We start from the raw sequence: 829214 nt of genomic DNA, 5'->3' as shown, positions 1-829214 counted from the left end.
TTGATCGAAGAAGCTGTGTTACCAGCCTTCCCTTTATCCCCTTCCCTCTGAAGCGGGCTGCAAAGGTAAGAACCTTTTTTCAACTTGCAAGCACTAGAGCAAAATATTTTTCAGCGTTTTGTTTCTTCTTTTCCCGGCACCTGCCTTTCAAGTAACAACTACCTGAAAGCCTAAACCGAACCTTTAAGAAACCCTCTGCTGCTTGCTGGTCGAAAGAGCGCCTGAACGCTTTTTTCCTGACCCCCTTTCCTGCTGAACGGGATGCAAAAGTACGAACCTTTTTCCCCTTTCCAAGCAGTAGGTAAAGAAAAATCATGAACATCGCCTAAGTGGCTGAAAATGAAAGGGAATAATTTCAGGGAATGACATGGCTAGCTTTAGGAAGACCATGAGGGGGAATGTAACCTGGCTAGCTGGCCTGTTTAGAAGCAGCCATAGGCCTACGACGGCATACGCTCTTTTCATATAATAGGGAATGCCAAAATAAGGAATGTCCTTTCGACCTGCGAGTAAAAGCTGAAAGGGAGAAACAAGGCGGATTTCTCTCTTTGTTCGAAAGGACATAACAGACCTCGTAAAGCTCCTTTATACTATACTATAAGGAACCTTTAATCCAGCGGCTTTATACTTACCAGCTAAACCTTCGTTTCTTTCTCTTTATTAATAATAGCACTGTCGGCGTACTCCTGCAGATAGCTATACTTTTCTGTCAGCTTTCCGGCATGGGCTATGGTGGCGCGGGCCAGCATGCCGCCTTCGTCTTCGTTAAAGAACTGCGGAAACACATAGTCAATGATATTGCGGCCGAAATCGCGGGAAGCATTACGCGGGAGCTCGCAGGGCAGGTTGTCTACGGCCATTACCGTGATGTTCTCTTTGCGGCTGTAGGCCTGCTCCATCTCCCCAGTAGTAGGATTGAAATCGAAAGCGGGTTCTATTATAGTAGTGGCCTTTTTTGTGGTCGGGATGGAGCCGTTCACATCACAGGTAATATCGGCAATAGTATCGATCTTGAAGTCGGGCTGGCGCATGTCTTCTTCGGTAAATAGTTTGGGCGCGCTCGGGTGCCAGTAGGCGCAAGCCAGCAGCAGATCGGTTACACGGGTAAACTTGCGGAACGTGGACTGGTAGAGGTGCGGGTTGGCATAAAAATCCGGCGAGTCCCATACTTCCACATCAGGGCGGTTGTTGTAATCACCGGAGTGCAGCTGGGCATACACCGGCTCACTGAACTGCTTATAAAGGTAATCAAACACACTCACTTTCCGGATGCCCATCTTATTGAGCACTTCCATGGCACCACCCGCTACACGGCCGCCGCCCGTTATAGCAATCTTGATAGGGGGCAGCTGCACCTTAAAGTATTCCTCCTGCATATCCTCCATCTCGTGGCAGAGGTAGGCAGGCTTCAGATCGAACAGGCCCCACTTTTTGCCATAGGTCAGGATGCCGTTGTAGGCGCCTACAATACCGGCATACCGTCCGAACGCCACCACCCGCTGCCCTTCGGAGTTGGTGAGCAGCTCGTAATCTATAAGAGTGATGTGTTTGTCAAGTATGGCTCGGAGCAGCTTGGCGTTATGCGGTTGCTTCTTTATAGTATGCGAGAAGAAGAAGTAGGTCTTGCTCGGGATCAGCTGGTCGATGGGCACTTCCTTTACGCCCATCAGCACGTCGCAATCATTCAGGTCCTGCTGCAACGGGATGTTCAGCTCCGCATACTCCTGATCAGTGAAGCAACGCACCGCGCTGGGCTGCACCACTACCTGCGCGTCCGGGAAAACCTGCATAGCCTCCACACACTTTTTAGGCGTCAGCGGCACCCGTTTGTCCACCGGTACTTTGCCTTCTTTTATGATCCCGATCTTAACTTTCTTCATCTGTGCGTGTTTCTGAATTGTTCTTTCTTAATTTATGTTTGCCAGTAGGAGCACAGGATTTGTCCCTCTCACCGTTACCTTAGTACATAGGCTGGCGGCTACTCCTTTTATAGTATACCTGCTGTATGCGTTTGTCTGGAGGCACCCGCCACACGCAGAACTATTTAGCTTTCATGCTTCAATATAATAAACAATTACTATTACTTTTGTAGAAATTACTGAAAGCGAGCCCCGGGCTTGTCTTCCCAGGATCGATTAAACCCAAATTCCCAATCAATACTTCATCTATATGATACTTAAAACCAAACCTGCGGATGTTTTTAAGGAGCGTCACAACGGCCCCGACAAAGAGCAGATGCAGGACATGCTTAAAACCATTGGGGTAAACTCACTGGACCAACTGATTGAGGAGACCGTACCGGCCGCCATTAGACTGAAGAAGCCCCTGAACCTGCCCAAGGCACTTTCGGAAAGAGACTTCCTGAAGAAATTCGCGCAGATCGCCAAAAAGAATAAAGTATACAAGTCCTACATCGGCCTTGGCTACAACGATACCATCATGCCCCCGGTTATACTTCGTAACATTATGGAGAACCCGGGCTGGTATACCGCCTACACACCTTACCAGGCCGAGATCGCCCAGGGCCGACTGGAAGCCCTGATCAATTACCAAACTATGGTGATGGATCTGACCGGTATGGAAATTGCCAACGCATCGCTGCTGGACGAAGGTACGGCCGCGGCCGAGGCCATGAACATGTTCCATGCGCAGCGCAAAGGCTCCCGCAAAAATGCCAACCGCTTTTTCGTATCGGAGCAGGTGCTGCCGCAGACCATCGACGTGCTGCTTTCGCGTGCCACCCCGCTTGGCATTGAGCTGGTGATCGGCGACCACCGCGAGGCAAACCTGCAGGACGAGACCCTGTTTGGCGCGCTGGTGCAATACCCGGCTGCCGATGGTGCCGTTTACGACTATACTGATTTTATCGCAAAGGCCCACGAGCAGGACATGCTGGTAGCCGTTGCCGCTGACATACTTTCCCTGACCTTGCTGACACCTCCGGGTGAAATGGGTGCCGACGCAGCCATCGGTACCACGCAGCGTTTTGGGGTGCCCATGGGCTTTGGTGGCCCGCACGCGGGTTACTTTGCTACAAAGGATGCTTTCAAGCGCATTTTGCCAGGCCGTATCATTGGCCTTTCGGTGGATGCCGAAGGTAACAAAGCCTACCGCATGGCCCTGCAGACACGCGAGCAGCACATCCGCCGCGAAAAAGCAACGTCCAACATCTGTACAGCGCAGGTACTGCTGGCTGTTATCGCCGGTATGTATGCCGTGTACCACGGTCCGCGTCGCCTCAAGTATATTGGCCTGAATACGCACGCACTGGCGCAGCAACTGGAAAAAGGCCTGAAAGCACTGGGCTTCGAGCAGCTCAACGCGCAATACTTCGATACGCTGAAAGTGGCCGTGGAGAGCGCTGAGCTGAAAACTGCTATCCGCACAGAGGCTGAAGCAGCCGGCATCAACTTCCTGTACGCAGCTGATAACACCATCAACATCTCTCTGAATGAGAACACCGACCTGGAAGATGTGAAAGCCATACTTGCCGTGTTTGCGAAAGTAGCCGGCAGATCTGCTGATGTACTGACAATAGACGAGCTTCCGGAAGATACGGAGATCACCTGGTCTGACAGCCTGATCCGTAAGAGCGATTACCTCACGCACGAGGTATTCAACAAGCACCACTCCGAGCACGAGATCCTGCGCTACATGAAGCACCTGGAGAACAAGGATATTTCCCTGACGCACTCCATGATTCCACTGGGCTCCTGCACCATGAAGCTGAACGCGACGGCCGAGATGATCCCGGTAACATGGCCGGAAATTGGCCAGCTGCACCCCTTTGCCCCTGCCGACCAGACAGAAGGCTACAAGCAGATCTTTACGGACCTGGAGGCCTGGCTGTGCGAGATTACCCGTTTCGATGCGGTGTCATTGCAGCCCAACTCCGGTGCCCAGGGCGAGTATGCCGGCCTGATGGTGATCCGCGCTTACCACGAATCGCGCGGCGACCAGCACCGTAACATTGCCCTGATCCCTTCTTCTGCCCACGGCACCAACCCGGCTTCGGCGGTAATGGCTGGCATGAAAGTGGTGATTGTGAAGTGCGATGAGAAAGGCAACATTGATGTGGCGGACCTGCGTGCCAAAGCAGAGCAATATAAAAATGAGCTGTCCTGCCTGATGGTAACGTATCCTTCCACGCACGGCGTGTACGAGGAGTCGATCATCGAGATCTGCCAGGCCATCCACGACAACGGTGGCCGGGTGTACATGGACGGCGCCAACATGAACGCGCAGGTAGGCCTGACCTCACCGGCCCACATCGGTGCTGACGTGTGTCACCTTAATTTACACAAGACCTTCTGCATACCGCACGGTGGCGGTGGCCCTGGCATGGGCCCGATCGGCGTAGTGAAAGACCTGGCGCCGTTCCTGCCTGGTCACGCGGTGGTAGATTTGGGCCGCAAGGAAGCGATCCATGCTGTATCAGCTGCGCCCTGGGGTTCTGCCTCTATCCTGCCGATTTCATATGCGTACATTGCCATGATGGGCGGCGAAGGCCTGACAGAAGCGACGAAAGTAGCGATCCTGAATGCCAACTACATCAAAGCACGCCTGGAGCAGCATTACCCGGTACTGTACGTGGGTACTAACGGCCGCTGTGCGCACGAGATGATCCTGGATTGCCGTGAGTTCAAGAAGTATGGCGTGGAGGTAGAAGATATCGCCAAGCGCCTGATGGACTACGGTTTCCATGCGCCAACCGTATCGTTTCCGGTAGCGGGCACGCTGATGGTGGAGCCAACCGAATCCGAAGCACAGGAAGAACTGGACCGCTTCTGCGACGTGATGATCTCGATCCGCGAGGAGATCCGCGAGATCGAATCCGGCAAAGCAGACCAGAAAAACAATGTGCTCAAGAACGCGCCGCACACCCAGAAAGTGGTGCTGGTAGAAAACTGGGAACGCCCTTACTCCCGTGAGAAGGCTGTATTCCCGATGGCCTACCTGCGCGACAACAAAGTATGGCCAACGGTTAGCCGCATCGACAGCGCCTACGGCGACCGTAACCTGGTGTGCTCCTGCGCTCCGATCGAAGCTTACAACGAGCAAAACCAGGAAATGACCGCCATCGGCTAAGTCATACTTCCTATACTTATAAAACGCCTGGTTCAGCAATGAGCCAGGCGTTTTTGTTTTTGCTGCCTCCCCGTTTAGTTGCCGGCAGTTTATACTTTAGCGTTACACTATAAAATCGCAGGGCAAATCCGTTACAAGTACTATCAGGCGCACGCCTACAGTGTATGGGTAAACCAAAACGCCGCCGCTACTAAATACCACACACCCGAAAGCAAGCTCAGTACAGCTACCTACATCATACTCAGGCACTAACCGCATGCGCAGGCTACCAGTGCAAAGAAACGAACGTTGCATTCTGGTAATTTGTACTTGCCCGGGCACTCGGGCATACTCCAATTTACTCTTTCTAAAAAATAATTTAAAAATTTTGAAACTTTTTTCACATAGCCTTTATCCTATACTTTACTTTTTAAATTCATTTAAAACAAGAGAAGTATAGATTATGTCCTATTATGCTTGAGCAACGTAGCGTAAACACAAGAATTATTTTAAATATACCAACTTGTATATATAAAATAACCTATATCTTTGCGTCCACCAAACAAAAGGATTGGTCTAATCTCATAAGGAATATGAAAAAATTATTAGTGTTTGCTGTAACGGTAACCGGATTTGCTTTTTCAACTACCACTGCAACTGCACAGGTTGCTTCCTTCAACAGCATCGCGCTACATTTATCAAACCAGGATGTTGCTACTGCAGCATATGCCGAACAACTGGCCTTAGGTGAAACCAACAATGCTAAAGCTACCCTGGCCCAGCCAGTTTATGCGAGCAGCGCAAAAAAGGCCGTAACGATCTTAAACGAGGTGGCTTACACCAAAAGCATGTCAGAAGAACTTAGCGCCTGGGTGAACAAGGAGCTGGTGAACGAGGCAAATAAAAGCCGCCGCAAAAAATAAGCTCCCGCGCTGCCTTTACCCTTTGCCGGGTATTATACCGTATAGGAGGCTAAACGGTATAACCACAACAGCGCACTATGGCCTCCTTTCCTTTCCGCATACCCGCTTTCCTTACGTTACTGTTGCCGCTGCTGCTTTTTGGCAGTTGCACCCGTCTGCCTGATGTGCAGAGCAACTACGACCGTTCCATCCAGTTTCAGCATTACCAGACCTTTGCCTGGTACCAGGCCGAAGTGCCGTCACCGCTTGGTGGCCGCGGCCCAGGCTTCAGTCCGCTAGTAAACGAGCGCGTGAAAGAAGCCATCGCCAGCGAGCTGGTAAAAGAAGGCATTACGCCTGCCCTGGAAAACCCCGGCCTTTTAGTTGCCTATGATATTGCTGTGGATCCTAAACTAGCGCCAGCTGCTATCGGCGATGAGGTGGGTCCCGGTTTTGGCTATGGCTATAGCTATTGGTACGGCTACCGCTACCGCTACAACTTTTCTGCTTTTACAAACGCCAGCCCTATCAGCAAGTATAGCCCGGGCACCCTGGTAATCGACCTGATCGATGCGAACACCAACGAACTGGTGTGGCGCGGCTGGGCATCGGTCAACTTAAATCCCACTCAGCTAGAAGAAACCAAAATAAACCAGGTAGTAGCCAACATCATGGCACAGTTCCCGCCTGTTTCGGACCTGAGCCGTTAGCTCTAATTATACTTAGAGTTTATACTTCAACGAGAGGCCGCCATACCAGGTGCGGTCGGGTGCGGGTTGATAAAAACGGCCGCCGAAGGCATTCAGGTCGTTGCCCAGGCTATACTGCTGGTCTGTCAGGTTATCGCCGCCCACAAACATTTCCAGTGCCAGCTGCTTGGCAAGTTGCTTTCGCCAGCCGGCGCGGGCACCTACCACCACATAGCTGGCGGCAAAGACGGTGTTCTCATCGTTCAGCGGAATCTCATCTACATAATTGCCGGTTACGTTCAGGTATAGCCCGTTCTTGGCAGCAGCATCCAGCGCCAGGGTAGCCGTGTTCGGCGCCACGCCCGTCAGCTGGTTTCCGGATAGATCGGTGGCGTCTTTCTGATAATCCTGGAAACGGAAGTGGCTGTAGGTATAGCTGCCCCATACTTTGAGCAGGCTGAGCGGCAGTGCCGGATCGTTTACCAAAGCATAACTGATGCTGGTCTCCAGGCCGGCTTGCCGGGTAGAGCCCACGTTCCGGAAAATGGCCACGCCGGACAGGTCCTGCCGGCTCACAATGGTTTCCTTCAACCGGAAATAAAAACCCACCACATCAAAGTTCAGTTTGCCATGGCCGGCAAAGCCCCGGATGCCGGCTTCATAGTTTGTTCCTTTCTCGGCCTCCAGACCCGTGTTAAAACTGCCGTCGGACGGGAGAATTTCTTCTTCGGTCGGCGGTGAGAACCCGGAACTGATGCTGGCATGCACCGAAACCTGGTTGGTAAGTGGCTTGAGCAGGGCCAGGCGCGGCGAGAGCACCGCGTTAAAATTACGGGTATACTGGTAACCGTTGCCGGTAAGTGCCTGTCGCAGGCGCGTGATCTGATACTGGGCATCGTTCAGGCTGAGGGCCGCGGTGGCAATGATGCCGGCCGGGAGCTCAACCTCGGCTTGTGCAAATAAAAAGCCCGCTTTGGAGACCACCTCATCGTCGGTGCGAAGGCTGTCGGGCGTGCCGCCTTTGTTGTCGTAAGTCCGGGCCGTCTGGAAACCTCGCTGAAACTCACCTCCGAAAGTATAGGTAACAGGCAGGCTGCCCACACGGCTGTTGTGTACAAAGCTGGTGCGCCCGCCCATTTCCTGATCGGTATTGCGCTCATAATCGGTGTTGAAGGGATTGTCTTTAAAGCGGTGCAAGCCATAGATGGCCGTAGTGTTGCGCCAGTTGCTGTTAAACGTATAGGTCTGCTTCAGCCCGATGTTAAGGCCATCCTGGGTGATAGACGCGTTCTGCGCCACGCTGCCAAACATACCGCTCCGGGCCTGGCGTGGGTTCTGCGCATACTGCTCCCGGGTCAGCCCGCCGGGCAATTCGTAGTACAGGTCGGAGTAAATGATATTGGCGGCAATGGTGCGCTTAGCAGAAGTATAAAACTCCGATGAGAGCAGCAGCACCTTACGGTCCACGGCCGACTGCTCGCGGTAGCCGTCGTACTGCTGCCGCGTGTACTGCACCAGCAGGTTGCCTTTTTCGGAACCGGCACTATAAGATGCCCCGTAATGGCGGTAGCCGTACGAGCCGGTCGTGGCATTTACCTCTAACTGCTGGCCCTGGTTCAGCCGCATCGGTTCCAGTAGAATAGTGCCGCCGGTGCCGGCCCCATAAATACTGGCGGTGGGCCCTTTCAGTATCTCGATGTGGCCGATGTTGGCGGGGTCCAGCAGGTTGAGCGCCGTGGTGCCGTTTGCCTCTGTAAGCGGGATGCCATTAAAATATAGCTTGATATTGCGGATGCCGTAAGGCGAGCGGAGCGTGCTGCCCCTAATGGAAAGGCGGTAGCTGGCCGGCGCGCGCTCGTCCATGCGTACGCCCGGCACAGTGTTCACGGCCCGTACCAGAGAACTTTCATCAAAGCGGTTGAGCACCTCGCTATCGATCACGCTGATGGCGCCGGCTGTTTGCAGCAGGGGCCGGTTGGTTTCGTAGCCCTGCACCTGCACTTCCTGCAGCACCGCTACGGTGGGTTGCAGCAACGTTTGCCGCACGCCGGGTTGCTGCAGGTCGGTGAGCGTATCGGGGGCAAAGCCCAGGTAGGTGATCAGCAGGAAAGCGGTTGTGTCGGGCACCGTGAGGTGGTAGCTTCCGTCGGCGGCGGTGAGTGCCTGCGGGCCTGTGTTGGCGGTTACGGCAGCACCTTCCAGTGGACGCAGGCTGCGGGCATCCCGCACCCGACCCTGCACCGTGATCTGCGCCAGCAACAACTGCGGTATTCCCAGCAATATAAAAAGTAAAGTATAAGATGCGTTTGTTCTCATAAGTAGCAGGCGACGATTTCTGAACGTGCCACCAGCCTCAAGGTTTAGCTATATTTTTCCTTCCGCATAGCCCAGGCAGCCTGGTAAAGATACAGTTGTTCTTCTTTCTTCTACTTATATTTTGCTGTCGCCGGACCTGCTTACCACAAGCTAATCTCAAAACATTAAAAAGTTATAAAGCTGAAGATGGGAAAGCATTATTGCCCCATCTTCAGCTTTCAGTAAAACCAGATTTCTCCCCACTTCTTTCTGTTTACTTTTTACTTAGATCCTTTACCCGGATGTTCCGGAACCATACCGTGGAGCCATGTCCCAGGAATCCAAGGTATCCTTCATCACGCTTCAGCCCCGGGTGATCCTTTCCGTCCAAGGTGCCGTTCTTACGAGCATCGGAAATGTCGCCGTCCAGAATGGTGGTGCCGTTCAGTATCACCTTTATCTTCGGGCCTTTCACAATCACTTCCTCGTAGTTCCACTCCCCAACAGGCTTCAGATAGCCGCGCTTAGCCGGCATAACGCCGTACACAGAGCCATGATACTGGTACTCGTGCAGGGTCTTGTAAATATCAGCGTCATTATCTAAAATCTGCACTTCCATCCCCTCGTAGGCAGCATCGCCTTCTAAAGGAGTGCGTATGCCCAAGCCGTTGTTGGCGCCAGGTGTTAGTTTGAACTCGAAGCGGAATACAAAGTCTCCGTACTCCTCTTTGGTATACAGATTGCCGCCGTTGCCAAATTTTGGCTCATGCACTACCAGTTCACCATCTTCAATCACATAATCGGTGGTGTTACCCTGCCATTGGTGCATGTTGGTGCCATCAAACAACACCCTAAAGCCTTCTTTCTTTTCGGCGGCGCTTAACTCAAACGGCTCCGGACGGGGAAGTTCGCGGATGTAGATGTCACGGTAACCTACGCGGGAGCCATGCGCCTGCAGTTCTATCTGCTCCTCCGGAAATATGGGCATGCCCTTGTCCCAGTAATTTTCCAGGATGACATTGTCCGTTACGAGCTCCCCGTTAAGGTACACTGTCACGCGATCCCCTTTCATGATAATATGGAAGTTGTTCCACTCACCCAGCGGGTTATCAGCTACTTTGAGCGGTTTACTTGGATTAACCTGGTTGTTGTACAGCCCGCCGGAGCCTACTTGTGCCCCATCCTTTACCCGGGAAGTATCCCACATCTGAACCTGGGGCGTGCCCCGCAGGTAAATGCCGGCATCGCCGTTTTTGTTGCCGTCGTCATATATTTTCCAATCCACGAACATCTCAACGTCGCCATATTTCTTTGCTGTCGTGAGGTTATCGAACCCGTGCCCTACAAATGTAATCTCGCTATTTTCTACTTTCCAGTCTTTGCGCATTTGCTCATCCGCAGCTTTCTGCTTCTGAGCCAGGGTTCCCTTATCCATTTTGGCCCGCTCAATCGGGTCAGCCACCAAGCCTTTCCAGCCGGTCAGGTCTTTGCCGTTAAACAGCGCCACGAAACCTTCGCCCTGTGGCATTTCTGCCAAAAACTTCTGTATCGCTTTGATCTGGTACTCGCTGTCAGGCCCCTCAAGCACCTGAGCGGTTTTATTGAGCAAATCCCGTACGATATTACCTGTATAGTTTTCGTCAGACAGCGCGATGTTCATCACGGCATGGGCAGCCTCCTGTTGCAGTTTAGGATCATCGAGGTACCTGCCGGCGAATACCAGGGCAGGGAAAGTATGTAATCCCGCTACTTCTTTCAGGATCAGTTGCTGCTGTTCAGGTGTTTTGGCTAATGCCATGGCATCCCGCAGTTTCAGCAGCTTTTGTTCGGCAGGAGACTTAGAAAGACTGATTATGCGGATATATCCTTTCAGCGCTGCATCCAGGTAGGCTTCATTGGAAGTTGCCTGGCTGATGCGGTACAGCTCGCCGGCCGCACTCACATCAGACCACACAGCCAAGGCAGCAACTGCGGCCTGCTTTGTGGCGGCATCGCCGGCATTAAAGGCTGCTGCAACAGCATCCAGGGCTTTTTCACCGCCAATATTGGCTAGTATGTTAAAGTATAGGGGCTTCTTCTCAGCCGGAGCCTGCGCCATTTGCTCCAGTATCAGGTTTGCCTGCTGTGCCTTGTCATCATAACCGCGAACGGCTGCAACAATGGCCTCCTGCACTGCGCTTACTTCTTCAGGCCGCGCTGTTTCCTGCAGCAAAGAAAAGAGCCGCGGCAGGTTCTCTTTTGTTGCCATTTGCTCCAGCGCAGTTAAAGCGGCCATACGCACAGCAGCATTTTCGTCTTTTACATAGGAGAACACCTCATTTATTTTTTCGCTGGCAGCGCGGTTGCCTAAAACCGCGAGTGCGGCTGCCTGGGCCTCGGCAGGCATTTTAGGCAAAGCATCGGCTACTGCATCAGTCAGATTTTTTGCTTCCATGATAAACAGGGCCTCTTTCACAGCGTCAATTTCTTCCTTATTGCCTTTCTTCATGGCCTTGAGTAGTTTTGGCAGCGCCTCCTCATTGCCCATGCTGCCTGTAGCGCCTATGGCGGCCAGTTTCACCTGATCGTGCCTACTTCTGAGTGCCTTCAGCACGGCAGGCATGGCAGCTTTAGCATCGTTTCTGCCCAACATAGTGATGATTTCAGCTTCTACTTTGGGATCCGCTCTCTTTGCTTTCTTCACCCACATAGCGGTGGTGGCAGGCGTGATGTAGTCGGCGGCGAATTTGAGCGCGGCAGCACGGTATTCCGGGTTTTTGTCCGCTGCTGCATTTACCAACAACGCTACGCTCTTTTCGCCTTGTATATCTGTCATCAGTTCCAGTGCGGCTGTGCGGGTGTGCACCTGCAGCTCCTGTCTGGTGCTATTCAGCAGTGATTGCGCTATTTTTGCTGCCTGCTGCTGTCTTCCGCTTTCGGCCAGGCGCTGTGCATAAAGCAAATAAGCGGAGGTGGCGTTGTCATTACCAAAAGTATAATTACCCTGTTGCGCTGCCTGCGCCAGCACAGCTTCAGAGGCAGGATCGGCAATGTTGGCCAGGGCATAGAGTGCCAGCTTTCTGAGCTTGCTATCCGGGTTGGTCGCTAAAGGCGTAAGAACAGCCACAGCTTTCGCATATTGCGCATCACCTACTGCCTCGACAAGCGACAGGCGACACTCACCCTGCGCATTTTGTAAAGCTTGCAGCAGCGCCTCGCTGGCACCGGAAGTATGAATATTAATTAAAGCTTTGGCAGCCGGGGCACACAGGCGCTCATCGCCTAAGTAACCTTTCAAACAAGGAACCGCATCATCTTTGCCTATCATCTGGAGCTGCCTGATAAAAAAGGCTTTGTTCTCCTCCTGATCAGCTTTTTGCAGCGCCTGACAGTATGCATCTACGCTCATCTGCCTCCATTCTTCTCTGCCGGGCTGTGACACATAATAAGAGAAGCCGCCCATCGCATATTCTAACCTGGTATTATCTCCCTTGCCGGGAGGAGCCAGCATTGAGGCCATTTCTATAAGTCCTTCTTTTCCGGTACCGGCAATTTCGCTCATGTTTGCGGTAAGCTGCAGGCTATCTTTTGCCGGCATTTGCGCCAGCAGGTCGGCAATTTTAGTCGTGAGGGTGCGCTGATCGTTTTCCCGCTGCGCCATCGTTACAGAATTCACCGAGGCGACAGCAAGCAGCATTAGTATTATTCTTTTCATATACATCGGGTTAGGGCAGTTAACCAGTTTAAGAATATTTTTGAAGATGCCTGGTAGTTGCAGGCTATAGTACCATTGTCCAGTCAGAGCGCATGGGCTCGTTGATGAGGCGGTTGGCGCCTTCATCCTGTACAAATTCCTGCTTCACGGGGTCAAACTTCAGCGAGCGGCCTAAATGCAGCGCAGCCTTCCCCATGTTGACAAGTGTGCAGGATCTGTGTCCGTTTTCTTCGTTAAGAGCAAACTTTTTGCGTTCCTTTACTGCCTCAATGAAGTCTGTCACTTGTGGCTTCGGATCAGGGAAGGCCGCCAGCTTCTTCTGCAAATCCGGAATATCGGAGCGAAAGCCGGGGTACAGTTTTCCTTTTGGCCCTTCTATATAAGGTATGTTTTCTTCTTTGCCCTCGCCATCCAGCACTATCTGGCATCCGTCGGCATACGTATAGGTTATGCGGCGCCATGTTCCTACGGCATCCGGGTGCTGCTGCGGCGCATCTATCTCCACAGAAACAGGGCTCGTATTGTCTTTCCCCAGGAAGTACTGAATAGGATCTAGGTAATGCTGTCCCATATCGCCGAGGCCGCCGCCATCGTAATCCCAATAGCCACGGAATGTCTGATGTACGCGGTGCAGGTTATAAGGCCGGTAAGGCGCAGGGCCCAGCCACATGTTATAATCCAGTTCCTGCGGTACGGGCATAGGGTCGAGGTTGGTCTTGCCTACCCAGTAAAACTTCCAGTCGAAGCCGGTACCACGGCCCACCGTTACTTTCAGCGGCCAGCCCAGCAGGCCGCTGTCTACCAGCTTTTTGATAGGCTTAACAGGTGTGCCCATCCCATAAAAAATATCCTCGAAGCGAAACCAGGTGTTCAGGCGGAAAATGCGCCCGTGTTGCTGCACAGCCTCCACTACACGTTTGCCCTCGCCGATGGTGCGGGTCATAGGCTTTTCGCACCAGATGTCTTTACCGGCCCTGGCTGCATCTGCCGCTATAATGCCGTGCCAGTGCGGCGGCGTGGCAATGTGCACAATGTCTACTTCCGGCAGCTGTATTACTTCCCGGTAATCGGTAAAAGTTTTCACGCCATTTCCTACTATGTCCGCAGCCCGCTTTAGGTGGTTGCGGTCCACGTCACAGACGGCGACCACGCGGGTATCGCCATAAGGAATATGGTTGCGCCCCATAGACCCTACCCCGATGATAGCCTTGGTGAGCTGATCGCTTGGCGCAACGAAGCCCCTGCCGCCCAGCACAAAGCGCGGAACAATAATGAAGGAAGCAACTGTAGCCGCAGATTTCTTTAAAAAGTCTCGTCTTGAATTAGTGGTAGCATCTGAACTCATATAGTATAAAGGTTATCTATGTTAAGTAATGATATACTAAAAGCTATTGTATTCGCTTAACCAATCCTCACAGGAAAGAACGCCTCCTGAGTATTGAGATCAACTCATCATGGGCAGCCATAAACCTTGGTACTTTGTAAAGGCTTGCCAGGCACTATATCACTAATATACTTATAATCAATAAACTATATTCATAGATACCGGTATTTTTAAGACACAAAGGTTTTTTGGCGTCTAAATCAGGCTTTTTAGCTGCTGAGATGTATGCAGCTATTCTATATGGCAGGTGTGGACTTTAAGATGCGCTTATTAAATTTTGCTGACATGCATAAAAAAGGCTACACAGAAACTGCGTAGCCTTTCCAAACTATGAAAGCTAATGAAAATCTTTTATCAATTTTTCTTGATCTTGAATTCGGTGCGGCGGTTCAGCTGGTGTTCCGCCTCGGAGCATTCCACGCCATCGGCACAACGGTTTACCAACCGGGTTTTGCCGTAGCCTCTGGCTGTGAGCCTGCTCTTGGCAATGCCTTTGGATACGATGTAATCCACGGCGGCCTGCGCGCGGCGCTCTGAAAGTACCTGGTTGTACTGCTTGCTTTCGCGGCTGTCGGTATGGGCACTCATCTCAATGGCTATTCTAGGGTTGTTTTTCAGTAGCGACACCACTTTATCCAGCTCTCTGGCCGCATCCGGGCGGATATCCCACTTGTCGAGGTCGTAGTAAATGTTTTCCAGCACCACGGCGCGCTCAATCTCATTTTTATCGAAGAGCAGGGCCACCTGCACGGTGTCGCCGGCTGTTTCAGGCACCTGCGCCAGCACTTCCTGGTTCAGGAACCCGTCTTTAGAGCCCAGGAAAGTATAAGTATCGCCTTTGCGGCCATCCATAAAGTAGGTACCCTCCTCATCCGACATAACCACGGCCGAGTCGGTTAAGTTCTGCTGTGTTACTTTTATTCTAACCAGCGGCAGCGGCACCTGTATGTTCTTTTTCTTCTCGTCCTGCTTGCGCTCCAGCGTGGTGATAGCCAGCACGACCGGTTTCTTCAGGATCGTGAACTTGAAAATGTCATCGGTACCATTCTGTGAGTCGCGGTTAGACGACAGCAGGCCAGTTTCGCCGGGTTTGGTAAACATGATGCCGTAGTCGTTTGCGGCCGTATTAACCGGGTAGCCTAGGTTGCGCACGCCTCTCCAGGCGCCCTGCGTCCCTTCGGCAGAGAAGATGTCGAGGCCGCCCATTCCGGCATGTCCGTCGGAGGCAAAGTATAATTTGTTGTCGGCATCTACATACGGGAAGCTCTCGCGGCCCGCCGTGTTGATGGCAGGGCCTGCGTTTACGGGAGTGCCCCAGCTGCCATCAGCCTGGCGCGTGGAGAAATAAATGTCAGTATCGCCCAGACCGCCCGGCATATCCGAAACAAAGTATAGCGTGTTGCCATCCGGTGTTATGGCCGGGTGGCCTACCGAATAATTCGTCACGTTGTTGTAGCTGAAGGGCTGGATGTTACCCCAGTTGCCGCTCTGTTTTTCGGCCGAGAATATCTCCAACCGGTTCACATACTCGTTCACTTCCGGTTTGTTCACCCAACTCGTAGGGTCGGCATTTACGTTTCCGCGCTTCAGCACCAGGTGCGTGCGGGTAAAGTATAGTTTGTTGCCTTCCTCGGCGGCAGACGCCGTGGCGTTATGGTAATCGGCGTTCACCACGTCCTGCATAGCTGTCGGGCTGCTCCAGTTGCCTTCCGCATCCTGCTGGGCTGAAAAGAGCTGCAGGTAGGGGCGGCCGGTCCAGCCATATACTTTTGCTTTTTTGTCGGCCTTGGCTACGCCCCGGTCAGAGGTAAAGATCACCCCATTGCTACCGTAAGGAGCAGGGCTGAACTCCGAATAACCGGCCATGTTGATAGGCTGGAAAGGCGTTACTTCCGCTACGGGCGGCATGTTCATCCAGGTCTGGGCTACATCGCAGGCTTTTGCCAGCGCCTGGGCCTCGTCGGCTTTTTCGGGCAGTTCCTCGCCCCATTTTATAAACTGTGCCTTGGCCTCTTCATACTTGCCGTTACTGCGCAGGGCATCGGCATAAAAGTATACATCGGCGGGCGTATGGGCCGGCATGGCCACTACCTGGGCATACCAGTTCTCGGCTTCCTGCATCTGGCGGGTCAGGCGGTAGGCTTCGGCAATGCGCTCGGCAGTCTGCAGATCAGGCTGGCGTTTTTTTACGGCTTTGGTATAGTTCTGCAGCGCCAGGGCAAACTCCAGGTTCTCGAACCGTTTATTGGCTTTGCGCAGGTCCGACTGGGCCTTTGCCAGCGGGGAAAAGCCCAGCACGGCGGCTATCGCCAGGTATAAGGGTGCGTGTGTATATCTCATGGTTATCAGGGATGTCGGTTAAAAGTATTGGGGAGTTAGCATCTTGGTTTCTTTCTTCTTGAAGAAGTAGTAACCAACCGAGATCTCGTGGGTATTAAAGCCGCCCAGGTCGTTGAGCATCTTATCATAAGAATAGCCCAGGCGCAGCGATTTGGTCAGCTGCAGCTCCGCGATCAGGGCTACGGCTGTGCGCTTGGTCATTGCTTCGGCACTTTCCGGATCATACTTGAACACACGGGCGCTGGTGCGGTACGAGCTGCCAAGCCAGAGCCGGTCGCCCAGCAGCACAAAGGCATTCACATCGATGTTGGTAGGCGAGCTGAAGGTCTCTTTTACCAGCACGCTTGGCTTGAACTTTACAAAAGTACCCAGGTCAAACACATACCCGGAAGTGAAGTAATAATGACGCTCCGGCTCCATGTATTGGGTTTCCTTGAACTGCAGCAGATCGGAGGCCGACAGGCCGGCATAAAAACGATCGGTGTGGTAGTACGCGCCGATTTTAATTTCGGGCTTGATGTTGGTGTCTTTTCCGGACGGGATGGCAGGGTCATCGGAGATTCCCAGCTCGGTACCATCAAAGGTGGTTTGCACCAGCCCTGGCGCCACGCCCAGGCTCAGCACGCCGGCCGCGCTTACCTGCAGCTTTACGGCTACGTTGGCATAGGCAGACAGGGTGCTCTGGGGGCCGATCTCATCGCGGGTAAGCCCCAGGCCCAGGCCCAGGCGGTCGCCTGCTGCCAGGCCGTCCAGGCTGGCAGCCTGCGTGGAGGGAGCTCCATCCAGCCCCGTCCACTGCGAGCGGTGAAAGAGGTTCAGGTTGAGCATGTTCTTGCTACCGGTGTATGCCGGGTTCAGGTTCATGCTGTTAAAAATGTACTGCGAGTACTGGGGGTTTTGCTGGGCACTAGCCGTGAACGCAAGCAGTAGGGCCAGCAGCGTATAAACTATTCTCATGGTGTTTTTGGGTTTCTATATTTTCAGGATGCCTTATCGGAAGATGGCCACATACCCGGTAAACTCTTTATCGACGCCGTTGCAAAGCTTCACACGCACTTTGTAGAAGTAGGTGCCGGCTTCCAGCTTGTTACCGTTCCAGTCGTTCTGGTAGCTCTTCTTTCTGTATACTTCAGAGCCCCAGCGGTTAAAGATCAGCACTTCGTTATCCGGGAACTTGAGCAGGTTGCTGATCTCCCAGGTATCGTTGCGACCATCATTGTTCGGGCTGAAGGCTTTCGGGAAGTTTAGCTGGCCATCGGCAAGCGCGGCATCCATGGTAGCAGTAGCTACTGCGCTGCCGCAGGTGCCGTTGTTGGCGACCACCGTTACCTCGCCGGAGGCAGTTGGCTGGCTGGCTTTTACTTTGATGCTGGTCGTGCCCTGTCCTTCGATGATGGTAAAGCCTGTTGACACGGTCCAGGTGTACGAAGTAGCGCCAGACACGGCATCGATCGTATACACCAGGCCATCACAAACGTTGCTCTTATCCCGGATAGGACCAGGCGCTGCCGGAGGCGTGGTGATTGTTACCTCTGTAGTGGCAGTGCCGCTGGTGCCGCAGGTGTTGGTGCCCGATACGCTGATGGTACCACCGGCTGTTCCGGCATTCACTGTGATGGTACCGGTACCCTGGCCGCTTACGATCGTCCAGCCGGCCGGCACTGCCCAGGTATACACCGCGCCGTTCTCGGCGTTTGCAAAGGTATAGGTCAGGGCTTCGGAGCTAGCGCAAACGGCTGCGGTGCCGGTAATGGCAGCCGGTGTTGCCGGTGCCGTCAGGCCTTTCACAGCCAGACTGCCTGCTTCGCTATCGCCGCATTTGTTTGCCACTACCACTTTCACATCACCGGCGGTGCTGCCTACTTCCACCTCTATGGTGGTGGTGTTCTGGCCCTTTTTAATCGTCCAGCCGGTTGGTACAGACCAGGTATAGCCGGTTGCGTCGGCCACATCGGCCACGCTATAGGTAAGGGTAGTGCCTGCGCAGCTGGCTGCGTCACCGGTAATTACAGGTTTCGTTGGTTTGGCGGAAGCAGTAAGGGCCATGGTTGTGGCGGCGCTGCTGCCGCAGTTGTTGTCGGCGGTTACGGTTATGTTGCCGGCGGCATCGCTTGCCTTTACTACCAGCGTGCCGGTACCCTGACCGCTCACGATCGTCCAGCCAGCCGGCACCGTCCAGGTATACCCGGTAGCGCCTGTTACATCGGCTACTGTAAACGTGGCGTTAGTGCCTGCGCAAACATCTGCATTGCCGGTTATGGCGGCCGGCGCAGCGGGTTTGGCGGTAGTGGTGATTGTTTTAAGGGCTGTTGCTGTAAAGCAGTTGTTGCTGGCTACCAGCTTCAGGCTGCCTCCTGCGGCACCTACATTTACAACCACCGTATCAGCGGTCGTGCTGCCCACGATAGTCACATCGCCGGTCGCGGTCCAGGCATAGGCATCAGCGCCTGCGCTACCCGCTCTGTAAACAAGCTGCTGGGTGTCCTGGCAGGTTGCAGCGGCGCCGTCTATGGTTGTTGTGCCTAAGGCGGGTAGCAGTTGTACCTGTTTTTCTATGGTAGCAGTTTCGCCGCACACGTTCTTAACAGTGGCTTTAATAGTGCCTGATACAGGCGCATTCACGGTGATGGTGTTATCTGTCTGCGATACTTTTGTCCAGCCTACAGGCAGATCAAAGGTATACGACACGGCATCGGGCACTTTGGTTACCGTGTAGGTTGTGTTAAGCAGGGGCGTGCAGAAGCTGCTTTCGCCTGTCAGTTCCAGAGTTGGCTTGGCACAAGGTACCGCCACCGGTGCTTCTCCTTCGTTGTCGGTCGGGTCCGGATCCGGGTCCTTGGCAATAATTGTTACCCGGTTGTTGATGGTACCGGCTGCCAGTATTTTAAAGGTCACGGTTAAGGAAGCTTCTTCGCCGTTTTTCAGGTCGCCCACATACCATCTATACTTGCCATCGGTATCGAGTCTTACTTCGCCTTTCTCTGCCACCACGCTTATGAACTCCAGGCCATCTAGCGGGAAGTCTTCTGTTACCACCACGTTTGACGCATCGTTTGGACCGCTGTTCTTGGTCTTGATCACATAGGTAACGGTAGAGCCAACGGTATAATCGCCTGCCACCGCTTTCTTCTCGATGCTCAGGTCATTGGTTACCACAGTAGGCAGAAAGATGTTGTTGGTATTCAGGGTTACGCTGCCTTTCAGAGAAATAGCCCGGCCGATTAGGCCCACGCCCATCCCCAGGTCGATGTTGCCGTTTGATATGATTGTGCCCTGCAATAGCGTGGAACCGCCTAGGGTCACATCGCCTTCTACTACCCAGTACACGTTCTTTGCCTGTGCGCCGTTTTGCAGCAGCAAGCCTGTGCTGGGTGTAGGCGGCAGCGGCTGGCCAGAAGTAAATTTACCGGAGATCACAAAGATAAAGATGCCATCGATGTTGCCGGCACCATCCAGCCGCAGGATGCCGTTAAGCGCGGCATCGCCATCAATTCTGTAAACGCCGGGCGTTACCATAAAGCCACCCATGTTGTTGGGTAGCGTGCCGGTTACCGGCCGGCCCTTTAGAAAATCATAGGCCTTTTGAGCATCTGCCTGCGCCTGTATGGCCAAGTCGGTGCCCAAGTGCATCGGGGTGTGCGAAACCAGTAGGGTGCCGGCATCATTCACTGTGGTTCCGGGGGCAATTCCAAGCCTGCCCGATACCCCGGTTGTGCCGGTATTGTTTACAGTTGTCGCTGCCAGAACAGCAAACTCGCTGGCTTGCCCTAGTGTTGGATCTGACTGCGCAAAGCTAAGGGTGCTGGCTGTCAGAAAGAGACAAATTAACAGTAGAACTCGATTCATAGAGGTATTTTAGAATAAAATATTTGCTTAGAGGAATATAGATAGATAGGATCGCCTATATATATTGAACAATTGCATTTACTCTAAAATCCTAGAAAAGTTGTTGTTAATTCAAAAAATAATATGATTATATATAATAAATGTGAAATATATTTAATAAGCCATATCCCTGGATTGAGGCAAAACAGGCCTTTTTGCCCTACAAAGCTACTTTTCAGCGCTCAAGTGTAGTATAAATTCGTAAAACTTTATTAAAATTATTTTTATATATTTTGTTCCTATACTTATACAACCCACTGTTGTTAGCCTGAAAAAACAAAGGGCAAAGGGCCAACTTTCAGCCATGCTCTTTTAGCCTTTGGGCAGCAAAAAAAGCCCTGCCACCGGTAATGGTGCAGGGCTGGTAATTCTTTAAGCCTCACTCGCTTATACGTGCACGTGGCGTTCGGCATGGTAAGAAGAACGAACCAGGGGCCCGGACTCCACATACTTGATTCCGCGTTTCAAGCCTTCTTCTCCGTAATGCGCGAACAGATCGGGATGAATGAACTCGGCCACTTCGATGTGTAGTTTTGTTGGCTGCAGGTACTGACCTAAGGTTAAAATATCGCAACCGTTAGCAGCCAGGTCGTCCATGGCCTGGTATACCTGGTCGCGGGTTTCACCAAGGCCCAGCATAATGCCTGTTTTGGTGCGCTTACCATATTCTTTGGTGCGGCGCGTCTGCTCCAGGCTACGCTCATACTTGGCCTGCGGGCGTACCCGGCGGTAGAGCTCTTTTACGGTTTCCATGTTGTGCGATACTACCTCCTGGCCCGGCGAGATCATCGTGATCAGGGCATCCCAGTTGGCTTTCACATCAGGAATAAGGGTTTCGATGGTTGTGGAAGGCGACAGCAATTTTACCTGCTTCACGGTTTCGTGCCAGATGGCAGCGCCCCGGTCTTTCAGTTCATCGCGGTTCACGGATGTGATAACGGCATGCTTTACGCCCATCAGCTGTATTGCCTCGGCCACACGGCGCGGCTCATCCTCGTCGTATTCGTTGGGGCGGCCGGTAGCCACTGCACAGAACGAGCAGCTCCGGGTGCACACGTTACCTAAAATCATGAACGTAGCAGTGCCTGCACCCCAGCACTCGCCCATGTTGGGGCAGTTGCCGCTTTCGCAGATGGTGTGCAGTTTATATTCGTCTACAATGCTCCGAACTTTGGCATATTCCTTCCCAACCGGCAGTTTTACCCGCAGCCAGTTCGGCTTGCGTGGCTGTCCCAGCGCGTTTAGCCCCTCGGGCATAGCGTTGGGTTGTATCACCGGAAGTGTTATTAATTCGTCCATGGTTGCAAAGATACGGAGTTATGACGTAAGACATTACCCTTTAACTAAGTTTTACATGCAAAGCTGCGGGGCATCATGCTAACAACGTCCGTCCCTGATTTGTTCGGACCAGGAGCTTACTTGCGGCGGCCGTAGTACAGGTTCAGATACACCGAGGGGAAGATGCTGCTGTTGTCGGCCTGCGGGATTATGATGAGGTCTTTGGTATAGGCTTCCAGAGCAAAGCCCACTTCGATGCCGGTAATGCTTTCTTTGTAACGGCCATACTCAAAGCTGAGGCCTGCTTTTACATGCGCCCCAATGTTTACCTTGGATTCGCCCAGGCCCTGCAGGAAATTCACGTTACCTTGTATCTGGTCGATGTTGGTGTGTCGGGTCGGGTCGTACTGCTCGGTGCGGACATCTTCCATGCCCGGCCCGCCATAGTTGTAGCGGATATAGTAGGGCACCAGCAACCCAATGGAAGGGCCAATAGCGCCCACGGCATTTACCTGCACCCCGGATTCGGCTGCTTTCCGGAACAGCACCAGCTCACGGCCATAATGCGGGCGCACCACAAACAGGTAGTTCTGCTTGCCGGCTATAAAAAAGTCACCTGTTTCGGGGCTATAGAGGCGGTTCTCTTTGGGGTGCTTTACCTCTACCACTTCCAGGCCACCGAACTGGTACATGTGCTCGTTCATAAAAAAGGCCGAGCGGATAAACGCGCCGCCCACCAAACCGCCGTTGGAGTTGAAGTTGACGCCGTAGCTCAACTCATTCTCAAACGACTCATCTTCATCTGATTGGGCAGCTGCAGGCAGCGCCAGGCCAAAGGCTAGAGCAAGGACAAGTGCGAGGTATCTGACCACCCTTTTATTTGATTTAGAGATTGATTAAAAGTAACTAAATTTACGGGTAATACAAACTATAGTTAAGGCACATGGCAACCATTAAAAGTATATACAAAGGCCAGCTGCGCACCGCGGCGCAGCACCTGGCTTCGGGCAACACCATTATTACCGATGCCCCGGTAGATAACAACGGAAAAGGCGAGGCTTTCTCGCCCACCGACCTGGTAAGTGCGGCGCTGGGCAGCTGCATGATGACCATCATGGGCATCCTGGCCAACCGTTCCAACATCGACATCGAAGGCATGGAGATCGAGGTGACCAAGATCATGGCGGCAGAGCCCCGGCGCATTGCCGAAGTAGTGCTGGACTTTACCATGCCGGCCGGCAAAACCTATACCGATAAAGAAAGAGCCATGCTGGAGAATGCAGCGCGCACCTGCCCGGTGGCCCTGAGCCTGCACCCCGACGTGAAGCAAACCATTTCGTTCCGGTACTAAGTTTTCCCTACCTCAGCCCTCTCTTAAAAACAGGAGAGGGCGCAGGTGAGGGCTACGGCAAGTATAAACTGCTGCTAGGCTGTTATTTTCTTTTTAAGGGCATCCACCCCGATGCCCATATGCGACACATCGTAAGTGCACACGCCATCCTGCACCAGCAACAGCTGCGGCGACTCGTGGTGCACGTGCAGCATTTCGGCTACCTCGTTAGACACAGGCCGGTAGCGGAGCAAATCCAGGTAATAGGGTTTCACGTGGTCGAGGCTGGCGCCATCCCACTGGCGCTCCAGGCGGCTTTTGGCCGTGGCGCTGATAGAACAGGAGGTGCTGTGCTTAAAGATCACCACGGGGGTGTTTTTCGATTCCTCTAATATCTCGTCTAACTGTTCGGTGCTTGTAAGCGGGTGCCAGTTCATAGTCTTTCTTCTTTGCGGTTAATCGATTCGTTTCTTTTTCGGCTGCCTGCGCTTTTTCTCAAACAGCTTCTTCTTTTTGATGGGTTTCCCGTTCTCATCGAACAGGTACGCAGCGCGGTTGTTTTTTGCGTTGATGCGCCCGGCCTCGCCTTTTTTAAAGGTATACGTATCCGTGTTGAGGTGCGTGTCCTTGTAAACGGATTCGGTTTTGGCCGCTTCTTTTAAAAACCGCTTCTGCTCTTTTCGTTGCTGCTCCTTGCTTTCAGGGCTTATCTGGGCAAAAGCCGGCAGGGCCGAAAATGCCAGTAACGCCAGCAGGCACAGCAGGAACCCGCTTCTCTTCCAAAGCCTTGCATCGGTCTTCAACATCAGTTACAGCAGCGCATTAGTGGTTATACTTAAAAGAGGCCGAGTAGTTTGCGGTGCTTTTTCACGCGCCCGTTCTTATCGGTGGGCACGCTGATGGCCTCCAGGCTGCCCGCTCCTTTGCTTTTTACCATAACATTTTTGCCATTTTGCTTGGGGCAAGGTATGATGCCTTTGCGCTGGCAACCAGTGCCCGCTAGCAGGAAAATACTAAGTATAAAAAAGCTGGATAAGCGAAGGAGGCGCATGGCGTTACCGGGTTAGCGTTTATACCTGAACGAAGAAGACGGGAAAGTGTGTACACATACGGTTAAAGTATAATGGTGTATACCTGCTTTTTAAAGCAACCGCTGCATGGGCAACACTTTCCCTGTCTCTTATAAATCTCTAGTAATTCAGCATAGCTTCCACCTTTTCGCGCAGGCGCTGCTTTGGCAGGAATTCCTGCTCCAGGGGCGGCGCAAACGGCACGGCCGTATCCAGGCTGGCTACGCGGGCCACAGGAGCATCCAGCAGTTCAAAACAATGCTCGCTGATCCAGGCGGCAATCTCGCCGCCTATGCCGCCTGTCAGGGTGTCTTCATGCACGATCAGCACACGGCCCGTTTTAGCTACGGCAGCGCGCACGGCCTCTTTGTCCCAGGGCAGCAGCGACCGCAGGTCCAGTATTTCTAAGCTGGCATCCGTTAGCTCCTGCTGCAGTTGTTTGGCCCAGTGCACACCCATGCCGTAAGTGATAATGGTCAGGTCGGTGCCTTCGGTCACGGTATGGGCTTTGCCTATTTCGATGGTATAATAATCGTCCGGAATATCCTGCGCAATGGAGCGGTAGAGCAGCTTATGTTCAAAATACATCACCGGGTTAGGGTCTTCGATAGCGGCGTTCAGCAAACCTTTGGCATCGTAAGGCGAGGAAGGATACACCACCTTCAGACCCGGCGTATGGAAAAACCAGGCTTCGTTGCTCTGCGAGTGAAACGGCCCGGCTGCAGTGCCTGCGCCGGTGGGCATGCGTACCACCACATCGGCATTCTGGCCCCAGCGGTAATGGCTTTTGGCCAGGTTATTCACGATCTGGTTAAAGCCGCTGGTCACAAAGTCGGCAAACTGCATCTCTACAATGCTCTTCATTCCACGCACCGACATGCCCAGGCCCACGCCAAGTATAGCCGACTCGCATAAAGGCGTGTTGCGGATGCGGTCTTTGCCAAATTTGGCTACAAAGCCTTCTGTAATCTTAAACACGCCGCCATACTCGGCCACATCCTGGCCCATTAGCACCAGATCCGGGTAGCGTTCCATACTTTGGCGGAGGGCATCAGAGATGGCATCGACAAAGCGCCGCTCCGTTTTGGCACCGGAGGCAGGCTGGATCACTTCCTGGTCAAAAGGCTGGTACATATCATTCAATTCCTGCTCCTGGCTGGCCTGCGGCATAGGCTGAGCAAAGGCTTCCTGCAGGCCGGCTTCGATCTCGGCTTTCAGCTCCTCTTTTATACTTTCCATGCCTTTCTGCGTCAGCACCAGCTCGTCGAGCAGGTAACGCTCAAAGTTCTCTACCGGATCTTTTTTGGCCCATTTCTCGAACAGCTCCTGCGGCACATACTTGGTGCCGCTGGCCTCCTCGTGGCCCCGCATCCGGAACGTGATCGCCTCGATGAGCATCGGGCGGGGGTTCTTGCGGATACTGGCTGCCGCCTGCCGCACCGTGTCGTATACTTCCAGCACGTTGTTGCCGTCTATCTGCAGCGCATCCATGCCGTAAGCAGGTCCTTTGTCGATAAAATGCCTGAATTTGAATTGCTCGCTGCTGGGCGTAGAAAGGCCATAGCCGTTGTTCTCGATCATGAAAATAACCGGCAGCCCCCATACGGCTGCCACGTTCAGGGCTTCATGGAAATCCCCTTCCGAGGCGCCGCCATCGCCGCTGAACACCAGCGTTACTTTCTCTTTGTTTTCCAGCAGGTCGGCCAGCGCAATGCCATCGGCCACGGCCAGCTGCGGGCCCAGGTGCGAGATCATACCCACAATGTGGTGCTCGTTAGTACCGAAGTGGAAGGAGCGGTCGCGGCCTTTGGTAAAGCCGCTGGGCTTGCCTTGGAACTGCGCAAATAAGCGTCCCAGCGGAATATCGCGGCTGGTAAACACGCCCAGGTTGCGGTGCAGCGGCAAAATGTATTCGTCTTTATCCAGGGCCATAGCCGAGCCCACCGAAATAGCCTCCTGCCCGATGCCGGAAAACCACTTGGTTACCTTGCCCTGGCGCAGCAGCACCAGCATGCGCTCCTCGATCAGGCGAGGCTTCAGAATGGCCTTGTATAAGGTTAAAAGTTCGTCGTCGGTATAGTCTTTGCGATTGTAGTTCATCTCTGAAAAGGAAAACTTCGTTATAGTTGGGCAAGTTAATGGTTTAGCCGAAGCCCTGAAATATATCCTTGCTAATTTATACATTTGTTTAAACCTAGACACTAGATGTTAGACTTTAGACACAAGACTTAAGTTTATAACCCGGGAGTGTCCCTTAAGAGCAAATCGCGCTTTACCATTGAAAGTAGTTGTATGCTTGCACTTTACTCTTTTTCGTCTAAAGTCTAGTGTCTAAAACCTAACGTCTTACAGAAACCATGATACAATTCAAAGAATTTACCCTTGATAACGGCCTGCAGGTAATTGTGCACGAAGACCACACCAGCCCGATGGCGGTGCTTAATGTGCTGTATAATGTGGGCTCGCGCGATGAAGAAGAAAGCCACACGGGCTTTGCCCATTTGTTTGAGCACCTGATGTTCAGCGGTTCCAAGCACATACCTGTTTACGACGAGCCCCTGCAGCGCGTGGGGGGCGAGAATAACGCCTTTACCAGCCCCGATATCACCAATTATTACCTCTCGCTGCCAGCCCAGAACATCGAAACCGGTTTCTGGCTGGAGTCGGACCGCATGCTGGACCTGGCTTTCAGCGAAAACGGCCTGGAAGTGCAGCGCAAAGTGGTGGTAGAAGAGTTTAAGCAAACCTACCTCAACCAACCTTATGGCGATGTATGGCTGAAGCTGCGCCCGCTGGCTTACAAAGAGCACCCCTACAAATGGGCCACTATCGGCAAGGAGATCGCTCATATCGAAGAGGCGACCATGGACATTGTGAAGGCTTTTCACCGCAAGCACTACTCGCCCAGCAACGCCGTGCTGGTGGTAGCCGGCAACGTAACGTTTGAGCGGGCAAAGGAACTGACGGAAAAATGGTTCGGGCCCATTCCGGCCGGCCACAAGTATAACCGCAACATTGCCAAAGAGCCGCGCCAAACTGAGCCGCGCACCCTGGAGGTAAGCGCCGACGTGCCCCTGAGCGCCATCTACAAAGCCTACCACATGCCCGCCCGCACCGAAGCTGATTATTATGCCGTAGATCTGATCTCAGATATACTGGGCCGGGGCAAGTCGAGCCGCTTGTATGATCAGCTGGTAAAAGAGCAGAAGCTGTTCAACTCCATCTCGGCTTCCGTATCGGGTTCTATCGAAGCAGGCCTGCTCATCATCCAGGGAAAGCTAAACGAAGGCGTTACGCTGGAGCAGGCTAATGCCGCTATCGAGGCTATTAACCAGGAGCTGATGGACCAGCTAGTAGACGAGGAAGAGCTGAATAAGGTAAAAAACCAGGCCGAGGCCAGCATCGTTTTCTCGGAGATCGAACTACTGAACCGCGCCATGAACCTGGCATACGGCAAGCTGCTCGGCGATGCCAACTTCGTAAATACCGAAGGCGAAAAGCTGCAGGCCGTTACCCCGGCCGATATCCGGCGCTGCGCCCAGGAAGTGCTGAACCCCAACAACTGCTCTACCCTGCTGTATAAAGCCGAGAAGAAGGCGGTAGCAGCAGAAGCGGAAGTATAACTACGGGCACAGGCTTGTTTTTTGCTAAGTATAAAGCACGGACAAAGTCCTTCTGTCATTTCGAACAAAGTGAGAAATCCGAATAAATTCATTCTTAGGATCACACCCAGCTTTCTCACTTTGTTCGAAAGGGCACCTTCCACTGTATGAAGTATAAACCGGCCCCCTACCGGGAGGGCATTCTCCGTCGCTTACGCTACTTATCCAGTTCCTTCTTACAAGTATGAGGCAACCAAATCCACTTAATACTTGTATATACAAATAACAATTCGTAATTATGTGCCCGGTTTAAGTATGCGGATAGAAGACGAAATAAAGCAGAAGGAGTTTAAGGACGATTACCGTCGCTTGCTTGTGAACCTGTTGTTTACTAACAACTGGGTGAACCAGCAGGTGATGCCTTTCTTTCGCCGCCATGGCCTTACGCTGCAGCAGCACAATGTACTGGGCATCCTGCGCGGGCAACACCCCGAGCCGGTTTGCTTCGGCGACATCCAGTGCCGCATGGTAGACCGCAGTTCAAATGTGACGCGCCTGATCGATAAGCTAATTGAAAAAGGCTACGCCACCCGCGACATCTGCCAGGCCAACCGCCGCATGATCGAAGTGCGCCTCACTGAAAAAGGTATCCGGAAAATGCAGGAAGTGGACGAGGCTTCGGCCCAGCTCTACAAGCAGTTCCACAACCTGAACCAGGAAGAGGCCGTGCTGGTCAGCCGTATGCTGGACAAGCTGCGCGGCTGATATTTTTTTACTCCTATACTTGTATATACAAGTAATGTATAAACCTAAAAAGAAACGATGAAAAACATCAAAATAAAAGAAGCCACTATACCTGCCCTCGGGTTCGGCACATTTCAACTAGCCGATGCCACAGCTTATACCGTGGTAAAAGCTGCGCTGAGCGAGGGGTACCGCCACATCGACACAGCGCAGATGTATAAAAACGAGGAAAGTGTGGGCCGCGCCATCCGGGAGGCCGATGTTCCACGTGACCAGGTGTTCCTGACCACGAAAGTGCTGCCTGCCAATTTAGGTGCTAAGACGTTCATGCCTTCGGTAACAGAGAGCCTGCAAAAGCTGCAGACCGACGCAGTGGACCTGCTGCTGATCCATTGGCCAAATGCCGAGGTGCCGGTGGAGGAGTACATGGAGGAGCTGATGAAGGCGCAGCAAAAAGGTTATACCCGGTATATCGGCGTGAGCAACCACCCCACGGCCCTGCTCGACAAAGTGCTGGCCACAGGCGCGGGCATCATCACCAACCAGGTAGAGTATCATCCCTTCCTGAACCAGGACAAGCTTTATACTTACTTGCAGGACCACAACCTTACGCTAACTGCCTACAGCCCCGTGGCACAGGGCAAGGTGCTGGGCAACCCCGTGCTGAAAAGCATTGCCGACAAGTATAACAAGAACGAAATACAGGTAACGCTGCGCTGGCTAATGCAGCAGGACAACGTGCTAGCCATCCCCCGAAGCGCCAATGAGGCGCACATACGCTCCAACTTCAGCATCTTCGATTTTGAACTGACACCGGAAGAGATGCAGCAGATAAACCAGCTGAAGCAGGCAAACACACGCCTCATCAACCCATCGTTCGCCCCCGCCTGGGACTAAAATAATTTTGAATAATTGAATTTTGAATGAGTGAATACCAGAGGAAAAAGGTGTGCAGAAGCTTATACTTTACACCTCCCTACCTTTTTAACTTTTTAATTTTATAACTCTTTAACTCAAAAATGACACAAGCACTTTTAAAACCTATAAAATTACACGATCTGGAGCTGAAGAACCGGGTAGTGATGGCCCCTATGACGCGCAGCCGGGCAGATAACGAAGGTAACGTGCCCAACGACATCATGGTGACGTACTACACACAGCGTGCCGGTGCCGGCCTGATCATTACAGAAGGCTCCCAGATCTCGAAGCAGGCCGTTGGCTACATCAACACGCCCGGCATCTATAGCCCTGAGCAGGTAGCAGGCTGGAAGAAAATAACCAAAGCCGTGCACGACGAAGGCGGTAAGATCTTTATTCAGTTGTGGCACGTGGGCCGCATGTCGCACCCCGATTTCCATGACGGTGCGCTGCCGGTGGCGCCCTCGGCCATTAACCCGAACGACAAAGCGTATACGCCACAAGGCTTTAAAGACACGGTAACGCCGCGCGAGCTGACCGTGCCGGAGATAAAGCAGATCGTACAGGACTTTAAGCAGGCAGCTGAAAATGCTATGGCGGCTGATTTCGATGGGGTAGAAGTACATTCTTCGAACGGTTACCTGCTCCATCAGTTCTTCGTGACTTCCTCCAACAGCCGCACCGACGAGTATGGCGGCTCGCGGGAGAACCGCGCCCGCATCCTGTTCGAGGTGCTGGATGCGATTAAAGAAGTGATGCCGGTAGAGAAAGTAGGAGTGCGCCTGAACCCAAGCCTGCATGGCGGTTTTGGCATTACCCTGAACGAGGAGACTATCCCGACATACGACTATATCATTGAAAAGCTCAACGACTACAATCTGGCTTACCTGCACCTGTCAGAGCCATTCAGCGATGTAAGCGAGGTGCCATTTGCCGAACCGAATATTGCAAAGCGCTACCGCCCTATCTACAAAGGCAACCTGATCATTAATGCCGGCTTTACGCAGGAAAAAGGAAATAAAGTAATTGCTGATGGCGAGGCAGATATGGTGGCTTTCGGCGTACCGTTCATCTCCAACCCGGACCTGCCGGAGCGCTTTGCGCAGAACGCCGCACTGCAGCAACCCGACAAAAACACCTTTTATGCCCCTGGCACCAAAGGCTACATCGATTACCCTTCGCTTGCGGAGTTAGAAGTATAGGCAACGCTGCTTTTACACATCACTCAAAAAAACAGCCGGTCGCCGCAAGGGGACCGGCTGTTTTTTTTTATAAGCAAGCTCCCCAATTGCACCCATCCCGGAACGAAGAACATCAAAAAAAGAAACCGCATCTTCCAGTTCAGCGCATTTTCGTTACTTTTACCTTTTATACTTGTGGCGCCGGCGCTACAGGTATTGAAATTACGAACCAGGTAATTATGAAACTGAAAATACGAACCGGCTTTGGCTACGATGTGCACCAGTTGCAGGAAGGACTGGACTTCTGGCTGGGCGGCATCAAAATTCCGCACACGCACGGCGCCCTGGGCCATTCCGATGCTGATGTGCTCATCCACGTGATCTGCGATGCCCTGCTGGGTGCAGCCAACCTGCGCGACATCGGTTTCCATTTTTCCGACAATGACCCCAAGTATAAAGGCATCGACAGCAAGATCCTGCTGAGAGAAGTGGTACACCTGCTTTCGAGAGAAGGCTACGAGATCGGCAACATCGACTCGACCATCTGCTTGCAGGAGCCCAAGGTAAACCCGCACATTCCGGCCATGAAAAGCTGTCTGGCCGAGGTAATGGGCATTCCGGAGCACGACATCTCCATAAAAGCCACCACCACAGAACACCTGGGCTTTGTAGGTAAAAAAGAAGGCGTAGCAGCCTTTGCCACCGTCCTGATCCAAAAGCTGTAGGCGAGATAACCCGGTGTTAGCTGTGCTATTACACATTAACCCACCCCTAGCCCCTCCGAAGAGGGGAATTTGACTGAGGGAGAAGTGAGCGTTTAATATGCTACTGCAGGTACGTACTCGTGTCCGGTTTGGGCTGGCAGAAAAAGGAAAGACCGCCATTCCCAACGGCCTATACTGGCTTACTTGGGGGTTCTATTTGGCCTTGCAGGCCAGTGAAGTCAGAGACTTCACCTTATCCAAAGACACGAATCCGGAGATTCGCGCCAGGGATGAAAGCAGGAGTAAAGATTTATACTTAGAGGCTACGAAGCGAACACTTCAGCCAAGTGCGCCTTTGACGATTCGATGTTTGAGCGTTCAGCGAGTTTCGAATTGTCTTGATTCTTTTGCCTACTTTTCTCATCAAGGAGAAAAGTAGGGCCCGCCGGCGAGGCGAAAAGCGGGCAAAGCATCTAAGGCATGGAAGCACCTAATACAACGAAACAAATAGCATTACCTTAAAACCTAACCTATACTAACCTTACCTTAAAACAATGAAGTACAACTACATGTATGCCTATGTGCTGCTGGCCGCGATGACAGCCGGCTGTGCCACAGCATCCAAAACACCCAAAGGCCCTGTAACCGATGCGGCCAAATTAGAGGAAGTGTCTGCTAAGTATGCCCAGACCATTACGGCCGCAGATCTGTCCAAGCACCTGCACATTATTGCTTCCGACGAGTACATGGGCCGCGATACCGGCTCTAAAGGACAGAAGATGGCTGCCGAGTACATTGCCACGCAGTTCCGCAAAGATGGCTTGGCAGGTCCGGTAAAGACTGGCAGCAACCCCTATTACCAGTCCTTCGACCTGGAGAAAACCAGATGGGGCAATGGCTACATGCTGGTAGGCAAAGCCAAATTCCTGATGCTGCAGGATTTCTTTGTACTGGGCAGCACCCCGTACCAGGACGAGCAGGCAGCTGATATCGTGTTTGCCGGCTATGGCATCGACGACCCGAAGTTTAACGACTACGCAGGCAAAGATGTAACCGGCAAAATGGTGGTGGTGCTCGCCGGTGAGCCAAAAGACGCCAGCGGAAACTATATTCTGAGCGGCACTGACAAAGCCTCTGACTGGGGCAACGATTACCGCAGCAAGCGCAAAGCGGCCACCGACCACGGCGCCAAATCTGTGCTCATTATTACCGGCACCAGCGCAGATGAATTTAATACCCTCACGCAGCGCTACAAGTCGTACGCCTCCCGCCCTTCCATCGGCATGAAGAACACCGGCACGCAGACAAACGCTGCCACCATGTTCATTTCGCCGGTAGCGGGCGCCGCCCTGCTGGGTACTACCCCCGAAAAGCTGCTGGCCTACCCGGCCTCTGTAGCTAAAACAGGTAAGCCGGCTGCGGGCACCTTTGCTGTGGCCAAAGACGTGAAGGTAAGAACCGAGCGCATTGCAGAGCCGCTTTCAACGGAGAACGTGCTGGGCTTTATTGAAGGCACCGACAAGAAAGATGAGATCGTGGTGGTGACTGCTCATTACGATCACGTAGGCGTGGACTCGACCCTGACAGGCGACCAGATCTTTAACGGCGCGAACGACGACGGCTCTGGTACAGTGGCCGTGCTGGAGGTTTCGGAAGCGTTTGCCCAGGCCAAAAAAGACGGCTACGGCCCGCGCCGCAGCATGCTGTTTATGACCGTAACCGGTGAGGAAAAAGGATTGCTGGGCTCTGAGTATTACTCCGAGAACCCCGTGTTCCCACTGGCCAACACCGTAGCTGACGTGAACATCGACATGATCGGCCGCATGGACTTTGACCACGAGAAAACCAACGACAGCAATTACATCTATGTGATCGGAGCGGATAAGCTCTCTTCGGAGCTCGACCAGATCAACACGCAGATGAACGAGAAGTATACGCACCTGAAACTCGACTATAAATTTAACGACGAGAACGATCCGAACCGCTTCTACTACCGCTCCGACCATTACAACTTTGCCAAAAAAGGTATTCCGATCGTTTTCTATTTCAACGGCGTGCATGCCGATTACCACAAGCCGAGCGACGAGGTAGAGAAGATCAACTTCGAGAGCGCCCAGAAAGTTGCCCGCCTGGCGTTCCACGTGGCATGGGAACTGGCCAACCGCGACAACCGCATTGTGGTAGATAGCAATAAGAAATAGTTATGAGTTCTGAATTCTGAGTCACGAGTTGGCAATAAGAAAGCAGGCAATGGAGTTATGAAGTATAGGTGAGAGCTTAAGGCTGAAAATTCGTAATTCGTAATTCGTAATACATTAAGAAGAACACCCTACCTTTGAGGGTGTTTTTCTTTTATCCAGCACTTCCTGGCACACCAACCAGCAAGGAAGATCGTAAGGGAGACAGTATGAGCAAATTAAAACAGTTTCTGCAGGACGCCGAAACAAAGGCATTTGACCAGAGCCACCGCGCTACCATCAAGTATAACATCGGCAAGTATAACGCCGCTGTGCAGCGGGGCCTTACCCAGTATACCGACCATGAACTGGCCCGGGAACGGGGCTCTTTTATCAAAACCAACACCATCAACAACCTGGATAAGTACCTGATGGAGTTTGAGGCCAACTTTACGGCCCGTGGCGGCAAGGTGATCTGGGCGCGCGATGCCCAGGAGGCCCTGAAAGAGGTTGGCGAGATCATGAAGCGCAAACGCGCCCGCTCGGTAGTCAAATCCAAGTCGATGAGCACCGAGGAGATCCACCTGAACACCTACCTGGAAAAGAACGGCCTGGATGTGGTGGAAACCGACTTGGGAGAATACATTGTGCAGCTGGCCGAGCAAAGGCCCTACCACATTGTAACGCCGGCCATGCACATGTCTAAAAAGGATATTGCCGATCTGTTTGTGCGCAAGCTGGGCATACAACCTACCGACGATGCGCAGCAACTGGTGCTCACAGCGCGCAAGCTGCTGCGCAGCAAGTATACCTCCGCAGAAGTAGGCGTAACGGGCGGCAACTTTCTGCTGGCCGATATCGGTGGCATTGCCATTACCGAAAACGAAGGCAACGCCCGCCTGAGCACCACTTTCCCCAAAACGCATATCGCTATTGTGGGCATCGAAAAGATGCTTCCTTCGGTGATGGACCTGGACTTGTTCTGGCCCCTGCTCAGCACCAGCGGTACCGGCCAGCAGGTTACAGTATACAACACCATCCTGAGCGGCCCGCGCCAGCCCAACGAGAAGGACGGCCCTGAGGAAATGTATGTGATCCTGCTCGACAACGGCCGCACCGATCTGCTGGCGCTGCCCGAAAAACGCGAGGCGCTGAACTGCATCCGCTGCGGAGCCTGCCTCAACGTGTGCCCGGTTTATAAAAACATCGGCGGCCATACCTACGAGAGCACCTACAGCGGCCCGATCGGCTCGGTGATCACGCCGCATTACGAGGGTATGGCCGAAAACAAGCACCTGAGCTTTGCCAGTTCCCTGTGCGGCGCCTGCACGTCGGTGTGCCCCGTTAAGATCAACCTCCACAACCTGCTGCTGCTAAACCGCAAGCAGAGCGTGGACGAAGGCCTGGCCGACAACCAGGAAAAAACAGCGTTCAAGTTCTGGCTAAAAGCCATGAAGAGCCGCTCCCTGCTGAACATGGCGCCGGCCAGCCTAAAGAACTTTGTGCTGAAATGGGTGCTGAAAGATACCTGGAGCAAACGCCGCGAACCGCTGCATGTGCCTAAAAAGTCGTTTAACCAGCTCTGGAAGGAGCGGGAAAAATAGACGTATGATTTTTAGCCAAAGCCTGCAGCACAGCAGGCTTTGGCTTTTATACCTGTTGTCATTTCATATCTCTTATCCTTTCGAACGGTAGTGCGGAATCTGCTATCCTTTCTTTGTCTGCAGCACCAATGCTCTTTCGGATTTGTAATCCGGAAGTATAACTGTTAAGCCGCTGCATTCCCATACTATCCATTTCATAACGGCACCCGGAAATGGGATTGCAGATCCCGAAGAGCGAACGCTTGATAGCAAACGCCAATGTGCGCAAGCCAGGTTTATACCTGGTTGTAGCAGATCTCCCCTAACGTCGAGATGACAAAACAGCATCAGCCTGATTCCCCTCCCCGGAGGGGTTAGGGGTAGGTTCCATAACATGGCTGGATTTATCAGAAGCCGTAAAACAAAAACGGCCTGCTATACTTTAGCAGGCCGTTTTATATTACATCCGGGGCGGGATTACCGCTATTGTCGTCATCCATACCTTATCCTTTAAAACAGGGAGGCTGCATAGGGCTTGCGCGAAAACACCGTTACTTCGTCCACGTCTTTCAGGCGGCAGATAAAGCGCGTCATGCGCTCCACTCCAAAGCCAGCGCCGGCTGTGCGGGGCAGGCCTTCTTCCCGGGCCACTTCCAGGTAGTGCTTAAAGATCTCCTGGCTGGTGCCTACCTGGGCCATGCGCTTGCGTATCTGGTGGTACTCGTGCTCCCGCTCCGCTCCCGACAAGCCTTCGCCAAATCCATCCGGCCAGATCAGGTCATAGTTCAGGTAGGTGCCCGGTTTGGCAGGGTCTTCCTTGTCGTAAAACTCGCGGGTGTGGTTCAGCAGCCAGAACGGTGTGGTCGCTTCCTCTGATTTGATCCGCTCATAATCCGGGCCCAGGGCAGCTTCCAGTTTCTCGGTGCGGTACACGGGCCATTGCTCATACTGCGGCAGCAACTCGCCACGGAGCTCAAGCAGCACCTCCGGAATTTCAGCGTTCAGGCGGGCAAACACGGCATTTACCAGCTCCTCCATAAACTCCATCACATAAAAGCGGTCTTTGTCTTTAAACTCAAAATCGATCTGCGTGAACTCGAACAGATGGCGGCCCGTACCAGCACGGTCGGAAAACTCCAGGCGCACGTTCGGCGACACGATGTAGAGGCTTTGAAGCGCCGGGTTGAGCAGGGCCAGTTGCTTATGAAAGATCATCGACTTGGTCAGGCTCCAGTGCCGGTCGGCATACCCGATCGTGGCATCTACCACCCCGTGGTTCAGCGGGTCAGTAATAGGCGAGAGCATCAGCGGCATGAGCTGCGTCAGTCCTTTTTTAAACATAAAATCGTGGACAGCGCGCACAATGCCTTGCTGCACCTGCAGCACTTTGGGCAGCAAGGGGCGGCGCAGGTGGCCCAACGTTGTTTCCAGCGTTGTAGTTTCTTCGAGAGTTGATAGCTCCATGTTTTTTGTAAATTTGGTAAAATATTTAGCTTTAATACTTATCAAAGTTAAAACATGTTCTTTATTTTTGAAAATTTATCAATAAATATTTTACTTGTTTGATAATTTTTCAACTGAAAGCAATTAACTTTGTAACTTTGTTAAAAACTGAAAGTATAGGGACGTATGAGTTACGAAATTGATAATCTTGACCGGCAGATTTTGCATTTACTTATGCAGGATGTGACCCGTGCTTACACCGATATCGCCAAAGAGCTCAATGTGTCGGGCGGTACCATTCATGTTCGGATGAAAAAGCTGAATGAAATGGGTGTTGTAAAAGGGGCGCAGCTGCTGATAAACCCTTCGGCGGTGGGCTACGATGTGTGTGCCTTTATCGGCGTGTTTCTGGAAAAAGGCTCCGAGTACAAGGATGCCGTGGCACAGATGCAGCAGATACCGGAAATTGTAGAGCTGCACTATACCACGGGCTCTTACAGCATGTTTGCCAAGATCATTTGCCGCGATACCAAACACCTGCGCGAAGTGCTTAACGAGAAACTGCAGGCCATCGACGGCGTGCAGCGCACCGAAACCCTGATCTCGCTGGAAGAAAGTATAAGCCGCCAGATCACGATCTGAAACAAAAACGCCACGGCAAAGCTGCCGTGGCGTTTTACATAAAATCTGTCTTTCCTTTTACAACAAGGTATCCGGTATACTTAGGATAGCTGCTGCAACGCATTGCGCAACCTTCCCAGCGAGTCCTGGATATCTTCCAGCGTGGCTCCTCCTACCGACAAGCGGAACCAGTTCAGACTGCGGTCCGAGCCGAAGGCAGAGAACGGCACCACCGCCAGCTTGGCTTCCTGCAGCACATAAAACGTAACGTCCTGGCTTGTTTGCAGCACGTTACCTTGCGGTGTTTTTTTGCCGGCCAGGTCTATTTTAACCGAGAGGTAGATAGCGCCCATCGGCACAATGGCATCCACGTTAAAGCCATCGGCCTTCAGCTGCTGAAATCCCTGGTAGAGCACATCCAGGCTGCGCTGCACCTTGGGCTTATACGTATCCATAAAGTTATTTACCTCCTGCGGCTGATTCAGGAAAGCGGCTGTGGCCATTTGCTCGGCTTTGGGTGCCCAGGCACCAATGTGGCCAAGTATGGCTTTCATGCGGTCCATTACGCTGGCAGGGCCAAACGCATATCCTACCCGCACGCCGGTGGCAGCAAAGCACTTGGACGTGCCATCGATATACACCACATACTCGCGCAGGGCAGGCCGCAGGCTTACCGGGTCATAATGCTCGGCGGTGCCAAAGGTCAGCATCCAGTAGATCTGATCGTAGAGCAGGTACAGGGGCTTCTCGCCTTCCGAGCGGCGGCTGTTTTCTTCCAGCACCAGGTCGCAGATCTCCTCCAGGTCTTTTTTAGAGAACATGGTACCTGTGGGGTTCAGCGGCGAGCACAAAGCCAGCAGCGTAGCCCCTTTCAGGTGTGGCGCCACATCGGCGGCAGTCGGCATAAAGTTGTTTTCCGGACGGGTTTCCACCATCACCGGCACAGCACCCGACAAGTGGCAGTAGTGGTTGTTATTCCACGAAGGCGTCGGGAATACCACTTTATCGCCTGGATCAACCAGTGTTAAGTACGTGGAGTAGATGAGCGGACGGGAGCCGCCGGCCACCAGAATGTCATTTTCAGGGTACGACAAGCCCAGCCTTTCCTTTGTAAAAGCAGCTACCGCTTTTCTTAACACCGCCACGCCGTTTGCAGGCGGGTAGTTGGTATGCCCCTGGTCGTAGGCCAGCTTGATCTGGTTTTCCAGCTCTTTGGGAATCGGGAAGATGGCGGGATTAAAATCGCCGATGGTGAGATTGCATATAGGCTCGCCACGGGCTATCATAGCGTTTACCTCGCCGGCTACCTTTATAATTTCGGAGCCGATCAGGTTCTGGGCCATTTTAGAAACGATCATGGAGATTCAGTTTTAGATTATGCCACAAGGTACGATTTCCGGCAAAGTATCGCCTAGCAATTGGCCAAAAAGTATACGCATCGCCCGGAAACATAAAACCACCGGCCGGGTTTGCAGGCCCGGCCGGTGGTGAAGTATACGTTATAAGATCGGGCCTAAAACCGCATTACCATTTGTAGTAGCCGTTTTCTTCGTTGTCGTTCAGGATATCGGCGGCCGTACTGGGGCTGCGGTGCACATCCACCAGCTTGCGCTCTTTCCAGACAGAAGCCGACTCGCGCACCACCTCCAGGTGGGCATCCGATTTCAGGCGCTCTTCCTCGCGCTTGGCTTCGGTTTCATACTCTTTGCGGGCTGCAAACTTGGCATCGGCCACGGCCTGGCGGGTATCGTACTGCTGCTGGCGCTCGGCCACCCGCTGCATTTCCTGCGTGGTCCGCTCGTGCTCCACGCCTTTCAGAATATCGTCGTATGGCCCTTTGCTGGAGATAAGCTTGGTAAAGATGGGTGCCGTTTCCAGGCAGATAAACAACAGCGTGATAAAGAACACGGGCAGCCAGGGCAGCTTGTCCAGGGCATTTACACGCGCCATCAGGCCATCGTAGTGCAGAAAGCTCTCCTGCCCCCTGGCCACCGTGGCATCGTACTGCTTCATCAGATCTGCAATGCGTTGCTCCCGCAACTTTACCTGGTCCAGGGCACCTGCCTGCAGCAGTTTCAGCTCTTCGTCTACTTTGTCGTACTGTCGTTTCTTTTCTTCAAAAATGGGGCCTTTGCCCACTTTGCCGGTGCCACCGGTACCGTCGGCTTCGGCGGCCAAGGCATCGTATAGTTTGTTGCGCTCCTGCTGCTTGGCGGCTACCCCGGCTTGTATGCCGGCAATCTCGGTTTTCAGCGAATCCACTTCCGTAAACTGTTTGCTCACCAGCGCCTTGTGCTGAATGGCCAACTCGGCCTGTTTTTCCTGCAGAATAGCCTGTATCTCCTTGTCAAATATTTTCAGCTCCAGCGGCTTGGAGATCACCACGGCCAGCACCAGAGCCAGCAATATACGCGGTGTTACCAGCAACAGCTCTTTCCAGAACCGGCCTTCCTTGCGCAGCGTGGAAACAATAAAACGGTCGAGGTTAAAGATAACGGCTCCCCAGAACAAGCCGAACACCAGCGCCAGCAAAGCCGAGTCGAAGACCGTGTAGAGGGCATAGCCACCCGAAATGCTGGCCAGCAGCCCCGTAAACAGCACGGTCGCCCCAATGCCGGCATACTTGATATGCTCTGATTTAGAGCATTTTCCCAGAATAGTGTCGTCGGCTCCGGCGCACCACCAAAAGAATTTTTTCATGAAACGATGTTCAGCTAAGTAGATGTGGCGCTCCTGCGGAAGCCATGGACAAAATAACGCACAAAGTTCTGAATGTCATACGCTTTGGCAGGTATAAATTCTGTGCAGGCAGGGAGCGGCTCCTGAAAAAAGCAACAGCCGCACCTGTAAGTTTAGTTCAACGTTTCTTTCCGCTGGGTTGCGCCGCTTCTTGTAGCGCAGCAAGGAGGCCGGGTGCCGGCTAACACCTGTTGTGTATTATACTTGCTAGCGGTTGCTGGATGTTCTGGCTATACTTGGTAGTGGCTGTCGAATGTTGTGGTTATACTTGCTAGCTGCAGATCTGCAAGTATAATATTCCAGCTATACTTGTTAGTGAGCTGTATTCCGCATTTTATACTTGCCTTGTTTCACCTTATACTTTGGAGCGCTCCAAGCCCGCGGGGGCTCGTCCTTGGGCATCGCGCTGCTTTCGTTTCCTGCCCTCGTACCTCGGGCTGCCTCACTTTCGTTCGTCACCGGAAACTCTCGAGGCGCTCAACCCAAGAACTGGGATCAGTTCGATAGCTACTGTTTATACTTGGGCTTAAGTATTTATACTTGGGCTTAAGTATAGGAAGGGAAAGAATTAAAGCTTTTGCTTTGCAACTTAAACCAAGTCCCCCTTTGAAGGGGGTAGGGGGATGACTTGCTTGACCTGAGATGCTGCTTATACTTTGGCTCAAGTATAAAACCCTCTCCACCCCTCTTTCCCTTTTGTCATCCTGAGAGGATCTTGGGAGCAAGCTAATCAAACCAGAATTACAGCGCTTATACTTCAGCCCAAGTATACTTGTGTTCTCTCAGGCAATAACCTAAACTAAGCTGTCATTTCGACGCTAGGAGAAATCTGAAACATAACATATTACCCAGATCTCTCCTAGTGTCGAGATGACAGCAGGGAAGAAGTAACTTATTTCTCTCCTGCATAGAATCTACACCGCTTATACTTCTCCAGCAGTAACTACAAGCTCCCCTCCTTGGATAAGGAGGGGCCAGGGGTGGTTGGACCAGGTACTGCACCGCCTATACTTCAGAAAGAACCACTACCTAAAACGCCAGCGTGGCCGTTAGCTTCAGCTTGATGTTGTTTTTCGGGGCTTGGGCAGCGTACGGGCCATAGCGGTAAAAGGCACCAATACCAATGCCGGAGAATGTCGTTTGCAGGATGTTATTAAGCAGCAACCCCGACTCGTAATAGCCTTTGCGCATGGTCTTGTAAGGTAGCTCAGGCAGCGGTTGTTTCAGGTCGCCCCAGCCGATGTTGGTAACCGCAACCAGGTCAGGGTGGAACAGTTTTGTACGGAACAGGCGCTTGCCGAAATCCTGCTGCAGAAACAGGGCGGCGTAGCGGTCGGAGAAAAAAGTGAAGGGCAGCATAGTCTCAAAGCCATCGCCCGCATATACTGTATGTTCCGGATCGTAGCTGCCGTAGCCGTTAAAGAGCGTTACCAGCGGCGCAGTGCCGGCCACGTAGCCACCCGCAAAGGTGAGGCGGCTCTGCCCGAACGTGCGATGGCGGAAAGCGGCCTCCACCCGCGCCTCATACTTGTTATAGCCATAGTCGCCCTGCAGCAGCCCGTCAAAGCCGCGGGTATACTGCAGCCACAGCACCGGGTACTCGGTGGGCAGGGCCATGCGCTGATGAAACTGCTCCATGTACTGCTCCCCATACGCATAGCGGATACTGACCACGCCTTCTGCCAGGGTATAGGTGCCTGCAGCGGCTGCCAGCGTAGGGCGGCGCTCTTCGCGGCGCAGGGTAGTTTGCACCTGCAGGTAGCGTTGCACGCGGCCTGAAAGGGAAGCGCTGTAATGGGTCGTATAATCCAGGTAAGGAAGTAGCGCCCAACGCAGGTCCTGGAGCAGCAAGCCGGGCTGTTTAAAAGGCAGGCGGCGGCCACCCGGCTCCAGCAGGTCCTCAAAGTATGTGGTTTTCAGGGTCAGTTCCGAAGGTTTATGCAGAATAAGCGAAGCATCGGCGCCATACTTGGCTGCATTGTCTTTAAAGCCATAGCCCCAGTAGCCGCCCAAACTGAAACGCTCCGAAAGCCGGCTGTTGGTGTGCAGGCCAGCACCCAGCCGCAGCCCCTCAAAGTTGCCCACGCGCAGCAGGCGGTTCAGGTCCAGGCTCAACGGGCCTAGCGGCAGCTGTTTGCTCGTCAGGAATTCCATAGTGCGGATGGTGCGGTCCAGTTTGTCGGCTTTGCCTACGCTGTCCAGGCGCTGGTAGGTGCGCAGCTCCAGGCGGTTAAGGGAGTCCGGCCGCTGCTGGTTCCAGAATGCCTCCGGCTGGTGGGCGGCCGTTGGCGTTTGCTGCAGCGCCACTACACTAAAATCGGATTTCTGCAGGCCGGGATTTAGGTTGATGTTGGTGATGTAGGTGCGGATGTGGCCATAAGGCTGGTGGCCCCGCAGCTCCAGCTGCGGAACGGTGATCTCCACGTCCAGCTCGGTGGGGAACCACTGGTGCTTCATCCCTACCTGGGCAAACTGCTGCTGCAGCTTCAGGCCCCGCTGGTCGTTGTCGGTGGCTGAGCGGGCTAGTACATTCTGCACCGCCCAGCCATTACTGCTGATGTAGAGGACGCCTTTCAGCCCGTCAAAATTCTTCCCTTTCTGGGGCTCAAACGAGATGATAAACGTGGTATCCTGGCCTGTAACGGGGGCTTCCTGCAACACAAAGTTATACTTGCGGGTGCTGCCCGGACTTAGGGGGCTGAGGTAGCGCTTGCCAAAGAAGACGGGCATGTCGTCGTACACCGAAAAGTCACGGGCCTCGGCGGCCACTATGCCAAAGCTGGGCTGCTGCAAACCCGATACGCGTGTAGCCAGGATCGTTTCTTTGCGCAGGTCCGGCTGCCGGAAGGCAAAGTCGGTGATGCTTTCGGCCATGAAAAGGTGCTGCCGCGCCAGCAGTTTCTGCATTTTCAGGTAAGACGAATCTTTGGGCGAGAGCTGCAGGGTATCACTCAGGTGCAGCTCACGGGCAGGGGTGGCAGTAAGTATAAACTTGTTGTAGGTGCGATAGGTGAACTGGGGCAAGTTGCGGCTGTCGTTGCGCCGTCGGTTTTGCGTGGCTAGCCTAATAATGCGGTGGGCCGGATTCTGACCGGTGCCCCGCACCACCACTTCCCGCAGTTGCGCCACCGCCGGCTGCAGGGACACATCCAGTACGCCCGTAGAATCCGGCACAAGCGTTTGCGGCTGGTAACCCACATAGCTGAAGCGCAGGTTAGTGATGGGCCGGTTGTGCCGCAGCTGGTAAAATCCTTCCAGGTTAGTGGTCGTGCCTGTTTCGCCCTCATTGGCCACAATGCTGACAAACGCCAGCTTTTCGTTGGTCCGGGCATCGCGCACGGTGCCTTGCAGGGCGTGCACCTGTGCCGTGGCAGCCAGCGTAACCAGGCAGAAGTATAAGCAGAGCAGGATCCGGAAGTATGGCATCTGGTAAAGATAAAAAAAAGGCGCTAACCCGCCCGGGAAAACGCCTTTCGTTTGAGTTGTCTGTTCTGTTAAAACTGCACCATAATGGCCATGCCCGGTTGCCCGGTGGGCAGCACCACCGGTATGGCGGTAGTGTTGTAGCCTTTGTTCTTCGCCAGCTTATCATTGAGCCAGTAAACTGTGTTCACCGAAAGAATGCCCACGCCGGCACCGGCCAGCACATCGGCCATCCAGTGCTCGTTGTTGAGCACCCGCATCACGCCCGTGGCGCTGGCTACGGCATAGCTGCCCACGCTGATCCAGGGGCTTTTGTGCCGGAACTCTTTGTCTACGAGCGTGGCGATGGTGAAGGCGTAAGCCGTGTGCCCCGACGGAAATGCGGTTGGGTCGCCGTTGGGCCGGTCGATGTTTGTGATGTTTTTTACAGGCCATACAATAGCCGAGGTCAGCAGGCCCGAGGCAAGCAGCAGCCCGGTCTGGCGGCGGATGTCGTGGCGGTTTTGCGACGAGAAAAGGTCAAATGCATACAGCCCCACAATAGGCGTAAAGAACAGGTAATCGTCTATTTTGGTGCTGAAATTGGGAGTTTGCCTGTTGCGGGCGTCGCGGGCATCGAAGCTGCTATAAAAGCCGTTGCCCTGGATCGTATAAACGCCCGCGCCCATCAAGGCCGCTGCCGGAAGCACTGCCCGCAGAAGGTAGCGTTTGTTGCTGCCCTCCAGGCGCTGGCTTTCCGTAAATGGGTGTTTCTGGCCGGGCAGCACGGTGTCGGCAGGCAGCACATGCGCGGTATCGGTGGCGGGGTGCTTAGGCACGACCTGTGCCTGTGCAGGGACAAACAGCACGGTGCACCACAGGAACTGTGCAATTATGATGTTGGTTATTTTCAAAGTATAAGGCTCTTTAAGTGCGTCAGATCAATTATTTCAGTTTAAAATAACGCAGCAAAGTAGCTTAGGTTTTAGATGCGTCTTACAAAGTGTTCAAAGCCGCGTACTTGTTCCGGCCTCCTATACTTTGCCTGCCACCCGGCCTTACCGGTCTACTTCGCCCAGCACAATATCCACTGAGCCTACAATCGCGATCAGGTCGGCCACCATGCAACCGCGGCTGATCTCGGGCAGCACCGACAAATTCACAAAGCTCGGCGCACGGCCTTTTGCCCGGAACGGCACGTCCGAGCGGTCGGTAGTCCGGAAGAAATAGCCCAGCTCGCCGCGCGGGGTTTCGCCCCGAAAGTATAGCTCCTGCGTGCCCGTCATGCGCAGCTTCTTGGGGCAGGCTGCTTGTGGGTCAAAATCGGGGGTGCGTTTGTAATCAGCGGTGAGGCGGTCGAGGCATTGGTTGATGATCTTAACCGATTCGCGGCACTCGAGGGCGCGCACATAGTTGCGGTCCCAGCAGTCGCCGGTGGTGCCGGCCAGCCCCTGTCCCATCGGCACGTCAAAGTCCAGCTCGGGGTACACGCTGTAGCCATCTATGCGGCGCAGGTCATACTTCAGGCCGGAGCCGCGCAGCATGGGGCCCGAGCAGCCGTAGTTGATGGCCACATCCAGCGGCAGCACGCCTACATTGGCCGTTCGGTCGATAAAGATCTTGTTCTCTAAAAGGATGGTATCGAGCTCATCCAGCTTCGGGCCGAGGTAATTGATAAACTCGCGGCAGCGCTCCTCGAAGCCGATCGGTAAGTCATAGTATAAACCGCCCACCCAGATATAGTTGTAGAGCATGCGCGCGCCACACACCCACTCCAGCAGGCGCTGGATGTGCTCGCGGTCGCGGAGCAGCCACAGAAACGGCGTAAACGCCCCGATGTCGATGGCGTAGGTGCCGATAGCTACAAAGTGCGAGGCAATGCGGTTGAGCTCCGTTACCAGCACCCGGATGTACTCCACGCGCTTGGGAATCTGGTCGGTGATGCCCAGCAGCTTTTCCAGGCCCATGCACCAGACATGCTCCGAATTCATGGCCGCCAGGTAGTCCATGCGGTCCACGTAGGGCAGGGTCTGGTTGTAAGCCATACTTTCGGCGTGCTTCTCGAAGCAGCGGTGCAGGTACCCGATATGCGGCGCTACCTCCTGAATGATCTCGCCGTCGGTGACCACTTCCAGGCGCAGTACGCCGTGCGTGCTCGGGTGCTGCGGCCCCATGTTCACGATCATCTCGCCCGCCCGCAAGGTATCCAGGCTGAACTTGTTGGGCTCCGACTGCAGCAGGTAGTTTTTGTAGAGGGTAGATGACACGGGGTGAGTTAAAAAGTTAAAAAGTTGCCTGTTCGGCAAAGGTCGGAAAAAGGAGGGAATTATGGAGTTTTGTTAGTTGAGTTTTCAAAACAGAGATCTAGGTACGATTAAAATAATTTAAATTTTTACTATATTTTAATTATACTATCTTAGTTAAAGTATTTATAAATAGATGATTATTCTTTAGTTCAATGATCTAATAAAATAAGCCTACAAAGCAAAAACTATTAAAATGTTAGAAGGCCATATGACACAAGAGAGATTACTCCATACCTCGCTAGTGCGAGCTTGTAGCTCGTACTTCTGTCCCTTTGCAAATTAGTAGTACCGGGACCCAAACTACAAGCTCGCGCCAGAAGGAGGAGTTGTAGTACTGTTTGCTGTTACAATACATCCAACATATACAGGCTAATGAGCTTCGGACTAGACTTACAAACAGAAACAGACTTAAATATTTTTCCATTGATAATGGGCGATGTTTCAGTGTTGGGGTTTTATGACCGGACTACAACACGAGGTGGGAGTGATGCCTTAGAGCACCTAATGAGAACGCCCACTGATAATGTAGACCAGCTAGAATACAGGGTCTCAGCCATAAAGTTTATACTTGATAACAGCTTTTGTTTTGAGCTGGATAGAAAAAAGCTCTATGCTATAGAGCTTTATCTGAACCTGAACATACCTGTTTTGCGGGACAATTTTATTGATTCCTGTGCGCATTGGCTAAATAACCAACTACAGGTAAGCAACGAATATAACCTTATAGCCAGGGGCGTTGAGTTTTTAAGGGATCATCTGCTGAATCTTTCCAATATTGTCGACTCCTTAGCAAAGTATGATCTGCCTCCCTTTTTTATTCAACTTAAAGAGGAGGTTGAAGCGGTACAAAATGCTCCCGAATTCAACAGCTTTCTTAAGCCTAACCTTAAGCAGGTTACTTTCCGACATGTAAGCCGTTTAGACGGGCTTATCAGAAAGCAGGAGAAGGAAAGAATAAGTAATTTGCTGAAACTAACCGACCTGCTGGATGCCTTTGCTTCTGTGGCTGAAATAGCGCGAAACAAAGGTCTCTCCTTTGCTAAAATTAGCGCGTCTCCAAAGCCCCTGCTAAGAATTGAAAACCTTTTCCATCCGCTTTTGGAGGAGCCGGTCCTGAACAGCATTGCATTAAATGAGAACAGCAACTTGTGCTTTGTTTCAGGGGCTAACATGGCTGGGAAGTCTACTTTTTTAAAAACAGTGGGGCTATGTATATTCCTTGCACACATTGGTTTTCCTGTACCGGCAAGCGCTATGGAGACGTCCGTTTTTAGCGGACTATACTCCACCATAAACATCTCTGACAGCATTTATAAAGGCTACAGCCACTACTACAGCGAAGTAAGAAGGGTGAAGGAGATTGCGCTGAAGATAAAAGAGAAGAAGAAGGTCTTTGTGATCTTCGATGAGCTTTTCAGAGGAACCAATGTCAAGGATGCCTTTGATGCCACGCTATTGATCACATCGAAGTTTGCAGAAATAAGATCATCCCTCTTCTTCATTTCTACTCATATTGTAGAAGTTTGTCAGGAGTTGGTAAAGTTGCAGAATATCACCTTTAAGCAGCTGGAATCAATACTCGAAGGTGATACGCCGGTCTACAGTTATAAACTAAAGGACGGGATATCTTCAGAAAGAGTCGGGCTCACAATAGTAAAGAATGAGAAGATACTCGAGATCATTGAAGAAATTGTGCAGGGTGAAAGCCAGCTCGCGCCAGTACAAACTTGAAGCTCATACTTCAAGCCATTTTAAAAGACAGTACCCACACACAAGCTACAAACTCGTGCCAGCAAGAGGCCAACAAACGTGCTATCTCATATAAGAAGATAATGGCAAGGCAGGAGCTTCAAGCTCGCGCTTGCAATTTTACTTTCTGCTCCTAGCCTATGCGCTGGCAACAAGTATAAAGTATAAGCCCTTACACGCATGAAAGCAGCAGTACATACCCGGTACGGACCTCCCGAAGTGGTCAGTATACAGGAAGTTGCCAAGCCAAAGCCCAAAGACAATGAAGTGCTGGTGCGGGTCTACGCCTCGACGGTTAACCGCACCGACAGCGGGTTCCGGAGTGCCGAATATTTCATTTCGAGGTTCTGGAGCGGCCTGCTCCGGCCCAATTACCAAACGCTGGGTTGTGAGTTTGCCGGCCAGGTAGAAGCAGTGGGCAAGGCCGTGCAATCTGTAAAAGTCGGGGAAAATGTGTTCGGCTATAACGACAAGAAGTGCGGCGGACATGGCCAGTACATGACATTAGTGGAAAACGACGCCTTTACGACCATGCCCGAAGGCCTGACCTACGAAGAAGCGGCCCCGATCACCGAAGGTGCCCACTATGCGCTAGGCCACATCCGGGCAGCAAACGTAACTGCCGGGCAAGCGGTGCTGGTGTATGGGGCAACGGGCGCTATCGGCTCGGCGGCAGTGCAGCTGCTCAAACATTTCGGGGCGCACGTAACGGCTGTTTGCCATACTCAACGTGTTCCGCTTGTCAAGTCCCTGGGGGCTGATGTGGTGATCGATTACACGCAGGAAGATTATGCCCGGGCAGGCCGCAAGTATGACCTGGTGCTGGATGCCGTTGGCAAAACCTCCTTTGGGCACTGCAAACCGGTGCTGACCGAGAACGGGATTTATATCTCTACCGAGCTTGGCAAAAACTGGGAGAATGTTTACCTGGCACTGCTCACGCCACTGCGGAAGGGCAAAAAGGTGATGTTCCCGATTCCAACCATCAGCAAAGCCGATGTAGAGTTCCTCGGGCAACTGGTAGCGCAAAAGGAGTTTAAGCCGGTGCTGGACCGGAGTTATACCTTAGAGCAGATCGTGGAAGCTTACAGGTATGTGGAGACAGGGCAGAAAATTGGCAATGTGGTCCTAACGCTGGCTTAAAGCTGGTGGAAACACTCCTGCGGTCCTCTCAAGAGTACAATTCTTCTAAAGCAAGGCTCCGTTCAAATAATACTTGCAGCGCATACTTCCGCCTGCTCTACCTCTCCGGCCTGGCTGAAACCCGCACTGGCAAAAGCTCCGCAAAGGATCATACTTAAATAGCAAAAGCAGCCACGCCTGCCAATCCGGCCATACTTGTTTCTTCTCAGCTCTTCTCAGCAATTGGGTTTAAGACAAGTTAGAATAGAAAATTTTCTATATATTGCCTTTACAAACGGCTAAAAACCATCGCCATGAAACCCCTTTACCTGCTGCTGCTTGGCCTGCTGCTCCTGGCAGATGTGTTTGCCTATACTGAAGTGGCCACGCTTATCCGCCAGCCTTCCGATGCCTCGGTTATACTTGGCTTCGTACTGCTGACTCTCCTTATACTTATCAATTTCTTTGTCATTCGTTTTTCCCTTACCAAACTGAACACCTGATGAACCGAACCTTAACCTGGACCGTTGCCGTCCTCCTGCTCCTTGCCTTTTCCGCTACCGCCATCACCTCCTGTACCCGCATCGACGCCGGCCACGAAGGCATCCTGGTAAAACTCTACGGCTCCGACAAAGGCGTGCAGGACGTAAGTCTGGTAACAGGGCGCGTGTGGTACAACCCCCTTACCGAAGAAGTGTTCCAGTTCCCCACTTTCGTGCAGACCGTAGACTATGCGCCTTTTACCGTAAATGCCAAAGACGGCTCGGTTTTCACTGTAGACCCGACGCTCTCGTTTAGGGTAATTGCCGGGCAAAGTCCGCAGATCTTCAGCAAATACCGCAAAGAGATAAACCAGATCACCGAAACCACGCTCTACAACTATACCCGCGACGCATTCCGCATCCAGTTTAACCAGTACAGCACTGACAGCATCATCTCTAACCGCCAGAGTTTTGAGGACAAAGTGCAGCAGGCGCTTGGCGATGCACTGCGCAAAGAAGGCTTCGCCCTGGAGCAGATGACCAGCGGCCTGCAATACCCCGATGTAATTGTGCAGGCCGTGAACCTCAAAAACAAAGCCGTGCAGCAGGCCATGCAGGTAGAAAACGAGCTGAAAGTAGCCGAAGCCCAGGCCCGTAAAAAGATAGTAGAAGCAGAGGCCGAAGCCCGCGCCAACGAGCTGCGCCAGCGCACCCTCACGTCGCTGCTCATTCAGCAGCAGTTCATTGAGAAATGGGACGGCCGCACCCCGCTCTACGGCAACTCGCCCACGTTTTTTAAGAATGTGGAGTAATCTATAGCCAGGTATAAACCAAAGGCCGCCGGAAGTATAACTGGCGGCCTTTTTGTTTACCAGGTGATGTGGCCTACCCCTTATATAGAGTGCCCTGCTACTGAATATGGGAAGGAGTTCGGCTGTTGGTTCTTAATGAAGTATAAGCGGTGCAATGCCGGGTCCAACCACCCCTGGCCCCTCAGAGCTACGCTCGCTAGCTTCGAACTCGCGTTCTCGCTAGTTTAAGGAGGGGAGTCTGTAATTACTGTTGGTGAAGTATGAGTGTTGTTGTTTTGGCTTCATTAGCTTGCTCACAAGATCCTTTCAGGGTGACAAAAGGGAAAGAGGGCTGTTTTACCAGAGACAAGTATAACCAGCATAGTTCAGGTGATAACATCCCCCTACCCCCTTCAAAGGGGGACTTTCTGCTACTGCTATACTTCCGGCTATCCTTTCATAGCGGCTGCCGTATTGCGGACAGGTCGCGACCTGTCCCTACAGGGGTTTCCATTAGCAAAGGCAGTAGCTATCGAATTGATCCCAGTTCTCGGGTAGAGCGCCTTGGTGTGTTGCGGTGCCGCGCATGCGGCAGCCCGCAGCATCTGCGAGGAGCAGCTTCACGCCACAGCGCTCAACGCAAGGACGAGCCCCCGCGGGCTTGGAGCGCTCCAAAGCAAAAGATGAAACAAGGCAAGTATAAAACTGCGGAATAAAAGTAGCTAGCAAGTATAGCTTATATCGAATGAAAGAATGAATGCAGCTGATAAAGAGTAAGTATGTGTATAAGGGAATCCGCAGCAGTTTACAAGAGCTCGGAGTCAATGCCCTTCGCTTCGCAAACAATATTAACTTTATTCACTTAGATGCTGGGCTACAGGAAATCAGCAGAAACTTCAATAAGTCAGGCTCCCCTCCTTAGCCAAGGAGGGGCAGAGGTGGTTGGACCCGGTACTACTCTGGCTCTGGTTTCTCGCGCTTATCCGAAAAAGGCGTCGGCTCCGAGGTCAGCCACTGCGGCTCACCTTTAAAGCCGTTGAATGCATTGTGCCGGTCGAAAGGCACTTTGATGCCGTGGTAGTAATCCTGCAGCTGGTAATCTTTGCGCAGCGGGTGGCCCTGCCAGTCGGCGGCGCAAAGGATGCGGCGCATATCCGGGTGGTCTTTAAAGTAGATGCCGAACATGTCGAACACCTCCCGCTCGTGCCAGTCGGCGGTGCGCCAGATGTGGCTGACAGTCGGAACTTCGGGCATGGGCAGCTCGGGCGTGGTGTTGCGGGGCACCTGCACCTTCAGCGTGAGGCGATGGTTATAGGGGATGGAGTATAAGGTATACGCCACCTCCATCGTGCCGGCCTCAGGCCCGTTGTCGATGCCAGTGAGGCAGGAAAGAAAATCGAAGTAGGTCAATTCGTTGTCGTGCAGGGCCAGGCATACCTCGGCCAGGCGACCTGGCTGGAGCACCAGGTACGGTTGCAGGGCATCCGCCTTCTCGGCAAGTATCACCTCAGGGCCAAACTGCGCCACTATAAACTGCTTAAGCTCTTCGAACTGCACGCCTTTAATTTTGAATGAGTGATTGAGTGACTATGTGAATGAATCAGGAAACCTGCTTATCGGCATCGGCTACCGGCTGGCCTTGCTGCGCGCGTTTGGCCATGAGCTGCTGCACGGCTCTGGGCGCGCGAACCGTTTCCTTGCGGATGATTTCCTGCAGCTGCAGAAAGCCCCCGATTAGCGCCTCCGGTCTGGGTGGGCAGCCCGGTACGTATACATCCACCGGTATGATCCGGTCCACGCCTTTCACCACGTGGTAGCCGTGCTCCCAGTACGGGCCGCCACAGTTAGAGCAGCTTCCCATCGAGATCACGTAGCGCGGCTCGGGCATCTGTTCGTAGAGGCGGCGCACGCGGTCGGCCATCTTAAAGGTAACCGTGCCGGCCACAATCATCACATCCGACTGCCTGGGCGAAGCGCGCGGAATAATGCCGAAGCGGTCCAGGTCATAACCCGAGGCATACGCGCCCATCATCTCGATGGCGCAGCAAGCCAAACCAAAGCCCATCGGGAACAGCGAGGTGAGCCGCGCCCAGTTGAGCAGATCGTCCAGTTTGGTGACCACTACACCGCCTTCTCCTGTCTTATCCAATTTAATTACGAATTATGAATTCCGAATCACGAATGAGGAGGTATGAAGCATTATACTTCCTCGTTCTTCTTTTGTCTTTCTTCCATCCCTGCTATACTTCCTGTTTTGCCTCCTGCCGGGCATTCAGTTGCTCGTATACCTCCATCGGGATTCTGGAGCGGCTCTGCGGCAGCACCGGCTTAGGTTTTATCCAGTCTAAGTGCCCTTTGGCCCAGGCGTACGCCAGCCCAAGTACCAGAATGCCGATAAAAACCACCATCTCGATGAGTGCAAACCAGCCCCACGCCCCGTCTGTGGCTTCGATCAGATCTCTTCGCCCAAACACGGTTGCCCACGGAAACAGGAAGGCAAGCTCCACATCAAAAATGATGAAGATAAGCGCCACCACGTAAAAGCGCGGGTTAAACTGCACCCAGGCATTACCGATCGGCTCCTCCCCACTTTCATAAGTGGTGAGCTTCTCCTCGTTCGGCCGGCTGGGGCGGATCAGTCTGGCCGTAAACAAGCCAAGCAACACAAAGATAGTCCCGCCTACCAGAAAGAGCAGGATGGTTCCGAAGTCCGAAGTATAGGTTTCTGCCATTGTCTTGCAGCTGTTTAGGCAAATTTACGATATTTTACGAGATATACCGTGGCTCCGCCGCTTACTGGCGCCTCTGAAATACTTCGGGACAGGTACACGCACTGCAAGACCTTACGCCAAAGTATGGCGCAAGCATCCGACGGGGTCATGCTTTTACCTTTAGCAGCAGAAAGCAAGTATGGGCGAGAAGTGGGAGATGTATCGGTTTATACTCATGCTGCCGCCTGCCTGGTCAGCAACTGCTTTACCCGCAGGGCCTGCTGCACGTGCCGCTCCTGGTGCGCCACTACAAACTCCAGCGCCTCGCCTATCCGCAGCTTCAGCAGCTTCAGAAACTCCACCGGCACGGCTTTTTTATGGAGGTTGGCTTTTTTGGCCTCCTCCAGCAGGCGCAGCAGCTCTGTCTGGTGCTGCAGAAACTCCTCTAGCGTGGCGCGGTTCAGCGGGCTGTTGTTGGGGTTCATGTGCTTTACGGTTTTGTGCTTTTTCAGGAGCTGCGGCTGCACCATCTCCAGTGATTTTTTGCCGAGCCAGCTGTAGCTGATATGGGGCACCGTGGGGCTACCGGAATTTTGGGCAATGGCGTTGGCCAGGGCCGGGTTGTAGTAGCGGCTGTAGCGGTTCAGGTGTTCGAGGCACTCCAGGATGCTCCAGCTCTCAGGGCCGGGCTTGAAGTTGAGGCTGCTCAGGTCGAGCGGAGCGAATTCGGCGGCTACGGTATCGTAAAGGCCTTTGGTGGTTTGGGAAAGCTGTGCCAGTGTGTTCATAAATTCCATAGTTTTAGAGGATATACGCCAAATATACAGCTGTTTACGCTTCCCAATCCTTGACGCGGATCAAGATTTATACTTCAGCCGGCTCAGCGTTTCAGGCGACATGCGCAGGTACGAGGCAATGTACTTTTTAGGGATGTGCTGGAACAGGTGCGGGCTGCGCTGCCACACGCGCTGCAGGCGCTGCTCCGGCTCGGGTAGCAGCAGGTCTACCTCACGCTCGATCTTACCCACCAGCGCCTTCTCCAGCTCCTGGTACCAGAAGCGCCGGATGTTGGGCCTGCGCTCCATCAGCTGCACAAAATCCTGCTTGCTGATGCCCAGCAGCTCACTCTTTTTCAGCGCCTGGATATAATAGGCCGAGGGCGAGGCATCCACAAACGACGGAAAAGAAACCAGCAGGGTGTTAGGATAGCCAAAGCCCACGCAGATCTCCTCGTCGGGCAACGGGTAGTAAATGCGCAAGGCCCCGCTGGTCACCAGGTATAACCCCTGCTCCACCTGCCCCTGCCGGATCAGGAAATCATACCGGCGCAGCTGCACCCGCTTTTGCCACAACAGCTCAAAAGCGTCGATATCGTCGGGCGTGAAGTAGGGGACTTGCTGGAGGAGGGTGCGGAGCATAGGATTTATCGCGTTCTCAAAGTTTAAAGAGCATTACGGATCTAAAGGCAGACCACCGATACTGCTATCGCCTCCCGCCCCGAAAAAGAAAGCACAAGTGCATGCTTGTACCAGGAGCTATGCAACAGCTTCTTAGGCACTACTGCTTTAGAGCTAAAGATAAAGGTTTTAGACTTTATGTTTCCGCTCCTGCTCCTTAAATCTTTCCCTTTATATTCCCTTTTATGGCACAAGCACCCGCTTGTGCCTCGGGTGCATTTTGCGCTACCGGCTGCAACTTCCCACAACAAAACGCCTCTTAAACCGGTACCTCTTAAAGCACCCCACCAAACACGAAACGAACCGATACCATGCTCACCGGACGCGTAAACGCCCCAGAACTATCCACCAATTATGGCTGGCTCAACACCGACCGCTCCTGGTCCATCAAAGATCTCCGGGGCAAAATTGTGCTGCTGGATTTCTGGACTTTTGGCTGCATCAACTGCCAGCACATTGTGCCCGACCTGAAACGGTTGGAAGAGGAGTATGCCGATGTCCTGGTGGTAATCGGCATCCATTCGGCTAAGTTTGATGCCGAGAAGCAGAACGACACCGTCAGGCAGGCAATCCGAAAGTTCGGGATCGAACACCCGGTGGTGAACGATGCCGACTTTAAGCTGTGGAACCAGTATGGCGTGCGGGCATGGCCTACGCTGGTGCTGATAGACCCGAATGGCAAAGTAGTAGGCCAGCATGCCGGCGAAGGCGTTTACCAGACGGTGCAGCCCTACATCCAAAAAATGACAGAGGATTTTGCCGAGACCCTGCACCGGGAGCCATTGCGGTTTCACGTGGCGCAACCGGCAACTTCTGCCTTATACTTCCCTTCCAAGCTCATCAGCGACCCTGAAGGCAACATTTACCTCTCCGACAGCGGCCACAACCGCATCCTGAAGTTAAACCAACAGGGGCAGGTACTGGAGGTGATCGGCAGTGGCCGGCAGGGCTTTACGAACGGCAGCTACACAGAAGCATCCTTTTACGAGCCGCACGGCCTGGCCCTGCACGGTACTACACTATATGTGGCCGATGCCAAGAACAATGCGATCCGAAAAGTAGACCTGGCGCAGCAGCAGGTGAGCACGGCAGCCGGCACCGGCGAGATGGGGTACTATTTTATGGACGATAAACGCGAGGAGCCTGTAAACCCCAACAGCCCCTGGGACCTGCTTATACTTGGCAACAGCATGTACATTGCCAGTGCCGGCAACCACCAGCTGCTGCGCATGGATCTAACGACCGAGCAGGTATACCGCTTTGCCGGCAGTGGCCGCGAAGCCCTGACCGATGGCCCCTTGCTGGAAGCGGCTTTTAACCAGCCCAGCGGCCTGGCGCACAGAGGGCAGGTGCTGTATGTAGCCGATGCCGAAGCCAGCGCTATCCGGACGGTTAACCTCGAAACAGGGATGGTACTCACGCCATTGGGCCATGGGTTATTCGAATTCGGTGATGTGGACGGCCACGTGGACGATGCACTGTTGCAGCATTGCGTGGGGCTGGAGATCATCGACAGCGACGTGTTTATTGCCGACACTTATAACGGAAAGATCAAAATACTGGATATTAGCCGCCACCGCGTGCGCACGCTGGCCGACGGCCTGAGCGAACCCAACGACATTATCTTTCTGCAGGGGCAGCTATGGGTAACCAGCACCAACAGCCACCAGCTTTTTAAAATTGATATCAGCACTGGCGAGAAAACCGAGGTGCCCGTTATACTTCCGAAAGAAAGCTGACCCCAGCCTTATACTTATAGTTACAGCTTTTCTTCTGTGAGCGAAACGCGGAGCCTGCCAAAGAATTTGAGCATGACCTGGAAAATGGGGCTCTGAATGAAGGAGTAAAAGAAAGTGGCAATAAAAACCGGCCCGCCAAGCAGCAGGCCCACGCAGATCACCACCGACTCGACCAGGATGCGCGCCTTGCTAACGGAAAGTTTGGTGCGGTCGGATAAGGAAAGCATAAACCCGTCGCGCGGGCCAGCGCCAATACCGCCCGCCACATACAAGCCGCCGGCAACGCCTACCACCACGATGGCACAGGCCAGCTGCACATAATCTAAGCTGGTATGCGATGCCTCGGGCAGCACCCCCAGCCACAGGAAAAAGTCCATGATAGGGCCGATGAGCAGCGCGTTAAGAAAGGTGCCGATGTTGACATACTTCCGGTTCACAAACCACGAAACCGAGATCAGCAGCAAGCCGGTTAGTGTGCTCCAGGTACCAATGCTGTAGCCGAATTTCTGAAAAAGCGCCACGTTCAGCACCTCCCAGGGGTGCAGGCCCAGGTATTTTACTTTCACGGCAATGGCGTTGCCCAGGCCAAACAAGAGCAGGCCGGAAAAAAAGAATGCATACTGGATCGCCTTTTCGCGCATGGTCCGGGGAGTTGCTAAGGAAAACACAAGAACGTAAAATTAATGCAAACACCCGCCATAACAGAAAGCATTGCCTTAACCAGCTGGCCTAAGAATATTGCTTCATCCAAAGGCAACCTCCTGCGTGCTACTTAATGGAATTCAATCCGCAGGAGCCCGCTCCCCCCGAACACATAGCCCAGGCATTTATACTTTCAGAAGAAGGCATCAGGACTTAAAAAAGCAGGTTTAAACAAGCCTTGCAGAAACCGGCAGCCTGCGCCTGGCTGCGGGCCAGCAGACCTGACAGCGTAAGTATTTTAGCAACTGCAAGATGAACCGGCAAGCCGCTTGAAAATTTATTTAAAGTAAGTCCTCACTTATTAGAAGCAGTTACGTATTGCTTTTTTAATATAGATAAACTACTTTTAACAAAGTATAAACTATCTAAGCGGGGAGTTACGCATAGAGATTACCTCCCTTGATCAAAATCATATTTTCAGGATACCGATATAAGAATACAAAGTATACGATATCTCCTTTCAGAATTTCTACACGCCTGATACAAGTCCTCTTTTAAAGCGGCCCTGTTATCAAAAGGTATTTCCAGAGCAACTGCTCCTTTTACTTTAGTATGATCTGCCCTTCAGCGGCGATTGACAAGTTATCGGGTTGCACCGGAACAGGGTTTTCCTTGCTCCGGTGGGATAATACTGTGCCTTAGAGGCAACAGCGGAAATTGACGGATTTACAACGCTTCTTATTCATTTTTTAACCTTTAAATATGTGATCTATGCAACACTATTTACCTAAAGAACTGAGATACTTCCTGGTATTTCCTCTTTTCTTTGCCTCTGTTGTAATGGCGCTTGCCCAGGGAAACATCTCGGTGCAGGGAAAAGTGACTGATGAAAGCGGCATGGCTCTGCCAGGCGTAACAGTGCTGCTGAAAGGAACGCCAACGGCTGCCCCGACAGGAGCCGACGGCGCATATATTATCAACGTGCCGGATGGCAGCGGCACTCTCATCTTCTCATTTATAGGCTACCAGTCGCAGGAAGTGCCTATTAACAACCGCTCCACCATTAACGTGCAACTGAACACCGATGCCAAAGCGCTGGATGAAGTAGTGGTGGTAGGGTATGGCACGCAGAAAAAAGCGACCCTGACCGGATCGGTAACAGCGGTAAAAGGCGACGAAATAACGCAAACACCTGCCCTGAACGTGACCAACAGCCTGGCGGGTCGCTTGCCGGGCTTAACGGCCGTAGGCTCCAGCGGTGAGCCAGGCTATGATGGGGCCAGGCTCCGCATCCGGGGCATCAACTCGTTTGGCAGCTCAGACCCCCTGATCGTGGTAGACGGCGTTCCGGGCCGTTCGTTGGAAAGGCTGGACCCCAATACCATCGAAAGCGTATCAGTGCTGAAAGATGCCTCTGCGGCTATTTATGGCGCGCAGGCTGCAAACGGCGTGATACTGGTTACCACCAAACGCGGCAAAGTGGGCAAGCCTACTATCACTGCTTCGTTTAACCAGGGCTATGGCCGCCCTACCCGGCTCCCCGATATGGCCAACGCAGCGGAATACGCCACCATACTAAATGAAATCGACCTGTATGCGGGCAACCCAGCCCGCTTCACCCCCGAAGATATCCAGCAGTTTCGGGATGGTTCCGATCCCTGGGGCCACCCGGATACGGAATGGTTTAAGGAAGTGATCAAGCCGTGGTCTGGTCAGAACCAAGGCAACGTCTCTATTTCCGGTGGCAGCGAGAACATGCGCTACTATGTAGCCCTTACCTCCAGAACACAGGACGGGTATTACTTCAACAGTGGCACCAAGTATAACCAGTATGATTTCCGCTCTAACCTGGATGGCAACATCTCCAAGAACATCAGCCTGGCGGTAGATTTGTCAGGCCGCATGGAAGACCGCAACTTTCCCACCCGCGGAGCTGGTGGCATCTTCCGGATGGTGATGCGGGGCAAACCCAACCTGCCTGCCTACTGGCCCGACGGCACGCCCGGTCCCGATATTGAGTATGGCGATAACCCGGTGGTGGTAAGCACCAAGGCAACCGGCTACGACAGAACCAAAAACTATGTAGTTAACTCCAACTTCAAGCTGAATGTGATCATCCCGTGGGTGCAGGGCCTCTCGGTTACCAGCAATGCCGCTATAGACAAGGGCTTCCGTTTCCGCAAGCTCTGGCAAACGCCCTGGTACTTATACTCCTGGGATGGCACCCGCGACGCCAGCGGCCAGCCGGTGCTGATCAAGGGCAAAAAAGGCTTCGACAGCCCCGCCCTGACAGAAGAGATGGAGGACAACCAGCGCATCCTGCTCAACGGGCTCTTAAACTATGACCGCACGTTTGGAGACGCGCATTCCGTAAACTTTTTGGCCGGTGTGGAAAGAATAACCGGCGGCCTGGACAAGTTCAGCGCTCACCGCCGCAATTTCACCTCCTCTGTCCTCGATCAGATGTTTGCCGGCGCTACCGATCAGTACTTAACAAATAACGGTACTGGTGCTCCAAATGCCCGCCTCAATTATTTCGGCAGGGTAAACTATGGCTATAAGGAAAAGTACCTGGCAGAGTTTGTATGGCGCTACCAGGGCTCTTACATCTTCGAAAAAGGCAATAAATTCGGCTTCTTCCCGGGCGTATCCTTAGGCTATGTGGTGTCAGAGGAAAACTTCTGGAAAGACAATTTAAGTGCCGTGAATTTCTTCAAGTTAAGAGGCTCGTGGGGCCAGACGGGTTGGGATCAAGTGTACTTTGAAGGGGCTTTAGTAGAATATGCTTACCTGGCTACGCTTGATCTGGCAGATCCCGGATCATCATTTGTTACGGATGGAGGAACAAAGTTTAATCCAGCCTTATTTGAGACCCGAGTGCCCAACGAAAACACCACCTGGGAGTCAGCCATACAGCGCAACGTTGGCTTTGATGCCGAGCTGCTCAACAACCACCTTTCGGTTACCTTCGATTACTTCGATAACCTGCGCTCTAATATTCTGTGGCGCAGAAATGCTTCTATTCCGGCTTCTACCGGTATGACGCTGCCTCCGGAAAACATTGGTAAATCCGGCAACAGAGGATTCGATTTCAGCGTGATCTATGACAACGCGATAGGCAATGACTTCACTTATGAAGTAGGCTTTAACGGCGGCTATGCCAAGAACAGGATCATCTTCTGGGACGAAACCCCGGGCCGCCCTGACTACCAGCTTACCACCGGGCGCCCAATCCCGACAGACCCTTACAACCCGGATAACGACTTGTACTACCAGGCTATCGGCATTTTTGCAGACCAGGCCGCCGTGGACGCCTACCCGCACATGTCCGGCGCACGCCCCGGCGACATTATCTTTGAAGATGTGAACAACGATGGGTTGATCGATGCCAACGATAAGGTTCGGAACGACAAGAGCAACACGCCGACCCTAACCGGCGGTATCACGGCTCGCCTGGGCTACAAAGGCTTCGACTTTTCCATGCTCATCCAGGGAGCAGCCGGTGCCGTGAACTACATCAGCACAGAGTCCGGCGAGATCGGAAACTTCCTGCAGAGCTTCTATGATAACCGCTGGACAGAGCAGAACCCGAACGCCTCGGGCCCGCGCGCCTTTAACCGCAGCAACGAATACTGGGTGAGCCAGCGCAATACCTACTGGCTGCACAAAACAGATTACATCCGCCTGAAGAATGTGGAGCTCGGCTACAGCCTGCCGGAGTTTACTCAGAAGTGGGGCATCCAGAAGCTGCGCGTGTATGTGAACGCCTACAACTTCCTGACCTACAGCCCGGATTACAAAGACTTTGATCCGGAACTAGGCTCCGGCTCCGGCCAAGGGTATCCGCTGCAGAAAATTGTGAATGGTGGTCTATCAGTTACCTTTTAAGTAAGAATCATGAAAAAGAGAATATATCCCATCCTTATCGCTTTGGCACTGGCAGGCACTACTTCCTGCGATCCGGACATCCTGGAGCAAACGCCCTTAGAAAGCTACTCTGATGCCGCGGTCTGGCAGGACCCTGCCCTGGTAGAGACCTTTGTAAACAACATTTACCTGGGCATACCAAGCCCATTCCATACCATTATGCTGGCCAACCTGGTAGACGAGGCGCAGTTTAACGCTGGCTGGGAAACCGAGAACGTAACCAAGAGCCAGATCACACCCAGCTACCTGGCCGTTTTCGGACCCGGCTTCTGGGTGTCGCATGAGCGGTATATGACCTGGAACAGCACCTATAAAAATATCCGGGCCTGTAACCTGTTCATGGAGAAAATAGAGGACGTTCCTTTTGAGGTGCAGTCGCAGAAAGACCAGTTGATCGGCGAGGTAACCTTCCTGAGAGCGTACTTCTATCATCGCCTGGCTGCCCTGTACGGCGGTGTGCCCCTGATCACCAAAACCTACACCCTCAACGACGACTTTACGGCTCCGCGCAATTCGTATGAAGAAATTATTTCCTTCGTCGCGTCAGAGTGCGATAAAGCGGCGGCCTTGTTGTCTCCTTCCGGCGATAAAGCGCGTGCAACCCAGGGAGCGGCCCTGGCACTGAAATCGCGGGTACTGTTATATGCCGCCAGCGACCTGCATAACACCAATGCGTCGTGGGCAGCTGGCTATAGCAACCCGGAACTGGTAGGCTATACCGGCGGCGACCGCAACGCCCGCTGGCAGGCCGCCAAGGATGCTGCCAAAGCGGTGATGGACCTGGGCATGTATAGCCTGTATGGCGCAGCCAGCCCCTCCACCCCGGAAGAAGCAACGGCCAATTATGCCAACATCTTCCTGAACAATGGCAACTCCGAAGACATCTTCCTGCAGTTTAACGACAACCTGCGCAACGGAAACTGGGATGCGCCGAACCCCGGCTTGTTTACAGGCCCGAATGGCTGGCATAACTGGGGCGAGAGCTCTCCGATAGGGCAGCTGGTGGACAGGTATGAAATGAGCGACGGTACTAAATTCAGCTGGGATAACCCGGCCCATAAAGCCAGCCCGTATGAGAACCGCGACCCCCGCTTTTACGCCAGCATCCTGTATGAAGGTGCCCAATGGCGCCCGCGTCCGGCAGATGTGCAGGCCGCAGACCCGCTGGGCATTGTGCAGGTGGGCTCTTATAAAAAGCCGGATGGCACGGTGGTGCCGGGCCTGGATACCCGCAAAGGACCGATCGAAGATTGGAACGGCTCCTATACCGGGTATTACCTGCGCAAGTTTATTGATCCCAAGGTAGACCATCAGTATAACAAGCAGACGCTGCCTTTCCGCAGATTCCGCTATGCCGAGATATTGCTGAACTATGCCGAAGCTTGCCTAGGCCTGGGCCAGGAGGAAGAAGCCCGCACCTACATCAACCAGGTAAGAGCCAGGGCCGGCATGCCACCTGTAACAGAAAGCGGCCAGGCCTTGCTGGAGCGTTACAGAAACGAACGTAGCGTAGAGCTAGCCTATGAAGAACAGCGTTTCTTTGATGTTCGCCGCTGGATGATCGGGGAGAAGGCTTATGAAAATGCCACCGGTGTAAGCGTTACCGGAAACATGGCTGCCAATGGTGCCATCTCCAACCGCACTTATTCTAAGATCAAGATACAGGACAGGGAATGGAATCCGCGGTTTTACTTCCTGCCAATCGAGCTGGATGAAATGAACAGAAACACGAAGCTGATCCAAAACCCGCTGTATTAAGCTCAACCTGAGAAAAGACAAGAGAGCCGCTCCTGCTACCGGCTCCCTTGTCTTTATCCTTTTATTTAGATGATATAATTGACCTAAAAGAGACAAGCGTTTGTACTGTCCTGGTCCTCTTTTCAGGTAGACTTACTTCTCTTAGAATGCTGTATTACAGGCAGGTAAAACATTTTATAGTATAGCGGACGCTTAAAAGAGCATGCTTTCCCTACAGGAGCAGAAAATAACGGGCCAGCAATGCAGCCTGTAGCAAAATAAGACATCGAATTACTGAACCATAACACTTACTTCCATGAAAAGGAATATACTTTCAGTGGCTGTCCTGCTGAGTGTGCTGGCCTTACCAGCTTGCAACAACTCGCAGCAAACAGCTACAAAAGAACAATCTGAAGCTGAGCGGGATGCCGCATACGACAAGCTGACCGAAGCGCAGAAAAGGCTGCCGGAGAACGCAGAACTGGGTCTGAAAGCGGCCGAAGGCCTGCAGGTAAAACTCTTTGCCTCTGAGCCCATGATGGGCAACCCTACCAACATGGACGTGGACGCCAAAGGCCGCGTGTGGGTGTGCGAGGCATACAATTACCGCCCGGAGATTAACCCTACCAATCCGAAACGGGCAGAAGGCGACCGCATCCTTATATTGGAAGACCTAAACAATGATGGCCGCGCCGATACCGCTAAGGTGTTTTACCAGGGCACCGACATCAATGCCGCCCTAGGTGTGGCCGTACTGGGCAACAAAGTGATCGTATCCAGCAGCCCGAACGTGTTTATGTTTACCGATACCAACGGCGATGATGTGGCCGATAAAAAGGAAGTGCTTTACTCGGGCTTAGGCGGCGTGCAGCACGACCACGCCATCCACTCGTTCACCTTTGGGCCGGACGGCAAGTTATACTTCAACTTCGGCAACGAAGGCAAGCAAATCATGGACCGCAACGGAAAGCCGGTGGTGGACAAGGATGGCAAAACGGTAAACAACAGCGGCAAGCCTTACCGCCAGGGTATGGTTTTCAGGGTGAACCCGGACGGCACCGAGTTTGAAGTGCTGGCGCACAACTTCCGCAACAACTACGAGGCCGCTGTGGACTCTTACGGCACGCTGTGGCAGTCCGACAACGACGACGATGGCAACCAGGGTGTGCGCATCAACTATGTGATGGAGTTCGGCAACTATGGGTATACGGATGAAATGACCGGCGCCGGCTGGCGGTCGCGTCGCACCAACATGGAAACCGAGATCCCTAAACAGCACTGGCACCTGAACGACCCCGGAAGTATACCCAACCTGCTGCAAACGGGCGCCGGTTCGCCTACTGGCATGGTGATCTACGAAGGCAACCTGCTCCCCGAAGTATACCGCAACCAGATGATCCATACCGATGCCGGCCCCAATGTGGTGAGAGCGTACCCGGTAACAAAGGACGGCGCCGGGTATAAAGCCCGCATCGTGCCGCTGGTAGAAGGCGTACGCGACCAGTGGTTCCGCCCCTCCGACCTGAGCGTAGCCCCGGACGGTTCTATTTTCGTGGCTGATTGGTATGATCCGGGTGTGGGTGGCCACCAAATGGCCGACATGAATCGCGGACGAATTTACCGGATCGCTCCGCCGGCAACACCTTACAAAACGCCCAAGCTGGACCTGACCTCGCCGGAAGGAGCCGTGAAAGCATTGCAGAGCCCAAACCTGGCTACGCGCTACCTGGCCTGGGACAAACTACACACCTGGGGCGCTAAAGCGGAACCAGCCCTTCAGCAACTCTGGAAATCGGATAACGAGCGCATGCGGGCAAGAGCCCTGTGGCTGCTGGCCAAGATCGACGGTAAAAGCGACACCTACATCCAACAGGCCCTGAAAGATAAGAAACCGGACATGCGTATTACCGGCCTGCGGATCGCCCGCCAGGAAGCTAAAGATATCATCCCGTATGTAAAGCAACTGGTAAACGACAAGAGCCCGCAGGTACGCCGCGAAGCAGCCATTGCCTTGCGCCATAACAAGTCGGCGGAGGCGCCGGCCATTTGGGTGCAGTTGGCGCAGCAGTATGATGGCAAAGACCGCTGGTACCTGGAAGCCTTAGGCATCGGCGCCGACGAGCAGTGGGACACGTTCTTTAAAGCTTATCAGCAGAAAGCCGGTAACGCGTTGGCAGACAAAGCCAGCCAGGATATTATCTGGCGTTCCAGAACCGGACTCGCGCTGCCATACCTTGCCAAAAACATCACCAACGGCGGCACCTCGTCCGCAGACCGGGCAAAGTATTTCAGGGCGTTCGATTTTATAGATGACCCGGCTAAAGAGCAAACACTGCTAACCCTGCTCGACGACCAGGGACCGCACAAAGCTGAAGTATCGAAGATTGCCCTGAACCACCTTACCCCCGAGAGCCTGCAAAAATCACCCAAAGCAAAAGCTGCCTTGGACCGTACCCTGGCTGAGCTGAAAGGAACGCAGGAGTTTGTGGACCTTGTGAGCCGCTATAAGCTCCGCAACCAGAACGAAGAACTGCTGCAGCTGGCACTAGCCCACCCCGACAGCAGCCTGGGCGTGGAGGCAACCCGGTTGCTGCTGAACGCAGGCGGAACGCCCCTGCTGAAAAAATCAATCAGCAGTAAGAAAGAAGGCGAAGCAACCGCGGTGCTCCGATCATTGAGCCGCGTAGGCAGCAACGAATCTTTGGACCTGATCCAGTCGGTTATGATGGATAAGTCAGGCGACATGGCCATTCGGAAAGTAGCCGTAAAGGCGCTGGGCACAGGCTGGAGCGGCGAAGAACGGCTGATGAACGTGGTGCGGGACGGCAAACTACCCGAAGAGCTGAAGCCAACGGCATCGGTAGCGCTGGCCGGTGCCATGCGCACGGGCATCCGCGACGAAGCCCTGCGGTATCTGAAGCCGGCCAATGCCACAGATGGCAAGCCATTGCCGCCGATCAGTGAACTGGCCATGCGCCCGGGCTCTGAGGTAAAAGGCAAGCAGGTATTCCTGCAAACCTGCAGCGTGTGCCACCAGGCCGGCAAAGAAGGTACTGCCTTTGGCCCGGCCCTGACCCAGATCGGCAGCAAGCTCACCAAAGACGCCCTGTATGTGTCCATCCTGCACCCGGATGCCGGCATCAGCTTTGGTTATGAAGGGTACCTGCTGAAGCTGAAAGATGGCAGCGAAGTAGCCGGCATTATCGCCAGCGAGACAGAAGACGCTATTGAGCTGGTTAGCCCGGGTGGCATAAAGAACCGCTACGAGAAAGCCAAAATAGCTTCTAAAACGCAGATGGAGCACTCTATTATGCCTGCCAACCTGCAGCAAGGTATGTCGGAGCAGCAGCTGGTAGATTTGGTGGAGTACCTGTATTCGCTTAAAAAGCCGGCCACTAAAGCGGTTGCCAGCAAATAAGCGGACATCTGAAAAAAACTTGTAGCTTACACTTTAAAAGGAAAATTAAAATGGAAAATCGCTATACGCGGCGCACCGCACTCCGGAACATGGCAGGAGGGGCCGCTGTGCTCGCCACGGCTATGTTGTTGCCCGAACAACTAAGAGCTGCTGAAATGAAGGAAGTAAAACTCAAAGGCCGGATCAACCACTCGGTTTGCAAGTGGTGCTACAACGATATTCCGCTCGAGGACCTCTGCAAAGCAGCCAAGGGAATGGGCCTTTCGTCCATAGAGCTGCTGGGGCCCGACGACTGGCCTACGCTGAAGAAGTATGACCTGACCTGCGCCATGGCCTGGGGAGCGGAAAAGAGCCTGACCGAAGGATTTAACGACCCCAAGTTCCACGACGAACTGGTGGCCCGCTATGAGGCGATGATCCCGAAGGTGGCCAAGGCCGGCCTCAACAACCTGATCTGCTTTTCGGGCAACCGCAACGGCATGAGCGATGAGCAGGGCATGGCCAACTGCGCCAAAGGCCTGAAGCGCCTGATGAAGACGGCCGAAAAGCACAAGGTAACGCTGTCGATGGAGCTGCTCAACAGCAAAGTGAACCACAAGGATTACATGTGCGATCATACCAAGTGGGGCGTGGAGCTGGCGAAAATGGTGGGATCGGACCGCTTTAAGCTGCTTTATGACATTTACCACATGCAGATCATGGAAGGCGACGTGATCCGGACAATCCAGGAAAACCACCCCTATATCTCGCATTACCATACCGGTGGCGTGCCCGGCCGAAACGAGATCGACAACACCCAGGAGCTATACTATCCGGCTATTATGCAGGCCATTGTGGACACAGGCTACAAAGGCTATGTGGCCCAGGAATTTATTCCGAAGTCCAAAACGCCGCTTGTATCGCTGCAGGAAAGCGTGATGATCTGTGATGTATAAACAGCACCAGCACTTAAATGAAGTATAATCAAAAGCTGCAGCAGTAACAGGTATACCTGGTATTGCTGCAGCTTTTTAGCCTGGGAACAAGATGCGTAGAAGCGAATTTTTGAAGAGCAGCCTTTTGGCCGGCGTAGCCTTGGCAAGCGGTGCTGCGGCGATTGCAGCCAACACACCTGCCGCTAAGAAAGCAGGGAAGCCATTCAACCTCAATTATGCCCCGCACGAGGGGATGTTTGCCAACCATGCCGGCAAGGATTTCCTGGACCAGATCCGGTTTATGCACGAACAGGGCTTCCGCTCTCTGGAGGATAATGGCATGCTGAACAGGCCTGCCGCAGAGCAGCAGCGCATAGGCGAGCTGCTCGGGAAACTGGGCATGCAGATGGGCGTGTTTGTGATCGATGGCGGCGATAACTGGAAAACATCGCTGGCTACGGGCAAGCAGGAGTTCAAAGACAAATTTCTGAGCACCTGCCGCAAAGCCGTGGACGTAGCCAAACGCTGCAATGCCAAATGGATGACGGTGGTGCCCGGCTTTTATGAGCGCAACCTGCCCATGGGCATCCAGACAGCTAATATTACAGATGCCTTGCGTCAGGCAGCTGCCATTTTTGAGCCGCATGGGTTGGTGATGGTGCTCGAGCCGCTGAGCGACACACCCGACCTTTTTCTCCGCAACTCAGACCAGACTTATAACCTGTGCAAGGCCGTCAACAGCCCCTCCTGCAAGATCCTTTACGACATTTACCACATGCAGCGCAACGAAGGCAACCTGATCGCCAACCTGGACCGCTGCTGGGATGAGATTGCCTACATCCAGATTGGCGACAATCCGGGCCGCAACGAACCCTCCACAGGCGAGATCAACTTCAGAAACGTGTTCAAACACGTCCACGAGAAAGGGTACAAAGGCATTATGGGTATGGAACACGGGAAAGCCAAAGAAGGCAAGGCCGGAGAGCTCGCGCTCATCAAAGCTTACCGCGAGGCAGACAGCTTCAGCCAGGCATAAAGGTATCGTAGCGCCGGGAAGAGCAGGAAACGAAGTATAGGATGCAATAACCTTATCAAAGTATAAGGCCTTGGATGAATTTGAATGGTTGTCCTTCGCAGTTCTTCTTTGATGAGGATGTTATACCTGAAGTGGTTTGACGTTTGCACCTTATACTTGCCCGGGAAAGCAACTGCTGCAGCGTTGAAAGCTGTTAATGATCTTTGCGTTTTTGCAATTGATGCAATACCTGCTTCAGCTGCTGCGGATCATTTCTATACTTCTCCAGGTTAAAGAGCTCTACTTTCCGGAACTCCACCGGGTGGCTTTCGCTTTGCAGCGCGATATAGCCTTCTGTTAAGGGCTGCCCATCCTTTTTGATGGCCGGGTCATAGTTGCTCACATTGCCTCCCCCAATCTGCGGCTTGGTATAGACCAGCACCGTATCGCCTTCCACAATATGCTTGATGATGGAATCCCCAAGCACGAGCGCTTCCACGCGTACCCAGCGGTCGCCGGCGTAGGTTTTAGAGCTGGAATCGATGCAATGGGGGGTAAAGAGGGTATCCTGCAGCATCACGTTGGTGCCGGGCGTACACAGGTTGGCCGTGCTTCGGGGGTCTTTGCCGTTGCCTCCCAGCAGCTGCGCCTCCAGCGAGATCGGGAAGTCCTGGGCAAGGCCCATCGTGGCGGCCGGCTGGCAGTGCAGCATCGCGCCGCTGTTCCGGTAGGCCCATTCGGGGCCGCCGGTGGCCTGCTCGCCCGTAAAGCGGTACTCCATCACCAGCAGGTAATCCGAAAACTTCTTTTTATAGAACAAGTGGCCGAACTGCTCATCAAAGTTTTTATACCCGTCGTAGCGGACCGCTAAATTCCCGTTTTCCACCCGAAACGTGTTCCCGAAGTTCTCGTTCAGCGCATGGTCCTTGATCTTTACCTCCCAATCATTCAGGTCCTTGCCGTTAAAAAGCTTCACCCAACCATCGTCGTCTTGTGCGTTTTGTTGCTGTTGGGTGGAGCAGGACAGGCACGCCAATGCCAGGCAGGTACTGAGGAACATTCTTAGCTTCATTTCTTCTCCGGTAAGGTTTGATTTATACGGGTCTGGTATTTATACTTTCAGGGCAGCGTGGTAATATAAGGTATAGGACGCCTTTTTCTGGAAAGCGCCCTATACCTTGTTTCTATCGTTTAAATTCTATCCAGTCCAGGTTAAATAAATGCTGGTTGGGCTCCTGCTCTTTTTTGATCACAAAGTACAGGTCATTTTTGCCGTCAGGGGCGGTAACCGGTGCCGATACCACGTTATAGGTATCCCAGTTGCCGGTAGCCTTGTAGTGCAGCGTGCTTATTACAGGTCCTTTGGCGGAGCCGGTGTGCACCTCCAGGGTAGCATCCTTGTCTTTGGACGAGTACCGGTACGCCAGCGTACGGATGCCCCGCAAGTCGATGTTCTTCAGCACAAAGTATGATCTATTGTGAATGGCGCCCAGCTGGTTTTCATGGCGCTCTATGTTCCGTAAAACATCGGCTTGTGCGGCCAGCACTCGTGCCGGCCGCAGTACCAGCGCATCGGTGCCGGTGAGCGGCACAATGGCACCGCCGTTATCGGTATACGAAGCCTGCAATACATAGCGACCCTGGCCGCCTTTGGCCATATGCTCCTTCAGGGCCACACTTCCCTGCTGCGGCAGGCGCTGGTTGGCAGGCTGCTCCGAGAGCGAGAGCACATACTTTACTATTTCGGTTGCCTCCTCGCGCGATAACTGCGGGTGGGCATTCATGGCATGTTCTCCCCAAACGCCGCCACCGCCGGTAATCACCTTGTTAGCCAGGCGGGCTACTTCGTTTGGCTGGCCTTTATACTTCTGGGATACCAGCATAAAGGCGGGCCCAACCGATTTCTTATCGATCTGGTGGCAGGCTTTGCAGTCACTGCTTTCCATCAGCGCTTTGCCCAGGTTTACGGGGGCAGCTTTCAAGTCCTGGTGCCCGGCCGAGGCCTGCTGATCTTTCACTTTCGGAATATAGGTCAGGGTTACCAGCATCCTGTCGGCGGCAATAGCCGGGTCTTCCTTGTCCTGAATCGCCACGTTGTAGCGCAGGTTGGCATTGTCGAAAAAGAAGGTGCTGTTATCGGGCGTACTGATCGCCACTTTCGGCAGCGTGTTGCCTACTTTTATTTCGAAGGTGTCGCGGTCTGTTTTGCCGGACGGGTCGGTTACTTTCAGGATGGCTTTATACACGCCGTTCTTTTGGAAAGTATAGCTTGGGTTGGCCTCCGTCGATCCTACTTTGTTTCCTTCAAAGCGCCACTCATACGTAAGCTTATCATCTTCGTCAAAGTCGAAGCTCTTGTTGCTGAAAGCCACTTTAAGCGGTGCCTGCCCGATAGAATCTTCCACACTGATCTGTGCCACCGGGGCACGGTTCTCAGCATTGAATTCGATGCGCACCAGGCGTGCATCGGGGTTATCCACGCCGTAAACGGAGCCATATTCCAGCATATACATGGCGCCATCCGGCCCGATCTCCATATCTACGGGGCGCTTAAAATCACCGGTTACCGGCATAAAGGGCTCCATGCGTTTATACTGCTGGTTTTCGTCCAGGCGCAGCGCATACACCCAGTTGCGCATCCAGTCGTAGGCAAACAGGGCCTTGTCGTAGTATGCCGGCAGCTTTACTTTCGAGTTCAGGGCTTCCTGGTAATGATACACCGGGCCACCCATGGCACAACGGCCACCTTCGCCTAGGTCGGGGAATTCTTCCGAGGCATTATACGGATACCAGACCATGGCATTTTGTACGGGTGGCAGCTGCTTCAGGCCCGTGTTGTTGGGCGAGGTATTGACAGGCGCCTTCGGGTTGGCCAGTTCGCCTACGGTTTTGCTGGCAAAATCATAGTCGTGGTAGGGTTTGCTGTTGCCTACAAAGTATGGCCAGCCATAGTTGCCGGCTTTTTTGGCCTGGTTAAACTCATCATACCCGCGCGGGCCCTGCTTGCCATCTTCACCGGCGTCAGGTCCGATCTCGCCCCAGTATACAATAGAGGTCTTCTGGTCAACAGAGATGCGGTACGGGTTGCGGCAGCCCATCACGTAAATCTCCGGGCGGGTTTGTGCCGTGCCTTTCGCAAATAAATTACCTTCCGGAATCGTATAAGTGCCGTCCGGCTCGGGGTGGATGCGCAGGATCTTGCCCCTTAGATCATTGGTGTTACCGGAAGAGCGCTGGGCATCGAAGGTTTTGCGGCCCGGCGTTTCATCAATTGGCGCATAACCGCTCGACTCGAACGGAACGGTGTTATCGCCGGTAGAAATGTAAAGGTTCTTGTCTTTGTCCCAGGCCAGCGAGCCGCCGGTGTGGGCGCTTACCTCCAAATCGATGGGCACTTTAAGCACCACTTTTTCTGATTTGAGGTCCAGTGCACCATCTTTGGAGATCGTGAACCGTGAAACATACTGCGACAGCTGTTCGATTGGTTGGCCGTCAGGCGTGTAATAGAGGTAGAGGTAGTTGTTGGTTTTAAAATCGGGGTCTACAGTGATACCCAGCAGGCCATTGCCATGCACCCGGTCAGGCTCGGGCAATACGGCAAACCGGTGCGCTACTTTGGTTTGTTTTGTAGCCGGATCGTACTGATACAGGTTGCCGCTTCGCTCGATAAAGAACACACGGCCATCAGGTGCCACAGCCAGCTCCATCGGTTCATTTAAATCGTTTGAGAGGATGACCTTGGTAAAGCGGTTCTCTTCGGGCACTTTTACCGCATAAGCTTTTGAGTAATCCAGCACGGCCGTGCTGTCGCCCATGGCATAGCGGATACCGCCCGCCAGATGCTTCAGGAACAGGGGTTCGCTAAAGCTTTCGTCCGTATGGCCGCCTCCGGTATAAAAGGCACGCCCGCCATCAAAGTCGTGGTACCAGGCTGTGGGATGATTTTCCCCGTTCTCGCCACCGTCGTAGGTGTCTTCGTCCAGCACGGCCACCACCTTCAGGTCCGGATAGATATTTTTATAGTTATACCATTCGTCGGTGCGCTCCCAGCGCTGGGGCAAACCGGCTGTTGCCGCAAAGGCCGTGTCGGTTACTTCCACCGTCGCTTTAAGCACATTGGGGTTTTGGGGGTGGCTCAGGAAATAAGCGCCGACCAGCTTGTTATACCACGGCCAGTCGTATTCGGTATCGGCCGCAGCATGGATGCCTACAAAGCCACCGCCCGCCTGCACGTAACGTTCGAGGGCTACCTGCTGGTCGCCGTTCAGCACGTTGCCGGTGGTACTCAGAAACACAACCGAACGGTATTTCTTCAGATTCTCATCGCGGAAAATGCTGGCATCGGTGGTGGTGTCCACGCGGTAGCCTTCCTGCTCTCCTATCTTCTGAATGGCCGCAATGCCTTTTGGAATGGAGGCGTGATGATACCCTTTGGTTTTGCTAAACACCAGGATCTTCGGTGTTTTGTCGTCCTGGCAGCTGCTGAAGAGCAAGGCAAAAAGGAAGAGAAAAAGAACAGATAAGCCGCTTTGTTTCATGCTTTTGTGCGAGATCATACGCTAATGGTTTCTGAATATATACTAAATATAGTATAAAAAATTATTTTCCAATAGCATGCGGGTTGTAATGAACGATTTAGCGGCCGGTTATACTTACTTCAGCGCCGGTTAAGGAATATGAGCCTATCCAAGGTAGGGCTGCACTTCTGAGTTTCGGGAGAAGCCTGGGACCGACTCCCCTGGTGCGAGCGTCCGCTTGTGCCTTAAACTTTCCGCATTTTATACTTTACCCAGCCCATTCAGATAGTATAAAAAGCCTGGAGAAGACAACAAAGAAAGTATAAGAGCCTGCTGTGCGGGCCAGGCAGCAGGCACAAGCGGACACTTGCGTCAGAGACAAACAAGTTATGGCTACTTCGCTACCGCCGCTGCTCAAACGAGGTATAGCCTGCCAGGTCCGGTTTTTCTTCTACCTCTACTTTCTTTACAGTGGCGTGTTCAGGGCCCACATGTGCCCAGGCTTCGAGCATTTCCAGGGCCAGCGGGTCTCCTTCGGCTTCCATGTACACGGTGCCGTTAGGCTCATTCTGCACAAAACCGGTCAGGCCCAGTTCCCGGGCTTTTTCCTGGGTGCTGGCTCTAAAGAACACGCCGTGTACGTTGCCATGCACCCGCAGGGCAATGCGTTTGTTGTTGGTTTTCATAAGCGATAAGGTATAAACTGATCTGTTTCTGAGGAAACGGACCCGGCTGCAATTGGTTAATCCCATTAATTTATACTTGTCCGGGATAGAACAATTCCGATGACAAGTTTCGTTATCTTAAAAGCAGCACTGGCTGAATTCTTAAAATTGATTTATCTTTAATGCCCCCTGGCGCTTCGCGTGCCGGATGGGTTATAAACTAAGACTATGTCCTTATTATTCAATGACTTTAAAAGTTGGGAAGCCTACTGCGCCGAAACAGGCGAGCCGCTCTACCAGCCCGTTTTAACATACGAAATAGAACAGAAAGGCCGCACCGAGGAGTTTATCTGGGAAAATATTGCCCGGGCTTACGAGGTGATGAAAGACGCCGTGCACACGGGCCTGACCGAAGACATGCGGTCCCGCTCGGGCATGGTGAACAACAGCGCCAAAAAAGTAGCCAAATCGCCGGTTACAGTGCTCGCTCCGGCGTTTCAGTTGCTGGTAGCGCGGGCGCTGGGCGCCAAGGAGGTAAACTCTTGCATGGGCCGCGTGGTGGCTGCGCCTACGGCGGGAGCTTCGGGCATTCTGCCGGGCACGCTCACCACGCTGCAGGAACTGCACGGCCTCGAAGACCGCAGCATTCACGAAGGTTTGCTGGTAGCAGCCGGTATTGCGCTGATTATTGAGCAGAATGCGTCGCTGGCCGGCGCTGTGGGCGGCTGCCAGGCCGAAACCGGCAGTGCCGCCGCCATGGCAGCCGGTGCCATCGTTTATTGCCTGGGCGGCAACACCGACCAAGTCTTCACGGCCGTAGCCATTACCATCCAGTGTATGCTGGGCCTGGTGTGCGATCCGGTAGCCGGCCTGGTGGAAGTGCCCTGCATCGTACGCAATGCCAGTGCGGCAGCCATTGCTTTCTCCTCAGCGCAAATGGCTATTGCCGGTGTAAACGCGGTCATTCCGGTGGACCAGTGCGTGGCGGCCCTTGGCGAGGTAGGCGAAAGCATGGAGCGCAAGTATAAAGAGACCGCCGAAGGCGGGCTGGCCAACACGCCTAAAGCCCGCGAAATAGAGAACTTCGTGCTGGTGCAGGACGTGGAGATCCTGCCGGATGAAGACGCAGAATAGCGGATGATCTTGTAACGTATAAAGGCAGAAGGCTGAAAAGCTTTCTGCCTTTTTGTTTGGTTTCAGTCCGGGTCCAACCACCCCTGCCCCTCAGAGCTACGAACGCTGGCTTCGAACTCGCGTTCTCACTAGTCTAAGGAGGGGAGTTTGTAGTTACAACTGGGGAAGTATAAGCGGTTAGGGTTCTATGCAGGTTAGAAAAGAGAAACTCACTTCCCTTCTGTCATCTCGACGCAAGGAGAGATCTGAATGGATATGTTATGTTTCAGATTTCTCCTATCGTCGAAATGACAGTTTGTTTAAAGTTATTGGTGGTAAGAGTACAAGTATACTTTAGTTATAGTATAGGCAGGCTGGTTTAGGTGATAACATCCCCCTACCCCCTTCAAAGGGGGACTAGGTTTAAGTTGCAAACCAAAGGCATTCAACCCTTGTACTTCCTATACTTTAACTAAAATATAAACAACAGCTATCGAACAGATCCCAGTCCTTGGGTTGAGCGCCTTGGTGTGTTGCGGTGCCTGAAAGGCAGCCCGCAGCGCCAGCGAGGAGCAGCTTCACGCCACAGCGCGAAACGCAAGGACGAGCCCTCGCGGGCTTGGAGCGCACCAATGCTTAAATGAAACAAGGCAAGTATAAGACTGAGGAATACAGCTAGCTACAAAGTATAGCCAAAGGTTAAAACAGCGCAACAAACTGCCACTCATAACTATAAACGGAAGTATCCTACCAAAACATCAGAAAAGCAGCTAACAAGTATTATAATAACCCGCCGCAGAGTATACTGCAGCCGCCACCCTGCCGGACGCAACAACACCAACGCCTTCCATTCCTTGCCTTCTAACAACTTCACACCACATAAGCAGTATATTTAGGAAATTAAAACCGGCAACATGAAACTCCTGTCCGCAGCCCAGACCCGCGAAGCCGATGCTTTTACTATCCGGGAGGAAGGCATTTCCTCTTTAGACCTGATGGAGCGTGCCGCCAAAGCATTTGCCTGCTGGTTTGAGAACAAGTTTCAGCCTACGCAAGAGGTGCTGTTGTGCTGCGGCCCTGGCAATAATGGTGGCGATGGCCTGGCCGTGGCTCGCCTGCTGCACCAGCGGGGCTATCCGGTGCAGGTATACCTGGTAGGCGATACGACCAGCGCTTCAGCTGACTTTAAAGCGAACCGGGCACGGCTGCCGGAGCAAATAAAGCAACAGCCGCTAACCGAAGAAAAACAGCTGCCCAATATTCCCCCGCATGCCTGTGTGATCGATGCACTGTTCGGCACCGGCCTGAACCGCCCTGTTACGGGCCTTTATGCTGCCCTGATCCGCCACCTGAACGAAAGCAACGCTACCATCACGGCTATCGACCTGCCCTCTGGCCTTTACACCGACAGCCAGACACCCCAGGAAGGCGCTGTTATCCAGGCAACCTATACTATTAGTTTCCAGTTGCCCAAGCTGGCGTTTCTGCTGCCCCAGCACGAGGCGTTTGTCGGGGAGTGGCATGTGGTGCCGATCGGGCTGAGCGAGAAGTTTATAGCGGAGGCGGATACCCGTTACTACCTGACGATGCAGGAAGATGTGCAGCAACTTCTGAAGCCGCGCAAGCGCTTCTCGCACAAGGGCACGTACGGCCATGCGCTGCTGCTGGCCGGTAGTTTCGGCAAGATGGGCGCCTGCGTGTTGGCTTCCCGCTCCTGCCTCCGGGCCGGCGTGGGCCTGCTCACCGTCCACACGCCGGCTGCCGGATATGATATTCTGCAAACAGCCGTGCCCGAAGCCATGACGCTGGTCGATCAAAACCGCAGGCACCTCTCCCATCTGCCCCAGGACCTGGACAAGTATAACGTGGTAGGCTCGGGACCAGGCCTTGGCACTGAGCGGGCAACCAAAACGGCCATCGGGCAACTGCTGGCTACCTCGGGGCAATACCTGGTGATCGATGCCGACGCCATCAACATTATCGGCAGCAGCGAGAAACTCAAGGCCCAACTCCCGCGCAACAAAGTGATCTTTACGCCGCATCCCAAAGAATTTGAGCGCCTGGTGGGCAAAAGCAACAATGATTATGATCGCCTGCAAGACATGCTGGAGTTTTGCCGGGAATATGCCTGCTACGTGGTGCTGAAAGGAAGCAATACGGCCATTGGCACGCCCGATGGGAATTTATACTTTAACTCTACTGGCAATGCGGGCATGGCTACCGGGGGAACGGGCGATGTGCTGACCGGCATCATCACCGCGCTGGTGGCCCAGCACTACACCCTGGAAGAGGCCTGCCGCCTGGGCGTGTATGTGCATGGTTTGGCCGGCGACCTGGCGCTAAAAACAGTAGGAGATGTTGGCATGATCGCCTCTGACGTGATAGACCACCTGCCCGCGGCTTTTCTGCAGTTGCAAGCCCTCAGCGCAGGGTAAGATAGATCAGGCCGGCGTGCAGCAGCATGGCCCCATCGGCCAGCAGGGCGTAGTATACGCGGGGCTTGTTTTCGGAGGAGAACACCACCACCACAGCCGCGCCCAGGGCACTGGCAATAAGCGCCAGCTGCACCGGCCCTGTTTCGGAGCTCACCGAAACAACCACGTACAGCAGCAGCAGCAAAAGCGAGAGCAGCTTGGTTCTTTTCACGCCCAGCACGCCCGGAATGGTAAGCGTATTGGTGCGTTGGTCGTAGGCAAAATCGCGGATATCGAAGAGCAGCGCCAGGGCCAGGATAAACAAGAAGCGACGCACAAACAGCAGCAGCGCCTGCGGTTCCCATACCTGCAGCCCGGCATCCAGCAGCGGGAAAAGCGCCGTAACCACGCCCCATACATACGCGATCAGAAAAACCTTGAGCAGGGGCACGCTCCTCAGCGGCCTTCGCTGGCGGGATTTATACAGAATGGGCACCGTGTAGCCGATCGAGATGACGGCCAGGTGCAGCATGATCCAACGATTGATGTTCAGGTCGAAAGCCAGGTATAGCCCGGCGGCCGCGCTTATACTTGCCAGCCCCAGCAACGCCATTTCCGGTTTGTGCCGCTGTGCCCAGGAGGGGTTTTGCCTATTGCGTGGCTGCAGCGGATGGCGCACCATACTTTGCACGCTGCTCAGGTTATAGGTAAACAGGGTGGCCAGAAACACAAATACCGCCATGGGCAGCGATACCGGGAGCTTGGCCAGCTTATACGTCTCCACCGTCAGGCTGAAGGCGCAACAGGAAATAAAGACATTGCTATACAGCAGTGCACCCAGCACCCGGCGCACCAGCGTGTAGAGGTGCGGTGCGGTGTGTGGCTTGTGCCCGCTGATGCCGATGCTTCTGTTCTGCCCCATCTTCTATGCAAGTACGCAACAAATCTGCCGCCATTCAACTGTTCTCTAACTATCTGCTTAAAATCAAAAAAGCCTGGCGCAGGTTTTCCCCACGCCAGGCTTTTAGGCAAAAGCACTTATACTTATAACGACTTTACCTGGCGGGGCTCCCCGAAGGTGGTGTTATACAGTTCGATGCTGTCCTGAATGATTTTATAGGCGTGCTCGCGGCCCAGGAACTGCTCTACAATAACTTCTTTCTGCTCCAGCTTTTTGTAATCTTCAAAAAAGCGGCGCATCTCCAGCAGCGTGTGCGGCGGCAGCTCCGAAATATCGTTGATATGGCGCACCGACATGTCGTTATAGGCTACCGCGATGATCTTATCGTCTTCTTCGTTGTTGTCGATCATCTGCATTACGCCAATTACTTTCGCATTGATCAGGCACATGGGCTGCACGTCGATCGAGCAGATCACCAGGATATCAAGCGGGTCTTTGTCGTCGCAGTAGGTTTGCGGGATAAAGCCATAGTTGGCCGGGTAATGGATAGATGAAAAAAGTACCCGGTCCAGTTTCAACATGCCGCTGTCTTTGTCCAGTTCATACTTTGCTTTCGATCCTTTCGGGATCTCAATGATAGCCGTAACCACCTCAGGAGCCTCTTCACCGAAACTCACACTATGCCATGGATTGTTGTTCTCCATATTCTCCAAATTCATCATTTTTTCTTTTTTAAAGCGCCGTCAATGTTTCTGCTTCAGGCGCGCTTATTATTTCATGTATTGTTGCAAAGGTTTACCCACGCTGCCGTTCGGCTCCTGTATGTAGAGCCACGAGGCAATGGTCGGCGCAATATCGGTTATTCCTGTTTCTTCAGAGCTTTCGCCCGGTTTTACACGCCAGCCATACCATACCAGCGGAACGTGGGTGTCATAGTTGGCGTAAGAGCCATGGGTAGTACCGGTGGGTTTGCCGCTGCCATAGCCTTCGAACCAGCCGGGTTGCAGTACCACGATTACGTCGCCTGAGCGCTGGGCATTATAACCATTTTCTATCCGGCCCTTCATGCCCTGGCTCCAGTTATTTTGCTGCAGGGCCGTTGCCGTAACTGTGCTGGCCACCGCCGGGAAGCGCATCACATAGCTGGCTACGCGCTGTTGCACTTCTGCCAGGTCCAGCTTTTTGCTATCTGCCAACTTTCTGTTCAGGTATACCTGCTGGTTGATGTAGCGTTCCACCCATTCTCCCTTGCCATAGGTTTTATCCAGGTAAGCCTCCACCGAGTCGCGGATGGTAGCCGAACTGGATACGCCTGCCGGTATGTTGTGCTCCTGCAGAAAGGCCGGCACATGCGCCGCGCCGTGGTCTGCGGTCAGGAAGAAAAGCACGTTGCCTTTGCCGGCCTGCGCTTCAGCCGCCGCGATCAGCTCGCTAATTTCTTTGTCCAGGCGCAGGAACACATCTTCCGCCTCTACGGAATTCGGTCCGTAGCGGTGGCCGACATAATCGGTTGACGAAAAGCTAACGGCCAGGAAGTCAGGATGTGTGCCTTTGCCCAGGTTCTCGCCTTTCAGGGCTGCCAGTGCAAAGTCTTTGGTGATGGTGTTACCAGCGGGCAGCGAGCGGATCAGTTCGTAATCCTTGCCGCGCAGGGCGGGTACATCGTGAGGGAACACCGGGCTTTTCTCGCCGGCGATCAGTCCTTCCCAAGGGGCATCGTCTCTAGTGCTTTCGGTATACTGCGCAATGGGCAGCAGCGTGTTCCAGGGCTGGCTCAGGTAGGTATCGGCCAGTTTGCGGGCATTAAATTCCTTTACCCAAGCAGGCAGGTCATTTTCATAATAGGTGCTGGTGATCCAGTTGCCCGAAGGCGAATCGAACCAATAAGCGCCATTAGCCAGGTGGCCGGCCGGCAGGATGGAGCCCCTGTCTTTCAGCGCGACGCCAATGACTTTGGCCCCCATGTTTGTTGCCAGCCGCAGCTCGTCGGTAATGGTGGTAGTGAGCAGATTGGCCGGCGACATTTGCCCGGCCGTAGAGGTGCTGCCAACTGTTTTTACGGTATTGTCTTCGGTGCAGTAAATGGTCTTGCCGGTTGCGCGGTTATACCAGTCGTTGCCTACAATGCCATTCAGCGCGGGCACGCTGCCCGTATAAACAGACGCATGGCCAGGGCCGGTATACGTTGGCACATACGTATAATGGTTGTTCTTGAAGTTATACCCTTCCGTTACCAGTTTCTTAAAACCATCGTTGCCATACTTGCTCCAGTAGCGGAACAAGTAATCGTAGCGCATCTGGTCTACCACAATGCCTACAATGAGTTTTGGCCGCTGCATGACGGTTGTTGCCATGGTAGCCGGTTCCTTTTCTACAGTAGTGGTATGGGTGATCCCCACGCAGGCGCTCAGGGCTGCAAAGCAGGCAAAAGCCGCTTTTGCAAAGATGCCACGCCCCAGGACAGAAGGTTTGCTCATTGGTTTATAGGTCAGTTGCAGCAAATATAACAAGAACCCTACTTTTATAGTAACAACAGGTGCTGAAAGCTGCACATTTTGCAATTTGGTAACACACTGCCAGTTACCCCTTGGTATAAAAACAGAAGCAGCGCCCACCTGTTGACGGGCGCTGCTTCACTGTATTTTGCACTGCTTACTTAGCAGCCAGCGCTTCGGCACCACCCACGATCTCGAGGATCTCCTTGGTAATGGCTGCCTGACGCGTTCTGTTGTACGTCAGCTTCAGCTGTTTGAGCAGCTCGCCAGCATTTTCAGTTGCTTTATCCATGGCTGTCATACGGGCACCTTCTTCAGATGCTTTCGACTCAAGCACGGCTTTGTATACCTGTATCTTCAGCGATTTGGGGATCAGCTCGCGGATGATCTCCTCCTTAGAAGGCTCGAAGGTATAGTCGGCAGCCAGTGCGGCAGAGCCGTTGCGTTCGATCTGCTTTTCTTCGATCGGCAGAAACTGCTCGGTACGGATGATCTGCGTAGCAACGTTCTTGAACTCGTTGTACACAATATCCACCCGGTCAAACTCCCTGTTCACGAAACCGTCCATGGCCCGTTCCGCTGCCAGGCGCACCGTATCAAACGACAGGTTGGCAAACGTAGTCGTATAATCGCCGATGATGTTGTAGCCTTCGCGCTTGCGCAGCGTATCAAAGCCTTTTTTGCCAATGGTCAGGAACGTTACGTTGCCTGCTGCAAACTGGCGACTATACTTATCGTTGATCAGGGCGGTAACCGTTTTCACGATGTTTGAGTTAAAGGCACCCGCCAGACCACGGTCAGAGGTTACGACCAGCAGCAACACTTTATTTGGCTCCCGCTCCTGTGAGAACTGATTTTCAACAGCTCCTTCCGTAAGCGTCGACAAATTGGCCAGGATACCTCCCAGGCGCTGCGCATAAGGGCGCATGCGCAGAATGCTATCCTGTGCCCGTCGCAGCTTAGCAGCCGACACCATTTTCATGGCTTTCGTGATCTGCTGTGTAGACGATACGGATGTAATGCGGCTTCTAACCTCTTTTAAACTTGCCATATATTTTCTGCTATGAGCATTTGGTTAAAGGGTAAAAGCCAACCGGCCCTTACCCCCTAACTCATAACTTAAAATTACTTCTTGTATTTAGCTGATAGCTCCCGGGCTGTTCTCTTGAGAACACCTGTGGTCTCGTCGTCGAGTTTGCCGGCCAGCAGCGCATTTAAGGTATCCTGGTGCTGTGCACGCATGGAACGCAGGAAATCGCTTTCAAACGTTCTTACCTCGTTTACAGGCACATCATCCATCAAACCGTTTGTAGCGCAGTAGATGATGGCAACCTGCTCCTCTACCGGTACCGGCGAGAACTGCGGCTGCTTCAGGATCTCCAGGTTGCGGCGGCCACGCTCAATAGTGAGCTTGGTAGCAGCATCCAGGTCAGAGCCAAACTTGGCAAACGCTTCGAGTTCGCGGAACTGTGCCTGGTCCAGTTTCAGGGTACCAGCCACTTTCTTCATCGACTTGATCTGGGCGTTACCACCTACACGCGATACCGAGATACCCACGTTAATGGCAGGACGGATACCGGCGTTGAACAGGTTTGTTTCCAGGAATATCTGTCCATCAGTGATCGAGATCACGTTTGTTGGGATATAGGCAGAAACGTCACCGGCCTGTGTTTCGATGATCGGAAGTGCTGTCAGCGATCCGCCACCTTTTACCAGGTGCTTGATAGAAGCCGGCAAGTCGTTCATGTTACGGGCGATCTCGTCGGAAGCGTTTACTTTGGCCGCACGCTCTAACAAGCGTGAGTGCAGGTAAAACACGTCTCCAGGATAGGCTTCGCGGCCTGGCGGACGGCGCAGCAGCAGCGACACCTCGCGGTAAGCTACGGCCTGCTTCGACAAATCGTCATAAACTACCAGAGCCGGACGACCGGTATCACGGAAGAACTCGCCAATGGCAGCACCCGTGAACGGCGCGTAGAACTGAAGCGGAGCCGGATCAGAAGCAGAAGCAGCTACCACGACAGTATAATCCATCGCGCCACCTTCTGTCAGGGCTTTTACCACCTGCGCTACCGTAGAGGCTTTCTGGCCTACAGCTACATATATACAGAATACAGGCTTTCCTTTTTCAAAGAACTCGCGCTGGTTCAGGATCGTGTCAATGGCCACGGCAGACTTACCTGTCTGGCGGTCACCAATGATAAGCTCCCGCTGGCCACGGCCAATCGGAATCATCGAGTCGATCGCCTTGATACCCGTTTGCATCGGCTCGTTTACCGGCTGGCGGAAGATCACACCAGGGGCTTTACGCTCCAGGGGCATCTCGTACAAATCACCGGCAATAGGGCCACGGCCATCTATGGGCTGGCCCAGGGTGTTTACCACACGGCCAATAATGCCATCACCTACTTTTACAGAAGCGATGCGGTTGGTTCTTCTTACAGTGGCGCCTTCTTTGATTTCGCTGTAGTCGCCCAGCATTACGGCACCCACATTGTCCTCTTCCAGGTTCAGCACAAGCGCCTGCAGGCCGTTCTCGAATTCGAGGAGCTCGCCAGACTGCGCTTTAGAAAGGCCATAGATACGTGCGACACCGTCACCCACTTGCAGCACAGTGCCCACTTCTTCCAGTTCTGCCTCAGAACGGAAATTGGACAGCTGTTCTCTTAGTATGGCTGATACTTCGTCAGGTCTTACTTCTGCCATGATTATATTTTAGTGATATAGGGGTTGTCTTTAAAATTATTTTTCAGCTTGAGAAGGCTATACTTCACCGAGCTGTCTATTTGCTTATCGCCTACCCGCAGCACAAAGCCGCCGATGAGCGAAGGGTCTACCAGTTCTTCCAGCTCTACGGTTTTGCCGGTTTGCGCTACCAGGCGCTGGCCCAGTTCTTCGCGCAGGCCGGGCGTTAGCGGCACAGCCGAGGTTACTTTCGCTTTCTGGATGCCTTTGTAGTCGTTGTACTGTGCTTCGAACTCTGTGGCAATAAACTCCAGCAGCGATTCGCGACTTTTGCGCGCCACAATGTTAAAGAAAGCCAGTGTCAGCTCGTTTACTTTGCCTTGGAACACAGCATTGATCACGGCCAGTTTTTTGTCTGACTTTACAATCGGGTTGTGTAGCAGCAGGTGAAAGTCTCTGTTCTGGGTGGCGGTTTTAGAGAATAATTTCATATCCTCATTTACCTGCTCCAGTACGCCTCTCTCTTGCGCCAGTTCAATCAGCGACTTCGCGTATCTGGAAGCAACTCTAATTTCTGACATAGGGCTTTTTATCGTTGAGGGGCTAACTGCTATGGCAGCGCCCGCCTGTATACTTAGTTAAGCGTTACTTCTTTGATGTAATCCTGCGCCAGCGCCTGCTGGGCCTGCGGGTTGCTCAGCTCCTTGCGCAGAATGCGCTCAGCGATCTCTACCGACAGCGAAGCAGCCATGTTTTTCACCTCGGTGATAGCGGCACGCTTTTCGTTTTCGATTGACTCACGTGCATTGGCTACCATGCGGTCGCCTTCTTCGTTAGCACGCTGCTTAGCTGTTTCGATCAGGTGGTTACCTGCTTCTGTGGCTTCTTTCAGGATCTTATCGCGCTCCAGACGTGCTTCGGCCAGCAACTTCTCGTTCTCTGCCTTCAGGCCCTGAATTTCAAGCTTTGCTTTTTCAGCGGCGCTCAACGCGTTCTCAATAGAGGTTTCGCGGTCGTTCAGCGCTTTCATGATCGGCTTCCATGCAAACTTGCTGAGCAGGAATAAAACGATCAGGAAGGTGATCGTCTGCCAGAATAACAAACCTATACCCGGGGTTACTAATTCCATTGTTTATGAATTTGAAAATTAGGTTCTTATTTACCTACACTATACTTGATAACTACGGTTTTGACCTCATCGTCCGGACCATTCGTCCGGACGTGAGATCAACAAAAGCATGATTAGCCTTTGAAAGAGATAAGCAAGCAAACTACCACACCGAACAGGGCAACACCCTCGATCAGGGCTGAAGCAATGATCATGGCTGTCTGGATTTTGCCACCAGCTTCTGGCTGACGCGCGATAGATTCCATGGCAGAGCCACCGATTCTACCAATACCCAAACCAGCGCCCAGGGCAACCAGACCAGCACCGATACCGGCACCCATGATAGCTAAACCATAATCGGTTGAGGCTACTGCTTGAAGCAAAATTGCTAATAACATAATTGTAGTTATATATAGTTAAAAAAATAAAAATTCAGATTAATGATGGCCTCCGTCGCCAAAGCCCATGTCCTCTACATGGTCGTGCTCCTCTACCGCGCCGCCAAAGTACATAGCCGACAGCAGCGTGAAGATATAGGCCTGCAACAGCGCCACAAACAGCTCCAGGAAGTTCATGAACACGGCAAAGGCCACGCTCAAAGGTCCCACGGCCAGGCTTTCAAAAATAAAGATCAGACTGAACAGGGACAGAATGATAATGTGGCCTGCCGTGATGTTGGCAAACAATCGGATCATCAGGGAGAAAGGCTTGGTAAAGATACCAATCAACTCTACCGGTACCATGATCGGCGACAGCCAGGTAGGCACGCCCGGTGTAGCGAAGATGTGGCTCCAGTAGCTCTTATTACCGCTAAACACTGTGATCAGCAAGGTTAACAGCGCCAGCACAAAGGTCACGGCAATGTTGCCTGTCAGGTTAGCGCCACCCGGCATCAGGCCCAGCATGTTGTTAAACCAGATAAAGAAGAAGATCGTCAGCAGGTAAGGCATATAGCGCTCATACTTGGGGCCAATGTTGGCTTTGGCGATCTCGTCGCGCACAAACACAATAATGGGCTCGAAGAACGACTGCAGGCCTCTTGGTGCTTTGCCGGCATTTTTCTTATAGCTTGCCGCGATAGAAAAGAACACCAGGAAAAGCAGAGCTACACTCACAAACATGGAGGCCACATTTTTGGTGATGGAGAAGTCGTATAGGCCGCTATATTCTTCCAGGGGCTCGCCCGCTGCATTGGCCTTGTATACATGGCCGTGCTCCAGCACATACCCGTTGTAAGGCACTTCCTCACCGTGCTCGTTAAAGAAGTTTTTAGACGAAAATGCCTGCACCTGCCCGTTATCCAGCAGAATGACCGGCAAGTATAAGTTAGCACCATGTGCAAACTCCCATTTGTGCGCGTCGGCAATGTGATGCGTGATCATATCGCCCGGCTTAAACTCACCACCTTCTTCCGCTGGCGCTTCGGCATAGGCCGAAATCGTCAGAAGGGAAAACAGTAAAACGAATAACTTCTTCATTAAGAGATATTTAGAAACAGGTTTTATAAAGCAAGGCCTTATACGTGATGCTGCTTTTTCAAATTGGGCCGCAAGTTAGCCAATAAGCTGTAAATTTCAAACCCGGTAAACAGAAAATATAACACAAAGAAGTTCAGCACGAACTGCAGCTCGTTTTCAGAGAACAGGTACACGTAGATAAACACCACCCCGATGCTCAGCAGCATCCGGAAGCCCATGGAGCCAAAATAATAGAGCTGGAAATTATCACTATCATAGCTGATGCCCAGGCGTGTAATGTAAAAGGTAGCCGCGGTAATGAGTACAAAAAAAGCCAGCACATACCACACATATGGATGCACCAGCGCATGGCCGGTAAAGTAAGTTAGGGCACCAATGGCAAGCCCTGTTACTCCTGAAAAGATCAACAGGTTTTTAAAAAAAGTCACAAGCGTTATTTTTTATTAAGTGATAAGATAACCAGCACCATGGAGGCCACCACTGCCAGCAGCAGGAGCACAATGGTAAACCAGGGGTTCTGCGTCTGGAAATAGTCATCCAGTTTCATTCCGGCAAAGGCCGCCAGTACCATGGCCCCGATCATCTGAAAGGCCAGCCCGGAGTAACGGAGGTAAGGCTTGATATTATCCTGGCGCGAAGGCTTTGGCTTCTGTTCCGGCATGTTCTCCATGTTTATCAGCTATTTGCAAAACTACTTCTTTTTTACGATCTTATTTGCCTGGCGGCACAACATTTGCGGTAGCCTTGCCGCTTTAACTGCGCCTGAAACCAAATTGCGGTTTATATAGTTCATTAGCTGCCGGCTACGCAAATACTTGCCTATTGGCATATTATCGTATTTTTGTAGGAATGACGGCCCATATTGGCCAGCATAGCTGCTGCAAGGCCATACTTTTTATACTTACCCTGGCGTTTATACCTTATACAATAGTGCTGAAACACCCTGCACCCATCCTGACTTTGAACAAGCAACCGCTGCACCTTTTTCTGCTGCTGCTAGCGCTGCTGCTGGGCTCCTGTTCGGCAGAGCGGCACAACCCGCTAAGCAAAGCTTACCATAATACCACCGCCCGCTACAACGGCTACTTTCTGGCCAACGAAAAAATGCGCGCCCTGGAGGCAGGTCTGCAGCAGCAAATGCAGTACGACTACAGCCAGGTGCTGCCTATATACCCCACCATCGACTCCACCACGGCCAAAGCCATGGCCGCCGACCTGGAGGATGTGGTAAAGAAAGCCTCCTTCCCGATCCAATGGCACAAAAACAGCAAGTGGATCGACGACAGCTACCTACTGGTAGGGCAGGCGCAGTTTTACCAGCTTAATTTTGCCGAGGCCGCCAAAACGTTTAAGTACGTAAATGCCACCAGCAAGGACAAAAACGCCCGCCACGCGGCCATGGTCTGGCTGATGCGCTCCTTTCTGAAAATGGGCGAAATGGACAATGCCCAGGCCGTATCGGAGTTTTTGCGCAAAGAGCGCCTGAACCGCGAGAATGCCCGCGAGCTATACCTGGCCCGTGCCCAATACAATACCATCACCGGCGATACGGCGGCTGTGGTAGAGAACCTGGCGCTGGCCTTGCCCAACTTTGAGGAGAAAGATGCCTTGTCGCGGACGCGCTTTACGTTGGCGCAACTTTACCAGTTGACCGGGCAGAACAAAGAAGCCTATCAGCAATACAGCAAGGTGCTGCGCAAAAACCCGCCCTACGACCTGGGCTTTTTCAGCCGCCTGAACCTGGGGCAGGTATCGGAACTGAGCGATGCCCAGGACCTGGAGCGCATTGCCGGCTATTACCGCAAAATGCTTAAGGACGACAAAAACAAGGAATACCGCGACAAGATCTACTATGAAATGGCGCAGTTTGAGCTTCGCCAGCAGCACTACGACAAAGCGCTGGAGTACCTGCAGCTTTCGCTTAAAACGCCGGGCGCCCTGCCCAACCAGAAAGCCTACAGCTATGTGTCAGCCGGCGAGATCTACTTTGATAACCTGAGCAAGTATAACCTGGCAGAAGCCTATTACGATAGCGCCGTGCAGGTATACCCGCAAAATGCCCTGACCTATGCTGCCGTGGCCGAGCGCCGCGATGTGCTGGCCGATTTTGCCAAACAGTACACCACCATCCAGACGCAGGACAGCCTGCAGCGCCTGGCCAAACTACCCGAAGCTGAGCGGATGGATTTTCTGCGCCAGCTGGTGCAGCGCCAGGAGGAAGCCCGCCAGCAGGAGCAACTGAAACAGCAACAGCAGCAAACAGCCCGGCAGCGCGAGCGCGAAGCGCCCCGTGGCAATAACAACCGCAACAACAAGAATGGGAGCGCCTTTGCCGATGAGGGCAGCGCGGCAGGGGGCGTATGGTACTTCGATAATCCGGCAGCTATGGCTTCGGCCCGCTCCGAATTTATCCGCCGCTGGGGCGACAGGCCCCTCCAGGATTTCTGGCGCACCCGCAGCCGTGGGGAAAGCGGCCAGCAACCACAACTAGCCGAAGTCCCGGTAGCTGACGAGCCGGAAGAAAGCCAAGCCTCGCCCGAAGAACGCGCTGACGCGCAGCTGAACGCTTACCTGCAGAACATTCCGCTGACCACGGCGGACCTGCAACGCTCCGAAAAAGAAGTGGAAGAGGCGCTGTTTAACCTGGCCAACATCTATGCCCAGAAGCTGAAAGATCCGGCACAGGCCATTAAAACCTACGAGCAGTTGCTGCAGCATTTCCCGCGCTCGGAGCATACCGCCGAAACCTTTTACAGCCTGTATTTACTTTATGGCAAGTCGGGTGATACCCAGCAGCAACAGGTATACTACAACCGCATCCGCAAGGAGTTTCCGAATACCACCTACGCCCGCCTGGTAGATGATGCCGACTTTATGAGCAAGAATGCGGTCGACAACCTGAAGGCCCATGCCCTGTATGATTCGGCCTATACTATGTATGAAGCCGAGGAGTATAAAAAAGCGGCCAAACTGCTGGATAACGTTGTCAGCCGGTATCCGCTGAACGATATCCCGGATAAGATTGCTTTCCTGGAAGCCCTGGTAACGGCCCGCACCAGCCCGCCGAAGGCCCTGCGCGACCAGCTGCTGCGCTTTAAAGCTGCGTACCCCGGTAGCGCGCTGCAGCCACAGGCCGATGCGCTGCTTACCTCTTATACCCAGCTGGAGCAGGAAAACAAACTGCGCAAGGAAGCCCCGGCTCCAAAATCTGCCCGTAAGCCAACTGCAAAGACAAGCCAGACACGGGAGGAGAAAATAAATGCGCTGATGGCGGTAGCTGCTAAGCCCGCAACGCCGGCACAAGAAACACCTGCTACCCCGAAAGCCGAAAATGCAACCCAAAAGCCTGCCGCCACGGCAGATAAGGCGCCGGACAAGCCTGTGGCCGTGAAAGAACAAAATGCGCCGCGACCGGCAAGCCCGGTGCAGGCATCTCCACCTGCCGCTTCGGCGCAGCCCGATACGGCCGCTGCGGCAGGCAACCCTGCTGTTGTAGCGGAGAAAGATCCGCTGGCTTATGAGGCCGCACCCGACTCAGCATACTATTTTGTGCTGGTTTACCCGGCCGCTGCGCCGGCCTTTAAAGACATTACGGCCAAGTATGCCAAGTATAACAACACCTACAACCGCAATCTAAACCTTCAGACGGATTCGGTGGCGCTGGCCGGCGGCAAAACCATGCTGGTGCTGCGCGCTTTCGCCGATCCGAAAGTTGCTTTGTCTTATAACATCAAACAAAAAGGGCCGCAGGCACCGGTTGGTAGAATCCGAGGCGTAGAATTCACTACCTTTGTGATCTCTTCTGCCAACTACCGGAAATTTATGCAGAAGCAGGACTTAGAAGCATACCTGACGTTCTTCCGAAACAATTATTAATCACAATGTCTACTCGTCAAGAGAAAATTTATCCGAAGGTTATCTCCACCCTGTGGCTGTTATTTGTAGGCGGCTTTATTGTCTTCATCCTTTACATCTACGCAGTCAGTATCAACTTCCTTAACCTATTCGGGGAGCTGCCCAACCTGCGCACCCTCGAAAATCCTAAAAGCGAGCTGGCCTCGGAGCTATACTCCTCCGACAACCAACTGCTGGGCAAATACTTCCGCGAGAACCGCTCGCCGGTAGACTACGAAGAGTTGCCGGAAAACCTGATAAACGCCTTGCGCGCCACAGAAGACATCCGCTTTGATGAACACTCCGGCATCGATCCGCAGGCCATGGGCCGTGTAGCCGCTTCCATCCTGCTGGGCCAGTCTAAAGGCGGGGGCAGTACCCTGACGCAGCAGGTAGCCAAAAACCTTTTCAGAACACGTGGCGAAGAGCTTAACGGAGGGCTTTTGAACGACATTCCTGGTATGCGCATGCTCATCCATAAAACCAAAGAATGGATCATGGCTGTGAAGCTGGAGCGTTCCTATACCAAGAAGGAGATCATGGTGATGTACCTGAATATCGTTGAACTCGGGAGCAACGCTTTCGGTATAAAAGCTGCCGCCAAGACCTTCTTCAATAAAACGCCTCAAAACCTCTCTGTTGAAGAATCTGCCGTACTTGTGGGCCTGTTCAGAAACCCAACTTATTACAGCCCGAAATTCCATCCTGAAAATTCGAAGCGCCGCCGCAATGTGGTCCTCTCGCAAATGGTAAAGTATGGCTTCCTGCCGGAGGAGGAATATAAAAAGCTGAAAGACAAAGACATCAAGCTCGATTACCGGGTCGAAAACCAAAACATCGGCATGGCGCCTTACTTCCGCACCGAGGCCAGCAAGGTGCTGCAGAAGTGGTGCCGCGAAAACGGCTACGACCTGTATTCCGACGGACTGAAGATCTATACGACCATCGACTCGAGGATGCAGAAGTATGCCGAGCAGGCGGTGCACGAGCACATGGCCGATCGCCAGAAAGCCTTTTTCGAACACTGGAAAGGCCGCAACCCCTGGGTAGACCGCAACATGAAAGAGATCAAGGACTTTCCGGAGCAGGCAATTAAGCGCACGCCGCGCTACCGCCGCCTGATGGAGCGTTTTGATGGCGACATGGACTCGGTTAATTATTACCTCAACAAAAAAGTGCCGATGACCATTTTCACCTGGAACGGCGAGAAAGAGGTAAAGATGAGCCCCATGGATTCGCTTAAATATTACAAGCACTTTCTGCAGGCAGGCTTTATGGCCATGGAGCCACAGACAGGCCACATCAAGGCTTGGGTAGGCGGCATTAATTACGAGCACTTCAAGTATGACCACGTAAAGCAGGGGGCCCGCCAGCCAGGTTCTACGTTTAAGCCATTCCTGTATACCGCCGCTATCGAAAACGGCTACTACCCGTGCTACGAGGTGATCGATACCAAAGTATGTGTGCCGCTGCCGGATGGCACCATGTGGTGCCCCAACAATGCCACCAACAAGTATACGGGCGAGAAGTATACCTTACGCAAGGCACTTGCTGAGTCGGTAAACTCCGTTTCCGCTTTCCTGGTAAACAAGCTGGGGGCCGAAACGCTGGTCGCTACAGCCAAGCGCATGGGCATCACCACGCCGCTGGACCCTACACCCTCGCTGGCGCTGGGCACAAGCGATGTTACCCTGTTTGACATGGTGGGCGCTTACGGCACCTTTGTGAACAGCGGCACCTGGACCGAACCCAACTTCATTACCCGCATCGAAGACAAGCACGGCAATGTGGTAGCGGAGTTTGAGCCCCGCAAAGTAGAGGCCCTGAGCGAGGAGACGGCGTACCTGATGGAATATATGCTGCAGGCAGCTGCCCAACCCGGCGGTACTGCCTATTATGGCCTGCGCTACCGCAATGGCCTTAAGAATGAGATCGGCGCTAAAACAGGTACCACCCAGAACTACTCAGATGCCTGGTTTATGGGCATTACACCAACGCTGGTATGCGGCACCTGGGTAGGGGGCGAAGACCGTTCCATTCACTTCCGTACGCTGGCCCTGGGCCAGGGTGGCAAGCTGGCTATGCCGATCTATGGAGCCTTTATGCAAAAGGTATATGCCGATAAATCGCTTGACGTGTCCAAAGCGCCTTTCCCTAAACCTTCTACCCCGATTTCGGTACAATTAGACTGCGCTTTGTATAACCAGGGCGCTGTGCCAGTCGATTCTTCGCAGCAGGATGAGTTCCTGAACCTGCCGACCGAGATCGACCTGGACGCGGACATCTAAGCTGACGAAAACCCCATGCCTGCAAACGAGAAGTTGAAAGAGAAGATCGCGCACCTGCCGCACAAACCCGGCATCTACAAGTTCTTTGACGAGAAAGGCATCATTTACGTGGGCAAAGCCATTGATATACGTAAGCGCGTGAGCTCGTATTTCAACCGCTCGGCCCAGCACAATAAAAAAACGCTTAAGCTTGTCTCGCAGATCCAGGATATTGAGTTCACGATCGTAGATACTGAGGCAGATGCATTTCTGCTGGAGAATAACCTCATCAAGCAGTACCAGCCCAAGTATAACATCCTGCTGAAGGATGGCAAGACGTACCCGTACATCTGCATCGTGAACGAGCGTTTTCCGCGCGTGATCACCACCCGCAACAAGCTCAACGATGGCTCGCGTTACTTTGGCCCTTACCCCAGCGGAACGGCCATGTATGTGGTGCTGGACCTGATCCGCACGCTATACCCGCTGCGTACCTGCACTTATAACCTGTCGCCGGAGAATATTGCCGCCGGTAAGTTCAAGGTATGCCTCGAGTATCACATCGGCAACTGCAAAGGGCCCTGCGAAGCACTGATAGATGAAACCGAGTATAACGGCCATATCTCGCAGATCAAAAACATCCTTTCGGGGAACCTGACAGTAGCCAAAAACTACTTTAAAGAGCACATGGCCGCAGCTGCCGCCGATTACCAGTTTGAACTGGCCCACCAGTATAAGCAAAAGCTGGACATGCTCGAAGATTTCCAGACCAAATCGACTGTCGTGAGCAACACGCTCACCAACATTGATGTCTTTACCATTACCAGCAACGAGCAATGCGCCTTTATCAACTACCTCAAGGTAATGAACGGGTCCATTATACTTACCCAATCGCTGGAGATACAGAAAAAGTTGGACGAGGAAGATGCCGACATCCTTGCTTCCGTGATCGTGCAGCTGCGCCAGGAATTTGAAAGCACCTCCCGCGAGGTGATCACCAACATTGAGCTGACATTGCCGCTGGATAACATCAGCCTATCGCAGCCGCAGATCGGCGACAAGCGCAAGCTGATCAACCTGTCGCTGAAGAACGCGCTCTACCTGCGCAAGGAGCGGGAGGGCCGCCAGGAGAAGAACAAGGACCTGAACGAACAACGGGAGCTGCGCGTGCTCGAAACACTGAAGAAAGATCTGCGCCTGCTGGAGCTGCCCCGCCAGATCGAGTGTTTTGATAACTCCAACTTCCAGGGCGACAACCCGGTGGCATCCATGGTCTGCTTTAAGAATGGCAAGCCCAGCAAGAAAGATTACCGTCACTTCAACATCAAAACAGTGGTCGGCGCCAACGACTTTGAGTCGATGTATGAGATCGTAACGCGCCGCTACCAGCGCCTGCTGAACGAAACCCAGCCTCTGCCGCAACTCATCATCATAGATGGGGGCAAAGGCCAGCTAAGTATGGCTGTGAAAGCGCTAAAAGACTTGGATATTTATGGCAAAGTTGCGGTGGTGGGCATTGCCAAGCGCCTGGAGGAGATCTTTTACCCCGGTGACAAACTGCCGCTCTACATCGATAAAAAGTCTGAATCGCTGAAGCTGATCCAACGGCTACGCAACGAGGCACACCGCTTTGCCATTACCTTCCACCGCAGCAAGCGCGATGCGGGCACATTAAAAACAGAGCTCACCGAAGTAAAAGGCATCGGGCCCAATACCGCTGAAGCGCTGCTGGCCAAGTATAAATCCGTTAAAAAGCTCAAAGACCTGACCCAACAGGAACTGGCCTCCGAAGTTGGCGCCGCCAAAGCAGCCATCCTTTATACTTACTTCCACAACGGACAGGTATAAACTTGTCTCACTTCCATATCTTTTCTGGAAGTCAATAGAAAGCCACTGAAACAAGAATGTCCCCCTTTTAAGAGGGCAGAGGGATGTTTACACCTGCTGATTATTTAGAAAACCCAATGCTCAGCTATCTGCTTACCTGTTTATACTTGTGGATTACAAATCCTGAAGAGCATAGGAGGGCACAGACCTCTGGTTTTTAATTGATATTACCTGGTTCTTACCAAGTATAAAACAAAAAAGGAGACACCGTTCTGGCATCTCCTTTTTGTTTTATACTTGGTTGGTGCTTAGTAGCTCCACAAGCTATACTCATACTCGATAAGGGCTTCGGCGGCATCCTGTGCGGCCAGCAATCCTTTCTTACCGCCACCATAAATATCGGCCAGGGCTCTGTCGCCGGGGTTGGATATCTTGGTGATGTAAGAGCTGAACAGCCACAGGTCAAATGCATCAGCCAGGTTCTTGTGCTGCGCGTCGTTTTGGGCGTTGTACCATATGGCCATATCCGGGTTGCTACGGAAAACCTTCACCAGGTCGCTCATTTTAAATGAGCCTACGTTCTGCTCAAAACCCAGCGGGTTCAGCGTTGCAGGCACTTTAATGCTGATCGTCTGGATATCATGGTACATGCGCGAACGCTTTTTGTCGAACACCGCATTCTCCTTCATCTCCAGCAAGTATAGCTGTTTCGGAAAATACTCGTTGCTTACAGGAGCTGCGTTAGCTGCAGGCTTTTCATCTAGGGCAGCACCCCAGGCATCGTCTTCAGCTGCTTTATCCTGCTTGCCAAAACCAGCTGCAATCTCCTCTTCGCTCAGCGCTCCGGTCGACTCTTTTGGCGTCATGTTGGCCATAAACTCCTCGCGTGTCAGAGGCGTATTCACCGAGTCTGTTTTGTAGGCTGTCAACTCACCGCTTTTTACGGCGTTGATGATTACCTTGGTGATCTCTCTGTTTTCAGAAAACATAGGCTTGTTCTGCTTTTCACGCAGATCGATTTTACGCCAAACTGTTTTCTTAAACAGGATATCGGACTCGGGAATAGGTCGTGCGGACGGATTACTGGCGGTTGTATTCGAAACCTGTTGTGCCATGGCACCCACAGATAACATCAAACCTGCTGCTACACCTATTGCTTTAACTAATTTCATACTCCTTGTAAGCTTCTAATTTAGTTTAACGGGATGATCCAGTTATTGTCACCACCTACTTTGGCATCCACGGCCTGTCCTTTATAGTTCAGGCGCTTCACGTCAAGTACCTCAATCACCACCCGGTCGCCTTTGCTTGCCTTCGCAGCAAAGCTGGACAAGTTAGCCGATGGGCTGCTATACTCGCCCTGGTCTATTGGCTGGTTGTTGCGTACCAGGTAAGCTTTCCAGCGTGTTACTCTATAACGTGCTTCGTTAGGTAATAATTGTTTAAACCCTTCATCAGCAACCGCCTGAATTTCAACTGCTCGGACCGATTGCGCCGGAACGCCGCGTTTCACATCGATCGGACGGCCGTTAACAAGCGGCACCAGCACTGGCTTTGGCACCGGACGTACTTTAAACGTCTCTTTGCCAATAGCGTTTCCACCGCTGCTTACGTTGATAGTTACTTCTGTTGATGTCGGCACGATCGTTACCTCGCCTTTCTTGGCGCCTTTCACGGCAGAACCGCCTGATGCGCTAAAGCTAGGGTCATATACGGCTCCCAGGGCCGGCACCTGAATGTTCAGTTCGTTGGCACACTGGAAGTATAAAGCCTGCACAGCAGCAGACTGCACCTGGATCACGGGCTTGGCTACGATATACTCTTCCTCCACCGGGAATACTTTTTCTTCGCCGTTCTGGTTGATGATGATCTGACCTTTCCAGGTTTGTTTCGAGTTACCATCCGCATCATAGTTAGAGGCAGCAGCAGTAAATTCTACTATACCCTTGCCATCCACTACTTTGATCGGCTTGCCCTGAAATCTCATCACCGGTGTGATGGCATCAGAAGAAGCAGCAATAAACATATCGGCTTTATACTTGGTACCGGCAGCTACGGTTTTGGACTCTGCGCGGGCCATGGCAAAAATCTTCTCGAACTTGATGATGTCGGCACCCACCTGCTGGGCAAGGCGCTGCAGTGCATCGGCCTCATACTTGAGCACTTCGTTCTCTTTCTGCGACAGGGTAGCCAAAGCGGCTACCAGCGGGGTGTTCTCAAAGTTGAGCTCGGCAAAGTCTTTGTTTTTCTGGGCTTTGTCTTTCTTGGCTACCGGGTCTTCCTTGCCTGCAAGGGCTAAGCTGGCCGGCATGTCAGGGTTATACTGGCGCATAAACTTGGCATAGTTGTTCAGCTTATCACGCAGTTCGTATGCTTTCCCGTTGTTCTTGTTAGCGGCGCCGATCATGTTGATGGCCACTACATCTTCCGAAGAGGGGTTCACATACTGTCCTTCCTCGTTCACACCACCGGTCTTTTGAACCAGCATGTCGCGCAGGCTATGGATGTAGGTAACCATCTCAGAGGTCTGCTTGCGGATTTCCTGGGCATTGTTCAGTACCCGCTGGTCATTGGGTCTGTTTCCGGCTTTGCTAACGGCAGTTTTAATATTGGTTATTATCCCGGCATTGTTTCCTACTGTCTTGTTGTTTACTTCCATCAAACTTTCGTCCAGGAACTTAAACTTCAACAGGATTGCCGAGCTCACTTGCAAGGCAAGAAGTGCGGTCAGTACGAGGTACATCATACCGATCATCTTCTGCCGTGGTGTCTCTTTTCCTCCAGCCATTTTATACTATTTAACTGTTGTCTTGTTGATTTAGAACTTATTTCGGTTGGAGAATTAGCCTTTCATGGCTGTCAGCATGTTGCCGTACACGGTGTTAAGCGAGTGCAGGTTCTGCGTTAAGCGGGCAACTTCGTCCTTGAACTGTTCTGTATCCTTGCTGGCGTCTGTCAGGTTTTCCATGGCCATACTCAGGTTGCCGTAGAATCTGTTCATGGCTTTCAGGTGGTTGTTGGCATCCTGCAGCTCCATTTCATAAACAGCGTTCAGCGCGCCCAAGTTTCTGGTCATGCTCTGTATCTGGCTGTGGTACTCTTTGGCATCTACTGTGGAGCCGGCCATATGAGAAAGTGCTTCTGCTGTGGTAGCGTACGCACGGTTCATGTTATCGAGCTGGTCAGCAGCGGTTCTGATCTTCACGGTATAGTCCTGGGTAGCTGTAGTGGCCTGGCTCAGGTCTGCCATCTGGGCAGCCGTCTCGCTCAAGCGGTTCAGGCCAAAGCCAAGTGAATTGATGGTGTCTGGTGTTATATCCGCATTGCGCAGCATGTCATCCAGCTTACCGGTAATTGATGGTCCTTGTGAAACGGCAGTTGCCGGTACCAGTCCCTCGCCGGCAAAATCGTCGGCCAGTTGCGGGTATACTCTTGCCCAATCCGGCTCAGCGTGCTGTGGCTGGAAAGCACTCAGGAAGAAGATTACAGCTTCTGTGCCCAGACCAACGATCAACATAAAGTCGGCTCCAGACCAGTGCTGGATCTTAAACAACGCTCCGATGATAACAACAGCAGCTCCGATGCCATATACTTTTGGCATCAACACGTCATATATGAAACTGCGACCTTTAGCTTTGCTCATTTTGTTTTCTGATTAATTGTGAACGTTAGTGAATTAGGTTTTTTTAGAGTTTTTTATTTGTTGCACTAGTTAAGGCTATCTGAATTCTTTTCCGGATGATCTTCCCAGATAAATCATGGCATTACGGAAGCCGATGTATGAACGGGCAGAGTCCTGGAATTCGAAGTTGCGGGTACCGGTCTCCAGGAAGTAGGCAATGTCTTTCCACGAACCGCCTCTTACTACTTTTCTTGGCTCATTGTCGTCGCGGTATACCGGGTTCAGGTCCCATACAATCGGAACAGTAGCATCCGAATAGGCATCATCGCACCATTCGGCCACGTTACCGGCCATATCATAAAGGCCAAAATCGTTCGGGAAGAACTGCGCTACAGGCGCTGTATAAGTAAAGCCATCGCTGTAGTAATCGCCGCGGCCCGGCTTAAAGTTAGCCAGCAAACAACCTTTGCCATTGCGCAGGTAGGGCCCACCCCACGGATAAACTGCCATGTCGCGACCACCACGGGCGGCATATTCCCACTCCGCTTCTGTCGGAAGCCTGAAGCTTGGCATGGGGGCTTTTCCGTCTTCGGCATTGGCCTGGTTCTTCAGTTTGCTGCGCCACTGGCTGAAATATTTAGCTGCAAACCAGTCTACGCCCACCACCGGATAATCGTCAAACGCCGGGTGCGAGAAATAGTACTCCATCAGCGGGTCGCCCATGTGGTAAGTATAATCCTTTACCCAAACCGTTGTATCAGGATAGAGCTGCGTCATTACAAATTCTTCGCCCAATACGTCGAGCGAGTCCTCTTTCATCACGTTGACAAACTGGCGGTATTCGTTATTGGTAATCTCGGTTTCGTCCATATAGAAGCTACCAATTGTTACCTGCTTGTTCAGGTTAGCCATGGTAGCAGCAATATCCTGGTCCGCCTGCCCCATGTGGAAGGTTCCACCCGGACAGGATACCATGCCGTAAGGTACTTCCTGGGGATTGTACTCCGGGCGATCCTCAGCACCCACCAGGTCTCCCTGGGGTCCTTTTCTCAATCCACAGCCTGCAAGCAGCACCACCGCCAGCGCGAAGGAGGACAGCTTAAGTAATTTATTCATGATGCCTTTTAAAAGATGAATTTTACAGTAAATGTATTTTAGCACACTATTACGGGTGAAGCAAATATATAGGATTTAAAAATAAATAAAAACATTTCGTTGTGGCACGGAGCTTATTATTTCTGAACGGTATAAGGCACTGAATATTATAATCATAAATCATATTTTTATGCACTTTCTAAAGAGCATATTTCTTTCAGTATCCCTTTTTCTGATGTTGGAATCCCCGTTATTTCGGAAAATAATAACGCGGGGTTCGGATGGCAGGCCGGAACCGTACAACCGGCTCTGGTAATCGGTAACTTACCATCACCTCATGCGAGGTGGGTGCTTTAGCTACTTTGTTAAACGTGGTAAAATCGAAAGCGTATCCTACCCGCAGCGCATTGTCCTGAAAAAGAGAAATACCTACAAGGGCACTAACAGCTTCCTGATGTCTATAATTCACTCCTAACCAGTATTTTTCATTGTAGGTTGCCCGGGCTCCCGCTTCAAACGAAAATGTTTCAGTATCATGTTTTAACAGCGCCGTGGGTGTTACAATCAGGTCTGTGCTTACGGGTAAGTGGACCCCTGCGGTTACATATAAATGGTTTTCGCTTAAAAATTTTCCTGATCCGGTATTGGCCGAATCCTGAAACATATACTCAGAGTGCAAAAGGTTCGTTATACTTCCTCCCGCATAAAATTGTTCTGACTCATACCACAGGCCTGCGCCCAAGTCATACTTGGTATCCGAGCTGTTGTAGGGCACACTCGGGTCGTTCTGGTCGATGGCCCGGTAAGCGCCTTTTTTAATGTTGTTCACATTGCCCTGCACACCTATCCCTAGCTTGCCGGCTTCCCCCACCTTAATATGATAGGAGTAGGAGAGGGCGGCGATCATAAACGTGGTATTTCCGATCCGGTCGCGGAGCAGGTTCAGGCCCACCCCGCCGTGCAGCAGCCTAACGGGCGCATTAGCTGTTAGTAGCAGCGTTTGCGGCGAACCGCCATCATCAAAAGTAGCATCGTAGCCCAGCCACTGGTAGCGGTAAATAGAGAGCAGTTCGGGGCGGTTAGTTATACCTGCATACGCCGGGCTTAACTGCATCCCGTTAAAGCCATAATGGGTAAATTGTGGCTGCTGCTGTGCCCAAGCCAGCGGCCGGCATAGCAGAAACAGCAAAATAACTGGTAGAAGCTTTCTCATAGGCTGCAAGAAGGCAGGGATGGCTGAAGGGACAAAATATACCTTCTTCCAAATATAGCCAATAAACACTAAAACGCAAATGCAGGCACCTGCTGAATTGGCCCTGGCATTTGCGTTTTAGTTACTATGGAAAAGCGCAACAAAAGTTGCGTTCCCGGCTTATTTTTTTGCCTTGAGTTTCTGATTCTGGATATAAACCTCGATCGCCCCGGTCATGGAAGGTGCGTTCGGCATAGGCGCCTCAATATCCAGTTCCAGGCCGGCGTCGCGCACCGCCTTTGCCGTGGTTGGGCCAAAGGCCGCAATACGGGTGTTATTTTGCTTGAAATCAGGGAAGTTGGCAAACAGTGACGTAATACCTGATGGGCTGAAGAAGGCCAGACAATCGTAGGTCACATCGTCCAGATCCGACAGGTCGGCCGCTACGGTTTTGTAAATGATGGCTTCCGTATGCTTGATCTTATGTGCTGTGAGAAACTCCGGAATGTCTTCTTTGCGGATGTTGGAGCACGGGAACAGGAAATTCTCGTTCTTATGCTTTTTTATTACTTCCAGCAGATCCTTGGCTGTTTTCTCGCCAACAAACAACTTGCGCTTGCGCAGCACAATATACTTCTGGAGGTAGTAGGCCGTCTGGTCCGAAATACAGAAATACTTCATATCGGCCGGCATCTCTATTTTGCTTTCCTGGCAGATACGGAAGAAATGGTCTACCGCATTCCGGCTCGTAAAGATCACAGCCGTATGCGCCAGGATATCCACTTTATCCTTGCGAAACTCCTTGTAAGGCACGGGCTCAACCTCTATAAAAGCTCTGAAGTCTACTTTGATACCATACTTTTCGGCAATAGATAAGTAGGGAGAGTTATCCGTTGTAGGCTGTGGTTGCGTAACCAGAATGCTTTTGATAGGAAGTTTGTCTCTGTCAGGGTTTGCTGTGCCCTTTGCTTTGCTCTCAGCCATATTAAATGATGCGGTTATTAAATTATCCTCTTCCATGGTCCGCTGTTACCGCTAAATTGTGTTTTTAAAAGTTGAAAACTATCAGCTTAAGCATAATCGCCAGCGGAATTACTTCTGTGGCGCAAAGGTATGAAAATAAATGCAAATTTAGTACAGGCAACTTCTTATTTACTGAAGTAAACACCCGAAGGGTGGTGACTATCAGCAGCAACGAAACCGCCGTGTTCGACACCAGCAGAATGGCCTCGGGCATGGCTTCGTTCAGGGCCAGGTAGAGCATCATGACCAAAGGTAGAAACATACCCAGAAAAAGTATAGCCCTGATAAACTCCCGGTATTGCACCTGTACCACCTGCTCCAGCCCGAAAATAAAGCTGATCACCTTTAAAAAAAGGTACTTTATCAGGACAAACAAAAAGACCAGGAACGTATAGAAAAGAATTTTAGTGGTAATATCAGCCTCTGACACCGGAAATAGCCTGTTTACAAGCCGCACGTGCTGCACATTGGTATGAATGGCTGCAATGAGCAGCGCCATGGTAAGCGAAAAAGCCAGCACAAACAGCACACTGGACCACGAAGCAACCGGCTTTGATAAAAAAGCCGACTCTTTGGCGCCGCTCCGCCCAAAAGTATCGGTGCTGAAGATACTTTTAAAATCGGCCGGATAGCTAGTTTTAAGCCAGCCATAGATCAGCCCGATCAGCAGCATAAAAATAATAAAGGCATTCTGATTCACATACTCCCGCATCCGGATATTGAGCGGCGGCTGATGCAAACGGGCGGTGCTGTCCTGCTGCCGTACCTGGTTGCGGAAAGAGCCTACGGCAGGCTGGTGTTCCGGATGCCAGACGGTAAGCAGGTATTTCCCGTTCACGGGCTTTAACCGACTAGTATAATCAGTCAAGTTGAGGGTGTAGCGGGAGGTGGAGTCGGCCTTGAAGATAAGCTGATTGTTAAGGAAAAGGCACAGGTCCTTTGGCGCCCTGAAGCCGATCACAAATGGCTGGGCTGGGCTAACATACAGCCACTGGTGCAGGGCATGGTAGCCCGCGTGCACGCCTGCTGCATACGGCACCAGTTGCGACGATCCCGGCTCATGCACCAGCCAGTCGGCCGTAATGGTATTCTTCTGCTCCAGGGGCAGCACCTGTGCCCGTAAAGGCCAGGCAAAACCAAGTATACACCATAGCAACCCGATGTAGCGTACTGCCTTATGCTTCTGAAACCTGCTCCGCACTTCGTAATTTATAAAAACCAAGAAAAATACTTAACCCTACCGAAAACAGAAACAGCCCCAGCAACAGCCCCTGGTTGCCTAAGGGCGTAAAGCTGACAACAAACAGGATCACCGCCACATTCAGCACAGCCAGCGTAATTACTGTGGCAATCTGGTTCAGGCCCATGCCCAGCAGGCGGTGGTGTATGTGGTTGCGGTCCGGGATAAAAGGCGAGCGGCCTTTCATGATGCGGATAAAGAAAACGCGGGTGGTATCGAAGAGGGGCACAAACAGAATGCCCAGCGCCACCGATGGGGAAGCCGGCACCGTGCGCATTTCGATGAACTGGATAGCTAGTATAGAAAGTATAAACCCGCACAGCAGCGAGCCGGTATCGCCCATAAACACGGTGGCCTTGTGAAAATTATACCGCAGAAAGCCCAGCATCCCTCCGATCAGGCAGAACGCTACTGCCGAATAATTACTATAACTAGGCCCGCCATAGAGATAAAAATAAACCCCGAAGGTGCCGGCAATGATCAGCACAATGGTGCCGGCCAGTCCATCCAGCCCATCGATCAGGTTAATGGCATTCGTAATGCCGATGATCACCAGAAACGTAAAGCCAAAGCTCATACCCACGGTCAGCTCTCCGATGCCGAAAATACCCTGAAAGCTGGTAATGCGGATATCGCCCATAAACATGACAATGCCAGTGGCTAGCAGCTGTACGGCAAACTTCTTCAGTGCCGAGATATTGATCAGATCGTCTTTCAGGCCGATAAAGAACAGGATAATACAACCCGCCAGCAGTTGCTGCACACCATTGTTTAGCTCGGCAAAGATGGTGAGCGCCGACATAAAGCCGGCAAACATAGCTACGCCCCCTAGGCGCGGGGTAAGCGACTCGTGCACCGTACGGCTGTTAGGCTGGTCCAGGATATTTTTAAGATGCGCCACCCGAATAATGGATGGAACAGCAAAAATAGCTACCAGGAATGCCCAACTAAAGGAAAAGACAAGGGAAAAGATACTCTGATCCATAAGTGCAATAATACAGGAGCAAATGACGGTATTTTTTCTTTACTCCTAAAGTATAAATCTGTGTTGGCGCTACTTTATATTTTGCTATTTGCCAAACCGGTTAGCTGTTAAGAATGCAACACACCCTGCATCTGCAGCATACTGATATCGATCAGATGCTCTTCTGTAATGGAGTCGGGCACAAAGATATACTTCTTGTCATAGACCTGGTTATCCACGTAGTAGCTCACCCAATACTCGTTGTTGATATGGAAAATGCCCGGATCGATGGGCTCTATCTGCACAAAGCTGCGCGCCTCTACCTGCTCAAACATGTGCCGCAGCACCGAGGTCTTCACTTCTTCTCCGTCCACAGTGCCATATCCTTTGGAGGTGATCAGCACGTTGGTGAGCGGAAAAGGATTGTTGTTGATCAGGTATACATTCCAGGAGGGTGCCCCAAGGATCTCCGGCGAAGTGGCGATGGCGACTGAAACGCCTTCTACCGTGTTAAAATTAATGTCTTTCTTCATGCAAAGCCGGGATAATAGTGGCACCAAATAAAGCTGCCAGGTGGTGTTTGAGTTTTTCTTCTACTTCGGCCAGCGGCACCTCATGCCCCAGCTCTTTTGCCAGCGAGGTTACCTGTTTGTCGGTAATGCCGCAGGGCACGATGTTATTAAAATAATCCAGGTCAGTATTAATATTGAAGGCAAAGCCGTGCATAGTAACCCAGCGGCTGCACTTCACGCCCATGGCGCATATCTTACGCGGGTTGCGCTGCTCCTCGTGGTCAAGCCATACACCCGTAAGACCTGGGATGCGGCCCGCTACAATATCATACTCAGCCAGCGTCCGTATCACGGCCTCTTCCAGGTAGCGCAGGTACTGGTGGATATCGGTAAAGAAGTTCTCCAGGTCCAGAATAGGGTAGCCCACGATCTGACCCGGCCCGTGGTAGGTAATATCGCCGCCCCGGTTTATTTTATAATAGGTCGCTCCTTTTTGTTTCAGCCCTTCTTCGTTTAAGAGCAGGTTTTTCTCGTGCCCGCTCTTGCCCAGCGTATACACATGCGGGTGCGAGCAGAACAGCAGGTAATTGGGTGTGGCCTGCTGGTCTTCGGGCGACGCCTGGCGGTTTTGCACCTTCAGCGCCAGAATGCTGTTAAACACTTTTTCCTGGTAGTCCCAGGCCTGCTGGTAATCCATGAGCCCCAGGTGCTCAAAGCGTATAGTGGTATTTTTAGACACGTTCAAAGCTTAATCCCTCGAGAGTTTCTCTTTCAGGTGATGAATAGTTGGTATGGTCGTCGGATCCACCTGGTTCAGCTTGGCCAGATATACCGATACCCAGTCAAACAGATGGATGAGGTAAAAAGTTTGCTCCAGCATAGTGGCCCCAACTGCTTCCAGGGTCATCACCTCGCCTGCTTTCTCTTTTAAAAGGGGCTTGCTCAGGTGCATGCTCCGGCGCACGCGCGGATGATCGTAGGCCGTAAAAACCTGGAGCATGGCCAGCTGGCTGAACAACTGATCAGGAAATTGCCTGGCCTCCAGTTCATTGTGGTTTATTTCCGGCACAATACCAATGTGGGCTAGCTGCTTGGCATTGGTATTTAGCTGCTGCTGAAAGCGCCTGGCCACCGGCGCAACCGTATGGCTCACATAAAGCACCGGCAGCTTGCTATGAAAAGCACTGGCCAGCACACTTGCCTGCACTTTTATACTTCCCTGCTGCTCTTCAAGCAACGTCACGCTCTGCGCCAATTCTGTTTTAAAGGTATCGTCCAGCAGGCCGGCATAGTGCAGCAGGTAGAGGATAGCCACCAGGGTATAGCCTAGGCTGGCGCGCGCCACCTCCGGCTTGCCCGGAAGGAAGAGGTGCGGAAGTTCGTTTTCCTGTGCCATGCGCCGCATTTCGCCCCCGGAGGTAACGCAGGCAAGCGCCGCCTCCTTTTTTAAGGCTGCCCGCATAGCGGTGAGTGTTTCTTCGGTGTTACCGGAAAAAGAAATGGCGATAAAAAGGGTATCCGGACCGATAAAGGCAGGCGCATCGTAGCTTTTATGCACCAGCACCGGCACCGTTAGCTTGTCGGCTACGTAAGAGCGGATGAGGTCTGCGGCCAGGCCCGAGCTGCCCATCCCGGCCAGCACCACGTTGTTATACCGTTGCAGACCGGAGAATGCAACAGGCGTGTGCGCGGCAAGCTGCGTAGCATCCTGCAGTTGCTGTATAAAGCCTTCAACAAGTTGTTTCATAGCACTGGTATCTGCCGGCAAAAGCATGGCCCTTGCCTGATGCAATTTACACGTTTTAGATGGCTTCGCAAACAAACACCCATATCCGAACCGGCCAGCAGGGCGAACGAATGGCGGCCGCACACCTGCAGCAGGCCGGCTATACGATCCTGCACCGCAATTACCGCTACAAACGGGCAGAGGTGGATATTATCGCCCAAAAAGAGGCGGTGCTGGTATTTGTGGAGGTGAAAACGCGGGCTACGGATACCTTCGGCTACCCTGAGGAAGCTGTTGGCTCCCGGAAAGAGGCGCTCCTGTTAGCCGCAGCCGCCGCCTACATCGAGGCGGAAAACTGGCCATATGAGGTTCGCTTCGATATTATTTCTGTCACTTTAAGCGCGCCGCCTGTTATTTACCACATCCAAGACGCGTTTCATTAGCGCTGCGCCTGCGAACGTTTGTCAAACTTATCTTTCTCGTAGATCAGCGTACCGTGGCGATCGTACTCTTTTATGAGCACGGGCTCGGCCGGCGCATCGTAGGCGGTTTTGGGGTACTGGTATTCGTAGTGGCGGCGGTTTCGGAAATCGTAAAACTTGATCCAGGGGCCAATTTTGCGGCCTTTGTCGTACTGCCCCGACCACTCTACCTGCCCGTTCTCATAAAAGCGGTAGTAAGTGCCCTGCACCTCGCCATACTCATAGGGGATCACTTCTTTCAGTTTTTTGTCGGCCCCTTCGTAGTAGGTAACCATGGCATCGCGCGGAAAGCCTTTGTCGTAGTGTTCCTTATCTACCAGGATCTTGTCTTCGCCTTTGCGGTATTTTTCCCAGCGCAGGTGCTTGGTGCCGGCATAAAAGTAGCCTTCTTCCACTACCTGGCCGCCAATCTTTTTAATATAAGGGCCGTGCAGCAGGTAATAGCGTCCGTCGTCGGCCACTTCGTTGCGGGTGCGGTAAAGCTTGCGCTTTTTACTGTCATACACATACTTATCCGGGGCGTAGGGATTGGGCGCCAGGTACTCGGGCAGGTAACTGAAGGTTTCGAGCACTTCGCGGTCGCCGCCGCGGCTACCGGATTTCACAAACCCGCGCTTTACCTTCTGGCCCATAAAGTAGCGTTTGTTGCGCTTCTTCTTGCGCTTTTCGGTCTTTTCTTCCTCCTCTTTCGGCAACTCGATGGTGGGCTTAGCAGAATCAGCCGCAGCCAGGGCCTGAGGGTTCTTGCCGCCGGCCTTTAAACGGGCCTGGTTTAGGTTATAGTCGCTGTTCCACTGGGGCTTCCCGCAGCCTCCCAACGCCGCCAGCCCTATACCCGCCACCATTACTGCAAACCGAAAAGTATACCTCATCTTAATTTTGAATAACTGAATTTTGAATGACTAAATAAGTCTATTGTTAAATAGTTAGATTGTTAAATGGCTAGTATAGATGAAAGTATAAGATAGCAACAATTAACCATTAAACCATTTAGCCATTGAACAATGTAGCCCTTATCAGAACGTAAAGATGCAAAGAAATCATATATGCCTGCTATGGCCCTGTTTGTTTGGCCTATAACTATACTTGCCGGTGCTAAGTTTCATAGCGGGCGGCAAAAACAAAAGGCAGCACCAGGGGGCGCTGCCTTTTACTGTAGGTATACTTGTCAGGGATTATTCTTGTGTCATCAGCTCGAAGCTACGCTTCACGAAAGCTGTTAAAGCCGCGCCCGAGAGCATGTTCTGTGACAGCAGCGCCAGATCAAAGGCCTGGCGGGCAATGCGCGTCTTGTCGTCGGCAGCGGCGTGGAGCACGCGCTGGTTCAGCGGGTGGTTAGCATTGATGGTCACGTTATACGTGTCGGGCATGTCACCCATAAACATCATACCGCCACCGCCGCTCTTGCTCATGTCCTTCATGCGGCGCATAAACTCGGGCAGCGTGATTACCACCGGCGCATCATCCGGCGAGAGCGGTGCTACTTCCACATGCATGTGCTGGTTGCTAATGGCCTGCTCGTACGTCGTCTTGAGTGTTTCTTTTTCCGTGTCGTTGAGCACGCTTTCTTTCGTCACGTCCTGCTCAATGAGCTTATCGGTGGTTTCGGAGTCTACGCGCTTGAGCGTGGTTTTTTCCAGTTTCTGCTCCAGCATGGCAATAAAGTGGCTGTCGATGAGCGTGTCGAGTTTCAGCACATCGTAGCCCCGGCTTTGGGCCGCCTCCACAAAAGCGTGCTGCTTGTCGGTGTCGGTGGCATAGAGCAGCACCAGTTGGTCGTTCTTGTCCTTCTGGGTGGGCTCTACCAGCGTTTTATACTCTTCTAAAGTATAATATTTGCCTTCGGTGTTCTGCAGCAGCACAAAGTCTTTCGCTTTTTCATAGAACTTCTCGTCTGAGAGCATGCCATACTTCACAAACACGTTGATGTCGTTCCAGCTAGCTTCAAAGGCAGCGCGGTCTTTCTTAAAGAGCTCGTTGAGCTTGTCGGCTACCTTTTTGGTGATGTAGGTGTTGATCTTCTTCACGCTGGAGTCGGCCTGCAGGAACGAGCGGCTCACGTTGAGCGGAATGTCCGGCGAGTCGATCACGCCATGCAGCAGCATCAGGAACTCGGGCACTACGTCTTTTACCTCGTCGGTAATAAACACCTGGCGCGAGTAAAGCTGGATCTTATTACGCTGCAGCTCAAAGTCGTTCTTGATCTTAGGGAAGTATAAAATACCCGTCAGGTTAAACGGATAGTCCACGTTGAGGTGGATCCAGAACAGCGGCGCTTCCGAGAACGGGTACAGCTCTTTGTAGAAGTTCTTGTAATCCTCGTCGGTCAGCTCACTTGGCTGCTTGGTCCAGATTGGGTTGGGGTTGTTGATCACCTCACCCTCGAACTCTACCGGCACCGGCAGGAACTTGCAATATTTATCCAGGATGTTTTTGATACGCGCCGGCTCCAGGAACTCGTCTGAGTCCTGAGCTACGTTGAGTACCACGTTAGTACCGCGGTCTTCTTTGTGGGCATCGATAATGGCAAATTCGGTGCTGCCATCGCAGGTCCAGTGGGCTGCCTGCGTATCTTCCTTATACGATTTGGTGATGATCTCCACGCGCTCGGCCACCATAAAGGCCGAGTAGAAACCCAGACCGAACTGGCCAATGATCTGGCTCTTATCGCCGGAATCTTTGTAGCGCTCCACAAACTCGGACGCACCCGAAAAAGCGATCTGGTTGATGTACTTCTTGATCTCTTCGGCCGTCATACCAATACCGTGGTCGGCAATAGTGATGGTGCGGGCCTCTTTGTCCACAGCTACTTTCACCGTCAGGTCTCCCAGCTCGCCTTTAAACTCGCCGATGGCGGCCAGGCGCTTGATCTTCTGCGTGGCATCCACGGCATTACTCACCAGCTCACGAAGAAAAATCTCGTGGTCAGAGTATAAAAATTTCTTGATGATCGGAAAAATATTCTCGGTGTGAATGGAGATACTACCTCTTTCTTCCATGTTTATACTTTATATTTTTTAGAAATGATGTTTTTACCGTATGAAGTCTTTGAGCCGGCCACGGCCGGCCTTTATACTTTATTTTCAGGTTTGCTGCTTTCAAATCCTGTTCCAGAGCAAGTTCAGCACAAAATTTGTGACAGCTTGTCAGAGCGCGGGCGTACGGACGGCCATCCTGGTATGCCGCTCCGCCGCGTTAGCAGGCCCAGGCAGCAAGGATATGACACAAACCGACAGGGAAACACAACATTGTAGAATATATACTATCTTTATGCCTGACTGACAACCTGTACGTGCAGCGCTTTTTAAACTATATCGCCCTCTTCCTGCTCCTGCTCTTTGTCAGAGTGATGGTGCCTGATGCGCTTTTACTCGAGCTGCACCCGCACACGCATACCATCGATACCGCCAACACGGATCATCACAAAGCCCAGATCGCCAGCAAACACTCGCACTGCCCTGTCGAAGATCTTTTTGGCGCCTCCTTCCAGGGAAGTATAACGGCCTGGGCAGCACTGCCTGTACTGGCGCCTGCTGTGGTTTATACTTTCCCTTATACTTGCAGCCCGCACAAAACCACGCCTGCTACCCCTGCGCTCCGTGGCCCGCCATTAGCGTAAGCAACCTTTCGCGCTATACCTTCTCTGTTAGAGCAAGGAAAGCGCATTAGATCAAGAAATGGTTTTATGACAATAGCCTTACGGCCTACCGTAGCTGCTATCCTTACCGGGGCGCACACGCGTTTGCCTGTGGCCCCTTATATTCTTTACTGATGTTTAAACTTTCACTAAAGCCGCTGGCGCTCTTCCCTATACTTGTGCTGGGCTGGGGCGCACAGCCGTTGCTGGCGCAGGCATTACCAGACGGAGCTTCGGGCGTGGCGGCAGACCAGAACTGCGGCCTCACGCTCTCCGGAAAAGTAATGGACCACGACACCCGCGCTCCGCTGGTGGGCGCCACTGTTTACATTCCGCAACTAAACCTGGCTACAGGGGCAGACGAGTATGGTAATTATCATTTTCATAATTTGTGCCAGGGCACCTACACGCTGCAGGTAACGTATGTGGGCTACGAAAAGGAGGAGAATACCTATAAAGTAACCTCCTCTGCAACCCGCGACCTGCAACTGCACTCCGACCAGCACCTGCTGCGGGCTGTAGAGGTTACCGGCGCACGCCTCAAAGAGCAGGCCCAGTCTGCCGAGACCCTTTCGGGGCGGCAACTGGCAGAAACACGCGGCCTGTCGCTGGCTGCCTCGCTGCAGGGGTTGGCCGGCGTGTCGAGCCTGCAAACAGGGCCTACCATTGCCAAGCCCGTGATTCATGGCATGCACAGCAACCGCGTGCTGCTGCTCAATAATGGCGTGCGCCAGGAAGGCCAGCAATGGGGATCCGAGCACGCTCCCGAAATCGACCCGTTTGTAGCCACGGAAATGAAGGTGATCAAAGGTGCTGCCGGCGTGCGCTATGGCGCCGATGCGCTGGGCGGCGTGGTGATCGTGGAGCCCCGCGCGCTGCCTGATTCTGCTGCCGCGCTTGCCGGCGAGCTGAACCTGCTTGGCACCACCAACAACCGCCAGGGCGCCGTATCCGGCACGGTGGAGGGCAGCACGCCCGGACTGCCGCTTCTGCGCTGGCGCCTGCAGGGCACGCTCAAGAAAGCTGGCAATGCCAGCGCTCCGGATTATTACCTGCAGAACACCGGCTTTAACGAACGCAACTTTTCGGCGGCACTGGGCTATCAGCAGAAAAACTACGGGGCCGAGCTTTTTTACAGCCAGTTTAACACCCGGCTGGGCATTTTGTCAGCCTCGCACATTGGCAACATCACCGATATCAACAACGCCATTGAACGCGGCAGGCCCTTTGGCGCCGACACCGTGCAGTTTACCTACGCCATTAACCGCCCGTATCAGGACATCCGCCACGACCTGCTGAAAGCGAAAGCCTACCTCAACACGGGCACTGCCGGGAAGCTGTCCTTTACCTATGGCTGGCAAAATGACCTGCGCGACGAGTATGACGTGCATAACGCCGAATCGGGCCACCCTGCCATGCACCTGGCTATCAGCACCCACACCACTGAGGCGCTCTGGGAGCACAAACCGATTGCCAACCTAACCGGCTCCGTGGGAGTGAACACCATTTACCAGGATAACACCTGGAAGTATAGCGACTTTATCCCGTTCTTCACCAGCTTTAACCCCGGGGTGTTTGTACTGGAGAAATGGCGCAAAGACCGGCTGCAACTGGAAGGCGGCCTGCGCTACGACTACAAGCATGTGCAGGTAAAGGAGCTGGTGGAAAACCAGGATGTGGTGACGCATACCTATGATTACAATAACGTATCTGGCAGCGTGGGCGCCATGTACGATATCGGCTACCACCTGACACTGGGCCTGAGCGCGGCTTCGGCCTGGCGCGCCCCCGGCGTAAATGAGCTCTTCAGCGATGGGGTGCACCATGCCTCCGGCACCTATGAGATCGGTGACCCGAACCTGGTAACCGAAAAAGCCTACAATTTTGAAGCGTCGGCCGAATATTTTGCCAGCCCGCGCCTGAGCGGCCAGCTAAGCGTGTACAACAATTACATCGACAATTACATTTACCAGGCACCCACGCAAACCATTACATTGTCGGTGAACGGGGCTTTCCCTACATTTAAGTATAAGCAGGTGGGGGCTACCTTCCGGGGCTTTGACCTGAGCCTGCAATACAAACTGCTGGAGCAGCTGACGCTGGATTCTAAAACAGCCATTGTGCGGGCGCGCAACACCAGCACCGGCGAGTGGCTGGTGGGCATTCCGGCAGACCGCTACGACAACAGCCTGCGCTATACCTTTGGCCATAACAGCAAGCGCACCAGCAACTCCTACCTTGCAATAGGAGGGCAGTATGTGGCCGAGCAAACCCGCTACCCCACCAAAGCCGACCAGGATTATGCCCTGCCGCCGGACGCATACTTCCTGCTGCACGCCGAGGCGGGCACTACGCTGCACCTGGGCAAGCAGCCGCTCGAAATAGGCATTACGGGCAACAACCTGCTCAACACCTCGTACCGGGATTACTTGAACCGCTTCCGCTACTATGCCGATGACTTGGGCCGGATGCTGTTGTTCCGCGTAAGAGTACCGCTTGCATTTTCAAAAAGTTGAGGCGCGCATGGCGCATCCGATTATCTTTAGTAGTTTAACATCACCATTTATACTTATCCAACCATGAAAAAACTGTTCAGACCATCCTTTGCTTTCCTTTTGATGGGTAGTTTAACCTTTGCTGCTTCGTCTTGCGGCGGCAGCGACGATCCGAAGCCCATTGTAGAAGAGCAGGAACTGATCACAACCGTGCAGCTGAACCTGGTTCCAAACGGAAAGGGACAGAACGTTACCGCCACCTTCCGTGATCCGGACGGCGTTGGCGGCGCGGCGCCTACTGTAGATGCGCTGAACCTGGCCCCGAATACCACCTATACCGGCGCCATTGTGTTGCTGGATGAGAGCAAAACGCCTGCTGTGGACCAGACAGCCGAGGTGAGCAACGAAAGCGACGAGCATGAGTTCTTCTATGAGCCCAGCAGCGGCCTGAAGCTAACGGTGCAGAAAACCGACCTGGATAAAAACAACCGCCCGATCGGCCTGCAGACCACGTTTACTACCACGACCACCAGCTCCGGTACCCTGCGGGTTACGCTCAAGCACCAACCCAACCTCAAAGGCGCAACCAGCGACATTACCAAAGGCGAAACCGACGTGCAGGTAGACTTTCCGGTAGTAATTCAGTAACCAGCATTTTTAATATAAACAAAAAGGGAGGGGCTATAGGTATAGCGCCTCCCTTTTTGTTTATACTTTGTTTTCTATATAGTATATTCGGTAACCCTGTTACGCTTAACCGCCTGATTTGGGAGGATAGCAGGAGTACAGCTCCTGCTATCCAGTGGTTAGCGGTAATTAATAAAATATGGCAAATATTGAAAGGTTTTCCTCATCTCCTCGAAAATTAGCAACAGCTCTAACGAATCTGTTTTTTGAGAACACAAATCTCGACTATAATGCTATCGAATTAGAGATTTCAATTGATTCAGAGAACTTAAATGTCAGAGAATTTAGCAGTTACTTAGATATAATCTACAGGATTGATGGCATGACAAGCGAATTAGGTTATAGTCGCTACGCTCAAATACCTGAAGCTCAAATCCAGATTTCTGAAATTAGATTCGGTTCAGTTCTTATTTTCATTGAAAGGCTTTTAAATGAGTTTGATGTAAATAACATTGCTATTATTTGGATTTCCCTCAAATTGCTACCTAAAGTTATCAATACTGCAACTCAGTCTGGTGTACAAATATTTGAAATGCTAAATAAGCGTGAAGAATATCTTGAGAAAAGAGACAGAAGAAAACTTAGGAAAAAAATTCGTGAATCAATAAATGAGGACGACGAGCTACAAATAATTGATAAAAACCTAAAAGAAAAATTAGTGGACTTGCTTGATGAAATTTATTTTAAAAATTCGCGAAGATTAGGCCCTGCATCAAGGTTTGCAAATAAATCTGTTAAGTCAGTTAACTTAAATCCAAAAAGAAAAAATAACAACCGCTAACACTGTATAATAATCATGCATCGGCCGTCGGCCTCAAACGTTTTTTATACTAAACGTTAGCAAAACTTAAACACTATTCTTAAGCAGGTTTCTACTTCGTTCAGGATACATGCAGCACCTACGCCGGATGAAAACATACCTAATCGCTAGTATCTTGCTGGTTTCCGTGCTTCAAAGCAGCGCACAAACCAGGCCGGTAAAAAACCTTGTCTTTGAAGGAGCTGGTATCCGGGGCATTGCTTATGCAGGCGTAATCGAAGAGCTGGAGCGGCAGCAGTTACTGCAGGATGTGGAGAACGTGGGAGGCACGTCGGCAGGCGCCATCACGGCCATGATGCTCTCTCTTGGCTATAGTTCCACTGAAATTGCCGACATCATTTCGTCTACTAAGTTCAACAAGTTTAATGATGGCCGGTTCCTGTTTGTGGGAGGGCTGGTACGCATGAATAAAGCGTACGGGTGGTACAGGGGCGAAAAATTCAGGGCATGGCTCTCAGAGCTTATCGCGCAGAAAACGGGAGATGCTGACATTACGCTTGCGCAGCTGAGTGCCAAAGGGTATAAGGATCTGTACATCACGGCCACATGCTTAAACAAGCAGCAGTTAGTTGTCCTCTCAAAAGAAACATATCCCCAAATGAAAGTAAAGGATGCTGTGCGCATCTCAATGTCTATTCCACTGTATTTTAGAGCTGTTTTTGTAGATGCTGCCGGTAAGACGTATACCAGACCTGAAGTCGGGCAGGAGTTGGATATCATGGTGGACGGCGGTATAATTGGGAATTTCCCGATTACCATGTTTGACAGTGTTGTCACAGATCCATCCGGTAAGCAGATCAGGCTGGCAAACATGCAGACATTGGGCATCCGGATTGATTCACAGGAGCAGATACAGAATGATGCTTCCTCTCAGAAGCTTGTCCCGCTGAAGGTGGAGAATCTGAATGGCTTTTTTTCAGCGCTTTACATCATGATCATCGAGAACCTGAACAGGCAGGAACTCACGCAGGATGACTGGGCGAGAACGATTTCTGTTTCTTCAGTGGGGATTAGTCCCAAGATCAAGCGCCTGTCCAAAGAGCAGAAGAACGCGCTGGTTGCCAGCGGAAGAAGCTATACTGCAAAATATCTTCAGCATAATTACCCAACAGATCGCAAACCGTAATAAACAAAAGCTACTAACCCGGCACAGGCTCTACCCCCGGCTACGGATTTGTGCACAACCTGTACTAACCGCTAGCGGGCATTACAGGACACTACCAATAGATGAGAATATATAATCTGGATTAAAGGCTCCACATGAGGAAATTGGTTTTAAAGATATCTGTTACCGCTGACGGGTTTGTCTGCGGACCGAACGGAGAAACAGACTGGCTGCTGCGCGCAAAGGACAAAGCAGCACAAGCCTGGCTTGAAAAAACGCTTTGGGAAGCAGGAGTTCACATGATGGGTAGCCGGACATTTCACGCCATGGCAGCCTATTGGCCAACCTCATCAGACCTGCTTGCAGCCCCCATGAACGAGATACCAAAGATTGTTTTTTCTAAGAAAGGTTTGGCAGAGCACACCAAAGATAGTATGGCCAGGCAAGCGCTAAATGACAGTTCGCGTTTGGATGCGGAAAGAGGACCATTCCGAACTGCACTTTCTAAAGGCACAGGAACATGGTTAGATCCCTGGGTTGCAAGCGACCTTGTGGCCGACATTACAGAACTTAAGCAACAAGACGGTAAATTTATTTTGGCCCACGGCGGTGCGAATTTTGCGCAAGCCCTTGTTCAGCACGGCCTCATCGACGAATACCGCCTGGTCATTCACCCCGTTGCTATTGGCAAAGGCATTTCGTTGTTTGCATCTACCCCAACGCAGATCGATCTAAAACTTGAAAGTTCAACGCAGTTTGCTTCAGGCGTTATTGCCACGATCTATTCAACAATCAGAAAATAACAACACGAAGACAACAAACCGCCAGCAGGAGGATTGCAACAACAGGGATTCCGTACTTCGTTGATACTATAATGCTAAAAGACCCGATGGCTCCTAGCCCATGCAACCTTTTGGTATCAAACCGAATCATAGAAATAAACTTATACTTCCGGATATGAAACAGCTACTCTTGGGCGCGCTTTTGCTTTGCATACTGTTTTCCTGCAAAAAGGAGGACGGCTTTGATTTTGCGCAGTACCCGCAAAAGTGGCAGCTGGTAAAAATGGCAGGGCAAATTCCGAACTCTGAGACCACAGGCGCGAACATGGCCTGGCAGGAATTTTACCTGTTAAGGGCAGATGGCACCTTCAAAAAATCCAGAGAGAGAAATGGCCAGGTAACCGAGGCATCCGGCACCTATACCATCGTAACCTTGGCCGATAGCAAGTACCTGAAGTTAACTTATGAGTCAGACAATAGTCTGATCGGGAGTTGCACGCAGGAACCAACCGAAGAACTGGCTTTCAGACCTGACAACAAGCTGATCAGCAGCTGGCAGGCATGCGATGGGCCTGGTTTAGAGTATAGCCGGATCACGGCAAAAATTTCAGAATAAAACGGATTTGATATAAGTATAAAGAGCCCGGAGCCAGCAATGCTCCGGGCTCTTTATACTTATACGATAGGTGCGCAAAGGCAGGCATCGCTCCGAAAGCGGCCTGTTATTATTTGTATGTTTATACTTCTTTTGCAGCCCGGGCTTTTAGCTCTTCCACTGTTTTGGCTATGCGTTTGGCTCTTGTTTCGGGGCGCTTGGCATCCAGCACCGCCACCACGTACTCTTTGCGGTGCGTAAAAGCCAGTTGCCAGAAAACGGCGGCTACGCCGGCAGCTTCCAGCGCCTGCTGCATATCGGCGGGCGGCACTACGGTTTTGGTAGCCCGGTCGATGCCGGGCGGGTCCACGCCAAACTGCGAGGGTTCTTTGCGCTCCGACTCGTGCTTAAACCTAAGCGACGACCAGGTATCATCCAGCGCTACTTGCCGCACGGCGCCATAGCCCAGCTCATCCAGAATTTTCCAGCCTTCATCGCGCGTCAGGTCTGAGATGATGCCTGATGTTTTTTTAGGATACGCGATCCACAGCAAGGCCCCGGGCTTTAGCAAGGCAATGGCCTGCGGCGCGAGTGCTTCCAGTTCCTGCCGGCTACGGGCAAAGAGCTGCACGGCATCATACGTCCCTACCGAGGGCACTTCAATGGCATCGGTTACAGTATAGCCGCTGCCGGCAAGCGCCTGGCCTGCTCCCGTCGGCGCATTCAGCAGCAAAATGCTGCTGTTTTGTTTCAGTTGCAGTTTCCTTCCTAAGTCTTCCATAGTTGCGCATTTGGTAAAATTCTGCTGTCAAACTAGTATAAAAAAACCGATTCTGCCAGCAGGTAAAAAACAGAGTTGAGATATCGCCATGCTTCTAGTATATTTAGTATACTAATCATACTATATATGGCTGAACTCACATCTAGCTCCCGGGCAACTTCTCTTTTTAATACGGCCGTGATCGTGGCGGCGCTGGGCTACTTTGTCGATATTTATGACCTGGTGTTGTTCAGCATTGTGCGCATTCCCAGTTTAAAAGCGCTGGGCATTACGGACCAGGCGGCACTGCTCGAAAAAGGGGTACTGCTGCTGAACATGCAGATGCTTGGCATGCTGCTGGGTGGTATAGCCTGGGGCATTCTCGGCGACAAGCGCGGTCGGCTGTCGGTGCTGTTCGGCTCTATCTTCCTATACTCGGTGGCCAATATCATGAATGGCTTTGTAACCGATCTGCCCATGTATGCTTTTCTGCGGTTTGTGGCTGGGGTAGGCCTTGCCGGCGAGCTGGGTGCGGGCATAACACTGGTAAGCGAGGTGCTGCCCAAAGAAAAGCGCGGCTATGGTACCATGATGGTGGCAACCATCGGTATCTCCGGGGCTATACTGGCAGGCTTTGTAGGCGAATATTTCGGCTGGCGCACCGCCTACTTTATCGGTGGCGGGTTGGGCGGCCTATTGCTTTTCCTGCGCATTGGCGTGTACGAGTCCGGCATGTTCAAGACCCTAAAGAGCACGCAACATGTTACACGTGGAAACTTCCTCAGTCTGTTCACCAACCTGAGCCGGTTCTGGAAATACCTCAAGTGCATACTCATCGGGGTGCCGATCTGGTATGTGATCGGCATTTTGATCACATTCTCGCCCGAGTTCGGCGTGGCCTTGGGTATGACTGAGCCGGTATCGGCAGCCAAAGCCATCGCTTTCAGTTACCTGGGCCTGGTGTTCGGCGATTTTGCAAGCGGTTACCTGAGCCAGCGTTTCCGGAGCCGCCGTTCTATTGTGCTGGTATCGCTGGCGCTGCTTACCGTATTTATTGCTGTTTACCTGCTGGGCAACGGCTTTTCACTGGACCTGTTTTATACATTATGCGTGGGCCTGGGCTTTGCCAGCGGCTATTGGGCGGTGTTTGTAACTATTGCTGCCGAGCAGTTCGGCACCAACATCAGGGCCACCGTTACTACCACTGTTCCTAACTTTGTCCGGGGTGCCGTGGTGCCGCTCACCCTGGCGTTTCAGGGGCTGAAAGACAGCTTCGGCCTGGTGCCTACGGCTGCCCTGCTGGGGGCGTTAAGCCTTGTTGTTGCGGCTGTCTCCATCCTGACACTGGAGGAAACGTATGCCAAAGACCTGGATTATACCGAACCCTTGTAGCCACCGGTACTTACCCGCAGCACCGGCAGCAGGACCAACGTATACTTGCTTTCCTATCAAAATGGCACCTATACTATAAGGTAACACATGCTAGTTGCTGCCTGCTTTTGCGCCCGGAAAAATAAATTAATGCCCGACTGGTGCCTGGCTGCAGGTTAATTTCGTATTTTCGGGTATGATCTTATACAACGAAACGGTAAATATTGACAACACCGTAGCTGAAGAGTGGCTGCAGTGGATGAAAGACGTGCACATACCAAACGTAATGCAAACCGGTTTTTTTCTGCGCAACCAGATATGCCGCCTGATAGATGAAGTAGACAACGGGGGCACCACCTATGCCGTGCAGTATACGTGCCGCAGCCTGCAGGACCTGGAAGAGTACCAGCGGGAGCACGCCCCGGACATCCAGGAACGACACATGCAGCGCTACGAAGGCAAGTATGTAGTGTTCAGCTCGCTGCTGGAAGTAGTGGGCGTGGATGTAGAGCGAAAGACTGAATAAAGTTACTTTCTTAAAACAGGAAATCCGCTGACAAACTTCCCAAAGGAAGCTTTGCCAGCGGATTTCCTGTTTACAGGGCTAAACTTAAGCGCTATACTGCTGCACCTGTTCTTCGGTCATGGTGCAGGTGATCCACTGGCTGTCCAGCTCGGCGCCTACTTTGTTGTAGAAGGTAATGGCCGGCTCGTTCCAGTCCAGCACCTGCCAGCGGAAGCGTTTTGCACCGGTTTCTTTTGCCTCCTGCGCTACCGCATTAAAAAGCTTGCGGCCGATGCCCGAACGGCGCAGGCGCTCTGTTACCACCAGGTCTTCGAGCCAAAGCGTTTTCCCTTTCCAGGTAGAGTAAGCGGTAAAGTATAAGGCAATGCCCACAATGCCTTCTTCTGCCTCAGCCACAAAAAATTGAAAGATTGGATTTTCACCAAAGCCATCGCGCTGCATGTCTTCCAGTGTATTGGTTACCTCCTGCGGTGCCCGTTCAAACTCTGCCAGTTCTTTTATCAGCGCATGCACCTGCGGCAGGTCCTCGTATGTTCCTTTTCTGATCTGCATCCTTAAAAATTGTTAATTGCTTATTGCTGCTTGTTAAATAGTGAATGGATAGCGCACCTGACTCATCTTTTTAAAGAGGGCTCCTGATCCTCATAAAGAAGAGTTACATTAGACTTTTGCTGGCGCTAGCCTATACTTAAGCCAGAACCGACTTCTAACTTTCTAACTCTTTAACTTTCTAACTTTCTAACTTCTTCCACTCTGTTCTGGCCTGGACCAGTTCTTTTCCTGTTTCCTGGCTGATGAGCTTGTGCAGGTATACGCCGGGCGCTTCGCCGGCGCCTGCCACAGCGGTAACGGTATCGCCCAGCAGGCTTTCGGCCCGGAAGATAATATCCACCTGGCTTAACTGCTGCTCCAGCACCGCTACGGGCAGCGTGTCGAGGGCCCACTGCAGGTAACGGGTGTTGGTAACGTGGCGGTTCAGGTCGATGTCGTGCCAGCGCACGGGCGTTTGCTGCTCATACTGTGTTTCCTGCAGTTGCGGCAGTTTGCCTTTGGCAAAAGGCAGCGGCTCCTGGCCGGGGGCTATTTCCTGCGCCATGATAAAGTCCGGAACAGCTACCAGCTGGCGCTTTACCACGTCCATCACCAGCCACACGCTGGTGGCCTGCCCCAGCAGCTCTCCCTCCGAAGTATAAATACGGAAATCGCGGTGCAAAAATACCTTTTCGCGGCCCGAGGCCCAGGTCTCTACTATTATAGGTTCAGCGTGCCGGGGGTAGCGGAACATCTCCACGCGCATGCGCTGCAGCACCCACGTCAGGCCCCGCTCCAGCAGCTCATACATCGAAATGCCCAGGGTGGCGGTGTTTTCCCAGGCGGCCTCCTGCATGTAGCTGACCAGTGCCGGCATGGTGGCTTGCCCACGGTAATCTATCTCGTTGGAGCGGACTACAAACCGGCTTTCACCTCCTGTTGCTTTTGCCATAGCGCGTGTGTTTGTGAACTGCTAAGATAGGAAAGATTGCGGGCACCTGCCACTTGTGTCTGAATCAGGATTTACGGGATGAAAGGATGGACAGGATGAGAAGTATAAATAATTCTGCCTTATGCTTCCCTTTATCCGGGATAGAGGCTTTATACTTAGCTGAACATGGCTGCTGCGCCAATGCCGATGAGCGAAAACACCATGGCCAGGGCGTATAGAACAAGGAAAATAGCGGTCAGAACGCCCATGAACTTAAAGAGTGATTTCAGGTTCCGGAATGAGGCTGTTACCTGGTGCTGGTTGCGGGAGCGCAGGCCCTCCTGCATCTTCACGGAAAATTGATACAGATAAAGCACCGGGATAAAGTATAGCCCCGCAAAAACCAGGTAAAACACCGTGAAAACGCCTCCTCCAAAAAAGCCCGCCATTCCGTTGTTTCCCTTACTAGACAAAGCATTGCCCATCAGCGAGCCGGCAAAAAGCCCAAATAGCACCAGCAGGCCCACCCCGATAAAACCCATGATTCCCAAAAACCGCCCCCATTTGGCCGTGTGCCGCAAGAAATCTTCTGACGCAAGATCGATCGTCAGGCTTTGCGGCATGTTGTTGTTGTAAAGGTCTGCTTCCATAAAATTATTTCTTCGTTAAGTTGTGGCTAATGCGTAGTTAAATATAGTGAAATAATTATACTTAGAAGTGGTCATATACTTCACACATCAGAACATCACAAAAAAGCCGCACCACCTGGGGTAGGCGGTGCGGCTTAAGTAGAAGCAGCGATCTAAGATCTGCTTACTGGTTCTCGTACGGATTCAAGCCCATGTTCTGGTACACGAATGCCCAGGTATCGGCGGCTTCCTGAATGAGCAGCGAGGTGGGCTTGCCGGCGCCATGGCCCGCCCGCACATCAATGCGGATGAGGTACGGATTGCCCGGTGCGCCTTTTTCCTGCAGCGTGGAGATAAACTTAAAAGAGTGCGCCGGCACTACGCGGTCGTCGTGGTCGGCTGTTTTTACCAATGTGGCCGGATATTTTACGCCTTCCTTGATGTTGTGCAGCGGCGAGAAGGCATACAGGTTCTTGAACTGCGCCTCGCTGGCTTCCGAAGAGCCATACTCGGGTACCCACGCCCAGCCAATGGTAAACTTATGGAAGCGCAGCATGTCCATGACACCCACAGCAGGCAAGGCTACTTTGGCCAACTCGGGGCGCTGTGTCATAAAGGCGCCCACCAGCAAACCGCCATTGGAGCCGCCGCTCACGGCCAGTTTCTCCGACGACGTATACTTCTGGTCGATCAGGTACTCGGCAGCGGCAATAAAATCGTCGAACACGTTTTGCTTGTTGGGCGTTACGCCGGCTTTGTGCCATTCTTCACCATACTCGCCACCGCCGCGCAGGTTAGGCAGCGCATAAACGCCGCCGTTCTCCAGCCACAGCATGTTCGACACGCTGAAGCTCGGCGTCATCGAGATGTTAAAGCCACCGTAAGCATAGAGCATGGTCGGGTTGTTGCCGTTCAGCACCAGGCCTTTTTTGTGCACGATAAACATGGGCACTTTGGTGCCATCCTTAGAAGTATAAAACACCTGTTTTGTTTCGAACGCATCGGTGTTGATGTCTACCTCCGATTTGCGGAACAGCGTGACCTTGTTTTTGGGTACGTCGTAGCGGTAAATGGTAGGCGGATAAGTGAAAGAGGTAAAGGTAAAGAAGGTTTCCTGGTCTTCTTTTTTGCCGCTAAAGCCCCCTACCGTTCCAATGCCGGGCAGTTCCACTTTGTTTAGTTGCTTGCCTTTAGTATCGAACACCGTTACCAGGCTGGACGCATCTTTCATGTAGGTAGCGATGATGCGGCCACCCACCAGCGATACGCCCGTCATCACGTCAGCCGACTCGGGGATGAGCACCTGCCAGTTCTTTTCCTGCGGCTTTTTCGGGTCGATGAGCACCAGGCGGTAGCGTGGCGCATTCTTGTTGGTGCGCACCAGCAGCTTGTCGCCCATGTTGTCTACCACGTTATACTCCGACTCAAAATCCTCCACAATGGGCTTTATACTTGCCTTGGAGTTTGTCAGGTCTTTGTAGTATAAGGCGTTGGCACCGCTGGCTCCTTCCGACACGTTCAGCACCAGGAAGCGCTCGTCTTCGGTGGTCTGCCCGTAAAAGTTGCGCAGGGCATGTGCCTTGTCTTCATACACCAGGTTGTCCTGCGTCTGCGGCGTGCCTACTTTGTGGTAGTATACTTTGTGGTACTCGTTCTTATTGGCCAGCTTGTTGCCTTCGGTAGGCGCATCGTAGCGGCTGTAAAAGAAACCGTCCTTGTACCAGCTCGGGCCAGAGAATTTTACCCATTCCACTTCATCAGCCAGCTTTTTACCGGTTGTCGCATCCAGCACATAATAAGTGTTCCAGTCGGAGCCGCCGCTGGACGTACCGTAAGCCACATACTTGCCATCCTTCGAAAACTCCAGCGACGACAAGGCTACCGTGCCATCATTAGAAAACTTGTTGGGGTCCAGGAATACCTTGGGCTCGGCTTCCAGGCTTGGCTGCACATACAGCACGCTCTGGTTCTGCAGGCCGTCGTTCTTAAAGAAGTAGTACTTGCCGCCCTCTTTAAATGGTGCGCCATACTTCGGGTAATTCCAGATCTGGGTAAGGCGGCTTTTGATGTTATCGCGGAACGGGATGCTGGCAAAGTAGCTTTGCGTTACCTGGTTTTCCTGCGCAATCCAGGCATCCAGCGCTTCGTCATGGGTTTCCTGCCAGCGGTATGGGTCAGCTACGTTGGTGCCGAAGTAATCATCCGTCTGGTCCGATTTCTTTGTTTTGGGGTAATCTAAAGCTACGGCAGCCGGCGTAGCAGCCGCGGCCGTAGTGGTTTGGTCTGTCATGGTGGTGGCAGTTGTGTCTGTTTTGGTTGATTTGCAAGCCGACACAGCCGTAAAGCCGCCGGCCAGCAACAACATAGTAGTCTTTTTTATCATGGCAACGCCTGTTTTTAGAGTTTGATGTATCCCTGAGTCATCTAAATTACATCTTTTTTTGATGTGACGCCATAGCCCGGACTTTGCCTATCCTTTATTCGCTGGCTTTCAAGCAGAAGCAGTGCCGGGCTGGGCTCAAAATTATCTGTCCGCCTAAAAGTACAAGCAACACGTATAGTGCTTACATTTGACAGCTATTGGCCGGCAGCACATCAACCGGAAGGCAAGTATTCAATTGCTAAGGTATTGCATAAGATGGAAGAGGAACCGGACGAAAAAATAGTGCTGAAGTTTGAGCAGATTGCTGACAGGCTTTCGGACAAAGGCTACGCCATTGTCGATAATTTTCTCACGCCCAGCGAAGTGCGCGAGCTGCTGCACGTGCTGACGCACCACCGGGAGCAGGGTACCTTTAAAAAAGCGGGCATCGGCACCGCCGACCAGTTTACAGTAGACAAGCAGGTGCGCGGGGATTACATCCGCTGGATCGAGCCACAGGAAGCCCTGCCGCCCACCAAAGTTTTTCTGGAACGCATGAACGAGGTGATGCGCTATATTAACCGCACCTGCTTTTTGGGCCTGAAAGATTATGAATTCCACTTTACGATGTACCCCGTGGGCACCGTTTACCAGCGCCACCTGGATCAGTTCCAGACCAACGACCATCGCCAGCTGTCGTTTATCTGCTACCTGAACGAAGACTGGCTGCCCGAACACGGCGGCAACCTGCGTTTATACTTGCCCCAGCCGGATGGCGCGGAAGAAACAGTGGACGTGCTGCCCGTTGCCGGTCGCCTGGCCTGCTTCCGCAGCAACCTGATCCCACACGAAGTGCTGGCTGCCACCCGCCCCCGCTACAGCCTGACGGGCTGGATGCTAGACCAACTGAACGAACTGACCTTTTTGTAAGGAAGATGCTAGAAACTGGATATTAGACGCTAGACTCTTGCGATGAGCCAGGTATAAAGCAAGTTTAATATCCAGCGTCTAATATCTAACGTCTCTCTTACTGTCCGAAATTGATCTCGGTGCTGTCGCCGATGTTGAGGCTGTGGCTGAACCCTTTGAAAGAGGCGTCGCTGCCGATGATGGAATCCTGCATGACGGCGTAGCGCAGCTCGGAGAAGGAACCGATGATGGAGTTGCTGAGAATGGTGTTGGTGATGGTGGTATTGTCGCCGATGGCTACATTGGGGCCAATAATAGAATGGGTAATGGTGCACCCCTCGCCTATACTTACTGGCGGAATGATAATACAGCCCGGGCACAGCGTAGAATAGTCGCGGTTGCGGAAGTTCTGCCGGGCCAGCAGCGTGGCATTGGCCTCCAGCAGCGTTTCTTTGCGGCCGCAGTCAAACCAGTGGTCCACGCTCCAGGTCGCCATTTTCTCGCCGGTCTTGATCATGTGCATCAGCGCGTCGGTCAAATGGTATTCGTTCTGGGTGCGGATGTCCTCGGTGATGATGTACTCCAGCGATTCGATCAGTTTGCGAGGGTTGCCGATCTTGTACAAGCCTACTAGCGCAAAATTCGACTTCGGGATCTTGGGCTTCTCTACCAACTTAACGATAAACTCATCGTTGCCTACTTCCGTTACCCCGAACAGCGAGGGCTTGGCCACTTTTTTAACGCCCAGCACCGAGTGCGGCGCCTGCATAATGGCTTTCAGGTCCACGTCCACAATGGCATCGCCCAGCATGATGAGCACGCTTTCTTCGTTCTCGTAGGTATGGCGGGCCACCCACAGCGCGTGCCCCAGGCCTTCGCGGGGCTCCTGCACCACAAACTCGGCGTGCAGCTGCGGGTACTTGTGCCGCACATACTGCTCTATCTTCTCACCCAGGTAGCCAATGATGAAAACAAAATCCACAATACCCGCCTCCAGCAGCTTATCGATGATATGGCCCAGGATGGTATTGTCAGCCACGGGCACCAGCGACTTAGGCTGTGTGTGCGTGTGCGGACGAAGCCTGGAACCAATGCCTGCGACAGGTATAATTGCTTTCATACACGTTTCTTTTGGAGCAATATATCATTTTTTAGCTACAACCTAAAGTATGGCAATTATCCCGGTAAAAAACCAACGCCCTGTATAGACTTTAGGCTTAAGCGGTTACCGACTGCCAGCTGCCGGCGCCGTGCATCAGATGATAATTTTATCATATTTAATGCCCGCGGATAACGATGCTTTCTTAAATTCGTACTGATAGGGCCCTGTGGGCCAACAAGAACGTATACTTACTATACCTGTTAAAACTTATGAAAAGATTATTTTTTTACCTGATCGGCTTTGTCATACTTGTGTCGCAGTCTTCGTGTGGCTACAACACCATGGTGCAGAAAGATGAAACCGTAGAGGCGGCCTGGGCCAACGTGCAGAATGCCTACCAGCGCCGCGCCGACCTGGTTCCTAACCTGGTAAATACCGTAAAGGGAGCCGCTAACTTCGAGAAAAGCACCCTGACCGATGTGATCAATGCCCGAGCCAAAGCGACCAGCGTCAACATTAATGCCAACGACCTGACCCCGGAAAACGTGCAGAAATTCCAGGCCGCCCAAGGCGAACTGAGCGGTGCGCTGAGCCGGTTGCTGGTATCCGTAGAACGCTACCCGGATCTGAAGTCCAACCAGAATTTCCTGGAGCTACAGGCGCAGCTGGAAGGCACCGAGAACCGCATTGCCGTGGAACGGCGCAAGTTCAACGAAACCGTGCAGGACTATAACTCTTATATCCGCTCTTTCCCGCGCAACTTTATTGCCGGCTGGACAGGCTTTGAGAAGAAGGGCTACTTTGAGGCCGACGCTGCTTCGCAGAAAGCCCCGTCGGTACAGTTCTAGCAAATTGCTAAATTGTTTGATGGTTAAATTGTTATTCAATATATGCGAATCAACAATTTAACCATTCAGCCATTTAACCATCCAACGCCATGCCCAAAGACATCATCACACCCGAAGACGAGCAAAAGATTACCGACGCGATCCGGGAAGCGGAATCCAATACCTCCGGCGAGATACGGGTGCACATCGAAAGCAACTGCACGCAAGATGTGCTGGACCGTGCCACCGAGATTTTTGGCGAGCTAAACATGCACCATACCCAGTTGCGCAACGGCGTTTTGTTTTACCTGGCGCTGGACGACCACCAGTTTGCCGTATTGGGCGATGCTGGCATCAACGCTATTGTACCGGATAATTTCTGGGAAGATATCACGGCTGCAGCTGTGCGTCACTTCAAGCAAAATAATTATGGTGAGGGGCTGGCCCAAGGCATCCGGATGGCCGGCCAGCAGCTCAAGCATCATTTCCCTTACAATGCCCAAGGCGACTCCAATGAACTGAGCGACGATATCTCGTTCGGAGACTAAAACTTATGAAGCACTCCCTATTTTTACTATACTTCTGCCTGCTGAGCCTGCTTGGCTTTGGGCAAAACAGCGACTTCCCGCCGCGGCCTAACCCGCCGCGCCTGGTAAACGACCTGGCCAAAATGCTTAGCCCGGACGAAGAACAGGCCCTGGAGCAGAAGCTGGTCAATTACAACGATACCACTTCCACCCAGATCGCCGTTGTTACCATCACTTCCATCGGGGGTTATGACGTAGCGGATTACGCCGACCGCTTAGGCGAACAATGGGGCGTTGGGGGTAAGAAAAATGACAACGGCGTGCTTATACTTGTGGCGAAAGACGAGCGCAAGGTTACGCTTCGCACCGGTTACGGCATGGAGCACATTATTCCGGATGCCATCGCCAAACAAATCACCGAATACACCATCAGCCCGGCCTTTAAGCAGGGGCAATACTACCGGGGCTTGGACGCAGCCACCACCGAGATCATCCAGCGGGCCAGCGGCGAATACCAGGCCGATCCACAGGCCGCAAACGGCCAGGAAGATGGTGGTCCTTCCGTCTTCTTTATCATACTTATCGTTTTCCTGATCTTATTTATTCTTTCGAGGCGAGGTGGCGGCCGTGGTGGTGGCCGGCGCGGTTACTCCCGTACCTTTGGTGGCGGGCCGCTGTTTATTCCCGGCATGCTGGGCGGTGGCCGCGGCTTTGGTGGCGGCGGTGGTTTTGGTGGAGGAGGCGGCGGTTTCGGTGGCTTTGGCGGCGGCTCCTTTGGCGGGGGCGGCGCCAGCAGCAGCTGGTAAAACCGGTATTAATCCTCTAAGCGGGTCAGCAGGCAAAGATACTTCTTGCCTGCTGACCCGTTCCATTTTACAAGCATAAACCTCCTTTACAGTAAGTATAGGCGGGGAGTTAGCCGGATTTATACTTCCCGGAAGGACAATCTTTACCCGCCCGCCAGGCTCAGGGCAAGGGCCAGGTATACTGCGCTCAGCACCGCTGCCCCTGCGCTAAACCCTGCGGCGGCATGCCCGATCTTACGCTTGCGGGCCTGCTTCCGGTATGCTTCGCGGTAAATAGGGTCTTTCAGCAGGGCGTTATCCGGGTTACCGGCAGCAGCTACCACCGGCGGCACCACCGACACCACAGCTCCTGTTACCAGGCCGGCTACGGGGTTAAACACGGTCGCTCCCAGGGTGGTCCAGAACACCCCGCGAGGCTTGTAATAAGCCAGTGCATCCTGCCTGGCCTGCAGGCGCATCTGCCCAGCCTCGGCCAGGTTGCTGCGCTCGTTGGTATACATTACGTCGGTTAACAGCAGCGGGGGGGCATGGCCCGTAAACTGCACCTGGGCTACTTCCTGCCGCGCTACAGCCAGGTCGGGCCCGCTCTCATCGCTGATATAGTGGTAGTAGATCGAGTCGGGTTGCACGCGGGTGATTTTGGCCACAAGCTGCGCACCATCCTTTTTCACAATTATATCCTGCCCATACGCTGCCAGGCACGCCATACACAGCGGTAGTAAGAGCATCCATTTCAGCGCCTTAGCCATAGTTTGGAGAGAAGCCACTACCTAAAAACCGAGTAGTCAGCATGTTATTTCCTCCTTTAACGAGACTTCTAAGTATAGGGATATATTAATTTAAGCTTGAAATGTTACGACATTCTTCCGCCAGTTTTTCTTTATTTTTTATACCTGCGCGGGCAAAATAGAATCATTTACACTTCGCCGGCGTTATAGTACGTTAAATTAGCATTCGCCAAAACAGGGCCGATCTGCATGGGCATTATTAAGGATAGTACAAAAGCAAAAGTAATATTTGGATTCAGCACCGGCTTTGCCATTGTGCTGCTGGCCATTTACCTGACCTACAGCAGTTTTACGCGGCTGGTAAATTCGGTAGAGGTGCTGGCGCAACCAAACGTAAAACTTGTGAAGCTGCAGCATACGCTGGCCAGCCTGGCCTCGGCCGAAAGCTCTATCCGCGCCTATACGCTTACGACGCACGAAAAGCACTTTACCGCTTACCTGAGCAACCTCGATACGATTCGCAGCCAGATCGATTCGCTGCGCATCATGATGTCGGCCAGCCCCACCGAACTGGCCCAGGTAGATTCGATGGCCAGCCTGCTGCAGACAAAGAAAAATAGTCTGAAGCAGTATGTGGCCCTGAAGAAAGAACAGAAACGTAACGACTATTCGGACAAGGCCCTGCGGCAGATCGCGTTTGCCGCCACGCCACGGCCGGCCTCTACTACTATCCGCCAGAATACCACCACCACCACGGTGATCACGGATGTGCCACCAGCGCCCGATGAAGCCAAGGAGGTCACTCGCGAGCAACCTAAAAAAGGAATACTCGGAAAGCTGTTCTCCAAAAAAGAAGAGAAGCCGGAAGCGCCTCCGGCTCCGGCTCCCAAGGTGCTGGTGCCCCAGCTCAATGTAACCCGCGAGATCGAGATTGACACGAACAGGGCGGCTGGTGGCAAAGTGGCTGACCTTACCCGCATCCGGCGTATTCTGAACAGGATTCAACAGGAAGCCGACCAGGATGAGAAAGAGCTAACCAACAAGGCACTGACCCTGCTGCAGGAAGACAAAATGATGATGGACCAGATCCGCAGCATGATGTATAACCTGGAGCATTACGAGATGATGCGGGCCCGGGAGCGCTCGCAACTGGCGCGCAGCGAGGCCAAACAGACTTCTCTCATCCTTTTTTGTATCGGCATTGCGGGCCTTATCAGTGGCGTGGCCTTTATTCTGATTATTCTCCGTGATATTACCCGTAACAACCACTACAGATCGCGGCTCATCAGCTCACGGAAAGATGCCGTGCAGCTTGCCCGTGCCAAAGAGGCCTTTGTAGCCAACATGAGCCACGAGATGCGCACGCCCCTGAACGTTATTCTGGGCTTTACGCAGGTGCTGCGCCATACTAACCTGCAACCCGAGCAGTCAGAACACCTGCAGGCGGTACACGGCGCGGGCCAGCACCTGCTGCATATTGTAAACGATGTACTGGACCTTTCTAAAATTGAAGCCGGCAAGCTCAGCATCAACCACGCCCCGTTTCGTTTATCGCAGCTGATGGCCGAGGTAGAGCAGGCCTTTACACTGAAAGCCTCCAGCAAAGGCCTCCGGTTTGTGTGCCTCAAAGATGAGAAATTCCCCAACGAGCTGATCGGTGACGAGCTGCGACTGAAGCAGATCTTGTTCAACCTCATCGACAATGCCATCAAGTTCACGCACGAAGGCCGCATTGAAGTATACTTCCACCTGAAAGCACAGCGCCGTACGCGCGTAGTAGCCGCTATCAGCGTGACCGATACCGGCATTGGCATATCACCGGAGCGGCTGGGGCATGTGTTCGGAGAGTTTAACCAGGCCGACGATTCCATTATGCGCAAGTATGGCGGCACAGGCCTGGGCTTGTCTATCAGTAAAAAACTGGTGGAAATGCAGGGCGGTACCTTGTCGGTGCACAGCACCCGCGGCGAGGGCACCAACTTTACCATGGTGCTGCCGCTTCAGAAAGCTGCGTTTGTGCCTGCAAAAGAGGTGGCCACAACGGTGCCGGTACCACATGAAAAGGCCTTCAGTGGCATGCGCGCCCTGGTAATAGACGACGATGCCTATAGCCGCACCTTATGCGAGCTGATCCTGAGCCGCTGGGGCATGAAGGTAGCACTGGCAAACGATGGTCAGGAAGCGCTGCAGCAGGCTAGCCGCTTTAAATTTGATGTGGTGCTGACTGACATGCAACTGCCCGGTATGAGCGGCAAAAAAGTGGCCCGGGCCATTCGGAAAATGGATCCCAATGTGCCCATCATGGCGCTTACGGCGAACATCATGGGCAACGACAATAACTTTTTCAAGAACACGCCCATTGTGGCCTTCCTGTTAAAACCGTATACCGAGCAGGAACTATACAGCACCTTAACCAGGCTGCTGCCCACGGGTAAGGCTCTGCCCCAACCGGTTCTTCCGTTACCGGCCGCGCCCAAAGCGCAGCCTTCCGAAACAACCGGGCAGCCTCTTTACAACCTTGCGGAGATAAAGCAGTTTACCGGCGCCGATACCGAAACCCTGGTTTCAGTGCTGGAAGTAATGTTGGAAGACCAGGAACTGAACTTGAAGCAAATGGCCGAAGCGCAGCAAAAAGAAGACTGGGAGGCGGTGGCCAGTATAGCCCACAAAATGCTGACAGCTTTTAAGCACCTGAAAGCCCACACCGTAACGCCGGACCTGGAACTGCTGGAGCAGGGCCTGCGCCAGAAGGGACCGGCAACGCACCAGTTAAAAGCACTGACAGCATCGGTAAACCACCAGGCCACCCAGGTGCTGCAGGCGTTAACCGCAGCTACAGAAGAACTTCGCGAAGCGAGTACGCGCGCTGTTATTGCGTAGCTTTTATACTTCGATGTTATACTGCCGTAGCTTGTTATAGAGCGTTTTACGGTCGATGTTGAGCAGGCGTGCTGCTTTCGATTTGTTATACCGTACTTTCTCCAGCATCCGCAGGATCAGCTCTTTCTCGTTCTGCTCCGTCATACTTCGTAAGTCGGTGAGCGGGGCTACAGCGGGCGATGGCGGCGCCTGTATGCCAAAGGAAGGCGATGGCGCTGCCGCTGCTGTAATATCGGCAAACGCAATTTCAGGAGGCAGGTCCTGCAAGGTGATTTCGGAAGCTTTGGCTACCAGCACGGCCCGGCGCACCACGTTCTTGAGCTCGCGCAGGTTTCCGGGCCAGTTATACTCCTGCAGGGCCTGGGCGGTGGCATCATCAAAACCGATGGTCTGGCGCTCCAGCTCTTTGTTGGCCTGCCGCAGAAAATGATTGGCAAACAACAGCACATCATGGCCGCGCTCCCGCAGCGAGGGCACTCCTATTTTAAATTCGTTCAGGCGATGGTACAGGTCTTCCCGGAAATCTCCCCGCGACACAGCCTGCACCAAGTCTTCGTTGGTGGCCGCCAGCACCCGCACATCCACATCCAGGTCGATGGTGCTGCCCAGCTTTTTTACCTTCCGCTCCTGTAGGGCACGCAGCAGCTTTACCTGTATCTCGTAAGGCAGGTTGCCCACTTCATCCAGGAACAGCGTGCCGCCATCGGCCGCCTCAAACTGGCCGCGTTTGTCTTGCATAGCGCCGGTAAAGGCGCCTTTCACGTAGCCAAACAGCTCACTTCCGGCCAGTTCTTTCGACAGCGCACCACAGTCAATAGCTACAAAGGGCTTGTGCTGCCGCTTGCTGCGCTCGTGAATCATACGGGCCACGTACTCTTTGCCCGTTCCGCTTTCGCCTTCAATGATCACCGACATACTGGTAGGAGCCACCAGCGAGATCACTTCCTCAATCTGTTGCGCCTGCGGGCTCTGGCCCTGCACAAACTGCAGATCCGCTTCGGCAGGCTCAAAAGGCTCTTCCTGTGCTGCAACGGCAGGTTTGCGGCGCAGGGCGTTCTGAATAACCAGCAGTGTTTCGTCGGGGTTTATCGGTTTGGTAATGTACTCGAAAGCCCCCATTTTAATGGCTTTCACCGCCGTGCGGATGTCCCCGTAGTGGGTCATCAGAATAACAGGGATATCAGATAAAACCCGCACCTGCGACAGCAGTTCCAGCCCGTCTTTGTCGGGTAGGCGGAAGTCGGTGAGGATAAGGTCAAATTTAGTGGCTTTTAGCTGACGTAATCCGTCGTTAGCGGAATAGGCAGTTTCTACCTCGTATTGCTGCCTCCTCAGAAAGGATTTTAGCATCAGGCAGAAAGCAGGGTCATCATCAATCAGCAGGATTTTTAGCATAATTTACAATCTTGGCGCTTTACCGGCTTTTCCATTAAGCACCCTTGTAACGGTACAGGCCTGTTTTTTGTTTAACCTGGCAGTACCATACGGCTTCTGTTATGCTTCTAACGCAAAAATATGCCTGGCAAGTATGGCGTAAAAGCAAAAAGCTCCCGGACAGCGGGAGCTTCTTGCTTTTTAAGTATAAATTCAGCCGGCCATCACTGCGGAGGCTTTTGTACGTTCTCCCCTGAATCTGCCGTTCCGAGGTGCGTGGCGGTTGTTTTTATACCAAAGATCTTGTAACAGGCTATTACTTAATTACTTTGCCTTCCTCATCAAAACGGGCGATAGCCTGCTTCTGTTCTGCATTGGTAAAGTATACCTCATAGGTTGCTTTTGCCTGGCCAGCTGCGGCGTCGGGGGCTACTTTGTAGACCTCACTTACCTGCCAGTCTTTCAGGGCATCGCTTGTCAGGGATTTCTTTACGGCTTCTGGCAGTTCCTCCTGCTTAATTAATTGTTTCTGCTGTTCCTGCTGCGCGGCCGCGGCTTGCGGCTGCTGCGTAGAGGGTGCTGTATTCGATTGGGCATTCGCCTGGGTGTTGCTAAGGGAAAAGGTTGCCAGGGTAAAGGCAAACACAAGTGCTTTTTTCATGTTTCTAGTTAAGTGAATGGTGCTTCTTATTCAGTTTCAGGAGTCCTTAATGAGATAACTGTGCCGGAAATCGCGCCGGCAACCTAAATCCTTTGTAAACAGAATATTACAAATATCACGCACTGCGAGGATGGCTGCTACGGGTATAACAAGCTGTGGAAAGGTTCTACAGTATGAGGCAGGGCAGCGCAGCCGTTCCGCACACCCCCTCATCAAAAGCCCGGATAACAAGCCACAGGTATACCCACTATTTTGGCAGGCACCGCACTGTCCACGGATGCCCAAAATTGATTATCTTTAGCCCATGAGCGAACCACGTAAGAAACTGTTTCTGCTAGATGCGCTAGCACTGATATACCGCGCCCACTTTGCGTTCAGCAAAAATCCGCGCATCAACTCCAAAGGGATGAACACCGGCGCGGCCCTGGGTTTTACCAACACGCTGGTAGAAGTGCTGCAAAAAGAGCAGCCGACCCACATTGGCGTCGCCTTCGACTCGGCAGCCAAAACGTTCCGCCACGATAACTTTGCCGAGTATAAAGCCAACCGCCAGGCGCAGCCCGAAGATATCTCGATTGCCATTCCATACTGTAAAAAGATTGTGGAAGCCTTTAACATCCCGGTGCTGATCCTGGATGGGTACGAGGCCGACGACATTATCGGCACCATGGCCTGCCAGGCAGAAAAAGCAGGCTTTGATGTATACATGATGACGCCCGACAAGGACTATTGCCAGCTGGTAACCGAGCACGTCTTTGTGTATAAACCGGCTTTTATGGGCAATGCCATCGATATTCTGGATGTGCAGAAAGTGCTGGAGAAATGGGAGATCGAGCGCGTAGAGCAGGTAATTGATATACTAGGCCTGCAGGGCGATGCCGTGGACAACATTCCGGGCATTCCGGGCATTGGTGAGAAAACAGCCAAATCGCTCATTCAGCGCTTTGGCTCGGTAGAGAACCTGATCGCCAACGCCGACCAGCTGAAGGGCAAGCAAAAGGAGAACATCATCAACTTTGCCGAGCAGGGCATGCTGTCCAAAGAGCTGGCTACCATCCATTGCACCGTGCCCATTGCCTTTAATGAAGAACACCTGCACTACGATGGTCCCAACATCGAGCAACTGACCGAGCTGTTTGCCGAACTGGAATTCCGGCAGCTGGCGCAGCGCGTACTGGGCCAAACCCCGGGAGCCGCTGCCAGCGCCAAAGTAACGCCGGCCCGCAAAGGCAAAGCCGCAGACCATCAACAAACCTCTCTGTTTAGCTTTGCTGCTGCCCCTACTGCCGAAGTTGCCGACGTGGAGGAAGCACCTGCAACCATGCAGACCATCCACTCCACTATTCACAGCTATTACCTCATTAATACGCCCGAGTTGCGCCAGCGCCTGGTCAAATACCTGCTCCGGCAGGATGAGGTCTCCTTCGATACGGAGACGACAAGTATAGATGCCATCACGGCGCACCTGGTGGGCATGTCGTTCTGCTACCGGCCCGGTGAGGCCTACTACGTGCCCGTGCCGCCAAACGACCGCGAAGAAGCCATGCGCATTGTAGCGGAGTTTAAGCCGGTGCTCGAAAGCCAGACCATTGCCAAAATAGGGCAGAACATTAAGTATGATATGCTGGTGATGAAGAACTATGAGGTGGAGGTGCAGGGCCCGATCTTTGACACCATGCTGGCCCATTACCTGCTGGAGCCCGAAATGCGCCACAACATGGATGTGCTGGCCGAAACCTACCTCAACTACAGCCCTGTGCCGATCACCGCATTGATCGGACCAAAAGGCAAAGGCCAGAAGACCATGGCCGACCTGACACCAGAGGAAATAAAAGACTATGCCTGTGAGGATGCCGATATTACCTTGCAGCTGAAGCAGTATTTTGAGCCGCTCTTGCAGGAGCAGCACCAGACCAGGCTTTTCGGGGAGGTGGAAACACCGCTGGTGCCGGTGCTGGCTGCAATCGAGAAAGAAGGCATCAGCATCGACTCCAATGCCCTGGCCGATATTTCCATGCAGCTGGAGAGCGAGGTCATCAAGCTGGAGCGACGCATTTTTGAGCTGGCCGGCGAGCAGTTCAACATCGGCTCGCCCAAGCAACTCGGCGAGGTATTGTTCGACAAGCTGGAGCTGCATGGCAAAGCCAAGATCAAAAAGACTAAAACCGGCCAGTATGCCACCGGCGAAGAAATCCTCTCGAAGCTATCGGGGGAGCACGAGATCGTGCGCCTCATACTGGAGCACCGCGAACTGACAAAGCTCAAATCCACTTATGTGGATGCGCTGCCGCAGCTGGTATGCTCGCTCGACAACCGGGTACATACGTCCTTTAACCAGGCCGTAACCGCCACGGGCCGCCTCAGCTCCACCAACCCCAACCTTCAGAACATACCTGTGCGCACGGAGCGGGGCCGCGAGATCCGCAAAGCGTTTGTGCCGCGCAATAGCAAGCACCTGATCATCTCAGCCGACTACTCGCAGATAGAGCTGCGCATTATGGCCGATTTCAGTGGTGACCCTACTATGAAGGAGGCCTTTAAGAATGGGCTGGATATCCACGCCTCCACGGCCAGCAAAGTGTTTCACGTGCCGCTCGACAAGGTGGATGCCGAAATGCGCCGCAAGGCCAAGACCATCAACTTCGGCATCATCTATGGCATTTCGGCCTTTGGCCTGGCCGAGCGCCTGCACATTCCGCGCCGCGAAGCCGCCGATATTATTGAAGCTTACTTTGCCGAGTTCCCTGCTGTAAAGGAGTATATGGATTCGGCTATCGACAAAGCCCGCGAGCAGGAGTATGTGGAAACGCTGCTGGGCCGCCGCCGCTTTCTGCGCGACATCAACTCCCGCAATCAGACCATCCGGGGCTTTGCCGAACGCAACGCCATCAACGCGCCTATACAAGGCACTGCCGCCGACATTATCAAGATCGCGATGATCAACATCCACGATTACCTGCAACAAGAAAAGCTGCAGACGCGCATGATCCTGCAGGTGCATGACGAACTTCTGTTTGATGCCCCCAGGGAGGAAGTGGAGATTGTGACGCCGAAAATTGTAGAGCTCATGACTAATGCGCTGCCCCTGAGCGTGCCGATGGAAGTGGGCCTGGGCGTTGGCGAGAACTGGCTGGAAGCGCACTAAGACCTCGCAGCGTGCGCAGCTCCTGCGAGTGTCTGGCTGGCTACGCTGTAAGGGCTTTCGGCAATAGACACTCGCGGGTCCGAGGACGCCGCGAGGTCTTCTGAACCCCTTACTGTCGCAAGTTTAGCGCGAGCGTAACTTACGGCAGCGAAGATGGGGCTACGCTGCGGATTTAAATATTTCATTCATAAAAAAAGCACCCCAAACTGAGGTGCTTTTTTTATACTTTAAACTTTGGTAGTACTTACGGAAAAAGTACGGCGCGGTATTGCGTTTCGTCAGCAGTAGGCACGTGGGCGCCATACTTGTTGTTGATGTTGCGGATAATTTCGTTGGCTACAATAGCATAGCCCCGGGGCGTCAGGTGCACGCCATCCAGCGAGAACAGGTTGCCGGAAATGAACGCCGGAGAATAGCTGATCGCATTTAGGTTCAGGGTGGCTTTGCCCTCCTTCATCTGGATAGAGTTGAAGAAGGCATTCATATCCACATAAACAAGGCTCTTGGCCTGTGCGGCAGTAGAAAGCATGTTGTTGAAATTGGTGGTAGCCGCCTTTACAGCCGTTACCTCCACTTCGTCCAGCACTTCACTATTCGCCAGCGGGTTGTAAGGGCTAAAACCATGCGGAATGGTAGCTGTGCCCACAGTCTCCGGCGTACCTACCGTAGAGGTAAGTAGCACAAAGTCGGCGGCAGTAGCCGGGCGCACCGTGCCGTCGGCAGTAGTGATGAAAAGCGCCGTTTTAGCAGCCGTAGCCTTGGCCATGATAGCCGCTGTGGCTTTAGTGGTAAAGAAAGGAATGCCCGTCACGTCCGGAATGTTGATGATCGCTCCTTTGGCGCCATTTGCTGTAAGGGCAGCTACCATCGCATCCAGGCTGGTCTGGAACTTGGCAGCATCAGAAATAGCCGCCACGCCACCAGAGGTAGCAAAGCCCAGCACATCGTTGTTGCCCAACCACATGGTAAAGAAGGTAGGATTAGTTGCGGCCACTTTGCTTACGTAAGGCATAAACCCGCTGGTTGGCAGCGGATCGTTGCCGATCAGGCGCTCATAATAAGGGTTAAAGCCAAGCGGGTTGTTCAGGCCGTAACCAGCCGTAGTAACATCCACCATCTTGATGCCAGGCACGCCCAGGTTGTTCACCTCGTCGAGGTACTCGGTATACAAAGGCGTTTTAGTATCGGCACCCAGCCCACGAATGGCCAGCTTATCTTTTACCGGCTCCAGAATAGGCGATCCTGCCTGATCAAATCCGGTAAACTTCAGGTAGCCCGAGCCGTTGCTTTGCTCTTCGGTAAACAGGGGCTGCGTAAACTCGCCGCCACCGGCCAGCTTAAACTGCCCGGCAAGTATGGCCGGGTATGAGTTCAGCTGTCCTTCGCGGTACAGGCCGCCATCGGCATAACCTGCCGTCAGGGAGTTGCCCACGGCTACATACTTGGTAAAATCGGCCTGCCCGGCCGAAGCGCTCGGGGCGTCAATCTCCGGGTCGCAGCTTGTAAGCAGCACACCGGCAAAAAGGGCCAGCATACCGGTTTTATAAATATACTTTTTCATATACGTTGGGAGAAATTAAAATGTATAGTTCAAACCAATGCCCGGAATGTAGGCGATAGACTTGTAAGTACCGCCAATGCCGCCAGACTTGTCAGAGGCGTCTGTTCTTTCCTTTTTGTTGATGTAAAGGAAGGAGGCATCCACGCTGAGGTTTTCGGATACCTGGTAGCCTACCCCGGCAGAAAGTCCGCGGGAGTCGGCATCCGGCGTTTCGGGGGTCAGGTAACCATTCTGCACTGGTGAGTTATCATAGTAAGCACCACCGCGCAGGGCCAGGGCTTCGCCTACTTTATACTCGGCACCGATACGGTAAATGTATGTATCCTCGTAGTTGCGGGCGTTAACGGAAGTCGGTGAGCCGTTCACGTTCTGAGAATAGTCGAAGCGCAGGTTTTCGTACGCGCTCCAGCCCACACGGCTGATGTCTAAAGCCAGCGTCAGCGCCTCTGTTGGCATAAAGCCAACGCCCAGGCTCAGGGTAGCAGGCAAAGGCAGCCTGGCATCAAATTCTGTTCCTTCGGGGAAGCGGCTGCTCAGCGAGCCGGGGATATTGGTGAAGGTCACATCGCCCTCTTTCACTTCCATGTCTACTTTAGAGCGGTAGTTCAGGCCCACCGATAGTTTGTCGGTCGGTTTATAGAATACGCCCACGTTCATGCCCATGCCACTGGCGCCACCGTCCAGCTCGGCCTTGCCATATTCACCGGCCTGGTTCTGCACCGGAATGCTGCGCTGCAGGTTTACACCGCCTATGGCATAAATAAACCCGATGCCTATCCCTAATTTGTCTGTAACCTTGTAGCTTACTGTGGGCTGAATGTAGATCGCCTGCAGTTCCAGTTGGTTCAGGCCAAAGCGGCCACTCCACTCATCTCCCCACTTCACGGTGCTGCCATAAGGCGTGTATATTCCCAGGCCAACTGTTAACAGCTCGTCTACTTTATAAGCGCCGTATACCTGAAAGGGCGTGCCCAGCGGGTTATCAGCCTCAGCAGTACTGGTACCCGGCTCCGGGGCGCGGTAAGCTATTTTAGATATAATGCCACTGGCTCCTACCGTTACCCCATTCTGGCGGATGTAGCTCATCGCGCCCGGGTTAAAGAAAATACTGGCGGTGCCTGTTTCCAGACCGGTGCCCGTGTGGCCCATACCTATTTGCCGTTGGCTCGCCAGGTTAACCTGATATCCCCCGGCCATGGCCATGCCGGAAATCAATGTACCACCTAATAAGGCTAGAATTTTGCTTTTCATAAACGCAACTGAATTTAATGTAGGGTGATGATATATGTAAACAAATATATCAAATATAAATACCAGATTTAGCGGCAGCGAATCCTTTTTTCAAATATTTTTTAGAATGGGTCGAAAAATGCAGAAAGCACCTCCTGCAAGTATAAAAAGGCCTGGCTGGTGCTCTCTGGCCAGCCTCTAAGTATACCCAGCGAGCGGTCAAAGCCCTCGAACGGTTTGCCCGCGCCAGCAATACGAGCCAGGTGATATTGCACTGATTTTCAATCTATTTTAAAAACTACTTTATATATCCGCTCCTCTTCTGTGCAACTTTATGGGGTAGCTGCCTATCAAAAATATGGCCCTTACGTTATCATAAGTCGCAATAAAAGACCAAGGTATGTACGATGTGATAATTATAGGAGGCGGGCCGGCCGGTTTGAACGCGGCAATGCTCCTGGGCCGATCGAGAAGAAAGGTAGTGGTGTTTGACGGGGGAAAGCCGCGCAACCGATGGGCCGAAAGTATGAATGGATTCCTGTCCCGCGATGGTATAAATCCGCGCGAGTTCATCCAGCTGGCGCGCGAGGAGCTGATCCGGTATGCCGTGGAAATAAAACCAATTGAGGTAGCGTCGGCCACCTACAGCAAAGGCCAGTTTGTGGTAAACGATGCCGAAGGCACCGTTTACCATTCGCGCAAGCTGCTGCTGGCTACCGGCCTGAAAGATAACCTGCCGCAGCTGGATGGCCTGGAGCCTTTGTATGGAAAGAGCGTGCACCACTGCCCTTACTGCGATGGCTGGGAGAGCCGCGACAAAGCCATTGCCGTGTATGGCATCAACAGAGATGGCATAGGCCAGGCGCTGGCCATGAGGACCTGGAGCGACGATGTGACCCTTTTTACCGATGGCACCAAGAAACTGCAGCGCCTGGACCTGGAACTGCTCGCCCGGAACGAAGTAAAAGTATGCACCGACCGTATTCTGCGGCTGGAAGGGGATAAAGGGATGCTGCAGCATATTGTGCTGAGCAACGGCGAAAAGCGCGCGCAGCAGGCCATGTTCTTTTCGATGGGCGCCAAACAGCAGTCCGACCTGGGGAGCCAGCTGGGCTGCGAGTTTACCAACAAGGGCGTAATAAAGACCAAGCGCCTGCAGCAGGCTAATATTCCAGGGCTTTTTGTGGCCGGCGATGCTGCCCGCGATATGCAAATGGTGATTGTGGCAGCCTCGGAAGGAGCCAAGGCTGGCGTCGCCATCAATATGGAACTGCAGCGCGAGGACAGGAAATAGGAAGTCTTGCCTTCAATAAAAAAACCGTCCGTTATACTTAGCATGAAGTATAACGGACGGTTTTTAATTTATACCCGTTGCCGGCCACAGCGTTATTTAATGTTCCACCTGCTGCCCATGGGGCACCGCCTGAAACAAGTGCTCTTTCAGGCAATAGCGATATCCTTTTACTAACAGGTGCATCATCAGGCCTTCTACAGCTATAGGCTCGTTCTCATCCACTTCGCGCGTGTTGGAATACGCAATTTTGCTGGCATCGATGATGGTTACCACACCCGGGCCAAACACTTCCACCTGGTCTCCTTCGCTGATCATAATGCCTGTTTCCTCGCTCAGCCCAATGCCCACATACTCTGTATCGTGGGCCACCGCGTGGGCCAGCCGGCCAAAACGGCCGCGTTCGGCAAAGTGCGTATCGATGTATACATTTTTAACGAAGCCAAACCCGTTGGTGGTTTTCATCTCGCCCTTAAGTAAAGAGTAATGACCATAACCGTTATAGATCATGCGGTCGGACATGACGGCCGCCCCGGCACTGGTGCCGGAAATAATGATCTCTTCTTCCTCAAAGCGCCGGCGCATTATCTCCAGCAACTGCGTGCCTCCCAGGAACTTGGCCAACCGCAACTGATCCCCTCCGGTAAAAAAGATAACATCTACCTTGCTGATCCGCTCTAAATTTTCTTCCGTATCGGCGGCATGGTCCTCGTCAACGTGCAAAAAATGTACGTTACAGAAACCAAACTCCTCAAATGCTTCTTTATACGCCACGCCCGACTCTTCGGGCTCTTTTGTAGCCGTGGTAATCACTTCGATCCGCATATGCAGGTGGCATATCTCTGACCGAATAAGTTTGATCAAGCCGTCATCATCTCCACCTCCCAACGCAATCAACTTTCCCTTTACTTTCTTCATGTATCCGTTTACGCTTAAATATGCTCTTTATACTTAACATCAGGAATGTGGGTTAAGTTTAAGTTTCGGCTCTTACCTGCCTGCTTAAAAGATGAGGGACAGAAGTATGTTTTTCTGCCAGTATGCAGGGCATTTAGCCTGCCGGGCAGTTGCCTGATACGTCTGGAAAAGGCAAACCAGATTGGTAAAACACACCCTGATAAGTGCAATTGGGGCCGCCTCTAGCCGTGCGCCTGCATCGGCCGCACGTTCATACTTTCATCAGGCACCTTACCCAGGAACAGGCTGCGCCGGTGCAGCTATCCCTTTGCTTTGGCCTTAAGCAAGGCTGGCCGGCAGGGTGCCCTTGCTATGCCCGGGCATTGCGAAACAGGTAGCCCCCATAACAGGCTACTTTAAACGGAGGAGCCGCCTTATTAAATTAAACACATCAATGTTTAAACAGGATTTATGACAGAAAATTTTTTCCTGAAAAAGTGTTCGCTGTCGAACAATAAAGTGTTCGACAGCGGACACTTTTAACAACCGGCAGAAGCCCGAAACAACACACAATCACCTGATTTACAGTTAGTTATCAAGTGTGGCACGCTAAATGTAATAAGCCAATCAGGAATAAAAAAAATTATAGCAGGGCAAAGCAACCTTTAGAGAAGCGGCGCCATCTATAAGATACAACAGAAAAAAACCAAAACACTTAAAGCCATACAACTATGAAACTCATTATCCTTCTTATCGTCATCATCCTCGGCTTCGGAGCCACTGTAAAAAGATCCGCCAGCGACTTGAAAGAGATCAGCATGAAGCATGAACTCAGCAAGTATAGCAACTACCCTAATTTACTTCCGGAAGTAAAAATTGTAGCGCCGCATTTCTAACCTGATAACCAGAATACAAAACCTACCTCTTAAACAGTACCACTATGAAACTTATCATTCTGCTTTTCGCAATGCTTTTTGGCTTTAGCGCCTCTGTAAAAAAATCAGCTGATGACATGAAAGCGATCAGCGCCAGAATAGAGCTAAACCATTACCAGAATTACCCTAACATGTTGCCAGAAGTACAGGTGGTAGCCTACCGTAAATAAGGGCTACACCTGACCAGCATCACTATCCGCCATTAGTCTGAATAAAACCATGAAAATCATTGCCTTATTAATTGCCATACTTATTGGCTTCTGCTTTGCGTGTAAAGACATTTTTGACGCACACAAAAAATCAACGCCACAGGCTATGCTCCAGTTAGCAAGCCCCCTAAATGCCCCTGCACAGCAGACCCAGGCTATAGCTGCCCTATAGTCTGGGCCACTGCCCGCTAAATCTCCACATTAAAATTTCGGCCACCAACCCTTGTTGTAATTTAGGCAATGTTACAAACAGGGGGTATTTTGCCAAAACTAAAGTGGCCGAAACAAGCAAAAGAGCGCCATTCCTCTGTTTAAACATTCGTTTAGCAGCTATTCTGCGATGTTACAATCCGCCCTCTGATTTCCTTTTATTCGGGTTTCAGGCCCGCTATATTTAGCTTTTACTTGGAGCTGCCCGGCAGCAGCTGGCTTTTAAAAGAAGGGTTCTGGTATAAATACCGGCATAGCGATGTGGTTGCCGGCGCTTTATAACAGAGCATAACCGCCCGCTGCCCATGTTACAAAATGGCCTGCAGCAGCACCAACTTCTGCGCATGCTGAGGCAGCAAGCGCAGGGCCATATAAAAGAAGGAAATCTCTATAATTAAACAGAAAAGCGAATCACTAAACCTTAGTTACCAACTAACTTTGCGCTGGCGTTAGTACTGGTATGTGGTGGGCTCATGCCTGCAGCAGTCCCCCGCTGCAGCAGGAGGCAGGCCTTCCCTTTCAGATGAAAACATACTTAATCACAGCCTCCAGCGCGGCTCGCTTTTCAATAGAAGCCCGGCCCCAACCGGGCTTCTTTCTTTTTGCTGCTCCGCCAAGCACCTGCCCTTAGTCATTGTCCTGCTTCAGGCGGTCAAAGATGCTTCCTTTTTTACGATCGCGCTTGTTATCCTCGTCCTGTTGCTTGCCGAAAGGCCAGAGGCTTTTCTTCTTCTTTTTCTCTTTCACGATAACGTAGCGCACTGAGATGCCCGTGGAGAAATCCGTCCAATCTTCGTGATGGAAATGCACGGCTGGCTTCACATCGGCCGAGAGCAGGAAGGGGAGCCCGTTTACCTTATACTCTACCCCGATGATGCCGTCTACCCCTGTAAACATACCATTATCTTTCAGGTTGCCCACATGGCCGCCCGCACCCAGGTAGTAATTAAAGCGCTTGCCCAGTATGGGCCGGTGCCACTCGTAAAGGGCCGTGGCACTGTATTCGCGGGCACTCAGCGCCAGGATCGCTTCGAGCGTGCCCTGCTCATGCAGTTTTTGCTGTAGCGTAAGGCCAAAAACATCACTGTCGAGGCGCACTCCCGCAGCCGTGCGGTATACCTGGGCCCGGCTTACTATACTTACCCCGCAAAGCAGGATACTCAAAAACAAAATTCGCTTTAACATAGTGTAAAGGTGCTAAAAAACGTCAAGGGCAAAAATCGTACATGCGACTGATAAACACTGCTTGCTGCTGCTAGGCATGGGTAAACAGATGCAGTCGCTAAGGCAAAGATAGCCGCCGCGGCCAGCCAACCTCCAAAAAGGTACAATTTCTTCTTCTCACAACGGCTAACCCGGCGCTAACGGTATCTTACTTTAAAAAGAATAGCGTGGTTGCTGCAAGTGGTAGTATACGGCTGTGGGAGGGTGGTTTGGAAACGAGCAGGAGAGGACGTCAGAATTAATGGAATGGCTTTATCAGCTTTATGCTGGGCAGGGGTTACTTAAGCATGAACGGTAATTATAGCTGAGTGAAGTTCTTATGTATGCATTGCTATTTCTCTAAACCCCACTCTTAGATTTTCATATTTACCGTTTTGGCTTTTAAAGTAATTTAGCCAAGGGTATTCACGCTTGTTTGGGTCTTCTTTAAGTGGAGCACGTCTGAAGTTGTTCTTCGTGCAATGCACTATCAAAGCGAAGGCAAGTTGTTTTTCCTTGTCTTTGTAGGCTTCAAATAGCTTTCTTGAAGCCTTAAAAAGTATGTTGTTGATATGGCTTTTAGAAAGCTTCTTAGTTTGTGAATACTTGCACTGGATAAAGGTAACCGTGTTTCCCTTCTCAGCTATCAAATCTATGCCTCCGTCTGTATATCCGTTAAACCCGTTGTAAGTAATTTTGAAGCCTTCACTTTCTAGAGTTTGACCTACAAACTTTTCATAGATATAACCCCATTCATTGGGTTTGATTTTATCGAAGGGATAAATAAGCTGACCTTCTGCTATTTCAAGCTGTTTCAGAGTAGGGTTTATTTTCAAGTCACCTGCTTTAAGACATTCAATTATCAACATGGCTATTTGAATTTAAAGTGATTCCTACTGCACAGAGGTTCAGCAGTTGGCCTACATGAAACATCAACACTTTAATATACAATTAAACCTACATTTTTGCTAGTTTTATTTTATATGCTATAAAGTCGATTTGCAGGAAAAAGTATATCATATTTAACCCGCTTTTCAATTTGCCTCCGAGCGGACATATCACATGGCTATGAGCCAAATTTTAGAGTTGAATTTGAGCAAATGCGGCAACGTAAGCTCTAACCTTTAATTATAAATTAAATTGGCCAAACTATTATCAATACAGCCCATAGACACATAAAGTCCCCTTCATGTAGACCTACACGGCTGACCTAAATTCGACGTTTGTGAAGTTATAAATGTGAGCAGGAGCAAGATATTTTTCAGCAAATACGAGTAGACAGGAAAGCTGAAAAGCAAAAAAGGCTTGCAAGTTTTCACTTACAAGCCTTTTTGTTCATCTGAGGTAGCGGGAACAGGACTCGAACCTGTGACCTTTGGGTTATGAGCCCAACGAGCTACCAACTGCTCCATCCCGCACTGTTATTGTGTTACAAAAGTAGGACATTGGTTTTTACTATGCAAGTAATTTCTACAAAAATCAGCTAAAAATTTACCGTTCTCAGAATTTGCTGGTGATTCCGAAGTGTATTTTCGAGTATTTGAACGAAAGGGGCTGCTGCTCCGATTTGCCCAGCGAGTAGACCAGCTGAAAAATGCCGGCTCCGGTACTAAAGCTGATGCCGCCGCCCACGCCCAGCGGAAAGCTATCGGTTCGTGATTTTTCCAGATCACTGCGGTAATAGCCCTGATCATAGAACAACAGCACATACGAATCCTGGGCGGTAAACAGGCGGTATTCCAGCGTGCCTACGGCATAGGAGGAGGCAAAGAAGAAGTAGTCGTCGAAGCCCCGGAGCGAGGAAAGGCCGCCCAAACGGTACATATCGTTGAGGAAGATCTGGTCGTTGAGCAACGCTTCGCCCTGTAGCCGCGCCAGCAGCACACTGCTACGCCCTAACCGGAAGAAGTTCTCCAGCCGGGCGCTTATACTTAGCTGGCTGGTTTTCATATCCAGGGTATCGTAAAAGCTTTTCTCCAGGCCAGGGTTGCGCAGCAGTGTTTTGGCACCGGCCGCTACCTGCAGCTCCGCCAGCCGGCCACGCCGCGGAAAGTAAAAGTCATCGAGGTTGTTCCAGCTATAGTTCAGGCCATAGGTGGTGGTACGGGCATCCGCCAGATCCAGGTTCTGGAGCTGCCGGGGGCTTGCCGCCGACAATACCCGCGCATTGCGCCACTCGCTGAACACGCTAAACTTGCCATACTTTAAAGTATAATACCCCAGTTGCAGGCGCGGCTGCACCGTAATATAGGAAGAATCCTGCTTGAGCAAATTAAATTTGGCACCCAGCTCAAAAGGCGTCCCGAAGAGGTTGGGGTGCATATACTCGCCGTTCAACACCACAGAGCCCTTGTTTACGCGCCGCCACTGCAGCCCCAGGCTTTTACCGGTACCCGAAATATTCCGGATGCTAAGGTTGGCCTCGCCGGTGATCAGCAATTTATTCCCCTGCCGGGTAGGGTCGGGCAGAAAGCCCACAATGCCGTCGAGCTGGTTGGCCTGCCGGTCTTCAAGGAAGTAATAGACACGGGCTTTGTTGCGGGCAAAGCGCACCTGCGGCGGCCGCGTTACCTTGATGTAGGGTAGGGCGGTGAGCATGCGCTGCGAGGCTTCTATCTGCTGCTGGTTATAGGGCTGCCCCGGGTACAACTGCAGGTAGCGGATCAGGAACTTTGGTTTGGTTTTGCTGCCGCCCATCACCTGCAGCGAATCGTAGGTTACCACAAAGGCTTTTTCTACCATTAGCGCTGCTTCGATCCTGTTATCTTTTATAGTGATGGAATCTAGCCAGACGGAGGCAAACGGGTAGCCGCTGCGCTCGGCATAGGCCAGGATGCGCTGCTGCAGCTTCACATACTCGGCCGGTTTGAAGGGTGTGTCGTGGTAAAACTTTTCCCGGAAACCGGATTCCACTAAAATGCCTTCGCTCAGGTTACCGTTGCGTAGCTGCGCCCACTTAAAGGGGTGCCCCACAAAAAGCTGCACATGCAGGGTGTCGCCGCGCAGGTAGGTGCTGTCGGCCGAGGCCAGCAGGTAGGCGTCCTGCTGCAACCTGTAGACCAGCGCCTGCACTTCCTGCTGCGCCGCCACAGAGTCGGGCAGTAGCGTGGCATACGCATACTGCCGGAGCACCTGCTTGCCGGCATCCGGGGTATGCACCTGCAGCGTGACGGGCTGCTGCACCGCCGGCGCGCCAACAGGCTGCGCGTGCTCCTGCGCCCGCGCAAACGGCGCCCACAAAAGCAAACACAACACGAAGGCAGCAATTTTATACATTTGTAGGATTGATTGTTGAATTGTTTGGTAGCTAAATTGTTTAACTGTTAAATGGTTGAACAAAATTGCATCCTGCACACCTGCAAAGGTAATGGGTACATCCAGATTATCAGGTATGCTGCTGCTTCATATCTATCAACCTGACAACAATTTAACTATCTAACAATTTAGCAATTTATACTTTGGCCGGCATATACCTTCATATCCCTTTCTGTAAGCAAGCGTGCCATTACTGCGATTTCCACTTCAGCACCTCCATGGGGCTAAAGGAGCAGACGGTGCAGGCTATTGCCCGGGAGCTGGCTTTGCGTCAGGAGTACCTGCAGGGGCAAACGGTGCATACAATCTATTTTGGCGGCGGTACGCCCTCGTTGCTTAGCCAGCAGGAGCTGCAGCTCCTGCTGCAAACCATCCGGCAGCTGTTTGAAGTTTCGGAGGAGGTGGAAATCACGCTGGAGGCTAATCCCGATGATCTGTCGCCGGCCAAGCTGCAGGAACTGCGTGCTGCGGGCATCAACCGCCTGAGTATTGGCTTACAATCGTTTCATGAGCCGCACCTGCGCCTGATGAACCGCGCCCATACTGCCGCCGAAAGCCTGCAAAGCGTAAAACATGCCCAGGCAGCTGGTTTCAGCAACATCACCGTCGATCTGATCTATGGCATCCCGGCCCCCGATCATACTATCTGGCAGCAGGACCTAGCAACCCTTTTTGGGCTTGGCGTGCAGCATGTTTCCTGTTATGCCCTCACCATAGAGCCCGACACAGCGCTGGGCCGCTGGAGCAAAAAGGGTAAATTCATGCCGAGTGAGGATGACTTTACAGCGCAGCAGTTTGAGATTTTGCTGGCGCAGATGCGGCAGCAGGGCTTTGCCCAATACGAGATCTCTAATTTCTGCCAGCCTGGCTACGAGTCGCGGCACAACAGCAATTACTGGCGCGGCGTGCATTACCTGGGCGTAGGCCCCAGCGCGCACTCTTTCAATGGTTCCTCCCGGCAGTATACCGTTGCCCATAACAAGAAGTATGTAGACGCCCTGGCGCAGGGCGTGGTGCCCTTTGAGCTGGAAGAACTGACACTGGCCGACCAGGCCAACGATTACCTGCTTACCACCCTGCGCACCACCTGGGGGTGTGATCTGGTCAAGCTGCGCGACAAGTATAAGTATGACCTGGCCGCTACGCATGCGGCCTACCTGCTTAGCCTTCAGCAAAAGGGCCTGGCACAGATAAAAGACGAGGTGCTATACCTGACCGACCAGGGCAAGCTGCTGGCCGACCAGGTAACGCTGGACCTGTTTGTAGAGGCCTGAATCCCTCCGGCTGGTTTGTAAACAAAGAAGGACCGGTGCCTGGCGCCGGTCCTTCTTTGTTTACAAAGTATAAGGTATAGCTGTTAAAACAATGCCTCGGCCACTTTGCGCACCGACTCCGATTTGCCCATGGAGTAATAATGCAGGCAAGGCACCCCGAATTCAACCAACTCTTTGGACTGCTGAATAGCCCATTCTACCCCTACTTGCGCCGCCGCTTTGTTATCCGGGCAGGCGTCCAGGGCATCTGCCAGGTCGCACGGAATCTCTATATGAAAGAGGCTGGGCAGCAGCGTGAGCTGTGATTTGGACGTTATTGGCTTCAGTCCCGGAATGATGGGCACATTGATGCCTTCCTGGCGGCATTGCTTCACAAAGTTGAAGTACTTCTGGTTATCGAAAAACATCTGTGTCACAATGTATTCGGCCCCCAACTCTACTTTCTTTTTAAGCCAGCGCAGATCCGTTTTCAGGTTCGGCGATTCCGAATGCTTTTCGGGATAGCCCGCCACGCCAATGCAGAAGTTTGTGCCATTGTGGTTTACCTGCTCATCGTCCAGATAAATGCCATTGTTCATGCCCACCACCTGCTCGATCAGCTCCGACGCATACGTATGCCCGGATGGGTCCGGAATAAAGCGCTGTTCGCTTTTCACGCAATCGCCGCGTAGCACCAGCACATTGTCAATACCCAGGAAGTGCAGGTCGATGAGCGCGTTCTCTGTTTCCTCTTTGCTAAAGCCTCCGCAGATAAGATGCGGCACCGTATCTACTTTATAGTGGTTCTGGATGGCCGCACAAATACCTACGGTGCCCGGTCGCTTGCGCGTGGTGCGTTTCTCGAGCAGGCCGTTCTCGCGCTGCTTGTAAATATACTCCTCGCGGTGATAAGTTACGTCGATAAAGGGAGGCTTAAACTCCATCAGCGGGTCAATATGGCTGAAGAGGCTTTTGAGGTTTTCCCCTTTCAGCGGAGGCAGCACTTCCAGGGTAAAAAGTGCCTTATCCGCATTCTTGAAGTGGTCCGTAATTTTCATATAGGTGCTAAGGGTGATACTTTTTAGATATTAGACACAAGACGTTAGACTTTCTGTTTGTTGATCAGCTACAACATTAGACGTATACCTGTATCCGGATAGCGCATTCCGTACAAAGTATAAGTCTAATCTCTAAAATCTAACGTCTTTTTTATACTGCCTGCTGCTGCGCTACCGGCTGCGGATCGTAGTTCAGGTTCGGCGACAGCCAGCGTTCGAGCTCTTCCTGCGGCATGCCTTTGCGGCTGGCCAGATCGGCTACCTGGTCTTCTCCGATCTTGCCTAAACCAAAATACTTCGATTCGGGATGCGAGAAGTATAAACCGCTTACCGACGAGGCCGGGTACATGGCCAGGTTCTCCGTCAAAATAATACCGGTCTTGTTCTGGGCATCCAGCAGGTCAAAGAGCGTAATTTTCTCGGTATGGTCGGGGCAACCCGGGTAGCCGGGGGCCGGACGAATGCCCTGGTACTTCTCTTTGATCAGGTCTTCGTTTCCTAAGGCCTCATCCGGCGCATAGCCCCAAAGCTCCCGGCGTACTTTGGCGTGCATCAGCTCGGTGAAAGCTTCTGCCAGGCGGTCAGCCAGCGCTTTCAGCATAATGGAGCGGTAATCATCGTGCTCGGCGGCATACTTGTCCAGCAACTTCTCAATGCCAAAGCCCGCCGACACCACAAAGCCCCCGATATAATCGGCTACGCGGGTTTCTTTCGGAGCGAGAAAATCAGCGAAAGAAATGTTAGGTACCTTATCTCCTTTTTTGCCCTGCTGCCGCAAGGTATGGAACTCGGTGAGCACCTGCTCGCGGGTTTCGTCGGTGTATACTTCAATGGTATCATCGGCTACTACGTTGGCCGGGTAAAAGCCTACTACCGCGCGTGCTTCCAGTAATTGCTTATCCACGATCTCCTGCAGCATTTCCTGCGCGTCCTGGAACAACTTCGTGGCTTCTGTGCCTAATTCCGGATCTGTCAGTATTTTCGGGTACTGGCGCTTGAGCTCCCAGGCATGGAAGAAAGGTGTCCAGTCGATGTAGGGCACAATCTCTGCCAAAGGAAAATGCTCGAATACCCGGGTTCCGGTAAAGCTGGGCTTCACCGGCTGCGCAGCGGCCCAATCCACGTTATACTTGTTGGCGCGGGCTTCGGCTATACTTGCAAAAGCGCGGTCTTTGGTGCGGCTCAGGTGGTCTTCGCGCAGTTTCTGGTACTCTGCTTTTATCTCGGCAATGTAAGCGTCGCGGTTCTCGCTCAGCAGGCTGCTCACCACGGTTACGCTCCGCGAGGCATCGTGCACGTGCACTACCGGCCCGCTATACTGCGGTGCGATCTTCACGGCCGTATGTACCCTGGAGGTAGTCGCCCCGCCGATCAACAGCGGAATGGTCATGCCGCGGCGCTCCATTTCCTGCGCCACATACACCATCTCATCCAGCGACGGCGTGATCAGCCCGCTCAACCCAATAATATCTACTTTTTGCGCCTGTGCCTCCGACAGGATCTTATCAAGCGCGACCATCACGCCCAGATCGATCACTTCGTAGTTGTTACAGGCCAGCACCACACCCACAATGTTCTTGCCGATATCGTGCACGTCGCCTTTCACGGTGGCCATCAGGATGGTGCCTGCGGTGGATTTGGACGTATCGGAAGCGAGCTTCTCTTTTTCCATAAACGGCAGCAGGTACGCCACCGACTTCTTCATTACGCGGGCGCTTTTAACTACCTGCGGTAAAAACATCTTGCCGGCGCCAAACAAGTCACCCACTACGGTCATGCCGGCCATCAGCGGCCCTTCGATCACATCGAGCGTTTTAACGGCCTGCTGGCGGGCTTCTTCGGTATCTTCGTCAATATAATCCACAATGCCTTTTACCAGCGCATGTTTCAGGCGTTCGGTTACCGGTGCTTCGCGCCAGCTGTTGTCAGCCTGCACCGCTTCCTTGCCTTTGCCTTTGATGGTTTCGGCATACGTTACCAGCTTTTCGGTGGCATCGGGGTGGCGGTTAAAGATGACGTCTTCGATCAGATCGCGCAGCTCGGTGGGTATTTCGCTGTACACGCCCAGCATGCCGGCGTTCACAATGCCCATGTCCATACCTGCCTGCACGGCATAGTATAAAAACACGGTGTGCATGGCCTCGCGCACCACATCGTTGCCACGGAAAGAGAACGACAAATTACTTACACCCCCACTTACCAGCGCATGCGGCAGGTTGGCTTTGATCCATTTCACGGCCTCCAGGTACTCTACGGCATAGTTGTTATGTTCTTCGATGCCGGTGGCAATGGCCAGAATGTTCGGATCAAAAATGATGTCCTGTGGCGGGAAGCCGATCTCTTCGGTGAGTATCTTGTAAGCGCGCCCGCAGATCTCTATTCTACGTTCAAGCGTATCGGCCTGGCCCTGCTCATCAAACGCCATTACCACAGCGGCAGCACCGTACTGGCGCACCTTGCGGGCAATGTGTTTAAAGTTCTCTTCGCCCTCTTTTAAGCTGATGGAGTTCACGATCGATTTGCCCTGCACGCATTTCAACCCGGCCTCGATCACACTCCATTTCGAGGAGTCGATCATGATGGGCAGTTTGGCAATGTCGGGCTCGGAGGCGATCAGGTTAAGAAAGTTCGGCATGGCCTGCTCTGAGTCGAGCATGCCTTCGTCCATGTTCACGTCGATGATCTGGGCGCCGCCTTCCACCTGCTGGCGCGCTACCGACAAGGCTTCCTCAAACTGGCCGTTTACGATCAGGCGGGCGAATTTTTTGGAACCGGTTACATTGGTGCGTTCGCCTACATTTACAAAAAGACTTTCGGGCGTGATGGTGAGGGGCTCTAACCCACTGAAGCGCGAGTAGGGCGGAATAGCTGGGGGGGTATGCGGTTTATACTTCTGCACTAAGTCGGCAATTACTTTGGTGTGAACGGGCGTAGTGCCACAACAACCACCCAGGATATTTACCAGGCCTTCCTGAAGATATTCCTCCACAATGCGGCCCATCTCCTCTGCCGATTCATCGTAGCCGCCAAAAGCGTTTGGCAAGCCGGCATTCGGGTAGGCACTGATGTAAGTACCCGTGATACGGGAGAGCTCCTGAATATGCGTTTTGAGCTGCCGCGCGCCCAGGGCGCAGTTAAAGCCAATGCTAAGGATAGGCGCATGCGAAACCGAGTTCCAGAACGCTTCTACTGTCTGGCCCGACAAAGTGCGGCCACTGGCATCCGTAATGGTGCCGGATATCATGACCGGCAACTCCTTGCCGCCGTCCTGCACATATTGCGCAATGGCAAGCAGGGCCGCTTTACAGTTAAGGGTATCAAAAACGGTTTCGACCAACAGCAGGTCCGAGCCACCATCCACCAGGCCGCGCACCTGCTCATAGTATGCTGTTACTAGCTGGTCGAAGGTAACGGCGCGGTAGCCCGGGTTGTTCACGTCTGGCGACAGGGAAGCCGTACGGTTAGTAGGCCCGATGGCGCCGGCTACAAAGCGGGGCTTGCCCGGCACCTGTTTCTCCACCTCATCTGCTGCCTGCCGTGCTATCCGGGCTGATTCATAGTTGAGCTCATACACCAGGTGTTCCAGGTGATAATCGGCCATGGCAATGCTGGTGCCGCTAAACGTATTGGTTTCGATGATATCGGCGCCCGCCTGCAGGTACTCGGTGTGAATACCTTTGATGATATCAGGCCGTGTGATGGAGAGCAGGTCGTTGTTGCCTTTCAGGTCGGAGGGATGCTCTTTGAAGCGCTCGCCCCTGAAATCAGCTTCCGTAAGCTGGTGCCGCTGAATCATGGTGCCCATTGCGCCGTCAAGCACTAACACGCGCTCGCGAAGCAATGTATGGATGGGATGGTTTTTCATGGTGAATGTCTTTCTTCTCGTAAGTCTGCTGCTACTATACTTATCAAGAAGGACACCCCAAGGGAGGATGGACTTTCTTATCTTCTCCAAAGCTATCGCTCCGGAAGGGAATTAGCACCAAGCTGGTACAAGGTTGCTAAGACATCATCGGGCCCTGTCCCTCAGTCTTTCTTGATAAGAAGTTGCAAGTTAAAGGTATATCCGCAGAATTTAAAATTTTGTTGCGGCCAAATTCCCGCGGCGGGCAGCAAAGGGCCTTAAAACAGAAAGAGACACTTGTGGTGTCTCTTTCCATCAGAATTTTTTCACTTTAGAAGTAAATAAAATTCCTGCTTATATGTACGTGGCAGCCAGGCCTTTGTTGTGCGGGGCCGGCGTTTAGCATAAAAAAAGGGAAGCCCTGCGGCTTCCCTTTCCTACAGCGCCCGAAGGCGGCTTCAATGCTTAGGCTTCTGCCTCAACGCGTGGCTTTACAGATACGTAAGAACGGTTCTTCTTACCTTTTCTGAATTCTACTACGCCATCAACCAATGCAAACAGGGTGTGGTCTTTGCCAATCCCTACGTTTGTGCTTGGGTGGTGGGCAGTGCCTCTTTGTCTTACGATGATGTTGCCGGCGATAATGTCCTGGCCACCGTAAATCTTAACACCAAGTCGTTTAGAATGCGACTCGCGGCCGTTATTAGAACTACCAGCTCCTTTTTTGTGTGCCATGTTGTTTTACTATTTAGTTCAGGGTTGCGGGGCGACTCCTGAAAAGATTTTACAAATGAATTTCTTCTTACTGCTTATCCAATGCTCTCGATCAGGACCTTGGTGAATTGCTGGCGGTGGCCATTCTTCTTACGGTATCCTTTTCTTCTCTTCTTTTTGAAAACGATCACTTTATCGCCTTTCACGTCGCCAAGGATTTTACCAACCACTTTAACACCGCTAACGAAAGGAGCACCTAATGTGATGGTACCGTTATCATCAGTAAGAAGAACATTGGCGAACTCAACGGCGTCACCCTCATTGCCGGAAAGCTTGTTAGCGTAGATGAACATGCCGTTCTCTACTTTGGTCTGTCGACCTGCGATTTCTACAATTGCGTACATCAGCTTCAATGTAATGATTAAAAATTTAGTCTGCAAAAGTACGGCACTTAATTTACATATGCAACGCCCTGCTGCAGAAATTGTTCTGCCTGCCTGCAGCACCTTTCCACAAACCTGTGGATAACGATGTTGAAATCCTGCGGGCAAAATAAACGACCTGTTAAAAACCCGTCTAAATTACTTGCCCACAGCCGTTTGCACTCATTTTCAGAAATCTGTCTTTTCCACATTTCTTGCACTTCTTTTTACAAGTATACTTTAGGCAGCTTCCTTTTCCCGGCCTTCGGCCTTTGCGCCCTTGTGCCCGGCAGCTGTTTGAAGCAGAATAAAACCCGAAAACGGCTTTTTGTGCATTTAACAGCTACTTTATAGACCATTACCTATATTTTGCAGTATCTATATACGTTATTAACAATGTGGAAAAACCTGTGTATTACCCCTTAAAAACCACCTGCAGAGGCCGTTATGAAGGTGTGTATAAATTGAACAACTTTCGGGGCTTTTTTCTAGTTCAATTCTCTATATTTGAACTCATAATATTTTCGGGCTGGCTACCCGTCAGTTCAAACAACGAATGCATCAGCCGGTTGTGAGAACAAAAACTCACGCCAAACCTTTAAAATATAAATGCTACGCGTTATGGAACCCATATTACAAGAGAACCCCAACCGCTTTGTCCTGTTCCCCATCCAACACGACGAGGTGTGGCAGATGTATAAGAAGGCTGAAGCCAGTTTCTGGACTGCCGAAGAGATCGACCTCTCGCAGGACCTGAAAGACTGGGAAAACCTGAATGATGGCGAACGCCATTTTATCAGCCACGTGCTGGCGTTTTTTGCCGCCTCCGACGGTATTGTGAACGAGAACCTGGCCGTGAACTTTATGCAGGAAGTGCAGCTGCCCGAGGCCCGCTGCTTCTATGGCTTCCAGATCATGATGGAGAACATCCACGCCGAAACGTATTCGTTGCTGATCGACACCTATATTAAAAAGCAATCAGAAAAAGACTACCTTTTTAATGCGCTTGAAACCGTGCCTGCCGTGAAGAAAAAAGGCGACTGGGCACTGAAGTGGATCAACAGCGAAAACTTTGTTGAAAGATTGGTTGCTTTTGCTGCGGTGGAGGGTATTTTCTTCTCGGGTTCGTTCTGCTCAATCTTCTGGATGAAGAAGCGTGGTTTAATGCCGGGCTTAACCTTCTCTAACGAGCTAATCTCGCGAGACGAAGGCCTGCACTGTGATTTTGCCTGCCTGCTCTACTCCATGCTGCAGAACAAACTTTCGGAAGAGCGTATTCATGAGATCATAAAAGATGCCGTAACCATAGAGCAGGAATTTGTAACGGATGCCTTGCCGGTGGACCTGATCGGGATGAATGCCAAGTTGATGAGCCAGTATATTGAGTTCGTAGCCGACCGCCTGTTGATCGCACTGGGCTACAGCAAAATTTACAACGCCGCCAACCCATTCGACTTTATGGAAATGATCTCGCTGCAGGGCAAGACCAATTTCTTCGAAAAGCGCGTGGGCGAATACCAGAAAGCCGGCGTGCTGGGTGGCTCCGACAAAAATGTTTTCTCGATGGACGAAGACTTTTAACAATCCATAACATTTACTATGTTTAGGTGCCAAAGGGAAGCACTCTTCTTTTCCCGCACCTATACTACTTACTTATACTTACAGTTTTGCAGGCAGCAGCAGGTGCCATTGCGCACCCTGCCGGCCAGCCTGGTACCCTTGGAGGCAGCACCGCCGCCAGCGGGGCATTTGTAGCCCCAACCTAGCAGAAGCTAAGTAGCTTAACTTATATATAATTGCATTTCAACGGCTTATACTTCTACATCCGTATGGCCGATGGTATACCTTACCTAACACGTACAACCGCCTCCTGCACTAGCAGAGGTTTTATTTATAAACGTTTTATCTGATAACCCGAGGCCTTTAACCTCGCTAAATGTATACGCCTATGTTAGTAGTGAAACGAGACGGCCGACGCGAATCCGTCAAATTTGATAAGATCACAGCACGCATCGAAAAGCTGTGCTATGGCCTGCACATGGATTATGTGTCGCCGATAGAGGTAGCCAAAAAAGTGATTGATGGCATTTACGATGGCGTGACCACCGTGGAGCTGGACAACCTGGCTGCCGAAACAGCTGCCTCGCTCACCACCAAGCACCCGGATTATGCCGTACTGGCTGCCCGTATTGCCATTTCTAACCTGCACAAGGTTACCAGCAAGTCGTTCTCCAACACCATGAAGCGTCTTTATACTTATGAAGACCCGAAAACCGGTGAGAATGCCTCGTTGCTGGCCAAGGATGTGTACGAGATCATCCGCAAGCATGCCGCCCAGCTCGACTCCACGATTATTTACGACCGCGACTATAACTATGATTACTTCGGCTATAAAACACTGGAGCGCTCATACCTGCTGCGCCTGAACGGCAAGGTAGTGGAGCGCCCGCAACACATGCTGATGCGGGTGGCTGTAGGCATCCACAAAGAGGATATTGAGTCGGCCATCGAAACCTATAACCTGATGTCGGAGAAGTGGTTTACCCATGCCACGCCAACACTTTTTAACGCCGGTACGCCGAAGCCACAACTGTCTTCGTGCTTCCTGCTGGCCATGAAGGACGATAGCATTCCGGGCATTTACGACACGCTGAAGCAATGTGCGCAGATCTCGCAGAGCGCCGGTGGTATTGGCCTTTCTATCCACAACGTGCGCGCCACAGGTTCTTACATCAAAGGCACCAACGGTACCTCCAACGGTATCATCCCAATGCTGAAGGTGTTTAACGATACAGCCCGCTATGTGGACCAAGGTGGTGGCAAGCGCAAAGGTGCCTTCGCTATTTACCTGGAGCCGTGGCATGCCGACATCTTCGAGTTCCTGGACCTGAAAAAGAACCACGGCAAAGAAGAGAACCGCGCCCGCGACCTGTTCTACGCCCTCTGGACACCGGATTTGTTTATGAAGCGCGTAGAGGAGAACGGCACCTGGAGCCTTTTCTGCCCGAACGAAGCGCCGGGCCTGGGCGAATGCTGGGGCAAGGACTTTGAGCGCCTTTATGAGAAGTATGAGCGCGAAGGCCGCGCCCGCAAAACTGTGAAAGCGCAGGACCTGTGGTTTGCCGTACTTGAGTCGCAAATTGAGACCGGTACGCCTTACATGCTCTACAAAGACCACGCGAACAGCAAGAGCAACCAGCAGAACCTGGGTACCATCAAAAGCTCCAACCTGTGCACCGAGATCATGGAGTACACCGACGAGAACGAGATAGCGGTTTGTAACCTGGCGTCGCTGGCTTTGCCGCGCTACGTAAAGGAGGAGAATGGCCATAAGGTGTTCGACCACCAGAAGCTGTTTGATGTAACCTACCACGTAACCAAAAACCTGAACAAGGTTATCGATATCAACTATTATCCAGTGCCGGAAGCACGCAACTCCAACATGCGTCACCGCCCGATCGGGTTGGGCGTGCAGGGACTGGCTGATACGTTCATTCACCTGCGCATGCCGTTTGAAAGCGACGAAGCCCGTGGCCTGAACAAGGACATTTTCGAAACCATCTACTTTGCGGCCATGACGGCTTCCAAAGACCTGGCCAAGAAGAACGGTGCTTACGAAACATTCAAAGGCTCGCCCCTGTCGGAAGGCAAGTTCCAGTTCGACCTGTGGGGGGTAACCCCGGAAAGCGGCCGCTGGGATTGGGATGCACTGCGCAAAGAAGTAGTGAAGTATGGCGTGCGCAACTCGCTGCTGGTGGCGCCGATGCCAACAGCCTCTACGGCGCAGATCCTGGGCAACAACGAGTCGTTTGAGCCTTATACTTCTAACATTTACCTGCGCCGCGTGCTGAGCGGTGAGTTTATGGTGGTGAACAAGCACCTGCTGAAGGACCTGATCGCACTGGGCATCTGGAACGACCAGATGAAGCAGGACATCATTGCCGCCAACGGCTCGGTGCAGAAGATCCCGAACATTCCGCAGAACATCAAAGACCTGTACAAAACGGTTTGGGAGATCAGCCAGCGCGTGGTGATCGATATGAGTGCCGAGCGCGGTGCCTACATCTGCCAGAGCCAGTCGCTGAACCTGCACGTGCAAAACGTAAACTTCGGCAAGCTGACCTCCATGCACTTCCACGCCTGGAAGCAGGGCCTGAAAACCGGCATGTACTACCTGCGCACCAAAGCCGCAGTAGATGCCATCAAGTTTACGGTAGAGAAACAGGCCGCCGAAACGCTCTCGCCTGTGTACCAGGACCAGGAGCAGAACCGCAGCGACATGAGCTGCAGCTTAGATAACCCGGACGCCTGCGAAGCTTGCGGATCGTAGTATAAAGTAGAGGGAGAGCTGATTAGTTCTCCCTTTATTTTATGAGAACCAAGTGCATCTATTGTTACGGAAATTAAAATGAAATGCTTTTAATTTCAGGTTGAAAATACGCTTAAGGATGGAGCAAAAAAAGCCCACTAAGCTGTCACTTAGTGGGTTCTAGTTGAGAAGGTCTCTGCTAGTAATGTCTCACCTTATTCATTTTAAACATGAAAAAGGGATCATTAAAAGACCATCCTGATTATGTTGAAGTGTTTACACGTTTCATTACCATCAAAGGTAAGAAGGTCTACAAGAAGGACGGTGGCGTGTTTCATTTCTACGCAAAGCGTAGATAACTTCAACATCTTTAGAAAGGGGCTACTCTATTTGAGTAGCCTTTTCTTTTGTTTAAAGAACGTAAAGGTATATCAAAGATGATACACCTGTATAACATTTATTTATCCACAACATATAGATGAATGTTATTCAACACCTTATGCAAGGAGCATTGGGGAAAGCTTTTGTCAAAACACTTAAGAAATCTCCAAGACCTCGCAGTGTCTTCCAGACCTGCGAGTGTCTAGGCAGGTAGCAACAGCCTATCCACCAGACGCTCGCAGGAGCTGCGCACACTGCGAGGTCTTTTGAGCTATTGTTCGTCTTGTTCTATGAGCGGCGTGATCGCGGTGAAGTCGGCGGCATTTTCTTCGTGGAACTGCCTATACTCGTCGCTGCCGCCAAACCATGCCAGTACCTCCTCCCGTTGCAGGGTTGTTTTACTTTTGGAAAGTATGCTATGGTAAGAGGAATAAGGCCAGTCGCTGAAATCAGCTAACAGGCCATGATGCTGCGGGTTGAAATGGATGTAGTAGATGAGGCGGGTAAAATAAGCGTCGGAGGTTACTTCTTTTCTCCCAAACCGGTGCTGGAACAAGCGCCCGAGACGGTTATACCGCTTGTTTATAGTTTTAGCGTAAGCATTAAGCAGGTGGGCCAGCTGCCGCTCTATACTTACCAACTTCGTTGTATCCTCAGTTAGCCACTGAGGCTTCATAGCCTCCTCTTCTTTTAGCTGCACCAGAAAATGAACGTGATTGGGCAACAAACAGTATGCAAAGGTGTCGACGTAAGGCACTATATACTTCCGGTATAGCTGTAGGAAGTAAGCATAATTATCTGGGTGGCGGAACAGCGTTTCTTTGTTATTGCCCCGGGTATAGAGATGATAATATTTACCCGGCTCCAGCGAGATCATCTTTTGCATCTGCGTTTATACGAGCACCAAACACATTTGCTCAAAAAGACCTCGCAGTGTGCGCAGCTCCTGCGAGCGTCTGGTGGATAGGCTGTTGCTACTTGCGGGCCGGAATAAAAGCGTAAGATAGAGAATGGCCTTGCAGCAAGTATAAGTTACCCTTGCGCCTGAAAAGGGATCGGTTGTTTTACCCAGTCCAGGGCTTCGTCCAGGTCATCAAACTCTTTTAACACCAGATCGCCCAGGTTATCGGCTCGCTTTAAAAACTGCTCCACCGCCATCTTGTTAAAGATATCTTCTGACACAACGGTAGCATTGCGGCGAATGGAGCCGGTCTGCAATTTGGGCAAGATATAGGCCGCGAACCATTCCTGATCGGCCTGGCGAATGGCCCGCATCTTGCGGTTATCGGCCAGCCAACGCAGGGGCTTATACTCATCCATCATCTGCGCAGCTACAATGGTCGCTTCCCGAAACTCCTCACTACTCAGAAAACCGACTGTTGTAACTAACCCTAACGCATGTTCCGAATCATAACGAAGTGTGAATGCCGGGCTCTGGAAGTAAATTGTTACCATAAAGAAAGGACTACGGGTACTGTAGTAAAAAACAACGTGAGCGCTTGCCTGTATGCAACAATACGCATTGGTGAATAGCTGGTTAAAGATGCAGAAAATAAGAATGCCCTGCCTGGTTTTCTGTTCTGTCAGGGTAAGCTGATGCTTTCTTGTGATACTGGCACTTATGCGAACTGGTTATCGAATGGACGGCGCTTCAAAGGGGCCCATCAGCCAGGCCATCGCCTCTTCTTCGCTGCCGAAGTCGCGGTGCACCAGGTCTACGATATAGTCGTCTCCTTTGTCGATCATGATGTTTACGGCTTCCACATTGTCCTTAAACTGGGAGGGGAGGCGGGCAAAACGAAGCAGCGAGCTAGTAGCCATGCGTGGCACGTATACTTGCAGGCTCCATTCCAGGTCGGCAGGTTCTATTGTCTGCATGAGGCGGTCGTCGGCCAGCCAGCGTTTCAGCTCAAAGCGATGGACGACTTCCAGGCATAACAGAAACGCTTCTCTTAGTTCGGGCCCCTGCAGGTGCCCACGCCATACGGCCTTTCCTAATTTCGCGCCCTTGTCGTAATAAATACTGACAAAGCTATTCACAAAGTATACCTGCATCCTGACCTCCTTCTATTTAAAGCCGCAAAAGTACTTAAAGTATAGCAAAGAATAAATATACTTTCAGAAATGCCTGCCTCGAAGTCGAAGGGAACGTATGCTACTGGTCTGTTGCCAACGTGTCCTCCGGCTCAGGAAGAGCCCCTTCTTTGAGCGGCTGCTTTAGCCATTCCATTGCTTCAGGCAGGTTATCAAAGTCACGCATTTCGATAGCGGTTAAGCTCCCGGCACGGCCTATAATCTGGTCCATGGCCATTTTATTGAAGATGTCTTCCGATACCACATTGGCCACGCGGCGGAGCGGGCTGGAGATCACCTTCGGCAGAAATTCCTCCATCGTCCATTGCTGGTCGTGCTGCCGGATAGCTTTCATTTTGCGCCGGTCTGCCAGCCAGCGCGTAACCTGGTACTCGTTTACAAAGTCCAGCGACCGCAACGCTGCGCTGCGCAGGTCATCGCTGCTGGCAAAGCCCTTCCACTCAGCCACGCCCAGCTGCCAGGCTTCCTCATAGCTTACTTTAATAAACGCTGTCTCAAAGTATAATTTAAGCATAGCCAGGGGGCTTTGTACTGATAAAGATGCGATTTTGCAAAGGGCAGTTTCTGCGCTGGTCTATGCGCAGGTGTTGTACAAAGCTAGTATAAATATACAGAAAATATGCTTTATTCTATTCTATATAAAGCGCGTTATATTTTTCGTCATACATGCTTTGCCAAAACGCTGGAGCAGCGCTTATAATGCGCTTTTGAAACCGCATGGCAGGCTACTTTGTTTGAACTATAAAAAAGGGATGCCGCTGTGCAGCGGCATCCCTTTTTTGGTAACAAGTATACAAGCAGCCGGTAAGCAGCGCCTGTCTGATATATTATTTAGTGTTAGTAGCTACTACTATGGCTACGCGGCGGTTCATCTGGCGTCCGGCAGCTGTTTCGTTGCTGGCAGCTGGGGCTTCTTCTCCCATCGATTGCACAGAAAGGCGCGAGGCGTCGATGCCGCCGTTATTCTGCAGCCAGTCCTGCACTGCTTTGGCACGCTCCTGGCCAAGTTCCTTGTTATAGTCTTTGCTGGCGCGCGCATCGGTAAAGCCGTAGATGCGGATAGCACCATTTCCGGGTATGTTCTTGATCTCCTTGGCAATTTCCTGCAGTTTTGGTTCGGCATCCTGGCGGATGGCGGCCTTATCGGTATCAAACATCACCTTCTCTTCCATGGTGTAGATCGTATAATCATTGGTCGCGCGTTTCTCTACGTTCACGGTCTTAAGGGCAGGCGCATCCACCACGGGCGCTTCGAAGTTCACGTCGTTCCAGAAGCTGTCGTCTACCTTTTTCACTTCCATGCCATCGGCATCCACCCGTCCTTTCTCATCCTCATACATTACGGCGGTATCTACGGTAGCCTCTTGCGGCGTATCTTCTTTTACGCCGGTATCGGGGTTATTACATGCGCTCATCAGGGCAGTTGCTACCACCATAGCGGCAAATGTTATTCTTTTCATAGCTTTAAGTTTTGGTTCATGTGTTGTATGTACGGGCCAGCACCTGCTTCGTTATACTTTGCCCCTGCTACTGCCCGCAAGCAGCCCTCCCGCAGGAAGAAGGCCAAAGCCGCGCACCTATAAAAAAGCAGCCGGCACCAACCGCTAATTGCATTATAGAACGACAGCAGCTGACATTCTGACTATACCCGCAGGCAGCTTTATACCTGATCAGGCCATAATGACATAGCTCCACTTTTGAATTAGCAGCCCAAGCAAGCCGCGCGTTCTGGCACCGCATTTGCATTATTCTTCTCAGCTAAAGAAAGAGGAGAAAGAAATGAAACTGATAAAAGATAAAGAACTGCTACGAAACCTTGCCCAGCAGATCGACCTGCTGAATACCGTGGGTGGAGGCATAAGCGAGACCTCCGTGGCGATAAAGAAATATAAGAAAGGCGCTGTGATACAAGTATGGGCGGCCGGTGTAAACCCCGAATCATTCCGCGTAATACTTAATAATAACCAGCTCATCGTGCTCTCGGCTTTGCAAAACCCGGAAAACCCGAGCCTGGCTGTGCCGCTCTTTAACAAGACGTTTATGCTGCCGCCGCAGGTAGACCTGGGCCGCATCGAGGCTGTGTACCAGGAGGGCCAGTTGCAGGTAAGATTGCCTTACCACGAGGCAGCAGGCCAGCCCCGCGAAATTGAGATCAAACAACTTTAACATAAACAACCATTAAACAAAAGAGGCACTCCGTCGGGGTGCCTCTTTTGTTTTTAACCTGCCCTTAAGCTGCTTACAAAAACTTGGCTTTCACAATAGAGCTCAGGAAATCGTAGATCTCCACGGTTTCCTTGTCGTAGACAAAGGTTTTATACTTATCGGCATTGCTTTGCATCACGCGGCAGCCGTTTTGCACCATCATAAAGATCAGCTCGCGCAGGCGGTAGGGGTGGCCGGCTATGTTCAGCATACATATAGCATCGCTGCTCTCCACGTGCAGAAACATGTGCTGCACCTGGTTTACATCCGACATGGTTTCTTGTTCTGACATACTTGTTACTTCTTTGGCTATTCTATAGACCAAAACAAGCTACAAAAAAGTGCCGGCAGCCGCTCACTTTATACCATAAAATATCAAAAAGATTGCTACAATACAACTTATACTTAGCACCACGCAAAAACTACGTAGCAGCCGGGCGCATCCTTGGTACAGCTGCAGTATAGCGAAACGGTACTCTTTAAAACAAAAATACCCGGCGTTCAAGGCCGGGTATTCATTAACCGGAACGCTTCTGCCCGGGTAATCTTCTTCTCTAATATCAAAGGCGGGTCGTCTTTGGCCACTACCAGGATAAACTTATTCTTTTTATCCTGGTAGTAGACAAGTGTGGTAAGGTCTTCGTATCCTACACTGAAGATCTTCCGCATCGCCTCGTTATTATAGAAATTATATTTATCCAACTTAATATTCTTTAATACCTTCATACCCTCCGTTCTTCTTGTATTCTAACGGTATTGCCGGGCAGTATTGTTTCAAAATTTAACACTTTTAAACCGATTCTTTCCAGAGTACTATGCTTAAACCTTCTAAATTATACTTTTAACTGGTATAATGGCGTCAGAAGCCTATCTTTGTTTAACCCAATGTTGCACTGATATCGCTTATAAACACAGCCATACGTTTAGTAATTTATACCTTATGAGGAACGAGCAGCTACCGGCCAGTGCAGGCTTTAAGCTAGCAGAAATAAAGGGGCTGGAGCACATGCTGGCACAGCACCACCTGGTGCAACAGCTAAACCCTGCTATGTCCCTGCAGCGCTACGAGGAGCTGCTCAGGCAGATGCTGCCCAACGGCTACCGCATGGTGGGTGCATTTGATCTGTCCGGCACCTGTGTGGGTCTGTCGGGCTTCTGGATCAGCACCAAACTCTATAGCGGCAAGTACCTGGAGGTAGATAACTTTGTGGTAGGCGCTGCGTACCGCTCGCAAGGGCTGGGCAAACAACTCTCGGACTGGCTGCAGCAGGAGGCCGCACGCCACCACTGCGACACTATTATGCTGGATGCCTACGTAACTAATAGCGCGGCTCACCGGTTCTACTTCCGGGAGGGATTCCACATTAAAAGTTACCATTTTTATAAAAGCCTGTAACCGATGCGTAATGGTAAGTATAGCTGGCTGGGCTGGCTTTTTTACTTTATCCTGTTTGAGCTGGTGATGTACTTTGGCCTGCGCTACCTGCTCTCCGACATGGGCATGCCGGACCAGGTGCAAGCCGAAAACACCATCGTGCCTAACTGGGTAAAAGCCGTCACCTTTATACTATTATACATTTTAGGTTTGCTGATCGTTGTAATGCTGGTTAGCAACCTGATGCCCAGTAAATACCGGGGCCAGCTGATGCGCTGGGTATACCTGGCCCTGGCGGGCATGCTCATCATGCTATTCCTGTTGTTTTAACCCGGCAGCACGTGCGCCGGTAGCTACATAAGCCCTGATACCTATATGAGAAAAAAAGCGCTTTTCCTGTTCTTCCTCTGCCTGGTGGCAGCCACGGCAGCACACGCCCAGACCGAATACTCGCGCCCGGGCCGGTTTTTTATCCAGCTCCAGAACGGGCAGGTCATTTATGCCAACAAGCTGCAGTACAAGTCGCCCATCTTTAAGCAGAACTTTTTCCTGCTCGACGACTCGCTCAAGTATAACCCCAGTATGGTGGCTACCTTCCAGGACGAGGATGGCTATTATGCCCGGGTAGAAACCGGCAACAACATGGACGCCTTTGCCAAGCGCCTGCTGGACGGGCCCCGCATTGACAAGTTTTATACTTCGCGCACCACCTACGATTACAACCCCTATGGCTATGGGTATGGCCCTTATGGCTACGGCGGGCCAAATACCAGCCGCCGCCGCATTTACTTTTTCTCCAAAGACGACGGCCCGCTATACCTGTTTGAGTTTAATAACCTGGAGGAGGCTTTAAGCGACAATGCGGCCAGTATGGCCCTGCTGCGCAAATACCGTAAAGACAAAGTGATCAACACGGGCGTGACGGTGGTAGGCGCCGGCATGCTGCTCCTGGGCGGGGTGCTGTCGGCTAATAATGGCCAAAGTGCCAATGGCGCAGTGCACATTTCGCCGGTTATGTATGCCGGGGCGGGGGTGCTGGGCGCCCAGTTTGTGATCAACCTCTTCCAGAAAGACAAGCTCACGCAGGCCGTGCAAGTATACAACTACCAGGTGCAGCAATAAACCTGCCCAAGCCTATTGGCGGCGAGGGCCAGTTTTATACTTCCTGCCGCCGCTAGAGGGCTTCATCTATCCTGTTACAACGCCGGCGCTTTATGCAAAACCTGCTGTTACTGCACGGAGCCCTGGGCTCTGCTGCTATGTTTGATGACCTGAAAGAGGCGCTGCAAGCACATTTCCAGGTCTATACCCTTGACTTTACCGGCCACGGCGGCCGGGAGCTGCCGCAGACGTCCTTTGGTATGGCGCTGTTTGCAGCCGATATTTTAGACCTGCTGGACAAAGAAGGGCTCGCCTCGGTGAGTATCTTTGGCTATAGTATGGGCGGCTATGCGGCCTTATACTTTGCCTTGCTGCACCCCGAGCGGGTAAAGCATGTTTTCACGCTGGCCACCAAGTTTGCCTGGTCGCCGGAAGCGGCTGCCAAAGAAGCCCGGCTGCTGAACCCCGAAAAGATGGCAGTTAAAGTACCGGCCTTTGCCGCTGCATTGGCCCACCGACATGCCCCGCAGGACTGGAAGCTGCTGGTAACGAAAACCGCCGACATGATGCGCGACCTGGGCGAGCAGTCACTGCTCAGCGCCGAAAAGCTGGCTCAGGTACAAATTCCCGTACAAGTGGCGGTCGGCGACCGGGACGCCATGGTTAGTTTGGAAGAAACCGCCTGGGCTTACGGGCAGTTGCCGGAAGCGCGCCTGCTAGTGCTGCCGCAAACCCGCCATCCCCTGGAAACTGTGCCAATACAGCGCCTGTCTTATGAGTTACTACAATTCCTGCAGGTTTAGTACGTTAACCCTATATATACTTTTACTATCTATGCCCTTTCGCCTACGCTACTCCATTTCCCGCTTGTCTTTTCCGGCTTCCATCAGCCAGCTTTTATTGGCCTTCGGCCTTTGCCTTGGCCTGGCCTCCTGCGCTGGCAGACCACCGGCACTCGGGGAGCGCGGCTATACCGAAGAGGGCAAAGCCTCTTACTACAGCCGCAAACTACAGGGCCACAAAATGGCAAACGGGGCTCCTTACCGCCACGGCAAAATGACAGCCGCTCATAAAACGCTTCCCCTGGGCACCAAGATCCGGGTAACTAACCTGCAGACCCACCAAAGCGTGAAAGTGAAGGTAACCGACAGAGGACCCTTTGTGAAAGGCCGCATTGTAGACCTATCGGGCAAGGCGGCCCGGCGGCTGAATGCAGAACAGGCAGGCATCATTCCCGTGCGCATCAAGGTATTGCGCCCCGCCGCAGCCAGGCGTTAACTGCCGGGAGGCAGGCGTGCCGGTATATACTTGCTCGTCAGCAAGATACCTTTACCCTGGTTCTAAATAAATTCTCTAAATTATCCTACCCGGTGCTTGTATGCTTAAATATTTAGATTTACTTTTGAGCATGAATATTCTGTGGCAACCGGTCCGTGTACTTACTGCGTTGGCAGTAGTGGTACTCCTGTGCTTTGCACCGGCTGCAGTTGCCATAGCCAGCACCAACGGTACAGCTGCCCCGCAAGCTGCTGCCCAAACAGGGCCAGCGCCGACAACAGCTCCTGTTGTAACAAACGGCACTCCAACAGCGGCAAAGCCAAAACCCAAGGCTGTAACCAAACCGCGCGAAAGATCGGTGCTAGATGCCGAAGTGCTCGACAGCCCAATTGCTTACCTGCGCGACGCCTTCTCGTCGGAGGAAGAAGAGGAAGCGGATGTTCCGGTGCGCTCCGGCGCTGTGATGATGACGGTGAAAGCCATGGTGGCGGCACTGCTCTCCACTATTATTTAAGCTATACCTTCCGGGCATCTATACTTTGCACGCAGGCTTTTGTGCCCTGTGGCTGTCCTTCTGCCTGTTCTCCAACTTCCAATACCAGGTTACAAAAACAGCCTCCGAACGCTGTGCCATACCTGTACTGCCTGGCTACTCTGCCGCAACAGGGCGACTACAGCCGCATTCGCAGACGGGGATAGTATAATATTCAGGAACTTTGATATCTTTAAACCAGCATCCGGTGCAACGGGTGTATAGCTACAACCCCGTCTATGAAACACTTCTTCCTTTATACTTGCCTGTTGCTGCTCTCTTCCAAGGCCATGGCGCAACAAGCCTATAACATTACCCTGGACCTGAAGCACGTGCAGAACGACCAGGTAAAGGTGGTCATCCAGACGCCGGAAGTAAAAGAGGATCAGATCACCTACATCATTCCCAGCGTTATTCCGGGGTCTTACTCCCGCAAGGATTACGGCCGCTTTGTGAGCAGATTCAAAGCCTACGACGCCAAAGGCCGCAAACTGAAGGTCACGCCACAGGGCAGGAATCTTTTTGAGATTGGGGACGCCCGGAAACTGGCCCGCCTCGAATATTTGGTAGACGACACCTGGGATGTGGAAAAGAACGACAACTACATCTTTCAGCCGGGCGGCACCAACATCAATGCCGGCAATAACTTTATCATCAACCACTTCGGTTTCTACGGCTACCTGGAAGGGTATAAAATGCTGCCCTATACTATCACCATCCACAAACCGGCCAACCTATACGGCGCCACCGCCCTGCCGCTCACGCGCCGCTCGCCGGAGCAGGACCAGCTAACAGCCCCCGATTACGTGCGCCTGGCAGATGCACCGCTCATGTACAGCCTCCCCGACACAGCCAGCTTTCGCTCCGGCAACACCAGGGTAGCGGTAGCCGTGCACTCCGAAACAGGCAAGGTAAAGGCTGCTGACGTGCGCGAAATGATCAAACCGCTTGCTACAGCCCTGACCAGCTTTTTCGGCGGCATGCCGGTAGACCACTACCAGTTTATCATGTACTTCCCGCGGATGGGCAATACCGAGGTGAGCCGTTACGGTGGCTTCGGCGCCATGGAGCACTCCTATAGTTCGCTCTACTTTTTGCCTGAGCAAAGTGGCGAGGAGCTGCAAAAGATGGTGCTGGATGTAGCCTCGCATGAGTTCCTGCACATCCTCACACCCCTGAACGTGCACAGCGAAGAGATCGAGTACTTTGATTTTAAAGATCCCAAGCTTTCGCAGCATTTGTGGCTTTACGAGGGCGTAACCGAATACTTTGCCCAGCTGGTGCAGGTGCAGGAGGGGCTCAAGACCTACGAGAGCTTCCGGGAGGAGATAATGACGAAGATGCGCGAGGCCAGCAAGTACCCCGACGTATCGTTTACCGAAATGAGCCGCCGCATTATCGAGCCGCAATTTCAAGACATGTATGTGAACGTGTATCAGAAAGGCGCCCTGATCGGTTTCCTGCTCGATATCCGCTTGCAGGAACTAAGCCACGGCCAGCTGGGCCTGCGCGAGCTGCTGCTCAAACTCTCGAAACAGTATGGCCCCAACAAGCCTTTTAAAGACGACGAGCTGATCAACGTGCTGGTGGCAAGCACCTACCCTGAGATACGCCAGTTCTTTGATGCGTACGTGACCGGCAACCAGCCTTTGCCTTACCAGGAGTATTATCAGAAAATAGGCTGGCAGTATGCCGGCAAACAGCAGGGGACAAAGTATACGTTCGGGGAATTCCGGCTGGGCTTTGAGAAAGACAAAAAGTTTTACTGGGTGGCCGAGCCGCTCAACAACCGCTTTGGCCTGCAGAAGTATGATATCCTGTATGCCGTAAATGGCGAAAGGCTGACAGAGGAAAACGTGTACCAGCTCCTTAGCCCGCTACTGGAGGTGAAAACCAACGACACCATTGAGCTTGCCTATGTGCGCGAAAACCAGCTCTACAAGAAAGCGTTTGCTCCGGCTGAAGAAGCCGTAGAGCTGACCTTTGTGGTAACGGATGAGGCGGCCCCAACGCCGGCACAACTACAGCTACGCCAGCAGCTCCTTCAGAAAAGAGCGGCATCCCAAAAGCTTTAAACAACGCGTTGGCTATAACTTATACTTAGAGCAGGTTGCTGCCCAGTGCCAGCAGCAGGCCCAGCAGGGTAGCCACCAGTTTGTTGCGGTTCACGTGGTGCTCGGGGCTGGTTTCAAAAAGAATGGTGGTGGAAATATGTAGGAAGTTACCCGCTACCAGGCCCGTCAGGGCGGTGTACACCGCGCCGTTGGGAGCTTCGTTCAGCAGCAGGTTGCTAACCAGAATACCCAGCGGAGAGCCCAGCGCAAATAGCAGCAGCCATAAAAACGCTTTCCGGAAGTTCTCCAGTCGCGAAAGCAACACCGACATCAGCGCAAAACCGGCCGGGATGTGGTGCAGCGCCACTCCCAGCAGTACCAAGTAAAAGCTGCTTTGCTGCTGGTGTGCATGTCCCAGGTGCTGGCTTGCCGGCTGCACCAGAATGCTTCCTTCCAGAAACGAATGCACCAGCAGTGAGCCCAGCAGCAGAAAAGGCATGGAGCCGATGCGGCCGTGTTCGTGGGTATGGGTATGAATGTGGCCATGCTCTACGCCCTGCGAGAATAGCTCGAGTACCAGCTGCAGAAAAAAGCCTGCCAATACCCAATAGCCTACTGCCTGCGGGTTGGGGCTGTTCTGCAGCACATCGGGCAGCAGGTGAATGATGGTGATGGTGAACAGGTAGGCGCCGCTAAAAGCCAGTGCCAGCTTCAGCCACAGCGACTTGGCCGGCGGAAAGACCTTGACCAGCAACCCCGACACAACCACCGCAAAAAACAAGACAAGTATGGCTAATACCATCAATTTATTTCTTTAGCACAAAGATCATCCGCTCGCTTTTATCGCGATCGTAGGCATTTAGGTTGTAATCGCCGAACACCTCTACCAGCCGCAGCTGCGTCATCTGGAAGTATTCCAGGAAATCTTCTTCGCGCAGGGCCCGCACCCGCTCTTGAAAACAATAATCGCGGCCCTGGTCGGTAAAGCGGATGGTCTTCACGATAAAGCCATGCTCTACGCCCCTGTGGATCTTAAAGGTGATGCCCTCCACTACCTTTTCCTCCTCCGTTATCAGCCCGGCTATGGTCTGATCGGTATTCATGAAGTCGATGACCAGCTTGCCCCCGTGTTTGAGGCTTTGCGTCGCGGCCACCAGGGCCACTACGTTTTCGGTTTCGTTATCAAAGTACCCGAAACTGGTAAACAGGTTTAGTATAAAATCGAAGGTCTCGGGCTGGTATACTTCCCGCATGTCGTGTACGGCAAAGTGCAGGTGCTCGCGCTCAAACTGTTTGGCATAGGCTATACTTTGTTCCGAGAGGTCGATGCCCGTAACATCGTAGCCTTTCTGGCTGAGGTAAACCGAATGGCGGCCTTTGCCACAGGCCAGGTCCAGTATCTTCTCGTGTGGTTTGGGATGCAGGTAGGCCAGCAGCTTATCTATAAACTGGCGCGCCTCAGAAGCATCGCGGTTATGATAGAGGATGTGGTAATAAGGAGAGTCGAACCAGGTACTAAACCATTCGTCCTGTTGGTCCATGGGCATGTTAAAAGCAATTGTGCTGCAAAGATAGCTTTAAATTCCAGAACATCCCCACCTGCGGCTACCCGGCACAGGTTTAATGGCCGGGCACAAAAAAGCCTGCCACAACGCCCTAAACGCAATGGCAGGCTTTTGAAAACACAATGGCTAACGATTAATGTTTGTCGGCACCTTCGGCTGTGTTGGTCTCTGTGCGCTGCGAGGTGGTGTCGTCGCCTGCCTGGATACTGTTTCCGCCCATGTCGCCGACCGGCATCACTTTCTCTTTTTTATTCTCGCCGTAAATCGAGTTTACTTCTCCTACATTGTAGGTATCGCGGGTGCCCGGCTCCACCACATCCACAGATACTTTCTCGTCTGGTCTCAGGTCAGAAGGCGTATCGCAGGAAACCATAAACAAGCCGCATGCGGCGGCTAAAACTACTACGTTCTTATTCATCGTTGCTGTATTTATACTTTTAATTATCAATCCCTTATCAAATAAAGGATTTATACGATCTATTTTACGAATCCGTGAGTTAGGCCAGAAAGTTCTTGCGGCGCAGCATGCTTTCCATCAGCTTCACATCGTTAGGCCCGGTAAAGATGCGGAACGGCAGGTAGATAAAAATAGGCACCTGAAACGTTTTGGCCAGCCAGCCTTTCCAGCCTTTGGGCAACTGCTCGCCGGTAGCGGGCTTGAGCCACAGCATGTAGGCATCGTTCTCTTTACGAGCTTTCTGAATCATATCCCAGTTCAGGGCCATTCCCTCGCGCTCATTGCGCTTCATCAGGATCTGGCGCTGGTCTATCTCGTAGTTCAGTTTTTCGAATAGCACATCGCCCTGCTCTACCTGCGTTACGCCCATTACCTGTGCCGAGCGCAGCAGAATAAACAGAATCGTAACGACTACGGCTGCTGCTACCCACCACCACGAAAAGCTAAACAGGGCCGGCAGAAGCAGGATCACAAGCGGAATAAGGGCATACCACCAGTCTTTGCGCCATACTTGCTTTAGCGCCATGTTGGTGTATACTTTCTTATCGAGCTGATATTTTTTGGTACGAATGGCCAGCGGAGATGCTCCCTGCTGTGCCCGAAAACCGCGTTGGTTTGGTTGCTGCATAAACTAAAAAACTATGGTAATGCTATTCTCTGCAAATTATCACCCCACCGGCCCCTGAAGCAGAGAAAAATCAGGAATGTCCCGTTTGCCGCGAAAGCGTGGGGCAAAGGTACTTTATTTTAGAATGCCTTTAAACTCAGGTCCATACTTTTAATGGAGTGCGTGAGGGCACCAACGGAAATATAATCTACGCCGCACTCGGCCACCTGCTGTATGGTTTGCTCCGTAATGCCGCCTGAGGCTTCCGTCTCGTAGCGGCCTCCGATCAGGGCTACCGCTTCGCGCATCATGGCCGGGGCCATGTTATCGAGCATAATGCGGTCGATGCCGCCTGTTTCGAGTGCCTCCTGCACCTCGGCCAGCGTGCGGGTCTCTACTTCGATCTTCAGGTCTTTGCCTTTCTGCTGCAGGTAACGCTTGGTAGCGGTAATGGCCTCGCGGATGCCACCGGCATAATCCACGTGGTTGTCTTTCAGGATGATCATATCGAACAGCCCGTAGCGGTGGTTTACGCCGCCGCCGATCAGCACAGCCCATTTTTCCATCATCCGGAAGTTGGGCGTGGTCTTGCGCGTGTCCAGCAGCCGGGCGCCGGTGCCTTCGATGAGTTGCACCATGTGGCGGGTATACGTAGCAATGCCGCTCATGCGCTGCATGCAATTAAGTACCAGGCGCTCGGCAGTCAGGATGGCTTGCGCGTTTCCTTTTACCGTCAGGGCCACATCGCCATACTTTACCTCCGCCCCGTCGGGCAGCAGGACTTCTACCGCCAGGGCAGGGTCTACGGCTTTAAAGATATAGCCGGCCAGTTCTACACCTGCCAGTATGCCATCGCCTTTTACCAGCAGGCGGGCCTGGTTCTGCGCATCTGCCGGAATAGAAGCCAGCGACGAGTGATCGCCGTCGCCCACATCTTCGGTTAGCGCGCGCGCAATAAACTCATTTATACTTTGTTCGGTCAGATAAGAAGCTTTCACAGTGCAAAAATAAAAAAAGGCCCGGTATTAACGCCGGGCCTTTCAAAAATATCCTGAATATAATCTTAGTCTTTGATAAAGTTCATGGAATGGATCTGGTATTTACCGCCTGCCGCCTTCATGCGGATCAGCACCGTGTACGAACCGTTCTTAGCCGTATAGGTACCAATGGCGTACAACTGCCCTTTTTCGGAAGTACCGTCGTGGTTTACCGAGAAATCAACGGGCGTGTTTTTGCTGAAAAAGTTCTTCATCACAAACTCCGCCTGCGTATTGCTGTAACTTGTAGCATCGGCGCCATCCAGTGTAATTTCCACCACGTTGCTGAAGTTGCGGGCCAGGTCTTTGGCCGAGCCGATCTTCATGGCAGCCTTTACGTTGCCCATCACATCGCCCTGGGCTGCAGCCGGGCCGGCTGTAAAAAAGGTGGCTACTAATAACAATGTGCACGCTACTACAATATGTCTAACTGTTCTCATAAATGATGTTTGTGATCTTGCACTCTTAGAAGCTAAAACTATGCCAAGTAACAAGGTATGAAATAGAAGTTGAAATAAATACTGTTTGGGAGCTATATATGTATTGTGCCGGCAGTCTGAAAATTAAACCTGCTTGGGCAGAACCTTGCTGCCGCTGCAGCAGTAGCCGTTATAGAGCGTTTCTTATAAACGGCGCACCCTGTAGCCAACAGCCCGACAGCCGGATAGAATCATTCGCCCTTTGAAAGATTATAGTTATATTTGCCCCATGGATAAGAAGGTAATTTTAGTGATTTTAGACGGGTGGGGCATCGCGACGCATCCGGAGGTGTCGGCCATTGCAAAAGCCCACACGCCCTTTATGGACTCTATACTTCAAAAATATCCTACCACCCGGCTGCAGGCTTCCGGCGAGGCGGTAGGTTTGCCCGAAGGCCAGATGGGCAACTCCGAGGTAGGCCACATGAACCTGGGCGCCGGCCGCGTAGTATACCAGGACCTGGTGCGCATTAACAAAGCCATTGCCGAACGCAAGCTAAACAGCATACCTGTGCTGGCCAATGCGTTTGCTTATGCCAAAGAAAACAAAAAGCCGGTGCACCTGATCGGCCTTTTATCAGATGGCGGCGTGCACTCGCACATCAACCACCTGAAAGCCCTTTGCTCAGCTGCCTACGACCAGGAGCTCCGCGATGTGTATATCCATGCTTTTACCGATGGCCGCGACACCGACCCTAAGGGGGGCGTAAAGTATATCAACGAACTGGAGCAGCACCTGGAGAATAGCTCCGGCACCATCGCCTCTATTGTGGGCCGCTACTACGCCATGGACCGCGACAACCGTTGGGAGCGCGTGAAACTGGCTTACGACCTGCTGGTGAAAGGACAGGGTGAGCCTTCGCAGAACCTCATCAAATCGATGCTGGACTCTTACAACGCCGGCGTGACAGATGAATTCATCAAGCCGATCGTGAAAGTGACCGATGCCGGCGAACCGATTGCCACCATCAAAGACGGCGATGTGGTGATCTGCTTTAACTTCCGCACCGACCGGGGCCGCGAAATTACACAGGCACTTACCCAGCGCGATTTCCCGGAGCAGGACATGCACAAGCTAGACCTGCATTATATTACCATGACCACCTACGATGAAACATTTGTAGGGGTAGAAGCCATTTTTGAAAAAGATAACCTGAACAATACGCTGGGCGAGGTGCTGGCCAAAGCCGGCAAAACGCAGATCCGGATTGCCGAAACGGAAAAGTACCCGCACGTGACCTTCTTCTTCTCGGGCGGCCGCGAGACCGAGTTCCAGGGCGAAAGACGCCTGATGTGCCCTTCGCCAAAAGTGGCTACTTATGACCTGAAGCCGGAGATGAGCGCGGCCGACCTCCGCGATGCCATCGTGCCGGAGCTGGAAAAGCGATCAGCCGACTTTATCTGCCTTAACTTTGCCAACCCCGACATGGTGGGCCATACGGGTGTGTTCGAGGCTGTGGTGAAAGCCTGCGAGGTAACAGACCAGTGTGCCGAGAAAGTGGTGACCACCGCCCTGAACAATGGGTATGACAGCATTATTATTGCAGACCACGGCAATGCCGATTTCATGGTAAATCCGGATGGCACGCCAAACACCGCGCACACAACCAACCTGGTACCTTGCATCCTGGTGAGCAACGACTTTAAAGGTACGCTGCACGAAGGCAAGCTGGGCGACATTGCCCCGACCATCCTCGAGCTGATGGGCCTGCCGCAACCCCAGGAAATGACCGGAACCTCTTTAATTGATAAATAACAGCCCTATGGCCAGGTATTTCTCCTTAAGCCTGCTGTGCCTGTTGCTGGGAAGCATTACGGCTTGTGAGCGCCCTGTACCGCCTGCTACCGGCAGCGAAGACAAGGGCGCTTACAACCTGAGCGCCTACCTGCAAGAGCAGATCCAGCGCCTGCAGCGGGAGCAGCCCATGGTGCTGAAATCGGTAAAAACAAGGGACAAAGCCGCTGAGACCACAGAAACGACGCAGCTGAATTGGGAGAAAGAACTGGCCATGTTCCAGGAGCTGAACCTGAACAAGCCCACCTTACAGGAGTATTATACCCGCTCCGACAGTACCCTGTCCGATGGCAGCACGGCTATCCGTTATACCCGGCTGCCCGATGCCGAGGCGCTGGTGCAACACCTGTACCTGCGCATCAGCCCGGACCGACACCTGGAGCAACTGCAGGCCCTGGTGCAGGACCGGAATGTCCTGTTCTTTACCCGCCGCCAGCTGCAACTCACCGCAGACCCGGCAACGGGCAACCTCAGCGGCTACCGGGTAGAGGGCACCCAGAAACTTATCTTCGGCGATACGCTCACGTACCGCGTAGATGCTACCTTGTAACCTATTATACCTCACGGGCTTACCCGGGATAAACGCATAAATTTCGTATCTTGCATGGCTGAGCTTTAGCAGCTGCCCTTGTTTCCTAACAAAGCCTATTGATGCGCACCAGTATACTTTCCCTTCTTTTTGCTTTTGCCTGGGCCTGCACAGCATATGCACAAGGCACCGGTAAGCTACCGGGCAAGGGACGTAACTGCGCCATCGACACCTACCTGCTTTACCTGCAGCACCAGCGGCCTGGAGTAACCCAGATGCAGCAACAGGCAGCGCAGGCCGTGCAGCAGGTGTTGGAGGCAAAGCCCCGGGGGCAGAACCTGCGCAAGGCCGGCGCCATCACGGTTCCGGTGGTGTTTCATGTGGTCTATAACACCGCGCAGCAGAATATCCCGGATGCGCAGCTTTACTCCCAGCTGGCCGTGCTGAATGCCGATTTCCGGCGACTGAATGCCGATGCCGCCAAAACGCCGGCTTACTTCTTGCCCTACGCGGCCGATACGGAAATAGAATTCTGCCTGGCCACCATCAACCCGGAAGGAAACCCAACCACCGGCATTACGCGCACCCGTACTAGCCGCGCCGAATTTAGTTTGAACGATGACGTGAAGTATACCGCCCAGGGCGGCGCCAATACCTGGGACCGGGACCAGTACCTGAATATCTGGGTCTGCGAACTGGCCAATGAGGTGCTGGGCTATGCCACTACGCCGGGGTCGCCGGCCGATGTGGATGGGGTGGTGCTGCATTTCGCCACTATTGGCGCGTCGCCGGCAAACACCGCTACCTGGGCTTACAACGGTGGCCGCACCGGCACACACGAGGTGGGCCACTGGCTTGGCCTGAAGCATATCTGGGGCAACGGCTCCTCGTGCTCCGACTCTGATGGCATAGCAGATACCCCCAACCAACTGGAAGAAAACAGCGGCTGCCCCGGCGAAAAACATATTACCTGTGATGATAGCCCCAACGGCGACATGTTCCAGAACTACATGGATTATACTGACGATGCGTGTATGAACCTTTTTACCCAGGGGCAGGCCGCCTACATGCAGGGCGTGCTCAGCAGCGTGCGCAGCACCATTCCAAGGTCGCTGGGCTGCTCCAATACCCTCCGCTCCGATTTCAAAGTAGCTGCCCCCAGCGACACCTTAAGTATAGCCGGGCACGAGGTTACCTTCCAGGATGCCTCGCAGGGTATAAAAGCTGTTTCGCGGGTCTGGACGTTCGAGGGCGGCATTCCGGGTACTTCCACCGCACTTAACCCAACAGTGACGTATCCGGTGCCGGGCAAGTATAACGTCTCGCTTACTATTACCAACGGCACGCACAGCAGCACCGAAACCAAGGAAAGTTACATCCATGTGACCGTTAACGACCTGGTGGTTTATCCGAGCCCGGCATCCGACCACATCACCATCGAGCAACCCGCCCGCGTGCTGGTACGCCAGGTAGAAATGCGCAATCAGCTCGGCCAGCTGGTGCTGACAGCGGAAGTCCGTGACCGGGTGCTGCAGCTGGATGTACGCCACTTGCCGCCCGGCGTATACTTGCTGCACCTTACCAGCACTAACGGCACGGTCGTGAAAAAAGTAACCGTGGTGAGGTGAGATATAAATTACGAGTTCCGAATTCCGAATGAGGGGGATGAACTTACTGTGTTAACGCCTCTGGTATGTACACTTTTAGCGCCATACTTCTTTCCTTTAATGGTATGAGCGATAAGTTTGCGCTGGCAAGTCTATACTTGTGACCGGCTATCCTTGGAGCCGCTGCCCCAGCCGGATTACAAATCCGACAGGATATGGAAGACACGGGTTACAAACCCGCGCCAGCGAAGGTATAACGTAAATATTATCATTTGCGAAAAGCCCCCTTTGAAGGGGCAGGGGATGAGAGGGCACAGGAAAGAGCCAACAACCCTGGCTCTTTTGTAAACAGCTTCAGATAACATCCCTTGAGAGGTCAACAGGTATAAGTCATTTTCCTTTAAAGGAGAACTTCCTTGAAATGCCTGACTTCAATTCGTAATTAAACCTAAGCTCCCTGCAGAGTTACCACCACCATGCGCTTGGAGGCATGGTTGCGGTGCTCACAGAGGTAGATGCCCTGCCAGGTGCCCAGGTTCAGTTGCCCTTTGGTGATGGGCACCGTAACGGAGGTGCCAAGTATAGCTGCTTTCAAGTGGGCCGGCATGTCGTCCGGGCCTTCCAGGGTATGGCGGTAGTAGGGCTGGTTCTCCGGCACCATGTGGTTGAAGTGGCGCTCAAAATCCTCCCGCACCGTCGGGTCGGCATCCTCGTTTATCGTTAAGCTTGCGGAGGTATGCTTGATAAAAACATGTGCCAAGCCCGTATTTATACTTTCCAGCTCGGGCAGCTGCGCTACCAGCAGGTCCGTGATCAGATGAAAACCCCGTTTTACGGCCGGCAGCCGGATCTCTTTCTGAAACCACATAAGTATACTTTTGAATTACTGAATTTTGAATGTGTGAATAGTATCAGTGAGTTAATGTACGGAACTCCGGGTACATGCACCGGGTATGGCTTTAAAGTCCTTTAAATTCAGTTATTCAAAATTTAGTTATTCAAAAGTAAAGCTCAATCTATACTTCGTTCGTACGCGCCGATATCGGGGTTGGAAGCATCACGCTTTTTGCCCAATAAGTCGGAGGTGATGCCGGGCAGTACCCTGGCGGCGCCACTGGCTGGTGACAAGGTATCGAGGCTGAAATCGGCTTTGGCAGGCTTTTTAAACTTCGGGTCCACGTTCAGGAGGTTCCCATTACCACTGAGCTGCTCTTTATACTCTTCTGTGCGCAGCAGGTTATGGGCTACCTCCAGCACAGCGTCCTTGCCCGGCTCCAGCAATACCTCGTCCTTAAACCCAAAGCCTTCGGAGTAAACGATCGTGTTCAGCAGCCGCAGCGACGTAGGCTGGTCCTTTATATCCGTTCCGGGAATATAATCGGCCAGCACCAGTGCCGGTGTCTGACGGGGCAAGGTGTTTTCGTAATTTACCAGCGTAGAGTTGAGCACCTCGTAATGGCCGCCGCCCAAACCGCCGAAACTATACTGCCCGCAATTATAGATGAGCGTATTCACCACCTTCACATCAGACGTATAGCCCACAATGCCATCCAGAAAGGCATGCGCTACCTTGCATCCCTCTACCAGCGTACCTCCCTTACCGGGGTTGCCGATGCGAAGGCCATACAACGTGTTGTAAATATCCGTATACCGGATACTGTTGTCGGCGCTTTTGGCCAGTATCCGAATTCCTTCCCATTGGCCGGGTGCCGTGCGGTAATCAGCCTCACGGCGGTAGCCGCTAAAGGTTACCCGCTCTTCGGCCGTGCCCGCTACCAGTAGCTGCCCGCTTACGAGCAGCACCGCTTTAGTGGCGGCATACACATGCGTGCCTTTGGGGATGGTGAGCGTTGCGCCAGGCGGCACCAGCAGCGTGTCGAGCAGCACATGGGGCTTGTCGTTGGGCCAGGTGGTGGTGCCGGTTACTTCTTTGCGATGGAAATAGGCATTTTGCCCATAAGCCACCAGTTTTACCGTCTGCCGCTGCCCGTTTGTATCAAAAAGGATAGAATCCGCAACTAAAAAGGGCAGGCTCGCATCGTTGGGGTTAATGTTTACTTTAACAAGTATGTACAGGCTGTCTTTGCCACGCAGCTCCATGTCATGTACCTGGGCGCTTTGCCTGCCGTTTATCAGCAGCTGGTATGGCGAGGAAGCGGCGCCGGCCAGCGTAATGCCGCTGATGCGCACGGCTTTTTTGTTGGGATTGAAGACCTTCAGGCGCTTGGTTACGCTGCCCTGGCTTACAAATACCGTATCGAACAACACCGTATCGCCGGAGAAGGAGAGCAAAGCCTCGGGGCTGGAGGTGATGAGCTCGTCCTCCGGCTCGCAACTAATCAGCGAGAGCAGCAGAAGCAACGGAAGTATGGCCAGCAGGTATTTCAAATTTCGTTACGCGTTGATGATTTGTCGTTCTTCGGAAGTATAGTATGTTGAATTATTAGCACCGTTATACTTACCAGGCATGCAACAGTTCAGCAATTTAACCTTTTAGCCAGCAAACCATTTAACAATCAACAATAAAAAAGGATGCAGTGGCAGCTATTCGTGCCATTCTGCATCCTTTTAGCAACAGTTACCTGTTTTCAGTTATTTACTGCGCTGTAACGCCTTCTTTTAATCTTTCTGCGTTTTCAGCAATGCGCAGCTCTTCTACAAAGTCGTCGATGCCACCGTCCATTACGTTGGGTAGGTTATACACGGTATAGCCAATGCGGTGGTCGGTTACGCGGCCCTGCGGGTAGTTGTAGGTACGGATCTTATCAGAACGGTCGCCGCCGCCTACCATGCTCTTGCGCTGGGCACCTTCTTCTTCCTGCTTCTTGGCCAGCTCCTGCTCATAGATACGCGAACGTAACACCGCCAGGGCTTTATCAAAGTTCTTGAGCTGCGATTTCTGGTCCTGGCACTGGGCCACCAAACCGGTTGGCAGGTGCGTTAAGCGCACAGCCGAGTAAGTCGTGTTTACCGACTGGCCGCCTGGTCCGGAAGAGCAGAACAGGTCTTTGCGGATATCGTTCATGTCAAGCTCGATGTCGAACTCCTCTACCTCCGGCAACACCACTACCGAGGCAACCGAAGTATGGATACGGCCCTGCGTTTCGGTGGCCGGCACGCGCTGCACGCGGTGCACACCCGACTCAAATTTCAGCTTGCCATACACGTCCTCGCCCGACATGCCCACAATAATTTCCTTGTAGCCACCCGACGTACCTTCTTGGGCATCGATCAGTTCGGTGCGCCAGCCCATTTTCTCGGCAAAGCGGGTATACATGCGGTACAGGTCGCCGGCAAAAATAGACGCCTCGTCGCCACCGGCCCCGGCCCGGATCTCCATGATAATATCTTTGCTATCGTTGGGATCTTTGGGTATGAGCATCTCCTTGAGCGTATCTTCCATTGCCTCGCGCTGAGGCAGCAGCTCATCGAGCTCCTCCTTGGCCATCTCGCGGAAGTCCTCGTCTTTTTCGGTGGCAATTACCTGCTTGGCATTGTCGATATTGCTCAGGATGTTAAGGTACTTTTTATATTCGGTCACGATCTTATCCAGATCCTTGTATTCTTTGTTCAGCGCCTTGAATTTCTTCATGTCGCTGGCCACGTCAGGCTGAATTAGCAGGTCGCTTACCTCTAAAAATCGCTGATTGATGGCTTCTAATTTATCTAACATGGTGTTCGTCTGGTTTTAGGCTGCAAAGATACGAAATTCGGCCTGTTTTTCATTTATACAATTTTACCGAAAAAGTTGTTCCTTCGCGGCCAGGTGTGCTACCTTATAACTCAGCAGCACGGTGGTATAGTTTCTTTTGCTGCGGCCGGCTCAAAATTTAACTTTGTGTAAACAAAACAGACCCCGTTCTTGTTATTCAAAGAATAGGCAAAGCTGCATATTTGAGCTGAAACCTTTACTTTTGATGCAAGTATGCTTAAAGCATCCCTGTGTAGTAACTATAACCAACAAGAATATAGATTATGGCTGTAATACAAGCAACTGATACTGATTTTAATGATGTGTTAACCGGCAACCAGAAAGTGGTTGTAAAATATTATGCCGACTGGTGCGGCAGCTGCCGTTTGTTTGCCCCTAAGTTTAAGCGCATGTCCGACGACGAGGCGTTTACCGATGTCGCCTTTGTAGATGTGAATGCCGAAAATAACCCTGAAGCACGCAAGCTGGCCGGCGTTACCAATTTACCTTTCTTCGCTATTTTCCAGCATGGCAAACTGGTCGACACCGTAGCTGCCAGCAAAGAAGATGCGGTTCGCACGCTTATTCATAAACTTGAGGCTTAATTACGTATGAAAGTACCTGTTATAAAAACCCTGGTAGAGACCCAGAACCTGGAGGCGCTGGTTGCCGCCGAAGAAGCGATCCTGGAAGAGCAAACCCCCGAAATTACCGTGGAGGGCGCCGATGAAGGCGAACAGCTCACGCACGTGATGGCGGCCATCTGGATCCTGAACCATATGCAGGACCACAATACCGACTTTAAAACCGCTTTGCGCGAGTACACCAAAAAGGTGCGTGTTTCCATCAGCTAACACCCGTATACTTATTAACTAAAACGGGGCCGCAAGTTTGATACCTGCGGCCCCGTTTTGTTTTTATACCTTGTTTTATACTTTATAAGTTGTGTCTGGAGAAAAACTCTTCAGCCAGCTTGCCTCCCTGGTCGGTGCAGATGCCCCGCAAATAGTAAAGGAAGATGCTCCGGAAAACTTCGCCCAGGTTATAGCGCTCGGGCGGGAAAATAGCCGGGTTCAGCAACATGGTTACCTGCTCCAATATGATTTTGGTGACCAGCTGCAGATTCACATCCTTACGGAACAGGTTTTGCATGATGCCCTTGTTCAACACATTCAGGACCTCGTGATAGGAGTAAGTGTTGAAATGCTCCAGTGCCAGCTGCCATACTTCGGGGTAGTGCTGCTGCATATCTATAACATACAGCGGGTTGGTTTTCTGTATATTTTCGATGCCATCCTTTAGCAGGAGCATGATCTCCTCCACGGGGCTTTTGGCCGTAGCCAGGAAACGGGCGTGTTCCTGCTTCTGCTGTTCCATATCGTACTGAGCTACGCGCTTTACCATGGCCGCTTTGCTCGGGAAAAGCTCGTGGTAGGTAGAAGGCCTGATATCCAGTTTCCTGATAATGTCTTCCTCTGAGTTCGCCTCTATCCCCTCTGCTTTAAAAGTGCGCAGAATCTCCTCTAAAATGGTCTCTAAAAAAGTCATGTGCTTGCCAGCTCCGTTTTGTACCGGACGATATGCGTGAAGGTACGTATTTTCAGTGCAAAGATAGTGAAAGCGCTACTTCTTATCCCCAAAAAATCCTGTAAACGGGAAGATTCTTTGCCAGCCAAAGCGGTTGCTACAGCATCATGTACAGGCTTATAAAGAAGAGCAATTGCACCAGAAAAACATAGGGTGCCAGCCGGTTGGCTTTAAAGATGGCGGCTTTCTGGAAGTATAGCTGCAGCAGGAAGGCCAGCACAAACCACCCTGCATAGTTAGAGAAAGGTACATGCCCATGGTGCCAGCTCCAGAAATCATACTGCATGGCTACAGGTTCCATAAAAAAGTCGAGCAGCACCATCAGCAAGGCACCCAGCAACGCTTTTGCCACCCAAGGCAGCCGTGCAAAATTGCTCAGATGCCCCGTAACATAGACCAGCAGCAGCCAGTTGAGCCCGATCAGCAGCGGCACCTCCCATACTTTAGTCCCTAAGGCGCTGCCATAGCGGTAATTGCCAAAGAGCAGCCCGGTGTGCACGCCCACTGCTTCGGCCAGAAAACCGGCCAGGAAGACCACGGCAGCAAAAAGTATAAACGGTTGGTTCCAGCGGCGGTGAAAGGCAAAGAGCAAGCCGTTAGTGAGCAGCAAGTTCATGGGCGTGAGCTGCTGAAAGTATACAGGGTTCCCGCTAAAGACCAATCCCCAAAAGCCCACCGCATGGAAAATGACCAGCACCGCCACGGCCAGTGGCAAAGCGTATTTTTGTATGACGGCAGGCACCCCATATGAGGCAGGCGTTGTTTTAGATAGCATTATTCGTTCTCTTTTCACAAAGTCTCCGGCACCAGGTCCCCTACAATTTTAGCCGACAGCAGGCACAACGGAATGCCGCCGCCGGGATGCACGCTGCCCCCGCAAAAGTATAATCCTTTCAGTTTTGAGGTGAAATTCGGGTGGCGCAAAAAAGCGGCCACCCGGTTGTTGGAGCTGCTGCCATACAACGCCCCGGCAAAAGACGAGGTGCGGCTTTCGATCAGCAGCGGGTCCAGCACCTGTTCGTGTTCTATCATAGGGGCCAGGTCTGTTCCAAGCATGCGGCTGAGCTTCTCCAGCACCGTTTCACGTGTAACAGCCACCAGTTGCGCCCAGTCCTGCCCCTGATTGTGCGGTACGTTGACCATCACAAACCAGTTTTCACCGTCCGGTGGTGCATCCTGCGGCTCCATTTTAGAAGTGATGTTCACATACACGGTAGGATCGGGGCTGATGGACTTGTGCCGGAAGATGTGCTCAAATTCGGTTTTATAGTTGCCGCTGAAAAAGATGTTGTGCAGGTGCAGCTCCGGAAACTGCCGTTTGATGCCCCAGTAATAGATCAGGGCAGAGCTGGAGCGCGGCTGCCCGAGCGTGCTTTCCGGTGCCGGATGTCCGGCCAGGAGCCTGCGGTAGGTTGGCACCACATCCATGTTGCTGACTACCACGGCAGCAGCATAGGTGCCGCTAGCGGTTCTGACGCCTGTTACCCGGCTACCTTCCGTTAAAATCTGCGCCACCGGCTTATTATACCGGAACGTGACGCCCAGCTCTTCGGCCAATTTTACCAAACTGCTTGCAATGGCATACATGCCGCCCGTGGGGTAAAAAGCGCCGATGTTATGCTCCAGGTGCGGAATGATGTTGAGCGTGCCCGGTGCCTGGTACGGATCGGACCCGTTGTAGGTGGCAAAGCGGTCGAGGAGCTGCACAAAGCGGGGGTCCTGAAAGTGGCGGGCGTTTGCCCCGTGCATGGTCGTGGTCAGGCCCAGCTCCGGCAAGCAGGTCAGCGCCTTGAGCACATCAAAGCTGAGGTAGGTGCCCACCTTGTGCAGCGATTTTTGCAGGAACGTATCGGCTGTGCCCTGGTAAAGGCGCCTGCTGCGGATCAGCGCCTGCAGGACCTGCTCCCGGGGCACACCCAATTGCTGCTCGGCTTCGGTGGCAAAGGCCTCAGGGGCGGCATACGCTTTTAAACGGCTGCCATCAGGCCAGAAATAATGCGTGATCGGGTCGAGGCGGGTGTAGGTAAAATAATCCGCCGGGTTGCGGCCGGCCAGCGTAAAGAGCTCATCTACCAGGTGGGGCAACGTAAACAGCGAGGGGCCGGCATCAAAGCGGTAATCGCCCAGCCGGAATTCGTGCAGCTTGCCGCCGAAGCTTTCATTTGCTTCAAATACCATTACAGCGTAGCCTTTCAGGGCCAGCCGGATGGCCGCCGCAATACCGCCGATACCTGCGCCCACAATGGCAGCCTTTTTCATCTCTACAAGGTATAGGTTTATACTTCCTGAGCTTAACTGGCAGGGTACCGGAAAGGTTTGAAGTCCGCCTTATACTTTGCCGAACACTTTCCGGTAAATGGGTTTGCGCATACTAAACTGCGCCAGCATGAGCGGGTATAGCAGCAGGTCGAGGGCTTTGTGGCCGGTACTGTAGGTAATCACATCATGGATCAAAGCGCCTGTGCCGGCAGCAGACACCACGTGCTTGTGGCGCCAGAACCGCAGGGGCGGAGGCAACTCCTGTCCCTCGTCTACAAAAAAGGCGCCAGCTGCCGTTATACTTCGCTCCGTGATCAGGCTCGTCCAGCGGAAGGACTTTATACCTGTCTGCAGCTCCACTTCCACCACATCGCCGGGTTCGCTGCCATCAAAGCGCAGCAGTTTCAGGCGCGGGTAGGGCGGCGACAACCGGCGGAACAGCTGCTCGTCAAAAGCATGAAACACGGTCAGAAAGTCTTGCCGGACGTACGTTTTCAGGTGCAGCTGCATTTTGGTTGTTAGGTGTTGATGGTTGTTTGTTAAATGGCTGGATGGATAAATTGTTTGATGTAATTGTTTATTGTTGGTTGTTGATTGTTGGTTGCTTCTGCAAAAGTATGGCACAAGCGGACGCTTGCGCCAGTACCGGCATTGACTTATCAATGCCCTATTGAATCCTGCCCATCCTAAAATCCTGTAAATCCTGATTCATACTTGTTACGGGCATCTACCATTTAACCAACCAGTTATTTAACAATCAATAATTTAACAATTAACACTTAACTCAGCAGGTTGTCGATATCCTCTTTGGTCAGGCTCTTGATAATGGTTTCGTCGGTGCTGATCAGGTCGTTTACGAGCTGGATCTTGCGGCTTTGCAGGGCCAGTATCTTTTCCTCTACCGTGTCTTTGGTGATGAACTTGTAGGTAAACACCGTGTTCTGTTGGCCGATGCGGTGCGCCCGGTCCACAGCCTGCGCCTCAACGGCCGGGTTCCACCAAGGGTCAAGTATAAATACATAGTCGGCCGCTGTCAGGTTCAGGCCCACGCCGCCTGCTTTGAGCGAGATCAGGAATACCTGGATGCTTTTATCATTTTGGAAAAGCTCTACCTGCGCCTGCCGGTTCTTGGTGTTGCCATCCAGGTAAGCATATGTGATCTCTTTCTCGTCCAGGGCCTGGCGCACAATCTCGAGGTGCTTTACAAACTGGCTGAATATAAGAACTTTGTGGCCTTTGCCCACTACATTGCGCGTCATACGCACCACTTCTTTCAGCTTTCCGGACTCGCCTTCGTAGCCGGGGTCCGTCATCAGCGGGTGATTGGCAATCTGGCGCAGCTTGGTCAGGCCCTGCAAGAGCATAAACTGCGTGTTGCCCGGCCCGTGCTCTTCCAGGTTGGTCAGGATCTTGTTGCGGTAGTAGGATTTGGTTTCCTCGTAGGCATGCTCCTGCTCTTCGGTCATTTTGCAGAAGGTGGTGTTCTCGATCTTTTCGGGCAGCTCTTTGGCCACCTGCGATTTGTGCCTCCGAAGTATAAATGGCTTAATAAGGGCGTGTAGCTTGCGTGTTTTCGCCTCGTCTTTCTCTTTCTCGATGGGCCGGAGGAACTCGTTGCGGAAAAAGTGCTGGTTGCCCAGCAAACCCGGGTTAATGAACGACATCTGCGACCACAAATCCATGGTGCTGTTCTCTACCGGCGTGCCGGTAAGGATAAGCCGGTGCCGCGACTTAAGCGAACGCACCGCACGCGACGTGCTGGAGTTGGGGTTCTTGATGGCCTGCGACTCGTCGAGGATGATGTAGTCGAAGTAGTAGGATTCGAGCAGCTCGGTGTCCAGGCGCACAATGCCGTAGGAAGTCAGCACCACGTCATACTCTTCGAACAGCGCCACGTTCTTGTCGCGGTACGTGCCTGTATAGTTGAGGATGCGCAGGTGGGGCGTAAACTTCTGGGCCTCGTTCATCCAGTTATACACCAGCGAGGTAGGCATCACCAGCAGCGAGGCAGCATTGGCTTCGTTTTCTTTGCGGTGTTGCAGCATGGCCAGCGTCTGGATGGTTTTGCCCAAGCCCATATCGTCGGCCAGGCATCCACCAAACTTGTAGCTTTGCACAAAATGCAGCCAGTTGTAGCCCGCTTTCTGGTAGGGCCGCAGCTCGCCGATAAAACCAGCCGGCATAGGCTGGTCTTCAATGGTTTCGAAAGTGCGCAGCTTTTCCAGTTTCCGCGTCAGGGTTACCGTGGCCAATTGGCCCTCCTGCAGGTCGTTTACCAGCGCCATGTGATGCTTTTTAAGGGTCAGCTGGTCGTCGCCTTCCGAAAAAGCAAACAGCTCAATGTATTGGGTAAACCACTCTTCGGGTATAATGGCGATCTGGCCGTTGGGCAACGTAAACTCGTTGTTTTTGGTCAGGATATGGTTTTTGAGCTTGATGAACGGAATGGCAAACTCGCCAAAGTGCACGGTACCGTAAATATCAAACCAGTCGTTTGTTTCGGTGATGCCCACATTAACCGACACCTCGCCGATAAAATAATCCTTACCGCTGTGCGCTCCCTGCTGCACGCTGAAGCCAAGCTGCTCGAGTTCCTGCAGGTTGCTGTTGAGCCAGGCAAAGGCATGGCTCTTGTCCAGGAGGGCTTTGCCGCTTTTCACCTCCAGGGCGCGCTTGCCCAGTTCCTTCACAAACTCCTTTTCGCGGTTCACATCCCGGACCAGCTTATGGAAGATATAGGAGTCGGCTGTTTTCTCCATACTTACGCTGATGCGCTTGGCTTCCTCGGACGGCACCATGTAATCGCCATACCGGAAGGAGAGGTCGAAGAGAATCTTATCGTTGTTCACGGCGCCTCTTTCCGGTTTCTGAAGAGCTGCGCCATCCGAGCCTTTCATCTCTGTAAAGGTCAGAAAAGGACTTGGCTCATACTTCTCAGTCTGGATGGCAAAGCCTTTGGGATGCACATCGAACGACTCGACCAGCGGGGCCACAAATTTGCTGTAGTAGTTCTCTTCTACCGAGCGGGGCACCACAATAAACTTTTTATTCAGGAAGGGCTGCAGCTTTTTGCCGTCTACCGCTTTTTCAAAACTATAAATTGTATCATTGAGCAGCAGCCAGGCCGGTTCGTAGCAGATCAGCGCCGCATTGCGGTACTGGAACTCGAGCTTCTGGCCGGCATATTTCAGGGTCGGGAAGTAGTGGGTGTTGTCGGCGTTGCGCATAAAATGGAACAGCACCGAGGCGCGCTCCGGGGCCAGCTGCACGCGCTTCCAGGTCGGCTCGCCATCCTTGCCCATAATAAAGGTCATCTTATTGCGCAGCAGCTCCAGAATCTTGCCCATGCGCCCCTGTATGTAGTGGCTGATGTTTTCCTGCAGCGCCTTGTCGCCTTTCTCCGGATCGTACACTTTCAGGAAGAAATCGACGGGCGATACTTTTTTAGAAGAAAAGCGTTTCAGCACGGCATCCTGCTGCACCTGGTCGATGAGCGGGATGAGTTTAAAATCGTTGGCATCGAGGCGGGAGGCGAACTCTTCGGCATTTTTGGCCGAGATGTTCTGGTGCTGGAGCGTTAGTTGCCCCCGGGTGTTTATCTGCACCACAAATGACTCAAACAGGTAACCCAGGTACTCGTGCTCAAACAACGAGTATACTACCTGAAAAGGCTGGGTGGTGTATACTTTCATGCCAAAGACAATTTTAGGACTTCAAATATAATCCCAAACATGTTCATTTCCTACCTGGCAGAAGCCTTTTCCCGGGTCTGGGAGCGCCGTTTGCCAAATCTTTGAAGCAACAGCCGGCGGGGTTGGTTGTTCAGCATCAGCGTGAATTTGCCGCAAGTATAAGCGAAGAAAAAAAGTTATACTTGCCTGCCCGGTTATACCTGCCCGCCGGCACAGGGCGCGGCCTGTCCGCGCAACGGCCAATCGATGCAGCAGCGAAGGTAAGACGCCACATATGGCTTCGCTACAAGTATAAAGTCCTGTAAATCCTGATGCAGGCGGATTGGTTGTGAAGCGATTGAACGGGTCGCGATCTGTCTCTACAAAAAAGGGAATTGGCAAGTATGGCCGCTGCTACAGGTTTTCGGTAACCGACATGGCGGCCGCTTTGCGCGCCGGCCGCACCGAAACGAGCAGCGTGATGAGGATAATGGCCAGCCCGGTGAGTACAAAATCCTGCACCTGCATTTTTACCGGGTAAGCTTCTACCACCGAGGTGGCCATGCCCATACTTACCAGCCCGAAAGCCTGCTGCAGGTTGCACACCAGCATGCCGGCCGTTAGGCCATAAGCGGCCCCGATACAGGCCACTAGTGCGCCCTCCAGCAAAAAGATATTGCGGATGGTTTTGGCCGTAGCTCCCATGGAAGCAAGTATGGCAATGTCTTTCTTCTTGTCGATCACGAGCATGGAAAGAGAGAAGAAGATGTTAAGCGAGGCGATAAAGAGGATAAAGGCAAAGGTGACGAACACAAACAGCTTCTCCACCTTCACGGCCCGCAGCAGGCTAGTGTGCTGCTCATCGGAGTTCTGCACTTTAAATTTGCTGCCGAGTATTTCCTGCAGCGAGCGCTTTACCTGCTCCGTGCTATAGGCCTCATCCACCTTAATTTCCAGCGATGTGCGGCGGCGGCCATACTCCAGCAATTCTTCGGCAAAGTTAAGGGGCACAAACACATAGGCATCGTCATACTGCCGCTCGATGGCAAAAATGCCGCCGGGGGCAATGTTCATGCTGTTAAAAGCGCCTTCGGGGTTGAGCGGGTTAAACTTGGCGTTGCGCGGGTAGAGGAACTGCAGCGGCACAAACTTGTTGGTCGGCCGGATGGAGAGCTGGTACTGCACCCCGCGCCCCACCAAGGCATAATACGTGTCGTTGAGGGTCAGCTGGCTGTGGCCTTCCACCACCGCCGAGTCGATCTTGTTCTGCTGAAAGAAATTGTCGCTTACGCCTTTTACCTTCACCACCATCTGGCGGTCGTTGTAGCGCAGCAGGGCGTTGTCTTCGATCACTTCCGACACCACCAGCACACCGGGCGTATGGCGGATGCGGTTCATAAACTCGGTATCGGTCTCAAACGATTTACCTTCTGCAGCCGAGATCTTCAGGTCCGGATCAAAGCTGGAGTAGATCTCGCGGATCAGGTCTTCCAGGCCGTTAAACACCGAGAGCACCACGATCAGGGCCATGGTGCCCACCGCCACGCCGATCATGGCAATGTTGGAAATAATGCTGATGATGTTCCTCTTCTTCCTGGAGAAGAAATATCGCTTCGCTATCAGAAAAGGGACGTTCATTTTTGATTGCTGATGGTTAAATGGTCAGATTGTTAAATAGCTAAATTTTAGTACTATCTGCGTGAGCTTTACACATGTTGAGGCAACAATTTAACAACCAACAATCCAACTATTAAACTACTTCCAGGCTTTCACGATCAGGCCGGTGCCGGACGGGTGTTTGCCATTTACATCCAGCCAGTTTAGTAGCAAGCTGAATGGAAACGTGACCAGGTAATAGAACGGCAGAACCACAAAGAATAGTTTGGACGTGTTGAGCAGCAGCATCGGGTATTTCATTGACAGGCGCCAGGAGATCTGCCCCGGTTTGCCATACGAATAGCGCGCTTCCACTTTCCGGAAGCCGGCCAGCCGGAGTTTATCTTCTATCTCGCGGATGTTGTAGCCATCGCGAACGTGCTCCTCTATAAACGATGTTTCGTCATCGCCATGCACATCCGAGCCGCCCTGGTCTGAAGGCGTGGAGATGAGCAGCATACCGCCCGGGCGCAACGATGCCTGAAAGTTACGGAACACCTCCACGTCTTCCAGAATATGCTCCATCACATCCACCGACAGGATCAGGTCGTAATGGTCGGGCTCGCGGTATTGCACCAGATCGCCGATACGGAACAACACATTGTGGCGGCCAATGGCCCTGATAAAGATGTTGCTGTCCGATATCTGTTCTTCCTTTACATCCACGGCCAGCACATTCCACTTGCTGCTCATGCCGGAAAGGTAATACGTATACTGCCCGAAGCCGGAGCCGGCATCTAAAATATGCTGCTCTTTGTCGCGCCGGCCGGCTGCCCAGGTGCGCAGCTCTTTGTGCACATGCCAGGTGCGCAGCAGCAGCAGGTCGAGGAGGTTATAAAAAACACGGCGCAGAAACGGGGTCTTGTTAAATACATCGCCAAGAACCCGCTTGATAGGATCGTACTGCATAAGGGTGAGGGGTAGCGCGCTTGCTAGTTAGGGTATGTTTCATCGTCCACGCCTTCGTTCTCATCAGCTGGCGGGATATCGAGTTTATTAAAGATCTGATCCATGTGGGCGGCATACTCAGCGCTGTCGTCCAGGTAAAAATTAAGGGCCGGAATGATGCGCACCTGGCTTTTGATGCGCTGGGCCAGCAGGTGGCGGATGGTTTTGGTATTTACCCGCACCTCCAGCAGCACAGCTTCGGCACTGGGGGCCATCATCACGCTCAGGTATACCCGGGCAAGGCCCAGGTCAGGCGATACCCGCACCACACTCACGGATATATAAGCACCATTAAACAGGTGCGGCACTTCCTTCTGAAATATGTCGGCCAATTCCCTCTGGATCAGGCGCGAAAACTTCTGTTGTCTTTTACTTTCCATACGAAGCTGCAAATATCATATTAATTTCGCATTTTTACCCCAAAAGGGCCTTACTCATTTCAAGCAAGGCAAATGTCTCGTCCAATTTCTTCTAACACCGTCTTTCCTTGATTAGTTACTTCCGCAGCATACTCCCTTCCCGGCTTACTTCGCTGGTTCTGCTATTTCTGGGGTTACAGGTGCCGTTGCTCTTAACGGGCATTGCGGCTACCCTGCCGGAGTTGCTGCACATGCTGGTAGGCGAACGGTTGGCCGATGGCTTTGCTATGTACCGCCAGATCTATGATAACACGGCGCCGCTATCGGCACTGGTATACTGGCTGGTCGACCTGCTGGCGGGGCGCTCTTTTCTGACTTACCGTGCGGTAGCCCTGGTGCTGCTGCTGCTGCAGGCGGTGGTGTTTAATGTTACCCTGAACCGCCTGAGCGTGTATGCCAGCAAAAATTACCTGCCGGCGTTGCTTTACCTGGTGCTGGGCAGCCTCTCGCTGGAGTTCAGCATGCTCTCGCCGCTGCTCATCGGCAATACGTTCATTATACTCTCACTGCCCTACATTGTGACGGTCTCGCGCGAAGGTTTTGAGAACAACCGCTTGTTTGTGGGCGGTTTTATGATCGGCCTGGCCGCGCTCAGTTACCTGCCGCTAGCGCTGTTTCTGGTAGTAGGGGCTTTTGCCGTTATCTTTTTTGCCTCCAGCACGTTCCGCAGCTTTTTACTCATGCTGTGCGGCTTTGCGTTTCCGTATGCCTTGCTGGTAACATATTATCTTTATACCGGTGCGCTGGAGGAGTTCGTCACGCTGCACCTGTTCCAGCCATGGCAGCTGAAGGTGAACTTTATCGTGCCGCCTGCGCATATTGCCAAATTCATGTGCCTGCCGGCGCTGCTGTTAGTACTCTCCTTTATGAGCATGCTTTCGCTGCCGCAGCGGCTCGTGTTTCAGGTTAAATTTCAGCAGGTTATGTGGGTGTGGCTGTTTACAAGCCTGCTCCTGGTTTTTACAAGACCCGAGATCTCGACAGGTACGTTTGTGGTGGTGCTGCCTCCGATCGCTTATTTCAGCGAGTACTTTTTCGTATCGGGCCGCAAAGCCTGGCTGCTGAACCTAGTCTTTGTGCTGGTGCTGGCCGGGGTGCTGGTGCTGCGCTACCGGGAACTGCTGCACCTCAACCGCTTTATCAAAATAGACGAATCGGCTCTGCTGCTGCCCCAGGCGCCTGCTACGGCCATACAAAATACCACGGTGCTGGTGCTGGGTAACGACATCGGCTATTATATCCATAACAAACCCGTTACGCCATACCTGAACTGGCAAATTGCGCAAGGCCACTTTGGCAACCTGTCGGAGTACCAGGCTGTGTTTGATATTCTGAAGAATTTCCGGAGCGAAACCCCGGCTTATATTGTGGATAAAGCGGGCCTGATGCCGGAGCTGCAGTATAAACTACCGGCTGTTTTCGGCAAGTATAAACCCACCACTGATCACGAAGGCATTTACCGCTTAACGCGCTAAAAGGCCTGCGATAAACTTCCTGCAGGCAGTCGCAGCTTAACCCGCTATACTTGCCTGAAACACCTCCTGCACAAGTATAAAAAAGTGCGCAGCCCCGGGCAAGGTATAACCATTGCTACCGGAACTGCGCACTTCTGGTTTTTATAGTATAGGTGGGCGCCACACATGTTTTACCGCGCCGGCACCCTGTTTCTTGTTAGCAGTTGGCGATCTTATCCACGCGGGTCTGATGGCGGCCGCCTTCAAAAGCGGTGCTCAGAAAGATGCGGACCATGTCGGCTGCTTCCTGCTCAGATACAAAACGGGCCGGAATGCAGAGCACGTTGGCATCGTTATGCTCGCGGGCCAATTTGGCCAGCTCTGTTTTCCAGCACAGGGCTGCACGTATTTGCGCATACTTGTTTGCCGTAATAGCCACGCCATTGCCGCTGCCACAGATCAGGATGCCGAAATCGACTTCTTTGTTAACAACGGCTTTAGCCAGCGGGTGCACATGGTCCGGGTAATCCACTGAAGCATCGGAATTCGGTCCGAAATCCTGTACCTGGTGCCCCAGCTGGGCCAGCACCTCTTTCAGCATCCCTTTGTATGTATAACCGGCGTGGTCTCCTCCGATTGCGATTTTATAGGCCATTATTGGTTGTATTTTCTTTGTTTAAGCGTTTGATATCACTCTTGCGGATGTGGCTCGATACGCCGATACTTACCTCGTAGAGCAGCAACAGCGGCAAGCCCACCATCATTTGGCTGATCACGTCCGGCGGTGTGATAATGGCGGCAATAACCAGGATCACGATGATGGCATGGCGGCGGTATAGTTTCATGAACTCCGGCGTAACCAGGCCAGCCTTTGTCAGGAAAAACACGACAACCGGCATCTCGAACATAAAGGCGCAGGCAAGGCAAAGAGTCGTGAGCGTGGATACGTAGGACGAAAGGTCGAACTGGTTGGTAATAGACGGATCGACCTGGTAACCTGCCAGGAAGTTAATGGAAATCGGCGCCACCAGAAAGTAGCCAAAGCACAGGCCCATGGCAAACAGGATGGACACGAAGAACACGGCGCCCTCCGAGCTTTTACGTTCCTGAGAGTAAAGGCCAGGCCGGATAAAGCGCCAGATCTCCCAGAATGCATACGGAAAGGCACAGGCCAGGCCGATGATGAGCGAGGCCATGATGTGCATGGTCAGCTGGCCGCTCATTTCGCGGCTCTGGATCGTAAAGCCCAGCTTATCGATGCACAGGGCCGAAGAGCCGATCTGCTGGCCTAACCGGCACAGCAGCCGGTAGCTCAGGAAATCAGGCCGCGAAGGGCCTAGGATGATATCATGGAACACAAACCCCTTGGCCAGAAAAGCGGCCGTTGCAAACACCACAATAGATCCTACTGCCCTGATGATATGCCAGCGCAACTCTTCGAGATGGTCTACAAAAGACATCTCTTTGTGCACTTCTTCCTCTTTTTCTCCGATATACCGTTGATCCACCTGATCCATCATAAGGGCTCTAAAGCTGTTTAATTACTCTGCAAATAAAGGATACTGCTGCATCCAGTTGTTTACTTCCTGGCGCACGGCACTGATCTTCTCCTCGTTGTCGTGGTTCATCAGCACTGTATCAATCAACTCCACTATGCGCACCATGTCGCTTTCTTTCAGGCCACGCGTGGTAATGGCAGCTGTGCCTACGCGCATACCCGAGGTCACAAACGGCGATTTATCGTCGAAAGGCACCATGTTCTTGTTGATGGTGATGTCGGCTTTTACCAGCGTGTTCTCGGCCAACTTGCCTGTAAGGCCCTTGGAGCGCAGGTCGATGAGCATCATGTGGTTGTCTGTACCGCCAGAAATAATATCGTAGCCGCGGTCTAAAAATGCTTTGGCCATGGCCTGCGCATTTTGCTGCACCTGCTTTACATAGGCCAGGTACTCGTCAGAAAGAGCTTCGAAGAAAGAGACAGCTTTAGCAGCGATCACGTGCTCCAGCGGCCCGCCCTGTGTACCCGGGAAAACGGCGCCATCCAGTACAGACGACATCATGCGGGTTTCGCCTTTGGGCGTTTTCAAACCGAAAGGATTTTCAAAGTCCTTGCCCATCATAATCATGCCGCCACGTGGGCCGCGCAGGGTTTTATGCGTGGTGGTGGTAACAATATGGCAATACTCAAAAGGATTGTTGAGCAACCCGCGGGCGATAAGGCCGGAAGGGTGCGAAATGTCGGCCAGCAGCAGGGCGCCTACTTCGTCGGCAGCCTCGCGCAGTTTTTTATAGTTCCAGTCGCGGCTGTAAGCCGAGGCACCGCAAATGATGAGCTTCGGCTGCTCGCGGCGGGCTGCTTCGGCAACTTTATCCCAGTCGATGAGGCCGGTCTCTTTTTCTACGCCATAAAACGAAGGGCTGTACAGTTTACCAGAAAAGTTAACCGGCGAGCCGTGTGTCAGGTGGCCGCCATGCGACAGGTCAAAACCCAGAATCTTATCGCCTGGCTGCAGCACAGCCAGCATCACGGCGGCATTGGCCTGCGCACCGGAGTGCGGCTGCACGTTCACCCATTCTACCCCGAAGAGTTCTTTGGCACGGTCGATGGCCAGCTGCTCGGCCTGATCCACGATCTCACAACCGCCATAATACCGCTTGCCCGGCAGGCCTTCGGCATACTTGTTTGTCATTTCGCTGCCCATGGCGCGCATAACCTGTTCCGAAACAAAGTTTTCAGAGGCAATCAGCTCAATACCATGCGTCTGGCGAGCTTTTTCCTGGGCGATCAGGTCAAATATAGCAGTGTCTTTTTGCATCAGTTCTAAGGTTTAGATAAAGCCCTCAAAATTAACGTATGTGGCTAAATAAACCAACGTTTGGGGAGTTTATATACGGGCCGCCACGTGGTGCCGGATTTATGTAGCCGCCACAGGCAGCAGAAAGTATAAAAACAGCAAAGCCAGGGGCTACTTCAGGCTATACCTTGAGTGAGCAGTCCCTGGCTTTGTTTGAGGCTGAAAGGATGAATTCTGCGGCTATGGAAATTAACTTTTGCGAGCGACAGCGTAAGGTCGGTCCACATTGGGCTGCACGTAGAGCGCCTGCGTGTCCAGGTCCAGGGCTACCAGGTTGCCGTAGGCGGCATTGCGGTAGTATACGCAGCCAGCGTCGAGGTTCAGGCGGCCATCTTTGTGGCTGATGCCTTTTTTTATACTATGCAGAGCGGTAGGCGTGTGGCCGTGCAGGAGTTTCTTGTTACTGATCTTGCTCCAGTCCACCTCATAGCCCCGTATGTTGAGCATGGCATCTTTATCCCGGAAGATATCGTCCTGCTTAAAGTCAAAACCGGCATGCACCAGGTAGTAATCCGGCAGCTCGAAGTAGTAGGGGAGCTCTTTTAAGAACCGGACATACTTTTTGGGCAGGTGCTCAAAATCTGCAATAGCAAAGCTCTGCAACACCAGTTCTTTTTCTGTTTGGGTAAGCCGCAGGTCTTTGGGGCCATTTTTGGCGGCTTTCAGCAACATCTGGTCGTGGTTGCCGCGCAGGCACAATACCTGGTAGCGCTGCGCCTGGAGATGCAGGATGAAGTCGATGACGCCTTTGCTATCGGGGCCTTTGTTCACAAGGTCTCCCAGAATATAAAGCTCATCCGTTTTCTGGAGCTTTAGCTGCTCCTCCACCATTGCTTTCAGGGTACGGGCGCAGCCGTGAATATCGGTTAAGGCGTAACGAGCCATACGTTCGGTTATACTTTCATTGGGTTGCCGCAGCGGGCGATTGCCAAAGGTAGTATAAAAATAGCACCTGCAAGGGCAGGTGCTATTTTCTATAAATCTGTTTTGATTTCCTGGTAACTAGTTATACTTGTTGTCATCCAGCCCGGGCTTGTCGAGGTTACGGTTCGGGTTGTTGGTCTTTACATTTGCTGCCGGTGTATCCGGCCCTTCGGTATACTTGTCCTTCAGCTTCTCGTTTTCCTTGCGGCTCTGGCCGGCATCAACAGGCTTGCCGCCTGCGGCCTTGTCCTGCCCTGTCTGCGAGGGGCTTCCGTGGTTTTCACCGCTAGGTTTGGTGTGCTTATATGATGGCATGATATCCTCCTTCTTTAAATGAAAAAATTGCCGAAGCAGCCTTTAACGGGAGTTTCGGCCTTGCTTTATACTTTAGCTCAGGTGCCGCGGCCTTCTGTATCGGTGCGCATGTTGTCCGGCGGGGGCGTGCCGTCGTCGGCGTAGTCGTTTACGCCGGTGGCAGATGGTCCTTCGGAGGCGGTGTCGCTGCCGAAGCCCTCTTTGCCGTCGCGGTTACCAAAGCCGCCGCGCTGGTGTTCGTTCTTCGGCGGATCGGCGCCGGGTATAATATGGCCCATGCGCATTTCCTCCTCGCTGGTGTCGTCTTCTATCACGCGTACGGGCCGCTCCTGCGGCGACTGCCCCTTTAAAGAGGCTTTGTTTTCCTGGTTTTTATCTTCAGCCATAACGTTATCGTTTTATTTAAGTGCACCCTCAAACGGATGCTTGTAGTATGGTTTTACTTCTTTTTTGCCTTTTGGGTTCAGCCCTGCCCTTAAGATCCGATCTGCGAGCCGCCGTTTATATGGATCACCTGGCCCGTAATATAGGAGGCATCTTCTGAGGCCAGGAACACATAAGCGGGCGCTACTTCGGAGGGTTGTCCCGGGCGCTTCATGGGCGTATCCTGACCGAATTCCTTCACCTTTTTGGCATCAAAAGAGGCCGGAATGAGGGGTGTCCAGATCGGGCCCGGTGCCACCGCGTTGACGCGGATCTTCTTTTCGGCCAGGTTACCTGAAAGCGAGCGCGTAAAGGCCGTAATGGCTCCTTTGGTAGAGGCATAATCCATCAGGTGTTCACTGCCGCGATACGAGGTAATGGAGGTGGTATTGATAATGCAGCTGCCTTCGGGCAGGTGTTCCAGGGCCGCTTTTGTCACGTAAAACATCCCGAAAATATTCGTCTGGAACGTGCGCTGCAGCTGTTCTTTGGTGATATCTTTCAGGTCCTGCTGCTCATGCTGCTCGGCGGCATTATTCACCAGGATGTCCAGCTTGCCCAATTCGCTGACGGCCTGTTGCACCGCCTGCTGGCAAAACGCCTCGTCGCCCACATCGCCGGCGATAATCAGGCATTTGCGGCCTTCTTTTTCCACCAGCTTTTTCGTGTCCTGGGCATCTTTGTTTTCGTTGAGGTACACAATAGCCACATCGGCGCCTTCGCGGGCAAAATGCACGGCCACCGAGCGTCCTATGCCGCTATCGCCCCCCGTAATCAGGGCTACTTTGTTCTGTAACTTCTCGCTTCCTTTATAGGATTTGCGGATCACTTCCGGCTCCGGCTTCATCTTGTACTGATCGCCCGGCTGTTTTTCCTGCTCCTGTGCAGGCAAAGATTCTGGTTTGTTTTCCATGGGTTTTGTAGCTTTATAGTTCGTGGCTGCCCGTAAAAGCAGTCTTATTCATACGCCGGCCCGGGCACCTGGTTTTATAGTTTCATTGGCCGGCACGTATAAATCACCCAAAACAAACGGCACTATGTGGCAGGAAAAAGAGAACAAGTTAACACGCAGCCTCACCTTCAAGGATTTCAGGCAGGCCATGGCGTTTATGAACCAGGTGGCCGACGAGGCCGAAACCCTCAACCATCACCCGTGGTGGAGCAACGTGTACAACAAGGTCGAAATAGAACTTACCACCCATGATGCCGGCAACACGGTAACAGCAAAAGACCGCCAACTGGCCCAGCGCATCGATGCGATCTACGACAACATGAAGAGTTCCGAATCATAAGTTCTGGCTTCCGGGTTACTTCTCCTCTTTAACTCCGAACGCGCGACTCAGAACTCATTTTATAGTATCTTTGTCTTATGCAGGAACAGGAAAAGACAAACTTATACTTGGTGCCCACGCCCATCGGCAACCTGGAGGATATCACGTTGCGCGCCATCCGCGTGCTCAAAGAAGTGGATGTGATACTGGCCGAGGACACGCGCACCAGCGGCAAGCTGCTGCACCACCTGGGCATTGAAAAGCGCATGCACAGCCACCACCTCCACAACGAGCACAAAGCTACCGCCCATTTGGTGGACAGGCTGAAGGCAGGCGAGGTGATGGCCCTGATCTCGGATGCGGGCACGCCCGGCATTTCAGACCCGGGTTTTTACCTGGTGCGCGAGTGCCTCAAGCACGACCTCAAAATTGAGTGCCTGCCGGGAGCAACGGCCTTTGTGCCGGCGCTGGTAAAATCCGGCTTCAGCACCGACCGTTTTACCTTCGAGGGGTTTCTGCCTGTTAAAAAAGGCCGCCAGACGCGCCTGCAAAGCCTGGCCGCAGAGGAGCGCACCATGATCTTTTATGAGTCGCCGCACCGCCTGCTCAAAACACTGACCCAGTTTAAAGAGTATTTCGGCGGGGAGCGCTACGCCTCTGTTTCACGTGAAATCTCTAAAATGTTTGAAGAAACCCTAAACGGTACCCTAGATGAACTTATCCATCTCTTCACAACCAAAGCAATCAAGGGCGAATTCGTCGTGGTGGTTCAGGGTTGTAAATAGCCGCTTTATACTTCCGCTGCTGGCCCTGGCTACCGGGGTGATCCTCTGGCTGGGCTGGCCGGTAAAGCCGCTGGCTTTTTTCCTGTTCTTCGGGCTGGTGCCGCTGCTGTACATGGAGCACCTGATCGTGGCGCAGCAGAAGCACAAATCGCCTGGCTTTACTTTTTTTAAGTATAGCTACCTGGCGCTGCTGTTCTGGAACCTGTTTACCACCTGGTGGGTAATGCACTCCACTTTGCCCGGCGGCATTGCGGCCGTGGTGTTTAACGCCCTTTTCCAGAGCGCCCCTGTGATGGCTTTTTATTTTACCAAGAAGTACCTGGGGCGCACCATCGGCTATCTTTCGTTTATCGTTTACTGGGTGGCTTTTGAGCAGTTTCACCTCAGCTGGGACCTTTCGTGGCCCTGGCTCACGCTGGGCAATGGCTTTGCCACGCTAAACCAATGGGTACAGTGGTATGAGTATACCGGTTTTCTGGGCGGCTCGGTGTGGGTGCTGGCAGTAAACGTGCTCTTTTTTCAGGCTGTGCGGCAATATCCGCAACAGCCTGTGGCCTGGAAAAAAATGGTGCTGCCGCTCTTGCTTATACTTGTCCCGATTGCGATCTCTTACGCCATACTTGCTAACTACAAGGAGCAGGGGCAGGAGGTGGAAGTAGTGGTGGTGCAGCCCAACATCGACCCGTATCACGAAAAATACACCAGCCTCGATAACTTTATTCCCTACCCCGAGCAGATGGCGCGCCTTATCAGCCTGTCAGAAAAGCAGCTTACGCCCAACACCAAATTCGTGGTATGGCCCGAAACTTCGCTGCGCATCGACGAGGGTTTCTGGGAGGAACGCATGGACTCGTACCCGGCCATTCAGCAATTAAAGCAATTCCTGCAGCGCCACCCGGGCCTGGAGCTGGTAGCCGGCATCGACACCTATACTTTTTACGGCGATAACAAAGATGCCAGCCCCACGGTGCGCCACCTGGAAGGCTTTGGCTACTACGACTCCTTTAATGCAGGCATCCACATCAACACGGCCGGCCGGATAGACCTGTATCATAAGTCTAAGCTAGTGCCCGGCGTGGAGAAGCTGCCTTATCCGCAGTTCTTCAAGTTCCTGGGGCCGCTGGCCATCGACCTGGGCGGCACGGTAGGGTCGGTCGGCAGCCAGGACACGCGCGACGTGTTTACCTACAAACCGCAGCCAAGTATAAGCGCGGCGCCCGTTATCTGCTACGAGTCCATCTATGGCGACTATGTGTCGGAGTATGTGCGCAACGGCGCCAGTATGATCTTTGTGTTTACCAATGATGGCTGGTGGAGCGACTCGCCGGGTTATAAGCAGCATCTGCAGTATGCCACTTTGCGAGCCATCGAAACGCGCCGTAGCGTAGCCCGCTCGGCCAATACCGGCATCTCGGCCTTTATCAACCAGAAAGGCGAGATCGTAAAGCGCTCCGGCTGGTGGGTGCAGGCATCCCTGCGCGATACGATTCGCTCGAACCAGCAGATGACGTTTTACAGCCGCACAGGCGAGTACATTGGGCACAGCGCCTTATGGGCCACCCTGCTGCTCTTTGGCTCTGCCGTAATCATGGCGTTTGCGCGCAGAGGCGTGCCGGCTAAAAACAGCGATTAAACCCGGCGCCGTGTCGCGCGTTTGCGTAGGTACAAGCGCACAACAAACAGCAGGGCAAATAACGCCAGACAAAAGACAGGGTGACGAAGGACAAAGGATTTTAAAACAGAGAAGAGTAAATTGAACCTGGCCTGCGTTATACTTTAAAGCCATTGGCTTCGGCCGGCTTGGATTTATACTTCAAAAAGTCCTTTGTCTTTTGTCCAGCATTCTTTTATCCTGCATCCATTGTCTTCGATAAAAAACAAGTATAAACCTTCCCTATGAACCTCAGCCAGCTTTCGCAGAACCTGAACATACTTGCCCGCAGCACAGGCTCCTTTATTTTGAATGAAGCCCGTAATTTTGACCGCTCCAAAGTGGAGAAGAAGGGCTTTAACGATCTGGTATCGTACGTGGACAAGCAGGCAGAAGAGAAGTTGGTGGAAGGACTCCGGAAGCTGCTGCCCGAAGCAGGCTTTGTTACCGAAGAAGAAACCGCTTCTACCCTGGGCGAGCGCTATAACTGGATCATCGACCCGCTGGACGGCACGACCAACTTCACCCACGGCCTGCCTGTTTACTGCGTAAGCGTGGGCCTGACAGATGGTGCCGAGGTGGTGCTGGGCGTAGTATACGACCCGAATCGCGACGAATGCTTTTCGGCTTTTAAAGGTGGCGGCGCGTTCTTAAACGACAACCCGATCCATGTATCGGCGGCCACGGCGCTGAAAGATGCCCTGATTGCCACCGGCTTTCCGTATTACGACTTTAACCTGATGCAGCAATACCTGCAGATAATGGCCGGCTTTATGAACAACTCGCATGGCGTGCGCCGGCTGGGCTCCGCTGCCCTGGACCTGGTGTATGTGGCCTGCGGCCGCGTAGAGGGCTTTTTTGAGTATAACCTGAATTCCTGGGATGTGGCTGCGGGCGTGCTGATCGTGCAGGAGGCGGGAGGCCATGTGTCCAAATTTACCGAAGGGGGCGATTATGTTTTCGGCCGCGAAGTGGTAGCCAGCAATGGCGCCATCCATGCCGAAATGCTCGCCACCATTGCCGAACACTGGAACAAAGACGCTTAAGTAAACTTTTTATACTTCGCTATAGTTGTAAAATATATGGCACAGCACATTTTCATTCTCCTTCTCTTTCTCGCCGCATTGGTTTATATGGGGCGCCTGGTGTACCGCAGCTTTTCCCTGAAAGGCAACTGCGTGAGCGGCTGCAGTGGCTGTGCCACCATCGATTTCAACAAAATACAAAAGGACCTGGAGAAGAAAGCGCAGCTCCGCTAACTGCAGCAAGCGCGCCTGAACGCCTGCCCCGGAGATGCGCAAAGGCGCTATTAATTTCTTACTTTGTATATCTTAAGCCTGGTTTTGCGTATAGTTCTATACCTGAAGTTAGAACCCTAAACTAATATGCTATGCAAGATAAAGTAGAAGAAAGATCTCTGGTAAACGTGCAGAACCGCCTGTTCAAAGATGGCTTTAAGACCGACTTCCAAGTGTCGGATGAAGGAAAGCTTTGCAACATGACCGATAAGGAAACTTTTTCGCCGGATCAGGTGCGCATTGTGGACCACTACCGGTTTGAAGGCGAAAGCAATCCGGACGATATGTCGATACTATATGCCATCGAAACCAACACAGGTCGGAAAGGCACTATCTCCAACTCCTATGGCCCCTATGCCGACGCGAAGGTAGACGCCTACTTAAAGCAGGTAGAAGACCTGGGCAAAAACCTGGATAAGAAAGACAAATAAGCACAAAGACCTTTGAAAGCAGCCAGGCCGGAGCTATAGGATAGCCCCGGCCTGGCTGTTTTTATATGCTTAGTGGTTGTTTTCGCCTGTTTGCTGTCCTTTCTTTCCGTTTACCGATGCAGCCTGTAGCTGATCGCTTAGTTTATCGCCGCCCTTTATGGCAAAGTCCAGCGTACGGATCGGGAAGGGGATAAGTATATCGCGGGCATCGAAGGCTTTCTTGATGCGGATGATGGCATCGCTTTTAGCAAGCACATAATCTGCCTGCCGGTGGTAACTTACCCAGAAGCGGGCTTTAAAATTGATGGCGCTGTCGCCAAAGGCATCAAACATCACTTCCACGTCTTTCGTCTTCACGCGGTTCTTCACGTCCTCCAGCGCCTCTATCACCACCTGCTGCACCTGTTCCAGGTCTTCAGCATACGAGACGCCCACTTCCAGATCGATCCTACGGGTGCCACTAGCCGAGAAATTGGTCAGCGGGTTCTCGAACACCATTTTGTTGGGCAGCAGCACCAGCTCGCCCGTTGTCTGCCGGATGTCGATAGTGCGCAGGGTAATGCGCTCGATCACCCCGAAATAATCGTTTGTCTCGATCATGTCGCCTACTTTAAAAGGCTTTTGCACGGCAATGATCACACCGGAGATAAAGTTAGCGGCAATATCCTGAAAGGCAAAGCCCAGGGCCAGCCCGATAATACCAACTCCGGCAAGCAGCGAGAGCACCACTTTGTCGAGCTGCAGCACGCTGAGCACAAAAAAGAAGCCTACGATCAAAACGGCAATATAGACCAGGGTGGTGAACAGATTGATAAGCGCCGCGCTGTGTGAAAAACGCCGGAAAACCCGGTCCATGGTATTGCGCACGAGCCGGGCTACAACAAACGTGGCGATCAGCACCAGCAGAGCCACAAAGATGTTGGGCAGCATTAAAAAAATGTGCTGCCCCCAGTTCTGGAGCTTGTCCAGCAGCAGCCCCAGGGACTTATTTATATCTGTCATACCGTATACTTCATTTTACTTACTTAGGCCCATACTTTGGTACCTTCAGTGCAATTTCTGCACATTTCAATCTCAGCGCGCCCGCGCAGCAAACTTTGGCGGAACTGCCTGTAAGCAGGGCCGCGCCATACCTGCGCAAAGGTTTGCTGCTTCAGGTCGCCCTGCCGGTATTCGGCATCCTTGTCAAAGCAGCAGGGCACTACCAGGCCGTCCCAGGTAACCACGCAGGAGTGCCACATTTTCCAGCAGTGGTTGAGCAGCTTATTCTTAACCGAGTAGCGGCCATTGCCCTCGTTGCGGTACCGCGAATAATAGTCGATGGTGGGGATAAGCGGAGAACCTTGGGCATAATCATAGATCTGTGCCGTTTTAAATACTACCTCATCCACACCCAACTCCTGTGCCAGTTGCTGTACGTCATCCAACTGGTGCTCGTTAGGCCGCACTACCAAAAACTGAAACATGATGTGCGGTGTTTTCGATTTCAGCATTTTTTTCCATTTCACCACATTGCGGGTACCCTCCAGCACTTTCGCCAGCTTGCCGCCCACCCGGTAAGCCGCGTACGTTTCCTGCGTGGTGCCGTCGATGGAGATGATCAGGCGATCCAGGCCGGAGACCACCGTGCGGCGGGCTGTGTCATCATCCAGGTAATGGGCATTGGTGGAAGTGGCTGTATAAAGGCCTTTTGCCGAGGCATAGGCAACCAGCTCCAGAAAATGCCGGTGCAGGTAAGGCTCGCCCTGGAAGTAAAATATGAGGTATAGCAGACGGCGGTGCAACTGATCGATTGTCTGGCGGAAAAGCGCTGCCTCCAGCATGCCCGTGGGGCGGGTAAAGGATCGAAGGCCACTAGGGCACTCGGGGCAGCGCAGGTTGCAGGAGGTGGTGGGTTCCAGCGAGATACTAATGGGATGCCCCCAGTGCCTGGCCCTACCCGTTGTCTTGGAGAGCACATAACTGCCCACCACCTGCAGCGCATTGAGCACCCGCAGGGGCGTGAGTTTCGAAATAAAGTTAAGCCCGTCAGTGAGGTGCGGCATGAAGTATAGGGAACAAACGCGGCTAAAGAGCTCTCTAACCGGAAAGCAAAGAGGCAGCCACACAGGCTGCCTCCACTAATGTACATGTTTAAGTATAAAAGGGCAAAACCCTACCGGTTTAGTACCTGAAAAGCGCCTTTACGTTGGTGCCGTTGTCGCTTACTTCGCCCATGCCGTTGTAGTTGCTGACAAACACCTTCCCTCCCTGCGAAAGCGTTTTCACGGCTGCCAGGTTTACCAGATCATCATCGCCGCGCTGGTACTCGTCATGAATCTCGGCCACGGCAGCGACGCTGTTGTAGGTACCCCACACCGGCTGGCCCGGCGCAATGAACAAGGTATCGACCCGGCCATGCACAGCCTCGGCAGCCACGGTAGCAATATCTTCGGAAGTCACCCCGGTGCCGGCCACGTTCTGGTAGCGATCCAACGAGTCGATATGGTTCTGCTGCATCAGCGGCTTTACCAGGGCCAGGGCCTTTTCATGTAGGGCCTGCGTGTTATTCAGGTCGGCATTCTCATCTACGGGCACGTTCTGCGGCACAATGTTCTTATACTTGCTAAACTTGCGGTAAAGAGCGCAGTAGTGGTCTACCCCGGCCAGCACCAGCGGCTCGTGCGCATCATGCAGAATAGTTTGCAAGCCATTGTCCAGCTCGTTCACAAACTCCCGCACGCGCTCGTGCTCTTCGTCTCCTTTAGTAGAGCCCGGCCCATGCACAATATTCGTACCGTTTACAGTGGTGGTGCTGGTGGTAAAGTCCTGATCGTTGCCGCGCACATCGAATCTAAGCGCCTTGCTCAGGCTCTCCGGTGCAAAGCCACTGATATCGATGGGGCGCATTTTCTCCAGCGTAGCCTCATAAAAGCCGACCTTGTCGCGGTTGAGGCATAGGACAAAAAAGCGGCCGTTCTGGCTCAGCAGCGGCAGCAGCGGCGTAAAATAAAACTGGTTCAGCACATACACGACGTCGGGCATCGTGAACGGCAGAGTATAATGGGCAGCAAATCCTTTGGTGATAAACACGGCCAGTCCTTCGGCCTGGTGGCGCCAGAAGTTGGTATCGTTGAGCAGCTCTTCGGCAGGCTTCAGGTATTGCTCTATTTCGGTTTCCGGCACATCGTGCCGTTCCAGCAGGGCTTTTGCCTCCCGTACCTTGTTCTTAAACAGAATGTGGTCCTGGCCGTTCAGGGTTTCTTTGCCGGCGCGGTGAGTAGGGATGAAAATAGAGATACACAAGGCATTCTGTGTACTGTTCTGTACATGAAGAAGCTTCTCAATGTCTTTTTTGTGAATCAATGCCATAAGTTTGCTGGTTAAAGAAGGTATGTAACACTTAAAAAAATCCTGCTTTCCCGCTCCGCAGAAATACGGAGGGGGGAGATTTTAAATACGCAGCAAAACAGGCCACGGTTATTAAGCAGGAAACATTACGCCCAAGGCAGGCATAAAAAAAGACACCCGCCTGCAGGTGTCTTTTTTTATACTTACTGGTTTATAAACCTTAGTACAAAGGCGGTACAGAGCGCTTTGCCCGGCCCCCGGGGGCTTACCCGAACAGGCTGGTAAATACCTCCTCTAACCGGCCAAACGCGTGTATGTTGATGGAGAACTTGCTCAGGTCCATCCCTTTCTTGTTATACTTGGAAATATAGATATCAGTGAAGCCCAGCTTTTCGGCTTCGGTGATGCGGTTCTCTACACGGTTTACGGCGCGCACCTCACCTCCCAGGCCTACTTCGGCTGCAAAACAGGCCGTAGACGGGATCGGCATTTCCTCGAACGAGGAAAGGATAGAGGCGCATACGGCCAGGTCCAGGGCGGGGTCCTCCACTTTCAGGCCGCCGGCAATGTTCAGAAACACGTCCTGCGTGCCCAGGCGGTAGCCGCCCCGTTTTTCGAGCACAGCCAGCAGCATGTTCAGGCGCTTGGCATCAAAACCGGTGCTGGTGCGCTGCGGGGTGCCGTAGGTGGCCGGGCTTACGAGGCTCTGCACCTCGATCAGGAGCGGCCGGTTGCCCTCCAGCGTGCCGCCAATGGCTATGCCGCTAAACGCATCTTCTCGTTGCGAGATCAGGATCTCCGAAGGGTTGCTCACCTCGCGCAGGCCGGAGCCCAGCATTTCGTAAATACCCAGCTCCGAGGTGGAGCCAAAGCGGTTTTTAGTGGTGCGCAGGATGCGGTAGGTCATGTGGCGGTCGCCTTCGAAGGTGAGTACCGTATCGACCATGTGCTCCAAGATCTTGGGGCCCGCCAGGTTGCCCTCTTTGGTGATGTGGCCGATCAGGAATACCGGCGTGCCGCTCTCTTTGGCAAACTTGAGCAGCTCGGCGGTACACTCGCGCACCTGGCTCACACTGCCCGCGCCAGCCTCTATAAAAGAGGAGTGCAGCGTCTGGATCGAGTCGATAACCAGCACCTGCGGGCGCAGCTGCTCTATCTGCTTGAAAATGTTCTGGGTACCGGTCTCCGTCAGGATAAAGCAGTCGGAGGTTTGGGCCACCAGGCGCTCGGCCCGCATTTTAATCTGCTGCTCGCTTTCCTCGCCGCTCACATAGAGCACGCGCAGGCTGGTCAGGCTCAGGGCAATCTGCAGCATCAGCGTACTTTTGCCAATGCCGGGCTCACCGCCGATTAGCACCATGGAGCCTGGCACAATGCCGCCGCCCAGCACGCGGTTAAGTTCCTGGTCCTGGGTCTGGATGCGCTGCTCTTCGCGGTAAGTAATATCGGCAATAGGCTTGGGTTTGCTGGACACCTGCGCCGAGCTACTGCCTACTTTCCAGGCCGTTGTCGGGGTTACCTCCTCGCGCTGCACTACTTCTTCCACATAGGTGTTCCACTCGCCGCAGGCAGGGCATTTGCCGATCCATTTGGCGGATTGCGCGCCGCAGTTCTGGCAGAAATAGGATGTTTTTATCTTGGCCATTCGTTGTCGTTGGTCGTTTTTTGTTAGGCGTTGTTTGGGTAAAATAAAGGAAAAACTGCGCCTTTCAGAATAGGGTAAGTGCAGCTAATCAGAACAAAAAACGGGCGTGAAAAGGTCAGTTTTTATACGGATGCTTGATAATTTGGCGGGACCAGAGAGCATGCTCGTCAGGCTTTAAAACCCGCCGGGCTTATACCCGGGAGTTTATACCTGCACCGGTTCGGGCTGCTGTTTAAAGTATGTTTTAAACGTGGTGCCTTTGCCCAGTTCGCTTTCCACCTCAATGCGGCCGCCGTTGTTCTCGATGATGCGCTTTACAATGTAGAGACCGATGCCGGTACCTTCTACGTGGGTGTGCAGGCGCTTAAACATGCTGAAGAGCTTGTGCTGCTGCTGCTTTTTAATGCCCAGGCCGTTGTCGGCCACTTCCAGCACCACGTAGTTATCCTGCTGGTAAGTGCGCAGGTATACTTCGGGCGTGCGCTCCGGCGATTTATACTTGATGGCGTTGGAGACCAGGTTATAAAGGATGCTGCGCAAGTTCTTGCGCGTATACAGGATGGTATCTACCTGGAAATCGGTGATAATACGGGCGCCGGACTCCTGCACCATCCGCTCCACATCGGTTTTTACGTCTGTGAGCACCATTCCAAACGAGAGCGGCTCCACTTCCGACTGCAGATCTTTCTGCACTTTGGTAATTTCGGTCAGGTCGGCAATGGTCTGCTTCAGCTTATCGATCGAGCTGCCGACCATCCGCAGGATCTGCCCGTCTTCGGCACCCAGCTTATCTTCCAGTATGTCGCGCAGCAGCGTTATCAGCCCTTCCATGTTGGCTATTGGCGACTTCAGATCGTGCGAGGCGGTGTAGACGAAGTTATCCAGGTCGTTGTTGATGCGCTGCAGTTCCGTGTTTTTCTCGCTCAGCTCATCGTTAGCGCGCAGCAGCTTTCGGCGGGCGGCTACCAGCTCGGTTACCTCCACGGCAAACACCAGCACGGCCTCCACTTTCTGGCTGGCATCCAGCAAAGGCTGGTATACCAAGTTAAAATATGCTTCGGTATGCTCGCCGGTGCTCAAACGATCGATGGTGGTATGCACTTCCTGGCCGCTAAAAGGCACCCCGGTTTTAAATACCTCATTGAGCTTTTCAAAAAAGCCTGCGCCTTCAATCTCCGTATGGGCCTCGTAAATGGTTTTGCCCACCAGCGGGCGGTTGCCATAAAGCTGCCGGTAAACCGGGTTGGCCAGCACATACTTGTAATCCGATGCCCGCACCAGGCCCACCAGCGCCGGCACTTCCAGGAATAGCTTCTGCAACAGCTCTGCATTCTGCTTCACTTTCTGCTCTGCCTGTTTGATCTCTGTAATATCCAGCACAGAGCCGATATAGCCTAAGAATTCGCCGTCGCCGCCAAAGCGCGGCATGGCCGAATTCATCACCCAGCGCCACTCGCCATCATGGCGGCGCATGAGCATTTCTATTTTAAAGGGTGCTTTATGCGCAATCGCGTTCTTAAAGGCATCGGAATAGCTTTGCATTTCCTCTACCGATACCACAGCCCGCCAGCCCAGGCTTAAGCTTTCTTCAAACGTACAGCCGGAGAATTCTGTCCATTGCCTGTTCACATACAGGCATTCGCCCCAGGTATCGCCCACCCAGATCATAACAGGAGCATTATCGGCCATGGTCCGGAAGCGGGCCTCGCTTTCGATAATGGCCAGCTGGGCTCGTTTCTCGTCCGTAATGTCGCGCGCCTCAATAATGGTAGCTGTCGGCACGCCATTCTCCATAATCGGTCGGGCGGCTACGGTTACGTTAAAGAAAGTACCATCTTTGCGGATAAACACATCTTCGTGCGCGCGCATGCTGTTGTTGGTAGGCAAGGCTCTGTCAATCGGGCATTCCTCCGTAGGGTAAGGCCTCCCATCCGGGTGGTGGTGGTGGATCATCTCGTGCAGCGGCTTTGCCCGGATCTCCTCAAACAGATAGCCCGTCATTTCCTCGGCTGCCGGGTTCATAAAGGTACAGTAGCCGTCCGCATCCATCATAAACAGGGCGGCCGTGGCATTGTCTGTAATGGTTTGCTTCAGGCGGTTGGAGCGCCGCGAGTTGGACAGCGACCAGACAATAAAGAACATCAGCAAGCTGATAATGCTGCCGCCCCAAAGTATAAAATAAGGCAGGTCGGCATCAGCCGAGCTGATGAAGGCCTGCTTGCTCGATACAAACACGCGCCAGTTATTATTGCCGATCGAGATGGTGCTGAGTTCGTAATATTGCCGCTTGCGGGCCTGCAGGGCATAAAGCGTGGAGCTGGTACTAAATAGCAGGTTTTCTTTCCCTAAGTTGTTGCCGTCGTATAGCTCTATATCCAGGTCGTTGTAATCATCCCCCAGAATGGATTCAAACAGGTCTTTGGCCCGGAACGGGCTGTATACAAAGCCTTTTATAAGCTGCTGCCGCTGCTGTATGGACTCCGGTTCACTTTTATGCTTATACACCGGCAGGTAGATCAGAAACCCGGCCTGCTCGTTTTTGCCATTTTCCTGCACCAGGCGCACTTTGTTAGACATCGTCGGCTGCCGGGTGTCGCGGGCCATGCGCATGGCCGACTGGCGTACGGGCTCGCTGAACATGTCGTACCCGATGGCTTTCTGGTTGCGGCTGTCCTGCGGCTCCAGGTAAATAATGGCGGAGTAAATGCTGCGTGGGTCGGCAGGATAAATACTGAAATTGGCCAGGCCATCGGCCCGCATCCGCTGCTCAAACGACTTCAGTTCCTTGGGCTGCACAAAGTAAGTATAGCCAATGCCTTGTATGCCGGGGTAGTTCTGCTCCAGGTTCAGCCCTTTATAGTAGGCCTGCCAATCCCGGCGTTCTACGGTGTCGGATGAAATAAAGAGCGCACGGGCTCCCACCAGTATCTGCACATAATCCTGCACCCGGGCATTAATGGATTCGGTTACCTGGGCGGCCCGCACATGGAACAGCTTGGCGCTCCGCTCCTCGGCCTTCTTTTTAGTTTCAGAGTAAATGAAAAGCGTTAAAAGAAAGATGAGCAGGAAAGAGAAGATAGCAATGAAGTAGTCCCTGATAAAGGAAGACAGCCTTGTAAAATTCATATGCTACTGGTTAGGACGAAGGTATTCTTTCACAGCAAAAGACAACGTTACACCTGTTGCTGATAATTCAAATATACTAGAAAAGCCCGCATTCTCAAAGTATGCTCCTGCCCTGATTTTTGTACTCCCGCAGTATCTTGGATTTGTGATCGGAACAGGGTAAATTAATACTATCATTGCCCCGGCACCCGCTTCAGGGACAGACAAAACACGGCGTAACGTTATGAAAAACATGCAGCAATGGTTCGATGAGTATGGCCAGAGCCACCAGAACCACACCAACAAGCTGATCCACTGGGTCTGCGTCCCGCTCATCTTCTTTAGCATTGTGGGGCTGCTGGCCAGCATCCCGAGCAATGCCCTGAAAGCGCCTTTCCCGCCGGCGGTGCAGCCCTACGTGCATTTTGGCACCCTGCTGCTGTTGCTGGGCCTGCTGTTTTACCTGCGCCTGTCGGTGGCCATGTTTCTGGGCATGGCCTTGGTATGCGGGTTGATGCTGGGGGCGGTGCATGCCCTGGATGCGGCCACCACGACCCCGCTGTGGCTGCTGTGCCTGGTTATTTTTGCGCTGGCCTGGATTGGGCAGTTCTACGGGCACAAGGTAGAGGGCAAAAAACCTTCCTTTTTCAAAGACCTGCAGTTCCTACTGATCGGCCCGGCCTGGTTACTTGGTTTTATTTACCGGAAATTAGGGATACCGTATTAACTTTGCGGTGTTAACCCTTGCCTTATGCTGGAAATAATCAGAAGTCTTTTAATAGGTCTTTGCGCTATAGCGGTGCTGCTGCCGGTGGTTCGTTTTGCGCTGCGCAGATTATCGCCTGCCGGGCAGGAGGCGGCCCTGAGCCCCAGCGAGCTGAAGTATATCCAAAGGCAGGAGTGGCGGCTGATGATCGCCTACCTTGTTTTTGCCTGCGTGCTTTCGGTGGTGGCAGCGGGCATGCTGGCCATTATTTCCAGCATTATCAACGCCTCCAACGTGCACATGTATGTGCTTACGCCTAACTTCCGGGCACTTTTTGCACCCGGACTGCTCCTGGGCCTTACCCTGGCGATGCTGCCATTGCGCCTGGTACAGCGGGCTCTGCTGGGCCACGACTATGAACTGTACAAGACCTATATGCAGCACCAGGAAGGCCATAATTCCCTGAAAGTATATCGCCTGATCTTTGGCTTGATGCTGGCGCTCTCGGTAGCGCTGGGCTGGACTTCTATGCGGTGGCATGTCGCTATTAATCAGGATAAGATCCGTATCACCAACTTCCTGCTCAATGATCGTACGTATGCGATGGAAGATATCAGCAGCATACAGTCGCTGGGCGAGGAGGGGGAATACCTCATCCGCTTTAACGATGCCTATATCCTGAATACCGCTTACCTGAAGCCTGTGCAGCCTGAAACCATTGCGCTGCTCTCGCAGAAATCGGGCAAGCACGTGATACACTAAGTATAGGTATAAACGGCAGCTAAAAACACGGCCTGGTGCCTGCCGTTAGAGGATAGCGGGCACACGTAATTTTTTGTAGTTTTGCCACAATCAGATAATCCTTTAACTAACCATAAATCGATATGCAAGTTCGCGTAGAGAAAGATACCATGGGCCCTGTAGAGGTGCCTGCAGACAAATACTGGGGTGCGCAAACGCAGCGCTCCAAAGAAAACTTTACCATCGGCGGCCAGACTATGCCCCGCGAAATTATAGCGGCCTTTGCCATACTGAAGAAAGCGGCGGCGCAGGCCAATGCCCAGCTGGGTGTACTGCCCCAGGACAAAGCCGATATTATCTCGGAAGTATGCGATGAGATTCTGGATGGCCAACTGGCCGATCAGTTTCCGCTGGTAGTATGGCAGACGGGCTCGGGCACGCAATCGAACATGAACGTGAACGAAGTAGTAGCCAACCGCGCGCACGTACTACTGGGCGGCAGCCTGATGGACGAGAAAAAGAAGATCCACCCGAACGATGACGTGAACAAGTCGCAGTCGTCGAACGACACCTTCCCGACAGCCATGCACATTGCCGCTTATAAGAAAGTGGTAGAGCATACCTTGCCGATGGTGCAAAAGCTGCGCGACACGCTGCAGGCCAAGTCGGAGGAGTTTATGAATGTGGTAAAAATTGGCCGCACCCACCTGATGGACGCCACACCGCTGACCCTGGGCCAGGAGCTTTCGGGTTATGTGGCTCAGCTGGAGTATGGCATGCAGGCGTTGCGCAACACGCTGGCGCACCTGAGCACCCTGGCGCTGGGCGGCTCTGCCGTGGGCACCGGCCTGAACACGCCGGCAGGATACGACGTGCTGGTTGCTGAGAAAATATCAGAGTACGCCGGCCATTCGTTCATCACAGCTCCTAACAAATTCGAGTCTCTGGCTGCGCACGACGCCATCGTGGAAACTTCCGGCGCGCTGAAGCAGCTGGCCGTAAGCCTGATGAAGATCGCCAACGATATTCGTTTGCTAGCTTCCGGTCCACGTTCCGGTATCGCTGAGATCCTGATCCCGGAAAATGAGCCGGGTTCTTCGATTATGCCGGGCAAAGTGAACCCTACGCAGGCCGAGGCCATGACGATGGTATGCGCGCAGGTGATTGGTAACGATGTGGCGATTTCGGTAGGTGGCATGAACGGCCATTTCGAGCTGAACGTGTTTAAGCCCGTGATGATCTACAACCTGCTGATGAGCGCCCAGCTGATCGGCGACGCCTGTGACTCGTTCGACAAGCACTGCGCGGTAGGTATCGAGCCTAATTACCCGAAGATCAAAGAGAACCTGGAGAACTCGCTGATGCTGGTAACGGCCCTGAACCCGCACATCGGCTACGACAACGCCGCCAAAATTGCGAAGAAAGCGCACAAAGAAGGTACTACGCTGCGCCAGGCCGCCATTGCCCTTGACCTGCTCACCAGCGAGCAGTACGACGAGTGGGTGCGTCCGGAAGATATGATCGGCAGCTTGAAGAAGTAGTTAGACGTTAGATTTTAGACGTTAGACATAAGATATATACTTGTGTAGATAAAGGAAAAGCAGCTCCGTTTGGGGCTGCTTTTTTGTTAGACACAACTTTATGTAGCTTTTGCTATATTTATAGTTCTACAGTATAACACTAATCCTATTGCTATGAACAGACCGCAGACAATTCAGATTTTCTTACCAGATGGATCTCCACGTAGTGTGAAAATCGCAGAAATAACTAATAGGGTTGTGAAGACAGTTCTTGTTCCTAGAAATAAGTTAGAGTACATCACTGGCAGAGATGAGTTGAAGAATGTTGGCGTATACTTTCTGTTTGGTGAAAGTGCTGATAAAGCGAAGCCAATGGTATACATAGGCGAAGCTGAGGATTGCCTGGAACGTATTAAGCAACATAACCGATCGAAGGAGTTTTGGAACTACGCAGTTGTGATGGTATCTAAAATCAATGCTTTTACTAAATCCCATGCTAAATACTTAGAGCATATTGCAGTTGCCGAAGCCAAGGACGCGAACAGGTTTGATACTGAAAATTCAGTTGTGCCGAATAAACCATTTGTAACAGAGTCTATGGAAGCTGATTTATTGGATAGCTTTGATACCGTTAAGATTCTGCTTTCCACTTTAGGTTTTCCTGTGTTTGATAAGATCAGCAAAGAGTCCATTACTAAAAAAGAACTTCTAACGCTCAAAGGTGACAATCTTTATGCGGAAGGGGATTTGATTGACGATGGTTTTGTCGTTTTTAAAGGATCAGGGCTAAAGCCAAATACCACTGCTTCTTGCCATGACTACTTAATAAACTTAAGAAAAAAGTTAGTAGAAGAACAGATAGTGATGAACGTTGATGGTAAGTATAAATTCATGGAAGATTATGTCTTCAATTCTCCAAGTACAGCGGGCGGTGTTGTACTAGGCAGAGCAACAAACGGCTGGACAAGTTGGAAAAACAAGAATGGAGTTACACTTGATGAGTTAAAACGAAAATAGCACTTACCATCCCGCAAATCTAACGCCCCGCTAGTGCGAGCTTGTAGCTCGTACTTCCCTTTCCATCATAAAAGAAACGGCACGAGCTACAAGCTCGCGCCAGCAAGAGACACTGTAACGGCCACAGCAAGTACAATAGTCAGGATGAAAATTGTAACCCATACTATAAACGACACAAAAATTGCCGAAGTGATTTCGTCTGATAATGTTATAAATAGCATTGAAGACGGATCCGACTTAGTAGGCAGTTTATACTATCAGGATTTTGATAAAATAATCATTCACGAGACCAACATTACACCTGATTTCTTTGATCTGAAAAATGGAATGGCTGGCGAGATCCTTCAAAAATTTTCCAATTACCGGGTTCGTCTGGCTATCGTTGGCGATTTTTCAAAGTATGAAAGCAAGAGTGTGCATGCCTTCATTTCCGAAAGCAATAAAGGCAAGCAAATCAACTTTGTTACTTCTCAGTCAGAAGCAATAAAAGCACTGTCTGCTAAATGAACACGGTAAAATAGAACCTCAGCTTTCCGCGAGTATAGCGGCTGCGCAAATGTGGTTATACGTTGCAGCCAGTTTATAAAGGCTTTTTTCATGTCCATCCTATCGCAGGCATCAAACGTGCGGCCATACTTCCGCGCCTTTACCGCTACACTCAACTTACGGCCTAAACTATAGCCAAACCATACTTTCGTTCATCCGCAACCAAATTTACCTTCTGTAGAAAAATAGCAAGCGCTTTCCGGCAAAGAAAAGTCAGGGGATAGGAGCGGTATGTTGAAGAAGTAAGATTTATAGGGTAACAGTTAAAGGAAGGCAACTGCTGTATGGGCTGCTTTTCGTGTTTTCCGTCTTAGTTTAAGGCCAATCGTTAAAAGGCAGCATGTGCTTAGAACCCGATCTGGTTAAATTTGTAAACAAAACGGGTCCTGCTTACAACAAATGCCTTACAGGAACTGTAACTTACTTAACTTGACTAAACACTGATGGAAGTAAATGCCACATTCTGGATAGGATTTAATGTATTTGTACTACTCATGCTCGCCCTCGACTTAGGCGTTTTTAACCGGAAGGCGCATGTTGTATCTGTGAAAGAAGCACTGACCTGGACGGGTGTCTGGATCAGCCTTTCCTTAGTCTTTAATGCCCTTATTTATTACTGGTTTGGGGAGGCTAAAGCCGTCGAGTTTCTGACCGGTTACCTGATCGAGAAATCATTGAGTATAGACAATATATTCGTGTTTGTACTTGTTTTCGGTTATTTCCAGATCCCTGCCATTTACCAGCACAAGATCCTGTTCTGGGGTATTTTGGGGGCACTCGTCATGCGGGTGATCTTTATTTTTGCCGGCGTCGCTCTGATCGAGAAATTTCACTGGAGCATTTACATTTTCGGCTTCTTCCTGATCTATACCGGCTACAAAATGTTTACGGAGAAAGGCACACAGATCGATCCGGAAAACAACCCCGTTATCAAGTTTGCCAGAAAAATAATGCCGGTTACAAACCAGTTGCATGGCGATAAGTTCTTTGTAAAGCAAAACGGCAAAAAATATGTAACTCCGCTGTTTCTTGTGCTTATCCTGATCGAAAGTACCGACCTGATCTTTGCGGTAGATAGCATTCCGGCCATACTTGCCATCACGCAGGATCAGTTTATCGTCTATACTTCAAACGTTTTCGCAATTCTGGGCCTGCGCTCCATGTATTTTGCCCTGGCCCATGTCGTGGACCGCTTCGTTTATCTCTCCTACGGCCTGGCCATCATACTTGTATTTGTAGGTATGAAAATGGTCATGGTCGATATCTTCAAGATTCCTACGTTCATCTCCCTGCTAGTCATTGCCTTGATCCTGACAGCTAGTATTGTGCTGTCCTTTATCAAAACCAGAAGGGACAATAAAATAAACGGGCAGGGGATGTGATAATGATTACGCCCTGCTTTAAGCAAAAGAAAGCAGCTCCGGAAGGGGCTGCTTTCTTGTTTTGTAGTGGTACACGGCCATCGCGAATTTCATCTTATAACAGCGTATCACTTCATCATACTATCCCCGCTAGTTCGAGCTTGTAGCTCGTACTTCCCTTTCCATCATAAAAGAGACGGCACGAGTTACAAGCTCGCGCCAGCAAGAGCTGCTTTACTTGTATAACTGCGTATTACTCCATCCACCAGGCGCAAAGCCGTCGGCTTTACCGGAAAATTTCCGCCATCGTATAACCAAATAGTTTCTTTCCCGCCACGTTTACCCGCACCCCATCACCCGCCAGTTTTTGCTCTGACGCTGCCATTCCAACGTGCAGCAGGAGCCGCTTATACTTACCGAGTTCTACACTAAATCATTAAGCTACTATGAAAGCATTCGATCAAAAAGCTATTATTATCACGGGCGCTGCCATGGGCCTGGGGCTGGCGGCCGCAAAAGAGCTGGCAAGCCAGGGAGCAAATCTTACTTTGATGGATTACAACGAAGCCCAGCTCTCTGATGCCGCCAACGACCTGACCAAAGAGTTTCAAGGTATAAAGATCACCACGGTGGTGGGCGATGCATCCAACGAGGAAGACGTTAAAAAGTATGTTTCCGAAACCCTGAAAGCATTCGGCCGCATCGACGGCCTCTACAACAACGCAGGGATCGAAGGCCGCCAGGCACCGATGACCGAGTATGACATTAAGGTGTTTAAAAAGGTGATCGACATTAACCTGATGGGCGTTTATTACGGCATGCGCTATGTTATTCCGGTTATGCAAAAGCAGAAGTATGGCCGCATCGTTAATGTGGCCTCGGTAGGAGGCATACGGGGCGTACTGAACCAGGTAGCGTATGTGGCAAGCAAGCACGCTGTTTCGGGCATGACCAAGAACGCGGCCCTGGAATATGGCAAAGATGGTATCATAACGAATGCCATTGCGCCGGGCGCCATACTTACGCCCATGGTGGCCGAGGCCTTTAGAGAAGTAAACCCCGATAACCCCAAAGCTGCTGAAAGCGAATATGCCCAACGAAACCCCACCAGGCGCCTGGGCCTGCCCGAAGAAGTAGCCAAAGTAGTAGCCTTTCTGTTGAGCGACGCGGCTTCCTATGTAAATGGCCAGACCATTGCCATCGACGGCGGCGAGTCTAACTATTATGGCAATGCCTAAGCGTGCAGCAATTTTGAGGGCAGCGGTAAACGGGGTTATACGTTCAAGCCGGTTTGTAACAGGCGTTTATTGCAGCTATACTTTAAGCAGGTATAAAACGGGCGGCTATACTACCGGGCATTTACCGCTGTGCCTACCTTTTTGGGATAAAAGGATAGGCCCGGGTACCTGAAAAAGTAGGGGCCAGATTTCATTGCTTAGACTTAAGAGGTTATACTTGCAGAAAAGCAGCTCCTGTGGGCTGCTTTTCTGTTGATCTGCCTGTTTTAGGACCTGCAGCATGTTATACTTTACGATGGCGGACTAACCAGCCGCTACTAGCATACCGAAACATATGAGTTTTTTAAAGGTAGAAGGCATCGGGTTGCAGGAAGAAGAAAGCCTGATCCTGCAGGACATCAGCTTTACCCAGCAGGAGTTTCAGAAGATTGCCATTGCCGGCGAAACGGGCTCGGGCAAAAGTACCCTGCTCAAGATCCTGGCCGGTCTGGTGCAGCCCACGGCAGGGCAGGTGCTCTTTGAACAGGAGAGGGTGCTGGGGCCGCAGGAAAAGCTGGTGGCCGGGCATCCGCACATCGCTTACCTCTCGCAGCATTTTGAGCTGCAGAAGTTTTTGCGGGTAGAGCAGATTTTGACCTATGCCAACACCCTGCCCAGGGACGAAGCAGAAGCGATCTACGCCGTTTGCCGCATCAGCCACTTGCTCAAGCGCCGCACAGACCACCTTTCCGGGGGCGAGAAGCAGCGCATTGCCCTGGCCCGCCTGCTGGTTACGGCACCCAGCCTGCTGCTGCTCGATGAGCCGTTTTCTAACCTGGACATGAGCCACAAAAGAACCCTGAAAGAAGTGATCCGGGAAATGGGCGAGCAGCTGGACATTACCTGCATCCTTACCTCGCACGACCCGCTGGACACCCTTGCCTGGGCCGATGAGATCCTGGTGCTGCACAGTGGCAGGATCATTCAGAAAGGCACGCCCGCGCAGGTGTACCGGCATCCGGTAAATGAGTATACCGCCGCCCTGTTCGGCAACTATAACCTGCTGCCAGCTGCCTTTGCAACGGCTTTTCCGGGAGTAAGAAGTGCCGGCGCAAAAGGCAGGCACCTGCTCGTGCGCCCCGAGGCGTTTACCCTGGAAACTGAAGCGGGCAGCCATACAATTAAAGGCAGCGTGAAAGCGGTGCATTACCTGGGCAGCTACTACGACGTGGAAGTGCTCTCTGAGGCCCTGCCGGGCGAGGTGATCTCGGTAAAAACAACCAACGGCCGCCACCTGCCCGGCGACGCGGTGCACCTGGCCTTATCGTCCCAGGACGTATGGTATATCTGATGCTGCCTTTTGGCACAGGCGCACCAGCTATACTTTGTAACGGGAGATGCCCGGCCGGCATTTTGGCGCCCGTACCGCAGCGGAAAACTAAAATTCTGGTACCTTTGGGGATCAATAAACAAAACCCATGGAAGTAAAAGACAGCAACGGCAACATCCTCAGCGATGGCGACAGCGTGCACGTGATCAAAGATCTGAAAGTTAAAGGCATGCCTACCACGCTTAAGCGCGGCAACGTGATCAAAAATATCCGCCTGACAGGCAGCCCGGAAGAAGTGGAGTGCCGCATCGGCAAAAGCACGGTGGTACTGAAAGCCAGCTTCCTTAAAAAGGCCTAGCAGAGAACTGCCCACCATTGCAAATCTTTTTGGCCTTTTGTCTGTTACTGGCAGAACACGTATAAAAAGACAAAACCTAACCTATGAAAGTAGCAAAAGACCCATCGGAATATAACGTGCTGACGCCGGAGGAGGCCCGCATCATTGTAAACAAAGGCACCGAGTACCCCGGCACCGGCGCGTATGAGCACAACAAGGCAGAGGGCGTATACCTGTGCAAGCGCTGCAACAACCCGCTTTATACTTCCGAGTATAAATTTGAATCACACTGCGGCTGGCCCAGCTTCGACGACGAGATAACGGGTGCCGTAAAGCGGGTGCCGGACGCCGACGGTCGCCGCACCGAGATTGTATGCGCCAACTGCGGCGCGCACCTGGGCCACGTGTTCGAAGGCGAGTACCTGACTCCCAAGAACGTGCGCCATTGCGTCAATTCCCTCTCGATGACGTTTGTGCCGGTAGACGAGCTGGCGTGATCATCCTATAAAAGTATAGCAGGCAGCGCTGGAAACAGGGCTGCCTGCTTTTTTATTGTTCCTGCCGCAGGCCTACAACTTTATACTTGCCGGCCCGGTAAAAGCACTTCATACGCCCTCTCATACCTGTTTTTGCTATGCCCCAGCCTTCTTACTTTCTCTCCCGCTACAACAGTGTTAAGTATGCCCTGAAAGGAATAACCGCCGTGTTCCGGTCGGAGCCCAACATGCGCCTGCATGTGCTGGCCAGCGTAGTGGTGGGGGTGATGGGCTTCCGGTTCGGCGTGACCCGCACGGAGTGGTGCTTCTTGCTGCTGAGTATCGGCCTGGTATGGATGGCCGAGATCGTGAACACCGCCATCGAGACCCTGACCAACCTGGTGTCGCCGGAGTTTCATGCGCTGGCAGGCAAAACAAAAGACCTGGCGGCGGGTGCCGTGCTGATGGCTGCCATTACGGCGGCAGGCGTAGGGCTGGTGGTGTTTGTGCCTTACTGGCTGGCTTACCTGAACAGTTAAACCCGCGGGCTTCTTTTAAACCCGTGGGATTAGTACATTTGCGCTCCTATTCGATAGATCCGCCACCATGGCTACAAGAAAAAATCTCGTTTGGGCAGTATGCCTGTTGCTGATCTGCCTGCTGGGCGCCTGCAAACCGGGCCTCTCGCCCCAAATACCGGCGGGCGCCACCGCCAACGCACTGGCTGCCCCGTGGCTAAGCCAGCTCATCCAGCAGTTGCAGGAAGAAGCCCCTGCTAACCCACCTGCCAAAATCTACCGCTATACCTACCACAACCAGGAAGTATACTACCTCACCAGCCGCTGCTGCGATATCCCCAGCAAAGTATACGACCGGAAAGGCAACATCCTCTGCGAGCCCGACGGCGGCATAACCGGCAAGGGCGACGGCCGCTGCGCCAACTTTGCGGCGGAACGAAAAAATGAAATTTTAATTTGGGAAGATAAACGAGAACGCTAATTAACATGACTGGAAACGACGTACTGAAGAACCTTTCGGAGTATAATATCTGGGCCAACCAAACCATGCTGGATGTATTCGGCACGCTGCCCGAAGTGCCGGCTAACTCCCTGCGCCTGCAAAGCCACGCGCTTAACGCACAGGCCATCTGGATCGCCCGCATCACCGGCACCGAGAGCCCGGTGAAGGTATGGCAGGAGCACTCGCTCGAAGAGCTTTTCGCGCTCCATAAAACGGCTTCGTACCGCATTGCCGAGCTGGTGGCCAACGCCGACGAGGCGGAGTTTAACCGCCTGATCGATTATACCAACAGCCAGGGCCACAAGTATAGCACCCGCGTACTCGACATCCTGACACATGCGTTTAACCACGCCACCTACCATCGTGCACAGGTAGCCACAGACCTGCGCAAGTGCGGCCACACGCCACCCAACACCGACTACGTAACCTACGTGCGCGAACTGATGGGCCAGGTATACTAGGCACTTGTTCTTAGGCTAACACAAAAGCGCCCGGGCTTCTGGTAACCAGAAACCCGGGCGCTATTGATCTCCTTTATAGCCCCTGTTTCCTTTCTTTTCGGATTGGCGCTTTTTGCTCTCCAGTCGCCGCCGCACGCCGGCTTTGGTCGGTTTGGTGGCCGTTCGCTTTTTCTGTTTTGTAAAAGCCTGCCGCAGCAGTGCGTAAAAACGGGCCACGCACAGTTCCTTGTTGCGCAACTGGCTTCGCTCGTCCTGGCATACCAGCTGCAGGTAGCCGTCGGAGGTAATGCGGCTGGCCAGTTTCTGCTTTAGCACCTCTTTTTCCTCCTGTGTGAGCAGTACCGAGTTATCCACCTGAAACCGGAGCTCCACCTTGGTTTCCACTTTATTGACGTTCTGCCCGCCGGCGCCACCGCTCCGCGAGGTCTGGAAAACCAGCTCCTTCAAAAAATCTCTGTTCTGTATGTCCATGTAAGTATAACGCTGGCCTGTTTCTTTTTAATCGTGCGCCTGAGCTGCCACACGAGGCAAACGACCTGCCAGGCTGCGTGCTTCCCGCAAAGCTATAAAACTGCCACCCGACTGCCAAGTATACGGCATCCCCGCATTCTTATTTCTATTATAGCCCCAGCCAAAGAACCTCAACCTGCAAGCAGCTCATTATCAAACCATAAGCCTGTTTATGCGTTAATTCAGAAGGTATACGCATGTGCAGCAACTCCTGCCAGGTTCGCCAGGTGCTCTACGTTGCCGGCCCGCCTGCTCTCCCTGATGATAACATAGCATGGTTTACTTACAACAGGATACTTCTTATGAAATGTGCGCTTAAATTAGGCCGCATTGCCGGCATCAGAATACGAATGCACTGGACGTTTGTGTTGTTGCTGGCGTGGGTGGCCTTTACCGAATCGCAACGCGGCAGCGACACCACGGCCATTGCGCTGGCGGTAGGCTTTGTGCTGGCCGTTTTCTTTTGCGTGGTGTTGCACGAGCTGGGCCACGCGCTCACTGCAAAACACTTTGGCGTGAAGACCAAAGCCATCACCCTGCTGCCCATCGGCGGCGTGGCCAGCCTGGAGCGCATGCCTGAAAACCCGCGCGAAGAGCTGCTCATTGCTGTGGCGGGCCCTGCCGTAAACGTGGTCATCGCGCTGCTGCTCTGGCTGGTGTTGCCTCCGCTGCGGGACATACCTCCCGGGGAGTTCTTTCTGCGCATTACGCCGGCCAACTTTTTTTACCTGCTAACCTACGTAAACATGGTGCTGGTGGTCTTTAACGCTATTCCTGCTTTCCCGATGGATGGCGGACGGGTGCTGCGGGCGCTGCTGGCCTTTAAGCTGGGGCGGGTGCGGGCCACGCAGATCGCCGCCAACCTAGGGCAGCTGCTGGCTGTTCTGTTCGTGTTCATCGGCTTTTTCTATAATCCTTTCCTTATCCTGATCGGGGCGTTTGTTTTCTTCAGCGCTTTCTCCGAGAACATGATGGTGCAGCACATTAACTTTTTGCGCGGCCACAGCGTGCGCGAGGGCATGATGACGATCTACGTAACACTGGCGCCGGAAAACACCGTGCGCGACGCGCTGGACAAGCTGTTGATGGGCTCCGAACACGAGTTTATTGTAGCCACGGAAGGGCAAGTGGTCGGTGTGCTGACCCGCTCGCAATTGATACAAGCCATCAAGAACGAGCAGCTGCACACGGCCGTCTCCGAGGTCATGTCGCCGGAGTTTACCACCTTTAACGTGCAGGACAAACTTGCCGACGCCTACAGCGAGCTTCAGAAAAACCGCGCTCCGCTCTACCCCGTGCTCGAGAACGGCCGCCTGGCCGGCGTCATCAACTCCGATAACATCAACGAGTTTATACTTGTGCAGTCGGCACTGGTGCATTAAGCCGGCATTTCCACCCGCTTCCAACGTGCCTTTGCTCACTCTCCGGGGCATTTTACGCAACATTATAGCTAAGTACGAAATAAATCGTAAATAAAATTTCCTTTTACGAAATCATTCGTATATACTTGTAATGCAACTAACCGCGCACTTAATCATCTCTTCACTATGGATTTAGAAAAAAACGCCAAACCCACCGAGTCGGAACTCGAGATCCTGCAGGTCCTCTGGCAGCACGGCCCCAGCACCGTGCGCTTTGTACACGAGGAGCTCAGCAAAACAAAAGAAGTGGGCTACACCACTACCTTAAAGCTGATGCAGATCATGGCAGAAAAAGAAATGCTGGATGCCGACAAATCAAACCGCTCCCATGTATACCGCCCGCTGCTGGAAGAGGAGGCCACCCAGCGCCGCCTGCTGGATCGCTTTCTGGATGCAGCTTTCCGGGGCTCAGCTTCCAAGCTGGTCCTGCAGGCGCTGGGCAACAGCAAAACCTCGCCCGAGGAACTGAACGAGATCCGAAACTTACTAAATAAAATGGAAGGAGGTAACCGATGAACCTGATCCCGAACATATTGCCTGAAGCCCTGGTGCGTGCCCTGGGCTGGACACTGCTGCACTCGTTGTGGCAAACGGCCTTTGTGGCGCTATTCCTGGGGCTGTTGCTGGTGTTGCTGCGCCATCATACCTCCAAGCTGCGCTATGCGGTGGCCGGCGGGGCCATGCTGGCACAACTGCTGCTCTCGGCCGGTACTTTTGCTTACTATTATGGCCGCATGGCTACTTCCGTTACCCTGGAAGCCGGCAGCAGCCCGGCAAGTATAAGCCTTAGCGGTGCAGCATCGGATGCAGCGGCTGTTTCTTTCTGGCAGGACCCGCTGGGCGTGGCCCAGGTATACTTTGACCGGCACCTGCCGCTGCTGGTAACCTGCTGGCTGCTGGGTTTGCTGCTGATGGCTGTGCGCTTTATAGGCGGCATGGCTTATACCCAGCGACTGCGCCATTATAAAGTAAGGCCGCTCTCTGCAGACTGGCAAAACAGACTGCAGGCGCTTAGCCAGCGTATCGGGCTGGCCCGGCAGGTTCGTCTGGTAGAGTCGGCGCTGGTTCGGGTGCCTGTTGCCATCGGGTTGGCAAAGCCGGTTATTCTGCTGCCGATCGGAGCGGTAACGGGGCTGTCGGCGGGGCAGGTAGAAGCCATACTTGCCCACGAGCTGGCTCACATTATGCGCCGGGATTACCTCTTCAACCTGCTGCAATCGGTAGTGGATCTGCTCTTCTTTTACCACCCGGCCATGTGGTGGATCTCGGATGTGGTGCGCGCCGAGCGCGAGAACTGCTGCGATGATGTGGCGGTAGCCGTGTGCGGCGACACCATGACGTACGCCCGCGCCCTGGCTGAGCTGGAGGCCATGCGCCTGCCGGCAGCGCCGGCCCTGGCCCTGGCGTTCTCCGGCAAAAGAGGCTCCCTGCTGAGCCGCATCAAACGCCTGGTGGGGCAGCCCTCGCTCAGGCCTACTTTCTCCGAAGGCTTTCTGGCCGCGATTGTGCTCGTTATCGGTTTGCTGGGGCTCTCTTTCGGGGCTGTGGCCGGGCTGAACCCCACCACAAAAGTACCCCAGGCAGCGGTAAAAGAATTGCTGCTGGTGCAACCCGTAAAGGTGATCACGTCCCTTGATGCTACGCCTGCTCCAGCTGCCGAAGAAGCAACAATAGCCGTTAAGGACAGCGCAGCCGAAGAAGTAACCAACGCCTACGTGTACAAAGTGCAGGGCCCAACCGGCAGGCAGCAGGATGTGATCATCATCAAAAACAAGAAAGGAAAGGTAACAGACCTCTACGTAAACGGGAAGCGTATTCCTAAAAAGGACATCCCTAAGTTTGATGATCTCATAAACCAGCGCCTGCAGGCGGTGGACCATGCGCCCAAAGCCCGGAAAGAAGAAGTGGAAAGAAGTATAGAGATTGCCCGTTCTGCCACAGCAAACGTCCGCCGTCGTGGCAATGAGAATTTCAACTACAACTATAACTTCCGCTTTGATGGCGATGCCATGGCTCCGCTACCCCCTGTACCGCCTGTGCCGCCCATGCCTGAGATAGCGCCGCCGCCTCCCCCAATGCCACCTATGCCGCCGATGCCACCCATGCCGCCAGCATTAGGGCAGGACGCGGGGAAGGAGCTCTCTAAGAAAGAGCAGAAAGAACACGATGCTGCCATGAAGGCGTATGAAAAGGAACTGAAAGCCTATGAGGCGGAAGTGCGCAACCTGTACAAAGATGTGGATGTGCAGCGCATTACGCGCCAGGCAGAACAACAGGCGGCCAATTCCCAGCGGCGGGTAGAAATTGCCCAGCAGCATGTAGCCCTGTCAAGGCAGCGTGCGGAAATGGCGCGGCAACATGCTGAGGTTGCGCGCGAGCGCGCCGACCGCATGCAAACCGTAAAAGAGGAGCTGGTAAAAGACGGCCTGATCAAGGACGATACCGGCAACCTGAGCATCCAGCTGAATGAAGACGGCTTTTATGTGAATGGCAAAAAACAACCTGCCAAGGTGTACGACAAGTATAAAAAGCTGCTGCAGCCTGACCAGGATGCCAAAGGCAAGTTTAACCTGCAATACAACGAGAATTAATCCCCAATTCGTCGCTCAAAACCCCGTCGGCCTCACCAGGGCTGGCGGGGTTTTGTTTTTATAATACCTTTGTAAAACTATATATCCGCTTACTGGGTTTTTAACGTAAGTAAGGGGGCGCTGGCAACAAGCATTCCGATAGCAGCGTTATTCACAGAGAATCGATAAATCTGCACCAGTTTCTATGACTATTTTATACGCTTACCTGCCCGGCTCAGCACGTACCAGGACCCGGATGCTGCTGGCTTTTTTGCTGTTATTCCTCTCCTCGCTGGCTTTTGCAAACGAGGGCTCCCAACTGGTGCCCCTCTCGCTGGATGAACGCGCGCAACAATCCGACATCATCGTAGAAGGCGAAGTTGTCTCCCGGCAGTCCTTCTGGGATGCCGGCCAGAAGAACATCTATACTTCGAACGTCATCAACATCTACAAAGTGTTTAAAGGAAAGGTGCAGGCCCGGCAACTGGAGATCATCACGCAGGGAGGCGCCATCGGCCTGAAGGTGCACGTGGCTTCGTCGGCACTGAAACTAAGCAAAGGAGAGCAGGGCATCTTTTTTCTTAAAAAAGAACAGGCCCTGCGCAGCACGCCGGCTGCCACCCTGGGCCTGACGGCACACACCTATGGCAACCAGCAGGGCTTTGTAAAGTATAACGTCGCCCAGAATACGGCGGCAGATGTTTTCTCGGCTTACCCCTCGGTGCAGGCGCTGTATAAAGCCATTACCACCCGCACCGGCACTGCTTACCGCACAATAACAGAGAACGAACAGCTGCGCAAAACACAGCAAAGCAACGCCCAACAGGGCCAGAACGGGCAGCTGGCACCGCAGGCCCCTGTCATCTCCGATTTTTCGCCCACCGTGGCCACGGCCGGCACCAACACGGTGCTCACCATCAGGGGCAGCGGCTTTGGCAGCAGCCGGGGCAAAGGCACCGTGGAGTTCCGCAACGCCGATGATGGCGGCAAAACCTTTGTAACGCCCCTGGCCGGCGACTACATTTCGTGGACAAACACGGAGATAAAGCTGCGCATTCCTTCGGCAGGCGCCGATGGCGGCACGGCGGGCTCCGGCGAGATTCGGGTAACCACCGCCGGCGACGTGACCACCTCGTCCGGTAGTGTAAAGCTGACGTTGGACTTTGCCTACTCCAACATCAACGTGAACGGCCGAGCCTTTAAGCCGGCCCTGGCCGACAAAGACGGCGAAGGCGGCTATACGATCCGGTTTGCCCCGAGCATGCAAAACTCCAATGCTGCCCAGGAAGGCTTCCGCAGGGCAATGAACACCTGGGTATGCACTTCAAAGATCAACTGGAAAATAGGAGCGCCCACCTCGGTGGAAAAAACTGATGAAGACGACATGAGCATTATTCGGTTTGTTTCCAACGATGTAGTGGGCGAGGGGGTGCTGGCCAGCACGCTGAGCCGCTACGAAGGCTGCCTGGTCGGCAACGACACGATCTGGTGGGTAGCCGAGTTCGACATGGAAATTAACAACAGCATTTCGTGGCAGTATGGCCCCGGCGGACCGGAAAACGGGCAGTTCGACTTTCAGACAGTTATGCTGCACGAATTGGGCCACGCTCACCAGCTGGGCCACGTTATTTTGCCACGCGCTGTGATGCACTGGGCCATTGCCGAAACAGCGCAGGTACGCGACCTGAGCGCCGCCGACATAGCCGGCGCCAACCTAGTCATGTCTAAAACGCTAGCCGCCAACCCCTGCGGCATGCAGCCCATGGTGCCCAGCAGCGGCGCCGAATGTAACATAGCCCCCGAAATCTATACCTTTGATGTCTTTTTCCAGGAGGGAGAAGTGACGGCAGACTGGGCTACCCGGAATGAAAAGTCGGTTACTTCTTTTATACTTCAGCGTAGTGGCGACGGCAGCACCTGGGAGGATGTGTCGGGGCAGATCGCGGCAAAAGGGCCCAGCGCCGGCGACCTTAATTATACCGCTACCGACGCCGAGCCGCTCCCGCGCATTAGCTATTACCGCATCCGGGTAATTTACAGCGACGGCTCCGAGAGCTTCTCGGAACGGTTCCGGATCATCAACCCGGCCGATATTCGCCAGCTCAGCGTGTACCCCAATCCTGTGGGCCCGGAAAGCAACGAGGTTATGCTGGAGTACATTGTGCAGTCCAGCACCAAGGTAAGTATACAGCTCTATACTTCGTCGGGCAAGGTGGTCCGCGACTTTGATGTGCGGTTTACGGATATCAACTTGCCTGTAAAACTTGACCTGAAAAACCTGGCCGCCGGCCTCTACATCATCAAATGGAAAGATGCCGGAGGCAGAACGGGCGAACGGAAACTGATCAAACTCTAACTCCTTACAGCTTCAACTTATACTAAAGGCAGGTGGTCCCGTGGGTTCACCTGCCTTTGTTTTTCTGCTCAAAGCTCCCTGCCTGCTGCCTTGGGTAACGCGTCCAAACACATCGTTTTTAAAAAGCAGGCGCATATAATACCCCTTTTGTGCTGCCGCGTCATCTTAGCTTGCTATTTTTAGCATTGTTATAGCTAGAAAGCTATATTTGGGCTAGCGAACGTACTGTTTGCAAGACTGGCGCTATGGAAAAAAAACGACGCAAGTATACCCAATGCCCGAACTGCGGGTACACCTTTGAGGAGGTAAACAACTACTGCCCCAACTGCGGCCAAGAAAACCACGACCTGAACGTGCCGGTAAAGCACCTGTTGTGGGAGTTTCTGGAAGGCACGATTCATTTCGACACCAAGGTGTTCCGCACGCTCCAATACCTGATCACCCGCCCAGGTTATCTAACCGAGAAGTTCAACATTGGCAAGCGTGTATCCTATGTGCCGCCGTTCCGGCTGTACGTGTTCATCAGCTTTGTTTTCTTCTTTGTATTGGCCCTGGATCATGACGTCATCAATATCGGGAACAACAAAGACAAGAAAGACGTGAGCGCTGCGCTGGCGGCACCGGGCGTTGCCACCACTCCGCAGGACTCGCTGGCTATAGCCACCGCCATAAAAGATCCGCGGGCCACTTTTATCAAAGAGAAAGTAGAGGATTTTGTAAACAACGGCGAAAAAGTGCGGGAGAAGATGCTCAAGAACATTTCGCTGATGATGTTCCTGCTGATGCCCTTTGTGGCATACCTGCTATACCTGTTCTACAACAAGAAGCGCCACAACTACGTGGAGCACCTCATGTTCTCCATCCACCTGCATACGTTTTACTTCCTGCTGCTCACGATCGTGCTGCTGGCCGATATGGCTTTCCCGACCCTGGACCTGGCCGGCTGGGTATTTTTGATCATGATCGGGTATGCCTTCCTCGCTTTGCGGCGGGTATACAAGCAGTCTAACAAACGCACCCTGTTTAAGCTGATTCCGCTAAGTTTTATATATTGTATCACCTTAGCTGTGTTTTTGATAGGCGCCGTGATCATTAGCGCCATTATGGCCAGCCACTAAACAGCCGCTGCAGCGCCCTCATACTTACCACTTATGCCACAAACCACCACCACTACCACCTGGGACAAACTGATCTCTAAAAAGCGCTTCGAAACCACCGATCCTAAGTATAGCACCGACGAATCAGTACGGGGCGAGTTTCAGCGCGACTACGACCGGATTATCTTTTCGCCGGCTTTCCGGCGGCTGCAGAACAAGACACAGGTCATGCCAATGCCGGAGAGCGACTTTGTGCACAACCGGCTTACGCATAGTTTGGAGGCGTCGGTGGTAGGCCGCTCGCTGGGTCGTATTGTGGGTAAAAGCATCCTGGAGCGCCATCCCGAACTGGCACAGGAAAAAACGATTCAGGAAGCTGATTTCGGAGATATCGTAGCCGCCGCCTGCCTGGCCCACGACATTGGCAACCCGCCATTCGGCCACTCCGGCGAAGATGCCATTTCGGCTTATTTCCAAAGCGAAGAGGCACAACCATACTTAACCGCTTTAACCGCTGCCGAGTTAAACGACCTGGTGCGGTTTGAAGGCAACGCGGCAGGCTTCCGGGTGCTCACCTATACTTACCCGGCGCATTGCAGCATGACCGGCGGCCTGAGCCTGACTTATACCACGCTGGCCACTTTTACCAAATACCCCAAAGAGTCGTTGCCGGAAATAGCCGGTACTAAAAATACCAGCGAGAAGAAGTACGGCTTCCTGCAGACAGAGAAAGCCTGGTTCAACACCATTGCGCAGGAACTGGGCCTACTGAAAAAGGGAGCGGAAGGGGAGGTATTTTATCACCGCCACCCACTGGCTTTCCTGGTAGAGGCCGCCGACGATATTTGCTACCGTATTATCGATTTTGAAGATGGCCTGAAACTGGGCCTGGTTCCGCAGGAGCAAGGCATGGACCTCTTCCGCCGGATCCTCAACGATGCACCGGGCCGCAAATCCAGCCTCACGTTCTTCGACTGGCGTGAAGAAATTGGCTACCTGCGCGCCCGCATCATTAACAAACTGATCGAAGAAACCACCGCCCTCTTTCTGCAGCACGAATCCGGCATTTTGGCCGGCACCTACGACAAACCGCTGATCAATGAACTGGCCTGCAAGCCGGTGCTGGATGAAATAAAAGACCTGTCGATTCGGCTTATTTACCAGAACCGCCCGGTGCTGGAGATAGAGGCTGCGGGTTTTGAAGTGCTGGGCGGCTTGCTGGATGCCTGCATCAAAGCGGTTTTTAAACCCGAATCGAAGCACCACCGCAAGCTGGCCGCGCTTGTTCCGCCGCAGTTCATCAAACTGCCCGACGGAGCAACGGATTACGAGCGCATCATCCACATCACCGATTTTGTAGCCGGGCTCACCGACCAGGCCGCCATTAACCTGTACCGCAAAATAAAAGGCATAGAGCTGCCGCGCATGTATTAGCAGGGCGCTTAAGGCAAGTATAAAATAGCACTAGTATAAACCAGCAGCTGCCACAAGTATAAGGCAGCTGTTTCCTTTCCAGGAACAGCTATCCCTGCATGGGTGTTTCTTACACGGGCTGTTCATCTACAAAAAAGGCGGTTTAGTCAGCATGCGCCCCTTGTTAGCAGAATAACCGCTTGCTGGCCTGCCCGGAATTGGCAAAACTGCCCTTTTTGAATTAATTTTATACAAGGTATAACGACACATCTGTTAAGATGCAGCCCGACACCACCCATTCTCTTCTTAACCACTCAAACCCATGAAACGCAAGTTTTTAACAGGCCTTCTGGTATGTGCGGCCAGCTTTACGGCCCTGGCGCAAACCAAAAGCAGCAAAATAGAATTTACCGAGTATGACCTCCCCAACGGGCTCCACGTGATCCTGAGCCAGGACAACACCACGCCCAATGTGGCAGTATCGGTTCTGTACCATGTAGGCTCTAAAAACGAGGAGAAAGGCCGCACCGGCTTTGCCCACTTTTTTGAGCACCTGATGTTTGAGGGCAGCGAGAACATTGCCCGCGGCCAGTACATGGCTATGGTGGAGAACGCCGGCGGCGCTCTGAATGCTAATACTTCCTTTGACCGCACGTATTATTATGAACTGCTGCCCTCTAACCAGGTAGCCCTGGGGTTGTGGATGGAAGCTGAGCGCATGAAGCACGCCAAAGTAGACGAAACAGGCGTGGAGACACAGCGCAAAGTAGTGCAGGAGGAGAAGCGCCAGCGCATCGATAACCAGCCTTACGGTACCATCGGCGAGAATGTGTTTGCACTGGCTTTCGACAAGCACCCGTACCACAACATGCCTATCGGTACGTTCGAGGACCTGAACAATGCCAAAATAGCTGAGTTCCGCGACTTCTACCATACCTTCTACGTGCCCAATAACGCCACCCTGTCCATTGCCGGCGACATCAACATCGACTCTACCAAACAAATGATAGAGAAGTACTTTGCCGGCATCCCGAAGGGCACCAAAGCGATCCCTCGCCCAACCGTGGTGGAACCGAAGCAAACCCAGGAGCGCCGCAAAACGGTGTATGACAACATCCAGCTGCCGGCTGTTATCCAGGCCTACCATATTCCGGCGCAGGGCACCGAAGATTATTATGCCTTGTCGATGCTGACCACACTGCTTTCGGGTGGCGAGAGCGCGCGCCTGCCCAAAGCCCTGGTAGATAAGCAGCAGAAAGCCGTGGCCGCCTCTTCCATCCCGTTCCCAACCGAGGACCCGGGCCTGTTTCTGACCTTTGCGATTGCTAACATGGGCGTGAACGTGGACACCCTGGAGCAGGCGATGGACAAGGAGATCAACCGCGTGAAAACAGAGCCCATCAGCGACCGGGAGTTCCAGAAACTGCGCAACCAGATAGAAAGCAACTTTGTGCAGCAGAACAGCACCGTAGCGGGCCGCGCCGAAAGCCTGGCCGATTACCACGTATACTATGGCGATGCCAACCTGATCAACACCGAGCTACAGCGCTACATGAAAGTAACCAAAGACGACATCAAGCGGGTGGCCAACCAGTACCTGACCAAAGACAACCGCGTGGTGCTGCATTACCTGCCCAAATCAGCCCAACCGAAATAGAGATTTTAGACATAAGACGTTAGACACAAGATTTCAGATGCAGCTATCAAGCATTGAACACAGCAGACGCACTTAGTAAGTAAAAGTCTTGCATCCAGTGCTTTGATACTTGTGTCCTTTTAAAGAAAACGATCATGATGAAGAAACTATATAGCACCTTATTTCTGGCTGTAGCGCTGGTATACGTGGCGCCGGCGCAATCGCTGAACACGCCACCACCGGCCGGCCCGGCCCCTAAAATTGAACTGGGCAAATATGAAAGCTTTACGCTGAAGAACGGCCTGAAAGTATACGTGGTGGAAAACCACAAACTACCGGTGGTTTCGATGCAGCTGGTGCTGGACCGCGACCCGATCCTGGAGGGCGACAAAGCCGGGTACGTGCAGGCCGCCGGCCAGATGATGCGCACCGGTACCAAAACCCGCAGCAAAGATGCCTTTGATGAGCAGGTAGACTTTATCGGCGCCGACCTGAGCTTTACGTCCACCGGTTTCAGCGCCTCCGCTCTTAAAAAGCACCTGCCCACGCTGGTGAACCTGACGGCCGATGCCCTGCTGCACCCGGACTTTAAGCAGGAAGAGCTGGATAAGGTAAAAAAGCAGCTGCAGTCCGGTTTGGCGCAGTCCAAAGACAATCCCGATGCCATTGCCAGCCGCACCAGCAACCTGCTGCTTTTCGGCAAGAACCATCCCTACGGCGAGCTGATGACCGAGCAAACCGTGGACAACATCAAGCTGGAAGACATCCAGAACTATTATAACAGCTACTACAAGCCCAACATCGGCTACCTGGCCGTGGTGGGCGACGCCACGCCGAAGGAAGTGAAGAAGCTTCTGAAAAAAGCGTTTAAGAACTGGAAGAAAGGCGATGTGAAAGAGATAAAGTATGACCTGCCCCAGCAGCCCAAGCAAACGCAGGTGGTGATGGTGGACAGGCCCAGTGCGGTGCAAACGGTGCTGACCTTCACCAATTCGGCTGACCTGAAGCCCGGCGCCAAAGATGCCGTGGCCTCGCAGTTGATGAACAACATACTGGGTGGCAGCAGCGACGCACGCCTGTTCAAGAACCTGCGCGAAACGCACGGTTATACCTATGGCGCATACTCTTCTATTTCTTCGGATAAGATCCTGGGCAGCTTTGATGCCTCTGCAAACGTGCGCAACGCCGTAACCGACAGCGCGGCCATGGAGTTTATGAACGAGCTCACCAAGATCCGCAACGAGCAGGTGAGCGATAAAGAGCTGAAGAATGCCAAAGCCTACCTGACGGGCAGTTTCGCGCGCGGCCTGGAGAACCCGGCAACCGTAGCCGTTTACGCTATCAACACGGCCCGCTACCACCTGCCCGAAGACTACTATGCCAACTACCTCAAAAAAGTGGATGCCGTAACCACAACGGACGTGCAGCAGGTAGCTAAAAAGTACATCACGCCGGATGCCATGTATGTGGTGGCTGTGGGCAATGCCGGCGAGGTAGCCGGCAAGCTGCTTCCCTTCGACAAGGACGATCACGCTATTGCCTACTACAGCCCCACCGGCGACAAAATAGACCGCGCAGCCATGGGTGTTCCGGCTGGTGTTACTGCAGACCAGGTGCTCGACAACTATGTGAAAGCCCTGGGCGGCAAAGCCAACATCGAGAAGCTGAAAGACATTTCTGTTACCAGCAACGCCACCATACAGGGTATGGCGCTGGTGTTTACCAAGCAGCAAAAGGGCAACGATAAGTTTGCCGTGCAGGTGCTGATGAACAACAGCCCGGTGCAGCGCGTGATCATTAACGGCGACAAAGGCAAAATAGAATCGCCGATGCAAGGCATCAACAAAGAGATCACCAAAGACGACCTGGCCGCGCAGAAACTGGACGCCAACATGTTCGCGGTGCTGCAATACGGCAAGCTGGGCATTACGTCCAAACTAACCGGCATGGACAATGTGGAGGGCAAAGAAGTATACGTGGTGGAAGTAGCCATGCCTAACGGCCAGAAAACCCTGCAGTATTTTGCCAAAGACTCCGGCCTGCTGCTCAGAGAAGTGAACAGCCTTGAATCGCCACAGGGGGTGATCACCCAGACAAAAAACTTCGGCAACTACAAAGAGGTGAACGGCGTGAAATTCCCCTACCTGGTCGAAATCTCGATGGGCCCGCAGCAGATCAAAACCGAAGTGCAGACCATTGAAGTAAACAAAGGCCTCAGCGACGACACGTTCAAGCTGTAGTTCTTAGATGTTAGACGTTAGATATTAGACTTCTTATACTTTGTTTGATAAGAGAGGAGGCTGGCCAGCAATGGACAGCCTCTTTTTTGTACTTATACTTTGTATTTGCGGTAACGCGCGTTTTTACTGGCGCAAGTTTTCAAACTTGTGCTTTAAAATTATGTGAAGTCTCCGCCTTCACTGAAGCCAAAGGCTTCAAATTACACCTGCTTATACTTTAGCCGTCATACTTGCCGGTGAAATCTACACAAACCTGTTTTACTCAGAATAAAAACACTGGCATGCAACCCACCTGTTAGAAAAGGTATCTTCAAAGTATCGTGCCCAGGCATCACGCCCCGGCATGGTTCCGAAAGCCCTGACCTGATAACATGCCGCCTTATGCTCAAAGCCCTTATAGCCCTACCTGCGCTTATACTTTCCCTGCTGGGACCCATCTCCTTTGTATACGCCCAAGCCACCATCGTGCAGGGAACGGTAACCAGCGAAACAGCAAAAGAAGCAATCCCTTTTGTAAACATCGGTATCAAAAAGAAAGGGGTGGGCACAGCAGCCGATGCTGACGGAAAGTTTATGCTGAAGCTTGGAGAGGAGTTTTTGCAGGACACCATCACCTTCTCTGCCATCGGCTACCAGGAGCTTTCGGTGCCCGTTAGCGCTGTCGTAGCCAGTACATCAAACTCATTCATACTTAAAGAAAAAGCTACTGCCCTGCAAGAAGTCGTGGTACTCAGCAAAGCGCCTAAAATCCGGAAACTTGGGGTAACCTATAAAATGCCCTTTGTGTTTGGCAATGCAGAAACCAAAAGCTCTGATGATATATCCGAATTAGCGTTGTTAATAGACGTTAAGGATAAAAGCGCAGAGTTATTATCCACAACGCTTTACCTCAAAAGCACAAAAGCAGACTCTGCCTCCTTCCGGATCAATTTTTATAAAAATGCCGGTGGCCAACCCGGCTCCCGCATCGTCGAGAAAAGCATTGTGCAACGGCTACCTTTAACAAAAGGATGGGTAACAATAGACCTGCAACCCTACGGCATTTTTGTGGATGACGACTTCTTTATAGGCTTTGAGTACCTGCCCGATAAACAGCAAACAGAGAAGTTCCTGTTCTTTTACGGTGCTGTACTGGGCGGCAGCATATATGCCCGTAATGTTAGCTTGGGCGCGTGGCGGCAAACAGCAGGTGGCAGGCTCTCGGCTTATGTTACTGTGAGGCAGTAATCTTGCCTTTATTTCAAGCTAATAGATTACCTCCGTTTTGCAGGCCTGCGAAATTCTGAAAGAGCATGAAAGCATTTGCAATGGTCCGATTAAAGGCACCACTCTTTTTAGTAACAGCAACCGGATGATGACGCACATACTTGGTTTGGTTCTTAAGCGAAGAAGCAGGAAGATGCTGTTGTGCTGTTATTGCGCGACAGCACTACTCCTTTACAGCCCGGCAGGCGCCCGAGCATTTCAAACGCTACCTGCTGCAGATTCTTTGGCAGCAGTGCCTAAAGCGGTAACGGTTAGCGGAGTTGTTCTGGACAAGGCCACGCGCCTGCCGGTTCCTTATGCTGCCGTAACGGCAAGCAGCAACAGAACCAGCACGCAAACCAACAGCAAAGGGGCGTTTACTTTGCCGCTAAACCCACAGCACCTGCAGGGCAGTATTCGGATTACATCGCTTGGTTACATGCCGCAGGACGTAAGTATAGCCGGATTGTTGCAAGAGAAAATGGGTGCTACAAACCTAACGCTTTTGCTGGTACCAAAGCACGAAAGGCTCAGCGAGGTAGAAGTAAAGGCAAAAGCCCGCAAATGGAAGACAAAGAAAACAGGCTACCACATAGACGAAGGCTCGCCTTTTCATTACGAATTCAGCCCGTCAGACACCTTAAAGGCCGTAACGCCGGGGCAGGAGATCGGGAACAAGATCTATTTAAAGAACGGACCAGCGTTTGTGCAGCGCGTCAGCTTTGGGCTGGCCGGTTCGGGCAGTGAAAAAGCCGCCTTCGGCATACACCTCTATTCGCTTAAAGACAATCTGCCGCACCGCGACCTGCTCCCGAAACCCGTGCTCATAACCGTGCCGCCACATCATACGGGTTGGATATCAGTGGACCTGGCGCCATACAACATCACGCTAAAGGAGGACTTTGCCGTGGTAATTGAATGGCTAACAGAAACAAACCGGTTAAACAGCAGCACCCTCATCGCTTTTGCAACGGAACCCGAAGGGCAGATCACCTTTTACAGGGAATCAGATAAAACCCCCTGGAAAATCGTGCGCTCAGGACTGCTCAACGTGAAGAGCATCGGGTTGTATGCCACGCTGCTGTATGAAAAGTAATGTGTGCTCGGGCTTTCCAGGTACTAAGCCACGCCGCATAGCAGGACGCTACTTGCTGCCGGCCATACTTTGCCTGGTTATACTTACCCCGCTGGCGCGAGTCTTCTGACGCGTGTCCTATAAATGATGTGAAGCCTCAGACTTCACTGGAGCCAAAGGCGTCAAGTTACACCTGCTTATACAGGGGGAGTGAGACGAGAGATGGCTGGTGTATGTGACTATATATCCGAGTAAAACAAAGCACCGCAACACAGCAGCAGAAAGCCTTCTTTTCTATACCTGTATTTCATAGCTTTAAAGGTGTAATCCGGTTTAATAGCTCCTTAATAGACAGCCCCATGACAGCTCCCACCGACAGACAGACCTACGAAGGAGAAATTGCTACCTACTGGTTCGATGAAGGCGTGCTGGTTTCCCTTTCCAAAAGCATCCGGCGGACAGTAGAAAACATTTCAGGCAATGTGGCCCTGGTCAAACAGATCACGGGTAACAAACCGGTGCCGCTACTCATCTACCTCAAAAACTCTCCTGTTCCGGACAAGGAAACCCGCCGATTCTCGACAGAACAGCTGCCTCACATTTACACGGCTATGGCGATGGTTGCCAAACCGGGGCTTTCGCAACTCATCATGAATGTCCTTTTCAAATTAAAATCGCCGCCTATTCCGATGAAAAGCTTTACCGACGACAAAGCGGCGAAGGAATGGTTAAAGCAATACCTTTAAAGCACAGAAGTAGGCTCCGAAAACACCTTCCACAAGTATAGCCGTGTCGCTTCTGCTTTAGGAGCGATGAAGAAAGATTTCGCGTTCTGCCCCTTTAAAACAACTCTCCCTGCACCGGGTGCACCAGCTTTCGGGGAGGCTTCAGGTCAAAGCCGCAGGCCTTATTGAGCTGGTCGATCAGATAAGTGGCCAGCTCAGGCGAGGCCGTATTATCGGGCTCATGCACAAAGAAGTATAACTGCTGCAAGCCGTTTTCAAACCATGCTTTTAGGCGCGCTACCCAGGCATCAATGCGGCTGTAATCAGTAGGGTGGAGGCCGTTGCCGACAAAGCGGATCATGGCCGAGGGCGTGGTCAGGCGCATGTGCAGCACATCGCGTCGTCCGGCCACATCGGTCAGCACCGTGCCGGCCTTATACTTCTCCAGTACATCGAACAGCGCCAGGCTGGCTACATTGTCTACATACCAGTCCGGGTGGCGCAACTCTACGGTAAGGGGTATACTTTCGGGTACAAACTGCAGGAACGCTTCCAGGTCGGGCAGCTGGCCCGGCACAAAGTAGGGCGGCAACTGCAGAAGTGCATCACCCAGCTTGTCTTCTAACCCGGCGATAGCCTCGCAGAAGGCCGCCGTTATCCCCTGCGTGCTGCGCAGGGCAGCCTCGTGGCTGATGAGCTGCGGAAACTTAGGGCAAAAGGTAAAGCCCTGCGGCACCGCCTGGCGCCAGCGGTCGATAGTGGTTGGGCTGGGAATATGATAATGCGTACTGTTGAGCTCGATGGTATTAAACTGCCGGCCATACCACAACAGCGATTCTTTTTCGGGCATCCGGGCCGGGTAATAGCTGCCTACCCAGGCTTTGTTCACCCACACAGGCAGCCCCACATACACGCGGGGCTTCAGGTAACTGCCCGAGCGCTGCAGCAGCGGCAGCGTATCGGGGTGATCGGGGGGCAGCGTAAAATCTACACGGCTGATGTCTGGCAGCTTTCCGAAATCCATAGTTTATACTTAGCTACTGCGTATACGTGCCAGGCGCCGCGAAGGCAGCAGCAGGCCACGGCAGGCTACCGCATACAACGTGACCGGCACCTGAAATCACGAAAATAGGAGAGGGCCGGCGATCTTTTGCAAATTTTTTTACATTATTTTTTAAAGTTTTATCGTTCTGTTACCAATATATGAAAACATGGCCATACGTGCCATACGCAGACGTTTTTCAAAATAATGCCTTATAGCATGGGTAGTACTTTTGCCTGTACCCCTCCACATCCTTCGGGCAGTTAGAGCGTAAAAGGTCTTATTTTTGAATATTTGCGTATCTTTGTCGCTTCACCAACTATTAACCATATGATAATTAATAGAAAGTGCTTCATTTTAACAGTAACGCTTATCTTATTCATCGGTTTTAACCAGCCGGTTTTTGCACAGAGCAACGACATCCAAAAAGGTCAAGCTTCGTGGTACGGAAGCCAATACCACGGCAAAAAAACCAGCAGCGGCGAGCGCTATAACAAAAACGACATGACCGCCGCTCACAACACGCTCCCCTTCGGAACTAAAGTTAAAGTAACCAACCTGGCCAACAACGAATCAGTTGTAGTGCGCATCAACGACAGGGGCCCCTATGTAGGCGAGCGCATCATTGATGTGTCGGAAGCGGCCGCCCGCAAGCTCCACATGCGCAGCCAGGGAATTGGCGACGTGAAAGTAGAAGTACTCGAACTGCCCGGCGACTATGACCCGGCCAACGCAGGGTTCTACACCATCCAGACCGGCACCTACCGCAATGCTAAAAATGCCCAGCAACTGAGCCAGCGCTTAAAAGCCTTTGACAAAGACCTGCCGGTAGAACTTGACGAAGAGCAGGTAAACGGCCGCAAAGTGCTCCGCATCCGCGCCGGCCGCTTCGAGAGCCGCCAGCAAGCCGAAGCCTTCAACGAGTTACTGGAAGAAGAAGGATTATCAGGTTTGGTAAAAGAGGCTTAAGACATCCCTTTACCCCATCACGAAAAGCGCAGGCCTGCCACAGGTGCTGCGCTTTTTGCATTTATACCCCTGTAGGTTAGTAGAAACTCTGCCGCTGTTCATCTATAAAATACTGCTGCCCGGCAGATTGCGGCTCCTTAAACTTTGATAAGCAAAATAGTATTGCTATACTTAGCTACCTAAAACTAAACTTATCAAACTATAAAACTTCTACACCTTGAAACGACGGAACTTCCTTGAGTTATCGGCGCTGGGCTTTGGCGGCTTAATGCTGCCCTCCATCCCCGTGTTCGGTAATATGATAGCACCGGAGCGGGCGCTGGAAACAATAGACCCGGCACTGAAAAAGCGCCTGGCTGATGTGGCCCTGAATACCGCTAAATCGAAAGGCGCCAACTACGCCGATGTGCGCATTGGCCGCTACCTGCAGCAGTACATCTTTACCCGCGAAAAGCAGGTGCAGAACATTGTGAATGCCGAATCGTTTGGCGTAGGTGTACGCGTGCTGGCCAACGGCACCTGGGGTTTTGCCGCCACTTCCGATGTATCGGATAAGGGCGTGGCCAAAGCCGCAGAGCAGGCCGTAGCCATTGCCAAGGCCAATGCCAAGCTGCAGAAAGAGCCAGTACAACTGGCGCCTGTAAAAGGGTATGGCGAGGTAAGCTGGCGCACACCGCTGGAAAAGAACGCCTTCGAAGTGCCCGTGGGCCAGAAAGCCGAGCTGCTGCTGGCTGCCAACGCCAAAGCCATGGACAACGGCGCCAGCTTTGTGAACTCGGCCCTGTTTCAGGTAAACGAACAGAAATATTTCGCTTCAACCGACGGCTCCTATATAGACCAGGACATTCACCGTATCTGGCCAAACTTTACGGTAACAGTGGTGGATAAAGCATCCGGCAAGTTTAAGACCCGCGAGGCGCTGAGCGCGCCGATGGGTATGGGCTACGAGTACATGGAGCCCAAAGCTGCCGAGAAAATAGCCGGCCCGAAAGGTACCGGCCTGGTTGGCTACCGCTATGCCTACGACATGCTGGAAGATGCCGCCCTGGCAGCCAAACAAGCCAAAGAAAAGCTCACAGCCAAGTCGGTAGTGGCCGGCAAGTATGATCTGGTGCTCGACCCCAACCACCTGGGCCTCACCATCCACGAATCGGTGGGCCACCCGCTGGAACTGGACCGTGTGCTGGGCTACGAAGCCAACTACGCCGGTACTTCCTTCGCCACGCTGGACAAGTGGAAAACAAAGAGCTTTAAGTATGGCTCTGATAAAGTGAACATCATTGCCGACAAGACGCAGAAAGGCTCGCTGGGCCTGGTAGGCTGGGACGATGAAGGCGTGAAGACCAAGCAGTGGGACCTGATCAAGAACGGCGTGCTGGTAAACTACGAAGCCATCCGCGACCAGGCGCACATCATCGGCGAGAAAGAGTCGCATGGCTGCTGCTACGCCGACAGCTGGAGCTCGGTGCAGTTCCAGCGCATGCCGAACGTTTCGCTGGCGCCGGGCAAAGAAAAAATGAACGTCGATCAGCTTATCGCCGGCGTGGATAAAGGCATTTATATTGCCGGCCGTGGCTCGTATTCCATCGACCAGCAGCGTTATAACTTCCAGTTCGGCGGCACCACCTTCCACGAGATCAAAGGCGGGAAAATTGTTGGTCCGCTGGAGGATGTGGCTTACCAGAGCAACACCCAGGAATTCTGGAACTCCTGCGCCGGCTCCTGCGACGAAAGCGATTACCGCCTGTTCGGTTCGTTCTTCGACGGCAAAGGCCAGCCCAGCCAGATCAGTGCTGTATCGCACGGCTCGGCCCACACCCGCTTTAACGGCGTGAACGTGATCAATACGGCCAGAAAAATCTGACGATTTTTCAGTCACGAGTTCTGAATGCTAGAAAGTATACGGTTTACAAAGTCCCCCTTTGAAGGGGGCAGGGGGATGAAAGCCCGTGAAACGCCAGGAAGTTCTGACGCTGCCTAAAATGGTTTGTGACAAAATTTCATAAATGATTGTTCGCAGGTGTAATCATCCCCCTACCCCCTTCAAAGGGGGACTTGCCCGTGTTACTTGCCCGATGATTTCCTCCTGTAACTCAGAACTCAAGACTCAGAACTGCATAAGTAATACAGTTTCAAATTTAGCAAAGACATCAAAATGGCAATATTAAGTAAAGAAGAAGCGCAGGCGATCCTGAAGAAGGCCCTGGCTTATTCCAAAGCCGATGAGTGCGAGATAACGCTCAGCGGCAATGCGGGCGGCAACATCCGTTATGCCCGAAACGAAGTGTCTACCAGCGGCGCCGAAGAGAACGTGTCCATGTCGGTAGAGTCGCGCTTTGGCAAACGCTCCGGGGTGGCCACCATCAACGAGTTCGACGATAAGTCGCTGGAAAAGGTGATCCGCCGCTCCGAAGAAGTGGCGCGCCTGGCCCCCGAAAGCCCCGAGTACATCGAGCTGCTGGGCCCGCAGAAATACAGCACCACCAAAGAGCATTTCGATACGACGGCAGCCATAGATCCCGCTTACCGCGCCGATGCAGCCGCGAAAAGTATCGCTGCCGCCTCAGCCAAAGGGCTCACAGCGGCCGGCTTTCTGGAGCACTACGCCAACTTTGTAGCCAAGCTCAACTCCAAAGGCCTGTTTGCCTATCACCCTTCTACCACGGTTGATTTCTCGGTAACCATGCGCACCGCCGACGGCACCGGCTCGGGTTATGTAACGCAGGATTTCTCGGATGTGAGCAAGCTCGACACCGGCAAAGCCTCGCAGATTGCTGCCGAAAAGGCGGCCAATTCCAAGAATGCCCGGGCGCTGGAGCCAGGCAAGTATACGGTTATCCTGGAGCCCGCCGCTTCCATCGACCTGCTGCAGAACATGTTCGGCAACATGGACCAGCGCAGTGCCGAAGAAGGCCGCAGCTTCCTGAGCAAGGCAGGAGGCAAAACCAAATTAGGCGAGCAGCTGGTAGATGAGCGTATCACCATTTACTCCGACCCAAGCAATGCCGAAGTGCCTTCTGCGCCTTTTTCCGGCGATGGCCGCCCGCAGCAGAAAGTTACCTGGATCGACAAAGGCGTGGTAAAGAACATGTACAACACCCGTTTCTGGGCTTCCAGCAAAGGCAGCGTATCTACGCCTCCTCCGGGCAACATGATCATGGAAGGCGGCAACCAGTCGCTGGAAGATCTGATCAAAGGCACCAAGCGGGGCATCCTGGTAACGCGCCTGTGGTACATCCGCGCCGTAGACCCGCAGACGCTGCTTTACACCGGCCTCACCCGCGACGGGACGTTCTACATCGAGAATGGTAAGATCATGTATCCGGTGAAGAACTTCCGCTTCAACGAAAGCCCCGTGATCATGCTCAACAACCTCGACGCGCTGGGCAAACCGCAGCGCATCAGCGGCAGCCTGGTACCCCCGATGCGCATCCGTGACTTTACCTTCACGAGCTTATCTGACGCGGTGTAGTTCTTTAAAGTATACTTTGAATGCCGCGTACAGCTCCTGTATGCGGCATTCATTTTAAAAATAACTCGAGACTCATAACTCAGAACTCCCAAAGTGCCTCCTTTTACCTTCGTACGCCTGCAATACCGTTCCGGCAACTGGGATACCGATCCGCGGATGCCCAGTAACCTGCTGCACTCGCTTATCAAGTATACCACCGTGCCGGTAAACGAGGAGGAGAAGGTTGTGTCGCTGGAAAGTGCGGAGCTCTTTAACTACCCTTTCAGTTACCTGAGCGGACACAAGCTGGTGCAGTTCAATAAAAAAGAACGGCAGAACTTTGAGACCTATGTGCGCAACGGCGGCTTTGTGCTGGTAGACGATTGCAACCACGACATCGACGGCCTGTTTGCCCGTTCTTTTGAGGAGCAGATGCGGCAGATCTTCGGGCAGAATGCGCTCAAGAAGCTCCCCAACAGCCACAAGCTCTATAAAAGCTTTTTTACGTTTGCCGATGGCCCGCCGCCCACCTCGTTCGAGCTCAACGGCTGGGGCGACGACCTGGTGCACGATTACCTGAAAGCCATTGAGATAAACGGGCGCATTGCCGTGCTGTACAGCAACAAAGACTACGGCTGCGAGTGGGACTACGACTTCCGCAACAAACGCTTCCTGGCCGAAGACAACACCAAATTCGGCGTCAACATCATCATGTATGCGCTGACGAGTTAAAATAAGTGCAGCAGCTGAAGTATAGCTTGTTGGAGAGAACATCAACAATTGCGGCGAGGCAGGATGGTTACATGAGCGATTTTCATCCCCCTACCCCCTTCAAAGGGGGACTCCTAAGCTGCCGAAGCGATGACAAGAATAAAGCGGCTCAGCTACAAAGCAAAACAGCTTGCCAGGTGCACCTTTGACGATTTTTTGTTTGAGCGTTCAGCGAGTTCAAAATTGTCTTGATTCTTTTGCCTACTTTTCTCATCAAGGAGAAAAGTAGGGCCCCGCCGGCGAGGCGAGCTATGAAACAATGTAAGTTGCACAAGAACAAGCTTCAACAACAACGCAGCTACAGTCATTAACAAGTATAAAAATGACCGAACAAGACATAAACCACCTGCTGGCCAAGCTCCCGCGGCTAAAACAGGAAATACAGAAAGTAATAGTAGGGCAGGAGGAGGTGCTGGACGAAGTGCTGATCACGTTGCTGGCCGGTGGCCACGGCTTGCTGGAAGGCGTGCCAGGGCTGGCCAAAACGCTGCTCGTGCGCACCCTCTCCGATGCCATGGACCTGGGCTTCCGGCGCATCCAGTTCACACCCGACCTGATGCCGACCGATATACTGGGCACCGAGGTCCTGGAAGAAGACCACGCCACCGGCAAGCGCTTTTTTAAGTTTAACGAAGGGCCCATCTTCTCCAACATCGTGCTGGCCGACGAGATAAACCGCACGCCGCCTAAAACACAGGCGGCGTTATTGGAGGCTATGCAGGAACACGAGGTAACTTATGCCGGCAAAACCTATAAGCTGCCGCGCCCTTTTTTCCTGCTGGCTACCCAGAACCCCATCGAGCAGTCGGGCACGTACCCTTTGCCCGAGGCGCAGCTCGACCGTTTTCTGCTGTTCATCAAGATCAAATACCCGACAGAGCAGGAGGAGCTCAACATCCTGAACGCCACCACGGGCACCCGGCAGGCGCAGGTGCAGCCAAGTATAAGCGGAGAGGAGATTTTGCAGCTGCGGCAACTGGTACGCGAGGTAAGTATAAATGACGAACTGCTGACCTACGTAAACCAGCTGGTGCGCACCACCCGCCCCGACAGCACCACTGTGGATTTTATTAAAACCTACTGCCGCTGGGGAGCCGGTCCGCGGGCCGGGCAGGCGCTCATACTTACTGCTAAAGCGCGGGCGCTGCTGCACGGCCGCTTTGCAGTTACGGCAGCCGATATCCGCACAATGGCGTACCCCGTGCTGCGCCACCGCGTGCTGGTAAACTTCACCGCCGAAGCCGAGCGCATCACACCCGACAGAGTAGTAGAGGAGCTGCTGCAAAGTATACAGCTGCCGAAGTCCATGCTGGTTTAGGGAAGATTGTTACATAACCGGGTTGAACCACCCCTAACCCCTTAACTTAGGAGGGGAGCACGTAATTGCTGCTGGGGAAGTATAAGCGGTGTAGGATCTATGCAGTTGCGAAAAGAGACACACTGCCCTGCTGTCATCTTGACGTTAGGAGAGATCTGTTTAAGATACTTTCATGATCTCTGCTGTTTCGGATTTGCTATCCGGAATGTTGGTTGCCACGGATTTGCGATTCGCTTGTGTGCTTTGAGCTATGGCTTTTTCTAGGCGGATTGCAGATCCAAAAGAGCCTGTGCCGTTTGCCAAGTATAAACATCCCCCTACACCTCCCGAAACATGTTCGGGATCTTCGACTTCAAAGGGGGACTTTAGGCTGATGGAGGAGCAGAAGAGCGCCTGCTTAGTAAAGGCTTAACCTCCCTTCCTCCAAGATCCTTTCAGGAAGACAAAAATGGAAGAGGCAAGGAGAGAAGGTTTATACTTATACTTCAGCCTTAGTATAAACAGTTGCTATCGAATTGATCCTAGTCTTTGGGTTGAGCGCCACGAGAGTTTCCGGTGACGAACGATAGTGAGGTAGCCCGAGGCACGAGGGCAGGAAACGAAAGCAGCGCGATGCCCTTATCGAGGGCCCCTGCACCCCCAGGACGAGCCCCCGCGGGCTTGGAGCGCTCCAAAGTAAAAAAGAAACAAGGCAAGTATAAAACTGAGCATCAAACGACAGCTAGTAAGTATAGCCAAAGTATAAGACAGCGGAAGACATCTGCTACAAAACATAGCTAGAAAACTATACATCAAGATCCGCCGCTACCAAGTATAGCAGAAACAGAATTGAGATAGAACGATAGCGACCAAGTATAGCTCAAAGCATAAACCATACTATGGCAAACTACGCCACCAAATTCATCGACCCGCAGGTCCTGGCTACCATCAAAGACCTGCCGCTACTGGCCAAAACAGTAGTGGAAGGCTTCCTGGCGGGCCAGAACCAAAGCCTGCGGCGCGGGGCCGGGTTGGAGTTCAGCCAGTACCGGAGCTACCAGCCCGGCGACGACCTGCGGCAACTCGACTGGAAAATGTTTGCCCGCTCTGACCGCTATTATATCCGCGAAGCGGAGGTAGACACCAACATCACGGTGCGCTTTATTATAGATGCCAGCGGCTCGATGGCGCACCAGGACGTAAACGGCATCAGCAAAATGGCTTATACCCGGTTTCTGGTCGCCTCGCTGGCCTACCTGGCTACCCTGCAGGGCGATGCTGTGGGACTGTATGTGCTGCACGAGGAGCAGCTGATCAACCTGACGCCCCGGGCCGACAACATGCACCTGCAGCGCTTCTGGCACCAGCTAGCCGAGGTAAAGCCAGAAGGCAAATTTCCGGATGCCCATACGGCAGCTAACCTGTTCTCCAGCAAAAAACAAAAGGAACTGACCGTATTCGTGACGGACCTGTATGAGCAGGAGCATGAAATATCAGACCTGCTCTACAAACTCGGCGCGCAACGGCACGAGTTGCTGCTCTGCCACCTGGTAGCGCGCAACGAGCTGGAATTTACCTATAACGGCACCCTGACGTTTGAAGATCTGGAAACCGGGCAAACGATGCAGGTCAGCACCCCGGAGCAACGGAATCTTTACCTGGAGCGGCTTCAGGCGTGGCTGCAGCAAACAGAACGCGACATGCGCAGCCGCCAGATCGCCTACGAGCGGTTTATTACCGACGAACCGCTGGATAAAGCGCTGCGCACATTCCTGAAAAACAGACTGGCTTATGGTTAATTGCTAAATTGCGGCACATGGCAATGGCCAGCTGCTGTTTTCACACGCTTACTATTGATGCAAACTTTCTAACTTTATAAATTTCTAACTATCTAACTGTTTTGACCTTCCTCGCGCCATACTGGCTTTTTGCGGCATCGGCAATCCTGCTGCCGATTGCCCTGCACCTGTGGAATAAACGGCCGGGCAAAACAGTAAAAGTGGGCAGTTTGCGCTGGCTGGAAGCTTCGGCGAGCAAGCGCTGGAGCAGCATCCGGCTACATGATGTAGGCCTGCTGTTGCTGCGCTGCGCCATACTCGTGCTGCTGGCCGTAGCACTGGCACAACCCGTATGGGTACGCCCAGCCCGAAAGAGTGCCGGCAAAAAGGCCGTCTTGGTAGCGCCCGAGTTACTGTACACCGCTGCCCGGCAAGCCCTGCAGCCCTCCATCGACGCGCTGCTGCAGCGGGGTTATACCTTGCACGAGTATAGCACCGGGTTCCGGCAGCTGACCGCTGAACAATGGCAAAAGATTCGCCGCACCACCACTGATACAACGTTAACCAACACGACCAGCTACTGGCGCCTGTTGCCTGCCCTGGCCCAAAAGTATAACCAGCCGCAGGACAGCGTCTGGCTGTTTACTTCCGACCAGCGCCGCTACTTTACAGGTACACGGCCGGATGCCCTGCCGGAAAATATACACTGGCTGCCTGTAGCAATCGAAATAGCCGCCACCTGGCTGCAGGCCGCCGTACAACCAATACCGGACAGCCTGCTCCTGCTCATCGGCCACAGCACCCGCGAAAGTATTAGCTACAGCCAGTATCGCACTGCCACAAACACGCCGCAGCTTGTTTTAAAGGATGGGCGGCAACTCCACCTGCAGCTTGTACAGGATTCGCTGAGAGCAATCATTGGCCACGACACTAGTTTTGTTCAATTGCAGCAAAAGCCCCTGCAGGTAGCCATCCTGACAAATAGCGCTCAAAAGAACGAGAAACGTTACCTACAGGCTGCCCTTGAAGCCATCAGCAGCTATACCGGGTTTCCTATTCGTATTACAGCTGATACAACAGGGGCGAACTGGGTTTTCTGGCTGGGCAACGAGCCCTTGCCCCAGGCACTAAAACAACGCGTGCCAAAAGGAGCGCAGGTGTGGGTGCAGCCTGGCACAAAGCCGCAGGCTGTTACTACTACACTGCCCGGTGCGGCCGGCACTGCAATAAAAGTGTACCAACTCAGCCGGCCGGCGCAAACCCTGGCTGCCGCAGCTACAGCTGTCTGGACGGCGGCCGATGCGACGCCCTTACTCACCGTGCAGCCGCAGGGCCAGGGCAACCTCTATACTTTCCGGACGGGCTTTGATCCTTCCTGGAGCGAACTGGGCCGCAGCGGCCAGGTACCGGAACGGCTGCTTCCGCTGCTCTTCCCCAGCCAGCAGGGTCCAACCTACGATGCACGGGCGCTGGACGAAGCGCAGTTGATCCCACTTAAACGCGTAGCGGTTACCCCGGCTGCCGTGCCCGCACCCAGGAGCCAGCCGCTGCTGCGCTGGGTGGTACTGGCCGCATTTTTATTATTCATTGCTGAACGGTTCATAGCCGGCCGGCGCGCAAGGGACACGTATGGCAGTTGAGCAAAGCATTTCTATTCTCCGGCGCATCCGGAGCCGCTATGTGCAGGCCAAACTGGGCCTTTATGGCTTGCAGGCGCTGGCAATAGCCGCTATCGGAGCGGCCATCCTGTACAAATGGCGCTTTGATGTGCCAGCGCTTACTTTTGCGGCCGGGGCTATACTGGTGTCGGCAGCCTTATACCTTGCCCTACGATGGCGCCAGCTCCGCCAGACCGATCTATTCCAGGTGGCCCGGCACCTTAACCGCAGGTATCCGCAGCTGGAAGACAGTACCGAACTACTGCTGCAGGAACCGCAGCACCTGCTCGGGCAACTGCAGCAACAGAAGACAGCGGCCGTTTTACTGGCGCTTCATCCCGAAAAAGAGAAGAGCTATACCTTGCGCAGCACGGCTACCTACGCTGCGCTTGGGTTGGCACTGGTGGTCTCAGCGGGCATTTTATACTTGCCGGCTGCACTGTTGCCTTCCGTAGTTGCGCACGAAAAAATGCAGGTCCAATTCCCCGATGCGCCACCCGCCACGGCCGATACCACCGTTACGATCAACCAGACCGATATTACCATTACGCCGCCTGCTTATACCGGCAAGCCGGCCTACAAAGCTCAAGGCCTGAACCTGCGTATAGAGGAAGGCGCTACCGTGAGCTGGCGCATCCAAACCAGCAAACCTGCGCGCCGGCTGCAATGGGAACTGAATGGCCAGCCGCCAGTAGCCTTCCGCAAGGTAGGCGAGGGCTATGCCTTCTCCCGCGCTTTCAGTACGCCCGGCCTTTATACCATCACGCTCAACGGCCGCAGATCTGCTTTTTATACGTTGGAGATCATCCCCGACGAAGCGCCTGTCATCCGGATCACCAAGCCCGCCCAGTATACCGATATCCGGTTTGGCGACCCGCAGCGGTTTACGTTGCAGGCGCAGCTCTCCGATGATTATGGTCTGCGGGAAGCCAACATAGTGGCGACAGTGGCCAAAGGTAGCGGCGAGGCGGTCACGTTTAAAGAGCAAAAGCTATCCCTTGGTTTTAGCGGCTCAGGTCGCAGCTTTACGGCAAATAAAACCGTGGATCTGAAGGCGCTGGGAATGACGTATGGCGATGAGCTCTACTTTTACGTGCAGGCCTGGGACAAGCACCGCGGCTATACCCGCTCCGAAACTTACCTGGTGCAGCTGGAAGACACGGCGCTGGCAGTAGCTGACTTCGACATGGCCATGAGCGTAAACCCGGTGCCGGCTTATTTCCGCAGCCAGCGTCAGATCATCATCGATACAGAAAAGCTGCTGGCGGAGCAGAAAAGCATTTCAGCTGCCGCCTTTGAGGAGCGCTCCAATACCATTGGCGTGGACCAGAAGCTGCTCCGGCTACGCTACGGCAAGTTTCTGGGCGAAGAAGCTGCTTCCGGCATTGGCCCGGGCGGCGGCATTCCGGTGGCCGAAGAGGCGGCACACACAGCAGACGACGGCCACGACCATGCACCAGCCGGCAACCCGAACAGTGCCGACGCCCTGCTCGACCCCTACATCCACAAACACGACCAGGAGGACGAAGCCACCATATTTGAACCTGCTGTAAAAGCCAAACTGAAAGGAGCCCTGGCCCAGATGTGGGAAGCGGAGTTGCGGCTGCGCACGTATAAACCGCGCGAGGCGCTCCCTTACGAGTATAAAGCCCTGCGGATGCTCAAAGACGTGCAGCAAAGCACGCGGGCCTATGTAGCGAAAACAGGTTTTGAAGTGCCTCCCTTTAAAGAGCCGGAGCTGCGCCTGACCGGGGAGCTCGATAAGATCACACCGCTCGCTGATAACCAGGCGATCAAAACCACCGAGCAGCTGCCGCACACGCGTGCTGCCCTGGCCTGGCTGGCGCACTACAAACAAACTGGCAAGTATAAAGCCACGGATGCGCAGGTACTGGAAAAAGCAGGGCAGGAGCTGGCCAGCCAGGCCTTGCAGCAGGCGGGCAGCAACCTGCGGACCTTGCAGGAAGTACGCACCATCATCTCCGACATGCAAAACAACAGGAAGCTGTGTGCCTCGTGCCTGATGGCGGTAGAGCGGGCGTGGGTGGCACTGTTACCACCGGCAGCGCCCACCCCGCAGCAACACACCACCACCCGAAGCCCGCTGGCAAAAGAATATCAAAAGCGGTTACATGAAAAATAGCGGCCTGATGTACCTGCCAGCTACCGAAGTATAAGATGAATAAGGAAACAACCTTCTATAGTATGATGCTTTACCTGCCCTGGCTTTTAGCAATTCCGGTGGTATTGCTGCTTTTGTGGCAGGCCTGGCGCCGGCCTGCCCGGCAACGGCTGCCTTGGCGGCTACTGGCCAGTGCCCTAGCCGGCCTGAGCCTGGTATTGCTGGTGTTCCCGCCTACCTACCGGCAAACCCTTGATCCGGGAACGGCAATCCTGTTGACCGAAGGCTATGCGCCCGATACCTTGCAAGCACTGCTGCAGGCAAACAAAAAAGCAACGGTTTATACTTATCAGGCCACCGCAGCTGATGCCACGCCTGTTGCTGACCTGTATACCTTGCGGCAGCAGCACCCCGCTTTAAGCACGCTGCACGTGCTCGGGCAAGGGCTGGATGCGACGGAACTGGCGGCGCTCCAAAACATCCGTCTCATTCCCCATCTTTCTGCCTTGCCCGCTGGCATTACGGCAGTGCAATGGCCCGAACAAACCACGTTAGGCGAGGACGTAACTGTCAGCGGCAAGTATAAAACTGCCGCCGGCACTGCCTCAACCCTTTACCTGCAGGCAGCCGGCCAGCGGCAGGATTCTGTCAAGCTCTCCCCAGGCGACAGCACCTATACCTTCCGGCTGCGCTACACGCCCAAATTATCCGGCCGCTTTACCTATACTTTGCTGGCCAAATCGAATACCCAAACCGATACGCTGGGGCTGGTGCCTGTGCAGGTTACCCCGGATAAGGAACTGGGCATCCTTCTGCTGGCAGCGGCACCTTCCTTTGAGTTTAAGTTTCTGAAAAACCACTTGGGGCAGCTGCAGCACCGCGTTGCTCTGCGGGCGACTATCAGCAAAGGGATGAACCAAAGCGAGTGGCTGAACATGCCCCAACAGAACTTGAGCGCCATCACCCCAAAACTATTGCAGGGCTTTGATGTGGTGATTACCGAGCAAGAGGCCCTGCAAAGTATGAGCGCTGCCGAAAGAGGCGCCCTGCAGCGCGCCGTTACCGACGGTGGCCTGGGCGTGCTGACGGTTGCCACTGCGCCTGCCGGCAGCCGCGCCACCGCTTTCTTCACTGGCTTCGAAACCCGCCGCCTTCCGCAGCAGCCCGCGCACAGCACCCGCGCTTTGTGGGCATCCGGCGTCGGCACAACGGCAGCTGCGGCACCTTATACTTTGCTTTCATCAACAACGGTAACTGGTTTGGTACGAGCAGAAGGCAGTCATTTACTGGCGGGTGCCCGGCAGGCAGGCTGGGGGAAAGTGGCCCTGAGCTTTTTGCCCCAGACGTTTAACTGGCAGCTGGAAGGGAAAGAAGAATTATACGCCAGCTACTGGGCCGGTTTGCTGTCCGCCATCGCCCGCGAAGAAGTAACGGATAAATTCTGGCAGCGCACCGCTCCCCAGGTGCCACTCCCTAACAAGCCGGTTATACTTACTTATACTAATTACTGTCTTACCGGCGGCACAGTGCCCCCGGCTCCTACGGTAAGCAGCCTGGCTGATTCAGTGCACAGCAGCCTGCCCCTGGCGCAAGACCCCATGCAACCCACACAGTTCAGCGGCACGTTCTGGCCCCGCCACAGCGGCTGGCATCAGGTGCACACGGCCGGTGCGCCGCCTTACTTCTTTTATGTGCAGGATGCCGCCAGCTGGCCATTCGAAGGTATTTACCAGCGCCGCCAGGCAACGCAGGCCTTTGTGGCGCAGCAAGGTATAAAACCGGCAGCACCGGCCCTCGCTCACCAGCAAGCACCGATATCTCCCCTCTGGTTCTTTGTGCTGTTTGTGCTCAGCAGTGGCTTTTTATGGCTCGAAGAGAAGTTTTAGCGCTCGCAATCACCGTATTTCTATACTTGTGAAAAAACAAAAAGGCCCATCACACTTGCTGTGACGGGCCTTTTTATCTCTGACGCGGTTATACTTAGCGCAGGATCTTGAATTCGGTTCGGCGGTTTTCCTGGTGCTCTGCTTCCGAGCAGTTCACGCCATCCGTGCAGCGGTTCAGTAGCTGCGTTTCGCCGTAGCCTTTTGCAATTAAGCGGTCGCGGGCAATGCCTTTGGAGATAATGTATTCCACGGCTGCCTGCGCGCGCAGCTGGGAGAGCAGCTCGTTGTAGCGGTTGCCCTGGCGACTGTCGGTGTGGGAGCTCAGCTCGATGCGGATGGCCGGGTTGTCGCGCAGCGTTTGCACCAGCTTATCGAGTTCTTTGGCTGCTGCGGGCTTAATTTCGGATTTATCCAGGTCATAGTAAATGTTCTCCAGCACAATCGGTTTGTCCGGCGTATCGCGGTTAAACACCATCTCCACCTTCACCGAATCAGTATTGAAACGGCAGTCCGGCATCATGTCCAGCGTCTGGGTCAGGTATTTTGGTTTGCTGCCTTTGATGGTATAGTTGGTGGAAGCTTTCACCGGAAATGTAAAGCTGCCATTCTTGTCAGAATATACTTCCACGGGGGTGGTGGAGCCTTCCTCAAAGAGCTGCAGCAGCACATGTTCCACGGGTAACTCTTTTCGCTTTGTGCCATTGCCCTGTGCCAGGCGCTCTACCGTACGGCCCGTCAACGTGCAGGGGATCTTCACTTCTTTAAACGCGAAAATATCGTCGAAGCCGTTGTGGCCCAGACGCCCCGAAGAGAGCAGCCCGCTTTTGCCATCTGGGTTTAGCAGCGCCCCGAAATCGTCGTGCGAGGTGTTTACCGGGTACTTCAGGTTCTCCACGCGGGTCCAGGCATTGTGGCTGCCGAAGGTCTTAAAGATATCCAGCCCGCCCAGGCCCAGGTGGCCGTCCGAGGAGAAGTATAAAACGCCGTCCTGGCCAATGCTCGGGAAGCTCTCGCGGCCGCTGGTGTTGATCACGTTGCCGGCATTCACGGGTTTGCCCCAGCTGCCGTCTTTTTGCTTTTCGCAAAAGTAAATATCCGTTTCGCCCAAGCCGCCGGGCATATCCGATACAAAGTATAGCACGTTGCCATCCGGTGTTACAGCCGGGTGGCCCATAGAATAGGCGGTGGTGTTGTTATACTTAAAGGGCTTCACGTTCTCCCATTTATCGCCTTTGCGCTCGGCCGTGTAAATGCCCAGGCGATTGGTGTGGGTACCGGCTTCGCTGCCTTTAAACCAGCTGGTGGGATCAGGATTGGCTTTGGAGTTGCTGCGCTTCACCACGTGCGTGCGGGTAAAGTATAGCAGCTGGTCTTTTTCCAGGAAAGCGCCCGGGCCGTTGTGGTAGGTGGTGTTCACAGAAGGGGGCAGGGGCACGGGCGCCTCCCAGGTGCTGTCGGTTTTGGTTTTGGTAAAGTATAACTGAATGTAGCCATTGCCCGTCCAGCCGTAGCGTTCTGTTTGCTGTTTCGGATCGGTGCGCATGCGGTCGGAGGCAAACAGCAGCCCGTCTTTTAGTTTGATGGGGCTGAAGTCGGCGCCCTCCGAATTTAATGTACTGATCTTAGTGATGGCAAAAGGCCGGGCCTCTTGGATCCAGGTCATGGCCGTGTCGCAGGAGGCGGCCATTTTGCGGGCCAGCGCTGCCTGGGCAGGCACTTTGCGGCCATACTGCTCAAACAACTGCTTTGCCTTTTCATAGCTGCCGTTCCGCTTGGCCGACTCGGCATACAGGTATAAATTGGCCGGATCGGCGTTTGGGAACGTGGTGGCCTGGGCATACCAAAATTCAGCTTCCTGGCTGTTGTTCATGATGCGGTAACTGTCGGCAATGCGCTGCACCACCAACAGGTTGGGTTCGCCGTTTTCCAGGATCGCTTTGTAGGCGGCCAGAGCCTTCGTAAAGTCAAAGTTGTTGAAGTATTTGTCGGCCTGCTTCATGTCCTGCGCATGGGTGGCGGCAGGCGTTCCCAGAAGACCCAGCAGCACGATAAAAGCAAGTGTTAACCGTAATTTCATGGCGAGAATAAAGAATGTACAAGCACCCGAAGCAAGCCGGGCAAAGCATGAAAGATAGACAATATACCAGAAGTAATAAACAGCGCCCTTGTATATTCCTGCAATTATACTTCCTTTCGGCCTGCCTCCCTGTTACAGGTTGCGCGGCGTCATGATGCGGCCGTGGCTTTTCTTATAAAAAGAGTAGCCCAGCGATATCTCGTGGCTGGCATAGTTATTCAGCTTCGAAAGGCTAATATCGTAGGAATAGCCTACGCGCAGCCGCGGCGTGGCATAGAGCTGTGCCATGACCGCCACCGCGTTCCGCTTGCCCAGTTGCTTCATCTCCAGGTTGGTAAAAAGCGGCATTGCCGTACGGTAAGAGGCGCCCACCCAAAACCGGTTATTGAGCAGCAGGAACGTGTTCAGGTCGATGTTGGTCGGGCTTTTGAAATCCTCCTTCAGCAGGATGCTGGGCTTCAGGCGCAGGCTGGGGCCCAGGTCCAGCAGGTAGCCGGTGGAGATAAAGTAATGGCGCCGCGGGGTAGCGACCAGCAGCTTATCGCTTTTGTAGGGCACCAAGCTGGCCGCGGTTAAGCCGGCATAAAAACGCTGCGTATTAAAAAAGACGCCGATCTTGGCATCGGGCAGGATCTTTACTTCTTTCCCTTCCGGCACTGCCGCATCGGGCTGGCCGCTACCTGTCTGCAGCATGGTGCCATCCAGCACATACTGGGCAGCGCCCGCCGAAATGCCCAAAGCCAGTTTGGAATAATGGTCGGTGGCAAGGCGCACGGCCACATCCGCATACACGCCCGTTTGCCGTTGCGCGCCCAGGGCATCGTTCACGATGTGCGCTCCCCAACCCAGGTTCGGGTTAGCCGTCAGTCCGTCCACGCTGATGGTTTGGGTAACAGGGGCACCCTCCAGCCCCGTCCACTGGCTGCGGTAGGTGGCATTGATGTTCAGTATCTCCTTGCTGCCGGCATAGGCAGGGTTAATGGCCAGCTCATTGAAGATGTACTGCGAATACTGGGGTGCCTGTTGTGCCGCTGCGGTTTGTGCCAGCAGCACTGCAGGCAGCAGCAGAAACCAGCGGATGAGGGTTGCTTTCTTCTTCATTACCTTACTATCGTCACGTAGCCTTTGAACAACTTTGAAGTGCCGTCACACATTTTTGCCCGCACAACATAGTAATAAGTGCCTTCGCTCAGGTTACTCCCGTTCCAGTTGTTTTTGTAAGCGTTGCTTCTGTATACTTCGTTGCCCCAGCGGTTTATCACAGTCAAGTCATTATCCGGGTAGTTTTCCAGGTTCCGGATCACCCAGGTATCGTTGTTGCCATCGCCGTTCGGCGAAAACACGTTCGGCACAATGATCTCGCTGTTGCGCAGGTTGGTGTTGGGCGTAAGCAGGGAAGGTTCGCTCTGGCAGATGCCATTGTCTACTACCACGCCGATGTTGCCGGTCGTGGTGCCCGGATTAACCGTAACTTTATTTGTGCCCTGCCCGGAGGTGATCTCCCATCCATCCGGCACGCTCCAGGTATACTTGCTGGCGCCGGCCACAGGGGCTACTTCGTAGCTCAGCCCGGCACATGGCGTGCTCAGGTCCACGATCTCGCCCAGCTCGGCCAGCGGTTGTGCGTTTAGCGCCATGGTGGCGCTTAAGCTGTTGCCGCAGCCATTCACGGCTTCTACTGTTAGCGTGCCACCCTGGCTGCCGGCTTTTGCCGTGATGGTGGTGGAGCCCTGGCCTTCCACAATCGTCCAGCCTTCGGGTAGGGTCCAGGCGTAAGAAGAGGCTCTTAAGGCAGCATCCACGGTATACGTAACGGTACGCCCGGTACATACGCTGGCTTCGCCCCGGATCATGCCCGGTGCTGTTGGCTTGCCGGTAACAGGCGTAACCACCAGCATTGTGGCCGATCCGGTACCACAGGCGGTAACGGCGCTTACTTTCAGGGTGCCGGCTGTGGCAGTAGGCAGTACGGTAATAGAAGCAGTGCCGGCACCGGAAAGAATCGTCCAGCCCTGTGGCAGCTCCCAGGTATAACTATCTACATTGGCCAGCGGCTCCACGCTATAGCTGGTGCTGCTTCCGTTGCAGGGCTCTGCGGGGCCGGCTGTAAGTTTGGGCGCGGCCGGTAGCTGCTGCGGTGCCAGGGCAAGCGATTGGCTGTTTCCCTGACCACAGGTGTTGGTGGCGTATACTTTCAAATCACCGGCTGCTGTGCCTGCTGTTACGGTAATGCTGGTGGTGCCCTGTCCGGCCGTGATCTGCCAGCCTTGTGGCACGCTCCAGGTATAAGCTGTAGCGCCTGCAATGGGATCGATGTTAAAGACAATGCCCGGGGTGCCGCCGCAGAACGAAGCAACCGACTGCCGGATGCTGGTAGGCGCGGCAGGTGGTCCGGCCAGCGGCGCAACCGCTAACACGGATTTCGTTCCGCCGGCACCGCAGGCGTTCACGCCGGCTACTGCTACCTGGCCTGCGGTAGCTGTTGTTTTTACAGTAATGGAGGTGGTGCCGTCGCCTGAAATGATCGTCCAGCCTTGCGGCAGCGTCCAGGCATAGCTGGCGGCGCCGGCTACCGGCTGAATGGTATAAGTCTCGGTAGCACCGGCACACATCGTCGTTTTTCCGCTGATAGGGCCTAACTGAACTGGCGCTGCCGTTGAAACAGCCACTGGCAGGCTCTTGGTGGCTGCATCGCAATCGTTGGTGGCGGTGATACTTACGGTGCCATCGGCAGTGCCCACTTTTACTGTAACGGACGTGCCATTAGCAGCTCCCTGAATCGCCCAGCCTTTGTCTACAGACACTGACCAGCTATACCCGGAAGCGCTGACGCCCGGCTCCAGGCTATAGGTAACCACAGAACCGGCACATACATTGGCTGGCCCGTTTATCTTTAAACCGGCCGGTGCGCCCGAAACAGGTTTTACAGGCAAGGTGGTTGTAGCGCCTGCACCGCAGCCGTTGGCAGCTGTTACACTGATATCGCCGTTCTGGCTGCCGGCTACTACTTTCAACGTGGTTCCTTCCTGCGACACAACCGTCCAACCCTGCGGCACGCCCCAGGTATAAGTAGCCGTGTTTGCTACCGCAGCAATAGTATACGTATAGGTCTTGCCCACGCAAGGCAGCGCGTTACCAGTAATTGGGCCTGGCTTTTGGGGAGCAGCCTGCGCCACCACGGTGGCTTTCTGCACCGCGCTTGTTACACCGCAGGCATTAATGGCCACCACAGAAATGGTGGTGCCGGTCGTGCCGGCATCGAGCGTTACCGTAGTGGTGCTTCCGCCGGAAACGATCTTCCAGCCCGGCGCTTCCCAACGGTAGGAGGTGGCGCCTGGCACCGGGGCAATCGTATAGGTGATGTTAGTCTGATTGGCGCATACCACCGAGAGGCCGAGGATCTCTTTCGGTGTGGGAGGAGGGGATGGCACCATCTTGACAGCAAAGCTGGCTGTGGCACTCAGGTTACAGTCGTTGCTAACCGTTACGCTGACATTCCCTTCTAAGCTGCCTGCGTTCACGGTGATGTTGTTGGTCCCTTGTCCGGCTGTGATCTGCCATCCCTGCGGCACGGCCCAACTATACGTAGCGCCTGGCACAGCCGGGATGCTGTAGCTATGGCCGCCGGAACCCTGGCAAACGCTACTTTCGCCGGTTATAGTCGGTACTGCCGGCGCTGCGCTCTGCGGGAAAACATCCAGCGATTTTATGTCGCCTTCGCCGCAGTTATTAACGGCCTTTACGGTAACCTGTCCATTTGCGGAGCCCACTTTTACCGAGATGCTGCTCCCATTGGAAGCACCCTGAATAGCCCATCCTTCGGGTACTGTCCAGGAGTAGCCGCTTGCGCCGCTTACAGGGGTTATGTCGTAGGTGATGAGGGTGTTAACGCAAGGGTATTGCTTGCCTTGCACCGGCGAAGTGATAATGGGCTTGCCGGTAGTTGCTGTTACATCCAGCACTCTTGCCGGACCCACGCCGCAGGTATTTCCTACCGCCACCGAAACCTTACCGGAACTACCTGCTTTACGGACAGTAGCAATTTCCTGGTTATCCGGATCGACAACTACATCCCAGTCGGCCGGAAACGTCCAGGTATAAAAAGAAGCGCCCGGTACGGCGGCTATTTGATACGTATAAGCCTGCCCTGTGCAGACCGCAGTGGGGCCCTGGATCTCCCCGGCCGCAGCGGGCACGACGCAGAAGAACAGGTTGGCAAAGTTATTCGGTTGATTTTTATCTACGCCGGCACCGGCCACGGAAACAGAGGCACCCGCATTGCTGGCTACCCGCAGGGTGGTAACCACCTTAAGCGTGGCGCTGCTGCCACTTACCATACTGCTGATCGTCCAGTAGCCGCTGCTGATGCTGTTATCAGGCGTTGCCGCAAGCATGGCCACGCCATTGCTTGGCGTGGTGCTCTTGATCTGTCCCGGTAAAACCAAATTCACCTTTATGCCGGTCTCATTACCGGGCCCCAGGTTGTCTACTGTTATTGTATAGGTGATCTCCTCGCCCAGTTTATAGTCATCCACCGCAATACTTCCCGGGCTTTTCTGTAACGTAATTCTCAGGTCAGCAGAGGCATCGGCCGCTACAAAAGCAAAAGGGAGGCTCACAGATTTCTTTGGTAGGCCTGGCGCATTGACAGAAGTAGCAGGTTTTGCGGCACGCGCTGTTGCCCACTGGGCGGAAGCCAGAAGGGATACCGTGTAAAAGCATACTATCAGAAGTATAACTTTTCCTAATAAGCTTCTCATTAAAAGTTGTATAAAATTTTACTTTATAATTTCCTCCTTTGTAGAACCGTTGGAATAGTCCGCTATGGCTACATTGTACAAAATCAACTACTTCCGCTCTTCACTTCTCTTGTTGATTTCTTTTTCGGCACAATATTATGGCTTTATAATCATATATAAAAATAACGCATAGCCATATTTTACATGATGCCGCTTTCCACTACCTAAATTTCAATTAATTATAGTGCAATCCTAATTTTACTAAAAAATTTAAATTTTATCATTTACAAAGCGCATACCTATATAGTAAGCACTGAATGCATATAATGAAAACTATAAGAAAGTATACATTTTGTACACCACGGCAGGTTAAGCGAAAGTAAGACATTGCTTATAATATATGTAATGCTATATAGTAAAATGTGCCTCAGGCATCGTATAGGCACAAAAAGCCCCGCTGCTTAGGGGCAGCGGGGCTCTCAGTATATTCCTGTTCAGGTGTTAGCTTACCAGATCCATTCAGGGCAGATAATGCGGTGATTGTTGAGCAGCTTAAAGCCCACCACGATCTCGTGGGTACCGGCGCTCACTTTATTCAGGTTCGAGATGGTAGCATCATACGAGTAGGAGACATCCAGCAAAGGGCTGATGTATACGCCCACCATACCAACCACTGCATCCTCGTGGCGGTAGGCGGCACCCACCCAGAAGCGGTTATCGTAAATGGCCCGCACGCTGGCATCAATCGAGACGGGACTCGGATCGGCCAGCTTTACCATAACGGACGGTATAATGTCTATCGTTTCTGTTGGCTGCAGGCGGTATGCACCGGTTACAAAATAGTGCCGCTGCAGGCCAAAAGCGGCTCTGCTCTCTTCCGGCGAACGGAAACTGCCGGTGCCCTCCAGCAGCTGCGCGCCCGACACACCCAACGAGAAGTTTTTGGAATAGAGCCACAACCCCAGGTTCAGGTCCAGCTGGTTGTTGTTCAGGTTACCGCCGCCTACCAGCGGGTCGTTGGGATTTGTAAACGCCAGTTCACCTGCATTCAATGAGTTCCGGATAAGGCCTACTGCAGCGCCGGCGGCTACGTTAATGGTCCGTGTAAGGGGCAGGTGGTAGGCGTAAGAGCCGGTCAGGCCGGTACGGCGCAATGGCCCTGTCTTGTCGGTATGGAAGGCAATGCCAACGCCGTGGTGCGCCAGCTCTTTGTGGAACTTGTTGCTGGCAGCCCCTTTGTTAAGGGGCGTATGGGCCGTCAGGTAATAGGTAACCGGGGCGCCATCCAGCCCAACCCATTGCCGGCGGTTACTTACCCGGATATCGGCATAATCCTCGATACCGGTGATGGCAGGGTTAAGCAGATAATTGTTAAGCATATACTGGCTGTACTGCGGGCGCTGTTGTGCCACCCCCTGCATTGCAACCCCCATAAAGGCAACCAATAATATAAACAGCTTTTTCATATGCATCATCGGATAATAGTCACGTTGCCTGAGATGGGCTTCTCGGTGCTGTTGAGGTATATGATGTAGTAGTAGGTGGCTACCGGCAGTTCCTGGCCATTGTAGGTGCCATCCCAGGGCGTGCCATACCCGTTCGAAGTATAAAGTAGGTTGCCCCAGCGGTTAAAGATCTCCACACGTGCTTCCGGGAAATTATGAATGTTCTCGATCTCCCATACTTCATTCACGCCGTCGTGGTTAGGCGAGAAGGCGTTGGGTATGGTAATGGCCGGAATAACAGTCACGGTCACTTCATCGGTTGCCTGGCAGCCTTCGGCCGTTGTCACGGTTACCGTATAGGTGGTAGTGACGTCGGGGCGGGCTACCGGGTTAGCAACATCCGGACTGCTGAGGCCGGTGGCTGGCTCCCAATGATAGGTGGCGCCGCCCGATGCCCGAAGCTCCGTGGTGCGGCGCTGGATGATGGTCACATCCGGCCCGGCATTCGCCTCAGCCCGGATCACGTTTACGGCTACCGGTGTGCGGGTAGCACTGCTGCAACCGCTCGTATTTACCGCCTGCACATAAAAAGTGGTCGGCTGCGATAGGGCGGGCGTCTGGAAAACAGGTCCGATAAACACCGGCCTGCCGCCTGCAGGCGCAGTATACCATTCGTACGTTGTGCTGCTGCCCGGGTCCTGCACGGTTAAGGTCGCGGAGCTATCCTGGCAGGCCACGGCATCGCGCACGGTCAGGCTTGGCGCCTTGGGCACCGGTGTAACCGTGATGGCAATAGCGGCAGAAGTATCGGCGCAACCGGCCGAGGTAACCAGGCGCCGGAACCAGGTATTCTGCGTCAGCGCCTGCGGCGAATAGGTAGTACCCGTGTTGGCGCCTGCGGCATCCACAAACCCGGCATCAGGGCTGATGGTACTACTCTGCCACAGGTAAGTATAGGTGCCGGTGCCCCCGGTAGGCGCAGAGCCTGTCAGGGTGGCGGGTGTTTGCCCGGCACAAACCGTCTGGCTGGCGGTGATGCTGTTGTTGGTCACGCCTTCGCTTACGGTGATCTGCACAGCAGCGCTGGTGTCGGCTTTGCAGGAGCCGGTTGTTATGATGCGCCGGAACCAGGTAGTGCGGCTAAGGCCCCCGGGGTTATAACTCTGCCCATTGTTGGTGCCTGCCGCAGCCGTAAAGCCGCCGGTGGCACTGCTGGTGCTGCTCTCCCAGAGGTACGTATACTTGCCATTACCACCTGTCGGGGCCGAACCCAGCAGCGACTGCGGTGCCGTGCCCCGGCAAACGTTCTGGTCCTGGGCGATGGTGTTGTTTGCCAAAGCGGGCAGTACGCTGATCTTAACGGGCTCGGAGGCCATCTGGCAACCGCCGGATGCTACCACACGCCGGAACCAGGAATCCTGCGTCAGCACACCGGGTGTATAATTTGCCCCTGTGTTGTTACCGGGTGCAGGCACAAAGCCGGTGGTTGGGCCGTCGGTGCTCACCTCCCAGCTAATGGCAAAGGTTACGCCGTCGCCTCCGGTAGGGGGCGTGCCGGTCAGGGGGGCGGGCTGCTCCTGGGCGCAGATCTCCTGCGAAGCATTGATGGTATTGTTCTCGATCACAGGCACCACGGTTACCTGCACGGCATCGCTGGTGTCGGCGGTACAGGTGCCAGAGCTCACCACGCGGCGGAACCAGGTGGTCTGGCTGAGGGCGGCAGGGGTGTACTCGGCGGCATTGTTGGTGCCGTTGGCCAGGGCAAATCCTGCATCAGGGCCGGTGGTGCTGGCCTGCCAGGTGTAAGTATAGCCGGTGCCCGGCCCGCCTGTTGGCGCAGTGCCGGTAAGCTGGGAGGCCGTGCCGCCTTTGCAGATGCTCTGCGCTACCGGGCTGATCACGTTATTATCAATGGCGGGCGTTACGGTCACGATCACAGGCACGCGCTCGCTGCTGCATCCTAAATCGCTTTTGGCCTGCACATAAAAGGTAGTGGTCTGGTTCAGCAGGGGCGTGGTGAAAGAGGCACCGGAAGCCAGCAATGTACCGCCCGTAGGCTGGTCATACCATTCGTAAGTGCCGGCTGCCTGCGGCCGGAGCGTAACCGAATCGCCGGCGCAGGTGGTCTGGCCTTGCACAATAGGCTTGGAAGGCACGGGGTTGATGGTGATTTCCTGCGGCTGCGGCGGCCCGATGTCGTCGCTGGTGCCACAGTCGTTGGTGACGCGCAGCGAAACCTTGTACACGCCGGGTCGGTTAAAGGTCAGCTCCGGAAACTGCTCGCCCGAGACCAACGCGCCATCTACAAACCATTCATACTTGGTGATCTTCCCCAGGTTGGCATCAATAAAGGTATTCTGAGCGTTATACTTGATAGTGGTGTCGCCACAGGCAATAACGGGCGCCGGCAACTGGGCCTGCGGGTAACCTACCACAATGCTTTGCTCGGTGGTATCGCTGCCGCAGCCGTTGCTCACCACCAGCTGTAACTGGAAAACACCGGGCAGGGTAAATTCGATCTGGAGCGTATCCTGGTCCAGCCCCCCGAAAACAATGGAGTAGCCGCCGATGTTGTTCTGGTCTTTTATCTCCCAGAGGTAGGTCAGGTTACCACCCGTCGAGCTGTCGCCCAACGACACGATGATAGGCGTACAGTTGCCCGGCGTTGTCGAGGACTTTTTATCGAGGGTAAAGTTGGCTTTGGGCTTTTTGCTGTAGCTGTATACCTGCTCGAACAAGGCGCTGCACTGGTTCGTATTCTCGCCGCGAACCTTGATCGTATAATCCCCCAGGTCAGGAAAAGCGTTGGGAGCCTTTAAAGGGAAGGTTGTGGATTTAGCCGGATAAGGGACTTCTTTGCCATCGCCCCAGTCTATATAATAGGTGTTAATGTCGTTCTTAAAATTGTCGGCCGTAACGTTGGTGAGCTCGGCAAAGACGGCGGTGTCCTGCGGCTCCACGCTGTCGGGCAGGCACACCTGGAAATCGTTCTTCTCGGTGAAGGCTATCTCTGGCACCTTTTTAACAGAAACCGACTGGGTGAGGGTATCGGAGGAGCAGCCCTGCGGACTCACCCCGAACACCGACACATCGAAGGAAGCTACGCCGGTGCCTTTGGCCTCATACGTATGGGTAACGGGGTTTTGATTGGAGATGCTGCCATCGCCAAAATCCCAGGTATAAACAACACCGGGCTGCGGGTTGATCACGGTAAACTCCAGCGCGGTGCCGGCGCAGGTATTGTTGTTGCTGATGCTGAAAATCGGTTTGGCAGGCGTTGGGACTACGGTCACCGAAAAGTCGCCGGATGGCACCTTGGCGCATGCTCCTCCGGAAGCTTCTACCCGGTAAACGCCCCCCACGTTGGTAGTATAGGTAGCGGAAGTGGCGCCGGCCAGCGGCTGGTTGTCCCGGTACCACTGCCAGGCAGTGGGCGTGAAGCCCGCACCCGGCCGGCTGGTCAGTTCTATTGATTCTCCTTCACACAGCGTGGTGCCCCGGTTCGATTCTATCGACACTGTGCAGGTCTGGCTTAGTGCCACCAGGGGCCTCCCCACAATAAAGCACAGCAACAGCAGAAACAAGGTGTAGTGCTTAGGTAAAAACAGGCGCATCAGGTATAGGTTAAGGGTGGACTATAGGCTTAACGGCTACTATATACTAATCTCCAAATTTACAGAATTTCACCAGTTCCTGCAGCTCGGAGGCAGACCGGCTTCGGAGCAACGCTGCGAAATACAAAAATATCGTTTTTAGCCGACCAGTGCCAGGGAGGGAAAGATAATAACCCACTACCTCTATTGCTAATTCCTTTAAAAGGTTACACGGTAGCTAACAATTTTCACAAGGGGTAATTAGTAAACGATTTAACAGTGAGCAAATTGCATGGCTTAAGTTGCCCGAAAGGATTTAAAAAAACAGGCCCTGCAACCATGGCTGGATGCAGGGCCTGTTGAGCCATAGCTATACTTTCTTTTAGTGGGAGAGCTGCAGCTTTTGCACTACCCGCAGGCTATCTGCCTGAATGTAAAGCAAGTATAATCCGTCGGCCAGACCTGTTAAGTTAAGCTCCTGCCAGGCTTGCAGCTGTTGCTGCTCAAAGCGGCGCACCTCTTTGCCGGCCATACTTTGTACGGAGATGACCACATGCCGAAAGGGCCGCTGCGTGTGTAGCAGTACCTTGCCTGCCGACGGATTTGGCGCCACCACAATACCGGCTTCCCCGGCTGGTTCGGCAATGCCGGTGGGCAAAAGGACAACCGGCCATGCTTCGGAATAGCCGGAGTAGCAGCCGGACGCGCTCTGCGCCCTCACCTGGTAGGTACCCGAAGCCGGGACTGTAATGGTGGCTGTGCTTGCATTGGGCAGCAGCACCCCGTCCAGGAGCCACTCATACCGGCTTGCTACTACGCCGGCCGTTAGTTCTGTTGCCTGCTGGGTGATGGCGGGTTGCGCCGGAAGTGGGGCCACGGTTATTTTTACCGGGTCGCTGATGTTGGCGGCGCAGGTGCCGGCAGTTGCTAACCGCCGGAACCAGGCCGTGGTGGTAAGCGCTTCGGGATGATATGCTTGGGCGGCATTGGCGCCCGGCGCCGAAGTATAAGTCAGGCTGTCGGTGCTTACCTCCCAGCGATAGGTTATTTCTGCGCCGCCGCCCGTCGGCACGGCTCCTGCCAGTGCTTGCGGGATCTCGCCGGTGCAAATCGTTTGCGGCTGGCCTATCTGGTTGCCCGAAATTGGTTGGACGACCGTTATCCAGGTATGAGCACGGTCACTTGTGCAGCCCCCGGCGCCAACAGCCCGCACACTGTAGAGAGAATCGGTTGCCAGTACAGTTGTCGTAACAGTAGCACCCTCGGCAATAGGCAGTGCCCCCAGATTACGGTACCATTGGTAGGTAAGGCCGGCAACCGGCTGCAGGATGCGCAGGGTGATCACGGTTCCGGCACAGGCCGTCCCGGCTTTCTCTACCACCGGCGTAGCGGGCGTGCCGACTCTTATACTTATGGTATTGCTTATACTTTCGGCGCACATGCCTGAAAGTACTTTTCTTCTGTACCAGGCTGTGGCCGTTTGGGTAGCTGGTGTAAAATCCTTCGTGCTGGCTCCCTGCACGAGGCTGAAATTTGTGCCATCGGTGCTAGATTCCCACTGATAAGTATAAGTGCCGTCTCCGCCAGCAGGAGCAGCTCCCGCTAACGTTGCCGGAGCAGTACCGCTGCAAACCGTCTGGTCGGCGCTGACAGTGTTATTGGTGATGCTTGCACTTACCGTGATCTTAACCCTGTTGCTAATTGACTTTTGGCACGCGGAAGAGCCGTAGACAATCCGCTCGAACCACATGGTCTGTGATAACACTCCAGGGGTATAGTGCTGCGCATCATTGATGCCGGCTGCCGGAACATTAAAATTGATCCCATCGGTACTGCTAACCCAAAGATAGGTATACACATCGCCACCGCTGGTTGGCAATGAACCGCTTATACGTTGCGGCACCTGCCCCGGGCATACCTGCTGGTCGCCGGCAACGCTGTTGTTGGCCACCGGAGATATCACCGTTACTTTTACAGCCTTCCGCTCACTGGGGCCACAGCCATTTTCGGCCTGCACGTAAAAGGTAACCGTCTGCGTGAGCTCTGGTGTCGTATAAGTCGCGCCGCTTGCCAAAGGTATACCACCCGTTGCTGTAGTATACCAGCTATAGGTAAGACTGGCATCAGGCTGCTTTACCAGGAGTGTGGTCCAGTAACCGGCACATGTTTCTACGTTGTCGGCAGCAGGTATGGCCGGCCCGGCACAGTCCTGGGCGAAGAGTGTGTGGCCGGGCAGCAGCGCAAAGAGGAGGCAAAACAGGAAGGGGAGTATAAGTTGTTTCATGCAGCGAGGATAATATAGTATAACGAATATACAGTATTAATCGAAACTGCATCCTCTTATTGTACACCCTGCAACAGGTTATGCGGGAAATACCCCGCCAAAGTATAAAGGCCGGCTGTTCTTCTGAACAGCCGGCCTTTACGTTAACTTATACGTTGATGCGGTTTAGTTGCCTGTTTTGGCCGTGTCGGGTTTGGCAGCTGGTTTGGAGAGGCCTTTCAGGAAACCACCTACTTTGTCGGCTGCTTTCTGCTTGAGCTGCTTTTCGGCTTCGGTGCGTTTTTTCTCCAGTTCCAAGCGGGCTTTCTCCTCGGCTTCCGCTTTTCTTTTGGTCAGCTCTGCCTGCAGCGTGTCGCGGGCCTGTTGCTTCACGTTGTCCAGTTTGTTCTGCACAGCTTCCTTCACCAGGTCCTTTGCCTGCGTTTTAACAGAGCCGCCGGCCAGACCTACCTTTGGGGCTGCAAGCGTGCCGCCAATGTTGAGCTTTACGTTCACGCGGTCGGCGTTCTGCACCTGCTCTTTGCCCAGCAAACTGGTCAAACGGGTGTTCAGCTCGCGGCCCACTTTACCGGCCGGCAGGTTCAGCACCGTCGTATAATCGATCTGGCCGTTTACGTTGTTGGCGCCGCCCACTGTCATTTCCACATTGCCTACTTTCAGGTCGAAGGGCTTTACCACCAGGCTGCCGTTCACGATCTGAGCATCGATTTTTTTGTTCTCCACCACAAAGTTGCGCAGCTCCTCAAAGTTGGTCAGGCTGCTGATCTTATCCACGATCTTCACGTCGCGCAGAGCCGCCCGGATCACATCAATCACCCCACTGCCATCCAGTGTGCTGAACACCGGTACCATGTCTTGGCCCAGCTCGCCGGCAAAGTTAAAGCTGGTATTAAACTTGCCTTCCAGCAAGCCGGCAATAGGGGCTAGGGCCTTTATCGTATTAAAATTATTGAAGGCCTGTTTAAAATCGAGGTCTTTGATGGCCAGCTTCATATCAAAGAGCGGGTGCAACAGGTTTTGCGTGTTATAGCTGCCACTGGTCGCAAAAGAGGCCCCCAGCATGTTAAAGGTTACCTGCTCCAGCTTCGCTACCTTATCTTTTACCAGCACGCGGCCATCCACATTGTTTAGCTTAAAGTCTGAATACAGCACCTGTTTGGCATTCATATTCAGGGCTACGTCCAGGTTGGCCGGCACTTCCACCACGCCTGCTTCCTGTTTGTCGGTAGGCTCCCCCTGCTCGTCTACCATCCACTCGTTCACGTCGAAGCGGTTAGAATTGATCGTAAAGTTGCCGCGCAGGTTCTGGTTATCTTCCAAGGCATAGCCCAGGTAATTAGAAAGCGTGCCGCTGGCCTGTATGTCGCTTTTGCCCAGGTAGCCGCTCATGTTCTGCAGGTTGATGCGCTCGTTGTTGAATACGGCATCCGCCTTGGTGATCTTTATACCCTGCGGCAGATCGGTGCTGACAAAATGCAGGTTGCTGATGGCCATTGTACCGTTAGCTGTAACGTTGTTATACTTCTCAGCTTCAATGTCGCTGAGCTTTCCTTTGGCGGCAACGTCGGCATTGATGCGCCCGGACACCGTCATACCTTCCTGCGGGAAGATCTTGGTCAGCTTCGTCAGGTCAAGTATACCTTTGATGCGGGCATCAAAAGCCGGCTTGTCGATGCCCTGCACCAGCACGCGGCCTTCCAGCGGCTCGCCGTCCAGGCTCATGTTAAACCGCTCCACATTGATGCGGGTATCGTCCGTGTTGCCCGTGGTATTGCGGACGTTGGTCACCATGTTCAGGCCCTGGATCGGGGCCGGGAAATCCTTAGACTTCACATAGCCGTTGGTCAGGTTCAGGTCGGCGTCGATCACCGGCATGCTCTTTTCGCTGTACACGCCTTTGGCATCGGCATCCACTTTCAGCAGGCCGCGCAGCGTCATGCCTTCCACCGGGTATACTTTGGTCAGCTCGGCCAGGTCTACATTGGCCTTCACGTTGCCGTTTACCTTCATGGGTTTCAGGCCTTCTACCAGCACCTTGGCATCTACCGGGTTCTTGCCCAGGTCCAGGTGCAGCTGGCGCACGTCGATCACGGTGTTGTCTACGTTGCCGTCCTTGTTATCGATGCGCATATTTACGTTAATGTTGCGCGCCGCCTCAGGCAGGTCGGGGTACTTGAACATGCCATCTGCGATTACCAGCGAGGTGCCAAAGCCCGGCATCGAGGTTTCGTTGTAGCGCCCTTTGATGTAGCCGTCGAAGCTGAGCTTGCCCGAAGTCTTGATGTCGTTGAACTTGTCGGTATACATGCCCGGCACCACCGATAGCACGTTTTTAAAGTCTGCCTCGGTAGCTTTAAAGGCCAGGTCCAGGTCAATGTCGTCGTGCGGCATCAGGATGGAACCGTTAAAGGTAAAGGGCAGCTCGTTGAGGCGGATGTTGTTGTCTTTAAAGGTATAAAGCGACTTGTCCAGGTCCATGGCCATGGTCACGTCCGCGTTCAGCCGGGCATTTTCCACATAGTTGACGCCGGCATAGGTGATGGTCACCTGATCGGCGGTGGTCTTCGACACCATATCAAACACGTTCTTTTCAAAATCGCCGCTGCCGCTGTGGTTCACGTGGTGGCCCACCATACCGAAGGGAATGCTCAGATCATCATAAAAGAGCGTACCGTTGTTTATTTCCCACTTCTTAATAGCCATTTTAAAGTCGGAGGCAGCCGTATCGGCAGGGGTAGTGGCCGCAGTATCGGAGATAAAGATATCCCAGTTGGCTTTGCCGCTCTTGAGCACTACCAGCCGTATCACGGGCTCGTCGAGGGTAATGGAATTCACCTTCAACTCATCGCCGCTGATCACACTTGCCAGATCCAGGCCCATGTTAAAGGCCGGTACCTGGGCCAAAGTGTCCGTCTGGAACGAGTCTTTGCCGATCACCGCCAGGTTTTCCACGTTCAGCGACAGGTTCGGGAAATGGCGAAACAGCGAAACGCTCACATCATCGGTCTGATAGAGCACCTGCGCATTTATATTCTTTGCGATCTCTTTGTCGAGGGCTTGTTTAATTTTATCTTTGAACAGAAGGGGCACCAGGGCCGCCGCTGCAAAGAGCAGCGCCAGAAAGATAAAAAAGCCAATTACTACTTTCTTCATAGAACAGGTTTGGAGTTTCCTTTGAATATATAAGTATGCGTATTCTTGCCAGGGCTACTTCCTGATAAGCAAGTATACTTCATTTTTTCAGATAATTTTGTCCGGCTGCTGGCATTCCGCTGCCTGCCGGAACAGGTTACGCTTTACAGCCTCATCCTTTAAAAGCGGCCGTATAGCGGGTAGGGCAAAAACCATGCGTAAACTAAACTAACTATAACCCAGAAGCCTGTGCTAAAAAAACCGTGCCAACGTTTTATCAGCGCAGCAGTACAAGGTTGCCTATACTGGCTTTTCTGTAGGGCTGCATAAGCCGCTCTTTTACTGCTCCGCAAAACTAACACCCGTATTCGTATGCACCTCAAGGCCCTGGTTTTATGCTGTATCTGTTGCCTTGCAAGCCTGTCGGGCTTTGCACAGGAGGCAACGTTTACGCAACAGTACGCCAACCGCTTATACGATAACCCTGCCTTTGCCGGGCTAAACCACAGCTGGAGCATAACGGCAGCACACCGCAACCAGTGGCCGGCGTTGAACGGCGCTTTTATTACCAATCAGCTTGCCGGCGACTACCGGCTGCCCGACCAGAAAAGTGCCTTTTCAGCCCTGCTGCAGCAGGACAAAGCCGGTATTGGCGGTTTGCAGAAACTACAGGCGGCCCTTGCCTATGCCTACCACACCCGCCTGACAGATAACTGGGACATGGCCGCCGGCCTGCAAGCGAGCATTACCTCGCTGCGGGTGAACTATGACAACCTGGTGTTTGGCGACCAGCTGGCTGATAACGGCATGGTGGCGGTTACCTCGGCCGAAGCGAACAACTTCAGCCCCGCACATTACGTAAGTTTTGCCCTCGGCGGTTTGGCTTTTACCGATCAGTTCTGGGTGGGCGTAACAGCGGCCAACCTGAACAAACCTGCTTACGGCTTTGGACAAAACACAAAATTGCCTGTCCGGTTAACGGCTAATGTGGGGTATAAATTTTATGCCCGCAGCTATGAAACCCAGGGCCGGCAGTTTGAGTTAAGCTTTTCTCCAACTGTTTCTTACTTAAAGCAACAAAATTTTAGTCGTGCTGCCATTGGGTTATACACTATCTTCACGCCGCTTTCGTTAGGATTAGTATACAAAGGTGTGCCGCTGGCCGGTAAGGCCAACCAAGATCAGGTACTTGGCGTAATAGCAGGACTGCAGCTGGAACAGTTTAAGATTGGCTTCAGCCATGACGTTGGCTTACAGGGCTTTAGCAAACAGGCGGGAGGTGCCAATGAAATTTCACTTACTTTTGAACGACTCAACCTTAACAATTTGTTTAGAAGCCGCTTAGGAAGCAAATATAACAGGAACATTGTTTGTCCGGCATTCTAATTTTAATTATAATTGCACATTAAATTACGTTACAAGAACCTTATCTAAATTGGGTGCTATTTTATGAAATTTATTAAGTATCTGACGGCTGCGGTTTTGGGTGGACTTTGCCTGACTGCCTGTAATAAAGGAGGGCAACCTACCAGCACAAACCCGGGCAATGTGAGCTCGGCCACTGGTATTGCTTATAATGAAGATGAGAAATCATTTCAGGTAGCCGATTATGCCCAGTTTCCGCAAGGCCCGGGATTGGTGTTCATTGAAGGCGGCCGCACCACACTTGGCTCCATGGAAGAAGATGTGGCCATGACCCGCGACAACATTGAGCGTACGGTTACAGTTGCCTCTTTCTATATGGATGAAACTGAAGTGGCTAACATCCACTGGCTGGAGTACCTGCACTACCTGAAGGCCGACTCGTTGCCGGAAGTATACCAGGCCGCTTTGCCGGATACCACGGTGTGGTCTACCCAACTCTCCTTTAACGACCCTTACGTAACCTATTACCTGCGTTACCCTGGCTTCCGCTTTTTCCCGGTTGTGGGCGTAAGCTGGCTGCAGGCTAACGATTATTGCATCTGGCGTACAGCCAAAGTAAACGAAAACCTGGCCCAGGAAGCTGGCGGAGGCGGCGGTAAGCGCGGCCTGTTCGGCAGAAAGAAAGGTGGCAGCAGCGAAGGCGGCGAGGCAAACAAACCTTCTATCGAGTCTGGTTATGTGTTGCCGAACTATCGTCTCCCAACAGAGGCCGAGTGGGAGTATGCCGCACAAGCCCTGATCGGTACGCAGTATACGGACGACGAAAACCAGAACAACAGAAGACTTTACCCTTGGGATGGCCACCAGGTACGTAACCCATATGGCAAGCAGATGGGTAAGTTTATGGCTAACTTTAAGCGTGGCCGTGGTGACTACGCTGGTATTGCCGGTGCCTTGAACGATGGTGCCATGATCACGGATTATATCTACAGCTACCCGCCAAACGACTATGGCCTCTACAACATGGCCGGTAACGTAAACGAGTGGGTGCAGGACCTGTACCGCCCGCTTTCTTACCAGGACGTAGAAGACCTGAACCCGTTCCGCCGCGATGGTATGCTGGATGAGAAAGAGAACTATGACTCCAGCGAAGGATTCCACTCGCTTGTAAACGACGAGGTGCGTGTATATAAAGGAGGCTCCTGGAAAGATGTGGCCTACTGGTTATCGCCAGGCACACGCCGCTTCATGGCTCAGGACTCTGCCACCGCCACCATCGGTTTCCGCTGCGCCATGATCAACGCTGGCTCCAACAAATAAGTATTTAGCTTTTAGCTATAGCAAAGGCCCGGAAGAGATTCCGGGCCTTTTTGTTTTTATACTTTATACTTAGGCTACAGCGCTGCCATACTATACTTCCAGCATCATACTTGTGCTATTTTCTACCCCCTGTCTTTCTGATTTACCTCCTAATGCTTGGGTTGCTGTTTTTACAAGGCTTTCCTGAGCGCAAATGCGTTTTGCTTCGGGCACTTCTGGATGACCTGAAGGCGTACAAAGCGGTGTTATGCTTCGGGCAGTTTATTGATTTGGATGGGAGTAGTGGTGTGTTGTATAAGCCATGCCTGTGTACAGCGGCATTTAATGAATAGTGCCTGCCATATTAAACGTTAAAGCAAGATTATTTTTCCCGACTTGTAACAAACCATTCCGATTTGCGACAAATAGTATAAAAGGTAAGAGCATTGTACAAGCAGGAAGCAGAAAAGCAGTTTGAAAAGCAGATTAGCGAACATAAGCTACTGCTGCACAAAGTATGCCGCATCTATGCTTATACTGATGCTGACCGCCAGGACTTGTTTCAAGATATTGTCATACAGCTTTGGAAAGCTTACCCAAAGTTTAAAGGTGATGCTAAATTCAGTACATGGCTCTATAGAGTAGCTATCAATACAGCTATTAGCGGACTCCGGAAGAAAAAGGATTTTATTACTTCGTATAAGCCCTCCGATTTACCGCTCCACCTTACTGAGGATGCATCTAGTCAAATAGAAGAAGAAAAGTCGCAACAACTCTATAAAGCCATTGAGCAATTGAGCCAAGTGGAAAAAGCCATTGTCATGTTATACTTAGAAGATCGCTCCTATGAGGAAATGGAAGCCATACTTGGTATCAGCCAGGGAACTTTGCGGGTGAAGATGAATCGCATCAAAGATAAATTACGCCAGTTGACTAAAACGATTGATTATGGAACTTGATGATCTGAAACACATATGGCAACAGACTCCTGCAAGAAACACTATAAACAAAGATATTATGGAAATCATACAGCATAAAAGCTACGGACCTGTAGCTGCATTGAAAAGGGCATTCAGGAAACGAATCGTACTAATGGCTTTTCTTCCATTTCTGCTTCTAATGGCCAACTTGCAGGATGTGCATAAGGTATTTACCAGTGTCCTGTTCTGGAGTTATGTGGCCTTCTGTATAGGCATGATAATTTTTGCCTACTATAATTATCGTATTGCAAGTAAGATGGAAGTGATGGATGGCATGGTAAGAACCAATTTGGAGCATCAGATTAACTTACTTGAAAAAAGGGCGAAGCTGGAAATAGTGGCTCTAAGATGTACGTTGCTCTTTTTCATTGCATTAATCGAAGTACTGCCTTATTTTCAGCATTATCGCATGCTTGACAAATGGCATTCCCTTCCGCTTATGGTTAGGATCAGCGCCTATGCCGGAATTCTACTCTTACAATACATTCTTAATAGAAAAATTAAACAAAGGAAGGTGGGCCGGCACCTTGACTATTTGAAGGAGTTGGTGAACGAAATGCAGTAAGCAGCAAGCAGGAAGGTGAAATAACGGTCGACAACAGCACCTTTATGCAAAAGTAGTTTTAGAATACATACCCCTTGGTTTAGCTTCGATCAGCTTTGTTGCACCTGTAAACTGCATAACAGGAATATCCCTATTGCATAAAGCTTCTAATCGCTACCTACACACCTCCTTATGCCGCCGCAATCGCGACGACGCTAACCTCCGTAGCGCCGGCTTTGAGCAGCTCTACGGCACAGGCTTCCAGCGTTGCGCCGGTGGTCATCACATCGTCCACCACTAGTATGCGCTTGCCCTGTACCTGCTCGGGCTGGGCTACCCCAAACACCTGTTCCACGTTCTCCCAGCGGTCCAGGCGATTCTTCTTTGTTTGTGTAGCCGTATCAACTAAACGCACTAACACTTTGCTGCTCCACGCCAGCTGCATAGCACTGGCTAAGCCCTTGGCAAAGGCATCGGATTGATTGTAGCCGCGGCGGCGCAGTTTATACTTGTGCAGCGGCACCGGCACGATCAAATCAAACTGCTGTTGGTAGTGGTAGTCGGAGAGGAGGGTGCCGTAACGCTGCCCCAGGTGCTCGCCCAGGTCCTGCGCGCCTTTATACTTTAGCTTGTGCAAAAGCCGCTGCACGCGCCCCTTAGGTATAAAATAGAAGTATGCGAATGCAAACCGCACGGGCACCTTGCCCCAGAACCGGCGCTGCAGCGGGTTGAGCTCCGTGGCGCCGTGCACATGAAAATTGGTATAAGGCAGCTTTACATTGCAGGAGGTGCAGATATACCGCTCGCCGCGGGCCATGGCCCCATTGCAGGCATAACAGCTTTCCGGAAACAGCAGTGTAAGCAGGTCTTCGAACATTGGGCAGCGAAGCAGGTTTAAGGTATATTGGTTAATTTCGCGTAACTTTATACGTATATTTTTTAAAGCGTAACAAGCACACATCCCATAACAATGAGCTTAGTAGAAGAATTTAATGACTACCGCACGCGCATGAACGAGCGCATCATGTCATATGATAATAAAGTGATCAAGCGTTTCTTTAACCTGGATACCAACACTTACATGGAAGGTGCCCTGGATGTGAAAACAAAGGAAATGCTGGGGCTGGTGGCCTCTATGGTGCTGCGCTGCGACGACTGCATCAAATACCACGTGGGCAAATGCTACGAAGAGGGTTTAACCGACGAGCAGATCATGGAAGTATTTTCCATTGCTAACCTGGTGGGTGGTTCTATTGTGATCCCGCACTTCCGCCGTGCCGTGGAATACTGGGAAGAGCTAAAGGCCCGCGGAAGCGCCGAGTAAATTGATTGTTGGTTGTTAATTGTTGATTTGAGGAAGGCCATATGTAACCTACATGCCGTGAAAAGCAATTAACAACCAACGATCAACAATTAACATTCACCAACCAACTATCAAATGGATTTAGATTCCGATAACCTGGATCATAACTGGACCCAGCTGCGGGCTGCCCTCATGAAGCAGTTTGGCAAAAAGCCGGACCTGAACGCCATCCTTTTTCTGATCGGCATACAGGAACTCGGCAGGGGCATCCGGGAGTTTACCAAAGAAGAAAAGCAGGACCTGATGCACATTGCCACCTGCAAAGTATTCAGCCTGTCGGGCTATTATACTTACAACGGGCTGGATGAAGAAGGCTGGCCACACTATACGGCGGTTAAAACCATACCGTTTGCCAACCTCCGCGAGCAGGAAAACATGCTCAAGTGGCACATCATCGAATATTTTAAACAGGCTGACCAAGTATAAATCGCAGCGCGTATTTCGCAGCACGACTTTAAACAAAATATAACCTGAAAGTATAAGCTTATGAAAAAGTACACGGTTCTCGGGTTCATACTTGTGTCATCACTCTTATTTCTTACCCAGGATTCGGATAAGAAGAAAAATCGTGCTACCTGATACGTTTGCCGCAAAATTTACCCATGAAAATTATTACCTACAACGTGAACGGCATCCGTGCCGCTGTTACCAAAGGCTTTACCGACTGGCTGAAAGCCGCTAACCCGGATGTGCTCTGCCTGCAGGAGATCAAAGCTGAAGAAGCAAAATTTGATAAAGTGCTGTTCGAGGACATGGGCTATCACGTATACCTGCATCCGGCGGTTAAAAAAGGCTACAGCGGCGTGGCCATCCTGAGCAAAGAAAAACCCAGGCACGTAGAAACCGGTTGCGGTATGGAATGCTACGATGTGGAAGGCCGCGTGCTACGCGCCGACTACGCCGATTTTTCGGTGATGAGCGTCTACATGCCTTCGGGCTCCAGCGGCGATCTGCGCCAGCGCTTTAAAATGCAGTGGCTCGATGATTTCCATGGGTATGTGCAGGACCTCAGGCACACGTTGCCGGGGCTGGTGATCAGCGGGGATTACAATATCTGCCATCATCCTATCGACATCCATAACCCGAAGTCAAACGCCAAAAGCTCTGGTTTTTTGCCGGAAGAGCGCAACTGGATGTGTCAGTTTGTGGGCAGTGGCTTTATCGATTCGTTCCGGCACTTCAATGCCGAGCCGCACAACTATACCTGGTGGAGTTACCGGGCCGGCGCACGCACTAAAAACCTGGGCTGGCGTATTGATTATAACATGGCCACCGAAAACCTGAAAGACAGGCTCAAACGCTCGGCTATACTTACGGAAGCCAAACACTCCGACCACTGTCCCGTACTGCTGGAGCTGGTATAGGAGGGGAGCGGCATACGAAAGAGCAGACCACCTGAGTTTATATTAGAAGGCTGAACACTTGAAGTATAACCCGGCAAAGCTGCGCTTATTTTACACGTAAAAGTCCCGGACAGGCACCATGCGCTAAACAGGAAGGAGCAAAGACATGAAACATCCCGATGCACTCGATCAGTTGCTGCATCAGTTGCAGGAGTTCAAGCAAAAGTTTTACCGCAACATGCTCTTGCGGGGGAGCATCTTTGCAGTCGGGCTCCTGCTTTCTGTTTACATCATGTATAGTTTGCTGGAGTACATGTTCTACTTTCCGGAGTATGTGCGGGCGTTTCTGCTCTTCTCTTTTGTTGCAGTGGTGGTGTACGTGTTGGTCCGCTGGATCGTGCTGCCTCTCTCGGCCCTGGCTAACCTGAAAAAAGTATTGACAGACGAGCAGGCCGCGCAGCGGATAGGTTCCCATTACCCCGATATCCGCGATAAGCTGCTCAATGCAATTCAGCTAAAGAACCTGGACCGCACTAACGAGCTGATCGCCGCCAGTATCGCCCAGCGCACCAACCAGCTGGTCACCTTCCGGTTTACGGATGCCGTGACGTACCGTGAAAACACACCCCTGCTCAAGTATGTAGCGCTGCCGGTAGTTATTGCCGTGCTCATTGCGCTTATTTATCCCACCATTTTGCTGCAGGGCACCGAGCGCATCATCCACTATAAAACCCATTATACCCCGCAGGCGCCTTTTCAGTTTGTGGTGCAGAGCAAGCCGCTGCAGGCCTTCCGCGGCGAAGACTTTGAGCTGAAAGTTGCTGTCACTGGCAATGCTGTACCAAACGAAGTATACCTCAACTATAACGGCCGGCGCCAGCAGCTCACTGCTGCCAGCAAGGGCACTTATACTTATACTTTTAAGCAGTTGCAGAAGCCTGTGGAATTTCAGCTGGAGGGCTCCGGCTTTTTCTCTGACCACTACCAGCTGCAACTGCTTTCGCGCCCTAACCTGCGGCAGTTCCGGATGCAGGTGGCCTACCCGCCATACTTAAACCGAAAGCCTGAGGAGATCCAGAATACCGGCAACGCGGTAGTGCCCGAAGGCAGCACCCTTACCTGGCATTTTGCAGCCACCGAAACCGATAGTGTAAAACTAGCCTTTGAGGCGCCGGCCCAGGTGCTGACAGCCGTAAAGGACGCAAACACCTTTACCGCTTCCAAGCAGTTTAACCAGAGCCGCAACTATAGCATCAGGCTCCGCAACGCCTACAGCACCAACAAGGAGCCGATCAGCTACCAGATCACCACCATCCCGGACCGGCACCCGCAGATCAGTATGGAGCAGTTCCAGGATACGGCACTTTATACTTACCTGGTACTGGGCGGCGATGTGTCGGACGATTACGGGCTGACCCGCCTGGCGCTGCACTACCGCATCAGCAACGACAAAACCCCGCAGGCTACTTACAAAAGCCGGCCGCTTCCACTAAACCTGCAGCAACTCAGCCAGACCTATTATTATCAGTGGAACACCGCCGCCCTGAACATGCAGCCCGGCGACAAGCTGGAGTACTTTGTGCAGGTATGGGACAACGATGGCCTACACGGCCCTAAAGCGGCGCGCACGCGCACCTTCGAACTAAAAGTACCTGACAAGCGCGAGCTGCAGAAAGAGCTTGACAGCAATGCCCAGTCGGTATCCAGCCAACTGAGCCAGACGCTGAACCAGGCCAACGAGCTGCAGAAAGAACTGGCCAAATCAGAAGACAAGATGAAGACCAAGCGCGACCTGAACTGGCAGGACAAAAAGCAGCTGGAAGATTTGATGGCCAAGAAAAAGCAATTGGAGCAGGATCTGTCTTCGATGAAGGATATGTTTGACCAGCTCAGCAAAAAGCAGAACATGCTCAGCGAGCCTAACAAGCAGCTGGCTGAAAAAGCGCAGCAACTTCAGAAAATGATGAACGATCTGCTGGACCCTGAAACCAAAAAGCTTTACGAAGAATTGGAGAAATTACTCCAGCAGCAGCAGCCCAACGACACCGAGATGCAGAAACTGCTCAGCAAGCTCGATAACCGAGAAAAGAACCTGGAGCGTGAGATAGAGCGTGTCCTGGAGCTATTTAAGCAACTGCAGTTCGAGCAAAAACTGGGCAACGTGTCGGAGAAGCTCACCGAAATGGCCAAAGACGAAAAGCAGCTGGCCGACAAAACCGAGCAGAAACAGCAACAAAACCAGCAGTTGCAGCAGGAGCAGAAAGAACTGCAACAGGATTTTGAGGACGTGAAAAAACAGCTCGACGAGCTCAAAGATTTGAACCAACAGTTGGAGAACCCCAACAGCCTAGACGAGCAGCAACAGCAGCAGGAGCAGCAAAGCATCGAGCAGCAGATGGAGCAGAGTCAGGAGCAGCTAGAGAAGAACCAAAACAAAAAAGCCAGCGAGTCGCAGCAGAAGGCAGGGGAGAAGATGCAGCAGATGGCCCAGAAAATGCAGGAGATGAAAAGTAGCATGGGCATGGCCGGCATGGAGCAGAACCTGGACAACCTGCGCGATATCCTGGAGAACCTCATTACGCTCTCCTTTGACCAGGAAGATGTGATGAAGCAGTTCCGAAGTGTAAGCCAGAGCGACCCGCGCTTCATCACGCTATCGCAAAAGCAGCTGGCCCTGAAAGACAATGCGCGGGTAATTGAAGACAGCCTCTTTGCCCTATCCAAAAAAGTATTCCAGATCCAGTCTTTCGTAACGCGCGAGGTAGCGGCTATGAACCAAAGTATGGACAACAGCCTCAAGCAGCTCAGCGACCGCAATGTGCCCAAGGCCAATGTGCAGCAGCAACTGGCTATGACAAGTATGAACAACCTGGCGCTGATGCTCAACGATGCGCTGAAGCAAATGCAGCAGGCCATGCAGCAAATGCAGGGAAGTATGGCCGGCAAACAGAAGGGCGCCAAGCCCAAACCCGGTGGTTTAGGAGAATTGCAGCAACAATTGAACAAAAAAATCGAAGATTTGAAAAAAGGTGGGCAATCGGGTAAGGCACTTTCTGAAGAATTAGCTAAATTGGCTGCGGAGCAGGAGGCTTTACGAAATGCCATGCAGGAGTTGGAGAAGCAGGGGCAAAAACCAGGCGAAAACGGCAAAAGCGGCCAGTTGGGAAATATCAGTAAGATGATGGAACAAAGCGAGACTGATCTCGTTAATAAACGTTTGACCGAACAGACCATCCTGCGGCAGCGTGAAATCCTGACCCGATTACTGGAAGCGGAGAAGGCTGTGAAGGAACGGGAATTGGACAATAAACGCGAGGCTACTTCGGCCAAAGAGATTGCCCGCAAAGTTCCGCCCTCGTTTGAGAAGTATTTAAAAGCAAAAGAAAAGCAGACAGAACTGCTTAAAACCATACCGCCTGCCTTGTCGCCGTATTACAAGCAGAAGGTTAACGAGTATTTTCAGAACATCAGCAATAAGTAAGCACCTAATTTTACACTTAACGATTGATATGAATCAGGTTAAAATTCAGATTCCTTCCCTTATCGAGAATATCCGCGTAATAGAGAGCTTTATCGACAATTCTAAGGAAGAATTCGAGTTTGAAGACGACATTTATGGCAACATCATGGTTGCTGTCACGGAATCTGTAAATAATGCTATCCGCCACGGAAACAAGTTCGACAAAGACAAGAACGTATACCTGACGCTTCAGATCGAGGACAACAAGTTGCTTTTTGAAATTGAAGACGAAGGCCCTGGCTTTAATTACGAGCAGCTGCCAGATCCCACCGCTCCTGAAAACCTGGAGAGCCCCGGCGGACGTGGCATTTTCCTGATGCGCAACCTTTGCGATGAGGTTAACTTTGCCGATAACGGAAAAAAGGTTCAGCTCATCTTTAACATTGCTAATTTACAGAATGGATCATCCAATTGAGTTTATCAGCGAGGACGTCGATTTTACGCTGGATAACCCGGAGCAAGTATCTGATTGGATCGCCACAGTAATTGAGAAACACGGCCAGGAGCTAGGCCCGCTTACTTACATTTTCTGCTCCGACGAGTACCTGCACGAGATCAACGTCGAGTACCTCGATCACGACACGCTCACCGACATCATCACCTTCAATAATGCTGACGAAGAAGGCACTATTGAAGGTGATGTTTTTATAAGCATAGACCGCGTACGCGACAACTCCGCGGAGTTGGGCACTTCCTTTACCGACGAGCTACACCGCGTCGTCATCCACGGCATCCTCCACCTGCTCGGTTTCAAAGATAAGTCTGACGAGGAAGAGACACTGATGCGCAAAGAAGAGGATTCTTCCTTATCTTTGCGAAAGTTTTAGTCTCAAAAGGAATTCCCAACCTCTTGCAGATGTTTCACGTGAAACATCTCTTAAATCAGATTACATGTTTCCAGAATACGATATTATAGTTGTAGGCGCCGGACATGCCGGCTGTGAAGCTGCCGCCGCTGCCGCTAAAATGGGATCGAAGGTGCTCCTTGCTACCATGAACATGAACACCATTGCCCAGATGTCATGCAACCCCGCCATGGGGGGCGTAGCAAAAGGACAGATCGTTCGGGAGGTAGATGCCCTCGGCGGGATGAGCGGTATCATTACCGACCAGACCATGATCCAGTTCCGCATGCTCAACAAGTCCAAAGGTCCGGCTATGTGGAGCCCGCGCGCGCAAAGCGACCGCATGCGGTTTGCCGAAGCCTGGCGCCTGAGCCTGGAGCAAACAGAGAACGTTGACTTCTGGCAGGAGATGGTAACGGGCATTGCCGTAGAAGGAGGGAAGGCTGTCGGAGTGCGCACTAGCCTGGGGATAACTATCCGTGGAAAGGCCGTTGTTTTAACCAATGGCACCTTTTTGAATGGTATTATCCACATCGGCGAAAAGCAACTGGGAGGCGGAAGAGCCGCTGAAAAATCAGCTAAAGGGCTAACCGAACAACTGGTGGAATTTGGCTTTGAAGCCGGCCGCATGAAGACCGGAACCCCGCCGCGCGTAGACGGCCGCAGCCTGGACTATAGCCGGATGGAAGAGCAGTTCGGCGACGAGAACCCCACCAAATTTTCTTACACTGATACTGAGCCGTTGCAAAAACAGCGCAGCTGCTATATCACTTATACCAACTCGGAGGTACACGAGATCCTGAAGACCGGCTTTGAAAAATCGCCGATGTTCCAGGGACGCATCCAGGGCCTGGGCCCGCGTTACTGCCCAAGTATAGAAGATAAGATCAACCGCTTTGCTGACCGCGACCGCCACCAGATTTTTGTGGAGCCGGAAGGATGGAGCACGGTGGAAGTATACGTGAATGGTTTTTCCAGCTCATTGCCGGAAGACGTGCAGCTCAAAGCCCTCCGCAAAATAGTGGGCTTCGAGAATGCCAAAATGTTCCGCCCAGGCTACGCCATCGAGTATGATTTCTTTCCGCCTACCCAACTGAACCTGACCTTGGAAACAAAGCTGGTAGAGAACTTATACTTTGCCGGCCAGATAAACGGCACCACCGGTTACGAGGAAGCTGCCTGCCAGGGATTGATGGCGGGCATTAACGCACATAACAAGATAAACGACAAAGCACCGTTTATGCTTAAACGATCCGAAGCGTACATTGGCGTGCTGATTGATGACCTGGTAAACAAAGGCACTAACGAGCCATACCGCATGTTTACTTCCCGGGCAGAGCACCGCATTCTGCTGCGCCAGGACAATGCCGATATCCGCCTGACAAAGCTTGGCTACGAACTTGGTTTGGCCGATGAACAGCGTATGAAAGCTGTGGATAAGAAGATCACGGAAACAGCTGAAATCATCGCCTATTTAAATAACAAGCCTGTTGAGCCCGGAGATATCAACAGCATGCTGGAAGAGATGGGCTCTGCCCCGATCGTAGAAAAGCAGCGTGCCGGCCAGCTCATCAAGCGACCGAACATCGAGATAGAACACCTGGCAGCGGCTATACCGGCTATAGGCGATTACCTTAGCAAGTTTGCAAAGGACAGCGTAGAGCAGGCCGGTATTTCGGTGAAGTATGAAAGCTACATCGAGAAAGAATATGTGATGGCCAACAAGATGAGCGAACTGGAAAACTATACGATCAAAGAGAAGATCGACTATAGAAACATTCCGGCGCTATCGGCAGAAGCCAAAGAAAAATTATTGAAGATAAATCCTGAAACGATAGGGCAGGCCTCCAGAATAAGTGGCGTGACACCGGCCGATATTTCGGTGTTAATGGTATACCTCGGAAAATAAATGAGCTACGAAAGATTAGAACACTGCCCGGTTTGCGGCAAAAACGAGTTCAAAAACTTTTTAGTAGTAACGGACAACTCTGTATCAAAAGAGAGCTTTGTGCTAGTGGAATGTGAGAACTGCAGCTTTAAGTTTACCAACCCGCGACCGGATGCAGCGAGCATCGGAGCATACTATGAATCGGAGGATTACATCTCGCACAGCAATACCAAAAGCGGCATTATCAACAGGGCCTACCATGTGGTGCGCTCCATTACAACCAAGCAGAAAGTAGAGCTTATCAACAGGCATGCGGCGGGCAAAGGCAGCGTGCTGGACTATGGCTGCGGGACGGGCGTGTTTCTGGCAGCTTGTAAAAAAGATGGCTGGGAGGTAAGAGGCATCGAGCCCAATGAGCGCGCCAGGCAGGTAGCCACAGCCGAAACCGGCGAAAACATTGCCGCATCACTGGAAGATCTTTCAGGCGAAAAGTTTGATGTGATCACGCTCTGGCATGTGCTGGAGCATGTGCACACGCTCAACGAAACGGTAGATGCCCTGATCGCGAGCCTGCAGGATAATGGCACCCTGATTATTGCCGTGCCCAACGCCGACTCGCACGACGCCAAAGAGTACAGAGAGAATTGGGCTGCTTATGACGTGCCCCGCCACTTGTATCATTTCACGCAGCCTACCATGAAGCGCTTTTTGAAGAAGCATCGGATGGTGCTGGAAGAAGTGCTGCCCATGAAGTTTGATGCCTACTATGTTAGTATGCTAAGCGAAAAGCATAAGGATGGCAAAACAAAAATGCTGGCAAGCGTGCTGAACGGATACAAATCGAACAGCCATGCCGAAAAGAACGGGAACGATTATTCCAGCCTCATCTTTGTGGCTAAAAAGAAATAAACTATTGATAAGTTGAAAACAGAGAAGGCAAGCGTAAGTTTGCCTCTTTGTTTTTAAAGAACCTACACACATGAAGATACACGCCATACTTGTAGCAGCAGCACTTATAACGGGTATGAGCTCGTGCGCGAGCATCAGTAGCCCGGAGGGTGGCCCCAAAGATACCACGCCGCCAACGCTGAAGAGCAGCACTCCGAAAAACCAGCAGTTAAACGTGAAAGGCAAAACTGTTAGCCTGACATTTGACGAAGAGATCCAAGCTAAGAATCTTACCCGCGAACTGCTCATCACGCCTAATACCAACAACACCTATAAGGTGAAAACGGATAAGGAAACGATTACGCTGGAGTTTGAAAAACCGCTGCTGAAGAATACCACCTATACTTTCAACTTCCGCGAAGGGCTGATGGATATTACCGAAAGTAACAAACCCCTGAACTTAAAACTGGCTTTCAGCACCGGCACCTTTATCGACTCAAGCAAGGTAGCTGGTACGGTAGTAGATCTGATGACGCAGCTACCGGAGAAAGATGCCGTGGTAGCACTTTACCCGGCAAACGATACGCTGAATATCAGAGAAGATCTACCCTATTATCAGACGCAGACAGATGCCGCGGGCAAGTATACGTTCGAGAATATCAAAGAGGGAGATTACCGGATCTACGCGTTGATAGATAAAAACAAAAATGCCATTTACGATAACGAGGCGGAGAAAGTGGCCTATTTCTCCACACCTATTCATATTACGTCTACCACAGCACCGGTACTTTTGCAGACCGTAAAAATCGATACCAAGAAGCCTATTCTCACCCAACGTGACCGATATAGTGACCGGTTTGTAGGCACTTATAACGAAGGCATCCTGCGGTTCAGCGCAAGGAGCCAGCAGCAGCCAAACGACACATTATACTTCAGAAAGGGTACCGGAGGCAAAGCATTCCAGCTGTTCAAAACGCCTACTTTCAATGGTGGAAAAGCAATCTTCTCTGCAGTGGATTCCTCGGGCAATATAGCGGTAGATACTGTTCAAATTGCTTTTGAAGGGAAGCGTGCCCAGCTGCTGAAAGGCGCGCAACTACAGGTTACAAACAATGCAAAGCCCGCTTACAGATCCGGGCAAACGGTTACCATCGAACTCGAGACGCCTGTCAAGATTACCGGGAACGAGCCAGTTCGCATTATGGCAGATTCGGTAGTACTGCAGGCCCTGAAATATCCAGGGCAGCTTACCCTGGATCCATCAGGTACCGAATTGCGCTTTCAGCTCCCAGCGCTGCAAGGCCGCAATAAACAATTCAGCCTGGTGTTGGATAGCACCGCCATCGTCCCGTTACAGGGCAATCCGTTAGTATTCCCTGCTATTCCATTGCCGATAGCAGATAATAATGGGTTGGGCAGCGTGAAAGGAATTATCCAAACCAAGTCTCCTTCCTATATTATCCAGCTGCTCGATACAAAGTATAATCCGGTAAAAGAGATCCGGAATATGAAAACGTTTATTTTCACCAACCTCGAGCCGGGGCAATATTATATACGGGTGCTGGTAGATGAAAACAACAATGGCCGCTGGGATAAACCGGATCCGAAGCTGGAAAAAGCCTTTGAGAAAGTATATCTCTATCCGAATCCCATCGATATTCGTGCGAACTGGGAACTGGAAGCGATCAAGCTCGAATTTTAATTTAGAAGAAAACACAAAAAAAGGGAGGCCTAGTCGGTCTCCCTTTTTTTGTGCCTGCTAAACCAGGACATCCTATCCCCAACAGCGCAGCTCTCTTCCTTTACAATTCTCTTCTGCTTACCAGGTTTATACATCGGCAAACGGAAAGCTTTCAAAGGCCGAAGCTGTTCCGGCACGCCTGTCTCAGCCTGTGTACTGCCTACTCCCTTTCCTTGAATCCCGTTCCCGCTTCACGTTGGCAGCTACACGTTACACATGTCACCTTCCGCTCGCTCCTTTATACAGGCCGGTAAATTCCGGCGCGTGTAAAATTCTGTTTCGTTTTCACGGTTTGTGAAAGTGAAAAGCTTTTTGCTTCTCACCCGTAAGATAAAATCAGAGGCACTAATTCGTGTATTTAAGAGCGCGTTTAAAGCACATCAGAAACAAATAAAAGAAATCCACAAAGCTGTGGGTATAACGGTGGATAAACGTGGGTAAACCGTAGAACAATTTACACACCCCTTGTCCGGAGCTACCCAAAACGGCTGTGGAACACCCGAAAAGTGGAAACAGGTGCACAACTTCTCTCAAATTTTAGGGTTGTCCACGTCTGTGTGAATAGTGTAAAAAGAAATACACATAAAAGGGCAAAAAGTGGAAAACAGCTTTAAACCCTTGAGAAAGATATTTCTAAAAATTTTGAGAATGTGGAGAGCGGGTGAAAAACCTGGAGTATGTAAACAAGTTGTTACGCTTACACAAATATGGGTAGAGTTATGCACTTATGAACACACTCAATAATGAGAGAAAGATTCTTTTAAAAATTTAATTAAATAAAATTATTAGAGATGGAGATGTGTGGAAAGCTCATAGAAAAGCGAAAATTTGAGTAAGGAAAGCAGGACAGTTACACAAAGGCATAAGAAAAAAAAGCCTTAACTTTAGTCGGAAGCCGTTGAAATGAAACTATGAAATTACTGATGGAACTACATATACCACTCGAAGAGCCGGTGCAGATCTTTACGCTGGTATTGCTGATTATACTTGGTGCTCCGATACTAATGCGAAGGCTGCGGGTGCCAAGTATCGTGGTGCTGATACTTGCCGGCGTGATTATAGGACCCCATGGTCTGCATATCTTGGAAAGAGATGCCAGTATCGTTTTATTCGGTACGGTGGGGTTGCTCTATATCATGTTCCAGGCAGGGCTCGAAATTGATATCATCGATTTCAAGAGGTATAAAGTTCGAAGCATTGTATTCGGCGCTCTCACCTTTCTGATCCCAATTGTAGTGGGAACACTGGTGTTTAATAACTTGATCGGGTACAACATAAAACCAGCCATACTACTGGCCAGCATGTTTGCCCCGCATACCTTATTGGCCTATCCTATTGTAAGCAGGCTGGGATTAAGCCGGAACGAAGCAGTTACGATCACCATTGGCGGTACGCTGATAACGGATACAGCCGTGCTGTTAACGCTGGCCATTATCACCGGTTCGACAGAAGGAGAAATGAGTGTCGGTTTCTGGCTGAAGATGCTGATCCAGATGAGCATGTTTGTTGTGATTGTGATAGGCGTATTTCCGAAGCTGGCCAAGTGGATGTTCAAGCAGCTGGAGAGCGAGAAAGGGGCGCAGTTCATCTTTGTGCTGGCCATTGTCTTCGCGTCAGGTTTTATAGCTGAGCTGGCCGGGATGGATGCTATTATTGGAGCGTTCCTGGCGGGGCTGGCCCTCAATCCGCTTATACCGCATACTTCGCCGCTGATGAACAGGATAGAATTTGTAGGGAATAATATTTTTATTCCTTTCTTCCTGCTAAACGTGGGCATGATGGTGAACCTCATAAAGCTCTTCACCGATACAAATGCCCTGATCATTGCGGCTACCATTGTTATTCTGGCGCCACTCTGTAAGTATGCCGCAGCATACATTACACAACGCATATTTGGGTATAGCAAACTGCAGCGCCACCTGATCTTTGGCTTGAGCAGCGCGCATGCGGCCGCCACGTTGGCGGTAGTGCTGGCAGGGTATGAGGTAGGCCTGCTCGGCGAAAGCGCGCTGAACGGCGCGGTAGCCCTGATCCTAGCCTCTAGTTTGGTAAGTTCGTTTACGACAGAGAAAACAGCCAAACTGCTGGCCATTATAGAGCGCCGTAAAAAGCCCGATGTAAGTGATAAGCCAGACCGGATCCTGGTGCCGGTCGGCAATCCAAAATCTATGGAAAGTTTGATCGACCTGGCCATCATGCTCAAGAACCCGGCACAACACGAGCCGATCTATCCGCTGGCTGTGGTGATCGACAACGAGCATGCCGAGGAGGAAATTTATAAAAAGAACAAAATGCTGCAGGAAGCTATTAAACAGGCATCGGCAACGGATAACGATGTGCAGCTGGTTTCCAAAATAGATATCAACATTGCAAGCGGCATTTTGCGTGCCATAAAAGAGCTTATGATCACGGAAGTGGTTTTGGGGTGGAATGCGAAAATTACGACCCAGGCCCGGATCTTTGGAACCGTGCTGGACAACCTGCTGGAAAATACAGAGCAGATGTTCCTGGTTTGCCGCATCATTCAACCGCTGAATACCACCAGCCGGCTGATCGTGATCGTGCCCACCAATGCGGAACTGGAACGGGGGTTTATGCGCTGGGTGCGGTCGGTAAATTTGTTAGCGCAGCAGTTGGGTGCTAAGGTGGTTTTCAGAGCGCAACGCAGAACTCTGAGCAAGCTCAAAAGCATTGCCACCGGTGCCAAGCCGGCTATTGAAGCCGAGTTTATACCTTACGAAAGCATCCGCGACTTTTCGGCCATGCGATCAGAGATCAAAAAAGACGACATGATGATCGTGATCTCAGCCCGGAAAAGCACCGTATCGTACAACAATAACCTGGACTACGTGCCGCGTATGTTGTCGCGAAACTATAGCAATAACAGTTTTATTGTAATATACCCGGAGCAATACGCCACCTCGCAGAGCACCTTGATTAAATCGGAAAGTATAGAAACAGTAAATGAAGAAGGAGCAGGGCAAAACGTTTAACTATGACCTGGATTTTGGGAAGACGGATTTCCGGCAGCATCCGGAGCTGTACCGCGTAGGCAAAGGCGAGCAGGGTGTGTTGCTGGTAGAGCCTTACAAATCGGAGATCCTGCCGCATTGGCGCTTCAGAACGCCGGAGATAGCCACTGAGTCTTCTGAAACGATCTATGCCAAGTTCCGGGACTACCTGCAGCAGAATGACTTTGTAGGGGCGGATATGGCCCGCAAATTTTTGCAGATGGGCTATACCCGTGCGCGCCGTTACGCTAACCATAAGTCTGGCCGCAAGTATGAGCAGAACCCGCAGCAGGAGCCTACCTGGGAGCAGGAAAAAGCAGCCCGGAAAAAGTACCTGTTGCCCAACGAGCCGGATGCAGAAAAGGCGCAGTCAGCGCAAATATTCAAGGAAAAGTGGGAGTTGGCAAAAGCCGATGAAACGTACCAGCGCATGCTGCTGAATTTTAAGCAAATGAATGGTGCCGGAAAGTAAGTTAGGGGAACAAAAAGTATATACCAGCTTGTATAATTCACGTATCTTTGCAAAAATCATAACCTACGTATTAACATGATCAATAAGGACATCAGGTTAGGCAAGGGACTTGGTAAGATCAAGTTTGGCCTGACAATGGAAGAAGTAGAGAAGTTGATAGGAGAGCCTGAGGAAATTGAGGAGTCGGAAGAGGACGACGACTTTGAGCACCAGGCCTGGAACTATTGGGAAGAAGGCTATTCACTCTATTTCGACAAAGAAGATGAATACCGTTTAAGCTGCATCGAAACGGCCAACCGCGAAGTACAGCTTTGGGGAGAACGGATCTTTGAAATGAGCCCCAACCAGATCCTGCAGCTCTTCGCCGACAATGGGGTGAACAACCCGGAAGAAGAGGAGATGGAAGGCGGCGAAACCCGCATTTCGTTCGAGAAGGAAATGATCGACCTCTACTTCGATGATGAGCAGCTGATCGCGATCAACTTTGGCGTCTTTATCAATGATGACCTGGAAGTCGTGTGGCCTGAGAAATAAACAGCATTAAAATAACGTATAAGATCCCCGGTAAGCCTTGCGCCTGCCGGGGATTTTTGTTTAAAACGAATGCCGCAAGTAAAAGCAGAACCGGGTATAAGCCTGCAGTTGTGCTGTAGATAAGAGTATGAAAACAGGTGCCTGGCTTGTGTAAGGGCCATTCAGGTAGTTTACAGCACGGCTAAGAAGGACATAAAAAAGCCCGGTGTATGGCCGGGCTTTTTTTGTGAGAAAGGTATAAGCAGCTTATTTGAACAGGAAGTCCATCACTTCTTTCTGCATGACCGGGTTAATGGCTATGGCAAGTATAACGGAGATCACCAGACCAATAGTGACAGAAAGAATGTCTTTGCCAATGAGGCGGAAGGTTTTGATATACTTCACGCTCTTGTCATGCGACTGGATGTGCATGCCCAGCTCGCGGCCGGCCAGCAAGCCCACAAACACCCAGGTCGTACTCATCGGGATGTTGTTCAGCTCTTTGAAGTAGTAGAGTATGATGCCGTACACCAGGTCGATGATAGCGGCGCTGCGCACATCGCGCACTTCCGATTTCTCGTTCACCACGTGCTGTATCTTTTCGCCGCGCTTGTAGAACAGGAAGCCCAGCAACATGAAAATAAAGCCGGCAAAGGCGGCAAATTGCCAGACACTTAAATTACGCGGCAGGTAAACAGCCACGTTGGCCAAATCCTGCGCCAGCCAGATGTACCATAAGAAACCGCTGATGAGCCACTGGGCAACAACCCAGAACATGTTGGCTTTGCCTTTGATAAAACGCTTGATAACTTTAGTCAGCAACAGGTAAATAACCAAAGCTACCACAAAAGAAACGGCATACCCCATTAAGCTCTTGCTCACCATACCCACCACGGTACCCGACGAAGCCGAGAAAACGTTGAGCAACATGAACGTAGTAGATACCGGAATTTTGAAGCGCGTTAAAAGCAAAAGCACGATAGGCGAAGCCAGCTGCAGGTATACGAAGCTGGTGGGCGCCACATTAAGCCCGGGCGTGGCCAGGCGCTGGTACGTAACGTCGCCGTTGAAGGTATACCAGCTGAAAGCTACCGTTCCCAGGAAGATGAGTCCCATAAACAGCCACTGCCAGTACCAGGGCTTCTCTTCGTTGGCAACGATAAACGTACCGATCGTCTGGATACTGTCGTTGGCAATGGCAGAGTAAGCGGCAAAGGCAAATCCTACCCACATGGCAATGCCCGGGTAAGGATACACAATACCCGCCAGGAGAAAGGAAAAGGCAATAAAGTATAAAAATCTTTTTTCTTTGCGAACTACAACGTCTACCAGACTGAAGCGTTTGGTAAACTTGTGGGGTTGTACCGGAACAACGTGTTTCGCGCGTTTAGCTTTTGCCATTTTAAAAGTATAGGTGAGAAAAAACGGTGCAAGTTAGGGCAAAAACGAAAAAGGGTTTTCATGCCTGTGTTAAGAAATTGTTAACACAGGCAATAAAGTAGCACAGCGCACCGCTAAGGGCTATAAATTTGTCTGTAAGCAGCAAAGCGAAACGCATCAGAAAACAGTGAAGCTGGGATTTTTATTATAAAAAACGAAAAGGCTATCTTTACGGCATGGCGACACAAGAAAAAACAACGGCAGAAAATACCGATTTGAAAGATATCATCTCGCATGCCAAGGAATACGGCTTCGTATTCCCGTCGAGCGAGATCTATGACGGCCTGCAGGCTGTATACGACTACGGCCAGATGGGCGTGGAACTCAAGAACAACATCAAGCAACTCTGGTGGAAGTGCATGACGCAGCTCAACCAGAACGTGGTGGGCCTGGATGCGGCCATCTTTATGCACCCGCTTACCTGGAAAGCCTCTGGCCACATCGACAGTTTTAACGATCCGATGATCGACAACAAGGACTCGAAGAAGCGCTACCGCGCCGATGTGCTGCTCGAAGAAAAAGCCGCGCAGTACGAGAACGCCGGCGATGCTGCAAGGGGCAAAGCCTTAACAGCCGAAATGGGCCGCATGCTGGAAGCCGAAGACCTGGACGGCGTGCGGGAGCTGATCATCCGCGAAAATATTACCTGCCCCCTTTCGGGCACGGCCAATTGGACCGAAGTGCGCCAGTTTAACCTCATGTTCTCTACGCAGGTGGGTTCGGTAGCGGAGGAATCCAGCACCATTTACCTGCGGCCCGAAACGGCACAAGGTATTTTTGTGAACTTCCTGAACGTGCAGAAAACCGGTCGCATGAAGATACCATTTGGTATTGCCCAGATCGGTAAAGCATTCCGGAACGAGATCGTGGCGCGCCAGTTCATCTTCCGTATGCGGGAGTTCGAGCAGATGGAAATGCAGTTCTTCGTGCGCCCTGGCACTGAGATGGAATGGTACGAGCAATGGAAAGAAACGCGTAAAAAGTGGCACGAAGCCATTGGCATTCCGGCCGAAAGCCTGCGCTACCACGACCACGACAAACTGGCCCATTACGCCAATGCCGCTGTGGACATCGAGTATAAATTCCCGTTTGGTTTTAAGGAGATCGAAGGCATCCACTCCCGCACCGACTTTGACCTGACCCAGCACCAGGAGTTGAGCAAGAAGAAAATGCAGTACTTCGATAACGACCTGAACGAGGAAGGCAAGCCTTACGGCAACTATGTGCCTTATGTGATCGAGACATCGGCCGGCGCCGACCGCCTGTTCCTGATGACGCTGTGCAACGCTTACCAGGAAGAAGAGATCACCGAAGGCGATGCAGTTAAAACGCGTACCTTCCTGAAGCTGCATCCGGCCCTGGCTCCGGTAAAAGCGGCCATTCTTCCGCTCACCAAAAAAGACGGTCTGCCCGAGAAAGCTACCCAGATCTTCGATACGCTCAAGTATGATTTCAACGTGATCTACGAAGAGCGCGACAGCATTGGCAAGCGCTATACCCGCCAGGATCTGATCGGCACCCCTTTCTGTATTGCGGTGGACCACCAGACGCTGGAGGATGATACCGTAACTGTACGTGACCGCGACAGCCGCGAGCAGATCCGCATCCCCAGCAGTGAGTTGCGCAGCTACATCGATAAAGCCGTTAACTTCAAAAGCATTTTAGAGAAGCTAGGCTAAGTATAAATTCAGCAGAATTGAAGGCGGCATTGCTTCGGCAGTGCCGCCTTTTTGTTTCAGCGCCGCTAAGAAGTAAGCTGAAATAGAAGAAGCAGCAAGTATAACTCCGCTGTTCCGGCCATACTTGTCCGAAATGAAAACTGCTGTAGATTTCTTAGTCTGTGTAAATCATACTATGGGAACAAATGATGTTCCCGGCAGCAAGCTTTGGATCAGGAAGCCTGATGGAGCAGAGAACATAAGTAGGATGAGAATTGTTAATCTGTCTCTAAGTGTAAAAATTATGTTAAACAAAAATGTGTAAAACATCGGCTATCATTTGTGAAGAAATTTACCTCGTTGGCATGTTAACAAACAGGTAAATACCTGAGAGCAAAGTATAAGTTATACTTGTCTGCAGGTGTAATCCACAAAAGAAAAAACAGCTACGTAAAAGACCTCGCAGTGTGCGCAGGTCCTGTGAGTGTCAGAATCAAGATTTGCAGGATGAAAGGATGAACAGGACACTAATACTTTAAATTTAAGGGATAGCGTGAGCACGAGTGTTTTTGAAATCTATACATCCTGCCAATCCTTTCATCCTGTAAATCTTGATTTAGATAATTACGCTGTGGAAATAGATTATAAAAAAGCGCTTTAAGGCTTTGCAATGGCACAATATGTCCGGATTATACACAGGCAAGCAGATCAGGCAGGCACATTTTGAACCGGAGAAAACCAACGCATACCTGCAAACCAGGCAAGGCAGTAGAACAGTGCTTTCTGTAGCGGCAAAAGCCGGAGAATGAGCAAAATTGCCTATCTTTGCTAAATTTCGGTAAAGCAGACAAACACAGCTTAGCGGCGCATGTTTAGAAGGTTTAAAGCTTCAGCGCTGAATGCTTTACAGGAGCAAGTAGCACAAGAATTAGAGAAACCAGGAAATGGTAAAGTATAACGAGTATAAAAATCTGAACTACGCCCAGGTGGGCCAGGACATACTGGCTTTCTGGAAGGAGCATCACATTTTCGAAAAATCGGTCGCTACCCGGGAGGGCAACGAGAATTTCGTGTTTTACGAAGGGCCGCCTTCGGCTAACGGTACGCCGGGCATTCACCACGTAATGGCCCGCGCCGTGAAAGATATTTTCTGCCGTTACAAAACCCTCAAAGGCTTCCAGGTAAACCGCAAAGGCGGCTGGGACACCCACGGCCTGCCTGTAGAGCTGCAGGTAGAAAAGGAGTTGGGCATCACCAAAGAAGATATCGGCAAGAAGATATCGGTGGAGGAGTATAACCAGCGCTGCCGCGAAACGGTGATGCGTTTCAAAAACCAGTGGGACACCCTTACCGAGGAAATGGGCTACTGGGTAGACCTGGATAACCCCTACATCACGTTCGAGAACTATTACATCGAATCGTGCTGGGCCTTGCTCAAGCGCCTTTACGACAAAGGGTACCTTTACAAAGGCTATACTATCCAGCCTTACTCGCCGGGAGCCGGCACCGGGCTTAGCTCGCATGAGCTGAACCAGCCGGGCTGCTACAAAATGGTGAAGGATACGACCATTGTGGCCCAGTTTGCTGTGAAGAAGGTGACTCGCGATATGTTCCTCTTCGACAGCGAAGACGAGAACGTATACTTCCTGGCCTGGACCACCACGCCCTGGACGCTGCCAGCCAACACGGCCCTGGCAGTGGGCAAAGGTATCAAGTATGTAAAGGTAAAAACCTTTAACCCCTATACTTACGAGCCTACCTCGGTGATACTGGCCAAGGACCTGGTAAGCCGCTATTTCAGCGACAAAGCCAAAGATCTGGCGCTGGAAGATTACAAGCCCGGCGATAAGCTGATCCCGTTTAAAGTTGGCGAAACGTTTACCGGCAAAGACCTGGAAGGCGTGGAGTATCACCAGCTGATGCCGTATGTGCAACCCGACAAGCCAGCCTTTAGAGTGGTGGTGGGTGATTTCGTGACCACTGAGGATGGTACCGGCATCGTGCACATCTCGCCCACCTTTGGTGCTGACGACTTTAGGGTAGCTGCCCAAAACGACATACCGGCCCTGTTGGTAATGGACGAGAATGGTAAACCCATGCCGCTGGTAGACAAGCAGGGGCGCTTTGTGCAGGAAGTAACCGACTTTGCCGGCATGTACGTCAAAAACTACGACGGCCAGGACGAATCGGCGGCAGACTACAAGCCCACCGACGTGCTCATCGCCATCAAACTGAAAGAAGAAGGCAAAGCCTTTAAAGTAGAGAAATACGAGCATACCTACCCGCACTGCTGGCGCACCGATAAGCCGGTTTTATACTATCCGCTGGATAGCTGGTTTATCCGCACCACCGCCGTGAAGGACAGGATGATCGAACTGAATAAGACCATCAACTGGAAACCGGAGTCGACCGGCACCGGCCGTTTTGGTAACTGGCTCGAGAACCTGGTGGACTGGAACCTGTCGCGCTCGCGCTACTGGGGCACGCCGCTGCCGATCTGGCGCACCGAAGATGGGGAAGAAGAGATCTGCATTGGCTCTATCCCGCAGCTGAACGAGGAAATAAACAAGGCGGTGAAAGCCGGTCTGATGAACACCGCCGTGGAACTCACCGACCTGCACCGCCCGTATGTGGACAACATTGTGTTTTTAAGCCCATCGGGCAAGCCAATGTACAGAGAGACAGACCTGATCGACGTATGGTTTGACTCGGGCGCCATGCCTTATGCACAGTGGCATTACCCGCTGGAGAACAAGGAAAAGTTTGAGCAGAACTTCCCGGCCGACTACATTGCCGAAGGGGTGGACCAGACACGCGGCTGGTTCTTTACGCTGCACGCCCTGGCCGTGATGCTGGAAGATAGCGTGGCCTACAAGAACGTGATCGCCAACGGCCTGGTGCTCGATAAGAACGGCAACAAGATGAGCAAGCGTTTAGGCAATGCCATCGATCCGTTCGAGATCATTGGCACCTATGGCCCGGATGCGACCCGCTGGTACATGATCGCTAATGCCCCGCCGTGGGATAACTTGAAATTTAACCCCGAGGGTGTGGCCGAAACGCAGCGCCGTTTCTTTGGCACGCTGCAGAACACGTATTCATTCTTTGCCCTGTATGCCAACCTCGATAACTTTACCTATGCTGAGGCTGATGTGCCGCTGGCGCAGCGTACGGAATCAGACCGCTGGATTATCTCCAAACTTAACACGCTGGTGCAGGACGTGGACGCCAACCTGGCCGACTACGACCCGACCCGGGCTGCCCGCGCCATACAGGATTTTGTGGTGGACGACCTGAGCAACTGGTATGTGCGCCTGAACCGCAAACGCTTCTGGAAAGGGGAGTATAACCTGGATAAAGTAGCCGCTTACCAGACACTTTATACTTGCCTGGAGACGGTAGCCAAGCTGGCCTCACCGATAGCGCCGTTCTATACCGAGCAACTGTACCGCGACCTGAACAGCGTGAGTGGCAAGAATACAGAGGAGTCGGTGCACCTGACGCTTTACCCGGAAGTGGCTGCCAACGCCATCGACAAAGACCTGGAAGAGCGCATGCAACTGGCCCAGACCGTTTCATCGTTGGTGCACTCGCTGCGCAAAAAGCACATGATCAAAGTGCGCCAGCCACTGCAGCGCATCCTCATACCGGTACTGAGCGCGCATACGCGGCACCAGATAGAGGCCGTGGCCGACCTGATCATGAGCGAGGTGAACGTGAAGCACATCGAGTACATCGATGATACCTCCGGCATTTTGGTGAAGAAGATCAAGCCGAACTTTAAAAAGCTGGGCCAGGTATTCGGGCCGAAGATGAAGTTGGTGGCCGCTGCCGTGCAGAACATGAACCAGCAGGACATTGCGCACCTGGAGCGCGAAGGCGGCATTGAACTGCAGCTGAACGACGAGGAATCGGCTATACTTACACCCGACGACGTGGAGATCTCTTCTGAGGATATTCCGGGTTGGCTGGTAGCTAGCGAAGGCAAGCTGACCGTGGCCCTGGATGTGACCCTGACCGAAGAGCTGAAGCAGGAAGGCATTGCCCGCGACCTGGTGAACCGTATCCAGAACTTGCGCAAAGACAGCAACCTGGACGTGCAGGACAAGATCCATATTGTGATGCAGCTGGCGGCGGCAGAGGTGAATGATGCCGTGCTGAACTACAAAACCTATATTTGTGCCGAAACACAGGCCCTGACACTGGACATAACGGATGAAGCCCTGACCAGCGCCACGTTGCTGGACATTGACGACTACCAGGTCCTGCTGCAGATACAGATACAGGAAAGTACCGTAATTTAAGAACCGGGCAGCAGAGGCAGCAGTGCCTTTGCTGCTTCTGTTTTACAGCAGTGTGCGTTAAAATATAGTATATGTGTAGCCGCTAAAGCACACGCAAGTATAAGGCCTCATGATTGAACGTCTTAGGACTTGTGTCCTTTTTGCGGCCTAACAACCAAATATGAAATACTGGAAATATTACCTGGTGGCGATCGGTGTCATCCTGCTCGACCAGGCCGTGAAGCTCATCGTGCATTATAACATGGAGATGGGGATGCCCGGCGAGATCAAGCTCATCGACGACTGGCTGAAGCTGCACTATACCCTGAACCCGGGCATGGCCTTTGGGGTAGAGCTGGGCTCCAGCTACGGCAAGCTTATCCTGACCCTGTTCCGCCTGGTGGCCATGTTCGGTATTAGCTACTACCTATACTACCTGATAAAGCACCAGGCACCCAAAGGGCTGCTCTGGTGTATCGGGCTGATCCTGGGCGGGGCTATCGGCAACCTGGTAGACAGCACCTTTTACGGCGTGTGGTTCGATAACGCCCCGTATGGCTCTTCTACACCTTGGTTCCATGGGCAGGTGATCGATATGTTTTATGTTGATCTCTGGGAAGGCATCATTCCGCAATGGGTGCCTATACTTGGCGGACAACCCATGTCGCTGTGGCCTATCTTTAACGTAGCCGACTCTGCCATTTTTATTGGCGTGGTGCTGATCCTGCTAAACCAGAAGCGCTTTTTCGGAACGCATCCCGAGCCTGAAAGCCATCGGTCTGTAGAACAACAGCAGGGTTTCTAAGCAAGTATAAAGTATTAAGCAAAAAAGGGGCTGTTCCATGTGGAGCAGCCCCTTTTTGTTTGTCAGTTTCTGGTGTTGAGGAAATTTGTGCCGTCCACTTATTCTTTGAAAGACACTTCATATAATCCGGAGACTTCTGTCTATATTTCATGCTTTTGTCTGTAGCTATACTTTGCAACCTTCCTTCATAACATGAAATTGTCTCAACTTTTAGCCACCATGGCTTTGTCTGTAAGCCTGTACTCTTGCGGCTGCGAAGACCTGAACCTTGGCAAATTGGCGTTTACAAACGATTTGATAGCCTTTTTACCTGCTGAGCCGGCACAGGGGCAAAGCTATTTCGCACTATTTAATGGCACCAAGCACCGTATGAATTACCTGGCTCCGAATGGTATAAGTACCGTTGTTATACCTGTAAGGAAAAAGAACTATAGTGGAAAATTTGATCCCAATTCCTGCAAGGAGTATTACACTGCCGAGGAAAAAGTTTATACAAGCCAGGTGGAGGGGGGCAGTCCGGTAAGCATCAGCATAACTTATAGAAAAGATGCAAGTCAGGAGCGGTTCAATAATTACATTGATAAAGATAATGTTGCTGATATAATCGTTTTCGGGCTTGGGTATAACAATAGATTCCCTGCGCCGATACCAAGCGGATCAGCTAGTATTGAAAACTATATAACCCAACGGTACTTTATTTTCAAAGATGCTTCTACTTCACAGGTGGATAATGTAACCTATTTGCAGGAGTTTTTGCCAGCTGTAACCCTGAATGGCATAACCTATCAAAATGTGTATCACCTGCATATGAAAGAGCAACCTGTTTATCGCCCGGAAGAACAATACTACCTGGAACATTATCCGCAACTCGATTATGTGCAGGGCATTTATATAAAAGAAGGAGTAGGGGTAATGCATGCCTATACTTACAAGGGTAAACAGATGGCTATAACAGTTGAATAACTGATTACCTAAAACGCTTTTACAAGAAGATTAATTAGTATTCCCCTTGATGAAGCCAACGCCAGCCGAATAACAGTAAAGTTTCTAAACTGAAGTATAAAAAATCAAAAAGAGGCTACTCTATATGGAGCAGCCTCTTTTTGATTTTCTTAAATTCGCAATTATTTGTAAAGCCATCCTCCTTAACATCAGAAGGCCTTTAAAGCAGAAATCAGCTTAAAATGCCTCTTTCCTGCAGAGCAGCGCGTAGTTGCTCGGGCGAGGAGAAGTGGATAGAAGGAATGCCCAATTGCTCGGCAGCAGTTACATTCCGGAGGTTGTCGTCTATAAACAGCGATTCTTCCGACTTCACATCATAGCGGTCCAGGAGCACCTGGTAAAACGAGGCAAACGGCTTGCGGTTCTTTTCCTCTCCCGACACCACTACGCCATCAAACCAGTGCAGGAAATCGAAGCGCTCCAGGGCGATGGGCCACGTTTCGGCCGACCAGTTGGTCAGCGCATACAGGTTATACTTGCCTTCTGCGCGCAGGTTCCGGAAGATCTCGACCGTTCCTTCAATAGCGCCGCCCAGCATTTCTTCCCAGCGGCCATAGTATGCCCGGATATTTTCTTCGTGCTCGGGGTGGCGGGCTACCAGGTACTCGGTAGCTTCCTGCAGCGACCGGCCGCCGTCCTGCTCTTCGTTCCAGTCGGGGGTGCAGATGTGCGCCAGAAAGTGCAGCATTTCGGCTTCATCATCAAAAATCTTACGGTACAGGTAATGTGGGTTCCAGTCTACCAGCACGGCGCCAAGGTCAAATATGATCGTTTTTGTCATAGCGTATGCAATTGCTTTTGCTTTCAAATTTAAAACTATACGTGCGTGCAGCAAATTAATTTCATTCGGCCGCAACCGCTGAAGAGCAAAAAGGCGGGCTGGCAATTAACTGAACGGAAATCAACCAAAACCTTTATTTTTACCAAAGCACCAACGCCCTTGCCTTGATCACACCCACGCCCATACTTCAGGTCAGCCATTTAGAGACGGTTTTCGCCTCCCGCCACGGCACGACCACAGCCGTGGACAAGATCTCGTTTGAAGTTTACCCCGGCGAAACGGTGGCGATCGTGGGCGAGTCGGGCTCCGGCAAATCGGTTACAGCCTTGTCGCTGATGCGGCTGCTGAGCACGCCGCCGGGCCGCATAACGGGTGGGCAGGCGATCTTTCAGTCCCGCAGGTATGGCCCGGTAGATCTGCTGCAGCTCCCCGAAAAGCAACTGCAGCAACTACGCGGCAACGAGCTAAGTATGATCTTCCAGGAGCCGCAGTCGTCGCTGAATCCGGTGTATAGCTGTGGAAAACAGGTAGCCGAAGTATTGCGCTTACACACCACGCTTTCTAAAAAAGAAGCCCTTATACGCACCATTCACCTTTTTGAGCAAGCCCGGCTGCCACGCCCTGACAAAATTTACGACGCTTATCCACACGAGCTTTCGGGCGGGCAGCAGCAGCGCGTCATGATCGCCATGGCGATGGCTTGCCAGCCCAGCCTCCTGATTGCCGATGAGCCCACCACCGCGCTGGATGTAACGGTGCAGGCCCGCATGCTGCAATTGATAGATGAGCTGCGGATAAAGGAAAATACGACGGTGCTCTTCATCACCCACGACCTGGGCGTGGTGGCCGAGATGGCCGACCGCATTCTGGTGATGTATAAAGGCCGGCTGGTGGAGCAGGGCAGGACGCTGGATATTTTTACCCGTCCGCAGCACCCCTATACCAAAGGCCTGCTAGCCTGCCGCCCCAGCCTTACTACTAAGTCACAAGCCATACTTCCCACTGTAGCTAATTTCATGACGGAAGATGCCTTTGGCAACATCCTTGAAAACCAGCGCCAGGAGCCCTTGCAGGCGGAAAATAGTTCGGGGAGCACCGTTACGTGTTTCAGACAGCAACAGGAAGCAGCCCGCCAATTGCCTTTGCTGCAGGTGCAGGACCTGAAAGTATACTTCCCTATTCGGAAAGGGCTTTTCGGGCGCATCACCGATCAGGTAAAAGCAGTGGATGGCGTCAGCTTTGCCCTATATCCCGGCGAAACGGTAGGCCTGGTAGGCGAGTCGGGCTGCGGCAAAACAACGTTGGGACGCGCATTGCTGCGCCTGGTGGAGCCTACAGCAGGGCAGGTTCTTTTCGATGGGCAGGACTTGGCCCAACTAGAATTAGAAGCATTGCGCCACAGCCGCCGCGATTTCCAGATGATCTTCCAGGACCCGTACGCGTCGTTGAACCCGATGTACACCGTTGGCGAAGCAATCATGGCGCCCATGCGTGTGCATAAGCGCTATACTTCGGACAAAGAACGCCGTGCAAAAGTGCTGGAACTGCTTGATACGGTGGGTCTTCTGCCGGAGCACTTTCAGCGTTATCCACATGAATTCTCGGGCGGACAGCGGCAGCGCATTTGCATTGCCCGGGCGCTGGCGCTGCAACCAAAGTGCATTATCTGCGATGAGTCGGTCTCGGCGCTGGATGTATCGGTGCAGGCGCAGGTGCTTAACCTGTTGAATCACTTAAAGCGGGAGTTCGGTATCACGTACCTCTTCATTACCCACGACCTCTCGGTTGCCAGGCATATGTCAGATCGCATCCTGGTGATGCACAAAGGGCAGATCATTGAGAGCGGCACACCCGGGCAACTCTTTCAGAACCCGCAGCAGGAGTATACCCGCGCTCTCATCAAGGCTATTCCGAAAGGCGAGCCGGAAGATATCGTTAGAGCCCAGCAGCAGCGCGAAGCCCTGAAGGCAGGCATCCTGTAAGTCTTTTTCAACCACTATTAGAGTGGTATCATCCCTGTATTTATAGTACAGAATATTAGGTATGTAGAGTATTTAGAACTTTTTATTTATGCCTGAAGTATGCAGTTCGAAAATATACAACAACCTAATGAGCAAAACGGCTAAGCTTTTGATCCTTCTCATTTTTGCTACCGTTACGGTTACTTACGGGCAACAGGCAAAGCTGAAAGAAGGAGATTACATTGTAACAATTCAAAACGACACCTTAAATGGAGAAGTACGGTTTAAGAATGATACGCTCCTGCTTTTTAAAAACGCTGCTGCAGCAAACATAAAATACACGCCTGATAAACTGAAGGCTGCTCAGGCGGATGGCAATAGCTTTACTGTAAAACAGGTTTTAGGCCGCAGTAAATTTCTGCAGGAAGTTGTCACCGGTTATCTTTCTCTCTACCGGTTTCAAAGCGTTAAGGCTGGAGAGCGATTCTTTTTGGGCAGAAACGATACCATCTTTGTCGTTACGCCTAAGAACATACATGGTATTATCGGCTTCTATTTAAAAGATTGCCCGCAGGAAAAGGACATATCTGTTGAGGTGATCAAGAAGCTGTACAAGTATAATCTAAAGGATCTGATTTCGTTTGTGAGCTACTATAATTTGTGCAAAGGCTACCAGGATGAACAGGTGATAAAATATTCTCCGGAGAAAACCCATTTCAAAACTGCTTTAAGTATAGGTTTAGAATCCTACCGCCTCAAACTAGGCGATAAGAACGAAGATTATCCCGGACTAGATTTCGGAAATAAGGCAAGCTTTGTTGCAGCCATGGCTGTATCACTGGGCAAGGAAACAGGATTTTCTGTTCGCTCTGGGCTGCAGTTTACGCATAAAGAAGGGGCTGCTAAAAGCCTGCCCTACCCGCTAAACAATTCTACTTCTGTGGATGTGGATTTTTCGGCAAGCTTTTTAGAGGCTCCCTTGCTGTTTCGCTATACTTTCGCTGGCAAAGGCATCCGGCCATATGTATCCTTTGGCCCACATGCAGGCGTGGCGTTGCAAAGTAACATCCAACGAACGCCACATGGTTTTACCTACACTGATTCCTATGAGCAAAAGGCCAGTAAATTAGGTCTTAGTTACGGGGTAGTAGGGAATGCCGGCGTATACTTTCCTCAGGTTTTTAAGGGAATGGAAGTAGAAATAAGAGCAGATAAAAGTAACTACGAACACGGGTATGATCTTTCAGACCTCCAAAGTGCTTCTTTACAGCTTTTAGTAGGTTTTTACCTCAATAAGTAACTTTAAAAGGAGCTTACCCAATCATACTTGAAATAGTTAACACCTGCCCGCCCTCCGCAAGAACGGGAATAGGGTAACAGCATTTCTGCTTCGTAAAGGCAGCGGCTTTGCTCGTAGCCTTTTTTGCCCAGTGGCCAGTGAAGTCAGAGACTTCACGCCATCAAAAGGCACAAGTTTGAAAACTTGCGCCAGAACAGCACTTATACTTGAGACAAAGTATAATTAGCTTAGATGAGGATAAAGAAGAACATCCCCCTACCCCCTTCAAAGGGGGACTTTGGCTGATGGTGGAGCAGCAGAACCCTTGCTTAGTAAAGGCTAACCCTCCTTCTACCAAGATCCTTTCAGGATGACAAAAAGGAAGAGGCACGGAGAGCAGGTTTATACTTCAGCTATATTTCCATAGCAGTTACCATCGCGCGGACAGGTCGCGACCAGCCCCTACAGAGAGTTTCAGTCGTAAAAGCCTCAGCTATCGAAACAGATCCTAGTCCTTGGGTTGAGCGCCTCGAGAGTTTCCGGTGCCGAGCTTTAGCGAGGCAGCCCGAGGCACGAGGGCAGGAAATGAAAGCAGCGCGATGCCAAAGGACGAGCCCTCGCGGGCTTGGAGCGCTCCAAAGCAGGAAATGAAACAAGGCAAGTATAAGACTGAGGAAGAAAGGCTGCTAGTAAGTATAGCCACAATATCATATTTGAAAATCAGCCACTACCAGATATAGCAGCAAGTATAAAACTGAGGAATACAGTTAGCTACCAAGTATAGCTATTAAAACAGAATAGAAGAAGATAGGTCGCTACCAAGTATAACCCGTTTGCTGCAACCGATTTCTCCTGACCTCAAAATAACATCATGCATGAGTGTGCGCTACTTCTCCCGCTTTAATATAAAACCCTCCTTTTAGCTTATATAGATATTTCTATATAAATTCACCTCAATTTCCTTTGCACTTCAGCCAAAGCGCCTTGTCTGGCGTATAGAATTCAAACCAATTAAGCGAAAGTTTGTAAATGGATGAGGCAGCCGATGTGGCTGCCCCGGAAAGTAATAAGATACATGAGAAGTAAAAAAAATAAAAGTGGCGACGAAAGCCGCGACAATCGCAACAGCCCCAGAGGACGGGGCGAATCTTCACAAAGAGGAAAATCAACAGGAAAAGGCAAGACAGGTGGTAGAGGAGAGGGTTCTTCGGGACGCAGAGGCGGCTCTTCCGACCGGAAAGGAACACCAAAATCAGCAAAGGCGCTGGTGCTGGAAGTTTTCTCCGGCAACCCCGATGCCGTATTCACTGAACGCTCGTTGTGCCGCCGCTTAGGGGTGGTCGATAAAAAAGGGCGCGACCAGATAACCAGCATTGTAAAAGCCCTGAAAGAAGAGAACAAGCTGCTGCAGGTAGACGACGACAAGTATATGATGAACCTCAAAGTAGACATCATTACGGGCCGTGTGGACCTGGCAAACAGCAAGTATGCCTATATTGTATCGGAAGGGCGCGAAGAGGACGTGCGCGTGTTCCGCGAGCACCTGAAGTATGCCATGGACGGTGACATCGTAAAAGTAGAAGTATCGCCTACCGTACGCGGTGGCCGCCAGGAAGGCGTGGTGATCGAAGTGCTGGAGCGCAGCCGGACCGAGCTGGTTGGCATTATGCAGCTCTCCAAGAACTTTGGCTTTGTAGTGCCCGATTTCAAGAAACTATACTTTGATGTATTTGTTGGCGAGCGCGGCCTGAATGGCGCTAACGCAGGCGACAAAGTGCTGGTAAAGATCGTGGAGTGGCCCGACAAGCCCGACAAGAACCCCACCGGCGAAGTGGTGCGCGTGTTTGGACCGGCAGGCGAGAATGAAGCCGAGATCCACTCGATCATGGCGGAGTTCGGTTTGCCGTTCGAATTTCCGGAAACAGTGGAGGAGGAGGCCGAAACGATCTCCGAGAAAATTACGGCTGGCGAGATTGCCAAACGCCGTGACTTCCGCGATGTAACTACCTTTACTATCGACCCGGCCGACGCCAAAGACTTTGACGATGCTCTCTCGATTCAGAAGCTGGAGAATGGCCATTACGAAATAGGCGTGCATATTGCCGACGTAACCCATTATGTAACCCCGCGCACGCTGCTGGAGAAAGAAGCCTACCACCGCGCCACTTCGGTATACCTGGTAGACCGCACCATCCCTATGTTGCCCGAGCGCCTTTCCAACGGCCTCTGCTCGCTCAGGCCAAACGAGGAAAAACTCACCTTCTCGGTTGTATTCGAGCTCGATGAATCCGGTAAGCTGTACGACACCTGGTATGGCCGCACCATCATTTACTCCGATCGCCGCTTTTCTTATGAAGAGGCCCAGGAGCGCATCGAAACCGGCGAGGGCGACTTTGCCGAAGAGGTAAATACGCTGAACGGTATCGCCAAAAAGCTACAGGCCAAACGCTTTAAGAACGGCGCCATCAGCTTCGAAACCACTGAAGTAAAGTTTAAGCTCGATGAGAACGGCAAGCCACTGTCGGTATATGTCAAAGAACGCAAAGATGCCCACAAGCTCATTGAGGAGTTTATGCTGCTGGCCAACCGCAAGGTAGCCGAGTATGTCTATAACCTGGGCAAGGGTAAAAAGCACCCGACCATGGTCTACCGCGTGCACGGCTCGCCGGACCCCGAAAAGCTGAGCACTTTCTCGCTCTTTGCCCGCAAGTTTGGCTATAAAGTAGATCCGGATGGCGACATCTCGCAGGAGCTGAACACGCTCACCGCCGAGATTGATGGCAAGCCCGAGCAGAGCGTGCTGCAGAACCTAGCGATCCGTACCATGGCCAAGGCCAAGTATAGCACCGAGGAAGAAGGCCACTTTGGTCTGGCTTTTAAGCACTACTCACACTTTACCTCGCCCATCCGCCGTTATCCTGATATGATGGCGCACCGCTTGCTGCAGCATTACCTGGATGGCGGCAAATCGGTGGAGGAGGCCGAGTACGAGGAGCGTTGCCAGCACTCATCCGAAATGGAGAAACGCGCCGCCGACGCCGAACGGGCCTCTATCAAGTATAAGCAGGTCGAGTTTATGAAAGATACCATCGGTAACCAGTATAAGGGTATAGTGTCCGGTGTGACAGAATGGGGTATCTTTGTGGAGATCGAGGAAAACAAGTGCGAGGGCATGGTGCGTCTGTCAGATCTGAACGACGACTATTACGAGCTCGACTCAGCCAACTACCGCATCATCGGCCGCCAGACCAAACGCATTATTTCGTTTGGCGACGAGGTGCTGGTAGAGGTAAAAAGCGCCAACCTCAACGACCGTACCATCGATCTGGAACTGATAGAAACCCTGAAAAGACATTAAGAAGACCTGTGGATAGCACACATCTCTCTCAAAAGATCAACCATACTTTATCCACGCTGCGCTATGGCGAAAACCCGGTAGAACTCTATGAGCCTATCCGCTACATTATGGCTTTGGGTGGGAAGCGCATCCGGCCGTTATTAGTGCTGCTGGCGGCAAACATGTACGATGAGGATGTGGAAAAGGCCCTTTTGCCCGCAGCGGCAGTAGAGGTTTTCCACAACTTCACGCTCATGCACGACGACATTATGGACCGGGCGCCCCTGCGCCGGGGCGAGCAGACGGTGCACGAAAAGTGGAATGCCAACATAGCCATACTGAGTGGCGATGTGATGCTGGTGCGGGCCTACCAGCTGTTGCTGGGCGTAGCGCCCGACCTGCTGCCGCAAGTGCTGGAACGCTTCAGCGAAACCGCTGCCCAGGTATGCGAAGGCCAGCAGCTGGACATGAACTTTGAGCGCCGCGAGCAGGTCAGCATTCCCGAATACATCCGGATGATCACGCTGAAAACGGCGGTGCTGCTGGGCTTTAGCCTGGAGCTGGGCGCTATTCTGCAGCATGCCCCGCTTACGGATGCGGAGCACCTGAAAGCTTTCGGCGATAACATTGGCATTGCCTTTCAGCTGCGCGATGACCTGCTGGATGTGTATGGTGACAAAGCCAAGTTTGGCAAACAGGTAGGCGGCGACATTCTCTCCGACAAAAAGACCTTCCTGATGCTGACGGCGCTGGAGCAGGCCTCGGAACAACAGCTGCAGACCATCGTTAGCTGGCGCAACAAAACCGAAGCAGGTATAGCCCATGAGAAAGTAAGCGCCATTACGGCCGTATACGATGCCCTGCATATCCGCCACCAGACCGAACAGCAGATAGAGCTATACTTCCGCAAAGCCCTCCACCACCTGGATGCCGTGCAACTACCGGAGAAGCGCAAAGCCACTATTCGGGGGCTGGCACTGCAGCTCATGGAGCGGGACAGTTAAATTGCTGCATTTATTAACCTGTAAAGGGTGTGCTGAACCCAGGAAAAACACCTGGAAATTTATTCACCCATTCACGCAATCACTCATTAAAATTAACCCAAAAGCATGGAGTTAAACGTCACCCTCATACTTATTGCCATTACCGTTGTTGTTTCGTGGGCCGCCTGGCAGAAACCGGAATTGCTGCACAACTGGATCTTTCAGCCGTATGCCGTGCAGCGCGACAACTCCTGGTACCGCTTTCTGACGTCGGGCTTTCTGCATGCCGATTTTAGCCACCTGTTCTTTAACATGTTCACGCTATACTTCTTCGGAAGCAATGTGGAGTATACGCTGGTCGGGGTTTTCGGCACCATCGCCGGCGAGCTGGTATACCTGCTGGTTTACCTGGGCGGTATCATCATGTCGGACCTGCCTACTTTCTTTAAGCATCGTAACGACCCTGCCTACCGCGCCTTAGGCGCTTCGGGTGGCGTGGCTTCGGTCCTGTTTGCCAGTATCCTGTTTTACCCCACTAACAGCGTATGCCTGTTTGTTGCGCTTTGCGTGCCCGGCTTTATCTTCGGGGTGCTGTATATGATGTATTCTTACTTTTCGGGCAAGCGCATGGGCGACAACATCAACCACGATGCCCACTTTTACGGCGCCTTGTTCGGTATTGTAGTTGCCCTGGCAGCTGTGCCGCAGGCGGGGCCCTATTTTATTGAACAGATCAGCAACTGGCGGTTATTTTAAGTAATAGCCGCAAAATTGTACTGTTACTTTTGAAGGACTGAAGAGGCAATTCCAGCTAATAAAAAATAAGGTGCGTATAAATGGCTAGAAATCAGCGTTTATACCTATGGCCTTACCAAGCAAGAAGCATAGCCTTATCATCCTCTTTGTTGCATTGTTGCTGGCACCCAGCCTGTGCCTGCAGGCTGGCATACGGCCTGTAGCACCACCATTGCAAAAGAGTGTTAGCCTGATGGAGTATGTGATGCAGCAGCGCCCAACGCTGGCACAACTCATTACCAAAGCCGGTCTTACCCCTACTTTGTCTGGTGGCGGGCCCTATACCTTGTTTGCCCCTCCGGAAGATGCGCTTCAAGGCTGGAAAAGTAAATCGACTGAGGAACTGCACCGGCTGTTACTGGCTTACCTGGTAAAAGGCAGTTACCAGGAATCGGATCTCAAAGATGGTGCTACCCTCGACACAATGGCGGGTAGTAAGGTAACTATCTGTCGTAAAAAAGGGCAGACGCTTATTGATGGAGTGGCCATCCTGCAGGCCGACAACCGCTTCAGCAACGGTACCCTGCATGGGCTGGCCGGTCCTATTGCGTTGTAAACTGCAGTGTAATGACGGAGACGAATCTGTGTTATATTATCCAAAAAGTACTATATATACTTATTTCAGATCAACAACAAAAGCTAGCAGATACGTAGGTATAAGTTACGTTTTTGTTTAAAAAATAGTATTTTAAGCATACTATAACAGGGAAAAGTATAAAGCAGCTGCAGCAATGTTACGTATTTATTACCTGTACTATGCTGACAGTAGATTTAAATACCGCCCCCGGAAGAGCCATCAGAACAATAGCCTCGAACGATTGTTACGAGCTTTTGTATAATGAGGTCGAGAACCGCATTTACCTTACAGTAAATGGTTTTTGGAAAAGCCCGGCTGCTGTTCCGGAATACCTGCACGACTGGGAAAAGGCTTTGTTGCTGAGCAAGGTTAATTTTACGCTATTGGCTGATTTCAGGGGCATGATCACGCATCCGCAGGAACTCAATAGCTTGCACATAGCGGTACTTAAGCTGGTAAAAGCACATGGCCTGCTCCAGTTTGCCTGTGTTGCCCCTGACGATAAAATCGCTTCGCTGCAGGTGGCCGCTATCTGCGAAGAAAGCGGCATTGAACCCCACATTTTTTCCTCTCCCGAAGACGCCCACGAATTTTTAAATACCAGCGCTGCCAGTTACCAGCAAGTATAAGCTCCCGCTTCGTTCTCTTTGTTACACCTTTTACAGGCTGCAACCTTAGTCAACGGAATAATATTATGCCTGACCACAATCCTAACCGATAGCCCCGGAAATTACTTGCCTCCCGCATTATCTAAAAGTAGTTACCCAACTGCTTTAGCTATTAGTTCGATCATACTGCCGTATTTCTTTACCGTCATAAAGCAGAAGTATGTTCCACGTGGAGAGGAACGGTGATGTTGTAGCAGCTGAGCTTCAAGTATATTATTGCGGCTATACTTGCTAGGAGCTGTTTAATGCTCAGTTTTATACGCTATACTTGATTGCTAACTGTATTCCTCAAATACTTCGGCTATACATCGTAATTTCTGCTGTTGGTCAGTTCTGTTTTCTGCTATACTTGCTAGCTACTTGTATCCCTCAGTCTTTAACTTGTCTTGTTTCATCTTATACTTTAGTGCGCTCCAAGCCCGCGAGGGCTCGTCCTTGCGTTTCGCGCTGTGGCGTGAAGCTGCTCCTCGCTGACGCTGCGGGCTGCCCTTCGGGCACCGCAACACACCAAGGCGCTCAACCCAAGGACTGGGATCTGTTCGATAGCTTGGATTTATACTTTCGCTCAGGTATAGATTCTCTGTATTCTGATTTCCTTTATTCTACTCTTCTTTGTCATCCTGAAAGGATCTTGGTGAAAAGGAGATGAAGCCTTTACTAAGCAAGTATGCTGCTCCTCCATCAGCCCAAAGTCCCCCTTTGAAGGGGGTTGGGGGATGTTCCTCTTTCTCCTAAACTGTTTATACTTCAGCTCCAGTATACTTGTGATCTCACAGGCAAAAACCATATACAAACTGTCCTTTCGAACAATGTGAGAAATCTGTTACCGAATCCTAAAGGAATTTTAAACAGATCTCTCCTAGCGTCGAGATGACAGCAGGGCAGGCGTGACGCTTTTTGCAACAGCATAAACTACAAAGCTTATACTTACCAGTAGTAACTACAAGGTCCCCTCCTTAGACTAGCGAGAACGCAAGTTTGAAGCTAGCAAGCGTAGCTTTGAGGGGCAAGGGGTGGTTGGATCCGGCACTGCACCACTTATACTTATCGGAATACAGGCCATCGACTAAAGGCAAGAGCAGGTAAATTCCCGCACCAGGGAGTAACCAAGAGTTTAGCCAACCAACAATTACAAATACCCCTGCGCCTGTAAACGGAACAGCTCGGCATATTTGCCATCTCGCGCCAGCAACTCCTCATGCGAGCCCAGTTCTTTGAGCTGCCCCTGCTCCAGGAACAGGATCCGGTCGGCCATGCGCACCGTGGAGAAGCGGTGGGAGATGAGCACGGCTGTTTTACCGGCAATCAGCTCCGAAAAGCGCAGGAACACTTCGTGCTCGGCGCGGGCATCCAGGGCCGAGGTCGGTTCGTCCAGGATCAGCAGCTGGGCCTCGCGCATGTAAGCCCGTGCCAGCGCCACCTTCTGCCACTCGCCGCCCGACAGCTCCACCCCCTTGTTAAACCGTTTGCCCAGCACTTGCTCATACTTATCGGGGAGGCGCTGGATCACCTGGTCGGCCAGGCTTTTGTGGGCTGAGGTCTGGATGCGGGCCTTATCGCCAATGTTGCTGATCTGGCCAATGGCAATGTTATCGGAGGCGCTCATCTGAAACCGCACGTAATCCTGGAATATGATGCCCACTTGGTGGCGCAGGTCGCTCAGGTCGTAATCGCGCAGGTCCACACCGTCTAAAAGTATGCGACCTTCCACCGGTTCGTAGAGCCGGGCCAGCAGTTTTACGAGCGTGGTTTTGCCAGCGCCGTTCTCGCCTACCAGCGCCAGTTTCTCGCCGGCTCTTAAATGAAATGATAAGTGGCGCACGGCCCAGCGCTCACTGTTCTGATACTTAAAGCCCACGTTCTCGAAGGTAAAGCCCTGCCGGATGGGGCGCGGAACCGGAAGCGGGTTAACGGGCGGCGTGATCTGGGGTTTGAGCTCCAGGAAATCAAACAGGTCCTGCAGGTACAGGGCACTCTCGGCAATCTGCGAAAAGCGTGTCATGATGCCCTGCAGCAGCCCGCGCATGCTGTTGAACGAGCCGGCCAAGAAGGTGAGCGTACCCACCGTGATCAGGCCGGCTATCGTCTGGAAAAGAATGAACACGTAAGCGCCGTAGTAAGCCAGCGTACCCAGCGCCGACAGCACGCTTCCCCACACGGCCCGCCGCACGATCAGGCTTTTGTTAAGCAGGTAATAACGGTCGGAGAGGAGCTTAAAGCGATCGGCCAGGAACCCCGAGAGGTTAAAGGTCTTGATCTCTTTGGCTGTTTCGTCGGAGGCACCAATGTAACGCAGGTAGTCCAGCTCGCGGCGCTCGGGCGTCCAGGAGCGGGAAAGGGAATAGGTGCGCTCGTTAAAATGCGTCTCGCCCAAAAACGATGGTATGACCGCGATCAGAAGAATAAGAATGAGCCAGGGGTTAAAGGCAATCAGACCAACCGCCAGAAAGCCAATGGAGACAACATCCTGCAGCTGCGCCAGCACCTGCGACATGAGCACCACCCGCGTAACCGTTTGGCGCCGCGCCCGCTCCAGTTTGTCGTAAAACGTGGCATCTTCGAACTGGGCCAGGTCTAGGGTGGCGGCGTGCTCTATCAAGGCGATGGAGGTTTTATTCGAGAACAGATCGCCCAGCAGGCTGTCGAGCAGGGTTACGGCGCGGTTGATCAGGTCCGAGATTACGGCCAGGCCTAGTTCGGCGGCCACCAGGAGCCATAGGTAGGAGAGGTCGCGCGCGCCGGCCACATCAATAAGCCGGATCACTTCATCAATGATCAGCTTGCCTACATACAGCACCAGCAGCGGAATAGCCGCTTTGACCAGGCGCAGCAGCAGGTTGCCGATGGTCATACTTTTGCTCGTATCCCAGATGAGGCGGAAGAACTTGGGCAGGTTTTTCAGGGCGCCCACCTGGTCCTTAAAACTTTTTTTGTCGCTATCTGTCGGGCCTGTTGTGCGGGCTCCTTTGGTATTCTGTTTACTCATACTTCTATTGTGAACGTGGCTGTTTAGCCGGCTATACCGCTGCGCGCTGCAGCGGATCTGGTGTAAATTAAATATGTGTTAAGGACTGCTTGCACAACAAAGTATACAGCAACAAGTTTGGATGGATACGTTGCCATTGCCCTGAGTGCTCACCCGCAGGCGCTAAGCACGTTAGGGGCCAAATAAGATTATGCGTTGAAACAGAAGTTTAGCGTATCTTGTTTCTTCAACTACAATAAAACGAATCTATGAAAAAACACCTACTAACCCTGCTGCTTATACTTGGGCTTAGCTATACTTGCCTGGCGCAAACCAAAAAAGTACAGCCCGCCGATGTCGCCTCTCCTGAAGCCATTACGGCTGCTGCACTGCGCCTCATTTCCGGTCCGCAAGGGCAGGAGCGCGACATGGAAGCCTTTAAGGCTTTGTTTCTGCCCAATGCGCAGCTCGGCGGCGTATTCTTTAAAGCCGATAGCAGCTTTGTGCGCATCACCACGGCAGAAAAATTTGCCGAGCGTAACGGGCCGGCCTACAAAGAGCTGGGCTTTTACGAAAACCAGCTGGCACTGCGCGTAGAGCGTTTCGGCCTTCTGGCCACGGCTTTCCAGACGTATGAGACCCGCACCGGTACCAAAAACGGCAAAGTAGAAGACCGCGGTGTAAATACCTACCAACTCGTGTACGACCAGGGGCGCTGGTGGATCGCCAGCTTGCTCTTTACGCCCGAAACCACAAAATATCCACTACCTGGCAAGTATCTGAAATAGCCAAAATACAGTATGATAGGGCTATGACCCGATACCTGCTGTACTTCCTGACCGGCGTAGCCATTGCCACCGTGATCCTTTTTTTCAGAGGCTATGTGTTGGTGCCCCATACGATCTATTCTGATATAGCCCTGCCGGCTGGTATGGCGCTGTTTGGGCTGGCCTCCTGGGTAACCCTTTTCCGGATAAAGCTCGGCTCAGTGCTGGCCTTGCTGTGCGTGCTGGCGGTGGTGCCCTGGCTGGTGCGCATCGGTCTGCGCGTATGGTCGCCGGATACCGAGATTGCAATAAAGCAGGTGGTGCAGATCATTCACCTGGTGCTTTCGGTGCTGTTGCTGTTTTCAGGTATTGTAAGTGCCCGCTACCTCATCAGGCCAGGCTCCTGGCAGGCCGGCACTCCTACGCCGGGTTTTGTGCTCAAACTCATACTTGCGGCCATCCCGCTGGCAGTGGTGGCCGGCTGGCTGCTGGTGATGCCCCAGGTATAACCCGTAAAAACGAGAAAAGCCCGGCTAAAATAACCAGGCCTTGTCTCACCTTAAACAAACATATCTTTTGGCCCAACGGCCTTTTATACTTGTAAATAGCATTCCCATTTATTTGTCATCCTGTAAGGATCTTGTTGGCAAACGTCTTGTCAGCATGATAAGCGCCATAACTGCTCGCTAACAAGGTCTTCCCAAAATGATAAAAGCAGTATAGGGTATGGCAACAGCTATCTTTCTTTGTCAATTCCTCTCCTTAGAGGAGCTAAAAGTAGGTTTACAGCAGAAAAGCCGAATCACAGCTTACTTTGCCACACCTTCCACCACCGACACGGCCGAAGCGCCGAAGAAGCCGATGCCACCATTGCTGATGTTTCCGGGCGCATTGGCCGGCGTGGTCTCGAAGGGGCCGCCACTCTCGTTCTGCTGGTTTAGCAGCGCCAGCCAGAAGCTGTAGGCGGGCTTATCGAGCGAGTACATTTCAATGCGCAGCTTATCGTTCGCTTTCAGGGCAAATTCCATGTCGGCGTGGCCGTAGTTGCCGTCATAGATGTCATCTTTCAGCACGGCCAGCTCATCAGGCTCCACTACACCATTAATGATGACATTCCAGCGGTAATAGTTGCCTCGCCCTGCCGGATCTGCAAAATGAATGATGGGATGTATGCCCTCGTCGCTGGTTTCGCCTTTTTTCTTGTAAATAAAAGTGAGCGAATCGATCGGGGAAACAGGGGGCATGTAGCTCTGGGCCGTATACTCTTTTCCGTTTATCACTGCCTTAAAGTAGTACGTGTTGCCCGGCTTGCCCTGCAGTTTGGTGGTCTGGTAAATCCCTTCTGCCACCTGTTTTAGCGTATCGCTGGTGCCATGGTTATCCGACACGATCACCAGTGCGCCGTTCACACCGGGCGTGCGGCCCTGATCCAGGTAGCCTTTGGTGTTGGAGAGGCGCACGGTGTAGGGGCCGGGTTGGTTGGTAATAAGGCCTTCTACCACCAGTTTGGTATCGGCGGTGCGGAGCTCGTAGTCGATCACTTCTTCGCAGCTGCTGCAGGCAAAAGCCAGCAGGCTCAGGCTGAGGAATAGATACTTTTTCATAGTTGGAAGGGCTATCGCTTAAAAATTAAAGTTGTAGGTAAGAGAGGGGATGATGCCGAACAGGTACGTTTTCACGGCCTCGGTTTTCGTGGCGTCGTCCTCACTTTCGCGGAAGTATACCGAGAAGGCATTTTTACGCGCATAGGCGTTGTAGATGCTTAGCGTCCAGGAGCTGCTATACTTCTTAAACTCGTTCTTCGGCTTTTCATAGGTAGCCGACAAATCCAGGCGGTGGTAGTCGGGCAGACGGTAGCCGTTGCGCTCGGAGTACACCGGGTAAGTTTTACCATTATACTCGTAGCGGCCCACGGGCATGGTTACCGCACCACCGGTAGCATAGGTCCAGTTGGCGCCAAAGTTTATGTTAGGGCTGAACTGGTAGGTGAGCACCACGTTGCCGGCGTGGCGGCGGTCGTAGCGCAGCGGGTAAGGGTTGCCCTGGTTAATGCCCGGCACCGTGCGCTCCGTCTTCGACAACGTATAGCTGACCCAGCCGGTGAGCAGGCCTTTCTGCTTGCGCAGGTAGAATTCTGCCCCGTACGCCTCGCCACTGCCGCGCAGCAGCTCTGTTTCCAGACGATCGTTCAGGAAGATCTCGGCGTAATCCTTGTAGTCAATCTGGTTATCCAGCCACTTGTAGTATACTTCCACCGAGCCCTCGAACATGTTATCGAAGAAGTTGCGGAAGTAGCCGGCTGCCACCTGATCGGCCAGCTGTGGCTGCACGTAGGTGCTGCTCGGGATCCAGATATCAAAAGGCATGGCCGAAGTGGAGTTCGACACCAGGTGCAAATACTGGCGCATGCGGTTGTAAGAGGCTTTAACAGAACTTACCTCGCTCAGCGCATACTTGGCCGAGAGGCGCGGCTCGAGCCCACTGTAGGATTTGATCTTCTCGAAGCGGCCATAGGCCACGGTGTCCACCGGCATGTCGAAATCCGGGCCATACTGGTATACTTTGCCGGGACCCATGTTGGTGAAGCTGGAGAAACGCAGGCCATAGTCCAGGGTCAGGCGGTTAGTGAGTTGCTGCTCGTTGCTCAGGTATAGCGCACCTTCAAATGCACTGGTGGCGTTCAGTTTGATGTTGCTCACGTACGATTCCGGGCCTGGCACCACCTCGGCAGGAATAAAGTGGTGGTAGGTGCCCTGCAAGCCGAAGCGCAGCTGGTTTTTGGGGTTCAGGAAGTACGTATAATCGTTTTTGAGGCTGTAATCTTTGATGCGTGACTTCCAGGTAAATTCCGACTCCTTCACCCGGGAGCCCAGCGCATAATCAAAGTCCGAGAAGATGAGGGTAGTGTTGGAGAACAGGCGGTCGTTGAAGAGGTGGTTCCAGCGCAGGGTGGCCGTGGCGTTGCCCCAATCCATCATAAACTGCTTGTTGCCCGCCACATCGCGCCCAAAATAACCCGATACAAACAGCCGGTTCTTTTCATTCAAAGTATAGTTCAGCTTGGTGTTGAGGTCGTAGAAGTATAAGCGGTTGTTCTTTACCTCGGGGTCGGAGCTGGCCTTGAAGAACACATCGGCATAGGTGCGGCGGCCGGAGACGATGAACGAGCTCTTGTCCGGCACGATCGGCGCCTCCACGGTCAGGCGGCTGGAAACGGTACCAATACCCCCTGACACAGCCAGTTTTTTGTTGTTGCCCTCTTTCATGCGGATGTCGAGCAGCGATGACAAACGGCCGCCGTGCTGCGCCGGAATGCCGCCTTTGTAGAGCTGCACGTCTTTGATGGCATCGGCATTGAACACCGAAAAAAAGCCCATCAGGTGCGAGGCATTGTATACAGGCGCTTCGTCGAGCAGGATCATGTTCTGGTCTACGCCACCGCCACGCACGTAAAAGCCGGAGGTGCCTTCGCCTGCCGTCTGCACGCCCGGCATCAGCTGCACCGCCTTCACCACATCCACCTCGCCCAGCAGGGCTGGCATGTTCCTGATCTCCGACACCTGCATTTTCACCGTGCTCATTTCCATAGAGCGCACGTTGTTATCTTCCTTGCGCGTGGTGATCTCCACTTCTTTCAGGGCTGTGGTGTTCTGGCTTAGTTCCACGTCCAGTTTCTGGCTGGCGTTCAGCTGCAGGGGCCTGGTCGTGGTTACATAGCCCAGGTAGTTGTAAAATAAAGTATAGGAGCCTTTTGGCAGCGTGAGCGAGTAGAAGCCATACTCGTTGGTGCCCACGCCCACGCCGGGCAGTTCCTGCACGCCCACGGAAGCGCCGATCAGCCCTTCGCCGGAGGCCTTGTCTTTGACGTAACCGCTGATGGTTACCTTCTCCTGCGCCAGCGCAGGCCCGGCCAGCAGGCACAGCAGCAGAAGCGTCAGCAGGGTATAAAATTGTTTTTTCATGGTTTTGTTTTGCTCAGTAGTATGGAAATGCAACAGGGTATTCAGGCAACTGAATGTTTCGGTAAGGTGCAGCAATAGTAGCCGCCTGCGAAGGCCGCTTTATGCTACTTTCCGGTAAAAGAATTATATAATGGAGGCCATACTTCCTTTGCTGCCAGACCAGGCCTAAATTCGGGGCAGGCCGTTTGGTGCGCCAGGTGGCACGAGGGGCAACAGGAAGTAAAAGACAGCGTTAGCGGTGCAGGTCGTGCATCACGCCAGAGAAGCGAAAGAAGCGCTGAAAAGGCCGTTGCCGGGCTGCAGCGTAAAAGCAGATGGATAGAACATAGTTTTATAGGTTGTGGTTATTTGGCGCATGATGCCCGGAAGTGTAGCAGCTTTATACTTATACCCAGTAGTTTAAGGCGTTTGGCTTTTCCTGCTTCCGGTTATCGGCTGCAAAAGTAGAAGTAATTTGGCGCAAGGGAAACCCCTCTTTGCAATAATTTGCTTCTTTTTAGATGAAACCAGAATTTTCAGGCATGATGCGGGATAAACACAGGATGAAATGTCCGGCGGCGAGAGGGGCAGTTCCTGCCGGGTCTGGCAGCGTGTAACCTTTTATACTACCCTTTGCTTCTGAACTGCTTTTTGTGCTTTGCCGGGTTTAGGAGGAAATGTGATGCCTGTATAACCGGCCACCATGTATGACAGGTATAGGTTCGCATTCAGGCTTGCTCTAAAATGAGAAAAGCCCTACCAAAATGGTCGGGCTTTCTCTCACCTTAAACAAACTAAACTAATCTAAACTTTAACTAACCTTATCTTTTGTATGCATAATTTCTGCGTTTTTGAATGCCTGGGTTACATGTAGCTACCTGGCGGCGTTTCGGGAACAGCACCTGTCGCAATATTTTTTCAAATATTTTACCGATACATTTGGAGTTAACAGAACAGCTTCCTATATTAGCTTTTCGTATTAAATACTTCCCTCATTGCGGGTGCAAAAGTAGAAGTTTGTTTTGGAATTAGAAAACAAAACGGGCAAAATATTTTTGTACTTATTCTATTTCCCCTCTTTCTAAAGGTAACCTCCTGAACCTCAGCTAGATTAATTTTAAGTTAAAGGCGCCTTTTTTTGCAGCAAATCCGCAGGGTAAGGCCGTTGCTGTACGCCGTTTACATCATTCTCTGCTTGACCTGCAAAATTGCCCGCTACTTTCGTTTCGGTTTTGCGCTTCCCCCGGACCTGGTTACATTTACTTTGGATACGTGGTAAAATGGAAAATAACTTTGCGGCTGTTATAGCCGGGCACAAGACAGAAGACCTGCTGCAGGTATTGCAGGAGCAGGAGGAGTATGCGCCGGAAGTGGTGCTGGCCATACTGGATGAACTGGAAAAGCGGGGTGTGGCGCTGCCCGAAGAAGCTGCTATTCGCGCAAAGGCGCAACAAGCTTACGTAGGGCCAACCGAGCAACAACCCCAAAGCGCAGCCGAGAAACTGCGCGACTTTGGAATGACCTTCGTGCCGCAGCAGGCATATTTTGTAACCCCTGTCTTGCTGAACCTGAATTTGCTGGCATTCCTGCTAATGGTGCTGCTGGGCATCAGTCCCATCAACCCCGATGCCGCCTCGCTGATAGCCATGGGGGCCAACTTCGGACCTTATACATTGTCGGGTGAGTGGTGGCGCCTGCTAACCAGTACCTTTCTGCATGGTGGCCTGCTGCACCTGGCGTTCAACATGCTGGCGCTGGTTAGCGTGGGCAGAGCGCTGGAACCTCTGATCGGCCGCTGGCCGTACCTGATCGCGTATCTCTTATGCGGCCTGGCGGGGAGCATCACCAGCCTCTGGTGGGATCCGGTACGTGCCGGCGTAGGCGCATCCGGGGCTATTTTTGGTATGTTCGGGCTGCTGTTGATCCTGATGTTGTTGGAACGCAAATTGCCTTGGCAGCACAAAAAAGGCATGCTCCTGAACCTGGGCTTTGTGCTGGTGCTGAACCTGGGCTTCGGCATGAAAAGCGGTATCGACAATGCAGCCCACTCCGGCGGGCTGGTGTGCGGCCTGCTTTTCGGCGCCGTGCTTTTGTTGCGCTCCGACCGGCAGCTCTCCCAGCACTACAGTGCCAAAGGCAATGCCGTGATGGCAGGGGTGGGCCTGCTGCTGTTAGGAATGTTTTTTAAAAGTATACCCCTGGCCGGTGAGGCGCGCTTTGTATATGCCATGGAGGAGGTGAGCAAAAAGGAAGCGCAGGCCATGCGCGTGTTCGTAGCCCTGTACCAGGCTGGAGATAAGGCGCAGGCCGCTGATTTTGTGCCGTTGCTGGACGAGGGAATCCGGCGCTGGGACGAAAGCATTGCGCTGCTGGCACCGATAGATGATGTGGTAGGAGAGGAGCAGGACAAAGTAACTGTGATGCTCAAATACCTGCGACTTCGCAAAAAATCGTACCAGGTGCTGCGCAGCGATCTGGCCGCCAAACGCACGTGGCAAAGCCCGCAACAGCAGCAGCTCCTTCAGGCCATCGATCATTATGTCCGCGGGCTGCGTAACGGCAAAGCCAGCGAAATTGCCCGGGAAGATGATCCCCTGAAAAGCCAGCTCAGTATGCCCGCAATAGCAGCAGAAAGAGATTCTGCTGCTAAGCCGCTCTATGTGGTGGACGGGAAAAAGGTGCAGCAGCCAGCCACAGTAGCGCACCTGCGCCCCGATGATATTGAAAGTATACAAGTGCTGAAAGGAACAGACGCGACAACTGCTTATGGCCCCGAAGGCGCCGCAGGTGTAGTGCAGATCACCACCAAAAAAGCCACCAGGTAAGCCTGCGTGCTACGGCTATGTTAAAAACAGTACTGCATGGTTCTGAAGCAGATAAAAAAATTATCTATAGGGCAGGTGCAAAAAATGTAAGAATATCCGCTATATTTAAACAATAAATGCCCTGATCCGCAACATTACGAAGAGACAAGCCCTACCGTCGTAACCAACTCTTTAATATTAAGTATAGCTATTTTTAAATAGTCATATTTTCTCTAAACGATGACCAAACGCTACAAATTATTTTTGCCGGCGGTAAGTGTACTACTGTTGGTGCTGCTGATGCAGTTTATGAGAACAGGCTCACTGCAGCTCAGCCAAGTGCTGGTGCCGGTATTGTTCTACCTGGCAGGTGGCTTGCTGGCAATCCTGTTTCCGGCCAAGCAAGTGCAGGAGCTGTAATCGGCTTTCCCTCCTTTATCGCTTCTCTGCAGGCCCAAAGCCTGTTGCAGGCATCGCTTTGAGCCCGCATCCTGTCAGGCTCTTCTCTTTCTCTCCGCTGTCTTCCTTAAATCAACAACTACTCAGATCAAGATTACCGTATGGCTTTGCGCAACCTGCATGCCGGGCAAGGCGCTGTTAAATTTTTCAGGCTTCAGGCAACTATTGGTTATTTTCTGCATCTATTGGTTTAAAGTATAGCGCAAGTGCGTGTTATCGCCTGAAAAAGTAAAACCATAAAACCCATACCTATGAAGAGCATTAAATTTTACGCTGCTACTGTTACTGTATTTGCGCTGGCCCTGCTGCTGGCAAACGCTCCTGTTGTGGCGCAGCAACTGCGGGGCAATGGAAACCTGAAAACGGTGAGCAGAGATGTTTCCGGGTTTAAAGGCATCGACGTGAGCGGTGGATTTAACGTGGAAATAACCCAGGGATTGAAGGAGGGCGTGCGCCTGGAAGCAGAGGAAAACCTGCTGGACAATATCAAAACCGAAGTGAAGAATGGGGTGCTGCACATCTATAACGACAAAAGCCTGAATAGCACCAAAAGCATGAAGGCGTACATTACCGTAAAAGAGCTAAATAAAATAGCCATCAGCGGCGGCGTAAAGGTAACTGGCAACGGCACTTTTAAAAGCGATAGATTCGATCTGAACATGAGTGGCGGCTCAGCGGTAACGCTGGCTGTAGATGCCAACCAACTGGTAGCCGATATGAGCGGCGCCAGCAAGGTAGAGCTCACCGGCCGGGCCGATGTGCTGAACATGGACATGTCAGGGGCCTCTAAAGTGGAAGCAGCCGATCTGGTGGCAAAGCGCGTGAAGATAGAAGCAAGCGGCGCCAGCAAAGTGAAAGTATATGCCAAAGAGGCGCTGGATATCAATGCTTCCGGTGCCTCGGTGGTTTATTATAAAGGTAGCCCCAGCATCAGTTCGGATGTATCGGCAGCCGCCAAAATATCAAAGATGTAACAAAAGCCTACTACCTGCCTACTCAAGAAGAGCATCCTGCCCGGGTGCTCTTTTTTTGTGACCAACGGGCACTTATCCTTTGAAAGCGGCAGCGCGTATAGGTAAAATACTGTAACCAAACCTATAAGCTATGAGCGAAGCGAAGAAAACAACCAATCACAAAGAGATACAGCAGTGGGCGGAAGCGCATGGCGGCGTGCCTGCCATCATCAAAGGCACCGAAGACGACGGAAAGGGCGAAGGCGTGCTGCGCATCCACTTCCCTAAAAGAAGCAAAGACAACGACAGCTTTGAAGAGATCAGCTGGGAGGAGTTCTTTCAAACATTTGATGAAAATAAACTAGCCCTGCTCCTCGAGCCGGATGGCGTCTTTAACAAGCTTATCAAACGGGATTAACACCAGGCAAAGGCCTTTTTCAAGCGCTTTATACTTTATAAAGTGCAGGAGGTCAACAGCGGGAAAGTATAAAAAGGGCCTGTGCTGTAATAGCACAGGCCCTTTTTTACGGGTTAAAATGGATTCTTATACCTCGAAAAGCTAGGGCTGCTGTTGTTGCAGCAGGTCTATGGTATGGGTCAGGGCTTCTTTTCCGCCCCAGGGGCCGTGGCCAGGCACTACTTTTTTAGCCTGCTTATACTTGGCCTGCACCCTGGCTACGGCATGAGCCCAGTTGCTCATCGTAGCATCGGCCGTATTGCCCAGGCTTTTGGCAGCAGCATCTTTTACCAGGCATCCCCCGAAAAGCACTTTCTGGCGGGGCAGGTAGACCACTACGTTATCGGGCGCGTGGCCTGCCCCCGGGAAGTATACCTGTACCTGCTGGCCACCAATGCGGATAGTCGTATCGGCAGGCAGCGCAGGCGTAGGGTTGCCCAACTGCTGCTGCGCTGCCCGTTGTGCCGTCAGGGGGGAGCTTAGCACCGGCACCCGGTGCTGTTGCAGCACGGCGATGCCTCCCATCCGGTCGTCGTGCGCGTGCGTTACCAGGCACTGCCGGATAGGCAGCTTCAGGCTGTCATCCACCCACTGTACCAGTTGCTTTGTCTGTTCTTCGCCCCAGGCCGTGTCTACCAGTACCACGCCATCAGCAGTAGCGATGATGAGGCCATTGGACGGGAATTTTACCTCGCCCAGTATCTTGTAAGAAGTATGCACCCAAACATGCGGGGCGATCTTTTTTACGTGTAACTGCATCTCCTGAGCATAAGTATACGGAACGGCACAGAGCAGCAGCAGGCAAAACAGCAGGCGCTTTTTCATGAGCAGCTATCGGTTATCGCACTGGTACGGGCAGCACCGGCAGGCTGGAGTGGCCTTCGCTGTCTACAGAAGTTACCCCAAAAAAGTAGTTGTCTTTGGAGTAGGGCAGTGAGGCTTTGGTATCAGTTACGAGTACTTTCTTCTCCCAAGTAGGGCTGCTAGTGGCACGGATCAGCACGTAATAACCGGCTGGCTTGGGGCCTTTAGCGGGCGCTTCCCATTTCAGGTCTGTTTTGTTCGTAAGGTCGGCCGTAAGCACGCCTACTTTAACCGGAGCGGCAGGAGCCAGGCCCAGGCTGGCCATAGTCGCCAGGTTTACGCCCGCATTTTTGCGCAGGTACTCAAAGTCCATAAACTCAACCAGGTCGCCGTACTGGGTGCCATTCTCGGTGCGCAGGTCCTGGTGCTGGTGGTCAAAATCTTCGTTCATTTCGCTCATGCGCACGGCTGTAAAGCCCTGTTTGTTAAAAGGCGTGTGGTCGCCACCACGCAGGAAGCGGTCGGCGCGGTACTCCAGCACCACATCCATCTGAGGAACATATTTTTCGCCGGCCATTTCCATGTAGCGGGCCAGGTTGCGGCTGGGGCTGTCGTTGTCAGAGCCCAGTGTGCGGCGCAGGCGCGCCTGCTCTTCCGTTTCGTTGGCGGGTGTGCCCTCGCTGAACACACGCACGCGGGTATTGTCGTGCAGGCCGGTTTCGTTTGAGAACGAGTTGCCCACAATGTCGTTGTTAAGCATGGCCACCAGGTTCCAGTTCTCCTTTTTGGCACGCTCGGCCAGGTGCGTAGAGCCGTACAGGCCCTGTTCTTCGCCCTGCACTGCCACAAAGATCAGCGTGGCCGGAAACTGACGCGAGGCCATGATTCGGGCCATCTCCATCACAATTGCTACACCGGAAGCATCATCGTTGGCGCCCGGCGCCTTGCTTTTGGCATCCATCACATCCGATACGCGCGAGTCGAGGTGTCCGCTTACGATGAACACACGGTCGTCAGTCGGGTCGGTGCCTTTGAGGGTCGCCATGACGTTGGCCATCTCTACATCTTTGGGCACGCGGCGACCATCGGCTTTTACAATAAAGCGGTCCAGTTCTACTTTCATACGGCCGCCGGAAGCCTGGGCATACTTCTCAAATTCTGATTTCACCCATTCGCGCGCCGCGCCGATGCCTTCTTTCTTGCTGGTAGTAGTACTTAAAGTATGGCGGGTGCCAAAGCTCACCATCTTACGGACATCTTCTTCCAGCTTTTTAGCAGAGATCTCGTCCACCATCTTTTTGATTTCATCGTCCTGGCGCACGGGTTCCTGTGCAAAGGTTTGGGTCGTAGCGCCCAAGTATAAGCCAGCCAGCAGGGGAAGCGCCAGCAGCCTGGAAAGATTTTTCTTGTAGTTCATGTTTGTTTAAAGTGTAAGTATGATTTCTAAAGATAAGCAGCAGAATCCAGAAATCATTACAGCGGAGAGATTGGAGTGGATGGTTTTATAGCGTGTGGCTGTTCTTGTTTTGGTGATGCTTTATAGCTGCCGGTTGAGTCTCGGGTTTATACTTGCTGGTATACTTGGTAAGGGCTGTTTGATGCTTCTTTATACTTCCGGTTATACTTGGTAAAAGGCTTTTCTTCAAGTATAATACTTTGGCTATACTTGGTAGCTTGATTTTGATGTGGTGGTTTATACTTCTGGCTATACTTGTTAGCTAGCTGTATTCCTGAGCCTTATACTTGCCTAGTTTCATCTTATACTTTGGAGCGCTCCAAGCCCGCGGGGGCTCGTCCTCGGGCATCGCGCTGCTTTCATTTCCTGCCCTCGTGCCTCGGGCTGCCTCACTATCGTTCGTCACCGGAAATTCTCGAGGCGCTCAACCCAAGGACTGGGATCATTTCGATAGCGCCTGTTTATACTATGGCTTAAGTATAAATCTCCTCTCCTTACTTCTTTCTTTTTTGTCATCCTGAAAGGATCTTGGTGGAAGGGAGGTTAAGCCTTTACTACACTTGCATTCTGTTCCTCCATCAGCCTAAAGTCCCCCTTTGAAGTCGAAGATCCCGAACATGTTTCGGGAGGGGTAGGGGGATGTTTAAACTTCTTATACTTCAGCTCAAGTATACTTGCGTACTCACCAGCAAAACCTAAGTAAACTGTCATTTCGACGCAAGGAGAAATCTGTTACAAACACATAAAAGGAATTTCACCCAGATCTCTCCTTGCGTCGAGGTGACAACATAAAAGGGAATTACACCTTTCGCAACAGCCCGAAGCCACAACGCTTATACTTTACCAGTAGTAACAACAAGCTCCCCTCCTTAGACTAGCGAGAACGCGAGTTCGAAGCTAGCGAGCGTAGCTCTGAGGGGCAGGGGTGGTTGGACCCGGTACTGTACCGCTTATACTTTAGCAATAATAGCAGCCAAACTCCACTGGCGGAGAGATCAAAAAATAGCTCCTGATTCCTAAAAAGCCACTTTGCAACGTTCCTGCTGTAGGAAGTGGAGTGCTTCGTCCACCTGCAGGATGGTTTTGGAGTTTGCCAGTTCTTTCTGGTAATGGTGCGAGAGCTCCCGGCGCCGGAGTGCTTCCAGAAAGCGGCGGGCATCCTCACGGGTTTCCAGCGTTAGGCCGGGTACCTGGGTCGGTTTATCATCATCGCCTTTGGCTACCATGGTAAAGTAGGAGGTGTTGGTATGCTTCTTTACGCCCGTTTTCACGTTCTCGGCTATCACCCGGATGCCCACCATCAGCGAGGTGTTGCCCACATAATTGACCGAGGCCTTCAGCGAGACCAGCTCGCCTACTTCCACGGGTTGCAGAAAGTTAACGCCTTCCACGGTTACCGTCACGCAGTAGTTGCCGGCATGTTTTGCTGAGCAGGCATAAGCCACTTTGTCCATCAAAGAAAGCAGGATGCCCCCGTGAATTTTGCCGCCAAAGTTGGCGTAGCTCGGGATCATGAGCTCAGTGAGCGTGGTGCGGGAGTAAGAAACAGGACGAAACGCAGGTATTGTCATCAGCAGGAGTCTTTAGGGTGCCGTAAGTATGGCTATACTTGGTTGGCACCCCAGCAGTTGCAGCTACAGGAATACCACGTCCTTTACCACATCAGCGCCGGCCTCGCGGTTGAGCAGCTCCACTACCTTGCTCTTCGACATATTCAGCTCGTGCTTGAGCGGTGCCGAGGTGAGGCGCACAAACAGTTTATGGTCGCGGAAGTAGAGCTCCTGCGTTTTCAGGGCGATGGGCTTGCCCATGATGCGTTCCCAGCTTTGCACAATGTTCACCTCGCTCAGCTTGCCGTCGAGGCGGTAGGCCTTCATCAGCGCCTTCAGGCTGTCGCCGATGGGTTGAATATCGGCTTTGCGCCTGTCAATCTCCTCTTTCTTCTTAAAGTAGCGCACGGGAAGTATAATTTTGAATAACTGAATTTTGAATGAGTAATTGGTCCGGAAACAATTATGTTATAGGTAAAGATAGGGAGAAAATCTGGTTTGGCTTATTTATAACGGAGGCTATACTTTTGCAACAGCCGTACGTGTTATAAAAGGCCACAGGCGGATGGCCTGAACCGCAAAGATACATGGCAGAAAATAACACGACGATCTGGACTTTCGGACACTCCACCCGAAGCCCCGAGGAATTTATAGCAGCATTACAATCATTCCGGATAGAAGTGCTGGTGGATGTGCGACGTTATCCGGGCTCTAAAAAATACCCGCATTTTAACGTAGCAGCGCTGGAAGAATACTTATCCGAAGCCGGCATTGGCTACATGCCCGAAGTAGCGCTGGGCGGCCGCAGGAAACCAAATCCTGATTCAAAAAACACGGTATGGAAAAGCGAGTCCTTCAGAGGCTATGCTGATTACGCCGAAACAGAAGCATTTAAGGAGGCTGTAACCAGGCTAACGCAGGTAGCGCAGTTAAAACGAACCGCCTACATGTGCTCGGAAGCCGTGTGGTGGCGGTGTCACCGTGCCATTATTTCGGATTACCTCAAAGCTGCAGGCTGGACCGTGCTGCACATTATGAGTGAAGGCGTTGCAAAGGAACATCCCTATACCTCAGCCTTCCTGGAAACGCATCCGTCGTAAGTATAGCTGCTGCAAATGGCCCCGGAGCTGTAGAGGTAAGTATAAAGTTTAAGCGTGGAAGTATAAAACAACTATCCAGCAAATCCGAAAAAACGGGAGGGCGCACTTATTTAATCTTAAATGTGTGGGTGAGTGAATTTATGGATAGGCCTAAAACTTTACAAAGTTTGAAATGCTAGATGTTATTTAAGTTCAATCAACTGATTAGATAGATAACGGATAATAAATATTTTGTCAAACTCACTTTTTAGTTCAGAGTTTCCAAAAGTTTCGATGCTATCATACCATGAGTTAGGAATCAGGCCTTCTGCTATAACTAATATGGTTTTATCAACTTTATTGCTGTATTGATTTAATTTTTTCTCTTTTCTACTGATAATATTTAGCACTTCTCGCTTTGTTAGATTAGGGACTAACCTACTTTTTATAGCAAACCAGCTTGTACCTGTTACATTAGGAAAGTAATAACCACTAACGCGAATAAGTTCTTGGGGGAGTTCTTCTCTGTATGTAAAAGAGAAATGCTTGTCCAGTTCTCTTTTTTGTGCTTCAGCCTCTACAAATTGACAAATCCAATTCGATAAAGATCTTTTTTGGTTCTCATTTAGAAGAACATTACTAGCAAAGCTAAAGCTCACATGTAGAGGTATTTTACTTCGGAGATAAAATAGTCTTTTTGCTTCCTCTACAATAGAATCTTCAGTGGCATACTTTTGAGCTGGAGGAAACTTTTCATTAGCTTCCTTCTCATTATATATTTGAGTTATCTCAATAGCTACTGTTTCTGTACCTGTATCAATTACAAAATCAGGAGGCTCTGGTTTACTCACTTTACCTTTAGGTAATTTAGGATAGAGCTCATTCAGTTTTTGAAAAAAATACTCTTCAATCTCATGTTTGTTCTCCATTTTTACCACAACGGTTGAATGACTTTTAAGTACAGACTGGCTACAGTTCCCCGATCACCTTCACCTGCCCTTCCTTCACTTCAAATCTACGGATACTCTCCGAGAGGCCTTCCAGAATTTTGTCGGTGCGCTCCAGGTGCGTGTCGGTTAAAAAGATCTGGCCGAACGTATGGGCGGCTACCATTTGCATGAGCTGGGTGATACGCTTTTCGTCCAGGCGGTCGAAGATATCGTCGAGCAGCAGCAGGGGCTTGTGGTGGTGGCGGGCAGCCATTACTTCAAAGTGCGCCAGCTTCAGGGCAATGACGTAGCTTTTCTGCTGCCCCTGCGAACCGAAGTTTTTGACCGGGTTGCCGTCCATCAGGAATACGAAATCGTCTTTGTGCGGGCCCACGGTGGTGCGCTGCAGGGCCAGATCCCTGCGCTCGGCCTGGTGCAGCAGCTGGGCAAAGTCGGCGCCGGGTAACTGGCTTTTATAGGTCAGAGTTACGGCTTCGCTGCTGCCCGAAATGTGGTGGTAGTGCTTCTGAAAGATCGGCACAAACTCCTGCAGAAACTTTTCGCGCTCCCGGGCCAGGTCTTCTCCAAAGGGCACCAGCTGCTCGTTGAGGATGTGCAGGTAATCGCGGTCGTAGTAATGGCGCTCGGCAAATTGTTTCAGCAGCGAGTTGCGCTGTTTGAGCACATAGCTGTACTGGATAAGCTGCTCGAGGTATACATGGTTGAGCTGCGAGATAAGGCTGTCGAAATATTTGCGGCGCTCTTCGCTGCCTTCCCGGATCAGGTCGGTGTCGTAGGGCGAGATGAGCACCACCGGGAAGCGGCCGATGTGCTCGCTCATTTTCTCGTAAAGGGCTTTGTTGTGCGTTACCATTTTTTTCTGGCCCTGTTTCAGGCTCACCTGTACGGTATGTTTCTCGCTGCCTACTAAAAAGCGGCCCTTCACCATAAAAAAATCCTCGCCCTGTTTTATACTTTGCGCCTCAGTACCCGGAAACGCGCTTTTGGTCATGGAGAGGTAATAAATGGCATCCAGCAGGTTGGTTTTTCCGCTGCCGTTGTTGCCGATAAAGCAGTTGATATGCTCCGAAAAAGCCAGCGAGGCCTCTTCATAATTCTTGAAAAACAGCAAACTGAGATTTTCGAGGAGCATTCGTTTCTACTTTGATATCTTTTTCCTTAATTTCGCATGCTAAACCGTTACGGCTTTCAAGGCCACTGTTTCAGGCAGCTATACTTGCCGGAATTGCTGACGGATAACTTTAACAGATATGACCATGGCAGATACGAAAGATAAGGCAAAAGCGAAGCCGGCGAAAGCAAAGGTACAGGCTGAACCAACGTTTTCAAAGGAAACCTATATGTGGTGGTATGAGAACATGAAACTCATGCGCCGTTTCGAGGAAAAAGCAGGCCAGTTATATGGCCAGCAAAAGATCAAAGGGTTCTGCCACCTCTACATTGGCCAGGAGGCTTGTGCTGCCGGTGCCATAACCGCCCTTACCAAAGACGACAAGTGGATCACCGCGTACCGCGACCACGCACACCCGCTGGGACTGGGCACCGACCCTGGCGCGGTAATGGCCGAGCTGTTTGCCAAGAAAACAGGCTGCTCCAAAGGCAAAGGCGGCTCGATGCACATCTTCGATAAGGAAGTGAACTTTATGGGCGGCCACGGCATTGTGGGTGCGCAGGTGCCGCTTGGCGCAGGTATTGCCTTTGCCGAGAAGTATAACAAGACCGGCAACGTGTGCATTTGCTACATGGGCGATGGCGCCGTGCGCCAGGGTGCCTTCCACGAGGCGCTGAACATGGCCATGACTTGGAAGCTGCCGGTAATTTTTGTGATCGAGAACAATGGCTACGCCATGGGTACTTCGGTGAAGCGTACCTCAAACGTAACCGAGCTCTATACGCTGGGTGAGGCCTACGATATCCCTTCGGAGCCGGTTGATGGCATGCGCGTAGAAGCGGTGCACGAGGCCGTAGCCCGGGCAGCGGAGCGTGCACGTAGCGGCCAGGGGCCAACCCTGCTGGAGTTCAGAACTTACCGCTACAAAGGCCATTCCATGTCGGACCCTGCCAAGTATAGAACCAAAGAAGAGCTGGAAGACTACAAAGGCAAAGACCCGATCGAATCAGTAAAAGCCACTATCCTGCAGAACGGATGGGCCACCGAAGAGGAGCTGGAGCAGATCGAGGAAAAAGTGAAGCAGCAGGTAGCCGATTCGGTGAAATTTGCCGAAGAGTCGCCTTACCCGGATCCATCGGAGCTTTATACCGATATTTACGTGGAGAGCGACTATCCTTACATCATGGACTAGTGCCTATTTAAATTGATTATTAGGAATTAAAAATTATAAATTTGGTGTTGAGGATTTATAAGTATTGTTTCTAATCACTTTTAATTTCTAATTTTGAGTTTCTAATTTATTCATACTGATGGCTAAAGAAAAAGTAAAGAAGCACAGCGAGTTTGAGGAGCTGGTAGAAAATCCGGATGCGCTGGCAGATCGCCTGGTAAGCTCCGAGGATTTTGTGAAAAGAAACAAATCGATGCTCATCGGTGTGTTTGCTCTTATTGCTGCTGTTATTGTGGGTGGTTTCCTCTACTTTAACTATCGCCGTACGCAAAACGCCGAAGCCCAGAAAGCCATGTTCCAGGCCGTTTATTACTTCGAGGCGGACTCGCTGAACAAGGCCCTGAACGGCGATGGCCAGTATGACGGCCTGCTGAAGATATCGGACGAGTATAGCGGCACGGATGCCGGAAACCTGGCTAACTTTTATGCCGGCGTAGCCCTGCTGAAAGATGGCAAGTATGCCGAAGCGGTTAGCCACCTGGAGGATTTTAAGTCGGATGATTACCTGATGCAGGCCCGCGCCTACAGCCTGACCGGCGATGCGCTGCTGGAGCAGGGTAAAACCAAAGAAGCCGCTGATCTGTATCTGAAAGCAGCCAACGAGAACGCAAACCCTTATTTTTCGCCACAGTACCTGATGAAAGCCGGTATTGCCTACGAAGCCGGAAACGACTTTAAAGCAGCTGCCGAAACGTACGGTAACATCATCGAGAAATACGAATCTTCTGCCGAAGTAAACGACGCCAAAAAGTATAAAGCCCGTGCCGAAATGCTGGCAGGCGGCGAACAGAAGTAACATAAAGCGGCTTTTGCCGAAGTATAAAGTATAAGGAAAGCGCTTTTGTCTTTTGTAAAGGCAGAAGCGCTTCTTCTTTTGCAGCAAACGTATTTTATACTTGCCAGTGGTTTTGCAGGCACAAGACAAGCGCTGCTGAAAGTCTCCCTTTGAAGGGGTAAGGCAGTTTTGTTCTCCTTTTTTGTCATCCTGAAAGGATCTTGGTGGCTGATAGTATAGGCTTAAGCTCCAGGGGTAAGGGCTTTAGTTTCTACCAGGTTTCTTAACAGAATGACAGGTTAGTGAAAGGCCAGAATTGCAGAAAGTCCCCCTTTGAAGGGGGTAGGGGGATGATTACACCTTCGGATAGTATATCAAAAGGAAGGCATCAAAAGCAACTTTAGATATACCTGAGAAGATTGCGTATTTCACTGGCCTCTCATCCCCCTACCCCCTTCGAAGGGGGACAACGCGGATTTATACTTGTTATACTTGCTAAACAGCACATCCATATACCAGCTCATCTTTACATTCACAAACCAGCATATTTTCTATGGCCACATCCCTGAAAAACCTGAACGAATATAAAAAGCATACCTTCGGCGATATCTCCGAAAAGACATTCGGCATTGTGGTAGCCGACTGGCACCACGAGATTACCGACGTGCTGTGTGCCGGTGCTATTGACACGCTGCTGCAGCATGGCGCCCGCAAAGAGAACATCTACCGCAACACCGTGCCGGGCAGCTTTGAACTCACGCTGGGCGCGCAGTTCCTGGCGCAGCAGGAAGAAGTGGACGCCGTGATCTGCCTCGGCGTAGTGATCAAAGGCGATACCAAGCACGACGATTACATCAACCACGCGGTGGCCAACGGCTTAACCAACGTCTCGCTTAAGTATAATAAGCCCGTTTCCTTTGGTTTGGTAACCACCAACAACCTGGAGCAGGCCCTGGACCGGGCCGGCGGCAAGCACGGCAACAAAGGCGTGGAGGCCGCTGCGGCCGCCATCCACATGCTGAGCTTTTAAAGTATAAACCGGCTTAAAACAGAAAGAGGCTACACCGCAAGGTGCCGCCTCTTTTTGATTGTAGCTAAGTAGCGCTGCAAGTATAAAACAGCATATGGTAATGAACGGGCACTAACGTGTTTATACTTAAAAGCTATAGCCCACCGTTAAGCCCGGCCGCAGGCGGAAACCACTGCCCAGCAGGTTCAGGAAACCGGTGTCAAAATCTTCTTCCGTGCCGGAGTTTACCTTCAGGCTGCCGCCGTTAATGCCCGCGCCAAGAAAAATATCTACCGAGATGCCGTTGTTGAAGATAAACTGGTTGCCTGCAGCTATACCAGCCCCGATGGGAGCGTAAGTTGCTTTATACTCTTTGCCCTGGTCCTTGTCCTGCACAGTGAGCTTATAGTTGAGAATGCGGCCGTAGCCGGCCAGGTATAAACCAGCCGGTGCAGCTTTATAGTCCGATACATAGTAACGCACTTCCGGCGTAAAGCCATAGCCGTCGAAGCGGACACCCGATACGGAAACGCCCGTGATAAAGGCGCCAACCTGGCCGCTGATGTGCGGGCCGAAAGCGTGTTCGATAAACCCGGAGCCGGTAGCGGCAAAAGGGCTCAGCACGTTTACTTTAATGACCGTAGAGCGCGTAGGCGCCTGGCCTTGTGCAATGCTGCTGGATAAAGGAGCTGCCGTGAGCAAAAGCGCGGCAGCGCAGAATAGGATAATTCTTTTCATATGCTTTTAGCTGATAGGGAGCAAGCCCGGTTTGGTATGGCGTTGCTGTAGGCTACGTAGCAACATCTGTTCCAGATTTACAATTACTTACTCCCTTTTAGGTTACGCACGCCTGGGCAAAATTGTGTTGAAGAAAAAATCGTTAAATTAGAGCAAGGCATAGCAAAGTATAGATTTAACTGTTATTTTTGCACGAAATTTAGCCAAAATGCTACTATCAAAGTAAAGCCTTGGCAAGGATGAAGTTAAACTAAACTAAAATGCGTTTGCTGCTGTTATGCGGCAAAAGAACGAAGCGCAAAACAGGTCTTTAGTTTAACCAGTGCGTTAATACAGTTCTTACATACTATCGAATGAATACGAACGAAGAAAAACAGCGTTATTCCAGAGAGGAGCTCAGCGAGTTTGAAAACATCATCCTCGAAAAGCTGACGAATGCCAAAAAGGAAGTAGCTTTCATTAAAGAAACCCTGAGCCGCCGCAACGATTCCGGTACGGATAACACCGCATCGCCTACCAAGGTGCTGGAAGATGGCGCCGATACAGCCGAGAAAGAAAGCCTGAACCAGCTGGCTTCCCGTCAGATGAAGTTTATCCAGCAGTTGGAGAATGCGCTGATCCGGATCAAGAATGGTACTTATGGCGTTTGCATCGTTACAGGCAAGCTGATCCCGAAAGAAAGACTGCGTGCCGTGCCGCACACACAGCACACCATTGAGGCGAAACTGCAGCGCAACGACTAGTACTTTTTTATCTTGAATATTCTGCAAAACCATATTCAGGCACTTGTTTTCTGTGCCCAGTCACCAATCAGCATCGAGGACATTCAGCGCTGCCTGCAAGAGGCGCTGGGGTTTGAAGAAGTGCTGGTAAGCGATGTGCTGGAGGCGGTGGAAGGTATAAACGAGCAGTTGCTGGAGGCGGGCTTCGCTTTCCAGATCTATGCTATCGGGGGCGGCTACCAGTTCCTGACCAAGCCCGAGTACCAGCAAACGGTCAGCACCTTCCTCAAGCAGAAATCGAAACGTAAACTATCGGCGTCTTCGCTGGAGACGCTGGCCATCATTGCCTACAAGCAGCCGATCACCCGGTCGGCTGTAGAGCAAATTCGCGGCGTAGGCTGCGACTATGCCATCCATAAATTGCTGGAGAAAGAACTGATCGAGATCAAGGGAAAGGCCGAAACGATCGGGCGCCCTGTGCTGTATGGCACTTCGCAAAAGTTTATGGACTACTTCGGCATCAACCACATCAAAGACCTTCCACAGCTAAAAGACTTCGCCACCGAAGAAAATATGATCGGCGAAGTGGCCGATTAGCCAATCCGGGCGCTGACGCGCCAAGTATAACCGAACAATCACAGTAGATAATGCTGCACACAAAGGTACAGTAGCGATACTGCATCGATAATTAAAATAAAATGGCAAAAGATAACGAAAGACCCGCACGCGGCAACGCAGGTGAGGGCAGAAGAGGTGCTGGCAGCAACGCTACCGGCAGACCAAACAGCGACCGCGACGGTAAAAAGATTTTTAACAGAAGAGATAAACCCGAACGCCGCTCTTTTGGAAGCGACCGGCCGGGCCGCGACCAGGGCGACAGAAAACCTTTTGGTGGTGGCAATAGAGAAGGAGGCGAACGCCGCTCATATGGCAATAGAAAAGAAGGCGGTGAATACCCTTCTTTCACCACCGGCCGCCGCGAAGGGGGCGATGACCGCCGCACTTACAACGACAGAAGAGAGAAGCCTGAAGGAGGTGAACGCCGCTCGTATAGCGAAAACCGCGATGGTGGCGAACGCAAATCATTTGGTGCCAATAAAAGAGAAGGCGGGGAGCGTCGCTCATACGGCAATGACCGAAGAGAAGGTGGCGGCGAGCGCCGTAGTTATGACCGTGCGGACCGTGGCGAGCGCAAGCCGTATAACGCCGACCGCAGAGACGACCGACGTGATGCGCGCTCGGAAGGCAAGCCGGCTTATGGCGAGAAACGCGGTTTTGGTGCTGATAAAGGCTCGTTTAAAACAGACCGCCCCGGCAAGTATAGCAAGCCGGATGCGAACAGCCGCGGCAGCAGAGACCGGGCAAACGACCGTGAAAGCACGCCTGAGGCACCAGACTATAACCTGAGTCGCTATAACAATAACCCGCGCATTAAGAAAACAAATATAAAGGAAGAGGACGATGGCACCATCCGCCTGAACCGCTTTATTGCCAATGCCGGCATCTGCTCGCGCCGCGAAGCCGATCTGTTGATCGAGGCTGGTGAGATCAAAGTAAACGGTGAGGTGGTAAAGGAGATGGGCTTTAAAGTGAAGCCGACCGACAGCATCCAGTATGGCAAGAAAATACTGAACCGCGAAAAGCTGGTGTATGTGCTGCTCAACAAGCCAAAAGACTTCCTAACCACTACCGACGACCCGGAAGGCCGCAAAACAGTAATGAGCCTGGTAGCCAATGCTTCGACGGAGCGCATCTTCCCGGTAGGCCGCCTGGATCGCAATACCACCGGTCTGCTGCTGTTCACCAACGATGGTGAGCTGGCGCAAAAGCTAACGCACCCGTCTAACGGCGTGAAAAAGATCTACCAGGTAGAGCTGGATAAGCCTATCACCAAAGCCGACTTTGTGAAAGTGGCCGAAGGCGTGGAGCTGGAAGACGGCAAAGCCGAGGTGGATGATGTGGCCCTGCTGGGCGATGCGAGTACGTTCCTGGGGCTGGAGATCCATATTGGCCGTAACCGCATTGTGCGCCGCATTTTTGAGCACCTGGGTTACGATGTGGTAAGCCTGGACCGCGTACAGTATGCCGGCCTGACTAAAAAAGACCTGCCACGCGGCAACTGGCGCTACCTTACCGAGAAAGAAGTCATCCGCCTGAAGTACTTTATGTAAGCAATATGCGGAGCGTCGCGATCGACATCGGGAACACGGGCACCAAGTATGGCCTTTTTGAAGAGGACGTCTTTGTAGAACAAGGCTATTTTCAGGAAAAAGACCAGCTGCCGGCGGCTTTGCAACAGCAAACCTTCGACCATGCCATTGTTGCCTCGGTCGCGCAAGACCCGCATGCTATCCTAACAAGGCTGTCTGTTACCGGCAAGCTCCTGGAGCTGACGGGGCAGACAGCCTTGCCTTTTAATAACCTGTACAAAACGCCTCAAACCCTGGGGGCCGACAGAAAAGCCGTTGCCGCAGGGGCCAGTTACTTTTTTCCGGGGCGCAACTGCCTGGTGTTTGACGCCGGCACCTGCATCACACACGATTTTGTGGACAGCACCGGCACCTACCATGGCGGGGGCATTGCACCCGGCCTGAACATGAAATTCAAAGCCCTGCATACTTTTACCGAACGCCTGCCGTTAGTACAGCGAACAGAAAACGCCTATCCGCTGACCGGGCAAACCACGCAGGAGTCGATCCTGAGCGGGGTGCTGGCCGGTACGGTGGCCGAACTCAACGGCCTGATAGCGGCTTATGCGCAAAAAGCGCCTGCTTTAGTGGTTATACTTTGCGGAGGAGACGCAGGATTTTTTGAAAGTACGTTAAAAGGGCGCATCTTTGTAATTCCTGAACTGGTCTTGATCGGGCTTCACAGAATTTTAGTATATAATGTATAAAAAACTCCGAGTACTGATAGGGTTTGCCCTGCTGTGCATGGCACCCGCCGCACAGGCGCAATACATTGGCAACACCCCGTACTCCCGCTATGGGTTAGGGGAGATAAACAGCAACCTGGGCAATATCCGCAATGCGGGCATGGCCGGGGCCGGCATTAGTGCAGCCAACAGCTTTCAGGCAAACATCGCTAACCCTGCCTTGCTTTATTATAACAGCATTACGGTGTTTGATATGAGCATTCGCGGGCAGGTGAAAACCCTGAGCGACGGCAACGCCTCGCAGCGCGATGGCAATGCCAGCCTGTCCAACTTGTCGCTGGTCGTGCCGGTGTCCAAGCGCTGGTCGTCAGCGGTGTCGCTGCGGCCTTTCAGCGATGTCACCTATGAAATGAGTTCTTCCATGCCCCTGGAAAGCAACCCGCGGGCATCCATCCTGCGCGGATACGAGGGCGATGGCGGCTTATCGGAGCTGAGTTTCTCCAACGGCGTTAAAATTGTAAAAGGGCTGACTGTTGGCGCTACGGCTTCCTACATCTTCGGCAACGTAACCAAAGAAGCTTCCTCGCTGGTGCAGGACGACTCACTTTCCACTTTATCGATGGAGCAGGTGGTGTATAGCGAGCGTACCCGTTACCAGGACTTCCTTTTTAGAGCAGGCGTAAACTACAGACAGGAACTGAAAGAGTCACTTTTTCTGAGCATAGGCGGTACCTACAGCTTTGAAAGCGACCTGAATGCCAACCGTAAGAATTCGTACGAGCGGCGCACCATCTACGAAGGCATCCTGGACCAGAACATTATGCCCGACAGTACCAAAGGCAGTGTGCTGTTGCCCCAGAGCTGGCAGGCAGGCATCTCGCTGGACAATGGCTCCAACATGACGCTGGTAGCCGATTTCTCGGCGCAGCAATGGTCTAAGTTCCGCAATTTTGATGGTGACAAGGAACTGGCCGACAGCTACCGGGCAGCACTTGGCGGCGAGTATACGCCGGATGCCAAGTCGATCGGTAACTACTTTAAGCGGATTACTTACCGTGGCGGCTTATACTATGGAAAAACCCCTTACGAGATCAACGGCACCCAGATAGGCGACAAAGGTGTAACCGTAGGCTTTACCTTGCCTATTGGCCGGTCTACCGTTTACGATATGTACCAGCTCAACACAGCTTTCGGCTACGGGCAGCGCGGCACCACCTCCAACGGACTGATCGCCGAGAAGTATTTCCAGTTCAGCGCCGGCATTACCATCAACAGCCGCTGGTTCATCAAGCGCCGCATTGAGTAACGCTATCGATATACAAGTATAACCAGCACACCTGTGCAAGGGAAAAAGGCCGTTCTTGGAGCGGCCTTTTTTGTGGCACAAAGATGGCTGTAGATAAAAATAAAATTTGCTAATTTCACCTAAACGGATCAACGGCAACCTTATGCGTAACGCATGGATTTTTAGCAGCATTGTAGCGCTGAGCTGCCTGGCGTTTGGCTGCAGCGATGACCTGCAGGACCCGGATAAAGTAGAAACCTACAAGGGGCCGCTCATCGAGAACCACGATGTGGTAACGCTCTACAGCGACTCGGCGCGGCTGCAGATAAAACTGATGGCCCCCGTGCAGCAGGAGTTTGAAAACGGTGACGGAGTGTTTCCAAAAGGCCTAAACGTGGAGTTTTATGGCAAACCAGGCCAGATCACCTCTACGCTCAAGGCCAACTATGCCAAACAGGACCGCCACAAGAACCTGTATCTTGCCCAGGGCAAAGTAGAAGTGGAGAACCGCGTAAAAAAGGAAAAGCTGGAAACAGAAGAGCTCTTCTGGGACAAGAACAAAGCCCTGATCTACACCGATAAGTTCGTGAAGATTACTACGGGCGAGGAGATCCTGATGGGCAACGGGTTACGGGCCAACCAGGATTTCTCAAAATACAGAATTTTAAAGCCGACGGGCATCATCAGCCTGCAAGAAGAATGAACCAAAAGCTAATTAATACCCTTTTATTAGCGCTGGCCTTTGTGGCAGCCGTTATCGGGGCGCACCGCACCATACAGGGCGAGGATGTGCTTGGTAACTACTGGATCTTTATGATCTCGGCGGTGCTGTTTATACTTTGGTGGTATCGCCGCAAAAGGTACGGCGCCTAAGTTTTTTTAGGACATGGTAGACCCCAATCAGATCGTATTATTGCTCGTGGCACTGGTGTTCTCGGCCTTCTTTTCGGGCATCGAGCTGGCCTTTGTGGCTGCCAACAAAATTCAGATCGAGCTGAGCGAGAAGAATGGGGTACTGGCTGGCCGCCTGCTGGGGCATCTGCTGCAGCGCCCCGCTCGCCTGATGGGCACTACCCTGATCGGCAACACCCTGGCACTGGTGCTTTATGGCTTTGCCATTGCCAGCGTGCTCAACAAGCTGCTTTTCCTCTACCTGCCTGCGCCGCTGCAGCTATCGCTGCTGGTGCTGGTGCTTCAGATTATCATCGCCTCGATGGTCGTGCTGCTTACGGCCGAATTCCTGCCCCGCAGCCTGTTTGCCATCAACCCCAACCGCATGCTGCAGGTGCTGGCTATCCCGATCTTTATCTGTTATTACCTGCTTTACCCGGTCGTATACCTGATCGTGAATCTGAGCAAGTGGGTGGCCGAGAAGATCTTTCAGATAGAGTTTTCAGAGGAGCGCCCCGTTTTCGGTTTCACAGACCTCAACGCCTTTATCAAAAACCGCCTCTACCACCCCGAGCATGAGAATGTGCTGGAGGTAGACCCGCTTATTTTCCATAATGCGTTGGAATTTAAAACCGTGCGGGTGCGCGAGTGTATGGTGCCGCGCACCGAGATTGAGGCCGTGGAGGTGAACGATAGCGTGGAAAAACTGCGGCAGGCGTTTGTGGAAACAGGCCATTCCAAGATCCTGGTGTATAAAGACAGCATCGATAACATAATCGGCTACTGCCACCAGCTGGACATGTTCCGGCAACCCGGCACAATAGAGGAGATCCTCTCGCCGGTGAGCCTGGTACCCGAAAGTATGATGGCCAGTGAGCTGTTCGTGAAGGTGGTATCGGAGCACCGCAGCGTGGCTGTGGTGGTGGATGAATTTGGCGGGACGTCGGGTATCGTAACAGTGGAGGATGTGATAGAGGAAATTTTCGGGGAGATAGAGGACGAGTATGATGTGAAGGACGAGTCGCTGCTGGAGCAGGTATGGCCTGAGAAAGGCATTTACCTGTTCTCGGCCCGCCACGAAGTAGACTACCTCAACGACAAGTATGACCTGGAATTGCCGGAAGGCGATTACGAAACGCTGGGTGGCCTGATCCTGGAAGTGTACGGCGAGATACCGCTGGCTGGCGACCAGATAGCCGTGCCGCCCTATACCATCACCATCCTTTCGATGGACGAGAATCGCATTAATGCCGTGAAGCTGGTAAAAAACACAGAGCCTCAGACAGATGCAAACAGTTAAACCACCTAGGAAAAATTTTGAATTTTAGCGCGATTAACCTTATTTTGCAAATCCTTTTTATTTGTATAACAAATGGCATTAATTAACAAGATTAGAGAGAAGTCTGGTTGGGCTGTTGGCCTTATCGCCGCAGGACTGGGTTTATTTATAGTTGGTGGCGACTTAGTTGGAGGTAACTCCAAGTTGTTTGGCAACGATGCCAACGTGATCGGTGAGATTGCCGGTAAGAAAGTGGAATACAAGGAATTTGACGATGTATTTCAGCAAGCCAAATCAAACTACGAGAACCAGGTAGGCCGCAGCGCTAACGAAGGCGAGCTGGCCATGCTCCGGGAGCAAGCCTGGAACCAGCTGATCTTTAAGATAGCCTTACAGAAAGAATATGACCGCCTGGGCATAGCGGTAACAGACGACGAACTGGCCGACATGGTACAGGGCAACAACATCCACCCGGCCGTGAAGCAGGCGTTTACCAACCCGCAGACAGGCGAATTTGACCGCAACCAGGTGGTGCAGTACCTCAAGAACCTGGATCAGATGGGCCCGACTGCCCGCCCGATGTGGACGTCTTTTGAGCAGGGCATTTTATCAGACCGCCTGCAGTCCAAGTATTCTAACCTGCTGAGCAAAACAGTATACGTTACTGCGGCCGAAGCAAAGAACTACTATAACGCTCAGAACACCACTGCCAGCATCAAGGCTTTGTTTGTTCCGTTCTTTACGGTTTCCGACTCCAGCGTAAAAGTAACGGATGCGCAGCTGCAGGATTATTACAATAGCCACAAAGAGCTGTACAAGGTGGACGAAGGCCGCTCGGTAGAGTTCGTAACCATCCCGGTAAGTGCTTCGAAGGAAGACAGCACCTACTATCAGCAGGAAATTTCGCAGCTAACGCAGCAGTTTGCTTCTGCTCCCAACGACTCTGCTTTTGTGAACGCCAACTCCGACCAGCCTTACCAGGGCAACTACATGAACCCGGGTGAGTTGCCGGAGCAACTGCGCAAGCAACTGCCCCTGCAGGAAGGCAAAGTATACGGCCCGTATACCAGCAATGGCACCATGGCGCTCTACAAAGTGATCGATGCCAAAGAAGGTACAGCCAATGCCGTAAAAGCAAGCCACATCCTCATCAAACCTGAAAATGATACTCCGGAAGCTAAAGCTGCGGCCAAAGCCAAAGCAGAAGATGTGCTGAAGCAGATAAAAGCGGGCGCTGACTTCGGCCAGATGGCTGCCAAGTATGGCACAGATGGTACGGCCTCCGTAGGTGGCGACCTGGGCTGGTTTACAGAAGGCCGCATGGTGCCGGCGTTTGAGAAGCCTGTGTTTGCATTCTCCGGAACAGGCCTGCTGCCAAACCTGGTAGAGTCTGAGTATGGCTACCACATTGTGAAAGTAACTGCTCCAAAATCGAAGGAGACTTATAAAATTGCTGCCCTGCAGCGCAGCGTAGAGCCTAGCGAAGCAACCCGTGACGCAGCATATGCCATTGCCGACAAACTTTCCGGTACCAGCGGAAGCACCGAGGAGTTCAGAGAGAATGTTGCCGCCAACAAAGGGCTGGTAAAAGAAGAAGCGCAGAACATCGGTAAAAACAACATTCTGGTAAATAACCTGAACAACGCCCGCGAGCTGGTGCGCTGGGCCTACAGCAAAGACACCGAAGTAGGTGACGTATCGCCGGTATTTGAGATCAACGACCAGTTTGTGGTGGCTTCCCTGACCGGCAAGCGCGACAAAGGTTATGCCGATGTAAGTGACGTGAAAGAGGAGCTGACCGCTGCGGTGCGTAACCAGGTGAAAGCCGAGCAGATCATTGCCAAGTTGAAAGACAGCAAAGGCTCCCTGGACCAGATCGCGGCCAGCTACGGCCCTGATGCCATGGTAAAAACAGCCGACAACGTAACGTTTGCCTCCGGCACGATCCCGGGCATCGGTATTGAGCCGGTAGCAGTTGGAAAAGCGTTTGGCCTGAAGCCAGGTGCCCACTCGGCTCCTTTCGAGGGACAGGGCGGCGTGATGATAGTAGAGCTGACAAGCCTGAACAAAGCTCCTGAGCCACAAGACCTGGCCAGCGTGAAAGCAGAACTGGTAAACACCCGCGCCACGCGTGCTGCCAACGATGCTTTCGAGGCGATCAAAGAGAAGTCTGAGATTAAAGACAACCGCGTGAAGTTCTTCTAATCACCCAAAAGAAGTATAAAGGATTAACAAAAGCGCCACTCCAGCCGGGGTGGCGCTTTTGTTTTGGGTGAGTTTACGTATCTTTATTTATAACCGGGCAGGCACATCATCTTTGGCTTTGCCAACGTTTTAGGAGAACGAAGTATAAGAAGGGCAGGTAGACTATGGTTGGTTTGATGAACGCCGCCTGCTAAGCTCCAATCTGCCTGAAAAGTCTGGTCCCTTTATCCTGATCCGTGTGCCTATTTATACTATGCTGGTGAAATCATACTATACTTATACTATCCTGCTAACCCTTTTGCTGCTATGTGCCGCACCGGTGGCCCGGGCGCAGACGCAGGACCTGGCACTTGCCCGCGAGTACTTCAGCAAAGGCGACTACAGCAAGGCAGAAGCCATTTACGGCAAGCTGATAGCGGATTCGCGCCTGTTCAGCGAAGTATACCCCGATTACCTGCGCACGCTGCTGGCCCAGCGCAACTACAAAGAAGCCGAGAAGCTGGTAAAGAAAACCATGAAGCGCTACCCCGATATACCCGCCTATGCCGTGGACCTGGGGCGGGTATACCTGGCAGCCGGCGATAAAGACGGCGCCGACAAATACTATAACAAGCTTATCGGGCAGCTCAAACCCGAAGCAGTTATCTCTGTGGCCAGCGCCTTTATGGAGAACGAGCTCTTTGATTATGCCGAGAAAACCTATCTGCAGGGCCGCCAGCTAAGTAAAGATCCGCAGGAGAACACGCACTCGCTTATTGCCCTATACATGTTTCAGCACAAAAGCGAGCGCCTGATCCCAGAGGTGCTCAATCTGCTGGCCCAGGACGAGCAGGAGCTGGGCTATGTGCAGAACATGCTGCAAAATGCTCTTACCGAGGACAAGGACTTTGATGCGCTGGAAAAGGAACTGCTGCTGCGTGTGCAGCAAAACCCGGATCAGCTGGCTATGAGCGAACTGTTGGTGTGGCTCTACATCCAGCGGCGCGATTTTTACAGTGCCATGCTGCAGGCGCGGGCCATTGATAAGCGCACGCACAGCGGCGGCGTACGGGTAATGGAGCTGGGAGCTATCAGTGCCCGCAACAACGACTACCAGGGCGCTATCGAAGCCTTCGAATACATTGTGAAGGAATACCCGGACGGCCCCTACTACCTGATAGCCCGCCAGCGCCTGATAAATGCACGCGAGGAGCAGGTGCAGCATGCCTTTCCGGTGGACCTGCAGAAGGTGCGCAGCCTGGTGGCAGATTATGAAAAGCTGCTGGCCGATGTAGGCCGCAACGACCAGACGGTGGAGGCCCTCCAGCACATGGCCGGCCTGTACGCCTTTTACCTCGATGACAAAGACAAAGCCATTGCGCTGCTGCAGGAAGCCATTAACATGCCGCGGGCAAACCCGGCCGTAGTAGCAGACAGCAAGCTGACCCTGGGCGATATATACCTGCTGAAAGGAGAGCCCTGGGAAAGCACCCTGTTATATGCGCAGGTAGAGAAAGCAAACAAAGACACCCCGATCGGCTACGAAGCCAAACTGCGCAATGCCCGCCTGAGTTATTACAAAGGCGATTTCGAGCTGGCGCAGGCACACCTGGATATCCTGAAATTAGCCACCAGCCGCGAAATTGCCAACGATGCCATGGACCTGAGCCTGCTTATTACCGATAACACCGGCCTGGACACATCCACAGCTGCCATGCAGGACTATGCGGCCATCGACCTGCTCATCTTCCAGAACAAGTTGCCGGAGGCGCTCACGGCCCTGGATAAGATGCTGCAGCAATATCCCGGCCACAGCCTTACCGATGAAATATACTTTCAGAAAGCGAAGATCTATGAGCGGGAGGGTAATTTTGAACAGGCCATTGCCAACCTGCAGAAGATCGTGAGCTTGCCGCAAAGCGATATCCTGAGCGATGATGCGCTCTATAAGATGGCTTATATCTACGAAAACAACCTGAAGGACCCGGAAAAAGCAAAGGAGCTGTACAACCAGTTTCTGATCAAATACCAGGGCAGTGTATACGCCGCCGAAGCCCGCAAGCGCTTCCGGAAGCTACGCGGCGATGTAGTGAATTAAGGTTAATTGATACTTTTACTTAAGTATCAATTAACCTCTGAATTTACCTGGATCATACTTCTATAGCTTTAAGTATGATCAGGTACTTCAAGGTACCCAAGCCTTGTAAAGTCCTGCAAGTATAAGTTCAGGCGGTTGTCATCCCCCTACCCCCTTCAAAGGGGGACATTTTACTTGAATTTTATTTCCTATCCTTTGTTGGGTAATAAGCTTTTAATGCAAGAAATGTCATTCTAAACTGCTCGTGCCGAATGTCCCCCTTTGAAGGGGGTAGGGGGATGATTACTCCTGCTGTTTGCTTCCTGCAAGTATAAGAATTGAGAAGGCACTTAAAGATCGCTCTTCCGGATTTGTAATCCGAAGTATAAATTCCTGCTGTTTGCTTTCTACAAGTATAAGAATTGAAAAGACAGCTAAAGCCGGCGTGTTCATCCTCGTCATACCTGTTTTCAGGTGCCGGAAAAGCCAGCTAAAAAGGCGCGGTTTATAAACCTACACCAACGCTCCGGTACCTGTTTTAGCTGAAGAAGATGAAAAGCAGGAGAACAAAAAGAAGGAAGAACCCATACATGATGAGGTCGAGGGAATAATTTTTATACTTTCTGAAAAGGTCTCTGAATCGTTTCACGGCCAAACCTGTTGTAGAGATACAAAAGTATGAAAAACGGGCTATACTAGAAAGCCGCCCGGCCGGCATTACCCCGGAACCCTGTTTTTAACTACCTTTGCAACCAACATTACGAGTATAGCAGCACAGCATATGGACAAGAGGTGGGAATTAAGCCCGGAAGCACCGGCAGAGGCAGTGGAGCAGTTAGCGCAAAGCCTGAAAATAAGTCCCACGCTTGCCGGTATCATGTGCCAGCGCAACATCTGCACCTTCGAAGAAGCCAAGCACTTTTTCCGCCCCACCCTCGACGATTTGCATGATCCCTTCCTGATGAAGGACATGGACCGCGCCGTAAACCGCCTCAACGAGGCCCTGCATCGCAATGAGAAGATACTTGTGTATGGCGATTATGATGTGGACGGCACCACCTCTGTGGCGCTCATGTATAGCTTCCTGCGGGAGTATACCACCCAGGTAGATTTCTATATCCCGGACAGGTATAAAGAAGGCTACGGCGTATCCTCACAGGGCGTGGACTGGGCAGCGGAAAACGGCTTCTCCCTGATCGTTAGCCTCGACTGCGGTATCAAATCGGCCGATAAGGTGGCTTATGCCAGCGCAAAAGGTATCGACTTTATTATCTGTGACCACCACTTACCCGACGACGATGTGCCGCAGGCCGTGGCCGTGCTGGACCCCAAGCGGGTGGATTGCCCGTATCCTTACAAGGAGCTCTCGGGGTGTGGCGTTGGTTTTAAGCTGATCCAGGCGTTCTGCCAGCAGAACGACATTGCCCCCGACCAAGCTTACAGCTTGCTGGACCTGCTGGTGGTAAGTATAGCGGCCGATATTGTGCCCATCACCGGCGAAAACCGCATCCTGGCTTATTATGGTCTGCAGCTGCTAAACGGTCCCCGACCCATGCGTCCCGGCCTGGACGCCTTAAAAGAACTGGCTGCTATTACCGGCGAAATGGATATCACCAGCATTGTGTTTGGCTTTGCTCCCCGCATCAACGCGGCAGGCCGCATGGGCGACGCCAAGAACTCGGTACACATGCTGCTGGCTAAAACCAAAGAGGAGGCTATTAAAACGGCCGATATCATCAACGAATCCAACAAAGCCCGCCGCGACAAAGACACCAACATTACCAAAGAGGCACTGCAGATGATCGAGGAAGATGATTTTCTGCGCTCGGCCAACTCAACAGTGCTTTACAAGGAGAGCTGGCACAAAGGCGTGATCGGCATTGTGGCTTCCCGCTGCATCGAAAAATACTACCGCCCCACCATTATCCTGACGCACTCCAATGGCAAAGCGTCCGGCTCGGCCCGTTCGGTGCATGGCTTTAACGTGCATAACGCCATCGAGAGCTGCTCTGATCTGCTCGAGCAATTTGGCGGGCACATGTATGCCGCCGGCCTCACCCTGCCCATCGAGAATGTGCCTGCCTTCCGGGAGCGCTTTGAGCAGGTAGTGAGCGCCACCATTACCGACGACCAGAAGATTCCGCAGATCGAAATAGACGCGCCGATTCAGCTCAGCCAGATTACCCGCAACTTTTATAACATCATCCGGCAGATGGAGCCCTTTGGACCGGGTAACATGCGGCCTGTGTTTGTGTCGGAGTGCGTATATGATACCGGCAGCCTGCGTGTGGTGGGCGACTCACACCTGAAGCTGCGCCTCACGCAGGACGGCTTCTACAGCATCGATGCCATCGGTTTTGGCCTCAGCGATTATTACCATCGTATTTCCAAAGGCATTCCGTTTGATGTATGCTTTACGGTAGAGGAAAATATCTACCGCGGCGTGATTTCGCTGCAGCTGCGCATCAAGGACATCCGGATAAAGTAGCAGGGGGAAGATTTAACGGGCGTTTGCGAAGGCTGAAAGTTCATGGAACATCCGGCCAAGCAAGATGCCGTGAACAGCTGAAGGATATCAGTAAACCGCCGCTGGTGCTAAATACCTTTATTATGGTTCGGGTGTAGGTATAAGCTGTTTTCCTGATCGTTTACTTCCCTAGCCACGCTTGTAAAAGAGCTAACTGGCCGGCATCTGCTTTGTCTGTTCTGTTGATGGTAAATTTTCTTTTTCCGGTTTGCAAATTTGTATCTTCTTCCAGCTTCAGGCCCGCAGGAGAGAGGAATGTATTGTAGTCGATTTCTTTTGCGGTATAAACATACTCAAAGACCGGTGTTAAGGATGTCCCTGCTATCGTTTCGCATGCCTGCTGAAATTCAGCATCAGTAAACCCGCGCTGTAGTTCTTTATAATAGCGCCAGTACAATAGCCTGAAGACATCATCCAGGGACTTCTTGTTTTCTGTCGCGTTCCGAATCGCAAAGTCCAGCAGCATTCCGATAACAGGTCCCTTATCATAATAAGATATGGATTTGTTGGCATCTGCTCCCTGTTTCCCGAAGGGGCCATCGCCCCAGGTCTCGAAGCTGGCTTGCGTGAGGGATTGATGAAGGCGACCGGGGTTGTTTTCTATCGTGTTGATATTATTCTCGAAGTTTGTAAGCAGCGTTTGTTCATCTATTAACCCGGCTCTTTTTACAATTAAATACTCATAGTAAACAGATAATCCTTCGCTCACCCAGAGTAGGTTGGTCTTGTTTTCTTTGTCATAGTTAAAAGGCCCCAGTTCAAAGGGCCTGATGCGCTTTACATTGTAATGATGAAAATATTCATGCGCCAGAAAATTCATCATCCGGTTCATGCCGCTTTCGGTGTTTAGTTCTTTGCCATCAAAGCTTACAGTGGTGTTATTCAAATGCTCAATACCGCCCCGACCCGGGCCAATGCCGATAAAGGTATACTGTTTGTAAGGCACGTCGCCAATAACTGCTACTGCAGCTTCTACCACTTTCTTCAGGTTGTTGATGAACCGGGTACGGTCAAAATCCCCCATTTTGTAGCCGATAAAACGGTGCTCGATCCCATTTACAGTAAAGGAGGGCAGCTCTTCCAGGTTTCCGATCAGTATGGGGCTGTCGTAGAGGATATCAAAGTCGGGCGCCATAAATTCATTTGTTTTGCCTGCTACCGGCGCAAGGCCTGTCGCTATTTTAGGCCATTGTTTTCCGTGGTTTATTTTTACCATAACCGGGGTATTTATATGGCCATTTACATAGAAGAACAACCCCGTAGGCACGATGTAGGCATGAGTGCTGTCTAGGTAACTGGTTGCTACAAATTCCCTGTCCGCTTTTACCTTGTAACGTAGCTTAAAGGGCTTGTTCTTTTTAACAACAACCTGCCACGTGTTGTCATTCAGGTTCTTTGCAACCAAGCGCTTCCCTTTATTATCCACTGCTGAAAAGCCCTCCACGGCTTTGGCATAATCCATTATCTGGTAGTAACCTGGCATCCATTTCGGCATCTTAAAATCAATGGTATCTTCATCCCAGCCGCTGCAATGTAGTTCCACATGAAAATAATGGGAAGCAGGATCGGGCATCGAAACAGTATATTGAAGCGTTTGCTTCGTTTTTTTAGCGTAAGCCGAATTGTTTGCAGCACAAATAAGGCTTAGGAGCAAAAAGGAAATGAAACGCAATAAACCTTGATCGAACTTAAGTGGAAGACCTTTCATGTGCAGGGTGCTTATTTTCCCGAAAAGATAATGATGTATTTTAAACAAATGCTAAGTAAAAGAAGCGAATGCATATTGCTGCCCTGGCGGAAGGCTGTGTTCTGCCAGGGCAGAAATACGATGCCAGCAGTTTAGGCTTTTCGTGGTAGCGTAAGGGCCCCTATGTCACCGCCTTTGCTTTATTCCCTTAAGCGCTAACGGTACCAGTCTTCACTTCTCCGGCGCGCTTGTAATTGGCAATAATGACGCCGGTTGATGTAATTAAACTTTCTGTTAAGGTAAACGCCGCCGGCATGATGCCCTCTCCAAACAGCTTTTTCCCGTTACCAAGCGTTACCGGGAAAATTTTAAGACAAAGCTCGTCCACAAGGTCATGTTCGAGAAGTGTGTGCACAAACTCGCCGCTGCCCCATACCTGCAGGTCTGAGCCTTCTGAGCTTTTGAGTTTTTCGATGTCAGCCACACTTTCAAGGAAAACGGAATTTTCCCAATCTGCCTTTTTCATGGTTCCGGACATGACGTATTTGGTAACATCATTGATGCCCGGCCATTCAGTTGCACGGGTTGGCCAGTAGCTGGCAAAAATCTCAAATGTTTTTCTGCCCAGAAGAAGATCGGCAGGTTTCATTTGTTTTTCCAGCGCTTTCCCGAAATCTTCGTCGCCATAAGGTGCCGTCCAGCCGCCATACTTAAAACCGCCTGATGTGTCTTCCTCAGGTCCGCCAGGGGCTTGCATTACCCCATCCAGGGTAATAAATTCCAACACAATTATTTTTCTCATAGTTTTTTCTTGATGTATAGTTCATTAATAATACTCGTTCCAGTGCTGTGTTGCCATAGCATGCACGAGCCGTTTACAAGCCTGGCGAAAGTATGGCATTGGAAAATTACCTGGTTGGCCTTTCCAAAAAGCCAAATCGAATTACGAATGTTGAGTTTATACTTGCCCGCTGGGTTAAACCAATGGCTTCGGTAGTGATTCGTTCACCAGGTTAATCTTCGGCCACATAACGGGCTAATTTTTCGAGTGATTGTTCTGTTCCGGTTTCATTGTCTTTCGGGTCTATACCTACCGGAATGTTTCTAAAAACGATCGTTACTTTTGTTGCGTTGTTTGCAGCTCCTTCTAATAAGACTTCCATTGTCATTTCGTCTGCAAACCCAGGGTTGTCTGACCTGAAATGAATGGTCTGGACAATCTTTTCATAGGGTTTAAGTTCGACAAACGTTGCATAAAAACGATCTTCGTTCTCTGACGTCTTACCGGCCGTTTCGCTGTCAAGGTAGAAAAGCGACATACTGTAACCTCCACCCACTTTTAAGTCGAAGTTGTGAATTTTTCCAACCATATTGGTTGGAGCAAGCCAACCTTCTAAAGCGTTCCTGTCTGTAAAAGCGGTATAAATCTTATGCTTGGTTGCCCGAATGATTTTTGAATTTGTAGTGGTGGCCATAAGCATGCTTCCTTGTTTTCCGGGATGTGAAACTGAAACGATTGCCTTTCCGTGCTGTTTGCCGGAAGGCAGCCTAGGCCCCTTTCCACCGCCAGTTGTTCATAGCTGCCTTGCTTTAAAGTATGCCATCAGCTTATAAAATTAGGTAAGGAACAATTGCCCTTAGCTTTACATAATTGTGTGGGTGTGTTATGATCTAACGTACTGGGCTATGGGATGGCGTAGCTAACCTATAGGTGTGGTGCTTGTTGCACAACCTATTGAAGATAGGCGTAAAAGCAGATAGTACCAAATCTTTGATGGAATGCAGGGCAGGAAAACTTTCGAGGACGAGCGGGAGCTGCGCTTCTCGCTCTCGGCACATGTGCCGGAGCATAACTTTTACCGGCAGCTCAAGCACAGGCTGGACCTGGAGTTCCTCTACAAACTGACCCAGCCCTACTACGGCCGCTGCGGCCAACACTCAATTGATCCCGTAGTCTTCTTCAAGCTCTGCCTAGTGGGTCACCTGGAGAACATTGTATCAGACAGAAAAATCATCGAGCACTGCAGCCTGAGGCTGGATCTGTTTGAGGAGGTCTTCACGCGCGTGCTTGCCCTGTGCGTGGAGGCGGGCATGGTCTCGGGCCACACCCAAGTCATTGATTCTGCTTTGATCAAAGCCAACGCCTCCATGGACTCGCTGGAGTTGAAGGTGCCCCGCCAGGAGTTGGTCGACCACCTGGAGCGGGTCAGGGCCATGAGCCCGGCTGACCGCAAGGCCATGCGCGACAAGGCAAGCCAGCAGCAACGCACCCTCACCGCCAGCCGCGACGAGCTGCAGGAGATCCGGGCCCGCAACATAAAGTGGGGCCAGGATCAGCACCCCGGGGCCAGCAACAAGAACAGCCGCTTCACCTCTAATAAGACCCACTACTCGCCCGTAGACCCGAGCGCCAGAATAGCCGTCAAGCCCGGCAAGGCCCGCAAGCTCTGCTACCTGATGCAACTCTCAGTAGATGCTTCCCGCCACGTGATTACCCATGTGCAAGCGGACCATGCTGACCGTAAAGACAGCCTGTGCCTGCCAGCTCTGCTCGGTGGGCTTACTCAGAGGCTACAGCTCCTAAACCTGCGCTGCAGCACCCTGCTGGCCGACACCGGCTACTCCTCTGGGGAGAACTACGCTTTCCTGGAACAGACGGGCATTACGGCCTTCATCCCGCCCCACGGCACTTACAAAGGCGGCCCCGAAGGCTTTGCCTACCAACAGGAGGGTGACTACTGGCTATGCCCGGAGGGCAAAAAGGTGACTTTCCGCAACGTGCTGGTAGAGAAGAAAAACAACAACAGGAAGAGGACCTACTACACCACCCGCAAGGATTGCAGGGACTGTCCCTTGAAAGAGAGGTGCATCGGTCACCTGCACGTCAAAAAGATAGAAGTCACCTAATACCGTGACGAGTACGAAAGGGTCATCACCCGCCTGAATAGCCGCTGGGGCCGGCGCATGAAACGCCTGCGGCAGGCTACGGTGGAGCCGGTGCTGGGCACGCTCCTCAACTTCCTGGGCATGCGCAAAATCAACACCAGGGGTTTGAAGCTGGCCCAAAAAGGGATGCTGCTGGCAGCGGCAGCCTACAACCTGCAGAAATTGCTGCGCTTTATCCCAAAAAGAAGCCAAATAGCCCTCATGGCCCTGCCTAGGCCGGAGCAGAGGCTGCTTTTACTGTTATTTTTGTAGAAGAAAAGGGGGCGGTCCTAAAAAATAATAGGGAGCAGGAGTTACTGGAGAGTTGTGCAACAGCTACTGTGGTTAGCGCTTGTTTTATTTTCAGCAACCACACTCTCCGTATAACTCTTTTACCAACTCTTTCGCACCCTTTGCCTTGACTCTCATTGTGCCTTTTTGCTGCCAAGTCTCTTCTTCCTGCCCAACCTGCTTATAATCAAGTATAACTTCATAACCTTCAGAAGTCCAAGTTGTGATGTAATGCTCATCTGACACTTTTTGAGAATTACTCAAGATAAACTTTTTCAAATCTCCATTGATAGAGATAAAGGCATTCCCTTGGTAGTCGTCAACATAAATATACTTCCTACTCTCAAAATCATTCTTACTGTTAGAGAAGGAACACAAGCAACCTTCTATTTCTGGTGGGAATTCCGAGAATGTATCAATATTTATTCCTGCATTCGTTGACGCGTTATCTTCTTTTAAAGATGGTTTGCTACCTGTACAGGAAGACAAGCATACAGAAAGTATAAAAAGAAAGATAGAATATGCTTTTAACGAAGAACTCATACTTTCTATTTGCTATAACTATAGTATATCCGCCACTATGATGCTTATCTGCCTTATGTGTGTAAGTAGGCTATCCGAATTTCAAGCTTTTTACAGGCACTTGATATTGCTTCTTCCTTCTATATAGCTAATTAAATATAAGAACTTTCCTGGTATTTACAGCTTCCTTTACCAAGGGTTAAGTATGGCCTCGCCTTAAAAGAAAGAAAATACCCAGCCTATACTTACCGGAAAGCCCCCGCTGCAACAGGCACAGCGGGGGCTTTCCGGTAAGTATAGAACCTTATAATTAGAAGTAGTCGAACAGCGCTTCAGTGCAGGTATAGGCCAGGCCTTATGGCTGTGGCTGGATGTATTTCATCTGCTTCAACGGGCTTTCCTGGGCCACTACAAACTCGGGCATGCACAGCTGCGATAAAGTTTCCCAGTCGCCGGCAAAGAAGTTGATATCCACGGCAGAGTTAATGCCCGAAATGGAGCCGCTGTCGGTGTATTGCCAAAACTTCCAGGAGTCGGTGGCGTGAATTTCGGGCTGCGCATCGCTGTAGCGGGCAATCCAGAAATGGTATTCCGGGAAGTGGCCCTGCAGCCAGCGGCGGTAATAGTTCTGGCTGGTATAAATGATGGGCCTTACGCCGTAATACTGCGTAATGGACTCCAGCCAGATGCGGATGTTCTGGCGCAGCTGCTCCCCGCTCATGTGCGGTTCGGATACTTCCACATCCAGTACCGGCGGCAGGTCGCCGGGCTCCAGCGTTACGGTGTTTTTAAAGAGGGCGATCTGCCCCTCTACCGGTGCTTCGGGTTTAAAGAAATGGTACGCACCGCGCTTAATGCCCAGGCGCTTGGTTTCTTCCCAGTTACGGGCAAAATAGGGGTCCAGCCGGAAATCTCCCTGTGTGGCCTTTACAAAAGCAAACGACACATCCGAATTCTTTACCTGTACCCAGTCGATCTCTTTCTGCCACCGCGATACATCCACGCCTTTTATAACGACCTCGTTGCGCTTCTCGGTTGTGTTTTTAACAGGATCGTCGGCCTTCACCTCCTCCGGCAGGCCAAGCATGCCGGCATACAGGAGCAAGCCCATCGAAAGTACTTTTTGAGAAGCAGAAAAGAGTATTGTTACTAGCATAGACAAGGGTATAAGAAATCGAAATACAAACTATTGATTTAAAATTTTTAAAGCAATAGCATAACGTTACATTCATAAAGATTATGAGATGGGTTAAAATATAAATTGCATTATATTTAAGTGCCTGTGGGTCAGGTAGTGGTGCCAAAAGGGGCAGGCATTGCACGAGGCAGCTTTAATGTGTAATTTAGCAGCGATGATACTACGAGCAGAGCACTTATTTAAAAAATATAAATCACGCGCCGTTGTAAACGATGTCAGCGTGGAGGTGAACCAGGGCGAGATTGTGGGCTTACTAGGCCCCAACGGTGCCGGTAAAACCACATCTTTCTATATGATCGTGGGCCTGGTAAAGCCTAACAGCGGCAGGATCTTTCTGGATACCGAGGATATTACCAACCTGCCTATGTACCAGCGCGCCAAGCGCGGCGTGGGCTACCTGGCGCAGGAGGCATCGGTTTTCCGGCAGCTTACTGTAGAGGAGAACATCCTGTCGGTGCTGGAGATGACCAAAATGACCAAGAAAGAGCAGATCCAGAAAGTGGAAGACCTGCTGGAAGAGTTCTCGCTGACGCATGTGCGTAAAAACAAGGGCATTGTGCTGAGTGGTGGGGAGCGCCGCCGCACCGAAATTGCCCGCGCCCTGGCCGTGGACCCCAAGTTTGTGCTGCTCGATGAGCCTTTTGCCGGTGTAGACCCCATTGCCGTGGAAGAGATCCAGAGCATTGTAGCCAAGCTCAAGAGCAAGAATATTGGTATCCTCATTACCGACCACAACGTAAACGAAACGCTTTCTATCACCGACCGCGCCTACCTGCTGTTCGAGGGCAAGATTCTGAAAGCGGGCAGCGCTGAAGAACTGGCTGCCGATGAGCAGGTAAGACGTGTATACCTGGGCAAGCACTTTGAGCTGAAGCGGAAAATCTGATTGCTCGTTGTGAATTGTTGATTGATTTCTCGTACTGGATGTTTATGGAAGAACGAAAGCATCTGCGACTGAATGATATTGATGTTTATAAAGCAGCGTTCAACCTGAGTAACTATATATGGTTCCGGGCGGAGCGCTGGGATTATTTTGCAAAAAATACAATTGGTATTCAGTATGTTAAGGCTATCGATAGTATATCCGCCAACATTGCAGAAGGCTTTGGTCGTTATGGGAAAAAGGAGAAGGTACAGTTTTTTAGATATGCCCGACGCTCCGTATAGGAGTGCCTCGACTGGAATGAGAAGTGTAAAGTCAGAATGCTGCTGAATCAGGAAGAGCATGCCTATGTCTTATCTGTACTGCAGAAGTTACCCAAGATGGTCAACGCGCTGATAAAAGTGACGAATGACAATCTTACCGTATAGCTTACAAACAATCAACAACCAGCAACCAGCAATAACCACCTTGGAGATATTCAATTCAATAGTAACGTGGGTCATGAAGAAGCGGATCCATCAGATCGATCTGTTTCGCAAGTACCCGCATGAGGTGCAGGAAGAGCTTTTTCAGAACCTGATCAGCACGGCCAAAGGCACTGAATGGGGCAGCAAGTATGATTATGCCAGCATCAGCACGGTGCGCGAGTTTCAGGAGCGTGTGCCTGTAAATACCTACGAAGACCTTTACCCTTACATTGAGCGCGTAATAAAAGGAGAGCAGAACCTGCTGTGGCCCAGCAAGGTCGAGTGGTTTGCCAAATCGTCGGGCACCACCAATGCCCGCAGCAAGTATATCCCGGTCACGCCCGAGTCGCTGGAAGACTGCCATTACAAGGGCGGCAAAGACATGCTCTCGATCTATGTGAACCTCTATCCCGAAACAAAGCTTTTCGCGGGCAAAGGGCTCTCCATTGGCGGCAGCCACCGGCCCAGCGAGCTGAATGCGAAGATGTCGTGTGGCGACGTGTCGGCGGTGATCATGCAAAACCTGCCCATCTGGGCCGAAGCCATGCGCACCCCGCCGCTAAAAGTGGCCCTGATGGATAACTGGGAAGAGAAGATAGAGAAGATGGTGGAGCTGACGGTGCCTGAAAATGTGACCAGCATGAGCGGCGTGCCTACCTGGACCTACCTGCTGTTGAAACGCATCCTGGAGGTAACCGGCAAAAACAACATCCTGGAAGTATGGCCCAACATGGAGCTTTTTACCCACGGTGCCGTGGCTTTTGGCCCTTACCGGGAATTGTTCCGCGAGCTGATCCCCTCTGATAAAATGAACTACCTGGAAGTATACAATGCTTCGGAGGGCTTCTTTGGCATTCAGGACCAGATCGGAACGGAAGATGAAATGCTGCTGATGCTGGACTATGGCGTATACTATGAGTTTATACCCATGGATCAGTTTGAGGAGGAGCAGCCCCGAACGCTGACGCTGGACCAGGTGGAACTGGGCAAAAGCTATGCCCTGGTGATCTCGACCAACGCCGGGTTGTGGCGCTATAAGATTGGCGACACGGTACGTTTTACGAGCCTTAATCCTTACCGCATTAAAATATCGGGCCGCACCAAGCACTTCATCAATGCCTTTGGCGAGGAAGTGATTGTAGAGAATGCCGAAGCAGCCGTGACCAAGGCCAGCAAAGCCACCGGCGCTGTGATCACGAACTTCACAGCAGCGCCCGTTTACATGGAAAGCGGCAAGCGCGGCAGCCATGAGTGGCTGATCGAATTTGAACAGGCTCCCGACAGCCTGGAGCGCTTTACGCAGGTACTCGACGAGTCGTTGCGCGACATTAACTCCGACTACGATGCCAAGCGCCAAAACGATATTGCCCTGCAGCAGCCCAAAGTACATGCGGCTCCGAAAGGCACTTTTGTGAGCTGGCTGCGCCACAAAGGCAAGCTGGGCGGCCAGAACAAAATACCGCGCCTGAGCAACTCCCGCGAATACCTGGAGGAAATCATGGAGGTCAATGGACTTTAGGGCATTTTGAGCCTCGGGGTCTGCGTTCCGAGTTGATAGGAATGCCTATTAAAGCAGAAGCCCCGGCAACGTATACTTGCCGGGGCTTCTGCTTTATAGTTCATCCTTGCAGGTATAACCTGCCGGGGAAAGTCGATAGAAGTATAAAATTCGTAATTGGGAACGCAGCGACTAACCGCCCTACTCCAGGAAGCTGCTCATAAAGCCGCCTTCCTTGTTGGCGTTGGCGCCGGCTGGCATCAGGGCTTCGATCAGCTTCTTTACCGGCATCGACTGCAGCCACACGCGGCCCGTGCCCCGCAAAGTAGCCAGAAAGATCCCTTCGCCGCCAAATATCATCGATTTAAGGCCGCCGGCGCGTTGCACACTAAAATCAATGCCTTCTTCAAACGCTACCACGCAGCCTGTGTCTACGCGCAGGGTCTGGTTGTTGAGCTGCTTTTCTACTACGGTGCCACCAGCGTGCACAAAGGCCAGCCCGTCGCCCTGCATTTTCTGAAGTATAAAGCCTTCTCCCCCGAAAACACCGGAGCCCAGCCGCTGGTTGAAATGGATAGAGAGCTTGGTGCCCAGCGCTGCCGCCAGAAAAGCATCTTTTTGCGTGATCAGGCTGTTGTTGCGCGTCGTACCCAAGTCAATAGGCAGAATGGTGCCGGGGTAAGGGGCCGAAAAAGCTACCCGGCTTTTGCCGTAGCCCTGGTGTGTGAAGTGCGTCATAAACAGCGATTCGCCCGTGATCATGCGCGAGCCTGCCGAAACAAGCTTACCCAGGAACCCTTGGTTTGGGTTAGAGCCGTCGCCCATCTTGGTCTGGAAGTCGATGCCTTCCTCCATGTACACCATAGCGCCAGCCTCGGCAATTACGGTTTCGTTGGGGTCCAGCTCAATTTCCAACACCTGTATGTCGTTGCCAAAAATTTTGTAATCGATGTCGTGAGAGTTTCTCATAGTATAAGATCTGGTTGCTGACAGAAATATAAAGCAAAAGATTTATACTTCATACTTGCTCAGGGACGCTCCGGCCTTCTACTGGCTTATTCTGGCGCAAGCGTCCGCTTGTGCCTTATACTTACTGCGTATTATACTTTATCTAAGCTATCCCACTGGTAAGTATAAAAACCATTGCCCTCTCTGAATAGTACGGAGGCGTTAAAGGAAGTATAAGCCTGCTGTGCCCGGCAGCTACAAGGCACAAGCGCACGCTTGCTCCAGGACAGGGGAGTTGGAGAGCCGTCCGAAAGGTTACTCTTCTTCCTCCTCGTCCGGGGTTGCTTTTCCGCCTTTCTTGCGCCGGGCCTTGGGCAGGGTACTGTCGTTCTCCTCATCCGATACCGCCGTGGTATTGCGCACAAAATCTTCGTCTGTCTCTTCCGTTTCTTCGCCTTCCTCAATGTGGTATTCCTCTTCCTCGCGCTTGGCTTTCTCAGCGGCATCGCGCTTCAGCAGCTTTTTGTCGTCCACGTTGTCGTTCAGGAAATCATTGATGCGGTCGATGCTATAGTTGGAGATGATCTCGCCGTGCTCGTTCACTTTTATCTCGAAGCCTTCCAGGTCCTTGTGCACCCGCGATTTCTTCTTGCCGCTTTTGTTCTCGTTCTTATTCTTAGCCATAGTTTCCTCTGTTATACTTCTGTTATATAAGCAAAGCAGGGCCCTTTTGTTACAATGCCGCTGGAAAGGGGCCATAAAAAAGGGCTAACCGGTATGGCTAGCCCTTTTGGCAGATTGATTTTATACCTGTTTATACCTGGCTTAGGCAGTGGCGTACTGGCTCAGGTTGCTGATAGCAGCTCCAATGCGCTGGGCAGTTTCCTCGCGGCCAATCACCTCGATGATGTGCATCAGGTCGGGACCGGCCTCAGCGCCTGTTACAGCCAGACGCAGCGCCTGCATTACCTGGCCCAGCTTCATGCCGTGGCGCTCCAGTATACTTGTCAGGAGTTCTTTTACCGTATCGGCATTAAAGACCGCCAAGGATGGCAGCTCGTTTTTGAAATCCTCGAATACCGCTACCGACGGGGCGTTCCATTTTTTGGACGCTACTTTCTCACTATACTCAGTGGGGGCTACAAAGAAGTACTTAGCTTCCTGCCAGAAATCCTGCGGAAACGATACGCGCTCTTTCATCAGGCCAGCGATCTTTTCAGCTTTCTCGTGCGAGCAGGTGATGTTGTGCTCGGCCAGCGCCTGCAGCAGGTAGTCGGCCAGCTCGCTGTCGGGCTTGGCGCGCAGGTACTGCTCGTTAAACCAACGGGCTTTCTGGATATCGAAGCGCGTGCCGGATTTGCCAATGCGCTCTACCGAAAACTCCTGAATAAGCTCCTCCATGGAGAAGATCTCCTGCTGCGTGCCCGGGTTCCAGCCCAGAAAAGCCAGGAAGTTCACAAAGGCATCCGGCAGATAACCCGCCTCGCGGTAGCCACTGGATACTTCGCTTGTAAACGGATCGACCCAGCGCAGCGGAAATACCGGGAAACCCAGCTTATCACCGTCGCGCTTGCTCAGCTTGCCGTTGCCATCAGGCTTAAGCAGCAGGGGCAGGTGCGCAAACTCAGGCATAGTGTCTTCCCAGCCCAGGTAACGATACAGTAACACGTGCAGTGGCGCCGAGGGCAGCCACTCTTCGCCCCGGATCACGTGGGTGATCTCCATCAAGTGGTCGTCCACGATGTTGGCCAAGTGGTAAGTGGGCATACCATCCGATTTCATGAGCACTTTATCATCTATGGCCGAAGAGTGCACCATCACCCATCCCCGGATCAGGTCTTTTAAACGAATCTCTTCTTTGCGCGGCACCTTCAGGCGTATCACATACGGAGCACCGGAATCTAAAAGCTTTTTAACTTCATCTTCGGGCATGGTAAGTGAGTTGCGCATGGTGGCGCGCGTAATGGCGTTATACTGCGGCGTAGCCACTTTAGCGGCTTTCAGGCGCTCACGCATCTCCTCCAGCTCCTCGGCGGTGTCGAAGGCATAGTAGGCGTGGCCACTTTCAATCAGCTGCAGGGCATACTGCATATACATGGGCTTGCGCTCCGACTGGCGATAAGGCGCGTACGGGCCGCCGTTCCAGGGGCTCTCGTCCAGCTCAATGCCGCACCAGGCCAGCGACTCGCGGATATAATCTTCGGCGCCGGGCACAAAGCGGTTCTGGTCGGTATCCTCGATGCGCAGGATCATTTTACCGCCTGTTTTGCGGGCCAGCAGGTAGTTATAAAGGGCAGTGCGCACACCACCGATATGGAGAGGCCCGGTCGGGCTGGGGGCAAAGCGTACTCTTACTTCTCTTTCCATGTATCGTTATCTGAACAAGATCTGTGTAAAACAGCCACAAAGGTACAAAATAAAGTATGGTTTTGTAACGGAAACTGTGCCAATGTGTGCCCACCGGGTAGCGGCATTTGCAAAGCAGGCCGAAACATAATCGTGTATTTGCGTATCGGTTAAGAAAGAGAGCAGTGAGATGGTGCATCGGCATTTGAAGTTGTCCTGGTGCCTTTTAAAGGAAACCTGGCTGGAGTTTTTAGATAACAACTCGTTCCAGAAAGGGGCGGCGCTGGCCTATTATACTATTTTTTCGCTGCCGCCTATGCTCATCATCATTATTGGCGCAGCCGGCTACTTCTTTGGCCGGCAGGCAGTGTCGGGCGAGATCTATTACCGCATCAAAGAGCTGATCGGGCCCCAGGGCGCTTACGAGGTGCAGAATATGGTGGAGAGCGCCAACCGTTTCTCGGGTCTGAGCTTTGCCACGCTGGTGGGCGTTCTGACGCTCTTTATCGCTTCCACGGGCGTGTTCATCTCCTTGCAGGACTCCCTGAACGAGATCTGGTACGTAAAGCCCGTTCCCAAACATGGCTACATCAAACTGGTGATAGACCGCTTCCTGTGCTTTGGCCTGATCCTCATCATCGCGGTGATCCTGCTGGTGTCGCTGCTGGCCAATACCGTGCTGGTGGCCGTTAGCAGCTTTCTGACGGCGCGTTTTTCGGGCTGGATCATCTACGTGCTGCACGCGGCCAACCTGGTGTCGGGGCTGGTAATTTTGTCGGTGATGTTTGCCGGCCTCTACAAGTTTCTGCCCGATGCCAAGATCCGGTGGCGTGATGTATGGGTGGGCGCTTTTGTAACAGCCATCCTGTTTTCCATCGGCCGCCTCCTTATCGGGTTATACCTGGGCACTACCAATGTGGGATCGGTTTATGGCGCGGCGGGCTCCGTGATCGTGATCCTGTCGTGGGTCTTTTTTACCTCGCAGATCCTGTTCTTTGGTGCGGTGTTCACGTTCGTGTACTCGCGCAAGTATGGCTTTAACATCTACCCGGCCGACTATGCCGTGCGGGTGATCCGGAAGGAAGTGGAAGTGGGCAACTCGGCAGTGAACGCCGAGCCGGGCAAACATGACAAAGAAGTCTACGGGGAACTGGAGGTAGAAATGCCTACACCCGAAACACCCGAGGAAGGTGCGGCCGCCTCGCAAGGAGCCAATATCTGATGCTGCTTACTAGATAAATATGTAAACGAAGTATAACCGCTAAACACAAAGGACAAAGAAGCTATTGCTCCTCTGTCCTTTGCCCTGAATTCTTATTTCTGAAGCGTTACTTCGTGGCAATGCAGGAGATCTCTACGTTCACATCCTTTGGCAGGCGGCTTACTTCCACGGTTTCGCGGGCAGGCGGATTGGAGAGAAAGTAGCTGCCGTACGTTTCGTTGATACGGCCAAAATTGTTCATGTCTTTTACAAAAATGCTGCACTTCATCACATGGCTGAAGTCCATGCCGGCTTCCGTAAGGATCGCCTGCAGGTTCCGCATTACCTGGTGCGTTTCCGCCTCAATGCTATCAGTAACCAGGTTTCCGGTCTTCGGGTCCAGCGGAATTTGCCCGGAAACATACAGGGTGCCGTTCGCCAGGGTAGCCTGGCTATAGGGGCCGATCGGGGCTGGTGCATTTTGGGAGTTGATGATAGTATGTGCCATAAACAGGTTCGTTTAATTATGTATCTTTACCTTCAAAAGTACAGAAATATGCGCATACTTGTTTTATCAGGCCCGGAAATGGCCGCCGAGTTCAAGCAGAAGTTTCCGGAAGGCCAGGAAGGTATAACGTATACTTTTCTGGAGCGCCACCAGATGGCAGATCAGCAGCTGGATGCCGTGGACGTGGTATTTGACTTTTTACTGCACGAGCAGCCCGAACGCCTGAATGAGTATGGGCCCGACAAAGTGGTATTTTGCCATGCCGCTACCGTGCAGCTGGCAGCGCTGGTAAAACAAGCCGGTCTAGAGCAGCCCTGCACGCTGTTCGGATTCAATGGGCTGCCCTCGCTCTTTAACCGCGAAGTGCTGGAGGTGAGCCTTTACAACCCTGCCGACGATTCAAAACTGAAAGAAGTATGCGATGCCCTGGGGACAGACTATCTTGTGGTAGATGACCGCGTAGGGATGGTGACGCCCCGCATGCTGTGCATGCTCATAAACGAAGCATTTTATACGCTGCAGGAGAACACAGCAAGTATAGAAGACATTGACCTGGGGATGAAGCTGGGCACCAATTATCCGAAAGGGCCTTTTGAATGGGCCAAACAGATCGGCATTGCCCATGTATACCAGGTGCTTGCTGCCGTTTACGATGATACCAAAGAAGAACGTTATAAAATTTGCCCGCTGCTGAAAACCACCTACCTGCGGGGCGGGCAATTTGAAGTATAATGCACCTTTAAGTATAAACCCGCACGCATAACTTTTAACGTCGATTAAGCTGTTGCGAAAGCAAGGCACAAATGGATGCGTGCGCGATCAGGATACGTTATACTTCACCTTATACTTTTGCACTTTGTCCTCGCTCGCGTCCGGCGAGTGTGCGCTATCCCACGGCCTCCGGCCGCTTTTATACTTTGTACTTCCGCTTGTACTTTTTATACTTGTTGCATCATGTGGCGGGACGCCACAGGTATAAACACACTCGCCAGAGGCGAGCGAGGGCGCCAGAAGCCGGTGTATTTGCCAGATCTGGCAGGGAAGGTATAGAAGGTAATCAGCAGCAAGTATAAACACCTGTTGCCGGCACCTGGCAGGCGCCTTTATTTCAGGCTTTCCTGGTCTGCTAAAAAGAAGCGTTGCAAAAACCTTTAAATAAAAAACGGAAGCCTCAGCGAGGCTTCCGTTTTTTATTTTTGTTATACGTTTATGACGTGCTTATTCTACCGTCACCGATTTTGCCAGGTTACGCGGCTGGTCTACGTTGCAACCACGCATAACGGCAATATGGTAGGAGAGCAGCTGCAGCGGAATGACAGACAACAAGGGCACCAGTTGCTCGCTTGTCTCCGGAATTTCGATCACATAGTCTGCCATGGCCGGTATCACAGTGTCGCCTTCCGTTACGATGGCGATTACTTTGCCCTTGCGGGCGCGCACTTCCTGCACATTCGATACGATCTTCTCGTATGAGCTGTCCTTGGTAGCGATCACCACCACCGGCATCTGCGCATCGATGAGCGCGATCGGGCCGTGCTTCATTTCTGCCGCCGGGTAGCCTTCGGCATGGATGTATGAGATCTCTTTCAGCTTCAGGGCGCCTTCCAGGGCAACCGGGAAGTTATAGCCGCGGCCCAGGTAGAGGAAGTTGGTGGCATCCTTAAACGTTTCGGAGATCTCCACGATCTGGTCGTTCAGTTTCAGGGCCTGCTCTACTTTGTTAGGGATGTTTTCCAGCTCCACCATCAGCTCGTGCAGTTTGGTGGTTTCCAGGGTGCCGCGCTTGCTGCCGATGATCATGGCAATGAGCGTTAACACCGTTACCTGCGCGGTAAAGGCTTTGGTGCTGGCTACGCCAATTTCCGGGCCGGCATGGGTATAAGCGCCGGCATCGGTGGCGCGGGCAATAGAAGAGCCCACCACGTTGCATATACCGAAAATAGTAGCTCCTTTCGCCTTGGCCAGCTCCAGTGCTGCCAGTGTATCGGCCGTCTCACCAGACTGGGAAATGGCGATCACAATGTCACGCTCGTTCACGATCGGGTTGCGATAGCGGAATTCTGAGGCATACTCAACTTCTACCGGAATGCGAGCCAGGTCTTCGATCAGGTACTCGGCTACCAGGCCGGCGTGCCACGAAGTACCGCAGGCCACAATGATGATGCGGTTGGCGTTCACAAATTTGTTTTCAAACTCGCGGATGCCGCCCATCATCAGGTGGTCGCTTTCAGCGATCATACGGCCGCGCATGCTGTCCAGGATAGAACGCGGCTGCTCGTAGATCTCTTTCAGCATGAAGTGCTCGTAGCCGCCTTTTTCAATCGACTCGAGAGCCATTTCCAAGCGGTGCACATACGGCGTCTGCTTCACGTCTTCCTTGGTGCGGATCTCCAGCTCGCCGTCTTTGATCAGGGCCAGCTCGTAATCATTGAGGTATACAACTTCTTTGGTGTATTCTACAATAGGCGTGGCATCGGAGGCCAGGAAGAATTCTCCCTCGCCAATACCAACCACCAGCGGGCTGCCTTTGCGGGCGGCTACCAGTTGGTTCGGGCTGTCTTTAGAAAGCACTACAATGGCGTAAGCGCCTACTACCTCGTGCAGGGCCAGGCGTACGGCTTCTTCCAGCGAGCAGTGGCTGTTGGTCCGGATGTCCTCGATCAGGTTAATAAACACCTCGGAGTCTGTTTCAGATTGAAACGTATGGCCCTTTTCAATCAATAGCTTTTTAAGGGCAGCATAATTTTCAATAATCCCATTATGGATAATGGCAATATTTTTAGAAGAAGAGTAATGCGGGTGTGCATTCACGTCGTTTGGCTCGCCATGGGTAGCCCAGCGGGTATGGCCCATTCCGATATGACCATGCACATCTTTATCGGCAATGTAAGCTTCCAGTTCGGCTACTTTCCCTTTCTTTTTATACACGTTCAATTCGCCGTTCATTAACGCAATGCCGGCACTGTCATACCCTCTGTATTCCAGGCGCTTCAGGCCTTTGATGATGATAGGGCAGGCGTCGCGATGCCCCACATATGCTACAATTCCACACATATAATATTTCTGCTATAAAGTATAATAGGTACCCTTCATAGGTACCTATTTTAGTAAATCAAAGTTACTTACTGAACTTCGTTATTTTAGTTTCGAAAAATAGAGTAACAATTTTACCTGGTCTTCGCCGGTGTTGCTGATTATAGCCCGATAAGGAGCTGTTTCCGTAGATGTGCCCGATGCACCGGTTTGTGAATTAGTGCTGATGCGGACAGGTGCTAACAGCAAGCCCAGGTTTTCTTTTTTACCCAGCAGCAAAGCCTGTACATAAGGCGTAATGTTCAGTGCGTACTGCCCTCTTTTGGCGTCATATGCCAGCGCAGCCGGGTTGTCAGTTCGGTCCACGCTGCCCAGGGCATCTTTCTGAACCGTTATAGGCGCTCCTGCCGATGTTTTCAGAATACGGTTTGAGCTGTTGGTCGGGAACAGGGCCAGCACCGGTGGCGCAGCCACTGCAGCCGTCGATCCTTTCTTAACCGGAATCACGAGCTCTGCCCTGTTCAGGACAATGTCGCCTTCCAGCTCCTTTAACTTAAGCAGGTACGGGATCTCGATTTTGGTGAGCAGCTGCGAATTGGTCTGGATATAGCTTTCGCCGCCGGTTGCCGTGGCAGGAATATATTCTCCTTTCTGATCGAGACTGGCCAGGGCGGTACCGGTGCGGTCGGTTTGCACGTTGGTAAAAAACCGCTGGCCCTCGGAAATGCCGAACACATGCGTTTTCTGTTCTGCGCCGGCCTTGTAGTACAAGGTAATTCTGGTTTTGGCAGAGTTTGGCTTAAAGCCTACAATATTACCTAGCTGGCCGGTGGGCACCAGGGCAATGCCTTTCAGAAAGTTGTTGAAGTTGTCCTGGTTGGTAAAGGTGCTCTGGCCCGACTGGGCTACGAGTTCACTGGCAAAGGCCGGGCTCAATTTTACCCGCGCAATGGTGGCAGAGTCTACCTCCGTATTGCCGCTCTTCACCTTGGTAAGGCGGGGCTGAAACGTTACTGTGCCCAGGGGCTCGCTCTCATACGCAAGGGTAGAGGTGGTAAAGTAAGATGCCTTTTCCTGGAATCCCTCTGTCAGGCGGTGCACCTCCAGGGTAAGCGGCGCGCTTTGGTTACCGTAGATCGCACCGTAGTCCAGCGTGAGCACCGCGGAGTCTGCTACCGGGTTATCGCCAAATTTTACGCTGGAGCCGCCCAGCGCCAGTTCAGTATAGGTGGTTGCTTTAACGGTGCCCAGCACCGGGTCAGCATACTGGCCAGCCTGTACCGGCACCACCCTGAACGACAGAATAGAGTCGTTTAAAAGCACTGTTCCGGTGGTGATCGTCAGCGTATCGGTATAGTTGGTTCCGATCTGGTTCTTATCCTGCAGGTCGATACCGATTTCAGAGGCGTCTTCGCAGGAAGCAAGCAGGGTGGTGGCAAAGAAGAAAAAGAGGAATCTTCTAACGGCTAAGTTCATTATACAGAGTATAGTAAGAGTCTAACAGGGTGTCGTCGGCACTAACGGTGCTGATATTTTTGGTTTGCATAAAGTCATTAAACAACTCGTTGATGTTATCGCTAAAATCCTCGTTTGTCTTGATAACCGAATCAGCATATTCCATACCGATCTTGATAAAGCTGTCCAGATCGGCTGTCTTCAGGCTTGTCTGCATGTCCTCATCAATGTCGAGCATTTTTACCTTATCCAACAGATCGCCCTCAAACTGATGGGTATAGTTGTGGTTATACACCGTGAACATGGATTTGGCATCCTTAAAGATCGGGTCTTTTTTATAGGTCGATTTCAAGTACATTGGGATCAGACCGGTCATCCAGTCGTTGCAATGCACAATATCCGGCGCCCAGCCCAGTTTCTTTACCGTTTCGAGCACGCCTTTGCAGAAAAAGATCGCCCGCTCATCGTTATCAGCATGAAATTTATTGTTCTTGTCCACAAAAACGGACTTTCGGTGGAAATAGTCTTCGTTGTCGATAAAATATACCTGCAACTTGGCATTCGGGATAGAAGCCACCTTGATAACCAGTGGTTTCTCGTCGTCGCCCACCGCGATATTGATGCCCGAAAGGCGTACCACCTCATGCAAACGATTCTTGCGTTCGTTAATCAGGCCGAACCTCGGAACAAAAATACGAATCTCCATCCCGCGTTCCTGCATCCCTTGTGGCAGTGTTTCCAGAAACTCTGCTACTTTTGTGGTTTGCAAAAAGGGATTGATCTCGGTGGCGGCGTATAAGATGCGCAATTTAGACATGGTATGATATTAAAAAGTGATAAGCAACAGTAATGGGACGTGCAAAATTAGCATTTTTTGTTCTAATTTTCAACTTAATAAGCTACAACTTACATTTGCCGGCCTATACGGATCAATTCAACTGAAACCCCACACATGGAAGTTATAAAGCAGGCAAGTGCTATCCGCGAAATTGTACAGGAACTACGGTGCAGCGGCAAGCGAATTGGCTTTGTGCCAACAATGGGCGCCCTGCACGAGGGCCATCTATCCTTGCTGCGCGCCTCCGCGCAGGATAATGACATCACGATCTGCAGTATTTTTGTAAACCCGACGCAGTTCAACAATGCGGAAGATTATAGTTTGTACCCGCGCACGCTGGCGCAGGATGTAGAGCTGCTGAAAACAGTTGGCTGTGACTACGTTTTTGCCCCCGTAGCCCAGGACATATACCCACAACAGTCGCTGCTGCAGTTTAGTTTCGGGCCGCTGGAGGCCGTTATGGAAGGCGAGCACCGCCCGGGGCACTTCAATGGCGTGGCCACTGTGGTGGGCAAGCTGTTTCATCTGGTGCAGCCCCATCGGGCCTATTTCGGCCAGAAAGACCTGCAGCAGGTAGCCATTGTAAAGCAGCTGGTGCTGGGCCTGAGCTTTGACGTGGAGCTGGTGCGCTACCCGACCCTGCGTGAGCCTGACGGGCTGGCCCTCTCGAGCCGTAACAAGCGCCTAAGCCCCGAGCAGCGCCAGCTGGCCGTTAGCCTCTATAAAGCGCTGCAACTGGCAAAAGGGCTTTTGCCGCTAAAGCCGGTAACAAGTATAAAGGAAGCGGTAGCCGCTTACCTGCAAGGCATAGACCAGGTGCAGCTAGAGTACTTCGAAATTGCACACCCTGATACGCTGCAGCCGCTGGCACAGGCGCAGGGCGAGCCGGAGGTAGCCCTTTGCATTGCCGCCTTTGTAGGCGAGGTGCGCCTGATCGATAACATCCTGGTGAATTTAAACGAGGCTCAGATTGTTGCTTAAACAAAGGAAAAGCCGCTGCCGGCACGCCGATAGTTAATCTGCGGCTTATTCTCTAAATTGCGCTTTTATTACAGCACACGCTATGTATATCGAGGTTTTAAAATCTAAAATTCACCGTTGCAAAGTAACACAGGCCGAACTGCACTATGTGGGCAGCATTACCATAGATGAGGACCTGCTGGATGCCGCCAACATTCTGGAAAATGAAAAAGTACAGATTGTCAATATCAACAACGGGGAGCGCTTCGAAACCTATGCGATAAAGGGGGAGCGCGGTACCGGCACGGTTTGCCTGAACGGCCCGGCTGCCCGCAAAGTGCAGGTAGGCGATGTGGTCATTATCATCTCTTACTGCAGCATTCAATTTGAAGACGCTAAAACCCACAAACCAACGCTTGTTTTCCCTGATCAGCACAACCGCCTGGTATAAGCGCAACGCCGCATGAAAAAGCTGCTCTCCTTCCTTAAGTATGGCCTGCTTTTGGGCGTTTCCGCTTTCCTGATGTGGTATGCGCTGAAGGAGCTTGACTTTGAACGGATGTGGGCAGAGCTGAAGAACGCCAACTACTATTGGGTGCTGGTGTCTTTGGTAATGGGCGTGGCGGCTTATGTGAGCCGCGCCATCCGCTGGAAAATGCAGATCAAGCCGACGGGGTATAATCCTTCGCTGGCTAACACCTATAATGCCATGATGGTGGGCTACCTGGCCAACCTGGTGCTGCCACGCATGGGCGAAGTGGCCCGTTGCAGCATTCTGAAGCGCACCGACGATCTGCCGGTAAATACCGGGTTTGGCACCGTGCTGGCCGAGCGCTTTATCGACATGATCATGCTGCTGCTGGTTATCGGCCTTACGTTCCTGTTGCAGTTCGGGCGTATCCGCGCCTTTTTCCTCGACCTTCTAACAGACAAGTATAGCAGCCTGGAGCACAGCCTCCATGCCTTTTACTGGGTATTCTGGGTGCTGCTTGGTTCCGCCGTGATTATACTTGCCCTGCTGCTGCGCTACCTGGGGCGGCTCCGCGAGAATATCTTTTTCCAGAAGGCAATAAGCTTTGTGAAAGGCATGTTGCAGGGCATTTTCAGCATCACCAAAATTGATAACCAGGTTGCTTTTTGGGGGCATACTGTTTTTGTATGGGCTATGTACTATGGCATGAGCCTGGTGGTGCTCTACGCCCTGCCCGCCACCGCTGATCTGGGCTGGGGAGCCGGCCTGTCGGTACTGCTGGTCGGCACGCTGGGTATGGCGGCGCCTGTGCAGGGCGGGGTAGGCGTGTATCACCTGCTGGTGCAGGCCACACTGCTGCTCTATGGGGTGCCGAAAGAGGCTGGTATGGCTTATGCGCTGCTGGCGCATACTTCACAAACACTTTTGGTCGTTATAATGGGAGCATTCAGTTTTGTAGCCAGCATGCTACAGCGCCGCAAACCTGTGCCACAGTCTGCTGAAAGCAACATCACACACACTGCATGAAATCAACTGATAAAATCTTTAGCCTTCCGCAACTACAGGAGCAGCTTCGCCAGTGGCGTGTCCAGGATCAGAAAATTGTGTTCACCAACGGCTGCTTCGATCTGCTGCACCTGGGCCATGTAGATTACCTGGAAAAAGCCAGACAACTTGGCGATAAACTCGTGCTCGGGCTCAATACCGACGCCTCTATCAGCCGGATCAAAGGGCCCAGCCGGCCGTTACAGGACGAAATGTCACGCGCGCGCATTATGGCATCCCTTTTGTTTATTGATGCTGTAGTGCTTTTCGACAACGATACGCCGCTGGAGCTGATAAAAGCCGTGCAACCGGATATTCTGGTGAAAGGTGATGATTATGCTGTAGTCCAGATCGTGGGGCACGACGTGGTGGAAGCCAGGGGCGGGGAGGTGAAAACAGTACCTCTCGTAAAAGGCTACTCCACAACAAACATTGTAAAGAAAATTGAACAACAGATTAATTCAAACCAAGCATAAACCATGGGTATATATATAATTGTGATCGCCTTTATGCTGCTGAGCGCAGGTGTTAGCTGGCGTTTAAAGAGCAAGTTTAAAGAATACTCGCAGATACCACTCAGCTCCGGGCTGAGCGGACGCGAGGTGGCAGAAAAAATGCTGCGCGACAATGGCATCACCGATGTGAAAGTAATGTCGGTGGCCGGCCGGTTAACAGACCATTACAACCCTGCCGATAAAACCGTAAACCTGAGCGAGTATGTATACGAGGCCCGCAGCGCCGCTGCTGCTGCAGTAGCAGCACACGAGTGTGGCCACGCTGTACAGCACGCCAAAGCATACGCTTTCCTTAAGTTCCGTTCGGCCATGGTGCCGGCGCTTAGCATTGCCTCGCGGTATATGCAGTGGATTATCCTGATAGGCATTTTTATGCTGCAAACCACGCCTGTGCCGCTGGCTATAGGAGTGGCGTTGTTTGGCCTCACCACGCTCTTCAGCTTTGTAACGCTGCCGGTAGAGTTTGACGCCAGCAAGCGGGCGCTTGCCTGGATCAGCCAGAACGGGGTGGTAACGCGCCAGGAGTATGGCATGGCCAAAGATGCGCTGAAATGGGCGGCGCTGACCTACGTCGTAGCGGCCTTAGGCTCTCTGGCTACTTTATTGTACTATGCTTCGCTGCTAATGGGCCGACGTGATTAAGTATTAAATCTTGCATTTTGCACAATAAAAACAATAGTGCCACCTGTTATAGTTAAAAGGTGGCACTATTGTTTTTGTACTTTTTGCCGTAAATACTGTATGATTGGCTAAATAAATGGAAAAATTATATTAACTCTCAGAACATTTATTGTTATATCCTGTTGAGTTAATACGAGTGAATTCCATAGCTTTGCACCGTAAAATTTTCATTTCAACTCATTCTAGCTGATATAAATAGGCATGGATTTTCAATTTACAGAAGAACATCTGGCAGTACAGGCTGCTGCCCGCGAATTTGCGCAAACCGAACTGTTGCCCGGCGTAATCGAACGCGACGAGCACCAGAAATTTCCGGCGGAGCAGATAAAGAAGATGGGAGAACTTGGCTTTTTAGGGATGATGGTGGATCCTGCCTATGGCGGGGGTGGTATGGACGCAGTGTCATATGTGCTGGCCATGGAGGAGATCTCTAAAGTGGATGCTTCTGCTTCTGTGGTGATGTCGGTGAACAACTCACTTGTTTGCTGGGGGCTGGAGCAATATGGCACCGAAGAGCAAAAACAAAAATACCTGACAAAGCTGGCTACCGGCGAGATCATTGGCGCATTTTGTTTGTCGGAGCCGGAAGCAGGCTCTGATGCCACCTCGCAGCACACTACGGCCGAAGACAAAGGGGACTATTACCTGCTGAACGGCACCAAGAACTGGATCACCAACGGCAGCACAGCTTCTGTATACCTGGTAATTGCCCAGACGCACCCTGAAAAAAAACATCGCGGCATTAACGCCCTCATTGTAGAGCGTGGCATGGAAGGCTTTGTAGTAGGGAAAAAAGAAAACAAACTGGGCATCCGCGGCTCTGATACACACTCGCTCATGTTTACGGACGTGAAGGTGCCGAAAGAGAACCGTATCGGGGAAGACGGCTTTGGGTTTAAGTTTGCCATGGCTACACTGGCCGGCGGCCGCATTGGCATTGCCTCGCAGGCTTTAGGCATTGCCTCCGGTGCTTACGAGCTGGCTGTGAAGTATGCCAAAGAGCGCAAAGCATTCGGGGTAGAAATTGCCAAGCACCAGGCTATCCAGTTTAAGCTGGCCGATATGGCCACCAACATTGAGGCGGCCCGTCTGCTGTGCCTGCAGGCAGCCTATGACAAGGATACACATCAGGATTATGGCAAATCAGGTGCAATGGCCAAGCTGTTTGCATCGAAAGTAGCCATGGATACAACCGTAGAGGCCGTACAGGTACATGGCGGGTATGGTTTCGTGAAAGAGTACCATGTAGAGCGATTGATGCGTGATGCTAAAATAACACAAATCTACGAGGGGACATCTGAGATACAAAAAATAGTAATTTCGAGAGAACTGCTAAAGTAAAAATAGCCTCAAAAGGCTGTTTTTGTGCTGATTGGGCTATGCATAGGCTTTTGCTAATTAAAATTAATTTTTTAAAATGATTTGAATTTTATAAAGATTAACATTAGCTTTAGGCCAAAATTGAGGGTTAATAGTATAAAAGTTAGTTGGTAACATACATGGAAGATTACAATAAGATTATTGAATCGCTTGGGGTGCGGTTCATTAAAGCTAAAAATCTGGTGTTGCAGCAGCCTTTTACGGTACGCAACGCCTACGACGTCGGGAACAACCTGATCCTACTGCACAAAGGAAGCATCTTCTTTGGGGAAGAAGAGCAAATGGTGGAAGAAGGAGAGCTGTTGTTTATCCCGGGTGGTCGCAGCACAAGGGTAACCTATGGTCCGGCCGGCGAAGGCAGGACGATCACGAATGATGACCTGATCACCAATCGTGAGAAATTCTTCAAAAGCAACAACGACCTGGACCTGATTGGTGATGCCGAGGAAAGCCACAGCTATGTGAGCTTTGAAGCAAAAGTTTTTGACTCGGTTAACTTCTTTGCGTCACTGGATCTGCCTGCGTTCCTGATCTCAAACAACAACAAGCTGGCCAACCTGGTCATCAAAGTAGTGGAAGAGAGTATGCAGGATCTGCCGGGTAAAGAGCGCCTGATCAACATCTACACCGAAAACATCGTGGTAGAGATCGTGCGCCACATCCTGCGCAACAGAATGTTTGTGGAGCAGCTGGCAACCAACAGCACCTACTTCAAGGATCCGCGCCTGATCGATCTGTTCAACTACATCAAGGAAAATTTGGGCGGCGATCTGTCGAACAAAGTATTATCCAACGTAGCGAATGTGTCGGAAGATTACGTGGGCCAGTACTTCAAAATGCTGACGGGCATCAACCCGCAGGATTATATTGAGTACCAGCGCATGGAGCGTGCCGTATTCCTGCTGCGCACTACCAAGAAAAGCATCCGCGAGATCGGTAAAGAAGTGGGTTACAAAGACACTGCATACTTCTGCCGTCGCTTTAAGATGATGTTTGGTATACCTGCCGGTAAGATGCGTCGCCGCGAATCAGCGATGAACACCTAATTCAAGGTTATACGAAGAGATAAGTGAAGAAACCCTGGTCATAAAGCCGGGGTTTTTTTCTATGTGGTTCCCAATAACCAGCACGTCGGCACCGGCATCCAGGGCATCTTTGGCTTTCTGGAGTGTGTCGATGCCGCCCCCCACAATAACAGGCACTTCTACGGCAGCGCGCACCGCCGCGATCATGTTTGCCGGTACGGGCTTTTCGGCGCCGCTGCCCCCATCCAGGTACATGTACTTTAGGCCCAGTAGCTCGCCGGCCATGGCGGTGCAGGCAGCAATAGCAGGCTTGTCGTAAGGCAGCGCCGGCGTGCCGCTCATGTAAGAGGCAGTGGTCTGGCGGCCCGTATCTACCAGCATATAGCCGGTGGGGTATACCTGAAGATTGCTGGCCTTGAGCACAGGCGCCGAAAGCACGTGCTGGCCGATCAGGAAGTCAGGGTTGCGCCCCGAAATAAGGGAAAGAAACAGAATGCCGTCGGCTTGTTTGTCGATGTGCAGGCCGCTGCTGGGGAAAAGTATAACCGGGATGGTGCTGTGAGCTTTGATGAGCCGGATAAGGTGTGCCTGGTTAGAAGTGGTGATCAGGCTGCCGCCCACAAAAAAGTAATCGATGTGGCAGTTCTGGCTGTCAGCCAGCAAAGCCAGGCAGGAGGCCTCTGTCAGGTTATCGGGGTCGAGTAGCACGGCAAAGTGCTTCCTGCCTGGTTGTTGTTGTTTTGTTTGTTGCTGAAAGTCGTTAAAAGGCATCCTCTTCCGGAACGATATACTCAGTGGTCTCTATCTCAGTCACCACCACGGGTGCTGCTGCAATATCGTTATTTTCAGAGACACTACTTACGTATTCTTCCACCTTTTTGGTCATATAGACCAGCATCAGCGCAATGAGCTGCTGGGTGATGACCTGCCCCAGGTGCGATTCCATGATGCCCTTTTTCTCGGAGCGGAGTGCCGGGTTGTGGGGCATCTGCTCCGAAGACAAGGTATAGGCATCTTCCTGCTCGTGCACCAATGAGTCATATGCGTGGGTGGATGCGGTAATAGGCGGAGTAGCTTTGTGGGAGCGCTTGCCTGCTTTTACTTTCTTAGCTTTTTTTTTACCGCCTTTTGTAAAGAGGCGCTTTATTAGATAGCCAGCCAGCAGCACACCGCCTGCCAAGGCTACTTTCTTGCCGATCTCCTCGCCTTGCGCTTTGATCTGATCCACATCCCCCATCAGGGCATTTTTATACTCGTCCTTCTGGCGTTCCAGAAACTCCCGCTGGTTTTCAAATAGTGGGTTGTTTAATTCGCTCATACGTTTGGTTCTCTTTTATCTGTTTTATAGATGGTATTATCGAAGGCTTTATCAGCTACCCCCTGAAATACTTTCTTATCCACTCCAATGACTAGTATGACCAACAGCGCCACATAGATCAGGGCAATAATGCCAAACCCCCAGAAAGAGCTGTCGAGCAGATGGTTGAGGAGCAGCCCAAGAAAGATGCTTACAAAGATGATGCTCATAAAGGCGGCAAAGCCCAGCAGGAGCACGTGGAGCAGGCTTACAAATGAGGTCTTAAGCTTCTCCTGTATCTCGAGCCGGATAATATCAATGCGGGTATCAATATACCCCATCAGGTTCTCGATCAGATTAGGGTTTTTTTCGCGTGTGCCGTTGTCTTGTGTAGCCATAATTTCTTTCAGCTTTTTTAATGCTTTTTCTGTATACGAGCGTAGTCCTAAATATTTACGCAAAGTAGGTGCAGTTAAAAGTGTAGTACGGAAATTGCGGTATATTGTACGAAATTAAGTAAGCTTAACACGAACCTTTTTCACGTTTCAGTCTGCTTGGAGCCTAACTATTACACCATTCTGGGTATAAATACCACTGCCTCCATGCAGGAGGTGAAGGTGGCCTATAAGCGGCTCGCCCTCCGGTATCATCCGGACAGGAACCCGGGAAACGCGCATGCAGAAGAACGGTTTAAACAAGTGAACACGGCTTACCAGACGCTGTCTAACCCCGGCAAGCGTGCCCGCTACGACCTGCGCCTGCAGTACCAGCGCGAACACCAGCGGGTGCTCCGCCAGCAGGCACAACCGCAGGACCCGCGGTATTATCAGACGCGGCCGCCGGCTTCGGTGTCGGAGCGCCATTACCGCACCATCCGGCACGAGGAAAAGCGCTTCTCCCGAAAGGACTGGTATATAACGTTAGCATTTGTGGGTGGCCTGCTGCTGATGAGCCTGTTGCTGAAAGTAACCATGGATTACATAACGGGCGAAGATAAGTATAAAACAGCCTTAACCTATATGCAAGATGGCAAATATAGCAGCGCCCACCGGCTCCTTTCTGACGCCATTACCTTCCAGCCCCGCAATGTGGCGGCTTACCGGGCACGCGCAAGGATAGAGCTGGATGTGTTTGAGGATTACCCGGCTGCCCTGAACGATCTGAACCAGGTGATCGCCTTGCAGAAACAGCCTTCGGCCCAGGTTTATTTTATGCGGGCACGCAGCCACCAGCAGTTAGCCAATTATCCGCACGCCGAGGCCGACCTGACCCGGGCACTGCAGCTGAACCCGAAACTATGGTCTGCTTACCTGAAGCGGGGAGAGGTGCGGCTTTTTTACCTGCATGCCTACGAAGCGGCGATTGAAGACCTGACTACTTTCCTGCAGCACAGCCCGGGCAAAGCAAAGCAGGAGGAGGCCCTTACCTACCGGGGGTTTAGCTACTATAAAACTGATAGCCTGCCGGCAGCGGAGCAGGATTACCGGCAGGCACTGGCGCTAAACCGCCAGAACGGGCGCGTATACTATTTGCTGGGCCGCCTGGAACTGGAGCAGCAGCAGCCCGATTCAGCCTGCATGCATTGGGGAGCCGCCTACCAGTTGGGCTACTCGGCGGCCCTGCAGGAGCTGCGGCAGCATTGCCGCTAGTATAAGCCAGCATCAAGCTAACGTATAAACTCGCTGGGCTGAAACGGCATGCCCCAAAAACAAAAAACCCTTGCCGTTTCTGACAAGGGTTTCTGTGGTGATGATTGGAATCGAACCAACGACACAAGGATTTTCAGTCCTTTGCTCTACCAACTGAGCTACATCACCAGCTCTGTTGTTTTCCCTTTCCGTAAGGGTATGCAAAAGTAGCAAAAACTTTTAAGGTGCAAACATTCTCCCGAAAAATATTTTTAAAAACTACCGCTGTTTACCTTTATTCTCATTATTCTACTATCTTTAACTATAAATTGGTATGTATAACGAACATTCTGCTGTGATAGGAATACAGAACATTATCTTTTTGCTGGTTGCTGCGGCGGGCATCGGTCTGTTTGTGTGGCAGGTACGCAAGATCCGCAAGAACGTGCTGCTGGGCCGCGACCTGGAACTGGCCGATAACCCCTCGGAACGCCTGAATAAAATGTTGCTGGTAGCGTTTGGCCAGCAGAAAATGTTTAAGCGCCCGCTACCTGCCGTGCTGCACCTGTTTGTGTACGTGGGCTTCCTGGTGATCAACATCGAGGTGCTGGAGATCCTGATCGACGGCATCTTTGGCACGCACCGCGTGCTGGGCTTTGCCGGCCCGCTGTATAATGCCCTGATGGCTTTTAATGAAATACTGGCTGCGCTGGTGATTGTAGCCTGTGCCATTTTTCTGTGGAGGAGAAATGTATCTAAAGTGCCGCGCCTGGCAAATGGCGTAGAAATGCGTGCCTGGCCTAAAATGGACGCCAACGTGATCCTGATTACGGAGATCGTGCTGATGCTGGCGTTGTTTGCATTCAACATCTCTGATCTGAAACTGGCCCAGCTCACAGGCCGCGAAATGGCCGGCAGCTTCCCGGTAAGTGGAGCGTTTGTAAATTTGTTCGGAAGTGATCCTGCAACGCTGCACACCATCGAGCGCGTGGGCTGGTGGATCCACATCCTGGGCATACTTGCCTTTATGAACTACCTGCCCAGCTCCAAGCACTTCCACATTATCATGGCCTTCCCGAACGTATACTTCTCTAAGCTGCTGCCCAAAGGGAAATTTACGACTAACCCGGCCATCACACACGAAATAAAGGCCATGTTGGACCCCAGCTACCAGCCACCCGCCCCGGAAACAGATGCCGACGGCAACCCCATTGTGCAGCGCTTTGGCGCCAAAGATGTGGAAGACCTGACCTGGAAGCAGCTCATGGACTCCTATACTTGTACCGAGTGCGGCCGCTGTACGTCCGTTTGCCCGGCCAATATCACTGGCAAGCTGCTTTCGCCCCGCAAGATCGTGATGGACACCCGCGACAGGATGGAGGAGAAGGGCGAGCACCCGGCTATTTTCCGCCCCAACCATTACAAAGAGATGGGAGTGGAGCGTGTAACCGTAACCGAGGAGAAAACGCTGCTGCGCGGATATGTAACCCCCGAAGAGCTTTGGGCCTGCACCACCTGCAATGCCTGCGTGGAAGCCTGCCCGGTAAATATCGACCAGCTATCAACCATTATGGACCTGCGGCGCTTCCTGGTGCTGGAGGAGTCGGCGGCTCCGGCCTCGCTCAATGCCATGTTCACCAACATCGAAAACAACGGCGCCCCCTGGGCGTTCCCGGCCTCCGACCGCTTTAACTGGGCCGACGAGCTGTATGTACCTTCAAAAAATTAGACACAAGATTTCAGACACAAGACACAAGATTAAAATAATCTATACACAGCCTGAAAGAAAAGTCCTGTGTCCTAAATCTTGATACTTGTGTCCTTTTAATACTAAGATGGAAGAAAATAAAAGATTAGTGAAAGTGCCGACCATGGCCCAGATGGCAGCCAATGGCGAGGAGCCCGAGATCTTATTCTGGGTGGGTTGTGCCGGCGCTTTCGATGACCGCTATAAGAGAGTAACCCGCGCGTTTGTGCAGATACTGGAGCATGTGGGCGTAAAGTATGCCGTGCTGGGCACCGAAGAGAGCTGCACCGGCGATCCGGCCAAGCGCGCCGGCAACGAGTTTTTGTTCCAGATGCAGGCGCTCACCAATATCGAGGTGCTCAATGCCTACAACGTAAAAAAGATCGTGACGGCCTGTCCCCATTGCTTTAATACTATCAAAAACGAATACCCTGACCTGGGCGGAAACTATGAGGTGATTCACCATTCCACCTTTCTGCAGCAGCTTATAAACGAAGGCAAGGTGCATGTGCAGGGTGGCGAGGCCTTTAAAGGCAAACGCATCACCTACCACGATTCCTGTTACCTGGGCCGTGCCAATGGTATTTATGAGGCGCCGCGCGATGTGCTGGCTGCCCTGGATGCGGACCTGGTGGAGATGAAGCGCAGCCGCGCCAACGGCCTTTGCTGCGGCGCCGGGGGTGCCCAGATGTTTAAAGAGCCCGAGCCCGGCAAAAAAGACATCAACATTGAGCGCACCGAGGAAGCCCTGGCTGCCCTGGGTACCGGCAATGGGGTAATTGCCACAGCATGCCCTTTCTGCATGGTGATGATGAACGATGGGGTAAAGAACAAGGAGCAGGAAGAAAACGTAAAAGTCTTCGATATTGCCGAGTTAATCGCACAGGCAGAAGGGCTTACCAAGTAATATCTACTTGTTGGTTGTTAATTGTTGATGCTTTATGAATTAATTAAGGTATACCTGTTTACCAACTAAAATGTGTAAACAAGTATAGCTTTTCGATATTGCCTTCATCAATAAGATACTTTAAGAAAACAACCAGCAAATAACAACCAACAATCAACATGTATATTCCGTTTGACGAATTGCCACCGCATGCGCGCCTCTGGATTTACCAGGCCGACAGGCCCCTGACAGAAACAGAGCAGGCTACTTTAAAACCTTTGCTGCTGCAGTTTGCAGAAGCTTGGAGCAGCCATGGCAAAGACTTGCAGGCCTCGGCCAGGTTGCTGCATAACCAGTTCCTGGTACTTGCCAACAACGAAAGCGAAACCTCTGCCAGCGGGTGCTCCATCGACAAATCGGTGCATTTTGTGCGGGAACTGGAGCAGCAGTTCCACGTGTCGTTCTTCGACCGCGCCAACCTGGCTTTTTTAAAGGATGGGCAGGTAGAAGTGGTACCCATGCAGGCGCTGAAAGAAAAAGTAGCCGCCGGCGAGATAGACAAGCAAACATTATACTTCGATACCTTAGTGCACCATTACGGAGAGTTGCAGCAAGCCTGGCCCCGGCCGGCCGGCAGCACCTGGCTCTCGCGGTATTTCTGATCCGGCAAAACCTAACCATACTTGTTCATGCACCACATGCCTCTAAAGCCTTTCGCTCCAAAACTTAAAACTGCCGGCTTATTGCTGCTGCTTGTCCTGGTGCTTGCTGCCTGCGGCACGGGCAAATACCTGAGCAAGGGCGATAAGCGGTTTGCGCAGGAGCAGTACGAGCGGGCCATTACCTACTACAAGCAGGCGCTGGCAAAAGACAGCACCTCCGCGGAGATCAACTACCGCATCGCGGAAGCTTACCGCCGCTCTAACCGCATTGCCCAGGCGGCCCCATACTATAAAGCGGCGCTGGATGGCGGCAGCAAGCGGGAGGATACCTACTTTTATTATGGACTGGCCCTGAAGGCAAACGGCGAGTATGAGGAGGCGCTCAACCAATTCCAGGATTATGCCCGCATTGGCAGCAATCCCCAGCTCAAAGCCAACGCTGCCAAAGAAGTGGAGACCTTCGGCAACCTGAACGACATTTTACGCGGCAAGCAGGCTTACGACGTACAGAACCTGCTGGCGCTGAACACCGATGCCTCAGAGTTTGCACCTTATGTGCTTAACAACGAGCTGGTGTTTTCTTCTACCCGCGGCGCCGGCAAAGTATACCTGGGCAATGGCGAAGGCTTTCTCGATATTTTCGCGGCGACGCTCTCCGATTCTACCAAATTAACGGATTCTACGGCTGCCCTGGGCGGCGCGGTGCATAAGTTTGATGGCATAAATGTAGAAGGGCTGCACGACGCGTTGGCCACCTTTGCCAACGACGGCAGCACCATGGTGTTTGCCCGCGGCAACGAAGGCACCAAAAAAGGGCGTCAGAACGTGGATCTCTATATTTCCTTCCACCGCGCCGGCGGCTGGACAGAACCCAAACTCCTGAACATAAACGATCCGCAAGCCTGGGACTCTTCGCCTGCTTTTTCGCCGGATGGTAAAACGCTATACTTCGCCTCCAGTCGCAAAGGCGGGCTGGGCGGCAACGATATCTACAAAGCTACGCTGGATGATAACGGGCGCTTCTCGGCTCCCGAAAACCTGGGTCCAGGTATAAACACGCCGGGCAACGAGAGCTTTGTGTCCGTTGGTCCAGATGGTACGCTATACATTGCCTCCGACGGCTTGCCCGGACTGGGCAACCTGGATTTGTTCCGCGTGGAAAATGGCAAGCCCGTAAACATGGGGCAGCCGGTCAACTCGCCGGGCGACGACTTTGGCATTTTTTTCCAGGACAAGTATAAAGGCTACTTCGCGTCGAACCGTGCAGGCGGCCGCGGGAACGATGACTTGTACCTGCTGCAGAAGTCGGCGCGCAAGCAAGTAAACTTTTTTGTGGATGGTACCCTGTTTCAGCTGCCTGAAGGTGCCCGCCAGCGTGATGCCGTGCCAAGCCACCCCGTGGTGCTGCAGGATGAGCAGGGCAAGCGCCTGCGCGACGTGACCACCGACGCCAGCGGTAAGTTTACGTTTGCCCTCGATACGGCATCTACCTACTTCCTGGTGGCCGAGAAACCCGGCTTCTTTACCGCCCGCCAGCGCATCACCACGGTTGGCAAAATGCCGCCGCAGGACCAGTTGCCAAACGAGGTGAACGAAGTACGCCTGACCGCCACGCTGGTGCTTAATGAGATCGTGAAAGAGAAAGCCATTGTGCTGGAGAACATCTTCTACGATTACGACAAGGCTAATATCCGGCCGGATGCAGCCGTGGAGCTGGACAAACTGGTGCAGGTGCTGCAGGATAATCCGAAGATCACCATTGAACTGAGCTCGCATACCGATGCCCGCGGCTCCGACGCCTACAACCAGGACCTCTCGCAGCGCCGTGCCGAGTCTGCCGTGGAATACATTATTTCCAAAGGCATCGACCGGGCACGTATTACGGCCAAAGGCTACGGCGAGAGCCGTCCGGTCGTGAAAAATGCCAAAACCGAAGAAGAACACCAGCGCAACCGCCGCACCGAATTCAAGGTGGTACGTATACAGGAATAATATCAGTGTAGCGCAAAAGAAGAAGCGGCATCAGGATTACCTGTGCCGCTTCTTTTGTTTAGGCGTAAAGTAAACCCGCTTGCCTTCGGGAGGTGACAGGAAGCAGGGGCTGAGTTGCAACCAAAGCAAGGATTATATGGACAGCAACCATACTTTAAAAGCGCAGAAAACGAACAGCACGGCTATCCTGCTGCTCCTGCTGAGTATTGCTTTTCTTGCCCCTGGTAAGCTTTGCGCGCAAAAAGGGGCCTACACGCCACCAGCCCTGATCATGCCGCTGCACGCGCAAAAAGAAACCCTGCATGCCTCCCTGGGTATAGGCCGCGGGTACGACCTTCATCTTTCGTATGCAGTTAGTAACCACCTGGCCGTATTCGCAACCGGCACGCTCAACAGCGGAAGATCAGGAAGAATAAGCTTATTCGGCGACAAGATCTACTATGATAAAGAAGACTACGGATATACAGGCGGCCTTGGGTATTTCTGGAAGCCAGCTGCCGGTTCTTCTCAGTTGCTTGAAACGTATATCGGGGCAGGGCGATTTCATGTAGACAGCCATCGCTACTATGCAAACCTCACTTCTTTACTCTCCCGCGTCCGCACGGATTACTGGCACCTGTTCTGGCAGTTTAATGCCGGCTGGAGAAGGCAAAACAATGAAATGGCCCTGGCAGCCCGGCTTTCTTATTTAAAGTATAATGACGTATACTATGAGGATGATCTGGCTATGTATAAGCCTAATGTGGTGGAGGGGCTATGGGGCATGAACCTGGACCCTGCCATGAGTTACAGCTATCTGTGGCGTAATTTCAAGTTTAACGGGCAGCTAGGCGTTTCCTTGCCTCTCTTTAAAGTAGCAGTTAAAGAAACCCGCATAACATACTTTTTAGGTGATGAAGTAGCGGCAACGGAAGCGAAGCGACAGCACCTGGGCGTGGTAGGGCTGGGCAGGTTTAGCGTGCAGTATACCTTCGGCCTTAACCGTACAGCAAATTAGCACCTGCACCTGATCAGAAAACAGGTGCAGGTGCCAGCCTCCTTAACAGCTTAGCGCAGCAGATACTTTATGCCCAGGCCAAAGTTGCTGGTGTTCCCGAGGCTGATGGTGGGTGGCGTGTCGGTATTGTCCAGGCGCAGAAACGTGGCGCGGTAGTCGAGGGAGAGGGCGATAGGCGCATTTTTGAAGCTATACTCGATGCCGAAGGTGGCAACGCCCACTGGGTTGATCTTTACCCGTTCTTCGGCCGGATAGTACGTGCGGCTCTTCATCACGCCAACGCCCAGCCCGGCATAAGGCTGCAAGCGCGAAGAAGTTAAAAGCTGCGGCTGCCAGATGTAGCTGAGCGACGTGAGAAAGTAGCGGGAACCATGAAAGATATTGGACTGGGCCTCCAGCGCGGACTCTCTCCCGATAAAATACTTTGCCGAAATACTCACGTCCGCCCCAAGCGGCCCGCCGGCGTAGTAGCGTGCTCCAATAGCCAGTTTATAGGGCGCCGTAGCCGCTGGTTTTACGCTGAGCGAGTCCTGAGCATGCAGGTTAAAGCCGCCAAAGCAGAGCAGCAAAAGCAATAGAATCTTTTTCATCGTTTGTTAAAGGTTAGAGGGTTAATATATAGGGAGAGTTTAATTTTTGAGAAAGCGTTGCATGTTATCAAGAAAAAACCTGGCAGGCAGTTGCGGCTGTTGCGTATAAAGCTATCCGGCAGGCGTATTTTATCCCTTTGTCTGCCACTTATACCAAGCCCTTTCTTAAATTTGTAAGGAAACCACCTGAGTTATGGAAAACAGATACCTGCAACGTGGCGTCTCGGCTTCAAAAGAAGACGTGCACAATGCCATCAAGAACATCGACAAAGGCTTATTCCCAAAAGCATTCTGCAAGATCATCCCGGATGTCCTGACCGGCGACCCGGAATACTGTGCGCTGATGCACGCCGACGGCGCCGGCACCAAGTCGGCACTGGCCTATATGTACTGGAAAGAAACCGGCGACCTGAACGTATGGAAAGGTATTGCACAGGATGCCGTGGTGATGAACACCGACGATTTACTGTGCGTGGGCGCCACCGATAATATCCTGCTCTCTTCTACCATCGGACGCAACAAGCACCTGATTCCCGGCGAGGTGATCGGGGCCATCATCAACGGCACTGAAGAAGTGCTGCAGATGATGCGCGACAACGGCGTGGGCATTTACAGCACCGGTGGCGAAACAGCCGACGTGGGCGATCTGGTGCGCACCATTATTGTAGACAGCACCGTAACTGCCCGCATGCGCCGCAGCGAAGTGATCTCGAACCATACCATACAGCCCGGCGATGTAATTGTGGGGTTTGCCTCTTACGGGCAGGCCACCTACGAGGACGAGTATAACGGCGGCATGGGCAGCAATGGCCTTACCTCGGCCCGCCACGATGTGTTTCATAAATACCTCTCGGCTTCGTACCCGGAGAGCTACGACCCCGAGTTGCCTGTGGACCTGGTATACTCCGGCAACTATAAACTGACGGATGTGGAGCCGGAAACCGGCCTGGAAATGGGCAAGCTGGTGCTTTCGCCTACCCGCACCTATGCGCCCATTGTGATGGAGATACTGAAAGCACACCGCCCGCACATCCACGGCATGGTGCATTGCAGCGGCGGGGCGCAAACCAAAGTGCTCCACTTCACCGACAAGGTACATATCATCAAAGACAACCTGTTCCCGGTGCCGCCACTGTTCCGCATTATTCAGGCGCAAAGCCACACTGACTGGAAAGAGATGTACAAGGTCTTTAACATGGGCCACCGCCTGGAAATTTACCTGCCCGAGGAGTATGCGCAGGACCTGATCGATATTTCTAAATCGTTTGGTGTGGACGCGCAGGTAATAGGTCGCGTAAAGAAGAGCAAAACGAATGAGCTAACCATCCGCAGCCCTTACGGCGAGTTTTACTACGAAGGGTAAGCTTTTATACTACTTGAAAAGGCCACAGGTGCAACAGCGCCTGTGGCCTTTTTATTTTATGCAGCCAATGTTATAAACACCCTGCTACATGACAAAAGCCGGAGCTGTTTTTCTCGCGGGGATGGGGGTTATGCCTGAAAGCCATGCTTTTATACCTGGTTTATGATGTTACAGCAGGAGTATAAAAGGCCTTTTATATACGGGTTTTCTATACAATTTGGGCTAATTAAACCAAAACCGTTTTGAAGGCATGTTAAAGCGGTTTATACATCCTCATGCCTAAGCTGCCTATTATGAAAGCGAACTTTCTTGTTTTAAGTCTTCTATTGATATCTGTATATGGCATGGCCCAGCAGCGTACCGCCCCAGACTCTACTAATAAAAAATTTTATGTAGGCGTGGGAGCAAGTTCCATCGGTTTTAACTTAGAGTATCAGGATGAACCAAAAAGCGGCGATTTTAGGCCCGTAATATCATTACATGGCGGTTATAAACTGAACAAGAGGGTAAGCTTGCAAATCGGGTTCTCCTACGGGAATAATACTGACAAGTATGATTACGTGTATGTAGAAGCGCAAGACAAGCTGATTTATTACAGTGAGATCTCCCAAACGCGGGCCATTGCAATCCCTGTTACCTTAAAGTATGGCTTTCTATATCCTTTCAGGCATTTGCAATTTTACGGAACAACAATTCTTACGCCTATTATCAGCAGCACCAGCCTCAAAAAGACGGAACAGCGCGAGGATGTAACGACGGTTACTTATAACACCAAAGCATCGGGTTTTAACGCTTATCTTACTGCAGGCTTTGGGTTGAATTATACTATAAGTAAGCGGCTCGACATGTATGGCGAGCTGCATTTGCTTCACAGAAGTTTTAACCGGGATTGGCCAAGAAAGACGAGCATCCTTACCCTAGCTCTTTAGCTATCGGCCTCAACTACAATCTTTAATTGATAATCAGTAAACAAAAAGTATAATACTCCTAACCTGTTCCATACTTTATGAAACCCTTTATTCTTTCTGTGCTGTTCGCTTGTTTCTCTTTTTCTGTTTTTGCCCAACATGTACCTGAGCTGGACTCTGCAGAAAGTAAATTTTTTGTTGGGATAGTAGTAAGCAACACCAGCTATCCAATAATGGGAGAGCACAAGTACGAGTTTTTTGGAAGTATTACTCCTTTTGTAAATATAAACTACGGTTACAAGCTTACTAAGAGAGCAACAATCCAACTTGGCATCGGATATGGCGGTAATGAAATGAAAGGAGGTACTATGAGCAGGTACATTTCACCTGATAGTGTATATGACAAAGAAAGTTATCAGCAAATTCGGGCTATAGTTCTTCCTGTTACATTTAAATTCACGCCCTTCAATCCCTACAAGCGTCTGCAGCTTTATGCGAATGCTTCAGTTGCTCCCGTATTTGGCCATATTAAAGCAAGGGCAACAGAAAACTACAAAGGGGAGGTTTCAACGGTTCTGTATGATGAACAGTCCATGACATTTGATTTAGTAGCTACTGCTGGTCTAACACTCAACTATAAAATCAGCAAGAGCTTAACGGGGTATGTAGATGCCATCTTACTCTACAAGAATTTCGACTTCCAAAGGCCTCCCGCACCTGGAAGGTATTTAGAGAATAAATCAGCAGTCATCGGTCTAAACTATAATCTTCATTAATTAAATAAATCATAAAGACCAGCTTGGCAGAAGTATAAGTATAAACAAGCCCTACCATGAAAAAGCTTATACTTCCGCTGCTGCTATTCCTGTTATCCGGATCAGTATTAGCGCAGAAAACGGATGCCGCTAGGGCAGCAAAGCATAAGTTCTATGCAGGTATCGGCCTCACCAGTGTACCGTATCATATCTATTATAAAAATCCCAAGACTTCCGGTTATCTGCCCTCCGACTACTTCGTTCCGTTTGCAGCTAACCTGGGATACCGCTTAACGGAAAAGGCAACATTGCAGGGAGGTGTAGCCTACGGCGGAGATAAAGACCAGGGTAGCTGGCTCCCTGACGGGCAGGATACGCTGGCATATGAGATGGCTTCGCGTACGCGTGTTGTAGCTGTTCCGGTAACCGCACGCATCAACATCCTTAAGCTATACAAGCGCTTTCCGGTGTATGTAACGGGCACGCTGATGCCGGCTTATGGCGTCACTACATTAAAGACCACCCAAACAAGCCATGCAGCCACAACAACCCACCGGGTAAAAGATGCCGGCATGGATGTGTTCTCCACAGCGGGGTTTGGGATTACTTACAGGATAAGCAATTGCATGCAAGGGTATGCCGAAGTGCTGCCTTTTAAGTATAACCTCACCGGGGAAAACTCCCGTGACCTTGACTGGGAACGGTATGCCTCCCAAGCCCGCCAGCTTTATAAGTCGCTGGGTTTTTGGGTGAATTATACTTTGTAAGAAGAAGGCAGCGCAGGGCGCGTTAACTCTGGCACAATAATTGGCTTAGTGGAAGTATAAGGAAAAACCTATACTACGATGAGAAAGCTTCTACTTCCGCTCTTGCTTGTGCTGCTGGCCCTGCCGGTGTTTGCACAAGCGTCTGTCCTGGTTTTAACTGCCGAACGGGGCGAGGCCTTTGTGGCTAAAATTGATGGCAGAACCATGAACCGCACCGCCTCCAACCTGGTGCGCCTCGATAACCTGCGGCCCGGAAAGCATTACGTGCAGCTAAAAGTAAGAAGCCGGCAGGGCGTCTATGAGCTGGGGCAGCAGGTGTTTGTGGCCGCCGGCGTAGAAGCCACCTATGGCATCCGCACCCTGGGCCGAAGCGGAAAAGCCTACCTGCGCCTGCTCAGCGAGCGTGCTTTGCTGCCACCGCCGGTCGTAAGCAGGCCCGTGCCGCGACCTCATTACCCCGATTACCGCGACAGGTACGATGACCGCGATAACGACCGCTACGAACCCGCTCCACCGCGCTACGATAACGACTACTGCCGCAATCTGATGACCGCCCAGGAAGTGGACCGCCTACGCCAGACCATCCGCAGCCGCGACTTCGAGAGCTCCAAACTAAGTATAGCCCGCGACGCCGTGAGCAGGGGCAGCCTACTGGCCGAAGACCTGAAGCGCCTCCTGCAGGAATTCGACCACGAGAGCACCCGCGTGGAGTTTGCCAAATTCGCCTACGAGTACGTCTGCGACAAAGACCACTTCTATTACATCTACGATCTCTTCCGCTTCGATAGCAGCGTGCAGGAACTGGAAAGGTATAGCGGCAACAGAAGGTAACTTCCGGAGTAGAATAAACAGAAACGGCACAGGTTTATACTTGTGCCGTTTCTGTTTTTCCAGTGAGCAGGAGCTGTTTCCTTAGAAATGCTATAGCCTCGGGTCCACCCACCCCTAACCCCTCCTTGACTAAGCAGGGGAGCCGGTAATTGCTGTTGGTGAAGTATAACCATTGTTGTTTTGGCTTCATTAGCTTGCTCACAAGAGATCCTTTCAGGATGACAAAAGGGAAAGAGGGGCTGTTTTACTAAAGACAAGTATAAGCAGCATAGTTTAGGTAAAAACATCCCCCTACCCCCTTCAAAGGGGGACTTCAGCTATTGCTATACTTAGGCTAAGGTTTCATGGCAGCTGCCTTCGCGCGGACAGGTCGCGACCTGTCCCTACAGAGGTTTGCAAAGTATAAACATCAGCTATCGAAACTGATTCCAGTCCTTGGGTTGAGCGCCTTGGTGTGTTGCGGTGCCCGAAGGGCAGCCCGTAGCGCGAGCGAGGAGCAGCTTCACACCACAGCGCGATGCCCGAGGACGAGCCCCCGCGGGCTTGGAGCGCTCCAAAGTATAAGATGAAGCAGGACAAGTATAAGACTGAGGAATTCAGCTGCTACCACGTATAGCTCAAAGTATAAAGGAGAGGAATTCAGCTGCTAGAAATTATAGCCAAAGTATAGCTTAAGGAATAGCGGCATCTACCAAGTATAGCCGGAAGTATAAAGATGAACATCAAACAACCCCTACCAAATACAACCCGCAAGAAACCATCCACTTACTTTACAAAGTAAAAAGCCGCAAATGAAAACAGGCTTCTCCTGTAGCAGAAGAAGCCTGTTTTCGCATTAATAAATAATGCTAGCGTAATCTATCTACCGACCGGACCAGATCCTCATCGCGCTTGATGAAGCGGTTGGCCAGCGCATTGAGCAGCAGGGCCAGCATGGGTAGGTAAAAACCGGCTTCGTACGCGCCGTTGTTGCCTGCCTTAACCATTTCGGCGCCCACATAGGCGGCATAATAGAATGAAGTGCCCAGCAGTGCGGCGATCACCAGGGTGTTAAGCAATCCCAGCTTCATCTGGTTCAGGCGGTTTTTATACTGGAAGATCTCGTAGAGGGCTACCACAGCGGCGGCAATGGCCAGCATCCCGATAATAAAAGCACTTTTTGCAGGCAGGTTACCAGCCGAAACTATGTCGCCCTGTTTGTTGAGGATGTGCGACTTCAGCGTCCAGGCGGTCAGCACCACGGTTTCGTTGGTTGTAGCGTCTGTTTTGGACCAAAGCGGCAGAAACAACATGGCCACCATGGCCAAAGCCAGCAGCAATAGAAATACGGATTGAATTCTTTGTATCATAAAGGGGTTACTTTAACTTGCAAGGAAGTGCAAAATTAGACAAAGACCTGTAAACTAAAAATAGATGAACACAGCTTATGTCGTAGACATACTCCGCACGCCGGTAGGCAAGTTTGGCGGCACCCTCAGCACGGTGCGACCCGATGATATGGCGGCCCTGGTGCTGAAGGAAATCGTAGCCCGTCATCCCAATCTGGACCCGGCGCTGATAGAAGATGTGGTGCTGGGCGCGGCAAACCAGGCCGGCGAAGACAACCGCAACGTGGCCCGTATGGCGCTGCTGCTGGCCGGGCTTCCGCAGGAGATCGGCGGCGTAACCGTAAATCGCTTGTGCGCCTCGGGGCTGCAGGCCATCATCGATGCCTCGCGGGCTATCAGCTGCGGCGATGGCGAAGTATACCTGGCCGGCGGCGTGGAAAGTATGACGCGGGCGCCTTTTGTGATGGCAAAAGCAGAAACCGCTTTTTCACGAACTCCTGAAATTTACGATACCACCATCGGTTGGCGCTTTACCAACGAAAAGCTCTCAAAGCTGCATTACCCTTTTGCCATGGGCGAAACAGCCGAGAACGTAGCAGACCGTTACGGTATTTCACGTGAAACGCAGGATGAGTTTGCCCATAGTTCGCAGCTAAAGTATAAAGCAGCCGCTGAAGCCGGTAAGTTTAAAGAGGAGATTGTGCCTGTGCCTATTCCGCAGCGCAAAGGCGAGGATTTGGTATTCGACACCGACGAGCATCCGCGGTTATCTTCCGTAGAGAAGCTGGCTGCGCTGAACCCTGCCTTTAAAAAAGGCGGCTCGGTAACGGCAGGCAATTCCTCGGGCATCAACGATGGGGCCGCAGCTTCTATTATTGTGAGCGAAGCGGTGCTGAAACGCTTTAACCTGACCCCGATGGCCCGTGTGGTAGCGGCTGCCGTAGCGGGCGTAGACCCGGCCCATATGGGCATGGGACCAGTGCCCGCTACACAGAAAGCGCTGCAACGCGCCGGACTAAGTATAAACGACATCGATCTGTTTGAAGTAAACGAAGCCTTTGCCTCGCAGGCTGTGGCCTGTATGCAGCAGCTAAACCTCGACCCTGCGAAAGTAAACGTGAACGGCGGCTCCATTGCCATCGGGCACCCGCTCGGGGCCAGCGGCACCCGCATCTCGGCCACGCTGCTGCACGAAATGAAGCGCCGCGACAATGTACGATATGGCCTGGCCACTATGTGCGTAGGCGTAGGTCAGGGCGTAGCTGTGATTTATGAAAAGATGTAAGTACTGCTCGTTGCTCCTGAGAGAGGTGAAATTTTGAATGATAAAACGCGGCTGTACAATACTATGTGCAGCCGCGTTTGTTTGCAGATCCAAGTCCAAGTACCCCTAACCCTTCCTTGACTAAGGAGGGGAACATGTTATTACTATTGAGAAAGTATAAGCGGTGTGGGTCAGACCTAATGAGCTTTCTACCAAGATCCTTTTAGGATGACAAAAGGGAAAGAGGTATGGAGAGTAAGTTTATACTTGCGCTGAAATTTTAGCAGCTTAGGTTAGGAGGAAGAAGAACATCCCCCTACCCCCTTCAAAGGGGGACTTGGGTTTAAGCTGCATAGTAAAAAGACAGTAGCTATCGAAAATGATCCCAGTCCTTGCGTTTCGCGCCTTGGTGTGTTGCGGTGCCCGTCAGGGCAGCCCGCTAGGGCAGCTTCACGCCACAGCGCGAAACGCAAGGACGAGGCCCCGCGGGCTTGGAGCGCTCTAAAGCAAGAAATGAAACAAGGCAAGTATAAATCTGAGGAATACAGCTAGCCAACAAGTATAGCTTGGTTGGATTTGCGGCAAGCCACTGTTAAGTATAGCAAGATGAATTCCAGAAAAATAAGGAAAATCATAAAGCAGTGATCAGCCTCACCAAGGCTACAAAGATTTTGCTCAAAGTCTTATACTTCAAATCTACAGTAAACCCTACCTTTGCCCCATGCGGTATTTTTTAGAGATAGCCTACGATGGCACCCGGTTTCATGGGTGGCAGCTGCAGCCCAATGCGCTGGCGGTGCAGCAGGTGTTGGACGATTGCCTGAGCAAGATCCTGCGCCAGCCCGTCAGCTCGACTGGCAGCGGCCGCACCGATACCGGCGTGCATGCCAGCCAGCAGTTCGTGCATTTTGATGTTGCGCAGCCGCTGGAGGAGGAGCAGGTGGTTTTTCGCCTCAACCGCATCCTGCCCAATGATATCGCAGCCTTAAATCTATACCTGGTGCCGGACCAGGCGCACGCCCGTTTCGATGCTGTTTCGCGCACCTATCACTACCACATCAGCCTGGTGAAGAATCCTTTTAAGCGCTATTATGCCTGGTATCATAGCCGGGAACTGGATGTAGCGAAGATGAACGAGGCGGCAGCTATCCTTTTAAAGTATGAGGATTTTACCACGTTCAGCAAAGTAAAAGGCGATACCAAACACTACCGCTGCACGATGTTGGAAGCCGGGTGGCAGCAGCAAGGGGAGGAGCTGGTCTTTACCATTCGGGCGAACCGGTTTTTGCGCGGCATGGTGCGCCTGGTGGTGGGCACGCTGGTAGATGTTGGAAAAGGAAAGCTGACCGTGCCCCAGTTCGAGCAGATCGTTGCCAGCCAGGACCGCAGCCAGGCCAGCGGCGCAGCGCCTTCCGAAGGCTTATACTTGGCTCGGGTAGAGTATCCGGAGCAGCTATTGCCACAAGTTTAGCCCCGGGTCCAACCACCCCTAACCCCTCCTTGTTTAAGGAGGGGAGCCTGTTGTTACTATTGAGGAAGTATAAGCGGTGTTGTTTTGGCTTTATTAGCTTGCTCACAAGATCCTTTCAGGATGACAAAAGGGAAAGAGGCAGGTAGAGTGAGTTTATACTTGAGTAAAGTATATGCAATGTAGATTAAGATAAAAAGGAACATCCCCCTTCAAAGGGGGACTTTGGGCTGCTATACTTATGCTATACTTTCATAGCTAGCGCCATCGCGGACAGGTCGCGACCTGTCCCTACAAGAGGTTCCTCAAGCAAAAGCCTTAGCTATTGAAACAGATCCCAGTCCTTGGGTTGAGCGCCTTGGTGTGTTGCGGTGCCGCGCATGCGGCAGCCCGCAGCGAAGCGAGGAGCAGCTTCACGCCACAGCGCGATGCCAAAGGACGAGCCCCGCGGGCTTGGAGCGCTCCAAAGTATGAAATGAAACAAGGCAAATATAAGAACTAAGCATCAAACTCAAGCCAGCAAGGATAGCAGAAAACAGCATTGAGCATCAAACGGCAGCCAAGTATAGCCTGGTTGAAGTTGCTGCAAGCGGCAGCCAAGTATAGCCAACACATAAAACCGCCTCCCGGCAAATCCTAAAATCCTTTCATCCTGAAAATCCTGCTTCAAAACCATTAACTTTACAATCGGTTAAGAACAGGCGCACGTACTTAAGACTTGTGCGCTTATACTTGTGCCATTTTAAAGCAGAACGACCTCCTTGGAAGATAAACCTAAAAATACAGGTAAAGTATTCGATTCGGATGTGCTCAAACGGCTTTTCACGTTTGTGAAGCCCTATGTCCGGACGTTTTACTTTATCATTGTGCTGACCTTTGCCTCGGCCATACTGGCTGCCGTGCGCCCTTTCCTCATCCAGTATACCGTAGATCACGAGATCCTCAACAACGACTGGGAAGGCCTGAACCGCATGTTCGTTATCCTGAGCGTGTTGTTGGTGGTGCATGCCATTGTGCAATACCTGCACACGTATTTTGCCGGCTGGCTGGGCCAGAATGTGGTGCGCGATATCCGTATCAAGCTCTACCGCCATATCCTGGACCTGCGCCTCAAATTCTTCGACCGCACGCCTATTGGCACGCTCGTGACCCGCAACGTGTCGGATGTGGAAACGCTCTCGGACGTGTTCAGCGAAGGCCTGGCTGCCATGATCGGCGACATCCTGCAGCTGGTCTTTATCCTGGGCTTTATGTTTTACATCGACTGGCAGCTCACGCTGGTAAGCCTTTCCACGTTTCCGCTCATGCTCATCAGTACCTATATTTTCAAGGAGAAGATAAAGGCTACTTTCCAGGAGGTGCGCACGGCCGTGGCGCGGCTTAACTCGTTTGTGCAGGAGCACATCACCGGCATGAGCATCGTGCAGATCTTCAACAACGAAGACCGCGAGATGGACAAGTTCAAGGAAATAAACAAGGAGCATACCCGCGCTAACGTGCGGTCGGTGCTTTACTACTCTATTTATTTCCCGGTGGCCGAGATCATTGGCGCGGCGGGCCTGGGCCTGCTGGTATGGTATGGCGCTTACGGCGTTATCAACGACAAAACCTCGCTGGGCACGCTGATGGCCTTTATACTTTACATCCAGATGTTCTTCCGGCCTATCCGCATGATCGCCGACCGTTTTAACACGCTGCAGCTGGGCGTGGTGAGCACCGAGCGCCTGATGCGCCTGCTCGACAGCCGCGAGATGATTGCCGACAACGGCACCTTTGCACCCAAAAAGCTACAGGGCAATATCAGTTTCCAGAATGTATGGTTTGCCTATAACGACGAGGAATGGGTGCTGCGCGATGTCTCGTTTGAGGTGAAAGCCGGCGAGACGATTGCCTTTGTGGGTGCTACCGGCGCCGGCAAAACCTCCGTCATCAACCTGCTCAACCGTTTCTACGAGATCAACAAAGGGCAGATCCTGGTAGATGGCCACGACCTGAAGGAGTATGACCTGAGCGTGCTGCGCCACCACATTGGCGTGGTGCTGCAGGATGTGTTCCTCTTTTCCGGAAGTATAGCCGACAACATCAGCCTGGGCAACAAAGCTATTACCGAAGAGCAGATGTGGCGGGCCGCCGACCTGGTGGGCGCCCGTCGGTTTATTGAGCGCCTGCCCGGCGGCCTGCATTACCAGGTAATGGAGCGCGGCGCCACGCTGTCGGTAGGGCAGCGGCAGCTCATCTCGTTTGTGCGGGCCATGGTCTACAACCCCGAGATCATCATCTTAGACGAGGCCACCTCCAGCGTAGACTCCGAAACCGAAGAGCTCATCCAGTACGCCATCGACCAGCTGATGCACGGCCGTACCTCCGTGGTGATCGCCCACCGCCTCTCCACCATCCAGAAAGCCGATAAGATTATTGTGATGGACCGGGGCGAGATAAAAGAAGTAGGCAACCACGACCAGTTGCTGCAGCACAACGGCTACTATGCGCAGCTCTATCACATGCAGTACAAGAACATGATCGACTTATGAAAAAACTTTTATACGGAATTGCGGCCCTGGCCATTATTTTACTTGTCGTTTATACCTTTATCGGGGGTTTTGCAGCGCCCGAAGTGCGCCTGGCCACCTCCCAAACCAGGTATGTGGCGGGGCAGCCGTTTGAGGGTTCTATCAAAGACGAGGCGCTGGGCAAAGCCTTCCGGCGGGCCGGCGAACTGGTGGAAAGCAAGAAATTGGCCGGCACGCCGGGCAGCATTTACTACAACGACCCCGAGCATAGCGGCGACAGCCTGAAAGCCTTTATCGGCGTGCTGGTAACAGATACAAGTATAACGCTGCCACAGGGCTACACGCTGCGCACAGTGCCGGGCGGCCGCAAAGTAGTGCGCGCCGAGGCAACCGCCAACGTGGCCATACTTCCTAAAAAGCTATATGGTGCAGTTTTCGACTATGCCAAGGAGCATAAGCTGAAGCTGGAAGAATTCTACGTGGAGTGGTTCCCTGCCCAGGACAGGGGCGTGGTAGAGGTGCCGGTAAAAGAGTAATCTATCCGTGGACTGGCGTTGTTTTAAAGTATAGATTTATTTTTATATTTGGGAGAAAGGCAGCTCCTGTTCTTTCCTATTCCAGATCAGCAGCAACGTGGGCACAAAAGCAGAGGCGAAAAAAGAACGCATTTTAGAGGCCGCCAAAACGGTATTCGGCAAACTAGGCTACAGCAAAGCCACCCTCGACGATATTGCTGCTGCCATAGGCCTGAAAAAGCCTACGCTCTACTACTATTATAAAAACAAGGAACTGCTCTTTATCGAGGCCTTCTCGCAGGAGTGGAAAGAAAGCCTCTCGCGCATCAAGCGCATTGCCGAGCAGGAGCCTAACCCGCACCGGCGCCTGCAGCGCTACATCCAGTCCTCGCTGCGCTATTATCAGGAGATCGTTACCCAGCACACCATATCCATCCGCGTCCTGATCGAGACGCGGGTTACGTTTCAGGAGCTGTTCCGGGAATCGCGGGCCAAGGAGGCGAATTTTTATACTTCGGTGATAAAAGAAGGGATTACCAGCGGCGTGTTTGTGCCCTGCGAGGCCGAACGGGTCGGTTACTCGATGATGGTGGTAAAAGACCTGATCCAGTTCGAGGAGTTCCAGCGGGCCGATTTCCACAAGTTGGCGACCATCGACTTTGAAAAGATCGAGCGGGACGTGCTCTTTACCATCAACCTTATTCTGAACGGCATCAGCAACAAGGGTGATGGGGTTGTTAATTGTTAGATGGTTGGATTGTTAAATTGTTGGTTGCTACTTGTTGCCTGGCTTGCTTTTGAGGGACAGCCTTTTATAGTAAGGATGAGGTATAAACCGGAAGCCGTTAGCGTTCTTCCGAATTAGTCCTTTCTGGCGCAAGCGTCCGCTTGTGCCCATACCTTTCAAGTCTTTCTTCCTGAATTTAGCCTAAAGTTGCGAATGCATCCAGCACGGTAGGCACAAGCGGACGCTTGCGCCAGGGTAACAGAATAGAGGGAAGCTCAAAACGCAAAACGCAGAACAGCCTCAAAGTATAAAAAGCAGGCGGGGTAGTTTCTATATAAGAAGCTACCCCGCCTGCTTTTGGTTTCTTTTCCAGTACAGGAGAAGTTATGCTACCACAGCTAAACCATCCTGCAATCAGTAACCCACAACCAACCTACTATTCGGCTGCTTTGATCTGCTCCAGTTTGGCTTTTAGCGCCTCCAGGTCGGGCTCATGGCCCTGGGCCACTTCGGCGGCATCGAGCTCCTGCAGCATGCTCTGCATTTGCTTCAGGTAAGCGGATTTGTCTTTTTTAAGGCAGCCTTTCTGGTGGTCGGGGCAGGAGCCATTTTCGCTCATGGGCTTAAACATGCTGCCTTCGCCGTAAATGAGCCACTGCGGGTTCAGGTCGTGGAAGTGCTGCAGGATCGCTACCAGGTCGTCGAGCAGGTAATTCTGGCCCGAGATGATGCAGTTCAGGACCTTGCCGTCGCTCCCGGTCAGGGATTTCAGCTGCTCTGTATCCAGTTCTTTCAGGTTGGTATAAAACCTGAACCTTTTACCAATTTGCTGTAAGTCAATGGCCATACGCAGTGAAATTTAGGGGTTAAAAAATTAGCTATACGTAGATATAACATATTCTGCCCTAAAAAATTCCTGCTCTCCCTGATTACGTGTCAGCCGCGCTGCCAAACGGGTCGCCATACCTGTTCTGCAGGGTAAAGATCATTCCGAATCCTCGGCCTGCAGCTGGCGCTCATAGAGCACTTTGTACAGCCCATCCTCGTTGATCAGCTCCTCGTGGGTGCCATGCTGTACAATCTCGCCATCGTCCAGGACCAGGATCCTGTCGGCCAGTTTTACCGACGACACACGGTGCGAGATAATAATGGAAGTGCGGTTGGCCATGATGCGGCGCAGGCTGTTGAGGATGGCATTCTCCGTTTTGGTATCCACCGCCGAAAGCGAATCATCCAGGATAAGTATACTTGGTTCGCGCACCAGCGCCCGCGCAATGGAGACGCGCTGTTTCTGGCCACCCGATAAGGTAATGCCACGCTCGCCCAGCTTGGTGTCGAACTGCTCGGGAAAGCGCATGATGTTTTCGAAAACGTCGGCATCTTTAGCCGACTGCACCATTTGCTCCTCGGTTATACTAGGCAGCCCGAAGCCGATGTTGTTGCGGATAGAGTCAGAGAACAAAAACACGTCCTGCGGCACATACCCGATCTGGCTGCGCAGGTTGCGGATGTTATAGTCGCGCACATCCACGCTATCGATCAGGATGCGGCCGCCGGTGGCATCATACATGCGCGGCAGCAGGGCGGCAATGGTGCTCTTGCCCGAGCCGGTATTGCCGATCACGGCCAGCGTTTCGCCGTGCCGGATGCTGAACGACACCTGCTTGAGGGCATGGATATGGGTATCAGGATACACAAAGTCCACGTTTTCGAATACAATATCGCCTTCAATGGGCTTGCTGATGTTCTGGCGCGAGATGATGTCGTTTTCGGTGTGCAGAAACTCGTTGATACGCTCCTGCGAGGCCGCTGCCCGCTGCACCAGACTGGCCGTCCAGCCCAGCGAGGTAACCGGCCAGGTAAGCATGTTCACATAGATAATGAACTCAGCAATATTACCCGTGGTAATGCTGCCGTTAATTACCTCCTGTCCGCCAATGTAAATGGTGATGATGGTGCTCAGGCCCACCATGAACAGCACCAGCGGGAAGAACAGCGAGTTGACAAAGTTGAGCTCCAGCGACTTGTCTTTATACGTGTTGCTGGCCACGGTAAAGTTGTGGTGCGAGTCGTCTTCGCGCACAAACGATTTGAGCACGCGAATGCCTGAAAAGGCTTCCTGCACAAAGGTTGTAATCCCCGAAAGGCTGCGCTGGATCTCGTCGGATTTGCGCTGGATGATGTTATTGACGTAATAAATACTGATGGCCAGTATAGGAAGCGGCAGCAGGGTATACAACGTGAGCTTCACGTTTACGGCCAGCATGTAGGGGATCACCATCACAAAAAGCACCACCAGGTTGATGCCATACATAATGGCCGGTCCCAGGTACATGCGCACGCGGCTCACGTCCTCGGAGATGCGCGCCATCAGGTCGCCGGTGTTGTTTTTGCGGTAAAAGCTAAGCGGCAGGCTCTGGTAATGGGCGTAAATATCGTTCTTCAGGTCGTTCTCGATCAGGCGGCTCATCACGATCAGGGTCTGGCGCACCAGAAACAGGAACACGCCGCGCAGCAGCGCCATCAGCAGGATCACCACCCCGTATACCAGGATGCTTTTTCCGAAAATATCATACACCAGTTCCTGCTGGTGCATGCCCTCATATAAACTGTGCAGGCCGATCCCTTCTTTTATCAGGTTAAAAGAATGGCGCACGATCTGGGCGGGCAGAATCTGAAAAATGTTGGAAATAATGGTAAACACAATGCCCCACAGGAGCCTGTACTTATACCGGAGCAGATATTTGTTGAGGTGGCGTAGCGATTTCACAGTAAATACTTACAGCTTCACAAGCTTTTATGTTGAGTTGGAGCGCACAAATTGAATTAATGAAAAAAAGAATTAATTTTGCAGCGCGAAACGGGAGGGGTGTGTTAGTCCTCACTCATTTTAAAAATAGCATAACACTTACATCACAAAGATAGAATAACACTTAACCAATTTCATAGATGGTCGAAATTAAAGAAGTAGAAGTGAAGAAAGACAAGTCGGTCTTTGATCAGATATCAGAACACAATCACGAGAAAGTTGTTTTCTGCCACGACAAAGAAACCGGTCTGAAAGCCATCATCGGCATTCACAACACCGTTCTTGGCCCAGCCCTGGGGGGTACCCGCATGTGGTCGTATGCCTCAGAAGCTGAAGCACTGGACGATGTATTGCGTCTTTCCAGAGGGATGACCTACAAAGCTGCTATCTCCGGCCTTAACCTGGGCGGTGGAAAGGCAGTAATTATCGGCGACGCCAAAAAAGATAAGAACGAAGCCCTGCTGCGCAAGTATGGCCGCTTTATCAAGAACCTGAACGGCGCTTATATTACAGCTGAGGACGTAGGCACCACGACCAAAGACATGGAATTCATCCACATGGAAACCGAGCACGTAGCCGGTTTGCCGGAGTCCATGGGTGGCAGCGGCGACCCTTCGCCGGTGACAGCCTACGGTACTTACATGGGCATGAAAGCCGCCGCTAAAAAAGCGTTCGGAACTGACTCGCTGGCAGGCAAGAAAATATCGGTACAGGGCGTGGGCCACGTGGGCGGCTACCTGGTAGAGCTGCTGGCTAAAGAGAATGCTCAGATCTTTATCACCGACATTTATGAGGACCGCCTGAAAGAAGTGTCGGCCAAGTATAATGCAAAGGTGGTGGGCATGGAAGAGATCTACGACCTGGATGTAGACATTTATTCGCCTTGCGCCCTGGGCGGCACTATCAACAACGATACGCTGGGCCGCCTGAAGTGCCAGGTAATTGCCGGTAGCGCCAACAACCAGTTGCGCGACGAAACCGTGCACGGGCCGGCGCTTATTCAGCGTGGCATCTACTATGCGCCTGACTTTTTGATAAACGCTGGTGGTTTGATTAACGTGTACTCGGAGCTGGTGGGCTACAACCGCGAAAGCGCCTATGCCCAGACCGAGCGTATCTACGGCTATACGCTGGATATATTTGAGCTGGCCGAGAAAGAAGGCATTTATACGCAGCTGGCTGCTACTAAAATGGCCGAAAAACGAATTGAAAGTATCGGAAAAGTACGTGCAACGTATTAATTAACCGTTACCTTTGCTGATAATTAGTAAAAGTGCTGCATTAACCTGTGGCACTTTTGCTTTATCCCGGGCCCGCCCGCGGAACTATCAGCGGCCTTTCAGGCATTCTGAAGTATAAGAACCTTAGTGCCGGCGCCGCTGGTGCCTACAGAGTAACATTACAAAACCACAATACGCTCTTTAAAATAAGAATATGCTCAACCGCAGAACACTACGAATCAAGGCCATGCAAGCCATTTATGCCTACATGCAAGCCGAAAGTTCAGATTATCTGCTGGCGTTAGACCAGATCAGCGACGATTTTGCTCCCGACCTCAATTCCATGGAGGTGCAGGATAAAAAAATGCTGGAAGGCCGCAAGCAGATCGCTTCCATCCTGTTCAAGGAATGGTACGAAACGCGCCAGTTTGAAACCGAAGAAACCGATAAGGCGATAATCAATGCGGTAAACAGAGCGGTTGTATTCTATCAGAACCTCCTCAAAAAAGACTACCAGCTATACTTTAACCAGATGATGACCGCCGTAGAGCGCATCTACGACCATTACCTGGGCACACTGCAGATACTGGAGGTGCTCACAAGCCTGATAGCCGAAGAAGAAGAGAAAAAGGAGAAACGTTTTACCGTGGCCAAAGGCCCTGACGTAAAACGCTTTCTGAACAATACCGTTGTGCAGCGCTTGTTACAGAATAAATCCTACCAGCAGCACATCATCCGCCGCAACATCAGCTGGGGTTCCGATATCAGCGAGATCCGGGCTGTTTACAAGAACGTGCTCAAGCAGGATGAGGCCTTCCTGGCCTACCTGGCACTGCCTGCACCTACCCCCGAAGAGGACTTTGAGATAGTGAAACATATTTTTAAAAACATTATCTTTAAAGAAAAAAACTTACAATCTTTGTTTGAAGAGCAGGATCTGAACTGGGTAGAGAACAAGGCAATTGTAAAGAGCCTGGTAAACAAGACCATTAAGATCTTTGGGGAGGAAGTGGAGGAAAACCAAACCCTGCTGGATTTGTCGGCTAACTGGGAGGATGACAAGGCTTTCTTTGAAGAGCTTTACCACCAGACCATCAAAGAAGATGAAAAATACGAAGCCTTAGTGGCTGCCAGTGTCACCAACTGGGACGTAGAGCGCGTGGCCCTGCTCGACAAGATCATACTTAAGATGGCCCTTTGCGAAATGCACATCTTCCGCAGCATACCTGTAAAAGTTACCATCAACGAGTATATCGAAATTTCCAAGCTTTACAGCACGCCTAAAAGCAAGCAGTTCATTAATGGCGTACTGGATAAGATGGCGCAGGAGCTTGCCACCACTGGCGACATCCGCAAATCGGGCCGTGGACTGATCGATAACAAGTAAGGCGCCGCCGGAAGCGGCCGGCAGGGGAAAAACCCCGTAAAAGGGAAAAAATTGTACCCGACATATTTGTATAAAAACTATGAGTAAGAAGACGACCAATGCCCTGTTGCTGGTAACGGGCGCGGCCATAGGGGCTGCCGCCGGTATCCTGTTTGCACCTGAAAAAGGAAGAGAAACCCGTAACTGGCTGAGCTACCGCCTGGAGAAGTACCGGGATACGCTTTCGGACCTTATCGAACAACTGATGGCGGATCGCGATGGCACTTTGTCATCGGCCAGAACCGAAGGCCAGCGGGTGATCCAGGATGCAAAAGACAAAGCAGAGAAACTCTTGGGCGATGTAGATTCGCTGATTAACGAGATAAACAGCCGGAAAGAAATTTAACACATGAAACAAGTTACCCTTATTCCCGGCGACGGGATAGGTCCTGAAATTACAGAAGCCGTGAAAGCGGTGTTTGCCGCTGCCAAAGTACCCGTAAGCTGGGAAGTAGAGAATGCTGGCCAAACGACGTTTGATGCCATGGGCGAGCTGATCCCGGCCACGCTGATCGCCTCGCTTGAAAAGAACAAAGTGGCGCTGAAAGGCCCCATCACCACGCCGGTAGGCAAAGGCTTTAAAAGTATAAATGTGCAGCTGCGCCAGATGTTTGACCTTTACTCAAACGTGCGGCCGGTTAAATCAACAAAAGGCGTGAGCACGCGCTTCGATAACGTAAACCTGGTGCTTTTCCGCGAAAACACCGAAGGCCTGTACGCCGGCCTGGAAATGTGGGACGAGCGTCTGCAGATCTCCGATTCGGTTGCCCGCATTACGCGCACCGGTTGCGAAAACATTATCCGCGCTGCTTTTGAGTATGCCAGCAAGCACGGGTGCAATAAAGTGACGGCCGCGCACAAAGCCAATATCCTCAAAAGCGCCGGTGCCCTGTTCCTGAGCATCTTTAACGAGATCGCCAAAGAGTACCCGCACATCCAGACCGATGAAAAGATCATTGATAACATGTGCATGCAGCTGGTGGTAAAGCCCGAGCAGTTTGATGTGATCGTAACCACCAACCTGTTTGGCGATATCCTCTCGGACCTGTGCGCAGGGCTGGTAGGTGGCCTGGGTGTAGTGGCCGGCGCTAACATTGGGGCCGACATGGCGATCTTTGAGGCAGTGCACGGCTCAGCCCCGGATATTGCCGGCAAAGGCATCGCTAACCCAACGGCCCTGTTGCGCTCGGCCATCATGATGCTCCACCACCTGGAGCTTAAGGACGAGGCAAACCGCATCGACGCAGCTCTGGAAGCAACCCTGGCAAATAAGCAGGAGTGCACCGGCGACCTGGGTGGCCCAGCCGGCACCATGGCCTTTGCGCAGAACATCATCTCAAAATTGTAAACCTTATAACCAAGCGTGTCAGATATGAAAAAACACCTGATTTTGGTTGCAGGCTTTGCCGCAACAATGTTTATGGCCAGCTGCGACAGCAACAAGGCCGGCAACGATACGGTAGCCGCCGAAGCCAATACCTCTACAACGCAGGCGCAGCCGGTTGATAACCCGAATGTGGTCTCTTCGGAGGCAACAGCCGCTACAACGCCGGCATCTTCCGAAAACGCGCCTATCATTACGTTCGAGGAAAACGAGTTTGATTTCGGCACCATCAAGCAGGGGCAGGTAGTAGAGCACGTGTTCTCGTTTACCAACACCGGCAAAACGCCCCTCATTATCGAGAACGCGTCTGCTTCGTGTGGTTGTACCGTGCCCGAGCCGCCAACCGAGCCGATTGCTCCCGGCCAGAAGAGCTCCATCAGCGTGAAGTTTAACAGCGCCGGCAAAATGGGCCAGCAAATGCCTACCGTTACCATCCGGGCCAACACAGAGCCTAACCTGACCAAGATCTCCATGAAAGGAACCGTGGAATCAGGTGGTGTGCCCACAGCCGGACCCGAAGGACCCGTAAGACAAAATTAAGCAATACGCTATCAGCGGATACAAAACACACACATGCAAACTATATTTCTCCAAGCCGCAGCCGGCGGTGGCGTTCTGCCACAGGTATTAATGTTCGGTGCCATCATTCTGGTATTTTACTTTTTCATGATCAGGCCACAGCAGAAAAAAGTGCGTGACCAGAAAAAATTCAGGGAAGAGCTAGTGAAAGGAATGAATGTGGTAACGATCGGGGGCCTGCACGGCAAGCTGCTGGCGATCGAAGACGAAACAGTCGCAATAGAAGTAGACAAAGGCGTACGCCTGGTGTTCGACAAAGCTTCTATCTCGATGGAGGCTACCGCCAGAGTAAATAAATAACAGACACCTTGCGGTTTGAGAGAGCACGAAATATAGTTTTATGGTTTGTGAGGCCATTCCGGCCACAAACAAAGCAGTACTGGCGCGTCGTACTGCTTTGCTTTGTGGCGGCCTCTACCTTTTGGCTGCTCAACGCGCTCAATAAAAGCTATTCCACCCAAACCACTTACCCCGTCCGGTTTATCTATAACAGCCGGCAACTGGTACCCTTAAAGCCGCTGCCCGAGGAGGTAAGTATAAACGTTACTGGCAAAGGCTGGAAACTGCTGCGCAAAGCGTTGCGGTTTGAGGTAAAGCCTGCCGATATCTACATTCCCAGCCTGCCCCGCACCAACTACCTGCTGGGCTCCGCCCTGCGCCCCTCGCTGGTAAATGCCCTGGATGGCCTGCAGCTCAATTTCGTAGTCACCGATACGCTGCGCTTTGACTTTGATGAGAAGATAAAACGCACGGTGGCCCTTCAGCTGGATCCCAAACAGAAAATGGTGGCCGAACGGCGCGCTGTGGTAGGACCGATTACTATTAAGCCGGATTCTGTCACGTTTGTAGGGCCTTCTTCTTTAGTAGACAGCCTGCCGGCTCCCTTCCTGTTGCGCTTGCCTACGCAGAACCTGGCAGAGTCGTCGCAGGTAACGGTGCCGGTCAGCTTTGGCGACAATCCGCTGATAACGGCCAGTGTGGAGGAAGCTACCGTTAGCCTGACCGTAAAGAAACTGCTGCAGGAAGAGCGCCAGCTGCTGCCGGAGGTAATTAATGTGCCTGCCGGTGAAAAAATGGTGCTTCAGCCGCCGTTCCTGCTGGTGCGCTACCAACTGCTCGAAGATTCTGCTGCGCTCCTGGACCGCGATGCCTTTAAAGCGGTGCTGGACTACAACCTCGTAAACAAGCAGGATTCTACGCTCGCGCCCGAACTGGTACAGAAGCCGCAGGGCGTGCGGTACATAAAGCTGCTCCCCGAAAAAATAAAAGCCATCGTTCAATAGGCCTGCCATGCTAAAGATAGGAATTACCGGAGGGATAGGCGTGGGCAAAACCGTGGTTTGCCGCATGTTTGCGCTGCTCGGCGTGCCGGTATACGATGCTGATACGCGTGCCAAATGGGTGATGCAGCATGACCAAGCCCTGCGGCAGGAGCTGAAAGCTGCTTACGGCCCACAAACCTTTACCGCTACCGGCGAACTGGACCGGGCGTATTTGGCCAAGCTTGCCTTTAACAACCCGGCGCGGCTGGCACAGCTAAACGCATTGGTGCACCCACATGTAGGCAACGATTTTGCAAAATGGGTTTCGTCGCATGCCGGCCAGCCCTACGTGCTGAAAGAAGCCGCGCTCATGTATGAGTCGGACTCCTGGAAGCAGATGGATCAGATCATAGCCGTGTATGCCCCGTTGGAGGTACGCATCAAACGCCTGCTGCAACGCGATGCACACCGCACAGAGGCCGATATCAAAGCCATTATGGCCCGGCAGCTGGAAGAAGAAGAAAAGATTGCCCGTTCCCGGCACGTTATCTACAACGATGATACGCGCCTCATCATCCCCCAGGTGCTCAAGCTGCACGCGCAGTTCCTTTCCGAAAGCGCCCGATAGGGCCTTCAATAAGTATACCTTACAAAGTATAAGCTACAAGTATAACGCGCCCCAAGCAGTTTGCTGTTATCCCACTCGCCGGCCAGGCTAGCTGCTGGCTCATGCTAGCGTGCCCACTTCACCGGGCGTACACATGAAGTGAGTGGAAAGATAATGCGCCACGCCAATTCAAAATCAATCTTCCTTTCAGATCAACAGGTATGCAGCAAAAGGTAGCTGTTTACAAGGCTATGCCTAAAGCAGGAATGGGATGCATTAACATGCCGGTAGGGGAGATAGATAGCGGGAGAACACGCCGCGCGCAAGTATAAAGTATACTAACCCTCAGGCAGGTGCGTTTGCAAAGTATAAAACCGCTGATGGGAGAAGCCTGGAGCAGGGATGGAAGCGAAACAGAAAAGCAGGGACATAAAAAAAGGACAACTTTGCAGTTGTCCTTTTGTGGGGCGTACTGGATTCGAACCAGTGACCCCCTGCTTGTAAGGCAGGTGCTCTGAACCAGCTGAGCTAACACCCCGTTTTTTTGTTTTAGTGACCTTTTGTCCCCGTTTGATGATGCAAATATGGGGCATATTTTTTTAACTGCAAAACATTTCAAAAAAAATTCTTAAAAAAAATTTCTGCTCTCTTTGCCGCTTGTGTACGTGTTATTACGGCTGTACCTTTAGGTTTTGTAAGATGCTTAAAATCTGAACTTTCGATTGGTGAGGACACGTGTTGTTAAAAAAATGCTATTTTATGCTATTGCCATTCCGGCAGTTGTCATGGGCATTGCGTTGGCGTTGGTTTATACTTACCAGGATAAAATTATCGGTCTTTTTGTAACGGAGGCCAACAAGCACATCAAAACGAAAGTGGAGGTAGGGCAGCTCTCGCTCTCTTTGTTCGAGAAATTTCCGAATGTGGCCGTAACGCTGGCCCAGGTGAACGTGCACGAGGGAGTGCCGGGCAGCAAGGCTTCGCTGGCACAGGCGGGCAAGTTATACTTTACCTTTAGCCTGCTGGACCTGCTGCGGGGCAAGTATACCGTGAAGCAGCTGTTTATGGAGCAGGGCGCCATCTTTGTAAAGGTATTGCCTGACGGCAGCGTGAACTACCACATCCTGGCCGAGGACACCACCTCTAACGAACCGTCAGATTTTGCCTTTGCTCTGGAAGAAGTTCACCTGCAGCAGGTGGCCCTGCACTACACCGATCAGCAGTTGAACCAGACCTTCGAAGTAGATGCGCATACCTTGCAGGCGGGGCTGGGCATCACGCCCGAAAGTATAGCCCTGGAAGCAAAAGGTAATACCACCATCCACACAATAAAAATAGGTACCAACGAGTACTTCAAGGGTAAGAAAGTGACCCTTGCGTCTTCATTGACCATAAACCGGCCAGCCAGAACGGTGCAACTGCGCCCCTCGGTGGTGCAGGTAGAGGGCGCTGCTTACGAAGTGTCGGGCACGGTGGGCTACAGCGGCCCGACGATACTGGACCTCAAGCTTGCCGGCAAGAATACGAACGTGCAATCGCTGCTCTCGCTGCTGCCCCAAAGTATGACCAAAGAGCTGCACCAGTACCGGAGCGAAGGCGCGATCTATTTTAACGGGACGGTAAAAGGCGAGTTATCGGCTAAAAAGATGCCACAGGTGGCGTTTAACTTTGGGGCGCGCAATGCCTCATTTTATCATCCCGATGCCAAGCAACATATTGATAAGATAAACCTGACGGGCAGCTTTACCAACGGCCGCAGCCACAGTGCCGCCACCTCGGTAGTGGAGCTCAAGAACCTGAGCGGCGTGCTGAACGGGCGCAAATTTTCCGGCAACTTCAGGTATAGCAACTTCAACAACCCTACTATTGCTTTTGATGTGCAGGGCATGCTGGATGTAGGCTATGTGCTGGGGTTGGCCAAACTGCAGGAAGTGCGCAGCGGCAGCGGGCTGGCCGACGTACGGATTGCTTTTTCGGGTAACCTGAAAGAATTTAAGGCGCAGCCCGGCAACAGCACCCTGAACACCACCGGCGACATTACGCTGCATAACGTGTCGCTGGCGCTGGAGGAGCTGCCCCTGCCGATCGCTAACCTGAACGGTAACCTGATGTTTAAGCGCAACGACGTGGCCGTATCGGATTTTAAAGGCAAGCTGGGCCAGTCTGATTTTGTGATCAACGGCATGTTCCGCAACATGATGGCCTGGCTGCTGCTGGACCGGCAGCGCCTGCTGGTGGAGGCCGATTTTAAAAGCAATTACCTCAACTTCGACCAACTGCTGAGCGAGGAGCTCAACACGCCCGAAGGCGCGCGTAAAGGTAGTGGCAGTGGCTCAGATTACCGCTTCACGGTGTCGCCCAATATCGCCTTCGACCTGAGCGCTGACATCAACCGCATGCGCTTCCGGCGCTTTCTGGGCAAAAACATCCAGGGCGAGGTGAAGCTGCGCAACCAGGTGGTCACTTCGCCCAATATTTCGTTAAGTGCTGCCGGCGGCAACTTTGCCGTGCGCGGCTCGCTGGATGCCCGCACCCGCAACCACATCAAGGTAAGCACCTCCTCCAGGCTCCAGAACATGAGCGTGGACAGCTTATTTTATGTGTTCGAGAATTTCCACCAGAACTTTATCGAAGACCGCCACCTGCGCGGGCAGCTCACGGCCGACATTGTATCGGAAGTATACTTAGACAGCCAGCTGAACCCGAAGACCGACCTGCTGCAGGCCGAAATAGTAGCCACCGTCCGAAACGGGCAGCTGCTGAACTTTGCGCCCATGCAGAAAATGTCGACGTTTGTGAAGCGCAACGAGCTGGCCAACATGCGTTTTGCCGAGCTGCACAATAGTTTCTGGATACAGGAGCGTACGCTTTACATCCCGGAGATGGACATCCGCACCAGCCTGGCAGCCGTGCCATCGGTCTCTATTTCGGGCACCCATACTTTTGACCAGGACATGAACTACAAGATCAAGCTGCCCTTGTTCAGCAAACAGCGCCCCGATAAGGATGCCGTATATGGCTTGGTGGCCGAAGATACTGATGCCGGCAACAGCTTTCTGTTCCTGACGCTCAAGGGCAAGGAAAACAACTTTAAGATAGCTTACGACAAGGAACGGGTGCGCCAGAAAATAAAGACGGACCTGAAGCAGGAAGGGCAGGAGCTGAGAGAGCTGCTCCGCGGAAAAAAGCCCAAGCCAAAGGAAAAAGAAGTGGAGCTGGAAGAAGGCCAGTATTTTGACTTTGATTAACCCCCAAGTATAAAACAGCGCGCGCAGGCACTCCGTATCTGGTCATGTTCTGCCATACTTTTTAGCCGGAGGCCGCGCCTGGCAGGCAGCATACTTGTCTTAGCAACGCCCTTCTCATACTTTGGGCAGCATCGCTACTAGTGGCGGCACGCCGGCCATACATAAGCGCGGTGTTATAAACGGCCCTCATTCACCTTAACGCTGCCATCAAAAGAGTGCTATCAACTGTTGGCTTCTTATTTTAGTCTGTTCACTAACAAATATAACCTTGCATCGGAAAAATTATACATTGCTAATAACCATTATATGCTGGGGGCGTTAAACAAATCAAAACTACAAAAAGCCCGCAGAAGGAAATGAGCGGAGAGGAGGCTTGGCGTAAAACTGATTTCTTGCTGCGGTGATATTACCGCGCAGGCGTTTACCAAAAGCTGCTTAAAGTGATTGAGTAATTCTAAAAAAAATAAGGGTGAAAAAAAGCCGGAGCTTCTCCGGCTTTTTTATTTTCCTTATTGCAGATCGGTGGCCGGAAAGCCGGCGGCCATGGGTTGCTCGGCCTCTGCCGGTTCAGGCGCTGGCTTCCGCTCCAGGTATACTGTCTGGCTCGGGAAGGCAAATTGAGCCCCGTTCCGCTCCACAATCTCCACGATCTTATAGTTGATCTCCTCCTTCACGTTGATGTACTCGTTCCAGTCCATGGTATCTACAAAGTATAACACCATCACGTCCTTGGAAGAAGGCGACAAAGCTGAAAAACGGATCCGGCCGTCCTGGTTCGTGCTCGGGTGCTGATCGATATACTCCTGCAACTCCCGCACGATGGCGCGCATTTGCGCCGAGGTGGTATTGTAGGTAAGGTTGATCATAAAATTTGCCCGGCGGAACGTGCGCAGCGACAGGTTGTCCAGCGCCTTGTCGATCATGAACTTGTTGGGCAACGTTACAAAGCTTTTCTCCAGCGTGCGGATGCGTGTGCTCCGGAAACCGATCTTCTCTACCGTGCCCGTAATATCAGCTACCTGCACCAGGTCGCCTACCACAAAGGGCTGATCCAGGAAAATGGTAAAGGACGCCAGCAGGTTCTCTATACTTTCTTTGGCCGCAAAGGCAATGGCCAGACCGCCCACGCCCAGTCCGGCAATAAGGCCCGCCACGTTTACGCCAAATACCGTTCCCAGCATTACCAGAAACGAAAGGATGGCAATAAACACCTTGGTGAAGTCCTTAAAAAAAGGCACCAGCTGATCGTCCAGCTTAGAGGAAGTGCGCTCGGCACGGTGGCTGAGCATGTGCGCGATAAAATCAACAAAGCGCAGCACCGCCCATGTAACGGCTACGATCACAAACACCTGGTAGGTGCGCAGCATGAACGTTTTCAGGAAAGGCTCATTTTTACGGATGGCCTGCGTCGGGTCCAGCGGGTAATCGAGCGACTTAAAAGCGAAGTATAAGAATACCAGAAAGAGCAACATCTCCAGAGGCTGCAACAGCAATCGCCGGAACACAGGCAGGTTGTCTTCCTGCGAGAAGCGCTTCACTACCCGGAACATAAGCCCGGACAGCAGCTTGGAGAGCATGGTCTTAAAAAGAAAGCCAAACAGCAGGATGCCTGCAAACCACAGGTAGTTGGTTACCGTGTTGCCCAGAAACTCATAGTTCAGAAAATCTCTCCAGAGCATAAGCAATGCAGGTTAAAGCAGCTGGCTAAGCGCTATTTCAAAAGATGTTTTAGCGATCTCGGTTTTCAGCGTGTTCTGCCTGTAGGTTTTCTCCAGGGCACGTTTAATGGTGTCTGAGATGTCGGAGAAGATCGCCTCGTCGGTAATTTCCACTTCGTTTTCCATCAGGTACGCAAATACGCGCGCCATGCCGCAGTTAGCAATAAAGTCAGGTATGACCGATACATTGTGGTCGGCAAACTCGCCGGTGGGGCCAAAGAAGATCTCGGGATCCTGGAAAGGCACGTTGGCGCCGCTCGAGATCACTTCCAGGCCACTGCCGATCATTTGTTCGAGCTGCGGGCGGGTAACCAGGCGGGAGGCGGCCGCCGGTATAAAGATCTCGGCCCCGAGAGACCAGATGCGGCTGTTTACTTCCTCAAAAGGTAGCAGCCCCTGCGGATTTAGCGCATTGCCCTGGCGGTTGAGAAACAGGTTCGTAATTTCATCGAAGGTGAAGCCCTTTTCGTTTATCAAACCGCCCTGCCGGTCGATGATGCCGGTGATCACAGCGCCTTTGGCTGCCAGGTAATAAGCGGCAGCAGCGCCAACGTTTCCCCAGCCTTGTATGATGGCGCGCTTGCCCTCGAACGTGCCGCCCCAGATGTTGTAGTAGTGGCGCACGGCTTCGGCCACGCCAAAGCCCGTGATCAGGTCGGCGATGGTATACTTGCGGGCAGTGGAAGGGGTGAAGTGCGGGTCTTCGATGACTTTGATGACACCCTGGCGCAGCTGGCCGATCTTGTTTATTTTCTGCGGTTCGGTAGCGTTAAAGTGCCCGTTCACGATGCCCTCCTGTGGATGCCACAAGCCATAGTCTTCGGTAATGGCAATCACTTCGTGTATCTCATCCACGTTCAGGTCGCCGCCGGTGCCATAGTAGTTTTTAAGCAGCGGAATTACGGCTTTGTACCAGCGTTCCAGCACGCCCCGCTTGCGCGGGTCTGCGGGGTCGAAGTTGATGCCTGATTTGGCGCCGCCAATGGTAGGGCCGGATACGGTGAATTTCACCTCCATGGTTTTAGCCAGCGATTCCACCTCGCGTTTGTCCAGGCCTTTGCGCATGCGGGTGCCGCCGCCGGCCGCACCGCCGCGCAGCGAGTTGATCACCACCCATCCTTCGGCTTCCGTTTCAGCGTCTTTCCATTCAAAAACGATTTCAGGGCGTTTATTCTCAAATTTTTGGAGTAAGTCTTTCATACTGTAAATGCTGTTCTGTAACTGGGTGCAAAGGTACGAAAATACACCGCCAAGTATACTTAAGGCAGGTAAATAGCGCCTCCGCAATTGTCGTGGGCTGCCCCGGTTACTGAGCGCAGGCAGTTGTGCTCGCCACGCCAGCGCAGCACCCCCAGAAACGCAAAAATAAGCGCCTCTTTAAAGCTTACCACTTCGGGCTCCGGCACCTCCACACGGTAGGCGCTGCCCAGGTACTGCCCGATCAGCTCTGTTAAGTATAAGTTAAAAGCGCCGCCACCTGTCAGCAACACGCGCTGCTGCCCCTGATGCAATACGGGCAGCGCCTGCTTTACCTGTTGGGCAATATGGTGGCAAACGGTGTGCAGCTTGTCTGCCACCGTGCCCGGGTGCGCTGCCAGTTGCTGCAGGCTGTTGGCCAGCACCCATTCTTTGCCCAGCGATTTTGGCGGTGCCTGCTGAAAGTATAGCGGCGCATTTAACGCGTGCAGCAGGTCGGGCAGCAGCGCGCCGGACCGGGCCGTCTGGCCATCTTCGTCATAAGGCATGCCCAGGCTGTTGGCCAGGGTGTTTAATAACATATTGCAGGCGCTTATATCAAAAGCCAGGCGTTGGCCGTTCTGAGCGTAGGACACGTTGGCAATGCCGCCCAGGTTGATGCAGAAATCGTAGGCGCTAAACAGCAGCTCGTCGCCGATGGGTACGAGCGGGGCACCCTGGCCACCCAAGGCAATGTCCAGTGTGCGGAAGTCGCAGACAACCGGCAGTTGAGCATTGGCTGCCAGGTAGGCGCCGTTTCCGAGCTGAAAAGAGACGTGCTGTTCGGGCTGGTGAAAAATAGTATGGCCATGAGAGGCAACAAAATCAGGGCGAATCGCGTGTTGTTGCAAAAACGCCTGCACCTGTTGGCCTAAGTATGCGCCATAGGTATGGTCAAGGGCAATGAGTTCCCGGGCGCTGGCGGTTTCGGCTCCGCGCAGGGAATCAATCCAGGCATCGGAATATATTAGTGTAGTAGTATGTAGTATATTATATATCCAATTTTCGTTTTTATACGTAAATCTACATAGTGCTATGTCTACTCCGTCCAGAGAGGTGCCAGACATAAGGCCGATAACGTGATAGGTCTCCATGCAGCGAAGATAATTATTTGTGTTGAACTATGTTCAGCCAAATAACGTGAGCTCCGTATATACCTTATTATGAATGGGATTGTTAATGTATGTAAAAACTGTTAGGTATAATTTTTATTATGAAAAGTTTATTATCGAGGATTGAATCGAAGAAAATAGATAAGGCAGCGGCTATGCTCAAAGTACTGGCCCACCCGAAACGACTCGCTATTGTGGATTTGCTGGGCAAGGAGGACAAAATGACTGTAACTGAGATATATAAGTATCTTGACTTGCCTCAAGCCATCGCTTCGCAGCACCTGATCACCCTCAAAGACAAAGGCGTACTGTCTTCTTTTAAGGTTGGTACCAAGATTTATTACTCGCTCGCTATCCCGAAGCTGATCGACGTGATCGACTGCCTGGAGGAATGCTGTATCGACATTTAAGCCTTCTATCATGTCAGGTGACAGGAGCAAACTACTGCTATTGAACAGCCTGAGATTTCCGTTTCTGTGCTACTAAGTGCTTTCGGGAATCTCGGGCTTTTTATTTTCACTAAAAAAATATGGCCGTTCACATGCTTTTTAGACTTGTGCTGAAACGGCTGTAAGCGGCCGGTGTAAGTGCGTAAAAGCGCTATAAAGGCAAAATAAAAAGCTGACCTATTAAAACAGATCAGCTTTCAGAACAAATCATTTATAGAATAAAGGAATTTTACTCTGCGGCATTTACCGACTGGCTTTCCAGATCAAACAGGTCGTTGAGCAGATCGATCAGCGTCTCGGCTTCGCCGCGTTTGCAGGCTGCTTTTAATTGCAGCACCGGGAGCTTGATCACTTTCTGCATCATCGATTTGGTAATGCTGTCGATGAGCTTTGCTTCTTTGGGACCAAGCTTCTTAACATAGCGCGCCATCTCTTCCTGGCGGATAGCCTCCAGCGCGTTTTTCAGTTTATGGATCGTTGGCGATACCATCATTTCCTTCGACCAGTCGTTGAACTGCTCGATGGATTCGGTGATGATCTCCTTTACTTTCGGAATAGAGTTGATGCGGCGCTGCAGCGCTTCGGAAGCTTTGTTCTGAATGGTATCGATGTTATACACCAGCACGCCGGGTATACTTTCTACCTCTGCCTCCACACTGCGCGGCACCGATAAGTCGATAAAGAATTTAAACGAGAGCACGTTAAGGCGCCGGATCATCTCCTGGGTGAAGAAAGGCGTTTCGCGAGCTACCGACGAGATGATCACGTCGGCCTCTTTCAATCCCTGCACGATATTCTCGAACGGCAGCACTTCCAGGCCACATTCCTCGGCCAGGGCCAGCGCTTTTGCCTGTGTGCGGTTGGTGATCTTTACATTTTGATACCCGCTGTCCTTCAGGGTGCGGCATACGTCGGCACCGATCTCGCCCAAGCCAACTACCAGTACCGTGGGTTCAGGCACATCAGCCGTCAGTTCTTCTATCAGTTCTACTGCCGCATACGAAGTGGAGGCTGCGCCATCGCGGAAAGACGTTTCCTGCACCACGCGTTTGTTGGTGAAGAAAATCGTGTGCATCAGGCGGTGCAGAAACGGACCGGCGGTTTCGTTGTCGGCGGCCCACTGGTAAGCCTGCTTTATCTGGTTGGCAATCTGCATGTCGCCCACCACCTGCGACTCCAACCCCATCGATACATCAAACAGGTGCTGTACGGCATCGTCGTGCTCGTTCAGGATGGTGAAGTAATCCAGGTATTGGGAAATGTTTGCAATGCCCTTGTTAATACCAAGCAGCTTTACAATGTCGGCGCTAAAGTCGGTGTCGGCGTTGTAGTATACTTCGGTGCGGTTGCAGGTAGAAAGAACCAGAATATCGGAGGCCTGAATAAAGCCTTTGAGCGTCTGTAGAAAAAGCCTGCAGGAATTTTCATCTAAGGCAATCAGTTCCCTGATATCCAGTGGCGCTTTCTTATACGACAGGCTGATTGCTTTAAAGTTCTGAAGCATGATAACGTTCGTTATTCAAAGTGCAAATTTACTTCTGAATTTTATTAAATGAAACTTACTTGACCGGAATGTTTAATTTATACTAATTTCAAATAAATTTCGTGTACACTGCATGATTCCGATCTATTCTCAAAAGAACAGAATAAAGCTCCTTGTTGTCATCATCGCCCTCATTATTGGCGCCGCCACTATCACCTATACGAACATTTTGGTCAGTAAGCTGTCTGAGCGTGAGCAGGAACTTGTGCAGCTCTACGCCAAGGGTCTGCGCTACATGATCAATGCGCCCAGCGACGATAACATTGTCTTTATCGAAGAAGAGATCCTGTCGTCGAACCACACCGTACCTGTTATTCTGACGGACGAGCATGAGAATATCCTCGATTCCAAGAACATCAATTTGCCCGAAAACATCTCAAAAGAGCGCATAAATGAGCTGCTGCAACACGAGATAGCCAAGATGAAAGCGCAGCACGCGCCCATTGAGGTGCCTTGGGCAGAAGGCTCGGTAAATTATGTGTTTTATAAAGATTCGGCGCTGCTCTCGCAGCTTCGGTTTTACCCTTATGTGCAGCTCATCGTGATTGCTTGCTTTTCGCTGATGGCTTATTTTGCTTTTAGCTACTCGCGCCGGGCCGAGCAGAACCGGGTTTGGGTGGGCCTGGCCAAAGAAACAGCGCACCAGCTGGGCACGCCGCTTTCCTCGCTCATGGCCTGGTTCGAGTACATGAAATCGAGCCCCAAGTTTGAGAACGAGCCCATCATCGGGGAGTTCGGCAAAGACATCCGCCGCCTGGAGATCATCACCGAGCGTTTTTCCAACATTGGGTCGGTGCCGGCCCTGCGCGACGAGAACATTTTGCAGGTAACGGAAAATGCCATCAATTATCTGCAGAACCGCATCTCGAGCAAAGTGATTTTTAAAGTGCAATCGGCCTTCTCACCTGATATTACGGCCAAGGTAAACGTGCCCTTGTTTGACTGGGTAATCGAGAACATCTGCAAAAATGCCGTGGATGCCATGGAAGGGCGCGGAAGTATAACGCTGCAATTGCAGCTGCTGGGCAAGAGCAATATTGCGCTGGATATTACCGACACAGGCAAAGGCATCCCGAAAAGTAAAATGGATACGGTCTTTCTGCCGGGCTATACTACCAAAAAGCGGGGCTGGGGCCTGGGCCTGGCGCTGGCTAAACGCATTATCGACAACTACCACAACGGCAAGCTGTATGTGAAATGGTCGGAGCCCGGCAAAGGCACCACCTTCCGGATCGTGCTCAATAGATAGGTGGATGAGTTCTGAGTTATAAGTTCCGAGTTCTGAGTCTTGGGTGGAGTGACCAGGCTGATATGTTTTTTGTCCTTTGTCAAATAATCTTTTGTCAAAAATCCCGTGGTCTAAACGTTCCTTTTCTGAAGTATGATCGAAGTTATCCGGTATAGCGCGAAGTATAAAACCGATTGGGATGCCTTTGTGCGCAATTCCAGGAACGGCACTTTTCTGTTCTACCGCGATTACATGGATTATCATGCCCATCGGTTTACAGACCACTCGCTACTATTTTACCAGGGGGGCAAACTGGTAGCGCTGCTGCCGGCAAATGAAACGGGTACGGAGATCACCTCGCATGGCGGCCTGACTTACGGCGGCATGCTCAGCGACTGGCGCATGAAAACAGAAGGAATGCTGGCCATGTTCGTTGCGCTGCGCTTATACTTTAAAGCGCGTGGCTTTCAGGTGCTCAGGTATAAGGCTATTCCGCACATCTACCACCAGGCGCCGGCAGAAGAAGACCTGTATGCCCTGTTTAGAAATGGCGCGCAGCTTTACAGGCGGGATGTAAGCGCCGTGATTGAGCTGGCCAACAGCCTGGGAAGCAGCAGCCTGCGCAAGCGGAAGCTAAAGCAGGCGCCCTTGCTGCATCTGGCGCATGCGCAGGAAGCGCAAAGTTACCGGCAGTTTATGCAACTCATGCAGGAGCTGCTTGCCACCAAGTATAACGTGGCGCCGGTGCACTCTCCGGAAGAAATGATCCGGTTGGCCCGGCAGTTTCCGGCTAACATCAAACTCTATACGGCCACCGTAGGAGCGGAAATGCTGGCCGGCATCCTGCTCTACGAGACCGCTACCGTGGCGCATTGCCAGTACATTGGTACTACCGCCCGCGGGCGGGAGGTGGCCGCGTTGGATGTGCTGGTAAACTGGCTGCTGACAGAAGTATACGCGCAGCATCGGTACTTCGACTTTGGCATTTCTACCGAACAGCAGGGCCAATACCTCAACAGCGGCCTCATTCGAAACAAGGAAAGCTACGGCGCCCGCGCAGTGGTGTACGATTTTTATGAAATGCTTTTCTGAGCCCGTTCTCAGGGCAGTAGCTACTTTGCCTTATTCACCACAAAAACACCTGCCAGGATAACCACCATGCCGATGTAATGCCAGAGCTGGATGGTTTCGCCGTCGAGCACGCCCCACATCAGCGCCACGATTGGGATGAGGTAAGTAGCCGAGCTGGCGAAAATGGTAGTGGAAATATGGATGAGCTTGTTGAACAGGATCAGGGCGATGGCAGTGCTGAAGGTAGCAAGTATGGCAATGTATAACAGCGCTTCCCAGGCGCCGGGCACATGCTGCAGTTTGTAGAGGAAGTTAGTGGAGAAAAGATAAACAAGCGCAATGGGGCCTACCGTGAGCATGGCCAGGCTGGAAATCAGGATTGGTTTCATGCCCTGCAGGCGATGCTTGATGATGTTGACGCTGGCGCCGTAGCAGATGGTGGCCAGCACAATATACAGGCCATAGTACTTGTTGTCGAGGTCGCCGCTGCCATTGCCCGAAAAGATAAGCAGCACCGTGCCGGCAATGCCGATCAGAATGCCCACCATGCGCATCCAGGTAATGGCCTGCCTGAAAAACAGCGCGCCTACCAGCAGCGTAAAGAGCGCCGTCAGGGAGTTTAGCACGCCGGCCAGTCCGCTGGCTAGGCGTGTTTCGGCATAGGCAAACAAAAAAGCCGGGATAAAATTGCCCAGCATGCCGCTACCCAGCAGGTACTTCCAATTGCCCGGCTCCACCGTTTTTAATCCGCGGATAGCAAAAGGCAGCAGGGCCGCGCAGGCGATCACCATCCGCAGGGCACCCAGCTCGTCGGACGAGTACACCACCAGGCCTTTCTTCATCAAAATAAAAGAGGTTCCCCAGATCAGCGTGAGCACAATGATCAGGAGCCAAGGAAGTATGGCCGCGTGGGGCTTTTCCGGTGCAGAAGTAAGAGCGGTTTTGATAAAGAGGAAAAGTTAAGAAGTTAGAAAGTGGGGAAAGTTAGAAAGTTAAAAAGTTAGAGGGTTAGAAAGTTGTAATTGGGGAAGGATTAAAGCCTGTTAAGACGAACTCGCAGATCCTGCGAGCGTCTGTTTGGTTGTGCTACGAACCAACTACCGCTGTTCTCTCCGTTGGTGCACGCTTGCAACTCGTTTTACAGATGGAATGGTACGAGCTGCAAGCTCGCACCAGCAGAAGTAGTTATCCTGTAAATCCTGATTCAGGCAACCGCGGCCGTTCCGGTCAGATGCTCGCAGGAGCTGCGCACGCTGCGAGGTCTTTCGCAATAACACTTTCTAACTTTCTAACTCACTAACTTCTCAACTTATACATAGCTCATGGTCTGGGCGATCTCGTCCAGCGTGTCGTAGATCTCATTGATGTCTTCTGACTGCACCAGGCGCATGCGCAGTGGCTTGAAGTGCGACAGACCACGGAAGTAATTGGTATAGTGGCGGCGCATTTCAAAAATGCCCAGCTTGTCGCCTTTCCACTCCAGCGAGTGCGTAAAATGCTGGCGGCATACTTCCACGCGCTCCTCCAGGGTTGGCGGTGCCAGCTCCTGGCCGGTTTTCATATAATGCTTGATCTCGTTAAAGATCCACGGATGGCCTATACTTGCCCTGCCGATCATGATGCCATCCACGCCATACTTGTTTTTATATTCCAGCGCCTTCTGCGGCGAGTCAATGTCGCCGTTGCCAAAGATCGGTATCTTCATGCGCGGGTTGTTTTTCACATCCGCAATCAGGGTCCAGTCGGCCTCGCCTTTATACATCTGCACGCGGGTGCGGCCATGTATGCTGAGCGCTTGTATGCCAATATCCTGCAGGCGTTCGGCGGTTTCCACAATATACTTGGTGTCTTCGTCCCAGCCCAGGCGAGTTTTTACCGTTACCGGCAGGTGGGTGGCTTTCACGATCTCCTCGGTCATTTTTACCATCTTCGGGATGTCGCGCAGCAGAGCCGCACCGGCGCCTTTGCAGGCCACGTTCTTTACCGGGCAGCCATAATTGATGTCGATCAGGTCCGGGCCTGCCTGCGAGGAAACGATAGCCGCCTCGCGCATGGAGTCAATATCAGAGCCGAAAATCTGAATACCGATGGGACGCTCGTAATCAAAGATGTCCAATTTTTGTATGCTTTTCGCTGCATCACGTATCAAACCCTCAGAGGATATAAACTCCGTATACATCAGGTCAGCGCCATTGGCTTTGCACACTTTCCGGAATGGCGGATCACTTACATCCTCCATTGGAGCCAGCAGCAACGGAAACTCACCCAGTTCTATGTTCGCTATCTTTACCAAAGCAAAATCTATTTTTTCGCGTAAATTTACGTCAATTAAACCTATATCACGCTATGAAAGGTTTCATCTCGAAGGACGCACACCCAATGCTGGTGCTATTATTACTGATTGCATTTATGATAGGAGGCATTTTTGTCGCCTACTTTCTTTATAGTGTGCTCGGAGAGCCTTTGTATGGTGTAAGTATTTTTCAGCTGGCTGATACGCTGGCAAACCCTACGGCTAACCCCAATGCCGCAGCAGCGCTGATGTTTTACCAGGGTATCACCTCTTTTTTTATGTTTATCGTGGCACCGCTTTTTCTGTTGCTGGCCATGGGCTACCATTTGGGGCCCTACCTGAGCTGGAAAGAGCGCCCCGCGTTTTTGCTGGTGCTGCTCAGCGGCCTGCTCATTATACTCATCATGCCCTTCAACTCGCTGGTGATCAACTGGAACGCTGGTATCCACTTTCCCGAGTTTTTAAAAGGCTTTGAGGAGTGGGCACGCACCGAAGAGCGCCAGGCTGAGCAAATGACCAAACTGCTGGCCGACTTCAGCACATTGCCACTCCTGCTGGTGGGCCTTGTGGTGATTGCCGTGATACCGGCCATTGGCGAGGAGCTGATCTTCAGGGGTGTATTGCAGCGCCAGCTGCACCGCTGGACGGGCAACATGCATGTGGCCGTTTGGGTGGCTGCACTGGTGTTTGCCGCCATACATGTGCAATTCTTCGGGTTTGTTCCCCGTGCTATACTTGGTGCCCTGTTCGGATATTTATACTTTTGGTCGGGCCGCCTTATTGTGCCCATGATCGCTCACTTTGTGAACAACGGCTTTACCGTGTTTCTGCTCTACCTGCAGCAAACCAAGCAAATGACCGGCTTTGATGTGGAGAGTACCGAGGCCATGCCCTGGTATACGGTCCTGCTCTCGGTGGTGCTGAGCGCAGCCGTGTTATACTACCTTTACCAGCGCTTTATGGACCTGCCGGTGCGCCCCGAGGGCATGGCCGAAGTAGAAGTAGCCCGCGAAGAAGAGAATATATAAACCTTAAAACACCTGGCCATTAGCATTGCCCTGCCGACACGCACCCTTTCATGAACAAAAAAATAGCCACCCTTAGCAACTTTCAGCAACGAACGATTATTGGCGTACTGGGCGCCGCCGTTTTCATAGGCGGCATTCTGCTTAACGAGTGGACCTACTTTGTGCTGTTTCTGGGCCTCACGCTGCTGGGCATCGCCGAGTTTTACAGGTTGGTAGCCGTGCAGGGCGTTAAGCCCAACCGCGGCCTGGGCTTAAGCCTGGGAGCGTTGCTTTTTGTGTCAGTATTCCTCATCGAAAAGGAAGCCATGCCTCCGGAGCTGCTCTTTCTTTCGCTACCGGTGCTTTTCCTGGCTTTTATTCTGGAGCTCTACCGCAAGCAGGAGGAGCCGTTTACCAACATTGCCTATACTATATTGGGCGTGGCGTACGTAGCCGGTCCGTTTTCGCTGCTGCACCTGCTGGGCTACCTGCAACGCGATTATTACCGCTGGCAACCCATCCTGGGCTTGTTGCTGCTGATCTGGGCAGCTGATACAGGCGCTTATATTTGTGGCAAAAGCTTTGGCAAGCACAAGCTGTTTGCACGCATTTCGCCGGGCAAAACCTGGGAAGGATGGGCCGGCGGCACGCTGCTCTCAGTGGTTGTGAGTTATGTGCTATCGCTGTTCTTTACCGAGCTAGAGCTCTACCAATGGATTGGCATTGCCCTGATCGTGGGTATTTTCGGTGTTTTAGGCGATCTGACCGAGTCGCTGCTCAAGCGCAGCCTGGGCGTAAAGGACTCGGGCACACTGCTTCCGGGCCATGGCGGTATCCTCGACCGCTTCGACAGCCTGCTGATGGCTATCCCGTTCATCGTGGCTTTCCTTAAAATATTCTAAAAATTTGCGGGCGCACGGTAGGAGGTTGTAAGTATAATTCTCAACTTTGCCGCGTAAATGGTTACTCACTCACTTCTAAATATTATAATAAACAATGTTATATAAAGAGCCTGCGCCGATAAAAGATAGGGAAAATCCTTTCGAATCGATGATGTCGCGTTTCAACATTGCTGCTGAAGTGCTGGGGTTAGATGAAGAGACATACAACGTCCTTAAATCCCCTACACGTCAGGTTATCGTAAATATTCCGGTTACCATGGATGATGGTAAAGTACGCGTGTTCGAAGGATACCGTGTGATTCACTCCACCATTCTGGGACCGTCTAAAGGCGGTATCCGCTACGCGCCGGATGTGTTTCTGGACGAAGTAAAGGCACTTGCTGCCTGGATGACCTGGAAGTGTGCCGTGGTGGATATTCCTTATGGCGGAGCGAAGGGGGGCATTATCTGCGACCCGTACTCGATGTCTGCCGGCGAAATAGAGCGTCTGACAAGAGCGTATACCCAATCATTGATTGATATTTTTGGTCCGGATCAGGATATTCCGGCGCCTGACATGGGCACCGGCCCCCGCGAGATGGCCTGGCTGATGGACGAATACTCCAAGACAAAAGGCTCTACCGTGCACGCGGTGGTAACGGGCAAGCCGCTGGTATTGGGTGGCTCGCTGGGCCGCGTAGAAGCAACCGGCCGTGGCGTGATGGTGTCGGCGATGGCTGCTATGGAAAAGCTGGGCATGGATCCTGCAAAATCTACGGCTGCCGTGCAGGGGTTTGGAAATGTGGGCTCGTGGGCTGCTAAACTGATGGCTGACCGTGGCGTGAAGATACTGGGCGTAAGTGATGTGAGCGGCGCCTACTGGAATGAAAAGGGCATCAACATTGATGACGCTATCGAGTACAAGAACGGCAACAATGGCCGCCTGGAAGGCTTTAAAGGTGCCGAGCAAATGGACCCGGATGAGCTACTGACTTCTAAAGTAGATGTGCTGGTGCCAGCTGCAGTGGAAGATGTGATCACCATCCATAACGTAGAGAAGATACAGGCCAAGCTGATTGTGGAAGGCGCTAACGGGCCAACGTCTTACAAAGCCGATAAGATCATCAACGAAAAAGGCATTATGGTGGTGCCTGATATCCTGGCCAACTCCGGTGGGGTAACGGTGTCTTACTTTGAGTGGGTGCAGAACCGTATGGGCTTTAAATGGACGATAGACCGCGTAAATGAGCGTGCCGAGCGTATCATGAAAGAGTCTTTTGAGCGGGTGTATGCTGCCTCGCAGAAGTATAATGTACCTATGCGTATTGCCGCCTATATTGTCGCTATTGATAAAGTTGCCATGACCTACAAATACCGTGGCGGCTTCTAAGCGATAATTTTTGCTGGAATAAACGAAAGTTTATATAATTTTGAAGCAGGATAATAGCCCATCTACGTAACAGGATGGGCTATTATATCTTATACTAGTACCTGCGGCAAATAAACTAACTGATGAAGATTCACAAAGAAGGAAGAAGAATTCTATTTATTACGCTACTGATCTTGATAGTGCTCAACCTGCTGCTCTACAATTTCAATGCAGAAAACAACACCTTTAATAAGATTTTCTCAGCTGTATCTGCCGTCCTCTTTCTGCTGATCCTGCAGTTTTTCCGTAGCCCTTACCGCAACCTGCTGCTGCACGAGGATCTGCTCGTAGCCCCTGCCGACGGCAAGGTGGTGGTGATCGAGGAAGTGGAGGAAACGGAATACTTTAAAGATAAGCGCAAGCAGATCTCTATTTTCATGTCGCCGATCAACGTGCACGTAACACGTAACCCGGTGTCCGGCATTGTAAAATATTTCAAGTATCACCCGGGCAATTACTTTGTGGCCTGGCACCCCAAATCGAGCACCCAGAACGAGCGCACCACAGTAGTGGTAGAGTCTACGGCTGGCCCCGAAGTGCTTTTCCGGCAGATTGCCGGCGCTATGGCCCGCCGCATCGTCTGGTATGTGAACGAAGGCGATGAAGTAAGCCAGGGTGAGGAGTTCGGCTTCATCAAATTCGGCTCCCGCGTAGACGTGTTCGTGCCCCTGGACACCGACATAAAAGTGCAGTTGGGCCAGAAAACAAAAGGCGGCGAAACCGTTATTGCTCAGCTAAAGACAGAAGTACCAACTTTGTTTGGGTAAGCTATCCGTATCACGACACACGTATCAAGTAACACGATAAAAACACCAATGCCGCTGTAAGTATAAACTACAGCGGCATTGGTGTTTTTATACTTATGAAGAAATTCGTGCTACGCGATACGTGTGTCGTGATACGCAAAAACTAATACCAGCTTTCGATCAGCTTGATGACCTGCTCGAGGTACTTTTGGTCTACTTCGTCAAAGTCGCTTAGTTTGTCGCTGTCTACGTCCAGTACCAGCTGCACTTCGCCATGCTTAATGGCTGGCAGCACGATCTCAGACTTAGACTCGCTGGCGCAGGCAATGTGCCCCGGAAAAGCCTCTACATCCGGCACCAGGATCGTTTCGCGGCGGGTATAGCTGGCACCGCATACGCCTTTGTGGTACGGAATACGCGTGCAGGCAATCGGCCCCTGAAACGGACCCAGCACCAGCTGACCCTCTTTGTTGAAGTAAACGCCTATCCAAAAGAAACCCATACTTTGCTTCAGTGCCGCTATGGTGTTCGACAGATTGGCGATCAGGTCTGTTTCGCCGGTTACCAGCGCTTCCAGCTGCGGAAGCAAGGCTTTATACTTCTCCTCTTTGCTGAGGCTTTGGTCTATAAATAATGATTCTGCCATGTATTTAAGTTTGAATAACTGAATTTTGAATAACGGAATATTTGTAATGTGCTGCTAGTTGATGATGCAAAGCAGTGTATGAACAGGCCCAATGCTGCTGCTCCAAAGCTATCAACAACTCACAACCAGCTATCTGCAATAATGGTGCAGCCAGTCGGCTTCCAGGTCATCGATGTTTTGCAGCTGCCCGTGCAGCATAGCGGGCGCTTTAATGCCGCTGCCCAGCATTTTAACCTTGCTCCTGAAGATGATGGCCTCATCCCATAAACCCGCCAGTAGTAAGCTTTCCAGCAAAACAGGGCCGCCCTCTACCAGCACAGACAGCACGTTGCGCTGGTGCAGGTCCTGCATGATCTGTTCTAAAAGTGGTTCCTGCTCGTTTAGTTTTACAAAGTATATATTCTCCTGTTCTTCCTGTTTTGAGTAGTTGTACACTACCGTTGGCTGGCTTTGGTCGAAGAGGTGCAGGTGCGCTGGTAACTGAAGCTGCTTGTCTATAACAAGGCGAAGTGGGTTTTTGCCCAGCCAGTAGCGCGTGTTCAGGCGGGGATTGTCGTGCAAGGCGGTGCGGGTGCCTACCAAAATGGCCTGCTCCTCGGTGCGCCACTTGTGGGCCAGTCGCTGCGCCAGCCTGCCACTGATCTGCAACGGCGCATAGTTGGGGCCTGCTACAAACCCATCGGCCGTTTCAGCCCATTTCAGTAGTATAAACGGCCGCTTTTGACTGTGGAAGGTGAAAAAACGTTTGTTCAATCCCAGCCCCTCGTCCTCCAGCACGCCTACCTTTACCTGGGCGCCAGCATCCAGCAGCTTTTTGATGCCGCGGCCCACCACCAGCGGGTTCGGATCGGTGTTGCAGATCACGACATCCTTCACACCGGAATTGATGAGCAGGTCGGCGCAGGGAGGCGTTTTGCCGTAGTGCGAGCAAGGCTCCAGCGTGACATACACGCGGCTTTCGGGCAGCAGGCTTTTGTCTTCTACTGCGGCAATAGCGTTTACCTCGGCATGCGGGCCGCCGTACTGTTTGTGCCATCCCTCGCCAATGATGCGCCCCTGGTGCACCACCACACAACCTACCATCGGGTTGGGGCTGGTATAGCTGCTGCCAAGCCTGGCCAGCTCCAGCGCGCGTCGCATATAAAGTTCGTCGGTCAAGGTAGAGCGTTAAAAGTTAGAACGTTAAAAAGTTAGAGAGTTGATGTGATGCTAAACTAAGAGCAAATTCATCTTCACATCTCCAATTTTCCACATCTTCAAATCATAAACATTACTTTTGCAAAGGTACCTAAAATCTAACCCAAAGTATAGCCGTGGCCATCGTTCAGCAAATGCAGCAGTATGTCAGACAAAGTATAGCCGCGGCCTACCCGGAGCCGGAAGCCGGCGCCATTGCGCAGGTGCTGCTAGCTCATGTGCTGCAAAAGTCGCGGGTACAGCTGAGCTTAAGCCAGCAGGAGCCTGTTACGCCGGGGCAGGAGGAGCAGCTGAAGCAGGCCGTGTTGCGGCTACAGCAGCAGGAACCGGTGCAGTATGTGCTGGGGCTGGCGCACTTTTACGGACTGGAGTTACAGGTAGACGAGCGTGTGCTCATACCCCGACCCGAAACAGAAGAGCTGGTGGACCTGGTGCTGAAGGAGCATAAAGGGCGCACCGGACTGCGGGTGCTGGATATCTGTACCGGTAGCGGCTGCATTCCGCTGGCGCTATCAGCAAACATGGCAAGTGCGCAGGTATACGGTTTGGAGATTTCGGAAGGAGCCCTGGCGGTGGCCAGAAGCAATGCGGCAAAGTATAAGCTGCCGGTCACCTGGCTGCAGCAGGATATTTTTGAGCCGGTGCAGAGTATAGCTGTCGCATCGCTAGACATTATCACCAGCAACCCGCCGTATGTGCTGGAGGAAGAAAAGCAGCAGATGCGCCCCAATGTGCTGGCCTACGAGCCCCATCTGGCCCTTTTTGTACCCGATACGGACGCCCTGAAATATTACAGAAGAATTGCAGCGGTAGCGCTGGGGCTTTTAAAAGAAGGCGGAACGTTATACTTCGAAATAAACGAGCGCTATGGCGCACAGGTGCAGGAATTGTTGCTGCAGGCCGGTTTTACGGAAGCTGCAGTAATAAAAGACCTGATAGGGAAGGACCGGATGGTACGCGCTGTGCGGTAAAGCTGACAAAGCTGCTTGAGCAAAAGCACGTTGTGTAGCATTCTCAAACTCTTACCTTTGTAGCCACGTACAGCAGCGGCACGGCAGCATTTATCAGAAGTATAAAGTATTTACGTTACATGAGCAGGCTGTTATTGCCCTGATAAAATATAAAAATAAATTGAACTAAGAACTAAACTGATACGACATTGGCAAGTAAAAAAATACTGGTAACCGGCGGTGCAGGTTATATTGGCTCTCACACGGTAGTAGAATTAACTGAAGCGGGGTATACACCCGTAATCGTTGATAATTTTTCAAATTCAGAGGAAAGTGCTTTGCAGGGCATTGCTGCCATACTTGGCCGCGAGGTGCCTTGCCACCGGGTTGACTGCACAGATGCAGCGGCGTTGCGCAAGGTGTTTGAGCAGGAAAAGGATATTGCCGGCGTCATTCACTTTGCCGCCTACAAAGCTGTAGGCGAATCGGTGGCCGAGCCGCTCAAGTATTATCACAACAATGTGGGATCACTGGTAACACTGCTGCAGGTAATGCAGGAGTTCAGCATTTTCAACCTGGTGTTCTCCTCGTCCTGCACTGTGTATGGTATCCCCGAAAAACTTCCGGTAACCGAAGAAACGCCGGTGCAGAAAGCCAACTCGCCATACGGTAACACCAAAAAAGTGTGCGAAGAGATCCTGACCGACCTGGCTCACAGCGGCAGCACCATGAAGAGCATCGCCCTGCGCTATTTTAACCCTATCGGGGCGCATCCTTCGGCTAAGATCGGAGAGCTGCCGCTGGGCGTACCGAGTAACCTGGTGCCCTTTATCACACAGACCGCAGCTGGCATTCGCAAAGAACTGACCATTTTTGGCAACGATTACGATACAGCTGATGGTACCTGCGTACGTGATTACGTGCATGTGGTGGATCTGGCCAAAGCACACGTAGTGGCTGTGGAAAGACTGCTGCAGGACAAGGTACAGGATCTGGAATTCTTTAATGTGGGTACAGGCCATGGCAACACTGTGCTGGAAGCAGTGCAGGCCTTTGAGCGGGCAACCGGCCAGAAGCTGAACTATAAAATCGGTCCGCGCCGCCCCGGCGATGTACCCAAGATCTATGCTGACGTAACCAAGGCTACAGAAGAATTAGGCTTTAAAACCACCAGCACGCTGGAAGAGGCAATGAAGAGTGCCTGGGATTGGCAGCTGTCTCTTCAAAAGAGATAGGAAAAATTATAAAAATTGCACAAAGTAAAAGTTAAAGTTATACTTTTGCCATCAATAGTTTAAAGCGTGTAATTTATACTTTAGAATGAAATTACTAATTACGGGTGGTGCTGGCTTTATCGGCTCGCATGTGGTGCGGCTGTTTGTAAACAAGTACCCCAACTACCAGATCTTTAACCTCGATAAACTGACATATGCCGGTAACCTGGCAAACCTGTCGGATATAGAGGATCGGGAGAATTATACCTTCCTGAAAGGGGACATTGTGGATGCAGCCTACTTGAAGGAGATTTTCAGCCAGTATAACTTTGATGCCGTGATTCACCTGGCAGCCGAAAGCCATGTGGACCGCTCGATTACGGACCCGCTTGCTTTTGTGCAGACCAACGTGATCGGGACGGTGAACCTGCTCAACACCGCCCGCCAGCACTGGGCCGCAAACCTGCCCGGCCACCTGTTCTACCATATCTCTACCGACGAAGTATATGGCTCGCTGGGAGAGGACGGCCTGTTTACAGAAGAGACGGCCTACGACCCACGCTCACCCTACTCGGCTTCCAAAGCCAGCTCCGACCATTTTGTACGTGCCTGGTATCATACGTACGGGCTGCCCGTCAAGCTGTCTAACTGTTCCAACAACTATGGCCCTAATCATTTTCCGGAGAAACTGATCCCGCTGGCCATCCACAATATCAAAAATAACAAGCCGGTGCCTGTTTACGGCAAAGGCGAGAACGTGCGCGACTGGCTGTATGTGCTGGACCATGCCCGCGCTATCGACGTGATCTTTCATGAAGGCCAACTAGGAGAGACCTACAACATCGGGGGCGTAAATGAGTGGAAGAACCTGGATTTGATCGAATTGCTTTGCGACCAGATGGACCAAAAACTGGGCCGAGAGCAGGGCACCTCGCGCAAGCTCATCACGTTTGTAAAAGACCGTGCCGGCCACGACCTGCGCTACGCCATCGACTCTTCCAAGCTAATGAACGAACTGGGCTGGAAACCCTCGGTTACATTTGAAGAAGGCCTGAGCAAAACCATTGACTGGTACCTGCAGAACAGCGAGTGGCTGGAAAACGTGACCTCGGGCAATTATCAGGCTTATTACCAGCAACAGTACGCAGCAAGATAAATGGAATTAATTACGACACCTTTAAAAGATTGCTTTGTTATAAAACCGGCAGTTTTTGATGATCCGCGAGGATACTTTTTTGAAAGCTTTAATGAGCTGCGATTTAACGAACTAACAGGCACCAATACCCACTTTGTGCAGGATAACCAGTCTTTTTCCTCATACGGTGTTCTGCGGGGGCTGCATTTTCAGAAAGGAGCTCATGCGCAGGCTAAACTGGTACGGGTACTACAAGGCGAGGTGTTGGATGTTGCCGTTGACCTTCGGAAAGAATCGCCAACCTTCGGGCAACATTTTACTGTTGTGCTAAGTGCGCAGAATAAACTGCAGTTATTTATTCCAAGAGGCTTTGCCCATGGGTTTGTGGTTTTAAGCCAGGAGGCGGAATTCTTTTACAAGTGCGATAACTACTATCATAAGGAAGCGGAAGGCGGTATTTTATACAATGATGCGGATTTAGGCATTGACTGGCAACTGCCTGCCCAGGATATTCAGGTTTCGGAAAAAGATAAACTGAATTTATCTCTCAACCAGGTGTTAGAAGCTGTTTATGAGTAAGGCTGTCGTTTTTGGAGCATCCGGCCAGCTTGGCCAATGCCTTCAGGCTCTTGCAGCTAATAGGGTAAGTATAACGGACATAGTCTTTCTGCCAGAGGAAGCTGCCGACATACTGGATGAAGAAAAGCTGCAAAAAGTTTTTGAGGAGCATACGCCCGCCTTCTGTATCAATTGTGCCGCTTATACGGCCGTAGATAAGGCAGAAAAAGAAACAGCGCTGGCAAGCAGGATCAACAAAGATGGAGTCGAGAATCTGAGCAGGCTATGCCATACTTATGGCACAACGTTGATTCACATCTCCACCGACTTTGTTTTTTCCGGGGAAACCAACGTGCCGCTGGTAGAAACGGATGAAACAGCACCCCTGAATGTATACGGCCAGACCAAGCTGGCAGGCGAGAAGGTCATCTCAACTTATATTCCATATTATTTTATTCTAAGAACCAGCTGGTTGTACTCCGAGTTCGGGAACAACTTTGTGAAAACAATGCTGCGGTTAGGGAAAGAAAGAGAAGAGTTAAAGGTGATCTGGGACCAGGCCGGTACGCCTACTTATGCCATGGATCTGGCGGCTTGCATTCTAACGCTGATAGAAACAAACAGCACGGCATATGGGACTTATCATTATAGCAATGAAGGCTTAACGTCGTGGTATGATTTTGCCCATGCCATTTTTGAGTTGAGCGGAACAGCTGTAAAAGTGATACCTGTACGCACATCAGAGTATGTGACCGATGCCGTACGCCCTGCTTATTCTGTAATGGATAAATCTAAAATAAAGAAAGCGCTGAACCTGGAAATTCCTTATTGGAGGGAAAGCCTGGCACGATGCGTAAGCCAATTAACAAAATGAAAGGAATTATACTAGCCGGAGGCTCCGGTACCCGCCTGCACCCCCTAACGTTGGCCATGAGCAAGCAGATGATGCCGGTCTACGACAAGCCCATGATCTACTACCCGCTCTCGACGCTGATGCTGGCGGGCATCCGTGAGATACTGATCATCTCCACGCCGCAGGACCTGCCGCTGTTCGAGCGCCTGCTGGGCGATGGCAGCCAGATTGGCTGTAAGTTTAGCTATGCCGTGCAGGAGGTGCCCAACGGGCTGGCACAGGCTTTTGTAATCGGAGCGGATTTTATAGGCTCCGACAAAGTGGCGCTTATCCTGGGTGATAACATCTTCTACGGCTCGGGTATGAGCAAGCTGCTGCAGGCCAATAACAACCCGGATGGCGGGGTGGTATACGCCTACCATGTGCACGACCCTGAACGCTACGGTGTGGTAGAATTTGACGAGCAGAACAAAGCCATCTCGATCGAGGAGAAACCCGAAAAGCCGAAATCGAACTATGCCGTGCCCGGTTTATACTTCTACGACAATGATGTGGTGGAAATTGCCCGCAACCTGCAGCCCAGCCCGCGCGGCGAGTATGAGATCACGGATGTGAACAAGGCGTACCTGGCGCAGGGCAGACTGAAAGTAAGCATCATGAACCGCGGTACCGCCTGGCTCGACACCGGTACCATCCAGTCGCTGATGCAGGCGGCTACCTTTGTGCAGGTGATCGAAGAGCGGCAGGGCCTCAAGATCGGCGCCATCGAAGAGGTAGCTTTCCGGATGGGCTTTATTGATGAACAACAATTGCAGCACATTGCGGCCCCTTTGCGCAAGAGTGGCTACGGCGAATACCTGCTCAACATCCTGAAATAAGGGGATAAAGTATAAGGGAGAGGCTGTTCTGTTTAGAGCAGCCTTTTTTATTTCCATACTTGCTCATTGCCCGCCGGCAGCCATACTATCTCAGCAGGAAATAAGGAAAGGCATCCTACCCCTATCGGGCAGATCTGTTGGATTATATATAATTTAACTAAATAACCCAGGGATGCTGTTTTGGAGGTGTTTTCTCTCATCTGCTAACCCTAATGCCCGCATGCTGCACCCATACGTTATACTTATAATCAACCATCAACCACATGGACCGCTATAAAGTAACAGCGCAAGCCTGGGATAAACTGGCGGTAGCCTACCAGGATAAATTCATGGACCTGGACCTGTATAACGATACCTATGATCGTTTTTGCCGGTTGGTCAGGAAGGCTGATCCCCGTATTTTTGAAATAGGGTGCGGACCTGGCAACATCACGCGGTATATGCAGGCCAGGAGACCTGATTTTGTGATCGAAGCCATTGATGTGGCGCCTAACATGCTCCGCATAGCCAAAGAGAACAACCCTGCCGTTACGTTTAAGGTGATGGATGCCCGAGAGGTCGGTACCCTGGCTGGCACGTATGATGGTATTATGTGCGGCTTTTGCATGCCCTATTTATCGAAAGAGGATGGCTTGAAACTGATAAAAGCATGTGCCGGCTTGCTAAACAGCGGCGGCATTTTATACTTGAGCACCATAGAAGGTGACTATCAGAAATCCGGTTACGAGACAAGCAGCAACGGGCTAAACACCATGTTTGTTTATTATCACCAGGAGGATTATTTACAGCAGGGGCTGGCAGATAATCATTTTGAGGTAGTAGACCTGGCCCGCAAAACGTACCCCAAAACACACGGGACTGCCGAAACGCATCTGATCCTGATTGCCAAAAAGAAGTAAATGAAGTATGGCCAGGTATTTACCTCAACGTTGGCAGGAGCGCCTGATGCTATTTTTGAATGTAGATGCCTGCTTACAAGCTACCAGGTATCGTGGGCAGGCCATCCGGCAAACGGCTTCTCTACAACACAAAGCCAAGCAGCAGGCCGGTAAGTATAAGCACCGGGGCGGGTACGCGCGTAAAGAGCAGTAGCAGAAAGGTGGTGGCCACAATGCCGAAGTTAAGCGGTGTGTTGGGAATAGGATGATAGAGCTGGATGGCGGCGGCTACCACCATGCCGGAGCTTACCGCGCTGATACCTTCCAGGGAGGCTCGCACGACGCGGTATTTCTTCAGCTCGTCCCAGAACCGGATGACAAAGAAGATCAGGAACGTGCCGGGCAGAAAGATGCCCAGGGTGGCAACAAAGGAGCCAAGCCACTGCCCGGGTATGCCGAACTGGCGCATGGCCAGGCTGCCCACAAACGAACAGAACGAAAACGTGGGACCAGGCAGCGCCTGCGAAATAGCGTAGCCCGAAAGAAATTCTTCGCCGGTAAGGTAATGCTTGAAGTCCACGAACTCGGTATACATGAGTGGTACCAGCACCTGCCCGCCGCCGAATATCAGGCTGCCGTTTCGGTAAAAGTTTTCGAAGAGGCGCACGGGCAACGACGAAGTATAACCGCCCACCAACGCCGCTGTAACCAGCACGGCCACATACAGGATAAAATTGGCCCACTGCACCTGCAGCTTCTTGTCTTTTTCCTCGGGGTGCTGCCTGAAGCGCAGGGCCGTAATGGCGCCCCCTGCCAGCAGCAACACCGGGTATACCCAGGGCGAGTGAAAGAAGTATGCAAGTATAGCCGAGATAATGAGCAGTATGATGGCCGTTTTAGTATTAACTACCTTCGCGCTGATCATGTAAGCGGCATAGGCCACAAAACCAACCGCCATAGGTTGTATAAACCGCAGGAACAGCAGCGAAATACCATTTTCTTCGAGGTATGAAATGGCCAGCGCAGCCAGGCCCATAAACGTGGTCGCAGGCAAAATCCAGACCAGCAACGTAAGATAAGCCAGGTTGGGCCCACCGATCTTAAAGCCGATGGCCGTGATGGTTTGCGTGGAAGTGGGGCCGGGCAGGATCTGGCAAAGGGCGTTGAGCTCGATCAGCTCTTGCTCGGTTAGGTAGCGGCGTTTTTCTACCAGCAGCTTAAACATTAGGGCAATATGCGCCTGAGGCCCTCCAAATGCGGTGAGGGCCAACAGCAGTACGTCTTTTAAGAAGATATAGTAGCGCAGGCTCATAGTGGCATAAAAATAAAAAAAGAGAGACAGCTTTCAGGTTATCTCTCTTTTTTATGTGCTGGTTTTATCCTTTACGCTTTCTTCAGGCCAAGCTCTATCAGGCGCTCATCCAGGTATTCGCCTGCGGTGGCGTCGGGGTATGCTTTGGGGTTTTGCGCATCAATGCAGCTTTCCAGGCAAGTCAGGTCCATTTCGGAGCGGGGGTGCATGAAAAACGGAATAGAATAGCGGGATGTATTCATCAGCTCGCGCGGCGGATTTACCACCCGGTGGATGGTAGACTTGAGCTTGTTGTTGGTGAGACGCGCCAGCATATCGCCTACGTTTACCACCACCTGCTCGGGCAGGGCAGTGATCGGGATCCACTTGCCATCGCGGCGCAGCACCTGCAGGCCATCGGCACTGGCGCCCATCAGCAGCGTGATCAGGTTAATGTCGCCGTGCTCGGCGGCACGCACCGCATCGGCCGGCACGCTGTCCGGGTTCTCGATCGGGAAGTAATGGATGGGGCGCAGAATGCTGTTGCCGTGGTGCACTTTAGCATCAAAGTAGTTCTCTTCCAGGCCCAGGTGCAGGGCAATGGCACGCAGCACCTGCTTGCCGGCAGCTTCCAGTTTCTGGTACGCTTCCAGGGTTACACCCTCAAATTCAGGTACTTCAACCGGGAAAATATTGTCCGGGTACTCTGCTTTGATCGGGTCGTTGTCGGTTACGTTCTGGCCCACATGGTAAAACTCTTTCAGGTCGCCGGTGTTGCGGCCTTTTGCATGCTCTTTGCCTTTGCCTACATAACCCCGCTGACCAGCCAGCCCGGGTACCTCGTACTTCATCTTTACCTCGTCGGGCAAAGCAAAGAATTTTTTAGTGGCCGCATACAGCCTTGCCGTCAGGTCGTCGCTCAGGCCATGGTTGCGCAGGGCAATAAAGCCAATATTCTGGTAAGCGTCGCCCAGCTTTTTCACAAATTGTTCCCTTCTTTCCGCATCTCCTGATGTGAAATCAGCCAAGTCCAGTGAAGGAACCTCCTCAAACAAAATCTCGCTCATATAGTAATTGCCGTATACTTTTTTGTAATCTACACGTAGTCCGCAATATACAAAAAAATAAAATCGCTACCTTAGCTGTATTGCTAACCTAATTCCAATTCGATGAAAAAAACGTATTTAGTTCTCGCCTCAGCACTTATGCTGGGCTTTACTGCCTGCGATACGGCCCGCCAGACGCAGGAAGCCGGCACACAGGCAACGGTTGCGGAAACGGCCCCTACAAACGAAGGCCCAATGCCGGCAGGACCTGTGATGGAGAAGAACGGCTTACGGGTATTTGGCTTCGATGACTCTCCGAAATTTCCCGAGTCGCAGTTGCGCCTGAACGCGCCGGCGGCAGGTAGTACGGTAGCGCCTGGCCCGGTGGCCTTTAACTATACCTTGTCTAACTACGAGCTTACCAAAATGACCCACATGGAAGGGGGCCACATGGCGAACTCGCAGAAAGGGCAGCACATCCATAACATTGTAGATAACGAGCCCTATACCGCGCATTACGAAACGTCCTTTACCAAGGAGATTCCCGAAGGCGAGCATGTTGTTCTTTCGTTTCTGTCGCGCTCTTACCACGAGAGCTTAAAGCACCCGGGCGCTTACGACCTGCGCAAGATTACGGTAGGCAGCCCCACCACCCGCCTTGATTTTGACCTGCAGGCTCCGCACATGTTCTACAGCCGGCCCAAAGGCGAATATGTAGGCCCGGAAACAGAGCAGGTGATGCTGGACTTTTACCTGGTAAACACTACCCTGTCGCCGGATGGCAACAAGGTACGCGCCACCATTAACGGTACCGAGTTTATGCTGGATCGCTGGCTGCCCTACATCATGGAAGGCCTGCCGATGGGCGAAAACACGATCAAGCTCGAGTTGCTGGACAAAGATGGCAACGTAGTGCCCGGCCCATACAACAGCGTAACCCGTACCTTTACGCTGAAGCCTGCGGCCTAAGTATAAAGTATGTTCTAAAGTATAAACGCCTGCTCTGGTCATCCGGGGCAGGCGTTTATACTTATAGTATAGCAGGAGCTTTAAAGTATGGTCATCAAGCAAAGCTTACCATAGTGCAGCAAGGGAGTGAAGCTGTTTAATCCGGTTAAAGGCTGAAGCTATAATACCAGTCGCAGCTACTACTGCATAATATTAGCAAGGTATTGTGTTGCTAACCCAAGTGAAGTATAAAGTGCCTTACTTCAAGGATGCTACTTGCTTCAAGTCTTTGATTGTAGTTTTATAGATGAAAGAACCTCTTTCTACTTTACCATTAAGCATTCTTATGGTGGATTCAGTGGGGTAGCCGTACCTGTTGTAGGAATAGGAGCAAGTATAGGAGAGGTCCTTTCTAATATCACCCTGTGATCCCTTTACGATATAGCTGATAAGGTTATGTGCTCTATAGGGAAGTTCCAACGGCAGGAACCTGGCTTCTAAGGGAATGTTGCTCAGGTAACCCGGCATATCATCGTACCTTAGTTCTATCTGCAGGTATGGCTTACCGGAGCCGGGAGCATAGTAGGCTACATTTGCCAGCTTGCCTTCGGTATATCCATACTTAACACGTTTGGAAATGTATCGCTCGTCGTTTAACTGCCTTTCGCTCCAGAAAGAGGTGTCATAAATGTAGTGTGTCGCTTCCGTAAGCTGGCCCTCGGCATTATACTTGTTCCTAATTTCATCCTGTGAGTTTCTGTTTGCAAAGAATTCAGCATGAAACTCCCTCTCTATAAGGCCGGCGTCAGAGCGCGTTAGCATAATCATTTTAAGCTTTACTGAATCACTTTCGTCCCAGCCGATGGGGCCATTATCAGGTGCGTAACGCACTTCGAATATCTTGTCCTTAAATATGTGATCCGGCTCATCAAAGTACTCATCATAGTAACGGTATGCTATAACTTCGTAAAAGTTGGGAGCAGTAGTTGTCTCACTATAGATCCTGCCGCTATTGTAGAGAAATTGATAAGTTGTATTCCCTATCATTACTTTGGAGGGGTAAAGGGCCTTTTGCTCATAGCCTTTAGAACAAGCCACCAGGAGCGCAAAACTTACAAACAGAAAAAGCTTGCCAATTCTCATCATCACTTTTTTGCTGTGATATTGAATAATTTATCGAACGTACTGATTCTTTTCAGAAAGCAGGTTCAGCTAAACTAGAATTATAAATACTTTCCTGTTTGTATAAGGGAAATATAAAACCGGGCTAAACCAGAACCCTGTTGCCTGATCCTACGCCCGCCGCCATTTGCGGCTCAGGTACCTTCTCACAGGGATATCATACACCACCATTACCACATACGCTATGCTGACCAATAGCAGGGTTCCTATCGCTACGATAAGAGTTAGCTCGTTTGTTCCGGGCTTGCTGTTGGTGAAATAGTTGCCAAACATCCAGATGACGGCGTAGTGAGTCATGTAGAGGGGGTAAGAGATACTTCCGGAGAACACACAGAGTTTTTTCAGCCCCGGCGATAAACTGGCGCCGGCTCCCAAGGCGACAAGCAATGGGAAATAAAGCAAAACAACCAAGGCCTCTGCTATCCAGTTCCACTTAAAATGGGGCATCAGGAAGGCCAGCGACAGCAGGATGGCCAGGCCGATAAACCCGAGTTTGTTTTTGATTATCCAGTTAGAACGGTAGATCAGCAGCCCGGCGGAGAAGGAGTAGGCGATACGGGCACCGCCATCCCAGAAGTTCTCGCCAGCCCAGCCTCCCAGCAGGTTTCCTGCACGATAACTAACAAGGCAAAGCACCACTGCTGCCAGCGTGGTCAGTACAACCAGGTAGCGGCGGGAGAGCCTGTAGAGCACAAGAGCATACACAATATTGGCAACGTATTCCCAGAACAAGGACCACGAAGGCGCATTGAGGCCGAACAGGTTAAAGGCACGCTCTTCCATCACCGGATAGGGAATAAGAAGGGCCGAGCAAACAAAGAGCAGGATCAGTTTGCCTGTGCCATACGCGCCTGTATAAGCGGCAAAGGGATCGAAGAAAAAAGCCAGCAGGCCCAATACCGATCCCAGTATAACCAGGGGGTGCAGCCGTATGAGCCTTGTTTTAAAGAACTCCATCATCCCCATTTTCCCCAGGCGGTCGTCGTACGCGTACCCGATCACAAACCCCGACAAGCAGAAAAAGAAGTCCACGGCCAGGAAGCCATGTCCGATGAAATTCAAGCCCGAGTCTGGCGGGTAAATCCACTCCATGAAATGGAAGATCACCACGGCCAAAGCTGCTACTCCCCTTAAGCCATCGAGGATGACAAAATGCTGTTTCGTCTTTAGCGTGTCCGGGCTGACTGTTACGTTCTGGAGCTTATTCATTGATTTTCGGTAAGAGTGAGATGCAGCCAGCAGCGAACCGCAAGGGTTCTTTGCCAGTGCATAAGATGGATAAAAACACAATATATTAAGTTTATCGCATTTAAACGCAGCCGTTAAGCCGGAAAATGTTGTAGCCGCGTAGCATAAAAGAGCGGCCATACCTTGTTTTAAGGTATGGCCGCTCCTGTTTTACAAATATAAGCTTTACTCTTTCGGCTTGTTGGGGCCGCCCTGGTTGGGGCTGGCAATGGCATTGCGCATGTCGGTGTCGGACTGGATGTTCTGCATGCGGTAGTAGTCCATAATGCCCAGGTTACCGCCCCGGAAAGCGGCTGCAATGGCTTGCGGAATTTCTACTTCGGCGGCAATTACTGAGGCACGGGCTTCCTGTGCTTTTGCTTTCATCTCCTGCTCCACGGCCACGGCCATGGCACGGCGCTCTTCGGCTTTGGCTTCGGCCACCCGCAGGTCGGCCCCTGCCTGGTCTATCTGCAGCTTGGCGCCAATGTTTTCGCCCACATCAATATCGGCAATATCGATGGAGAGGATCTCGTAGGCGGTGCCGGCATCCAGGCCTTTCTGCAATACCAGCTTCGAGATCATATCAGGGTTTTCCAGCACACTTTTGTGCGAGATAGAAGAGCCAATGGAGGTCACAATGCCTTCGCCTACGCGGGCAAGGATGGTTTCTTCGCCGGCGCCACCTACCAGTTGCATAATGTTGGCGCGCACGGTTACCCGGGCTTTGGCGATCAGCTGAATGCCATCCTGGGCCACGGCAGCCACGTTGGGTGTGTTGATCACTTTGGGGTTTACAGAAGTGGTTACCGCCTCAAATACGTCGCGGCCTGCCAGGTCAATAGCGGTGGCCTGCTTAAACGAAAGCGGAATGTTGGCCTTGTCTGCCGAAATAAGCGCTTTGATCACAGTAGGTACATTGCCGCCGGCCAAGTAGTGCGTTTCCAGTTCGGTGGTAGTCAGGTCTATGCCGGCTTTGGTGGCGTTGATCATAGAGTTGACAATAAGGCTGGGTGGCACCTTGCGGATGCGCATGAACACCAGCTCGGCCAGTCCTACTCGTACGCCCGAAAAGCGGGCGGTGATCCAGAGGCTGAGCGGCACAAAGTATAAAAAGACCATGAGCAGGATAATGACGCCTGCTATAATAAAGAGCACTGAAAAATTTTCCATGGAGGTGGGTTTAGCTGATGGCTTCTACGATGATCTTATTTTGATTAAGCTTGATGATGCGGATGGCGGTGTTCGAAGCGAGGTATTCGCCCTGTGTCTGTACTTCATGATGCTCGTCGCCGAAAAGGGCCGTGCCCTGCGGGCGTAGCGCCGAAACTGCTTTGCCTACTTCGCCTACGGCCAGAGTATGGGCATACTCCTCGTTTACGCGGCTGCGGTTCTGCTCCTTCAACGCAAAGCGCGACCAGCTGTCGGACCGGAAACTGTAATAGAAGGCAAGCCCGCCGGCCAGCACCGAAACAGCAAGTACCACATGCCCGGTGTTCGTGCCCAGGGTGCTATAGCCGATCCAGACGCCGATAGCTGCCAGCACAAAGCCCAGCACACCCACAATGGTAGTGCCCGGCACAAATACCAGCTCCACCACCAGGAGCAGCAGCCCGATGCCAACTAATACAACAACCGTGATCCAGTCTAACAACATAGTATACCTCGCTTCTAGGTAAATATAGCCAATTATAGATAGAATTACGAATTACGAATTACGAATTAACAGCTTTGCGCATCTGTTGCCATTTTGCTGTTTAGTAAAGTATACGGCATCAAAGTATACGGCATCGCTGACAGGATACAACCACCCCCGGCCCCTCCTTGTTTAAGGCGGGGAGCTTATAATTACTTTAACCAAAGTATAAGCTTCATAGCGGCCTGTCCCTACAAACTTTGTACTTGAAAATGAGAAAAGGCAGCAGCTATCTGCAGATGAGATATTCACCAGCTCCCAATGCCATGTATTTAATTATGTTTGCGTGCCGTGTAAAAGACCAACACAAAGCGTTGCCATACTGGTCTGGGAAGCGATAAAAGGAAAGCGCCGCTTCCCAGGCAGGAAAGCGGCGCTTTGTCAAAAGTTACTCTTGCTGATTCAGCAATCAGCAATTAAGAATTAACAATTAATACGCCTTGGCAAAGTATACGCGCTGCTTGCTGGGTTTACCCGTCAGCATGTCCACGCCGTCTTCTTCGGGCGTGTCGATGGCAATACAACGGATAGTTGCTTTGGTCTCTTCTTTGATTCGCTCTTCGGTTTCGGCAGTGCCATCCCAATGCGCCAGCACAAAGCCACCTTTGCTTTCCAGCACCTCCTTAAACTCCTCGTAAGAGTCTACTTTGGTGGTATGTTCTGTCCGGTAGGCCAGGGCTCTGTTATAAATATTCTCCTGTATCTCGTCGAGCAGGGCTGGGATGTAGGTGGCAAGCTCCGCAAACTGCTGGGTGCTTTTCTCTTTTGTATCGCGGCGGGCCAGTTCGGCCGTGCCGTTCTCCAGGTCGCGGCCACCGATGGCGATGCGCACCGGCACGCCTTTCAGCTCCCACTCGGCAAACTTAAAGCCGGGGCGTTCGGTATCGCGGTCATCATACTTCACGCTGATGCCTTTTGCTTCGAGCTCCTTTTTGAGTTGCAACACATTTTCCGAGATCTGCGCCAGCTGTTCTTCGCCTTTATAAATGGGCACGATCACCACCTGAATAGGCGCCAGCTTAGGCGGCAGCACCAGGCCTTCGTCGTCGGAGTGGGCCATTACCAGCGCGCCCATCAAACGGGTGCTTACGCCCCACGAGGTGCCCCATACATACTCCAGGCCACCCTCTTTGGTCGCAAACTTCACGTCAAAAGCTTTGGCAAAGTTCTGGCCCAGGAAGTGCGAGGTGCCAGCCTGCAAGGCCTTCCCGTCCTGCATCAAGCCTTCGATGCAGTAGGTGTCCAGGGCACCGGCAAAACGCTCGCTCGGCGTTTTTACGCCCCTGATCACCGGCAGCGCAATAAACTCTTCGGCAAAGGTGGCGTATACTTCCATCATCTGCTTTGTTTCGGCAATGGCTTCGTCGGCAGAGGCGTGGGCTGTGTGGCCTTCCTGCCACAAAAATTCGGCCGTGCGCAGAAACAGGCGCGTGCGCATTTCCCAGCGCACCACGTTGGCCCACTGGTTTATGAGCAGGGGCAGGTCGCGGTAGCTCTGGATCCAGTTTTTATAAGTGCTCCAGATAATGGCTTCGGAGGTAGGGCGCACAATAAGCTCTTCTTCCAGTTTGGCGGCCGGGTCCACGCGCAGTTTGCCGGGTTGGTCAGGGTCGGTTTGCAGGCGGTAGTGGGTTACCACAGCACATTCCTTGGCAAAGCCTTCGGCATTCTGTTCTTCGGCTTCGAAAAGACCTTTGGGTACAAACAGCGGAAAGTAGGCGTTGGAGTGGCCGGTAGCCTTAAACATATCGTCCAGCTGGCGCTGCATTTTCTCCCAGATGGCATACCCGTAGGGCTTGATCACCATACAGCCACGCACGGCAGAATTCTCGGCCAGGCCTGCTTTTTTTACCAGTTCATTATACCACAACGAGTAATCTTCGCTTCTTTTTGGTAACCCTTTGCTCATCTTTTGTACAATAATTTATATATATGGTTAATTATTGATTTTTTTGGAATAGAATTTGCTATTTATCAGAATAGGTAAGCACATCAATTCTGCTCAAAATTACGTTAATATATTATACAAACGATAAGGAATTGCGCTATTGTGTGTTTATCTTTATTGAAGTAGTTTTATAGAAGCCATACTACCCCAAGGTCATGAAAAAATATACCATATTAACGATCGCCCCCGTGCTTGCACTGCTGGCGGTGGGCTGCAGCAGTCCGACGGCGATGCAGTCAACGGAGTATGATGATATGTACTACAGTTCCTCAGACAGAACCGAGTATATACAGCCCGAGGCAACGGCCACCGCGCAGGACACAGAGGCCTACAACGGCAATGATACCAATAACAACAACGATGCCCTGAGCGAGGGCGAAGTGCTGAACCCGGAATATTCGGGGAATGCCTCGGGGTTGAATACCTATTCGGATGACGAATACTACGATGGCCGCAGCTACGATACGCGCGACAACTGGTACCGCCCCAACTACTCGTATATAGATCCTTACTGGGGCAGCGCCTATGTGCCGCGCTACAACCGGTATAGCCCATATGCCTATGATCCGTATTATGCTTCGGCTTACGCCTACGATCCTTTTTACAGTGATCCGTTCTGGGGAGGCCCTTTCTATGGCAATGGGCTCAGCATCAGCATCGGGTACAGCATGGGCTGGGGCAATGGCTGGGGGCACCGCTATCCGTATAGCTCCTGGTATCCTTACAACAACTTCTATAACGGGTATTACAACGGCTTTTATAATGGCTACTATGCCCGCAACCCTTACAACAGCTACTATTACGACAGCCCGATCATTGGCGCGAGAGCCCGTAAGCTGCAGTATGGCCCGCGTCAGAGCCGCGGTGCTGTAGTAACAGAAGGGCAGCAGCGTACAAACGGCGGACGCCCCGAACGTGGTGGCATGAGCCAGCAACAGGAGCAGCGTGTTGTAGGAGGCCGTAGTACAAACCGCCAGAGCCGCAACAGCCAGGCAACCGATGCAACCCGTCCAACAGAAACACAATCCAAAGACGCATTGCCATCGCGCCCAAGCCGTAACACCTATTATGATGCACGTGGCGAGCAGGGCAGACCTACAACCAACGAGAGACGCCAGCAGCGACAGCAACAGCAGCGCCAGCCAGAAGCGCAGCCTCGCCAGCAGCAGCAGCAACAAATGGAACGGCCCCGTCAGCAGCAACAGCAGCAAATAGAGCGTCCGCGTCAGCAGCAAATGAGCGTGCCCCGCAGCAACGATAATGCGCCTGCACGCCAGAGCAGCCCGCAGCCGGTGCAACGCGAAACACGCACGTACGAAAGCCGCCCGGCCCGCACCTATGAGAGCCCAAGCCCAAGCAGCAGCCCAAGCCGTTCGTATGAGCAGCCAAGCCGCAGCAATTCCTCTTCTGCTCCATCATCAGGCAGTAGCAGTGGTGGCAGCAGCGGCGGTGGTGGTCGCCCACCAAGAGGTCATTAATTCAACTACAAAAAAAGCATGAAGTTACATAAGACGTTTTTGGCCAGCCTGGCCCTTGTGCTGGGCTGGAGCGGAACAGCTTTTGCCCAAAACGAGGTAGACGCTCTGCGCTACTCCCGCTACGGTGTCTCGGGCTCTGCCCGCATCCAGGGTATTGGCGGGGCGCAAACAGCGCTCGGGGCCGATATCTCTACCATGTCGGTGAACCCAGCCGGCCTGGGCATGTTCCGCCGCTCCGAATTTGGCATCAGCCCGGGGCTGCAGTTCAACAACACGCAAACCAGCATCAATGGCTTTAACAGCACCCAGGACCGCAACACGCTATCTATACCGCAGGCGGGCCTTGTGCTCAGCAACCATAAAAGCGATGAAGAAGACAGCGACTGGCGTGGGGCCAGCCTGGGCATCAGTTTGACCAGGCTCAACAACTTTAACCAGCAGCTCAACTACAGCAATACTACCGGCGAAACAACGCCTACGATTGTAGAATACTTTGCCGACCAGGCAAATGCCAACGGCCGTACGCTGGCCGAGCTGAACAGTGAGTTCAATAATGGCTTTACCTCCCTGGAAGGCCTGGCCTTTGGCACGTACCTGATCGATGTGCAGACGGATGATAACGGGCAGGAGTTTGTGACTCCTTTAACCCGCATCGGCAGCATGAACCAGGCCGAGCAGATCAAGCGAAGCGGTTCGCAAAACCAGTTCGATATTGGTGTAGGCACCAGCTACCGTGATAAGTTATACCTGGGCGCTTCGCTGGGCATCATAACGACAAACTTTACCCAGGAAAGCATTTATACCGAAGCAGAGAACAGCGCTGAAACCGCCTTTACCGGGCTCGAGCTGCGCGACCAGTTTACCACCCAGGGCGCCGGCGTAAACCTGCGCGTAGGAGCTATCTTCAGGCCAATAGATGCTGTACGGATCGGTGCCAGCGTGCAGACCCCAACGGCGTATACCCTGAACGACCAGTACCAGCGCTCACTTTATGCTTCCTATGACGATGGCCCGACCGAAAGCGCGTCCGAAATTCCGGGTGAGTTTACGTACCAACTGACCACGCCTTTCCGGGCAAACGGCGGTGTGGCGGTGTTCCTCAACAAGTATGGCTTTATTACAGCCGATGTAGAATATGTAGATTACGGCAGCACCCGCTTTCATGAGCAGCAGGACGAGTATGGCAATGCCGGCAACTATTTCACGGATGTGAACAACACGATTGCCAGTACTTATAAGTCGGCTATCAACTATAAGATCGGGGCAGAGGGGCGCTACGAAGTGTTTCGCTTCCGGGCCGGATATGGCGTAAGCGGCGACCCGTACCGCAATGCCTCCTTCGATGGCAAAGTGAACAGCTATAGTTTAGGCGCCGGCGTCCGGCTGCAGAAATACTACCTGGATGCGGCTTTTGTGAGCAGCAAAGGCAATACCCGCTACTCGCCTTATGTATTCAGCAACGGCGGCGAGCCCGTGGTAGACATCGACCAGAAGCAGAATACCCTGCTGTTTACGCTAGGATATAATTTCTAAAACCATCAACGTACAACAAGTATAAACAGCAACGGCAGCTCTCACAGGGCTGCCGTTGCTGTTTATACTGCTGCTAAAGTACCGCCTGGCCTTGACCCACTCCAAGGGGGTTTTTGGCGGCAGGCTATGGCAAAGCCGTAATAATCCTCTAAATTAGGGGAGCTAAACTAAATCAACTTATCACATGCATAGTAACCCCATCAAAAACCTTTTGGCTGCTGTACTCTTGTGCTTCGCGTTTGTGGCGCAGGCACAGCAGAAAAAGGATATTACCCTGGAAGACATTTACAAGAAAGGTGCTTTCCGGGCAGCGTCGGTGTATGGCGTAAACTGGATGAAAAACGGCCAGTATTACAGCTCGCAGGTAGCTGACGAGCAAAACCGCGTCAACGATATTGTGAAGTATGATGTGACCACCGGCAAGCCCGTGAGCACCATCATTGAGGGCGAAAGCCTGGTGCCGGAAGGCGGCAGCCAGCCCATCCAGTACGACGATTATACCTTTAGCTCGGACGAGAAAAAGGTACTGTTCGCCACCGGAACCGAGCGGATCTACCGCCGTTCGTCCAAGGCAGATTACTATGTATACGACCTGGCCACCAAGAAGCTGACCAAGCTGAGCAACGGCGGCAAGCAGCTGTATGCCACCTTCTCGCCTGATGCCAAGCGCGTTGCCTTTGCTCGCGACAACAACATGTTCTTTGTAGACCTGAGCAACATGAAAGAAACGCAGATCACCACCGATGGCAAGCTTAATTCCATCATCAACGGGTATTCGGATTGGGTATACGAAGAGGAATTCAGCTTTGCACAGGCGTTCCATTGGGCCCCTGATGGCTCCAAGATTGCCTTTTATACCTTTGATGAAACCAAGGTGCCGGAGTATAACATGCAGCTGTGGGGCGAACTGTATCCGCAGGACTACAAGTATAAATACCCCAAAGCCGGCGAGCCGAATTCTGTGATCAGCATTTCGGTGTATGACCTAAGCAAAGGCAAAACTGTGAAGATGGATACCGGTTCCGAAATCGACATCTACATTCCACGCATTAAATGGACGCAGAATCCTAACCTGCTGTCGATCCAGAAAATGAATCGCCTGCAAAACACGCTCGAGATCCTGCACGCCAACGCTACCACCGGCAAAACCGACCTGGTGCTGCGCGAAACAGACAAAGCCTACATCGACGTGACCGATGATCTGACGTACCTGGAAGGAGGCAAAAACTTTATTCACTCCTCGGAGAAAGACGGCTACAACCACCTGTACCTCTATAAAATGGATGGCAAGCTGGTGCGCCAGATCACAAAAGGCAACTGGGAAGTGAGCAACTTTATCGGCTACGACGAGAAGAACGACCGCCTGTACTATATGTCTACGGAAGTATCGCCGCTGCAGCGCCACCTGTACAGCATCAGCAGCAAGGGCAAAAACAAGAAGCACCTGACCCAGAAAGCCGGCACGCACAACATCAACATGAGCTCCGACTATAAGTACTACCTCGATTACTACACGTCGGCCGCTACGCCAACTGTGGTAAGCCTGCACACGGCAAAAGACGGTAAGCTGATCAAGGTGCTGGAAGACAACGAAAAGCTACGCCAGAAACTGGCCCAGTACGACATCGCAAAGAAGGATTTCTTTACCATGAACACCACCGACGGCACCAAGCTGAACGGCTGGATGATCAAACCAACAGACTTTGACCCGAACAAAAAGTACCCGGTGCTGATGTTTGTGTACGGCGGTCCGGGCTCGCAGACCGTGACCGATAGCTGGGGCGGAAATGACTTTTTGTGGTACCAGGTGCTGGCCGATAAAGGCCTTATTGTGGTAAGTATAGACAACCGCGGCACCGGCGCCCGGGGCGCAGATTTCAAGAAAGTAACCTACGCCGACTTGGGCAAGTATGAAGTGGCCGACCAGGTGGAAGGCGCCAAGTGGCTGGGCAAACAGCCTTATGTGGATGCACAGCGCATCGGTATCTGGGGGCACAGCTTTGGCGGCTACATGACGCTGCTGGGCCTGACCAAAGGCGACGGCGTGTTCCGTGCCGGCATTTCGGTAGCCCCGGTTACCAACTGGCGTTTCTACGACAGCATTTATACCGAGCGCTACCTGAAAACGCCGCAGCAGAATGCCGCCGGCTACGACGAGAACTCGCCCCTGATGTTTGCCGATAAACTGAAAGGCGACCTGCTGCTCATCCACGGCACTGGCGATGACAACGTGCATTTCCAGAACGCGGTAGAGATGGTAGATGCCTTGGTAGCCGCCAACAAGCAGTTCGACAGCTTTTATTACCCCAACCGCAACCACGGCATCTCGGGTGGTAACACGCAGCTGCACCGCTTCACCATGATGACCAACTTCCTGGAAGAGCACCTCATCCACCCGGAAAAAGCAGCCTTGAACCAGTAAAAAACAAGTATAAATGAAAACAGAAAGGCCCGGCAATGCTTGTCGGGCCTTTCTGTTTTTGCCCAGACAGGTCGCAGAGCTATAAAACGAGAATTATACCTGACGTAATATCTTATCAAGATACCGCTGGTTTAGCTGCCAGTTGCGCTATACTTGCGGCGTGAAGGAGCAGATCATATTGATTATGAAGGAAGTATGGTTTAAAATACTATATTTATACTCCTGCTCAGCTAAAGTCATCCTTTAAAATATAAAGCTATGAAGACCGCCACCTTTCTTTTGCTGGCCCTCTGCCTGTGCGCATTTCAGGCTACGGATGCCACCCGCGACAAGGCACTCGAAAGCCTTGCCAACGCTGAACGCAACTTTGCCGCCGCATCCGGAAAAAAAGGGTTGCATCAGGCGTTTGTCGAGTACCTGGCTGAGGATGGGATTGTGTTTGCGCCCGCACCCACTAATGGGAAGAAATTACATGCCGCTGCTCCAGAAAGCAAAGCGATACTTACCTGGTACCCTGCCTTCGCCGATATCTCCGCTTCCCTGGACTGGGGCTATACCACTGGTCCCTATACATTTAAAGCCAATCCCGGAGATGAAGAGCCTGCCGGTGCCGGCTTCTATTTATCGGTCTGGAAAAAGCAGCCGGACGGGCAGTGGAAAGTAGCCATAGATATGGGGAATTCGTTTTCGACGGAGCTGATAAAAGAGGAAGTATACCAGCCGGCAGCAGCTACCCAAAGCAATCTGAGCAGAGGTACCAAAGCCGCTCTGCTAACCAGCGACGAGCAAAAAGTACAGCCTTACGATTCCGATACTTTCATTTACCGCTATGGCCGGTACCCGGCAAAGTATAAAGACCTTGTTATAGCGCCGGCTGCCAATGTAATCTACACTAACCTAGGGCACGATATATCATCTGCGGGTGATATGGGATATACTTATGGCAGTTATACCCAGCCCACCAGCCGGGGCGAAGAAAGCGGCTATTACCTGAAAGTATGGAAGCTGCTGGACGGGCAGTGGAAGCTGGCGGCCCACAACCTGGTGCCGGAAACGAAGTAAATTACAGGAAAGAACGGCGATTACGGGTGGTTTGCTTGCAGCGCCTTGGCCAGAAGCTCGTAAAGCCGCCGCTTTTCTGCCTCCTCCAGCGCCAACATGCTGATATGCGCCTGAAAACGGGCCAGCTCCTTTTCCTGGTGCTGCTGCTGATGCCTTTCATCGAGCGCCTGCTTTTCTATCGTATAGGTCAGCTCGCGAATGTAAGAGGCCATGTTATCGGCGCCGGTAGTCAGGTTGTTCAGGATCAGCAGCAGGCTGTTGAGTAGCTCGTTTCCGGAATAATTGGGATAACGGATGGCGTGGTCAATTTCGCTCCAGCCTTCCTCGAAAAGGGTCTTCAGTTGGATCTCCACAAAGTAGGGCTGCTTGTTGGGCTTCGTGCTGATCACAAAATGCACGGCACTATACCCCGATGCCTGCGCCACCACCTGGCAGCCAAATTCTACAAAGCCTTGTAAGTACTGCCCGCCATCTTTGTCGTGGATGTAGGCCATGGGCGCCTTTTTCAGCTCCCAAACCTGCTGGATGTACCGGCCCAGCGGCACCCAGGCTTCGCGGTACAGGTGCAGCACCCGCACGCCCACCAGGTCGTTGATCCACTGGATGTAGTTGTCCTGGTCGATGATCCGGTCGGGGTATTCCTTTTTCTTCCGGATGATCTTCCGGAGTAAGTGCAGCGGGTCTTTGATCCGGTAGCGCACGGCATGGGCATCTGCAGCCTTCATCAGCGTGGCCGCAACAAGTTCGGCTATACTTGTCAGCTCGGGCAGGCGCTTTCTATAATCATTGTAAATGGCCACGAGTGCCTGCGGGGCTACCTGTTGCTCCTGCAGCGCCTGCTCTGTGGTGCCAAGCAGGGCAAGTATAAACGGGAGCGTGGCGGTTTCGGTATCGTGGTGCTGGGGCATACTCAAGCGTAGCTGTATAGCCTTGTTTTAGCTTTTTACGCTTAAAGGGCACAAACGCATACTGCAAAAGCCGCGAATGTGCCGGCACCCCGGCTACGGCTATTCCCTGATGCCCAGTTGGGCGTTGATGAGCGGGGTTTTAGGGGCCAGGAAAAAGCCTGTAAGGCTGGCGAACATGATCGGGATAAACTGGTGGAACCCAGTCATGGTAGCCAGCAGAATAGCAGTGCTGATAGGCGTGCGGGTAACGCAGGCATTAATAGCGGCCATACAGCTGACCATGATCAGGGGCAGGTTTTGCTCCGGAAACAGATTGTGGATAACCAGGCCTACCGCCGCACCCAGGAAAAACAGCGGGATGATAAAACCGCCGCGCCAGCCCGAGGTAACGGTAAAAGCAGTGGCCAGTATTTTAGCTACTACCAGCACCAGCAGGAACTGAAGCGAGAAAGGCTCTTCGAGTAAAACGTTGAGCTGCTCATGGCCAAAGTAGCGCGACAGGGGTACATAGTAGGCGATAATGCCGATCGCCAGGCCGCCTATAGCCATTTTAATGTAGATAGGTACTTTGGCGTGTTCAAAAATGCCCCGGAGCTTGCGCACCGTAAAAATAAAGACCCAGCCGATTGCTGTACCGGCCAGCGCATACAGCATGGCATAGAAAAAGTCGTTGAGCTCCGGTGCGGCATACAGCGGGAAGTCCCAGGTAGGGCCGATGCCGATGTGCGTGATCAGGATAAAGATAACGTAGCCGGCGCAGCTGGCTACCAGCGCCGGCATCAGGGCCTGGTAATACTCGGTGATGTGCTTGTGATGCAGAATCTCCAGCGCAAACAAACTTCCGCCCAGCGGCGCACCAAACAGGGCTGTAAAGGCAGAGGCCATGCCGGCTATACTTAAGGAGCGCAGGTCTTCTCCTTTTAAACGCAGCTTTTTGGCAATAAAAGTACCTGTAGAGCCAACTACCTGCACCAGGGGCGCTTCCGGCCCGGCACTACCGCCACTGGCAATGCACAGCAGCGAGGAGAAGACCATCGATGGGTTATTCTTTGGCTCCAGGCGCCCGCCCTTAAAGCGGATGTTATTCACGATGAGGTCCATCTCGCCCGGGTCACCGAGAAAATGGATCACCAGGCCTGCCAACAGGCCGCCCAAGGCCATCAGCGGGATCACGTACAATCCCTGGAACTGCGACAGCACGTGTAACAGCCCTTCCAGCACAGTCCAGTACAGGCCGGCAATAATGCCACCCACAATACCTACTGCCACCCACAGCAGGAACATCTTGCTGAATACAAAAGGATTGAATTGCAGCGGATAGTTAAGTTGATTCCGGAGCGTTACCGCCAGTCGTCTTCTTTTAAAGTCCATAACCGCAAAGGTAGACAGAAAAGCAAGCGGGGTAAAGTAAAAAGAAGAAGTGATTTTAAACGACTTATACTTTGATGCGCTTCCAACAGGTTTGCAACATCGCTGCACGCTGTAAGTTCTTTAGGTGCCCGGCCAGTTTATACTTGCTTACAGCTTCACACAAACATTCTGCGGTTCGGTAAAGAAGTTGAGCGCCTCAAAGCCGCCTTCGCGCCCTACGCCGGAGTTTTTCATGCCGCCAAAAGGCGTACGCAGGTCGCGGAGCAGCCAGGTATTTATCCAGATAATGCCCGCGTGTAGCTGGTGCGCCACGCGGTGTGCGCGGGGCAGGTTTTGCGTCCAGATGGTGGACGAAAGGCCGTAGTCGGTGCAGTTGGCGTAGCGTAGCACTTCTTCTTCGGTGTCGAAAGGCGTGAGCGTGACCACCGGGCCAAAGATCTCTTCGGTATTGGTGCGGCAGTTGTAGGGCAAACCCTCGATAACGGTGGGCGCCAGGAACCAGCCGTGTTCGCAGCGGCCTGCTACCTGCACCTGCTGCCCGCCACAAAGGATAGAGCCTCCTTCCTGTTTGGCCAGGTCGATGTAAGAAAGTACTTTCTGCAGGTGCTGCTCCGATACCAGGGCGCCCTGTTTCGTGCCGTCCTCCAGCGGGTCGCCTACGGTCAGGGCCTTTGCCTTCTCTACAAAAGCATCCCGGAACTGCTCGTACAGCGGCCGCTCGATAAAGATACGCGAGCCGCAGAGGCAGATCTGTCCCTGGTTAGCAAACGAGGACTGAATGGACGTATGCAGGGCATTGGTAAAATCGCAGTCGGCAAAAATGATGTTCGGGTTCTTGCCGCCCAGCTCCAGCGACAGCTTTTTGAACATGGGAGCCGCCGTAGCGGCAATGCTGCGCCCGGTGGCCGTGCCGCCGGTAAAGGAGATGACCGGCACCCTGGGGTGTGCCGTGATGGCAGCGCCCACTTTATGCCCGTAGCCATGCACAATGTTGAGCACACCTGCCGGCAGGCCCGCTTCCATACATAACTCTGAGAGCAGGTAGGCCGTCATGGGGGTTACTTCGGATGGTTTGGCCACCACGCAGTTTCCGGCGGCCAGGGCAGGGGCAATTTTCCAGGTAAACAAGTATAACGGCAGGTTCCAGGGCGAAATGCAGCCGGCCACGCCATGTGGATGCCGCACGGTATAGTTGATGGCCTCGGTGCCTTCCATGTAATGCGCTTCGGAAGCAAAATGCTGGATGGCTGTACCATAAAAGCGCATGTTGCTGCTGGCCCGCGGAATATCCACTGCTTTTGCCAGCTTCAGCGGCTTGCCATTATCGACGGATTCGGCTTTAGCCAGGCGGTCCAGGTTTTGGTCGATCAGGTCGGCAATGCGCATCAGCAAACGGCCCCGTGTTTCGGCCGGCGTGCTGGACCAGGCCGGGAAAGCCGCCAGCGCTGCCTGCACTGCCAACTCTACGTCCTGCGCATCCGAGTCAGGTATAAGCGCATAAACCTGCCCCGTAGCCGGGTTATAGTTATCGATATACTGCCCGGCTGCCGGAGCAATTAACTGGCCGTTGATGTAATTCTGAAGCTGCTGCACAAGTAAAGGAATTAGAAATTATGAATTATGAATTAGAGCCGCTCTTGTCGCAGGTTGAAAACTCGTGACAGAGAAAAGTCTAAAACTTATGTCTAACGTCTTGTGTCTACATTTACAGACATCCCGTTCTGCCGCCATCTACCGGCACGTTGATGCCGTTGATATAGGCTGCGGCAGGGGTAGCCAGGAAAGCGGCAGCGGCGGCCACCTCTTCAGGCTCGGCAAAACGGCGGGCAGGTATGCCGGCCTCCATCTGCTGCTGTACTTCTTCCGGGGAGCGACCGGTTTTGCCGGCGCTGCTTTCGATAATAGCATAAATGCGTGCTGTTTTGGTTGAGCCCGGCAGCACGTTGTTTACCGTAATGCCATATTGCCCCAGCTCGTTGGCCATCGTTTTGGCCCAGCTGGCCACCGCCCCGCGAATGGTATTGGATACGCCCAGGCCATGCAGCGGCTGCTTTACAGAGGTGCTGATCACGTTGATGATGCGCCCGTAGCCTGCTTTTTTCATGCCCGGCAGCAGCGCCTGCACCAGTTGATGATTGTTGATCAGGTGCATGTTAAAGGCATTCAGAAACTCTTCCGGCTTCGCATCCGTGATCGGGCCACCCGCCGGGCCGCCGGTGTTGTTGATCAGGATATGTACTTCGGGGCGCTGCGCCACATAGGCCTGTATCTTTTGCGCCAGCTCGCCGGCATTTGCAAAATCAGCTACCAGGTAATCATGGCGCTGGCCCTGGCCGGTGGGCAGTTGCTGTGCTACTTCCTGCAGCTTTTCTTCGTTGCGGGCTACCAGCGTCACATTGGCGCCCAGTTGCGCCAGTTCCACGGCAATGGCTTTGCCTATACCTTGCGTGCTTCCGCAAACAAGGGCCTGTTTATTTCTGAGATCAAGGTTCATACTTTAAATCTACGGAAATCCGGCGAAAGAAGTATGCCTGACGGAACGGCCGCAATCCAGTCCATACTTTTGAGCCAAGGCGGGGGCGAAACTACCATTCCTCCCTTAAATTTCGTACTTTCATACGAGTAACCAAACCCAGTAAACCTATGGCCATACAACGCCCCTTCAACTTTAAGAAATGGATTGACGAAAACCGCCACCTGTTAAAACCGCCAGTAGGCAACCAGCAGGTATACAAAGGCAACGACGACTTTATTGTGATGGTGGTGGGTGGCCCTAATGCGCGCAAAGATTACCACTACGACGAAGGCGAGGAGTTCTTTTACCAGTTGGAAGGCGACATTGTGCTCAAGATCATAGAAGATGGCAAACCGGTGGACATCCCGATCCGGGAAGGGGAGATCTTCCTGCTTCCGGCCCGTGTGCCACATTCGCCGCAACGCCCGGCTAATACGGTAGGGCTGGTAATGGAGCGCTACCGCAAAGCAGGGGAGCAGGACGGCTTTCTGTGGTTCTGCGAAAACTGCGGCACCAAGTTATACGAAGAGTATGCCGAAGTAACAGACATCGTGCAGCAGCTGCCTGTGATCATGAATAACTTTTGGGAGAACACCGAACACCGCACCTGCAGCAACTGCGGCGAAGTAATGGAGCCCCCGGTAAAACCCGCCGAGGCCGCGAAGTAGCGGAAACACAAGTATAAGCGCGGACAGGAGGATGGTGCAAAAAAGTATACTTTCTTCCACCAGACTCCCCCGCAAGAAGTGCGGGATCTGCGACTTGTCTGAAAGAGTATAAGGGAACAGCATTTCGATGAGAAAAGTATAAATAAGGAAGAGCCGGAAAGTCCCTTTCTAGAGGATAGGGGGATGTTATTACCTAACATAATTTGCTTATACTTTGGCTTCAGTATACTTGTGTGCTTACAGGTAAAGACAATAAACAGTCTGTCATTTCGACGTTAGGAGAAATCTGTACAAGCACATAAAGGTATTTGAGACAGATATCTCCCTGCGTCGAGATGATATAAGAGCTAGAATGACTCTTGTCCCAACTGCTCAGTACCTACACCGCTTATACGTCCCCAGCAGTAATAACAAGCTCCGCTCCTTAGACTAGCGAGAACGCGAGTTCGAAGCTAGCGAGCGCAGCTCTGAGGGGTAGGGGTGGTTGGATAAAGCTAACTATGAAACTCATACTTGCCAAGTATAGCAACAGCCAAAATTCCCGGAGGGGGACATCCTTTATACTTCGATTCGACTCATGTTCCTCCCGCTGGCCCAGGCGACAGAAAAATTACAGGGCACAAGCACTCAAGCCTGTGCCATGGCCTCTTGCAGGTATAAACGACAAGTATAATCCTAGTTGCTGCGAAGCATCCCTGCGGCGCAATCCGGAGTATAAAACCCTGTTGCAGAAAGACAAGGTGCCTCTGTGCCTGGCTTTTGCCGTGATGCACGTACAAAGTATAAAATGCGTATATTGTTGGATTGCCTGATATGGCCGTAGAAAGTATAAGCGCTTTTTAGCGCCTTTCCCTGCATGCAGAACCAGAACCTGACACCTCCCATCCTCACCGGAAACGATCTGTTTAAGATCGATATACACACGCACATTCTGCCGGCTACCTGGCCGAACCTGCGCGAGCGCTACGGTTATGGCGGCTTTGTGCGGCTGGAGCACCACAAGCCCTGCTGCGCCCGTATGATGATGGACGATAAATTCTTCCGCGAGATACAGGATAACTGCTGGGACCCCAGGGTGCGCATGCACGAGTGCAGCCAGCACAAAGTAGGTGTGCAGGTGCTAAGTACGGTACCCGTTATGTTCAATTACTGGGCAAAGCCGGAAGACACCTACGATCTTTCCCGCATGCTCAACGACCACATCGCCGGCGTGGTAGCCGATTACCCGGACCGTTTTGTGGGCCTGGGTACCATCCCGATGCAGGATACCGGCCTGGCCATAAAAGAGCTGGAGCGCTGCATAAAGGAGCTGGGCATGGCAGGCGTGCAGATCGGCACGAACGTGAACGGCTGCAACCTCGACGAGGCCAAGTTTTTTTCCATTTTTGAAGCTGCACAGGACCTGGGCGCCGCTCTGTTCGTTCACCCTTGGGACATGCTGGGCAAAGACCGCATGAGCAAGTTCTGGATGCCCTGGCTGGTGGGCATGCCGGCCGAAACCACCGTGGCCATCTGCTCCATGATCTTTGGCGGCGTGCTGGAACGCTTGCCAAAATTGCGTGTCGCGTTTGCACACGGCGGCGGCTCCTTCCCGGCTACCATCGGGCGCATTGCGCACGGCTTTGAGGTGCGCCCAGACCTTTGTGCCGTGGATAACAACGTAAACCCACGCGAGTACCTGGGCAAATTCTATTTCGACTCGCTGGTGCACGACCCGCAGGCGCTCGATTACCTGGTGAACCTGGTAGGGGCTAACGCCATTGCCCTCGGCACCGATTACCCCTTCCCGCTCGGCGAACTGGAGCCCGGCAAGCTTATCACCTCCATGCCCTATGACCTGGCAACCATAGAGCGCATGCTCAGTGGTACCGCGCTGGAGTGGTTGAGCCTGAAAAAAGAGCAGTTTGTGAAAGCGGTTGCGCCGGCCCGGGAAAAGAAAGAAGAAGTAGGCCCGGTCTAGGATTGCCAAATGTTAAAGCCTGTTTTGCCAAGGGCAAAGTATGCGTTACCTTATGTAAGTATAAACCCATCCCTTCGCCCCAGGAGGAAGTTCCTTTATTCCTCATTATTACTTCTCTCTTCTCTTATGCTCTTTCAGGCATCTTTGTCCAGAAGCTACCTGCCGGGGATTTCTTGATTTCCATTGTTGTCATCCTGAAAGGATCTTAGTGGAAAGGAGGTTAGGCTTTTGCTTTTACCTCACCCTAGCCCTCTCCTAAAAACAGGAGAGGGGATTCAACGTTTTCTAAGCTCCATGCGTGAACTTCATAGCTGCCTTATTCAACCACCCCTGCCCCTCAGAGCTGCGCTCGCTACCTTCGAACTCGCGTTCTCGCTAGTCTAAGGAGCGGAGCTTGTTATTACTTCAATTTAAGTACAAGTTCTGTAGCATCAGATTTCTCTCCCTTCCACCAAGATCCTTTCAGGATGACAAAAAGGGAAGAGGGATGGAGAGAAGGTTTATAATTATACTTAAGCCAAAGTATAAACCGAGGCTATCGAAAGCTTCCCAGTCCTTGGGTTGAGCGCCTCGAGAATTTCCGGTGACGAACGATAGTGAGGCAGCCCGAGGTATGAGGGCAGGAAATGAAAGCAGCGCGATGCCCGAGGACGAGCCCCCGGGGGCTTGGAGCGCTCCAAAGTATAAGATAAAACAAGGCAAGGATAAGACTGAGCAATACAAGTAGCTAACAAGTATAGCTAGGAATTATACTTGAAGAACAGCAGCTACCAAGTATAGCCAGAAGTATAAGACTGAAGAAGAAAAGCTGCTACCAAGTATATCCGCAATATCATACTTGAAGAAAAGCCGCTAAAGAGTATAGCCTCAAGTATAAACCAGCAACTAACAGCCATAAGTATAACCGGTCCGGCAAAACAATAAACTCATCAACAACTTCCTTCTTCGGTTTTAGAGTGAGGTAAAACGCGCTGCGGCAAAATTTCCAACCAAATCCTTACCTTAGCAAAATAGAGAAACCAACAATTGCCCTGGCAATTTTAGTATAAAAACCACATGAACTACCTCAATACCCTTGCCTTTGCGCAGGAACAGGACCGGAACGACCCGCTAAAGCATTTCAAAGAACGGTTTTACGCGCCGCAGATCAACCGCCAGGACGCCATTTACTTCTGCGGTAACTCGCTGGGGCTGCAACCCAAATCGGCACAGATGTACATCGACAACGAGATGTATAAATGGGCCAACCTGGCAGTAGAAGGCCACTTTAAAGGCGAGGAACCGTGGTTCAACTACCACCGTTTGCTCACGGCCGGCTCGGCCCGCGTGGTGGGTGCCCTCGAAAGCGAAGTGGTGATCATGAACCAGCTGACCGTAAACCTGCACCTGATGCTGGTTTCCTTCTACAGGCCCGAAGGCAAGCGGTTTAAGGTGATCATGGAAGGCGGCGCTTTCCCCTCCGACCAGTATGCCCTTGAAACGCAGGTGAAGTTTCATGGCTATAACCCGGATGAGGCCATTGTGGAATTGTTCCCGCGTGAAGGCGAACACACGCTGCGCACCGAGGACATCCTGCAATGTATAAAGGACTGCGGCGAGGAACTGGCGCTGGTGCTCATGGGCGGCATCAACTACTATACCGGGCAGGTATACGACATGCAGGCTATCACCAAAGCGGGCCACGAGGCAGGCGCAGTAGTGGGCTTCGACCTGGCCCACGCAGCCGGTAATATCCCCGTAAAACTGCACGACTGGGAGGTGGACTTTGCGGTGTGGTGTACCTATAAATACCTGAACTCGGGGCCGGGCGGCACGGCGGGGGCTTTTGTGCACGAGCGCCACGGCAACAACCCACAATTGCCGCGCTTTGCCGGCTGGTGGGGCCACGATGCCAGTGTGCGTTTTCAGATGCAGAAAGGCTTTATCCCGATGCCCGGTGCCGAAGGCTGGCAGGTGAGCAATGCTCAGATCCTGCCGATGGCCGTGCACCGCGCCTCACTGGAACTCTTCGATGAGGCCGGTATGGAGAACCTGCGCGATAAAAGTCAAAAGCTCACCGGTTACCTTCAGTTCCTCATCGATGATGTGCACGTAGGCAAAGATGTGCTGGAAGTGATCACGCCGCGAGATGCGGAGGCCCGCGGCTGCCAGATCTCAATGCTGGTAAAACAAAACGCCCGGGAGCTGTTCAACAAGCTCATGGAAGCAGGTATCATTGTCGATTTCCGGGAGCCGAGCGTTATCCGGGTGGCACCTACGCCGTTCTACAACAGCTTTGAGGAAGTATACCGCTTCTCGGAGGTATTGCACGTGTGTCTGCAAAATCACTAACAAAAAGAGGTTGCAGCATACCCTGGCCCGAATTTTAGATAAATGAGCGCGGGCAGAGATACCTGATTGAGCTTATACTTTAACGAATATTATCCGGTAAAGCGGAGAAGTGGCGACGAGGCTGCTTCTCCGCTTTGCCGTTTAAACAGGATGGGCCTAAAAAAAGCAGCAGGCTTGGGTGCTGCAAACAACTTCAGGGTTCTATGGTTTTCAGAGAAATAGCTGGGCCTCTCGCAATAAAAAAATAGGCGCAGTACGTATTTTAACGTATGCAAGCTACAGCTAAAGCGATAGAGGCGGCAAAAGTACGTAGCCTGCTCTTCCTTCTGAAGCCCTCAAGAAAAGGAAATATGTCCGAGTACATCGTCGTACTAACGCTGGTAGGCCTGGCCGCTATGTCTATGGCCTGGGTGCCGGCCCTGCTCAAGCGCACGTTTATATCCTATCCCATACTATACTTATTGGTGGGGGTGGGCATCTACATGCTGCCTTTCGATCTGCCGCGCCCCGACCCGGTGTGGCAGGAAGGCTACGTAGTGCGCTTTACAGAGCTGAGCGTGATCATTTCGCTGATGAGCACGGGCCTGAAGATACGCCGCAAAGTAAGCCTGCGGAACTGGCGGGTGCCCCTGCGGCTGGTCAGTATTACGATGCTGCTGTGCATTGGGGCCCTGGCCCTGCTGGGATGGGGCGTGTTGGGGATGGCGCCGGCAGCCGCCATACTGCTGGGAGCCGTGCTGGCGCCTACGGACCCGGTGCTGGCCGAGCAGGTGCAGGTGGGCCCGCCAAACGAAGAAGAGGAAGACGACGTGCGCTTTGCGCTGACAGCCGAAGCCGGGCTAAACGATGGAATGGCATTCCCTTTCACCTGGCTGGCCATCGTGATTGCCATTGCTGCCGGCACCACCGACGGCTCCTGGATCAGCGACTGGCTGGTGCGCGACCTGATGTACCGCATTGTAGCCGGGGTGGGCGTGGGTTATCTGATCGGGCGGGGGCTGGCTTATCTTATCTTTACACTGCCTAAATACACCCGTTTCCCTAAAGCGCAGGAAGGCTTTCTGGCCTTGTCGGCTACGCTGGTGGCCTATGGCGCAACAGAGCTGGTGCACGGGTATGGCTTTGTGGCCGTGTTTATAACCGCCATTACCATGAGCAGTTATGAGCCCGAACACGAATATCATACCGAGATGCACGACTTTGTAAACCAGGTAGAGCACATCCTGATGGTAACGCTGCTGCTGGTTTTTGGCGGCAGTATTGTGTTTGGGCTGTTGAATTACCTCACGTGGCAGGGCGTGGCGGTGGGGCTGTTGTTCCTGTTCGTGATTCGGCCATTGGCAGGCCTGGTGGGCTTGTGGGGCACCGGCATCACGCTGCGCGAAAAACTGGCGATCAGCTTTTTTGGTATCCGCGGCATTGGCTCTTTCTTTTACCTTTCCTTTGCCCTGGCCAGTGTCGATTTTGTGGATGCTGATCAGTTATGGTCGGTCGTGGGCTTTATCGTGTTAGTATCCATTGTGCTGCATGGCGTAACTGCGGCCCGCGTTATGGGCTACCTCGATGATCGCCGCGAAAAAGCAAACAGGAGAAAGCAGCTCCGGAAAGAAAAAAGCGTGCGCGAAGTATAACCTGCGCAACGGCTGTTGCTATCTGCTGCAACTGCCACAGGCATTTATAAGTTATGGAAACGATGAAGCCCGTACACCTGCCCTCCTTACAGCTCCCCGATGCGGCCGTATACTTTGCGCCCCACTTTTTTTCGCAGCAGCAAAGCGATGCATACCTGGCGCGTTTGCTGCAGGAGGTAAACTGGCAGCAGGAAAGTATAAAACTGTTTGGCCGGCAGCTGCCCATGCCCCGCCTCACGGCCTGGTATGGCGACAAAGGCTATACCTATTCGGGCCTGTATAACCGGCCGCAATCCTGGCTGCCGGTGTTGCTGGAGCTGAAAGAGCAGGTCGAAAAAGTTAGCGGCCATACGTATAACAGCGTGTTGTTAAACCTCTACCGCCATGGCCAGGACAGCATGGGCTGGCACGCCGACAACGAGGCTGCCCTGGGGCCGGAGCCAGCTATTGCTAGCCTGAGTTTTGGCGCCGAGCGCCGCTTCGGGCTAAAACACCGCTTCCGAAAAGACCTGAAGCCGGTGCACCTGGCGCTCCCCCATGGCAGCCTGCTGCTCATGCAGGGCCCTACGCAGCAGCACTGGCTGCACCACATCCCAAAAACCTCCCGCAGCGTACAACCACGCATTAACCTTACCTTCCGGCACGTGCAAAAGTAGCATACTTGCCTTTGCGCTGCGGAAACCGTTACTTTACGCAAGCAAAAGCCCTGGGTATCCCTGACTGAACTATGACCGAGAGAAAGAACATCGCCATTATGGGAGCCGGACTGGTTGGTTCGCTGCTGAGTTTGTACCTGGCCAAGCGCGGCCATAAAGTAGACCTCTACGAGCGCCGCCCCGACATGCGCAAAACTACCCTGGATGGCGGCCGTTCGATCAACCTGGCCCTGAGCGACCGGGGCTGGCGCGCCTTGAAAGGCATTGGCATAGAAGACGAGGTCCGCAAAGTAGCCATACCCATGCACGGCCGCATGATGCACGACGAGCAGGGCAAGCTCACCTTCCTGCCTTATGGCAAAGAGGGGCAGTCGATCTACTCGGTATCTCGTGGCGGGCTGAATGTGGCCTTGATGAATATTTCGGAGCCTAACCCGGCGATCACCTATCACTTTAACCGGCAGGCGCTGGACGTGAACCTGCGCACCAACGAGGTGCTGCTGAGCAACACGGAAACAGGCGGTACCGAAACCATAAAGCCGGAACTGCTTTTCGGGGCAGATGGGGCCTTCTCGGTGGTGCGCGGCGCTATGCAGAAAACAGAACGCTTCAATTACGAGCAACATTACCTGGAGTATGGCTACAAAGAACTGACCATACCTGCTACGGCCGGCGGTGGCTGGGCGCTGGAGAAAAATGCGCTTCACATCTGGCCACGGGGCAACTACATGATGATCGCGCTGCCCAACCTGGACGGCAGTTTTACCTGTACCTTGTTCTTTCCTTATGAGGGCGAGCGTTCTTTTGCCGCTATCAAGGAGGAAGCCGATCTGCTGCGTTTCTTCCGGGAGGCGTTTCCGGATGCGCTGCCGCTGATGCCCGAATTGGCGCAGGATTACTTCAGCAACCCTGTCGGCTCACTGGTCACTATTAAGTGCTTTCCGTGGAGCTACGCGGGCAAATCGCTGCTGATCGGGGATGCCAGCCACGCGGTGGTGCCGTTTTACGGGCAGGGGATGAATGCCGGTTTCGAGGATATCACGGTGCTGGACCAGTTGCTGGAGAACTTCAGCGGAGAAGACTGGGAAAGCCTTTTTGACAACTTCGAGCGCCGCCGCAAGCCCAACGCCGATGCCATTGCCGACCTGGCCGTGATGAATTTTATCGAGATGCGCGACAAAGTAGCGGACCCACGCTTTCTGCTGCGCAAAAAGATCGAGTCAAGGATCTCGGAGCGCTACCCCGACCGCTGGCTGCCGCTTTATTCGATGGTCACTTTCTCCGACCTGCCGTATGCTTATGCCCTGGAAACCGGCCTGCTGCAGGACAAGCTGATGAAAAAAGTGATGCGCCATATCCAGACGGAGGATGATTTTAACAAGCCTGAGGTACAGCAGCTACTCGAAAAGCAACTGGTAAAAAAAGAAAAGCTCAAGCGCTACGTGCCGGAGCAAGTATAAACCGGGTGCCCGGCGCTACGACCGGTTACAGTATAACATATGGTTTACGGGGAGGCCGCGCCCATGTACAACTTACGTTTTGCGGGAGCTGTAAGAGCCTTCTGAACACGCGGTTGCAACTATTTGGCCCGGAGGTGGTATATAACAGGACAAGCACCTGCTACATTAACCATTCCTAAACGTAATCCGGAGACCTTATGAAACTACTACATAACCTGAAAGTGGCCGCGCTGGCTGCTTGTATACTTGGCTTTACGGCTGCCGGCGCCAATGCCCAGCAGACCACCACACCGCAGAAACCCGCTCAGCAGCAACCGACAAAAGCGTATTCGGATGCCGATATGAAGCAGTTTGCCGACGCCAACAACCGCCTGATGGCCCTGCAACAGGTAAGCGAGCAAAAGATGATGAAAATACTGGAGGAGGAGCACCTGAGCGTAGAAAAATTTAACCAGATGGCGCAGGCACACCAGCAGCAGAAGCTAACAGAGGTGCAGGCAACGCCCGAAGAAATGGCTGCCTTCAACAAATCGGCCCAGCGGATTATGGAACTGCAGCCCACGCTGCAAACCGAAGCCGAAGCAGCCATTAAAAAAGATGGGATGGCGCTGGACAAATACCAGGAAATGATGACAGCATATCAGCAGGACCCGGCCTTTCAGGAAAAAGTAAATAAACTGATGGTGAAGGAGTAACCTGCATCAGTAGGAACAAAAAGGCCCTGCCGGTAACTAACCGGCAGGGCCTTTTTTATAGTATAAACCACCTTACTGCTGCTTTTGCTGCGGTTGTTGCGGCTCCTGGTTCTGCGAGAACTCTACAATGCGGAAAGTCCGGGATTTGCGGTCGTAGTAGCCATAGTGCAGCTTGTCGCCGTAGCGGTAAACCGTCTGGAATTCGGGTTCCGGTTTCAGCTCTTCTTCATATTGCTCTATCTTGTCCTGCAGCACCACCGGCTCCTTGTCGCCTGTTACTTTGGCCAGGCTGTTGCTATCTAGTATGGCCCTGAAATACGTGCTGATGCCCGGCCCGGCAGGCAGGTTGCTGCCCTGGCCCATGGGGTCGTAGAAGTAGCGGCTGTAGTAAGGCGAGTTCAGGTAATAGCTCGGGATGTTGAAGGCCGGTGTCCAGCGGCCCGGGATCATCACCAGTCCGCGGGAGGTTTGGTAATAGCGATCGGGGGTGCGCACCATGCGGCTGGCATCCTGGCTGCCGTCGCGGCGCTCTGCCGGCTGATAGGAGCCGATCGTAAGCTGGATGCTGTTATCGCTGAACTTATCCACGGTAATAGCGGGCACGCCACTGGCCAGGTTCTTCATCACTTTCGAGGTTTTCTCGATCACGGTGTTATCCGATGAGAAAAGGCCTTTGCTGCCGCGCTGGCGTACGGGTGTGGATTTGATCGAGATCTCTTCATCATTTTTGTAGCTATACTCCTTTACCGGCTGCAGTGTGTTAAAGTCATAGGCCGTCAGGTTCAGGTGGTCACGCTCCAGTTGCACCCGGAAGAGGGTATTATCAAACAGAAACGAGTTAAAGCTAGGGCCTTTCTTCTGCTCTATCTCGGGCAGGGTGCGGTAAGCGGTTTTGCCTGTATTCCAGTCCAGCGCCAGGATCTCGGTCGTGGCCTTATTGCCTTTGCCTTTCAGGTCGTAGCCGTCAAAGATCATGTATACCTGGTCGCCTTGGGTATAAATTTTGCTGCGGTGATAACCCGTATACACGGTGCGCTCCAAGTCGGGGTGCACATAGATCAGGTCGGAGAGGCGGCCATAGCGGTCACGGGTTTTGGGCATCTCAGGCTTAAAGACCTGCAAATCCAGATGCGCCATGTCATCCTCGGCATCGCGGTACAGGTACAGGTTGTCCTTTTTATCGGTGTAGAGCATGTAAAAGTGATTGTCGTTGCCAAAGCCCCCTACAAAGCTTACGCCCCGCTTGATGTCGAGCTGCTGGTCCTGCAGGCTGCGGAAGGCGCCTGTTTCACGGTTAATGGCAAACGGCCGCACATACTCGCGCCGCCCGTTGGTATAGCGGCTGTAAAAAACAAATTCGTCATCGGTTACGCGTGTACCCAGCACCTGTGGCTCCCTGGAGAAGCGGTAGGGGATCTCGTGCTGCGCAATCTGCTGGCCATCAGGGGAAAGCAGGCTGAAGTTCAGCTTACCGTTCTGGAAGAAGTAGATGCACACGTGGCCGCTTGCATCTGCTACCGTCACCAGGTCTTCAGGATGGCGCAGCGGCAGGTCCACGTTTGCAAACTCTTTCTGGGCGCTTGCCATGGTGGCAAACAGGCCTAAAAAGAATAAGGTTAAAAGTGATTTACGCATAGGTTAAGGCTTGAAATGTGTCTGCTTATAACATGCAAATATTTAGCCAAAGTAGAAGAAAAAGGAGGCAAAGTTGATGATCGTATTAGTTAAACGAACAGCTTCATCCTTATCATATTACGACAGCCATTTTCTGTCTGGAAAGATCGTGCTTTAAGGTGCTTTTTATACTTTGTACGCACCAGCCGCTACTTGTTAAAAAGGCAGTAATTAAGAGAAAGCTGAAGGGTTTGATTTTTACTGCGGCTGTATTTGTTGAAGATCCTGGCCAGGCCGACCTGGTGCCGGAGGCTGATGGTGGCTTTGCTTTCATTCCCGAAGGAGAGGCCGTAGGTCAGCCCATAGTCAGCTCCTTCCATGTTCGTATAGCCGCCATACTGGTAGCGTTGCGCCAGCAGGAGCCCGCAGTATCCGCCGCCCAGTATACTGGCGTTAGGAGAAAGGAACAGTTTGGAAACAACGGGTATGTTAAGGTAGTGCAACAGCAGATGTCCCCGCTCCAGCTCCGCCCCCTGCAAAGAGTATTGCGCCTCTAGCTGAATGCCCACCTTGTCGCTTTCCATGGTCAGGTAGTAAATGCCAGCATGGGCCCCTACTTGTGTGTTGGTAGCATCATTCCCGGTGATGGTGGTGAGACTCGGGCCAAACCTGACGCCGGTGAAGTGTGATTTAACAGAAGGAGCCGGCGCGTCCTGGGCAGCAGCAGTAAAACTGCATGACAAGAGCAGACCCGCTAACAGGTTAAGTTTGTTCATCAGCAACAGGTTTAAAACCAATCATAGTAAAAATACAATATACTAACGGAAGGGCAAAAGAAAACGCCCGACCATACTTTGGTCGGGCGTTTTGTTTATGTAAGTATAAAGGGCGCTTTTGTTAAAACTCTGCGTTCTGCGGCGTTCTTGGGAAAGGGATCACATCGCGGATGTTGCCCATACCGGTTACAAACTGCACCATGCGCTCAAAGCCCAGGCCAAAGCCGGCATGCGGACAGCCCCCGAATCGGCGCGTATCCAGGTACCACCACAGGTCTTCTTCGTGTATGCCCACGCCTTTCATGCGCTCCACCAGAATCTCCAGGCGCTCCTCGCGCTGCGAGCCGCCCACAATTTCGCCAATGCCCGGCGCCAGGATGTCCATGGCCGCTACGGTTTTGCCGTCGTCGTTCAGGCGCATGTAAAAGGCCTTGATATCTTTCGGATAATCCGTTACAATCACCGGCTTTTTGAAATGCTTTTCTACCAGGTAGCGCTCGTGCTCGCTCTGCAGGTCCACGCCCCAGCTTACCTCGTACTGGAACTTCTTCTTTTTATAATGATTGGAGTTCACCAGTATCTCGATCGCCTCGGTGTAGGTTACACGCTCAAAGTCGTTGTTCACTACAAACTCGAGTTTCTCGAGCAAGCTCATTTCCTGGCGGTCCTGCTGCGGCTTGCTCTTGTCTTCCTCTTCCAGTCGCTGGCCCAGGAACGCGATGTCGTCGCGGTTGTTTTCCAGCGCATAGCGAATGATATACTTGATAAACTCCTCGGCCAGGTCAGCGTTCATCTGCAGGTCGTAGAAGGCCATTTCCGGCTCGATCATCCAGAACTCGGCCAGGTGACGGGTGGTGTTGGAGTTCTCGGCCCGGAACGTGGGACCGAATGTATAAATATCGCTGAAAGCCATGGCCGCCAACTCGCCTTCCAGCTGCCCCGATACGGTAAGGTTGGTGGCTTTACCAAAGAAGTCCTCGGCATAGTTCACGCTGCCGTCCTCGTTGCGGGGCGGGTTGATGGGGTCCAGGGTGGTTACGCGGAACATCTCGCCGGCGCCTTCGGCATCCGATGCCGTTACGATAGGCGTGTGCATGTATACGAAGCCTTTCTCGTTGAAAAACTTATGCACGGCAAAGGCCAGCGTGTTGCGCACCCGGAACACGGCACCAAAGGTGTTGGTGCGGAAGCGCAGGTGGGCGATCTCGCGCAGGAACTCGAGCGAGTGGGCTTTTTTCTGCAGCGGGTATGTTTCCGGATCGGCTTTGCCCAGCACCTCGATGCGGGTGGCCTGTACTTCAAACGCCTGTCCTTTGCCCTGCGAGGCAACCAGTTCGCCCGTAATAGCCACGGCAGCGCCGGTGGTCACGTCTTTCAGGGCTTCTTCGCTGAACTTGTCGGCCTCGGCCACCACCTGCAGGTTGTGTATCGTGGAGCCGTCGTTTACGGCGATAAAGGTTACATACTTGTTGCCGCGCTTGGTGCGCACCCAGCCTTTCAGCAATACCTCTTTGCCTTCCTCGGCCCCTGCTAATAACTCTTTTACTTTTGTGCGTTGCATGTGTATGGTTGTTAGTACCCCCCGGTCAGGAATAAAAAAGCAAGTATAAACAGCAGGTATAAACAAGGCTATCAGGCCTTTGTCCATCCTTGCCCTGGTTCGCTTCCTTTATACTTGCGGTTATCCGTTTGCCTGCAAACGTTGAAGGTACAGATTATTATTAAAGGTATACATTAATACGATGCGGCGTGCTTCTGCCGTAAACCCGGTGCCTGGCTGCCGGCTATACTTTAAAAGGCCGCCGGGCGTTTTAACAGACAACAGGTGCCTTGTTGTTGCTCCCGGATTTATAAAGTTACGAAACCGGCAGGTTATACATAAACTGCTGGCGGCCTTTTCTTAAAATCCCCCAAAGTAACGATATTTTAACCTTTTTTGTAAATGCAAGTAAAATTATCCTAAATTTGAAGGTGCACCAAAAAGCACGTAATTCAGTTTAAACCCTATGCAGCGACTCGATTTAAGGCAACTCTTATCCCAGAAGTTATCGCCGCAGCAGATACAATTTATCAAGCTGCTCCAGATACCTACGGCCGAGTTGGAGATGCGCATAAAAGAGGAAATGGAGATCAATCCGGCCCTAGAAGAAGGCCGCGAAGAATCGGCCGAAGAGTATAGCGACAGCGACGATTACGAGGGCGAAGAGGAGTATGGCAAGAACGAGGACCTCGACATAAACGATTACCTGAACGACGACGAGATCAGCGGCTATAAAATGCAGGGCGACCGGGGTGGCGACGAAGAAGAGCGCGACATGCCCATTGCCATGACTACGTCGCTCACCGATTCGCTGCTGGACCAGCTGGGCTTCCTGGACCTGGACGACCGGCAGTATAATATCGGCATGCAGCTGATCGGCAGCATCGACAACGACGGCTACATCCGGCGCGACATGCGGGCCATTGCCAACGACCTGGCTTTTTCGCAAAACATCGAAACCTCGGAGGAGGAGATTGAGCAGGTGCTGCACATGATCCAGACCTTCGACCCGGCCGGCATCGCGGCCCGTGACCTGCCCGAGTGCCTGTTGCTGCAGCTTCACCGCCGCGAGCAGGACCAGACCACGATCCTGGCCGAGCGCATCCTGGAAGAAGCCTTTGACGAGTTCACTAAAAAACATTATCAAAAGATCCAGTCCCGCTTCAACATTTCGGAAGAGGAGCTGAAGAAGGCAGTGGATGTGATTATCCGGCTGAACCCCAAACCGGGTGGTGCCGGTGCCGGGCTAACGCGCGTGCAATATATCATCCCTGATTTTATACTTACTAATACCAACGGCGAGCTGCAGCTTTCGCTCAACTCGCGCAATGCGCCGGACCTGCGTATCAGCCGCTCCTACGCCGACATGTTCGATGCCTACGACAAGTCCGACAAGAAGGACAAAAAGCTGAAGGAGACGGTTACGTTTGTAAAGCAGAAGTTGGATGCGGCCAAGTGGTTTATCGATGCCATCCGCCAGCGCCAGAATACGCTGCTGCGCACCATGGAGGCCATTATCAAGTATCAGCACAATTTCTTTCTGGAAGGCGATGAAAGCGAGCTGCGCCCGATGATCCTGAAAGATATTGCCGAAGAAATCGGCATGGACATTAGCACGGTGAGTCGTGTAGCCAATAGCAAGGCCGTGCAGACTGAGTTTGGTATTTACCCGCTTAAATACTTTTTCTCCGAAGGCATTGCCACCGACTCGGGCGAGGACGCCAGCAGCCGCGAAGTAAAGCACATCCTTAAAGAGATCATCGAGGGAGAAAGCAAGCGCAAGCCTTTATCGGACGAAAAGATCGAGCAGATCCTCAACGAGAAAGGTTACAACATAGCCCGCCGCACGGTGGCCAAATACCGCGAGCAGCTCAACATTCCAGTAGCCCGCCTCCGCAAGGAGCTTTAATTTGATTGTTAAATTGTTGATTGTTGTATTGCTGATCGTGTAGTATAAGAGCTGGACTGGTCGCGTTTATACCTATTATATTAATTTTTTAACTTCCCGACTTTTTAACTTTCTAACTCTCTAACTTTTAACTCCCACGTGAGCCGTTCTCTTGCGCAGGTGCTGTCGGTTGTGTTGCACCCGCTGCTGCTGCCGACCTACCTTTTTGCCGTGGTCCTTTTCTACATGCCCGAGTCGCTGCTCTCGCTCAACGTCAGAGGCCGCTGGCTTATACTGGGCATGCTTTTCTTTACCACCTTTGTTATTCCGGGTGTGGGGGCTTACGTAATGGTGCGCACCGGCCAGCTGGACTCCATGGAGATGGACCGCCGCGAACAGCGCCGGCTGCCGCTGTTGTTTACCGGCGTGTGCTACGCCCTGACGACCTACCTGCTGCGCCGTGAAACCACGTTTGATTCCGTCTTTTATATCATCATGCTGGTGGTAACAGCCTCGGTTTTCCTGACCTGGTTTATCTCCCTTTTCTGGAAAGTGAGCGCCCATAGCGTGGGTGTGGGCGGTTGCCTGGGTTTGCTGCTGCTGCTCAACAGGCTCGCGCCGGAGGCCATGCTCGTTTTCCCGATTGCTATAGCGGTGTTTCTGGCAGGAGCGGTGCTGTCGGCGCGCCTGGCGCTGCACAAGCACACGCCGGCCCAGGTATACACCGGCTTTGCCAGCGGGCTGCTGCTGGCGCTGGCCGCTGCTTTCACTATGGCTTTGTAGCGGGCTGCTTGCCAAACGCAGGCGTTTTCGTAACTTTGATTGTTACCAAAACCCGGACGCAATGACCTACGAGTGTTTACTATATACTGTGCAGGATGGCGTGGCCACCATTACCCTGAACAGGCCCGATGTTTTCAATGCCTTTAACGACCAGCAAAGCTACGACCTGCAGGATGCCCTCAAGCAGGTAAGCCGCGATAATACGGTGCGCGTAGTGGTGCTCACAGGAGCTGGCAAAGCGTTTTGCTCGGGCCAGGATCTGAAAGCTATTGCCGGCGCCAGCAAACGCGACCTTTCGGAGTCGCTGGAGAAGCGCTACAACCCCATCATTCGTGCCATGCGCAACCTGCCTAAGCCTATTATCTGCAAGCTTAACGGCGTGGCGGCCGGCGCGGGCTGCTCGCTGGCCCTGGCCTGCGACCTGGTGGTGGCCTCATCGGCTGCAAGTATGATCGAGGTGTTTGTGAATGTAGGGCTGGTACTGGACTCAGGTTCATCCTTCTTTCTGCCACGCGCTGTGGGCTCCCTCAAAGCGTTTGAATTGAGTACGCTGGGCAGCAAAGTATCGGCAGAGGAGGCGCTGCAGCTGGGTATGGTGAACAAAGTGGTGGCCCCCGAAGAACTGGATGCGGCTGTGGCCGAACTGGCTGCCCGTTATGCAACAAGCCCTACCAAAGCCATCGGGCTAATGAAGAAGATGCTCAACAAATCGTTTCATTCTACTTTGGATGAGATGCTGGACTACGAAGCACAATGCCAGAAAATAGCCGGCAATTCCGACGATTACAAAGAAGGCGTGACTGCTTTTAACGAGAAGCGCAAACCGCAATTTAAAGGCCAATAAGCCTGACGCTACCTGAAACCCGAACCTCAGCAATGACACTTGCCGCTATGGATCAACTCCCGGAGTATGCTATTATTGTGGCCGGCGGCAGCGGCAGCCGCATGCAGCACACCCTGCCCAAGCAGTTTATCGAAGTAGCCGGCAAACCCGTGCTGATGCACACCATCGCGCAATTTTATAAGTATAACCCCGACCTGCGGCTGATCGTGGTGTTGCCGGAGCAGCAACTAAGCACCTGGCGCGACCTATGCCGCAAACACCGTTTCGAGTTGTTCCATATGGTGGTGCTGGGCGGCGCCACCCGCTTTGGCTCTGTTAAAAATGGATTGGATGCTGTACAAGGCGAGGCGTTAGTGGCCGTGCACGACGGCGTGCGCCCCTTTGTGGAGGTGGCTACGATAAAAACAGCCTACGAAGCGGCAGCCACGTTTGGCAGCGCCGTGGTCGCTGTGTCGCCGAAAGACTCTATCCGGGAGCTGACACCCCAGGGAAGCCGGGCTGTGAAGCGCGACCAATACAAGCTGGTGCAAACCCCGCAGTGCTTCCGGGCAAGTATCCTTCGGCGGGCGTATGAGCAGCCGGAACAGGCACACTTTACCGACGATGCCTCGGTGGTGGAAAGTATAGGGGAGGAGATTACGCTGGTGGAAGGAAGCTACCGCAACATCAAGATCACCACCCCCGAGGATCTTATACTTGCCGAAGCCTTTGCCAGAGAGATTTAGGCTGCAGAAGGATAGAGCAGGCTTTCGCTAGCTTCCGGAACAGCCGGTCTATTAGCTAAGTAGATTTGTAGTATACACTGTCCAACCACCTCTCAGCGCTGTGCCTGCTTGCTTAAGACTCACTTTCTCGCTAGTTTAAGGAGGGATTTGTTTTAGCTACTGGTGAAATATAGGCTGCGAAGTACCGGGTCCAACCACCCCTACCCCTCCTTATCCAAGGAGGGGAGCCAGTTCTGGCTGCTTGGGAAGTATAAGCTTTGTTGTTGCTATGCAGTTGCGAAAAGCGTCATACTCTTCCGTGTTGTCATCTCGACGTAAGGAGAGATCTGTTCAAAATACTTTCATGATCTCTGCTGTTTCGGATTTGCAATCCACTGGTGTGCTTCGAGTTAAGGCTCTTTCCAGGCGGATTACAAATCCGCGGTTACTCTTCTTTCGGATTACAAATTCAAAATAGCCGTTGCTGTTTGCCAAGTATAAACATCGCCCTACCCCCTTCAAAGGGGGACTTTCTAGGCTGCTGGAGGATGAACAGAATGCTTGCGTAGCGAATGCTTCATCTCCCATCCACCAAGATCCTTTCAGGATGACAAAAAAGAATAGGCCAGGAGAGAAGGTTTATACTTCAGCTATACTTTCATAGCAGCTGCCATTGCGCGGACAGGTCGCGACCTGTCCCTACAAGATTCAAGTTGCATAGTGAAAGACAGCCGCTATCGAGCTGATCCCAGTCCTTGGGTTGAGCGCCTCGAGAGTTTCCGGTACCACGCGAGTGGCAGCCGTTAGGCAGGAAACGAAAGCAGCGCGATGCCCGAGGACGAGCCCTCGCGGGCTTGGAGCACTCCAAAGTATAAGATGAAATAATGCAAGTATAAGACTGAGGAAGAAAAGCGGCTACAAAGTATAGCCAAAGGATTAAATGGAGGAAGAAAAGCTACTACCAAGTATAGCGGAATATTTAACTAAATACCAACTGCTACCAAGTATAACAGCAAGTATAAGCCAGCATATTAAACTCAGGCCACTGAATATAGTAGCAAGTATAAAACGGAAGATCAGAAGCAGCTATAAAGAAAGGCTTCATTCAAATAAAAGAAGGCGGATAGCAAAGTATACACAGCAGCAAGTATAAAATCTAAGCACAAACCGCTACACCAGCTGCCGCCCTGCTTCCAGGTAAGCCTGGTTTTGCTGTACCGCCTCCGGGGAGATGGGTTCAAGGATGGGACTTGGTTTGGAGAGGTTGAGCAGGTAACCCTGCAGGTGCATCAGGTTTTGCAGGTCGTGGGTGATGCAGAGGATGGTTTTATGCTGTTGCAGCACCCAGTTTTGCAGTAGCCGGAATACCTGGTTTTTATAGTATACGTCCAACTGCTGGGTGGGCTCGTCCAACAGACTAATATCGGCATCCTGCAGCATCAGTTGCGCCAGCCACACCAGTTGCTGCTCGCCGCCCGAAAGCGTGGTGAAGTCCTGGTCCTGCAGGTGCGAGAGCTGCAGCTGGGCCAGGGTTTGCGTAGCTAAGGTATAATCTGCCACATCGTAATTCTCGAAAAAGCGCTTTTTCCGGAACAAGCCCATCACCACCAGGTCCAGCACCTTTATCGGAAAGTTAACCGTGTTTTTCTGGGGAAGGTAGCTCAAAATGCCTTTGGCGGCCGGGTTGGAAAGATGCCTGAGGTCCTGGCCCTGCACCAGCAGTTGCCCCTGGTAAGGTACCTTTTGCTGAAACGCTTTGAAGAGCGTGGTTTTGCCGGCGCCATTGTGCCCGATCACCGCTACAAAGGCCGGGGCGGGTATTAAAAAAGAAAGGTTGCGAATCAGGACACGCTGTCCATAACCCGCAACCAGATTATTTGCTTCTACGATCAAAGTCAGAGCAATTAAAAATTAGAGATTCAAAATTAGAAAAGGGAGTATCCTCCGGGAGCAATTTCTAACTTCTAATTCATAATTTCTAATTATCCTTAGTACTCGTCTTCGTTGAACATAAAATCTTCTTTGGTCGGATAGTCAGGCCAGATCTCTTCGATGCTCTCGTAAGGTTGTCCGTCGTCTTCCAGGGCTTGCAGGTTTTCTACAACTTCCATAGGGGCGCCAGAGCGGATAGAGTAATCAATCAGCTCATCTTTCGTGGCTGGCCAGGGTGCGTCCTCCAGGTATGAAGCTAATTCCAGTGTCCAGTACATAGTATGTTTCTCCTTTAAATATTTGGCAATTAAAATGGGTTTGCAAAAGTAGGAATAAATATAAAAACTAAAATTTTTATCGAATAAAAATTGCTTTTTTTGTCTGTTTTTACCAACACAACGCAAACAAACTGTAAATGTTCAGAAAGGTAAGAATTATTTTCAGGGCTGTAACATGAGTTACATGAAGCGTGCCAGATACTAAAAAAGCGCCTGTCACAATCGTAACAGGCGCTTTTTGGCGTACAAACCGCTTCTTGTATTTCGTTAAGGGTTGCTGCCTTTTATGGCTGGCGCACCCTTCTTGCTGCAAACCACACTAACGGAGGTGTCTTTTATATTTTACTTGTTGCTAGTGCTTAGCTGCCCTTTAAAGGTTTCGATCAGCTCCTGTTTGGTGTTGATCTTGCGGTTAAAGTTGCGGATCTTGCCCTGCAGCATGCTGCGGAAAGTTTCGTTGCCTGGCGCGTCGCTTAACTTGCCTAGGTTCGATTCCAGCACTTCCAGCTCGGTTTTATCAGACTTTATAAAGTCTTTCAACGCGTTGATGCGTGCCTGCAAACCATCTGATTCGCTCAGTTCCTCGCCGTTTGCCTGCTGGCGCTTGCGGATATAGTGTTCGAGGCTGCTTGTTTCAAAAACCTTATCGCAGGCTTTGATAAAGCGCTCCCAGATCATATCGGAAACAGTCTGGCTTACCGGCCCTACTTTTTTCCACTCGGCCTGCAGCTCCTTGGCCCGCTTCACGGCATCGCCCAGGTTATGGTGCTGCAGCAGCTGCTCGGCTTCGTGCACCAGTTCCTTTTTGCGCTCGTAATTTGTTTCGTAGTATTTGTCCCTGGATTCGGTTTTCTCGTTGTCGATCTTCTTCTTCAGGCGCTCAAAAAAGTGGTTGTGCGCCTTCCGGAACTCGGTCCAGAGGCGGCTGGTGGTCTTGCGGGGCAGGTTGCCGCCCACTTCTTTCCACTGGTTCTGCAGCTGCTTTAGCTTGGCGGTGGTTGCCTCCCATTCATCCGAGTTCTGCAGGGCCACCGACTGGGCGATCAGATCGCGGTATTTATCGAAGGTGCGGTTCAGCATCTGCTTCTTATCCTCGAAGAAATTCTTCTTGCGCTCAAAGAAAAGTTCTACAGCAGCTCTGAAACGCTCTTCTGTTTCCTCAGTAAGCTCTTTGTCTACCGGGCCGGTTTTAATCCAGTTGGCACGCAGCTCTTTCAGCTTTTCTGTGGTCTCTTTCCAGTCTATGCTATCCTGCAGCGCTTCGGCTTCCTGAATCAGGGCAACCTTAATGCTCAGGTTCTTCTCACGGTTTTGTTTGATGGTCTCGTTGATGTCTTCTTCGGCCTGGCGCAACGTATGAAAAACCTGCTCAAAATGGCCGAGCGCGTCAAAATTGCCCACCTGTTCTTTCATGTGCAGCACCTTCATCAGAAAAGAGCCTTTGTTGTCGGAGGTTGCGATACGCTCCAGCAGGTTGTTCACCTTGGCCTGGAACATGTCGAAACGCTTGGCAAAGTAAACCAGCGAATCCTCCTCAGACTCCTTTACGTCGCCTACCTGCCGGGCGGGGTAGCTCATGAAGGGTTTCAGCCACACCTGCTGGTCCTGAATAAAGCCATATTTTCTGGCTTCTTCCAATAGATCGTTGTTTTCCATTTATTGGATGGGTTATGGGTCGTAAATTAGAGTAAGGTAGCAAATAAAACTAACTTTAGCATACGCACGCTTTGCCTGCTGCGTTAAACGCGGCCATCGCGCCAACTCGTAGCGCAACGGTAGTAGCGGCTGCCGGGTGTCAAAATCAGTTCGGGCCAACTATCCCCAATACAGTTTTTTTACAAGTTTAATGATTTAAGCGCAATTTTGTGACGCGTTAATGCATGAATTTTTACGATATTTGTATTTGATTACAAAATAATTAGCCCGCTGCTACTTTATAGCCCTGTGGCTGAAGGTGGCACGTAAGCCAACTTGATTTTGTTACAAAAGATTAACAGAACACGATAAACAAGCATATGAGTAGCGAAACTATTATTTTTTCGATGGCTGGGGTAAGCAAGATCTACCCTCCAAAGAAACAAGTACTGAAAAATATCTACCTGTCGTTTTTTTACGGCGCCAAAATTGGCGTACTGGGCCTCAACGGCTCGGGTAAATCCAGCTTACTGAAGATCATTGCCGGTGTGGACAAGGAGTTCCTGGGCGAGGTAGTATGGTCGCCGGGCTACACGGTGGGCTACCTGGAGCAGGAGCCTCAGCTGGACCCGACCAAAACTGTGCGCCAGGTGGTGGAAGAGGGCGTAAGCGAAGTGGTGGCTTTGTTGAAGGAATTCGACGAGATCAACATGAAGTTTGCCGAGGAGATGACCGACGACGCCATGAACAAGCTCATCGAACGGCAAGGCGAGGTGCAGGAAAAACTGGACCAGCTTAACGCCTGGGAGCTGGATAACCGCCTGGAGCGTGCCATGGATGCGCTGCGCACGCCACCCGAAGATGCGCTGATTGCTAACCTGTCGGGTGGCGAGAAGCGCCGCGTGGCCCTGTGCCGCCTGCTCTTGCAGGAGCCGGACGTGTTGCTACTGGACGAGCCGACCAACCACCTCGACGCCGAGTCGGTGGACTGGCTGGAGCAGCACCTGCAGCAATACAAGGGCACCGTGATCGCTGTTACCCACGACCGTTACTTCCTCGACAATGTGGCCGGCTGGATACTGGAACTGGACCGTGGCGAAGGCATTCCGTGGAAAGGCAACTATAGCAGTTGGTTGGAGCAGAAGTCTACCCGACTGGCAGCAGAAGAGAAAACCGAAAGCAAGCGCCAGAAAACCCTGCAGCGTGAGCTGGAATGGGTGAAGATGGCTCCCAAAGCCCGTCATGCCAAATCCAAGGCGCGTATCAGCCAGTATGATAAACTGGCCAGCGAAGAATCGGCCAAGAAGGAAGAGAAACTGGAGCTGTTCATTCCGGACGGCCCGCGTTTGGGCGCCCAGGTAATCGAGGTGAATAACGTGAGCAAGGCTTACGGCGATAAGCTGTTGTTCGAAGATCTGAGTTTTGCCCTGCCGCAGGGAGGCATTGTGGGCATCATCGGCCCGAACGGTGCCGGTAAAACCACGCTCTTCAAGCTCATCACCGGACAGGAGAAACCTGACAATGGTGACTTTACGGTGGGCTCTACCGTGCAGATCTCGTACGTAGACCAGGAGCATGCCCGCCTGGACCCGAGCAAATCTGTTTTCGAGGTGATCTCGGGCGGAACGGAGCACATGATGATGGCCGGCCGCCAGGTGGTGTCACGCGCTTATGTGAGCAAGTTTAACTTTTCAGGCGGCGACCAGGAGAAGAAAGTAGAGAAGCTGTCGGGTGGGGAGCGCAACCGCGTGCACCTGGCCATGACGCTGAAAGAAGGCGGTAACCTGCTGCTGCTCGATGAGCCTACCAACGATCTGGACGTAAATGCGATCCGCGCCTTGGAAGATGCCCTGGAGAACTTTGCCGGTTGCGCCGTGATCATTTCGCACGACCGCTGGTTCCTGGACCGTATCTGCACGCACATTCTCGCGTTTGAAGGCGACTCGCAGGTATACTGGTTTGAAGGCAACTACAGCGAATACGAAGAGAACAAGAAGAAGCGCCTGGGCGACATGGAGCCTAAGCGTATCCGGTACAAGAAACTGGTGTAAGTTTTAATTACGAATTACAGCTTTTAAATATCAAAAGGCCCGCTTCCGTTTGGCAGCGGGCTTTTTGTTTGCTGCCCGAGCTGTATCCGGATAGATGCTGGGGCAGGTTAACTCCGATGCCGGCCAGGGCCAGTGGGTAAACCCCGTGAAACCGGCCAGTGGCCACCTCTCCATGAGCAAACCGAAAATAGCCTGCTTGCGCAGAAGTAGGGGCGACTCTCTTTGATAGGAAGTACAGTTTAAAAGTGTGAATACGGATATAAAAAATTGTACAATATAATGTATTTTGCTGCGAGCTTTAAATTGGAGCTTTACAGGATGCTGGCAGCTGCTATTGCAATAGCATTATAGCACTGAAATGGAGCGGAAATATTTTGGTTGTACTATAACCCACTTCGTTCTTGCCCTCGTATAACAACATAAGCACTTGATGGCTAATAAGTTATTTTGTCACTTAATGTAACTATACGATGAAAAAAATTTACTCTCACAGCGAGGAAGCCGCATATTGGATCATTGCAGCTTATTTCGCAACAGTAAGTACCATTACTTACTTAATAGCCTAACTAAATAGGATGACCACCGGGAAAAGGCCGTACCAGGTACGGCCTTTTGTATGCAGGTAGGTTTTTACAGCAATAGCAGCAGCAAGTGTTTCTTTTGAGAAGAGGAGACAGTTACTGCTGCTTTATTTTTTCAAACTTCAGCTCTTCAAAGTTAAAGTCAGGGTTGTCCGAATCTAGCCGCATGGCTTCAATCTTGCCATCTTCACCGGTCAGGAAGCGCACGTTGGTCGGGTGCAGTAGGGCATAATCCGTTTTCCAGTCCAGGTTAAAGATATCGTGTTGCCAGTAGCTGAGCGTGCCTCCCAGGGTTGGCGCCGGTGCCAGTTGCAGTTCCAGCTTTTTGCCGTTCAAAGTAATGGTGGCATCGCCGTAAAGCGGGCTGTGGTAGGTGCCGGCATACTCCGATAAGTCGCGGGTGAGTTTGCTCTTGCGGGCCTTTTTCTCTTTCGGCGCATTGCGTAGCTCCGCTTCCTTTTCTTTTTTGGCAGCTTCCTGTGCGTCCAGGGCAAAGCGGCTCCAATCGCGCCCGTTTTTGATGCCCAGGAATTGGTCTACCGTATAGTTGGCCAGGGGCGACATGATGCTGCTCATACTATTGGTCAGGATCACAATGCCCAGGTTTTCTTCAGGCACCAGCACCGTGCGGCTGTTCATACCTTCGTGGCCACCGCCATGCGCTACCAGCTTGCGGCCTTCGTAGTCGGAGAGCATCCAGCCCAGGCCGGCAGCAGAGAAATGCGTGGAAGGCGTTACCTCTTCTGATTTTTTAGATACCGGGAAAGGATTGTGGGCGTTCCACATGTTGCGGCTCACGTCCTCGCTGAAGATCTTCTTGCCTTTGTAGGTACCGCGGCCCAGTTGCAGGCGCAGCCACTGGGCATCCTGGTTTACGCTGGTGAAAATGCCTGCGGCCGGGTTCCAGTTGTCCCAGGCGGTAAACTTGGTAGGGTAAGGTTTGCCGTCTGCATCAAAGCCGTGCGGCGTGGCCACGTTGTCTACGCCTTTCAGGGCATTCACCGAAGTATAGGTCCGGGTCATGCCCAGGGGCTGCAGAAAGCGAGTGGCGATAAAGTTCTCCCAGGTGGTGCCCGAAACGGCCGCGATCACTTCGCCGGCGGTAATAAACATGAGGTTAGAGTAGCCGTAGCCATTGCGGAAGCCATACGCCGGCTCCAGGTAGCGCATGCGCCGGATGATCTCGGGGCGGCTGTAGGTGGTGTTGTACCAGAGCAGGTCGCCGGCATACGTTTGGAAACCTACGCGGTGGCACAGCAGGTCTTCGATGGTCAGGTTTTCGGTTACGTAAGGGTTGTAGAGCTGCAGGTAAGGCAGGTATTTCTGTACCGGGTCGTTCCATTTCAGCTTGCCCTCGTCTACCAGAATGCCCAGCGCTGCGGCAGTATAGGCTTTGGTGTTGGAGGCAATCCCAAACAGGGTGTTGGCATCTACGGCGCCGCCGGTTTTGAGGTCTTTTACGCCGTAGCCTTTCGCAAACACGATCGAATCGTCTTTTACGATGGCAATGGCCATACCCGGCACATTCCAGTCTTTCAGGGCTTTCTGGTAATAAGCATCCAGGCGGGCAAAATCAACCGTGGTTTTGGTTTGCGCTCCTGCCTGGTATTGCATGCAGACAGCAAGCAAAAGGAGGAGGGAGCGGAGAGAAAAGAGAGAAAAAGATTTTGTCATCAGAGGTCAGAAGTTTGTGGTACGGCAAGTTACTTATTTTTGAAGTGCCGGAAAACCCAGGCGCCGTATGGATCTTAGTATACTTGCCTGCTTCCGTTTATACTTGTAAGAGGTAAAGCGTACAGCAAAATGGCCTGCAAGTGTGCGGTGTGTTTGCGATCTTTTGGTAGGTTTCCTGTTGCTTTTAAGTACATGAGAAAGTCGGTTTACCGGCAGGCAGCGCATCACGACCGGCTCTTTATACCAGGCAGGTATACCTGAAAGTAATTTCTTATACTTGCCTTTCCAATACAATATTAGCTCATACCATGAAACTCCTACAGAAACTCAGCCTGATTCTTTTCCTTTCTTTTACCGGCATGCAGGCAGGTGCCGCACAGCAGATAGAAAATATCGTGGTGCTCACCACCGACGGCCTGCGGTGGCAGGAAGTATACCAGGGTATGGACCCGGTGCTGGCGGCCGACAAAGAGTATAATCAGGGTGATAGCGCCGGCATTGCTGCCAAATACTGGGCCCCTGATCCGATGCAGCGGCGGGCTAAACTGTTGCCTTTTATGTGGCAATATGTGGCGCAGCATGGGCAACTGTACGGCAACAGGGCTTTGGGCAACAAGGTAAACGTCGCCAATCCGCACCGGATCTCGTCACCGGGCTACAGCGAGATATTTACCGGCTTTGTGTCGCCTGATCTTACGTCTAATGCGCTTGTAAATAACCCGGCTACCAATGTGCTGGAGTTCATCAACCAACAGGCCGGGTTTAAAGGCAAAGTAGCGGCATTTGGTGCCTGGGAAGCATTTTCGTACATCCTCAACGAGCCAAGAAGCGGTGTGCCCGTGGTAGCTGCTTTTGAGCCAACCGGTGGCCCGCAACCAACCCCCCGGGAGCAGCTCCTCAACCAGATGCTGTGCCAGTCTTTTAAGCCCTGGGGGCAGCACGAGTGCCTGGATGTGTTTACGCACCATGCGGCCATGGAACATCTTAAAGAGCGAAAGCCGCGTGTTTTATACATTGCTTATGGCGAAACCGACGAATTTGCCCACGCCGGCGAGTACAAACATTACCTGAATGCGGCCCATCAGTTTGACGAGTATGTGAAAGCTATCTGGACCTATATCCAAAGCAACGACAGGTATAAAAATAAAACGCTGCTGTTCATCACCACCGACCATGGCCGGGGCGACAAAGTAAAAAGCGAGTGGACCAGCCACGGCAGCCAGGTAGCCGGAGCAGAAGAAATATGGTTTGCGGTGCTCGGCCCCACCATCAGGCCCACCGGCGAGGTAAAGGAAGCAGCCACATTATACCAGAAACAGTTTGCGCAGACGCTTGCCGGGTTGCTGGGCCTGCAGTTTAAAGCCGCGCACAATGTAGCGGAAAGCATAAAAATACCAGTAAACAAGAAATAGCATTGTGGCCGCGGCAGGAAGTATAGCAAGTATAAAGTTGCAAGTATAAACCTGCCGGGCTTCCTCTTCCTTACTCATCGCCTTCTGGCCGGACTTTGTGCGAACCGGTTTCGTACACCTTTTTCTCCAGCTCCAGGCGCCGGAGCTCTTCTGCCGACAAAGGGCGGGTGATTTTGCGCAGGTCGGGCTGGCCGGCATCCACCCAGGCCGTGTACCAGTAGCTGGCCACCGTACGGATGGCCAGGCGCATCTGCCGCTCTACTTGCCCGTTCAAGCGCTTTTGATAGGCATCAGAAAAGGCCCGCGCGTATACTTTTGTGGTGAGATTGTTGCGTACTTCAAAGCTATACTTCTTGTCTTCAGCAAAGGCCCTGCTTAAGTCCCGCTCAAATGCAAGCACCGAGTCCAGGGCCAGGTGGGCGCTGGCTACCAGGTCCCAGGCTTTTAGCTGCGGCCGCTCCAGGTATGTGGCCTGGCCCACAAAAAAGTCGTAACTGCCGGCGTATAGTTCCGGCAACCGCGACTCCCAGAAGCCATGTATGCCGCGTTGCCCGGTCAGCTGCCCGTTATAGTTCTGTGTGGTGTGCAGCGGCACGCAGGCATCGGCCACATAATGCCCCAGCTCGGTGGACAGGCGCAGGATCCGGTCCAGGTTATGGTCTTTAAAAGCCTGCGTAAGCTGGTACTTCATCAGGTTAATATGCCAGGGCACAATGCCATAGGCCTGCAGCGTATCCTCGCCATACTTCTTCACGGCCTGTGGCCAGTAGCGGGGCATTTTATACAGGGCGCTGTCGCCGTATACATCCAGGTCGATGTAGTGCCGGGGTGCCTCGCCGGCTACGGCATAGCGACGCTTGTCGGGGTTCACCGCATTTTCGGTGATGTAGCGGATGTGGTTTTTGTAGAACCCGATCATCTCGGGCGGCAGGGCAAACACCGCTAGGTGGTTGATGCGCTGGTGCGCAAAAAAGCCCCAGGCAAAGCTGCGGAACGGGAGCAGCAGGAGTATCAGCAAGATCGCTTTGCATTTTGGGGCCATACAGCCTCATACGTAGCCACGCTGATTTGGTAAAACGCAGGAATAAGTGCTAGTAAAGGCTGCTGGAATATGGCTTTACTCAACTGCTTTTGTAGCAATTGCTGGTTTTGCCGTAGGTATAACCAGGCAGGGGGCGGGTGGCGGCATATAAACTTGAATGATACAGTATGAAAGGAAGGTTAAGAAAATGGATACGGCAGTTTTACAACAACCTGGTAAACAGCATTGCTTTTTACCCCGCCATTATTGCCATCTGCTTCCTGGTCTTATCGTATGTGCTGCTTTACATTGATTTTTCGCCTTTGGGCAAGAGCATCAAGAGCCGCTGGGATTTTATAAGCCTGAGAGATGCCAGCACGGCCAGGACCATTGCCGCCACCATTGCCGCCGGCGTGCTTTCGCTTACTGTTTTCAGCTTTTCGATGGTGATGATCCTGCTCAACCAGGCGGCCTCCAACCTGAGCAACCGCGTGCTTGATAGTATGATCGGGAACCGGTTTCAGCAGTGGGTGCTTGGCTTTTACATTGGCACCATTGTGTATGCCTTGTTCCTGCTGAGCACCATCCGTGATATCGATTCCGGCATCATGGTGCCGGCGCTCAGCGTGTACCTGCTCATTCTTTTCACTATCGGCGATATTTTCCTGTTCATTTACTTTCTGCACTATATCACCCAAAGTGTCAAGTATGAGACTATCATCAGGCGCATCTATCAGGCCACAATGGCTGAACTGGAAAGGCAGTGCCAGGAAAAAGAAAGAACGCGGGCACTACCCGGAAACCCGGTCAGCTCATCGGTGATGCTGTTTGCGCCCGTGTCGGGCTATTTCCAGGGCTTTAACAAACACGGGCTGCTGGAGGTGTGCAGGGCGCAGAACTGGCTGCTGCACTTTTGCTATCCTGCAGGCACTTATTTGTTGCGGGGAACAGCTTTTGTAGCAGTAGAAGCGGCAGAAGAACTGACGCAGGAGCAGCGGGAGCAACTGCATACGTACATTAACTTTTATGATGGTGAGCCGATTGAAAAGAGTGCCTTCTACGGCTTTAAGCAATTGGTGGAGGTGGCTGTAAAAGCCCTGAGTCCCGGCATAAACGATCCGGGCACGGCTGTGCTCAGCCTGCATGCCCTGGCCGATCTGCTTGCTTTCCGGCTCACGCACTTTCCCGAAGCTGCCTTATCCGACGATGAGGGCGTGCTGCGCATTATCACCAGCGAATACACCTTTCCGGAAATGTTTGAGCGCTGCATCCTGCCCATCTGGGACTATGGCAAAGAAGATCGCCTGTTAAGGCTGCAGCTGCAACAGGTGTTGCAACAGTTGCAGGCCCTTAGCTCCTCCGAACTAAACGCCAGCGTGATCAGGGAAATGCAGCAGCAAGTAAACGCAGCCATCGCCCGGCACATAGCCTGAGAAGTGCTATCCACAAGGTATGCTGATTCGGGTAAGTATAAAGTATAAGCACTGCGGGCGTTTGCCTGCGGGAACTAATTTTTCACCGATATATTTTTCAAATGGATAAACTGTTATTTAGTAGCATAGAAAGTCTGGAGCGCACGCTCATCATTGGCCTTATGGCTTACCTCGTGTTGGTGATCCAGCTGCGGATCTCGGGTAAGCGGACGCTCTCCAAAATGAACTCCTTTGATTTTATCGTTACCATTGCGCTGGGCTCTACACTGGCCACGGTACTGCTTTCGAAAGATGTGCCGCTGTTGGATGGGATAGCCGCATTTGCGCTGCTGATCTTTTTGCAGTATGTCATTACCTGGGGATCGGTTCGGTCTAAAAAGCTAAGCAGCCTGGTGAAAGCAACACCGACACTCCTTTTATACCAGGGCACGTTTCTGTGGGATGCAATGAAAACGGAACGGATTACCCGTGAAGAGATACTGGCTGCCATACGTAGTAAAGGCATCGGCACGGTAGAAGAAGTAGGCGCCGTTATCCTGGAAACAGAAGGCAGCATCAGCGTGATTCGCGAACTGGCCGATGGGAAAGAAAGTTCGGTGCTGCAGGATGTAGAGAAGCCTGCAAGGTAGTGCAGGGGACAGCTGCCTCGTTGCTGCGTACCGCTTGCTACTGACCTAAAGCCTGCTCTGTACGCGGAATAATGGAAATGCTGCCGTCGTTTTCGAGAATCGCATACTTTACCTGTTGCATCGACTCCAGTCCCCGAAGCTTGCGGGCCGATTCCATGATGTCGCCTTCATCTACCCGTACCTTCTCCATCCTGTCTTTTAAAAGCTTCCCGTTATCGACAAGTATGGTCGGGGTGCCATCCAGCACCTTATCCGTGGTTTTAAACTTTTGCTTGACCAGCGACAGAACGATATCTGTAAAAACCAGCGTCGTGATCAGGATAAAGCCGTTCACAAGGGAGAAGTCGTCGGCAAGCAAGGCCTGCTGGGTAGTTTCGCTGATGATAAGCAGCAGCACAAAGTCAAAGGTGGTGGTATCGTGCAGCGACCGTTTTCCGCTCACCTTAAAAATGAGCAGCAGAAAGAAATAGATCGCCAGGCCGCGAATAACTGAATCCATAGCGGGAAGGGTTAAGGATAGATGAATTGATTGATCGTGAGCGTGGTGGCGTTGTCGGACACAACGGTTTGCAGGCTGCCGGCGCCGGCGGGCTCAAAGTAAAAGGTCACCACGGCGCCTTTGCCTTTCACATCGAAGGTGTAGATAATGCCTTCGCTGGTTATTTCTGATTTGGAAGGTTCCGGCACGATCTGCTCGATGCGCGCCTTTTTCAGAAACGTTTTGTTCAGGCTAAGTTGCTGTTCGGGCTGTGGCCGATAGAAGGTAACTTCCATTTTAGAAGGCGCATCCTGCCGCAGAAAGCGGTCGTAGGCTACTTCGAGACCTTCTCCTTGGCTACCGGCTTTTTCCTGGTCTGCGCCAATGCCGCCTCTGCCCAAAAGCCCCAGTACAGCTGCCAGCAAAAACAGAAACATACATACCCAGCCAATGCGCTCAAATGTCCAGAAGCGGCGCTGCAGCGTCATATCCTCGTCTATATCCAGTTCTTTTCTTGGGTGCGCCATACCTGTTTTGTTATATGAAGCTCTTCTATATAGTTAGATGGGTATAAAACGGGAATGGCATTTTAGGGTTGTGCTGGAAGGGAGCTATCAGGTATTGGGCCGGAAGGAGAAGGGGGATTGTTATTGGGGATTAAGTCCTTAAGCCTGGAACCGAAGAATGATGCAACTCTCCGTAGGTTCTTGTATATTGTTTTGTATATATAGAATATCGGATAGTTCGGCTTCGTTTATACTCCTGATTTGGGAGGATAGTAGGAATAGCTTCTGTTGATACTATAGTTAGCGAAAACTTTGGGAATGAGGAAATTATGAAAAGAAGTAGCAAATTATTACTAGGACTAACCTTGCTTCTTTTAGCAATTAGCCAGTCATCATCCGGACAGAGCTTGAAAAATTTAAAACTTGACAATACACTGTCCATTCTAAATGATAGAGCATTCTTTAAATTTCCAACTGCCGCAAAAAATGAAGCTCGGGGAACAGATATAATGTCAGCCGAGCACAACATCAATAAAGAAACTAGAATAGTGCTTGATATTGATGATATGCGACTTGTCTTTTTCGCACAAGAACTTTACAAGATGGGTGACAAAAACCTATTTGCAGAAGTTTCTAAAGAGAAAGGCTTATTAAATTTTAATCGCAAGATACTTACAGATCAAGGTGAAGTTCTTTCTATACTTTCTACCCCTACAGCATTTGATTCGACTAGAAAAGCAATCCTTGTAAATAGTTTGCTGGTCAAAACGCAAGACAATTCAATCTTTCAAATCAATGCTTACATCAACCCAGATGCTTATAGGCTAAAAGATGAGTTCGTTAAATTAACAGAGCAGGTTTTTCGAACCATAACGAAAGGTACCAGAGAAAGTAACCTTGCTCAAAGAGAAGAAACCTTGAATATTTTCGGAACTAAGAAAGGATTCAGATTCACGATACCAGAAAAATATACTATAACAATTGATCAAGCATATGATTTTCAGGTTTTTAAATTTAACAAGTTCACGAATTTTAGTGATACAGATTGGACTAGGTTAACAATATATACTGGGAATCATCCAACATACTTTTATAAAAACTATGAACTTGAGGAAAAGTCCTCAAAAAAAGTAACTGGGAAGTTCCTTGATTCTAAAGTTGAATGGCTGACGTTCTACGATTCAGATAATCAGATCTTTCTCAAAGAACAAATTATCCTAAGTGACAAAATTGACAAAGGATTGCTTGTTCATATTGCTATGGTTAGTAATAAAAATATATCTATAGAAGAGCTAACTAAAATAGTAGAGTCAATCCAAATTAAATAAAAGAAAAACATGTGCAACGAATAGTATAAGCATCATGCTACAATCGATGGCCTTGCATGTTGTTTATACTATTCGTTAGCAATAACATCAATTAGATGAAAAACACAATCTTCTTCTTTCTGTCGTTACTCATTGGTTTCAAAACAGCAGTTGCCCAAAACAGCTTATCTGAAACAGAGAAACTTGCGGCAACAGCCAAAGTATGGGGCTTTTTGAAGTATTACCACCCCAATGTTGCTGATGGGAAATATAACTGGGATGAAGAACTATTCAAGGTTTTGCCAAAGGTCAGGGCTGCATCTACGAAAGAAGAATTGTCTCAGGTATATATAGGTTGGTTGGACAACATAGGAAGAGTTAAAGAGTGTAAAAGTTGCAAGCAAAATAACAGCATTGAATATTTTGACAAGAACTTCGATACAAGCTGGATAAGTGATAACCTGGTTTTTACAGCAGAGCTTTCCAAAAGGCTTAGATTTATTGAGCAGAACAGGCATCAGGGGAAAAAGTATTATGTGTCTGCCAGCAAAAAAATTGGCAACATTGAGGTCACCAATGAAATTGACTATAAGGGCATTGACTGGCACGATGAAGACGTAAGGTTACTCTCCTTGTTTCGGTATTGGAATATTATCGAATACTTTTTCCCATACAAGTACCAGACTGACACAAACTGGGATAAAGTTTTGGATAACATGATTCCTAAGTTTCTATACCCTAAAACCGAACTCGAGTATCAGTTGGCAATGCTTGAATTAGTAGTAAGTATCGACGATAGCCACGCAGGATATTTTAATGACATAATAAGTCCCTACTTCGGCCAGTATTGGATTCCTGCACAATTCAAGCTAATGGAACAAAGAGCTATAATCACAGGGCTCTACAATGATTCTTTAGCTAGAATAGACGATATCCGAATTGGCGACGTCATCACCAAAATCAATGGGCAGGAGGTTGAGGGCATTTTTAATGAAAAAGAGAAGTATATAAGCGGCTCTAACATTTCAAGAAAAAGGCTCAATGCATTTCATACTATTTTCAATGCCTCTTCTGACTCAGTCATGATTGAGTTTGTCCGAAATAATCAAACAGCTACTAAAACCATCAGAAGGTATTTAAGAGATGAACTAAACATCAAAGGGAAAGAAGGTGAGAAATTCAAGATCCTTGACGGGAATATCGGCTATGTCAATATGGGTGTGATAGCTCCCAAAGACGTTCCGGAGATAATGGAAGTGCTCAAAAGCACCAAAGCCATCATCTTCGACATCAGAAATTATCCCAAAGGAACTTTATATGCTGTAGCCAATTATATCAGCTCTAAGAGAAATGACTTTTATAAAGTCACTTACCCCGACCTAAGTTATCCTGGGAAATTTATTTGGAGAAAAGGCAGCCAATGCGGGCAAAGTGGTGATTTGAAATATAAAGGCAGAGTTATCTTATTGACAAACGAAAGGGCGCAAAGCCACGCTGAATTTACGATCATGTGTCTGCAAACAGGCGATAACGTAACCACAATTGGAAGCCAGACTTCAGGAGCTGACGGGAATGTTAGTGTTTTTGAAATGGTAGGAGGGTATAAAACAGCTATTACAGGTATTGGCATTTTTTACCCGGACAACACGGAAACACAAAGAAAAGGTGTGAAAATTGATATTGAAGTCAGCCCTACACTTCAAGGCATCAAAGATGGAAGAGATGAAGTACTTGAGAAGGCTGTTGAATTTGTAAATAGTGAAGTATAAATACTGTTGCCAACCACGTCAGCCTATATACTTCGCGCCGGCTCGCCCACTGGCTGTACCAGTACTGTTGATTGTAATAAAAAAACCAAAATGAAGAAAGTTCTACTCTCCGTCTTAGCAGTCGTTGTTGTTTGCACAAGAGAAAAACCAAGTTGAAGAAACATACGCTTATGCACTCCAGCTTTATAAGCAGCAGCAAACTGAAGCCGCTGTCACTGAGTTTGAGAAGGTAATAGCACTAAATCCGAGACACAAAGACGGCATGTACATTTTGGCGGTAATCAACTTTGACCTTGGCAACAAAGAGAAAGCAGTTGACCTTCTGCAAGCTTGCGTTAGACTGCGTGACAGAGACGCAGCTAATCTGTTAAAGGAGCAGTTACAACAGAAGATTGCCTTAGCTGATACAATGCACTTTGAAGATGTGGATTTAGAGCCCAAAGTAGTGGCAAACGCTGTTTCTGAAGATATATTAGACGGCAAAGGTTTGAATAAGAAAATTGAAAAGGCCATACTCCGTGAGCTTAAGAAGTCAAAGGTGCTACGAAAGCAGTTTGAGGCGGGGACCATGCTCCCCCTGTCCTTATACTTCGGCAAGGACGGAAAGCTTAATGCAGAAATATTAGGGCCTAAAAGAAGTGCAGCCTCTCAACAAGAGATAACAGAAGTGTTCAATAGGGCTGTCCAGATTATTCCTGGCAGACATGAAGGGAAAGAAGTTGTTGTTTGGGGCTTGACGCTACCTGTTACCATGTAAAATAACTTCATTCAACACGGCACAGGCTCCATACTTCGGCTGCGCCTCACTCACCTCATGTACCAGCACGTTGTGCGTCATTTTTAAAGCTCTTATAATGAAATTTTTATCTCTTGAGCCATTTGTTCCATCAGGAAGCAATTATGAAAGCTCTAAACAACTTTTCCAGGAATTAGGATTTAAAATAAATTGGGATGCTGGAGATTACACAGGTTTTGAAAGAGACGGCTGCAAATTCATATTGCAGAACTACAACAACAGAGAGTTTGCAGAAAATTTTATGGTAAGTATAAGAATAGATGATGCAGAGGAATTTTATAAGGAAGTAAAAGAAAAACGATTGGAAGAAAAGTTTGCGGTTCGGGTTGCAAAACCTACTGTACAACCCTATGGTAAAGAAGTAAATATCATTGATATTGCCGGAGTATGCTGGCATTTTGTTGAATAAAACGTCGCATACATCCGCTTTAAAAAATAAGGGCTGAAGAGTATCTGCTGAACAAATCAACTTTATTGAACAGCAGGAAGGAAGTAAAGCTTAAATTTGTTAAATACCCTTAGTCCTTAAAGCTGTAAATCGTTACTCATACTTAACACAAAGCAGCTCGCAAGCCCCTGCAAGTATAAAACCCAAACCGCCTGCCACAAAATCTGTAGCAGGCGGTTTGGGTATAAGTATAAATCAGAAGTATACGCCTAGCGCTTTTTGGCTAGCGACGGGAACTTCATCTTGTAGTCGGCATCTACTTCGCCTTTGGTGATTTTAGCCAGCTTGTTTTTGATCAGGCGCTTCTTCAGGCCGTTCAGGTGGTCGGTAAACAGGATGCCTTCCACGTGGTCGTACTCGTGCTGGATCACGCGGGCGTTCATGCCATCGTAGGTGTCTTCGTGTTCGTTCCATTCCTCGTCAAAGTAGCGGATCACGATGCGCTCGGGGCGGTACACCACCTCCCGCACGCCGGGGATGCTCAGGCAGCCTTCCTCAAAGCCCCATTCCTCGCCATCCTCTTCAATGATCTCGGGGTTGATAAATGCCTTTTTCACGCCTTTGCCCTGGTCTTTGTCATCCATCATCGGCTCAGAGTCGATCACGAACAGGCGGATGCTCTTGCTGATCTGCGGGGCAGCCAGCCCTACGCCGTGGGCGTGGTACATGGTGGTATACATGTCTTCTACCAGTTCCTTCAGGTTCGGGAAATCCCGGGCGATATCTGCTGCTGGTTCCTTTAAAACAGGATCGCCGTAAGCGGTAATCGGATAAATCATATAGCTCTGCTTTCTAAATACGATTGTAAAATAAGGGCGGCACTCACCCTGTCTACGGTGCTTTTGTCCTGGCGGGCCTTCTTTTTCAAGCCGCCTGCCAGCATAGCCTGTTGCGCCATTTTAGAGGTAAACCGCTCGTCCACGGTATGCACCGGCATTCCCGGAAATTCCTTCTGCAGCTTGCGCACAAAGCCAATTACGTGCGGCGTAGAATCGGTTGCCTCGTTGGCCAGGTTGCGGGGCATGCCCACTACAAAAGCATCTACGGGCTCGCGCTGCACATACGCCTTTAAAAAGGTTAACACATCTTTGGCATGAACGGTTTCTAGCGGGTTGGCAATTAACTGCAGGGTGTCGGTAGCAGCCAGGCCCACGCGTTTGTTTCCATAATCTATTGCCAGTATTCTGCCCATGTTGCCCGAAGCGTTTAAACTGCAAAGATAGGTATTTAATTGCGGATTGCTTGTTTATGGGTTAGGGGATGTTGTGAAAAGCGCTGAAGACGTATTTTGCTTTAACCTACTTCCGGTAACGGCAGCAACGCAGCGGCACCTGTACTTACTTCCTGGTAGCCTATACACCCACGCTGGCAGCAGAACTGCCAGGATCCTGTTTACAAAGCTGCGCTGTGCCTTATAGCTTAAACTGCAAGGTAACATAGTAATTGCGGGCATCCGAGGGTATGATGCCGGGGCCAGGGTAGCCAGTGGCGCGGCGCGTGAAGTAGCGGTTGTCAGTCAGGTTGCTGATACCTGTCTCCAAAGTAAAGCGCTTGTAGGTGTAGCTGCCCGAGAGGTCCATCACCCAGTAAGCGGGTATCTCACCTACCACTGCCGAAGGGTCGAAGGTGGCGGCATTGTCTTCACTGTTCTGGGCATCGGTGTACTGCCGGGCCGTGTACGAATACTGGTAGGCCAGCTTCAGGTTGTGGCGTTTAAAAGAGAGGCCCAGCTTGGCAATTACCGGCGGTGCCAGCTCTACCTGGTTGCCGTCGATGGCTTTGTCGGGGCTGCTATACTTTGTATTTACGAGTGTGATGTTGGAGAAAGCCGAGAGGCTGGTCGGGTGCTCCTGGCCATAGTATAGCTTCAGCAGGTCGGCCTCCACAAAGGTTTCCAGCCCAATATTGCGCGAGTCGCCTACGTTGGTGCGGATCCGGTTGGTGGTGCCCGGTATGTTTTTAAAGTTGATGCGGTCCTGGTAGGCCAGGTAAAAAAGGCTGGCGTCATACGTCACCGTGCCGCTGAAATTCCCACGGAAGCCCAGGTCGGCGCTGTAGCCGCTTTCATCCTGCAGGTTCTGGTCCACAAACTGGTTCGGGTTGATGATGCGCATGTCGTTGAAGTTGATGGCGCGGTAGTTTTGCGAAAAGTTGCCGTACACCTCCATCTGCTCGCTGGGTTTGTAGCTAAGGCCCAGGCCCAGCAGCAGCACATTGCGGGAGTTGCTGCGGTTTTCAGGCACGGCTTCATCCCGGATTACGTTGCCAGCCTGGTCGGTTACCTGGTCCTGATAGCTACCATCTGCATTGGTGTTGATCCACTCGTAGCGCAGGCCCGGGGTTATACTTAGCTGGGGCGTAAGGTTAAAGATGTTCTCGGCAAAAAGCGCCACGTTGCGGCTCAGGTAATCATAGTCGGAGGTGCTGGGACCGCCGGATTCGGAGTAAAATTTAAAGTCTGCATTGGACGCGATAGAGCCATCGCCCTGCTTCTGATCTGTAAAACCGTGATAGTAGCGGGCGCCGACCAGCAGGGTAGAGAAGGTGTTAAGGAAGTCGTAGCGATAGATGAGGCGCGTTTCGTTTCCGAAGTTATGGAACTGGTCCTTTAGCAGCGTGCGCGGGGCAGTTACATCATCAGGCCGGTTGATCTTGCCCATGTAACCCAGTGCATCGCGCTCGGCCAGCAAGCCAAAGTTGCGCACATTCAGTTTGGTGCGTTCGCTCAGGCGGTAGTCCAGCTGCAGGGCCAGCAGGTTCCAGTTCACGTTAAACCAATTGCGATCGCGCACCGACTGCCGGGCATCTGCCTCAAAACTGTTGCGGTCCAGTCCACCCGGCTGCTGCGCCTGGTAGTTCATAAAGGTATAATCAAAGCTGATCTTGAGGTTTTCAGAAGGGCTGTACTTAAGCGCCCCAAACGCGGTGTGCGCATCAAAGCCGGAATTCTCGCGCCAGCCATCGCCGCGCTTGTACTGGTAAAAGCCGTAGTAGTTGAGTTTACCGGCTGTGCCACCAATGCTATTAAATGAGTTAAGAAGTCCCCAGGAACCGGCTGTCTGGCGGGTGGTGAGCTCGAACGGCTTGTCTTCCGGCCCCTCTTTCATCACAAAGTTGATCATGCCGCCAAACTGCGTGCCGTACTGCAGCGAAGCCGCGCCCCGCACTACCTCAATCCGGTCGAGGGCTTCCGTGGGCGGCGTATAGTAACTTTCCGGGTAGCCGAGGGCATCGGCGCTGATGTCGTAGCCGTTCTGGCGGGTGTTAAAGTTAGAGGTGCGGTTGGGGCTGAGGCCGCGGCCACCGATGCCGAGCTGCAGGCCCGCGCCATCGCTTTCCCAGATGTTGAGGCCGGCAACCTTGGCAAATACCTGGCGGCTGTTGTTTGTGGCTTTGTTGGCCGTGATCTCGCTCAGCACCACGACTTCGCTTTTCTTGGCTTCGTAAATGGCGGTACCTTCCACCGCGTTCAGGTGGCCGATGCCGAGCGTTTTTGCCCGTTCTCCTTTCACGTTTACCTCGCGCAGCGTGCCTTCCAGTGGCTTTAGGGCAAAATCGAGCACCACATCGCTGTTGCCGATAACTACCTGCTGCGTCTGGCTGCCCAGGCCGGGGCTGTAAGCAGTAAGGGTATAGATGCCTTCGGCGAGGTTGGTGAATTGGTAAATGCCCTGGCTGTTTGGTTTAGCGATGGTGCCCGTGTTGGTGAGCAGTACCTCGGCCTGTGGCAGTGCTTGCCCGTAGGCAGCGGTGGTCACTTTGCCGGAAATCGAAAAAGACTGTGCCAGGGCTGTCAGGTAGCTGCAAAGCACAAGGAAGGTGGTAAGCGTTAGACGCATGTTCGGTATTAATTAGAGCCGGCCACCTGCTGTGGCGGCGTAATTTCATCAAAAGGTAGTATCCAGGTTTTGGGCAGAAAGCTCTCGTGCTCGGAGGCTAAGTTAACAGTTGGGTCAAGCAGCAGCCGGCTGCCCCGGCCGTTCATGCTCACGTATACTTCGGCCCGTACCTGCGCCCCGGGCATGCCGCAGCGGGCAAAGGCCTCCTGCAGCATATGGGCAAACTGCAGCAGCATGTCAGGCTGGGTGGCCATCTGCTTTTCCTGGTTCAGGGTTAAATATTCTTTGTTGTTGATCTCGATTTCGTGGCCGGTACGCGGGTCCCGCACATAAAAGAAAGCGGTCCCGGTTTTTTCCATCAGCATCACGCGCCACGAGAAGCGGTAGCCCTGCTCGGTCCAGAAAAGTTTGTCGGGGTAGAGCAAAAAGCGCCAGGGCACCAGCACCTGCACTACCAGGTAGAGCGCCAGCAAGTATAACAGCATGGGTTGGCCCGCTACTGTTGCCACCCTTTGTAATACCGGCTGCTGCACCTGAGCGATGTTTCGGCTCCAGCGCAACAGCGTTTCATGAAACTTTGGAGAGAAGAACACCAGCGTGCTGACGATCATGATGTAGGGGAACATGCCGATGGGGAACAGCACCGCCGTGAGCACATGAAACACAATAACAGTGAGGTAAGCCAGCCACCGGCTCTTGCGCCAGCTCAGGAAAAACGGAATAGTGAGGTCGTAGAGCGCGCCGAACCAGCAGAACAGGTAAGCCACCCATACTTTGTCGAGCAGCGGCCCGATGAGGGGCAGGTACGTGTGCGCCGGCAGCCAGTAGCGCAGCGGCATGGCCTCCAGCAGCCAGTCGGGGTTCAGTTTCGCGACGCCGGCATAGAAGTACACCAGCCCCAGCTGAAACTGAAAAACAAGTACGCTCCAGCGGGGCACATGGCTGGCCCACAGGTGCGGCTTGCGCAGCACATCCACTGAAAAATGGCGGTTAGCCGGCACCAGCACCAGCAGGAAAGCCACCACGCTCACAAAGTAGTAGTGGTTGAGGTAGTTGGTTTTGTCGAGCAGCTCCACATACGTAAAGCTCAGGAAAAACAGCAGCGCCGACAGCCGGTAAAACACGCCCAACATCAGGCCCAGCGCCGCCACCGCCATCAGGCTAAACACGGCATACATGCCCGCCTCGCTCAAGGGTTTTACCCACTCAAAGCCGTAGTAGGGGAAGTATACTTTGGGCAGCACATACAGCTCTGTCACCCAGCCTTTGGCCATAAAGCGCAGCACGCTGGCCAGCATCATCCCGCCAAAAATAACGCGGAATACCGCCAGCGGCGCGGCAGATACAGGAGCAGTGAGGTAGGACTTCAGCTTTGAGCGCATGGTGAACTCGTTTTTATACTTGCTGCGGCAAATCCGTTTAATCGCCGTCGTTGTCGGTGTAGGTGATGGTTACGCCCAGGGCGGCCGGCATATCGGTTTTAGTGAGCACAATGAGCTTTTGCAGTTCGTCGTATACTTTGGTAACGGCCTGCGGCTGCGTGGTAACGGCTTCCGACAGCGGCCCCTGCACGGCATCGGCCGCGGCTAATGCAGCGTCGAACTGTGCCTCGATCGCATCTGATAGCAGGTTGTTGTTATACTTGGCGCTGACGTGGTCCAGGTAATCATCCAGGCCGGGGCCATTGGTGCCGCTGGCGCTGACGCCCATAAACACGGCCTTCTCGGCACTGATAGCCCGCTTCAAAAGCTCCAACGAATTGCGGCTGTAGTAGGCTTCCACTTTTTCGGGATAGGCGCTGCCAGCAGTAAATCGGCCACTCGGAATACCCACTTTGGCGCGTTTGGTCAGGTCGATGTCGGAGTTGAGCTGGTTGACCAGGTTGCCCACAGCGCTGCCCACGGCTGTGCCGGCTGCTTTCTGAAAGGTATCGGCATAGTTGTCGCTTGTCCAGCCGGTGTATACCGTCTCGGCTCTTTGCTTGATCAGTCCGGCCACGTCCCGCAGGTATTTTTTGCGGTTCGCCGCTTGGGCATCAACAGTATAAAGCGTGATCACTTCGGCCTCGGTCGGCTTGCTGTAAAGCAGGTAGTCCAGGGCCGGAAAACCTTTGGCATCCAGGTTCGCGGACGTTTGCAGGTCGTAGGTGCCTGCGGCGATGTTAGCCTCTATCTCCGAAGCAGAAGTTGGGTAGATGTTGAGGTTGCTGCGCAGCAGCTGCTCGTCGGCAGGGCCAAAGGCATACGTACTCACATCCTGCCAGGCCTTATTCGCTTCCAGATACGCCTGGCGGGCTGTTGCCAGGGTTGTAGCCGAGGGGCTCGCACCAAAAGCCGCGACTGCTGTTGTCAGCTCATCCGCCTTTGTTTTTAGCGCCTGGTAGCCCGGCACGATCAGGTTTTGCGAATAGTTTGCCAGCATAGCCTGCCGGTCGTACTCTGTTTTCGGACTGCCGTTGTCCTCTTTGCCGGAGCTGCAGCCCGTTAATGTGGCCAGGCACGTCAGCACCGCAAGGGTATAGGTTTTATATGCTTTCATAATTTGGTTTTAATGCGAAAGGCAGCTGCCAGGGCTAAGGCCACAGCAGCTGCGCTTCAGGTATTATGTTTTACTGCGCGTGGCTACAGCTGTGCTTTAATGTTGTCCAGCTGGTAAGCAGTACTCAAAATATCAATGGCGGCGGCAATGTCGTCAGCGGTGGTGGTGTAAAAGTTGTCACCGATCTTAGTTAGCACTTCGTTATACTTGGCATCTGATATGACGTGATCGCCTTTGTAAGCAAGGCTCAGCACAAACCCTTTGCCTTCGGAGAGGTAGTGGCTTTTCTTGGCCTGGTCCGCTACATTTTCGCGCGCTTCTTTCAGTTCCATGATGGCAGAGGCAACGGCCAGGCGCTCCCACTCTTTGCGCAGGGTTGCTGCAGCGGCTTCTTTGGTTTTCGCGTCGTTGGCGTTGATGGCGGCGCGGCCCTGGATAAAGGCATTCATAATGGCTTTGTTGCTGCCCAGCACGGCGTCTACTTCTGTGCTGTAACCCGCCCAGTACAAGGCACTGGTGGTGTTAGCCGGGAAATCGGTGGGTGCGCCAAAGTAACCGAACGCTTCGTCCCAGTGGTGCTGCATGGCGGTGCCTTCGCCCAGGGTTACAGTCTTGTTGTCAACGGCAGCGCCAATTTCTTCTTCTGTCAGGTAGTGGTCTACGGCCTGGTAGTATAAGATCGCGCCCATTAGTCCTTTTTTGATCAGCTGCGCCAGCTCTACCCCCTTGGCATCTACCAAATATTTTCTGGAGCCATCGGCTGTCGTTAACAGGCCGGGGGTGCCATTGCTGGCCGGAGCGCCGGCAGACTGGCTGGCCAGGGCCACCGCATCAAAATAACCTTCGTACTGCGCCTGCGCCGTGGCAATTGTTTTATTCTTAAGCTGCTTGTCAGAGCTGTTCAGTGCGGCATTTGCAAAAGGAGCAGCCGTGTTGGCATACATGTTCTTGATCTTCTGTGCGTCCAGTACCCCGCCATTGTTGCCACCTTTGATATAGTCGTTCAGCTCGTTCAGCATATTCAGGCGGGTAGTCTGACCAGCGTAATTCACGTTCTCAAAAGTATAGGTCGTAGGTACCTCATAGGTTGGTGTAACGTCTTCTTTGTCGTCTGAGCAGGAGGTGAAGCCCGCGCAGCAGGCCATAATGGCAACAGCCAGTATACTATGTCTTAAAGCTGGAAGCATGGTGTCAACTAATTTTTATTTAGACTTATTTTAAATAGTACGGCAAAGCTATTTAACAAAAGTCCTCAAGGCAAGCCTTATTTAAAATTATTTTAAATTAGAAGGTGTTATAAGAATGTGCACTTGGAAAGGGATGCAACCCTGGTAATTTTGTACTTGTATAGTATAGGAGTAGCCCTGCCGTGTATTATCTTTAACGTTAAGTGCCGTTTATCGCAATAGCGGCACCGAGCTGATTTCTTAAACTATGGATAAGATGGAGAAAGGAGAAGAACGGGGAAGCATCCGGAATTCGCCGTTTCAAATAAAGCTACCGCTTTTTATAGCGCTGGCGCTGGTTGTGGGCGTGCTGATCGGGGCCACCACGTTTTCGCCTTCCTCTAACAACCCGCAGGGCACGGCGCGCAGCTACCTCAAGTTCCGCGACATCCTCAGCTACATAGACCGCGATTACGTGGACACGGTAAATGTGGAGGAGCTCTCGGATTACGCCATTTCCAAAATGCTCGAGAAGCTGGACCCGCATACGGCTTATATTCCGGCCAATGAACTGGCCATGGCGCGCTCGCAGCTGGAAGGCGATTTTGAAGGCGTCGGCATTGAGTTCAACATCTTCCAGGATACCATATTTGTGATCACGCCCCTGAGCGGCGGCCCCTCCGAAGCGGCTGGCCTGCAGGCGGGCGATAAGATCGTGAAAGTGGACGGAGAGAACGTGGCTGGTATCGGCATTAACAACGAAGGCGTGTTCAAGCGCCTGCGCGGTCCCAAAGGCACCCAGGTCGGGCTTACCATTCTGCGCAAAGGCAACAAAACCCCGTTCAATTTTACCATCCAGCGCAGCAAAATACCCACCACGTCGGTAGATGTGAGCTACATGGTGGATAACAAGACAGGCTATATTAAGGTGAGCCGCTTCTCGGCCAATACCTACGAAGAATTTAAGCAGGCCTTGACCGGGCTCAAGAAGAAAGGCATGCAGCAGCTGATCCTGGATCTGCGCGGCAACCCGGGCGGCTACATGGACCACGCCATCCGCATGGCCGATGAGTTTATTTCGGGCGATAAGATGATCGTGTACACCGACGGCAAAGGCGACAAGTATGATTCGGAGTCGCATGCCCGCGTGAAAGGCGATTTTGAAAATGGCCCGCTGATCGTGTTGCTCGACGAGGGCAGTGCCTCGGCCTCCGAGATTCTGGCCGGCGCGCTGCAGGACAACGACCGCGCCCTGATCGTAGGTCGCCGTTCGTTTGGCAAAGGCCTGGTACAAATGCCCATTCCGCTGGACGATGGCTCGGAGCTGCGCCTGACTATTTCACGGTACTATACGCCAAGCGGCCGCTCTATCCAGAAGCCTTACCACGGCAACCCCGAAGAGTATGAGATGGACATCATGCACCGCTTCGAGAACGGCGAGTATTTCCACCCTGACAGCAGCCTGTTTGCCGACTCGCTGAAGTATAAGACCCTGCGTGGGCGGGCCGTTTATGGCGGCGGCGGCATTATGCCCGATGTGTTTGTGTCGCGCGATACCTCGGAGTTGTCGCCTTACCTGAGCCAGCTGTATAATAAGAACGTGCTGCGCGAGTACACCCTGAACTATTACCGCGACCACCGGAAGGAACTGGAGAAAATGCCGTTCAGCAAGTATAAGCAGAACTTTAAGGTGACAGATAAAATGCTGCAGCAAGTACTGCAACTGGCTGCCAAGGAAGGCGTGGTATTTAACGAGGCCGAGTTTAACCGCTCCAAAAACCTGATTCAGAATAATCTGAAAGCCTTTATTGCCCGAAGCGTGTATGGCAACGCCGGCTTTTTCCCGGTGCTGCACGACTCCGATGAGGAGTTTCAGAAAGCGCTGAAGCAGTTTAACCGGGCACAGCGCCTGGCAAAAGGCGGTGTTTAAAGCAGCGCGGTATAGTATACTTTAGTGTCAGTGTAAAAGGCGCCTGTATAAACCTGGGCAGGCAGAAGCCAAAAGCAACTTGTCGGTCAGCTGTAGCGCTGTTTCAACGTATAATCCTTCCTGTTCACAGCTGCTTTAGCTCTTTGCGCCAGTCGGGTTACAAACCCGACATCATACTAAGACACAGGTTTAAAAACCTGCGCCAGTAAAAACGAGAATGACAAGGGCGGGATAAAGGGCCTTTTGTTTTCCGTTCTTTTGTCAGGACAACAACATCATTTTAAAGAAAGCATCCATGGCCTACTATTATAAACTGGGAAACATCCCCCACAAACGACACACGCAGTTCCGGCAGCCGGACGGCAGCCTGTATGCCGAGCAGCTGGTGGGCACGCTGGGTTTCAGTGGCGTCTCGTCGTTGCTTTACCACATCAACCCGCCCACGCAGATCAGCCGCATTGGCGAGCCGGTGCCGTATGCGCCTAAAAAAGCAACTGGCGTAAAGCTGGCGCCTCACCACCTGCGTACGCTGCAGCAAACCGAAACCGGTACCGACTACCTGCAGGCGCGCAAAACCATGCTCTTCAACAGCGACGTAGCCATCAGCATCTGCAACCCCTCCGAAAAGGAGATGGACTACTACTATAAAAATGCGCAGGCCGATGAGGTGATCTTTGTGCATGATGGCTCCGGCGACCTGCTCACGCAGATGGGCCGCATCCCGTTCGGCCCCGGCGATTACCTGGTGATTCCGCGCACCATCATCCATAAGTTCCGCTTCGATGCCGGCCCCACGCGCCTGCTGGTGATCGAGTCGTTCAGCCCCGTGGAAACGCCCCGCCGCTACCGCAACCACTTCGGGCAGCTGCTGGAGCACGCGCCGTTCTGTGAGCGCGACATGCGCCCGCCGGTAGAACTGCTCACCGAAGAAGCCAAAGGCGAATACCGGGTGCAGATAAAGAAAGAAGGCGAGCTGCACCAGTATTATTATATTTTCAGCCCCTTTGATGCTGTGGGCTGGGATGGCTACTTTTATCCCTATGCCTTTTCCATCTATGATTTTGAGCCCATTACCGGCCGTATTCACCAGCCGCCGCCCGTGCACCAGACCTTTGAGGCCCACAACTTTGTGATCTGCTCGTTTGTGCCGCGCCTGTTCGATTACCATCCGGAGTCTATACCCGCGCCCTACAACCACTCCAACGTAGACTCTGATGAGGTGCTATACTATGTGGAAGGCAATTTTATGAGCCGCAAGGGCGTGGACCGCGCCTCGTTCACCATTCATCCGGGCGGCATTCCGCATGGGCCGCACCCCGGCACTGTGGAGGCAAGCATCGGCAAAAAGGAAACAAACGAGTATGCCGTGATGATCGATACCTTTAAGCCATTGCACCTGACCGAGGAAGCTGTGGCACTGATGGACGAACATTACCCCATGAGCTGGAACGAACACGGCACCGACAATGTGCGTAAAGGCGATATGTTTGACTAAACCGATCTTATCTTTGTAAATTGCAGCCCGGCGCGCAGGCTAAGCACCTGTGCGCCGGCCCTTTATACTTACACCCTTATACTTTAAAATGAAAAAATTACTTTTACCCCTATTGTTGCTGCTTGTGGTAGCCGGAACAAGCTGTGATAAAATCGAAGACCTGCTGACTTTTTATATCAACCACGACGAGTCCATTAAAATTGAGTCGAGCTTTCCGGTTGGTGCCCTGGTGCCGCTTACGCCGGTAACAGTTACCACCAACTCCAACGAGGAGTTTAAAAACAACAAAACGCGGGCTGAACTGGTTAAGAACGTAACGCTGAGCAAGCTGGCCCTGACGGTAACCGACCCGCAGGGAGAGAACTTTAATTTTTTGAAAAGCATTGAGATCTACATTTCCAGTGATGCGAAAGGCGAAACAAAAATAGCCTACCTGAACGAGGTGCCCCAGAATGCAACATCCCTGGAGCTCACCTCGACCAACGCCAAGCTGGATGAGTATCTTAAAAGCGATACCTATACGATCCGGACCAAAGCCGCACTGGCAAAACCTGTTTCAAGCGACATAACCATCAAAGCCGCTATGCGCTTTAAAGTTACCGCCGACCCATTATAAGGATGCATACACTACCCATGAGGATATCTGAGAAAAATAAGCTGGAGAAAATTATCATCGTGGGCGACCGCGTGCTGATCAAACCAAAATCGGCGCGGGAGCAGACAAAGAGTGGTTTATACCTGCCGCCCGGCGTTCAGGAAAAAGAAAAGGTGCAGGAAGGCTACATTATGCGGGTGGGCCCTGGCTATCCGATCCCGGCAGACTATGGCTTTGACGAGGAGTCGTGGGAGCGGGGCGATGAGGAGGAAGACGTACGTTACATTCCTTTGCAGTCCAAAGAAGGCGACCTGGCAATATACCTGCAGCGCGATGCCATCGAGATCAATTACCTGGGCGAAAAGTACTTTATCGTGCCGCAGTCGGCTGTGCTGATGCTGGTGCGCGAAGAGGACCTGTAATTCATACTTCACCCGGCTTCAAAGCGCCATACCTTACTAAAGGTATGGCGCTTTTTTTATAGCGGCCTAGCCGGCAAAACAGCACAATGCCGGTAATGGCGTAAAATATTTTCGATACGGCAAGCAACCTCCAGCCGATTTTCACTATCTATGTTGTAGCGTTTTCTTTAGAAAACTGCTTCTGTACGTCCGCCACTTCTTTAAAACTATGAAAGTACCTTTACCTGCTGTCCTGCCAAAGCTATGTCTTCTACTCGTGCTAGGATGCGCCTTTTTTACAGCGCCCGCGCAGGATGCTAAAAAGAAGCCGGTCGTTTACCCGCAGAAAAGCCTGCAGGCGCTGCGCGTATCGGAAGCCCCAAAGATTGATGGCGTGCTGGATGAGGCCGTCTGGCAGCAGGCCCAGATCGCCTCTAACTTTATCCAGAACCGGCCTACCCCGGGCCCGCCTGAAGTGCACCCCACGGAAGTACGCATTCTCTACGACGACGAAGCAATTTATGTAGGCGCGCTGATGCACGACGTGGCACAGGATTCTATTTTCCGGCAGCTGGGCACCCGCGACGACCTGGGGAATACAGACTTTTTTGGCATTTTTCTGGACACTTACCACGACAAGATCAATGCGTTCGGCTTCTTTACCACGCCGGCCGGCGTGCAGCTCGATGCCCGTTATTCATCCAACGGGGAAGACTGGAGCTGGAATGCCGTATGGGAAAGCGAAGCCAGGCTGCAGGGCACCGACTGGGTAGCCGAATTCAGAATCCCTTATTCCGCCATCCGGTTTGGCAGCAAGCCCGACCAGGTATGGGGCCTGAATTTTATGCGCAACCGCCAGTCTACGCGGCAGGGCTATTTCTGGAACCATGTGGACCCGGCGGTGGATGGTTTTGTGAACCAGTATGGCACCCTTACCGGGCTTAAAAGCATCCAGGCGCCTCTGCGCCTTTCCTTAACGCCCTACGTTTCGGCTGTGGCCCAACACTACCCTTACCGGAAAGAAGGCGGCAGCAAGACCGGCTATAAAAGCGACCTCAACATTGGCGGGGGCATGGATGTGAAGTATGGCATTAGCGACGCCTTTACGCTGGATATGACGCTGATCCCGGATTTCAGCCAGGTGCAGTCCGATAACCAGGTCCTGAACCTGAGTCCTTTTGAAACCCAGTTCAACGAGAACAGGCCGTTCTTTATGGAAGGCACGGAGCTGTTTAACAAAGGTGATTTCTTTTACTCGCGCCGCATTGGCGGCGTGCCCGTCAATTATTTAAATGCAAGCCAGGAAGAAGAAAACGGTTATAAAGTAATTGATAACCCGTTGGAAACAAAGATGCTGAACGGCACAAAGATCTCCGGGCGCACGCAGTCGGGGCTGGGCATCGGCGTGTTCAATGCCGTGGTGGGCCGGCAGTACGCCACCCTGGAAGATGCCGAAGGCAACCGCTTCCGGAAAGAAACCCAACCCCTCACCAACTATAACATCACGGTGCTGGACCAGTCGCTCAAGAACAACTCGTACGTGACGCTGGTTAACACCAACGTGATGCGCCAGGGCAGCACCTACGATGCCAACCTGACGGGCGTGCTGTTCAGGGTAGCCAACAAAGAGAACAAGTATGCCATAGACGGGAAGGGCGCGATGAGCCAGCGCTACTTCTCCGATAGTACGGACCTGGGCCATACCTATGAGGTGCGTGTGGGTAAGGTGAGCGGCAACTTTCAGTATAACTTCACCCATTCGGTTATCTCGGACACCTATAACCCCAACGACCTGGGCATTCTGTTTACCAACAACACGCAGGAAGAAGAACTTAACCTGAGCTATAATGTCTACCAGCCTTTCTGGAAGCTGCTGAACCTGTATACCAACGTGGGGGCGGAGTATGCCCGCCGCTACGAGCCGGATGCTTTTCAGAACCTGGTGTTTTATGGCAATGTGAACGGCACGTTTAAGAACTTCTTTAGCGCAGGCCTTCAGCTGAACATGCAGCCGGTAAGAACTTATGATTTTTTTGAGCCCCGCGTAGCTGGCTGGTATTACTTATTTCCGACCAATTATGATATCGGGGGCTTTGTTTCTTCGGACTACCGCAAAAAGCTGGCCATGGACATAAGCGGCAATTACCGGCCGTATAGTGAAAACAACCGGCATAACATCAGCTTTTCCATCTCGCCGCGCTACCGCGTAAACGACCGCTTGATGTTTATGTACGACTACAGCATGCAAAACAGGGTGGATGATATGGGGTATGCCGACAGCTTCAAGGATCAGCTCAACGGTCAGCCGCAGCAACGGGTGATCTTCGGGCTTCGGGATGTTAATTCGGTGGCTAATACCTTGTCGGGCAGCTATATTTTCAGCAACCGTATGTCGCTTACCATGCGGGCGCGCCATTACTGGTCCAAGGCTACGTATAAACGCTTTTATCAGCTGACAATCCAGGGAGAACTGCTGCCTGATGCTACCTACAGTGAGAACCGGGATGTGAATTTTAACGCCTTTAACGTGGACATGGTGTACGCGTGGTGGTTTGCACCGGGCAGCGAGGTGAGCGTAGTATGGAAGAACGCCATCCTGCAGCAGGAAGATGATGTTAGGCCCCATTACTTCGATAACGTCAGCCACACCCTTTCCTCGCCCCAGAACAACTCCTTCTCTATTAAAGTGCTCTACTACCTCGATTACCTGACGCTGCAAAAACGGCTCAGATCCAAAAGATAAACCAAAAAGAGCGGCCCAGTATAGGCCGCTCTTTTTGGTTATATAGGAAAGGAGATGCCTCCTAATGCTGCACCACTAACTTTCTGCTTTCTGTTTTGCCGCCGTGCTGCACCCGGAGCACATATACGCCGGAGGCTCTTTTGCTCAGATCCACAAAGCCTTCGAATTGGCCGTTGCGCTGCGTGATCTTGCCGGTATAAATGCGATTGCCCAGCATGTCTGCTACTTCAAAGGTCACATCTTCGGGTCTGGTGGTTTCCAGTTCTATTCTGAAGCGGCCGGTGCCCGGATTAGGCGATACAACCAGTTCGGTTCCAAGCTCTCTTACATCGGGCTTGTAAATAAAGGAATACGCTTTGGATACATCCGAAATGCAGCCTTCCTTCTGCACCAGCACGGTGTAGTAACCGCTTTCGGTGGGCGTAAACTGCTGGCCTGTTGCACCAGCTATCGGCCGGCCCTCCAGGAACCACTGATTGCCATCCGGAGCGCTTGATCGGAGCATGGCACCCTCCCGTGTCACCACCGGCATATCTAACGGTTTGCCTACCTGAAGCGGTACGGCTACCCGTTCGCTTTTACAGCCTACGGCGCTCACCTTCAGGTCATAAAAGTAATAGTAATAGCTTTGGGAGGTAGTAGTGGCGGTATTACCCGTAATGGAGACAATGTTGGCAACGCCAAAGGGGTAACCGTTTTTGGCAGGGTAGTTCCGGAAGATCGTGGCGCTATCCTCGTAGGCGATGGCAATGTTGTAATCACCTGCTTCGGGCAGCACCAGCCCCAGGTAGTAAATTTCGCCTTTGTCATTAGGGTCGTTTGGCTGCACCCCCGCGCCTGGTGTGGTGCGGGTAGGCGTTACGGCCAGCGTTCTGGAAGAGACCGGTACGCCATCGGCATTGATGGCTGTGAACGTGATCTTGCCGCCGTGCCCGATATAGAGCCGGGCACTTTCCAGTTGCATCGGTGCTTTGGTCGAGATCAGCACATCAGGTGAGAACTGGTTATACCCCCCATCTCCCAAAACACTTTTTGTTGCCGGGCCGATCTGGGCGCTAAAGTCATTCAGGCTGGCAAATAAAGTATTGCTGGCAGCAGTGCCCGTAAGCTTTACCTGGTTGCCTGCTGCAATAGGCGTGGTGGCCGTGGCACTGTTATACCAGAAGATGCCGCCATCGCCTGAGCCGGTCAGGGTATAATTGGATTCTGTGCCGCAGCGGTAAGCCGTTGCCTGCGGCGGGGTAGCTGCCTGTGCGATCGTGAAGGAGCGGAGCGAGCGGTTGTTGTTTTCTACGGCATCGCCCTGCAAGCCCGATAAGGCCACCAGCTCATAGGTAGCACCCGGTTCGGTGATAAAGCTACCATCCAGGATAAATTCTGCCCGGGTGTTTGGGGCCAGGCTGCCGGTATAGGTGCCGCTCATTTGTTTTAGCTCAGTGCCGTTGCTGCGCACACTGATCGTAACTGGAATGTTCTTCTGAATGCCGGTGCCATAGTTCTTTAGCGTAACAGCCACGGTTTGGGCGGCCGAGGCGCACAGCGAGGCCCCTGTTGGCGTCACGCTGATCACGCCGATATCTTTCTGCGGGTGCTCGAAGTGCAGCAGGTAATCCTGCGTTTCGCCCCGGGCATAGCTGCCGCAGGCATTTACGGCCGATGCATCGGTTGTTTCCTGGGCTACCAGGCGCATGCGTACTTTATCGCCTTCCGGCAGGTTGGCCGGTGCCGTCAGGGAAGCAGTAAAGGTAGCATTACCGGTCAGAACACCGGAAGCAGCAGCTTGTTCGCCGGAATCGTCAAAATCACCATCGCCATTCCAGTCAATAAACACTTTCACTACTTTGGAAGCATCGGTGCTGGTGGTGCCCAGCTCTACAGCTATCGTTTTCGACTGGCCGGGCTCAAAGCCGAACGCATGGCTGGTCAGGTCCTGGTACGTGGTGGAACCGGCTGCCATGGTTACCGTTTCGCCTCCCACAGTCACTTTGTTTATCCTGGTACCATCGCCGGATGTGGCTGCGCTGGCGCAGGCAGCTGTACCGCCAATACCACTTATCAGCAGCGCGTAGGCCTGTGGCCCTTTGCTTAAAGTGCCTTTGTGTGTTACGGTTATAGTATAAGTTTCGCCGGGCACGGCATTGCCCAGGTATACCTGTTCCACGTTGTCCAGCTTGTTGTCGCCGGGAGTGGCTGCCGCATCGGGGTTGGTGGGATTCAGCGTCCAGGGCCGGTACGTGGTTGTGCCTTTGCTTACCCGCACGTCCAGGTCGTTTACCAGGCGCACAGCGCGGTTATTCAGCGCAGTAGATCCTTCCTGCACGTTCACGGCTTCCGGGTCGGTCCAAGAGATGGTGACCACCAGCGGGCCGGCGCCGGAGGCGATTACTTTTAAGGTATACGTCTGGCCCTGCTCCAGCGACTTTTCTGCTATCAGGTTGGTGCCTTTGCTGTTGGAGATCATGCGGGCTGCCCGCGCGGCATTCAGCAATCCCCAACCATACTTGTAATCCGGGCCGGCTGTTGCTCCGGCCTCCTCAGCCGTGTGGATCACCAGGCCTTTCAGGGTAGCGGCGCGCATTACCTCACCGTTGTGCAGGTTGGCATAGTGCTCCTGCAGCAGCAGCAGGGTGCCCGATACATTGGGAGCAGCCATCGAGGTGCCGCTCAGGCTTTCATACAGGCGGTCGCCGTCGCCGGACGAGGAAAGCACGTTCACGCCATCACCCACCACGTCGGGCTTAATGCGGCCATCGTCGGTTGGTCCGTAGCTGCTGAACCCTGAAAGTACTGCATCCGAAGGCTTGGTATAGCCTTCGGAGATCGGGTTGATGGCGCCCACGGCCAGGGTATTCTTTGCCGTGCCATAGGTGGAGATGCCGTCGTAGCTGTCGTTGTTGCTGATGGTGGTGGGGCGGGATTTTACCAGCGAGAACTTGCCGCTGCCGGTGCGCTGGAAGTATGGCTCGCCTACGGCCGGCCCGGTTTCGCCCCGGTTGTTTCCGACCGATTTCACGATCAGGTAATAAGGTGCATTGTAGGCGATCTTGTCCCACTGCGCCGCGTCCGCATTGTAATAGCCGAAATTGTAATCTTCGGTGCTGCTGATATCGGCATCTCCCCACCACTCCCAGTAAGGGTCTTCGGCAGTGCCTTTGCGATCGGGGTTATAATGCCAGCCGGCAATGGTGCCGTAGGAGTGATTGGAAATGAGCAGGGTTTTGGCGGCCTCTGCCATCTCGGCTATGTCGCCGTTAAAGTCATACGCCTGCAGGTTCTTATACTCGTAGGCCATGCCTTTGGCAACGGCGTTCACGCCGCTGGCAATCATGGTGCCGGCTACGTGCGTGGCATGGTCGTTAACGGTGGTTGCCTTGTCTTTCTGCTCCACGCGGCCCCGCAACTCCTGGTGTGTTTCCCGTACGCGGCCGCCGTCCCAGATGGCCATTTTGTTGGCCACTGCGGCACCGGTGCCACTCAGGTTCAGGTCAAGTGCGCCGCCTTTCCAGAGCTGGTCTGTGCGGGTGGTCGTAGCCGACGTGGTATTGTTATAGGTAATGTAATAGACCGGCAGGCCCTTGGCATTTACCCGCTGCAAGGCCACATGGGTGCCGTTGGCATAGGTGCGCTCTATTACCCACCCGTTCTTTTTGGCCAATTCCAGGGCGCGGGCATGGCTGGCCTTGTAATCTGTTGCTGCTTTGCCTGCTATTTGCTCCAGTGCGCGTGCATTGGCACGGATAGGAGAGGTGCTTTGCTGCGCAAACGCCGTAGTAGCCACTGCCATAGACAAAGCAGCTAACCAAAGGCCCGATCTTCTCATAAAATACAGGGTAAAAAATATTCTATCTCAATTTAATGTAAAAGGATGATAATGACAAAGTTGTTTCCTCAGACGGGGCTTATTTTTTCTGTGTACGCCGAAAAGAGTTGGTTTTGCAGCGGCAGGCATAAAAAAAGCGCGTCAGGGTTGCTGGCGCGCTTTTAAAGTATAGCAAAGCGGATTAGCGCTTGAGGAGTTGTGCGTATTCTTTGGCAAAGTAGGTCAGGATGATGTCGGCACCGGCACGTTTTATACTTGTCAGCACTTCTACCATGGCCTTGTCGCCATCTATCCAGCCGTTCTGGGCGGCCGCTTTTACCATGGCATACTCGCCGCTGATGTTGTAGGCAGCAATAGGCAGGCTCGAGTTATCGCGCAGCAGCTTGATCACGTCAAGGTAGGCCAGGGCAGGCTTCACCATCAGGTAATCGGCACCCTCCAGCGTATCCAGTTCGGCTTCGATCAGGGCTTCGCGGCTGTTGGCATAGTTCATTTGGTACGTTTTCTTGTCGCCTGCTTTTGGTGCGGAGCCCAGCGCATCGCGGAACGGGCCGTAAAAAGCGCTGGCATACTTGGCGGTGTAGGCCATGATGGCTACTTTCTGGAAGCCGTTGGCATCCAGCACCTGGCGTACGTGCCCGATGCGGCCGTCCATCATATCCGAAGGCGCCACAATGTCGGCGCCGGCCTGTGCCTGTGTCAAAGCCATTTTGGCCAGTACTTCCAGCGTTTCGTCGTTCAGGATCTCGCCGTTCTCCACAATGCCGTCGTGGCCGTCGGAGTTGTAGGGGTCCATGGCCACGTCCGTGATCAGGGCTACTTCCGGGAAGTTGCGTTTGATCTCGCGGATCGCACTCGGGAACAGGCCCTCGGGGTTGTGGCTTTCGGTGGCATACTTGTCTTTCTGCGCTTCGGGGATACTTGGGAAGGGAGCAAATGCCTTCACGCCCAGGTCCACACAGGCTGCTACTTCGTCCAGCACCGTATCGATCGAAAAGCGGTTAATGCCTGGCATCGATTTCACTTCGACGCGTTGGTTCTGGCCGTCAATTAAAAAAAGCGGGTAAATAAGGTCGTGGGTGGTCAGGGTTGTTTCCTGCACCATATTGCGAATCACCTCGGTCTGGCGGTTGCGTCTTGGTCTTCTGATCATAATAAAATCGTTTTCAGAAACAGTTCAAAATCAAACTGCTGCAAAGGTACGGCGAAAGCAGGGGAATTGGAATGATAAGTGTTAGTTTTTAGGAAGGGAATAGGGCTGGCGGAAGCCATTAGGATGCTGTTTATACTTCTTAGAGTTGCTTGATGATCTGGGTTATACTTTTGGTTATATTTGTGTGAGGCTGTTTGAGGATTGGTTTTATACTTCAGGCTGGCAGTTCTTCAAGTATAATATCCCAGCTATACTTGTTAGCTTGAGTTCTTCCTCAGTCTCATACTTGCCTAGTTTCATCTTTTACTTTGGAGCGCTCCAAGCCCGCGGGGCCTCGTCCTTGCGTTTCGCGCTGTGGCGTGAAGCTGCCCTCGCGGGCTGCCTTTCAGGCACCGCAACACACCAAGGCGCTCAACCCAAGGACTGGGATCTGTTTCAATAGCTATGGCTTTTATAACTCGACACTCCTGTAGGGACAGGTCGCGACCTGTCCGCGCGATCGCATTTGCTTTGAGAGTATAGCCTAAGTATAAACCTTCTCTCCTGGCCTATTCTTTTTTGTCATCCTGAAAGGATCTTGTTGGAAGGGAGGTTAAGCAATTACTACGCAAGCGCTCAGCTGCTGCTCCTGCATCAGCCCAAAGTCCCCCTTTGAAGGGGGTAGGGGGATGTTATCACCTAAACTGAGTTAGCTTATACTTTGGCTCAAGTATTCTTGTACTCCTACAGCCAAAAACATCATGCAAGCTGTCATTTCGACGATAGGAGAAATCTGAAGTAGACACATGAAAGGATTTTAATCAGATCTCTCCTATCGTCGAGATGACAGATGGAGCGAGTTCCACCTTTTCGCAACTGCCCGATCTATAACTTATACCTTGAAAATAGCAATAACAGGCTCCCCGCCTTAAACAAGGAGGGGCAGGGGTGGTTGGACCCGTAACTACATCGCTTATATTTCAGAAAGAACCGACAGTCGAACGCCCGCTCCTCTTGTGAGGAATGAACCTGCTATAAAGGAGCTACAGGATTAAGAAAAGCTGTTTATTCCTCGCCGGGAAGGTTGTTGTAAAAATCTTCGATAAGCTGCTGCGCCTGGTCGCGGTGCATCCCTGAAACGATCACTTTAACAGGGTGAAGGCCACCGGCTGCTACCTGCCAGGGCGCGATGCTGCCCATGTACTGGTTTTGCACGAATGCCGGAATGCCGTGGTGCTCCAGCATGTTGCGGATCAGCGATGCCCGGTGGAATTCTCCGGCAAATACTTCGGTTGGTTTGCTCTCTTCTGACTGCGCCATGTGCTTGTTTGCTCTTCGGGTTATACTTGCCGGCCTCTGCCTTATCAGCATGCCATAGAGTAACGGAAAGGTATCATTTAAAGACGAAGGGCGAAGCGGCTGCCTCGCCCTTCGCTCTGCTTAAAAGTTTAGGATCACTTCTTCAATGATGTCGCAGCACTCGTGCAGCTGCTCTTCCGTGATCACCAGCGGAGGCGCAAAGCGGATGATGTCGCCGTGAGTGGGCTTCGCCAAAAGGCCTTTCTCCATCAGCGCCACGCATACATCCCAGGCCGTTCGGCCATCAGGGGTCGGGTTAATGACCACGGCATTGAGTAAACCACGGCCGCGCACCAGGGTTACCAGCTCGGGGCGTTTGGTTTTCAGGATACCCATGCGCTCGCGGAAAATCTCTCCCAGTTTCATGGCATTTTCTGTCAGGTGCTCGTCTTTGATCACCTCCAGCGCTGCAATGGCTACGGCTGCTGCCAGCGGGTTGCCCCCGAAGGTAGAGCCGTGCTCGCCCGGTTTGATGCACAGCATGATCTCGTCGCTGGCCAGTACGCAGGACACCGGCAGTGCCCCGCCTGAAAGCGCCTTGCCAAGTATAAGGATGTCGGCCTTTACGTCGTCGTAGTAGCTGGCCAGCAGCTTGCCGGTCCGGCCAATACCTGTCTGAATCTCATCGGCCAGCAGCAGCACGTCATACTCCTTGCAGAGCGCGTGCGCCTTTGCCAGGTACCCGTCGTCTGGCACCATTACGCCGGCCTCACCCTGGATCGGTTCTACCAGGAAGCCGCAAACGTTCGGGTTCTCTTTCAGGGCGTCTTCCAGGGCATTTACATCGTTATAAGGGATCACTTTGTAGCCCGGCATGTAAGGGCCAAACCCTTTGGTGGAGTCCGGATCGGTAGAGAAGGAGATAATGCCGGTGGTACGGCCATGAAAGTTGTGTTCCACCACGATGATCTCGGCTTTGTTAGGAGCGATACCTTTTTTGAGGTACCCCCATTTGCGGGCCAGCTTGATGGCTGTTTCTACCGCCTCGGCACCGGAGTTCATGTAGAGCGACTTGTCGTAGCCAAAGTACTCGCAAATGTATTTCTCGGCCGCGCCTAGCTTGTCGTTGTAAAAAGCGCGCGAGGTAAGCGTGAGCTGCTGGGCCTGCGCTACCAGGGCGTCGATGATGCGCGGGTGGCAGTGGCCCTGGTTCACGGCGCTGTAAGCCGAAAGGAAATCATAATAATGTTTGCCTTCTACGTCCCACAGGTGCACGCCCTCGCCCCGGGTAAGCACAACCGGAAGCGGGTGGTAATTGTGGGCGCCATACTGGTGTTCCAGTTCAATTTCTTGCTGGCTCGAGGTAATCGATAGCGTGTTCATAGTTTATAGTTAAAGTTCGTCAAAACAGGTGAGCTGCAGGCAAAGCAGGGCCGCAGCCTACTTTTTTACATCAAATACTATTTATTGTTGTAAAAATAGTCAAATAACCTCTGTTTTAAAACCTATACCTAAGGGGCTGCTCAGGCACGGCGCGGGCTGGGCTGGCGGCAGCGCGCAAACAGCGCAGTAAACGCCTCGGGGTCGTAATCGGCGTAGGCGTCCGTCATCAGGCCCATGCGGTTATCGTCGGTGCGCAGGCCGTATACTTCGCGCTCGCCGGTTACAACATTGGGGGCGGCCACGTGGTAGCGCTCCAGCAGCATCAGGTGCTCGGGGGCCACAAACGTATCCAGGTCCGGGCAAAAGATGCCGCCCTGCTGTATGGTGAAAGTATAAACAAAGCCGCGCTCGCGCATGTCGCTCACGGCTTCCTGTAGCGTCTGATAGGCAGGCATAGCATTTCAGGTTTAAGTATAAAGCAGGCACTGACAGGCACTTGCCTGTGCCTTACTATAACGTGCCTGCGCCTGCTGTGGTGTAAGGGGTAGCAGTATTTAAGCGGAAGTTGTATCTTTGTGCTGCAAAACAAGAACGAAGCAGCGTTGAGCAAGGCGTTAAAAGAAGGCGAAGACTATTACCTGAATGCGCAGGGGCTGCTGGTATTTACGGCCGGTTACCTGCTCAAGCGGGGGTATTGCTGCCAGAACGGCTGCCGCCATTGCCCTTATGGTTTTAGGAAGGAAGTGCCGCCGGAAAAGGAAAAATCCTGAATTTGTTACCTGAAAAGCGCCCGCCTGCCGGGTTTTTACACAGATAGCGGAAAAATATTTGCTATACCTTTGAACTTCTGCATCTTTTTGTAGATATTTGCACCCCTGTTGAAATAAGTTAGATATAAATACAAGTTAGATATAAATACAAGATGGCACGAGTTTGCGACTTAACCGGAAAAAGACCACAAGTAGGAAATAACGTATCTCACGCGAACAATAAAACGAAGCGTAAGTTCTATCCAAACCTGCAGAAGAAGCGTTTCTACATCCCTGAAGAGGATGCGTGGATCACACTTAAAGTTTCTACTTCAGCCCTGAGAACAATCAACAAGAATGGCATCTCGGCTGTTTTGAAAAAAGCAGTAGAGCAAGGCTTTATCATGTACTAGTGGCCCTGCGGGGTACTTGTGCGCTACCTGCTGTTCGGCGGGAGCGGCACTGGCATCCGGCAACCATTTAATAGTTGGAGCAACCCTCCACGGCAGCGCAGTGAGCGGAAAGCTTTCGGGGTTTTCCGCTCACTGCGCTGCCGTTTTGCTGCCCTGTCCGGCTTCGGCAGCCGGTGTCTGCACGTTTGTAAGAAGTGTGTAGTTTTTGTGGGTAGATTTACAATAAAGTTTATACTTTGTTTGTAATTAGCGATTTGAGCTTGTATATTTGCAGTCCTAAATAAAAAATTACTATAGAGAGATGGCTAAAAAAGCAAAAGGTAATAGAATCCAGGTTATTATGGAGTGCACAGAGCACAAAGCTTCTGGCCTGCCTGGAACTTCAAGGTACATCACTACCAAAAACAGAAAGAACACGCCCGAGCGTTTGGAGCTGAAGAAGTTCAACCCGATCATGAGAAAAGTAACTGTACATAAAGAAATTAAATAACCATGGCTAAGAAGGTAGTTGCAACCCTAAAAACCGCCACAGGTAAAGACTGGGCAAAAGTGATTAAAGCAGTAAAGTCGCCAAAGACTGGTGCTTATAGCTTTAAAGAAGAAATGGTGCCTGTTGATAAAATTCAGGAGGTTCTTTCCAAGTAAGCAAGCCTACTCTACTCTACATAGATAGATTACATGAAGAAGTCCCATTAGTGGGACTTTTTTAGTATATTACCGTATCAACCCGAGATAGTGTTCACCCTTCATAAACACCGGTATGGGAATTTTTGACTTTTTCAGCAAAGAGAAAAAAAAAGAATCGCTGGATAAAGGCCTCGAGAAAAGCAAGTCCAGCTTTTTTGGGCAGCTGAGTAAAGCCGTAGTCGGTAAATCCACGGTAGACGTGGATGTACTGGATGAACTGGAGGAAATTCTGGTGCATGCCGATGTGGGGGTAGGAACAACGGTAAAGATCATCGACCGCATTGAAAAACGCGTGGCCCGCGATAAATATGTGGGCACCGATGAACTGGATACGATTCTGCGCGAGGAAATTGCAGCTTTGCTGGAAGAAAACAACTCCGGCGATGGTGCCAACTTCGATCTTCCCAAAGATATCAAGCCGTATGTGATCATGGTAGTAGGCGTAAATGGCGTGGGCAAAACCACCACCATTGGCAAGCTAGCTGCCCAGTTCCACAAAGCCGGTAAATCAGTGGTGCTTGGGGCTGCCGATACGTTCCGGGCCGCGGCCGTAGATCAGCTCATTATCTGGGGCGAGCGTGTGGGCGTGCCTGTTATCTCGCATGGCATGAACACCGACCCGGCTTCTGTAGCCTACGATGCCGTGAAAAAAGGCGTGGACATGAACGCCGATGTGGTGATCATCGACACGGCCGGCCGCCTGCACAACAAGGTGGGCCTGATGAACGAGCTCTCCAAAATAAAGCGCGTGATGCAGAAGATAACCCCTGACACGCCCCACGAAGTGCTGCTGGTGCTGGACGGAAGCACCGGCCAGAATGCCCTACTGCAAGCCCGCGAATTTACCAAAGCCACCGATGTAACAGCCCTTGCGATTACCAAGCTGGATGGTACAGCCAAAGGCGGTGTGGTGATCGGTATCTCCGACGAATTTAAAATTCCGGTTAAGTATATCGGAGTTGGCGAGAAAATTGAGGACCTGCAACTGTTCGACAAGCACGAATTTGTAGATTCTTTCTTTTCACGAAAATAAGTTTAGCCATGGAGAAGCTCCTGTTGTTGCCCCTGGCGTTGCTGCTCTCCAATTGCAGTGGCCCGAAGGCTACCGGGCAGCAAACCACTCACAAGGAAACAGATTCATTAACCACGCAGGCGCCGGTAAATGCAGGCGCTGCGCAGGCTGCTTCCCAGAAGCAGGCTCCTATTGAGCAAGGTATAAAAGGGCAGGTGCTGTGGGTAGCAGGCAACCAGATGCCCTCGCCCGATGCGCCGCAAAGCAGCGGCCGCCGTGGCATTCAGCGCACCGTATACATCTACGAGCTCACCAACGCCAGCCAGACCACAACCACAGCAGGCGTTTTCCATACCAACATCCAAACCAGATTAGTAACGCAGGTAGCGACAGATGCGAACGGCAATTTTGCGGTTAGCCTGAAGCCCGGCAAGTATAGCCTCTTCACCAAAGAAGAGGAAAAGGGATTATTTGCAAACCAGTTCGACGGAGAAATGAACATCTTTCCGGTGGAGGTGCAGCGCGGTCAGGTGACCAGCGTGGAGTTCCTGATCAACTACAACGCCAGTTATTAAAGCCATCATCCGCTAGTTTTTACTTTCTTTGCAAACAAAGGCCATGCCCTGCTGTTGCGCTGTACGAGCCCTATACTTGCGGCCTGTTTTTGAAGGAGGAGAAAGCGGTGACGAGCCAGCTATTCGTTACGGCTGCGCCTGAACTTGCGGTACTTGCGTTGGCGCTACCGCAGAGAGGGAAAAGGCATTGGATATACTATTCGCGCATACCAGTTTATACTATAGCAGTCATGAAAGTAAGCAAGTATGGCTTAATGGAGTTAGCCTACGACGAGCCCCGCAATATTTTAAGCGCAAAATGGTCGGATGCGCTAAGTGTGGAATCATCCGGTTTTTTACAAACCATCCACTCCTTGTTTACCTTTATTCAGGAAAATGAAGTTACCAATCTGATCATAGATTCCGGCATTCCGGCCGGTGGCGTACTGACCGAAGAGCTCATTGAATTCTTTACCCGGCAGGTACCCAACACCTCTCTGAAGTATATCGCCCTGCTCGAATCGCCGGATTACCTCTGGGACAATAATTTATACCAGGTATTGTCGCTGCTGATCACTACGTATCGGTTGCCCATTGCCGTGAAGCTGTTAAAAAGCCGTACCGCCGCGCAGGAGTGGCTGGCCAGCCACTCCTGCGCACAATCTGCAAAATCAGAAGGGGCGTAAGAGGCAGGCAGGACGCCGCTTATTTATTTACCAAACATATCGTACCTTTGCGCCTGGTTTTCAGAACGAACCAATCGGAGCCCGTGCGGGTTCTCTCTTATTATAGCGTACTATCTAAATTACCCATACCTAAGTGAAAGTAAGAACTCTCAAAAAAGATAAAGTTAACGTCATTACGCTGGGTTGCTCCAAAAACCTGGTCGATTCGGAAGTGCTGATGGGGCAGTTGCGGGCCAACGAAATAGAAGTAGCCCACGAGTCTGACAAAGACGATTCTAATATCATTATTGTAAATACCTGCGGCTTTATCGACAATGCCAAGCAGGAATCCATCGATACCATTCTGCGCTACGCTGATGCCAAAGAGGCCGGCCAGATAGACAAGTTGTACGTGACCGGCTGCCTGTCGCAACGCTACAAAGACTCCCTGGAGGCCGAGATTCCGCAGGTAGACGCCTATTTCGGTACTCTGGAGCTGCCGCAGCTCATGAAAAAGCTGGAAGCCGACTACAAGCACGAGCTGATCGGCGAGCGCCTGATCACCACGCCCTCGCACTACGCATACTTTAAAATTGCCGAAGGCTGTAACCGCCCCTGCTCGTTCTGCGCCATCCCGCTGATGCGCGGCAAGCATGTGGACCGCTCGATTGATGATTTGGTGAAGGAAGCAAAGCGCCTGGCAAGTATGGGTACCAAAGAACTGGTACTGATTGCCCAGGATCTGACCTATTACGGCCTGCAGCAGTATGGCGAGCGCAAGCTGGCCGATCTTTTAAGAAACCTCTCGGATGTAAACGGCATTGAGTGGATCCGGATGCAGTATGCCTACCCCTCGCAGTTCCCCATGGAAGTGTTTGATGTGATGAACGAGCGCGACAACATCTGCAAGTATATGGACATGCCGCTGCAGCACATTTCAGATAACATGCTCAAGACCATGCGCCGCGGTATCAGCAAGCGCCGCACTATCGAGCTGGTCGATTCTATTCGTCAGCGTGTGCCGGACATTGCCCTGAGAACCACGTTAATTGCCGGCCACCCCGGAGAAACCGATAAGGATTTTCAGGAGCTGTACGACTGGGTGGAAGCCACCCGCTTCGACCGTTTGGGTATCTTCACCTACTCGCACGAGGAAAATACGCATTCCCATACGTTGGTAGATGATGTGCCCGAAGAAGTGAAGCAGGAGCGTGCCGATGCGATCATGGAACTGCAGCAGGGCATTTCGGTGGAGCTGAACGAGGCCAAAGTAGGCAAGACCTATAAAGTGCTCTTCGACCGCAAAGAAAGCGGCTATTTTGTAGGCCGTACGCAATACGACTCGCCCGAAGTAGACAACGAAGTGCTGGTGCCGGCCGACAATACCTATGTGCGCTTAGGCGACTTTGCCAACGTTAAAATCACGGACTCCTCCGACTTTGATCTGTATGGCGAAGTGGTAGTATAAGGATAAAGATAGCAATAACAGAAAAGAATTCCCTGGCAGCGCAGGCTGCCAGGGAATTCTTTTCTGTTTAAACCATTGCATAACTTTTCGATCTAAGGCACTAAGGCGCGTATTTTTCGTATCAAAGTTCTGATCTGTTTACACCCAAAGCGCCTGCCTGAGTCTCACCCATGAAGCATATTAAACTTCTTACAACCGATTTTCTTGCCTTGGAATATAATGCCGTTGATGATTACCTTATTGCCAACTGGCAGGGGGAATTAACAAACGAAGCCATCATGCAAGGTTATGAGAACATCCTGTTTTACATCAAAAAAGAGCATTGCCATAAGCTACTCGATAACCACTACAATGTGCAGGGCTTATGGGCTGAACTGGCTGAGTGGTGTGCCTACGACTGGAACCCGCGTGCCGTAGCAGCAGGCCTTCAGTACCATGCCGTTGTTTATGCTAACAGCCACTTTAGCAGGCTCTCGACAGATAAGGCCATGCGTCTGGTTAAGAGTGGCATTATAGAAGGTTTTGATACCGTACAGGATGCTGAAGGCTGGCTGACGTTTATGAGGTAACACCTACTTCAATACATACTTGCTCAGTACCCGGTATGCTTCGTTTATATTATCGCCCTTTTTAAAATCCTGCCGGATGGTGGGCTCTGATTCGCCGGTGAGCCAGATCTTGAGCTCGGCATCCAGGTCCGTAATGCCGGCGCTCTCTCTGGAGAACATCTTAATGCTGCCATAGGGAATGCTCTGGTAATCTGTTTTGGAAGCCGTCAGGCCTTGTTTGTTCACCAGGATAAGGCGTTTGTTGGTGAACACCAGCATGTCGCGGATCAGTTTATAGGCCCGCTCAATCTGCTCGTCGGCGATCAGGATCGGCTGAAATTCATTTGTGATCTTTTCGATAGACACTTCCGTAGCGTGTCCCATCATGCCACTTAATAATCCCATAGTTGTCGGTTTATAGTTTGATGTACAAAATATACTAGTATATACTTTATACTTCGCAATTAGGCTGCATCCGGCTTAGCAGGATTAACAAAGGAAGTAAAAAGACTGCGCCAGCGGCTAACTCCGTCTTGCCATTCTGTATGAAGAACCAGCGTGTCTGGCAGCATAAAGCTGCTTTAGGTCCTGTAAATCTCAAAATCCTGTAAATCCTGCTCCGGACAAAAAAATAAACCCGTTACTTTGTGGCGTGGCAGCAACATCGGAACCGACTGCAACACATTTCCGGCATAACTGTTAAAGAGGCTATACAAAAAGCCATGCAAATGGAAGTAACCACTATGAAGAGCACCAAAGTAGAGTACGCCGCCACCGGCGCTTTCTCTCAGACCATAAGCGACTACCTTTGTTGTAGCCCGCAGCTACAACCGTTTTATAATCATTTCCCGACCCTGCAGGCGTTCGAAGCCCAGCTGAAGGAGAAAACCTTTAGCGATGCGCAGCGGCAAACGCTGCACCAGGCACTGCAGCAACAGTACACGTCCCTGGCCGGGGTAAACCCTGCCGTGCAGCAAAACATCGACTTGTTGCTGCAGCCCAATACCTTTACCGTTACCACCGGCCACCAGCTCAACATCTTTACCGGCCCGCTATACTTTGTCTATAAGATCATCACGGCCATTAACACCTGCAGGCAGCTGCAACAGCAATACCCTGGTTACAACTTTGTGCCGGTATACTGGATGGCCACCGAAGACCACGACTTTGCCGAGATCAACCACTTCAGCTTGTTTGGCAAAACCTATACCTGGCACACCGACCAGAAAGGCGCCGTAGGCCGGTTTAAGTTAAACGATATGGAACCGCTGCTGGCCGAACTGCCCGAGGCGTACCCTGTTTTTGAGGAAGCCTACCGCAATAGCCAGAACCTGGCCGATGCCACGCGCGCCATTACGCATGCGCTATTCGGCGAATATGGGCTGGTAAGTATAGACGGCGACCACCCGGAACTGAAAAAAGCCCTCACGCCGGTAGTGGAGAAAGAACTGACCGAACAGCTATCGCATAAGCTGGTAGGCGAGGCAAGCGCGGCGCTGGAGGAGCGCGGGTACAAGCCCCAGGTATACTCCCGCGAGATTAACCTGTTTTACCTTGCTGACAGCCTGCGCGAGCGCATTGTGCTGGAAGACGGCAAGTATAAAGTACTGAACACCGACCTGATTTATACCTTAGAGGAGATACGGCAGGAGGCGCAGCAGCATCCGGAACGCTTTAGCCCCAATGTGATCCTTCGGCCGCTCTACGAAGAGCTTGTGCTTCCCAACCTGGCCTATATTGGTGGCGGAGCCGAGGTAGCCTACTGGTTCCAGCTGAAGCAGCTTTTTGCTGCCTGGCAGGTGGCTTTTCCGCTGCTGATGCTGCGCAACTCGGCGCTGTATATTACGCGCGGCAATGCCAGCCGCATGCACAAGCTGGGGCTGCAGCCGCAGGAGCTGTTCCAGGATTACCAGGAACTCAAAAAGCACTTGTCTCAGCAGCTGCATGAGGAGGAAATAAGCCTGGAAACGGAGCGCCAAAGTATAGCGGCCGCCTTTAAAGAAGTAGAGAAGCTGGCCCATAGCATAGACCCCACGCTGGTAAAAGCCGTGGCGGCCGAAGAGCAGAAAGCGCACAATGCCCTGCAGCTGCTGGAGAAAAAACTGTCCAAAGCCCGCGACAGCAAGCACGAGCAGACCTTTAAACAACTGGAGAACCTCAAGGACAAGCTCTTCCCGAACGGCAGCCTGCAGGAGCGCCAAGATAACCTGCTCACCTACCAGACAAATAACCCGGATTTTATACCTGCTTTAGTCGCCGCTTTCGATCCGCTGGAATTTAAGTTTACCATACTGGAGGAAGAATAATGCGGAAAGCGGAGTTACGCAGCCTGATGTTGCAGCAGCGGCGCGCGCTTCCGGTAGCGGAGGTGCAGGAGCGCAGCCGGCGCATTGCCGATCAGTTTTTTGCGTACTTTCCACTGCAACCCGGCCAGACGGTGCATGTGTTTCTGCCCATCCTCAAAAACAACGAGGTAAATACCTGGCCCATTATTGAGCGGCTGCGCCTGGAGCACCCCGAAGTGCGCGTAGCGGTGCCCGTAACGGATGTGGCCCAGAACATCCTTACCCACCACCACCTCACCGACGAAGCCGTGCTGGTAGAGAACAACTGGGGCATACCCGAGCCGCAGAATGCCCACATCATTCATGCCCATGAGGTGGATGTGGTGCTGCTACCGCTGCTGGCCTTTGACGAAAGCGGCCAGCGCGTAGGCTATGGCAAAGGCTTCTACGACCGATTCCTGGCCGACTGCCGCTCCGATGTGCAAAAGATCGGCCTCTCACTAGCCCCGCCTGTGGCAAGTATAGACGACCCCAATCCCTTTGATGTGCCGCTGGATGCCGTGGTGATGCCCGATGGCGTCTGGGAGCAGAGGTAAGTTGTAGTACCACAAGCTTCTCCATGTTCAAGCCCCTGCATACTTTCCTGGCGCAAGCGTCCGCTTGTGCCTGCTATACTTATATTTACCTTATACTATATTCTTTCTGCCTGATAAGCCAGCAGTGGCAGGCGCACGGGCCAGATTAATTTTATACTTCGCCGGACGTTCTTTATCTTCCCATACTTAAAACACCCGACGCTTTATGAAAAAACAACTCCTTCTGGCTTTTTTGGTTCTGGTGCCTGTGCTGCTGTTTGCGCAAACGGGCAAGGTCCTAGATAACCTGTCGCTGAAAAGCAAGATCCTGAAAGCAAACCGCAAGTATGCCATTTATCTGCCCCCGGATTATGAGACCTCCCAGCGCAGCTACCCGGTGTTATACCTGTTACACGGCGCCGGCGACGACCAGACCGGCTGGGTGCAGTTCGGGGAGGTGCTGCATATTGCCGACAAAGCCATTAAGAACGGCACGGCCACGCCCATGATCATTGTAATGCCGGATGCCAATACCGGCCAGCGGGGCTACTTTAATAGCGAAACCGGCGACTGGCGCTACGAGGATTTCTTTTTTGAAGAGTTTATGCCTTTCATCGAGAAGACCTACCGGATCAAAGCCGATAAAAGGAACCGCGCCATTGCCGGCCTTTCTATGGGTGGTGGCGGCTCGTTTATGTATGCACTGCGCCACCCCGACCTGTTCTCCTCGGCTTGTCCGCTGAGCGCCGCCACCGGGCCGCTTACCCCGGAAGAAGCAAAGCCTTTTATTGAGCGAATCGGCAACAAAACGGTAACCGCATCCGCCGCTCAACTGGAGGCCTATTACAAAAATAACAGCGTACTGCAGCTGCTCAACACCGTGCCGGCAGAACAGGTTAAATCTGTGAAGTGGTATATCGACTGCGGTGATGATGATTTCCTGTATGAAGGCAATTCGCTGGTGCACATTGCCATGCGCAAAAAGGAAATTCCGCATGAGTTCCGGGTGCGGGACGGCGGCCATACCTGGACCTATTGGCGGCAGTCGCTGCCCAAAGTGCTTTCGTTCGTGTCCGATACCTTCCATCAGCACTAAGCCGGGTATTAGCGAAACAAGTATAAACAGAAAAGCTCCTGCTGCAGGCACCAGGCCGATAGCAGGAGCTTTTTGCTGCCAGCGTGTGCCGGCGTAGTTTAACCTTTGTAGTGGATCTTGAATTTCTTCAGGTCGTTTACAGGACCAAACTCGGTTTTCTCGATGGTTTTGCCGCGGCGCTTCAGGTGCACTTCCACGGGCGCCATAGTTTTGGTCATATCCGAGTTAATGACCTTAACATAAAATTTGCGGGCTTCTTCCTGCGCACCTTTTTCAAACTTGTGCTTGGAGTGATTTCCGTTCACCGGCATGCCGGGAATAACATGGTAATTTGTACAAACCACTTCGTAGGTTGGCAGGAAGGGTTTTATAACTTTTTTAAGGATGTTTTTCATCTGTTCGGGCTAAAAGTTCGATGATTTTTATGCCCGGAAAGCTACTACTTTATTCCGAAAAAGAAAGAATGGTAAGGCAAAAAAGTACAATTTTAGTTTAGCCCGATAACGACGTTGCATGGCAACAGCCGGGCCGCTAAACCTCCGGTTGGGAACGGGCTTTACCACGGCACTAATCCGCACGCACCAGCACCGGCCGGCAGCCTACAGGTATAAGCCCGCAACAGGTTTTACACCGCGCGTCATTTCGCGTTTGCCGGGAGGGCCGGGCAGGGCCTCCACGGTAAAGCCGGCTGCTTTGAGGCTGCGCTTAAAGGAGCCTTTGGCACAATAAGTTACCAGCACGCCGCCCGGGCGTATGGCCTTGTAGAGCTTGGCAAACATGGCGTCAGCCCATAATTCCGGCTGTTTTTCGGGAGCAAAGGCATCAAAGTATACAATGTCGTAGTATGAGGCAGGCGCTATAAACTCCTCCAACGTTTCGTGTATCTTCTGCAGCGTGAAGTAAGGGATCAGGCTGGTCGGCTCGTTCCAGGGCGCGTGGTGCATCTGCAGAAAAGCCTCGTACAGCTCCGGGTTCAGGATGGCCTGGTTGTAGCCCAGCTCTGCTACCACATCATTTTGCAGCGGAAACTTTTCGATCGAGTCGTACTGGATAAAGGCTTTCTGCGCCAAAGCAAACGGGTAGGTAAGGATGGCGTTCAGGCCGGTGCCGAAGCCCACCTCCAGCACCTTAATATCCTTTTTAGTAGCAAGCACGTGCTCTAGCCCATGCTTGATAAAGACATGTTGCGACTCCTGTAACGCCCCATGCACCGAATGGTAATGCTCGTTTAATTCGGGCACATACAAGGTATTAGAGCCGTCTTTTGTCTGTCGTATTTCGAGGTGCATTGTTTTTCTGTTACTTTACAAATGTAAGCATACTTGCCGGCTGTCTGCAACAGGTTAATTGTTAAATTGCTGGTAGTTGGATGGTGATTGTTGGTTGACAATTGTTAGATTGTTAAATTGTTAAATGGTTGGAAGGTGAATTGGCGGTATGGTTCATTTGCAGGAAGCACGTGCTTCCATTCCGGCCTTTCCGGTGTCACACCGGCAAAAACAGCAAAACCACTTTACAACAATAAAACAATCTAATAATAAATAACTAACAATAAACAGCTTTCAACCAGCAATCAGCAACCAACAATCAACCCGCAGAACCATGCCCCGCATCCACATCACCCTGCCTGCCCACACGCATTTCGAAGCTACGATTCCCGTACGCATCACCGACCTCAACTATGGCGGGCACCTGGGCAACGATGCCTTGCTGTCTATCCTGCATGAAGCGCGCCTGCAGCTGTTGCACCACTACGGCTACAGCGAGCTGGACCTGGGTGGGGTCGGCATCATTATGGCCGATGTGGCTATCGCGTACAAAGGCGAAGGCTTTTACGGCGACATCCTGACAATAAAGATGGCGTTTGACGAAATAAGCAAGTATGGCTTCGATATCACCTACCACGTGGTAAACCAGCATGGCAAAGACGTAGCCCATGCCAAGACCGGTATTCTGTGCTTTAATTACGCTACGCGCAAGCTCATGGGGCTGCCCGACGAAGTAAAGGCAAAGATTGAAACTAAAGCCGGATGATTTTTGTAATTTTGTGGTATGAATCTGATCGCAGACATTCCTGTTTTAAATAAGAAAGATATCCGGAAGCTAACGCTGGACGACCTGAAAGCCTGGCTCGTGGAGCAGGGCGAGAAACCGTTCCGTGCCAAGCAGGTATACGAGTGGCTCTGGAAGCATGCGGCCCAGTCGTTTGCCGAGATGAACAACGTCAGCCTGACCTTGCGCGAAAAGCTGGAGCAGCACTTTTCCATTAACGCAGTGCAGGTGGCTACCGAGCAGCTGAGCAAAGACGGGACCATCAAATCGGCTTTTAAGCTTTACGACAGCAACATTGTGGAGGGCGTGCTGATACCGCACAACGAGCGCAAAACCGCCTGCGTGAGCAGCCAGGTAGGATGCTCGCTTACCTGTAAGTTCTGTGCAACCGGCTATATGGACCGCGTCCGCAACCTCGATGCCGCCGAGATCTACGACCAGGTGGTGCGCATCAACGAGCAAAGTATGAAGCAGTATGGCGAGCCGCTTTCCAACATCGTGTACATGGGCATGGGCGAGCCGATGCTCAACTATGCTAACGTGATGAAAAGCATCGAGCGTATTACGTCGCACGACGGCCTGGGCATGGCCGCCCGCCGCATTACGGTGAGCACCGCCGGCATTGCCAAGATGATCAAAAAGATGGCCGATGATGGCGTAAAAGCTAACCTGGCGCTGTCGCTGCACGCCGCCAACGACGAGAAGCGCAACCAGATCATGCCCATCAACGAAACCAACTCGCTTGAGGCGCTGATCGATGCCCTGAAACACTACCACCAGGTAACGGGCCGCAAGGTAACCTACGAGTACATTGTGTTTGATAACTTCAACGATACGCTGGAGGATGCCGAGGAGCTGCTGCGCTTTTCAAAGGTTATCCCGTGCAAGATCAACCTCATCGAGTATAACCCGATCGAGAACGCCGATTTCCAGAACACCAACGAAGATCGCTGGCAAAACTTTATCTATTACCTGGCCGACCGTGGCCTGCAGGTAAATGTGCGCCGCAGCCGGGGCAAAGATATCGATGCGGCCTGCGGGCAGCTGGCAGTAAAGCAGAAAGAAACTGCCTAACAAGCATATAACGGCCGTTTTGCTGAAGCGGAAACGTATAAATTAAAAAGCCTGCTCCGTGGGGGAGCAGGCTTTTTAATTTATGATTTGTTAAACCGTCCCTCGGGTTTGGGGCGGCCGCTGGCTACATCGTCGCGGTCTTCGTGCACTTCGCGCTCCTCCACAAACACGGCGTGGGGCTTGGGCCGTAACCGTTGCCCGAACCGGTTGGCATACTGCTGCGTGAACTCGGCGCCAAAAAGCACGATCATGGTCGAGTAATAAATCCAGACAAGTATAAGTATAACCGAACCTGCTGCGCCATAGGCAGAGCCGGGGTCGCTGGTGCCGATGTACCAGCTGATGAGAAACTTTCCAATGGTGAAGAGCAGCGCCGTAACCGCAGCCCCGATGAGCGTATCCTTCCAGCGGATGTAGGCGTCGGGCATGTATTTGAAGATGAGCGCAAACAAGAGCGTAATAAGGCCCACCGACACAACAAAATCCACCAGCCAGATCAACCACACGGCTGCGTCAGCAATAAAGCGGGTCAGGTAATCGCTCAGGATCGAAATGGCCGCGCTGATCACGAAGGACACGAGCAGCAGCAGGGCAATGCTCAGAATGATACCGAAAGAGAACACCCGCTCTTTTACCATGTACAAAATATTGTTGGTGGGTTTTACTTTCAGGTTCCAGAGGCTGTTGAGCGATTGCTGCAGCGTGGCAAAGAAAGTGGTGGCGGCAAACAGCAGCGTGCCCAGGCCAATCCAGAAACTAATGCCGCCGGAGTCGCTCATTTTGGCATTCTCAATGATGGTTTGGATGCCCTCGGCTGCCCCTTCGCCCACGGCCCCCGATATCTGTTCGGCCAGCCTGCCTGATACTGCCTCATCTCCCAGGAAAAAACCGGCTGCCCGGATCACAATGATCAGGAGCGGCGGGATGGAAAAAATGGCATTAAAGGCAAGCGCAGCAGCCAGGCTCAGGGCATTATCAGCCGTAAAGCCGCTGATGGATGTTTTAAATAATGGGAAAATCTCTTTTAGAGAAGGTCTGGGCATAGTTTGTTTTTTGTGCAGGTTATACGGTTCGTGCTGTTTTGATACGGCAGTTTTAAGCTGGGGTTAAAGCGGCCCGGCCCGGTTTATACTTTAAAAGGCGCAGCGCACACGTGTGGCCCAAGCCGGAAAGCCTAGCTGTGAGGGCAACAGGCGCATGAAAACAGCCCGCCTGCCAGGAGTTAAAACCAGCAGAAAAACCATTCCGAACCCGTCTAGAAAAAACTACTGCGGCCGCAAAATAAAAGGAGCACCCGGTACCGGATGCTCCTTTCGGGCGCTGTGTAGCAGCAAAACTTATAGTTTGTCTATGGTAGCGGTAAGGTTGCCGGTGGCATTTACCACCACCTTTATCCCTTCGGGCGTGAGGTAGATTGCATCGGGGGCTATATCCTGAATTTTACCCTGCAGCAGCAACGATTCGTTTATGCGGCCCTGTTTATCCAGCGCCACCTGCAGCAGCTGGCGGGCGTCGTTCAACTGGCTTTGCACCGGAAAATTCACCTGCTGCTGAATCATGTCTTTGAACTTGTTCTTGGCCAGCCAGCTGGCCGTGTTCAGCAGTTTGTCTTTGGTATCCAGGTCATAGTCCACGTCCCGCACCCTGATCGTCGCCGTGGCCGCATCATAATACGGGGTACCACGCAGGTATACTTTCCCCACGATCTTTTTGGTGAACAGGCCGGCTTTGGTCTTGCCGTTCACATCCAGCATCAGCACCAGTTGCTCACCGCCGGGCAGCAGTGAGGCGTTGTTTACTTTGAGCTGGCTTTTGCCACCATCAAAAGTATAGGTTTGCCCGGCCACCTGCTGCTGTAACAATTTGCTGGCATGCTCATAGGGTATACCAGCCGTTAAGCCGATCTGAATGGCATCGCTGAGGCGGTTGTCCACGATGAGCTTTGGCAGGTTTTTATTCAGCTGCACGGCAGGCTTGCCGTTGGTGGTTACCGCCATATACGAGGTAATGCCCAGGCGCGTGCGCAGCATACCGTCGGTGGCCTGCAGCGGGGCAATGCGTACTTCTTTGGGAACGATGGTGAGCCAGGCGTTCATGTTGTTGTCCAGCTTTACGGGCTCCTGCATCAGCAACCAGGCTTGCGACACATACTTGCGCATGTCCAGGTGGCGCTGCAGCTCCTTGTCCAGCTGTTTGGTAAGCGTGGCCATCTGTTGGCGCATGGCAGGCTCCACAAAACGGGCCAGGCCAATGGAGAGCGGGCCCAGCTGCAGGGTTGGCTTGGTTTCGCCCCATTCAAAGTCGCCGCTTGTTACGGTATTTAGCTTGTAATCCTCCGTCAGGCTGACCTTGCTGGTTGTTTTAATGACCATGTCGAAGCTGGTGTCTTCAGTTTTATCAATGGCGGGGCAGAGCTTGCAAGGATCCCACTTCCAGCGGCCTTTGGCATAAATGTGCAGCGGCACGCTAAAGTATATTTTGTCTTTCTCGGCACGCACGCGCAGCAGCCCCTGCTTGGTCACGGTTACGGCCACATTATCGCCTTCCAGCTTGTCGTCTTTGTATAAAACACCATTTACTTCCTGGTTCAGGCGCTGCTCAATGGCTGTGATGGAGATGGAGACAGGCACCGTAACAGCCGATAGCCGGGGCTGGTACACCGGCGCGACAGTAGCCGTTGCGGGCGCCGAGGCCGTTAGCATTTCGGTGCTCGAGCAGCCGGGCAGCGCCAGCGAGCCGGCAAATGCAACAGATAAAAGCAGGGACAGGGATAATTTTTTCACGATTCAGGCCTCCTTAAAAAGCGGCGCAAGTTACGACGTCTTTTTCAGTTCAGCTATAACAGGCAAGGGTCGTACCAAACTAATTGGGGCCCGAGCCTAAAGCAGCTTTTGCAGCATGTTCTGGAGGGCATCTTCGGTAGAGACGATACCGCAATCGAGCAGGGTGCCGTTTTTGTAGGTGGCAAAGAATGGGGTGCCCGTCATTTTAACTTCCTGGCTGGAAACCGGGTTTTCTTTGGCGTGCATGCGCACAAACGTAATATTTTGGTAAGCAGGCTTAGCGGCCATGTTGGTAAAGCCGGGAGCAAGCCTTTTACATACCGGGCAATGCTCGTCTATAAATTTCACAATAACTTTATCCCGTTCAAAGATCAGTCGCCGCAGTTCTTCGTCATTCGATTCAATTATATTCATCTCCCGCTCGCTCGTTTTTGTTGATTAAGTATGGGCTTTAAAAAGCTTCTGGTAGCAGTGTATACTTGGGTCAGGGCCTCCCGGGTTACTGCCCGGGGCTGCGGATACCATGATTTAACAGCTTTTATACCTGGGCAAAACGCCATTTGCGGTACTTTACGACTGCTGCGCGTAGGGCGGCGGCCAGCTGGTCATCGTCTTTAAACTGCAGCTGGTTCAGTACCCGGTATTCTACCTGCACCTCCAGCTGGCGCGAACTAAAAGGCCAGGGCTGCACGTGCAGAGCCCCATCGCCTGATTGCCTTATAAAGTAGGTCTGGTTATCCGGACCGGCGGTAATTTCAAGAGCACGTTCGTCGGCGGGCAGCTCCTGCCGGCAAAGTATAAGGGAGAGGCGGTCGCACCATTGCAGGATGGCATACGCTTTTTTAGCTTCCCGGCTGCTGATGTGCAGGTGCCTGCGGCAGGCCTGCTGCAGGGCCTGTTGGTTGTTGAGGAAGATATCAGCCGCTTGGCCGGTGCTCCGCAGCTTTTCATAGAGGAAACTCATGTGCATCGAGGTGAGCAGCGTAACCCATTGGCCCTGAAACGGCACAGCGTGCATCAGGGCTTCGGCCTGTTCCAGGGTTGGCGGCTGCAGCGCGAAATCGGCCGGCGCACCGGCGGGGGTGAGGCCGTCCTTTCCCTGCCATGTTTTCTGGCGGTTGTCGTGGTTGGCAATGGCAATGAGGGTGGCTACCCAGTGCGGGCACTGCAGGTTGGGCTTCAGGTAGTAAGCCAGCTCTGCTGCCAGCACCCCATGTGCCTGCTGGTAAATCACTTCCCAGCCTTCCGGAATGGCGTTTACGATCATAGGTCAGGTTATACGTTGCGCAAGTATAAACTGCCTTTACCGGAGAAAGTTAGTGGGAGAGGGCTGGGATGAGCGTTGCAGGTCCAGGGCCAACCACCCCTGACCCCTCCTTGACTAAGGAGGGGAGCCGGTTATTGTAGTATAAGCGTTGTAGTTTTAGCTTCATTAGCTTGCTCACAAGATCCTTTCAGGATGACAAAAAAGAAGAGGTATGGAGAGTGAGTTTATACTTGAGTAAAGTCTAAGCAGCATAGTTTAGGTGATAACATCCCCCTACCCCCTTCAAAGGGGGACTTCGGCTATTGCTATACTTAGGCTAAGGTTTCATAGCGGCAGCCATCGCGCAGACAGGTCACGACCTGTCCCTACAAGAGGTTAGCATAGTAATAGACAGTAGCTATCGAAAGCTTCCCAGTCCTTGGGTTGAGCGCCTTGGTGTGTTGCGGTGCCCGTCAGGGCAGCCCGCTAGGGCAGCTTCACGCCACAGTGCGAAACGCAAGGACGAGCCCCCGCGGGCTTGGAGCGCTCCAAAGCCAAAGATGAAACAAGAACAAGTATAAGGCTGAGCAAGAACAGTAGCTAACAAGTATAGCAGCAAGTGTAGACCTGAGAACAGCAGCAAGGAATTATAGCCGAAATATTATACTTGAAGAACAGCCACTACCAAGTATAAGCCAAAGTATAAACTATAGCATCCACCGCCAGCAAGTATAACCATAGAACACCAGGGTAAGAATCACCTCATCCTCCCCAAAATAAAAAGGGTGATAACAACACTGCTATCACCCTTTTAAAAAGCTATACTTAACCGGCTACGCCAGCGTTTGCTCCTGCTTCATTTTCTTCAGGTTTACCAGCATGTCTTCTGTCATGGCAGCCAGGTTGTAGGCGGGGTTCCAGTTCCAGTCCTGCCGGGCGGCACAGTCGTCGATGCTTTGCGGCCAGGAGTCTGCGATCTGCTGGCGCGAATCGGGCTTGTAGGTGATCGCGAAATCAGGAATATGTTTCCGGATGGAAGCAGCTATTTCTTTCGGCGAGAAGCTCATGGCGCCCAGGTTATACGAACTGCGCACTTTTACCTGTTCGGCCGGGGCGTGCATCAGGTCCAGGGTGGCTTTCAGGGCGTCCGGCATATACATCATCGGCAGGTAGGTGTCCTCGCTCAGGAAGCACTCATACGTTTCGCCATTCAAGGCTTTGTGGTAAATATCCACGGCATAATCGGTGGTGCCGCCGCCGGGCAGGGCTTTGTAGCCGATCAGGCCCGGATAGCGCAGGCTGCGCACATCCAAACCATACTTTTCGAAGTAGTATTCGCACCAGCGCTCACCTGCCTGCTTGCTGATGCCATAGACCGTGTTGGGGTCCATAACAGTGTGCTGCGGCGTGTGCTGGCGCGGCGTGCCAGGGCCAAAAACGGCAATAGAGCTGGGCCAGTATACTTTGCTTACCTTATGCTCCAGGGCAAGGTCCAGCACGTTAAAAAGGCCGTCCATGTTCAGTTTCCAGGCAAATTTCGGGTTCTTTTCGCCGGTAGCCGAGAGCACGGCCGCCAGGTGGTAGATCTGCTTGAATTTATACTTTGAGGCCAGGTCGGCCAGTACCTTTGGGTCCAGCACATCAACTTTCTCAAAAGGACCGGAATCGCGTAAATCGGCTTGCTTGGGTGCTGAAATATCCGCTGCCACTACATTCGCCCCGCCATACATGTTTCGCAGCTCGAGGGTAAGCTCAGAGCCAAGTTGCCCGCAGGCGCCAATTACCAGTACCGTATCACTCGTGTTTGCCATTGTTGCCATAAATTGTTGCGCAAAGTAACCCATTTCGGGGCAATACTAAAACATAACGACAAAGAAAGGTTTATAGGGCGGCAACTAATAAAAAACGTGTAAAACAGAAAACGCCTGCTATAAAGCAAGCGCTCTCAAGAACTAATCTAACCTTAACTAATCTAATCGTAATCACCTTGCGGACAAAGGTAGGGCAGCAGGTTAAGCTGGAGAAGTGCCCAAAGCAGATTTAACTATTTGTTAATAGGGGCCGCTGAAATCAGAAAGCGCGCCTTCCGCTGTTTCAGGTAATTGAAATTCCTATCTTTGTAAAGAGGACGTCGGGATTTAACGTATGATAGGCCAAACAGACGACCAGGCCGCAGATTTGCCGCTATAGCACTACCTGAGCATGACATTTGAAGAGTACCTGGTAAAGAAACGAATAAATAAAGCAGCTTTTGAAGCGGCAGAACCGGCGCGCTTTGCCGCGTGGCAGGAAATGTATGCCCAGATGCATGCCAATAGCTTTTATGTTTCGACCAAGATGGTCCTCAACAATGTGCGCCTGCGCTACCACCTGGCAGAGGACGAGGTGCCCAAACCGGCTGTTGCTGCCCCTGCAGCGGCTGCGCGTCCTGCCGTAGCGGGCCGGCGGGCTGCGCCACGACCAGCGGCTGATGCTCCACCAGCGCCAGCCGAAGCGCCGTCTTTGCCGGCTGTTCCACAGGAAACACCTGCACAAACACCCGCACCCGCTAAACCGCGCCCTGTCATCCGCCGGCCGGCTGCCATGCAACCACCCACGGCAGCAAGCGAAGAAGCCGCAACAGCAGCAGACCAGGTGCAGCCTGCCGCTTCAGAAACGTCGCCGACAGCGCCACCGGCAGCGCCACGGCCGCGCCCGGTGATAAAAAGGCCCGCCGCTTTGCAAAAGCCAGAGGCGCCTGAGCACGATGCGTCAGCCGAAACGCCGCCGCCAGCAGAAAACGCTGCCGCTACAGCTCCGCGCCCAAGACCTGTGATAAAGCGTCCCGCGGCGCTGCAGAAGCCAGCAGAAGCGCTGCCTCCGGCCCCTCCTGTTGGAGAGGAAAGTCCGGGGCCAACGGCCGGGGAAGGACCCAAGCCGCCGCGGCCGCGACCCGTAATCAAGCGACCGACAGCCCTGCAGCAAACACCTGAAGAGGAAGTAAAAGAAACTACCGGCCAGCAGGAAGCACCTATACCGCAGGCACCGGACGCAGCCGCAACAGAGCAACCACCAAAGCCGCCGCGCCCCCGGCCGGTGATGAAGCGCCCGGCACCAGCCGCAGAGAACAAGGCGGCGCCCAAAGAGGAATTGCCAAAGGAAACGCCTGCAGAAGAAGGGAAGCCTCCGCGGCCAAGGCCCATTATGCGCCGTCCGCCGCCAAAGCCCGATGAAGGAGGCGCTTAACAGGAAAATTCTTCAAACCGAATAACGCGAAACGACTAACGAACAACGATAAAATGTACGGAACCTTAAAAGCAGATTTAGAACAGCAACTGGCCGAAATTCAGGAAGCAGGCTTGTATAAAAAAGAACGCATCATTACCACGCCGCAGGGCGCTGACATTAATACCACGCAGCAGGCCCACGTGCTTAACTTCTGCGCCAACAACTACCTGGGCCTTTCAGCGCACCCGCGCGTAATTGAAGCGGCCAAAGAAGCTATCGACACCCATGGGTATGGGATGAGCTCGGTGCGCTTTATCTGCGGCACGCAGGATATCCACAAAGAGCTGGAACGCAAGTTGTCGGAGTTCCTGGGCACAGAGGATACCATCCTGTATGCGGCGGCCTTCGATGCGAACGGCGGGGTGTTTGAGCCTTTGTTCGATGCCGAATCGGCTATTATCTCGGATGCCCTGAACCATGCGTCCATTATCGACGGTATCCGGTTGTGCAAAGCGCAGCGTTACCGCTATGAGCATAACAACCTGGCCGACCTGGAGGCAAAACTGCAGGAGTCGCAGGGAGCCAAGCACCGTGTGATCGTTACGGACGGCGCTTTCTCGATGGATGGCACCGTGGCGCAGCTGGACAAGATCGTAGCCCTGGCCGAGCAGTATAATGCCGTGTTGCTGGTGGACGACTCGCATGCCACCGGCTTTATGGGCAAGACCGGCCGCGGCACGCACGAGTACCACAACGTGATGGGCAAAGTAGACATCATTACAGGCACGCTGGGCAAAGCCTTAGGCGGCGCGATGGGCGGTTTCACGTCTGGCCGCAAAGAGATCATCGACATGCTGCGTCAGCGCTCACGCCCATACCTGTTCTCCAACTCGCTGGCACCTTCTATTGTGGGCGCCTCTATTGCCGTGCTGGACCTGCTGAGCGCGACCACCGAGCTGCGCGACAAGCTGGAATGGAATACAAAGTACTTCCGCGAGAAGATCACCGAAGCCGGTTTTGACATCAAGCCCGGTGACCACCCGATCGTGCCGGTGATGCTGTACGATGCCCCACTGGCGCAGGAGTTTGCTGCTCGCATGCTCGACAAAGGCATTTACGTGATCGGTTTCTACTACCCGGTAGTAGGCAAAGGGCAGGCGCGCATCCGGGTGCAAATGTCGGCCGTGCACGACAAAGAGCACCTCGACAAAGCCATTGCCGCCTTTACCGAAGTGGGCAGAGAGCTGGGTGTGCTGAAATAAAAAGCATTCGGCTGCCTGGCGTTATCACGCGCAGCTTATACTTGCTTAAAGTATAGAAAAGCCACTCCTGTAGCGGGAGTGGCTTATTTTTTATAACTTGTCCGGATGGCAAAATAATCCCGTACACAAGAGGGGCGAGGCGCAGCATTTTGCTGCAGGAGGGTGAGGTATAAGTGCAATTATCCGGGTTATTGTCTGAAGAAAAAGAAACGGCACATGAATCTGTTAAATCACAATCCTGTTGTATTCTGGCTCATTATTTTAAACTACGTGTTTGTGGTTTACAGCCTTCATCACCTTGTCTTTAAATCGCATTATAACCTGAACCAGCGCCTGACCTGGATGGCCGTGCTATGGATTGTGCCGATCGTAGGGCCTGCTATTTACTGGTTTGCCTGGAACAGGCGCAGCATCTAAAGTATACGGCAGGGAAGTATAAGAAAAGCCATTCCGAGCGGCTATACTTTGCTGCTTGGTTTTCCATCATCCTACCTGCTTATACTTTCCGGTTGGTATACTTGCCAGGCGCTTATTCCAAGTATAGAGCAGGGGAGCAGCCATGGCGGGCCTCTTTTCTGAAAAAAGATTTCTCTTCCTGATCCAGCGTTTCAATTCTGTTACAGCAGCGCTTGTAATTATGCGGCGGTACTGGATTTTTCGGTGGCAGCGGCCGCCGGGCGCTGATCGGTGTCGAAGAGGAACTGGTTGAGCTTAATGCGCAAGTCTGCCGAAGAGAGGTTGCGGAACACTTCACCATTCCGGACCAACGCGATCTGCCCGGTCTCTTCCGATACCACCAGCACAATGCTATCGGTCACTTCAGTGAGGCCGATGGCGGCGCGGTGGCGCAGGCCCATGGAAGCCGGCACATCGTTGTTCTCGGTTACCGGCAGAATGCAGCGGGCCGCTTTGATGCGGTTGTTTGCAATGATCACGGCGCCGTCGTGCAGGGGGCTGTTCTTGTTAAAAATGGACATGAGCAGGCGCTTGGAAATAATGGCATCGATCAGATCGCCGGACTCAGCATAGTATTTCAGTTCCGAGCTTTTGGCAAACACGATCAGGGCGCCTGTGTTTTTGCCGGCCAGCGATTTGGCGGCTTCGATAAAGGGCGTGAGGCTTATTTTGTCGCTCTGCTCGCGGCGCCACGGGAAGCTCCGGAAAAAGCGGTCGTTGTTAAAGGCAGTGGTTTTGCCAATCATCAGCAGGAAGCGCCGTATCTCGGGCTGGAAAAGTATGATGGCCGCCAGCACGCCCACGCCCATAAACTGACCCAGTATAATGGTGAGCAGCTCCATGCCCGCCGCGCGCACCACCAGGTACAGCAGGTAAATAGACAACAGCCCCAGAAAGATCTTCAGCGCCACGCTGCCCGTCAGGAGCTTGTAGAGCTGGTAGAGCAGCACCGTTACGAGCAGGATGTCGATAATATCGAGAAAATTGATCTCTAAAAAACCTATGCTGAATAAGAATATCAAAGTGTTGTTTTCTTGTAAAGTTCGATGGTCTGTTTAGTTTCTTTTACGTCGTGCACCCGTAAAATGGCGGCTCCTTTCATCAACGCCATGGTATTAAGCGCTATTGTGCCGGGCAGTGCGTCGGCCTGGTCGATACCCAGAAATTTATAAGCCATGGACTTGCGCGAAACGCCCACCAGCACGGGCAAGCCAAGTATACGGAACGCCTCCAGGTGCTGCAGCAGTTCAAAATTCTGGCTCACGGTTTTGGCAAAACCAAAACCTGGGTCCACGATAATATCCTTTACGCCAAGCTGCCGCAGCCGGGCTGCCTGCACCTGCAGTTCGTCCAGCACCTCGGTTACGAGATCTTCATATGCGGTCATACTTGCCATGGTTTGGGGCGTGCCGCGCATGTGCATCAGAATGTAAGGCACCTGCAGCCGTGCAACGGTTTCATACATGGCCTCGTCGAGCTGGCCGGCCGAAATATCGTTGATGATGGCGGCGCCGGCGTCAATAGCGGCTTCGGCCACCCCGGCCCGAAAGGTATCCACCGACAGGATCGCCTCCGGAAACGCTTTTACAATGGCTGCAATAGCCGGCACAATGCGCGCCTGCTCTTCCTGCGCCGGCACATCGGCGGCACCCGGGCGGCTGGAGTAGCCCCCGATATCGAGGATATCGGCGCCAGCGGCCAGCATGGCTTCCGCTTTTCGTACGGCCTCATCAGTAGAGTGCAGGCGGCTGCCGGCAAAAAAAGAGTCGGGGGTCAGGTTCAGGATCCCCATGACCTTCGGCGTGTCCAGCTGCAGGATTTTTCCGCGACAGTTGAGTGTGGTTTTTTTGCTAAAAAGCGTATCTTTCGCTTCCAATGGTGCCCTTTGCGTCAAGTGTCTTTAAAATTAAACCTAAAAAATTGATAAGTCAAACACTCCAGGAATATAATCGGGTAATACAGCGCTGCAAGGATACGTTTGTGAAAAAAACGAAGGACTATGGTACCGCCTGGCGTGTGCTGCGGCTGCCTTCCATCACCGACCAGATCTTTATCAAAGCGCAGCGCATCCGGTCCATCCAGGAAAAAGGCAAGCAGCTGGTAGAAGACGACATTAACGGGGAGTTTGCAGGCATTATCAACTACTGCGTGATTGCCCTGATGCAGCTGAGCCTGCCTGCCGATGCCCCCATGAGCCTGTCGGCCGAAGAGGTGGAGCGCCAGTATACGCACCATATCGAGGAGAACATCAAGCTGCTCACGGCCAAGAACCACGACTACGGCGAGGCCTGGCGCGACATGCGTGTTAGCTCCATCACTGATATTATTCTGATGAAGCTCTACCGCACCAAGGAGATCGAGGATAACGAGGGGCAGACGCTTATTTCGGAAGGCGTGGAAGCCAACTACCGCGACATGATCAACTACGCCGTATTCGCCCTGATTTTGTCGGGGTATGCGGAGGAGGTGCAGTAAGGTATAGTTTATACTTGGGTTTATAGTTTGATGCTATACTTGCCATTTGATTTTTGTCATTTCGAGTGTAACGAGAAATCTGCGTTTTAAGCAGGTGTTGCCCCGGATCTCTCCCGTTGTTCGGGATAACAGGAGAGGGTTATAGTATAACGCTCTACCCTTTAAACGTTCTAACTTTTTAACGCATAAGAATGAAGTATATAAGCAGATTCTGCTGGTTTTTTGTGGGCGTGCTGTTCATCTTTTCGGGCCTGATCAAGATAAACGACCCGGTGGGCACGGCCATTAAGCTGGACGAATATTTTGAAGTGTTCGCCACTGACTTCGCCGCCTTTTTCCTGGCCTTTCGGCCGGCAGCCCTGTTCCTGTCCATTTTCCTGAGTGCCTCGGAAATTGTGCTCGGAGTGGCCCTGCTGCTGCGCTGGCGGCTCAAGAGGGTGCTGGTGGCGTTGCTGGCCATGATCGTGTTCTTTACCTTTCTTACCTTTTACTCGGCCTACTTTAACAAAGTAACGGATTGCGGCTGCTTTGGCGATGCTATTAAGCTGACGCCCTGGGAGTCGTTTACCAAAGACCTGGTGCTGCTGGTGATGATCGTGGTGCTGCTGTTCACGCAAAAATACCTGCCGCCGCTTACCCGCCCCAAAACAGGCGCTGTGGTTACGGCGCTGTCTGCTATACTTGCTGTGGGCATAGGCTGGTACGCTTACCAGCACCTGCCGTTCATCGACTTCCGCCCTTACAAGACCGGCAACGACATTCAGGCGCTGATGAAGCCCTCAGCTCCGCTGCGCTACAAGTATGTGATGCTAAAGAACGGGCAGGAGCAGGAGTTTGAAGAATACCCGACCGACGAAACCTACAAGTTTAAGGAGATGGTGGCCATTAACCCCGAAGACGGTCCCCGCATTACAGACTTTAATGTATGGACCGACGAAGGCGACTTTACGCAGGAGGTTTTCACGGGGAACAAGCTGCTGGTCATTGTGCAGAGCACGGCCACAGCAGACCAGAAAGATTTTGATAAGATTAACAAACTGGTGAAAGCTGCCGAGCAGGCCGGCATCCAGCCGATGGTGGTAACGAGCAGCAGCGGACAGGAGTTTGAGATGTTCCGCCACGAGGTAAACCTGGCAGCGCCTTACTACTTCGGTGACGGCACAGTGCTCAAAACCATTATCCGGGCCAACCCCGGGCTGGTGCTGCTGCAGAACGGCGTCGTAAAAGGCAAGTGGCACCACAACGATACCCCGGACATAGCCGAGGTGAAAGGCCTGCTCACCAAATAAGCCCTCTGCGCGTAACGGGTATCCGGCCATACTTGTTCTAAGAACGTATGGTTGGCACCGCTGCGCTCGTGCGCCTGTGCCAACCGGCTCCAGCTAGTCATTTCAATGTATAACCCACCCTCACTATAATGCGGATTTTCTTACTTGGCATGATGGGCAGCGGCAAAACCACGCTGGGGCGGCAACTGGCCGGGCGGCTGGACTACACGTTTGTGGACCTGGATGCGCTGATCGAAGCCCGGCAGGGCCAAAGTATTGCTACGCTGTTTGAGCAGCAGGGCCAGGAGCGGTTCCGCGAGTTGGAACGGGAAGCGCTGGCCGCTGTGGTGCAGGAGCATACGCAGGTAGTGGTTTCTACGGGAGGCGGTGCGCCCTGCTTTTTCGATAACATGGCCTTTATTAACCGGTGCGGGAAAAGCATTTTCCTGGATGTGCCGGTAGCGGAACTGGTGCGGCGGCTGCAACAATCGAACCTGCAGGCTCGGCCCTTGCTGGCAGGTAAAACCCCCGAGGAACTCTCCACTTTTTTAAGCGAAACATTAGCTAAACGGCGGCGGTTTTATGAGCAGGCCACGTATAGGATAGCGAAAGGACCTTATACTGTTGCTATTTTAGAAACACTACTCAACCATCCCTGATGACTCGCGTTATACGGTTATACTTGCTCCGGCTAAGCGTGGCAGAAAATAGTTTTTTGAGTAGTTTTGCGGCAGAAACAAGTATAGAGTAAAACATATGAAACCGAATCACAAAGGCAGCGCGCAGCTTTTCCAGAACCCTATTCTGGAGAAAATGACCCGAACGCATATTGCCATGCCGATCTCCATTTTTATCCTAATTGCCATCGGCTTAATTTATTACGGACTAGCTTACAGCCTGATCAACGTACTGGAAGCCGTTGGCTTCTTTTTCCTGGGTTGGTTTATTTTTACGCTGATCGAGTACCTGGCCCACCGCTATTTGTTCCACATGGATACCAGCACCCCAGGCCGGGCGCGGATGCAATACATCGTGCACGGCAACCACCACGACTATCCTAAAGATAAAAAACGCCTGGCCATGCCGCCGGTGGTGAGCATTTTATATGCCTCAGCCTTTTTCTTTTTCTTCAAGCTTTTCTTCGGGCAGTTTGTGTTTGGCCTGGTGGCCGGCATGTTGTTCGGCTATGCCATGTACCTGTCGGTGCACTATGCCGTGCATGCGTATGCGCCGCCTAAAAATTTCCTGAAAACCCTTTGGATCCATCACAGCATCCACCACTACAAAGACCCGCATGCGGCCTATGGCGTATCGTCGCCACTATGGGATTACCTGCTGGGCACTATGCCCAAACGCAATAGGTAAGGTATGCCGCTACCGTGGCAAAACATCGGAACAACAGTTTTCTGTAACTAAAAAGAGCAGCCCTTGGGCTGCTCTTTTTAGTTTTTATTGTCTGCTTGCTGTTAGCGTCTGAGCTTGCGGAAAAGCCATACGATCAGCAGCACCACAATAACTATCACAATAAGGGCGGTCCACATGCCGGCCTTAAAAATGTCGCCTATCACATCGCAACTGGTCAGCGTACAGGTTAGCAGCACGAGTACGGCCATTAAATAGGGTTGTATATTTTTCATGATCTTAGTGTTAAGGTTTCAGCTGGCTGGTACCACCTGGCAAAGTATAGCCAGCCATTTATATGATAATATTGCCATGTTAGTTATAGTTACTGGCAGAAGGCTAAAAAGGTTAGGCAAAGGATGCTGCGGGCGTTTTCGGAAAGGCTTCAGCCAAAGGCCATTGCTACCCGATGCTTCCTTAACAGTAACCGCCTGGAAGCTCCTTTTCAGGGTATGAGCAGGTGTGGGGCCCTTGAGGTAATGGGCGCGCCTGCAGTATAAACCGGCTATTAGATAAGTATGAGAAGCGCTACCGGCTGTATTTAAAAAAGAAATACCGCCGGTTACCAGGAACCGGCGGTATTTCTTTTACTATAGTATGAAGTAATTTGAAATGAGTTTTAGAAAAGAATCCGGACAGGATTCTTGCTGCCAGGCATCAGACGGTGCTGGCGCCCTCTTTCTGGGCAAGCTGGAGCTTGCTGTGCTTGCGTCCGTAAGCGAAATAGATGACGATGCCGATGGCCATCCAGATGATGAGGCGCATCCAGGTATCAAAACCCAGGTTCACCATCATGTAACCGCAGATCAGAATGCCCAGGATAGGCACAAGCGGAACCAGAGGCGTTTTAAAAGGACGGTTCAGATCCGGGCTGGTACGGCGCAGCACAATAATGCCGGCACAAACGATCACGAAAGCCAGCAGGGTACCAATACTTACCAACTCACCCAGCAAGCCGATCGGGAAGATACCTGCTACGATGCCTGCTACAATGCCAGTCACGATTGTGGTAACGTGCGGGGTGCCAAAGCGGGGATGCACACGGCCGAATACGGCTGGCAACAGCCCGTCGCGTGACATGGCAAAGAAGATACGCGGCTGCCCCATGAGCATAACCAGTACAACAGAAGCCAGGCCGGCCACTGCTCCGACGCCCGTAAAAAAGTATAACCACTTCAGAGCCGGTCCGGCTGCTGCAAGCGCTACCAGCACCGGATCAGGCACGTTCAGGTTCTTGTAAGAGGTTAAGCCGGTCAGTACCAAAGACATCAGTACATACAGCAGCGTGCAAACGCCAAGGGAGGTTAGCATGCCAATGGGCATATCTTTCTGGGGATTTTTTGCTTCCTGTGCAGCCGTACTAACCGCGTCGAATCCGATGTAAGAAAAGAAAACGACAGCAGCACCCTGCACAATACCCTGCCAGCCATAGCGGGCACCTCCTTCACTCAGCACCTCGCGAGCCGGGATAAAAGGCTCCCAGTTGGCGGAATCCACATACTGAAAACCAAAAGCAATCACCAGCAACACGATGGCCACTTTCACGATCACGATCATGTTGTTGAACCGGGCAGATTCCTGGATGCCGATAACCAGCAGTGTCGTCATAACGGCGATCAGCGCAACGGCAGGCAGGTTGATGAGCGAACCGGTTGTAGAAAAAGAGCCGGCTTCATAAGCGAGCGGCGCACTGGCCACTGCCGCAGGAATGGTAATACCGAGTGATTTAAGCAAACTCACAAAGTTACCGCTCCAGCCCACAGCTACTGTAGCCGCGCCAAAGAGGTATTCCAGGATAAGGTCCCAGCCAATGATCCAGGCAATAAATTCACCCAGTGTGGCATAGCCGTAAGTATAAGCGCTACCGGCAATCGGGATCATAGAGGCAAACTCGGCATAGCAGAGGCCCGCAAACAAACAGCCCAGGCCTGCGATAATAAAAGAGAAAACAATGGCCGGGCCGGCGGCATTGGCGGCAGCCGTTCCGGTAAGCACAAAAATGCCCGCTCCGATAATAGCCCCTATACCCAGCATGGTCAGGTTGGTGGCCGTTAGCGTCCGCTTGAGCCCGTGCTCACCGCTATCGGATTCTTGCATCAGTTTTTCAACCGATTTGGTGGCAAAAATATTTTTTTCCATAAATAGTTAGTTAGTGTATTTAAGCGTGTTAGTAAGTGGCGATGGTAGAAGATTGAAAGATAGAAGACATTGGTTAATTTCGACTAATTTATTTTAATCAAGTTCGGAATATACTTGCCGGCGCATCCCTTATGTGCGGTACAGAAACAGGTATGCACCAGGGAAGTACAGATTTAGCGCAACAAGTATACTTATAAATCTGCCAAAAACCTGATGCCGTTCCCCGAAATACTATTATCGGCGCCTGTTAAACTACCACAGCATACTTCCTGCCTGCCTGGGACAAAGAGACGGCAGCCCAGTATGCCATAGCAGGATGTCGCAAATCCAGTCAGCTGGGTAAGTATAAACCGGTAAAGACAGCTCCTGGTGTAGCAGAGAGGCGGGCAGGGAGTTGATATGCTGTGCTTTGGGGCATAAACCCGGGCAGCTGCATGGCCCTGGCAAAGCTGCAGTTATGTAGCTGGTGCAGAAGGAGGCAAAGTGCAGCCACATAAAAAAGCCACTTAGCAGTTTTACCTGTAAGTGGCTGATGAGAAAAATTTGCCCTCCCGGAATCAAAATAAAGCCCCTGTTGCCTACAGGCGAGAAACGGGCTTATTTGTCGGCTTCAATGTAGTACTGCAGGTTTTCTTTGGTAATGATGTCGAGGGGGAGGTACTTGATGGGGTTATTCAACTTCTGGAACACGAGGTGATCCGCCAGACCCTGAATGCCCCAGTAACCCTGTCCTTTAGGGTTCTGGTTGATTAAGAACTGGATAACTCCCTGGTTGAGAAAGTGCAGGTTCTTTTCCATGAGATCGTAGCCCACCAGGTGTACCTGGTGCCGTTGCCTGCGTTGCAGGTGTTCTGCCACTATACTTGCCTTCGAATTCGTCACAAACAAGCCCCGGATGTTGGCTACGTCAGCAAACAGCTGGTCAAGTTGCCGGGCAATGGCGGTTTCGGAAGTGCTTTGTAAGTCGATTTGTATCACCTGGTAAGCGCCTGTGGTGGCCTGGCTTGCAAAATAGTCTCTGAACCCCTGCTCTTTGTGCAGCAGGTGCGACGAATTGAGGATGTCCTCTTCGATGTGCGCTACCACAAAGGTAGCCGGATCCGGGCAGCCATAGTGCAGCAGCTTGCCTGCCAGAAAGCCGCTTTGGTAAGAGTCCTGCCCAATATACATCAACGGCTGGTAGTCTGGTATCTGCGTGTTAAAGAGCACAACCGGAATGGCAAGCGCTTGCCATTGGGTAAAGAAAGGCAGCGACTGCCGGTGAAAAATCGGTGCCAACAGAATGCCATCGGGCGCGGCCGCTGTAACCTTCTCCGCTTCCTGCAGAAAGGAGTTTACCTGGAAAGGATCAAAAATATACTCTGTTACCCGAATGCCATATTGTTTTAGCTCCTCAACTGCTTTCCCGATGCCCGCTTTTGGGGCCTGCCAGTAGCTATCGGCGGCAGGGTCGGGGATGAGAGCCGCAATATCATAGATCTTTTTACTCACAAGCGCCCGGGCCAGCACGTTGGGCTTATAGTTGAGTTCTTCCGCAATTTTTAGGATCCGTTCCCGCACCTCCTCCGACACCCGCCCTCGGTTGTGCAGCACCCGGTCTACCGTGCCGGTCGATACGTTGGCCTTGGCGGCAATGTCCTTGATCCTGATAGTATGATTCTCCACGTTTGATGCAGTTAAAGTGAGGCCAACGGCTCCCGCTGTCCTTGTTTGCAAACATACCAAATTATACGGATGCTCCCACCCAGCTATTGAAAGTATGGCAGGCCAGGCCCAGCGACTCCCGCTCCTTCGTCCGGCCTTTTACGGGTACAGGAAATAGATACGGCGCTGAGAAAGCCCGGGCACCAGCTCCGGAGGTAAAGCTGCGTTTGCCTGCACGCAGCCTGCGTGTTCGTAAACGTTTGTTTATTTTGCTTGCTAAGTTAAGTTCAAAAGTCTATTTTAGCACACCTGCTTTCAAGGTTAAAGTAGCTGGACCACGGTTGTTTTGGCCCGCCGCCAACGCAGCAGATACAGCAACCCTGCCTTATGAAAGGCAGTCCACAGGAGGGCCACGCGCCTGTCTCATTTATTTGTTGAAAGGAAAGTAAATAGATGCAAAACGAACCCACTTTATTAGTGCTGGCAGCCGGTATGGCGACACGCTACGGCAGCCTGAAGCAGATGGCAGGCTTTGGTCCTCATGGCGAAACTCTGCTGGATTATTCTGTCTATGATGCGCTGAAAGCCGGATTTGGCAAGGTCGTGTTCGTGATCCCCAGGTCGGCAGAGGAGGCGTTTAAAGCGGGTGTAAGGCAGCGTTTACCGGCTGGTCTAGCGGTGGCGTATGTGGTACAGGAGCTGGACATGTTGCCCCAGGGCTTTGTGGTACCGGAGGGGCGTATCAAGCCCTGGGGAACCGCGCATGCCGTTTGGGTAGCAGCTCCCGAGCTGCAGGGCCCGTTTGCGGTGATCAATGGCGACGATTTCTATGGCTATACCTCCTTTAAGCTCGTGGCAGATTTCCTGCAGCAAAGCACCGATGACAAAGCATACAGTTTGGTGGGTTTTAAGGTAGAGAACACGCTCTCAGAGCATGGTGCCGTGTCGCGGGGCATTTGCAGCCTGGATCCGGAAGACTACCTGCTTTCGCTGACGGAACAGACGCACATTGTGCGCACGGACACCGGCATTGCGGTGCAGGAGCCTGGCGGCCAATCGCACCTGCTGGGAGCAGGAGAAGTGGTGTCGATGAACCTGATGGCCTTTAAGCCTTTGGTGTTGCCTTACTTTGAGGCGGGGCTGCGAAAGTTTCTGCAGGAAAACAGCGACAAGCCCACGGCAGAGTTCTACCTGCCGGATGTGGTGAACACGCTGGTGCAATCGGGCGAAGCCAGGGTAAAAGTGCTGCACACGCCGGAGAAATGGTTTGGCGTGACCTACCCCGGAGACAAGGCCACAGTGACGCAGCGCCTCCATGACTTAATAAAGGCGGGGGTATACCCCGAAAACCTGTGGGAGGATGCCGCCTTGCCCGCTCTTACCTAACCGTACGAAAGTCCTAAAAATGAAAATACTGGATATTCCACGCTTGCCTCACTTGCACGTTAACAGCCCGCTGCCGCAACTCACCGAGGTTCTGGACGCGCTCCCACGGCATGCCATTGGCAGCGCCCCCTGGGCCGTAACCGACCCGGTGGCCGAGGCCGCCTTTGCAGTGGGCCATAACGAGGATTGCCTCTTTCTAAAATATTTCGTGAGAGAAGATGCCATACAGGCCAGGTACCGCCAGACGAACGATACGGTGTATAAAGACAGCTGTGTTGAATTTTTTATAGCATTGCGGGGGGAGCAGGCCTACTATAACTTCGAGTTTAACTGCCTGGGCACTTGCCGGGCAGGCTTTGGGGCCAGCCGCGATGGCAGAGCACTTTTGCCCGAACACCACCTGGCGCACGTGCGGCGGTGGGCAGCATTGAAAGTTTCCTCGCAAGAGACGCCTAAAGCAAGCTGGCAACTCACGCTGGTTATACCCCCACAGGTATTTGCAGCGCACCAACTCACGAGCTTGCTGGAAGAGCAGGTATCCGTGAATCTTTTTAAATGTGGCGACGAACTGGCAGAGCCACACTATCTGGCGTGGAACAGCATCGAGGCGCCGCTGCCCAACTTCCACCTGCCGGCTTTTTTTGGAGAGGCGCGGTTTTGGTAACCATCAAACGTAAAAGCCCCGCCGCCAAAGCAGGAAAAGCTCAGGGGGCTGAAGGATAAACTGGTAGCGGGTGTGACAAGATAAAGGACAAACCTGCTGTAGCAGCAAGTATAAAGGCCGCTTCCGCTTAGAAATAGGAATTCAATGGACCGAAGAGAGAGTTTAAGGGCATTGCTGTTAGGCGGGTTTCCAAATGATCCGGCCCCTGGCGCCACGCTGCCGGAGCGAGAAGAAACGCATGCCCTAATAACAACCAACTCCTTCCGGAGCCGGTGGGAAACATTGCCTGATGCCGCCAGCCCCGGAGAAGCCTTCAGGGCATGGCCCCCTGAGGACTGGCTTGTGCAGGAAGGGGAACTGCTGTGCCGGGGCGGAGGCCCGGACCGAACGGTGCAGCTGCTTACGCATCGGTTGTCGGAGCAGGAAGGCGCTTTTATACTTAGCACCCAGATCCGGTTCTGGATGGGGGCAGCAGCAGTAGAGGCAGGCTGGCGGATAAGTATAGCGGGCGGTGGCGTGTTAGATGTAGGAGTGCAGCGAGGGGGAGAGCTCTTTATCGGTACGGTGCAAAGCAACAGGATTATACCCGGGGAAAAGCTGCAACAGCCTGTGCGGCTCCTCTTAAAGGTATGGCCACTGCCACAAGGCGGCTGCCATGCCAGGCTTACCGCGCTGGATACCTATGGCAACACGCTCTGTGTCCTTAAATCAACCCAATATGGGGCAGAAAGCTGGCAGGGGAGCATTGCGTTGCTAAGCCATTCTCCAGTGGCAGGCGACAGGTCTGGCAAGGAAGTGAGCTTTAGATATTGGGAGGCAGCAGGCGAGAGACTGGTGGCGCAGGAGCACCCAGAATAGAATGAAGGACCGCAGATAGCGCCTTGATCAGAACGATTTATACTATAAAAATAAGCAAAGCCGGAGTGATCTATACCTGAAAAAACATGATGAACAGAAGAAAATTTGTACGCAACACCAGCCTTTCTGCCGCAGCCCTGTCTGTGCTGCCTGGCCAGAATCTGTTTGCCGCTAAGGCCAAAGACAAAGTGAAAATAGCCCTTATCGGCACAGGCCTGCGCGGCCAGAACCACCTGGACCTGCTGCTCCGCCGCGACGATGTGGACTTGGTGGCGATCTGCGACGTAAGCGACCGCATGCTCGGCATGGCGAAAGAAGCGATACAGAAGAGCGGAAAGCCGATGCCGAAGATCTTCACCGGCGACGACTACGCCTGGAAGCGAATGCTGGAGACCAAGGGCCTGCAGGCTGTGGTGATCGCTACCCCATGGGAGTGGCACAAGCCGATGCTGCTTGGCGCTTTGGACGCCGGCCTGAAGTATGTGGCCACCGAAGTGGTGCTGGGCATCACGCTGGATGACCATTGGGAGGTGGTGCACGCCGCTGAGCGGCATAATGCCCATGTGATGATGCTGGAAAATGTGTGCTACCGCCGTGATGTGATGGCCGTGCTGAACATGGTGCGCCAGGGTGTGTTTGGGGAACTGCTCCACCTGCAGGGAGGCTACCAGCACGACCTGCGCGAGGTGAAGTTCAACGACGGGGAGCATGCTTATGGCCATGGGGTGAAGTTTGGCGAAGACGCCTTCTCCGAGGCCCAATGGCGCACGAACCACTCCGTGCACCGCAACGGCGACCTTTATCCTACGCACGGCGTCGGACCGGTGGCCCACTACATCAATATCAACAGGGGCAACCGCTTCCTGACGCTCAACTCTTATGCGACAAAAGCACGCGGGCTGCACAAGTATATCGTTGACCGGGGCGGTGAGAACAATCCCAACGCCAAGGTAAAGTTCAGTCTCGGCGATATCGTTACGACCACGCTGGGCTGCGCCAATGGCGAAACGGTCCTCCTGCAGCACGACACCAACTCGCCGCGCCCTTATTCCCTCGGTTTCCGGGTGCAGGGCACCGAAGGACTTTGGATGGACGTGAACAACTCCATCTATGTGGAGGGCAAAAGCAAGCCGCACCAGTGGGATCAGGCTAAGGAATGGCTCGACAAGTATGATCACCCGCTCTGGAAAAAGTATGGCAACGATGCTCAGGGTGCAGGCCACGGCGGCATGGACTTCTTCGTGATCCATGCGTTTGTGGAAGCTGCCAAACGCAAAGAGCCAACCCCGATGGACGTATACGACGCTGCTGTCTGGAGCGCGATCACACCTTTAAGCGAGCAGTCTATTGCGCTGGGTAACGAAACGGTGGAGTTCCCGGACTTTACCGGTGGCAAATGGATGCAGCGCAAGCCAATATTTGCGCTGAACGACGACTATTAAGCTGGTTTATACTTCCTGTTGCGCTAGGTAGACCCAGGAACACAGGTTGAGAGCGGAAGGGGTATACTTTCGTTTGTTCGTCCGGCTGAAGCGGTGCAAATTGCTTCAGCCTTTTAGCATCAACAAGGCAGGAAAGCGTCTGTTCCTGTTGATGCTAAAAGGCTGGTGCGTCCTTTTTATGCTGATCGTTTTTTGTTCCTATACTTGCCCTTTGTGCCGCCATTGTTACACCATATTACTACTGCCATGCGCCTGACGCTTTTCTGCCTGCTCCTCATGTTGCCTTTTTTTGCCTGCCGCCGGGAGAAGCCGCAAACTAAAACAGAAGTTGCCAGGACTGCCGGTTCCGAGGAGACCTCCTGCCACAGCCACATGCCGCAGCGCTTTGCCGCGCTGACCGCTGCTACGGATAGCGGCGGGTATGCCGCAGAAAAGGCCCTGTCGCATGAAGGGATGGTATGGGTAAAGGGCGGCACTTTTCAGATGGGTGCCACCGACAATGAGGGGCGGCCCGACGAGTATCCTGCCCACACGGTGAAGCTGGACGGCTTCTGGATGGACGTAACGGAGGTGACCAACGCGCAGTTCGCCGCCTTTGTAGCGGCTACCGGCTACCAGACCGTGGCCGAGCGCAAACCTGATTGGGAAGAGCTGAAAAAGCAGCTACCGCCCGGTACACCTAAGCCCGCTGACGAGTTGCTGGTGGCGGCCTCGCTCACCTTTAGCCCGACCAGCCAGCCTGTGCCGTTAAACGATGCTTCGCAATGGTGGCGCTGGACGCCCGGTGCCAGCTGGCAGCACCCGCAGGGCCCGCAGAGCAACATCAAAGGAAAAGAAAACTACCCCGTAACCCAGGTGGCCTGGGAAGATGCTGCCGCCTATGCCCGCTGGGCAGGCAAGCGCCTGCCTACCGAAGCAGAGTGGGAGTATGCGGCCCGGGGCGGCCTGACAGGTAAGAAGTATAGCTGGGGCGATGAGGAGGTGGAGGCCGGCAAGCCAAAAGCCAATACCTGGCAGGGCAGCTTCCCGAACCAGGATGCGCAGTGGGACGGATTTGCAAGCGTAGCGCCGGTCAAATCTTTTCAACCAAACCGCTATGGTCTTTATGATATGGCAGGAAATGTGTGGGAGTGGGTGAGTGACTGGTATACCGAAGATTACTATCAGATGCTGGCCGGTAAAGTGTCGGAGAACCCGCAGGGCCCGCGTAAAAGCTTTGACCCGCAGGAGCCCACGGTGCCTAAGAAGATAACCCGCGGCGGCTCCTTTATGTGCAACGCCTCTTACTGCAAAGGCTACCGCGTAACATCAAAAATGAAATCCTCGCCAGATACGGGGCTGGAGAATACAGGCTTCCGGTGCGTGGCCTCCAGGTAAATTACCGGCAGTGCAGTTGTCCCGACATCGCCCTGTATTAGCTTTTTTCTTTCCGGAAAGTTCTTACGATATCAGTAAAGCGCAGTTCCGCTTCCGTATACCTGCGCAGCAGCATAAACTGGTTTTGAGCCCTCACCAGGTTCTGGCCGGCATAGGTGGTGGCATAGTAGGTGTCGCCGTTCAGGAAGTCGGCCAGAAAACGGATGGCCTGCATGTAGATCATAAACTTGCCCGCATACAGCAGCAGCTCCTTCTCCGCCTCCGTCAGCACATCGGCCATCTCCGTAAAATACCCTTCTATGATCGCCCGGAAATAATCTTCGCGCACCGTCACTTTTGTCAGATCCTGCACTTCCTCATTGGCCGGCGAAAGGTAGGTGCGCATCATATCACCCAGGTCGCTGATGAAATAGCCAGGCATCACCGTGTCCAGGTCGATTACGCAAAGTCCTTTGTCGTGCTGGTCAAACAGCACGTTGCTGATTTTGGTATCGTGGTGGATAACGCGCTTGGGAATACGGGGATCCGCCACCATCGCTTCATACGTTTGCACCAAATGCTGTTGTGCAAAAGCATCCGTTATAGCCTGCCGGGCATCGGCCAGTCTACTGGCAGGTGCCGCCGCATGGGCCTGCTCCAGCTGCTGGTAGCGCAGCGCGAGGTTGTGGAAGTCGGGCAGCGTATACTTCAGCGTGGCCGCATCGAAAGTATGCAGCAGCCGCGTAAACCTGCCGAACTGGCGCGCTGCCTCAAACGCCTGTTGCCTGTTTGTTACTGTGTCGATGGTGCGCGAGCCGCTTACGTAGAGGCTTAAGCGGAAATAGTCTCCGACCTGGTTCTGCACCAGCACGGCGCCCGTAGCGGTAGCTATAGGCGATACGAACAAGTACGCAGGTGCGTGCCGGTCCAGGAAGCGACCAATTTGCACGATGTTATCGGCAATATCCTGCGGAGACCTGAACACGTGGGCGTTGATCTGCTGCAGAATATAGGCCTCGTGCGGGCCTGTTACTTTCCAGGTATGGTTTATCAGGCCGGAGCTCAGCTTCTGAATAGTGAAATTCTCAGCGTCCAGTCCAAAAGCGGTCAGTATCTCGTGCAGCATTCCTGTCGTGTTTTTTATAGATCAAACATACTCAATTATTGCGTTACCTTTTTGCGCAAACGTTTGAGTGGTTATAAGCAGGCGCGCGGCGTCAGCTCTTTTTGTTCTCCACCAACTGCGATGGGACCGTTACCTGGTAATAAGCCTGCCGGGCTTGCGGCTCGCTGTCCTCCTCCCGGGCCAGCAGGTCGAGCAGGATCTCTGCGGCTTTCTGCCCCTGCTGATAGGGGAACTGCTCCACCGAGGCAATAGGCGTCATGTCCATGTAATGGGCCAGGGGCAGGTTGGCATAACTTACAAATTCCGGCTGCTCCACCAGGGCAAGGCTTCGGGTGTGTTTGAGAGCGTAGAGGGCTACATAGTCGTTGAAGGTGACAATGGCGGATACCTTTCTCCTGCTGGCCAGCAGCTGGTTTAGCGCCGCAATGGTTCCCTGTTCTGTCAGGTCGCTGGGCACCACCAGCGTAGGGTCATACTTGAGCCTGTTCTTCGTCATGGCCAGGATATACCCTTCGCGCCGCTCGTTGCTGGCATGCAGGGTGGCAGGCCCGTTTATCATGCCAATGGCGCGGTGCCCTCTTTTAAGCAGGTAACTGACTGCCTCCACGGTGCCGGTTACTAGGGTGGAGGCCACGTAATGGATGCGCTGCAGCGGCGGTACCCGGTCGAAGAACACCACGGGAATATTGTACTGGCTCAGTTTGTCGAAGTGGTCGAAAGAGGCCGTTGTCTTGGCCAGCGATACCAGCAGCCCGTCCACGCGGTGGTTTTTCATTTTCTCCACCAATTGCTTTTCCTTCTGCGCATCGTCGTGCGACTGCGCCAGCAGCACGGTATAGTTATGTTTGTAGGCTGTTTCTTCGATGGCGCTTACCGCCGAAGAAAAAAAGGCCTCGGAGAGCTCCGGCAAAATAACGCCGATGGTATACGTTCTTCCTTTCTGAAAGAAAACAGCCGTTTGGTTGCGCTCATACTTCAGCTCCCGGGCCAGTTGCTGCACCTTCTGGCGCATAGGTAAGCCGATGCTGAGATGGTTATTGAGGGCACGGGATACGGTGGAGACAGAAACCTCCAGTAACCGGGCGATTTCTTTGATGGTCACAGGCTTTTTCGGCATCAGACAGGGCAATGTATTGCCTGAAAGATACACATAATGTCAGAGAAGCTAAAGAAACGCGGATGGTCCGGAGCTGTTGGTTTCGGGAAAGCGCTTGCCCGCAAACGTTTGCGTAGATTTAAAGCCCTACGGGATGCCGTACATGGCAGGTTTATACTTACCTTCTGAGCACGTTTTGGCTGGAATGTGCATGACCAAAGCTTACGGGAGAGGCCACCCGACGCTCAACAGGGTGGTTCACTTGCTTAAAGCAGGACATCTGCCGCCCATACTTGCTACGAGGTGTTTTTCGGTTCTTATACGTCCTATGGCTTTTGTTATTGATTAACTTGATATGCTCACAGCCGCTCCCATACTTGTACCGGGGGCCTGCTTTAAATAAAACCGGCATCTGCACCGGAATACATTTTTTATTATGAAACACCATCTGCCGCTTTGCTTCTGCCTGCTGCTGCTTATACCGGCTTTGCCTGCCTTGCCGCAGGGCCGCACGCCCGATCAAAAACAGCCTCCTAATATTATTTTTATTCTGGCCGATGACCTGGGATATGGCGACGTGGGAGTGTTTTTCCAGAACCAGCGGCAAAAAGCTGCAGACCGGAGCAAGCCCTGGCACTATACGCCCAACCTCGACAAAATGGCTGCCGGCGGCGCCCAGCTCACGCAGCAGTACGCCAACGCACCTGTCTGCGCCCCATCCCGTGCCTCCCTCCTGACGGGCGTGCACCAGGGCAACGCGCAGGTGCGCGACAACCAGTTCGACAAGGCGCTGGAGGAGAACCATACATTAGGTACCCTGCTGCAGGGGGCGGGCTATACCACCGCCAGCATTGGTAAGTGGGGGCTGCAGGGAGTGGATGAAGTGGGGCCGGACTGGCCGGCACACCCGCTTAAGCGAGGCTTCGATAATTTCTTTGGGTATATGCGCCACATGGACGGCCACGAGCATTACCCGGTGGAGGGCACCTACGGTGGCCCCAAACAAGTATGGCACAACTATACGGATGTGGCCGCCGGCCTAAACAAGTGCTATACGACCGATCTGTGGACCGCCGCCGCCAAAAAATATATTACCGACCACGCACAGGGTGCCGACGCGGCAAAGCCGTTCTTCCTGTACCTGGCCTACGACGCGCCGCACGCCGTGCTGCAACTGCCTGCGCAGGCGTACCCGGCAGGGCAGGGCTTGCATGGCGGGCTGCAGTGGCTGGGCACGCCCGGCCATATGATTAACACAGCTTCCGGCAAGGTGGACTCCTACATGCACCCTGATTACAGCCATGCCACCTACGATGACGACCGGAACCCCGCTACCCCTGAGGTGCCCTGGCCTGAAACCTACAAGCGCTATGCTACCGCCGTGCGGCGTATTGATGACGCCGTAGGAGACCTGCAACAACTGCTCAGGGATCTGCACCTGGATGAAAACACGCTGGTGGTGTTCACTTCCGATAATGGCCCGTCCATCGAGTCATACCTGCCGGCAACGTATGTGCCCAACCTGCCTACATTTTTCGACAGCTTCGGCCCTTTCGACGGCATCAAGCGCGACTGCTGGGAAGGCGGCGTGCGGATGCCGACGCTGACTGCCTGGCCTGGCCACATTCCTGCGGGACGGGTAGTTACTACGCCCAGCATCTTTTCTGACTGGATGGCAACATTAGCCGACGCCGCACATGTGCCGGCCCCGGCCCGCACGGATGGCGTTTCGCTGCTGCCTTCGCTTATCGGTCAGGGGCGGCAAGCCGAAAGCCTGGTGTACGTGGAGTATTTTGAGGGAGGCAAAACCCCGGCCTTTGAGGCGTTTGAGCCGGCCAGGCAAAGCCGTAAACGCGACCAGATGCAGCTGCTGCGCCTGGGGGATTTGGTGGGCGTGCGCTACCAGGTAACCGCTGCCAACGACGATTTTGAGATTTATGATGTGGTGAAAGATCCCGCCCAAAGTATAAACCTGGCTGGCCAGCCCGGCTACGAACAGGTGCAGGAGCAGCTGAAGGCCAGGGTGCTGCAGGTGCGCCACCCGAACCCGTCTGCCCCGCGCCCTTACGATGGCGCCCTGGTACCGGCCGTGCCCGCACCCGCCAAATTAGCCAAAGGACTTGCCTGGACGTATGTGCCGGGCGATTTCCGGTGGGTGGCGGCGGAAAACGGGCAAAAGGCAGGCAAACACGGCACCGCCAAAGCTGTGGGCGGAAATGAACTGCGCAGAAAACATGGCATGGTTTACTATCAGGGTTACTTGCACGTGCCAACCGACGGGGAGTACGAGTTTGCGCTGACAACGGCAGGCAAGGCATTTGTGCGCCTGCACGAAGCCGCGCTGCTGGACGCCGATTACGGCTATGCCCCAGGCACCGAACGAACGCAGCGGGCAATGCTGCAGGCGGGGCTGCACCCTATCCGGATCGCATACCTTAGTAGCAAAGGAACCGAACCCGCGCTGAGGCTTCAATGGAAAAAGGCAGGGGAGGCAGCCTGGCGGGAATTCCATCCGGCCGACCTGAGCCATTAATAGGCCCTTTGTGCGGTGCTTAGTCCCCTCTTGTTCAGGGTTGTTTCATGCTGATAAATAGGGTCGTGTTTTGCGGGCGATCATACTTGTGCCCGGCTATACTTTGGGCCGCTGCCCCTTATCGGATTACAAATCCGATAAGATACGGAAGACACGGGTTACAAACCCGCGCCAGCAAATGAAGTATGAAGTTGCGCAGCCAAGGAGAAGGCTTGGCGGCACATTGTAATAAGTATGAAAGAGCAAAGCCCAGGTATGTAATCATACCTGGGCTTTGCTCTTTCATGGGGTGATGCGTTATACTTACCGCAGCGGTCTGATCCAGTAACGGAACGTTTGGTCCTTAAACGGAATGCGGTACTGCTCAAGCGGCCAGCTGCCCCAGCTGTCCATGCCCTGCAGGCCGGTCTGCTGCAGGTCAACGTGCATATAAATGTGGTCGCGTTTTTCCAGTTCGCCGGAGTGGTACTGTTTCTTGTCCACCTCCGGATCCAGGTCATCCAGGCTGTAAGGCAGGGCTGAGAAGCTCAGCAAGCTGTCAGCGAAACTGAACTCCAGGCCTTGGCCTTTTTTGTTAGTGAGCGCGGTCCAGCGTACCTCGGTCTTGTTGCCGCTTTCCTGCGGGCGGGCGTAGGGGAAGTATTGTTGATCAAGTTTCTGGTGGTAGGAGCCTACAAACGAAGCCGTTTTGCGGTCCCAGTAATTCTCCCAGGGGCCGCGGCCGTACCAGCGGATGTTGTCCAGTGTTTTGCTCACCTGCAGATTGGTGCCCATGCGCAGCAGCAGTTTGTGATCGCCTTTCAGGGCGCTAAAGCGGGTGTCTACTTTCACGGTGCCATCGCCGAAAACGGTAAAATGCTGCTTGGTGGCTGCATCGCCGTTCACCAGCTCTTTCTCAAACACCACTTCATAGCCATCGGTCGTTTTGCTATACTTCGCATTGGTAAGGGTGCCGGCATCGTACGCATTGCGCCACATGCGCAGCGACTTGTTAAAGCCTGCTCCAATGTCATTGTCGGTAGGCGCGCGCCAGAAGGCAGGTGTCGGTCCCTGCTCAATCAACTGCTGTCCTTTTAAGGTATAGCCGCTCATTGTGCCGTTCTTTAGATCAAAGCTTACACTAAAATCCTTTCCCGCGATCACCACCTGCCCATTGGTTTCAGTTGCTTTCAGGCTGCCTTTGCCGCTTGGGGAGGTGGTTGTCTGCATGGTGGGGCTGAGGGCAAACTGCTCGGCGGCTATCTGGTAGCCTTTCTCCAGGAAGGGCTCCGCGTTTTTCAACGTATAGCCTACGTTTAGGAAGTACTCTCTGCCCGGCGTTAGCTTCTTTTTAAGCGGCACCTGAAAGGTTTTGCTTTGCTGCGGCTGCAGCGCCAGGTCGCTTATACTTCCCTTTTCCACCCTTTTGCCGTTCTCCAGCAGCTCCCAGTGCAGGTGGTAGTTGGCCAGGTCGCGAAAGAAGTAGCCGTTTTTCACCTCAAGGGTATGGGCACCGGTATACATTGTTTTGATGTTTTGGTATACTTTTTTCACTTCTACAGCCATGGGCGTCAGTTCGCGGTAGGCGGTTACCACGCCCTTCACAATAAAGTTGTTGTCGCTGATGTTCTCGTCCACGGGGCCGCTGAGCGGGAAGTCGCCGCCATAGGCCATGATGCGCTTGCCATTTTTCACAGTGTCGATGGCCTGGTCTACCCATTCCCAGATAAAGCCGCCTTGCAGGTGGGGCTCCGTCTCGATCACGTCCCAGTAATCCTGGAAGTTGCCCAGGCTGTTGCCCATGATGTGGGCGTACTCGCTCATGATGAGCGGCCGCTGTTCCTTTGTAGTTTGGGCGTAGCGCTTCAGCCAGTTGGGGCTGGGGTACTGCGGCACGATCATATCGGTGTTGAAGTCGTTTTCGGCGCGCTCATACTGCACGGGGCGATCATCGTGCGCCTTCAGCCACGCATAACCTTCGTAGAAGTTCACCCCGTTGCCCGCCTCGTTGCCCAGCGACCAGGTTATGACGGACGTGTGATTCTTGTCGCGCTCATACATCCGCCGAATGCGGGCCAGGTGCGGCATGCGCCACTTTTTATCATTGCCCAGGGTGATGGCCAGGTCGTAGCCCCTGCCATGCGACTCGATGTTGGCCTCATCCACCACATATAACCCATACTCGTCGCATAGTTCCATCCAGTACGGGTCAGGGGGATAGTGGCTGGTGCGCACCGCGTTTACGTTGAGCTTTTTCATCATCTCCATGTCTTTGCGCATATCGGCTTTGCTCAAAGTATGGCCCTGGGTAGGGTTGTGCTCGTGGCGGTTCACACCTTTGAGGAACACGCGCTTGCCGTTCACCAGGAAGTCTCCGTTCTTAAGGGCCACCGAGCGGAAGCCCAGGCGTTGCGGCACCACCTCCAGCACCTTGCCGTCTTTGTCTTTCAGGGTGATGTATAAGGTATAGAGGTAAGGTGTTTCGGCAGACCAGACGTGCACGTTCGGAAGCTCTTTCTGAAAGCTTACCGCCGTTTTATAGTTGCCCAGCACCTGTTGCACGCCTTTGGTTTGGTCGGTGAAAACGGTTTTGCCGGCAGCATCCACCAGCTCGAGCTCCACCGAAAAAGTATCGGGCTGGCTGTGCAGCGTCTTGCGGTCTATTTTATAGTTGTTGATCTCGGCAGTTAAGTTAAATACGCCGTTGGTGTATGTCGGGTCCAGGGTGGCCGCAACTTTAAAATCGCGGATGTCGAGTTTGGGGGTGGCATACAGGTATACATCGCGCTCGATGCCGGAGATGCGCCACATGTCCTGGCTTTCCAGGTAGCTGCCGGTGCTCCAGCGGTATACCTGCAGGGCAACCAGGTTCTCGCCCGGTTTTACGTAGGGGGTAATGTCGAACTCAGCAGCCAGTTTGCTGTCTTCGCTGTAGCCTACTTTCTCCCCGTTCACCCAGATAAAGAAGGCCGATTTCACGGCGCCCAGGTGGATGAATACCTGCTGGCCGTCCCAGTTTTGCGGCAGCCTGAATGTTTTGCGGTAAGAGCCGACCGGGTTGTTGTGCTCCGGAATATCGAAGGGCGGGTTAAGTTTGGCGCCTTTCTTGGCGTGGCCCGCAAATTCGTAGGGATGGTTCACGTAAATGGGCAGTCCGTAGCCGTTTAGCTCCCAGTTGGCCGGCACCTTAAAGTTATCCCAGTTGCTGTCGTTAAAGCCCGGCTTGTAGAAATCCTGGGGGCGCTTAGTCGGGTCCTGCACCCAATTGAACTTCCAGGTGCCGTTGAGGGAGAGAAAGCGGTCGGACTGCTCTTTCTGCCGCTGCTCGGCCAGCTTCCGGTTTTCGTAGGCAAAGGCCGAGGCCCGCATCGGCAGGCGGTTGATCTCCACGATCTCCGGCGTCAGCACTTCTGTCGGGAGTTGCTGCGCCCGCGCCGCGGTAGCCAGAAGAAAAGTTACAAGAAGGAAAAGGGTGTTTTTAAGCTGCATAATATTTTATAAGGATAGGTGTATACTGGGTAGTGCGGCAAGTTAGAGCGTCTGGGCGGCTCCGGCTGGTATAACCTCCGCGCAAACGTTTGTGTTAGGGCCCTGCCACAGGAGCAGGCGGCCAGGCTACGGGGCAAAAGGCAACGTTATAGCTGGAAAGGTGCCGGCCTTTGTGTCGCGTTGCCGGCAAAAAGGACACCCTTGCTTGTGTCAGCAAGCGGTGGCGGTCCCTTATACTGAATAATATGGACTGATCAGGTTTATACTATAGCAGGAGCAAGCCTTGCAGGCCGCCTAAGAGGCGGCGCCAGCAAGTATAAGCATCCCGCTTTTACCCGAAGATGTGGCAGGTTCGTTTCAGGCCAATGTGTAGCAGGCGAACCCGGCAAATGCGTTGGGTAAAAGGGGAGGAGATTACCTGAAGATGCGGGCAAAGTGATTTTCCAGGTGGTTGCGCATGCCGTTGCGGAGCATCTCGGCGGTGCCGTGCTCAATAATATCCACCAGGCCTTTGTGCGATACAAACTGTTTGACCACCGCTTCCTTTTTCAGCAGGCCGCTGCTGTGCACATAATCGAATACTGGCAGCAGCATCTTCTGAAACTTCCTGAGCGTATCGTTTTTCGAAATATCGTAGAGTTTGCCATGGAAGTTGATCTCGTGCTGGATCTGGAACTGCATCGTGTCCGATAAGTCGGGCTCGTTAGCCACAATCTCCTTCAGTTCCGCAATGTCTTCCTTTGTCACGCGCTCCATTATAAAGTCGGCCATACCAACCTCCAACACCAGGCGCAGCTCAAACACTTCGCGCAAGGTGGCATTGTCGAGCACCTGCGGAATCATGCGCTTTTCCAGCAGCGAAAGCAGGTCGGGGTTGGTGATAACGGCGCCCCTGTGTTTTTTGGACTCGATCAAACCGATCATGCGCAGGCGCAGCAGCGCCTCTCGAATAACGGTGCGGCTCACGCCCAGGCCACTGGCCAGCTCCACCTCTTTCGGGATAGGGTCTCCTACCTTTAAATTCCGCTGTATCAGCAGCTCAATCAAATTCATCTCCACCTTGTCCACCAGCGAGCGGGTGTCAATGGTTGTCAATTTATCCAGAATGTTGTCCATGTCTTAAGGTATACGTGTCTGATCGCGTACGGCAATTCTATTCCCGGCAGTGCTTTCACGAAAGATAAATAAGAAATACAAAGATAGGTTAGGAATTCCAAATTCTCTTCAATACTTTTATTATGTCATACTTAATACCTAAAAAGATTTATTATGAATCGTATACGTCTACTTCTATTTGTGCTTCTGTGGCTAGGGCTACTCTCCGGCCACGAAATCTATGCCCGGCAAGCCGGCACCGTCAGCGGACGTGTGGTTTCGGCTGACGACAACCAACCCCTAGTTGGCGTAAGCGTGGGCCTGAAAGGTACCGCGCAGGGAACTGCCACCGATGCGGAAGGCCGCTTCAGATTAACAGCCTCTTCTGGCAGCGTGCTGCTGGTAAGCTATATTGGATTTACTTCGCAGGAGGTAAAGGTGCCGTCCGGGGCGCAGGAGCTAACCATAACGCTGCAGCCGGCCTCTAAAAAACTGAACGAAGTAGTGGTGGTGGGTTATGGCAGCCAGAGCCGCCAAACCGTGACCAGCGCTGTGGCCAAAGTGGACGAGGAAGTGCTGGCCAGCGTGCCGCGTGCCAACGTGGGTAGCGCCCTGCAGGGCACCGTACCCGGCGTGCAGGTAACCACCGGCACAGGACAGCCCGGTGCGGCACCCCAGATCAAACTGCGTGGTGGCGCTTCCATCAACAACCCCGGTGCGCCGCTGGTGATCGTGGACGGTGTGGTGCGTTCGTTCAACGACGTGCCTGCCGAGAACATTGCTTCTATGCAGGTGTTGAAAGATGCTGCCTCCACGGCCATTTACGGAGCCAGGGCCAACAATGGCGTTATTTTGATTACGACCAAGCAAGGCAAGGCCGGCAAGTCAGAGGTGACTTATAAGTATACGGGTGGATTTAACCAGCGCCGGCAGAGCTATAACTACCTGGGAGCACATGATTATATTTATTATACCCGCTTGGGCTACCTGAATGCGGGCCGTACGCTGGCGCAGGCAAATTCCTCGCGCGGCCTTGGTCTGCTGACGGACCCGGCCAACCTGGCCAGCTTTGACATACGCCAGCTCAGCGGTAACCGCGACCTGCTGTCAAAAGGCTGGGAAGCAATGGCGGACCCCTATAACCCTGCTGACTCCATTCTATACAAAGATCACGGCGGTGAGATCGAAGACCTAGTGTTCCGTAATACCTTTTCGCAGGAGCATTATATTAACGCAACAGGCGGAAACGACAAAGGCCGTTACTTTGCCAGCTTCGACTATTACGATGAGGACGGCGTGATTGTGGGCTCGGGTTACAAGCGGTATGCCGGCGACATCAATGGATCTTACCGTGTGAAGCCGAACGTGGAGGTGAGCACGGGCGTAACGCTCTCCACCTCTTCGCAGATCGGCACCATTGGAGGCGAAGTGAACACGCTCTACCGTAACCTGGCTATCTGGCCTACCTTCAATCCCTGGCTCGATTCGGCCCAGACCAAGCCAAACCCCGGCAACAGCGCTTCTGATGGTAACCCGCTCTACTGGTTGCAGAAGAACGACCGCCACAACGAGGTAAACCGCATTACAGCCATCGGCGCTGTAACCTGGGACATTTTGCCTAGCTTATACTTTAAAGGAACGGCCAACGCTTACCTGTTTGAGAACCTGAACCAGTCGTTTCAGAAAGCCACCCAGAGTTATGCGCAAATTTTCGCCGCTAACCCCACCTATAATACCAGCCGGAACTCCATCTACAGCTTCGACCGGGATTTTCAGCAGCAGTATAACGGTATTCTGAATTACACCACCAGCTTTGCCGATAAGCACAACCTGGAGGCAATGGTGGGCGCGGAATTCTTCGGTGTAAAGTCTTACTTTACGCAGGTGTTTGGCCAGAATGCCCCTACCGACGACATTCCTACGGCTAATGCCTCTACTACCTTCAATGCCGGCAGTAATACCAGCTCTAAGTCGGCGTATAGCATTATCTCTGCCTTCGGCCGCCTGAACTACAACTTTGACGAGCGCTATCTGCTGACGCTGGTATTCCGGCAGGATGCCGTTTCCAGCCTGGCTGAGGAGAACCGTGTTGGCTTCTTTCCGGGCATGTCGGCTGGTTGGAACCTGCACCGCGAGGCCTTTTTCAAGGATGCCGGGCTCGACAAGTATATTTCTACCTTTAAGCCGCGCATCAGCTACGGCGTGAATGGCAACATTGCGGGCGTGGGCCGCTATGAGGTGCAGGGCGAGTATGGGTTGCAGACCAACTATGGCGGCAACGCAGGATTCCTGAACAGCTCGTTTCCTAACCCCGGCCTGCGCTGGGAGCGTAGCGCAACACTGGATGCAGGTGCGGACCTGGGCTTCCTGAACGATAACGTATCGGTGCTGTTCGACTACTACGACCGCCGTACCAGCGACCTGCTCACGCAGTTGCCGCTGCCCAGCTACACGGGCTACAGCAGCTTCCGGACCAACCTGGGCACGCTCCAGAACAAGGGCTATGAACTGGCTGTGAATGCCAATGTGCTAAAATCGGCCAATGGGCTTAACCTGACGCTGGGTGCCAACACCTCGTTCGTTAAAAACAAAATACTTAAGCTGCCCTACAATGGCAACGAGAACAACCGACAGGGCGGCATCCAGCTCTACGACCCTAAGCAGGGGCGCGTGGTGTGGGTAGGCGGCTACCAGGAAGGCGGCACGCTCGGTGATATCTATGGTTACAAGCAGGTCTCTATCTTTAAGGATGACGCGGAAGTGGAGCGGGTAGCAGGTAGCCGCTACGACGCCATTGCTAAGATCACAGGTCCCGGGTTGCCTGCAGGCGCCAACGGCCGCATCACACCGGGCGATGTGAACTGGCTGGATGTAGACCAGAACGATACCATCGACACCCGCGACCAGGTATACCTGGGTAACGTCAACCCTAAGTGGACAGGCGGTTTCTCTGCCAACCTTTCTTACAAAGGCTTCTCGTTGTACAGCCGCTTTGAGTTCGCGGTGGGCCACACGATCTATAACGACCTGGTAGCGCGTACCCTGGGCAATTATCAGGGTACCTTTAACTACATCGATCTAATTAAGGATGCCTGGTCACCGACCAATACTGACACCGATGTTCCCAAAGTATACTTTGCCGACCAGGTGCCCGGCTCCAAGCAAAACTACACCCGGGCCAACAATGCTTCTTCTTCGCTGAATGGCAACAATTCGCGCTTTTACGAAAAAGGCGACTACCTGGCCTGCCGCGAGATCACGCTGTCCTATGACTTCGGGCAGAACCTGCTGGACAAGATGCGGCTGCTCTCACGGGCCAGGGTATATACCACCTTCAGCAACCTGTTCTACATGACCGAATTTAGCGGCCCAAGCCCGGAGCCGCCGCTTAGCGGAAGCTCGATTTCAGGTGTGTATGTGGGTACCTATCCTACGCCGCGCTCCGTGGTATTGGGACTGCAGGTTACTTTTTAAGGTGAAAGAAGAAAGTAAAAACAGGACATAAGCTCACCCGCTTTCAGGTAAGTGCCGCAGGGGTAGCTACCCGGCTACTACTGCGGCCCCTTCCTGGCTGAGGCGCTTTATACTTAACAACATAACGCATTGTATGAAAAAGCATATTCTATACTTGTTTACCTTTATCGGGGCAGCGCTGCTGGGCAGTTCCTGCTCCGATGATCTGGAGCTCGCGCCGATCAGCTCCATCAGCGATGGCAATTTCTGGCAGACACCCGACCAGTTTGATGCCTTTGTAACGGGCGTTCACTCCCGCTTCCGCAACCATAACGGCACCTTTGAGGTGCTGGGAGAGCTACGTGCCGATGTGTTTGGCAACGAGCCCGGCGCCAGTGCCTCCTTCACCGGAGAGGCTCCGCAGGGAATGGAGCGGATGTGGCTCCAGACCATCGATCCTGAAAACGCTGGTGTCAGCAGCTTCGGAGGCTTCTACAGCAATATTGCCCAGCTGAATGTGCTGATCAGCAAGCTGCAAACCACCAACGTGGTTCCGGCTGCTACAAAAGATTATTACCTGGGCATAGGCTATGGTATGCGGGCCTTTTACTATTTCCAGCTGCTGCGTACCTGGGGAGATGTGGTGATCCAGACCGAACCGGTTACCTCGATAGACATTTCGAATCTGGCCAAGCCCGCCTCCAGCCAGCAGGAGGTGATGCAGCTCATTAAAGCGGATATTGACAGCTCGGCTGCCAACTTCGGGGCAAATTATTCTTTCAAAATGAACAAAGGGTTCTGGTCGAAAGCGGCTACCCTGATGCTGAAAGCCGAAGTATACCTGTGGACGGCCCACCGCGACGGCGGCGCAACAGATGCTGCCACAGCCAAAAACGCCCTGACCGATATTCAGACAAACGTACCCGGCCTGCGCTTACTGCCCAAATTTACCGATGTGTTTGCAGCGGGTAGCAAAGGCAACAACGAGATCATTTTTGCCAGCCGCTACCTGCTTAATGAGGCTTCAATGGGCTTTGTGAGCTCCTATGTGCCGCAGACAGGCCTTATTGCTAACTTCCAGGATTCGCTGGAGAACCGCCCATTCACGGTGGCACAGGACAACTGGGGCGGCCTGCTGCGTGCGCCCACGCGCATTGCCACCTACCGCAAGTATAATGACCTGGACAGCCGCAAATGGGCTACTATTCAGGGAGCTTACACCAAAGTTGGCGGCACGTATCAGCTAGCGGGTGCCTTCGTGAAGAAATACCAGGGCGAGCAAAGCGCCGGTGCCCGCGTCTTTACCAACGACTTCCCGATTTACCGCTACGCCGACCTGCTCCTGTTACTGGCTGAGGCCAAGCAGCTGCTGGGCGAAAGTCCGGCTACCGAAATCAATGCTGTGCGGCAGCGGGCCTATGGTGCCAATTACAGTGAGGCCGTTTATGGCTACCCTAACCAGGCGGTAGACACCGACCCACAGGAGGCGATTTTGCAGGAGCGCTTCTTTGAGTTTATCTTCGAGGGCAAACGCTGGTATGACCTGCGCCGCATGGGCGACAACTATGTGTATGCGCACACCACGCTGAAGGCGTCCGAGGCATACAAGCTGCTTTGGCCGATCGACCGCGGCTCGCTGACCGATAACAGGGCACTGAAGCAGAATCCGGGCTATCCGCAGTTCTAAGATACCTGTGATAAGCTACGCTGAATTATAGTTTAATCATCACTTACATTCATGAAACGAACACATTTACACGGTCTGATCGCAGCTCCTTTCACGCCGATGCACGCCGACGGCAGTCTGAACCTGGCACTTATCCCGGCCTATTACCAACTGCTGAAGGAAAATGGCAACACCGGCGCGTTTATCTGCGGCTCTACCGGTGAGGGGGTGTCGCTGACGCTGGAGGAAAAGAAGCAGGTGGCCGAAGCCTGGGCGGTTGCCGCCAAGGGCGATGCTAGCTTTAAGGTGATTACGCTGGTGGGCGGCACCTGCCTGCAGGATGCTGTGGACCTGGCGGCGCATGCGCAGCAGATCAAGCTGGATGCCATTGCTTTTACAGCACCGTTTTACTTTAAACCAGCCTCGGTACAGGCGCTGGCCCAATGCTGCCAGGTGGTAGCGGAGGCCGCGCCGGAACTGCCGTTTTATTACTACCACATCCCCGTGCTGACGGGTGTCGGATTCCCGATGCTGGATCTGCTGCGGGAAGTGGAGGGCCAAATTGCTACTTTTGCCGGGATCAAGTATACGCATGAGGACTTTATGGACTTCCTCTCGTGCCTGCACTTTGCCCACGGCAAGTATGATATGCTGTGGGGGCGCGACGAGAACCTGCTGGCGGCGCTGGCGCTGGGAGCCAAAGGCGGCGTGGGCAGCACCTACAACTATGCAGCCCCGCTTTATACGGCCCTGATTGATGCTTATGAGCAGGGCAGGCTGGAAGAGGCCCGGCAGCTGCAGGAGCAGTCCATCAGCATGATCCGGCTGCTGGGCAAGTATGGCGGCATCGCTACTGGTAAGATGTATATGAAACTCATCGGCCTTGATTGTGGCGGGTTCCGCCTGCCAATCCGGAACATGAGCCAGGAACAATTTACCCTGTTTCAGAACGACGTAGCCGCACTGGGCTTCGATTCCTTTTGTTCCAGACCGGCACGCGTTGCGCAAACCTAATTAGTACTTTATGAAACACCTCCTGACCTTACTGCTGCTTTTGTCTATCCTTCCGCTGAAGGCGCGGCAAAAAAGTCCGGACCAGTTAGACTGGTCGGTGGCAGCCACGCTCCCCCCGGCACCGGGGCAAACTGCACAGCACGGCTTGGCCGGCGCGGTGGGTGGCGTACACAAGGGCGCGCTCCTGCTGGCAGGGGGCGCCAATTTCCCGGACGGGTTACCGTGGGAAGGAGGCCAGAAGAAGTACTGGCAGGATGTGTATGTGCTGCTGAAAAGTGAAGACGGCAAGTATACCTGGTCTGATAAAACGTTCCGGCTGCCCGCGCCTTTGGCCTATGGCGCCAGCGTGGCAACAGAGCAGGGCGTGGTGGTGCTCGGCGGTGAGAATGCGCAGGGCATCCAGACTAGGGCATACTTGCTACAATGGCTTCCGGAAGAAAAGAAAGCAAAGGTAAAACCGTTGCCTTCGCTGCCGCTGCCGCTCACCAACGCCGCTGCCACTGCCATGGGCAACCAGGTATACGTGGCGGGTGGCGAAACCACGGGCAAAGCAACAGATAGCTTCTTCCGACTCGACCTTTCGGCCCCTGCTGCAGGATGGCAAAAGCTGCCGGCGCTGCCGGTAGCACTCTCGCATGCGGTGGCAGTGGTGCAGTCTAACGGTGAGTACCCGGCGCTGTACCTGGTGGGTGGCCGTACGCAAACGGCCTCTGGCGTGAGTGAGCTGCACGGCACGACCTTTCGTTATGATCCGAAGAAAAATACCTGGGCGCAACTGAGCAGCCTCTCCGATGGCAAGGGTGGCCACACCAACCTGTCGGCGGCGACCGGCATTGCCACTGGGGCCAGCTACATCCTGGTGTTCGGCGGCGACAAAGGCGACGTCTTCACCCAGATCCAGCAGCACGATGCCGCTATCGCTGCTGCCACCACCGAAGCTGAAAAGCAGCGCCTGCAGAACGAAAAGCAGCTGCTGCTGACACACCACGCCGGGTTTAGCAAGGATATCTACCTCTACAATACCGTGACTGATGCTTGGACGAAGGCAGGTACGCTGCCGGTTTCGCATGTCACAACCTTTGCCGCCCGCCTGGGCGACGATATCCTGATCCCGTCGGGAGAGGTGCGGCCGGGTGTGCGCACACCGGACGTGCTGAAAGGCCACATGCGCCAGCAGCAGTACTTCACCTGGCTGGACTACACCGTAGTAGCGGTATACCTGCTGCTGATGGTGGGCATCGGCCTGTGGACCTCCCGTAACCAAGGCACCACCGACGACTACTTCCGGGGCGGGCAACGCATTCCGGGCTGGGCGGCGGGCCTGAGCATCTACGGTACCCAGCTAAGCGCCATTACTTTTATGGCAATCCCGGCTAAAACCTATGCTACCGACTGGAGCTACTTTATCCTGCAGCTCACTATTATCATGGTCATCCCGATCATCACTAATTATTTTATTCCTTTTTACCGCAGGTTGCAGATTGTCTCGGTCTACGAATACCTGGAGCAGCGCTTTAACTATACTACGCGGGCCCTGGCTTCGCTCCTCTACATCCTGTTGCAGCTCGGGCGGCTGGCCATAGTGCTGTTGCTGCCCAGCCTGGCGCTCACGCTGGTAACGGGTATCAACGTGAACCTGTGCATTCTGCTGATGGGCGTTATCACGATTTTCTATACTATGAAAGGCGGCATTGAGGCGGTAGTATGGACGGACGTAGCGCAGGTGGTCATCCTATTGGGCGGTGCGCTGGTGTGCCTGGTGATGATTCCGTTTCAGCTGGATGCGGACGCGGGCCAGATCTGGGAGACGGTGCAGCAGAATGGCAAGCTACACATCCTCAATACTGCCTTCACCTTTAACGAGCCCACGCTTTGGGTGGTGCTGCTGGGCGGGTTGGCGATCAACGTGATCACTTATGGCGCTGATCAGTCGGTAGTGCAGAAATACCTGACCACCCGCAACGAGGAGGCTTCCAAAAGAAGCATGCGCCTGGGCGCGTGGATGTCCCTGCCTTCGGCCCTGATTTTCTTTTCCATTGGCACGCTGCTGTACCTGTTTTTCAAGGATCATCCTGAAAAAGTAAACTACCAGCTGCAGAGCCAGGATGCTATTTTCCCATGGTACATCGTCACGGAGCTGCCGCAGGGCGTAACGGGCCTGCTGATCGCGGCGGTGTTCGCGGCGGCCATGTCCACGCTGAGCAGCAGTATGAACTCTGTGACCACCGCCCTGATTACCGACTTCTACCGGCCGTTTTCCAAGCCTACTTCGGAGACAAGATACCTGGCCATAGCGCGCTACTTTACGGTGGCGATCGGCGTGTTAGGCACCGCGCTCGCGCTGGTGATGGCGCACCAGGGCGTCTCCTCGCTCTGGGATCAGTTCAATACCATTCTGGGGCTGTTCACGGGCGGCCTGGGCGGTCTGTTTGTACTGGGCATCTTCACCAAAAGAGCCAATGCCAGGGGAGCCGTTATCGGGTTGGTGCTGAGTGGGCTGGTGCAGTTCTACATCAGCAGCTACACCCATATCAACCTGCTCCTGTATGCTTTCACCGGGCTGGTGTCGTGCGTGGTGTTCGGCTACCTGTTCAGTGTGATCACGGGCGGGCAAAACAAGGACATCCAAAGTTTAACTGTTTACAAGTATAAAGATGCTAAAGAACAAAACGGAGTGCTGTGGCTGTGCCTGCTGCTGGCTCTGACCGGTAGCGGCGGTTGCGCCAGCCAAACCTATACCACCGCTACTACTGCGCCCCAAACGCAGCAGCAGGTGCAGATAACGGCCACTGCGCCCATAGTGCCGGTGCTAAAGGGCAAGGCCACCAATCCGCTGCTGTGTTTACGGGTGTACGTGCCCGCCAGCGGTGACCCCGGCTTTCGCAGTATGCGGGCTACCCTGAGCCCCGGCGCGCTGCAAAGTATGGAGAAACTGGAGGTATACTTTACCGGCAACGAACCGTTGTTCGCAGCCGAGAAGCAGCTGGCTTCTGTCGTGCCGTCTACCACCTCGCTGGAGATCCCGGTGAGCCTCCAGCTCAAACCCGGCCTGAATTATATCTGGCTCAGCGGCACGTTAAAGGAGTCGGCAGACATTAGTAGCAAGGCAGAGCTGCACATCACCAACCTGACCGATGCCGCCGGCAAAGTATGGCCGGTAGCCGAACTAGGCACTGGTTATGCCAAGCGCCTGGGCACCGTGGTGCGGGGAGCCGGGCAGGATCGTGTAAACACCTACCGCATACCCGGCATCGTAACCACAAAGAAAGGAACGCTGATCGCCGTGTATGATATTCGCTACGAGAACAGCGGCGATCTGCCCGGCAATATTGACGTAGGCATGAGCCGCAGCACCGACGGCGGCAATATCTGGGAACCGATGCAGGTAATTATGGACATGGGAATGCCGCAGGAGAATAACGGTATAGGCGACCCGGCCATACTTGTTGACCCCGCTACCGGCAAGCTGTGGGTGGCCGCGCTCTGGAGCAAAGGCAACCGTTCCATTGCTGGTTCCAAACCTGGCCTTACGCCGGATGAAACCGGGCAGTTTGTGCTGGTGAGCAGCAACGACGATGGCAAGACCTGGTCAGCCCCTCAAAGCATCACCGAGCAGATCAAGAACCCGGCCTGGAACATTTACTTTAACGGACCGGGCAATGGCATTGCCATGCAGAACGGTACGCTGGTATTTCCGTCGCAGTACTGGGACGAGAAAGGCATGCCGCACTCTTCGATCATCTACAGCGATGACCATGGTAAAACCTGGAAGAGCGGCATCGGGGCCAAATCCAACACCACCGAAAGCCAGGTAGTAGAAACCACGCCCGGCACGCTCATGCTCAACATGCGCGATAACCGCGGGCGCTTCCGCTCCGTGGCTACCACCACCGACATGGGCCGCACCTGGGTAGAGCATCCTACTTCTTATAGCGCGCTGCAGGACCCCGTGTGCATGGGCAGCTTCATCAAAGCAAATGTGCAGACAAAGAAAGGACCACAGGAAGTCCTGTTTTTCAGCAACCCTGCTGTGCCTTCCGGCCGCTATAACATCACGCTTAAAGCCAGCCTCGATTTGGGCGAAACCTGGCAGCCCGCTAACCAGGTGCTGCTCGACGAGCGCGGCTCCTACGGCTACTCGGCCCTCACCAAAACCGACGATCAGACCATCGGCATTCTCTACGAAGGCGTGAAAGAATTATACTTTGTGCGTGTTCCGGTAGCGGAGCTTGTGCAATAGGTATAAACACAGGCATCAGATGATGCTGATGCCTGTGTTTGCCTTTACGAAGCACAAAGTATAATACATTGGCTCAAAGATCTTCCCTCAAAAAGGGCAGGAAACGAGCGATACGAATAGAGATAAGTAGAATAAAAAAGTATAAATGCGCGTCTCCCTTCATCTTCCCTTGAATCCTTTAGCGATTAACCCTTTTTGCGCTTCCTTTTGGCTGCCTGGTGTGAGGCGATTCTTTATACTTGTCTTGCTGGGTATACTTGTTTCCCTGCCCGGCCTGGCGCAGCCGAAGGTGCTGAAAGTAGCCTGCATCGGCAATTCCGTTACCTATGGGTATGGTATCGAGAACCGCGAACAGAACGCGTATCCGGCGCAGTTGCAAAAGCTGCTCGGGGAAAAGTATGAAGTCGCTAATTTTGGGTTGAGCGGCGCGACGCTGCTGGAGAAAGGGCACCGGCCTTACAATCAGACGCAGCAGTACAAAGAGGCACTGGCCTACAAGCCCGATATTGCCATCATCCACCTCGGCCTCAACGACACCGACCCGCGCAACTGGCCCAACTACCGCGACGAATTTGCCGGCAACTATGCTGCCATCATCGATACGTTGCGTGCCGTCAACCCCGCTGTGCAGGTTTACATTTGCCGGCTGACGCCCATTTTCTCCGGGCACCCGCGCTTCCAGTCCGGTACCCGGGAGTGGTTCTGGCAGATTCAATCCCTCATACCTGTGATCGCCCGGAGCAAACAGACCGGTTTGATCGATCTGCATACTCCCCTTTACCGCCGCCCCGATCTGTTTCCGGATAACCTGCACCCTACCAAAGAAGGCGCGACCATACTGGCTAGCACCATTTACTCAGCCATTACGGGCAAGTATGGCGGGCTGCAACTGGCCCCGGTTTTTGCAGACCACATGGTGCTGCAGCAGAAAATGCCGCTGCCGGTGCAGGGCGTGGCCGATACAGGAGAAGAAGTGACTGTGCTCTTTGGAAATGAAAAACGAAAAGCCACAGTCGGTGCCGACGGCAAGTGGCAGGTGCTACTTCCGCCGCAGAAAGCAGGCGGACCTTACGTAATGCAGGTTTCCACGGCAAATAAAAACATACGCATCCAAGATATCCTGGTAGGGGAAGTATGGCTGTGTTCGGGCCAGTCCAATATGGCATTTCCGCTGAAAGCTTCTGTGCACACGGGTGCCGAGATGCGGCAGGCGCAGCAGGCGTCTTCCATCCGTTTGCTGAAAATGAAGCCATTGGCTGAAACCAACGACGTGGCCTGGGATTCCGCCACGTTGAAAAAAGTAAACCAACTGGAGTACTTTTCCGGCACCTGGCAGCGCGGCGACTCTGCCGCGGCAAAAGACTTTTCGGCCGTTGCCTATTATTTCGGGAAGCAATTGCAGGAGCAACTGGGCGTACCGGTCGGGCTGATCGAAGTGGCTGTGGGCGGCTCGGGCACCGAGTCCTGGATCGACCGATCTACGCTCGAGCATCATCCGCAATTGGTGAACATGCTGCCCAATTGGTATACCTCCGATTTCCTGATGCCCTGGGTGCGGGAGCGGGCGGCCAAAAATATGGGAAGTGCAAAACCAGGCAGTCAGAGCCATCCTTACCAACCTGCCTATAACTACGAGGCGGGCATTGCGCCGCTTACGTCCTTTCCTATCAAAGGCGTTATCTGGTACCAGGGAGAAAGCAATGCCCACAACATCGAGCTGCACGAAACACTGTTCAAAACACTGGTCAGCAGCTGGCGCAACAGGTGGGGTTATGAGTTGCCATTTTATTACGTGCAGCTCTCCAGCATCAACCGTCCCAGCTGGCCGTATTTCCGCGACAGCCAGCGCCGGATGCTGGCAGAAATACCGAACACCGGCATGGCCGTCAGCAGCGATCTGGGAGATGCGAGTGATGTGCATCCGAGGCAAAAAAGACAGGTAGGAGAGCGGCTGGCCGCCTGGGCGCTGGCAAAAACCTATAACAAGCGCATTCCCTACAGCAGTCCTATGTTGAAAACTGTAACGGTATCAGGCAACAATGCCATCTGTACCTTCGGGTTCGGCAAAGGCCTGCAGACCAGCGACGGCCAGCCCCTTCGCGGCTTTGAAGTGGCGGGCAGCGACCTGATTTTCAGGAGTGCAAAAGCTGAGATCCGGGGCGGCAAAGTGATTGTTTCTTCAGATCAGGTGCCGGAGCCCAGGTATGTGCGCTATGCCTGGCAACCGTACACCACGGCCAACCTGGTGAACAAAGCCGGTTTCCCTGCTTCTACTTTCACAAGCTATACTATCCAAAGCGAATAAGTTTTTCTTTCATATGACTTCGAATAATTCCTCATTAGACTACTACAAAGGCTTTTACAAGCGTCAGCTCCTGGAAGACACGGTGCCCTTCTGGTTTCCGCGCTCCATCGACGAAGAATACGGCGGCTACCTGCTCATGCGCGACGCAGACGGCAGCCTGCTCGACGACGACAAAGCCGTTTGGATACAGGGCCGCGCTGCCTGGCTGCTCTCCACGCTTTACAACACCGTGGAACAAAAGCCCGAGTGGCTGGAAGGTGCCAAAAAGGGAATTGATTTTCTGCGCCAGCACTGCTTCGACGAAGACGGCCGCATGTTTTTCCACGTGACACGCGATGGCCAGCCCATCCGCAAGCGCCGTTATTTCTTCTCCGAGACTTTTGCCGTGATCGCCTTTGCCGCTTACGCCAAAGCCAGCGGCGACGAAGAAGTGGCCGCCGAAGCCCGCAGGCTTTTCGGCAAGTGCATCGAGTACGCCACCACGCCCGGTCTGTTGCCGGCCAAATTTACCGGCACGCGCCCGGCCAAAGGGATTGGCGTGCCGATGATTTTGATGAACACAGCCCAGCAGCTGCGCGACACCATCGGCGATGAGCGTTGCGACGAGTGGATCTCCAGATGGATCGACGAGATTGAACGCGACTTTGTGAAGGACGATATCCGCTGCGTGATGGAGCAGGTGGCTCTGGATGGCAGCATCATCGACCATACTGACGGCCGGACCCTGAACCCGGGCCACGCCATCGAAGGCGCCTGGTTTATACTTCATGAAGCCCGCTACCGCAACAACGACCCGCGCCTGATCGACCTGGGCTGCCGCATGCTCGACTACATGTGGGAGCGGGGCTGGGACAAAGAACACGGCGGCATTTTATACTTCCGGGATGTGTACGGCAAACCCGTGCAGGAGTACTGGCACGACATGAAGTTCTGGTGGCCGCAGAACGAAACCATCATTGCCACGCTGCTGGCCTACCTGATGACCGGCAACGAGAAATATGCCGATTGGCACCAGCAGGTGCACGAGTATGCCTACAGCCACTTCCACGACAAGGAGAACGGTGAGTGGTACGGCTACCTGCACCGCGATGGCCGCCTGTCGAATACGGCCAAAGGCAATATGTTCAAAGGCCCGTTCCATTTGCCGCGCCAGGAATGGTACTGCTGGCAGATACTGGAAAGTTTTGGGAGCGGGAAGTAGGGTGGAAGTATAGCGACAGCAAGCGGCGGTTCTGAAAGCTGCAGGTTTATACTTCGCGCGGGGCAGGGCTATTTTGCAAAAGTATACTTTACGCTAACAAATGCTAGATTACTGGTGGCCGGTCGAAGTATGTTATGCGGAATTTGGTAATTATACTTTTATAGTGATCGGAGCAAAGAACTTACCCAGTTTTTCCAGGAGGCGCCTCGAGAGTTTCCGGTGCCGCGGGAGCGGCAGCCGTTAGGCAGGAAAGGAAAAGAGGGCCCCTACCCCCAGCAGCGCCGAGTGGGAAAACGAGTCCTCGCGGACTTGGAGCGCACGAACGGCAACTATGAAAGTATAGATTTGCAAGACTGAGGATGGAAGGTGGCTACGCGAGCAGGAGGCAAGTATAAGTTATGCTGGAAGTATAGCGGAAGTACCTATTTATACTTTGCCTGTTGATCCAACCACCCCTACACCTCCTTGTCTAAGGAGGGGAACTCAGGCTTAGTTATACTAAAAAGTATGCGTGCTTTAGCTGAAGTATAAATCAACCATACTTATACTTGGCCGGTAGCTAAAGTTTCACTTCCCTTCTCACAAGATCCTTCCAGGATGACAAATGTGAAGAGAAAGAATCTGCTTACACGTATGCTGCTGCGACAAACTATACTAGAACATAACTTACAACAACTCATTACACCGCACTTTAAACACAATTACTTACCTCACTATTCTTACAAAACGCTTATGATTCGCTTACTCTTTGCTTGCTCTTTTCTCCTCACTTCCCTCTTCGCCAAGGCCCAGCTAACGGACGTGCCTGTTTTTGTTTCCGGGCAGGAGGGACATAAATCGTATCGCATACCCGGCATAATTGGCCTGCCCAACGGCGAGCTGCTGGCCTTTGCTGAAGGCCGCGTGCACGGCGCAGCCGACTTTGGCGACGTGAACATTGTGATGAAACGCAGCACCGACAATGGCAAGACCTGGCAGCCCCTGCAGACGGTGGTAGACTATGACACGCTGCAGGCCGGCAACGCTGCACCTGTGGTAGACCTGACTGACCCGGCTTATCCGAAGGGCCGCATCTTTTTATTTTACAACACCGGCAATGCGCACGAGTACGAAGTACGCAAAGGAAACGGCCTTCGGGAAGTATGGTACGTCACCTCTGTGGATAACGGCAAGTCCTGGTCCAGTCCGGTGAATATTACCACGCAGGTGCACCGCCCGAACATGCCCAAAGCCAACCCGGCCTATGCGTTTAAGGAAGACTGGCGCTCTTACGCCAATACCCCCGGCCATGCCCTGCAGTTTAGCGAAGGCAAGTATAAAGGCCGCATCTTTGTTGCTGCCAACCACTCGGCGGGCCCGCCCAAGCAGAATTTCGAGGATTATGCCGCCCACGGCTTTTACACCGACGATCACGGCAAGACTTTCCGCTTAAGTGAGACCGTTCCGGAAACAGGGAGCAACGAAGCTACTGCTGCGCCGCTGACAGGGGGCCGGCTGATGCTGAACGCCCGCAACCAGCAGGGCGATGTACGCGCCCGGATCGTGAGCATTAGCAGCGACGGTGGCGCTACCTGGGATACTACCTATTTCGACCACCAGCTGCCCGATCCGGTAAACGAGGGAAGTTTGCTCCGCATTGGCACGGGAAAAGGCAAAGCCATACTTGCTTTTAGCAACGCCGCCGATCCGCAGCGCCGCGACAACCTGACCCTGCGCCTGAGCTACGACGAAGGAAAAACATGGCCCCGGCAGTACCTCATCGCCAAAAGCCCGGACAATGAGCAAGACTACGCCGCCTACTCCGATCTGGTGAAGGTCGGAAAAGATAAGATCGGCATCCTGTATGAGAAAAACGGCTACCGACAGATCGTGTTCACGGTGGTGCCGGTGGCGCTGAAAGTAAAAAAGTAACAGCTGGCTTTTCCCACTGCCGCAGCGGATCTGCGGCAGTGGGAAAACACCCCTGGCCACAGCAGGGCAGGTGGTAACGTACCAATAGGGCGTGATCGGGAAAACGGCTTTGCAGGGCCTGCAGGGCAGGTGATCGGAGTTGCGCCATCGAAATATTAAAGCAAAACAATTTGCGTTTACGAACACATTGGTTAAATTTCAGCATTGAGAAACCAAAGCCTTCGGGAAACGCAGGCGGCGTGCCTCCGGCAAAAGCCGGGATAATGCCGCCCGTGAGCAGGATTGTGACGGCAGTGTGAAGCATGGGTTTGTTTCTCAGGAGGGAATGCTGCACGGCACCATTGCCTCCTGTTTATACTTTAAAGCGGCTGTACACGCATCCTTTTAACGCCATGCCCATGAGGTACTTTCTGGTCCTGATCCTGCTTCTTTTGAAGGGCGCCCTGCCTGCACATGCGCAGATAACCCCTGTGCAGCCGCTGGTGCGGGTGAGTTTTGCCAGCAGCGATACCCGGTTTTCGCAGGACCAGGCACCGCAGGTGCCGCAGCAAAACAAGTGGGAGGCAACAGCCTGGAAAGGCGAGAAAGTGCAGACGCAGCTCCTTGTCTGGACCAAGCGCGATATCGGGCAGCTCCGCGTAAAAATCAGTGACCTGACCAGCGGAAAAGGCAACCGCATCGGCGCGGACAATGGCAAGGCCGGTTTTGTGCGCTACGTGCTCACCGATGAATTTGGCGAAGGTTGCGGCCACCGCAAAACAACAGATTTCGATTCCTCCTTGGTTGCCGATCCCATCGATACAGTTACAAGTATAGCCGTGCAGAAAAATACGCTGCAGCCCGTGTGGCTAAGTATACAAGTGCCAGCCAACACCCCTGCCGGCAAGTATAAGGGGGTAGTTACGGTTCAGGCAGATAAGCCTTATACCTTGCAGGTTGCGTTAACAGTGCAGAACCGGGTATTGCCGCCAGCCAGCCAGTGGGCCTTTGACCTGGACTTATGGCAGCATCCGGCGGCTATTGCCCGCGTGCATGGGGTGCCGTTGTGGAGCCCGGAGCATTACCGGTATATGCAACCCTACTATGAAATGCTGGCGGCTGCCGGGCAGAAAAGTATCACCACCAGCATTATAGACGAACCCTGGAACCACCAGACCTATGATGACTTTCCGGGCCTGATCAAATGGATCAAGCAAAAAGACGGTACCTGGACGTATGATTACAGCCTTTTTGATGCGTATGTGGCGTTTGTGATGCGCTGCGGCATTAAAGAGCGGATCAACTGCTACACGATGATACCCTGGAAACTGTCGTTCCCCTACTATGACGCTGGTTCAGGTAAAGATGCCGTGCTGGTGGCCAAACCCGGCTCAGCCGAATACAACGCCTTCTGGGCAAGTATGCTCAAAGACTTTGCCCGCCACCTGAAGCAGAAAGGCTGGTTCGGGATAACGAGTATTTCGATGGATGAACGGCCCATGCCCGACATGCAGGCGGTGATCGAACTTTTGAAGAGCGTGGACCCGGGCTGGAAAATTACGATGGCCGGCGATTATCATCCCGAAATAGAGCCTGAAATTTTTGATTACAGCCTGGCTGTGAACTGGACCTTTGATGCCGAAGCGCTGAAGCGGCGCAAGGCCCAGGAAAAGCCGAGCACCTTTTATACCAGTTGTTCCCATGCCTTACCCAACGCATTTACGTTTTCGCCGCCTGCCGAGCAGGCCTGGTTGGGCTGGTACGCGGCCAGCAAAGGGTTTACCGGCTACCTGCGCTGGGCCTACAACAGCTGGGTGCAGCATCCTGCGCAGGACAGCCGCTTCAGGACCTGGCCCGCAGGCGATACCTACCAGGTATACCCCGGCCCGATGAGCTCTATCCGCTTCGAAAAATTAAAAGAAGGCATTCAGGATTTTGAGAAAATACGCTTGCTCCGCGAGGAGTTCCGGCAGAAAGGCGACCAGCAGAAGCTCGGAGAGCTGGACAGGATACTGGCCGCTTTTGAATTACCGGTACTGGAAAAAAAGGGTGCGGCAGCAACGGTGCAGCAAGCGAAAGCTGCCCTGAACAAGCTCTAAGCAAATACCCGGAGAGCAACATCCCGGCAGATGCCTTATTTTAAATATTTTTATCCCAAAGTATAAGCAAGGGTGCTTGCTTAAAAGAGAAGACGGCGTATCATGATTTACCGAACCTGTATTTTATTATTGGCTATAGGCTTAACTTTTTGCCAAAGTCCGAGGAGTAAACTGGCCACGGGCGCAGTGCAACCGGAAAGTAGCCCCGGGAAAACAGCCCGTAGCCGCCCGCAAACGCCCATTATGGGCTGGTCGAGCTGGAACAATTTCCATGTCAACATCAACGAGGACATCATCAAAGCACAGGCCGATCATATGGTTTCGTCGGGCATGCAGGCGGCGGGCTATACGTATATCAACATCGACGACGGCTTTTTTGGCGGGCGCGACGCGGCGGGTAATCTGCTGGCGCATCCGGTCCGGTTCCCCGGTGGCATGAAAGCCCTGAGCGACTACATTCATGCAAAAGGACTCCTTGCCGGCATCTACTCTGACGCCGGCATCAACACCTGCGCCTCTTACTGGGACAAAGACACAGTCGGCGTGGGCATGGGCCTGCGCGGGCACGAGGCGCAGGATATGCGACGGCTGCTGCAGGAGTGGAACTACGATTTCATTAAGGTAGACTGGTGCGGCGGCGACTGGCTTGGGCTGGACGAACAGACGCAGTATACGCTTATCGGCAACCTGATCCGGCAGATCCGTCCGGATGTGGTCTATAACGTTTGCCGCTGGAAGTTTCCGGGCCAGTGGGTGGTGCCCCTGGCAGACTCCTGGCGTGTTTCAGGCGATATTGACAATACCTTTGCCTCCGTGATGCACATTGTGGACCTGAACGCGGACCTCTGGAAATACGCCTCGCCGGGCCATGTAAATGATATGGACATGCTGCAGGTAGGCCGGGGCATGAGTTACGAGGAAGACAAAACGCACTTTTCGATGTGGTGCATGCTCAGTTCCCCGCTGCTGCTGGGCAACGACCTTCGCAGCATGACACCCGAAACCATCGGCATCCTGACAAACAAAGAATTGATCGCCCTTAACCAGGACCGGCTCGTGTACCAGGCCCGGCGGCTCTACGACAACGGCGACCTGGAAGTATGGGCAAAGCCCCTTCAGTCTACCATGAGCGGAGAGGTGGCCGTTGCCCTGCTCAACCGGTCCGCTAAAGCAGCCGCCATCACCTTCCGCCCGGATTCTGTGGGGCTAGATGCGGCGAAAGGCTACACCCTGCGCGATCTGTGGGAGAAGAAGGCGTATGGCACCTCAACAAAAAAAGAAGTTGGTTTTAATGTACCGGCCCACGGCGTAGTCGTGCTGAAGCTGGTGGGCACTTCTAAACCTTACAACGTTTTCCAATATAAATAACAACCGCTTAGGACAGGTGCTTTGCCCGTGCGCCAGGCACCTGTATTATTTTATACTTCCCTATCATGAACAGTACCTTTTACAGAAACATGCTGGCCTCCTTCCTGGTGGCTATACTTGCGTTTTTTTCTACAGCCACCTACGCCGCCGACACGCTGCACGTGGTAACGCACAACCGCGTAACCGTGGTAACCGACCCGGCCAAAGGCACCAACACCTATAAAGCTTGGGGCAAGTTCCCATCTGCCAAAGAAGCTATTAGAAGTATAAAACTGCGCGTGCGTTTTGCCTGTCCGGATAGTATGCGCTGCGCCGACTGGGATTATAAAGATCATATTACCATCCGCCGCACGGGCGGTGCCAAAGGAGTTTCGCAGGACTATGAGATCGGCCGGATGCTGACGCCCTACGGCGGCGCGTTTGGCAAAGACTGGAAGTTTGACTGGGAAGTAGACGTCACGGATTTCAGCATGCTGCTGCGAGACAGTGTGGAGATCGAGTACAACCACACCGGCTGGGAACCCAACAAAGATCGCGGCTGGAGCGTTACGCTGGACTTTGAGATCGTGAAAGGCCGCCCGGCCTGGGAGCCTGTCAGTATCCGGAAGATCTACGACGGCACCTTCAGCTACGGCGACAGCACCAACAGCATCGAAAATGCTCTGAAGCCGGTTACATTTGCGGCAGCCAGCCAGGCGGCTTTTGCCCGGCTGCGCGTGGTGCAGACCGGCCACGGCATGGATGAGCCCGATGGCTGCGGCGAGTTTTGTAACAAGTACCGGGAACTGTGGTACGACGGCAAAATGATAGACAAGCGCGACATTTGGAAGCGCTGCGGCGATAATCCGTTGTACCCGCAGGCTGGTACCTGGGTGTATGACCGCGCCAACTGGTGCCCTGGAAACCTCATGCAGCCCGACCTTTATAACCTGCCTGTCCGGGCCGGCGGGCAGCACACCATCGACCTTAACATGCAGCCGTATGTTCCTTCTTCTAATCCCAGTGCCACCGAGGTGATCACGGCTTACCTGGTGCAGTATAAAAAAGCTGCGGCTGCAAACGATGTGGCACTGGAAGCTATTGTCAGGCCTTCTCTGGAAGATGCTTACAGCCGCCGGAATCCTGCGGCCCTGCAACCGGAGATTGTGGTGAAAAATATGGGCTCGGCGCCTGTCAGAAGTATAAATATCCGTTACGGTGTAAAGGGCGCCGCCCGTAGCAAGTATAACTGGAAAGGCACCCTGGCGCCCGGCGCTTCTGCCGTGATTGCCCTGCCGGGTATTATCAACGGGAAAACCGGCCTGAATGCCTTTGAAGTGGAATTGCTGCAGCCCAATGGCAAACGCGATGCCTATACAGCCGATAATAAAAGAAGCAGCCGGTTTAAAGCGGTTCCAAAGCACGGGGGCGACATCATCATCTCGCTGCTGACAAACGAGCAGCCGGCGCAAAACAGCTTCGCGCTCATCGACGGCAACGGCAAAGTATACCACGAAAGGGCGCTCGGCTCGCTGAAAACCAATACCCTTTACCGCGATACGCTGCACCTGCCCGCCGGCAGGTACCAGTTCATGGTACTCGATTCAGCGGGCGACGGGCTGGAGTTCTGGGCCAACCCCAAAGGCGGGCGCGGCAAAGTGCGTTTGCTTAACACGGCAGGCGCCATGCTGAAGGATTTCGAATCGGATTTCGGCTCCTCGCTATACTATGATTTTGAGGTGGGGCAGCCTGTAACGCCCATTGCGCAGCAAAGCTCTATTAGCTTGTACCCCACGCGCACCAACGACAAAACGACGCTTGATTATTACGCCAACTTTCCGGAGGACGTGGTTGTGCAGTTGGTTGCCGATCCGGGCGACGCCGTGGTGGAAGAGCACCGTTACCCACATTTAAAAGAAGGGGTGTTTACCTATGATCTGAGCCGTTTTCCGAAAGGCCGTTTCTTCCTGAAAGTGCTCGTGAACGGACAGGAGAAATTTAAAAAACGCATCCGCCTAAAAGAATAATAAAGGAAAGCGAAGTATAACAGCAGCAGGCGCGGGCAGAAATAGCTTGTAAAGCGGGCTAATGGAAAATGTTTGATGCCGGCCTGGAAGTATAAAACAACGATGAACATGATACAGCGATACAGCCGATTAATTTTAGCAGCACTGGCACTCAGTATGGCCGCCTTTATGCCCGCCCGGGCACAATCAAAGATCAACCCGGATTCCATCCGCGATAAAATGCAATGGTTTGCCGACGCCAAACTGGGCATCTTTATCCACTGGGGCATCTATGCCGTGGACGGCATCGATGAAAGCTGGAGTTTTCATAACAGGAAGATCAGCTACCCCAATTATATGAAGCAGCTCAAAGGCTTCACGGCTTCCAACTATGATCCGGAAGCCTGGGCGGCCCTGATCAAAGAGAGCGGCGCCCGCTATGCCGTGATCACGACCAAGCACCACGACGGGGTAGCGCTGTGGCCCACCAAACAAAAGCACTATAGCGTGGTGAAAAATACACCGGCCCGCCGCGACCTGCTTGCGCCGTTTTACAAGGCCCTGGACAAGCAGGGGATAAAGCGCGGGGCTTACTATTCGCTCATCGACTGGAGCCACCCGGACTACCCGGGCTTCTTAAAAGACAGCGCCCGCTACAAGATCAGCGACAGCCCTAAGCGCTGGCAGAAGTTCCTGGCCTTTAACCAGGCGCAGATAAACGAGGTGAACAAAGCCTACAAGCCCGATTTGTGGTGGTTTGATGGCGACTGGGAGCATAGCGCCACAGAATGGAACGCCCCCGGCATCCGCCAGAGCATCCTTAGCCGCAAGCCCGGCGCCATCATCAACGGCCGCCTAACAGGCTACGGCGACTACGATACGCCCGAACAGAATTTTCCGGTAACACGCCCCCATTATAACTGGTGGGAGTTGTGCATGACCATCAATAATAACTGGGGGTACCAGCCACAGGACACAGCCTGGAAAACGCCTTACGAGGTGATCACCATCTTCGCAGATGCCATTAGTAACGGCGGTAACCTGCTGCTCGACATCGGCGCCAAGCAGGACGGCACTATCCCGCCCGAGGAGGTGCATGTGCTGAAGGAGCTGGGTAAATGGAACAAAAAGCACGAAGAGGCGATCTTCGGCACCTTGGCCGGGCTGCCGCAGGGCCACTTCTATGGCCCTTCCACGCTCTCCAAAGACTCTGCTACGGTGTACCTGTTTCTGCCGGGAAAAGTACAGGGGCAGGTGATGGTAAAAGGACTGAAGAACAACATCAAGAACATCCGAGTGGTAGGCACGTCCCAAACGGTGCCGCACAAGATCGTGGGCAAGATCTCGTGGAGCCCGGTGCCGGGCCTGGTCTACATCAGCGTGCCCGAGCAGGCGCAGGATACCTATATGTCGGTGTTGGCCGTGGAGCTGGATAAGCCGCTGGAGCTTTACAAAGGGCAGGGTGGTTTAAACTAACGCCGCAACTCCTGTATCCAGGTAAGTACCAGCTTAGTCCGGTTGCCATACATTCTTCCACAGCAAATAAAAAAGAATTAAACTGGTTCTTTGAAGTTGATCAGACTATGTATAGCTTTATGTCTTACATAAAGATAAATATAAATTTTTGGTTCTGTTTGGTTAGGTGGAAAGGATAAAGGAGTAGCATGCAGAGTAAGCGCACAGATGTATGGCCCGATGAGCAACTGCTTGAACTGCTGCAAGCAGGCGATAACACTGCGTTTGAGCTGATCTACAACAAATACTGGTCTAAACTATACCTGGCAGCTTACAATGTGCTTCGCGACAGGCAGGGAGCAGAGGACGTTGTGCAGGAGGTGCTGGTGAGCCTGTGGTTTAAGCGGGAAGGGGCTGCCATCGATTCGCTGCAGGCGTATCTGTACACGGCTGTTCGTTACCAGGTTTTCAAGGCCGTCCGTTCCGGAAAGGCACGGCAGCAACTGCCGGAAGCAGCCGGGAGCATTGTAGTGGCGAACGAGGCGGAAGCCGCCCTTTGTGAACATGACCTTTACAGCCTGCTGGAGCAGGGGATTACCCGGTTGCCGGATAAGTGCCGGCAGGTATTTCTGCTGAGTCGCCGGGAGCACCTGAGCACCACCGAAATTGCGCAGCAGCTTGGCATTACCTCTAAAACTGCCGAGAACCACCTCACAATCGCGCTGCGCCGCCTGCGAACAACGCTCGGAAGCCTGCTGGTGTGGGGCGCCGTGCTGTTCGTTGCCGCAGATAAGATGCCCCCGTCTGCTTCACCGCTTCCGCAGCACGCGAGCAAAGAAATATAACCCCAATCAGGCAAGAACGAACTATAAGGCAGCTCTGCTGCGCCCTGTACCGTCACGTCTGCATCCTGGGAATCCCTTTCGTATCACTTCCTTTTGCCGCTCGTCCGGCCCCACACCTTCGGAGGCTATCTGGAATTTAGCGAAGACGCTAGTAGCTGCTGTATACCTGGCAATTCCTCAGAAACCCTCTTTTGCAGGCCCTTGCCTTTTCCCGCACTGCTTTTATTCTGCTCTACCCAAGCCAGGTAAGTATAGAGGCACTTCAAAAAAAATATTTCCACAGCCTTTGGGGGTAAGCCCCTTCCGGCGGCACATACATACAAATCCCTCCTGATGAACGACGAAGAATTCCGAGACTTAATAAACAAATACCTGGCTGGCGATGCGAGTGCGGCAGAGGAGAACAGGCTTTTTGAGGCCTATGACGCGCTTCAGGAGAAGGGGCAGGTATGGGAGTCGGCAGCATTGGGAGAAGAGGAGGAAACCCGGGCCCGGCTCTATGGTAAGATTTTACAGGACATAAAGTGGCGGGAAAAGAAGAAAGCTGCCCTGCCTGCCCGTTGGGCTGTGGCAGCCTCTCTGCTGCTGGCGGTGTTGGCAGCGGCCTTGTTCCTTTACCGCTATGGCAAGCAATCTCAGGCAGTTGAGACGGCGGCGGCTGCCGCGTCACTGGCTGAAAGCGAGGTAAAGCCCGGCGGCAACAAAGCCGTCCTGACCCTGGGCGATGGTTCCAAAATAATCTTAGACAGCGCTGCTAACGGGGAACTGGCACGGCAGGCGGGTATCCGCATCACCAAAACAGCCGACGGGCAGCTGCTATACATTGCTACCGGGGCAGCGCCGGCGCAGGTGCTAAGCTATAACACCATTGAAACACCCAAAGGAGGGCAGTACCGGGTAGTGTTGCCTGACAGTTCCGAAGTATGGCTGAATGCGGCTTCCTCGCTGCGGTACCCCACACGCTTCGCTGGCGGTGAACGCCGGGTGGAACTGGTAGGAGAGGCTTATTTTGAAGTGACCAGAAACAGGCGCATGCCTTTCCGGGTGGTGAGCCAGGGACAAACAGTGGAGGTGCTGGGCACGCATTTCAACATCAGTGCCTACCCCGACGAGGCAGCTGTGAAAACGACCCTGCTGGAAGGCGCCGTGAAGGTGCTGGTGGGTAAGACCAACCGTTCGGAACTGCTGGCGCCAGGGCAGCAGGCGGCTGTCAGCTATGCCGATGGTGCCGTAGCGGTGCAACCGGTAGCAGCCGAAGAGGCCGTGGCCTGGAAAAACGGCTACTTTGTATTTGATAATGAAGGGCTGGAAAGCTTGATGCGGAAGTTGGCTCGCTGGTACGATGTGCAGATCGTGTACGAGGGCGAGGCGGGAGACCTGAAGTTTGGCGGCATGGTATCGCGCAGCAACAGCATCGGCCAGACCCTCCGAATATTAGAGCTTACAGGAGATGTTACATTTAAAGTAAAAGGAAGGAGGGTACTTGTGATGCCATAAATGCCGTCGCTTACCCCGACGCGTAGTTACCTGAAAGTAGCCGGAGGCGCTTGCAACACCTCCGGCTGATGCCAGGCTCGCTCATCGGGTTTTGATTGCTGAGACAATGTATAACCGTGCTAACCTAACAAGATCAAATGTATGAACTTTTACCCTACTAAATCGGGCAGGGGCCCGTGCAGCCGAAATTTATTGCTGAAGACCATGAAACTTACCTGCATCCTTCTATTTACCGCGCTGCTTCAGGTAAGCGCGTCAGGGTATGCTCAGAAAATCACCCTCTCAGAGCGCCAAGCGCCGCTGGAGAAGGTGCTGAAGGAAATAAGAAGACAAAGTGGCTACGACCTCTTTTATAACGCCAAACTGCTAAAGCAGGCTCTGCCGGTGAGCGTGCAGGTACAGAATGCAAGCCTGGAGGAGGCCCTGAGTGCTTCTTTCAAAGGGCAGCCGCTGGCCTTTACCATCGATTCCAGAACCGTGGTGGTAAAGGAAGCGGCCGTGCTGCGGCAAACCGGCATTACCGTAACCGGCAAAGTGGCTGATGAGAAGGGCGAGCCCTTGCCTGGTGCCACCGTGCGGGTAAAAGGCACCGACAAGGGCACATCTACTGGTGCTGATGGTGCCTTTGTGCTGCAAAACGTTGCGCAGGATGCCGTGCTGGAGATCAGCTTTCTGGGTTACCTGAACAAAGAAGTAAAGGTGGCGCCCGCCCTGGGAACTATTCAGTTAGAGGTAAATACTTCTAAGCTGGAAGAAGTAGTGGTGGTAGGGTATGGCACGCAGAAAAAAGCCAACCTGACGGGGGCAGTTTCCACGGTGAACGCGCAGGTACTGGAGTCGCGGCCGGTGCAGAATGTGGGGCAGGCGCTACAGGGCCTTGTCCCGGGCCTGAACATGCAGACTACTGGACTGGGCGGGGAGCTGAATCAGCCCCTGAGTTTTAACATCCGCGGAGCGGGCACGATCGGTGCAGGCTCCACAGCCTCGCCGCTGGTGCTCATCGATGGCATGGAAGGCGATATGAACGCCATTAACCCGCAGGATATCGAAACGATTACCGTGCTGAAAGACGCCGCGGCTTCTTCCATTTACGGCTCCCGTGCTCCTTTCGGGGTTATCCTGATCACGACCAAGAGTGGTAAAGCCGGTAAAACGACTGTAAACTATAACGACAACTTCCGCATCAGCAAGCCGATGGGTCTGCCCACGATGATGGACTCCTATACTTTTGCCAAGTACTGGAATGAGGCGGCTGCAAACGACGGCGAGGGAGCTAAATTCTCGGACGAAGTACTGGACCGCATCCTCAAGTACCAGCACGGGGAGATTGACTATGGCACCGTGCCTAATGCCAATGGTGACCGCTACGAGTACTATACTGGCTCCAACGGCAACACCGACTGGTTTAAGGAGCAGTATAAGAGCTATTCTTTATCGCAGGAGCATAACCTGAGCGTGAATGGTGGCACCGATAAAACCCAGTTCTATGCCTCCGGCGGCTTATTGGATCAGGGTGGCCTGCTGCGCCACTCCCACGATGCCTTTAAGCGCTATACCCTGAGCGGCAAGATCAACACGGTTATCAGTAAGTTTGCCAGCTTTAACTACAGTACCCGCTATGTGCGCGAAGACTATACGCAGGCCACACACCAGTCGGATCTGTTTTACCACAACGTGGCGCGTCGCTGGCCCACCGTGCCGGTGTATGACCCGAACGGCAACTGGTCGGACCCCGGCGAAATAGCGCAATTAGAGGAAGGCGGCCGCGTTATTAACCAGACCGACTGGCTCTACCAGCAGGGACAGCTGACGCTGACGCCCCTTAAAGGATGGAACATTGTGGCCAACGGCAACTTCCGGGTTACCAACGGAAACAGGCATTCCGACGTGCGCCCGGCATATGCCTATGACGTGGCCGGGAATTCCTTTCCTGTATCGGTTGGCTGGAACTCGGCGGGCTACAGTTCGGTGTACGAGTACGCCCGCAAAGAAAACTACTTCTCTTCTAACATCTTCTCCGATTATACTTTCGACCTGAAAGAGGCACATCATTTTAAAGTGCTGGGCGGCTTTAACTCGGAACTGACAAAGTTCCGTACCATCGGCGCTTCCCGTAGCGGACTGATCAATCCTTTGCTGCCGACCATCAACACCGCTACGGAAGATAGCAAAGCGGAGGAAGGACAATACCAGCACTGGGCTATTGCCGGCTTTTTCGGCCGCCTGAACTATAACTACAAAGAGCGCTACCTGCTGGAAGTAAACGCCCGCTACGATGGTAGCTCCCGATTTATAAGAGACAAACGCTGGAACCTTTTCCCATCGGTGTCGGCAGGGTGGAACATCGCTCAGGAAGATTTCTGGACTTTTGATGATGTGGTACAGACGCTGAAGCTCCGCGGTTCTTATGGCGAGCTCGGAAACCAGAACACCAGAAACTGGTATCCTTTCTATTCTAAAATGCCGATCGGCGTGAACAACGGTGGCTGGCTGATAGGCGGGCAGCAGCCCAACACGGCCTATGCCCCAGGGCTGGTAAGCACCCTGCTTACTTGGGAGCGCGTGACCAGCTGGGATGCCGGCTTTGACGTGGCCTTGCTGCAGAACCGACTGAACCTGAACTTCGATTACTTTAAGCGCAAGACCTTTGACATGGTAGGGCCTGCACCGGAACTGCCGGTGATACTGGGTACTGCTGTGCCGCAGATCAACAACACCGACATGGAGTCTTACGGCTTTGAGCTGGAAGCCGCCTGGCATGATCAGATTGGAGAGGTTGGCTATGGCCTGCGGGCTGTGATGGCCGATTCCCGGCAGCGCATCACCCGTTATCCTAACCCGACCGGTAACATCAATACCTGGTACGATGGCGAGCTAATGGGCAACATCTGGGGCTACACCACCGTGGGCATTGCTAAAACCCAGGAAGAGATGGATGCCCACCTGGCAGAAGTAGACCAGAGCGGCTTGGGAAGCAACTGGGGAGCAGGCGACATTATGTACGCTGACTTGAACGGCGATGGCAAGATTGATGGCGGAACAGGCATTCTGGGCAATACCGGCGACCGCTCGGTTATCGGCAACAGCACCCCCCGTTACCGCTACAGCCTCGACCTGACCGCTAACTGGAAAGGCTTTGATATGCGGTTGTTTCTGCAGGGCGTAGGCCAGCGCGACTACATGCCTAACGGCCCTTACTTCTGGGGCGCCAGTGGCGGCATGTGGCAGTCGGCGGGCTTTACGGAGCACATGGACTTCTTCCGCGACGAGACATCGCCTATGGTAAAGTCCGGCACAGCCGACGTGAACCTGGACGCTTATTTCCCGAAGCCATACTTTAATACCGGCAAAAACCAGCAGTCACAGACCCGTTACCTTCAGAGCGCCGCTTACCTGCGCCTCAAAAACCTGCAGGTAGGCTACACCCTGCCAGGCAACCTGACCTCCCGTGTGGGGATCTCGCGCCTGCGCTTCTATGTGTCTGGCGAGAACCTGCTCACCTTCTCCGACATGATCGACATCTTTGACCCCGAGACTGTTGGCCTGAGCGGATGGAACGACGGCAAAACCTATCCATTCTCCCAGGTATACTCCGGCGGCCTTAGTGTAACTTTTTAATTATCGAACCGATGAAAAGAGCAATCCATACCAAATTATATCTTATGTTGGCGTTGCTGGTGTCCCTGGGGACAACCAGTTGTAACCAGTTCCTGGACCGGGAGCCCCTGTCGGAGATCACCCCATCCAACTTCTTTGCCAACGAGGCCGACCTGGCCGCCTATACGGTTGCCGAGTATAACTTCCCTTCGCACAGCGGCTTCAACGTAGGAACCTTCGGCAACGATAACAGTACCGACAACCAGGCCTCCAGCGGCTACTCGGTGCGCTGGGTGCCCGGCGAGTGGCGGGTGCCGCAGTCAGGAGGCAGCTGGAACTTTGACCGCATCCGGCAAGCTAACTACTTCATCGAGACCGTGGTGCCCCGCTGGAAACAGGGTAAGATCACGGGCAGTGCCAACAACATTGCACACTACGTAGGAGAAGGCTATTTTCTGCGTGCCTACGAGTACTTTAACAAAGTGCAGGCACTGGGCGACTTTCCGATTGTGCGCAAGACCCTGCCCGACCAGTTAGACGAGCTGACGGCCATGTCGAAGCGCCGGCCCCGCAACGAAGTAGCCCGTTTTATACTTTCCGACCTCGACTCGGCTATCCTGCTGCTGCAGTCAGTGCCCCCGGGCGGCAAAAACCGTATTTCACTCAACGCCGCGCTGCTCTTTAAGTCGCGGGTGGCGCTTTACGAGGCCTCGTGGCTTACCTACCACAGCGGCACACCGCAGGTTCCCGGCGGCCCTGGCTGGCCTGGTGCCGGTAAAGTGGACAACTTCAGCATAAACATGGGCGAGGAAATCAACTTTTTCCTGACCCAGGCCATGGAGGCTGCCGAGAAGGTAGCTGACGCGGTGCCGCTGGTTGCAAACACCCAGGACAACGGGTATAACTCTTCTGCCAACCCCTACTTCACCATGTTTTCTGACCCGAGCATGGAGAAGTATTCCGAGGTGCTGCTGTGGCGCCAGTACGACCCCAGCCTCGGCATCAACAATAACGTGAACCACTATATTAACCAGAACGGCGGCAACACCGGGTACACCAGAGGGTTGGTAGATAATTTTCTGATGAAAAACGGCCTGCCGATCTACGCTTCCGGCTCCGGTTACCACGGCGACGACTTTATCAAAAACGTGAAGAAGGAGCGCGACAACCGCCTGCAGCTGTTTATGAAAGCCCCGGGCGAGCTGCGGCTCAAAGACAAGACCAACGCAGACGGTTCCCCGATCCTGATCGGTAACCCCGACATTATCGGCCTGCAGGAAACCCGCGACGTAACGGGCTACAGCGTTAAAAAAGGTATGTCGTACCAGTTCGACCAGACAGTAGGAAGTATGGGCGCTACGGGCAGCATCGTATTCCGCGTGGTAGAGGCCTACCTCAACTACATCGAAGCCTCGTACCTGCGGGAGGGAATGATCAACGGCAAAGCTGACCAGTACTGGCGGGCCATCCGCGAACGGTCCGGCGTAAACCCGGATTATATGGCCACCGTGGCGGCTACCGACATGGCGCAGGAATCCAAAAACGATTTTGCCGCTTATTCGGCCGGTCGGCTCCTGGCTGACCCGGTACTGTACAATATTCGCCGGGAGCGCCGTGTTGAGCTCATTGCAGAAGGCATGCGCTACACCGACCTGAAGCGCTGGCGTGCACTGGACCAGCTGAAGACCAATCCATTCATTATCGAAGGATTTAAAGTATGGGGGCCGATGCAAAGCTGGTATGTAGATAAAGATGGCAAAGCGCTGCTGATAGAAGCCGACACGCCGGGCAAAACGGCCAACGTGTCTAAAAAAGCGGAGAGCCAGTACCTGCGTCCGTACCGCATCAACCTGTCGGCCAGCAACCTGGCCAAGGATGGTTACCGCTGGGCCTATGCACACTACCTCGAGCCGATCGCCATTCAGCACTTTATTATCGCTTCCCCGTCTGCTGATGTGAACTCCTCGGCCATATACCAGAACCCGGGCTGGCCACTGGCCGCCAATGCGGGAGCACTGGAATAACGATTGCACAACTATAAACTGCTCTGCCGCTTTGCCGCCTGATGTGGCGGAGGGGCGGCAGAGCTCATTTTTAAAAGGATTTCAATTAGCATGTTAACCCATGGACAACGATCTGGCTACTCCGGGCGCTAAATTTATCAGTTGGAAACTCTTTGCCATGTTGCTGCTTGCCTCCACGGCGCTGTTGCTGGGCGGCTGCGGCCGCAAACAGCTGGCGCAACACGGGCAAACGGCCGGCTGGGTACAGGTATGGGCAGATGAGTTTGAAACAAACGGTGCTCCCGATCCTGCCAGGTGGGGCTTTGCCTCGCGCAAGTCTGCCGACTGGGCCTGCTACTGTGCCGATACGCTGGCCACCACCTTTGTGAAAGACGGCCAGCTATACCTGCGGGGCATCATAAACCGCGACCCCACTGACACCGCCAAGTATAAAACCGCCTGCATCCAGACCAAAGACAAGTTCGCTTTCAGGTATGGCAAGGTAGAGGTGCGGGCCAAACTGGCAAAGGGCAAAGGCTCCTGGCCTGCCATCTGGCTGATGCCCCAGGCGTCCAAATATGGCGGCTGGCCCCTCAGCGGCGAAATAGACATTATGGAACACCTCAACTCTGACACGATTATTTACCAGACCATGCACAGCGGTTACATCGACCGCCTGAACCAGAAAACAAACCCGCCATACTTTGCCACCACTCCCTTTGAGGTAGGCGGCTACAACATTTACGGTCTGGAGTGGTACCCCGACCGGCTCGACTTTTTTGTGAACGGGCGCAAGACATTCACTTATCCGAAGCTGGCGCAGGCTGATGCAAGCCAGTGGCCGTTTGACCAGGAGTTTTACATCATTCTGGACCAGGCCTTGGGCGGCAACTGGGTAGGGGAGATCCATAACGAAGATCTGCCCGTGCAGATGGCAGTGGACTGGGTGCGGGTATATCAGCAACAATAACCCGAAGCGTGCCCCTGCCAGCAGCCATACTTCTGCCAGCATTTATACTTTAAACCGGTGCTGTTCGGATGCGGCGCACCGCTATCAGCTGAGCGCAAAAAGATTTGCCGCCGCTGTTTTGCCTTTAACATTATATGATGTCTCTGATGAAACACCTGCTTCTAGTCGTTTTATGGATGTGCGCCTACCGGGTAGCAGTAGCACAACAGCCTGGCAAACGGCCCAACATCGTCATCATCGTTTCCGACGACCACGCCTATCAGGCTATCAGCGCTTACGGGCAGGGCCTGATGCAAACGCCCGCCATCGACCGCATTGCCAGAGAGGGTGCCCGGTTTGATAAAGCGTATGTGACCAACTCCATCTGCGGGCCTAGCCGGGCAGTGATCCTGACAGGTAAGTATAGCAACAAAAACGGCTACAAAGACAATGAAACGTCCAGCTTCGATGCCAGCCAGAACTCCTTTGTAAAAGAGTTGGGAAGGGGAGGCTACCAGACCGCCTGGATAGGCAAGTACCACCTAGGTCACGACCCGCAGGGCTTCGACTACTGGCAGATTCTGCCGGAGCAGGGGGACTATTATAACCCGGACTTCCTGATGATGGACGGCAGCAAGAAACGGGTAGAAGGCTACGTAAGCAACCTGATCGAGGACGCAGCCGAAAACTGGCTCAACCAGCGCGACCAGAGCAAGCCCTTCTGCCTGGTGATCGGCCACAAGGCCACCCACCGCGTGTGGCTGCCCGATACCGCTGACTTCGGCCTGTTCGACGACAAAACCTTTCCGGTGCCCGCCACTTTTTACGATACCTATGCCGGTCGCAAGGCCGCCCAAGTGCAGGAAATGTCCATCGCCAAAGATATGCGCATGGGCTACGACCTGAAAATGTTCCCTGACCTGGACAGTGTGCGCGACGGCAACATTGCCCGCATGAACGCCGCTCAGAAGGCCAGCTTCGAAGCGTATTACAAACCAATTAAAGCAGACCTGGAGGCCCGCCACCTGGCGGGCAAGGAGCTGGCAGAGTGGAAGTTCCAGCGCTACCTGCGCGACTACCTGAGCACTGCCGCCTCGCTGGACCGCAACATTGGCCGCACCCTCGACTACCTGGATAAAAACAACCTCACGGAAAACACGATTGTGATTTACCTCTCCGATCAGGGCTTTTTTATGGGCGAGCATGGCTGGTTCGACAAGCGCTGGATGTATGAGGAATCGTTCCGCACGCCGATGGTGATGCGCTACCCAGGTGTAATAAAGCCCGGTACTGTTTCAGATGCGTTTGTACTGAACCTGGATATTGCGCCCACCATGCTGGAGGCAGCCGGCGTAGCTGTGCCAAAGGACATGCAGGGCGAGTCGATGCTGCCGCTGCTGACAGGCAAAAAAGCCAAAGGCCGCGACGCGCTCTACTACCACTACTACGAAAACGGCGAGCACGCCGTGTCGCCGCAGTTCGGTATCAAAACCAAGCGATACAAGCTGATCCGCTTTTATAAAAGAGTAAACGGGTGGGAGCTGTATGATCTGCAGAAAGATCCCCAAGAGTTACACAATCTCTATGGCCGCAAGGGCTACGAAAAAATAACAGGAAGCCTTAAAAAGCAGCTGGCAGGCCTTATTGAGAAGTATGAGGATGAGGAAGCAAAGCAGCTGCTGACGCAGAGAACCGGCAAGCCTTAAGTATAAACCACCCGGAGAATAGATCAAAGCAGCGGAGCTTCCTCAACAAAAAGCCCGGACGCACAACAGGCACGGCATTGCCCCTTTAAACAAACAGTAAACGGCTAACCCGATGCGCTAAGCTGAAGGGTGGCTGCAAAGTATAAGCAAAAGCAGGAGCGGATTGGCCACGGCACTCCACTCAGGAAAAGACACAGATATGACCCGACACACGCTTACAGCAGGTATAATCCTGCTGCTGGCCATCACCGCCGGCTGCGCCCAACGTCCAACTGGTAAAAGCAACTCCGCTGTTATGCAGCCGCAAGACACACCGGCCGAGATTATCCGAAAGGCTGCCAACATCGTGCCCACGCCCCGGCAGCTGCGCTGGCAGCAGCTGGAAATGACAGCTTTCTTTCACTTTGGCGTCAACACCTTCACCAACCGCGAGTGGGGAGATGGAACGGAAGATCCGAACGTGTTTAACCCTACCCAACTGGACGCCCGCCAGTGGGTGCGCGTAGCCAAAGAGGCCGGCATTAAGCAGGTCATTCTCACGGCCAAGCACCACGATGGTTTCTGCCTGTGGCCCAGCAAGTATACGGAGCACTCGGTTAAGAACAGCCCTTGGGAAAATGGCCGTGGCGATGTGGTGAAGGAAGTAGCCGACGCCTGCCGGGAGTATGGCGTCGGCTTCGGCATCTACCTCTCGCCCTGGGACCGGAACTCACCGCTGTACGGCACCGACGCTTACAATGACTACTTTGTAAACCAGCTCACGGAGCTGCTCACGCAGTATGGCCGTGTGGACGAAGTATGGTTTGACGGCGCCAACGGCGAGGGGCCCAACGGCAAAAAACAGGAGTATGACTTCGACCGCTGGTATGCCCAAATCCGCAAACTGCAGCCCATGGCCACTATTGCCGTAATGGGGCCTGATGTGCGCTGGGTAGGCACCGAAACCGGCTACGGCCGCGAAACCGAGTGGAGCGTAGTGCCTGCCGACAATTTAAATCAGGCCGCCGTGGCTGCCGGCTCGCAACAGGCTGTGGCCTTTAAGCCGCAGGGCGACATGCGGGGCGAAGTACTCGGAAGCCGCGAAAAGATACTGCCTGCCAAAGGCCTGGTGTGGTACCCTGCCGAAACAGACGTGTCCATTCGGCCCGGCTGGTTCTATCATCCCACCGAAAACAACCAGGTAAAATCGCCGGAGAAGCTGCAGGATATCTACTACAATTCGGTGGGCCGCAACGGCGTGCTGCTGCTCAACATTCCGCCCGACACCCGCGGCCTTGTCCACGAAAGTGATGTCCGGAGCCTGCAGGGCTGGCCGCAACTGCGGCAGGAGACGTTCCACACAAACCTGGCCGCAAAAGCGAAGATCACCTCGGCCAACGGCAAAAACGCCAAAGCACTGCGCGACGGCAAGTATACTTCGTACTGGACTACCCGCGGCAGCGACACCACGGCAGTGCTGGAGCTGGCGCTGCCCGGCAGCAGCACCTTTGACGTGCTGGCGCTGCAGGAGAACATCGCCGTAGGCCAGCGCATCGAAAAGTTTGCGCTGGACGTGTGGCTAAACGGGCAATGGCAGCAGGTAACCGAGGGTACCACGGTGGGCTACAAGCGGCTGCTCCTCTTCGATGCGGTAACGTCCGATAAAGTGCGGCTGCGCATCCTTTCTTCGCGCCTTAACCCAACGCTCTCAGAACTGGGCCTCTACAAACGGCCGGAGTAAATCAAGAAGCGAAATTCCCCGACTACCAGGCAGGCTTTATACTTTCAGGTTGGGCGGGTGCTATTAATATTGTGATCCTTAATGCTTTACTAAATTTTTATCGTGAAAAAAACAACCTTCCTCATCCTTTTCTTACTATGTCCTTTCCTGCTGTTTGCGCAGCAGCAGCCGGTGGTAAGCATTATCCCCAAACCTGTTCAGCTGGAGCTGGGGCAGGGAGCCTTCACCATAAACGGCAGCACTACCGTGCGGCTGGATAATTCGCACAAAGCACTGAAGCCGGCGGCAGCCTTCCTGGCCAGCCACATCAGCCGTATTTCCGGCTACGAGATGCGCCGCAAGAGCAAGAAAACGAACGCCATCCGCCTGCGCCTCGAAAGCATCAGCGGCATTGGCGAGGAGGGGTATAAACTCGCTGTCTCACCGGAGGGGATCCTCATCAGCGCCAACACCCAGGCGGGCATTATCTATGGCATCCAGTCGCTGCTGCAAACGCTGCCGCAGGTGCGCACCAACGCTGCGCTGCAGGTGCCAAGTATGCAGATCACCGACTACCCGCGCTTTAGCTGGCGCGGCATGCACCTGGATGTGAGCCGCCACTTCTTCTCGCCCGACGCGGTGAAAGCCTACATCGATTTGCTGGCCAGCTATAAGATTAATCGCTTCCACTGGCACCTGGTGGATGATCAGGGCTGGCGCATCGAGATAAAAAAATATCCTAAGCTGACGCAGGTGGGCGCCTGGCGGGTAGACCAGAACGACAAAGTATGGGGCGAGCGGCCGCAGGCCAAGGCCGGCGAGCAGCCCACTTACGGCGGCTACTATACCCAGGAGCAGATCAAAGATATTGTGAAGTATGCAGCAGAGCGCAACGTAACGGTGGTGCCTGAGATCGAGATGCCCGGGCATGTGGCCTCGGCCATTGCCGCTTACCCTTTTCTGAGCTGCGGGCAGAAACAGCAGTTGCCCCTGACCGGCGGCGACTACACCAATATGGCATCGAACTACTGCCCGGGCAACGAGCAGGTTTATACTTTCCTGGAGGATGTGCTGGACGAGGTGATGGCCATTTTCCCTTCTCCTTACATCCATATCGGCGGGGATGAGGTGGACAAAACCAGCTGGAAGCACTGTGCCAAATGCCAGGCCCTGATGCAGCAGGAGAAGCTGAAAGACGAGGAAGAGCTGCAGAGCTACTTTATCACGCGCATGGAAAAATACCTGGTGAGCAAAGGCCGCAAAATGATCGGCTGGGACGAGATACTGGAAGGCGGCCTGGCCCCTGAAGCGACCGTGATGAGCTGGCGCGGCGAGAGCGGCGGTATTACGGCAGCTAAAATGCACCACAACGTCATCATGACGCCCGGCAACCCGTTATACTTCGACCATTACCAGGCCGGACCTACCGGCGAGCCCATGGCGATCGGCGGCTTTAACACCCTGAAGCGCATCTATGATTATGACCCTATTCCCAAGGAACTGACGGAGGAGGAGGGCAAGTATGTGCTGGGTGCGCAGGCTAACCTGTGGGCCGAGTATGTGACCACGCTGAGCCAGTTGGAGTACATGGTGCTGCCACGCATGCTGGCGCTGGCCGAGGTCGTGTGGTCGCCGAAGGAGCAGAAGAACTGGGTAGACTTCAACAAGCGCCTGCAGTATCACTTCAACGCATTCGGGCAAAAAGGCCTCAACTATAGCCCTGGTAACTTCACGGTAGCCATCCAGCCTATTTCACAAAACGGCAACCTGACCGTGGCGCTGACAACCGAGGCCGTGAACGGCGACATTTACTATGCCATGGACGGCAGCACGCCGACACCGGCAAGCCGGAAGTATGAGGGCCCGGTTCGCATCGACTCTACCGTGACGCTGAAGGCGGTAACGGTCGTGAACGGCCATGTAAAAGGTATGGAGACGGCCGAGCAGTCGTTTGTCGTGCACAAGGCCATTGGCCGCAATGTGGACTATACTAACCCGATAAGCAAATACTACCAGGCCGACGGCCCCAACAGCCTTACCGATGGCGTGCGCGGTACCACGGCAGTGGGCAAGCACTGGCACGGCCTCAACGCCGATGACTTGATTGCCACCGTGGACCTGGGCGAGGCGAAACCGGTGAGCAGCCTGACGCTGGGCTGCCTGCAGAATTACCGCGACTGGATCTTTATGCCGCAGTGGGTGAAGTTCGAGGTATCAACAGATGGCAAAAACTTTAAGGAAGTGGGCATGGTGCAAAGCCAGGTGTCGGTGGACGAGAAGAATGCCACCATCCGGGATTATGCCACCGCTTTTCCGAAACAGCAGGCGCGCTACATCCGCATCACGGCTAAAAATTTGGGCCAGAATCCCAAAGGCCACCCCGGCGAAGGGAAAGCTGCCTGGCTCTTTGCCGATGAGATCATTGTAAAATAGTTGCGGTGGCAGGTATAAAAAGCAGTTGTATACCTGCCACTACTACGCCTTTGGCCTTGAGGAGGTGAGAAAGGCCGGAAGCATGGCATTTGTGCAATAGCCGGAGTTTTCACCTGCTTGCTCGTTTTGGCATGAAGCCCGCTAAAGCTTTTTGCCATCCGGCATACTTCATATAGGCCCATTGCAATACCTACAACAGCAACATGAACAGAAAAAGCAACCTTCTCCTTTTTATACTTTGCCTGGTCTTTTTCCCGGGTTTAGCACAAGTAAAACCGAATAATAACAGCCAGTTGGCCCCCCTGCCGCCGATGGGCTGGATGACCTGGAATTTCTTTGCAGATAATATCAACGAGAAAGATATCCGAGAGATGGCCGACGCGATGGTAGCCTCGGGCATGGTAGAAGCCGGCTACAACTACATCTTCATCGACGATGGCTGGCAGGGCGGCCGCGACAACCGCAACAACATCATCGCCGACCCTGCCAAATTTCCTTCCGGCATCAAGGCCCTGGCCGATTACGTGCACGGGAAAGGCATGAAGCTCGGTATCTATTCTGATGCGGCGCAGCTGACCTGCGCCGGCTATACGGCCAGCCTGGGGTTTGAGGAGCAGGATGCCAAAACCTTCGCCTCTTGGGACATCGACTACCTCAAATACGACTACTGCGGTGCCCCAAAGGACTCGGCCACGGCCGTAGCCCGCTACACCAAGATGAGCGATGCCCTGCGCAAGAGCGGCCGCGATATTGTGTTTGGCATCTGCGAATGGGGGCAGCGCAAGCCTTGGCACTGGGCCGCCGAAGCAGGCGGGCAGCTGTGGCGCACCACCTATGATGTGCGCGATAAGTGGAAGAACCTGAGTGGGCAGGAAAACGCGGAAGGTATCCTGGACATCTTCGACGTAAATGCGGGACTGCATGCCTTTGCCGGCCCCGGCCGGTGGAACGATCCGGATATGTTGGTGGTGGGCTTGTATGGGCGGAAAGGACCTTCGGGCGATCTGGGGGGAATTGGCATGAACGACATCGAGTACCAGAGCCAGATGAGCCTGTGGAGCATGATGGCTGCGCCGCTGGTTGCCACCAACGATGTGCGCTATATGAACGCCGAAACCAGCCGTATCCTGCTTAACAAAGAAGTGATCGCCGTCAATCAGGACGCGCTGGGCAAGCAGGCCGAGCGGAAAATCAACAATGCCACCTGGACCGTGCTGGTAAAGCCGCTGCAAAATGACGAATATGCCATCGCAATCCTCAACCGGGGCGAAACGGCCCGGAACTATACCATTGGCTTTTCGGAGCTGGGCTTAGATGGCAAGTATGAAGTCCGCGACCTGTGGGCCCATAAAGTGTTAGGGAAAAGCCAAAGCTGGAAAGGCAAGGTGCAGTCTCACGAAACCAAGGTGTTCCGGCTTAAGAAAGTAAAAGGAAAGTAAGCTCACGGCCTGCCGTGGTCAGTGCGGGCGCAGCGGGAAGCATGGGTTTTAACAGTAACAGGTTTTAAAGTATAGGCAATGGTGTATCCTTTGGAAGTCAGCAAACAAGTATAAGCGCATGATAAAGCCTTTTTTCTTAGTTCTTCTTTTGTTGCAGAGCTTCCGGTTGCTGGCCCAGGCGGATCAGAACCTGCTCTTCGATAAGCCGGCCACGCACTTTACCGAATCGCTGCCGCTGGGCAACGGGCGGCTGGGGGCCATGGTGTATGGCCGCACCGGCCAGGAGCGGATCGTGCTCAACGAAATAGCGATGTGGTCGGGTGGCGTGCAGAACCCTAACCGTCCCGATGCCTACCAGTACCTGCCTACCATCCAGCAGCTGTTGCAGCAGGAAAAAAACAAGGAAGCCCAGCAGCTGCTGCAGCAGCATTTCACGAGTGCGGGCAAAGGATCGGCGGGAAGCAGGTTCGGAAATTACCAGATCCTGGCGGACCTGCTGCTCGACTGGCGCGATACCACCGGGGCTGTAACGGACTATAAACGCACCCTGCACCTGGACAGCGCCCTGGCCGTGACCGAGTGGAAACGCGGGGGCGTAACATACCGGGAGGAAGTATGGGTGAGTTATCCGCAGCAGGTGGTGCTGGTGCGCCTGCACAGCAACAAAGCCGGCGCACTGCGCTTTAGTGTAAAACTGCATCGTCAGGAGCGGGCAACTTTTTCCGCATCAGGTAACGCCCTCACCATGCAAGGGCAGCTCGATGGCGGGGAGGGAGAGGCGGGAATAAAATTTGCCGCCTACCTGCAAGCCCTGACCCCCGATGGCAGCGTGGCGGCTAATGGAAACGGGCTGGAGGTGCAAGGTGCCTCCGACTGCCTGCTTATACTTGGAGCTGCCACCGATCTGAACTGGCCGCAGGTAGCGCAGCGTGGTCCCGCGCCTTTACCGGTTGCCCGCAAGCAGGTAGAAGCCGCCGCTAAGATGGCCTGGCCAGTGCTCCTGAAAAATCATGTGGCGGATTTTCAGAAGTACTACAACCGCAGTGCGCTGCACCTTACCGGCATCGCTACCAACGTAGCAGACCAGCCAACGGCGCAGCGCCTGGTACGCTATGCTGCCGGGCAACCCGACGCGCAGCTGCCTGCTTTATACTATAATTTCGGGCGCTACCTGCTAATTTCCAGCTCCCGCCCCGGCGGCCTGCCCGCCAATCTGCAGGGGCTGTGGGCCGAGGAGTACCGCACCCCCTGGAACGGCGATTATCATCTTAACATCAATTTACAGATGAACTACTGGCCCGCCGAGGTAACCGGCTTGCCGGAAATGCACCAGCCACTGCTCGACTTTACGAAAGAACTAGTTGCGCCAGGGCAAAAAACAGCCCAGGCATACTACCACTCCAAAGGCTGGGTGGCCCACATGTTTAGCACGCCATGGAAGTTCACTGCGCCCGGCGAGGATGCCTCCTGGGGCTCCACCCTGACCGGCGGCGCCTGGCTGTGCCAACACCTGTGGCAACACTACCGCTTTAACCCCAACAAGGCCTATCTAAAAGAAATTTACCCCGTGCTGAAAGGAGCGGCGCAGTTCTATACCGACATCCTGGTAGAGGACCCGCAGACCGGCTGGCTTGCCACCGCGCCGTCCAACTCGCCGGAGAACACCTACATCACCGCCGATGGGTTTGCCGGCCAAACGACCATGGGCCCGGCCATCGACATGCAGATTGGCCGCGAGCTGCTGGGCAATACCATCGAGGCGGCCGCTATACTTGGCGTAGATAAAGTATGGCGCGACTCCCTGCAACAGGTAAAGCAGCGGCTGGCGCCAAACCAGGTCAGCGCCCGCACCGGTGGCGTGCAGGAGTGGCTCCGCGACTATAAAGAGGCCGAGCCGCAGCACCGGCACGTGTCGCAGCTCTACGGGCTATACCCTTACGACGAGATAAACCCGCTCGACACCCCCGAGATGGCCGCGGCTGCGCGCAAAACGCTGGAGTTGCGCGGCGATGCGGGCACCGGCTGGTCGAGAGCCTGGAAGATCAACTTCTGGGCCCGCCTGGGCGATGGGGACCATGCCCTGAAAATGCTGCAGAGCCTGCTGATGCCCGCTTTTACAACGCAGGACGGTACCTATAAAATGGCAGGGGCGGGCACGTATCCCAACCTGTTCTGTGCACATCCGCCTTTTCAGATCGACGGGAATTTCGGGGCCACGGCTGCCATTGCCGAAATGCTGCTGCAAAGCAACGGCCACCACGCTGTTATCCGTTTCTTGCCGGCCCTGCCCACAGATCAGGCATGGCGCAGCGGCTCGATGAAAGGGCTGCGCGCCCGCAATGGTTTCGTCACTGCTTTTTCGTGGCACGCGGGCAAGTTGACGGAAGCCCGCATCACCTCCACTGCCGGGGAGGAGTGCTATGTGCAGGTGCCGGAAGGGATGCAGGTGTATGGCGCAGGCGGCAAAAAACTGAAGGTAAAAACCCTGGGTAACGGCATGGTGCATTTCAAGACCAGACGGGGACGTAGCTATGTGCTACGCTACCTATAACCGGAGCCTTGCAGCAGGCAGCACTGTCAGGTGTTCCGCGTGTTCTGCAGCACGCCGGTTAGCAGCAGGGTAGCGGACCGCACTAAAAAAGAAGGATCACACTATCAGTTTATACTTAAAAATTATACAGATCAACTATTTAACTTTTACTCAAAGCATGCTAGTACGCAGAATTACGTTCCTTTTATTTCTCCTTTTATGCAGCGCCGCGGCCTTTGCCCAGCGCGACACCCTTTCGCTTAACAAAGACTGGCAGTTTACGGTAGATAAAAAAGCCGAAGGCTTGGCAGGGCACTGGTACACGCAGCCGCTGCCGCACACCCGCACCGTGCAGCTGCCCCATACCTGGAACGTGGAGCCCGACAACCAGAACCACTATGGCTGGGGCTGGTACCAAAAAAAGGTTGACGTACCGGGCAACTGGAAAAACAAGCGCGTGGTGCTGGAGTTTGGCGCCGTAAACCACACGGCCTACATTTACCTGAACGGCGAGAAGGTGGGCGAGAACATCGGCGACGGCTTCGACAAGTTCGCCATCGACCTGAGCGGTAAGCTCAGGTATGGGCAGCAAAACACCATCACCATTGCAAGCAACAACGATTACGGCCGCAACAAAGTACCGTTCGGCAGCTCCTTCGACTGGCCCAACGATGGCGGCCTCATCCGGCCGGTGGCGCTCATCGTGTCCGGCAAGCCGGCTGCCCATTACCTGCATGTTACCCCTAAACTGGACGTGAATACCAACTCCGGCACACTACAGCTGCGGCTGGGCTTTGGCGAAGCAGAGGCCCGCAACCTCAAGTTTGCTGTCACCATTACCGAGGAGAACCAGCCCACAAAAAAGCTCATCCTGAAAAAAACCGACAAGGCCACCTGGCAGAACGGCGAGGCCGTGCTTTCCTATGCGTTGCCTAAAGTAAATCCCTGGCATTTCGATTTTCCGAACCTCTACCGCATCGAGGTGACCGTGCTCAACGGACGTAAGGCCGTGGACAGGATCAGCACCAACACCGGCTTCCGGGAAGTAAAGTTTGAGGGCGGTAAAACCTACCTGAACGGCGAGCGCGTGAAGCTGATGGGCGTGGAGTGGACGGCCGGCTCCAATCCTGACTATGGTTTTGCCGAACCGGCGGCCGAAATCAGGCGGCAGGGCCAGCTGATGAAGGACGTGAACGCCATCTTTACCAGGCAGCACTTCCAGCAGTCGGACGTGTTCTACGACTACTGTGACCGCAACGGTATTCTGGTGCAGCAGGAAGTGCCGCTGTGGGGACCAGAAACGCCCTCTAACGATACCATCCGCACAATTGCCATGCGGCAGCTGCAAACTATGGTGCACAATAACTACAATTATCCCAGTATTTACTCGTGGGGCGTAGGCAACGAGCTGCGCGGCCGCAATGCTCATATGAAACAGATGATCACCGACCTGGTGGCGCGGGCACGCGAACTCGACCCGTCGCGCCATGTGGCCTATGTCAGCAATACCCTGACGCAAGGCTTTTACAACAGCCCGACCTTTACGCCTGACGCCGGCAGCCTGGGCGACTACCTGATGATGAATGAGTATGGTGGTAGCTGGTGGGCGCTGCCGGTAGGCGAGATCCACAGCTACCTCGACAGTGTGCACCAGTCGTACCCAAACAAGCCACTCTTCATCTCGGAGTTTGGCCTGGTGGAGCCTAACTTCCGCGGCGGCGACGAAAGGCGCATTCAGGACCTGGTGTACCACATGGCCGTGTACGAGAGCAAGCCCTACATTGAAGGTGCCATCTATTTCGACCTGACCGACTACCGTACCCACTACCCCGGCACGAGCGAAAAGAACAAGTATAGACGGCGCGTGCATGGTATTTACGACATGTATGGCAAACCTAAACCATCTATGAAAGTGCTGCGCGAAATGTCCTCGCCGGTAGAGGTGCAGCAGCTACGGCAGGGGCAAAAAGGAAAAGCTTTTGTGCTGATCTTCGGCAGCGTGGGCCTGCCGCAGCATACTGTTAAAGGGTATAAGCTCTATTTATCAGACAAAGAGGAAAACTGGCAGAAAGGCAAAGTATACGCGCTGCCGGAACTAAAGCCGGGCCAGAAAGTGGATTTTGAGATCAACGATGATTTTAATGGAAAGGGCATCATTACGGTGGTGCGCCCAACCGGCCACGTGGTGAGCCAGAAATCCTTTTATACCGACAGCCCGGAGCTACAGCCCATGGGCCAATAGCGGCGCGGCCGTTGTGCTTTACCGCTTCACAGAAATTCCTATACACTTATGAAGAGACTTACTTTCCTGCTTTGCCTGCTGGCAAGTGCGGCGGCGGCGCAGCTAAAGCCGGTGCACTTGCCCGACAGCCTGTTCCCGACCTATTACCACCAGCGCGCCAGCCATTTCGAATCCTTACCGCATACCCCTGGCGACATCCTTTTCGTGGGCAACAGCATTACCGACGGCGCCGAATGGGGGGAGCTTTTTAAGGACCCGCGCGTGAAAAACCGCGGCATCAGCGGCGATGTATCAGCCGGGGTGATGAACAGGATAGAAGAGGTGGCAGCCCGCAAGCCAGCTAAAGTGTTCCTGCTGATAGGCACTAACGACCTGGCCCGGCAGGTGCCGCCGGACAGCCTGCTGCGCAACATAGTATGGATTGCTGACTATCTGCGGCAGCAGACGCCCGCCACGCAGCTCTACGTGCAGAGCATCCTGCCGGTAAACGATGTGTTCGGTAAGTTCGGGGGCCACGTTCAAAACGGCGCGCGTATCAGGCAGGTAAACGAGCAGCTCCACGCTCAGGCGGCCGCACATGGCTATACGTACCTCGACTTGCATACGCCCTTCTCTGATGCCGCCGGGAAACTGGACGCCCGATATACGAACGATGGGGTGCACCTGAAAGGCGCCGGGTATATGTTGTGGAAGCACCTGGTCTATGCTAAAATTTACGACCTACAGGAAAAGCCTGCCCTTCTGCCGCTGCCGCAAAAGCTGCAATGGACAACAGCCACCTTCCCGCTATACCAATGCCGCACCCTGGTAGTGCAGGATGCAGCATTGCGGCAGGAGGCGGAGCGCCTGCTGCAGCAGCTAGCAAAACAGGGGCTGACGATGCACATCAAAGCGAAGCCCGCGCCCGGCGAGCCCTACATGGCGCTGGCGCTGGAGCCGGTGGAGGCAGCGCGCTTCCGGGAGGAGGCGTATACTTTGTCGGTGAACAGCGCGCGGGTGCTGCTCAGGGCTAACACTGCGCATGGCATTTTCAACGGCGTACAAACGCTGGCCCAGCTGCTGCGCGACGGCGCACTGATTTCGGGCTGCGAGATCACGGACTGGCCTGCTTTCGGTTGGCGGGGGTACATGGTGGATGTTGGCCGCAATTATCAATCCATGGATTTGCTTAAAGAGCAGATTGATGTAATGGCAAAGTATAAACTGAATGTTTTCCAGTTTCATGCCACCGAAGACATCGCCTGGCGGCTCCAGGTGCCTGGTTACCCGCAACTCACCGCACCGGAGCACATGCAGCGCGACAAAGGCTTATACTACTCGGTAGAGGAACTGCAGGAACTGATCCGCTACTGCCGGGAGCGTTACATCACGCTGGTGCCGGAAATAGACATGCCGGGCCACAGTGCCGCTTTTACCCGCGCGACGGGCCACGACATGCAAAGTCCGGAAGGGCTGACGATTATCAAAGACGTGCTTACCCGCTTCAGCCAAACGTTTGACGTGCCGTTTATACATGTAGGCGCCGATGAGGTGAAGATCACCAACCCGGACTTTGTGCCCCAGGTAACGAAACTGCTGCACGCAGCGGGCAAGCAAACCATTGGCTGGGAGCCGGGCGGCAACCTTGAGGCCGCCACCTTCCGGCAACTGTGGATGCGCGACGTGGAAATAAAACCCGGCCTGAAATACATTGACTCCCGCCACCTGTACCTTAACCATATGGACCCGCTGGAGAGCGTAGTTACGATCTTTTACCGCCGCCTTGGCGACCGCGTGGCCGGCGACAGCAGTCTGCTGGGAGCCTCGCTCTGCGTGTGGAACGACCGGCGGGTGGCGCAAGAAAAAGATGTGCTGGAGATGAACGCCGTTTACCCGGCCATGCTGGCCTTTGCCGAGCGCAGCTGGCGCGGCGGGGGCACTCCGGACTGGGTAGCCACGGTGGGGGAGCCGGGCTCCGAACGCGCCGAGGATTTTAAAAAGTTTGAGCAGCAGCTGCTCGATCATAAAGCGCTCTACTTCCGGCATCTGCCCTTCCCGTATGCGGCGCAGGGGCATATTACCTGGAAGCTGTTCGGCCCTTATCCGAACAAAGGCGATCTTTCGCGTGTGTTTGCACCCGAGAAGAAATCCTTTAAAGCCCGGAAACCTGTACTGGAAGTGGTGGGCGGCACAGTAGTGCTGCGCCACTGGTGGAGCCCGCTGGTAAAAGGCGCCCTGGAGCAGCCAAAGGAAAACACCACCTGGTATGCCACCACCCAACTATGGAGCGATACTGATACGACCGGCTACTTCTGGATTGGCTTTAACGACCTGTCCCGCTCCTATAACTCAGATTCGCCAGAGGCGGGCACCTGGGACGACCGGGGCAGCGCCGTATACCTGAACGGGCAGGTTATCGCGCCGCCGCGCTGGAAGAGGGCAGGGCAGAAAGGAAATGCCGAGATCGCCTTAACAGATGAAGGCTATTCTTACCGCGCGCCAACACCGGCCCGGCTGCGCAAAGGCTGGAACACCGTGGTGGTGAAGTTGCCCGTAGGCAGCTTCAAGGGCAAAGACTGGCAGAACCCTACCAAATGGATGTTCACTTTTGTGCCGGTGAGTGCGCAGGAATAAAGCGCCCTTCATCTTATGAAAGAAGCTTGAAAGGGCTATCGAAAGAGCAGGTGATGTGAAGGTAAATGTAAGGGGCCTTGCCAGAAGGCAATAAAACTAAAAAGCAGGAGCGTCCTAGACGCTCCTGCTTTTTAGTTTTGGGCAGATAAACGTATTCCCTAAGCCTTACCACCAGCGATGCTGTCAGCAAATTGTAGGTACATAAAAAAAGCCACTTAGCAGTTTTACCTGTAAGTGGCTTTTTTAAAGCTCCCCCTCCTGGGCTCGAACCAGGGACCCCATGATTAACAGTCATGTGCTCTAACCAACTGAGCTAAGGAGGAATTTTGGATGTATCACTGCGGCTTTTCCGCTGATTGATGGTGCAATATTACAGCGGTTTTTGATAGTACGCAAGTATGCCCTGAAAAAAAACTTTGCTGTAAGTATAAATTACTGTAAATCAATCTTAAAATTTTAGTTCGAAATATAGAGCACAGCGCCTGACAAAGAGGTTTGGTATTGCCGTAAGCCATATACTGCCGGGCCGGCTGTTACGTTGCCCTGAAAATTGAACTGGGAGCCGCAGCATTTATCGATCAGAAACAGATTGGAAGCGTCGGCTTCTATGCCCGGGCAGGTGCTGGTTGGGTCGTAGGGGCAGGCGCGCTCAAAGGCCAGGTATAGGTTGGCGTTTTGGCGTATCAGTATAATGCCTTTGTAACCGCCCTGCAGATACACATAGCCGCCGTCCTGGCGCAGTTCCGGGTATTGGAGGCTGCCGACGTTGATCTGCACGCTCACCGGCACTGTGGGTATGGCCGGGCCGCTGCTGCTGTCTTTGCAGCCTGCCAGTAGCGCTAGCAGGAGTGATAAAGCTATCCAGAGTTTACTCATAATTATAAAAGCCTTTGCCTGACTTGCGACCATGATGGCCAGCATCCACTTTCTGCTGTTGAATGCGGCTTGGCCGGAACTTCGGATCGTAATGGAAGGCCTCGAACATGGCAGTCGTCACAGAATAGTTTGTATCCACCCCAATCAGGTCCATCAACTCAAAAGGGCCCATTTTAAAGCCGCTCGCTTGCAGCAGCTTGTCGATGGTTGCCACATCAGCTACGCCTTCTTCCAGCAGCTTCAGGGCTTCCACATAATAATGACGGGCTACGCGGTTCACGATAAAACCTGGCGAGTCTTTGGCCATAACAGGCGTTTTGCCCAGCTTCCGGGCCAGTTGCTGTATGGTATTTTTTACTTGCGGCGAGGTAGCAGCGCCGGAGATCACCTCCACCAGTTTCATGATGGGAGCGGGGTTAAAAAAGTGCATGCCCACCACGCGCTCGGGGTGCGGCACGGCGCCGGCAATACGCGTGATTGGGATAGAGGACGTGTTAGAGGCAAGTATGGTTTGCGGACTGTTGATGGCGGCCAGCTCCTTAAAAATGCTTTGCTTTACCTCCAGCCGTTCCACCACCGCTTCGATGATCACATCGCAGCTTAACTGCAGCGTATCGCCTGTAAAAGAAAGGTTGCCGAGAGTCGTTTGCTTGTCGGCTTCCGTGAGTTTGCCGCGTGCAATGCCTTTAGCCAGGTTCTCAGTAGTCGTCTGCTGCGCCTTTTCCAGCACCTGGGCATTGATGTCGAACAGGATGGTTTTGTAGCCGGCCAGCGCACAGATCTGCGCAATGCCCTGCCCCATGGTGCCAGCACCCACTACGCCGATCGTTTTTATCTCCTCCAGGGTCATCTGGTGAATGGTTACATTGTTAAATGGTTAAATGGCTGGATTGATGTAAAGCTTGGCTATACTTGAAGAATTAACTACCAGCGAAGCCCAACAATTAAACAATGCAGCAATCCAACAATTAAATAACGCCTTCAAACTGGCGCAGGAACCGCACGTCGTTCTCGGTGAACAGGCGCAGGTCCTTTATCTGGTATTTGAGCATCGTAATGCGCTCAATGCCCATGCCAAAAGCAAAACCCGAGTATTCCTGCGGATCGATGCCGCTGCTTTCCAGCACGGCCGGGTCTACCATGCCTGAGCCGCCAATCTCTACCCAACCGGTATGTTTGCAGATGTTGCACCCCTCGCCTTTGCAGATGAGGCAGGTGATGTCGATCTCCGCGCTAGGCTCGGTGAACGGGAAAAAAGACGGACGGAAGCGCACCTGCGTGTCCTGCCCGAACATCTCTTTGGCAAAGTAATACAGCGTCTGCTTCAGATCGGCAAAGCTCACGTTTTTATCTACATACAAGCCCTCTACCTGGTGGAACACCATGTGTGCCCGCGCCGAAATAGCTTCGTTGCGGTACACGCGGCCCGGCATAATGCTGCGCAGCGGCGGCTTTTGTGTTTCCATCAGGCGCACCTGCACGGTAGACGTATGGGTGCGCAGCAACTGCTGGCGGTCGGCGCTCAGGAAAAAGGTGTCCTGCATTTCGCGTGCCGGGTGGTTTTCCGGGAAGTTCAGGGCCGAGAAGTTATGCCAGTCGTCCTCCATCTCCGGTCCTTCGGACACGTTAAAGCCAATGCGCTCAAAAATGCGCACGATCTCGCGGCGCACCAGTGAGAGCGGGTGACGGGTGCCCAGCGTGTTGGGCACAGGGGGCAGGCTAAAGTCAAATGCCTGCTCGCCGGCGTTGCCGGCTGCGGCGCTGGCCAGTTGCTCCTGCGCCTGGTCAAAACGTTCCTGGGCGCGGTTCTTCAGGCTGTTGAGTTCCTGGCCCACCTGGCGGCGCTGCTCCGGCGCCACCTGCTTCAGGTTATCAAACAGGTCGGCAATGCGGCCTTTGCGGCCCATGTAGGCAATGCGGAACTGCTCCAGTTCGGAGGCATTGTTCAGCGCTGCGGCCTCCAGCTCTTGTGCTACTTGTTGTATCTTCTCCACCATCATATGCAAAGATAATAATTTGCTGCTTTTAACTTCATGCTTGCCGGGCGTGTTTCTGCAATAGCTGTTTTCCGGTTTGTAGCTGCCAGGCGCCCGTTGGGCGGCTAAAAGAGCGGGTTGCTCCAAAATAATTTTAAGGCGCCAGGTTATTCAGCACCTTTACGTTAGCAAACGGCTGCTGCCCTCCTGCAAGTATACGCGCAGCGGGCGGCGAATGCCGGGCCTGCCAAGTTCGCCGGCAGTTTACCGACGCAGACCGGCCACTTACCGACTTTTTGCCCCGGCAAGCCTATTTGTCGTTGTGCTGCGCTATCTGCTGCCATACTTTTGAATCAGAAATTTAAACTATGACAAGTCATGAGAAATAAAGACTTTAACCCGTCGGAAAGGCAGTCAGGCAAAGTAGGCGGTGGCCTGGTGCTGGTAGTGATCGGTGTATTGCTGCTGGCTGCCAAAATGAATGTGTTCTTTTTCCCGCGCTGGGTATTTTCCTGGCAGATGCTGCTGATCGTGCTGGGCCTGTTCATGGGTTTCCGGCATTCGTTTCAGCGGCCGGGCTGGCTGGTGCTCATCGTGATCGGCACCGTTTTCCTGCTGGATGATTTCTTCTTTGTTCATTTTAGTATGCGGCATTTTTTCTGGCCTATCCTCATCATCGGCCTGGGGGTGTGGCTGATGGCGCGTCCTAAAAGACGACATACCTGGGGTAACCCTCCGGGAACCGGGCCATCCGGAAGTGACACCACCGGCTACTATCCCGACGTAGCTACTGGTGCTGCCCCGGCGGGCGATTACACCAACTATAGCGGCACGTATACCGCTCCTGATGCAGGGGCTTCGGAGCCCGTTCCTTCTGTGGAAGACTACGTGCGCACCACGGCTATTTTTGGCGGGGTGAAGAAAAATATCATTACCAAGAACTTTAAAGGCGGCGAGGTGGTGAGCGTATTCGGGGGCACCGAGCTGAACCTGATGCAGGCCGACATGCAATACCCGGTGGTGCTGGATACCACCCAGATCTTCGGGGGCACCAGCCTGATCGTGCCGCCGCACTGGCAGATAAAATCGGAAATGGTGGCCATTTTGGGAGGGATAGACGATAACCGCCCGGCCCTGCCGCATGGCTACGATCCCAACAAAGTGCTCATTCTGAAAGGTACGACCCTTTTTGGCGGCCTGAACATCAAGAGCTACTGAGCAACAGGCAGCAGGACACAGGAAAGATGCTATGTGCAAGTATAAAAGATCCTGTGCCTGCAATGCTGCTACTGCTGCCCCAGGTGTTAAGTAAAGTATACTTTCTTTTTGTCCGTTTCCTACAAGTATAGCCTGCATGTCTCCATTCCGTTTGATCCTGATTTACCTGGGCTGGGCGCTGCTGTGGGCGGTGGTGCAAACGCTGGTGCTGCTGCCTACGGGTTTCGGGGCAACCAACGCCGCTACCGATGCCCTGCTTACCAACCTGCTGCTGGCAGCCGGAAGCTACGCCATGGGAACGGGCCTACGGTATTACCAGCCAAGTATACGGCAGGGCGTTTTTCTGCTGGGCTGGAGCCTGGGGCTGGCCGGCATAAGTATAGCGCTCTTTTACTGGCTGGCTGGTAAGTTGTTTGAAGGAGAGGCAGCCTACCTGGCGTTTGTAGACAAGACGCTGGCGGTGCGGCTGGCTTTTGCCTGGCTCATGATCCTGCTGATCCTGCTCCTGACCTGGCTTTGGTTTTATACCCGTGAGCTGCGGGAGGCCGATGAGCGCAAAGCCGCCACCGAAAAGCTTGCCCGCGAGGCCGAGCTCCTGAACCTGCGCCAGCAGCTGCAGCCGCACTTTCTTTTCAACAGCCTCAACTCCATCAGTGCGCTGGCGGGCAGCCGGCCCGAGCAGGCTCGTAAAATGATCCAGCAGCTGGCCGATTTTTTGCGGGGCACGCTGCGCAAAGATAGCCAGCAGCAGGTGCCGCTGGCCGATGAACTGCACCACCTGCAGCTTTACCTCGAGATAGAAAAAGTACGCTTCGGCCACCGCCTCCAGACCGAGATAGCCGCACAGGAACCAAGTATGGCCATGCGCCTGCCGGCCCTGCTGTTGCAGCCGGTCATGGAAAATGCTATTAAGTTCGGCCTCTACGACACGGTAGGCGACACCATGATAAAACTCAGCGCCAGCACGGCAGACAATACCCTGCTCATCCGCATTGAGAACCCTTACGACGCAGGTTCGCTGCAGCCCCAGCAGGGTACCGGCTTTGGCCTGGACTCTATCCGGCGGCGGTTATACCTGTTGTATGCCCGCCAGGACCTGCTCACCACCGAGCAACAGGACCATACATTTATAACCCATATCAAAATCCCGCAAAGCGCATGATCAAATGCCTGATTATAGACGACGAACCGCTGGCCAGAAGCCTGGTGCTGGAGTATCTGCAACGCTACCCGGACATGAAGGTAATGCAGGAATGCAACGACGGCTTTGAGGGCGTAAAAGCCATCATGCAGCACCAGCCCGACCTGATCTTCCTCGACATCCAGATGCCCAAGATCAGCGGCTTCGAGATGCTGGAGCTGGTAGACCCTGCCCCGGGCGTTATTTTTACCACCGCCTTTGATGCGCATGCCATCAAGGCGTTTGAGGCCAATGCCGTGGATTACCTGCTCAAGCCTTTTAGCCAGGAGCGCTTTGATGCCGCCGTTAAAAAGTGGCTGGCACAACGGGGCAACACTGCAGCTGCTAGCAGCCCGCTCTCCGTGGAAGCTACCATACCGCAACCCGAAGAACAGGCGCGCATAGTGGTAAAAGCCGGCAACGACATCCGCATTATACCTGTAAGCGAAGTGCTGTACCTGGAAGCGTACGATGACTATGTGAAGGTCCATACCGCCGGCGGGTGTTTCCTTAAAAAGAAAACCATGGGCTATTACGAAAGCACCCTGCCCCGGGCCCAGTTTGTGCGCGTGCACCGCTCCTACATGATCCCCCTTTCGCAACTCACCCGAATAGAACCCTTTGAAAAAGACAGCCATGTGGCCCTGCTGAAGAACGGCCTGCGGGTGCCCCTGAGCAGGAGCGGCTACACGAAGCTTAAAGCCGTGCTGGGCATCTAGAGCAAGTATAACGGCAGCCAGGCAGAGTTAGAGAAGTATAGGTAGCTAGCACAGGCCGGTAAGGTATGTGCCTGTTTTTTAGTAAGTATAAAACAAATAGTGGGTTTTCATGACGTTGATATGTTTGTTCACGGGCAAACTTCTGCGCTTGACCATTGTTTAGGGAATACAGTTGATGGAAACTTTTGAAATGAAAAATGTTTCCATAGTTTTAAGGCAAAATCAGCGACATGGATACGGTCGAGAAAACAACGGCAAAAGATAAAATAGCTGAAGCGGCCTTCGGGCTTTTCTGCCAGAAAGGCATCAAGAGTGTGTCGATGGATGATATTGCCCAGCACCTGGGCATGTCGAAGAAAACGATCTACAAGTGGTTTGATAACAAGGATGAGGTAGTGTATGCGGCCTGCCAGCAATACCTGCTGGCCGTGGAAAATACCTGCGAAGGCATCATCACAAAGGCCGAAAATGCCATTGCGGAGCTTTTCGACCTCATGGCGCTGAGTAAAAAGGTCTTTACCGAAATTCATCCGTCTATTTTTCATGACCTGCAGAAATACCACCCCACCGGCTGGGAACTGTGGGAAAGCCACAAGCGCAACTACATCCTCCAGAAAATAAAGCAGAACATTGCACGGGGCATGGGCGAGGGGCTTTTCAGAAACGACCTGGAAGTAGACATTGTAGCGCGCCTGCGCCTGGCCATGATCGAGATGCCCTTTAATGCCATGCTTTTTCCGCAGCACAAGTTCGATATTCCGAGGGTGCAGTTGGCTTGCCTGGAGCACTACATGCTGGGCATGGCCACCCTGAAAGGACACAAGCTTATAAACGCCTACAAGCATGTAACCGAAGAAGAGTAATCCCACCACCTACAACCCCTAAAAAACTATGAAAAAGAAAATTACCCTGATCTTGGCAGTCGTTGTGCTGCTGGCTGGCCGGCCGGTGCAGGGGCAGCAGGCGCAGGCCTTTAGCCTGAAGCAAAGTATAGCATATGCGCTGCAAAACCGCACGAACCTGAAAGCCACCCGCAACGAGGAGAAAATTGCCCGGGCAAGGGTTGGCGAGATCAGGGCCATGGGGCTGCCGCAGCTCAACGGAGCGGCCGAAGTGGGAAACAACTTTATTCAGCAGAAAACGCTCTTCGACCCGGGCAGTTTTGGCGCCCCTTCCCAACTCGACAACTTTACCATCACACCGGAGCAGATCAACTCAGGGCAGCCTATTATCCTGCAGCCCACTTATTCCACGCCAGAGCCGGATTCGAGCCGGACAGGGCTGCAGGCCATTACGTTTGTGCAGCCCTATACGGGCAGCCTGGCTGTTACCGGTAGCCAGCTACTCTTCGACGGCTCATACCTGATCGGGCTGAAGGCGGCCAAAACATATACCGAGCTCTCGCGCAAAAGTATGGAGCAGGGCGAGATAGAAGTGGTGGAGCAGGTGAGCAAAGCGTATTACGGAGTGTTGGTAAGCCGCGCGCGCATGGCGTTGCTTAACCAGAACCTGGCCCGCCTCGACACGTTGCTGAACCAGACGCAGGTCATGTTCCGGAACGGGGTGGCCGAAAAGCTGGATGTGGACCGCCTGCGGGTGTCGCGCAACAACCTGAAGGTGGAGCAGCAAAAGACCGAGCGCCTGCTGGCCCTGAGCGAAAGCCTGCTTAAGTTTCAGATGGGGCTCGAGCAGCGCCAGCCCATTACGCTGACCGATGAACTGGCCGAAGTGGAAGTGGATGTTACGAAAGTGAACCCCGCCAATTTCAACTACAGCTCCCGCGTTGAATATGCCATCCTGGAAACGCAGCGCGATTTGGCCAACCTGGACCTGCGCAACAAACGGGCCGGCTACCTGCCCCGGCTATACCTCAACGCTCGCTACGGCTACAACGGCGTGGGCCGCACGCTCTCCGATGTGCTGAATGTGCGCGCCGGCGCGAGCAATACCATAGACCGCAACTGGTTCGACTTTGGCTATGTGGGCGCGCAGCTGCAGGTGCCTATTTTCGACGGGCTAAGCAAGCACTACCAGATCCAGCAGGCCCGGCTGGCGCTGGAGAACACCAAATACAACTTCGAAACGCTCCGCCAAAGTATAGACCTGCAGCTTTCGCAGGCCTCCACCGAACTGACCAACTCCCTGGATGTGATGAAATCGCAGCAGGAGAACCTGGCTCTGGCCCAGGAAATTGCCCGGGTGGCCAAGATCAAGTTTCAGGAGGGCGTAGGCTCTAACCTGGAAGTGGTCACCGCCGAAACAGACCTGCGCCAGGCCCAGACCAACTACTACGCCGCCATGTATGATGCCCTCATCGCCAAAGTGAACCTCGACAAAGCCACCGGCACCCTGCTCTCAAAATAAAACGACTGAAAAACTAATTGCTGAAATCACGATGAAACAAAGTATAGGCATCCGTATGCTGGCGCTGCTTTTGAGCCTGGCCGCCTGCAGCAAACCCGCCGACAAAGAAACGCAACTGGCCCAGCTGAAAGAAGAACAAACCACGCTTAACCAGAAAATTGCGGCCCTGGAGACGCAGATGAAAGCCGAAGGCAAAACGGTGGCGACAGAAAAGAAAACGGTGCCGGTTTCGGTGGTGACGGTGGCGCCGGATACGTTCCGCCATTTTGTGGAGGTGCAGGGAAAAGTGGCCTTTGACCAGAACGTACTGGTGAGCGCCCGTGTGCCCGGTACCCTGACAAGTATGCGCGTGCAGCGCGGCGACCGGGTAACCAAAGGGCAGACGCTGGCAACCATTGATGCGCTGGTGCTGGAGCAAAGTATAGCCGAGCTGCGCACACGCCTAGAGCTGGCCCGGATCGCTTTCGAAAAGCAGCAAAGCCTCTGGAACCAGAAGATCGGCACCGAAATGCAGTACCTGACGGCCAAAAATAACAAGGAAGCTCTGGAGCACAACATGGCCACCCTGCGGCAGCAGCGCGAGCAATACAACATCAAAGCCCCCATCAGCGGGGTGGTGGACGAAGTGATCCCCAATGCCGGTGAGGCCGTGGCCCCGGGCGTGGGCATTATCCGGGTGGTGAACACCCAGGACGCTAAAATTGTGGCCGAAGTTTCCGAAGCGTACCTGGCCAAAATCAGCAAAGGCGACGAGGCCCGGGTGTTTTTTCCGGACCTGGACAAAGAGGTGGAGACGCGGGTAGAAGTAATGAGCCAGTTTATCGACCCGACGAGCCGGACCTTTACCGTGCAGCTGCGCCCCAAAAACAGCAACGAAATAACCCTGCGGCCCAACATGGTGGCGGTGGTCCGCATCCAGGATTACAAAAAAGAGGGCGCCATGGTGATACCGGTAAACCTGGTGCAGAAAGACGGCAGCTCGGAATACGTGTTTGTGACTAAAAAGGACGGTACCCGCTATGTGGCCGAAAAGCGGGAAGTGAAGACCGGGATGGCATATGGGGGCCAGGTTGAGGTGCTGCGCGGGTTGTCAGGAGGCGAGCAGGTCATTACGGCTGGCTATCTGAACCTGAACGAAGGGCAACCGGTGGTGTTTGAGCAGCCGGCCAGGCTAAGCAGGAAATAACCTAACAAGTATAGGACTATGAGACAGTTTAAGCTAACCAGTTGGTCCATCGATAACAGAACCAGTATCTACATCATCACGCTGATTGTGGCGCTGGCGGGGACCTTCTCCTACGTGAACCTGCAGAAAGAGAACTTCCCGGATATCGTGATCCCGACCATTTTTGTGGGCACGGTTTACCCCGGCACCTCGCCCTCCGATATGGAAAACCTGGTAACGCGCCCCATTGAAAAGGAGATCAAGGCCATTTCGGGGGTGAAGAAGGTCACGTCCAATTCGGTGCAGGATTTCTCGATGATCACGGTGGAGTTTAATACCGATGTGGCGGTGGCTGAGGCCAAGCAGCAGGTGAAAGATGCTGTGGACAAAGCCCGCGCTGACCTGCCCACCGACCTGGACCAGGACCCCGATGTGCAGGAGATCAACTTCTCTGAGTTTCCGATCATGTACGTCAACGTGTCGGGCAACTATAGTATGGGGCAGCTAAAGAAGTATGCCGAAGACCTGCAGGACCGCATTGAGGCAGAGCCGGAAATTACGCGCGTGGACATGATCGGCGCCCTGGACAAGGAGATCCAGGTAAACGTGGACATGTATAAAATGCAGGCCTCGAAGGTGACCTTTGCCGACGTGGAGCGCGCCATTGCCTCGGAGAACATGACCATATCGGGTGGCAACATCACCGTGGGCGAAATGAAACGCTCGGTGCGCGTAGTAGGGCAGTACGTGGACCCATCCCGCATCAGTGATATCGTGGTAAAATCCGTGGCCGGCGCCAACATCAGGCTGGGCGATATTGCCGTGGTGCGGGAAGGCTTTGAAGAGCAGGAGAGCTTTGCCCGCCTGGACCACAAGCCCGTGATCACCCTCAACGTGATCAAGCGCAGCGGCGAAAACCTGATCGAGGCTTCCGACAAGATCCATGCGATGGTGGCGCAGATGCAGGGCACCGTGTTGCCCGACGACCTGAAGATCACCATCACCGGCGACCAGTCCACCATGACGCGCCATACCCTGGATGATCTGATCAACACCATCATCATCGGCTTTGTGCTGGTTACCATTATCCTGATGTTTTTTATGGGTACGACCAACGCCATTTTTGTCGGGCTGTCGGTGCCGATCTCCATGTTCCTGGCCTTTATCATCATGCCCACGCTGGGGTTCTCGCTCAACATGATCGTGCTTTTCTCCTTCCTGCTGGCCCTGGGCATTGTGGTGGATGATGCCATTGTAGTGATCGAGAACACGCACCGCATCTATCATACTTCCAGCCTGAGTATTGTAAAATCGGCCAAGGAGGCCGCCGGCGAAGTGTTTGTGCCGGTGCTGGCGGGTACGCTCACCACGGTGGCGCCCTTTCTGCCGCTGGCTTTCTGGCCGGGCATTGTGGGCAAGTTTATGTTCTTCCTGCCCATTACGCTCATTATTACGCTGCTCTCGTCGCTGGTAGTGGCCTTTATCATTAACCCGGTATTTGCCGTTTCTTTTATGCGTAAAAACGAGAACCGGGAGGTGTCGCCGAAAGCCCGCAGGCGCTTTTTAGTGCTCAACATTGTGGCTATACTTGTGGCGGCCGGCTGCTATGTGGCAGGCTGGTATGGCGTGGCAAACCTTATTCTGCTGGGCGTGGTGCTGGTGGCCCTCAACAAGTATGTGCTCACCGGTATGATCCGGCGGTTTCAGCAAAACACGTTGCCGCGCTTTATGGGCGGCTATGAGCGCCTGCTGCGCTGGATGCTGGTGGGCTGGCGCCCGGTGTGGATGTTCGGGGGCATTCTCGCGCTGCTGGTCTTCTCAGTGTTCCTAACGGCGGTGCGCCCTCCCAAGGTGGTGTTCTTTCCAGAGTCGGACCCCAACTTTGTGTATACTTACATCAACCTGCCCGTGGGTACTGACCAGGCCGTCACAGATTCGGTAACCAAGCTGGTGGAGCGGCGCATCTATAACGTGATCGGCGAAAACAACCCTGATGTGGAGTCGGTGATCGCGAACGTGGCCATTGGCGCCGGCGACCAGAACGAGCGCAGCGTGACCCCGCAATCGCACAAAGGCAAAGTAACCGTGGCGTTTGTCGAGTTTATGGACCGCACCGGCAACAAGCCCAGCAGCCAGTACCTGACCGAGATCAGGGAAGCCGTGAAAGGCATACCCGGCGCCGCGATTACTGTGGACAAAGAGCAGAACGGCCCCCCAGTGGGCAAGCCGATCAGCATCGAAATTTCGGGAGAGGATTTTCCGCAGCTTATCACCCTGTCCAAACAGGTAGAGCAGTACATCGATGAGCAGAATATCAAAGGCATCGAGGAGCTGCGCTCGGACCTGGAAGACAGCAAGCCGGAAATCACCGTGAGCATAGACCGCGAACGCGCTAACCGCGAGGGCATCAGCACCGGCCAGATCGGTTCCGAGATCCGGACTGCCATTTTTGGCCGCGAAGCCTCTAAGTTTAAGCGCGACGAAGACGAATACCCGATCCAGATCCGCTATGCCGAGCCCTACCGCGACAACATCGATGCCCTGCTGGACATGCGCATCACCTACCGCGACATGAACTCGGGGCTGGTGCGCCAGATCCCGCTATCCTCGGTGGCAACGATCAACTATACGACTTCTTATGGCGGGATTAAACGCAAGAACCTGAAGCGCATGGTGACGCTGGAGTCGAACGTGCTGGCGGGTTACAATGCCAATGAGGTGGTGCAGCAGATAGAAGGGGCGCTGAAAAATTTCCAGACGCCGGAAGGCTACGAAGTGAAGATGGGCGGCCAGCAGGAAGAGCAGCAGGAAACGGGACAATTCCTGCTGCTGGCGCTGGTGGCTGCTTTCTGCATCATCTTCCTTATTCTGGTTACACAGTTTAACTCGCTCTCCAAGCCCTTCATTATCCTGTCGGAGGTGCTGTTTAGTATCATTGGCGTGTTGCTGGGCTTTTCTATTTTCCGGATGGATGCTTCGATTGTGATGACAGGCGTAGGCATTGTAGCCCTTGCCGGCATTGTGGTTAAAAATGGTATCCTGATTGTGGAATTTACGGACATCCTGCTGAGTGAAGGCAAGGAACTGAAAGAGGCCATTGTGGAAGCCGGTAAAACCCGCCTGAACCCGGTGCTTTTAACAGCTTTGTCGACCACGCTGGGGCTTATACCGCTGGCGCTGGGCGTTAACCTGAATTTCTACACGCTGTTTACGGCCTTTGAGCCAAACTTTTTTATGGGCGGCAATAGTGCCGCTTTCTGGGGGCCGCTGGCCTGGACCATTATTTTTGGCTTGAGTTTTGCGACGATTGTGACGCTCCTCATCGTGCCGGTTATGTACCTGCTCAACGAGCGGCTGAAAAATAAACTGATGGGCAAAAAGAAGCGCCAGGCCGCTCTTCAGGAGCAGCAGGCACAAGCGCCTGAAAGTGTAAAAGTTAGAGAATATACCCTTTAAACCTATGCTGACTAGTACAAACAACGCTGTAGAGAAGGAGGTTATCCGGATCATCAGCAAAACAAAGGAGATCAAAGCCGACCGGCTGAAAGCGCATAAACACCTGTCGCAGGATTTTGGCTTCGATACGGTAGACCTTGTGGATATTATCCTGGAACTGGAAAAAAAATTCCATATCACGATTCCGGACGAGGTGCCGATCGACACCGTGGGAGACCTGCTTGATTTTGTGGCAACCCACAGCATACGGAAGGCAAGCTAAGGAAGCGTTTATACTTTAAAACAAAAGCGGAAGGCATGCCTTCCGCTTTTGTTTTATCTGCCGTTTTGGCATTCCGGCCGGTGCAAGTGCAGCAACATACGTATAGCGTTCGCTACAGCAAAGCAGCAGGTATGGCGGCGAGCTAAAGCACAGCGCAACACCGGGGCCGGGCGCATGGCTGATGATAAAAAGAAGCAGGTAGGGAGAGGGAAGCCAGCGACCAAAAAGCTATTATTTTATTGCCGGCGCCTGTTTGCCTGATTTTAGAGATAGTAGAGTTTTGCTATAGCAACAGGATTAATAGATGGAAATGCGGTAAGCTTTCAGTTTCCGGTCCAGGCCGCGGGCATCGCCCGATATCCTGTCGAGGAGCGCCCAGAAGTTTGGCCCGTGGTTTTTCTCTACTGTGTGGGCCAACTCATGCAGGATCACATAATCGCAGAGGGCCTCGGGCAGGCGCATCAAATGCAGGTTCAGGTTAATGTTGTTGGTGTGCGAGCAGCTGCCCCACCGTGATTTGGCATTTTTAATGAACACGCTGCTGTACGAGAACCCGAACTTGTCGGCAAAATAGGCTACGCGCTGTGGCAGGTGCTGCTTGGCTTCCTTGCGGTACGCCTCCTCAATCGACTTGCGGATGAACTTCTGCACATCGTTGTCGCGCACGTTTTTGAAGGCCGGGTAAAAAACGCTGATATACCCGTCCTGCACCACGCAGCGCATCGAATACTGGGCGTGGGTAAGCAGGCGCAACGTATGGTGGCGGGTCCGGAACTCTGTGGCGTGGTCATAAACCGTTACCTTTTCCTCGTGCTGCTGCATGCGGGCTTGGTGCTCCTTGATCCAGTCCGCTTTGGTATAAATGAGCTGCTCGGCTTTCTCAAAGCTGATGTGCGGCGGCACTGCCACCCGCACCCCCTTCAGGGGCCTCACACTGATGGTGAGGCGCTTTGCTTTCTCGCTTCGCTCAATCAGTACCTTTCCTATCCCATCAATATGTAGATTGACGGAGGTTAATCGTAAAAATGATGTATACACTCTGGCTAAAAGTTAAAATACAAATCTACCCGGTCAAATATAGAAAATAATTTCCTTACAAAACTATAGTAGTCAGCCCTTTTATTTTAAATTTATTAAATACATGTATTTAAATTGTGCTATATTTTATAAAACTTAAGTGTTTAACAGGAAGTGGATTTACCGGTAAATGTCCAAAATAAATACAAAAAAGGCGGCAGGTAGTTCATACCTGCCGCCTTGGGTAAGTGGGTGCCTGCCTAGCCTAGCGGATGTTGCCGCCAGTTGGGCCATCGTCGGTGCTGTTTTTAGGCATCCGGCTGCTGTCGGTGGTGGCGGAGCGCAGGATCGGTTCGTGCGGGTGCGGCTCCGTGCCTTGGTGCGTTTGGTTGGCTGCGCGGCCCAGCGGAAAATGCTTGATAACGGGGTTATCGTTTTTTCCGGCGTCCGGTCCGCCTGTCGCATACTGTGTGTTGTTCCCGCCTTTCTTATTTTTTTCCATAAGTTGCCAGGGTTTAATGATTGATTACTGCTCAGTGTTCCGCTCTATTTGTACGTGTCCGTCGGTGGTATCGCTATACTTTGGCGTGCCAAAAGAAGGGTCGGCATTGTGCATGGCAGTTGGCGCTGCACTTTGCGGCGTCTCCACCGGAAACGGGCGCGATGCTTCCCACGCTTTATACTTGTCAAGCTCTGATTTGATGCTGGTCATAAACCAGGCCAGCAGGCTGGCATCGTCCAGCAGACCCAGTACCGGAATAAAGTCCGGGATCAGGTCGATGGGCATGATAAAATAAATGATCACAGCAATGCCGCCTACCACCGTAGTGCTCGGAATGCCCTTGTACTCGCCGGCCATGGCTGCTTTGATCATGCGGGAGAGCAGTTGCAGGCTTTCCCAGGCTTCGGCTGCCAGCGAGCCTACGCTTTTTTTCGCGGTCGCTTTTTTAAACGCATCGTTCAGCAGCGAAGCCACCAGCGAAGGGTGCTTGAGGTATCGCTCGGCTTTCTTCAGGATATTTTGAAATAAAGGGCTGTCCGCAATATTTTTCCCTTCGGGTCTTGTATTCTCCATAATTGATGTATGTGCTTTTACGTGTGGTGTTGGTTTACAGCTTGCTTTGTCCGGCCATCCGGGTTATAGGGCGGGTGGCTGATTGGGGTGCAATTTCCGCAAACAAATGGTAACCTTCCTATACTTACTGCCGCTAAATTTGTTTTACGATTCCGTTAAAAGCAAAAGCCCCGCAGCGTAACTGCAGGGCTTCGTTATCGCAGGCGGCGTGTGTTTAGATCACGCGGCCCGCAGCATAAAAGTTGTTGCGGTAAAAAGCTTCTTTCAGCGAGCTGACCATGACGCCGCCACTGGTGGAAGCATGTATAAACTTGTTGTTTTTGAGGTAAATGCCCACATGAAATATAGGCTCTTTGGGGCTTCGGCGGAAGAAGACAAGATCGCCCGTACGCATGTTGCCGCGCTTGATGCGCTGCACATCTTCGAACATGGAGTGGGAACTGCGGCTCAGGTTAATGCCGTATACTTCGCGATAGATCCGGGAAACGAAGCCCGAGCAGTCGGTGCCTCTTTTGGAGTTGCTGCCGTAGCGGTAGGGGGTGCCGATCCACTTGGTTGCCAGATCGACCAGGCGCTTATTGCGATCGGTTTTGAAACGGATGCCGAGCCTTTTGGAGTAGAAGCCCTCTTCCACCACAACTTCCGGGGCTGGAGGCGGCGCAGGCAGCTTTAGTTCCAGGGCCTTTACCATGTCCTGCGGCGAGTTAATGGCATAAGGCGTAATGGCCGGCTGCATGGCTTGGGGTGCCGGCGTTTCCGACCTTGCGGGCGTAACTTCGTAGAAGTACGAAAGCGCAAGTGCCATCAGGGCAAGCACACTCAATATGATGTTTTTTGTCATCGGGTTTGGCTAGTTAGTAGCCCGCCAACGCGGACTAACAGTTGCACCTTATACTTGGCAGCGGCCGTAGAGCATTACATTCCCTGGCTTGCCGGCTGCTGTTACAATGTTTGCAGCATCGTAGCATCGGCAAAGATAAAGGCAATAATCCAAAGCGCCAAGTAAAATCCGGCGCCTGTCGGTTTGTGATCAGCAGGTATCAGCCTGCTTTTCAGTTTGGACGGCTTGGCTGCATGCAGTCCAGGCCGCTTTCAGGATACTCGGAAGTACAATTTCACTGCACCCTACTATGGAATATAAGATTGTAGAACGTTCGTTTTTCGCCCGCATTGCCCGCCTGGTTCTCAAAAGTAAAAATGTAGCCATGGTGCTGGGCAACCACATTCATTTGAGCGGTGTAAGCCGCGAGGTCTTTCTGCAGGACGAGGGATGGCTGGCGCATGAGCTATGCCACATCCGGCAGTTCCGGGAGCACGGCTTTTTCCGGTTTCTGTGGCTGTATCTGCGCGAGTCGATGCGGGTGGGCTACTATAACAACAAGTATGAAGTGGAGGCCCGCGTGGCAGGCCTCAAGCACCGGCAGCATCTGAACCCGGCTGGCAAAGCGGCCAGTGCCATTGATCCGTCTGGACTGCCCCTGCCGGCCGACAGCAGGAAAGAAAGCTGACCGGGTGTCTATACTTAACGGGCAAATGCAGGACGAGCTTTAACCATCCGGCGTCGTCATCGTTTAGGATAAGAACACATTTATAACCATCAAACAAACTTAAAATGCCAAATACATTAGAAGGAAAGAAAGTGGCCGTGCTGGTAGAAGAAGGTTTCGAACAAGTGGAGCTCACCAAGCCGATGCAGGCTTTACAGGATGCCGGCGCAGAGGCGCACATCATCTCCCCGAATAAAAATGCCGAGATCAAAGCCTGGAACCACACCGATTGGGGCGACTCGTTTAAAGTAGATAAAAAGCTGGGCGAGGCAAAAGCAGAAGATTATCATGCGCTGCTGCTGCCCGGCGGCGTCATGAACCCCGACAAGCTGCGCGGCAATCAGGAGGCGGTAAGCTTTGTAAATAAGTTTATGGAGGCGGGCAAGCCGGTGGCCGCCATCTGCCATGGCCCCTGGACGCTGATCGAAACAGGCAAAGTGAAAGGCAGAAAGATGACCAGCTACCCCACGCTGCAAACTGACCTGAAAAATGCCGGGGCACAGTGGGTGGACGAAGAAGTGGTGGTAGACCAAGGCCTGGTTACCAGCCGCAACCCAGATGACATACCGGCTTTCAATAAAAAGATGATCGAAGAGTTTGCCGAAGGCCGCCACAATCGCTAAGGCTTCAGGCACAAGTATAAGTATAAAGAAGGGCTGCCGGGTTAACCTGGCAGCCCTTCTTTATACTTATACTACTATTCTCCTGGCAGATCGCAAGTATAACCCGACGTTTGCTACACTCCAGACCGATCTCCTTTCTTGTCATCCTGTAAGGATCCTAGTGGCAAGTATCGAAGGCTTTAACTCTCAGGGTGGGGCCTCTATTTCTACAAAGCTTCTTAACGGACTGACTTACTTTTTGAACTTCTCTTTTTTAGAACTTAACTGCCCGAGGCTTAAAGTGGGGGAACAAGCCGTAACAACTGGTCAGCGCCGGACTCCAGCAGCAGCACCAGAAATCCATCCAGCAACAACAGAAACCAGCCCTGCAGCACTATGGCCTGTCCCCATCCCAGCAATTGCTCTGTTTTAGGCGAGTTGCGGGCACGCTCTTTCAGGTAAGCTCCCAGTAAAATATAGGCTATATCGAGGCCCACATTCAGGTATAAAATTTTCTTGTACCATTCGTGCTGATAGAGGCTGTGAGCAAGTGTCTGGCTGGCAGCAGCAGGCACAAAAAGCGAATAAAGGGCTGCCGCCGCAATGCACAAATTCACGATGTTCCAGTACAGGTTCATCTGGAAGTAGAACTTCTTGCTGCGCGAAGCTTTGGTGAGTTTAAAACTGCCGATCACAATGTTGAGGATGGCCCACCCCCCCAAAACCAGCATCCCTGTTTTTAATGTTTGGGTCTGCTGCTGGTTAAAAGCGGCAAGGGCATTGCCCTGCGCCTGCGCGGCAAAGCCCCAGAGGAGCAAAGGGAGCAGGCAAAGGTATTTTCTCATAACGCGTTTCATTGATTTTTGTAGGAACGGTTTTTCGGGATGTTTCGCATATGTACGCAAGTATGGGCCCTGCCGCCGGGTATAGCTGCTGATGGCAGGCCATAAGGCAGAGCTTGCTGTTTACCTCGGGGAAGATCCGTCTGATCGCCGGGCGCAAGTTGGTGGATAGTATGGGTTGTGAGCCGCACTCGGGGCTTTGTCGCTGCTGCCCGGATATCGCGGGTTTATACGTTGCAGCGCTGCCGCCGGGCACACATCCTCTGTCCTTAGAATTGCATTGGCCGATAGGAGCGGCCACTTGCGACAGGGCTTTTTGCCAGGCACCTTACAGCACAAGCCCTGGCAACAAGGGGTAAGTATAAATGCTAAAAATTTTACACTCTGCGGGCCTGTAATATGAAATTGTTAAGATTTTGTCCGACTTTTAACAGGCATTTAACAGCAAAGCGTGGATAAGTAGGGGTAATAAACAAAGTTATCCACAATTATCCACAACTGGCGAGGCCAAAATTACGCAGCAGAAGGCACCTGTTTTTACTTATCCACTTTGCTAAACAGGGCTGCTAAAGGCGTTAGTTTTTGCACTGTTTGCATCGGCTCGGCAAACAACCTAAAACTTGTGCTACAGTATTGTTGTTAGCTTTGTGCTATGCTAAAAATTGCCTGGTCTGAAATATTTGCTCACAGCCTACCGGAGGGCCATCGTTTCCCGATGGCCAAGTATGATTTGCTGCCCGAACAGCTGCTGTACGAAGGCACTATTGTGGATGACAACCTGTTTGCGCCGGAGCCCTTGCCCGAGCAGTTTATACTTGATACTCACGATGCCACCTACTGGCAGCGCCTGCGCGACCTGCAGCTGACGCCTGCCGAGGTGCGCAAGACAGGCTTCCCCCTGTCAGAGGAGCTGATCCGGCGGGAAGTGGTGATCATGAACGGCACGCTGCAGGCTACCCGGTTTGCGCTGCAGTATGGCATCGGGATGAACATTGCCGGCGGCACGCACCACGCGTTTACCGACAGGGGTGAAGGCTTTTGCCTGCTCAACGACATTGCCATTGCTGCCAACTACCTGCTCCGCTACGAAGGCATCCGGAAAGTGCTGGTTGTGGACCTGGACGTGCACCAGGGCAACGGCACGGCGCAGATCTTCCGGCACGAGCCGCGGGTGTTTACCTTCAGCATGCATTGCGGCCACAATTATCCCTTTCATAAAGAAACCTCGGACCTGGATCTTCCCCTGGCCGAAGGCACGGACGATAAAACCTACCTGGCGCTGTTGAAACAAACGCTCCCCCGCCTGCTGGACGAGCAGCAGCCGGAGTTCGTCTTTTTTCAGTCGGGGGTGGATGTGCTGGCAACCGACAAGCTGGGCAAGCTTGCCATGAGTATAGAAGGCTGCAAGGAGCGCGACCGAACGGTGCTGGAGCTATGCCGCCGGCACAGGCTGCCGGTTACGGTAAGTATGGGAGGGGGCTACTCTAAACAGCTGGCCCACATTGTGGAGGCGCATGCCAATACATTCCGGCTGGCCCAGCAGGTATACTTTTAAAGCAGTTTTAGCGGTTTTTACGGCCGCCCACCAGCAACAAGCGCAGCACCAGGTAAATGAAGGGAGCCAGCGCCAGTACCAGCACGGCAAAGAGCACTACTTTCACCACTTTGATGAAGATGGAAATAATAAAAGCTGATGCGATAAGCGAGATGATCGCCAGCGCCCATAATTTTACTTTGTTGCTCATGCGGGTAAGATAAGGGTGTGTTGCCCGGCAAGCAGGCGTACAGGTCAAAAAGTAACTAGTATACTTTGCCGTGCTGCAAAGGTTAGCTTTTGAGCAGGAGCAGTTGCCACCGAAAGGCCCACATCCAGCGCAACGAATACTGCCTGATGCCTGCCTGCTGCACCAGTTGCTGCAGTTCCTGCCGTCGGAAGGCACGCCAGACTGAGAGTGGCGCATCGTTGCGCACCAGGCGCGAGCCCCCGAACAGCACCGTGATATACTTGATGGCATAGTAGGCCAGCCAGTGGCGGTGCAGGTCGTTGATGATCACGCCAAGCTGCGCCTGCCGGTGCAGCCTGCCGAACAGACTCGTGAGCTGCTCGTTGGTGAAATGATGGCAAAAAAGGCTGCAGACAATGATGTCATACTTCTCGCGGGCGAATGCTTCGGAGAACACATCGGCCTGCAGCAGGCTTATTTCCGGGTACTGCTGGCAACGCCCGCGGGCATACTGCACCATAAAGTCGTTCGCATCTACGCCCTGCAGTTCCACGGGTATACCTTTGCGGCGAGCCCAGCGGGCCATGCTTTTGAGCGTGTCGCCGCCCCCGCAGCCAATGTCGGCAATGCGCAGCGGCTGCTGGCGGTTATACGTGCCCGTTAGCTTACTGAGCGCATCCAGCACCACCTTGTGGCCACCCAGCCAGCGGTTGATCACCTCCAGCTCGTTTAGGTTCCTGCGCAGCTCCTCACCTGACAAGGTGAGGTCGTCCATCAGCTCGGGCTCGTCAGAGCGTTGGAGCAGCCTCTGCATAGTGCACTTTAAGTAACATGGATTCCAGCGTAAGCCCCGGCCCGAAGGCAAAGCTCAGCACCGGTTCGTTCTTATCTTTATGGGTGAGTTCGTCCATCAGCGCCTGCAGCACAAACAGCACCGTGGCCGACGACATATTCCCGAAATCGCGCAGCACCTGGTAGGCAAAGCGGTTGTCGTTGCGCGACAGGCCCAGTTCCTGTTCGATCACCTCGAGTATGCGGCGCCCGCCGGGGTGTATGGCAAAAAGTTTGATCTCGGCCATGGTGGTCTTCAGGCCCTGCAGCAACCTGTCGGTCAGTTCCCGGATGCCATTCTTGATCAGGTCAGGTACGTAGGAGGAAAGCGTCATCTCAAAACCTGTATCGCCAATGTGCCAGGCCATCTCGCGCTTACCGGCAGGTGCCAGGTCGCAGTGGAACGATTGCAGCTCCAGGCTCACTTCCCGGCAGGGCTCGCCTTGCATCAGCACCGCGGCCGCGCCGTCGCCAAAAAGCGCATTCGACACCAGGTGGTCCTGCTCGGCGTGTTTTTGGAAGTGGATGGTGCAGATCTCTGTGCACACCAGCATTACCCGGGCGGTGGGAGTGGCTTTGCAGATGGCATCGGCCAGCTTAATGGCGTTAAAGGCGGCATAGCAGCCCATAAAATTCACGGCGGTGCGCTGCACGGTGGTTGGCAGGCCCAGCCGTTCCACCAGTTCAATATCCAGGCCTGGGGCATACATGCCGGTGCAGCTCACCGTGATCAGGTGCGTGAGGTCTGCCAGGTGGGTGCCCGAAATTTTAGACAGGCAGCTGCGTACTGCTTCCTCCGAGAGGTCCACCGCGTGCTGCTTGTAGAGGTTCATGCGTTGCTGCACCCCCGGAAAAGGCTCTAACGAAGGGGTATTGGGGAAAAAAGTGAAGCTGCCGTTCTGGCGCGCATAATCCTCGAGCACCGTATAGCGCTGGCCAATACCCGACACCCGGTACAAGGCTTTCAGCTTGCGGGTGTCCTGCTCGTCAAACTGTAGCGCGGCCGCCATAAATGCCGCAATTTGCATCTGCGGTATTTTGTGGGGTGGGTTCGCGGTGCCGATAGCGCATAAGTAGCTCTTCATAGGGGAATATTTCTAAGTGTTCCTGTTGGTTGTGGTGCCGGAAGGAGCCCGGTGTTAAACAGAAATAAAGCCTTATAGTTATGGCCAATTGCTACAAGGCAGGCAACAGGTAACCAACCTAACTACGAAAGCAGTTGCTTTAAGATATAGGCAGGCCAGGTATACCTCTCAGAAAGGCTGCCCGTGTGTTTGCCGCATCACCAGGCGCACCAGGGGCGGAAGCCATTGCAGCGCTCCTACCGCCACTTCCGAAAGAATGGGGCTGCCGAAAAGCTGCTGCACCGCGCGGCCCACCTGCAGGCGCCCGGCAAACTGCTGCTGCCAGGCACGGCGGTAATTTTCTTCCAGTTGTGGCCGGGGCAGCCCTTCCCGGAAATAGCGCAGCACCTGGTCGGTAGCAATTTTGCCGGAGTGGATAGCCATGGCCATGCCGTTGCCACACAGCGGCGTGATCATACCTGCCGCATCGCCGCAAAGCAGCATGTGGTTCTCGATGCAGGTTTTAGGCGCAAACGATATTTCGTTGATCACCTCGGGTTGGTCGTAGAGGAAATCAGCCTCTTCGAATATGCGGCGCAGGTGCGGGTTGCGGCACAGCACGGCCTGTTCCATAGCCGCTATACTTCTGTGGGCTTTCAGGTTGCGGCGCGTGGTCAGGTAACAAAAGCAGTACCGGTCATCTTCTATCGCCGAAATGCCGGCATAGCCCTCCTTAAAATTGTGGAGCGCGATCAGGTCGCGGGGTGCATCGTAGCGAAGGTGGTATTTAATGCCCAGGTAGGGAGAGCGGGCCTGAAAGAAAGGGCGGTTCAGCTGCCGGTCGAGGTTGGCGCGTTTGCCGAAAGCGCCCAGCACCACCTTGGCAGCCAGCGTTTCGCCCCCGGAGAGTTGCAGGGTAAAGGCATCGCCTGTAAAGCGTACATCCTGTACGGTCTGTTGCAAAATAAATTGCACTTCCTGCTGCTGCGCCACTTGGTAGAGGTAGTGGTCCAGCGCATAACGGCTTATTCCAAACCCGCCCAGGTCCAAGGGGGCAAACAGCGCCTTGCCTTTCGGAGAGGTAAGCATAAACCGGTTAATGGCCGCCGGCTGCAGCAAGGCCGGGTCAGCACCAAGCGCGCGCAGGTAAGGCAGCACCTCGTTGGAAACATACTCGCCGCATACCCGGTGAAAAGGGTATACTTTCTTCTCGACCAGCACCACCCGGAGCCCGGCTTTTGCCAGACCCAGCGCACTTACCAGGCCCGCCAGGCCACCACCTACAATTGCAATATCAGTCAATGCTGTTCACTTTACAGGTACTTAATATATTCCAACTGCCTGGTAGTATAATTTGGTGAATACCGCTGATTTATAGGGTATAATGCAAGAACAAATTATGCAGCCAGCCGTTGAAATAAATGGAACGACTTTTGTTTAATTTTGAATAAGAATTTACTCATTTTATATGAAGCTACTTATACTTTCTTTGTTTATGTGTTCGCTTGTGCAGGTCGCGCAAGCCCAGGCCCGCCCACCTGTCGTAGGGCAGCTAACCCAGACAGATAAAGAAAAAGCCCTTACTGTGGAGCAGGAAGACCAGGACATTGCGATTTATCCAAACCCCAGCGACGGGGTGTTCACTATTTCAGTTTCTAACCTGAATGCCCGCACGGCAGATCTGCGCATCATCAATGTAATCGGCAACGAGGTGTTGCACGAAACATTGTCGCGGGGCGAGGGGCAGTTCACCACAACCATCGATTTGAACAGTTTTGCAAAAGGGCTTTATTACATTAAGCTCGAAGCAAATAAATTCAGTGCAGTGCGCCGTGTCGTGATCAAGTAAAATACTGCGCCATACAACACTAGAAGGCAGCCCTTTTCAGGGCTGCCTTTTTTGTTTCCGGTAAAGGGTAAAGTATAAAACGACCCGTGAGCACAGCGCAGCAGATCAGGACTAAGTATGGCCATGTCTGAAATAATAAAGAAGTTGAAAAGCGCCCTAGAAAGGAGCAGGGAAGAAAAAAATTGTTGTTAGGAAGTATACTTCGCAGCAGTGCAGCCGAAGCAAGGTGGCTGAAACTGCAGCGGCAAAAGAGGCCGGTAGTAACGCTGGTAAGGAACTGAGAAAGGGTGTTGCTTCTTGTTAAAAGGCGTTATTTCTCTGGCAGGATGGCTTTGGATACGTAGCCGGTATAAGCGATGGTGTCTTTACGGATGCGTGCCTTTATAAAGATGGCATTGGAGGTGTCGAGTACCTGGATTTGCTGGGCAGTGTCGAAGTGGATGAGCGAGACGCCCTCAAAGCTGGGGCTGTTGTAGAGCTGGCCATTGATGAGGGGGTGGGTTACCAGCAGCACATCGGCCTCAAGCGGGGGCGTAGCACCGGTCTCACTAGCTTCAGTAGCCTCAGAACTATGCTGTACCATATTCTTTTTGTTCCGGTTACAGCCGGCAGTCAGTGTCAGGGCAGCAAGGGCGCCCAATAGAAGCAACTTTCTCATAGGCAGAACTGATATAATATCTTATATATATGGATATGGCAGCAGAAAGTTGCGGTTTATCTTAAAAAGATGTGCCTGGTCAGGTAGGTATGGAGGCGTTAGTAGCAGCAGGTTAAACTAAAAAAGCCCATTCCAATTCAGGAACAGGCTTTTTGCATGGTGGCCCCGCCGCGAATCGAACGCGGATCTAAAGTTTAGGAAACTTCTATTCTATCCGTTGAACTACGGGGCCGGTGGATTTTCGGCAGGCAAATTTAGCTTTAATCCGCTCGCCAAACAAGTGGCCCGGCAGGGAACGGGTTTCTTAATAAAAAGCGACGGCTATACCAAAGGCGATGACGGTGAGCACCAGCCCCACCATAAAGATCGTGTATGAAATGCGCAACACCCGATACTTGCGGTTCAGTACCTCACCCAGGTAATAAATATCGGTGATCATGTTGTTATACAGCGATTTTTTGTCGCGCATGATCTCATGCATTCCTTTGCGGAAATCTTCTAAGGGCAGCTTGGTAAAGTTGCCGAAAAAAAGCAGGTTCACCTGGCGGGTGTTTACCCGGGAGCTGTTTTTCCGGAGCTTCAGGCTGGTGATCTCGGGCTGGGCCGAAATAATGGCAAAGATCACTGAGCCCAGCGTGGTGAGCAGCAAAGTGCCGATAGGGATAATTAGGGAGCGGTGATGCGTGTAATCGGTGCCTATCACAGAGGTCTTGGCGCTCAGGTAAGTGATGATGACGGAAAGGATGATGGCATTCAAGCTGATCATCATGTTTGCCTTGTTATCGGCAATGCCGCTGAGGTCCAGGTGCGTTTTATAGGTGTTGCGGAACATGGTCTCGATGCCCCGCTTGGGCTGCGCCAGTGTTTTGCGGTGTTTTTTCTCTTCTTTCTTTTTATGCTTCTCCTCTGTGCTCAGCAATTTGCGCTGCTCCTGTATGTTCAGGCCCAGTTGCGCGGCGTATTTGTGTTGTGCCTCGGTTGAAAGAAAGGAGGTGGACAGCAGGAAGTTCAGCTGAAACTTAGCCCATTCTCTTTCTGTAAAGAACTTGTTCCGGTAGATTTCCCACTCTACCCGCAGTAACTCGGCAGTGGCCGCAAAAGAGGCTTTGCCCATGTTAGACAGGTCGGCATCTACCAGAAGCGTTTGCAACTGCCCCTGCGGCTGCACGCCGGCCTGCGTTGCTTCTATGCAACCAAGAATGCGGTTGATGCGCTCCTGTGGGTACTGGCGCTCCTGCAGCCAGTCGGTGGCCAGGCGCTTGCTCTCTTCTTCGTGCCCATCATATGTAACTGTATAACCGGTATCATGAAACCAGGCGGCCAGCACCAGGTCCTGCAGTTCATCGGGCGCCAGGTGGCTCATGCGGCCAAGTTCCTGTGCTTCGGTTACCGTTTCAAAGGTGTGTCTGTAATTGTGGTAAACCAGCTTTTTCGAGAGTTGTTCCTTAAAGAGCTGAAGAACATACTCACCGGCGGCCTTTATAATTGTTGCTTCTTCCATAGTGGTTTAAGTACTGCCGCTGCTTAGGCAGGCTGCATAAGATCGGCAGGTATACTGCGGTCAAGTAGTTGGCTGCAGTAATTTGCGGTTACGGTAACTGCTGCATTTTGTTAGTGAATCGGCCTTAATCCCGGTGCGGAAGGTATGATTCGGGTAACAACTAAAATTTGTTGCGTCTCGTTAGCAAAGCCTGTCCAGCCACATCCCTAGCCTGCCGCTACAGCTCAGGAGCCTCTGTATCACCAGCCTGGCAATACGTCTGCCGCTACAAAGCAGGCAGGTTTTCACAAGGTATGACGTAGCCCGGACAAGAGAGTTTTCGTACGTATGAAGAAAATGTATACCCCTAAGTGCCTTCCGATACGCCTCCTCGGGCAGCTGTTGCTCACGCTGCTCCTGAGTGCCTGCGTCAACACAAAGCCCTATTATAGCCCCAAGGCAGCCAACTGGGAGCAGGAAAAACCCGCCCCCGGCAACAAGCTGCTGTACACGGTATTTCTCATTGGCGATGTGGGCGAACCCCGGACCGACGGCGTGCAGGAGCCCACCCTCAAGCTGCTGCAGCGCATGATGAACGAAACCGGCGAGCAGAGCGCGACCATTTACCTGGGCGACAATGTCTATTACAATGGCCTGCCCAAAGAAGGTGCCTTAGATCGCAAGGTGTCGGAAGAGCGCATGAACGAGCAGCTCAATATTCTGAAAGGCTACCCCGGCGAAACCTACATGATAGCGGGCAACCACGACTGGAACCACAGCGGACGCGGCGGACTGGAGGCCGTTATGCGGGAACAGAATTACGTAAATGAGTACCTCGACAAGAAAGATATTGTGCTGGGCGACGATTACTATGTTCCCGGCAACGGGTGCCCGGGGCCCTACGAAGTGCGCCTGAGCGACAACCTGGTGCTGATCGCGGTAGACTCGGAGTGGTGGATGTTTCCTTTCAACAGGCCTTACGGCAACAACAGCGGTTGCGGCGCCACCTCCGAGGCCGACTTTCTGGTGAAGATGGAAGATATTATCGAGAAGAACCAGGGCAGTGATATCCTGGTGGTAGCGCACCATCCGCTCAAAAGCCGCGGAGCACATGGCGGTTTCTTCACGCTCAAAGACCACTTCTTCCCGCTAACCATGCTCCGCGAGTGGATGTATCTGCCACTACCTATCATTGGCTCCATTTACCCGTTTGCCCGCAAGTATGGCGGCATTCTGGAAGATATTCCGCACCCGCGTTACCAGGCATACATTGAGGGGCTGCTCAACATCTTCGACAAGTATGATAACATTACGTACGCCGCAGGCCACGAGCATGCCCTGGAGTACTTCAAGCATAATAACACGCCTTTGATTGTCAGCGGATCGGGCTGTAAGAACCAGTTTGTGAAGCCCGGCGGCGATGCGGAATATGCGCAACGGATAGAGGGCTTTTCCAAACTGCTCTATTATGACAACGGGGAAGTATGGACAGAATACTGGGTACCCGTAGACGGTGGGGCTACGGGCCGGATTACCTACCGCACGTTGCTTTACAACAAAAAGCCACCGCAGGAAAAGCCGCTGGTGCAGGATAATACCGATTACAGCGATAGCACCATTACCCTGGCGGCCAACAGCAAGTATGAGGTGAGCGGACTGAAAGAATTGCTCCAGGGAGAACACTACCGCAAGGAGTGGACCACCCCGGTAACAGCGCCCCTGCTGGACATGAAAAACGAGCTTGGCGGGCTGCGGCCTTACCAGAAAGGCGGCGGGCAGCAGACCACTTCGCTGAAGGTGCGCAACCCCGAGGCCCGGGAATTTAAACTCCGGAGCGTAAACAAAGAGCCAACCGTCGTATTGCCCGAGTTCCTCCTCGAATCAGAGGCTCGTAGCCGGCTGGAAGACCAGGTATCGGCGCAGCACCCGTATGGCGCCCTGATGGTGCCGCCCCTGGCTGATGCCGCCGGCGTGTTTCATACCAATCCCAAGTTGGTATACATCCCGCAAACGCCTTATCTACGGCAGTATGAAGACGAGTATGGCAACATGCTGGCCATGCTGGAGGAAGACCCCGATGAGAACCATGAAGATGTTGCCAGCCTTGGCAACGCCACTAACCTGGTGGGTACCGACAAAGTGTTGAGCGAACTCAAAGACGACAACGACAACGAAGTGGATGAGCAGGCGTTTGTCCGGGCCCGCCTGCTGGATATGCTTATCGGCGACTGGAACCGCCACGAAGGGCAATGGCGCTGGGTAGACCGCAAGAAAGCTGGCAAAGGGCACCTTTACATTCCTGTGCCGGTAGACCGCGACCAGGCCTTTTTTAAAGCAGACGGCATTCTGCCCTGGCTGGCTATGCGCAAATGGGGCACCCGGCAGGTGCAGAACTTCGGTTACGATTATCCCGATGTGCTGGGTCTCAACCTGAATGCCCTTACCCTGGACCGCACGTTTACTGCTAAAGTTACCCGCCAGGACTGGTTGCGCCTGGCCAACAATATAAAAGCCAGCCTGACAGATGCCGTGATCGAAAGTGCCGTGCAGCAGTTGCCCGAAAGTGTCCGCGGCATTTCAGGGCCGGAGTTGGTGGCCAAGCTGAAATCGCGGCGCGATAAGCTGCCGCAAGCCGCCGAGCAATATTATGAGCACCTGGCCAAAGCCGTGGATGTGGCCGGCAGCGACAAGCACGAACGTTTTCTGGTGAACCGGCTAAACGATGATCAGACGCAGCTGACCGTGTATAAGCTCTCCAAAGAAGGCGAGGTGCTCGATACCCTCTTCAAACGCACCTTTTATACAAGCGAAACCAAGGAGCTGCGCCTCTACGGTCTGGCCGGAGAAGACGAGTTTAAAGTGACCGGCAACGTGCAGAAAGGCATTGTGGTGCGCATCATCGGGGGCGGGGACGAAGACCTGATCGTGGACAATTCGCATGTGAGCGGCCCCCGCAAGTATACGGTCGTTTATGATATCAATACGGGCAACAAGTTTGACTTTGGCTCCGAAACGAAAGACGAAACCACCTTGTTTGAGGAAGTGAACGTGTATGATCGCGACAACTATAGCATTCCTTTTGTAGTTCCGCGCCTTAACCTGGGGTATAACGTAGATGACGGCGCTATTCTGGGAGCTGGCGTGCTGGCCCGCACCCAAGGATTCCGGAAAACGCCTTATGCTACCCAGCACCTGCTCGAAGGCAACTACACTTTCTTTACAAATTCATTTATGGCCCACTATAACGGCGACTTCCGGCAGGTGATGGGCCCGTGGAGCATACTTGTGGACGGCAAGGTGGAAGGGCCGCAAATGCAGCGTAATTTCTACGGGCTGGGCAATGAAACCAGCCAGGAGCCGGGTACGGACGAGGCTTATTACCGGGTGCGCTACGAGCGCCAGCGTTTGAGCGCTATGCTGTATAAAGATGTTACTTCTTTCTTTAAAGCAGGGATAGGCCCCACTTACGACCGCTTTAAAGTAGCCACGCCGGAAGCTGCGAACTTCCTGGTAAATGAAGCAGTAGCCGGCAACCTGCCAACCGATACCTACAACGCGGAAGCGGGCACGTTTAACGCGCAGCACTACCTGGGGGTAGCGGCCTTCCTGAACATGAACGTACTGGGCAGCAGCAGCGAGGCCAACCCGCGTATTGGCATGCGCTGGCATAACAGCATCAGTTATAGCCGGCAGCTAGGTGGCCAGCACCTGGGCTACGGCAATATCAGCTCAGATTTCAGCTTTTACATCACCCCCAATTTCCCTTTTCAGCTCACGTGGGCCGGCAGGGTGGGCGCATCGCATAACTATGGCAACTTCCGGTTTTACCAGGCCAGCACGCTGGGCGGCACCGATAACCTGCGCGGTTACCGCCGCACACGTCTGGCCGGCCGCTCGACTATCTATGCAAATGCGGAGGCCCGGGTAGCGGTGCTCAACTATAACCTGTTCCTGACGCCGGCTAAATTCGGGGTGCTTGGTCTCTATGATGTAGGCCGCGTATACAACGATACGGACCCGGGGCAGCCGTTTTTGCGTAGCCTCCATTCCGGCTACGGCGGCGGTATCTGGACAGAGCTACTGCAACGCAATGTGTTGTCGCTGACGTATGCCGTGGGCGATGATGATGAGCTATGGATGCTGAAATTAGGCTTCCTGTTTTAAATAAGCTAACAGCCACGTGCCGCACTCCGGGGCAGCACGTGGCTTTCCGAACCTAACCTATACACTATGAAAAACAAGTATTTACTATTGCCGGTGCTGGCCCTGCTGCTGGGTGCCCCACGCGCTCAGGCGCAGAACCCCGAATCGCAGGTTCTGAAAACGTATGCCTCTCCTTCGGTGCAGGGTATGGGCAAAAGCAGGGGCATCATAATCGGCTATGAGCGGCTGCCGCAGTTTGATATCGACTCGAAGTCCGAAGACCCGCGGGTAGGCGACGGCAGCGGGCATGTGCGCCGCAACAACAAGTTTGATGTGCGCGCTTTCGGGCCCGTTATCAACAAGCCGCAAACAAAGCTTATCCTGGGGCTTACGTATAAGTATGAGGAATTTGAGTTTGGCAACATTACGCCCAGCTCCTACAGCCTTTATGAGAACCTGCAGGACAAGCATCTCAAAAGCCTGGGCCTGCAACTGGCCTTTCTGCACTCGCTCAACGACCGCCGGTTTTACCTGATCCGTGTCAAAGGCGAGCTAAACGGCGACTACCGGCAGGAGAATATCGGTATTTCTGATTTCCTGAAAACCACCGTGGACCTGGCTTATGGCTGGAAGAAAACTCCCGACTATGCCATTGGCGTTGGCGTGGAAGTGGGCTATACGTTCGGGCGACAGAGCATTTATCCCGGCATCCTGTATAACCGCACTTTCAACAAGCAGTGGGGTGTCGAATCCATTTTTCCGGCCAACGCCCGCGTACGCTACAACATGGATGAAAAAACACTTTTCTATGCCGGCTATAAGATCGAGGGCGCGGCCTATACGTTGCGTGTTAAGAACCCGCCTTTATCGGAGTTCGGGAATGTGGAGTTGCGCCGCACCGACTTTAAAGGGCTGGTGCGTGCCGAGCGCGAGATCTACGACTTTCTATGGTTTGCCGTGGAAGGCGGTTTCCGGCAGTATTACCGCAACCGCGTGTTCGATGATATCGGCTCTCAGAACGAGCTGATCAAAAACGACCTGGCTGGCACAGGGTATATCGGGGTGGAGCTGTTTGCCGTGCCCCCGCGCAAGCTCCTGAAAAAGCACGGCGGCGAGTAAGCGCTGCCCGCTTTGGCTTATTTGCCTTTTCGTTCCGGATTCATCCCTTCGGGCACCAGGCTGCGGAGGTACTCATACGTCTTGTACTGCGAGCGCACGCTGGCTGCCGCCGGCTCCTGCACATAGTTGTTGTATACATCGCGGGCTTTGGTGTCATCGGCCAGTTGAAAGTCGATGATGGTGCGTACCTGCGCTACCAGGTTAGGGTGCAACAGCGGAAAAGCTACTTCGATGCGCCGGTTCAGGTTGCGTGTCATCCAGTCGGCTGAGGCCACATAATACTGCTCCTCGCCGTTGTTGTGGAAAATGTATACCCGGGCATGCTCCAGGTAACGGTCTACAATGCTGCGCACCTGTATGTTCTCGCTCAGCCCCGCCACACCCGGCACCAGGCAGCAGATGCCGCGCACCAGCAGCTGAATTTTAACGCCTGACTGGCTGGCTTCATACAGCTTGCGGATCATGCGCTCGTCCTGCAGCGCATTCATCTTCAGGATCATACTTGCCGGCAACCCTTTGCGGGCATTGCGTATCTCGCGGTCAATCAGCCCTACAAACTTTTCGCGCATGTTGATGGGGGCCACCAGCAGGTGCTCGATTTTTTTGTCGGTTTGGCGATCCACGAAAAAGTTAAAGACCTGTTCCACATCCCTGGTCAGGCGTGGATCTGCGGTAAACAGGGCGTAGTCGGCGTAGATGGTTGCGGTGTCCTCGTTATAGTTGCCCGTACTCAGGTATGCATAGTTTACTAGGGTGCCGTTCTCATTGCGCGTGATCAGGCCCAGCTTGGAGTGTACTTTCAGGTCCTCGATGCCAAAGATCACGTTGGCGCCTGCCTTCTGCAGCTTGCCTGCCCAGTAAATGTTGGATTCCTCGTCGAAACGCGCTTTCAGCTCTACCACAACCGTTACCAGCTTGCCGTTTTTAGCGGCCTTTACCAGCGCTTTGGCAATGGCCGATTTGTCGGCTACGCGGTACAGGGTAACACTGATGGCGGTTACGTTGGGGTCGGTAGCGGCTTCGTTAAAGAGGCGCAGCACGTAGTCGAACGACTGGTAGGGGTAATGAACCAGGTAATCCTGCTTTTGCATGGCGGCCAGTATGCTGGGCTCTTTCTCCAGCAACGGGTGCACCAGCTGGGGCTGCGGGTCATACTTGAGGCGGGGCAGGTTAAAGTCCGGGAACTGAAAAAAATCGCGGAAGTTGTGGTACTTGCTGCCTTCCACCAGTTCCTCTTCCGATATGCCGGTGTGAGCCATCAGGCGGTCAAGCAGGTCCTGGGGCATGGTGGGGTCGTAGAGCAGGCGCGCCGGGTAGCCGGTTTCGCGCTTCTTAACGCTTTTGCGAATCTTGGCCATCAGGTCGCCCGATACTTCCTCTTCAATATCCAGTTCCGCATCCCGCGACACCTTTACGGCATGGGCATCAAAGTGCCTGTATTGGGGAAACAACAGCGGCAGGCAGTATCGGATCACATCGTCCACAAACATCACGTAGCGTTGCTCGCCCTCTGTGGGCAGCTTCACAAAACGCCCTCCAAGCTTTTTGGTGGGGATTTCCAGCATGCTGAAACGCTCGGGCTTGTCACCTTCCGTTTTCGGATCATCCATTTTAATGCCTAGGTATACCGTCTGGTCTTTGAGAAAGAGGTGCGTTTCGGTGGCATCCAGGATAATGGGGAGCAGCAAGGGAGCCAGGGTTTCTTCAAAATAGGCCTTCACCCATTGCTGCTGCGCCGGGTTCAGGTCGTTCTCCGTCAGCATGTGGATGTTCTCCCGGCGCAGGTCGGGCAGTATACTTTCGCGGTACACCCTGCCAAACTCGTTCTGCTGCCGTTTTACCTCGCATATCACTTGGTCAAAGGTAATTGAAGGATCTTCTTCCAGCTTTTCGCGTGTCTTCTTTTTCAGCTTGATCAGGCGCTTGAGCGTTGCCACCCGCACTTTAAAGTACTCGTCGAGGTTAGAAGAAAAAATAGCCAGAAACTTAATGCGCTCCAGCAGCGGCACGCGCTTGTCTTCGGCCTCCTGCAATACTCTGAAATTAAAGGCCAGCCAGCTCAGCTCCCTGTTAATAAAAGGGAGTTCCTGCTGTGGGCTTGCCTGTAATAGTTGCTCTTCGTTCATGTGGTATAAAGGTGTGCCGGTAGGGCGTTGGCATCAGCGGCTTTTGCCGGAAAAGGATGCAGGTGTTACTTGTAGTTTTTTGGAAAATCGAAGAATAAAAAGTCCGCATTGTCGCGGCTGATTTCCGTCCAGTTATCGCAATCAAACTGCAGGGCTACGATGCCGGCAGTGGGCAGCCGGGCCAGGTTCTCCGGCGAGAGCTCGTTGGCAAAGTCGGAGATGCCCTCGTTGTGGCCCACCAGCAGCAGCGACTGCACATCTTTGGGCGTTTCCTGCACCACTTCCATCAGGTCTTTGATGCCTGCGGCGTACACCCGCTCATCCAGTACAATATCTTCCGGCTGGTAGCCCAGCTCTTTGCCTACCAGGGTAGCCGTGGTAAGCGCTCTTACGGCAGGGCTGGCCAGGATCAGGTCGGGCTTGAGGCCGCGGGAAGCCAGTTCCTGGCCCATGAGCTGCGCATCTTCGCGGCCCCGCTTATTCAACGGTCTGTCCTGGTCGCTGAGCCCTTCAAATTTCCAGCTCGATTTGGCATGGCGCAGGATATATAACGTCTTCATCATGTGTCGGTATTAAGTATGCCGCCGGGTGCACTTAAAAAGGAATTGCGGCAGCATTGCTACTTACTGAAACTGCTTGTAAATAGTTGTGGAGAGGCCCGGCAGGGAATGTATGAGCTGGGTTTTATACTTCCAGCTATACTTGGAAGCTTGAGTTTGATACTGCAGTTTATACTTCCAAGTTGTTGTTTGAGGCTCTATCTTATACTTCCGGCTATACTTGGTAACTACTGTATCGCTCGGTTTTATACTTTGGCTAGGCTGATCTTCAGGTATAAACTTCCAGCTATACTTGCTAGCTAGCTGAATTCCTCAGTTTTATACATGTCCTGTTTCATCTTTACCTTAGAGCGCTCCAAGCCCGCGAGGGCTCGTCCTCGGGTATCGCGCTGCTTTCGTTTCCTGCCTACCGGCTGCCACTATCGTGGCACCGGAAACTCTCGAGGCGCTCAACCCAAGGACTGGGAAGCTGTCCGATAGCTACTGTTTATACTTCTGCTTAAGTATAGCAAGTATTAAATCGGTTATCTTTTACAATGCAACTTGAACCAAGTCCCCCTTTGAAGGGGGTAGGGGGATGTTTCTGAGTAGCCTGAACTATACCACTTATACTTTGCTCAAGTATAAGTATAAACCTGCTCTCCTTGCCTTTTTCCCTTTTGTCATCCTGAAAGGATCTTGGGAGCAAGCTAATGAAGCCAAAGCAACACCGCTCATACTTCACCAGCAACAATAGCCAAGCTCCCCACCTTAGACAAGGAGGGGTTAGGGGTGGTTGGGCCCGGTCCTGCACCGCTTATACTTCACAAAAAGCCAATAGCAGAACGCCCTCTCCTGTTTTTAGGAGAGGGCGTTCTGCTATACTTATCTATACATTGTTGGGGTAACGTTCAAAGTGGATCTCGGCCACGCGGCGCTGTAGTTCGTCGCGCAGCTGCTCGATGTTGACCTTGTCGGTGGCTGAGATAAAGAGCGCCGGGGCGTGTACCTTGGCCATGTAGGTGGCTTTCAGATCCTCGATGGAGGGACGCACGTCGTGGCCTTCTTCCTGCAGTTCCTGTTCGCGCTGTGCCAGGTAGCGGTCTATTTTATTGAACACCAGCAGCACCGGCTTTTCGGCGGCGTGGATGTCTTTGAGCGTATCGTTAACAATGGCGATCTGCTCTTCGAATGAAGGATGCGAGATATCCACCACATGCACCAGCAGATCGGCTTCGCGGATCTCATCCAGCGTCGATTTAAAGGCTTCGATGAGCTTGGTTGGCAGCTTGCGGATAAACCCTACCGTGTCGGAGAGCAGGAACGGTGTGTTGTCGAGCACCACCTTGCGCACCGTGGCATCTACGGTAGCAAACAGCTTGTTTTCGGCAAACACGTCGGATTTGGAGAGCAGGTTCATCAGCGTCGATTTGCCTACGTTCGTATACCCCACCAGGGCCACCCGTACAATGCTGGCGCGGGCTTTGCGCTGCTCGTAGTTCTGCTTTTCAAGTTTTTTGAGGCGCTCGCGCAGCAAGGCGATCTTGTCGCGCACAATACGGCGGTCGGTCTCGATCTCGGTCTCTCCCGGGCCTTTCATACCGATACCTCCTTTTTGCTTGGAAAGGTGCGTCCACAGGTTAGTCAGGCGGGGCAGCAGGTACTGGTACTGGGCCATCTCTACCTGGGCATGTGCCTGCGCGGTTTTGGCGCGGAGGGCAAAAATATCAAGTATAAGCAGGCTGCGGTCCACGATCTTTACCTGCAGTTCCCGCTCAATGTTGCGCACCTGCGAGGGCGAGAGGTCATCGTCGAAAATAACCATGTCCACATCGTGCTCTTTTACATAGGCATTGATCTCCTCCAGTTTGCCGCTGCCTACAAAGGTGCGCACATCGGGTTTGTCGAGCTTCTGAATAAAACGCTTGAGGGTTTCGGCCCCGGCCGTTTCTGCTAAAAAAGCCAGCTCGTCGAGGTATTCTTTGGTTTGCTCGTCGGTCTGGCGGTAACTCGGAACAGCCACCAGCACGGCAGTCTCCTGCGGCTTGGCGGTATCATAAAATTGCTTTTTTCCCATTAATTATTTCTTAAGCGTCATGGTGTAAGCCGCGAGCATCTCTACTTCCTGCGCGCTCAGCTGCTTGCCGAAGGCAGGCATCAGGCCGCGGCCATTTTCAATAACGGTTTTACGGTCGTTCAGGCTGCGTTGACTAACTTGTAAGTTTGCCGCGTTGCGTTTGTTTTTGGCGCCATCGGCCCCGTGGCAGCTGGCGCATACCTGCGTGTAGATGGCTTTGGCGTTGGCCAACTGGCTCTCGCTCATGGCAGCGATGATGTTTTCAGGTGCCGCAGCGTTGGTTGCGGAAGGCTGGCCTGTTTCGACGGCATCTGTTTCGGGCGTATCCGTCGCATCCGGAAGGGCAGCCTTTGCTATCGGCTCCTGGTTGTTCATGATCAGGCTGTTGGTTTCGGCCACGCCATATACATAAAGGAAAAGCAGGAGCGCCACCACCGTCAGCAGCTTGCTTTGGCGCGCCAGACCGGCAATGCCGATCGGAATAGCAGCCAGTACCAGTACTATTTTAAGGATAAGCCACGCCGGCAGGCCGCCATTGTACTGCGTGGCCAGGTATGCCCCTGTAATAAGGATTAGGGTGCCCAGGAGTATGTCGGCCACCTTGGTTTTATGACGTACCGTGGCCAGCAGCTGGTGCTTGTTTAGGAGCAGCAAAACTGCCTTGGCAGCAAACAGCAGTAGAAAAAGAACTACTACCAGTACGTGTGTGTGCAGGAATGCTGTTACGGGCATGCTTTTATAGTTGTGATGGAGCGCATAGCGCGCCGGTGTGCAATTTACTTTAAAATTTCTGATGCTTCTGCTAAAATGGCTAACTTACGGTTTTTAGGCCCCAAGAACGCTTTCTTTGTGATGAGCAGGTATGCGCATAGCCATTGTCATCAACACTTCCTGGAACATCTACAATTTCCGTATGCGCCTGCTGCAGGCGCTGTTGGCAGACGGCCATGAGGTAATAGCGGTGGCCCCGCCCGATGCCTATTCCCAAAAGCTGGTAGCTGCCGGCTGCACCTTTGTGCCCGTGCAGATGGCCAGAGGCACCAACCCCTTCCCGGACCTGCTGCTTGTCTGGCGCCTGTACCGGGCTTACCGGCAGCTCAGGCCCGATGTGGTGCTGCATTATACCATCAAGCCCAATATTTACGGCGCCATTGCGGCCCATTGGGCGGGCATTCCGGCCATCAACAATGTATCCGGACTGGGCAGCGTCTTTATCACCCGCGATCATATTTCGGCCATCGCCCTGAAGCTGTATCGGGTTGCGTTTCGCTATCCGGCCAAAGTATTTTTCCAGAACCACGACGACCGTCGACTTTTCCTGCGCAACAGACTGGTGCCCGCCAGCATCACGGAGGTGCTGCCGGGCTCCGGCATCGACCTGCAGGCATTCCGGCCCATCGGTGCATTCCGGCGCAACCAGCCCTTTGTGTTCCTGATGGTGGCGCGGGTGCTTTTTGACAAAGGTGTGGTGGAGTTTATAGAAGCCAGCAAACGGTTGCAGGCGCAGCACGCCGGGGTGAAATGCCAGCTGCTGGGCAAAGTGGATGAGCGCAGTCGCTCCGGCATCCCGAAACAACAGCTGGAGGAGTGGCTGGCTACCGGCGGAGTCGAGTACCTGGGTGCAACCGACGAGGTAGCCCCTGTACTGGCGCAGGCCGACTGCGTGGTGCTGCCTTCTTACCGCGAAGGAACGCCGCGCACGCTGCTGGAAGCCGCTGCCATGGCCAAACCTTTAATTGCCACCAATGTGCCTGGCTGCCGCGAGGTGGTGCACCACAATGTGAATGGGTATCTTTGCCGCGCCCGCGACCCAGCCGACCTGGCCGCCAAAATGGGGCAGATGCTACAGCTAAGCAACGAAGAACTGGAGCGGATGGGCCAAGCCAGCCGCCAACTGGCCACCACCAAATTCGATGACCAATTTGTAATCCAGAAGTATAAAGCAGCCATTGCGCAGGTTAAGGAAGGTAGAATTTTGAATGACTGAATCATTGAATGAAAAGGTCTTGAATAAGTCAGGTATGGGCGGCTTCTTTGAATAGGAAATATAAAAAAGCCGGGAAACGGTACTCAAGGATGTATTTTACCTGCCACCTAGTATCCAGAAATCTTTCACAGACAGGTGCTGACAACAGGAGGCTATAAAAAGCGGGATGATTAAAGTATAAAGTGCGGCTTTTGTATTCATTTATTCAAAAGTCAGTTATTCAAAATTAATTTACTACACGTCAAGATCAGCACATTAACCTCATGGAGCACACGCTTTTTCATATACAGGGACTAATAGAATTTACACCACGTATCTTCCGCGACGAACGGGGCTACTTTCTGGAGACGTTCAGCCAAAAGTGGTTTGAACCGCTAGGCCTGGCTCCTAATTTTGTGCAGGACAATCAGTCGGTGTCGGGCAGGGGCGTTTTGCGGGGGCTACACTTTCAGAAGCCGCCACATGCGCAGGCCAAACTGGTGCGGGTAAGTTCGGGCAAAGCCCTGGATGTGGCCGTAGACCTGCGCAAAGACTCGCCTACCTACGGACAACACGTTACCTGCCTGCTGGATGCTGAAAAGCACAACCAGTTTTACATTCCAGCAGGTTTTGCACACGGCTTTGTGGCCCTGGAAGACAATACCACCTTTCTGTACAAGTGCACAGACTTTTACGCGCCTACAGCAGAAGGCGGTATACTTTGGAACGACCCGGCTCTAAGTATAAGCTGGGGAATTGCAGCGCCGCTGGTATCACCGAAGGATGAGATATTGCCACTACTGAAGGATTTCGACTCGCCATTTTAGGTGAGACATAAAACGCCAGGCACAAGACGTTAGACTTATAAAGATATAATTTTGATAAAACAGCAAGGCCCACGATCATCAGAATCGTGGGCCTTGCTGTTTTATACTTACCTAATCTTTCTCTCCTGTTGCGCTTTCGACTTAATTAGAACCGTAACAGAAGTGATAAATTGGAAAGCGGCTGATATTTGATATTAGCATAGCTATACTTTGATGTCCCATCGCTAGTATTGCCATAGCTTGCAGTATGCGTTTTGTACTTCCCAGTATGGTAGTAAGCAACAATTGCTGTTTCCGTCGCAATGTATAATCTGCTATTGATCTGAAAAGCAATTCCGGCAAATGGCCGGACCACAGCCCCAACATTGTATGAATTATCTTTAACAGTTGTGCCGTTATAGTAATCAGAATTCCCGCTTCTGTTTTTTGATACTGATCTTCCGTAAACTGGCCCAGCTTCTCCACCATAGTACAATTCCCAACGATTACTTAAAGGAACCTGCCATTCGTATCCTCCTGTTAACTGAACATGAAAATAACTATTTTCAGATGTGGATTTATTGTTTGGTGATGGAGAAGAATGTTCGTACATAGAAGTGGTGCCCACCAACGTAGCTCTAAAGGCAGCGTTCGCTTTAATTTGGCGTTTATAAATTAAACCTACCGGAAGCTCCCTGTTACTATCGAATACTTTATGTAATGTAGGACTGGCAATAATGCCTAGGTGGTGCTTATAGGATGTAGTGTCTGGTGTTTGTGCGTAAGCAAACCGGACGAAAATTAATAGCAAGGTCAAAAGAGTACATCTTATTTTCATACTTTCTATATTAGTTAGGTTAAGTAATATATATAAATATTATTGAAAAGACCATGCCTGTAAAAGACATGGTCTTTATTTATATAAAAAAACTTAATATAGAAAATAGTTATCCAGCTTGGTCTTGCCTTCCTCAAACGGGCTGTTGCTGCGTGTTGCTAGGTATGTTTAATTCATGATAGTTCTTCTATTCTTCTAAAGAACCTCCACCAAAGTTTCCAGGCCCATGCCTCTGGAGCCTTTTACCAGCACGTAGCTTTCTGTAACCGGGTGTTCTTGCAACCACTTGGTCAGCTCGGGCTTGGTTTCAAAGTATAAAAACGCCTCGTTCACCGCAGCGGCATACTGCATGTCCTTGCCGCAAAGTATAACCGTATCGAAAGGCTGCTCTGCTACCACCTCACCTAAGGCGCGGTGCTCTGTTTCGCTTTCGGGGCCCATCTCAAACATGTCGCCCAGTATCACCACTTTGCGGGGCGCATGCATGTTGCCGAAGTTGCGCACAGCAGCGGCCATCGACGTAGGATTGGCGTTATAAGCATCCAGGATGATGGTGTTGCTGCCCTGCTGCAGCACCTGCGAGCGGTTGTTGACCGGACTGTAGCCGGCAATGGCTTCGTTGACGTTGGCCAGCGGCACCCCGAAAAACTTGCCTATGGCAGCTGCGCCTGCCATGTTCTCATAGTTGTAGCTGCCTACCAGCTGCGTACGTACTACGTTGCCTTCTTCATCCTTGTACACCACATAAGGCGATGCTTCCAGTAACTCGGAATGATAGTAGTCGCCGGGGGCGGGGTAGGTTACTTTATGTTCGATGCGGCGGCTCATGCGCACCAGGTGCTCGTTGGTGGTATTTATAAACACGGTGCCCTGGTGGTTATCCAGGTGCACGTAGAGCTCGCTTTTTCCCCTGGCTACTCCCTCTAAACTTCCAAAGCCTTCTAAATGGGCTTTGCCGATGTTGGTGATCAGGCCATGGGTGGGCTGGGCTATGGTGCAAAGCTGCGCAATTTCGCCGATGTGGTTGGCGCCCATTTCGATGATGGCCATCTCGTGCTCGGGCCGGAGGCGCAGCAGCGTGAGCGGCACGCCAATGTGGTTGTTGAGGTTGCCCTGCGTGTAGAGGGTATTATACTTCTGGCTCAGCACGGCATGAATGAGCTCTTTGGTGGTGGTTTTGCCGTTGGAGCCCGTAATGCCGATAACGGGGATGCTGAGTTGGCGCCGGTGGTGGCGCGCCAGGTCCTGCAGGGCCTGCAGCGTATCCTCCACCACAAACACGTTTTCGGCGGCCATGGCCGGGGCATCTACCACGGCATACCGGGCGCCCTTCTCCAGAGCCGTGGCGGCAAACCTGGCGCCTTTAAAGTTGGGGCCGTTCAGGGCAAAAAATAAGCTTTGGTCCTGGGCTGCCCGCGAGTCGGTGCTGACGTGGCGGCATTCGAGGTATTTTTGATATAGAAAGGCGATGCTGTTCTGCATGAATTATGTACTTTTAGCTTAGCGCTTAATCAGATGCTTTTGTGTAGGCAACCCAGGTATACACCAGGCGCTGCCGGCGCAGTGGCAATATACACGCAAATCCCGAAAAGCGACAGCGCTGCCTGTTTCCATCGTGCAAAATCTGGGGCTGTAAGGAAGAAACGTTGCCGCCCGGGCAAACTATGAAGAACATCTATACTTTGTTATTGGTCTGCTGGGCGGCTACAGCTGCCCTGGCCCAGGACTCGCTGCAGTTCCGGCTGCGCACCGACGTGCCGGTCACAACGTCCGCCGGCCCGCTTCCCGACCCGTGGAGCGGCGGCCTCAACACGCCCCAGTTCTCCACCATCGACCTGAACAAAGACGGCCACCCGGACCTGTTCATCTTCGATAGGATGCTGCAGAAAGTATACACGTGGCTGGCGGTTCTGGAGGGTGGTAACTGGCGCTATACTTATGCACCGGCGTATGAGGTCTTTTTCCCCGCCGACCTGCACGACTGGGTGCTGCTGCGCGACTATGACTGCGATGGCCAGCCCGATATTTTCACCAGCAGCCCGCTGGGCATCCGGGTGTTCCGGCAGGAGGCAGCACCGGCCGGGCAGCTTAAGTTTGCCTTGTCCGAAGAAACGCTGCTCTACGGCAGCCGCAACGTGAACCTGCAGATGAACAGCAGCGATATACCTGCCATTACCGATATGGACGGCGATGGCGATCTGGATATAGTGGTGGCGGAGTTTTCGCAGGGCTATACCCTGGAGCATTACCGCAACATGCAGGCCGAAGAAGGCTTGCCCTGCGGCACGCTGAAGTATGTGCAGCAAACCAACTGGTGGGGAAACATTACCGAGTGCGAGGGCTGCAATTCCTTTTCATTCAATGCCCAGTGCCGGGTGGCGGCCCCGCAGCATACCGGGCACAGCGGCTCGTCGGTGCTGCTGCTGGACCTGGATGCCGACAACGACAAAGACCTGCTGATGGGGGCGCTGATGTGCAACGACCTGGTGCTGCTGCCCAACCAGGGCACCCGCGACAATGCCGCCATGCGCAGTTTTGACACCCGCTTTCCGGCTTCTAAGCCGGCCAGTTTTAACATTTTTCCGGCAGCGTATTACGAAGACGTGACCTTCGACGGCATTCCCGATCTGCTGGTAGCGCCGCAGTCCACGCACGATCTCAGGGATATCAACCTGGCGCAATCCACGTGGCTTTATCAGAACAAGGGAGCCGAGAATAAGCCGGTATTTGATTTTGTGCAGGACGATTTTCTGCAGCACCAGATGCTGGATCTGAGCGAAGGCGCTTTTCCGGCATTTGCCGACCTGGATGCCGACGGTGACCTGGATCTGCTTGTTGGTAACTATGCCGCCCTGCGCAACGGCCGTTACAGTGCTTCTATCAGCTTCTTCAAAAACACTGGCTCTGCCGCTTCGCCCGCCTTTCTGCAGGTAACCGATGATTACCTGAACCTGTCTTTCAATAACTTTAAAAGTATAAATCCCGGGTTTACAGACCTGAATGGTGACGGGCTTCTGGACCTGGTGCTGGCCTACCAGGAAGCAGAAACAGGAAAAACGGCCTTGCGTTACCTCCCGAACGCCGGCGTCAAAGGTGCGCCCATGCAGTTTAATTTTGCCAACCTCCGCGACATTATGCTGCTGGAAGCGGGCGATGCCCCGGCCTTTTTTGATGCCGACGAGGATGGCGACCAGGACCTGGTGCTGGGCAAAGCAAACGGCACCTTGGCCTTTTACCGGAATACCGGCAGTTTTGAGCAGGCAACATTTACGCTGGAAAACAGCCGTGTAGGCGCCATCGGCCTGGAGGTGATGCTGCGGAACCTGCGTCCGGCCGTGGCCGATGTGGACGGAGACGGCCAATCTGACCTGCTGACTGTGGATGACCGGGGACTCCTGAGCATCTACCGCGATTTTACCCGGCACCTGGCCCTGGAAGCCATACTTGTTCCGGAAACAAAGGTGCTGGAAAATGACCTGACAGGACAACGGCACTCCACCCGACTGGGCAAGGGCTTAAGTATAACGGCGGCTCCACTGGGAGGCGATGCTAACCTGTATCTGGCTATCGGCACGCAGGGAGGTGGCTTATACTTATTGCAGCAAACGGCCGGAAACAATGCCGTAGTTCCCGATCCGGAAGCCGGGCTCACACTACAGGTATACCCCAACCCTGCTGATCGGGGCACGCGTGAGGTGGCCAGTGTGCGGGCTTCTGCGCCTGTTACGGTAGTGGTGTATGATGTGATCGGCCGGCAGGTATACAGCCACGGCACCTTTACCCAAAGCCACAGCATTCCGTTGCGTGCCCTGAAGGCCGGCGTTTATGTGGTGCGTGCCCGAACGCAATCCGGAGAACAGGTGAGTGCTAAATTGCTGGTCCGGTGATGCGCGCGTTCCTGCTTCTCGATCTTTCTGCAGGGGCTGCTTACGGGCAACCGCTGGTGGCGCAGGTAAAACAGGCCTGGCCCGAGGTAGCTACGCTGGACCTGGATGCCGGCTCGACGGAATTACTGTTACATTATGCGCTGCGGCTGCTGCACGAGGCCGGCAAAACCGTGGTGCTGGTAAAAGCAGCCGCAACGGCAAATGAGTTTGGGAAAGCGATGCCGCTAATAGAGGAGCTGCTCGTGCCACAGGAAGGCCGGCTGCTGTTGCTTCTGGGCCCGCATCCCCGCTTGCAGCGGATGCTGCAGGCAAGACCCCAGGTACTTTACAAACAAGTGGAAACTGAAGCCGACGCACTGGCCGAAATCAGTAGCTTCTTTACTGAAACATCTGGTTAAAGAATAGTGGGTTCTGGCAGGTAGCAGGAGAAAAGCGGTTATGCTTAATAGTGGGTATTCTTCAAGTATAATGTTCCAGCTATACTTGGTGGTGGCTGTTCTTCCCTCAGTTTTATACTTAGGCCATACTTATTAGCTACTTGTATTCCGCAGTTTTATACTTGCCTTGTTTCATTTCTAGCTTTGGTGCGCTCCAAGCCCGCGGGGGCTCGTCCTGGGGGTGCAGGCCCCCCCGACAAGGGCATCGCGCTGCTTTCATTTCCTGCCCTCGTACCTCGGGCTGCCTCACTAGCGTTCGTCACCGGAAATTCTCGAGGCGCTCAACCCAAGGACTGGGATCAACTCGATAGCTTAGGTTTATACTTCAGCTTAAGTATTAAGTATAAAACTTCTCTCCTTGTCTCTTTCTTTTTTGTCATCCTGAAAGGATCTTGTGAGCAAGCTAATGAAGCTAAAACTACAGCGCTTATACTTCCCAGGCAGCCATAATAGGCTCTTCTCCTTAGACTAGCGAGAACGCGAGTTCGAAGCTAGCGAGTGTAGCTCTGTAGGCTAGGGGTAGTTAGACCCGGTACTTCACCGCCTATACTTCAGAAAGAACCTATAGCCGAACTGGCTGGTGTGGGGTAATAAAATACTTTTTCTACAAAGTAAACGCATCGGCATCCAGGTGGGCGGGAAATGCCTGCCGGAAATCGTCCAGCTCCTGTTTGTTTAGTGTTAAGGTATGAATGCCTGCTGCTTCGGTGGTTTCGAGTAACGCGTATCCTTTGGGATGGATAATGGCCGAATCGCCGGAATACGGATGGTCGTTGCCGTCGGTGCCCACCCGGTTCACGCCTACCACATAGGCCACGTTCTCGATGGCGCGTGCTTTCAGCAGGGTGCTCCAGGCCAGGTTGCGCGCTTTGGGCCAGTTGGCCACATACAGCAGCAGGTCGTAAGCGTTGCCCGTGTTGCGGCTCCACACCGGGAAGCGCAGATCATAACATACCAGCGGACAGATCTGCCAGCCCTGCAGCTCCACTACCAATCGCTCCTGGCCGGGCGTATAAGTATGGTGCTCGTTGGCCATCCGGAACAGGTGGCGCTTGTCATAAGCAGCGTAGGTGCCATCGGGGCGCACCCAAAACAGGCGGTTATAGTAGTTATCCCCTTCCTTCACGATCACGCTGCCGGTTATAACAGCCTGGTGCTGTTTTGCCTCCTGCCGCATCCAAGCCAGGGTAGGGCCTTCTGTTTCTTCGGCTAAGTCCGGGGCGCTCATACTAAAGCCGGTGGTAAACATCTCGGGCAGCACGATCAGGTCGGTAGCGGGCGCGGCGGCTGCCAGCCTGGCGGAGAACATGTGGCGGTTTGCAGCAGCATCCTGCCAGTGTAGTTCGGTTTGTACGATCGTTACCCGAAGATCCATGTTGTTTTTAATTATGAATTGCGAATGATGAATAGAACCAAGCTTTTCAGGATTTGAATGGCTATAGTGTTAGCAATTTAGCCATTCAAAATGCAACAATCAAACAATTAGACCTACAACCGGACCAGCCGCGCTGCGGCCGTGCGCAACGTGTCCTCGCCTTTGGCAAAGCAAAAGCGCAGGTATTTGTGGTCTGTTTTGTTGTGGTAAAAAGCGGAAACAGGTATGGCTGCCACGCCCGCCTGCTGCACCAGTTGCCTGGCATAGTCTACATCATAGGCATCCGTTAGGGCATCATACCTGACCAGCTGAAAATAGGTGGCCGGCGAGGGCGTGAACGTGAAGCGGGCATCCTGTAGCTGCGCCAGAAAGTAATCGCGCTTCTGCTGGTAAAAAGCCGGTAATGCGAGGTAATGCTCCTCGTGGTCAAGAAAATCGGCGATGGCCAGCTGCAGGGGCGTAACAGAACTGAAAGTGATAAACTGGTGCATTTTGCGCAGCTCGGCCGTGAGCGGCGCCGGGGCAATAGCGTAGCCAATTTTCCAGCCGGTGGTATGGTAGGTTTTGCCGAACGATGAAATAACAAAACTGCGGGCGCGCAACGATTCGATCTGCAGCGCGCTGACATGCTCCTGGCCATCAAACACCATGTGCTCGTATACTTCGTCGCTTATTACAAGTATGTCGGTGCCCTCGGTCAGGCTAGCCAGTTTCTCCAGGTCGGCTTTGGTCATTACCGCGCCGGTGGGGTTATGGGGCGTGTTGATGATGAGTAGCCGCGTGCGGGAGGAGATGCGTTTGCGCACCAGGTCCCAGTCCACATGGAAATCGGGTAGCGCCAGCGGCACATAGATCGGGGAGCCGCCGCTCAGCCGGATGGCCGGTGCATACGCGTCATAACAGGGCTCCAGCACCACCACTTCATCGCCCGGTTTCACTACGGCCATAATGGCTGCAAACAAGGCCTCGGTTGCGCCGGTGGTTACGGTGATCTCAGTGTCAGGATCGGGTTGGTAGCCATACAGGCGCGCGGTTTTCAGGCTGATCTTTTCGCGCAGCTTTGGCACGCCGGCCATGGGTGCATACTGGTTAAAGCCTTCGCGCATATACTTGTTCACCAGGTCAATCAGCGGCTCGGGGCAGTTAAAATCCGGAAAGCCCTGCGAGAGGTTGATGGCCTGGTGCTCGTTGGCCATCGCCGACATCACCGTAAAAATGCTTGTTCCTACATCAGGTAACTTGCTGCTGGGGTAGTTGATCATGCGGGATAGAAAGTTGAAAGCGAGGGTCTATGCTGCAACGGAAACAGGATGTATAAGTTTACGAAAGAAGCGCTCCAACCAGCTGCTGCAGTGCCGGCACCGCGTCGGCCTCAAACCAGGGGTTGTGGCGGAGCCAGAACTGGTTGCGGGGCGATGGATGCGGCAGCGGCATGTAGCGCGGCAGGTACTCGGGCCAGTGGGCTACGGTTTGGGTTAAGGTGGCGTGGGCCGTTTTTTGCAGGAAATAGTCCTGGGCATACTTGCCAATCAGCAGCGTGAGCTCGACGGCGGGCAACAGGGGCAACAGTTGCTGGTGCCAGTGCCGGGCGCATTCGGGCCGCGGGGGCAGATCGCCGCTTTTGCCTTTGCCAGGGTAGCAGAAACCCATCGGGATGATGGCGATCTTGGAGGCATCGTAAAACACTTCAGGCGTGATGCCCAGCCATTGCCGCAGGCGCTTGCCGCTCTGGTCATCCCAGGGGATGCCGCTGGCGTGTACTTTGGTGCCGGGCGCCTGCCCTACAATCAGCAGCCTGGCCGTAGCGCTGGCGTGTAGCACCGGGCGCGGGCCCAGTGGCAGGTGTTCTTCGCAGATACGGCAGGCCCGCACCTGTTGCAGTAAATCTTCCAGTCCCTCCATTATGTCAGAATCTGATGCAAAGGTACAACCTATACTTTAAGGAAGGAACAGCCGGCGTAAAACGCTGTAACATCCGGAATGCAAACCGCCCGGGGTAACTTCATAAACGGGTCGGGAAATGGTGTGATGACCACTGTGCCGGGCACAAAAAAGCACGGGCATAAGCCCGTGCCGGGAAGTAGGAGGTTTACTTAGCGTAAGCGGTCGTCCCAATACTCGTCGGGTGGCAACTGCCGTTCGTGGCGGTAAGTAGGGTAAGGCATGGCATGGTCGTACTGCCAGCGGTCGTTTGCGTGCTGGTTGCTGTTATGGAAATATTCGTCCTGCTGTTGCCAGGGCCGGGGCCTGTCGCTGTATTCCTGCTGCCAGTCGCGGCCTGCCTGCCGGGGCTGGCTGTGCTGCCATTCTTCGTGGCGGTTCAGGCGGCCTTCTCCTGGTGGGTGGCTTTGTTCGTGCCACTCGTTTCGGTTCCTGGAAAATAATGGTGCAGGGTCTCCCCAGCGGCTTCTGAAATCATTAAAATGATCTTCCTCATAATGCGGTGGCTGCTCCCGCTGTCGCTGTGGTGGTTGCTCCCGGTAGCGGGGGTGCCTGGGCTCGTTTTCATCGTAGTGCATACGCTGCGTAATTAAATGGAACAAGGGATGATTGCTTATTTGTACGGGGTGATGAGGAGGAGGTTTGAGCCGGTGCAGGTATAAAACAAAAGCCGGCTGTAATGACCGGCTTTTGTTTTAAAGGATAGCGCTGCGGGCTATTCGCCTTTTTCCAGCACTACCTGCGGTAGCGCTGCGTTCTGTCGGTATCATCGGAATACCTGTCGTGGCCGGTGTCTGACTCATCTGCCCAGCGGGGGCCGCTTTCATATCCTCTGTTAAAATTGCGGTCCCGGTATACTTCCGATCCGCGGCGCTCGCGGTCAAAGCGGTCGTGGCTGGAGTAGTCATGCGGGGTGTAGTTGGGATCGTCGGAGTGCATGATGTCGTTCCAGCCGTCTTTTACGCGCTGAAAGAAGCCACGTGGGTCGCGCCGCTGCGTACTGGCATCGTCGGGCGTGTAGCGGCCTTCGCGGTACCAGTTATGCGAGCCACTGCCATAGCGGTAATCATCCTCTTTGTAACGGCTGCGGGTACCGGGGCCTTCCCGCCCCGAGTCGGTGCGGTAGGAGTTCTCGTCGTGCAGGTTGCCGGGGCGCGATCCGCTTACAAAGCCACCGTACTGGTTATAGCTGCCTTGCCCTTCGCGGTTACCGTGGTTTATAAACGATTGCTCGTTGCGGTAGGGGCTGTCGGAGCGGCTGCCATAGTGGTCGCCGGGATGGGCATTTTGTCCCTGGTTGTAGGAAGTATGGCTGCTGCCACCCTGTGGGTAATTGCCGCGGTCCTGGGCTCCATGGGTGCTGAGGCCGGTGTGGAAGTAATTGCCTTCGTCCCACTTCTGGTTATGATCGCCACGATAGCCGTAACGCTGTTGTTGCTCCTGGTCCTTTTTGTATAATTGCTGGCCGATGCGTTGGTTTTCACCACCGATCTTGCTGTTTTCTCCTGCGTTGTCTGTCATAGCGTTAGGGGTTTTTTAGGTACGTTTACAATAGTTACATCCGCTGCTGCGGATACTGATTTGTACGGTGTTCCGGCGCTATTGTTGGAGCGGCCCCGCTAACGGACTAAACAGAAAGCACCCTTCCGGGCGGGCGGAAGGGTGCTGAGCGCGTGGTTTTTAAAGAGTTTTTTACTTGAAGTATTCGTGCAGGATATCCCGCACGTCGCCTTCGGTGAGGGGTTTGGAAAAGTGCTGCCGCACATCCGGAAATCCTTTCAGTTTTTCAAGGTCATAGAAGCTGGCCGAGGAGGTCAGCATCAGCATTACGGTATCTTTCTTTTTGTCTTCCGGAAACTTGCTGTACTCCTCCAGGAACTCAAAGCCATCCATTACCGACATCTTGATGTCTACCAGGATCAGGTCGGGAAGCGGATAATCTTCGGTACCGGTATACGCTTTTTCCAGGTACCCGAGCGCTTCTTCGCCATTGGTTACGATGCGGATGTCTGGTGCTACGTTCATGCGCGAGAGCAACCGGTGGTTCAGATAGTTGGTTGTTTCGTCGTCGTCAATCAGTAGAATTGTGTTTACAGTCTTCATATTTTATGCGGCAGGCAAGGCCTTCTTTTGTTTAAAGTATAAGTAAAATGTAGTCCCCTCGTTCAGGGTGCTTTCAATGGTAATATACCCCCCGTGGTTGGCCAGTAACCTGTTAACGATGTATAGCCCCAGCCCCGAGCCGTTCACATGGCTGTGGAAGCGCTTAAACATCTGGAACAGCTTGTCCTGGTGCCTGGCCATGTCAATTCCTAAACCATTATCGGTTACTTTTAGTTGTACGAAATCGCCTTTCAGCGCTGTGCTTAAGTGTACTTCCGGCAGGCGTCCGGGCACTTTATACTTGATGGCGTTGCTGAGCAGGTTGTAGATCACACTCTTCAGGCTGGCGCGGGGAAAGGGCACCACAGCGATGGCCGTAAAATCGGTGGTCACACTAATAGTTGTGTCCAGGCGATTATCCTGCAGGCTGACGGATACCTCGTCGGTTATCTCCTGCAGGTTTACCTGTTCCACGTGGCGGGTCTTCTCTTTCTGCACCTTCACTACCTCCGAGAGGTCGTTGATGGTGTTATGGAGCTGCTGCAGCGATTTGTTGAACATGCCGATCATCTTGTGCGCGTCCGGGTCGGTAAAGCTGGCCGAGGCCACCAGCTCTTCAAAGATAGTAGCCATGTTGATGACCGGGAGCTTTAAATCATGCGAAGCCGTGTATACAAAGCTGTCCAGGTCCTGGTTGATGTGGGCCAGTTCGAGGTTCTTTTCTATCAGTTCTTCTTCGGCCCGTTTGTGGTCTTCAATGTCAGTGCAGGAGCCAAACCATTTTACAATATTGCCCTGTTGGTCGCGCATGGGCATGGCTTGCCCCAGAAACCACCTGTAAATATCGCTGGAGCCATTCTTTATCCGGAACTCGGCCTCGTAAAAGGCACCGGTGTCGAGGGAGTATTGCCAGCGTTCTTTTGTGCGTGCCCGGTCGTCGGGGTGGAGCATCATGAGCCAGTTCATATCGCGGCCTTCCTGCACCGATAAATGGGTGTAGTCTGTCCAGCGCCGGTTAAAGTAGTCGTGGTAGCCATCGGGCAGGGCCGTCCAGATCATCTGCGGAATAGACTCGGCCAGAAAGCGGAACTTCTGGTTGCTTTCCTCCAGGGCCAGCATCATCTGCTTCTGGGCCTCAATGTCGGTATGGGTGCCTACCCAGCTGGTGATCTTTCCCTCGCTATCGCGGATGGGCACGCTACGCACCAGGAACCAGCGGTACGTGCCGCCCTGGGCCGACTTCCAGCGGTTTTCTATTACCAGGTCCTTGCCCGACGAAAGTGCCTCGCGCCACAGCCTGTCGGTGTGCTCCATATCATCGGGGTGAAGTATGGCAGACCACCCCTGCGCTTTTATCTGCTCAAAAGTAGTACCAGTATAGTCGTACCAGCGCTGGCTGAAATACTGCAGCGATCCGTCCGGCGATGCGGTCCAGACCAGGAGCGGCAGCGATTCGAGTACCTGCCGGGTGTGGGCATTGTTTTGGCGGATCTTCTGTTCGGCGCGCCTTTTCTCGGTTATGTCTATCATAGCGCCCACCATGCGCACGGGGGTGCCGTCTTTTTGGCGGATAACATAGCCTTTGTCCAGCACCAGCTTTGTGCTGCCGTCGGCGCAACAGAAGCGGTACTCGGCAGACCAGTTTTCTTCGCCGCCATCAATTACGTTGTATATCGAGGCTTTCACCGCTTCGGCATCGTCGGGGTGAAGGTGGCTTATCCAGGAGTCAGCGGTGTAGGTTTCTTCTTTGGGGTAGCCGAACAGGGTCTGGAAGCCATCGTTCCACCAGATGCTATCGTCCCGCAGGTTCCAGTCCCAGATAACATCGTTGGTGGCTTTGGCCACGCGTTCAAAGCGCTGGGTGCTGGCCTGCAGTTCCTGCTCCTGTGCGCGGTGTTTGCGCAGGTCCAGGATAGAACCGATCAGGCGTACGGGCTTTCCTGCAGTATCATACATACTATAGCCGTGGTTCCGAACCCTCGTATAGGTGCCGTCGGCTTTGCGGAAGCGATATTCGAGGGTAAACTGTTTGCTGTTTAAGGCAAAGATATCGGCAAAGGATTGGGTAACGCGCGCTGCATCCTCCGGGTGGATCTGAGCCAGGGAATCCTGCAGCGTCTGTTGCAGGTCCGCGTCCGTGTAGCCGAATAGTTCTTTGTACGCCTCGGTCCAGGTCAGTTTTTTGTTCGGGATATCGCATTCCCACATGGCGCTGTCGTCTATACCTGCTTTCGGCGGGGTGCCGGCTTGCGGATGTTGGAATTCAGCCTCCTGCGGCAATGCGGCCATCACTTCGCTGATCTCCAGCAGCAGGTACGATGCCTCGCCGGTAGTATCAGGTACAGGTTTGCCGGTAACGTGCCAGCAGCGGTTGCCGGTTGTGCCCGCGCCGTGCAGCAGAAGCCCGGGCAACGCATGGGCTTTCTTTTCGGCCAGCACCAAACGGCACGCCCGCTCAAAACGCTCCTGTAAGGTAGGGTTGGCGCCGGTAGGGTAGCTGGCAAAAAAGGCAGGGAAATACGTTCCGGTAAACTCTTTCCGCGATGCGGCGATCATTTTCAGGTACGCGTCTGTTGCGGATAGCACTTTTAGTTCAGGAGACAGCAGCACACATAAACTTGGTAAACACGCAAAGAGCTGGTGGTAATCTGGTTCTGGCTGCAAGCCAACTGTGTTTTCCATTCGTAAAGTTAGTGCCTGATGGTATGCTGAATCTTAAGTATAAACCTGGTACATGGCCCTTATGCAGGCTATGATCTTTGCTGCAGTTCTTTTTCCAGCGCTGCTGCTTTGCGCTTCATCTCTACCAGCTCCGTCACCTCTATGGCTGATATAAGAACGCCCTCCCGCTCTCCTTTGTTATCCAGCAGGGGCTGATATTTAAAGTTAAAATAGGCATTCTCGGGTTTGCCGTTCTGGTAGCGGTCTATGGGTATTTTCAGTTCCGTCAGCTGAACGGTATCACCTTTCTGATATACCTGGTCCAGCAGGTCGAAGAAACCCAGGGGCTGCAGCTCGGGCCATATCTGGCGGGCGGTGAGCCCCAGGTACCGGCGGTTGCCGTAGAGTTGGTACACGCCGGGGGTGACATACTGGCACATGTGCTCGGGGCCGTGCAGCAGGCACAGGTGCGCCGGCGACAGGTTCAGGATGTTATGCAGCTGCTGGTCTTTTAAATCCAGCTGCTCTACGGTATGGCGCTGGTCTTCTATGTCGGTAAAGGTGCCGATCCACATCTTGACCTTGCCCTCGTTATCAAACATGGGCATGGCCCGTTCCAGAAAATAATGGTAGCTGCCATCCAGGCAGTTGCGGATGCGGTACTCCTGCTCATACATCGTACCGAGAGCGATGGCCTCGCTCCAGGCCGTTAGGAGCTGGGCGGTGTCTTCGGGGTGGACCATGTTTACCCAGCCATCTGTCTGGCCCGGGGGCATGCCGGTGTAGCTGTACCAATTATCGTTAAAGTAAGTTACGCGGCCTTTGGCGTCGGCTGTCCAGGCCATGTGGGGCAATATTTCCAGAAGGTGGCGAAAACGGTCCTGGCTTTCCTGCAGGGAGTCTTCGGCCCGTTTGCTTTTAGCCAGATCGATGATGGACCCGATGGTACGGATCGGCTTCCGGTTGCTGTCGTACACAATGTAGCCCTGGTCCAACACATGGGTATAGGTGCCGTCGGCTTTGCGGAAGCGGTATTCGCCACTCCATATCTTGCTGCCGCTGGCGGTCGCCTGGTTAATGCTGTCGCGGATGGCTGGGAAATCGGCCGGGTGCACGCGGTCATCCCAGGATTCGCCGCCCGGGCCCATTTCCTCGGGTGTGTAGCCGAACACTTCCTGCAAGCCCTGGCCCCAATGCATTTTGTTGTGCACTATGTCATACTCCCAGGCTACGGCATCCAATGCAGTAGAGAGTAAGGTGAGCTGCTCCCGGCTAAAGATCTTTTCCTGCTCCAGGCGCACCTGCTCGGTTATGTCGCGGGTCTCGTGCAGGATGTAGGCCAACTCGCCCTGCTGGTCAAAAACCGGCGTATGGGACGTATGCCAGAACCGCTCTTCGGTACCGCCGCCCTGCGCAGCAGGCAACGGGATCTCAAAGGTAAGCGTGTCCATGGTATGAGGTTCCCGGTGCTGGCGCACGTGCTGCAGCGAGGCTTCCAGGAGCATTCTGGTGGTCACGTTGCCGGCTTGTGGCACATCCTCCAGCGAATCCAGGATGTTTCGGTTCAGCAGGCCAGCGCGGTCGCCCCGAGTAGTGCGGATGTAAGCGTCGGTGATATCGAGAATGATAAACGTAGGCGACAACAGCATGTATAGCCCGGGCAGCGCACGAAAAACCGGCTCTAAGGAGATAAGAGGTGCTGTTTTGTTTTCAAGCATGTGATGTCTCATACGTCGTGCGGTGTATGCTGCTAGGGCAACGCTTAGTAAGGTAAGTAAAAAACAGTATCACATCAATATTAAATATGAATACGCTTTAACAGGGGGCGTGTATTTGCAGTGAAGCAGGTTGCTGAAGAAAGCAAAAACCCACACCGCCTGCCTGTATGGCGTACGATGTGGGTTTATACCTGGTTTTGCCGGAGCAAGGGCAAGGGTCAGGCAGAGGCAGGTTCTTTTATGCCGAAGCCTTCGAACACATCTTTTGCCTCTTTTATACTTCGGATATCCTCCACGGTCACCACCAGCTTGTGCTTGGCCTCTTTCAGGCGCGAGTGCCGCGAATGCTGCTGCACATACTTGAGGATGTTGCCAAAGATATCGGACTGGAAATAAGCATCGTTGTTCTCGGACGGAATGTAGCCTTTCATCACTTCCTTTTTGATGGTAAGCTTCTCGAAACCGAGTTGCTGGGCCTGCCAGCGCAGCTTTACAATGTCGATCAGCTTCTGTACCTCCTCAGGCAGCGGGCCAAAGCGGTCCACGATGTTGTCGCGCAGCTTTTCGAGCTCCTCCATGTCTTTGGTGCCATCGAGCTTGCTGTAGAGGTTCAGGCGCTCGGAGATGTTGCTCACATACCAGTCCGGAATCAGCACTTCCATATCTGTTTCGATCGAGCACTCGCGCACAGGCTCAATGAACTGCTCCAGGTTGTCTTTGAGGAACAGGTCGCGGAACTCGGTTTCTTTCAGTTCTTTGATGGCATCGTCGAGCACCTGGTGGTACATCTCAAAACCCAGATCGGTGATAAAACCACTTTGCTCGCCGCCCAGCAGATTACCTGCGCCGCGTATGTCCAGGTCACGCATGGCGATCTTGAAGCCTTCGCCCAGATCCGAGAACTCTTCCAGCGTGCTCAGGCGCTTGCGCGCGTCGCTTGGCAGGCCGGCTACCGGCGGGGTGAGCAAATAGCAATACGCTTTTTTGTTGGAGCGGCCCACGCGGCCCCGCATCTGGTGCAGGTCCGAGAGGCCGAACATGTGGGCGCGGTTGATGATAATGGTATTGGCGTTCTCAATATCGAGGCCCGATTCGATGATGTTGGTGCTCACCAGCACGTCATACTCACCGTTCACAAACTTCATCATGCGCTTTTCGAGCTTTTCGGGCTCCATCTGGCCGTGGGCGTAGGTTACTTTGGCATCGGGCACATGGCGCAGGATCATGGCGGCAATTTCCTCGATATCTTTGATGCGGTTATGCACGAAAAAGACCTGCCCGCCGCGCTTCATCTCATACACCACCGCGTCGCGGATTAGCGTTTCGTCGAACACGTGGAGCTCTGTTTTTACCGGCTGGCGGTTGGGCGGCGGCGTGGCAATTACGCTCAGGTCGCGGGCACCCATCAGCGAGAAGTGCAGCGTGCGCGGAATCGGCGTGGCCGTGAGCGTGAGTGTATCCACGTTGATCTTCATCTCGCGCAGCTTCTCTTTGGTTTTTACGCCGAACTTCTGTTCCTCGTCCACGATCATCAGGCCCAGGTCTTTGAACTTGACATCCTTGCTCACGATGCGGTGCGTGCCAATCAGGATATCGATCTTACCTTCTGCCAGTTTTTTGAGTGTTTCCTTTGTGTCCTTGGCCGTTTTAAAGCGGTTGATATAGTCCACGGTAACGGGGAACTGCTCCAGCCGCTGGTGGAAAGTGCGGTAATGCTGCATGGCCAGTATGGTAGTGGGCACCAGCATAGCCACCTGCTTGCCGTCGCAGGCCGCTTTGAAAGCAGCCCGTATGGCCACCTCGGTTTTGCCGAAACCCACGTCGCCGCACACGAGGCGGTCCATGGGGTGCGGCTGCTCCATGTCGGCTTTCACATCTTCAGTCGATTTTGCCTGGTCGGGCGTATCCTCGTAAATAAACGACGATTCGAGCTCGGCCTGTAGAAAGCCGTCGCGGGTATAAGCATAGCCCGGCGCGGCCTTGCGCTTGGCGTAAAGCGAGATCAACTCATGCGCAATGTCTTTTACTTTGCTCTTGACCTTCTTTTTCTTGTTCTCCCATTCCGGCGAGCCCAGCTTGCTCATACTTGGCGGGCCGCCTTCCTTGCCGCTATACTTTGAGATCTTGTGCAGCGAGTGGATAGAGACGTAGAGCAGATCATCGTCGCGGTATACCAGCCGGATCGCTTCCTGCAAACGGCCGCCCACCTCCACTTTCTCCAGCCCCGCAAAACGCCCGATGCCGTAATCCACGTGCGTCACGTAATCGCCAGGCTGCAGCGAGCGCAGCTCTTTCAGCGTCATGGCTTTGGATTTGGAATGACCTTCCTTGGCCTTGTGCTGGTAAAAACGGTCGAAGAGCTGGTGGTCGGTGTAGCAGGTGATCTTGAGGGTCTGGTCGATGAAGCCTTCGCGTAACGAAACCGGCAGGTGCTGGAACCGCACGTCGTGGTCCAGTTCATCAAAGATCATGGTGAGGCGGTTGATCTGGCGCGGCGAATCGGTGGCGATGATGTTGACAAAGCCGTCGCCCTGGTGCTCGTGCAGATCTTTTACCAGCCGTTTGAAATCCTTGTTGAAAGAAGGCTGCGGCTTGACCTGCAGCTGTATGATCTCGGCTGTTTTAAAGTGAAAGCGCTTGCCGATCTCGATGACGTTGAAGTTATCTAACAGCTTTTTAAACTGCTTCTGCGTCTGGAACAGCTGCTCGGGGTCCGACACAATTTGGGTGCCGCCGCTGCCGGCCAGCATCTTCTCAAACGCAAACGAGGCTTTTTCGAAATATTCCTCGATTACGTCCAGCGTCTGGCGGATGTCCTTGAACCAGATATTCGTGTTTTCGGGCAGGTAATCCAGAAAGGCCTCGCGTGTTTCCTGTAAGAGCTTGGTTTGCACGTTCGGAATGATGGAGATCGCTTTCTTGGTCTCCACGCTCAGCTGCGTGTCGGGGTCGAAAGTGCGGATACTTTCGATCTCGTCGCCGAAAAGCTCGATGCGGTAGGGCAGGTCGTTGGCGTAGGAAAATACGTCCACAATGCCTCCGCGCACGGCATACTGGCCGGCTTCGTACACAAACTCGGTACGTTCAAAGCCATACTCGGCCAGCATCTCACTCAGGAAATTGACATCCAGCTTTTCGCCCACTTTGGCGCCCAGCGTGTTCTCCACCAGCGATTTTTTGTTGATCACTTTCTCCGTCAGCGCTTCGGGGTAGGTTACGATGAGCTCGCCTTTGCCGGTTTTCTGGTTGAGGCGGTTGAGCACCTCGGCCCGCATGAGGATGTTGGCGTTCTCGGTATCGTCGAAGCTATAAGGGCGCTTGTAAGAAGTGGGGAACAACAGCACTTCCTGCGTGTCGCCGAGCAGATTTTTGAGGTCGGTGTAAAAATAAGCGGCCTCCTCCCGGTCGTGTAACACAAAGAGTTGGTGCTGGTGATTGATGGTATACACCGCCGAGGCCAGCACGGCATCCAGGCTGCCGGCAAGGCCTTTTAATTGCAGGCGGTACGCGTTATTGGCTTTCAGGCGCTCGGCAATGGTTTGCACCACGCTGTCGAGGCGGTAGAGTTCTAAAAAATCAGATACTTTCATCCAGTTCTATAACAAAACAGCAAAGGCAGAACACAGGGCTGCAAGTATAGCCGTGTTCTGCTGTTCTTTCTTCTTACAAAGATACTACAAGTTAACGTCTTATCAGAACTGCAGGGGAGGAGAGAAGGTTTCGGGGGAGAGAATATAAAAGGATAGAGATAATAAGGAAAAACAGAAAAACCATACCTTGTACTAATGAAAGCCAACCTGCTCCGGTACAGACTATCAGAACCTTTGGGGCTTAGTACCAAAGTATGTGCTATAATCATCATTGTGGGTGGCTGCACTTTTTGCCTGACTCAACCTGGTATAGGCGTGTTTTTGATAATTGCTGGTATTTATCCATTTATCGCATTTAAGTGCCTTGAAATAGACCTGTACCAAGGCACTTATACTATAGGAATTAACATGCTGGGGTACACCATTGGAAAAAAGGAGCCATATCCAGGTGTGAAGAGCATCTTCTTAAAGAAGAACAGAACAATTCATCAGTCCACAAGGCATTCATGGTCATCTACGGTTTCCACTTCTTTTGATGGTTATCTCTGGCTAGATGATGAGACTAAAATTCTACTTTCTCAGAGTAGCAAAAAAGAAGTTACGCTGCAGCTATTGGAGCCTTTTGCTCAGGAACTCCAGGTAGAGATCAAGGATTTAACTGCGCCATTATCACAGATTTAGTGTGAGTGTGACAAAACACAAAATTCATTTCTGCTTCAAATGCCCCTTTATTATCCTCTTCCCGCTCTTTCCGATTTTAATCCGACCTCTACAATGAATTTATAAACTTACGCTGCTACAGAGAAAGTATAAAAGCGGATTACAAATCCTGATAGTAGCCTTTTCGGATTGCAAATCCGAAAAAAAGTGCAGGTTTAGATATCCGGAGAGCAGGAAGTATAGGCATTGTTTTACCAGCCAGCAGCTCTCCGGACTTGCAGCACGTACTAACGGGGTAATTAGTTTGCAACGCTGCTCCTGCCTAACTGCTTCGTATATTTCCTTGTAGTACATGCAACGAATTGCATTAAAAGTACCCGTAAATCCAAAGCTGTATTACAATCAGAATGATATTTATAATTGCCGCATTTGATAGCTGTTCACTATTATGCCTCATAGACACTCCAAAAAGGGCTGTTAAAGCAAAAATTATAGGTATAAACATGAAGGTGCCGAACATACTTGCTCCTTGCTTCAGTTCTTTTTCACCCTCATCTGTCTTTACATAAGCAGCTTTAACAAACTTGAATATTTTAGTTGTAACCATACGAGCTGAATCTGCTGCTCTTGGATTAAAACTCTGAACCTTGTGGTAGGGAAAGCGGAAGTTTTCTGTGATCAAAAACACATTGTCTAACTGAGTTCTGTAAGTCTGCCTCCTATACCTTGTTTGTCCTGTATAGTAAACCTCCTGCCTATAAAGTATCTTTTCCTCTTTTATATTATATGGAAGAATAAAAATATCTATACAAACTAGTATCGTAAACAGTAAGCACCCAGCATTAAACCATCTGAATAACTGTAAAATAAAAGATGGGATTTTATTAAAATGAGCCATGTGCAGCCAAAACAGTAAGATGCTATTCTCCCACATGCCGCAAGTTTAGCGGCAGCGCAACGTGTGGTTATACTTAGCAGCCAGTTTATAACTAGCTTTTTTCATGTTCATACTTCCGCCAGTTACAAACTGGCTATCATGCCGACCCACCCAGTTACCGCTGCGCTCAAACTGGCGGTATGCTGTGTCAGTAAGCATGTATTGTACTACTTCCCTGGCCGGTCGTTGTTGATCTCGATCCAATGGCCATCCGGGTCCTGGAAGTAGATCTGCTTCACGCCATCTACGCGGACGGTCGGGGCTTTGGCGGTGCCGGGCCAGTTGGTATACGCGATCTTATGCTTGTCCAGGTTCGCGATGAAATCATCCAGGGAGGCGACGCTGAAGCATAAATGGTCGTTCTTATCGCGCGGGGTGTTTTGTTCTGCCCCCTGTATCAGGTGCAACTGGCCGGCAGCCCCGAGGGTGAACCAGGTATGGCGCCCGTCATGGAACGGCTCGGGTATTTTTTGGAGCTGCAATACCTTTTCGTAAAACGCCGTGCTTGGCCCCAACTCGTGCACATACACGGCAATGTGGTTGAGCATAAGCGGAGAAGTACTTGTCTGGGCGCTTACAGTCTGTGCAGTAAGCCCCAGCAAGCAAAAGATCAGGAGTTTAGAAATCGTTTTCATATTATCTATTCAGGTGGCGAAAGCCGGCTTTTGGACAGGCAAAGTAACTGTATCGTTTTAGCTACTTCCGGTACGTTGGCCTGTGCTTGTATCCGTTTCTAAAGTAGTTAAAATATCAGAGGATATGGTAGGGGAGCGGGTAAAAATTTACTTCTATACTTGCTATACTTACTTCAGAATCAGCCGGATCATGTATGGGTCCTGCAGTGTGCGAAGGTTTTGTGTTAGCTGCGCCAGCTCATTGTTCAGATCCTCTTTAGCTTGTTTAAACTTCTGGTCCATTTGCCGGGGCGTGCCGCAGAAGCGGGTGTAAAAATCACGATTGGGGCCCTGGGCAAAATCCTGGAGCTCCGCTTTGAGTTCCTCTACCTGGTCGGTCAGTATCTTGATGTAGTATGTTAGCAATTCTTCCGGAAGTTGGTCCGGCGGGGGGCCCTGTTCCTGCATAAACTCCACCTGCAGGCGCAGCAGCTCAAAAAAATCGTCGTGGTGGTAGGCTTCGGTTACGCGTTTCATGGCTTCCTCTTTCCAGGCGCGGGCCGTTTCGTCCTGCTCCTTGTCGGGATGTAGTTGCTTGGCCAATTGGGTATACACGCGGCGGCTGGCTTTGCTGATGTTCTGGAGCTCGGCTTTTGCCTGGGCCTCTTTTGCTAACTGGGCTTTTGTTTTGCGGCTTTTCTGGCGGTTCTGCTTTTCTTGCTCCCTTTGCTCCATTTCACGGTCCAGCTGCGCCTGGATGCGCTCAAAATCATCCAGGTCTTCAAATGCATCTTCTATCTCCGGTTCATCAAGTATAATTTCATCCACGTCTTCTTTCGCAAAGGTGGTACGTTCGGCGTAAGTAAACTCGGCATACTTGTCGTGTAGCGCTACCATGTCCTGACGCTCGTAGCTGGAGATTAGCTCAAAGGTGATGTTTTCGATCAGCGCGGCCAGCTTTTCTTTTTCGCGGAAGCTGAAGATGGCAAGGGCATACGCCTCATCCAGTAGGTAGGCCAACTCCACCCGTTTTCCCAGCTGCTGTTCAATAATAGGTCGCAGTTCCTTTTCGATACGTTGCTGGGCCTGGCTCATACTTTCGCGCCGGGTTATGATCTCCTGTTTGAGCTTATCGATGAGCTGTATCTTTTCATTAAACTGCTGCTGCAGGTTACCCGGCTGGCTTTTGCCGGGCGTGGCGGTCTGTGGGGTGCGCGAAGGAACCGGTTTGTTCTGTTGGGGCATATAGTACATGTTTAACGCCAGTGCTGTCGGTAAACAAGTGGCATTGGGCTGATGTTACAAAAGTACGCTTTTTGCCTCAAAGGCACGTTCTTATCGGCGAACCGCTTCATAACAGCGCAGGGAAGCAGAAAGCAGTAAGTTTGTTGAAAAGTGGCAGGCCGCCCTTTTCAACGGGGGATGTTTAAAACTGTTTGAGGCACCTGGCACTTGCTTCCAACCTGCAAAATCATAAACTTACCTGCTTCTAACGTACGTACTACTGTAGCACGCTTGCTGCAGGCAAAAAAGTACGCATGATTAAGCGCTAAGTAACAAATGGAAAACAAACAGGATGCAACGTTTAAAATTCTGGTGCTCGGCATCGGCGGTGTTGGTGGTTATTTCGGTGGCCTGCTGGCGGCGCACTATGCCGGCTCTTCGACTGTAGAGGTCGGCTTCTGGGCGCGTGGTGCTCATGCCAGCGCTATTGCCCAAAACGGCCTGCAGCTGCAAACCACGCAAGGGAACCTGACGGCACGGCCCGCCTACGTAACCGACGACCCCGACAGGCTGCACCCCGTGGACCTGTTGATCTGCTGTGTGAAGAGCTACGATCTGGAAGAAAGTCTGCAGCGCGTGCGACCCAGCATTGGCAGCAATACCGTTATCCTGCCGCTGTTAAATGGTGTGGATGCCTCTGCACGAATTAAAACGCTGTTTCCGGATGTGGAAGTATGGGAAGGCTGCGTATATGTGGTCGCCCGCCTGTCCGAACCCGGCATCGTAAAAGAAAGCGGTGGCATCGGGCAGCTATACTTTGGCGCTACCAACGGCGATGCGCAGAAGCTGCGCCGCGTAGAAGGCCTTCTGCAGGCAGCTGGTATCCGGGCCGAGTTGTCCGACACAATCCTGCATACTATCTGGACCAAGTTCTTGTTTATTTCAGCGGTCGCTACAGCCACCTCCTACCTGAATGCCGGCATGGGGGCTATCCTCGAAAAACCGGAAAACAAACAGTTGCTGCTGGACCTGCTAGGCGAGTTGCAGGCGGTAGCCAGGGCCAAAGGTATTCTGCTGCCCAACGACCTGTTGCCTACCATGCTGCAACGGATGGCCGCCCTGCCTTATGCAACTACCTCGTCTATGCACAGCGATTTTCAGAAAGGCGGCAAAACCGAACTCACTTCTTTAACCGGTTACGTGGTGCGCGAAGGCCGGGCACACCAGGTGCCTACGCCAACGTATGAGCGACTCTATGCAGCCCTGCAGGAACGAAGCCAGCAGCCGCAGGTTTAAGCTGCTCAGGTGCAATGGAAGCAATTTAGCCATGCGATGATTCACTGGAAAGTTTAGCGAGCGACATTTTTTAGCTGGGTTTATACTTAGGCAGCAGCCAGAATCTGCGCAAAAGCAGGAAGTGGTTTTATTGGAGCTGCTGCAGTGCAAGCGGCACGTCCGCCAGCCGAAAGCGGGCCAGAAAGCTGCCGGCATCTGTGATATCTTCAGGATACCAGCCCAGCGTGCGGGCAAGCAGGCGCCATACATCGGCTGCTGTTTTGCCCTGCCGCCGTAGCTCGCTTACCGAAAGCGAGTCGTGCGACTTGGACAGCTTGTTGCCGCCAGGCTCATGTAGGATGGGGTGGTGGAGGAAGGCCATACTTGTAAATGCTGTTGCGCCGGTGCATTGCGCCAGGTGAACCTGCGCGGCAGTGGAAGGCAGCAGGTCCTGGCCCCGCACCACCAGATTTACGCCCATCTGCAGGTCATCGCAAAGCGAGGCTACCTGGTAAGCCGGAAAGCCGTCTTTGCGGCGCACCACAAAATCGGGCATCTGCTCAGCCAGCGGTATGGCACAATTCCCCAGCAGCAGGTCGTGAAACGCGATAACCGTTTCGGCAGGTATGTGCAGGCGCCAGGCCGCGCCGGGCGTGCTCAGGGGCAGTTGCCTGGCAAGGCAGGTGCGGGTATAGTGGCCTGCCGGCGAAAGGGCCGCGATCTGGCTGCGGGAGCAGGTGCAGGCATACACCAGCCCTTGTTCCACTAGTTGGTTGAGCAGGGCATTGTAGTACGGCAGGCGCTGGAGCTGGGAGTAATGCCGGGTGAAGTCTTCGGCATCGCGTGGTCCTTCGTCGTAATCCAGGCCCAGAAACTGTAGCGTGTCGAAAATATCGTGCAGGTAGGCCGGCCGGAAGCGGGTATTGTCCAAGTCGTCGATGCGCAGGGCAACGATGCCGTTCTGCTGCCGGGCCAGCGCCCACGTCAGCGCAAACGAAAGCGCGTTGCCCAGGTGCAGGTAGCCACTCGGGGTAGGGGCGATCCTCGTTTTAACGGCAGGTGCTATGGGTTGCGGCATATTCAAAGTTTCTCGCTCTTAGCAAAGTATAAGCCCGTTACGTTGCGCAGGCCAAAGTACGACTTTTGCGTATGTGGTGCCAGTTTAAGCCCGATCAAAAGTATAACCTAAGCTACAAAGCGGTAATCCGGATCAGCTCCGCCTTGTAATCCCTGCTCGGTTGGCAATACATAGTATAAGCATTTCTGGATGAGCAGCTTCCGGCCGCGCAAGTATAAATCAGCAGGATCTGCCGGGATGTTTTATCTTTGCCGGGAAGACCACCATACGTATGAAAAACCTGCGCATCCATACCTTTCAGCATATTCCCTTTGAAAACCTGGGCTGGATCGGGGCTTGGGCACAGGAACGGGGGCATACTGTTTCTTACACCCGTTTCTTCGAAAATGCTGAACTGCCGGATCTGGCAACGATAGACTGGCTGATTATACTTGGCGGGGCGATGGGCTGCGACGACGAAGACCGGTTTCCGTGGCTGGTGCACGAGAAAGCGTTTATCCGCGAGGCCATCGCAGCCGGTAAAACGGTGCTGGGCATTTGCCTGGGCGCGCAGCTGCTGGCCCACTGCCTGGGGGCAAAGGTATACCCGCACACGCACCAGGAGATTGGCTTCCGGGAGATCGCGTTAACGGCGGCCGCGCAGCAGGAGGCGCTTTTTGAAGGGATGCCGGCGCAGCTCACCGTTTTCCAGTGGCACGGCGACACGTTCGACCTGCCCGCCGGGGCAACGGCACTGGCTACCTCCGATGTATGTGAGCACCAGGCCTTCCGGAAAGGCAACAGTATCGGGCTGCAGTTTCATCTGGAAGCGACCCCGGAGATCATCCGGAACATGATAAAGTACGACGGGCATGAGCTAGTAGCAGCGCCGTTCATCCATCCGGCCGAGAAAATACTGGCCGAACTGCCCCTGGCTGATGAGAATAAAGCCACCTTGTTTTTGTTTCTGGACAGGCTGGCAAAAGGAGTGTGATTTAGGCCTGTTTGTAAAACTTTATTTCCCTGAACAAGTGTTTTAGGAGAGCTGCCGTTCTGCCAGCGGCAGAAGAAGTATAACCAGTATAGCTTAGCGATATGAAAGAACAGTTCGGGGTGTTTTATGCGGTGCTTGCTGCCCGTTACCTGCTCATTGCCGGCGTGGCTTTCGTGGTGTTTTACAAGCTTTATACTTCGCGGTTTGCCGGGCGCAAGATACAGGCGCTTTTCCCAAAGCGAAAGGATTATGTGCGCGAGGTTGGCTACTCGTTCTTTACCTTTCTGGTTTTCGCGCTTATTGGGGTGGTGCTTGCCTCGCCGGCCGTAAAGCCTTATACCCGCATTTACGATACCATTTCGGATTACGGCTGGGGCTACCTGGCGCTGAGCGTGGTGCTGGCCCTGCTTATACATGACGCCTACTTTTACTGGACCCACCGCCTGATGCACCATCCGCGGCTGTTCCGGCTTTTCCATCTTACCCACCACAAATCCACCAACCCTTCGCCCTGGGCAGCTTTTGCTTTCAGTCCGCCGGAGGCTGTGGTAGAAGGCAGCATTATTTTCGTGATCGCCGTGCTCATCCCGATCCACCCGGTGGGCATCCTGCTTTTCCTGCTGTTTATGACGGTGTACAACGTGTACGGGCACCTGGGTTACGAGATCTACCCGGCCTGGCTGGTGAACAGCCGTGCGGGCAGGTGGCTCAACACCTCTACTAACCACAACATGCACCACAAATTCTTTAAGGGTAACTACGGGCTATACTTCCGGTTCTGGGACGAGCTGCTGCACACTACCCATCCTAACTATGACAAGGTACTGCACCAACTGGTAGAGCGGGAGCAGGAACCAGCGTCCGTGCTCCCGCATTTGCAACGGTAAATTACCAGTTTTCCCGCTCTTTCAGGGCTGTAATGTGCGCCAGGTGATGCTCGCCATGCCAGGCATAGAGGCCAATATGCTGCCGTATACTTTGCTGGCCGTTCTGCGGGTGTAGGAAGGTACGGTCGAGTTGCGCCGGAGTTAGGCTCTTGAGCAGCAGCACCCACCGCTGGTGCAGCGCCTCCAGCAGCGCCACCGAGATCTGCGGATCGCCCTGCATGCTGTCCGGCAGCCCGGCCCAGGCCGCTTCATCGTAAGGTTTGATGGTAGGGCTGTCTTCGGTGAGGGCCAGTTTCTGGCGGATGTAGCCGTTCAGGTGGCTGTCGGGCAGGTGATGCACGACCTGGCGCACGGTCCAGCCGCCCGGGCGGTAAGGTGTATCCAGTTGCTCGTCGGTCATACCGGTTAGTGCCTGGCGTACCTTGCCCGGTAGCTGCGCGATGGAAAGAATGTACTGGTTCAGCTGCTCCTCAGACACAGGCTGGGTGATGTCGAATTTACCCGTGGGGTAGCGAAGATCGTCGTCTGGCATAGCAATAGTGGTTAGCGATACCAAGGTATGAAAATGCCGGTAATTGCCTGTACGTGAAGGGACTTTTTGCTGCAAGCGGTTGCCGGGGCATAGGCACAAGCGGACGCTTGCGCCAGTTGTTGTTCCGGGCTCCGCTTATACTATAAAACCACTACTCTACGCGCTCCACTACAAACTGCAAGGCATTGTTCAGGGTATAAAAAAGGGTGCGCTTGCCGCCGGTAGGGCAGCAGTTGGCGTCGGTGTCCTGGTAAACCGGAAAGGTGCGCACCAGCCGGCCGTCAGCTACCTGGAACTCGTCGTGGCCCAGGTAACCTTGCAGCTGTTGCGCTGTAAGGTCGGGCATTTGCAACGGGCCCCAGTACTGGCTCTCGAACTCGTAGCCATAGATCCGGCCGTAGCTGCCGGTGCCGCTGCCATTCAGAAACACAAGCAGCTCGGGCTTATTATTGCCGTTCAGGTCTGTGAGCACGCTGTTGGTAACGGTTCCTTCCACTTCCTCGTCGATGCGCGAGGATGGCTGGCCGGCGCGCTCCAACTGGATAGCCAGGTGCCGCATGCTGCCTTCGCCGGTGGTGGTTACCAAAAAGTGCATGTTGCCGGACGCCAGTTGCTTTTCGTAACTTACCACATCTGCATCGGGTGCGGGTGCGGCACGTTCGGCGGGTGCTTCCTTTTCCAGTGGCGGGGACGTTTCTGCTGCTGGCTTTTTATCAGAGCTGCAGGCTGTGAACAGGCAGACCACTAGAAGGCAAAGTATAGAGGTGTAAATCAGTTTCATCGGAAAGTTTTAGAGAGCTGTTTCCTTTGTACGCAGCCGCAGCCGGACTTGTGGTGGCGGCATGTTTTGTTTGTGTTGCGCAGGAAAACAGGACGTGCTGGTTTTGTTCGAAGTGTTAACGTGTTCGTGCATAATGTGGGTGAGGCGTAGCCGAAGCCTGAATTATGTACCTTGTTGCCAGAAGTTATTTTCTCTTTAGTTCTATTTCGAAGATGTTCTTTATAGCTACAAAGTCTTTCAGCTCCTGCACATCATCGTAGAAAGAAGAGTATGTGCCTGGATTATGAAAAGTATACACTCTGTACTTATCACCTATTTTGAATTCAACTGTGTAGCTTTGCCCGTCAGTTGTTTGAATTTTTTGCTCTGCTCTTCCCCGTACTGTATCAACATACTTTTTCATCTTTGACTCGAGCTCCTTTTGGTTCGGAAGACTTGCCAAGTTATTTTGAAGAAGCATTTTAACTAATTCTTCAAATCCATTTTGAGCTACTAAGTCAAACTTCTTTATCCTGATTATTGGGTAATTTGACTCTTTATATTCAGTTCCAGTCCAAGAATCTCTATTCAGTTCTAATACTTTCAAGTCCTTGGTACTGCTCAATTCTTCATGTTTGTAGAATCGAATCTCAACCGTATTTTCAGATTCGTCTATTGGCTTTAGATTTATTCGTTTCTCAAAATCTTTGTTAGGTGAAAGATTAACAGAGTCAGATTGAATACCGTCAGTTTCTATTGTTGTTACACCACGAATTTCTACCTGAGAAAAACTTTTATCACAGAGCAGACACATCAGAAGAAGTAACAACGTCAATTTTTTCATGATTACAATCACACACAACGGTTCTGCTAAAGCACGCTTCAGTGTTCTTTAGGTTTTGTTAGGGTTGTGTTTTTTTCTGATGAGGACCACCAGCCTCTAAATACTTTATAAAATCAAAGCTGTTAAATGGGATCGTACCTAATTCAATATCAAATTTGCCCACTTTAGGTTTATACTCTTTAGCCGTAGTTGCCATCAATTCAGGATGTAATTCAGGTTTAAGTACTCCAAACTCTTCTTTAACATTGTTCAAATAAAAACTGTCTGTAGTATTATCATAAGTAAAGTGGTAGTCATCAACGGAATATAACCCTTGAGTTTCAGTATCACGAGTGATGTAGCTGATGGTAAATCCTCCACCAAGTGAGTCTGCCGCTATCCTTAAATCTTTCCCGTTAATACCTAATGCATATCCTTGTAAGATGGCTCTCTCATTTTTAGTATGCAGTATAAGTGTATTGTCTTTTTGCCTTAAAATTACGAGGCTTGGAGAACTGAGTCTTCTATTGAGTTCACGTGTTTTTTCTTCCCCGAGATTCGCTGGTAATAAGATTTGCAGTGCTATAAAATAGTCACTAAGCCCATCTTTATTAAAGTCCCCCCTCTCAAGCAACATAGGAACGTGGCCTTCTGGTATAAACGGTTGTAGCTCATCAGGTAAGGGCTCTTTGTTATTTCCAACAGATACAATGAACTGCTCATCGTGATTATTTTCACTACCAATGTTGCAGCCAAAGAAGACCATGAACAGCCAGAAAAGATAGTGTGTTGGAAATGTTTTCATATTTAAATTTACCCTAACTATGGTATATCCGTCACTGTGACGGTTATTGGCATTATGTGCGTAAGTGGTAAAGCCTGTTTAACTGGTGATATTTCAGCTTTTTACCGCTTTAGCAGCATCCGTAGTATATTATTTTGCTAATATATAATTTTTCCTAAGCGTGTCACGCGGCCGCACAATACTTTCAAATCCAGAGTTGGTGATGTGGGTGTAGATTTCCGTGGGCTTGCTGCTTTTGTGCCCGGGCGGCGACTGGATGTGGCGCTGAGTTCGTACCTTGATTTCAAAAGATGTGTGGCAAAGGTATGTCTGAGCGAGTATGGCGTAGCCTTTCCCTTCACCCCGGAGTTTTAAGGGCTTGCCGAAATACATTGCAGGTGCCCCCACCGAATATTGCCCCTAAAAGCGAGACACGAAGCAACTCGTATGGCAAGTATAAAATCCAGAAAGATAGCTACTTATAACAGCTTTGGTCCATTTTCTCGAGTTGGGCTACGAGGAAGCCCTTGCTTTTGGCGGCTTGCACCAGCCGGTTGTATACTGCTTCCTCCAGCACAGGGGTGCGGGCCAGCAGCCAGAGACTTTCGCGGTCGGGCGAGCCCACCAGCACGTGCTGGTAATCGGGGTCCAGCTCCAGCACCCAGTAATCGCCCCGGAAAGGCCAGAAGAACTGCACTTTCAGTTTGCTGTTGTGGCTGCCGGGCACTGGGAAAGCCTTGCCGCGGATGTTCTTCACCTTGCCCTGCGGGCTGCCCTTGCGGCAGAAATTGTATACTTCCACATGCCCCTTGGGGTGCTTCGTATACTCGGCATACACGCAGAAGCAGTTCTTTTCGAAGCGCTGCGGCAGTTTGGCAATTTCGTGCCAACGGCCCTGGTAGCGGTCCAGGTCTACGGCGGGCACCGTCTGGAGCGGGGCATTGGTGGTGCTGCAACTGCTCACCAGGGCAGCCCCGATAAAAAGGCCACCCAGGCTCAGGAGGGTTTTGGTACTTTTCTTCATGGCAAACAGGCTTATAGCTGCTTGGCCATTTTGTAGTGTTGGATGGAGCCGAACAGCAGGTACGATGCTTCTACTACCTCATACCCGTTGCGGAGGTAAAAGTTCACAGCTTTTTCGCGGGCGTGCAGCACCATGGTGGTGGCGCCCAGTTCGCGGGCACGCTCGTCCATGTAGGCTAGCAGCAGGTTGCCCAGCCCTTTGCCCTGCTGGTCGGCGCGGATGCCCATAAAGCGTAGCTGCCCTTCCTGCGGTGTGTTCAGGTGCAGGCGGCAAACGCCCAGCGCCTCGCCCTCGTCGTTTATTAGCATGGCATGCACGGCGGTGGCATCATCTTCCACGCGCTCGCTGCCCTTTGGCTGGCCCCAGGGCTCGCGCAGGGTCTGGTGGCGCAGCAGGTAATACTGTTCAAATTCCTCGGGGGTGGCAGGGGCTATAATGGTCATTTCTTTAAGGCTGAGCTGTTAAAGGACTTAACGGTTAAATGGTTTTCTTCGCGGTTTTAAGGGTGAAGTATACCCGTATTGGGTTCCGGGTTTTTCCTTTCATCCTGGCAAAATAACGCCGCTTGTCATTCTCTATTCTTCCGTGCAGCAATTTAGCCATTTAACCATTAAGCCATTTAACAGGCAGATAATTTAGCGATTAAACAATTTAACCCTCCAATAATTAAAATAACTTTGTGCCTCTTAAATCGTGTAAAACTTAATTTGAGCTTAATTCTAAAACTATGGCATCGTTCGACATTGTAAGTAAAGTAGACCCGCAGATAATGGATAACGCCGTGAACACGGCGCGCAAGGAGATCATGAACCGCTACGACTTCCGCGACACCAAAGGCAGCCTGGAATACGACAAGAAAGCCAGCGAGGTGCACATCAGCATGGAAAACGAAATGCGGGTGCAGCATGCCGAAGACGTGCTGATGAACAAGATGGTGAAGCAAGGCCTGGACGCCACCGCGCTCGATTACTCCAAGGATATTTACCAGTCGGGCGCCATGACCAAGCGCGACCTGAAAGTAAAGGCCGGCATCGACAAGGAAGCCTCCAAAAAGATCATGAAGATCATCAAGGACAGCAAAGCCAAAGTATCGGCCGCCATTATGGACGAAACCATCCGGGTAACCGGCAAAAAGATCGACGACCTGCAGGAGGTGATCGCCGCCCTGCGCGCCAACACCGAGGAGATTGGCATGCCGCTGCAGTTCGTAAACATGAAAAGCTAACTGACAGGCTATACTAGTTATAAATAAGGTATGGGCGGGCGTCTGTCGGGCGCCTTGCCGGCTTTATTCAGGAAAAGCTATCTTCGCTTGTCGAGTAACTGCCTGCGGATAGCAGGCTGGCGGCTTTAAACGATCAACTCCTATATGATGGAAATATTTGCCAACCCGGATACCTGGATAAGCCTCCTGACCCTGACCTTTATGGAAGTGGTGCTGGGCATCGATAACATTGTGTTTATCTCGATTGTGGTGGGCCGCCTGGCACCCGAGGAGCAGGCTCGTGGCCGCCGCATCGGCCTGGCGCTGGCGCTGGTATTCCGGATTCTGCTGCTACTGGGTATTTCCTGGATCGTGAGTGCCAATACTCCGCTGTTTACGCTGGACCTGCCATTTACACCCGAGGACTTTGCCGTTTCGTGGCGCGATATCATCCTGTTTGCCGGGGGCTTGTTCCTGCTGGCCAAAAGCACCACCGAGATCCACAACAAGCTGGAAGGCGAGGTAGAAGAGCATGGCGGCGGTAAAGTGCACACCACGCTGTCCAAGATACTGGTGCAGATCGTGCTCATCGACATCGTGTTCTCCTTCGACTCTATCCTGACGGCCGTAGGCCTGGCCCAGGAAGTGCTGGTGATGATCATTGCCGTGATTCTGGCCATGGGTATTATGCTGGCTTTTGCCAAGTATGTGAGCGACTTTGTAAACAAGCACCCGACGGTAAAGATGCTGGCGCTGGCGTTCCTGATCCTGATCGGCTTTATGCTGACACTGGAGGCCCTGCACCTGCACATCCCGAAAGGCTACATCTATTTTGCTATGTTCTTCTCGCTGCTGGTGGAAATGCTAAACATGAAGCTGCGCAAGAAAACGCCGCCCGTTGTCCTGCGCCAGAACGAAGTGCTGGAGCCCGAGCCGGAAACTCCTGCGGAACGCAACGTGTAAGCGGCCGCTATCAAAGTCTTTTGCCTGAACCAGCGCGGGCACCACCTAAGGCAGGTGGTGCCCGCGCTGGTTTTGTAGTTTCAGGGGTAAGTATAAAGTATAACAAATCACTATATTAGAGAGATCTATACTTCATGTGATGGTCTCACTCCCAACTAACAAACGTATGATGCGCCCGCTGCCTGCTGCTTTCCTGCTGCTTGCCCTGCTTGGGCTGGGCTGGCTAAGTATACACCTGCTGCAGCCCCCTGCCCCCGTGCCAGCTACCGCGCCAACCACCGTTTTTTCGGCGGAGCGGGCCATGGTGCATGTGCGGCAGATAGCCCGGGAGCCGCATGCCATGGGCACTCCGGCCCACGCCCGTGTGCGGCAGTACCTGTTGCAGCAGATGCAGGCGCTGGGGTTGCAGCCGCATGTGCAGGATACCTTTGCGCGCAACCCGGTAGAGGACGCGGGGTATGTAGGGCATGTATATAACCTGGTAGGCCGCCTGAAAGGCACTGGCACAAGTGGCAAAGCTATCCTGCTGATGGCCCATTACGACTCGCAGCCCAACGCGCGGGGCGCCGGCGACGATGGGGCCGGTGTGGCGGCTATCCTGGAAACGGTGCGGGCGCTGCGGCAGGGCAAACCGTTGCAGCACGATGTGCTTGTGCTGCTCACCGACGGCGAGGAGTATGGCCTGTATGGCGCGCAGGCGTTTCTCAAACATCGCTGGCTACAGGACGTAGCGCTGGTGCTGAACCTGGAAGCCCGCGGCAACGCCGGCCCCAGCATGACGTTCGAGCTGAGCCCCCGCAACGGATGGATCGCCCAACAGTATGCCCGGGCAGCGCCTTATCCTTTTATCAACTCGCTGGCCTACGAGATCTATAGCCGCATGCCCAATAACACAGATTTCACTGTTTTCAAAAATGCGGGCTTTACCGGGTTGAATGCGGCTTTTATCAGCGGCTTTGTGCATTACCATAAAGCTACCGATGCGCCGGAAAACCTGAGCCAGGGCAGCCTGCAGCAGCACGGCAGCAACATGCTGGCCCTTGTCCGCCAATTCGGCAATGCGGCGCTGGCGCAGACCAAAGCCCCGGATAAAGTCTTTTTTAACGCTGCGGGCAAATGGGTGGTGCAGTACCCGGTTGGGCTAAACCTGCCGTTGGTAGGGCTGGTGGCGGTGCTGCTGGTAGCCACACTCCTGGCAGGCATAAAGCGCCGGGCCTTGACGATCGGGCAAAGTATAGGCGGTTTTCTGGTGTACCTTCTGCTGCTAGCTGTCGTTGTGGGGTTGTTCTGGCCTATTAATGCCGTGGTGCTGAAGCTGCTGCCGTATACGCATTCGTTTAATGGCGTTTACAGCGCAGATCTGTTCTTTAGTGCCTACCTGTTACTGGCTGCCGGCCTGTTTATGCTGCTGAGCTGGGTAGCGCTGCGCTGGCTACGGTTGTATGCACTGCTGATGGGCGCGTTTATACTTTGGTTTGTGCTTTTGCTGGTGGTTTATATTACAGCTCCTTCCGCTACGTACCTGTTGCTCTTCCCGCTGCTGTTTGCCCTGGCAGGCATGCTGCTGGTATTTCTGCTGAGATGGCACCAGGAGCAGGGGCGGCGTTTTGGCCTGGTAATGTTGCTGTGGCTGGTGCCGGCCATTGTCCTGGTGATGCCCATTGTGCAGGTGGTGTTTGTGGCGTTTGCCCTGCAGCTCCCGATGGGCACGGTGGCGCTTTTTGTGCTGTTGCTCGGGCTGCTTCTGCCCCTGGTTGTGCTGCTGGATCGCAGCTTTAGCTGGCGCGGTGTGCCACTGCTGCCCGTGGTGCTGTTGCTGCTGGGCTTAGCCACTACCGCCTTTGCCCTGTACCACGAGCAGCCCACTGCCGAACGCCCCCTGCACAGCCATGTAAGCTATTACCTTAACAAAGATACAGGCCATGCTTATTGGGCTTCTGCCTTTACCACAACCGACGACTGGAACCGGCAGTTCTTTCCGCACCCTGTTACCGGACCGTTAAAAGAAATGTACCCGCAGGGCGTATGGCCCTACTTAAAGAACGATGCGCAGGTGCTGGATCTGCCGGCGCCCACAGCCCAGGTGCTGCAGGATTCGGTTGCAGGCCCCGTGCGGTTGCTGCGCCTGCGGCTGGCTTCCCCGCGCGGAGCCGCTCACCTGGAACTGGTGCTGCAGCCGAAAGCGCCCGGTGCGCTTCTGGAAGCAAGTATAGGCGGCGAGCACCTGGTTCTTAGCCCCATCCAAACGGATGCCGGCCCGGTATACTATATGCGCCTGCATGGCTTGCCAAGCAGCAAACAGGTAACGCTGGAACTGCGCCTGAAACCCGCCTCACCACTCACGCTTCACCTCTACGACCAGAGCATTGGCTTGCCGCAGCAACTTGTAAAGCAGCCTAAGCAAGCCCACGTTATCGCAGAGCAGGGGAGCACAAGCAACCTGACAGTGGTTCGGAAAAGTTATACTTATTAAAACAAAGCGGTGCGGTATAGCAGTCGGGCACGTTGGCCCATAATTTTGGTGAATTGCAGCAGGCGGGAAATCCAAAATGCAAAGCTGCTCATGAAACCAGTAATTTAGGGCCATTTCTGGCGCAAGCGTCCGCTTGTGCCCAGCCAGCTACAAGGCACAAGCGGACGCTTGCGCCAGGGTAATACTAAATCTACAGCACAACACAAGCGCGTGGCGTCCATAGCTGTATATGCCCAAAACATTAATGCCAAGTTGCCTGAAATAAAAAGAGGAAGCTGTAACAGGCTTCCTCTTTTTAGGATCAGTTAAAAAGCTCAGCGTTTTGAGGAGGCTTCAGCGGGAGTGCTCTCTGCGTCTTTCTTTGCGTCCTCTTTGCGCGCGGGTGCCTGCCACTCCTGGCCCAGGGTATACTTCTGTATCCACTTGATCTCTTCCAGATCGCGGATGCGCTGGTGGCGTGGCTCTCTGAAGCCATGCGGCTCCCGCGGAAACTGCACATAGCGCACGGTTTTGCCCATATCTTTTAGCGCGGTAAAGAGCATCATACTTTGCATTTCGGTATCCGTTACGTCGCTGGTGCCGTGGAACAGGATGGTCGGCGTCTGGATATTCTTGGCGTTGGTCAGCACTGATCGCTGGCGGTAGCCTTCCGGGTTTTCCCAGGGCGTGCCTTTAATATACCACAGGCGCACGTCGTGGTTAAAGCCCACGCCATACTCCGATGCCCAGTCCGAAACCATCGCCCCCAGCGAAGCCGCCTTAAAGCGGTTGGTTTTGGTGATGGTGGTGCCACCCAGAATGCCGCCGTAGCTCCAGCCGCGCACGGCCATTTTATCTTTGTCTACCAGTCCATCCGCAATCAGTTTGTCCACACCGCTCATCAGGTCTTCGTAGTCGCCGTTGCCAATGTCGCTCATGTTGCCGCGCAGCAGTGCATCGGTGTAGCCACTGCTTCCGCGCACGTTGGGTGTGAGCTGCACGTAGCCCAGGCTGGCCCATACATGGTATGCCGGGTTAAAGGAGTTGGTAAACGAGCCGGCCGGGCCACCGTGGATGTGCAGCAGCAAGGGACTCTTTGTGCCTTTCTGGTAGTTTGCCGGCAAGTATAGCAGGCCTTCCACTTCCAGCCCGTCCTCGCTCTTCCAGCGGATCACTTCGGCGGTTGCCAGCTGCAGCGAGTCAGCAAAATGCGGGTTCAGGTCGGTCAGGCGGGTGGGTTTAAACTTGCTTGTCTCCGATACATACAGGTCTGTTGGCGTGTTGTAATCGCTGAAGCTGAAGATGGCTTTGCTGCGGTCGGGCGTGATGTCGAGCATGCGCCAGGTGCCGGCCTGGTTGCTCAGGTTCTTATACTCGCCTTTGGCCACGTTGATGCGGTAAAGGTTGGTGTTGGTGCGTTGCTGCCCGGTAAACAGGATGGCTTTGGCATCGGGCGTCCAGTAATAACTGTTGATGTTGCCCTCAAACTTACCCGATAGCAGCTGGTGTTGTTTGGTAGCCGGGTCCAGGAGCCAGATCTTGTCGTTGCGCAACTCCCAGGTTTTGTCGTCGGCCGCCATGTAGGCGACGCGCTTGCCGTCGGGAGCCCAGCTCAGGTCGCTTTCCGGGGCTTTGTTGTTTGTCAGCTGCACAGCGGCAGTGTCGCCGGAGAGCGGCAGCAGGTATAGCTCGGAGAAGTTGCGCTGGTTGCGGCGGTTCTCAGAGCGGCCGGCATACACCAGGCGCGTGCCGTCCGGGGCCACATCAAAATCGCTGATCAGCAGCTCGCCCTTTGTCAGTTTCTTTGCTTTTTTTGTGCTGAGGTCAAAGACCCAGATATTTTGCCAGGATCCTTCTGTCTGCCCATTGGCACCTTCATCTATAAACACGGCATCGTTGCCATCCTTGTACAGCTTCTGCTCGGCTTTGCTGCGGGGCACATCGGCCACAAAGTATAGGCGCTTGCTGTCTTTGCCCCATATGTATTTTCCAACGCTGCTGTCGTGGTGGGTGAGCTGTGTGGCCTCGCCGCCGGCAGTAGGCAGCAGGAAGAGTTGTTGCTTATCGTCCACCTTGCGCTTAAGGGCGATGTAGTGGCCGTCGGGCGAGTAGGCCAGGTCCGAGCCGCCGTCTTCACCCAGGTAGCGGTAGCTTTTGCCGCCAGAGGCCGCAATGTGGTGGTAGCTGCTTTCGCGTTTGTTCTTGCCCCAGTTCAGGTCCGAGCGTTCGTAAATAACCGTCTTGCCGTCCGGCGAAAGCACGGCGTTGCCCAGCTGCACCAGGTTCAGGCCGGCATCGGTGGTCATAGGTTGTTTCTGCGCTGCCGCCGTGCCGCACGCGAATGCCGCTGCCAGCAGAAAAAGCACTTGTTTGTTCATACAGAAAGGTATAGGTAAGTCTGACGTCTAAAGATAGGAAAGTATCCTGAAAAATTTAGCCGATTATGTTATGCAATCAGCACCCAAGTACTTCGGGTTCGGGCGCCCGGGCAGGCGTGCTGTTTTACCCGGTGATGCGTTGTTATAAGGGCTTCCGTTTATCTCCCGGAAAGTATAAAGCAAGTATAAGGGGGCCGGTAAAAGAAGAGTTTGGCAGGCCATCGGCCCCTTGCCAGATATAGCGCGCAAACACGACTTGTGCCGCGGCAGCAGGGCGTGGCGCCAGCCAAATCAGCTGTCGGCAGTTTCCCGGATCAGGCTGGGTTAGTAAGTATAAAGTAGAAGGAGGGTTATTTCCAGAGCTCGGCGGCGTTGCGGGCCATCCTGAAGAAAAGCTCTTTGTCAAGGCCTGCTACCTGGCGGGCTTCCATTTCGGCATAGCCGTTTTCCAGGGCATTCAGGTAATCGTAGTAGAGCTGCGCCAACTCCAGCGAGTCGTCTTCAAAGCATTCGGCCAGGTCTTCTTTCACGATCTTTTCCGGCTCAAAAATCTTGGAAGGATAAAGCTTGTCGAGCTGGTAAATAAGGTATTTTTGCTTTGTTTTATTCTGCTTGCCGCCAAATAGCTGCTCGATCGGGAGATCGTCGTCCTCTTCGTCATATTCTTCCAGATCGTCTTCCACAGCCAGCGGCTCATACACGATAATGTCGTGGTTGGTAAGTTCCAGGTACTCGTCGAACTGCTCCTTGATCGGGATAAGGGTAGGGGCCTCATAGGGCTGGTTAAGGATGTTGGCAATGTGCAGGGCTATTTCATTTCCTTTGTCGCCGGCTGCAATCAGGATCTGGTTGAACTGCGTGAAATCACAGCCTAGGTACACAAATTTATACTCGTCGTCGAGCACGGTAAAACACCAGAGCGTAATAAACTCCGTCTCATCTATCACGACGGTGTCGATGTATAGCTCGTTTATCTGTACGTAGTGCGGCGAATATTCCTGAGCATCCATGGGCTGTTCGGGTTAGGTATGTACAAAAAGTTATAGCTACCTGAACCGCGCAGTACAGGGGCTTCTAGTTGTATACGCAGGTTTTAAGCGTATGGCAAACTTTCTATATAGAAAATTAAGCGATAGCATCCATCGCAGTTGCGGAAGCTATGCTACAGGATGTTAACAACGGTGGTAACTGCCATACGGATTAGGCCGCGTGGAGTTATGGGTTGATTATATAATTGATTTAAAATAAGCTTTTTAAGTAGCGCGGCATGCAGGCGCTGCTATACCGCGCATAACCTTGCCAAAAGGGGCATAAAAAAATTTAAGAAGGAGAAAAAAATTTAATTATACCCGCTAAACCGGTACTGCAGGCAGGCTGTTTTTGATGCGCTTGCCCTAAGCCCAGAGGCGCTCGATGAACTGCCGGGCATTGCTGTAAGCCAGCTTTTCCAACTGCGCTTTCGATAGCCGCTCTTTCAGCTGGTCCAGAATATAAGTATAGCTGGTGCCCGCCTGCTCGTGTGCTGTAAAGTAATATGGGAAGCGCTCTTTATCCGTAGAGTCGAGAAAGTAAAAGTAATCGGCCCCGAAACAGAGGCAGTCTCCGGCCCCTTTTTCCAGGCCATAGTAGATGTGTTGCAGCACGGCATCCGGGTCGGAGGTGTTGAGGAATGCCCGCAGAAAGTTCATGCCGATCAGCCCTTTGCGACGGATGACCTCCTGGGTCAGTTCGTCGGGCAGGTTGCGGTTATGTGCCCACACCGGCCTGAAATTAGAGTGGCTGGCAATGATCGGAATATCGAGCCGCTCGGTGTCGATGTGGGTGAGGATGTCATGGGCCAAGGCATCGCTGGTGTGCGAGAGGTCCACGCAGATGCGGCGGCCGTGCAGGTAGTCGAGCAGCATGCGACCATCGGTCGTAATGCCCTGCGTGGTCATGTTGCCGCCGCCAAAACGGTTGCCGGTATGGTGGGTTAAGCTAATGTAGAGTAGTCGGCCGCAATCGTCAATGATCTTTTCCAGGCGCTTAAAACCCTCCTCCAGCGGTTCGCTCTCCTCGCAGAAGCCAGCAGCATTTTCTACGGCGGCAATCATGCCAATGCCCTCGCTTTGCAGCGCCTTCTGCAAATCAGCCGTGTCGGTAACAGCTGTCAGGCAGTTATCTCTTTGGGCCAGCTCTTTAAACATCTCACTTTGCAGGGCGGCATAGCGGGTGCTGCCAATCTCGGTGGCAGTGTAAATAGCCATTACCTGCAGCTTTACGTTGCCCTCGGTCAGGGCGGGTACTGCGCAGCCAATCTCCTCTATCTTGTTCATGTCTGCGTTGGGTACATCGGTCAGGTATACTAACAGGTCGCAGTGCAGGTCGATGATGGGGAGGCGGGTAGTATGGGGCATGTATGTTTTAGTTGGTTAGGGGAAGATACGGAGAAAAGGGAGGAAGTGGTTTGGAAACGGTGTTTAACACTTGCCCGAAGCGCATCGCTATACTCAAACCTAATTGCATGCTGCTGGCTTTTCGCCTCGCCGGCGGGCCTTCCTTTTCTCCTTGATGAGAAAAATAGAGGGCCCCTACCCCCGTAAGCAAAAGAATCAAGACAATTCGAAACTCGCTGAACGCTCAAACATCGAATCGTCAAATACTGCACCTGGGTCATGTGTTCACTTCGTAGCCTTCAGAGTATAAATGCTCTGGCTGCTGTGTCTACTGGAGTAAATTCAAGTAAAATCCTGTACATCTTCTAATCCTGTAAATCCTGATTCAGACACAATTCCCCTTTTTGTCATCCTGAAAGGATCTTGGTAGAAAGCTCGTAAGGCCAAAACTACACCACTTATACTTACCTGCAGTAACTACAAGCTCCCCTCCTTAAACAAGAAGGGGTAGGGGTGGTTGGACCCGGTACTACTCCCCTTATACTTGCAAAGCCATTACAACCAAACTCTCTTCAAAAAATGGCATAACATAAGCTGCCTATGAACAAACGCTACGGCAGCTGAGGCAATTCATACTATTGCTAATACCCCATTTCCTCATCGCTCCCTTCCTGCTGTTCGTCGCGGGGTTTGCGGTTGCGTTGGGTATCATCGCTGTTGATGCGGTAGGTGAAGCCCAGGTAAATAATGCGGCTCTGGCGCCTGTTCTCGCTCTCGGTCCTGAAAGCCAGGCTGGATGAGATGAAATTGAACTGGCGGGTATTAAACAGGTCCGTAACGCGGAGCGACACGGTGGCTTTCTTTTTAAGCACATCTTTTTTCAGGCCCAGGTCGGTGCTAAACATTTGCTCCATGCGGCCCTGGATGGTGGCCATGGGCGCCCGGTAAAAAGCGGAAAGCTGTATGTCCAGGTTCTTCCAGACTGTGGCGGTCGTGTTCAGTTTGGCATCCCAGCTTAGCTGGCTGTTGCTCAGTTCTGTGTCGCCCTGGCTGTCGCTCAGATCTGTTCTGAAGCCGGATACGCTGCCATTCATGCGCCACCATTTGGTAAAGGCCTGCGTCAGGGTTGCTTCCACGCCATAGGAGGAGTTGCTGGACAGGTTGATGAACGTCGTCTCGTTTCGGTTAAAAGGTTGGCCTGCGGCATCCAGCACGGTGTTGGAAATGCGGTAGCGCTGTATCTGGTCGGTGGTGCGGCGGTAGAAGGTGGTCAGGTTAAACGAGGAGTTGCCCCAGTAACGCAGGTAGCCCAGCTCCAGCGAGTTGATGAACTCGGGGTTTAGCCGGGGATTGCCATAGTCCACATCATAGGGGTCCGACACATCAACAAACGGATTAAGAAAGCGGCTGCGGGGCCGGTTAATGCGGCGGCTGTAGCTGAACTGCAGTTTGTTGTCCTTGTCGAAATCGTTGGTGATAAAAAAGGTCGGAAACAGGCTGAAGTAGTTCTTGTCGTACACCAGGTCCTGCGTGCGCTGGTTCGACCGGGTGATGGTCTGCTCGGCCCGTAGCCCCAGTTGGTAACTAATACTGCTGCTTAACTTGTTGCTATAGTTGGTATAGAGGGCATGCACCTGCTCATCGTACACAAAGTGGTTGCTTTGATTGGTGTTATACACGTAGGCATTGGTGCCGAAATCGAAATCAAAGAAGCGGGCGTCATCGTCCAGGCGTTGCAGCGAGCTGCGGTAGCCGGCTTCCAGGCGGCTGTCTTCTGAAAAGGGGCGCACAAAGTCGGCCTGCATCGTCAGCTGCCTGTGGGCATCGTCTGTCAGGGTGTTCTGCAACTGTGGGAGGTTATCCGGCGCACCATCGTCCTGCCTGAAGGTACTTTCTTCGTCGTCCACGTTGGTCGTATACACCACATCGGCTGTCAGTTCCTGCCCTTTTGTTTCAAAGGTCTGCCGGTAGCCCAGCGTCAGGTCCATGGACTGCTCGTCTTCGGTTTCGGACGTATAGCGGGAATTGGAACTGGACAGCAGCTGGTTTTCGTCCAGGAAACGGTACAGGATATCGCTTTTATTCTTGTCGGTGCCGGTGCGGTACAGGGCCGATGCCGACAAGGTATGGTTTGGCGTAAGCGCATAATCGGCCCCGAAGCGGAAATTATGGGAGATGTCGGTACCGTTGCGCTTGCTATGCTGCTGGCGAAAGCTGGTGCTGTCTATACTTTCAGCGATACTATCGCGGTAGTAGTTGGTGGTAAAGCTATTGCTGGTGCCGGGCCGGGAGCGCTGCCGGTAGTCGTAGCCCCCGTTCAGCGACCATTTATTGTAGCGGAAGTTCAGAAACAGGGAGCCGTTATAGTTGTCGTAGGTGCCTGCTGTAACAGAGGCCGAGCCGTTCAGGCCTGCTTTCTTCTCTTTCTTAAGCACCAGGTTGATAATGCCGGAGGTGCCTTCCGGGTCATACTTGGAAGAAGGGTTGGTGATGAGCTCGATGCTTTCGACCTGGTTGGCTGGTATCTGGTCGAGGCTCAGGTTAGCCAGCGCGGTGCGTTTGCCATCTACTAGGATAGTAACATTAGAGCTGCCCCGCATACTGACGTTGCCATCGATATCGACCGTAACGGAAGGGATGTTCTGCATCACCTCGGCCACCGAGCCGCTCTGCGCCGCGATATCCTTGCTCACGTTCACTACTTTTTTGTCGAGGTTATACTCTACCAGCCCCCGCTCGGCGGTTACCTGCACTTCGTTCAGTTTCGTGGCCGAGGCTTTCATGGTTACCTGGCCCAGGGCCACCTGCGGGCTAGCAGCCGAAACCGTAATATTCGGAACAAAGCGCCGCGGATAGCCTACCAGCGACACCCGAAGTATAAACTGCCCGTAGGGCACATGCTCCAGCACAAACTTCCCTTCTATATCGGAAGTGGCGCCGGTTACCAGGCTGGAATCCTGGGTGGTGAGCAGCACCACGTTGGCAAACCCCACCGGCGCCTTGGTAGCGCCCTCCACCACCGTGCCCGAAATGCTGCCCTGGGCAAGCAATAACTGGGGCATAAGCAACAGAAACAGGGAAAAGGAGAGCGGATAGAACGTTGTTTTCATAGGATAAGCGGGCTTTAGGGGTGTCGCGGAATCAGGTGCCGGCGCAGCGCAGGGGCTCAACTGAGCCCCTGCGCTCGCCTGATACAGAAGTACGACAGTTCAGAAAGCCATAGGTTTAATTCCTGGCCGAACTTTGTGGCCGGCGGCCAGAATAACGCGGGTAAGCAGCAGCAGGAGACAGGTTGGCGCGCTAGGGCTACGCCGCTTATACCTGCTGCGTGAGTGTTTTGCTCAGAAAATCCCAGACCACCACCCCGGTAGCGACCGAGATGTTGAGCGAGTGCTTGGTGCCAAACTGCGGGATCTCCAGCACCACATCCGACATGCTGACGACGTCCTGTTCCACGCCAAACACCTCGTTGCCAAGTATAAATGCATAATGCACGCCAGGCTCGGGCCGGAAATCGTTCAGCTTGGTGCTGTTCTCGGCCTGCTCCACCGAACAGATCTTATAGCCTTCGGCCTGTAGTTGCCTTGCCAGCGCCACCGTGTCGGGCACGTGCTCCCAGGCAACCGATTCGGTGGCGCCCAGGGCCGTTTTCTCGATGTCGCGGTGTGGGGGCGTGCCCGTAATACCGCAGAGGTATACTTTCTCAGCCATAAATGCATCGGCCGTACGGAATACGGATCCTACATTATTCAGGCTGCGCACATTGTCGAGCACCAAGACTAACGGTATTTTTTTCTTATTTTTGAATGTCTCAACCGAGTCGCGGTTCAGGTCATCCATCGAGAGTTTTCGCATTTTTGCTGACAAAGGACAGTTTGATAAAAGACAAAGAACCAGGCGTGCTTTGCCGCTGCAAAGGTCCGGCTGTTTGCTTTAAAATCAAACTTATAGTTTATACTTGGGTGTTAGAAGTAGAATGGTCGGATAGTTAAATGGTGTTTTGGTGTTTCGGATATCCATGTCCGAAAATGTGCCTTGCTGCGGACATCATGTCCGCGTTAGCAATAAACGGGGACAAGATGTCCCCGGCAGAGAGCTCCCAGGCTTGGAAGTCCGGAAGAGCAACAAGTATAAGCAGAAACTTCTGCCAAGTGCACCTTTGACGATTTTTTGTTTGAGCGTTCAGCGAGTTTAAAATAGTCTTGATTCTTTTGCTTACGGGGGTAGGGGCCCTCTATTTTTCTCATCAAGGAGAAAAGGAAGGCCCAGCCGGCGAGGCGAAAAGCCAGCTAAGAGTAACATAATTTAAAATTGACATTACCTATACTATAAAAGTATAGCTTAAGAAATATAGTATGAAAGCAGAAAGCACAGGCACCGTAACCCCGCTGATGAAACAGTATAACGCCATCAAGGCGAAGCATCCGGGGGCATTGCTGCTATTCAGGGTAGGGGATTTTTACGAAACTTTTGGCGAGGATGCTGTCAAGGCCAGCAAGATACTGGACATTGTGCTGACCAAGCGCGGCGCCGGCTCGCCTTCTGAAATAGCGCTGGCGGGCTTTCCGCACCACTCCCTCGACACCTACCTGCCTAAACTGGTGCGGGCGGGCGAGCGCGTGGCTATCTGCGACCAGTTGGAAGACCCCAAATCGGTAAAAGGCATTGTGAAGCGGGGCGTTACAGAACTGGTAACACCGGGCGTGTCTTTCAACGACCAGGTGCTGGAGCGCCGCAGCAACAACTACCTGGCGGCCGTGCACTTTGGCAAGGCCGAGACCGGCGTGTCGTTCCTGGATATTTCCACCGGCGAGTTTATCACCGCGCAGGGCGACCGGAATTATATCGGCAAGCTGCTGCAGAGCCTGGCACCGGCCGAGGTGCTGTTCTGCAAACGCGAGAAAGAAACCTTTACTGAAAGCTATGGCCCAGATTTCCGCTACTATGCGCTGGAAGAATGGGTGTTTGGCTACGACTTTGCCTACGAGCAGCTCACGCGCCAGTTTAAGACCGCTTCCCTCAAAGGATTCGGTATTGAAGGCATGCGCGAAGGCATTATTGCGGCCGGCGCCATCCTGCATTACCTCTCCGAAACGCAGCATCACGAGATCAGCCACATCGCCACCATCTCGCGGCTGGAGGAAGACAAGTATGTGTGGCTCGACCGCTTTACGGTGCGTAACCTGGAGCTGCTTTACCCGCAGCACCCCGAGGGCGTGCCGCTGATCGAAGTACTCGACCAGACGGTAACGCCGATGGGCGCGCGCCTGCTTAAAAAGTGGGTGGTGCTGCCGCTGAAAGATGTGGTACAGATCCGCCGTCGCCTCGACACTGTGGAAGCGCTCACGCAGCACCGGGAGCTGCTGGACGAGCTGACGCAGCACCTCAGAAGTATAAACGACCTGGAGCGGCTGATCTCGAAAGTGGCGGTGCGCCGCGTGAACCCGCGCGAGCTGGTGCAACTGGCCAAAGCCCTGGATGCCATCGTGCCGATACAGAATTCCCTTGCTTTAAGCGATATTCCGGCGCTGCAGAAGCTGGCGGCGCAGCTGGCTCCCTGCGACGGGCTGCGCGAGGAGATCCGGAACGTGCTGAAGCCCGAGGCTCCCATGCTCCCCAACCAAGGCAACATGATCAACGACGGCGTGGATAGCGAGCTGGATGAGCTGCGCAGCATTGCTTTTTCGGGCAAAGACTACCTGGCGCAGCTGCAGCAGCGGGAAGTGAAAAATACCGGCATCAGCTCCCTGAAGATCGCTTTTAACAAAGTATTTGGCTACTACCTGGAGGTAACGCATGCCCACAAAGACAAAGTGCCTGCCTCCTGGATACGCAAACAGACCCTGGTAAATGCCGAGCGCTATATTACCGAAGAACTGAAAACCTACGAGGAGAAGATACTCAACGCCGAAGACCGCATTTATGCCATCGAGTTCGGCTTGTTTAACGAGCTGGTGCTGCAGGCCCTGGATTATGTGGCCCAGGTACAGCAAAATGCCCGGGTGATCGGCGTAATCGACTGCCTGAGCTCCTTTGCCAACATCGCCTTGGCCAATAAGTATGTGAAGCCGGAGGTAAGCGAGAGCCACGTGCTCGACATTAAAAAAGGCCGCCACCCCGTAATCGAGAAGCAGCTGCCACTCGGAGAAACCTATGTGCCCAATGATATATTTCTGGATAACGAGCAGCAGCAGATCATCATCATTACGGGGCCGAACATGGCCGGTAAAAGCGCTTTGCTGCGGCAAACGGCGCTGATCGTGCTCATGGCGCAGATCGGCGCTTTTGTGCCCGCAGAGGCAGCCAGCATCGGCATCATCGACAAGATCTTTACCCGTGTGGGCGCTTCGGATAATTTGTCGCGGGGCGAGTCGACGTTTATGGTGGAGATGACCGAAACGGCCAGTATCTTGAACAACCTCTCGGACCGCAGCCTGGTGCTGATGGATGAGATCGGGCGGGGCACCAGTACCTACGATGGTATTTCGATTGCATGGGCCATTGTGGAGCATTTGCACAACCACCCCAAGTATAAAGGCAAGACGCTTTTTGCTACCCACTACCACGAGCTCAACCAGCTAGCCGAAGATCTGCCGCGCGTAAAGAATTATAACGTGTCGGTAAAAGAGGCCGGCGGCAAGATCCTGTTCATGCGCAAGCTGGTGGCTGGCGGTAGCGAGCACAGCTTCGGCATACACGTGGCGCAGATGGCGGGTATGCCCAACAGCGTGGTGTTGCGGGCCAACGAGATCATGCACCACCTGGAGCAGGAGAAAGTGACCGAGCAGGCCCCGGAACAGAAAATGAAAACGGCGCCCAAGAGTAATTACCAGCTCAGCATGTTCGAGCTGCACGACCCGCAGTTGGAACGTGTGAAAGAAGCATTCGACAAGCTGGACATCAACACCATCACGCCGGTAGAGGCGCTCCTGAAGCTAAATGAGCTCAAGCTGCTGCTGGATGACCAGAAAAAGGCCGCTTTCAGGTAGCCGCAGGCTGTGGGAAGCGGCCGCTATTTGGGGCATAGCAGGCGCCAGGAAAGAAAAATTGAAAATTTTCTGCCTGAAAATCAGCTTAAAGCGTTAAATAAGAAGAAAAATTTAGCGCAGGTTCTTGACAAGAAGAATTTTGTCTCTATCTTTGCATCACTAAATCACTACAACGATTTAGGAAATGACTAAAAGCGGGAGTAGCTCAGTTGGTAGAGCGCGACCTTGCCAAGGTCGAGGTCGCGAGTTCGAACCTCGTCTCCCGCTCAAAAATGAAACAAAGACGTTGTGCTAAACAACGTCTTTGTTTTTTAACGTCACTTCTTCGGGATCAGCCCGAAGGTTGCCGGGATGGTGGAATTGGTAGACACGCAAGACTTAAAATCTTGTGGACGCAAGTCCGTGCGGGTTCGATTCCCGCTCCTGGTACTATATCTTATCTAAAGAAGTGTAAAGAAAGCCCGCTTAAGCAAGACTTAAGCGGGCTTTCTCATTTCATACCATCTCATGATTTTGTTATTTCAGTTTAGTATATCTTAATTATAGTATATTTATGGTAGACAATACCTGATCAAAACACGATGAAAATAATTGCTGCCTTGCTCCAAAGCGTGAGAAATACTACTTCTGTACAAGTTATAAGGCAGCGTTGCCTCCTGCTGGTGCTAGTCGTACTTTTCTTTTCCTGCAAAGACAAACATGAGGAATTTACCGAAGTCTATGTTAAAAGGTATGTTGGCGACTACACTGGGGAAGCGCAGGATAACTATATGGATTATAAGCACACTTTTACAAGAAAGGATACCATTTATAAGGATGTGCAGGTTGCTATTGTAAGAAGCACTGATAACAGTGAACAAGTAGTCGTTACTGTTCTGCTACCTATCGGATCCAGAAGACAGTACAACGAGGTGCAAGTGATTGGGAACAAATTATTTTACCTAATGACTGCAAGAGGGTGTGGCTGCACTCATAGTTTATCAGGTGAAATAAAGAATAATGTTCTTGAATTGTCTCTTTATGACTATGAGTCAACAATGATAGATTCACGAATTAGTGTACAGGCAACTAAGAAATAAAGCAGTTCTTATTCGGTGTTCCCCAAGCAACATCCAAGAGAAGAGCTGGAATTGCTAACGTTCAAATTATTAATAAGATAATAGAAAGTTAATGTAAAAGGGGTGCTCTGACCTTAGTCATGCTACAACGGCCGCTTATACTTACGTGTAAGCGGCTTTTTTATGCCCCTGCCCATTCCTGTAGCAGTTAAAGTATGGCACGCAGGAAAACGCGCAAGGCCCTCGCTTCGGCATTCTCCTGTATTTCGTTTATCTTCAACGGCGCATTTACCTGCTTATACTTTGTATGATACTTCACCAAAACGGCTTTATTGAACTCACCTATGATGTGGCGACCGATATCCTGACGGTCCGGTGGCCGAATGTAAGGGCGGCGTCCGGGGCAGAACTACTGTACTCGTTTGAAAAGCTGCTGGAGGTGATCCGGGGTTACGATATCAAAAAGGTGCTGTTCGATTCCAGGAGCAACAACCTGGCGGTTTCGGATGAGGAGTACAGGGCGCTGAATGCGCAGTTGGGAAGAGACCTGGTGCAAACCCGCGTGAAAAAAGTAGCGCGGCTAGGTAACTTCAATACAAAGCGGGAGACCATTTTAAAAGACTTGTCCGATGAGGTGCTGGCAGAAACGAAGGCAGACCTGCACTTCCAGATGTTTGATACCTTTGCGGATGAGGAAAGAGCCTTGCAGTGGTTGCAGGAGGATTAATAGCCTGCTGCTTACGCAAACAGCCAGCTCAGGGCGCTTTCCTGGTCAGAGAAGTTCCTGGTCTGAAACTGTATGTTGCCTAAAGCCTCGGCCCGCGTAATAACAGACTCCAGCGCTAGCTGATGGAATAAATTAACAGGAAGCACGCGGGCCAGTTTTTTTAGCTCTGTTTGCGAGAGTAGCTTGTAAAAGGAGGCTGACATCCACTCTTTGGTTTCGGTGGTAAGGGCTGTCATAGACTGCGCATTTGCCACTACCCGCTCTAGCTTTGTATCGCGCAGTACCTCGTAGAGCTTCATGCCGCCGATTTTTAACTCATTTTCATTTACCGGCCTTAACCATAAAGCCTTGAGCAACCCGCGTTCAAAGTCAGCTTCCAGCTGGTAAAAGTCCGACTTGTACATGGTCTCAAATGGCATAGGGCAACAAAGAATAAGTAACGATTTACGAGCTCAGGTATACCTTAAATATACCATTAATGTTTACAAATAAAAACGCTGCCTATCCTATACCTGCCGCTGCTGCAGCGGCCACAGGTTGCTTAGCTGTTTCGTCTTTCAGTGCTTATACCAGGGCCGCATGCTAGCGGACCAGCTCCTGGTTCCGGTTCGCGTCAATGGCGATCAGGATAAAGAGCAGGATGGTAAAGGACCAGAGCGAAGAGCCGCCATAGCTGAAAAAGGGCAACGGAATACCTACTACCGGTGCCAGGCCGATCGTCATGCCCACATTTACCAGAAAGTGGAAAAAGATAATAGAGGCCACGCAATAGCCGTAGGTCCGGCCGAATACCGATTTCTGCCGCTCGGCCACATACACGATGCGCACCAGCAGCAGCATAAACAGGCCAATAAGGATGGTACTGCCCAGCCAGCCATGTTCCTCGCCGATGGTACAGAAAATGAAGTCGGTGCTTTGTTCCGGCACAAAGTCGAACTTGGTTTGGGTGCCTTCCAGAAAGCCTTTACCCCAGAAGCCGCCCGAGCCAATCGCAATTTTCGATTGCGTCACGTTCCAGCCAAAGCCCAGCGGGTCCGCCTCCGGGTTAATAAGCGCCTTAATACGGTTTTGCTGGTGCGGCTGCAGCACGTTGTTTACAAAATAATCGACACTGAACACCATGCCCACCACGGCCAGCCACAGCACGATCAGCATTTTAAAGCGCCGCAGCAGGCGGTAATCCAGCCAGGTGGCCAGGGCCATAAGTACGGTGATGCCAATGATCAGGTATAGCTTGGGTACAAGCAGCGTCAGGATAAAGATGGCGGCAGCAGTGCCTCCCACGATCAGGATCAGCGGCGACATGCCCTCGCGGAAGTAAGCCAGCACAAAGGCGGCAAACACCAGCGCCGAACCGGTTTCGTTCTGCAGGATAATGATCATAGGCGGCAGCAGCGTCAGCGCAGCCAGGCGCATCTGATCTTTCAGGTTCTGATGCCGCAGGTTAACGCTTGCCAGGAATCTGGAAACCGCCAGCGCGGTAGCAAACTTGGCCAGCTCGGCAGGCTGCAGGCGTATGCCGCCCCCCAGATCCAGCCAGGAGCGGGAGCCGGCAATGGGCTTGGCAATGACCAACGTAACCAGGAGCAATAGTATAATGCCGCCGTAAATAGGATAAGCCAGGTGTTCGTATACTTTGTAATCTACTACAAGCAGGATGAGTATGAGCACCAGCGAAGCGCCGATCCACACGAGCTGCTTGCCCGAGTTGATATCAAAGCTCATGATGTTGACCACGTTGTCAGGGCTGTACACGGCCGCATAGATATTCATCCAGCCCAGGGCTACTAGCAGCCCATACAGCAGGATCATCACCCAGTCGATGTTCTGGAGAATACGGTTGGAGGAGCGCCTGCTCTGCGGCGTTACTATTCTATCTCCAAGTACTTTCTGCTCAACACCCATTTTTCCAGCGGTTTTCTAGACACGGAGTCTGTTAAATACTTTTCTATCATCAGGCCTGCGATCGGGGCAGCTGACTGGGCGCCAAAACCCGCGTTTTCCACATACACGGCAATGGCGATCTTCGGATTATCGCGTGGGGCAAAAGCCACAAACACGGCGTGGTCTTTGCCTTGCGGGTTTTCGGCCGTGCCGGTCTTACCGCAAACAACAATGCCCAGTTTCTCCAGGTTTGCGTTGCGGCCTGTGCCCGAGGCCACTACGTCGGCCATACCCTGTATCACCGGTTCAAAGTGCTTTTTGTCGATGGTGGTATGGTGCTCCTCCTGGTACTGCGGCAGCGGACGCCCGTTGTTGCCGATCGATTTGATCAGGTGTGGTGCAATGTAGTGGCCCCGGTTCGCCATAATCGCCATAAAATTGGCCATCTGCAGCGGGGTAACGCCGAGTTCTCCCTGCCCGATACTAAGCGAGTAGATGGTGGAGAATTTCCAGCGGTTCTGCCCGTATACCCGGTCATACATGGCCTGCGAAGCGATAATGCCTTTTTTCTCATTGGGCAGGTCCACGCCCAGGTCTTTACCGAAGCCAAAGCTGAGGATCTGCTCCCGCCAGTGTTCCAGGCCCAGGGCTGTATCTTTAAAGGTGTTGGGCGATTTGCCCTGGTTTATCTCTGCCCGGAAAAGCTGGTAGAAATAGGGGTTGCACGAATATTTGATAGCCAGTGCCAGGTTGGAAGGCGCCGGGTGGCCGTGCGCGCATTTAACCAGGCTCTGGTTACACGGATAACCGGTTTGCGGGGTAATAATGCCGTCCTGCAGGGCTACCAGCGCTTGTGCCAGCTTAAAAATAGAGCCCGGCGGGTTGTTGCTCGCCATAATAGGGCGGTTAAACATGGTCTTGTTCGGGTCGGTGAGCAGCATCATGTAGTTCTTGCCGTAATCTTTGCCCGTAAACAGGTTCGGATCATAGAAAGGGGCTGACACATACGCCAGAATCTCGCCGGTGGCTGGCTCTATGGCCACCACACTGCCTTTGGCTCCGTTCATCAGGAACTCGCCATACTCCTGCAAGTCCAGGTCAATGGTGCTGGTCAGGTTCTGGCCCGCTACCGAGAGGGTGTCGTAGGCGCCGTCTTTAAACGAGCCTTTCTCGATGCCCCGCACGTTCACCATTTTATACTTCACGCCGCGCCGGCCCATCAGGTATTGCTCATACTCCTGCTCGATGCCGCTTTTGCCGATATAATCGCCGGGACGGTAACCTTTGTAGGTAGAGTCTTCCAACTGCCTCGGGCTAATCTCGGCAATGTACCCGAGTGCATGCGAGAGGCTGTTGTGCGGGTAGCCACGGGCCGTACGGGCATTGATATAAAAGCCCGGAAAATCGATCAGGTTATCCTGGATTTGGGCAAACTCCTGGGTGCTTAGTTTCTGGTAGAAAACAGAGGGCTGCACATACGAAAAGGCCCGGGCTTTTTTCAGGCGCATCCGTACATCCTCCAGTGGCAGATTGACCAGATGGCACAGGCGCAGGGTATCCACGTTTTTGGCTTCTTTCGGGATCACCATCAGGTCGTAAACGGGCGTGTTCTGCACCAGCAGTTTGCCGTTACGGTCGTAGATCAACCCCCGGAAAGGATACTGGATAACAGTTTTGATGGCATTGGTTTCGGCCGCCTGTTTGTAGCTGCTGTCTATTACCTGGATGTAGAAAAGGCGGAAGGCGTAGAGAATGCCAACCAGCAGAAAGATGCCCTGAATTACGTATTTTCTGTTTTCTAAGTACTTCATCGTGTTCTGGTTGCCCTTTTTGCCGGGAAGAACAGTAGTTGTAAAATAACCATGGCAACGCCCGTGAACAGGGTGCTGAACAGGATCTTTACCAGCGTAAAGCCTGCTTCGGCAAAGCTGATCGTTTCAAGGAAGAAAACAGCGGCATGATGTGCCAGCAGCAAGATAAAAGTATAAGCCAGAAACCAGCGGACCCCCATTACGTGTATGTTCACAGAATCGTTGGTATCGTAACCATCGCGTGGCGTGAGAAGGTTCAAAACGAGTGGCCTTAAAAAAGCCAGCAGCACACTGGCCGCCGCGTGTATGCCTACTGTGTCGTAAAAAATATCGACCGAAAAGCCTACCAGGAAACCCAGAAACAGCAGCAGCACCCGGTTGACATGAAGGGGCAGAAACAGCAGAAAGGCAACGTATATAAAGCAGAAGCCTGTGCCAAAAAGCACCAGGTTATCTACCAGCAGGATCTGCAGGGCTACAAACAGTACAAACTGCACGATATTGTTAATGCCGAACCTACTCTTCATCTGGAAGTATACCTGCGTTTTGTTCTAAATTCTCGCGCTCCTCTTTCTGCCTGTTCTCCACCACATACACATAGGATAACTGCGCAAAATCAACTGAAAGCTTTACCCGGATCGTATAAAAGCTTTTATCCTGCTCTTTCTGCACCGAGCTGATGGTGCCCACCATAATGCCTTCTGGGAATACGGTATTAAAGCCGCTGGTCATCACGGTGTCGCCTTTTACCGGTTTCACGTGCAGCGGAATGTAGTCCAGCACTGCGGTGCGGTAATCGCCACCCGGCCACTTAACGGTGCCAAAGGTATTGCTCTGCTTGATTTTGGCCGAGATCAGTAACTGCGAGTGCAGCAGCGAGGTAACGGTAGAATAATGTTCCGAAACTGTTTTGATGCGCCCTACCACGCCTTTGGCCGACATAACGCCCATGCCCGGCTGCACGCCGTCGGCAGTGCCCACCGAGAGCGTCAGGTAGTTGTTGGTGCGGCGCACCGAGTTGTTGATCACCCGGGCAGCATGCAACACATAGGGCACCGTCCGGACGGTATCGGATGGAGCATAGTAGGTCGTATCCAGTTTTCCAGTACTGTCGGCCAGGGCCACGGTTTTTTTGCGCAGCACCTGCTCGCGCAGGGCCGCATTTTCGCGGGCTAACGTGTTGTTAATAGAGGCCAGTCGGAAATAATCGGTTACGCCGCTCTGAAACTCCAGCACCTGCCCCACATACTTGCTTGCCGAATTAAAAAAGGCGGCACCCTGGTACGTATTATAGCGCACGATCAGGTACACGCAAAGCACCTCCAGCAGCAGGAACACGAGGAACGCGCGGAACCGGTATATGAATGCAAAAAGATTCCGCATGCAGCGCTGTTACGTCAGCAGAACGTTTTTAAAGCCTTCAATATTTTTGATGGTAGCGCCTGTGCCGCGTACTACGGCGCGTAACGGATCTTCAGCGATATGGATCGGCAACTTTGTTTTGGCTGCCAGGCGCTTGTCCAGGCCACGCAGCAAAGCGCCGCCGCCTGTCAGGTGGATACCGTTGTCATAGATGTCGGCCGAAAGCTCGGGCGGTGCAATTTCCAGCGCCTTCAGCACGGCTTCCTCGATCTTGGCAACCGACTTATCCAGGGCAATAGCAATTTCCTGATAGGTAACCTTGATCACCTTCGGAATGCCCGTCATCAGGTCGCGGCCGCGGATCTCGTAGTCGGCCGGCGGGTTTTCGATTTCGGTGAGCGCAGCGCCCACTTCAATTTTAATGCGTTCGGCAGAGCGCTCTCCGATAAGCAGGTTGTGCTGGCGGCGCATATAATCTAAGATGTCTTTGGTGAACACGTCGCCGGCAATGCGGATCGACTGGTCGCACACAATGCCGGAAAGCGCTACCACCGCGATCTCGGTGGTGCCACCGCCAATGTCCACGATCATAGAGCCGATAGGTTGCTCCACATCAATGCCGATACCAATGGCAGCCGCCATGGGCTCCTGGATCATCCATACTTCTTTGGCGCCGGCATGCTGGGCAGAGTCACGCACGGCGCGTTTCTCTACTTCGGTAATGCCGGACGGAATGCAGATCACCATGCGGTGGGATGGCTGGAAAAGACGACGGCCCGTGTCGATCATTTTGATCAAACCGCGGAGCATCTCTTCTGCCGCATGGAAGTCGGCAATCACCCCGTCCTTTAGCGGGCGGATGGTGCGGATGTTCTCGTGTGTTTTCTCATGCATCTGCTGCGCCTGGCGGCCGATGGCGATCACTTTACCGGTGGTCCGATCAATGGCGATGATAGACGGCTCGTCAACCACAATCTTATCGTTGTGGATGATCAGCGTATTGGCCGTTCCCAGGTCGATCGCTATATCACTGGTTAAGAAGTTAAATAGTCCCATTTTAAAGAAGTTAAGGCCTGCATTGCCTTATTATATTTTAAATATACAATATCGCAAGTAAAAAACTTGGTGCAAAATTAGTCAATTTCAGCAGAATTAATACACCCGAAGCTATTCTGCAACAGGAATATATTTTTTTATAACCCAACTGGGTTTATTTATTCCCTATAACGGCCGGAGGAGTGCAAAATTGAATTCGCCATACTTTATCTGGCAGGCCACCGAAGCCCTGAAAAAGCAAAAAACAGCGCCTTTAGGCGGCGGGGCAGGAGAAGCCGGGCAAGCTGCTTGGGCCTCATTACAACCTACTTACAAGCTGAACAAGTATAAAAAAGCCCCGGCCTGATCTGGCCGGGGCATTAAGTATGGCATGCAAAAAAAATTAGTGCTTGAAGTGGCGCACGCCCGTCATTACCATGGCCATGTTGTGGGCATCGCAATAGGCAACCGAGTCCTGGTCTTTGATAGAGCCGCCGGGCTGCACCACCGCTTTGATACCCGCCTGGTCAGCGATCTCTACGCAATCTGGGAAGGGGAAGAAGGCATCCGAAGCCATCACTGCCTGGCTTACATCAAAGCCAAAGCTTTTGGCTTTTTCCAGCGCCTGGCGCAGGGCATCCACGCGTGAGGTCTGGCCTACGCCGCTGGAGAACATCATTTTGTCGGTAGCCAGCACAATGGTGTTGGACTTGGTGTGCTTGCATACTTTGGCTGCAAATACCAGGGCTTTCTTTTCCTGTGCTGTTGGCTCGCGTTTGGTGGCTGTTTTAAAGTCGGCTTCCGTTTCGGTGGCCAGGTCTTTGTCCTGCTCAATCACGCCGTTCAGCAAGGTCTTGAACAGCTTGGTAGGCAGTTCTGCCGGCTTCTGCTTCAGCAGGATGCGGTTTTTCTTTGTTCTGAGCAGGTCCAGTGCTTCCTGGTCGAAAGCCGGGGCGATGAGCACTTCGAAGAACAACTTGTTCAGTTCCTCGGCAGCAGACAGGTCCACGGTTCTGTTGGTAATGATCACCCCGCCGAAAGCCGATACAGGGTCGGAAGAGAGCGCGTCGAGGTAAGCCTTTTTCACCGTGTCACTGGTGGCCACGCCGCAGGCATTGGTATGTTTCAGAATTGCCACTACCGGCTCCTCGAACTCTGCAGCCAGGGCTACAGCAGCATCCACGTCTACCAGGTTGTTGTAGGATAACTGTTTGCCGTTAAGCTGCTCAAACAGCTCGTCGAGCTTGCCGTAGAACGTGCCTTTCTGGTGCGGGTTTTCGCCGTAGCGTAACGGGGTTGCCTGGCGCAGGCTTTGCTTAAAGGCCTGCTCTGGCTCTTCCTGGCCACCGTTCAGGTAATTGAAAATATGCGTGTCGTAGTGCGAGGACACATCAAATGCCTTGGCTGCAAAGCGCTTCCGGTCAGGTAGTTCGGTTGCACCATCTTTCTGGCGCAGCAACTCTACTACGTCCTTATACTGCTCGCGCGAGGAGACGATGAGCACATCCTTGAAATTCTTGGCGGCTGCCCGGATGAGCGAAATGCCCCCGATATCAATTTTTTCGATGATCTCGGCTTCCGAAGCACCGGCGGCCACGGTTTCCTCAAACGGGTATAGATCCACCACAACCAGGTCGATAGGCGGAATTTCGTACTGGGATCTTTCCGCCAGGTCTGTTTCATTGTCGCGGCGGTGCAGAATGCCTCCGAATACCTTGGGGTGCAGGGTTTTAACACGACCACCGAAAATAGACGGGTAAGCAGTCAGGTCTTCTACTGCGATCACTTCGGCGCCCTGCTCTTCCAGGAATGCCTGCGTGCCGCCGGTAGAATAAACGGTGACATTATGCTGCTTCAGAAGCGCTACAAGCGGCTCCAGGTGGTCTTTATAGTAAACCGAGATAAGTGCGGATTTGATTTTAACGGGTTGCATGTAAGTATAGGTTAACGGTTGTTTTTAGGTCCTTCCTGTTCGGTGAGCAGCTGTTCTACCACCAGGGGCAGGTGCTTGTGCTCGAGCTGCAGTACGCGGGCAGCCAGCGCTTCGGGGGTATCGGTGGGTAGCACCGGGCAGCGCTCCTGCAGTATAAACTCGCCTTTGTCGTACTCCTCGTTAATGCGGTGAATGGTGATGCCCGATTCCGGCTCGCCAGCCTCCACCACGGCACTGTGCACGTGCAGGCCATGCATGCCTTTGCCACCATAATGGGGCAGCAAGGCAGGGTGGATGTTGATGATCTGGTTAGGATAAGCCTGCAGCAGGTTTTGCGGCACCAGCCACAGAAAACCGGCTAGCACGATCAGGTCCGGTTTAAATTGCTGCACCTGCTCCAGTACCGTATCGGTTTTGTAAAAGGCTTCTCTGGAAAACAAAAGAGCCGGGACGTGGAAGGTCTCGGCTCTTTTGAGGGCATACGCGTTCGGGTTGTTAGAGAACAGGGCAGCCACACGGATGTGCGGGTGGTGCTCGAAGTACTCCAGCAGGCGCTGGGCGTTGCTTCCCGAACCCGAAGCAAAAATGACTATATTCTTCTTTTCTGGTCGTTCCAAAAGTATAAGCTTGGCATGAAGCAGCAAATATAACAGGTTTGGCTGTAGATGCCATAAACCAGGGTGCAGAATATGTTGCAGCGACTACCGGCAGGAGGCAGGCGCGTGGCTACTCTCCCTCGTAAAAATCGATGAGCGAACCGAAATAGCTGTGTGTCCAGCCTTCGGCAATGTCTTCATAATCCTGGTCGGGAATGTTGAGGTGGCGCAGCTCTACCGAGGTGCCTTGCTTGTGGGGGTGTAACTTGATAGTGACAATGGAACGCTCCTGCTGGTCGCCGAAGTACCACTCCTGCACGATCATTTTGCCTTCTTCAAATTCCAGATTTTTGCCTACAATGTTGCCGTCCCACAGCGAGAACTCCGAGCCCACCTCCGTGGACATCTCGGCCTTGTCGCCGGACCAGAGCTGGATGGTATAAGGGTTGGTAAGGGCAATGTATACTTCCTCGGGAGAGGCAGGTACGATAAAGTATTTCTTTAGGTCTTTCATGGGTATGCGTTATTTTACCGGGTTGCAAAAAGCACAACAACCGGCAAGTTATACTATAAGTTAAAACAAACCTTACAGGCCTGCCACAAATGCAAGAAAGGTGCGGAGGTCGGCTTCGCTGTTAAAATCCGGTTTTTTTTCCTGGAGGTAGGCTTTGATCTTTTCTTTCTGTTGCGGGGCAAGCTTCAGGGCACCCGCTTTGCTGGCGGGCACAAAGCGGCCTGCGTTATCTGTAAAATAATAATCGTTTTTGAGCGAGTATACCATCGTCTCATTCTGCTTCAGCCTGTTCTGCGTATCGCCCAGCACCTGGTTGCTGCTGGAGCTGGTAGGCGAAGTGGTGCTGTATTCCATGCCCAGGGCGCCCACGTTCTTTATGTTGGTCAGGTCATACTTCTCCTGCACCAGCAGCTTGTTGCCCCCGGCATAACTGGCCACCAGCTTTAGCAGGGCTTTGTCTTTGGGGTTGTAGTAGAACGTGTCAGTTTCAAAGGTGATGGTTTGCACAAACTGCATGTCGGCCAGGGCCAGGGTATCTTTCTTTGCATCGATAAACTCTACCTCCCTGTTGAGCCTGTTATAGTTGAGCAAGCTGGAAGTGCTTACGCCGTTTACAAACCTGACCTGGCCGCTCTTGAACGCCGGGTAATAATAGGCTTGCTTTTTAACAGAGGCTGGCAGCTTCCCCTCGGTAGGTTTTAGGGTGAGTTTGTCTTTCCCCTGGGCCAGAACGCCCGTTACCGAGAGGAGAAAAACACAGGTAAAAAGCGCAACGATTCTGGAAAGTGGTTTTGCGTGCTGCATACTGCCGGGCCTAAGGTTTATACTTGTTTTCTGATAATAGCTATACTTTGTTTAGCTAATATACAAATTTATATGGTAAGTATAACAGTGTCTGGCATTTCCATGAAAGCACATGGGTGATGAGCGGCTTGCAGACAGCAACCGTCTGTACAAGTATGTGGCGTTATAGCCAGTACTTTTCAATAGCAAGGGCTACGCCGTCTTCCTTGCTGTCGGCTGTAATGGCGTTAGCTACAGCTTTCACCTCGTCACGGGCATTGCCAACGGCTATCCCCATGCCGGCGGCCTGCAGCATTGCAATGTCGTTGTAGTTATCGCCAAAGGCTATCACCTCGTGCATACCAATGCCGAAGCGCGCTTTCAGCAGCAGCTCCAGGGCAGTGGCCTTGGAAATGGCCCGGGGCGCAAGTTCCAGGTAAGTATCTTTGGAGCGGTAGGCATGCACTTGGTTGGCAAAGGAGTTGTTGAGTTGCTGTTGCAAGGTCTCGATCTGATCCGCAGGCCCCATGCACATGAGCTTGTGTGCCCCGATGCCTGCCTGATGCCAGGTGGCAAGTATGGGAGCCAGCGGGGTAATTTCAGGCGTTACTTTGGTTACGCGCGCTTCCTTTTCAGTCCACTCGTCATCCTGCGGGGCATACCAGTTGTCGCGTTCATAAAGGCTCACATGGATGTCGGTGCCATGCGTCAGCGCCACAATCTCCTGGCAAACGCCTACCGGGACCTGTACCGAGTCCAGCTGTATTGGGTCAGACTTCCCATCCTCATAATAAATTACATAGCCCCCGTTAAAACAGATGAGCGGCTGGTGTAAAATACCCAACTCCTGCTGCAGGTGGCGCATAGCGGCCGGCATGCGCGAGGAAGCCAGGATCACGGGCACAGCAGGGCCAAGTTGTCTGAACGTGGCAAGCGTGCGCGGCGACAACTGGCGGTCGCTGTTGAGCAATGTTCCGTCGATGTCGGTGCAGATGGCGCGTAATTTCATAGGGCAAAGCAGGTGGTAAGAGGTGCAAGGTACAAGTATAAACGGCTTTTGGCAACGGGGCCTAGGCTGCCGCGGGGCTTTTAACTTTCAAAGACCAGGTATAGCGAAAGGCCGCTACCTGTTCGCCCTGCGCATTCAGGCCTATACTTGTGGTATGTACGGTAATGCCTTGGCCGGTCACTTTTGTTTGCTCCACCGCTTCCTGCACGCGCTTTCCATCCGGGCAGGTAAAAACAATTTTGCCTACGGCTTTTTTGGTAAAATCAGCCTCCATGTGCACCACCAGCATCGATACGGCCGGGTTTGCCTTGTAGGTATGCATCATGCAGAGCACGCCTGTCGAGAGCTCGGCGGCCATGCTGAGGCAGGCAAAGTAAATAGAGCCAAACGGGTTTTTGTTCAGATACTTGAACGGGACGCTGACAGTGGCGCCCTCATCGGTAAGGGAGACGACACGCAGCCCCGCCATGTAGGCCATCGGCAGTCGGGATAGCATGAACAGGCGGAACCTGGCCGGCGAGGAAACAAGTATACGGAAGTCTTCGGCAGCTTTAGGTAGTCCGGTCATTGGGCAGCGGGTTATACGTTAAAGTGGCAGCAGCGCATGCGGCATACTTCTCTATACGCGTATCAAAGTATAAACTGTTCGGGGCAGCGCCTGGTGCATTTCCCTGGCAGCGGCTCATCGTGTTGTTAGCGCACCAGCAGCATGGAGAGGATACCGGTGAGCATAATGAATTTGTTCAGATTGCTTAAGTAGGCGAAGTCGCGTCGGCGGTCGGCACGGATCAGTTTTACGATCAGCCAGATGGTGGGCAGCAGCACAAACAACAGCATGTAGCCGTCAAACAGCAACGGAGTGGCCGGGTGCCCCACCACCACCAGCAGAAAAACCAGGAACAGGGCCAGCAAAGGAAAGAGTACCCGCTTGGTGTTGCGCAGGCCTGCCACAATAGGCAGCGTGCGGCAGTCGAAAGAGGCATCGCCCTTCACATCTTCCAGGTCTTTGATGATCTCGCGGATGAGGGAAATGAGAAAGGCAAAAAGCGCATAGCCCAGCGTTATTTTGTTCAGCGAGTTGTCGTAAACGGCTACCACCAGCAGCATGGAGGCCGAGAGCAGAGCAATGGCCACGTTGCCTACCAGCAGCATTTTCTTTAGCCTGGCCGAGTAGCCCCACAGCAGCAGCACGGCCCCCAGGTTAATCAGCCCAACCGGCAGGGCTAGCGCCAGGCCAATGGCCACCCCGCAAAAAGAAAGCACCATATGGGCAAACATGGCCGGGCGCCGCCGAACAGCCTTGCCTACCAGCATCCGGCCGGGTTTGTTGATGGCATCGATCTTGATGTCGTAATAGTCGTTGATGATATAGCCGGCGGCTGCGATAAGAACGGTAGACAACGTAAGCGCCCAAAAGCCCGGGCGGGTTACCAGGCCCCAGTTTACGCCCGCCACCAGCAGGCACGCCTGCGCCAGCGCCTGGCTCAGCACGATAAGCACTAGGTTCGGGAAGCGGATAAGGGCTAAATAGGCTTTCACGTAAATAAGGTGCGCTTCTGGAAAAGTATAAAGTTACGGTACGGGGCGCAAAACACAAGGTACAAAAAAAGCTCCTGCGGCGAACAGGAGCTTTTTTCTGTAACGGCTAAAGTATTCTATCTATCGTTAGATTCTTTTTACGTTAACAGCGTTGATTCCTTTTTTACCTTCCTGGGTGTCAAACTCAACGCGGTCGTGCTGCTGAATTTCAACTCCGTTCAAGCCGGTTACGTGTACAAAGAAATCCTCATTTGTCTCGTCTTCAGTGATAAAACCAAAGCCTTTGGACTCAATAAAAAACTTTACTTTTCCTGTTTTCATAAAGATGACTAATTATTGGTAATAAAATCCATCGGTAATGTAGAAATTATATTCTATATACGCAAGAGCGAATTAAGAGAAATTTTATATTTAATTGAAGAAAAATGGTAATGACGGAATTACCATGTGTCCTGCGCCTTCATGATCTGCTCAATCAGCTCTCTTACAGCACCTTTGCCCCCTGCTTTGGTCGATACAAAGGTGCAAATGGCCTTGATATCCTCGGCGGCATCGGCCGGGCAGGCGCGCAATCCACAGCGCTGCATCACTTCCAGGTCAGGCATGTCGTCGCCCATATAAGCCACCGTAGCCGGATGAATGCCCTGCATGTAGAGGTAGTCTTCAAAGATGTCTACTTTATCTTCGGCTCCTAAAAAGATATCCTCAATGTCGAGCTGCTCGAGACGTTTGCGCACGCCGGGCTCGTTCTTGCCCGAGATGATGGCAATTTTATACCCTTGCCGCAGGGCATGCTTTATGGCAAAGCCGTCTTTGATGTTGAAGGCCCGCACCTGCTCCCCATCGGCAAAGCAGTAAAGCAGGCCATCGGTCAGCACGCCGTCTACATCAAAAATAAAAGTGGAAATGTTGGAGAGGTCTGGTTGCGTAATGGACATAGTTCACAAATAAAAAGGCCCTTTGAAACAAAGGACCTTTAAAAGTATAGAAAATTTTTAATTTGTTACCGCAAAGCGCTCAAAACCTTAGTCCTGGTTGTCGCGCCACTCATACACCCAAGCCGACTGGATCTGCTCCAGGTGCCCTTCGTTGGCTTGCTCGCGGGTGCCCTCAAAATTAGGCAGCGACAGGATCCAATCCAGCAGCTCGGTAAAACGGATGCGGTAAATTTTTGATTCTGAGAAATCATCCCCGAACTTCTCGTACAAAGCCATTGCAATGTCTTCGTGGTCGTTCCAGGTTATTGGCGGCTCATAACTCTTGTTCATCTTGTAAATGGTTTAATGGTTATAGGGCTGAATGGTTGAAATGGTTAGGATTTCGGGCCTGAGATGCCCGGCGATTTAACCTTTCAGCCATGCAACAAACTAGACTAGTGGCCCAGAAAATCCTGTTCCGGAATCGTAACAACAACGTCTGCGTTGCCCTGCACCACGCACTGGCAGGCCAGGCGGGAGTTGATGCGCGGGTCCACGGCGCGGTCGATGTAATCCTCTTCCTTATCTGATATCTCGGGGAGGTCGTCTGAGCCGGCCTCGATGTATACATGGCACGTGCTGCAGCCACATACGCCGCCGCAGTTATGCTGCAGCTTGATATCATTGTTTAACGCTACATCCAGTACTGATTCGCCCTCCACCGCCGGGTGCGACTCGTCCGGAGAGCCGTCGGCAAATTTAAAGGTTATATTTACAACTTTCATGTCTGTTCAATTTTGGCTGCAAGTTACAAAGGCCGCCTCCCGAATCAAAAGATTGCAACACATTAGCCCTTGTTGCTAAACACCCGGCCTTGTAAAATGGTTATCTTTTTGTAGCCTGTATGCTTTGGGTAAGCTGCCGGTATAGCTCCTGGTAGCCTGGGTGTGCGTCCAGCATCCGGAGGTGCTCGGCCAGTACATTGTCATCGTGGCGAATGGCGGGGCCGGTCTGTACCTCAAAGGGCGGGTGCTGCAGGGCCTTGGCTATGGTTTCGTGGATAAGCGGCTGCAACAGGGGCCACGGAAGGCTGGCTTCCTGCAACAGCTCCCGGCTAATGCCCAGCAGGTGGTTGGTAAAATTACAGGCAAACACCGCTGCCAGGTGCAGTTGCTTTCTTGTTTGGGAGGTAACCTGCTGCACCTGATTGCTTATACTTTGCGCCAGTTGCACCAGCGCTTGTACGGTCTGCTCGTCCTGCCCCTCTACCAACAGCGGTACTTCTTTCAGGTCAATCGCTTTGGCTTTGGAAAAGGTCTGCAGCGGGTAAAAAACACCGGTGCGGGCGCCGCTTATACTTTCCAGTATCGCCAGCGGCTGTGAGCCCGACGTATGGGCTACCAGCGTGCCCGGCTGCACCTGCAGCTGCCCGGCCACAGCGGCAATGGCCGCATCGGGCACCGCTACCAGTATAACATCCTGGGCCATACTAGCCAGTTCGGTTAGCGAGGCTACTGATTTGGTTTCTGGAAGCACCTGCGCTAGTGCCTGGCTTGATTCTGCCTGCCGGCTACAAACGGCCACTACCTGGTGGCCTGCTGCGGCAAGCGCCTGCGCCAAATGCCAGGCCACGTTGCCAGCTCCGATAAACGCTATTTTCATGGTTTTGCCTTGTGGTTTTCGATGATGTGCTGGTAAAGCTCTACCAGCCGGGGCAGCACTGCTGTTGCAGAGAAGCGGTTGAGAAAGTCCTGGCGGATCACTTTACTGTCGTAGCTATTATAATTAAGAGCCAATTGCCGTATAGCCTGTGCGAGCTCTTCGGGATTGTTTTTTGCCACTAGCAGCCCATTCTGTAGCGTAACGGTGCTTTCCGGACCGCCACATCTCGTGGCAATAATGGGTTTGCCGCAGGCCAGGGCTTCGATGTAAACAATACCCATGGATTCGTAGAGGCTGGGAAGCACAAAGGCATCGCAGTTCTGAAATTCTTCCACCGCTTTTTCTCTGGAAATTTCTCCCAGCCAAGTTACTTTTTCTGTTAGGCCGAGCTGTAGGGCAAGCGCTTTGTATTGTTTCAGCTGCGGCCCGTCTCCTCCTATCCGGAACGCCATAGCTGGCACGTCATCGGCTAAAAGCTTTATGGCATAAAGCAGGTGATCGATCCCTTTTAAGGTACGAATATCAGCCAGGGTGAAAAAGGTGAATGTTTGACCCGGCTGCCTGGATTTGCTGTGAGGCTTAAAAATGTTTTCATCAATAAAGTTCGGCACCACCACTGTCCGAATGTTGTGGCGTTCCATTTCAGCAGATAAGAAAGGACTGACAGCTATGTTGGGGCTTGCCAAAGTATAAGGCAGCAGATGCTCATCCGTCAGTTTGCCGTGCTTGTTGGTCGTATAACAGCTTGGGAAAGGGCCCATATGTTCTGTAATACAGTAAGGTTTTTGCACCCTGTGCGCTAACTTCATGGCAAAATACCCTGCCGGATCTTCACAATGCGCATGAATCAGGTCCACCGGCCCATAGTCACGTTCAAATGCCCGGAGATTATAAAGATTAGCCCGGAGAATGTTACGTTTATTTCCATTCAGTATTTTTCTGCTCCACGTAAATGCGGGCTTCACATACTCTCTGAAGTTGTTTGCTTTCTTTATTGTAACGGGCGTTCTGGCTGCGCGAATTATCTTGGCTATACTTTGCAGCGGTTCATTTGCCCACAAAAGACAGGCTTTGTCTTTTTGCCCCCAAAGGCTTACGCCTATGTTTAGGTCCGGATAAGATCGTGACAGGGCCCATAGTTGCTCCGGAATAAAGTTGCCGCTGATCGGATAGTCTTCTGACGGATACCAGGAAGGGATGACAAAAATATTCATAGGCAGCTCGGCACGGAACGAAGGTAAACAAAAAAGGCCTTGCATAACAGCAAGGCCTTTTTTGTTTATACTTGGGATGGCTTACACAACCTGTGCTTTCCGCTTTTTGTCGGGGCGGGCGGCATTGGCCACCGGAACGCCGTCCTTGCTGCGCCGCACAATGGCCATGGTAAAGCCGAGCGCCATGATCAGGGTACCGATCCAGAGAATGTTCACGAATGGTTTTTCCATGGCTTTAAGGATGATCCACTCGCGCTGGGTGGTGTTCACGCCAATCTTAAAGCTTTCCTTGGCAGGGTCAATGTTGAGCAGCGTGACGCGCATGCCCAGGTCAGCAACCTCTTCGGGGAAATAACCGGCCATGCCATCTTTAAAGATCAGCAGCGGATGCACGTGGTAGCTCTTGGCTTCGCCCAATATCTGCATGTCGGCCTGCACGGCCACGTCGCCCTTCTTCAGTTCTACGCCCGGCACCTTGTTGATCATCTCCACGCCATGGAAAACGGCAATGTAGTCGTTCAGCACAATGGTATCGCCCATGGCAATATCATACTCCTTTATGGCGCTCCACTCTTTTTCTTCTGGTGCAATAGAGGATACGTGCGTGTAAAGGTCGCGGTCTGCAAAGCTCTTGATGTCGGGTGAGGCCAGCAGCCCCATGTTAGGGTTTACTTGTGCACGCGGGTAGAGCAAGAAGCTTTTGCCGGTCTCGCGGTTTTTGTACTCAAGCTCGTAATACGTGTTCTCCGGCGATTCAAGGTCCAGCGTGTCGCCGATGTTATAGTATACTTTGCCGTTTACTTTCACCTGGGCGCGGGCAATGGCTTTGTACTCGTCGTTGGTGCGGAACAGGATCTCCTGGTTCACATAGCCCGGCATGCCAGCCACTTCAAAGAACTTGCCACGGTAGCTCACGCTATACTTGTCCATGTCTACGGCCTGGTTGCGCCACAAGAGCACGTTGTCGCGGTTAATGTCTTCCGGCAGCTCGCGGGAGTAAAGCAGCCCGGAGTTGTTCTGCGAGATGATCTTGGAATAACCTGACGAGAAAAGGATACCGATCAGCATCAGCGCAATACCGATGTGCGACACGGCACCACCCGATAAGGAAACCTTTTTATGGATCAGGCCAAGTATGATGCTCAGGTTAGCAAACACCGAGAAGAGCGACGCCACCAGCAAGGCAATGTATACCGGATTGTCCAGCTTAAAGGGCAGTATAGCGAACTTATTCGACAGAATGATAATCAGACTGGAGAACAGCAGCGTGAGCATGCCCGGCATGGTAATGGCATCCCAGAAACTGGCTTTATCTACCTTGCGCCACCACAGCAACTGGCCAATGCCCGAGAGTATGGCCACAGCCATACCTGCCCATAACTGGAACTTGGTATAGTGGGCGATCTGGTCGGCGGGGAGGGCGGCATTTGTTTCGATGCCGATAAAGCCCATAAAGGAGTTGTAGACTGGGATGGACGTAGTGGCCAGCACCTGGAACGAGGCCAGGCACAGCACCGCGGCACCGATAAATATCCAGAATTCGCCGTTGTACGTTGTCAGCTCTTTTTCCGTAGCCGGGATCTTTTTCCAGTTATATACCAGCATACCAACCGCCAGCACTACAAAAGCAGCCAGGTAGGTAAACAGCTGGCCTGAAAGCCCCAGGTCGGTGAAAGAGTGTACCGACGCATTGCCTAAAATACCGCTTCGGGTAAGGAAAGTAGCATACAGCACCAGCAGGAACGACGTGATCACAAGTATAAAGCTGGCACGCAGGCCCTGCTTGCTGCGGCGGAACGCCACCATCGTATGGATAGCGCCTACCAGCACCAGCCACGGAATGTATACCGCATTTTCTACCGGGTCCCAGTTCCAGTAACCGCCAAAGTTCAGCGTTTCATAGGCCCAGTAAGCGCCCATTACAATGCCAATTCCCAGCGATACGGCAGCAAAGTGTGCCCAGGGCAGCGTTGGCTTAACCCATTCGGTAAACTTGCCTTTCCAGAGGCCGGCCATAGCAAAGGCAAAAGGCACCAGCGTGGCGGCAAAGCCCAAAAAGAGCGTAGGCGGGTGAATCACCATCCAGTAGTTCTGCAACAGCGGGTTCAGGCCGGTACCATCTTGCGGCAGGAAATTAGGGTCCATCTTGAACACCGGGGCATCCGCCATAAAATCACGCATCAGGATAAAAGGAGAGGAGCCGATCTTTACGTCACCGATCACAATGCCCAGGATCATGGAAGTAAGGAAAAGCTGCACGAAGGAGAAAACGGCCATAACGGGGGCTTCCCATTCTTTGCGCTTCTTGCCCACGTTCATCAGCGTTACGCCCAGTACCACGTGCCAGAAGATCCACAGCAGGAAAGAGCCTTCCTGGCCTTCCCAGAAACAGGAGATCATAAAGTGGATGGGCAGGTGGTTGGAGGAGTGGCTCCAGGCGTAATAATATTCGTAGCGGTGCTCGTAAATGATGTTGAACAAGCTGAAGACAATCATCAGCACGGCCACGCCATGTACGTAAAAAGCGCCGCGTGCCAGGTTGCGCCAGCTGGTGTCACCGGTGGCTTCCGTTTTGGTGCGCGCCGCCATAAAGTAGGCAAGAGAGGATACAATGGCAGCTACAAACGCTACAATCACACTGGTATGGCCAATGTCCCCAATCAGCGTATTTATCATCAGAATAAGTTAGAAAGTTGGGGAGTTAGAAGCTTAGAAAGTTGGGAGCCATTATTTAAACTCTTTTTACTTTCTAACTTTCTAACTCTAAACTATTTAAAGGCTTGCGGTTTTGTTAATATCTTTTTCTACGTACTTAGACGGGCACTTGAGCAGGATCTTGTCTGCCACAAACACGTCCTGCTGCATGTTGCCCGTAATCACCACCTGCTCGGAGCGCTCAAAGTCCTGCGGCTTGGGGTTATAGTATACCACGCGCTGCTCTACCCGGTTGGTATCCACCAGGGTAAAGGAAAAGTAGTTCGGATCTGCCACGGGGTCATACTGCATGTTTACGATGTGGCCCTGAGGATCTTTCTTCAGGCGGCCCACCACGTGCACCTTGCTGTTGTCGCCGTCGTGCGCGCGCTCAATGGCCTCGCCAAACGAAACGTACGTACTGGCATCGCCGGCAGTAGACATGATGATCATGATGGCCAGCCCGATGATAACGATTCCGATGATGTGTGACTTTTTCATCTTGTTTTATAGTATGGATACTCTTTTGCTGCTAGGCTAACACGTTTCAGGAGAATAAAAATCCCTTGCGCCGCCTCTTTTTATTTGTGCTGTTTAGCGGTTCACGTAGTCGTCTTTCAACTGCTTTTCCAGCTTGCTTACTTTGCGGTCCAAGCTTACCAGGTAAACCACAATGCCGGCCATAATGGTGACCAGCACCGTAACCACCACGTAAATTTTACCGTCCTGGCGCAGCGTATCGGCCATTTCCACGTTTCCCGCGTCAGCGGCCGGTGCTGCCGAGAACTCGGTTTCTGTCATTTGTTGTGCCTGCGCGCGCGGGATGCCGGCGGTGGCGCAAAGTATAAAGCACCACAGGGCAAAGATTTTAAAGCGTTTCATATAAGCGATGTCTCAGTAATTCTAACCTGGATTTTATGTTGACGATCCACACGCCTAGCAGTGTCCAGCCGATCACGGCAGGGTAAAACACGATGCGCAGGCGGTTGTCGAGGTCGTAGGAGTTAAAGCCGGGGTTGCCGCCGTTGCCCGGGTGCAGCGAGTCGGTGAGGCGCGGCAGAATGAACAAAAGCGGGATCAGGGCGAAGAAGGCAAAGATGTTGTACACGGCACTAATGCGGGCGCGTTGCTGCTGCTCGGCAAAAGAGCTGCGCAGCACCAGGTAGGCAAAGTAGATCAGCAGGCCGATGGCGGCGCCGTTCTGCTTGGGGTCGTTGCTCCAGAACTCGCCCCAGGTAAAGCGGGCCCATTCCATGCCGGTAACAATGCCCAGCACCCCGAACAGAATGCCTACTTTGGCCGCTTCGTAGGCCACTACATCGTTTTTAATGGAGGGGTTGCGCAGGTATTTAACAGAGTATACAACCGATACGAGCAGGATAATGATCATCCCGAACCACATGGGCACGTGGAAAAACAGGTTCCGGATGGTTTCGTTGAGGATGGCCAGCCGCGGTACCTCTGCCAGGAAACCGGCTATTATGGTAAACAGCAGCAGCACCACAGCCAATATTTTCCACCAGTTCTTCATACTTAGGTATTAGATGTTAGACACTAGCATTTAGATACAAAATAGTTTACTTCTTTCAGAACAAATAAATGCTCCCGGTGTGTTTCAACCTTTCGGATTATTAATCCTTTTTGCGCTGTTCTCATTTCCCCTTCTTCCCTTCTCATGCCCTGTACCTAAAAATCTGTTGCCTATTATCTGAAATCCAGCGCCTAAAGTGCCAGGGATTATGAACGCCAAAGGTACGGGAATAAGATATAAGAAACAGTGACAACGATCATGTTTATGGCAAGCAGGGTAAGTAGTTCGTCGAGGCTGGCAGCCCGGTCGAGCCCGTCCAGCGCGTTTTTAGACATTTTGATGAGCATGAGCAGCATCGGCACCATTACCGGAAAGCCCAGCACGGCCATAAGCGTACCACTGTTGGCCGCTTTGGAGGCAATGCCCGAGATCATGGTTAGGGAAGTAGAGAAGCCGACAGCACCCAGCAGAATAGTGAGCAGAAACATGGGCACGTCCTGCACCGGGTTGCCCAGCACCACGGCATAAAAAACTACGCAGATCAGGGCCAGCACCAGCATCAGCAGCGTGTTGTAGGCAATTTTGGCCAGTATCACGCCCTGCGGGCTTACGATGGCATAAAAGTAGAGCAGCCGCCCGCGGTTTTCCTGCATAAAGCTTTTGGCAATGGCATTGACCGAGGTAAACAGCAGGATGATCCAGAGCACAGCATTCCACACCGGCACCATGCCCTGGCCGCTGATGGCGCGCAGCCCGAAGCTAAGGTAACACACAAACACAGTGCTGCTCACATACAGCAGCATGCCGTTAAAGGCATATTTCTGGCGCCATTCCAGCACCAGGTCCTTCCGGATCAAGTATAAAACTTCTTTTAACAGCATTGTGCCTCGCTTTTGCCGCAAAGGTAGGGCACAAATTTGGTTATTGTTGGGTGTTGATTGTTAAATTGTTGGTTGTTGATTACTGGATGGTTAAATTGTTAAACGGGTACTATGCTTGGGCAGGCCATACGTTGTCCGATCGTTCACAGACCTTTCCGCCAGGAACAATGCCCGTGTTGATTTGCCCAAAACGATAAAAGCACGAGCCGCAGTGGCCCGTGCTTTTATACGCTGATCTGGAAGTATGGCAATTTCAATAATCAGCAACTAACAATCAGCAACTAACAATCAGCAACTAACAATTCAAACATCTAACAATTTAACCATTCATCCATTAAACAGGTTGACAATCAGCAGTTTATTCCCCCTTTTTCTTTTTCTTGTCCTTGGTTTTGTGTTTCACCACTTTGGCATCCTGGTAAAAGATGATCTCTTCGGCAATATTCGTAACCTGATCGCCCACCCGCTCCAGCTTCTTTATAATGGAGAGGACGATAAGCCCTTCTTCAATATTTTCGATATTGGAGCGCAGGTATTTGGCTATAATCGCGTCTGCCTGGCGGTTGATCTTGTTGAGCAGCTTGTCGCGCTTAATGATCTGCTTGGCAAACTCCGTGTCATTCTTCATGAAGGCAATGCGGCAGTCGGCCAGCATTTTAAGCGCTTCGTCATACATGGTCAGGATATTGGTTTGCTGCACCAGCTCCTGGTTCAGGGGGGCCTTTAGGCGTTCTACATGCATGGCAATGCCCTCTGCCGTATCGCCGATGCGCTCAATATTGGCGTTGATCTTAAGTATGGCCAGCACAATGCGCAGGTCCACCGCCACGGGAGTAAACAGGGCAAAGAAGTTCTCGCACTGGCGGTCGATCTTTACGTCATACTGGTTTACCTTTTTGCCCAGCTTTATTATTTTATTGGCCAGCTCCTGGTCTTTGTTCAACAGCGCTTCACGCCCACTTTGCATCTGGTATTCTACCAGATCCCACATTTCCATCAGTTTTACTTTCAGGTGCTCTAGTTCAGTATCTATCTGTGGCATTGTTGTTTGTAGTTTGAGGTAATAATGGTTTATAAACAGAAGCCTGCTACGCTATACTTATCAACCAAAGCGGCCGGTAATATAGTTTTGCGTACGCTCGTGCTTGGGGCTGGTAAACATGGTCTTCGTTTTGGCATACTCGATCAGCTCACCCATGTAAAAGAAGGCAGTCTGGTCGCTTACCCGGCCGGCCTGCTGCATGTTGTGCGTCACGATGACGATGGTGTACTCGTTTTTGAGCTCATAGATCAGCTCTTCGATCTTGGCTGTTGAGATCGGGTCCAGGGCCGAGGTAGGCTCATCCATTAGTATAACCGAAGGCGAGATGGCCAGCGCTCGGGCAATGCAAAGGCGCTGCTGCTGGCCCCCGGAAAGCGCCAGGGCCGATTTGTCCAGCTTGTCTTTCACTTCTTCCCAAAGCGCCGTTTGCTTCAGCGACCGTTCGGCAGCCTGGGCAAGTACCGTTTTGTCTTTAATGCCCTGTATCTTCAGGCCGTATACAACGTTTTCATAAATTGTTTTCGGGAAAGGGTTGGGCTTCTGAAAAACCATGCCCACCTCTTTGCGCAGCTCATCTACACGTATACTCTTGTCATAAATTTCTTTGCCGTCCAGCAACACGTTTCCCTCTACCCGGAAGCCCTCAATGTAATCGTTCATGCGGTTTAAGGTGCGCAGGAAAGTGGACTTGCCGCAGCCGGAGGGACCGATAAAAGCGGTCACCGCTTTTTCCTCCATGCCAATGTTGATATTCTTAAGGGCATGAAAGCTACCGTAGAAGGCATTTAAATTAACGGCTTCCAGCTTATGAATTCTTTTACTCATGGGAGATTTTACCATTTGATTTTCTTTTGCTGCCTGTTGCGTAAATATACGGCAATCCCATTCAGCAAAAAGGTGATTAACAATAAGAAAATGATCGCTGCCGCCGCATTGTTCTGGAAAGCAGCCTGCGGCCGTGAGGTCCAGTTAAAGATCTGGATGGGTAGCACCGTAAAGGCACTCATCGGAGAGGAAGGCACAAAAGGCACATAGGCCAGAGCGCCAATCACGATCAGCGGCGCCGCCTCGCCCACAGCCCTGGAAAGCGAGAGGATGATACCTGTCAGTATACCGCCAAACGAAGCCGGCAATACCTGATGCCAGATGGTTTGCCATTTGGAGGCACCCAGCGCATTGGAACCATCGCGGATGCTGCCGGGCACCGCTTTAATGGCCTCGCGGGTCGTTACAATAATAATAGGAAGCACCAGCAGCGAGAGCGTCAGGGCGCCTGCCAGCAAGCTGCTGCCCAGTTGCATCTGGCGCACAAATATTTCCAGGCCAAGCAAACCATAAATAATGGAAGGTACACCGGCCAGGTTGGCAATGTTGATTTCCAGGAAATCTGCCAGCCTGGTTTTTTTAGCGTATTCCTCTAAATAGATGCCGGCGCCAACGCCTATCGGGAAAGCGATTAGTGCGGTAAGCACCAGGATCCAAAGGGTGCCGGACCAGGCAGTAAGTATACCTGCCCGTGCTGCCCGGCGTGAGGGCAGGCTGGTAATAAAGTCCCAGTCGATACGGCTGAGGCCTTGTTGGAGGATGTTGAACAGAAAAATAGCCAGCACCAGCAGCCCCAGAAAGGTGCAGAAGATGCCGAATGCCTGAAAGGCTTTATCCTTAAACCTGTTGATATCGGAGTTAGTCATACTTTTCCTGGTATTTCTTTTTGATCCAGAAGCTGAGGTTGTTCAGCGCAAACGTAAAAATAAAGAGCGTGATACCGGCAGCAAAAATCGTTTTATACTCCAGCGAGCCATGGCCTACGTCGCCCAGGCTTACCTGCACAATGTAAGTGGTAATGGTCTCGATGGGCACCAGCGGGTTTAGCGTGAGGCGCGGCTGCTGGCCGGCGGCAATGGCCACGATCATGGTTTCGCCTACTGCCCTGGAAATGGCCAGGATCACCGAGACAATAATGCCTGACGAAGCTGCCGGCACCATTACCCCAAAGGCTGTTTGCAAACGCGTGGAACCCATACCATAAGCCGCCTCCCGCAGTGAGCGCGGCACTGCGCTAATGGCATCTTCACTCAGCGAGGAAATCATCGGGATGATCATCACGCCCATGACCATGCCGGCCGAAAGCGCGTTAAAACCGGCCAAACCCGGGATCAAGGTTTGCAGAAAGGGTGTTACCACGGTCAGGGCAAAAAAGCCATACACTACCGTCGGGATAGTGGCCAGGATCTCCAGCATCGGCTTTACAATTTGGCGGAGCCTGGCGTGGGCATACTCGTTTAAGTATACGGCAATGGTCAGGCCGACAGGCAGCGCAACGGCAATAGCAATGGCGGTGGTCAGGAACGTGCCGGCTACCAGCGGCATAATACCAAACTTCTTATCTGCAAAAAGCGGCGTCCATTCCTTTTCGGTCAGGAATCGGATGATAGACACTTCGCTGAAAAAGCTGACAGACTCCGACAGCAACACCCATATGATGCCGATGGTAACGAGGACCGTGATGATGGCCGATAACCAAAGCAAGCCCTCAATAATTTTCTCTGATACTCTTGATGCTCTCAAGCTGCTAATAAATTAAACACAAGTATAGCTCCCGCAACGGCAGCTATACTTGTGTTGTGACAAATCAGACGGATAACTTACTTTTTGTTGCTCTTTACAAAATCGGCAAACTTCTGCTGCTGCTCTTTATACTGCTCGGCCGGCATTGGGATATACCCTACTTCTTTGCTCAGCTCGGGCGCGCTATCCAGGTAAAAGTTTACAAAGTCCACTACCGCCGGGCGTTGTACGGCCTTGGAGTTCACATAAATGAACAGGGGGCGCGAAAGCGGGGCATATGAGCCGTTCTTTACTGTTTCCTGCGACGGAAGTATGGCGCCTTTGCCATTGCTGTCGTTCTGGTCGTCTACCGGTATGGCTCTCAGTTTGCTCTGATTCTCCTCATAGTAGGCAAAGCCAAAGAACCCAAGGGCAAGCGGATCAGTTGCTACGCCCTGCACCAGCACGTTGTCGTCTTCAGAGGCAGTATAGTCGCCGCGGCTGGAGTGGCTTTTGCCTACCACAGCTTCTGTAAAGTAATCGTAGGTGCCCGATTCCACGCCCGGGCCATAGAGGTGGATTTCCTTGTTAGGCCATTCGGGGCGGATCTGGTTCCACTTCTTGATCGTGCCCTGCGCAGCTGGCTCCCAGATCTTTTTCAACTCGGCCACGGTAATGTCTTTTACCCAGTCATTGTCGTGGCTTACGACTACTGTCAGGCCATCGAAGGCCACCGGCATCTGGATATAGGAAATACCGTTTGCTTTGGCAATGCTGTCTTCGGCCGGGTTTATGCCGCGCGAGGCATTGGCAATATCAATCGCGCCGTGCGTAAACTTTTTCATGCCGCCGCCTGTGCCCGATACGCCCACTGTCACCTTCACGTCCGGTGCTTCGGCACGGTATTCTTCTGCAACCGCCTCCGTTATAGGGTATACGGTAGAAGAACCGTCTATTTCGATGCTGCCGGTTGCGGCCGTAGCGTTGCCTTCTTCTTTCTGGTTTCCGCCGCAGGCACCCAGTAGCAGGGAGCCGCCCAGCAGCAACGCCAGGTTAAATCGTGTAGAACTAAGCTTCAGGTTTAACATAGAGTGCTTGTGTTTAAATTGTGTTTTTATACGCATGTAGTGAAAACTGATCTTGCGCTACCGGTATACTTTAAGGCAAGTATACTTTGATGGAGCTCAGGCAGTTGTATTTTTTATGGCGGGTCTGGCTTTTTGTATTGTTTTAGCCCCGGATCTGTAATGCAAAGTTGGAGTAGTGCTGAGCCATTTCCGCATCTGCACTGTTAACTAATTGTTAAGTTTTGGCCTGGCCTATAAAGCCAGCTCCAGCTGCAGGCGGAACTGGTAGTTGTTGTCTTCAGCCGGCACATCGGTCAGCGTCAGGTCGCTTTGCACCTTCAGGCTGTGGCCTACAATATACTTCGACAAACCCAGCGTGTATTGTTTTTCTGACGAGCGCATGGTTGCCGCCGCAGGGTTGTAAGAAGTATAGCGCCCGGCTACTTCCCAGTTCGTCTTCAGCAGGTAACCTGCCTGCACGTTAAAGGCCTGGCCGGTTACGAAAGCCTCGTTTACAGAACCATCCGCATTCCGGCTCACAACCGGCCCATCGTAAGCTTTGCTGGTGGCGTATTCGGCCATGGAGGAGAAGCCGCGGTATTTGAACATACCATCTATAAAGACGGTCTGCAGGTCGCGCGGGGCACTCAGGAAATCGCCCAGCTGGCCTTGCTCCCGGATTGCGCCATCGTTGTAGTTATAAGAAGCAGCCAGCGAAAGTTTGGGTGTTTGTTCGCGCACCAGGTCGCTTCCCACATAATCGCCTTCTCCTTCAAACTCGCCGAAAGGCAGCACCTCAAAGCGGGCCGTATAGTTGTAGCCGCCGGTATTATTGGACGTGATGTTGCGGCCTTCGCCCATGGCCACAGAGCCGATCTCGCGCAGCACAACGGTGCCTACTTCATGCTCGTGGTGCAGCTGCACGCCCATATCGCGGTCCAGGTTAAAGCGGGAGTTGAGCAAGCTGCGGTCTACAAACTGCATTTTCTGGGAAGAAACCACCCGTTCGCGGTTGCCAGGCAGCTTGGTCTGGCCAACCCATACCGACAGGTGGGGCGTGGCCTGCCAGCGGGCAACCGCGTCGAGGACGATGTTGCTGGCAAAACTCTGTTGCTTTAACGGTTCGCCGCCAATGTCGCGGTTGCTCAGGCCCAGCTCTATTTTATAGGTGAGGGCCGGATTGTAGGCAAAGCCCTCGAACTTGAGGCGGGCGCGGCGCACCTGAAAGCCATCGTTCCACTGGCTGCTGCCTTCATCGGCGTTGCCGGCATACAGCAGCTGGAAACGCGTGCTCATTTTAAAGCTGAAAGAAGAATCGGCGGCTACAAACTGCAGGCCCTTGCCAAACTTGGAGCTGTTCACGCTTTGTGCCTGGGCAGCGCTGAACGAGAAGTAAAGAAAGAGCAGCATGCAGGCTCTTTGTAATTGTTTTTGCACGATACAAATAGGTTAGGTGAGAAATAAGCCAATGTCGTGACCTTTATACTTGCCGGAGCGCAGCGCCCATCATATCTGTTAGCGGCGCCTGTTCCTGTAGTAGCAGCAAGCAGGTAGTCAGGCTGCTTGCTGATCTTAAACTACGGTGCAAAGTAAGCGCAATCATGTTACCGGTTAATTACTGTAATGTTAACTTACTGTTAATAAATCGCCTGATTGGCTATTATTTATAAATCGGCATCCAAGTATAAATCAGTAGTTTATCGTTTACCGGAACAGCTGCTTGCCGGAAGCGTAATGCTGGCGTAACGGCTGCATAAACTATCCTTAATATAGCGTTAACCTATACTTAATTTTACGGGCTGATCCTTAACCGTATCGTAATGCTTTCATAATCATTGCCTAATGTGTGGCCGCTACTTTTGCAGCGAGACTAAAACACAGTAACGCAATGAAATTCCTATTTACACTTCTCACCATAATTGCCACTACATTATACGGGTTTGCGCAGCAAGGCACGCTGGCTGGTAAGGTAACCGACAAAACCACAGGCGAAGCCATCATTGGCGCCGTCGTTTTTATCAAAGGCTCCGCTAAAGGAACGGCCACGGATATGGAGGGCAAGTATAGCCTGCCCCTGGAAGCCGGGATCTATTCGATAACCATCTCTTCCCTTTCCTATAAGCCTGCCGATCAAACCAACATCAAAATAGAGGCTGGTAAAACAACCACGCTCGACGTGCAGATAGAGGAAAACAGCACCCTGATCCAAACGGTCTCTATTGTGGGCACCCGCCAGACCAATACGGAAATGGCGCTGATGAAGGATCTCAAACAAAGCGAGATCGTGGTAAGTGGCGTGTCGGGGGAGCAGATCGCTAAATCGTTGGATCGGGATGCAGCGGCGGTGGTGCGGCGCATACCGGGCGTAACCGTGATGAACGACCGCTACATTATGATACGCGGTCTGAGTGAGCGCTATAACACGGTGATGCTCAACGACGCGCTTACGCCAAGTACCGAAACTGATTCCCGCGCGTTCTCTTTTGATGTGGTGCCGACCAGCGTGCTGGACCGCATCCTGGTGTTCAAGTCGGGTTCGCCGGAACTGCCGGGCGAGTTTGGCGGGGGCGTGATCAAGATCTACACCAAGAACTTTGCTGATGAAAACACCACCAGCCTGGGGATAACAGGCGGTTATCGGAGCGGCACCACCTTCCAGAACTTCAAGACCTACAACGGCGGCAAAACAGACTTCCTGGGCTTTGATGACGGAACACGCGCGCTGCCTTCTTCTTTTCCAGGCAACCTGAACACCGTCAGTAACAACGAGCTGACCAACATCGCCCGGAAACTGAGCAATAACTGGGGGTTGAAAGAGGCCGGTGCCATACCGGATCTGCGCCTTTCGCTGGGCCTCAACCGTCGCTTTGACCTGGGAAGTATAGACATCAGCAATATCTCCTCCATCTCATACAGCAACACCAGCCAGTACAACAAGGTGAATCGTTTCCGCTACTACAAGTGGTACGAAGGTATGCCGGCATCGCAGCGTACTGAGTACCAGTACCTGGACAAGGAGTATAGCCAGAATGCCCGACTGGGCGTGATCAGCAACTGGTCGTTCCGGCTGAACAACAACAATAAACTCGAGTTCCGGAACCTGTTCAACCAACTAGGTCAGAGCCAGGTGATCGAGCGAAGCGGTTACCAGCAAAGCAACGACGTAGACGTGCAGAACGTGGCGCAACGTTACGAAAGCCGCACCATTTACTCCGGTCAGTTACAGGGCACCCACGATCGAAACGACGATAAAACAACCTATACCTGGACAGCAGGCTACAACTATACCAACCGCAACGAACCCGATTACAGAAGAATCCGGTCGCAGCGGGCAGCCGGCACCGGGAATCCTTTTGAATGGGTGATCCCCTACGCAGCTTCTACGTTTGACGCGGGCCGTTTCTACTCTGACTTGCATGAGAACGCCTTTATCGGGAGCGCGCAGGTAGAGCATAAATTTACCAAGGGAGATACCTTAACAGAAAACCAGCCGAAGATTCGGGCCGGCGTGTATGCCGAGCGAAAAGACAGAACGTTCGACGCGCGCTGGATGGCTTATACCGTAGCGGACCCTTCTCAGTTCAACGCCAGCCTGCTTACACAGCCGCTCTCGCAGCTCTTCACACAGGAAAATATTAACCCAGCCACGGGCTTCAGCCTGAAAGAAGGCACCAACCCGACCGACCGTTACGATGCGGCCAATACGTTGGTAGCCGCTTATATAGGAGGGTCGCTTCCGGTGCAGGACAAGCTGAATCTTTCCGGTGGGGTGCGGGTAGAGTATAACCGCCAGCAACTGGAGACTACCCGCTTCGGTGGCGTGCCGGTAAAAGTAGATAACCCAATCACCAGCTTCCTGCCATCGCTGAACGCTACTTATAATTTAACGCAACGTTCCCTGCTGCGTGGTGGCTACAGCGTGAGCGTGAACCGGCCGGAGTTCCGGGAGTTGGCACCCTTTGCCTACTACGACTTCCAGATGAATGCCGAGATACAGGGCAACGAGGATGTCACCACAGCCACCATCCACAATGCGGACGTTCGCTACGAATTTTATCCGAACCCAACTGAAATGATCTCCTTCGGAGCCTTTTACAAGTATTTCAAAAACCCGATCGAGACCTACATTCTGCCCTCTTCCAGCAATTCCATCTTCGAAACGAATAATGCGCAAAGTGCCCAGAGCTACGGCATCGAGACAGAGATCCGGAAGTCGTTCCTGAATCTCTCGAACAGCAGCCTGATCCAGAACATGAGCCTGGTGCTGAACGCTTCTCTGATCGACAGCAAAATAAACCTGGGGAATAAAGCCGAAAACCAGGCAAAAGAAAGAGCCATGTATGGCCAGTCGCCTTTCATTGTGAATGCGGGAATCTACTACCAGGACGATGCGAAAGACCTGCAGGTGAACCTGCTCTACAACGTGATCGGCAAGCGCATCTTCGCGGTAGGCGATAACGACGCGCCGTCGGTGTACGAAATGCCGCGCAACGTGCTCGACCTCTCCATTACAAAAGGCATCGGCCGCCACCTGGAACTTAAAGCGGGCATTCAGGACATTCTGAACCAGAAAGTAAGGCTCGTGCAGGACTCCAACAACGACGCCAGGATCAGCAGTGTGGATGATGACTACACAACGTTCCGCCGCGGCAGCTACTCCACCCTCGGGGTTAACTACAAATTTTAAGCAACTATAATCAAACAAGACAACAACCTATAACCATGAAAATGATGAAAAAAGGAAGCACATTACTATTACTGGCTCTTTTAGGTGTAGCCACCGTATCCTGCGACGACAAGAACGACAGCGACACGGTAACACCGATCGATCAGACAACCGGTGTGGTGGAGCTTAGCGGCAATATCACAGCTGACATGACGCTGAAGGCAGACAAGAAATACTTGTTGAAGGGATTTGTCTACGTGCAGGCGCCTGCCAAACTAACCATCGAGCCAGGCACCATCATCAAAGGCGATAAGAATACAAAAGGCTCTCTGATCATCGAGCGCGGCGCGCAGATTATTGCTCGCGGTACTGCCGATAAGCCGATCGTTTTCACTTCCAACGAAGCCAAAGGTGCCCGCAAAGCCGGCGACTGGGGCGGCCTGATCATACTGGGTAATGCGCCCGTAAACCTGGGTAGCTCCGCAGCCATCGAGGGTGGCGTAGACAGAATGTATGGGGGCAGCAAAGCCGATGATAACTCGGGCGTGCTCAAGTATGTGCGCGTGGAGTTTGGCGGCATTGCTTACCAGACCGATAACGAGATCAACGGCATCACTTTGGGCGGCGTGGGTAGCGGTACAGAGATTGACTTTGTACAAGTATCTTATAGCGGCGATGATTCTTTCGAGTGGTTTGGGGGCAACGTGAATGCCAAACACCTGGTCGCTTACAAGAATGTAGACGACATGTTCGATACCGACAACGGTTACTCCGGCACGCTGCAGTACCTGGTAGGGATCGCTGATCCGAATGTGGCCGACGTATCGAGCTCCAACGGTTTTGAGTCGGACAACGATAGCAAAGGCACCACCAACGGCCCGGTGACAAGCGCCAGGTTCTCCAATGTGAGCTTGTTCGGCCCGCTGGCTACGCCTACCACTACCGTTAACTCACAGTTCGCCAGTGGCATGCACATCCGCCGCAACAGCAGTATTTCGGTTTACAACTCGGTAATTGCAGGCTGGCCAAAAGGTTTGCTGCTGGATGGTGTGGCTACGGCAAGTAACGCCACCAACAACACACTGCAGTTCAAGAACAACGTGATCATTGCTTCGACTACTCCGCTAAACGTGAAGGATAACCAGTTCGACATCAATGCCTGGTTCACAAGCAACAACAACGCGCAGAAAGCAGCCAATGCCGATATGAAAGTAGAAGGTTCGTTTAAGCAGGCTGGTGCACCGACTTTTGTGCCTGGTGCCGGTTCTGAGCTGCTAACAGGTGCTGACTTTACCGGACTGGCAGGCTTTGAGCAAGTGGCCTACAGAGGCGCTTTCGGTGCAACTGACTGGACTGCCGGCTGGACTAACTTTGATCCTGTTAACGCGGATTATTAATCCCTCAAACAGATACAGGCTGCAGATGTATGGGTGAGAACATTCGGTGCAGTCTGAGCGGATCGGCTTAGTCTCCCGGTTTGCGAAGAGCCCGCCAGGTATGGCGGGCTCTTTTATGTGAGGAGAAGTATAGCAAGTATAAGCACCCAGCCGAAAGCCAGCTTTGCGGCCCTGCAGAAATGTGTTAGGCAAGTATAAATCCAGTTAAGTAAGCTGATCGTTAGCTGATCGGCACTTTGCGCAGGATGGCTTCGATAAAATCTTTGGTGGCGATGCCGTCGGCTTCTGCTTCGTAGTTGAGGATAATGCGGTGGTTCATCACATCGTGCGCGACCTCTTTGATGTCCTCGGGCAGCACATAATCGCGCTCGTCAAAGTAGGCCACGGCTTTGGCAGCCCGGTTCAGGGAGATGCTGGCGCGCGGCGATACGCCAAACTGAATGTAAGGCGCAAAATCAGCCAGGTCATACTCGGCCGGCCGCCGCGTGGCAAACACCAGCTCGATGATGTAGCGCTCCAGCGTTTCGGAGATCTGTACTTGGTTTATCTCGTTGCGTATGTCGAAAATATCCTGCTTGGAAAGCACTTTATTCACCGAGTCGTTAAACGACATGTTGGCCATGCGGCGCATGATCTCCAGTTCATCGGCCTTTTTAGGGTAGTCGATGTATACTTTCATCATAAAGCGGTCTACCTGTGCTTCAGGCAGGGGATAGGTGCCTTCGTGCTCCACGGGGTTTTGCGTGGCCAGTACCAGGAACGGCAGATCCAGGTCGTAGGTGGTTTCGCCAATGGTTACTTGCTTTTCCTGCATCGCCTCCAGCAGCGCCGACTGCACTTTGGCCGGCGAGCGGTTTACTTCGTCGGCAAGGATGAGGTTGGCAAAGATAGGCCCCTTCTTCACCTCGAACTTAGAGGCATTCTGGTTATAGATCATCGTGCCGATGAGGTCGGAGGGGAGCAGATCGGGCGTGAACTGGATCCGCTGGAAATCCAGGCGCAAAGCTTTGGACAGCGAGTTGATGGTCAGTGTTTTGGCCAGGCCGGGCACGCCCTCCAGCAAAATGTGGCCGCCGGTAAATAAGCCGATCAGCAAGCGGTTGACCATATACGACTGGCCAACCACCACTTTGCCCACTTCACTTAGCACCTGCTTAATCTTCTGCTGGTTCGCCTTCACTTTGTTCTGGTACGTCAATTCATCTGCTAGCATACTGTATCCGGACTATAAACACCGAAAGATAGCGATAATACGACATTGATGCCAAGTTATTGCGTTACAGGCGCGGAGGGCAGAAAAAAAGCGCCGGGCTAGGCGCTTAAACTATAAACCGGTTGCTCCAGCGGCTGGGCTGCTGTTTCGGGCGCCGTTTGCTTTAGCCGGTTAATGCGGTCTTGTTGTGCCTGCCGCACCATTTCTATGAGGCTGCTCGCGTGGCTTTCTTCCACTTCCAGCGGCAATACCAATACCTGGTCGGCCGAAAAAATGTGGATGCGGCGGTAGCGCGTCATCAGAAACAGGGTAATAAAAAAGCCGCTCAGCAAGGCAAACGAATCGTTGAAATAAACAGCCAGGGCAGAGGCAATGCTTAACGAGAGGTAAAGGCTGTTGCCGGTGGCTTTTACTTTCCATGCTTCAATATCTTCCAGAAACAGGAATTTGTTTCTGCGGAAAGACCAGGGAGCAAAGCGTTGAATAACACGGTGGGTAGTAAGCGCCAGTCTTTTATCCACTGTTTGAATCAGGTATTGCTCCCCTGCTAAAAGCCTAGTATTAACCATGGCTGAAGGGGTATTAAGTTTGATATGTTTTGGGTAGCGTAGGCACGTCAGTATCACAGCTTTCGGTATAGGTTCATAATCAAGATTCCAAAAGCCACCAAATGGTTGCATTCATTGTGCTGCATGCAAATATATACTTTTACTCTGCAAGCACCTATGGATAATTGCACTATATGTACGGCTTTGTCATAAAACCGGTTAACCAATGTTTTAACAGGCTTTCAATAAATATAATCGGTATCCTGTTGTGCGCAGCAAAAAAGTAAAGGCCCCACCGGGTTGCAACCGGAGGGGCCTTTTGATAAGCTGGGTAGAAATATGGTTTTAGGCTGAAAGGTAAAAATCACCCTCGAAGCCATGGGCGCGCTGGTTCTTAAAGCGCGTGATGTCGGTTTGCATGTTGTCGTAAATCTCCTGAATTTCTTCCGATTCCTCTGTCAGGGGCTTGATGTGTTCGCTTAGCAACTTGGCCGCCAAAGGGTAAAACTTAGAATCATCGGTATTCTTGGCGTTCACTTTAAAGGAACTTACCGCATTTTCCAGTTTTTTCAGCAAAGGGTATTTGCCTTTGTACTCCTGAATGGTGTCGCGGAGTTTTTCCCTTATCATCAGGTACAAATCCTCCTCAAACGTCATCCCAAAGTCGTCGTCCTCTTCTTCGTCATCAAAGTTGTTGTAAGCGAAGTCGTCGTCATAATCCAAATCGTCTTTCATGGCTGATAATAGGGTTAATATAATAATAGTTACGGTCGTGCGTGCACTTTGTGTCGCGGCAGGGCCTGTAAGAGCGGCAGCATTGGCGCCATTTCAGGCCTTGCCGGCAACAGCATCCGGCAAAGCAGCTGCATAATTAATGTTTCACATGCTTATTTCCAACTCCGTACGTGGCCTCTTTGCGTGTGTTTCAGAAGATTTTGTGAATGCCCCTGAAACAGCCGCCGCTATCCTGCTGGCACTAAGTAAAAAGCCGTAAAAACAAAAACGCCCCGGAAAGCCGGGGCGCTGTATGAAAGAGGTGCCTGTTAAGCGAATTTCCGGTCGATCAGGCGCAGCAATTTCTGGACATGCTCCTGTTTCCTGCTCCAGTCATACTTAGAAGCCAGCTGCTGCTGCACGTACTGGTGCGCCTGTGCGGCGCTCTGCATCGCATCCAGCGTCTGGATGGCCTGGTAGTAGGTCAGGTTGTCGCCTTCAAACAATTCGTTTATGAAGCTGAAACGCTGGTTAATGGAAATGGAGTTTTTCAGCGATTCGATTCTACGGTTGCTGTGGGCATCTGCCAGCGAGGCTGGCGCCGCTGCTTTCCGGAAGTTATCGTTCAGGGTCGGGCGCTTGTTTGCCTCGGCCTCCTCTTCGTCCTCCGTCTCGTCTTTGGCCGATGTATACGCCGGGCGCACCGGCACCGGTGCCTCGCGCTGCGCCGTGTGAATAGGCGCGACTACGTCTTTTTCTTCCTCAGGGGCAACAGGGGTAGGCTTAGCAGGTATGGCTGGTGCGGACGTGGCGCTCTTGCCGGTCAGTTCTTCGGGTGTAAGGGGCAGCAGGGGAGCAAAGCGGGTTACCAGCTCATCTAACGTGGTACGGCTGCCCTGGTTGGCGTTCACATACAGCCGGAAGCGGCTCAGGATATAGTCACGGTCGCGGTTTGTAGGCGAAAGTGTTTCCACAAAGCCCGCAAACAGCGGTTTGTCAATATCAATGTATTTGAGGTTTTCCTGCAATTTGGGCAGGGTGATCTCTTCTTGTATGCGCAGGAATTTCTCCTCGAATGTGCTTACCGGGTCCAGCACTACCAGAAACGTGTCGTAAATGGCCTTTTGCAGCAGGGGCTCGAAGGCGTTGCGCTTCATCAGGATCTTGCGCGAGAGCACGTTCATAAAGTGCAGCAAAGCCTCTTTTACCTCCTCGTGCTCATAATCGAAGTAGGGGCTGCGCAGGTTAGCCATCTCGTGGTGCCAGCGGAGCAGCAGTTCCTTTATCACGAAAAGATTAACCTGCTTGACGGGGGTAAAGCCCATCAGCTGAGGGCCATTCAGCGTATCGTAAGAGGCAAAATGACGGTCGCATAGCAGATTTGCCAGCTGTTTGCTGTACCGTTCCAGGTGTAATTGATTATATTTGTCTTCCATTGGGTTTTCCTTCGTCTGTAAAGATATAAAATTAATATGCCAAAGTTGTTAGTGCAAAACCTCGGTGGCCGCCAAATTACGGTGGAGCCGGGGCAAACGCTGCTTCGTGCCATTCAGGCCCAGGGCATCGACTGGATGCACGCCTGCGGAGGCAAAGGCCGCTGCACTACCTGCCGCATCATCGTAAAGGAAGGCCTGGCGCATTTCAGCCCGCTTACGGACAGCGAACGCCGCTACCGTGAGAAAGGCCGCCTGAAAGATAACGAGCGATTGACGTGCCAGTGTACATTAGAGAGCGGCAATGCGAGCGGCCGCGTGCCGAAACAAACGCAATTGCCACACCTCAAGTATAGTTAGAAAGTTAAAGAGTTAGAAAGTTAGAAAGGTAAGGAGCTAGAAAGTGTTGAGGATGATCATCCAGCAATTTAATCAACCAACCATTTAACAATTCAACAATTTAACAACCAACAACCAACAACCAGCCATTAAGCCATATACCAAATTAAATGTTTATAGAACCCCGCGTAGGCAATAAAAGCCACGCCCACAGGAGAGGATGGATAGAAGTGATCTGCGGGTCGATGTTTTCGGGGAAAACCGAAGAGTTGATCAGGCGGCTGAACCGTGCCAAGATCGCCAGGCAGAAAGTGGAGATCTTTAAACCTACCATCGACAAGCGTTACCACGACCTGGATGTGGTATCACACAACGACAATGCCATCCGCTCTACGCCCATTGATTTTGCCCAGGATATGCTGCTGTTGGGCGGCAGCTGCGATGTAGTGGGGATAGATGAAGCTCAGTTTTTCGACGATGGCCTGGCCGAAGTATGCGTAAAGCTGGCCAACAGCGGCGTACGCGTGATTGTGGCCGGCCTGGATATGGATTACCTTGGTAACCCCTTCGGGCCGATGCCTGCCCTGATGGCCGTGGCTGAGTACGTAACCAAAGTGCACGCCATTTGTGTGCAGTGCGGCGATATTGCCACCTACTCGTTCCGTAGCGCTGCTTCTGAAGCACAGGTGCTGCTGGGCGAAACCGACTCGTATGAAGCCCGCTGCCGCCACTGTTTTCAGGAAGGCCTCAGGGGTAAGAAGTAAACTGACCACCGCCCCGTGAAAAGCATCCTCCTGCTTCAGCTTAAAAAACTACCGGTGCTGCTGCAACTGGTGCTGGGGCTATCCGGGCTTTTGTGGGGGCAGCGGGTGCTGGCGCAGAGCCGCCTGCCGCTTGGCTCCTGGCAGCTGCATGTGCCCTACCAACAAGGCAAAGCTGTAGCCTACGCCGGCGATAAAGTATACCTGGCCGCCCAGCAGGGGCTTTTCTACTACGACAAAGAATTCAACGCCACGCAGCCCATCACAAAAACAGACGGTTTGCACGAGCAGCAGATCAGCGCCATCCAGTATGATGAAGCCACGGGCACGCTCATCATTGCTTACAAGAGCACCAGCATCGACCTGCTGCGTGGAAACGAGATCAGCAACATCAGCGACATTTACCGCAAAGCCATTTCGGGCCCCAAGGCCATCAACAGCATACTAGTGCACAACAAACTGGCCTATCTGTCCTGCTCGTTCGGGGTGGTGGTGCTGGATTTACAGCAGCTGGAAGTCCGGGAAACGTACAGTAACCTGGGGCCCGGGGGCACGGCAGTAAACGTGCAGGCGGCCGCCATCCGCAACGATAGCCTGTACCTGGCCACCGGCGCAGGTATACTGGCCGCACAGCTCTCGGGTACAAACCTGCAGGATTTTCGTAGCTGGAATCCCCTGAATAACGGCCTTGCCGCAGCGGCGCAGGTTAACAGCTTCGCCATCTATAACCAGGTTCTTTATGCAGGCACCAATGCACAAGGCGTGTACGCGCTTAGCAGCAAGCAGTGGGAGCCGGTGGCAACGCTGGGCACAGCTATGGCAAACGTTTCAGCCGGGGCTGGCTACCTGGTAGTTACCGGCGCCAGCAGTGTGACGGTATTGCAGCCTGACGGGAAGCGGGTAACATTAGCATCTGACCTGTTAAAAAGCCCGCAGGCAGCGGTGGCCGGAGCTGACGGGAAAGTATGGGTAGCAGACGCAAGCCACGGCTTGGTGCGCCTGGACCTGAACGGAAATGCCACCGCCTTTGCACCGAACGGCCCCTTTGCCAGCGATGTTTTCCGGGTGTATGCTGCCGCCGGAAAGGTGTATGCGCTGAGTGGCGGCTATGATCAGAACTACCTGCCCCTCGGCAACCGCAATGGCATTTACGAATATGCCAGTGGCACCTGGCAGAACTATAATTCCTTCTTATATCCTGAACCTAAGGACCTGGCACCGGCCACGGATCTGGTGGATGCTGTCTATAACCCGGGTACCGGCAAATTATACATTGGGAGCTATGGCAATGGCCTGCTTGCTTGGGGCGGCCTAAAGCAGAACAAACGCTACGATAAAACCAACAGCCCACTGCTGGCTTCCAATGGAACAGCAGACGGTGTGCGCATTACGGGCGTGGCGGTAGATCAGGATGCAAACGTATGGGTCGTGGACCGGAACCAGCTGCCCAAAGTGCCGGGCCTGCATGTGCTGCACCCCGATGCTACCTGGCAATCTTTTACGCTGCCGGGCGTGCCCGACGGCACCAACCTGGAACAGGTGCTGGTGGATGATTTTGGCGTGAAGTGGCTTTCAATTGCCCGTTACCGGAATACCCGCACCGGACTGGTGGTTTTTGATGAAAAAGAGAACCGCGTGCGTACGCTTTCAGTGGGGGAGGGGAACGGCGGCCTGCCCGATGGCGCTGTGTATAGTATAGCCAAAGATCTGATGGGCTATATCTGGGTAGGTACCGGCAACGGCGTGGGCGTATACTATAACCCGGGCTTTGTTTTTGAGACGCAGCCCTACGATGCCCGTATCCCAATTATTGCGCGCCGGCCGCTGCTGGACGGACAGGTGGTGCGAAGTATAGCCGTGGACGGTGCCAACCGCAAATGGATGGGCACCGACAACGGCCTCTGGCTTTTCAGCCCCGACGGTGATGAGTTGATCCGGCATTTTACAACCCAGAATAGCCCGTTGCCTTCCGATAAGGTGCAGTCGGTAACGGTAGAGCACCAGTCCGGCGAAGTGTTTGTAGCCACTGATGCTGGCATTGCCTCGTACCGCGCCGAAGCCACTATCACCGAAAACCCCCCTGCCTGTGCCTACGTGTTCCCAAACCCGGTGCGCCGCGATTACACAGGTATGGTGGGTGTCTCGGGCTTGCCCAACAATGCCGATGTGCGTATTACCGATATTACGGGCACGCTGGTGTATAAAACGCATGCTACCGGCGGCACTTTGGCCTGGGATGTGCGCGATTACAACGGCAAGCGTGTAAAAGCCGGCGTATACCTGGTGATGAGCTCGGACGGGAAAGGCGGCCACGCGTGTATCACCAAAATAGCGGTGCTGGAGTAACCAGGTATGAAAATAGCCACTAAGCCCTACTTGCAAGGTGCCGGGGAAGTATAACAGAAGTATGCGTTGAGAGAATGCTTGTGCAAAACGAGTCCCGCTTTGAAGGGGGTAAGGGGATAAAAAGCAGTTGCAAATGCAGCTCTGTACTGAAGTTTAAAACGCGTGCTACATGATCTCTCTGCATGTATGGCCGCAAGTATAAACATCCCCCTTCAAAGCGGGATAATATTGCCGCATATCAAGTTACCTTTCGATTTATATCTAACTAAATAACGTTATTTGTCCTGAGTCCTTTGTCCAGAAGTTCTTCAACAAAAACAGGACATCCAATTGACTTATACTTGCGTCTAATCACTTATGCTGGTCAAAACTAGGGGCGTTGTCCTCAACTATATCCGGTTCCGGGAGTCATCCATCATCACCAAAGTATACACCGAGGCACTAGGCGTGCAGTCGTATATTGTAAACAGCGTGCGCAAAAAAGGAAGCGGCTCGCGCATGGCCCTGTTCCAGCCGTTCACCCTGCTCGACATGGTGGTCTATACTTCGCACAAAGGCGGTATTACGCGCATCTCAGAGTATAAATCGGCTTATGCCTTTTCTACTATCCCGTTCGATATCCGCAAGAGCAGCATCCTGTTATTTCTCTCCGAGATGGTGTCGCGCACGGTGAAGGAGGAGGAGGAGAACCCAGCCCTGTTTCATTTCCTGTATAATGCCATCATCTTTTTTGATGAGCAGCGGCAGGGGTATGAGAACTTCCACCTGGTGTTTCTGTTGCAGCTCAGCTCCCACCTGGGTTTTGGGCCAAGCTCGGGCGCCGAAATTGTGGAGCAGGTAGCCTTTACAGCCAATGCCCAGAGTGCTACGTCGGCCCCGACCATGCTGGCCATGCAGGCGTACGAAGACTATTTCGATCAGCTGCTGCGCCAGCCGGAGCAGGCCGGCATTCCGAACGGCAAAGTGCGCCGCGAACTACTGGCGGTGCTCATCCGCTATTACCAGCTGCACGTAGACCGGTTAGGCGAAATAAAATCGCTGGCCATCCTGTCGGAGGTGCTGGCGGAATAAAGGAAGTATAAAGCGGCAAAGTATAAAACAACAAAGGGCGACACTTCCGTATCGCCCTTTGTTGTTTTACAGGTATAGCAGGTAGCTATTTTACACTGATCGCCTTGATCTCGAATATCAGTACGGCACTTGGCGGTACGGAACCTCGCCCGCGTGGGCCATAGCCCAGGTGTGAGGGGATAAACAAGTGGGCCTCTTCGCCGACTTTCATCAGCTGCAGGCCTTCGTCCCAGCCTTTTATTACCTGGCCGGCACCCACTACAAACGAAAAGGAATCTCCCCGGTCATAAGATGAGTCGAAGGTGGCGTTGTTCACAAATTTACCAATGTAGTGTACCTCTACTTCGTCTCCGGCTTTTATCTGCACGCCTGTGCCGGGCACATCGTTCAGGTAGTATAAGCCGCTGCTGGTACGCACCACAGCGGTGGTATCCACTTTGTTGAGGCGGAAATACTGGCGGATCGTCTGCTCGTCGAGCTTTTTCTGGCCCTCTACGTCAAACGTATACGGGTCTACCGTGTCGCCGCAGGAAGCAAACGAAACCGAGAGCACCAGGAAAAGAAGCGCCTTTAGCAGGGAGCTTGCTTTTACGTTTTGCAGGTTGATGAATGGGAAGGACATGGTAAACGGTATTTAAAGGATTCGTTATTTCTGCACGTCAACAAGCTCCACGTCGAAACGCAGGATAGAGTTGCCGGGCATTTCCGGTCCGCGGTCCTGCTCGCCGTAAGCCAGCGGAGACGGGATGAGCAGAATGGCTTTGCTGCCTTTGTTGAGTTTCTGAAGCGCCTCGTCCCAGCCTGGTATTACCTGGCCCTGGCCCAGCGTGAAAGAGAACGGCTGACCACCTTTGTACGATGATTCCAGCTCTTTGCCATCCAGGAAAGAAAGCTTGTAGTGTACGGTTACTTTGTCGCCGGCAGTGGCGTCAGCGCCTTTGCCTGGCTCGGTTACAATGTAATAAACGCCGGCATCGGTCTTTTTAGCGTTTGCCAGGTTCTTTTCTTTGAGGTACTGCTGGATCTTGGCATCGTCGATCTTCAGCTGCTCTTTGGCATGTGCCTGCGAGGCAACCATCTGCTCCTGCATGATCTTCTGCTGGTCGGCCATGGCCTCCTGCTGCGACTGTACTTTGTCTACTTTGATAAAGAAGGTCATTTTAGAACCAGGCTTGATGAACGGAGGCATCGGCTGGCCGCCAAATGTTTTGGCAAACAGCGAGTCAGCGCTGATCTTGAACACACCGCTATCGCCAGGCGACATCATCATCAGGGCATTCTCCAGGCCACCTTTAAAAGAAGGCTCCATTACCGGGATCATCAACGGCACTTTCTGGGTATGCGAGTCGAACAAAACAGAGTCTGCTTCATTTTTGTAGAGCATCTGCATGGTTACCACCTGGCCTACTTTGGCACCGGTCGAGTCGCCTTTGGCCACTTCGCCTTTGTTCTCGTAAGCGCCTTTTTCGTTCTTCTCATAAATCTTATAAGTCAGGCCGTCGGCCGAAGTATAAAACTCGTCTTTTTTGTTGCAGGATTGCAACATCAGGGCACCAGCTAATACTGGCAGCAATAATTGGGTTTTAGATAACATTAGCTTATTTATTCGTTGGGTTGATACTTTTTAATTAAACTGCGTGTACCAGTTTGTCCTGGTAGAGGGGCAGCAGGCTTTCGAACTTTGCTACGGTTGCCTCCAGGCTGTCCAGCGACATGCCGCCGGCTGCATTTTTGTGGCCGCCACCGTTAAAATGATCGCGGGCAAACTCATTGGCCGAAAAGTTGCCTACCGAGCGGAACGACATCTTCACCATCTCCGAGCGGTCGATGATCAGGGCTGCAAACACAATGCCTTCAATAGAAAGGGCGTAGTTTACCAGGCCTTCGGTGTCGCCGGTCTTTGAGTCGTAGGCTTTCAGTTCTTCTTTGGTAATGGCAATGTATGCCGTCTTATACTCAGGCAGCACCACCAGTTTGTCTTTAAGGGCATAACCCAGAAAGCGCAGGCGCAGTTCCGTGGAGCTGTCATAGATCAGGCGGTGAATGTTGGAGGTCTGCACGCCAATGTGCAGCAGGTCGGCAATGATCAGGTGCACATTTTTAGACGTGCTCGGGTGCCGGAAAGAGCCCGTGTCGGTCATAATACCGGCATACAGGCATTCGCCGATGTTGGTATCGATCAAGTCGCCGTCGCCCATCTCCTTTATCAGGTCGTACACCAGCTCGGCCGTAGCGGCGGCATTGGTGTCGGAGTACGCCAGGTCGGCAAATCCTTCAGGCTGCAGGTGGTGGTCAATCATCACCTTGGTGCCTTTGGCCTGCCGGATATACTCGCCTATTTCGTTGATGCGCGAAAGATTGTTAAAATCCAGGCAGAAGATCACCTGCGATTCGTTGACGATGCGCCGTACCAGTTCATCGTTTTGCCCGGAGTAAACAAGCACGTCATCGTTGCCATGCATCCAGTTCAGAAAACCAGGATAGTCAGAAGGGGTGATCACGGTAACGCGGTGGCCTTTCTTTTTAAGGTAGCCGGCAAGGCCCAGCGAAGAGCCAAGTGCATCAGCGTCAGGCTTGTGGTGTGTGGTGATCATCACCTCTTTAGGCTCTTTCAGAAGCTCTTTCAGAGCATTAATATCGTGCATACTGTAAATATGAATCCTCTGAGTAATAAGGATATAAGGCGGCAAATTTCAGAAGAATTTCCTTCTAAAGCAATAGGACCCGGGGTTTTAGAAGCGGCCACTCTCTGGTAATACGCCTGGTTGCGCAGCGGCTGTTTACCAAAGTATAACCTAAAAGTATGCTATAATTTTGCGAAATGCGCTACTTTTGCATCTTTATATTCGGAGTAAACCCCTTAACCATTCAAGAACCATGGCCGGAAACACCACATTTACAATGATTAAGCCTGATGCAGTGGCGGATAACCACATTGGCGGCATTACCCAGATGATCGAGGAAGGCGGCTTCCGTATCGTAGCGATGAAAAAAACAAAGCTATCAGAAGAGCGCGCCGGAAAATTTTATGAAGTACACAAAGAGCGCCCTTTCTATGGTGACCTGGTAAAATATATGTCATCCGGCCCGATCGTAGCCATGATCCTGGAGAAGGACAATGCTGTAGAAGATTTCCGCAAGCTGATCGGCGCTACAAACCCGGCGCAGGCTGAAGAAGGCACCATCCGTAAGAAATTTGCCAAGTCTATCGAAGCCAATGCCGTGCACGGCTCTGACTCTGACGAGAACGCGCAGATCGAAGGCAACTTCTTTTTTGCTGCCGACGAGCGTTTCTAAGTAGCAGAAAGTATACGTATTGATTTTAAAAGTCCGCCAGGCTGTAAGGTCTGGCGGACTTTTTTTATATTTATACTTTCTAATATTATAAGATGAAAACAAAACCTTACTTACCTTATCTGCTAGGCTGTTTGCTGCTCTGCTGCGCATGCCGGCAAAATGAGCCAGAACCTGATCTTTCCGGTATCACGCAACTTCCTTATTCGTATCTGGCCCCTTTGGGTACGTCTGCTGTCCAAACGTCTATTTCCATTTATCCTAACCCCTTTTTTCAGGATGTAACTGTGGAAGTACAGGCAGCGGAGGGAGAGGCGGCTACGCTTTATTTCTCTGATGAGAAAGGCAAGTATACCAAAAAGATTATGCTGCCTGATGAGAGTAATTCCCACCGGGTGCAGGTAGATTTTAGCAACATGCCCACAGGGATCTATATCTGCGAGGTGAGGCTCTCGGGCAAAGTAAGTAGGTATCGGTTAATTAAAGCCCGCTAAGCGCATGAAGAAACTTTTACTAGCAGCAGCCTTGCTGGCAGCCTTTGCTGCCAAAGCCCAAACAACTACTTATGGATTTACCGGTAGCCTGGGAGCTTTTAAAACAATCAATAGCAGCAGCAGCGCAGGCGCTGATTTTAACTATGCTCCGGGTCTGCAACTCCAATTGGGGAGCTGGGTGCAGCTGCCTGTTTCTGAGAAAGCAACTTTGCAGCTTACCTTAGTGCATTCAATAGAACGGCAGGGCGGAAGCAAAGTCACCATGACAGACGAGAACAGGAACCCTTTAGCAAACGTTAAAACCAGGTATGGTAACCTGGCAATTGGTGCCACTGCCGTATACCTGCGCCACCTCAGCGACAAACTGGCGTTGGGTGCCGGAGCCGGCGTTACATACAAGTATGTTTCGCTTATGGCCGTGCAGGACTTTAAGATGGCAGGCATTGCAAAAGCAGAACTGGCTAAAACTTACGACGACCGGTATCACCGTAAATTCAACGCATACCTGCCGGTAGAGGTACAGTACGGCCTCAGCCCACGCGTAACCCTGCGGGGGCAGTTGCAGGTGCCCCTCAGCAACCGGATAGCTGCCTCCGAATCGGCATTTAAAGAGAGAGACCTGGGCCTGGCAGTTGGTGTAAATTATATCTTGGTCAGGCAATAAATCAAAAAGGCCGGCGCTATAAAATAGCGCCGGCCTTTTCTTTTTTAGATAAATGTTTACTTTCTGGGAACGTCCAGGCGTTGTCCCGGGCGTATCAGGTCGGGGTTGTCGCCAATGGTTTGTTTGTTTGCATCGTAAAGCTTATGCCAGCTGTTGGCATCGCCATACAGTTTTTTGGCGATCTTGGAAAGCGAGTCGCCGCTCTGCACGGTGTACACGTCGTTGTGCGCGGATGTATCAGCCGTAGACGGCATGCTCTGAGCCGTTTGGCCCGGCATTTGCCCTGAAGTGGCTGTGCCTTTCTGGGGCGAGATGTTCGGATTGCCTGTCTTAACAGGCTCCTCTTTTCCCTTCTTAAAAAAATCAAGTAATCCCATATGAAATAAATTTTATGTCAAAGGTTTGTTTATTTGGCAAGCCTTTACCTGCCAGTTGTTTATGATAGTACGCCAAGTGCTCCACATTGTTTTGCCCGGGGCAGGCAACTTAACTATGTGCATGTTTTAGCCGTAATCACACACAGGCCGCCGCCAAGAGGCAGATGGCCTGATATGAGAATGAAGTATAACCTAAAACTATGAACAAGATGAGATTAGCAACACCTAACCGCTACTGGGCGGGCTTATTATTTGGCCTGTATACTTTGCTGCTGGTAAGCTGCGGTAATAAAGACAAAGTAGGAACCGAAAGTATGATCTCCGGCCCGAACAGCAAAACCTGGACCGCCGCCAAAGAGACCAATGCCTCCGGTGATAAAGAAAAGCTGTCGGATGCGGAAAAAGCGCAGAACATGCAGTTCTATTCGGACGGTCGCTTTGCCATGGGCGGCGGTGCTACCCTGCAGACAGGAACGTGGGCCTATGACCAGGCCGGCAAGCAGCTGAGCCTCACTTTTGAGGGACAGAGCCACTCGGAAACATTTGAAGTAGTAAAGCTGACCGATGATGAAATGCGCCTCAAAGCGGCGGATGGCTCGGAGATGGTGATGGAGGCAAAGTAACTTATTGCAGCTAAAACAGTATAGCTTAATGGTTTCGATGAACGGCAGCCTGTGTAAAAGCAGGTTGCCGTTTTTTTATGCCGCTTGCTTTTGCAGCAAAGCACGCATGCGCCACAACCCCAGCACCGGGCCGATCACCAGAAGGCTGAAGACCTGCGTGGGCGCGAACATTGTGAGGAGGTAGCCAGTCAGCTGAATGCTGACAATGGTAATGGCAAAGCCGATTGATGTAACCAGGGTAAGCGCCGTACCCACCAGCCTGGCAGGAGCCGTTTGGGCCGAAAGCGCCGAAAACTGCGGAGAGTCGCCGGCCACCACCACGCCCCAGAACAGCAGGAACGGCAACACCATGCCCGGCAAAGGCAGCAGCCAGGCGCTTGCCACACAACAGGCCCCCGACAGCAGCAGTTGCACAAAGGCCACGCGGGCACTTCCCCAGCGCTCAGACAGGTAGCCGCCGCCAATGCAACCCACCACGCCCGTAGCAATTACGACAAAGCTGTAAACTGAAAGTTGCTGCGCAGGCAGGCCCGGTAAACTAAAGGCAAGTATAAACGGCACAAATGCCCAGAACGTGTAAACCTCCCACATGTGGCCAAAGTAGCCAAAGGCTGCCGCCCGAAAGTCCCGGGCTTTAAATACATCGGCCATGTTGCTCAGCTTAAAAGCGGCACCTTTTTTCAGGTATGGCCCGTCAGGCACCAGCAAATACATCAGCACACCGCCCAGGGCAGCCAGTATACTTACTGCTGCCAGCATGGTTTGCCACGGCAGCGAAGTGCCCAGTCCGCGCAACAGGTGCGGAAAAGCCGTGCCCAGCACCAGCGCACCAACCAGGTATCCGATGGCCTTGCCCAGCTTGCCACTGTACCAGCTTGCCGCTATCTTCATGCCGACCGGGTAAATGCCGGCCAGCAAAAAACCTGTGATCATGCGCAGGAGCAGCACGGTGGTCAGGCTATCTGCTGCAAAGGCTACAAGTGCGTTGGCGCTGGCGCCCAGCAAAGTGCACAGCAAAAACAACAGCCGCGGCGACATCCGGTCAGCCAGCGAAAGCAGGGCAAAGCAGAAGGTGCCGGCAATAAAGCCCAACTGTACCGCCGAGGTCAGCAAGCTTAGCGCATCCTGCTGCAGTTGCAGCGCTTGTTGCAGCTCCGGCAAAACCGCGTTGCCGGCAAACCAAAGCGAGGTGCCTGCAAACTGCGAAAAGACGATAACAGGCAGAATACGCGATGGCGGCATAAGAGGAGTTAGAAAGTTGGGAAGTTAAAGAGTTAGAAAGTTAAAAAGGGAAGATGACTTTCTAACTCTTTAACTTTTAAATTTCTAACTTAAAAGATCGTTTCGGCAAATTTCTGGATGGCTTTGCGGGTCTCGGATGTCCGCTCGAACATGCCCATGTGGCCGGTTTTCTCCAGGAAGTATACCATGCTGTTACCGGGTAGGTGGCATTGCTCCAGGGCTTTATCCAGTGGCACGGCGGCATCTTCTTTGCCAAAGATAAACAGCACCGAAAATTTTGCCGCACGCAGCACATCGGTGCGGTCGGGGCGGTCACGCATGGCGGCAAGAGCACCTATAACGCTTTTCTTTGGCGTAGCACGGCCAATTTCCTTCATCATCTCGATCTCAGGTTTGAGGCGTTCGCGGTTTTCACGGTAGAAAAGAGGCTCCACAAACGGGTTGATAAAGTTCTTGACGCCATGGCGCTCCACGTAGGAGATGGTTTTGTCGCGGTTTTCCTTTTTCTCATCGGTATCGGGCAGGGCGGAGGAGTGGAAAAGACAAAGTCCCTGCAGCAACGGGCCATACTTCTCCGCAAAAGCCATACTCACATAGCCGCCCATCGAGTGCCCGATCAGCAAATACTTTTGAATGCCCAGTTCGTCCAACTGCCGCTTCACATCATCAGCCATACTTTCCATCGTATAGCTGCTCACGGCATGGGTGTTGGCGCCAAAGCCGGGCAGGTCGAGGGCAACGGTCCGGAACTGTTGCTGCAGGGGGCGCATAAAGTCCGTCCATACTTCTTTGCTCTCGCAGAAGCCGTGCAGAAAAACCAATGCGTCGCCGGTACCGGCATCGAGGTAAGTGTTAGCCATTTTTGTCTGAATCAGGATTTACAGGATTTTAGGATGAACAGGATGATCTTCAAAAGTATAAAATGGAGTTAAAATTTGCTTCTACTACCCTTTATACCTGCTGTTGAATATCTTTTTGTATTGCAGGCTGCTTGCTCCAAAATTAATGAGAAGACCTACGGGCATGTTGTAGGCAAAAACATAATTCTTAGCCTGCGCCAGGTGTACGTCTTCCAGGTTTACTAGCGCCTTAAGCTCAACCACGATGTTATTCTCAACTATAAAATCAGCTCTGCGGCTACCTACTTCAACTTTGTTGTAAAATATTGTCTGTTCTTTCTCCCGGTCGAAACCTAACCCGGCATGCTCCAGTTCTATCGCTAAACATCGCTGATAAATTATTTCCTGAAAGCCATTGCCCATAGTGTTATGAACTCTCATGGCACAGCCAATTATTTTAAATGTGAAATCATCCAACTGCATGAAGTCCTATACGACATCAACTATGATTATTTAGTTTTTCAAACAGAAATCCTGTCCATCCTTTCATCCTGTAAATCCTGATTCAGACAAAATAAAAGGTCTCACAAGTATAACACCTGTGAGACCTTTTATCTAAAATTTAAAATCTAACGTCTAAAACCTACGCTATACTTTCACCGGCACGCCCAGCAGTTGGCGAACGGTGTTTTCGATTGCGGTAGGATCGAAGCCGGCTTCTTTCTGAAGTTCCAGCTGGGAGCCGTGCTCGAAGATCGCATCCGGAATGCCCAAGCGTTTTACCTGTGCCGTGTAGCCGTTGTCGACCATAAACTCCAGCACTGCGCTTCCGAAACCGCCGGGCAGGCAGCCGTCTTCCACGGTAATCACCTTGTCATACTTGCTGAAAATATGGTGAAGCAGTTCCTCGTCCAGTGGCTTGGCAAAACGCATGTCGTAGTGGCCCGGTTTGATGCCCTCGTAACCAAGTTTCTGGCAAACATCTACGGCATAGTTGCCGATGTGGCCAAAGGTCAGGATAGCCACTTCTTCGCCTTCCTGCACCGTACGGCCCTTGCCCACTTCGATCAGTTCCAGCGGGGTGCGCCACTGCGGCATCACGCCTTCGCCACGTGGGTAGCGGATGGTAAACGGACCGGCGCCGTCCTGTGAGGCCGTATACATTAAATTGCGCAGTTCCTGCTCGTTCATCGGAGCCGATACCACCATGTTGGGCAGACAGCGCATAAAGGCAATATCGTACGCACCGTGATGGGTAGGGCCGTCGGCGCCGGCAAAACCGGCCCGGTCGAGGCAGAACACCACGTGCAGGTTCTGGAGGCACACGTCGTGCACCACCTGGTCATAGCCGCGCTGCATAAATGAGCTGTACACGTTGCAGAACGGCACCAGCCCCTGCGTAGCTAAACCAGCTGAAAACGTAACGGCGTGCTGCTCGGCAATGCCCACGTCAAAGGCACGGTCGGGCATGGCTTCCATCATGATATTAAGCGAGCAGCCCGACGGCATGGCCGGGGTAATACCCATGATCTTAGGGTTTTGCTCGGCCAGTTCTACCATCGTATGGCCAAACACATCCTGGTACTTGGGTGGCTGCGGCGTGTCAAAATGTTTTTTGTAGATCTCGCCCGTGATCTTGTCGAACGTGCCGGGCGCGTGCCATTTGGTTTGCTCTTTCTCGGCCAGGGCAAAGCCTTTGCCTTTGGTGGTAACGCAATGCAGAATTTTCGGACCCGGAATGTGTTTTAAGTCTTCCAGTACCGATACCAGATGGTTGATGTCGTGGCCGTCGATTGGGCCGAAATAGCGGAACTTCAACGACTCGAACAGGTTGCTTTGCTTGAGCAGGGTAGCTTTAACGCCGCTTTCCACTTTAGAGGCGATGTGCTGTGCATTGGGGCCGAACTTGCTGATTTTGCCCAGCACGTTCCAGATCTCGTCGCGCACTTTGTTATAGGTGCGGGAGGTTGTAATGTCGGTTAAATATTCTTTGAGTGCGCCTACATTCGGGTCAATGCTCATGCAGTTGTCGTTGAGCACCACCAGCAGATCGGCGTTGGCTACGCCGGCGTGGTTCAGGGCTTCAAACGCCATGCCGCCCGTCATGGCACCATCGCCGATCACGGCAATGTGGTGGCGGTTAAACTCGTGCTTATACTTGGAGGCGACCGCCATGCCCAGGGCTGCCGAAATAGACGTGCTGGAGTGGCCTACGCCAAAGGTATCGTATTCGCTTTCTTTGCGTTTTGGAAAGCCGGAGATGCCGCCATACTTGCGGTTAGTATGGAAAATATCGCGGCGACCCGTTAAGATCTTATGCCCGTAGGCCTGGTGCCCCACATCCCACACCAGCTGGTCGTAGGGTGTGTTATAGACATAATGCAGCGCCGTAGTGAGCTCCACCACCCCCAGGCTGGCCCCAAAATGACCGCCATGGATGGAAACAACATCAATGATATACTGCCGTAGTTCCTGGCTCACCTGCAGCAGCTCTTCGGGCTTTAATTTCCGAAGGTCGGCAGGTGATTGAATAGAGGCGAGCAGCTCTCCGGGTTTAATGATCATAGAATTGTCTTTATAGACCTCTAACAAAATAAATCAGCTTTAGTTTACGATCTCCGGCAAAGCAGAAATCATACCCTTTCAACCAATTTGTAAAGGTAATAAAATAAAAAAAACTAGCAGCCCTTTTAGCGCCTTTCCCAACTTACGCAGCCGGTTAATTCAAGTTCTGAAATATAGTATAAACTATATTATTGCCTTTGCGAACCGTTCGGGCCTGCCTCTCAAATGCACAGCCTCCGGACCGGGGTGTGCAAAGTTATACTTGCGCGATGTAAAAGTTGTTCTGAAGGAGGCCGTCCATCGGTGAGGGGCAAGGCTTTAGGCAGCCATAGGCGCATTCTGGCGAAAAAGATTAATTTTGTGGACGGCGCAGCGTTAGGTGTGTAACGGAAGCAGGAGGAAAGAATAGCAACAGGCCAGTAAATCCTCAGGCAGCGATTTATACCTGGCTTATACTTCTGCTGATGCTGCCCGGCATTTTAATGGTATTTGCTTATTAAGACGTATAAAGGTGAGTTTCGAGATTAAATTACCGTTGTTTGAGGGGCCCTTTGACTTGCTGCTCTTCTTTATCGAGCGTGATGAGCTGGACATCCACGATATTCCGATCTTTCAGATCACCAACGAGTTTATCGGCTATATCCGGCAGCTGGAGCAGCTCAACATCGAAGTAGCCAGCGACTTTATCCTTACGGCCGCCACGCTGATGCGCATCAAAGCGAAAATGCTGCTGCCGCGCGCCGATAAAGACGAACAAGGCAACGAGATTGACCCCCGTCAGGAACTGGTGCAGCACCTGCTGGAGTATAAAAAGTATAAAAGCGTTATTCCGGACCTGGCCCAGATGGAGGAGCAGCGCATGGCCCAGGAAAACCGCGGCAACATACACCCTGAGCTGCAGCAGATTGCCAATGCCAACCACTTTGAGTACGAGCTGCAGGACCTGAACCTGTACAAGCTCATGCGGGTGTTCGAAAAAGTGATGGTGCGCTACGAGGAAGAGCAGAACCGGCCCAAGCATACCGTTATTACCTACCCTTATACCCTGGAAGAGCAGCGGGACATTATTCTGCACATGGTGCAGCAGCGCCGCCAGCTCGCTTTCTCACAGCTCATTGCCGAGTTCCCGGACAAAATAGGCATGATCTTCAACTTCCTGGCTATTCTCGACATGCTGCAGCTCAACATAATTGGCGTGGAAGTAGGCGAGGGCTTCAACGATTTTATTATTACCAGGGCAGAAGGGCAGGCCACCCAGGTAACACAACTGTTTGTCGAATAGCCAGCACAATCGTTGGTTAAATGCCCGGTAAGCCTCGTATAGCACTTACCCGGCACAACCTAATTTGTTTTTTGCCCTGCGCCGCGCCGCAGGCAAAGAGCCGCACTACCTACATGGACCAGAACAAGAAGACCATATTAAAAAGCTTTAGCCCTGTTAAGATCCTGATACCAGTGTTGTTGGGACTTGCCGCTACGGCCTGGCTTTTTATCAAGGATGATAAGCTCAACGACCTGAAAGGCATTACCGAGGCGCACTGGGGCTGGCTGCTGGCCGCCATCGTGGTGCTCATCATCCGCGATGCCGGCTACATGTACCGCATCCGCCACCTCACCGACAAGTTTCTGACCTGGCGCAACAGCATCGATGTGATCATGCTCTGGGAATTTGCCTCGGCCGTTACCCCATCGGTGGTGGGCGGCACCACGGTGGCGACCATCATCCTTAACAAAGAAGGCATTCCGCTGGGCAAGTCGCTGGCTTACGTCATGTTCACGGCCGTGCTCGATAACATGTTCTTTATACTGGCCGCACCCATTGCCCTGCTGGCCACGCAAGGAGAGGTGTTCCCTACCTTTGGCCTGGACCCTTCCTATATTTCGCAACTCAAAGCGGCCTTTTACATCAGCTACGGCCTGATAGCAGTGTATACCTTTATGATGATCTATGCGCTGTTTATCCGGCCCCGTGCTTTTAAATGGCTGTTGCTCAAAATAACGTCTATCCGTTTTCTGCGCAAGTGGCGGGTAAGCGCTTTCCAGCACGGCAATGAAATTATCTGGGCTTCCGAGCAGCTGAAAGGCAATACGGCCGGCTACTGGACCAAGGCGATCGTGTCTACTTTATTTGTCTGGTGCGCGCGTTATTTCTTACTAAACTGCCTTATTGCCGCTTTTGTAGACATCAGCCTGAGCGAACACCTGCTCATCATTTCCCGCAACCTCATTTTCTGGATCGTGATGCTGATCGCTATTACGCCGGGCGGCGCAGGCATTGTGGAGATGGCTTTTCCGAGCTTCTTCGGCTTGTTTCTGGGTGCCTACAGCAGCATTGTGGTGGTGCTCTACCGCCTCATTACCTACTATCCGTACCTGGTGCTGGGCTCCATTTTCCTTCCAAAATGGATCGCCAAGGTATTCGGCAGGCAGCAGGAGACTGAAGTGCGGGTATAGGCTAGCGGCTACCCAAGCACTAATCATGTAGCACTACTAAGTATAAAATGAAAGCCATCATTATAGGAGGAGGTATTGGCGGTTTGTGTGCAGCTATTGCCCTGCAGCAGCAACAGATCACAACCACGGTTTACGAAGTGGCGCCGGAACTGAAACCCGTGGGTGCCGGCGTAGGCCTGGCAGCCAATGCCATACAGGGGCTGCAGCGCCTGGGCGTGGCCGAAGAGGTGGTGGCGCGAGGCAAGCAGCTCACCAGCCTGGTCATGTTTGATGCTGCTGGCAAGGTGATCAGCAACATGGATACCCAGCCCCTGAGTAGCAAGTATGGCATCAATAATTTCGTCATCCACCGGGCCGACCTGCACGCCGTGCTCCACCAGCACCTGCAACCCGGTACGCTGGTGCTGAACAAGCGCTGCCAACGTATAGATCAGCAAAACGGACAGGTGACCGTGACCTTTACAGACGGCACCCAGGCTACCGCCGACCTGCTGATCGCTGCCGACGGCATTAACTCGGTGGTGCGCCGGCAACTGGTGCCACAAAGCAAGCCCCGTTATGCCGGCTATACCTGCTGGCGCGCTGTGATTCAAAATCCGGGAGTAGCGCTCAACGAGATGATATCGGCCGAAACCTGGGCGCCGCAGGGCCGCGTAGGCATGGCGCCGCTGCCAGGCAACCGCATTTACTGGTACGCCTGCATTAATGCGCCCGAAGCGAATGAACGGATGCGGCAACTCACGCCGGCGCAACTGGCGCAGCACTTTACCGGCGTACACCCGCCGGTGCCCACTGTGCTGGCTGCTGCCAGGCCTGAACAGCTCATCTGGGGCGATATTTACGATTTAAAACCGCTCCGAAAGTTTGCGTACGGGCGGGTGCTGCTGTTGGGCGACGCAGCCCACGCCACTACGCCCAACATGGGCCAGGGCGCCTGCCAGGCCATAGAAGATGCCGTGGTGCTGGGGCAATGCCTGGGGCAGGAAACACGTATAGACAAGGCGCTGGTAAGGTATGAGCGGCGGCGGCTGGCCCGCACCGCCAAGGTTATCCGGCTATCGAGGATGTTAGGGGCTGTATCACAGTGGCAGAACCCGTTGCTGGCCGGCGCCCGTGATGCGCTGTTCCGGCTGATGCCGCGGCAGGTAGAACAAAGCCAGATGGAATGGCTGTACGGGGTAGATTTTTAACCGGGTAGATTTTTAGTTAACTTGGGCTGTATGCAGCCACAATTTATACCTGCCGGCGCGCACGGGCACACAAGCCCTGGGCCGGGTGTCAGCCGCTAACGTACATCTCTATATTACAACCTATACCTTATGCGAAAGAACCTGCTGCTTCTACTGACTGTACTGACCCTGCTGAGCTGCTCAGACAGCAACAACAAGCTGCTGGACAACCTGCAAACGGCCGTTACCGATGGTGAGGTTGGTTCGAAAGGTTATAAGGAGGTGCAGCTGGCTGACCTGACAGATTTTGAATGGGACACGCTCTACTACTTTCAGGCGGGAGAAGATAAGCGCGTCATCAGCGATGCCATCGGCTTCCGGTGGGAAGGAGAACCAGTGCCGCAGCTAAGCCGCCGCCTTTTGTTTGTGCACCAGGGCAAAGTGGCCTCGTTTGTGGATTATAATTACCGCGAGTTCCCGCTGGTGGTGTATGGCTGCAACCAGGACCGCTGGGTATATCCCAAAAGCCGCACCCGCTTTGCCACTTTCAAATACTGCGCCCGCGGCGATACCGCCACCTATACCTTGATTCCGGTAAACTGTGTGGAGAACCTGCGGGAGCAGATCGGGCAGAAGTGCCCTGATGAGGCGGTGGCTGCAAAGTAAAAGGATGGCGCCTGCAAGTATAGCCGCGCTGTTGAGGGTGGCTGATTTCCTTTTCTGCTACAGCAAGCGCAAAGCCAAATGACCTTTATACTTCGTGCTTGGTATCCGGAGAAACCGGGCGGATAACGCGGCAGGGGTTGCCAGCTGCAAACACATCCGCGGGGATATCTTTGGTCACTACGCTGCCGGCACCGATAACACTGCGGTCGCCGATGGTTATGCCAGGGCAAATAACGGCACTGCCGCCCACCCATACATCCTCGCCGATCACAATTGGTTTTGCAAACTCCAGCCCTGATGCCCGCTCTTTGTAGTTCATGGGGTGCGTAGCGGTGTAGATCTGCACATTGGGACCGAAAAGCGTGCGGCTGCCAATACTAATCTGCATCACATCCAGCACTACGCAATTGAAGTTGAAGAATACTTTCTCGCCGGTAACGATATTGCTGCCATAGTCACAGTAAAAGGGCGGCTGTATCCAGAGGCCTTCGCCGGCTTGCGGGAGCAGCTTTTCCAGGATGCGGGCCCGTTCTTCATCCTGGTCTTCGCGGCTATCGTTCAGTGCTTTCAGCAGTAACCGGGTTCGGGTCCTTTCCTTCGACAGCTGCGGGTCGAGCGCATCATACAACTCGCCGGCAAGCATCTTTTCTTTCTCGGTTTTCATGTAAGTATAAGTCGTTTGAGTGCGCTTTAAGTGTGGTTAGCTGTAGACTTTTAACACGGCAGGTAATAATCTAACCTGATTAGTTTTCCATTCAAGAAGAGTAGTAGCCAAGAGTCGTCAGACGGTTCTTTTGATGTGGGGATACTGACAGCCACGGTTTTACCAATCCCATACACATTTAACTCATACTTCTCCTTTACGGAAACAGGAAAAAATTTCTCAAGCGACTCCAAAGATGTGTTTTTGTCAAAGGTATACGTTGGCGTCTTAAGTTTCAATTCAGATCCCTTTCTGAAGTCTAAGGAACTGACAACAGCCGTGTCTCCGTAGATTTCAATTTTGGTATTATTTAGATAAGCATACTTGAAATCTTTGTAATAATAAGAAACACAAACATCACTCATGTTGGGGTCGGTGATACTGTCAGGTTTCCCTATTAGGTTGAAAAGTGCCGTCGTTTTGGTAACCATGGGCAGCTTTCCATTTATTCTGACAGAATCCCAGTTTATGTATTCTTCATTTAATGCGGGGACTTGAGCTTTTGTTTCAGACTTCTGAGGGGGCAAACTATTAGCCTTGCTTGTATTAGTAATTTCAGGTTCTGCATTTTTGTCCGCGGCCGAGTTCTGGCAGCCAAACATTAGCAATGTTAGAAATAAGTATGTATAAAATCTCATATTATATTTTTTGAATTAACGCTAACAACGGTCTCGTGTAAAAGACGTGCAAGGCCGTCGGCCGTGGCATGACTTTTACACAATGTTGTGCGACGTTATTTCTTGTTTAGTGAAGCATTAATATCTATATACTTTTCACCTTTATTTGTGATTTCTCCATTGAGGGTGCCGTATAATTTGAATTTACCATAATTTAAAACATTTCCATTAATCATTCCATGGCATACCAATTCTGCACCTGATTCTATTTGAATATCTCCATTTACCATTCCAGACAAGATAAATTTAGAATTATTTGACACGAGAATGTTTCCTACAATCATTCCATTATTAGTTGTGTCACTGTCGATTACAATGTTGGAAACTATTTTATTAGTATTCATTTGCTAAGGTTCAGTTGGCTATTAAAAATAATTTTCAAAATTATGTACTGACCAACCTCCATATCCAGGGCGCCCTGGCACTCCACTAAATCCTGCTCTTCCAGGTTTTCCCGAAAACCCAGGCATACCGGGCCTTCCTGAAATTCCTGGTCTTGATGGAAGGTAGCCGGTTGAGTTTGAAAGAAATCCTATAGCTTTATTATTAGAATCATAAAAGACTCCTCCGTCAAACCAACCTTTATGTTGCCCAGAAAGTGAATATATATTGTTACCGTATAGCCATGCAACAACTTGCCCACGATTGTTTCTAATGCAATCACTGTCATAAATCATTGTCGCATTCCCAGATTTATTAAATATCCAATCTGCCATTTTCTTATTTTTTAGATTATTATTTTAATGCCGCACAACGGTCTCGTACAGGAAGCGTGTGAGGCGTAGCCGAGTATGGAGCCTGTACCGTGTTAGATACAGATTTTCTTCTTTTCAAGATAGTTAATTAAGCCTTCAATTCTTTTGCTGTCATTTCTGCCGTCAGACTTCATTTGTTTTAAAATAGCTATCCTCCAGTCAAGGTAATCTTGGTAACGGCAGGTTTTATCAACAAACTCACCATTTTCAAAGCCTACAACCTTTATGCTGTCTAATAGGAAGGAGTTAAAAACCTTAAAGTGGTTTGGCATGTTGAAATGGAAGTTGTTGGCTCCTTTGACATGAGCTATTTCATCATATTTTTGATGTATTCTCTCTCGTACTTCATCGGTTAGAAAGAACTCTGGGCCTTCAACATGCTCAGTTCCTTCATAACCAGAATCCAGTAATTCGGGCACTCCGTCGCCATCTATGTCCACTATTACCAAGTAGTCATTCCAATTTTGGTAAGCAAGCTTGAAGTTATCTTTGCTATATGTTTTGGCAGACTGGTTTAAATAGACATCAGTGCCATAGACATCTTCCTGTCCGAATAATACAGTTAGGTCTTTCCTGCCATCATTGTTAAAGTCCACGAATGAGAACGTGTGGGGCGGAAAGTCGCTGCTATCCTTTTCCTGCCATAATGGGTTGAAGTCCCCATTCTCTATCGTCCAGATAACTGTACCTAAAAACCTGTTTCCGCTTATGTATTGGGTAAGATATAAGTTGTCGCTGATAGTGTCTGTAGAAAGCACCTTATTGGTTTTAGAGCCAATAAGAGAGGAGTTAGAAAGGCTGTTTACTAAATCAAAACCATGCATGCTCTCGTCCATCTTAACGAGCACAGACTTTTCGGCTGAAATTTCTGTTTCATCTGTTGTCGTGCTGCAGCTCTGAAACGCAAGAAGGAGCACTAACCCTATGACTGGAATGAGCTTCATAGATTATGATTTGTATCTAACTATAGTATAACAGTCACTATGACGGTTATCTGCATTATGTGTGTAAGTGGTAAAGCCAGTTGAGAACAGCTATACCAGCTTTATACTACATCAAGATAGTAATATATTCTGATTAGTTAGTATTTGAAGCCAAGATAATCACGCACTAGTATACCATGACAGGTAAGTATAACGAAGAGGATTTGCTGCTCTCCACCAATAAAAAAACGGGGACTAAGAAGTCCCCGTCAGTCAGCCTCCGTACTAGGAAGTCCGGAAAAGCAATAGTATCGAAAAAAGTCTTGTGTCTTACGTCTTGATACTTGTGTCTCGAAAACCTACACCAATCCGTTCTTTGCAAGGTACTCGGCAATCTGTACGGCGTTGGTCGCAGCGCCTTTGCGCAGATTATCGGCCACAATCCACATGTTCACGGTGCGGGGCTGGGTTTCGTCCAAGCGTACGCGGCCAACAAATACCTCGTCTTTGCCGTGGGCATCTTTGGGCATCGGGTACATCAGCTTCAGCACGTCGTCCACTACTTTCACGCCTTCTGTTTCCTCAAGGATGCGGTATACTTCGTCCAGCGTAAAGTCTTTTTCAAACTCCACGTTTACTGACTCGGAGTGGCCGCCCATTACCGGAATGCGCACTGCTGTAGCCGTTACCTTGATTGAGTCGTCGCCCATGATCTTTTTGGTTTCCAGGATCATCTTCATCTCCTCTTTAGTGTAGCCGTTCTCCTGGAACACGTCGATGTGCGGCAGCACGTTCAAATCGATCTGGTACGGATACGCCATGTCGCCGGGGCGGCCTGCACGCTCGTTCATCAGCTGGTCTACGGCCGCTTTGCCCGTGCCCGTTACCGACTGGTAGGTGCTCACCACAATACGCTTTATCTTCAGCTCCTGGTGCAGCCTGTTCAGGGCCACCACCATCTGGATGGTAGAGCAGTTCGGGTTGGCAATGATCTTATCGGCTTTGGTCAGTTCTTTGGCGTTTATTTCGGGCACCACCAGCTTTTTGGTCGGGTCCATGCGCCAGGCCGAGGAGTTGTCCACTACCACCGTGCCTACTTCGGCAAACTTCGGAGCCCACTCCGTAGAGGTGCTGCCGCCGGCCGAGAAAATGGCAATTTGCGGGGCAGCCGCAATCGCGTCCTGCATCCCGATAACCTTTATCTGTTTACCCTTAAACGCCATCTGTTTACCAACAGATCTCTCAGAAGCAACCAACATCAACTCTGTTACCGGGAAGTCGCGCTCCGCCAGTACTTTCAAAATTTCGCCGCCTACCAATCCGGTGGCGCCTACTACTGCTACTTTCATTTAGGGTATGTGTTTAATTGTTTAATGGCTGATTGTTAAACTATTGTTTTCAACGCTTCATTTTAATCCGGCTGTTTAGCTAACCGACTAGGCGCCTGTAAAAGTTCTACACCGTTGACAAGCAGTCTATACTTCGCTATTTGGGCAAGTGGTTGCTGCTGAAGGCTTGGTCAGCTCTTTTTGCAGGTACAGGCAAGCGCCAGGCATGCGGATGCAATTTCGAAAGTTTTCAGCAAAATTCAGACTGTCCGATAATTTTTACAAAAGTATAGCGGCTGTTTTGCAGGCAGGCGGTTTCGCCTGAAGCCACCTTAGCCGGGCACCAACCTCTTTCTAGAATGTCCGTAACTGAAAATATTCCTGTTGTGTCCTGAAATTGTTTATATTTCTGAAGTATAAACGGTTGTCCCCCTTTAACTTACTGCATTATGCTCAGATCACTGCCTTTGCTCTTTATACTCCTGTTTGCGGGCTGTATGCTTGCCGGTCCGGAAGCCAGCGCACAGAAGAAAAAGACAAACACCCGCACCGCTGTGCCGCAGGAACAGACGTACGCCGAAAAGCTGGGCTGGAAGAAAGGCGACCGCGTCGTGATCCTGCACATCGACGATGCCGGCATGTCGTATGATTCGAACCTGGGCGCGATCCGGGCATTGGAAGAGGGCGTGGCAAGCTCGGTGAGTGTGATGATGACCTGCCCCTGGGTGCCGGGCTTTGTGCATTACCTGCAGCAGCACCCAACCGTAGATGCCGGGCTGCACCTGACGCTCACCTCCGAGTGGCGCGATTACCGCTGGGGCCGCTGGTGGGCAAGCCCGCCGCTCCCGGCCTGGTAGATCCGGAAGGCGCCCTATGGCCGGAGGTGAGCCAGGTGGTGCAACATGCGTCTGCCGATGAAGTGGAGCAGGAGATCCGGGCACAACTGGACCGGGCCCGCAGCATGGGCTTTCAACCCACGCACCTCGACTCGCACATGGGCACCCTGTTTGCCACCCCGGCATTCCTGGAGCGGTATATCAAAGTAGGAATGGAGGCGCATATTCCGGTAATGTTCCCGGGAGGGCACAACACCTTTCTCAGAGCACAGTTCCGCGAGCAGGCCAAAGCGCAGCTCATGCAGGCCGGTAAGTATACTGAAGGCCAGCAACTGCCCGAGCCCCCGGTGCTGGCACAGACTAAAGCGGTAGGGCAGATGCTCTGGAACGCCGGACTGCCTGTGCTCGACGACCTGCACAACACTTCTTACGACTGGCAACTGCCCGCCGGCACGCCTGTTACACCGGAAAATATGCGCCAAATGAAAACCGCCCGCTACATAGAAGCCCTGCACCAGATGAAACCAGGGCTGACCATGGTCATTATGCACTGCACAGATCCGACGGAGGTATTTGCCAAAATATCAGACTCAGGCCCTAGCCGCCAGGGTGATCTGGAGGCCATGCTGGACCCGGCTCTTCGCGCGGCTTTGCAGCAGGAGGGAATCATACTAACCACTTGGCGGGAGCTGAAAACGCGCCGCGACAAACTGGAAGCCAGCAAGTAAATGCCGGTCGTTTTTCTGGCTTTCCGCATGCTTCTGCCTATGAAACAAGGGTTACTTTTGCTGCTGCTGTTTTTGCCGCTGCTTACACAGGCGCAATGGCAGGAAACGTTTTCAGATGGCAACTTCACGCAAGCTCCCAAGTGGGCAGGTGATAGCAGCAGTTTTAGCGTAAATGCGCTGGGGCAACTACAAAGCAAGGGGCCGGCTGTAACCGGCACTACGCTGCAACTTGCTACGCCGGTGCAAACCGCCGCAGGCACTACGTGGGAGTTCTGGGCTCACCTGCAACTGGCGACTTCCTCCGGGAATTATGCCGATGTTTTCCTGGCAGCCAATGCCGCAGACCTGAAAAGCACTGCCACTAGTGGCTACTTTGTGCGCCTGGGCGGCACATCCGACGAGGTCAGTTTATTCCGGAAAGATGCCGGCAAACGGGCTGTCATGCTCATCGACGGGCAGGACGGCACGATGGCAGGCCAGCCGGTGCGCGTGCGCGTAACCCGAAGTATAACCAATGCCTGGGAACTGGAGCTGGATAGCACCGGCACCGGTCAGCAATATATCAGCCAGGGCACTGCCACCGATGCCACGTACCCCGGCGGCGGCTATTTTGGCGTGTTGCTCACCTATAGTGCAGCCAACAGCCACAACTTTTACTTCGACGATTTCCGCATTACCGATACCCAGCCGCCTGTGCTGCAGGAGTTGCTAACCACAGGTCCGCAGGAATTGACGCTGCGCTTTAACGAGCCGCTGCAGCCTGAACAGGCGCAGCAGGTAACCAGTTATACCTTAAACGGAAGTATAAAACCGGTTTTAGCAGAACTACTGGCTCCCGAGCTTATTCGGCTGGTATTTGCCCAAAGCTTCCCCGCCGGCGACAACCTGCTCCGTATCGCTGACCTGGCAGACCTGCATGGCAACAGCCTGGCGGCCCCGCTCGACGTGCATTTTACAAGTATAGCTGCTGCCGTGCTGCCCGGCTACAACGAGTTGCTCATCACCGAGATCATGGCCGATGAAACGCCGGCTGTGGGGCTGCTGGCACAGGAGTACATCGAGCTCTACAACCCGACTGCTAAGGAGCTCTCAATGAAAGGCGTGCGTTTTTCTGATGCTACCTCCACGGCTACGCTGCCTGATGTGCAGCTCCTGCCCGGAGAGTATGCGGTGGTCGTGCCGAATACGCAGGTGCAGCATTTTACAAGGTATGGCAAGGTGATCGGGATCAGCAACTTCCCGGGCCTCAACAACAGCGGCGAACTGTTGCAGCTGCGCCGGCCCGGCGGCCAACTGATCTATGCAGTAAAGTATGATCCCTCGTGGTACAAAGATCCCGACAAAGCGGAAGGCGGCTGGAGCCTGGAGATGATCGATGTAACCAACCCCTGCGCTGGTACCGTGAACTGGGCTGCCTCGACTGCCGCTGCCGGCGGCACGCCCGCACAGGCCAATGCCGTAGCAGCTTCCAATCCCGATCATATGCCGCCTGCCCTGATTGCAGCAACTGCCACAGCGGCCGACCAGCTGCTCCTTACCTTCAACGAAAAACTGGATAGCTTGCAGGCCGCACGTCTAAGCAACTACCGCATCAGCCCAGGTATAAGTATAACGGGTGTGCAGGTGACGGGGCCGCTTTTTGAGCAGGTTATACTTGCCTTAGCTACGCCGCTGCAGGAAAATCAACTTTATACTATTACGGCAGCAGGTATTGCCGATTGTGCCGGCAACCTTGCCGGCCAGCCCCTGCAGCTTACCTTCGCGTTGCCGGCAGCCCCGGAGCCCGGCGATGTAGTGATCAACGAGGTGCTGTTTAACCCGCGGCCTGGTGGCGTGGATTTTGTGGAACTGGTAAACCGCAGCAGCAAGCACCTGGACCTGCGCAGCTGGCAGCTAGCCAATACGGCCGGCGACAGCGTTGCCAGCGCCAGAACCATCACCACGCAGGGGTTTATACTTGCCCCGGGCCAGTACGTGGTGCTCACCTCAGATCCTGCTAACATCAAAAGCAACTATCCGGCAGCCAAAGCGGAAGCTTTTCTGAAAATGACTACCCTGCCCGCCTTACCCGACGAGGAGGGAACAGTGGTGTTGCTGCAACCCGATGGCGGCACCGCTGACCGTTTTAGCTATACCGAAAAAATGCATTTTGCCTTAATCCATGATGTGAACGGGGTTTCGCTGGAGCGGGTGCGGCTAGACGGGCCAAGTATCAGCAGTAATTTTCATTCGGCGGCTACCACGGTGCTGGCCACGCCCGGCTATCGCAATTCGCAAACGCAGGGCCAGGTGCAGGCAAAACAGGTATTTGCCATCGCGCCCGACGTTTTCTCGCCCGACGAGGATGGCTTCGAGGATTTTACCACCATCAACTACCGCACCGGCCAACCCGGCCTGCTTGTGAATATTACGGTTTTTGATGCACAGGGCCGGGAGATCCGGAAACTGGTGCGCAATGAGCTGCTGGCTGCCGAAGGCTTTTTTCAATGGGATGGCCTGCGCCAGGATGGAACCAAAGCAAGTATAGGTGCTTATCTTTTCTACATAGAGCTGAGCGGGCTGAACGGCGAGAAGCAGGTATACAAAGAAAAAGTGGTGGTAGGCGGCCTGTTATGACCACTTACCACCACCTGCTTTGCTTATAGCGAACTTACTATTGCTTGCTGCTGAAGGATTTGAGCCACGGCACCACCGACTGCATCATGGGCTTGTAAGCGCTTTCGTGCGTGCCATCCTCTACCGGAATAAATTCTGTTTTCTTGGCACCCTGAGCCACAAAGCGCTGGTACGTCTCTTTTGAGTTCTGGAACGGGATGATGATATCGTTTGTGCCGTGATAAAGGCGCGTAGGGCTTTGCGGCGTCCACTCCGGGAAGCTGTTCACGTAAAGTGCCCGCTTGAGGCGCAGCTCCTGGCTATTATCCTGCAATGCGGCGTAAAACGTAGGCGAAAGTAGCTTGCGGATATCCTGCGGCAGTTTCTCGTTGATAGCCATCCCTGTGTTTACGCCGTTAAAAAGCTTGGGCAGCTCCGAGGCATAAGGGTTCTGGAACATGTCGGTTAACGGCCTGTGCCAGGTATAGGTGTAGTTGTAAGCTTGCAGCAGATAGGCAATAGACACGGGGAAGTAGTAAGGCACACCCGAGGTAACCATACCCACCAGGCCTAGCACGTCATAGCCGCCGGCACCTGCCGCCGAAGCCGTTACTTTCAGCCCGTGTACGGCATTGGTTTCGATCTCCTGCTGCGCGGCCAGCGTTACGTAGCCGCCTTCCGAGTAACCCGTCAGAAACAGTTTATCGTTCAGGGCTACGTCTTTTTCCTTGCACAATAGTTTTGCCGCTTTGATCATATCGATCACCGCCAGGGCAGAGTGCCTTTGGTCGAAGTAAGGGTGGAAGATCTGCTTGGACTCCCCAAACCCGATGTAATCAGGGATCAGCGTTACGTAACCGGCCGATGCCAGCAGCTGCTGGTCCGACAGGCGCTCATAATGGCTCGGAGCCTCCTGTTCCGCGAAAATGGTGCCGTGCTGCATACTAAGTATAGGCGCCGGCGTGCTCATGCCCTTGGGCACACATACCAGCCCGGAAGCCTGAATGGCTTTGCCCTGGTAGGTCGTCGTATATACGAGCTTGTAAATGTCGACGTCATACTTTACCTCATTGCGGTATAGCGCATTGTCCTGCGTAGTAGCAGCCTGCAGTTCAGGCAGCGAGGCACTGGCCAGCAGGGTGGAGGAGACATAAAGGTTCTTTTCTGCTTCCGGCGTCCATTCGTCCGAATCAGGCCCCGGGTCGTTTTTCTGGCAGGCTGAGCCGGCCACCGTAAGCAAGGAAATCAAGCTGTATAATAAGAAACGTTTTATCACAATGTTTAGATATTGATTAGAGTTATACCTTGTTTGAGTTGATCAGTAACGCCTAAAGGCAACTGTCAGGCTATCAGCAGGATACAGGCATGCTGTAAGCTGTGCTTTTTCAGCTCCTTTATACTAGGCACTTTTACGTGCAAAGTTTTATTTTAGATAGTAAAGCCATTATCTTGCGCCACTTTTCCCCTGACAAACGGCTTAACAGGATTTTAATTTTAAAGTTACATTTGGGTGCAGGAAATTATTTACCTCTGTCTTTTCGCATTTCTGGCAGGCTTTATTGATTCGGTGGTAGGCGGAGGCGGCCTGATCCAGTTGCCGGCCCTGTTTGTTTTCCTGCCGGGCGTGCCGGTGGCCTCCATTTTTGGCACAGGCAAGCTGGCTTCTATTGCCGGCACCACCTCGGCCATGGTGCGTTACGTGCGCAGCGTTAAAATCAATTACCTGGCTATACTTCCGGCGGCGGGGGCGGCCTTTGTGTTTTCTTTTCTGGGGGCCAGGGCGGTAGCCCACATCGATGCCAACCTGCTGAAACCGCTCATCTTTGTGCTGCTGGTGCTGGTGGCGGTGTATACGTTTATCCGGAAAGATTTTGGCTCTCTGCACGCCCCCCGGCTCACGCCCGCCAAAGAAACGCTCTACGGCATCGGGCTGGGTATGGCTATCGGGTTTTACGACGGCTTTTTCGGCCCTGGTACCGGCAGCTTCCTGATCTTCATTTTTATCGGCCTCTACGGGTTCAACTTCCTGGCTGCTTCGGCGGCGGCCAAAGTCGTGAACGTGGCCACCAACCTGTCGGCGCTGCTATACTTCGGTTACAAAGGATTTATTATCTATGAAGTTGCCATCCCGATGGCCATCAGCAGCGTAATCGGCTCCCAGCTGGGCACGCGTACAGCCCTGAAGCGCGGCACCGGCTTTGTGCGGGTGCTGTTTCTGGTTGTGGTAAGCGGCATCATCTGCAAATTTGCCTACGATACCTATGGCACCGGCGGCAGCGACTTTTCGAAGCTGGCCGCTTCGGTGCAAAGCTGGTTCGGGCACAAAGGGTAGTATAAAGTATGGGAAATGCTTTAGAACGCATGTTTCTATACTTTATGCGGCAGCTTAAAACCCTTTTATCCAGGGCACCAGCGACTGCAGCATAGGCACCAGCGACGAGCCATGTGTACCTTTTTCCAGAGGGATAAACTCCAGATGCCGGGCTCCCTGGGCAATAAAGCGGGTATAGGTCTGCTTTGAGTTCTCAAAGGGAATGATCTCATCGGCGGTGCCATGGTAAAGGCGTGTCGGGCTTTGTGGCACCCAATCCTGAAAGCTGTTGGCCTGCAACGCCTGCTTTAGCGGCAGCTCTCCGGAAGGGCTCTGCAGCGCCTCAAAGAAGGCGGGCGCGAAAAGCTGGTGCGGATCAGTGGTCAGTTGCCGGTTGATAGCGCTTCCGCCGTTGGTGCCGTTAAAAAGGGTAGGTAATTTTTGAGCATAAGCAGCCTGAAAGAAGTCCGTTAAAGGCCTGTTCCAGTTGTAAGTATAGTCGTAGGCCTGCAGCACATAGGCCAGGTACGCCGGGTAAGGGTAAGGCTTGCCCGAGGCTACGCCGCTCAGCATGGCCGTCAGGTCGTAGCCGCCTGCTCCGGCCGCAACCGCCGTTAGTTTTAGCCCGTGCTCCGGGTGCGTTTCAATCTCTTTTTGTGCTGCCAGCGTTACATAGCCACCCTCGGAATACCCCACCAGAAACAGTTTATCGCTTATCGCTACGTTTTGTTGGCGGCAGAACGACTCGCCTGCTTTGATCATATCGACCACAGCCAGGGCCGAGTGCTGCTGGTCGTAGTACGGGTGGAAGATCTGTTTTGACGCGCCAAAACCGATATAATCCGGGATCAGGGTAACGTAGCCGGCAGCGGCGAAGAGCTCGAAGCCGGAGAGATCGGTAAAGTTTGTCGGGGCATCGCGCTGCGTAAAGATAGTGCCATGCTGCGCACTTAGCACAGGCGCCGGCGTGGGCATGCCCTGAGGCACACAAACCAGCCCTGAGGCTTTGATCTCTTTGCCCTGGTAGGTGGTATAGTAGATGATCTTGTATACTGCCACATCATACCGGATGTCGTTACTATAGGCTGCGTAGCCATCGGAAGAAGCAAGGGCGCGCAGCATACTTTGGGGCACACTGGCAAGCAGCTCCGACGAAACCAGGTACTCTTTGGCAGGTGCTTCTGCGGCGGCTACCGGGGCAATGGCTTCTGACTGGCAGCCCGAGCCGGACAAAACAAACATCAGAAGCAGGGTATAAAGAAACAGGTTTTTTAGCACGGGTATACTCAGTTTGGTCATGCTAGACTTCAACAGTAAACGCCCCTTGGAAGTGCCCGGAAAAGGCGACTCTGACCGGATTTTACCTGCAGGCCCATGCTTTGGCGCGCCGGGAGTTGATTGTAGCGGTTTTGAGTTGCTTGATTTTAGCCTGTAGCAATCAACAAAAACCCCGTACCTTTGCAGCCGGCTTTTGCCGTACGTATAAGCAAGGCCACCCTAAACACCAGCAGCACCATGAAGTTCGACGATTACCGCATCTCTGACGAAATAAAGAAAAGCCTGAGCAAGCTCGGTTTCACCAAGCCCACTGATATCCAGTTTAAAGCCATTCCTGCCATCATGAAAGGGGAGGATGTGCTGGCTATTGCCCAGACAGGCACGGGCAAAACGGCCGCCTTCGCCATTCCGGTGCTCGACATTTTACAGCTTCGCAAAAACCGCCACCGCGAGGATGGCATTAAGTGCGTGGTGATGGTGCCCACCCGCGAGCTGGCGTTGCAGATTACGGAGGTGTTTAACCAGATAGGCCGCCATACCCGCGTGGAGACCTTCTGCGTGTTTGGAGGTGTGGAGCAGGGGCCGCAGATTGCCAAGCTGGAGAAAGGCATTGATGTGCTGGTAGCTACGCCCGGCCGCCTGTTCGACCTGGTGAGCCAGGGCCACATCCGGCTGGAGCGCGTGGAGATACTCGTGCTCGACGAGGCCGACCATATGCTGGACCTGGGCTTTATACATGACATCCGCCAGCTGATCACGCGCTTGCCGCGCCAGCGCCAGACGCTGTTCTTTTCGGCTACCATCAACGAAACGATCAAAGAGCTCGCTTACTCGCTAGTAAACAAGCCGGTGCGCATCCAGATCTCGCCCAAAGACCCTGTGGCCAAAAACGTTGACCACTCGGTGATGTATGTGGGCATGGACGACAAGCGCTTTTTCCTGGAGCGCGTGGTAAAAGAGAATCCGGATAAAAAGATACTTGTGTTTGTGCGCACCAAAGTACGCGCCGAGCGGGTGCAGAAAGCCATGGAACGCGTGGGCATCGAGAGCATCACCATCCACGGCGACAAAGATCAGAAAGCCCGCAACGAGGCCATGAAAAAGTTCAGGAGCGGCGAGGTGAAGCTGATGGTTGCCACCGATGTGAGCGCCCGCGGCATCGACATACCCGGTGTGGAATACGTGGTGAATTACGACCTGCCGGAGCAGCCCGAAAATTACGTGCACCGCGTTGGCCGTACGGGCCGCGGCAAGGAAAAAGGCATTGCCGTAAGCTTCTGTGCGCCCGAAGAAAAACCCATCCTCGACGAGATCCAGACCTATCTGACCAAAGACATCAAGGTGCTGCAGGTAGATAAAGACGACTACGAAGCAACCATAGATTTTAGTGCCGATGCCACCTACGACTGGCGTGCGCTAATGAAAGAAGCCGAAGAAAACGACGAGAAGCTGAAAGCGGCCAAAGCCAAAAAAGCAAAGGCCAAGGCCAAGAAAAAGAAGTAGCCGGTTTATACTTGTGTTAGCGCAAGTATAACGCTCTTCGGGATTTATAATCCCGAAGCACTGCTGTAAGGATTTGCTATCCGCTTTCTGTGATTGGGTTTAGAAATGGCAGAAAATAAGTATAGAATCGGATTGCAAACCCTTATACTAATGTTGCTTTCAGATTATAAATCCGAAAGAACGGGCAGCTGCAAGTATAGGAGAAGTAAGGGCCTACAGGAGCGGAAGATAAGCTGCTTGCTTATACTTTATCAGTTGCTTTCACATCCTCCAGCAACCGCTCCATCCAGAAGATAAGAAACAAGGCCACCAAATTGATGCCGATAAACTTCTGGCCCGTGTCGGTGCCGAGCATGAACTGGAACGAAGAAAGCGCCAGCCGGAACTTAAAGGTCCAGGAACCCACCATATCGAAACCCAGGCCAATGCGCAGGCCCGCGACATACTGAAAGCCATAACTCCCGAACGTGAAATAAATCACCTGCAGCACCTGGTTGGCAAGCGAGAAGGCAAGCCCGCGCTGTGGATTACGCCAGAGCATGCGCCCGCAAAGGATGGATACGATGTATAAGGTTGCCGCAAAGAGCGAAATACGCAGTACCTGAGGCGTGACCTCCAGCTCGCCGTGGAAAAGTACCCACAAGGTAAAGGCAATGCCCAGCAGCCCGCCCACAATCTGGTAAATGCTTAGTGCCCGTAGCTGGTTTTTCGTTTTGTTCTCCAAGATAAGTATGAATTAAGCCCCACCTTTTGCCAGGGCGGCAGCTGGTAAGTACGTCGCAAAGATACATAAAATAGGCTGCGGCTGCTATGGCCTGGCTACCGGGCGTCCATACTTCAGCTAAAGATTAGCGGTGCAAAACAATATAAGTAGCTGCGGCTACAGTGAACTTCCTGCCTGCAATGACTTAATAGTGAGTTGATAAGTTATAATTAAATGCAATATACTGATTTTCAATCATTTGTATAATATTGATGTTCTGTTTTTTGGTCTCAAAATTATACTATAAAAGCCGGTGCTTATGGCAGTCCTGTCCTGAATAAAATTCGTATAACATAGTATAAACGGTACAATATTAACAAGAACAGGTGCTGTATAAAGCGCCCGCAAGACAAGAAAGGAGTATGTAATGAGATCAAGAAGAAGCGGTAGAAACCATCTGCGGGATATTTTCTTCAACACCGGAGATGAACATGAAAAGACAGTAAACGAAAGCTTTGATTATTCCAGAGAGTTCATCGATGTAGTGAACCAGGAGATGCTGGATGATGAGCGGGTGGAGCGAAAGCATAAGCAGGAAGAGACGCTGCGAAATGAAATAACTTATCCCAGTTGCCTCCTTTCCGAAAAACCTATTCCAGGAAAATTATAGCGGAGTGATGGCTGGTCGATCTGTCCGTATGGCGGCCAGCTTTTACACCATAGATCTTATATGTTTTGAATGGTAGCGTTCCCTGGTAAGAGTTCCGGGGAGCTTTTTACAAAACAAAGCCGTTTACTGCACCTCCAGCCTGGTTTGCACAAACCCGTTCTGGTAACTGCGGCTGTGGTGCAGGTGTAGCTTTGTTTCCTGCGCGCCGATGGCAAACAGCGGAATGCCCTGCCCAAGTATAACCGGAATAGTGGTGATGATGACCTCGTTGATAAGTCCTGCATTTAGGAGTACCGTATTGAGCTCGCTGCCGCCAATCAGCCAGATGTCTTTGCCCGGAAGCTGCTGGAGCTGCCTGGTAAAGGTAGCCGGGTCTTCGTGCACGAAATGCGCCTGGGCTGTGTCGGGGTGAGCGGAACGGCTGAAAACGTAGTTGGTCTTGTCAGAATACGGAAAAGGCGCATCAAAGCCGAGCACTTGTTTGTAGGTGGTGTGGCCCATCAGCGTTGTGTCAATGGACTGCATAAAAGCGCTGTAGCCAAAATCAACTCCCTCTAAAGCATAGGCGGCATCTTCCAGCCAGTCGATGCTACCATCGGGGCGGGCAATGTAGCCGTCCTGGCTGGCGGCAATGTAAAGTATAACTCTTCGCATAAGTATAAATTATAGCACGCCACGGTGCAAAGCAGTAGCAACAGGTCTAAGGGCCGGGCGATCTGGCATCCCTAAAAAACAGCTTGGTGAGTTTATAAAACAGGTCGCGGTTGTTGGCAACCACCCGGTAGGCGAATTCAAATAACCTGTTGGCCAGCGGCACCTGGTAGTAAGCCCGGTTCCAGCCATGCTGCCCTCCCATAGCCAGTAGCTCAAACACCGCGGCCGCTGCGTGCAGCTTTCTGCCGTCTGCCGTGATCAGCCACACCGAGCGCCGGAACTGTTCGCGGCTGATGTCGTGAAAGCCATCCGGCACCGACTGGAAGGGCACATACTGTACCTTGTCTTTGGTGCGATGCTGCCACCGTCGCACCCAGTATTTGCAGAAACTGCAGTCGCCATCATAAATTAACATGGGAGGTTGAAACATGGCAGAAAGTATGATGGAACGCTACTGTGCTGTTTGATAAATGGTTATGTATGGCATTGGCAGAGCTGCTATTCTTTATGAAGGCGTTTCTTTCTTCGCTTTCCGCAGGGCTTTAATATAGGCCAGCAGGTTATCCAGTTGCTCGTCCGAGATAACAGTTTCCTTGAACGCAGGCATGGCGCCAAGGCCGTGCCGCACCTGAAAGCGAATGGCAACCCCGGGTGCCGGCTTGTTGTTGAGCGCTGGTGCCAGACCCGCTTCGCCACCGGGGTGGCACTTGTGGCAGTACGTATCAAAAACGATGGCACCCTTTGCTATGGCAGGCTCTGATGTGGAGACAGGTGCATAAAGCGGGGTGCCGCGCCGGGCAGTGCCGCACGCTGCCAGCAGCAGTATAAAACATGGCAGTAACAGGAGGCTGGTTAATTTCATCGCTTCTGTTTTTATTTCTCTGTGCGCATTATTTTCCAGATCACGCCTGTTTTTTGCTGCGGCTCCGATTTCTTCTCCGTCACTTTCATCACACCAAAATCCACGATATACAGGCTTTGCCCGTCAGGAGAGAACCTGGCAGCCACAGGGCGCTCCAGTCCGCCTGTTCCAAGCTTGGAGGCCGGGCCATTTTCTTTGCCCTTGTTCACAGCAAAGTCCGTGATCTCGCCTGTATGCACATCCACCCGCACAACCTTAAAGCCAACAGGACCCAGTACTTTACCCACCTGGGGAGCCATGTCGCCGAACTGTGCTACAAAGGCCTGCCCTGGAAATCCAAAAGAGGCGTTTGTTGAAAAGTCGAGGCCATTGGAGGAGGAGTGCACCCCGAAGGTTGCAGCCGGTTTGGGTGGTTGGTTCGGGTGCGCCTGTAATAGCGGCGCCGGTGCTTCTTTGCCCGGTGGCTTAAACTTTTCCCCGTCGAAGGCAAGGCCTCCTGAAAAGTCGGGCCAGCCATACCACGTATTTTGCTGCACCGCCCACAGGTAATCGCCAACACCCCACACCGGGCGGCTACCCCGGACGTCGTAGCCATTATCATTTACATACAACTGGCCGGCAGGTGAGAAGGCCAGTCCGAAGGGGTTGCGGAAGCCCCAGGCAACCAGTTCCAGCGGGCCGCCCTCCGGCGAGAGACGCAGCACTGCCCCGGAGCAGGGAAGGCTGCCCTGGATGGTCTGGCCCTGGGTGGCAGCCGTGCCGTAAGGCAAATAGGCGCCGGTGGTTTGCTGCCCCTCTGTGCCTGCTAATGGGATCTGGCTGGTATAGTTGCGGCCCGTGAGGGTAACATCCTGGCACGGGATATCATGAAAGTCCGGGTGCCGTTTGAGCCAGCCATAGTCATAGTTGTCGGGGCCTACTATGCCGGAATTGGTGGCCGTGCCCAGGCCAAAGTATAACATGCCATCTGGCCCTACCACAGGGCCGTTTGTGTGGTGGTCGCCCAGGGTGGGTAGGTTTTCGGCCAGCGCCGTGATATTGCCCTGAGGAGTGATGCGCAGGATCTTGCCGCCCTGCATCTGTCCGCCTTCAGCTACATAAAAGTTGCCGTTATAAAAGGTGATGCCCGTCCAGGGGCCGTTTTTGGTGCCGGTGGCGATGGTGGTCAGGCGGCCATCAGGTTCGATGCGGAGCAACTTTGGCGTGAGGAAAACCTCGCCATAGGCGTACCCGGCTTCGATAACGTATGGTTGGCCCTGCGCATCAAACGTTATACTTGTCGGGAAGGTCAGGTCCGTGGCCACTGCGGTTGCTTTATAGCCGGCGGGCAGGCTGATGGCTTCCGGAGAAACGGGGCGTGCGCCGATGCGAACATGGCCCTGGCCGCCACCCGAAGAGGGCGTCAGGCGGTAACAGCTACCAAGCCCCAGCAGGAGCAGCAGGGGTAATATTCTCTTTTGCAGACGTATAGTTTTTGAAAGTAAATAATTTGTCATACATTATGTGGCAATAATCTCATTACGGGAGAGGGATCATTAAGTTAAAACCGGCAACGATGGGTTTCTGGCAACAGGCTAGGGTATGGCGAAAACGCGGCGCGCCGCTTACGGAGGCGGTGCTATGGATGGCAGGGCTTGGCGCGCTGGCATGCATGGACCCAGATGGCGCGCATTTGTTCAGTTTTTGCCCGTGGAGTTGGTTCGGTTTTAATTTCTGCCCGGGCTGCGGCCTGGGCCACGCAATCAGTTTTTTGCTACATGGCCAGTGGCAGGCTTCGTGGCAGGCGCACCCGCTGGGCGGGCCGGCACTGGTGCTGCTCGTGGGGCGAAGTATAAAACTGGTGCGCTGGCATTTCTCCTATCTCAAACAAGTAAACCAACCTTATAGCCATGGCTAATATTCTACATTTTATGCCCGATCTGGAGCACGATGAAATGGCGTACGTGCAGACGCTGGTACGCGACATGCCCGATTCGGAAGCGCAGCAGTTTGCCAACATTTATAGGGCCCGTCGCAAGGAGCCGCAACTGGTGCTCATTACCGCCATCATTGGCTTTTTTGGTGTGGCGGGCATTCACCGCTTTTTGCTGGGGCAGATTGGCATGGGGTTGCTTTACTTCTTCACCGGCGGCATTTGCCTCATCGGCACCGTCATCGACATCATCAACCACAAGCGCCTGGCTTTTGAGTATAATGTGAAAGTGGCCCAGCAGGTGCTCGGCATGATGCAGGGTTTCGGAAGGCCGTAGCGCTACGTTATAGCTTTACAAAGCTACTGCGGTACTGCAGGGTGCCGTTCGAGAGCTGCAGCAGGTATACGCCGGCGGGTAGCTCCTGCACCGTAACTTCCGGACTGGCCGGCGCGGTTAAGTGTACCCGTTTTACCAAGCGCCCCAGGCGGTCGTATACTTCGGCGATGGTGGGGGCAAAGTTCAGCTGATCAAAGTGGAGGGCGCCCGTTGTTGGGTTGGGATAAAGTATAGCTAGTTCCTGCTGCGGCACAGTTAGCGCCTGGTTGCGGACGTTCTGGGTTACCTGGAGCAGCAGCCAGCGGCCGGGGTCCACTTCCACGCTGGTAACTGTGCCGGGCACCTGCAGCACGTAAGTTTCTGTGGGCTGCTGCTGCGTTACCCGGATGGTCGTGTCGCCAGTGGTGGTGTGCAGGAGGTATTCCACATCGGTTTGGAAGAATGGTGTTTGGCTGCTGCCCGTTTGGTTTGCCTTGAGCAGCACGTAAGCGCCCTGCTGGTTCCATTCCAGCGCGAGCAGCGGAAAGCCGTTGCCGGCATACCATTGTTCGAAGAAATTGCCCAGCGATAGGCCCGTTGTTTGCTCAAATACGCGCTGCAAGTCGGCAGTGGTAGCGGTGCGGCCGCTAAACTCCTGCTGGTAGCGGCGCAGGGCCTCAAAGAAGAGCGCATCATTCTGAATGGCAAACCGCAGCATGTGTACCACCGATGCCGCTTTTTTATAAGTTAGCCGGTAATCGAAAATGCGGTTTACATTGGCCGTATCGGGAACCAGCACAGAACCGTCAGGCTTCTGAAAAGCATAGGTATGGGCGTTCTCCATCCAGTCCCGGGCCAGCGCAGGCCGGAACCGTTGCAACGACAGGTATTCGCCATAAGAAGCAAAGCCCTCGTTGAGCCAGATGTCCTGCCAGGAAGCGCAGGTTACATTATCGCCAAACCATTGGTGAGCCAGTTCGTGTGCGGTGAGGGTAAACTCGAAAGTGCTTTGCGTGGTCATGGTCTGGTGCTCCATGCCGCCGCCAATGGGTGCCATACTATGGCCATACTTCTCGGCAGCAAAGGGGTAGTGCGTGAACAGCTCCGAATAATTTTCGATGAAGGGGCCTGTCAGATCGATCTCCGCTTTATACTTGTCCAGCGCGCCACCCCGGTACACATAGTTCACGATCGGGATGGGCGTCGAAACGCCTTCCGGTCGGGCATACGTTACATACTCCTCGTAATTGGAAACAGCTACCGAAACAAGGTAATAGGCGATCGGGTAACGCGACTTCCACTCGTATCGCTTTTTGCCATTGGGCAGGTCCACGGTGCGGGTCAGGCGTCCGTTTGCCCCTACTTTATTGTCGGCGCTGGTGGTGACAAACACACTCACCGAATCGGCTTTATCGGAGAGCACCTGTTTGGTGGGCCACCATTCGTAGGCGGCGTAGGGTTCGCTCAGGCTCCAGGTAATCTGGTTGCCCCATGTCGGCTCCACAGCGGTGTTAAAGCCATTGCCGATGGCTGCGCTGGCATCGGCTGGCGCATTGCCGCTGTAAGTTATACTTACGGAGATTGCGCCATTGGCCGGCACAGCGGCAGGAAATGCAACAGTCACTTCACTGCCGTTGCGGGTTACCTTTTCTAATACCTGGGTTCCTGCGGTTACGCGTTCGATGGCGAAGTTCGGGTGCAGCTCCAAGGCAAAAGTGCTGAGCCCGCCGGCTTTTGCTTTGGCATTGATAGTCACCGTGCCGGCAATAAAGGTGCTGTTGCGCTCGAGTTGCAGGTCCAGTTTGTAGAAAGTGACATCATACTGGTTCATCAGGCGCTGGTGTGCCGCCGATACGACGGCTGTGCGCTGGCCGGAAGCGCTGCCACGCGCAAGTGCACAGGAACTGATGGCCTGCGCCTTAACGGCTGCATTGCCGAGCCCGAACACAAGGCAAAAGTACAGGAGCAAGCGGATGGTGGTCTTCATAGCAGGCTGCATTTCAGAATAAAGGTATAACGCCTTGCCGCTTCATAAGATGCCGGGCAGCAAATTACCTTTGTGGATAGCAGCAAGGTTTGGCACTACTTGATGGCTTAATAACCTCCTGCTGAAGCGGAAGGCAATTACTGCACAGGCGTAATAGTATAGCCTTGGCTGCGCAGCAGGTTCAATAGCCCGTTTTCGCCTGCCAGGTGCCCAGCCCCAACAGCAAAGAAGGTACTATGGATCTTTGCCTCTCGCTCCATTACGGGTATCCAGCGCTTGTTGCGGTTCGTTAGGAAGGTTTGCTCGTATTGTGTATACTCCTCCGGGTCCATCTCCGCCCGGGTAAGCTCGGTTAATCCCTGTAGGTCCTGGGCCAGGTATAAGGCGACCATCTTGCGGTACGAAGCCTTAGCTTCGGGCAGGTTCTGCAACGTCTTCAGCAGCATGGCTGTCTGCGCTCCGGCAGACTGCTGGTCCATGGCCTGCAGCTGTTCCTGTACGGTTTCCACGCCGATCACCTCTTTGCCTTGCGCATGCGCCATGTCCAGCAGGTGCTGCTCATAGGATTCGGCCCGGCAATCGGTTAACTCGGCCAGCAGCAGCGACTGCAGCATAAACGGCTTCATGTTGTCGAGGTAACGGATATTCATACCTGTGCTTTTGCTGAAGTGCTCGGAGAGAAGCTGGTAATCCTCGGAAGAAAACAACGTCCGCAGGCTTTGCCCTTCGGGCAGTTTCACGTGCTGCATCATCTCGGCCATAAAGTTGGGCGCGTCCATATCCACTTCCAATGACAGTTGCTCGGCTTCCTGCAGCTTTGCCTTTACATGTGCGGGCATTACAAAATCTTGTGGACAGATGGCGTGGATCGTACCAAACAGGTAAGACGGTTTCTGTAGGCCATTGCCTTCTATCTGCCATAACAGGGCATTGGCGGTTGTGTTGCCGCCTGCTACTGCCTGCACAACTCCTGAAAGGCCAAGAAAGCAGTATAAAAGAAGCAGTAGAGCTGCCCTTCGGGAGTGTTGGTACATATGAGGGAAAGAGTAAGATGCTAGCGCAAGATAAAAGGTATACGCTTTATATACTATAGCCGGCTGCTACAAGTAAATAAAGCTTTTAAATTGGAGAGCCTGGCAGCCGGTTGTCTACGAGTAGGAGGGCAAAAACATGTGCTTGAAAAAGCTGCGTGGGTAGTGCGTAGGAGCGTCTATAACAGTAGGTATAGCTGCCCTGCTCTGGAAAGTATACCCCTGAAAATTCTGCTGTTTTATAATGCAATATTTTTATTTTGGATCTTTTGTAGTGCGAGCTAAGAGTAGGCTTGTAGGAGGCATCCCGGCTTTTGCGCATGTTTGCCTTTCCTTAAGCGATAAGGCGGCCTCTATAAAGGGCTATTCCTTCAAGGCGTTTGTCCTGAAGATCAGGCGTATTACTTTCCATGGGGATGAAGAGCCTACTTTTTGATTTTAGGGTTTAATTTAAATTATGGTTAAGCTCTTCACTGATTGGGGAAGCGTTGCCGCGGTAAATTTATAATTGCTAATTTCGAATACTGAGGCTCCTTCTTGTAAGAAATTAGTAATATAGCTGCATGGCGGTATGTTGCTTTAAAATTATATATCCGTAAATGCATATATTGTAATTGATAAGGCGAAATAATGCGGTCGTATGCCGTGTAAGGATGATGGGCTTAATTGTATAAAAGCAGTATGGGGCTTTTCTGGAGATAAAAAAGCAGGTCATGCCTTTTTTGCATTAGTTATATTCCTACCTATATTTGATTTACAACTATTCTAACCTTATTTAATTAATCTAAACAACTAGTATGAAGAGAAGTCTATTAATTTGTTTGGCTTTGATGTTCGCCCTGCTGCAACAGGCGATGGCGCAAAGCAAAACAGTGTCGGGGAAAGTAACCGATCAGGCAACCGGACAAGGTCTGCCGGGAGTATCGGTTGTCGTGAAAGGAACTACAGTAGGGACAGCTACCGGTGCAGATGGTGGGTATACGGTTAACGTGCCGGCTAATGGCAGTACCCTGGTTTTTCGTTTCATTGGTTACAAATCCGTGGAGCGTCCTATTGGCAATGAAAGCACGATCAATGTAGGGCTTGGTGTTGACAACAAGCAGCTGGAAGAAGTAGTGGTAACAGGTTATCAGACTAAAACAAAAGAAGACTTATCTTCAGCGATATCTGTTGTAAACTCAAAAGAACTGGAGCAACGACCTAACCCTTCTATTGACCAGTTATTGCAAGGTAAAGCAGCAGGTGTGCAGGTAACAGCTGTTAATGGTAAGCCAGGGGCTAATGCCTTTATCCGTATCAGAGGTACAGGCTCTATCAGTGGTAGCAATGATCCGCTATTAGTTGTAAATGGTGTGCAGATCCCAGATAACATGGCGGATCAGTTCTTTACCAGCATAAACGCAAACGACATCGAAAGCATTTCTGTGCTGAAAGATGCTGCTGCGGCTTCAATCTATGGTGCAAGAGGTTCAAACGGTGTTTTGGTGGTTACTACCAAGAACGGAGCTAAATCAAATGGGCAGATTACTTACCGCTTCTTGACGGGTGTGAACGAAAAAATTCCGGATAACTTTGACATGATGAATGCTGCACAGAAACTGCAGTATGAATATGATCTGGGATACGAAAACTCTGACTTTTCAAACTACCTGCAGAGTAATGACTTCCCTAACACTGCAAACTTGTTTAACATTACAGATGCAGAGCGGCAGGCTGGTTGGAATTCTTTGATCGCACAAAGCCACGACTGGAAAGATGATATCCTTCAGAGCGGTAAGATCACATCTCATCAGCTTTCATTTGGTGGTAACACAGACAAATCAAACTACTACTTCTCTTTGCAGAAGTATGACCAGGAAGGATTAACAAAAGGTTCAGTATTCAACAGATACACTGGTACCTTAAATGTAAGTTCGCAGATAAAATCCTGGTTGAGAGTAGGTAATGCGTTAACATTGGGTCATACTAAGACTAATGAGCTAAGAGACCGCTACAATGCACAAAACCCATTTTATGCTATTTATGCTTACAACCCATATGAGCCTGCCTATTTAGAGGATGGTTCCGTTAACTACACCAGCCAGGGATTTCCGATTCTAGAAGCCCTGGAGAATAACCCTGAAGAGCGTAAGTATATGAGCGGTTTGAACTCTTTTAATGTTGATGTTACTCCCCTGAAGGGTTTAATACTTTCTTCAAAACTGGGTTTGACCTTAAACGACTATTCTAGAACATCTTTCCTTAAGCCAGGCTCTGTGCTGGACCTATATGTAGGTGACCCAACTGCAAGAGGTACTAAAGTTGATAACGGATCAAGAGAATTCGCTTACGACTGGATCAACTCTGCTCGTTACGAGTTCAACGTGGGTGAGAAGCATAACTTCGGTGTTCTGTTATTTCAGGAATTCCAGAAAGACCAGTTTAGTAGCTACTCTTTGTCTAAGAAAGGCTTTGCAAATGGTAACCTGAGCACACAAGACAACGGAGCTGCCAATACAGGTACAAACTCTACTACAGCTGCAGATTGGGCAATCTCTTCTTTAGCCGCTAACCTGGAGTATAACTTTAACAAACGTTACTACTTAACAGGGAGCCTGCGCAGAGACGGTTCTTCCCGATTCGGTTCTGATAACAAGTACGGTACTTTCTGGTCTACAAGTGCTTCATGGCTGGTAACACAGGAAAACTTTATGCAGCAGTATGATTGGCTGACTGTATTGAAGTTAAGAGCATCAGTAGGTACAGTAGGCAACTTTGCAGGTATTGGCAATTACCAGTCGCTGGGCCTCTACGGATTTGGCAAGTACAACAACTTGCTGACATCATTTCCTAGCCAGGTAGCTAACCCAGCACTTTCTTGGGAAAGCAAACTTAAGAGAGACATTGGTCTTGATTTTGAACTGTTCAAGTCTCGGTTTGCTGTTAGCTTAGACTACTATAATGAAACAACTGAAGACCTGCTCCTGAATACCCCTATCTCCAGAACAACGGGTTTCTCTACAGTAACAAGAAACATCGGTTCTGTTCAGAACAAAGGGCTTGAGGCTGCTTTGAATGTTGACATCATAAGAAACAGCTCCCTTACCTGGTCATTCAATGGTAATATCACTTTCAACAAAAACGAAGTGAAGACACTGAACGAAGGGCAGGAAGAAATTGTAACGAACGGCATTGGTGTATTTCGGCCAGGTTATGCTTACGGGACTTTCAAACTAGTACGCTATGCAGGAGTAGATCCTCAAACGGGAGAAGCACAGTACTATTCTAAAGATGGCGAGGTTACAAAAACGTATTCTTCATCTGATGCGGTTATCCTGGACGGGAAAAGCCCGAACCCTAAATTCTATGGTGGGTTTGGTACTACTATAGCCTGGAAAGGGATCGATTTCTCTGCTAATGCAAACTTCGTGTCAGGAAACTATGCACTGAACTATGTGAAGAATGACTTGGTATCCTGGGGAGATCTTTACTACCAGAACCTGAGCACCGATGCTTTGAACTACTGGAAGAAACCAGGTGATGTAAACGTGTTACCGGCTGCAAATGGAGAGAATGTTACTTATACAACAGACCTTTACCTTGAAAAAGCTTCGTTTTTGCGCCTGAGAAACCTGACATTAGGTTACACTGTGCCCAAAGCATTGACAGAGAAGATCAAGATGCAGTCGCTGCGTGTTTATGTACAAGGCCAGAACCTGCTGACTTACAATCCGCATTACTTCGGCGACCCTGAGGTAGGTTACGGAAGTGAGGAATCTGGACTTACCCAGGTAGGACAAGCTTCTCTGTACAGCTATCCACAAACACGTCAGTTCTCTTTCGGTGTTGATGTAAGCTTTTAATTAACGGTTAAAGTAAATTAAAGAAATAATGAAAAGATTTTTATATCTGTTAGCCTTAGGTTTATTACCACTGGCTAGCTGTGACAATGAATTGATGCTTGAGCCGTATAACTCGATTAGTACTCCGCAGGCATTCAAAACAGAGTCTGATTTTAGTAATGCTATCAGAGGTGCATACGCAGGATTGAGAGGTTCTAGTTATTATGGTGGGCAGGATGCTGGCTCCATGATCATTACCCCAGATATTCTAGCCGATAATCTAATTATTAACTCACAAGGTAGAAAGTCTCAGCAGACTTACTTCAACTACAACTATACGCCGAATGGCACATGGGGTGGTTTATGGAACGATGCCTATACTACTATCAACAGAGCCAACTTCATTCTTGAGAACATTGATAACCTATCGGATGGTGATTTCAAGAACAACGTAAAAGCAGAAGCCCTGGCTCTAAGAGGACTTGCTCACTTTGATTTACTTCGTGTGTTTGCGGCAAGATACGAAGGCGCTACAGACTCTAATTTGGGTGTGCCTTACGTAACTTCAACAGATCCTAACCAGTTGCCTTCCAGAACGTCACTGAAAGAGTCTTACAATAATGTGGTGAGCGACCTTACTACTGCTGCGCCAATGATTGGAGCTTCAAATGGTTTAGGACGCCTGAACACAGCTGCGGTTAATGCCCTGCTTGGCAGAGTTTACCTGTACATGGGGCAGTGGCAAAATGCAGCAGATGCTTCTACTGCCGCGCTACAGGCAGTGCCGGCAGCAAACGGCTTAGCTTCCATTGCAGAATTTCCTGCCGTATGGATGGATGCTTCTGAAAAAGGAGTGCTGTTTAAAGTGAAGATTGTTGATGCGGACGCTACACCAGTTGGCGTTGGTTATGGACAGGCAAGCCCTGCTGGTGTACGTCCTGAGTACACGCCAACGTTCGAGCTGGTTAACGAGTACACGTCATCTGATGTGCGTAAGAATGTTTACATCGGGCAGACGAAGTTTAACGGCTTTGACTTTAACTATGTGAAGAAATACGCTGGCAGAGCTTCGGGCAACGCGAACGTAGTGGATGTAAAAGTAATCAGAACAGCGGAAGTGTACCTGAACAGAGCGGAAGCTTATTACAACCTGGGCATGTACGACAAGGCGCTGAATGACCTGAACATGATCAGAAGCAACCGTTATGCAGACTTTAATGCAGCAACAGCTACTGAAACAGGTCAAAATTTATATGATGCAATTCTGAAGCAGAGAAGACTAGAGCTTGCTTTCGAAGGACACCGCTTCTTTGATCTGAAGCGCCTTGGCTTACCAGTAGAGCGCTCTACTTCTGGTGACCGAATAGATGGTACCGGTGCAGCGCCGGCCGTTGCAGGTATCCCTGCTGGAAGCTCGCTGTTCCAGTTGCCAATTCCTCAGTACGAGATCGATGTAAACGATAACATCACTCAGAATGACGGATACTAGTTATCGGATTGTATGTAATTAGGAGACTCCCAGGCTATGAAAATAGTTTGGGAGTTTTTTTCCCATCTGCTAGACGAATTCTCCTGGAAAGAATTGATTGCTTCCAGCCATTGGTAGTAGCCATTGGTAGTGTTTTCACCAACAATATATTCTATAGCACCTACATTAAGGAATCATAACCTGGCATAAAGTAAATTAAAAACCTAAGTATGCCGGAATAATAGCATCACTATCCTGCCAATTCCGCAACGCGAGCTGGACATCAACCCATCGCTGGAACCAAATCCAGGTTACTAGAAATTGTAATTAAGCTTATCCGGGAAGGGGTAGACAGTTTGTCTACCCCTTCCTTTTTTTATAGGGATTATCTGTTCGTTGAATCAATTATAAGCGGAATACACCCGTCAAAATTTAAAGCCCGCCTGGCAAATGCTACGTCCTGGCAGTATTGCCCGCACGCCCCGCTTGTCCTTTCTGTTTGGTTTGCAAAAATTTCTGCAAAGATCACACGCTCCCTACCAACTGTCAGGTTGAAGAATGAGCTCATAAAAGTATGGTGGTCGTAGCTACACCTTTTGCGTCATTCTCGCTGTTTGTGTGGTAATCATCTTTAAATGGTTCTATTAAGCGATTCTGCAGTAAAAGTAATGTTATAATTATATATATTAAATAAATTATATTAAAACTCGGGTATAGTCTAAAATTTATATATTATATAGTATAACTAATTATCTGTATATAAATAATATAGGCTACAATTGGTGTATTTCAATTTAAATAATCATTTATAGGTTACATTATATGCTGGTTGTGCGTATACTTCTTCAAATTATGTTGTACAATATTGTTTGCATTCATTTTTTTCTTATTTACCTTTGAATAGCATCTTATTAAGCATAAATATTTATATTCCAATTTTTCTATCTTTAATTAACCAAAACTACTAGTATGAAAAGAAGTCTACTAATCTGTTTTGCTTTGATGTTCGCCTTGCTGCAACAGGCGATGGCGCAGAGCAAAACAGTGTCGGGAACAGTAACCGACCAAGCAACTGGCCAGGGGCTGCCAGGTGTTTCCGTAATTGTGCAAGGATCTACAGCCGGTACGGCTACCGGTGCAGACGGCAGCTATACCCTGAATGTGCCCGCAGAAGCTACTACCTTAATATTCCGCTATATTGGCTACAGCACCAAAGAAGTGGCAATCGGCACCAACACTGTGCTGAATGTTGCATTGGGCGTGGATAACAAGCAGTTAAGCGAGGTTATCATTACAGGTTATGGCACAACCAATACCCTGCAGAATACGGGCGCTGTGGCACAGGTAAAAGGAGCCGAGATCGAGAACATCCCGATGGCTTCGGTGGATAAAGCGCTGCAGGGCCGCGTAGTGGGTTTGCAATCGGTGGGCGCTTCCGGGCAACCGGGTTCTGCGCAGCAGATCCGCATCAGAGGGATCGGTTCCATCACGGGTTCTTCAGAGCCGCTGTATGTGGTGGATGGGGTGCCGATCAACTCAGGCGACTTGTCGCGGAACACGACCACGGCCAACGCATTGGCAGGCATCAACCCAAATGACATTGAAAGCATTAACGTGCTGAAAGATGCTTCTGCTGCTTCTATTTATGGTTCCAGAGCTGCCAACGGTGTAATTGTGATCACGACCAAGAGCGGTAAAGCCGGCAAGACCAAAGTTAGCCTGGATGCAGAGTATGGCGTATCGAAACGAGCATACTACAACGACAATACACGCCCGCTGACCACTGCTGAAAACATCGAACTGTTAGGAGAGGCCTTAAAGAATGATGGCTACTGGGAAGCTTATGGCCTAAACGAGGAGAATATCGGTGATTTCTTAAACGAGAACTTCGGCCTAGACCCTGCTATCAACTCCAACTGGGAAGATGCGACCAAGCGTACCGGGCATACACAGCAATATAACCTGGCTGTTACCGGTGGCAGCGAGAAGACGCAGTTCAGCGTATCTGGCGGTTATTATAACCAGGAAGGCACGGTGATCAAGTCTGAATTCGAAAGATATTCCACAGGCCTTAACCTGCAGCACACGCTTAACGACAAGCTGTCTTTTGGTACGAACCTGCTCTTCTCCAACTCGACGCAAAAAGGCCCGCTTAACAGTGGCTACTTTGCTAACCCGGTGATGGCGTCGCTGTTTCTGATGCCTTCGCTGGCGCTGGATTCCCGTCCGCAGGCGCCCTTCAACCCGCTGCTCCTGGCCGATCTGGATAAGAACAATAGCAATATCCTGAAGACCATTGGTAGCATTAACGGCGAGTATAAGATCCTGCCAGGGCTTTCCTTTACCACCAAGTATGGTATTGACTTCAACAGCCTGGAAGAAGACAATTATCAGAACCCATTCTATGGGGATGCGGAGTCTACCCAGGGAAGCTCTACCCGCTACTATACCCGTTATTTTAACTGGGTTTGGACAAACCTGCTGAACTATACCTGGGATATCAACAAAGACAATACCTGGCTGCTGAACCTGAAAGGTGGTTACGAAGCGCAGAAGTCTTCTATTTACACAGCCTCTGTTTATGCCGAGAACATGCCCCAGAACACGGACTTTACTGTGCCTTCTGTTGGCGCAACTCCGATCACGGCAAATGGCGCGAACGAAGGCTACTCGTTTGCCTCTATGTTAGCCCTGGGCGATATTTCGTACAAAGGCAAGTATGTGCTGTCGGGTAGCTTCCGAAGAGACGGTTCTTCCCGTTTCGGATCCGATAACAAGTATGGTAACTTCTGGTCGGTAGGTGCCAGCTGGAACATGGATCAAGAAAGCTTTATACAGGACCTGGATTTCATAAACCAGTTGAAGTTAAGAGCCTCTTACGGGGTGAATGGTAACGCCGGCATCGGTAACTATGTATGGCGCAGGTTGTATTCGTACACCAGCACCTACGGGGGCTCGGTGGCGGCTGTGCCATCGTCTTTGGGTAATGCCGACCTGACCTGGGAAAAGAACAAGCCTTTTGACGTGGGCGTGGATGCCAGTTTCTTTAACAACAGACTGAGCCTGAGTGCGGATTATTATTCCAGAGCAACATCAGACCTGTTGTTGGAGCGGCCGCTGTCGTTAACCACCGGCTGGGCAAGCAGGTTAGAGAATATCGGCGCCATGCGAAACAGGGGATTTGAATTAGCTATTTCAGGCACCCCGGTGCAGGTAGGTGATTTTAGATGGGATCTGAGCTTTAACTTTTCCAAAAACAAAAACAAGATCACAGAACTAAGCGTGGATAAGCAGCAGGTTTCGCCCTTTATCCGCCAGGTGGGCCAGGATGTTTACCAGTATTACATGCCGCTGTGGGCGGGCGTAGACCCGGCAGACGGAATGCCAACCTGGTATACAGATGCTTCAAAAGCAGAAACAACCAAAACGTATTCCAAGGCAGCCTACTCGTTAACAGGCAAATCTGCTTTGCCGAAAGCGTTTGGTAGCGCCGGTACTACCCTCACCTACAAAGGATTGTCGCTGGATGCCTTGTTCTACTACAACTTCGGCAACTATATTTATGACCCATACTACCAATACCTCAATAGTGGCGGTTGGTTCCTGGGTTCTTATAACCAGCGCGCCACACAGCTCGACAGATGGCAGCAGCCAGGTGACGAGGCCAGCGTGTCCAAGCTGTCGTATGACAATGATTACAGATTCCGCGCCGTATCCGATAAGATCCTCAACAAAGGTGATTTTATCCGCTTACGCGATGTGACCTTGGGCTATACTATTCCACAGGGCATCGTGAGCCGGCTTAAAATGTCGAGCCTGAGAGTGTATGCCCGTGGAGCAAACCTTTGGACCTGGGTGGCGGACGACAAACTGCCATACGATCCGGAAGCAGGTGGCGTAGGCGGCACAACAAATTTCGATATCAATGTTCCTAAAACAGTCACTTTTGGTGTTAATGTTGGCTTCTAATTAATCAGATGAATGAAAAATAGATATAAAATTTTGGTTTTAGCCGGACTGCTATCGGTAGGTAGTTTCAGTTCGTGCAAAGATGAGTTCCTGGATGAGGGCCCCTCTACAGGTATAAATGCTGATGAGGCCCTGCTGACAGATAATGATGTGCTGAGTGCGCTACGAGGCGCGTATGCAGGTCTTGCTACCGTTAACCTATATGGCACTTATCTGCCTGTTATGGGCGATATGCTGGCGGATAACCTGTATGTGGCTACGTCTAACTCCGGTTACTTCGGCGGCTTCTCCAGTTATAACTTCCTCAACAATAACGGCGATATCACCGATATCTGGTCCGGGGCTTATGATGTGATCAACCGGGCGAATGCCATTATCGATTCTAACCCAACCGTTACGGATCAGGCAGCTATCGACCAGTATAAAGGCGAGGCATATGCCATCCGAGCGCTGCTTTATTTTGAGCTGGTAAGGAATTTTGCTCGACCCTATAACGAAACGGCCGATGCCTCGCATCCGGGCGTTCCGCTTGTGCTGACGGCCTATGATTACAATGCCCAACCAGCACGCGCCACGGTAGCCCAGGTTTATGAGCAGATTGAGTCGGATTTGTCAAATGCCTACACGCTGATGTCGCCCGACCTTACGGTTATCCGTTTTTCCAAGTATGCAGCCAGAGCGCTGGATGCTGAAGTGAACCTGTATAAAGGAGATAATGCGTTGGCGCTGCAGTATGCCGAAGAAGTAATTAAAGATAGTGGTGTTGAGTTGCTGCCATACAATTCGGTGCTGGCCTACTGGGCTGAAACCGACGCCACAAAATTAGCAGGACTGGAGTCCCTGTTCGAGGTATCGGCTACGCAAACAGAGAACAATGGCGTAGATGAATATGCATATTACTTCAACCAGCAGGGATACGGACAGAACCTGGCCACGCCATCGCTTTATGAAACCTACGATTCAACCGATATCCGTCGGCAACTGATTACGGTGGGAGAAAGAGGCAGCGATGACCCGGCTTACATTGTGACCAAGTATAATGCAGTCTCCGGCGACATCGACGACAAAGTGGTGATACGCATGTCGGAAGTATACCTGATCGCTGCCGAGGCTGCTTACCGCACCGGCGATGAAGCCAAAGCGCTGGAATATCTGAATACGCTGGTAGCAGAGCGCGATCCTGAGTTAAAGTATACTTCTTCCGGCACCCAGCTGTTGGACGATATCATACTGGAGCGAAGAAAAGAGATGGCCTTTGAAGGCGACCGCTTTGCTACCTTGAACCGCCTGAAGGCAGACATCACCGGCAGAAAGCGATCACCTAACGTAGTGCCGTATACCGATGCAATCAGGGTGCTGCCTATTCCGCGAAATGAGATCACAGCCAACCCGAATATTGAACAGAACCCCGGCTGGTAATTTCCTCAACTGATAAAAGGTGAATAGCAGCATTTTGCGCTATTTACAAGCTGCTAAAAACCCTGCTGTTGTAAAACGGTGGGGTTTTTACATGTCAGGGTCAGTGGCAATAGTTTGCTGCAGCCTTATAAACGACACAGGCTATCAATAAAATCTGAAGCAGCTTTTGTATATTGTATTATCAACGAGTGGCTTATCATCAGAACGATTAACGATACGTGACATGAAATGCAAATCTTTATCTATCCTATTCCTGGTCCTGGCTGTCAGCACGCTCACCAGCTATACTTGTCGGGCCCAGATCTTTCTGGAGGAAGTAAACGGGAGGCCTATCCGGGTGGGCCAGTATGAAAATGTAGTTGGGTCACCTTACCTGCAGGACGAATGGCGCAAAGGCACCGTGAAGCTTGCTAACGGCGAGACATATCCGGATGTGGATCTGAAGTATGACCAGGTGCAGGACATCCCGCTTTTCCGGAATAAGGCTGGCGAAACGCTCGAGATCGTTCAGTCTGTGGCTGGGTTCACCATCACGTACTTAAAAGATGGCGCCCTCCAGGAGGCCGTTTTTCGCAATGGCTACCCGGGTATAAAAGGAGCGTCCAGAACCAGTTTTTATGAAGTGCTGGCCGAAGGCAAAGTGGACCTGTTGAAACGGACCAACAAGGTGATCCGGGAGGAGAAAGCCTATAATTCAGCCACCATCACAAAAAACATACTGCCGGTGGTCACCTACTATATCGCCCGGGAGGAACAACTGGTGAATATTAAAAATGACCGGAAATCGATTTTGGAAGCACTGGCCGACAAAGCACCCGAACTGGATGCTTATATCAAAAAAAATAAGCTGCGGCTGAAAGAAGATGCGGATCTGGCGCAGCTCATCAACTACTATAATTCCTTGCAATAAAGGTGTTCGCTTTTAAGTAGCAGCCCGGAACACTATATTGCAATATAAATATGGGCCGGGCCGGGAAATGATACCGGCTGTATACGGGAAGAGGGGAGCAGCAGCTTCCTCTTTTGTTTTACAAATGATCTAACATAACCTATGAACAAGTATAAACTTTATGTTCTTGTGGGGGCAACCTGCTTTGTTTCCGGGGCCTTTGTAACCAAACTGGCAGACGATAAAATAACCATTGCGGTGCTGCAGGATGCCCAGAAACTCATGGGGCTGCACTTTACCGACGCGCAGCTCGATTCTGCCACTTCGGAGGTGGAGGATTTCAGGAAGAGCTACGAGGCTATCCGCAAAGTGCCTTTGCCGAATAATGTGGCGCCTGCCCTGGTGTTTAACCCCATCCCGGTAGGCTATACGTTCGAGCAGCAGCGCCAAGCCTTTGAAGTAGCGACGCCTGACAACGTGAAACTCCCCAAAAACAGGGACGAGCTGGCTTTTTATACCATTCCGCAACTGGCACAGCTCATTCGCACCCGGCAGCTATCGTCTGTAGAGCTGACCACTTTTTACCTCAACCGCCTGAAGAAGTATGGCCCTAAGCTCGAGTGTGTCATTACCCTTACCGACGAGCTGGCCCTGCAACAGGCGCGCCAGGCAGACCAGGAAATAAAGGCAGGCAAGTATAAAGGGCTGCTCCACGGCATTCCGTTCGGGGTAAAAGATTTGCTTTCTACCCGCAAGTATAAAACCACCTGGGGCGCGATGCCTTACAAAGACCAGGTGCTTAACGAAGATGCCACGGTTGTAAAACGCCTGCAGGACGCCGGGGCAGTACTGGTTGCTAAAACCACCTTGGGTGCGCTGGCCATGGGCGATGTATGGTTTGGTGGCAAAACGCGCTCGCCCTGGGATATCACCAAAGGCTCCAGTGGCTCATCGGCCGGCTCGGCGTCGGCAGTGGCTGCCGGTCTGCTGCCTTTTGCCATTGGCACCGAAACACTGGGCTCTATTGTGTCGCCCTCTACCGCCTGTGGCACCACGGGGCTGCGACCTACCTTTGGCCGGGTGAGCCGGCATGGCGCCATGGCCCTGAGCTGGTCGATGGACAAGATCGGGCCCATCGCACGCTCGGCAGAAGATTGCGCCATTGTGTTCAACGCCATTTACGGCCCCGACGGGCAGGATCCTTCCGTATACGATGCGCCGTTCAACTATAACACAAGTATAAACCCCAGGAAGCTGCGCGTGGGCTACCTCAAGCAGGACTTTGAGAAGAAGTATGGCTTCCAGGAAAACGATTGGGCTGCTTTAAAGGTATTGCGTGATGCCGGCATCGAGCTGGTGCCGTTGGAGCTACCCGACCTGCCGGCAGGCGAGCTGGCCCTGACCATTTCGGTGGAGGGAGCGGCAGCCTTTGATGAGCTGACCCGCAGCGGCCGCGACAGCCTGCTGGTGCAGCAACATAAAAATGCCTGGCCTAACCTGTTTCGGTCTGCCCGGTTTGTGCCTGCCGTAGAGTATCTGCAGGCCCAGCGTGTGCGCACCTTGCTGGTGCAGCAAATGCAGGAAAAGCTCAAGGATGTGGATGTCTACATCAGCCCTTCTTTTGCCAGCCAAAACCTGGTGGTAACCAACCTGACCGGCCACCCGTGTGTGGTGGTGCCGAACGGCTTCCAGAAGAATGGCATGCCGACCACCATCACGTTTATGGGCAAGCTCTTTGGCGAGGCGCAGTTGCTGGCCTTTGCCAACTTCTACCAGGGATTGACCAATTTTGACGAGCAGCATCCGACGCTGGCCTTTGCGAATACGAAAACAAAGAAGCAGAAGGCAAAATAAACCGGTAGCCCCTGCCTGCGAAGTATAAAAAGCTGTTGCTGCATGTCCTTTTTATACTTTCCAGGCCGGGGTAACTGCCAACTTATACTTGAGCCGGCTTCTGCATAATCTTTCAGCTACCTTATACTTCGCTACTTATCAAATCACCCTTATAAACATTTATGATGCTATTGAAAAAACGAGCCATGGCGCTCATGGCCGGGCTGTTGCTGTGCGGTGGGGCACTGCAGGCGCAGAACACTAAAATGGTGCTCAGCGTGGAGAAAGTAATGCGCGACACAAAATGGAAGGGAACCTCTCCGAGTAATATCTTCTGGGCAGAAGATGGCAAAAAAATATACTTCGACTGGAACCCTGAAGGCAACCGCCAGGACTCTCTCTACAGCGTATCGGCTGACGGGAAGAACCTGAAGAAAGTGAGTGCCACCGAGCGGCGCAAGCTGCCCGCACCGGAAGGCAACTATAACCGGGCTCAAACCCGCAAAGTATACGAGAAGAACGGCGATATCTTTCTATATGATAGCAAGTCGGGCAAAGCGCAGCAGGTAACTGCTACCGTGGAACGGGAAAGCAGCCCAAGCTTCAGCTTTGATGAGCAGAAAGTAGTGTACCTGAAGGACAGTAACCTGTTTGCCTGGAACATCAGCAACGGCCAGACCCGCCAGCTAACCGATTTCCGGAAAGGCAGCAAGCCTGCCGCGGAGAGCAAAGACCCGCAGCGCGTCTGGTTGCGGGAGCAGCAACTGGCCCTGTTGCAGGTAGTGCGCGAGCGCGAGCAGGATAATGCCGCCCAAAAGCTGCAGCAGAAGCGCGATACGCCCACCCGGCCCAAAGAGATCTACCTCGAGGACAAAGCCGTAGGCAGCGTGACCCTAAGCCCGGACGAGCAGTTTGTAACCTACCAGCTGATCAGCCGCCCCAAAAACGCGAAAGTGGCAGTTGTGCCAAATTATGTGACCGCCTCCGGCTACACCGAAGATATTAACGCCCGCACCAAAGTAGGCGACGCACAAACCAGGTCTGAATTTTATGTGTACGACACCCGCCGCGACACCGCCTTTGCCGTGACGATGAAAGAGGTGGAAGGCATTTACGAGCAACCGGCCTACCTGCAGGCGCAGAAAGCCAAAGCATCGGCCACAAAGGAGCTGGACACGAAGGCAAAAAAGCCGGAAATGCGGCCAACGGTGATCTATGGCCCTTACTGGTCAGAAAACGGAAAGCATGCCGTGGTGGTGGCCCGCTCAGAAGATAACAAGGACCGCTGGATCATGACGCTGGAGCCCGCAACAGGCAAGCTGACCGTACTGGACCGCCAGCACGACGATGCCTGGATCAACGGCCCGGGCATCAGCTACGGCCCGGGTGATATTGGCTGGTTGCCTGATAATAAGCAGGTATGGTTCGAGTCTGAAGAGAGTGGTTATGCCCATCTCTATACCGCTGATATTACTACAGGCAAGAAAAAGGCGCTTACCAGCGGCAAGTATGAAGTATCGGCCGTCCGGTTATCGAAGGATAAAAAGCACTTCTACTTTTCCGCCAACAAGGTGCATCCGGGCGAGCAGCATTTTTACCGGCTGCCGGTGCAGGGCGGCGACATGGTGCAGCTCACCACTTTGCCGGGTGCCTCCGAGGTAACTTTGTCGCCGGATGAGAAAACGCTGGCCATCCGCTACTCCTACACCAACAAACCCTGGGAGCTGTATGTGATGGACAATAAAAAGGGTGCGAAGCCAAAGCAGGTGACGCACTCCACTACCCCAGAATTCGAGTCGTATGCGTGGCGCGATCCGGAAGTGATCTCCTTTAAAGCGCGCGACGGGCAGGAAGTATACGCCCGCGTATACCGCCCTGCCAAGCTGGAAACAAACGGCCCAGCTGTGGTCTTTGTGCACGGTGCCGGCTACTTGCAGAATGCCCACAAATGGTGGAGCAGCTACGAGCGCGAGTATATGTTCCATAACTTTCTGGCCGACCAGGGCTATACAGTAATGGATATCGATTACCGGGGCAGTGCAGGGTATGGCCGCGACGTGCGCACGGGCATCTATGAGTTTATGGGCGGCAAAGATTTAAACGATGAAGTGGATGGCGCTAAGTATTTGGCCAGCAAGTATAGCGTCGATCCGAAACGCATTGGCATCTATGGCGGCTCGTATGGTGGTTTCATGACGCTGATGGCCATGTTCACACAGCCCGATGTGTTTGCCGCCGGCGCAGCCCTGCGTTCGGTTACAGACTGGGCCCATTACAACCATGGCTATACATCCAACATCCTGAACACGCCCCAGACAGACAGCCTGGCTTACGCCAAAAGCTCACCTATTTACTACGCCGAGGGCCTGAAAGGTGCCTTGCTCATGTGCCACGGCATGGTAGATACGAATGTGCATTTCCAGGATATCGTACGCCTGTCGCAGCGCCTGATCGAACTGGGCAAAGAGAATTGGGAACTGGCCGTATACCCTGTGGAGAGCCACGGTTTTGTGGAGCCTTCGAGCTGGACAGACGAGTATAAGCGGGTGTATAAATTGTTTGAAGAGAACCTGAAGAAGAAGTAATTTATACTTGTTCCGCATAAAAAAGGCGTGTTACCTCTTCGGTAGCACGCTTTTTTATGCCTGAAGAGGAGAGTTGTTTTGTAGTGCATTACGGTTGTAATACCGGGAATATGCTATTCTGGAGAGGTGTCTAAAACTAAAACCTCGGTTTTACGAGGATATAAAAAGAAGGTTTTAAGTATTTTTTTTGTCTGGTTGAAGTATGGAAAATTAATGGTATGACATTAAGGGAGAATATTGCAATTATGTTTTGTGTATAGGTAAGTCAGTGAAAGTAAGTGTGTTGTTAGTGGGGAGCATCGCGATTTCTTGTAAAAAAAGCACCTTATAGTTTCAGCCTTGATTTTTTTTACACCCTTCTTCTTTTGCCAATGGCAAAGGGCTATATTTGGAAACAAATAATCTACTATTTTACTAATCAATCTATTTTACTTTTATGAGAAAAGTTCTATTATTAGGCTTGGTTATGTTCCTAACGCTTGTTAGTCAGGCGTGGGCACAAAGCCGGGTTGTTTCAGGAAAGGTGACTGACCAAGCCACCGGGGATGCGCTACCAGGCGTTGCAGTCCTTGTTAAAGGAACCACTGTAGGAACTGCTACTGGTGTAGATGGGGCTTACACAATCAATGTGCCAGCAAATGGTAGCACCTTAGAGTTTCGTTTCATTGGTTATACAACCCAGGAACGAGCAATCGGAAATGCTTCCACAATTAATGTGACCCTGAGCACAGACAACAAGCAGCTGCAGGAAGTGGTGGTTGTAGGATATGGTGTGAAAGAAGTGAAAGATGTGACAGGTTCTATTACCAGCATCAAAGCATCTACCATTGAGAACCAGCCGGTACAAAGTTTCGACCAGTCTCTTGCTGGCCGCGCAGCCGGTGTGCAGATCACGAATACCAGTGGTGTGCTGGCGGATGGCGTAACAGTACGTGTACGTGGTGTTGGCTCTATCTCTAACAGCTCACAGCCGCTTTATGTAATTGACGGTGTGCCAATGGCACAGGTGTCAAACCTGAACTCCTTCAACAGCGGTAACGGTACGCGCTACAACCCGCTTGCCGACTTGAACCCGAACGACATTCAGTCTATAGAAGTACTAAAAGATGCGGCTGCTTCTGCGCTTTATGGTTCGCGTGCAGCTAACGGCGTTATCCTGGTAACAACAAAAAGAGGTAAAGCAGGTACCTCAAAAATTACTTACGACTACTATACCGGCTTCCATGAAGTAGTTAACAGACCCGATATGTTGAATGGTGATGATTATATCGCGATTCAAAACGAAAAAGCGGCAAACCGTTTTGGTGCTGGTGATCCTAAGAGCATAATCGCTGGTAACGTAGACTTGAATGAAGATGGTGTTCCGGACAGAACAGACTGGTTGGATGAAATCTTCAGAAGAGGTACTGTACAGAACCACCAGCTCTCACTTTCCGGTGGTACTGAAAAAGCGTCTTACTATGGCTCTGCTACTTACGCTGACCAGCAGGGTGTTACAGAAGGCAACAGACTCAAAAGAGGTGGTGCCCGTCTGAACATCGATATTACTCCAAAGGATTGGGTTAAAGCAGGTCTCAGCACCAGCTTTACAAAGTCTCTTAACAATGGTATCCTTTCTGAAGGTTACCTGGCAGGTGCTGGTGTAGCTGGTTTCAACGCTGCTCCTAACGTGCCTGTTTATGGCAATGATGGCTTCTATTACCTGAACAGCCTTGGCTTGCTGGGCGATGGTGCGAACAACACCACCTACAAGCTCAATAACTTCTACCACCCGCTGGCTAACCTTCAGTTACAGCGTAACAACAACACGTCGCAGCGTATTTTAGGTAATGCTTACATCGAAGTACAGCCTATCAAAGATCTGAAAGTGACTTCAAAGTATGGTATTGATTACATCGACAACTTCGAAGACCAGTACAGCGACCCACGTATTGCCGGCCTTGGCAGAAGCTACAACGGCCTTGTGCAGACAAACAACCTGCGTCGTAACCAGTGGAACTGGTCAAACTATGCTACCTACAATAAACTGATTGCAGAGCAGCATAACATTTCAGCAACAGCTGGTCTGGAGTACCAGCAGGTTGATCAGTATTCTATCGGTGCTTACGCAGGCGACTTTGCTGATCCGTTCTTCAAAGATATCATTTCCGGTACTTTCTCTGAGCAGCTTGGTGCTGACGGTAGCAGAACACATAACGGATTTGATTCATACTTCGGCCGGTTGTCTTACGATTTCGGCAACAAGTATTATGCTGAGGCTGCTTTCCGTGCGGACGCTTTCTCTGGTTTTGGTATGGATAACAAGCGTGGTTATTTCCCTGCCGGTTCTATTGGCTGGAGAATTTCTGAAGAAAACTTCATGCACCAGTTCGAGTTCCTGGACGATCTGAAGCTGCGTGCCAGTTACGGTGTGGTTGGTAACTCCAATATCGCTGATTTTGCATCAAGAACACTATACGGTGGTGGCCTGTATGCTGAGCAGAACGGTTTGAGCCCGGTGCAGGTTGGTAACTCAAATCTTAAGTGGGAAACTTCTACGAAACTGGACATCGGTTTCGATATGTCTGTATTGAACAACCGCATTGGCGTTACATTCGACTACTTCTATAACGACATCTCTGACCTTGTGTTGAGAGCTCCGGTACTTAGAACTACTGGTATCCCTGGTGCAGCAGTAAGCACAAACATTGGCTCTATGTACAACAAAGGTGTTGAGCTATCGATCAACACAGTAAATATTGAAAATAATGGTTTCTCTTGGACCTCCAATTTCAACTTCTCTGCTGTGAAGAACGAAGTAACCAGCCTTTACAACGATGTACCAGTAGTTAGTGGTTCAAGCGAAGCGGCTGTTGGGTATGGTATCGGGGAGTTCAAACTGATCCGTTGGGCAGGTGTAAACCCAGCCAATGGTAACGCACAGTTCCTGGACAAAGATGGTGTGCTGAAGCAGTATGATCCGGCTACAAAGAAGTATTACCTGGCTGATGGTACTGAGACTTCAGACATCACTGCTAACGATGCTGTGTATGCAGGCAACCCATATCCGAAATGGTTCGGTGGCTTTGATAACACCTTCAAGTATAAAGGCTTTGATCTGGGTGTGTTCTTCCAGTACAGCGGAGGCAACAAGATCCTGAACACCACACGAGCCGGCTTGATGACCAATTATCTCAATAACAACATTGCTGAGATTAAGGACAGATGGCAGAAACCAGGTGATGAGACAAATGTTCCAAGATTGTACCTGCAGGATAACATCTCTACCCGTACTTCAACCAGATGGTTAGAAGATGGCGACTTCCTGAGATTACGTCAGGTGAGCCTTGGTTATAACCTGCCTTCTGCTGTAGTATCTAAGCTTGGTATCAACAATATCCGTGTGTATGGACAAGTACAAAATGCCTTTGTATGGACCAAATACTCTGGATCTGATCCCGAAGTTAACACGAACAGAAACGTGAACATTGCCTACGGTGTTGATAACCGTTCTATTCCGCAGGCTCGTAGCTTCACGTTTGGTGTAAATGTTGGTATCTAATTTATTTTATTACAACCATGAACAAAAAAATAAAAAATAATTTTACTGCGTCACTCTTGCTGGGAGCACTTGCTTTTACCTCAGTGTCTTGCGACGTAATCGAAAAAGAGCCAATAGAGAATTTTTCTCCGGAGGCTGTTTTCTCTACGCCTGACCGGATCGAGAAAGCTGTAGTGGGTATGTACGACGACAACCAGAATGCTGAATTCCTGGGTGGCCGTGCGCTGATCTATTCAGACGTACGTGGTGCTGACACAGATCCTGCCACGTTCTTTGGTGGTATTGGCTTATTCAATACATTATCGAACGACGGTACTGTTACGGCAGCGTGGACGGGCGGTTATAGAGCGATCTATACAGCTAACCAGTTCATGCAGGCATTGGCAGCAAACCGCGACAAAGTACCTTCTGATGTATTAGCTAAGCAGTATGAAGCTGAAGCAAGATTTATCAGAGCGATAAACCACTGGTACCTGGTTAACCTGTTTGCGCAGCCTTATACGTTCTCTGCTGATGGTTCGCACGCTGGTATTCCGATCTCATTGAAAGCATTTGATGCTACAAGTGCATTCTCTCCAGAGGCTCAGATACCAAGAAGCACTGTTGCCCAGGTATATGCTCAGATAGAGGAAGACCTGAAATTTGGTGCTGATAATCTTCCAACGCGTGCCGGCAATAACTTCGGAGATGTTGCCCGTGCCACTCAGGGTGCAGCTGAAGCAATGTTAATGCGTTTATATTTATATAAAGGCGATAATGCAAAGGCTATTGAGTATGCGGATAAAGTAAAAGCAAGAGGTTATGTTCTTAACCCTTCTCCTGTTACGATATTCACTAACTACACAACAAAAGAGTCGATCTTCTCTGTAGCGCACAACCAAGGGGATAACCCTAATACAAACAACTCGCTTGGTCAGCACTACTCTCCGGTTAAGCGCGGCGATATCTCGGTAACACCTTACCTGAACCTGTTTGGAGCGCAAGAGCTGAACGACCTGCGTAAAGCCTCTCTGGTAACAATTGATGCCAAGAAAAAAGCCTGGACGCTGAAGTATACAGATAACACCCAGTGGGTACCTGTTATCCGTTACGCTGAGGTCGTATTAACCAAGGCCGAAGCGCTTGCCAAGCAATCCGATCTTCCGAGCCAGGAAGCGCTTGATCTGCTGAATTCAATTCGCAAGAGAGCCGGTGCTACAGAGCTTACACTGCTGGATGTGCCTACTAAGGATGCGCTTGTTAATACCATTCTGCTTGAAAGAAGAAGAGAACTGGCCTTTGAAGGACATGGAATGTTCGATCTGCTTAGAAATAAGAAAGATATTCCTGCTAACGGATCTAACGCTGCTCAGGCCTATGGATCTAATAAAACCATACTTCCTATTCCTCAGGTAGATATCCAGGCGAACCCTAAACTGGAGCAGAACCCTGGTTATTAAGCATACCATAGTATAAAACAAAAGAGGCACTCAACTGAGTGCCTCTTTTGTTTTATGGTGTCTCTTAGAAAGTATACGTCAGCACTGCCCCGTTATACTCCGGCGAGGAGACAGGGATCAGGCTGATGTCCCGCTTATTGGCTTTTTTGTGCAGCTGCGGCACCAGTATACCGGAGGCAGCCCCAACCGCATACCCGATCAGGTTGTCGCTCAGGAAGTGCTTGCCCGCCTTCAGGCGCAGATAACCCACCGTGGCCGGCACGGCCGCCGCCGCCGCCCATACATAGGGCTCGGCACTGGAACTCACATTGAAGTCATGAAAGATCTTGGCCGCAAAGAAAGAGGCACTGGCCGCCGCAGCCGTATGGCCGGCAAAGAAGGCATTCCGGGCGTTCGCTTTTTTCTTATCAGAAAGCGCCACCTCGTTGCTATAGACCAGGGGGCGAATGCGCGGCACGTTGCCATTCGTCATCGTAAAGATAGCGCCTGTTACTGCCATCGTCTCTACATAAAGCACCAGTACCTGTCCGGCTTTGCTGCGGACGTTGTCGTTGAGCAGCAGCAGCGCCGGGGCGGCAAAGGAGCTGTAAAAGGGAATGTCGCTGGTTTTCTTTGCCTGGTCAGAGTGCCAGCCCGCTGAAAAGCGGTCAAAGCCATTTACGTCGCTTTTCCGCAGGTTCATGATCTGGGCTTCCGAAAGTCCTTCTTTGTCCATCATCAGGGTTAAGCCATAGTAGCTCAGCCCCATGCCGGCCACAATCACCGGGGCATCCACTTTTAAGCTGGTCTTATAAGGAGAGTCGTCCTGGCAAAAAGCTTGCCCGGAAAAGAGCGTAAGTATAATCAGGAGGGTTAAAATCCGTTTCATGTAAAAAGCTTTAAAGAATATTGTTAAATGCCTTTGAAACGCGGCCTTTAATAAAAGGTTTTCTGCCTGAAATAAGCAATCAGGGCATCTCAGTTGCTGCCAAATCCGTATGCGCGGGAGCATCCTGGTGTTGGCCTAATACTTGTGAGGCCATTATTTTAAGTATGCTAGAATTGTCTTAGCTTTGTAATCGCTGCCCAATGGTGCGGCTGGTTTATACTTTGTACCTAAACCCCTAATCAAATGCCTTATTTATTTACTTCTGAATCAGTATCAGAAGGACATCCGGATAAAGTAGCCGATCAGATTTCTGATGCGCTGCTAGATGAATTCTTAAAGCAGGACCCGCAGTCGAAAGTAGCTTGCGAAACGCTGGTGACAACAGGCTTGGTCGTGTTGAGCGGTGAGGTGAAAACCGATGCGTATGTAGATGTGCAGAAAGTGGCGCGCGATGTGATCAAGCGCATTGGCTATACAAAATCAGAATACAAGTTCGATGCAGATGCCTGTGGGGTGATCTCGGCTATACATGAGCAATCCAGCGATATTAACCAGGGCGTAGAGCGGGCTAATCCCGAAGACCAGGGTGCCGGTGACCAGGGGATGATGTTCGGCTATGCCACAAACGAGACGAACGAATATATGCCGCTGGCGCTCAGCATTTCGCATTTACTGCTGCAGGAGCTGTCTGCCATCCGCAAAGAGGGCAAGGAGATGATCTACCTGCGCCCCGATGCCAAATCGCAGGTAACCATTCGCTACAGCGACAACCACGTGCCCGAAAAGATCGACACGATTGTGATCTCCACCCAGCACGACGAATTTGTGTTGCCGGAGAATGACAGCAACGAAGCCAAGAATGCAGCCGAGGAGCAGATGGTGCAACAAATTTCAAAAGATGTGGCCCAGATCCTGATGCCGCGGGTACTCCGGTTGTTGCCGGAGCGCACACAGAAGCTGTTTAACGATGATATCACCTATCATATTAACCCGACAGGTAAATTTGTGATCGGTGGCCCCCACGGCGATACCGGCCTGACAGGTCGTAAGATTATTGTGGATACTTATGGCGGCAAAGGAGCCCACGGTGGTGGTGCCTTCTCGGGCAAGGATTCTTCTAAGGTAGACCGTTCAGCCGCTTATGCCACACGCCATATTGCCAAGAACCTGGTAGCTGCCGGCGTAGCCGATCAGGTACTGGTGCAGGTGGCATATGCCATTGGCGTAGCAAAGCCTGTTGGCCTGTATGTAACTACCTATGGCTCTACCCATGTAAAAGATGCGCAGGGCAACACAATGCACGATGGCGAGATCGCTGAAAGGGTGAGCAAGCTGTTTGACATGCGTCCGTATGCCATTGTGCAGCGCTATGGGCTGCAGAACCCGATCTTTGCCGAAACAGCCGCCTACGGCCATATGGGCAGAACGCCGGGAGTGAAGCAAGTGGAAATAAGCCGCAATGGCCATAAGGAGGTAAAGGAGTTCGAAACCTTTACGTGGGAAAAGCTGGACTACGTAGACAAAATCAAGCAGGAATTCAGCCTGTAATTTATCAGACACAAAACACAGCGCATCAGGTAAAAGCCTTTTGATGCCACCTAAAACAGAACGGCCTGCTACTTTTAGCAGGCCGTTCTGTTTTATACTATATATCCGAAGCTTTGTGTCGGCTAATGGGTCATTTGCTTTTGTTTGTGCCTTTTCAGCTGGCGGCGCATTCCCTCAACGGCAGCATCGGCGGCAGCCTCAAACGAAGGGGCGTCTTCCTGGGAAAAGAGCGTACTGCCCGGCACAAATAACCGGATCTCCACGGTCTTGTTATCAATGCCGTCTTTGTTATTATTCTTCAGGAACACCTCTCCGTCTACTATCCTGTCATAGAACGTTTCCAGTTTATTCACCTTCTGCTGGATAAAAGAATTCAGCTGCTCGTCGGCGTCAAAGTTGACGGAATACATTTGTAACTTCATAGTGCTTGCAATTAAAGGTTAAACTTATGCTTTTGGATGCGCTTTTTCGAAAATGAGTTTCAGCTTTTCGATGGAATTGTGCGTGTATACCTGTGTAGCCGCCAGACTGGCATGCCCCAGTAAATCCTTTATCGCGTTCAGGTCAGCGCCCTTGTTGAGGAGGTGGGTTGCGAAAGAATGTCGCAGCACATGCGGACTATTATGTTCTGATGTGGTAACCAAGCTGATGTACTTTTTTACAACGCGATAAACGAACTTTGGATAAAGGGGACGAGCTTTATTAGTAACGAGCAGCTTTCCGGAATTGTTATCAGGCAATTCGCTTTTCTTATGCTCCAGGTAGGCCGCTATACTTTCCAGCAGCGAGTCGTTAAGTGGCACAATACGTTCTTTGTTGCCTTTGCCCAGCACGCGTACGGTTTTGGCATGCGTGTCGATATCCGTGTGTTCGATGTGGAGCAGCTCGGCCAGACGAATGCCCGTGCCATATAGAAATTCCAGGATCAGGCGGTCGCGCTGGCCTTCAAAATTGGCTTCAAAAGAAAAACTGTCGAGAAAGGTGTTAAAAGGCTCTTCCGGCACAAAGCCCGGAAGCTTTTTAGAGGCTTTGGGCGCCTTGATGCGCAGCATGGGGTTTACCGGCACGCGTTGCTGGGCCAGTAAAAAGCGGTAGTAGGAGCGCAAGCAGGCAATTTTCCGATTAATGGAGCGGGGTTTGATGTGCTGCTGCACCAGCGTCAGCAGCCACGACCGGATGATAGTGTGGTCGGCCTCGGCCGCATCCGTAATTTGGTAGACCTCCTGCAGGTAGCGGGCAAACTGCCCCAGGTCGGTGTGGTAAGAGGTAAGCGTGTGCGGGCTATACCGCTTCTCGTATTGAAGGTACTTAAAAAACAGATCCATACTTTAGTATACCTGATGAGTAACTCAGATATACTAAAGTATGGAAAAATAAGATATGTTGGTAGAAAGACTAGTAGTTTAGGTTGGCGTACATCTGCTGCTTGTAAGCGGCACGCTCCTTCTGCTTTCTTTTAGATACAGATGGCTTCTCGAAGAACGTTCTGGCTCTCAACTCTTTCAGAACACCAGTTCTTTCAAATTTCTTTTTAAATCTTTTTAACGCGCGGTCTACAGACTCGTTATCTTTTACGTTTACAATGATCATATTATCTCTCGCTTCTCTTAGGATTTAGGGTTGCAAATTTACATAAGGTTTTGCTACAAAATCAACAATTTGCCTAAATATTTATCGCAAACAGTTAATTACCTGCTTTTAAAGGCCAAAAGAGCCTATAAAAGCGCTTACAGCAGTTTTATTTAAGGATGGCTCTGGCTATAACAAGTTTTTGTATCTCACTTGTTCCCTCACCAATGGTGCACAGTTTGGCATCGCGGTAATACTTCTCCGCAGGGTAGTCTTTGGTAAAGCCGTAGCCGCCAAATATCTGCACGGCCTCGTTTGCGGTACGCACCGCTACTTCCGAGGCATACAGCTTGGCCATCGCCGACTCCTTGTTCACGTTCAGGCCACGGTTCTTCATATCGGCTGCCTGGTAGGTCAGCAGCGAGGCCGCCTCGATTTCGGTAGCCATGTCGGCCAGTTTGAAGGAGATGCCCTGGTAGCTGGAGATCGGCTGGTTAAACTGCTGCCGCTCCTGCGAGTAGGCCAGGGCCGCCTCAAAAGCGCCCTGCGCAATGCCCAGCGACAGCGCGGCAATAGAGATGCGCCCGCCATCCAGCACTTTCATGGCCTGGATAAAGCCCTCGCCCACATTGCCCAGCATCTGGTCTTGGTGCACGCGGCAGTCCTGGAAAATGAGCTCGGTGGTTTCGGAGGCGCGCATACCCAGTTTGTCTTCTTTGCGGCCGGCGTTAAAGCCCGTTGTGCCTTTTTCAATGATAAAAGCACTCATGCCATGCGAGTCACCCACTTGGCCGGTGCGCACAATCACAACCGCTACATTGCCCGACTTGCCATGTGTGATAAAGTTCTTGGCCCCGTTAATTACCCAGTAGTCGCCGTCGGGCACGGCTACCGTGCGCATGTTGCCCGCATCCGAACCGGTGTTAGGCTCTGTCAGGCCCCAGGCGCCGATCCACTCGGCTGTTGCCAGCTTTGGCAGGTATTTCTTTTTCTGCTCCTCGTTGCCAAACTGCAGAATGTGGCCGGTGCAAAGCGAGTTATGTGCCGCCATCGAAAGCCCGATCGAGCCGTCGATTTTGGACAGCTCGGCTATGGCTGTAACGTACTCCAGGTAACCGAATCCTGCGCCGCCATACTCGGCAGGTACCAGTACGCCCATCAGCCCCAGCTCGCCCAGTTGCTTGAACACGTCCACCGGAAATTCCTGGCTGTCGTCCCACTCGCGCATTTTAGGCTTAATATGTTTGGCGCCAAAGTCGCGGATCATGTCCGCTATCATGCGTTGGTTTTCAGTTTGTTTTAATTCCATGTATGTTTTGTAGGTGTATTGCGTGCGTTATAACGGCAACACAATACCAGATGTTTACAAAGCTATATAATTGCTTCGAATCAGCCAATTTATTCCGGGTAATAAGCCACCCAGTCACGTGCCGGATGTAACCTGCCGGGCTGGCGCGGGTAAGTATTTTGATAGGGTTGATTTATTGTGTTATTTTGAATTTAGTTTGCTCTGGCTTGTCGCCAGCAGGCATTTAAAAAGGCGAAGCAGCAGGAAATGATAAAGTTTTTGCAGGACCTATTTGGTAGCAGTCCGGTACAGCAGGAGTCGCTCGGCGCCATCGGCGTGGACATGCACTCGCATGTGCTGCCAGGCCTGGATGACGGGGCTGACAGCCCCGAACGCTCGCTGGAACTTATTACGGCGCTAAAGGCCATGGGCTACCGCAAACTGATCATGACGCCGCACGTGATGAGCGACTTTTACCGCAACACGCCCGAAGGCATACGCGCGCGGCTGCAACTGCTGCAGGAGGCCATACTTGAAGCCGGAATCGAAATGGAACTTGGCTGCGCCGCCGAATACTACCTGGACGAAGGCCTGCTGGATAAACTGGAGAAAGGGGAGGAACTGCTCACCTTTGGCGACAACTACCTGCTGTTCGAAACTTCGTTCCTGAACGAACCCATGAACCTGCGCGAGGCCATTTTCCAGATGCAGGCCAACGGCTACCAGCCCGTGCTGGCGCATCCGGAGCGCTATACCTATTTTTATGGCAAGTATGAGGAGCTGGCCGGCCTGCATGATCTTGGCGTACTTTTTCAGCTTAACCTCAACTCGCTCACGGGCTATTACTCGCCGGGGGCCAGAGAAGTAGCCGAGCGGCTGATAGACGAGGGGCTTGTCGACTTTCTGGGGTCCGACACGCACAGCCTCCGGCACATTGAATCCCTGAAGAAGGTACTCTACAGCAAACACCTGACCAAGGCGCTGGCACTGCCTATCCGCAACAGCCAGCTATAAATTTTCTCTATACCTATAATCTGCACCATGGTTTTTGTTACAGGAGGCAGCGGCCTTATCGGCAGCTTTTTAATTGAGGCGCTTCTGGAGCAAGGGCATGCCGTAAAAGCCTGTTACCGGAACCAGGTGCCGGCGCTGCGCAGTGCCGCGCAGGTGCAGTGGCTGGAGGGTGATATACTTGATCCGGCTTTCCTGCGCAACGCTCTGGCGGGTGTGCATTATGTTTTTCATTGTGCCGGGCTGGTGTCTTATGCGCCGCAGGACCGCGAACTGCTCAAACAGGTGAATGTGGAAGGTACCGCCAATATAGTGGATGCCTGCCTGGAGCAGCAGGACATTAAGCTATGCCACGTCAGCTCTATTGCCGCAGTAGGAAGGCCAAAAAATGCCCGTGTCCTGACAGAAGAAAGCAAATGGGATGCTGCCGCGGAGCACGCCGCTTATGCCAGCTCCAAATACCTGGGCGAACTGGAAGTATGGCGCGGTGTGGCCGAAGGGTTAAATGCTGTGATCGTAAACCCCTCGGTGGTGCTGGGCCCGGCCGACTGGAACCGGAGCAGCACGCAGCTGTTTAAGTATGTATACAATCAAAATGCCTTTTATACGGTTGGCAGCGCCAATTTTGTAGATGTACGCGATGTGGTGGCGGCCATGTTGCAACTCACATTCTCGGATATATCCGGAGAAAGGTTTATCTTAAATGCGGGACAGATGACCTACAAGGAGTTCTTTGCCCAGGCGGCTGCCTGCCTGCGCCGCAAGGCGCCTTCGGTGCGCGTGCCGCCCTGGCTGGCAGAGGCTGTATGGCGCCTGGAGCATGCCCGCTCGTGGCTGACCGGCAGCCGGCCGCTGATCACCAAAGATACGGCCCGCGTATCGGCCAAAAGCCACCTGTTCAGCAACGAAAAGGTACGAAAAGCCACGGGTATTGCCTTCCGGCCGCTCTCCGAAACCATTACCTGGAGCTGCGGCCAGCTGCTGGAAAATATTTCGGGCGACAAGGTGCCGCAGGGCCTGCCGGACTAAACTATTTGCAGCATTAAAATGTAGTATGACGTAGGCTGCTATAAATATGCAGCTTGTTGGATATTGGAGATGAAAGATAACTTTGAAGAACACAGCGAGGAGCTGGAATTGATACAGCGTTTCGAGCAGATGCTCGGAAGCAATGAAACGGTGTTTTTTGACCTGACAGATTTTGAATTTATTATAGACCACTATACGGCCGGCTTCGAGTATAAGAAGGCGCTGGCCGCCTGCGATTCTGCCATTGCGCAGTACCCTTTTTCCACGGAGCTGCAGATAGACAAGGCGCAGCTGCTGGCCATGTCGGGCAGTTTTGAAGAGGCCATGGGCATGATCGACAAAGTAGCCGAAGTGGAGCCCGCCAACCCCGATGTGCAGCTTACGCGCGGCATCATCTTTACGCAACGCGGCGAATACCGCGATGCCATCGATCATTTTAAAAAGGCCATGGCCTACGATGCGGAGCGCGACGATATTTACTTTAATATCGGGCTGGCGTATCAAAGCTGGGGCAAGTTCAGTTCGGCCATCAAGTACTATAAAAAATGTATTGTGCTGAACGTGGAGAACGAAGCGGCGATGCAGGAAATCGTGTATTGCATGGAGGTGACCAACACCCTGCGCGAGCACCTGCCGTTTTTCCAGGAGTTTGTAGACAACGACCCATACTCGTATGTGGCCTGGTTTAACCTGGGCAACGTGCTCAACAAGATCGGTACCTACGACAAAGCCATTGCCGCTTACGAATACGCCACCCTCATCAAACCTGATTTTATTACCGCCTACAACAACATGGCCAACGCCTATGTGTTTCTGGGGGAGTATACCAAAGCCATCGAGCATTTTAATGCCATGCTGGAGCAGGGCTCGCCGTCGGCAGAAGTATACTGCAATATTGGCGAGTGTTATGAGAAACTGAGCCAATGGGACCTCTCGCGCCGGTATTACCAGAAGTCCGTGGACCTGGACCCGGAGATGGATGAGGCCTGGTTTGGCATTGGCGTAATTCTGGATGCCCAGAACAAATGGCATGAGGCGGTGCACTTCTTTAAAAAAGCGGTAGAGCTTTACGACGACAGTGCCGAGTACTGGATGGCGCTGGCAGCGGCAGAGTACCAGGTCGGGCACGTGGTGTCGGCGCTGGACAGCTATGAGCGCGCCGCCGAAATCCAGCCCAACGACAAGAACATTTACCTCAACTGGTCCATTATTTTGTTTGAGCAGGGCAACTTTGAGGAGGCCACCGATATTATTTTAAATGCCATAGAACTGCAGCCAAACGAAGCAGAGCTATATTACAGGGCATGCGCGTACATGCTTTCGGCAGGAAAATACCGCGAAGCTTACAATTATTTGGAAAATGCGTTAATTTTGGACTTCGATAAGCATAAGCTGCTGTTTGAGTTCTTCCCGGAGCTGGAGTCGCAGCGCGCATTAGCCCGATTAATTGATCAGTACCGCAAATAAAAAACATGAACTATACGCTGAATAGCCTGCCCAGCCGTGAGGCGAAGCCCCGTGACAGAGGCTTTACCATGGCCATGGACAAAGGCCTGAGCATCCGCGAAACGGAGGACTTCCTGGAAGTTGCCGGCGAGTATGTCGACATTGTTAAACTAGGCTGGGCCACTTCCTTTGTCACCCCTAACCTCAAAAGGAAACTGGATATCTACCGCGAAGCCGGCATTCCCACGTATTTCGGGGGTACCTTGTTCGAGGCCTTTATCGTGCGCAACCAGTTTGACGAATACCGCCGCGTGCTGGACCAGTACCAGATGACCTTTGCCGAAGTATCGGACGGCTCCATAGAGCTGGACCACGGCAAAAAGTGCGAGTATATCCAGACGCTTTCCGAGCAGGTTACTGTGCTGTCGGAGGTTGGTTCAAAAGACGCCGAGAAGATCATCCCGCCATACATGTGGATCAAGCTGATGCAGGAAGAGCTGGAAGCTGGTGCCTGGAAAGTGATCGGCGAGGCGCGTGAAGGTGGTAATGTGGGCTTGTTCCGGTCTACCGGCGAAGTCCGCAGCGGCCTGGTGGATGAGATCCTGACCAAGATCCCGTTTGAAAAGATTATCTGGGAAGCGCCCATCAAAGCGCAGCAGGTATGGTTTATCAAGCTGCTTGGCGCCAATGTGAACCTGGGCAACATCGCCCCTTCGGAGATCATTCCCCTGGAGACGATCCGGCTGGGGCTGCGCGGCGATACGTTCTGGCACTTCCTGAAAGAAGAAAATCCTGACCTGAAGGGCTGCTAACCGATAACCCAACCCTTAAAATTGCCCGCCCGGAACTATCGCCGGGCGGGCAATTTTTATTTCTAACAGATCCGGCAAAGGCTTACGGTAGAAGCTGCAGGTAAAAGCTGTTTCACGGTTAGCGCAACAGTTCCCTGGCTCTTTCCTGGCGCAAGCGTCCGCTTGTGCCGTGCTTTTAAACGAAAGCCCCGTCAGTCATACTTCCTTCCGACTATTTCAGGGATGGGAGCTTTTGAAAGCGGTGTTGCGAGACGGGCCTTCCCGTTTACTTGTTATACTTCGGCAGAAATTTTGTTACTTACCTGCCCTCCTAATCAGAACCACATGCGCAAATTCGGACTTATAGGTAAAAAGCTGGGGCACTCCTTTTCGAAGAAGTATTTCACCGAGAAATTTGCCCGCGAGCAGATCACGGACGCCGGCTACGAGCTGTATGAATTAGCAGAAATAAGCGAGTTGAAGGCGCTGTTGGCCCGGGAACCCGAGCTACTTGGGCTGAACGTTACCGTGCCTTACAAAGAGCAGGTGCTGCCCCTGCTCGACGAACTGGACGCCGCTGCCGCCCGTATTGGTGCCGTAAACACCCTGAAAATAAGCCAGGGATGCCTGAAGGGCTACAACACGGATTATAGTGGCTTTAAAAGTACGCTGGAGGAGTTTTGCCCGGTGGCGCAGCAGGGCCGGGCGCTCGTGTTTGGCACAGGAGGCGCAGCCAAAGCCGTTACGGCCGCGCTGGACAGCCTGGGCATTCCGTATACTTCGGTGTCAAGGCAGGCGGGGGCGCAGGAGCTGCCTTACGAGGCGCTCACTCCGGCGCTGCTGCAGGAGTACCGGCTGCTCATCAACACCACCCCGCTTGGCATGCACCCGCAGGAAGACGCTTGCCCACCGCTGCCCTATAATAGTCTAACAAGCAGCCACTTTGCTTACGATTTAGTGTACAATCCGGAGCAAACCCTGTTTTTGCAGAAATGCGCGGCCGCAGGGGCCAAAACAACCAATGGGCTGGAAATGCTCTACCGGCAGGCGGCGGCGGCCTGGCAGATATGGGCAAATCAGGTATAACGGAGCAGTGCAATTTTATATTGTGCTAATAATTTGGTTTAGTGCAACTTTATTTGGGATGGATTCCGTAGAAAGACACAAATCAACTTCGGAACCCATGGCACAGCTACACACCCTCAAGCAAAAAGCCCAGGAGTTAAATATTGAGATCTATACCCTTTACCTGGCCTCCCGCGACAGCCGCGTGAAATGGTATGTGCGCTTGCTGCTGGCGCTGGCCATCGGGTATGGCATCAGCCCCATAGACCTGGTGCCGGACCTGACGCCGGTATTCGGCTTTCTGGATGATGTGGTGATTGTGACGCTGGGGGTGAGCGTATGTTACCAGCTGCTCTCCCGGCACGTGATAGGGCAGGCGCGGTTGCAGGCCTACGAAGTGCTGCACGAAGCGGGCGGGAGCACGGCTGCTGCCCACCGCGTGATTGGCTATACCTGGGTGCTGATGGCGTCGCTGCTGCTCATCCTTGGCTACAAGCTTTTATTTATGCACCTGCAATAAGCTGCCGCAAAGCCGTTTTCCTATTTCACTTTCCGCTGTCTTTATACTTTTCCTTCTACTATACCAGGCGCAGGTTTTCCTTAGGGTAACTTGCGCTTGCTGCTTTTAGCATCTCGCGTCGCCTTTGCTGTGGGATGCTGCTGCCAGAAATCTTATTTTTGCTTTTCCTTATTGCATCGCTTCTCTGCTAAATAATCCTGTTACCCTAACAGCGTCTGTTTTGGAACCTTTTTAACTCCAAAATTTTCCTATATTTATACCTTCTTGCCACGTGTTTTAAAGGGAGCCCGGCGCCGGCGCATCGGGAAGTATAATTTTTTTTCAGGGCCTTGCAACCATTTGGCTCCTGCAGGACTCATAGGTTGTGTAAGGCATAAACAGGCAGCATTTGAAGCTTTTTTCCAAACCAAAGTCAGACGAGGATAAACTCATTGAGGGGTGCATCGCAGGCAAGCGCGACATGCAACGGCTCCTTTATGACCTTTATGCTAAAAAGATGATGGCCGTATGCCTGCGCTATGCCCCAACCACCTTCGAAGCGGAAGATATGATGCAGGATGCGTTCATTAAAGTATACGCGCATCTTCAGAACTTTAAACGCGATTGCCCGCTCGAGTTCTGGATACGCAGGATCATGGTGAACACCGCCCTGAAACACCTGCGCAGCAAACAACTGCTCACTGTCTCGCACGAAGCCGAAGAGGTGGCCAGCATCTCTTCCGACACCTATAGCCTGTCAGGTTATTCGATGGAGGAGCTGGTGAGCGTGATTCAGAGCCTTGCCCCCCGCTACCGGATGGTGTTTAACCTGTATGCGGTGGAAGGATACAATCACAAGGAAATTGGCGAAATGCTCGGAATCTCCGAGGGTACATCCAAATCACAATACTCGCGCGCCAGAGCCATCTTGCAAGGCATGTTGACGCGCCAGGAAGAAACCTATAAAGAAAATGTCATCAGCAGCTAACGATAAGCGAGGACCACTGGAAGAAGAGTTCTGGCGCCGGATGCACGACGCTGAGGCCACTCCGTCGCCGGACCTGTGGGCACGTATAGACCACGACCTGACCGTGCAGGAAAATGCAGTGTACAAGCGCCGCATGGTCTTGTACCGGCAATTGGCAGCCGCCTGTTTTGTATTATTTGTATTGGCCGGCTCCCTGTTCGTGTATCATTTCAGCAAAGAGGAGCAGCAGCAAGCCCTGGCCGCAGTTCAGTTGCCGGCAGCAACGCCGGCAGTAAATGATCCGGCCCCGGCCGTGGCTTCCCTGGCAGTCCCGGCTGGCGCAGAAACCGCCTTGCCGGAAAGCATCGAAAATGAACCCGCTAGTATGGGGGCCGATTACCCGGCAAAACCGGAGAAAAGGGCAGGTGCTCGTGTTAAAATAGTATCCCAGCCAGACGTTATACTTGCTGCCGCCCCGGAAACCATCTCCCAAACCGCTTTCACCATTGATCTGCCGGCCGACCAGGTGAGCCTGGAAAGTATAGCTGCCCGGCACGGACGCAGCTTTGGAACCCATGCCAGCCCGGACGAAAACAGTACCGGAAGCAAAGCCCGCACAGCTTTTGCCTCGTTGCAGCCATTTTACCAGACCGCCCGGCAGGCAATAGCAGCCGTGCCAGCTTCTGCCGATACCCGGCATATCCTCAACTCGCCGGCGGCGCAGCAATTGCTGCGCAACCCGTCAGTGGCACAAATGGCAGCGGGTGCGGTGCAGGAGCTCCATACGATCTTATCTGCAGAGGCCCGCCAGCACAAGAACCAACAGGATGCGCTGGTGTTAGCGCTGAACGGAGACAAGAATGCTAAAAAAGGAGCTTCCGACAGCGATAGCCGCTGGACAGTGGGAATGGCCTATGCGCCTAGCTACTTCGACCAGAACATCGGCATTCCGAACCAGGTGATGAGCACGGCAAGTATGAGAAGCTTTACACAAGGTGGCCCTTCTGTAAACGCCTTTGCCACCCAAAGCCTGAATGAGGCGCGGGAAGAATACGAAGACAACACAGACCCGGGCTTTTCCTATTCGTTTGATGCCAAAGTCGGCTTTAAGCTGGGGCGGAAATGGAAACTGCTTTCCGGCATCGGGTATTTGCAGAACACGGCCCGTACCAAATCGAGCTACATTATCCGGCAGTTCCTGAACAAGCCGCAAAGCAACGAGCAGGTAGCCCTGGATCCCTCTACCGTTTTACTGACGGTCCTTGATAATAAACAGCCAACCGATTCGATCAGCGTTTCCAAAACCGATAATTACAACGTCAACTACCGTTACCGCCACCTCACGCTGCCAGTTGGGCTGCAATACCAGGGGCGCCTGGCAAAAGACTGGTACTGGTATGCTGCCAGCGGCGTAGCGGCCAACTTCCTGCTGCAAACTACTGTGATGGCTTCCAGCAACGAAGTGAGTGATGTGAACTTTGGCAGCGGCGACGATTCACCCTTCCGCAAGGTGCAGCTCTCGGGCAATGTGTCGGCGGGCGTGGGCAAGCGGCTTTCAAATGCCATTTCCGTGTCAGTAGGCCCCGAGTTCAGAGGGTACTTTAACACTTTGCTGGCCGAGCCGGACAATACCCTGGCGCCACAAGGAAAGCCCTACACCATCGGACTGAACATGGCCGTGAATTATGAGTTGGGTAGCGGCCGTAAATAGCAGCAATTTTTTCGGGTTCCTGCAACCCTTGGCCTCCAAATGGGATCATGACTATAGTATAAGCCGGAATTTGTTACCAACAGCCCCATGAGAACGGCGCGTCATTTTATGGCTGCTTTGGCTACTGCTGCCAAGCCCAATCTTTTAGGGTGGTATGTGCTGCTGGCGCTGCTGTTTTTTACAGTACTCCTGTCGGGGTGAACCAAAGCAGAAAAGCCATCAGTGGCGGCAAGTATAAGTATGGGGCGGCAGGGCGGTTATACTTATGTAGCAGGCGGCAACCAATACCAGCATCAAAACCAATGGCTTTTAGCTGCCTGACGGGAGCAGCGGCCTAAAACTAAAATACTGTACTACTACCTACCTGTTTAGCTATGAAGAAAGCTGCCGGTGTATCGGGGTGTTGCGTGCAGCACCACGGTACCTGGTTTCTTCACCAAACAATTACGTGAGCTGTTTTGCTTGCATGCTGGTAAGGCACCTTAGGCACTATGAAACTATGAAAAGCATTCTCTACCTCGCCCTGTTCTACCTCTGCCTGTTGCTGCTGGTGGTAAGCTGCACCGAAAAGGAGCCGGAACCAGCCTGCCTGCAAGCCGAAGTGGTGGGCGCCGACTGCCAGAACGGCTGGTATGTGTTGCGCTTGCTGGAGGAAAACTCAACCGAAAGCCATAAAGGCGATTACGTGGGCCAGATCCAGTCCGGGTATGTGACCACCGATAACCTGCCTGAGGCCTACCGGCAGACCGGAAAACGATTGAACGTAGCCCTGGAACTGAATGGGGAATACAGCCCGCGCTGCGTAGCAGTGCACATGATGTACCCTGCCGTGCGCATCACGCGCGTGTGCAGCAGCGCAAGCGGCAATTAAAAAGCTTACCAGTTTATTACATACATAAGTTGTTTTTTGATTAGGAAGAGTGACATTTTCCTTAAAGCCTGCCGATCTTCGGCAGGCTTTTTCATGCTGGATACCCTGTATTGCAGTAAGCACCCAGGCAGAATGGTTTTTTATACTTGCAGGCTTTATGGCAAGTATAAACCGGGATAGCCGCACCTGCCCAACAGGTAAAAGCGCTGTGCCGGCCCCCTTATACTTGTGGTAGTTTTTTTAGACGGCGTAACAACCAGAACATGCGAGAAAAGGTAAACTTCCTGCTGGTTTTTAATGTTATAGTTTATCTTTACTCATCCGTAAAAGCGAAGAATGGATTTTCAGCTAACCTCAGAATTTCAACCGACCGGCGATCAGCCGAAAGCAATAGAACAACTCACCCAGGGCATTAAGAACGGGGAACCGGTACAGGTGCTGCTAGGGGCTACGGGAACGGGTAAAACCTTTACTATGGCCAACGTGATTAAAAACACGGGCAAGCCCACGCTGGTCTTGTGCCACAACAAAACACTGGCCGCGCAGCTCTACGGCGAGTTCAAGCAGTTCTTCCCTAACAACGCCGTCGAGTACTTTATTTCCTACTACGACTACTACCAGCCCGAAGCCTACATTGCCTCGTCAGATGTGTTCATCGAGAAAGACCTGGCCATTAACGAGGAGATCGAGAAGCTGCGCCTGCACACCACTTCGGCGCTGCTTTCGGGGCGCCGCGATGTGATCGTGGTGGCGTCGGTGTCGTGTATTTACGGTATCGGGAACCCCGAGGAATTTGGCAAAAACGTGCTGCACCTGGCACCAGGGCAGCGCTACAGCCGCAACAACCTGCTTTATACCTTTGTCCAGATCCTCTATAGCCGCACCGAAGCCGAATTCACACGTGGAACATTCCGGGTAAAAGGCGATACGGTAGATCTTTATCCGGCCTATGCCGACTTTGCCTACCGTTTATACTTCTTTGGCGACGAGCTGGAGCAGATCCACCGCATCGATCCGGCATCCGGTAAAAAGCTATCCGACGAATCGGCTATCACCATTTACCCGGCCAACCTTTTCGTGACCGGCAAAGACACGCTGCACCAAGCTATCAACGAGATCCAGTTCGACATGGTGGCCCAGCACGAATACTTCCTCAAAGAAGACCGCCCGGCCGAGGCCAAGCGCATCAAGGAGCGCACCGAGTTCGACCTGGAGATGATCCGCGAGCTGGGCTACTGTTCCGGCATCGAGAACTACTCCCGCTACTTCGACCGCCGTGCGCCGGGTGCCCGTCCGTTCTGTTTGCTTGATTATTTTCCGGATGATTTTATGATGGTGATCGACGAGAGCCACGTGACCGTGCCGCAGGTGCGCGCCATGTGGGGCGGTGACCGCTCGCGCAAAGTGGCGCTGGTAGAGTATGGCTTCCGCTTGCCGGCCGCCATGGACAACCGCCCGCTCACCTTCAACGAGTTTGAAAGCCTGATGCACCAGGTGGTATTTGTGAGCGCCACGCCCGGCGACTATGAGATCCAGAAATCCGAAGGGGTGATTGTCGAGCAGATCATCCGCCCAACCGGGCTGCTGGACCCGGAGATCGAGATCCGGCCAAGCTCCAACCAGGTAGATGACCTGCTGGAAGAAATTGACGAGCGCGTGAAAACCGGCGCTCGTGTGCTGGTAACCACCCTCACCAAACGCATGTCGGAGGAGCTGGCCAAGTACCTGGAGCGCCTCAACATCAAGGTAAAGTACCTGCACTCCGAAGTCAAGTCGCTGGACCGCGTGGAAATTCTGCGGGAGCTGCGCCTGGGCATCATCGACGTGCTGATCGGGGTGAACCTGCTGCGCGAAGGCCTGGACCTGCCGGAGGTAAGTTTGGTCGCCATACTGGATGCTGATAAGGAAGGCTTTCTGCGCGACCAGCGTTCGCTGATCCAGACCATGGGCCGCGCCGCCCGAAACGAGAACGGCAAAGTGATTATGTATGCCGACCGCATGACGGGCTCCATGCAGCGCGCCATCGACGAGACCAACCGCCGCCGGGCTACCCAGCAGGCCTATAACGAGGCGCATGGCATTACGCCGCGCACCATCCTCAAATCGAATGAGGAAGTGTTTGAGCAAACAGCCGTTGCCGACATGAAGAAGCGGGAGGTAAAAGCGTATGCCGGGGCTGGAGAGGTGTCGCTGGCAGCAGAGCCGGTAATCCAGACCATGAAGCGGGACGAGCTGGAGAAGCTCATCAAAAAAACCGAGAAACTCATGGAAGCGTCTGCCAAAGACCTCGACTTTTTGCAGGCCGCCAAGTACCGCGACGAGCTGGCCGAGTTGCGGCAACTGCTTAAATCAAAGCGCGACTAACGCGTTATACTTTCTGCAGGGGCTGTTATACGAATATAGCAGCCCCTTGCTTTTTTGATGCATGTCCATCACCGCTTATCTTTACACCGCTAACAAAACAGGACCACCATGATAAAACAATTGCTACTGCTTTGCCTGCCTGCTGCTGTGTGCTTCCTGCCCGCCTGCCAGTCGGCTAATACAAACAAAGCCGCTATGGCGCAACAAACCCCGCAAGCAGCTGCGCCTGTTACGCTGCGCACCGATAGCTTTGGCCGGTACCTGCGCGAAATTTCGGCAGATGAGCTGGAAGGCCGCAAGCCTTTTACCAACGGAGAGAAGAAAACGCTGGCCTACCTGGAGCGGGAGTTCAAAGCCCTCGGCCTGGAACCCGGAAACGGCGACAGCTATTTGCAGGAAGTGCCCATGGTGGATGTGCATACCACCGCCAGCCCTACGATGACCATCAAAGGCAAGCAGGAGCTGAAGCTGGAAGGCCGCAAAGATTACGTGATCTGGACCCGGCGCACCGACCCGGCAGTAACGGTAGACGCGAGCGAGCTGGTGTTTGCCGGTTTTGGCATTGTGGCCCCCGAGTATAACTGGAACGACTATGCCGGGCTGGATGTAAAAGACAAAGTAGTGGTGGTGCTGGTAAACGATCCCGGGTTTTATGCGCAGGACCCCGCTGTTTTTAAAGGCCGCACCATGACCTACTACGGACGCTGGACCTATAAATTTGAGGAAGCTGCCCGCCAGGGAGCCAAAGGCTGCCTGATTATCCATAGCACAGAACCGGCCGGCTATGGCTTTGAGGTCGTGCAGAACAACTGGAACACCTCCAAGCTATACTTAGATTCGAGGGGAAAAGAGACCTATAAGTGCGCCATGGAGGGCTGGGTGTCGAACGAGGTGGGCAAGAAACTGCTGGCTGCTGCCGGTATGGACTATACGTCGCTTGTCGCCAAAGCATCCAAGCCAGGTTCTAAACCTGTTCCGCTGCACCTGAACGTCAGCACGGCGATGACGGTGAAAACAAAGTATGATAAGTCGCATAACTTCATTGCCAAGCTCACCGGTGCTAAAAGCCCGGACGAAAACATTCTCTACTCGGCCCACTGGGACCACCTGGGCATTGGCAAAGCAGATGCCACCGGCGACAGCATTTACAACGGTGCCGTAGACGATGCCAGCGGCGTTGCCGGTCTGCTGGAGATTGCTAAAGTGTTTAAAAGCCAGCCTGGCAGGCCGGAAAGAAGCATCGTGTTTTTAGCTGTTACCGCCGAAGAGCAGGGGCTTTGGGGCTCGGCCTACTATGCCGAACACCCGGTGTTCCCGAAAGAAAAGACCGTGGCCAACATCAACATGGACATGCTTAACTCCTATGGCAGAACCAAAGACATCGTGCTTTTTGGCATGGGCCAGTCCGAGCTGGAAGATTACATTGCTGAAGAAGGCAAAAAAGTAGGCCGCTACGTGGCGCCCGAACCAAACCCGGAAGCCGGTTTATACTACCGGTCCGACCATTTCAACTTTGCCAAGATCGGGATTCCAGCCTTATTCATCGGCCCGGGCATTGACGATGTGGAAAGAGGGAAAGCCTATGGCAAGCAGCAGCTAGACGCCTTTTACGCCAACTACTACCACAAACCATCCGACGAAGTACACGCCGGCTATGTGGCGGATGGCGCTGTGGAAGATTTGACGCTTCTTTATCAGGTAGGTAAGCGGTTATCGGTAGCAGGGGTGTGGCCCAAGTGGAAAACGGGCTCTGAATTTAAAGCCATCCGGGAAGCGTACCTGCCTTAACCGTCGCTCAAAGTATAAAACCCGGCATCGTAGAGCAGGATAGCGCCTCTGCATATCTGCCTGGTGCAGGGCTATACTTATCCTTCTGATCCGTTTTGTAAAGTATAGCGCCCCTGTGCATCCTGCAGAGGGGCGTTTTTTAACATCTTTTGATTTCTTTTGCTATGATGAGTTCAGCTGACACGAACGCTTTTCAGTTCAGAAGCGGCACACTGGCCGATGCCGAGCTGCTGGCGGAACTGGGCTGGCGCACCTTTTACGAAACCTTCGCCGCGTATAACCGGCCAGAAGACATGGCCGCTTTTCGCCCCACCATGTATACGCCGGAACTGCAAACGGAAGAGCTGTGTGACCCGGAAACCGCGTTTGTGATCGTGGAGGTGCAGGAGCAGGCTGTCGCCTATGTAAAACTGAATGCTGGCAAGGCACCTGACGAAATCCGGGGGCAAAAGCCCTTACAGATAAGCCGCCTTTATATTTTACATGAATGGACCGGAAAGGGATTAGGCGACCGCCTGATGCAGCTTTGCCTGGAAAGAGCTCGGAAAAACGGACATGATGTAGTATGGCTGACCGTGTGGGAACACAACCAGCGGGCGATGCGCTTTTACCACAAGTATCACTTTGAAGAAGCAGGAGAGCTGACGTTTATACTTGGCCAGGATGTGCAACGTGATCTGTACATGCAGCGGCAAGTATAATGTTGTATCCTTTGCCCTGGCGCTGGGTTTACCTGTTCCACTCCGCAAAGGAAGTAGAACAGGACCAGGGACTTCATAGTTTTATTTGGGAAAGATAGGGCAGGCAGAAAGAGAGCGGCAGGAGCGCGTTTCCCTTTCTAAGAGCAAGATGCAAACACAGGCCAAAGGGTTGCATGCGTGTTGAAAAATAGCCTGTTTTCTGTTCTGCAAAGGCGGGTAATGAAGCGCACACCTGGGTAAGGAGATGAGATTGAAGAGCTTGAAAAAATAAATAGATGTATGTTGCTATATATAATTTGATATTTTTGTAGCAACAGTATTTCTATCGCTGTTCTCTCATGATACGATCGCTTCTTTTAACCCTGCTGTGTTTTCTTTGCCTGGTTACTGCTGGCAGGGCACAATCTGTGGGCGAGGCATATTCCCGCTATGAAGCCAATGATTTCGAAGCATCCGCTAAGCTCTACGATAAAGCCCTGCGCAAAGGCACCGGCAGCAGCACCGATTACTACAACGCCGCCTGCTCCTGGGCCCTAGCCGGAAACAAAAAGAAAGCCTTTGGGTACCTGAACGCCGCTATAGAAAAAGGCTTTATGAACGTTAGCCACCTGAAGCAGGACAGCGACCTGAGCAGCCTGCGGACCGGCAAGCGCTGGCCCGCCCTGGTGCGGAAACTGGAGGAAAATGTAGCCCGCATAGAGGCAAATTATAACCAGCCCTTAAAAGCCCGCCTCGAACTGGTGTTTGAGCAGGACCAGAAATACCGCCGCATGATCGACTCTGTGCAGGCGAATTACGGGATGGCTTCGGAGCAGTGGAAAATGCTGGAGAGCCGCATGAACAAAGCGGATGCGGCCAACCTAAAGGAAGTGACGTGCATTCTGGACGAATATGGCTGGCCTGGCAAAACCCTGGTCGGGCCGAAAGCAACCCTGGCCGTTTTCCTGGTGGTGCAGCACGCCGACCTGAAAATACAGGAGAAGTATGTGCCGCTCATGCGTGCCGCCGCGGAGAAAGGGGAGGTGTCCAAAGCAAACCTGGCCTTGCTGGAAGACCGCATCCTGGCGGGCAACGGCAAACCCCAGCTCTACGGCAGCCAAGTGCGCCTTAACCCCGAAACGCAACGCTACGAGCTTCATCCTATCCTCGACGAACCACATGTAGATAACCGGCGCGCCGAAATGGGGCTCCCACCACTGAAAGATTACCTCAAGCGCTTTGGCATTTCGTATGCGCTGCCGCCCCTCGATCGGGGACCGCACAACGAGTAGTTGCGGAACGCGCTGTTGGAGCAGTTATACTTACCGCTGTTTACAAAAGCAGCAGCGCCTTTTCGCGCAGCTCCAGCCAGGTAGGCGAGCTCATGAACTCCGAAAAGCGAAGGTGCGCCTCCGCCGGAAAGCTGGCCTCCAGTTGCTTTAAGGTAAGTGCCTCCGGGCTGTCAGGCATCAGCCGGGGCAGCATGTCAAACAGCCACTGCCCAATAATAGCCGTAGTTTTCACCTGAAAATCCTCCGCTTTCTCAAAAAACGTAAGCAGGCAGCGCTCCAGGGTTTCTCCCTTACGGGCAATCATCGTGAACTCTATTTCGGGGATGGTGCCCAGCCACAACACGCGCGCATTTAGCCGGGTGCTGTCGGGGCGATGCGGTTGCGCAATGGCGCTGCCGATCAGATCAGGCTTTAGCGTGGTGCGCGGAGTTTTAAAATCAAACCAGAACGAGAGCGGTTCCTCCAGTGCCACCCCATGCATGTAATTATAGATGGCTTTGGCCAGCCCCTCGCCAAACAAGCTATGGTCGGTGCCCTGCGGATCGTCATGCCAAAGATCGTTGTAAGCAAAAGCCCCTTGCTCCGGCCCCACTTTCACTACGCCATACTTCTCAGGGTTCTTCCCGATCGGGCTGTGGGCCGTCATACTAAAGCGGTGCCAGTAACCGGATTGAATCACGCCGTTCTCAAACAGCTGGCGTACTACTTCCAGCGAGTCAATGGTCTCCTGGGTGGTTTCGGTGGGGAAGCCATACATGAGGTAGGCATGCACCATAATGCCGGCCTGGGTAAAGCTGTCGGTTACGCGGGCTACCTGGCCAATGCTCACGCCTTTTTCCATCAGGGTCAGCAGCCTGTCCGATGCCACTTCCAGGCCACCGGAAACAGCAATGCAACCCGACGCAGCCAGCAGGCGGCACAGATCCGGCGTAAAGGTTTTTTCAAAGCGGATATTGCCCCACCACGAGATCTTAATGCCCCGGCGGATGAGCTCGATGGCCATGTCGCGGAGTGGCGCAGGCGGGGCAGCCTCATCCACAAAATGGAAACCGGTCTGGCCGGTCTGGGCAATCAGCTGCTCAATGCGATCGGCCAGCAGGGTAGCAGGGGCCACGTCGTAGCGGTTGATGTAATCGAGGGTGATGTCGCAGAACGAGCAACGCTTCCAGTAGCAGCCGTGGGCCACTGTTAGCTTGTTCCAGCGGCCATCGCTCCAAAGGCGGTGCATGGGGTTGATCACATCGATCACCGATAAATAGTCGCGCAGGGGCAAACCCGTGTAGTCAGGCGTGCCTACTTCGGCGTGCGGAATGTCAGCATCGGTGCAGTTGTTCACATACGTTACCTTGCCCTGCTGCAGCAGAAACGTGCGTTGCAGCTGGTCCTGCGGGCGAGTGCCCTGCAGGTGCTCGAGCAGCTTGAGCCAGGGCCCTTCGCCATCATCCAGCGTCACGTAATCGATGTACTTGAAGAGGCGCGGCTCGCTCAGGCTGCGTAGCTCGGTATTGGGATAGCCGCCGCCCATCAGCGTTTTTATGTGCGGATAGTGTTGTTTGATATATTGTGCCAGCCGCAAGCCACCATATAAATTGCCCGGAAAAGGAATTGAAAAGCCCACTGCGTCGGGTTTTGTTTCCTGCAGGCGTTCTTCGAGCAGTTCCAGCAGCATTTTATCTACCAGGTTGGGTTCCGCTTGCAAGGCTTCTTCCAGCGGGTCGAAAGAGGTGGCCGAGAGCGCCAGCTTTTCGGCATAGCGGCTGAAAGCAAAATACGGGCAGATGGTTTCCCGGATCAGATCGCCCAGGTCTTCTAAGTATAAGGTGGCCAGGTAACGGGCCCTGTCGGTAATGCCCATGCTGCCAAATGCCCAGTCCACGTCCTCCACCTGGTCAAAGCGCGCCCCTTCGGGCAGGAAACGGCTGTAGCTGATCTGCTGGGCCAGCGTGAGGTCCTTGTTTTGCAGAAAGCGGATAACGGGCTCCACAGTATCTAAGTACTCCCGCTTGAGGCGCAGCATGCGCAGGCTGTTATCCGACAACTCATAATCGCCTTGTTCAATGGCTTTAAAGAGCCGCTTCAATCCTGTTCTGGAAAACATGCGCAGCACCAGTTCAATGCCAAAGTCGGCTTGTGCCACGGCATAGCCGCGCCCCGTCAGAAAGCCCGTCAGGTAAGCTGTGGCGGGATATGGGGTATTTAACTGCGTAAGTGGGGGCGTAATTAACAGGATGGTTGGCTTCTCCAAAGTATAAGGCATCATCAGGTATAAGGAATGCAGCAATTGCAGCTGCAAAAATAGGCATTCTGCAGCTAATTTCTGTGCTACTCCTTTGCAACACGGCGGGGCCGGCGCTGGTTCAGTAGCGCGGAAGTATAACAGGAAATGGCGTTACGCCCTTGGGCAGCAGGGCCGAAGCAAGTTATGAAGCGTTTACAAGCGGTTAGAGCGATAGAGTTATCCACAGGCAGGATGCCTTCTCCCAAGTAGAAGGCAGCAGGGAAAGCGGCAGCCAAAGCTGGCAGATATGTAGGCAAAAGCCTTATACAGACCTGTAGGCGCCATACTTGCTTTGGGGCAAGGCAGACAGAAGGGGAGGCGATATGTTGATAAATAGTGTATAAACTATATATAATAATGTGAATACATTGGTATATAACTATTTTTTATAGAATATTTTCAATATATAAAAACATCCTTATATTTGTAGTGTTCAAAGGAAAATTTAAAAAGTGCTATAATATAGCAAAGTCACTATGTAGCTCGCTTCTCTTCACCCTCTATAACTAACCCATGAGCCCTTTCAAAACCTTGCAGATGCTGATTACTGTGGTGCTGCTGATCATGGCAGCCGCTACGTTGATGTTTAAAACGAACATCCAGGTGCCCCAGACCCTCTCGTTGCGCATGGACCGCCCAGCCGGCGCCCCCGAACAGTTCTCGGTGCTGACCAATCTGAGCGTACCAGGTGAATACCGCAAACATGCCAAAGCCATGGACTCTTTTCGGGTAACCAACATGACCTACACCATCAAAGATTTCGAAGGCAGCCAGGATGCGGTCATTTCGGGGGAAGTAGCCTTTGCTCCCTCCGGTTCGACCTCGTTTCAGACGCTTGCCACGTTTGAAGACCTGAACCTCTACGACCTAGCGGCAAACAAGGCAGAGGTACTCCTGCCGGTAACTGATACCACAGCCACCGAAAAGCTGGCGGACCTGCTGCAAAGCGGCAGCACGGTAACCTTTCGGCTGAACGCCGGCACCAACAACAATCCGCTGGCGGCTACGCTGGCGTTAAATATAGCAACCGAAATGACCGTAGCGCTTTAACCCTTTACCTATTCATACATACTTTAAACCCTATTCATGAAAAGGCCCGCGGTGTTTCCGAGGGCCTTTTTTATTGTTGGAGCAAGGTTTCTTATTTACCGGCAGCTTTGTTTACGCCATAGGCCACACCCGGTATAATGGCCAGCACCGTAACCGCGATCAGGGTAAAAAAAACAAAGAAAGACCTGAACCAGCGCAGCAGAAAGTCCGACGCAAGGCCAAACGTATACAGCTCCAGCGCCGAGGCCAGTAGCAGGCTGATGAGGGCAATAACCAGCAGCCTGCGTTTCAGCGGGCGGGGCAAAGCAGGTTTCTTCATAAAGGGTGGCGTCACCCGGTAAAGGTACGGCAAGTGCTAGCAGATTCGGAAATCAGGCATGTCCTTTTTCAGCTTCCTCGTCTTCACGGTTGCCGGGCGTGCCGGTATTGCGTGGCTGCGGGGGCGGCCCCTGCTTGCCTTTGGGTAGCTTATCGGCGTCTGAAGAGTCGTCTTTGGTGTTTTGTGCCAGCGGTTGCTTTTGTTCGGGTTTTTTCATGACGAATGGGATTAAGGTTGCGGCTGTTATTTTTACGGGTTTGGCAGGCCCCGGTTATCAACTATAAAATGGCATCGGACGTACATTCAAGAGCTTGCGGCATACCAGAAACCCGTAGCAGCAACTATTGTGAAACCTGAAAGAAGCATATGATGAAGAAAAATAGCCTGAAGCATACCATGCTGGCCCTTACTTTTGGTGCGCTCGCCAGCACAGGGCTTGTAGCCTGTAACAAAGGCACTGAGCCCGGCGACACCAATACGGAACGCGGGAAAATAGAAGATACCGGCGACATGGTGGGTGCCGAAAACAAGAATGCGAACGATACGGCCACCGACCTGGAAGATAAGTATTACAAAGACGCCGATGATGCCAATAACGGGAAAGTACAGCAGGGCGATTCCATTAAACGCCCCGAAGGAGGCAACAACGAATAGCGCCTGCAGTGGCCGGCTGCTTTGCTGGCAAGTATAAACAAGTATAAAAAAGGGGCTGCTCCATTACCGGAGCAGCCCCTTTTTTATACGTCTATGCGTCAGCTGTTACCTGAAAACGAAGCCGTTTGGCCCGATGCCTGCCTGGAACTCGCCTGCTTTCCGACCATCTGGCTGAAAAACAGAAACGGTGCCGTCCGCCGTAAAGCCTTTGCTGTCGGCGCCATAGATATAACCTGTCTCCGGGTCTACGCCCAGGCCATAAAAACTTTGCGCAATAAAGGGCGTGGTGTTGCGGGCGCTGGCACCGATCTCCTGCTGGTATACATTGCCTTTGTAGCTATAGTATAACTTGTCTTTGCTGCCGTTCAGGGTCAGGTCTTCTGGCAGCGCCTCTTTGTCATCAAACGGAAACGAAGCCGTTACCGCGCCGCTGCCCAGGTCTATTTTGCTCAGGGCGCCCGCCGTGTTGTTACTAGTATACTTTACACCGCTTGATAATACCCACAGACTGTTATTGCGGTCCAGCACCAGGTTGGTTGGGCCGGTGGCAACCGGTAGCGTAGCCTCAACGGCATCGGTTGTTGTGTTGATCACTGAAATGGTGGTGCCGCCGGAATTGGCCACATACAGTTTTCCGCCATGCAGGACAAGCTGCTCCGGCTGCACGCCCACTTCTATGGTTTTGGTAACGGTATTGGTTTTCAGATCGATTACCGAGACGCGGCCATTGCCATATTGCCAGGTTACCGGGTCGTAGCCCAGCCATTCGGTTACGTAGCCTTTGTCGTTGGTGGCCGCTACAAAGTAGCGCGGTGCCTGTAGCCCCTCAATTGTGCCTTCTGCTTTAAAAGTATTGACATTTACCACTGCTACTTTGTTGCTGTTGTTGGCTACTATAAAAGCCTTGTCGTTATAAAGGGCCATACTCTGAAGTACGTCGCCCAACAGCTGGCCACTGTTCTCCTTCCCGAAGATATCGTTCTGGACGGTTTTGGTAGCTGTGTTATAAAAGGAGATGGAGCCGTTGGCAGCGCCGAAGTTGCCTTCGTTCACCACAAATACGCCATCGGCAGCATAGGAGCCGACCGGAGCGTCGCTGGTGTTATCGCAGCCGGTAAAAGCAAGCGTGCTCAGGGCGAGGGAAGCGGCTACAAAGTAACGGCGGAACAGGTTGATCTTTTTCATTTTAGGTATAAGTATAGATGAAGAAATAAGTATGTATGGAATATTAAGGGTAACTGGAAAGCTGCTTTGTCATGACAGCAAAAGCTTTTGTCTGGTGTTCTGCTACATGCGTCTTAATAAGCTCAGGGAATTAGAAAGCGGACACTTAAGGTATAACTGCGGGGCGGCATGGCCCTGTTTTCCATGGTCTGGTACACGGCGTTGGTGGCATTGTCCAGACGGGCGGTAAGGGCCAGCGTATTATTTTGCAGCTTCAGTTGTTTGCCCACCCACAGGTTTAGCAAGGCAAAGGCTGCCAGGCTGGCGGTGTTGGAGTTGTTGCGGTACCGGAGGCCAGTATAGTTCAGGCTGCTGCCAAACGACCAAGTATGATAGGCGGCATCGGCTGCCAGGGTGGCTTTGTGCAGCGGCACATAAGCCAGCTGGTGGCCCAGTTCCTGCGGGCCTTCGTACGAGGCGACCTGCTCCGAAGAGGTATAACTGTAGCCTGCCGAAGCCGAAAAGGTGACCTCGCCTGCATTGGCAGAAGCGCGGCTGCTGAGCTCTATGCCTTGTGCCCGTACTTTCTGTAGGTTCTGCGGCATCCAATACCCCGCCTCCGACGGCGACCATTGTATCCAGTTATCCAGCAGCATGTGGTAGTAAGTGGCTTCCGACTCCAGCACCAGCGGGCCTTTGGCGTATACATGGCGCAGGCCGGCCTCATAGCTCCAGCCCTGTTCCGGTTGCAGGTCCGTGCGCCCGCCGGGCTGCCAGAAGCGGTCGTTGAGGGTAGGCACGCGGTAACTGCCTGCAATATTTCCTTTTAAGTAGAGATGATGGCCCTGGTGGGACAGGAATTCCCAGCTGGCACCCAGCGTAGGAGCGGGGCGGGGCGCATACCCCTGTACAAACGCCTGCCGCAGGTTCAGGCTCAGCTTTAGCGTGGCAGTAGGGTCGTAGCGGAAAAGCGCAAAAGCGGCAGCCCTGTTTTCCTGCACCGGCTGGCCATACCCATCGGCATCGGCCCGGAACTGTTGCAGATTAATGCCCCCGCGTAAACTCCAGCGCTGCCCATAACTGTAGGTTTGCTCTGCCTGCAGCTGGTACGTTGCCACATCTGACTCGGAGCGAGTGCTGTTATCGCTATACTTGAGATAATCGTCGAAAAAGCCTGCTTTTATACTTGTCTCGCCCCAGGCGCTATGCAAACCATACTCAGCCATCAGGCGCAGGTTGCGGTCCTGTTGCCGGGCGTTGTTGTGTGCGGCGCCCATAGCAGCCTGCAGATCCCGGTCGCCCTGGGTATACCAGCTGTGCAGCGCCACGTGGCTTTGGGGTGTCAGGTGCCATACCAGGTCCTGCGTAAAGCCGTATTGCTGTTGTGCGGCGTGGTCTTCGCGTGTTTCGGGCGTGCCGAAGCGGGAGAGATCTTTATACGGAAAGTTGTTTTGCGCCTTGTTTAGGTACAGGCCGGCACCAGCCTGCAGCTTTCCGGTGTTAAAGCTGGCCCGGGCACTGCTGAAATAATGCCCGAAGCTGCCCGCATCCTGCTGCAGTTCTGCGCCAAAGCCTTTTTCAGAAGTATAGCCGGGGGAGGTGAGCAGCACGGCACCGCCAATGGCACCACTGCCATAGGTAGCCCCGGCCGCGCCATACTGCACAGCTACTTCGCCCAGCCCGCCAACGGGCAGGGTCGCAAAATCGCTTTGGCCAAGGGTGGGCTGCGCAATGTTCAGGCCATTCCAGAGCACGGCCGTATGTGCGGCGCTGGTGCCCCGGAACGAGACGCTTGCCAGCCCGCTGACGCCATAGCTTTTGAGGTAGAGCGGCGTTCGGTTCTGCAGAACGTCGGCCAGCGAGGAAGAAGTATGGCTACGCAGGTAGGAGCTGTCGAGCTGGCTCACGCGGCTGCCCACGGCAAATACCTCGGCAGGCTTGCCAAACACTTCCACTGTTCGCAGCTCGTGCGCGGTCGTATCCTGCTGCGCCAGGGCCGGGGCCGAAAACCAGCCGCTGCAGAGCGCCAGGAACGTAAACCGATAAAAAGGGAATCTTACCACAACTTGTTTGCTTTCGTCCCGAAGCATGCAATAGGGTATAGGCAGAGACAGCGGACGCAGTAACGCGCGGGCCGTGCAGCTTTTTACCCGAAAGCATACGACAAATTTTGTGTCGGACTGGCAGGTCTCCTGGCTCTCTTCAGTTAGCCCGCCTTCCCATGCTGCGGTTGCTGCACAGTGGCCGTTGGTAATGGGCTAACCCCTTTGGTGAAGATGACAGTTGCGGGAACAGCGCAGGAATTACACCTGCTTCCCTTTTAAGGCGCTAACCACGGCAGTAGTTAGTGCCACCAATCTGAAGGCAAAAGTAGAGGATTTAATTACGAATTACGAATTAATAATTACGAATTATACTTTAAACAGGGCCGTAAACCCAGGTGCGGGAGTTTCGTACCATACTTCCATACCCATAACACGAATAGCGATACCCGAAACAACCTCTTGAAACTTCCTCACTCATTTTATACCCGCCCCGATGTGGTGCAGGTGGCCCAGGACCTGCTGGGCAAATACCTTTACACCTGCGTGGATGGCATGCTGACCGGCGGCATGATCGTAGAGACCGAAGCCTATTCGGGCCAGAACGACCGTGCCTGCCACGCCCACCTCAACCGCCGCACGCAACGCACCGAGATCATGTATAGCGAAGGCGGCGTGGCGTATGTTTACCTGGTATATGGCATTTATTACCTGTTCAACATCATCACCAACGAAAGAGAGAAGGCCGATGCTGTGCTGGTGCGGGCCATTGAACCGGAAGCCGGAGTGGAGGAGATGCTGCTGCGCCGCAACATGCCTGGTATAAAGCCTAACCTCACGGCAGGGCCGGGGGTGCTGAGTATTGCCCTGGGCATCGATAAAAAACTATACGGTGCCGACCTGACGAGCAACACGGTCTGGGTAGAAGATAAGGGGCTTACGCTGCCGGCCGAAAGTATAGCTGCAGGCCCCCGCATCGGCGTGGATTATGCCGGCGAAGATGCCCTGCTGCCCTGGCGCTTCTGGCTGAAAGGAAACAAGTGGGTGAGCCGGAAAAAATAAAGGATGACTGAACTGTACTCAGGTACGGCAGCACTGGTTTAGCTCAAGTATAACCAATGCGTATTGCTATTGCCCGTATGTTGCTTTTAAACCGCTACTCAAACGCCCACCAGTTTACCTGCGGGTGGTCCTCCCCGAGCCTGTAAGGCTCCCCGATGCGGGGCGCTACAAAGGGCTGGTTTTCTTTTTGCGCGGCGGCAGCCAGGCGTTTAATAGGCTCGTTCCAGGCGTGGAGCGACAGCGTAAACTTGGCCCAGTGCACCGGCAGCAAAACAGCGGCGCGCAACTCTTTGGCCGCTTTCACAGTTTCTTCCGGCAACATATGAATCTGAGGCCAATCCTCGCCATACTGTCCGCACTCGAGCAGTGCCAGGTCAAAGCCTTGAAACCGATCTCCGATCACCTTAAACTGGGCATCATACCCTGAGTCGCCGCCAATAAACAGCTTATAGCCATATAGTTGCAGCGCGTAAGAGGTCCACAGGGTTTTTGCCCGCGCCAGCCCTCTACCCGAAAAGTGCCTTGCCGGCGTAGCCGTGACTGTTACCTCCGGTGTCACGGCCGCAGCATCCCACCAGTCTAGTTCCGTTATTTTATCTGGCGCTACGCCCCAGTGCTCCAGATGGGCGCCAACACCCAAAGGAGTGACGATCTGCTTCACTTTGCTGTCAATTTGGGTGATGGTCCGGTAATCCAGGTGATCGTAGTGGTCGTGCGTAATAAGCAACAGGTCGATAGCGGGCAGATCGTCTGGGCTATACTTGTTGGTGCCCTTGAACGGCTTGCCAAAGAGCGCTACCGGCGAGGCGTTTCCGCTCAGCACGGGGTCTATCAGCACGTTAAAACCCTTGTAACTTATCAGGTAGGACGAATGGCCGAACCACACCACCGTAAGGCTGGCAGGATCGGACGAGAGCAGGTCTGTTTTAACTGCCGGCATATCCTGGCCAGGCACTACGGTCTTAGGCTTGCTGGCAAAGTCCTTCAGCATTTTAAGAGCCGATACCTTGTTGGGGTTTACAGAAGTGGGCGCGAGATTCTGAAAGCTGCCTTCGCGGTAGTTAGGCGACTGCTCGATCCGGGCTAACCTGTTTCCGGCTGGGTGCTTACCAAATACTTTAGGACGCATAGGTGATTAGATAAGAAGAAGGTGTTGTACGAGTAACGGATTTAAGCAGCGCAGGTATAAGCAAGGCTTCATACTTGCTGAGTACCTGTACGCCTATATCAAGGCGACTAGTACTTGGGTAAATGATGCTTTTAGACGCAAACATAATGCTGTAGCGCCATTAACATAGTCACCGGAGTATTTTTTCGAAGCATACGCTGTTTGCCACACCCGCATACTGGCCGTAATTCGGGATCAGGTGATAGCCGTTCTTCTGGTAGAGCCGGATGGCTTCAGGTTGCTTTTTCCCGGTCTCCAGCATGGCTCTGCTGTAAGATAATTCTTTTGCCCACCCTTCCAGCTCACCCAGCACCTGGCTGGCAATGCCTTTCCCTCTGCTTTCCGGCTGCGTATACATGCGTTTAACCTCTACTGTACCCGGCGCCAGCTCCTTTAGGGCGCCGCAACTCACAGGAATTCTGTTTTCGTAAGCCACCACCACTTGCCGGAGCTTGTCGATTTTATTAAACTGCGCATAAAAGGAATGCTCCTCGCCATCCCGTTCGGCCAGGTCCTGGTCCAGGTGCTTTACCAGCGCTATAAAGTCAGCGTTCGTCGAATCCGTTCTGATCAGGTTCACCATGGGTGGTTTTGTTTAGGGAAAGTATGAGTGTTATATAGGGAGTGAACAAAGTTGTTCATGTGCTTTAGTTGTGTCAATCCTCTATTGCTTCAATGCCTTGTGCTTTCAGTTTTGCTAATCCCGCTTTCATGGCTTCAACTTGTTCCGGAGCGTGGCCCTGCCAGATAGTAATCTCGCCAACAACTTTAAACGGATGTTTTGAACGATAAGACTTTGTTGGATTACCAGGAAATTTCTTGTCTGTTAAATTAGGGTCATCCTCCAGCGGGCCTGTTGGTTCTACCAGGTAGATGCGTTCGCGTCCTTCGCCTGCAGCAAGCTCCGCTCCCCATATCGCAGCATCTAAGGTGGCCGTCAGGTAGATATACTTTGCCTTGTTCTTTTGCCCATAGTTTGAGTGGAGGCCTACTTCGATAAAGTCGCCCAGCTTCAGTTCAGCCTTTGTGCCATGGAAGTACGTCTGCGCAAAAGGGCTTGGGCCGGGTTGGTTCGGTTTGCTTTCACTGATGTTTTCTTCCATGGTCGTGTTTTTATGTGCGGTTTCGGTGGTTCTTAGTTGCAGTGAGGGTTAACGGATGGGCTTTGCGGTGGCGCAGCTACCGTAAAGTTGGTGTTGTGCCTTAGTTTTTTATCCACTCAAAATCTAAAACATCTCGTAATCTATTCAGACTTTCTTTTGATAAAAACCAAAAGGCAAGTTCAATAAAAGCGTATCTAATCATTAAGATTTGCCCCACCGCAACTAAAACTAAAACCGCTGAAAAGTCTTCTGTTTTACTAATGGCCATCGCAACAATTCCGATGATTGGAAAGCAAAGAATTACACTTAATAAGGCTCTAAAAACTTTATGGATTTCAACTTTTACATGTCCAGTATTGGCATTAATTTCTCCTGTCATAACACAAAAGGCTCCTTTGCCGATTGCTGAAGAATTTATTTTAAATTGACTCTCATTTATTATTCCACGAAATGACTTATCGGTGTTTTGAGAAGTCAAATTCTCAGACTTTTCAGTTCTCCGCATTAATCGATTCAATGTTTCCCCTTGGTCATCTATTAGTTTAAACTTTAGTTCTTTGGTTGGGAATAAATTCATTTTCAAATTTGGTACAACTATAGTATACAAGGAGTTACTCCGGTTATTGGCCCTTTCGCTGGTGTTCTCTTTCTATAGTTAAGAGAATTTCTAACCTTCTCAAATATATAAATAAAGCTATAATAACAACGCGAGTTTTATACTATACAGCCGCTAATCGCTAACGCTTCAGCGCACTCACCGCGCTCCCGGCTGGCCAAAGGTTGTTCCCCTCGTCGGCATCCATAAAAATACCGCCCGCCAATGCCACCGACTGGACCTTCTTTTTGGTGGGGATCTTTATACTTGCCTGCTGCGGATTGTTGCGCCAGATGGCCGCTGTTTGATGCAGAGTATCGGTGCTGCCGTCGCTGTACTTCACCTGCACGTCAAATGGCGCCGCAAAGCCGCCAATGTTCTGCACCGTTACGGTATAGGTTTTCCTTTTCTGCTTAACATCCTGTATGGCCAGGTCGATGTAGCCGTTGGTGAAGAACCAGTTGTGCCAGAACCAGTTCAGGTTTTGACCGGATACGTTGTTGAAGGTGTTGAAAAAGTCCCAAGGCAGTGGGTGCTTGCCATGCCAGCGGTCCACATAGGCGTGCAGGCACTTTTTGAACAGTGCATCGCCCAGCAAGTCTTTCACGGCCAGATAGCCCAGCGCAGGTTTGCCATAGGCGTTGTTGCCATAGGCGGTGCCTTTCAGCACGTTGGCCGGCGTAATAATGGGCAGGTCCTCTTCCATGGAGCGGTCGTGGATCCAGCGCGACACGCGGAACTGCCGGAAAAATTCATCGGCAGCTTCGCGGGGCATGTCCGCGCGGTTAATGAGCAGCTCCAGCGTGGTGGCCCAGCCTTCGTCCATAAAGGCATAGCGGCTCTCGTTGATGCCCATGTAAAACGGAAACCAGGTATGGGCAATCTCGTGTTCGGCTACAAACTGCGCAAAGGTCAGGTCGGGCACCGAGGTATCGTTCACCATCATCGGGTACTCCATATCGGCATACCCCTGGAAGAGGGTGGTTTTGGGATAGGGGTACGGCACGCCGGGCCAGTTACGCGAAAACCAGTTGAGCGCGTGTTGCCCCACTTTTACGGCATGGCGGAAGTCGGCGGCGCTGGCGCTGTAGGCGGACTGCACACTGGCGCGGCGGTTAGTGGCATCGTCTACCACCACACTGCCGGCATCCCAGAGGTAATGGTCGCTCAGGCCCAGCGCCATGTCCGGAATGTCGGTGGCGGTCCAGGTCCAGGTGTTCACAGCGTTCTGGGTGGTTACGCGGCGGGCGGCCAGGTCGGCGGCCGTGACAATGTGCAGCACTGAGTCCGTTTGCATCGACTGGCGCAGCTTTTGGGCAAAGGCCGGCTGCAGCACCTGGTCCGGGTTCTGCAACGTGCCGGTCGCCCACACAATGTAGTTCTTCGGCACCTTCACCTTCAAAGTATAATCGTTAAAGTCGCTGTAGAACTCCTGCTGGTCGGTAAAGTCGATCTTGTCCCAGCCGTTGTAGTCGTCGTACACCGATACGCGCGGGTAAAAGTAGGCCAGAAAATAGGTGGTAGCATCAATCATACCTTCGCGGCCGCTCTCCACCGACACATCAAAGTGCCAGGCAAAGCGCAGCTGCACCGTGCTGTGTGGCAACAGCGGCTGTGGCAACTGCACCTGCTGCCAGGTAGCGTTGCGGTCTTTCCAGGGTTGTGGCTGGCCATTTACGGCAAACGAATCGATGATGGTGCCGGTGCTCAGGTAATCGGGGCTGGCACTGCTGTTGCGTACTGCCCCCGGCTTGTGGATGTTCTGGGTCAGGCGGATGACAATGCTTTTGAGCGTGTCGGGGCTGTTGTTGGTGTAGGCGATCTGCTCGCTGCCTTTGATGGTGCGGTCGGGCGGCATGGCCGTGATGGTGATGTCATACTTGCCGGTGTTCTGCCAGTAGTTTCTGCCCGGCTGCCCGTCCGGCGATCTTGTTCCGTTCTTAAAAGCCTGCTGCACGTCGCGCGGCATGTATAAGTTCTGCGCCTGCGCGAAAGGACATGCAAGTATAAACAGAAAAAACAGGTAGAGGTGTCGCATAGTATAGGAAGTGTTAAACCGTTGTTGCACAAGGAGAAGTTTAAATATACTTTAACTTCTGCACTTTTTGTTGCCGCCTCAAACGAAAAGAAGCAGCAAAGCCGCTTCTTCCTATACTATATGCCGCCCAGCTTATTTTCCGGGTCGTCGGGAATGTTGGGGAAGTTTTTCTGGAAAAAGGCGCAGAAGTGGGTAAGCGGGCAGATTTCGCATTTGGGCCTGCGGGCCACGCAAATGTAGCGGCCATGTAGTATAAGCCAGTGGTGCGCTTTGGCGATCAGGTCCTCGGGCAGGTGGGCTACCAGCTCTCTCTCTACGTCCAGCGGGGTTTTGGCGGTTTTAGCTACCAGCCCCAGGCGCTTGCTTACCCGGAACACGTGCGTATCGACGGCCATCGCCGGCTGGTTCCAGATAACCGACACAATCACATTGGCTGTTTTGCGGCCCACACCGGGCAGTTTTACCAATTCCTCCACGGTGCTGGGCACTTCGGAGTTAAACTGCTCGACCAGCATCTTGCCCAGGCCGGCCAGGTGTTTGGCCTTGTTGTTGGGGTACGAAATGCTTTTAATATAAGGCAGCACCTCGTCAGAGGTGGCGGCGGCCAGGTGCTCCGGTGTCGGAAAGGCTTCAAAAAGGGCGGGCGTCACCATGTTCACGCGCTTGTCGGTGCACTGCGCGCTCAGCACTACGGCCAGTATCAGCTCGTAGGGGGTAGTATAGGCAAGTTCTGTTTCCGGCTCCGGAAAGTTCTGGGTAAAGTAGTCGATCAGGAGCTTGTAGCGTTCAGTTTTGCGCATAAAAAAAGTTTGCAGTCGGTTAAGACTGCAAACTTAAGCTTTTTGAGTAATTTAAGATGTTGTTGATCGAACGCTTACTAGGCGATTTTACCACGTTTTGAAGCAGGAATTGCATCTCCAACAGTTCAGAGCAGCTCTCGGCCAGCTCACTATCGTGCATTAAGGCTGATTCCAGCTGTGGGCGGGCCTCGTCGGCCAACTCATCGTATACATACTGGATCAATTCATTCTGAGTAGAGGTTTTTATCATAGACAATATTGTTTTTAAGCATCTTCTTCCGAAGGTTGATCAACGCATAACGCATACGACCTAAGGCGGTATTGATGCTCACACCGGTTGCCTCGGCTATCTCCTGGAAGCTCATGTCGGCATAATGCCGCATCATCAGAACCTCCCGCTGCGACTGGGGCAGCGCCTGGATCAGCTCGCGCAGGCGGGCATGTGTATCTTCTTTTATCTGCAGCGACTCGGCAGAGTCTTCCGCAAACGAAAGCGTGTTAAACACATTGCTGCCGTCCTCCAGCGTGATCATCGGGCTTCGCTTCTCTTTACGGAAAAAGTCGATCGCCAGGTTATGGGCGATACGGCAGATCCAGGAAGAGAACTTGCCTTCCTCATTATACCGGCCGCCTTTCATGGTATGGACCGCTTTAATAAACGTGTCCTGCATCAGGTCTTCGGCCGTATAGGTATCCTTTACAATCAGTAAAATGGTTGTAAAAACTTTGTTCTTGTGTCGGTTTACTAGCTGTTCAAACGCATTCTCATTACCTGCGATATAGAGCGAGACCAAAGCAGAGTCGCTCAGCTGGGTAGTTGTATTCATCGTAAAGCTACATTAGTTTAACGTAGAGCTTTATATCATATTGTGGCGTTTAGCTTTAAGAACAAATTTTATTAGAAGTGTATATCAAATATAGATAATGGGTTTTGCATGTGCAACTCCAGCCCCAACCATTCTGAAAAAAAATGTGGTGGCTCCCTGTATCAAGTCTGCTCTGCCGGGCGTTTGGTGCCCGGGAACTTAAGCCTGTTATACGCTGAAAGTTTAATCCAGTGTTCTTAAAATTTAATTTTATTTTTAAAATATAGTGAAAACCTTTTTGGAAACGGCCTTTCCGTAGCGCCTGCTAAGTATAAGCAGCGTTAAGCCAGGTAGTTATGGTTGGTAGCGGCAAGTATAAAGGGAGCGGAAAAATAGGACCTAAAAGCTCGATTTTAGCCAGTTTCAGCGGCCCCGCAGCCCTGGAAAAGCGCGGCGGTCACAGATAGAACATCCTTGGCCGCCGCGCCGGGTTAAATAAATCTGAAAAAAAGGAAGGCTAAACCGAAAGCAGCCCCATCTTCATCTGGAAAATGTAGGCGATGCTGCCGGCTTTCTGTTTGATCTCCGATGCTTTGGTTCCTTCAAAAAGATCATCCACCGTGCGGGTAAACAGGCTGACCCAGCGGGCGAAATGTAGTTGCTCCAGAGGCAGCACCAGGTGTTTGGGGAACGGCTGCCCTTTGTAGGCCATGGTGCCCAGCAGCACCGAGCTCCAGAATTTATACATCACAGGCAGGTGCTTGGCCCAATTTACCTGCGCCAGGTCGTTAAATATGGGTGCCAGCAGCTCGTCCTGGTTCACGGCATCATAAAAAGTATCTACCAGCAGCTTGATGTCCGCTTCGTTTGCGATGTCTTTTTTCATATCATGTAAGCGCCTGCCACTCGGCAGGCCTGTTTTAAGCAGGGCATACTTCGTTATACCCGTTCTGCAGCGAAAGCCCCGCTGCCGCCTTTACTACAACAGCCCGCCCGGAATGGTTCGTTTGCGTATTTTGTGTCCTTGCACATGCCAGAAAAGCAGGCAAGCTCTCCTTATACTTTATGATCGCTTTATATAGTATAAGGAGTCATAGTATTAGTATAAGGAGTCATAGTATAAAAAGCCGGGCAGCAGCACAAAAGTAACTCCGGGTAAGTAGTTTAAAAATGATGTTGGTCAGTTGCTCGGGCTTTTGCAGCAGAAGTGCCGCTGGCACGAAAGGCGGGGAGAGGGCATAAAAAATCCTTCGAAAGAGCTAAGGGATCTTATCGAAGGATGGGTTTATACGAAGAATGGCCGGTGCTTACTTTCTGTTGTAGCTTTTCAGGCGGTTCAGGATCAGCAGCAGGCGGCGGTTAATTTCGCGCTCCTCTACGGGCAGGCCCTGTGCCGAGATGTTAGCCGGTTTCTGCAGTTTCTGCTCCAGCGCCTGCAGGTGTTCCAGGTAACATTCCAGGGTGGTGCAGGACACGTTCTGCAGGATGGCGTCGTTGCCTGCGTCCTTCTTATACTTCAGGTTAATGGCGGCTGCAATCTCAGCGTTGATCAGCGTGGTTACGTCCCCGTCAGAAGTGATCTCGTGCTGGTTCACTTTTTTTTCTATGTTCTCCAGCAAGGTGCGGATGTCCAGTCTATTCATAGGTTTGTTGGGTGTTATAAAGTAAAAAATTAGCGGATAAACGGCTTATAGTCCGGCAGGATAACAATTCTGCGCACAGGCGTTTGCTTAAAAAAGTACAGTTCATGAAAAATAGAAAAACGTACACCGCAGCTGTAACAAAAATGATGCAGAACACTAATCTGGGGCAAATAATATGTCCGGATACGTAACGCGGTGGCCCTGAAGAGGCATAATCGTTTCTATAAAAAGTATACTTATAATGCGAACCTTGTGTTGCGGCCGAGGCGATAAATTAACAGAAAGGTTACAAAGCAGTTGCCTCATGCGTATCGGCAGGCCCCCGGTTTGAAAGCATGCAGGGCGCTACCGGCAGGCACCGGTTTGGCCGGTAAAGGACCGTGTTTCGCATGTTAATGTCAGAACTTCAGTAAGTTATGATGCTGGTTCAGGGCCCGGCATCCTGCCGGTAAAAGAAGACAGTAATTATGTTTTTCAGGCTGCTTTTTTTGTGTGGCGGTACTGTTGTAAATCTGCGATTGCTGTAGCTTTGTGCCCCAGGTATAACAAGTTAGAAGAAAGCGATGAGCAGTAACCCGGCAAGCAGGCACGACCCTTATGCGGTCTTGCGTATTCCTGAATTCAGACTATACATTTCGGCAAGGCTGTGTATTACGCTGGCCATGCAGATACAGGCCGTTATTGTGGGCTGGCAGATCTACGATATTACCAAAGACCCGCTGTCGCTGGGCCTGATGGGGCTGGCCGAGGCCATTCCGTCTATTGTCGTCTCGCTCTACGCCGGTTACCTGGCCGATATGGTGGAGCGCAAGAAAATCATTATGGTGGTGGTAACAGCGCTGCTGTGCTGCTCGCTGGCGCTGCTAACCTTTACGCTGCACATCAGCCATGCTCTGGCGCATTTTGGCGCTCTGCCAATTTACGGGGTTATTTTTGTGAGCGGTATTGCCCGCGGGTTTATGGGGCCAGCTGTTTTCTCGTTTATGCCGCAACTGGTAGCAAACAAACAGCTCTATGCCAACGCTATTACCTGGAGCAGTACCACCTGGCAGGCCGCCTCGCTGGTAGGCCCGGCTATTGGTGGACTCATCTATGGTTTTTTTGGGGTGACGGCTGCCTACGCGACCGATGCCACGCTGGTGCTTCTCTCGCTGCTGGCCTTTGCCTTTATCGGCGGCAAACAGCTGCCCGAAAACATAAACCCGCAAAGTATGACGGAGAGCCTGCGCTCGGGCATTAAGTTCGTGTTCGGCAACCAGGTTATTCTCAGTGCTATTTCGCTGGATCTGTTTGCCGTGCTCTTTGGCGGCGCGGTGGCGCTGCTGCCCATTTTTGCTTCCGAAATCCTGAAAACGGGTCCGCAGGGGCTGGGCTTTCTGCGGGCGGCACCTGCCGTCGGATCGGTGCTGATGGCGGTACTCATGGCCCATTACCCGATCTCGGTGAATGCGGGGAAAAAGATGCTGTGGTGTGTGGCGGGCTTTGGCGGGTGCATCATCCTTTTCGGGCTATCGGCCAACTTCTGGTTCTCGCTGCTGCTGCTGGCCCTGAGCGGCGCCTTCGACTCTATCAGCGTTATCATCCGCTCCACGCTCATCCATACCCTTACGCCCGAGTACATGAAAGGCCGGGTCTCATCGGTGAATAACATTTTTGTGGGCTCGTCCAACGAGATCGGCGCGTTCGAGTCGGGTTTCGCAGCCCGGCTGATGGGCACGGTGACCTCGGTGGTTTTTGGCGGCATCATGACGATTTTGGTCGTAGGCATTACCGCGCTGAAAGCCGACAAACTGCGCCGCCTGCACCTCACCCCCGAACTGGGAACCGCGCAAGTATAAGCCCGGCAAGTATAAAGCGCAACGCATCGCCCGGTCAGGAGCGATGCGTTGCGTGATTGTTTAAGGTGAGAGAAAGCGGGTTGAAGAAACGGGAAGCCAGCAAGTATAAACGCCCGGAAGAGGCAATTTATACCTGCTACTTATTTAGCCGCTTCTTTGGTTTCGGTTTTTGGCTGGGCTTTGCCCGGCTTGTGGGGGCGTCGGTTGCCGTAGGTTCCTTTGGTAATTTTGCCTTTTCTGGATTTTCTATCTCCTTTTCCCATACTATAAATGTGGTTTAATGAATCAGTTTATCCCTGCATACGGGTAAATGGAGCAAACAGATAACATGGTTGGTAGTAAAGTATAAAATGGTGTTGGGAACAGCTCCCTATTACCTTCTGGCCAAAGCGTTGGCATTAGCCCTAGACAGGTAAACCAATTAGGCCCGGCCGGTGTTATAACCTGATGCGCTTTCCCGGCTGGCAACAGGTGTAACAAACTGCTTCTAAATGAGGTTAGCTATTCGTAACTTTACACATTCATCTAAAGCGAAAACAGGCGCCTGCGGCGCTGCAGTAAGTATAAGCTGTTGCCGCAACCCGCCGCTGTCCGTATGGCATACACTCCTGATTATAACCTAGACGAGCTCGACGCCCGCCAGAACATTATTATAAAAGGTGCGCGGGTGCATAACCTCAAAAACCTGAGCGTGGCCCTGCCACGCAATAAATTTATCGTGGTTACGGGCCTTTCCGGCTCCGGCAAGTCCTCGCTGGCCTTTGATACGCTGTATGCCGAAGGGCAGCGCATGTACGTGGAGAGCCTTAGCTCTTACGCCCGCCAGTTCCTAGGCCGCATGGACAAGCCCGACGTGGACTACATCAAAGGCATCAGCCCGGCCATCGCCATCGAGCAGAAAGTCAGCATCAAAAACAACCGCTCCACGGTAGGCACCAGTACTGAGATCTACGATTACCTGAAGCTGCTTTACGCCCGCATCGGCAAGACCTACTCGCCTGTGTCGGGCCAGGTGGTGCAGAAAGACACAGTAACGGATGTGGTGAACTTCATTTTCTCTTTGGAGGATGAGGCCAAGGTGATGATCCTGGCGCCGCTGCACCTGCTGCCTGAGCGCACCCTGGCCAAAGAGCTGGACCTGCTCCTGCAAAAAGGCTATTCGCGCATCTACGCCAACGACCAGGTATACTTTATAGAAGAGCTGCTGGAAGAGAAAAAGCCGAAACTAGGCAAGCAGGTCTACATCCTGATCGACCGCGCGGTGATATACAAGAGCGACGAAGACCTTGCTTTCCGCATTGCCGATTCGGTACAAACGGCTTTTTTTGAAGGACAGGGCGAGTGCCGTGTCAAGTATGGCGATGGCCAGGAGCGCGTGTTCTCTGATAAATTTGAGCTGGATGGAATGACGTTTGAGGAGCCCTCGGTCAACTTCTTCAGCTTTAATAACCCCTACGGTGCCTGCCAGACCTGCGAGGGCTTTGGCAGCGTGCTCGGCATCGACCCGGACCTGGTAATTCCGGACAAAAGCCTGACGGTGTACGAAGGCGCCATTGCGCCCTGGCGTACAGACAAAATGAACGAGTGGCTGCAGCCGCTGGTCAAGAACGGCATCCGCTTTAATTTCCCCATCCACCGCCCTTACAACGAACTGACCGAAGAAGAACAGCAACTGCTCTGGACCGGAAATAAATACTTTGAAGGTCTCAACGATTTTTTTAAACACATCCAGGTCCAGACGCACAAGATCCAGTACCGTGTGATGCTTTCGCGCTACCGGGGCCGCACCACATGCCCTGAGTGCCGCGGCTCGCGCCTGCGCAAAGATGCCAGCTACGTGAAAGTGAACGGCAAGAGCATCACCGACCTGGTGCTTATGCCCCTCACCCAGGTGCAGCCGTTTTTCCAGAATCTTGCACTTACCGAGCACGAGCAGAACGTGGCCGAGCGCCTGGTAACCGAAGTGGCTAACCGCCTGGGTTATTTGCTACGCGTAGGCCTTGGCTATCTCACGCTTAACCGTCTGTCTAACACGCTTTCCGGTGGTGAAAGCCAGCGTATCAACCTGGCCACCTCATTGGGTAGCGCGCTGGTCGGCTCCATGTACATCCTCGATGAACCAAGTATAGGATTGCACCCCAAAGACGCGGAGCAGCTGATCGGGGTGCTGCGCTCGCTGCAGCAGATCGGCAACACCGTGATTGTGGTGGAGCACGAAGAAGAGATCATGAAAGCAGCCGACCAGCTCATTGATATCGGCCCCGAGGCCGGCTCGGGCGGCGGTAACCTGATGTTCCAGGGCACCTTTGAGCAGATGACCAACAGCACGGATACCTACACGGCCAAATACCTGAGCGGCCGCATGGAAGTGCCCGTGCCGGCGCAGCGCCGCAAGTGGCGCAATGCCATCGAGATCGTTGGCGCCCGCGAGAACAACCTCAAGAACCTGACGGTGAAAGTGCCGCTCAGCGTGATGACGGTGGTAACGGGCGTAAGCGGCTCGGGCAAATCGACCCTGATCCGGAAAATACTGGCCCCGGCCATGCAAAAGTTGCAGGGCAGCACCTCAGAGGCTACCGGCAAATTCGACAAGCTGGCCGGCGACTATAGCAAGATCGAGCATGTGGAGTTTGTAGATCAGAACCCGATCGGCAAGTCGTCGCGCTCCAACCCGGTCACGTATGTGAAAGCCTACGATGCCATCCGTACCCTGTACGCCGACCAGCCGCTGGCCAAGGCACGGGGCTTCAAGCCGTCGCACTTCTCATTCAACATCGAGGGCGGCCGCTGCGAAGTATGCCAGGGCGAAGGCCAGGTGAAGATCGAGATGCAGTTTATGGCCGATATTTACCTGACCTGCGAGAGCTGCCACGGCCAGCGTTTCAAGCAGGACATTCTCGACATCCAGTATAAAGACAAGAGCATTTCCGAAGTGCTGGATATGACCATTGCCGACAGCATCAACTTCTTTGCTGACCAGCCCAAGATCATTGAAAAGCTGAAACCCCTGAACGACGTGGGCCTGGGCTACATCCGGTTGGGGCAGTCGAGCAACACGCTTTCGGGTGGCGAGGCGCAGCGCGTAAAACTAGCCTCATTCCTGACCAAAGGCGCGCAGCCACACCAGGAGAACATCCTCTTCATTTTTGATGAGCCCAGCACCGGCCTGCACTTCCACGACATCAGCAAGCTGCTCACCTCCATCAACGCGCTCATCGAGAACGGCAACACCGTCGTCATTATCGAGCACAACATGGACATCATCAAATCCGCCGACTGGATCATAGACCTGGGCCCGGAAGGCGGCATCAACGGCGGGCACCTGCTGTTTGAGGGCACCCCGGAGGAGATGGTAAAGCTGGAGAATAACGACACCGCCCGGTTTCTGAAAGGGAAATTGTAAGCGGGAGTATTTTAAAGTATACCTATGCAAAAAGCCGCAGTAACAGAAGTTGCTGCGGCTTTTTTACCTCTGCCTGCCATAGAACAGGAGAGGGAGTTCGGTCATTGGTTCTTTCTGAAGTATAAGCGTTGCAGTACCGGTTCCAGCCACCCCTAACCCGTCAGAGCTACGCTCGCTAGCTTTGAACTCCCGTTCTCGCTAGTTTAAGGAGGGGAGTCTGTAATGGCTACTTGGGAAGTATAAGCGATGTAGTTTTGGATTGATCAGCTTGCTCACAAGATCCTTTCAGGATGACAAAAGGTGGAAAGGGGCAATTTTGTCTGAATCAGGATTTACAGGATTAGGGGATAGGCAGGATTAGGGATAGGCAAGATTATACTTGAATTTACCCCTGTAAGCTATGCAGCGAACATATTAACAGGAAGATTTATACTCTGGAGGCTACAAAGTGATTACTTAAGCCAGGTGCCCTTTTGACGATTTTTTGTTCGAGCGTTCAGCGAGTTCAAAATCGTCTTGACTTTTTTGCCTACTTTTTTTATCAAGAAAAAAAGTAGGGCCCAGCCGGCGAGGCGAAAAACTAGCAGAGAGGTATGTAGTTAGAATCTACTAAAGCAATGGCAGGTATAAAAACACCATCATCCAACACCGGTAACCCTAAGGCATTCAGCCCCAGTGAAGTCAGCGGCTTTACACGATCAAAAGACACACATTCTAAAACTTGCGCCAACGCTACCCATTTGTTGTTTTCGCAATAAAACCAGGAGGCAGGGGGAGGTAAACCATATTTTATTATCTTGCCGTAAAGCTTCTCAACAAGCAGACTAAGTATAACATCATCAAACTATAGAACATGAGAAAGAAGATCGTTGCAGGCAACTGGAAAATGAATAAAACCTACGAGGAGGCGCTTTCGCTGGTGTCGGAGATCGACCACATGGTGCGCGACGAGGTGAACGGCGAGGTAACCGTCATTGTAACGCCTCCTTTTCCGTACCTGCAGCCCGTGGGCAAGCTGGTGCAGGGCAACAGCAAAATGCACCTGGCAGCTCAGAACGTGAGCGAGCACGAAAGTGGCGCTTTTACCGGCGAGGTATCAGCTGCCATGCTGCAATCGGTGGGCACCGAGTATGTGCTGGTAGGCCACAGCGAGCGCCGCATGTACCACCACGAAGATGCGCAAACCCTGTATAAAAAAATGAAAATGGCCCTTGCCCAGGGCCTGAAACCGATCTTTTGCTGCGGCGAGCCGCTGGAGGAGCGCGATGCCGACCGTCATTTTGAGTTTGTAGGCCAGCAGCTGCACGACAGCCTTTCGTACCTGAGCAACGAGGAGTTCGACCAGGTAGTGGTAGCCTATGAGCCGATCTGGGCGATTGGAACCGGCCGCACAGCCAGCAGCCAGCAGGCCCAGGAAATGCATGCCTACATCCGCGAGCAACTGGCGCGCCTCTTTGATGCCGAGGCTGCTTTTAACACTTCTATACTTTACGGCGGCAGCTGCAACCCGGGCAATGCGCAGGAGCTTTTCGCGCAACCGGATGTGGACGGCGGCCTGATCGGGGGCGCTTCGCTTAAGTCGCGCGACTTTGTAGCCATTATCAAATCCTTCTAAGCAAGTATAAACCAGGCAAAAAGGCTGCAGGTGCGGGGCATCGGCAGCCTTTTTTTGTTGATGGCTAAGATGCAACCATCGGGGCTGTTGCGGGGTCTGGATAGTATAAACGAAACAGCGGATATGAAGACATGGCTCAAGTTTTACCTGTTCTTTAGTTTGGTGGCCATTACAGCCTGCGCCAAAGACGATGCAGCCGAGCTGCGCCTGGCTTCGGGCCTGGCGGGTACCTGGCAGCTGAAAATGGTGAATAGCAACGATCATTGGGGCGCACCCTTGTACTGGCACGAGGTGCAAAGCAGCAAGCAGGTGCGGTTTACGGCCAACGGCAACTATTATGAAAAGGAGGACGCCGACAGCACTTTTACGCTGGTGGCTACCTACCAGGTTCTTTCCGAAGACGAGATTGCCTTTACCTGGGTGAAGCCGCCGATGCCGGAGTATCCTACCTATACTTTAGCTTACTTTTTTGAGCCGGGCAACTCCCTGGTGCTGCAGAAAAAGCAGTTTGAGGGCGTAGTGGCCGAGAAGTATGTGCTGGCAAAGTAAGGCCGGGGCGGCACCACGCAGCTTTTAAAGGGCTGGCCTTTTCT

General features: G+C 52.6%; 695 protein-coding genes, 7 tRNA genes and 2 riboswitches. Of the genes, 366 read left to right on the top strand and 336 right to left on the bottom strand.

The genetic code is table 11. The features are described from left to right. Positions 1-635 precede the first annotated feature (635 nt). Positions 636-1880 carry an NAD(P)-dependent oxidoreductase gene (locus tag LWL52_RS17090; protein ID WP_242922205.1) on the bottom strand — a complete coding sequence of 415 codons (1245 nt, stop codon included), beginning with the start codon at positions 1878-1880 and terminating at the stop codon, positions 636-638. 289 nt (positions 1881-2169) lie between these two features. Between LWL52_RS17090 and gcvP the strand changes: the two genes are divergently transcribed. The 3 genes from gcvP (at position 2170) to LWL52_RS17075 (ending at position 6679) form a co-directional block, all read left to right on the top strand. Then, the gene (gene gcvP, locus LWL52_RS17085) at positions 2170-5088 is read left to right on the top strand and encodes an aminomethyl-transferring glycine dehydrogenase (RefSeq protein WP_242922203.1); all 2919 of its coding nucleotides are present in this window, start codon (positions 2170-2172) and stop codon (positions 5086-5088) included. A 452-nt stretch (positions 5089-5540) separates the two neighbouring features. After that, the gene (locus tag LWL52_RS17080) at positions 5541-5990 is read left to right on the top strand and encodes a hypothetical protein (protein WP_242922201.1); all 450 of its coding nucleotides are present in this window, start codon (positions 5541-5543) and stop codon (positions 5988-5990) included. Positions 5991-6067: 77 nt separating this feature from the next. Next, entirely contained in the window at positions 6068-6679 is a 612-nt protein-coding gene (locus tag LWL52_RS17075) for a DUF4136 domain-containing protein (RefSeq protein WP_242922199.1), read from the top strand. Between the two features lie 12 nt (positions 6680-6691). Here LWL52_RS17075 and LWL52_RS17070 read toward each other — a convergent pair whose 3' ends face one another. The 8 genes from LWL52_RS17070 to LWL52_RS17035 form a co-directional block, all read right to left on the bottom strand. Then, positions 6692-8974: a TonB-dependent receptor gene (locus tag LWL52_RS17070; RefSeq protein WP_242922197.1), complete on the bottom strand. Its 2283-nt coding sequence runs from the start codon at positions 8972-8974 to the stop codon at positions 6692-6694. Positions 8975-9227: 253 nt separating this feature from the next. Further along, on the bottom strand, positions 9228-12647 hold the full coding sequence (locus LWL52_RS17065) for a DUF1080 domain-containing protein (RefSeq protein ID WP_242922194.1): 3420 nt from the start codon (positions 12645-12647) through the stop codon (positions 9228-9230). 64 nt (positions 12648-12711) lie between these two features. Beyond that, positions 12712-13992, bottom strand: coding sequence for a Gfo/Idh/MocA family oxidoreductase (locus tag LWL52_RS17060; protein WP_242922192.1), 1281 nt, complete (start codon positions 13990-13992; stop codon positions 12712-12714). 393 nt (positions 13993-14385) lie between these two features. Further along, positions 14386-16371, bottom strand: a complete 1986-nt coding sequence (locus tag LWL52_RS17055; protein ID WP_242922190.1) for an OmpA family protein — start codon at positions 16369-16371, stop codon at positions 14386-14388. A gap of 18 nt (positions 16372-16389) precedes the next feature. Further along, positions 16390-17328 carry a PorP/SprF family type IX secretion system membrane protein gene (locus LWL52_RS17050; RefSeq protein WP_242922188.1) on the bottom strand — a complete coding sequence of 313 codons (939 nt, stop codon included), beginning with the start codon at positions 17326-17328 and terminating at the stop codon, positions 16390-16392. A gap of 33 nt (positions 17329-17361) precedes the next feature. Further along, on the bottom strand, positions 17362-20217 hold the full coding sequence (locus LWL52_RS17045; RefSeq protein WP_242922186.1) for an ice-binding family protein: 2856 nt from the start codon (positions 20215-20217) through the stop codon (positions 17362-17364). Between the two features lie 426 nt (positions 20218-20643). Beyond that, the gene (lipA, locus tag LWL52_RS17040) at positions 20644-21555 is read right to left on the bottom strand and encodes a lipoyl synthase (RefSeq protein WP_437179363.1); all 912 of its coding nucleotides are present in this window, start codon (positions 21553-21555) and stop codon (positions 20644-20646) included. 116 nt (positions 21556-21671) lie between these two features. Continuing rightward, positions 21672-22406 (bottom strand): hypothetical protein, encoded by a 735-nt coding sequence (locus LWL52_RS17035; RefSeq protein WP_242922184.1) that lies wholly within the window; start codon positions 22404-22406, stop codon positions 21672-21674. Positions 22407-22477: 71 nt separating this feature from the next. Between LWL52_RS17035 and LWL52_RS17030 the strand changes: the two genes are divergently transcribed. Further along, complete coding sequence (locus tag LWL52_RS17030; protein WP_242922182.1) at positions 22478-22885, top strand: OsmC family protein; 408 nt, start codon at positions 22478-22480, stop codon at positions 22883-22885. 74 nt (positions 22886-22959) lie between these two features. Here LWL52_RS17030 and ytxJ read toward each other — a convergent pair whose 3' ends face one another. The 4 genes from ytxJ to LWL52_RS17010 all read right to left on the bottom strand — a co-directional run bounded on the left by ytxJ (position 22960) and on the right by LWL52_RS17010 (position 26034). Beyond that, positions 22960-23301 carry a bacillithiol system redox-active protein YtxJ gene (gene ytxJ, locus LWL52_RS17025; protein ID WP_242922180.1) on the bottom strand — a complete coding sequence of 114 codons (342 nt, stop codon included), beginning with the start codon at positions 23299-23301 and terminating at the stop codon, positions 22960-22962. A gap of 18 nt (positions 23302-23319) precedes the next feature. Continuing rightward, complete coding sequence (locus tag LWL52_RS17020) at positions 23320-23670, bottom strand: hypothetical protein (protein ID WP_242922178.1); 351 nt, start codon at positions 23668-23670, stop codon at positions 23320-23322. A gap of 29 nt (positions 23671-23699) precedes the next feature. After that, the gene (locus LWL52_RS17015) at positions 23700-23915 is read right to left on the bottom strand and encodes a hypothetical protein (RefSeq protein WP_242922176.1); all 216 of its coding nucleotides are present in this window, start codon (positions 23913-23915) and stop codon (positions 23700-23702) included. A 139-nt stretch (positions 23916-24054) separates the two neighbouring features. After that, a complete protein-coding gene (locus tag LWL52_RS17010; RefSeq protein ID WP_242922174.1) occupies positions 24055-26034 on the bottom strand; it encodes an alpha-ketoacid dehydrogenase subunit alpha/beta in 1980 nt (659 codons plus the stop codon). Between the two features lie 257 nt (positions 26035-26291). Here LWL52_RS17010 and LWL52_RS17005 point away from each other — a divergent pair, with 257 nt between their 5' ends. The 7 genes from LWL52_RS17005 to LWL52_RS16975 all read left to right on the top strand — a co-directional run bounded on the left by LWL52_RS17005 (position 26292) and on the right by LWL52_RS16975 (position 34864). After that, positions 26292-27557, top strand: a complete 1266-nt coding sequence (locus LWL52_RS17005) for a M16 family metallopeptidase (protein ID WP_242922172.1) — start codon at positions 26292-26294, stop codon at positions 27555-27557. Between the two features lie 294 nt (positions 27558-27851). After that, entirely contained in the window at positions 27852-28301 is a 450-nt protein-coding gene (locus LWL52_RS17000; RefSeq protein ID WP_242922170.1) for a MarR family winged helix-turn-helix transcriptional regulator, read from the top strand. A 57-nt stretch (positions 28302-28358) separates the two neighbouring features. Further along, positions 28359-29177 (top strand): aldo/keto reductase, encoded by an 819-nt coding sequence (locus tag LWL52_RS16995; RefSeq protein WP_242922168.1) that lies wholly within the window; start codon positions 28359-28361, stop codon positions 29175-29177. 122 nt (positions 29178-29299) lie between these two features. Then, on the top strand, positions 29300-30400 hold the full coding sequence (locus LWL52_RS16990; RefSeq protein ID WP_242922166.1) for an alkene reductase: 1101 nt from the start codon (positions 29300-29302) through the stop codon (positions 30398-30400). A gap of 218 nt (positions 30401-30618) precedes the next feature. After that, positions 30619-31104 (top strand): 2-C-methyl-D-erythritol 2,4-cyclodiphosphate synthase, encoded by a 486-nt coding sequence (gene ispF / locus LWL52_RS16985; RefSeq protein ID WP_242922158.1) that lies wholly within the window; start codon positions 30619-30621, stop codon positions 31102-31104. Between the two features lie 533 nt (positions 31105-31637). Beyond that, the gene (locus LWL52_RS16980) at positions 31638-33284 is read left to right on the top strand and encodes a M28 family peptidase (RefSeq protein ID WP_242922156.1); all 1647 of its coding nucleotides are present in this window, start codon (positions 31638-31640) and stop codon (positions 33282-33284) included. 206 nt (positions 33285-33490) lie between these two features. Further along, entirely contained in the window at positions 33491-34864 is a 1374-nt protein-coding gene (locus tag LWL52_RS16975; protein WP_242922154.1) for a LutB/LldF family L-lactate oxidation iron-sulfur protein, read from the top strand. 489 nt (positions 34865-35353) lie between these two features. Here LWL52_RS16975 and LWL52_RS16970 read toward each other — a convergent pair whose 3' ends face one another. Continuing rightward, positions 35354-36307 (bottom strand): asparagine synthetase A, encoded by a 954-nt coding sequence (locus LWL52_RS16970; RefSeq protein ID WP_242922144.1) that lies wholly within the window; start codon positions 36305-36307, stop codon positions 35354-35356. A 165-nt stretch (positions 36308-36472) separates the two neighbouring features. Here LWL52_RS16970 and LWL52_RS16965 point away from each other — a divergent pair, with 165 nt between their 5' ends. Next, positions 36473-36928: an Lrp/AsnC ligand binding domain-containing protein gene (locus LWL52_RS16965; RefSeq protein WP_242922142.1), complete on the top strand. Its 456-nt coding sequence runs from the start codon at positions 36473-36475 to the stop codon at positions 36926-36928. Between the two features lie 80 nt (positions 36929-37008). Here the strand turns inward: LWL52_RS16965 and LWL52_RS16960 are convergent, their stop codons facing one another. From LWL52_RS16960 to LWL52_RS16940, 5 genes are all read right to left on the bottom strand, one after another. Beyond that, a complete protein-coding gene (locus tag LWL52_RS16960; RefSeq protein WP_242922139.1) occupies positions 37009-38265 on the bottom strand; it encodes a pyridoxal phosphate-dependent aminotransferase in 1257 nt (418 codons plus the stop codon). Positions 38266-38431: 166 nt separating this feature from the next. After that, positions 38432-39607, bottom strand: a complete 1176-nt coding sequence (locus LWL52_RS16955; RefSeq protein WP_242922137.1) for a DUF4407 domain-containing protein — start codon at positions 39605-39607, stop codon at positions 38432-38434. Between the two features lie 1068 nt (positions 39608-40675). Further along, positions 40676-43072: a DUF5686 and carboxypeptidase-like regulatory domain-containing protein gene (locus LWL52_RS16950; RefSeq protein ID WP_242922135.1), complete on the bottom strand. Its 2397-nt coding sequence runs from the start codon at positions 43070-43072 to the stop codon at positions 40676-40678. Positions 43073-43140: 68 nt separating this feature from the next. After that, on the bottom strand, positions 43141-43962 hold the full coding sequence (locus LWL52_RS16945; protein WP_242922133.1) for a phosphatase PAP2 family protein: 822 nt from the start codon (positions 43960-43962) through the stop codon (positions 43141-43143). Positions 43963-44106: 144 nt separating this feature from the next. Further along, positions 44107-45315, bottom strand: a complete 1209-nt coding sequence (locus tag LWL52_RS16940; protein ID WP_242922131.1) for an NADH-quinone oxidoreductase subunit D — start codon at positions 45313-45315, stop codon at positions 44107-44109. 411 nt (positions 45316-45726) lie between these two features. On the opposite strand from LWL52_RS16940, the gene LWL52_RS16935 reads away from it, so the two are divergent. The 4 genes from LWL52_RS16935 (at position 45727) to LWL52_RS16920 (ending at position 49519) form a co-directional block, all read left to right on the top strand. Beyond that, complete coding sequence (locus LWL52_RS16935) at positions 45727-47085, top strand: MutS-related protein (protein WP_242922129.1); 1359 nt, start codon at positions 45727-45729, stop codon at positions 47083-47085. Positions 47086-47283: 198 nt separating this feature from the next. Continuing rightward, the gene (locus LWL52_RS16930; RefSeq protein ID WP_242922127.1) at positions 47284-48246 is read left to right on the top strand and encodes an NAD(P)-dependent alcohol dehydrogenase; all 963 of its coding nucleotides are present in this window, start codon (positions 47284-47286) and stop codon (positions 48244-48246) included. 293 nt (positions 48247-48539) lie between these two features. Further along, positions 48540-48728: a hypothetical protein gene (locus LWL52_RS16925; protein ID WP_242922125.1), complete on the top strand. Its 189-nt coding sequence runs from the start codon at positions 48540-48542 to the stop codon at positions 48726-48728. Continuing rightward, positions 48728-49519, top strand: coding sequence for an SPFH domain-containing protein (locus LWL52_RS16920; RefSeq protein WP_242922123.1), 792 nt, complete (start codon positions 48728-48730; stop codon positions 49517-49519). Before LWL52_RS16925 ends, LWL52_RS16920 begins: the two co-directional genes overlap by 1 nt. Positions 49520-50452: 933 nt before the next feature. On the opposite strand, the gene LWL52_RS16915 is transcribed toward LWL52_RS16920, so the two are convergent. The 5 genes from LWL52_RS16915 to LWL52_RS16895 form a co-directional block, all read right to left on the bottom strand. Further along, positions 50453-51055, bottom strand: coding sequence for an NADH-quinone oxidoreductase subunit C (locus LWL52_RS16915; protein WP_242922121.1), 603 nt, complete (start codon positions 51053-51055; stop codon positions 50453-50455). A gap of 43 nt (positions 51056-51098) precedes the next feature. Then, positions 51099-51653 (bottom strand): NADH-quinone oxidoreductase subunit NuoB, encoded by a 555-nt coding sequence (nuoB, locus tag LWL52_RS16910; protein WP_242922235.1) that lies wholly within the window; start codon positions 51651-51653, stop codon positions 51099-51101. A gap of 85 nt (positions 51654-51738) precedes the next feature. Then, positions 51739-52230 (bottom strand): NADH-quinone oxidoreductase subunit A, encoded by a 492-nt coding sequence (locus tag LWL52_RS16905; protein WP_242922119.1) that lies wholly within the window; start codon positions 52228-52230, stop codon positions 51739-51741. A 212-nt stretch (positions 52231-52442) separates the two neighbouring features. Then, positions 52443-52997 (bottom strand): DinB family protein, encoded by a 555-nt coding sequence (locus LWL52_RS16900; protein ID WP_242922117.1) that lies wholly within the window; start codon positions 52995-52997, stop codon positions 52443-52445. Between the two features lie 69 nt (positions 52998-53066). Continuing rightward, entirely contained in the window at positions 53067-53627 is a 561-nt protein-coding gene (locus LWL52_RS16895) for a Crp/Fnr family transcriptional regulator (protein WP_242922115.1), read from the bottom strand. 350 nt (positions 53628-53977) lie between these two features. Between LWL52_RS16895 and LWL52_RS16890 the strand changes: the two genes are divergently transcribed. After that, positions 53978-55405: a thioredoxin-like domain-containing protein gene (locus LWL52_RS16890; protein WP_242922113.1), complete on the top strand. Its 1428-nt coding sequence runs from the start codon at positions 53978-53980 to the stop codon at positions 55403-55405. 20 nt (positions 55406-55425) lie between these two features. Here LWL52_RS16890 and LWL52_RS16885 read toward each other — a convergent pair whose 3' ends face one another. Further along, the gene (locus LWL52_RS16885; RefSeq protein WP_242922111.1) at positions 55426-56073 is read right to left on the bottom strand and encodes a YczE/YyaS/YitT family protein; all 648 of its coding nucleotides are present in this window, start codon (positions 56071-56073) and stop codon (positions 55426-55428) included. Between the two features lie 745 nt (positions 56074-56818). Between LWL52_RS16885 and LWL52_RS16880 the strand changes: the two genes are divergently transcribed. The 5 genes from LWL52_RS16880 to LWL52_RS16860 all read left to right on the top strand — a co-directional run bounded on the left by LWL52_RS16880 (position 56819) and on the right by LWL52_RS16860 (position 67079). Beyond that, the gene (locus LWL52_RS16880) at positions 56819-59935 is read left to right on the top strand and encodes a SusC/RagA family TonB-linked outer membrane protein (protein WP_242922109.1); all 3117 of its coding nucleotides are present in this window, start codon (positions 56819-56821) and stop codon (positions 59933-59935) included. 9 nt (positions 59936-59944) lie between these two features. Next, complete coding sequence (locus tag LWL52_RS16875) at positions 59945-61732, top strand: RagB/SusD family nutrient uptake outer membrane protein (RefSeq protein WP_242922107.1); 1788 nt, start codon at positions 59945-59947, stop codon at positions 61730-61732. Positions 61733-62027: 295 nt separating this feature from the next. Beyond that, on the top strand, positions 62028-65129 hold the full coding sequence (locus LWL52_RS16870) for a PVC-type heme-binding CxxCH protein (RefSeq protein WP_242922105.1): 3102 nt from the start codon (positions 62028-62030) through the stop codon (positions 65127-65129). Positions 65130-65179: 50 nt separating this feature from the next. Beyond that, on the top strand, positions 65180-66064 hold the full coding sequence (locus LWL52_RS16865) for a hydroxypyruvate isomerase family protein (protein WP_242922103.1): 885 nt from the start codon (positions 65180-65182) through the stop codon (positions 66062-66064). A 91-nt stretch (positions 66065-66155) separates the two neighbouring features. Continuing rightward, entirely contained in the window at positions 66156-67079 is a 924-nt protein-coding gene (locus tag LWL52_RS16860) for a hydroxypyruvate isomerase family protein (protein ID WP_242922102.1), read from the top strand. A gap of 193 nt (positions 67080-67272) precedes the next feature. On the opposite strand, the gene LWL52_RS16855 is transcribed toward LWL52_RS16860, so the two are convergent. From LWL52_RS16855 to LWL52_RS16845, 3 genes are all read right to left on the bottom strand, one after another. Next, a complete protein-coding gene (locus LWL52_RS16855; RefSeq protein ID WP_242922100.1) occupies positions 67273-68130 on the bottom strand; it encodes a 3-keto-disaccharide hydrolase in 858 nt (285 codons plus the stop codon). A gap of 112 nt (positions 68131-68242) precedes the next feature. Beyond that, positions 68243-71614: a ThuA domain-containing protein gene (locus LWL52_RS16850; RefSeq protein ID WP_242922098.1), complete on the bottom strand. Its 3372-nt coding sequence runs from the start codon at positions 71612-71614 to the stop codon at positions 68243-68245. A gap of 362 nt (positions 71615-71976) precedes the next feature. Continuing rightward, entirely contained in the window at positions 71977-72261 is a 285-nt protein-coding gene (locus LWL52_RS16845) for an acylphosphatase (protein ID WP_242922090.1), read from the bottom strand. Between the two features lie 207 nt (positions 72262-72468). On the opposite strand from LWL52_RS16845, the gene sdaAA reads away from it, so the two are divergent. Both sdaAA and LWL52_RS16835 read left to right on the top strand, forming a co-directional pair. Beyond that, positions 72469-73374 carry an L-serine ammonia-lyase, iron-sulfur-dependent, subunit alpha gene (sdaAA, locus tag LWL52_RS16840; protein WP_242922088.1) on the top strand — a complete coding sequence of 302 codons (906 nt, stop codon included), beginning with the start codon at positions 72469-72471 and terminating at the stop codon, positions 73372-73374. Positions 73375-74267: 893 nt separating this feature from the next. Next, positions 74268-75788: an NAD(P)H-hydrate dehydratase gene (locus LWL52_RS16835; protein WP_242922086.1), complete on the top strand. Its 1521-nt coding sequence runs from the start codon at positions 74268-74270 to the stop codon at positions 75786-75788. On the opposite strand, the gene LWL52_RS16830 is transcribed toward LWL52_RS16835, so the two are convergent. From LWL52_RS16830 to LWL52_RS16780, 11 genes are all read right to left on the bottom strand, one after another. Then, a complete protein-coding gene (locus tag LWL52_RS16830) occupies positions 75775-76689 on the bottom strand; it encodes a UbiA family prenyltransferase (protein WP_242922084.1) in 915 nt (304 codons plus the stop codon). The two genes, LWL52_RS16835 and LWL52_RS16830, sit on opposite strands and share 14 nt — an antisense overlap. Positions 76690-76811: 122 nt before the next feature. Then, positions 76812-77387, bottom strand: coding sequence for an inorganic diphosphatase (locus LWL52_RS16825; RefSeq protein WP_242922233.1), 576 nt, complete (start codon positions 77385-77387; stop codon positions 76812-76814). A gap of 51 nt (positions 77388-77438) precedes the next feature. Beyond that, positions 77439-79145 carry an alkaline phosphatase PafA gene (pafA, locus tag LWL52_RS16820; protein WP_242922082.1) on the bottom strand — a complete coding sequence of 569 codons (1707 nt, stop codon included), beginning with the start codon at positions 79143-79145 and terminating at the stop codon, positions 77439-77441. Positions 79146-79320: 175 nt separating this feature from the next. Beyond that, the gene (gene atpG / locus LWL52_RS16815; protein WP_242922080.1) at positions 79321-80214 is read right to left on the bottom strand and encodes an ATP synthase F1 subunit gamma; all 894 of its coding nucleotides are present in this window, start codon (positions 80212-80214) and stop codon (positions 79321-79323) included. A gap of 74 nt (positions 80215-80288) precedes the next feature. Then, positions 80289-81869 carry a F0F1 ATP synthase subunit alpha gene (gene atpA, locus LWL52_RS16810; RefSeq protein WP_242922078.1) on the bottom strand — a complete coding sequence of 527 codons (1581 nt, stop codon included), beginning with the start codon at positions 81867-81869 and terminating at the stop codon, positions 80289-80291. A 2-nt stretch (positions 81870-81871) separates the two neighbouring features. Further along, positions 81872-82429: an ATP synthase F1 subunit delta gene (atpH, locus tag LWL52_RS16805; protein WP_242922075.1), complete on the bottom strand. Its 558-nt coding sequence runs from the start codon at positions 82427-82429 to the stop codon at positions 81872-81874. 53 nt (positions 82430-82482) lie between these two features. Beyond that, positions 82483-82977, bottom strand: a complete 495-nt coding sequence (locus LWL52_RS16800; RefSeq protein WP_242922073.1) for a F0F1 ATP synthase subunit B — start codon at positions 82975-82977, stop codon at positions 82483-82485. Positions 82978-83090: 113 nt separating this feature from the next. Beyond that, a complete protein-coding gene (gene atpE, locus LWL52_RS16795) occupies positions 83091-83354 on the bottom strand; it encodes an ATP synthase F0 subunit C (RefSeq protein WP_242922071.1) in 264 nt (87 codons plus the stop codon). A gap of 39 nt (positions 83355-83393) precedes the next feature. After that, positions 83394-84434, bottom strand: coding sequence for a F0F1 ATP synthase subunit A (atpB, locus tag LWL52_RS16790; protein ID WP_242922069.1), 1041 nt, complete (start codon positions 84432-84434; stop codon positions 83394-83396). Positions 84435-84472: 38 nt separating this feature from the next. Beyond that, positions 84473-84862: a hypothetical protein gene (locus LWL52_RS16785; RefSeq protein ID WP_242922067.1), complete on the bottom strand. Its 390-nt coding sequence runs from the start codon at positions 84860-84862 to the stop codon at positions 84473-84475. Positions 84863-84867: 5 nt separating this feature from the next. Continuing rightward, entirely contained in the window at positions 84868-85095 is a 228-nt protein-coding gene (locus LWL52_RS16780; RefSeq protein WP_242922065.1) for an AtpZ/AtpI family protein, read from the bottom strand. A 188-nt stretch (positions 85096-85283) separates the two neighbouring features. On the opposite strand from LWL52_RS16780, the gene porW reads away from it, so the two are divergent. The 3 genes from porW to uvrC are packed head-to-tail and all read left to right on the top strand — an operon-like array spanning position 85284 to position 92443. Next, the gene (porW, locus tag LWL52_RS16775) at positions 85284-88310 is read left to right on the top strand and encodes a type IX secretion system periplasmic lipoprotein PorW/SprE (protein WP_242922063.1); all 3027 of its coding nucleotides are present in this window, start codon (positions 85284-85286) and stop codon (positions 88308-88310) included. A 5-nt stretch (positions 88311-88315) separates the two neighbouring features. Continuing rightward, positions 88316-90616 (top strand): penicillin-binding protein 1A, encoded by a 2301-nt coding sequence (locus LWL52_RS16770; RefSeq protein WP_242922061.1) that lies wholly within the window; start codon positions 88316-88318, stop codon positions 90614-90616. 15 nt (positions 90617-90631) lie between these two features. Continuing rightward, positions 90632-92443, top strand: coding sequence for an excinuclease ABC subunit UvrC (gene uvrC / locus LWL52_RS16765; protein WP_242922058.1), 1812 nt, complete (start codon positions 90632-90634; stop codon positions 92441-92443). Between the two features lie 287 nt (positions 92444-92730). Here the strand turns inward: uvrC and porN are convergent, their stop codons facing one another. The 11 genes from porN to LWL52_RS16710 form a co-directional block, all read right to left on the bottom strand. Next, the gene (porN, locus tag LWL52_RS16760; RefSeq protein ID WP_242922056.1) at positions 92731-93594 is read right to left on the bottom strand and encodes a type IX secretion system ring subunit PorN/GldN; all 864 of its coding nucleotides are present in this window, start codon (positions 93592-93594) and stop codon (positions 92731-92733) included. Positions 93595-93614: 20 nt separating this feature from the next. Beyond that, entirely contained in the window at positions 93615-95210 is a 1596-nt protein-coding gene (gene porM / locus LWL52_RS16755; protein WP_242922054.1) for a type IX secretion system motor protein PorM/GldM, read from the bottom strand. A 54-nt stretch (positions 95211-95264) separates the two neighbouring features. Continuing rightward, the gene (gene porL, locus LWL52_RS16750; protein ID WP_242922052.1) at positions 95265-96065 is read right to left on the bottom strand and encodes a type IX secretion system motor protein PorL/GldL; all 801 of its coding nucleotides are present in this window, start codon (positions 96063-96065) and stop codon (positions 95265-95267) included. Between the two features lie 75 nt (positions 96066-96140). Next, complete coding sequence (porK, locus tag LWL52_RS16745; protein ID WP_242922049.1) at positions 96141-97160, bottom strand: T9SS ring complex lipoprotein PorK/GldK; 1020 nt, start codon at positions 97158-97160, stop codon at positions 96141-96143. 229 nt (positions 97161-97389) lie between these two features. Beyond that, a complete protein-coding gene (locus LWL52_RS16740; protein WP_242922041.1) occupies positions 97390-98352 on the bottom strand; it encodes a PorP/SprF family type IX secretion system membrane protein in 963 nt (320 codons plus the stop codon). Between the two features lie 159 nt (positions 98353-98511). Beyond that, positions 98512-99315 carry a uroporphyrinogen-III synthase gene (locus LWL52_RS16735; protein ID WP_242922039.1) on the bottom strand — a complete coding sequence of 268 codons (804 nt, stop codon included), beginning with the start codon at positions 99313-99315 and terminating at the stop codon, positions 98512-98514. Positions 99316-99379: 64 nt separating this feature from the next. Further along, the gene (locus LWL52_RS16730; RefSeq protein ID WP_242922037.1) at positions 99380-100555 is read right to left on the bottom strand and encodes a DUF4271 domain-containing protein; all 1176 of its coding nucleotides are present in this window, start codon (positions 100553-100555) and stop codon (positions 99380-99382) included. Next, entirely contained in the window at positions 100530-101579 is a 1050-nt protein-coding gene (locus tag LWL52_RS16725; RefSeq protein ID WP_242922034.1) for an MraY family glycosyltransferase, read from the bottom strand. The genes LWL52_RS16730 and LWL52_RS16725 overlap by 26 nt, the downstream gene beginning before the upstream one ends. A gap of 107 nt (positions 101580-101686) precedes the next feature. Further along, positions 101687-102091, bottom strand: coding sequence for a hypothetical protein (locus LWL52_RS16720; RefSeq protein WP_242922032.1), 405 nt, complete (start codon positions 102089-102091; stop codon positions 101687-101689). Beyond that, positions 102075-102815, bottom strand: coding sequence for a lipoyl(octanoyl) transferase LipB (lipB, locus tag LWL52_RS16715; protein WP_255749794.1), 741 nt, complete (start codon positions 102813-102815; stop codon positions 102075-102077). Before lipB ends, LWL52_RS16720 begins: the two co-directional genes overlap by 17 nt. Positions 102816-102818: 3 nt before the next feature. Further along, positions 102819-103817 (bottom strand): bifunctional phosphoglucose/phosphomannose isomerase, encoded by a 999-nt coding sequence (locus LWL52_RS16710; protein WP_242922029.1) that lies wholly within the window; start codon positions 103815-103817, stop codon positions 102819-102821. A 59-nt stretch (positions 103818-103876) separates the two neighbouring features. Between LWL52_RS16710 and LWL52_RS16705 the strand changes: the two genes are divergently transcribed. Further along, positions 103877-104239 (top strand): YraN family protein, encoded by a 363-nt coding sequence (locus LWL52_RS16705; RefSeq protein WP_242922028.1) that lies wholly within the window; start codon positions 103877-103879, stop codon positions 104237-104239. On the opposite strand, the gene LWL52_RS16700 is transcribed toward LWL52_RS16705, so the two are convergent. Together LWL52_RS16700 and htpG are read right to left on the bottom strand one after the other, a co-directional pair. Further along, positions 104236-105150, bottom strand: coding sequence for a toxin-antitoxin system YwqK family antitoxin (locus tag LWL52_RS16700; RefSeq protein ID WP_242922026.1), 915 nt, complete (start codon positions 105148-105150; stop codon positions 104236-104238). The two genes, LWL52_RS16705 and LWL52_RS16700, sit on opposite strands and share 4 nt — an antisense overlap. A 303-nt stretch (positions 105151-105453) precedes the next feature. Beyond that, a complete protein-coding gene (htpG, locus tag LWL52_RS16695; protein WP_242922024.1) occupies positions 105454-107277 on the bottom strand; it encodes a molecular chaperone HtpG in 1824 nt (607 codons plus the stop codon). 293 nt (positions 107278-107570) lie between these two features. Here htpG and LWL52_RS16690 point away from each other — a divergent pair, with 293 nt between their 5' ends. The 7 genes from LWL52_RS16690 to LWL52_RS16660 all read left to right on the top strand — a co-directional run bounded on the left by LWL52_RS16690 (position 107571) and on the right by LWL52_RS16660 (position 114420). After that, positions 107571-107897 (top strand): hypothetical protein, encoded by a 327-nt coding sequence (locus LWL52_RS16690; protein ID WP_242922022.1) that lies wholly within the window; start codon positions 107571-107573, stop codon positions 107895-107897. A 152-nt stretch (positions 107898-108049) separates the two neighbouring features. Further along, on the top strand, positions 108050-110431 hold the full coding sequence (locus tag LWL52_RS16685; RefSeq protein WP_242922020.1) for a TonB-dependent receptor: 2382 nt from the start codon (positions 108050-108052) through the stop codon (positions 110429-110431). 63 nt (positions 110432-110494) lie between these two features. Further along, positions 110495-111058: a hypothetical protein gene (locus LWL52_RS16680; protein ID WP_242922018.1), complete on the top strand. Its 564-nt coding sequence runs from the start codon at positions 110495-110497 to the stop codon at positions 111056-111058. A gap of 178 nt (positions 111059-111236) precedes the next feature. After that, positions 111237-111878 (top strand): hypothetical protein, encoded by a 642-nt coding sequence (locus LWL52_RS16675; protein ID WP_242922016.1) that lies wholly within the window; start codon positions 111237-111239, stop codon positions 111876-111878. A gap of 127 nt (positions 111879-112005) precedes the next feature. Beyond that, positions 112006-113043 (top strand): patatin-like phospholipase family protein, encoded by a 1038-nt coding sequence (locus LWL52_RS16670; protein WP_242922014.1) that lies wholly within the window; start codon positions 112006-112008, stop codon positions 113041-113043. A 134-nt stretch (positions 113044-113177) separates the two neighbouring features. After that, entirely contained in the window at positions 113178-113825 is a 648-nt protein-coding gene (locus tag LWL52_RS16665) for a dihydrofolate reductase family protein (RefSeq protein ID WP_242922012.1), read from the top strand. Between the two features lie 154 nt (positions 113826-113979). Beyond that, entirely contained in the window at positions 113980-114420 is a 441-nt protein-coding gene (locus tag LWL52_RS16660; protein WP_242922010.1) for a hypothetical protein, read from the top strand. 121 nt (positions 114421-114541) lie between these two features. On the opposite strand, the gene LWL52_RS16655 is transcribed toward LWL52_RS16660, so the two are convergent. Beyond that, the gene (locus LWL52_RS16655) at positions 114542-115180 is read right to left on the bottom strand and encodes a YdeI/OmpD-associated family protein (protein ID WP_242922008.1); all 639 of its coding nucleotides are present in this window, start codon (positions 115178-115180) and stop codon (positions 114542-114544) included. Positions 115181-115306: 126 nt separating this feature from the next. On the opposite strand from LWL52_RS16655, the gene LWL52_RS16650 reads away from it, so the two are divergent. Together LWL52_RS16650 and LWL52_RS16645 are read left to right on the top strand one after the other, a co-directional pair. Further along, a complete protein-coding gene (locus tag LWL52_RS16650; RefSeq protein ID WP_242922007.1) occupies positions 115307-116551 on the top strand; it encodes an MFS transporter in 1245 nt (414 codons plus the stop codon). A 175-nt stretch (positions 116552-116726) separates the two neighbouring features. Then, positions 116727-117056, top strand: coding sequence for a DUF4286 family protein (locus tag LWL52_RS16645; RefSeq protein ID WP_242922005.1), 330 nt, complete (start codon positions 116727-116729; stop codon positions 117054-117056). Positions 117057-117140: 84 nt separating this feature from the next. Here the strand turns inward: LWL52_RS16645 and LWL52_RS16640 are convergent, their stop codons facing one another. The 4 genes from LWL52_RS16640 to LWL52_RS16625 form a co-directional block, all read right to left on the bottom strand. Then, the gene (locus tag LWL52_RS16640; protein ID WP_242922003.1) at positions 117141-117608 is read right to left on the bottom strand and encodes a GNAT family N-acetyltransferase; all 468 of its coding nucleotides are present in this window, start codon (positions 117606-117608) and stop codon (positions 117141-117143) included. Positions 117609-117786: 178 nt separating this feature from the next. Then, entirely contained in the window at positions 117787-118539 is a 753-nt protein-coding gene (locus LWL52_RS16635) for an acyl-[acyl-carrier-protein] thioesterase (protein WP_242922000.1), read from the bottom strand. A 155-nt stretch (positions 118540-118694) separates the two neighbouring features. Beyond that, positions 118695-119168: a DUF5362 family protein gene (locus tag LWL52_RS16630; protein WP_242921998.1), complete on the bottom strand. Its 474-nt coding sequence runs from the start codon at positions 119166-119168 to the stop codon at positions 118695-118697. A gap of 163 nt (positions 119169-119331) precedes the next feature. Then, positions 119332-121530 (bottom strand): prolyl oligopeptidase family serine peptidase, encoded by a 2199-nt coding sequence (locus LWL52_RS16625; RefSeq protein ID WP_242921996.1) that lies wholly within the window; start codon positions 121528-121530, stop codon positions 119332-119334. Between the two features lie 255 nt (positions 121531-121785). Here LWL52_RS16625 and LWL52_RS16620 point away from each other — a divergent pair, with 255 nt between their 5' ends. Beyond that, positions 121786-122439 (top strand): 2OG-Fe(II) oxygenase, encoded by a 654-nt coding sequence (locus LWL52_RS16620; protein WP_242921994.1) that lies wholly within the window; start codon positions 121786-121788, stop codon positions 122437-122439. A 97-nt stretch (positions 122440-122536) separates the two neighbouring features. Here the strand turns inward: LWL52_RS16620 and LWL52_RS16615 are convergent, their stop codons facing one another. Next, positions 122537-123538 (bottom strand): sugar phosphate nucleotidyltransferase, encoded by a 1002-nt coding sequence (locus LWL52_RS16615; protein WP_242921992.1) that lies wholly within the window; start codon positions 123536-123538, stop codon positions 122537-122539. A gap of 251 nt (positions 123539-123789) precedes the next feature. Here LWL52_RS16615 and LWL52_RS16610 point away from each other — a divergent pair, with 251 nt between their 5' ends. From LWL52_RS16610 to LWL52_RS16600, 3 genes are all read left to right on the top strand, one after another. Continuing rightward, positions 123790-124368 carry a LemA family protein gene (locus LWL52_RS16610; RefSeq protein WP_242921990.1) on the top strand — a complete coding sequence of 193 codons (579 nt, stop codon included), beginning with the start codon at positions 123790-123792 and terminating at the stop codon, positions 124366-124368. An 89-nt stretch (positions 124369-124457) separates the two neighbouring features. Continuing rightward, a complete protein-coding gene (locus tag LWL52_RS16605) occupies positions 124458-124895 on the top strand; it encodes a TPM domain-containing protein (RefSeq protein ID WP_242921987.1) in 438 nt (145 codons plus the stop codon). Positions 124896-124900: 5 nt separating this feature from the next. Then, on the top strand, positions 124901-125680 hold the full coding sequence (locus LWL52_RS16600; RefSeq protein WP_242921985.1) for a TPM domain-containing protein: 780 nt from the start codon (positions 124901-124903) through the stop codon (positions 125678-125680). A gap of 143 nt (positions 125681-125823) precedes the next feature. Here the strand turns inward: LWL52_RS16600 and LWL52_RS16595 are convergent, their stop codons facing one another. Further along, entirely contained in the window at positions 125824-126429 is a 606-nt protein-coding gene (locus LWL52_RS16595) for a hypothetical protein (protein WP_242921983.1), read from the bottom strand. 228 nt (positions 126430-126657) lie between these two features. Between LWL52_RS16595 and LWL52_RS16590 the strand changes: the two genes are divergently transcribed. Then, positions 126658-129288, top strand: a complete 2631-nt coding sequence (locus LWL52_RS16590) for an ATP-binding protein (RefSeq protein WP_242921981.1) — start codon at positions 126658-126660, stop codon at positions 129286-129288. Between the two features lie 3 nt (positions 129289-129291). On the opposite strand, the gene LWL52_RS16585 is transcribed toward LWL52_RS16590, so the two are convergent. Further along, positions 129292-130683, bottom strand: a complete 1392-nt coding sequence (locus LWL52_RS16585) for a sigma-54-dependent transcriptional regulator (RefSeq protein ID WP_242921979.1) — start codon at positions 130681-130683, stop codon at positions 129292-129294. A 295-nt stretch (positions 130684-130978) separates the two neighbouring features. Beyond that, positions 130979-131323 carry a hypothetical protein gene (locus tag LWL52_RS16580; protein ID WP_242921977.1) on the bottom strand — a complete coding sequence of 115 codons (345 nt, stop codon included), beginning with the start codon at positions 131321-131323 and terminating at the stop codon, positions 130979-130981. 304 nt (positions 131324-131627) lie between these two features. Between LWL52_RS16580 and polA the strand changes: the two genes are divergently transcribed. After that, positions 131628-134468: a DNA polymerase I gene (gene polA / locus LWL52_RS16575; protein ID WP_242921975.1), complete on the top strand. Its 2841-nt coding sequence runs from the start codon at positions 131628-131630 to the stop codon at positions 134466-134468. Positions 134469-134712: 244 nt separating this feature from the next. Here the strand turns inward: polA and LWL52_RS16570 are convergent, their stop codons facing one another. The 3 genes from LWL52_RS16570 to LWL52_RS16560 form a co-directional block, all read right to left on the bottom strand. Then, positions 134713-136029: an SGNH/GDSL hydrolase family protein gene (locus tag LWL52_RS16570; RefSeq protein ID WP_242921973.1), complete on the bottom strand. Its 1317-nt coding sequence runs from the start codon at positions 136027-136029 to the stop codon at positions 134713-134715. A gap of 15 nt (positions 136030-136044) precedes the next feature. Beyond that, positions 136045-137280: an OmpP1/FadL family transporter gene (locus tag LWL52_RS16565; protein ID WP_242921971.1), complete on the bottom strand. Its 1236-nt coding sequence runs from the start codon at positions 137278-137280 to the stop codon at positions 136045-136047. 101 nt (positions 137281-137381) lie between these two features. Beyond that, positions 137382-137534 carry a hypothetical protein gene (locus tag LWL52_RS16560; RefSeq protein ID WP_242921969.1) on the bottom strand — a complete coding sequence of 51 codons (153 nt, stop codon included), beginning with the start codon at positions 137532-137534 and terminating at the stop codon, positions 137382-137384. Between the two features lie 125 nt (positions 137535-137659). On the opposite strand from LWL52_RS16560, the gene LWL52_RS16555 reads away from it, so the two are divergent. Further along, entirely contained in the window at positions 137660-138553 is an 894-nt protein-coding gene (locus LWL52_RS16555; protein WP_242921967.1) for an NAD(P)/FAD-dependent oxidoreductase, read from the top strand. A 96-nt stretch (positions 138554-138649) separates the two neighbouring features. Here the strand turns inward: LWL52_RS16555 and LWL52_RS16550 are convergent, their stop codons facing one another. Beyond that, on the bottom strand, positions 138650-139468 hold the full coding sequence (locus tag LWL52_RS16550; RefSeq protein ID WP_242921965.1) for a cyanophycinase: 819 nt from the start codon (positions 139466-139468) through the stop codon (positions 138650-138652). A gap of 710 nt (positions 139469-140178) precedes the next feature. Here LWL52_RS16550 and LWL52_RS16545 point away from each other — a divergent pair. The 3 genes from LWL52_RS16545 to LWL52_RS16535 are packed head-to-tail and all read left to right on the top strand — an operon-like array spanning position 140179 to position 140763. Beyond that, entirely contained in the window at positions 140179-140343 is a 165-nt protein-coding gene (locus LWL52_RS16545; RefSeq protein WP_242921963.1) for a hypothetical protein, read from the top strand. 44 nt (positions 140344-140387) lie between these two features. Continuing rightward, positions 140388-140552, top strand: a complete 165-nt coding sequence (locus LWL52_RS16540; protein WP_242921961.1) for a hypothetical protein — start codon at positions 140388-140390, stop codon at positions 140550-140552. A 49-nt stretch (positions 140553-140601) separates the two neighbouring features. Further along, a complete protein-coding gene (locus LWL52_RS16535; RefSeq protein ID WP_242921959.1) occupies positions 140602-140763 on the top strand; it encodes a hypothetical protein in 162 nt (53 codons plus the stop codon). Between the two features lie 665 nt (positions 140764-141428). Here the strand turns inward: LWL52_RS16535 and LWL52_RS16530 are convergent. The 4 genes from LWL52_RS16530 to LWL52_RS16515 form a co-directional block, all read right to left on the bottom strand. Continuing rightward, positions 141429-141986: a hypothetical protein gene (locus LWL52_RS16530; RefSeq protein WP_242921957.1), complete on the bottom strand. Its 558-nt coding sequence runs from the start codon at positions 141984-141986 to the stop codon at positions 141429-141431. A 356-nt stretch (positions 141987-142342) separates the two neighbouring features. After that, the gene (locus tag LWL52_RS16525; RefSeq protein WP_242921955.1) at positions 142343-142873 is read right to left on the bottom strand and encodes a restriction endonuclease; all 531 of its coding nucleotides are present in this window, start codon (positions 142871-142873) and stop codon (positions 142343-142345) included. 476 nt (positions 142874-143349) lie between these two features. Next, a tRNA-Met gene (locus LWL52_RS16520) sits at positions 143350-143422 on the bottom strand. Positions 143423-143504: 82 nt separating this feature from the next. After that, positions 143505-145280 (bottom strand): BamA/TamA family outer membrane protein, encoded by a 1776-nt coding sequence (locus LWL52_RS16515; RefSeq protein WP_242921953.1) that lies wholly within the window; start codon positions 145278-145280, stop codon positions 143505-143507. Between the two features lie 182 nt (positions 145281-145462). Between LWL52_RS16515 and hemW the strand changes: the two genes are divergently transcribed. Beyond that, a complete protein-coding gene (gene hemW / locus LWL52_RS16510; protein ID WP_242921951.1) occupies positions 145463-146593 on the top strand; it encodes a radical SAM family heme chaperone HemW in 1131 nt (376 codons plus the stop codon). 83 nt (positions 146594-146676) lie between these two features. Here hemW and metF read toward each other — a convergent pair whose 3' ends face one another. From metF to rplU, 4 genes are all read right to left on the bottom strand, one after another. Further along, a complete protein-coding gene (gene metF, locus LWL52_RS16505) occupies positions 146677-147630 on the bottom strand; it encodes a methylenetetrahydrofolate reductase [NAD(P)H] (RefSeq protein WP_242921949.1) in 954 nt (317 codons plus the stop codon). 151 nt (positions 147631-147781) lie between these two features. Further along, the gene (metH, locus tag LWL52_RS16500) at positions 147782-151495 is read right to left on the bottom strand and encodes a methionine synthase (RefSeq protein ID WP_242921947.1); all 3714 of its coding nucleotides are present in this window, start codon (positions 151493-151495) and stop codon (positions 147782-147784) included. 74 nt (positions 151496-151569) lie between these two features. Next, a riboswitch (SAM riboswitch) is annotated at positions 151570-151676 on the bottom strand. A 263-nt stretch (positions 151677-151939) separates the two neighbouring features. Beyond that, the gene (gene rpmA / locus LWL52_RS16495; RefSeq protein ID WP_242921945.1) at positions 151940-152209 is read right to left on the bottom strand and encodes a 50S ribosomal protein L27; all 270 of its coding nucleotides are present in this window, start codon (positions 152207-152209) and stop codon (positions 151940-151942) included. Between the two features lie 74 nt (positions 152210-152283). Continuing rightward, positions 152284-152592 (bottom strand): 50S ribosomal protein L21, encoded by a 309-nt coding sequence (gene rplU, locus LWL52_RS16490; RefSeq protein WP_242922229.1) that lies wholly within the window; start codon positions 152590-152592, stop codon positions 152284-152286. 639 nt (positions 152593-153231) lie between these two features. On the opposite strand from rplU, the gene LWL52_RS16485 reads away from it, so the two are divergent. Then, positions 153232-154191, top strand: coding sequence for a ribonucleoside-diphosphate reductase small subunit (locus tag LWL52_RS16485; protein ID WP_437179362.1), 960 nt, complete (start codon positions 153232-153234; stop codon positions 154189-154191). A 367-nt stretch (positions 154192-154558) separates the two neighbouring features. After that, complete coding sequence (locus LWL52_RS16480) at positions 154559-156940, top strand: ribonucleoside-diphosphate reductase subunit alpha (RefSeq protein ID WP_242921941.1); 2382 nt, start codon at positions 154559-154561, stop codon at positions 156938-156940. 631 nt (positions 156941-157571) lie between these two features. Here LWL52_RS16480 and LWL52_RS16475 read toward each other — a convergent pair. The 5 genes from LWL52_RS16475 to LWL52_RS16455 form a co-directional block, all read right to left on the bottom strand. After that, the gene (locus LWL52_RS16475; protein ID WP_242921939.1) at positions 157572-158186 is read right to left on the bottom strand and encodes a hypothetical protein; all 615 of its coding nucleotides are present in this window, start codon (positions 158184-158186) and stop codon (positions 157572-157574) included. 146 nt (positions 158187-158332) lie between these two features. Next, a complete protein-coding gene (locus tag LWL52_RS16470) occupies positions 158333-158755 on the bottom strand; it encodes an STAS/SEC14 domain-containing protein (RefSeq protein WP_242921931.1) in 423 nt (140 codons plus the stop codon). 177 nt (positions 158756-158932) lie between these two features. Beyond that, a complete protein-coding gene (locus LWL52_RS16465) occupies positions 158933-159355 on the bottom strand; it encodes a hypothetical protein (protein ID WP_242921929.1) in 423 nt (140 codons plus the stop codon). Between the two features lie 100 nt (positions 159356-159455). Further along, the gene (locus LWL52_RS16460; protein WP_242921927.1) at positions 159456-159908 is read right to left on the bottom strand and encodes an STAS/SEC14 domain-containing protein; all 453 of its coding nucleotides are present in this window, start codon (positions 159906-159908) and stop codon (positions 159456-159458) included. Positions 159909-160221: 313 nt separating this feature from the next. Further along, positions 160222-160854 (bottom strand): OmpA family protein, encoded by a 633-nt coding sequence (locus LWL52_RS16455; RefSeq protein WP_242921917.1) that lies wholly within the window; start codon positions 160852-160854, stop codon positions 160222-160224. 319 nt (positions 160855-161173) lie between these two features. On the opposite strand from LWL52_RS16455, the gene LWL52_RS16450 reads away from it, so the two are divergent. Next, complete coding sequence (locus LWL52_RS16450) at positions 161174-161560, top strand: Hsp20/alpha crystallin family protein (protein WP_242921915.1); 387 nt, start codon at positions 161174-161176, stop codon at positions 161558-161560. Positions 161561-161633: 73 nt separating this feature from the next. Here LWL52_RS16450 and LWL52_RS16445 read toward each other — a convergent pair whose 3' ends face one another. Then, entirely contained in the window at positions 161634-161891 is a 258-nt protein-coding gene (locus tag LWL52_RS16445) for a hypothetical protein (protein WP_242921913.1), read from the bottom strand. Positions 161892-162100: 209 nt separating this feature from the next. Continuing rightward, complete coding sequence (locus LWL52_RS16440) at positions 162101-162301, bottom strand: hypothetical protein (RefSeq protein ID WP_242921911.1); 201 nt, start codon at positions 162299-162301, stop codon at positions 162101-162103. A 238-nt stretch (positions 162302-162539) separates the two neighbouring features. On the opposite strand from LWL52_RS16440, the gene LWL52_RS16435 reads away from it, so the two are divergent. From LWL52_RS16435 to LWL52_RS16405, 7 genes are all read left to right on the top strand, one after another. After that, the gene (locus LWL52_RS16435; RefSeq protein ID WP_242921909.1) at positions 162540-162995 is read left to right on the top strand and encodes a GNAT family N-acetyltransferase; all 456 of its coding nucleotides are present in this window, start codon (positions 162540-162542) and stop codon (positions 162993-162995) included. 3 nt (positions 162996-162998) lie between these two features. Continuing rightward, entirely contained in the window at positions 162999-163304 is a 306-nt protein-coding gene (locus LWL52_RS16430) for a hypothetical protein (protein WP_242921907.1), read from the top strand. A gap of 45 nt (positions 163305-163349) precedes the next feature. Further along, positions 163350-164096 carry a hypothetical protein gene (locus LWL52_RS16425; protein WP_242921905.1) on the top strand — a complete coding sequence of 249 codons (747 nt, stop codon included), beginning with the start codon at positions 163350-163352 and terminating at the stop codon, positions 164094-164096. Positions 164097-164188: 92 nt separating this feature from the next. Beyond that, on the top strand, positions 164189-164878 hold the full coding sequence (locus tag LWL52_RS16420) for an alpha/beta fold hydrolase (RefSeq protein WP_242921903.1): 690 nt from the start codon (positions 164189-164191) through the stop codon (positions 164876-164878). A gap of 31 nt (positions 164879-164909) precedes the next feature. Next, positions 164910-165353 (top strand): septal ring lytic transglycosylase RlpA family protein, encoded by a 444-nt coding sequence (locus LWL52_RS20565; RefSeq protein ID WP_255749790.1) that lies wholly within the window; start codon positions 164910-164912, stop codon positions 165351-165353. A 124-nt stretch (positions 165354-165477) separates the two neighbouring features. Beyond that, positions 165478-165867, top strand: a complete 390-nt coding sequence (locus LWL52_RS16410) for a hypothetical protein (protein WP_242921901.1) — start codon at positions 165478-165480, stop codon at positions 165865-165867. Between the two features lie 257 nt (positions 165868-166124). Then, positions 166125-167960, top strand: a complete 1836-nt coding sequence (locus LWL52_RS16405; RefSeq protein ID WP_242921899.1) for a M61 family metallopeptidase — start codon at positions 166125-166127, stop codon at positions 167958-167960. Positions 167961-167985: 25 nt separating this feature from the next. Here the strand turns inward: LWL52_RS16405 and LWL52_RS16400 are convergent, their stop codons facing one another. The 6 genes from LWL52_RS16400 to LWL52_RS16375 form a co-directional block, all read right to left on the bottom strand. Then, a complete protein-coding gene (locus tag LWL52_RS16400; RefSeq protein ID WP_242921897.1) occupies positions 167986-168741 on the bottom strand; it encodes a ZIP family metal transporter in 756 nt (251 codons plus the stop codon). A 4-nt stretch (positions 168742-168745) separates the two neighbouring features. After that, a complete protein-coding gene (locus LWL52_RS16395; RefSeq protein WP_367615719.1) occupies positions 168746-169486 on the bottom strand; it encodes an SAM-dependent methyltransferase in 741 nt (246 codons plus the stop codon). Positions 169487-169637: 151 nt separating this feature from the next. Beyond that, a complete protein-coding gene (locus LWL52_RS16390; RefSeq protein ID WP_242921894.1) occupies positions 169638-169922 on the bottom strand; it encodes a hypothetical protein in 285 nt (94 codons plus the stop codon). A gap of 79 nt (positions 169923-170001) precedes the next feature. Then, on the bottom strand, positions 170002-170589 hold the full coding sequence (locus LWL52_RS16385) for a hypothetical protein (RefSeq protein ID WP_242921892.1): 588 nt from the start codon (positions 170587-170589) through the stop codon (positions 170002-170004). A 119-nt stretch (positions 170590-170708) separates the two neighbouring features. Beyond that, the gene (nadC, locus tag LWL52_RS16380; RefSeq protein ID WP_242921890.1) at positions 170709-171566 is read right to left on the bottom strand and encodes a carboxylating nicotinate-nucleotide diphosphorylase; all 858 of its coding nucleotides are present in this window, start codon (positions 171564-171566) and stop codon (positions 170709-170711) included. Positions 171567-171631: 65 nt separating this feature from the next. Next, on the bottom strand, positions 171632-172045 hold the full coding sequence (locus tag LWL52_RS16375) for a DUF4783 domain-containing protein (RefSeq protein ID WP_242921888.1): 414 nt from the start codon (positions 172043-172045) through the stop codon (positions 171632-171634). A gap of 268 nt (positions 172046-172313) precedes the next feature. Here LWL52_RS16375 and gpmI point away from each other — a divergent pair, with 268 nt between their 5' ends. The 3 genes from gpmI (at position 172314) to LWL52_RS16360 (ending at position 176036) form a co-directional block, all read left to right on the top strand. Next, positions 172314-173840 carry a 2,3-bisphosphoglycerate-independent phosphoglycerate mutase gene (gene gpmI, locus LWL52_RS16370; protein ID WP_242921886.1) on the top strand — a complete coding sequence of 509 codons (1527 nt, stop codon included), beginning with the start codon at positions 172314-172316 and terminating at the stop codon, positions 173838-173840. A gap of 7 nt (positions 173841-173847) precedes the next feature. Then, positions 173848-174429, top strand: a complete 582-nt coding sequence (locus LWL52_RS16365) for a hypothetical protein (protein WP_242921883.1) — start codon at positions 173848-173850, stop codon at positions 174427-174429. A gap of 101 nt (positions 174430-174530) precedes the next feature. Beyond that, positions 174531-176036 carry a M43 family zinc metalloprotease gene (locus tag LWL52_RS16360; protein ID WP_242921881.1) on the top strand — a complete coding sequence of 502 codons (1506 nt, stop codon included), beginning with the start codon at positions 174531-174533 and terminating at the stop codon, positions 176034-176036. A gap of 427 nt (positions 176037-176463) precedes the next feature. Here LWL52_RS16360 and LWL52_RS16355 read toward each other — a convergent pair whose 3' ends face one another. The 3 genes from LWL52_RS16355 to prfA all read right to left on the bottom strand — a co-directional run bounded on the left by LWL52_RS16355 (position 176464) and on the right by prfA (position 179688). Further along, complete coding sequence (locus LWL52_RS16355; protein ID WP_242921873.1) at positions 176464-176883, bottom strand: secondary thiamine-phosphate synthase enzyme YjbQ; 420 nt, start codon at positions 176881-176883, stop codon at positions 176464-176466. Positions 176884-177026: 143 nt separating this feature from the next. Beyond that, positions 177027-178403, bottom strand: a complete 1377-nt coding sequence (locus LWL52_RS16350) for a right-handed parallel beta-helix repeat-containing protein (protein WP_242921871.1) — start codon at positions 178401-178403, stop codon at positions 177027-177029. Between the two features lie 208 nt (positions 178404-178611). Next, positions 178612-179688: a peptide chain release factor 1 gene (gene prfA, locus LWL52_RS16345; RefSeq protein ID WP_242921869.1), complete on the bottom strand. Its 1077-nt coding sequence runs from the start codon at positions 179686-179688 to the stop codon at positions 178612-178614. A gap of 302 nt (positions 179689-179990) precedes the next feature. Here prfA and LWL52_RS16340 point away from each other — a divergent pair, with 302 nt between their 5' ends. Together LWL52_RS16340 and LWL52_RS16335 are read left to right on the top strand one after the other, a co-directional pair. Then, positions 179991-180311, top strand: a complete 321-nt coding sequence (locus LWL52_RS16340) for a thioredoxin family protein (protein ID WP_242921867.1) — start codon at positions 179991-179993, stop codon at positions 180309-180311. A 6-nt stretch (positions 180312-180317) separates the two neighbouring features. Next, a complete protein-coding gene (locus tag LWL52_RS16335) occupies positions 180318-180560 on the top strand; it encodes a DUF6952 family protein (RefSeq protein ID WP_242921865.1) in 243 nt (80 codons plus the stop codon). 82 nt (positions 180561-180642) lie between these two features. On the opposite strand, the gene LWL52_RS16330 is transcribed toward LWL52_RS16335, so the two are convergent. The 8 genes from LWL52_RS16330 to rbfA form a co-directional block, all read right to left on the bottom strand. Beyond that, on the bottom strand, positions 180643-181254 hold the full coding sequence (locus LWL52_RS16330; protein ID WP_242921863.1) for a TetR/AcrR family transcriptional regulator: 612 nt from the start codon (positions 181252-181254) through the stop codon (positions 180643-180645). Positions 181255-181390: 136 nt separating this feature from the next. Next, the gene (locus LWL52_RS16325; RefSeq protein ID WP_242921861.1) at positions 181391-182068 is read right to left on the bottom strand and encodes a carotenoid biosynthesis protein; all 678 of its coding nucleotides are present in this window, start codon (positions 182066-182068) and stop codon (positions 181391-181393) included. A gap of 14 nt (positions 182069-182082) precedes the next feature. Next, positions 182083-183552, bottom strand: a complete 1470-nt coding sequence (crtD, locus tag LWL52_RS16320; protein ID WP_242921859.1) for a 1-hydroxycarotenoid 3,4-desaturase CrtD — start codon at positions 183550-183552, stop codon at positions 182083-182085. A 69-nt stretch (positions 183553-183621) separates the two neighbouring features. Then, positions 183622-184062: an SRPBCC family protein gene (locus tag LWL52_RS16315; RefSeq protein WP_242921857.1), complete on the bottom strand. Its 441-nt coding sequence runs from the start codon at positions 184060-184062 to the stop codon at positions 183622-183624. A 269-nt stretch (positions 184063-184331) separates the two neighbouring features. Then, positions 184332-187244, bottom strand: coding sequence for a DEAD/DEAH box helicase (locus LWL52_RS16310; RefSeq protein WP_242921855.1), 2913 nt, complete (start codon positions 187242-187244; stop codon positions 184332-184334). Positions 187245-187637: 393 nt separating this feature from the next. Continuing rightward, positions 187638-188861 (bottom strand): ABC transporter permease, encoded by a 1224-nt coding sequence (locus LWL52_RS16305; protein WP_242921847.1) that lies wholly within the window; start codon positions 188859-188861, stop codon positions 187638-187640. A 117-nt stretch (positions 188862-188978) separates the two neighbouring features. Then, positions 188979-189788, bottom strand: a complete 810-nt coding sequence (locus tag LWL52_RS16300; protein ID WP_242921845.1) for a class I SAM-dependent methyltransferase — start codon at positions 189786-189788, stop codon at positions 188979-188981. 23 nt (positions 189789-189811) lie between these two features. Next, a complete protein-coding gene (gene rbfA / locus LWL52_RS16295; RefSeq protein WP_242921843.1) occupies positions 189812-190207 on the bottom strand; it encodes a 30S ribosome-binding factor RbfA in 396 nt (131 codons plus the stop codon). A 107-nt stretch (positions 190208-190314) separates the two neighbouring features. Here rbfA and LWL52_RS16290 point away from each other — a divergent pair, with 107 nt between their 5' ends. After that, a complete protein-coding gene (locus tag LWL52_RS16290) occupies positions 190315-191721 on the top strand; it encodes a hypothetical protein (protein WP_242921841.1) in 1407 nt (468 codons plus the stop codon). 196 nt (positions 191722-191917) lie between these two features. On the opposite strand, the gene rpiB is transcribed toward LWL52_RS16290, so the two are convergent. From rpiB to LWL52_RS16255, 7 genes are all read right to left on the bottom strand, one after another. After that, positions 191918-192355 (bottom strand): ribose 5-phosphate isomerase B, encoded by a 438-nt coding sequence (rpiB, locus tag LWL52_RS16285; RefSeq protein ID WP_242921839.1) that lies wholly within the window; start codon positions 192353-192355, stop codon positions 191918-191920. Further along, complete coding sequence (gene tatC / locus LWL52_RS16280) at positions 192345-193220, bottom strand: twin-arginine translocase subunit TatC (RefSeq protein ID WP_242921837.1); 876 nt, start codon at positions 193218-193220, stop codon at positions 192345-192347. The genes rpiB and tatC overlap by 11 nt, the downstream gene beginning before the upstream one ends. A 21-nt stretch (positions 193221-193241) precedes the next feature. Further along, positions 193242-194516, bottom strand: coding sequence for a serine hydroxymethyltransferase (gene glyA, locus LWL52_RS16275; protein ID WP_242921830.1), 1275 nt, complete (start codon positions 194514-194516; stop codon positions 193242-193244). 228 nt (positions 194517-194744) lie between these two features. Continuing rightward, the gene (locus tag LWL52_RS16270) at positions 194745-195440 is read right to left on the bottom strand and encodes a metallophosphoesterase (RefSeq protein WP_242921828.1); all 696 of its coding nucleotides are present in this window, start codon (positions 195438-195440) and stop codon (positions 194745-194747) included. 117 nt (positions 195441-195557) lie between these two features. Continuing rightward, complete coding sequence (locus tag LWL52_RS16265) at positions 195558-195794, bottom strand: hypothetical protein (protein ID WP_242921826.1); 237 nt, start codon at positions 195792-195794, stop codon at positions 195558-195560. 77 nt (positions 195795-195871) lie between these two features. Continuing rightward, a complete protein-coding gene (locus LWL52_RS16260) occupies positions 195872-196180 on the bottom strand; it encodes a hypothetical protein (protein ID WP_242921824.1) in 309 nt (102 codons plus the stop codon). Positions 196181-196269: 89 nt separating this feature from the next. Beyond that, entirely contained in the window at positions 196270-197130 is an 861-nt protein-coding gene (locus tag LWL52_RS16255; protein ID WP_242921822.1) for an SDR family oxidoreductase, read from the bottom strand. 124 nt (positions 197131-197254) lie between these two features. Here LWL52_RS16255 and LWL52_RS16250 point away from each other — a divergent pair, with 124 nt between their 5' ends. The 6 genes from LWL52_RS16250 to LWL52_RS16225 all read left to right on the top strand — a co-directional run bounded on the left by LWL52_RS16250 (position 197255) and on the right by LWL52_RS16225 (position 201653). Beyond that, a complete protein-coding gene (locus LWL52_RS16250; RefSeq protein ID WP_242921820.1) occupies positions 197255-197509 on the top strand; it encodes a 4a-hydroxytetrahydrobiopterin dehydratase in 255 nt (84 codons plus the stop codon). 77 nt (positions 197510-197586) lie between these two features. Beyond that, entirely contained in the window at positions 197587-198273 is a 687-nt protein-coding gene (gene rsmI / locus LWL52_RS16245) for a 16S rRNA (cytidine(1402)-2'-O)-methyltransferase (RefSeq protein WP_242921818.1), read from the top strand. Beyond that, complete coding sequence (gene lnt, locus LWL52_RS16240; protein WP_242921816.1) at positions 198200-199906, top strand: apolipoprotein N-acyltransferase; 1707 nt, start codon at positions 198200-198202, stop codon at positions 199904-199906. The genes rsmI and lnt overlap by 74 nt, the downstream gene beginning before the upstream one ends. A 263-nt stretch (positions 199907-200169) precedes the next feature. Next, positions 200170-200970 carry an inositol monophosphatase family protein gene (locus LWL52_RS16235; protein ID WP_242921814.1) on the top strand — a complete coding sequence of 267 codons (801 nt, stop codon included), beginning with the start codon at positions 200170-200172 and terminating at the stop codon, positions 200968-200970. A gap of 36 nt (positions 200971-201006) precedes the next feature. Beyond that, the gene (locus tag LWL52_RS16230; protein ID WP_242921811.1) at positions 201007-201183 is read left to right on the top strand and encodes a hypothetical protein; all 177 of its coding nucleotides are present in this window, start codon (positions 201007-201009) and stop codon (positions 201181-201183) included. 131 nt (positions 201184-201314) lie between these two features. Further along, positions 201315-201653 (top strand): hypothetical protein, encoded by a 339-nt coding sequence (locus tag LWL52_RS16225; RefSeq protein ID WP_242921809.1) that lies wholly within the window; start codon positions 201315-201317, stop codon positions 201651-201653. 69 nt (positions 201654-201722) lie between these two features. On the opposite strand, the gene LWL52_RS16220 is transcribed toward LWL52_RS16225, so the two are convergent. From LWL52_RS16220 to LWL52_RS16200, 5 genes are all read right to left on the bottom strand, one after another. Beyond that, positions 201723-202655: a mechanosensitive ion channel family protein gene (locus LWL52_RS16220; protein WP_242921807.1), complete on the bottom strand. Its 933-nt coding sequence runs from the start codon at positions 202653-202655 to the stop codon at positions 201723-201725. Between the two features lie 23 nt (positions 202656-202678). After that, positions 202679-203698, bottom strand: coding sequence for an SPASM domain-containing protein (locus tag LWL52_RS16215; protein ID WP_242921805.1), 1020 nt, complete (start codon positions 203696-203698; stop codon positions 202679-202681). Between the two features lie 118 nt (positions 203699-203816). Further along, a complete protein-coding gene (locus LWL52_RS16210; protein ID WP_242921803.1) occupies positions 203817-205004 on the bottom strand; it encodes a baeRF7 domain-containing protein in 1188 nt (395 codons plus the stop codon). Positions 205005-205248: 244 nt separating this feature from the next. Next, complete coding sequence (gene radA / locus LWL52_RS16205) at positions 205249-206628, bottom strand: DNA repair protein RadA (RefSeq protein ID WP_242921801.1); 1380 nt, start codon at positions 206626-206628, stop codon at positions 205249-205251. 204 nt (positions 206629-206832) lie between these two features. Next, on the bottom strand, positions 206833-209754 hold the full coding sequence (locus LWL52_RS16200) for a CHASE domain-containing protein (RefSeq protein ID WP_242921799.1): 2922 nt from the start codon (positions 209752-209754) through the stop codon (positions 206833-206835). A 223-nt stretch (positions 209755-209977) separates the two neighbouring features. Here LWL52_RS16200 and LWL52_RS16195 point away from each other — a divergent pair, with 223 nt between their 5' ends. The 13 genes from LWL52_RS16195 to LWL52_RS16135 all read left to right on the top strand — a co-directional run bounded on the left by LWL52_RS16195 (position 209978) and on the right by LWL52_RS16135 (position 220465). Then, positions 209978-210460, top strand: coding sequence for an Mpo1 family 2-hydroxy fatty acid dioxygenase (locus tag LWL52_RS16195; RefSeq protein WP_242921797.1), 483 nt, complete (start codon positions 209978-209980; stop codon positions 210458-210460). Between the two features lie 24 nt (positions 210461-210484). Beyond that, positions 210485-211201 carry a hypothetical protein gene (locus LWL52_RS16190; protein WP_242921794.1) on the top strand — a complete coding sequence of 239 codons (717 nt, stop codon included), beginning with the start codon at positions 210485-210487 and terminating at the stop codon, positions 211199-211201. A 122-nt stretch (positions 211202-211323) separates the two neighbouring features. Continuing rightward, the gene (gene fumC / locus LWL52_RS16185; RefSeq protein ID WP_242921785.1) at positions 211324-212721 is read left to right on the top strand and encodes a class II fumarate hydratase; all 1398 of its coding nucleotides are present in this window, start codon (positions 211324-211326) and stop codon (positions 212719-212721) included. A gap of 153 nt (positions 212722-212874) precedes the next feature. Then, positions 212875-213717 carry a GIY-YIG nuclease family protein gene (locus tag LWL52_RS16180; RefSeq protein ID WP_242921783.1) on the top strand — a complete coding sequence of 281 codons (843 nt, stop codon included), beginning with the start codon at positions 212875-212877 and terminating at the stop codon, positions 213715-213717. A gap of 144 nt (positions 213718-213861) precedes the next feature. Further along, a complete protein-coding gene (locus tag LWL52_RS16175) occupies positions 213862-214224 on the top strand; it encodes a DUF4180 domain-containing protein (RefSeq protein ID WP_242921780.1) in 363 nt (120 codons plus the stop codon). Between the two features lie 482 nt (positions 214225-214706). Next, positions 214707-215645, top strand: a complete 939-nt coding sequence (locus LWL52_RS16170) for a TerC family protein (RefSeq protein WP_242921778.1) — start codon at positions 214707-214709, stop codon at positions 215643-215645. A 425-nt stretch (positions 215646-216070) separates the two neighbouring features. Continuing rightward, positions 216071-216862, top strand: coding sequence for a glucose 1-dehydrogenase (locus tag LWL52_RS16165; RefSeq protein WP_242921776.1), 792 nt, complete (start codon positions 216071-216073; stop codon positions 216860-216862). Positions 216863-217196: 334 nt separating this feature from the next. After that, positions 217197-218192 carry an ABC transporter ATP-binding protein gene (locus LWL52_RS16160; protein WP_242921748.1) on the top strand — a complete coding sequence of 332 codons (996 nt, stop codon included), beginning with the start codon at positions 217197-217199 and terminating at the stop codon, positions 218190-218192. A gap of 127 nt (positions 218193-218319) precedes the next feature. Next, positions 218320-218529: an alkylphosphonate utilization protein gene (locus tag LWL52_RS16155; RefSeq protein ID WP_242921746.1), complete on the top strand. Its 210-nt coding sequence runs from the start codon at positions 218320-218322 to the stop codon at positions 218527-218529. A gap of 83 nt (positions 218530-218612) precedes the next feature. Further along, the gene (locus tag LWL52_RS16150) at positions 218613-219005 is read left to right on the top strand and encodes a methionine-R-sulfoxide reductase (RefSeq protein ID WP_242921744.1); all 393 of its coding nucleotides are present in this window, start codon (positions 218613-218615) and stop codon (positions 219003-219005) included. A gap of 137 nt (positions 219006-219142) precedes the next feature. Continuing rightward, complete coding sequence (locus LWL52_RS16145; protein ID WP_242921742.1) at positions 219143-219523, top strand: diacylglycerol kinase family protein; 381 nt, start codon at positions 219143-219145, stop codon at positions 219521-219523. 67 nt (positions 219524-219590) lie between these two features. Continuing rightward, entirely contained in the window at positions 219591-219983 is a 393-nt protein-coding gene (locus LWL52_RS16140; RefSeq protein WP_242921739.1) for a DUF6970 domain-containing protein, read from the top strand. Between the two features lie 5 nt (positions 219984-219988). Beyond that, a complete protein-coding gene (locus LWL52_RS16135; protein WP_242921737.1) occupies positions 219989-220465 on the top strand; it encodes a DinB family protein in 477 nt (158 codons plus the stop codon). A 60-nt stretch (positions 220466-220525) separates the two neighbouring features. On the opposite strand, the gene arfB is transcribed toward LWL52_RS16135, so the two are convergent. Then, complete coding sequence (arfB, locus tag LWL52_RS16130) at positions 220526-220936, bottom strand: alternative ribosome rescue aminoacyl-tRNA hydrolase ArfB (protein ID WP_242921736.1); 411 nt, start codon at positions 220934-220936, stop codon at positions 220526-220528. A 341-nt stretch (positions 220937-221277) separates the two neighbouring features. Here arfB and LWL52_RS16125 point away from each other — a divergent pair, with 341 nt between their 5' ends. The 11 genes from LWL52_RS16125 (at position 221278) to LWL52_RS16075 (ending at position 236774) form a co-directional block, all read left to right on the top strand. Further along, the gene (locus tag LWL52_RS16125) at positions 221278-222357 is read left to right on the top strand and encodes a site-2 protease family protein (RefSeq protein ID WP_242921733.1); all 1080 of its coding nucleotides are present in this window, start codon (positions 221278-221280) and stop codon (positions 222355-222357) included. Between the two features lie 165 nt (positions 222358-222522). After that, positions 222523-222912: a BlaI/MecI/CopY family transcriptional regulator gene (locus tag LWL52_RS16120; protein WP_242921731.1), complete on the top strand. Its 390-nt coding sequence runs from the start codon at positions 222523-222525 to the stop codon at positions 222910-222912. Then, positions 222909-224987, top strand: coding sequence for a M56 family metallopeptidase (locus LWL52_RS16115; protein ID WP_242921729.1), 2079 nt, complete (start codon positions 222909-222911; stop codon positions 224985-224987). The genes LWL52_RS16120 and LWL52_RS16115 overlap by 4 nt, the downstream gene beginning before the upstream one ends. A 184-nt stretch (positions 224988-225171) precedes the next feature. Beyond that, entirely contained in the window at positions 225172-227322 is a 2151-nt protein-coding gene (locus LWL52_RS16110) for a T9SS type A sorting domain-containing protein (RefSeq protein WP_242921727.1), read from the top strand. Positions 227323-227567: 245 nt separating this feature from the next. Continuing rightward, complete coding sequence (locus LWL52_RS16105) at positions 227568-228440, top strand: DUF3667 domain-containing protein (protein WP_242921725.1); 873 nt, start codon at positions 227568-227570, stop codon at positions 228438-228440. Positions 228441-228473: 33 nt separating this feature from the next. Continuing rightward, the gene (gene dgt / locus LWL52_RS16100; RefSeq protein ID WP_242921723.1) at positions 228474-229853 is read left to right on the top strand and encodes a dGTP triphosphohydrolase; all 1380 of its coding nucleotides are present in this window, start codon (positions 228474-228476) and stop codon (positions 229851-229853) included. A gap of 301 nt (positions 229854-230154) precedes the next feature. After that, the gene (locus tag LWL52_RS16095; protein WP_242921721.1) at positions 230155-231489 is read left to right on the top strand and encodes a M16 family metallopeptidase; all 1335 of its coding nucleotides are present in this window, start codon (positions 230155-230157) and stop codon (positions 231487-231489) included. A gap of 134 nt (positions 231490-231623) precedes the next feature. After that, positions 231624-233708: an insulinase family protein gene (locus LWL52_RS16090; RefSeq protein ID WP_242921719.1), complete on the top strand. Its 2085-nt coding sequence runs from the start codon at positions 231624-231626 to the stop codon at positions 233706-233708. 381 nt (positions 233709-234089) lie between these two features. Then, entirely contained in the window at positions 234090-234935 is an 846-nt protein-coding gene (locus LWL52_RS16085) for a carboxypeptidase-like regulatory domain-containing protein (protein WP_242921717.1), read from the top strand. Positions 234936-235206: 271 nt separating this feature from the next. Beyond that, positions 235207-236049, top strand: coding sequence for a carboxypeptidase-like regulatory domain-containing protein (locus LWL52_RS16080; protein ID WP_242922225.1), 843 nt, complete (start codon positions 235207-235209; stop codon positions 236047-236049). A 338-nt stretch (positions 236050-236387) separates the two neighbouring features. After that, a complete protein-coding gene (locus tag LWL52_RS16075) occupies positions 236388-236774 on the top strand; it encodes a DUF7793 family protein (protein WP_242921715.1) in 387 nt (128 codons plus the stop codon). A gap of 94 nt (positions 236775-236868) precedes the next feature. Here the strand turns inward: LWL52_RS16075 and LWL52_RS16070 are convergent, their stop codons facing one another. Then, positions 236869-237777 carry a DUF72 domain-containing protein gene (locus LWL52_RS16070; RefSeq protein ID WP_242921713.1) on the bottom strand — a complete coding sequence of 303 codons (909 nt, stop codon included), beginning with the start codon at positions 237775-237777 and terminating at the stop codon, positions 236869-236871. Between the two features lie 348 nt (positions 237778-238125). Here LWL52_RS16070 and LWL52_RS16065 point away from each other — a divergent pair, with 348 nt between their 5' ends. The 9 genes from LWL52_RS16065 to LWL52_RS16025 all read left to right on the top strand — a co-directional run bounded on the left by LWL52_RS16065 (position 238126) and on the right by LWL52_RS16025 (position 251727). Continuing rightward, positions 238126-238764 (top strand): septal ring lytic transglycosylase RlpA family protein, encoded by a 639-nt coding sequence (locus LWL52_RS16065; protein ID WP_242921711.1) that lies wholly within the window; start codon positions 238126-238128, stop codon positions 238762-238764. Between the two features lie 217 nt (positions 238765-238981). Continuing rightward, entirely contained in the window at positions 238982-240628 is a 1647-nt protein-coding gene (locus LWL52_RS16060; protein ID WP_242921709.1) for a TldD/PmbA family protein, read from the top strand. Between the two features lie 291 nt (positions 240629-240919). Continuing rightward, on the top strand, positions 240920-242236 hold the full coding sequence (locus tag LWL52_RS16055) for a TldD/PmbA family protein (protein WP_242921707.1): 1317 nt from the start codon (positions 240920-240922) through the stop codon (positions 242234-242236). Between the two features lie 93 nt (positions 242237-242329). Continuing rightward, the gene (locus tag LWL52_RS16050; protein ID WP_242921705.1) at positions 242330-242947 is read left to right on the top strand and encodes a DUF4159 domain-containing protein; all 618 of its coding nucleotides are present in this window, start codon (positions 242330-242332) and stop codon (positions 242945-242947) included. A 361-nt stretch (positions 242948-243308) separates the two neighbouring features. Further along, on the top strand, positions 243309-244304 hold the full coding sequence (locus LWL52_RS16045; protein WP_242921703.1) for an AAA family ATPase: 996 nt from the start codon (positions 243309-243311) through the stop codon (positions 244302-244304). Positions 244305-245182: 878 nt separating this feature from the next. Beyond that, entirely contained in the window at positions 245183-246082 is a 900-nt protein-coding gene (locus LWL52_RS16040) for a DUF58 domain-containing protein (protein WP_242921701.1), read from the top strand. 101 nt (positions 246083-246183) lie between these two features. Then, positions 246184-247701: a BatA domain-containing protein gene (locus tag LWL52_RS16035; RefSeq protein ID WP_242921699.1), complete on the top strand. Its 1518-nt coding sequence runs from the start codon at positions 246184-246186 to the stop codon at positions 247699-247701. Continuing rightward, on the top strand, positions 247691-249862 hold the full coding sequence (locus tag LWL52_RS16030; protein ID WP_242921697.1) for a DUF4175 domain-containing protein: 2172 nt from the start codon (positions 247691-247693) through the stop codon (positions 249860-249862). The genes LWL52_RS16035 and LWL52_RS16030 overlap by 11 nt, the downstream gene beginning before the upstream one ends. Before the next feature lie 35 nt (positions 249863-249897). Further along, entirely contained in the window at positions 249898-251727 is a 1830-nt protein-coding gene (locus LWL52_RS16025; protein ID WP_242921695.1) for an exosortase/archaeosortase family protein, read from the top strand. A gap of 94 nt (positions 251728-251821) precedes the next feature. Here LWL52_RS16025 and LWL52_RS16020 read toward each other — a convergent pair whose 3' ends face one another. The 7 genes from LWL52_RS16020 to LWL52_RS15990 all read right to left on the bottom strand — a co-directional run bounded on the left by LWL52_RS16020 (position 251822) and on the right by LWL52_RS15990 (position 269018). After that, positions 251822-253804, bottom strand: a complete 1983-nt coding sequence (locus LWL52_RS16020) for an OmpA family protein (protein ID WP_242921693.1) — start codon at positions 253802-253804, stop codon at positions 251822-251824. Positions 253805-253936: 132 nt separating this feature from the next. Continuing rightward, positions 253937-254905 (bottom strand): PorP/SprF family type IX secretion system membrane protein, encoded by a 969-nt coding sequence (locus tag LWL52_RS16015; protein WP_242921691.1) that lies wholly within the window; start codon positions 254903-254905, stop codon positions 253937-253939. Further along, complete coding sequence (locus LWL52_RS16010) at positions 254905-258423, bottom strand: T9SS type B sorting domain-containing protein (protein ID WP_242921689.1); 3519 nt, start codon at positions 258421-258423, stop codon at positions 254905-254907. The genes LWL52_RS16015 and LWL52_RS16010 overlap by 1 nt, the downstream gene beginning before the upstream one ends. Positions 258424-259049: 626 nt before the next feature. Further along, positions 259050-260009: a PorP/SprF family type IX secretion system membrane protein gene (locus LWL52_RS16005; protein ID WP_242921686.1), complete on the bottom strand. Its 960-nt coding sequence runs from the start codon at positions 260007-260009 to the stop codon at positions 259050-259052. 5 nt (positions 260010-260014) lie between these two features. Continuing rightward, on the bottom strand, positions 260015-263602 hold the full coding sequence (locus LWL52_RS16000; RefSeq protein ID WP_242921684.1) for a DUF8696 domain-containing protein: 3588 nt from the start codon (positions 263600-263602) through the stop codon (positions 260015-260017). A gap of 361 nt (positions 263603-263963) precedes the next feature. Continuing rightward, positions 263964-265865 carry a DUF8696 domain-containing protein gene (locus LWL52_RS15995; RefSeq protein ID WP_242921682.1) on the bottom strand — a complete coding sequence of 634 codons (1902 nt, stop codon included), beginning with the start codon at positions 265863-265865 and terminating at the stop codon, positions 263964-263966. 165 nt (positions 265866-266030) lie between these two features. Further along, positions 266031-269018, bottom strand: coding sequence for an AsmA-like C-terminal region-containing protein (locus tag LWL52_RS15990; protein ID WP_242921680.1), 2988 nt, complete (start codon positions 269016-269018; stop codon positions 266031-266033). Between the two features lie 351 nt (positions 269019-269369). Here LWL52_RS15990 and LWL52_RS15985 point away from each other — a divergent pair, with 351 nt between their 5' ends. The 4 genes from LWL52_RS15985 to LWL52_RS15970 all read left to right on the top strand — a co-directional run bounded on the left by LWL52_RS15985 (position 269370) and on the right by LWL52_RS15970 (position 273206). After that, positions 269370-270383 (top strand): PorP/SprF family type IX secretion system membrane protein, encoded by a 1014-nt coding sequence (locus LWL52_RS15985; protein WP_242921678.1) that lies wholly within the window; start codon positions 269370-269372, stop codon positions 270381-270383. A gap of 63 nt (positions 270384-270446) precedes the next feature. Beyond that, entirely contained in the window at positions 270447-271682 is a 1236-nt protein-coding gene (gldJ, locus tag LWL52_RS15980) for a gliding motility lipoprotein GldJ (protein ID WP_242921676.1), read from the top strand. Positions 271683-272107: 425 nt separating this feature from the next. Beyond that, complete coding sequence (locus LWL52_RS15975) at positions 272108-272620, top strand: RNA polymerase sigma factor (protein ID WP_242921674.1); 513 nt, start codon at positions 272108-272110, stop codon at positions 272618-272620. Then, entirely contained in the window at positions 272610-273206 is a 597-nt protein-coding gene (locus LWL52_RS15970) for a hypothetical protein (protein WP_242921672.1), read from the top strand. Before LWL52_RS15975 ends, LWL52_RS15970 begins: the two co-directional genes overlap by 11 nt. 169 nt (positions 273207-273375) lie before the next feature. On the opposite strand, the gene LWL52_RS15965 is transcribed toward LWL52_RS15970, so the two are convergent. Next, positions 273376-274062, bottom strand: coding sequence for a ComF family protein (locus LWL52_RS15965; protein ID WP_242921670.1), 687 nt, complete (start codon positions 274060-274062; stop codon positions 273376-273378). A 93-nt stretch (positions 274063-274155) separates the two neighbouring features. Here LWL52_RS15965 and LWL52_RS15960 point away from each other — a divergent pair, with 93 nt between their 5' ends. From LWL52_RS15960 to LWL52_RS15905, 12 genes are all read left to right on the top strand, one after another. Further along, entirely contained in the window at positions 274156-274509 is a 354-nt protein-coding gene (locus LWL52_RS15960; protein WP_242921668.1) for a carboxymuconolactone decarboxylase family protein, read from the top strand. A 114-nt stretch (positions 274510-274623) separates the two neighbouring features. Continuing rightward, complete coding sequence (locus tag LWL52_RS15955; RefSeq protein WP_242921666.1) at positions 274624-274974, top strand: hypothetical protein; 351 nt, start codon at positions 274624-274626, stop codon at positions 274972-274974. A 176-nt stretch (positions 274975-275150) separates the two neighbouring features. Continuing rightward, positions 275151-275912 carry an exodeoxyribonuclease III gene (locus LWL52_RS15950; protein ID WP_242921664.1) on the top strand — a complete coding sequence of 254 codons (762 nt, stop codon included), beginning with the start codon at positions 275151-275153 and terminating at the stop codon, positions 275910-275912. Between the two features lie 145 nt (positions 275913-276057). After that, positions 276058-279372, top strand: a complete 3315-nt coding sequence (locus LWL52_RS15945) for a DUF4175 family protein (RefSeq protein ID WP_242921662.1) — start codon at positions 276058-276060, stop codon at positions 279370-279372. A gap of 28 nt (positions 279373-279400) precedes the next feature. Continuing rightward, positions 279401-279826, top strand: coding sequence for an ATP-binding protein (locus LWL52_RS15940; protein ID WP_242921661.1), 426 nt, complete (start codon positions 279401-279403; stop codon positions 279824-279826). Beyond that, positions 279810-280238 carry an rRNA maturation RNase YbeY gene (ybeY, locus tag LWL52_RS15935; protein WP_242921659.1) on the top strand — a complete coding sequence of 143 codons (429 nt, stop codon included), beginning with the start codon at positions 279810-279812 and terminating at the stop codon, positions 280236-280238. The genes LWL52_RS15940 and ybeY overlap by 17 nt, the downstream gene beginning before the upstream one ends. Before the next feature lie 64 nt (positions 280239-280302). After that, positions 280303-282165, top strand: coding sequence for a tRNA uridine-5-carboxymethylaminomethyl(34) synthesis enzyme MnmG (gene mnmG / locus LWL52_RS15930; protein WP_242921657.1), 1863 nt, complete (start codon positions 280303-280305; stop codon positions 282163-282165). After that, positions 282166-283053 carry a class I SAM-dependent methyltransferase gene (locus LWL52_RS15925; protein WP_242921654.1) on the top strand — a complete coding sequence of 296 codons (888 nt, stop codon included), beginning with the start codon at positions 282166-282168 and terminating at the stop codon, positions 283051-283053. Positions 283054-283123: 70 nt separating this feature from the next. Next, positions 283124-284734 (top strand): Ig-like domain-containing domain, encoded by a 1611-nt coding sequence (locus tag LWL52_RS15920; RefSeq protein WP_242921652.1) that lies wholly within the window; start codon positions 283124-283126, stop codon positions 284732-284734. Between the two features lie 962 nt (positions 284735-285696). Then, complete coding sequence (locus LWL52_RS15915; protein WP_242921650.1) at positions 285697-287766, top strand: cation:proton antiporter; 2070 nt, start codon at positions 285697-285699, stop codon at positions 287764-287766. Continuing rightward, a complete protein-coding gene (locus LWL52_RS15910; protein ID WP_242921648.1) occupies positions 287738-288256 on the top strand; it encodes a DUF4385 domain-containing protein in 519 nt (172 codons plus the stop codon). Before LWL52_RS15915 ends, LWL52_RS15910 begins: the two co-directional genes overlap by 29 nt. A 75-nt stretch (positions 288257-288331) precedes the next feature. Then, positions 288332-288790: a hypothetical protein gene (locus tag LWL52_RS15905; RefSeq protein ID WP_242921646.1), complete on the top strand. Its 459-nt coding sequence runs from the start codon at positions 288332-288334 to the stop codon at positions 288788-288790. Between the two features lie 246 nt (positions 288791-289036). Here the strand turns inward: LWL52_RS15905 and LWL52_RS15900 are convergent, their stop codons facing one another. Beyond that, entirely contained in the window at positions 289037-290170 is a 1134-nt protein-coding gene (locus tag LWL52_RS15900; RefSeq protein WP_242921644.1) for a hypothetical protein, read from the bottom strand. 215 nt (positions 290171-290385) lie between these two features. Here LWL52_RS15900 and LWL52_RS15895 point away from each other — a divergent pair, with 215 nt between their 5' ends. The 4 genes from LWL52_RS15895 (at position 290386) to LWL52_RS15880 (ending at position 297918) form a co-directional block, all read left to right on the top strand. Further along, entirely contained in the window at positions 290386-291888 is a 1503-nt protein-coding gene (locus LWL52_RS15895; RefSeq protein ID WP_242921642.1) for a glycine--tRNA ligase, read from the top strand. Positions 291889-292811: 923 nt separating this feature from the next. Beyond that, entirely contained in the window at positions 292812-296171 is a 3360-nt protein-coding gene (gene ileS, locus LWL52_RS15890; protein WP_242921640.1) for an isoleucine--tRNA ligase, read from the top strand. A gap of 160 nt (positions 296172-296331) precedes the next feature. Beyond that, the gene (locus LWL52_RS15885; protein WP_242921638.1) at positions 296332-296955 is read left to right on the top strand and encodes a lipoprotein signal peptidase; all 624 of its coding nucleotides are present in this window, start codon (positions 296332-296334) and stop codon (positions 296953-296955) included. A 192-nt stretch (positions 296956-297147) separates the two neighbouring features. Next, the gene (locus LWL52_RS15880; protein WP_242921636.1) at positions 297148-297918 is read left to right on the top strand and encodes a hypothetical protein; all 771 of its coding nucleotides are present in this window, start codon (positions 297148-297150) and stop codon (positions 297916-297918) included. Between the two features lie 211 nt (positions 297919-298129). Here LWL52_RS15880 and LWL52_RS15875 read toward each other — a convergent pair whose 3' ends face one another. Further along, positions 298130-298738 (bottom strand): HAD family hydrolase, encoded by a 609-nt coding sequence (locus LWL52_RS15875; RefSeq protein ID WP_242921634.1) that lies wholly within the window; start codon positions 298736-298738, stop codon positions 298130-298132. Positions 298739-298902: 164 nt separating this feature from the next. Here LWL52_RS15875 and LWL52_RS15870 point away from each other — a divergent pair, with 164 nt between their 5' ends. From LWL52_RS15870 to LWL52_RS15840, 7 genes are all read left to right on the top strand, one after another. After that, positions 298903-300720: an ABC transporter ATP-binding protein gene (locus tag LWL52_RS15870; protein WP_242921632.1), complete on the top strand. Its 1818-nt coding sequence runs from the start codon at positions 298903-298905 to the stop codon at positions 300718-300720. Between the two features lie 127 nt (positions 300721-300847). Then, on the top strand, positions 300848-301999 hold the full coding sequence (locus LWL52_RS15865) for an outer membrane beta-barrel protein (protein WP_242921630.1): 1152 nt from the start codon (positions 300848-300850) through the stop codon (positions 301997-301999). Positions 302000-303053: 1054 nt separating this feature from the next. Beyond that, entirely contained in the window at positions 303054-305336 is a 2283-nt protein-coding gene (rnr, locus tag LWL52_RS15860) for a ribonuclease R (protein WP_242921628.1), read from the top strand. An 8-nt stretch (positions 305337-305344) separates the two neighbouring features. Next, positions 305345-306319, top strand: coding sequence for a polyprenyl synthetase family protein (locus LWL52_RS15855; RefSeq protein ID WP_242921626.1), 975 nt, complete (start codon positions 305345-305347; stop codon positions 306317-306319). Positions 306320-306424: 105 nt separating this feature from the next. Then, positions 306425-307054 (top strand): rhomboid family intramembrane serine protease, encoded by a 630-nt coding sequence (locus tag LWL52_RS15850; protein ID WP_242921624.1) that lies wholly within the window; start codon positions 306425-306427, stop codon positions 307052-307054. A gap of 106 nt (positions 307055-307160) precedes the next feature. Continuing rightward, a complete protein-coding gene (locus LWL52_RS15845; protein WP_242921622.1) occupies positions 307161-307649 on the top strand; it encodes a fasciclin domain-containing protein in 489 nt (162 codons plus the stop codon). 200 nt (positions 307650-307849) lie between these two features. Then, the gene (locus LWL52_RS15840; RefSeq protein ID WP_242921620.1) at positions 307850-308299 is read left to right on the top strand and encodes a hypothetical protein; all 450 of its coding nucleotides are present in this window, start codon (positions 307850-307852) and stop codon (positions 308297-308299) included. Between the two features lie 1168 nt (positions 308300-309467). Here LWL52_RS15840 and LWL52_RS15835 read toward each other — a convergent pair. Next, positions 309468-311324 (bottom strand): ABC transporter ATP-binding protein, encoded by a 1857-nt coding sequence (locus LWL52_RS15835; RefSeq protein ID WP_242921618.1) that lies wholly within the window; start codon positions 311322-311324, stop codon positions 309468-309470. A gap of 248 nt (positions 311325-311572) precedes the next feature. Between LWL52_RS15835 and LWL52_RS15830 the strand changes: the two genes are divergently transcribed. Together LWL52_RS15830 and LWL52_RS15825 are read left to right on the top strand one after the other, a co-directional pair. Then, a complete protein-coding gene (locus LWL52_RS15830) occupies positions 311573-312091 on the top strand; it encodes a hypothetical protein (RefSeq protein ID WP_242921616.1) in 519 nt (172 codons plus the stop codon). A gap of 23 nt (positions 312092-312114) precedes the next feature. Then, positions 312115-312579, top strand: coding sequence for a hypothetical protein (locus LWL52_RS15825; protein ID WP_242921614.1), 465 nt, complete (start codon positions 312115-312117; stop codon positions 312577-312579). Between the two features lie 300 nt (positions 312580-312879). Here LWL52_RS15825 and LWL52_RS15820 read toward each other — a convergent pair whose 3' ends face one another. Next, a complete protein-coding gene (locus tag LWL52_RS15820) occupies positions 312880-313674 on the bottom strand; it encodes a DUF4249 domain-containing protein (protein WP_242921612.1) in 795 nt (264 codons plus the stop codon). Positions 313675-313692: 18 nt separating this feature from the next. Further along, on the bottom strand, positions 313693-316032 hold the full coding sequence (locus LWL52_RS15815; protein WP_242921610.1) for a TonB-dependent receptor: 2340 nt from the start codon (positions 316030-316032) through the stop codon (positions 313693-313695). Positions 316033-317291: 1259 nt separating this feature from the next. On the opposite strand from LWL52_RS15815, the gene LWL52_RS15810 reads away from it, so the two are divergent. The 4 genes from LWL52_RS15810 to LWL52_RS15795 all read left to right on the top strand — a co-directional run bounded on the left by LWL52_RS15810 (position 317292) and on the right by LWL52_RS15795 (position 320645). After that, positions 317292-318836 carry a rhomboid family intramembrane serine protease gene (locus tag LWL52_RS15810; RefSeq protein ID WP_242921608.1) on the top strand — a complete coding sequence of 515 codons (1545 nt, stop codon included), beginning with the start codon at positions 317292-317294 and terminating at the stop codon, positions 318834-318836. Between the two features lie 219 nt (positions 318837-319055). Beyond that, positions 319056-319235, top strand: a complete 180-nt coding sequence (locus LWL52_RS15805; RefSeq protein ID WP_242921605.1) for a hypothetical protein — start codon at positions 319056-319058, stop codon at positions 319233-319235. Between the two features lie 290 nt (positions 319236-319525). Beyond that, positions 319526-320248, top strand: coding sequence for a head GIN domain-containing protein (locus tag LWL52_RS15800; RefSeq protein ID WP_242921603.1), 723 nt, complete (start codon positions 319526-319528; stop codon positions 320246-320248). A gap of 130 nt (positions 320249-320378) precedes the next feature. Beyond that, positions 320379-320645 (top strand): hypothetical protein, encoded by a 267-nt coding sequence (locus tag LWL52_RS15795; protein ID WP_242921601.1) that lies wholly within the window; start codon positions 320379-320381, stop codon positions 320643-320645. A gap of 141 nt (positions 320646-320786) precedes the next feature. On the opposite strand, the gene bla is transcribed toward LWL52_RS15795, so the two are convergent. The 3 genes from bla to LWL52_RS15780 all read right to left on the bottom strand — a co-directional run bounded on the left by bla (position 320787) and on the right by LWL52_RS15780 (position 323134). Further along, the gene (gene bla, locus LWL52_RS15790; RefSeq protein ID WP_242921599.1) at positions 320787-321509 is read right to left on the bottom strand and encodes a subclass B1 metallo-beta-lactamase; all 723 of its coding nucleotides are present in this window, start codon (positions 321507-321509) and stop codon (positions 320787-320789) included. 13 nt (positions 321510-321522) lie between these two features. Further along, positions 321523-322905 carry a M28 family peptidase gene (locus tag LWL52_RS15785; protein WP_242921598.1) on the bottom strand — a complete coding sequence of 461 codons (1383 nt, stop codon included), beginning with the start codon at positions 322903-322905 and terminating at the stop codon, positions 321523-321525. Between the two features lie 85 nt (positions 322906-322990). Further along, a complete protein-coding gene (locus LWL52_RS15780) occupies positions 322991-323134 on the bottom strand; it encodes a hypothetical protein (protein WP_242921595.1) in 144 nt (47 codons plus the stop codon). A gap of 341 nt (positions 323135-323475) precedes the next feature. Here LWL52_RS15780 and LWL52_RS20690 point away from each other — a divergent pair, with 341 nt between their 5' ends. Then, entirely contained in the window at positions 323476-323544 is a 69-nt protein-coding gene (locus LWL52_RS20690) for an AgrD family cyclic lactone autoinducer peptide (RefSeq protein WP_367615721.1), read from the top strand. A 416-nt stretch (positions 323545-323960) separates the two neighbouring features. On the opposite strand, the gene LWL52_RS15775 is transcribed toward LWL52_RS20690, so the two are convergent. Further along, positions 323961-324515: an acyl-CoA thioesterase gene (locus tag LWL52_RS15775; RefSeq protein ID WP_242921593.1), complete on the bottom strand. Its 555-nt coding sequence runs from the start codon at positions 324513-324515 to the stop codon at positions 323961-323963. 63 nt (positions 324516-324578) lie between these two features. Beyond that, positions 324579-324902, bottom strand: a complete 324-nt coding sequence (locus tag LWL52_RS15770; RefSeq protein ID WP_242921591.1) for a DciA family protein — start codon at positions 324900-324902, stop codon at positions 324579-324581. Between the two features lie 179 nt (positions 324903-325081). Here LWL52_RS15770 and LWL52_RS15765 point away from each other — a divergent pair, with 179 nt between their 5' ends. After that, a complete protein-coding gene (locus LWL52_RS15765; protein WP_242921590.1) occupies positions 325082-325594 on the top strand; it encodes a DUF488 domain-containing protein in 513 nt (170 codons plus the stop codon). A 182-nt stretch (positions 325595-325776) separates the two neighbouring features. On the opposite strand, the gene LWL52_RS15760 is transcribed toward LWL52_RS15765, so the two are convergent. Then, complete coding sequence (locus LWL52_RS15760) at positions 325777-326502, bottom strand: hypothetical protein (RefSeq protein WP_242921588.1); 726 nt, start codon at positions 326500-326502, stop codon at positions 325777-325779. 40 nt (positions 326503-326542) lie between these two features. Further along, a complete protein-coding gene (gene recF / locus LWL52_RS15755) occupies positions 326543-327655 on the bottom strand; it encodes a DNA replication/repair protein RecF (RefSeq protein WP_242921586.1) in 1113 nt (370 codons plus the stop codon). A 124-nt stretch (positions 327656-327779) separates the two neighbouring features. Between recF and pdhA the strand changes: the two genes are divergently transcribed. The 3 genes from pdhA to ribH all read left to right on the top strand — a co-directional run bounded on the left by pdhA (position 327780) and on the right by ribH (position 330670). Next, a complete protein-coding gene (pdhA, locus tag LWL52_RS15750; protein WP_242921584.1) occupies positions 327780-328826 on the top strand; it encodes a pyruvate dehydrogenase (acetyl-transferring) E1 component subunit alpha in 1047 nt (348 codons plus the stop codon). A gap of 118 nt (positions 328827-328944) precedes the next feature. Beyond that, positions 328945-329661 (top strand): tetratricopeptide repeat protein, encoded by a 717-nt coding sequence (locus LWL52_RS15745; RefSeq protein WP_242921582.1) that lies wholly within the window; start codon positions 328945-328947, stop codon positions 329659-329661. A 532-nt stretch (positions 329662-330193) separates the two neighbouring features. Continuing rightward, complete coding sequence (gene ribH, locus LWL52_RS15740) at positions 330194-330670, top strand: 6,7-dimethyl-8-ribityllumazine synthase (protein WP_242921580.1); 477 nt, start codon at positions 330194-330196, stop codon at positions 330668-330670. Positions 330671-330796: 126 nt separating this feature from the next. On the opposite strand, the gene LWL52_RS15735 is transcribed toward ribH, so the two are convergent. Next, on the bottom strand, positions 330797-331387 hold the full coding sequence (locus LWL52_RS15735) for a DUF3575 domain-containing protein (RefSeq protein WP_242921578.1): 591 nt from the start codon (positions 331385-331387) through the stop codon (positions 330797-330799). 353 nt (positions 331388-331740) lie between these two features. On the opposite strand from LWL52_RS15735, the gene LWL52_RS15730 reads away from it, so the two are divergent. From LWL52_RS15730 to recJ, 11 genes are all read left to right on the top strand, one after another. After that, positions 331741-332130, top strand: a complete 390-nt coding sequence (locus tag LWL52_RS15730; RefSeq protein WP_242921576.1) for a TraR/DksA family transcriptional regulator — start codon at positions 331741-331743, stop codon at positions 332128-332130. A 12-nt stretch (positions 332131-332142) separates the two neighbouring features. Next, positions 332143-332706, top strand: coding sequence for an SMC-Scp complex subunit ScpB (gene scpB, locus LWL52_RS15725; RefSeq protein WP_242921575.1), 564 nt, complete (start codon positions 332143-332145; stop codon positions 332704-332706). Positions 332707-332807: 101 nt separating this feature from the next. Continuing rightward, on the top strand, positions 332808-334280 hold the full coding sequence (locus LWL52_RS15720) for a pseudouridine synthase (protein WP_242921573.1): 1473 nt from the start codon (positions 332808-332810) through the stop codon (positions 334278-334280). Positions 334281-334285: 5 nt separating this feature from the next. Beyond that, positions 334286-335005 carry a type III pantothenate kinase gene (locus LWL52_RS15715; protein WP_242921571.1) on the top strand — a complete coding sequence of 240 codons (720 nt, stop codon included), beginning with the start codon at positions 334286-334288 and terminating at the stop codon, positions 335003-335005. Then, positions 334998-336290: a BamG family beta-barrel-assembly machinery protein gene (bamG, locus tag LWL52_RS15710; protein WP_242921569.1), complete on the top strand. Its 1293-nt coding sequence runs from the start codon at positions 334998-335000 to the stop codon at positions 336288-336290. The genes LWL52_RS15715 and bamG overlap by 8 nt, the downstream gene beginning before the upstream one ends. 142 nt (positions 336291-336432) lie before the next feature. Further along, positions 336433-336972, top strand: a complete 540-nt coding sequence (gene lptC / locus LWL52_RS15705) for an LPS export ABC transporter periplasmic protein LptC (RefSeq protein WP_242921567.1) — start codon at positions 336433-336435, stop codon at positions 336970-336972. Further along, the gene (locus LWL52_RS15700) at positions 336969-337142 is read left to right on the top strand and encodes a hypothetical protein (protein ID WP_242921565.1); all 174 of its coding nucleotides are present in this window, start codon (positions 336969-336971) and stop codon (positions 337140-337142) included. The genes lptC and LWL52_RS15700 overlap by 4 nt, the downstream gene beginning before the upstream one ends. Before the next feature lie 13 nt (positions 337143-337155). Continuing rightward, entirely contained in the window at positions 337156-338460 is a 1305-nt protein-coding gene (locus LWL52_RS15695; RefSeq protein ID WP_242921563.1) for a hemolysin family protein, read from the top strand. A 72-nt stretch (positions 338461-338532) separates the two neighbouring features. Further along, a complete protein-coding gene (locus LWL52_RS15690) occupies positions 338533-340644 on the top strand; it encodes a peptidylprolyl isomerase (RefSeq protein ID WP_242921561.1) in 2112 nt (703 codons plus the stop codon). Positions 340645-340897: 253 nt separating this feature from the next. After that, positions 340898-342721, top strand: coding sequence for a tetratricopeptide repeat protein (locus LWL52_RS15685; protein WP_242921558.1), 1824 nt, complete (start codon positions 340898-340900; stop codon positions 342719-342721). 760 nt (positions 342722-343481) lie between these two features. Further along, positions 343482-345188 (top strand): single-stranded-DNA-specific exonuclease RecJ, encoded by a 1707-nt coding sequence (gene recJ / locus LWL52_RS15680; protein ID WP_242921556.1) that lies wholly within the window; start codon positions 343482-343484, stop codon positions 345186-345188. A 160-nt stretch (positions 345189-345348) separates the two neighbouring features. Here recJ and LWL52_RS15675 read toward each other — a convergent pair whose 3' ends face one another. The 3 genes from LWL52_RS15675 to LWL52_RS15665 form a co-directional block, all read right to left on the bottom strand. After that, positions 345349-346935 carry a M61 family metallopeptidase gene (locus LWL52_RS15675; RefSeq protein ID WP_255749763.1) on the bottom strand — a complete coding sequence of 529 codons (1587 nt, stop codon included), beginning with the start codon at positions 346933-346935 and terminating at the stop codon, positions 345349-345351. Between the two features lie 187 nt (positions 346936-347122). Further along, positions 347123-347716 carry a dihydrofolate reductase family protein gene (locus LWL52_RS15670; protein ID WP_242921552.1) on the bottom strand — a complete coding sequence of 198 codons (594 nt, stop codon included), beginning with the start codon at positions 347714-347716 and terminating at the stop codon, positions 347123-347125. A gap of 211 nt (positions 347717-347927) precedes the next feature. Beyond that, the gene (locus LWL52_RS15665) at positions 347928-348389 is read right to left on the bottom strand and encodes an SRPBCC domain-containing protein (protein WP_242921550.1); all 462 of its coding nucleotides are present in this window, start codon (positions 348387-348389) and stop codon (positions 347928-347930) included. Positions 348390-348693: 304 nt separating this feature from the next. Here LWL52_RS15665 and LWL52_RS15660 point away from each other — a divergent pair, with 304 nt between their 5' ends. Then, complete coding sequence (locus tag LWL52_RS15660; RefSeq protein ID WP_496197646.1) at positions 348694-349821, top strand: transposase; 1128 nt, start codon at positions 348694-348696, stop codon at positions 349819-349821. 57 nt (positions 349822-349878) lie between these two features. Next, complete coding sequence (locus LWL52_RS20725; RefSeq protein ID WP_496197645.1) at positions 349879-350112, top strand: transposase; 234 nt, start codon at positions 349879-349881, stop codon at positions 350110-350112. A 90-nt stretch (positions 350113-350202) separates the two neighbouring features. On the opposite strand, the gene LWL52_RS15655 is transcribed toward LWL52_RS20725, so the two are convergent. Further along, positions 350203-350673: a hypothetical protein gene (locus tag LWL52_RS15655; protein ID WP_242921548.1), complete on the bottom strand. Its 471-nt coding sequence runs from the start codon at positions 350671-350673 to the stop codon at positions 350203-350205. Between the two features lie 334 nt (positions 350674-351007). Further along, a complete protein-coding gene (locus LWL52_RS15650) occupies positions 351008-351808 on the bottom strand; it encodes a glycoside hydrolase family 25 protein (protein WP_242921546.1) in 801 nt (266 codons plus the stop codon). A gap of 196 nt (positions 351809-352004) precedes the next feature. Between LWL52_RS15650 and lptB the strand changes: the two genes are divergently transcribed. The 3 genes from lptB (at position 352005) to LWL52_RS15635 (ending at position 354719) form a co-directional block, all read left to right on the top strand. Then, on the top strand, positions 352005-352736 hold the full coding sequence (lptB, locus tag LWL52_RS15645; protein WP_242921543.1) for an LPS export ABC transporter ATP-binding protein: 732 nt from the start codon (positions 352005-352007) through the stop codon (positions 352734-352736). Positions 352737-352780: 44 nt separating this feature from the next. Then, entirely contained in the window at positions 352781-353017 is a 237-nt protein-coding gene (locus LWL52_RS15640; RefSeq protein ID WP_242921541.1) for a four helix bundle protein, read from the top strand. A gap of 184 nt (positions 353018-353201) precedes the next feature. After that, a complete protein-coding gene (locus LWL52_RS15635) occupies positions 353202-354719 on the top strand; it encodes a GH3 auxin-responsive promoter family protein (RefSeq protein WP_496197644.1) in 1518 nt (505 codons plus the stop codon). A 180-nt stretch (positions 354720-354899) separates the two neighbouring features. Here the strand turns inward: LWL52_RS15635 and LWL52_RS15630 are convergent, their stop codons facing one another. The 3 genes from LWL52_RS15630 to gltX form a co-directional block, all read right to left on the bottom strand. After that, positions 354900-355667 (bottom strand): TIGR00266 family protein, encoded by a 768-nt coding sequence (locus tag LWL52_RS15630; protein ID WP_242921536.1) that lies wholly within the window; start codon positions 355665-355667, stop codon positions 354900-354902. A gap of 294 nt (positions 355668-355961) precedes the next feature. Continuing rightward, complete coding sequence (locus LWL52_RS15625) at positions 355962-356330, bottom strand: hypothetical protein (protein ID WP_242921534.1); 369 nt, start codon at positions 356328-356330, stop codon at positions 355962-355964. A gap of 141 nt (positions 356331-356471) precedes the next feature. Continuing rightward, positions 356472-358013 (bottom strand): glutamate--tRNA ligase, encoded by a 1542-nt coding sequence (gltX, locus tag LWL52_RS15620; protein WP_242921532.1) that lies wholly within the window; start codon positions 358011-358013, stop codon positions 356472-356474. Positions 358014-358203: 190 nt separating this feature from the next. Here gltX and LWL52_RS15615 point away from each other — a divergent pair, with 190 nt between their 5' ends. Further along, positions 358204-359214 (top strand): YihY/virulence factor BrkB family protein, encoded by a 1011-nt coding sequence (locus tag LWL52_RS15615; RefSeq protein WP_242921530.1) that lies wholly within the window; start codon positions 358204-358206, stop codon positions 359212-359214. Positions 359215-359320: 106 nt separating this feature from the next. Here the strand turns inward: LWL52_RS15615 and LWL52_RS15610 are convergent, their stop codons facing one another. After that, entirely contained in the window at positions 359321-359701 is a 381-nt protein-coding gene (locus LWL52_RS15610) for a RidA family protein (protein WP_242921528.1), read from the bottom strand. Positions 359702-359749: 48 nt separating this feature from the next. Here LWL52_RS15610 and LWL52_RS15605 point away from each other — a divergent pair, with 48 nt between their 5' ends. Then, the gene (locus tag LWL52_RS15605; protein WP_242921526.1) at positions 359750-360433 is read left to right on the top strand and encodes a 3-hydroxyacyl-CoA dehydrogenase family protein; all 684 of its coding nucleotides are present in this window, start codon (positions 359750-359752) and stop codon (positions 360431-360433) included. A 486-nt stretch (positions 360434-360919) separates the two neighbouring features. Here the strand turns inward: LWL52_RS15605 and glmS are convergent, their stop codons facing one another. The 3 genes from glmS to LWL52_RS15590 form a co-directional block, all read right to left on the bottom strand. Beyond that, complete coding sequence (gene glmS / locus LWL52_RS15600; protein WP_242921524.1) at positions 360920-362755, bottom strand: glutamine--fructose-6-phosphate transaminase (isomerizing); 1836 nt, start codon at positions 362753-362755, stop codon at positions 360920-360922. Positions 362756-362836: 81 nt separating this feature from the next. Next, complete coding sequence (locus LWL52_RS15595) at positions 362837-364210, bottom strand: DUF4270 family protein (protein WP_242921522.1); 1374 nt, start codon at positions 364208-364210, stop codon at positions 362837-362839. Then, positions 364194-365006, bottom strand: a complete 813-nt coding sequence (locus LWL52_RS15590) for a glycogen/starch synthase (protein ID WP_242921520.1) — start codon at positions 365004-365006, stop codon at positions 364194-364196. The genes LWL52_RS15595 and LWL52_RS15590 overlap by 17 nt, the downstream gene beginning before the upstream one ends. Before the next feature lie 135 nt (positions 365007-365141). On the opposite strand from LWL52_RS15590, the gene panC reads away from it, so the two are divergent. The 7 genes from panC to LWL52_RS15555 all read left to right on the top strand — a co-directional run bounded on the left by panC (position 365142) and on the right by LWL52_RS15555 (position 371125). Then, a complete protein-coding gene (panC, locus tag LWL52_RS15585; RefSeq protein WP_242921518.1) occupies positions 365142-366008 on the top strand; it encodes a pantoate--beta-alanine ligase in 867 nt (288 codons plus the stop codon). Positions 366009-366090: 82 nt separating this feature from the next. Continuing rightward, positions 366091-366438: an aspartate 1-decarboxylase gene (gene panD / locus LWL52_RS15580; protein WP_242921516.1), complete on the top strand. Its 348-nt coding sequence runs from the start codon at positions 366091-366093 to the stop codon at positions 366436-366438. Positions 366439-366450: 12 nt separating this feature from the next. After that, positions 366451-367485: a lysylphosphatidylglycerol synthase transmembrane domain-containing protein gene (locus LWL52_RS15575; RefSeq protein WP_242921514.1), complete on the top strand. Its 1035-nt coding sequence runs from the start codon at positions 366451-366453 to the stop codon at positions 367483-367485. Then, entirely contained in the window at positions 367482-367979 is a 498-nt protein-coding gene (rfaE2, locus tag LWL52_RS15570; RefSeq protein WP_242921512.1) for a D-glycero-beta-D-manno-heptose 1-phosphate adenylyltransferase, read from the top strand. Before LWL52_RS15575 ends, rfaE2 begins: the two co-directional genes overlap by 4 nt. A 3-nt stretch (positions 367980-367982) precedes the next feature. Continuing rightward, positions 367983-368660 (top strand): zinc metallopeptidase, encoded by a 678-nt coding sequence (locus tag LWL52_RS15565; RefSeq protein ID WP_242921510.1) that lies wholly within the window; start codon positions 367983-367985, stop codon positions 368658-368660. A 240-nt stretch (positions 368661-368900) separates the two neighbouring features. Further along, entirely contained in the window at positions 368901-370040 is a 1140-nt protein-coding gene (locus LWL52_RS15560; RefSeq protein WP_242921508.1) for an acyl-CoA dehydrogenase, read from the top strand. Between the two features lie 158 nt (positions 370041-370198). Next, positions 370199-371125 (top strand): AraC family transcriptional regulator, encoded by a 927-nt coding sequence (locus LWL52_RS15555; protein ID WP_242921506.1) that lies wholly within the window; start codon positions 370199-370201, stop codon positions 371123-371125. Here the strand turns inward: LWL52_RS15555 and LWL52_RS15550 are convergent. From LWL52_RS15550 to LWL52_RS15540, 3 genes are read right to left on the bottom strand one after another with little or no spacing between them, the layout of a single operon-like run. Next, positions 371108-371875 (bottom strand): geranylgeranylglyceryl/heptaprenylglyceryl phosphate synthase, encoded by a 768-nt coding sequence (locus tag LWL52_RS15550; protein ID WP_242921504.1) that lies wholly within the window; start codon positions 371873-371875, stop codon positions 371108-371110. The two genes, LWL52_RS15555 and LWL52_RS15550, sit on opposite strands and share 18 nt — an antisense overlap. After that, positions 371865-372422: a hypothetical protein gene (locus LWL52_RS15545; RefSeq protein ID WP_242921502.1), complete on the bottom strand. Its 558-nt coding sequence runs from the start codon at positions 372420-372422 to the stop codon at positions 371865-371867. The genes LWL52_RS15550 and LWL52_RS15545 overlap by 11 nt, the downstream gene beginning before the upstream one ends. Then, positions 372419-372799: a phage holin family protein gene (locus LWL52_RS15540; protein WP_242921500.1), complete on the bottom strand. Its 381-nt coding sequence runs from the start codon at positions 372797-372799 to the stop codon at positions 372419-372421. Before LWL52_RS15540 ends, LWL52_RS15545 begins: the two co-directional genes overlap by 4 nt. 156 nt (positions 372800-372955) lie before the next feature. On the opposite strand from LWL52_RS15540, the gene LWL52_RS15535 reads away from it, so the two are divergent. After that, entirely contained in the window at positions 372956-374050 is a 1095-nt protein-coding gene (locus tag LWL52_RS15535; protein ID WP_242921498.1) for a DnaJ domain-containing protein, read from the top strand. 95 nt (positions 374051-374145) lie between these two features. Here the strand turns inward: LWL52_RS15535 and LWL52_RS15530 are convergent. Next, positions 374146-374218 (bottom strand) — tRNA-Phe (locus LWL52_RS15530). 145 nt (positions 374219-374363) lie between these two features. Between LWL52_RS15530 and LWL52_RS15525 the strand changes: the two genes are divergently transcribed. The 5 genes from LWL52_RS15525 (at position 374364) to LWL52_RS15505 (ending at position 380313) form a co-directional block, all read left to right on the top strand. Next, the gene (locus LWL52_RS15525; protein ID WP_242921496.1) at positions 374364-375758 is read left to right on the top strand and encodes a 4Fe-4S dicluster domain-containing protein; all 1395 of its coding nucleotides are present in this window, start codon (positions 374364-374366) and stop codon (positions 375756-375758) included. 106 nt (positions 375759-375864) lie between these two features. Continuing rightward, positions 375865-376683: a (Fe-S)-binding protein gene (locus LWL52_RS15520; RefSeq protein WP_242921494.1), complete on the top strand. Its 819-nt coding sequence runs from the start codon at positions 375865-375867 to the stop codon at positions 376681-376683. 158 nt (positions 376684-376841) lie between these two features. Continuing rightward, the gene (locus LWL52_RS15515; protein ID WP_242921492.1) at positions 376842-377324 is read left to right on the top strand and encodes a hypothetical protein; all 483 of its coding nucleotides are present in this window, start codon (positions 376842-376844) and stop codon (positions 377322-377324) included. A 27-nt stretch (positions 377325-377351) separates the two neighbouring features. Next, complete coding sequence (locus LWL52_RS15510; protein ID WP_242921490.1) at positions 377352-379316, top strand: CHU_0125 family OmpA-like outer membrane integrity protein; 1965 nt, start codon at positions 377352-377354, stop codon at positions 379314-379316. Positions 379317-379452: 136 nt separating this feature from the next. Continuing rightward, the gene (locus LWL52_RS15505) at positions 379453-380313 is read left to right on the top strand and encodes a hypothetical protein (protein WP_242921488.1); all 861 of its coding nucleotides are present in this window, start codon (positions 379453-379455) and stop codon (positions 380311-380313) included. A gap of 50 nt (positions 380314-380363) precedes the next feature. Here LWL52_RS15505 and LWL52_RS15500 read toward each other — a convergent pair whose 3' ends face one another. Then, complete coding sequence (locus LWL52_RS15500) at positions 380364-380903, bottom strand: hypothetical protein (RefSeq protein ID WP_242921486.1); 540 nt, start codon at positions 380901-380903, stop codon at positions 380364-380366. 193 nt (positions 380904-381096) lie between these two features. Between LWL52_RS15500 and LWL52_RS15495 the strand changes: the two genes are divergently transcribed. From LWL52_RS15495 to LWL52_RS15475, 5 genes are all read left to right on the top strand, one after another. Continuing rightward, positions 381097-382266 carry an AIR synthase related protein gene (locus LWL52_RS15495; protein ID WP_242921484.1) on the top strand — a complete coding sequence of 390 codons (1170 nt, stop codon included), beginning with the start codon at positions 381097-381099 and terminating at the stop codon, positions 382264-382266. Positions 382267-382559: 293 nt separating this feature from the next. After that, positions 382560-383195 carry an outer membrane beta-barrel protein gene (locus LWL52_RS15490; RefSeq protein ID WP_242921482.1) on the top strand — a complete coding sequence of 212 codons (636 nt, stop codon included), beginning with the start codon at positions 382560-382562 and terminating at the stop codon, positions 383193-383195. Between the two features lie 77 nt (positions 383196-383272). Beyond that, entirely contained in the window at positions 383273-383950 is a 678-nt protein-coding gene (locus LWL52_RS15485; RefSeq protein ID WP_242921480.1) for a hypothetical protein, read from the top strand. Between the two features lie 56 nt (positions 383951-384006). After that, positions 384007-384696 (top strand): outer membrane beta-barrel protein, encoded by a 690-nt coding sequence (locus LWL52_RS15480; RefSeq protein WP_242921478.1) that lies wholly within the window; start codon positions 384007-384009, stop codon positions 384694-384696. Positions 384697-384774: 78 nt separating this feature from the next. After that, the gene (locus tag LWL52_RS15475; RefSeq protein WP_242921476.1) at positions 384775-385527 is read left to right on the top strand and encodes a proline and serine-rich protein 1 family protein; all 753 of its coding nucleotides are present in this window, start codon (positions 384775-384777) and stop codon (positions 385525-385527) included. Between the two features lie 848 nt (positions 385528-386375). Here LWL52_RS15475 and LWL52_RS15470 read toward each other — a convergent pair. Continuing rightward, positions 386376-386876 carry a DUF4293 domain-containing protein gene (locus tag LWL52_RS15470; protein WP_242921474.1) on the bottom strand — a complete coding sequence of 167 codons (501 nt, stop codon included), beginning with the start codon at positions 386874-386876 and terminating at the stop codon, positions 386376-386378. A gap of 64 nt (positions 386877-386940) precedes the next feature. On the opposite strand from LWL52_RS15470, the gene LWL52_RS15465 reads away from it, so the two are divergent. The 5 genes from LWL52_RS15465 to LWL52_RS15445 all read left to right on the top strand — a co-directional run bounded on the left by LWL52_RS15465 (position 386941) and on the right by LWL52_RS15445 (position 393360). Further along, on the top strand, positions 386941-388140 hold the full coding sequence (locus LWL52_RS15465; RefSeq protein ID WP_242921472.1) for an acetyl-CoA C-acyltransferase: 1200 nt from the start codon (positions 386941-386943) through the stop codon (positions 388138-388140). A 700-nt stretch (positions 388141-388840) separates the two neighbouring features. After that, complete coding sequence (gene truA / locus LWL52_RS15460; protein ID WP_242921469.1) at positions 388841-389590, top strand: tRNA pseudouridine(38-40) synthase TruA; 750 nt, start codon at positions 388841-388843, stop codon at positions 389588-389590. 758 nt (positions 389591-390348) lie between these two features. Then, positions 390349-392118, top strand: coding sequence for an ABC transporter ATP-binding protein (locus tag LWL52_RS15455; protein ID WP_242921467.1), 1770 nt, complete (start codon positions 390349-390351; stop codon positions 392116-392118). Beyond that, positions 392115-392633 (top strand): GyrI-like domain-containing protein, encoded by a 519-nt coding sequence (locus LWL52_RS15450; RefSeq protein ID WP_242921465.1) that lies wholly within the window; start codon positions 392115-392117, stop codon positions 392631-392633. The genes LWL52_RS15455 and LWL52_RS15450 overlap by 4 nt, the downstream gene beginning before the upstream one ends. 97 nt (positions 392634-392730) lie before the next feature. Beyond that, positions 392731-393360 (top strand): TetR/AcrR family transcriptional regulator, encoded by a 630-nt coding sequence (locus LWL52_RS15445; RefSeq protein WP_242921464.1) that lies wholly within the window; start codon positions 392731-392733, stop codon positions 393358-393360. A 415-nt stretch (positions 393361-393775) separates the two neighbouring features. Here LWL52_RS15445 and LWL52_RS15440 read toward each other — a convergent pair whose 3' ends face one another. Beyond that, positions 393776-394186 (bottom strand): hypothetical protein, encoded by a 411-nt coding sequence (locus LWL52_RS15440; protein ID WP_242921462.1) that lies wholly within the window; start codon positions 394184-394186, stop codon positions 393776-393778. A gap of 138 nt (positions 394187-394324) precedes the next feature. Continuing rightward, positions 394325-396109 (bottom strand): ABC transporter ATP-binding protein, encoded by a 1785-nt coding sequence (locus LWL52_RS15435; RefSeq protein WP_242921460.1) that lies wholly within the window; start codon positions 396107-396109, stop codon positions 394325-394327. 179 nt (positions 396110-396288) lie between these two features. Between LWL52_RS15435 and LWL52_RS15430 the strand changes: the two genes are divergently transcribed. From LWL52_RS15430 to coaE, 8 genes are all read left to right on the top strand, one after another. Further along, on the top strand, positions 396289-397389 hold the full coding sequence (locus LWL52_RS15430) for a Glu/Leu/Phe/Val family dehydrogenase (RefSeq protein ID WP_242921458.1): 1101 nt from the start codon (positions 396289-396291) through the stop codon (positions 397387-397389). A gap of 193 nt (positions 397390-397582) precedes the next feature. Then, the gene (gene nusB, locus LWL52_RS15425) at positions 397583-398755 is read left to right on the top strand and encodes a transcription antitermination factor NusB (protein ID WP_242921456.1); all 1173 of its coding nucleotides are present in this window, start codon (positions 397583-397585) and stop codon (positions 398753-398755) included. 79 nt (positions 398756-398834) lie between these two features. Then, positions 398835-399140 carry a YtxH domain-containing protein gene (locus LWL52_RS15420; protein WP_242921453.1) on the top strand — a complete coding sequence of 102 codons (306 nt, stop codon included), beginning with the start codon at positions 398835-398837 and terminating at the stop codon, positions 399138-399140. Between the two features lie 3 nt (positions 399141-399143). Continuing rightward, complete coding sequence (locus LWL52_RS15415; RefSeq protein WP_242921451.1) at positions 399144-400142, top strand: isocitrate/isopropylmalate dehydrogenase family protein; 999 nt, start codon at positions 399144-399146, stop codon at positions 400140-400142. 24 nt (positions 400143-400166) lie between these two features. Further along, a complete protein-coding gene (locus LWL52_RS15410) occupies positions 400167-400718 on the top strand; it encodes a DUF1573 domain-containing protein (RefSeq protein WP_242921449.1) in 552 nt (183 codons plus the stop codon). A 33-nt stretch (positions 400719-400751) separates the two neighbouring features. Continuing rightward, on the top strand, positions 400752-401057 hold the full coding sequence (gene yajC / locus LWL52_RS15405) for a preprotein translocase subunit YajC (RefSeq protein ID WP_242921447.1): 306 nt from the start codon (positions 400752-400754) through the stop codon (positions 401055-401057). A gap of 47 nt (positions 401058-401104) precedes the next feature. Continuing rightward, entirely contained in the window at positions 401105-402040 is a 936-nt protein-coding gene (locus LWL52_RS15400; protein ID WP_242921445.1) for a YbbR-like domain-containing protein, read from the top strand. A gap of 7 nt (positions 402041-402047) precedes the next feature. Continuing rightward, positions 402048-402647 (top strand): dephospho-CoA kinase, encoded by a 600-nt coding sequence (gene coaE / locus LWL52_RS15395; RefSeq protein ID WP_242921443.1) that lies wholly within the window; start codon positions 402048-402050, stop codon positions 402645-402647. Between the two features lie 442 nt (positions 402648-403089). Here the strand turns inward: coaE and LWL52_RS15390 are convergent. Further along, positions 403090-403164: transfer RNA gene (locus tag LWL52_RS15390), tRNA-Val, on the bottom strand. A 211-nt stretch (positions 403165-403375) separates the two neighbouring features. Here LWL52_RS15390 and LWL52_RS15385 point away from each other — a divergent pair. Further along, positions 403376-405874, top strand: coding sequence for an AsmA-like C-terminal region-containing protein (locus LWL52_RS15385; RefSeq protein WP_242921441.1), 2499 nt, complete (start codon positions 403376-403378; stop codon positions 405872-405874). A gap of 509 nt (positions 405875-406383) precedes the next feature. On the opposite strand, the gene LWL52_RS15380 is transcribed toward LWL52_RS15385, so the two are convergent. Genes LWL52_RS15380 through LWL52_RS15370 form a run of 3 tightly spaced genes read right to left on the bottom strand, consistent with a single transcriptional unit; the run spans position 406384 to position 409922 of the window. Continuing rightward, a complete protein-coding gene (locus tag LWL52_RS15380; RefSeq protein WP_242921439.1) occupies positions 406384-407553 on the bottom strand; it encodes a mechanosensitive ion channel family protein in 1170 nt (389 codons plus the stop codon). 12 nt (positions 407554-407565) lie between these two features. Then, a complete protein-coding gene (locus LWL52_RS15375) occupies positions 407566-408792 on the bottom strand; it encodes a Glu/Leu/Phe/Val dehydrogenase dimerization domain-containing protein (protein WP_242921437.1) in 1227 nt (408 codons plus the stop codon). Between the two features lie 59 nt (positions 408793-408851). Further along, the gene (locus LWL52_RS15370; protein ID WP_242921435.1) at positions 408852-409922 is read right to left on the bottom strand and encodes an anhydro-N-acetylmuramic acid kinase; all 1071 of its coding nucleotides are present in this window, start codon (positions 409920-409922) and stop codon (positions 408852-408854) included. 119 nt (positions 409923-410041) lie between these two features. Between LWL52_RS15370 and LWL52_RS15365 the strand changes: the two genes are divergently transcribed. Then, positions 410042-410350 carry an ArsR/SmtB family transcription factor gene (locus LWL52_RS15365; RefSeq protein ID WP_076421268.1) on the top strand — a complete coding sequence of 103 codons (309 nt, stop codon included), beginning with the start codon at positions 410042-410044 and terminating at the stop codon, positions 410348-410350. Between the two features lie 268 nt (positions 410351-410618). Here LWL52_RS15365 and hemA read toward each other — a convergent pair whose 3' ends face one another. Beyond that, the gene (gene hemA / locus LWL52_RS15360; protein WP_242921433.1) at positions 410619-411893 is read right to left on the bottom strand and encodes a glutamyl-tRNA reductase; all 1275 of its coding nucleotides are present in this window, start codon (positions 411891-411893) and stop codon (positions 410619-410621) included. Positions 411894-412005: 112 nt separating this feature from the next. Between hemA and LWL52_RS15355 the strand changes: the two genes are divergently transcribed. Then, positions 412006-413181 carry an ATP-binding protein gene (locus LWL52_RS15355; RefSeq protein WP_242921431.1) on the top strand — a complete coding sequence of 392 codons (1176 nt, stop codon included), beginning with the start codon at positions 412006-412008 and terminating at the stop codon, positions 413179-413181. 132 nt (positions 413182-413313) lie between these two features. Next, positions 413314-414252, top strand: a complete 939-nt coding sequence (locus tag LWL52_RS15350) for a GNAT family N-acetyltransferase (protein WP_242921429.1) — start codon at positions 413314-413316, stop codon at positions 414250-414252. Positions 414253-414272: 20 nt separating this feature from the next. Here LWL52_RS15350 and LWL52_RS15345 read toward each other — a convergent pair whose 3' ends face one another. Then, on the bottom strand, positions 414273-415109 hold the full coding sequence (locus tag LWL52_RS15345) for a DMT family transporter (RefSeq protein ID WP_437179360.1): 837 nt from the start codon (positions 415107-415109) through the stop codon (positions 414273-414275). Positions 415110-415540: 431 nt separating this feature from the next. Further along, positions 415541-416524 carry a tRNA dihydrouridine synthase DusB gene (gene dusB, locus LWL52_RS15340; protein WP_242921427.1) on the bottom strand — a complete coding sequence of 328 codons (984 nt, stop codon included), beginning with the start codon at positions 416522-416524 and terminating at the stop codon, positions 415541-415543. A 53-nt stretch (positions 416525-416577) separates the two neighbouring features. Between dusB and LWL52_RS15335 the strand changes: the two genes are divergently transcribed. The 4 genes from LWL52_RS15335 to LWL52_RS15320 all read left to right on the top strand — a co-directional run bounded on the left by LWL52_RS15335 (position 416578) and on the right by LWL52_RS15320 (position 420608). Continuing rightward, positions 416578-417552, top strand: a complete 975-nt coding sequence (locus LWL52_RS15335; RefSeq protein ID WP_242921425.1) for a CPBP family intramembrane glutamic endopeptidase — start codon at positions 416578-416580, stop codon at positions 417550-417552. A 50-nt stretch (positions 417553-417602) separates the two neighbouring features. After that, entirely contained in the window at positions 417603-418433 is an 831-nt protein-coding gene (locus tag LWL52_RS15330; protein WP_242921423.1) for a phosphatidate cytidylyltransferase, read from the top strand. 94 nt (positions 418434-418527) lie between these two features. Continuing rightward, entirely contained in the window at positions 418528-419802 is a 1275-nt protein-coding gene (locus LWL52_RS15325; protein ID WP_242921421.1) for a Glu/Leu/Phe/Val family dehydrogenase, read from the top strand. A gap of 122 nt (positions 419803-419924) precedes the next feature. Then, positions 419925-420608, top strand: a complete 684-nt coding sequence (locus LWL52_RS15320) for a phosphatidylserine decarboxylase family protein (protein ID WP_242921419.1) — start codon at positions 419925-419927, stop codon at positions 420606-420608. Between the two features lie 142 nt (positions 420609-420750). Here the strand turns inward: LWL52_RS15320 and LWL52_RS15315 are convergent, their stop codons facing one another. Then, positions 420751-421233 carry a GAF domain-containing protein gene (locus tag LWL52_RS15315; RefSeq protein ID WP_242921417.1) on the bottom strand — a complete coding sequence of 161 codons (483 nt, stop codon included), beginning with the start codon at positions 421231-421233 and terminating at the stop codon, positions 420751-420753. Positions 421234-421362: 129 nt separating this feature from the next. Beyond that, positions 421363-422391, bottom strand: a complete 1029-nt coding sequence (gene ribD / locus LWL52_RS15310) for a bifunctional diaminohydroxyphosphoribosylaminopyrimidine deaminase/5-amino-6-(5-phosphoribosylamino)uracil reductase RibD (RefSeq protein WP_242921415.1) — start codon at positions 422389-422391, stop codon at positions 421363-421365. A gap of 155 nt (positions 422392-422546) precedes the next feature. Here ribD and prmC point away from each other — a divergent pair, with 155 nt between their 5' ends. From prmC to LWL52_RS15275, 7 genes are all read left to right on the top strand, one after another. Further along, complete coding sequence (gene prmC, locus LWL52_RS15305) at positions 422547-423401, top strand: peptide chain release factor N(5)-glutamine methyltransferase (RefSeq protein ID WP_242921414.1); 855 nt, start codon at positions 422547-422549, stop codon at positions 423399-423401. Between the two features lie 188 nt (positions 423402-423589). Continuing rightward, positions 423590-424615 carry a UDP-glucose 4-epimerase GalE gene (gene galE, locus LWL52_RS15300; protein WP_242921411.1) on the top strand — a complete coding sequence of 342 codons (1026 nt, stop codon included), beginning with the start codon at positions 423590-423592 and terminating at the stop codon, positions 424613-424615. Positions 424616-424700: 85 nt separating this feature from the next. Next, the gene (rfbB, locus tag LWL52_RS15295) at positions 424701-425750 is read left to right on the top strand and encodes a dTDP-glucose 4,6-dehydratase (RefSeq protein ID WP_242921410.1); all 1050 of its coding nucleotides are present in this window, start codon (positions 424701-424703) and stop codon (positions 425748-425750) included. Continuing rightward, positions 425751-426308, top strand: a complete 558-nt coding sequence (gene rfbC, locus LWL52_RS15290) for a dTDP-4-dehydrorhamnose 3,5-epimerase (protein ID WP_242921408.1) — start codon at positions 425751-425753, stop codon at positions 426306-426308. Continuing rightward, the gene (rfbD, locus tag LWL52_RS15285) at positions 426301-427161 is read left to right on the top strand and encodes a dTDP-4-dehydrorhamnose reductase (RefSeq protein WP_242921405.1); all 861 of its coding nucleotides are present in this window, start codon (positions 426301-426303) and stop codon (positions 427159-427161) included. Before rfbC (LWL52_RS15290) ends, rfbD begins: the two co-directional genes overlap by 8 nt. After that, positions 427158-428018 (top strand): glucose-1-phosphate thymidylyltransferase RfbA, encoded by an 861-nt coding sequence (rfbA, locus tag LWL52_RS15280; RefSeq protein WP_242921403.1) that lies wholly within the window; start codon positions 427158-427160, stop codon positions 428016-428018. The genes rfbD and rfbA overlap by 4 nt, the downstream gene beginning before the upstream one ends. Positions 428019-428281: 263 nt before the next feature. Then, complete coding sequence (locus LWL52_RS15275) at positions 428282-428917, top strand: class I SAM-dependent methyltransferase (RefSeq protein ID WP_242921401.1); 636 nt, start codon at positions 428282-428284, stop codon at positions 428915-428917. Between the two features lie 121 nt (positions 428918-429038). Here the strand turns inward: LWL52_RS15275 and chrA are convergent, their stop codons facing one another. Beyond that, positions 429039-430208, bottom strand: coding sequence for a chromate efflux transporter (chrA, locus tag LWL52_RS15270; protein ID WP_242921399.1), 1170 nt, complete (start codon positions 430206-430208; stop codon positions 429039-429041). Between the two features lie 71 nt (positions 430209-430279). Beyond that, positions 430280-431254 (bottom strand): isopenicillin N synthase family dioxygenase, encoded by a 975-nt coding sequence (locus LWL52_RS15265; RefSeq protein ID WP_242921397.1) that lies wholly within the window; start codon positions 431252-431254, stop codon positions 430280-430282. Positions 431255-431356: 102 nt separating this feature from the next. Here LWL52_RS15265 and LWL52_RS15260 point away from each other — a divergent pair, with 102 nt between their 5' ends. Next, positions 431357-432202 carry a hypothetical protein gene (locus tag LWL52_RS15260; RefSeq protein WP_242921395.1) on the top strand — a complete coding sequence of 282 codons (846 nt, stop codon included), beginning with the start codon at positions 431357-431359 and terminating at the stop codon, positions 432200-432202. 237 nt (positions 432203-432439) lie between these two features. Here the strand turns inward: LWL52_RS15260 and LWL52_RS15255 are convergent, their stop codons facing one another. The 5 genes from LWL52_RS15255 to proS all read right to left on the bottom strand — a co-directional run bounded on the left by LWL52_RS15255 (position 432440) and on the right by proS (position 438195). Next, positions 432440-433330, bottom strand: a complete 891-nt coding sequence (locus tag LWL52_RS15255; protein ID WP_242921393.1) for a hypothetical protein — start codon at positions 433328-433330, stop codon at positions 432440-432442. Positions 433331-433474: 144 nt separating this feature from the next. Beyond that, positions 433475-434572, bottom strand: a complete 1098-nt coding sequence (locus LWL52_RS15250) for an acyltransferase family protein (protein ID WP_242921391.1) — start codon at positions 434570-434572, stop codon at positions 433475-433477. Between the two features lie 204 nt (positions 434573-434776). Continuing rightward, positions 434777-435763 (bottom strand): flotillin-like protein FloA, encoded by a 987-nt coding sequence (gene floA / locus LWL52_RS15245; protein WP_242921389.1) that lies wholly within the window; start codon positions 435761-435763, stop codon positions 434777-434779. Positions 435764-435773: 10 nt separating this feature from the next. Continuing rightward, entirely contained in the window at positions 435774-436247 is a 474-nt protein-coding gene (locus LWL52_RS15240) for an NfeD family protein (RefSeq protein WP_242921387.1), read from the bottom strand. 469 nt (positions 436248-436716) lie between these two features. Next, on the bottom strand, positions 436717-438195 hold the full coding sequence (gene proS, locus LWL52_RS15235) for a proline--tRNA ligase (RefSeq protein WP_242921385.1): 1479 nt from the start codon (positions 438193-438195) through the stop codon (positions 436717-436719). Between the two features lie 194 nt (positions 438196-438389). On the opposite strand from proS, the gene LWL52_RS15230 reads away from it, so the two are divergent. The 4 genes from LWL52_RS15230 to LWL52_RS15215 all read left to right on the top strand — a co-directional run bounded on the left by LWL52_RS15230 (position 438390) and on the right by LWL52_RS15215 (position 444729). After that, entirely contained in the window at positions 438390-439712 is a 1323-nt protein-coding gene (locus LWL52_RS15230) for a hypothetical protein (RefSeq protein WP_242921383.1), read from the top strand. Between the two features lie 18 nt (positions 439713-439730). Further along, the gene (locus LWL52_RS15225; RefSeq protein WP_242921381.1) at positions 439731-441245 is read left to right on the top strand and encodes an OmpP1/FadL family transporter; all 1515 of its coding nucleotides are present in this window, start codon (positions 439731-439733) and stop codon (positions 441243-441245) included. Between the two features lie 184 nt (positions 441246-441429). Then, the gene (locus LWL52_RS15220; RefSeq protein WP_242921379.1) at positions 441430-443667 is read left to right on the top strand and encodes a S9 family peptidase; all 2238 of its coding nucleotides are present in this window, start codon (positions 441430-441432) and stop codon (positions 443665-443667) included. 258 nt (positions 443668-443925) lie between these two features. Beyond that, on the top strand, positions 443926-444729 hold the full coding sequence (locus tag LWL52_RS15215; RefSeq protein ID WP_242921377.1) for a YybH family protein: 804 nt from the start codon (positions 443926-443928) through the stop codon (positions 444727-444729). Between the two features lie 20 nt (positions 444730-444749). Here LWL52_RS15215 and LWL52_RS15210 read toward each other — a convergent pair whose 3' ends face one another. The 4 genes from LWL52_RS15210 to LWL52_RS15195 form a co-directional block, all read right to left on the bottom strand. After that, positions 444750-445637, bottom strand: coding sequence for a RelA/SpoT domain-containing protein (locus LWL52_RS15210; RefSeq protein ID WP_242921375.1), 888 nt, complete (start codon positions 445635-445637; stop codon positions 444750-444752). A gap of 99 nt (positions 445638-445736) precedes the next feature. Continuing rightward, positions 445737-447008, bottom strand: coding sequence for a chloride channel protein (locus LWL52_RS15205; RefSeq protein WP_242921374.1), 1272 nt, complete (start codon positions 447006-447008; stop codon positions 445737-445739). 147 nt (positions 447009-447155) lie between these two features. After that, positions 447156-448601 carry an aldehyde dehydrogenase gene (locus LWL52_RS15200; RefSeq protein WP_242921372.1) on the bottom strand — a complete coding sequence of 482 codons (1446 nt, stop codon included), beginning with the start codon at positions 448599-448601 and terminating at the stop codon, positions 447156-447158. Positions 448602-448713: 112 nt separating this feature from the next. Then, on the bottom strand, positions 448714-449502 hold the full coding sequence (locus LWL52_RS15195) for an SDR family oxidoreductase (RefSeq protein ID WP_242921370.1): 789 nt from the start codon (positions 449500-449502) through the stop codon (positions 448714-448716). Between the two features lie 149 nt (positions 449503-449651). On the opposite strand from LWL52_RS15195, the gene LWL52_RS15190 reads away from it, so the two are divergent. The 7 genes from LWL52_RS15190 to LWL52_RS15160 all read left to right on the top strand — a co-directional run bounded on the left by LWL52_RS15190 (position 449652) and on the right by LWL52_RS15160 (position 458924). Beyond that, entirely contained in the window at positions 449652-450191 is a 540-nt protein-coding gene (locus LWL52_RS15190; RefSeq protein ID WP_242921368.1) for a 3-hydroxyanthranilate 3,4-dioxygenase, read from the top strand. A gap of 856 nt (positions 450192-451047) precedes the next feature. After that, on the top strand, positions 451048-452151 hold the full coding sequence (locus LWL52_RS15185; RefSeq protein WP_242921366.1) for an amidohydrolase family protein: 1104 nt from the start codon (positions 451048-451050) through the stop codon (positions 452149-452151). 1056 nt (positions 452152-453207) lie between these two features. Continuing rightward, positions 453208-454482 carry a kynureninase gene (gene kynU / locus LWL52_RS15180; RefSeq protein ID WP_242921364.1) on the top strand — a complete coding sequence of 425 codons (1275 nt, stop codon included), beginning with the start codon at positions 453208-453210 and terminating at the stop codon, positions 454480-454482. A gap of 350 nt (positions 454483-454832) precedes the next feature. After that, complete coding sequence (locus LWL52_RS15175; protein WP_242921362.1) at positions 454833-456113, top strand: cation:proton antiporter; 1281 nt, start codon at positions 454833-454835, stop codon at positions 456111-456113. A 53-nt stretch (positions 456114-456166) separates the two neighbouring features. Continuing rightward, a complete protein-coding gene (locus LWL52_RS15170; protein WP_242921360.1) occupies positions 456167-456769 on the top strand; it encodes an alpha-ketoglutarate-dependent dioxygenase AlkB family protein in 603 nt (200 codons plus the stop codon). 71 nt (positions 456770-456840) lie between these two features. After that, entirely contained in the window at positions 456841-458229 is a 1389-nt protein-coding gene (locus LWL52_RS15165) for an FAD-dependent oxidoreductase (protein ID WP_242921358.1), read from the top strand. Between the two features lie 197 nt (positions 458230-458426). Beyond that, the gene (locus LWL52_RS15160) at positions 458427-458924 is read left to right on the top strand and encodes a DUF4168 domain-containing protein (protein WP_242921356.1); all 498 of its coding nucleotides are present in this window, start codon (positions 458427-458429) and stop codon (positions 458922-458924) included. A gap of 72 nt (positions 458925-458996) precedes the next feature. On the opposite strand, the gene LWL52_RS15155 is transcribed toward LWL52_RS15160, so the two are convergent. From LWL52_RS15155 to asnS, 3 genes are all read right to left on the bottom strand, one after another. After that, positions 458997-460559 (bottom strand): hypothetical protein, encoded by a 1563-nt coding sequence (locus LWL52_RS15155; protein ID WP_242921354.1) that lies wholly within the window; start codon positions 460557-460559, stop codon positions 458997-458999. 188 nt (positions 460560-460747) lie between these two features. Next, a complete protein-coding gene (locus LWL52_RS15150) occupies positions 460748-461314 on the bottom strand; it encodes a hypothetical protein (protein ID WP_242921352.1) in 567 nt (188 codons plus the stop codon). A gap of 121 nt (positions 461315-461435) precedes the next feature. Then, the gene (gene asnS, locus LWL52_RS15145) at positions 461436-462875 is read right to left on the bottom strand and encodes an asparagine--tRNA ligase (RefSeq protein WP_242921350.1); all 1440 of its coding nucleotides are present in this window, start codon (positions 462873-462875) and stop codon (positions 461436-461438) included. 445 nt (positions 462876-463320) lie between these two features. On the opposite strand from asnS, the gene rpoN reads away from it, so the two are divergent. The 4 genes from rpoN to LWL52_RS15125 all read left to right on the top strand — a co-directional run bounded on the left by rpoN (position 463321) and on the right by LWL52_RS15125 (position 467094). Next, a complete protein-coding gene (gene rpoN / locus LWL52_RS15140; RefSeq protein ID WP_242921348.1) occupies positions 463321-464763 on the top strand; it encodes an RNA polymerase factor sigma-54 in 1443 nt (480 codons plus the stop codon). A 138-nt stretch (positions 464764-464901) separates the two neighbouring features. Then, positions 464902-465525 (top strand): hypothetical protein, encoded by a 624-nt coding sequence (locus tag LWL52_RS15135; protein WP_242921346.1) that lies wholly within the window; start codon positions 464902-464904, stop codon positions 465523-465525. Between the two features lie 61 nt (positions 465526-465586). Beyond that, a complete protein-coding gene (locus LWL52_RS15130) occupies positions 465587-466369 on the top strand; it encodes an enoyl-CoA hydratase-related protein (RefSeq protein WP_242921344.1) in 783 nt (260 codons plus the stop codon). Positions 466370-466416: 47 nt separating this feature from the next. Next, positions 466417-467094, top strand: coding sequence for a 2-C-methyl-D-erythritol 4-phosphate cytidylyltransferase (locus LWL52_RS15125; protein ID WP_242921342.1), 678 nt, complete (start codon positions 466417-466419; stop codon positions 467092-467094). 1149 nt (positions 467095-468243) lie between these two features. Here the strand turns inward: LWL52_RS15125 and LWL52_RS15120 are convergent. From LWL52_RS15120 to LWL52_RS15110, 3 genes are all read right to left on the bottom strand, one after another. Beyond that, positions 468244-468966 carry an ABC transporter ATP-binding protein gene (locus LWL52_RS15120; protein ID WP_242921340.1) on the bottom strand — a complete coding sequence of 241 codons (723 nt, stop codon included), beginning with the start codon at positions 468964-468966 and terminating at the stop codon, positions 468244-468246. Positions 468967-469061: 95 nt separating this feature from the next. Then, positions 469062-469283, bottom strand: a complete 222-nt coding sequence (locus tag LWL52_RS15115) for a DUF2795 domain-containing protein (RefSeq protein ID WP_242921338.1) — start codon at positions 469281-469283, stop codon at positions 469062-469064. Between the two features lie 342 nt (positions 469284-469625). Further along, entirely contained in the window at positions 469626-470939 is a 1314-nt protein-coding gene (locus tag LWL52_RS15110) for a DUF349 domain-containing protein (RefSeq protein WP_242921336.1), read from the bottom strand. 359 nt (positions 470940-471298) lie between these two features. Here LWL52_RS15110 and ettA point away from each other — a divergent pair, with 359 nt between their 5' ends. Then, positions 471299-472969: an energy-dependent translational throttle protein EttA gene (ettA, locus tag LWL52_RS15105; protein WP_242921335.1), complete on the top strand. Its 1671-nt coding sequence runs from the start codon at positions 471299-471301 to the stop codon at positions 472967-472969. 677 nt (positions 472970-473646) lie between these two features. On the opposite strand, the gene LWL52_RS15100 is transcribed toward ettA, so the two are convergent. Further along, on the bottom strand, positions 473647-475164 hold the full coding sequence (locus LWL52_RS15100; RefSeq protein ID WP_242921334.1) for a serine hydrolase: 1518 nt from the start codon (positions 475162-475164) through the stop codon (positions 473647-473649). 368 nt (positions 475165-475532) lie between these two features. On the opposite strand from LWL52_RS15100, the gene LWL52_RS15095 reads away from it, so the two are divergent. Next, a complete protein-coding gene (locus LWL52_RS15095) occupies positions 475533-476636 on the top strand; it encodes an alkaline phosphatase family protein (protein WP_242921333.1) in 1104 nt (367 codons plus the stop codon). A gap of 70 nt (positions 476637-476706) precedes the next feature. On the opposite strand, the gene LWL52_RS15090 is transcribed toward LWL52_RS15095, so the two are convergent. Then, the gene (locus LWL52_RS15090) at positions 476707-477678 is read right to left on the bottom strand and encodes a zinc dependent phospholipase C family protein (protein WP_242921332.1); all 972 of its coding nucleotides are present in this window, start codon (positions 477676-477678) and stop codon (positions 476707-476709) included. A 167-nt stretch (positions 477679-477845) separates the two neighbouring features. On the opposite strand from LWL52_RS15090, the gene LWL52_RS15085 reads away from it, so the two are divergent. Both LWL52_RS15085 and LWL52_RS15080 read left to right on the top strand, forming a co-directional pair. Next, entirely contained in the window at positions 477846-479090 is a 1245-nt protein-coding gene (locus tag LWL52_RS15085; RefSeq protein ID WP_242921331.1) for a DUF2254 domain-containing protein, read from the top strand. Between the two features lie 101 nt (positions 479091-479191). Continuing rightward, on the top strand, positions 479192-479719 hold the full coding sequence (locus LWL52_RS15080; protein ID WP_242921330.1) for a DUF421 domain-containing protein: 528 nt from the start codon (positions 479192-479194) through the stop codon (positions 479717-479719). Between the two features lie 37 nt (positions 479720-479756). Here LWL52_RS15080 and LWL52_RS15075 read toward each other — a convergent pair whose 3' ends face one another. After that, positions 479757-480218: a DUF421 domain-containing protein gene (locus LWL52_RS15075; RefSeq protein WP_242921329.1), complete on the bottom strand. Its 462-nt coding sequence runs from the start codon at positions 480216-480218 to the stop codon at positions 479757-479759. Positions 480219-480229: 11 nt separating this feature from the next. Continuing rightward, a complete protein-coding gene (locus LWL52_RS15070) occupies positions 480230-480724 on the bottom strand; it encodes a hypothetical protein (protein ID WP_242921328.1) in 495 nt (164 codons plus the stop codon). A gap of 308 nt (positions 480725-481032) precedes the next feature. On the opposite strand from LWL52_RS15070, the gene LWL52_RS15065 reads away from it, so the two are divergent. The 4 genes from LWL52_RS15065 (at position 481033) to LWL52_RS15050 (ending at position 484984) form a co-directional block, all read left to right on the top strand. Further along, entirely contained in the window at positions 481033-482031 is a 999-nt protein-coding gene (locus tag LWL52_RS15065; RefSeq protein ID WP_242921327.1) for a hypothetical protein, read from the top strand. 95 nt (positions 482032-482126) lie between these two features. Further along, positions 482127-483779 (top strand): S41 family peptidase, encoded by a 1653-nt coding sequence (locus LWL52_RS15060; RefSeq protein ID WP_242921326.1) that lies wholly within the window; start codon positions 482127-482129, stop codon positions 483777-483779. Between the two features lie 127 nt (positions 483780-483906). After that, entirely contained in the window at positions 483907-484536 is a 630-nt protein-coding gene (locus LWL52_RS15055; RefSeq protein ID WP_242921325.1) for a tetratricopeptide repeat protein, read from the top strand. A 97-nt stretch (positions 484537-484633) separates the two neighbouring features. Beyond that, positions 484634-484984: a VOC family protein gene (locus tag LWL52_RS15050; RefSeq protein WP_242921324.1), complete on the top strand. Its 351-nt coding sequence runs from the start codon at positions 484634-484636 to the stop codon at positions 484982-484984. Positions 484985-485232: 248 nt separating this feature from the next. On the opposite strand, the gene def is transcribed toward LWL52_RS15050, so the two are convergent. The 6 genes from def to LWL52_RS15020 all read right to left on the bottom strand — a co-directional run bounded on the left by def (position 485233) and on the right by LWL52_RS15020 (position 492587). Then, positions 485233-485802: a peptide deformylase gene (def, locus tag LWL52_RS15045; RefSeq protein WP_242921322.1), complete on the bottom strand. Its 570-nt coding sequence runs from the start codon at positions 485800-485802 to the stop codon at positions 485233-485235. Continuing rightward, positions 485799-486215, bottom strand: a complete 417-nt coding sequence (gene ruvX / locus LWL52_RS15040; RefSeq protein ID WP_242921321.1) for a Holliday junction resolvase RuvX — start codon at positions 486213-486215, stop codon at positions 485799-485801. Before ruvX ends, def begins: the two co-directional genes overlap by 4 nt. A 220-nt stretch (positions 486216-486435) precedes the next feature. Then, a complete protein-coding gene (locus LWL52_RS15035) occupies positions 486436-488862 on the bottom strand; it encodes a TonB-dependent receptor domain-containing protein (protein WP_242921320.1) in 2427 nt (808 codons plus the stop codon). An 8-nt stretch (positions 488863-488870) separates the two neighbouring features. After that, on the bottom strand, positions 488871-490244 hold the full coding sequence (locus LWL52_RS15030; RefSeq protein WP_242921319.1) for an HTTM domain-containing protein: 1374 nt from the start codon (positions 490242-490244) through the stop codon (positions 488871-488873). A 37-nt stretch (positions 490245-490281) separates the two neighbouring features. Continuing rightward, positions 490282-491400, bottom strand: coding sequence for an imelysin family protein (locus LWL52_RS15025; protein WP_242921318.1), 1119 nt, complete (start codon positions 491398-491400; stop codon positions 490282-490284). 83 nt (positions 491401-491483) lie between these two features. Further along, positions 491484-492587, bottom strand: coding sequence for a DUF4856 domain-containing protein (locus LWL52_RS15020; protein ID WP_242921317.1), 1104 nt, complete (start codon positions 492585-492587; stop codon positions 491484-491486). Between the two features lie 256 nt (positions 492588-492843). Here LWL52_RS15020 and LWL52_RS15015 point away from each other — a divergent pair, with 256 nt between their 5' ends. The 5 genes from LWL52_RS15015 to LWL52_RS14995 all read left to right on the top strand — a co-directional run bounded on the left by LWL52_RS15015 (position 492844) and on the right by LWL52_RS14995 (position 499730). After that, positions 492844-494496, top strand: coding sequence for a S41 family peptidase (locus tag LWL52_RS15015; protein ID WP_242922220.1), 1653 nt, complete (start codon positions 492844-492846; stop codon positions 494494-494496). 295 nt (positions 494497-494791) lie between these two features. Then, on the top strand, positions 494792-495991 hold the full coding sequence (locus LWL52_RS15010; protein ID WP_242921315.1) for a homogentisate 1,2-dioxygenase: 1200 nt from the start codon (positions 494792-494794) through the stop codon (positions 495989-495991). Positions 495992-496079: 88 nt separating this feature from the next. After that, on the top strand, positions 496080-496607 hold the full coding sequence (locus LWL52_RS15005) for a hypothetical protein (RefSeq protein ID WP_242921313.1): 528 nt from the start codon (positions 496080-496082) through the stop codon (positions 496605-496607). Positions 496608-496624: 17 nt separating this feature from the next. Continuing rightward, entirely contained in the window at positions 496625-497008 is a 384-nt protein-coding gene (locus LWL52_RS15000) for a co-chaperone GroES (protein WP_242921311.1), read from the top strand. Positions 497009-497216: 208 nt separating this feature from the next. Further along, positions 497217-499730, top strand: a complete 2514-nt coding sequence (locus tag LWL52_RS14995; protein ID WP_242921309.1) for a DUF5916 domain-containing protein — start codon at positions 497217-497219, stop codon at positions 499728-499730. 61 nt (positions 499731-499791) lie between these two features. Here LWL52_RS14995 and LWL52_RS14990 read toward each other — a convergent pair whose 3' ends face one another. The 5 genes from LWL52_RS14990 to LWL52_RS14970 form a co-directional block, all read right to left on the bottom strand. Next, entirely contained in the window at positions 499792-503550 is a 3759-nt protein-coding gene (locus tag LWL52_RS14990; protein ID WP_242921307.1) for a S8 family serine peptidase, read from the bottom strand. Between the two features lie 181 nt (positions 503551-503731). Beyond that, positions 503732-504703: a porphobilinogen synthase gene (hemB, locus tag LWL52_RS14985; RefSeq protein WP_242921305.1), complete on the bottom strand. Its 972-nt coding sequence runs from the start codon at positions 504701-504703 to the stop codon at positions 503732-503734. A gap of 1044 nt (positions 504704-505747) precedes the next feature. Continuing rightward, positions 505748-506002: a putative signal transducing protein gene (locus tag LWL52_RS14980; protein WP_242921303.1), complete on the bottom strand. Its 255-nt coding sequence runs from the start codon at positions 506000-506002 to the stop codon at positions 505748-505750. 120 nt (positions 506003-506122) lie between these two features. Further along, entirely contained in the window at positions 506123-507364 is a 1242-nt protein-coding gene (rocD, locus tag LWL52_RS14975; protein WP_242921301.1) for an ornithine--oxo-acid transaminase, read from the bottom strand. Between the two features lie 140 nt (positions 507365-507504). Further along, positions 507505-507819, bottom strand: coding sequence for a hypothetical protein (locus LWL52_RS14970; protein ID WP_242921299.1), 315 nt, complete (start codon positions 507817-507819; stop codon positions 507505-507507). Positions 507820-507966: 147 nt separating this feature from the next. On the opposite strand from LWL52_RS14970, the gene LWL52_RS14965 reads away from it, so the two are divergent. The 9 genes from LWL52_RS14965 (at position 507967) to LWL52_RS14925 (ending at position 513481) form a co-directional block, all read left to right on the top strand. Next, positions 507967-508134, top strand: a complete 168-nt coding sequence (locus tag LWL52_RS14965) for a C1orf53 family protein (protein ID WP_242921297.1) — start codon at positions 507967-507969, stop codon at positions 508132-508134. Positions 508135-508286: 152 nt separating this feature from the next. Next, positions 508287-508526, top strand: coding sequence for a 50S ribosomal protein L28 (gene rpmB, locus LWL52_RS14960; protein ID WP_242921295.1), 240 nt, complete (start codon positions 508287-508289; stop codon positions 508524-508526). Between the two features lie 301 nt (positions 508527-508827). Then, positions 508828-509016, top strand: a complete 189-nt coding sequence (gene rpmG, locus LWL52_RS14955) for a 50S ribosomal protein L33 (protein WP_242921294.1) — start codon at positions 508828-508830, stop codon at positions 509014-509016. Between the two features lie 2 nt (positions 509017-509018). Further along, positions 509019-509171, top strand: coding sequence for a DUF4295 domain-containing protein (locus tag LWL52_RS14950; protein ID WP_242921293.1), 153 nt, complete (start codon positions 509019-509021; stop codon positions 509169-509171). A gap of 115 nt (positions 509172-509286) precedes the next feature. Then, positions 509287-510246, top strand: coding sequence for a signal recognition particle-docking protein FtsY (gene ftsY, locus LWL52_RS14945; protein ID WP_242921292.1), 960 nt, complete (start codon positions 509287-509289; stop codon positions 510244-510246). A gap of 8 nt (positions 510247-510254) precedes the next feature. Next, positions 510255-510800: a carboxypeptidase regulatory-like domain-containing protein gene (locus LWL52_RS14940; protein ID WP_242921291.1), complete on the top strand. Its 546-nt coding sequence runs from the start codon at positions 510255-510257 to the stop codon at positions 510798-510800. Positions 510801-511030: 230 nt separating this feature from the next. Beyond that, complete coding sequence (locus LWL52_RS14935; RefSeq protein ID WP_242921290.1) at positions 511031-511465, top strand: hypothetical protein; 435 nt, start codon at positions 511031-511033, stop codon at positions 511463-511465. 133 nt (positions 511466-511598) lie between these two features. Further along, on the top strand, positions 511599-512912 hold the full coding sequence (gene rimO / locus LWL52_RS14930) for a 30S ribosomal protein S12 methylthiotransferase RimO (protein WP_242921289.1): 1314 nt from the start codon (positions 511599-511601) through the stop codon (positions 512910-512912). A gap of 170 nt (positions 512913-513082) precedes the next feature. Then, positions 513083-513481: a hypothetical protein gene (locus tag LWL52_RS14925; protein WP_242921287.1), complete on the top strand. Its 399-nt coding sequence runs from the start codon at positions 513083-513085 to the stop codon at positions 513479-513481. Positions 513482-513484: 3 nt separating this feature from the next. On the opposite strand, the gene LWL52_RS14920 is transcribed toward LWL52_RS14925, so the two are convergent. Then, positions 513485-513865, bottom strand: coding sequence for a PH domain-containing protein (locus LWL52_RS14920; protein ID WP_242921286.1), 381 nt, complete (start codon positions 513863-513865; stop codon positions 513485-513487). Between the two features lie 323 nt (positions 513866-514188). On the opposite strand from LWL52_RS14920, the gene bshC reads away from it, so the two are divergent. The 3 genes from bshC to LWL52_RS14905 all read left to right on the top strand — a co-directional run bounded on the left by bshC (position 514189) and on the right by LWL52_RS14905 (position 517416). Next, entirely contained in the window at positions 514189-515766 is a 1578-nt protein-coding gene (bshC, locus tag LWL52_RS14915) for a bacillithiol biosynthesis cysteine-adding enzyme BshC (RefSeq protein WP_242921285.1), read from the top strand. Further along, complete coding sequence (locus tag LWL52_RS14910; protein ID WP_242921284.1) at positions 515766-516341, top strand: 5-formyltetrahydrofolate cyclo-ligase; 576 nt, start codon at positions 515766-515768, stop codon at positions 516339-516341. Before bshC ends, LWL52_RS14910 begins: the two co-directional genes overlap by 1 nt. A 205-nt stretch (positions 516342-516546) precedes the next feature. Continuing rightward, a complete protein-coding gene (locus tag LWL52_RS14905; RefSeq protein ID WP_242921283.1) occupies positions 516547-517416 on the top strand; it encodes an alpha/beta hydrolase in 870 nt (289 codons plus the stop codon). A 98-nt stretch (positions 517417-517514) separates the two neighbouring features. On the opposite strand, the gene LWL52_RS14900 is transcribed toward LWL52_RS14905, so the two are convergent. Together LWL52_RS14900 and mnmC2 are read right to left on the bottom strand one after the other, a co-directional pair. Further along, entirely contained in the window at positions 517515-517811 is a 297-nt protein-coding gene (locus tag LWL52_RS14900; RefSeq protein ID WP_242921282.1) for a hypothetical protein, read from the bottom strand. A gap of 204 nt (positions 517812-518015) precedes the next feature. Then, the gene (gene mnmC2 / locus LWL52_RS14895) at positions 518016-518705 is read right to left on the bottom strand and encodes a tRNA (5-methylaminomethyl-2-thiouridine)(34)-methyltransferase MnmC2 (protein ID WP_242921281.1); all 690 of its coding nucleotides are present in this window, start codon (positions 518703-518705) and stop codon (positions 518016-518018) included. Between the two features lie 313 nt (positions 518706-519018). On the opposite strand from mnmC2, the gene LWL52_RS14890 reads away from it, so the two are divergent. Both LWL52_RS14890 and rlmN read left to right on the top strand, forming a co-directional pair. Next, the gene (locus LWL52_RS14890; protein ID WP_242921279.1) at positions 519019-519450 is read left to right on the top strand and encodes an acyl-CoA thioesterase; all 432 of its coding nucleotides are present in this window, start codon (positions 519019-519021) and stop codon (positions 519448-519450) included. 18 nt (positions 519451-519468) lie between these two features. Then, positions 519469-520542 carry a dual-specificity RNA methyltransferase RlmN gene (rlmN, locus tag LWL52_RS14885; protein ID WP_242921278.1) on the top strand — a complete coding sequence of 358 codons (1074 nt, stop codon included), beginning with the start codon at positions 519469-519471 and terminating at the stop codon, positions 520540-520542. 80 nt (positions 520543-520622) lie between these two features. Here the strand turns inward: rlmN and LWL52_RS14880 are convergent, their stop codons facing one another. The 5 genes from LWL52_RS14880 to LWL52_RS14860 all read right to left on the bottom strand — a co-directional run bounded on the left by LWL52_RS14880 (position 520623) and on the right by LWL52_RS14860 (position 526382). Then, the gene (locus LWL52_RS14880; protein ID WP_242921277.1) at positions 520623-521585 is read right to left on the bottom strand and encodes a YihY/virulence factor BrkB family protein; all 963 of its coding nucleotides are present in this window, start codon (positions 521583-521585) and stop codon (positions 520623-520625) included. A 294-nt stretch (positions 521586-521879) separates the two neighbouring features. Beyond that, on the bottom strand, positions 521880-523325 hold the full coding sequence (locus LWL52_RS14875) for a DUF4403 family protein (RefSeq protein WP_242921276.1): 1446 nt from the start codon (positions 523323-523325) through the stop codon (positions 521880-521882). Positions 523326-523421: 96 nt separating this feature from the next. Continuing rightward, positions 523422-523739, bottom strand: coding sequence for a thioredoxin family protein (locus tag LWL52_RS14870; protein WP_242921275.1), 318 nt, complete (start codon positions 523737-523739; stop codon positions 523422-523424). A gap of 124 nt (positions 523740-523863) precedes the next feature. After that, entirely contained in the window at positions 523864-524592 is a 729-nt protein-coding gene (locus LWL52_RS14865; RefSeq protein ID WP_242921274.1) for a DUF3891 family protein, read from the bottom strand. An 812-nt stretch (positions 524593-525404) separates the two neighbouring features. Further along, complete coding sequence (locus tag LWL52_RS14860; protein ID WP_242921272.1) at positions 525405-526382, bottom strand: NAD-dependent epimerase/dehydratase family protein; 978 nt, start codon at positions 526380-526382, stop codon at positions 525405-525407. A gap of 391 nt (positions 526383-526773) precedes the next feature. Here LWL52_RS14860 and LWL52_RS14855 point away from each other — a divergent pair, with 391 nt between their 5' ends. From LWL52_RS14855 to LWL52_RS14845, 3 genes are all read left to right on the top strand, one after another. Continuing rightward, a complete protein-coding gene (locus LWL52_RS14855) occupies positions 526774-527796 on the top strand; it encodes a hypothetical protein (RefSeq protein WP_242921270.1) in 1023 nt (340 codons plus the stop codon). 53 nt (positions 527797-527849) lie between these two features. Next, positions 527850-529040 carry a glycine C-acetyltransferase gene (kbl, locus tag LWL52_RS14850; RefSeq protein WP_242921268.1) on the top strand — a complete coding sequence of 397 codons (1191 nt, stop codon included), beginning with the start codon at positions 527850-527852 and terminating at the stop codon, positions 529038-529040. Between the two features lie 216 nt (positions 529041-529256). Continuing rightward, on the top strand, positions 529257-529457 hold the full coding sequence (locus tag LWL52_RS14845) for a PLDc N-terminal domain-containing protein (RefSeq protein WP_242921266.1): 201 nt from the start codon (positions 529257-529259) through the stop codon (positions 529455-529457). Positions 529458-529675: 218 nt separating this feature from the next. Here LWL52_RS14845 and cdaA read toward each other — a convergent pair whose 3' ends face one another. Both cdaA and folP read right to left on the bottom strand, forming a co-directional pair. Then, complete coding sequence (gene cdaA, locus LWL52_RS14840; RefSeq protein WP_242921264.1) at positions 529676-530518, bottom strand: diadenylate cyclase CdaA; 843 nt, start codon at positions 530516-530518, stop codon at positions 529676-529678. After that, positions 530515-531372 (bottom strand): dihydropteroate synthase, encoded by an 858-nt coding sequence (gene folP / locus LWL52_RS14835; protein ID WP_437179364.1) that lies wholly within the window; start codon positions 531370-531372, stop codon positions 530515-530517. The genes cdaA and folP overlap by 4 nt, the downstream gene beginning before the upstream one ends. 44 nt (positions 531373-531416) lie before the next feature. On the opposite strand from folP, the gene LWL52_RS14830 reads away from it, so the two are divergent. The 4 genes from LWL52_RS14830 to LWL52_RS14815 all read left to right on the top strand — a co-directional run bounded on the left by LWL52_RS14830 (position 531417) and on the right by LWL52_RS14815 (position 534604). Further along, positions 531417-531971, top strand: a complete 555-nt coding sequence (locus LWL52_RS14830) for a DUF1599 domain-containing protein (RefSeq protein ID WP_242921262.1) — start codon at positions 531417-531419, stop codon at positions 531969-531971. Positions 531972-532162: 191 nt separating this feature from the next. Beyond that, positions 532163-533260 carry a BT_3928 family protein gene (locus tag LWL52_RS14825; protein WP_242921261.1) on the top strand — a complete coding sequence of 366 codons (1098 nt, stop codon included), beginning with the start codon at positions 532163-532165 and terminating at the stop codon, positions 533258-533260. A 128-nt stretch (positions 533261-533388) separates the two neighbouring features. After that, on the top strand, positions 533389-533898 hold the full coding sequence (locus tag LWL52_RS14820) for a shikimate kinase (RefSeq protein ID WP_242921260.1): 510 nt from the start codon (positions 533389-533391) through the stop codon (positions 533896-533898). A 97-nt stretch (positions 533899-533995) separates the two neighbouring features. Continuing rightward, complete coding sequence (locus LWL52_RS14815) at positions 533996-534604, top strand: sterol desaturase family protein (RefSeq protein ID WP_242921259.1); 609 nt, start codon at positions 533996-533998, stop codon at positions 534602-534604. A gap of 101 nt (positions 534605-534705) precedes the next feature. On the opposite strand, the gene LWL52_RS14810 is transcribed toward LWL52_RS14815, so the two are convergent. From LWL52_RS14810 to LWL52_RS14800, 3 genes are all read right to left on the bottom strand, one after another. Next, on the bottom strand, positions 534706-534876 hold the full coding sequence (locus LWL52_RS14810) for a hypothetical protein (RefSeq protein WP_242921257.1): 171 nt from the start codon (positions 534874-534876) through the stop codon (positions 534706-534708). Between the two features lie 421 nt (positions 534877-535297). Then, entirely contained in the window at positions 535298-536779 is a 1482-nt protein-coding gene (locus LWL52_RS14805; protein ID WP_242921255.1) for an amino acid permease, read from the bottom strand. Between the two features lie 597 nt (positions 536780-537376). Then, positions 537377-538444, bottom strand: coding sequence for a LacI family DNA-binding transcriptional regulator (locus LWL52_RS14800; protein WP_242921253.1), 1068 nt, complete (start codon positions 538442-538444; stop codon positions 537377-537379). Positions 538445-538876: 432 nt separating this feature from the next. Between LWL52_RS14800 and LWL52_RS14795 the strand changes: the two genes are divergently transcribed. The 5 genes from LWL52_RS14795 (at position 538877) to LWL52_RS14775 (ending at position 544150) form a co-directional block, all read left to right on the top strand. Further along, positions 538877-539809, top strand: coding sequence for a sugar phosphate nucleotidyltransferase (locus LWL52_RS14795; protein ID WP_242921251.1), 933 nt, complete (start codon positions 538877-538879; stop codon positions 539807-539809). A gap of 19 nt (positions 539810-539828) precedes the next feature. After that, positions 539829-540473, top strand: a complete 645-nt coding sequence (locus LWL52_RS14790) for a carbohydrate-binding family 9-like protein (protein WP_242921248.1) — start codon at positions 539829-539831, stop codon at positions 540471-540473. A gap of 144 nt (positions 540474-540617) precedes the next feature. Next, positions 540618-541331 (top strand): hypothetical protein, encoded by a 714-nt coding sequence (locus LWL52_RS14785; protein WP_242921246.1) that lies wholly within the window; start codon positions 540618-540620, stop codon positions 541329-541331. An 86-nt stretch (positions 541332-541417) separates the two neighbouring features. After that, positions 541418-542773, top strand: coding sequence for a Gfo/Idh/MocA family protein (locus tag LWL52_RS14780; RefSeq protein WP_242921244.1), 1356 nt, complete (start codon positions 541418-541420; stop codon positions 542771-542773). Between the two features lie 246 nt (positions 542774-543019). Further along, positions 543020-544150, top strand: a complete 1131-nt coding sequence (locus LWL52_RS14775; RefSeq protein ID WP_242921242.1) for a formylglycine-generating enzyme family protein — start codon at positions 543020-543022, stop codon at positions 544148-544150. Positions 544151-544187: 37 nt separating this feature from the next. Here LWL52_RS14775 and LWL52_RS14770 read toward each other — a convergent pair whose 3' ends face one another. Then, entirely contained in the window at positions 544188-545255 is a 1068-nt protein-coding gene (locus LWL52_RS14770) for a phosphotransferase enzyme family protein (protein ID WP_242921241.1), read from the bottom strand. A gap of 91 nt (positions 545256-545346) precedes the next feature. Next, positions 545347-546372, bottom strand: coding sequence for a LacI family DNA-binding transcriptional regulator (locus tag LWL52_RS14765; protein WP_242921240.1), 1026 nt, complete (start codon positions 546370-546372; stop codon positions 545347-545349). A gap of 415 nt (positions 546373-546787) precedes the next feature. Here LWL52_RS14765 and LWL52_RS14760 point away from each other — a divergent pair, with 415 nt between their 5' ends. After that, positions 546788-548884, top strand: coding sequence for a sulfatase-like hydrolase/transferase (locus tag LWL52_RS14760; RefSeq protein ID WP_242921239.1), 2097 nt, complete (start codon positions 546788-546790; stop codon positions 548882-548884). A 303-nt stretch (positions 548885-549187) separates the two neighbouring features. Here LWL52_RS14760 and lacZ read toward each other — a convergent pair whose 3' ends face one another. Together lacZ and LWL52_RS14750 are read right to left on the bottom strand one after the other, a co-directional pair. After that, a complete protein-coding gene (lacZ, locus tag LWL52_RS14755) occupies positions 549188-552352 on the bottom strand; it encodes a beta-galactosidase, LacZ type (RefSeq protein ID WP_242921238.1) in 3165 nt (1054 codons plus the stop codon). A 414-nt stretch (positions 552353-552766) separates the two neighbouring features. Next, positions 552767-553468 (bottom strand): FadR/GntR family transcriptional regulator, encoded by a 702-nt coding sequence (locus LWL52_RS14750; RefSeq protein ID WP_242921237.1) that lies wholly within the window; start codon positions 553466-553468, stop codon positions 552767-552769. Positions 553469-553621: 153 nt separating this feature from the next. On the opposite strand from LWL52_RS14750, the gene LWL52_RS14745 reads away from it, so the two are divergent. The 7 genes from LWL52_RS14745 (at position 553622) to LWL52_RS14715 (ending at position 569237) form a co-directional block, all read left to right on the top strand. Continuing rightward, positions 553622-556921 carry a SusC/RagA family TonB-linked outer membrane protein gene (locus LWL52_RS14745; RefSeq protein ID WP_242921236.1) on the top strand — a complete coding sequence of 1100 codons (3300 nt, stop codon included), beginning with the start codon at positions 553622-553624 and terminating at the stop codon, positions 556919-556921. A gap of 133 nt (positions 556922-557054) precedes the next feature. Beyond that, positions 557055-558587, top strand: coding sequence for a SusD family outer membrane lipoprotein NanU (gene nanU / locus LWL52_RS14740; protein ID WP_242921234.1), 1533 nt, complete (start codon positions 557055-557057; stop codon positions 558585-558587). Between the two features lie 51 nt (positions 558588-558638). Beyond that, positions 558639-559580 carry a dihydrodipicolinate synthase family protein gene (locus tag LWL52_RS14735; RefSeq protein WP_242921232.1) on the top strand — a complete coding sequence of 314 codons (942 nt, stop codon included), beginning with the start codon at positions 558639-558641 and terminating at the stop codon, positions 559578-559580. Between the two features lie 10 nt (positions 559581-559590). After that, a complete protein-coding gene (locus tag LWL52_RS14730; RefSeq protein ID WP_242921229.1) occupies positions 559591-563820 on the top strand; it encodes a sodium:solute symporter family transporter in 4230 nt (1409 codons plus the stop codon). A gap of 220 nt (positions 563821-564040) precedes the next feature. Next, a complete protein-coding gene (locus tag LWL52_RS14725; RefSeq protein ID WP_242921227.1) occupies positions 564041-566125 on the top strand; it encodes a GDSL-type esterase/lipase family protein in 2085 nt (694 codons plus the stop codon). 13 nt (positions 566126-566138) lie between these two features. Continuing rightward, complete coding sequence (locus tag LWL52_RS14720; RefSeq protein WP_242921225.1) at positions 566139-567326, top strand: AGE family epimerase/isomerase; 1188 nt, start codon at positions 566139-566141, stop codon at positions 567324-567326. Positions 567327-568058: 732 nt separating this feature from the next. Further along, the gene (locus LWL52_RS14715) at positions 568059-569237 is read left to right on the top strand and encodes a sialidase family protein (RefSeq protein WP_242921223.1); all 1179 of its coding nucleotides are present in this window, start codon (positions 568059-568061) and stop codon (positions 569235-569237) included. On the opposite strand, the gene LWL52_RS14710 is transcribed toward LWL52_RS14715, so the two are convergent. Continuing rightward, positions 569200-569541 carry a hypothetical protein gene (locus tag LWL52_RS14710; RefSeq protein ID WP_242921221.1) on the bottom strand — a complete coding sequence of 114 codons (342 nt, stop codon included), beginning with the start codon at positions 569539-569541 and terminating at the stop codon, positions 569200-569202. The genes LWL52_RS14715 and LWL52_RS14710 overlap by 38 nt on opposite strands. A gap of 88 nt (positions 569542-569629) precedes the next feature. Between LWL52_RS14710 and LWL52_RS14705 the strand changes: the two genes are divergently transcribed. The 16 genes from LWL52_RS14705 to LWL52_RS14630 all read left to right on the top strand — a co-directional run bounded on the left by LWL52_RS14705 (position 569630) and on the right by LWL52_RS14630 (position 599676). Then, positions 569630-571315, top strand: coding sequence for a DUF4091 domain-containing protein (locus tag LWL52_RS14705; protein ID WP_242921218.1), 1686 nt, complete (start codon positions 569630-569632; stop codon positions 571313-571315). A 186-nt stretch (positions 571316-571501) separates the two neighbouring features. Beyond that, positions 571502-572683: a glycoside hydrolase family 27 protein gene (locus tag LWL52_RS14700; protein ID WP_242921216.1), complete on the top strand. Its 1182-nt coding sequence runs from the start codon at positions 571502-571504 to the stop codon at positions 572681-572683. A gap of 65 nt (positions 572684-572748) precedes the next feature. Beyond that, a complete protein-coding gene (locus tag LWL52_RS14695; protein WP_242921214.1) occupies positions 572749-574689 on the top strand; it encodes a peptide-N-glycosidase F-related protein in 1941 nt (646 codons plus the stop codon). A 108-nt stretch (positions 574690-574797) separates the two neighbouring features. Further along, positions 574798-576144 (top strand): alpha-L-fucosidase, encoded by a 1347-nt coding sequence (locus LWL52_RS14690; RefSeq protein ID WP_242921212.1) that lies wholly within the window; start codon positions 574798-574800, stop codon positions 576142-576144. 188 nt (positions 576145-576332) lie between these two features. Next, the gene (locus tag LWL52_RS14685) at positions 576333-576968 is read left to right on the top strand and encodes an RNA polymerase sigma factor (protein WP_242921210.1); all 636 of its coding nucleotides are present in this window, start codon (positions 576333-576335) and stop codon (positions 576966-576968) included. Between the two features lie 333 nt (positions 576969-577301). After that, positions 577302-578465 carry a FecR family protein gene (locus tag LWL52_RS14680; RefSeq protein WP_242921208.1) on the top strand — a complete coding sequence of 388 codons (1164 nt, stop codon included), beginning with the start codon at positions 577302-577304 and terminating at the stop codon, positions 578463-578465. Between the two features lie 204 nt (positions 578466-578669). After that, positions 578670-582083, top strand: a complete 3414-nt coding sequence (locus LWL52_RS14675; protein WP_242921206.1) for a TonB-dependent receptor — start codon at positions 578670-578672, stop codon at positions 582081-582083. A gap of 11 nt (positions 582084-582094) precedes the next feature. Next, positions 582095-584086: a RagB/SusD family nutrient uptake outer membrane protein gene (locus tag LWL52_RS14670; RefSeq protein WP_242921204.1), complete on the top strand. Its 1992-nt coding sequence runs from the start codon at positions 582095-582097 to the stop codon at positions 584084-584086. 100 nt (positions 584087-584186) lie between these two features. Further along, complete coding sequence (locus tag LWL52_RS14665) at positions 584187-585035, top strand: glycoside hydrolase family 16 protein (RefSeq protein WP_242921202.1); 849 nt, start codon at positions 584187-584189, stop codon at positions 585033-585035. Positions 585036-585181: 146 nt separating this feature from the next. Continuing rightward, positions 585182-586720 (top strand): sulfatase family protein, encoded by a 1539-nt coding sequence (locus LWL52_RS14660; protein WP_242921200.1) that lies wholly within the window; start codon positions 585182-585184, stop codon positions 586718-586720. A gap of 199 nt (positions 586721-586919) precedes the next feature. After that, complete coding sequence (locus LWL52_RS14655) at positions 586920-588440, top strand: alpha-L-fucosidase (protein ID WP_242921198.1); 1521 nt, start codon at positions 586920-586922, stop codon at positions 588438-588440. Between the two features lie 102 nt (positions 588441-588542). Continuing rightward, entirely contained in the window at positions 588543-590852 is a 2310-nt protein-coding gene (locus LWL52_RS14650; RefSeq protein ID WP_242921196.1) for a glycoside hydrolase family 20 protein, read from the top strand. Positions 590853-591055: 203 nt separating this feature from the next. Then, the gene (locus LWL52_RS14645; protein ID WP_242921193.1) at positions 591056-592291 is read left to right on the top strand and encodes a glycoside hydrolase family 27 protein; all 1236 of its coding nucleotides are present in this window, start codon (positions 591056-591058) and stop codon (positions 592289-592291) included. 118 nt (positions 592292-592409) lie between these two features. Continuing rightward, positions 592410-594842 carry a glycoside hydrolase family 95 protein gene (locus LWL52_RS14640; protein WP_242921191.1) on the top strand — a complete coding sequence of 811 codons (2433 nt, stop codon included), beginning with the start codon at positions 592410-592412 and terminating at the stop codon, positions 594840-594842. A gap of 157 nt (positions 594843-594999) precedes the next feature. Next, positions 595000-597063, top strand: a complete 2064-nt coding sequence (locus LWL52_RS14635) for a glycoside hydrolase family 2 protein (protein WP_242921189.1) — start codon at positions 595000-595002, stop codon at positions 597061-597063. Between the two features lie 48 nt (positions 597064-597111). Next, complete coding sequence (locus LWL52_RS14630) at positions 597112-599676, top strand: family 20 glycosylhydrolase (protein WP_242921187.1); 2565 nt, start codon at positions 597112-597114, stop codon at positions 599674-599676. 249 nt (positions 599677-599925) lie between these two features. Here the strand turns inward: LWL52_RS14630 and LWL52_RS14625 are convergent. The 4 genes from LWL52_RS14625 to LWL52_RS14610 all read right to left on the bottom strand — a co-directional run bounded on the left by LWL52_RS14625 (position 599926) and on the right by LWL52_RS14610 (position 602549). After that, positions 599926-599999: transfer RNA gene (locus tag LWL52_RS14625), tRNA-Asn, on the bottom strand. A gap of 133 nt (positions 600000-600132) precedes the next feature. Beyond that, positions 600133-600552 (bottom strand): hypothetical protein, encoded by a 420-nt coding sequence (locus LWL52_RS14620; RefSeq protein ID WP_242921185.1) that lies wholly within the window; start codon positions 600550-600552, stop codon positions 600133-600135. Next, entirely contained in the window at positions 600545-601402 is an 858-nt protein-coding gene (locus LWL52_RS14615; RefSeq protein WP_242921182.1) for a 3-hydroxyacyl-CoA dehydrogenase NAD-binding domain-containing protein, read from the bottom strand. Before LWL52_RS14615 ends, LWL52_RS14620 begins: the two co-directional genes overlap by 8 nt. A gap of 118 nt (positions 601403-601520) precedes the next feature. Next, the gene (locus LWL52_RS14610) at positions 601521-602549 is read right to left on the bottom strand and encodes a phenylalanine--tRNA ligase subunit alpha (RefSeq protein WP_242922219.1); all 1029 of its coding nucleotides are present in this window, start codon (positions 602547-602549) and stop codon (positions 601521-601523) included. 357 nt (positions 602550-602906) lie between these two features. Between LWL52_RS14610 and LWL52_RS14605 the strand changes: the two genes are divergently transcribed. From LWL52_RS14605 to LWL52_RS14570, 8 genes are all read left to right on the top strand, one after another. Continuing rightward, the gene (locus LWL52_RS14605) at positions 602907-603746 is read left to right on the top strand and encodes a LiaF transmembrane domain-containing protein (RefSeq protein WP_242921180.1); all 840 of its coding nucleotides are present in this window, start codon (positions 602907-602909) and stop codon (positions 603744-603746) included. Positions 603747-603882: 136 nt separating this feature from the next. Then, positions 603883-604908, top strand: coding sequence for a sensor histidine kinase (locus LWL52_RS14600; protein WP_242921178.1), 1026 nt, complete (start codon positions 603883-603885; stop codon positions 604906-604908). Further along, positions 604905-605645: a LytR/AlgR family response regulator transcription factor gene (locus LWL52_RS14595; protein WP_242921176.1), complete on the top strand. Its 741-nt coding sequence runs from the start codon at positions 604905-604907 to the stop codon at positions 605643-605645. Before LWL52_RS14600 ends, LWL52_RS14595 begins: the two co-directional genes overlap by 4 nt. A gap of 230 nt (positions 605646-605875) precedes the next feature. Beyond that, positions 605876-606508, top strand: a complete 633-nt coding sequence (locus LWL52_RS14590; RefSeq protein WP_242921174.1) for a TetR/AcrR family transcriptional regulator — start codon at positions 605876-605878, stop codon at positions 606506-606508. Positions 606509-606536: 28 nt separating this feature from the next. Beyond that, positions 606537-608009 (top strand): TolC family protein, encoded by a 1473-nt coding sequence (locus tag LWL52_RS14585; protein ID WP_242921172.1) that lies wholly within the window; start codon positions 606537-606539, stop codon positions 608007-608009. Between the two features lie 31 nt (positions 608010-608040). Then, positions 608041-609195 carry an efflux RND transporter periplasmic adaptor subunit gene (locus LWL52_RS14580; protein ID WP_242921170.1) on the top strand — a complete coding sequence of 385 codons (1155 nt, stop codon included), beginning with the start codon at positions 608041-608043 and terminating at the stop codon, positions 609193-609195. Positions 609196-609213: 18 nt separating this feature from the next. Further along, positions 609214-612630, top strand: coding sequence for an efflux RND transporter permease subunit (locus LWL52_RS14575; RefSeq protein WP_242921168.1), 3417 nt, complete (start codon positions 609214-609216; stop codon positions 612628-612630). Positions 612631-612634: 4 nt separating this feature from the next. Then, positions 612635-612892: an acyl carrier protein gene (locus tag LWL52_RS14570; protein WP_242921166.1), complete on the top strand. Its 258-nt coding sequence runs from the start codon at positions 612635-612637 to the stop codon at positions 612890-612892. A gap of 297 nt (positions 612893-613189) precedes the next feature. Here LWL52_RS14570 and LWL52_RS14565 read toward each other — a convergent pair whose 3' ends face one another. The 4 genes from LWL52_RS14565 to LWL52_RS14550 all read right to left on the bottom strand — a co-directional run bounded on the left by LWL52_RS14565 (position 613190) and on the right by LWL52_RS14550 (position 615825). Beyond that, positions 613190-613930: a M48 family metallopeptidase gene (locus tag LWL52_RS14565; protein WP_367615717.1), complete on the bottom strand. Its 741-nt coding sequence runs from the start codon at positions 613928-613930 to the stop codon at positions 613190-613192. Positions 613931-614174: 244 nt separating this feature from the next. Beyond that, a complete protein-coding gene (locus LWL52_RS14560; RefSeq protein ID WP_242921162.1) occupies positions 614175-614411 on the bottom strand; it encodes a hypothetical protein in 237 nt (78 codons plus the stop codon). A 24-nt stretch (positions 614412-614435) separates the two neighbouring features. Beyond that, positions 614436-614984, bottom strand: a complete 549-nt coding sequence (locus LWL52_RS14555; protein ID WP_242921160.1) for a YkvA family protein — start codon at positions 614982-614984, stop codon at positions 614436-614438. Between the two features lie 214 nt (positions 614985-615198). Then, positions 615199-615825 (bottom strand): C40 family peptidase, encoded by a 627-nt coding sequence (locus tag LWL52_RS14550; protein WP_242921157.1) that lies wholly within the window; start codon positions 615823-615825, stop codon positions 615199-615201. Positions 615826-616114: 289 nt separating this feature from the next. Here LWL52_RS14550 and LWL52_RS14545 point away from each other — a divergent pair, with 289 nt between their 5' ends. Together LWL52_RS14545 and LWL52_RS14540 are read left to right on the top strand one after the other, a co-directional pair. Continuing rightward, positions 616115-616492: a hypothetical protein gene (locus LWL52_RS14545; RefSeq protein WP_242921155.1), complete on the top strand. Its 378-nt coding sequence runs from the start codon at positions 616115-616117 to the stop codon at positions 616490-616492. Positions 616493-616596: 104 nt separating this feature from the next. Beyond that, the gene (locus tag LWL52_RS14540; protein WP_242921153.1) at positions 616597-617154 is read left to right on the top strand and encodes a type 1 glutamine amidotransferase domain-containing protein; all 558 of its coding nucleotides are present in this window, start codon (positions 616597-616599) and stop codon (positions 617152-617154) included. 275 nt (positions 617155-617429) lie between these two features. On the opposite strand, the gene LWL52_RS14535 is transcribed toward LWL52_RS14540, so the two are convergent. Continuing rightward, entirely contained in the window at positions 617430-617978 is a 549-nt protein-coding gene (locus LWL52_RS14535; RefSeq protein WP_242921151.1) for a DUF6992 family protein, read from the bottom strand. Positions 617979-618627: 649 nt separating this feature from the next. On the opposite strand from LWL52_RS14535, the gene LWL52_RS14530 reads away from it, so the two are divergent. Then, complete coding sequence (locus LWL52_RS14530; protein WP_242921148.1) at positions 618628-619530, top strand: histone deacetylase family protein; 903 nt, start codon at positions 618628-618630, stop codon at positions 619528-619530. A gap of 7 nt (positions 619531-619537) precedes the next feature. On the opposite strand, the gene LWL52_RS14525 is transcribed toward LWL52_RS14530, so the two are convergent. The 4 genes from LWL52_RS14525 to LWL52_RS14510 form a co-directional block, all read right to left on the bottom strand. Beyond that, positions 619538-619720 (bottom strand): hypothetical protein, encoded by a 183-nt coding sequence (locus LWL52_RS14525; protein ID WP_242921146.1) that lies wholly within the window; start codon positions 619718-619720, stop codon positions 619538-619540. A gap of 82 nt (positions 619721-619802) precedes the next feature. Next, entirely contained in the window at positions 619803-620513 is a 711-nt protein-coding gene (locus LWL52_RS14520) for a methyltransferase domain-containing protein (RefSeq protein WP_242921144.1), read from the bottom strand. After that, complete coding sequence (locus tag LWL52_RS14515; protein ID WP_242921142.1) at positions 620488-621615, bottom strand: type III polyketide synthase; 1128 nt, start codon at positions 621613-621615, stop codon at positions 620488-620490. The genes LWL52_RS14520 and LWL52_RS14515 overlap by 26 nt, the downstream gene beginning before the upstream one ends. Before the next feature lie 168 nt (positions 621616-621783). Then, the gene (locus LWL52_RS14510) at positions 621784-622896 is read right to left on the bottom strand and encodes an NAD(P)/FAD-dependent oxidoreductase (protein WP_242921140.1); all 1113 of its coding nucleotides are present in this window, start codon (positions 622894-622896) and stop codon (positions 621784-621786) included. A gap of 166 nt (positions 622897-623062) precedes the next feature. On the opposite strand from LWL52_RS14510, the gene LWL52_RS14505 reads away from it, so the two are divergent. Beyond that, the gene (locus LWL52_RS14505) at positions 623063-623443 is read left to right on the top strand and encodes a T9SS type A sorting domain-containing protein (RefSeq protein ID WP_242921138.1); all 381 of its coding nucleotides are present in this window, start codon (positions 623063-623065) and stop codon (positions 623441-623443) included. A 310-nt stretch (positions 623444-623753) separates the two neighbouring features. Here the strand turns inward: LWL52_RS14505 and LWL52_RS14500 are convergent, their stop codons facing one another. The 3 genes from LWL52_RS14500 to LWL52_RS14490 form a co-directional block, all read right to left on the bottom strand. Then, positions 623754-624101: a hypothetical protein gene (locus LWL52_RS14500; protein ID WP_242921136.1), complete on the bottom strand. Its 348-nt coding sequence runs from the start codon at positions 624099-624101 to the stop codon at positions 623754-623756. Positions 624102-624258: 157 nt separating this feature from the next. Continuing rightward, positions 624259-624333: transfer RNA gene (locus LWL52_RS14495), tRNA-Arg, on the bottom strand. A 72-nt stretch (positions 624334-624405) separates the two neighbouring features. Next, positions 624406-625602 carry a Pycsar system effector family protein gene (locus tag LWL52_RS14490; RefSeq protein ID WP_242921134.1) on the bottom strand — a complete coding sequence of 399 codons (1197 nt, stop codon included), beginning with the start codon at positions 625600-625602 and terminating at the stop codon, positions 624406-624408. A 327-nt stretch (positions 625603-625929) separates the two neighbouring features. On the opposite strand from LWL52_RS14490, the gene LWL52_RS14485 reads away from it, so the two are divergent. Both LWL52_RS14485 and LWL52_RS14480 read left to right on the top strand, forming a co-directional pair. After that, positions 625930-629745, top strand: coding sequence for a metallophosphoesterase (locus LWL52_RS14485; RefSeq protein WP_242921132.1), 3816 nt, complete (start codon positions 625930-625932; stop codon positions 629743-629745). Between the two features lie 66 nt (positions 629746-629811). Continuing rightward, the gene (locus tag LWL52_RS14480) at positions 629812-630843 is read left to right on the top strand and encodes a DUF6268 family outer membrane beta-barrel protein (RefSeq protein WP_242921130.1); all 1032 of its coding nucleotides are present in this window, start codon (positions 629812-629814) and stop codon (positions 630841-630843) included. Positions 630844-630860: 17 nt separating this feature from the next. On the opposite strand, the gene ppk1 is transcribed toward LWL52_RS14480, so the two are convergent. From ppk1 to LWL52_RS14460, 4 genes are all read right to left on the bottom strand, one after another. After that, a complete protein-coding gene (gene ppk1, locus LWL52_RS14475) occupies positions 630861-632969 on the bottom strand; it encodes a polyphosphate kinase 1 (protein ID WP_242921128.1) in 2109 nt (702 codons plus the stop codon). Positions 632970-633034: 65 nt separating this feature from the next. Beyond that, on the bottom strand, positions 633035-633532 hold the full coding sequence (locus tag LWL52_RS14470; protein WP_242921126.1) for a SixA phosphatase family protein: 498 nt from the start codon (positions 633530-633532) through the stop codon (positions 633035-633037). 865 nt (positions 633533-634397) lie between these two features. Then, positions 634398-635585, bottom strand: coding sequence for a GTPase HflX (hflX, locus tag LWL52_RS14465; RefSeq protein WP_242921124.1), 1188 nt, complete (start codon positions 635583-635585; stop codon positions 634398-634400). Between the two features lie 3 nt (positions 635586-635588). Further along, positions 635589-636317 (bottom strand): c-type cytochrome, encoded by a 729-nt coding sequence (locus tag LWL52_RS14460; RefSeq protein ID WP_242921122.1) that lies wholly within the window; start codon positions 636315-636317, stop codon positions 635589-635591. A gap of 130 nt (positions 636318-636447) precedes the next feature. On the opposite strand from LWL52_RS14460, the gene LWL52_RS14455 reads away from it, so the two are divergent. Next, on the top strand, positions 636448-637572 hold the full coding sequence (locus tag LWL52_RS14455) for a glycosyltransferase family 4 protein (RefSeq protein ID WP_242921120.1): 1125 nt from the start codon (positions 636448-636450) through the stop codon (positions 637570-637572). Between the two features lie 263 nt (positions 637573-637835). After that, a complete protein-coding gene (gene rfbC / locus LWL52_RS14450) occupies positions 637836-638378 on the top strand; it encodes a dTDP-4-dehydrorhamnose 3,5-epimerase (RefSeq protein WP_242921118.1) in 543 nt (180 codons plus the stop codon). 145 nt (positions 638379-638523) lie between these two features. Here rfbC (LWL52_RS14450) and LWL52_RS14445 read toward each other — a convergent pair whose 3' ends face one another. Next, positions 638524-639195, bottom strand: a complete 672-nt coding sequence (locus LWL52_RS14445; protein WP_242921117.1) for a hypothetical protein — start codon at positions 639193-639195, stop codon at positions 638524-638526. 195 nt (positions 639196-639390) lie between these two features. Then, entirely contained in the window at positions 639391-640677 is a 1287-nt protein-coding gene (locus LWL52_RS14440; protein ID WP_242921116.1) for a UDP-N-acetylmuramoyl-tripeptide--D-alanyl-D-alanine ligase, read from the bottom strand. A gap of 182 nt (positions 640678-640859) precedes the next feature. On the opposite strand from LWL52_RS14440, the gene LWL52_RS14435 reads away from it, so the two are divergent. Beyond that, positions 640860-643082: a T9SS type A sorting domain-containing protein gene (locus LWL52_RS14435; protein WP_242921115.1), complete on the top strand. Its 2223-nt coding sequence runs from the start codon at positions 640860-640862 to the stop codon at positions 643080-643082. Next, entirely contained in the window at positions 643079-643480 is a 402-nt protein-coding gene (locus LWL52_RS14430) for a hypothetical protein (RefSeq protein ID WP_437179359.1), read from the top strand. Before LWL52_RS14435 ends, LWL52_RS14430 begins: the two co-directional genes overlap by 4 nt. 643 nt (positions 643481-644123) lie before the next feature. Here the strand turns inward: LWL52_RS14430 and LWL52_RS14425 are convergent. The 9 genes from LWL52_RS14425 to mfd form a co-directional block, all read right to left on the bottom strand. Continuing rightward, a complete protein-coding gene (locus tag LWL52_RS14425; protein WP_242921113.1) occupies positions 644124-644894 on the bottom strand; it encodes an amidohydrolase in 771 nt (256 codons plus the stop codon). Between the two features lie 113 nt (positions 644895-645007). Then, positions 645008-646156, bottom strand: a complete 1149-nt coding sequence (locus LWL52_RS14420) for a methionine aminotransferase (RefSeq protein WP_242921111.1) — start codon at positions 646154-646156, stop codon at positions 645008-645010. 58 nt (positions 646157-646214) lie between these two features. After that, a complete protein-coding gene (locus tag LWL52_RS14415) occupies positions 646215-646796 on the bottom strand; it encodes a uracil-DNA glycosylase family protein (protein ID WP_242921109.1) in 582 nt (193 codons plus the stop codon). A gap of 191 nt (positions 646797-646987) precedes the next feature. Further along, positions 646988-647413 carry a hypothetical protein gene (locus LWL52_RS14410; RefSeq protein ID WP_242921107.1) on the bottom strand — a complete coding sequence of 142 codons (426 nt, stop codon included), beginning with the start codon at positions 647411-647413 and terminating at the stop codon, positions 646988-646990. A gap of 157 nt (positions 647414-647570) precedes the next feature. After that, positions 647571-648356 (bottom strand): hypothetical protein, encoded by a 786-nt coding sequence (locus tag LWL52_RS14405; protein ID WP_242921105.1) that lies wholly within the window; start codon positions 648354-648356, stop codon positions 647571-647573. Between the two features lie 171 nt (positions 648357-648527). Continuing rightward, positions 648528-648938, bottom strand: a complete 411-nt coding sequence (locus LWL52_RS14400) for a response regulator (protein WP_242921103.1) — start codon at positions 648936-648938, stop codon at positions 648528-648530. Positions 648939-648941: 3 nt separating this feature from the next. Then, positions 648942-651620, bottom strand: coding sequence for a PAS domain-containing sensor histidine kinase (locus LWL52_RS14395; RefSeq protein WP_242921101.1), 2679 nt, complete (start codon positions 651618-651620; stop codon positions 648942-648944). Between the two features lie 68 nt (positions 651621-651688). After that, positions 651689-653329 carry a PAS domain-containing protein gene (locus LWL52_RS14390; RefSeq protein ID WP_242921099.1) on the bottom strand — a complete coding sequence of 547 codons (1641 nt, stop codon included), beginning with the start codon at positions 653327-653329 and terminating at the stop codon, positions 651689-651691. 206 nt (positions 653330-653535) lie between these two features. After that, positions 653536-656907: a transcription-repair coupling factor gene (gene mfd / locus LWL52_RS14385; protein WP_242921096.1), complete on the bottom strand. Its 3372-nt coding sequence runs from the start codon at positions 656905-656907 to the stop codon at positions 653536-653538. Positions 656908-657102: 195 nt separating this feature from the next. Between mfd and LWL52_RS14380 the strand changes: the two genes are divergently transcribed. After that, the gene (locus LWL52_RS14380; protein ID WP_242921094.1) at positions 657103-657588 is read left to right on the top strand and encodes a hypothetical protein; all 486 of its coding nucleotides are present in this window, start codon (positions 657103-657105) and stop codon (positions 657586-657588) included. Between the two features lie 346 nt (positions 657589-657934). Here LWL52_RS14380 and LWL52_RS14375 read toward each other — a convergent pair whose 3' ends face one another. The 4 genes from LWL52_RS14375 to LWL52_RS14360 form a co-directional block, all read right to left on the bottom strand. Continuing rightward, positions 657935-658465, bottom strand: a complete 531-nt coding sequence (locus LWL52_RS14375) for a hypothetical protein (RefSeq protein ID WP_242921092.1) — start codon at positions 658463-658465, stop codon at positions 657935-657937. Between the two features lie 45 nt (positions 658466-658510). Continuing rightward, a complete protein-coding gene (locus LWL52_RS14370) occupies positions 658511-658663 on the bottom strand; it encodes a hypothetical protein (protein ID WP_242921090.1) in 153 nt (50 codons plus the stop codon). Between the two features lie 8 nt (positions 658664-658671). Then, positions 658672-659139, bottom strand: a complete 468-nt coding sequence (locus LWL52_RS14365; protein WP_242921088.1) for a VOC family protein — start codon at positions 659137-659139, stop codon at positions 658672-658674. Positions 659140-659307: 168 nt separating this feature from the next. After that, on the bottom strand, positions 659308-660363 hold the full coding sequence (locus tag LWL52_RS14360; protein ID WP_242921086.1) for a coiled-coil domain-containing protein: 1056 nt from the start codon (positions 660361-660363) through the stop codon (positions 659308-659310). A 315-nt stretch (positions 660364-660678) separates the two neighbouring features. On the opposite strand from LWL52_RS14360, the gene LWL52_RS14355 reads away from it, so the two are divergent. Next, positions 660679-661638, top strand: a complete 960-nt coding sequence (locus LWL52_RS14355; RefSeq protein WP_242921084.1) for a ketopantoate reductase family protein — start codon at positions 660679-660681, stop codon at positions 661636-661638. Between the two features lie 127 nt (positions 661639-661765). Here the strand turns inward: LWL52_RS14355 and LWL52_RS14350 are convergent, their stop codons facing one another. Continuing rightward, positions 661766-662695, bottom strand: coding sequence for a glutamate--tRNA ligase family protein (locus LWL52_RS14350; RefSeq protein ID WP_242921082.1), 930 nt, complete (start codon positions 662693-662695; stop codon positions 661766-661768). A 271-nt stretch (positions 662696-662966) separates the two neighbouring features. Between LWL52_RS14350 and LWL52_RS14345 the strand changes: the two genes are divergently transcribed. Both LWL52_RS14345 and LWL52_RS14340 read left to right on the top strand, forming a co-directional pair. After that, on the top strand, positions 662967-663668 hold the full coding sequence (locus LWL52_RS14345; RefSeq protein WP_242921079.1) for a type 1 glutamine amidotransferase: 702 nt from the start codon (positions 662967-662969) through the stop codon (positions 663666-663668). A 101-nt stretch (positions 663669-663769) separates the two neighbouring features. Beyond that, entirely contained in the window at positions 663770-664555 is a 786-nt protein-coding gene (locus LWL52_RS14340; protein WP_242921077.1) for a sterol desaturase family protein, read from the top strand. Between the two features lies 1 nt (position 664556). Here the strand turns inward: LWL52_RS14340 and LWL52_RS14335 are convergent, their stop codons facing one another. The 6 genes from LWL52_RS14335 to LWL52_RS14310 all read right to left on the bottom strand — a co-directional run bounded on the left by LWL52_RS14335 (position 664557) and on the right by LWL52_RS14310 (position 668921). Continuing rightward, on the bottom strand, positions 664557-665087 hold the full coding sequence (locus tag LWL52_RS14335) for a YfiT family bacillithiol transferase (protein ID WP_242921075.1): 531 nt from the start codon (positions 665085-665087) through the stop codon (positions 664557-664559). A gap of 151 nt (positions 665088-665238) precedes the next feature. Next, positions 665239-665868 carry a hypothetical protein gene (locus LWL52_RS14330; protein ID WP_242921073.1) on the bottom strand — a complete coding sequence of 210 codons (630 nt, stop codon included), beginning with the start codon at positions 665866-665868 and terminating at the stop codon, positions 665239-665241. Between the two features lie 184 nt (positions 665869-666052). After that, positions 666053-666691: a hypothetical protein gene (locus tag LWL52_RS14325; protein WP_242921071.1), complete on the bottom strand. Its 639-nt coding sequence runs from the start codon at positions 666689-666691 to the stop codon at positions 666053-666055. Positions 666692-666749: 58 nt separating this feature from the next. After that, entirely contained in the window at positions 666750-667475 is a 726-nt protein-coding gene (locus tag LWL52_RS14320; RefSeq protein WP_242921069.1) for a hypothetical protein, read from the bottom strand. A gap of 454 nt (positions 667476-667929) precedes the next feature. Then, entirely contained in the window at positions 667930-668478 is a 549-nt protein-coding gene (locus LWL52_RS14315; protein WP_242921067.1) for a lipocalin family protein, read from the bottom strand. Between the two features lie 11 nt (positions 668479-668489). Next, complete coding sequence (locus LWL52_RS14310; RefSeq protein WP_242921066.1) at positions 668490-668921, bottom strand: GNAT family N-acetyltransferase; 432 nt, start codon at positions 668919-668921, stop codon at positions 668490-668492. A 284-nt stretch (positions 668922-669205) separates the two neighbouring features. Here LWL52_RS14310 and LWL52_RS14305 point away from each other — a divergent pair, with 284 nt between their 5' ends. The 3 genes from LWL52_RS14305 to LWL52_RS14295 all read left to right on the top strand — a co-directional run bounded on the left by LWL52_RS14305 (position 669206) and on the right by LWL52_RS14295 (position 673118). Beyond that, positions 669206-669703 carry a YajQ family cyclic di-GMP-binding protein gene (locus LWL52_RS14305; RefSeq protein ID WP_242921064.1) on the top strand — a complete coding sequence of 166 codons (498 nt, stop codon included), beginning with the start codon at positions 669206-669208 and terminating at the stop codon, positions 669701-669703. A gap of 147 nt (positions 669704-669850) precedes the next feature. Next, complete coding sequence (locus LWL52_RS14300) at positions 669851-670645, top strand: TerC family protein (RefSeq protein WP_242922215.1); 795 nt, start codon at positions 669851-669853, stop codon at positions 670643-670645. A 166-nt stretch (positions 670646-670811) separates the two neighbouring features. After that, positions 670812-673118: a M20/M25/M40 family metallo-hydrolase gene (locus LWL52_RS14295; RefSeq protein WP_242921061.1), complete on the top strand. Its 2307-nt coding sequence runs from the start codon at positions 670812-670814 to the stop codon at positions 673116-673118. Positions 673119-673432: 314 nt separating this feature from the next. Here the strand turns inward: LWL52_RS14295 and LWL52_RS14290 are convergent, their stop codons facing one another. The 5 genes from LWL52_RS14290 to LWL52_RS14270 form a co-directional block, all read right to left on the bottom strand. Beyond that, positions 673433-675475, bottom strand: a complete 2043-nt coding sequence (locus tag LWL52_RS14290; RefSeq protein WP_242921060.1) for a S9 family peptidase — start codon at positions 675473-675475, stop codon at positions 673433-673435. Between the two features lie 350 nt (positions 675476-675825). Continuing rightward, entirely contained in the window at positions 675826-676485 is a 660-nt protein-coding gene (locus tag LWL52_RS14285) for a hypothetical protein (protein ID WP_242921058.1), read from the bottom strand. A 384-nt stretch (positions 676486-676869) separates the two neighbouring features. After that, entirely contained in the window at positions 676870-677871 is a 1002-nt protein-coding gene (locus LWL52_RS14280) for a dipeptidase (RefSeq protein WP_242921056.1), read from the bottom strand. Positions 677872-678491: 620 nt separating this feature from the next. Then, a complete protein-coding gene (locus LWL52_RS14275; protein ID WP_242921054.1) occupies positions 678492-680960 on the bottom strand; it encodes a TonB-dependent receptor in 2469 nt (822 codons plus the stop codon). A 205-nt stretch (positions 680961-681165) separates the two neighbouring features. Next, positions 681166-681705 carry an RNA methyltransferase gene (locus LWL52_RS14270; protein ID WP_242921051.1) on the bottom strand — a complete coding sequence of 180 codons (540 nt, stop codon included), beginning with the start codon at positions 681703-681705 and terminating at the stop codon, positions 681166-681168. A gap of 500 nt (positions 681706-682205) precedes the next feature. Here LWL52_RS14270 and mutS point away from each other — a divergent pair, with 500 nt between their 5' ends. From mutS to LWL52_RS14245, 5 genes are all read left to right on the top strand, one after another. Next, positions 682206-684839: a DNA mismatch repair protein MutS gene (mutS, locus tag LWL52_RS14265; RefSeq protein ID WP_242921049.1), complete on the top strand. Its 2634-nt coding sequence runs from the start codon at positions 682206-682208 to the stop codon at positions 684837-684839. A 194-nt stretch (positions 684840-685033) separates the two neighbouring features. Continuing rightward, positions 685034-685106, top strand: a tRNA-Gly gene (locus tag LWL52_RS14260). A 78-nt stretch (positions 685107-685184) separates the two neighbouring features. Then, positions 685185-685268 (top strand) — tRNA-Leu (locus LWL52_RS14255). A gap of 152 nt (positions 685269-685420) precedes the next feature. Then, positions 685421-685918 carry a hypothetical protein gene (locus LWL52_RS14250; RefSeq protein WP_242921047.1) on the top strand — a complete coding sequence of 166 codons (498 nt, stop codon included), beginning with the start codon at positions 685421-685423 and terminating at the stop codon, positions 685916-685918. Positions 685919-686204: 286 nt separating this feature from the next. Continuing rightward, positions 686205-686624 (top strand): hypothetical protein, encoded by a 420-nt coding sequence (locus LWL52_RS14245; RefSeq protein WP_242921045.1) that lies wholly within the window; start codon positions 686205-686207, stop codon positions 686622-686624. A gap of 11 nt (positions 686625-686635) precedes the next feature. On the opposite strand, the gene LWL52_RS14240 is transcribed toward LWL52_RS14245, so the two are convergent. The 31 genes from LWL52_RS14240 to LWL52_RS14095 all read right to left on the bottom strand — a co-directional run bounded on the left by LWL52_RS14240 (position 686636) and on the right by LWL52_RS14095 (position 714082). Beyond that, the gene (locus LWL52_RS14240) at positions 686636-687043 is read right to left on the bottom strand and encodes a hypothetical protein (protein ID WP_242921043.1); all 408 of its coding nucleotides are present in this window, start codon (positions 687041-687043) and stop codon (positions 686636-686638) included. Between the two features lie 163 nt (positions 687044-687206). Beyond that, positions 687207-688529, bottom strand: coding sequence for a rod shape-determining protein RodA (gene rodA, locus LWL52_RS14235; RefSeq protein ID WP_242921041.1), 1323 nt, complete (start codon positions 688527-688529; stop codon positions 687207-687209). Beyond that, on the bottom strand, positions 688493-690319 hold the full coding sequence (mrdA, locus tag LWL52_RS14230) for a penicillin-binding protein 2 (RefSeq protein ID WP_242921040.1): 1827 nt from the start codon (positions 690317-690319) through the stop codon (positions 688493-688495). The genes rodA and mrdA overlap by 37 nt, the downstream gene beginning before the upstream one ends. Continuing rightward, positions 690316-690846, bottom strand: coding sequence for a hypothetical protein (locus LWL52_RS14225; protein ID WP_242921039.1), 531 nt, complete (start codon positions 690844-690846; stop codon positions 690316-690318). Before LWL52_RS14225 ends, mrdA begins: the two co-directional genes overlap by 4 nt. Next, positions 690836-691702 carry a rod shape-determining protein MreC gene (gene mreC / locus LWL52_RS14220; protein ID WP_242921038.1) on the bottom strand — a complete coding sequence of 289 codons (867 nt, stop codon included), beginning with the start codon at positions 691700-691702 and terminating at the stop codon, positions 690836-690838. The genes LWL52_RS14225 and mreC overlap by 11 nt, the downstream gene beginning before the upstream one ends. A 9-nt stretch (positions 691703-691711) precedes the next feature. Continuing rightward, on the bottom strand, positions 691712-692737 hold the full coding sequence (locus LWL52_RS14215) for a rod shape-determining protein (protein ID WP_242921037.1): 1026 nt from the start codon (positions 692735-692737) through the stop codon (positions 691712-691714). Between the two features lie 382 nt (positions 692738-693119). After that, positions 693120-694649 (bottom strand): bifunctional phosphoribosylaminoimidazolecarboxamide formyltransferase/IMP cyclohydrolase, encoded by a 1530-nt coding sequence (gene purH, locus LWL52_RS14210; RefSeq protein ID WP_242921036.1) that lies wholly within the window; start codon positions 694647-694649, stop codon positions 693120-693122. Positions 694650-694660: 11 nt separating this feature from the next. Continuing rightward, a complete protein-coding gene (gene purN, locus LWL52_RS14205; protein WP_242921035.1) occupies positions 694661-695266 on the bottom strand; it encodes a phosphoribosylglycinamide formyltransferase in 606 nt (201 codons plus the stop codon). A 109-nt stretch (positions 695267-695375) separates the two neighbouring features. Next, on the bottom strand, positions 695376-695759 hold the full coding sequence (locus LWL52_RS14200; RefSeq protein ID WP_242921033.1) for an SRPBCC domain-containing protein: 384 nt from the start codon (positions 695757-695759) through the stop codon (positions 695376-695378). A 72-nt stretch (positions 695760-695831) separates the two neighbouring features. After that, positions 695832-696563, bottom strand: coding sequence for a hypothetical protein (locus LWL52_RS14195; protein ID WP_242921030.1), 732 nt, complete (start codon positions 696561-696563; stop codon positions 695832-695834). A 163-nt stretch (positions 696564-696726) separates the two neighbouring features. Then, positions 696727-697551 carry a Cof-type HAD-IIB family hydrolase gene (locus LWL52_RS14190; protein WP_242921028.1) on the bottom strand — a complete coding sequence of 275 codons (825 nt, stop codon included), beginning with the start codon at positions 697549-697551 and terminating at the stop codon, positions 696727-696729. Positions 697552-697612: 61 nt separating this feature from the next. Next, positions 697613-698119 carry a PaaI family thioesterase gene (locus LWL52_RS14185; RefSeq protein ID WP_242921026.1) on the bottom strand — a complete coding sequence of 169 codons (507 nt, stop codon included), beginning with the start codon at positions 698117-698119 and terminating at the stop codon, positions 697613-697615. Continuing rightward, a complete protein-coding gene (locus tag LWL52_RS20560) occupies positions 698103-698237 on the bottom strand; it encodes a hypothetical protein (RefSeq protein WP_255749603.1) in 135 nt (44 codons plus the stop codon). The genes LWL52_RS14185 and LWL52_RS20560 overlap by 17 nt, the downstream gene beginning before the upstream one ends. A gap of 7 nt (positions 698238-698244) precedes the next feature. After that, entirely contained in the window at positions 698245-699090 is an 846-nt protein-coding gene (locus tag LWL52_RS14180; RefSeq protein WP_242921024.1) for a geranylgeranylglycerol-phosphate geranylgeranyltransferase, read from the bottom strand. A gap of 126 nt (positions 699091-699216) precedes the next feature. Continuing rightward, complete coding sequence (locus LWL52_RS14175; RefSeq protein WP_242921022.1) at positions 699217-699411, bottom strand: cold-shock protein; 195 nt, start codon at positions 699409-699411, stop codon at positions 699217-699219. Positions 699412-699530: 119 nt separating this feature from the next. Next, the gene (locus LWL52_RS14170; RefSeq protein WP_242921020.1) at positions 699531-700028 is read right to left on the bottom strand and encodes a KdsC family phosphatase; all 498 of its coding nucleotides are present in this window, start codon (positions 700026-700028) and stop codon (positions 699531-699533) included. Between the two features lie 87 nt (positions 700029-700115). Next, entirely contained in the window at positions 700116-700358 is a 243-nt protein-coding gene (iscX, locus tag LWL52_RS14165; protein WP_242921018.1) for a Fe-S cluster assembly protein IscX, read from the bottom strand. A gap of 104 nt (positions 700359-700462) precedes the next feature. Then, positions 700463-700792: a 2Fe-2S iron-sulfur cluster-binding protein gene (locus LWL52_RS14160; RefSeq protein WP_242921016.1), complete on the bottom strand. Its 330-nt coding sequence runs from the start codon at positions 700790-700792 to the stop codon at positions 700463-700465. A 100-nt stretch (positions 700793-700892) separates the two neighbouring features. Continuing rightward, entirely contained in the window at positions 700893-701669 is a 777-nt protein-coding gene (locus LWL52_RS14155; protein ID WP_242921014.1) for a Rossmann-like and DUF2520 domain-containing protein, read from the bottom strand. Continuing rightward, positions 701666-702883, bottom strand: a complete 1218-nt coding sequence (locus tag LWL52_RS14150) for a glycosyltransferase (RefSeq protein WP_242921012.1) — start codon at positions 702881-702883, stop codon at positions 701666-701668. Before LWL52_RS14150 ends, LWL52_RS14155 begins: the two co-directional genes overlap by 4 nt. Positions 702884-702964: 81 nt before the next feature. Beyond that, the gene (ccsA, locus tag LWL52_RS14145) at positions 702965-705559 is read right to left on the bottom strand and encodes a cytochrome c biogenesis protein CcsA (protein ID WP_242921010.1); all 2595 of its coding nucleotides are present in this window, start codon (positions 705557-705559) and stop codon (positions 702965-702967) included. A 96-nt stretch (positions 705560-705655) separates the two neighbouring features. After that, positions 705656-706078: a cytochrome c maturation protein CcmE domain-containing protein gene (locus tag LWL52_RS14140; protein WP_242921008.1), complete on the bottom strand. Its 423-nt coding sequence runs from the start codon at positions 706076-706078 to the stop codon at positions 705656-705658. A gap of 93 nt (positions 706079-706171) precedes the next feature. Continuing rightward, complete coding sequence (locus LWL52_RS14135; protein ID WP_367615716.1) at positions 706172-706459, bottom strand: CcmD family protein; 288 nt, start codon at positions 706457-706459, stop codon at positions 706172-706174. Beyond that, complete coding sequence (ccsA, locus tag LWL52_RS14130; protein ID WP_242921006.1) at positions 706446-707108, bottom strand: cytochrome c biogenesis protein CcsA; 663 nt, start codon at positions 707106-707108, stop codon at positions 706446-706448. Before ccsA (LWL52_RS14130) ends, LWL52_RS14135 begins: the two co-directional genes overlap by 14 nt. Before the next feature lie 206 nt (positions 707109-707314). Next, positions 707315-707989 carry a heme exporter protein CcmB gene (locus tag LWL52_RS14125; RefSeq protein WP_242921004.1) on the bottom strand — a complete coding sequence of 225 codons (675 nt, stop codon included), beginning with the start codon at positions 707987-707989 and terminating at the stop codon, positions 707315-707317. Positions 707990-708347: 358 nt separating this feature from the next. Beyond that, positions 708348-709031 (bottom strand): phosphate signaling complex protein PhoU, encoded by a 684-nt coding sequence (gene phoU / locus LWL52_RS14120; RefSeq protein WP_242921003.1) that lies wholly within the window; start codon positions 709029-709031, stop codon positions 708348-708350. Between the two features lie 60 nt (positions 709032-709091). Next, positions 709092-709856 (bottom strand): phosphate ABC transporter ATP-binding protein PstB, encoded by a 765-nt coding sequence (gene pstB / locus LWL52_RS14115; RefSeq protein WP_242921000.1) that lies wholly within the window; start codon positions 709854-709856, stop codon positions 709092-709094. A gap of 8 nt (positions 709857-709864) precedes the next feature. Further along, the gene (gene pstA / locus LWL52_RS14110) at positions 709865-710722 is read right to left on the bottom strand and encodes a phosphate ABC transporter permease PstA (RefSeq protein WP_242920998.1); all 858 of its coding nucleotides are present in this window, start codon (positions 710720-710722) and stop codon (positions 709865-709867) included. After that, entirely contained in the window at positions 710715-711599 is an 885-nt protein-coding gene (gene pstC, locus LWL52_RS14105) for a phosphate ABC transporter permease subunit PstC (protein ID WP_242920996.1), read from the bottom strand. The genes pstA and pstC overlap by 8 nt, the downstream gene beginning before the upstream one ends. 77 nt (positions 711600-711676) lie before the next feature. After that, complete coding sequence (locus tag LWL52_RS14100; protein ID WP_242920994.1) at positions 711677-712666, bottom strand: PstS family phosphate ABC transporter substrate-binding protein; 990 nt, start codon at positions 712664-712666, stop codon at positions 711677-711679. Between the two features lie 231 nt (positions 712667-712897). After that, positions 712898-714082: a porin gene (locus LWL52_RS14095; RefSeq protein WP_242920992.1), complete on the bottom strand. Its 1185-nt coding sequence runs from the start codon at positions 714080-714082 to the stop codon at positions 712898-712900. Between the two features lie 451 nt (positions 714083-714533). Here LWL52_RS14095 and LWL52_RS14090 point away from each other — a divergent pair, with 451 nt between their 5' ends. Together LWL52_RS14090 and LWL52_RS14085 are read left to right on the top strand one after the other, a co-directional pair. Next, positions 714534-717332 carry a TonB-dependent receptor gene (locus LWL52_RS14090; RefSeq protein WP_242920990.1) on the top strand — a complete coding sequence of 933 codons (2799 nt, stop codon included), beginning with the start codon at positions 714534-714536 and terminating at the stop codon, positions 717330-717332. A 35-nt stretch (positions 717333-717367) separates the two neighbouring features. After that, complete coding sequence (locus LWL52_RS14085) at positions 717368-718708, top strand: beta-helix domain-containing protein (RefSeq protein ID WP_242920988.1); 1341 nt, start codon at positions 717368-717370, stop codon at positions 718706-718708. 220 nt (positions 718709-718928) lie between these two features. Here LWL52_RS14085 and LWL52_RS14080 read toward each other — a convergent pair whose 3' ends face one another. The 4 genes from LWL52_RS14080 to LWL52_RS14065 all read right to left on the bottom strand — a co-directional run bounded on the left by LWL52_RS14080 (position 718929) and on the right by LWL52_RS14065 (position 722619). Further along, entirely contained in the window at positions 718929-719921 is a 993-nt protein-coding gene (locus tag LWL52_RS14080; protein ID WP_242920986.1) for an AAA family ATPase, read from the bottom strand. 98 nt (positions 719922-720019) lie between these two features. Next, positions 720020-720490 carry a hypothetical protein gene (locus LWL52_RS14075; RefSeq protein WP_242920984.1) on the bottom strand — a complete coding sequence of 157 codons (471 nt, stop codon included), beginning with the start codon at positions 720488-720490 and terminating at the stop codon, positions 720020-720022. A 324-nt stretch (positions 720491-720814) separates the two neighbouring features. Continuing rightward, positions 720815-721204 (bottom strand): hypothetical protein, encoded by a 390-nt coding sequence (locus LWL52_RS14070; RefSeq protein WP_242920983.1) that lies wholly within the window; start codon positions 721202-721204, stop codon positions 720815-720817. Positions 721205-721512: 308 nt separating this feature from the next. Then, positions 721513-722619 carry a DUF8457 domain-containing protein gene (locus LWL52_RS14065; RefSeq protein ID WP_242920981.1) on the bottom strand — a complete coding sequence of 369 codons (1107 nt, stop codon included), beginning with the start codon at positions 722617-722619 and terminating at the stop codon, positions 721513-721515. Positions 722620-722655: 36 nt separating this feature from the next. Here LWL52_RS14065 and LWL52_RS14060 point away from each other — a divergent pair, with 36 nt between their 5' ends. From LWL52_RS14060 to recO, 4 genes are all read left to right on the top strand, one after another. Further along, entirely contained in the window at positions 722656-722976 is a 321-nt protein-coding gene (locus tag LWL52_RS14060; RefSeq protein WP_242920979.1) for a 2Fe-2S iron-sulfur cluster-binding protein, read from the top strand. A gap of 149 nt (positions 722977-723125) precedes the next feature. Beyond that, complete coding sequence (locus tag LWL52_RS14055) at positions 723126-723719, top strand: thymidine kinase (protein WP_242920977.1); 594 nt, start codon at positions 723126-723128, stop codon at positions 723717-723719. A gap of 15 nt (positions 723720-723734) precedes the next feature. Next, entirely contained in the window at positions 723735-726062 is a 2328-nt protein-coding gene (gene porZ / locus LWL52_RS20685; protein ID WP_242920975.1) for a type IX secretion system anionic LPS delivery protein PorZ, read from the top strand. A 357-nt stretch (positions 726063-726419) separates the two neighbouring features. Further along, positions 726420-727133 (top strand): DNA repair protein RecO, encoded by a 714-nt coding sequence (gene recO, locus LWL52_RS14045; protein WP_242920973.1) that lies wholly within the window; start codon positions 726420-726422, stop codon positions 727131-727133. Positions 727134-727218: 85 nt separating this feature from the next. Here the strand turns inward: recO and LWL52_RS14040 are convergent, their stop codons facing one another. From LWL52_RS14040 to LWL52_RS14030, 3 genes are all read right to left on the bottom strand, one after another. Beyond that, entirely contained in the window at positions 727219-727755 is a 537-nt protein-coding gene (locus tag LWL52_RS14040; protein ID WP_242920971.1) for an FKBP-type peptidyl-prolyl cis-trans isomerase, read from the bottom strand. Positions 727756-727779: 24 nt separating this feature from the next. Then, positions 727780-728679 carry an FKBP-type peptidyl-prolyl cis-trans isomerase gene (locus tag LWL52_RS14035; RefSeq protein ID WP_242920969.1) on the bottom strand — a complete coding sequence of 300 codons (900 nt, stop codon included), beginning with the start codon at positions 728677-728679 and terminating at the stop codon, positions 727780-727782. A gap of 82 nt (positions 728680-728761) precedes the next feature. After that, positions 728762-729778: a DHH family phosphoesterase gene (locus tag LWL52_RS14030; protein WP_242920967.1), complete on the bottom strand. Its 1017-nt coding sequence runs from the start codon at positions 729776-729778 to the stop codon at positions 728762-728764. 232 nt (positions 729779-730010) lie between these two features. On the opposite strand from LWL52_RS14030, the gene LWL52_RS14025 reads away from it, so the two are divergent. From LWL52_RS14025 to LWL52_RS14015, 3 genes are all read left to right on the top strand, one after another. Then, positions 730011-730430: a nucleoside-diphosphate kinase gene (locus tag LWL52_RS14025; RefSeq protein ID WP_242920965.1), complete on the top strand. Its 420-nt coding sequence runs from the start codon at positions 730011-730013 to the stop codon at positions 730428-730430. A 92-nt stretch (positions 730431-730522) separates the two neighbouring features. After that, complete coding sequence (locus LWL52_RS14020) at positions 730523-730921, top strand: T9SS type A sorting domain-containing protein (protein ID WP_242920962.1); 399 nt, start codon at positions 730523-730525, stop codon at positions 730919-730921. A gap of 4 nt (positions 730922-730925) precedes the next feature. Next, a complete protein-coding gene (locus LWL52_RS14015; RefSeq protein ID WP_242920960.1) occupies positions 730926-731585 on the top strand; it encodes a hypothetical protein in 660 nt (219 codons plus the stop codon). A gap of 56 nt (positions 731586-731641) precedes the next feature. On the opposite strand, the gene LWL52_RS14010 is transcribed toward LWL52_RS14015, so the two are convergent. Then, entirely contained in the window at positions 731642-731962 is a 321-nt protein-coding gene (locus LWL52_RS14010; RefSeq protein WP_242920958.1) for a LysM peptidoglycan-binding domain-containing protein, read from the bottom strand. A gap of 209 nt (positions 731963-732171) precedes the next feature. Between LWL52_RS14010 and LWL52_RS14005 the strand changes: the two genes are divergently transcribed. Next, positions 732172-732585, top strand: coding sequence for a lipocalin family protein (locus LWL52_RS14005; RefSeq protein ID WP_242920956.1), 414 nt, complete (start codon positions 732172-732174; stop codon positions 732583-732585). A gap of 75 nt (positions 732586-732660) precedes the next feature. On the opposite strand, the gene LWL52_RS14000 is transcribed toward LWL52_RS14005, so the two are convergent. The 4 genes from LWL52_RS14000 to dxs form a co-directional block, all read right to left on the bottom strand. Next, complete coding sequence (locus LWL52_RS14000) at positions 732661-733827, bottom strand: MFS transporter (protein ID WP_242920954.1); 1167 nt, start codon at positions 733825-733827, stop codon at positions 732661-732663. An 89-nt stretch (positions 733828-733916) separates the two neighbouring features. Further along, a complete protein-coding gene (locus LWL52_RS13995) occupies positions 733917-734687 on the bottom strand; it encodes an alpha/beta fold hydrolase (RefSeq protein ID WP_242920952.1) in 771 nt (256 codons plus the stop codon). Positions 734688-734771: 84 nt separating this feature from the next. Beyond that, positions 734772-735149, bottom strand: coding sequence for a GxxExxY protein (locus LWL52_RS13990; protein ID WP_255749594.1), 378 nt, complete (start codon positions 735147-735149; stop codon positions 734772-734774). A gap of 165 nt (positions 735150-735314) precedes the next feature. After that, positions 735315-737231 carry a 1-deoxy-D-xylulose-5-phosphate synthase gene (gene dxs, locus LWL52_RS13985; RefSeq protein ID WP_242920948.1) on the bottom strand — a complete coding sequence of 639 codons (1917 nt, stop codon included), beginning with the start codon at positions 737229-737231 and terminating at the stop codon, positions 735315-735317. Positions 737232-737742: 511 nt separating this feature from the next. Here dxs and LWL52_RS13980 point away from each other — a divergent pair. From LWL52_RS13980 to LWL52_RS13965, 4 genes are all read left to right on the top strand, one after another. Beyond that, on the top strand, positions 737743-738513 hold the full coding sequence (locus LWL52_RS13980) for a segregation and condensation protein A (protein ID WP_242920946.1): 771 nt from the start codon (positions 737743-737745) through the stop codon (positions 738511-738513). A 113-nt stretch (positions 738514-738626) separates the two neighbouring features. Further along, complete coding sequence (locus LWL52_RS13975; protein ID WP_242920944.1) at positions 738627-739685, top strand: lysylphosphatidylglycerol synthase transmembrane domain-containing protein; 1059 nt, start codon at positions 738627-738629, stop codon at positions 739683-739685. 47 nt (positions 739686-739732) lie between these two features. After that, entirely contained in the window at positions 739733-740875 is a 1143-nt protein-coding gene (locus tag LWL52_RS13970) for an FAD-dependent monooxygenase (protein ID WP_242920942.1), read from the top strand. Between the two features lie 129 nt (positions 740876-741004). Then, on the top strand, positions 741005-741520 hold the full coding sequence (locus LWL52_RS13965) for a hypothetical protein (RefSeq protein WP_242920940.1): 516 nt from the start codon (positions 741005-741007) through the stop codon (positions 741518-741520). An 85-nt stretch (positions 741521-741605) separates the two neighbouring features. Here LWL52_RS13965 and LWL52_RS13960 read toward each other — a convergent pair whose 3' ends face one another. From LWL52_RS13960 to LWL52_RS13935, 6 genes are all read right to left on the bottom strand, one after another. Further along, positions 741606-742184: a sugar O-acetyltransferase gene (locus LWL52_RS13960; protein WP_242920938.1), complete on the bottom strand. Its 579-nt coding sequence runs from the start codon at positions 742182-742184 to the stop codon at positions 741606-741608. A 50-nt stretch (positions 742185-742234) separates the two neighbouring features. Next, positions 742235-742861: a hypothetical protein gene (locus LWL52_RS13955; RefSeq protein WP_242920936.1), complete on the bottom strand. Its 627-nt coding sequence runs from the start codon at positions 742859-742861 to the stop codon at positions 742235-742237. A gap of 95 nt (positions 742862-742956) precedes the next feature. Further along, on the bottom strand, positions 742957-743244 hold the full coding sequence (locus LWL52_RS13950) for a hypothetical protein (protein ID WP_242920934.1): 288 nt from the start codon (positions 743242-743244) through the stop codon (positions 742957-742959). A gap of 21 nt (positions 743245-743265) precedes the next feature. Further along, the gene (locus LWL52_RS13945) at positions 743266-743616 is read right to left on the bottom strand and encodes a 4-fold beta flower protein (RefSeq protein WP_242920932.1); all 351 of its coding nucleotides are present in this window, start codon (positions 743614-743616) and stop codon (positions 743266-743268) included. A gap of 92 nt (positions 743617-743708) precedes the next feature. Beyond that, entirely contained in the window at positions 743709-744599 is an 891-nt protein-coding gene (locus LWL52_RS13940; protein WP_242920930.1) for an FG-GAP repeat domain-containing protein, read from the bottom strand. A gap of 338 nt (positions 744600-744937) precedes the next feature. Further along, positions 744938-745927, bottom strand: coding sequence for an aspartate-semialdehyde dehydrogenase (locus tag LWL52_RS13935; protein WP_242920929.1), 990 nt, complete (start codon positions 745925-745927; stop codon positions 744938-744940). A 428-nt stretch (positions 745928-746355) separates the two neighbouring features. Here LWL52_RS13935 and LWL52_RS20680 point away from each other — a divergent pair, with 428 nt between their 5' ends. Genes LWL52_RS20680 through LWL52_RS13925 form a run of 3 tightly spaced genes read left to right on the top strand, consistent with a single transcriptional unit; the run spans position 746356 to position 750086 of the window. Continuing rightward, positions 746356-746763: a ChbG/HpnK family deacetylase gene (locus tag LWL52_RS20680; protein WP_367615715.1), complete on the top strand. Its 408-nt coding sequence runs from the start codon at positions 746356-746358 to the stop codon at positions 746761-746763. Then, the gene (locus tag LWL52_RS13930) at positions 746706-747470 is read left to right on the top strand and encodes a ChbG/HpnK family deacetylase (protein WP_367615714.1); all 765 of its coding nucleotides are present in this window, start codon (positions 746706-746708) and stop codon (positions 747468-747470) included. Before LWL52_RS20680 ends, LWL52_RS13930 begins: the two co-directional genes overlap by 58 nt. Before the next feature lie 39 nt (positions 747471-747509). After that, positions 747510-750086: a lamin tail domain-containing protein gene (locus LWL52_RS13925; protein WP_242920928.1), complete on the top strand. Its 2577-nt coding sequence runs from the start codon at positions 747510-747512 to the stop codon at positions 750084-750086. Between the two features lie 37 nt (positions 750087-750123). Here LWL52_RS13925 and LWL52_RS13920 read toward each other — a convergent pair whose 3' ends face one another. Next, positions 750124-751314 (bottom strand): alpha/beta hydrolase family protein, encoded by a 1191-nt coding sequence (locus LWL52_RS13920; RefSeq protein WP_242920927.1) that lies wholly within the window; start codon positions 751312-751314, stop codon positions 750124-750126. 261 nt (positions 751315-751575) lie between these two features. Here LWL52_RS13920 and LWL52_RS13915 point away from each other — a divergent pair, with 261 nt between their 5' ends. After that, positions 751576-752397 carry a sulfite exporter TauE/SafE family protein gene (locus LWL52_RS13915; protein ID WP_242920925.1) on the top strand — a complete coding sequence of 274 codons (822 nt, stop codon included), beginning with the start codon at positions 751576-751578 and terminating at the stop codon, positions 752395-752397. Positions 752398-752451: 54 nt separating this feature from the next. Here LWL52_RS13915 and LWL52_RS13910 read toward each other — a convergent pair whose 3' ends face one another. Next, a complete protein-coding gene (locus LWL52_RS13910; RefSeq protein ID WP_242920923.1) occupies positions 752452-753654 on the bottom strand; it encodes an alpha/beta fold hydrolase in 1203 nt (400 codons plus the stop codon). 237 nt (positions 753655-753891) lie between these two features. Between LWL52_RS13910 and LWL52_RS13905 the strand changes: the two genes are divergently transcribed. After that, positions 753892-755157, top strand: coding sequence for a DEAD/DEAH box helicase (locus LWL52_RS13905; RefSeq protein ID WP_242920921.1), 1266 nt, complete (start codon positions 753892-753894; stop codon positions 755155-755157). Positions 755158-755398: 241 nt separating this feature from the next. Here the strand turns inward: LWL52_RS13905 and LWL52_RS13900 are convergent, their stop codons facing one another. Further along, positions 755399-755881 carry a hypothetical protein gene (locus LWL52_RS13900; protein WP_242920919.1) on the bottom strand — a complete coding sequence of 161 codons (483 nt, stop codon included), beginning with the start codon at positions 755879-755881 and terminating at the stop codon, positions 755399-755401. A gap of 406 nt (positions 755882-756287) precedes the next feature. On the opposite strand from LWL52_RS13900, the gene LWL52_RS13895 reads away from it, so the two are divergent. Beyond that, a complete protein-coding gene (locus tag LWL52_RS13895; protein ID WP_242920917.1) occupies positions 756288-756530 on the top strand; it encodes a hypothetical protein in 243 nt (80 codons plus the stop codon). 123 nt (positions 756531-756653) lie between these two features. Here the strand turns inward: LWL52_RS13895 and LWL52_RS13890 are convergent, their stop codons facing one another. The 4 genes from LWL52_RS13890 to LWL52_RS13875 all read right to left on the bottom strand — a co-directional run bounded on the left by LWL52_RS13890 (position 756654) and on the right by LWL52_RS13875 (position 759542). Further along, complete coding sequence (locus tag LWL52_RS13890; RefSeq protein ID WP_242920915.1) at positions 756654-757184, bottom strand: dihydrofolate reductase family protein; 531 nt, start codon at positions 757182-757184, stop codon at positions 756654-756656. 46 nt (positions 757185-757230) lie between these two features. Beyond that, the gene (locus tag LWL52_RS13885; protein ID WP_242920913.1) at positions 757231-757599 is read right to left on the bottom strand and encodes a thiol-disulfide oxidoreductase DCC family protein; all 369 of its coding nucleotides are present in this window, start codon (positions 757597-757599) and stop codon (positions 757231-757233) included. A 90-nt stretch (positions 757600-757689) separates the two neighbouring features. Next, positions 757690-758046: a c-type cytochrome gene (locus LWL52_RS13880; protein WP_242920911.1), complete on the bottom strand. Its 357-nt coding sequence runs from the start codon at positions 758044-758046 to the stop codon at positions 757690-757692. An 11-nt stretch (positions 758047-758057) separates the two neighbouring features. Next, positions 758058-759542 (bottom strand): PQQ-dependent sugar dehydrogenase, encoded by a 1485-nt coding sequence (locus LWL52_RS13875; protein WP_242920909.1) that lies wholly within the window; start codon positions 759540-759542, stop codon positions 758058-758060. A gap of 59 nt (positions 759543-759601) precedes the next feature. On the opposite strand from LWL52_RS13875, the gene LWL52_RS13870 reads away from it, so the two are divergent. Beyond that, the gene (locus LWL52_RS13870; RefSeq protein ID WP_242920907.1) at positions 759602-759943 is read left to right on the top strand and encodes a DUF2752 domain-containing protein; all 342 of its coding nucleotides are present in this window, start codon (positions 759602-759604) and stop codon (positions 759941-759943) included. Continuing rightward, complete coding sequence (locus LWL52_RS13865) at positions 759936-760295, top strand: TM2 domain-containing protein (protein ID WP_242920905.1); 360 nt, start codon at positions 759936-759938, stop codon at positions 760293-760295. The genes LWL52_RS13870 and LWL52_RS13865 overlap by 8 nt, the downstream gene beginning before the upstream one ends. A gap of 7 nt (positions 760296-760302) precedes the next feature. Here LWL52_RS13865 and LWL52_RS13860 read toward each other — a convergent pair whose 3' ends face one another. Together LWL52_RS13860 and LWL52_RS13855 are read right to left on the bottom strand one after the other, a co-directional pair. Beyond that, on the bottom strand, positions 760303-762261 hold the full coding sequence (locus tag LWL52_RS13860) for a M1 family aminopeptidase (protein ID WP_242920903.1): 1959 nt from the start codon (positions 762259-762261) through the stop codon (positions 760303-760305). Positions 762262-762398: 137 nt separating this feature from the next. Then, positions 762399-763226: a TraB/GumN family protein gene (locus tag LWL52_RS13855; RefSeq protein WP_242920900.1), complete on the bottom strand. Its 828-nt coding sequence runs from the start codon at positions 763224-763226 to the stop codon at positions 762399-762401. A gap of 863 nt (positions 763227-764089) precedes the next feature. Between LWL52_RS13855 and LWL52_RS13850 the strand changes: the two genes are divergently transcribed. The 9 genes from LWL52_RS13850 to LWL52_RS13810 all read left to right on the top strand — a co-directional run bounded on the left by LWL52_RS13850 (position 764090) and on the right by LWL52_RS13810 (position 784256). Beyond that, complete coding sequence (locus LWL52_RS13850; protein ID WP_242920898.1) at positions 764090-767134, top strand: SusC/RagA family TonB-linked outer membrane protein; 3045 nt, start codon at positions 764090-764092, stop codon at positions 767132-767134. A 28-nt stretch (positions 767135-767162) separates the two neighbouring features. Next, positions 767163-768602, top strand: a complete 1440-nt coding sequence (locus tag LWL52_RS13845; RefSeq protein ID WP_242920896.1) for a RagB/SusD family nutrient uptake outer membrane protein — start codon at positions 767163-767165, stop codon at positions 768600-768602. A 948-nt stretch (positions 768603-769550) separates the two neighbouring features. Then, a complete protein-coding gene (locus LWL52_RS13840; RefSeq protein ID WP_242920894.1) occupies positions 769551-772550 on the top strand; it encodes a SusC/RagA family TonB-linked outer membrane protein in 3000 nt (999 codons plus the stop codon). Positions 772551-772562: 12 nt separating this feature from the next. Beyond that, entirely contained in the window at positions 772563-773969 is a 1407-nt protein-coding gene (locus LWL52_RS13835) for a RagB/SusD family nutrient uptake outer membrane protein (protein WP_242920892.1), read from the top strand. A 223-nt stretch (positions 773970-774192) separates the two neighbouring features. Further along, positions 774193-774879: a hypothetical protein gene (locus LWL52_RS13830; RefSeq protein ID WP_242920890.1), complete on the top strand. Its 687-nt coding sequence runs from the start codon at positions 774193-774195 to the stop codon at positions 774877-774879. A gap of 141 nt (positions 774880-775020) precedes the next feature. Then, complete coding sequence (locus tag LWL52_RS13825; protein WP_242920888.1) at positions 775021-776712, top strand: amidase; 1692 nt, start codon at positions 775021-775023, stop codon at positions 776710-776712. Positions 776713-776873: 161 nt separating this feature from the next. Then, positions 776874-779276: an alpha/beta hydrolase family protein gene (locus LWL52_RS13820; protein ID WP_437179358.1), complete on the top strand. Its 2403-nt coding sequence runs from the start codon at positions 776874-776876 to the stop codon at positions 779274-779276. 436 nt (positions 779277-779712) lie between these two features. After that, on the top strand, positions 779713-782817 hold the full coding sequence (locus tag LWL52_RS13815) for a SusC/RagA family TonB-linked outer membrane protein (RefSeq protein ID WP_242920886.1): 3105 nt from the start codon (positions 779713-779715) through the stop codon (positions 782815-782817). Between the two features lie 17 nt (positions 782818-782834). Next, complete coding sequence (locus tag LWL52_RS13810) at positions 782835-784256, top strand: RagB/SusD family nutrient uptake outer membrane protein (protein ID WP_242920884.1); 1422 nt, start codon at positions 782835-782837, stop codon at positions 784254-784256. 64 nt (positions 784257-784320) lie between these two features. On the opposite strand, the gene LWL52_RS13805 is transcribed toward LWL52_RS13810, so the two are convergent. Next, positions 784321-785124 (bottom strand): phosphatase PAP2 family protein, encoded by an 804-nt coding sequence (locus LWL52_RS13805; protein WP_242920882.1) that lies wholly within the window; start codon positions 785122-785124, stop codon positions 784321-784323. A 243-nt stretch (positions 785125-785367) separates the two neighbouring features. On the opposite strand from LWL52_RS13805, the gene metK reads away from it, so the two are divergent. Next, on the top strand, positions 785368-786672 hold the full coding sequence (gene metK, locus LWL52_RS13800; RefSeq protein WP_242920880.1) for a methionine adenosyltransferase: 1305 nt from the start codon (positions 785368-785370) through the stop codon (positions 786670-786672). A 122-nt stretch (positions 786673-786794) separates the two neighbouring features. Here the strand turns inward: metK and hpf are convergent, their stop codons facing one another. The 4 genes from hpf to LWL52_RS13780 form a co-directional block, all read right to left on the bottom strand. Then, positions 786795-787094 carry a ribosome hibernation-promoting factor, HPF/YfiA family gene (gene hpf, locus LWL52_RS13795; protein ID WP_242920878.1) on the bottom strand — a complete coding sequence of 100 codons (300 nt, stop codon included), beginning with the start codon at positions 787092-787094 and terminating at the stop codon, positions 786795-786797. A gap of 24 nt (positions 787095-787118) precedes the next feature. After that, the gene (locus tag LWL52_RS13790) at positions 787119-787997 is read right to left on the bottom strand and encodes a tyrosine-type recombinase/integrase (RefSeq protein WP_242920876.1); all 879 of its coding nucleotides are present in this window, start codon (positions 787995-787997) and stop codon (positions 787119-787121) included. Positions 787998-788067: 70 nt separating this feature from the next. After that, complete coding sequence (rpsU, locus tag LWL52_RS13785) at positions 788068-788262, bottom strand: 30S ribosomal protein S21 (protein WP_242920874.1); 195 nt, start codon at positions 788260-788262, stop codon at positions 788068-788070. A 148-nt stretch (positions 788263-788410) separates the two neighbouring features. After that, positions 788411-789550 carry an acyl-CoA dehydrogenase family protein gene (locus LWL52_RS13780; RefSeq protein ID WP_242920872.1) on the bottom strand — a complete coding sequence of 380 codons (1140 nt, stop codon included), beginning with the start codon at positions 789548-789550 and terminating at the stop codon, positions 788411-788413. 246 nt (positions 789551-789796) lie between these two features. Between LWL52_RS13780 and LWL52_RS13775 the strand changes: the two genes are divergently transcribed. The 13 genes from LWL52_RS13775 (at position 789797) to LWL52_RS13715 (ending at position 805043) form a co-directional block, all read left to right on the top strand. Continuing rightward, complete coding sequence (locus LWL52_RS13775) at positions 789797-790543, top strand: tyrosine-protein phosphatase (protein ID WP_242920870.1); 747 nt, start codon at positions 789797-789799, stop codon at positions 790541-790543. A 27-nt stretch (positions 790544-790570) separates the two neighbouring features. Further along, positions 790571-791569: an NAD-dependent epimerase/dehydratase family protein gene (locus tag LWL52_RS13770; RefSeq protein ID WP_242920868.1), complete on the top strand. Its 999-nt coding sequence runs from the start codon at positions 790571-790573 to the stop codon at positions 791567-791569. 69 nt (positions 791570-791638) lie between these two features. After that, positions 791639-793036, top strand: coding sequence for a tetratricopeptide repeat protein (locus LWL52_RS13765; protein WP_242920866.1), 1398 nt, complete (start codon positions 791639-791641; stop codon positions 793034-793036). 5 nt (positions 793037-793041) lie between these two features. Continuing rightward, on the top strand, positions 793042-793827 hold the full coding sequence (locus LWL52_RS13760; protein WP_242920864.1) for a phosphosulfolactate synthase: 786 nt from the start codon (positions 793042-793044) through the stop codon (positions 793825-793827). 324 nt (positions 793828-794151) lie between these two features. Beyond that, positions 794152-794892 carry a shikimate dehydrogenase family protein gene (locus tag LWL52_RS13755; RefSeq protein ID WP_242920862.1) on the top strand — a complete coding sequence of 247 codons (741 nt, stop codon included), beginning with the start codon at positions 794152-794154 and terminating at the stop codon, positions 794890-794892. A 97-nt stretch (positions 794893-794989) separates the two neighbouring features. Further along, positions 794990-795391: a YkvA family protein gene (locus LWL52_RS13750; RefSeq protein WP_242920859.1), complete on the top strand. Its 402-nt coding sequence runs from the start codon at positions 794990-794992 to the stop codon at positions 795389-795391. Between the two features lie 388 nt (positions 795392-795779). Continuing rightward, on the top strand, positions 795780-796358 hold the full coding sequence (locus tag LWL52_RS13745; protein ID WP_242920857.1) for an RNA polymerase sigma factor: 579 nt from the start codon (positions 795780-795782) through the stop codon (positions 796356-796358). After that, on the top strand, positions 796342-798048 hold the full coding sequence (locus LWL52_RS13740) for an outer membrane beta-barrel protein (protein WP_242920855.1): 1707 nt from the start codon (positions 796342-796344) through the stop codon (positions 798046-798048). Before LWL52_RS13745 ends, LWL52_RS13740 begins: the two co-directional genes overlap by 17 nt. A 499-nt stretch (positions 798049-798547) precedes the next feature. Continuing rightward, the gene (locus tag LWL52_RS13735; protein ID WP_242920854.1) at positions 798548-798919 is read left to right on the top strand and encodes a hypothetical protein; all 372 of its coding nucleotides are present in this window, start codon (positions 798548-798550) and stop codon (positions 798917-798919) included. A 336-nt stretch (positions 798920-799255) separates the two neighbouring features. Next, entirely contained in the window at positions 799256-801283 is a 2028-nt protein-coding gene (uvrB, locus tag LWL52_RS13730) for an excinuclease ABC subunit UvrB (RefSeq protein ID WP_242920853.1), read from the top strand. A gap of 108 nt (positions 801284-801391) precedes the next feature. Then, positions 801392-803071, top strand: a complete 1680-nt coding sequence (locus LWL52_RS13725; RefSeq protein ID WP_242920852.1) for a M28 family metallopeptidase — start codon at positions 801392-801394, stop codon at positions 803069-803071. A 164-nt stretch (positions 803072-803235) separates the two neighbouring features. Beyond that, complete coding sequence (locus LWL52_RS13720; RefSeq protein ID WP_242920851.1) at positions 803236-803772, top strand: GNAT family N-acetyltransferase; 537 nt, start codon at positions 803236-803238, stop codon at positions 803770-803772. 338 nt (positions 803773-804110) lie between these two features. Then, entirely contained in the window at positions 804111-805043 is a 933-nt protein-coding gene (locus tag LWL52_RS13715; RefSeq protein ID WP_242920850.1) for a DUF6624 domain-containing protein, read from the top strand. A gap of 40 nt (positions 805044-805083) precedes the next feature. On the opposite strand, the gene LWL52_RS13710 is transcribed toward LWL52_RS13715, so the two are convergent. After that, positions 805084-807300 carry a B12-binding domain-containing radical SAM protein gene (locus LWL52_RS13710; protein ID WP_242922209.1) on the bottom strand — a complete coding sequence of 739 codons (2217 nt, stop codon included), beginning with the start codon at positions 807298-807300 and terminating at the stop codon, positions 805084-805086. A 534-nt stretch (positions 807301-807834) separates the two neighbouring features. Here LWL52_RS13710 and LWL52_RS13705 point away from each other — a divergent pair. Continuing rightward, positions 807835-808371, top strand: a complete 537-nt coding sequence (locus LWL52_RS13705) for a hypothetical protein (protein WP_242920849.1) — start codon at positions 807835-807837, stop codon at positions 808369-808371. Positions 808372-808462: 91 nt separating this feature from the next. On the opposite strand, the gene LWL52_RS13700 is transcribed toward LWL52_RS13705, so the two are convergent. Next, complete coding sequence (locus LWL52_RS13700) at positions 808463-808690, bottom strand: DUF2798 domain-containing protein (RefSeq protein WP_242920847.1); 228 nt, start codon at positions 808688-808690, stop codon at positions 808463-808465. A gap of 52 nt (positions 808691-808742) precedes the next feature. Further along, entirely contained in the window at positions 808743-808907 is a 165-nt protein-coding gene (locus LWL52_RS13695; RefSeq protein ID WP_242920845.1) for a hypothetical protein, read from the bottom strand. Between the two features lie 149 nt (positions 808908-809056). Here LWL52_RS13695 and LWL52_RS13690 point away from each other — a divergent pair, with 149 nt between their 5' ends. Further along, positions 809057-809344, top strand: a complete 288-nt coding sequence (locus LWL52_RS13690) for a hypothetical protein (protein WP_242920843.1) — start codon at positions 809057-809059, stop codon at positions 809342-809344. A gap of 105 nt (positions 809345-809449) precedes the next feature. Here LWL52_RS13690 and LWL52_RS13685 read toward each other — a convergent pair whose 3' ends face one another. Both LWL52_RS13685 and LWL52_RS13680 read right to left on the bottom strand, forming a co-directional pair. Continuing rightward, positions 809450-810529, bottom strand: coding sequence for a YncE family protein (locus LWL52_RS13685; protein WP_242920841.1), 1080 nt, complete (start codon positions 810527-810529; stop codon positions 809450-809452). 122 nt (positions 810530-810651) lie between these two features. Continuing rightward, positions 810652-812598, bottom strand: coding sequence for a TonB-dependent receptor (locus LWL52_RS13680; protein ID WP_242920839.1), 1947 nt, complete (start codon positions 812596-812598; stop codon positions 810652-810654). 75 nt (positions 812599-812673) lie between these two features. Beyond that, positions 812674-812881, bottom strand: a riboswitch (cobalamin riboswitch). A gap of 131 nt (positions 812882-813012) precedes the next feature. Between LWL52_RS13680 and LWL52_RS13675 the strand changes: the two genes are divergently transcribed. Further along, on the top strand, positions 813013-813612 hold the full coding sequence (locus tag LWL52_RS13675; RefSeq protein ID WP_242920837.1) for a DNA-3-methyladenine glycosylase: 600 nt from the start codon (positions 813013-813015) through the stop codon (positions 813610-813612). A gap of 94 nt (positions 813613-813706) precedes the next feature. Here the strand turns inward: LWL52_RS13675 and LWL52_RS13670 are convergent, their stop codons facing one another. The 9 genes from LWL52_RS13670 to LWL52_RS13630 form a co-directional block, all read right to left on the bottom strand. Next, positions 813707-814741, bottom strand: coding sequence for an MBL fold metallo-hydrolase (locus LWL52_RS13670; protein WP_242920835.1), 1035 nt, complete (start codon positions 814739-814741; stop codon positions 813707-813709). A 169-nt stretch (positions 814742-814910) separates the two neighbouring features. Next, on the bottom strand, positions 814911-815363 hold the full coding sequence (locus LWL52_RS13665) for a GNAT family N-acetyltransferase (protein ID WP_242920833.1): 453 nt from the start codon (positions 815361-815363) through the stop codon (positions 814911-814913). Between the two features lie 73 nt (positions 815364-815436). Beyond that, the gene (arr, locus tag LWL52_RS13660) at positions 815437-815883 is read right to left on the bottom strand and encodes an NAD(+)--rifampin ADP-ribosyltransferase (protein ID WP_242920831.1); all 447 of its coding nucleotides are present in this window, start codon (positions 815881-815883) and stop codon (positions 815437-815439) included. A 100-nt stretch (positions 815884-815983) separates the two neighbouring features. Continuing rightward, positions 815984-816466 (bottom strand): hypothetical protein, encoded by a 483-nt coding sequence (locus tag LWL52_RS13655; RefSeq protein WP_242920830.1) that lies wholly within the window; start codon positions 816464-816466, stop codon positions 815984-815986. Positions 816467-816620: 154 nt separating this feature from the next. Next, the gene (locus LWL52_RS13650; RefSeq protein WP_242920829.1) at positions 816621-818516 is read right to left on the bottom strand and encodes a M1 family metallopeptidase; all 1896 of its coding nucleotides are present in this window, start codon (positions 818514-818516) and stop codon (positions 816621-816623) included. Between the two features lie 116 nt (positions 818517-818632). After that, positions 818633-819316 (bottom strand): endonuclease III, encoded by a 684-nt coding sequence (gene nth / locus LWL52_RS13645; protein ID WP_242920828.1) that lies wholly within the window; start codon positions 819314-819316, stop codon positions 818633-818635. A 224-nt stretch (positions 819317-819540) separates the two neighbouring features. Beyond that, positions 819541-820143 (bottom strand): RNA polymerase sigma factor, encoded by a 603-nt coding sequence (locus LWL52_RS13640; RefSeq protein ID WP_242920827.1) that lies wholly within the window; start codon positions 820141-820143, stop codon positions 819541-819543. A gap of 496 nt (positions 820144-820639) precedes the next feature. Next, positions 820640-821008 (bottom strand): group III truncated hemoglobin, encoded by a 369-nt coding sequence (locus LWL52_RS13635; protein ID WP_242920826.1) that lies wholly within the window; start codon positions 821006-821008, stop codon positions 820640-820642. Positions 821009-821429: 421 nt separating this feature from the next. Continuing rightward, positions 821430-821765 carry a hypothetical protein gene (locus LWL52_RS13630; RefSeq protein WP_242920825.1) on the bottom strand — a complete coding sequence of 112 codons (336 nt, stop codon included), beginning with the start codon at positions 821763-821765 and terminating at the stop codon, positions 821430-821432. Between the two features lie 563 nt (positions 821766-822328). Between LWL52_RS13630 and LWL52_RS13625 the strand changes: the two genes are divergently transcribed. Further along, on the top strand, positions 822329-823603 hold the full coding sequence (locus LWL52_RS13625; RefSeq protein WP_242920824.1) for an MFS transporter: 1275 nt from the start codon (positions 822329-822331) through the stop codon (positions 823601-823603). A 140-nt stretch (positions 823604-823743) separates the two neighbouring features. Here the strand turns inward: LWL52_RS13625 and LWL52_RS13620 are convergent, their stop codons facing one another. Next, positions 823744-823866, bottom strand: a complete 123-nt coding sequence (locus LWL52_RS13620) for a 30S ribosomal protein THX (RefSeq protein WP_242920822.1) — start codon at positions 823864-823866, stop codon at positions 823744-823746. A gap of 332 nt (positions 823867-824198) precedes the next feature. Between LWL52_RS13620 and uvrA the strand changes: the two genes are divergently transcribed. The 3 genes from uvrA (at position 824199) to LWL52_RS13605 (ending at position 829170) form a co-directional block, all read left to right on the top strand. After that, positions 824199-827006 (top strand): excinuclease ABC subunit UvrA, encoded by a 2808-nt coding sequence (gene uvrA, locus LWL52_RS13615; protein ID WP_242920820.1) that lies wholly within the window; start codon positions 824199-824201, stop codon positions 827004-827006. An 853-nt stretch (positions 827007-827859) separates the two neighbouring features. Continuing rightward, complete coding sequence (gene tpiA / locus LWL52_RS13610; RefSeq protein WP_242920818.1) at positions 827860-828621, top strand: triose-phosphate isomerase; 762 nt, start codon at positions 827860-827862, stop codon at positions 828619-828621. Between the two features lie 60 nt (positions 828622-828681). Continuing rightward, positions 828682-829170 carry a hypothetical protein gene (locus tag LWL52_RS13605; RefSeq protein WP_242920816.1) on the top strand — a complete coding sequence of 163 codons (489 nt, stop codon included), beginning with the start codon at positions 828682-828684 and terminating at the stop codon, positions 829168-829170. The last annotated feature ends 44 nt before the right edge of the window (positions 829171-829214 follow it).

The sequence above is a fragment of the Pontibacter liquoris genome, from assembly GCF_022758235.1.
GTDB lineage: Bacteria > Bacteroidota > Bacteroidia > Cytophagales > Hymenobacteraceae > Pontibacter > Pontibacter liquoris.
This window is presented reverse-complemented; position numbering and strand designations above follow the sequence as displayed.

What these genes read in the sequence shown, in the direction of transcription:
- LWL52_RS14060 (WP_242920979.1), top strand. Translation starts at nt 722,656, where the DNA reads ATGCCAAAGTTGTTAGTGCAAAACCTCGGTGGCCGCCAAATTACGGTG.
- LWL52_RS16325 (WP_242921861.1), bottom strand. Translation starts at nt 182,068, where the DNA reads ATGCTATCTAAAACAACGCCTGCCTCATATGGGGTGCCTGCCGTCATA.
- LWL52_RS13705 (WP_242920849.1), top strand. Translation starts at nt 807,835, where the DNA reads ATGAGCCCTTTCAAAACCTTGCAGATGCTGATTACTGTGGTGCTGCTG.
- LWL52_RS14085 (WP_242920988.1), top strand. Translation starts at nt 717,368, where the DNA reads ATGAAAATGATGAAAAAAGGAAGCACATTACTATTACTGGCTCTTTTA.
- LWL52_RS16555 (WP_242921967.1), top strand. Translation starts at nt 137,660, where the DNA reads ATGTACGATGTGATAATTATAGGAGGCGGGCCGGCCGGTTTGAACGCG.
- LWL52_RS13965 (WP_242920940.1), top strand. Translation starts at nt 741,005, where the DNA reads ATGCGAAAGAACCTGCTGCTTCTACTGACTGTACTGACCCTGCTGAGC.
- LWL52_RS13750 (WP_242920859.1), top strand. Translation starts at nt 794,990, where the DNA reads ATGGCACAGCTACACACCCTCAAGCAAAAAGCCCAGGAGTTAAATATT.
- LWL52_RS14340 (WP_242921077.1), top strand. Translation starts at nt 663,770, where the DNA reads ATGAAAGAACAGTTCGGGGTGTTTTATGCGGTGCTTGCTGCCCGTTAC.
- LWL52_RS14185 (WP_242921026.1), bottom strand. Translation starts at nt 698,119, where the DNA reads ATGACCGGACTACCTAAAGCTGCCGAAGACTTCCGTATACTTGTTTCC.
- LWL52_RS14485 (WP_242921132.1), top strand. Translation starts at nt 625,930, where the DNA reads ATGAAGAAAATGTATACCCCTAAGTGCCTTCCGATACGCCTCCTCGGG.
- LWL52_RS14150 (WP_242921012.1), bottom strand. Translation starts at nt 702,883, where the DNA reads ATGAATATTTTTGTCATCCCTTCCTGGTATCCGTCAGAAGACTATCCG.
- LWL52_RS14595 (WP_242921176.1), top strand. Translation starts at nt 604,905, where the DNA reads ATGATCAAATGCCTGATTATAGACGACGAACCGCTGGCCAGAAGCCTG.
- LWL52_RS14630 (WP_242921187.1), top strand. Translation starts at nt 597,112, where the DNA reads ATGAAGAGACTTACTTTCCTGCTTTGCCTGCTGGCAAGTGCGGCGGCG.
- LWL52_RS16630 (WP_242921998.1), bottom strand. Translation starts at nt 119,168, where the DNA reads ATGGAAGCAGACCTTTACAACAACAACATGCCGCAAAGCCTGACGATC.
- LWL52_RS15495 (WP_242921484.1), top strand. Translation starts at nt 381,097, where the DNA reads ATGGAAAACAGATACCTGCAACGTGGCGTCTCGGCTTCAAAAGAAGAC.
- LWL52_RS16165 (WP_242921776.1), top strand. Translation starts at nt 216,071, where the DNA reads ATGAAAGCATTCGATCAAAAAGCTATTATTATCACGGGCGCTGCCATG.
- LWL52_RS14470 (WP_242921126.1), bottom strand. Translation starts at nt 633,532, where the DNA reads ATGATGAAGACGTTATATATCCTGCGCCATGCCAAATCGAGCTGGAAA.
- LWL52_RS16315 (WP_242921857.1), bottom strand. Translation starts at nt 184,062, where the DNA reads ATGCAGCTGCACCTGAAAACGTACGTCCGGCAAGACTTTCTGACCGTG.
- metF (WP_242921949.1), bottom strand. Translation starts at nt 147,630, where the DNA reads ATGAAAATTACGGACCACTTCAAGAATGCGGATAAGGCACTTTTTACC.
- LWL52_RS15095 (WP_242921333.1), top strand. Translation starts at nt 475,533, where the DNA reads ATGAAACTCCTACAGAAACTCAGCCTGATTCTTTTCCTTTCTTTTACC.
- LWL52_RS14870 (WP_242921275.1), bottom strand. Translation starts at nt 523,739, where the DNA reads ATGAATATAATTGAATCGAATGACGAAGAACTGCGGCGACTGATCTTT.
- LWL52_RS14920 (WP_242921286.1), bottom strand. Translation starts at nt 513,865, where the DNA reads ATGGGATTATTAAGTGGCATGATGGGACACGCTACGGAAGTGTCTATC.
- LWL52_RS13710 (WP_242922209.1), bottom strand. Translation starts at nt 807,300, where the DNA reads ATGCCTTATACTTTGGAGAAGCCAACCATCCTGTTAATTACGCCCCCA.
- uvrC (WP_242922058.1), top strand. Translation starts at nt 90,632, where the DNA reads ATGCCTGCAAACGAGAAGTTGAAAGAGAAGATCGCGCACCTGCCGCAC.
- LWL52_RS15130 (WP_242921344.1), top strand. Translation starts at nt 465,587, where the DNA reads ATGACCTACGAGTGTTTACTATATACTGTGCAGGATGGCGTGGCCACC.
- LWL52_RS14345 (WP_242921079.1), top strand. Translation starts at nt 662,967, where the DNA reads ATGAAAAACCTGCGCATCCATACCTTTCAGCATATTCCCTTTGAAAAC.
- LWL52_RS16030 (WP_242921697.1), top strand. Translation starts at nt 247,691, where the DNA reads ATGGCAGTTGAGCAAAGCATTTCTATTCTCCGGCGCATCCGGAGCCGC.
- LWL52_RS14665 (WP_242921202.1), top strand. Translation starts at nt 584,187, where the DNA reads ATGGACAACGATCTGGCTACTCCGGGCGCTAAATTTATCAGTTGGAAA.
- LWL52_RS16375 (WP_242921888.1), bottom strand. Translation starts at nt 172,045, where the DNA reads ATGAGAACAGTTAGACATATTGTAGTAGCGTGCACATTGTTATTAGTA.
- LWL52_RS15500 (WP_242921486.1), bottom strand. Translation starts at nt 380,903, where the DNA reads ATGAAAAAGATTCTATTGCTTTTGCTGCTCTGCTTTGGCGGCTTTAAC.
- kynU (WP_242921364.1), top strand. Translation starts at nt 453,208, where the DNA reads ATGAACTACCTCAATACCCTTGCCTTTGCGCAGGAACAGGACCGGAAC.
- LWL52_RS16190 (WP_242921794.1), top strand. Translation starts at nt 210,485, where the DNA reads ATGCTGGAAATAATCAGAAGTCTTTTAATAGGTCTTTGCGCTATAGCG.
- LWL52_RS15640 (WP_242921541.1), top strand. Translation starts at nt 352,781, where the DNA reads ATGGAAGAACGAAAGCATCTGCGACTGAATGATATTGATGTTTATAAA.
- LWL52_RS13995 (WP_242920952.1), bottom strand. Translation starts at nt 734,687, where the DNA reads ATGGCTAACACTTACCTCGATGCCGGTACCGGCGACGCATTGGTTTTT.
- LWL52_RS13990 (WP_255749594.1), bottom strand. Translation starts at nt 735,149, where the DNA reads ATGCAGTTGGATGATTTCACATTTAAAATAATTGGCTGTGCCATGAGA.
- LWL52_RS15490 (WP_242921482.1), top strand. Translation starts at nt 382,560, where the DNA reads ATGAAAGCGAACTTTCTTGTTTTAAGTCTTCTATTGATATCTGTATAT.
- nth (WP_242920828.1), bottom strand. Translation starts at nt 819,316, where the DNA reads ATGCGCAAAACTGAACGCTACAAGCTCCTGATCGACTACTTTACCCAG.
- LWL52_RS17015 (WP_242922176.1), bottom strand. Translation starts at nt 23,915, where the DNA reads ATGCGCCTCCTTCGCTTATCCAGCTTTTTTATACTTAGTATTTTCCTG.
- LWL52_RS15845 (WP_242921622.1), top strand. Translation starts at nt 307,161, where the DNA reads ATGGCCTTACCAAGCAAGAAGCATAGCCTTATCATCCTCTTTGTTGCA.
- LWL52_RS13935 (WP_242920929.1), bottom strand. Translation starts at nt 745,927, where the DNA reads ATGAAAGTAGCAGTAGTAGGCGCCACCGGATTGGTAGGCGGCGAAATT.
- LWL52_RS15745 (WP_242921582.1), top strand. Translation starts at nt 328,945, where the DNA reads ATGGCTAAAGAAAAAGTAAAGAAGCACAGCGAGTTTGAGGAGCTGGTA.
- LWL52_RS14435 (WP_242921115.1), top strand. Translation starts at nt 640,860, where the DNA reads ATGAAGAACATCTATACTTTGTTATTGGTCTGCTGGGCGGCTACAGCT.
- LWL52_RS14285 (WP_242921058.1), bottom strand. Translation starts at nt 676,485, where the DNA reads ATGGATGCTCAGGAATATTCGCCGCACTACGTACAGATAAACGAGCTA.
- rpmA (WP_242921945.1), bottom strand. Translation starts at nt 152,209, where the DNA reads ATGGCACACAAAAAAGGAGCTGGTAGTTCTAATAACGGCCGCGAGTCG.
- tpiA (WP_242920818.1), top strand. Translation starts at nt 827,860, where the DNA reads ATGAGAAAGAAGATCGTTGCAGGCAACTGGAAAATGAATAAAACCTAC.
- crtD (WP_242921859.1), bottom strand. Translation starts at nt 183,552, where the DNA reads ATGAAAAAGGCTGCCATTGTGGGCGCAGGTATCGGCGGTATTGCGGCG.
- fumC (WP_242921785.1), top strand. Translation starts at nt 211,324, where the DNA reads ATGCAAGTTCGCGTAGAGAAAGATACCATGGGCCCTGTAGAGGTGCCT.
- LWL52_RS13840 (WP_242920894.1), top strand. Translation starts at nt 769,551, where the DNA reads ATGAAAAGAAGTCTACTAATCTGTTTTGCTTTGATGTTCGCCTTGCTG.
- LWL52_RS13680 (WP_242920839.1), bottom strand. Translation starts at nt 812,598, where the DNA reads ATGCTTCGGGACGAAAGCAAACAAGTTGTGGTAAGATTCCCTTTTTAT.
- LWL52_RS16740 (WP_242922041.1), bottom strand. Translation starts at nt 98,352, where the DNA reads ATGAGAAAGCTTCTACCAGTTATTTTGCTGTTTCTGCTATGCCGGCCG.
- LWL52_RS14855 (WP_242921270.1), top strand. Translation starts at nt 526,774, where the DNA reads ATGACATTTGAAGAGTACCTGGTAAAGAAACGAATAAATAAAGCAGCT.
- pafA (WP_242922082.1), bottom strand. Translation starts at nt 79,145, where the DNA reads ATGAGCAAACCTTCTGTCCTGGGGCGTGGCATCTTTGCAAAAGCGGCT.
- LWL52_RS13765 (WP_242920866.1), top strand. Translation starts at nt 791,639, where the DNA reads ATGAAAGATAACTTTGAAGAACACAGCGAGGAGCTGGAATTGATACAG.
- LWL52_RS17055 (WP_242922190.1), bottom strand. Translation starts at nt 16,371, where the DNA reads ATGAGATATACACACGCACCCTTATACCTGGCGATAGCCGCCGTGCTG.
- LWL52_RS15450 (WP_242921465.1), top strand. Translation starts at nt 392,115, where the DNA reads ATGAAAAAACTTTTATACGGAATTGCGGCCCTGGCCATTATTTTACTT.
- LWL52_RS17090 (WP_242922205.1), bottom strand. Translation starts at nt 1,880, where the DNA reads ATGAAGAAAGTTAAGATCGGGATCATAAAAGAAGGCAAAGTACCGGTG.
- LWL52_RS16665 (WP_242922012.1), top strand. Translation starts at nt 113,178, where the DNA reads ATGAGGAAATTGGTTTTAAAGATATCTGTTACCGCTGACGGGTTTGTC.
- mnmC2 (WP_242921281.1), bottom strand. Translation starts at nt 518,705, where the DNA reads ATGCACCTCGAAATACGACAGACAAAAGACGGCTCTAATACCTTGTAT.
- iscX (WP_242921018.1), bottom strand. Translation starts at nt 700,358, where the DNA reads ATGAACAAGAGTTATGAGCCGCCAATAACCTGGAACGACCACGAAGAC.
- LWL52_RS16330 (WP_242921863.1), bottom strand. Translation starts at nt 181,254, where the DNA reads ATGACTTTTTTAGAGACCATTTTAGAGGAGATTCTGCGCACTTTTAAA.
- gpmI (WP_242921886.1), top strand. Translation starts at nt 172,314, where the DNA reads ATGGATAAGAAGGTAATTTTAGTGATTTTAGACGGGTGGGGCATCGCG.
- LWL52_RS15350 (WP_242921429.1), top strand. Translation starts at nt 413,314, where the DNA reads ATGATCGAAGTTATCCGGTATAGCGCGAAGTATAAAACCGATTGGGAT.
- LWL52_RS14365 (WP_242921088.1), bottom strand. Translation starts at nt 659,139, where the DNA reads ATGAAAACGATTTCTAAACTCCTGATCTTTTGCTTGCTGGGGCTTACT.
- LWL52_RS15090 (WP_242921332.1), bottom strand. Translation starts at nt 477,678, where the DNA reads ATGGCCCCAAAATGCAAAGCGATCTTGCTGATACTCCTGCTGCTCCCG.
- LWL52_RS14575 (WP_242921168.1), top strand. Translation starts at nt 609,214, where the DNA reads ATGAGACAGTTTAAGCTAACCAGTTGGTCCATCGATAACAGAACCAGT.
- LWL52_RS14860 (WP_242921272.1), bottom strand. Translation starts at nt 526,382, where the DNA reads ATGGCAAACACGAGTGATACGGTACTGGTAATTGGCGCCTGCGGGCAA.
- atpH (WP_242922075.1), bottom strand. Translation starts at nt 82,429, where the DNA reads ATGTCAGAAATTAGAGTTGCTTCCAGATACGCGAAGTCGCTGATTGAA.
- LWL52_RS16000 (WP_242921684.1), bottom strand. Translation starts at nt 263,602, where the DNA reads ATGCGCCTGTTTTTACCTAAGCACTACACCTTGTTTCTGCTGTTGCTG.
- truA (WP_242921469.1), top strand. Translation starts at nt 388,841, where the DNA reads ATGCGGTATTTTTTAGAGATAGCCTACGATGGCACCCGGTTTCATGGG.
- LWL52_RS14970 (WP_242921299.1), bottom strand. Translation starts at nt 507,819, where the DNA reads ATGCCTGCCTATCAGACGCTACAGGAAGCCGTGAGCGACATGCGCGAG.
- LWL52_RS16990 (WP_242922166.1), top strand. Translation starts at nt 29,300, where the DNA reads ATGACACAAGCACTTTTAAAACCTATAAAATTACACGATCTGGAGCTG.
- LWL52_RS16250 (WP_242921820.1), top strand. Translation starts at nt 197,255, where the DNA reads ATGTGGCAGGAAAAAGAGAACAAGTTAACACGCAGCCTCACCTTCAAG.
- LWL52_RS16360 (WP_242921881.1), top strand. Translation starts at nt 174,531, where the DNA reads ATGCGCACCAGTATACTTTCCCTTCTTTTTGCTTTTGCCTGGGCCTGC.
- LWL52_RS16465 (WP_242921929.1), bottom strand. Translation starts at nt 159,355, where the DNA reads ATGCAGGTATACTTTGTGAATAGCTTTGTCAGTATTTATTACGACAAG.
- hpf (WP_242920878.1), bottom strand. Translation starts at nt 787,094, where the DNA reads ATGAAGTTACAAATGTATTCCGTCAACTTTGACGCCGACGAGCAGCTG.
- LWL52_RS15410 (WP_242921449.1), top strand. Translation starts at nt 400,167, where the DNA reads ATGAAAAAACACCTGATTTTGGTTGCAGGCTTTGCCGCAACAATGTTT.
- LWL52_RS16540 (WP_242921961.1), top strand. Translation starts at nt 140,388, where the DNA reads ATGAAACTTATCATTCTGCTTTTCGCAATGCTTTTTGGCTTTAGCGCC.
- LWL52_RS14240 (WP_242921043.1), bottom strand. Translation starts at nt 687,043, where the DNA reads ATGCCATTTGAGACCATGTACAAGTCGGACTTTTACCAGCTGGAAGCT.
- mutS (WP_242921049.1), top strand. Translation starts at nt 682,206, where the DNA reads ATGAAAGCAGAAAGCACAGGCACCGTAACCCCGCTGATGAAACAGTAT.
- atpG (WP_242922080.1), bottom strand. Translation starts at nt 80,214, where the DNA reads ATGGCAAGTTTAAAAGAGGTTAGAAGCCGCATTACATCCGTATCGTCT.
- LWL52_RS16610 (WP_242921990.1), top strand. Translation starts at nt 123,790, where the DNA reads ATGAAAAGATTATTTTTTTACCTGATCGGCTTTGTCATACTTGTGTCG.
- LWL52_RS14160 (WP_242921016.1), bottom strand. Translation starts at nt 700,792, where the DNA reads ATGAAAGTTGTAAATATAACCTTTAAATTTGCCGACGGCTCTCCGGAC.
- LWL52_RS15065 (WP_242921327.1), top strand. Translation starts at nt 481,033, where the DNA reads ATGAAAAGAAGTAGCAAATTATTACTAGGACTAACCTTGCTTCTTTTA.
- dxs (WP_242920948.1), bottom strand. Translation starts at nt 737,231, where the DNA reads ATGATCATTAAACCCGGAGAGCTGCTCGCCTCTATTCAATCACCTGCC.
- LWL52_RS14400 (WP_242921103.1), bottom strand. Translation starts at nt 648,938, where the DNA reads ATGAAGACTGTAAACACAATTCTACTGATTGACGACGACGAAACAACC.
- LWL52_RS16210 (WP_242921803.1), bottom strand. Translation starts at nt 205,004, where the DNA reads ATGGCATTGATTCACAAAAAAGACATTGAGAAGCTTCTTCATGTACAG.
- LWL52_RS15050 (WP_242921324.1), top strand. Translation starts at nt 484,634, where the DNA reads ATGAAATTTTTATCTCTTGAGCCATTTGTTCCATCAGGAAGCAATTAT.
- pdhA (WP_242921584.1), top strand. Translation starts at nt 327,780, where the DNA reads ATGGCAGATACGAAAGATAAGGCAAAAGCGAAGCCGGCGAAAGCAAAG.
- LWL52_RS13880 (WP_242920911.1), bottom strand. Translation starts at nt 758,046, where the DNA reads ATGAAATTAACCAGCCTCCTGTTACTGCCATGTTTTATACTGCTGCTG.
- LWL52_RS14440 (WP_242921116.1), bottom strand. Translation starts at nt 640,677, where the DNA reads ATGCAGAACAGCATCGCCTTTCTATATCAAAAATACCTCGAATGCCGC.
- LWL52_RS15160 (WP_242921356.1), top strand. Translation starts at nt 458,427, where the DNA reads ATGAAACTACTACATAACCTGAAAGTGGCCGCGCTGGCTGCTTGTATA.
- rfbD (WP_242921405.1), top strand. Translation starts at nt 426,301, where the DNA reads ATGAGTAAGGCTGTCGTTTTTGGAGCATCCGGCCAGCTTGGCCAATGC.
- LWL52_RS16620 (WP_242921994.1), top strand. Translation starts at nt 121,786, where the DNA reads ATGGAAGAGGAACCGGACGAAAAAATAGTGCTGAAGTTTGAGCAGATT.
- pstB (WP_242921000.1), bottom strand. Translation starts at nt 709,856, where the DNA reads ATGAGTAAAAGAATTCATAAGCTGGAAGCCGTTAATTTAAATGCCTTC.
- LWL52_RS16170 (WP_242921778.1), top strand. Translation starts at nt 214,707, where the DNA reads ATGGAAGTAAATGCCACATTCTGGATAGGATTTAATGTATTTGTACTA.
- LWL52_RS15325 (WP_242921421.1), top strand. Translation starts at nt 418,528, where the DNA reads ATGTTATATAAAGAGCCTGCGCCGATAAAAGATAGGGAAAATCCTTTC.
- LWL52_RS14030 (WP_242920967.1), bottom strand. Translation starts at nt 729,778, where the DNA reads ATGCACGATATTAATGCTCTGAAAGAGCTTCTGAAAGAGCCTAAAGAG.
- LWL52_RS15695 (WP_242921563.1), top strand. Translation starts at nt 337,156, where the DNA reads ATGGTAGACCCCAATCAGATCGTATTATTGCTCGTGGCACTGGTGTTC.
- LWL52_RS15815 (WP_242921610.1), bottom strand. Translation starts at nt 316,032, where the DNA reads ATGAAAAAACAATTTTATACCCTGCTGACGCTTCTGCTGCTGTGCCTG.
- LWL52_RS15915 (WP_242921650.1), top strand. Translation starts at nt 285,697, where the DNA reads ATGGAACTACATATACCACTCGAAGAGCCGGTGCAGATCTTTACGCTG.
- LWL52_RS14190 (WP_242921028.1), bottom strand. Translation starts at nt 697,551, where the DNA reads ATGAAATTACGCGCCATCTGCACCGACATCGACGGAACATTGCTCAAC.
- rfbA (WP_242921403.1), top strand. Translation starts at nt 427,158, where the DNA reads ATGAAAGGAATTATACTAGCCGGAGGCTCCGGTACCCGCCTGCACCCC.
- dgt (WP_242921723.1), top strand. Translation starts at nt 228,474, where the DNA reads ATGCCACAAACCACCACCACTACCACCTGGGACAAACTGATCTCTAAA.
- LWL52_RS14705 (WP_242921218.1), top strand. Translation starts at nt 569,630, where the DNA reads ATGCCCATGAGGTACTTTCTGGTCCTGATCCTGCTTCTTTTGAAGGGC.
- LWL52_RS14585 (WP_242921172.1), top strand. Translation starts at nt 606,537, where the DNA reads ATGAAAAAGAAAATTACCCTGATCTTGGCAGTCGTTGTGCTGCTGGCT.
- LWL52_RS15005 (WP_242921313.1), top strand. Translation starts at nt 496,080, where the DNA reads ATGAAAAAATTACTTTTACCCCTATTGTTGCTGCTTGTGGTAGCCGGA.
- chrA (WP_242921399.1), bottom strand. Translation starts at nt 430,208, where the DNA reads ATGAGCCTGCGCTACTATATCTTCTTAAAAGACGTACTGCTGTTGGCC.
- LWL52_RS14695 (WP_242921214.1), top strand. Translation starts at nt 572,749, where the DNA reads ATGAACAGTACCTTTTACAGAAACATGCTGGCCTCCTTCCTGGTGGCT.
- LWL52_RS16870 (WP_242922105.1), top strand. Translation starts at nt 62,028, where the DNA reads ATGAAAAGGAATATACTTTCAGTGGCTGTCCTGCTGAGTGTGCTGGCC.
- LWL52_RS15905 (WP_242921646.1), top strand. Translation starts at nt 288,332, where the DNA reads ATGATCAATAAGGACATCAGGTTAGGCAAGGGACTTGGTAAGATCAAG.
- LWL52_RS15670 (WP_242921552.1), bottom strand. Translation starts at nt 347,716, where the DNA reads ATGAGAAAAATAATTGTGTTGGAATTTATTACCCTGGATGGGGTAATG.
- LWL52_RS14635 (WP_242921189.1), top strand. Translation starts at nt 595,000, where the DNA reads ATGCTAGTACGCAGAATTACGTTCCTTTTATTTCTCCTTTTATGCAGC.
- LWL52_RS16585 (WP_242921979.1), bottom strand. Translation starts at nt 130,683, where the DNA reads ATGCTAAAAATCCTGCTGATTGATGATGACCCTGCTTTCTGCCTGATG.
- LWL52_RS15420 (WP_242921453.1), top strand. Translation starts at nt 398,835, where the DNA reads ATGAGTAAGAAGACGACCAATGCCCTGTTGCTGGTAACGGGCGCGGCC.
- LWL52_RS16550 (WP_242921965.1), bottom strand. Translation starts at nt 139,468, where the DNA reads ATGAAGAAAGTAAAGGGAAAGTTGATTGCGTTGGGAGGTGGAGATGAT.
- rodA (WP_242921041.1), bottom strand. Translation starts at nt 688,529, where the DNA reads ATGGGTGTTGAGCAGAAAGTACTTGGAGATAGAATAGTAACGCCGCAG.
- LWL52_RS16365 (WP_242921883.1), top strand. Translation starts at nt 173,848, where the DNA reads ATGGCCAGGTATTTCTCCTTAAGCCTGCTGTGCCTGTTGCTGGGAAGC.
- uvrA (WP_242920820.1), top strand. Translation starts at nt 824,199, where the DNA reads ATGGCATACACTCCTGATTATAACCTAGACGAGCTCGACGCCCGCCAG.
- porK (WP_242922049.1), bottom strand. Translation starts at nt 97,160, where the DNA reads ATGAATAAATTACTTAAGCTGTCCTCCTTCGCGCTGGCGGTGGTGCTG.
- gltX (WP_242921532.1), bottom strand. Translation starts at nt 358,013, where the DNA reads ATGGAAAGAGAAGTAAGAGTACGCTTTGCCCCCAGCCCGACCGGGCCT.
- LWL52_RS14600 (WP_242921178.1), top strand. Translation starts at nt 603,883, where the DNA reads ATGTCTCCATTCCGTTTGATCCTGATTTACCTGGGCTGGGCGCTGCTG.
- LWL52_RS14025 (WP_242920965.1), top strand. Translation starts at nt 730,011, where the DNA reads ATGGCCGGAAACACCACATTTACAATGATTAAGCCTGATGCAGTGGCG.
- LWL52_RS15735 (WP_242921578.1), bottom strand. Translation starts at nt 331,387, where the DNA reads ATGAAAAGAATTATCCTATTCTGCGCTGCCGCGCTTTTGCTCACGGCA.
- LWL52_RS16430 (WP_242921907.1), top strand. Translation starts at nt 162,999, where the DNA reads ATGCGTAATGGTAAGTATAGCTGGCTGGGCTGGCTTTTTTACTTTATC.
- LWL52_RS16655 (WP_242922008.1), bottom strand. Translation starts at nt 115,180, where the DNA reads ATGGAAGACTTAGGAAGGAAACTGCAACTGAAACAAAACAGCAGCATT.
- LWL52_RS16770 (WP_242922061.1), top strand. Translation starts at nt 88,316, where the DNA reads ATGTCTACTCGTCAAGAGAAAATTTATCCGAAGGTTATCTCCACCCTG.
- LWL52_RS14410 (WP_242921107.1), bottom strand. Translation starts at nt 647,413, where the DNA reads ATGCACTACGATGAAAACGAGCCCAGGCACCCCCGCTACCGGGAGCAA.
- LWL52_RS16450 (WP_242921915.1), top strand. Translation starts at nt 161,174, where the DNA reads ATGAAACTGATAAAAGATAAAGAACTGCTACGAAACCTTGCCCAGCAG.
- LWL52_RS14315 (WP_242921067.1), bottom strand. Translation starts at nt 668,478, where the DNA reads ATGAAGAAAAGTACCAAAACCCTCCTGAGCCTGGGTGGCCTTTTTATC.
- LWL52_RS13620 (WP_242920822.1), bottom strand. Translation starts at nt 823,866, where the DNA reads ATGGGAAAAGGAGATAGAAAATCCAGAAAAGGCAAAATTACCAAAGGA.
- LWL52_RS15520 (WP_242921494.1), top strand. Translation starts at nt 375,865, where the DNA reads ATGGAAGAAAATAAAAGATTAGTGAAAGTGCCGACCATGGCCCAGATG.
- LWL52_RS15785 (WP_242921598.1), bottom strand. Translation starts at nt 322,905, where the DNA reads ATGAACTACAAGAAAAATCTTTCCAGGCTGCTGGCGCTTCCCCTGCTG.
- LWL52_RS13605 (WP_242920816.1), top strand. Translation starts at nt 828,682, where the DNA reads ATGGCTAAGATGCAACCATCGGGGCTGTTGCGGGGTCTGGATAGTATA.
- LWL52_RS20565 (WP_255749790.1), top strand. Translation starts at nt 164,910, where the DNA reads ATGCCCTTTCGCCTACGCTACTCCATTTCCCGCTTGTCTTTTCCGGCT.
- LWL52_RS16960 (WP_242922139.1), bottom strand. Translation starts at nt 38,265, where the DNA reads ATGATCGTTTCTAAAATGGCCCAGAACCTGATCGGCTCCGAAATTATA.
- LWL52_RS14370 (WP_242921090.1), bottom strand. Translation starts at nt 658,663, where the DNA reads ATGCTTACTGACACAGCATACCGCCAGTTTGAGCGCAGCGGTAACTGG.
- mreC (WP_242921038.1), bottom strand. Translation starts at nt 691,702, where the DNA reads ATGCGGAATCTTTTTGCATTCATATACCGGTTCCGCGCGTTCCTCGTG.
- LWL52_RS13825 (WP_242920888.1), top strand. Translation starts at nt 775,021, where the DNA reads ATGAACAAGTATAAACTTTATGTTCTTGTGGGGGCAACCTGCTTTGTT.
- LWL52_RS15540 (WP_242921500.1), bottom strand. Translation starts at nt 372,799, where the DNA reads ATGGCTACACAAGACAACGGCACACGCGAAAAAAACCCTAATCTGATC.
- LWL52_RS17005 (WP_242922172.1), top strand. Translation starts at nt 26,292, where the DNA reads ATGATACAATTCAAAGAATTTACCCTTGATAACGGCCTGCAGGTAATT.
- LWL52_RS15475 (WP_242921476.1), top strand. Translation starts at nt 384,775, where the DNA reads ATGAGAAAGCTTCTACTTCCGCTCTTGCTTGTGCTGCTGGCCCTGCCG.
- LWL52_RS16640 (WP_242922003.1), bottom strand. Translation starts at nt 117,608, where the DNA reads ATGCAGATCAGAAAAGGAACATACGAGGACCTGCCGCAGGTGCATGCG.
- LWL52_RS16925 (WP_242922125.1), top strand. Translation starts at nt 48,540, where the DNA reads ATGAAACCCCTTTACCTGCTGCTGCTTGGCCTGCTGCTCCTGGCAGAT.
- LWL52_RS15575 (WP_242921514.1), top strand. Translation starts at nt 366,451, where the DNA reads ATGAAAAAGCTGCTCTCCTTCCTTAAGTATGGCCTGCTTTTGGGCGTT.
- LWL52_RS16855 (WP_242922100.1), bottom strand. Translation starts at nt 68,130, where the DNA reads ATGAAGCTAAGAATGTTCCTCAGTACCTGCCTGGCATTGGCGTGCCTG.
- LWL52_RS15925 (WP_242921654.1), top strand. Translation starts at nt 282,166, where the DNA reads ATGAGCTACGAAAGATTAGAACACTGCCCGGTTTGCGGCAAAAACGAG.
- LWL52_RS15715 (WP_242921571.1), top strand. Translation starts at nt 334,286, where the DNA reads ATGCGGAGCGTCGCGATCGACATCGGGAACACGGGCACCAAGTATGGC.
- LWL52_RS15215 (WP_242921377.1), top strand. Translation starts at nt 443,926, where the DNA reads ATGAAGACCGCCACCTTTCTTTTGCTGGCCCTCTGCCTGTGCGCATTT.
- LWL52_RS14730 (WP_242921229.1), top strand. Translation starts at nt 559,591, where the DNA reads ATGAAACACCTCCTGACCTTACTGCTGCTTTTGTCTATCCTTCCGCTG.
- LWL52_RS13975 (WP_242920944.1), top strand. Translation starts at nt 738,627, where the DNA reads ATGGACCAGAACAAGAAGACCATATTAAAAAGCTTTAGCCCTGTTAAG.
- LWL52_RS16830 (WP_242922084.1), bottom strand. Translation starts at nt 76,689, where the DNA reads ATGGGGCAGAACAGAAGCATCGGCATCAGCGGGCACAAGCCACACACC.
- LWL52_RS14825 (WP_242921261.1), top strand. Translation starts at nt 532,163, where the DNA reads ATGAAGTATATAAGCAGATTCTGCTGGTTTTTTGTGGGCGTGCTGTTC.
- LWL52_RS16635 (WP_242922000.1), bottom strand. Translation starts at nt 118,539, where the DNA reads ATGGCAAAAGCAACAGGAGGTGAAAGCCGGTTTGTAGTCCGCTCCAAC.
- LWL52_RS14890 (WP_242921279.1), top strand. Translation starts at nt 519,019, where the DNA reads ATGCCCCGCATCCACATCACCCTGCCTGCCCACACGCATTTCGAAGCT.
- LWL52_RS13895 (WP_242920917.1), top strand. Translation starts at nt 756,288, where the DNA reads ATGAGATCAAGAAGAAGCGGTAGAAACCATCTGCGGGATATTTTCTTC.
- LWL52_RS15415 (WP_242921451.1), top strand. Translation starts at nt 399,144, where the DNA reads ATGAAACAAGTTACCCTTATTCCCGGCGACGGGATAGGTCCTGAAATT.
- rlmN (WP_242921278.1), top strand. Translation starts at nt 519,469, where the DNA reads ATGAATCTGATCGCAGACATTCCTGTTTTAAATAAGAAAGATATCCGG.
- LWL52_RS14135 (WP_367615716.1), bottom strand. Translation starts at nt 706,459, where the DNA reads ATGAAACGCTTTAAAATCTTTGCCCTGTGGTGCTTTATACTTTGCGCC.
- ileS (WP_242921640.1), top strand. Translation starts at nt 292,812, where the DNA reads ATGGTAAAGTATAACGAGTATAAAAATCTGAACTACGCCCAGGTGGGC.
- LWL52_RS14765 (WP_242921240.1), bottom strand. Translation starts at nt 546,372, where the DNA reads ATGCCGAAAAAGCCTGTGACCATCAAAGAAATCGCCCGGTTACTGGAG.
- LWL52_RS14760 (WP_242921239.1), top strand. Translation starts at nt 546,788, where the DNA reads ATGAAACACCATCTGCCGCTTTGCTTCTGCCTGCTGCTGCTTATACCG.
- LWL52_RS16115 (WP_242921729.1), top strand. Translation starts at nt 222,909, where the DNA reads ATGAACCTGATCCCGAACATATTGCCTGAAGCCCTGGTGCGTGCCCTG.
- ccsA (WP_242921006.1), bottom strand. Translation starts at nt 707,108, where the DNA reads ATGAAGAACTGGTGGAAAATATTGGCTGTGGTGCTGCTGCTGTTTACC.
- LWL52_RS14000 (WP_242920954.1), bottom strand. Translation starts at nt 733,827, where the DNA reads ATGCCGCCATCGCGTATTCTGCCTGTTATCGTCTTTTCGCAGTTTGCA.
- LWL52_RS14535 (WP_242921151.1), bottom strand. Translation starts at nt 617,978, where the DNA reads ATGAGAAAATACCTTTGCCTGCTCCCTTTGCTCCTCTGGGGCTTTGCC.
- LWL52_RS15510 (WP_242921490.1), top strand. Translation starts at nt 377,352, where the DNA reads ATGCACCACATGCCTCTAAAGCCTTTCGCTCCAAAACTTAAAACTGCC.
- panD (WP_242921516.1), top strand. Translation starts at nt 366,091, where the DNA reads ATGTATATCGAGGTTTTAAAATCTAAAATTCACCGTTGCAAAGTAACA.
- LWL52_RS15700 (WP_242921565.1), top strand. Translation starts at nt 336,969, where the DNA reads ATGAACCAAAAGCTAATTAATACCCTTTTATTAGCGCTGGCCTTTGTG.
- LWL52_RS14675 (WP_242921206.1), top strand. Translation starts at nt 578,670, where the DNA reads ATGAAACTTACCTGCATCCTTCTATTTACCGCGCTGCTTCAGGTAAGC.
- proS (WP_242921385.1), bottom strand. Translation starts at nt 438,195, where the DNA reads ATGAGCAAAGGGTTACCAAAAAGAAGCGAAGATTACTCGTTGTGGTAT.
- LWL52_RS14685 (WP_242921210.1), top strand. Translation starts at nt 576,333, where the DNA reads ATGCAGAGTAAGCGCACAGATGTATGGCCCGATGAGCAACTGCTTGAA.
- LWL52_RS15060 (WP_242921326.1), top strand. Translation starts at nt 482,127, where the DNA reads ATGAAAAACACAATCTTCTTCTTTCTGTCGTTACTCATTGGTTTCAAA.
- rbfA (WP_242921843.1), bottom strand. Translation starts at nt 190,207, where the DNA reads ATGGAAAGTAAAAGACAACAGAAGTTTTCGCGCCTGATCCAGAGGGAA.
- LWL52_RS15430 (WP_242921458.1), top strand. Translation starts at nt 396,289, where the DNA reads ATGGTCGAAATTAAAGAAGTAGAAGTGAAGAAAGACAAGTCGGTCTTT.
- ribH (WP_242921580.1), top strand. Translation starts at nt 330,194, where the DNA reads ATGGCCACATCCCTGAAAAACCTGAACGAATATAAAAAGCATACCTTC.
- LWL52_RS16685 (WP_242922020.1), top strand. Translation starts at nt 108,050, where the DNA reads ATGTTTAAACTTTCACTAAAGCCGCTGGCGCTCTTCCCTATACTTGTG.
- LWL52_RS15035 (WP_242921320.1), bottom strand. Translation starts at nt 488,862, where the DNA reads ATGCGTCTAACGCTTACCACCTTCCTTGTGCTTTGCAGCTACCTGACA.
- hemA (WP_242921433.1), bottom strand. Translation starts at nt 411,893, where the DNA reads ATGCTTCAGAACTTTAAAGCAATCAGCCTGTCGTATAAGAAAGCGCCA.
- metH (WP_242921947.1), bottom strand. Translation starts at nt 151,495, where the DNA reads ATGAAAAACCATCCCATCCATACATTGCTTCGCGAGCGCGTGTTAGTG.
- LWL52_RS16545 (WP_242921963.1), top strand. Translation starts at nt 140,179, where the DNA reads ATGAAACTCATTATCCTTCTTATCGTCATCATCCTCGGCTTCGGAGCC.
- LWL52_RS14990 (WP_242921307.1), bottom strand. Translation starts at nt 503,550, where the DNA reads ATGAGAAGATCGGGCCTTTGGTTAGCTGCTTTGTCTATGGCAGTGGCT.
- LWL52_RS16895 (WP_242922115.1), bottom strand. Translation starts at nt 53,627, where the DNA reads ATGCTCCGCACCCTCCTCCAGCAAGTCCCCTACTTCACGCCCGACGAT.
- LWL52_RS13715 (WP_242920850.1), top strand. Translation starts at nt 804,111, where the DNA reads ATGATACGATCGCTTCTTTTAACCCTGCTGTGTTTTCTTTGCCTGGTT.
- LWL52_RS16435 (WP_242921909.1), top strand. Translation starts at nt 162,540, where the DNA reads ATGAGGAACGAGCAGCTACCGGCCAGTGCAGGCTTTAAGCTAGCAGAA.
- LWL52_RS14555 (WP_242921160.1), bottom strand. Translation starts at nt 614,984, where the DNA reads ATGGAGAATACAAGACCCGAAGGGAAAAATATTGCGGACAGCCCTTTA.
- ppk1 (WP_242921128.1), bottom strand. Translation starts at nt 632,969, where the DNA reads ATGAACGAAGAGCAACTATTACAGGCAAGCCCACAGCAGGAACTCCCT.
- rpmG (WP_242921294.1), top strand. Translation starts at nt 508,828, where the DNA reads ATGGCTAAAAAAGCAAAAGGTAATAGAATCCAGGTTATTATGGAGTGC.
- LWL52_RS13625 (WP_242920824.1), top strand. Translation starts at nt 822,329, where the DNA reads ATGAGCAGTAACCCGGCAAGCAGGCACGACCCTTATGCGGTCTTGCGT.
- LWL52_RS13720 (WP_242920851.1), top strand. Translation starts at nt 803,236, where the DNA reads ATGATGAGTTCAGCTGACACGAACGCTTTTCAGTTCAGAAGCGGCACA.
- LWL52_RS14610 (WP_242922219.1), bottom strand. Translation starts at nt 602,549, where the DNA reads ATGGTGGAGAAGATACAACAAGTAGCACAAGAGCTGGAGGCCGCAGCG.
- LWL52_RS14320 (WP_242921069.1), bottom strand. Translation starts at nt 667,475, where the DNA reads ATGAAAACATTTCCAACACACTATCTTTTCTGGCTGTTCATGGTCTTC.
- LWL52_RS14790 (WP_242921248.1), top strand. Translation starts at nt 539,829, where the DNA reads ATGAAAATACTGGATATTCCACGCTTGCCTCACTTGCACGTTAACAGC.
- LWL52_RS15895 (WP_242921642.1), top strand. Translation starts at nt 290,386, where the DNA reads ATGGCGACACAAGAAAAAACAACGGCAGAAAATACCGATTTGAAAGAT.
- LWL52_RS14245 (WP_242921045.1), top strand. Translation starts at nt 686,205, where the DNA reads ATGATACTTCACCAAAACGGCTTTATTGAACTCACCTATGATGTGGCG.
- LWL52_RS14330 (WP_242921073.1), bottom strand. Translation starts at nt 665,868, where the DNA reads ATGAAACTGATTTACACCTCTATACTTTGCCTTCTAGTGGTCTGCCTG.
- LWL52_RS15110 (WP_242921336.1), bottom strand. Translation starts at nt 470,939, where the DNA reads ATGGAAAACAACGATCTATTGGAAGAAGCCAGAAAATATGGCTTTATT.
- LWL52_RS16615 (WP_242921992.1), bottom strand. Translation starts at nt 123,538, where the DNA reads ATGAAAGCAATTATACCTGTCGCAGGCATTGGTTCCAGGCTTCGTCCG.
- LWL52_RS14905 (WP_242921283.1), top strand. Translation starts at nt 516,547, where the DNA reads ATGAAAAAACAACTCCTTCTGGCTTTTTTGGTTCTGGTGCCTGTGCTG.
- LWL52_RS16305 (WP_242921847.1), bottom strand. Translation starts at nt 188,861, where the DNA reads ATGAACGTCCCTTTTCTGATAGCGAAGCGATATTTCTTCTCCAGGAAG.
- LWL52_RS13875 (WP_242920909.1), bottom strand. Translation starts at nt 759,542, where the DNA reads ATGACAAATTATTTACTTTCAAAAACTATACGTCTGCAAAAGAGAATA.
- LWL52_RS17060 (WP_242922192.1), bottom strand. Translation starts at nt 13,992, where the DNA reads ATGAGTTCAGATGCTACCACTAATTCAAGACGAGACTTTTTAAAGAAA.
- LWL52_RS15595 (WP_242921522.1), bottom strand. Translation starts at nt 364,210, where the DNA reads ATGAACTTAGCCGTTAGAAGATTCCTCTTTTTCTTCTTTGCCACCACC.
- LWL52_RS15565 (WP_242921510.1), top strand. Translation starts at nt 367,983, where the DNA reads ATGGGTATATATATAATTGTGATCGCCTTTATGCTGCTGAGCGCAGGT.
- LWL52_RS13960 (WP_242920938.1), bottom strand. Translation starts at nt 742,184, where the DNA reads ATGAAAACCGAGAAAGAAAAGATGCTTGCCGGCGAGTTGTATGATGCG.
- LWL52_RS15440 (WP_242921462.1), bottom strand. Translation starts at nt 394,186, where the DNA reads ATGGCCATTGACTTACAGCAAATTGGTAAAAGGTTCAGGTTTTATACC.
- LWL52_RS14950 (WP_242921293.1), top strand. Translation starts at nt 509,019, where the DNA reads ATGGCTAAGAAGGTAGTTGCAACCCTAAAAACCGCCACAGGTAAAGAC.
- LWL52_RS14055 (WP_242920977.1), top strand. Translation starts at nt 723,126, where the DNA reads ATGTTTATAGAACCCCGCGTAGGCAATAAAAGCCACGCCCACAGGAGA.
- LWL52_RS14275 (WP_242921054.1), bottom strand. Translation starts at nt 680,960, where the DNA reads ATGAAAACAACGTTCTATCCGCTCTCCTTTTCCCTGTTTCTGTTGCTT.
- LWL52_RS16455 (WP_242921917.1), bottom strand. Translation starts at nt 160,854, where the DNA reads ATGAAAAGAATAACATTTGCCGCTATGGTGGTAGCAACTGCCCTGATG.
- LWL52_RS15100 (WP_242921334.1), bottom strand. Translation starts at nt 475,164, where the DNA reads ATGCAATACCAGGCAGGAGCGCAAACCAAAACCACGGTTGATTTTGCC.
- rpoN (WP_242921348.1), top strand. Translation starts at nt 463,321, where the DNA reads ATGCAGCGACTCGATTTAAGGCAACTCTTATCCCAGAAGTTATCGCCG.
- LWL52_RS16930 (WP_242922127.1), top strand. Translation starts at nt 47,284, where the DNA reads ATGAAAGCAGCAGTACATACCCGGTACGGACCTCCCGAAGTGGTCAGT.
- LWL52_RS16470 (WP_242921931.1), bottom strand. Translation starts at nt 158,755, where the DNA reads ATGGTAACAATTTACTTCCAGAGCCCGGCATTCACACTTCGTTATGAT.
- LWL52_RS14500 (WP_242921136.1), bottom strand. Translation starts at nt 624,101, where the DNA reads ATGAGAAAGTTGCTTCTATTGGGCGCCCTTGCTGCCCTGACACTGACT.
- LWL52_RS15675 (WP_255749763.1), bottom strand. Translation starts at nt 346,935, where the DNA reads ATGAAAGGTCTTCCACTTAAGTTCGATCAAGGTTTATTGCGTTTCATT.
- LWL52_RS15465 (WP_242921472.1), top strand. Translation starts at nt 386,941, where the DNA reads ATGAACACAGCTTATGTCGTAGACATACTCCGCACGCCGGTAGGCAAG.
- yajC (WP_242921447.1), top strand. Translation starts at nt 400,752, where the DNA reads ATGCAAACTATATTTCTCCAAGCCGCAGCCGGCGGTGGCGTTCTGCCA.
- LWL52_RS17065 (WP_242922194.1), bottom strand. Translation starts at nt 12,647, where the DNA reads ATGAAAAGAATAATACTAATGCTGCTTGCTGTCGCCTCGGTGAATTCT.
- LWL52_RS15820 (WP_242921612.1), bottom strand. Translation starts at nt 313,674, where the DNA reads ATGAAAAAGTATCTATTCCTCAGCCTGAGCCTGCTGGCTTTTGCCTGC.
- panC (WP_242921518.1), top strand. Translation starts at nt 365,142, where the DNA reads ATGGAAGTTATAAAGCAGGCAAGTGCTATCCGCGAAATTGTACAGGAA.
- LWL52_RS14645 (WP_242921193.1), top strand. Translation starts at nt 591,056, where the DNA reads ATGAACAGAAAAAGCAACCTTCTCCTTTTTATACTTTGCCTGGTCTTT.
- LWL52_RS16880 (WP_242922109.1), top strand. Translation starts at nt 56,819, where the DNA reads ATGCAACACTATTTACCTAAAGAACTGAGATACTTCCTGGTATTTCCT.
- LWL52_RS16105 (WP_242921725.1), top strand. Translation starts at nt 227,568, where the DNA reads ATGGAAAAAAAACGACGCAAGTATACCCAATGCCCGAACTGCGGGTAC.
- LWL52_RS16570 (WP_242921973.1), bottom strand. Translation starts at nt 136,029, where the DNA reads ATGAAAAAGTATATTTATAAAACCGGTATGCTGGCCCTTTTTGCCGGT.
- LWL52_RS16515 (WP_242921953.1), bottom strand. Translation starts at nt 145,280, where the DNA reads ATGTATAAAATTGCTGCCTTCGTGTTGTGTTTGCTTTTGTGGGCGCCG.
- LWL52_RS15080 (WP_242921330.1), top strand. Translation starts at nt 479,192, where the DNA reads ATGGATAAACTGTTATTTAGTAGCATAGAAAGTCTGGAGCGCACGCTC.
- LWL52_RS15185 (WP_242921366.1), top strand. Translation starts at nt 451,048, where the DNA reads ATGCAGAACCAGAACCTGACACCTCCCATCCTCACCGGAAACGATCTG.
- def (WP_242921322.1), bottom strand. Translation starts at nt 485,802, where the DNA reads ATGATTTATCCGATTACCGCTTACGGCGATCCTGTTTTAAAGGAACCA.
- LWL52_RS14415 (WP_242921109.1), bottom strand. Translation starts at nt 646,796, where the DNA reads ATGGAGGGACTGGAAGATTTACTGCAACAGGTGCGGGCCTGCCGTATC.
- LWL52_RS15370 (WP_242921435.1), bottom strand. Translation starts at nt 409,922, where the DNA reads ATGGAGACCTATCACGTTATCGGCCTTATGTCTGGCACCTCTCTGGAC.
- LWL52_RS14910 (WP_242921284.1), top strand. Translation starts at nt 515,766, where the DNA reads ATGCGGAAAGCGGAGTTACGCAGCCTGATGTTGCAGCAGCGGCGCGCG.
- LWL52_RS14070 (WP_242920983.1), bottom strand. Translation starts at nt 721,204, where the DNA reads ATGAAAGACGATTTGGATTATGACGACGACTTCGCTTACAACAACTTT.
- LWL52_RS15555 (WP_242921506.1), top strand. Translation starts at nt 370,199, where the DNA reads ATGGAAGATTACAATAAGATTATTGAATCGCTTGGGGTGCGGTTCATT.
- LWL52_RS14690 (WP_242921212.1), top strand. Translation starts at nt 574,798, where the DNA reads ATGATACAGCGATACAGCCGATTAATTTTAGCAGCACTGGCACTCAGT.
- LWL52_RS14100 (WP_242920994.1), bottom strand. Translation starts at nt 712,666, where the DNA reads ATGTTAAACCTGAAGCTTAGTTCTACACGATTTAACCTGGCGTTGCTG.
- LWL52_RS15880 (WP_242921636.1), top strand. Translation starts at nt 297,148, where the DNA reads ATGAAATTGTCTCAACTTTTAGCCACCATGGCTTTGTCTGTAAGCCTG.
- LWL52_RS16225 (WP_242921809.1), top strand. Translation starts at nt 201,315, where the DNA reads ATGCAAGATAAAGTAGAAGAAAGATCTCTGGTAAACGTGCAGAACCGC.
- LWL52_RS14900 (WP_242921282.1), bottom strand. Translation starts at nt 517,811, where the DNA reads ATGAAAAACATCCTTAAAAAAGTTATAAAACCCTTCCTGCCAACCTAC.
- prfA (WP_242921869.1), bottom strand. Translation starts at nt 179,688, where the DNA reads ATGTTAGATAAATTAGAAGCCATCAATCAGCGATTTTTAGAGGTAAGC.
- LWL52_RS15485 (WP_242921480.1), top strand. Translation starts at nt 383,273, where the DNA reads ATGAAACCCTTTATTCTTTCTGTGCTGTTCGCTTGTTTCTCTTTTTCT.
- LWL52_RS15525 (WP_242921496.1), top strand. Translation starts at nt 374,364, where the DNA reads ATGTATAACGAACATTCTGCTGTGATAGGAATACAGAACATTATCTTT.
- LWL52_RS14015 (WP_242920960.1), top strand. Translation starts at nt 730,926, where the DNA reads ATGAAGAAACTTTTACTAGCAGCAGCCTTGCTGGCAGCCTTTGCTGCC.
- LWL52_RS15470 (WP_242921474.1), bottom strand. Translation starts at nt 386,876, where the DNA reads ATGATACAAAGAATTCAATCCGTATTTCTATTGCTGCTGGCTTTGGCC.
- LWL52_RS13945 (WP_242920932.1), bottom strand. Translation starts at nt 743,616, where the DNA reads ATGGCAGATTGGATATTTAATAAATCTGGGAATGCGACAATGATTTAT.
- LWL52_RS13865 (WP_242920905.1), top strand. Translation starts at nt 759,936, where the DNA reads ATGGCTAATATTCTACATTTTATGCCCGATCTGGAGCACGATGAAATG.
- LWL52_RS15825 (WP_242921614.1), top strand. Translation starts at nt 312,115, where the DNA reads ATGACCCGATACCTGCTGTACTTCCTGACCGGCGTAGCCATTGCCACC.
- LWL52_RS14620 (WP_242921185.1), bottom strand. Translation starts at nt 600,552, where the DNA reads ATGAGTAAACTCTGGATAGCTTTATCACTCCTGCTAGCGCTACTGGCA.
- arr (WP_242920831.1), bottom strand. Translation starts at nt 815,883, where the DNA reads ATGGAAGAAAACATCAGTGAAAGCAAACCGAACCAACCCGGCCCAAGC.
- LWL52_RS14350 (WP_242921082.1), bottom strand. Translation starts at nt 662,695, where the DNA reads ATGCCGCAACCCATAGCACCTGCCGTTAAAACGAGGATCGCCCCTACC.
- LWL52_RS16535 (WP_242921959.1), top strand. Translation starts at nt 140,602, where the DNA reads ATGAAAATCATTGCCTTATTAATTGCCATACTTATTGGCTTCTGCTTT.
- LWL52_RS16625 (WP_242921996.1), bottom strand. Translation starts at nt 121,530, where the DNA reads ATGATAAAAAAGACTACTATGTTGTTGCTGGCCGGCGGCTTTACGGCT.
- LWL52_RS14020 (WP_242920962.1), top strand. Translation starts at nt 730,523, where the DNA reads ATGAAAACAAAACCTTACTTACCTTATCTGCTAGGCTGTTTGCTGCTC.
- LWL52_RS16595 (WP_242921983.1), bottom strand. Translation starts at nt 126,429, where the DNA reads ATGGCTAAGGCGCTGAAATGGATGCTCTTACTACCGCTGTGTATGGCG.
- LWL52_RS16590 (WP_242921981.1), top strand. Translation starts at nt 126,658, where the DNA reads ATGGGCATTATTAAGGATAGTACAAAAGCAAAAGTAATATTTGGATTC.
- LWL52_RS13815 (WP_242920886.1), top strand. Translation starts at nt 779,713, where the DNA reads ATGAGAAAAGTTCTATTATTAGGCTTGGTTATGTTCCTAACGCTTGTT.
- LWL52_RS16355 (WP_242921873.1), bottom strand. Translation starts at nt 176,883, where the DNA reads ATGTGGTTTCAGAAAGAGATCCGGCTGCCGGCCGTAAAACGGGGTTTT.
- LWL52_RS14525 (WP_242921146.1), bottom strand. Translation starts at nt 619,720, where the DNA reads ATGAGCAACAAAGTAAAATTATGGGCGCTGGCGATCATCTCGCTTATC.
- LWL52_RS16700 (WP_242922026.1), bottom strand. Translation starts at nt 105,150, where the DNA reads ATGAGGTATACTTTTCGGTTTGCAGTAATGGTGGCGGGTATAGGGCTG.
- LWL52_RS16125 (WP_242921733.1), top strand. Translation starts at nt 221,278, where the DNA reads ATGAAATGTGCGCTTAAATTAGGCCGCATTGCCGGCATCAGAATACGA.
- LWL52_RS15830 (WP_242921616.1), top strand. Translation starts at nt 311,573, where the DNA reads ATGAAAAAACACCTACTAACCCTGCTGCTTATACTTGGGCTTAGCTAT.
- LWL52_RS14540 (WP_242921153.1), top strand. Translation starts at nt 616,597, where the DNA reads ATGCCAAATACATTAGAAGGAAAGAAAGTGGCCGTGCTGGTAGAAGAA.
- LWL52_RS14280 (WP_242921056.1), bottom strand. Translation starts at nt 677,871, where the DNA reads ATGCCCCATACTACCCGCCTCCCCATCATCGACCTGCACTGCGACCTG.
- LWL52_RS16525 (WP_242921955.1), bottom strand. Translation starts at nt 142,873, where the DNA reads ATGTTGATAATTGAATGTCTTAAAGCAGGTGACTTGAAAATAAACCCT.
- LWL52_RS15590 (WP_242921520.1), bottom strand. Translation starts at nt 365,006, where the DNA reads ATGTCTAAATTGCGCATCTTATACGCCGCCACCGAGATCAATCCCTTT.
- LWL52_RS16045 (WP_242921703.1), top strand. Translation starts at nt 243,309, where the DNA reads ATGACCGAACAAGACATAAACCACCTGCTGGCCAAGCTCCCGCGGCTA.
- lnt (WP_242921816.1), top strand. Translation starts at nt 198,200, where the DNA reads ATGAACTTATCCATCTCTTCACAACCAAAGCAATCAAGGGCGAATTCG.
- floA (WP_242921389.1), bottom strand. Translation starts at nt 435,763, where the DNA reads ATGGAAAATTTTTCAGTGCTCTTTATTATAGCAGGCGTCATTATCCTG.
- LWL52_RS14375 (WP_242921092.1), bottom strand. Translation starts at nt 658,465, where the DNA reads ATGGCTCATTTTAATAAAATCCCATCTTTTATTTTACAGTTATTCAGA.
- LWL52_RS14420 (WP_242921111.1), bottom strand. Translation starts at nt 646,156, where the DNA reads ATGATCAACTACCCCAGCAGCAAGTTACCTGATGTAGGAACAAGCATT.
- kbl (WP_242921268.1), top strand. Translation starts at nt 527,850, where the DNA reads ATGTACGGAACCTTAAAAGCAGATTTAGAACAGCAACTGGCCGAAATT.
- LWL52_RS13845 (WP_242920896.1), top strand. Translation starts at nt 767,163, where the DNA reads ATGAAAAGATTTTTATATCTGTTAGCCTTAGGTTTATTACCACTGGCT.
- LWL52_RS14305 (WP_242921064.1), top strand. Translation starts at nt 669,206, where the DNA reads ATGGCATCGTTCGACATTGTAAGTAAAGTAGACCCGCAGATAATGGAT.
- LWL52_RS16095 (WP_242921721.1), top strand. Translation starts at nt 230,155, where the DNA reads ATGAAACGCAAGTTTTTAACAGGCCTTCTGGTATGTGCGGCCAGCTTT.
- LWL52_RS14550 (WP_242921157.1), bottom strand. Translation starts at nt 615,825, where the DNA reads ATGACAAAAAACATCATATTGAGTGTGCTTGCCCTGATGGCACTTGCG.
- LWL52_RS16780 (WP_242922065.1), bottom strand. Translation starts at nt 85,095, where the DNA reads ATGCCGGAACAGAAGCCAAAGCCTTCGCGCCAGGATAATATCAAGCCT.
- LWL52_RS14660 (WP_242921200.1), top strand. Translation starts at nt 585,182, where the DNA reads ATGAAACACCTGCTTCTAGTCGTTTTATGGATGTGCGCCTACCGGGTA.
- hflX (WP_242921124.1), bottom strand. Translation starts at nt 635,585, where the DNA reads ATGGGAAAAAAGCAATTTTATGATACCGCCAAGCCGCAGGAGACTGCC.
- LWL52_RS16675 (WP_242922016.1), top strand. Translation starts at nt 111,237, where the DNA reads ATGGCAAATATTGAAAGGTTTTCCTCATCTCCTCGAAAATTAGCAACA.
- hemB (WP_242921305.1), bottom strand. Translation starts at nt 504,703, where the DNA reads ATGATCAGAAGACCAAGACGCAACCGCCAGACCGAGGTGATTCGCAAT.
- LWL52_RS14560 (WP_242921162.1), bottom strand. Translation starts at nt 614,411, where the DNA reads ATGGAAAAAAATAAGAAAGGCGGGAACAACACACAGTATGCGACAGGC.
- LWL52_RS15505 (WP_242921488.1), top strand. Translation starts at nt 379,453, where the DNA reads ATGGACAGCAACCATACTTTAAAAGCGCAGAAAACGAACAGCACGGCT.
- LWL52_RS16965 (WP_242922142.1), top strand. Translation starts at nt 36,473, where the DNA reads ATGAGTTACGAAATTGATAATCTTGACCGGCAGATTTTGCATTTACTT.
- LWL52_RS13690 (WP_242920843.1), top strand. Translation starts at nt 809,057, where the DNA reads ATGATGAAGAAAAATAGCCTGAAGCATACCATGCTGGCCCTTACTTTT.
- porL (WP_242922052.1), bottom strand. Translation starts at nt 96,065, where the DNA reads ATGAGCAAAGCTAAAGGTCGCAGTTTCATATATGACGTGTTGATGCCA.
- LWL52_RS16235 (WP_242921814.1), top strand. Translation starts at nt 200,170, where the DNA reads ATGAACCTCAGCCAGCTTTCGCAGAACCTGAACATACTTGCCCGCAGC.
- LWL52_RS15240 (WP_242921387.1), bottom strand. Translation starts at nt 436,247, where the DNA reads ATGTTGTTAGACTGGATCACGGTTGTTGTATTAGTTGGCATCGGGCTG.
- LWL52_RS13770 (WP_242920868.1), top strand. Translation starts at nt 790,571, where the DNA reads ATGGTTTTTGTTACAGGAGGCAGCGGCCTTATCGGCAGCTTTTTAATT.
- LWL52_RS15885 (WP_242921638.1), top strand. Translation starts at nt 296,332, where the DNA reads ATGAAATACTGGAAATATTACCTGGTGGCGATCGGTGTCATCCTGCTC.
- LWL52_RS16090 (WP_242921719.1), top strand. Translation starts at nt 231,624, where the DNA reads ATGATGAAGAAACTATATAGCACCTTATTTCTGGCTGTAGCGCTGGTA.
- LWL52_RS16220 (WP_242921807.1), bottom strand. Translation starts at nt 202,655, where the DNA reads ATGACAGATATAAATAAGTCCCTGGGGCTGCTGCTGGACAAGCTCCAG.
- LWL52_RS20560 (WP_255749603.1), bottom strand. Translation starts at nt 698,237, where the DNA reads ATGAGCCGCTGCCAGGGAAATGCACCAGGCGCTGCCCCGAACAGTTTA.
- LWL52_RS16265 (WP_242921826.1), bottom strand. Translation starts at nt 195,794, where the DNA reads ATGCCATCATATAAGCACACCAAACCTAGCGGTGAAAACCACGGAAGC.
- LWL52_RS16475 (WP_242921939.1), bottom strand. Translation starts at nt 158,186, where the DNA reads ATGCAAAAGATGATCTCGCTGGAGCCGGGTAAATATTATCATCTCTAT.
- LWL52_RS15230 (WP_242921383.1), top strand. Translation starts at nt 438,390, where the DNA reads ATGAAAAAATATACCATATTAACGATCGCCCCCGTGCTTGCACTGCTG.
- LWL52_RS15625 (WP_242921534.1), bottom strand. Translation starts at nt 356,330, where the DNA reads ATGGCTAAGAATAAGAACGAGAACAAAAGCGGCAAGAAGAAATCGCGG.
- atpE (WP_242922071.1), bottom strand. Translation starts at nt 83,354, where the DNA reads ATGTTATTAGCAATTTTGCTTCAAGCAGTAGCCTCAACCGATTATGGT.
- polA (WP_242921975.1), top strand. Translation starts at nt 131,628, where the DNA reads ATGAGCGAACCACGTAAGAAACTGTTTCTGCTAGATGCGCTAGCACTG.
- rfaE2 (WP_242921512.1), top strand. Translation starts at nt 367,482, where the DNA reads ATGAAATCAACTGATAAAATCTTTAGCCTTCCGCAACTACAGGAGCAG.
- LWL52_RS15545 (WP_242921502.1), bottom strand. Translation starts at nt 372,422, where the DNA reads ATGAGCGAATTAAACAACCCACTATTTGAAAACCAGCGGGAGTTTCTG.
- glmS (WP_242921524.1), bottom strand. Translation starts at nt 362,755, where the DNA reads ATGTGTGGAATTGTAGCATATGTGGGGCATCGCGACGCCTGCCCTATC.
- LWL52_RS14515 (WP_242921142.1), bottom strand. Translation starts at nt 621,615, where the DNA reads ATGAAGAGCTACTTATGCGCTATCGGCACCGCGAACCCACCCCACAAA.
- LWL52_RS16970 (WP_242922144.1), bottom strand. Translation starts at nt 36,307, where the DNA reads ATGGAGCTATCAACTCTCGAAGAAACTACAACGCTGGAAACAACGTTG.
- LWL52_RS16215 (WP_242921805.1), bottom strand. Translation starts at nt 203,698, where the DNA reads ATGCCGCACCTCACTGACGGGCTTAACTTTATTTCGAAACTCACGCCC.
- LWL52_RS14390 (WP_242921099.1), bottom strand. Translation starts at nt 653,329, where the DNA reads ATGAGACATCACATGCTTGAAAACAAAACAGCACCTCTTATCTCCTTA.
- rfbB (WP_242921410.1), top strand. Translation starts at nt 424,701, where the DNA reads ATGAAATTACTAATTACGGGTGGTGCTGGCTTTATCGGCTCGCATGTG.
- LWL52_RS13760 (WP_242920864.1), top strand. Translation starts at nt 793,042, where the DNA reads ATGAACTATACGCTGAATAGCCTGCCCAGCCGTGAGGCGAAGCCCCGT.
- LWL52_RS15990 (WP_242921680.1), bottom strand. Translation starts at nt 269,018, where the DNA reads ATGAAGAAAGTAGTAATTGGCTTTTTTATCTTTCTGGCGCTGCTCTTT.
- LWL52_RS15970 (WP_242921672.1), top strand. Translation starts at nt 272,610, where the DNA reads ATGGAACTTGATGATCTGAAACACATATGGCAACAGACTCCTGCAAGA.
- LWL52_RS14745 (WP_242921236.1), top strand. Translation starts at nt 553,622, where the DNA reads ATGAATCGTATACGTCTACTTCTATTTGTGCTTCTGTGGCTAGGGCTA.
- LWL52_RS16865 (WP_242922103.1), top strand. Translation starts at nt 65,180, where the DNA reads ATGGAAAATCGCTATACGCGGCGCACCGCACTCCGGAACATGGCAGGA.
- LWL52_RS15025 (WP_242921318.1), bottom strand. Translation starts at nt 491,400, where the DNA reads ATGAAAGCATATAAAACCTATACCCTTGCGGTGCTGACGTGCCTGGCC.
- LWL52_RS15765 (WP_242921590.1), top strand. Translation starts at nt 325,082, where the DNA reads ATGGCAGAAAATAACACGACGATCTGGACTTTCGGACACTCCACCCGA.
- LWL52_RS14225 (WP_242921039.1), bottom strand. Translation starts at nt 690,846, where the DNA reads ATGAAGAGTAGGTTCGGCATTAACAATATCGTGCAGTTTGTACTGTTT.
- LWL52_RS14545 (WP_242921155.1), top strand. Translation starts at nt 616,115, where the DNA reads ATGGAATATAAGATTGTAGAACGTTCGTTTTTCGCCCGCATTGCCCGC.
- LWL52_RS13870 (WP_242920907.1), top strand. Translation starts at nt 759,602, where the DNA reads ATGGGTTTCTGGCAACAGGCTAGGGTATGGCGAAAACGCGGCGCGCCG.
- rfbC (WP_242921408.1), top strand. Translation starts at nt 425,751, where the DNA reads ATGGAATTAATTACGACACCTTTAAAAGATTGCTTTGTTATAAAACCG.
- LWL52_RS14735 (WP_242921232.1), top strand. Translation starts at nt 558,639, where the DNA reads ATGAAACGAACACATTTACACGGTCTGATCGCAGCTCCTTTCACGCCG.
- gcvP (WP_242922203.1), top strand. Translation starts at nt 2,170, where the DNA reads ATGATACTTAAAACCAAACCTGCGGATGTTTTTAAGGAGCGTCACAAC.
- LWL52_RS14820 (WP_242921260.1), top strand. Translation starts at nt 533,389, where the DNA reads ATGCGGATTTTCTTACTTGGCATGATGGGCAGCGGCAAAACCACGCTG.
- LWL52_RS15850 (WP_242921624.1), top strand. Translation starts at nt 306,425, where the DNA reads ATGGAGTTAAACGTCACCCTCATACTTATTGCCATTACCGTTGTTGTT.
- LWL52_RS17080 (WP_242922201.1), top strand. Translation starts at nt 5,541, where the DNA reads ATGCTTGAGCAACGTAGCGTAAACACAAGAATTATTTTAAATATACCA.
- porW (WP_242922063.1), top strand. Translation starts at nt 85,284, where the DNA reads ATGACGGCCCATATTGGCCAGCATAGCTGCTGCAAGGCCATACTTTTT.
- bla (WP_242921599.1), bottom strand. Translation starts at nt 321,509, where the DNA reads ATGAAAAAGCGCCTGCTGTTTTGCCTGCTGCTGCTCTGTGCCGTTCCG.
- LWL52_RS14995 (WP_242921309.1), top strand. Translation starts at nt 497,217, where the DNA reads ATGAAAGTACCTTTACCTGCTGTCCTGCCAAAGCTATGTCTTCTACTC.
- LWL52_RS16230 (WP_242921811.1), top strand. Translation starts at nt 201,007, where the DNA reads ATGGCACAGCACATTTTCATTCTCCTTCTCTTTCTCGCCGCATTGGTT.
- LWL52_RS20725 (WP_496197645.1), top strand. Translation starts at nt 349,879, where the DNA reads ATGAAACGCCTGCGGCAGGCTACGGTGGAGCCGGTGCTGGGCACGCTC.
- rsmI (WP_242921818.1), top strand. Translation starts at nt 197,587, where the DNA reads ATGCAGGAACAGGAAAAGACAAACTTATACTTGGTGCCCACGCCCATC.
- LWL52_RS16270 (WP_242921828.1), bottom strand. Translation starts at nt 195,440, where the DNA reads ATGGCTCGTTACGCCTTAACCGATATTCACGGCTGCGCCCGTACCCTG.
- mnmG (WP_242921657.1), top strand. Translation starts at nt 280,303, where the DNA reads ATGTTTCCAGAATACGATATTATAGTTGTAGGCGCCGGACATGCCGGC.
- LWL52_RS16040 (WP_242921701.1), top strand. Translation starts at nt 245,183, where the DNA reads ATGGCAAACTACGCCACCAAATTCATCGACCCGCAGGTCCTGGCTACC.
- LWL52_RS13775 (WP_242920870.1), top strand. Translation starts at nt 789,797, where the DNA reads ATGATAAAGTTTTTGCAGGACCTATTTGGTAGCAGTCCGGTACAGCAG.
- LWL52_RS17050 (WP_242922188.1), bottom strand. Translation starts at nt 17,328, where the DNA reads ATGAGAATAGTTTATACGCTGCTGGCCCTACTGCTTGCGTTCACGGCT.
- bshC (WP_242921285.1), top strand. Translation starts at nt 514,189, where the DNA reads ATGGAAGTAACCACTATGAAGAGCACCAAAGTAGAGTACGCCGCCACC.
- LWL52_RS15205 (WP_242921374.1), bottom strand. Translation starts at nt 447,008, where the DNA reads ATGGACTTTAAAAGAAGACGACTGGCGGTAACGCTCCGGAATCAACTT.
- LWL52_RS14360 (WP_242921086.1), bottom strand. Translation starts at nt 660,363, where the DNA reads ATGCCCCAACAGAACAAACCGGTTCCTTCGCGCACCCCACAGACCGCC.
- LWL52_RS15515 (WP_242921492.1), top strand. Translation starts at nt 376,842, where the DNA reads ATGTATATTCCGTTTGACGAATTGCCACCGCATGCGCGCCTCTGGATT.
- LWL52_RS14310 (WP_242921066.1), bottom strand. Translation starts at nt 668,921, where the DNA reads ATGACCATTATAGCCCCTGCCACCCCCGAGGAATTTGAACAGTATTAC.
- LWL52_RS16120 (WP_242921731.1), top strand. Translation starts at nt 222,523, where the DNA reads ATGGATTTAGAAAAAAACGCCAAACCCACCGAGTCGGAACTCGAGATC.
- LWL52_RS14080 (WP_242920986.1), bottom strand. Translation starts at nt 719,921, where the DNA reads ATGCTAGCAGATGAATTGACGTACCAGAACAAAGTGAAGGCGAACCAG.
- LWL52_RS15730 (WP_242921576.1), top strand. Translation starts at nt 331,741, where the DNA reads ATGAATACGAACGAAGAAAAACAGCGTTATTCCAGAGAGGAGCTCAGC.
- LWL52_RS15075 (WP_242921329.1), bottom strand. Translation starts at nt 480,218, where the DNA reads ATGGATTCAGTTATTCGCGGCCTGGCGATCTATTTCTTTCTGCTGCTC.
- LWL52_RS16055 (WP_242921707.1), top strand. Translation starts at nt 240,920, where the DNA reads ATGGCAATATTAAGTAAAGAAGAAGCGCAGGCGATCCTGAAGAAGGCC.
- LWL52_RS16460 (WP_242921927.1), bottom strand. Translation starts at nt 159,908, where the DNA reads ATGCTTAAATTATACTTTGAGACAGCGTTTATTAAAGTAAGCTATGAG.
- LWL52_RS14290 (WP_242921060.1), bottom strand. Translation starts at nt 675,475, where the DNA reads ATGAACAAACAAGTGCTTTTTCTGCTGGCAGCGGCATTCGCGTGCGGC.
- LWL52_RS13850 (WP_242920898.1), top strand. Translation starts at nt 764,090, where the DNA reads ATGAAGAGAAGTCTATTAATTTGTTTGGCTTTGATGTTCGCCCTGCTG.
- LWL52_RS17020 (WP_242922178.1), bottom strand. Translation starts at nt 23,670, where the DNA reads ATGTTGAAGACCGATGCAAGGCTTTGGAAGAGAAGCGGGTTCCTGCTG.
- pstA (WP_242920998.1), bottom strand. Translation starts at nt 710,722, where the DNA reads ATGACTAACTCCGATATCAACAGGTTTAAGGATAAAGCCTTTCAGGCA.
- bamG (WP_242921569.1), top strand. Translation starts at nt 334,998, where the DNA reads ATGTATAAAAAACTCCGAGTACTGATAGGGTTTGCCCTGCTGTGCATG.
- LWL52_RS14720 (WP_242921225.1), top strand. Translation starts at nt 566,139, where the DNA reads ATGACTTCGAATAATTCCTCATTAGACTACTACAAAGGCTTTTACAAG.
- LWL52_RS16480 (WP_242921941.1), top strand. Translation starts at nt 154,559, where the DNA reads ATGTTAGTAGTGAAACGAGACGGCCGACGCGAATCCGTCAAATTTGAT.
- LWL52_RS15175 (WP_242921362.1), top strand. Translation starts at nt 454,833, where the DNA reads ATGTCCGAGTACATCGTCGTACTAACGCTGGTAGGCCTGGCCGCTATG.
- LWL52_RS13725 (WP_242920852.1), top strand. Translation starts at nt 801,392, where the DNA reads ATGATAAAACAATTGCTACTGCTTTGCCTGCCTGCTGCTGTGTGCTTC.
- LWL52_RS16300 (WP_242921845.1), bottom strand. Translation starts at nt 189,788, where the DNA reads ATGCAGTACGATCCTATCAAGCGGGTTCTTGGCGATGTATTTAACAAG.
- LWL52_RS15910 (WP_242921648.1), top strand. Translation starts at nt 287,738, where the DNA reads ATGAAGAAGGAGCAGGGCAAAACGTTTAACTATGACCTGGATTTTGGG.
- LWL52_RS14445 (WP_242921117.1), bottom strand. Translation starts at nt 639,195, where the DNA reads ATGAAAATAAGATGTACTCTTTTGACCTTGCTATTAATTTTCGTCCGG.
- LWL52_RS16175 (WP_242921780.1), top strand. Translation starts at nt 213,862, where the DNA reads ATGAAAATTGTAACCCATACTATAAACGACACAAAAATTGCCGAAGTG.
- LWL52_RS16565 (WP_242921971.1), bottom strand. Translation starts at nt 137,280, where the DNA reads ATGAAAAGCAAAATTCTAGCCTTATTAGGTGGTACATTGATTTCCGGC.
- LWL52_RS13820 (WP_437179358.1), top strand. Translation starts at nt 776,874, where the DNA reads ATGATGCTATTGAAAAAACGAGCCATGGCGCTCATGGCCGGGCTGTTG.
- LWL52_RS16650 (WP_242922007.1), top strand. Translation starts at nt 115,307, where the DNA reads ATGGCTGAACTCACATCTAGCTCCCGGGCAACTTCTCTTTTTAATACG.
- LWL52_RS16905 (WP_242922119.1), bottom strand. Translation starts at nt 52,230, where the DNA reads ATGGCAGAAACCTATACTTCGGACTTCGGAACCATCCTGCTCTTTCTG.
- LWL52_RS16200 (WP_242921799.1), bottom strand. Translation starts at nt 209,754, where the DNA reads ATGAATTTTACAAGGCTGTCTTCCTTTATCAGGGACTACTTCATTGCT.
- LWL52_RS14940 (WP_242921291.1), top strand. Translation starts at nt 510,255, where the DNA reads ATGGAGAAGCTCCTGTTGTTGCCCCTGGCGTTGCTGCTCTCCAATTGC.
- LWL52_RS13950 (WP_242920934.1), bottom strand. Translation starts at nt 743,244, where the DNA reads ATGAATACTAATAAAATAGTTTCCAACATTGTAATCGACAGTGACACA.
- LWL52_RS13805 (WP_242920882.1), bottom strand. Translation starts at nt 785,124, where the DNA reads ATGAAACGGATTTTAACCCTCCTGATTATACTTACGCTCTTTTCCGGG.
- LWL52_RS16900 (WP_242922117.1), bottom strand. Translation starts at nt 52,997, where the DNA reads ATGAACACACTGGCACAGCTTTCCCAAACCACCAAAGGCCTTTACGAT.
- LWL52_RS14715 (WP_242921223.1), top strand. Translation starts at nt 568,059, where the DNA reads ATGATTCGCTTACTCTTTGCTTGCTCTTTTCTCCTCACTTCCCTCTTC.
- LWL52_RS16955 (WP_242922137.1), bottom strand. Translation starts at nt 39,607, where the DNA reads ATGAAAAAATTCTTTTGGTGGTGCGCCGGAGCCGACGACACTATTCTG.
- LWL52_RS16605 (WP_242921987.1), top strand. Translation starts at nt 124,458, where the DNA reads ATGCCCAAAGACATCATCACACCCGAAGACGAGCAAAAGATTACCGAC.
- LWL52_RS16975 (WP_242922154.1), top strand. Translation starts at nt 33,491, where the DNA reads ATGAGCAAATTAAAACAGTTTCTGCAGGACGCCGAAACAAAGGCATTT.
- LWL52_RS15250 (WP_242921391.1), bottom strand. Translation starts at nt 434,572, where the DNA reads ATGAATAAGCTCCAGAACGTAACAGTCAGCCCGGACACGCTAAAGACG.
- LWL52_RS16720 (WP_242922032.1), bottom strand. Translation starts at nt 102,091, where the DNA reads ATGAAGAAAGACATTAATTTTAACACGGTAGAAGGCGTTTCAGTCGCC.
- mrdA (WP_242921040.1), bottom strand. Translation starts at nt 690,319, where the DNA reads ATGAAGTACTTAGAAAACAGAAAATACGTAATTCAGGGCATCTTTCTG.
- LWL52_RS15315 (WP_242921417.1), bottom strand. Translation starts at nt 421,233, where the DNA reads ATGGCAGAATCATTATTTATAGACCAAAGCCTCAGCAAAGAGGAGAAG.
- LWL52_RS17030 (WP_242922182.1), top strand. Translation starts at nt 22,478, where the DNA reads ATGGCAACCATTAAAAGTATATACAAAGGCCAGCTGCGCACCGCGGCG.
- LWL52_RS13635 (WP_242920826.1), bottom strand. Translation starts at nt 821,008, where the DNA reads ATGAAAAAAGACATCGCAAACGAAGCGGACATCAAGCTGCTGGTAGAT.
- LWL52_RS14505 (WP_242921138.1), top strand. Translation starts at nt 623,063, where the DNA reads ATGAAGCTACTTATACTTTCTTTGTTTATGTGTTCGCTTGTGCAGGTC.
- LWL52_RS13755 (WP_242920862.1), top strand. Translation starts at nt 794,152, where the DNA reads ATGCGCAAATTCGGACTTATAGGTAAAAAGCTGGGGCACTCCTTTTCG.
- LWL52_RS15760 (WP_242921588.1), bottom strand. Translation starts at nt 326,502, where the DNA reads ATGGAGAACAAACATGAGATTGAAGAGTATTTTTTTCAAAAACTGAAT.
- LWL52_RS14670 (WP_242921204.1), top strand. Translation starts at nt 582,095, where the DNA reads ATGAAAAGAGCAATCCATACCAAATTATATCTTATGTTGGCGTTGCTG.
- LWL52_RS16825 (WP_242922233.1), bottom strand. Translation starts at nt 77,387, where the DNA reads ATGAATTTGGAGAATATGGAGAACAACAATCCATGGCATAGTGTGAGT.
- LWL52_RS14520 (WP_242921144.1), bottom strand. Translation starts at nt 620,513, where the DNA reads ATGCAGAGGCTGCTCCAACGCTCTGACGAGCCCGAGCTGATGGACGAC.
- LWL52_RS15210 (WP_242921375.1), bottom strand. Translation starts at nt 445,637, where the DNA reads ATGCCCCAGCACCACGATACCGAAACCGCCACGCTCCCGTTTATACTT.
- LWL52_RS16845 (WP_242922090.1), bottom strand. Translation starts at nt 72,261, where the DNA reads ATGAAAACCAACAACAAACGCATTGCCCTGCGGGTGCATGGCAACGTA.
- LWL52_RS14785 (WP_242921246.1), top strand. Translation starts at nt 540,618, where the DNA reads ATGGACCGAAGAGAGAGTTTAAGGGCATTGCTGTTAGGCGGGTTTCCA.
- LWL52_RS15225 (WP_242921381.1), top strand. Translation starts at nt 439,731, where the DNA reads ATGAAGTTACATAAGACGTTTTTGGCCAGCCTGGCCCTTGTGCTGGGC.
- LWL52_RS16670 (WP_242922014.1), top strand. Translation starts at nt 112,006, where the DNA reads ATGAAAACATACCTAATCGCTAGTATCTTGCTGGTTTCCGTGCTTCAA.
- LWL52_RS14815 (WP_242921259.1), top strand. Translation starts at nt 533,996, where the DNA reads ATGAAACCGAATCACAAAGGCAGCGCGCAGCTTTTCCAGAACCCTATT.
- LWL52_RS16530 (WP_242921957.1), bottom strand. Translation starts at nt 141,986, where the DNA reads ATGTTAAAGCGAATTTTGTTTTTGAGTATCCTGCTTTGCGGGGTAAGT.
- LWL52_RS15220 (WP_242921379.1), top strand. Translation starts at nt 441,430, where the DNA reads ATGCATAGTAACCCCATCAAAAACCTTTTGGCTGCTGTACTCTTGTGC.
- LWL52_RS15945 (WP_242921662.1), top strand. Translation starts at nt 276,058, where the DNA reads ATGAAACATCCCGATGCACTCGATCAGTTGCTGCATCAGTTGCAGGAG.
- LWL52_RS17075 (WP_242922199.1), top strand. Translation starts at nt 6,068, where the DNA reads ATGGCCTCCTTTCCTTTCCGCATACCCGCTTTCCTTACGTTACTGTTG.
- LWL52_RS17045 (WP_242922186.1), bottom strand. Translation starts at nt 20,217, where the DNA reads ATGAATCGAGTTCTACTGTTAATTTGTCTCTTTCTGACAGCCAGCACC.
- LWL52_RS17000 (WP_242922170.1), top strand. Translation starts at nt 27,852, where the DNA reads ATGCGGATAGAAGACGAAATAAAGCAGAAGGAGTTTAAGGACGATTAC.
- LWL52_RS15720 (WP_242921573.1), top strand. Translation starts at nt 332,808, where the DNA reads ATGGCAAAAGATAACGAAAGACCCGCACGCGGCAACGCAGGTGAGGGC.
- LWL52_RS13685 (WP_242920841.1), bottom strand. Translation starts at nt 810,529, where the DNA reads ATGAAAAAGATCAACCTGTTCCGCCGTTACTTTGTAGCCGCTTCCCTC.
- LWL52_RS15030 (WP_242921319.1), bottom strand. Translation starts at nt 490,244, where the DNA reads ATGCGCTCAAAGCTGAAGTCCTACCTCACTGCTCCTGTATCTGCCGCG.
- LWL52_RS15965 (WP_242921670.1), bottom strand. Translation starts at nt 274,062, where the DNA reads ATGTTCGAAGACCTGCTTACACTGCTGTTTCCGGAAAGCTGTTATGCC.
- LWL52_RS16600 (WP_242921985.1), top strand. Translation starts at nt 124,901, where the DNA reads ATGAAGCACTCCCTATTTTTACTATACTTCTGCCTGCTGAGCCTGCTT.
- LWL52_RS14010 (WP_242920958.1), bottom strand. Translation starts at nt 731,962, where the DNA reads ATGGGATTACTTGATTTTTTTAAGAAGGGAAAAGAGGAGCCTGTTAAG.
- LWL52_RS14590 (WP_242921174.1), top strand. Translation starts at nt 605,876, where the DNA reads ATGGATACGGTCGAGAAAACAACGGCAAAAGATAAAATAGCTGAAGCG.
- LWL52_RS16085 (WP_242921717.1), top strand. Translation starts at nt 234,090, where the DNA reads ATGCTCAAAGCCCTTATAGCCCTACCTGCGCTTATACTTTCCCTGCTG.
- LWL52_RS14935 (WP_242921290.1), top strand. Translation starts at nt 511,031, where the DNA reads ATGAAAGTAAGCAAGTATGGCTTAATGGAGTTAGCCTACGACGAGCCC.
- LWL52_RS14195 (WP_242921030.1), bottom strand. Translation starts at nt 696,563, where the DNA reads ATGCAGCACGCAAAACCACTTTCCAGAATCGTTGCGCTTTTTACCTGT.
- LWL52_RS15805 (WP_242921605.1), top strand. Translation starts at nt 319,056, where the DNA reads ATGACCAAACGCTACAAATTATTTTTGCCGGCGGTAAGTGTACTACTG.
- LWL52_RS14040 (WP_242920971.1), bottom strand. Translation starts at nt 727,755, where the DNA reads ATGTCCTTCCCATTCATCAACCTGCAAAACGTAAAAGCAAGCTCCCTG.
- LWL52_RS16335 (WP_242921865.1), top strand. Translation starts at nt 180,318, where the DNA reads ATGAAAGTACCTGTTATAAAAACCCTGGTAGAGACCCAGAACCTGGAG.
- LWL52_RS13830 (WP_242920890.1), top strand. Translation starts at nt 774,193, where the DNA reads ATGAAATGCAAATCTTTATCTATCCTATTCCTGGTCCTGGCTGTCAGC.
- LWL52_RS16645 (WP_242922005.1), top strand. Translation starts at nt 116,727, where the DNA reads ATGATCTTATACAACGAAACGGTAAATATTGACAACACCGTAGCTGAA.
- lptC (WP_242921567.1), top strand. Translation starts at nt 336,433, where the DNA reads ATGCGTAACGCATGGATTTTTAGCAGCATTGTAGCGCTGAGCTGCCTG.
- metK (WP_242920880.1), top strand. Translation starts at nt 785,368, where the DNA reads ATGCCTTATTTATTTACTTCTGAATCAGTATCAGAAGGACATCCGGAT.
- LWL52_RS14075 (WP_242920984.1), bottom strand. Translation starts at nt 720,490, where the DNA reads ATGGTTAATACTAGGCTTTTAGCAGGGGAGCAATACCTGATTCAAACA.
- LWL52_RS15070 (WP_242921328.1), bottom strand. Translation starts at nt 480,724, where the DNA reads ATGGCGCACCCAAGAAAAGAACTGGATATAGACGAGGATATGACGCTG.
- LWL52_RS13905 (WP_242920921.1), top strand. Translation starts at nt 753,892, where the DNA reads ATGAAGTTCGACGATTACCGCATCTCTGACGAAATAAAGAAAAGCCTG.
- glyA (WP_242921830.1), bottom strand. Translation starts at nt 194,516, where the DNA reads ATGCAAAAAGACACTGCTATATTTGACCTGATCGCCCAGGAAAAAGCT.
- LWL52_RS16950 (WP_242922135.1), bottom strand. Translation starts at nt 43,072, where the DNA reads ATGCCATACTTCCGGATCCTGCTCTGCTTATACTTCTGCCTGGTTACG.
- LWL52_RS14215 (WP_242921037.1), bottom strand. Translation starts at nt 692,737, where the DNA reads ATGGGACTATTTAACTTCTTAACCAGTGATATAGCGATCGACCTGGGA.
- LWL52_RS14065 (WP_242920981.1), bottom strand. Translation starts at nt 722,619, where the DNA reads ATGGAAGACAAATATAATCAATTACACCTGGAACGGTACAGCAAACAG.
- ybeY (WP_242921659.1), top strand. Translation starts at nt 279,810, where the DNA reads ATGGATCATCCAATTGAGTTTATCAGCGAGGACGTCGATTTTACGCTG.
- coaE (WP_242921443.1), top strand. Translation starts at nt 402,048, where the DNA reads ATGCTAAAGATAGGAATTACCGGAGGGATAGGCGTGGGCAAAACCGTG.
- LWL52_RS14170 (WP_242921020.1), bottom strand. Translation starts at nt 700,028, where the DNA reads ATGTCCATTACGCAACCAGACCTCTCCAACATTTCCACTTTTATTTTT.
- LWL52_RS16065 (WP_242921711.1), top strand. Translation starts at nt 238,126, where the DNA reads ATGATAATTAATAGAAAGTGCTTCATTTTAACAGTAACGCTTATCTTA.
- LWL52_RS15775 (WP_242921593.1), bottom strand. Translation starts at nt 324,515, where the DNA reads ATGACAATACCTGCGTTTCGTCCTGTTTCTTACTCCCGCACCACGCTC.
- LWL52_RS15195 (WP_242921370.1), bottom strand. Translation starts at nt 449,502, where the DNA reads ATGAACCTTGATCTCAGAAATAAACAGGCCCTTGTTTGCGGAAGCACG.
- LWL52_RS14125 (WP_242921004.1), bottom strand. Translation starts at nt 707,989, where the DNA reads ATGCTGTTAAAAGAAGTTTTATACTTGATCCGGAAGGACCTGGTGCTG.
- LWL52_RS16160 (WP_242921748.1), top strand. Translation starts at nt 217,197, where the DNA reads ATGAGTTTTTTAAAGGTAGAAGGCATCGGGTTGCAGGAAGAAGAAAGC.
- LWL52_RS15560 (WP_242921508.1), top strand. Translation starts at nt 368,901, where the DNA reads ATGGATTTTCAATTTACAGAAGAACATCTGGCAGTACAGGCTGCTGCC.
- LWL52_RS16995 (WP_242922168.1), top strand. Translation starts at nt 28,359, where the DNA reads ATGAAAAACATCAAAATAAAAGAAGCCACTATACCTGCCCTCGGGTTC.
- LWL52_RS15685 (WP_242921558.1), top strand. Translation starts at nt 340,898, where the DNA reads ATGCTGGTGAAATCATACTATACTTATACTATCCTGCTAACCCTTTTG.
- rocD (WP_242921301.1), bottom strand. Translation starts at nt 507,364, where the DNA reads ATGAACACGCTATCGATTACCTCGAGCCAGCAAGAAATTGAACTGGAA.
- LWL52_RS15865 (WP_242921630.1), top strand. Translation starts at nt 300,848, where the DNA reads ATGAGCAAAACGGCTAAGCTTTTGATCCTTCTCATTTTTGCTACCGTT.
- LWL52_RS13790 (WP_242920876.1), bottom strand. Translation starts at nt 787,997, where the DNA reads ATGGATCTGTTTTTTAAGTACCTTCAATACGAGAAGCGGTATAGCCCG.
- LWL52_RS20680 (WP_367615715.1), top strand. Translation starts at nt 746,356, where the DNA reads ATGCTCAGATCACTGCCTTTGCTCTTTATACTCCTGTTTGCGGGCTGT.
- LWL52_RS16735 (WP_242922039.1), bottom strand. Translation starts at nt 99,315, where the DNA reads ATGGCTGAGAGCAAAGCAAAGGGCACAGCAAACCCTGACAGAGACAAA.
- LWL52_RS16020 (WP_242921693.1), bottom strand. Translation starts at nt 253,804, where the DNA reads ATGAAATTACGGTTAACACTTGCTTTTATCGTGCTGCTGGGTCTTCTG.
- LWL52_RS15950 (WP_242921664.1), top strand. Translation starts at nt 275,151, where the DNA reads ATGAAAATTATTACCTACAACGTGAACGGCATCCGTGCCGCTGTTACC.
- LWL52_RS16725 (WP_242922034.1), bottom strand. Translation starts at nt 101,579, where the DNA reads ATGGATCAGAGTATCTTTTCCCTTGTCTTTTCCTTTAGTTGGGCATTC.
- LWL52_RS16260 (WP_242921824.1), bottom strand. Translation starts at nt 196,180, where the DNA reads ATGGCTGAAGATAAAAACCAGGAAAACAAAGCCTCTTTAAAGGGGCAG.
- LWL52_RS14155 (WP_242921014.1), bottom strand. Translation starts at nt 701,669, where the DNA reads ATGAAAATAGCGTTTATCGGAGCTGGCAACGTGGCCTGGCATTTGGCG.
- LWL52_RS13650 (WP_242920829.1), bottom strand. Translation starts at nt 818,516, where the DNA reads ATGCGACACCTCTACCTGTTTTTTCTGTTTATACTTGCATGTCCTTTC.
- radA (WP_242921801.1), bottom strand. Translation starts at nt 206,628, where the DNA reads ATGGCCAAGATAAAAACATCCTATTTCTGCCAGAACTGCGGCGCGCAA.
- LWL52_RS14300 (WP_242922215.1), top strand. Translation starts at nt 669,851, where the DNA reads ATGGAAATATTTGCCAACCCGGATACCTGGATAAGCCTCCTGACCCTG.
- LWL52_RS15920 (WP_242921652.1), top strand. Translation starts at nt 283,124, where the DNA reads ATGAAGATACACGCCATACTTGTAGCAGCAGCACTTATAACGGGTATG.
- nusB (WP_242921456.1), top strand. Translation starts at nt 397,583, where the DNA reads ATGCTCAACCGCAGAACACTACGAATCAAGGCCATGCAAGCCATTTAT.
- LWL52_RS16425 (WP_242921905.1), top strand. Translation starts at nt 163,350, where the DNA reads ATGAGAAAAAAAGCGCTTTTCCTGTTCTTCCTCTGCCTGGTGGCAGCC.
- LWL52_RS15000 (WP_242921311.1), top strand. Translation starts at nt 496,625, where the DNA reads ATGAGGATATCTGAGAAAAATAAGCTGGAGAAAATTATCATCGTGGGC.
- LWL52_RS15955 (WP_242921666.1), top strand. Translation starts at nt 274,624, where the DNA reads ATGGATTTAGATTCCGATAACCTGGATCATAACTGGACCCAGCTGCGG.
- LWL52_RS13890 (WP_242920915.1), bottom strand. Translation starts at nt 757,184, where the DNA reads ATGCGAAGAGTTATACTTTACATTGCCGCCAGCCAGGACGGCTACATT.
- LWL52_RS16860 (WP_242922102.1), top strand. Translation starts at nt 66,156, where the DNA reads ATGCGTAGAAGCGAATTTTTGAAGAGCAGCCTTTTGGCCGGCGTAGCC.
- LWL52_RS16660 (WP_242922010.1), top strand. Translation starts at nt 113,980, where the DNA reads ATGAAACAGCTACTCTTGGGCGCGCTTTTGCTTTGCATACTGTTTTCC.
- LWL52_RS14395 (WP_242921101.1), bottom strand. Translation starts at nt 651,620, where the DNA reads ATGGAAAACACAGTTGGCTTGCAGCCAGAACCAGATTACCACCAGCTC.
- LWL52_RS14605 (WP_242921180.1), top strand. Translation starts at nt 602,907, where the DNA reads ATGAGAAATAAAGACTTTAACCCGTCGGAAAGGCAGTCAGGCAAAGTA.
- LWL52_RS16420 (WP_242921903.1), top strand. Translation starts at nt 164,189, where the DNA reads ATGCAAAACCTGCTGTTACTGCACGGAGCCCTGGGCTCTGCTGCTATG.
- recO (WP_242920973.1), top strand. Translation starts at nt 726,420, where the DNA reads ATGCTGGTCAAAACTAGGGGCGTTGTCCTCAACTATATCCGGTTCCGG.
- LWL52_RS14750 (WP_242921237.1), bottom strand. Translation starts at nt 553,468, where the DNA reads ATGGACAACATTCTGGATAAATTGACAACCATTGACACCCGCTCGCTG.
- LWL52_RS15275 (WP_242921401.1), top strand. Translation starts at nt 428,282, where the DNA reads ATGGACCGCTATAAAGTAACAGCGCAAGCCTGGGATAAACTGGCGGTA.
- LWL52_RS15010 (WP_242921315.1), top strand. Translation starts at nt 494,792, where the DNA reads ATGGCCTACTATTATAAACTGGGAAACATCCCCCACAAACGACACACG.
- LWL52_RS14805 (WP_242921255.1), bottom strand. Translation starts at nt 536,779, where the DNA reads ATGGAAAAAAATATTTTTGCCACCAAATCGGTTGAAAAACTGATGCAA.
- LWL52_RS15190 (WP_242921368.1), top strand. Translation starts at nt 449,652, where the DNA reads ATGGCCATACAACGCCCCTTCAACTTTAAGAAATGGATTGACGAAAAC.
- LWL52_RS13630 (WP_242920825.1), bottom strand. Translation starts at nt 821,765, where the DNA reads ATGAATAGACTGGACATCCGCACCTTGCTGGAGAACATAGAAAAAAAA.
- LWL52_RS16155 (WP_242921746.1), top strand. Translation starts at nt 218,320, where the DNA reads ATGGAAGTAAAAGACAGCAACGGCAACATCCTCAGCGATGGCGACAGC.
- ccsA (WP_242921010.1), bottom strand. Translation starts at nt 705,559, where the DNA reads ATGATAAATACGCTGATTGGGGACATTGGCCATACCAGTGTGATTGTA.
- LWL52_RS14570 (WP_242921166.1), top strand. Translation starts at nt 612,635, where the DNA reads ATGCTGACTAGTACAAACAACGCTGTAGAGAAGGAGGTTATCCGGATC.
- lacZ (WP_242921238.1), bottom strand. Translation starts at nt 552,352, where the DNA reads ATGCAGCTTAAAAACACCCTTTTCCTTCTTGTAACTTTTCTTCTGGCT.
- LWL52_RS14580 (WP_242921170.1), top strand. Translation starts at nt 608,041, where the DNA reads ATGAAACAAAGTATAGGCATCCGTATGCTGGCGCTGCTTTTGAGCCTG.
- LWL52_RS14780 (WP_242921244.1), top strand. Translation starts at nt 541,418, where the DNA reads ATGATGAACAGAAGAAAATTTGTACGCAACACCAGCCTTTCTGCCGCA.
- LWL52_RS15655 (WP_242921548.1), bottom strand. Translation starts at nt 350,673, where the DNA reads ATGAGTTCTTCGTTAAAAGCATATTCTATCTTTCTTTTTATACTTTCT.
- LWL52_RS15375 (WP_242921437.1), bottom strand. Translation starts at nt 408,792, where the DNA reads ATGAAAGACTTACTCCAAAAATTTGAGAATAAACGCCCTGAAATCGTT.
- LWL52_RS15125 (WP_242921342.1), top strand. Translation starts at nt 466,417, where the DNA reads ATGGATCAACTCCCGGAGTATGCTATTATTGTGGCCGGCGGCAGCGGC.
- ettA (WP_242921335.1), top strand. Translation starts at nt 471,299, where the DNA reads ATGAGTAGCGAAACTATTATTTTTTCGATGGCTGGGGTAAGCAAGATC.
- LWL52_RS15165 (WP_242921358.1), top strand. Translation starts at nt 456,841, where the DNA reads ATGACCGAGAGAAAGAACATCGCCATTATGGGAGCCGGACTGGTTGGT.
- LWL52_RS15650 (WP_242921546.1), bottom strand. Translation starts at nt 351,808, where the DNA reads ATGCTAGTAACAATACTCTTTTCTGCTTCTCAAAAAGTACTTTCGATG.
- LWL52_RS13665 (WP_242920833.1), bottom strand. Translation starts at nt 815,363, where the DNA reads ATGGTGAACCTGATCAGAACGGATTCGACGAACGCTGACTTTATAGCG.
- LWL52_RS13925 (WP_242920928.1), top strand. Translation starts at nt 747,510, where the DNA reads ATGAAACAAGGGTTACTTTTGCTGCTGCTGTTTTTGCCGCTGCTTACA.
- ytxJ (WP_242922180.1), bottom strand. Translation starts at nt 23,301, where the DNA reads ATGAACTGGCACCCGCTTACAAGCACCGAACAGTTAGACGAGATATTA.
- LWL52_RS15840 (WP_242921620.1), top strand. Translation starts at nt 307,850, where the DNA reads ATGCTGACAGTAGATTTAAATACCGCCCCCGGAAGAGCCATCAGAACA.
- rplU (WP_242922229.1), bottom strand. Translation starts at nt 152,592, where the DNA reads ATGTACGCAATTGTAGAAATCGCAGGTCGACAGACCAAAGTAGAGAAC.
- LWL52_RS13835 (WP_242920892.1), top strand. Translation starts at nt 772,563, where the DNA reads ATGAAAAATAGATATAAAATTTTGGTTTTAGCCGGACTGCTATCGGTA.
- LWL52_RS13640 (WP_242920827.1), bottom strand. Translation starts at nt 820,143, where the DNA reads ATGAATACAACTACCCAGCTGAGCGACTCTGCTTTGGTCTCGCTCTAT.
- LWL52_RS16340 (WP_242921867.1), top strand. Translation starts at nt 179,991, where the DNA reads ATGGCTGTAATACAAGCAACTGATACTGATTTTAATGATGTGTTAACC.
- LWL52_RS15115 (WP_242921338.1), bottom strand. Translation starts at nt 469,283, where the DNA reads ATGTACTGGACACTGGAATTAGCTTCATACCTGGAGGACGCACCCTGG.
- LWL52_RS15900 (WP_242921644.1), bottom strand. Translation starts at nt 290,170, where the DNA reads ATGGCAAAAGCTAAACGCGCGAAACACGTTGTTCCGGTACAACCCCAC.
- htpG (WP_242922024.1), bottom strand. Translation starts at nt 107,277, where the DNA reads ATGGAAGAAAGAGGTAGTATCTCCATTCACACCGAGAATATTTTTCCG.
- LWL52_RS14845 (WP_242921266.1), top strand. Translation starts at nt 529,257, where the DNA reads ATGAATCTGTTAAATCACAATCCTGTTGTATTCTGGCTCATTATTTTA.
- nanU (WP_242921234.1), top strand. Translation starts at nt 557,055, where the DNA reads ATGAAAAAGCATATTCTATACTTGTTTACCTTTATCGGGGCAGCGCTG.
- LWL52_RS16110 (WP_242921727.1), top strand. Translation starts at nt 225,172, where the DNA reads ATGACTATTTTATACGCTTACCTGCCCGGCTCAGCACGTACCAGGACC.
- LWL52_RS14810 (WP_242921257.1), bottom strand. Translation starts at nt 534,876, where the DNA reads ATGAAAAATATACAACCCTATTTAATGGCCGTACTCGTGCTGCTAACC.
- LWL52_RS14480 (WP_242921130.1), top strand. Translation starts at nt 629,812, where the DNA reads ATGAAAAACAAGTATTTACTATTGCCGGTGCTGGCCCTGCTGCTGGGT.
- LWL52_RS15150 (WP_242921352.1), bottom strand. Translation starts at nt 461,314, where the DNA reads ATGAACAAACTTAACCTGTTAGCGGGTCTGCTCTTGTCATGCAGTTTT.
- LWL52_RS14710 (WP_242921221.1), bottom strand. Translation starts at nt 569,541, where the DNA reads ATGCTTCACACTGCCGTCACAATCCTGCTCACGGGCGGCATTATCCCG.
- LWL52_RS16395 (WP_367615719.1), bottom strand. Translation starts at nt 169,486, where the DNA reads ATGCCCATGGACCAACAGGACGAATGGTTTAGTACCTGGTTCGACTCT.
- LWL52_RS16005 (WP_242921686.1), bottom strand. Translation starts at nt 260,009, where the DNA reads ATGAAAAAGCTGTTTATATTATTGGTTGCCTTTATGGGGGTTGCAATG.
- purH (WP_242921036.1), bottom strand. Translation starts at nt 694,649, where the DNA reads ATGCAACCCGTTAAAATCAAATCCGCACTTATCTCGGTTTACTATAAA.
- LWL52_RS16255 (WP_242921822.1), bottom strand. Translation starts at nt 197,130, where the DNA reads ATGGAAAACAAACCAGAATCTTTGCCTGCACAGGAGCAGGAAAAACAG.
- LWL52_RS15085 (WP_242921331.1), top strand. Translation starts at nt 477,846, where the DNA reads ATGAAAGGAAGGTTAAGAAAATGGATACGGCAGTTTTACAACAACCTG.
- LWL52_RS15985 (WP_242921678.1), top strand. Translation starts at nt 269,370, where the DNA reads ATGCACCTCAAGGCCCTGGTTTTATGCTGTATCTGTTGCCTTGCAAGC.
- atpB (WP_242922069.1), bottom strand. Translation starts at nt 84,434, where the DNA reads ATGAAGAAGTTATTCGTTTTACTGTTTTCCCTTCTGACGATTTCGGCC.
- LWL52_RS16890 (WP_242922113.1), top strand. Translation starts at nt 53,978, where the DNA reads ATGCTCACCGGACGCGTAAACGCCCCAGAACTATCCACCAATTATGGC.
- LWL52_RS14490 (WP_242921134.1), bottom strand. Translation starts at nt 625,602, where the DNA reads ATGGAAGAAGCAACAATTATAAAGGCCGCCGGTGAGTATGTTCTTCAG.
- LWL52_RS16385 (WP_242921892.1), bottom strand. Translation starts at nt 170,589, where the DNA reads ATGCAGCAACCAAACCAACGCGGTTTTCGGGCACAGCAGGGAGCATCT.
- LWL52_RS16875 (WP_242922107.1), top strand. Translation starts at nt 59,945, where the DNA reads ATGAAAAAGAGAATATATCCCATCCTTATCGCTTTGGCACTGGCAGGC.
- LWL52_RS17010 (WP_242922174.1), bottom strand. Translation starts at nt 26,034, where the DNA reads ATGAACTACAATCGCAAAGACTATACCGACGACGAACTTTTAACCTTA.
- LWL52_RS16310 (WP_242921855.1), bottom strand. Translation starts at nt 187,244, where the DNA reads ATGAAAGTATACACCACCCAGCCTTTTCAGGTAGTATACTCGTTGTTT.
- arfB (WP_242921736.1), bottom strand. Translation starts at nt 220,936, where the DNA reads ATGGACATACAGAACAGAGATTTTTTGAAGGAGCTGGTTTTCCAGACC.
- LWL52_RS14880 (WP_242921277.1), bottom strand. Translation starts at nt 521,585, where the DNA reads ATGCCCAGACCTTCTCTAAAAGAGATTTTCCCATTATTTAAAACATCC.
- LWL52_RS16850 (WP_242922098.1), bottom strand. Translation starts at nt 71,614, where the DNA reads ATGATCTCGCACAAAAGCATGAAACAAAGCGGCTTATCTGTTCTTTTT.
- LWL52_RS14295 (WP_242921061.1), top strand. Translation starts at nt 670,812, where the DNA reads ATGATGCGCCCGCTGCCTGCTGCTTTCCTGCTGCTTGCCCTGCTTGGG.
- LWL52_RS15665 (WP_242921550.1), bottom strand. Translation starts at nt 348,389, where the DNA reads ATGGCCACCACTACAAATTCAAAAATCATTCGGGCAACCAAGCATAAG.
- LWL52_RS15835 (WP_242921618.1), bottom strand. Translation starts at nt 311,324, where the DNA reads ATGAGTAAACAGAATACCAAAGGAGCCCGCACAACAGGCCCGACAGAT.
- LWL52_RS14460 (WP_242921122.1), bottom strand. Translation starts at nt 636,317, where the DNA reads ATGCCCGTAACAGCATTCCTGCACACACACGTACTGGTAGTAGTTCTT.
- LWL52_RS13970 (WP_242920942.1), top strand. Translation starts at nt 739,733, where the DNA reads ATGAAAGCCATCATTATAGGAGGAGGTATTGGCGGTTTGTGTGCAGCT.
- LWL52_RS17070 (WP_242922197.1), bottom strand. Translation starts at nt 8,974, where the DNA reads ATGAGAACAAACGCATCTTATACTTTACTTTTTATATTGCTGGGAATA.
- LWL52_RS13670 (WP_242920835.1), bottom strand. Translation starts at nt 814,741, where the DNA reads ATGCGTCCTAAAGTATTTGGTAAGCACCCAGCCGGAAACAGGTTAGCC.
- LWL52_RS16405 (WP_242921899.1), top strand. Translation starts at nt 166,125, where the DNA reads ATGAAACACTTCTTCCTTTATACTTGCCTGTTGCTGCTCTCTTCCAAG.
- LWL52_RS14455 (WP_242921120.1), top strand. Translation starts at nt 636,448, where the DNA reads ATGCGCATAGCCATTGTCATCAACACTTCCTGGAACATCTACAATTTC.
- LWL52_RS16075 (WP_242921715.1), top strand. Translation starts at nt 236,388, where the DNA reads ATGACAGCTCCCACCGACAGACAGACCTACGAAGGAGAAATTGCTACC.
- LWL52_RS15380 (WP_242921439.1), bottom strand. Translation starts at nt 407,553, where the DNA reads ATGCTCTGGAGAGATTTTCTGAACTATGAGTTTCTGGGCAACACGGTA.
- LWL52_RS14270 (WP_242921051.1), bottom strand. Translation starts at nt 681,705, where the DNA reads ATGCGAAAACTCTCGATGGATGACCTGAACCGCGACTCGGTTGAGACA.
- LWL52_RS15800 (WP_242921603.1), top strand. Translation starts at nt 319,526, where the DNA reads ATGAAGAGCATTAAATTTTACGCTGCTACTGTTACTGTATTTGCGCTG.
- LWL52_RS15385 (WP_242921441.1), top strand. Translation starts at nt 403,376, where the DNA reads ATGCTATTTTATGCTATTGCCATTCCGGCAGTTGTCATGGGCATTGCG.
- LWL52_RS16025 (WP_242921695.1), top strand. Translation starts at nt 249,898, where the DNA reads ATGAATAAGGAAACAACCTTCTATAGTATGATGCTTTACCTGCCCTGG.
- LWL52_RS14680 (WP_242921208.1), top strand. Translation starts at nt 577,302, where the DNA reads ATGAACGACGAAGAATTCCGAGACTTAATAAACAAATACCTGGCTGGC.
- LWL52_RS14640 (WP_242921191.1), top strand. Translation starts at nt 592,410, where the DNA reads ATGATAAAGCCTTTTTTCTTAGTTCTTCTTTTGTTGCAGAGCTTCCGG.
- LWL52_RS15480 (WP_242921478.1), top strand. Translation starts at nt 384,007, where the DNA reads ATGAAAAAGCTTATACTTCCGCTGCTGCTATTCCTGTTATCCGGATCA.
- LWL52_RS15690 (WP_242921561.1), top strand. Translation starts at nt 338,533, where the DNA reads ATGGCATTAATTAACAAGATTAGAGAGAAGTCTGGTTGGGCTGTTGGC.
- LWL52_RS16445 (WP_242921913.1), bottom strand. Translation starts at nt 161,891, where the DNA reads ATGTCAGAACAAGAAACCATGTCGGATGTAAACCAGGTGCAGCACATG.
- LWL52_RS14090 (WP_242920990.1), top strand. Translation starts at nt 714,534, where the DNA reads ATGAAATTCCTATTTACACTTCTCACCATAATTGCCACTACATTATAC.
- LWL52_RS15960 (WP_242921668.1), top strand. Translation starts at nt 274,156, where the DNA reads ATGAGCTTAGTAGAAGAATTTAATGACTACCGCACGCGCATGAACGAG.
- LWL52_RS15155 (WP_242921354.1), bottom strand. Translation starts at nt 460,559, where the DNA reads ATGCGTAAATCACTTTTAACCTTATTCTTTTTAGGCCTGTTTGCCACC.
- LWL52_RS13860 (WP_242920903.1), bottom strand. Translation starts at nt 762,261, where the DNA reads ATGAAGACCACCATCCGCTTGCTCCTGTACTTTTGCCTTGTGTTCGGG.
- LWL52_RS13700 (WP_242920847.1), bottom strand. Translation starts at nt 808,690, where the DNA reads ATGAAGAAACCTGCTTTGCCCCGCCCGCTGAAACGCAGGCTGCTGGTT.
- LWL52_RS15330 (WP_242921423.1), top strand. Translation starts at nt 417,603, where the DNA reads ATGAACAAAAAAATAGCCACCCTTAGCAACTTTCAGCAACGAACGATT.
- LWL52_RS16920 (WP_242922123.1), top strand. Translation starts at nt 48,728, where the DNA reads ATGAACCGAACCTTAACCTGGACCGTTGCCGTCCTCCTGCTCCTTGCC.
- LWL52_RS15995 (WP_242921682.1), bottom strand. Translation starts at nt 265,865, where the DNA reads ATGAAACAACTTATACTCCCCTTCCTGTTTTGCCTCCTCTTTGCGCTG.
- LWL52_RS14530 (WP_242921148.1), top strand. Translation starts at nt 618,628, where the DNA reads ATGCTAAAAATTGCCTGGTCTGAAATATTTGCTCACAGCCTACCGGAG.
- rpmB (WP_242921295.1), top strand. Translation starts at nt 508,287, where the DNA reads ATGGCACGAGTTTGCGACTTAACCGGAAAAAGACCACAAGTAGGAAAT.
- LWL52_RS15335 (WP_242921425.1), top strand. Translation starts at nt 416,578, where the DNA reads ATGAAAGGTTTCATCTCGAAGGACGCACACCCAATGCTGGTGCTATTA.
- LWL52_RS16195 (WP_242921797.1), top strand. Translation starts at nt 209,978, where the DNA reads ATGAAAAACATGCAGCAATGGTTCGATGAGTATGGCCAGAGCCACCAG.
- LWL52_RS14405 (WP_242921105.1), bottom strand. Translation starts at nt 648,356, where the DNA reads ATGACAGACAACGCAGGAGAAAACAGCAAGATCGGTGGTGAAAACCAA.
- rpsU (WP_242920874.1), bottom strand. Translation starts at nt 788,262, where the DNA reads ATGATCATTGTAAACGTAAAAGATAACGAGTCTGTAGACCGCGCGTTA.
- LWL52_RS16070 (WP_242921713.1), bottom strand. Translation starts at nt 237,777, where the DNA reads ATGGATTTCGGAAAGCTGCCAGACATCAGCCGTGTAGATTTTACGCTG.
- LWL52_RS15605 (WP_242921526.1), top strand. Translation starts at nt 359,750, where the DNA reads ATGCGCATACTTGTTTTATCAGGCCCGGAAATGGCCGCCGAGTTCAAG.
- LWL52_RS13695 (WP_242920845.1), bottom strand. Translation starts at nt 808,907, where the DNA reads ATGAAAAAACCCGAACAAAAGCAACCGCTGGCACAAAACACCAAAGAC.
- lipA (WP_437179363.1), bottom strand. Translation starts at nt 21,555, where the DNA reads ATGGACGAATTAATAACACTTCCGGTGATACAACCCAACGCTATGCCC.
- uvrB (WP_242920853.1), top strand. Translation starts at nt 799,256, where the DNA reads ATGGATTTTCAGCTAACCTCAGAATTTCAACCGACCGGCGATCAGCCG.
- LWL52_RS15940 (WP_242921661.1), top strand. Translation starts at nt 279,401, where the DNA reads ATGAATCAGGTTAAAATTCAGATTCCTTCCCTTATCGAGAATATCCGC.
- LWL52_RS15660 (WP_496197646.1), top strand. Translation starts at nt 348,694, where the DNA reads ATGCAGGGCAGGAAAACTTTCGAGGACGAGCGGGAGCTGCGCTTCTCG.
- LWL52_RS16150 (WP_242921744.1), top strand. Translation starts at nt 218,613, where the DNA reads ATGAAAGTAGCAAAAGACCCATCGGAATATAACGTGCTGACGCCGGAG.
- LWL52_RS14925 (WP_242921287.1), top strand. Translation starts at nt 513,083, where the DNA reads ATGAAGCATATTAAACTTCTTACAACCGATTTTCTTGCCTTGGAATAT.
- LWL52_RS15355 (WP_242921431.1), top strand. Translation starts at nt 412,006, where the DNA reads ATGATTCCGATCTATTCTCAAAAGAACAGAATAAAGCTCCTTGTTGTC.
- rpiB (WP_242921839.1), bottom strand. Translation starts at nt 192,355, where the DNA reads ATGGCCTATAAAATCGCAATCGGAGGAGACCACGCCGGTTATACATAC.
- LWL52_RS15630 (WP_242921536.1), bottom strand. Translation starts at nt 355,667, where the DNA reads ATGAGAAACTCTCACGACATCGATTACAAAATTTTTGGCAACGACATA.
- LWL52_RS14005 (WP_242920956.1), top strand. Translation starts at nt 732,172, where the DNA reads ATGAGATTAGCAACACCTAACCGCTACTGGGCGGGCTTATTATTTGGC.
- LWL52_RS15610 (WP_242921528.1), bottom strand. Translation starts at nt 359,701, where the DNA reads ATGGCACATACTATCATCAACTCCCAAAATGCACCAGCCCCGATCGGC.
- LWL52_RS15015 (WP_242922220.1), top strand. Translation starts at nt 492,844, where the DNA reads ATGGAGAAAGGAGAAGAACGGGGAAGCATCCGGAATTCGCCGTTTCAA.
- LWL52_RS16145 (WP_242921742.1), top strand. Translation starts at nt 219,143, where the DNA reads ATGCCCCAGCCTTCTTACTTTCTCTCCCGCTACAACAGTGTTAAGTAT.
- ftsY (WP_242921292.1), top strand. Translation starts at nt 509,287, where the DNA reads ATGGGAATTTTTGACTTTTTCAGCAAAGAGAAAAAAAAAGAATCGCTG.
- rnr (WP_242921628.1), top strand. Translation starts at nt 303,054, where the DNA reads ATGAGAAGTAAAAAAAATAAAAGTGGCGACGAAAGCCGCGACAATCGC.
- porN (WP_242922056.1), bottom strand. Translation starts at nt 93,594, where the DNA reads ATGAAATTAGTTAAAGCAATAGGTGTAGCAGCAGGTTTGATGTTATCT.
- LWL52_RS15810 (WP_242921608.1), top strand. Translation starts at nt 317,292, where the DNA reads ATGGAAAATAACTTTGCGGCTGTTATAGCCGGGCACAAGACAGAAGAC.
- LWL52_RS14425 (WP_242921113.1), bottom strand. Translation starts at nt 644,894, where the DNA reads ATGGATCTTCGGGTAACGATCGTACAAACCGAACTACACTGGCAGGAT.
- rfbC (WP_242921118.1), top strand. Translation starts at nt 637,836, where the DNA reads ATGGAGCACACGCTTTTTCATATACAGGGACTAATAGAATTTACACCA.
- ruvX (WP_242921321.1), bottom strand. Translation starts at nt 486,215, where the DNA reads ATGGGCAGAATACTGGCAATAGATTATGGAAACAAACGCGTGGGCCTG.
- LWL52_RS14175 (WP_242921022.1), bottom strand. Translation starts at nt 699,411, where the DNA reads ATGAAAACAGGAAAAGTAAAGTTTTTTATTGAGTCCAAAGGCTTTGGT.
- LWL52_RS13735 (WP_242920854.1), top strand. Translation starts at nt 798,548, where the DNA reads ATGAAAAGCATTCTCTACCTCGCCCTGTTCTACCTCTGCCTGTTGCTG.
- LWL52_RS15795 (WP_242921601.1), top strand. Translation starts at nt 320,379, where the DNA reads ATGAGCGAAGCGAAGAAAACAACCAATCACAAAGAGATACAGCAGTGG.
- LWL52_RS14770 (WP_242921241.1), bottom strand. Translation starts at nt 545,255, where the DNA reads ATGCTGCACGAGATACTGACCGCTTTTGGACTGGACGCTGAGAATTTC.
- LWL52_RS14775 (WP_242921242.1), top strand. Translation starts at nt 543,020, where the DNA reads ATGCGCCTGACGCTTTTCTGCCTGCTCCTCATGTTGCCTTTTTTTGCC.
- LWL52_RS14865 (WP_242921274.1), bottom strand. Translation starts at nt 524,592, where the DNA reads ATGATCGTAAACGCCATTCCGGAAGGCTGGGAAGTGATTTACCAGCAG.
- LWL52_RS14335 (WP_242921075.1), bottom strand. Translation starts at nt 665,087, where the DNA reads ATGCCAGACGACGATCTTCGCTACCCCACGGGTAAATTCGACATCACC.
- LWL52_RS16710 (WP_242922029.1), bottom strand. Translation starts at nt 103,817, where the DNA reads ATGAAACAACTTGTTGAAGGCTTTATACAGCAACTGCAGGATGCTACG.
- LWL52_RS14035 (WP_242920969.1), bottom strand. Translation starts at nt 728,679, where the DNA reads ATGTTGCAATCCTGCAACAAAAAAGACGAGTTTTATACTTCGGCCGAC.
- LWL52_RS14980 (WP_242921303.1), bottom strand. Translation starts at nt 506,002, where the DNA reads ATGGCGCAGTCAGAAGAGAGCAAACCAACCGAAGTATTTGCCGGAGAA.
- gldJ (WP_242921676.1), top strand. Translation starts at nt 270,447, where the DNA reads ATGAAATTTATTAAGTATCTGACGGCTGCGGTTTTGGGTGGACTTTGC.
- LWL52_RS16180 (WP_242921783.1), top strand. Translation starts at nt 212,875, where the DNA reads ATGAACAGACCGCAGACAATTCAGATTTTCTTACCAGATGGATCTCCA.
- LWL52_RS16835 (WP_242922086.1), top strand. Translation starts at nt 74,268, where the DNA reads ATGAAACTCCTGTCCGCAGCCCAGACCCGCGAAGCCGATGCTTTTACT.
- LWL52_RS16135 (WP_242921737.1), top strand. Translation starts at nt 219,989, where the DNA reads ATGACTGGAAACGACGTACTGAAGAACCTTTCGGAGTATAATATCTGG.
- LWL52_RS13780 (WP_242920872.1), bottom strand. Translation starts at nt 789,550, where the DNA reads ATGGAATTAAAACAAACTGAAAACCAACGCATGATAGCGGACATGATC.
- mfd (WP_242921096.1), bottom strand. Translation starts at nt 656,907, where the DNA reads ATGAAAGTATCTGATTTTTTAGAACTCTACCGCCTCGACAGCGTGGTG.
- LWL52_RS15320 (WP_242921419.1), top strand. Translation starts at nt 419,925, where the DNA reads ATGAAGATTCACAAAGAAGGAAGAAGAATTCTATTTATTACGCTACTG.
- LWL52_RS14355 (WP_242921084.1), top strand. Translation starts at nt 660,679, where the DNA reads ATGGAAAACAAACAGGATGCAACGTTTAAAATTCTGGTGCTCGGCATC.
- LWL52_RS16980 (WP_242922156.1), top strand. Translation starts at nt 31,638, where the DNA reads ATGAAGTACAACTACATGTATGCCTATGTGCTGCTGGCCGCGATGACA.
- recJ (WP_242921556.1), top strand. Translation starts at nt 343,482, where the DNA reads ATGGACAAGAGGTGGGAATTAAGCCCGGAAGCACCGGCAGAGGCAGTG.
- recF (WP_242921586.1), bottom strand. Translation starts at nt 327,655, where the DNA reads ATGCTCCTCGAAAATCTCAGTTTGCTGTTTTTCAAGAATTATGAAGAG.
- LWL52_RS13955 (WP_242920936.1), bottom strand. Translation starts at nt 742,861, where the DNA reads ATGAGATTTTATACATACTTATTTCTAACATTGCTAATGTTTGGCTGC.
- LWL52_RS16705 (WP_242922028.1), top strand. Translation starts at nt 103,877, where the DNA reads ATGGCTTCGCAAACAAACACCCATATCCGAACCGGCCAGCAGGGCGAA.
- LWL52_RS16800 (WP_242922073.1), bottom strand. Translation starts at nt 82,977, where the DNA reads ATGGAATTAGTAACCCCGGGTATAGGTTTGTTATTCTGGCAGACGATC.
- LWL52_RS16680 (WP_242922018.1), top strand. Translation starts at nt 110,495, where the DNA reads ATGAAAAAACTGTTCAGACCATCCTTTGCTTTCCTTTTGATGGGTAGT.
- sdaAA (WP_242922088.1), top strand. Translation starts at nt 72,469, where the DNA reads ATGTCCTTATTATTCAATGACTTTAAAAGTTGGGAAGCCTACTGCGCC.
- LWL52_RS16580 (WP_242921977.1), bottom strand. Translation starts at nt 131,323, where the DNA reads ATGAAAAAAGCACTTGTGTTTGCCTTTACCCTGGCAACCTTTTCCCTT.
- LWL52_RS13940 (WP_242920930.1), bottom strand. Translation starts at nt 744,599, where the DNA reads ATGAAGCTCATTCCAGTCATAGGGTTAGTGCTCCTTCTTGCGTTTCAG.
- LWL52_RS15365 (WP_076421268.1), top strand. Translation starts at nt 410,042, where the DNA reads ATGAAAAGTTTATTATCGAGGATTGAATCGAAGAAAATAGATAAGGCA.
- LWL52_RS14655 (WP_242921198.1), top strand. Translation starts at nt 586,920, where the DNA reads ATGACCCGACACACGCTTACAGCAGGTATAATCCTGCTGCTGGCCATC.
- phoU (WP_242921003.1), bottom strand. Translation starts at nt 709,031, where the DNA reads ATGCCACAGATAGATACTGAACTAGAGCACCTGAAAGTAAAACTGATG.
- lptB (WP_242921543.1), top strand. Translation starts at nt 352,005, where the DNA reads ATGATACTACGAGCAGAGCACTTATTTAAAAAATATAAATCACGCGCC.
- LWL52_RS16015 (WP_242921691.1), bottom strand. Translation starts at nt 254,905, where the DNA reads ATGAAGAAGAAAGCAACCCTCATCCGCTGGTTTCTGCTGCTGCCTGCA.
- tatC (WP_242921837.1), bottom strand. Translation starts at nt 193,220, where the DNA reads ATGATGGATCAGGTGGATCAACGGTATATCGGAGAAAAAGAGGAAGAA.
- LWL52_RS15265 (WP_242921397.1), bottom strand. Translation starts at nt 431,254, where the DNA reads ATGAGCGAGATTTTGTTTGAGGAGGTTCCTTCACTGGACTTGGCTGAT.
- LWL52_RS14200 (WP_242921033.1), bottom strand. Translation starts at nt 695,759, where the DNA reads ATGAAAGACCTAAAGAAATACTTTATCGTACCTGCCTCTCCCGAGGAA.
- LWL52_RS13810 (WP_242920884.1), top strand. Translation starts at nt 782,835, where the DNA reads ATGAACAAAAAAATAAAAAATAATTTTACTGCGTCACTCTTGCTGGGA.
- LWL52_RS14795 (WP_242921251.1), top strand. Translation starts at nt 538,877, where the DNA reads ATGCAAAACGAACCCACTTTATTAGTGCTGGCAGCCGGTATGGCGACA.
- LWL52_RS16935 (WP_242922129.1), top strand. Translation starts at nt 45,727, where the DNA reads ATGAGCTTCGGACTAGACTTACAAACAGAAACAGACTTAAATATTTTT.
- LWL52_RS16485 (WP_437179362.1), top strand. Translation starts at nt 153,232, where the DNA reads ATGGAACCCATATTACAAGAGAACCCCAACCGCTTTGTCCTGTTCCCC.
- LWL52_RS13740 (WP_242920855.1), top strand. Translation starts at nt 796,342, where the DNA reads ATGTCATCAGCAGCTAACGATAAGCGAGGACCACTGGAAGAAGAGTTC.
- LWL52_RS14380 (WP_242921094.1), top strand. Translation starts at nt 657,103, where the DNA reads ATGAAAGCCAACCTGCTCCGGTACAGACTATCAGAACCTTTGGGGCTT.
- LWL52_RS15875 (WP_242921634.1), bottom strand. Translation starts at nt 298,738, where the DNA reads ATGACAAAAACGATCATATTTGACCTTGGCGCCGTGCTGGTAGACTGG.
- LWL52_RS15170 (WP_242921360.1), top strand. Translation starts at nt 456,167, where the DNA reads ATGGAAACGATGAAGCCCGTACACCTGCCCTCCTTACAGCTCCCCGAT.
- LWL52_RS14615 (WP_242921182.1), bottom strand. Translation starts at nt 601,402, where the DNA reads ATGACCCTGGAGGAGATAAAAACGATCGGCGTAGTGGGTGCTGGCACC.
- LWL52_RS16390 (WP_242921894.1), bottom strand. Translation starts at nt 169,922, where the DNA reads ATGAATAAGAACGTAGTAGTTTTAGCCGCCGCATGCGGCTTGTTTATG.
- LWL52_RS14140 (WP_242921008.1), bottom strand. Translation starts at nt 706,078, where the DNA reads ATGAAAAAGTCACACATCATCGGAATCGTTATCATCGGGCTGGCCATC.
- porM (WP_242922054.1), bottom strand. Translation starts at nt 95,210, where the DNA reads ATGGCTGGAGGAAAAGAGACACCACGGCAGAAGATGATCGGTATGATG.
- asnS (WP_242921350.1), bottom strand. Translation starts at nt 462,875, where the DNA reads ATGCAACGCACAAAAGTAAAAGAGTTATTAGCAGGGGCCGAGGAAGGC.
- LWL52_RS15550 (WP_242921504.1), bottom strand. Translation starts at nt 371,875, where the DNA reads ATGCCTTTTAACGACTTTCAGCAACAAACAAAACAACAACAACCAGGC.
- LWL52_RS16400 (WP_242921897.1), bottom strand. Translation starts at nt 168,741, where the DNA reads ATGGTATTAGCCATACTTGTCTTGTTTTTTGCGGTGGTTGTGTCGGGG.
- LWL52_RS15260 (WP_242921395.1), top strand. Translation starts at nt 431,357, where the DNA reads ATGAAAAAAACGTATTTAGTTCTCGCCTCAGCACTTATGCTGGGCTTT.
- ispF (WP_242922158.1), top strand. Translation starts at nt 30,619, where the DNA reads ATGAAACTGAAAATACGAACCGGCTTTGGCTACGATGTGCACCAGTTG.
- LWL52_RS14325 (WP_242921071.1), bottom strand. Translation starts at nt 666,691, where the DNA reads ATGAAAAAATTGACGTTGTTACTTCTTCTGATGTGTCTGCTCTGTGAT.
- LWL52_RS14250 (WP_242921047.1), top strand. Translation starts at nt 685,421, where the DNA reads ATGAAAATAATTGCTGCCTTGCTCCAAAGCGTGAGAAATACTACTTCT.
- LWL52_RS13885 (WP_242920913.1), bottom strand. Translation starts at nt 757,599, where the DNA reads ATGTTAATTTATGATGGCGACTGCAGTTTCTGCAAATACTGGGTGCGA.
- LWL52_RS15020 (WP_242921317.1), bottom strand. Translation starts at nt 492,587, where the DNA reads ATGCTTCCAGCTTTAAGACATAGTATACTGGCTGTTGCCATTATGGCC.
- atpA (WP_242922078.1), bottom strand. Translation starts at nt 81,869, where the DNA reads ATGGCAGAAGTAAGACCTGACGAAGTATCAGCCATACTAAGAGAACAG.
- LWL52_RS16140 (WP_242921739.1), top strand. Translation starts at nt 219,591, where the DNA reads ATGGCTACAAGAAAAAATCTCGTTTGGGCAGTATGCCTGTTGCTGATC.